This window comes from Shewanella aegiceratis, assembly GCF_019457495.1.
Classification (GTDB): Bacteria; Pseudomonadota; Gammaproteobacteria; order Enterobacterales; family Shewanellaceae; genus Shewanella; species Shewanella loihica.
The window spans coordinates 1,035,458-1,958,203 of the sequence record NZ_CP080416.1 but is presented as its reverse complement, the minus strand read 5'-3'; the positions used below and the strand labels follow the sequence as shown (position 1 = coordinate 1,958,203).

The window sequence follows — 922,746 nt, the reverse complement described above, 5'->3', positions numbered from 1 at the left end:
CACTCGCACCGCGGCGTTTAAGATCTGTGTAAGCTGCGCCGCATCGGGCGCCGGGGCGACTAGTCTGGGGCAAGACTGCCGTGTCAACAGAAGTTCGATCGCATCCACAAAGATTATCCTGTCATTAATACCGACCTCGAGGGTAACAAATTGGCAAAAAAAATCCCACTGAAACAGTGGGATTTACACTTGATGACGCCGGGTTAAGCCTTGGGCTGATACTTGCGGGCGATCCAATAATCCAGACTGGTGTAACGTCCGCCACCGATGATCAACAAGGCAAACAGCATAAACAGATAGGTAACGGCAAACTCGATGCCGTTGTTAAGGATCACAAAGTTACCCGAGGAGGTCAGCCACTCATAGTGACCATGTTCTTGTAGCAAAGATTTAGCCGCTGCGAGCTTCTCCGCCGAGGCCATCACCTGCTCGTTGGCCAGCCAAGAGCTGGGATCGGCGATAGCCAACCAGCCATTTTTCCAATGCACGCTAAAGGCCGCCACCGCCATGGTGACCATCAAAGGGATGGAGATCAACCGGGTGGCCAAGCCCAGAATTAGCAAGAAGCCACCAACAAACTCGCTGCCGGCCGCCAGGGCCACCATCACCTCGGGCATGGGCAAGCCCAGGCCCCACTCGGCGTTACCAAACCAGGCCGCCGTGTCGCTAAAGTGCGACAGCTTGTTGTATCCTGCCTGCATCAGCACGGGCGCCAGGTAGAGCCTAAGTGCCAAGGCGGCGACGCCGTCGAGCTGGGCGATCCCCTGGGTAAATTTAGCGTACAGTTTCTGCATAACCTCACTCTCTCATTATTTTGTCATTACCTAATAGACCCTTAGCTAATCATTTAAATTTCAGCAAGGAGCAACAAAGGTAAAAAAAACTATGTCCTGAACGAGATGAGACAGGCGAGATGAGACAAGCGAAACGAGACTGGCGACTTAAAATAAACGAGGAGAGATAGCGTGATAAGAATCTTGCGTTAACCCTGACGGGTTAACAGACTCGGAAACAGAGTAGAACGACAAAATACGCGTTAGCCGACCAGCACCATGAAATCATCAAAACATTGCAGGTAGTCGCTCACGCTGTGTGGCAGGCTGGCATCTGACTCGCCCTGCTTCTGCGGCACTGTCTTCTCCACCGACTGCTGCACTGTCTTCTGCACAGTCTGATTCAATATGCCCTCACCCTGACTTGCCATCAGCAGTGCCCAGCAGGCGGCGAAGTACCAATAGAGTGCTAAAGCGCTGGGGATGGCCGAAAGCGCCTTGTCGTTAAGCTTAGGATGGCCATTCAGGTAGCCGAGGATCAGCCTGTGGCGCTGCTCACTAGAGAGCCTGTGGGTTGCCAGCACGCTGGCGAGATCCACCAAGGGATGCGAGCTACAGGCGTATTCATAATCGATACACCAGAGCTTCCCCTGGCTCATCAGAAGGTTGTGGGGGTTGAGATCCCTATGGCTATACTGTGGCGCTAACTCACAGGCATTAAGCTGCTCGAGCACGACATCGACCCGCACCTGGTGCGCCTTAAGCGCTTGCCATCGCGTCTTCCAAGGCTCGAGATAGGTGATGGGCAGATCACTGCTCCCTGCTGCATCAAGGCTGGCTTTATCTGTGCTAGCCGCATCTAGGCTTTCGGCAATCATCTCTAGCTGGCCAATGTAGCGCTGACACTGCTCTGTCACCGAGATGGGATTATTGGGCAACGGCAATTGAGCTAGCCCCTTGAGCAAATCAAGCAGCAACACCTCGGCATCCGGCCGGGTGACGCACTCATCCTGCAGCGGATGGGGGGGGTTGGCCGTCATCAAACGGCTCCAATCTTCGCCTGTGTCGATGAAACGGCTAAGATAGACACTATTGCCCTGCGCCACATACAAGAGCGCTGGCGCGAGGCCTTGCTCTTCTGCCAGGCGCCAATTCGCCACCTCATGGTCGCGGGCGCTGATCTGGCTGCTGGCCTGACTGTTGATCCGCAACACCAGCTGCTGGTTATCGCAGCTTAGATGATAGTTTTGGTTGCTCAGTCCCCGCGAGAGCACATGTATCTGTGTGCTCTCATTCAGTGGACAGCCAAGCTCAGAGAGCTGCACCTTAACTTGTTCGTGAAGGCTAACGCTCAGGCGCGCTAGCAAGGTGCTATTCGCGTCAGCACTACCGTCAGCCGACATCAGATCTCAGCCTCGACGAACAGTACGGCAAGACTCGCCCTAGTCATAGGAGTAGTCGCCCTGACTCGGCTGCTGCATGCTGGTGCGCCATAGGAAATAACCCCCTATCGCCATGCCTACATACAAGATGAACAGCATAGAGGTGAGCATCAGTCCCTTGTTGAGATAGAGGTAGATGGAGACAAAATCGATAACCACCCAGTAGAGCCAGTTCTCCAGCACCTTGCGCGCCACCAGATAGGTGGTCATCACCGCAAAGCAGCTGGTTGCCGCATCGAGATAGGGGTACGATGCCTGAGTGTGGGTCGCCATCAAATGGCCGACCACCAGGGAAACCACGGTTGTCGCGACGATCAGGTAGAGATGCCGTCCAAGCGACCAGCTGACCACCTCGACCCCGTGATCTTCACCGCCGCCATAGCGCCACAGCCAGAAACCGTAGCCAGCCATCGCCATGTAGTAGACGTTGAGGAGCGACTCCATCAGCAGGGAGACCTCCCAAAACAGCAAAGTGTAGATGGCGGTGCTGACAAAGGCTGCCGCCCAGCACCAGATGTTGCCGCGCATCGCCAGCGCCAGATAGGCCAAAGCCAAGACCACGGCAACCGCCTCCCACGCCGTCATCGCATTGGCCTGTTCGAAGGCCTGAGTCAAGGTGCTAACCAATGCGGACCAGAAATCTATCATAGGATGTGTGTTGCTCCCTTTTTGCGCCTTAAGGCCCTATTCCTGATGGGACAGGTCCAGCTCGCCACCGATAAACTTGACAACGAAGACCGCCTTGCCCCACTTCTCGTGAGCGGCTTCCATCTCGGTGGCCAACATCTGCATCACCTCGCCATATTCGCCACACACCTGAGTGGCCATGGCATTGGTGCGGCGCTCGATATTGGTGTAAGTGTCAACCCGGCCGATGAACCACTTGATGGGATCGATATAGCTATCCTTCAGGGGATACATGCTGATTTCAGCGGTTAATTTCATCTTCACTCCTTAAGGGGGCGAGTCCTGCCCGCCCCTACAACGATTAGCAACAGCAAAGCGCCAATTACATAAACTTGACGTTGACAGTGACACCTAACTGGCGAGGATCGCCGTAGCGGATATATTGCTTATCGGCCCAGCCGTTATCCGGCTCGTTACCGAAATAGAAGCCGCGCACGCCATACTTCTCATCAAACAGGTTGCGCCCCCAGAGATAAGCCGACCAGGTCTCTGTCTCGTAGCCGACACGGGCATTGAAGATAGTATAGGGCTCTGACTTAGAGTCGTTGCTGTCTGAGTAGTAGAACTCGCTCTTGCCACTGGTAGTTAGGTTGGCAAACCAGCCCAGATCGCTGCGATAAGTCGCGCCCGCGCTATAGGTAAGATTAGGTGAGTGAGCCAGTTCGCGGCCAGTGAGATCCACCAACCCACCGTACTTATCCTGATAGGCGTAATCGCCGTAGGCGGTCTCTAGCCAGCCAAGCGTGCCGTATAACTTAAGATTATCAGTGGCATACCAGTTAGCTTCCAGCTCGGCGCCATAGTTGTGTGAGCTACCGGCATTTTCGATGTAGAGGATAAACTTCTGTGGCTCGTCCGGATTTTGCTGCGAGGCAGAGACCTGCTGATCGCGTCTGTCCATGTAAAACAGCGAGAAGTGAGTGGTCGCGTCGCCATCTAGCCACTCTGACTTGAGGCCCAGCTCATAGTTGTACAGAGTCTCGGCCTGGAACTCCTTTTTATCGCTCAGGGAAGTCGGCAATGACATATTAAAGCCACCCGCCTTATAGCCACGGGCGATACGGGCATAGGCCTGTTGACCTGGACTGAGTGTCTTGCTCAGTGCGATATGACCGCCCCACATGTTCTCAGAGGGATCGAAGGCATCTTTATCCGAGTCGCTGTAGTCGCTCTCGCGGCGCTCCAGACGGGCACCCACTGACAACGCGTAGCCATTGCCTAAGTCGCTGTCTAACTGGGCGAAAACTGCCAAGTTAGTCGCTTCATATTCGGCCAAGAGTCTGTCTTCCCAGCCGTTATAAACTTCGAGAGTGTCGTTGTCTTCGGTGAGTCTCAGACCATAGACGCCCACCAACCAATCGGTGCTGCCATCGAAGATACGTCCCGCCTCGGTGGAGCTCAGACGAAACTCCTGAGACAGCGTGGTTCTGTCACCCAGCTTGTTCCAGGTGTAGTCGTATTGGCAAGGTTCACCCTCGCAGCTGCGGGCCGCCCAAAACTCAGGGTTGGCCCAGTCACCGTCGTAGCCGTGGTGAGTATCACTCTGAGCCATTGAGCTTAGTGAGACCAGCTCGAAGCTGTCGGCGCCTGAGTAAGTCAACTTAAGCGAGCCACCCGTGGTGCGCTGCTTGTCGACACCCGGCTCATCTGTGAGGGTATCGAAACCGTTGTTGTCCAATGTCCAGGCATCGTAGCCGTTGTTAAAGTCGGCGTGCATCAGGCTGAGATCGGCCACCAGATCGTCAGTGGCATACCAGCGCAGCTTGATGCGACCGGTAAATTCATCTCTGCCGTTGGTGTCGTCACGGCCCAGGTAAAGGTTGTCGCGATAGCCGTTCTGCTCATGTTGCTGCAGCGACACGCGATACAAGAGCTTGCCCGAATCGCTTAATGGACCTGAGCTGAAGCCGCTATAGGTGCGCAGGTTATCGTCACCCAGTTGCAGCTCGGCGCCATGCTCGAATACCGAGGTAGGATCGTTACTCTTAAGGTAGATAAGACCGGCTAAGGCGTTGGCGCCATAACGCGTGCCCTGTGGACCGCGAAGCACCTCGACCTGCTGCAGATCATACATGCTGGAGATCATCCCAAGGCCCGACATGTCGATGTCGTCTATGATGTAGCCAACCGAAGAGTTAGGTGCGCCCTGATACTCCTCCTGCTCGCCCACACCGCGGATCTGGAAATATTTCGCCCGTGAGCTGCCGCCAGACCAGTTGAAGTTGGCGATGCCGTTGAGTACGTCTTCAAAGTGCTGGGCGCCCTCGTCTTCGATCTGTTGTTGATCTATGACGCTGATGCTAGAGGGCATCTTGTCTAGGCTAGACTGGCGAAAATCGGAGGTGACGACTATCACTTCCATCTCGTCGTTGGCTGGCGGCGTATCGCTCGCCATCAGGCTGGTATGAGTTAACGCCGCCGTGACGGCAAGGGCGATGGGTGAATAAGATTTTAATGTAAACATAGGACCTCAAATCAATATTGAGATCCGGCACTTAAGAAAGCGAGAAAGAATGCACAGACAGATTGTGTTAAATCTAGTGATGTGGCCCATTCCTACGCCGGTATTAGCCGGATCAGGTTCTAAGGGTTCGTCCCGCGGACATCTCAGTCAATCGCTAAGCTATGGCTTGGCGTTAACACCCCTTGGCGAGGCCGATTATACATGACTCATACAAAGAGTTGACATATTTAACGCAATATTTGCGCGTGATCCATAAAAAAACGCCAGCATTGCTGACGTTTTCATCAAATCATTCGCTCGACTCATTCCTGAAAGCGATTTTTAATTGGAAATGGCCTCGCGCACATAGAGTTCACAACGCACTGCAGTGGCATTGGGGGACAGCGCCGTCACCTGCATCTGCTGCTTGCCATGAAGCTTAAGGGACTTCCAACTCACCCCCTCATCCTCTACCGTCGCGCCATTGATATCGTACCAGGTGAACTTATATTGCAGGCGCTGATCCTTTGGCGACTTACTGATGATGGTGCCTCGTGCTCTCAAGAAACCCGCCTCGGCTTGAGTGGTCACCGCGCTGACATCCACGTCTGAGTGGAAGGAGCCGTTATCGACCCGCACCTCACCGGTGGAGCTGGTCATGATGCCGCCGGTATGCGGCGCACAGGCGCTCAGTCCCAGCAACAAGCAAGCTAACACTAATCCTTTGTTCATCACTATTCTCCTTACGCTACACCTTAATGTCTATTCAATCAGAAAATGAGCGCGGGCGGTGGCAATCAAGGCCTTACGGTTGGTTTGCCAGCAGTTGATGTTTACGTTCGCCACACGGCGTCCCTGACGGGTGATCTTACACTCGGCAAAGCTATCTCTGTGATGGCCCGCCCTCAGGTAATCGATTGAGAAATCGACGATTTTTGGCACCTTAGTGGTCTGCATAAATACCATCAGCTGCACGATCGCCGACATCTCCATAAAACCGGCGATCACCCCGCCATGAATGGCCGGCAGGGTTGGATTACCGATATTTTCATCTTTCTTAGGCAACTGAAACACCAGCTCGTCACCGAAGCGCGCCACCTGCATGCCGATAAACTTAGCATAAGGTACATGCGCCAACAGGTGACCGAAATCGTTGAGTTCTGTCGCCTTCTTAACGATATCTTTAACGTTTAATGCCTGATTGGCTTCTGGTGTGACCATAGTCATTTCCCCTCTCCCATCAAGGCCTGTCTGAAGGCGTCGCCCACCATCTCGGGGCTGATACGCATGAAAGAGCCCACCGCATGGGCGATAGGATCGTCGATAGAATCCTGATAGGCGATGGCACGGGTAAAGGCCACGCTCGAGGAGAGCTTGTAACACTCGGCAAAGCCATAGACGCTCTTGTTGGGCTCGGCGGGTTTCATGTAGTCTACCCGCAGATCCAGCGTCGGCGATAACTCAAGTGACTTGTACTTATCGAAGATGTTGCAGACCACGGCTGTGCCGCAGGCGGTGTCCATCAGGGTGGTGATCACCCCGCCATGTATCACGCCTGTGTCTGGATAACCGATAAGCTCACTGCTATAGGGCAGCTCGATCAGCACATGCTGCTCGCTGGCTTCGAGCACACTGAGCCCAAGTCGGCGACACTGCACTAGCTGACCGACGAAGCGAGTCGCCAAGTCTGTCAGCGGGAAAAAATCAGGGTTTGTCTTCATTACTCTACACAGTCCAAGAATCGTCTGGGATTAACGCGACACTAGCGGCCCCAGGAAATCACCGCCTAACAGGTGCATATGGATATGGAAGACTTCCTGACCACCATGCTTATTGCAGTTCATGATGAGACGATACCCATCCTCAGCGATGCCTGCTTCATCGGCCAGCTTGGCCGCTACCGTCATCATGCGGCCCAAGGCCTTCTCGTCCGATGCCTTGACATCGTTAACCGTCGGGATCAGATGATTGGGGATGATCAGAATATGGGTTGGCGCCTTCGGCTGAATGTCACGAAAGGCGGTGACCAGTTCATCTTGATACAGAATATCGGCGGGAATTTCGCGTCTAATAATTTTACTGAAAATGGTCTCTTCGGCCATTGCACTATCCTCGATATGACGTTAATCCTGTCAGTATACTCACAAATAAGCTGTTTGTGATCCATCATATAAATAAAGGAGTTAACTCAATCAACGAGTGATGAATTTTTAGCTCAGAGAATGAAAGAGCCCACCTGAATAACCAAGTGGGCCCTATGACAAGTGGGCACTATGAAAAGTGGGCGCAATGAGAGTAGGCAGCGTAATTAGCAGCACTGCCCTGAACACGGGCGCTCACCACATCGATGTTAGCGACTATTTAATCGAATGCTAATCTATCGCTGTTCATCTTATCTTGCTGTTTGAGCTGCTTGAGATCCTCGCGCTCGGCTTCGATCTGCAATAACTTAGGCGCCTTGAATGTCAGCTTGAGATAGGCATCTTGACGGGTCTTGGCCACCTGCTCCAATGACACATTGGTGCCATCGTCGGTATAGCCATACCAGCGCTTGCCGTAGCAGCTTCCCTGCAACACACATTTATAAGAGCTCATCTCACTGCCAATGAACTCTGTGGTTTGATAGCCGGTATCGACTAGCGATTGCTTAATAAAATTAAAATCTTCTTTATAGTCATCATCATACAAGCCATAATTTCTGCTTGTCATGATGACTTTTAACAGCCCATGTTGCTTGTCGGCATAGAGCACATAGTCCCTGGCTAGAGACAAAGACTTAGGCAGTGAATGGGTTTCAACCCGAAGCTCATCTCCCTGGCGTGTGACCTCGCCATACTGGCTGACGTCTTCACCCCAGTTCAGCCCAAAAGGCGCCATTCCATGTGCATAAAGCGGCGCTAACACTACTAACCATGCTAACTTCTTCATCGTACCTATTCAGCAAGTCAAAAACTTGACAAATTCTACCCTATTGGGCTGCGACACGAAACTAAACTCAATTAAAAACCTATAAAAAATAAAAGGTTAACCAAAGTTAACCTTAAGTAACATAGATGTTAAATTTGAACCCACCAGCATCATACAAAAGTGCTAAGCGCTATGCATACATGCATAGCAAAGTATGATACAAAGCAAAAACAGCCTTAGCTTTGATTGATTTTTGCTCGCACCCTGGCCTCGGAATGGGCTTCTAACCAATATTTTTGTAACACTGGACTGCGCAGACCACTGGGCTGATCGGCTAAATTCCAAGCACCTTTCCAGATCCCATCGGCAATCATATGCACTACGGCACTTTCGATGGCCGATGCCACGCACAGACTTACAGGCTCGTTTGAGGTATAGCCAAGCTCAGACTCAAGCAGCTCCTGGGCATCGATAAATTTAAACACCCCTGCGGTGATCTCTTTGGACAAGATAGACTTAGTGGTGGTCACACTACTCAGTAAACGGCCGGTGCGAATATCCACCGCCCTAAGGTTGACTGTCACTGTATCGACACGAAACTGAGTTGCCGCGCCTATGCCCAGGTAGCGGGCACCGGCGCCACCAGTTCTGACATTGGTGTCATAGGCAACTATTCCGCCTTCCATCAGGATCTGCGCCGAGTTCAGCTGAGGCAGTTTGTTGGCATCGCCGTTAAGCCCGGCCCTGACAATCTTACGTTCGGTAAGTAGATTCTGTAGCCCCTCACGCTCGACGGGAATAAACCATCTGGAATCATTCAACGCCTGGGCCAGAAATGCGGTGCCACTCTGGGGCACGGCGGTAGAAAAGTTACTCGACGGAATTGGCTTATATTGACCTGTCTGATCGCGAAAATCATACACGGCGGCCAGCATCACCCCTTGGGGTGCAGGCAGGTTGATGAGATCATAGTAGCTCTCGCCCTTGGGCATCAGGCTCGAAGAGGCTTGCACCTGTTCAAGCTCACTTGTGCTAGAACAGGCCGAGAGAAATAACAGGCCAGCGGCCATCAACAAAGGTTTCATCGTTAGCCACCCACACTCGAACTGTCGCTCAACCCACCAACTTCGATCACCGTGGTCTCACCGGTTAACAGGTCGGTAATATGCACCAGTAGCATGCCGTCTTCGTTGACCACTTGGATCTCGAAGTCCGTGGTCTTGAGATAGCCCTCACCGCCATTGGCCGCATCGTTAAAGAGTTGGCTCATCAGACGAGACTCAAGGGAACTTGCCATGCGCTCGAGGGCACTGGGGGGTGTATAACCTGAGCCACCCTTGTGATCGTTCTGCGCCGAGGCATTTGCCAACAGGTAGGAGCCATTGAGATAACTGCCACCAAAATTGGGATTTACTGGGGTATAGATAAGCTGCGTCGCCTGAGAGCTCAGGCTGAACGCACCCGCCAATAGCAGGGCTATCGGTCGAAAAGACTTAGCTTGATTCATTGAAAATGTCCCTATTAGAATTCATCAGGCGCTAAATCGGGATCCAACCACTGAGCCCAGCTAGCCTGTTTCTTGTTTTGCTTCAATATACTGTCGACGCGCCTGGCCACCTGCTCCGCCAGCTTATCCAACTGCCGGCTCGCCGGTGACACCACAGTCACAAAGATAGGTTTGCGATTGTGTAACACGCTGATCTTGCTACCACTTCGCGCAGTGGCCAGCTCGACAATACTCAGTCCACCGTGCTCCGTCATGCCGCCTATATCTCGATAGGCGGCGACAAATTCACGATAAAATCTGTGTCCGACGCGGGTCATCGCGCGGTTGAGGATCAGTCCATCGATGAGATCAGACTCCAGCCTGGGCGGTGCGTCACTCGTGCTCTGCGCCGCCAGCTTGCTGTCTTCATCGACATCGGACCCCTGACAATAAACAGGAGCCGAAAAGGCCGCTAACAGGAGCAAGCGGCCCAGGTATTTCACTGCTGAACCTCATGCAGATGAGTCTGTGCCCAGGCAATAGCCTGTCCACGACTTGAGACACCAATCTTTCTAAACACACGATAGAGATGCGTCTTGATGGTGCTCTCGCTGACAAACAACTGATTGGCGATATCCACGTTAGTGCTACCCGAGAGTAATGCCTGCAGCACCTCTCGCTCACGAATCGTCAGGTTATCGGCTCCGTCGAGCTGCTCCTGATCCGCAGAAGCCGACAACAAAGCATGTGGGATCACCGTCTGGCCGCGTAGCACATTGGCTAAGGCCTTGCCTATATGCTCAAGGGAAGCATCGCCATAAAAGACGGCGGCGGTAATGGGGGAAATTAAGAATCTTGCATCTATCTGTTTCGGATAGTGCAAGAATACCACGCGGGCGCTGTGGCGCTTCTCGATCTGCTTTTGTACCTGGTAGGCACGCTGCACATCTATGGTGGCGAGATCGATAACGACCAAAGAGTAATTCCCTTCACTCATAGTCACTTCAACACTCTCGGGGGAGACCTTAGCCAGTTTAACCAGAAACTCCTGGGGCCAACGCGTCTCCAACAGATCAATCAACAGTTGCGATCGCGATACCACTACCCAATTTATCACTTTGAACATCCTGCTCACTCCATGTCGCTAGTTATAAGCGTATTCCATTAAACCGACACATATAATAACAACTATAGAATTAAAAATAACATCTTAATTGCGCCAATTTTATCAAGCCCTACCAGAATATCTGTTTGAGGTGAGATCCCTTCACCTTATCTTTCACCGCCTTACTGCTAAGGCTAAGGAAGGTGCGAATAAGTCCCGTGCTTGCTCTGCGTGTGCTTAAAGTGGATAGATGCAAGGCACAGTTTGCAGCGAATGGCCCTAGTCCTTCGCAAGAACTGTAACGCAGCAAATACCGCTGTAAGCCTCGCCCTGCGGGGCTTTGCGACGACTTGTTCGCACCTTCCCTAACGATAACCCTGAGTCACACTTGCTCGCTGTGCATTCCCCCATTGGGTCACAATCACCCCATGACCCGAACCGTTTTGATAGATGCTGACCTCATTGTCATAACCGCTCTGTTGCACATAGGCCTGGTTATCGCTGCCCCGCTGCTCAGCTACCAGAGACAGGTTTGTCCCAAGTTGACTGGCGATCAGGCTGTTGTTGACCCCCACCTGCAACAGGCTGGCCTCTATCGCCTCCCCTTGCTGCAGCAGATACGCCTGATTGCCGATCCCTTGTTGCAGCAGCTCGGCGCTGTTGGCCACCCCAAATTGGGTAAACAAGGCGCGGTTCGCGTCGCCGCTCTGGGTGATATCGGCCTGCAGCGCATCCCCAAGCTGCATGATGCTAGCATTATCCCCCTGGGCCAACTCATCAAGACTACTGAGATCATCTGCCCACGCAGGCAAGCCAGCAAAAAGCATCGCTAACAAGAACAATCGGCTGATTGCCTGACGCCAGGCAAAATGCCCGGCCTTAAAGACTGCTTGCATCAAATTTGTTTCCATCCGTGGCGCACCTATCTGTTTTTATGGCCAAGATTATCTATCTAAGACGAAGGACTTACGTCCACAAAGAGTATTAAGTCCCGCTAGACAAAGTATCTATTCAGGCAGCAGGCCTAATACTTTTCTACTAATGGAAAATCTCAAAAGATTGGATCTAGAGATGAGTTCGGCGATAAAGCCCGCAGGCTAGTGAAGGCTTATCAGCCATATACCCGCCTTTTAGCAGAAACTGTGCACCGTTGGCCTGGGCTATTGGAATCGATTAATGATAAATGGAGAGTTGAACTCGCAGATCTAGCTAATATTCCAGTCACGAGTAATAGAACAGAGATAAAGTTGCCGATGGCAGATACAAAAACACCGGCAACTTGCCGGTGTTTGTCGATTATCCTGTAATGAAAATCTTATTTCTTCAATACAGAGTCTGCGGTGCGGCCATCGTCGTGGCAGCTATCACAGGCTGGGCGATCGCCCACGTTTGAATCGTGTGGCGCGTGACAGTCGGCGCACATCAGATTACCGTCGTGTGGCTTATGCACTGCGTCCATCTCGGCTAGCGTACCGTGACAGCTTTGGCACTGCTCAAATTCGTGAGCACCATCGGCAGATGGTTCACCATTGGCGTGACAGGCTTCACAGCCTTCCATCTCAGCATGCATCTCTGCAAGTTCTTGAGGCTCAGCCATTGCCGCTGGAGACAAGGCTAGCGCCGCCAAACCAGCACCAAATAACGCACTTAGAATTTTATTGCTCACGATAATTTCCTCTCTTATGTTTGGCGATGTGGGTGTAGTTTTTATATCCCATCGTGCCTTGTTCCTAATTGCACAACTTAGCTTAAAATAGCTAAGGTTTTGCAAATAGGCAAATTTCTCTTGCGGGCATACTAACAATAGCAACTGCTTAAAAATGTGCACTTAATCAAATATCTATGCCGCAAGCCTCATACTCACAGATAAACATGATCTGCATCACACTACTGCTATGCAAATGAGCATTTATCATTGCCACCCAGAAAAACAAAAATCGTATTTGCAAAGAAAAGATACAAAAAACGGAAGCCTAGGCTCCCGTTTTATCAATCGACAATCGATTATTGTGCGCGCAGTGCTTCGATACGCTTTTCAAGTGGTGGATGGCTCATCATCAGTTCGGCCATGGACTTCTTACCATTGATACCGAAAGCTGCCATCTGTGCTGGCATGGCACCGGTTTCAGGGCCTTGACGCAATCTGTCCAGCGCCGCAATCATCTTATGCTTGCCTGCCAACTGAGCGCCGCCGGCATCGGCCTTGAACTCACGAACACGTGAGAAGTAAGCCACTATCATAGACGCCAGGATACCAAACAGCATATCCAACACGAAGACTACTGCCATGTAGGCAAACATGCCCAGGCCTTCGCCCTCTTCGTCGTTGCTGGCAACGAAGTTATTGATAATGCTAGCCACCACGCGGGCCGCAAAGATCACGAAGGTGTTAACCACGCCTTGAATAAGGGTCAGGGTTACCATGTCACCATTGGCCACATGGCTCACCTCGTGGGCCAATACGCCTTCGATCTCATCTTGAGTCATGCCGTAAAGCAGTCCGCTACTGACGGCGACCAGCGAGTTGTCCTTGCTGGGGCCTGTGGCAAAGGCGTTCAGCTCGGGTGACTGGTAAATGGCCACCTCAGGCATCTTGATACCTGCCTGCTCAGCCTGACGTGCAACGGTATCGACCAACCAACGCTCCATGTTGTCACGCGGTGTAGTGATCACTTCACAGCCCATGGTCTTCTTCGCCATCCACTTAGAGATCGCCAAGCTGATAAAGGCGCCGCCGAAACCGAAGATGGCGGCAAAGACCAATAGTCCGCCCATGGTCGAGGTGTTAACCCCTAAAATAGACATCACAATTGAAGCGACCAGCAAGATTGCCATGTTTGTCGCGATCAATAAGAAAATACGCTTCATGTAAGCTCCTATAAGCCCTGTATGAGACACCCTATGTGTCATCAGCCTCTCTTAACGACATAATATGTCCGATAAGTCAGAGTTCAAGGGTTGAACATAAAAATATTTTTGGTGGGTACGATTGAGTGCGCAGCCACGCCAAAAAGTGTAGACCTTGGCGTGGAGTCTAGAAGCCCTATATTAAGCCAATCTTAAATTTATCGGCTTTGGCGGGATAAGCCGTTAATCTTTATTAATAATTACTCCAGCAATCAGAGAGTGGCGTTTTGTTAATCAAAGGCTCTCATTCAACAGGCGCTATTGATGCGAGAGTTGACTAGCCTTGACCTGGTGCCAGCTTGGTAAGATCTAAGTATTGCGCGGCGTTTTGGCTCGAACATTCAGTAAGATGTGGGATGACCCCGAGACATGGGGCGTCCATCAAGGCAGTAAGCGCCAAGAGGTTCTCGTCAGTCACCTGCATATCGGGATCGACGCAGTTTGCTACCCAGCCAGCTATCTTTACCCCATCGGCCTGAATCGCCTCTTGAGTCAGCAGTGCGTGGTTGAGGCAACCCAGCTTAACCCCGACCACCAAGATCACCGGCAGCTGCAGATCGACTGCCACAGTGGACAGAAAGGCCTGTGGATTAAGCTTACCCTGAACGCGAAGCGCATGGCTAAGCGGAAGCCGCCAGCCTCCCGCCCCCTCTACCAAGGCAAAATCTACCTCATCGAATGGCAATGTCTTAAGGTGAGACGTGACTAGATCCGCATTAAGGGTCATGCCTACCTGCTTCGCGGCGATATGGGGCGCAATGGCGGGCTTAAAGGCAAAGGGGTTCACTCTTTCATAGGCAAGCTTCACATTGGACTGAGCCATCAATGCCAGGGCGTCGCTGTTTCTCAGCCCTTCAGACGTCTGCTCGCAACCTGAGGCGATGGGTTTTACCCCTAAGGTGCTACCTTGCTTGCTCGCCAGATAGAGGAGTGAGGAAGCCACCAAGGTCTTGCCGCTGTCGGTATCTGTGCCGGCGATGAAATAACGCATGAACCCTTTCCTTAACTAGCTCTGCGGCTCGCATGAATAAATAAGATTTGATAGGTCAAGGGAAGTCCCTCTGGCTGACGCATTGCCTCGGCGCGCTCACAGAGGGCCAACCAATCCTGACGCCCACGAAGCCTAGGTAGCGGCTTACTCACTGAGCCCTTTGTTCCATTTGAGCCCAAAGTTTCATCTGGGCCGTGGGAGGCATCTGAGTCTTGATTACCATCTGAGCCTTGAGAGACAGTGCTGCCCATGGCGGCAGAGGCGCCAACCCCCTTGATGGAATAGAGCATCGTCTTAAGATTGTCGAAATGCACCCGCAGCGGCTCCACCGATTGGTGCTCAATTTGCCAATGGGAATCACAAAAGCCATCAAGCACCGTCTGGGCTTGCTCGAAGTTATTAACCCTTAGCCCGAGCGCGTCGAGCTCAGAAAGGCTTCCATCGACGACGATGGAGAGATGGCATTGACCGCCGGGCTTAAGCACCCTGGCAAGCTCACCTATGGCCGTCTTGACATCGCTGCACCACTGCAGCGCTAGGTTTGAGTAGAGGGTGTCTATGCTGGCATCGACTAGGGGCAACGCCTGGGCATCGCCGCACAACGCCTTGTAGCTAGGAAAACTTTCGAGCATCTGCGATAGCATGCCGGGGGCGATATCCAGCCCCAGCACCTCATTAAGACCTGGCGCCGCGGAAAAATCTGTACCTGGACCACAACCTATATCTAACAAACGTCCGATGGGCGTCATCTTGGTCCTCAGCCTCTGCGCGCTGAGACGCTGCACCTTGTCATGCTCCTGATAGTGCTTAGCCGCCAGGGAGAACTGGCGCGCTATCTTGTCTGCACCAATCGCCTCTTTCATACAGTCTTTACCTTGCACTTTAGGCGCTTGTGTTGGCATTTGTCTTGGCTCTGAACTGGGCATTAGGCTTGGCATATTCGTAGGTACATCATGAGCTAATTCACTACACACAGAATCAGACTTCCTCTGGAAAAATAAAATGCTTTCTACCACTTAATCTCGCAAGGCTTGCAGCAGCTGATCGGCCAGGGCCTCGATATCTGCCTGGGTATGATTCACATTTAAGGTGATCCTGAGCCTGGCACTTCCCTGAGGCACGGTCGGTGGCCGAATCGCGCCCACCCAGAAACCCGCGGCCTTTAGTTCACGATCGATCTTGGCAAGCTTATCAATATCCCCCACCACCAGCGGCTGTATCGGGGTATGACTGCCAAGCAGCCTAAGCCCCCTCGCCTTGGCGGCCAGCTTAAAGGCCTCAATCACCTGAGCCAATCTGTCTCTGCGCTCACCGGTTTTAATCAACTTCACCGCCTTGAGGGCCACATGGGCACTGGCCGGCGACAAGGCAGTGGAATAGATATAGTCCCTGGCATGGGCCACCAGAAAATCGATACAAGTATTTGAGCCTAAAATCGCCGCGCCTTGGCAGCCAAGGGCCTTACCGAAGGTGACGATTTGAATATCACAGCGGCTGGCATCGACCCTGTTGTGCCCGCCCAGTGGCAGGACGCCGAAGCCGTGGGCATCATCGACGATCAACCAGGCATCATTTGCCTGTGTCAGCTCGTAGAGCTCATCTATGGGCGCCAGATCACCATCCATGCTGAAGACGCTCTCGGTCACCACCGCCAGCGGCTGATGCTTTTCCACCAGTCGCTTGGCCGCACCCAAATCGTTATGGGCGAAGCGTTTTAACTGGGCGCCGCTTTCCAGCAGACCGTCGATCAGGGAGGCGTGGATCAGCTTATCGGCCACCACCACACTCTCCTTGTCCAGCAGCGTTTTCATCAAGGCTGAATTGGCGCTAAAGCCGCTGCTAAAGAGCAAGGCCGCCTCATGGCAGGTAGCCTCGCACAGTGCCTGCTCGAGCGCCGCATGGGCATCGCTATAACCTGTGACCAAGGGCGAGGCGCCGCTGCCGACGCCGTATAATCTCGCCCCCTCACCTAGCGCCTCGATAAGCTCAGGCGATTGACTCAGGCCCAGATAATCATTGCTGGCAAAATTATGCTTGATGCTTCCCTGATGCACTAAACGGTTAACATCGCCAACCGATTGAGTCAGTTGCTGACGACGCCTGAGCAGCCCGCTTTGTTCCGCGCGCTGCATCTTGTCATCGATTTTATGCTGAAGCCGAGTCATATGGACTTACTCGCTGGACGAGTTAAAGCGCCGCCGCATCGTAGAAAGGCTGAGAGGCCTTGTCTTTAACGGCCTGTGCCTTGGCAAATACCGCTTTATCCTCTTCGACCGTGCCCGCCTTGCCTTGCTCGGGATGAAGCCCAAGGCGCTTAAACAGCGTCATGTCTTCATTCTCTTCCGGGTTACTCGTGGTCAACAACTTACAGCCGTAGAAGATAGAGTTGGCGCCGGCAAAGAAACACATGGCCTGTAGCTCATCTGTCATCTTCTCGCGTCCAGCCGACAGGCGGACCCGAGACAATGGCATCACGATACGCGCCACGGCAATGGTGCGCACAAATTCCAGCGGATCCAGATCGTCTAAGTTTTCAAATGGGGTACCGGCAACCTTCACCAACATGTTGATGGGCACAGACTCAGGATGCTTGGCCATGTTGGCCAGCTGCTGCAGCAGCCCGGCGCGATCGCTCGCCTGCTCGCCCATGCCGACGATACCGCCAGAGCACACCTTCATGCCGGCGGCGCGCACGTTATCCAGGGTGTTGAGCCTGTCCTGATAGGTACGTGTGGTGATGATATCGCCATAGTATTCTGGCGAGGTATCCAGGTTGTGGTTGTAATAATCGAGTCCTGCGTCGGCCAGATCTTTCGCCTGAGATTCGCTAAGCATCCCCAGGGTCATGCAGGTCTCCATGCCCATGGCTTTGACTTCGCTGACCATATCCTTCAGATAGGGCATGTCGCGCTCATGGGGATTACGCCAGGCGGCGCCCATGCAGAAGCGTGACGCCCCGGCGGCCTTGGCGGCGCGGGCCTCGCTCAGCACTTTCTCAATCTCGATCAGTCGCTCTTTCTCAAGGCCGGTATCGTAACGGGCGCTCTGAGGACAGTACTTGCAATCCTCTGGACAGGCACCTGTCTTGATCGACAAAAGACGCGAGATCTGCACCTCATTTGGGTCGAAATGCTGGCGATGAATGCTATGGGCCTTAAACAGCAGGTCATTCATAGGGAGCGCAAAAAGCGCTTCAATTTCATCACGTTGCCAATCGTGACGTAAGGCTAATTCGGACATTGATTACCAACCTTCAAGTTGCTATTTTGAGCCGGAATGCTTGATTTCCGGCGACATTTATCTTGCTTAGCATACCCTTAGGCCTTAATCTGTCAACGCCAACCAGTTAAACCGGTTTACTAGCGGTTAAAAAATAATCAGGATTTTTTATGTCTGTTAACTCCCAGATCGACCATCAATTCGACCGACAACATATCTGGCACCCCTACACCTCCATGACCCAGGCCCTTCCTGCCTATGGAGTGGTGTCGGCAGAGGGGTGCGAGTTGATCCTGGAAGATGGCAGACGCCTAATCGATGGCACCAGCTCCTGGTGGGCCTGTGTGCACGGATACGGCCACCCCTATATCCTGGAGGCGATGCAGAAACAGCTATCGACCCTCAGCCATGTGATGTTTGGCGGCATCACCCACCCCAGCGCCATCGCGGTGAGCAAGAAGCTAGTGGCCATGACCAGCGATAATCTTACCAAGGTGTTTCTGGCCGATTCGGGCTCGATTGCCGTCGAGGTGGCGATGAAGATGGCGCTGCAATATTGGCAGGGACGCGGCGCGCCAAGCAAGCAGCGAATACTCACGGTGAAGCACGGCTACCATGGCGACACGTTTGCCGCGATGAGCGTGTGTGACCCAGAAGGCGGCATGCACACCATGTTTGGTGAGGCGGTGACTCAGCAGCTGTTTGCCCCCGCCCCCAAGACCCCCTTCGGTGAAAACTTGATAGCTGACGATCTCGAGGCGATGGCGTCGCTGCTAGACGCCCATCACCAATCGATAGCGGCGGTTATCATAGAGCCTATCATGCAGGGCGCTGGCGCCATGCATTTCTACAGCGCCGACTATCTGAAAGGGCTGCGTGCGCTGTGCGATCGCTACAAGGTGTTGTTGATCTTAGATGAGATAGCCACAGGCTTTGGCCGCACCGGCAAGCTGTTTGCCTACCAGCATGCAGGTATTGAGGCGGATATTCTCTGCCTGGGTAAAGCGCTCACCGGCGGGTATATCTCTCTGGCTGCCACCCTGTGCAGTGACGAGGTGGCCATGGGGATCAGCGACTCGCCCTCCGGCGTCTTCATGCATGGCCCGACCTTCATGGGTAACCCGCTGGCCTGCGCCGCCGCCAGCGCCAGTCTGGATCTGATCAATCAACATCAGTGGCCCGAGCAGGTAGCCGCCATCGAACAGCAGATGAAACAGGAGTTAGCAGCCGCCAGCGCAATCGACGGGGTAAAAGCGGTGCGCTGTTTGGGCGCCGTTGGCGTGATTGAGATGACCCGCAGCGTCAATACCGCAGCATTGCAACAGGCGTTTGTGGATCGCGGCGTCTGGGTGCGCCCCTTCTCGAGCTATATCTATATTATGCCGCCGTACACCATTAGCGCGCAGCAGCTTAGCCGCCTCACCCAGGCGATGCTCGAGGTCGCCGCCATCGCGGGGGCGGAGGCGAAAGCATCGAGCGGCGATGAGGCGGGCTTTATCAGCCACGGATAATCCAGCTCCTATTCTTTTTTGCGGGCGCAAGATTGCGCCCTTGAACTCCCGCTGAGCTATAGTTAGCCAAGGCGCACTGATTCGCTTAAGTCTCAGCGCGCTGATTGGCGCTCCAGCGAATCGCACTCGACAGGCTCAACTCAGAAAACCGGGAAAGCTATGCCTCTCACCGACGAGCAAAAACAGCTTATTCAAAAGTCCTTTGCCGAGATCAATCGGCAAAACAGTAACTTCGCTTCGCACTTCTACGATTGCCTGTTCGCCATGGCGCCCTTGATCCGTCCCATGTTCCAGAGCGAGCGGCCGGTATTCGAGTATCATTTCAACGAGCTCATCACCACGGCCGTCGCCAAGGTGCATCAGTTTAATGAGGTCAAGCCTAAGCTAGAGGAGCTGGGACGAAAGCATCTGGATTATGGCGTCAATATTAGCCAATTTGAGGTGGTGCGCGCGGCCTTGTTGCTGTCGATTCAGGATTGTCTGCGAGACGCATCCAGCCCGGCTATCGAGCAGGCCTGGTCATGCTATTACGATGAGATTGCCAAGGTGATGATTGCCGCCATGCAGGAGGCAGCATCCTGATCAGGCTGCCGTATCTTACCTATCTTAATCTTATACTTTTTCCCGCTTCAGCCAGTTGCTTAACTGTACCATTCCCTCATCGATCGATACCAAGGGGCGATAGTTAAGGTCACGCTTGGCCGCGGAGATATCGAAATAGTGACAGGTAGAGAGTTGTCTGGCTACGAAGCGAGTCATGATAGGCTCCTCACGCTTGCCCAGCAGGCCGTAGACCCCTTCTAACAGAGCCCCGGCCAGATAGGCGATGCTGGCGGGTACCCGCTTCTCGACCTTAGGCAGCTCGGCACAGGCCAAGATCTTGTTGAGCATGGCCGCCATGGTGATCGGCTCATCGTTACTCAAAAAGTAACACTTTCCGGCGCACCGCTGCGGGTTTTGCTTGAGGGTCAGGGCCGCCAGAATATGGGCGTAGGCCGCGTTGCCGACATAGATGGTATCCACCAGCTTATCCGCCTTACCCACTAACTTGAGCTTACCGGCTCGGGCCCGGGCGATCACCCTGGGCACCAGATGAGGATCTTCCGGCCCCCAGATGAGATGGGGCCTAAGAGATACGGTATTTAGCTTGCCTTCAGAGGGAGAAGTAACACTCGACAATGAGGTGCCGTTTGCGGCCGTCACCCTCTGCTCGGCGATCGCCTTGGACTCGCCATAATAGTTGAGGAAACGACTGGCATAGGGCGCGCGCTCGTCTATGCCAGATTCATCTTCACCGGCAAAGGTCACGCTCGGGGTACTGGTATAGACGAAACTGTCGATACCATGGGCGATAGCGGCCTTAAGCAGGTTGTCGCAGCCCTGCACGTTAGGGGCAAAATAGCTCTCCTTACTGCCCCATACTCCGGCCTTAGAGGCCACATGAAACACCAGGTCGCAGCCGGCCATGGCATTGGTTACGGACTCGAGATCGCAGATATCACCGCTCACCATGTTAACGCCCATGGCCTCGAGCTCGGGATAATGCCCCCTGGCAAAGCCTGTCACGACAATGCCCGCCGACATGAGCCGCTGACAGATCGCCTTACCCAGAAAGCCGCCGGCGCCGGTTACCAAGGCATGGCGGCTAAGGCCCGCCAGCTCTGTTAACGCCTCAACCTCTTCAAGTCGCAGATTGACGTTATCTGTGTAATTAGAATGCTTGGTGATGCTCACGGGCGATCACTCCTTGTAGGTGGACTGCGCCCAAACCGCCAGCTTCTCTCTGAAGATCTTAGCGTTATGGCGAATATCGACGGGAAAGCCCGGATGGATTAGAAAGCGGGTGATCCCCTGAGTCTGGCTATGGGCCTCGCCCAGCAGTCTCAGCTCTGTATAAAGCGCGGCGGCGTTGCTACAGCTCAGTCCCTGCTCCAGCTCTAGACAAATTAAGGGCTGCATCTCCCCTTTCACCTCTATGCCCACCAAGGCGGAACGCTTGATATCACTGTGAGTGTTGTAGATACGCTCGCAGGGGATAGAGAAATAACGCCGTGGCTGACCATCGACGCTACAATCCACCCTGTGGGCTTTACGACCGCACATCCACAGGCGTCCCTGATTATCGAGATAACCCAGATCCCCCATGCGGTGATAATGCTGGCCCTGGTCATCGAAGATCTTTGCCTGGGCTGTAGCCTTATCGCGCCGATAATAGCTGGCACTCACCATGGGGCCCTGTACCACTATCTCGCCTATCCGCTCCCTTGGCAGGCAGAGATCTGCCGACCAAGTTGGGATCTCGGCCTCATCTATCTCTATGATATGCATGCTGACGCCGTCTATCGGCTTACCGACACAGATGCCGCCGCCATTGTCTGTAACTTCGGTAGTATCAAACAGCTCGTGACTGGTTATCATGCTCAGCGGCAGCGACTCGGTGGCCCCGTAGGAGTTAAGCACGGGCGCATCACTCGTTAGCATCTCACTGAAACGCTTGATCGACGCTATGGTCGCCGGGGCGCCCGCCGAAATCACCCGTTTTAGGCTACCAAGTTTTACCTTTTGATCCCGTGAAGTGCCCGCCTGCCCCAAGCGCTCGATAAGCGCCGGATTGACGAACATGTTAGTGCAAGCATAACGCTCGATGGCCGCAAAGATATAATCTGGATTGGCGGTGATCGGCTTGCTGGCGTCCATATCAGGCACGATCGAGGCCATGCCCAGCGCCGGGCCAAACAGGGAAAACAATGGGAAGGTGGCGAGATCCCGTTCACCGGGCGCTATCTGATAGTCGTGCTTGAGGGCGCTGATCTGCGCCTCGAACATGCGATGGGAATAGACCACGCCTTTAGGGGTGCCCGTGCTGCCACTGGTAAACAAGATGGCGCACATCTCGTCACAATCGAGCTGAGCCATAGAGAATTGCCCCTTGCCTTGCCCCAGTTGCTTAAGCTGCTCCAGGCTCGCACCGCCCCACAGCTTACTGCCGCCGACTGTCACCAGGTGAGTCAGGCTTGACTTACCCCAGCCAAACAGGCGTCTGGCCAGGTGGGCCTTGGGGATCCCGATAAAGGCATCGGGCTCGGCCTCTTGAAAACACTGCTTGAGGTTTTTCACCCCCATGCCTGGATCCACCAAGATAGGGACTATCCCAGCCTTGAACAGGGCGAAGGTTAAGGCGAAGAACTCAAGGCTCGGCGTCACCATCAGCACCGCCTTGGCGCCGCGTTTGATGCCATAGGCATACAGGCCGTGGGCTAGGATGTCGCTCATGGCATCGAGCTTTGCAAAATTCAGCTCTTGGTACTCAAGCTGTTTACTCAAGACGCCACGGGCCTTTTGCACCGCCACCGCCAGCTCATTAGGGGCCTCTTTGGCCGCCCGGTTGAGATGACGACACAAATTGGCGCCGACTTGAATCGTCTCTGACATCCGCCTTATCCCTTTTTTACGTTAATGCGTAACCGTTTTTACGTTAGTACGTGAGTTAGCGCGCCATAAATTGCTGCACCTGGGCTACCACCTCATCGCTGGCATCTTCCAGGATATAGTGACCACAGTCGGCAAACTCATGCACCTCGGCCTCGGGGAATCGACGCTTCCACTCATCGAGGAAGTGTTTGTCGAACACAAAGTCTTTGAGTCCCCAGCAGATCATCATAGGCAGTTGGCTAAACTGGCTCAGTTTCTCGCTGATCTCGCTTACCAGTTCATAGTTGCGATCGCCGGGCTTGAGCGGGATATCCTGCACGAAGCGCAGGGTCGAGATACGATTCGCCCAAGAGTTAAAGGGCGCCACATAGGCCTCGCGTATCGCCTTTGGCATAGGCGCGCGCTTAACGCCAACATAAGAAGCGATAGAGGAGAAGGCATTAAAACCGCGCACTAATACTGTTCCCAGTAGGGTGTTACGACAGATCCACAGCGCCCAAGGAAACGGCTTAGCTTCTGGCAGATGAAAGGCACCAGTGTTGAGCACCACGATTTTCTTGATCCGCTCGGGATGACGGGCCGCATAGCCCATGCCTATCATGCCGCCCCAGTCGTGAACGATCAGGGTGATCTTCTCTTTCACCTCGAGGTGATCCAGCAAGGCCTCCAGATCGTCGATACGATTCTTCAGGGTATAGTCGTAACCGGCATCATCTGGCTTATCCGACAAACCGCAGCCGATATGATCCGGCACAATGCACTGATGATTCGGGCTCAACGCCGTCACCAGATTGCGATAATAGAAAGACCAGCTCGGGTTGCCATGCACCATGACCACGGGCTCACCCTGGCCTTCATTCACATATTGCAACTTGTGACCATTACGATCTAAGTAATTGCGTTTAAAAGGAAATAACGAATCGAGCATGGGGGTACCTGTTATGATTATGCGTTAAGTGGGCGCCGCCTCTCGGCGTCGCCCCTATGCTGTGCTGTCAGTAAGAAGATGAAGGACGCTCTACCACTTGAGACCGAGCATCATGCAGTTGAGGCCGCTGCCTATGCCGAGGAAACTGACCTGATCGCCCTTGCGCAGGAAACCCTGGTCGTGAGCCATGGCCGCAGTCACAGGCAGCGAGACTGTGCCCATGTTGCCAAGTAGCTGATAGGTAGGGAACTCTTTCTCCTGAGGGATATTGAGCGCGCTCAGCACCTGCTTACGGTTTGATGCCCCCACCTGATGACAGATCACCTTATCGACCTGCTCCACCAGCCAGTTACGCTGCTCGAGGAAATGCGCCCAGGTATGGCGAGCCAGCTCGACCCCTTCTTTCAGCAGAGCCACACCGTCGGTGCGCATAAACTCGCGGTATAGCTGGGTGCCGGCTTCCTGTAATCCCCATTGACAGAGATTATGATGTTCGGGCGCCGAAAGGTGACTCGCCCCGAGCAGCTGATGCTGACGCTCACTCTTGAGCGGCAGGCTGCCATCGGTAAGCAGCACAGCCACGGCGCCAGAGCCACCGGTCAGGGTCGCCAGCGACTGGGCATAATTCTGCATGGTGGGCTCGGCCAGCATGTTATCTATGGTGATATCCACGATATGACGCGCCGACTCGCAGGAAACCACCAGACCAGCCTTGATCTGACCCAGCTCGATGCGGTTAGCGATATCTAGAATGCCGGACAGCACACCCAAGCAGGCGTTGCTGATGTCATAGATGGCGGTGTCCTTAGACACCCCAAGCTCGGCGGCGATACGACAGGCGGTCGCCGGCTCGTGCTGATCGCGGCAGACGCCGGTATAGACCACTGCGCCGAGATCGGCCACATCTATCCCCGTCTCCTCGATAGACTTGTGCGCCGCCGCCAGGGCGCCATCGGACAATCTATGCCCTTTCGGCCACCAGCGACGCTCGTGGATCCCTGTCAATGCGGCGAGCTGCCCCATAGGGATCCTGAATTTCTGATACAAGGGAGCTAATCGAGACTCTAACTCTGAAGTCGAAACCACTTCAGGTGCCAGCTCATAGGCCAGACTATTTATAAAAACGCGAGAATATTTCATGAAACCGTTCTGTTTCGCTCATTATATCGGCACTTATTCGGCCAATTTTTATCTTTCAGTGTTAACCCGCCATTTGAGCAAGAAACGGCGAATGATTCAATAAAAAACCGCCATAGGGCGGCTTTTTTCGACATCGATCGGCAAATTTATGACAGCGCCCGCTGGTTTCATAACTCAGAGCTAAGTGCCTGAAAAGCTCGTCAGCCGATTCTTGGTTCGTTAAGTGGCTAAAAAAGCGACTCTGGCAGTACTCATCAGACAAGCACCAATCTTGCGGGTGTGAGTCTGACAGTCGCTAATCTGGCAAACTCTATTCTGGCAATAAATGGCTTGGCAGGCGAGCCAGGATCAAGCCGTTTCTAGGCGTCACCTCAAGATCGCAAAAGGCACCTAGGCTGACCTCATAGCCCTGCTCCTGCAGGAAACAGACTCTATCGAGCAGCAGCCAGAACTCTAAGGCCTCACGAAACAGGTGCGCAGCCAGATCGATACGCCGTGTCAGGCGCTGGCGCTCGAACCCTTTATCTAAATAATGCGCTTCGTCCCACTGCTCGGGCAGTTTGACTCGTTTCTGCTCAGCCGCCCAGGCACAAAATTCCCTGAAGCTACCGCTCAGTTGGCTCTGCTTCACCGCTGGTATCGGCAAGTAGTGTGAACTGCCGGTCACATCCCGCTGCAGGCTGTCGAACCCCAGGCGCCAGGCCACCTCTTTAAGACGCAGCGCCCTCGCCTTAGCATTGGCGATAACCGAGCGTTGCAGGGGCAGTTGCAGATCGTGTTTACTGAGCAACAGCGGGCTCTTCTGGGCGAGACTCGACAGCGGCTGGTAGTGACTGTCACTTATCAGATGATAACAACAGGGCGCCACCGCTAAGGAGCGGGTTCTCGCCTTAGCGGCGCCGCGCAGCAAACTGAGATGCAGCTCGCCGCAGGCATGGAGGGCGACCGCCTGCTGCTCGCGTTTAAGCAGTTGCTGGGCTGATTCTGCCAGGGCATCGCCGCAGACGAAACGCTGGGGCAATTGCCACTGATGTGCAAACTGCGAACCTGCCTCACACAATCCCTGCTGCCACTCGAGACTCACGACAGTGCGTGACTGTCCCTTGGCCAACAAACGCCCCAGATGGCCCTTACCGGCGCACCACTCTAAGATCTCATCATCACCAGGGGTAACTCTCGCGGCAAAGGCGAGGATCTGCTGCCACTTACGCCCCTTGATGTGGGCGCTGAAATGCCCAAGTTCACTCTCGGACAGCCCAGCACAGGCCTCATCGACGCTATGCTCTGCTAAGCTTGCAGGTGCTATATCAGAATGCGTGGGCTCAGAATGCGCGAGCCCTGCGGCAAGGGTTTTAAGTAAAGACAAGGGCCAGATTATGCCCCTAGCCGCGAGATCCGCCTCGAGTGCGGGCGCGAGACGCGCGTGCAGCGTTATGCTGTCGCTATCCAGACTATCGAGTTCTTCATCATCAAGCTGCCAGAGTAGCTCGGCGAGTCTTGGAAACTCATCCTGCCAGGGTAAGGCCTCCGCCTCGAAGGCCTTAACCTGCCACAGCGCGTGGCTGCTACTTAGCAGATCATCTAAGGCAGTAAACTGCTTGGCATAGGACATCTGGCTCCTCGACACTTTCTGCGGCACTCTTCAACAAAATATAAGGCTAAAAACAAACGCCGGCGATGATCGACCGCCGGTCGTGAATTGTCAACCAACTTAGGCTGCGACTTAGGTTACGACTTAGGCTACCGCGATAGCGACATGCATCTTAAACCTGCAACTTTTTAAGCGCCATGCGTTTACCCAGCCAGACCCCGAGTCCCAGGGGGGCGAAGAAGCAGACCACGAAGAAGAGCACCAGATAGAGGATCAGGCTCTTGAGGGTCTTGGTCAGCTCGCTAAAGGCGCGCTCGACAGCATGTTGGCTGATGGTATCGAGTTCTGCCGCGGCCGCTACGCGCTGACGGTTCACCATCTCTTCCAGCGCCAGACGCTCCTGCTTCACCATCTGCTCCAGCGCCTCACGCTCGACGGAGAGCTTGGCCAGCTTTTCGTCGGTGGACTCGCTCAGCTGCGCCAGCAGCGGCATCAGTTCACGGCGTAGATCCACCGCCAGGGTCTGCATCATCTCTGGGCTCTGGGCCATCAACTGCTGAAACTTGGCCGAGGTATCGCTGATGCTCTGCAGTGTCTGCTGCACAGTCTCAGGGTTGATGTTGGCATGCAGGGCATACAGCTCCGCCTTCCAACCCAGGATCTTAGGCGTCTGCTCGGCGATCATCGCCATGCGGTCTGACACATCGCTCATCACCTCGGGGACGGTGCCAAAGGTGGTGACGGCCTCAAATTCGCTGATATTGCGATAGGCCAGCCAGTCGTTAAAGGCCGAGTGACGGGCGAAGCTGAGATCGGTAATGGGGTTCTTCGCCACATAATCTAAGATAAAGGCCTGATATTGCTCGAACTCATTCGGCTTTACGAAGCCTTTTATGGAGCGCTCAAAATCTGCCTGCAACACCTTGCTGACCTCGATGGCGATTCTTTGCTGCTCACCAAACAGCGCCTGACCGGCGCCGCTCTCGAAAAACGCGCTCATCTGCGCCGTCAGCGTCCAGGTATCCACCATGGCCGCGACAGGGGATGCCTGAAAGATCGCCCGCTGCAGCGCCTGTTCGCTGTTGATCTTCCACATTAAGACGTTGGATTTGATCGCCAGATCATCGCCTTGGTTTAGTGCAATCTGATCCGCCCCCTGCTCCACCTTGGCATAGAAGGTATGGCTAAAGTCGCGACTAAAGACACGCATGTTGAGCTGTGCCTGCGGCAGCGGCTCTATGCCGCTCTCGAGTTTAATTTCCAGTAACGAACAGGCAGACAAACTCAACATGCCGATCACCAAGAGGACAGATCTGTATTTCAGCCCCATAACAATACCCCGTTAAAATTCACAACCATTTGAATTTAAATGACTAATAACCAGATGCTAGCACCATTAGCCAAGGCGCACCAGCACAGCCCCGGGTTGAACCCTCACCTTAGCTACTTTAGAATGCCGCCAAGATCACAACTTGAGTATAAACAGTTAAGATGCAATCACCCTGCGTAGCCCGCTGCGGCTTAAACGAAGAAGATATCTGTATGGGTTGTTTTCGCCACATTGACGAGATTGTCGGTTGGGGCCAGGCAGACGAGGCTCGTCAGGCAGAGATTTGGGACAATGTGAACAGGCGTAAACAGCAAGGAAGAAACGGTGAAAACCAGCAGATCATCAGCCGTCAGAAGTGGCTAGAGGCGGAGCAGCGTCTCGCAGCGCAAGACGCCGATAATGAGTAGAACCTAAGACTTACTTCTTGTTCATCATATTCTTAAGATCGGCGAAGGGATTATAGGTCGCCGCTTCTACCTGAGTCTCACTCGTCGGTCCGTACTGGATCAACTCTTCATACTTGGCATGTTCGTTGTCATGGCAATAAAGACAGAGCAGCTCCCAGTTTGAGCCATCGCTCGGATTATTGTCATGATTGTGATCTCTATGATGGACCGTCAGTTCCCTGAGATTGGAATGGGTAAATTCGCGGGTACAACGTCCGCAGATCCAGGGATAAAGTTTAAGCGCCTTTTCGCGATAGCCAGACTCACGCTTGGCCTTATATTCGCGGGCCTCTGCCAGCACTTTATCTAATTTACTTTGACCTTGATGGGTAGACATAAGCTCGTCTCTGTTCTTGCCCCCATGGGGCGACTCGATTTACTGGCAATATACCCATAGTCGCCGCAAAAGGGAATCTAAGGCGCAAATCGTACTAAGAAGTGTTGCATTTCGATAGCTTGCATAGAGATTAGACCTTGCCATACCAGCAAAGTGCCAAGGCCAGCGTCTCTTGTATAAACTCCTCCTTTGCCGCCTTATAAGCCTCGCTGTCATGGTGGCAAGATAACGCGGCGATACGCTTTAACTCGGCATATTCACGCGCCTTATCTGGATGCGCTATCAAATAGTCGCGAAAGGCGCGGTGGCAAGTCAGCTGAGTGCTTCCCGACTGAAACACATGCAGGTGATGACTGCGCTGGGCTGCCCCTTTTTGAAAATAACGCCGACCGGCAATGCCATGCTCGCCCCGCGCCCGGTAACCCAGCGTGGCAAGCTCGCTACTTTTGGCATCGAGCACATCCAGACGCTCTACCTCGGCTAAGATATCGATAATGGGTTTGGCCGCCAGTCCCGGCACCGAGGTACTGCCAATATGCTCGATAGTGATGACCCCATCGCCCAGCACGGATTGCAGCAGAGCCTTCTCCGCTTCAAAGACCCGTGGCCAAAGGCCTTGGTAATCGAGCACCTCAATGATCCGACTCATCTCAACGACTCCAGACTTATGCATTCAAAACCATTGGTATAAACAAAGCCGGCTCAAACAACAGGCTTAAACAGAAGCGGCTCATAGCGTCACCCAGATCTCACTGACACGCGGGTCGGCGGCCATCATCTTAGGATCATTAGAGCTAAACTCACGAGCCCCCATGAGCGATATGGCAGCCTCGTTAAACTCAAGCGGCGTGAGCGTCAGGGTGAGGCTCTGCTCAAACTGAGCCAGCCTACCCTGTTGCCAGTTAGTCACCTGACCGCCATAGTCCCACTCGAAACCATACAGACTAAAAGGCTCCTGATTGACCTGCGCTACTTGACTCAGGCTAGTGCCTATGGCGATCTCACCAAGCAGTCGCCAGCGACTCTCGGGCGAGCTAATCTGCGCCGTCATACTGCCATCTTGATTGAAGAAAAAACGAAACTCGCGCTCAGACTCACCTTTAAAGGCCACAAAACCTGCTATAGTCTCACCTTCCCCCATACCAATCTCGGTTGCAGTGATATTGGCCTCACCCAATTTGCTGCGGATCTCATTCAGACTCGCGCCCTTCTGAATAACCCCAAATTGCAGCCCAGGGATGACGATAAGCGAGCCTTCTGTTATTGGCCTTGCCTGTTCATTACCACGCCTTGATTCGTCTTGGTTAGCCGTTAAAGACTCTTCTTTAGAAACTGTTGAGGATTCTTTCATACGAGTCGTTGAGGACTCTTCATTACCCAAAGTTGAGGACTCTTGCGTACAACCGGCTTGCAGCAGCGCTAAGATGAGCGCAGCTAGTGTTAAAGTCAGATGGTTCTTCATTACGCCTTCCCCTTTCTGACGCTAGTTAACATGTAAAGGGCAAATAGAGGGCTCAACAAAAACAGCAATGAGAGCAGCTGCATGCTTTCGCCCTGCCTGATGAGGGCAAAAATCGCCAGTAAGTCATCGATATTCACACAGATATACCCCACTAAGATAGCCAGTAAGGCCAAGGCAAAGTAACGCACCAACCAGACCCCTAGCTTTTGCTCACCAGACAATCGACGATTAAAGCGCGCCACGCTAAGCCCAAATAGCGGTGTAAGCAAGAGCGTCCAGACCGCCAGATAGTTAAACCCCGTGGGCAAGTTACCGGCGAAGGAAAACAGCGGGTAGACAATATTGTAAAACAGGGCGATCAACACTAGCTGCCCAAGCAAAGCCAGTAACATGGACCAAGGGCTTATGGGTTCTTCATCCAAGTCGCGTCTGGCCGCCAAGTACTCAATTAAGCTGGTGTGGGCGGTGGGAATCAACGCCGCCATGGCTAGGGCCATAGAGCACATCACCAACAACATAGATTCGCGGTAGAAAGGAAAGTTCGACAGCCGATTGGCGATAGCAAAGTAGTCAAACTGCGCCCCGTAGGGTCCGTAGGCTAAGGTCAGAAACCAATCGCTTAGCTGACCTAGGCTCGGCACCTCGCCGCCGATCAAATAGGTGCTTAGCGGCCTATAGCCGAGATAGAAGGCCGTGGCGGCAAACAGGGGCAAGGAGAACAAGATAAGCATTGTCACCAAGATGCACACGCTTTGGCGCGCGCCAAGCAGCAAGAGAAGCCAGAGCCCCCAAACGGGATTCGTATAAATAAACAAGGGCTTAGTTAGGGCCACATCCTTGAGGTACGTATAGTATCCCTTGGTTAAGCTATAGGCTAATACGAGGGCAAACAAGAGTGCGACACTGGCGCTAATCTTGCGGCCAATTCCCTTATCGAACATCTCAAACACGACAAGCTATCTCCTTGTGTATCATCCCATCCCCAGTCGGAACTAAGCTGTTTGTAGATCATATTAGCGCTCAAACCGCCAAACAGCCTAAGCCTAAGCCTAAGCCAGGCTAGTTATCGGCAGGATGGTTCACCCCGTCACTAGTAACCACCTCGCCGATATCATAAGGATTCACGCCTTCGAGACATCCCAGGTTAACACCATACTCATTCGGGTTAGAGCGGCGCTGATGATGGGTATAGATGCCGCAAATCCCGCAGAAATAATGCATCGCGGTACGGGTATTAAACTGGTACAGCTTAAGCTTCTCTTGCCCCTTAACAACGCTTAATCCGTCTAGCGTCACCGAGATTACGATAGCCCCCTTGCGGCGACAGATAGAGCAATCACAGCGCCTGGGTTTCTGTATGCCATTGGGTAGACTCAAGGCCAACTCCACCGCGCCGCAATGACAGCTCGCCTTGTGCACAGGCAAAATCTCGGTGTTACCGACTCGTTTCATCGTGTTCTCTCCTCGCTAGCGCTTAAGTTGCTAGCGCCTTGTCTATGCTTCCAAGACGTTTGTTCTCAATAAAAAATTAACGACCATGTTGTGATTGCACCACTGAGTCACTCTTCACCTTGGCGCCGCAATAGAGACAGGTGACATGGCGCGGCGCCAGTTTTCTACCACAACCTGAGCAATGAATGGCCGGGGTAAATTTTCCATCGAGCTTACCATCGCGCAGATCGATCTCCTGGATCTTGGCAACCAGCATCTCCTTGTTAAAGCCTATCTCCTCCAGTAACTCAGACATGGCGAGACACACCATGGAAAGGTGATCTATCTGATCTTGAAGGCCCTGCAAGCTTACCTCATTGGCTCTGGCGTGAGACTTCGCCTGCCCCGCTTCCCTTGCTAAATCGTTGATTCTGAAGTTTTGAAAAATATCGTATATATCCATAACATCTCCCTGTTAAATAAAAAATGGTGCCAATATCAGCGCCGCTACCAGCACCAGCAACAAAGGCGCGTAATAGCCAAGCACAAGGCCATAAATCGACCTACCTCGCTGCAGGCGATGGCGAATCAGTTCCCCAACCTTAGTGGCGATATAAGTATTGCTAAGCCATCCTGTGATAAATAGCAGCAGGCTTAACACTATGGCCGCAGTCCCGTGAACCCAAAAGAGAATGGTGACCGGCAACAGCATCACCAAGGGAATATAGGGCAAGGATGCCAAGGGGCCATAGCCCATATAGGTATTTGAAAATGCGCCAATAATAAGGTCTCGCCTTAGGCCTGGAAGTCTCTGCTTAAATGAGGGATTGCACACTTCACAGCAGGGCCTCGCCAAGCCTTTCGACGCATAATATTTGTGCTGACTGGGTTTATCTTTCCAGCCGCATTGAGGACAGGTCCATGCCATAACCGCTTAAACGCCTTTCGCTCTATTCATCGGCGCCTTTCTCTCGTTCGAAATCCGTTCTGCCTAAGGACACTAACGCAAATAAGAAAGCGCATCAAGCAGTTACGACAATGGCGCTATCACTTACACTAAATAGGCTAAAGCAAGACACTAATAAGGCCACCGAAATCGAGACTCTGTTGCGCTTCGAGATAGTGCTTTCACATTCGTGGCTGAGAGATTTACGAGGCAATGTCTTATCTAGAGGCATTGCCTTATTCTTTTTATGAGTCCCCGCAAGAATAAGCCGTGAAGCGATATTCGAGGGTGAATAACCGACACCACTCCCCCAATTGAACAACGACCAAACGTGCTTAGACAAAATCGGTTAAATTGATAGTAGAATCGATACTATGCGATAAGCGGCGATAAGCTGCGATAAGATGAGAGCCTGCAATTATCGCGAAACCGAGCGAATAGATAACGTCCAGAGTGAGACACAATGAACAAACAGCGAGATCTGAAGCAGCAGTATAAACATCAACTTACACTTAGGCGTAAATATGGTTATTCCGGATTGCTGCTATTTGTCATCTCCATAGCGTCATTAGCATTTATATCCGAACTAAGAACAGAGCCTTGGTTCTTCGTCGTGTTAGGAGCTGGTCTTGTCGGTTTTCTCGTGGGGCTTATTGGTATCAATTACTGGAGCCGTTGCCCTGCATGCAACAAGATCCCTCGCCAAAGAGATGGCGCCATTCCAATCGCCGCCATGAGCCAATGCCCCCACTGCGGTGTAAGCTTGAGTGAAAATTGACTCAATTAGTTGATAGAGAAACAGGTGATCACCAGACACAAAAAAAGCAGCCCTTAGGCTGCTTTTTCTTAACTTGAAACTCAGTGCTGAGCTTAGATCTGCTTCATCTCTTCATAAGAGGTGTGACGTACGTCCTTACCCTTAACATAGTAGATGATGTATTCGCAGATGTTCTGGCATCTGTCGCCCACACGCTCTACGGCGCGCGCCGCCCAGAGTACATCTAGCACTTCAGGGATAGAGCGAGGATCTTCCATCATATAGGTCATCAGCTGACGAATAATACCCTCGTATTCGCTATCTAGCTTGCTATCTTCCTTGTGCAGCTCGATGGCCACGTCGGCGTCCATACGCGCCAGCGCGTCCAGGGTCGAATGCAGAGTGCGGGTCGCGTGACGGCCCATATGCTCTATGCTCACCAGCAGTGGCTGCTGGTTCTTGAGACGCTTATCCAGCGCCGCGGCGGCGATCTTCACACAGGCATCGCCGATACGTTCAAGGTCGGCAATCGTCTTAGAGATGGCGATGATCAGACGCAAGTCGCTGGCGGCAGGCTGACGCTTGGCGATGATACGGGTACACTCTTCATCGATAGAGACCTCCATACCATTGACGCTGTGGTCACCGTCAATCACCTTCTGCGCCAGATCGGCATCCAGGTTACCCAGGGCGTCCAGGGCCTGCTCCAGTTGACGCTCAACCAGGCCACCCATCGCCAATACGCGGTTACGGATATCGTCGAGCTCGGCATTGAACTGACCCGAGATATGTTTATTTAAGTTCATGTTTTCCATTGACATTCAACCTTATCAATTCTTGCAATTCAGTTGGCAGCGGCCCAATTAACCGTAACGACCTGTGATGTAATCTTCGGTCTTTTTCTTCTTCGGCGTGGTGAAGATGGTATTAGTGTCGGCATATTCCACCAGCTCACCCATGTACATGAAGGCGGTTTGATCCGACACACGCGCCGCCTGTTGCATGTTGTGGGTCACGATCACCACGGTATACTTAGACTTTAGCTCAGTGATCAGCTCTTCGATGGTCAGGGTCGAGATAGGATCCAGTGCCGAGGTCGGCTCATCGAGCAGCAAGACTTCGGGTTCGATGGCGATGGCGCGGGCAATCACCAGACGCTGCTGCTGACCACCAGACAGGCCGAAGGCGTTGTCATGCAGACGATCTTTCACCTCATCCCAAATCGCGGCGCCGCGTAGCGAGCGCTCGGCGGCTTCATCCAGTTGACGACGGTTGTTGATACCCTGCAGGCGCAGGCCGTAAACCACATTCTCATAGATAGACTTAGGGAAAGGGTTTGGACGCTGGAACACCATACCCACGTTGCGGCGCAAGGATGCCACATCTACCTTCTTGTCGTAGATGTTTTGGCCGTGCAGCAGGATCTCACCGTCGATATTACAGTTATCGACCAGGTCGTTCATGCGGTTGATGCAGCGCAACAAGGTTGACTTACCACAACCACTAGGGCCGATGAAGGCGGTCACCTTCTTCTTAGGGATCTTCATCGACACGTCAAACAGGGCCTGCTTGTCGCCATATTTTAGATCTAAGTTACGGATCTCAAGTGCGGTCTGCTCGCTGCTTAAATTATTTAAGTCTAAAGTCTCTGTTTTCATTACCGACTGATCTATCGAAATCATATCTGTTCCTAATCACTTCAGGATAAAGGTTATTCGCGCCCTAGCCTAGCCCAGGCGCGATTAATTCGGGTTTTAGCTTAGTGTTCCAGCGAGCGATACTTCTCACGCAGGTGGTTACGCACGGCGATGGCGGTCAGGTTAAGACTCACGATCACAGACACTAACAGGAAGGAGGTCGCGTAAACCAAGGGACGCGCCGCCTCAACGTTGGGGCTCTGGAAGCCCACATCATAAATATGGAAACCTAGGTGCATGAACTTACGCTCAAGGTGCACGAAGGGGAAGTTCATATCGATCGGCAGGGTCGGTGCCAGCTTCACCACACCCACCAGCATCAGCGGCGCTACCTCACCGGCCGCGCGGGCAACCGCCAGGATAAGACCTGTCATGATCGCCGGGCTCGCCATAGGGATGATGATGCGCCACAGGGTCTCTGCCTTGGTCGCGCCCAATGCCAGGCTGCCTTGACGGACAGAGCTAGGAATACGGCTCAGACCCTCTTCGGTCGAAACGATCACCACAGGCAGGGTTAGAATCGCCAGGGTCAGTGCCGACCAGATCACCCCGGGCGAACCAAAGGTCGGTGCCGGCAATGCTTCTGGGAAGAAGAGTTGGTCGATTGAGCCACCCAGCATATAGACGAAGAAGCCAAGGCCAAATACGCCGTACACGATTGACGGTACACCCGCCAGGTTGATCACCGCGATGCGGATCATCTTAGTAATTGGTCCTTTCTTCGCATATTCATGCAGATAGATAGCCGCAACTACACCAAATGGGGTCACAATCACCGCCATCAGCAGCACCATGAAGACGGTACCGAAGATTGCCGGGAACACACCACCCTCAGTGTTGGCTTCACGTGGATCGGCGCTGACGAAGTTACCCACGCCGCTAAACCAGTGGCCAATCTTACCCATGATGCCAAGGCGGTTAGAGTAAGTAACACCTAAGATGCTATCGAGTTTAAGGGTCACCTCTTCGCCGCGCATGTCACGGACGATCACCGCATCGCGGCCCGCCTCTTCACGTAGATCGAAGAAGGATTTTTCGAGTACCTTGTACTCGGCTTGCAGCTTGTCACGCTCCGCCGCCAGCTCTGCCTTGCGGCTGTCGGTCAGGGCGTTGTCCAGCTCATAGCGACGCTCTTTCAGACGTAGATTTTCAAGTGCATAGTTAACCGCGCCAATCTCACGCTTTTGCAGCGTGGTGGCCTTGTCGCTCAGGGCGACAGCGCGCTCGATATGCTCTTCAAATGAGGCTTCCACATCATCTAGCGCCAGGCGCTTACCATCTTCAATGATGGCGATAGGATAGCCGAAGAAGTCACCGTTCTTGCTACGCTCAAGCTTTGCCAGATCGGTTGGCATGGTGCGTGACAGTATGTCAGTCTCCAGCACCCAGCGAAAATCTAGGCCAACAAACTCACGGTTACCCGTCTTAATAAGGTAGCGGGTTACCAGCTCACCTGGGTCTTCGCTAAACTTGTGTCCGGCAGAGATCAGGCGCTCGGTTGGCACCTCTTCCTTATCGTAGATCTCACCGATAATGGTTGAGCGCTTGCCATGCTGATCCACCACTTCCCACTGGTAGATATCTGCCGGCCAGAAGTAGCTCAATCCTCGCCAGGCGATCAACAGCAACAAGCCCAACACGGCGATCAAACTGATACTCACGGCGCCACCTGTCATCCAGATCCAGGGGGAACCCGACTTAAACCACTTACCCATTACATTGGCCTCTTAACGTCACAGGCGAAAAATTAAAAATCGATAACATGCCAGCCTCCCTTAGAGTGAACTGTAGCGTTCACGCAGACGCTGTCTCACCACCTCGGCGATGGTGTTAAACAGGAAGGTGAAGATAAACAGTACGAAGGCCGCCAGGAACAGCACGCGGTAGTGCGAGCTGCCGATAGCCGATTCAGGCATCTCCACGGCGATGTTGGCCGCCAGGGTACGCATCCCCTCGAACACGCTCCACTCCATGATGGCGGTGTTACCGGTAGCCATAAGCACGATCATGGTCTCACCCACGGCGCGGCCGAGGCCCATCATGACCGCCGAGAAGATCCCCGGGCTCGCGGTAAGCAGTACCACGCGGGTTAGCGTCTGCCAGTTAGTTGCGCCCAACGCCAGGCTGCCGTTGGACAGGTGACGCGGTACTGAAAACACGGCGTCTTCGGCGATAGAGAAGATGGTCGGAATAACCGCAAAGCCCATGGCGATGCCCACTACCAGCGCGTTACGTTGGTCGAAGGTGATCCCCAGCTCATTGGTAATAAACAGACGGGTATCGCCGCCGAAGAAGGCCACTTCGATACTCGGACTGATATAGAAGGCAAACCAGCCCACGAAACAGATAACAGGGACCAGCATCAGCTCTTGGTATGTCTCAGGCAGACGCTGCTTCCAGCGACCCGGCAACTTGTACCAGCCCAGCGCCGTCAACAAAATACTGATAGGCAATAGCACCAGCAGCATGATGATCCCCGGCAGGTGATCCTCAATCAGAGGCGCCAGCCAGAGACCGGCCAGGAAGCCTAGAATAACCGTCGGCAAGGCTTCCATGATCTCGATGGTCGGCTTCACCACGGCGCGCACTTTTGGCGACATGAAATAGGCGGTATAGACGGCGCCGGCAATCGCCAGCGGTGTCGCGAATAACATGGCGTACAGCGCAGCCTTCATGGTGCCGAAGGCCAGCGGCATCAGGCTGAGCTTGGCTTCGAAGTCATCCGACCCTGAGGTCGACTGCCACACATATTGCGGCTCAGGGTAACCTTCGTACCATACCTTGCTCCACATGGCGCTCCAAGACACCTCAGGGTGGCTGTTTTCCACCGCAAACAGGTGCAGCTTGTTACCTGCCTCGACCACCAGGGCGTTGGCGCGTGGGCTAAAGCCCATCTGGGTGGCGTGCGCCAGATCGAAGGTTTCGGTGAAGAGTTTGCGCTGACTCGTGGTATAGAGCAGGTCCAGCTCGCCAGACTCGCTCACGGTGGCGAAGCTCTTACGGTAGAACTCACCAGCGATGCGCTTGACGCCCGCCTTGTTCTTAAAGTCGCGGATCTCCTGGTACTGACGACCCTTGTCGCCATTAACCTGGAAATACTGGAAGATTTGGCCATTGTCATAGCTGACCAGCAGCGAGCTGGCGCCAGCCAGCAGGGCAACGTCTGTCACCTTGGTCTTGGCGCGTTCAAGCTCAATCACCTGACTCAGGGCTACCTCATCCACATAGCGGATATCGTAAACGTACAGGCGATTGCCAGAGCGCAGCAGCAGCTGGCGCTGATCTGGGGTCATCAACTGCTGATCGACCTGAGCAGGCGCCTCCTGGATCTGACTGGTAGTGGCTTCCCACTCCACCTCTTCGGTCATCATGTTCTCTTCGCCGTTGTGGCGGGTCAGGAACCAGCGACCATTGGCATCATGGTAGGCGAAGCTGAGTTTGTCAGAGGCCGAAGCGAAGGCCAGCTGATAAAGCGGCGTGCCCGACTCAGACACCTGCAATGGCTCCGCACCCAGCGGATAACGCAGGCTTGGGGTGATCAGACGCTTGTTATTGGGATAGGTCACGGCGAAGTTAACGCCGCCTATGATCACCTGACCGTTAGAGAGGCCGAAGGCAAAACGCTGCTCGCTCGGTACACCGGCGACGCTGCTGACGATCTCGGCGTCCTGCGGTACATTTATCTGCTCCTGCTTGACCAGACTGGCACTCAAGGCGCTATAGAAGCTGACCCCGCCATCCTGCGACACGCGGTAGAGGATCTCGTTTTGCTCGTCGCTGCCCACCATAAGTGCAGGCGATTTGGCGTCTTGCAGTTCGACATTTATCACTGGCGTGACATCTGCCCCATCGAAAATCGGCTTTACAACATAGAGTAGGTAGAAAAAGATCAGCAAGAGCGCCACGAAGACCATGGTGCCGCCCAAAGTCACCCCTATCTGGGTGAGCTTATCCTTAAATGCTCGCTTGCTGGAGCCCTTGCCCATCAACAAATCTGTTGCAGTAGAACCAGGTTGAATGACCTGAGTTTCCATTAAGAACCTCGTTAATTTTTGTTCAGTAGAGTTTTCGCTGGGATTGTCGTTTCTGCTATGTTAACTATAGTGAATCGAGGCAAGCCCTTTTCTGACAGTCGGGATTATATGACGCAAAGATGACACTAATGTTACAGCCAGAAAATGTCATCATTATAGGAGCTTGTTAAACTTTTTCAGCCGCTTTTCATATTGTTAATGCCGGAAATTGATTCAACCGCGCCCTGTCCGGGGTGCGTGGCGATACCGCACTCAACCAACTGATGGAGCCTATGCGAAATGTTACGATATTTAGTCACCCTGCAAGTCGCCGATAAACCAGGATTGGTCGAACAGATAGCCCACAGCGTCAGCCGCCACGGCGGTAACTGGCTCGACTCTGAGCTGCGCCACATCGACGGCATCTTCGCCGCCATCTTGCTACTGGAAGTCCCCGCCGCCAACTGGGACACACTGCTGGAAAATCTGGAATGCATCGAAGGCCTCACTCTCACCTACGCCAAAACCCGTAAGACTCAGGCGCCGCAGACCATACGTCGCTACTCTCTGGTGGCCTACGACAGACCCGGCCTAGTACATGACATCTCGAACAAGATCAATGAGCTGGGCGCCAACATCGAGCGACTGTCCACCCATTATGAGACCGCCAGCCACACGGGCGTTGCCCTGTTTCGTGCCAACTTCAGCCTGAGTGTGAAAGATGAGGCCGCCGAGCAGCGCCTCACCCAGGCCCTCTACACCATAGGTGACGACGTGGTATTGGATATCGTCGATTAATCAGAGCGTAATTGTTTATTAGTGTAAGAATCGCGCAAGAAAAAAAGCGGCAATTATGCCGCTTTTTCATGCCTGGATTTCACCAGATAGCGCAGCGGCAACTGGCTTATTAGCATGCCCAGCAGCATCAGGCCACAGCCAAACAGCGCTCGGCCCGAGAGGCTCTCCCCCAGAAACATCATGCCACCTATGGCGGCAAATACCGTCTCCAGACTCAAGATGATAGCCGCATGGGCCGGATGGGCGTGCTTTTGCGCTAGCACCTGCAGGGTATAGGCCACCCCTACCGAGACCAGCCCCGAATAGGCCAGCGCCGCCCAGGCCGCCTGAACGCCCGCCACTGTGGTGGTTTCCAGCGCCAGCGACACCCCAAAGCTTGCCATGGCGCACACCAAAAACTGACCACAGGCCAGCACTACTGGGGCCACTCGATTGGTGAAATGATCCACCGCCAGGATATGCATGGCCCAAAAGATGGCGCCAATCAGCTGTAAGCCATCGCCATAAGAGATGCTGAAATCATCGCCCACACTCAGGAAATAGAGTCCCACCGACGCCACGGCGCAGCCAACCCAGGTATTGGTGCCAGTGCTGTGTTTCAGCAGCAGGCCGAGCACTGGCACCAGCACGATATAGAGCCCGGTAATAAAACCCGCATTAGCTGCCGTGGTGTGCAGTAAGCCCACCTGTTGGAAGGAGGCGGCGATAAACAAGATGCCACCACAAGCGAGGGAGCCGATCAGGACCCGGCGTAAAAAATCTTTATCGGCAACGCCTTTTAATCTGCCCTTACGTTGCATCACCCAGATGAGTGGCAGCAGACTCAGCGCGCCTATCACGAAGCGCAGACCGTTGAAGGCAAATGGCTCGAGATGATCCATCCCCAGGCGCTGCGCCACAAAGCCAAGGCCCCAAATGGCTGCCGCCACCAATAACATCAAATTTGCCACACATCCCCCATTCCATTACGCCAAAGGCAATCCGTTATTCTGCCCAGCGGCCTATACATTTACAACGCTTCGTTCAACATAAAAAACAGAACAGTCAAGACGCTAAAATGGAAAGTGGGCCTAAAGAGACGCTCACCAAAAGAACACGATTAAAAAGCGCATCAGTCTGCAAACTAGATGGCACGAGGAGCAGATGCTGCTAGCACAGCAAAACGCTGCCCGTTACGCCATCGGCGCACGTTATAGCTTCTAAGGCTATCGATTGAGGTAAGAAGAAAGTCCCGGGCAAACGCCCCTGGATGAGGTCATTGCCGCGGCGCCCGCCGCGGCTTTTTTTTATCTGCGTCGACAGCAATCAAGTCTCGAAACCAAACTAAGCACATGACTGGCAGTAACGTATCAAAATCGACATTACCTCAGATAGTTCAGCATTAAACGCCTCGTCAGCTTACCCGAATCGAATGAAAACTTAATGGTAAAGAACCACCCTCAACCTAACTCATTTTTGGACAAAAGTGCGCTAACGCAAACACTCTAAAGGTAAACTGAAGGATTAAGAAAAGTATTAGTAACGCCATGTTAAGGTGTGAGCAACGCAATACCGATGCCGCCGCATAACACCTTAACCACTAAAACCAACGCATAGTAAAAATGCCACGCGTTGCGAATCACTCTTAAACAGTTTGTTATGCTTATTAGCCAAGGCTAAAGTGAACTTAGATTAGAGATAAGATTTTTTATAGTTACATTCTCAAGCTTAGCAGCTATTGGCGATACATTGTCTACATTGTTTTTCCAATGCATACCATCGTTGTATATAACTCCTAATAGATAGAAATATTCAGGGACATGAATACCTAAAGATTCACATAACTTTAGTTTTTCTTTTGTCTTGAATGTAGATATAAATGTTTCTCTGTCTTCAGAGGTTTCGATTTGCAGAAATACATGCTTTTCAACCATTTTCCTTGTAAAACAACACACTGAAAACGGGTCAAAATCACCATTTCCATCAATATACTTACGTGCTTCTTCATTTACAAAGTTATCAAAATGGTCGCTCTCACCCCACAATTCCGGCAATTGAAGAGCCAAAAACTCACCTCTTTTATTTATTTGTTCTGGGTGATAATGAAGTAAAAACTTGGAGACATCATTCTTTATACTTTCTTCATTTCTTTTTCTCAATAAGTTAACCATACCATTATTAGGCTGAATGTCTTTCTTATCTAAGAAGTAGACGCGCTGTTTGCTAAATGCAAAATTTTTAAAGTATAGTGGATTTAAATGCGTAAGAATTAATGGGTAAATTCTCTTTCCATCCGACTTGTAATATTCAATAAGTTTAGTGATATAATATTGAACAGAAACAAGGTTAGCATCATCCAAATAGTCAAAAACTTCATCTATTATTAATATGCTATTATTTTTCTTAAGTTTATCTTGAGCCTTGCATAGATATGTAATGAATGTAATTACATCTCTTTGTCCATTAGAAATAAAATGTGACTTAGGGAACTCAACTATTAGTTTTCCAGATCTTTCTCTTGGCGCCACTCCTTGCCAACTTGAGTTGAAAATAGACAGCATTTCTGAATAATGTTGTTTTTTTAATAAGTATTCATTATATTTACAAGCTTTCTTAAATTGCTGCTTATCATTACCGTATAGGGTTATCAACTGATATGCAATAAGATAACAAGTAATTAGATCGGTATAACCTAAGTTAGACTCTCGGATGCAATTGATTAGGTCACAGATACTTTCTACAGATTCAATTTGCGCAGAAATATTTTGACTAGCCCATTGCCTCATATTTTCAGCACTCATCGATGAGCTTAAACTATTTAAATGACCATTTATCGCAGCAACCTGACGATTATCAATGACTCTGATACAACGATCCAATAAAGAATAGTTAGAACTTATTTTAGATATAAATTTCTTATTACCTAAAATTGAGGATATGTTAATAAGGATCTTATTATTATTTCCAAAACTACGACGAATTTCCGAAAATGAAAAGTTAAATAATTCTCTTTGGGGAATTGTATCAACCAGAGTAACCGGTTCGACAACAATTGATGAACTAACAACAGATCTACCACCAAAATTTCTACCTACACCTTTAGCTTTTATCTTATTGTTAATTACAAATATATCAAAGTGATTACTTATATTATTGCTGCTACTGGTTGCCTGGAGAGTGTGTCTACTTGAGTCTGAATCCGTGAATTCAATAGTCACGCTCGGCAAGTTCGCAGTATCTCCTTGATAACAATGTTCATCGTCCAAAATTATTCGATTTGCATTCATACTCATAAAAGCAGTAGCTAAAGAGCTTTTACCAAAACCATTTGGAGCGACTAACAGACTCGGTCTATTGGGTAGAATATCCAGTTCAAGCTCTTTAGAAGAAAAACCTTTTACATTTTCTATTGTAATTTTATTAATTGTCATAAATCCAAATCCAATTTATAAGCATAACGCCGCCAGCAGAGGCGCAGCTATGCTGCGTCCTGCTGACTGGCCTTGTTAGCCATCGTTTGCTCAATCATTTTTTTGCGTCTTAGCCAAAATGCTATTGCGCCTATAGGTATTGTAAAAGTAAATATAAACGGAGCGAATTCGCTTGCAGCACTAGCACCAAAACCTAGGAGTTTTATTGTTGCTATTTTTGTGGCTATTTCGCCAGTAGTCCAATTCATTGCAACCGCACCGATACCAACAAACGATAACAAGTACCAGCGCCACTTTTTCTCTATGGGGGTTCGATAAACAAAAACGCAAGTCACGATCATAAATATTGGAGTGACTAATGTCAGAGCCAATATCAAAAACTTAAATACACTTAATTCTGCGTTACCAAATGAATTTAATATTTTTTGCGATTCATTAGTGCGGTAAACATTGATTCCAGTCACAAATATTTTTCCGTCTTGCTTGGTCATGGAAACGCTTGATATTGACCAATCTACTTCGAATTTAGATTCAAACGAAAAATTCGCTGACCAAACATCATTGAATGTGCGAACATTGGAACCCATTAATTCAGTTTTTAAAGGCTCACCTTCAGGAAAAAAGCTGGATAATTTATCCAGTTCTTCAAGTGTCACCTTTGCAAGAAGTTCTGGATGCATTTGAGCTTTTATATATTCATAATTTTTCAATCGAAGCTGATCTAAATATTCCTTGGCAAAAGATGACTCTTCTTTTGGAACTATCGATTCTTTCAAATCTTCGTACGAACACCCCACCACAAATAATGCGACAATGATGGTTAATATATACTTCATTTGGTTGGTCTCTCCATGAGATGGCTAACATTTTATTAGTGCGCATGCGCGCTTACCTCGCTGGACCAGTGAAAACGCGCACAGTTAACTATCTGTATACAATGAACTTATCAGCATTTTGCTAAATATACCATCTAGAAAAACGCGCAATGGGGCAAAACCAAGTTAGATTTTTGATCCGTTTCGAGTTAAATACGGTCAAATCGAAGAGACATTTAGATACCGGTGTAAGCACGCTTTTGGCTCTCGGCGGCATGGACGCCGCCGTGAAGCCTCCAGGGACGGAACCTCGGCGTGCCAAAAGAGTGCTTGCGCCTCCCCCGCCGGGCAGGCGATAGATTGCCATGAAGATACGGCCTTCAATTGCCTCCCCAACATCCATTTAGGTCAGAAGACGCTCAGCGTGTCACAGTCGTATCTGCACACACGGTCACTCCATCTGACAACAACCTTGATTAACGGGCATTCAGTTAAGCCCCTCCCTTTTTATCTTCCCCCCGTTAACTGTTACACTCGTCACAAATTCACGAAGAGTCAGCGCAGCAGCGTATGACTCCAACGCAATTGAGAGTGTCATGCAAGGAACTTTGAGAAAAATGCGCACCAGGCTCGATGAGCAGGGCCTGGCCAATTATCAGCTGCTTGTGGGCGACAATGAAGTCGAGCTTAACCCTTTAATCGGCAGCAAGATGAAGCTCGTTCATACGGGCAACATCTTCTGCTGCAACTGCGGCAATAAGACCAAGAAGAGCTACTCCCAGGGCCACTGCTTCGTCTGCATGAAGAAGCTGGCGAGCTGCGATATGTGTATCATGAAACCCGAGACCTGCCATTTTGCCGAGGGGACCTGCCGCGAACCCGAATGGGGCGAGGCCAACTGTTTCGTGCCCCATTATGTCTATCTCTCCAACACCTCGGGACTCAAGGTGGGGATCACCCGCCATACACAGCTGCCGACCCGCTGGATAGATCAGGGCGCGACCCAGGGGCTCCCTATCCTTAAGGTCTCCAGTCGTCAGCTGTCTGGTCTTATCGAGGTGGAGCTGGCCAAGATGATCGCCGACAAGACCAACTGGCGCGCCATGCTGAAGGGTAATGCCGAGCCTATGCCGCTCAAGCAACACGCCGAAGAACTGCTGCCACAGATTGAGCAGCACATTCACAGCCTCGCGATGGCCCATGGTGAATACGCCATCGAGCGGTTGAATGAAGAGATAGTGGCCATCGACTATCCGGTGAGCGAGTTCCCCACCAAGATAGCCTCTCACAACTTCGACAAGGATCCGGTAGTGAGCGGCACCCTCTTGGGGATCAAGGGGCAATACCTGATCTTCGACACTGGGGTGATTAACCTGCGTAAATTTACCGCCTACGAGGTCAGCTTCGAGGCCGAGTGACCTGAGATTTCGTGACTCAGATGCCCGCGCCTGCATACCCTCGCCTGCATATCTAAGGTATGCAGGCATTTTCATCGCCAATCTAATGTAAATTTTTCGATAAGCTCTGGTGTAGCCTCTTTATGCAAATTCAGGGTGTTAAAGCGCCGCCCCTCCGCTTAAAGCAATGTCACTTACAGCACTGCCGTCCCCCTTCCCCACAGCTAACACTGCCGCCAAAGCAACAGCAAACAGCCAAATCAAATCGCGACGCCAAACACGATTCCAAACGCGGTTCCAAACACGAAGCTAGCAGACACAAAAATGTAACATATGTAAATCCCGAGCAAACTTAAATGATAATCTATATCATTCGCATCAAATTATTATTCAACCATTTTTCGTACTTAACCTTAGGATAATTTGATGCCCGCTCACCTTCCTTTAAAGAGATCACCTTTGGCCCTCTACACCAGCCTCTTCTGCCTTGGGCTGATGAGTCAAACGGCCGTTGCCGCCGATGCCAGCATAGAACGCATTATTGTTACCGGTAGCCGCAGCGCCGAAAGCATAGAGGAAGTGCCCTCCTCGGTGACCCTGATCGACAACAAGACCCTGGCGCAGGATATGTTGATCACCTCTGAACTGCAGAACATGCTGGCGTTTCGCGTGCCGGGCATGGCGCCCAGCACAGGCACCTCGAGTAATGCCGGTCAAACACTGCGTGGCCGTAAGGCGCTGGTGATGATCGATGGCGTACCTCAGTCTACCCCGCTGAGAAACGGTAGCCTGGGCATTCGCTCTATCGATCCCAGCGCGATTGAGCGTATCGAGGTGATCAAGGGTGCAACCTCCATCTATGGCAACGGCGCCTCGGGCGGGATCATCAACTACATCACCAAGACCCCAAGCAGCGATGCCAAGGCCAGCGTTGAGCTGGGCGCCTCCAGTAAATTCAGTGCGGTCAAATTTGAAGACAGCGCAGGTTACCGCTATCACGCCAGCGTGGATGGCACCCTGGATAAGTTCAGCTATGTGGTCAGCGCCGCCGAGGAGGAGACAGGGCTCGAATATGACGCCGAGGGCGATATCATAGGCTTGATCTACGGCCTGTCGGAAACCAAGTCGCAAAACCTGTTCACTAAGCTGGCCTATGAGTTTGACAGCGAGAAACAGGTGCAGCTGACCTACAACTATTATGAGGCGCAGCAAAACGCCGATCTCATGGATGTTACCGGCAGCGTCAACAGCGGCGAGAAAACCTACGCCATCAAGAGCAGCGAGCCTAAGCCGGGCGTACCTCAGGGGCCGCGAGGCAACCACAACCTGATGCTGAAATACACAGATCAGGAGATCTTCAACCAGACCCAGCTCACCTTGGACGCCTACTACCAGAAGATCGAAAACATGTTCTTCTACTCTGCCGCGCTGGCCAACCCCAGCGAGGGCTATGATGGCGGCCAATCGCTGATCCGCTCAGAGAAGCGCGGTCTGCGAGTCAACCTCAACAGCTACGCCGACTGGGACAATGTGTCGGCCAGCTTCATCTATGGTATCGATGCGCTGAACGATGTCAGCTCGCAGCCGCTAAACGATGGCCGTATCTGGGTACCCGAGATGGACATGAGCAACCTGGCGGGTTATCTGCAAACCAAGTTGACCATTCATGATGACTGGATAGTCAAAGCCGGCGTGCGTCACGACAGAGTCGATATCGCCATAGACGATTACAAGACCCTCAAGGTGTGCCGCAGCGCCGACACCTGCTCTGTGCCGTTTGACGTTAAGGGCGGCGAGCTTAACTTCACCTCCACCACCTATAACCTGGGCCTGCGCTATCAGCTAGATGACGCCTTTAGCCCGTTTGCCAGCTTCTCACAGGGGGCGGACATCTCAGATCTTGGCCGCCTGCTGCGTACCGCCACGGTGAATGATATCTCGCTGATCCAGACAGAGGCGTCGATCGTCGACAACTATGAAGTAGGCTTCTCGGGCCACTATGACAAGCTAAGCTATGAGCTGGCGGCGTATCGCAGCACCTCAGAGCTGGGCACCAGCAACGCCTATGATGCCGCGACCGGGGTTTACATGCCGGTGCGCGCGCCGCAGAAGATCTGGGGGTATGAGGCGCAGCTGGCCTACCAATGGCTGGATAATCTGGCCACAGACATGAGCTACAGCTGGGTCGAGGGTAAGGACACGGAGAAAGATATCTACCTGGATGGCCAGGTGATCTCGGCGCCTAAGTTTACCGCCTCTATCAACTGGCAGCCGATCGACGATGCGAGCATCGCCATCAACTACCTGTATGTGGGCGATCGTAAGCGCTTCGAGACGGTCGATGGCCAGTATGTGGGCGCCCAGGGGCCGGTGAGTCACTACAACCTGGTGAATCTCAGCAGCAGCTATCAACTGGATAACTGGCAGTTCAGCCTAGGGGTCGAGAACCTGTTGAATGAAGATTACTACTCGGCGCGTTCACAGGCCTTTACCTATGCGGGCTACAACACCAAGGGCCTTGGCACCACCATCAACCTTGGCGTGAAGACACGTTTCTAACCGGTACAAAAGCGCCGCCTAGTTACCCGGCGGCGCTTTTTCCGACTCTTGCGTTAGAGAGTTAGTAAGAATGTGTTAGCAAGAATGTGTTAGTGAACATATGATAGCGTACGCTAATGCCTGTATTTTCTTATGCGCTAGCAGCTTAGTGTTAGTAGCTTAGCCTTCTCACAACACTAGTCTTTGTCGCTCGCTTGCTCTTTATCGCTCGCTTTTTCCTTGCCTAGCACAGTGATCTTGCCCTTCTTGGCAACCCCGGCTAACCCTAGCGCCTGACTGCCAACACTGTCATAGGCCAGCTCGATACGCTCAAGATGCCCCTCGCTCTTAGGCACTGTAATGGCGCGGCTCGACAGCCCCTTGGTCAAGACACCGAGATTATCCACCTTCTTCGACTCGCCATCGCTCATGAAGAGCTCAATCTGTTTTAGGTTAACCGTGCCCTGATCGCACCTGAGTTTAATACTGGCTAGGTTCTGCTCCTTGCGCCCCAGCTTCACCTTATCCACCTCGGCCTTATAATCGACCGTCTTCTGGGCCAGCTCTCGCCACTCGGACGCCAGCGCCCGGTTGGCCGTCAGCGGCGTTAGCAGCACTAAGCCCATCAAGAACAAGCCCATCAAGAACGAGCCGAGCAAGGGCAAAGGCTTACTGCCGATAACCCGTGAGAGATGATGTTTAAAAGATGACAACATGGCGATACTCCTTATCTGATAAATGGCTTGCTATGAGGCCTGGAACCAACTTCACCGCTGCTTGGTGTGCTCACATTGACTGCACTCAATTGAGTGAACACGCAGGCCGGTAATAATCCAACTTACTTCTAGTAAAGCTTAATCTTCTAGTAAAGCTTAATCTTCTAGTAAAGCTTAATCCTTCCTACTAAGCCCCATTAACCCTAGCAAACCCTAGTAAATCCTCTCGGCTTCGGCCAATCAGATGACTATAAGTGTGCGCGAACACTGGCTTACAAGCTTCTGGCTAACAAGATTCTGGCTGACAAGCTTCTGGCTAAGACTGATTAAGGGATTTGCGGCAACTCGCTGAGCATCTTAATTATCACCCGAGCAAGCCTCTCGTCGGCCTGCTGCGCCGCCAGGGTGCTGTCTTGATTTAACGGGGTAAATCCCTGGGCTAACACCCGCCAGCTAGGCTCAATCAATCTAGGGTCGAACACCAGAAGCAACACAGAGCCTTTCTCGAAGCGGCGCATATCCACCCCTTGGGCCGAGACACCCGGCACTAGCCCGACTTTCTGCAGGATCTCACCATCGCTCATGGTATCGCCGAGGGCCACGCCATAGCCGATCAAGAGATCTGGCGAATCCGATGCAAGCACCTGTCGATAGCCCTTGGCCTGCATCACGCCTGTGATGGCACCGCGCATGCGCGATTTTAGCTGTTCCGGCTTAACCTCTTCCCCCACATTGAGTAGCTCAAAATCTGGGTGCAGGGCAAACGCCTGTGCGTCTTGGTTAGCTGGCCCCTGGATGAAGCTCAAATCACCGCTGGCCACCAGGGTCAAACGATCCTCGGGCGCCATCGACAGTTGCAGCGGCTCCTCCTGAGTCACGCTGCAGGCGGTCACGCCGATTATCAGCAACAGGCCCAGGCCTAAGTTAAGACCCAAGTTCTGGCGCAGTTTTAACAAGCTAGATTTCATTTCGGCTCCTCGTCCTTAATAGGAATCGTCCTTCACAGAGATAGTCGGGTTGGACCAAGTATCGGATTGGACAAAGTATAAGCGAAAGATCATGAACCTAGGCTGACAAAACGTTAACAATCATCTTGCTAGGTGATACGACGACGGCCAAAAACAATGATCAAAACGAATGACCAAGGCCAGCAGCCATGAGAGAAGATGAAAGATGATGAGAGAATAAGAACCTGAGCGAGACGGATAAAAAAACGCCGGCAAGATACCGACGTTTTTAGCTTAGAGAAACTAAGAACAACTTAGCGCAGCTTAGTTAAATGCTAAGTGCCTAGTTGCTCTCGAGGGTAACCAGCAAACTAGCGCCACTGCTTGAGGGCGCGCCATCGGCGCTAACATAGAACCAGCCTTCGGCGGGTGAAACGACACGGATCTGCTCACCGTTACCGACGTTTTCCGACTTAAACTGATAAGCCGTCGGGCTCGCCCAGGTCGCTGCGTTGGCGTAGAGATTCAGATCGCCACTACCATGGGCGGTGTTGATCTCGATAGCCGCCGTATTGGCCGGCACATAGAAGTAGTAGCTGGAATGGCCGTCGGCCACACACACCGCCTGACCAAACTCTACCCCGCCATAGCTATAAGGGCTTTGGCTTAGGCAGGCATCCGCCACCTGAGGCGAACCGTTATCCGGCGCAGTGCCGGCGCTCTGGCTGATCTTGAGGCTCACGCCCTCAAATGGCATCACGGCTACCGTCGAGAGATAGACCCAACCGCGGTTGGCGACCACGCTGATTGACTCCTCGTTACCGCTGTTTTGCGACTTCACCTCATAGTCGCTCGGGCTCGCCCAAGTCTGCTGGTTAAAGTAGATATCCAGATCGCCCTCACCGCCCGTGGTGGTGATATAGAGCTGAGTATTATCCTGCTCCACATAGGTGTAGTAGTAGTTGACTCCTGTGCCTGCCACGCACTCTGCCTGCTCCTGGGTAATATTGCCGTCGCTGATGGTTGCGGCGCCGCAGTTCCCCGTCTGCCCACCACCATTGGCCGCATCGGCGTTATCGCCGATACCGTTACCATTCTCGTCCGCCCACTCGGTCGGATCGTTGGGGAAGGCATCTTCGCTGTCGATCACCCCGTCGCCATCGCTGTCGACCGGGGTCACTATGCCACCATCGAGCGGCGTATCGTTACTAGTCACCGTCAGCAGCCAGCTGTTCCACTCTGCGTCATAGTTTGTGCCGATAGTGTTGTCGATATAGCTGAGCCAGGCCGAGGTATCACCGGCGCGGGCGTGAACTAACAAAGCGTCCACATCGCTTCTGTGCTGCTCGAACAGGAAGCGCACCGCCAGATAGCCCCAGCGATAGACCCTGTCGGTACCGCTGTCATAGGTGTTAGACAAGATCTCGCTCAGGCTAAATTCCTGGCTGCGGCCGATATCGACCGCCTCATCGTAGCGATTCTGATGGGAGATATATTCGGCGAGGCCCTCGGCCCACCACACAGATTTACCTGTGTCGACGTCGAAGTAGTTAAAGGCGCCGTAAAGATTGAAGCGACCATCTAAGTAGTGCACATATTCGTGTCTCAGGTTCCACACCAGAATGTCGTCGGTCCAAGTGGCCTCGTGGGCGATAAAACGTGCCTGGTTGTCGGGATCCGACGGCGTGCCTTCCAGATACATGCCGCCGTTGTCAGTGTTGATGCCGAAGATGATGCCCGCGTAGACATCATAGTCGTCATAGCTGTCGAAGATATTGACCTGCAGATCTTCGTTATAGTCGTCCGCCACGGGCTCGCCGCCAGTCGCCAGGATCTGATGGAACAGCCCCTCTTCCTCGCCCATAAGATCGCAAGAGGCCTGCAGCTCCTGATACGTCAGCTGCTGAGCGCGGATCTTGATGGTGTCCGAGCAGCTGTAGTGGATAGCAAGCACGCTGGCTTCCACCTCATCCTCCCAGCCGCAGATGCCGAAGCTGTCGCACTGACCAGGGTTGTAGTAATCCAGATAACCGGCCGCTTCCACCCACTGCTTAGACAGACGGTTAAACTTGGCCATATATTGCTGCACGCCGCCGTTGAGGGCCGTTTTCAGGCTGTCCGGCAGTTTCCAGTAGGCCTGATACTCGTAGAAACGGCCAAACTCGTGAAAGGCATCCGAGGACTCGAAGGCATACTCTGAGTTGATGATGTAGTCCGAGGTCGCCACCTTGAGCAAGGCGGCGCGCAGGGCATCATACTCCATCGACGCCTTGGTATATTTCTCATCCCAGTTGCCGCGATACAGGGTGGTGAGCGCCTTGGTCAGAGCGCTTCTGTGGTACCAGGAGGCCAGATGCTGCTCGCTAAACTGATTCAGATAATCGGTGATCACGGCCACCGAATCATAGTAGTTGTAGGAGCTGTCCCAGGCGATGAAATACTCCTGCAGTGTGTTGCCCTGCATGTCGCTCAGGCTGTTAAAGGCCGGGTTTTTGGCATATTCCAGTAGCAGCTCACGCATGGCATCGCTGGCGCGGCTGTCACTATAGCTGAGATCATCGTTGTAATACTCTATGTAGAAGGCGCCGCGCAGGAAGTAGAACAGGTTAAACAGCTCGCCGCCGGTACTGCTGTCGTAACTTGCAGCCGTTGCCTTGGCCAGATTCGCCACGGCCACCACGTTATCGGCCTGATACACCTTGACCGCAGTGGCATCGTTGCGAGAATAGAGCTCTGAGATACAGGAAAACTCCGCCTGGCGAACAAAATCGTACAGCGCCTGGCCACTCAGGCTGTCGAACTGGCTGTAACCGTTGCAGGCATCCGCCTCGGCCGCTGGCCCGGTCGCGCCTTGATTGCCCTTCATGCCCGGCAGCGCCGATTGTCCCTTACTCCCCTTCTCCAATTTGCTATCACGCTTATCAGGCCTCACACCTTCGCCCTGCTCCGCATCACGTGCCCCTATAGGCTTGCGCGCAGACTTGTCGAGTCGAGCGCTCGCAGCGGCCTTGTCGGTAGACGGCTTAATCTTCTGGGCAGGTGCCAGCTGGGTTGGCGGCGCGGCTTTTGTCGACGGCGCAGCTTTTGTCGAAAGTGGGCCCTTTACATCCTTTGCCGGCATGCCTTGTGCCTGAACATCTTGAGCGTGCAGCGCCAGCGGGGTGGCCAGTAGCGAGCAGGCCAGGGCCAGCGCGGTTGGGGTGAAGCGGCGAGCGCCGCCTAATGTTTTATTTGTCATATTGGTCTCCAGACCGAACGACCATTAAAGGCCGCTCATTACTCAGGTTGAATTAGCCCGCTTCGCCTTCTCTGAGGCGTTATATCGGGCGATTAGCACATCCTTGTTAACCCAGAGTTAACAATTTATGGCAACACTGTTATATTTTATACAATATATTATTGCAAGTACTCGGCAGGAGATTTACATTAGAAATGTGCAAATTACCACAGAGATAATCTGACAAAATTAATTTTTACAGTAAGTTATAACGAAATTTCGGAAATGAAAAAATTTGCTGGTCAGCAGAGACAAGCCTTGAGATCATAGCGCTTCGACTAAACACCTTAGAGACACGCCGTTCATGGAACTGGTTTTCGCCATCGCCCTATTTGCCTTTTCCTCGGGGATCACCCCCGGGCCCAACAACATCATGTTGATGACCTCTGGGGTAAACTTTGGCATCCGCCTGAGCCTGCCCCATCTGGCGGGGATCTGCATCGGCTTTCCCTGCATGGTACTGGCGATAGGTCTTGGGTTGAGCGCCGTGTTTCAGGCCTATCCTTTGCTGCACCTTATCATCAAGTATGTCGGCATCGCTTACCTGCTCTACCTGGCCTGGTTGATTGCCAACAGCAGCAGCCGCATGGAGGGCAAACAGACGGCAAAGCCCCTCTCCTTCCTGCAAGCCGCGGCCTTTCAGTGGGTCAACCCTAAGGGCTGGATCATGGCCGTCGGTGCCATCGCCACCTTTACCGTGATGGACAAGCCGCTGACGCCTCAGGTGCTCACCATCGCCAGCGTCTTCTTCAGCGTCGCCCTGCCCTGCGCCCTGGTGTGGCTCGGCTTCGGGGTGGCGCTCAAGCGGCTACTTAAGCATCAGGGTCAGCAAAAAGCCTTTAACATCGCCATGGCGCTCTTGCTTGTGGCCTCTATCATCCCTATGATCGCTCCTCAATAACCCACACAAAAACCGCATCATAGGGAGCAGCCGTGGCAGCGACTGAGCGCAATCACAACGCCGAAGAAAAAGGCGTCGCCTTAGCCACCCAGAATTGGGTCGAGAAGGTGATCATGAAGTACAACATCTGCCCCTTCGCCCGCCGAGAAGTGGAGCGCAACAGCATACGCTACAAGGTGGTGGAACAACATCAGTTGGAAGCCGTATTAAACGCGCTGATCGACGAGTGCCACTACCTCGAGGAGCATCCGCAAACCGAGACTACCCTGTTTATCTTGCCGCGAGGCTTCGAAGGCTTTTATCACTATCTGGATCTGGTGGATATCGCCAACGCGCTGCTGATCGATCAGGGCTTCGAGGGGGTGTTTCAACTGGCCAGCTTCCACCCCGACTACTGCTTCGAGGGCGAGCCACAAGATAGCGCCGCCAACTACACCAACCGCGCCCCCTATCCCACCTTGCATATCATACGCGAGGCCAGCATGGAGCGCGCCCTAGCCGACTATGAGGATCCCGAGTCGATCCCTGAGCGCAACATCGCCTTTGCCGAGCGTAAGGGCGAGGCCTTCTTCGTCAAGCTGCTGCGAAGCTGCAAGCAAGACGACTGACCCAAGCGCAAAAACCAAGAGGGAGAGACAGATGGCAAGCAAATATTATGTGGTGTGGGCAGGACGCGAGACCGGCATCTTTACCAGTTGGCCCCAGACCAAGGCCCTGGTCGACGGCTTTGCCGGCGCGCGTTATAAATCGTTTAAGACCCAGGCCGAAGCCGAGGCCGCCTTTGGCGCTGGCAAAACAGGCAAAATCGCTAGCAGCAAGGCTAAGCCGGCGGCATCCAAGCCAAGCAAGCCCGCCGTTAGCGAGCAGCCAGACAGCGATATCGATATCTATACCGATGGCGGCTGCGAGCCCAATCCGGGTGAGGCAGGTTCTGGGCTTGCGCTCTATAAAAAAGGCGAGTTGGCCGAGCTCTGGTATGGACTCTACAACCCCAATGGCACCAACAACACCGCCGAGTTAAATGCCCTGCATCAGGCGCTCTTGATAGCCAGGCAATACCTTGAGCAGGGGCTTAGCGTGCATATTCACAGCGACTCCCAATATGCCATCAAGTGTATCTCCCTGTGGGCCTATGACTGGAAGGCCAACGGCTGGCGCCGCAAGACGGGTGAGATCGCGAACTTAAGCGTGATCCAGGAGACCCATGAGCTGTACGATAGCCTTAAGGATAAGCTAAAACTCAGCCATGTGGCGGCGCATGTTGGAATTGAGGGCAACGAGCTGGCCGATCGCATGTCTATCTACACCATAGAGAGCAAGGAAACCCGCTTCAACCGCTATCAGCAGCCGTTGGATGTTGCAGCCCTGTTGGCGATGCGGGCGGGATAAGCTTCTACCATCACTTTTTTACAGAGAGTTAGATTAGCCGCGTTAAATCACTACCACGCAGTCGCGGCCGCTCTCCTTGGCGCGGTAGAGGGCCTGATCGGCGTGGTTGAACAGGCAATCTTGCTTGTCGTCCTGACAATAGACTGATACACCGGCGCTTAAAGTTATGGCCACGGGGAAATCTATCCCCTGGCTACGGCGCTTCACCTCTTGCCTGAGCTTGTCGGCAAAATGCTTGGCACCCTCTTTGTCTGTATCTTCCAGGATGATCACAAACTCCTCGCCTCCCCAGCGACCGACAAAGTCTGTCTTACGTATGGCGTCGCTGAAGATCTTGGCCACCCGCTGCAACACATCGTCGCCCACCAGATGGCCATGTTTATCGTTGACCGCCTTGAAGTGATCGATATCGAAGATACACACCGCAAGCGGGGTCTGCTGACGATTGCTACGACTGATGGCCGCCGCCAGCTGGCGGTTGATGGCGCGGCGGTTGGCGACCTTAGTCAGGGGATCGGTATTGGCCTGGGACTTGTACTGCATCTCATCGCTGAGATCTTTGATCACCACGATGCTGTGCTTCTCATCCCCCACCCCATAGGTAGCGATAGAGATGCTGGCGGGAAACACATCGCCGTTAAGCTTCTTGCCATAGAAGATGGTGTTACGCTGGGACATGGGCTGCACCCGGTCGGATTTTTGAAACTCCAGGCGCAGCTTCTTGTGCTTCTCCTTGGTGGCGCTGGGCACCAGGTCGTCGACATTGATCTTGTTGAGCGCCCGCTCGGAGAAACCAAACAGGCGCATGGTCTCGCGATTGGCAGAGATGATGGTACCGTGTTCGTTCACCGAGAATATGGCGTTGGGGGCGCAGCGGAAGATCACCTCGAGATCCTTAAGCTTGATCGCCAGGCGTTTATTCACATAACGGATAAAGCTAAACACTAAGATGCTGACCAGCACCAGGGCGCAGAGGATCACCAGCAGCATATGATTCACCCGCTGATGGGCGCTGCCTGCCTGCTCGAACAGGCTGTTAGGGCTCTGGGCATGGCTTGAGAGTATGGCCTCTATCGCCTCGATGGCCGGAGTATCGTCGACGCGAACCACCCGGTCAATATCCGCCACCGATTGCTTCTCTTCCAGCATCTGCCTGAGTTTAGGCAGGTTATGGCGATATTGGCTGACCACAGACTGAATAGCCCGCACCTCGGCGGTATGCTCGGGCGCTCGTTGCTGGTACTTCTGCAGCGAGTCTAACCCCAGCTCTATCTCGGTTTCCGCCCGCCTGAGATAGCTCAAATCCTGGCGGATCACCGCATTCTTAAAGTCGTGGATAAAGCCGCCGTAACCCAGGGCTACCATGGCGTCGTTGAAATAGGCGGTCTTCTCCAGCGCCTCATAGGTGTAGCGTTTCCAGTCGCGCTGAGACTGATCGATGCTGGCCATCAGGATAGAGAAGGCCCCCACCAGAAAGACAACATATAAGATGGCCAGACTATAGATTTTGAACGGCTTAAATGGGTGGTGCATTCACTCTTCATCCTTTTGCCGAGCGGCCTGCGCTGACGAGCTCATGGGTAAGGGGCGACTCTAACCAAGTCTAGCTTAAGTCCAGCTATAGACGTCTAAGCCAAATCGCCCACCCATGACCAAATGAAAAGTATAGTATATACCAATCTAGCCTACTGAAATTACGCACAAAAGTTGTATCTTGCCCTAGCCATAAGTACAGGCTTTTAAAGGATGATCTAATCCAGCGCCGCGCGCTGCTGCCGCTCCAGGCGTTTGTGCATCAGGGCGATCAGTTTACCCACCAGCACGATAATCAGGGCGCCGGACAACACGGGGGAAACCAGAAAACTCCAATCCTGCCCGGTTAACATCACCAACAGTGGCGTGGCGCCCGCCGGTGGATGGGTCGTCTTGGTGAGCAGCATGCCGCTGACCGCGAGCCCGGTCGCGATCGCCAGGGTCAGCGGGCTCACCCCGACATAGTGAACGAAATAGAGGCCGATCGCGCAGGTCAGCAGATGACCGAAGATCACGTTCTTCGGCTGGGCCAGGGGGCTGTCCGGCACCCCAAACACCAATACCGCGGTGGCGCCGAAAGGCACCATGAGCAGCACAATGTCCGACTGCAGGGTTTCCGCAAAGGACAACAGGCCGATGGCCAAGGCGGCCCCCAGGCCGGAGATTAACGCAAATGCCAGTTTATTCATCTTGATCTCTTAACTCCCTTATATAGACAAGCCTTATGTAGACGAATTTCATGTAGACAAGTCTGTCTACCCGCAAGAGTAGACAACTTGGTCTACCGATGTCAAGATATAAAAAAAGCGAGGCTAAGATGACAGATAAGAGACAGTTGCTAATCGATACCGCCCTCTCCCTCTTTACCGAGCGGGGCATCAATCTTGTGGGGATCAACGAGGTGCTTAAGGTCTCCGGAGTCGCCAAGAAGACCCTGTATCATCACTTCAGCAGCAAGGAAGCCCTGATAGTGGCTGTGCTCGAAACCCGTCACCAGATCTTCATCCACTGGCTGGAGGAGCGCCTCAAGCCAGCTCAGGACGATCTCGGCGTGATCGATGCACTGTTTAGTGCGCTGGATGACTGGCTTAACGACCGGGTACCCGAGCTGAGTCAGTTTCACGGCTGCCTGTTTATCAACTCCGCCATCGAATGTGGCGACTGCCGCTGTCAAGTATCGCGCTTCGCCAGGTTTCATAAACAGGCGGTTCGAGAGCTGATTGGCAAGCACCTTTCTCAGCCAAACGAAGCCCTGTTAGACCTTATCTGCCTGATGAAAGAAGGCGCCATCGTTTCGGCCATGGTGAGCCTGGATAAAGGCGCCGCCCTTCGCAGCCAGGCCCTGTTGCAACGTCTTGCACCCAGCCTCATCTAAGGCAAAAAGAGTGTCAGGAAAAGATAGGTCTTGCGCTGGGCTTATGAGACAATCGCGCCATGAAAATTTATCGTAAATTACATAAGGCCCCCTTCAGGGTGCTGCGCATCAGTCGTCGCCGCTTTGGTCTACGTTTAAAACGTGACATGTTGGTGCTCAAAGATGCCCTGGCCCAGGAGAAACAGGAGACTAAGGATATGCTAGTCGCCTATGGTCGTTACACCCGCAAGCAGGCCAGCAAGGAAGAGCTACGACTGGCCAACCAGCAGCTGGCGGATCTGATCAAAGGCCTGGGCCTTGGGGTGTTTGCCGTGCTGCCCTTTGCCCCCATCACCATTCCTGTGGTGGTGAAACTGGGTAAGTTGGTCGGCGTCGAGGTGCTGCCCAGCTCCTTCAATAATCTCTCCGAACGCAAGGCCCAGCTGAGCCGTGAAGCCCGGGCCAATAAGCGCGCCCTGGACGATGTCGAAAAAGCCAGCAATGAATGATGCGCCGCTTTCACCCCGAGGGGCTGACATGCTAATCTAAGTTGAATTTTGACCTCAACAAGATGATGCCCAATGACTCAACTACTCCTCTCTGGTTCCGAAGGGATCCTACTGACGCTACTCGCAGCAAATGACTATAACGATTGGCTAAACGGCCAGGATAAACCGGTTCAAAACTGGCTAGGCAGCACCCAATACAAGGGCAAGGGCCTCAGCCTGATCCCAGGCACTGACGGCAACCTCAGCCAGGTGCTCTATGTAAGCGACGACAAAGACTCCCACTGGGTGTGTGGCGATCTGGTTAACGAACTACCAGCCGGCCAATACCTGCTGGAGGCCGATGCCCAGACCTGTAAGCTGGCGGCCTTTAGCTGGGCCTTAGGTGCCTACAAGTTCGACCGTTATAAGGCCAATGACAAGGTCTACCCTCAGCTGGTGCTCCGCGATGCCGAGCTGGTTGAGCAGACACTCAAGATGGCGCGCTCTGTCTCTATCGTGCGCGATCTGGTCAACACCCCTGCCGCTGATATGATGCCACAGCACCTGGGCGAGACCATGGAATCACTGGCTAGCGAGTTTGGCGCCAAGGTCACTCAGATAGTCGGTGACGACCTGCTGACCCACAACTACCCTACTATTCACATGGTTGGCCGCGCCAGCCATAATGCGCCGCGCCTGATCGATCTAACCTGGGGCGATGAAGACGCGCCTAAGGTCACCCTGGTGGGTAAAGGGGTCTGTTTCGACTCGGGCGGACTGGATCTTAAGCCTGGCGCCGGCATGCGCCTGATGAAGAAAGATATGGGCGGCGCCGCTCATGTTATCGGCTTAGCCCATCAGATCATGGCCGCCGAGCTGCCGGTACGCCTGCGCGTATTGGTGCCAGCGGTGGAAAACGCCGTTTCGGCCAATGCCTTCCGCCCGGGTGATGTGATCACCACGCGCAAAGGCCTCACGGTTGAGATAGACAACACGGACGCCGAAGGCCGTCTGGTGCTGTGTGATGCCCTGGCCGAAGCCAACAGCGACAAGCCTGAGCTGCTGATCGATTTTGCTACCCTGACAGGCGCCATGCGCATCGCCCTGGGCACTGAGCTGCCTGGCTTCTTCAGTAACGACGACGAAGTTGCCGCCGGCATCACCGCCTCTGGCCTGACGGTTGAAGATCCCGTGTGGCGCATGCCACTACACAAGCCTTACTTTGACCTGACCGGCAGCGATATCGCCGACTTAGCCAACTGTGGCAAGGTGCCTTTTGGCGGCGCCATCACGGCGGCCCTCTATCTGGAAGCCTTCGTCGATGAGGAGATCAGCTGGACCCACTTCGACGTCATGGCCTGGAATACCCGTAAACTACCGGGTCGCCCTGTCGGCGGCGAAGCCTTCGGGATCCGCGCCGTGTTCGACTATCTGGCAAATCGCTTCGCCAAGTAACGACGGTTTAGTTGAACGAGAGTTAGACGTTAAAAAAGTTAGACGATAAAAAAAGCCCAAGTGTTTAATCACTTGGGCTTTTTATTAGGCAAGATACCTAATCGCTTATTCCTCTACGCCTTTGCTGCGCAGGAATTCATCATAAGTACCCTTGAAGTCGTTCACGCCCTGTGGGGTGATCTCTATGATGCGGGTGGCCAAAGACGATACAAAGGCGCGGTCGTGACTGACGAAGATCAGTGTACCTTCATACATCTCCAGCGCGTTGTTGAGCGACTCAATAGATTCCATATCCAAGTGGTTGGTCGGCTCATCCATCACCAGAATGTTAGGCTTTTGCATGATCAGCTTACCAAACAGCATACGGCCCTTCTCACCACCTGAGAGTACACGTACCGACTTCTTAATATCGTCTGAGCTGAACAGCATACGACCGAGGTAACCACGTACACTCTGATCGTCATCTTCCGGTTTACGCCACTGACTCATCCAATCAAACAGTGTCATGTCGTTTTCGAAATCTGATTCATGATCCTGCGCGTAGTAGCCGATGGCCGAGTTTTCAGACCACTGAATGGTACCTGTATCTTGCGGGATATCGTGGATCAGGGTACGCAGCATGGTGGTCTTACCCACACCGTTCTCACCCAGTACCGCGATACGCTCGCCCACTTCGGCGATCAGGTTAAAGTCTTTGAACAGTGGACCGTCATCATAACCCTTAGACAGCTCCTCAACCACCAAGGCGTTACGGAACAGCTTCTTCTCCTGCTCGAAACGGATGAAGGGGTTGACGCGGCTTGAGGCCTTAACCTCTTCCAGCTTGATCTTCTCGATCTGCTTGGCACGAGAGGTCGCCTGCTTCGCCTTAGAGGCGTTGGCCGAGAAGCGCGCCACGAAGCCTTGTAGCTCGGCGATCTGCGCCTTCTTCTTGGCGTTATCAGACAGTAGACGCTCACGCGCCTGGCTCGCTGCCGTCATGTATTCATCATAGTTACCCGGATAAACACGCAGCTCACCATAGTCGAGATCCGCCATATGGGTACAGACAGAGTTGAGGAAGTATCTGTCGTGCGAGATGATGATCATTGTGCTGTTACGCTGGTTAAGCATCTCTTGCAACCAGCGGATGGTGTCGATATCCAAGTTGTTGGTGGGTTCGTCGAGCAGCAGTACATCTGGATCGCTAAATAGCGCCTGGGCCAGCAGCACACGCAGCTTGAAGCCTGGAGCGATTTCGCTCATCAGACCGAAGTGTTGCTCCAGTGGAATACCCACACCCAGCAGCAGTTCGCCGGCGCGGCTTTCTGCGGTGTAACCGTCCATCTCGGCAAATTCCATCTCCAGCTCGGCCACCTTGATGCCATCTTCTTCGCTCATCTCAGGTAGCGAATAAATGCGGTCACGCTCTTGTTTCACCTTCCACAGCTCGGTGTGGCCCATGATCACGGTGTCGACCACGTTAAACTCTTCGTAACCAAATTGGTTCTGGCTCAACTTACCCAGACGCTCGTTCACGTCCAGAGAGACGTTGCCCGATGTTGGCTCGAGTTCGCCGCCGAGGATCTTCATGAAGGTTGATTTACCACAACCGTTGGCACCGATAAGGCCGTAACGGTTACCGCCGCCAAATTTTACTGAGATGTTTTCAAACAGCGGCTTAGAGCCAAACTGCATGGTGATGTTAGCTGTCGTGATCAATGTGAAATTCCGAAAATAGTAGTTAAGCGAAGTGACGCCTGTTTGAGTCTAGTAGCTTACTCAACAAACACCCTATCGGCTGCCGATGACAAGCTGATGAAAAACTGCGCTAAAGGGATATTTTAAAGCGCGCTACTATAGCCACTTTGGGGGATTTTAGCAACTTAAGCGGGCGATTTTCCGCCGCTTTTCCGCCTAGATTCTGTGTAGTCTTTAATGGCCCAGGGCGATAGCATTATCTATGGCAAGTGGACTCAGCTTATCGGCTGGCGTAAAGCCAAACACCTGACCATAAAAGGATAATTCGGCGTTAAGCGCGGCGATGCGATTCAACGGCTTCTTCACCCCGTGGCCCTCATCGTCAAATTGCAGATAGGCCACGGGTACACCCCGGCGTTTAAGCGCGGCGTAGATGGCTTCTGACTGCCTCGCGGGCACGATAGGATCCTTGGCCCCCTGCACCAGCAGCAGCGGCGCCTTGAGATCGTCTAAGTGATACAAAGGCGAGCGCTGACGGTAGAGGGGTGAGTTAGGTTTGAGCTCGCCAACCAGATGATGCAGATAGCCCTGCTCAAACTTATGGGTCTCCCGATCAAGGGCCTCGAGATCGCTGATCCCCGAGTAGACCACACCGGCCTTGAAAGTGTGATAGAAGGCCATCGCCGAGAGCACACTGAAGCCGCCGGCGCTCATGCCGCGAATGGCGACCTTGTCGGCGTCGACCCAGCCCTTGTCCATCACATAATCGGCGGCCTCGATGGCATCTTCCACCTCGGCGCGGCCCCACAAACCATAGAGACTCTGACGATAGTCACGGCCAAAGCCTGAGCTCCCACGGTAATTGACATCCAGCACGGCAAAGCCGCGACTGGTCCAGAACTGGATGTCCCGGCGAAAATTCAGACTGGCCCGCCAGGTGGGGCCGCCATGCAACATGACGATAAGCGGCGGGCGTTGATCGTCCGGCGCGATATAATCTGGGTTCATGGGGCCGTAGAAGTAGCCATAAACCGGCAGCCCACTGATGTCGGAGGTGAACTGGATAGGCTCGGCACGTGAAATATAGCGTGGGTCAAGGGGCGTCACCCGGGGCGCATATACCCACTCGACACCCCGACCCCGAATGCGATAGATCCCCTTCTCCGGTGTTACCTTACTGCCGATGAAATAGACGCCGTCCGGCCCTTTAACCACCTGTTTAACCTCGGCAAATTCGGCTGCAATCGACTCACTGATCCCAAGCTGGGTATGAAGCCTAAGCAGGTATGTCCTGCCCTCTGTCTGCACGCTGGCGATCAGTTGCTCCTCTGACTCGAAGGCATAGCTGTGGTTGCCCAGCAGCCAGTCGGGCCGGGCAAACTCTCCCGCCAATTCGAGCACAGGCTGAGCATCGCCCTCTGGCGTGATGCGATAGAGGTTCCACCAGTTGTTAAAATCGGCCACCACATAGAGCTCACCGCCGGGGCTGTAGAGGGGTTGAGTGATGGCGCCTTTAAGATTGGCAAGCAGGCGTCTTGGATTCTTGATGCCGCCCTTGGGGTCGAGATCGGCCACCCAGAGCTCTGTGTTGTCCCAGGGCATATTAGGTTGCTGCCAACTTATCCAGGCCAGCTGGCGATTATCCGGTGATACCCGGGGCGCGGCGTAGAAATCGCTACCGCTGACCAGGGGCTCGCCTTCATTTTCAAAATTAAGGTTTAACGCCACTATGCTGGCGGTGGGATCCCCTGCCTGGCGGTGATCTTCGCGCACACAGATGATGCGCGAACCTTTAGGGTAAGAGACGCAGTCGGCGTGGCGCGTATCTGCTGGCGTTAGGGCCACGGGCGCCTGATTGGGGGCGATACGGTAGAGGCGCTGATCGTCACTTTTCACCGCAAACAGGCTGTTACCTATGGCCAGCACGGGGGCGCCGCCATACTCGTGTACCCGGCTCTTCACATCGAATTCGGGATCTATGATGCTCGCCACCTCACCCTTTGGTGTGAGCTTATTGACCCCCACCTTGCCGCCGCGTTCTGCGTCGGCCTGGGTGAAATAGAGCCCGCCCTCCATGGGCCTGAGCACGCCGAAGCTGTCCGAGGGGGCGTAGACCTGCTTGGCGGAGAGCACCGAGTGCCAGCTGCCGTAGTCGGCGATCAGACGGCCGCTACGCTTGTCGCGGGGCTGTTCGGGAGGCTCGACCTGAAAAAGGCGCATCGAGAGCACGGCGGCCACGGCCACCATGATCAGCACCAGAGTCAGGTTTTTGAACCGTCGCGCCATAGTCTTACTTCACTTGAATTTACGCCAAAAGAATAACTTACGTCGCAACCACAGGAGAGTGAGCCTCTGCTTCTCACCGCTTAGGCCGAAGTAGATGCAGAGCCAGGGGGAGATCAGAATATACCAGGGCAAGAAGCTGGCCGTAGACTGGGTTATCAGCAGAAAGAAGAAACCAGCATAGATCACCACCACCCCAATGACACCCACGATTAGCATCAGCGTCTTGGTTGCTTGTTCAAACCATATCATCTTTCTTTTCTTACTCATAAGGTTAGATTACATCAAGTGGCACGCCCTAGCACATAGCGCCTTTACCAAGAATAGGCGTCGCCATAAAAAAACGGGCACTGGGCCCGTTTCTCAAAACTAGAATGAACGCCTTAGATGCGGATACCGCCGTCTATTTCGAACACGCGACCGTTAACATAGTCGTTTTCGATGATGAACTTAACGGTAGAGGCGATTTCGCTTGCCTGGCCTAAGCGTCCAACCGGCACCATCTTCTCGAGACGCTCAAGTGCCTCAGGCTTCATGGCCGCCGTCATCTCAGTCTCGATAACACCCGGCGCCACAGCGGCGCTACGGATATTGTAGCGTGCCAGCTCTTTCGCCCAGCCCACAGACATGGCGGCAACGCCCGCCTTAGAGGCCGCGTAGTTGGTCTGGCCCATGTTACCGGCCTTCGCCAGGCTAGAGATGTTAACGATAACACCCTGCTGCTTAGAGGTGATCATCGCCGCCGCGGCTTCGCGTCCGCAGAGGAAAGAGCCCGTCAGGTTTACATTGATCACCGCCTGGAACTGCGCCAGCGACATACGATCTGTTACCTCACCCTCTTTGGCCTTCACCAGCATGCCGTCGAGCAAAATACCCGCGTTGTTGACCAGCACGTTGACCTGGCCGAAATCTTCGAGGATATAAGCGAAACCGGCCACCACATCTTCTTCATCGGTAATGTCGAAGGCGTAACCTTGCACCTCAGTGGTATCGCCGATATCGGCACAGGCGCGCTCTAGCTTCTCCTGATCCACATCGATAAGTGCCAGCTTGGCACCCGCAGCGGCAAGTTCTTGGGCCATCGCAAAACCTAAACCACCGGCACCACCTGTGATGACAACAACCTTATCTTTTAAATCCATCAACTTACCCTTTTTTATTAAACTGCTCAAAAATACTGGAGAAATCACGCTTACCATTGCCCTGACGGGCATGATTCACGTACAGGCTACGGGCCAAGGCGCCCATTGGGGTGCTCGAGTTAGAGAGCAAGGCCGCCTCCTGGGACAGACCTAAGTCTTTCACCATGAGATCAACCATGAATCCACCCTGGTAACCATTTGATGATGGCACGTTTTCCATCACATCTGGACAAGGATTATATTTATCTAGCGTCCAATTACCACCACTACTGACCTTCATGATCTCAGAGAGCACCTTAGGATCCAGTCCATGGTCGATCCCCATCTGAATCGACTCGCTGGTGCCGACCATGAGTACAGACAAGAGCATGTTGTTACAGATCTTGGCTACCTGACCGGCGCCCGGACCGCCTGCGTGGAAGATATTGGCGCCCATAACATTCAGCACGCCTTGGGCCTGCTCGAAGGCGGTATCGCTGCCGCCACAGATGAAGGTCAGGGTACCGGCCGCCGCACCTGCTGTGCCGCCCGATACTGGCGCGTCGATAAACTCGAGCCCCTTGGCCTTGGCCTGCTCGGCGACAAAGCGCGCGCTCTCTGCGTCTATGGTAGAACAGTCGATGAGCAGGGTGCCGTCGGCCACCACATCTATGATGCCTTTGTTCTGCTCGTCTCCCAGATAGAGACTGCGCACATGCTTGCCCGCAGGCAACATGGTGATCACCACATCGGCCGCCGCCGCTGCCGCGCAGGCACTCGGCGCCTGCATGGCGCCCTCCTCGACCACATGGCTCAGGGCCGCCTGAGAGAGATCGAAGGCCTTAACCGTGTAGCCAGCCTTCACCAGGTTGACCGCCATCGGGCCACCCATGTTACCTAATCCGATAAATGCAACTGTATTCATGTTTTGCTCCTTTTCCTCAGGCTTTGCCTGAAAAATTATTGGCCTAAGGTGCGCAGTGGATCGTTTTGCGGATCCCATGGCGAGGTCATCAGTGACTTGACCATCTCTTGTGGAACCGCTTCGACGGTCTCATACAGCCACTGGGGCTGACGGTCCTTATCGATAAGCAGTGCCCTCACCCCTTCGGCAAAATCACCGATTGCGCAGCAGTTACAGCTCAGTCCCAGCTCCAGCTGGAATACCTGACTCAGGCTCAGCTCAGTGCCTAGCATCGACTGCTGATACACCAGGTGCAGGCTCAGCGGGCTGCCGGCCAGCATGGTGCTGAGGGCGCGCGAAAGCCAAGGCTCGGCGTCTTCAACCGCCTTCACTCTGGTCATTATCTCATTGAGTTCACCGTCCATCAGGGCATCGATCTGCGCCTGATGCTGCTCGAGGATGCTCTCGCCCATTGGCTGGGCGCAGCGGCTCGACATCGCCTCAAGCAGCGCATTAAGCTTGCCGTGGTTGGCGCAGACATCGCTCTCCCAGTCGATGCTTGAAAGCGCATCGAACAGCGGCTGCTTGTCAGCTGAATTAAGGTAGTGATTACCCAGGCCAACATAGAAGGCGTCGGCGCCATCCATGTTATAGGCGGTCATCCCCAGGAAACGGCCCATATGGCCCGGCATGCGGTTGAGGAAGTAGCTGCCGCCCACATCGGGATAGAGGCCGATGGTCACCTCAGGCATGGCGATGCGAGAACGCTCGGTTACCACACGGTGGCTGGCACCGGCCATCAGACCGAGACCGCCGCCCATGACGATGCCGTCGCCCCACACAAGTACTGGCTTGTCGAAGGTATGCAGCAGGTGGTCGAGAAAATATTCTCGGGTAAAGAAGTCCTGAGTCACCTCGGGGATCTCGCCCGGCAACTCACGGGCCGCCTGATAGAGGGCGCGTACATCGCCACCTGCGCAGAAGGCCTTCTCACCCGCACCGTCAAGTACCACCATGGCGATGGCGTCATCGTCGGCCCAGGCGGTCAGTTGCGTAGTCAGCGCGCGCACCATCTCCATGTTGAGGGCGTTAAGCGCCTTCTCCATGTTGAGGGTGGCCACGCCCACCAGCTTACCCGATAGCGTGCCTAGGGTCTGAAAGACCACACAATTAGTCTGCTCAGTCATTAGCGGTTCTTCCAGTTTGCTTTGCGCTTCTCCAGGAAGGCGTTAACCCCTTCGGCCTGATCTTCGGTATCGAACAGGCCAACGAACAGCTCACGCTCTAGTGGCAATGCCTGAGTGCGCGGCATGGCGCGGCCCGATTGGATCAGCTGCTTACACACGGTCACGCTGCTTGGGCTCTGGTTCGCCACCTTCTCGGCCAGCGCCATAGCGGCATCAAGGGCTGCTCCCTTGTCGACCACCTCTTCGATAAGACCAATACTCAGCGCCTTGTCGGCGCCTACACGCTCACCGCAGAGGATCATGCGCTTGGCCCAGCCTTCGCCCACCAGGGCCGTCAGGTTCTGGGTACCGCCGGCACATGGCAGCAGGCCGACTGTGGCTTCTGGCAGTGCCATCACGGCCTGGGCCTCGGCGATACGGATATCACAGGCCAGCGCAACTTCCAGGCCGCCGCCCATGGCGTAGCCGTTGATGGCGGCGATAGAAACGCCGCGAAAGCCACTCAGGGCCTCGAAGGCCTCACCGAAATGTTTCGCCATGGTGGCGGCGTTACCCTTGTCGCCATCGGCAAATAACTTGAGATCGGCGCCGGCGCTGAAAAATTTCTCGCCTTCGCCGGTCAGCACCAGGGCATAGATCTCTTTGTTCGCGTTCAGCTCTGTCACCTTCTGCTTCAGCAGTGCCAAGCTGTCGGCCGTCCAGGTATTGGCCGGTGGGTTGTTCATGGTCAGTACGGCGGTATGGCCGATGATCTGTTCAACTATCGCTGTCATCTCTCTTCTCCCTGACTATAAGATTTGGCTGGCGTTTTCGTCGAGTAGACGACGGGCAATGATGAGACGCATGATCTCGTTAGTGCCCTCTAGGATCTGGTGCACGCGTACGTCGCGGAAATGACGCTCCAGCGGATATTCGCGGATATAACCATAGCCGCCGTGTAGCTGCAGCGCGCTGTCACACACGTTAAAGCCCACGTCGGTGGCAAAGCGTTTCGCCATGGCGCAGTAGGCAGTCGCCTCTGGATCGCCAGAATCGAGTTTAAAGGCAGCCAGACGCACCATCTGACGGGCGGCGACCAGCTCGGTCGCCATGTCGGCCAGCTTGAATTGCAGCGCCTGGAAGGCGGCAATCGGCTTACCAAACTGCTGACGCTCGTTCATATATTGCTGGGCGCGCTCCAGCGCCGCCTGGGCGGTACCCACTGAGCAGGTGGCGATGTTGATACGACCGCCGTCCAGGCCCTTCATGGCGAAGGTAAAGCCCTGGCCCTCTTCACCCAGTAGGTTGGTCACAGGCACACGCACCTTGTCAAAGGTGATCTCGCGAGTCGGCTGGGCGTTCCAGCCCATCTTATCTTCCGCCTTGCCGTAGGTGATCCCTGCGGCATCGGCCGGGATGGCGATGGCCGAGATCCCCTTAGGACCTGCGTCGCCGGTGCGGCACATCACCACTAACAGCTCGGTAGAACCCGCGCCCGAGATAAACATCTTGGCACCTGAGATCACATACTCGTCGCCTTCACGCACCGCCTTGGTCTTGAGTGACGCCGCGTCACTACCCGCCCCCGCCTCGGTCAAGCAGTATGAGGCCAGCTTGTTACCTGTGGTCAGCGCCTCAGACCATTCGTCGCGCAGGGTCTGAGAGCCAAAGCTGGTCACCATCCAGGTGGCCATGTTGTGAATGGTCAGCATGGCGGTGGTGGCGGTACAGCCCATGGCGAGCTGCTCGAAAATAATGGATGAATCCAGACGCGACAGGCCCATGCCACCTTCCGACTCAGGCGAGTAGAGTGAGCAGAAGCCCAGCTCACCGGCTTTTTGAATCACGTCTTTAGGGAAATGATGTTCTTCGTCCCACTTGGCGGCAAAGGGTGCCAGCTCTTCCTGGGCGAATTGGGTGGCCAGTTCGGCGAACTGACGTTGGTCTTCATTCAGATTAAAATCCATCTGATCTCTCCTTTCGCGCCTTTGTATTTGCCTTGGGCCTTTTTATTTGGCTCCAGTACCCGGCTTATTTATGGCGGCGCTTAACTTATTGAAGGCTAGTAATGATAAAAGCGATTCGGCCCCGGCCTTATCGCTTTTACCTTGCAAGGTCTCTTGCTATTCCTTATTTCAGGGCAATCGTCATGTTAGGCGCATGGTGCTCCGCCTCGACGATATCTGTCTCGAACCAACGAGCGGTAATAGTCTTGGTCTCTGTGTAGAAACGCACCGCCTGCTTACCATAGGCGTGTTGATCGCCGTAGAAGCTGCCCTTCCAACCGGTAAACGAGAAGAATGGCAGTGGCACAGGAATTGGCACGTTGATCCCGACCTGACCCACTTCGATGTTGTGCTGATACTTACGGGCCGCGGCGCCGCAAGCGGTGAAGATAGAGGTACCGTTACCATATGGGCTGTTGTTCACCAGTTCGATCGCCTCTTCCAGCGACTCGACTTCCATGCAGCAAAGCACAGGGCCGAAGATCTCTTCCTTGTAGATGCTCATGTCTGTGGTCACATTGGTAAACATGGTTGGGCCAACCCAGTTGCCGTTTTCATAGCCTTCGACGGTGAAATCGCTACCGTCCAGCAGACACTCGGCGCCCTCTTCCTTACCCTGGGCAATCAACTTAAGCACACGCTCCTTGGCGGCTGGGCTGATAACTGGGCCATAGGACGCATCTTTATCGTCCCATACGCCGGGTCTGACCTTGGCGATGGCGTCACGCAGCTCAGGGATCCACTTCTTGGCTTCACCGACAAACACCGCTACCGACAGGGCCATACAGCGCTGACCGGCCGCGCCCACAGAGGCGCCTACCAGGTTATTGATCACCTGCTGCTTGTTGGCATCTGGCATGATGACGCAGTGGTTCTTGGCACCGGCAAAGGCCTGAACGCGCTTGAGGTTGTCGGTACCTGTCTTATAGATGTACTGACCCACGCCCACAGAGCCGACGAAAGAGATCGCCTTGATATCCTGATGGCTAAGCAGCACGTCTACCGCCGTTTTGTCGCCATGTACCAGCTGCAGTACGCCTTTAGGCGCGCCGGCTTCTTCGAACAGCTCAACCAGACGCTGTGGCGTCAACGGATCTTGCTCTGATGGCTTAAGCACGAAGGTATTACCGCAGGCGATCGCCAGTGGGAACATCCACAGTGGGATCATCGCCGGGAAGTTAAACGGCGTAATACCGGCACACACACCCAGCGGCTGGGTGTAGCTATAGGTGTCAATGCTGCGGGCCACGTTTTCAACGGTTTCGCCCATGATCAGGCTGGCGATATTACAGGCATGCTCTGCCACCTCGATACCGCGCCATACATCGCCCTTGGCATCTTCGAAGGTCTTACCGGTTTCCTGGGCCAGGATGGTGGCGATCTCATCGTGATGCAGCTTTAGCAGGTGCTGGTAACGGAACATGACGCGGGCACGCTCAGACACAGGCACCTCTTTCCAGGTAGCAAAGGCTTGCTTGGCGCTGGCGATGGCGGTTTCAACTTCTTCTACCGTAGCGGCGTTGATGGTGGCAATCACCTCGTTGTTCGCAGGGTTGGTGACAGAGATCTGTTGCTGGCCGCTACCTAAAATAAACTGACCGTCGATGTAATGTTTTACTTGAGTTGTCATATCGCTTTCCTAAATACGTCTAACAGGCCTGGGCGAATGCCGCTGCCTGATGATCTGCTATGTAAGTGACAGCAAAAAACTCACATAATCATGGGTGAATGCATAGGCTCGCTTTCGCGAGCCTAAATAAGGGAATTACACTTCGATAGCCATGGCCGTGGCTTCACCACCACCGATACAAAGTGATGCCACGCCACGCTTAAGGCCTCTGGCCTTCAGGGCGTGAATAAGCGTCACCAGCACGCGGGCACCCGAGCAGCCGATAGGATGGCCAAGTGCACAGGCGCCGCCATTGACGTTAACCTTAGCCTCATCCAGGCCAAGTTCAGAGATGGCAAGCATGGTGACCATGGCGAAGGCTTCGTTGATCTCAAACAGATCCACCTCGTCTTTCGACCAGTTCACCTTATCCAGCAGCTTGTTCATGGCACCCACTGGCGCCGTGGTGAACATAGAAGGCTCTTGTGAATGAGTAGTATGGCCCTTGATAGTGGCCAGAACTTCTAGACCGCGCTTGCTCGCCTCATCGGCACTCATCAGCATCAACACGGCAGCGCCATCTGAGATAGAGCTTGAGTTGGCAGCTGTGATGGTACCCTCTTTGGCAAAAGCGGGACGCAGAGTTGGGATCTTCTCGGGTCTGGCGTTACCTGGCTGCTCGTCGGTATCGACAACAAGATCGCCTTTGCGGCTCGCCACGGTAACCGGCACTATCTCTTCCTTGAAGGCGCCAGATTCGATGGCTGCGTTAGCTTTTTGTAGCGAGCTCAGGGCGAAGTTATCCATCGCCTCACGGGTAATACCAAAATCATCGGCCGTCTTCTGGGCAAAGGTGCCCATGGCGCCGCCTGTGTAGGCATCTTCCAGACCATCGAGGAACATGTGATCCAGCACCTTGCCATGACCCATGCGCATGCCGCCACGAGCCTTATCCAGCAGGTAAGGCGCCTGGCTCATGCTCTCCATACCACCGGCGATCACGACATCGGCGCTACCGGCCTTGATCAGGTCGTGAGCCAGCATGACTGTCTTCATGCCCGAACCACACACCTTGTTGACTGTGGTCGCGCCTACAGACAGGGGAAGATCCGCACCTAAGGTTGCCTGACGCGCCGGCGCCTGCCCCAGGCCTGCCGGTAATACGCAGCCCATCAAGACTTCGTTGACATCACCGCCCTGAACACCGGCGGCGTCCATGAGTCCCTTGATCGCCGTGGCGGCGAGTGTCGGTGACGGCACGCTGGAAAGGGATCCCTGGAATCCGCCCATTGGGGTGCGTTTTGCCGCGACAATCACGATTTCTTGGTTAGTTTGCTCTGTACTCATCTTCCGCTCCATTCAAGGTACTTATGCGCTCACATCACACGCCTCCCCTTGGGGAGTGTGATCATGTTCAAATAATATCACTGTGACGTTTACGCGAACGTAAAGCAAGCATTAACTGGTCGAATTTCACTAACTTTAGTCTAATGTCTTGTCAGGCTGAATTTACAGCTTGGCGACAAGATGCTGTTTTTGGTGGTGTGCGCAACAAGGGGAATAAGCTAGCCTGCTGCTGTAAAACATGAGTAAAGCGATTAAAAACAATAAGTAATGGATAGAAAAGGCAAGATTAAGCACTTTTTAGCAAGACATAAGTGACTATTTACTGGTAAAAATAAGGTTAAAAATATAAGGCTATCGGCCTACTAGTTTCACATGGACGGGACGACTTATGACTCCAATACCTAAGACATCAGTACCTACAACACCAGAACCAATAAGAACAAATACCCCTACAGCCCTGGGAAAATGCCTTTCCCTCTGCGTCTGCCTACTATTGACCCTGACCCAGGCATGGGCCGAGACGCCAGCTAACGCAGACGTCACTGCAAGTGGCAATGCCATCATCGCGGGATACGAATTTAGCCATGACTCGAGCGAGTTTAAGACGCCAAGGCGCTACATGGTCTCCCTGCCCGAAGGCTACCATGGCAACACGCGGCACTACCCCGTGCTCTATGTGGTGGACGCCGACTTTCAATTTCAACATGTATCGGCCCTGACGCTGCATCTGGCGCGCATGGGTAAGATAGCGCCCATGATAGTGGTGGGCATCGCCAATCAAGGCCAGAACGATTATCTCTACACCACCACCTGGAAGAGCGACGAGGGCGAGGCCTTTGGCGGCGCAGACACCTTCTATCGCTATTTGACCAAGGAGCTAATACCCGCCATAGACCAGCAGTTTCGCACCAATCCCCACAAGGCGCTCGCCGGCTACTCGCTGGGCGGCCTCTTCACCCTCTATGCCATGACGCAAACCGCGAGTCCCTTCGATGCCTATCTGGCCATGAGCCCAAGCGTTTGGTATGACAAGATGCACTTTATCGAATTACTCAAACAGCGCTTGCAGAAAGCGCCCATCGAGGCGCCGCTATTCCTGACCCTGGCCAACGAGCAAGAGATGGGCGTGGATGAACTGGTAACAGCACTCAAAGGCTATGACGCACAAAAGATCCACTGGCAGTTTAAGCAGTACCCGAGCGAAAACCACTTCACCACCGCCCTGCCCGCACTCAATGACGGTCTGCTGTTTTTATCGCCAGACTACGGCCTAGATGGCAGCGACATGCTGGCCCTTGGCGACTACCGCGCCGTGCTGGATTATTTTGCCAAGCGCAAGGCAAACTGGGCCGGCTTTCACATCGAGTGGCTGCAGGCCTATCAGTTTGGCAAGTATCTGTTCTGGTCAAAGCAACTCGATAAACTCGATGCGATCTTAACAGCGGTAAAGCAGGAATTTCCCGACTCGCTCACCATAGTGACTGTACAGGTGGCCAAGGGATTTAACGTTAAGGGCGACGGTGCGCGGGCCAAGACCCTACTGGACAGCGTTGCTAAAGAGGGCGAAGCCTCACCCTACTGGCACAGGGAGATGAGTCTCTACTATCAATCTCAAGGCGATGAGGCAAACGCCCAGCGGCACCAACAAAAAGCCTTGGCGCTGGCTGAGCAGTATCGCCTCAACACCTGGGAACTATGGGAGCTGCAATAGTGGCTTTGCCTTTAAACTAAGGACATCAGGCTCACACCATCGAACAGCAGTGGCTGACCAAAACCGCGCAGCCCTGCCTTGGTGGCGACAACGGCATCCTCATCACCACAGAGGATCAGCGGATACTCTGCCAGAGAAGCGGCCTCGAGCAGGCAAGCGGCCCTGACGCTGAGTGCTACGCCGCCATCGCTCAGATCGCCATGGGGCAGAAATTGATAGGGAAGCAGCCCCATACCATCTAAATCGCTCAGCCCCAGGTGATTCTCATCGCCGCACAGGGGCGCACAGGCGATGCTTGGCGTCATCAACATGGCGCCGGCACTGAGCCCGATCAAGATCCCGCCGCGATTGAGATAATCGGCAAACTCCGCCATCAGGCCGCGTTTCTGCACCTGAGCCAGAAATTGAAAGGTATCGCCGCCAGCAAGGTGAATCGCCTGGCAATTGAGTAATCTATCCAGACCCGCCTGGGTATAGCCCTGCTCGAGATCCAGATAATGGCCAAGCGCCATGCCTAAGCGGGCATACTGCTGCTGAGTCCCTCGGTAGTAGCTTTGCTCTGGCTCATGGCCCGAGGCCAGATAACCCAGGCTAGTGCTCTTGCTAGCACCTTGGTTGAGCACAGAGGGACCAAGAACAGAGGGACCGAGCACAGAGGTTATCGCCGCCTGGCTTGCCGCGCTGTTAAGATCGCTCATCAGCACCATAGTCACAGTTTCGTCTCCTTGTGAGGCTTTCCTTCCGAGGCTTTCCTTCCGGGGCTTTCCTTACGGGGCTTTCCTTCCGGGGCAAATGTTCTGCTTAATTCTCAATAAAGGCCTAGTTAAGTATTTGTCTTAACCTTGATACTGACGCTTGATCTCCACCACCTCGACCCTGTAGCTCTCATACCAGGCCTCGCGGCCAAGTTGCTGGGCGATTCTATGTTCGCTGTCTTGTTTCCAGGCCAGAATATCGGCCTCGCTGGGCCAATAGGAGATGGCGATCTCCTGATCGCCTTCGGTGACGGCAACGAAGTCCTGGCAGTGATACTTATCCATCGCCAACTGCCGCATCTTGGCGGCCATCTCGGCATATCTGGCATCTAAAGTGGCCACCTTGGCCCGAAAAATCACGGCAAACATCTTGCTTCCTCAAGAGAATAAATCGGAAAGATTGTGGTCTTTACAGCTGCTGGAATTGACGCGCCATCGCCTGGATCTGCTTAAGCCCCAGGCCATGCTGGTTACGCTCGGCGCACAGCGCCTGATGCGCCGCATCTTGCGGGTCACCAATCAGCAAAATGCGCACCTGATAGCCCATCGCCTTGGCAGCGGCCTCATAGGCCATAAACTCCCAGTGGGCCAAATTGGTGTTATCGCAGATCACCACGGGCTCCTGGCGCGACAAGGCCTGAATGAAACCGGTAAGGTTCAACTGATGAAACTCAGACAACTTACTGGCATCGAAGCGATACTCGCCCGCGATGATGAAACGATCGTCGGTAGAGAAGTAGCCGCGGCGACGAATCGCCTCGCCGTCGGGGCGAGTTGCAATGAAGCCATCGACCCAGTGACTCTTACCACTGCCCGGCAGGCCGCGCATGATGATCGCCAGCCGGCTGTTGAAACTGTCCGCCGCAGTTACAGCGTCTTGTGTCAGCGCTTCGTCACCGACGTCGCCGAGGTCACACTCAAATTGGCTCACGCCTTGACTCATACCTTAAACTCACGCCTTAACTCATGCCTTAACTCACACAGTAGCGGCGCCAGATAAGGGCCTATCGCCAATCACCTCGCCTGCGAGGATCTGCTCCACCAGTTGCGGCACTATCTCGCTGGCCTTGCCTTGCAGGTGATACTGGAACTGGCTGTGGCGATCCGCCGGCACCAGGTTGACCTCTACCGTCTGGGCACCATGATGATTGGCGGTGTCGACGAAGCCCGCCGCCGGATAGACGGTGCCCGAGGTGCCGATGGCGATAAAGAGATCGCAGGTGTCCAGCGCATGCTGTATGCGATCTAAGCCTATGGGCATCTCGCCGAACCAGACTACGTGGGGGCGCAGGCGCTGGGCGGGAATGCAACAGGTACAGGTATGGTTGACCCCAAAGTGATCGGTCAGCAGAAAGGTCTGATGGGAGCGCGGACAGCGTCCCTTGGTTAGCTCACCATGCATATGCAGCAGGCGACGGGAACCTGCACGTTCATGCAGGTCGTCGATATTTTGCGTTACCACCAACAGCTGGCCGTCGAACTCCTGCTCGAGCCTCGCCAGCGCCTTATGGGCGGCATTGGGTTCTATCTTGCCATTGTGAAGCTGTTGCCAACGCTCGTTATAGAAGCGCTCCACCATTTCCGGGTCGCGGGCATAACCTTCGGGCGTCGCCACGTCCTCGATTTTATGCTCTTCCCAAAGCCCATCTTGATCCCTAAAGGTTCTCAAGCCAGATTCCGCTGAGATCCCCGCCCCAGTTAACACTACGATCTGCCGATACATCCCTCTTCCTTATTTTTATGCTTTTGCGGGTCGCTATCGCCCACAGGATACAGGTTGACCAGATTTCATCCTGCCAGAGTTATCGCCGTTAGGCTATTAGGCATTAGTCTCAATAACATTACAAAAAGTACGCGTTAAATTCAGCCTAAATCACACAGGTAGGGCCAATTTAGAACAAATTTCTGCCGATGCGAACAATATGCAAGATCAAAGGTTTAAGTTTTCAAATTCAACCCCTATAATGGTTCTCAACATCAACTACTGAACCACTATTGGCATTGCTAATGGTTCTTCAATCCAGAGATTAATAATGACAGATGGAAATCAAGCGCTAAAGAAAGCGGGATTAAAGGTCACCTTACCACGAGTCAAGATCCTCGAGCTGATGCAGGAGCCCGACAACCAGCATATCAGTGCAGAAGAACTATATAAGAAATTGCTCGATATTGGCGAAGAGATTGGACTGGCCACGGTATACCGTGTACTGAACCAGTTCGATGACGCGGGTATCGTCACCCGTCACCATTTCGAAAGCGGCAAGGCGGTATTTGAGCTGGCCTCGACCCACCATCATGATCATCTGGTGTGTCTCTCTTGCGGCAAGGTGATCGAGTTCTCTGATGAAGTGATCGAGAGACGCCAGGACGAGATCGCCATGAAGCACAACATCAAGCTGACCAACCACAGCCTATACCTCTACGGTGTCTGCACCAACGACGAGTGCGACCACGGCGACGAATAATTCGTTGGTAAACAGCCGATAAAGAAAAACCAGCATAATGCTGGTTTTTTTGTATCTTTTTTGTGTCTAAGGTTTATCTCTGGCGAGGACTAACGCCTTCATCACAACACCTTAGCCAAACCGTATCACAACACCTTGTGAAATACGTTCACCTTGTGGCCCATGAACTTACTGCGTTCACGCTCAGCCATGCCCAGCTTACGCGCCACCCCTTCGGAGCCCTTGTTGCCCAGCAGTATGAGCGCTATCGCCTCGTCTATGCCGTGATCTTTAAAGCGTGACAGCGCCGCATGCCCTGCCTCGCTGCCAATCCCCTTGCCCCAATATTCGGGCAGATAACGATAGCCCAGCTCCACCTCATCAAACTCCTTGATGTAAGTAGGGCCACAGAAGCCTATCACCTTGTTGTCTGCCTTGTGCTCTACCGCCCAGCGGCCAAAGCCACGCTCGCGATAGTTTTTCAGCAGCACGTTTTCCAAAATATCCTCTGCCTGCGAGCGACAGGTCATGGGCGCGCCGGGAATATAGGTCAGCACCTCGGGAATGCTATTGAGCAGAAATAGACTCTCCACATCCTTGGCCTCGAATCGACGTAAAATCAGCCTCTCTGTTTCTGCGATGAACATCTGTCACTCCTTTCTTTTCCCCCATCCAGCCCATCAATATACCCACTACAGAGTAGATTAGAAAGTATTAATCTAGGCATTTGTCGACTCAGCTTTACACTAACCCCGCTTAAAATAAGCAAAATTCATCGCTCGCCACAGAGATGGCCGATTGCCAAAGCCGCCGCAATGACGTTCAATAGACAGATAATGATAAGTGTCTGCAATACAGGAATGCGTTATGACAATCATGCAAAAGGTCTTTTGGCTTATCGCCACCCTAGGTAACGGGGCCGGGCTCTATTTATATCTCACCTTTGGCGGCACCGGCGCCGCCTTCGTTCTCGGCTTTACCCTGCTCTACACCTTGGTCGGCGCCTACGATCTGCTCTTTAGCTCCCACACCCTTAACCGCCTCTATCCTGTGGTCGCCTACCTACGCTACTTCCTCGAGTCTTACCGGGTAGAGATACAGCAGTACTTTATCGCCAGCGACACGGAGGAAGCCCCCTTTAACCGCGAGCAGCGCTCCTTGGTCTATCAAAGGGCCAAGAATGTGCGCGATACCATCGCCTTCGGCACCCAGCGCGATCTGTTAGAGGAGAACTATCTGAGCCTGTGGCATTCACTGTCGCCTAAACATATTGATGAGCAGGCCAAGCGGGTGCGCATCGGCGGACCAGATTGCACTCAGCCCTATGATGCCTCCTACTTTAATATCTCGGCCATGAGCTTTGGCTCACTCAGCGCCAATGCCATCGAGGCTCTCAACCTGGGCGCCAAGAAGGCGGGCTGCTATCACAACACGGGGGAAGGCGGCGCCAGTCCCTATCACCTCAAGCATGGCGGCGATCTGGTGTGGCAGATAGGCTCCGGCCTGTTTGGCTGCCGCGACGATGAGGGCAATTTCAACCCCGACAGCTTCGAGAAGATGGCCAAACGCCCGCAGATCAAGATGATAGAGATAAAACTCAGCCAAGGGGCTAAGCCGGGGCACGGCGGCGTGCTGCCCAAGGCCAAGATCACCCCGGAAATCGCCCTCATCCGCCATATACCCATGGATAAAGACTGCGTCTCCCCCGCGGTCAACCCTGAATGCACCACGCCTATCGCCCTACTCAACTTCGTCAAACGCCTGCGGGAGTTGAGCGGCGGCAAGCCGGTGGGCTTTAAGCTCTGCATAGGTAATCCGGCGGAGTTTCTCGCCATCTGTAAGGCAATGCTCAAGACAGGCATCACACCCGACTTTATCACCATAGATGGCGCCGAGGGCGGCACGGGGGCGGCGCCGGTCGAGTTCAGTAACCGCCTGGGGATGATGTGTCTCGAAGGGGTTTACTTTGCCAACAACGCCCTGGTGGGCGTGGGCCTGAGGCACAAGATCACCCTGATCGCCTCGGGCAAGACGGCCTCCAGCTTCGATCTACTGACCAAGATCGCCATGGGCGCCGACTTAGTCAACGCCGCCCGAACCATGATGCTATCGCTAGGCTGCATTCAGTCGAGAAGCTGTAACACCAACATGTGCCCTACAGGCATCGCCACCCAAGACCCGGCCCGCTCCAAGGCGCTGGATGTTGAGGTGAAGAGCGAGCGGGTGAAGAACTTCCATCACAACACCCTAAAAGCCTTCTATGAACTGGTGGGCAGCATGGGGCTGGATAACCCCAACAAGTTAAAGCCTAGGATGATCAAGCGCCGCTCTCCCTATGGCCTGCTGATCTCCACCGGCAGCCTGGTGGCGCCTCTCACCCATAACGCCATCATAGAAGAGAAGCTGCAAGGCACCGCTTGGGCATCCTGGTGGCAGCAGTGCACCGCCGAAGACTTCTACTGCGAGGATACCTATATCCTGACCCCAGCCGAATTTGGCCTCTCCCGTCATAGGGAAAACGGCCACAGGAAAAATGCTTAAGCTTTAAAAGGTAACTGAGTTGATAGGTAACAAAAAAGGCGCCCTAAGGCGCCTTTTTTATTTCATGCTACAGACTTGGGTGGATATTACCAACCAGTCTTAGCACGCAGTGCACTGCCGATGTCGGCAAGTGAACGTACGGTAGTCACGCCTGCCGCTTCTAGTGCAGCAAACTTGTCTTCAGCCGTACCTTTACCGCCTGCGATGATCGCGCCAGCGTGGCCCATACGCTTACCGGCAGGTGCAGTAACACCGGCAATGTAAGAGACAACAGGCTTAGTCACGTTAGCCTTGATGTAAGCAGCAGCTTCTTCTTCAGCAGTACCACCGATCTCGCCGATCATAACGATAGCTTCGGTCTGTGGATCGTTTTGGAACATTTCCAATACGTCGATGAAGTTAGTACCTGGGATTGGGTCACCACCGATACCAACACAAGTTGATTGGCCGAAACCTTCGTCAGTCGTTTGCTTAACCGCTTCATAGGTCAGGGTACCAGAGCGAGACACGATACCCACTTTACCTGGCTTATGGATGTGACCTGGCATGATACCGATCTTACATTCGCCTGGAGTGATAACACCTGGGCAGTTTGGACCGATCATGCGAACGCCAGTCTCTTCCAGCTTAACCTTAACTTCCAGCATATCCAGAGTAGGAATACCTTCAGTAATACATACGATTAGCTCGATACCGCCGTCGATAGCTTCTAGGATAGCGTCTTTACAGAAAGGCGCAGGTACATAGATAACGGTAGCAGTCGCACCGGTTTCAGCCACAGCATCTTTTACTGTGTTGAATACAGGCAGACCCAGGTGAACCTGACCGCCCTTGCCTGGCGAAACACCGCCAACCATTTGCGTGCCGTAAGCGATAGCTTGCTCAGAGTGGAAAGTACCTTGACCGCCAGTGAAACCCTGACAGATAACCTTGGTATCTTTGTTAATTAATACAGACATTATTTGCCCTCCGCAGCAGCAACAACTTTAACAGCAGCGTCGGTTAGCGACTCGGCTGCAATAATGTCAAGACCAGAGTTAGCCAATACTTCGCGACCGAGATCTGCGTTAGTACCTTCTAGACGAACAACCACTGGCACTTCAACACCCACTTCTTTAACGGCACCGATGATACCTTCTGCGATCATGTCACAACGTACGATACCACCGAAGATGTTGACCAGAACCGCTTTCACGTTAGCGTCAGACAAGATGATCTTGAATGCTTCAGCAACACGCTCTTTAGTCGCGCCGCCACCAACGTCTAGGAAGTTAGCTGGCTTGCCACCGTGCAGGTTAACGATGTCCATAGTACCCATTGCTAGGCCGGCACCGTTTACCATGCAGCCTACGTTACCGTCTAGGGCAACATAGTTCAGCTCGAATTTAGCAGCGTGTGCTTCACGAGCGTCATCCTGTGATGGATCGTGCATGTCACGGATCTTTGGTTGACGGAACAGTGCGTTGCCATCGATACCAATCTTACCGTCTAGGCAGTGGATGTTGCCTTCGGTAGTGATAACCAGAGGGTTGATCTCAAGCAGTGCGAAGTCATGGTCGGTGAACATAGTCGCCAGACCCATGAAGACTTTAGTGAACTGCTTCATCTGAGTTGGGTTCAGACCCAACTTGAAGCCAAGATCACGTGCCTGGTAAGGCTGAGGACCAGTCAAAGGATCGATAATCGCCTTGTGGATCAGCTCAGGTGTCTCTTCGGCAACTGTTTCAATCTCAACGCCACCTTCGGTAGACGCCATGAAGACAACGCGACGGGTCGCACGGTCAACAACGGCACCTAGGTACAGCTCGTTTGCGATATCAGTGCAGCTTTCGACTAGGATCTTAGCAACTGGCTGACCTTTTTCGTCAGTCTGATAAGTTACTAGGTTCTTACCTAACCAATGCTCAGCAAATGCTCTGATCTCTTCTTTATCGCCGGTAACTTTAACGCCACCTGCTTTACCACGGCCGCCTGCGTGTACTTGACACTTAACAACCCACATATCTCCGCCAATATGGCCAGCCGCTTCTACCGCCTCTTGAGGGGTATCACAAGCATAACCTTCTGACACTGGTAAACCATATTCGGCAAATAGGGCTTTTGCCTGATACTCATGCAAATTCATGATGATCTATCCGTATACTTCTAATCTAATCCAACCGGCTCAATAGAGCCGGTAGCGAGGGGTGATGCCTACCGTTGCCGACAGGCATCGAAACAACATCGTCTTACAGGTCTAATAGTAGACGAGTTGGGTCTTCCAGGAAGTCCTTAATGGCAACCAGGAAGCCAACAGACTCACGACCATCGATGATACGGTGGTCATAAGAGAGTGCTAGGTACATCATAGGTAGAATTTCTACCTGACCATTAACCGCCATTGGGCGATCTTTGATGGCATGCATGCCCAAGATAGCGCTTTGTGGCAGGTTAAGGATTGGGGTAGACATTAGCGAGCCAAATACACCGCCGTTAGTCACGGTGAAGTTACCACCAGTCATGTCGTCAACAGTCAGCTTACCGTCGCGGCCCTTTATAGCCAGCTCACGAACATTACGCTCGATGTCAGCCAGGCTCATGGTGTCTGTGTCGCGCAGTACTGGGGTTACCAGGCCACGTGGCGTAGAAACCGCGATGCTCACGTCGAAGTAGTTGTGGTAAACGATATCATCACCGTCGATAGAGGCGTTCACTTCTGGGAAGCGCTTCAGGGCTTCGGTCACGGCTTTCACGTAGAAAGACATGAAACCAAGACGGATGCCATGCTTCTTCTCGAACAGCTCTTGATACTGCTTACGAATGTCCATGATAGGCTTCATGTTCACTTCGTTAAAGGTCGTCAACATAGCGGTTGAGTTCTTCGCTTCTAGCAGACGGTTTGCGATAGTCTTACGTAGACGCGTCATAGGTACGCGCTTCTGGCTACGCTCACCTAGCGGCGCAACAACGGCTGGCGCCGCTGCTTTAGCTGCAGGAGCTGACTTGATGAAGGCTTCCACATCTTCTTTAGTGATACGACCGCCAACACCAGTGCCCTTGATCTTAGCGGCATCCAGGTTGTGCTCGGCAATCAGACGACGTACAGATGGGCTCAGCGCATCGTTAGACTCTTCGCTAGCCGCTTCCGCTTGCGGGGCTGCCGCTTCGGCTTGCTCTTTAGAGACTTCCTGACCGGCAACCGCACCAGCAACAAACTTAGCGATGACGGCTTCGGCCAACACTGTGTCGCCCTCTTCCGCCAGGAACTCAACTATTGAACCATCTTCTGGCGCAACCACTTCTAGAACCACCTTGTCGGTTTCGATATCGACCAGGTTTTGATCACGAGACACTTGCTCGCCAGCTTTAACATGCCATGTGGCGATGGTTGCATCAGCAACTGATTCTGGCAGTACGGGTACCTTAATTTCGATACTCATGGAAAGCTATCCTTTTTATAAATTGTCTATTACTACAGTTTTAATGCGCTATTGATTAAAGATTCTTGCTGCTGGGTGTGCAGGGCCGGATAACCACATGCTGGCGCGGCCGAGGCTTCACGACCCGCATAGGTTAATTGAGCACCGGCAGGAATGGCTGCCCAGAAGTGGTGCTGGCTGCAATACCAAGCGCCCTGGTTCTGAGGTTCTTCCTGACACCAAACGAAATCTTTAACGTGCTGATACTGGGCGAGGATCTGTGCCATATCTTCGTGTGGGAACGGGTACAGTTGTTCTACACGGATCAGAGCAACGTTGTCCAGGTTCTCTTTACGACGCTTCTCGAGCAGTTCGAAGTAAACCTTACCGCTACAGAAGACCACGCGATCGACCTTGCTGCTATCGAGCTCGTCAATCTCGGCTATCACATTCTGGAAGGTGCCTTCGGCCAGCTCTTCCAGGCTAGACACCGCCAGCGGATGACGCAGCAGTGACTTAGGTGACATCACCACCAGAGGACGACGCATAGGACGCACTACCTGACGGCGTAGCATGTGGTAAACCTGTGCCGGTGTCGATGGGACACACACCTGCATGTTGTGGTTAGCACACAGCTGCAGGAAACGCTCCAGACGTGCACTCGAGTGCTCTGGGCCCTGACCTTCGTAGCCATGTGGCAACAGCATGGTCAAACCACACAGACGGCCCCACTTCTGCTCGCCAGAAGAGAGGAACTGATCGATCACCACCTGGGCACAGTTAGCGAAGTCACCGAACTGGGCTTCCCAAATGGTCAGGCCGCCCGGCTCAGCCGTGGCATAACCATATTCGAACGCCAATACTGAGGCTTCAGACAATACCGAGTCAGAGATATCGATAGGGCCTTGCATGTCAGACAGGTGACGCAGCGGCAGATAAGCTGTCGCATCATTTTGGTTGTGCAGCACGGCGTGACGGTGGAAGAAGGTACCACGGCCAGAGTCTTGACCTGTGATACGCACGCGCTTGTTGTCATCCAAAATCGAGGCGTAGGCTAGTGTCTCGGCAAAGCCCCAGTCCAGCAGCTTGTCACCGGCGGCCATGGCCACACGGTCTTTGTAGATCTTAGCAACACGCGACTGTAGCTTGTGGCTCTCTGGCACGTAGCTGATCTTATCAGCCAACGCCTTAACGCGATCTAGCGGCAACTCGGCAGGATAAGCCTCGTCCCACTCGCGGTTAAGATAAGGTGTCCAGTCAACCGTGTGCAGCGTCATTGGACGCCACTCTTTAACTACGCAATCGCCTTTATCTAGCGCGTCGCGGTAGTCGTTGATCATCGCGGTCACATCATCTGCACCTAGGGTCTGCTCTTCGATCAGACGGTCGGCATAGATCTTACGTGGCGTTGGATGTTTCTTGATCTTGGCATACATCAGCGGCTGAGTTGCACTCGGCTCGTCGGCCTCGTTGTGGCCGTGACGACGGTAACAGACCAGATCGATCACTACGTCACGCTTAAACTCGTTACGATAGTCAACCGCCAGCTGAGCAACGAAGGCAACCGATTCTGGGTCGTCTGCGTTCACGTGGAAGATAGGCGCCTGTACCATCTTGGCGATATCGGTACAGTACTCGGTTGAACGGGTATCTTCAGTCAGGTTGGTAGTAAAGCCCACCTGGTTGTTGACCACAATACGGATACTGCCGCCCACCTTGAAGGCTCGGGTCTGAGACATGTTGAATGTCTCTTGTACTATGCCCTGACCTGCGATGGCGCTGTCACCATGAACAGTAATAGGCATCACCTGAAGACCCGTCTTACAACCGCGGCGGTCCAGACGTGCTCTTACCGAGCCCATGACCACAGGGTTAACGATCTCAAGGTGCGACGGGTTAAACGCCAGTGCCAGGTGCACGTTGCCGCCCGGTGTTTCGAAATCTGATGAGAAACCTTGGTGATACTTAACGTCACCCGAACCGTTGAGCTCATCGCTGTGCTTACCGGCGAACTCGTCGAAGAGTTCTGATGGCTTCTTACCTAAGATGTTAACCAGCAGGTTTAGACGACCACGGTGAGCCATGCCCACGACGATCTCTTTAGTACCCGCTTCACCGCCACGGTAGATGATTTCACGCATCATAGGGACGAGCGCGTCACCACCTTCCAGTGAGAAACGTTTTGCGCCGGGGAACTTGGCGCCGAGATATTTCTCCATACCTTCGGCGGCGTTCAGGCCCTCGAGGATACGTGTCTTGGTGTTTTTATCGTAATTCGCTCTACCTAATGACGGCTCCAAGCGTTGTTGGATCCAACGCTTCTCATCGGTATCTGTGATGTGCATGTATTCCGCGCCGATAGCAGCACAATAGGTTGCTTTCAGTGCTTTAACCAGATCACCCAGCTTCATGGTGTCGCCACCGTGAGCAAATGAACCAGTGTTGAATTCACGCTCCATATCTTCGCCGGTTAAGCCGTGGAAGGCCGGGTCCAATTCAGAGACGGTATCGCGCTTCCATAGCCCGAGGGGATCCAGATTCGCATTCTGGTGGCCGCGGAAACGGTAGGCGTTGATCAACTGAAGAACTTTAACCTGTTTGGCATCGACTTCTGGATCTGTCACACGAGCAGCGCTCTTGTGACGACCGTCTAGCGCCAAACTACGGAAATATTCACGTACTTTAGAGTGGGCAGCTTCGGGCACATCTGCTGTTGCACCGTTGGCATATGGGAGGTTATCAAACACCGCTCGCCAGTCTTCTGATACTGACTGAGGGTCCTCTTGATAGGCTTCATACATCTCTTCTACATAGGTCGAATTAGCCCCGTTTAAATGAGACGATTCGAGCCAGGCTTTCATGATGCCTTGGTGCATTTCTATTCCTTTCAAACTTTATACACGTGTTTTTAGCCAAAGTATTGAAAATGCAATCCAGTCAAATGTACTGCAATTGCAAAATATCTGCCGCCCCTAGAGTCCAGATTTCACGGCATGTGTAGTTCCATTACATAAAAGAGCCACTTCTCACATAGAAGAAGTGACTCTCAAAAGAGCTATATAATTATTAAAATCAGCTCAGTGTGTTGCATTTAGACAGCTCGCTTAAGCAGCATAGACTTGATGTGTCCAATTGCTTTAGTCGGGTTGAGTCCTTTAGGACAAACGTCAACACAGTTCATGATGCCATGGCAACGGAATACGCTGTAAGCATCGTCGAGCTCAGACAGACGCTCTTCGGTGGCGGTATCGCGGCTATCGATAAGGAAACGATAGGCATGCAACAGGCCGCTTGGACCGATGAACTTGTCTGGGTTCCACCAGAATGATGGACAAGCCGTTGAACAACACGCACACATGATACACTCATACAGACCGTCCAGGTGCGCACGCTCTTCTGGCGATTGCAGATGTTCACGGGCCGGTGTCTTGTCGTCGTTGATCAGGTAAGGCTTGATCTTCTCGTACTGCTTGTAGAACTGAGTCAGGTCAACAATCAGGTCACGAACCACAGGCATACCCGGTAGTGGACGTATCTCCAGCTTCTTACCCTTGAAGGTAGAAATTGGTGTGATACAGGCCAGACCGTTCTTACCGTTCATGTTTACGCCATCACTACCACAAACACCTTCACGGCATGAGCGACGGAACGCCAGCGTTGGGTCTTGTACCTTCAGCTGCATCAGGACATCCAGCACCATCATATCGGTACCGTCAGCCACTTCTAGCGTGTAATCCTTCATGTAAGGCTTAGTGTCTACTTCAGGATTATAGCGATAAATAGCAATCTTCAAATTCATCTTATCTTCCTTAGTAGGTACGCTTAATCGGCGGGAAGGCTTCACGAAGCTTAGGCTCCATGTTTACCGCACGCTTGGTCATCTGTTCGGTCTGAGGATCGAACAAGCTGTGACACAACCAGTTCTCATCATCACGCTCGAGGAAGTCTTCACGTGAATGCGCACCACGACTCTCTTGACGGAAGTTCGCCGCATAAGCAGTCGCAATTGCTGTCGCCATCAGGTTATCTAGCTCTAGACACTCGATACGCTGAGTGTTGAACTCTCTTGAGTTGTCAGACAGCTTGGCATTAGCCAGACGCTCACGAATCGCCTTAAGCTCTTCAAGACCTTCTGCCATTGCCTCGCCGGTACGGAATACGGAGAAGTTAAGCTGCATACAAAGCTGAAGATCTTTACGGATCTGCGCAGGATCTTCACCGTCTTTGTTGCTTTCCCAACGATTTAGACGCTCAAGAGACTTAGCAATCTCATCGGCGCTCGCTTCTTTAGGATCGGCAGTCTCATCCAGCGCCTTACCCAGGTGCTGACCCGCTGCGCGGCCAAAGACCACGAGGTCGAGTAGTGAGTTACCACCCAGGCGGTTCGCACCGTGTACCGATACACAGGCAATCTCACCCACGGCAAACAGACCAACGACATCGCTTTCGCTGCCATCTTCATTCTTACGGATCACCTGACCGCTCACCTTAGCAGGCAGACCACCCATCATGTAGTGACAGGTTGGCAGTACAGGGATTGGGCCATCGGCTGGATCGATATGCGCGAAGGTACGAGACAGTTCACAAACGCCTGGTAGGCGTGCTTCAAGCGTCTCTTTACCTAAGTGATCGAGTTTCAGTAGACAGTGAGGACCTAGTGGACCGTCGAGGCCACGACCTTCACGGATCTCAGTCATCATAGAACGTGCTACCACGTCACGAGAGGCCAGGTCTTTCGCGTTTGGCGCATAACGCTCCATGAAGCGCTCGCCGTCTTTGTTCAGCAGGTATCCGCCTTCACCACGACAACCTTCGGTTACCAGTACACCCGCGCCGGCGATACCGGTTGGGTGGAACTGCCACATCTCCATGTCTTGCATCTGCACGCCAGCGCGCATTGCCATGCCGACACCGTCACCTGTGTTGATGTGAGCGTTAGTAGTAGAGGCGTAGATACGACCCGCACCACCGGTAGCCAGAATGGTGGCCTTAGACTTGAAGTAAACGATTTCGCCGGTTTCGATTTCGATTGCAGTACAACCTACGATGGCACCGTCTTCGTTCTTCACCAGATCCAGTGCATACCACTCAGAGAAGACTTCAGTCTTATGCTTAACGTTCTGTTGGTATAGACAGTGCAACAGGGCGTGACCGGTACGGTCTGCCGCCGCAGCGGTACGTGCCGCCTGCTCGCCACCGAAGTTCTTCGATTGGCCGCCGAAAGGACGCTGATAGATCTTACCGTTATCGAAACGAGAGAATGGCAAACCCATGTGCTCAAGTTCGATAATGGCTTCTGGACCGGTTTGACACATAAATTCGATCGCGTCTTGATCACCGATGAAGTCGGAACCCTTAACGGTATCGTACATGTGCTGTTCCCAATGGTCTTCATGGGCGTTACCTAGGGCAACGGTAATACCACCCTGGGCAGAAACGGTATGAGAACGCGTTGGGAATACTTTAGATAACAGCGCGCAGCTCTTACCTTCTTTAGAAATCTGTAGTGCAGCTCGCATACCCGCGCCACCGGCGCCAATTACGACTGCATCAAACTCACGTACTGGAATACTCACTTAAACACCCCACACAATAACAATGCCAGCAGCCAGGTAAGAAAGCGCTGCTACGACGAAGACGAATTGGAGTACGCCACGGACGGCTACCGGCTTAACATAGTCGGTGAGCACCTGCCAGATACCGATCCAGGCGTGAACCAGGATGGCGACCAGGGCAAGAAGCGTAAACACTTTCATCGGCAAAGCACTGAACAAACCGTGCCATACGTCATAAGTGAGAGGCGCACTAGCGGCGATGAATCCTACTAAGAAAATGGTGTAACAAGTAAGGATCACGGCACTAGCACGAAGAAGAATAAAATCATGAACGCCACTGCGTCCAAGACTCGCTGCATTTGTTACCATACCCAAATCCCCGCAATGATTGACCATGCCGCTGCAATAACGAAGGCGGCTTTCGCTGAAGCGTTACCCGATTCCAACTCTTCCCAACGACCGGTATCCATGATCAGGTGGCGTACGCCAACAATCAGGTGATAACCAAGCGCGGTCAGAATTCCCCAGACAACAAACTTAACGATAAAGGTATCAAATAGAGATTGAATGCCTGCGAAACTCTCAGCAGATGCGAGTGACTCACTCAACAACCAGATAAGAATGCCGACGGCAAACAGCATGATGACACCGGAGACACGGTGTAGGATTGACGCAATCGCTGTTGCAGGAAAGCGAATGGTCTGCAGATCTAGATGGACAGGTCTTTGCTTTTTCACGTTCTGCTCACTCTGCTCCATTGAGCATTATTTTTGTTATTGAACCTCTTTCGAACGAAATTTGACCAGCAAGCAAACTTACCACCTCCTCTCGCCTCAAAAGGAAAGTTGAAACAAACAGTTAACTAATTCAAAAATCACTAAATAAGTATGTAAATAATGGTCTACGAATTGGTTTGTTTGTAGCTCTTTCGAGCCGAAGCAAGTATACGCCCCACAAATGTCAAATACAAACATCACATTATGCAAATTTTGTTTTTTTGGTAAAAAAAACTGCCAAGTTGCTGTATTGACGGGCACTTACGTCAAATTAAGACCATGGTCTAACGAATTTAAACACTTATTTAAATTGAAATGTGATCTAGATTCACTGTAAAGTATTGGCGTTTGACAAAGCCGCACTCACATAAGAATGAAGTAAGGAGAACGGGGTATGGCTGATAATATAGCCAAATTGGAACTACCAGGGAACGATTCGATTGACCTGCCTATTAAGAAAGGAACGGCGGGATTTGATGTTATCGACATCAGCAAACTCGGTAGCAAAGGTCATTTTACATTTGACCCAGGATTCCTAGCGACAGCATCCTGCGAATCAGCTATCACTTACATTGATGGCGCCCAAGGTATACTTTTACACCGTGGTTACGCGATCGACGAACTTGCCGTCGACTCAGACTATTTAGATCTTTGTTATCTACTGCTTTACGGTGAGTTACCTAACAAGGCTCAATACGACAAATTTGTTTACACGGTTAAGACCCACACTATGGTTAACGAGCAACTCGCTTCGTTCTTCCGTGGTTTCCGCCGTGACGCACACCCGATGGCCATGCTATGTGGCGTAACCGGTGCACTGTCTGCATTCTACCAAGACTCTCTCGATGTCAACGACGAACACCACCGCGAAATTGCCGCGTTCCGTTTAGTCTCTAAGATGCCGACTATCGCCGCTATGTGTTACAAGTATTCAATTGGTCAGCCTTTTGTTTACCCACGTAACGACCTAAGCTATGCGGGCAACTTCCTAAGCATGATGTTTGCCGTTCCTTGTGAAGAGTACAAGGTTAACCCAATCATCGAACGCGCTATGGACCGTATCTTTATCCTGCACGCAGACCATGAGCAAAACGCCTCTACCTCTACCGTGCGTCTAGCCGGTTCATCGGGTGCTAACCCATTTGCATGTATCGCAGCGGGTATCGCCTCACTTTGGGGTCCTGCACACGGCGGCGCGAACGAAGCGTGTCTGAACATGCTAGAAGAGATCGGCACCGTCGATCGCATTCCTGAGTTCATCGCTCGTGCGAAAGACAAAGAAGATCCATTCCGTCTGATGGGCTTCGGTCACCGCGTTTACAAGAACTTCGACCCTCGCGCCAAGGTTATGCGCGAAACCTGTCACGAAGTCCTTGCCGAGCTTAAGGTCGATGATCCGCTGCTCGACGTGGCGATGGAACTTGAGCGTATCGCACTGGAAGATGAGTACTTCGTATCGAAGAAACTCTATCCAAACGTCGATTTCTACTCAGGCATCATCATGAAGGCTATCGGCATTCCAACCAGCATGTTCACCGTACTGTTCGCCCTAGCGCGCACCGTGGGTTGGATTGCTCACTGGAAAGAGATGTTGGACCAGCCTGGTCACAAGATCAGCCGTCCACGCCAGCTCTATACAGGCTCACCAGAACGCGACTTCGTCAAACTGGACAAGCGTTAATCGCAGCCTGATTTTAAAAAGCACCCTATGGGTGCTTTTTTTATGCCTCTCTTCTAATAGCTTTGCTTTAATCACTCTTCTTTAAGAGCTCTCCTTTAATAGCTCTTTTGGTCGCTATCTTTTAATGCCTCAGTTTTAGGCAAGGCGTTATGCCTGAGCTTTTACGTGAGCCTTTTACATGCGCCTTTTACACGCACCTTTTACATGAGTAGCTATAGACGAGCTTTTATATCTGGATGTTGGTATCTGAGCCTTCACCACAGTGGGTTCAAGATTTAAAGCGATTGATTCCCTTTACCTGCCACTTCGCTCCTCTATTTAGCCCTTCCCTTTCTGCCCATCCCGCTCAGTCCTGCTCTCTCAGTCCTTTTCCTCTCAGCTTTTCACTTCTAAGCCCTTTTCCATTAACTAATCAGCCTACATCCGGGTAAGTTAAGCTGCCCCCATGCAGTAGAGATACATTTTGTATCAAATCCAATTTGCACTGACCTTGGCAATGGGTCTTAACTGTTAATTAGTCAAAAGCATCACATGTTAAACATTTTCGCTACAAACCAGTTAACAAACTCACCACGCACTAACTGGTTTTAGCGTAAGCCATTGATAAACAACCACTTAACATTTTGGCACACCTTGTGCTTACTAAGGCTAATTGGATAAATAACATAGGTATCTTCACATGGAATCTTTTTCAAAGTTTAAGTTGGCACTTCCCCTACTATTTGTTGCCGTACTCAGTGCATGTGGTAATGAGGAAACAAAGAAAGAAGAAGAAAAGTACGCCGTTCCCGTCGAAACCACGACAGTCATACAAGGTGATGTCTCCTCTTTTTATAGCACTACCGCAACTCTGGAAGCTCCTCAGGAAGCCGACGTTGTTAGCCGCATCGCCGGTCTTATCGAATCCATTAAGGTCGAAGAAGGGGATCGCGTCTCCAAGGGGCAATTGCTAGCAGTCATAGATGCTAAGCGCCAGCGCTACGATCTGGCCCGCTCACAGGCCGAAGTGGAAATCATCGAGCAAGAGCTCAACCGTTTGAAGAAGATGAGCAATAAAGAGTTCATCAGCGCCGATTCCATGGCCAAACTCGAATACAACCTACAAGCCGCCATCGCCAAACGCGACTTAGCCGCCCTGCAGGTACAAGAAAGCATGGTTCGCTCCCCTATCGACGGTGTAGTTGCCAAGCGTTACGTGAAGGCCGGTAACATGGCCAAAGAATTTGAGCAGCTTTTCTATGTGGTCAATCAAGATGAACTGTACGGCATAGTGCACTTGCCAGAGGCTCAACTGCAGAGCCTGCGTCTAGGCCAGGAAGCCGAGTTGTATGCCAACAAGCACACCAAGGATACCATTCATGCCAAAGTGCTGCGTATCAGCCCCATCGTCGATCCCCAGAGTGGTACCTTTAAGGTCACCCTTTCGGTGCCTAACCAGAATGCCCAGCTTAAGGCTGGTATGTTTACCCGGGTTGAACTGAGATACGATACCCACAGCAATGTGATAACCGTTCCCTATAACGCCGTGGTCAATCAGGACAATCAGTACGCCCTGTATGTGATCCAAGGTGACAATGCCCTGCGCCGCGAAGTGGCTCTTGGCTATCGCGAGGCCGATACCGTAGAGGTGGTCTCAGGGCTAGAACCCGGCGAACAAATAGTGATCCGCGGACAACAAAACCTGAAAGATCAATCCTTAGTCGAAGTGATCAGCCAACTAGACGTTGCTCGCGCACAACAATAACGGGAACTTAACTTATGTCGATAATTAATACTTCCGTTAAACGGCCGGTATCCGTGTGGATGTTTATGCTGGCGGTGATCCTCTTTGGCATGGTGGGTTTCTCTCGCCTGGCGGTGAAACTCCTGCCGGATCTCAGCTACCCTACCATCACCATACGTACCCAATATGAAGGCGCCGCGCCGGTTGAGGTGGAGCAGCTTGTCTCTAAGCCCATCGAAGAAGCCGCCGGTATCGTTAAGGGGCTGCGTAAGATAAGCTCCATCTCCCGCTCTGGCATGTCAGATGTAGTGCTCGAATTTGAATGGGGCACAGACATGGACATGGCAAGCCTGGAGGTGAGAGAAAAGCTAGACACCATAGAGCTGCCCCTGGATGTGAAGAAGCCTCTGTTGCTGCGCTTTAACCCTAACTTAGATCCTATCGTGCGTCTAGCCCTCTCCCTGCCAGACGCCGATGCTCAGTCGCTCAAGCAGATGCGTACCTTTGCCGAGGAGGAGCTTAAGCGTCAGCTGGAATCCCTTAGCGGCGTCGCTGCCGTCAGGCTCTCCGGTGGTCTCGAACAAGAGGTGCATATTCAGCTCAATCAGGAGAAGTTGACTCAGCTTAACCTGAACGCCGATAAGATCCGCGAGCGTATCGCCGCCGAAAACATCAACCTCTCTGCCGGTAAGGTGGTACAGGGCGAGAAAGAGTATCTGGTGCGTACCCTCAACCAGTTCAACTCCCTGGATGAACTGGGTCAGATCATCGTCTATCGCGACAACCAGACCCTGGTGCGTCTGTTCGAGGTGGCCGACATCATCGACAGCCATAAGGAACGCAACGACATCACCCGGATCGGCTCTGCCGAGTCGATCGAACTGGCCATCTATAAGGAAGGCGATGCCAACACGGTTGCCGTGGCCCGTAAAGTCACCGCTAAACTTAACGACCTCAAGAAGCTAAACGAGAAGGCTGAGCTTAAAGTTATCTACGATCAATCCGAGTTTATCGAGAGTGCGGTTAGCGAGGTCACCTCGGCGGCGCTGATCGGTAGCTTACTCTCCATGCTGGTGATCTACCTGTTCCTCAGAGACATAGTGCCTACCCTGATCATCTCCATCTCGATTCCGTTTTCGGTGATCGCCACCTTCAACATGATGTATTTTGCCGACATCAGCCTCAACATCATGTCGCTGGGCGGTATCGCCCTGGCGGTGGGCCTCCTGGTGGACAATGCCATCGTGGTGCTGGAAAACATCGACCGCTGTCGCAAGCTGGGGATGAATAAGCTCGACGCCGCCGTGACGGGTACCAAAGAGGTGGCCGGCGCTATCTTCGCCTCCACCATGACCACCCTGGCGGTATTCGTGCCGCTGGTGTTTGTCGACGGTGTTGCCGGCGCGCTTTTCTCGGATCAGGCGCTGACAGTCACCTTCGCCCTACTGGCCTCCCTGCTGGTCGCCCTGACCACCATCCCTATGTTGGCATCGCGTGAAGGCTTCAAGGCCCTGCCACACCTGGTGCAGAAACGTGAGAAGCCTGTGCTCGACACTAAGCTGGCCAAGGTGAAGCATTATGGCGCCACCGTGTGCTCCTTCCCCTTCGTGCTGCTGTTTAGTTATCTGCCGTCACTGCTACTGACCCTGGCATTGATGCTGAGCCGCGCCTTTTCATGGCTTGCAGGCCTGATCATGCGCCCCATCAGCCTTGCATTTAACTGGTTCTATCACCTGTTAGAAAGGGTTTATCACAAGCTGCTGCGCCAGGCGCTTAAGTTTACCTGGGTGACACTGGCCATCGCCCTCACCCTCACCTTAGGCACCATGAGCCTGATCCCAAGACTCGGCATGGAGCTGATCCCGCCGATGAACCAGGGCGAGTTCTATGTAGAAGTCCTGCTGCCACCGGGCACAGAAGTCAGTGAGACAGACAGGGTGTTACAGAAGCTGGCCTTGTCTATCAAAGACAGGGAAGATGTAAAACATGCCTACAGCCAAGCCGGTAGCGGCGGTCTGATGACCTCAGACACCTCGCGCGGCGGCGAAAACTGGGGCCGTCTGCAAGTGGTGCTGGCCGATCATCAGGCCTTCGATGCAGTCACCCATGTGCTGCGCACCACAGCCATGCGTATCCCTGAGCTAGAGGCCAAGATCCAACATCCAGAGCTGTTTAGCTTCAAGACCCCGCTTGAGATAGAAGTGATAGGCTATGACTTAACTCAGCTCAAGCAGACCGCCGATAATCTTATCAGCGCGCTGTCTGACTCAGATCGCTTTGCCGACCTCAACACCAGTCTGCGTGACGGTCAGCCAGAGCTGAGCATCCGCTTCGACCACGCTCGCCTTGCCGCTTTGGGTATGGACGCACCAACCGTGGCGAATCGTATCGCCCAGCGCATCGGCGGCACAGTGGCCAGCCAATATACGGTTCGTGACAGAAAGATCGACATCTTGGTTCGCAGCGAACTCGAGGAGCGCGATCAGATAAGCGACATCGATTCGATGATCATCAACCCTAACAGTAATCAGCCAATCCCGCTGAGCGCCGTTGCCGATGTCTCCTTGAATCTGGGCCCTTCTGCCATCAACCGTATCAGCCAGCAGCGCGTTGCCATCGTCTCGGCCAACCTCGCCTATGGTGATCTCAACGATGCCGTGATCGAGGCGAGAAGCATCATAGATCAGCAAAATCTACCTAGCTCGATTCAGGTGCGCTTCGGCGGCCAGAACGAAGAGATGGAACACTCCTTCCAGTCGCTTCAGATCGCCCTGGTATTGGCCGTCTTCCTGGTATATCTGGTGATGGCCAGCCAGTTCGAGTCGCTGGTACACCCACTGCTTATTCTGATCGCCGTGCCCATGGCAGTGGGTGGTAGCATCTTCGGTCTGTTCATCACCCAGACGCACCTGAGCGTGGTAGTGTTCATCGGCCTCATCATGCTGGCGGGTATCGTAGTGAACAACGCCATCGTCCTGGTGGATCGTATCAACCAGCTGCGTGAGCAGGGTATGGCTAAACTGACGGCCATCGAAGAAGCCGCCAAGTCTCGCCTGCGCCCCATCGTCATGACCACCATGACCACGGCACTGGGTCTGGCGCCTATGGCACTGGGTTTAGGCGATGGCAGCGAGGTACGTGCGCCCATGGCGATCACAGTGATCTTCGGCTTGTCACTTGCAACACTACTGACGCTTGTGGTGATCCCTGCGCTCTACGCCCTGTTCGATCGCAAAGCGTTTGACGCACCAGCCGAAGTCGTCCAAGAGGGAGAATCAGTATGAATATCACTCGATTAGCCCTAACGAGACCCGTTACCACCAGCATGTTCTTCGTGGCCATACTCCTCTTTGGTTTGGCCTCGAGCCGCCTGCTGCCGCTGGAGATGTTTCCCGGCATAGAGATGCCCCAGGTGATGATTGAAGTCCCCTACAAGGGCTCAACCCCTGCCGAAGTGGAGCGTGAGATCACTAACGTATTGGAAGAGTCTCTCGCCACCATGGGCGGGGTTGAGGAGCTGAGATCGCGCTCATCGCAAAATGGCGCCGAGATCGAACTCAGGATGAAATGGGGCGAGAATGTCTCCACCAAGAGCCTGGAAGCCAGGGAAAAGGTGGATGCGGTGCGCCACCTCTTACCTAAGGATGTGGAGCGGGTCTTTATCCGCCAGTTCTCCACCGCCGACATGCCGGTGCTAACCATACGTATCTCGAGCGAGCGTGAGCTGTCAGGCGCCTTCGATCTGCTGGACAAGCAGCTGAAGAAGCCACTGGAGCGTGTCGAAGGCGTATCTCAGGTGAGCCTCTACGGCGTCGAGCAGAAGCAGATCGAGATCCGAATCGATGCTGACAAGCTCAGCGCCACCGGCATCAACAGCACCATGTTGCAACAACGACTGGGGCAAGAGAACTTTATCGTCAGCGCTGGGACTCTCAGGGCGAACACCCGGGTGTATCAGGTGTCGCCAAAGGGTGAGTTTCGCGATCTCGACGATATCGCCGCCCTGGTACTGATCCCGGGCGTCACCCTAGGCGATGTGGCCAGCATTCGCTACGCACTGCCCGAGCGCCTCGATGGTCGTCATCTGGATCAGAAATATGCGGTCGGTCTCGATGTGTTCAAAGAATCCGGCGCCAACCTGGTAGACGTATCTGAGCGCGTACTCAAGGTGATTGAGGCGGCCAAACAGGACCAGCAGTTCAACGGTATCAAGCTGTTTATCATGGAAGATCAGGCCTACGGGGTGAAATCCTCCCTGTCTGATCTACTTGCCGCCGGCCTGATAGGCGCCCTGCTCTCGTTCGCCGTGCTCTATCTCTTCCTGCGCAATCTGAAGATGACACTGGTGGTGGTCTCCTCTGTGCCTATCTCTCTATGTATGACGCTGGCAGGCATGTATTTCTTGGGCTATAGCCTGAATATCCTCTCCATGATGGGACTATTACTGGCGGTCGGCATGCTGATCGACAACGCCGTGGTGGTCAGTGAGAGCGTGCTGCAAGAGAAGCAGCATCAAGGCACGGCAACCACCTCCCAGGCGGTGCTCACTGGGGTCAACAAGGTTGCCTTGGCGGTGCTGGCCGGCACCCTGACCACAGCCATTGTGTTCCTGCCAAATATATTCGGCGTCAAGGTAGAGCTGACCATCTTCCTGGAGCATGTGGCCATCGCCATCTGTATCTCGCTGGCGGCCTCGCTCTTGGTCGCTAAGACTTTGATCCCATTGATGTTAACTAAGCTGCATTTCGAGATTGAGACCAATCCTAAGCAGAGCAAGCTCGAGTCTTTCTACGAGCGTAGCCTGGCGTGGATCTTACACAGACCCAAGCGTTCAGGGCTGATTGCCGTGGTGATCCTTGCTTCGACAGCACTACCGCTGAGCATGGTGCAGCAAGATCAAAACGACGGAGAAGGCAACAATCGCCTCTACATCAACTACCAGGTAGAGGGGCGCCACAGCCTGGATGTCACCGAGGCGATGATCAACCGCATGGAAGATTACCTCTACGCCAATAAAGAAGCCTTCTATATCGACTCTGTCTACAGCTACTTCTCAGCCGACAGAGGTCAATCTACCCTGCTGCTACAGGAAGACGCCGACATAGATATCAAGGCACTAAAGCGCAAAATACGTGAAGGCTTCCCTAAGTTCTCCATCGCCAAGCCGCAATTTGGCTGGGGTAACGACAACAACGGCATTCGCGTCACCCTCACGGGACGCTCCACCAGCGAACTGATCACCATCAGTGAACAGGTGGTGCCTATGCTGGCCAAGATAGACGGGCTCATCGATGTGCGCTCAGAGCTTAACAGCACACAGCAAGAGGTGATCATCGAGCTCGACCGCACCATGGCAGCAAGACTCGATCTAAGCCTGAGCGAGCTTGCCCGCAGCGTATCCATGGCACTTCGTGGTTCGCCGCTGCGCTCATTCAGGCACGACCCAAGCGGTGAGCTGCGTATCGAGCTGGCTTACGACAAACAGTGGCGCGAATCGCTCGAAAGGCTAAAAGAGCTGCCTATCGTCCGACAGGGTAACCGCGTCTACACCTTGCAGAGCCTGGCCGAGATCTCGATTCGTCCGCGATTCGATACTATCCGCCACTATGATCGTCAAACCGCGCTCTCAATCGGTGCCAACCTGGATGAGATGACCACGGAAGAGGCCCAAAAGGCCATCAAACAAGTGATGGATGCGGTGCAATTTCCGGCGGGCTATGGCTACTCGCTGCGAGGCGGTTTCCAGCGTCAGGATGAAGATCAGGCCATCATGGCGACCAATATGATCTTGGCCATCGCCATGATCTATATCGTCATGGCCGCCCTGTTCGAATCGCTACTGCTGCCGACGGCTATTATCACCTCGATCCTCTTCTCCATCACAGGGGTGTTCTGGGCGCTACTGCTGACGGGCACCAGCATGTCCATCATGGCCATGATTGGGATATTGATCTTGATGGGGATTGTGGTGAATAACGGCATAGTACTGGTGGATCAGATCAACCAAAAGACGCCAGAGCTGGACCGTCTATCTGCCACCATCAAATCTGTGTGTATCACCCGTCTGCGCCCGGTACTCATGACAGTGGGCACCACGGTACTAGGCCTGATACCACTTGCCATGGGTGACACCCAGATTGGTGGCGGCGGCCCCCCATATTCACCCATGGCGATCGCCATCATCGGCGGCTTGAGCTTCTCGACGCTTACCAGCCTCTATCTGGTACCGCTCTGCTATCAAGCCTTGTATCGCATGCGCCATCAGGCAGCTATCAAGCTGGGTAACGCCGACAGGTTCACCCGCCGCATCATGCCCTGGGCTCACTAAGGCCGATAGGAAAGGTGCATAAATAAGACAAACTAAAAAAGGCTGCTTCTTGCAGCCTTTTTATTATGCAACTATATAAATTAATTCGATAAGAGAGAAAAAGGTCTTCCAATGAACAACATCTTACGCTTTGCGCTGATAAGCCTGCTCATCGGCAGTTATGGCATCAGCATCAATAGCTTGGCCGACGAAGATAAGTTTGCCAAGGTCGAAATAGCGGCCACCAAACTTTCAGAACATGTTTATATGCTAACCGGCGCCGGCGGCAACATAGGCGTATCGGCGGGAGAAGATGGCCTGCTGATCATCGACGATCAGTTTGCCCCACTGGCGGACAAGATTAGCGCGGCGCTGGCCGACATCCAGGCGGGCAAGCCTAAATATATCGTCAACACCCACTACCATGGCGATCATACCGGCGGCAACGGTTTCTTTGGCCAAACCGGCACCATCTTCGCCCATGACAATGTGCTCAAACGCTTGGCCAGTAATCAAGACTTCACTAAACAGGCCTTGCCCAGCATCACCTATGACCAGGGGATCAATATCCACTTCAATGGCGACACGCTCTCACTCGTGCACCTGGGCGCAGGCCATACAGATGGTGATAGCGTGATCTTCTGGCGTGATGCTCCTGTGGTGCATATGGGCGATCTCTTCTTTAAAGACAGATTTCCCTATATCGATCTTAAAGGAGGTGGCTCGGTGCTTGGCTATCGCGACAGCGTCGCCACCATCTTGGCCAAGGTCGATGACAATACCAAAATCATTCCGGGACACGGCGAACTGGCCAACAAGCAAGATCTGGTCAAGTTCAAGCAGATGTTAGACACCTCTATCGACTGGATGAACACCCAGCTCAAATCGGGCAAGTCGCTCGATGCCATCAAGCAGCAAGGCTTACCGGACGACTTACAGGGCTGGGGATGGAAGTTTATCTCTCAAGAGACCTGGATAGAAACCCTCTATAACGGCCTTAAGAGTCAATAATCATCCCAAATATCAATGCGATTAACAGAGAACGAGTAGCAGCGATAAGGCTATCTAAAAGTATATTGACCTATAGATGAATAAGGCGCGGTTTAAGGACTGCGCCTTTTCCTTCCTAAGCCGTCTTCACCTACTGACCATTTTCAATCTTACTTTCACTTATCGCTAAGACGATTGCTCAGCAAAATCCCCCATCAAAACAGAGATAAACTCAAACCAAGCGGAAACACATTTTTGCCAAAAAAGCACCTTAAAACAGGCACACAGGAGAGCTATGACTAAACAGGCCAAAACACAGCTTAGCAATATAGGTAAAACCCAGGCACAACGGGCGATTGCAGTGATAATGACCACACATAAAAAGAATCACAATTAGATACACTATCAACTTGCGTTAATAGCAAGCTTTCCTAAAATTTAAGCATCCTGTCTAGCAAATGCATTGGCTGTCTTGGGGCCCCGGCTAAGGATCAAGTGTGAGTAACCGTAAGAGGAACTTAACTCACAAGGAACGTAACATATTGGTATTAAACCTCACGGATGAAGCGTGTCTTACAGATGAACATACCGATACTACACAATGGCATTTCAATCATGCAGGCACCCTTAGTGCGGCCTACAAAGTTTTAGAGAGTGCTCCCTGCCAGATCGCCATCGCCATCATAGATCTCCCCCACCAGCAGGTAGTACTACGCGCCATCGAGCTACTGTCCGCGCGTCAACCCGGCCTACTCTGGCTGGCTATCTCCTTAGACAGCCCTAAAAACCTGGGTAACCTTTGCTTCTGCTTTACAGACTATTTCCTGGATTTTCATCACCTTCCCATTGATTGGCAGCGCCTCGATCACACCTTAGGGCACCTCTGTGGCATGGCCCAATTAAATCAGCAATGGAGTAAGGAGAAAACCACGCATCAACCAAGGTCCTTCTTCTTTGGTGAATCAAGCGTGATGCAGACCCTGCGCGATAATCTCTATAAGATCGCCAAGTCAGATGAAACCGTACTGATAGGCGGCGAAACCGGCACGGGTAAGGGTCTGTGCGCCAACTTGATCCATTCTCTATCGTCTCGCAAAAATGGCCCCTTTATCACGGTGAATTGCGGCGCCCTGCCCCCAACCCTCATTCATTCAGAGTTATTCGGCCATGAGAAAGGCGCCTTCACCGGCGCTGACAGGCAATACATAGGTCGCATCGAGCGAGCTAACAAGGGCACCCTGTTTTTAGATGAGATAGGCGATCTGTCACTCGAGTTACAGATCAATCTGCTGCAGTTTCTTGAAGAGCATTATATCGAACGTATCGGCGGCCAGAAGTCCACCGAGGTGGATTGTCGCATCATCTTCGCCACCCATGTCAATTTGGAAAACGCCGTCGAAGAGGGAAAATTCAGGGAAGATCTATTCTATCGAATCAATATCATACAAATAGAGCTACCCAGCTTAAGAGAACATAAGCAAGATATCCCTCTCTTGGCTCAAGATTACTTAACCAAACTCGCTCCACCCAATCGTCAATTTCAGTTTCACCAGGACGCGTTACATGCCATGACCAACTACCAGTGGCCTGGCAATGTGCGCGAACTTAAAAACCGCATTCAACGCGCCATCATCATGACCGAGAGCGACATCATCACCGAAGCCGACCTCGGCATTAAATTCGCTTGTTCGGCAAACGATGATCCCGATGTGGTCGATCTGGCGCAGCACAGAACCGAAATTGATACCGAACTTCTATTGGCCGCCATTAAGCGCAATAACCACAATATCTCGGCGGCGGCCCGTGAACTCAACATCTCACGAACGACTTTCTATCGCCTCATCAAGAAGTGCAAGATAACGCTATAGATAAGGTCAGTGGCACCAAACGAGGATCGACTTATGCCATCTACTCATTCGACAGTCATAGTCTGCCTATCTTTGCTGTTTTTTACTGCTGCCTGTCAGCAAAAAAATGACGACAAGTTAGAGAAGGAGCTCGCCTACCTGAAACAGGAGATGGGCCAATTAAAACAGCAAGTGGCCATTATGGGCAGCCAGGTGAAAGAGATACACACCATTGCCATGAAGAGTCAGGAACCGCAGCATAGAAGCCTACCAACGCAAATAAATCCGGGCGAAGATGGTAAGCTCCCGGCCTTAGGCGAGGCGACGGCGCAGGTCGCCATCATAGAGTTTTCCGATTATCAATGTCCCTACTGCAAACGATACATGGACAACACCTTCACCAAGATCAAGAGCAACTACATAGACACCGGTAAGGTGAAGTATATCGCCAGAGACTTCCCCTTAGGTTTTCACCCTAAGGCTAAAGGCGCTGCCATAGCCGCCAACTGTAGCCTGCAACAGGACGCTTATTGGCCCATGCGTGACGCCCTGTTTAAAAATATGAGGCAACTAGGGGACAAACTCTACCAAGATACCGCCACCCAGCTCTCGCTAGACATGACAAAATTCGCTGCCTGCCTGGAAGATCAAGCCATCATGAGCAAGATAGAGCAGGATATCGGCTATGGCTCATCGATAGGCGTTCGTGGTACGCCAAGCTTCCTCATAGGTAAACTGGAAAACAATCGACTCATAGAGCCCAAGCTAGTGGTTGGTGCACAAAGCTATGACACTTTCAAAGCGGTGATCGACGCCTTAGAAAAACCGACCCAGACCAATTAACGGAACTTACTCGACTAACTCAACTAACTTAACTCTTAATTAACTTAACTAACTCAAATCTGGCGCCGCAACGCCCTTTATAAAGGCATTTATCTAGTATCACTTGGCGGCGCTTTACTTTCCTCACCCAGTACCATTTTTTCAAAAGCACCATAAGCTTGGCCAATCATTAAAATCTCATCTTTAGCAAGCGTCATGTCCAGGTTTCATTTGGACAACGCACAGTGTTACACATATGTAACACCCCAGCTAATCCAATCGCCCCAAAATCAAAGTAATCCACTATTTATCAAAAGCTTATCTTTCTGGCCCAATGCTTGCTCTTATTAGGCCATCGATTTGGACGCTGCACCATGAGGCACTGTTTTATTCGCCATCAATGCAGCCACTAAAAGCGGCATACGCCGAAATAGTAGTAATAACCTAGCAACAACGAATAGGCACTTTGTCGAAATTGAGCCCAATTTCACCGACATAAAGTGATGAACTAACAAGACGTTTTATCCATATTAACTGGTTAATAAAGGTCAATATTATGAAACGATTTAAATGCAACCGGCTTGTCAGGGCGTTGGGCATCGTCCTCATAAGCGGCGCCAGCCTCTATGGCGCTACCATCACGACCGCAAACGCCTCCTTCTTCCCACAAAAGATGGATCAGGCCTGTATGGCTGAGCAAGCGGGCTTTAACCTAAACTGTACCGCTAATGACGTTCGCGTCAGTAAAGTGGACAACATTCGAGATCCAAACGACCCTAATGCCAAGGTCGAATGTAATCTGGGTGACGAAGTCACCTTCATCGCCGATGTGACCATTACCACCACGGCAAACGAACGTTACGACTACTCTGTCTACCTACCCGAAGGTAACTGGAGTGCTCAAGACGCTAACCCCAACAATGAATGTTCAATCTTACTCGGTCGAACAGATGGTCCAGGGGTGGATCTGGAGGAAGGCCTAGATGCCTGTGCCGATATCAGTAAGGCAGCAGGTTACAACCCAACCCACGTATATGCCGATGAAGAGATCACTCTCTTCTGTCGTGACGATGATAATTCCGGCAAGGCAGAGTTTAACTACTGTATGGCCTGGCATAACAAGACTGGCGAAGACTGTAGCGAAGATGATCCTGCAGCGCCCGGTACCCCATCTAAGTGTCGTTGTGACTCATTCGACATAGATGTATTTATTAAACCTAATGCACCAACCATTACTAAAGAGCTTATAGGAACCGACACCCACACCGAACCGGGTGGCGCCTATACCTTTAAACTCAGCTTCGATAACCCTAACGCCTATACTTCACTCTTTATTACCGATCTATACGATAAAGTCGACGAAGGCGCCGATGGTAGTTATGAAACCATGCTGGATCTTTGGAATGGTGTCGGTGCAGCAGGTGCAGCTGATGGTGTATACCTCACCGCCAGCAACTGTAGTCAACCTGCCAACGGCGGCGAGATAGTACCTAGCGGCTCCTACAGCTGTCAGTTCACTGTCACTATCGTCGACAGAGATCTGCCTGACGACCAGAGTCCTGAACTGTATAACGACATCATCAAGCTAGCGTTGATAGATAAGAACGACGATCCCGTTGTGGATGGTGGCAGCTGCGCAGCCATAGGCGGCGTCGATGGCGATCACTGTTCTAACGTGCTTCAGGTGAACGTGACTAACCTACCACCTAGCATCACAGTCGATAAATCTGCAGTTCCTGATCAAGTCCCTGAATCAGGCGCTTGGGTAACCTACACAGTTAGAGTCGACAATACTGCTGCAGACTATGACTCACCGCTAACCCTGACCTATCTGAACGACGACAAGTTTGGCGATCTTAATGGTCAAGGTACTTGTGCGACCGGTGGAACCATTGCCTTCGGTGGCTACTATGAATGTAGTTTCGATAAATTCATCAGTGGCACAGGCGCAGGTTCTCATACCAACACCGCAACCGCCAAAGCGGTCGACGATGAAAATACTGAAGCCATGAATGCCGATTCGGCCACCGTGATCATCAATGATATTCCATCTATGATCACTCTGGAAAAAACTGCTAATCCAACCTCTGTGCTGGAAACCGGTGATAATCCAGATATCTACCGCGACGTCGACTTTACCTTCTGGTTCAGCGTTGACGATAAGGTAGGCGGTCAAAATACCGTTGACTCAGTGACCTTTGCCACACTAACAGATGACATATTTGGTGTTCTGACAGGCGACTGTATGGTCGATATGAAGAACGGAGCCCCAATTGCAGATACACCACTAGCTGGATTCGTGCTTCTACCTGGTGAAAACGCCAGCTGTACTATCACGCTGCAAATTCAAGGCTACCGCACCGATGTCCACACCAACGTGGCCACCATAGATGGTACCGACGAAGATGGCCAAGCTGTGTCTGATTCCGATGATGCCACAGTGACCTTTACACCGGCCGCTCCTGCTGTGGATATGGACTTTGCTGCAACCATGTTAGTCGTCCTAGGCATGCATAATGCTGACGTGAACAACGCCAATCTGACTAAGCTTACTATAGGCATATTAGATGTCTTCGCCGAACCAGATACAGCAGGCTTCAAGATTATCAACGGAGGAGGTATGTACAATGGTACCTCATACGGTGCTTGTGGCTTTAATCACCTCTTCGGCTACACAGGTTCAGGCACTGAGGACTATGAATGTGCCTTTACAATAGAACTCAAACCAGGACTTGAAAATACAGATCCTATCGCCTTCTTAGAAGACATAGTGGTTGAACTGACAAATAGCCAGAATGACAAGTCTACCGCCGATGTCAGCATCCAGGTAGGTGCAATTGAGTAATAGCGTGAGAAATACTTAACGGTAATACCTCCGCACAAAAAAAGCCAAGGGCGATGCCCTTGGCTTTCTATTATTGATATAGCTTACTTCTTACCGTTACCTTTGCCGCCAGTACCGCCACCGGTATTGCCACCAGTGCTGTCGCTGCTCTGACCTATGGTCACTGTCGCCGTCGCAGTTAGCTCACCGTCGCTAATGGTATAGCTAAAGCTATCGCTACCCTTGAAACGCTTACCCGGTGTATATTTCACGCTACCATCGGCCAGCAAGGTTACGCTACCTTTGCTACCTTGAGTCACACTGACCACAGTTAAGGTATCACCTTCAGGGTCACTGTCATTGCTCAGCACCGCGATGATGACTGATGAACCGCTAGATACCGATGCACTGTCGTTTACCGCAACCGGTGCTGTATTCGCTTGCTGAGCCACCTTGTACTGTGCCTGTGCGCTTGCTTGATATTGATTGTCGCTCTTGTCTGCCACGCTAAAGCCCAGACCATAGGCACCTGCGGTCGCAGACTGCGCAGAGCTAACACTCACCACGACACTCGTACTTTGACCACTGGCTAGGCTAACGGTCGCCCCGTTGGCGTTCCAGCCCTGAGGTACAGTTGCGCTGATCACAAACACGGCATCGGCACAGCTGTCAGCATTCTGGTTTGTCACTGTCACTGTATAAGGTACCAGGCTACCCGCATCATACTCGCCTGCGCCACCACTCACGCTGACATTTGGTTGAACCAGAGTACATTGCTTGGCAGGATCAAGAACCGTATAGCTGGCATTCGCACTGCTTTGTAGTCCCGCATTTTGACCATTGCTAGCAATCAGGTTGAAATCAAATTGTCCATCGGCTGCGCTTAGGCTAGAAGTCACCGTTAGGCTGACGTTCTGGCTTTGGCCAGGAGCAAGATTTACCTTAGTCGCAGTTGCCGACCAACCCGCAGGCACATTGGCTGCCAAATTGAAGTCGCTCGCATCGCAGCTATCACTGTCTAGGTTAGTCACTGTGCCTTGGTAAACCACGCCTGTACCAGGTGCAACCTCACCGCTGTTGTTGTTGGTCAGTACGAACTGAGGCGCTGCTAACACACACTGTGCAACTGGAGCCTGAACAACATAGCTAACCAGTCCGGTAGCCACTAGATTGCTATCTTGTGCATTGTACGCGGTGACATCTAGGTCATAGAAACCGTCGTTGGCATCGCCGCTCGAAACGACACTAAAGCTCACATTAGCTGTGGCGCCGGGTGCCAGGGTTAGGCTTGCACTGCTGGCACTCCAATTAGCGGGTACCTGAACGTTAACACTAAACTGAGAATCACCGCACTCTAAGCTATCATTGTTGGTTACAGTTGCGCTGTAAGTAACGGATGTACCTGGTGCAACCCAATCACTGTTTTGAGAAAGCGCAAGTGTAGGATTAGCCTGTACACATGTGCCACCTGAATAGGCCACGGTAACGTCAACGCCAGCGTTATCTACCGACTCAGTGGTAATAGTTACACCAGCAGTGTCATCGCTATAGCTATAACCTGCCTGAAGCGCCGCATCATCCAGGTCATAGAGTGAACTCTTTGGTGTCATATCCAGTAGCTGGCTGCTTTCGATATCTTGTGCACTGCTATTTAGGTGTACCAACACGCCTTCAGTAACCGCTTTACCAGCCATAAAGCTGTCAAAACCTTGCGCTTGACGATACTCTAGGTAATACCATAATGGCGCACCAGTCTGGCTGTCGGTACCACGACGTACCTTTAATCCCTTAGCGCCACCTTGTGAATCACCCACTAACGGCTCAAGACGATAAGTACCATCGGCATCGGCTGTTGCGATTTCACCACGAGACTCACTCAGCCAGCCTAAACGCGCCTTGTTGAAGAGGTTAAAGTGCCCCTCAGACTTACCCATGATATCCAGGGTGTCGCCATAAGTGATCTCGACACAAGCATCGCTGAGATAACCGCTACCGCAGTTAAGTTCTTTAGCGTGCTTGAGTCCCAGGTTATGACCCAGTTCGTGACCGATAGTCATCAGATTTAGCTCACCATTAATCCAAGCACGCGAAGGTGAACCACCCACTGTACCCTGACCACGCCAGCCACAGCTGCTGTTTTGAGGCATCATATAGACTAAGCGCTGATACTGGCTGACATCGATACCGCTGTCGCGGGCCGCCTGCTGCGCGTAACTGTCCATGCCGAAATAGTCACAAGTACTGTTGATTGGCAGGGTTACATAACCTTTAACATCTCCAGTTAACCAAGTTTGACCGTATGAGGCCTCGCGATAGAAATCATTGACTTTGCCAAATACCATCTGTTGTACTTCGGCCAGAGTCCAAGGCTGTTGGGGATTGTCTTGGAAATTAACCAGCAGTACTAAGGTTCGCTGTTCACCAGTGGTATCGGTAAGAGAAAGCGCAGCGCCGGTGCCCGAAGAGGAAACTGTGTTGCCATCGGTTAGGGCAAGCACTTCCAGATCGCCAATTAAGGCATCGCCCGCCTCATCGCCACCAAATAGCCAACCTTCTGCACGAACCTTTGCTCCGGGTTGTAATTGATTAGCCTGAGCTTTTGAACTACCTGAAGCCAAGAAGAATTTAACCAGACCAGTTTCGGTGCGCACCATGTACTGCAGACGATTTTCACCTGCGTCATCAAAATCTTCATAGACCATTTCCAGCTCACCGCTGATTGCCTTTTTCTGGGCTAGTTTGGCTTGGATCTCGGCGGGTATGCCACGACGCTTAGCCATTGGCAGTACAGAAGAAACGACACTGAAAGGATCGAGTGCGATGAGTGATTGCTGTTCTACTTGTCTAGCCGCCACCAGCGCTTCAAGTTGCTGGTAAAGCGCGGCGTCAGAGGCATGAGATGCACCATTAGACTTAGTGGCATCCAGGTATTGCGCTGCAACTGCTGAAAGTTGCAGCGTCTGAGTTTCAAGTTCCGCCTTATGAGTCAGACGCGCCTGTTGCTTGGCATCACTTTTAGCCTGGGCCGCCGCAGAGGTTTGTTCACCATGAGTGCCCGCATGTACAGGCATGATAGCCGACGCTGACAACAGGCCTGCGCCCAATAGGCCCAAACCAAAGGTTTTCAGGAAAGTAGAATCGGTACGCGCAGCTGCGCAATGAACTGAACTCATAGCTTGGACCTCTCAAAGTCAACATCACTTCGAAAGCTCCAAGTACAAGTACTAGGCTCTATCAACGCTCATTCGGTAACCCAGCCACCCTTTTGCTATGCAATTAGGGCCTGTGGCTTTGCGTACATTAATTACTTAATGCTTGCCGTTTCGAGAGTGCTTTCGAACTAAACCTCTAAGCTGCTACAGCCCAGAGAACACGGGCATTCTAGCAATTAATTTAAGCGAAGCTCAACCAAAAATTGATCATTTTTTAACCAATATTTAAAACCCTATGGAAATCAATACACAATGAGTGGATAAAATTTACCAAAACAGCGGTTGCTGGCGCAAAACTCGATGCCAGATCCGCAAAACAGTCAAATCAACTACCATCAAGGAAATTAATAGATAGAAATGCCGCGATGTAACATATGCAGCCATCAAGTGAAAGCGATAGCGTCGAAATGGCACAGAAATGACTGTATGAGATATGGCAAATAGGAGATAAATGGAAGATTAGAGGGTTTGTTTAAAGTGGCGCAGTAGCCAATAGACGGGGCGCAGATCTTTACCGCCGATAGATCTAAGCGGTGCGATTAGATAGTTTAGCCATTGCCATTTAGCCATCTCTTGCTTGGACGCCTGCCAGAGTGATTCTCCCCCCGCGGCGCGATAGGCTGCAATGACGGGCTCGGCGATCTCAGGATGGGGCCCTATGTAACGATACAGGCTGTGGATATAGACGAGGAGATCTCTGATCTGCTGCCTATGCATGTCACTGTCTTGCTGATTCGCCTCAAAATCGATAAAGGCAACATCTCCCTCTTCCCAGCAGATATCCCTAAGCGCAGGTCTGCCATGAGCCAAGCCTTTAAGATGCAGATGCGCTAACCCAGTGGCACTATCTTGCAATATCTTAAGCTTCTCGGCATCTGAGATATCGGCATTTAACCAACCATTGACGGGCATGCCCACATCGGCAACCACCAGAAAACCTTCGCCACTGGCAACCAGTTCGGGCACAGGGGCACCTCGCTTGGCGAGTTGAGTGAGGGTTGAGATCTCGAGCTGCAACGCCGCTTGGGGCTGCGACTTTAGCCAACGCATGGCACCGGTAAGGCGTTCTGACTGTTTAAGCCAATACTTGCGGCCTTGATGCTCGAAACTGACTATTCGTTCGCCCTGATTTTCGACAAGTAGTTTATCAATCACATGTTGAAGGCTAGAAACAGTCACACAAGGTACTCCGGTAAAAGTGAAAAGGGATTATGTGTGCAAGCTAAGACAAATGCAATCTTCGAGGACCTGAGCGGGGAAACTATGAGCGACAGCAACTTGGCTTGAAGATTAAAAAGTGAAGATAAACCAGAAGACGTGCCGATCGGCACGTCTCTAGCTTGCCGCGCGATAAGCTACTACTAAAGCGAAGCGCGACATTTAATACCAAAAGTAATAGAAAAACGACTTACGCTTCTTCGTTCCAAGGGGTCGCCTTGTTTTCTAGCAGTACAGGGATCCCTTCGTTAATGGCATAGGCCAAACGATCGGCCTTACAGATAAGCTGCTGATTAGCTTTGTCATATTCAAGTTTACCCTTACACACAGGGCAGGCAACTATCTCTAAAAGTTTCTTATCAAACGCCATGTTAATTTCCTTGTTGTACGTTTTCGCGCCGCTTTAGCAGCGTTAACAATTGCTGTTCAAATTCTGGTGCTATCTTGGCATCTACCGGCAAATACCACCAGTTAGACTTTGCAAATTCGCGACATTTAACCGCATCTTTCTCTGTCATTAGCACGCCCCGACCCGCCGCAACCGTCTCGATAGCCTCAAGGCTATAGGCCTGATGATCGTCAAAGGCATGTTGACCAATTGGATGAACCCCAATCTCGCTAAGGGTATCGAAGAATCGCTGCGGATTGCCTATGCCGGCGATAGCCACACTCTCATGACTCTTATCCACATTAGCTGTAACGACCTCGCCATCAGCCACGCTGCGCCAGTTGCCGGGCGCCAGCGCCATCTCAAACTCTTCAGGCCCGCCACACTCGCCGTTGACTAAGGTAAAGTCGACGCAGCCTTGACGCCAGCGCCCTTCTCTCAATGGTCCGGCAGGCAACAGCAGACCATTGCCGAAGCGGCGTTTGCCATCGAGCACTAAGATTTCGATATCCCGTTCAAGGCGATAGTGCTGCAACCCATCGTCGCTGATGATCACATCCACCGCCTGCCAATCCATCAGGGCCTTACCCGCCGCCACGCGATCGCTACCTATTACCATAGGCACCTGGGTGCGCGCCACTATCATGGCCGGTTCATCGCCTACTTCATTGGCTGGCATGCCAGCGATAACTCTCTTACAGCCTGAAAACTCGACGCCGTAGCCGCGGCTGATCACCCCAGGGCGATAGCCATTACGGCGAAGCAGTTCGATGAGATAGATGACCGTGGGGGTCTTGCCGCTGCCACCGACTGTGATGTTGCCCACCACAATCACAGGAACATCGAGCCGCGCGCTTGCCTTAAGCCCCAAACGAAACAGCTGTCGTCTGAGGCTCGTCAATAGATAAAACAAGCCACTGAGTGGCAGAAGCAGCAGTACAAGCAACCAGTGAACACCGGCCTGCCTGTCATACCAGAGACGATTAACCAACGCCTGCATTGTGCTTAGCTACCAAACTGCATCTGGTACAGGTTGTAATAGATCCCCTGCTTAGCCAGTAGCTCGCTATGGGTGCCGCGCTCGACCACCTTGCCCTGATCCACCACCAAGATCTGATTGGCATTTTCAACGGTCGACAGACGGTGAGCGATCACGATAGATGTACGGTTCTGTCTCAGGTTATCCAGACCCGTCTGAATAGCCTTCTCCGACTCGGTATCCAGCGCCGAGGTCGCCTCATCGAGGATCAAGATAGGCGCATCGCGCAGTATCGCCCTGGCAATGGCGATACGCTGGCGCTGACCACCCGAGAGCATGACACCGTTTTCGCCAACCTGGGTATAGATCCCCTCAGGCATGTTGCAGATAAACTCCCAGGCGTTGGCGAGCTTAGCCGCATCGATGATCTGCTCCTCGGTGACCTCGCCCGGATAGGCATAGGCGATGTTCGCCGCTATGGTATCGTTGATAAGGGTTACCTGCTGTGACACCAATGCCACCTGACGACGCAGCGCCGCCAGCTTGTAATCTCTCAGGCTCACATCATCCAAGCGAATATCACCGCTGTCGAGATCCGAATAGAAGCGGGTGATCAGGCTGGCAATGGTCGACTTACCCGAGCCACTGCGTCCCACCAGGGCCAGGGTTTCACCGGGATTAACCTGGAAATCCACCTCTTTTAACGCCAAGCCTTCCTGATTGTTGTAGCGGAAGTTGACCTTATCGAAGCTCAGGCGGCCCTCGACTCTTTTGGTCTCAAAGGTGCCATTATCCACCTCGGCCGGGGTATCTAACACGGCAAAGATGGTGCTACAGGCGGCGATACCACGCTGAAACTCGGCGTTGACGCGGGTTAGGCTCTTGATTGGCTGCAACATGGCGAGCATGGCCGCCAAGATAGTGGCGAAGGTACCTGCGGTGAGATCGGCGCGCATGCTCTCAAGGCTCGAGGCGTATAACACGAAAGCCAGCGCCAGTGAGCCAATGACCATTACCAAGGGTTGACTGATCGCCTGAGCCAGTGCCAGTTTCATGGTGCGCGAGCGGTTGTCGTCGTTCACCTTGGCGAAACGTTGCGACTCGGCCTGCTGACCACCGAAGACCAACACATTCTTGTGGCCCTTGATCATCTGCTCGGTAACTGAGGTCACACCGCCCATGGCGGTCTGGATCTGTTTGGAAACCTTGCGGAACTTACGGCTGACCACGGCAATTACCAAGCCGATAAGAGGCCCGACGATCAGGATACAGAGCGAGAGTTTCCAGGAGTTGTAGAACATCACCCCCAGCATGCCGATCACTGTGATACCGTCACGCACTATGGTGATCAGCGCACTGCCAGATGCCCTGGCGATCTGCTCGGTATCGAAGGTCACCCGGGAGATCAAGTTACCGCTGCTTTCCGCATCGATATAGCTCACCGGTAGTCTAAGGTAATGCTCAAACACCTGCTGACGCATATCCATGATCATGCGCGCACTGATGTAGGAGATCCCATAGGTGGAGAGAAAATTAGCCAAGCCCCTCAGGGTAAACAGGCCAATCACCACGAAAGGCGCGGTCTTGAGCACGTCGCTGTCGGAGTTAAAGCCGCCCCCCATGCCAAGGTCGACCCCTTCAACCAGACCCGGCGTGGTCGGTACATTGCTGGCAAAACCTTGATCAATAAAAGGTTTAATTGAATAAATAAAGGTTGCGTCCACCAAGCCGTAAAGCACTAGGCCGAACACAGACAAAAATAACACCCCTTTGAGCGGGACAAGATAAGTGAGCAGTCTGAGAAAAACGCTGCCAACTTCACTTTTCGAAGAATTTGTCATTCAGGATTCTATCGTAGGTGCAAAAAAGCGTATTCTACTCTGGATTGCCAAACTCACCAAATTCAAAGCGTTGATTGTACCAAAATGGCGCCAGATCCCGGCGATAACCCAGTACGGTAATGCCCTGATCGTCCAGTTTTAAACTCAGCTGACCGTTATCGCCCGTGCTGTACTGAAGCGCCTTTTGGTCGCGAAAACGTCTCACCACCTCAGCCTTGGGAAAACCATAGCGATTGTTGAAACCGGCGGCGTAGAGCACGATACCGGGCGCGCTTTCCCGAATAAAAGCGCCGCTCGATGAGGTGTTACTTCCATGATGGGCCGCGATTAAGGCAGTGCTACCAATCTCGGCGCTCTGGGTCAGGAGTGACTGCTCACCCTCACTCTCGATATCCCCAGGGATGAGCACACTTAGCCGTCCGTCGCTTATCCGCATGACACAGGAGCCATTATTGCCGGGCTGCGGCTCGCGCGGCCCCAAAAGCTCAAGGCTTAACCCCTGCCAGTTGAGGCTTTTAGGACGACAGTCGATGGCGCCGGGATAGCTGAGATCTGTCACCAGCTTCACTTTAGGGTAGCGACCTAACAGATAATCGGCGCCGCCGGCATGGTCGTTGTCACTATGGCTGAGCACCAGATAATCCAGCTCACCTATGCCGCGGTAGTGCAAGAAGGGCACTATGACCCTATCTGCATAACTAAAGTGCTCACCAAACGCCGCGCCTGTGTCATAGATCAATGCCCGCCCCTGTTTCTCGACCACCAGACTTAGCCCCTGCCCGACATCAAGCAGGTGCACCTGCCAGCTTTTAGGGTCCGTCAATCTCTGTGGTAAGAACCAGAGACACAGGGGCATGAACAACACAGGGATCATCCAGCGCAAGGAGCCTGAGGCGAGTCGCCAAAGGACAACCCCAAGCAGCCCAAACACAAGGGCAGAGACCAGCTGCATCGAGGCTGGCAGCCAGTGAAGCGGCAGCTCCCCTAGCCAATCAAACGCGAGTGTCATGGGTGAAATGGCAAGATCCAAAAGATAAAGCGGCAGGCTAACGGACACGCCAAGATAAATGCCGATTATCCAGGTTATCAGCGCCATGAAACTTAGGGGGATCACCACCAGACTAAACCAAGGCACGAAGATCAGGTTAAATATCAAAGCGTAGGGCGCAAAGCCGCCAAACAATAGCCCCTGCAGCAAGCCAAGCGATAGACTCAGGCGCCACTGGATCTGCCACATCTGCTTAAGACGCCATTTCAGCCGTTGCCAGCTTGATAGACGCTCATCAGGCGCAGGCCATGATTGCGTAAACCAGAGAATGATGGCGAGCGCACCAAAAGAGAGCCAAAGCCCGGCGCCGAGGATACTTAAAGGGTCCAACAGCAGTACAATGAAAAGTGCCCATAACAGCCGCTCGAAGGGCGATGCGTAACGGCGGATTAGACCAAGCAGGATCACCATCACCAACATGATGAGCGCCCGCTGGGTCGGCAGCCCAAGTCCGGCGAGAAAGGCATAGAGACCACAGCAAATCAGCGCCACCAGGGCGATGGCCTGACGATTACCGAGTCCCAGACGAGGAGTGAGCCGCCCTAACAGATAGCACCCCAGCCCCATCACCCAGAGCGCTAGCACAGACAGATGCAGCCCAGAGATGGTAACCAGGTGTCCTGTGCCGCTTTGCCTCAGGCCCTGCCAATGTGCATCGCTTATCTGCTGTTTATCGCCCAGCATGAGCGCCAGCATCAAATCGCCATTGGCCAGTGAGGCCAGATCCTGGCGCAACTTTGTCAGTAGTTTGGCCCGCATGCCCTGTGGTGGTAAAAGGCGTTTGGCCGCAATGACTCTGCCCTTGCCTATGATGTGCTTCGAGAGCAGGTAGGCCTGCTGATTAAATCCTCCTTGGTTAAGCACACTTGTGATGGGCTTTGGGGCAAGGGTGAATTGCCACACCTCACCTATGGCGACTTCTTGTTCGCTTTGCCAACGTAAGCGTAAATATTTGTCAGGAAAATGAAAGGGATGGTCCGTTAAAATACGAATATCGGCATTTATCCAGTCGCCGTTTCGATAAACTAGTGATATGATTTCGCCCCTTACTGATGGCGGCTCGCTCGATTTATCCGGCGTAAAAACCAAAAGTTGGTGGCAAAATAGACTCATCCAAGCTATAGCCAGAAGGCTACCGGCCAATAATTTCGACCATTTCAGCATGATGACGGCAATTACCAAGACGGCACATGCAAGGGGAAAGGTTGGCAAGGCAGGCCAGAGCAGCGCGGAGATGAGCGTGGCACAATAGCCAAACATGAATCGATTCATAATGAATAATTTAAGACTGCAACACTAAGCTATGCCAAAAAAATTCATTCAACGATATATGCCCAAGCCTGAGACACTGCAGAATCATAAGCACCTGCAGATGTTCGGTAAGCTGCTTCACAAGCCTAACCTCTGGGCCCTGAATCGACGCTCCGCTCCCCTCGCCTTTGCGGTCGGCCTGTTTGTCGCCTGGATCCCCATGCCATTTCAAATGGTGTTAGCCGCGGCGCTAGCGATCCTGTTCAACTGTAACTTACCTGTCGCCGTCGCCTTGGTGTGGGTCACCAACCCTGTCACCATGCCCTTTATGTTCTACGCCGCCTACCTCTTTGGCGCCAAACTGCTCAACCACCCTCCGCAAGAATTTGCCTTCGAAGCCAGCTGGCAATGGATCGAGGCCTCACTCTTCACCATAGGCCCACCATTCTTGCTCGGCTGTCTGGTGTTTGGGATCATCTTTTCCGCCGTGGGTTACTTTGTCGTCCACAACCTGTGGAAATACTCAATCCTGTTCAAGTGGAAGAACCGCACCAAGTAGCGAACACCTGCCCACCGCCTGGCGCCTTTGATCTGATCACAAGACCCAATGGATCTTGCTATCAGGCATTGAGCTGAGCCTGGCACTCAAACTTCGCCGGGCAGTGATAACAATAAGCTTTTGTTAACCAAATCATCGCGCTATTTTCGCCGATCACACTGCACATTAGGCTAGCTGCAGCATGAGCTGCTGCAATTGCCGCTTCGCATCTAAGAGAAACTTAAGATAGAATAAACAAATTGATCACAAAGTTGATGCTTTGTATCTATCTGAATGACATGCCTTGGATGAAGTCGCTCGTTAGAATAATCACAAAAAATGCAGGAAGGCCATGCACTTAAATTCAAATAGAAAACATGTTGCGATCTTCGCACTGCTCTCCTGCTTGTTTCTGCTCGCCTCAGTGATCACCATCAGTGCGCTAACAAAATACTTTGTCGACAATGAGATCCAGCAAGAAGAGGAAAATCTGCGCAAGAACCTGGCGCTGATCCGCTTTAACTTCGAGGCCACCATCTACAAAGACACCTATCTGGCCGATAGCCTGGCCACTGTGGTGACCATAGATCCCGAATTTGCCATGAAAAACTGGCATGTGATCGCCGCTAAATTACTCGACAAGGCGCAATACGTGCGCAACGTCGCCATCGCGCCGAACAATGTTATCTCCTTAGTCTATCCCCTCAAAGGCAACGAAGCGGCAGTTGGCTTTGATTTTCGCACCCAGCCAAACCAGCTAAAGACAGTGCTTCTGGCCAAGGAGCAGCAATCGGTGTATATCGCCGGCCCGGTAAATCTGGTCCAGGGTGGCTTGGGACTCATCGCCCGCTACCCCATCTTCGCCGACTACCCCAAAAACACCCAATACTGGGGCGGGGTGAGCGTAGTGATGAACTATAACCAATTACTGCATGACACAGGGATCACCCAATTTCAGGGCGGCGATATCGCCATCAAGAAACAGATCACCGCCAACGAACCCGAACAGGTTTTCTACGGTGATGCCAGCATCTTCGACAATGCCGATGTGATCTACCCCATCAAGTTACCCAGCGCCACCTGGAATATGGCAGCAAGATTTCATATCGAGAATCTCGAACGCATCGGCCAGCTGCGCCTGGGCATAGGCGGTATAGGTACGATTGCGGCCTTTACCTTGTATATGCTGATGCTACTGCTGTTTCGCAACTATCAGCACACCCACAGGGCGGCGCTGCACGATGAATTGACCCACCTACCTAATCGGCGCTTCATCATCAACGAACTCGACCGTCTGATGAACAAACCAAATCAGCCCCCTTTTACTCTGCTCAACATAGATCTCAACGACTTTAAAGGGGTTAACGACGAGCTGGGGCATGAGGCGGGCGATGAACTGCTAAAATATATCGCCAATCGTCTGGTCACTGAGGTTGGCATTAAGGGCTCGGTTGCCCGATTTGGCGGTGATGAATTTCTGATCTTGCTCTATGAGCTTACCGGCATGCAGGAAATCGAGGAGATCATGGCGCATATCACCCAGGCGATAGAATCCCAGCCCTTTAGCTGGCAGTCACAACAACTGACGCCCTCACTCAGCATAGGCTATGCAATCTATGATGGTCAGAATGCCGACATCAAAGAGTTGCTATCAGATGCCGACAAGCGGATGTATCAACAAAAACGCGCCTACCGGGAAGGTCGCTAAAGACTATTCCTAATTTACGACCTAGTCTTATCGCCCGGCCAATGCCTCGGCGGGATGAATACGACTCGCCTTCCAGGCGGGATAGAGGGTGGCCAGTAGACTCATCACCAGGGCCAGAGACACCACCAGCGCCACATCCAGAAGATTTAGCTGTGAGGGTAAGAAGTCGATGAAATAGACATCGGCCGATAAGAGTTGCACGCCAAACAGCTGCTCGATACCGCTGGCGATAGAACTCAGATTCAGCGCAAGGGTGATCCCCAATCCCGCACCAATCAAGCAACCCAACAGGCCGTTTAGCGCGCCCTGCACCACGAATATCCCCATAATGGTGGCCTTGGCCATCCCCATGGTCAGCAAGATGGCGATCTCCGACTGCTTGTCACGTACCGCCATCACTAATGTCGAGACGATATTGAAACAGGCCACCGCAATCACCAGCGCCAGCACCAGGTACATCACGGCGCGTACCAGCTGAATATCCTGATAGAGATGGCCTTGGGTACGGGTCCAATCGGAAAGGTACATATATTGCGACTGGCTATAGCCCAAGGTGCGGATCAGCTGCGGCGCGGCAAAGACATCATCCACCTTGATACGGATCCCGCTCACGCCATCCCCCAGCTCCAACAGCTCGGCGCCATAATCCAGCGAGATGTAGGCTGTAGTCAGGTCAAGCTCACCGCCAAGCGCAAAGATTCCCACCACCTTAAACTGATGGCTCTTGGCCGAGCCAAGGCCGCGTCCAGTTGACTGACTGGCAAGGTTTGGCGTGTAGAGGCTCAGGGTGTTACCCAGCGACAGCCCCAGCGCATCGGCCAGCCCCTTACCCAGGACAATATTATTTTCTTTGCTGGCCAGTGCCTGCCAGGCCGTATCCGGCATGAAATCACGGATGTTGGAAACTTTTGCTTCTAATTCCGGCGTGATACCGATAACCGTTAGCCCCTGAAAACCACCGGGTTTCTGGATCAGGCCCTGAATACGCACAAATGGTGCGCTGGCAATAATACCGGGGATCTTCTTAGCGTCCTCGGCAATTTTCGGCCAGTCATGTAGCGGCTCATTCACCCCGGTCAGCTCACCATGGGGCACTACCCCCAGCAGGCGCTGCTCAAGCTCCTTCTCGAAACCGTTCATGGCCGACAGCACAGTGATCAACACGGCGACCCCCAGGGCGATGCCCGCCGTGGAGGCAAAGGAGATGAAGCTGATGAAACGATTGGACTGACGCGCCATGTAGAAGCGCCAGCCTACCCAGAAGGCGAGTCTCTCTCTCATGCCATCTCCCAGGCGCTTAACTGACCATCTTGCATCTTCAGCTGTCTGTCCATGCGCGCAGCAAGCTTAGGATCATGGGTGACCACCACAAAGGCCGTACCCAGCTGGCTACCCAGCTCTCGGATAAGCTCATAGACGCTATCGCCGCTAGCGGCGTCCAGGTTGCCCGTAGGCTCATCGGCCAACACTAACTTAGGACGATTGATCAGCGCCCTGGCTATCGCCGTGCGCTGGCGCTCACCGCCAGACATCTCCGCCGGGGTATGGTGCAGCCTGTGGCTAAGACCCACGCGGCTGAGCAGCTCTTTGGCCTCCTGCTCGACTTCCTGACGCGGGCGCTTTTGAATGAGCCCAGGCATGGCCACATTCTCAAGGGCAGTAAACTCGGGCAACAGATGATGGAACTGATAGATAAATCCCAGCTCCTGGTTGCGGATCGCCGCCTGACGCGAGGGGGAAAGCTGGTAGAGATCTTCCCCGTCGAACATCACCTGACCGCTGCTGGGTTTGTCCAGCGTGCCCATGATGTGCAGCAAGGTACTCTTACCCGAGCCCGAACTGCCGATGATAGCCACCTGCTCGCCCTTGGCGATAATGAGATTAACGCCGCTCAGCACCTGAGTATCTATACTCCCCTCGTGGTAGCGTTTGCTGACGTTACTGACTTGAAGTAACAAAGAGTTGTCCTGTTGGGTCATAGATTATTCATACCTTAAAGCTGTGGCAGGTTGCACGCTTGCCGCCCGCAGTGCGGGATAAACGGTCGCTAAAAATGTGATGGCCAGGGTGCCAACGACGATCAGGGACAACTGGCCCCACTCAAGCTGCACCGGCAGGCGTTGCCCCGCCCCGAGCACATGAATGCCAAGCATTGAAAAGAGTGTATTGATGTTTAATGTGGCCAGCACGCCGATAGCCAAGCCGCCCACCAAGCCTAAGACGGCGTTGAGCGATCCCTGGATCATAAAGATCCCCATGATGCTCCCCGTGGTCAGGCCTTGGGTCTTGAGCACGGCAACGTCTGTGGTCTTATCCACCACCATCATCACCAGCGCTGATACTATGTTAAAGGCCGCCACGGCGATGATCAGGCTGAGCATCAACGACATCATGTTCTTCTCCATTTTTACTGCAGAGAAGAGATGACCATAGTTTTCGCGCCAATCACTGGTGGTCACACTGTCACCGGCCGCCTCAAACGCGGCTTTAACCTTAGAAGCCAACTTGCTCGCCTTGAAGGGATCAGCCAGATAAAGACGCAGCGACTTGATCTCATTGGGGGACTTGCGCATCAGACGCAGTGCATCCTCGTGATGCACGTAAGCCAGGCTCGCATCTACCTGAGATCCCATCTCAAACACGCCAGCTACGATAAACTTACGCTGACTCGGCACAGGCCCCAGCGGCGAATAAACCACCCCATCGCCACTGAGTACACGTATCTTATCGCCGGGTTTCACATCCAGACGACGCGCCAACTCGGCGCCTATGATGATGCGGTATTTGCCCGCCTCTAAGCTGTCGAGGGAGCCGTTGAAGTGACGGTTCAGACGGGCCAGATTGTCTTTTTCAAGCTCGGGATAGATACCATAAACCTGCACTGCACTGATGTTGCTCGGCGCCTGTAACATGGCCTGCGTGGCCACGCTCGGACTCATCGCCAGGATCTGCTTACCATCGATTAAGGTATTGGCGACATCTTGCCAGTTGCCAAGGTGTTGCTCGCTGTGCACCGTCAGCTGTGGCACTGCGCCAAGAATGCGCTGCTTGAGCTGTCCCTCGAGACCATTCATCACAGAACTGACGATGATCAGGGCCGCCACCCCCAGCAAGATCCCCGACACGGCAAACAGGGTAATAAATGAGGCAAATGGATTGGCCTTACGTGCTCGCCAGTACCGATAACCTATGGTCCAAGATAACGCTAAATTCATGTTTGGCAGGGTCTCTTTACGTCAGAGCCTTGATAAATCATTAAGATGGGCACGATAATAGGGGGAATAGCACCTTAAAAACAAGAGGCAATCCGTTGAACAGCCAATCAAACTCCTATTTTAGCGTCGCGCATGGGTTCGCCGCTTACCTATCGCCCTGGCCTAAGGAGCAGCCGCTGCCCAACGACTATGAGCTAAGAGGTATGCTACCGCTCGGCATGCAGCTTATCAGCCAAGTCAAGGCGATGGAAGCCGACTGTCTACTCCAGCTCAGGCACCTTGATGATGAGGCCCGCACCGTGGTCGATTACCTTAAGCTACAGTCTCGCAAGATAGACCTGGTGCTGCAACATGTGCTCGAGCAGCAGCCCCACGAGGGCGAGCGCTGCAGCGGCCTGCATTTTGGTGGTAGCGGCATACATCTCCTAAGCCCCACAAAATTGATACCCGGAGAGCGCTACCGCATCACACTGCATATCAGGGAGGCGCTTATCGCCATCCTTTGCATAGGGGAGTGCACCCGCTGTGACGATGAAGCCTCTGAAGGTGGTTTCGACTGCGAACTCAGCTTTATCCAAATTCTCGATGAGGATGTGGAGCAACTGGTCAAAGCCAGCCTGAATATTCAACAAAAACAATTACAACAACGCAAAAAACAGCAACAAGACCAGAGTTAGTTTTCACTGGCACTGACGGGGCTAAGTCTCTACAATGGCCGCATCATTGTCGATTGTTGGCCTTAGTCTGTTTTCATGAATGCTTTTTCCATCCTCACACCACCTAAAGTCAAAGGGGTTAAGTCGCCCCAAACCCTGAGCCAATTAACCGGTGCCGCCCAGGCGATAAGCCTGGCTAAGCTGTGCGAGCAGTATAGCGGCATGACCTTAGTGGTGACGCCAGACACGCCAAGCGCGCTCAGGCTAGAGGCAGAGCTAGGCTACCTGTTAGCACCAAAATCGATCCCCGTGATGCTGTTCCCCGACCGCGAGACCTTGCCTTACGACAGCTTCTCGCCCCATCAGGATCTGGTATCTCAACGGCTTGAGACCCTATCGCGGATCCCAAGCGCCGGCCATAGCCTGGTGATCGTGCCCATGAGCACCCTGATGGTGAAGTTGCCGCCGCAATCATTCTTAACCGGCAACGTCTTGCTGCTCAGCAAGGGCGACAACTATCCCCTGGAAGCGGTGCGCAGCCAGCTGGTCAATACCGGCTATCATCACGTGGAGCAGGTGTATGAGCATGGCGAGTTTGCCGTGCGCGGCTCTATCATAGATCTCTTTCCCATGGGCGCCCAGAGCCCCTATCGCATCGAGCTGTTCGATGATGAGGTCGAATCGATCCGCGAATTTGACCCGGAAACCCAACGCTCCAGCGGCGAGATCGAATCGATTCGCCTGCTGCCAGCCAAGGAGTTCCCGACCAATGACGCCGCCATCGAAGGGTTTCGCCAGCGTTACCGCCGCCAGTTTGAGGTAGTGGTCAAGGAGCCGGAGTCCATCTATCAGATGGTGAGCCGCAAGGTGATGCCCGCCGGGATCGAGAGTTACCTGCCCCTCTTCTTCGATGAGACGGCGAGCCTGTTTGACTATCTGCCCGGCGAGTGCCAACTGGTGCAGGTGGGCGATCTAGAGAATGCTGCCAAACACCACCTGCAGGAGATCAACCAGCGCTATGAGAACCGCCGGGTCGATCCCCTGAGGCCACTACTGCCGCCAAAGGATCTCTACCTGCTGACCGAACAGGTCTTCGAGGCCTTCAAACAGCTGCCGCGCTTCCTAATCAAGGGTAATGAAGCCACTGGCACCTGTGTTGAGGCCCAGCTCGAGGCACTGCCTAACATCGCCGCCAACCATAAGCTCAAACAGCCGCTTGTTAGCCTTAAAGAATTTGCCGATGGCGGCACGCCAATTTTATTCTGCGTCGAATCGGAAGGCCGCCGCGAGGCGCTGCTGGAACTGCTGGCCAAGATAGAGATTAAACCTGCGCTGCTGGACCATCTGGACAGCTTCAGCCATAAGCCTCAGCCCTTTGGCTTAATTGTTGCGCCGCTGTCTCAAGGCGCCATCTATCACCCCAAGAAGGGTCCTAGCTGGGCACTGGTGTGTGAAACCGAGCTGTTTGGTCAGCGCATCGCCCAGCAACGCAGACGAGATAAACAGCGTCAGGTAAGCCAGGATGCGCTCATCAAGGATCTGGCCGAACTCAAAGTCGGTCAACCCATAGTGCATCTGGATCACGGCGTCGCCCTCTATCAAGGGCTGGAAACCCTGGACACGGGCGGCCTGGTCGCCGAGTATCTAAAACTGGAATACGCCGGCGGTGACAAGCTCTATGTGCCTGTCGCCTCCCTCAACCTCATCAGCCAGTACAGTGTCGGCGCCGATGATGCGCCACAGCTCAACAAGCTGGGCAACGAGAGTTGGATCAAGGCCAAACGCAAGGCGATCGAGAAGATCCGCGACGTGGCCGCCGAACTCTTAGATGTCTACGCCCGCCGTCAGGCCCGCCCCGGCGAGGCCTGCCGATTAGATCGCGAAGAGTATGCCCAGTTTGCCGGCAGCTTCCCCTTCGAAGAGACGGTAGATCAGGAGACCGCCATCGACGCCGTGCTCACCGACATGTGCAGCCCCATATCGATGGACCGCCTGGTGTGTGGCGACGTCGGCTTCGGTAAGACAGAGGTGGCGATGCGCGCCGCCTTCGTAGCGGTCAACGACGGCAAGCAGGTGGCTATCTTGGTGCCCACCACGCTACTTGCTCAGCAGCACTATGAAAACTTCAAAGACAGGTTTGCCGACTGGCCTATCAAGATAGAGGTGATGTCACGCTTTAAGACCGCCAAGGAACAACAGGCGGTGCTCAAGCAGCTGGAGCTTGGCCAGGTGGATATCGTTATCGGTACCCACAAGCTGCTGCAGTCTGAGGCCAAGTTTGAAAACTTAGGCCTGCTTATCATCGACGAGGAGCACAGGTTCGGCGTGCGTCAGAAGGAGAAGATCAAGGCGCTGCGCGCCAATATCGACATCCTCACCCTGACGGCCACCCCAATCCCGCGTACGCTTAACATGGCGATGTCTGGCATGCGCGATCTCTCCATCATAGCTACGCCGCCGGCCAAGCGTCTGGCGGTTAAGACCTTCGTGCGCGAATATGATGATGCCACGGTACGCGAGGCGCTGCTGCGTGAGATCTTAAGGGGCGGCCAGGTCTATTTTCTCCACAACAGTGTCGAGACCATAGAGAAGCGCGCCCGTGAGATTGAGGCGCTACTGCCCGAGGCGCGAGTTGTCACCGCCCATGGCCAGATGCGCGAGCGCGACCTTGAAAAGGTGATGTCTGACTTCTATCACCAGAAATACAATGTGTTGGTGTGTACCACCATCATAGAGACGGGCATCGATGTGCCCAGCGCCAACACCATCATCATAGAGCGGGCCGATAACTTCGGCCTGGCGCAGCTGCACCAGCTCAGGGGCCGTGTGGGACGCTCACACCATCAGGCCTACGCCTATCTGATGACGCCCCATCCTAAACGCATGACCAAGGATGCCATTAAGCGTCTGGAGGCCATTGGCGCGCTGGAAGATCTCGGCGCAGGCTTCATGCTGGCGACTCAAGATCTCGAGATCCGCGGCGCGGGTGAACTCCTGGGCGATGAGCAGAGCGGTCATATCTCCAAAATAGGCTTTACCCTCTACATGGAGATGCTGGAAGATGCGGTGAAATCCCTCAAGGAGGGCAAGGAGCCTTCGCTGGATCAGATGCTCAGGGGACAGTGTGAGATTGACCTGCGGATCCCAGCGCTACTGCCGGAAGATTATGTGGGCGATGTCAACATCCGCCTGTCACTCTATAAGCGTATCGCCAACTGCGCCACCGCCCAGGCACTGGACGAATTAAAGGTCGAGCTGATCGATCGCTTCGGCCTCTTGCCTCAGGCAACCAAGAACCTGATGGAAGTCTCGCTGTTCAAACATCAGGCAACGGCGCTCGGCATCGCCAAGATAGAGATGCACGCCAAGGGCGGCAGCCTGGAATTTAATAACGATCAATGTGTAGATCCTGGCTTTATCATCGGACTATTACAGAGTCAGCCACAAAATTATCGTATGGACGGCCCAAGTAAGTTAAAATTCTTGATGCCGACAGAGACAGACAAGGATAGGTTAGCCCTGTTATCCCTGATCATCTCTCAACTCATGCAACATCGCCTTGGAGAACCGCGTGTTTAAAAAGAGTCTTTTATTGGTGACCACCCTTGCCTCACTATCCGGCGCCGCCTGGGCAGATAACGAGCGTTGGTTTGAGGTGGAAGTTTACCTGTTTGAGCGTCAGGGAAGTCAATTGGAAGAAACCTTGGCAAGCCCAGGCAATCGTCACACGCGTCAACCGATAGACATGATCTCGCCGCTGTTTGCCACGGATATTACCGGTGCCAGCCTGGGGCTCGAGGGCTGCAGCGCCCAGCAGTGGCTGGAAACGCCAGAAGATTGCGACAGACAGCTGCAACAGGCGCAGGTGACTCACCCCAGCCAGATCCCTACCACCATAGGCGCGCCAACTCCGCAATATGCCACCTTAGGGGCCGGCACCGTCTTATTGGCCGACTCCCAGTCGCAGTTTGGCGACATGATTACCACCTTAAAGCGCGAAGCCGGACACAAGAGCCTGCTGCATATGACCTGGCAACAATCTATGCTGCCCCGTCATCAGGCGAAACCCGTGCGTCTCTACGGCGGTGAAGATTTCTCAGATCGCTTCAATGAGGATGGCTACGCGGTGAACGCGGCGCCCCAAAGTGATACCAGCGGCATTCCGCAGTTTAACTTCGATCTGAATTTCGAGGAAAAGCAGGCGGCCCCTATCTGGGCACTTGATGGTACGCTCAACATCTATCTGAACCATTACCTCTATGTGGAAACGGCGTTAACCCTGCACAGGGCTGGCAGTAAAGCGCAGCCACAGCTTGAGGATGAGACGGTATTGAGCCAGGTGCCTTATCTGTACGACATCTATATGACGCAGAATAAGCGAGTGAAGAGTGACGAAATCCATTATTTCGATCACCCTAACATGGGGATGATCCTACAGATCAGAAAGATGGAACAACCCGGCGAGCGCACCCTCGAGGTGAGCCAGCCAAACGTGGTCCCGCAGAACTAAGCTAAATAGCTATTTAGAAAACAGATAGCTAATAGACAGAAAAATCGAGGTAGATCTCATCTGCCTCGTCTTCCTCCACCAGCACATTATCCACTACAGCCTGAGGCGAACCCTGCTCACTCCAGGCGATGAAACGATCGACAGCTAAGCCGCCTCCCTGCAATAAAATCAGCACCCTGCCGTCTTCCAGGTTTTTGGCATACCCCGTCAGCCCCAATTCATTGGCTTTCAGCTGACTGTATCGCCTGAAACACACGCCCTGAACCTTTCCCGATATTGTCAATAATACCCGCTTCATCTGCGCCTCGTTCTTCTTATCGATCTAACCCTTTGAAGATAACCTAAACTTGGGGGATGGGCAAAAAACAGACAAAAAAAACAGCTAACTAATAAAGTGGTTAGCTGCATCGGGCGACATACGCAAACTGGGAAAAGGTCTGTAAGACCATCATGTAGCAATATGTATCACTTTGTATCATAAAAGGGATAAGCTATGCTAGATTTGAATAACAAAAATTGTTAACCACTTACGCTCAGCTTCGAGCTAAATTCAGGATATTCGACCACTTTTTATCGCTTAGTCACCATAAGCCCCTGAAAAATGGCGATCAATACACTGCAGAAAAACGCCCTAATCGCCTCCTCTCGGCCAGCAAGGCTTCAATCCAAAGCTGCAAGGCTTTTCGTTAACGTCATTCCCGAGTCGAAGCCGCTCGCACAGCCAAACTTTTTGGTGCAGAAATACGAGTCAGAAGGCTTTATCAGACCACAGTATCGGGCCGCTTTGCCGTCACTAGTATCTGCACATCTAGTATCTACACATAAAAAAAGGAGCCAGTTGGCTCCTTGTTAGGTACGAATCGCGTTATTGCTGCTCTTTAAAGGCCTTTATCTCGGCGAGATGCGCGGCCAGCGAAGGAAACTTATGGCGCTGCTCCTCGTCCCAGACGATGGGATAGAAAGGCGCTAAGGTACTGGCCACCGCCTGATTGTCATGCACCTCGTCCTGGCGAGACAAGATACACATACCCCGCCCCTTATGTTTCTCCCTAAACTGACTGACACACTTGCTGGCGATATCGGCATACTCTTCCGGTCTGTCTATCTTGCCGAGCATGTTGTCTTCCGGATGCAGATTGGGATTGATCATCACTGTCTTAAGGCCATTGAGAAAACCTATCCGCTCGGCCCAATAGCCACCGAGACCGACACCGATTGCCAGAGGCGCGGGATCGTCACTCTGGGTTAGCTGACGACTCACCTCGTTAAGCAGATACTGCATATCGTACTTGGGGTGAAGCGTGCTGTAGCTGATCAGCCGTACGTCGGGGTCGACAAACTGCAGCTGGCGCATTTTTTCATGATTACCTGGACTGGTGGCGTCAAAACCGTGGAAATAGAGGATCATCCTGTTACCTGCTAACTGTATGTGAATATTAACTTTAGCTAACTCATCATAGGCTGTTGTTGCGCTACATCAAATTTAGCCCATACAGATCTGCTCTGCTATGCTTCTTGCCGCCAGATAACGGGATTCATCCTCCAGCGCCTTGGCAACCTGAGGTCTGTTGGCCAGCAGTTTACGCGCCGGCACCTGTGGACCTTGCTCTGGCCACTCAAACGAGGTTAACAGCTCGCTGACGCCCTGACTGTCATTACACAGCAAGATCATGTCACAGCCCGCCTTAATAGCGGCGCTGGCCCGCTCTGGGTAGCCACCCACCACGCCAGCCCCCTTCATGCCGAGATCGTCCGAGAAGATCACCCCATCGAACTTAAGCTCTTCACGTAGCACCTGCTTAAGCCAATAGGAGGAAAAACCCGCCGGATTGGGGTCGACCTTAGGATAGATCACGTGGGCCGGCATCACCCCCTGTAATCGCTTCGCCCCCATGAGATGCGCAAAGGGCACCATGTCCAGGGCGCGGATCTCGGCTTCGCTGCGCTCATCCACTGGCTTGGCAATATGGGAGTCCGCCGCCACGCTGCCATGACCGGGGAAATGCTTACCCACTGCAGCCATGCCTGCATCCTGCATCCCTTGAATGAAGGCATCGGCCAGGGCGATTACCTCATCGGGCTTATCGCTAAAGGCGCGGGTGCCAATCACCTGACTGATGCCGTTCAGATCCAGCACAGGGGCAAAACTTAAGTCGATATCACAGGCTAGTAATTCAACGGCCATCAGAAAACCAAGCTCCCTCGCCCAGCCCTTGGCTAATTGAAGGTCTTGCTTCGCCGCTGGCAATATGTCGCCCACCGCGGGGATCTTACTAAAGCCATCGATAAATCTTTGTACCCGCCCGCCTTCATGATCCACGGCGATGAGCAGATCGGGTCTAAGGGCACGCACCGAGGCCACCAAGGCGCAGAGCTGGTCACGATCTTGATAGTTGCGGGAAAACAATATCAGCCCGCCGACCATGGGATGCATCAACTGCGCTTGCTCCTGCGCATTCATCTCGGTGGATAACAAATCCATCATTAAATAACTCACAACTCCCCCTAGAAAAACTGTTAAATCAGTTTTATCGACGCCGATGATTAACAAATACTTAGCAAGGTAAAATCGTCTAAGTTTTTGTATACAATTGATAAAACCACAAACCTTCGAGCAGCTTTCCTCAGCCCGTTGCGATTAGCAATAGTATGCCTAATGCGAAACTCACTCTTGAAAAAAACTAATGCGAAAGCTGCGACTAAAGTATGGGATACTTAATAATTGACAATCTTAATGTGCTCGCAAGGTTAGCACAACGGGGCGACATTAACGCCCCTTCAGGCATGAATAATTAAATTGGCCTAAAATCACTGAGATTGAATAACGAAAATAATGATTACAACAGGGTTTTATAATGATTAGCGTTTTTGACATGTTTAAAATTGGTATCGGGCCCTCAAGCTCCCATACCGTAGGCCCGATGAAAGCGGGTAATATCTTCATTCAAGATTTAGAAAAACATGGTCATCTAGCAGAAACAGATGAGCTGAGATCTGAGCTGTTTGGCTCACTCGGCCAAACCGGTAAGGGCCACGGCACGGGTAAGGCCGTGATCTTAGGCCTGATGGGCGAAGCCCCTGAAACCGTTGATACCGACAAGATCGATGCCACCCTGGCACAGGTTCACGACACACAAAGCTTAACCATGCCAAACAACAAGGTAGTGCGCTTCAGCCGTGAAGATGGCATCACCTACCACAGACGCAAGAGTCTGCCGGCCCACGCCAACGCCATGACCCTCTACGCCTATGCCAAGGGCAACTGCATCTATCAGCGTACCTATTACTCTGTCGGTGGCGGCTTCATCTTAGATGAAGATGAGATCCTGGCCCAAGATGCCTCGCCTGCCTCCCCTATCGAAGCCGCGCCCTATGACTTTAACAGCGCCGCCGAACTGCTGGATATGTGTGTCGAGAATGGCCTGAGCATCTCTGCGCTAATGATGGAGAACGAACTCTCTATCGCCAGCGAGAAAGTGGTTAAAGAACGCCTGTGGACCATATGGCAAACCATGAAGAGCTGCGTCGAGCGTGGCTATCAGAAGGAAGGCATACTCCCGGGCGGCCTGAAGCTCAGACGCCGCGCCCCGGCGCTTTATCGTCGCCTCAAGGCCGAGAGCAAGACAGTGGTCGATCCGCTCACCGCCATGGACTGGGTCGATCTGTTTGCCCTGGCCGTGAACGAGCAAAATGCCGCAGGCGATCGCGTGGTGACTGCGCCGACCAACGGCGCCGCCGGCATCATCCCTGCCGTACTCTGCTACTACGACACCTTCGTTCAAGAGGTGGATCTGGATATCTGCTGTCAGTACCTGTTGACCGCAGCCGCCATCGGCATTCTCTACAAGAAGAACGCCTCTATCTCAGGAGCGGAAGTGGGTTGTCAGGGGGAAGTCGGTGTGGCCTGCTCTATGGCCGCCGCCGCGCTCACAGAGATCATGGGCGGCACGGTCGAACATGTGGAGAACGCCGCCGAGATCGGCATGGAGCACAACCTGGGGCTGACCTGTGACCCAGTCGGTGGCCTGGTGCAGGTGCCTTGCATCGAGCGTAACGCCATGGGCGCGGTCAAGGCGATCAACGCCTCACGCCTGGCGATGCGCGGCGACGGTAACCATAAGGTCTCTTTGGATAAGGTGATCAAGACCATGATGGATACCGGCAAGGATATGCGCAGCAAATACAAAGAAACCGCCAAGGGCGGCTTGGCGGTGAACATAGTCGAGTGTTAATCGACTTGATATAAAGCATAAAAAAACTCGCCCCAAGGCGAGTTTTTTTATGGCTACACATCAGCTTATCTTAGCTAAGCTCAAACGCTCGCCTTAACGGATCGGCAGCTCCACATCCGCAAACAGGTTTTCAATCAGCTGAGGGTCTCTCAGGGCTACCGCCTTCTCGACAATATCCTTGGTCAGGTGCGGCGCAAAATGCTCAATAAACTCATACATATAATTACGCAGGAAGTTGCCCTTCCTGAAGCCTATCTTAGTGGTGCTGTGGGCAAACAGATGGCTGGCATCTATGGCCACTAAGTCCTTATCTATCACAGGGTCCACCGCCATGGAGGCGATCACCCCAACCCCTAGGCCCAATCTGACATAGGTCTTGAGCACATCGGCGCTGGTCGCGGTAAACACCACCCTAGGGTCGATACCGGCGCGGTTGAAGGCCTTCTCAATTTCAGACTCCCTATCGAAACCAAACACATAGGTCACCAGCGGGAAGCGGCCTAAGTCTTCGATGCTTATCTGAGTGCGCGAAGCCAGTGGATGATCTTTTGTTACCACGATGGAGCGATTCCAGTGGTAACAAGGCAGCATGATGAGATCCGTGTAGAGGTGCATCCCCTCGGTGGCGATGGCAAAATCCGCATCGCCCCTCGCCGCCAACTCGCTGATCTGCGAAGGCGTGCCCTGATGCATGTGTAGATTCACCTTAGGGTAACGGTCGATAAAGGCACGGATGATCCCCGGCAAGGCATATCGCGCCTGGGTATCTGTAGTAGCAATATTCAGCTCACCCTGATCCGGCTTGGTATACTCCTCGGCAACCTTCTTGATGCTCTCGACCTTGCCCAAAATGTCGTTGGCGATATTGATCACCTGCTGACCGGCTGGCGTCACATGAGTCAGATGCTTACCGCTACGGCCAAAGATCTGAATGCCCAGCTCATCTTCGAGCATACGCACCTGTTTACTGATCCCAGGCTGAGAGGTGTAAAGATTCTCAGCGGTCGCCGACACGTTAAGGTTGTGATTCACCACTTCGGCAATGTATCTGAGTTGTTGCAGCTTCATCGTCTTTCCTTTGCAAAGGTCAGTGTCTCAAAGGGAGCCACGGCCTGAAATCGGTACCCTAACATAAGAGTTAGTATAAGAATTAGTTATAGTACAGGCGAAAAATTAAATCAAAGGGGAATATAGCATAGAGGTGAGATGAATCACACGACATAAAGAGAAAGCTAGTCTAAGATAACTATGCTAGCGTGTTGATTTATAGTAGCATTAATGGAATTGCATAAAAATTGGTAGATCTATGATATTTACTTTGGTTCTGATCCTCATCGGTGCATTGCTGCTATTGGTTATTGGCATCAATGTCATCCAACAACAAAAAGAACGTGCCGAGGCCGAGCGAAGAACAGAATTAGCCAGACAAAGAGCCATCATCGACGAAACCGAGAACGTGCTCTCCTGCACCGGGATGTTTCCCTGCTCGACCAATCTGGTATTGATCCTCTACAGAAGAGTGCAAGAAGCCTTAAGCCAATCAGTCAGCCTTGGTGGACCACAGACAGCGGATTATCAGCGTCGTCTCACCGACCTGACAGGACAGGTCGAAAACCTGCAAAACGCTCAGAAACAGACACCCGCCATCGAAAGCTTTCGCCTGCCCGATACCGATAAGCAGATCCTGGATCTGGTTAAGGTACTGAAAAAACTCAAGGCTATCCTGCGCGCCGAGCACAACAAGGGCAAGGTCGATCCCAATATCTTTGCCCAGGAAGAGGCTCGTGTGGACAGCCTGCAGCTCAGAATCAATGTGGATTCTATGCTGTCGCGCGCCCGCAGCGCCTGCTTCATGAAGCAATACGGCTCCGCCAAACAGATGGTCACTAAGGCATTGGCGACCCTGCACACCATCAAGGGCCTGACCCCTAACGATCCCTTTATCGCCAAGAAAGTAGATGAAGCCAAATTGCTACTCGATGAGATCATGGGCGCCCAAAAGATGGCGCAGCCTAACGCACCGCAGCAGAAGAGCGACGAGGATGATATCGACGTGCTGTTCCAGCCAAAGAAGAAATGGTAACGGCCGCCTAAGACAAAAAAACCACCGCATTGCGGTGGTTTTTTTATCGCTATTATCGGAACGCTTAAGGCGCCAGACGGTCGATATCCCAGCCGCCTTCTTTAAGACTTGAATCTTTACGGCTGTAGAGGAAGCGGTCGTGCAAACGATATTCGCCGCCCTGCCAGAACTCTATGCTACTAGGACGCACCCGGTAACCGCCCCAAAACTTAGGCAGCGGCACCTCACCCTGGCTGAACTTGGCCTTCATCTCGGCAAACTTGCTCTCCAGCGCCTGACGCGCGGAGATCTTGCTCGATTGCTTCGACACCCAGGCGGCGATCTGACTCTCTTTGGGCCGCGTCACGAAGTACTTAAGCACCTCAGTGGTCGAAAGCTGCTCCGCCACACCCGTCACCGCCACCTGACGCTCCAGGGCGTGCCAGGGAAACAGCAGACTCACCTTGTTGTTGTGGGCTATCTGCTCCGCCTTGCGACTGGCCAGGTTAGTGAAAAACACAAAGCCGTTGTCATCGAAACGTTTTAAGAGCACGATACGCTGAAACGGCTGCCCCTCGGCATCGACGGTTGCCACCGACATGGCCGTGGGATCCGGCAGGATCTCCGAATCCCTAATCTGCTCTATCCATTTCTCAAACAGCACCATGGGGTTGTCGGGCAGCTCCTCTCGGTGCAGCCCGCCCAGGGTGTATTCTCGTCTAATATCACTTAAGTTCGACATCTGCTTCCTTACCCTGTCCCGTATTGCTTACTTCTTATGGGCGCAGGCCCAAACGTGTAGCATCTCAAGGCCTAAGGTGGCCCCGGCCAGTGCGGTGATCTCGGCGCTGTCGTAGGCTGGCGCCACTTCGACCACATCCATACCGACAACATTCATGCCGCGCAGGCCGCGAATGATCTTCATCGCCTTGTCGCTGGTGAGACCGCCACATACAGGCGTGCCTGTGCCCGGTGCGAAGGCAGGATCCAGACAGTCGATGTCGAAGGTGACATACAATGGCATATCACCGACACGATCTTTAATCTGAGCCACTATCTCATCGGCAGTCATCTCGTTAGCGGCGGCCGCATCGATCACCTTGAACAGATGGCTTGGCTTGTCATATTCGGTACGGATCCCCACCTGCACTGAGTGAGAAGCATCGATGATGCCCTCATTTGGCGCGTGGAAGAACATAGTGCCGTGGTCATACTTGCTGCCCTGGCTATAGGTGTCTGTGTGCGCATCGAAATGCAGCAGTGCCATCTTGCCATGCTTCTTGTAGTGAGCACGCAGCAGCGGCAGGGTCACGAAGTGATCGCCACCAAAGCTCATTAGCGCCTTGCCAGAGTCGAGCACGGCCGTCGCGAAGTCTTCGACACGTTGGGTGAAATCGGCTGCATCACCGCAATCGAACACCAGATCGCCCGCATCGACCATTTTCAGGTGATCGGACAACTTAAAGTCCCATGGCCAGCGGCACTCTTCCCAGGCCAGATTGACCGACGCCTGACGGATAGCGCCAGGACCCATACGGCCGCCAGAACGACCCGTAGTGGCCATATCAAACGGCAAACCTATTACCACCACATCGGCATCGCTCTCGAGCGGTTTAAAATCCAGTGGCTGTCTTAAATAACCAAATGCATTTGAGTAAAGCGAGTAATCAGGCTTATCTGCAATAGTGGTCATATTTTCTCCAAATCTATAGAAGTAAAGATCACAACGCAACGGGCAGCAATTGCTCACAATCGCGCTGTTTATAGTGTTTTACATACAGGCCTTGGCCATCCGCCAAGGCAAGTTCGCCCCGGGCCTCTAGGCTATACTGTTTGGCGCAGTATGCTAACGTCTCGGCTTCATATCCTGCCAGGTCCCAGCTTACCGGATTTAAGCGGTTTAACAACTCACCTACTATACCGTTAAGCCCTGCGCCGAGCGACAAATTCGTTTCCAGACTCACATAGGAGCTCGTCTCTTGCGGGGTGATGTGCAGCGTGAAATAGTCCTCTCCCCTGATGGCGTTGAGGGAATAACCCAGTGGCGAGAACAGGTGCGCATCGATATCAAAACCGCTCAGCAGCTGGGATAAATTAAGCCGCTTGGCTATCCCCGCTATCGTTTGCCCATCGCTGAGCAGATAATCGGCCAGTTCACCGCGAATATGGTACATCTGCACCGTCTGCGCGGGTTTAAGCCTTACCTTACTGCCAGAGAAGAAAATCTGATGGTGATGACCATCTAAATGGCCTATGCGGTAGGCGGCGCCGCTTAGCATTGTGCCAAGCCGGGCAATATCGTCTTCGAAGCGGCTGGTCTGTAAGGCGGGTAAGATCTCGCTCTTACGCTGATAACTCAGGCTGGCAATCTGATCGCGACCCAGTGACTCCACCAGGGAAAGTACGGTCTCGATTAGCCGTGTGTTGCCACAGGTGATCAGCACCAGACTATCGTGCCAGACAAACAGGCTGGATTCGCTGAGCAGGTAAGCATCGCACTGCTCACTGCTCAGCTTTGAGAGGATCTCTGTATCACTCTTGGCCAGGGCGCGGCGCCAATACGCATCGCCCAACGCCCTAAGCGACGGACAACCCGCCGCCAGCGTCAGCGATAAGCGCTTCTCCGCCCCTTCAAAATACATCGACCCGCTCCTCATCGTCTAATACCAATCCTAATAAATAGCTGGTCATGGTAAATAACTGGTCATGCTAGCTTGTTAAAACGTCCGATAACGGCGTTACTATTTTTGATTGTAGAATAACTACTTATCGAAAAATCTCGCCTTGTTCTCGGCCGTTTTTCCTGTGCTATTTCTGATCACTTACTTGCCGTGATTGGTATAACAGGATCCCGGCAGCCTTAGCCGAGATCCCAGGCGAAACAGGCTAGCCTGCCAATCAGGAGAAATCTTCCAGATAGGTGTAGCCCTTCAGTCCAATCTGCAACTCTTCGAGAATATTGGCGCGCTCATCTTCCTGAATGTGCAGGTTCACCAGCTCCTCATAGGTACGCATGAAAGAGACGGCGTCCAGGTTAACGTAACGCAGCACATCGGCAACCGTATCACCGGCCAGAACCGACTCGATATTCACCAGGCCATCGTCGTCCAGTCGCACCACGGCAGAGTTAGTATCGCCGAACAGGTTATGCATATCCCCGAGGATCTCCTGGTAGGCACCCACCAGGAAGAAACCGATAAGATATGGGCTCTCAGCGCTCCACGCAGGTACCGGCAGTGTGGTTTCGATACCCTGACCATCTACGTACTGATCCACAGTGCCGTCAGAGTCACAGGTAATGTCCAGCATCACGGCGCGGCGCTCAGGTTTCTTATCCAGACCACTTAGCGGCATCACAGGGAACACCTGATCGATACCCCAGGCATCTGGCAGCGATTGGAACAGCGAGAAGTTCACGAAGAACTTGTCGGCCAGCTTCTCGTTAAGCTCATCGATCACCGGGCGGTGGAAACGATACTTACCGCTCATCACACCCTTCAGCTCGTAACAGACACGCAGGTTCATCTGCTCTGCCCAGGCTCTGTCGGACAGGCTCATCTGTCCCAGGGCAAACAGCGAGTGCACCTCGGCCAGATCGCTCTGCACATCGTGGTAGATCTCGATAAGGGCGCGTTGATCGGCGCGGCCACTCACCTCGCCCCAAGAATCCCACATGTTTTTGAGCTGCTGCGGCGCTTCTTCATCCGGCGCTTGCAGATCTTCAGGCTTATAGGCCTCTGTGCCAATCACGTCGGTGATCAATACAGCATGGTGAGCCGTCAGGTAACGACCAGACTCAGAGATCAGACGCGGCATAGGCTGATCGTGTTCGCGGCACATGTCGTTCAGCACGCTGACGATATTGTTGGCGTATTCGGTCAGGCCATAGTTCATCGAGTTGCTGCTCTGGCTGCGGGTACCGTCATAGTCCACCGCCAGGCCACCACCCACGTCGAAACATTTCACGTTGGCGCCCATCTTCTGCAGTTCACAGTAGAAACGGCCCGCCTCGCTCACACCGCTGCGGATATCGCGGATGTTGGCGATTTGCGATCCCAGGTGGAAGTGCAGCAGCTGTAGGCTGTCGAGCATGTCTTCGTCTTTCAGTGAGTTGATCACGTTCAGCACCTGCGCCGCAGACAGACCAAACTTAGACTTCTCGCCGCCGCTGGCTTGCCACTTGCCCTTGCCCTGGAAAGCCAGACGCACGCGCAGACCCAGACGCGGGGTCACGCCCAGTTTCTTGGCTTCTTCGAGGACGACTTTCAGCTCAGATAGCTTCTCGAGCACAATATAGACCTGATGACCGAGCTTCTCGCCGATCAGCGCCAGGCGAATATATTCCACATCTTTGTAGCCGTTACAGATGATCACCGAGCTGGCCTTCTGCGCCATGGCGAGTACCGCCATCAGCTCAGGCTTACTGCCGGCCTCAAGACCCAGCTGTGGCACCTCTTTAGACACCTGACTTGCCAGGATCTCTTCGACCACAGTTTGCTGTTGGTTCACCTTGATAGGGTAGACAAGCAGATAGTCTGACTGATAGTCATAACGGGTGATCGCCTGATTGAAGGCGTTACACAGGCTGTTGACTCTGTGATGCAGGATCTGCGGGAAGCGCACCAATACAGGCAAGGCCACGCCGGATTTCACCATATCCTTAGCGAGTTCATTTAACCCTATAGTGTGCTCAGGATGATTAGGATCGGGGGACACCGTCACCTCACCGGCCTCGCTTATGCCGTAGAGCCCAGAGCTCCAGTAATTAACGTTATAACCAACATAAGCATCTTTAATAGACCAATTACTCATATTCTCTCAACCTGTCTATTTACATTCATATTCGGCAGCTGCTTTGTCTGCCAACACATTAATGTTACTTACTATCGCACCTATCAGGTAAATAAGCCGCAACATCAACACCGTTTTTGGGTGTCAGATATCGAAGTTATCCTTCGAGTCCCCGCCATATTAGTTAACTCAATTTATACTTGTCTAAAGTAAAAAAAGGCGCGCAATTAAACCCCTGAATTTAACTAAATGCAAGTATCATTATCACATTAATTTATTACAAGGTTTTTTGCACTCAAGCACGCGCCCAGACTGCCTTTTATCCCTTACGGGTGTTCAGCGTTTTTTACAGTAAATTCGCTCAACAGCCGGGCATTAAACAGACAGTCGGCCCTATCGTTTACCGGGTTCCCACACTGCCAGCCGTTGGAGTCTATCTAACTCACTCACCCCTGAGCCGAAATTAATGTCATTCACTTCAGAATAAACTGCTTAGGCTAAAGCATCTTGGCAAGATTTCCACTATAATCGCCACATTTAACATCTAAGCCATTATCCATAGAGAACCACATGATAGAGATAGGAAAACGCTGCACCTTAGAGATCGTCAAACGCGTCGATTTTGGGGTGTACTTAAATGCCCATGAATTCGGCCAGGTATTACTGCCAAATAAAGTTGCCCCTCAAGGCTGCGAAGTAGGCGATAGCGTCGAGGTCTTCCTCTATCTGGACTCAGAAGATATGGTGATCGCCACCACCAAGCGTCCCAAGGCGCAGGTAGGCCAATTTGCCTACCTTAAGGCAGTCGCGACCGGTCCTTATGGCGCCTTCTTGGATTGGGGCCTGGATAAAGATCTCATGTTGCCCTTCGGTGAGCAGCACAGGGAGATCGAGGTGGGACGCTCTTATCTGGTCTATGTCTATGTTAACAGCGCCGACGATCGCATCGTGGCCTCATCGAAAATAGACAAGTTCCTCGACCGCACTCCACCGCCCTATCGCAACGGCCAAGAGGTGAGCCTGATCATTGCCGGCACCACAGACCTTGGCTACAAGGCCATCGTCGACAATGGCCACTGGGGGGTGCTGTATAAGAATGAGGTATATCAACCCCTCAAGTTTGGTCAGCGCATCAAAGGCTTCATCAAGCGCGTCAGAAGTGATGACAAGATCGACCTGATCTTGCAGCGCGGCGCCAAAGAGGAGCTGGACAAGCACGCCACCGCCATCTTGATGAAACTCAACCAGGCTGGCGGCTTCCTGCCCCTCACCGATAAGACAGATGCCGAGGTGATCTACGCCGAGCTTGCCATGAGTAAGAAGGCCTTCAAAAAAAGCATCGGCGGCCTCTACAAGCAGCAGAAGATCGCCATCGAGGCAGACGGTATCCGCCTGACTGAATAGAAGTTAGGCAGCGAAAGCGCCAAGCCTCTGATTGTCTTTGCATAAAAGCATGGCTCTGTTATAACAGGGCTATGCTTTTTTTATCTGGGTACCAAAATCATGAAACTCACCTCCCATGAAGCGCGTGTGATAGGTTGTCTGCTGGAAAAAGAGAAGACAACGCCAGAGCAATATCCCCTCTCCCTCAACGGCCTCACGTTAGCCTGTAACCAAAAATCGAGCCGCGAGCCTGTGATGAACCTGTCGGAATCTGATACCCAGGCCGCGCTGGACTCTCTGGCGAAGAAACGCCTGGTGGCCGAACAGAGTGGTTTCGGCTCGCGCGTCGTCAAATACAAGCACAGATTCTGCAACACCGAATTTAGCGATCTCCAGCTGAGCGAAGACAAGGTCGCCATCATCTGTCTCTTGCTGTTAAGAGGACCGCAGACTGCAGGTGAGCTAAGAACCCGCAGCAATCGCCTATATGGCTTTAACGATGTCGCCCAGGTCGAGCAAGCCCTCAATAGCCTAGCGCAGATGGAGCCGGCGTTGGTTCGTCAGCTACCTAGAGAGCCGGGTAAGCGCGAATCACGTTTTATCGAACTCATCAGCGAAGCTGAGGCGCAGCTCGATACTCAACTGGCAACGCAGCTAGCGCCAGAACTAGGGCAAGCGAGTAGCCAGGCAAATGATGAGCTTGTGGAGCGCGTCGCGCTGCTCGAGCAGCAAGTCGCCGAGCTAAAACAGCAAGTTGCCGAGCTCTTAGGCAAAATTTAACAACAATCTGAAACATTTAGACAAACAGATGAATGTTAGGCTGAGCCTTCATTAACATGATAAAGGAATCATCTTTGGATAATCTTACTCCGCGCAGTTCATGGAACGCAGCCTTGGTGTTGGCCAGGTTCGAACTGAAAAAAATCCTCTTTAGCACAAGAGGCATGATAGGCCTGGCCACCTTCGCGCTAACCTGGTGCCTCATCCTCTGGTACCCCATAAGACAGGCTTCTTTCTACCTGTTTTCGCCTGACTTTAAGCAGCTACTCGAAGGCGTATTTGGCGCCGCCAATGTGGGAGAGCTACTCTCGTGGGACGTGGCCGAGATGGCCATTTTATGGGTCGCCGCGCTCTACCTCTTCCCCATCTTCAGCCTGTTTGTGGGCGCCGATCAGTTTGCCTCTGACAAGGCCAGAGGCAGCTTTCGCTTCCTCACCCTGAGAGTCAGCCGCGACACCCTGTTCTTCGGTCGGGTCACTGGCTATCTGCTGATCCAGGCGATACTGCTGATACTCACTCTGGTGGCGACACTATTACTGGTGGCCTATCGCGACACGGCTTTGGTATGGGCCGCCATGGGCTCTGGGGTATTGGTATTTATCAATATCATGATCGTCCTGGCCCCCTTTACCGCCATGATGGCAATCTTGTCACTGCACGCCAACTCGGCGAGACAGGCGAGCATATATGCAGTGCTGTTCTTGGCGGGTAGCACCATAGCCAACGGCATCATCTCCTATTATCTACCTGGACTGAGCAACATACTGCAATGGCTGGTGCCCGGTGCCCAGCTGGATATGATGATCAATACCAAGGGCCTGAGCAGCCTTGCCATAGCAGCCATTCCTCTGCTTCAGGCCGGTGTACTCCTGCTATTAGGAAGAAGTTATATGGCGAGGATCGCACTATGAAGCTAATCACCTGTAAGGCGCTGAGCAAGCAGTTCGGCAGCAAACGCGCACTCAACGACATCAACCTGGAACTCAGCGCTGGCCAACCTATCGCCCTGGTCGGCCCCAACGGTGCGGGCAAGACCACCCTGTTTTCGCTGCTATGTGGCTATATTCGCCCAACAGAAGGAGCTGTCGAGATCTTAGGACACGCCCCCGGCAGCACGGCGCTCCTGGGTAAGGTTGCCGCACTGCCCCAGGATGCGCGGCTCGATCCTAACCTCACCATAGCAGCGCAGCTGGAGCTGTTTGCCCAGTTACAAGGCTTTAATGCCGCCGCGGCGCGCCGGGAGTGCCAGCGGGTGTTGGCCTTGGTTGATCTGGCAGAGGTCGCTGCGCAAAAGCCCTCCTCTCTTAGCCATGGCATGAGCAAGCGGGTGTCGATTGCCCAGGCACTCATAGGTTCACCCGAGTTGGTACTGCTCGATGAGCCGACCGCTGGACTGGATCCCGCCAACGCCAAGGCGATACGCGAGTTAGTGCGTGCTCAGGTAGGCAAGACCACCTTCGTCATCAGCTCACACAACCTAGCGGAGCTGGAGAAGCTGTGTGACAAGGTACTCTATCTGGATAAAGGCGTGCTGAATCAATCTATCTCGATTCAAGATGAACTGGCCGACGAATATCTGACCCTGACTATGCAGAGCTGCGATGACGAGGCGCTGATGGCGGCGCTAGAGGCGCTGCCTCAGGTCATATCGGTGAAATCCAGTCAGAGCAAGGAGTTTGTGATCCACTATCAGGTCACGGCAGGCTTCGCACTGGAAACCGAGCTATTCGCCCTCTTCAATCGCCAAGACTGGCGCTACCGGGCCATTCAACGAGGCCGCACCCTGGAAGACAAGCTATTCTCACAGGCTTAAGCCAGAATGTCACTGAGATAAAGTGGCACTAATCCGGAGTGTCACGCATATAAAGTGACACTTAAGCCAGAATGTCACTGAGATAAAGTGGCACTAATACAGAGTGTCACTTAAGGCACGGCGCCTATGCCGTGCCCGCTAACTAACTGCTGCGCTTAGGCTGACCGCCTCAACTCTTTCACTCTCAACTCTCTAACTCTTTACTCTTCGTCTCTCACCCGCTCTTTTGCCCTAGTCTCCCAATGCTGGAACCGGGGGCCGAAACTGGAAACTGGAAACTGGAAACTGGAAACTGGAAACTGGAAACTGGAAACTGGAAACTGGAAACTGGAAACTGGAAACTGGAAACTGGAAACTGGAAACTGGAAACTGGAAACTGGAAACTGGCACCATAGGCTGAAACCTGAGGCTGGCAACAAAAACTGGTAACGAATCTCGACTCGCATCGTAAATTCGCGGAAGCGAAAATCAAGCATGAAAGATAGGCCGTGGATTTGGCTTCAAGAATGGGCTTTGCGGGAAATTGCAGACAAAAAAAGAGCTGTGATACTCATCACAGCTCTTGGAATTCTGTTTTTAGGTAACCCTGGGTTACCCAAAGGTCAGCTTAGATAACAGTTACGTTCTCAGCTTGTGGACCTTTTTGACCTTGAGTCACAGTGAACTGCACTTTCTGACCTTCGTCTAGAGTTTTGAAACCGTCAGAGTTGATCGCACGGAAGTGTACGAAAACGTCTGGGCCAGACTCTTGCTCGATAAAACCAAAACCTTTGTCAGAGTTGAACCACTTAACAACGCCAGTAACTTGAGACATGATATAAATCCTGTAACTAAATAAAATAAAGCCTTAAACGGCAGTAGAGCTGGAAAATGCCGGTATTACTTATGTTAACAGGACGAACTGGTCGTATTGAACACATAAAGTTAAGCCCAACCTTCAAGCTGAGTTCACTATAAATCATTCTGACCGTATGTCAACAAACATTAAAAGGCGCAAATCCTATTTTTTACTTACATATCTGTCAGTTGTTACAAAAAAACCTTCTAAAACTTCGTGTAAAAACACTAAGTTTTTTTAAGCGGATAAAAAACACAAATTAAACAAGGATTAACCAGCTAGCAGGCCCGAAAGACCTCAAGCTTAAAATCCAGCTCACAACTCAAGGGCTTGGATGTCAGCAAGGCGCGCTGCGCATCGGTAAATTTCCAATTGTATGGGGTCATCGCTAGAAAATGGCCGATATCCGCACTGTCGCTGATGGTCATAGATTGCGTCAGTCGCTCGCTATGCAGACGCTCGAACCCCGCTATTTGGCTGTCCACCTCTGGATTTGGCCTTGGCTGGTCATAGATCACCTGCTTAAGGGCAAAGTGATGCTGGGGGCCCGCCGAGACAGTGATCAGAATGGCGCCTGGTTTAGCGACGCGTCTAAGCTCGTCATCTTGCGACGGCGCGTAGATGCGCAGCATGAAGTCGAAACTGTGATTGGCGAAGGGCATCTCGAAGCTGCTTGCCACACAAAACTGAATATCCGGATAGCGCTTGGCCGCATATTTAAGGGCCGACTTAGAGATATCCAAGCCACTGAGACTAAACGCCTCGGCGCTGCCCATAGCCTGTTGCAGTCTGTGGCTGTAGTAACCCTCGCCGCAACCTATGTCCAGCCCATGACGAGCCTCACCGGCATATTCCTGCGCCAGGGCATTTACCCTATCGCTCATCGCCTCATAGTATCCCTTGTTGAGAAACTCCCGCCGGGCGAACATCATCTCTTTGTTGTCGCCGGGATCTTTAGAGCGCTTCTTCTGCACCGGCAACAGGTTGACATAACCCTCTTTGGCACAGTCGAACCTATGATTTGCCTCACAGCACCAGGTGCGATCTATGAGTGACAGCGTGCGCTGACAGATAGGACAAAGGTAATTCATTACAATATTCCAATACTAGTCGGGTCATAAACCGACTAGTCGTCTAAAAACATCTGCTCAACCATGAGGTTAAGTTCGGGTGGTGCCAGCAGCTGATAGGACTCCAGCTTGCGCTGCAGCGCCTCGAGATCCTCATGCTGATTGGCGGCATGTTGCCAGTTAGGACGCTGCACCTTCTGATAATAATGATGGGACAACAACTGCTTCTTGCGTAGCAACTGTTCATCCACCTTGGTCACCTCGCTTAAGATCACCCCGTGCTGCTTCACATCGCCGTGGTTGGCAAAATGGGCCAGTTCCTGACGAACCAGCTCTATCTCACCTATCTCCAGCAGCAGCGCCTCGGCGTTCTGGCTGAGATCTTCCGCCCGGGCAAGTACCGCCTTGGCTCTTCGCAGCTCCAGGGGACCGCCGAAGAGTCTCAGGTCGCGCTCCAGGGTCACCAGCAACCATTTCTGATCAAACTGCGGCCTAAAGCACACGCTATCGCCCTGGCTCTCAACCGCTATCACCAGACCTTTACGTAGCCTTTCGGCGCACATCACGGGCGAGATCCCAAGTGCGCTAAACAGACGCCAGCCCTGACCGTGGGAGCGGTGTAAGATCTCCTCTTGAGGCATTGCTGCATCAAGCGCAGGCGCCTCCCCGGACACTAGCTCGCAGATGAGGTAAGGATGAGATCTTAAGATCAAGCCCTTGTCGCTACACGCCTGAGTCACCACGCATTCGAGCAGGTGTCCCCCCATGGTCTGCAGCAGGCTAAAATCGCTCACCGACTCACGCAAACGCAGATGCAACTGACGCCTCTGGGTCAGTTCGATAAATTGTGGCTGAGTCAGTAAGGGTTCAAACATCGGGTTATTCCTCGTTAGCCGACCATTGTAACTGGCCAACTGAGCCGCTGCCAACTTCAAAATGACGCGATTTCAATCAAATAGGGAAAATAAACCGTTAAATTAGTGCAGGCGCAAACTAGGGTGCTATGATAAGTGCCACTATTCACACGCTACCTTACGCTATGCCTGCAAATAACCATCCCAGCATCTTCTGGCACGACTACGAGACCTTCGGCGCAAACCCGGCCAAAGACAGGCCGTCTCAGTTTGCCGGTATTCGAACCGATATGGATCTCAACATCATCTCTGAGCCGGTAACCTTCTACTGTAAGCTGGCCAGCGACTACCTGCCCTCGCCTGAGGCGATCCTTATCACCGGGATCACGCCCCAGCTCGCCAATCTCAAGGGGATGCCGGAAGCGGAGTTTATGGCCAGGATCAATAGCGAGTTTTCCCAGCCCAACACCTGTGTGGCTGGCTATAACTCGCTGCGATTCGACGATGAGGTGACCCGCTACGGTTTCTACCGTAACTTTTTTGATCCCTACGCGCGGGAGTGGCAGAACGGCAACAGCCGTTGGGACATCATAGATCTGGTGCGCGCCTGTTATGCGCTAAGACCCGAAGGCATCAATTGGCCCGAGAAAGAGGATGGCAGCCCGAGTTTTAAGCTTGAACACCTCACACAGGCCAACAACTTAAGCCATGACAAGGCTCACGACGCCATGTCAGATGTGTACGCTACCATCGCCATGGCCAAGTTGATCAAAGAGCGTCAGCCAAAGCTATTCGATTACTACTTCAATCTGCGTAAGAAGAATGAAGTGAGCAAGCAGATCGACGTGCTGAACATGCAGCCTCTGATACATGTCAGCTCCAAGATCAGCGCCCTTCACGGCTGTACCACGCTGATCGCGCCGGTGGCTCACCACAGCACCAATAAGAATGCGATCATCTGCGTCAATCTGGCCATGGATGTCACGCCGCTGATTGAACTGAGCGCCGATGAGATCCGCGAGCGCATGTATACCCCAAGGGCCGATCTCGCCAGCGACGAGCTGCCAATCGGTCTGAAGCAGCTACACATCAACAAGTGTCCCTTTATTGCAACCGCCAAGACACTCACAGACGGCAACGCCCAGCGTTTAGAGATAGACAAGGAATTTGCCCGCGCCCAATACAAGCGCCTGCGTCAACATCCTGAGATCAGAGAGAAACTGGTGGCCGTCTTCGATACCGAGCATGGCAATGAGATAAGCGATCCGGATCTGCAGCTCTACAGCGGTGGCTTCTTCAGTCACGCCGACAAGAGCAAGATGGAGATCATACGTCATACGGCGCCGCAACACTTAGCCGCGCTGGAGCTCGACTTTGACGACGAGCGTCTGCCGGAAATGCTGTTTCGCTACCGCGCCCGTAACTATCCGGAAACCCTGGATGATACCGAGCAGCAACGTTGGCGCACCTTCTGTCAGTCACGCCTGAATGACCCTGACTATATGATCAAGCTGGAAACCTTGGTCAACGACACAGAGGCTGACGAAGAAAAACAGAAGTTATTGACGGCTTTGTGTCATTATCTTAGCAACCTGTAGCCGAAATTGCGGTGATTTGGGGGAAATGGCGATCAAAATGGGCGTCAGATCCCGTTTTCATGGTAACTTAGTTACTAAAATGATTTTCCAATAGCTTAACAATTAAGGATAAAGCTCATGCAAGATAGATTTGTTCACTGCATAGCTCAACTGCCTCAACCTTTGGCAGATCAATTAGTCCCTTTATTGAACCAGGACTTCGTGGGGCATATGGACGCCCAGCAGGTAGCTGACTTAGCCGCGGCCACGCAGATGAGCCAGGATGAGTTGCTGTTAGCCCTGCTGCCCATCGCCGCCGCACTTGCCAAGCCGCCCATTAGCGAGTTTTATGTGGGCGCCATCGCCAAGGGCGCCAGCGGCGACATCTACATGGGGGCCAACCTGGAACTGGACGGCGAAGCCCTGTTCCATAGCGTCCATGCCGAGCAGAGCGCCATCAGCCACGCCTGGTTAAGCGGTGAGACTGGCATCGAAGATATCATAGTCAACGCCTCTCCCTGTGGTCATTGCCGCCAATTCATGAACGAGTTGGTCGAGGGGCAAGCCATCCGCATCCACCTGCCTGAGCAGGCCACTCAGCCCTTGTCTCACTATCTGCCCTACGCCTTCGGTCCGGCCGATCTGAATATCAAGACGCCACTGCTCTCCAAACAGCAACACGAGTTTGCCCTGGAAAGCGCCGATCCTATGATCATCGAGGCGCTGGATCATCTCAGCCTGAGCTACGCGCCCTATAGTGAAAGCTATGCAGCCGTGGTGTTAGAGACCCGAGATGGCGCGACCTTCTGCGGCCGCTATGCGGAAAACGCCGCCTTCAACCCTTCCATGCTGCCGATGCAGATGGCATTGTCGGCCATGGCCAGACATAACCGTGATTTCAGCGAGATCAACCGCGCCGTGTTGATCGAATCCAGCCAGGGCAAGATCTCCTTGGTAGGCGCCACCATGGATGCCCTGCACGCGGTTGCCGCCGTAGAACTAGAACACATCATGGTCGATCCGGTTTAAGGTCTGATTCCACACCTTAAGGATCAAAAAAGGACTGCTTGGCAGTCCTTTTTATTATCTAACAAGCAGGTTATAGATACCTGGATGGTGGCATTAGCCGCGGCTCTTCTCCAGACGCGCTAACAGACTTGAGGTATCCCAGCGCTGTCCGCCCTGAGCCTGAACCTCACTGTAGAATTGGTCCACCAGTGCAGTTAACGGCAGGTGTGAGCCATTACGGCGCGCCTCACCCAGGGCGATGCCTAAGTCTTTGCGCATCCAGTCGACGGCGAAGCCAAAGTCATATTGACCCTGCCACATGGTTTGATAGCGATTCTCCATCTGCCAAGATTGTGCGGCGCCTTTGCTGATCACCTCAACCACCTTCTCGCCATCTAGACCGGCGCTGCGTGCAAAATGCAAGCCTTCGGCCAGCCCCTGTACCACACCGGCGATACAGATCTGATTCACCATCTTAGTCAGCTGACCGCTGCCCACTTCACCCAGCAGCTCGGCGCAGCGGGCATAGGCCTGCATCACCGGCTTGGCGGCCTCGAAGTTGGCCGCTTCGCCGCCCACCATGACGGTCAGCACGCCGTTCTCGGCGCCGGCCTGTCCGCCAGAAACTGGCGCATCGATAAAGCCAACCCCTTTGGCCTTAGCCGCGGCGCCAAGTTCGCGCGCCACATCTGCCGATGCCGTAGTATGGTCCACCAGTATGCTACCCGGCGCCATGGCCGACAGCGCGCCGGTATCACCCAGCACCACAGAGCGCAGATCGTCATCGTTACCGACACAGACAAACACAAAGTCTTGTCCCTTGGCGGCCTCATTTGGGGTGGCACACCAGTTACCGCCATAGGTATCACACCAGGCTTGTGCCTTGGTCTGAGTACGGTTGTAGACAGTTACCTCATGACCATGCTTCACCAGATGACCCGCCATAGGGTGTCCCATCACGCCTAATCCTAAAAATGCTACCTTTGCCATCTTCTGTCCTATCTCTTTGTTGTTTAATACTGCCTGTTCACCTTCTTGAAGAAAGGTTTTATTTGGGGGTACAAGGCCTCGAAGGCTGTAAATACGCGGGCATATTGTGCCACATGAGCAGCCTCGGGTTCGAATTTTTCGCCAAGACGGCACATCTGACCTCTGGCACTGGCGAGATCTCGGTAGATCCCCGCGCCCACGGCGCAGCACATGGCCGCACCAAGTCCCGAAGCTTCATGCAGCGATAAACGCTCCACGGGACGATTAAAAATATCGGCGCACATCTGCATTACCAGGTCGCTCTGGGCACCGCCGCCCGTGATGCGAACCACCTTGAAGGGTGAACCCTTGAGTCTTTCCAGGCGAAGCAGCCCCTGTTTGAGGGTCATCAGGATCCCTTCGATGGCAGCGCGGTAAAGATGCAGCCTGCCATGCTCTGGGGTAAAGCCGACTATGCTACCTCTCGCCTCGGGGCCTGGATAGATAACGCCCTGGGCCCAGAGCGGACTCAGCAAAAGACCATCTGCGCCCACAGGCACCTTGGCAATAGCCTGGGTGATATACTGCTCAGGGCTGATGCCAAGCCTGCTGGCCTCGGCCACATCCTGGGCGCCAAACTGCTCAATGAGCCAGCTCAGCAGCCAGAAGCCTCGCTCTAGCTGGATCTCGGTAATATAGTCATTTGCTTCGATCGAGGGAAAAGCTGGAAGATAACGATAGGCCTCGCGGTAGCGCTCACCGCCCCAGGCAAGTATGGCCGCGCTGCCAAGGCTGATACAGGCAATATCCTCTTCACCGCAGCCCGCGGCGTAGACTTCGCAGGCCTTATCGGCACCGGCGCCATAGACGGCAAGGCCAGGTGTTAAACCAGAATCCTTGGCGAAATGCTCACTCACCTGGCCCAACTGCTCGGTCGGGGCGGTCAAGGGCACCATCTGCGATGGACGGCAAGCAAGCGCCTGCCAACGCCAGCTGCGCGAATGCGCCCAGGCTTTGCGGCGATAATCGAAAGGCAGATAGGCGACCTGTGAGGCCTGACTATCAACTAGCCTGCCGGTTATCTGCCCGATGAGGTAGCCGCTAAGCAGCCCCACCTTATCGGCTGCTGCTAGCCTGTCTTTTTGGTGCTCTAGAAGATAGTTTACCTTCGCCGCGCGGCGCAGATAGGCGATACGTCGACTGAGACCGACACAGAAAAACCCCAGACGATAGTACCAGGCCATGGGCGGCGGATTATCGCTCGCCAGGCGTCTGTCGGACCACATGTAGACGGGCGATATCGCCTGCCCCGCGTCATCGAGCAGCACAGTGCAGGCCCTCTGGGTCGTCAGCGCCATCCCCTTAATTTGTGCAGGCAACACCTGAGTGTGCTCAAACAGGCCGCGCACCACATCCACCAGTTGGCGATAACAATAGTCGGCCGATTGTTCACTCTCGCCAGGCGCGCCGTCACGATAGGGCTGTACGACATGCTGCCGTTTAGCGACTAGCTGTCCCTGGCGGTCGAACACTAAGGCTCTAACGCTCTGGGTGCCATAGTCCAGGGCGAGAAAATAGGGATTCTCGCCCGTGCTAGCAGTAGAAGCGGGAGTTGAAGTTAAGGTCATAGACAATAATAAAAGACCAAAGCCTAAGGCTTGAGGTGGGCCTCCATCTCGGCGCCGATCTTCTTACGCATCTCCATCAGGCGGATGGCAGAGTCGCGCATCACCTTGTCTGATTCGGTGACCGGCACCCACTCGGGTACTGGAGAGGGTTGACCAGAATCATCCACCGCCACCATGATCACGATACAGTGTGTGGTAAGATGCCGCTCGGGATGTTTGGGATCGCCCGCCTTGACATCTATCCCCAGGTGCATCGAGGTGCGACCTGTATAGATCACCTTGGCTCCCACCTCGACGATGTTGCCCACATGAATGGGTTTGACGAAACGTATCCCCCCGGCGTAGGCGGTGATGCAGTATTTGCCGCTCCACCCCGCCGCGCAGGCATAGGCGGCTAAATCGATCCATTTCATGACCGCGCCACCGTGGACCTTGCCACCGAAGTTTACATCGGCCGGCTCGGCCAAAAATCGCAGGGTGATCTCTCTATCTTGTCCCGCCATCACAGCCACCTTATCTCATTGATTAAAACTAAAGTGTACTGCAAATACCTTGGCGATAGTAACTAAGAATCATGCGATTAGCGCAATTATCCCCAATTGATCACCGCAAGACAGGCCGCAAGGATCAGCGGTAGACTCAGGCGAAACAGCCAAAGCAGGGCTTGCTCGCCAAAAATGCTTGAAACCTTGACGAAACGATACAGGCCGATCCCCAGCAGGAACAGCACAAGTACCTCGACGCCGGCTGCCAGGTTGGTCTCTCCGCCGCTATAGATGGCGGTGACCAGCAGCGCAAACCACACAGTGGCAAAGGCCGCGGAGGCAAGGATGAAGGTCTTGAGGCCTACAGGCAGACTAAAGGAATGCTCACCACGAATGAGTCCATTGAGGTTAGCGGTGAGTAGACCAACCAAGGGCATTAACGGAACAACGACAGGATTTAACACTTTGACACCATCAGAGTGAAGTTAACAGAGCCAGATTATCCGCCCAGATTTGGTCGCTGCCAAGAGAGATGAATTAAGCTTCATCCCGGCGCCATTTCGCCTTCATTCAAACATAAAAAAAGCACCATTAAGGTGCTTTTTTAATTTAAAACCGAGGCTTACTCACCACGTTTAAACAGCAGTGAACCGTTAGTGCCACCAAAGCCGAACGAGTTACACAGGGCGTAATCGAACGCGTGACTACGTGCCGTGTGGGGCACGAAATCGAGATCACACCCTTCGTCTGGGTTATCCAGGTTGATGGTCGGCGGGATCATCTGATCGCGCAGAGCAAGCAAGGTGATGATCGCCTCAACTGCACCGGCCGCGCCTAGCAGGTGGCCTGTCATCGACTTGGTCGAGCTTACCAAGAGATTGTAGGCATGGTCGCCAAACACACTCTTCACCGCAGAGGCCTCGGCCTTATCGCCTGCAGGGGTAGAGGTACCATGGGCATTAATGTAACCCACGAGCTGCTTGTCGATAGCGGCATCCTTGATGGCGTTTTCCATCGCCAGGGCAGCGCCAGCTCCATCGGCCGGTGGCGAGGTCATATGGAAGGCGTCGCCGCTCATACCAAAGCCAACCAGCTCACCATAGATGGTCGCACCGCGCGCCTTAGCGTGCTCATACTCTTCCATCACCATGATGCCTGCGCCATCACCTATGACGAAACCATCTCTGTCTTTGTCCCAAGGACGACTTGCGGCGACAGGATCTTCGTTACGGGTCGACAGCGCCTTGGCCGAACCGAAGCCGCCAACGGCCAACGGACAGGTCACATCTTCTGCTCCACCGGCAATCATCACGTCGGCATCGCCGTAAGCGATAGTGCGGGCAGCAAAGCCGATGTTATGTACGCCCGTAGTACAGGCGGTGGTGACCGCAAAGTTAGGGCCTGTCATGCCGTACTTGATCGACAGGTGACCGGCGATCATGTTGATGATGGTGCTTGGCACGAAAAATGGCGAGATCTTGCGAGGACCGCCCTTCAACAAGGCTGAGTGAGCCGCCTCGATCAGCGGCATACCGCCCATACCGGCGCCGATAGCTGTACCGACACGGGTGGGATCTTCCACTTCCATATTCAAACCGGCATCTTCGATCGCCTGAATACCTGCCGCCATGCCGTATTGGATGAAGAGATCCATCTTGCGGGCTTCTTTCTTCGGTAGGTACTGCTCTACGTCAAAATCTTTGACCGAGCCGCTGAAACGAGTAGAGAACTCGCTGGCATCAAATTTGGTTATCGGTGCGATACCGCTCTGTCCCGCAAGCAGGGCTTTCCAGGACGCCTCTACGGTATTACCCACAGGGGTAACAAGACCAATACCTGTGACGACTACACGACGTTTAGACACGTTTTCACCTTTCACTAGAATGAGATGGGAGGCCTCAAAGGAGACCGGAAAAACAAGGCTTATTAGGTTATAGCACAGGAAACTCAGGCGGGCATCCGCCCTTTCCAGCTACTAGCCCTCAAACAAAAACAGGCGGCATAATTGCCGCCTGTTTTAGAGAATTCAGTATTACTGATTCTTAGAAACGTAATCGATCGCTGCTTGAACAGTAGTGATCTTTTCAGCTTCTTCATCAGGGATCTCAGTGTCAAACTCTTCTTCTAGAGCCATTACCAACTCAACGGTGTCCAGAGAATCTGCACCTAGGTCGTCAACGAAAGATGCTGCTGGTTTTACGTCTTCTTCTTTAACGCCCAGTTGCTCGATAATGATTTTCTTTACACGTTCTTCGATGTTGCTCATTAGTTTTCTTTCCTATTCAAATTACGCACTTGCGTAAGATTGCGAGTAGTTTATTCAATTTGGCACACAATGCAAGCTTAACTTTTGTGGTCTAACCACAAAACCTACGTAAGTCTACGCCAAAAATCAATCAAAATCAGTCAGTTGTTATAACCGACGTTTAAACCATGTACATGCCGCCGTTTACATGCAGAGTTTCCCCTGTGATGTAAGCCGCTGAATCCGATGCTAAAAACAGTACAGCATTTGCAATCTCTTGCGGCTGTCCCAGTCTTTCCATAGGAACTTGTGACATAATACCTTTTTGCTGCTCTTCCGTCAGCTCATCCGTCATATCGGTCTGGATAAACCCAGGAGCAATAGCATTCACTGTTATTTGACGAGATGCAACCTCTCTTGCAAGAGATTTTGTAAATCCAATCAAACCAGCCTTAGCTGCGCAATAGTTTGTCTGACCTGCATTGCCCATTGTGCCTACAACAGAGCCAATGTTAATAATACGGCCACTGCGCTTCTTCATCATTGCACGTAACACCTGCTTAGAGGTGCGATAGAGAGAGGTCAGGTTGGTATCTATGATATCCGTCCACTCATCTTCCTTCATACGCATCAAGAGATTGTCGCGCGTGATACCCGCATTGTTTACCAGAATATCAACTTCACCGACTTTTTCTTTGATCGAGGCAAATAAATGGTCAATTGACTCACCGTCGGTGACATTTAATACTAATCCATGACCTTTATCACCCAGATATTCCTGGATAGCGGCTGCGCCGCGCTCGCTGGTCGCAGTGCCGATAACCAGCGCACCGGCCTCAACCAATGTTTCGGCGACCGCACGGCCAATACCGCGGCTAGCACCAGTTACCAAGGCAACCTTGCCGGTTAAATCTAGATTGAAACTCATCTATTACTCCTTATTCACTCAGCGCGGCAACAGAGGCGGGATCGTTCGCCACTTTCGCGCTCAGCGATTTATTAATTCTTTTCGCTAACCCGGTAAGCACCTTACCTGGGCCCACTTCAACCAGCTGGCTGACACCCTCAGCGGCCATCTTCTCAACGGTCTCAGACCATCTGACCGGGCAGTAAAGCTGACGCACTAGGGCATCTTTAATGGCTTCAACTGACTCAGGCGTGGCGACATCGACGTTGTTGACAACTGGAATGCTAGGCGCACTGAAGCTCAATGCGTCCAGCGCCTTGGCCAGTTCATCCGCCGCAGGCTTCATCAATTGACAGTGAGAAGGTACGCTCACAGGCAAGGCAACGGCCATCTTGGCACCGGCCGCCTTACAGGCATCCGCCGCGCGCTCAACCGCGGCCTTCTCACCTGCGATAACCACTTGACCTGGGCTGTTAAAGTTAACTGGTGCAACCACCTCACCTTGCGCTGCCTCTTCACAGGCTTTAGCGATGCCATCGTTGTCCAGACCGATAATCGCAAACATGGCGCCAGTGCCAGCAGGCACCGCCTGTTGCATCAGCTGACCACGTAGCTCAACCAATTTAACAGCGTCTTTAAAATCGATAACACCAGCGCACACCAGCGCCGAGTACTCACCCAGGCTGTGGCCGGCAAGCAGGGCAGGCTTAGATGCAGAGGTGGCTTGGATCGCTCGCCAGATGGCGACGCTTGCGGTAAGCAATGCAGGCTGAGTCTTATCGGTCTGATTCAGAGACTCGGCAGGTCCCTCTTGTACCAGTTGCCACAAATCATAGCCTAACACTTCGCTCGCTTCGGCGAAGGTTTGACCGACGACTTCATGTTCCGCCGCCAGGTCGGCCAACATGCCTACGGCCTGAGAACCTTGCCCTGGGAAGACATAAGCAATCTTTTCCATTTTTATATACCTTTACTAAATCAATGTATTCTAGTACTAAAATCGACTAAAAACGAACAAGCGCGCTGCCCCAGGCAAATCCTGCACCGAAGGCCTCGAGAAGCAGAAGCTGACCACGTTGGATACGTCCGTCGCGCACAGCCTCATCAAGGGCGATAGGCACAGAGGCGGCCGAGGTATTACCATGTTTGGCCAGGGTCAATACCACCTTGTCCAGGCTCATGTCGAGCTTCTTGGCGGTCGCCTTGATGATCCGGAAGTTCGCCTGATGAGGCACCAGCCAGTCGATCTCAGATTTATCAATCTGATTGATACGTAGCGTCTCTGTGACCACATGAGAAAGTTGAGTCACGGCGACCTTGAAGACGTCGTTACCCTTCATCGTCATATAACCAACAGCCTCTGAAGACTCACTGGCTCTTGGCGGGAAGGAACATTTGAGCAGATCGCCTTGACGGCCATCGGCGTAGATATGGGTCGAGATGATGCCCGGCTCTTCAGAGGCGCCCACAACCGCGGCGCCGGCGCCATCACCGAACAGAATAATAGTGGTGCGATCTTCTGGCTCACACAGACGTGACAGAACATCGGCACCAATCACCAAGACTTTCTTGGCGGCGCCCGTCTTCACAAACTGATCGGCAACCGACAACGCGTAGACAAAGCCAGAGCAGGCGGCGGCGACATCGAAGGCCGGAATGGTATGCACGCCCAGCATAGCCTGAATTTCACAAGCCGCAGCAGGAAAGGCGTTGTTGGCACTCGTGGTGCCACATACGATCATATCCAGCTCGCTAGGGTCTACCCCAGCCATTTCCAGGGCGTGCACGGCGGCGGCATAACCCATGGTCGATACTGATTCGTCTTCGGCGGCTATTCTGCGCTCTGAAATACCGGTACGTTCAACAATCCACTGGTCACTGGTATCCACCATCTTTTCCAGATCTTGATTGCTACGGACTTGCGCTGGCAAATAACTACCAGTTCCGAGAATTTTTGTATGCATAAGGAGATATCAGTTATTTATGTCTAAAAGGATCGACTCAAGACGCTCTTCGATCATCTTGGGGAGTCGACGTTGTGCTTCGGTCACTGCCAAACTAATTGCTTGTAAATAGGCAGATTCATCCGCACTTCCATGACTTTTTACTACAATTCCGCGCAATCCTATCAGACTTGCTCCGTTATAGTGGTCGGGGTTCATCTGATTTAAAACACTATTAATGCGCGGGGCGATTAACTTGGCCAGTAATCGTACAAAAAAGCCTTGAGTTAAGCCTTTCTTCAACTGATGGACGAGGAGCCTTGCGATCCCCTCTGAGGTTTTCAGGGTAATGTTGCCAACAAAACCGTCACAGACGATGACGTCGACATTACCCGAATAGATATCATCGCCTTCGATAAATCCGGCGTAATTGAGCTGCGGGCTCTGTTGCAGTAGTTGCCCCGCCTGCTGTACCTGATCGTTACCCTTGATCTCTTCGATGCCCACATTGAGCAGGGCAACCTTAGGGGCAGGATTCTTATCCACGGCCTCGCACAGAACCGAGCCCATTACCGCAAACTGAAACAGAGTTTCCGAGCAGCAGGAGACGTTGGCGCCGAGATCCAGCAGATACACGGGTTTATGATTAACCGCCGGCAAGCAGCTAACCAGGGCGGGTCTATCTATGCCGGGAAGCGTCTTGAGTAATACCTTGGAGATGGCCATCAGGGCCCCGGTATTACCCGCGCTTAAACAGGCCTGTGCCTTCTTGTCTCGTACCAGCTCGATCGCCAGACGCATAGAGCTTTGCTTGCAGTTACGCAGCGCATGCACAGGACGATCGCACATTTTCACCACTTCTGTGGTGTGCACGAGTTCGATACGCGAGAGTATGTCTGATTCAAGGTGGCTTAGTAGAGGTTCGATTTGCGACCTGTCACCCACCATGATGACGTGTAAGAAGGGGTATAAGCGAAGTGCCTGCAGGGTTGCAGGCACTGTGATGCGGGGGCCAAAGTCGCCCCCCATCGCATCTAACGCAAGCGTCAGATTAGTCATCGGCAATCAACAGATTACTTGTTGATAACCTTTTGACCACGGTAGTAACCGTCTGCAGTCACGTTGTGACGACGGTGTAGTTCACCACTCGTTGCATCAACTGACAGTTGAGCAGTGCTCAACGCGTCGTGTGAACGGCGCATACCGCGCTTTGAACGAGATTTTTTATTCTGTTGTACAGCCATTTGACCTGTCTCCTAGATTACTTGCTCTTCAGTTTTTCTAACACTGCAAACGGATTTGGACGCTCCTCTTGAGCGGGTTCAATCTCGCCTACTACTACATCCTGATCGCCTTTGCTGCAGCTTTCTTCTGCATGCATCGGAATCAAAGGCATAGCTACTATCAATTCATCTTCAATCAATTGATGCAGACGAATCTCACCTATCTCATTGCACTCAATAGGGTCATACGCATCCGGGAGCTCATCGATTTCTGCCTCAGACCCGCAAGGGCTAAAACAAAAGTCGACCGTAACCTCAGTGGTAAAAAGCGTCATGCAACGTTGACATATCAGAGTGAGCTCCGTCACAGCCTTCCCTTTCAGGTAGACTATCCCCTGTATATCTACACCACATTCAAGCGACACTGCCACATCGGAACAGTCGCCGGCACATAACTCATTTAATCGCTTTAGCTGCACACCGGGTACAATGCCTTCATATGAAAGCTTGCTGGCCGCTGCGCGTATAGGATCAATTGAAACCGGTATCTTTACTGTTTGCATAAGGCGCGCATATTATAGTTTGAATTACCTTGAGTCAAAGGAAAATTTATCTCCTTTATCGATCCCGTTAACGAAAGCGATAAAACCCATCAATAATTCAAAAATTGTTGGAGTGAAAATTTTACCCAAGGGCCAATGGATACTCAAGCCCCGCACGCTTAAAATAGAAGCATTCGCGCGGCCTTAGTCGCCTCTTTTTATTACCCTTGCCTAAATATAGTCCGCCCCCCGCTTGTCGGTCTAAGCTTGCATTCATTTTTGTGCCTATACGTGAAAACTTTGCGCGACCATCTCGTCTTCTACACGACTCTATTCTGCATTTTTAGCCAAGATGGCTTATGATAGCCGCCACTTACATAAAGCTTTGCTCCGCAATAGATAACAGATAACAGATAACAGATAACAGATAAAAAGGTTAAACCATGACCCCAGCTATCATACTCGCCTCCACCTCGGTATTTCGTCAGTCTTTGCTTCAAAAACTCGCTATCGAGTTTGATACCTGCGCCCCAGAGGTCGACGAGACCCCGATTGCGGGCGAATCGGCTCAGCAACTGGTAACCCGCCTGGCATTAGCCAAGGCCAAGGCGGGAGCAGTGGGCCGTCAGAGCGGGCTCATCATAGGCTCAGATCAAGTCGCCGTGGTCGATGGCGACATCATAGGTAAGCCGCTGACTCGTGCCAACGCCATTGCACAGCTCGAGCGCGTCTCAGGTAAATCCATCACCTTCTATACCGGCCTAGCCCTGTTTAACGTGGCCGATGAGACGTACGAGGTGATCTGCGAGCCCTTCATCGTACACTTCAGGGCGCTAACGACTGAACAGATCCAGTATTATGTCGACACCGAGCAGCCCCTCTACTGCGCGGGCAGCTTCAAATCTGAAGGCCTGGGCATCGCTCTATTTGAGCGCCTCGAGGGACGGGACCCTAACACTCTGGTTGGCTTGCCTCTGATCGCCCTCACCCAGATGTTGCTTAAGCAAGGGGTGGACATCTTGGCGGCGGCGACGAAATAAAGCTCATCCGCTAATAGCTGATAGTGAATCGTCAGACCTTAATCACTAGCACATACTCACCAGCACTTGTTCACAAGTAGGTATTCACCAGTACTTATTCACCAGAACGTATGTGCCGACCGGTTTCACCACGGTTGGCAGATTCGAATTCAGGACAAAGGCCTTCGCAACGCCTTACCGCAGCCCACCGTTAGGCATTCGCTCCACACAATTAAGCATGTTTAGTTTTATTCACTAAATACAGGCTTCACAAACGGATAAAAACTAGCTACTTTGAAGTTTAAGATTTTCATACGCCAATAACTTAGCGACAAGGAAGTCAATTGCATTTGGGTGGTTAGTTATTATGACCGATCTCGAAGAAGCGCTTGCCTTGCTCGCCGCCCCCTGTATCGACGAGCGATTTTTTCAGCGAGCCTTAAAAGCACTCGCGCTGGTGACTCAGTGTCGTTGGGCGGCTTTCGCCCGCCCCTCGATTCATCGCGGGAAAATAGAGGTGGTCGCTTTTTGCGACGTGAAACAAACCATTCCCGGGTTTGAATTCGACCTTATGGGTTCCCCCTGTGAAGCCATCTATCAGATGCGCTACCCCAATACCCATCTCTTGTATGCAAATGATCTGCAGCAGCGCTTTCCCGACTTTCAGCTCATCAAAGATCTCGGCGCGGTCAGCTACCAGGCCGAGTTGATCCTGGACGACGAAGGCGGCCCGATTGGGCATATCTTAGTCATGGATACCCTCCCCCAGCGGGAAAACACTAAGTCGCGGGAATTTTTCCGGCTACTCGCCCAGCGGATCGGTATCGAGTACAAGCGCCTGCTGATGTCGAGGGAATTGTCGGTGCACAAGGAGATGATCGCATCGACCCACCACATGATGTCCTTCGTCGGCCTCGACTATCGCTATCATGTGGTGTCTAAAGGCTATGAGCACCTACTGAACTGTGATGCAAGTGAGATCATCGGTAAACATGCCAGCGAGATCCACGGCAAGGCGATATTCGAGACCCACCTTAAGCCACTGCTAGACAGATCCTTCGCGGGAGAGTCGATAAACACCCAGACCCGCATCCATCCCCCTTCTGTGTCTGAGCCGCAATACCTCAACGTCCACCACAATCCGCACCAGGATGAAAATGGTCAGATAAGCGGGGTCATAGTCTCGGCTCATAATATTACCGAGCTGCATAAGGCAAAAGAGCAAAGTGAATATCTGGCCTTTCATGACTCGCTGACCCAGCTGCCTAATCGCCTGGCGCTGTTTAATCATTTCGCCGAGCTGCTCTCTAGCCAGCCCCAAAGCCAAGCAAAACTCGCCGTGCTCTATCTGGATCTGGATGATTTCAAGCTAATTAACGACAACTACAACCACCTGGTTGGTGACAAGGTACTGCAGAAAGTTGCCGAGATCTTAAGGAAGGTCTGCCCCGAGGCTGAGATGGTGGCGCGGATCGGCGGCGATGAGTTTATCATTTTGCATAGCTTCGACGCTCAAAATGAGAGCGACAAAAGCCGCGCGCTCTCCACACTCTGCCTAAGCTTGAATCAGATGCTCGACGACGGCATTAGGCATGAGGGAGATCATCTTAGGCTCGCCGCCAGTATCGGCTGTCACTGGGTCGAGCCGGATCAAAGAGATGTCTCGGCGCTTATCTGTCTGGCGGACAAATCAATGTACCGCAACAAGCGCCGTAAGCGGCTTAACGAGGCTCGCCAGTGATGAGTGGTAGCAGCGCCAGCGGATGATCGGCGATGGCGACAGGGTTGGCTTCTTGCAGCTTCAACGCCGAATGGGCGCCATAACTCACCCCTATGCCATCTATGCCCGCATTGCTGGCCATGTTGAGATCGTGCACCGAGTCGCCAATCATCACCGCCTTCTCGGGAGCAACATCGAGCAGTGAGATCAGCTCGCGCAACATCTGCGGGTGAGGCTTACTCTTGGCTTCATCGGCGCAGCGACTGGCCACAAAGTGCTGATGAAAACCTGTCTCATTGAGCACCCTGTCTAACCCGGCGCGGGCCTTGCCGGTGGCAACAGCCAATTGATGCCCGGACGCCTTGAGGGACAGGAGTAGCTGCTCGGCGCCGTCAAATACTGGGCTCGGGGTTTGATTAAGCTGCAGATACTGCTGGCGATACACGCTAACCATATTCTGGCGGGTCTGCTCGCAGGCGCTCGGATGCAGCACATTTAGCGCCTCGTCCATCGACAAGCCTATGATGTCCCGAATCGCTTGCTCGCTCGGCACCATCATGCTCAGCTCCCTGGCGGTCTGCTGCATGCAGGCCACTATCTTGCTGACCGAGTCCATCAGAGTGCCATCCCAGTCGAATATCACTAAATCGTAACGTTTCATGCCTTATCCAATTTATTCAACAAGTCTTGTAGTGCCTTATCCAGTGGCGCCTTCACCTGCATCACCTCTTCCGATACCGGATGGGTAAATTTAAGCTGGGCGGCATGGAGAAAGAGACGATTAAGGCCCAACTCGCGCATGGCATCATCGAACTTCTGCTCGCTGTATTTCTCGTCACAGGCGATGGGGTGTCCGGCATACTGGCAATGCACACGGATCTGATGAGTACGTCCGGTAACCGGACTGGCCTGCACCAGGGTGGCACCTTGATAACGCTGCATTATCTTAAAACGGGTTTCCGAGGGTTTACCCTCCTGGTTGACCCGCACGATACGCTCGCCCGATTTAAGGGTGAGTTTCAACAGCGGCGCATTGATCACCTTGTCATGGTTTTGCCACTCTCCACGAACCAAGGCCATGTAGTCCTTCTGCATCTTCTTGTAACGCAGCTGATCGTGCAGGTGTTTAAGCGCGCTGCGCTTCTTGGCGATCAACAAGACGCCCGAAGTTTCCTTATCTAAGCGGTGGACCAGTTCGAGAAACTTCTGCTGGGGTCTGAGCGAGCGCATCGCCTCAATCACGCCGAAATCCACACCACTGCCACCGTGCACAGCAATGCCCGCGGGCTTGTTAAGCACTATGATGGCCTTATCTTCAAACAAGATACGCCCCTCGAGCTGCGACACCTTAGTCAACTTGGCACTTGGGCCTGGCTTGTCCTCGCTGGCGGAGACGCGAACAGGCGGGATACGTACTACATCACCGTCTTGCAGCTTATATTCGGGTTTGATCCGCTTCTTGTTGACGCGTACCTCACCCTTACGCACGATACGATAGATCATGCTCTTGGGGACGCCCTTCAGTTTAGTGACCAGAAAGTTATCGATTCGCTGGCCGAGGTTATCCTCGTCGATCGTTACCAGTTCGACTTTATTTAACGCTTGTTGATTGTTCATGCTACGCCTTGTCTCTTTCAAGCTGCACATTGTACATCAGATAATAAGTTTTGTGCCTTTCCATTTGCTGATTTTCAGGATTGTTGCTATATTTGCCACGCCAATGGGGATAAATAGTGAATAAAGTGTTCACAAATCCCCCAATGCAGGCGCGAAGAGCGGAGACTAAAAGCCATTTTTACTGAGTAGTAAGTGATTGACTTACAAGTCGTTGGATAAAAATAAACCGAGAAAACGAGTTTAAACGACTAAACACAGTATCAATGCCACATTTCAACGTGGTTTCTCTAAGAATAGCGCCCCCAAATTTCGAAGTTTACTATTAACTTGTCGTCAGACGAGCACGTATCGATTTTGGCATTACCGGAAAGTACATTAGAATTTATGGGGTTGGTTGACGTTTAACAACGAATTCCTTGTTTTTAGCGATTTTAAAAAATAAGCCATAAATAGGGTGCGACACGCAGCGATTGCGTCTTACAGAGATTGCGCACCCTAGCCCAGACCCAAGCCGTGAGGCTCCACTTACCATTCTGGGCCCGTAATGCATCGACAAGAGCTACGTTTGATGACCTTATTTTAAGAAGAAATACGTCATCATGAAACGGATGTTAATTAATGCGACTCAATCTGAAGAGTTGCGCGTTGCCCTCGTTGATGGGCAACAACTGTACGATCTCGACATTGAGAGTCCTGGTCACGAGCAGAAGAAAGCCAACATCTACAAGGGTAAAATCACCCGCGTAGAACCCTCTCTCGAAGCGGCTTTCGTCGACTATGGCGCCGAGCGTCATGGTTTCCTTCCCCTCAAAGAAATTGCACGCGAATACTTCCCTAAAGGTTACTCTTTCCAAGGCCGTCCTAACATCAAAGAGGTGGTTAAAGAAGGTCAGGAAGTCATAGTACAGATTGACAAAGAAGAGCGTGGCAACAAGGGCGCGGCCCTGACCACCTTCATCAGTCTAGCAGGCTCTTACCTGGTGCTGATGCCAAACAACCCTCGCGCCGGCGGTATCTCTCGTCGAATCGAAGGTGATGAGCGTACCGAGCTAAAAGCGGCCATGTCAGAGCTAGAAGTGCCGCAAGGCATGGGGCTTATCGTACGCACCGCGGGTGTAGGTAAAGACGCCGCCGAGCTGAAATGGGACCTTAAGGTTCTTCAGCACCACTGGGCTGCCATCGAAGAAGCGGCGCAAAACCGCCCTGCACCTTTCCTGATCCATCAGGAAAGTAACGTTATCGTACGCGCCATCCGTGACTACCTGCGCCGCGACGTAGGCGAAGTCCTGATCGACCATCAGCGTATCTACGAACAGGCCAAACAACACGTGGCTTTGGTACGTCCAGACTTTGTCGATCGTATCAAGCGCTACGAGGCGGAAGTACCGCTGTTTACCCATTTCCAGATTGAAACTCAGATCGAATCGGCCTTCCAGCGTGAAGTGCGTCTTCCTTCTGGCGGTTCTATCGTTATCGATCCAACCGAAGCATTGACCTCAATCGATATCAACTCGGCCCGTGCGACTAAGGGCGGCGATATCGAAGAAACTGCGCTCAATACCAACCTTGAAGCGGCCGACGAGATTGCCCGTCAGCTGCGTCTGCGTGACTTGGGTGGTCTGGTTGTTATCGATTTCATCGACATGACACCAGTCAGACACCAACGCGAAGTCGAAAACAGAATGCGCGATGCCGTGCATCACGACAGAGCCCGTGTTCAACTGGGCCGCATCTCTCGCTTCGGTCTGATGGAGATGTCGCGTCAGCGTCTGCGTCCGTCACTGGAAGAGTCTGCTGCGCACCTGTGTCCACGCTGTCATGGCCAAGGTACCATTCGTGGTACCGAGTCACTGGCGCTCTCTATCCTGCGTCTGATGGAAGAGGAAGCGATCAAAGAGAACACCTCTCAGATTGAAGCTATCGTCCCTGTCGATGTCGCCGCCTTCCTGCTCAACGAGAAGCGTAAAGCCATTCGTATCACTGAGCAGCGTCATGATGTCGAAGTCTATGTGATCCCAGATCCAAACATGACGACACCTGACTACCGTGTGACCCGTCACCGCAAAGACGATCAGATCAGTGAGTCAAGCTACAAGCTGCTCGAGCAGCCTGAGTCTAAGCTCTACGAGCCTCGCAAACTAGAGCGCGCCGCGTCTCCAGAGCCAGCACTGAAAGGCTTCTCGACGCCGGTTAAGGATGCGCCAACCCAGGCGGCTCCCGCACCAGCCAAGCAGGCCGAAAAGGCTCAAGAGCCAGGTTTGATCGCCAAGCTATTTGCCGCCATCGGCAAGCTGTTTGGTGGTGAGCCAGAGCAGCCAAAGGAAGAGGTCAAGAAAGAGCAGCCTCGTCGCAACGCTCAAAACCGTAACACTCGTCGCAACAACCGTCGCAACGATACACGTAAGGGCCGCGACGAAGGCAAAGAGACCGACAACAAACGCAGCCGTAGTGCCAAGCCTGATGACGCGGATAGCCGCAGTGCGAAGAGCCGTAACGAGAAACGCCAAAAGCGTGATCGTGACGACAAGCCGCAGAGTCAGAGCAAAGACACTGAAAGCCAAGCGCAGCAACCAAAACAAGAAGCTGCTCGCGAGCGTCGTCAACGCCGCAACATGCGCCGCAAGGTACGTGTGCAGTCTGAGCAACAGCTTGCCGATGAGGCCGCACTCGCCGTCGAGGTTGCCGAGAAGGCCAACGACGAGCAGGTACAAGTGCCAGCCGCAGAGGCCACTGCAGAGGATAAGCCACAGCGTCAGAAGCGTCAGCCACGTAAGAGCAAGCCTAAGCAGGATAAAGCCGACAAGCTAGAGGAAGAGACTCAAGCCGAGCAAGTCGCCGCTGAAGACACAGCCGGCGAGCAGCCAGCAGTCGAGACTCAAGCCGCAAACGAACCTCAAGCAGCAGTCGACACCGAAGTGACAGCACAAGGCGAAGCGCATGCCGACGAAGCTCAAGCAGAAGAGGCTAGTGCTCAACCGCAAGAAGGCGAGTTAGAAGGCAAACGCGAGCCAAGAGAAGGCCAACGTCGTAGTCGTCGTAGCCCACGTCATCTGCGCGCCGCCGGTCAACGTCGTCGCCGCGATGAAGAAGGCAATGGTGAAGTGAGCAATGGCGAGCCCGCCTTCATTCCAAACGAGGTGGAAACTGCGCCTCTGCTGGGTGAGCAGCTTGAGCAAGAAGGCAGCGTTGTTGAAGCCGTTAGCGAAGTACAGGCGCCTGTGACCGAGCAAGAAGCGGTTACACAAGAGACTGACGAAGTAACTACAGTCGCCGAAACGACTGTCACCGAAACCACAGTCACCGAAACGACTGTCGCCGAGGAAGCACCTGCTAAAGCGGCTGCCGAAGAAGCTTCTCAAGAAGAGAGCAAGCCTAAGTCAAGACGTCGTGCACCTAAAGCCAAAGTCGCTTCTGAAGAGGAAACCTCTGTAGAAGAAGCTCAGCAGAGCCTACCTCTGGCAGGCGAGGCGAAAGCTAGTCTGAAAGAGGAGGTTCAGGCGGAGCTGGATCTAACCAGCACACCTGAAGAGGTTAAGGCCAGCCAGGAAGCGGCGCCTCAAGTTGATGACGTCGCAGCGCAGACCGAAGAGCCAGTGGCAGTAGAAACTGCGCCAGTCGAGACGCCTGAAGTCGAAATTGAAGCTAAGACTGAAACTGAAGCGCCAGTTACTGAAGCGCCTGCAGCCAAAGAGAGCAGCGCCGCCTCTGCCCCTATGGCAAAGCCTGCAGCCGTGCAAGCCCCGACCGCTAAGGTAAAACCTGCGGCTAAAGTTGAGGCAACGCCAGCAGAGGAAAAGCCAGAAGAGACGGCTAGCGACGAGGCTGAGAAGCCTGCACCTAAGGCTACCAGCCGCTTCGGTTCCATGGTGAGTTCTACCATGACCAAACCTGAGGTAGAAGCCAGGGCGCTCGTGGACACCCCATCGGGACGTCAATATGAAGCCACGGCAAAAGAAGCGTCGGCCGAGCCAGTGAAACGCGGTAACAGCGCAAACTCGGAAATGGCACGTCCCTAAGGTATACTAAGCCTTAAGTCAAAAAAGCCATGCAATAATGCATGGCTTTTTATTTTATTGGCGCCACTATTTTGCTAGTATGCGCGACCGAAAATCACTCAACTAACATATTAATAACAGAGGCTAAATGTTCGATCTTATTCGTCACAAAACCAGCAGCCACAGAGCCGACCTGTTGTCGGGACTCACGGTTGCCTTGGCATTGGTCCCCGAAGCCGTTGCTTTTGCTTTCGTCGCCGGTGTCGAGCCTATGGTCGGCCTATACGCCGCCTTCATCATGGGACTGGTCACCGCCCTTATCGGCGGACGTCCCGGCATGATCTCTGGCGCCACGGGTGCCATGGCGGTTGTCATGGTGGCACTGGTCAGCGAACATGGGGTGCAATACCTCTTTGCGGCGGTCGTGCTGGCTGGCCTGATACAGGTGACTTGTGGCCTGTTTAAGCTGGGAAAATTTATCCGTATCGTGCCCTATCCGGTAATGATAGGCTTCGTGAACGGTCTGGCCATAGTGATCTTTCTGGCGCAACTTGGCCAGTTTAAGGTCCCCGACGCCAACGGTGTGTTAACCTGGCTGCCACAGGATCAATTGATCCTCATGCTGGGTCTAGTGGCTCTCACCATGGCGATCATCCACTTCCTGCCTAAGCTCACCACGGCGTTTCCGTCATCATTAGCGGCGATCCTGACTGTGACCGCCATCGTGGTCTACTTCGAACTCGATACCCGCAACGTACTGGATTTCTTGAAATCCATGTCTGGTGACGAGCATGCGACTATAGCCGGTAACCTGCCGAGCTTCGCCATTCCATCAGTGCCCTTTAACCTGGAGACGCTGTCGATCATCCTGCCCTACTCCTTTATCTTGGCGGCCGTTGGTCTCATCGAGTCTCTACTGACCCTGACGGTGATCGATGAGATGACCAGCACCCGAGGCAAGGGCAACAAGGAATGTGTCGGCCAAGGCATAGGTAACATCACCAGTGGCTTCTTCGGCGCCATGGGTGGCTGTGCCATGATTGGACAGTCGATGATCAACATCAACTCGGGCGGACGCGGCAGACTCTCGGGGATCACGGCGGCCATCGCCCTACTCACCTTTATCCTGTTCGGCTCGGCGCTGATCGAGATGATCCCGCTAGCCGCGCTTGTTGGTGTGATGTTCATGGTGGTACTGGGCACATTCGAGTGGGCAAGCTTCAAGGTGATGCGTAAGGTGCCTAAGCATGATGCGTTCGTTATAGTGCTGGTGACTGTGGTGACTGTGTTTACCGATCTCGCCTTTGCGGTATTTATCGGCGTTATCGTCTCAGCGCTGGTATTTGCCTGGGAGCACGCCAAACATATCAATGTCGATGTGAGCGAAGATGCCAACGGCTGGAAAGTCTATAAGCTTAACGGTCCACTATTCTTCGGTTCAGTTGCCGAGTTCTTAGAGCTGTTCCACGCCAAGACAGATCCACAAGATGTGATTGTCGATTTCCAAAACTCTCGCGTGTGCGATCACTCAGCCCTCGAAGCCATAGACACCCTGGCCGAGCGCTATGTGAGTGCGGGTAAGCGACTGCATCTGCGTCACCTCAGCCACGACTGTAAGCAGCTGCTGCATAAGGCGGGCGACTTGGTAGAGGTCAACCTGATCGAAGATCCCCACTACAAGGTGGCCGACGACAAACTCGACTCTTAGGGCGTTCAGTGCCAGATAGGCAGGCTAACCCTTAACAACAAAAAAGGCGCATGATGCGCCTTTTTTTATTATCCGCCGCCCGACTTGAGCCGCTCCTTAAACAGGGCCTTTATCTTATCCACCTTGGGCTTAACCACCATCTGACAGTAGGGTTGCTGGCGGTTATGCTCGAAGTAGGCATCGTGATAAGGCTCGGCGGGATAGAAGTTATCCAGCGCCACCAGCTCTGTGACTATGGGCTTATCGAAGATGTTGGCCTCGGTCAGCCTGTCTATCATCTGACTTGCGGCACTAATCTGCTCATCGTCATGGGCAAAGATCACCGAGCGATACTGGGTACCGACGTCATTACCCTGACGATTAAGCGTGGTGGGATCATGGCTCTGCCAGAAGACCTCCAGCAGCTCTTCAAAGCTGATGATATGACTGTCGTACTCTATCTGCACCACCTCGGCATGGCCCGTATCCCCGGCGCAGACGGCGCGGTAGTTAGCGCTGGAGGCATCCCCACCCGCATAGCCAGACTTCACCGCTATCACGCCTCTGAGCTGACTAAATACCGCCTCGAGACACCAGAAACAGCCACCGCCAATGGTCGCCCAGCGAATATGACTGTCATCGCTCTGCTGCATCGCTTCACCTTTAAAGACCATGGAGACAGAGTTCACGCAGTGGCGCAAATTCTTGTCTGTCAGGTATTCTCCCTCAAACACATGGCCTAAATGCGCGTCGCACTGAGCGCACACTATCTCCACCCTATGACCATCGGCATCGGGCAAGCGTTTGACCGCCCCCGGGATCTCATCATCGAAGGCAGGCCAGCCACAATGGGCGTTAAACTTATGCTCGGACAGATAGAGAGGCGCATCACAGCGCTTACAATGATAGGCACCAGGCGCATCGTGCTGGTTATACTCGCCACTAAAGGGGCGCTCGGTCCCCTTGCTCTCAATCACATACCGCTCAAATTCCGTTAGTTCACGCATAGTTAAAGACTCTTGCACTCCTGTACCGCTAATACGACCCTTAGGGTCAATAAGATCACACTACTCACAATAGCAGATAAAAGACCTAGTAAATAGGTAGGTTATTACATGATTATATCAATTATCGGCTGTTTATTAGCTAGCCTATGATTTTAATGATGAAAATATTAGCGGTGATCTAGCCTCTTCTTATGGCCAAACAATGAAAACGTGATTTTTATCACACCCAATTGCCCAAAGGCGATCCCAGGGGTAAACTGCCTGCGGGGTTCAATAACAAGAAAACAAAATATGAAATTAGAAACAATAGATTACCGTGCTCAGGACAGCGCCCAACGCTTCGTTGAGTCCTTGCGTGAAACTGGATTTGGCGTACTCTCAAATCACCCAATCGACAAGGCCTTAGTAGATACCATCTATGAAGAGTGGCAAGCCTTCTTCAATAGCAATGAGAAACATGACTACCTGTTTAAGCCAGAAACCCACGACGGTTTCTTCCCGGCCGATGTTTCTGAAACCGCTAAGGGTCATACGGTTAAAGATATTAAAGAGTATTACCATGTTTACCCATGGGGCCGTATCCCCGATTCCCTCAGGGAAAACATTCTGCGCTACTACCAGGAAGCCAATGCCCTGGCAGAAGAGCTGTTAGGTTGGGTGGAAGCTCATACACCGGCAGAAGTGGCGGTCAATTACTCTATCGCCCTGCCTAAGATGATCGAGAACAGCCACAAGACACTGCTGCGCATCCTTCACTATCCACCGATGTCGGGCGACGAAGAGCTAGGCGCCATTCGCGCGGCGGCTCACGAAGATATCAACCTGCTTACCGTGTTGCCGGCCGCTAACGAGCCAGGCCTGCAGGTAAAAGCCAAATCGGGCGAATGGTTAGATGTACCGAGCGATTTCGGTAACCTGATCATCAACATAGGTGACATGCTCCAGGAAGCATCGGGCGGCTACTTCCCATCGACGACCCACAGGGTGGTCAACCCAGAAGGCGCCGACAAGACACGCTCGCGCATCTCTCTGCCCCTCTTCCTACATCCTAAGCCTGAGGTGGTCCTGTCAGAGCGTTACACCGCCGACAGCTATCTGATGGAGCGTCTGAGAGAATTAGGCGTTATCTAACCTCCTCGACTAAGATAAAAAGCGCCTCAGGGCGCTTTTTATTTATGATTTTTAAGCCATATCAAGGTAAAATCCCTCCCCAAATTTGCACAGAGACAGAGTACAGAGATGGCAATTCAGTGGTTTCCAGGCCATATGCACAAGGCGCGCAAAGAGATAGCAGAGGTGATGCCTCAGGTCGATCTAGTGATCGAGGTACTCGACGCCCGTATCCCTTACAGCAGCGAAAACCCTATGGTCACCAGTTTACGCGGTAACAGACCCTGTATCAAACTGCTCAACAAGTCAGATCTGGCCGATCCCGAGATCACCCAACGCTGGATTGACTATCTGGAGCAAGAGCAAGGGGTAAAGGCGATGGCCATCACCACCTTGCAGGCTGCCCAGGTGCGTAAGGTCCCCGAACTCTGCCGTAAGCTGGTGCCTAGTCGCGACAAGATAGAGAAAGATATCCGCACCATGATCATGGGGATCCCTAACGTAGGTAAATCAACCATTATCAATACCTTGGCAGGAAGAGTCATCGCCAAAACGGGTAATGAGCCTGCGGTGACCAAGACCCAGCAGCGCATCAATTTGAAAAATGGCATAGTGCTGTCAGACACCCCGGGCATTCTCTGGCCTAAGGTGGACAACGAGGCCAGCGGCTATCGTCTTGCGGTAACCGGCGCCATCAAAGATACGGCAATGGAATATGAAGATGTGGCCATGTTTGCCGCCGAATACTTCCTCAAGGCCTATCCCGATGCCATGCTTGAGCGTTATAAGCTTAAAGAGTTACCCAATGACGATATCGGTCTGCTCGAGGCGATCGGCCGTAAGCGCGGCGCGCTGAGACCGGGTGGCAGAATCGATCTGCACAAGGCCTCTGAACTCCTGTTGCATGAGTTCCGCTCGGGTAAGATAGGCCAGTTGTCACTGGAGACTCCAGAGATGGCCGAGGCAGAGAAAGCGGAAGTGGCTCGCATCCTGGCCGAGAAAGAGGCGGAGAAACAGGCCAAAATCGAGGCCGAGCGCCTGAAACGTTCCGGCGTTCGTCATAACGACTAAGCTGACTGATTCTGATACTGACATTACACCGCTTGCAAGGTGATGCGCTTGGAGTTATTTCACTAAGCGTCAGTTGCAAGCGGTTTTATCTTCTATAGCCTTATCTTTTAAGGCCCCACTTGGCTAACTCTGCTTAATATAGCTCTACTCATTAACCCTGCTGACTTTAATTACTTAGCAATCTGTGCCAGCAGCTCTTCACAGCTCTGTTGCAGTAAGTCCAATATCTGCTCGAAACCATCATCGCCGCCATAGTAAGGGTCTGGCACCTCCCGCTCCCCCTCCCCAAGAAAAGATAGCATCAAGGCCAGCTTATACTGATGGTGAGCCGGGCAGCGCGCACGCAGATCGCGAAGATTTGCCTTATCGGCCGCCAGGATAAGGTCGAAACGCTCAAAATCTTCATCTATCACGCCTCTGGCGCGAATGCCGCTGAAATCGAGTCCGCGGCGCTCGCCTGCCAAGCGGGCCCGTCTGTCAGGGCCCTCCCCCTCATGGTAGGCTGAGGTGCCCGCCGAATCGCAGCCGATAGACAAGCCGCGCTCGCTGAGCAGCCCCCTAAACACAGCCTCGGCCGTCGGTGAACGGCAGATATTGCCGAGACAGACAAATAGGACAGAGTTAACCTTAGACATAGCCTTCCTTTCTTACTTAATTAGCGTTCTTACAAGGGCTCCCGTACCCGCATAAAGCTGGCAAATCTGGGCACACCATTGTGGGTGAGGCCATAATACTTGTAGGTAACCGTGCTGCCAATGGCCGGAGGATGCCGGCGCTGCTCATCGCTGAATCCTGTGCCTAACTTAAAACGTATGCCTTCATTTGTTTCGACCTCTAGGGCGCCCATCATTCCTCTATACTTGCCCTTCCCCTCGAAGTAAGCGATAACCTTGGCCTCTGCATCTTGATAGCGTTTGAGTTTTACCAGGTCACCGTTACGCCCTGCGTGATAGTGTGCAGCCTGGTGATGCAGCATAAGCCCTTCGGCGCCTTGAGCCACCCACTCATCCAAGGCGGCGTTCAGCGCCTGACTGTCTTGAATTCGCCACTGAGGGATGATCTGCAGGAAAGGCGACAAATTTGCGTAGCGTTTAACGGCGAGGGCATAGCGCTCAGCAAAGGGACTATCAATGGTGGGATAATCGAAGACCATAAATTGAACGGCGCGCCAACGCTCAGGGTCGGCATCTTTATCACGCACCAGAGCTGAGATCGCCTCAAACTGCTGGCGAGCAATCCACAGTTCGCCATCTAAGGGCTCCGTCGGAAAGCCCTTGGTAAACCAAGCTGGGAGCCTAATAACCTGCCCCGAGCGGGTTAGCATACGTTCTCCCGTCCAGCGGCCTCTGACGCCATCGAACTTTTCGCTCACCAGATACTCTGATATAGGTCGGTCGGCCTCGAGACTCCCGGCCAACTGTATGCCCGGGAGTCGTTGTGCTGGCTCAAGCGGTTCTGATTTTAGCTGTTCTGGCATCAACTGATTTGCCTCAACAGTTAATGCCTTGGGCGGCTCAGCTGGCTTATACGACTCGATTAACTCGGGCGACTCGGCGGCCATCGCTGCAGGCGATAGCCAACTCAGGAGTAAAGCAATACTCCCAATAACCATAGGGCGACTAGAACACAACATAGCTCCTCCTTGAGCAACTGAATGATAGCTAAGCGTTAAGTTTAGCCCAAAGCCCCTCATGCAGATGTTATGGAGGTAACTAGAGTGTTATACTAGCGCCCAATTTGTAACTCGCCAGCCTGCATCAGAGAAAGGCAGGCTGAAACAGTAGAACGACACAAACAAAATCAACACTGACAAAATCGAACAAACGAAATGGACACCTATGAAACCGGAAAATAACCACGGCATTAAACGTATCTTCAGAGCGACAGGTTTCTCTATGCAAGGCCTTAAGCTTGCTTGGCAATCTGAGGCAGCCTTTCGCCAAGAGTTGATCTTGGTTCTCTTCATGCTGCCTGTCGCACTACTGGTAGACGTGCCTATGGTTGAACGCATCCTGCTCATCATGACACTGATGATAGTCTTGATCGTCGAGTTGCTTAACTCGGCCATCGAGGCGGTGGTCGACCGTATCGGTCACGAAATCCATCCCCTAAGCGGACAGGCAAAAGATATCGCCTCAGCGGCTGTCTTTATCGCCCTGGCCCTGTGTGGTATCACCTGGCTACTGATCCTCTGGCCACTGGTTTTCTAACCCGCTGCCAGCTTGAATACCAGGCTCTCGATACACTATCGGGAGCCTTTTTATTTCTGTAATCCAGCTCCCAATATCAACAAAAACGCCGCAACCTTGACATTTTTTGATACAAATCATTCACAATTTTAAATATCCTGCTAGAATGATAACGTAGTAAAAAAGTCTTACTAAATAAATCAATAACTTATAATAATTATTAGTTGATAGAGGTTGTAGTTAGTGATTAAGTCGGTCGCCATATTTAGCTTGGGTCTCTTTAGCTCTTCGGTTTTCGCCGCTGGAGCTGCCAATTCCTATTCGGTGTCGGCACCGGTAGAACCCAGCGAGATCATGCTAAAACTCGGCGGTTTCTACTCCAACTCTAACTCCAGCATGGATGTCACCAACCCGGTTCAGGGTAATAATTTCAGGCTTGATTTCGAAGAAGACTTGGCATTGGAAGAATCGCAGTTTCTGCCATTTTTCGAGGCCAGCTACCACTTCAATTCGCGTCACAGCATCTATTTCGACTGGAAACAGCTGCACCGCAACGCCGAAGTACAGAAACTTACCATACCGTTTCAAGTCACCCTAGACGATCAGGTTTACGATATTCAATCCGGCGGTCGTCTGGAGACCACCCTCAATATCGACATCGCCCGCCTCGGCTATGGTTATAACTTCTATCAGGGGAATAACTTCAATCTTGGCCTGTCCCTGGGCGTACACACCATGTTTATCAAGACCGCGTTTGACGGTGACATAGGTGTCTGTGCCAAAGGTGAGACGCTACAACAATGCGCGCAGACCGCCACACCAAGATTTGTCGATGAAGAGGTCACGGCGCCACTGCCGGACGTTGGCCTGTATGGCGACTATGAGTTCAGCCCAGGCTTCAAGTTCAACGCTCACGCACAGTATTTCTACATCAAGCTCGATGATATCAAGGGCAGCTTGGTCGATATCCGCGCCGGTGTCGAAGCTGAGATCACCAAGAACTGGCACATGTCAGCCGCCTTTAACTACTACAAGGTCGACGTTGACTTTAAACACAGTGTCTCAGATCAGCTTAACGTGGCAGACTATAACCTGTATTACAGCTTTATCGGCCCTATGCTGTCGGTAAGCTACCGCTTCTAAGCTTCACAATATCTTCCATTGAAGGCCGTTAGGATATTCCCCCTAGCGGCACTTGCGTCACGACTTCCCGTTTGGCAGTTCGCCAGCCTTGCTGCCTGCATACGCCGATCAACCATAAAACTGATAGCAAACCCAGATCGCGGCGCAGATCCCGGCAAAGTCCGCGCTTAAGCCGCACACCAGGGCATGACGACCATTACGTATCCCCACGGCGCCGAAGTAGACCGCTAGCACATAGAAGGTGGTCTCGGTGCTCCCCTGCACCACGGCCGCTAAGCGACCGGCAAAAGAGTCGACCCCATAATGCTGCATCGTCTCCAGCATCATGGCTCGCGCGCCCGAGCCGCTGAAGGGTTTCATCAAGGCGGTTGGCAAAGCATCGACAAACCGGGTATCTCCACCGACGAGATTCACCAAGGCAGCGATCACTCCAAGCAAGTAATCGAGCGCGCCCGAGGCGCGCAGCAAGGCGATGGCCAGTAGCATGGCAAGCAGATAAGGGATCAGCTGCACCGCCTGAGTAAAGCCCTCCTTGGCGCCGCCGACAAACTCATCATACACGGCCACCTTACGCATCCCAGCCACCAGAATGAAGCTGAAGATCAGCAGCACTAATATGCCGTTGCCAAGCACCGTCGAAAAATCACCTATGGCAGACACCGTCAAGGTGCCCAGATAAAACACCAGCGCAGATACCGCCGCCAGCATCAAGGCCCCATATCCCAGCAGGACACTATTAAGCAGTGAGATACGCTGATAGATGGCCACAACTAATACCCCCACCAGAGTCGAGGCCGTGGTCGCCAGCAAGATAGGCAGAAAGATATCCGCCGGCGACTCGGCGCCTTGCTGGGCGCGGTAGAGAAAGACGGTGACCGGCACTAAGGTGACCGAAGAGGTGTTGAGTACCAAAAAAAGGATCTGCGCGTTGGTAGCCACACTCTTCACCGGATTCAGGCTCTGCAGATCCTGCATCGCCTTGAGGCCTAGCGGCGTGGCGGCATTATCTAGCCCCAGCACATTGGCGGTCAGGTTCATGGTGACGCTGCCAAAGGCGGGGTGTCCCCTGGGCACCTCTGGCATCAAACGGCTGAGTAAAGGCTCAAACAGGCGCGCAAAGAGGCCTACCACACCCGCCTTCTCTCCCACTCGCATCAAGCCCATCCATAGGGAAAGCACGCCTATCAACCCCAAAGCAATTTCGGCGGCTAATTTGGCACTGGCAAACAGGGCATCGACCACTGCCGAGAGGATCTGCCACTGCCCTTGAAACAGACTGATGGCGATTGCGACTAAGGCGGCGACAAAAAAGGCAAACCAAACGCGATTTAACACCCGAGACTCCTTTCACCCCAAGCTTTGCTCAAGGCACGATAATGGATGTGATATACTGGCGACTAACGATATCTCTATTCTGTTACCTATGGTTCAACTAAATCAAAATTTTATCAATAGCATAGCGAAAGATATGCCGGATCATCTCTCGATGGATGAATTTATCAGCTATTGCGCCAAGCCTTTACGTCCCTCCATCAGGGTCAACACCCTCAAGATAACGACTGCTGACTTTATCACCATGATGAGTGCCAAAGGTTGGCAGTTTGAACCTGTACCCTGGTGCGAGGACGGCTTCTGGGTCAAGGTGGATGACTCGGTGCAGCTGGGTAACACGGTAGAGCATATTCAGGGGCTGTTTTATATTCAGGAGGCCAGCTCAATGCTGCCGCCTAAGGCGCTGTTTCCCGAGCCGATAGAAGATGCGACCTCCCTCACCCTGCTGGACATGGCCTCGGCACCGGGTTCTAAGACCACTCAGCTGGCCGCCATGATGAACAATCAAGGCTTGTTGGTCGCCAACGAATACTCCTCCAGCCGGGTCAAGGTGCTACACGCCAACGTGCAGCGCATGGGCGCCAGTAATCTCGCCCTCACCCACTTCGACGCCAGAGTGTTTGGCGAGTATCTGTTCGAGAGCTTCGACGCCATACTGCTCGACGCCCCCTGCGGCGGTGAAGGTACTGTGCGCAAAGACCCTGACGCCCTCAAACATTGGGACGAGGGTGAGATAGAGGCTATTGCCAGCGTGCAGCGCGACCTGATCGAGTCTGCCTTTCTGGCCCTCAAGCCCGGTGGCAGCCTGGTTTATTCCACCTGCACCCTCAACCGCCGCGAAAATCAGGACGTCTGTTTGCACCTCAAGGCCACCTATGGCGATGCGGTGCAGTTTGAATCCCTTGCCGAGCTCTTCCCCGGCGCCGAAAAGGCATGCACTAGTGAAGGCTTCCTCCATGTCTGGCCACAGATCTTCGACAGCGAAGGCTTCTTCATCGCCAAGCTAACCAAGCTCGCCGCCGTGCCAAGAAACAGCGAGGAGCCACGCAAACAGAAAAACTTTCCCTTTGCCCCAATAGACAAGAAGTCTCGCCAGGCCCTCTGGGACTACTTCGATACCTGCTTTGGCATCAAGCTCGATGGTCAGGGGATTTTGATGCAAAGAGACGATGAGTTTTGGCTGTTCCCGACTAATGTCGAGCCGCTCATCGGCAAGATCCGTTTTCAGCGGATCGGTCTTAAGCTGGCCGACGCCCTGAAGAAAGGCTTTAAGCCTAGACACGAGGCCGTCATGGCGCTGGCCGACAGGTCACGAGGGATCCCCCTTGATGAGGCTCAGGCGATTCAATACCTGATGGGACGTGATATCGCCTTAGCCACCAAAGAGAAGCCCCAAGGCGAGCGGTTGGTCAGCTACCAGGGCGCCCACTTAGGCCTGGTGAAACATCTGGGCAATAAACTTAAAAACAGCCTGCCCAGAGACCTGGTGCGGGATAAAATCTGCTCTTCTTCGGCGATGGCAGTGGATCAGCAAGCTACTGTCGCAGAATAAAGCAAAAGCCACTGAATTAACGTCAGCGGCCATGCATTAACATTTTGTTACATTTTAATCTGAGATTTGCCTAGACGAGCCCGGCAGTGAGGTAGAGTTTGACTACACTAAAAGCCTGAGATGAAATTCGAGGCAATCTCAAACAGTAGCGCACGGCTCTGCAAAGAGCCATTCCCCTAGACCCAGAACAATTGGAATAGTTTTGGGTCTTTTTTTATCTGCTTCTCTTGGCTTGTTAGATAAGCCTATTCTTCGCAGCCTTTCTTAAACGCTTTGCTCAGCAACACTTCTCAATGCCGCCAAATATGCTAAATACGCTATAAATGCCAAATACTGTGAACCTATATCACTCAACAGCCACTAGGCTTTCACTAACTTAGCCGCGTCTTTGAACAGCCTGAAGAAGTTATCACCGGTATACTCTGCCAGTTCTTCATACTTCTCGCCGCGCAGCTCGGCCACAAACTCCGCCACATCCCGAACAAACGCAGGTTGGTTCTCTTCGCCGCGATGAGGCACGGGCGCAAGATACGGCGCATCGGTTTCCACCAGAAGTCTGTCCTTTGGCACCTTGCGGATCACAGAGCGCAGCTCACCGGCATTCTTAAAGGTCACTATGCCAGAGACTGAGATATAGAAGCCCAAGTCGATGGCTGCCTTGGCCATCTCCCAATTCTCGGTGAAGCAGTGCAGCACACCGCCTACCTTGTCCGCTTTACCTGCTTTCAGCATGGCGATGGTATCTTCACGGGCATCGCGGGTGTGGACGATCAACGGCTTATCTACCTCGACCGCCAGGGCGATCTGCTGCTCGAAACATTGCTGTTGTAGCGTCTTGGTCTCGCCCGAGTAGTAATAATCCAGGCCTGTCTCACCGATGGCGACCACCTTAGGATCTTGCAGATAGCTGTGTAGCTGCGCCGTATCCAGCCCCTCCTGCACATCCAGCGGATGCACGCCCGCCGACAGGAACACCTGGTCGAAGGCTGCCATTTTCGCCTGCATAGAGGCAAAACCTTGCTGGCGCACATTGACGCACAGGAAATACTCCACGCCACGCTCCTTGGCTTGAGTCAGCAAGGTCTTCAATGAATCTTGATCGGGCGCCGCCTTAAGGCGATCGAGATGGCAATGGGAATCGATAAGCACGCAAAAATCCTAAGTCACTACAAAAGGAGCCAAAGGATAGCTATCTACATGGTACAGGTCAAATCGCCTGAGGCGAGTTCGCGGGAAAGTAGGTTTTCGATATGATGTTTGTGGGTCTGGGCGTCGGTGATGATCTTCACCCCAATCCCCGCTGGTCGGCCACCGGATGCGCCCAGAGGATTGATCCACACCACCAGGCCCTGAAACTCATGACGCACGGTCGAGCCCGGTAACTGGTAGGCGATGGTGAGCTCCTGCCCCAGATAATGACTTTCGGTAGTCGCCACAAACAGGCCCGCGGGCTGTATGAAGGGCATGTAGGCTCTATATAGCTGATGTAATGTATCAAAATTAACCACGAGATCGACCATATTATTTTAACTTGTTGTTAGCGACTGATACTCTAAGATAAACGCCTGAAAAACGGCCATAAAATTCACATTAGGCATCATACTCAGGCTATGATACGTCTCCATAACCTTGGCTGCAAATTTTGTTATCTTGATGTTAATTAATGCATCAGCATTTTTCTGCTTCACCAGTTTTTGTCGCAGGACAACATACAAAACCTTAAGTGCATCAGAAACTTGCTTTTCATCTATATTAGTTAAGTTAGCACACAGGTGCCCAGACGACAAACTTTGAACCCAGGCTTTTCTGAGGCCGATCAAGGCTTCGTAGCGACCATCATTTAAGGCGGTGAGCAGATCGACAGGGCCGCCGACAACCGGCAGACACCAGGTCACATCACTCGTTAGGTTAAACTGCGCCGCCAGCCACTCCTGCACCGTCTCGCGACTCGGCAGCTGGCAATGCAGGCGCTGACAACGACTGCTGATGGTTGCCATCAAACGACTCGGGGTATCACTCTGGAGCAACAAGAGAGTCTCTCTGCCCGGCTCTTCCAGGGTCTTCAACAGGGCGTTGGCCGCCGCGGTATTAAGTCGCTCACAGTTTTTAATCACAGCAACCCGTCTGCCCCCTTGCTGGGCGGTGGCGGTCAACTTCTGACACAGCTCCCTGACTTGATCTACCTTGATCTGATTGCCGTCGGCCTGCAGCTGATAACAATCTGGATGGTTACCGGCGATAAACAGCTGACAGCTCTTACAGACGCCGCAGGCGCCATTGGCCCTCGGCGCCATACACAAGCTGGCCTGGGCCAAGGTGTTGGCAAGTTGCATGCCGCCGTAGCCTTGGTGGATCCCCAACAGATAGGCATGGCCCTGCTGGCCAGATATCAGCTGACTACAGAAAGCCTCACGAGCCGGGGTTAACCAAGGTAGATCCATCATAGACTCCGCAATTGTCATGACCAGTCTTGTCGTTGCAACACGGCTAAGATCTCTTTATGCACCTGCGCCATCGTCTGGCTGGCATCGATCACCACGATTGACTCGTCGCGCGCCGCCAGCTGCAAATAAGTTGCCCTGGCACGTTCGAAGAAACTCAGCGCCTGCTGCTCGATTCTATCCAGGGCGCCCCTGTCTCTGGCGCGCTGCAAGCCAAGCTGAGGATCGATATCCAAGTATAGGGTCAGATCGGGCTTAAAATCTTTCAGGGTCGCGTTACTCACCGCCTCGACCAGCGGCATGAGTTGACGCCCGCCCCCTTGGTAGGCCAGAGATGAGAGGTTGTGACGATCGCCCAACACCCAGTTACCCTGAGCCAAAGCCGGTTTTATCACATTTGCCACCAGCTGCGCCCTGGCGGCATAGATGAGCAAACACTCTGACTCATCACATAGGGGATCGTTAGGGTCGGCAATCTTTACCAGATCCCTTATGCGCTCTGCCAGCGGCGTGCCGCCTGGCTCACGGGTACACACGGGCGGAACACCATTGTGTTTCTCGATAAAATCTCTCACCAGGGCGATGGCACTCGACTTGCCTGCCCCTTCCAATCCTTCGATAACGATAAATTTCGCGCTGTTTTGCTTCATCGATTTCTCTGATACTTATCTACAGCACGGTTGTGCTCGGTTAATGTTTTAGAAAATATATGGCTGCCGTCATTCTTCGACACGAAGTAGAGGTAGTCGACATCGGCCGGACGCGCCGCCGCCATCAGGGATGCCCCGCTCGGCGCGGCTATGGGCGTCGGCGTCAGGCCATGAATACGATAGGTGTTGTAGGGCGTCTGCTCACGCAGGTCTTTGCGGGTAATATTGCCCTGGTAACGCTCACCCATGCCATAGATCACAGTAGGATCTGTCTGTAGACGCATTCCCTTACGCAATCTATTAGTAAAGACCGCCGAGATCCAGGGACGCTCGCTGGCCTTACCCGTCTCTTTTTCGATAATCGATGCCATGGTCAGCAGCTCATAGGGACTCTTTAGCGGTATGCTCTGGTCGCGCTCCTGCCAGGCCCTGTCTAGCTCCTGCTGCATCTTCTGATAGCTCTGCTGCAGAATCACCTTAACCGAATCACCATTGCCATAATGGTAGGTGTCGGGATAAAACTTGCCCTCGGGCAGCTTAGACTCATCGCCATTATCCTCAAGCACCTCCAGGAAGGCGCCCTCCTGCCACTTCAGGCGCGGCAATTGCTTGAGCTGCTCGCGCCACTCTTTGATGCTCTGCCCTTCGACTAGGGTCACGGTAAAGACCATCTCCTTGCCCTGACGTAGCTTTTCGAGCAGCTCGACCACAGTGTCATTGGGAGAAAGTTGATACAGACCGCTGCGGATCTTGGCAAGCTCGGGGCGCAGCTTAACCAGCAGCTTAAGCTTCCAAAGCTCATCCACGGCGCCGGTTTGTGCCAAGGCGTTCGCCATCTGTGAAAAGGAGGTACCACGCGCCACCTCAAACTCGACGGGGACATCGAGCTTAAGCGGCATCTGGCCATAACTCACCACGCTCTGATAGACCCAATATAGGCCAATCGCGCTCAAGGTTAACAGGCTAAAGAGTGCGGTCAGCACGCCTATGATCAGTTTTTTCATAATATTATTTTTAGATCGTGTAGCAATTGGGTTAGCAGAGGGCTATGGCTGAATGAGTGCTTAGCTATGCCATTCACAGGCACAGCGCCAAACAGGCTGTTGCTGGCCAGAACATGGTCAAAATCTGCGAGTTCATTGGGCGAGACGCGGCGCACCTCGAGAGTAAACCCGGCCTCGACAAACCAGAGCAGCAACTGCTCACGCATCACACCAGCCACCCCAGCCTGATCCAGACTCGGCGTAAATACGGTGTGACCCTTTATAAAGAAGAGGTTGGCCATGGAGGCCTCGATAATGTTGCCGGCCGTGTCGCAGACCAGCCAATCATCGAATCCGTCATCTAACTTGTGTGTACGGATCAGCACCTGCTCGAGACGATTAAGGTGTTTGATGCCCGCCAACAGTGGCTGCTGACCGAGTGTCACCGGACTTAGTTGCAACTTGATGCCAGCAGCTTGCCACTGACGGTAATGCGCGGGGATCTCATGCAGCGACAACACACAAGTTGGCGTGGGCGTTTGCGGCGGCATATAACCGCGTCCGCCAGTGCCACGGCTTACGAGTAACTTGAGGCAATAATCTTGGGTAAAGTGTTTGGCGCCCTGCTCACAGGCCTTTGTTATTTGCTCGCTCAGCGCAGCAGCATCTGGCAGCGGGAATCCAAGTCGATGAGCCCCTTGGGCCAAACGAAGCAGATGGCTCTCGATAAAGAGTACCTCAGCGCCTCGACAGCGCATGGTGGCAAACAGGCCATCGCCGTAGGCCAGTCCCCTGTCGAACGCCGAAACACTTGCTGCTTGTTCACCGTTTACCCAGATAGTCTGCGACATCATTTGTCCTGACTGATCCGGCTGGCAACGGCTTCTTGCTGATCCCTGTATTTAGCACTCTTGCGCTTATTGTAGGGGCGCGCCACTGGCGAGCTTAGACGCTCGAAGTTGAGGGCACCTATGGTCATCATGGGCTTCAAGGCCAGGGGAAGCTTGCCGCTGTTGTAGAACTCCAGCACTATCTTTCCCTGCCAACCGGGATCGATGCGATGGGCCGTGACATGCACCATGAGCCCTAACCGTGCCAAAGAGGAGCGGCCATCCAACCAGCCGACGATATCGGCGGGCAGGGTGAGACTCTCATGGGTGACGGCCAGTGCGAGCTCGCCGGGATGGAGGAAAAAGGCTTCCCCTTCGGGGATCACTATCTTATCGCTCATCACGCGATCCAGGGCCGCCTGCACCTCGCTGCTGGGGCCACTGAGATCGATATAGGGGGCCGTATGATCTTGAAATACGCGGAACTGATTACCGAGTTTCACATCGACACTGACGCCACTGATGGCCTCAGCATCGGGACGGGGATCGATGACAATACTCCCCTCCTCTATACATGCTGCTATCTCTAAATCCGTTAAACGCATCCCAGCCTAACTCCCCATATCAAACGACTATTTTGCTAAAAGATGTTGAATTCTAGCCTTTAATATATCGGTTGCGATGCGGTTTTTACCACCACGCGGCACGATAATATCGGCATATTGCTTAGAAGGATCGATAAATTGCAGGAACATAGGACGCACTGTCTGAGTGTACTGCTGCATCACAGACTCCATGGTACGGCCACGCTCGGCCACATCGCGGGTCAGGCGGCGCATGAAGCAGATGTCCAGTGGCGTGTCCATGAAGACGCTGGCATCCATCTGCTCGCGCAGGTTAGGATCTGTCAGTAGCAAGATCCCCTCGAGGATGATCACCTTCTTAGGTGTCATGGTGACTGTCTCGGCCATACGGGTATGTTCGGTATAGCTGTATTGAGGGATCTCCACCGCCTCGCCATTTTTCAGGGCGCTAAGGTGTTCACACAGCAGCTGATGATCCAGCGCCTTTGGGTGATCGTAATTGGTTAGGACACGCTGATCCATCGACAGATGACCCTGATCCTTATAGTAGGCATCCTCGGCGATAACCCCTATCTGATCTGTGCCCAGATCACGGCATAGCTCCTCGAAAATCGTCTTCGCGATTAGGCTCTTACCCGATGCCGATGCCCCTGCGATACCAATTATGACACATTGCGAATTCATGCTTTGTAAACCTTACTCATCATCTGAAATTGAAATAGATACGACACTCTGTGTCTGGCTCAGGGCGAGTTGTGCCCCCACCTTTCTGGCGATCTCCTTATACAACAAGGCCACCTGGCTCTCGCCATCCGTCACCACGGTCGGCGTGCCTTTATCCACATCCTCGCGGATATTCAGTTGCAGCGGTAGCTGCCCCAAAAGCGGTACATTGTAACGTGCTGCCATCTTAAGGCCGCCATCTTCACCAAAGAGGTGCTCCTTATGACCACAATCGCTACAGATATGGAAACTCATGTTCTCGACAATACCCAGCACAGGAATATTCACCTTCTGGAACATGCTGATCCCCTTCTTGGCATCGGCCAAGGCGATATCTTGCGGGGTGGTGACCACCACGGCGCCGCTAACCGGCACCTTCTGTGACAGGGTCAGCTGAATGTCGCCGGTACCTGGTGGCATGTCGATCACCAGGTAATCCAGCTCGGGCCACAGGGTCTCATTAAGCAGCTGCGCCAATGCGCCAGCCGCCATAGGGCCGCGCCAAACGGCGGCCTCATCACCACTGACGATAAAGCCGATAGATTGAGCGGCGATACCGTGAGCCTCGGCGGCGGTCATCATCTTGCCGTCGGGTGAGACAGGGTTAAAGTTGGGTACGCCCAACATGAGCGGAATCGAGGGGCCATAGATATCGGCATCGAGAATCCCCACCTTGGCGCCTTCGGCCGCTAGTGCCAGCGCCAGGTTGACCGAGGTGGTCGACTTACCCACACCGCCCTTACCCGAGGCAACGGCAATTACCTGTTTGACGTTTGGTAGCGGCTCGACCGCACCGGCCGAAATCACCGCTGGCTGGAAATCGATTTCGCACTCAACTTCATCGATGGCATCGAGCACCGCCAGCTTATTGGTGATCGCCATGACGGTATCGCGATACTGGCTCTGACAGGGGTAGGGATAACACAGCCCTAGCTGCAATCGCTTGCCTTCAATATCCAGCTTGGTCACGCAACCTGCGCTCACCAGACCTTGCATTAAATAGGGGTCTTGATGGGCATCTAAAATAGCCAAAACCGGACCGAGCAGATCATCGCTGAGATGATAATTCTGAGACGCTGAAGACAAAACGACTACCTCCAAAAATAAATTTGGCTAAGTGTATCAGAAAAACTCCTCATATTCGGATAGATTTAGTTCACTTAAAGCAGCTTTTGATGAAACTTTAGCGATGATCGGTTAGTATCTATGCCATTCTTTTTGGGCACTTACTGATTTTGAGACAAGATGGCAACTTCACAACGTAAAATTCTCGTGACCAGCGCACTTCCGTACGCCAATGGCCCCATTCATTTAGGTCACATGCTTGAATATATTCAAACCGATATCTGGGCGCGTTTTCAAAAGCTACGCGGCCACGAATGTCACTATATCTGTGCAGACGATGCCCACGGCACGCCCATCATGCTTAAGGCGCAGCAGCTCGGCATGGCGCCAGAGGAGATGATCGCTCAGGTACAGAAAGAGCATCAGCAGGATTTTGCCGACTTTAATATCCAGTTCGATAATTTCCACAGCACCCACAGCGACGAGAACCGTGAGCTGGCGAGCGAGATCTATCTCAAGCTTCGCGATGGCGGCTATATCAAGTCAAAGACCATCTCTCAGCTGTTCGATCCTGAAAAGTCTATGTTCCTGCCGGACCGCTTCGTTAAGGGCACCTGCCCTAAGTGTAAGTCTGTGGATCAATATGGCGACAACTGTGACAGCTGCGGCGCGACCTACAGCCCAACGGATCTAATCGATCCTAAATCGGCAGTATCGGGTGCCACACCTGTGATGAAAGAAACTGAGCACTTCTTCTTCGACCTGCCCGCCTTCGAAGAGATGTTAAAAGAGTGGACCCGTTCAGGTTCGCTACAACAAGAGATGGCGAACAAGCTGGGCGAGTGGTTCGAACAAGGCCTGCAGCAGTGGGACATTACCCGTGACGCACCTTACTTCGGCTTCGAGATCCCAGATGCACCGGGTAAATTCTTCTACGTCTGGCTCGATGCGCCTATCGGCTACATGGGCTCGTTCAAGAACCTGTGCAACAAGCGCGGCGACCTTAACTTCGACGAGTTCTGGGCAAAAGACTCAACCGCCGAGGTATACCACTTCATCGGTAAAGATATCGTCTACTTCCATAGCCTGTTCTGGCCTGCCATGCTAGAAGGCGCGGGATTCCGTAAGCCAAACAGCGTCTATGCCCACGGCTATGTGACAGTAAATGGCGCCAAGATGTCAAAGTCTAAAGGCACATTCATCAAGGCCAGAACCTATCTGGATAACTTAAATCCTGAGTACCTGCGTTACTACTATGCGGCTAAGCTCAGCAGCCGTATCGACGATCTCGACCTCAACCTGGAAGACTTTGCCCAACGCGTCAACTCAGATCTCGTGGGTAAGCTGGTTAACCTCGCCTCTCGCACCGCAGGCTTCATCAGCAAGCGTTTCGACGGCAAGCTAGCCAAGGTTGCCGACGCTAGCCTGACTGAAACCTTCCTCGCCAAGGCAGATGCCATCGCCGAGTTTTACGAGACCCGTGAATTTGGTAAGGCGATGCGTGAGATCATGGCCCTGGCCGATATCGCCAACGCCTTTGTCGCCGATGCCGCCCCATGGCAGCTGGTGAAAGAGGAAGATAAGCAAGAGGAAGCCCACCAGGTATGTAGCAACGCGCTAAACCTGTTCCGCATCCTGGTGACCTACCTCAAGCCTGTGCTGCCAAAACTGGCCCAGGACGTGGAAGCCTTCCTGAAACTTGAACTGACCTGGGATGACTTAGCAAGAGATCTCAGCGGTCATGAAATCGCGCCGTTCAAGGCCTTGATGCAGCGCGTCGAGATGAAGAACATCGAAGCCATTATCGAAGCGTCTACCGAAAACCTACAGGTAGCCGAGGCGCCTAAGAGCCAGCTGGATCTCGACCCTATCAGCGAAGAGATCAGCTTCGACGACTTCGCCAAGTTAGATCTGCGTATCGCCCGTATCGCCAAGGCAGAGCATGTGCCTGAGGCCAACAAGCTGCTTAAGCTGCAGCTGGACCTGGGTGGCGAGACTAAGCAGGTGTTTGCCGGCATCAAGTCTGCCTACGCACCAGAAGATCTGGAAGGCAAGCTAACCGTGATGGTGGCCAACCTGGCGCCGCGCAAGATGCGTTTCGGCATGTCTGAAGGCATGGTGTTGGCTGCGGGGCCAGGTAAGAAAGATCTGTGGATCCTAGAGCCACATGAAGGTGCCCAACCTGGCATGCGCGTAAAATAAGTCGCTTGTTCGGGACTCAACCGAGACGACACAAAAAAGGCCGCTAACTAGCGGCCTTTTCTTTTAGATACTCGACTCGAGTCAGCTTTCACAATCGATTCGTTACACCGGATTGTCGATATCCACAAAATGGTGAGTCAGGCCAAACTCGTTAGCCAGGTGTTCACCCAATGCCTTGATGCCGAACCTTTCCGTGGCGTGATGACCCGCAGCAAAGTAGTGAATATCCTGCTCAACTGCGCTATGGAAGGTACGCTCAGACACCTCGCCACTGATAAAGGCATCGACGCCCAAATCTACGGCGATATCTATGTAGTCTTGCGCCCCGCCGCTGCACCAGGCTAGGCGATGAATCGGCTTGTCGCTCTCACCTAAGTGCAATGCCTGACGGCCCAGAACGCCCGCCAAGTGCTCGGCAAACGCACTTGGCGCCATAGGCTCATCGAGACGCCCCTGCCACACCAGCCCCTGGGCAACCCCCTCCACCGACTCGGCATCTATGATCCCAAGCTCTCGCGCCAACTCAGCGTTGTTCCCCAGCATAGGATGGCCATCGAGCGGCAGGTGATATCCATAGAGGTTGATATCATTGTTAATCAGCGACTTGATGCGGCGAAACTTCATCCCGGTAATGGTCTCAGGCTCACCCTTCCAGAAGAAGCCATGATGCACCAGTAAGGCATTGGCGTTTAGCTCAACCGCCTTGTCGATCAATGCCTGACAGGCGGTCACCCCGGTGACAATCGTCTTAATTCGCTCCTTGCCCTCGACCTGTAACCCGTTAGGGGCATAGTCCTTGTAGTTGCCTACCTGCAGAAATTCCGTGAGGTATCGAGTCAATGCTGTACGATTCATCTAAGCTCCTCATATGAATCAGATAACTTTGGTCGTTCCAGCGCTCAAGGGCTGAAAGAATGACCGTGACGATAGCGCCTAGTTTAGCCATATCTGAGCCTCAGTTCATAGAAATACGTTGAATTTCTGTGAAAATTGGACAATTCAGGCGTTTCAGCTATAAAATTAGGCCAAACCTTCAATTACACATTAAAAGAAATAGGTTAATACTATGTCAAAGTTGACCAAAGAAGAGGTGATCAGCACACTCGAGGCTGCATTGAGCAAGGCGCAGGGTAAAAGCGTTACCATCGAGCAGAAAGGAAGCTGGTACAAGATCGATGGTGGTAAGTCTCTTCGTTTTAGTGATTTAGAAGCCATGTTGGCTGAACAAGGTGAGCAAGCTCCTGCAGCTAAGGCTCCTGAAAAAGCGGAAAAACCTAAGGCTGCGCCTAAGAAAGCCGCACCTGCAAAAGCAGCCAAGCCTAAGGCAGAGGCGAAAGCCAGCAAATCAACCTCTGGTGGCATGACACCGAAAGAGCTTTGGCGTGCAAAGCTGGCGGGTAAAGGACAACTTCCTCGCGGCTTCTAAACAAGCCACTTATCGTTATAAGAACGTATCGTCATAAAAAAGGAGCCCCATGGCTCCTTTTTTATTGAATGCTTTTATACGACTAGCTTTATGTTGAATAACAGTAGGATGCCTACATCGCCAGGTCGACTCGCACGCCCCCCTGCAGGTAGACCACGCGCACCTCATCATCGACGTTGAAAATCATGCCGGGGTCCAGGTCCTGGATCACCATTACCTCCCGACCATCTTCATAACGTATCATCAGCTCCACCAGCTTCAACTGCTGATAGTAATCGCCGCCTGCATTATGGCCAATGCCGCCACCAATGAGGGCTCCCAATATTGTGGCAACATCCTGACCGCTACCGCCACCAAACTGATGCCCTATGACGCCACCTATCAAGGCGCCGCCAAATGTGCGCCAGCCCTGGTTACGATCTTCCACTAACTGCGTCTGGGTAATGTTACGTACCGAGGTGACATAACCATACTCTACCTTCTCGACAGGGACGGCTTGATTACGCTCGTAGGCGGCACTGACACCAGCACTCAGCCCTAGGCTGGCAAGCAAGATAAAAACTGACCAAATAAAGCGAAAGAGGCGGGGGGTAGGTTTCAACATAAGAGGTTTTCCGCTAACTTATAAAGAGGCCGATAACTAATTTTACTCAATTGTGAACTCACTGTCCTATTTAAATCATGAGCTGGCAAAGTTCCCTTCGCCGGAGTTTGCCCTAACCGATCCAAACGGACTCTTGGCCATCGGCGGCGATCTACACCCCAAGCGTCTGCTCAACGCTTATTATGAGGGGATCTTCCCCTGGTTTAACGAAAACGACCCTATCCTTTGGTGGTCCCCCGACCCCCGCGCCGTGTTTGTGCCCGGTTCACTCAAGGTCAGTCGCAGCCTGAAGCGCGATATCAAACGCCGTCAGTGGCGCTTCAGCGTCAATCGCGCCTTTAACAGCGTGATCGAGCACTGCGCCCTCACCCGCCAAGGCAAGGAAGGGACCTGGATCACCTTAGAGATACAGCAGGCCTATAAGGCGCTACACCAATACAACAAGGCCCACTCGATTGAGGTGTGGGACGGCGATAAGCTCATTGGTGGCCTCTATGGGGTGGCCATCGGCCAGGTGTTTTGCGGCGAGTCCATGTTTCACCTGCAGAGCAATGCCTCCAAGGCAGCCATGGCAATGCTACACCAACACCTGTTATCACACAGATACCGGCTGATCGACGCCCAGGTCATGAATCCTCATCTGGCATCCCTGGGTGCCAAGGCATTAAAGCGAGCGGATTTCATCAACCTATTGAAGCGTTTTCGCGATATCGAGGTCGCCAGCGACGCCTGGCACCCACAAGAGGTGCAGATTGAACTCTAGATCCGACACCATACAGGTGGGTATGACACATACCTTCGACTGCAGCTACCTGCCGGGCAAGCAGGAACAACTGTTAGTGCTGCAGGAGGAGTCTCTCGACCTCACCCTGTTTGAGAAGCTCTTGGCCTTAGGTTTTCGCCGCAGTGGCGAGACTATTTATAAGCCACATTGCCCCCACTGTCAGGCCTGCCTGCCGATACGTATTCCGGTGGAACTCTTTACGCCGTCACGACGGCAGAAACGCACCCTGAAACAGAATCAAGATGTTAACTGGCACTTGGTCGACACCTGCACCGACGAGCACTACGCGCTCTATGACAGGTACATCAAGGCGCGCCACCACGATGGTCCCATGTATCCCCCCTCGCGAGAACAGTATGATCATTTCGTGCAGTGCAGCTGGCATCCACCAAAGCTGCTCGAACTGCGGCTCGAAGGTGAGCTGATAGGCGTAGCGGTCACTGACGTGTTGCCAAACAGCCTGTCGGCCATCTACAGCTTCTTTGCCCCCGCGCTGGATAAACGCTCTCTGGGCTCCTTGATGATTCTATTGCAGTGCGATCTCGCGAGGCAGATGCACAAGGCGCATGTCTACCTGGGTTATCAGATCCATGAGTCACGTAAGATGAATTACAAGACCGCCTACCATCCCTACGAGATATTGACCGCAAATGGTTGGCAACTCAGTGAATAAGCGCGCTTAATGAGAAAAAATAAAGCAAACAGATATTTGCCCAGATAACGAACACCTCTTTACAGAAGCGCTAATTTGCGGCATGATACGCCCGTTTTTAATATTTGAAGGCTAACAGGATAACTGATTAATGGCGAAAGAAGACAACATTGAGATGCAAGGCACTATTCTTGAAACCTTGCCAAATACAATGTTTCGAGTAGAGCTAGAGAATGGTCACGTAGTAATCGCCCATATCTCAGGCAAAATGCGTAAAAACTACATCCGTATTCTAACGGGTGATAAGGTCACAGTTCAGCTGACCCCTTATGATTTGAGCAAAGGGCGCATCGTCTTCCGTTCACGCTAATCGTTAGCTTACGAATAATAAAAACCGGCAGTGCCGGTTTTTTTGTTCCTAATCGATAGCGACAATGGCAGAGACTGGCACCTACGCAGGATCTGACACATAGTCCAAATCATGAAAAAAGGCTGCATCTGCAGCCTTTTTTTTACGTCAGTGTATTACGCCTGTGTCAGCCGCTCCGACTGCTCAATCTTGATGGTCAGCTTATCACCGTCGACATCCACATGGGCCACACCGCCCTTCTCCAGCTTGCCAAAGAGGATCTCATCGGCAAGTGGACGTTTGATCATCTCGGTGACCACACGGGCCATAGGCCGTGCCCCCATCGCCTTATCATAGCCTTTCTCGGCCAGTAAGGTTCTGGCGTCATCGCTCACATCCAGCACCACAGACTTCTCATCCAGTTGCGCCTGCAGCTCGACCAGGAACTTGTCGACCACCTTGGCGATGACCGTCATATCCAGATGGTTGAACCAGATGATCTCATCCAAGCGGTTTCTGAACTCGGGCGAGAAGACGCGGTTGATCTCAGACAAAGCATCCTGGCTGTGATCTTGCTGCTTGAAGCCGATGGATTTACGCACCGTCTCCTGCACGCCCGCGTTGGTGGTCATCACCAAGGTCACGTGTCTAAAATCCGCCTTGCGACCGTTATTGTCGGTCAGGGTACCGTGGTCCATCACCTGCAGGAGCAGATTATAGACATCGGGATGGGCCTTTTCGATCTCATCTAGCAGCACCACGCAATGTGGGTTCTTGATCACCGCATCGGTTAACAAGCCCCCCTGATCATAGCCAACATAGCCCGGCGGCGCACCGATAAGGCGAGACACGGTATGACTCTCCATATATTCGGACATATCGAAACGCACCAGCTTGAGGCTAAGACAAGATGCCAGCTGACTGGTGACCTCTGTCTTACCCACACCTGTCGGACCGGCAAACAGGAAGCTACCCACAGGCTTGTGGGCGCCGCTGAGGCCAGAGCGTGACAGGCGAATCGCCGAGCTTAAGGCTTCAATAGCCTTATCCTGGCCAAACACCACCATCTTAAGATTACGCTCAAGGTTCTTCAGCATATCCTTATCGGTGGCCGATACCGTCTTCTCTGGGATCCGCGCTATCTTAGCAATGATAGACTCGATCTCCGCCTGACCTATGGTCTTCTTGCGCTTGCTCGCCGGCTGCATCGCCATGCGCGCGCCCGCCTCGTCGATCACATCGATCGCCTTATCGGGAAGATGTCTGTCGTTGATATGCTTATCCGCCAGACGCGCCGCCACCGACAAGGCCGCCATGGTATAGCGCACGCCGTGGTGCTCCTCATACTTACTCTTAAGGCCTTGTAAGATCTTAGTGGTTTCTGCCACAGACGGCTCGTTGATATCCACCTTCTGGAAACGTCTGGCCAGGGCACGATCTTTCTCGAAGATGCTCTGATACTCCTGGAAGGTGGTCGAGCCCATGCAGCGCAGGTGACCGCTAGAGAGCAGCGGTTTGAGCAAGTTAGACGCATCCATCACGCCACCAGATGCCGCTCCCGCGCCGATAATGGTGTGGATCTCATCGATGAACAAGATGGCGTGTTTATCTTGCGAAAGCTCCTTGAGCAGGCTTTTAAAGCGCTTCTCAAAGTCGCCACGATATTTGGTGCCCGCCAGCAAGGCGCCGAGATCCAGCGAGTAGACAGTGGCATCAGCCATCACCTCGGGAACCTCGTCGTTGACGATGCGATAGGCAAGCCCCTCGGCAATCGCCGTCTTACCAACGCCAGCCTCACCCACCAATAGTGGATTATTCTTGCGACGCCGGCAGAGGATCTGAATCGAGCGTTCTATCTCATCGGAGCGGCCGATCAGAGGATCGATATTGCCCTTGCGGGCCTCTTCGTTGAGGTTAGCGGTAAATTGCGACAGCTTGCTGCGCTCTTCCGATTCGCTGTGATCTTCAATCTGTTCGGGTTCCTGAGCATTATCCAGCTCATCACGTGACACGCCGTGGGAGATGTAGTTGACCACGTCCAGACGGGTGATCTCACCGTTACGCAGCAGATAAACCGCCTGAGACTCCTGCTCGCTGAAGATGGCCACCAAGACGTTGGCACCCGTCACTTCGTTGCGACCCGAGGATTGCACATGAAAGACGGCGCGCTGCAGCACGCGCTGAAAACCTAAGGTAGGCTGGGTTTCTCTGTCGTCGTTGGGATCGCTGATGATAGGTGTGGTCTGCTCGATGAAACTCGACACCTCTTCTCTTAACTTATCGAGGTTTGCACCGCAGGCGAGCAGCGCCTCTTGAGCCGCAGGATTATCGATTAACGCCAATAGCAGATGCTCTACGGTCATGTATTCGTGTCGCGCGTCTCTGGCTTGTTGGAACGCCAGATTCAAGGTGACCTCTAAATCTTTATTTAACATAAGCACCCCCTAAAATAATCACAAAACTTCGATATTCAGGCTTTCTCTAATGAACACAGTAACGGATGTTGGTTTTGTCTTGCAAACTGATTTACTTGTGCGACCTTGGTTTCTGCAATGCCGAAAGGGAAAACGCCGCAAATTCCCTTACCTTGGTGATGAATCGCCAACATGATATCTGTGGCTTCTTGTTCATTTTTATTAAAAAAGAGTTGTAACACCTCGATGACAAAGTCCATCGGGGTATAGTCATCGTTGTTTAAGATCACTTTGTACATCGAAGGCGGCATGAGTTCAGTTTCCGCGCGCTCTTCAATATGCTCAATATTACCTACTTTACCCATATTTCAATATTAGCCTCTAGTTTTGGCTTCTTCCAAAAGTTGCTGACCACCCGGGATAAACCTGTTACTCATCCGACCATTAGAACCAATTGCTGACGAATTTAGCGTAAATGTTGCCTTTTTGTTAAATTGGTCTTGACATCCGCTTTTACTGGTTTCATTCTGTTCATCGAGCGGTGAATTTACCCCGCCTCATAAGTTTTACTATCTTACTGGTCAGTAAACAACAGAAGGAAGTGGAAGTATGGCAAACGGAACTGTGAAATGGTTCAACAACGCCAAAGGATTCGGGTTTATCTGCCCTGAAGCTGGTGGTGAAGACGTTTTCGCACACTATTCTACCATTGAAATGGAAGGCTATCGAACTCTAAAAGCAGGCCAATCAGTCCAATTCGAGGTGGAACAGGGGCCTAAAGGGATGCACGCGTCAGCGATATCGCCCACTAAATAGTGGGTCAAAAAAACAAAAAAGGCAGGGTTATCCCTGCCTTTTTTATTACTGATTTTTAATCGCTAACAGACACCATCGAAGCGATAAAAAAGGGCGCCGTGGCGCCCTCTTTCATTATATGGCTAAATTAGCCTATCAGCTGATTCAACGTCGCACTTGGACGCATCGCCGCTTCCGCTTTAGCGGCATCCAGGCGATAGTAACCGCCTAAATTGACCGCTGGGCCCTGTGCACCATTTAACTCGGCAACAATCTTAGCTTCGTTATTGGTGAGCGCTTCGGCAAGTGGCGCGAACTGCGCTTTTAGCTCAGCATCGCTATCCTGTGCGGCCAGAGCCTGTGCCCAGTACATCGCCAGGTAGAAGTGGCTACCACGGTTATCCAGCTCACCCACACGACGTGAAGGCGAACGGTTTTCATCGAGGAACTTACCGATAGCGTTATCCAGCGCATCGGCCAATACCTGCGCCTTAGGGTTGCCGTAGTTCTGGCTCAGGTGCTCGAGTGACGCGCCCAGTGCCAGGAACTCACCCAGAGAATCCCAACGTAGGTGACCCTCTTTCTCCACCTGTTGAACGTGCTTAGGCGCACTACCGCCGGCACCAGTCTCGAACAATCCACCACCACTCATCAGCGGCACGATTGACAGCATCTTGGCGCTGGTACCCAGCTCAAGAATCGGGAAGAGATCGGTGAGGTAATCACGTAGCACGTTACCGGTTACCGAGATGGTATCCAGACCTTGCTTGATGCGCTCCAGTGAGAAGCGAGTCGCCGCCACAGGCGCCATGATGTGGATCTCAAGTCCATCGGTATCATGCTCAGGCAGATACTGCTTCACCTTGGCAATTAGTTGTGCGTCGTGGGCACGGTTCTCGTCTAACCAGAACACGGCTGGCGTAGATGACAGACGCGCACGGTTAACGGCAAGCTTAACCCAGTCACGGATAGGCGCGTCTTTAACCTGACACATTCTCCAGATATCACCGGCTTCGACGTCGTGAGACATCAACAGATTTCCGGCGGCATCGATAACCTTGACCACACCATCGGCGGCGATTTCGAAGGTCTTGTCATGGCTACCATATTCTTCGGCCTTCTGCGCCATCAGGCCGACGTTTGGCACGCTGCCCATGGTGGTTGGATCGAAGGCGCCATTTTCTTTACAGAATTGGATAGTTTCCTGGTATACACCTGCGTAGCAACGATCTGGGATCAGCGCCTTAGTGTCTTTCAGCTTGCCATCTGGGCCCCACATCTGACCCGAAGAGCGAATCGCCGCAGGCATAGAGGCATCGATGATCACATCGCTTGGCACGTGCAGGTTGGTGATACCACGGTCTGAATCAACCATAGCCAGGGCAGGACGCTCGGCGTAGATAGCGGCGATGTCGGCTTCGATCTCGGCCTTCTTGTCGGCTGGCAAGCTGGCTATCTTGGCATAGACGTCACCGAAACCGTTGTTAACATCGACGCCCAGCTCTTCAAACAGCTGGCCATGCTTTTCAAACAGTGACTTGTAGAACACCTTAACCGCGTGACCGAACATGATAGGGTCAGAGACCTTCATCATGGTCGCCTTAAGGTGCAGAGACAGCAATACATCTTCGGCCTTAGCCGCTTCGATTTCGCGCTCCATGAAGGCAACCAGAGCTTTCTTGCTCATGGTCGAAGCGTCAATCACCTCACCGGCCAGTAACTTAAGGCCAGCTTTGAGTGTCTTGCTGCTACCATCTTTACCTTCGAACAGAATATCTATGCTGCTTGGCTCGGCAACAGTCACCGACTGCTCGCTACCGTAGAAATCGCCGGCTTCCATGTGCGCTACATGAGACTTAGAATCGCTGCTCCAGGCACCCATTGAGTGTGGGTTCTTCTTGGCGTAGTTTTTTACAGAAGTCGGCGCGCGGCGGTCTGAGTTACCTTCACGCAGCACTGGGTTAACGGCACTACCTTTGATCTTGTCGTAACGCGCCTTGATATCAGCTTCTGCGTCATCTTGCGGCTCATCAGGGTAGTTAGGCAGTGCATAACCCTTATCTTGCAGCTCTTTGATACAAGCTTTTAGCTGTGGAATCGAGGCGCTGATGTTTGGCAGCTTGATGATGTTTGCTTCTGGCTTAGTGGCCAGCTCACCCAGCTCGGCAAGCGCGTCAGAGATCTGCTGTTCTGGCTTTAAAAATTCAGGGAAATTGGCAATAACACGGCCAGATAAAGAGATGTCGCGTGTCTCAACGCCAACTCCGGCGGCTGCGGTAAAATGCTTGATAATAGGCAACAGAGATAGGGTCGCGAGAGCCGGAGCTTCATCTGTCTCCGTATAGATGATCGTTGGATTGTCGTTCATTATTACTTCCTACGTTTTTTGTAAAATAAATCGTTTATTAATCAAACCACTATGATGTCATTATTATAATTTTACGATGGCGAATGCGAGGCATGAAAAGGATAAATCGTAAGGGTGAACGCCCTGGGGCTCTCCCCTGACACTTAAACCGATTTAATGCAAAACAAAGCGCGGTTAACATCTCAAAATCTGTTCACGTTTTGCTATCGATCACATTTAGTTGGCCGACATCATAAATCATTCACGCCAATATTCAAATTCCACTAATGGCGAATGCACAGTACAATGTCAGCATTAGCATACACTCAGCCAAAAGTTTGCCTCGTGAGTCCAAAAACACCCAGCGCCAATAAGCTAGCTTCTCGTCGTCAGGGAGCGAAAACCAACGCCCCAGCCACTAAATCCAAAGGCAATTCTTATCAGCCAATACGAGGAGTGGGCGCCACCGCGGCAGAGGGTGCCAAATACAAACCTAAGCTTAAAGCTAAGCCTAAGTCCAAACCTAAGCCAAAGCCAAGGCCGCAGAACCCCGTCATAGTGCTGTTTAACAAGCCCTTCGATGTCTTGTGTCAATTCACCGATGAGCAGGGTCGTCAGACCTTGAAGGATTTCATCCCGATTCAAGATGTCTACGCCGCCGGCAGGCTCGACAGAGACAGCGAAGGCTTGCTGCTACTGACCAACGATGGCCACCTGCAGTCGCGCATCACAGAGCCCAAGAAGAAAACCGATAAGACCTACTGGGTGCAGGTCGAAGGCATTCCCAGCGACGAGGCGATTCAGACACTAAGAGATGGCGTCACCCTCAAAGATGGTCCGACCCTGCCGGCCAAGGTGGAGCGTATCGCCGAGCCGGATGTCTGGCCCCGTAACCCACCGGTGCGAGAGCGCAAACAGATCCCCACCAGCTGGCTGGCGATCACCATCTGCGAGGGACGCAACCGTCAGGTCAGGCGCATGACCGCCCATGTGGGTTACCCAACGCTAAGACTGATTCGTTATAAAATAGGTCAATGGAGCCTGGATGGCATCGCAAATGGCGAATATAAGGTGCTCCCCCAATCCTAACGAGGTAATAGATGGAACGTTATAAACCCAATGTCACCGTCGCCTGCGTCATCAATTGTGACGACAAATACCTGATGGTCGAAGAGCTCATCGATGGCAAGCTCACCTACAACCAGCCCGCAGGTCATCTAGAAGCCTTTGAGAGCCTTAACCAGGCTTGCGAACGCGAGGTATGGGAAGAGACAGGCCTTAGCGTTAAGGCGCAGTCGCTGATCAACATCTATCAATTTCAGGCTAGAGACGATCTGGCCTTCCTGCGCTTCACCTATGCCTGCACCTTAGATGAGCCGCTCACACCCAAGCCCCAAGACAGCGCGATTCGCCGCGCCCTGTGGATGACGCTCGATGAGATAACCCAGCTTAAGAGCCAACTCAGAAGCCCCCTGGTGCTGCAATGTATTCACGACTTTCGTCAGGGAAAACTCTTTTCGACTGAGGTGGTCAATAGCCGCTTTCTCTAGTTAGCCCAAAGTCACAATGCGTGATAGAATATGCCCCCGCATATTATGGTGATGATTTTCCCGGCAAGTGATGCGCGATCAACGCGCAATTAAATACAGGGACAGGGCTAAGCAGGCAAATCGGCTTGCTCAACCGCCGAAAACAGCCACCATAGCTACACGAATTTAATGGTTTTTAGGATTTATGGCAGCAATCGAACCCAATCCAAACGGTAAAAAAGTGATCGTCGGCATGTCCGGCGGTGTCGACTCATCTGTTTCGGCGTATCTCCTCATGCAACAAGGCTATCAGGTCGAAGGCCTGTTCATGAAAAACTGGGAAGAGGACGATACCGACGAGTATTGTGCCGCCGCCGAAGATCTTAAAGATGCCCAAGCCGTTTGCGACAAATTGGGGATCAAGCTGCACACGGTTAACTTTGCCGCCGAATACTGGGACAACGTGTTTGAGTACTTCCTCGCCGAATATAAGGCGGGGCGCACCCCTAACCCAGATATCATGTGCAACAAAGAGATCAAGTTTAAGGCGTTTCTCGAGTTTGCCGACGACATCTTAGATGCAGACTACATCGCCATGGGCCACTATGTGCGCCGCAGTGATGCCTCGGGTCAAAGCCAGATGCTACGTGGCGTCGACGGCAACAAAGACCAGAGCTACTTCCTCTACACCTTGAGCCATGAGCAGATCGCCCGCTCCCTGTTTCCCGTGGGTGAACTGGAGAAGAGCGAAGTGCGTGAAATCGCCAAGGAGATGGGGCTGGTTACCCATGACAAGAAGGACAGCACAGGCATCTGCTTTATCGGCGAGCGTAAGTTTACCGATTTTCTACGCACCTTCCTGCCCGCACAGCCCGGCAAGATAGAGACCGCCGAAGGCGAAGTCATAGGTGAGCACCAAGGCTTGATGTACCACACCCTTGGCCAACGCAAGGGGCTGGGGATAGGCGGCATGAAGAACAGCAACGACGATCCTTGGTATGTGGTCGATAAAGATCTCGAGCGCAACGTGTTGGTAGTCGGTCAAGGTGGTAAGCACCCTCGCCTCATGTCGGTGGGTTTCTATGCCGATCAGCTACACTGGGTCGATAGAAAAGGGCCCGCCGATGGCGCTAAGATCACGGTCAAGACACGCTACCGTCAGCAGGATGTGGCCTGTACCCTCACCTATGAAGGGGACGATCGCATCAAGGTGATCTTCGACGAGCCGGTTGCCGCCGTAACCCCTGGTCAGTCGGCCGTGTTTTATGACGGCGAAGTCTGCCTTGGCGGCGGTATCATAGACAGTCTGATTAGAGAGTAAGCCGTGAGCGAGCCGATTTTCGACAGAACCATGGCCTTTGCCGGTATATTGCAGGCGATAGGTCAGGTACAAAAGGTTGCCAGACACGGCCAGGCAGACGATGAAATGCTTGGCGCCTGTTTGGGTACCATCATGGTGACCAACCCAGACAGCACTGCCGATGTGTATCAAGACAAGGTCGCGCTGAATCGCGGCTACCAACTGGTGTTGAACCAGCTGGGCGACGATAAACAGAAAGATGTCGAGGTGACCCGCTACCTTATCGGTATCCTGGCTTTGGAGCGTAAGCTATCACGCAGCTCAAATGCCATGGGCATGTTGGCCGAGCGCATTAATCAAGTACACCGCCAGCTGCACCACTTTGCCATTACCGACGAGCAGGTGGTTGCCAACTTCGCCGGCATCTACAGCGATATAATCAGCACCTTAGGCCCCAAGATACAGATCTCGGGCAATCCCGAGTACCTGAAACAACCTATGGTGCAACATAAGATACGCGCCCTGCTGCTGGCTGCTATGCGCAGCGCAGTCCTGTGGCGCCAACTTGGAGGCAAGCGCAGGCACCTTGTCTTCTCGCGAAAAACAATAGTTGATACAGCTAAGAAAAGCCTCACCCTATAAATAATAAGTTAAGTTCATTAAAGGAGCTTCTAATGGAACTTTCCGCACTAACTGCTATCTCTCCGGTAGACGGTCGTTATGGTAGTAAAACCGCCTCATTGCGAGGGATTTTCAGCGAGTACGGCCTGACCAAATACCGTGTTCAAGTCGAAATAAACTGGCTAAAGCTGCTGTCTAGCTGCCCAGAAATTGAAGAAGTTCCTCCTTTTAGCGAAGCCGCACTGGCCTTGCTTGACCAGATCAAAGACAACTTCAGCGAAGAAGACGCGCTACGCGTCAAGACCATCGAGGCCACCACTAACCACGATGTGAAGGCCGTTGAATACTTTATCAAAGAGAAGATCGCAGACAACAGCGAACTTACCGCCATCGGCGAGTTTGTTCACTTCGCCTGTACCTCAGAAGATATCAACAACCTGTCTCACGGCCTGATGCTGAGCGAAGCCCGCGAGCAGGTACTGGTGCCATACTGCCAGCAGATCGTCGATGGCGTGAAGAAACTGGCCCATGAATATCGCTCTGTACCACTGATGTCACGTACCCATGGCCAGCCAGCCTCGCCTTCTACCCTAGGTAAAGAGATGGCCAACGTTGCCGTACGTCTCGAGCGTCAGCTTAAACAGATCCAAGCGGTTGAGATCATGGGTAAGATCAATGGCGCCGTGGGCAACTACAACGCTCACCTGTCGGCCTACCCTGAAGTTGACTGGCACACACTGTCAGAACGTTTCGTGACCAGCCTGGGCCTTAACTGGAACCCATACACCACTCAGATCGAGCCACACGATTATATCGCAGAGCTGTTCGATGCCGTCGCCCGTTTCAATACCGTACTGATCGATTTTGACCGTGACATCTGGGGTTATATCGCCCTGGGTCACTTCAAGCAGAAGACGATTGCCGGTGAAATCGGTTCATCGACCATGCCGCACAAGGTTAACCCTATCGATTTCGAAAACTCAGAGGGTAACCTGGGTATCGCTAACGCCCTGATGCAGCACTTGGCGGCTAAACTGCCTGTGTCTCGCTGGCAGCGCGACCTGACCGACTCAACCGTACTACGTAACCTGGGTGTGGGCATTGCGCACTCGCTGATCGCTTATCAGGCAACTATGAAAGGCATCAGCAAGCTCGAAGTGAACGAGGCTCACCTGCGTGAAGAGCTGGACCAAAACTGGGAAGTATTGGCCGAGCCTGTACAAACCGTTATGCGCCGCTACGGCATCGAGAAGCCTTACGAGAAGCTAAAAGAGCTGACTCGTGGTAAGCGTATCGATGGCGAGCAACTGGCACAGTTCATCGACACTCTCGAGCTACCAGATGATGTGAAACTTGAGCTGAAAAAGATGACGCCTGCCAACTACATTGGCCGCGCCGAAGCTTTTGTGGATGATCTCAAGTAATCATCCCTAACACCTTATTAAAGGCGGTAGGCAGCAGCTTACCGCCTTTTTATTTCTGGAATATCTAGTTTCCGCAATACTTAGTTTCAGGAAGATGCGATTTCCTGACTATATTATTTCCGGATTATGTGATTTCCGGATTATGTTATTTCGGCATATACTGCCCCCTATTATTCAGGCCTGATGACCGACGCCATGTATACTCCCAACTTCGATACCCAAGAGTTTTTAGCCCATCACTGGCAGAAGCAGCCTCTGGTGATCAAAGGCGCCTTCGCGAACTTTCAAGATCCTATCGCCCCCGATGAACTGGCGGGACTCGCCTGCGAAGAGGAGGTCGCCTCGCGCATCGTCCTGACCAAAAAAGATAACTGGGAGATCATCCAGGGCCCCATCGAAGATTACTCCCCCTTTGGCGATGCCAACTGGCAGCTGCTGGTCCAGGCCGTCAACCATTGGTACCCGGATGTGGAGCCCCTGGTTAACGCCTTTCGTTTCATCCCCGACTGGCGCTTCGACGATCTTATGGTCTCCTACGCCACGCCCGGTGGTGGCGTAGGACCTCACATAGACAACTATGATGTCTTCTTGCTGCAGGGCGAAGGCAGACGCCGCTGGAAAGTCGGTGCTAAAGGACAGTATTCGCCCCGTGGCGGCGATACCCACACGGCGCTGATCGACGATTTTGAGCCCATCCTGGATGTGGTGCTTGAGGCCGGCGACATGCTCTATATCCCGCCAGGCTTTCCTCACCGAGGTGAGACATTGGAGACAGCGCTGAGCTACTCCATAGGGTTTCGCGCCCCCAGCCAGCAGGAGCTCTTTAGCAGCATCGCCGATCATCTAATCGACACCAACGGCGGCAATAAGCGCTTTATCTCGAATCAGGAACCCGCCAGCCCAGGTCTACTGAGCGTCGAGCAGCAAGCAGGCATGCTAGCCTTGGTCTCTGAGATATTATCGCAGCCTGACCACTATCAAACCGTCTTGGGTCAGACCCTGAGTCAGAACCGCTTCGAACTTGATCTGGCTGAGCAAGGGGAAAGTTACAGCCAGGATGAACTGATGGAGGCCCTGGAAGATGGCGCCTGTCTACAACGCATCGGCGGACTTAAGGTGATTCGTCTCGAAGGCGATAAACACCTTAGGCTCTTTATCAATGGTGAGATCTACGATTTTGTTGATGTTGATAACGATGCAGATGAGCTGAATGAGCAGCTCATGCTGCTGGCTAATGCATTTAGCTTCGAGGGCGAGCAGGCACTGGGCCTGTGTCAGCATGAGGCCATAGGCCAATACTTTGTCTGGTTACTTAACTCTGGTTACGCCTACCTGGCATAAGCTGGCAGATGCGAGTCTCCAGTCGCTGATGCCCTGTAGCTGATGCCAAATAGCTGATGACTTGTTTCTGATGCCGAGAAAGCATCGAAGCTGACAACACAAAAAAGCCGCCTCAAATGGGCGGCTTTTTATTAGGCTTTAGGCTCTCGTTTCAAGCGCTTTTTAAAGACACGCTTAACAGCGGTGGCTGTTTAAAACGCTTAGCCTTCTTTCCACAATTTTTCGTCGTTATGGATCTGATACAGGCTCTCGGCACGTGACACCAACAGCTGCGCAAACTGAGCCTGGGTCTTGTCTTTTACGGCGCCAGATTTCACCAGGTTTTCCGCCTTAAGCTGCCACATCATAGAGAAATGGCGAATCGCGTCGCGCGCGGTGGCGGCGACCTTAACATCCACATAGTCAGAAGGCAGATCGCCAGACATCACCCAAAAGGTCTGTGGCTTTGGCTGCTTAGACTCCATCTTCCATACCGCGAGGAAAGGCGCAAGGTAACGGCTCTCTTCGGCAATCACTTTACTTGGGATCACCCCTTTTTCCGCCAGAAAGCGGTTTGCCTTCTGAAAATGCTCTTTAACCCATTGTTGTGTGAGGGCTTCTTGTTCTTCTGGAGTGAGTGCTTTAGTGTTCTCGACTGCTTGTTCCGTCATACTGCTTCCTATTGTTATAGTTATGCTGTGAAGGGCGAAATGGAGCTGACAAACTGCATATTGCGTGAAAATTCACACACAACTTTACGTTAACGTAAAGTGGAAAGCAAAATTGCCACGCCGATCACAATTAATCCCAATCTTTGCTTTGTTGAGAGTATCGCTAAATGCTATCGTTCTGCAATAAATATAACAAGCCGTCGAAGGCGCCTCTTTGGCATTCGGCGTTTTAATTCCCAAGCGGAGAACTCATAAAGTGGCAGTATTTAATCATATCTCATTTGATGACCACGAACAGGTCGTATTTTGTCATGATAAAGAAAGTGGCTTACGTGCAATCATAGCCATTCACAACACCAACCTGGGCCCAGCGGTCGGCGGTTGCAGAATGTGGAACTATGAGTCTGATGACGAAGCACTGACCGACGTATTACGTTTGTCTCGTGGCATGACCTACAAGAACGCCCTCGCCGGTCTGGCAATGGGTGGCGGTAAGTCGGTGATCATCGCCGATCCTAAAGTGGAAAACCGCGAAGCCCTGTTCCGCGCCTTCGGTCGCTGTATTCATACTCTGGGTGGTAAGTACTACTCTGCAGAAGATGTGGGCGTGTCTACCAGCGACATCATGATTGCTCACCAAGAAACCCCATACATGGCGGGGCTTGAAGGTCAGAGCGGTGACCCATCACCATTTACTGCGCTTGGCACCTACCTGGGTATCAAGGCTGCCGTTAAGCATCAGCGTGGCCTGGACAGCCTCAAGGGCCTTAAGATTGCCGTTCAGGGCGTTGGCCACGTAGGTTACTACCTGTGTCGTCACCTGCATGAAGAAGGCGCCGAGCTGATCGTCACCGACATTCACCAGTCATCACTTGATAAGGTCGCTACCGAGTTTGGTGCTACCGTAGTTGCGCCTCAAGATATCTACCATCAAGATGTCGATATCTATGCACCATGTGCCCTGGGTGCCACCATCAACGACACAACGATTCCACTGCTGAAGGCTAAGATTGTGGCAGGTTGTGCCAACAACCAGCTTGCCGAACTGCGCCATGGCGAGAAGCTTAAAGAACTGGGCATCCTGTACGCGCCAGACTATGTGATCAACGCAGGCGGTATCATCAACGTCTCGTTCGAAAAAGATTACGACGCGCAGAAGTCTACCGCCAAAGTAGAAGAGATCTACAACACCCTTCTGAAGATCTTCGAGCAGTCTGATGCGCAAAACCGCACCACAGCGGATGTTGCCGACGAACTGGCACGCGCCATCATCAACGGCGAAAAATAATTTCTGGCGCTAATTTCTGGTGCTAATTACTGGTGCTAGCCGGATTGAAAAACCACCGACAAGTTCGGTGGTTTTTTTTTGCCTGCAACCCGAGTTTTGCGCTATGCCATAGCCTACTCAACCGATAAAAAACAGCTCAAAAATTTTCTGATTCAATTTTTCTTTTAGCGCCAAAGAGATAATTTTCAGACATAGATTTTTCACAAAGGCGTACTGGAAAATGTCATATTCCTCTGCTTGACTTAGAGGCTCATCATCTTCGCTAGGATTGCATTATGATAAGTTTCAAGTACCACTTTAATCAGGATTTGGTGGAGTTACAGGCCAGTAACTGGATAGGTCTGGAGCAGGTATTTGTTAACGGCAAGCGGGTCTCGCGTAAGCTGAATTTCGGTCCCAAGAGCGAACATGAGGTGCAGCTACACAGCGGCGATCCCTGTAAGTTTCAACTCTTTATCGATCCCAATAGCGAGCAGATGATCTGCCGCATCTACAAACAAAACCGCCTGATCACCAGCATCAAACAGGGAAAGGAAAACCTGATGCAGAGCCGTCTGTTGCTGCAATCTGTCATCATAGTGATGGCCGTCTCGAGCCTGGGCATGTTGCTGGTGGTGTAACATAAAGTTACGACATCCCGAGCTTAATCGCCTATTCAAATAAAAGAACAGATCTAACCAGACAGACACGATAGCGCAGACAAGTATTCAAGCTTCTGTGACCATCCGCGCCAATACACCAAAAAAGCTCTGCTTATTAGCAAAGCGTCAGGCTTTCCCCAGCAACACAGACGGCTTGAGTGCTCTGATAGTTACCGCTGCCCGCCGTCACCGTGGTAACCACTAGCTTCTGTTGCTTCTGAGAATTATCCACCAGCTCGGCCTTTAAGATGGTGCCGTCCCGCACGAATGCCAGACTAACGGCAAAATCCCCTACATCCAGATTGCGATACAGACTCACCTGTACGCTGCCGATAGATCTTGGTTCCAGCGCCCCCTCGACAACCACCAGGCTGTAGCCGTTTGCCAGCGTAAAGGCTTTAGCGTAGCTGTCACTGCTCACACTTGATGCGTCAGCCGATTCTAGTCGAGAGGCAGCAGGTTGAGATGTGGAAGAGTGAGTTGAGGATTGGTTTGAGGCTTGAGTTGAAGACTTGGGCGATTTCTCGATATTGACCATACAGGCAGACAGGCTCATCACAAGCGTCGCCGTTAGCAGAGGTTTCAGCATTTCGATCATCCGTTGATTTAGGTGAGGTTTGATAATAGGTCAGATTGCCTAGGATAGGCCATTGATCTTATTGAGTAGATAGATAAATTGTTGTGATTCAAATTCAGACAGATTACCGAGAAACTGCTCGTTGACCCGCTCGGCCTCGCAGATAAGGTCTTGCTCCAACGCCTTGGCACTGTCGGTTAGGAAGATTTTAAAGGCGCGGCGATTATCCGCCTCCTGATGACGAGTAATATAGCCCTGCACCTGCAGCTGATCTAACAGGCGGGTCATGGTGTAATTAGCCACGTCGCAGCGCTTAGACAGCTCTGTCTGGGTGATCCCCTCCTCCTGCCACAGGGCAAACAGGACGGGCCAGAGCTTAATGTCCAGCTCATAGCGCTTTAGCCTCTCATCCAAGGCCTTCTGAAGCTCGATATTAAGATGAGACACCAGGTATCCCAAGCTTTCATAATGTTTCAATCAGCACCTCCAGATACAGCGGTCATGCATTAATACTAACATCTGGTCCTAAAGAAACTAGGGCTCGGCTAACGCTAATTCGTAACGAAAAACCAATTGTCTTATCTAAGAAAGGCTTAAGCCTTAGTTCGCGTCGCCGTCTTGATTTAGCAGGTATTGCTCGATAAAACGATAATAACAGGCTCTTCCAAGTTTAGCCGATAATCCTCTGGCTAAGGAGACTGATATTACCGCTTCATCTACCACAAAAGCATCATACCCGGCCACCTGAAACTGGGTGCCTATGGAGCTGGTCAGGGTAAATTGCCCGTCTTGCGCCTCTTCATAATCATTGATAATAAAGGGAAACTCGGCAACCTCTACCCTCACTGTCTCCACCGGCGTCATCAGGAAATATCCCTCAGATTTAAGATGCAAAATGGTGGCAAAAAGCCGGCAAAATTTATCGGGCAAGGGCTCGCAGCGATAAAACCAGCGCCCCTGGTTATCGATATGAAACAGCGGCGCCTCATCGCATAGCGGCGCCCCTTGAGTGATTTGCCGCAGCTGAGCGGCGACTTCATGTTCAGGCATAGTCTCTCGTTAGCTCATTAGCCTGGCCGTGATTAGCATTGCACTGATTTACCTACCATGCACAGATTAGCCATTATCAATGAGGCTCAGCAGTGCCTGCACCGGATGCTTAGGTTTGAAGCCACCGAAACGCTTCACCTGGCTACGGCAAGAATAACCCGAGATCAATATCTGCTCTTGTGGCAGCGATTCTATCGTCTTCTCCCAGGACATCTCATACAGGGCCTTGGAGCGCTTTAGATTATCGCTCTCGTGACCATAGGTGCCCGCCATGCCACAGCAGCCCAGGCTGACTGTGCTTAACTCGGCGCCAAATGCGCTAAAGATCGCCTGCCACTCTTTGGCCGTATTGGGTTTGGCCGTCGATTCGGTGCAGTGGCTGAACCAGGTAAACTGCCTATCCGCATTAGCCGCATCTGCTGACATAGCTTTTGGCGCGACGGTCTCAATCACCTTAAGCAGCCATTCGTTGGCCAGCAGCACGTTAAAGTCGCCACGATTTTCAGCCAGGATCTCTTTATATTCATCGCGATAGCAGAGCACCATAGCAGGATCTACCCCCACCATAGGCATACCTAGGGCGTGCACCTGATTCAAGAAATCGGCGCTGGACTGAGCCGTCTTGGCAAACTTATCCAAGAAGCCCTTGATATGAATCGGCTTGCCATTTGGTTTAAAGGGCAACAGCACTGGCTTAAAGCCCAGCTTCTCGATGAGCTTAATAAAGTGATAAACCGTCTCGGCCTCATAGAAGCTATTGAACGGGTCTTGCACCACCAACACATATTGGTCACGATCGCTTTGTGGGATCTGCTGCAAGGCATTGAGGTCATAGCCACGGCAGGCGTGGTTTTCCAGCCGCTGCTTGAGGGTCGGCACGGACAGCGCCGGCGCATCCACATAACCGATAGATTGTTTAATCACCCACTGACTCAGCTTGTTTTGTGAGGCAAAGTTGGTGATCTGAGGCACCTTGGCCATCAATGGCAGACTCTCTTCAATCCCCGCCACCAGATAGTCTTTCACAGGTCTGAGATAGCGCTGGTAATAGATGTTGAAGAACTGCGCCCTGAACTTGGGCACATCTACTTTCACAGGGCACTGAGACGAGCACGCCTTACAGGCGAGACAGCCCTTCAACGACTCCATCACCTCATGGGAGTAGTCATATTCGCGCTCTTTTTTCAGGGTGTTCTGGGTGCGCTGCAGCCAACCCAGAGGCTTGGCCTTAGCTAAGGCCTCGACATCCACGCCTTCGGCTTCCAATAAGCGCAGCCATTCGCGCATCAGACCCGCGCGCCCCTTCGGCGATTGTACCCTATCTCCGGTCACCTTAAATGAGGGGCACATGGGCGAGTAGACACTGTAGTTGAAACAAAGGCCGTTGCCGTTACAGTTCATCACATCGGGGAAGGCCTCGCGGGTGTTGACCGGGATCTGACGATCGAAGGCTCCGCGCTTAACGCTGTCGACATTATAGAGCAGAGGTCCGCTGCCCTTGGGTGCCACCAACTTGCCGGGGTTAAGCTTGTTATTAGGATCGAAATAGCCTTTGACCTCTTCGAGCAGACCAAACAAGGTCTCACCGAAGACAGATGGACCATACTCGCCACGTACCCCCTTACCATGCTCGCCCCACATCAGGCCGCCATACTTGAGGGTTAGTGCCGCCACCTGATCCGATACCGTCTTGAGCAGTCGCTCATCCTGCGGGTCACACATATCCAGCGCCGGACGCACATGCAGCACGCCGGCATCTACATGACCGAACATGCCATACTGCAGCTCATGGCTGTCCAGCAGCGCCCTGAACTCCAAGATAAAGTCGGCAAGCTTCTCAGGCGGCACAGCGGTATCTTCGGCGAAGGCGATAGGTTTACGGCTTCCCTTGGTGGCGCCAAGCAGCCCCACCGCCTTCTTACGCATGGCGTAGATGGTGTTGATGCTCGCCTTATCCGATGTGACCTGATATCCCAGCAGGCCAGCCTGCTTAGCGGCAAGCTGAGTATCGAGCATCGCCTCTAATTGTTTAACTTTGGCTTCCACCTCTTCTGGCTCACCGGCGAACTCCACCATGTTGAGGCCATCGATGGAGGCGCCCGGCACATCTTCAATCAGAGATGACACCGAATGCCAGATGATATCCTGCTTGGCCAGATTTAGAACTTTAGAGTCCACGGTTTCTACAACAGTCGCCTTGGCCTTAACCAAGTCCGGCGCGTGACGCAGGGCCGACTGGAAAGAGTCATACTTGATGTTGACCATCATACGGGTCTTGGGCAGCGGCGTAATATCCAGTTTGGCCTCGGTGATCACCGCCAGCGTGCCTTCGGAGCCGGTAAGAATGCGCGACAGGTTGAACTCATCGACTGTCTCGTTCCAGACATTTTTCAGATCATAACCCGTCAGGAAACGGTTAAGTTTGGGAAAGCGGCTCTCTACTTCACCTCTGTGCTCCCGTGTCATGAGGGCGATATCACGCTGCAGTGCCTGCCCCAGGCTTGGGGACTCCAGCGCATCTAAGGCTTCGAGCGCTTTTAGATCCAGCGGCTTGGTCTCCAGCACGCTACCGTCATAAAGCACGCTGGTCAGCTCGAGCACATGATCAGATGTCTTGCCATAGACCAGTGAGCCAGCGCCCGAGGCGTCTGTGTTGATCATGCCGCCCATGGTGGCGCGGTTAGAGGTTGAGAGATCTGGACTAAAGAAGAAACCATGGGGGCGCAGCGCGTCGTTGAGCGCATCTTTGACCACCCCAGCCTGCACCCTCACCCAGCGCTCCTTCTCGTTGATCTCAATCACCTGATTGAAATAACGCGACAGATCCAGAATGAGGCCATGGGTCAGCGACTGACCGTTGGTGCCTGTGCCGCCCCCGCGCGCACTAAAGACTACCTGTTTAAACTCTGGCTTAGTCGCCAGGGTCATGATCAACTTAACATCGGCCTGAGTCTTGGGATACAAGACGGCCTGAGGCAGAAACTGGTAGACAGAGTTATCCGTTGCCTGGGCGAGACGCGCGCTGTACCGCTTGTCGATATCGCCACAATAATTGCTCTGGGCAAGGGCGTCGAGAAACGCCAAATAGACAGGCTCTAGGGTCTGTTGATGGGATAACTTAGGGAGCATGATAACTTCTTTTCAATTGGTGTTTATTAAAATAATGTTGCCATTATAAACAAAAAAAAGCCGCTAAAAAGCGGCTTTCGTCAATTAGCTTATTCTATCTAAAGAATAATTAAGCGTGAGCTTCACCCAGGTATAACCAGGTATCGATCACTGTATCTGGGTTAAGCGATACGGTATCGATGCCTTGCTCTACCAACCAAGCCGCAAAGTCGGCGTGGTCAGAAGGACCTTGACCACAGATACCCACGTAAGCGCCTTTCGCCTTAGCGGCCTTGATAGCCATTGCCAGCAGGGCTTTAACGGCTTCGTTACGCTCGTCGAACAGGTGGCTGATGATGCCTGAGTCACGGTCCAGACCTAGGGTTAGCTGGGTCAAATCGTTCGAACCGATTGAGAAACCGTCGAAGATCTCGAGGAACTGGTCGGCTAGTAGGGCGTTAGAAGGCAGCTCACACATCATGATGACGCGTAGACCACCTTTACCACGCTCAAGGCCTTGCTCTTTCAGCAGTTCGATAACCTGACGGCCTTCTTCAAGCGTACGTACGAATGGGATCATGATCTCTACATTCGTCAGCCCCATCTCGTTGCGTACACGCTTGATGGCTTCACACTCAAGGGCGAAACAGTCGCGGAACGACTCAGAGATGTAACGGCTCGCACCGCGGAAGCCCAGCATTGGGTTCTCTTCTTCCGGCTCGTAACGGTCACCACCAACCAGGTTAGCGTACTCGTTAGACTTGAAGTCTGACATACGTACGATAACTTTCTTCGGATGGAAGGCAGATGCGATAGTCGCGATACCTTCAACCAGACGCGCCACGTAGTATTCTACTGGTGACTCGTAGCCGGCGATCATCTCGTGGATCTCTTGCTGCAGCTCGGCGCTTTGGTCGTTGAACTCTAGCAGTGCCTTAGGGTGAATACCGATCATACGGTTGATGATGAACTCGAGACGCGCCAGACCCACACCTTCGTTAGGCAGACGAGCGAAGTCGAACGCTCTGTCTGGGTTACCCACGTTCATCATGATCTTCATCGGTAGTTCAGGCATAGAATCGACGCGAGAAGACATAACGTCAAACTCTTGGATACCTTCGTAGATGTAACCTGTGTCACCTTCGGCACAAGAAACAGTCACCTGCTGACCATGCTTGATCTTGTCTGTGATGTCGCCACAACCTACTACCGCCGGTACGCCGAGTTCACGGGCGATGATCGCCGCGTGACAAGTACGGCCACCACGGTTAGTAACGATAGCGCTGGCGCGCTTCATGATTGGCTCCCAATCAGGGTCAGTCATGTCGGTAACCAGTACGTCACCTTCTTGGATCTGGTCCATATCTTCGATAGAAGCCAGTACCTTAGCGGTACCATTACCGATCTTATGACCGATGGCACGACCTTCGCCAATCACTTCGCTCTTGGTCTTGAGGTGGAAACGTTCGATCAGCTGTACATCTTCACGTGAACGTACGGTTTCTGGACGGGCCTGTACGATATACAGTTTGCCGTCGTTACCATCTTTAGCCCACTCGATGTCCATTGGACGACCGTAGTGCTTCTCGATGATCATGGCTTGCTTAGCCAGCTCCATCACCTCTGCATCGCTGATAGAGAATTGACGACGCATATCTGCTGGTACATCTTCAATCTTCACCTGCTTACCGTGGCTCAGGTCGTCAGAGTAAACCATCTGAATTAACTTGCTACCGATGTTGCGGCGAACAACGGCCTTGTGACCTGCGGTTAGGCTTGGCTTGTGAACATAGAACTCATCAGGGTTCACCGCGCCTTGTACTACCATCTCACCCAAGCCAAATGAAGAGGTCACGAAGACCACATCGTTGTTACCTGACTCGGTATCCATGGTGAACATTACACCTGAAGCGGCGGTGTCTGAACGAACCATACGCTGTACGCCAGCTGAAAGCGCAACGCCTTTGTGGTCATAACCTTGGTGTACACGGTATGAGATAGCTCGGTCGTTAAAGAGAGAGGCGAATACGTGCTTGATAGCAACCAGTACTGCGTCGAAGCCTTTAACGTTCAGGAAGGTTTCCTGTTGGCCGGCAAATGAAGCATCTGGCATATCTTCGGCAGTCGCTGAAGAGCGTACTGCGAACGATGCATCCTTAGTTTCTGAGGAAAGCTTGTCGTACGACTCACGTACAACCTGCTCAAATTCGCTATGGAATGGGGTATCGATAACCCACTGTCGGATCTGTGCACCTGCGGTGGCGAGTGCATTCACGTCGTCGACGTCTAGAGCTTCTAGCGTCTCGTATATCTTCTGGTTAAGTCCGCTTTGTTCAAGAAATTCATTGAACGCAAAGGAAGTGGTCGCAAAGCCACCAGGCACTTGAACACCTGCATTAGCTAGATTGCTGATCATCTCCCCAAGAGAGGCATTTTTACCGCCTACCTTGTTGACGTCACCCATGCCTAATTCTTGATACCAGAGTACATATTGCTGCACAGTTCTATCTCCGCAAGTTTATTTCAGTGTGGCCCCTTCACACGAGGGCAGCGGCATTTTACACTCCACAGCAAGACGCGTAAATCTATAATTTTATTTGTAATTTTATTACTACAAGAGGTCAAAATGTCACGTAAAGTCTTTTATATCTCAGATGGGACGGCGATCACGGCCGAGGTTTTTGGCCATGCGGTACTGTCTCAATTTCCAGTTGAGTTTGAAGCACTTACTATTCCATTTGTCGAGACAACTCAGAAAGCCGAGGCGGTAAAAGCACAAATTAATGATTGTTTTATTACAACAGGCGAACGACCACTTGTGTTCCATTCTATCGTCAAAGCCGAGATCCGAGACATCATCTACAGCAGTGAGTGTATCGACTATGACTTCTTGAACACCTTCGTCGCCCCGCTGGAAGATCAGTTAGGCGTCAAGGCGGTTCCCGTGACCCACAGAACTCACGGCAAGGCGAATCACAGTTATGAGGCGCGTATCGACGCCATCAATTACGCCATGGAAAACGATGACGGTCAGACCCTCAAACATATCGACAAGGCTGACATAGTGCTTCTGGGTGTTTCCCGTTGCGGCAAGACCCCCAGCAGCCTCTATCTGTCGATGCAGTTTGGCATCAAGGCGGCCAACTATCCCTTCATCGAAGATGACATGGACAACCTTAAGCTGCCCGAGGTGTTAAAGAAGAACAAACATAAACTGTTTGGTTTGACTATCGACCCTGTGCGCCTGCATGAGATCCGCCAGAGCCGCATGGAGAACAGCCGCTACTCCTCACTGAGACAGTGCCGTATCGAGGTAAAAGAGGTTGAGATGATGTATAAGCGCGAGCGCATTCCCTTCGTCAATACCACCAACCACTCGGTAGAAGAGATTGCCACTAAGATTCTGGATGTCACCGGCCTGGAACGTCATATGTTCTAAAACTAGGCTGACCTCTGCCTATATAGAGGCAAGTTAAGCGCCCCAAATGGCAAGCTAACTGCACAGATGTAGACAAATACCGGAAATTTTCATCTGTTTACCCCTGTGCAGCTAGCAACTATTGGTTATAATCCGAGGCAATCAGGCGAAAGCCAAGACAAACGCTCGGTATATTGAATGACCATTAAAACAGACGAACTACGCACCACATTACTATGTAAGGCCATTTCACCTGCTAAACTCGCATCTGAATACCCGCTTACTCAAGACGCCGCCGACTATCTGGTTCAACAGAGACGTGAAGTTGAAGCCATCCTCACAGGTGAAGACAAACGTCTTCTGGTGATCATCGGCCCCTGCTCTATCCACGACACCCAGGCTGCCATCGACTACGCTAAGCGTCTGGCCGTGCTGCACAAAGAACTCAAAGACTCACTCTGCATCCTGATGCGCGTCTATTTCGAGAAACCTCGTACCACGGTTGGCTGGAAGGGACTGATCTCAGATCCGGATCTCGACGGTAGCTTTAATGCCAACAAGGGCCTGCGCCTGGCGCGTCACCTGCTGCAAGAGATCACCGAGCTAAACCTGCCTATCGCCACCGAATTTTTGGATATGGTTAACGGTCAGTATATTGCCGACCTCATCACCTGGGGCGCGGTTGGCGCACGAACCACTGAGAGTCAGATCCACCGTGAGATGGCCTCGGCGCTCTCCTGTCCGGTCGGCTTTAAGAACGGTACCGATGGTAACATCAATATCGCCATCGACGCGGTGCGCGCCGCCAAGGAACCGCACATCTTCTATTCGCCCGATAAAGATGGCGCCATGGCCGTTTACCGCACTAGCGGTAACCCTTATGGCCACATCATACTGCGTGGAGGCAAGCAGCCGAACTACCATGAGGCCGACATTCAGGCTGCGGCGCAGAAGCTTAAAGACGTGGGTCTATCTCACCGTATGGTGGTGGACTTTAGCCACGGCAACAGCCAGAAACAGCATAAGCGTCAACTCGAAGTCGCCAAAGATATCATGTCGCAGGTCGCCTCAGGCTCGACCGCAATTGCCGGCATCATGGCAGAGAGCTTTATCGAAGAGGGCAACCAGAAGGTGGTTGCCGGTGAACCACTGATTTACGGTAAGAGCATCACGGATGCCTGCCTCGACTGGGCCGACTCTGAAAAGCTACTGCGAGACCTTGCTGCGGCCTCCAAGGCGCGCATGGCAAAGCTTAGCTAATACCTAATGTGATTATTTTAAAAAGGCTTCCTCGTGAAGCCTTTTTTAATGTCATGAAACCCACCACATTCCCGGACTACAGCGCTGTCATTACGCCGCGATTATCAGTATAATCCGCCGGTTTTTTTCAATGCATAACCTTAAGGTTGCCGTATGCCCCTAACCGATACAGAAACTCAGTATTCTGACGCCATTCGCGCGCGCATCGCTCAGTCAGAAGCCCGGGTGATCAAAGCGATTTTTCCCTCTATCACCAACCACCACAACACCCTCTTTGGTGGCGAGGCCTTGGCCTGGATGGATGAGACCGCCTTTATCGCCGCGACCCGCTTCTGCCGCAAGACACTTGTTACTGTCAGCTCAGATCGTATCGACTTCAATAAGTCGATTCCTGCCGGCACCCTGGCAGAGATCATCGCCAACGTGATCTATGTGGGTAACACCTCCCTCAAGGTTGAGGTCAACATCTTCGTCGAAGATATGTACCAAGATCATCGTGAGCATGCCATTCGCGGCGTCTTTACCTTTGTGGCGCTGGATGAAGATCGTAAACCCACTAAGGTGTGGAGCGAAGCGTAATCCTAGAAGGTCTCCTGTCGGCGGGCACACACCTGCCGACCTCTCTCCTCTCTCCCCTCACCTCTTACCTCTTACCTCTCGCCTCTAACCTTCCCTAACCTCGCACCTCGTATCTCCCGCTCTCAGCCGAAGACTCATTAGACTTAAGTCTAATAATTATTTGTAAAAACGAAAAAATCCCGTCACCCAGACACAAAAGCAATAGAATACTGAGTCATTTATCTGTTACATTGACTTTACCTTCAAGTGCAACAAAGATAATCAAAAAGCAATGAAGCTCGAAAACTTGCACATCATCATCGCAGATGATCATCCATTATTTAGGAATGCGCTGCGACAGGCATTGAGCGGCGCCTTTGCCGACACCCAATGGTTTGAGGCCGATAGCGCCGAAGCCCTACAAGGCTTATTGGAACAGGGCAACACTGCCTATGACTTAGTGTTGCTGGATCTACAGATGCCCGGCTCCCATGGCTATTCCACCTTAATACACCTAAGAACCCATTTCCCCGAACTGCCTGTGGTGGTGATCTCCGCTCACGAAGATGCCATGACCATCAGCCGTGCAGTCCACTATGGTAGCGCCGGATTTATTCCCAAGTCTGCCTCCATGGAAACCCTCTCAGAGGCACTCACGGCTGTGCTCTATGGCGATATCTGGCTACCGGACAACATAGAACTGCAAGAGATCAACGAAGATGCCACGGATCAGATGGCGGCCAAGCTCGCCGATCTCACGCCGCAGCAGTATAAGGTGCTACAGATGTTTGCCGAAGGCCTGCTCAATAAGCAGATCGCCTATGATCTGGGCGTCTCCGAGGCCACCATCAAGGCCCATGCCACCGCCATCTTTAGAAAACTCGGGGTGAGAAACCGCACCCAGGCAGTTATCGCCCTGCAGCAGCTGGAGATGGAAAAGGTCGAGCTTTAACCTAGGTGGAAGATCCTAAGATCTTCCCTTAACTCCCAGCCAATTTGTAAGCGCAAAAAGATCTCAGCCAAAAGACACTCACATTTCGAAAGATGACTTAAGCGCCTAAGGCGAATAACCGAATCTGTCGCCAGCTTGCGACGGCACCTGTCGACGGCATTCCGTTCGAGGTTGAAAGCATTCAAGATTGATAGCATTCAAGATTGATAACAGCGAATAAAGTTATCTACTGCATGCTTTGCGTAAATTTTCATTTCATCAGATGTCAGCATTTGCCCACCGAATAAGGCTTCGAAATGACGATTTCCCTTTAATGCGCCGAGAAATTGTTCGCTCGCTATGGCCAAGTCTGTGATGACGAGTTTGTCCATCGCTTGTCGATGCATCAAATAATCCTGTAATGCCTGTTGAGAATGGCCTGAACTTCGCTCAAGAAAAAATGCCACTAGTTCCGGTGCGGTTTTTGTCTGTGTCATCAGTAAGCGCGCCAACTTCAAGAGCTCAGGGTGATAGATAAACTCCAAATATTTCAAAGCGAAAGACAATAACTCTTCCCTAAATACTCTATCGGCATCTACATCTACGCTTAACCCCAGTTGCAGGCGTTCGGTCAGTTCAACAACCACGGCTTTTAACAGGCCTTGCTTATCATTAAAGTAGTTATACAAGGTAAGCTTTGAACCACCACAATGCTCTATCAACTGATCTAGGCTGGTGCCTTCATAGCCCTGCTCTAAAAAGAGTTCTGCGGCTACCTGCAAATACTTCTGCCGCTTTCTCAAACTCGATGGTCGCATAAACACCTCCTCTAACTTTTGATACCCCATAGTACACTTTTTTATAGGATAAGGTTGCATCCTTTTCGAACGATAGATATGATACTGAACGGTACAGTATTATATCTATGGTCGTCATCATGAAACAACTTCTTCGCAACACACAGGGCAACAAAATTAAAAAAGCGATAATTATCAGCAGCATGATGTTATTCGCTTCTCTGTTTTATTATTACCAGTTTCCCAAAGCAGGCTTGATCAGCACAGATAACGCCTATGTTCAGGGGGAAATTTCGCAAGTGAGTGCCGAGGTATCGGGCATTATTAATCACGTCTACATAACCGATAACCAATATGTAGAAGCAGGTGAACTGCTGGCACAAATTGACAACAGAGATTATCTGGCTCAATACAATCAAGCCAAGGCAGGACTGACCATGGCGCAGGCGGCAATTGCCAATATAGATGAGCGTATAAAGCTACAGCAGATATCAATAAAACAGGTATCGACTCAGATAGACTCGACTATGGCCGATGCCATATTTCATCGGGCGGAATGGCATCGACTGCAAAACCTGTTAGATAAGGAACTCATTTCTCAATCACAGTTTGAAGCGCAAACCAATAAGAACAATCAGGCGAAAGCGAAACTGGCTGCGAGCCAGTTACAGCTTAGTTCGGCCAAGCAACAACTCAACACCCTTAGGAGTGATAAGGCTCGTTTGAATGCCCAAGCCGAGCAGGCCAATGCTGCACTGGCACTGGCCAAACTAAGATTAGAGAATACACAGGTCAGAGCCCCCGTTGCCGGCATCATAGGTAATCGCGCCCTGCGCGCCGGACGCTTTGCCAGTAAAGGCGCTCCCCTTCTGGCTATCGTTCCTGTCGAATCTATCTGGATAGAGGCCAACTATAAGGAAACCCAAATCACAAATATATTGCCTGGTCAGCTTGTCGACGTGCTGCTCGATAGCTTTCCCGAGGAACACCTTAAAGGACGCGTATTAAGCATTGCGCCAGCGACAGGCGCGCAATTTGGTCTACTGCCACCGGACAATGCCACGGGCAACTTCGTCAAGATCGTACAACGTGTCCCCATCAAGATTGCCCTCGAGATCCCCAGGGCACTCCAAGGCAGAATTGTACCCGGCTTATCGGCTGAGGTAACAATCGATACCAATCATTGAGATGGTAGGTTCTTATGAATAAACAGGTTCTCAATATTCTGCTCTTAGCTCTACTTGCAGTGATTCCCCAGAGCATTACCGGTCAAATCTATAATAGTAGCGCCTCACAGATAGCAGCGAGTATCGGCCTGTCTCTGGATGAGGCCAGCTGGTTTAACACACTTAATACTTTTGGTTTACTGATTGCGCTTCCGCTCGGCGCCTGGCTGGCTAGTCGTTTCGGTTATAGGCAGCTATTTCGTATTGGCGCAGTCGTAGGCCTATTCAGTACACTGGCCAGCAGCCTATGCATGCAACCAGCACCTCAGATGTTGAGTTGGTTTGGGCACGGCTTATCGGCAAGCTTTCTAGTGCTGTTCGCCCACGCCATCATCTTAAAGAATCTTAACTTCAGGGCTATTGCTTATGCCGAGAGCCTAGTGCTGCTAGTGGCGGTTTTAGTTCCGCTGGGCATCTACCCCTACCTACTGTCTATCCTGGCAGAGAACAATTTATGGCGATGGTCTTTCTCACTACAGCTAGTCCCCTTCTTACTCATGCTCAGCTGGGCGCGATTCGGTCACTGGCCTCATCTGGAAGAGACACAGGAAATAGGCTTTAACTGGTTACAAGCCCTGTTACTGACAATCAGTAGCTGTGGCATTGCGTACATACTGTTGCGTGGCGAGCGCTTTGACTGGTTTGAAACGCCGAGCATTATCTGGATTACGCTAATTACCGCCTCGGCGATAACACTATTAGGCTTAGCAATAAAAAACCGCCGGGGACGAGGACAATATTTAGAAGCAAGCGTCTTGGCTAGCCGTATTGGGAAACTGAGCATGTTACAAGCCGCCATCGCAGGCTTTGTCGTATTAGCCATCTCCATGCTCACCTCAGTGTACATGATGAAAATAATGCAATACAGCGCCGCTAACGCCGGCTATATCAACCTCATCGGCTTTGTCGGCATGCTTGCTGGCCTTGGCGTTGCACTCTTCGCCACCTGCAACCCCGATCGTAATCCCTTCAAAGTCGTCCCCATAGGTATCATCATGATGATAGCTACCTGTATATGGCTAACGGGAAGCAATGCCTTGATAGGTCAAGCTTATCTTTGGCCTGCAATATTGCTTAAAGGCTTCGCCATTGGAATACTCAACATCACGCTGACCATACATATTCTGCGTAGTTTACCAAGACAGCACCTGCTCGAAACGATCGCCTGGTTCTACCTATTTCGTAATCTAGGCTCGCTGTCTGCCATAGGGGAGTTTTCTCGTTTCATGACCATAGAAACCAGCAACGCCATGCAAAAATTAGCCGAAAACTATGACCCTCTAAACGAGACGTTCATCCACCACCAACAGCTGATCACTGCCAGCCTACAGCAGTCAACGCTGGCGCCGACGCCCGAGCGCTCAGCCCTGCTGTTGATGAGCCAACTTAAGACGCAGGCGCTGTCTGTGGCCGGCGTAAACAACTATCAATGGTTAATCGCTACGACCCTTATCATCATACCCAGCATGGTGCTCACGATGAAGTGGGCAAATCACCCCGCGAGACCCAAATAATATATTTGGGTCTCTTGCAAAATTAATCATAGAGATACTTAGCGTGGAATCTCAGATGATCTTCGATAAAGGTGGCGATGAAGTAATAGCTGTGATCGTACCCCTCCTGCATGCGTAGGATCAGCGGATACTCCTTCTCCTTGGCCACCGCAATCAAGGCCTCAGGCCTTAACTGCTCCTCGAGGAAGTTGTCACAACTGCCCTGATCGATAAAAATCGGCAGATCGCAACTGGCCTGCTTCATCAGCTCACAGGCATCATAGGCCAGCCAAGCATCGCGATTCTTACCCAGATACTCACTAAAGGCCTTCTGCCCCCAAGGGCAGTTGATAGGATTGACGATAGGGCTAAAGGCCGAGACAGAGCGATAACGATCTGGATGCTTAAGGCCTATGGTCACGGCGCCGTGGCCTCCCATGGAGTGACCGGCCAGTGATCGCGCCTCAGTCACCGGGAAATGGGCCTCGATAAGCTCGGGGAGCTCCTCAACCACATAATCATACATCTGATAATGCGCCTGCCAGGGCGCCTGAGTCGCATTGAGATAAAACCCCGCGCCTTGGCCCAGATCGTAGGCGGCATCATCGGCCACCTCCATCCCTCTTGGGCTAGTATCGGGCGCAACGATGGCCACTCCTAGCTCTGCCGCGATACGCATGGCGCCGGCTTTTTGCATGAAGTTCTCATCCGTGCAGGTCAGCCCCGATAGCCAGTAAAGTACTGGTACCTTCTGCTCGCTGGCCTGAGGCGGCAGGTAGATGGCGAAGCGCATGGCGCAATTTAGCACGCGAGACTGATGCTGATACTGCTTATGCCAACCACCGAAGCACTTGTTGCTGCTGATATTTTCTATGGTCATATTCTCATCCCTAAAGGGCGCAGACGCGGGCGTCTGCACCTAAGCTAAGCCAAATGATGCCTATCGGTTAAAGTGCACCACAGAGCGGATACTCTTACCCTCATGCATGAGGTCGAAGGCAGTGTTGATCTCCTCCAGCGCCATGGTGTGAGTGATAAAGTCGCTGAGCTTAAATTCGCCGCGCAGGTATTTCTCAACGATCTCAGGCAGCTCTGAGCGCCCCTTCACGCCGCCGAAGGCACTGCCGCGCCAGACGCGTCCGGTCACCAGCTGGAATGGACGGGTCGAGATCTCCTGACCGGCGCCAGCAACACCAATGATCACAGACTCACCCCAACCCTTATGGCAGCACTCCAGCGCCGAGCGCATCACATCCACGTTACCGATACACTCGAAGGAATAATCCACGCCGCCATCGGTTAGCTCGACAATCACTTCCTGGATGGGCTTGTCGTAATGCTTAGGGTTGATGCAGTCGGTAGCACCAAGCTGGCGGGCCAGCTCAAACTTGCTCTCGTTGATATCGATAGCGATGATGCGGCTAGCGCCCGCCATGGTCGCGCCTATGATGGCCGACAGGCCTATGCCGCCGATACCGAAGATGGCAACGCTGGCCCCCGGCTCAACCTTAGCCGTGTTGAGTACCGCACCCATGCCTGTGGTCACGCCGCAGCCCAGCAGACACACCTCTTCCAGCGGCGCCTCAGGGTTTACCTTGGCCAATGAGATCTCTGGTAGTACGGTATATTCAGAGAAAGTTGAGCAGCCCATGTAGTGGAAGATAGGCTGGCCATCTTTGAAGAAACGTGTAGTGCCATCTGGCATCAAGCCTCTGCCTTGAGTCTCGCGGATCTTCTGACACAGGTTAGTCTTACCCGACTTACAGAACTTACACTCGCCGCACTCAGGGGTATAAAGCGGGATCACGTGATCCCCCACCGCCACACTGGTGACACCTTCACCGACCGCCTCGACGATACCGCCGCCTTCGTGGCCCAGGATCGCCGGGAAGACACCTTCAGGATCGTCACCCGAGAGGGTAAAGGCATCGGTATGGCAGACGCCGGTTGCGACTATCTTCACCAACACCTCACCGGCCTTGGGATACATCACATCCACCTCTTCTACCGATAATGGCTGGCCCGGTCCCCAGGCGATGGCGGCCTTAGATTTAATAAACTTGTCTGTCATCTCGCTTGCTCCATTTAGTGTCTGTATCTGTGTATCTGTGTATCTGTCTGCCCACTTCAATGTAGTCGCTGACCATTACCTTGTCTCGCCAGCAGTTGCATCACGGTGGATTTGATCACTTGAGCCTATTTTATTTATTTCACATGAGATGATAATCTCCGTTTTATACAAATCATTTTTACCAAATAGTAATAATAGGTTTAATGCCATGCAGGAATGGGAAGGGGTCAGCGAGTTTGTCGCAGTGGCGGAGACAGAGAGTTTTACTAAAGCGGGCAAGCGCTTAGGGATCTCTACCGCCCAGGTGAGTCGCCAGGTAGGCGCGCTGGAACAGAGGCTGGATACCAAGCTGCTCTATCGCACCACCCGCAAAGTCTCCATGACGGAAGAGGGGCACCTCTACTACCGGCATTGCCGTCAGGTGCTCGATGGCCTGGAAGAAGCCGAGCGCGCGCTGAGCAGCTTAAGAGGTCTGCCCCAGGGGCTACTGAGGATGACGGCGCCGGTGGCCTATGGCGAGAAATATATCCTGCCTGTCGTCAACGACTTCCTGCTCGCCTACCCTAACGTCGAGGTGGATATCGCCCTTACCAACCGTCAGGTGAGACTGGTAGATGCGGGCATAGACCTGGCCATTCGCATCGGCAAGTTGGCCGATTCGAGCCTGATCGCCAAGCGGATCAGTCAGCGGATCAACTATGTGTGCGCCTCACCGGACTATCTCAAGCGGTTCGGCGAGCCCCACAGCCTCTCTGAACTGAGCCGACACAACTGCCTGATCGGCAACCATGACTACTGGCGCTTCCTCGAACAGGGGCGCGAGCGACAGCTTAAGATAAAAGGCAATCTGAGGTGTAATACCGGCCACGGCCTGAGAGACGCGGCGCTTAAGGGGCTGGGACTTGTGCAGCTGCCCAACTACTATATAGGCCAGGACCTCAAGGCGGGCCGTTTAGTGTCAGTGCTCAACGCCTATCAAGAGCCAAACGAAGGGGTCTGGGCCCTCTATCCCCAAAACCGCCACCTCTCACCTAAGGTGAAGTTGATGGTAGAGTTTCTCGACCGCGCCCTGCCCTAAACCTTGCACGGTTTTAAGACAATAAAAAACGCGCCTTCATCTAGTATGAAGGCGCGTTTCTCTTGTTTAACGCTTAACGCCAGATCTCCGGCTGCTCGCCTGTCAGTTACTGGCGTCGAGCAGACGTTGATAGAGGGCGTCTTTCAGCTCGGCTCTATCGTGCTTAAGCTGATGCATGGCGCTATCGTCGATAGGCGCATCGTTAAGCTCTAAGGTTCGGATCTCTTTGTCTAACGAACTGTACTTCTTGTTGTCTTGCGCGAACCCATCATCGGATTCGGTGAGTTTGAGGATCAGGTCTTGATAATCAGGAAAGTCGTTAATGAGCGAGTGGTTTTCACCTAGCATAAGGCCCCCTTTACTTAAGCAGATAAATGGATAAATTTTATGCCTTGTTCATAAATGTAGCACGCCATCACGCCCCTGATCAGCATCCACCTCACAAAATACTGCAAAGAGTTGATAATTTAAGTTTTAGTGCGCTGTTTACAAGCCTTTACACCTGAGATTTGCCCAGACATTCGCTACCTGAAATGTTCCATCATGCGGTAATAGAGCATGCCCAGCGCCATCCCCTGATTACCGAGCCAATCACCCACCGGCAATCTTATCTGTTTCATCTGGGCGAAGAGGTCGAACTCCTCCAGTTGGCCCTGCACCACCTGACTCATGATCTCGCCCATGATGTGCGAGGTGGCCACCCCATGACCCGAGTAGCCCTGAGAATAAAACAGATGCTCAGACACCTTGCCAAGCTGGGGGATACGGTTAACCACTATGCCCGCCATGCCGGTCCAATCGAACTCTATCCCCACCCCCTTGAGGCGGGGGAAGGTGCGCTCTATCGCCGGGCGCAGCTCGGCGGCCACATCCTTAGAATCACGCCCCGAATAGTTGGTGCCACCGCCAAACATCAAGCGGTTATCGGCGGTCATGCGGTAATAGTCGAGCACGAAACGGCTATCATATACGGCTAAATCATGGGGGTTGAGCTGCTTGGCCAGTTGTGGGTCGAGTCTCACCGTGGCGCAGTTGCCCAAAGATGCGGGAAACAGCATGCCCCTTAACTTATGACGCGCCAACCTATGGTAGGCATTGCCCGCCAGCACTGCGCAGTTGGCGGTGATCCGCCCCTTATCGGTTGTCACAGTAACCCGCTTATCATCAGAAATGTCGAGCACCTGTGAGTCCTCGAAGATCAAGGCGCCATTGGCCTCGGCGGCCCGCGCCTCGCCGATACAGAGATTGACCGAATGCAGATGCATGTTGCGGCGATTCAATAAGCCACCGTGATACAGCGGCGTGTCCAGATAATCGGGGATGTCGGCCTTACTCAGCAAGGTTAGCTCATCGCCCATGCCCCGCCTCAGCCCCTCTTCATAGGTAGTCTTCATCTCGGCCATGTGGGCCGGCTTATAGGCAGTGTGCAGATGACCGAATTTAAGGTCACAATCTATCTGATATTTTTCTACCCGCTTTTTGATGATCTCATGGCCACGCCAGCGCAGGTTCCAGACAAACTCCTCCGCCTCATGGCCGATACGATTACGCAGCTGTTTCACCATGGCGTTATCGCCAGATAGACTGCCGGTCACCTGACCGCCGTTACGACCGGTTGCCCCCCAGCCCACCTTATTTGCCTCGACGACGGCCACCTTGACGCCTCGCTCGGCAAGCTCCAGTGCGGTCGCCACACCGGTAAAACCGGCACCTATGATCACCACATCGACATCCAACTCCCCCTCTAGGCTTGGATAATGGGTCTCCTGCTTGATGGTGGCATTGTAATAAGAGTTACAGCGAGCGAGTGACATCCGGCTTTCCTTAATCGTTAGGTTGCGCCGCCATGATGCGGCTTTGTTTTATATTTTTTACAACACGTTTGATATTCGAGTATACCTAGGTGCAATGTCAGGTCAACTAGTTCACGACGTGCGCGCACGTAAAAAACCAAGCTAAGAAAACAGAGAGTAAGAAAACAGGGAGTAAGAAAGGGGCGTTACAGCTAGAGAGTAAGAATGATTATTTATATGAATTTAAGGGTAAATATAAAATCAGATACGCGCCGCTGACTGCGGCGCGCTGCAGACGTTAACGGATCTGCTGCCAATAGGCGTAAAGGCCGGCAATATCCTTGCTACAGAGCAGATGCATCGCCGCTCTCACCTTGTCATCACTCCACTGCCACCATAGCATCTCCATTAACATGGCTATCTCTTCATCCGAAAAACGATAGCGGATCAGTTTCGCTGGGTTGGCGCCTACTATGGCGTAGGCTGGCACATCTTTGGTCACCACGGCGCGACTCGCAATAACGGCGCCATCCCCTACCGTGACTCCGGGCATGATCATCGCTTCGGAGCCTATCCAGACATCGTTGCCTATCAGGGTATCACCGGCGCGGACAAAACCATCCTGGGCGCCCGAGAAGCTATCACCCTGTTGATAGAAAAAGGGAAAGCTACTGACCCAGTCGCTTCTATGGCCCTGATTACCCGCCATCATAAACACAGCGCCAGAGCCAATGGAACAATAGTTGCCTATGATAAGCCGGTCGACATCGTCCCTATCGGGCGCCAGGTAGCGGGCGCAGTCATCGAAGCTGTGTTGATGATAATAGCCAGAATAATAGCTATGCTCGCCCACGATAATATTGGGATTAGTGACCTGCTCCTTCAGCGATTGACCGGCAAAAGGGCTATCAAAATAATTTTTCATCTTAAAACCTGTTGTTACTTGTCCTCAAATCTTCCCAAACTAGCGTGCATTCGAGTGCTCCAGAAGCTGGCACTAGGGCACTTGCACTTTACTGTGCCACCCAGCTTTGGCTGGCAAGCTGCTTTTCCCCTTGATAGAGCTCTAGGGTGAAGCGCTCACCCTTTACTATCTGCCCCACGCCCTTAGGCGTCCCCGTCATCAGGATGTCGCCATCTTCGAGGGTCATGAAACTGGCTATCTCGGCTAACATGGCCTCGGGGCGATTAAGCATCAATGCTACATCCCCCTGCTGGCGCAGCTCACCGTCGACGCTCAGGCGAAACGAGAGTGAGTCCAGATCGCCATCAAATGGCACAAACTCGCTAAACAGCGCGGCGCCATCGAAAGACTTGGCCCGCTCCCAGGGTAACCCCTTGGCCTTGAGACGGCTCTGTAGCTGGCGTTTGGTGAGATCTAAACCGACGCCCACAGCCTCAAAGCCGCCCGCCTTCACAAGGAAACAGAGCTCGGCCTCATAGTGTAGCGGCTCTTGGTGTGTGCTGAGTAACGTCTCGGATATTGCCGAGTTAGGCTTAACGAACAGCACCATCTCTTCGGGCATCTCATTGTTAAGCTCCTTGATATGCTCGACATAGTTTCGCCCGACGCAGACTATCTTACTCGGCGTCACCTGTTGCTCTAGATATTTAACCAAGCGCAATCTTCACTCCTTCGCTGTTGATGTATTCTTACTTTACTAAACTGGATATCAGCGCTCGCAGCGCCGCGGGTTTAACCATCTTGGCCATGTAGTGATAGCCGCGCTGCTGCACATCTTCCACCAAGTCTTTACGGGTATTGGCGGTGATCAAGATCCCCGGCAGATGAGCGCCATAGAGGGCACGGATCCCGTCCATGGCATCGACGCCGTTTTGGCCATGATCCAGATGGTAGTCGGCCAGCACGATATCCGGTGCCACCCCCTTGAGCCCAAGCTTGATGCGGGCATCGGCCAGATCGCTGGCGCAGATCACCTCGCACTGCCAGCGACTGAGCAGGCTCTCGAGCCCGGCGAGGATCGCCTCTTCGTTATCGATACAGAGTACCTTTACCCCGGCCAACGGCTGCATAACAGGATTGGCCTTCTTAGGCAGGGCCACCTTGGCCTTCTCGCCTAGCGGCACTGTGATGGAAAACATGGAGCCTAACCCTAGCTTGGAGAGCACCTTAATGTCATGGCCCAGCACACGGGCGATGCGATCGGCAATGGCTAGCCCTAAACCTAAACCGCTGACGCTCTTACTCTCAGGGTTTTCAAGGCGCTTGAACTCCTTAAAGATCTCTCCCAGTTCCTGCTCGTCGATGCCACAGCCGGTGTCGATCACCTGGATCTCCAGCGCCCCGGCGCGGTGACGACAGCCCAGCAGTACCCGGTTGCCCTTGGCATAACGATAGGCATTAGTCAGAAAGTTCTGCAGTACCCGCCTGAGCAGGCTGAGATCTGAGCTGATAATACTCGAGCTGGCCACCATGGAAAACTTGATGCCGTAATCCTTGGCCATGGCATCAAACTCCACCGCCAAGCCCTCCAGCAGCTCGGCCACCGAGAAATCGCGGCGGTTAACCTCCACCATGCCGGAATCCAGCTTAGAGATATCCAATAGATCCGTTAACAGCTCGCCAGCGATTTTGAGCGAGCTGTTGACGTGAGAGAGCGTGGTGCGCCCCTCCTGATCCAGATTTGGATATTGCGCCAGGGAGGCCGTAAACAGACGAGCGGCGTTAAGTGGCTGCATCAGGTCGTGGCCGACTGCGGCCAGGAAACGACTCTTGGAAGCGTTGGCTATCTCCTCCTGAGCCTTGGCCTCAAGTAGCTGACTGTTGAGCAGCGCCAGCTCATAGGTACGCTCCTTCACCCTGGCCTCCAGGGTTTCATTGACCTCCTGCAGCGCTCTGGCCTGCTCGCGGTACTGGGTAATGTCGGTAAAGGTCATCACGAAACCGCCGCTGGGCATAGGATTGCCCTGGATCTTGATCACCTTGCCATCCTGACGCTCACGCTCGGACACATGTGGGGTGCCGTTACGCATATGCTGCACCCGCTTGGCCACCTGCTCCTCCACATCCCCGGGGCCACAGTAGCCGCGCTCGGCGTTGAAACGTACCACATCGGCAATAGGCATGCCCGCCTGCAGAAAATCTTCGGGATAGTCGTAGAGCTCCACATACTTGTAGTTCCAGGCCACCAGATTCAGCTCCTTGTCCACCACGCTCATCCCCTCGTAGGCGTGCTCTATGGCCCCCCTGAGCATATCCTGGCTGAGGATGATCTTTGATGAGGCCTCATCCACCAGGCTGAACACCTCATCGAGCGCCAAGTCGCGCCCTTGCAGCACAGAGTCCATCACCAAGGAGGCGCTGGAGCCCCCTAGGACGCCGGCCAACATATGTTCGGTATGGGCAATCAGTTCCGGCGAGGCCACCTTATGCCAGCTGTCGCTGCGCACCGCCTCATCTGAGAAGCGGGAGAAACTCTCGTAGGCCCGGGTGGGACTGACGAAGCGGCTGGCAAGAATTAAGAGATCCTGCTGAGAGATGGGCGATGCCTTACGGTTACTGGTGTTTTTCAGCTCGCCTGGGGTCACGAAGGCGCTGGCCTGGATACGCTCGGCCACCCCGGCGCGAAACCAGATAGAGCCCAGCACATAACAGGCAAGGTTTGCCAGCAGCGCAGTGAGAATGTCACGAATGTTGGGGTTGATACTGTCGAGCAGCGCCAGCTCGCCGCCGAATACTCCCTGACTGTCGCTCATCCCCTGCACTAGTATGTAACACCAAAGGCCGAAGCCGACGATAAGCCCCAGATACACCCCGCCGCGATTGCCGTGCTTCCAGTACATGCCGCCAATCAGTGCGGGCGCCAGCTGGGCGAAGGCGCCGAAGGAGAGCATACCCAGCGCCGAGAGCGAATCGCTGTTCATGAAGGAGAGGTAACTGAAATAACCTAGCCCCAAGATAAGGACTATAGCGATGCGACGGGCATTGAGCAGAAACTGCGAAAACTGGCTGAAGTTCTTCTGGCGGATCTTGCCCGAGTGCAACATCAGAGGCACCAGCCACTCGTTGCTCACCATGACGCTGATGGTCACCACGGCAACGATCACCATGCCGGTGGCCGCCGACAGCGTCCCAAGCAGGGCAATCACCGCCAGCATGGGCTGATCCAGCGCCAAAGGTAGATTGATCACATAGGTATCGGCCGACACGCTATCCCCCAGCATCAACTTACCCGCCAGGGCGAGCGGCGCCACAAACATGCCAAACAGGATCAGATAGATAGGAAACAGATACTTGGCTTTAACTAAGGTGGGTTCATCCTTACACTCCACCATCATCACGTGGAACTGGCGCGGCATGCAGAGAAACGCCGCCATGCCCACCAACAGCTGGGGCATCAGATTTTCCAGCCGCAGCTCGGGATTATTGATCAACTGACGCTCGGTGGCCTGGGCCCAGATATCGCCGAAGCCATCGAAGAAGCCAAAGCTGATCACGCCGCCCACCAAGAGGAAGGCCGCCAGTTTCACTAGGGACTCGAAGGCGATCGCCAGCATCATGCCAGGGTTGTGCTCGGTCGCATCCAGCTTACGGGTACCAAATAAGATGGCAAACATCGCTAGTATGCCGGTGACAATTAGCGAGACCCAGGCGCCATCATATTGGGCGTCTTCGGGCTGAAACAGGTTGAGGCTAAATACCATGGCCTTAAGCTGCAAGGCGATATAGGGCATGATGCCGAACAGGGCGATCAGGGTAACGATGGCGGCGATGGTCTGCGACTTACCATAACGGGCGGCGATAAAGTCGGCCACCGAGGTGATGTTTTGCGCCTTGGAGACGATAACCATCTTGCGCAGCAGACCGAAGCCGAAGGTAAAGATGAGTATGGGGCCGACGAAGATAGGCAGGAAGGACCAGAGATCCTGCGCCGACTGACCAACTGTACCGAGAAAGCTCCAGGAGGAGCAGTAAACCGCTAAACTTAAACCATAAATCCAGGTCTGTATCTTCTTGGTGATCCGCCCAAACCAGCGCTCCGCTCCCCAGGCCAACAGGAAGAGTAGCGACACGTATAACAGGGCGATCACGCCGACAACCAGAGTCAGATTCATAGTAATTCCAATTCTTTTAATTATTCTGCGCTAAATACTAGCTTAAATCTCGTGCAAATATAATCACAACAGACTAAAAATAAAGGATATTTTTTTACTAGACCAAGGTCTAATAGAGGTAAATAGCCTAAGCATTCCATACTTTATCTACGCACAATTAGAAATAAAAGGAAGTCAGATGAGCACCCAGTCTCTCTACAAAGTTCCAAGCGAAATCGCGGCGAATGCCCATATTAATGACGAGAAATATAAGAAGATGTATCAGGAATCTGTGGTTAACCCCGAAGGTTTCTGGAGAGAGCATGGCCAGCGCATCGATTGGATGAAGCCTTTTACTAAGGTCAAGAAAACCTCCTTCGACGATCACAACCTGTCGATCAACTGGTTCTATGACGGCACCCTAAACGCCTCGGTTAACTGTCTCGATAGACACTTGGCCGACAACGCCGACAAGCTAGCCATCATCTGGGAAGGTGATGACGCGGCCGATCAACGCACCCTCACCTATGGTGAGCTCCATACAGAGGTGTGTAAGTTTGCCAACGCCCTGCGCAGCCAAGGCGTGCGTCGTGGTGACGTGGTCACGGTTTACATGCCAATGGTGCCCGAAGCCGCCGTGGTCATGCTGGCATGTGCCCGCATTGGCGCCATCCACTCTGTGGTGTTCGGGGGCTTCTCGCCTGACTCTATCGCTTCACGGGTGATCGATGGCAAGTCCAAAGTCGTGATCACCGCCGACGAAGGCGTGCGCGGTGGCCGTACAATCCCGCTGAAAGCCAACATAGATGAGGCCCTGTCTCACCCAGACGTCACCTGTGTCGAGAAGGTGATTGTGCTTGAGCGTACCGGCAACCCAGTCAATTGGGTTGAGGGACGCGACATCAAGTGGGCGTCGCTGATGGAGACCGCCTCAGAGCATTGCGTGGCCGAAGAGATGGGCGCCGAAGATCCCCTCTTCCTGCTCTATACCTCTGGCTCTACCGGTAACCCTAAGGGTGTGCTGCACACCACGGGTGGCTACCTGGTCTATGCCTCGATGACTCACGAATATGTGTTTGATTATAAAGAGGGTGAGATCTACTGGTGTACCGCCGATGTGGGTTGGATCACCGGCCACTCCTACATGGTCTATGGCCCGCTGGCTAACGGCGCGACCATATTGATCCACGAAGGTATCCCTAACTACCCAACGCCAGCCCGTCTGGGTGAGATGATCGACCGTCATAAGGTCAACATCCTCTACACGGCGCCGACGCTGATCCGTGCCCTGATGGCCGAAGGCAAGGAGCAGTTCGATGGCTTTGATGGCAGCTCGCTGCGCATCATGGGCTCTGTGGGTGAACCTATTAACCCAGAGGCCTGGCGCTGGTACCACGAGGTGATCGGCCATGAGAACTGCCCTATCGTCGATACCTGGTGGCAAACCGAAACCGGTGGCATCCTGATCTCGCCACTGCCGGGCGCCACAGATACTAAGCCAGGCTCGGCCACTCGCCCCTTCTTCGGCGTGCAGCCAGCCCTGGTGGACAACATGGGTAACATCATAGATGGCGCCGCCGAGGGTAACCTGGTGATCCTCGACTCCTGGCCAGGACAGATGCGCACCGTATATGGCGACCATGACAGATTTGCGCTGACCTACTTCAAGACCTTCCGTGGCATGTACTTTACCGGAGACGGTGCTCGCCGCGATGAAGATGGCTACTACTGGATCACTGGCCGTGTCGATGACGTGATCAACGTATCGGGCCACCGCCTGGGTACCGCAGAGGTCGAGAGCGCCCTGGTGGCTCACGAGCATGTCGCCGAGGCCGCCGTGGTGGGCTACCCTCACGACATCAAGGGCCAAGGCATCTATGCCTATGTCACCCTGACCAAGGGCACTCAGGAGAGCGAAGAGCTGCGTCAGGAGCTGCGTCAATGGGTCAGAAAAGAGATTGGCGCCCTGGCGACGCCGGATCTGATCCAGTGGGCCGGCGGTCTGCCTAAGACACGCTCGGGTAAGATCATGCGCCGTTTCCTGCGTAAGATCGCCGCCAACGAGGTGACCAACTTAGGTGATGCGTCAACTCTCGCCGATCCAGCGGTGATCGACACCCTGATTGAGACGCGTCTCAACCGCAGCGAATAACCTTTTTGCTGAATTAGATTCTCTCTTCTAGCCCCTCTTCGAGGGGCTTTTTTTATATCTCCCCTAGCCGCTACCAAGCTGCGCTGCTATCCTGACTGCCCCAATCACAGACCATCAATTGCCTTGCAACTCAGAGATTATCAACGCCAAGCCGTCGATGCGGCCATCAACCACTTTAAGCGCAGCGATGACTCCGCCCTACTCGTGCTCCCGACCGGGGCCGGCAAGAGTATCGTCATCGCAGAGCTTGCCCGCATCGCCAAGGGGCGCACCTTGGTGCTTACCCACGTCAAGGAGCTGGTGGCGCAAAACGCCGAGAAGGTTGGATTACTGACCGATGAGGCCAGTATCTTTTCCGCAGGGCTGAAACAGAAATCGACCCGCAACAAGACGGTGGTGGCCAGCATTCAGTCGGCGGTGCGTAATCCCAAGCAGTTTGATGAGCCCTATTCCCTGGTGATCATCGATGAGTGCCACCGAGTCTCCAACGAGAAAGAGAGCCAGTATCAGCAACTGCTCAGCCATCTCAGGACCCAGAATCCAAAACTCAGGCTCCTGGGCCTGACGGCCACCCCCTATCGCTTGGGCAGCGGTTGGATCTACCGTTATCACTACCATGGCAAGATTGGTAATACCGAGCAGCCGGTATTCGAGCACTGCATCTTCGAGCTGCCGATGCGCCCGCTCATTAAACAGGGGTTTCTGACGCCGCCCAAGGTGCTCGACGGCCTGTCGGCCCAGTATGATTTCAGCGAGCTCTCACCCAATGCAAGTGGCGAATACAATGAGGCCGAAGTCGACTCCCTGCTGCATCATTCGGGCCGAGCCACCAAGGCGATTGTGGAGCAGATAAAACAGCTCACCAACACCCGCGCCGGTACCATCATCTTCGCCGCGACCGTGCGTCATGCCAAAGAGATCATGACCCTGCTGGATAGCCCCGAGGCGGGGCTAATCACCGCAGACACACCAAGCCAGGAGCGCGATGCCATTATCGATGCCTTCAAACGCCGCGAGCTCAGCTACCTGGTCAATGTGGCCGTTCTCACCACGGGCTTCGACGCCCCCCATGTAGATCTTATCGCCATCTTGAGGCCCACGGCTTCTGTGAGCCTGTTCCAGCAGATGGTCGGCCGGGGCTTGAGGATCTGCGAAGGCAAGCGGGATTGCTTAGTGATCGACTACGCCGCCAACGGCTTCGACCTATTCTTTCCCGAAGTTGGTCGTCCCAAACCCGACAGCAAGAGCGTGCCGGTGCAGGTCCCCTGCCCCGAGTGTGGCTTTGCCAACATTTTCTGGGGGCTGGTAGACGGTGATGGCGATATTATCGAGCATTTCGGACGACGCTGTCAGGCCGTGGTCGATGACGGCGACGGCAAACACCAATGCGACTTTCGATTTCGCGCCAAGGCCTGCCCAAATTGCGGCGAAGAGAACGATATTGCCGCCAAGGTGTGCCAACATTGTCAGTCAACACTTATAGACCCCGACAAACGTCTTAAAGAAGTGCTACAACAGAAACATCATCACCTGTTCCGTTGCCAGGAGATGCTGTTTGAGGCCGACAACGACAGGCTCAGGGTACGTTACCTGGATATCGAGGGTAACGATTTCAGCTGCTACTTCAATTTTGCCACCAAGGCGCAGATCCGCGCCTTCTATGGCGTATTTGTGTATCAACACACACGCACTCCAGGCCAGAAACAACCCACCTTTAGCAAGGTCGACCAGGTGATCGCCGCGCGGGACCATTTTCGCATGCCGGATCTGCTGCTCCTCAAGAAGGGCAAACGCGGCTGGGAACTTGTCGAGCGCTTCTTCGACTATCGGGGTCGATTCGACAGCCAGCATAAGTTTGTATGATCTGTAATATGCAAACCCAACCGGCCTATGGTATAAAGTCACCAACATTTACTTCTGGAGCGAATATGTTTGTTGTAATTTTCGGCCGTCCAGGCTGCCCATACTGCGTTAGAGCCGTTCAACTGTCAGAGCAACTGGTTGAATCTCGTGATGATTTCAAATTTAAGTATGTCGATATTCATGCAGAGGGTATCACTAAGGCCGATCTGGAAAAGACGGTAGGCAAGCCAGTTGAAACCGTGCCACAGATCTTCATCGATCAAGAGCATATCGGTGGCTGCACCGAATTTGAACAATATGTTCGCGACAACAATTTGCTGTAATTGAGGCAAAGAAAAAGGAGGCTTAGCCTCCTTTTTTATGTTCAGTTCACGCCCTAGAGCACATATTTCACCGAGAACATTACGCGATTCAACTCGCCCTTGTCGCCATTTTGTTTGGTGTTCTCAGCATACATATATTCCACCCCAACCGTCATAGGCTTGACTGGCGAATAGAGCAGGTTAATGTAGCCTGAGTATGACTCTTCGTTCACCGCCCCGCCAGTCAAGGCCACATCGTTATCCGCCTTGAAGCCTGACAGGGTAAAACTTGAACGCCATTTATCGTTCCACCAATGGCGATAAGAGGCAAAGCCGCCGTAAGAGCTGATGGTCTTGATGTCACCATCGGCATCTAACACACCGGCATTGGCATAGTTAAGCGCCATGTAACGCCCTAAGCCATCACCGGCAGTCGCCGATAGTTTAAGATCATCATCACCAACCGGGATCACCCCGGTAAAGTTCACGCCATAGCCCATGGTCTGAGAGTCTATACCGTTCTTCTCAAGATTAAGTTGACGCGCAATACCAGCCAGCGTGAACTTTGCACCACCTTGGGTCTTGAAGTTATAACGCGCCACGAAATCTGGCACTATGCCGCTACCGCTGGTGATACGCGAACCACCGCCATTAGGAGTTACCGTAGTTTCAGGATTTTCCAAGGCAAACTGGAAGCCGCCATTGGTGTATCTGACCTGCGTTTGGCGCACGAAAGGCGTACCGTCGGCCGCCCCCACAAAATCGAGGTTCTCAGGCAAAGAGCCTGGATTCATGAAGGTACTCCAGGTCTGACCCACGGTCCAGTTGTCGTAACTCACGAATGCATGACGAATACGAGGCGAGTAGCTGTTCGATACCCTCTCGTTGCCGTCTGTATGGGTCATAAAGTCCAGCTCGATGAAACCAGTCAGCTTGTGACCGTCGAGATCTGTCGTCGTCTTAAAATTAAAGCGAGACTCTCTCGCTTGGAAATCTACGACTTGTTTGCCATTGCCCGGCGTACCATAAATGGTACCTGGAACATAAAACTGGCGAGAAAGATTACCTGAGTCAGGTGCACCATTGCTGTAATCACTGAACATGACATCGGCCTTCACATAGCCACCAAACTTGAACTCTGTCTCGGCCATAGCGGCACTGGAACCTAGCGCCAGTAAGGTCGCCGCAGCCAGCAAAGACACTTTTGCGTTTTTCATCTGTCCTCTCCCTTTTTCATTATTATCGCAACGAATATGACGGAGTTAACAAACAAGTAACATTAGCAAAACGTCTATAAGACCAACGTCGAACAGGCATGGCTAATATGCGAGAAATAGCTAGTGAATTAGTCTAGGTTTGGCAAATGCAATCTAATCAACAAGCCTAACTTGCAGTTATAAAGCTAAATAAGGTGGTCTATGTTTAGCGACTTAGCAATAAATCAAAAAAATATAAAATTAGAAGAGAGAGAAAGATCAATATGTAAATAGCCAATAATTGACTAGCTTAGGATTTGAATAGCAAGAGAAATGTGGGTCGTGAAGGATTAGAACTTTCGACCAATGTGGAGTTAAAAAGTAAAGCCAACTGCCTCTTTGCTTAAAAAGCATCGACTGAGCTAACAACTTTCCAAGTCCTTCTCTTGATTTAACCACCTAGATAAAGTGGTGGATCGCTAAGGATTCAAGCCTTAAACCCAAATAGAGGTAAAAAAGCAAAGTCAGCTGGCTGGATGCTAATCTCGAAGAATTAAGATATGCCCAGTTAAAACTATTTCAAATAGGAAAATACAGAGAAGGAATTAAATTGCAAGAGAGTGGTGGGTCGTGAAGGATTCGAACCTTCGACCAATGTGGAATTAAAAAGTAAAGCCAACTGCCTCTTTGCTTTAAACGCATCGACTGAGCTAACAACTTTCTAAATCCCTATCATGATTTAACCACCCAGAAAAAGTAGTGGCTCGCGAAGGATTCAAGCCTTAAACCCAAATAGAGGTAAAAAATAAAGTCAGCTGGCTGAATTCTAATCTCGAAGAATTAAAATATGCCCAGTTAAAACTATTTCATATAGGAAAATGCAGTGAGGGAATTAAACAGCAAAAGGAGTGGTGGGTCGTGAAGGATTCGAACCTTCGACCAATTGGTTAAAAGCCAACTGCTCTACCGACTGAGCTAACGACCCATCTTGGATACCTAACTGTTTAACCACTGCTAGAAAAGTGGTGGGTCGTGAAGGATTCGAACCTTCGACCAATGTGGAGTTAAAAAGTATAGCCAACTGCCTCTTTGCTTTAAAAGCATCGACTAAGCTAACAACTTTCGTCCTTCTCTTGATTTAACCACCTAGAGAAGTGGTGGGTCGTGAAGGATTCGAACCTTCGACCAATTGGTTAAAAGCCAACTGCTCTACCGACTGAGCTAACGACCCATCTTGGGATGCCTAACTGTTTAACCACTGTCAGAAAAGTGGTGGGTCGTGAAGGATTCGAACCTTCGACCAATGTGGAGTTAAAAAGTAAAGCCAACTGCCTCTTTGCTTTAAAAGCATCGACTGAGCTAACAACTTTCCAAATCCCTCTCTTAATTTAACCACCTAGATAAAGTGGTGGGTCGTGAAGGATTCGAACCTTCGACCAATTGGTTAAAAGCCAACTGCTCTACCGACTGAGCTAACGACCCATCTTGGATGCCTAACTGTTTAACCACTGTCAGAAAAGTGGTGGGTCGTGAAGGATTCGAACCTTCGACCAATTGGTTAAAAGCCAACTGCTCTACCGACTGAGCTAACGACCCATCTTAGGTGCCTAACTGTTTAACCACTGTCAGAGAAGTGGTGGGTCGTGAAGGATTCGAACCTTCGACCAATTGGTTAAAAGCCAACTGCTCTACCGACTGAGCTAACGACCCATCTTAGGTGCCTAACTGTTTAACCACTGTCAGAAAAGTGGTGGGTCGTGAAGGATTCGAACCTTCGACCAATTGGTTAAAAGCCAACTGCTCTACCGACTGAGCTAACGACCCATCTTAGGTGCCTAACTGTTTAACCACTGTTAGAAAAGTGGTGGGTCGTGAAGGATTCGAACCTTCGACCAATTGGTTAAAAGCCAACTGCTCTACCGACTGAGCTAACGACCCATTTTCAACTAAATCTCTTTGATTTAGCGCCCAAACGACTACGTCGCTTCGAGGGCGCCTATAATACCTTTTTCATCTTCTCATGCAAGTGCAAATTCCCCATTTTTTTTTGTTTGCATGAAAAACAGACTAAGAGTATGTTTTTTGGTTAAATAGAGATTAAAGCCCCACCATCTGCTGTTTGGCGATACGCGCCGCAGCGCTATTGGCATATTCGCTAACGACTTGCTGATAGTAACGTTTCGCAGCAGCGTTATCGTTACGCTTCTGGGCGATCATGCCAAGTTTAACCAAACTATCACCACGCTTATTCGACTCTTTAAACTGGTTCACTACAGTATTAAAGGCCTTGCCCGCCTCGGCAAGCTCACCCTTGTTATAGAGTAACTGACCTAACCAATAGTTAGCATTCGCCGCATAGGTCGAATTGGGGTATTGCGCGATAAACTCACGAAACGCCGGGATCGCCTCGTCGTACTGACGCTCTTTCAGCACCAGATTAACCGCGCGCTCATAGCTGGCGGTTTCTCCCAGAGAGGAGGTCTCTGAACTGGTCGACGCAGGGGTTGCGGCCACAGGTGTCGACTTAGCCTTACTCAGGTTAGCGATATCGTCATAGAGCTGGCGCTGACGCTGCAGCATCTGATTGATCTGATAGCTTTGCTGCTCAGTCAGGCCTCGCAGGTCAAGCACCTCCTGTTGGAGGGTGTCAAGGCGCTGCTGCATCTCAAACTCGGCCGCTTGTTTGGCCTTTATGATACGCTCAAGGCGCGCAACTCTATCTTCGGAGGAACCACCGGCAACATCCTCAACGGGCGCAGGCGCCGCTACCGCGACGCCAACACTCATCAGAATTGCCGCGGTAACAACGGCAGTCTTCATAGTTAACCCTATCTAACGCTTAGTAAACCAATACCGCACGACGGTTCTTAGCAAAGCCATCATCGGTGCGAGAGAAATCTTGTGGCTTCTCTTCACCATAGCTCACTATGCTCATCTGGCTCGGTAGCACGCCCATGCTTTGCAGGTACTTGGCAACGGCCTTAGCACGGCGCTCACCCAGCGCGATGTTGTACTCTGGCGTACCACGCTCATCGGCATGGCCTTCGATCATAACGCGAACATTTGGATGCTCGAGCAGATATTCACCGTGGGCATTAAGCACTTCTGAGAAATCAGAGGATACCGAGCTGCGGTCGAAATCGAAGTAGATGATATGTTCCTTACGCAGTTCCTGGTACTTAATGCGTTGCTGCTCTTCTGGTGTCAGGATAGGAGCTACACCGCCCGTCTCAACGCCACCACCGGCATTCATTTCGCTGCTTTCGCTGCCGCTCATAGAGCTTGTCGCATCGGTTTGTGACTCAGAGGTTGAGCTACACGCGCTGATCGCCATAATCGGCAGAGCAACAACCATAGCTTTAAACAGCTTATTCAGATCCATTTTGTAATCCTTAATCTTTTCTCAGTAGTAAATTTATAAGAAAGGTGACCAAGCAGGAGACTTCACTTCCCCTTGACCCACTGGCAATCTTGCCTTAAATCGTCCATCCATAGAGACAGCCGCCAACACCTGTTGGCCCTGATAGGTGGTGCCATAGATAACCATAGTACCGTTAGGCGCTATACTTGGCGACTCATCCAAACGTGTGGTCGTCAGCACCTGCATAAAACGCGTCTCAAGATCCATACGGGCAATATTGAACTTGCCGTTGGTGCGATTCACAAACACCATGCTGCGACCATCTGGCGAGATAGAGCCGCCCAGGTTCCATTCCCCCTCGAAGGTCAAGCGTGTAACCTTACCCGATGCCAATGCCACCTGATAAATCTGCGGACGACCACCACGCTCTGAGGTGAAGATCAGCGACTTACCATCGGGTGTCCAAGAGGCCTCGGTGTCGATGGCATAATGGTTGGTAACACGTTTTATCGCCTTGGTGGCAATATCCGCCACATAGATCTCAGGCTGCCCATCTTTCGACAGGGTTAGCGCTAACTTCTTGCCATCGGGCGAGAAAGAAGGCGCACCATTGATTCCAGGAAAGCTGGTCACCTTGGTTCTTTGCTGAGTATAGATATCCTGAACAAAAACCTCGGCCTGTTTATTCTCAAAACTCACATAGGCCAAGCGGCGACCATCCGGTGACCAGGCTGGCGACATCAGCGGCTCGGGCGAGCGCAGCAACATCTGCTCGTTATAGCCATCGTAATCGGCAATCATCAACTTATAGGGTGATTTCGCCTTGTGATCCACCACCACGTAGGCGATGCGGGTCAAGAAGGCACCACGAATACCGGTAAGCTTCTCATAGACGATATCGCTGATTCTGTGACCATACTGCCTGAACTGGGCGCTGCTGATCACTGTCTCGCGACTATCGAGCAGGTATTCGCTAGCCGACTGAGGGCCACCAGACTGCATCTGCGCCTTAACCAGATCGATAAGCTCAAAATTTACCAAATACTGATCTGGTCCATAGGGCTTAACCGTGCCCATGACCACAGCTTCCGCCGCCACATTCGACCAGGCCTTCAAATCCATCTGCGCCAGCGAGCCTAAATTGCGCTGCGGCAGACCCAACTCGTCCATCGGCTTAAAGGTGCCGCTGCGGGTCAGATCCGACATCACCACATCAGAGATCTGTTGCGGCATAGGCGTACTACCCTGCCACACAAAAGGCACCACGGCGATAGGACGCGCCGCATCGACCCCTTCGGTGATCACTATATCCAATGCCGCCTTGGCCGGAATGGTTAAAAATGCCAGCCCCAAGATGAGCCATCTTCCCAAGTTTTTCATGGAACTCCTTTAATTAAACTCCGGTTGTACGGTGAGATTAATCTCTTTTAGCTTGTTATAAACATCGGCCTCAGGTGACACAGGCAAACGCCCAGCCTTGTTGATCGCCGCCTTAGTCGCGCGGCACACCACGGGATCACCAGACACTATCTCGTTGCCGGTCACAAAGCCATCTTTGGCCAGACGAATAAAGACGCGGCAGCTCTTGCCTCGCATCGACTCATCCACCACCAGATGGCGCTGAATCGTGGCGCGGATCATCGAGGTATAACGCTGCACCTCACTCATCACCTGCTTGTTGCGAGTCTGCGACAGCGCGGCCTGCTCGGCGGCTAAGGCCTCTTGCATCATACGTTCCTGCTCGCGGCGCGCGGCCTCTTCGGCCTTACGTTTCGCCTCGGCTTCTGCCTTACGCTTACGCTCTTCGGCGGCCTTCTTGGCAGCAGCCTCTTCAGCCTTACGCTTGGCTTCGGCTTTGGCTGCGGCTTCTTCGGCGGCCTTGCGCTCGGCCTCTTTCTGTTTACGCTGGGCCTCTGCCTTCGCGGCCTTCTCCTTCTCCTGCTGCTCTTTGAGCTTGGCAGCCTTTGCAGCCTTGGCCGCATTTTGCGTCTCTAGCTCTTTCTGCTTGCGCTCCTGCTCAAGCTTCTTGATACGCTCCTGCTCACGCTCGCGGGCCTGGCGAGCCTCTTTGGCCTTACGGTCCAGCTCCTCCTGACGCGCCTTCTCCTTGCGCTCGGCGGCCAGCTTCTCGGCTTTTAGCTTTTCGACCTGTTCGTTGACCCGCTTTTGATCCACCACCACGGCCTGCACCGCCGGGGCACTGGCCTGAGGCACCACCTTGGGCTTCTCACTAAAATCGACGCCCATGGCCAAAACAACTATCACGCCAACATGAATACTGGCTGAAATAATGAGTGGAACGGTAAATTCTGATTTCCCTGCCACCTGCTACTCCTCAGGCGAATCTGTCATCAGGCCTACCGAAGGTACGCCTGCTTTTTGTAACGTCACCATCAACTGGATCACCCGCTCATAGGGAATGCTTCTGTCGGCCTTAACCACCACAGGCCGCTCAGGCTCCAGCTGCACTATGGCGCTGACTCTGACGGCGATCTCTTCGAGATCCAGCACCTCTTTGCTGCTGGCGCTGCCAATATCCAGGTAATAATCGCCGTCGGCATCGATAGAGGCCACCACGGGCGGCTTACTGTCGGCGGGCAGGCTCTCGGCCTCCCCTTGGGGCAGATCCACCTTAACGCCCTGGGTCACGATAGGTGCGGTCACCATGAAGATGATGAGCAGTACCAACATCACGTCGATATAAGGGACAACGTTGATCTCGGCAACCGGACGACGCCTCTTGCGTTGATAACCTTGCTGCATCAGCCGACTTCCTTCTCACTGTAGGCCTGACGGTGCAGGATGCTAGAGAACTCTTCCATGAAGTTGGCGTATGACATCTCTATCTTCTCCACCTGAGTCGAGAAACGGTTGTAGGCAATAACCGCAGGGATCGCCGCAAACAGGCCCATGGCCGTTGCGATAAGTGCCTCGGCGATACCCGGGGCCACCATGGCAAGTGTCGCGTTTTCAACGGCGCCCAAGGCGATAAAGGAGTTCATGATCCCCCACACGGTACCAAACAGACCGATATAAGGGCTGGTCGAGCCAATCGTTGCCAGCAGTGGCAAATGAGTTTCCAGCTTCTCAAGCTCACGGGAGAGCGAGACGCGCATGGCGCGATAACAGCCGTCCATCACGGCAGCAGGCACCTTGCCGTTAAGGTTACTCAGGCGGGCATACTCTTTAAAGCCGGCGTAAAACATCGCCTCTAAACCGGTATTGCTCTCCTGTCTGGCAGAGAGTTCCTTATAGAGCTTATTGAGATCGACACCGGACCAAAATTTGTCTTCAAACTTGAGCGAACGCTGACGAGCCGAGGTCAGCAGGCGTCTACGTTGAATAATCACCGCCCAGGACACCACGGACAATGCCAGTAGCGTCAACATGACGAATTTAACTAATAGACTGGCCTGTAAAAACAGCCCGATAAAAGAGATATCAGCTTCCACCCTTTAACTCCTGAACAATATGATGGGGAATGGCTTTTGGCCGCATGCGCGATAATGCCACACAGGCCACCTGAATGTGTGCTTCACAATAGAGGGTTCCATCCTGGTCGAGCAGACGTTGACGAAACACCATAGAGGCCTTCTTCATCTCTATGACCTCAGACTCGACCAAAAGGTCCTGCTCGAAGCGTGCGGCCACCTTAAAATCGATATCGGCGTGTTTGACCACGAAAGCGATATCGTCGGCCAACAGCTGCGTCTGTTTCACCCCTATCTGTTTCAACCACTCGGTGCGGGCGCGCTCAAAGAAATTGAGGTAGTTAGAGTGATACACCACTCCACCGGCATCGGTATCTTCGTAGTAAACGGATATAGGCCAACGAAACATAGCTAGAAACGGCTCAACATTCAGATTAAATAGAGGCCTACTATACCGAGTGCCCAGGCAATTGTGAATGCTTGACGCCCCAGTTGCCGGGACTAAGTGCATAAAATTTTGTTAATAAAAAAGGGAAGTTATTCACTTCCCTTTTTAGGTTGGTTTACTTAACCGCCTATCTTGCTCGGCACCGCAAGGCCGAAGCTATGCATTAAGAAACTGTAAATGTCGGCAAATTCATCAATCTTCATCGCCGTCGGCTTACCGGCGCCATGACCGGCCTTAGACTCGATACGCATGATGATAGGCGCATCCCCCGTCTGTCTGTCCTGCAGCAGCGCGCCAAACTTGAAGCTGTGTAGCGGTACCACGCGATCGTCATGATCCGCCGTCATCACCATAGTCGCCGGATAATCGCGCTCACTAATGTTGTGATAAGGCGAATAGGCCAATAGCGCAGGGAACTGCTCGGCATTGTCGGCGCTACCGTATTCGCTGGTCCAGGCCCAGCCGATGGTGAACTTATGGAAACGCAGCATATCCAGCACGCCTACCGCAGGCAGAATGGCGGCGAACAGATCCGGACGCTGAGTCACGGCCGCGCCCATCAACAGACCACCGTTGCTGCGGCCATAGGCACCTAGCTTGCTCTGATTAGTGTACTTGTTATCGATCAGATACTCGGCCGCTGCAAAATAATCATCGAACACATTCTGCTTCTTGTCGAACATGCCCGCCTGGTGCCAGCTCTCGCCATATTCCGCACCGCCGCGCAGGTTTGGCACAGCGTATACACCGCCCATATCCATCCAGGCGATGTTAGCCGGGCTGAATCTTGGCGTCAGCGAGATAGAGAATCCGCCGTAGGCATACAAGAGGGTTGGGTTTTCACCGTTAAGGGTCAATCCCTTCTTGTAGGAGATCATCATTGGTACGCGCGTGCCATCCTTACTGGTGTAGAACACCTGCTCAGAGGCATAGTTGTCCGGATTAAAGGCAACCTTAGGCTTAGCGTACAGGCTAGACTGGCCCGTCTTAAAGTCAAACTTATAGGTAGTCTGTGGCTGCACATAGCTGTTGAAGGTGTAATAGAAGTAATCCTTGCTACGCTTGCCATATGGTCCAGCAATCTTACCCTTACCCGGTAGGTCGACATCCTGGCGCTTCACGCCATTCATGCTGAAGATAGTGAGCTTGCCAAGCACGTCGTGCAAGTAGCTGACCACCAGGTGATCGTTGATGATGGCCACGCTGGCGATAGGGTCGCTCGACTCAGGAACCACCGTCTTCCAGTTTGCCTTGGCTGGACGATTCACATCCACCGCCACTATCTTGCCATTTGGCGCATCGAGATCTGTCTTGAAGTAGAAGACAGATTTGTCGTTACCCAGGAAGCTGTACTCGGCCTCAAGCTCGCTGATTAGCTCGACCACAGGTGCGTTGGCATCGGTCAGTGACTTGTAGAAGAAACGGTTACGGCTATCTGTGCCCTGAGAGATGGAGATCAACAGATAATCCCCAGCTTCCGACACCTCGGCGCCGAAGCCCCAATCTTTATTCTGTGGACGCTCGTAAATCAGCTTGTCTTGAGACTGATCTGTGCCCAGCTGGTGATAGTAAACCTTCTGGTTAAAGTTAACGTCGGCCAGCAGGTTACCGCCTTCGGGCGCGTCATAACGAGAATAGTAGACACCTTTATTGTCTTTGCTCCACTCGGCGCTGGAGAACTTAATCCAGTTGAGCTCGTCGCCTAGCTTGGCCCCGGTCGCCACATCGACAAACTGCCACTGCTGCCAGTCTGAGCCCGACTTAGAGACGCCATAGGCGATAATCTTACCGTCGCCGCTGACAGAGACACCGCTCAGGGCTACTGTGCCGTCGGTTGAGAAGCTGTTTGGGTCAAGGGCAACCTTCTCTTCACCGGCCTTATTCTTCACATAGAGGACAGATTGCGCCTGCAGACCGTCGTTGCGGTAATAGAAGGTGTTGTCGCCACGCTCGGTTGGGGCTGTGACTTTCTCGAAGTTCCACAGCTCGGTGATGCGATCGACTATCGCCTGCTTGTTTTCCAGCTGCGCCAGAAAATCATGGCCAGCCTGTTGCTGCTGCTTCACCCAAGCATGGGTCGCGTCACTCTCTTCCTCAAGATAACGGTAAGGGTCGGCAACCTGTACGCCGTGAATTGTTTCGACCACGCCCTGGGGCTGAACCGCTGCCTGCGCCGCTGCCGTTTCATTGGCATGGTACTGGCAACCCATGAGTGTTAAACCTAATCCGGCAAGCAAAAGGGTTTGCTTGGATAAAATCGTCTTAAGAGCCATCTGTAGCCGTCCTGGATATCTCGTTATTATTAATGGTAAACCTGTGAGCTAGCGCCCAATAACCTCGTACTATACAAGTAAAAAAAAACCGTGCAATGGCTACAAATAAACGAATCCGGCATTTGCGAAATTGACTTGTTAATAAAAAAACAACATGGATGAATTATATAAATCGTGAAATTATGCAGCAATTTTGCGTAATCAAGCGCAAATACCCCAAATGTGTGAATTCGGCCCTTCAAACACCCTCCCCAGACATTAGAAATACTAATCTAAGGCGGGAATTTTTCTAGTTTGTAGGACAAATGGTCTGACCCTATAATTCACCTCGTTTTCCGGAAGTGTCTACCCCGCTGGTAGATGGGAAACAAGAACTCCGAGTTCCCGTGCCAGTCACGTGAATTCATCCCTGGTTCTTATGCTTGACTTCCTTCCTTCAATTTGTTGATTGCAATGATTTATTTGCTGCCCACTTAAGATTAAGTGGGCTTTTTTTTGCCTGTTTTTTACCTGGCTTTTGCCAGCGCTCTCTTTCTATCCCGAGCTGACAACAAAAAACCGGCCTTGTTGGCCGGTTTCCATAAATATTATTAACTCACCGTGGCTTTTTTAATCCAGCGGCTTGCTGAGGCGAATAACCACGCGTCTGTTACGCGCCCGCTCATCTATGGTGTCGTTAGATGCTACATGGCGACGCTCGCCGTGACCATAGGTATGAATACGCTCATTGGGGATACCCGCCGACAGGAAGAGCTGTTTGACCGAATTGGCGCGCTTCTCCGATACTTTCTTGTTCACCGAGCGGCCACCGAAGCTGTCGGTATAGGCATCGATCAACACCAGCTCGACCTCAGGATCATAAGAGAGATACTCCTGCACCTTGGCGATCTGCGCCTTGGAGTATCGAGTCAGCTCAGAGCCGCCAAATTCATAGGTCAGCACGGTAAAGGCGATATCATCGAAACTATAGGGCAAGAGATTGGCCAAACAGGATTTAAACTCGGCGTAACGACGACCAAAATTGGCAGCCGACAGCCCCACGGCAACCTTGCTGGAGCGGTTATACCAATCGGCATAATAGAAGGTCGGTTGCATACCTCGTTCGAGTTCATTGAGCATGGACCAGGCCGCCTTCTTAGGCACCTCGCCACTGAAATATTTCTGATAGGTCAGATCGGTTATCGGACGGGATACCACACCTGGTCGCCAGGCGGGCGCCATGCTCATCAACTTGGCGCTGGTCACCTCGTCGGGCTTCACCCACATATCCAGGCTAAAGTTCAAATCATGATCTTTACCGGCGCGGCTGGTAAACACCGCCTTGCCGTAAGATGGGATCTCATGCTCCAGGCGACAGATGATGGGGGTATTGCCGCTCAGGCGCCAGGAAGACTGTTCCAAAGAGGCCACATAGTGACGCAACTCGGCCTGCGCCGTCGTCGCCAGACTCAAGCCAATCCCGAATGTCATCGCACATAGCACCCTAACCCACATAGACAGTCACTCTTGTTAATTACGTTACTTATCCCTATCGGCCTAATTTAGCATTCCTTTAGCCCATATATTGACCAATCAAACATGACAAGCTCCCATCGGATACTTCATAATAGCCCCCCACTCTTCACTTTGGATATTTTAATGAGCGATATTTGCGACGCACACAAACTTAAGCATAGATTTCGTGGCTACTTTCCCGTCGTCATAGATGTTGAAACCGCGGGTTTTAATGCTCAAACCGATGCGTTGCTGGAGATCGCCGTCACCCTGCTGAAGATGGATGATAATGGCGACTTGGTGCTGGATAAGACGTTACATTATCATATCGAGCCCTTCGAAGGCGCCAACCTAGAGCCAGAAGCCTTGGCGTTTAATGGCATAGACCCAAACAATCCGCTGCGCGGCGCCGTCAGCGAGAAGGAAGCCTTCTTAGAGATTTTTAAAGAGGTCAAGAAGCACCAGAAGGCATCAAATTGTCACCGCAGCATCATAGTGGCCCACAACGCCGCCTTCGACCACGGCTTCGTCACGCAGGCGATTGAGCGCAACGCCCTCAAGCGTACGCCATTTCATCCCTTTGCCACCTTCGACACCGCCGCCCTCTCGGGCCTTGCGTTGGGTCATACCGTTTTGGCCAAGGCCTGTGAGATTGCCGGTATCCCCTTCGACAACAAAGAGGCTCACTCCGCCCTGTATGATACCGAGCGCACCGCCGAGCTGTTTTGTCATATCGTCAACAAGTGGAAGGCCTTAGGCGGCTGGCCGGTGGCCACGCCTAGCGAAGAAACAGGTAGCGATGAAGCAGCCAGCGAGCCGGCTAGCGGGCAAGACACAGATACGAGTGCTAACGGCTAACAAATAGCGAGTATCAATCGTAACTCTTATGAGAGCTTAATAGTGAGAGCTTGATAGCTCGTAGCGGATGCGGCGAGCTATCAATAATTAAACCGATATTTACAGCCCTGTACGACTGTCCAGATTCAGGGCTTTAATTAAATCAAACACCTCATAGATCTCCTTAAACACCTGCTCTATGTCATCGACAAAATCCAGTGGCTTTAGCAGATCCAGTTTAGGTTCAAAATAGTTATGCTTGCAGGCGATCTTAATCAGCAGTCGTCCATCTTTAAAACTCGCCTCTAGTTCGCCACCGTAGAAACGAGACAGTGAGAGCATACGCTCCATGGTCGCCGTATTTAGCAAATATCTCGCCTCGACTTGATCGTCGCTATACACCTGAAACTCTCGCTCAAAGGTTGGGTCTTCCAGCTTTACCCGTGTCAGCTTCTGTTTAAACTGCACTAAGCTGTTGCCAATAACTCCTTTATCCTGACGCACCAGGGTATTACCAGAGAATTTCTTTAATAGCGTAAACTCAATCAAAATCCCTTCGAACAGGGTCTTGTATTGGGGTTTATTGTCTTTAGTCCCTTTATACTCGAGTAGCGTCAGCTCTCTCATCAGGAAAGGCACATTGTGGTATTTGCCCTTAACCGAATCGTCAAAGTAGCCCTTGTCATATTTTGGAAAGAGACCATAGTCCTTATAAGCATCCAGTTCGGGTAAGTTCGACGGATTCAACTCAAAGCTCTTGCCAAAATAGCCGAGCAGCAGTGGATAGATCTCATCGACTATCTTAGTGCGCAATTGATTTATCTCGCTACTCGCCCAGATGATAACGCTTGCCACCGCGACGATAGATAAAAAGGCGCCGGCAAAGCCGATATAAAATACGCCATCTTCAAAATCGAGCACTATTGCGCCATAAAAACTCAGGGCAAAAAATGCCAAAAAGACAGGTAATCCTATCAGGGTGACGGGAGCGCTTATTTTTCTGCGGGCCAGATACTTAGCGGCCGCCGCCTGACGAGCCGACTCATAACGCCGACACCTAGGGGCTATCTGTTTCGCGTAATATTGACTAAAGGCCTGCTTGTCCTCGGCCGGAATCGCAAACTCCATTGGATTCATACATCTATCCTTGCTAATGTCCTTGAGCGACAATTAGCGGATATCTTGCGGCCCACGTCAAGTGATGATGATTCGATCGATTGAAAAACAATCGTTTAGCTTACTCGATTTGATTTGCTTCGAGATAGAGAATCTTGACCTCGGCGAAAGATTATTTACTCAACCGGCTGGCCACAGACTGCCCCGAGGTATATTTAGCCAGAAGCGCATCTATGACGCCCTGGGATCTTAGCTGGCTGATCGCATCGTTAATCTGTCCAAGTAAGGCCTGATGCTCCTTACGCAGGCGGATCACCAACACGCCATCGGAATGCACGGCCGCCAGGGCGATGGGCACCTCCAGCTCCTTGGCCCAATATAGCGCGGTAAGATCGCCTGCAATGGCCGCCTGAATTCGCCCCTTCTGCAAGGCGATGATCAGCTCACGTTCGGACTTGAAATCGATACGCGTATATTCACTGTCATCATGGTAGAGGTAGCCACGCACCGTGCCTATCTCCTGGCCGCGGATCTTCTTGATATCCATCCACTGCTCCTGGTTACCGGCCAGCACCACCACATGCTCCTTTATGGCAAAAATCGGCTGAGACTGCACGAAGGCATCGCCAAGATCCCCTCCCTCGAACCAGCTGGGGCTGACCACATCAAAATCCAGTCCGCCGGTTGCCAATGCTTGATTGGTCCGCTTAGGCGGATAATGTTTTGCATCTAACCTCACTGGGGTTAAGGCGAAGATCTGCGGCACCAACTCGGCCAGGATCCCTGGGTCTTTGATGGTCTCGGGAATAAAGTAAGGGTACCAACTGCTAGATCCGTTGACGTCATAGGAGAGCACAGTCTCGGCGCGAAGCGGCGCCGCTAACATCAGGCAAGAGATAAAGGCTAGAGAGATTCGCATCGAGTTATACCGCACGTCTAATACCCTATGTTTGGTAGCTGACTTCTTGCTCCTTGGATAAGCCACTTGGGCGATAATTCACAGGGAGTTGCTCTAGGTATATCAGTGGTAAACAAAATGATCAATTCATTAACATTTTTACTTTGAAACTACCCGGATTAAATGGCCTAGATCAAATAGCCAAGAGTAAAAGAGCCAAAACCCGCCGCTCGCCTCACCCCGATGAGAAGGAAAGATGATATAGTCGGCCCAGCTTTTTAACCTAGGTTACAACAATTTCCATGAGCGAATCCCCCATGAGCCAATCCCATTTTGACGGCAAGTATGAAGTCGAGCTCAAATACAGGCTCCAAGATAGAAACGCCTTCTTAAGCAAGCTAAAGAGTCTCCCCCACGAGACGATGCTAAAAGACAATGTCGAGTTTGATCGCTACTATGACACCCCTTTAGGGCAGTTGGCTGTGCAGAGTAAACACTTGTGTATCAGGGAGATGCGCCCTTCAAACATCAAGCTGTGGATAGTTAAAGGTCCGGGCGATAAGCAGTGTCAGGCGACTCGCATCGACAATATCGACAGCGCCGCCGATATGCTGCAAACCTTAGGCTATGAGGTAGTGCTGCGGCTTACCAAGACTCGCAGCATCTATTTTATCGACCAGTACCATGTGACGGTCGACAATCTCGAAGGCCTGGGGGATTTTGCCGAGCTGGCGATCATGACAGACGATGAGACCCAGCTGGAATATCACGAACAAGGCCTGCTCGAGCTTGCCCAGCAGCTTGGCCTTACCCAGGATGACAGGGAAACCCGCTCCTATCGCGAGCTGATGCAGACACTCCAAACTGTGCCCTCGCCCGCTTAGAGGCAGACGGCAAGGAAGACGGCAAGAGAGCCCTCACGACATGAGGCTCATGAAATTCAGCCATAAAAAAAGCTGCCCTAGGGCAGCTTTTGACTAACATTTTTACTAACGATATTAATCGCTTATAGTGAGTCAGCGTTGTCAGTCAGGTAAGAAGCAACGCCTTCTGGGCTTGCGTCCATACCCTTGTCACCTTTTTCCCAACCTGCTGGGCAAACGTCACCGTGCTCTTCGTGGAACTGAAGTGCGTCGATCATACGTAGCATCTCGTCAACGTTACGGCCTAGTGGCAGATCGTTAACAACTTGGTGACGAACCTGACCTTCTTTGTCGATCAGGAAAGAACCACGGAAAGCCACACCGGCTTCTGGATGCTCAACATCGTAGGCTTTACAGATATCGTGCTTCACGTCAGCCACTAGCGTGTATTGCACCTGGCCGATACCACCCTTGTCTACTGGGGTGTTACGCCATGCGTTGTGAGTGAACTGAGAATCGATAGAAACACCGATAACTTCTACGCCACGCTTCTTGAACTCTTCCATGCGGTGGTCGAAAGCAATCAACTCAGATGGGCATACGAATGTGAAATCAAGTGGGTAGAAGAATACTACAGCTGGCTTTCCTTTAATCGCTTCGCTTAGGGTAAAGCTATCAACGATTTCGCCATTACCTAGCACTGCTGCAGCTGTAAAATCAGGAGCCGGACGGCCTACTAATACGCTCATTTTTTATCTCCATCTATGGATTGAAAAAGCTTTTAATTCTGAACTCAAAAGCATTATAGGCAGTCACCAGCGGGACACAAGTAATTTGGGATCATTGTCACTTTTTTTAATAAATATTCATCGAGTTGCCCAAGTTATCACCGTCTTCTTTCCGGCCGGTTAGGCTTATTTACACTTACGCAGTAAACTTGAATACAGTTCGGTTACATCTCTTGCTAAATTCTTAGATAAAACGCCATGGCGCTGGACAACACGGGCTATTGCTGGCAAAAATAGCTTCCCATTACAGATTAAAAAATCAGATTGAATCAATATGAATGCAGTTGTTATTGCCGTTTGCTTGATGTTGGGCCTTAGCCTAGCACGCGTGAACGTCGTTATCGCACTCACTGTGAGTGCATTGGTCGCCGGACTCGTCGGCGGCATGAACCTAGACCAGACGGTCGATGCCTTTAATACCGGCCTTGGCGGCGGCGCGCAGATCGCCCTGAGCTATGCCCTGTTGGGCGCCTTTGCCGTGGCCCTTTCACACTCGGGACTCACCACGCTCATCTCCCGCAAGGTGATTGCCCAGTTAGGACAGGAAGAAAGCCCTGGCAACGTCAACAAGGTGCGCTGGTTCCTCTTACTGGCTATCCTGGCCATGGCGGTATCGTCACAAAACATTCTGCCGATTCATATTGCCTTCATTCCGATCTTAATTCCGCCGCTGTTGCATGTGATGTCTAAGCTAAAGCTCGACCGACGTCTGGTGGCCTGTGTGCTCACCTTCGGCCTGGTGACCACCTATATGATCCTGCCCGTGGGCTTTGGTGGTATCTTCCTCAACGACATCTTGCTCTCTAACCTCACCAGCAACAACTTAGATGCGGTGCGCGAGCAGATCCCATCGGCCATGTTAATCCCGGCCCTGGGCATGGTGGTGGGGCTATTCATCGCCGTGTTCATCAGCTATCGCAAGCCAAGAGAGTATAAGGAAGAGTTGATCCTCGCCGCCGAGCCGGAGGAGACACTCAATCGCCGTAACATTATCATCGCCCTAATCGCTATTGCCTCTACCCTGGCGGTGCAGCTCTATACCGGCTCGATGATTTTCGGCGCCCTCATCGGCTTTATCATCTTTAGCTTCTCCGGCGCCCTCAAGCATGTGGCCGATCAGGATATCTTTAACCAAGGCGTACGCATGATGGCCAACATAGGCTTCATCATGATCTCAGCCGCCGGTTTTGCCGCCGTGGTCAAGGCCACTGGCGACGTGGGCACCCTGGTTGACTCTCTCAGTCATCTTATCGGCGATAACCGCGCCTTGGCGGCCTTCTTGATGTTGGTAGTCGGTCTGCTGATCACCATGGGAATCGGCTCATCGTTTTCCACCATCCCGATTATTGCCACCATCTATGTGCCGCTGGCCATCAGCTTTGGCTTCTCGGTACCGGCCACCATAGCGCTCGTCGGCACGGCCGCGGCGCTGGGGGATGCGGGCTCACCGGCATCGGATTCGACCCTGGGCCCAACCGCGGGTCTTAACGCCGACGGTCAGCATGATCACATTCGTGACAGCGTTATCCCAACCTTTATCCACTACAATATCCCGCTATTGATCTCGGGTTGGATTGCGGCCATGGTGCTCTAACAAGGACATAGCACTTTAATCGAGTCCAGGCACAAAAGTCAGCCAACAAAAAAGGAGCCTTAGGCTCCTTTTTTACGGCTCACCATATTTAATATGGCTTGCTACTAGATACTAGGTCTAACTTAACGTATTACTTAGTACCGAAGATCTTATCGCCAGCATCACCCAGACCAGGCAGGATGTAACCGTTCTCGTTAAGGCACTTATCGATAGAGGCGGTGTAAAGCTCGATATCAGGATGGGCCTTCTCAAGCGCCGCGATGCCTTCAGGCGCCGCTACTAATACCAACGCCTTGATTGAGGTGCAGCCACGCTCTTTAAGCAGATCGATAGTTGAGATCATAGAGCCGCCAGTTGCCAACATAGGGTCGACCACCAATGCGATACGCTCATGCATATTGCTGGCAAGCTTCTCAAAATATGGCACAGGCTCCAGCGTTTCCTCGTCGCGGTAGATACCCACAACAGAGATACGTGCGCTCGGGACGTGCTCAAGTACGCCATCCATCATGCCAAGACCGGCACGCAGGATAGGCACTACGGTAACCTTCTTACCCTTGATCTGCTCAACTTCTACTGGACCGTTCCATCCTTCGATAGTGACCTTCTCGGTTTCAAAGTCAGCGGTCGCTTCATAGGTCAACAGGCTACCCACTTCAGCCGCTAACTCACGGAAACGCTTAGTACTAATATCTCCTTCACGCATCAAGCCAATCTTATGACGTACCAGAGGATGCTTAACTTCGACCACTTTCATCGTTTTCTCCTGATCTATTCCAGTTTTTCCAGCAAATTGTACCGATTCTAGTAGATTTGTTCACAATCGAAAACATAAAGTTTTACAAACACGGTAAATCGTGACCTAAGTCCGTTTGAATATTCAAAATCATCCCTTTCGAGTGCCTACACAAGCTGATAGAATAGCGCCGCATAAAAATCCAATAACGATGTACCCGAGAGGATCCTCCGTGAGCACTCCTACCCAGCTAAGCTATAAAGATGCAGGTGTTGATATCGACGCAGGCAATGCCCTTGTAGACAATATCAAATCTGCCGTTAAACGTACCCACCGCCCCGAAGTCATGGGCAACCTAGGTGGTTTTGGCGCACTTTGCGAGCTGCCAACTAAGTACAAACATCCAGTTCTTGTGTCTGGCACCGATGGTGTTGGTACCAAGCTTAGACTGGCTATCGATTATCAGAAACATGACAGCGTAGGTATCGACCTGGTTGCCATGTGTGTCAACGATCTGATTGTTGCCGGTGCAGAGCCCCTGTTTTTCCTCGACTATTACGCCACTGGCAAGCTAGATGTTGCGACCGCGACCTCTGTGGTTAACGGCATTGCCGAAGGTTGTGCTCAATCAGGTTGCGCCCTGATCGGTGGTGAAACCGCCGAAATGCCTGGCATGTACGAAGGCGAAGACTACGACTTAGCTGGCTTCTGCGTCGGCGTGGTCGAGAAAGAAGATGTACTCGACGGTTCTAAAGTGGTTGCCGGTGACGCGCTGATCGCCCTGGGCTCAAGCGGTCCACACTCAAACGGTTACTCGCTGATCCGTAAGGTATTGGAAGTGAGCAAGGCCGATCCTCAGCAAGACCTCGAAGGCAAGCCGCTTATCGATCACCTGCTGGAACCGACCAAGATTTATGTTAAGCCGCTGCTTAAGCTGCTTGAGAAGCATGACATCCATGCCATGGCGCATATCACTGGCGGTGGCTTCTGGGAAAACATCCCACGCGTGCTACCTAATGATGCTAAAGCCGTGGTAAAAGGCGACTCATGGCAATGGCCTACCGTTTTCAACTGGTTGATGGAAAACGGTAATATCGCCGAGTTTGAAATGTACCGTACCTTCAACTGTGGTGTTGGCATGATCATCGCCCTACCACAGGATCAGGTCGATGCGGCGCTAACCCTGCTTAAGGCCGAAGGTGAAAACGCTTGGCTCATCGGTGACATTGCCAGCCGCAATGGCGACGAAGAGCAAGTGGAGATTTGCTAATGTCCAACTGCTGTCGCGTTCTCGTCCTGGTCTCTGGTAATGGCAGCAATCTGCAAGCCATCATCGACGGTTGTGACGATAACCTGGACGCCGAAGTCGTTGGGGTGATCAGCAATAAGCCCGATGCCTATGGCCTGGTGCGCGCACATCAGAGTGAGATCGATACCAGCTGCGTGATCCCCCATGAGGGCGAGTCTCGCAGCGACTATGATCTGCGTCTCAAGGCGGCCATCAACAAGTACCAGCCAGATCTTATCGTGCTGGCAGGCTTTATGCGTATCCTGAGCGATGATTTCGTCAAGCAGTTCGAGGGGCGAATGATCAACATTCACCCTTCACTGCTACCGAAATACACAGGCCTGCATACCCACCAGCGGGCGATCGACGCCGGTGACAGCGAGCATGGCGCCAGCGTCCACTTCGTGACCCCAGAGCTGGATGCCGGCCCTGTGATCCTGCAGGCCAAGGTGCCCGTCTATCCCGAGGATGATGCCAGCCTGCTGGCAGAAAGGGTCCATGAGCAGGAACACGCCATCTATCCCCTGGTGGTGAAGTGGTTCAGCCAGCAGCGTCTGCGTATGACAGACGGCAAGGCCTACCTTGACGATCAACTGTTAAGCCCAATGGGCTACGCCGCCGACTGACCCCGGCCTATTGTCAGCTATCTAACAAAGAGACCTCAGGGTCTCTTTTTTATTGGCGTAAGCGCATTCTTAAACAGCTTGTATGTTATGCCTTACCTCTTTGACGACATACCTTGAGCCACAGCAGAACCTCCCGGCCAACTTAACCACTAGACCCAAAGCATCCCTTTATTGCTGGCCAGACTAAATAATTCACCAAATTACGTTGTTTTTAAAACACAATTGGTTTTAGATGAAGGCAGTTGACTTTCTGCTAGCAAGATGAGACCTAAGATGAAAAACGTAATTTGTGATATTGATGGTGTACTGCTACATGACAATAAGTTGATCCCTGGCAGCGATAAGTTCATCCATCGCATTCTCGAGCAGGGAAACCCGCTGGTCATATTGACCAACTACCCGGTACAGACGGGTAAAGATCTCCAAAACCGCCTCGGCGCCGCCGGGATCCAGGTACCAGAGGAGTGTTTCTACACCTCGGCCATGGCCACGGCAGACTTCCTCAAGCATCAGACGGGTGATAAGGCCTTTGTGATCGGCGAAGGCGCCCTCACCCACGAGCTCTATAAGGCCGGCTTTACCATTACCGACATCAACCCAGATTTTGTCATCGTCGGTGAGACCCGCTCCTACAACTGGGACATGATCCACAAGGCCGCCCAGTTTGTCGCCGCCGGCGCCCGCTTCATCGCTACCAACCCGGATACTCACGGCCCGGCCCACAGCCCCGCTTGTGGCGCCCTGTGCGCCCCTATCGAGCGCATCTCGGGTCGCATGCCCTTCTACGTGGGTAAGCCCAGCTCCTGGATCATCCGCAGCGCCCTGAACCATATCGGCGGCCACTCGGAAAATACGGTGATCATCGGCGACAACATGCGCACCGATATCCTGGCAGGATTCCAGGCGGGTCTGGAGACCATCTTAGTCACCAGCGGCGTAAGTCAGATAAAAGATATCGACAAGGAGCCTTTCAGGCCCAACCATGTGTTTGACTGCGCCGGTGATATCGACGTCATCTAGCCTGTTTAGCCAAAGAATTCACTAGCCAAGACGCGCGGCCCAGACCGCGCGTTTTTTATCCTCTGCCTGCACAAGATTTATTCCTGTCAGCCCTAGTGACATCAGCCTTTCACCAAACATAAAGCGTAACATTTAATCGCCCCGCCTCCCTTGCCAAGGCCCGTCATCTTATTCATCATGTGGTCGCGATTAATAAATAACAAAAACAAATAGGAAGTCCCATGCGTTTTGCCCTACCCACCTGTGCTCTGGTGCTCCTCAGCGCCTGCAGCCAGCATGCTCCCCAGCTAAGTAGCGAGGAGCAAGTTCCCGCCTTTAACGAAGCCAGATTCAGGCTGGATATTCAGACCCTCTCCTCAGATAAATTTGAGGGCCGCGCCCCCACTACCCAGGGTGAGGCGCTGACGCTGGATTACCTGAGCAAGGCCTTTGCCGCCGCAGGACTGGTCGGTGCCAACGATGGCAGCTTCCTGCAGCCTGTGCCTATGGTCAGCTACACCGCCAGCGAATCGCAAACCATTACCCTGGGCGATCTGCCAATGCACTACCGTCAGGATATCGTCCTGGGCAGTCGCCATGACAACCAAGGGGTGGAGATTAAAGATGCGCCGCTGGTCTTTGTCGGCTATGGCATCAAGGCGCCTGAATATCATTGGGACGACTATCAAGGCCTGGATATGAAGGGCAAGATCGCCCTGATCCTGGTGAACGACCCCGGCTTTGCCCTACCCGAGTCAGGCAAGTTTAATGGCAAAGCGATGACCTACTACGGCCGCTGGAGCTATAAATTTGAGGAAGCCAGCCGCCAAGGCGCGCTCGGCGCCATCATCATCCACGATACCAAGCCTGCTTCATATCCTTGGTCAGTGGTAGAAAACAGCTGGACAGGGGCTCAGCAAGATCTGGTACTGGATAAGGCCACGCAGGACAGCCGCGTACAGGTCGAAGGCTGGATCACCAAGGAGAAAGCCAGCGAGTTGTTCGACAGCGCTGGCTTGTCGCTGGCGACCTTAAGCGATCGCGCCGCCAGCAGCCCGGTGAATGTGGCGCTTGAAAAATCCGCCAGCATCGCCTTCGCCAACAAGGCAGAATATGCCGATAGCTACAACGTAGTGGCCACCCTCCCCGGCCAAGGCGCCAGTGATGAGCAGATCCTCTTTACCGCCCACTGGGACCATATCGGCGTGGACAGCAGCAAGCAGGGCGATCAGATCTATAACGGCGCCTTGGACAACGCCTCTGGCACCGCAGGGATCCTGGAGATTGCCCGCCAGTTTGCCACCCAGGCCAAGCAAGGTAAGCCGCTTAAGCGCTCGCTCACCTTCGTCGCCACCACAGGCGAAGAGCAGGGATTGTTAGGTTCGCGCTACTACGCCGCCAACCCTGTCTATCCGCTGGACAAGACAGTAGCCGTCTTCAACCTGGACAGCACCAATATCTATGGCCGTACATCGGATTACACTATCGTAGGCAAAGGCAAGTCACAGCTGGAAACCTATCTGGTCGAGGCGGCCAGCGGCCAGCAGCGCACCGCAGTGAGTGAGACACGTCCTGAATCTGGCGGCTTCTTCCGCTCAGACCACTTCAGCTTCGCCAAGTATGGTGTGCCTGCGGTATTTGCCGGTGGCGGCAACAACCCGGTCGATGATGCCACGGCCAAGTACAAGGCTGAGATGAAAGCGCAGATGAAGGGCTGTTACCACAATGTCTGCGACGAATATCGCGCCGACTGGGATCTCTCCGGCGCCCTGGAAGACCTTGGAGTCTACTATCAGGCCGCTCAACGCCTGGGTAACAACGGCGACTGGCCCGGCTATTATGCCGGCACCGAGTTCCACCAACTGCGCCCGGCAACCACAAACACGACTGCAACCGCCGAGTAACTAAGGTTTTCGGCAACACATGAAGGCTTCCATCGGAAGCCTTTTTGTTTATTTATCCGCCAGTCACGCCGCTTTTTACCAACTCGACTAAAATCCAGCCTGAGATTCAGAATGCACAAATCCCACCTCAGATATGGGAGCAAAAATAGAGATTCCACAATTAAAACCGCAAACAGCAAAACAAAACTCAAAATCGTCGCCACAAAAACCACAAAAACATCATCTAAAACGCATATTTTATGACGTTTTGATAATTTTTAGACTTGGCAGATGAAGAAAATGCTGTCAAAGTGATTGGCAACTGAGATTTATACCGTTTTCTGGAGCTTTCATTATGTGTTCAATATTTGCGATTCTCGACATCCAAACCGATGCCACGCCGCTACGCCAAGTTGCCCTGGAGATGTCCAAGTTGCTGCGTCATCGCGGCCCCGACTGGTCAGGGATCTACGCCAGCGACAAGGCGATCCTCGCCCATGAGCGTCTGGCCATCGTCGATATCGAACATGGCGCCCAGCCACTGTTATCAGAAGATGGAAGCCTGATCCTGGCGGTCAACGGTGAGATCTACAACCACAAGGAACTCAAGGCCGAATTGGGTGACAAGTACAGCTACCAGACCAACTCAGACTGCGAGGTGATCCTCGCCCTGTATCAGGAATATGGCACCGAATTTCTGGACAAGCTCAACGGTATCTTCGCCTTCGTGCTCTACGACAAGCGCAGCGACAGCTACCTGATTGGTCGGGATCACATGGGGATAATCCCCCTCTACACAGGCCATGATGCCGAAGGCAACTTCTATGTCGCCTCGGAGATGAAGGCGCTGATGCCCGTCTGTAAGACGGTCGAGACCTTCAAACCAGGCCACTACCTGACCAAGAGCGGTGAGACCCACTACTACCAGCGCGACTGGCAGTCTTTCGAGGCAGTACAGGACAACGCGGCCAGCGTGGAAGAACTGCGCGAGGCACTAGAAGCCGCGGTCAAGCGTCAGCTGATGTCAGATGTACCCTACGGCGTACTGCTCTCCGGCGGACTGGACTCTTCCGTGGTATCGGCCATCACCCAGACCTTCGCCAAGCGCCGCATCGAAGATGACGGTGCCAGCGATGCCTGGTGGCCGCAGCTACACTCCTTCGCCGTTGGTCTGACCGGCGCGCCGGATCTGGCGGCGGCGCAGAAGGTGGCCGATGCCATAGGCACCATACACCATGAGATCACCTTCAGCTTCCAGGAAGGCCTTGATGCACTTAAGGATGTGATCTATCACCTGGAGACTTACGATGTCACCACCATACGTGCGGCAACCCCCATGTATCTGATGGCCCGTAAGATCAAGGCGATGGGGATCAAGATGGTATTGTCTGGCGAAGGCGCCGACGAACTGTTTGGCGGCTATCTCTATTTCCACAAGGCGCCAAACGCTCAGGCCTTCCACGAGGAGCTGGTGCGTAAACTAGATAAGCTGCACCTGTTCGACTGCCTGCGCGCCAACAAGGCGATGGCGGCCTGGGGGTTAGAGGCGCGCGTGCCCTTCCTCGACAAGGCGTTTATCGACACGGCGATGCGTATCAACCCTGAGGCCAAGATGTCCAAAGATGGTCGTATAGAGAAGCATATCCTGCGTCAGGCCTTCGAGCACAAGTTGCCGCAAGAGGTGGCCTGGCGTCAGAAGGAGCAGTTTAGCGATGGCGTCGGCTACTCCTGGATCGATGGCCTGAAGGAACATGCCGCGGCCCAGGTGGACGATCTGCAACTGGCCAACGCCAAGTTCAGGTTCCCTTACAACACGCCGGAAACCAAGGAAGCCTACTTCTACCGTTGCTTCTTCGAAGAGCACTTCCCGCTGCCATCGGCCGCCGAGACAGTGCCAGGGGGCAAGTCGGTCGCCTGCTCTACCCCCGAGGCGCTGGCCTGGGATGAGAGCCTGCAAGGGATCATCGACCCCTCGGGCCGTGCGGTACAATCGGTGCACGAGAGCGCCTACTAGGCACTGCATTTGATCAAGCATAAAAAAGAGACCACAGGGTCTCTTTTTTTATGCACTTTTTAACGCTCTGTGAATCAGTAATGCTCGAGATGATGCGTAGCGAACTCCTCGACCACTTGCATGAAGCGCCCCTCTTCATAGGCCTGGCCGATAATCGCCTGCATCTCACCCAAAGGGATCGCCATCTGATGTCGTTTACTCACGCCGAAATAGACCAGGCGCTGCTCCTCGTGGGTATAGGGATGCACCTTAAGCTTGTCGTCGAAATCACTGAAACGGGCCCTCAGGCTAGGCAGTACCACCTCAGAAACAATAAGCAGATCGAAGCGCCCCTTGAGTAGCATGTTGGTTGCCGAGATCACATCATTGGTCTGCACCTTATTCAGCCCGGTATCACCATCGAAACGATCGAAATACTCTGTCTCCCGCGACACACCTATAGAAAGCGCGCTGAGATCCTCATAGTCATTCACGTTCGCCAGCGTCTGTTGGCTGATGAAGACGAAGCGACCGTCATTGCGATAGGGCAGAAAATAGCTAAAGGCGGCCCGCTCAGGCTTGGCATATATCCCGGCCAACACATCGACGCTACCCTGCTCTAGCATATGCAGGCAACGGGCGAAGTTGGGGCTGGCAATAAAGGTTAACTGGCGCTGTAACAGGCTGGCAAACAGCTCTAGCGCGGCGATATTCTCGCCTATGGGTGGGTGTTCAGGCTGTAGGATCTGAAACGGCGGATAGTGGTCGACGCAGACCCGCATCACTCGCTCATCTTCGACCTCTCCGGCATAGATGGGCTGCGCGGCGAGCAAGCCCGCCGCTAACATCAAGGCCCTAGTAAGCTGCATTCAAGAATGACTCCTGGGACTCCATCTCCCGTTGACCATACTGCTCCTGAAAAAAAACCGGCTTATCAGCCATTTAATCGTTTAGCCTTTTAAAATAGTGCTCTCGTTCAATATCCAGCACCTCCATGGTGATACTGGATACAGAAGCGCACAATGGCGCGATCAGGCGATCGACACACTGCATCAGGTGCAGTTTCTGCTCGCTGGTGCGCCCCGGCATGATCTTAAAGCTGATATGAATAAAGCTAGCAGCTTTTGCCTCGCCAACACAGTAATGCTCGGCGCTATAGGCGCGAGACTTGATACTGGCAGGCTCAAACAGCTCGCTCTCGATGGCGCCGCGATGCACCAGCTCAACCAGGTTATCGATGACAATCTGCTGCGCCAGCGGCGCGCTATATTCGACAATACAATGAGGCATTCTTACTCAGACCATACCGCAAACTCGTTACCGTTTGGGTCCTTAAAATGAAAACGACGACCGCCAGGAAATGAGAAGATCTCCTGGGTGATCACGGCGCCCGCATCGGCAACCGAGGTTAGACATACCTCTAGCGCCTTGGCATAGAGGACGATCAAGGGTGAGCCAGAGGCGATATCGAATCCTTTATCCGACAGAAAAAATCCACCGGCAATACCGGCATTGGTAAAGCAGCTGTACTCGGGACCATAATCTTCAAACTGCCAGCCGAACACCTTGCCAAAGAAGGTCTTGGTCGCGGCAATATCCTTAACCGGGATCTCGATATAGTTAATGGTCTGGTCTTGATTCATTGCATTTCCTTGCAGGGATATTCGTTATTAGGTTTTGGCCCATAAACGTGAGCCAAGTATCACTTTTCAATCTACCCTCGTTCTAAAAGTAAAGCGAGTGTTAAATCTCCCCAGCCGCCGACATAGCCTAGATTTTAGCCAACAAAAAAGGGAGCCTGGCTCCCTTCTGAATCATTGAGGTTATGAAATACAGCTTTTGAAATACAGCTTATTAGCAGTAAGTCTTGAGAGGTTAGTCCAGCAAGGCCGCCAGCAGACCGATGAGACCGCCGAAGACGCCGCCCCAGACCACCAGCCAACCAAGGTGCTGCTTGATCATCTCCTGCACTATCTCTTTCACCAACTGCGGCGTGAGTTCGGCCAGGCGCTGGTCTACTATGCTCTTCACCTTAGCCCTGAGATCGGCTAACACATCCGGCTGCTCTATCTCATTCTTCAGCAGCTCATAGAAATCATCGCTCTGGGACAGCTCCACCAAGGAGGCCTTCATCTTATTGATAAATGGCTCTTTCAGCGGAGCTATCGCCTCTGTGCCGCCAAACATGGCCAGCATGCCGCCAAATGAAGACTGCTCAACCGTGGTCACCAGGGCATCGAAGGCCGGCGACATATCCACCTTCTCGATAACGGGCTCCAGGTTGATGTGTGCCACGCTGCCACCCTGCTGTGACAGGAACTTATCGATATTTTCGTTGGTGAAAAACTGCTCCATCATGAGATGGGCGATCCCCGCCTTAAACTCCTCGAAGCGGGCCGGCACCACGCCGCTGCCGTAGAGGCCGGGCACCTTCTCGAATAACATGTGGATCGCCAGCCAGTTGGTTACCGCCCCCGACAGGGCAAACAGGCCGATGCTAAACAGGATAGCGTGCTGAAAAAGATAGCCACAGACCACCAACGCGGCGGCCAGTAAATTAGTGATAAGACTCTTATTCACCGATTTATCTCCAAGGATAAGACAAAAAACCGCGCCATCTTACCACAAGCAAAATCCCTGAAGACAGCCTATCAGTTTTGGTTAACCGCCTGCTCGGCAAACAGGGCACGGGTGTCGCATTCATCGACGAAGATAAAGCCATCACCACTGAGGTGCTCGCGGCGCACCGCCATCACATTGGTCTCGTCTGCCAGTTCCCTGGCTTTCTCAACCAGACGGGTGGCGATGCCTTGATGGCGGAAGGCTTCCTCGACATAAAGATCGTCAAAGTACCAGACGGGTTTTAGCAGACGCGAGGAGAAAGAGGGATAGAGCTGAATGAAACCGACAATCGCCTGGTCCAGCTGAGCAATGAAGATCACCGAATCGTTCTCATGCAGACGAGCCTGCAGAAAGTCACCACTGTCTGCCAGTGCGGAGGTTTGTCCCAGGCTCTGACGGTAACGGTCAAACAAAGGCGCCAGCAGGGTCAAGTCATCTTCAATTGCAATTCGTATCAGCATATTCCGTCCTTGAAATCTGTATTGCCCTGGGAATGAGGGGCGACAAATACAGTTACATCCTTATGATTTAGTTGATGTTATCACACTAAAATTAAAATAACAGTCCATTGTGGATACTACATAAGTCTAGGCTAGCCCCTTGGACGTTTACGCAGATCTTTATACTCGAACGACAGGCTGTGGATCCGCTCGATGGGAAAACCGTTAAGAAAGGCGATCTCCCGGCTCTCGTTAACCAGGCCAGGTTCGCCGCAGAGAAACAGGTGCTGTTGACGGTCGAACTGATGACACTTGAGCGCCTCGCTAAACGGGTTGGCGTGGATCACCCGCCGCCCCTTGCTCTCACTCTGCCCCGTGATACAGGCCTGATAATGAAACTGGCGATGTTCCAGCATCATCTTGAGCAATTTAGGGTGCAGATAGAGGTCGTTATCGTCCCGCGCGCCAACATAGAGGAAGATCTCCCCCTGATGGCCCTGGGCCAGCGCCTGCATCAACATGCCGTGGGCCACTCCCAGGCCGCTGCCGAAGGCGACGATGATCAGCTTGGCATCACGATAGGCGGTGCGATAATAGCGACTGCCTAGCGGCCCCTGCACCAACAAGCTCTCGCCTATGCCCGCATGGTGATACAGCCAGTCACTGAACTGGCCATTGTATTTGCGCCGCACATGCAGCTCTAAAAAGGGCTCCCCCGGCAGGCTGGTGGGTGAATAGCTACGGGTCAGGCCGTCGAAGCGACGTAAATTGATATACTGCCCCGGATGGTGCGCCAAAGGCTCATCGAGTGCCAAGCGAACACGCACCACGGCCTCATTGATAAACTGCTTCTCCTGGATTTTGGCGCCGATAAAGAGGTCCTGGGGCAAAATAGACTTGAGGCGCAGGGCGGGCGTGGGCTTACACTGACAGGAGCAGAGATAGTGACGCTGCTTGAGCCCCAAGGTCAGGCCGCGCTGGGCGCCAATCGCCATCTCGCCATCGACATGTTGTAGCAGACAGGTTTTGCACACCCCCTTCTTACAGGAGTAATTGACCCGCTGACCATGGCGTATCAGGGTGTCCAATACCGACTCACCGGCCTTGGCCTCAAATGCCTGACCGTCGAGGTAAAATGTTGTCATATATGTCGATTTATCTCGTAAAAATTTAAATAAATTTAATCTTTAGCCGTTCATTATCGATATTAAACCTACTAAAATTATAGCGACTGGTTCACAAACGTGCGGATTGGACTCGCCGTCCCCCCTTCCTTGAATCTTTTCAGTTCGTCTACAACGTCATTAAGGTCATTATGTCTTCCGTCCCATCATTTTTCGCTAAACTCGGACAAAAATACAAACAGCTGCCCAAATATCAAAGATATATTGGTATCTCAATTACCCTGTATTTAACATGGACCCTGTTACTGGGTCTACTGCTTCCTTATCTGCTGACCCAGCAAATCCCTAAGCAGCTGTCGAACCAGATCCAAAGACCCGTCTCCCTCACCCAGGTGAAGATCAACCCCTTTACCCTAGAGGTCGAGCTCACAGACTTTGCCATCAAGGAAAAAGACGACCAGCCCTTTGTCGGCTTTAAACGCCTCGGCCTGAATATCCAATTTTGGGACTCCCTGCTTCAGCAAGGGCTGAGTCTCACCGACATCACACTGAAAAATCCCCACGCCGAGGTAAAACGCTTAGAAAGCGACGAGGCGCTAAGATTTAACTTCTCCGACATCCTGGAGACCCTGGCAAAAAACAGCGAGGCGCAACCAGAGCCGGAACCTGAGCCAGAGGGCGCTAAGACTATTCCCCACTTTATCCTCAAGAATCTGGCGATCGTCGATGCCAATCTGCATCTGCTCGATGAGATCACTCAAGGGGAAGTCAGCTATCCCAAGGTTAACCTCAAGGTTGCCAGCTTCGACTCCCATAACCCCATAGTTGCCACTAAGATGAGCAGCGATGCCGCAAAGCCGCAGCCTCTTGAGGGCCAGAGCCTTGATGCCAAAAATGACGCGGCGCAGAAGGCCAACCGCTACCACATAGAGTTTCATAGCGATCGCGGCGGCAAAATCGCCCTCAAGGGCCAGGTACAGCTCACCCCCTTCGAGCTTGTCGGCGATGTCCGCCTGAGCCATATCGATCTGCCGCAGCTGTGGGCCTTTGTCGATAAGGCCTTCCATGTGTCACTGGACAAGGGCTATGTGGATTTCGCCACCGAGTACCGCGTCGCCATGGATGACGACCAGCTTGAGGCCAGCACCAGCGCCGGCGAGCTGAGTTTCAGTGACCTACTGATCACCCATGAGCAGCGAGAGCTTATCTCCCTGGGACGTTTTGCCCTCTCGGGCATCTCAGCGGATCTTGGCCAGCAGCAGATCGATGTGACCGCCCTGACCTCGAGCGACCTCCTGGTTAACGCACTCCTAGATGATAAAGGGGTAGATCTCGCCGCCCTGCTGGCGCCAATAGGTAATGGTGATAAGGCGAAATCGACTGAGACGCCTAAAGCGACTGACATTAGTACAGAAAACGAGCAGGCTACAGACGCTCAAGATGCCAATCTACAAGACGGCAATGTACAAGTCGCCGAAGCCGATACCAGCAAGCAGGTGGCTAATACTGACAAGAAGACAGACAGTCAGGCACCGAGCTGGCACGCCAAGCTTGAAAAGATCAACCTGAGCAACTATCAGCTAAACCTTACCGAGCAGCTGTTTAAAGAGCAGAACCTCTGGCAGATAGGCCAGCTGCAACTCACCACAGGCGCGGTAGATGAGAGCCTGAGTCAGCCCATCGACTATCAGCTGGCATTAGCCATCAACCAAAGTGCCAAGGTGCAGAGTCAGGGGCAGATCGACGCCCTGGCCAAGCAGGTCAGCGCCGAGCTCTCACTCGAGGGGCTTAGCCTTTACTGGTTCCAGAACTACATTGCGCCTATTGTGAACATCAAGATTGACGATGGCCGCCTGGCCACATCGGGACAACTGCTTGCCGATGCCAACGGAAAACTAAATTATCAGGGCACACTTCAGGTTGACGATCTTCAGGTCAAAGACATTAAAGCCAACAAGACACTGGTGAAGTGGCAAAAACTGGATCTCAACCAGCTCGACTTCGATAAAGAGGCCAATAAACTGGCAATCGATCAAGTCACGTTAAACAAGCCATACGGACGCATTCTGATCAACGAAGATCGCACCACTAATTTCCAGGATCTACTTGTCGCTGCGGACGATAATGCTTCGGCGGATGATTCGGCGGCCGATGCCGACCCATCAGGCGCCGCTAAGCCTGCCACCCGGAAAAATGACAAACAGGAAAAACAAGCTGCAGAGAAAAAGGCCACAGCGCAAACCGCCGATGCAGCCAAGCCGATGGCCCTTAGCATCAACAAGATGGTGTTTAAAGATGGCTCGACCTTCTTTGCCGATAACTCTCTCACCCCTAACTTTGCCGCCAGCATAGAGCAGCTCGAAGGCAATATCGCCAACCTCTCATCAAGTAGCGACAAGGCCGCCAAGGTCGATATCAAGGGCAAGATAGACAGATACGCCCCGGTCGTCCTCAAGGGTGAGATCAACCCCCTGCTAGAGCAGCCTTACCTGGATCTCGACCTTAGCTTCAAGCATGTGGAGCTGACCTCGGTTAACCCTTATTCGGGCACCTACGCGGGTTACTACATAGACAAAGGCTTGATGTCGCTGGACCTTAAATATCAACTGGAGAACAATCAGTTGGTGGGCGACAACCATCTGGTGGTCGATCAGCTGCAGCTGGGTAAGAAGAGTAACTCCAGCCTGGCGACCTCCCTGCCTGTCACCCTGGCCATCGCCCTGTTACAAGACAGACACGGGGTGATCGACCTAGGCCTGCAGGTCTCTGGCGATCTCAACGAGCCAAGCTTTAGCTTCGGCAGCATCATCGCTACCGCCTTTACCAATGTGATCACTAAAGCGGTGACCGCGCCCTTCAACCTGTTAGCCGGCCTCTTGGGCTCAGACGATAAGCTGGATAAGGTGGCCTTTACCCCAGGTCTGGCAACGCTGCCAGAGGAGAGCCAGTCACTACTGAGCAAGCTGGCCAAGGGCTTAGCCGACAGGCCTAAACTCACCGTCAGCGCCAAGGGCGCGGTGGATCCGGTGAGCGACAGTCAGGCCCTTATGACGGCCAAGTTACACCAGGCGCTGATTGCCCAGGCGCAGCTTGATGATGCCAAGTTCACCGAGGCGCAGATGCCGGCTGAACTCACCGCCAGCACCTTCCCGACCACGGGACTACTCTCCGATGCGCTTAAAGCTCTCTATGAGAAGACACTGCAAAAAGATCCCGGCGAAGTGCTCAAGGAGATCAAACAGCAGCAGGCCCAGCAGGACAATAGTGCCGGGAATAAGAGTACCGAGAAGCTGAGCGACGAGGAGCTGCAGACCCGCTGGCATATCGCCCTGTACAACTATCTGGTCTCGGCCCAGCAGCTCGACGATAACGCCCTGGGTCAGCTGGCTCAGAGCCGGGCCCTGGCCGTGAAACAATACCTGATTGAAGAGGCCAAGATTGAACCTGGCCGGGTATTCGTGCTCGACAGTCAGGCCGCGCTCGACACCAGCGCCTCACAGGCCCTGCTGACCCTAAGCGCCGAATAACAGAGGCGTTAACCTCATCAGGCGGCCAGGCTCCAGTTTATGGACAGCTTGGCCGTTTTTTATTTGCCGCTACAGGCCATAGTGTCTTCACAACATACTTGGCGCCAAACAGGGCGAAATGCAGCTCACCAGCGCTCAGTTTGCACCGAGGCTTTGATCTCCATCACGCTTGCGTTAGAATCCGCCCCATCAAAATTATCTAGGAGTCGTTAATGTTTATTGTTCGCTGGGTATTAGGCCGCATTATCCTGTTTTTGAATTTTGTTTTTACCCCTAAGAAGCGTCAGCGTCCGCTGGCCGAGCAGGCAAAGGTCGACGAGCAGACACAAGGGCTCCAGCTTTATCAATACGCCGCCTGCCCCTTCTGCGTGAAGGTACGCCGCGCCATTCGTCGCCAAGGGCTAAATATCGTCACTGTCGACGCCAAACAAGCCGAGCATCAACAGATGCTGGTAGAACAGGGTGGACTGGCCAAGGTGCCTTGCCTGCGTATCGACGAGGCGGGAGAGACTCAGTGGATGTATGAATCCTCAGATATCATAGATTATCTCAACAAGCGTTTCGCCTAAGGTTTAACCTAGGCACCTTAGCTATCGCCTAAGCGCAATGGGCACCCTAGGGTGCCCTTTTTATTGCCTGGATCAAGCCGCTAGAGATGGGGCATCATCCCCTTGAGCACTATGTCATGATAGGTCACCACACCTAAGATCTTACCCGCCTCGATCACCGGGGCCTTGTTGATGCCGAAGCGTTCGAACAGCCTGGCGGTATAGCGAATATCCATGTCGGCATGCACAGACAGCACTGGCTTTATCATGATCTCATAGACATTGACCCGCTCCGGCGACTTGTCTTTCGCCAGCACCTTTCGGGCGATATCGCTCATCAGCACCATGCCATATTCGTCGTGTTCATGACGCTTGTTCACCAGCAACATGCTGACATCGTTACCCACAGCCAACTTGATCGCCTCGGCCACGGTATGCAGACCATCGACCATCACATAGCTGTCTTTCATGACGTCGCTGTTCTTAATTAGCCTGCTTGGTTTCATAGTTGATCCTCAATCTCTTTGCTGAGTTTTTCCACCTGATGGGCGACGCCCACGGCGTCCTCCACATCTATCTGTATGGCAATCCCCTGCCCCGGGTTAGTGTCAAACTCCCCTACCCGGCAAATGGTTTCCAAGATGCTGCGGCTCATGTGCTCCTCCACCAACCAGAGGATCACGTCGCGCTGTATATCCAGGCCCAGGCCCATGAAGGTCTTCTTCTTCTCCAGCCCTTCGCCGCGGGCATGGTTGATGACTGTCGCTCCCGTGGCGCCCGCCTCTCTCGCCGCATCGAGCACGGTATCGGTACAGGTTTCATCGACGAAGGCGACGATAAGTTTAAAGCGCATGGTCTCGCTCCTTAGCGGATTTTCGCTGACTTAAGAATTCGACTAACTGGGCATAGCCCATTACTGTGATCATAGGAAATAGGCTGGCAAAGGCAATCAAACCAAAGCCATCGATAAGCGGGTCTCGCCCCGCCACATTGGTCGCCAACCCCAACCCCAGCGCCGCCACCAGCGGCACGGTAACGGTGGAGGTGGTCACCCCGCCCGAGTCATAGGCCAGTGGCACTATCATCTTAGGTGCATAATAGGTCTGGATCACGACCAGCACATAGCCGGCCATGATGTAGTAATGAATAGGGTCGCCCACCACGATACGAAAACAGCCCAGTGCAATCCCCATGGCGACCCCGATCGCCACAGAGATCCTCAGCCCCTGAATGCCGATGGCGCCGCCCGAGACCTCGTTGGCCTTGATCGCCACGGCAATCAATGAAGGCTCGGCGATCGTGGTGCTAAAACCAATAGCCGCGGCAAACAGGTAGACCCAAAGATAATCCTGCCAGATAAAGGGCGAGTCGCCGCCTTCTGGATGAAGAAAATCGGGCGAGGTCAGCTGACTGGCCATGCTCTGGCCGATGGGAAACAGCGCCAGCTCCAGCCCCACCAGGAACAGGCTAAGGCCGATGATCACATAGACAAACCCCAACAGCACCCGGCGCCAATTGGCTATGGCACGTTTAAGTACCCCGAGCTGAAAGCCAAACAAGATGGCGGCGATGGGCACCACATCACGCATGGTCAATAAGAGGGTGTCTAGCATCTCACTCAGGTAAGTCATCACAATACCCACATGCCGTAGAGTAATACGAAGATCATCGGGGTTAGGCTGGCAAAGGCGATCAACCCAAAGCCATCCAACATGGGGTTACGTCCCTTGATCACGCTGGCCAAACCCACCCCCAAGGCGGTCACCAAGGGCACGGTAATGGTGGAGGTGGTCACGCCGCCTGAGTCATAGGCGATCCCTATGATGTTTTCCGGCGCAAAAGCCGTCAGCACCATGACACAAAGATAACCGCCGATGATCAGATAATGAATGGGCCAGCCCTTGAGGATACGGATCACCCCGAGCAAAATCGCCAGCCCCACAGAGATGGCCACCGTAAGCCTGAGCCCCATGGCATAGCTATCCATGGCATCCTGGCTTGCTGCAATGGCCCCTGAATTTGCCGCGACCTCGGCCGCCTCGTTGGCCACCGCCGTCAGCGCGGGCTCCGCTAAAGTAGTGCCAAAACCCAGGGAGAAGGAGAAGACCACCAACCAGAAGACGCTGCCCTTACGCGCCAGCGCCTGGGCCAGAGACTCACCTATGGGAAACAGGCCCATCTCGAGTCCGAAAACGAAGAAGGTCAAACCGAAGACGATAAACACCAGCCCGAGCAGGATCTCGGCCAGATTAGCCGGGGCCTGATGCAGCACGAAGATCTCGAAGAAGGCGACCACACAGATGATGGGTACCAGATCTCGAAAACTGCCGAGTAATGAACGAAACAGGCTGATCAAGGCCGACATGCAGACTCCTTAGCACTGGGGAGCTCCTAACACATTTCCCCTTACCTTGAGTGTGCCAAGACGCTAACAAATAACAACAATTTTCTCACATCCCGCCCCATTTACGTGAGCCAGTTCAAGTTACCGAGCCAGAGTCAATTTAGGTAAAGTCAGGTCACCTGGGGTGATCTCCCCCGGCGATTGGGTTATGCTGACCCTGCAACGAATGTTAACCTCGACGAAAAATAAAGATAACAACAAGATGCCGATACGCTCCCCACTGCTTAACACCACACTGCTGCTCACAGTAATCCTTGGCCTTGGCGGCTGCGCCAGCAAACGCGACGTCGATGATTTTAAGGTGCGCGTTGAAGATACCTTCCATACCTCGATCAAGGGCAACGGCATCAAGCTGTTTACCTACAGGGTGAAGTACGCCGATCTACCGACGCTTGAGCAGCCCCACATGCAGCGGGTACGCCAGATAGAGAAGATGAAACGCTCGGGCAGCAAGAAACGCTCTGTCTATGAGCCAGATCTGACCCGCTGGACACAGCAGATAGAGTTAGGCCTTGAGAAGACCATCGCCATGACAGGCTACTGCCGCGAAGGCTATCTGGAGCTGAGCCGCATCATAGAGGAAGGACGCGGCGAGATCCGCGGCGAGTGTAACGACGGCGCCACCGACGCCGACATCAGCAAGTTTGCCAACAAATAAGCGCCGAGTTACCTCTCAGCGCTGAAAGCGTCCATGGGCCAGGAAATATGCCGTCTGGGCGATGACGCTAGGGTTATTCATCATGAAGGGATGGGTGACCGCCAGGCTGATATGATCCCGCATCCCCTCCAGGTGGGTGCGGGCCACAGAGACCTTACCATCGTTAGGCCCTGGCAATAGGGTCGAGAGCAGCAGGTTCACGCTGCGACTGCCGGCAATCACTCCCACTTCAAAGTGCGCTTTGCCCAGGCGATTGGGCACGCTCCCTTCATCCGTGCCCAGCTGCAGACCCGCCGGGCCGTTTATCCACTTAAATCCGGGAAAAGCCTTGAGGCTATCCACCACCTCGCTGCCGCGATTGGGCGGCCCAAGCATGACCACGCGCCCAAGTGTAGGCAAGGTATGCTGGCTCAGATACTGACGCACCAGTATGCCGCCCATGGAATGGGTCACGAAGTGCACTCTCTCGCCCCGACACTGTGACAGCGCCTTGTCGATATGCTCGCCGGCGAGGGTCTCGATATCAAACTGAGTCGAAGGGTACCCCAGATTCACGCACTGATAGCCCCTAGCCGACAGGGCATGTTCCATCTTCTCCATCGAGCCTCGAGTACGCGCCAAACCATGGAGTAAGATCACTGACTCATTGTGGGGGGACGTCACTGGCTGGCTCCTTGTTATTCCGACTTGTCCTTGTTATTCCGACTTGTCCTTGTCATTCCGGTTTTTCCCTGTTCATCCTGGGTCAAACAAACTAGAGCAGGCGATACTCGATAAGATAGAGGGTATCAATCTCACCATATATCTCGGCGATCACCGCCTTTAACTGCTCAAGCGTCATATTCTCCTGCGCGGCGTGCCGGGAGTTTAATGCCTCGAAGCAAAGTGTTTCGACCCGCACAACCTGAATATCGCAGAAGTGTCGCCCGGCTTCAAAGGTGGATACCGACAAGCGATCACCGACACGAAAGTGCGACTCGCTCTCATCCCTGAGGGTGATGGTTTTCGCTCCGCTGAGGATATCGGCTTCGAATCGCTCGAAGAAGGTGATCTTGCCATCATAGGTTAACGGGGTCATATTTCCTCTATCTGCTATTTTTGCCTATAGCCGCTTGGCACAGATTAGGTTAAAATCCGCCCCCGGTTTAAGCTAACTAGGTTTAAGCCCTTATTTTATCTGAATCAAAGACCCTGGTGGAAGTATGAACAAGAAACAAAAGATGCTGAAGAAGACGGCAAAGCGCGCCAAGGCCCGTCACAACAAACATACGCCGCCGACCGTAAAGAAATATATCTCTAAGGGCGATCGCGCCAAGATGCTGGCTCAGGAGCAGGCCGAGATGGCTGCCAAGGCTAATGCCGCCGAGAAGGCCGCTAAGGTCGAGGGCGAGCAGGAAGTCGCTGTTGAGACTGTTGAAACAGCTGAGCAGAAAGAAGCTTCACAAGCCGCAGAGGCAAAAGCTTCTGAATAACAGGCCTCAGAGTAATAAGGCTCAGAGTAACAAAGCTCAGAGCAACAAGGCTCTCGGCTATTGAACTAGGATTAAGCCCAACCCTTAGTCCTTCCCCCAAGCGGCGCCATCACGGGCGCCGTTTTTGTACCTCTCACTTTCAGCGTCGTTCTCATCAATTCTTATTGTAAAACCAAGCGCGGCTAGTCGCGACCCGGGCCAGTGACCAGCTCACTCACTCTATTGCTCTCCTCGCAATCTTGCTCTTCGCTGAGCTGCGCCATCTGAGCGCAGGAAGACGAGAGTGGATTGGGGCTGCTGGGGCTAAGCTCCTCGTCCAGCACCTCCTGACTGACCACAGGTACGGCGCTCGCCTGCACCTTATCTACCAATCGATAAGCGGTTAACACTCCGAGTACGCCGAAGAGGATCGCCCCCAGCACCTGGCCAATCAACACACCTTCGACGCCCCCGAGTTGGCCGCCATAATAGACGAAGGGAATGGTGCCTAGGGTCGCCTTACCCACGTTAAACAGGGTCGAATACTTGGCCTTGCCCAAGTTGTTAAAGGAGGCGTTCGCCACAAACAGGGCGCCGGAGAAGACGAAGAAGACGGCGATGTAGCGGCAGAAGAAGCGGATCAGCTCGGCGCTCTCCCCCTGCATGGCAAACAGGGCCACTATCTGCTCCTGCAGCAGCATCAGCAGCAGGGACACTGTCACCACATACAGGGCGCAGAATTGCAGCGCCTTGGTGAGACTTTGACGCACGCGTGCGAACTCCCGCGCGCCGAAGTTCTGCCCGACTATGGGGCCTATGGCGCCGCTCAGCGCGAAGATCATGCCAAAGGCCACGGGCGTCAACCTACCCAGCACGGCCCAGGCGGCCACATAGCTGTCACCAAACTCGGCGATGGCGCGGGTCACTACGGCGTTGCCTATGGGGGTGGCGATGTTGGTCATCATCGCGGGGCCCGCGATGGCAAAAATCGGCTTGATATCTTCCTTGAAGGCGGTCAAATCGAAACGGCCAAACAGCTTATGCTTGACCACCACGCCCCTTGCGGCCACCAACAGCACGGCGAGACGCGCCAGCACAGAGGCGAGCGCCGCCCCTTCGATACCCATGGCCAGCAGGAAGATGAAGATAGGGTCAAACACCAAATTAACCCCGCCCCCCGTGAGGGTCGACACCATGGAGAGTTTGGCATCGCCTACCGCCCTGAGCGCAGCTCCAAGGGCCATCGCCAGACAGATAATGGGCATGGAGGGCACCAGAATATAGAGGTAACCGGCGGCCAGCTCACCTGTGCGGCCCGTGGCGCCCACCAGGGTAAGTAGCTCCGGGATAAAACAGGTGACTATGATGGCGACAACAGAGGCCACCAGCACTGTCACCACGGCACTGTTAAGCAGCAAGCGCTTGGCCAGCTCAAACTCTTTGGCCCCCACGGCGCGAGACACCAGGGCGCCGAGGGCGATAGAGAGGCCGATACCGATAGAGGTAGTAAAGAAGGAGATGGTGCCCGCATAGCCCACGGCCGCGGCCAACTCCTGCTCCCCCAGCAGACTGAGGAAGAAGATGTCGATCAGATCCACCACAAACAACGCCGAGATGCCGATGGCGGCGGTGGAGCTCATCACCAGTATGTGGCGCATGATGGAGCCCTGGACAAACTTAGCCGTGGTCATAACGCTCCCTCATGGTCAATCACGCATACTGCCGAATAGATTGTAAACATAAGGCTCCCTAGAGGTCGGTTTCCAGCTCGTTGCCGCATTTGTCACAGTAGAGCGCCGAGACTTCGTGACCCATCTTGAGACAGTTGCTGCAGCGGCGCAGATCTTTCTTGCGCACCATCTCCTGGGAGATCTCCGAGGTCAGGATGCCGGTCGGAATGGCGATGATGGAGTAACCGATCAGCATGGTCAGCGCGGCGATCCCCTGCCCTAATGTAGTCTGCGGGGTGATATCGCCATAACCTACTGTGGTGATGGTCACGATTGTCCAGTAGATAGATTTCGGCATGGAGGTGAAACCATGCTCGGGCCCTTCCACCACATACATGATGGCGCTGAGCACCATGACGATCAGGCTGACGGAGAAGAAGAACAGAAATACCTTACGGCTCGACTGCATCATGGCCCGCAGCAGTATGTTGCCCTCGCTGAGATAACGCAGCAACTTGAGCACCCTGAAGATACGGAACAGTCGCAGTACACGGATCACCAGCGTGAAGTTGGCGCCGGGGAAGATGAGCGCCAGGTAACTGGGCAGAATGGAAAGCAGGTCCACCACACCATAGAAGCTGCGGGCATATTGCACCGGATGGGCCGAGCAGTAGAGCCTAAGCAGATACTCCAGGGTAAATATGCCGGTAAAGCCCCACTCGGCGATGCGGATCCAGTCGCCGTAGCGGTTATGCACGCTGTCTATGGTGTCGACAAATACCAGGGCGACACTCAACACGATACAGACAATCAGGCTCAGGTCGAAATAGCGACCAGCCGGCGTGTCTGTGCCGAAGATAATCTCTCTGAGTTTCTGTTTACGTGCCTCTTGCGGGGTCTCATCCATCTAAATCAACAATCCTTATCGCTTGCTATATCTTTTGCCATCTCTCATACCATAAAAACGTGCCAACCCCATGCGCTTTGATGCAACATTGAATTAACCGATCCAGCTTAATCTAAAATAAGGTATGATGAACACCCAAGTAGTGGCTTTATTTTACCGAACCAAGACGATGCAGACATTTTTTAAACAACTCCTGCTGCTCTGCCTGCTCGCCCCGTTAGGGGTTACCTGGGCGCAATCGAGTGGCCTCAGCTCGCCCCACAGCGCCAGTAAGAGCCAGATTGGCAAGGTGGATCTCGTGGTGGTTAATAAGTCTGAAGCCAGCATGTTGTTGATGCGTCAAGGTAAAGTGTTGAGACGCTACAAGATTGCCCTGGGGGATCGCCCGGTCGGCCACAAGCTGCAAGAGGGAGATCAACGCACCCCAGAGGGGCGCTACATCCTGGATTATAAGAAGGCCGACAGCGCCTACTACCGCGCTATCCATATCTCCTACCCCAACGATGAAGATAAACTCAGGGCCGCCGCACTGGGGATCAATCCCGGCGGACAGATCATGATCCATGGCCAGAATCCTAACTCCTCGCTCACCCCGGATGAAGCCCAGCGCCTCAACTGGACCGACGGCTGCATCGCCATCAAGAACGAAGAGATAGACGAGCTGTGGCGCGCCGTCGATACTGGCACCCCCATAGAGATCTGGCCATAAGACCAGTGCCGCGAGCACGGCACTAATACCCAATTTTGAGTCCACACAAGACAATTAAGATGACTGAATCTCAAGTTTCCGATGAGCTGACTTTTGACGCGCTCAAGCTGCAGTGGCCTACCTTTAGCCAAGCGATTTTAGATTTCATGAAAGAGCTAGGGCTGGATGGCTTAGGTCTCGAGTGCGACCATGCCGCCCTCAGGGTCAACACCAACCAAGGCGCCGACAGTCTAAGAGAGGCCTTCTGCCGTCAGGGTGAGATCATCTCAGATAATATGATCAACGGCCGCCCCATTCTCATCATCGCCCTCGACGCTCCCTTGGGGCTGGGTGAGCTGACGATAGAATGTATCGAGCTGCCCTACCCCGGCGATAAACGCTATCCGGTCGAGGGCTGGGAACATATCGAGTTGGTGCTGCCAGGCGGTGCGACCACCACAGAGACACTGAGTGAGCAGCTACTTGGGCGGGTACCGACACTGACCAAAGTGCTGGCTCAGGAAACGGATGTTAAGGTGAAGATGAGTTCGCCTCAAGGGGAACATGAGCGCCTGGCTAACCCCACCATCGCCTTCAAGCGGGGCAACCTCTGCATCAAGGTCCATCCCCACGGCATAAAGGCGGTTATCGCCTCAGAAGCCAAGTAGCCTGACCGCTGTCAGGCTACAGCCAAGCAACTGTTTTTTTATAAATGAACAGTCACTTGGTTTCTGCTTCAAAGCAAAGCCCCAATCTAAGCGGGCTTGATATTCTGATTCACCCTAAACAGATTGTTCGGATCGTACAGCTTCTTCAGCTGACGTAATCGTCCATAGGTTTCCCCATACGCCGACTCGGTACGATCGGATTCATCATCGGTCAGGAAGTTGATGTAGGCGCCACCGCTGGCAAAAGGCTTGGTCTTATCGAAAAACTCCCGCGCCCAGGCGATACAGCGTTTATCATCGTCGGCAGACTCCCAGCGCACATGCACGTTCAATACGTACTGAGCATCCCGAGCCGAATAAGCCATGGCATCGGCGGCCGGCAGACAGGTGGCGCAACCGATTGAGGCGATAAAGATCTCACACTGCTCAGTGGGCAGGGTACCGGCATATTCGATGGCAGTATCGATAGCCGCTTCACTAAGCTGGGTAAAATTATGGGACTTCCAATAGTTACGCGAACCGGGCGTCAACAAAGGATCGAAGGCCTGCTGCCAGGCTGCAAAGGGTTGTACGCCCACATGCTCACCCACAGGCGTGCCAAATTGACGAAGCGGCGCGATCAGTTTCTCACCTTCGGCGGGATCGCCGGCATAACAAATAGCCAGTACTATCACCTCTTTGCCATGAACCGACTCAGGGAGAAATGGCAATGGCGGCGCCTTACGAGCCACCATCCAGACACTCAGTTCCTCGGGCGCATTAGCGGTAAAGTTAACAAACTGGCTGATAACAGATTTTGCCTGCTCGAAGGGGAAAACGATGAGGCCGCTGAGGACGTCGGGCCCGAGGGGATGCAGCTTAAACTCAAATTGAGTGACTATACCGAAGTTACCACCGCCGCCGCGCAGTCCCCAGAAGAGCTCTGGTTCGCTGGCCTGACTGGCAACGAGCTGTTTGCCTTCGGCGGTCACGACATTGGCCGACACCAGGTTATCGATTGTCATGCCCAATTTGCGGCTTAACCAGCCAAAGCCACCACCTAATGTTAATCCTGCGATCCCTGTGGTGGAGTTGATCCCCACGGGTACCGCCAGGCCATGTTTCTGGGTAGCCGCGTCCACATCCGCCAGGGTACAACCCGGCTCAACCAACGCCAGTTGTTTGTCGGGGTCGACCTTGACCTGTTTCATCAAGGACAGATCGATCAGCAGGCCATCGTCACAAAGCGCCTTACCCGCGATATTGTGGCCACCACCGCGAACCGAGATGAGTAAATCATGTTCCCGGCCAAAGTTGACGGCCTTGACCACATCCTCCGCCGAGGTGCAACGGGCGATCATCCCCGGTTTTCGATCTATCATGGCATTCCAGATCTGTCGCACTTCGTCATAGTTGCTGTCTTCGGGCAAAATAACATCGCCACCAAATCCAGCCTTAAAACTGTCCACCTGAGATTGTTGTAAACCTTTCATATAAGCTGCCTCTTAAGCGTTACATCGCCGCGCAAACAATGTATGTGCCAATAAGTGCTATGCTCATTCCCTCAAGTGTAACGTCAATAATGCTTGGTTCTAGTTGGAGTAATGGAATTCATTCACGGATATAAATACGGCGTATCAAAAGAGCATCAGTCTTTATGTTAGTAGAAACCATGAGGTTTGGATAACCAGACGCATGCTCAAACGCGATTTTAAATGACGACTGCAAACGGGTTGGCGATTTAACCCTAAATTTTCTCGATGTAGAGGATAACTTCTCCTACCTTGATGCCAAACTTGCTCATCTCTGTCTTGTTGAACAGGCGCTTATCATCGAGCAGAAACATCCAATCATCTAAGGTCACCTGATAGATCTCGCCATCTACCGGGATCTCGAGTTCATACTGCCAGAACAGCGCCGCCCCTCGGGTTTGCCCAAGGGCTGTGCCCACCACATCTTGGGCGCTGCCTTGGTAGGAATTATCATCGAGCTTGGTGAGCTGCCAGGTGCGCTCGCTCTTCTCGCCGTCATCGAACACAAACCACTCCTGGATCTCGCCCCTATCGCCCAGCCAGTTAGCCAACATATCCACCTCGAAGCGCCTTATCAGGGTACCGGAGCGATCCAGCACTATGCCGTAGGCCTTTAGCTTACCGTCAAAAAAGCTGTCCAGATGCAGCTCAGGGGTGGTGTCGCTATAGTCCTCAAGTGAGGCGCTGCCACAGGCACTAAGCAGCAAGATAAAAAAGGAGGTCACAAATGCTAAAACGATATTTTTCATTGTCTTAATCCCAATAGGCCCTGTCTTAACTCAGGCTCTGAGGTGCGCTCAGATAACCAGATGGCCAGAAAAGCCTCGCCGAAGGTGCGATCCTGGATCTGCCCAAGCGGCTTGTCACCGAAGTAGAAATAGCTGTCGCCCTGACTGTTCACCCATAGGGTCAGGCTGTCACCCTCGCGCACGTCGGGCCAGAGCCCCTGGATTTGCCGCTGCCAAGAGGTTATCTGCTCGTCTGAGTACCCCAGGTGACGCCACTGCTCTACCGTGGCCTCGATAAGCAGATCGCTTTCGATATCTCGGTAGTAATTTATCTTCAGCGCCTTATCGGCACTCGCCTCATAGTCAGGCTGAGCGCTATACAGCTCTGCTCGATACAAGGTCCAAAACAGATACTGCATCTCGGCGCTACCTATCTTATGTAGCCTGTCGAGATCCGCGGCCTGAGCACTCAGGCTTAAGAGTAATAGCAATAGAACTTTGCCCATGACTCACCTCGCTTTCTTACCTAATAGCTTCTGACCTAATAAGCTTCTTACCTAATGAGCTTGTTACCGAATGAGCTTGCTAGCTTGCGGCGCTGAGACCTTCCCCTGTCCCCAAACCAGCAAGGGCAAGAGCACTGCCCAGACTGGCGCCGCGATCAACCAAAAACTGATAGCCGAGACTTGGGTCGTTAAGGCGCCCAGGCTCACGCCGGCCCAATAGCTGCCCGCCCCACCAAGGGCGCCGATGAGCATCAGCCAGGGCAGACTGAGCCCGGATAGCAGACGTAAGCTGTGATTGAGGCTCATCAGGAAGATCACCCACAGCAGGGCTAGCCAGAGGGGAAATGCAGACTCGACACCGCGAAAGGTGCCGAGGGCGATGAGCGCTCCATCCACAAGCAGCCCAAGCGGTAAAAGCGCCATCAGCCTAAGATCCGCCTTCACACAGGGGGACAGCAGACAGTGCAGCACGATCAGCCCAGAGATGATGTAGCTGGCCGAGTTTGTTAACCAGGCCGCCGACCACCAGGCCAGCTGAAACAGGCCAAGATTAATAAGCCAGAACGCTTTCATCCTGAGCACCAAAATACCTGGGCTTACGGGCGACCAGATGATGGGTGGCGATCAGTCGCTCCTTAAATGCCCCTTCGCAGTAGCAGAAGTAAAACAGCCAGAGACGCTTAAATTGCTCGTCATAGCCAAGCGCCTCCAGTTCCGGCCAGGCCTGGTCGAACGCCTGACGCCAGTCGTACAAGGTTCTGGCATAGTGCAGGCCGATATCCTCCAGATCGCAGATCACCATGTCGGTTCGCTTGGCCAGCTGCTCACTCATCACGGCCACAGACGGCAGACAGCCACCGGGGAAGATATATTTCTGAATGAAGTCGACGCCTTTACGGTATTTTTCGTAGCGGCCATCACTGATGGTGATCGCCTGCAGCAGCATCTTGCCATCATCCTTCAGCAAGCCCGAGCAGGTCTCAAAAAATGTCCCCAGATACTCGTGGCCCACCGCCTCAATCATCTCTATCGACACCAGCTTGTCATACTGGCCTGTCAGGCGGCGATAGTCCTGCTTGAGCAGGGTTATCTGGTCGCTAAGGCCCGCCTGCTCAATCCGCGTCTTGGCATATTGATACTGGGCATCGGATATGGTGGTCGTGGTGACGCGGCAGCCATAGTGCTGCGCCATATAGATGGCCAGCGCCCCCCAGCCTGTGCCTATTTCCAGCACATGCTCGCCGGGTTTTAGCTCAAGCTTTTCGCAGATGGTTTGCAGCTTATGCTGCTGGGCCTTAGCGAGCGTCTGAGCACTGTCGCCGTAAAGCGCGCAGGAGTAGAGCATAGAGTCATCGAGGAAGCGCTCGTAGAGCTCGTTACCAATATCGTAGTGGGCCAGGATGTTGCGCTTGGCGCCCTGCTCAGTATTGCGCTGACTCAGCCTTAGCAGCAGATGCTTGATGCGGGTCAGCCAGGCCATCTTCTGCTCCAGCGCATCCAGCCGGGTTTGATTGCGGGCCATCACCTGAATCAGGCGGGTGAGATCCGGGCTGGTCCACTTGCCATCGAGAAAGGCCTCGGCGGCGCCTATGCTGCCCCCCTGGATAAGGTCGCGATAGAAGCTGGGATCCAACACATTTATCTGAGCTCTGAGGCTTGCACTGCGCTCACCAAACTGCTGCTGTGTATCACCTTCGATGAGGGTGATAAAGCCGCCTTTGAGCTGGCCCAACAGGCGAATGACCAGGGCGCGATACTTCTGCATTGTGCCCAGTTCCACTGTCACAGCGCGAGGCCTTACACCATTTACTTGTTTGATTGTCTGTTCCATCTCTACCTCGCTAAATGAAATACCATCTACTTCTGGGTTGTCGCCATGCTCTGCTGCTGTCCGCCTGCGCTAACTGCACCTCTAGCGTGACTGGCTACTGGTTTAACTCGCGCTATCGGCATCTGGGTGCGCGATAAAGGGCACCCGCTTGAGAAACAGCTTAAGCGCCTGCCAGTAGATCCCGAGTAGCATCTTCACCGTCATCGCAGGGATTCTGACCCAGGTGCTCAGCAGATTAGCCGGAGTGATCCTTTGCCTGTCGAGTGCCAGGGTGGCATCGAACACCTTAGCCTCCTGATGGTTCTCGATATGCACCAACGCCTTGGCCGCCGGCGGCGAAACTCGCCAATGATAGGTCATCTCCATCGCCATAAAGGGCGACACATGAAATGCCTTCTTCAGCTTCATTTCGCCCTCCAGGCTCAGCAGGTAGTAATGCCTCTGGTTCCAGGGGGTGTTACTCACCTCGGCCAACATATAGCGGCAAACCTGCTGCGCGTCGTAACAGAAGTAGAAGTTGATGGGGCTGAAATAAACCCCTAAGCAGCGGCACTGAGCCAGCATCACTACCCTGTTTTCTGTCTGCCAACTTCCACCGAGTGCGGCGACTTTCTGGGCAATACGCTGCTTAAGGCTGCCGGGTTCATTTTTGAGGTAATCTTTTTCGTTAAAACGTATGGGGTTGAACCAACGCTGGCCAAACAGCCAGCTACGGGAGCTAACATCTGCCAACTCGTCGAGGTCCAGCCCCATCATGTAGAGGCGATAGCCAAAGGCGTGTGGGATCTCACCAAACCTGCGATGGCGTACCTGGCCGGTATAGATACCGCTATGCTCCACAGGGGCTTTTGGCTCTCGCTGCTCGCTCGCTTGAGAGGCAACAGATGATTGGCCATTGACGCTCATAGGCTCATCCCGAAGCGCTTGGTGACATCCAGGGCGCTGCGCACCCCATCTTCATGAAAGCCGTTATACCAGTAGGCGCCGACAAAGTGAGTGTGGGACTTACCGCAGATTTCCAGGCGTCGCTGCTGGGCGCGGCAGCTGGCCTCGTTAAGCACTGGATGATGATAGACGAAGCGGCGCAGCACCTTATCTTCGGCTATCTCCTCACTCTGATTCAGGGTGACGCAGAAGGTGGTATCGCTGTCGATCCCTTGGAGGATATTCATGTTGTAGGTGACGCAGGCGGCGCGCTCGAGATTATCATCCAGCATATAGTTCCAGCTCGCCCAGGCCAGTGGCTGCTTAGGCAGCAGACTGATGTCTGTGTGCAGCACCACCTCGTTACGGCTATAGGGAATGCCGCCCAGCACGGCTTGCTCATCGACCGTGGCGTCCCCTAACAGGGCCAAGGCCTGGTCCGAGTGACAGGCGAAGATCACCTCATCGAATACCTGGGTCTCGCCCCCTTGCAACACCAGCCTCACCTCACCCTCCTGGCGATAAACCCCCTCAATCTGGCTACCTAAATGTACCGGACAAGAGAGGCCCGCGAGGATCGCCTCAACATACTGACGTGAGCCACGGGGCACCACATACCACTGGGGCCTGTCGCTGATGTTGAGCAGGCCATGGTTGTAGAAGAAACGGATGAAGAACCTAAGCTCGAAAGCCTGCATCTCTTTCAGGCTGGTCGACCAGATGGCCGCGCCCATGGGCAGAATGTAGTGTTCGCTGAAAAAGCGAGAAAAACCATGTTGCTGCAGAAATTCCCCCAGGGTCATCCCATCAGGTACCGTATCCTGGCCGTAACACTCCTTGCAGAGACGATTGAATCTTAAGATCTCACTTAGCAGACGCCAAAAACGGGGACGAAACAGATTACGCCGCTGGGCAAACAGGCTATTGAGGCCGTGGCCGTTGTACTCGAAACCCGTCTGGCGATTGTGCACGCTAAAACTCATCTCGGTAGCCTGCCCCTCGATACCGAGCAAGGCCAGCAGACGATTGAAATTAGGATAGGTCCTGTCGTTAAACACGATAAAGCCGGTATCTATGGCATAGTCGCGCCCCTCATGGTGCACATCGACCGTGGCCGTGTGTCCACCCACATAATCGTTTTGCTCAAACAGGGTCACATCATAATGCTTGTCCAGCAGATAGGCGCAGGTCAGGCCCGAGATACCCGAGCCAATAATGGCAATTTTTTTCATGGAGACACCATCCTCATGGCGAGACGGCGCCAGAGCGAAAAAGGTAACAGTGAGAGGCTCTGCATCAGCCAGATAAACAGGCGTGGGAAGCGAATGTCGCGCTTGCCCTTGGCGATGCCGCGCATTATGGTCGAGGCGGCCTCCTCGGCGCCGATCATCATGGGCATGACAAAGGTGTTTCTATCCGTTAGCGGCGTCTGCACGAAGCCTGGATGCACCAAGGTTACCTCTATCTGATGCTTAGCCAGATCGATCGCCAGCACCTTGGCCAGATAACTCAGCCCCGCCTTAGAGGCGCCGTAGGCTTCGGCTCGTGGCAGCGCCAAAAGCTGGGCGCTGGAACTGACCAACACTAGGCGACCGCCAGGCTTCAAATTGGGTAACCAGGCCTGCAGGGCGTAGCCGATGGCGATAAGGTTAATATTGATAATTTTGTCGAAACGCTCGGCATCAAAATTAAGCGCATCGTCGATATATTCGCAGTCGCCAGCGTTAAGAATAAGCAGATCCAGCGGCCCATGGTCGGCAGCGAGCGCAGGATAGCTATCGTACTGCATCAGATCGAAACACAGGGTGCTGATGTTAGGCTGCGCCTCTGTCAAATCATCTAGCTTTGTCTGGCTGCGACCGCAGGCGATTACCTGATGCCCGGCCTTGGCATAGCCAAGGGCGAGCTGCTTGCCTATTCCAGAGGTGGCACCCGTTATCATTAGTTTCATCCCTGCCTCCTAGTTCAAGGCGCGGCGTTTGACCGCGCGGATAAGGCCACCGAGCAGCGGCAGCTGTTCATACAACATGGCGCCGACATCGAAATAATCCCTGTGATAGACAACCTTGTTGTCTTTGGCCTTCAGTCGAGAATGTCCCTCGACCACGATGGGCTGGCTGCCGTTAAGCTGCTTGTGCCTGAAGGTCATGGTCCAGTAGACGGCGGCTTCACCTTGAACCTCAAACACATGCTCGATAGTGAATTCACAGCTGATCACCTGGCGGTAGAGGCCCTGAAAGTAGCCCAGCAGGTTATCCAGCCCCTCGACGCGATGCAGAGGGTCGCAGAACACCACCTCGGGATGATAGATCTTGCGCAGCGCCTCCAGATTATCCGTACCCAGTTCGCGGTACACGGCAGTAAAGTTTTGTAACCACAGGGCGCTAGCCATCATCTTCGTCATCCTATTCCACCTTATAAAATGCCAGGGCCCTTTGGCGCGCCGCCTTATGGTCCACTATTGGCGCAGGGTAGATCTCAGCCTTGCCCTGACTCGCTAAATAGTCATGGGGGAAGTGGATCTGCTTGTCGGGCACCTCACTCAACTCTGGTAGATATTTACGGATGAAGTCACCCCGAGGATCAAACTTTTGGCTCTGGGTGATGGGGTTAAAGATCCTAAAATAGGGCTGGGCATCGCAGCCCGTGCTGGCGGCCCACTGCCAGCCGCCGTTGTTGGCACTGAAATCGCCGTCGATCAGCTGCTGCATGAAGAAGCGCTCGCCCTTGTGCCAGTCCACCAGCAGATGCTTGGTAAGGAAACTCGCCACTATCATGCGCAGGCGATTGTGCATCCAGCCGGTACGGCGCAGCTGTTTCATGGCCGCATCGACTATGGGATAACCGGTTCGCCCCTCACACCAGGCCTGAAAGTGGGCCTCGTTATTGGGCCAGGGCAGCGACTCGTACTTGGGCTGAAAGCTTCTGCCCTTGATAAGCTCGGGATAGTGAAACAGCAGATGTTTGTAGAAATCCCGCCAGATCAGCTCGTTGAGCCAGGTGAAGGCGCCGTGCTGAGTGTCGTATATCACCTCTGGATGACGCTGTACCAGTTGCAGCGCTAGCCAGCGCGAGCTAATCGCCCCTATGGCCAGATAAGGCGACAGGCCTGATGTCCCCTTGATGGCCGGAAAGTCGCGCCGCGCGCCATATTCGAGCAGCTTGTCTTGCCAGAAATGGGGCAGCAGCTGACTCATCACCTGCTCACTGTCGGGCCATCGGCTGGAGTCCACCAGGGGATAATCTAGGCTGATGCTTGATGATTGTGGTGTTGGCTGTGGTGTTAGCTGTTGTGCTAGCTTAGCCGTTGCTTGAGCATCACCGACCAATTTTGCCGGCGTCGGCACACACTCTATGCCCTGCGCCGCCACACACTTTAGCCAGGCCTTCTTGAAAGGGGTAAAGACCTTAAACATCTCCCCCTGCTGGTTGAGCACGCTACCCGGCGGCAAGATGGTATCGTTTTGCCACAGGCGCAGATCGATCCCCGCCGTCATTACCTGTTTATCGCGCTCCTGCTCATCGAGCTCAGACTCGCTGTTGGCCAGCAGCAGCTTGACGCCATGGTCGCGGCAGTAGTCACAAAGAACTTTTACCTGATTGCTAAAGTCTTCGGCGGATAAGATGACCAGTTCGATGCCGTACTCAGCTAACCCACCTGCCATCAACTCTAGGTGACGACGAATGAGATCGGCTTTTATCGGCGCCATATCATGTTGCTGCCACTGGGCTGGAGTGGCGATAAAGAGCGCCTGTTTCACCCCGAGCCGCACCGCCTCACACAGGGCGGGATTATCATGGAGACGGAAATCCCGTCTCAGCCACAAGAGTGCGCTCAATAGCCGTACCTCAATCTCAGCTCCTTAGGATGGGGGTTCAGATAGGCCTGCTGCAGCAGGTATTCATTTGGAAACTCAATAAGATAATGTTTTATCAGGGTCAGCGGCACCAGGAGTGGGGACAGCCCCTCTCGATAGGCGGCGATCTCCTGGGTCAGCTCGCGGCGCTTATGCTCGTCAAGCTGACGCTTAAAGTAGCCCTGCAGATGTTGCAGCGTATTGGTGTGACTGCGACGGGACGCCTTATGTTTAAGCGCCTGCATCAGCCCCGAGATATAACGCTCACTCTGCTCCTCTAGGTCAATGTCGGCGCGGCCCAACAGACGGCCCAGCTCGCGATAGCTCTCGACATGATGGCTCATCACCAGATACTTATGGGCGCTATGGAACTGGATCAGCTTGTGCCGGGTCAGCCCCTCCGCCTTGAGATCCAGCCACTTCTGATAGGTGAAGATGCGGGTGGTGAAGTTTTCGCGAATGATGGGGTCGTTCAGCCTACCATTCTCCTCACAGGGCAAGAGCGGATTAGCCTTCATCACCTGCTCGGCAAAGATGCCGATGCCGGTGGACTCTGAGCCCTTGCCGTGGTGATGATACACCTTGACCCGCTCCATGCCGCAGCTTGGGCTCTTGGCGCAAAACACGAACCCCGCCAGATCCTGATAGTTCTGGGCGACCTTGGCACCGAAGTCTTTAAGGGCCTGGGTCACATCGCCGCTGCCGTCGGGGCGGGACACGGTAATGATGTTATCCCGCACTATCTGCCTGATGGTCGGGCGCGGCACCGGCAGGCCGATGGCCATCTCGGGACACACAGGTTTAAATTCGGCAAACTCCGCCAGCTGCTCCATACAGAAGCCCGATTTCTTGTGGCCTCTGTCGAAACGCACCGGCTCGCCCATCACACAGGCACTGATGCCAATCTTCAATTTCTTCTTCATGGCGCCTCCAGTTGGCAGACTCGGATTAGTACTCGAATTAGTACTCGGATTAATAGATAAAACGTCCGATTGGGTTAAGCAGCTGGCTCATCCCTTGGGTGAAACGAATGGCGTCGCTCGATACCGTGAGACAGACACAGCCCTCCTCTGTCACCGGCTGATGAGTGTGCTGACCGTCGAGCCAGATGAAATCGCCCTTGCGATATTCGCCCATCTCATCGGTGAAACTGCCCTGCAGCAGCAAGGTGATCTCGAACCCTTTGTGGGTGTGACAAGGCACGCTGCCACCTTTGTCTATGTGCAGCAGGCTCATCCTGAGGTCACCATCGTCCAGCGCCAGGCGCGAGCGGGACAGCTTACCCATACCCTGCCACTCCTTGAGGGGGATAGACTTAAGCGCGGTCGGCAGCGGGATGCGCTCACCGCCCACGGCTATCTCGGTGACGGTTTGCGGCAACTGCTGCGTATCGTCACGCTCCAGGGCCGTGATGGCGTTAATGCAATCAGCAAACTCGTCTGAGTCGCCGAACTGGTCGAAAGTATCAAAATCGTCCAAGCCATCAAAATCGTCAAAACCATCAAAATCGTCCAAGGCAGAAACATCCGTTAAGCCAGCGGCCTGAGGCTCATCTCGTAAGCCTTCTTGACGAGACTCGCCGAAGGCGTCGGTGGCGGCCTGCTCGGTGAGAGCCTGCACCGCTCGGGTACACTCGCTGCATAGCTCCACATGGCTGGCGACCAATACGGATACCGAGGCGGGTAAGTTACCGGCAACAAACTGTGCCAGAACGTCAGAAGTGGGATGGTGATTAATCATGCTGCTGGTCTCCCATCTGCTGCTTGAGTTTTGCCAGGGCGAGCCTGAGTCTGGATTTGATGGTGCCGATTGGCACGCCAAATTGCTGGGCCAGCTGCTCCTGGGAGAGCTCCTGATAGTAGACACCCTTGACCACGGCGCGCTGGGCCTCTGGCAGGCTGTCGATATAGGCCAGCATCTGCTTCTCCATCAGATGATCGGCGAAATGCAGCGGCTCTTCATCGCTCTGGACCTGCGCCAGGTCCAATGGCCAGATATCGTCGCCCAGGTTCATCTCGGCCTTGGCCTTGACGCGCCTGAGCATATCGAAGGCGGCGTTGCGCATCACGGTATAGACCCAAGTAGTGGCCGCACCTTTGTCGCCGTCATAGAGATGCGCCTTGCGCCAGACGTTACTCATGGTCTCCTGCACCAACTCGTGTGCCTGAGCCTCGTTGCCTAGCTGCTTGATACCAAAGCGTTTGATCTTAGGTGCAAAGAATTGAAACAGGCGGGTAAACGCCTGCTTGTCCCTTGCATCAGCAACCCGCACCAGCCAGGTCGACAGCTCGGCGGGCACCTGCGTCTCTGGATGACTCTTGATATTCGCACTCCCTTTATCCGGGGCGCCAGCGCTAACAAATGTCTGCATCTGTACTCACGTATGACCCTTACATAAAGGCCTATACGCAGGTGTGCGCGGCGAGGATCAATTAATTTTGTCCTGACCCAAAATGAATGTATCGAGAAACGATTTTGCCTGGGGAAAACTGCCGGGCAAGATGAATTTCTCCTTCTCATTCAAAGATAAAGGCAATATCTCTAAAAAGCGAGCGCAGACCCAATCCAGGCGATTAAATTCTGGTTGCGGGTAGAGTTCGGCCAATTGTGGATGCTTGGCAAACAGGGCGCTCAGGGCGAGCCCCAGTTCGCCGCGCTTGGCACTGGCGGCAAGAGTCGGCCAGTGGTCACGGTAATGACAGCGAGCCATCAAGAGCCCATCTCCACGCACATCGAAACTGTCCAGGCTCACCAGGTGACTGGCCCTAACATCGATCACCAGCAGGCCATCTTCGCCGTGGTGAAAATCGATTATCTGCACCTTAGTGCCCCAGTCGGGCACATTGAAGTCAAACGCCTTATCGTAGCGGGCGATCACAAAGCCCTTGCCTGTAGACTCGGCCGCCACGGATTCTGAAACCAAGGATTCTGAAACCATGGCAAGATAACGCTGCTCGAAGATCCTCAGGCGCTGCACGCCCCCCGGCAGCACAAATAGCGGCAGGGGAAAAACCGCCAGGGTCTGCTCCGCTAGCTTAGTGGGCTGCTGTTGCCGCGACTCTGTGTGACCCGCTTGCTGCGCCCCGGTAGCAGGGCTGGTTTCATGGGTGATCTTCATACTGATTGACACGACTCATCTGCTTAAATGCTTTCCAACGCAGAAACCTAAGCGCAGTAACTTTGCTGCTTACGATATCTGCTTGACCTATAACTTGCATACGCAGCGCCGATGAGAATCGATCACCTAAGTACCAGATGGGATACGCAAGCGAAGGATTAATAAAAAGCGGAGTTAATAACAGGAGACATGAAAAAGGCGACCCTTGGCCGCCTTCACTAATATTTCATTCCACTCTCCTTGTCAGAGAGCACTTTTCCCTACTCGCCCTACTTCCCTACTTCCCTACTTCCCTACTTCCCTACTTCCCTACTTATTGGCCTGTTTGGTCTGTTTGGCCTGGGTTTGACGCTCAAGCACACTCGCCATGGACGGTACCACAGTCACGGGATCCAGTCGCATCTGGAACCAGTTGAGGCGCCAGTCAAGGTGCGGCCCGGTGGCGCGTCCGGTGGCGCCCACCTCGGCAACCGGCTGGCCCTGTTTGATGGTCTCACCCGGCTTCACATACAGCTTGCTCAGATGCAAAAAGCTAGAGCTCACCCCATAGCCGTGATCGATGATCATAGTGCCGCCAGAATAAAACATGTCAGGTACCGAGAGGGTCACCACGCCATCGGCGGGCGCCACCACCACAGTGCCCGTCTTGGCGGCGACATCCACGCCATAGTGAGGATTACCCGGCTTGCCGTTATAGACCCGCTGGCTGCCATACACGCCCGAGATGCGCCCCGTCAGCGGCCAGATGAAGTCTTGAGTAAAGGCAGTCTGCCCCGAGAAGGTGGCTCTGGCCGCCTTGACCTGCTTGCTGTCTTTGGCCGCGCGCTCTAGGGCCTTAGGATCTGGCTTCATGATCTTCTTGGCGATGCCGTTGACCTTGTCTATCTTGTACTGCTTCTCGCTTATCTTGAGTGGCATAAGCTGGGTCAGGCCATCTGGGTAGACAAGTTTAAGCTCTTGATTCAGAGTGGCTTCCCGCTCGAAGCCGAAGGCAAACAGCCCCTCGGGGCTGACCTTGACCGGCTCGCCGTTGAGCCATACCTGGGTTCCCGCCTGAGCCTGGCCGCGGATCAGCGCGCCCTGCTCCATCTTGCCACTCAAGTTAACCTCGGCCTTAGCGCCCACGGCGCCACCAAGACAGAGTACAGCCACAACTAAGCGCAACAAGTTCAAATTCGACTCCTATCGATTCAGGCTAATAAAGGATTAAGGCTAACTAAAACGTCTGACAAGCTGCTAGACGTGGCGCTCGCCTTTAGAGGCGATGGCGCCCTTACCCACGCCTTCATAGGCGATAACCTTAAATTCGCTCTCTGGGTTTTCGCTCGCCAACGTGGTGGCGATAAAGTCGGCCAGCAGCTCTACCGTGGTGTCGTGGGGGATGATCTCACAGCGCTTCTTAGGCATGGCCAACTGAAAATCCCCTTGCGGCGCCACATAGTGGAAACCATAGTGGGTCTCATCGCTCACGCTTGTCTGAGGTGACAGGTCCAGCTCGTCCACCTCGACCAGGTCATCTTCGCTGCCGAGATAGATATCTTTCCAGCGGCGGGCCCAATACTCGTCCCACTTAGGCGCGGCGATACCATTTTCAAACACGTTGATCGGGCTGCGATGACCGTGAGCGATGCGCTGACAGTTACCATCGTGCTTCTTCAGGCCATGTGAGTAGTGATAATAAGGCGTTTCATGCAGCTCGTTACGCAGTGTCAGCGCAATGCCCTGTACGTTGTCGGGCAGCACCTCTTTCAAGGCTTTTTGCAAGAAGGCGTTAACACTGTCGAAATCGATAATTTCCGTCGGGATCAGGGCAAAGGCCTGGGCGGGACAGGCAAGATGAATATCCCCCTGTAGACTGTTGAAGTCCATCCAAACACGATCGCCCTGCTGCTGCCATCTGACCTCGGCGCAGGCGGTGGGGATCAGCAGGCGGTGATCGGCCACATCGTCAATGGTGTTCTTGATAGTGCGTTTCACCTTGGCAAAATCCAGCACCATGTTCTGATCGTCCAGGCCACCATCGAGCAGCACATCGACGATCCAGCTCTCTCCCACCATGCCACGGATAGGACACAGGTAAGAAAAATCGATTACGGTTAAATCTCTAACAAAAAGTTGCATTTACGCTCCGTCGGCAGAAAAACAGTCCACCTTAATTGATCCCATCGGCAAACGGCCGGAGGACACTCTAGTTTCAACAGATAATTTCAACTCATCTGCGATATTTTAGCAAGTCGCACAGGGCCTAAGCGTTCGCCGCCTGACCATTACAAGCTATTTAAAGCATCATAAACGAAAAAAGCGTCTAACACAGACGCTTTTTTCTGGCGCTGAATAGCCCGTTAATGGGTTACTGACCGCCCTTGAGGCGACGATCCAGCTGATCTTTCAGGTTAGCCGGCACGCCCTTGATCAAGATAGAATCTGAGATGGGATCATAGATCACCCGCTCGCCCAGATGCTGACCGTCGAAACTGATGGTCACGCCACCACCAGTACCGGAGAACTTTTTCAGCTGACGCAGGGTCGGCTTATCGCCGGGAAACTCCTCTTCCAGCTCATAGTCGCCGCCCTGGGCGAAGTCATAGAAGGAGTCCATGCCCGCATCGGCCAGTTCATCGGCCAGGTCTTTAAGCTGAATGTCTGCGCCGCTATCGACTCGCTCGGTGCAGTACTCGAACACCTTCTCGCGGCACTGCTGGCGCTCATCCTTGGTCAGCTCGCTGCTGGCCACGAAATCTTCTACCGCGTTCATCAGCGACTTGTTCTGCGCCTTGGTATTCACCCCTTCGACACAGCCCATGAAGTCGAGGAAGAAGTCCGCCACCTTACGTCCGGCGCGGCCGCGCACGAAGGAGATATACTTGAGCGAGTCCGGATCGGCCTGCCACTCGGTCAAATCGATACGGGCAGCCAGCTGCACATTGTTAAGATCCAGGTGAGTGTTTTGCGACAGCTCCATGTCATCCAGAACCGTCATCGACGACTTGGCGTTGAGCAGAGAGACAAACAGGTAATCGCTGGTCATATAAGTATAACAGGCCAGCACCAGGAAGCCGCCTTGGCTGAAGTCATACTTGGCGAGCTCTTCCTGCAGCAGCTTACCCGCCATGCCTGAGAACTCGACGAACCCAAGCTCGCCACCCAGATACTGGCTCAGGGCCTCTTTAAACTGTGGGTTGGCTTCACCATCTTCGCCGTGGGTACCAAAATGACCAAACCCCTTACCCGACTTACTGGTGTAGGTTTGATGCAGCTCTTCGAGCATGGCTTCGACGGCTTGACTATTTAGTAGCGGTTGTGGACGCAATCTACAGCTGAGCTGGCCTTCGCCATCTTGGGATATCGCGTGAATAATTGCTTGTTCGACGTTAATACTCATAAGCCTCGATAGTGATGTTGGTAGAAATCCGTTATTATATGCCGCTATTTCAAATTAAAGTGAAAAAATTTTTAAATATGGCTATCCAATCTAAATATTCAAACGCCCAGGTCGAAGCCGTTATCGCCGAGATCCTGGCAGTACTCGACAAGCACCAGGCGCCGACCGACCTCAGCCTTATGGTGCTGGGCAACTGTGTCACAGATCTGCTGCTACGCAAGGTGCCTGAAGAAGCGCGTGCCCAAGTGGCCGAGCAGTTTGCCAAGGCGCTGACCCAGTCGGTAAAAAGCTAACACTAACGGCTAAAAAAGCGGTTTTTGTTCGCAAAAAACTGGCCAATCCGCCTTAAAAAAAATTAAGATAGACAAGTATTTCAACAAATAACGGATCCCTATGATCGAGCGTAAAAAAGAGATGGGCCGTGATCGTGTGTCACGCTTAGTCAGTTGGGGGCATTGGTTTGCCTTCTTCAACGGCTTCTTGGCGATGATAGTCGGCGTCCGTTATATTGAAACCGTCGGCGCGCCCGAGTCTTGGATTGGCTGGGGCTATCTGGCCATCAGCACCCTGGGGCATTTTAGCTTCCTCGCCTTCATCGTCTATCTGGTGGTGCTGTTTCCCATCACCCTACTGCTGCCCTACTCAAAGATATTGCGCGGGCTCGCCGCCTTTGCCGCCACCCTTGGCCTGTGTATCTTGTTGTATGACACCCTGATTTACGACGACTATGGTCTGCACCTTAGTCCATTTGTGTTCGACATCGCCTGGGCCGATCTCAATGCCCTGCTGCAAGGCACCTCTTATATCGTCACGCCGCTGGGGATCATCATCCTGGAGCTGACCGCCGCCAACTACCTGTGGAAGCGTATAGAAAAGATCCGCAAGTCTAACTACGGCCCTAAGGTGGTGTTGTTTATCGGCCTCTGTTTCGTCAGCAGTCACCTGATTCATATCTGGGCAGACGCCGCCGATATCACAGAGATCACCCGCCTGGATGACGCCTATCCACTCTCTTATCCTGCCACCGCGCGCTCCTTCATGGAGAGCCACGGCATAGAGAAAAGCAGCAAGGCACAAGACCCAAGCAAGCTACAACCGAGTCTCAACTACCCAATATCGCCGCTGCAGTGTAGCGCCGACCCAGAGCTTAACATCTTGGTGATCGCCATCGATGGCTTCAGGGCCGATCTGGTAGACAAAGAGACCATGCCCTTCCTGTACGAATACGGCAAACACAACCATGAATTTAAGCAGCACCTGAGCGGCGGCAATATGCACAACAGCGGCATGTTCTCCCTACTCTACGGCCTGCAGGGTAGCTATATCGCCGCCAGCGATCTCAGCTATCGCTCACCTGTGTTCACCCAGGAGCTGGCCAAACAGGGCTACACCCTGGCGCGTTTCGCCCCTGAAACCAGCAATATCGAGCCACAGGCCATCTATCAGGATATGACCTCGCACATTCAGCCGCTCACCAACGGCGTGGCCGATGCCGATATTCAATCCATCGACAGCTTTAACCAGTGGCGTATGCAGCAAGACAAGCCTTGGTTTGCCCTGCTCAACCTGCAGAGCCCCGACAGCTACGACACCCCAATCGGTTTCTTGGGTATCGAGACGGTGAAGCCAAGCACGCCGCTCAAGCCGGCACAGAAAGTGCTGTTCAACCAATACCGTCAGTCGCTCAACTTTGTCGACAAGCAGCTGCAAAAGCTTATCGAGCGCCTACCGGCCAGCACCTTCGTGATGGTCACCGGCGTGTCGGGCAAGGTGTTTACCGGCGACAACGACAACCAGCGTGGCAACCTGTCACCGGCCAACGTGCATGTGCCTTTGATCATCCACTGGCCCGGCATGGAGTATGACAAGACGGTCACCTATCCCAGCAGCCACTACGGCGTGGTGCCGACCCTGATGACCCAGCTGCTCGACTGCACCAACAAGCCGAGCGACTACAGCGCCGGGCGCAACATACTGCAGCCCCAAAGCGAGAACTGGACCTATATCGGCGACAACCTAGTGTTTGGCATCTATCAGGAAGATGAGATCACTGTGATCGACAGACACGGCAAGTACCGTATCTATAACCGTGACTATAGCCAGCGTCTGCGCAACAAGAAGATAAGCGCGCCCGAGCTGATCCAGGTGATGCGCGAAGGACGACGCTTCTACAATCACTAGAAACTTGAGTCACTGAACATTAGATCGCTATGCGCCAACGACTTAGGTTGAGCCGACAGCGACTATAAACTAGCCAGTCGATAGGGCTCAACCGCCGAAACACTTGCACAGGGGCAAACGACTTGATAAAGTTCTGCCTGTTCGAAGCAGGCCCCAAGTCTTTGCTGCTTTGGATAAAATCGGTATGTAGCGCAGCCCGGTAGCGCACTGTCATGGGGTGTCAGGGGTCGGAGGTTCGAATCCTCTCATACCGACCAAATACTAGAAAAGCCAGCTGAGAAGCTGGCTTTTTGCTATCTGGGATTTGTTAACTGCTCTATCATATATCTATTTAGTAGTCGGAAAGACCGCACGCAGTTTAGATATGGTCACTGTTTGAAATGATAAATTAACAGGCAGGCGCCACTAGGCTTAGTAGTAATAAACCAGCATCCTCTAATGGTCGAATAACAAATCATTGTGATGATCCATAAAAAAATCGAGACAATGAACTTGATATCATTGTCTCGATTTACACAGTTAGATCGAATTGAAAACTTTTTGAAAATCACCCAGAACGTGATTTTCCTTCTCTATCTGCAAGAGCTACAAAATTAATGGTAGGCAACATAATTGGGTCATGTCCAGACAGCAAAAGTAAATTAGCAACATAAGCCCTTAAAAATGGAAAAGCTATTGCTGGTGAATTAACGGATATAAATTTTGAGCTCTTAAACTGTTCATCAATAACATCATCACAACTGAAATGAGAACGGTACTCTATTTCATATCTATACCCAGCCTTGTGAACAACGTTAACCTGAAAGTCTATACAGTAATCTCTTGATTCTTCTTCCGAAAATTTAGGAGTAAACCCAAAATGCAAAGAATTTTCGTCTTCAAAAACGTCATCATTAACGGGCTTTACAAGCAAACTTACTACTTCACTATCTATAATCTTAATTTTCATTTCTTAGGCAGCCAACGCATATTCATCGTCATTTGCGCTACAGCATTCTCCATCATCAATATGAATAGGTAGCGCATCAATACAAATTCCAAAAAACTGAACATCCATTTCTGAATCATACAGTTGAGTATATAAATCCCTTTTCATATAGTAAGGCTGCAATGTCTGAAAAGATTCAAGCACTTCAGACACTGTCGGTCCACCGACAACATTTAGGCGATTGAAATCCTGTAAAAAAACTTCATCCTCTACACTATTCAGCCACTCTTCAGCAAGTTTTAATGTATTCTCATAAAGTTCATTCATAGCTACTGTCTCCTTAAAGTTAACTATGACCAAAAATATCATGCCACTGGGTGCACTATATCCTTATCAACTATGTTTCCTGCCGCATGTTCAAACAAACATAGCTGTTGTCTAGTAACTAAAAACATTTTCTCCCTAGAAACAGGAGTAAATTTAATCTCTTTATCTTCAAAAGACCCTTCCGCTTTATAGGCTGTATCTTGAGCCTTTATAGCATCAAATGGAAAAATACCGTCATTGTTAAGAGCTTGTTCTCTATAATGTTGAATTATAGTAGATACCGTTGGATTGCTCTTTCGCCCCTCTGATGCCCTTTCAAGTTTAGACTGATACAACCTCATAAGTTCAGAAAATAGCATCTGCTGTCCAGTATTGCCGACCAAATCGAGCAATCGTTGCCCGCAAATTCGAATATCACACTCTAATATCGCATAGTGACCATTGTAGGATTGATTACCCCACTTATGAGCGAAAAATGTCGAATCAGTCCAAAAATAATACCCTGTACTCAACCACTGCCATCTTAGAGGTTTCGCCCCACTTTCAGTACTTCGAAAAGGAGCATGTTGTCTAACATAATCCAAACCACCATCAAGCTTACAAGTGTGAAATCCTTTAATTTGTATATTTTCTACTTTGAGCACACTCGTAAATCCATTTTCGAAACATAAAGATAAGGCACCAAAAAGCACGCAGGGGAGCCCAAATTGACTTAACACTTCTGTGCGATAAAGAAGCAATGCTTTAAAAAACTATCGCAAAATTTCGCGCGAATTCTACCCGATTTTTACATTTTAATCAAAACATTATCGCTTAAACATAAAACGAATGTTTATGAAATAAAAGCCAAACTATACGTATCATACTTCCAATGCACAGTACAGAATTTCCCCCCTACAGAACTTGGTAACAGCGGATTAACTCCAATTATCATACAAACTACTTACTAACTTTGTATTCATTTTCACTAATTGAGTATCACTATGGTTCAATTACCAAGGGGAAAAATCTGCCCCAACAAATTTAGCATAAGTAATTTTTGCATTAACTCTCAACGGAATGACTCAACGCTCGCTGGAGTCATCCTGTCGCAAATCAAAATGGTAACCCAGGACCTTTATCGATTTGTTTTTTAAAGCCACCATATAGTGTCAAAGCGTCAACGCATTGATCAACCAACTAATCGGCACTCAAAGCATTGTCGTTACTATTCATCTTAACAGAAGGAGTTACAGTGTTTTCTTATGCATCTACCGAAAAAGGATCTTGGCAGTAGGCATCAACACCATCGACAGTACATTTAAAAATCGCGAAAGATAGATTAAAGCTGATAAAAAACAAAGTGCTAAACATCCATTTATGCATTTGCAAAGTCCTATGTCTTCCTAACGTTTTGAGTCTATGCCCAAAGGCATCAAATAAAAAGAGCTACGCTTGCTCACCTCTTCTAGTAAACAGATTTTAAAACAGCATTTTCACGAGTGACAAATTCAATTCTTAACTCGGAAAATTATTGGCTCACGCAACACTAAACAAAGCCACAGGTACACTACAATCACAAAATCCCCAACCAATGTTTGCTATAAAAAACAAACCCTCTAAAAACTGAAAAAGAGTGATAAGAAACATTTGGTTAGCATTTAACTGGGGATTCCCTTACACTCCTATTTAAACGTGTCAGTATCGATACAGGCCTAGAAAAAGGCTCAGAGTCCGGCCGATAAAAGCCTATTCGGGTCGCAGGCAGAGAGCATCCGCTGTGGCAGTTCTGCCTGCATTTTCTGCGTCAACTGCGTCGTCAATGAAAGATTAGGGAAGAAAGTAATTGATCAATAAGAATCATCTTGGGTTTGCCTTGCTACTGGGTCTACTGGGCTTGCTGGTCAACCTGGCACCTATTCCCCTGTTTGGTAACCAACAGCTGATCATTGGTAACCTCTTCTTCGTGATCGTGGCCATCTTCCTCGGCCCCTGGTATGCCCTGTTAACCTCACTTTTGTGTGCCACCGGCCTCTATATCGCCTGGGACAGCTGGCACATGTTCCTGCTGTTCCCGTTAGAGGCGCTGTGGCTGGGCTATGCGCGGCGCAAAGAGTTCTACACCCTGTATGCGGATATCACCTTCTGGCTCTTGCTGGGTATGCCGCTCTTCTATCTGTACGCCAACCTGGTGTTTCAGATGCCCAACAGCTACATGACCTTTATCACCCTCAAGCAGGGAATTAACGGCATGCTCTATACGGCGCTCGGCGCCATCTGCGTCACCATGCTGCCCAGCCAGCTGCATATCGACGGCAAGCTGATGAATAAGAAGCGCAAGAGCTTCAACGCCCAGCTCACCTACACCTTTACCCAGGTGCTGACCCTGGCCCTCCTGGTATCGGCACTGATCTTCAACAACAACTCCATTGATCAGCAGCAGCGGGATGTGAAGCTCAACCTGGAAGACTCGGCCGCCCACCTTGGCAAAGCCACCGAGAGCTTTATCGAGGGGCACATCAGCGCCATAGACAACGCGGCGCGCTGGCTGAGCCTGTCTAACTATGATGCGGCCCAGTGGCAGAGCCTGTTATCTAAGCTGCACCAGAGCTACCCGTTTTTTATCTCTATGCTGATAGCCGACGACAAGGGGCTTATCTCGGCGGCCAGCCCCATCTCACGCCTGGGCAAGGACACCGTTAAAAACAAAGATCTCAGCATCAGCGACAGGCATTATTTTCAGGAGGCCTTCTACAATCAGCTGACCTTTATCTCTCCGGCCTTCCTCGGGCGTGGTTTTGGCACCGATCCCATAGTCGCCATCAGCGCGCCGCTCTATTCCAAGGACAACCCGGTCAGCCCCATAGGGATCATCGAAGGCTCACTGAACCTTACCAAGTTCGCCAGTATCGATGAGCGCAACCGTGAGTTTCACGAGCAGGCCATGGTGCTTACCGACGAGAACGGCCTAGTGATCTATGCCTCGGAGATGCTCGACCTGGCACCCTTGACCCCGCTTAAGGTCTCCACCTCGGGGCAACGCTATCGCACCAGTCTGAACATGATCAACTTTCGCAATCTCGACAGCTTTAACCCTGAGTTCGCCTACGCCAAATATGTGCTGAAAAATGGCTGGTCACTCTATGTGGTGATGCCCTTCTCGCCACTGGTGAAGCAGGTGGAGCAGCAATACCTGACCACCTTCAGCCTGCTGTTTATTGCCTTTATCATCACCATCTTGCTGATCAAGGTGATCAGTAATCGCCTCACCCAGCCGCTTGAGACCATCGCCAAGAAATTCAGCCAGTGGGGCATGGCCGAACATCAGGATGAGGCGATGGCAGACACCACGCCCCAGGAGATCTACGCCCTATCCAGCAGCATTCAGAAGAGTAAACAGGAGCTGATCAGCTACCAGCTGGAGCTGGAGGAAAAGGTGGCGATGCGCACGGTTGAGCTGGAAGATGCCAACCTCAAGCTGCAGGCGCTGGCGGAGCGCGATGAGCTGACCCAGCTCTACAATCGTCGCTACGTGGAAAATCATTTCGGCAATATTCACGATATGTGCAAGCGCAGCTATGCGGCGCTGGCGTTCTGCATCATAGATATCGACCACTTTAAGAAGATCAACGACACCTATGGCCACCAGATAGGCGATAGTGCCCTCATCGCCCTGGCCGAACTGATGAAGCAGTTCTTTAAGCGGGACACGGATATTGTCTCTCGCTATGGCGGTGAAGAGTTTTTGGTGGTGTTGCCCCAGTGCAACGCCCTGCAGGTAGAGCAACATCTTAATCAGTTTAAGGAACTGGTCGCGGAGCATCAGATAGAGGTGCCGAACCAGGCAGCAATTAGCCTGACCGTGAGTATCGGCGCGGTGATCAGCAATGCCGGCTACATGAACGACATAGATCACTGGTTTAAGATGGCCGACCTTAACCTCTACGAGGCCAAGGAAAATGGTCGCAACCGGGTGATCTGTTCCCTGCTGTCGGCCGACGATCAGCTAAGCTAACGCCGGTTTTCACTTATGCAGTTTTAATTCACGCAGTTTTAACTCACGCGCTTTTAGCCCCTAGGCTTTATTAACCTAGTTTCTCTTACCGAGCCTGGCCTTCTGTTAACGACCCAGGATCAGCCGCATTGGCGGCTGGCTCGTTTGAAGGCGTGACATTAGCCCCTTGGCGCGCCTGGATAAAGCTATCCACCCGCTCTAACAGATAAGGGAAGAAAGGATTCCATTTCTGCCTGAGCACCTCTGCTGCCGACACCCCCAGCACGCCGCGCTCCCCGCGGGTAGCCGCCGCGCCAATCTGCACCCTGTGACTCCCCTTGACGAACGCCGTGCCGTACAGGCTATCGCTCGCGGGATAAGGCAGGGCCACATGGGAGAGCGAGTAGATGCCCGCCGGCCAATTGAGCCCCAAGGGCTGATGGACAGCCACTTGCCCTGGCCGATATCTGTTAGCCTCGACCTCATCGAGACTCTTTAGCAGCTCGTTTTGTGAAGGCTTATTTTGTGACGGCTTATGTTGTGACGGATCGCTTTGAGCAAGCACAGTTTGCGCAACCTGCTCTTGACCCAGATCGTGATTTTGACCAGAGCGGCGATTCTGCACCAGAGTCAGATCGAATCTTGGGGCATCGAGAATGAGTGAAGGCAACAAGGCGGTCAGCGGATCGCTCACCACCAGGGCCAGGCTCAAGGGTTGACGGTTGATATCAAACAGCACCAGCTGATGCTGTTTCGAAGGCAGACGCCCATAGAGATTACTCACCACAGCCGGGGTCGAGACAGTAGCGTCGGCCACTGACTGAAAGGTTAAGATGTCGGCCAGCTCGGCCAATTGCTCCTGGGACATCGCCTGCATCAGCTGCTGATTGCGCTCTGCCAGCTGATAGACCACATCGCCGGCATTGACGGCGAAGGAGTTGTATTTAAAGGGATCGTATTCGGTCTGAATCGAATTCCAGCTCAGCTTCTCCAGCCCCAACAGCCGCCCTAACCTGTCCTGCCACTTGGCACCGGCCGCCACCGGCGACAGGCCTATGGCCGGCGAGAGGAAGATCATGCCGCGGTAACTCAGTGTCGAATTATGCGCGAGCCGCTCGAGCTCATGATTTAACGCCAGCGCCGCGCCGGTAGAGAAGGCCACCACATAGAGCGGCTTATCACCCAACTGCTGCTTGAGATGCTTGGTCGCCAGCTCCACCGCCCTGGCCATCTCCTGCCACTTAAGCGCCGCCAAGCCAGAGGGTATGGTGCCGTGGCCCGGCAATCTTAGCCCCAGCAGGTGAGCGCGCTCCTTAAAATGCTCGGCAAAGTGCGACAAGGCATAGGGAGAGTCTGACATGCCGTGCAGCAACAGGACGCCAAATTCGGCATCTGGCTTGGCCCACTCATAGCTGCGATTCCAGGCCTTAGGCCAGTTGTCTGGGTCGGCAAAGCTGCCATGCCAATAGCGATTGAGGGGCTGATCCAGGTGTTGGGTGCGGCTATAGATCTTACTCTCCACCTCCTCGAACAGCTTGGCCTCCAGCGCCTGATAGGCATGGAAATCGTCTACCTCGCTATCGAGGCGAAACTGATGCTCGAGCATGGTCGAATGCCAGATGGACAGGTCGGGACGGGCATTTAAAAACCAGACCCCAAAGGCGAGCGCGGCGGTGACAATGCCGAGACAGGCATAGGTGACGGCGATGGAAAGATGTTTTGTCGAGTGAATGAGCAATGTTTTCATGAGAAATGACCGCTAGGCTCCATGTGCGCGCTCACGCGCTGCAAGTCCGTTAACCATTAACATACACGGCTTTATTGCGTAAACTCCAGTCCCAAAGCCCAAGGAATGAATAATATGTCTAAGAATGTGAAGCCCTTAGGGCAGGATGGCGCCAAGCGCTGCTATTATCTGCCAACGCCTCCCCTTCTGCCTGCCGACTGGCAGCATGCCCAGCCAGCCGACTTAAATAAAGCTGACTCAGAAATAACTAGCTTAAATATAGGCAGTTTAGAGAGCCTGATCGCTCTCAACGGCAATAACTGGCGCAAGATCTTAGTGATCATGGCAAAACTGAGCGCGCCGGACGACGACTGGCGCGGCTACATGCACAAGCTATTAAAAAATGATGAGCAGATACGTTTCGGCGCCGATGCCCTGTCATCCATGGCCTGCGAGCATTATGTCTGCGGCCAGCAGAGTGCCATCGCCCTAGGCTTAACGCCTTTAAGTGAGCCCAAGACCTTTACACACCAGCAAGATAACGATAATCAAATCTACCTGCTCCCCTATCTGGATTATCGCCAGTGTCCCAACGCCCTGATAGCGGATTTGCGTAAGCTTCGCAAATCGCTCACCAACTAGCCGATTAGTCCTGAACCCAACAGCCCTCACCAAAGAAAAAGGCGCCGAGGCGCCTTTATCGATTCTGTTTCCTATGACTCATTCAGCTAGATGAGTCATGGCGGCGCTAGTCGTATAGCGTCGGAATAGGCTTACGCTTGTGCTGGGTCGCGTTGTAGATGGCGATCAGGCGCGCCTCGACTGCGGCATCTACCGGCTTACCTTCGAGGAAATCATCTATCTGATCATAGGTCAGCCCCAGGGCGACCTCATCTTCGAGCTGTGGCTTGTCACACTCGAGATCCGCCGTCGGCGCCTTATCGACCAGCACGCTAGGTGCGCCTAGAGCTGCCGCCAGCTGACGTACCTGACGCTTGCTCAGACCAAACAGCGGCGCCAGATCGCAGGCACCGTCGCCCCACTTGGTGTAGAAGCCGGTGATGTTCTCGGCGCTGTGGTCGGTGCCCACGACCAGGCCACCGGTCAGGCCGGCGATCTCATACTGGGCGATCATACGCATTCTGGCCTTCACGTTACCCTTCACAAAGTCGACATTGCTGTGGGGATGAGAGATGACGCCAGCCACTTCGAGGCCCGCCAGGGTCTGATGATGGATCCCTTCGACCCCTTCACCTATGTTGACCGTCACCAGCTTACTTGGCTGAATGAACTGACAGGCCATTTGCGCCTCATCTTCATCCTTCTGCACCTTGAAGGGCAGACGCACCGCGATAAACTGATAACTGCCTTCATACTCGCCTTCGCTGTTCAGCTCATCCACCGCCAGCTGGCACAGACGGCCCGCCAGCGAGGAGTCTACCCCACCGCTGATCCCCAATACGAGACTGGTGGCACGCGCCTCTTTGAGTTTCGCTTTGATAAAGGCGATACGTCTTTGCACCTCATATTCCACCTCGATATGCGGCTGCACCTTCATTTCACGTATGATCTGTCCTTTCACTGGTCCGACTCCACTTAGGTTAACTGTCAGCATGATTCTAAGCTGACCATTATGAGCCAATTCCTCGGGAAATTCACGACCTAAGCTCACCCCAATCCAATAAATAGGTCGAGAGGCTGCAATTATTTACTAGTCAGGGGAAAACGCCCTGATCTACACTGGCTAATCAGACGATCGGAGGGTCCGGTCAGGAGTCAAGCGAAGCGAGATGATGGCTACAAGCGCGGTAGAGAAGATAGATTATTGGCAGGCGAGCATCTTGAAAGAGATGGAGCTTAGCCGCGCGCAATTTACCCATTTTGCCTTCGAGAAACATGTGCATCTGGACTACCACATAGGCGTGGTTAGCCATGGCGGCCAACGCTATCATCACAGGGGCAGCGAGTATCGACTGACACCTGGCAACCTATCCACCCTCAACCCAGACGAGAGCCACAACGGCCAGAGTATCGCCGATGGCGGCTATGAGGCGCTGGTGATGTCTCTGCCCACCAGCTATGTGCAGCAGGTGGGCGAGGCGCTCAACCAGGGCGAACTTTACTTCAGCACGCCTATCCTGGACGACCCTAAGCTGAGGGCCTATTTTATCCGCCTGCACAGCCAGCTTACCCTGCATCAGGCCAACATCACGCCGCTGGAGGCGGAGACCTTGCTGCTTGGTTTTATCAGCGAGCTGTTTTATCGCCATGGCAAGCTGCGTAACCTGCCGAGCAGCCAGGCCAGGTTAAGCGGCGCACAGCTCGACAACATCAAGCAGCAGTTCCACCAAGGGGTGGATCAGGAGTTCGAGCTGGAGCCGCTGGCGCTCTCCATCGGCTTGAGTAAGTTTCAATTCTTACGTCAATTCAAGGCGGCCACCGGCATGACGCCCCACGCCTACCTGAAACGCCTGCGGCTGGAGTACGCCAAGAAGGCGCTGATGCGAGGCGACAGCGCCATCAGCACCGCCTATGACTTAGGTTTCTTCGATCAGAGCCATTTCAATAAGGCGTTCAAGCGGGCGTTTTTGATCACTCCGGCCCATTTTCAGAAACGGGTCACGCCCTGATAGGTTAGTGATAGGTTAGCCCACAGGCAAAAACATCAGGCCTAAAAGCAAACGCGCAATATTTTACAATCCCGGCGCCGCGGATAGGCTTACTATGGCGACATCGATTTAAATCTAACGCGTGAGAGTTCAACACTGATGGAACTACAGCTGCAACTGCTTTTCTCATTGGCCGTCATACACACGGTCGCCCTGGCAAGCCCAGGCCCAGATTTCGCCTTGGTGGTCAGGCTGGCCGCCCAGGAGCACAGACGCACGGCGGTCGCCGCCGCGCTGGGCCTGGCGGTAGCCATCACGCTACACACACTGCTGAGCCTCACCGGGGTGAGCCTGATCATCAAGGGCTCCCCTAACCTCTTCATGGCGGTGCAGCTGATTGGCGCCAGCTACCTTGGCTGGATGGGCATAGGCGCGATACGCGCCGCCATCGCCCACTGGCGCGATGAGGCGCATCTGAATGGGGCTACTAAGGCCGGTCGTGGGCTCGGTGCGGCTCAGGGATTCATGCAGGGAGTCTCCACCAACCTGCTCAACCCCAAGGCGCTGGTATTTTTCATCACACTATTCTCGACCCTGATCACCCCTGAGGTAACCCTGAGCACTAAGGTGGCCGCCACCGCCATGATGTTTGCCCTCTCTCTGGGGTGGTTTAGCCTTATCGCCCTGGTCCTGTCTCATCCCAAGATGCAGCTCAAAATGAAAAGAGCAACCCCAATGATCAACCTGTTGACCGGATTGCTCTTTATCTTCGTCGCCGGGGTCATTCTCACTGGCGCTCTCGGCCGTTAAGCCAGCGGCCGTGAAGACCTTGACCGTTAAGCCCTCGCCCCTCAAGACAGCGGCGCCCGGGCTCACTCGCGCGAGGGTCTAGCTCAGCCCTGGCTGCGGATATAATCCAGCGCCGAGCTTACCGCCATTACCTGGGCCTGGATACAGTTTTCATCGTCCACCAGCGGACTATCTGGATAGACCTCGGTAGTGGTGTTGTATCTGGCATCGCTAAAGCCGCTGCACAGGCCCAGCGCCTTGGTCGCATAGTTGATCACCCCAAATTGAGTGATAGGCTCACCGATCAATCGTCCCTGCTCATCGGCGGGGGCGATATGGGTCACCTTGCCCACGGCTGCTATGATGGCCGCCTGCATCTCATCGTTAGGGTTCTCGCTATCCCCCACCAGATAGAAGCCATCGGGAATATTCCAGTTGGTCTGCACCTTGGCATCTCTTGCCGCCAAGGCCGGACGAAACTCGCTGTTATCTGTGTCTGTGGTCTCATGCAGATCGATATGCGCCATTAAGGGCAAGTCGAAACTCGCCACCCACTGCATCAGGGCGCGGGACTCCTGAGCCGGGCTATCGGCATAGAAGGAACGGTTAGGATCGATTGCCTCGGGATTCCAGCGATTGATGGTCTCATAGCCCCAGGGGCTGACACAGGGGGCTACCAGGATATTGAAATCCTGGCTGTACTCGGCGGCCTTGGCGATTAAGAAACGCAGCGCCCCCTGCACGCCACTGGTCTCGTAGCCATGGACGCCGCCGGTAACTAAGATAGTGGGCTTTTCCTGATCCCAGTCGCGGGATTTAAAGCCATAGAGCGGATACTGACCCTCGGCATAGTTAAGCTCGCCATACTGCTGCGCCTCGAAGCTCTCGCTCACCTGGCTGAACTTGCTCAGCACTTCCTGCTCATAGGAGCGCTTCTTCTGCTGCGCGGCGCGCCACTTTGCTTTTTCCGCCTCGCCCCAGGGCTTACCCGCCTCACCAATCCAATAACCTTGTTGCTCTGTCATCTTATCTTCCATCTTGTTGTCTGCCTCGGCCGAGCCGCCCTTTGTTGGCGGGGCCACATTCCCCCATGATACCTAAACTCGGCGCGCCTGTGAGCAAGCTTAAGAAAATTCAACTCGCCAAGCTTTGTAAACCCAGCCTTTAACTTGCGGCCAAGGTGAAATGAAAGAGGCCAAGAGGGTCACAAACCGATGCCCATAGGATAGGCAGAACTGGGAATCTTTGTTAGGATCGCCGCCGAGGAGAGACGATGAAAATTTTTAGTTACCAGCCCCCGGCTATTCCCTGGCTCGATATACGCTACCAAGATCGCGACATCATCATAATCAACAAGCCATCTGGCCTGTTGTCCAATCCCGGCCGCGCCGCGGAAACCCATGACTGCGCCATCAATCGACTATTGCAGCGTTTTCCCGAAGCCATCCTGGTGCACAGGCTCGACTGCGCCACCTCTGGCATCATGGTATTCGCCCTCAACAAGAAGGCCGAGTCTCACCTCAAGACCCAGTTTCAAAACCGCACCACAGAAAAATATTATGTGGCCGAGGTCGAAGGCCTGATGGCCCAGGACAGTGGCAAGATAGAGTTGGCGATGAAGCCTGATAGCGAGCAACCGCCGCTACAGAAGATTGCCGAGGATGGCAAACCGGCGACCACCTATTTTGAGGTGTTGGAGCGGCGCAGTAACAGCACACTGGTGAAGCTCAAGCCGATCACGGGGCGAACCCACCAGCTCAGGCTACACATGAAGGCGCTGGGCCACACCATACTGGGTGACGATTTCTATGGCGACGAAGCCATTATCGCCGCGGCGCCGCGTCTGCACCTGCATGCCGAGCACCTGAGTATCACTCATCCCTACAAGCAGACCAGACTGAGCTTCTCGAGTCTGCATCCCTTCTAAAGCCTTTGCTTTTCAGGAGGCGACTCTCAGGAGTGGAAAAGCTAGACACAAAAAAGGCGCCTATCTGGCGCCTTTCTTCTTAGCTTATGCCGCGCGTTTGGCGGTATAGAAGCATTCACTGCTGTTGCAAAATTGCAGGTTGTTGTCGTCGGAGAGCAGGAAATATTCGCCGAACAGGTTACCACCGAGATCTTCAAGCTTGAGACCATTATCGAGTCTAGTTGCCTGCATCTCATCAAAACTATGGCAACCATCGTTATACCAGGTCTCTAGAAACAGCTTATCGCCTTGACGATAAAGGGTGATCTTGTCGCCCAGAGAGGGGCGCTCATCTATCCACTGGCCAATAATTTCGCGTGTTTCCATATCTTGCTCCTGCCAACGTAAACGTTTGCGCTTTTCGACAACCGACATTTCGATAACTTGAAGTAATGACTGTGAACCGTTAGCACTGGCATTGCCTAACATTACCCTAAGCTCAGAACTCATATTTATTTAACCTCTAAATTACCGCAAATGTTACAACATTGTGAAAAAGCAACCATAAACCAACAAGTTAAACCGACTTGTCGTCTCCTTTGTGTGAAATTGTAACCTAGAGCGGAAATAAAAACGCGATCTAAATCACTTTTAATGCATTATTTAAGTAAAGTGTAATACAAATTTTTTTCAACACGCCAAAGCCGTCACTCTCTAAACCTTATCGGCCGCATCGGCTCATGCCATGAGGCCAAAATCGGCCCAAACACAAATCTAGACAAACAATTCAGGCACGAAAACCAGTTAAAAAAGCCAGACACAAAAAAGGAGCCAAGCGGCTCCTTTTCAATTCGAAAACTTATTAATCAGGCTAACGCTGGCTTAAATCTCCGCCTGACGCTCGGCCGCCTCACAGGCCGCCGCAGTAAAGAGCACATCGGTGGAGCTGTTAAGGGCGGTCTCCGCAGAGTCTTGAATCACACCAATGATGAAGCCCACGGCGACCACCTGCATGGCGACATCGTTAGAGATACCAAACAGGCTGCAGGCCAGCGGGATAAGCAATAGCGAGCCACCGGCCACCCCAGAGGCGCCACAGGCCGAAACCGCCGCTACGACGCTCAGCAGAATCGCGGTCAGGATATCCACCTGGATCCCTTCTGTGTGCACCGCCGCCAGGGTCAATACGGTAATAGTGATCGCCGCGCCCGCCATGTTGATGGTCGCGCCCAGTGGGATAGATACCGAGAAAGTATCTTCATGCAGATCCAGCTTCTCACACAGGGCCATGTTCACCGGGATGTTGGCCGCGCTCGAGCGGGTAAAGAAGGCGGTCACGCCGCTCTCTCTGAGGCAGGTAAATACCAGTGGATAAGGGTTACGACGGATCTTAAACCAGACGATAAGCGGGTTGATGATAAGCGCGATGATCAGCATAGAACCCAGCAGCACGGCAAGCAGCTGAGCATAGCCGGCAATCGCCTCGAAACCGGTTGCAGCGAAGGTGTTAGCCACTAAACCGAAGATACCGATAGGCGCCAGACGGATCACGAAACGCACCATCTGAGAGATGCCGTGGCTCACATCGGCAAATACCGTCTTAGTGTTCTCAGAGGCGTGATGCAGGGCGATCCCCAGACCGACACCCCAGGCCAGGATGCCGATGTAGTTGCCCGTCATCAGGGCGTTAACCGGGTTATCGACCACCTTGAAGAGCAAGGTATTGAGGACTTCGCCAATCCCTTCCGGCGGCGTCGCACCTTGGGCGCCGCTCACCAGCACCAGAGAGGTGGGAAAGAGGAAGCTCATGGTCACTGCGGTGATCGCCGCGGCAAAGGTACCAAACAGATAGAGGACTATGATAGGTCGCATGTTGGTCTTGGTGTTTTTCTTCTGATTGGCAATCGAGGCCGCCACCAGAATAAACACTAAGATCGGCGCAATCGCCTTTAGCGCGCCGACAAACAGATCACCTAAAAAGGCGACACTCTCTGCCGAGGAAGGTGAAAAACTCGCCAGGGCTACCCCGGCAATGATCCCCAAGATAATTTGCAGCACTAAGCTGCCATCTGCCAACTTGGCAAATAAGGAACGATTTTGATTCATTGATTGACCTATCATTATAATTAATTGAATTTAACCTTTGCTCATCGCCGTCAACGTTCGCTGAGCAGAACAGCTTTCTTTATGTTATTTATCGTCTCTCGCCTCAGTACCCCACGGCCGTTATGACCAAAACGTGCTAAGGATGAGAGTAAAAGCTGGTGTCAAACACAGGATCTGGCCCAAGGTTAAACTTCCTTCATCCTGTGTTTTATAGAAACTCCCCCGTCTTGTCTAGCAAACCGCTCGATTTCGCTTTAGATATTACCCACTAGCATCATAAAGATAACAAAAATCTAATCTTTAACTGGCTTGATGCCGCTTAGCCCCCCTGAGCATGGCGTCGATCAACTCGTGGGCGTCGAACTTGGTCAGCGCCTCGTTGGCACCTACCTGATGGGCCTGACTCACACTGATCTCACTCGAGAGCGAGGTGTGCAAGATGATATAGGCGTCGGCCAAGGCAGGCGTGTTCTTCACCTCGAACGCCAGCTCATAGCCGTCGAGTCCCGGCATCTCAATGTCGCTCACCAGCAGATCCACCGGCCTTCCCTCCTTGGCGGCCTCCTCCATGATGGAGAGCGCGTCCCTGCCATCTGAGGTCACCAGATAGGGAATATTGATGCTGTCCAGCGCGTCGCTAAGCTGCTTGCGCGCCACCATAGAATCGTCCACCAGCAAGATATTGAGCGGCTTTAGGATCTCCCGCTGCACATCTGTCAGTATTGCCCGGGTGGTTTCCGGGCTGGCAGGGAATATTTTGGACAATAACAGCTCCACATCCAGCAGCTGCACTAACTTGTCATCGACCCGGGTCACCCCGGTGAGAAAGGCGTTCTTGCCTAGGTTATCTGGCGGCGACTCGATATCCCGCCAGTTACACTCGATGATCTTATCTATGCTGCGCACCAGAAACCCCATCACCATGCGCTGACAATCTGTGATGATGATATAGGCGTTGGCGCACTCTTCGGGCGTGATGGGCGCATAGCCCACGGCCGCGGCCATGTCTATGATGGGAATGGTGTGGCCCCTGACGGTCGCGGCGCCCAAAATAGCGGGATGAGACTGAGGGATCGCGCTGAGTTTTGAGAAGGGAACCAGTTCACGGATCTTGAGCGTGCCGAGGGCAAACAACTGAGTATGGGACAAGCGGAACAATAATAGGCCTTGAGATTGGCTCGCCTTACTTTTCATATTCTTACCGACACGTAAATGCTTAATTAGCGATAAGTTTAACCCTAGCATAGCCAGATTAAATTGACGATGCTCAAGCCTTGATAAATTGGCCTTACAACTGTGACTCTATCGGCAGCAGACCGATAAAATCGGCCATGAAGCGACGCCAGAAGCTGGCATCCGGGTCGGCGTAATAGACCAGGCCCTTAAGATCGTCATGCCAGATCAGCTCACCATCTTTAAGATCCAAGCGATAGCTGCTGCGCTTGAGGGACTTTTGAATCTCATCCACTAATTCGCTGGCAAACTCACTCTGGTCGACAATCAGCCCCATCTCAGTGTTGATCCAGGCCGATCTGGGGTCGAAATTGAAGGAGCCGACAAACACCGAGGCCCTGTCCAGCACAAAGGTCTTGGCATGCAAGCTGGTGCGCGAACTGCCCTTCCAGGCGCTGGGACGGTTGTTGATATCCACCTTCACCTCATACAGGGCGATGCCGTTTTCCAGCAACCGCTCGCGATAAGCCTTGTAGCCTGCATGCACTGCCAACACATCGGTGGCCGCCAGGCTATTGGTGATGATGGTGATCTTGATCCCCTGCTTAGCCGCGTCTATCAAGGCCTGACAGCCGCCGTCGGTAGGCACAAAGTAAGGCGAGACGATTAGTACTTCCCTGCGAGCCTTGCCCAGGAATTGGCTAAGGTCAGTTAGCAACCACTCCTGATGGCCCTGTCTGCTCGCCTTCTGGGGCGGATCGTACAGCAGCTGCGCATCGCCCCAATACCAGGCAAGCCCCTTGGAGGTGATCTGTGTCAGCAGCTCGCTCAGCTCGAGGCGATTAAGGTACTCATCGTGGAGGAAGTTCTGCTTGTTTCTGGCCATGATCTTGGCCGCCTCTTTGTACATCTCACTGGTCGGTGGAGGCACCAGGTTGACCACACTCTCGACCTGCTCGCTGTTCCAGTAGCGGTCGAATTGATCCGATACCTCATCGACCACATCGCCTATCGTCAGGAGGTCGAAGTCGCCAAAATCCACATCGTCATTCTTGGAGAAATATTCGTTGCCTATGTTGCGCCCGCCAACAATGGTTATCTGGTTGTCCACGGTTAGGGATTTATTGTGCATCCTGTGATTGAGGCGGGAAAAGCCGGTCAACATGGCGAAGCTGCGAAAGGTACGCTCATAGGAGGGGTTGAAGAGGCGTATCTCGATATTGGGGTGACTGGCGAGCAGCACCAGGCCATCGTCCAGGGTCTTGGTGGTGAGGTCATCGAGTAACACCCTCACCCGCACGCCGCGATCGGCGGCGTCGATCAGGTGCCAGATCAGCAGACGGCCGGTTTCATCGTCGTGATAGATGTAGTATTGCAGATCTATGCTCTGACTGGCGGCATCGACTATCGCCAGGCGGGCCACGAAGGCATCGACACCGGATGAGAGTGGCAGAAAGCCCGTCTTGTTTGGATGCGCCTTGAGGTCGCCTTCGAGGTAACGATACAGACCAGAATCGGTCGGTGCCGCCAGCTTGTGGCTGAGGGTAAGTTGCTGGGGCGGCGGTAAACTGCTGCAGGCCGACACTAGGCTCAGGGTCAAGGCTAGAGTCATCAACTTCGAGGGCAAAGCCATCAACTTCGAGAGCAAAGTCATCAACTTCGAGGGCAAAGCCATCACCTTCGAGGGCAAAGCCATCAACTTTGAGGCCAATCGCATCATGCTTTTGCTTACCACAGAGAGGTTCATCACTTGCCCTAACACCATGAATTTATACGCCTAGTCACTAACATAGGCGTTAGCCTTACTCCTGTAAAGCGTATAAGACGTCGTAGACGAATTGATCCCAGCCCTCGGCGCTAAAGGCGATATCACGCACCGCCCTCACCTGACTCACCGCATGTAGCGGCGCGGCGCCATTCTCCATCAGGTAGTATGCCATCAAGAGCCCGGTCCTGTCTTTGCCAGAGCGGCAATGGATCATCACTGGCAGGCCATCGGCCTCACACTGACGAATAAAGGCCAGTGCCTTGGGCAGCTGAGCCACGCAGTGCGCCTCGTCGCCCTCCATGGGGGGAATATTGCCCGACAGCGGAATGCAGGCGTAACGCAACGCTAACCGCGCCATCTCATCAGCATCACAGAGATCGCCGCCATTGACCGAGAGTATAGCGCCGACCCCCTGCGCCTTGAGTTCACTCAGATCCCAAGGCACCAGGTTGGGGCCACAACGACCGGCAAGTTCGCCTTCGACTAACCAAAAAAGCTGCTGCATCTCTGTTTCACTCTGTTAGATAAACGCGCCCTACTATGAGGGACGCTTCCAGATCGCGTCATTGATCTTGGGTAACTTTTTACGTTTTTTCTTGCCCGTGCCTTCCGGTTTCGCCATAGGCTTCTCCTGACGCGAAGGACAATCCAGCGGCGCCTCGGCGTCGGCCTCGAAGCCAGGATACTGCTCCCTTGGCAGGCGCAGCTTGTTCTTCTTCTCGATCACCTTGAAATGATGATATTCGTCGTGGCTGATGAGTGAGATAGCCTCACCTGTCTCGCCTGCGCGGCCACTACGACCGATGCGGTGCAGATAGTCGGCGGGACTTCTTGGCAGTTCGAAGTTGATCACCACGGGTAGCTTGTCGATATCGATGCCGCGGGCCGCGATATCGGTAGCTATTAGTACTGTGATCTCACCGCTCTTGAAGCCATCGAGCACACGGCTGCGGGCGCCCTGCGCCTTGTCACCATGGAACACCTGGGCGCTGATGCCGCGTTTCTCCAGCTTCTGCGCCAGGTGATCGCAGCTGCGCTTGGCGCTGGCAAATACCAGTACCTGACGCCACTGACCCGCCTTGATAAGCTCGGCAAGCAGCGCCGTCTTGTTGCTACGGTTAACTGTGTAGACGCGCTGCTCAATATCTGCGCTCTGCGCCTCCTGCAGCTGGATCTCGACAGGGTCGGTCAGCAGCTTGGCGGTGAGGCTAAGCACCTCTTCGGGGAAAGTCGCCGAGAACAGCAGGGTCTGTTTTTGATCGGGCAGTTGTTTGAGGATCTCACCGAGCTCCTCGGTGAAGCCCAGATTCAACATGCGATCGGCTTCGTCGAGCACTAAGGCCTTTAGCTGAGAGAGCTTAACGGCATTGCTGCCGAGCAGGTCCAGCAGACGGCCTGGGGTCGCCACCAGAATATCGGCGCCGCCACGCAGGGCCAGCATCTGGCTGTTTGCCGAGACGCCACCGAACACGGCGACCACCTTGGCTCTTGGCGCCAGCTCGGCGCCATAGCTGATGAAGCTATCGGCTACCTGCTGGGCAAGCTCACGGGTCGGCACCAATACCAGGGCGCCAACATGATTGCCGCCACCGGCTCTCTGTCCCACCAGCTTCTGCAACAAGGGCAGCGCGAAGGCGGCGGTCTTACCCGAGCCTGTCTTGGCACCGGCCAGCAAATCGCGACCGGCCAAGATGGCGGGGATCGCTCTTGCCTGAATCGGCGTGGCCTGCTGATAACCTAGGTGATGCAGTCTGGCCTGCAGCGCCTTGACCAGATTTAACTGACTAAAATCGGTCGTCGACAGCGACAGGTCCGATGGCGCAGAGGGCTCAAGAGCAGATGGGTCGAGCGCATTAGTTGTCATGATAAGATTTAGCTAACCGTACAAAATAGAGCCGCGCATTGTACCTAAGTTTGCCGCCGAACACCTAATTTTTACTGCCTAATCGACTTAGGCGACAATCTCATTTCTGATCGCTTAGAGGCTTTCGCCCACGGCCTCGGCTTCAAGGGCCAAAAGCTGCTGCTTAATCCCCAGGCCATAGGCGTAACCCGTCAGCGCCCCGCCCTTGCCTATGATGCGATGACAGGGAATGATGATGGCGATTCGGTTGGCGCCGTTGGCGCTGCCCACCGCCCGCACCGCCTTGGGGTTATCAATCGCGCTGGCGATATCCGAATAGCTCGCCGCATCACCGAAGGGGTGAGCGAGCAGCGCCTGCCACACCCGATGCTGAAACGGCGTGCCTACCGGCGCCAAGGCCAGGCTAAAGGCGGTCAGCTTACCGGCAAAATAGGCGGATAATTCGCGCTCTGCCTGGTCGAGATGCGCCTCGGACTGCTGCAGCGCCTGCTGTTCGCGCGCGACCAGGGTGACTTCCCGTGCGGCAAAGTCGTCATCCTGCCCGGGCAGAAAGCTCAGGTGCGACAGACCAAACTGATTGGCCGCCAGACTCACCTTTCCCAGCGGCGTGTCTATAACTCGCTCGGCAAGCGCCTGATAGCCGCTTAGTCCGGCGTCCCGGCTTAGGGGAATGTACTCAAGCACTGAGGTCTGTTGATTCATTTTATATTCCCTAGTTTACTTCTAGATTCATTAGGTTATTTCTAAATGCATTATGGGCGGCTTTCTCTACTGCTGATTCCAGAGCTGCAGGGTGAGATAACTGCCCCAGGGGGCGACCTGCCGTAGCACGGCTTGGCTGAGCGCCTGATATTGTGTCTGCGCCCGCTTCTTCGCCGCCTTGTGATCTTTCTCTTCAACTGCCTCGCCATCACAAGCAGCTAGCTCGAGTGGCTGCTCTGATGGCTGCTGATATGTTAGATTCGAAAGCAGCTGCTGTTTAACCACGAGATCCCCAACCAGCAGTACGTCAGGCAGGCTCAGCCCCCGCAGGCGCACATAATCCAAAGTCCAGGGGCCTATCCCCTTGATCTGCAGCCAGTCGTCTATCTCCGCCTCGGGATTAGCCATCACAAAGGCTGCCAGGGCGCGAATCGCCTCTTTTCTGATGCCCGGCATCTTAAGCCCATCCAGGCTGGCATCCACTAGCGCCTCTGGAGTCGGGAACAGACGCACCGTTTTCTCATTTAGGCTAATCGTCTCGCCATGATCGGCCACCAGTTGCCCCAAAAGCTTGATCGCCTGGGTCACGCTCACCTGCTGGCCTAAGATGGCGCGGCAAGCCGCCTCGAAAGGCGACCAGACGCCGGGCAGACGCAGACCAGGTGATACCTGAGGCAATGCCTGCCCAAGCGCTTGCAGCTTCTCGCCAATGGTGAGCATGTCGGCGTCGAGATCCAGGATGCGACGAATATGGCTGATGATCCCCTTAAGCTGACTGAGTGAGTCCGCCTCGGCGAGATGAATGGTGACATGAAAGCAGGCCTCCTGCTCACTATGGACTGCGCAGAAATAGCCCTTGGCGGCGCCGAGCACGAAGCTCCGGCCATAGCTCTGTTCATCTAGCCACTCCATCTCGGGCACAGCGCGCTGGGCGAAGAAGCTGCGCAGATGTTGCCAATCATAGGGCGGACGATAGGCAAGCTTGAGCGTCAACCCCTGAACTGGCAGCGACGGCTGACCTGTGGCTTTGCGGATCTCACTCGGGGTCAACTGCAGCTGCTGGCGAAAGATCTCGTTGAAGCGCCTCACGCTGTTAAACCCGGCGGCAAAGGCCACCTGAGTGATCGGCATCTTGGTCTGGTGCAGCAGCTGTTTGGCAAACATCAGCTGTTGATACAGGGCATATTGCTTGGGCGAAGTGCCCAGGCTGTCATGAAACAGTTGCCTCAGATAACGCTCGCTGATCCCTAATCGCTCGGCGAGCCCAGTCATAGGGATCGCCTGGGGGCCGCACAAGACGCCGGCGTCGATGAGACTCATGGCGCGGTTCAAGCTGGTCTGCTTGCCAAGCCAGGGGTTTGAGCCCGGCGCACTGTCTGGGCGACAACGCAGACAGGGTCTCAGGCCAGCCTGAGCCGCCGACAGGGCATCGTCGAAATACCTGACATTGGCCTCCTTGGCAGGCACCGCCGGGCAGATAGGACGACAATAGATGCCGGTGGAAAAGACGCCGACGAAGAACAGGCCATCGAATCTGGCGTCCCGTGACAGACGCGCGGTGCGATACTGCTCCGCCTTGGGATGCTGCGCCTCGGCTTGGATGGCTTTGCACGCTTTTGCACTAGACTCTTGTGTTTGCTGACTCACTAGTAGATGACTCGTTTTGCTTTGATAAGGCCACTCTAATGCAGCCAGGGTTTGGATACTAGCGGAAAACGGTACTCATGGTGAGAATTACTATCTAAGCAACAATTCATCGCACTCGGATGACGCCTGCTATATGATGAGTGATAGCAATCAGATCGACTATCATCCTAATAAGCCTAAATTTTATAAGGACTTAAATGTTTAAGCGTTTCGAATCATGGGTTTCCGCCCTACCCGACCAGGAAGCGGTACAGCCGCCCCGTGGGATCTACCAGTTTTGCAGGCATTACACGCGCGGCTTCGAGTTGCCGCTCGCGTTAATGTCGATACTGACTGCGCTGCTGGCGATCCTCGAGGTCTCACTGTTTGCGTTTATGGGCGACCTGGTGGATCTGCTCGCCAGCCACAGCCCAGAGACCCTGTTTGCCGAGCAGGGTGATAAGTTACTGCTGATGGCCGTCTTGGTGCTCGTGGTGATCCCTGTGCTGGTGTTGCTGCATGCCCTGGTGATCTACCAGGGACTCCTGGGTAACTACCCCATGTCGATCCGTTGGCTCGCCCACAGGTATCTGCTTAAACAGAGCATCGCCTTCTATCAGAACGATTTTGCCGGGCGCATCGCCACCAAGGTGATGCAGACCTCTCTGGCCGTGCGCGAGACAGTCACTAAGCTGCTTGATGTCTTGGTCTATATTTTGGTCTATTTCCTATCCATGCTGGTGATCATCGCCGATGCCGATCTGCGCCTCATGCTGCCTATGCTGGTCTGGCTGATGATCTATGTGGGGCTGCAATTTTACTACCTGCCTAAGCTGAAACAGGTCTCGACCGAACAGGCCGACGCCCGCTCCACCATGACGGGACGCATCGTCGACAGCTACACTAACATCGCCACTGTGAAGCTGTTTTCTCACACCCAGAAAGAGGCTCAATATGCCAAGGAGAGCATGACAGGCTTCCTCGATACGGTTTATCGCCAGATGCGTCTGGTAACCGGCATCAACGTCAGCGTGCAGGTGATTAATTACTTACTCGCCTTCAGCGTTGCCGCCGTCTCCATCTGGCTGTGGCGCGACAACGCCATCACCATAGGCGCCATCGCTGTGGCGGTCAGCCTCTCTCTCAGGCTCAACGGCATGTCTCAATGGATCATGTGGGAGATCAGCTCACTGTTTGAAAATATCGGCACGGTCGCCGACGGCATGAATACCCTGTCGCGCCCCACCAGCGTTCAGGACAGCGACAATGCCAGCCAGCTCACCGTATCAAAGGGCGAGATCGCCTTTAACCGGGTCAGCTTCCACTATGGCGAGGCCAGCGGCGTCATAGAAGATCTCGATCTCAAGATAAAACCCGGCGAGAAGGTCGGCCTGGTGGGCCGCTCAGGCGCCGGCAAGTCCACCCTGGTGAACCTACTGATGCGTTTTCACGACGTGGAACAAGGCAGCATCACCATAGATGGGCAGAACATTCGCGAGGTGGAACAAGACTCGCTGCGGGCCAACATAGGCATGGTGACTCAGGATACCTCTCTGCTGCATCGCTCTATTCGCGACAACATACGCTACGGCAAGCCAGATGCGAGCGAGGAAGAACTGGAGAATGCGATTCGCCAGGCCCAGGCCTACGAGTTTATTCAAGGACTTAGCGATCCAGAGGGCAATCACGGGCTCGATGCTCAGGTGGGTGAGCGCGGTGTGAAACTTTCAGGCGGTCAGCGCCAGCGTATCGCTATCGCACGGGTACTGCTAAAGAACGCCCCTATCCTCTTGCTGGATGAGGCAACCTCGGCGCTGGACTCTGAGATAGAGGCTGCCATTCAGGAGAGTCTCTATCAGCTGATGGAGGGCAAGACGGTGATCGCCATCGCCCACCGCCTGTCGACCATTGCCGCCATGGACAGGTTGATCGTGTTAGACCAGGGCAAAATCGTCGAGCAAGGCACACACCAGGAACTGATCAAACAGGGTGGGATCTACGCCCAGCTCTGGGCCCATCAGACAGGTGGCTTCCTCGGCATAGAGTAACTAAGTCTACCAAGCACTACTCCATCGACTAGCATAGCCGCCATTTCTGCACGCTGTGCCAGTCGATACTCCATATTAGGCTTACCGCCTGATGCTTTTCATCCCACTATCAGCCAATAAAACGGCTACCTCTATCACTTGTTCGGAAACCATGCCGGTTCGGTAAAGACCCAGTCGTTGTCTTTAACCGGTGTATGGCAGCTGATACAGACCTGCATGCCGCCCTCGAAGGGGGTCTGATCCTCCCCGACCCAACGCGCCCAGCCCCAGCCATAGGTGTCGGCATACTTCACCGAGTCTTTAAACATAAACTCGGCATGGACGAATGTCTTGGGGCCTATCGCCTGCGGCCAATGAGTTAATTCGCCCGCCTTCCACACTACCTTCGCAAAGATGGCGCCATCGGGCCAAGGCATATGATTGCCACTACGGGCCGCATTGACCGCAATCTCGTTACCCAGGATGGCCCTGACCGTGTTGTTATCGGTGCGATGGGACACGGCAATACTCGACCAGGTTTGCCAGCCTTGAGGATAGGCGATCTGATGGGACGGCAAAGGTGTCGTATCCTCTGCATAACTTACTGATGAAATTAATGAAATTGCTGTTAACAGCAGAAAAAGGGATCTCTTCATGGTCTAACTCACTCTGTTGCCCAAATACACTAGTCACTCGCCTAGCAGTTAGTTTTGTCAGTGTAGACGCAATAGATGAGCTTTGCCGAAGGGCATGATTTTCTCATCAATGAGGACTTCAGCATCTATGAAGAAGAGCTCTCCGTTGGTTGGAGAAAGCTGAAGTAAGACAAAAACTTAATGACAGAGAATCAAATGGGCGAACCTAAATTGAGAGCCCCAAATGAAACAGACAATACTGGAAACAAACTTAAGTGAGAACAGACTGAAATGTGAATAAACTACAGATGAAAAAAAACCACCCTATTGGGTGGTCTTTTCCGCGTAACTAAACGCTTATTTGGTGGAGCCTAGCGGGATCGAACCGCTGACCTCAACACTGCCAGTGTTGCGCTCTCCCAGCTGAGCTAAGGCCCCGAAACTGATTGTGACTATACAGTAAAACCTGAACAAACACAACATCTTATTTCAAAGTTTCTCAAAATAAGTTGTGGTATCCCATAGGGGATTCGAACCCCTGTTACCGCCGTGAAAGGGCGGTGTCCTAGGCCTCTAGACGAATGGGACGCCGGTCTTACATTTAGACTCCGTAAGGGAGTGAATACTCGTTGAAACCAGTAGGCCATCTCATAAGAGAAATGTTTCAACGCTATCGAATCGTCAACTTTGCAGTCAACCACTCAAGAAAGTGGTATCCCATAGGGGATTCGAACCCCTGTTACCGCCGTGAAAGGGCGGTGTCCTAGGCCTCTAGACGAATGGGACACTGTTGATACGTTATACTCTGTATCGAGTGAATACTCGTCGAAGCCAGTAGGCTATTGCTTCAACGCTATCGAATCGTCAACTTCGCAGTCAACCACTCAAAAAAGTGGTATCCCATAGGGGATTCGAACCCCTGTTACCGCCGTGAAAGGGCGGTGTCCTAGGCCTCTAGACGAATGGGACACTGTTGATACGTTATACTCTGTATCGAGTGAATACTCGCTGAAACCAGTAGGCTATTGCTTCAACGCTATCGAATCGTCAACTTTACAGTCAACCACTCAAGAAAGTGGTATCCCATAGGGGATTCGAACCCCTGTTACCGCCGTGAAAGGGCGGTGTCCTAGGCCTCTAGACGAATGGGACACTATTGATACGTTAGACTCTGTATCGAGTGAATACTCGTCGAAGCCAGTAGGCTATTGCTTCAACGCTATCGAATCGTCAACTTCTCAGTCAACCACTCAAGAAAGTGGTATCCCCATAGGAGCTTCGCTCCCCTGCTGCCGCCGACTCTTTATAAACCAAAGTTGGCGGTGTCCTAGGCCTCTAGACGAATGGGACACTGTTGATACGTTATACTCTGTATCGAGTGAATACTCGCTGAAACCAGTAGGCTATTGCTTCAACGCTATCGAATCGTCAACTTTACAGTCAACCACTCAAGAAAGTGGTATCCCATAGGGGATTCGAACCCCTGTTACCGCCGTGAAAGGGCGGTGTCCTAGGCCTCTAGACGAATGGGACACTGTTGATACGTTATACTCTGTATCGAGTGAATACTCGTTAAAGCCAGTAGGCTATTGCTTCAACGCTATCGAATCGTCAACCTCGCAGTCAACCACTCAAGAAAGTGGTATCCCATAGGGGATTCGAACCCCTGTTACCGCCGTGAAAGGGCGGTGTCCTAGGCCTCTAGACGAATGGGACACTGTTGATACGTTAGACTCTGTATCGAGTGAGTACTCGTTAAAGCCAGTAGGCTATTGCTTCAACGCTATCGAATCGTCAACTTCGCAGTCAACCACTCAAGAAAGTGGTATCCCATAGGGGATTCGAACCCCTGTTACCGCCGTGAAAGGGCGGTGTCCTAGGCCTCTAGACGAATGGGACACTGTTGATACGTTATACTCTGTATCGAGTGAATACTCGTTAAAGCCAGTAGGCTATTGCTTCAACGCTTTCAAATTAGATGGTGGAGCCTAGCGGGATCGAACCGCTGACCTCAACACTGCCAGTGTTGCGCTCTCCCAGCTGAGCTAAGGCCCCTTACCTAACTTGTCACCTTTGAGTGCACTGCGAGCATCTGCCGGCTGTATCTCAACTGCGAGGCGCATTCTATGCAGCACACCCAAAAGTGTCAACTCGTTTTTTAGGAATTTATTCTATTTGCTACAAATTCAATCGCTTTGGAGATTCTTTGCTCACAACGGGCCTTTCCAACGAGGAAAGCGGTTAAATCTACAGCAGGCGACATACCGGCACCGGTTACCGCAACACGCAGTGGCATACCGACCTTACCCATGCCCAGCTCTAATTCTGCAGCAGTCGCTTCGATAGCCTGGTGAATCGCTTCTACGTTCCACTCGCTCAGCTCGGCAAATTTCTTTTGCAGCAGTTGTAACGGCTCTAAGGCAACACCACGCAGATGTTTCTTAGCGGCGGTTTCATCGAACTCGGCAAAGTCTTCATAGAAGTAGCGGCTAGAAGCAGCTAGCTCTTTTAGGGTCTTGGCGCGCTCGGCCAATGCCGAGACCACTTCAGCCAGCGCAGGACCGTTTGCTGTATCTATGTTTTGATCTTGCATGTGCCACTCGAGGTGCTTGGCCACATATTCAGGCTCCAGCTCCTTCATATAGTGCTGATTCAACCAGATCAGTTTTTCGGTATTAAAGGCAGACGCCGCCTTATTGATGTCATCTAGCTTAAAGTACTGCTTCATCTCCTCGATAGAGAAGACCTCCTGATCGCCGTGTGACCAACCTAGACGTACCAGGTAGTTAAGCAGCGCTTCTGGTAGATAACCGTCATCACGATACTGCATCACACCAACTGCGCCGTGACGCTTAGACAGCTTGGCACCATCGTCACCTAAGATCATCGCCACGTGGGCATACTCAGGTACAGGCGCATTGAGTGCCTTAAGGATGTTGATTTGGCGCGGAGTGTTGTTGATATGGTCTTCACCACGTACCACACAGGTGATGCCCATATCCCAATCGTCAACCACAACGCAGAAGTTATAGGTAGGCGTACCGTCGGTACGGGCGATAATTAGGTCGTCCAGCAACTCGTTTGAGATCTCGATACGGCCACGTACGTGATCGTCGAACACCACGCTACCTTCGGTTGGGTTTTTAAAACGCACCACAAAAGACTCGTCGGTATCGCGCGGCGCCTTATCACGGCAGCAACCATCATACTTTTGTTGTTCGCCTTTGGCAGCCTGCTCTTCACGCATCGCCTCGATACGCTCGCGGCTACAGTAACACTTATAGGCGGTGCCCTGCTCTAGCATCTGCGCGATGATCTCGTTGTAGCGATCGAAACGCTTAGTCTGGTAGTACGGACCCTCATCCCAGTTCAGTCCAAGCCACTCCATACCTTCTAAGATAGCTGCGCAGGCTTCAGGAGTTGAACGTTCGAGATCCGTATCTTCGATACGCAAGACAAACTCACCTTGGTTAGCGCGGGCATAGAGCCATGAATAGAGTGCAGTACGAGCACCACCTACGTGAAGAAAACCGGTAGGACTTGGAGCAAAACGCGTCTTAATCGTCATAATGGGACAGTAACCTGTTATCGAATGGTCTAAATATAGACTGAGCTATTTAATGTGGCCGCTATTCTAACAGCCAAATGGGATAAGAGAAAATAGCCAGGACAACCGCAGCTTGCCCGGCGGCCCGAAAAGGTGATCCCCCCATCATAGGATACTCGGCAGATACTCAATAGATGAATGCAACGCTAGGAATGTGCCGCCGCGAGATAGTCACTACATCCACCTACCCGCTTCTCGATATAGACGACGTCTACCTAATGACAGTCTTCCTCTATAGAGCTAAGGCCAATGAAAATAAAAATGGGAATGCAGGAAATAGAAGAGGCATAGATAGAAGAAGCGGTGATCTGAAGAGATGATCAGATAGGTTGATCATAGGCATATAAATGCTGCGAGCTTCAGACTACTGTTACACGGCACTCATAATAAGCTCCCTTATTTAAGGTTAAGGACCTATAGAAGGATAGATAGCACGCAAAAAATAGGAAGCGGCTATTAGTCAGCAGCGATTAGAGAGCCCAAGTGATGAGGCCTAAATGGCAAAAATCTAAATGATAAGAGCCAAAGCAACCTGCTCCTCTTCTTATCATTTGCAGCGACTATATATGGTGCAGAAAAAGATGGTGCAGAAAATATGCTGAAGGACATGATGCAAGATGCCGTATTAACGGTTAAGCCGTCTCACTTAACTAAGTGCTACATCGTTTTGCCAACCTGGCAAAAGAGAAAGGTGAATAACAACGCGTCAAAAGCCAGCAAGCCTTCCAATGATCGCCCCTTTTTACCGAATGTTTTTATCACGCTTCCCTGTTTTTCGCCGCTCGTCGCTGCCAAGTCCTAAATCTGGTCGGCAAGCTAGACCCCCCTTCTGCTCAGGCTTTCGCCAGGGCGGCACCGGAAATCATCCTGATTTGTTTAACATTAAGACGATCCGAACAAATTTGAACCGGACTCATTATTTTCTCGAAAAAAGCGTTGACAGTAGATCGTTCCCCCCTATAATACGGCCCCACACAGCGAGGTCGATTAGCTCAGCTGGGAGAGCACCTCCCTTACAAGGAGGGGGTCACTGGTTCGAGCCCAGTATCGACCACCATACACTGTATGGCTGAAAAATTTGATGTGTCCCAGGTCGATTAGCTCAGCTGGGAGAGCACCTCCCTTACAAGGAGGGGGTCACTGGTTCGAGCCCAGTATCGACCACCATATTTTGTCCTAGATTGAAATATGTGGTGCATCGAGTTCAATGTTGTGAGATATTCCCAGGTCGATTAGCTCAGCTGGGAGAGCACCTCCCTTACAAGGAGGGGGTCACTGGTTCGAGCCCAGTATCGACCACCATCTCTTCACGAGAGAATATCGAATATAATAATGTCCCAGGTCGATTAGCTCAGCTGGGAGAGCACCTCCCTTACAAGGAGGGGGTCACTGGTTCGAGCCCAGTATCGACCACCATTGTTATCAAAATATGTAATATGCTGTATTTATCCCAGGTCGATTAGCTCAGCTGGGAGAGCACCTCCCTTACAAGGAGGGGGTCACTGGTTCGAGCCCAGTATCGACCACCATAGCATGGCTATGAAATGATAAATCACAGACAGTCCCAGGTCGATTAGCTCAGCTGGGAGAGCACCTCCCTTACAAGGAGGGGGTCACTGGTTCGAGCCCAGTATCGACCACCATATTTCCTCTTTATTGCTTCACTCCCCTATTTATAATCAAACAGCCTAGCAGCAAGCCATTGCGCCCGGTTCTCGCTATTGCGAATCCCTTAGCCTCAACTATTCTTCATTAAGACTTTGCTCAAACCAAGTACGACTCAAGGTGGTTGAACATGGCCGATGTTACTCAATCTGCGTCGCTGGCAAGCATTGCCGCGTACCTCAAACTCACCCATGAATGCGATGAGCAGGAAGCGATGATCGAAGCCAAGGAGGTGATGCAAAACCTGGTCGCCATGCGGCAAAAAGGTTTCATCACAGGTTGGTATTTCGATGCTCAGGGCCATCTGGAGCTGCTGCCCAGCGAGGCAATTCTAAAACGCATCAACCCGCCAAAATAATAAATTCTGATGTTATTACCAATAAAATAAATAGCTTACCTAAATCTCTCTTTCCCTCCACTTAATTAAATAAACAAAACACTTTACTTAATTAATTGCTGAGGTAGAGTTGTCCTACCTATTGATTCTTTTGAAGGCTGTCATGAAGGCCACCGACTCCCTACAAGCCGCTCCGAAGCAGACGGCCCAGCGCATTCTCGGCGTCACCCTAATCGTTACCCTGATCAGTGTGGCGGGCATTGCACTGCCATATCCTGTGCTGGCACCACTATTTCACGACAACAGCTCTCCCCTTACCCATTTCATGGGCCTACCCAGCGAATTTTTAATGGGCATCGTCTTAGGCATCTATCCACTGGGGATCATCATAGGCGGCAGCTTCATCGGTAGCCTGTCTGACACCTATGGGCGCAAGCGTATGCTCAGCCTCACCCTACTCGGCAGCGCGCTGGGTTATGGGCTCACGGCCTTCGCGGCGCACTCGGAACAATTTGTGCTTTTCTGTCTCGCGCGTTTACTGACGGGGATCTGCGAGGGCAACATCGCCATCGCCAGGGCGATAGCAGCCGATCTCCATCCGCAAATCGATAAGACCCGCAGCTTCTCGCTGATCAGCGCCATGGGCTATGGCGGCTATCTGCTTGGGCCGTTAGCCGGCGGCTACCTCATCGACTGGGGGATGGAGACAGTGTTTGGCGCGGCGGCACTTGCCTGTATTCTGTGTGCCCTCTTGAGCCATCATCTCCTGCCCCGTCAGCTAGATGAAACCCAGGCCAACGCCGAGAAAGGCTCCAGCCTGGTGCTGCTCAGAGAGCCGGCCTTGAGACGCTTCTTTCTGCTCTACCTGCTGCTGACCATGGGGGTTAACTTCTACTATGAGTTCTATCCGCTGCACCTGGTGCAACAGGCAGACTTCACCCCGGCGCAGATCAGCTGGGTAACCGTGCTGCTCACCGGCTGCATGATCGCCACCAGCATCTGGTTTACCCCTGTGCTTCAGCGCAGGCTCAACCACGCCAGCGCGAGTCTGGTGGGGATCTTGCTGTTTGGCGCCTCTTTGGCCTGCTTTCCCTATCTCACCAATGACAGCTATCTGCTCACCTTCATGACCATAGGCGCGGGCATCGCTATCTACAACAGCTTCCTGCCGACCTACCTGTCCCATGCCTATCAAGACAGACCCCAGGGACAGCTTATGGGCATGCTGGTAACCATTTTCTGCGTCGGCAACCTGCTCGCCGCCCTCTTCGGCGGCCTGTTAGCCGTGTTCGATGTCAAGATTGTGCTGTTGATCGGAGCCCTGTGCGCGGCGGCTGCCGGCGCCATCCTATATCACGGTCACTTCAAACGTGAATACTGGCCAGCGCACAATTAACCCGATAACGGGACTCAGCTCAAACTTTAACCCCGCAAAATGGGTGGATTCCCACCCATTGAAATAAGACCAATGGGCGATATCCTCCCCAAGCACACCTGTTTACTAATCAACCAACAGCTCGCAACATGTTGATATAGGACAATTTACATAATTTAAACATCTTTGGCCTGGTCCTTGCCTATAATTTCTATGAGTTAAGCACACTGTGACCGGCAGTCGCCCTAAGGCACTGAAGGATTAACAATAATAGGGATAACAAAATGACCAGACTCAACACCTGTACCTTTATCAAACAGATCGTCAAGATGACCTCAATCGCGGCCCTTCTGGGTGCCAGCTTAAACAGCTGGGCGGCACCAACGGAAATTAAGTTTTCCCATGTGGTGGCCGAAAACACCCCTAAAGGCCAGATGGCATTGAAGTTCAAGCAACTAGTAGAAGAGCGTCTACCCGGTGAGTACCAAGTAAACGTGTTCCCAAACTCTCAGCTGTTTGGTGACAACAACGAGCTCTCCGCCCTGCTACTGAACGACGTGCAGTTTGTGGCACCATCACTCTCCAAGTTCGAGCGCTACACCAAGAAGCTGCAGCTATTCGATCTTCCTTTCCTCTTCAAAGACATGGACGCCGTTAACCGTTTCCAACAGAGCGACGCCGGCCAGCAACTGCTGAACTCGATGAAGCGTAAGGGCGTCGTCGGCCTGGGTTACCTGCACAATGGTATGAAGCAGTTCTCGGCCAGTAGCCCGCTTGTCCTGCCAGAAGATGCCCAGGGTAAGAAGTTCCGTATCATGGCCTCAGACGTGTTGGCGGCCCAGTTCCAGGCGGTCGAAGCTATTCCGGTGAAGAAGCCCTTCTCTGAAGTCTTCACCCTGCTGCAAACCCGCGCCATCGATGGTCAGGAAAACACCTGGTCTAACATCTACTCGAAGAAGTTCTACGAAGTACAGAGCAACATCACAGAGAGTAACCACGGTGTGCTCGACTACATGGTGGTCACCTCAAACACCTTCTGGAAGTCGCTACCCGCCGACAAGCGCAAGGTGATCAAGGCATCGCTGGATGAAGCCATTGCCTATGGTAACGAGATCGCCGCGGCCAAGGTGAACAAGGACAAGCAAGCCATCATCGACTCTAAGCGTTCTGAGGTCACCTACCTGACGCCAGAACAGCGCGCCGCCTGGGTCAACGCCATGAAACCAGTATGGGCACAGTTCGAAGATAAGATAGGTAAAGATCTTATCGATGCAGCCGTTGCCTCAAACGAATAATAAGCGCTAACCCACTAAACTTAATAGGAAAGCATTGAGGCCGTTTCCATGGCATTCGGCCTCTTTCCTATCTAAGGAGTCTTAGAGATGATGTCTCGCTTTTTTTCTCATATCGAAGAGGTGGTACTTAACGCCTTGATCACCGCCATGACCCTATTGGTCTTTGTCGAAGTGATCGCTCGTTTCTTCTTTAACACAGGCTTCCTGTGGATCCAGGAGCTGACGCTCACCATCTGCGGCTGGTTCGTGCTATTTGGCATGTCCTATGGCGTCAAGGTCGGCGCCCACATAGGCGTCGATGCCTTCGTGAAAAAACTCCCCGCCCAGGGACGTAAGTACACCGCCATATTGGCCGTGGCCATCTGCCTTATCTACTGCGGCATGTTCCTGGTCGGCAGCTGGGATTACCTGGCCAAGATGTATCAAATTGGCGTGCCCATGGAAGATATCGACTTCCCTCATTTTCTGATTGGCGGACTGGACGGCGACTTTGCCTGGGAATACCTGCGCATCGACGTCGAAGAGCCTGCTGTGCCGCTGTGGATCTCTCAAAGCATACTGCTCATCGGCTTTATTCTGCTTACCTGGCGCTTCTTGCAGCTGGCTCTTGCCATCATCACCAATAAAACAGACGGCTTTGCCTTTGCCGATGAAGCCAAGGAGAGCATGCACCTTATCGATCAAGAGGCCCAGGCCGACGACAAGCAGCCGGGAGACCAAAAATAATGACTATAGCAACCCTCTTTATCAGCCTGTTTCTCTGTATGCTGCTGGGCATGCCGATTGCCATCGCCCTTGGCTTCTCCAGCATGTTGACCATATTACTCTTCTCCGATGACTCACTGGCCTCGGTGGCATTGAAACTCTATGAGTCCACCTCGGAGCACTACACACTACTGGCGATCCCCTTCTTCATTCTGTCGTCGGCGTTTCTCTCTACCGGCGGCGTCGCCCGGCGCATCATCGACTTTGCCATGGACAGCGTAGGTCACATTCGCGGTGGTCTCGCCATGGCCTCTGTGATGGCCTGTATGCTGTTTGCCGCGGTATCAGGCTCATCACCCGCCACGGTTGCCGCCATCGGCTCTATCGTTATCGTCGGCATGGTTCGCGCCGGCTACCCTGAAAAGTTTGCCGCTGGGGTGATCACCACCTCAGGTACGCTAGGGATTTTGATCCCGCCTTCTATCGTGATGCTAGTCTACGCGGCGGCGACGGAAGTCTCGGCGGCGCGTATGTTCATGGCGGGGCTTATCCCCGGCCTGATGATGGGACTCCTGTTGATGCTCGCCATCTATATCGTGGCCCGAATCAAGAAGCTGCCTTCCCGTCCCTTCCCCGGTTTTCGGCCCCTGGCCATATCGAGCGCTAAGGCGATGGGCGGCCTGGCGCTTATCGTTATCGTGCTCGGCTCCATCTATGGCGGTATCGCCAGCCCGACCGAGGCGGCAGCCGTTGCCTGCGTCTACGCCTATTTCATCGCGGTATTTGGTTATCGTGATATCGGCCCGCTGAAAAATGTCAGCTGGCGCGACAGCGGCGAGCCGCTCATCAGAGCCGTGCTGCGTAACCTGGGTTTCATGGTGCTGGCGGTTTTCAAGACCCCGGCCGACAAGGAGATCCGTCACGTGGTGCGCGATGGCGCCAAGGTCAGCATCATGCTGCTGTTCATCATAGCCAACGCCATGTTGTTCGCCCACGTGCTCACCACAGAGCGAATTCCGCATCTTATTGCCGAGACCATAGTGGGCATGGGACTGCCGGTATGGGGCTTCCTCATCATAGTCAACTTGCTGCTGCTCGCTGCGGGTAACTTTATGGAGCCATCGGCCATCTTGCTGATCATGGCGCCTATCTTGTTCCCGATCGCCACCCAGCTGGGGATAGACCCTATCCACCTGGGGATCATCATGGTGGTGAACATGGAGATAGGCATGTTGACGCCGCCTGTGGGGCTCAACCTGTTTGTGACCGCAGGGATCACCGGCCGCAGCATGGGATGGGTGATCCACTCCTGTATCCCTTGGCTGGGGCTTCTGCTCTTCTTCCTGGCGCTGATCACATATATTCCGCAGATCTCTCTGTTCCTGCCGGAATATATTGATAAGTTAAACGGTTATTAAATCGCTTGATTTTGCTTAACAATTGGGCGAGTCTGAAACGGGATCTAATCGGTCCCCTTTCAGATTCGCTTTTTCAATTGGACATGCCTTATATGTCGAAAATTATAACAAGAAGAAAATACCTCGGCGTCGGCTTCATCATACTCCTGGGCCTCGCCTTTACCCTGCGCGTCGCCTACTGGTTCCATCTGGAACATGGCTATGAGATGACGCGGCAACAATCCAACGCCCAGATGAAAGAGCTGCTGAGCTTCCTCTCAGGGTCTCTAAGCCGCTATGAGAGCATCCCCCATGTGCTCTCCACCAACCCGCTGCTGGCCAGCGCCCTGTTAAAACAGGACGACCCCGATACCATCACGCCGCTCAATCGCTATCTGGAGGAGATCCAGAGCATCACAGAGGCGCTGGATATCTATCTGGTCAATATCGACGGCGATGCCATCGCCGCCAGCAACTGGCAGCAGAGCTACTCCTTTATCGGCAAGAATTACGCCTTCAGACCCTATTTCAAGGATGCCATCGAGGGCAAGATGGGCCGCTATTTCGCCGTCGGCACCAGCTCGAACAAACGCGGTTATTACTTCTCCTATCCCATCTATAGCCACGGCTATCCGGTCACCCCCAGCCAAGGCGAGGCCAAGGTGTTAGGGGCGATAGTAGTCAAGGTCGATGTTACCGAGATAGAGCAGCAGAGCACGGGCATGGCCAGGGGCAGCAACTATGAATTCGCCATCAGCGACCCGGACCATATTATCTTCCTCTCCAGCCGACCTGAGTGGCGCCTCACCGCGCTGACGCCTGTGACTCATCAGCTCAAGCAGCGCATCGAATCCTCGAGACGCTACGCCAACCGTGAGATCAGTCCGCTGGCGATCGAGCCCCCCTTCGCCCCATCCCTGGCGGCAGACTATCAGATCTATCAGATAGGCGATGACAAGCGCGGCGCCGAGTTTATGGATAACGCCGCCTACATGAGCGACGCGGGCTGGCAGGTGCATATCCTCTCGCCCATGACGCCCATCTACCGCTCGCTGCCGCCACTGCTCCTGCTCTATGGCGCCCTCTACCTGCTGTGCGCGCTGGCGCTGTTATTCGCCATCGAGAAGCGTAAGAACACCCGCCGCATGCAACAAGCCCATGAGCAATTAGAACAAAGAGTCAAGGAGCGCACCCAAGCGCTGGAGACCAGTCACCAACAGCTCAAAGAAGCCCAGGATGAGTTGATCCAAGCCGCCAAGCTCACAGTGATCGGCAGCCTGTCGGCCAGCATCAACCATGAGATCAACCAGCCGCTGGCGGCGATTCGCAGCTATGCACAGAACACCCAGACCCTGCTCTCCCGCGCCAAGTGGGACGATGTCTCCAGCAACATAATGACCATCATAGAGCTCACCGACCGTCTGGCGGCGATAGTTTCGCAGTTTAAGAGCTTTACCCGTAAGAGCCAGGGCAACGACAAGGCGATTAGCGTGGCGCAGTGCATCAGGGATGCGCTGACCATAGTCCAGCCCGAGGTAGACAAACAGGGGATAGATCTGGTGCTCAACAACACAGAGTGTCAGACGCTGCTCTGGGGCGACCCGATTAGGCTACAGCAGGTGCTGATCAACCTGATGAGCAATGCCATGGTGGCCATGCGTGCCAGCAACCCGAAACAGCTGATCATAGGTGTGGTGGTGAGCAACCGACTGGAGATCACCATAGAAGATACCGGCACTGGCATAGATGAGAGCCAGATGCAGAAGATCTTCGACCCTTACTACACCAGCTCGCGCCAGGGGCTGGGCTTGGGGCTGTCGATCTCCCGGCGTATCGTCGAGGCGATGCAGGGTAAGATAAGCGTTGCCAACCGCCAACAGGGCGGCGCCATCTTCCAGATCACCTTACCCATTCATGCAGTAGGATAACGATGCAAAATCAAGTTTTTAATCAATACGACATCTTAATCGTCGATGACGAGCCTCTGATAGGCTCGGCCCTGGTGCAGCTGTTTGAACTCGAATCCTACCGCGCCCTGGCCCTCACCGACGCCAAGCAGATTGGCCTGGGCCTGCCCGACAACTGGCCGGGCATAGTGATCTCAGACGTCAACATGCCAGATATCGACGGCCTGTCGCTGATGCGCACCCTGCTGGCTCAGGACAAGGATATTCCCATAATCCTGCTGACCGGCCACGGTGATATCGCCATGGCGGTGCAGGCGCTGAAACAGGGGGCCTATGATTTTATCGAGAAACCCTTTAACAACGAACACATGCTGGATATCGCCAAGCGCGCGCTGGAGAAACGCGCCCTGACCTTAGAAAACCGCAGCCTGAAACGTGAGCTGGAATCCCAAAGCACCCCAGGGCCGCGTATCCTGGGCCATAGCCCGGGGATCAAGCAGATGCGCCACATCATCCATCAGGTGATCGACATGCCCGCCGATGTGTTAATTGAAGGCGAGACTGGCACGGGTAAGGAGCTGGTCGCCCGCTATCTGCACGACCACAGCCCTCGAGCCGAGGCCAACTTCGTCGCCATCAACTGCGGCGCCATCCCAGAGACCATCATAGAGAGCGAGCTGTTTGGCGCCGAATCTGGTGCCTTCACCGGCGCCGATAAGACACGTATCGGCAAGTTCGAGTATGCCAACGGCGGCACCCTGTTTCTCGACGAGATTGAGAGCACGCCGCTATCCTTGCAGGTCAAGCTGCTCAGGGTATTGGAAGACAGGAAGGTGGAGCGCCTCGGCTCCAACAAGAGTATAGACCTGGATATTCGCATCATTGCCGCCACTAAGGTGGATCTCAAGAGCCTGTGCGACACCGGCGAGTTTCGCCAGGATCTCCTCTATCGCCTCAATCTGGTGACAGTGCCAATTCCAGCCCTCAGGGAGCGACGCGAAGATATCGGCCTGCTGTTTCTGCATTTCGCCCGGGTCGCCTCGGCCCGCTATCATAAGGCGCTGATCCCCTTGACGGCCGAATACACGGCCCAGCTGGTCTCACACGACTGGCCCGGCAATGTCAGGGAGCTGCGCAATCTGGCCGAACGTTATGTGCTCTTAGGGCCAGAGGCGGCCTTTGCCACCTCACTGGGTCAGAGCAGTCAACTCAACGCCAACATGTCGCTGCAGCAGCGGGTGGAGTTTTTCGAGCGCCTGCTGATCGAAGAGGCGCTGAGTAACAACAAGGGCAGCATCAAGCTCACCATGGAGCAGCTAGAGCTGCCGCGCAAAACCCTCTATGACAAGATGCAGAAGTTCGGCCTCAACCGTAAGACCTTCATCAACTAGTGGCAGCCCTAGGCGTTAGCTCGCCGCATCTAACAGCGGAGTGCGCGGCCTATGGGTGCGCTGCAGCATCACCACCAAGAAGATCACACCGCTAAGCAGGGTCAGGCTGCCAGCCACCACGCCGCTCCAGCCCCAATGCTGCCAGAAGGGCAAGAGGAAAGGGCCGCCCAGCGCCGCCCCCAGATAGTAACTACACAGGTAGAGCGCCGTGGCCTTAGCCCTGTGCTGCTGGGCGCGCTGGGCTACCCAGGCATTACAGACGCTGTGGAAGGTGAAGAAGCCAAAGCTCGACAGCAGAAAACCTATGACGATGGCGCTGCTGGTATCCCCCAGGGTCACCAGACTACCGACGCACATCATCACCGCCGACAGGATAAACAGCGGCTGACGTCCCAGGCGGGTCACCCACTTGGCGGAGCGAAACGAGGCGTAGGTGCCGCTCAGATAACAGAGGAAGATAAGGGTGACCTGAAACTTGCCCCAGCCAAACGGCGCCTGCATCAGGTGCAGCTGGATATAGCTAAATTGATTGACCATCACCATGAAGGCCAACGCCCCCAAAAGGTAGAGCTTCACCAGGGTGGCATCGCCAAGGTGCAGGCCAAAGCCCTTGAGATCGGCGAGGCCAAAACCACTCTTGTGTTGACGGCGACGGATCCGCACCCGGTCGAGTCGCGGCAGTAACATGAGTACACCGACCGCGCCCGCTAGGGTCAGGACACTCACCAGCCCCATGGCCTCTACCCAGGTCAGATACTCTGTCATCAAGCCGCCGAGCAGACGCCCGGCGATGCCCCCCAGGCTGTTGGCGCCGATATAGATGGCCCCCGCCTTGAGTAGTACGTTGGTATCGAGCAGATCCTTAAAATAAGCCATGGCGATAGCGGGCACCGCCGCCAGCAGTATCCCCTGAAACAAACGCACCGCCACCAACGCCGAGAAATCCTGCACCCAGATCAACATGAGATCCGCCACCACAAGAAGCGCCAGGCTCCAGAGCAGGGGCTTACGCCTGCCTAGCTTGTCAGACAGGGTGGCATAGAAGAGCAGCGCGAAGGCCATAGAGAAGCTGGTCACAGACAACAACAGGGTGGCATGGGCCGGCGACACGCTAAAACTGGTCGCGATCAGCGGCAACATCCCCTGCACCATATACAGGTTGATGTAGATCACCACAGAGGCCAGAGAGAGGCCCCAGATCAGACGAAGTTGTAGTGGACGGCTGGCGGTCATGTTGTCGCGCTCAATAGGATAGATAGACACAGGCTAGCACCGGCGCTAACATAACAAAAATAGATTATATATATGATGTCGATAATAATTTGTTATAGACAATTCCAATGACCAATGCTTGAAAACAATCTGCTAAAAAGCGCTTAAGACAATGGTGCTAACTCAGCGTGATAGATAAATGTGAGAAGGTGTGGTGAAAGATGGATATCAAACAGCTTAGGCAGTTCGAGGCGCTGGCGACCAAAGGCAGCTTTACCCTGGCGGCCAAACAGCTCAACCTCGCCCAGCCCGCCCTGAGTCAGGGGATAAAACGCCTCGAAGAATCCCTCGGGGTCACGCTCGTCAACCGCAACAAACATTATCGCGGTCAGGATGGCAGCCGCCTCACCCTCACCGCCGAGGGCGAGGCGCTGGCGCAACATGCCAGGCTGATCCTCAAGCAGGTCAAACAGGCCGAGGCCCATATTAAATCCATGGCCAACCTCACCAAGGGCGAGGTGCGCATCGCGGTGCCCGGCATGCTGGGCTCCTACTACCTGCCCTCTCGCTTGATGGCCTTCAGGCACAGGTATCCGGATCTCAAGCTCTCCCTGTTTGAGGGCGGTACACGGGACAGCCTGCGCATGTTGCAAAACGAAGAGGTGGATATCGCCATCATCACGGGCCAGGATCTGCAGCCTAATTTCGACAGTCATCTGCTGCTCAGAGAGCAGATGGTGGTGGCCGTGGGAGAAGATCACCCCTTGGCGGAGCACACAGGGATCACCCTGGAGCAGTTTTTCGAGCAGGAGCTGGTGATGTTTAAACCCGGCTATTTCCACCGCGAGTGGATGCTGTCTCAAGCCAAGGCGCTGGACCTCGAGGTGAATATTGCCTTCGAGACTAACCTTATCAACCTGATCAAGCAGGTGGTCGCCCAAGGATTTGCCATCACCAGCGTACTGGAGATGGTGATCGAGGCCAGGGATCCTATCCGCGCCATCCCCTTCTCACCAGCGGTGCATCTAGACCTGCATATTGCCTGGAATAGAGAACGCCCCATCGGCCTTGCCGACAGGGCGTTCGTCGAGTTCTTGATGAATAACCCTTAGCGAGGTGCTAACGGCTTCATGAGACCAATCTAACTGGCATCGGCCTGACACTCGGGCGCCGCTAACTGGAAGGCCTCGAGCTTATGGCAATTATCCCAGATACGAAGAATATTTGGGTATGGCGTCAAATCGACCTTGAAGCGATTGGCGTTATAGACCTGAGGGATAAGGCAGAGATCCGCCAAACTCACCTCATCACCATAGCAGTAGGTGCCGGCGTGTTTTTCCAGCTGCTTTTCAAACGCGCCAAAGCCCTGGTGGATCCAGTGATGGTACCAGGCGTTCTTGGCGTCCTCATCCAGCTCAAGTGTGTTGGTGAGATACTGCAACACCTTAAGATTATTCAGCGGATGCACCTCACAGGCGATAGAGAGTGCCATGGCGCGCACCTCGGCTCTCGCTTTTGGATCTTTTGGCAGCATCATGGCGCCGCCATATTGCTCGTCGAGATATTCGATGATCGCCAGCGACTGAGACAAGACAAATTCGTTGTCGCCCTCGATCAGAGTTGGCACCAGCTCCTGGGGATTGAGCGCAGCGTACTCAGGCAAGTGCTGCTCGCCGCCATTCTTCACCAGATGCACGGATTCGAGCTCTGTATCCAGGCCCTTCAAATTCAATGCGATACGCACCCGATAAGCGGCGCTGGAGCGCCAGTAGCCCAATAATTTCATCACACGGCTCCTTTTCTCTCTCCGCCCATTACCCGGCGGCTGTTACAAAAACGGGGCAACCTTGGTCGCCCCGAAGTCTCAAAAGTTTTTGAGAATTAACCTTTGTACTCAACAACCAGCTGATCGATGGCACCAAAGATAGATTGCTCATTTTCATCCAGCATCTCGATACGCACGCGATCGCCGAAACGCATGAATGAGGTCGATGGCTTACCGTCGCTGATGGTCTCCAGCATACGGGTCTCGGCCAGGCAGCTAGAGCCAGCACTGCGGTCGTAGTTAGAGATGGTGCCAGAACCTATGATGGCACCGGCGCCCAGCGGGCGAGTCTTGGTGAAATGGGCAATCAACTGGCTGAAGTTAAAGGTCATGTCGATGCCACAGTTTGGCTTACCAAACAGCTCGTTGTTCAGATGGGTGATCAACGGCAGATGCACCTTAGACTCACGCCACTTGTCGCCCAGCTCATCCGGGGTCACGGCGACAGGAGAGAAGCTGCTCGATGGCTTAGACTGGAAGAAACCGAAGCCCTTGGCAAGCTCGGCTGGGATCAGGTTACGCAGCGACACATCGTTTACCAGCATCAGCAGCTTAATATGCTTCTCGGCCGAATCTGCGTCTATGCCCATTGGCACGTCGTCGGTGATCACCGCCACTTCAGATTCAAAATCTATGCCCCACTCTTCGCTGGCCAGCTCGATATCCGCCTTAGGCGCGATAAAGCTGTCAGAACCGCCCTGATACACCAGAGGATCTGTCCAGAAGGTTTCTGGCATCTCGGCGCCGCGGGCCTTACGTACCAGCTCAACGTGGTTCACATAGGCGCTACCGTCGGCCCACTGATAGGCACGTGGCAGCGGTGACAGACACTTGTTCTCGTCAAAATCGACTGTGTTGTCTAGCACGCCTTGGTTAAGGGCCTCATAAAGCTCTTGCAGTTGCGGCTGAAGCAGATCCCAGGCGTCGAGCAGCTGCTGCATGGTGTGCGCGATGGCCGGTACCGCAACAGCCTTGGTTAGATCTTTACTCACAAGCATCAGCTGACCGTCACGACGGCCGTTGTTATAACTTGCTAACTTCATACCCACTCCTTCCGAATTCTTTTCTTGCCAGACCATAGGGGCGCGCCGCTAATGGGTCTGGGACTATCAATTTGGCATAGAAATACCCTATGCGCCTCAAGATAGGAATAGCGTGATACAAATCACACTCCTTCCCTTAACATTCAAATTTGTAAACAATTCATGACAGGCAGAGAGAACCCCAAATTCATGGGGTTTCGGCCTTGTCTCTGCCTAGAAAACCGCCAGCCAACTGGCAATAAGGTTTTACATCCCTTTTTGCTTGCTGATCTTATATTCTCTCAGCTTGTTGGCGATAGCCGTGTGCGACACCCCAAGTTTCTTCGCCAGCTGGCGGGTACTGGGGTAAGCCGGATAGAGACGTCTGAGCAGACTCGCCTCAAACTGCTTCATCGCCTGATCCAGACTGCCCTCAAACTGATGATCGAAATAGCCAAAGCCCTCGGCGTATGACGGTAGTTTTAGCTGATCCACCGTCAGCTCCGCCGAGCCATCCCACATGGATACCGCACGGAAGATGGCGTTTTTCAGCTGGCGCACGTTACCCGGCCAGGCATAGCCCAGCAGGTGCTCACGGCATGGGGCCGAGATACGACGAATAGGAATAGACAGCTGCTGGCTGTAATGCTCGAGGAACATCTCGGTCAGGGGGATCACATCCACCTTGCGCTCTCTGAGCGAGGGCATATGGAAACTGAGCACATGGATGCGATAGTAGAGATCTTCGCGGAACTCGCCGGTCTGGCACAGCTCGGCCAGATTCTTCTGGGTCGAGCAGATGATGCGCACGTCAGAGCGCACCTCCACATCGCCGCCCACCCGGCGGAAGGTGCCATCCTGCAGCAGACGCAGCAGTTTGACCTGGGCCGCCTTGGACATCTCCGCTATCTCGTCTAAGAAGACGGTGCCGCCTTTGGCCTCTTCAAAGAAGCCGCGCTTGACCACCTCGCCACCGCTGACATAACCGAAGAGCTCCTCTTCGGCGGCGCTGTCTGGCATGGCGGCGCAGTTAATCGCAATAAAGGGATGCTCACGACGCATGCTGGCATCGTGGCAGGCTCTGGCCATCAGCTCCTTGCCTGTGCCCGTCTCGCCCGTGATCAGCAGAGGCGCATCGAGCTGGGCCATGCGTCTGGCCTGCACCAACACCTCTTTCATCTTGTCGCTGACCGCCAGCACATTCTCAAACCCTGTGGTCTGATTCTGTAGGGCGTTAAACTGCTTGCCGACCCGTGCGGGTGATTTGAGGGAGACTACGGCGCCGGCCAAAATGGTCTTGTCGTTCTCGTCGGGCAGATAGATGGGTAGCATCTCGGCCAGGTATTCGCTCTGGCCTATGTTGACCCGGGTGGCCTGAGCCAACACTAACGGCTCGCTGAGCCAGCGGTTGAAGTTAAAGCCCTGTACCCAATGATTGAGGGGTTCGTCGAGCACCTCGTGCTCGCCCATGTTGACCGTCATCAGCGCCGACTCGTTGACGATACGGATCCGACCCTTAACGTCGATGGAGAAGACTGAATCCGGCAGCGTCTTCAGCAAGGTCTTAAGCGCGTAATGCTCCTGCTCGGAAGGCATGAAAGAGACGGTGCGCACGTCGTGCACCCCTTCCACCTTCCTGATTAACGGCAACAGCTCACTGAGCACATCAAAGTTGACCTCAGCAAACTGCAGATAGAGAAATCCCTGGTTACTGGCGTCGATAGCTATTAGGTTAATGCCATAGCCTTCGAGGATCACCAGAATGTCTTTTGCTAGACCCACGCGGTCGATGCAACTTACTTCTAAGCGCATACCCTTTCGTCCCTTTTTATATTTATTACTTCACGGTTTTTGGGATTATCGCGAGCATGGTTGCGTCTCATGCCAGAAAAAGTGTGACACGCCACGCAGAAATGCCGATAAAACGCCTATACGTTAGAGTGTAATGAGATTTGTGGCAAGAGTTGTTTACACCGGATTCGAAAAGCAACCAAAAAAACAGCGCCATAGCTAGGCTATGACGCTGTTTTTAAATCAATTTTAACTTAGTCCAATAACTGGTCTGTCTTGGCCGCCATGATGAAATCGTTGCGGTGTAGGCCCTTGATGGAGTGAGACCACCAGGTCACAGTGACCTTGCCCCATTCGGTTAGAATGCCGGGATGATGGAACTCTTCCTCGGCTAAGTCTGCCAATTTATTGGTAAATTCCATCGCCAGCTTAAAGTTTTTAAACTTGTAGACACGCTCAAGCTGCATGATACCGTCACGCACCTCGACGCCCCAATCTGGGATCATGCGGATCAGCTCGGCCAACTCGGCGTCTGTCACCTTAGGCGCGTCGGCCTGGCAGGCTTCGCATTTCATTTGGGCTAATTCAGTCATACTTCTTCCTTCTGATTTTCTTATCTGGCTCTATTAACTGGCTTGCTTAACTGGCTTTCGATTTTGGCTCAAACATGGGGGCATGTAGCCCTAACTGACGCGCCTTAGTCACGGCACCCATGATGTCCATTTTGACGATTTCGTCTAAATAATCAATTGAATCAATAGCGTAATAAATTGGCTGCATGATATCGATTCGATAAGGGGTTCTTAAGATATCCAACAGATCGAAAGGCTTCACCACCGGGGTGTCGCTCATGGCGTAAAGGGTCTCACCTGGCGAACTTAATATGCCGCCACCGTAGATCTTCAGCTCATCGTTGGCCTGACGGATTAAACCAAACTCCACGGTAAACCAGTAGAGTCTGGCGAGAAAGACACGCTCCTCTTTCGAGGCGGCCAGACCCAACTTACCGTATTCGTGAGAGAAACGGGCAAATGAGGGATTGGTCAGCAGCGGGCAGTGACCGAAGATCTCGTGGAAGATATCGGGTTCCTGCAGATAGTCGAACTCCTCCTTGCTGCGGATGAAGGTGGCAACCGGAAACTCCTGGTTCGCCAGCAACTGGAAAAACTTCTCGAACGAGATCAGCGCCGGTACGGCAGCCGTCTTCCAACCTGTGGCCTGTTGCAGCACAGCATCGATTTCGCCAAGCTGCGGGATGCGATCTGCAGGCAAGGCAAGATCTTCGAGGCCTTTCAGATAGGCATCACAGGCATAGTGGGGCAAATTGCCCTTCTGTCTGTCGTACAGCGCTTGCCAGATCTCATGTTCATTGTCAGGGTATTGGATGAACCCTTGGTTATCAGGCAGTCTGGCCTGATACGTAGTTTGTTTACTCATGATAAATACAACACAAATGACTGCTCCTGCCTCCATATTTGACTAAACGCCAGAGTTTGTTAACAGGATCACACTTTATAATTTGGCTTAAGCGCCGCTCAAGATGTAACCTCAAATTTACATCAGGCAGAAAATGAAAATTTAAATCGTTTTTATTTATGCACTTACAGAGAAAAAAACATGTAACACTCTTGACACAAATGCCGACATTGACATCAATTTCATCTGCTTACCCCATGAGACAAATTTTTATGTAAAGGTATTTTACATCCTCTGAACGATCCCTTTTCTGGCATCCAGCGTACCGCTACAGGCTTCAGGATAGGGCTAAGGCCGATGCCGAATAGTTCGACAGACGTCGAGAAGCTAGCGGCCAAAGCGCCTAAATCTCCTGGCTTTTCAGGGCGTTTTTATTAGAATAAAAGGGCATTTTGCGCAGCCAACTAGGATTAGGATGAAACAGCACAAAGTTCGCAAGGCCGTTATTCCCGTCGCGGGTCTCGGCACACGCATGCTTCCGGCAACCAAGGCGATCCCCAAGGAGATGTTGCCCATAGTCGATAGACCCTTGATCCAATACGTGGTCAACGAGGCGATAGCCGCCGGGATCAATGAGATAGTCCTGGTCACCCATGCCAGTAAGAACTCCATCGAAAACCATTTCGACTCCAGCTTCGAGCTCGAGGCCCAACTCGAACGCAGGGTAAAGCGTCAGCTACTGGCCGAGGTGCAGGCCATCTGCCCAAGCGACGTGACTGTGATCAGCGTGCGCCAATCTCAGGCCAAGGGGCTGGGCCACGCCATCCTATGTGCCCTGAAGGTCGTGGGCGACGAGCCCTTTGCAGTTTTGCTGCCGGACGTCATCATAGACGATGCCAGCTGCGATCTCAGCCGGGATAACTTGGCCGAGATGGTCAAGTTGTTTGATGAAACCGAAGTGGGCCAGATCATGGTCGAGGGCGTACCAGAGAGCAGCGTCGACCAGTATGGTATCGCCGATGTGAACGGCCATCAGCTGGAGGCCGGGCAATCTAAACCCATCAATGAGTTGGTGGAGAAACCTAAGGTGGGCCAGGCGCCATCTAACTTAGCGGTAGTTGGCCGATACGTGCTACCTAAGCAGATCTGGCAGCTGCTGGGCAAGACCCCCGCCGGCGCCGGCGATGAGATCCAATTGACAGATGCCATCGCCATGTTGATGAACAGCCAAACCGTCAACGCCTATTACATGCATGGCAAGAGCCATGACTGTGGCAACAAACTCGGCTACATGCGCGCCAATGTCGAATACGCGCTGCGCCATCACGAAGTGGGCAGGGATTTTGCCGACTACCTCAAAACATTAGTTTCAGATTTACAACAGGATAAAGATTAATGACGATTTTAGTCACTGGTGGCGCAGGCTACATAGGTAGCCACACTGTCGTTGAGCTACTTAATGATGATCAACAGGTAGTGATCATAGACAATCTGAGTAACTCAAGCGTCGAGGCCCTCAAACGGGTCGAGCAGATCACCAATAAAGGGGTCACCTTCTATCAGGGCGACGTGCTCAACAAGGCCTTCCTGCAGAAGGTCTTTAACGACCATGATATCGATGCCGTGATCCATTTTGCCGGCCTCAAGGCGGTCGGCGAGTCGGTAGCCCAGCCGCTGCGTTACTATGAAAACAACGTAACCGGTACCTTAGTGTTGTGCGAGGTGATGGCCGAATTTAATGTGAAAAACCTAGTGTTTAGCTCATCGGCTACCGTCTATGGCGATCCCGCCTCACTGCCCATTACCGAAGATTTCCCCACGGGTGCCACTAACCCCTATGGTCAGTCTAAGCTGATGGTAGAGCATATCCTTAAGGATCTGCACCACTCGGATCCCAGCTGGAACATCGCCAGACTGCGTTACTTCAACCCTGTGGGTGCCCACGAGAGCGGCCTCATAGGCGAAGATCCCAACGATATCCCCAATAACCTGATGCCCTTCATCGCTCAGGTTGCCGTGGGTCAGCGCGAGAAGCTTAGCGTCTTCGGCGACGACTACGACACCCATGATGGCACAGGGGTGCGCGACTATATCCATGTGGTGGATCTGGCTAAGGGCCATCTGAAGGCGCTTGCAAAACTCAACACCCAGCCAGGCTTAGTCACCTATAACCTGGGCACAGGCCAAGGCTACAGCGTGCTGGATATGGTCAAGGCGTTCGAGAAAGCCTGTGGCCATACCATCGCCTACCAGATCGCGCCGCGTCGTCCTGGCGATATCGCCGCCTGCTACGCCGATCCTCACAAGGCGCAGACAGAGCTGAACTGGCAGGCCACCCACACCATAGAAGATATGGCCAACAGCAGCTGGCACTGGCAGTCCTCTAATCCGAGCGGCTACAAGGCCTAAAGCAAACGGGGGCTCAGGCCCCCCATTTGATAGCAAGTGAATCTATGAGCAATCGCATCAACCAAAGCCGCCGCAACCTCTTCAGTCGCCGCAAGAGCCAGGTGATCCGCCCGCCCTGGAGCCGCACAGATGTCGAATTTACCGATATCTGCACCCGCTGCGATAAGTGTATCGACGCCTGTGAGACCAAGATCCTCTCCCGTGGCGATGGTGGCTTTCCCGAGGTCAGCTTCAGTCAGGATGAATGCACCTTCTGCGGCGCCTGTGCCAAGGTGTGTCCCGAGCTGCTGTTTACCGACATCGAAGAAACTCCCTGGCAGATCAAGGCCAGTATCGACCAGAGCTGTCTGGCCAACAGCGGCATCTGGTGTCAGACCTGTAAAGATGCCTGCGATCCCAGAGCCATCAGCTTTACCGCCAGCATAGGTCAGGCACCCAAGCCTGTGATCGATACCGAGCTGTGTAACGGCTGCGGCGCCTGCGTAGCGCCCTGCCCTAATCAATCGATAAAACTTAGCTAATGTAGTGAAAAGCATTGCCAAAAAACTGACAGGCAGCGCCAAATATTAGTGGTTTTGTTACACAAAGTTTAAGGGTAATATTGGGCAAAACGGGCAAAAAGTTAATCATTATGTTTGGAAAGAAAAATAACAAAGCAGGTCTCACCTTTATCGCGCAAGGGACTAAATTATCAGGGGAAACTCATTTTGCCGGCGAAGCCCTCATCGGCGGCGAACTGCATGGCAAAATCAGCGCGACCGGTAAGCTGACAATCGAAGTCGATGGCTATATCGAAGGCGAGCTGCAGTGTAAGGAGATTAAGGTCTCTGGTGCGTTTAAGGGCAAGATGAAGTGTGAAAAACTAAACATCACCAGCACAGGTAGCGTCGAGGGTGAGATCGCCTGTAACTCGATGGAGATCTTCGAAGGGGGTCAGTTTATCGGGATGCGCGTACGCGAAGAGGTCGCCCTGCTCGCCAGCGAACCAGACATCCAAGCGATTAACCCTGAAACCAAATCTGATGCCGAACCTGAGGCAGAGTCTCAGTTAGACAATTATTTTAAAGAACTCACTAAATCTGCCTAATCTAGGTAAGCTGGGTAAGCTTGGCGAGAGCCCTATCGGGCTAAATTAAGTGGACAGCTTTAACAAATAAGGCCACAGGATTGTGTGGCCTTATTTATACCCGTCTTTTGTACCCATTTCTTGTACTCATAATAATGAGTCTATGATCAGCAGTAACTTTTAACAGGCCAGGATGACCAACTATTGACTAAGGTTGCTTCTATATTCCCTAAGCAGCGCGAGAAACTCCCTCGGCGCCCTGTCTAAACAATCTTCCGGCAAGTAAACATGGTAACCCAGCTGGGTATTGAGCTGAGCGCAGCGCCGGGCAAACATCGCCTGCACGCCACTGAAATCTGTGCCTTCTAGTGTGATGGGGGTGAATTCAGAGTTGAGATAATGCTCGAGGTCCGCAAGTTCACCGTCTAGATTCAGGGAGGAGATCAGCAGCGGGCGCTGCTCGCTCAGGAGACCAGTCGCCAGCCTGGGCGGTATATCATCGATCAGCGGCAACAGGGATTTCAGCCTGACGCCGATATAGGGCAGATCATGGCTATCAAACGTCTGAATGCTGCGAGGGATATCGACCCGTTGAATATTGTCCCATTCCAGATAGATGCTGCCCCTGTGATGGTGATACACCAGCCCCCTGGGCCTTAGCTCTATACTCACCTCGGGCTGCATCCACTTGGCTATCCCCAGCACGGTAAAGATCATGCCGAAGATGAAACAGACCATGCCCGGCCCCATCAGCGCCCGGGAGGCGATAAACATGCACAGGGCACTGATTAAGGCGATGCCGCCAATCAGGGTAAAGGTGCGCGCGTTACGCTTGGTCACCGCGCGAATGACAACTGCTTCTTGTTCCATAATCTCCAAACGCTAATCTGCCAAAGCAAATTTAATCTTAAGCCAAGTCTGCCCCAGATATTCATGGATCGAACGCTGGGAGGCTAAAAGGTTGTGGGCATCTAGCTGCCACCAGTAGCCACCCCGGGCGATAAAGTCTGCCGGCGCCCCCTGAGGGTGCATGCCAGCCTGATGAAAGATCATCATGGCCCGGGGCAGATGGGTGGCCGAGGTCACCAGCCTGAAGGGGCTATCACCTATCTCCCATTTGAGAAATTGTGCCTCCTCCAGGGTATCTTTGGCCAGGGGAAACTGAATAATCCGCTCAGGGTTCACTCCGAGCTCCATGGCGGCATTGGCCATCACCTGCGCCTGAGGCAAGGCATCACTGCCACCCCAACCACTCACCACCAGCTGGCAATCCTGCCCTAGGCTAAGTTGTCTCACCCCTTCGGTAAGACGGGCCAGTGCGGTGGCAGAGAGCTGCAGGGTGGCGCGATCGGCGATAGTGGAATCGTGACCACTGCCCAGCACCATCACCACACAGGCGTTTTCTATCGGGTCGTTGTTGACTGGGTATTGCCCCTCGAGCGGTGCGGTCAGCTGGTGACTGCCCCATTGACTGCTCGCCAGCAATAAGATAGTAAAAGAGAGTGTGATCAGTGCCTTAACGAATTTGCGTCGTCGCAGGATCAGGATCGCGATAAACATACATAATACCGACAGAGGTATCGGCATTAAGAGTTGTGAAATTAGTTTTTTTACCCAGAACATGGCTATCCTTGCCCCTAAGTCTTGCCCCCAATGAAAAGTGGGGGCAAGTGTAACCTAGGGATGCAAGGAAGTCATTACCAGAGCCAGGCGGCTCCGCGAACCCCAGATGAGCCGCCATACATGTTCTGCACCACAGGGGTACGACACTCACCACCGAGTACGTACTTAGACAGTGCCTCGGGCAATCTTGGATAGATGGCCTCTATGTTGGATACACCGCCACCCAGCACGATAATGTCGGGATCCAGCATGTTGATCATATGAGCCAGCGAGCGGGCCAGACGGTCGATATAACGCTCAAACGCCGCGGTCGCCAGCACTTCACCCTGCTCCATTCGACGGGCGATCTCGATACCGCTGGGTGCATCGCCACCGGCCGCCTTGTAGTCGCGCACGAAGCCGGTGCCAGAGATAAAGGTTTCGATGCAGTCTTTGTTGCCACAGAAACACTCGGTAGAGTTGAACTCGTCAGGGGTCATCCAGGGCAGCGGGTTATGGCCCCACTCACCGCCGATGCCGTTGCCACCGCCGTGGACCTTGCCGTTGATGGCGATACCGCCGCCACAGCCCGTGCCTATGATCACTCCAAATACCAAGCCTTTACCGGCCGCGGCGCCATCTACCGCCTCGGACACGGCGAAACAGTTGGCGTCGTTGGCTACGCGCACCTCACGCTCCAAGCGCGCACCTAAGTCCAGATCTAAGGGATGGCCATTGATCCAGGTGGAGTTGGCGTTCTTCACCAGACCAGAGAAAGGAGAAATCACCCCGGGAATACCGACACCCACAGTGCCTTTTTGGCCCAGAGTGGACTCTGCTTCGTTGACGAGTGCCTCGATGGCATCCAGGGTGACTTTGTATTCACGCGGCGTGGGGATACGTTTTCTAAACAGTTCCTTACCGGCCTCACTCAGGGCCACCAGCTCTATCTTAGTGCCCCCCAGGTCTACACCCATTCTCATCATACTCTGCTCCAATCTTATTTTCTTTTTCTTACTTATCGCGCCAATGCTTTGCGGTGGCGATAAAGTAGGGATTCAAAATATCTTCTTTCTGGTTATAGTCCAGCGGCTGGCCGTTATCGGCATTCACCACAAGACCGCCAACACTTTCCAATACCGCTTGCGCAGCCGCCGTGTCCCACTCGCTGGTCAGACCCAGGCGGGGATAGATATCCGCCTTGCCTTCGGCCAGCAGACAAAACTTCAGCGAGCTGCCGATACTGGTCATCTCATGTTCGCCTATCTCCTCGAGATAGGCCGCAAGCCCAGGGCTCACATGGGAGCGACTGCCGACAATCCTGGGCACATTCGGCGCCGCAACCGCCAGCTGGTTCAAATCTGTCACACCATCGGCGCTGGCCAACCAGGCGCCATAATGCTGGGCGCCGTAATAACATTTATTCAACACGGGCGCGTAGACGACCCCAGCCAGGGCGCGCCCCTTGTCGATAAAGGCAATATTAACGGTGAACTCACCGTTACGCTTAATAAACTCTTTGGTGCCATCCAGTGGGTCGATAAGCCAATACTGCTGCCACTGCTTACGCGTCTCCCAGGGAATATCGGCGGCCTCTTCAGACATCACGGGAATGTCTGGCGTCAGATGCGCAAGCGCCTCGACGATCACCTTGTGACTGGCCAGATCGGCCGCGGTCACAGGGCTATCGTCGGCCTTGGCCTGAATATCCATCTGGTCGCTGCCATAGACCTGCATGATGGCATCGCCCGCCTTCTTAGCTATCTCGACCAGCTCATCTAACCATTCTTGCTTAAATATATGACTCACAATATAAATTCTCTTCGTCCTGGATTGCCTTAGTATGCCATCTCCACGGCTAAGAATTTAATAACAATTTGATCATACTTTGCGTAAAAGATACTAAGCTAGGCGCGGGGCAGTGAAAAGCCTTTCGCCGCGCCTTGCATTCGTATTCAGCACCTTGTCAGGCTTGCAGCCAACCGATGAGCACCCCACAAGCCGTTAACCTTTCACCTCTATCGCCAGTACAAAATCACCACCGAAATCCCACGCTTAATTCACCTAGAAATCACCTAGGCAACACAAAGCTACAAAGCCGGGTGACTAATCCGGCAATTATCGATATTTCCCTTGTTAATTAGCCAATTAATCATCATATTCGCGCAAAAATTCTGATCGAAAAGATGAGCCGATGAAACGATACCTAGCCGTTCCCCTCCTACTTGTTAGCAGCCATTCTGCATTTGCCGCCTGGTGGATAGAACCGACCGACCTGCCGCTGCGAGCCGACATTCAACTGCTCGCCGATACTGGGATAATCAAGCAGCCGGTCACCACCTATCCGCTGATGTGGACCGGGCTCAAGCAAGATCTCGATGCAGCCGAATTGCCCGAGCTTTCTCCGGCTCAGGCCGCTGCCTACGATAGAGTAATGAGCGCCTATGCCAGACACCATAGAGACCTTAGTACCCGTGTCGGCTTGGGGGCGGCCACCGACAGCGCGCGCTTCCTGGGCTTTGGTCATGACTATAGAGACAAGGCCGAGGCCAAGGTGGACGTCGAGGTCACCAAGGAGTGGTTTAGCGGCCGCCTCTCGGCCAGCTATCATCAAGACCCGATTGATGGCAACAGCAGCCGGCTGGATAACAGCTTCGCCGCCCTTAGCCTGGGCAACTGGATCCTCAGCGCCGGCGCGCAGCAAAAATATTGGGGGCCAGGATGGGATACTGGCCTTATTCAGACCACCAATGCCCGCCCCATGCCAGGCGTAACACTGAGCCGCAACAACAGCGCCGCATTCGAATCACCTTGGCTTAACTGGATCGGCCCCTGGACCTTTACCACCAGCTTCAGCCAGATGGAGAGCGACCGCTATGTACCCGATGCCAGACATTGGGGCGCCCGCGGCACCCTCAGACCTATCTCTAAACTAGAGGTTGGCTTCTCCTGGACCATGCAGTGGGGCGGCGAAGGCTATGGCAACAGCCTGAGTGACTGGTGGGATGGCCTGTTTAATGGTGGCCAGTCTGAGGGTGATGTCACCAACGGCCAGGAAAACATGCTCGCCGGTTATGATTTTCGCTGGTCAGACACCGCCTTCGGCGTCCCCTATGGCATCTATTTCGAACGGATCCACGAAGACTATCATCACGGCAAAAACAAGCTGATCAATGCCGCCAACTTGGGCGGGGTAGACTTTATGCTAGATGCACTGAGCACCCGGGTCTTCATCGAATATGCCGATACCAAGGTAGCCTGCGGCATCGACCCAAACGCCTATAACTGTCTGTATGAGCATGGCTTTTACCAGAGTGGCTACCGCTACTACGGCAGGAGCCTGGGCAGCACCTATGATAACGACTCCGAGACCTTAGTCCTTGGTGGCATCACTCAGCTAGGCGATGGCCACAGCGTCACCAATAAGCTGCGCTGGCTCAGGCTCAACACCGACGGTATAGATACTGGCAATAGCGCAGGTGGTAACCCAGTGTCTCCTGGCGAATATGAGCGGGTCTATCAGTTCGATACCAGCTACCACAGACCTTGGTTTGAGGGCACCCTAAAACTCGGCGGCACCCTCAGCTATCGCCAGTTTGTCCATAGCGGCGGTCACGATTGGGACACCAGCCTGTATGCCCTGTGGGAAAGGAGCTTCTAGCCTAAGCTTGGCCAAGATCGACTATGGCGCTCAGCTAGGCGTTTAAGCTTTCGCGCTCCATCTCCTCCCAGCTCTGACGCTTGCGATAGATGGTCGAGGCGCTGATATCCAGCAGCGCCGCGGCCTTAGGCACATTACCGTCACAGCGGGCGATGGCCGCCTCTATGGTCTGCTTCTCGGCGATCCACAGAGGCACGATCTCATCATTGCCCATGGCTAACGCCTTGTCAGCCCCCTCGCTTGCTGCGACAGTTTCCTGGGCGAGAGTTTCATGGGCAATAGCTTCCTGACCAATAGTGCTAGCTGCGCCAAACACTCTGCTCTGGGTAGCCTCTGCTGGCGCGGCGGCACCCGAGACGATCTGCATCGGCAACATCTCCTTGGTGACACTCGGCCCCTCGTTAAGCACCACCACCTGACGAATGACATTCTGCAGTTGACGCACATTACCGGGCCAAGGGTAGCTCAGCAGCAGCTGGCGCACCTCATCGCTCAGCTCGGTAAACACCTTGCCCTCCTCGGCGGAGTACTCGGCCAGCAACTTGTTGGCCAGTAATAGAATATCTTTGCCCCTGACCCTCAGTGGCGGCAGCTCTATGGGGATCACATGCAGGCGATAGAAGAGATCTTCGCGAAAACGCCCCGCCTTCACCTCCTCCCAGGGATCGCGGTTGGTGGCGCTGACGAAGCGCACATCCACCTGCTCCTCCTTGGCGCTGCCGACCCGGTGAAACACGCCAGTCTGAATGAATCGCAACAGTTTGCTTTGCAACTCAAGGTCCATCTCACAGAGCTCGTCGAGAAACAGGGTGCCGCCATGGGCGCGGCTGGCAGCCCCCTCGCGGCTGGCATGAGCGCCGGTAAAGGCCCCTTTGGTGTGACCGAAGATCTCACTCTCTATCAGATCTTTCGGTATAGAGGCACAGTTCAGCGCGATGAAGGGACCGTCGCGGCGCGTACCGGCATGGTGCACCGCCTGGGCGCACACCTCCTTGCCGGTGCCACTCTCGCCGACGATAAACACTGAGGCCTTACTGTTGGCCACACAGTCTATGGTCTTATACACAGTCTGCATCGCCAGGGATTCGCCGATAAAGCCCATGTAATTAGACTTAGGCAGGCTGTTTTCATACTTGCTAACCAGGCTCACCAGCTGGCGCTGTTTTCTGGCGTTGCGCAGGGTAATGCTGAGCCGCTTGGCATCGAAGGGTTTCACCAAAAAATCGAAGGCGCCGGCGCGCATGGCATCCACGGCGATATCGATACTGCCATGGGCGGTGATCATGATCACCACGGTATCTGGGTACTGGGCCTGAGCCTGGGTTAAGATATCCATTCCCGACATGTCGGGTAGCTTGATATCCAGCACCAATATGTCCGGCTGCCACTGCGCCAGCTCCCTCAGGGCATCCTCGCCATAGTTGACCTGAGTCACCAGGGCGCCCTCGCCGCGCAGATACTCGGTATACAGGGCGCCAAGAGACAGGCTGTCCTCCACCAGTAAGGCGGTAAATGTCTCCTTCATTTCCATATGCACTCCTTTGAACTCAGGCATCGGCAACGCGCCGCACCGCCTCTTCTCGATTATGGGTTATCTTAGCCGCTATGGCCGCCATCGTCAGCTCGGCCACAGTAAAGAGCTCACTTAGCAAAGTTTCGACCTGCGCCCGATCGCGCCGCTGCGCCGACTGCTCCAGCGCCTTGGCGACCTCGGCCAGCGCGCTGGCGCCGAAGCTACCCGAGCTACTCTTGAGGGTATGGGCCTGGGTCTCCAGCTGCTCGAAGCTATCTTCGTCTAACTTATCGTCCCCATTTATGGGTAACTCGCGCAAACAGCTAAGGCGCGACTCAGTCTCTTTGAGATAGACGCCATACATGTTATCCAGCGAGTCCTGACCTAAGGTCTGGGTCAGCTCAGCGATCACCTGACTATCCAGCAGCCTGTCCTGGTCCGCCAGTGAAATAATCGCCTGAGTCTCGAGACGCCGGTCACTACTCTCTTTATGCCTCTCACCATATCTCTCATTATCTGGCTCTCGATAGTTATCCAGCTCATTCGAGTTCTCAGGCGCCTGACGGCTTGCCTTATCGAGCCAATAGGCGACCTTTTGGAGCAACTCGCCCCGGTTCACAGGCTTGGCGATGAAGTCTTGCATGCCGGCATCGAAGCAGTCCTCGATATCCTCTTTCTGCACATTGGCGGTCATCGCCAATATGATGATGTGCGGATGGCTCGCCAGTATGCGCCGGGTGGCCTCAAGCCCATCCATCTCCGGCATGCGCATATCCATGAGCACCAGCCCATAGTCATGCTTGGCAATGCACTGCACCGCCTCGAGCCCATTGTTGGCAAACTCCACCCGGTAACCCGCCTTGGTCAGCATGGCGCCGCCGATAAGCTGATTCGACTTGCTGTCTTCGGCCATCAAGATAGGCCGTTGGCACTGACTCGAGGCGGTGAGCTGCTCACTCTGACGGGCCGCATCTTGTGCTGGCGCGGCGCCATCTTGCAGCAGTTGCAGCATCTGCTGACGCATGAGCGGTTTTGTCACATGGCCGCTGATGCCGAGCTCGGTGATGTTCGGTCTTGGCTCACTCAGCTGGCTGTCGATCGATGCCACCAGGCTATCCATCAGGGCCAGCAGGCGGCCCTGCTCGGTCAGGTAGCCTTGGGATAGCCGCTGACAGTCAGCTTGGCTCAAACTCTGTAGGCAGGACTCATCGAGCAGGATCAGGTTGAAACGCCCCTTAACCAGATGGGGCTGAAACAGCTGCTCTGGTGAATCTACACAGACGCAGCTTACCCCATATTGGCTGTATTGCTTGCTCATCACTCTGTGGAAGTGGCTATCTGGATGCAGCAGCAAGACTCTTGCATGGGCGGGAAGATGGCGGGGCATTGCGGCTCCTTGACTGGTCAATTTCACTCTGACATCGAACTTGAAGCAGCTGCCCTGCTCTGGCAGGCTCTCCAGGGTAAGCTCGCCCCCCATGAGACGCACCAGTTGGGCTGATATCGCCAGCCCCAGACCTGTGCCGCCATATTGAGTATTGCGCTGGTCATGTACCTGACTAAACTCCTTAAACAACTTGCGCTGCGCCGACTGGCTGATCCCAATTCCCTGATCGGCCACGCTAAAGCAGAGCGAGGCCTCCCCCTGCGCCGCATCGGGCACCCAGGCCTCCAGGGTGATGTAGCCGCGATGGGAAAACTTGATGGCGTTGTCCACCAGGTTTTGCAGCACCTGCCTGAGATGCTGTAGGTCCCCCTCCACCTCATCGGGTACATTGCGATTGATAAAACAGGCGAAGGCTATCCCCTTCTCCCGCACCTTGGGCTGCAAGATATTGATCACCTGCTCCAGCAGCTTCTGCACCGAGAAGGTCTCCAGCTCGACGCCTATCTCCCCCGCCTCAATCTTAGAAAAGTCCAAGATATCGTTGATGGTAGAGAGTAGCGCGGTACCAGCCTCCTTGGCGGTCTGGGCATAGAGGCGCTGCTCCTCATCCAGGCTCGAGCCTAAGATAAGATCGACACTGCCCAGCACGGCGTTGAGTGGCGAGCGGATCTCATGGCTCATGGTCGCCAGGAAACGCGACTTGGCCTGACTGCCCGCCTCGGCCTGCTCCTTGGCGCTCTGAAGCTCGCGCTCATAGGCCAGGCGCCTTGAGATATCGTGCAAGAAGGCGGTCAGCAATATCTCATCGCCCATCTGCACAGGTACCAACTTAAGCTCTACCGGCAGCGCCTCGCCATCTTGCTTGCGGGCATGCAGGGTAATGTTAGATTTAATGCCAGGTCCATCCCCCGTCTGGCGGAAGGTTTGCAGGCAGTTGCTAAAGCGCTCATGCTGGCTGTCGACAAACAAAAGGTCAGCCATTTGAGCGCCGATGGCCTGTTTACGCCCGTAGCCAAACAGGCTGCTGGCCGCATCGTTAAAGGCCTGGATCTTGCCGGCGATATCTATGGTGATCAGCGCATCCGGGCTGGCCTCCAGGGTTGCCAGCAAGATAGCCTCGCTGCGGCGGATTCGCGCCTCTTTACGCTTGATCTCGGTGAGATCTTTCACCAAGCCCAGTAACATGGTCTGGTTGTTGATCACCATCTTGGAGATCGCCATGTCCACGGGGAAGCGCTCACCGTTGGCCCTAAGTGCCAGCAGCTCACGCTGCTTATGGCTCAACCGGCTGCGGTTAGAGGCGATAAACTGCATCAACTGTTGGTGGTATTGCTCACGATAATTTAGCGGCACCAGGTTGGCGATCGGCTGGCCTATCAGCGCATGCGCCTCATAGCCAAACAGTGAGACGATGGCCGGATTCACCTCGACTATCTCCCCCTCGACGTTGAAGATGATAAAGCCATCGACCGCCGATTCTAAGATGGTCGACAGTTGGGTATTGGCCTGCTCCAGCGCCTGGCGATTGCTCTCTACCTTGTCTAGCATGCGGTTGAAGGCCTTCGCCGTCTGCCCCAGCTCATCGTCACTGTTCACCTGCACCTGTACCCCCGTCTCGCCGCCCAGGATCCGCTCCGAGGCCAGCTTTAACGAATCCAGGTTACGGGTCAGGTAGATCCCAAGAAGCCATGAAAACAGCGCTACCAAGAGCATCTCCAGCCCGGCGATAGAGAGAAACTGCCGGGTCGCGCTGGAGACCAGCAGCTCATAATCTGTGGTATCCAGGCCAACTTCCACCCGACCGAAAGCGAATCCCGCCACTTCGATAGGCTGACTTATAGGCAACAGATGTGGATAGTCGGCCTCGCTGACCCCGGCGGCGCGCTCGTCGATAAGCAGATTCTGTTGATCATAGACGCGCACATAACGCACATGATCTTTACTCAGCAGCTCCTGAGTCAGTTCCTCCAGGGTCGACAGATCTGTGCTGATCACCGCATCCTTGGTCGCCGCGGCAAACAGGCTGATGATGGAGCTGGCGCGGCGCTGGATCTCCGCCTCATTCGAGCTCTTGAGATAATCGATACTGGTGTAGACGAGCACCAGCAACAATACGCCCTCTATTAGCGCGATCCCCAGTACCGTCTTGAGGCGAAATGAGATCATGGCGCGCCTCCCTCAGTCGATTTCAGCGGCTGGGATAGCTCACCCAGTTGCAGCGCCCTCACATCGTCCCAGTCGCTGTCACTGGCCTCGACGAGCGGTCGAAAACCTATGGCGTCCAGTGCCGCCTGCCCCGCCTGGGTGCCCGGCAGGGAGACAAGCGCCGCTAATAGGCGCTGTCTCAAGGCTTCGTCGAGTCGCACATGGGTGGCAATCGCATGGGGCGTATAACCCGGGGTGCGCCACAGCACCCTGAGCTGCTCGCGGGTCTTAGGCGTCATGTTGGCAAAGGTGCGCTGCACCCCGCCACCGGCATCGGCCAAGCCTCTGGCCACCGCCAGATAGACAGAGTCATGGGAGCCTATGTAGCGGATCTCGTTGCTGAGCCCGAGACGACTCAGATTAGCCCTGGGCAGCACGCTGGCTGCGAAGGCCGCCGGCGCGGGAAAGGCCAGGGTCTTACCATCGAGCTGGGTGATTTCTGTATAGGGCGCATCTTTTCTCACTACTATGATCCCCTGTAGCTGCTTGTCGCGCTCGCGCGCCAACGCCTTGTAGTGATCGGCTCTGCTAAACACCGCATAGTGATAGGGGTTCATGTAGGCGATGTCATACTCCCCGGCGGCGAGTCTGGCTTCGAAGGTGGGAATATCCGGCGCGGTTGCAAATTGCACTCTGATATTTGCATTTTGCGACAGCAGCGCCAGCAGTGGCGACCAGCTTTGGGCCAACTTGGCCGAGGCTTGCTGGGGCACGACGCCGAAGATAAGGGTCGGCTTGACCTCCAAATCCTTTGCCAGCGCGGGGCTCAGCAGGATAAGGGTTAAACATAGGCTTATGAAACGAGGCAGAATGTTCATCTTATTTCCTTTACACCAATCACTGTCGACGAGAGGGATAACCCCTGCTCAGCAATCGCTATGCCAAAGCTTTTTGCCTCTGTCCCTTTGAGCCCTTGACCTCTTCAGTAAGTGACCTCTCCCCAAGTGCGCCGCGCCTCCCTGCTGTCCGATGAAGATCAACACCTTAGGTCTCACTATGAATGCAAGCCTCGCATTTTGCAATTTAGCCAATGGTGTAAACCCCGTCATGATTTAGTTGCCAACCTCAGGCAAAGAGTCGCTATTACATTGAATAGATAGACAAATAAGTAGATGAATAGATGAAGCCGAGGCGCGATGGCACAGAAGTTGTTAGTCATGCACTAAGCACTATCTCCACTTCACTATGTCTACTGTCCAAGGGCTAGGAGTCGCCACCATGAAACAGCCAAGCCAGCCCACCGCCCTATCGGTACTCGTCGTCGAAGACAGCAGCTGTGAGCGCCTGATGATAGTGAGTCTGGTGCGCCAGCTCGGCTTTGCGGTATCCAGCTGTGATAACGCGCAGCAGGCATTGGTAAAGCTGCAAGAGACAAGCGTGGATATCATGATTAGTGACTGGCGCATGCCGGGCATGAGTGGCATCACCCTGTGTCAGAGAGTCAAAGGGCTAAGTCAGCCGCCGTTTATCATACTGCTCACGGGCAAGAACCGGACCGAGCACATGATCCAGGGCATTGAAGCCGGCGCCGATGACTTTATCGCCAAACCCTTTCAGGCCTCGGTGCTCAAGGTGCGCCTGCTGGCGGCCAAGCGTCTGGTGAGTCTGCAGCGCAGCCTGGCGGTGCAGAACCATAAGCTACACAGATCGATGCAGATCCAGGAGAGATACCTTGAGCAACTCAAGGAAGATCTCACCAGCGCGGCGCAGCTGCAACGGGCGCTCTTGCCGCCGCAGGATCAACACCTCAACCTTTGGCAGATAAGCTCTCACTTTCAACCCGCCACCAGCCTGGCCGGCGATATCTTTCAATGTTTTGCCATAGATGAAAGCCATCTGGGGTTCTATCTCTTGGATGTGGCCGGTCATGGTATCGCCGCCTCCATGCAGGGTTTCACCCTGGCGCAGCAGCTGTCGCGCCAGCGCGCCGACTGGGAGGCCCTGGACAGCGCCAGGCTCGTCACCCGGCTCAACCAGTTATTTGATGATCCCCAGCAGTGCGGGCGTTTCGCCACACTTATCTTAGGCATAGTCAACTGCCAGAGTGGCGAGCTAGACCTGACCAATGCAGGCCATCCGGCGCCGCTGCTGCTGGATAATCGAGGCAGCGACACGCTCGACGCCGAGCCTCAGCTCCCCATAGGCATAGACAAACACTACCAGTATCGCAGCAGCCGCTATTATCTGAGACCGGATCAGCGACTGCTACTTTACTCAGATGGTCTCTTTGAGAGTCGTCACCCCAAGTTAGGCGAGTTTGGTCAGGCCAGGCTCAAGCGGCTCTGTCATCGGGCGAGCAGCCTGAGCGCCGAGTCGTTGATCAGGCATCTCACCCATAAGGCCAAGCTGTGGCAGCAATCGAGTCCCCAGGACGATACCTCACTGCTGCTACTCACCTTTCATCGCCGCGCCGCGGCGCCCGCAGCGTTATACACCCAAGGGAGGAAAAGCGCATGAACAGCCTAACATTCACCCTGACCGACAAGGCCTGGCAGCAAGATCTGCTCTGCCTGGAACTGGAACAATTCATGTTGCAAAACAGCGTCCTCAAGCAGGAACGCTTCAAGGTGGTCACCTGCATCCTGGAGGCGCTTGGCAATAGCATTAAACACGCCAGCAGCGAGCTGAGTGACATCACAGTGATCCTGCACTGCGACCACGACAAGATCACCGTAGATCTGCTGGACAAGCGCCCGCCCCATAAAGCGAGCGACGAGCCAAACTGCCCTCAGCCCATGGCAGGCTCAGGTCGCGGCCTGTGGATAATGAACAGCTGGATGGATCAGGTGAGGTTTCAACCTTCGGTGCAGGGCAGTCACCTGCGTCTCAGCCTGCTGCGCCGCTGACTTTAGATCATGGTTTAGGCGCGCGAATAAACGCGCGCCTAAACCAGGTCAACTCCCTCTTTCTTTAAAGCTGCTTGACTCGCATCCCACCGCTTAAGCCACTTTTCTCCAGCCCATACTCTCAAAACTTCCTCTAATGCCTCTCTAAACCGACACCTTGGTGAAGATAATCTCAGCCTTGCTAATGCAAAAACGCGCAAGGCGATGCAAAAGCACGCAGGAGCGATGCAAATTGCAATGCACAATTCCAATGCCTTCGCTGACCGTCGGTATAACAAGAGCCAAAATCCAGCTAACATCCTGTAAATAAAGACTTTTAAAACTTGGCCTGGCTTGTGCAACGTCTTAGTCGTCCACCACCGAAACGGTGAGTGACCCAATCCACTAAGATGGCATCGCCAAGGAGTCGACTATGAAATTTATCCCCTTAGCCCATCACAACGCCGCCATGGTGGTGTTGCCGAATCAGGTGATCATGTCCCAAACCGCCACCCTGCGCATGGCCATCATCCGCCAGCTGGAGAGTGGCAGCCACAGACTGGTCATGGATCTGAGTCAGGTGGAGTATATCGACTCCAGCGGCCTCTCTATCCTGATCTCCGTGCTGAAGAAGGCCAAGCAGCTGGGCGGTGATGTGGTGCTGCTTTCCCCAACGCCAGGGGTACGAGCCCTGATCGAGCTGACCCGGCTGCACCAGATCTTTACCCTGTTCGAAAACCGCGAGGCGGCCTGCGAATATATCTGCTCGCCTGCCTCGGCCAAGGCCTCATAGGGAGACACGCCATGTTGTCATTTCAGTTCGGCGCCTATCGGCCAAAAAAGCAAGCGAGTGAGCAACAAAGCAGCTTTTCATTGAGTGGCCATGCCTCTTTGCTCATCTTCTTGCTAACGCTCGCCTCGCTCGGCGGCTGCGTCACCCCGGCCCAGCCCAAACAGCAGGCCTTGTGTCAGCGCCAGCTTGATAGCCAGCCCCAGGACTGCCACTACTATGATGACATGGTGCCCTACAGCCGCCGCTATAGTGAGCAGAAAGATAACAGCAGCCCAAATCAAGACACCCACGGCGATCTGGTAGCCGCAGGCGGCGAGCCCCAATTCTATTCCTTAGATAGTCTAAGCGCTCCCAGGCTGTCGGCCGGGGATCGTCTCAAGATCCAGATCCTCAACGGCGAGGAGTTTAGCGGCGATGTGGAGGTCAATGCCGACGGCTACATCTATCTGCCCTACCTCAACGCCATTCGGGCAGAGGGCGTTGCCATCCCTGAGCTGAAACAGGCGCTCAGCGACGAGCTGATTAAGGAGCAACTCATGCTGGCCGGCACGGTGCGAATCAGCATAATGCCACTGCAATGGGGGGCGATTAACATTCGCGTCTCAGGCGCCGTCTATGAGCCGGGGCAACACAAGATCAATCGCCACAGCGAGGTGGATATCGCCGAGCAGCACGCCAACTTTCATGGCGATAACGCCCAAGGTCGCAGCCTGACCAAGGCGCTGCGCTCCTCTGGCGGCGTGCGCCCCGACGCCGATATTCGCCAGGTGGTGCTTACCCGTCAGGGCAAACAGTATCGGCTGGATCTTAGCGGTATCCTCAGCGGCAAGGAGGTCGACAACCTCATCTTGATGTCCGGGGACCATATTCATGTGCCCGAGACCCACTACTTCGACGACAGCCTGGCGCGCCCGTCGCAGATCACCATTCCGGGGATCCGGGTGTTTATCTCCAACCTGACCCAACCGGCCAGCAGCAACTCTCAGTCGGCGGTGGATACCGAGGCGACCCGATTTCCCTACGGCACCCGGCTGCTGAGCGGCGCCATCGCCGCTAACTGCATGGGCGGCGCCCAAAGCACCAACGCCTCGCGCCACGTGATACTGATCACCAAGAATCCCATGAGCGAGCAGATAGATGTGGTGGAGCGCTCTCTGAGCAGCCTCATCAGCCACTCCTATCAACCCGAGATCAATCCCGTGCTCCTGCCAGGTGACGGCCTGGCCTGCTACGACTCGCGCGTCACCAACCTTCGCGAGGTCGCCCGCACCCTGACGGATCTCTTGGTACCCGTCAGCCTGTTAGGCCTGCTTTAACCGGTAAAGGATGACCATGATGACTACGCCAGCCGCCCCTTCCAGCCTTGCCAAACTTAAGCACTTCCTGGTGACGGGCAGCAAGATGCCCCTCAACCGACGTCGTTGGGTCTACATCAAGACGGCACTGGGCGCACTGGCGCTGATCTGGGGTCTGGTAGGGCTGTTTCTGCTGTTGGCGCCGCCGCGTTACGTGAGCAAGTGGACCCTTATTCTCCCCGGCGCCGGCGCCGGGGCTCAGGTGAGCCTGGACAGCATAGGCCACGCCAGCAGCTCATCCAGCTCCCCCTATCTGAGTAGCGCCATAGATCCCAGGGAAAACTACAAGGCGCTGGCCAGCAGCGAGGTGCTGCTCGCCGCCGCAGCCAGCAGCCTGAGCCTAGCTCCCGGCGAGCTGGGCAAACCTAAGCTTAAGCTGCCCAATCAGACCGGGTTGATGGAGTTTAGTCTGGTCAGCCGCGACGCCGAAAGCGCCCAGCAGAAGGCCTGGGCCCACTACCATGCGCTGCAGCGCCTGCTGGAGACCCTGAGGGAAGATGAGATCAGCCAGCGAGAGAACGGCATCAAGCTGGGGATCGAGGGCTTTGCCCAGAAGGTGAGCCTGAGCCAGCAGAAGATCCTCGCCTTTCAGTCAGAGATAGGCTTGGTGTCGCTGGATCAATTTAAGGAGCTGGCGCTGACCATAGAGCGGCTGCGTCACAAGCGAGTGACCATGGTCGCCAAACAGCAGGGGATGCTCGCCAGCCGCGGCCAGCTGCAGGCCCATCTGGTGCTCTCGCCGGAGCAGGCGGCGGACTTGCTCAAGCTTAAGAATGACCAGCTGTTTCAGCAGTTACTTGTGCTCTACACCGACGCCACCACTATGCTGGCCAAATTCGGCGGTCAATACGGCAACAAGCACCCTCAGGTGGTCACCCAGCGCCACCAGCAACAGACACTGTTCGCCTCGCTGCAGCGTCGCTGCCAGCACCTGCTTGGCTACCGTGACGATGAGCTGATGCTTAAGCTGTCCGCCGACGATCTCGACAGCCGGGCGCAGCTGATGCAGCAGCTACTCAACCTCTCCACCGAGGTGCAGGGGCTGACCCAGGAGATCGCCACCTTAGATGAGCAGATCGCCAACTGGAACGATCGCCTGGCCCACAGCAACGACGATGCGGCTAAGCTCGAGGATCTCCACCGGGAACATCAGCTCGCCACGGCGGTGTTTACCTCGGCGCTGGCCAAGATGGATGTGGGTAAGGCCGACATCTACTCGGCCTATCCCTTGGTGCAGCTGCTGGCGGCCCCCAGCCTGCCCCTCAAGCAAGATCCCATGCACAAACTCCTGGCGCTGATCGGCGGCGCCCTCAGCTCTCTCATGGCAATCGGAGGCCTGGCGGTATTATGGATACGCAAACCTATCATGCAGCGAATAGTGACGAAAAGTTAGTCTACAAGGCGATAACTTGGACCTATGGCTTCTGGCTGCTGGGCGCCATGTATCTGGTCGCCCCTGTGATCGGCTGGGTCTTGCTGCTACGCATGCTCAAACGTTACACCTTCGATGGCGCCCACTATCGCATCACCATGGCGCAGAAGGCCTGGCTGCAGGGGATGTTCGTCATGTTGCTGGTGCTGATCATCGGCCATCTGGAGCAGGCGCTGGGGATCCCTAAGCTGATAAAATCTTCCATCGGCTGGGCCAAGGGCTGGGCGCTGATCGCCATCTTCCCCCTGTTGGGAGCGCTCGATATTCGCCCCAGTATTATCTATCGCGCCCTCTGTGTGGTAGGCAAACACACCCTAATGCTGCTACCGCTGTTTGTGATCGCCTGGCTGATAAAGCTCCCCAGCACCCTCTATGTCTCGCCCTTGAGCATAGTGGGTGGCCCAGGGCCCGAGTTCTTCAGCGTCAGCCTGTATGAGATTGACCCGGGTAGCGGCACCCCGCGCTGGCGCCTGTTCACCCCCTGGGCGCCTGCGCTCGGGCTGATGGGCAACCTGGTCAGCTTGGGGGCCTTACAGGAGTTAACCCCTAAGTTTCGCCGTTATGGCCTGGGCGGCGGCCTTGTGATGATCCTAATCTCCCAGTCGCGCCTCGCCATCATCTGTTATCTGTTTATCCTGGGCTTCTTTGCCCTCATCCGCTGGCATCGCTCCCCCTGGCTCTACCTGCTTGCCAGCCCAGTCACTCTGCTGGGCGGCATGGTGGGCACACAGGTTATCGAATCCATCGACAATACGATTCATGCGGTAAAGGCCGCCAGAGCGGGCTCCACCCGGGTACGTCAGGAACTGGCCAACATCGCTCTGGAGCGCTGGGCCAACGAGGCTGTGCTCTGGGGTCATGGCATCGTCGAGCGCGGCCCCCATCTGGTGGAATATATGCCCATCGGCTCCCACCACACCTGGTATGGTCTGCTGTTTGTCAAAGGCATAGTCGGCGCTATCGCCCTGGCCCTGCCCCTGGGTATCGGCATCTTAAGCCTGCTCAGACCCGCCCTTAACTGTCCCCTGTGCGCCACCGCCCTGGCGTTTCTGAGCATGTTGCTCCTCTATACCTTCGGCGAGAACCTGGAGATCTTGGCCTACCTCTTCTGGCCCGGTCTCATCTTGGTGGGGCTGGCCCACAAACAAGCCGCCCAGGACGGTCAAATCGGCTCCCAGATAGTGGCGGCCGAATCTGCGACAGCTAGCCAGCCGATCTAGGCACTTAATTGAAAAATTGAAAATGAAGACACAAGGCAAAATGCGAACGCTACGTCTGCTGCTTTGCAAAATGCCTCCCTGGGAGTATTGCCGCGATAGAGCCTCTTAGATGAAAAGATAAATACCAAATTAAAAACAGTTGTTTAGTTATTTAACGATGTGATTTAAAAATGTGGCACAGATAGTGAAATGACCAGGAGAGATGTAAAGCTCGTAGCAAGGCTGGTCAACTCGACAACAGCAGCGGCGGAAATGGCGCAGGACGCACAAGGGGAAATCAGATGAACAACATAACCCATCTCTTTATCAGACTCTCAGAGCAGCGCCTCGCCAACGCCCTCTTCTGGCTGGGCTCGGCGCAGATCTTGGGCCGTATCGTCAGACTTGGCGCCAGCATCATCATCGCCAGACTGCTGACCCCAGAGGTGTTCGGAGAGGTCGCCATCATACTCACTTGCTTCGAGCTGCTGGTCACCCCAACCCGGCGCATCAGCTCGGCGGCCCTTATCAAGATGGATAGCTCAGACTATATTGCCAGCCTGGGCAGCGCCAACCGCCTCAATTGGCTCGCCTGCCTGAGCGCCTTAACCATCATGTGCCTGCTGAGCCTTCCCCTGAGCCTCTACTATCACAAACCCGGCCTCATCGCCCCCATGTTGTTGATGGCCAGCAGCTATCTGTTGCTGCCCTTCGGCATGCTGTACGCGGCGCAGAACCTAAAACATAACCGCATGCGAATCGTCGGCCGCGCCGTGCTGTGGCAGACGCTGTTCGATGGCACGCTCACCGCCCTTTTAGCCCTATTCGGCCTAGGCATCTGGGCCATCATAGTGCCTAAGGTGTTGGCCGTGCTCGTCTGGATCTGGGTGCACAGGCAAGACAACCCACTGCCATATCACAGAGGTATTAAAACCAGCTCACTACCAGCGGGCATGACAACACCGCAGATGGCGCGCTTCGGCGTGCAGATAGGCCTTAGCGATCTGCTACTCTTTTTGCGCCAGAACATAGACTATCTGTTAATCGGCTACCTGCTGGGCGTCGAGGCGCTGGGCATCTATTTCTTTGCCTTCAACGCCAGCCTGGGGATCAGCATGGGGCTTATCCAGAGCTACGGCACGGCGCTCTACTCACACCTGTGCGCCGGCGAGAATAAGGCCACTCACTACCTTAAATCATTGAAATTAATCGCCGGGATCAGCCTGCCGATCATCACGCTGCAGGCGCTGCTGGCCCCCTGGTATCTGCCCCTGGTGTATGGCCAGCAATGGATAGATGCCGGCGCCCTGCCCATCTTCCTGCTGCTCTGCCTAAGCGGTCTCACCCGTCCCCTCGGCGAGGCCGCCAGCCAGCTGTTGATCGCCCTGGGCAAGAGCCGATTCAACCTCATCAGCAACGGCGTCTTTACCGCGCTGCTGATGCTGGCCATCTTGCTCGCCAGTCCGTGGGGGCTGGTCGGTATCGCCACGGCGGTACTCGCCCTGCACCTCATTGTGCTGCCCCTGTTTTCCTTCTATCTATACCTCAGCTTGCCCGCCTTCGCGCCGTCGAGCCCTAGCCTTCAAGGAGAGTCATTATGAGTCCTACCGTTTCCGTTGTAATGCCCGTCTACAATGTGCAGGCCTTCGTGGGTGAGGCGATTGAATCTGTGCTCGCCCAGCGTTATACCGACTTCGAGCTGATCTTGGTCAACGACTGCGCCACAGATAACAGCCTCAAGATCTGTCAGCAGGTGCAAGACAGACGGGTGCGCATAGTGCAGCACAAGGTCAACAAGGGGCTGGCCGCCGCTCGCAACACGGGCGTGCGTCACGCCATCGGCAAGTATGTGGCCTTTCTCGATTCCGACGACAAGTGGCACCCCGACAAGCTGGCACGCCATGTGGAGCATCTGGACAGACACCCCTTGGTAGGGATAAGTTTCTCCCGCTCCGCCTTCATGGAACATGACGGCACTCCGACAAACTTCTATCAGATGCCCCAGTTGAATGGCATAGACGCGGCCCACCTCCTATGCCGTAACCCGGTCGGCAACGGCTCAGCGCCAGTGATCCGCCGCGAAACCCTGAATGCCATCCGCTTTCAAATCCGCGACAGCGAAGGCCTGCAGAGCTGCTATTTCGACGAGAGCTTTCGCCAGTCGGAAGATATCGAGTGCTGGCTGCGAATTGTTGCCACCACCAGCTGGCTAATGGCAGGGATCCCCGAGCCGCTCACTTACTATCGTCTTAACCCTGCCGGGCTGTCGGCGGACGTCAATAAGCAGCTGGCCTCCTGGGAGAAGATGATCACCAAGGCGCGCCTGTTTGCCCCCAAGGTGCTGCAACAGCACGAGCGTCACGCCCGCGGTTATCAACTGCGCTACCTGGCGCGCCAATCGATCCGCAGCGGCAACGGCAAGATGGCGGTAAACATGGTTAACCGCGCCCTGATCCATGCGCCGCAGATCCTGCTAAAGGAGACGGGACGCACCCTCACCACCCTAGGCGCCGCCTACCTGTTATGGCTGCTGCCTAAGCCCCTGTACCAGGCCTGCGAGCAACTGGGGCAGGAGATCATCGGCAGGCGTCAGCGCCAGCGGATCGCCAAAGATGGGGTCAAGGGGTCGCTTATCTCCCAGTAACAGAGTTTTCACAGTAACCGTTTTCACAGTAACCGTTTTCACCGTAAGCGTTTTTTCATCACCGCGCCGCCCACTGCCAGCATGAGTGGGCGGCTTCTTTTCAACTGAGCAAAGCAAGACAACTTAGGTACAGTGACAAGTCTGCTAATACCTGACTAATGCCTAACTAATGCCTGGCTATACCTAGCCAATGCCTTGCAAATGCTAAACAGAAAGAATTGCAATACGCGATGCAGGGCGCAACCCGCCCCACTTCAAGATGCGAAAAGACAGCAAGCAAAAATCACTAACCACCTGTTTTACAACAGATATTAAAATTGGCATCCCTTGTGCTATCTAGCCTGTAGACATGATTCATTTTTTAAAGCGAATTAACAAGCGCCAGGCCAGTCAAGCAAGAGGAGCTTCACCATGGGAAATGAGATGCGCGCCGCCCAGTCGGTCACCACCAGCAGCATTGCCAATGTGGACACGAATGCAACCAAAGCCGCTAAAGTCACAGAGGCCAGCTTGGCGAGCAAGCCTGCATCTTTACCTACCATGGTGCGTGCCATAGACCTGATGCTGCTGATGCTAATTCTGCCCATCTGGGCGCCGCTCCTGTTGGCGGCGATATCCTATTGCAGACTCTTTCGCGGCCAAGCGCTGGAAACCATCTACTTCTTCGATGGTCAGAGCCGGGTTCGCCCCCTCTATCGCCTCTATCAGGGGAGTTACCTCGCCGCCCTGCCGAGCATTTGGAACCTTATCAGGGGCGATGTCAGTCTAATAGGCGATCGCCTGCAGCTGGCATTGACTCAAGCACCAGACGCGCCATCTCGTCCAGGCCTCATCAATTTTGAGCAGCTGTACCTGAGAATGGGGCTGAGTTTCGAATCACCAGAAGCGGCGATAGACGGCGCCTTTATAAGTCCCCAGGGCTATCTGCTGGCGCTAGTGCGCGCGCTGACCATGACACTGCTGGCGCCAAGCCTGCCAGGCAGTCGCCACAGCCTCTCCCTGTTCGGGCTTAAGATTGCCAATCTCAGCATGAATCAGCTGCTTGAGCGTATGCTCGCAGCCTGCGAGCAGCAAGGCGCTATGGAGCGCTACTGCTTCGTCAACGCAGATTGCATGAACATCAGCCGCGATAATAAGGCCTATCATCACAACCTGACCCAGGCCGATCTAATCCTGGCCGATGGCCTGGGACTCAGGCTCGCCAGTCGCCTCAAGGGCACGCCGCTTGGGGATAACCTCAACGGCACCGACATGTTCCCGCTGTTGTGTGAGCGCCTGGCCAAGTCCGGCCACGCCATCTACCTGCTAGGTGGCCGCCCCGGCATCGCCCAGCTGACCGCCGACAAGATGCAGGCCAGATACCCGGCGCTCAATATCGCCGGTACCCATCATGGCTATTTAGATTCAGAGCTGGAGACGGCTAAGGTGATCGCACAGATCAACGCCTCCAAGGCCAGTATACTCCTGGTGGCCATGGGCGCGCCCCAGCAGGAGTTGTGGCTGGCCAAACACCAGGCACAGCTCAATGTCGCTGTGGGCATAGGCGTTGGCGGCTTGTTCGACTTCTACTCGGAGCGCATCATACGCGCCCCGCTTTGGGTCCGTCAGATAGGCATGGAGTGGATAGCCCGCCTGCTGGCTGAGCCCGCACGCATGTGGCGCCGCTACCTGCTGGGAAATCCCAGGTTTCTCTATCACGTACTCATTGAAACCATCTCAAACAAGCTGCGCCGTGCGCCGCACTCTTCGCAAACTCAAGCTAGAGCTCAGGCTGGCCAGGCGGCCTTGGCTCGCCAAATAAGCACGCCGAGACTTGATGGTCGCACTCAAGGTGCGCAGCTAAAACGCAGCGCACACGCCCTGAGGCTCAGCCTGAACCGCATCAGCAAGCGCCTGCTGGATATCCTGGGCGCAGGCATATTGCTTGTTCTGCTCACGCCACTGCTGCTGCTTGCCGCGCTGCTGATCCGCCTCGAATCACCTGGGGCCATCCTCTACAGCCAGCAGCGCGCGGGCCTCAACAACAAGCCCTTTACCATGTGGAAGTTTCGCTCAATGTACCAGGATGCCGAGGCGCGACTGGCAGCGCTCAAGGCCAGCAATGAGATGGATGGCGGCGTGCTGTTTAAGATGAAGCGCGATCCCCGCATCACAGGTATCGGCAAGCTGATCCGCAAGGCCTCTATCGATGAGTTGCCGCAGCTATGGAATGTGCTCAAGGGGGAGATGTCGCTGGTCGGCCCCCGCCCGGCGCTGCCCAGCGAGGTGAGTCAGTACAGCCTTAGCGATCGCCGCCGTCTGTCGGTGAAGCCCGGCATCACCTGTATCTGGCAGGTCAGCGGTCGCTCCGACATCCCGTTTGACAAGCAGGTGTTGCTGGATGTGGATTACATCTATCAGCAATCCCTATGGGCCGATATCCGTTTACTGCTAAAAACCATACCCGCCGTGCTGTTCGCCAGGGGCGCCTATTAATCTGTTGTGGAGAGCAATCTTATGCAAGCCATTATCTTAGCCAATCGTTCGGGTCATGAGTTAACGCCGCTGGATCAATACTACTGCCCTGCGCTGCTGCCCGTGGGCAATCGCGCGCTGATTGAGTACACCCTGGACGATCTCTGTAATGCAGGTATCACCCAAGTCAAGCTGGTTCTGGGCCCACAGGCCGGCGACATCGAAGCGCTGCTTGGCAAGGGCGAGCGCTGGGGACTCGATATCGACTACTTTCTCTGTAGGGCGGATGAGCCAGCATCCGAGGTGATCTCCCGTCTGCAATTACCCCCAGAGCAGCCTGCCCTGCTGCTTAGGGGCGATATACTGCGCACGCCAGTGATAAAGGCGTTCATCGACTTTGCCAAGCAGTTTCCCAAGGAACTGGTCAGCGCCAAGATAGCCGGCATGCCTACAGGCATGATCATGCTCCCCGGCGCCAGCGCCAATCTGGATCATCTCAATTGGCCGCTCATCGCCCATCCCAGCGCTACCGCCAGCAAGCCTCAGGGGGTCACCCTGGTACTCCATGGCCACCAGCACCATCTAGACAGCCTGAACGACTACCTGGCCGCCAACCTCAACTTTGCCAGCAATTGCCTGGCGAGGCTCAAACCCCAACAGCGCTTTCAGGCCAACGAAAATGGCGGCGGGTGTTATCTGGCACAGAAGGTACGGTTTAACGGCGCGGCCAATGGCCAGGGCATGATAGGACAATGCAGCCAGCTCGATGACAACGTGCGCCTGGATGGCGACTTCGTGATTGGCGAGCACTGTCTCATCGACGCAGGCGCCCAACTTAGCGACAGCCTGGTACTGCCTAACACCTATGTGGGACGCGACCTCAACCTTCATAGGGCAATCGTCTGCCAAAGCCTGCTGATCAATCTGGAGCACCAGGGCTATATCAGCATAGAGGATGCAAGCCTCATCGCCCCTAACCGCGCGGCGCAGCATCGCCAAGGCATGACTTTTAGTGCCAATGACATAAGCAGAGTAAGGCTAAGTGACAGACTGCTCGCCCTGGCACTCTTGCTACTGACGCTACCACTACAACTGGCCATAGGCGCCTACCTCACGATTCAGTCCAAGCGGCCACTGGTTAGCAGCCAGCACCTGACCAATGACAGAGGGTTAGGTTTCAGGCTCAAGCGCTGGCAAGTCACAAACCCACTGCTGGCCAGCCTGCCGGGCCTGATTCAAGTGTTCAAGGGTAAGCTCGCCCTCTTTGGTAACAGCCCTGATTGCGGCGCCGATTACAGCCCTGCCGACAATGGCAATTTGCATGGACTCGGCGCGACCGTCGGGCTATGGGGACCCGTACAGCTGCTGCTCCCGAACGATGCACCGCTGGAAGAGAAACAGCTGGTCGCCCTTAGCTTTAACGCCGAACCGGGCAAGCTGAAATACCTGAGGCTCATGGCGAGCTGTTTCGCCCAGCCGGCACGCTTATCGCGCGCCAACGCCTAGGCTTCGCTGACGAGTAACGATAGCAAAGCTCACCGATGCCAATACGACACTATGACTCATTCAAAAAAACGTGAATATCTATAGGGATAAGGAGCGCAAGATGAAAACCATCATAACTTACGGCACCTTCGATCTGTTCCACTATGGCCATGTGCGCCTGCTTGCCAGGCTCAAGCAACTTGGCGACAAGCTGATCGTCTGCGTCTCTACCGACGAGTTTAATGCCCAAAAGGGCAAGGCCGCCTTCTTCAGCTACCAGCAGCGCGCCGAAATACTGGCCGCCTGCCGCTATGTGGATCTCGTGTTGCCCGAGACCCACTGGGGTCAGAAAGTCACTGATATTGAAAAATATAGTGTCGATATCTTCGCTATCGGCGATGACTGGCGGGGACATTTCGATCATCTTCAACACCTGTGTGAGGTGATCTACCTGCCCCGCACCGACGAGATCTCGACAACCGAAATAAAAAACGATCTCGCCTTCTTACCGCCCTTTCCCGATGCCTCAAACGATTAGGCTGCTCAGATTAACGAGACTTAGGAGGCGATATGAAGCGACTATTGGTTATCATGAAGCGGTCTGGGGCCAAGCTAGTGGCACTGATAAAGGCACTGGTCACCCAGGGCATCTATCAGCTGTCTGCCTACGCCCCCCGCAGCCACAAGGCGGTCTTTGGCAGCTATAAGAATCGTTTCACCGACAATAGCAAGTACCTCTACCTGCACTGGCGCCGCGAGGCCTTTATCCGCTGCATCTGGATAAGTGGCGACAAAGCGCTGATTAAGCGCCTCCAAGCCCAGGGCCATGAGGCCTACCCTCGCCGCTCCCTGCAAGGCATCTATCACTGCCTGACGGCAAAGTATTACTTTTACAGCAGCTATCTGGGGGATATTAATCAACATCTGGGGAAAGGTGCGATAAAGGTAAACCTCTGGCACGGCTCGCCAATGAAGAAGATTGAGTTCGATATCGACTCGGGCCCGCTGGCCGAGATCTACCACGCCCCCAAGCCTGCCAGGTTCAATTACCATCAGCAGCATATTCGCCCGGATCTGATGCTCAGCCCCAGCGCCCAGATGAGTCGCTGCTTCCAGAGCGCCTTTCGGCTCAAGCCCGAGCAACTGCTCAGGGCCAGTTATCCACGTACCGATTATTTTAGCCGCTCCCCAAACGCGGCCACGCCCCTCAGCCAGCTGATTGGTCGTCCCTTTAAACAGGTGATTCTCTACGCTCCCTCCTGGCGTGACACAGGCCTTAAGGAGCAAGCCAACCAGACCAGTCCCTATGACCAGGCCTTTAACTGGGCCAAGCTTTCGGTGAGCCTGCGGGCCAATGGTCAGGTGCTGCTGCTAAGGTTTCACCCCAACGAGGCCCATCTGGCCGGGCGCTACAGCCATTTTGCCAACATCATAGATATCTCCCAAAGAGAGGATGTGTACGATATTTTTGGTCAGATAGACCTTTTGATCACAGACACCTCATCGCTGTTTATCGATGCTCTCTACCATGGCTTAACTTTTCGTATGTACGACCTGGATAGCGGCAAACAGAGCCTGCATCAGCAACAAGAGCAAGCGGTCGCAGCGGAGCGCAGCCTGTATGACTACGCTGCATCGCTCCCCTTGCTGGATAAGACGCGTGCCCGCCATTGGCATCTTAAGGATTTTGGCGAGCTGCTGACATTTTTAGCCGCGGGAGACTTTAGCGTGAAGGCAGAAGAGATGGAGGATTATCGCCAACTGGCCGAAACCTACTGGCAGGCCGATGCGCCGAGCAGTTTCGGCGCCTTGGAGCAATGGATGAGGCAAACGAGTGGCCAGACACACTGGGTCGGCGCTCAAGAGGCCTAGGCCGACTCGAGCCAGGTGCTCTGCCAGAGTTTTAGCCAGAATTTTAGCTAGGCCAGCAGCCCCTGCCGGATTAAGTAATCAACGACCTGCTGTGCACATTCTTCTATTGTCTGCTCGGCGGTTTTTACATGCACCTCGGGGGAAACCGGCGCCTCGTAGGCAGAATCGATACCGGTAAAGTGTTTAATCTCACCGGCGCGCGCCTTCTTGTAGAGCCCCTTGGGGTCGCGCTGCTCACACACCTCAAGCGGCGTATCGATAAAGACCTCGATAAACTGATGGGCCGACAGCAGATCTCTCACCAGCTGACGATCGGCACTAAATGGTGAGATGAAGGCGGTCGATACCAAAGTACCGGCATCGACAAACAGCTTGGCCACCTCGCCGATACGGCGGATGTTCTCGACCCTGTCCTCATCGGAAAACCCCAGGTCACCGTTGAGTCCATGGCGCACATTATCGCCATCAAGCACATAAGTGTTGCAGCCCTTGTCATGGAGCAGACGGTCGACCGCGTTGGCTACCGTCGATTTACCCGAGCCACTCAGACCGGTAAACCAGAGTACGGCGCCTTTGTGGCCGTTGGCCTGCTCGCGCTCAGCGTGAGTCACGCTGGCCTGATGCCACTGAACATCGCTGGATTTCACATTAACATCGACTGTCTTATAGGGGGACATCGGCTTTCCTTAACGGGTTAACTGCAATCACGATGGGCGAAACTCATCGTCTCGCCCCTCGTCTAAAACGGGAAAAACAAGGGCACTGTCAGTAGAACTATGGCCCCATAGGTCAGGCTCACGGGCACGCCTACCTTAACAAAATCCATCAGGCGATAGCGACCGGCGTTATACACCATAAGGTTGGTCTGATAACCATAGGGGCTGATGAAGCTGCCGCTGGCGGCAAAAGCCACCGTCATCACGAAGGGTAAGAAATCCACCCCGAAGCCCAGTGCTATGCTGTAGGCGATAGGGAACATCAGCGCCGCCGCCGCGTTATTAGTGATAAGCTCTGTCATCAGCCAGGTGGCGAGATAAACCAGCAATAACGCCAGCATCAGATGTTCTTTCTCCGCCGTCCCCTCTACCCAGCTGGCCACCAGCTCGGCCACACCGCTGTTGACCAGGGCATGGGAGAGCAAGATGGCCGAGGCCACCACCAGCCAGATATCCACCGGGAAGCGGCGCACCACTTCGTTGACGTTGAGGCACTGGGTGAAGATCAACACGCCCAGCAGCAGCAACATCCCTTGGAGCATCTCCACCACGCCTGTGGCGGCGAGCACCAGTGTCAAGACGAAGCCGCCGATAGAGATCCAGGCCTTCTTGCCGTTGTTACGGGTCTCGGGCTCAACGCCACTGATGACGATAAAGTTCTTGCTGATGTTGTGGCGGGTAAGGAAGTCCTTACCGACGGCCAGCACTAAGAAGTCGCCCGCCTTGATCTGCACCTCACCGAGCTTACCCGAGATCTCTTCGCCGTCACGGCGAATGGCCACGGCGGCGGCGTCAAAAAGGGCGCGAAAGCCTGCCTTCTTCATGGTCTTACCCACCAGCACGCTCTCTTGCTTTACCACCACTTCGGTGAGGTTGCTGTCGAGCAGGCCATTTTTTTCGGCAAACATCTCAAGGCCAGAGAACTGACTAAGCTGCATCACCTTGGCAATGTCGCCGCTGAAGATCAGCCTGTCATCCTGCTGCAGCACCTCGGTGGGCGTCACCGGGCTGATGAGGCGGCCATTACGCACCACCTCGACCAGGAACAAGGATTCGAGGTGTCTCAGGCCGTTGTCTTCCACCGAACGACCAATCAGCTCGGAGCCCGCCACTACCTTGGCATCGATAAAGTAGCCCTTGGAGCAGGTCTCCTGGTGGGCGATATCCGGCAGCCATCTTGAGGCGATACGCAGCACCAGACCACAGCCCAGCACCAGCAAGGCGCCGATGGCCGTAAAAGAGAAGAAAGAGAGCGACTGACCTGAGGCATCAATCACCATACTGTTGACGATAAGGTTGGTCGAGGTGCCCACCAGGGTCAGGGTACCGCCCAGTATCGCCGCATAAGACAGGGGGAGTAATAACTTACTCGCCACATGGTGCGGGTTATTGCGAATGGGCGACAACAGGGTTGCCACCACGGCGGTATTGTTGAGCAGAGCCGAGCTCAGTGCCGTCATGGCGTACAGACGTAGCCAGGTGGTACGGTAGCCGCTAACGATCACTTTGGCGGCGATGACCCGCAGCAGCCGGGTCTTCTCCAATGCAAAGGAGCAGAGGATCAGCAGTACCAAGGTCACCAGACCAGGATTAGACATGCTGGAGAGCAGTTGCTCCTTGGTCACCAGATTAAACGCCACCAGCACCAACAAGGTCACGCCAAACACCAGCGCCGGCCGGTTTTGGAAACGCACCAACCCCACGATGGTCGCGAGGAAGATGGCGATGGTGAGATAAGCGTTAAATGTCATAGTTTGCTTTCTTAAGCCTCAGGCTAACTGTCGCAGGTCGGTGTTTGCCATCAAAACGATACTAAACACCTTACTTAGTGCTAGCCCTTGGCCTCAACTGTCCATAACTGATATCGGTGACTGATATCTGTCACTAATATCTGCCACTAAGATATAGGTAATTAGGCCTTGGAAATATCCTTCACACCCCAGTGAGGGAAATGCTTACGCACTAAGGCGTTCATCTCCAGCTCGAAGGCCGAGATCTCACGTTGCTTGCCCTTGCCAGCGTCGATCGCCTTGCGGATCATACCCGCGCCCACAGTCACATTGGTGAGCCTGTCGATGATGATGAAGGCACCGGTGGCACGGTTATCTTCATAGGCATCAAACTGCACAGGCTCAGTAACCGAGAAGTGACAGTTGCCCATCTCATTCAGGGCCAGTTGCTGGGTGCTGTGCTGGGTCAGATGGTTGATATCCACCTTGTAGTTGATGGCATCGGCATAGCCGTATACCGCCTTGCTGCCAAGCTTAAGCGCATATTCTCTGTCGACACACAGGGGCTCTTCGGTCATCCACACCACGTCGGCCTCGAAATGCGTGGTCGAGTTCGGCTTATCGTGGGGGCGCACCAACATGTCGCCGCGGCTGACGTCTATCTCATCGGTGAGCGTTAAGGTCACCGCCTGTCCTGCTACAGCTTTCTCGAGCTCGCCATCGAAGGTCACGATTGACTTGATACGGCTCTCTTTGCCTGATGGTAAGGCTGCAATGGTGTCGCCGACACGGATCTCGCCAGATGCCACTGTGCCGCAGAAACCTCTGAAGTCGAGGTTTGGACGATTGACATATTGCACCTGAAAGCGGAAGGATTCGCTCCTGTCCTGCTCGACAGAAACTGTGTTGAGTAGCTTGATAAGCGTCGAGCCTGGATACCATGTCATGTTCTCGCTCTCGTTCACCACGTTATCGCCCTTGAGCGCCGAGATCGGCACGAAGCGCACGTCGGTAAAGGCAAGATCTTTGGCAAACTCGCGATACGCCTTCTTGATCCCCTGATAGATCCCTTGGTCGTAGCCGACCGCATCCATCTTGTTGATGGCGATGATCACATGCTTAATTCCAAGCTGTGAGCAGATGTAGCTGTGACGACGTGTCTGTACCTGCACCCCGTGACGGGCGTCGATCAGGATAATCGCCAGATCGGAAGTCGAGGCACCCGTAGCCATGTTGCGGGTGTACTGCTCGTGGCCAGGGGTGTCGGCGATGATAAATTTACGCTGCTCGGTGGCGAAATAGCGGTAGGCCACATCGATAGTGATCCCCTGCTCGCGCTCAGACTGCAGACCGTCGACCAGTAGCGCCAAGTCAAAGGCCTGATCTGTGGTGTTGAAACGCTTGGAATCTTTCTCGATAGCCGCCATCTGATCTTCGAAGATCATCTTGCTATCGAACAACAAGCGGCCTATCAGGGTCGACTTACCATCGTCCACGCTGCCACAGGTCAAGATGCGCAACATATCTTTGTTTTCGTGAAGCTTTAGGTAACCTTCGATGTCGGTCTGCAATAATGTGTTTTCAGTCGTCATGGTATTTCTCGTATTCGTTATCTGCTGCGTACTTGGCCAATGGGCCTTCAATGCGATGCCTTAAGTTAGAAGTAGCCTTCCATCTTCTTCTTTTCCATCGAGCCGGCGGAGTCGTTATCGATCACCCGTCCCTGACGCTCTGAGGTAGTACACAACAACATCTCCTGGATAATTTCTGGCAGGGTTGTCGCCTGAGATTCGACGGCGCCGGTGAGCGGATAACAGCCCAAGGTTCTGAAACGCACCATCTTCTGCTCTACGGTTTCACCTGGCTCAAGCTCCATACGATCATCGTCGACCATGATCAAGGTGCCATCACGCTTCACAACCGGGCGAGGCTCGGCGAGATACAGCGATGGGATCTCGATATTTTCCAGATAGATATATTGCCAGATATCCAGTTCGGTCCAGTTAGACAGCGGGAACACCCGGATACTCTCGCCCTTATCGACCTTACCGTTATAGATGTTCCACAGCTCGGGGCGCTGATTCTTAGGATCCCAGCGATGCTTGCTGTCGCGGAACGAGTAGACGCGCTCCTTGGCGCGGGACTTCTCTTCGTCGCGGCGGGCACCACCAAAGGCGGCATCGAAACCATGCATGTCCAGCGCCTGCTTAAGGCCCTCAGTCTTCATGATATCCGTATGTTTGGCACTGCCATGGGTAAAGGGCGAGATGTTCATCTCAAGGCCACGGGGATTCTTATGTACGATAAGATCGAAACCATATTGTTTGGCCATGCGATCGCGAAACTCGATCATCTCGCGGAACTTCCAGTTGGTATCGACATGCAATAAAGGAAACGGAATTTTGCCAGGATAAAATGCCTTGCGCGCCAGATGCAGCAACACAGAAGAGTCTTTACCAACGGAATAGAGCATCACGGGATTTTCAAACTCTGCGGCAACTTCACGCATGATCTGAATCGATTCAGCCTCGAGTTGTTTAAGATGGGTTTGCTGTGTAGACATATGGCTTTCCGTTTTATTCCAATGTTATCAATTTGCTATTAACCAAGATGCCAACCTACTCTACATTTCATTCAACATAAAATCTAAGCGTGGTTAACCAAAAATCGGCCTAAACAGGATAATACCAGCACGGAGTCGTTTTAGAAGTTATAAATATTAATTTATTTATACCAAAAAGAAATAACAAGTAATCGAAGAGAAGATGGAATAGAAGTTGAGATGTTTGGAGATTGGAAATTAAGGCATGGGGTCGAGGGTCGAGGGTCGAGGGTCGAGGGTCGAGGGTCGAGGGTCGAGGGTCGAGGGTCAGCAGCCTCATTTACACATAAGTAATCGTTCAACTGCTGTTTTACTCATTCGAGACTTTTCCTCATGATTAAAACATCGCCCCTTAAAAAATGCTCGCATACTCATCCAGCCCTTTGTGGCCTCTTGCCGTTAAGAACTCTAGCAGCGCTTTGGGACTGCGATTCAAGATCCGCTCAATAGGGAATTCAACCTCTTGAATTAACTCAATCGCTTTGTCAAAGCCCCCTAGACTGAAGGCAACGTGTGAATCAGACCCCAAGACCAAATAACCTCCAGCCTCTTTAACAGCACGGGCAATTGCCGTACAGTTTTTCAAGCTACCTTGTCGCGAGGTCAAAAATGAGGAGTTATTTATCTCAAGCGCTACATTGTGAGCCGCTGCGGCCTCTGCCACGCGTTTGATGTCGATTGGATAGGCAGGATTGCCCGGATGACTGATGATATCCACATTGCCACTTTCAATGCAGTTAACCAATGCCTTAGTATGAATGGCTTCAGTCGATGGCGGAAAAACAGGCTCATGAAAACCAGCCAACACGATATCCAGCGTCTGCAGATAATCGCCGAAGAAATCAATATCGCCATTCTCATTCTTGATATTGGCTTCTATGCCTCTCAGCACACCAACACCATCGACAATTCGAGGCAATACTCGCATGTTGACGAAATGCCAAAAGTGCGGCGCGTCAGCCATATCGGGCCCATGATCAGTAATGGCAAACAGCTTAATCCCCTTCTCTTTCGCCACAGCCAGATAATCATGAACCGTGCTATAGGAATGAGTAGAAGCTATGGTATGGGCATGAACATCAACAAGAAACTTCATCGGCGATTCCGTTAGTAAGTGACCTAGCAAGAGAAGAACTGTTACAGCGTTCCTAGTCTACTTATTTAAACCCAACTTCTCCATAACACAGCTCGCAGTTTAAAATCCGTTAGTCGACTCTATTCATTGCTCAACACCTGAACCTCTTTATACCTAGATACCTGCGCTTTCACTCTTCTTACTATGTCACAGACTCTGTATCGCTTATCAAAGAGAGCAAATAGCGTCCATAACTATTGTTCAGCATAGGTTTAGCAAGACGAAGGATATCGTCACTAGTTAGCCAGCGATTACGCTAGGCTATCGCTTCAAGACAAGCAACTTTTAAGCCCAGCACTATTTCTATGGTTTGAACAAAAGATGAAGCCTGCTGCAGACTGTCGAAGGTACCGATATCAAGCCAAGCAAAATCACGTCCCAGTAATTCGACCTTTAGCTGCCCGCGCTTTAAATAGGATTGATTAATTTCAGTAATTTCAAGCTCACCACGTTTTGAGGGCGTTAATCCTTTAGCGATGTCGATGACTTGATTGTCGTAAAAATAGAGTCCGATTACCGCCCAGTTAGATTTTGGTAAAGCTGGCTTTTCATCGATTGCCAAGGGGCTGAAATCAGCATCAAACTCCACCACGCCAAATCTTTCTGCTTGTTCGACTTGATAGGCAAAGATAGTCGCTCCTACCGAATCTGCATTGCTGAGATCAGCTACAGTCTGTTTCAGCGTGAGACTGAACCCCTGCCCATAAAAAACATTATCTCCCAGTACTAAACACACGCTGTCGGTACCAATAAACTCCTCTGCAATGATAAAAGCCTGTGAGATCCCTTCAGCCTTTGGTTGTACTCGATAGGAAAGCGAAATACCAAAATCGCTGCCATCGCCGAGTAAGCGCTGAAACAACATCTGTTCGTCAGGGTCGTAATGATCAAAATATCGCGGCCCCCCGCCAGCATAAGAACAGAGAGCGGATAATAGGTCATTGGCTAGCCATACACAGACACCAGCTGCTTAGATACGCCGCGTGTGATGGGATACAACCGAGTTCCAGTACCACCGGCTAATAGAGTACCTTTCACAATATTCCTATCATTCGGTGTTAGCTTAAAGCTCTCAATAGATAATACATTACCCTGAAATGAAAAATGCCCACTTCAGCAAGCCAAAGTGGGCATTTAATTTCGGGGCAAGGTTATTCTGCTAGCAAGTTCTCTAACTGCTGACGAAACTCCTTACCAAGCTTTTCATTACGTAGGCCATATTCAACAAAAGCCATCATATAACCGAGCTTGTCGCCGCAATCATGAGACTTACCCGTCATATTAAAGGCTTCAACGATGTCAGATTCGATCAGCATGTCAATTGCATCTGTCAGTTGGATCTCATCCCCTGCTCCAGCGGGTGTTCTAGCGAGTAAATCCCAGATTTTTTCTGACAAAACGTAACGACCCACAACAGCAAGATCAGATGGGGCTTCATTGATGGCTGGCTTTTCTACCATAGCCTTAATGACTGATGATTCACCAGGTGCGATATCTACTCCGCCACAATCGGCAATCCCATACTTGTTTACTTCATCTAGAGCCACTGGCGCTACCATGATCTGACTAGCTTGAGTCGCTTTATAATGTTTGATCATCGCAGCCAGGTTTTCTGAACTTTGATCGGCACTGTACTCATCTAAGATCACATCTGGCAATACAACTGCGAACGGATTGTTGCCTATACAAGGTTTAGCGCATAGCACTGCATGGCCAAGTCCCTTAGCCTCACCCTGACGTACATGCATAATAGTCACGTCTTTAGGGCAAATTGATTGCACCTCATCAAGCAGCTGACGCTTTACACGCTTCTCTAGCGTCGACTCAAGCTCATAGGAGGTATCAAAGTGGTTTTCGATAGCATTTTTACTGGCATGCGTTACCAACACAATCTCTTTCACACCGGCTGCAACGCACTCATTCACAATGTATTGAATAAGCGGTTTATCAACAAGCGGTAGCATCTCTTTAGGGATAGCCTTGGTCGCTGGAAGCATTCGGGTACCGAGCCCTGCTACAGGGATAACAACTTTCATAAAAAATTATCGTCCCATACCAAATAAAACTACTTTTATAGTCTTTAACAAAATCTTCATATCAAGTATTGATGAATGATGTTTAATGTAATAAATGTCATATTTGTGCTTCCACACAGAATCTTCAATTGAAGCACCATATGGGTAAGAAACTTGGGCAAGGCCTGTCACACCTGGCTTAACTGCATGGCGGAATCTATAATATGGAATTTCCTTCTCTAACCTTTCAATGAATACTTCTCTTTCTGGTCTCGGCCCGATAATCGACATGTCGCCCTTCAAAATGTTGATAATTTGTGGCAATTCATCTATCCGAGTCTTGCGAATAAACTTACCAACTTTAGTTACTCTTGAATCATTCTTAGAAGCCCATTGAGCACCATTAAGTTCGGCATCGGTAACCATTGACCTAAACTTGATTACATCGAACTCGACATTATATTGACCTGTTCTTTTTTGACGAAAAAAAATTGGTCCGGGGCTTTCGACTTTAATTGCAAATGCTGTAATTATGAATATAGGAAAGCAGACAAGAGCTAGAATTAGAGATGCTGTAATATCTACGAAACGTTTAGATAACTGTGTTCTCTTTGTTGATAGAATAGAAAAAGCCTTCTGATGTAAAAAGTATCCCGTCTTTAGCAACTTTACTTCTGTGTAACCAAATCTAGAATCTAAATAACTAACTAAAGGTTCTACCCAAGCCCCCTGCTCTGTAGCAGTAACAAGAAACATTTTTTGTTCATCATTTAACCTTGAACTTTCGAAATGGCAAATGACTTTAGAATGAATTTCATCAATTGAATAATCGTTAATAATTATATCAAAAGAATAATCATCAATAATTGACCCAACCTCTAGCACTAGATCATCAGGACAATAAACATATATAACTGATTGCTTTAACACTTGAGATTTAGATTTAAACCTACTAACATAAGCTTTCTTTTTAATATCATGGTGAATAGTGTTCACCTCATGATTTTCTACCCGATTGGAATTAAACATTGATCACCTAACTTATCAAAAACCGAATACTAAAACGCTGTATTTCTATTAAGCAAATAAATTTTTGCCAAAATGTTTTTTGGTAAAACTCTAGCCGGCACTCTAAAAATACAACATTTAGAGAATTGAAAAAACGTAAAAAAACCTTTATTCCAAGATTTATAAAGAAATTTATATTCGTCTCTGGCGTACGATAATCCACTTCGCCTTGTAAGCTGGCTAACTCCCGCACGCATATTAACTAGTGGCTCTTGTATATTATAGAATTTAGAACCACTATCAAGAAGTTTAAGCCAAAGATAGTAATCTTCAAAAAAGCGAACGTCTTCGTATCCCCCAACGTTAACAATCTTGTCTAATCTGAACATAACCGAAGGGTGATTAATTGGGTTTTTAAATTTCGAATATGATGATAAATCTTTATGAGACTCAGGCAATGTTCTAATGGCTGTGATTAAATCAGGTTCATTTTCAAACTCTGAAATCCAAGAACCGCATACGTCTACATCTTGATTATCAAATACATTCAACTGCTTTTCAAATCGGTCTGGTAAACAAATATCATCCGTATCCATTCTCGCTACAAGTTTGAAAGAACAATGAGATAATCCAACATTAAGAGCAACACCCAAACCACTATTTTTTTGTAAAGCAACTCGAGTTATCGGTAGCTTAGACTCCCATTTAGTCAATTCATCATATAAACCATCATTTAGTGGGCCATCTTCAACTATAATAATTTCTGAAGGCTGTATCGTTTGATTAAAGATACTATTTAAACACTGAGACAAATGCTCTGGGGTTTCTTTATTATATATCGACATTAAAACCGTAAATTTCAAAACTCATACCTCAAAATCTATTAAAACGACAGACTAATCATCATCGGAATTAAAAAGCACTTTCAAACATTGGAGTAAGCAACTTATTTCCATACTCACTCATATGATCACCATCTGAATATAAAGGACGTCCATCGAGAACAGCAATACAAACCTGACCACACAGATATTCACTGGGGGATAAAGTACTAGCAGAATTCATTTGAGCAACATCCTTGAGAATATTAATTACTCTCATATTTCTCTGGTGGTAAGCAACCACATCCACAGACATTTCTTGAGGTATGCCTAAAAGTAAACTTCTAGATAACTCTTTAGGTACGTTTTTATTCATTTCAGGCACAGGCAAAACGATATGAACAGGATGCTTCTCCGATACCTTTGAAATTGTAAGATTAAAATTTTCTTTAAACTCGGTTAGCAAATCTGAATCAATGTTCTCTTGCGTAAAGAATATTGATGGACCTCTATCAATGTCATTCCGAATTCGTTTAGGGTTAGTTTGGCCATAGAAATATGATCCAGTCCTTGCAATCCAAAAAACTGGCACTCCATAGTAATTTTCAATTAAATACTTCAACCTCTTCTCATTTACGTTAAAGCAAGAGTAATCGCCAACTTTATTCAAATTCAAAACAAAAGGACAACTTGACTTAGACAAAACAACGATGCCTTCGTGAGAAAGATCTAACGACGATGATATTGAAGTGAACAAAGCTTCAGCATGACTATCACCAACAACAACCGCTTTAACATTGTTAGCATTACCAACAATACACGGCAAAAACTTATCATTCATACAATGATAAGAATTAGAATTAACGGACTCGAACTCAGCTTTTATAACTTCATCAGGGTAGTGTTCCACTACTCCATCTGTCCAATAAATTCCTGCAGACACTATAACTACTGCAAAAAAACTGATAAAAGAAGCTTTCACTTTTGATAGATGCCCGCCCCCCTCAGGCTTTACCTTCTCAATGTAGGTAAAACTTAAAAATCCCAAAAATATAGACACCAAAAATAAACATAAAGCCAAGCCGTCAGATAAAGAATAATAATAAACAAGCACGACTACTGGCCAATGCCACAAATAAATAGAATAAGACCACTTCCCTATACTTTGCAAAAACCTATTGCTACATAAAAAGCTTCCCGAAACGTTCGATAAAATAATAAAATATGCACCAACTGCTGGAATAATAGCCCAATAACCCGGCCAAACAACATCCTCAGACAGAAATAAATAACTAATAAATATAATACCTAAGCCAAATATTAGCAAAAATCTTTTTAAAACAGAACCAAATTTAAATTGAAACAAGAAAGCTAAACCACCAAGGAGCATCTCCCAGGCTCTTGTTGGTAATAAATAAAATGACGGTGACGGCCAGTAGAAGCTCGATACCACAGAGAGTAAATAGCCAATTAAAAAACCGATGACAATAAATCTTTTTAAAGCAACAAAACTAAAGTACTCTCTCAAAATCAACAAAATAACTGGGTAGATAAGATAGAATTGCCACTCCACAGATAAAGACCAAGTGTGTAAAAGCCATTTTTCATGAGAGGCGATATCGAAATACCCTGACTCTCGCCAGTAAACGACGTTAGATAGAAACATCAAACTTGAAACAACATGTTTACTTACAGCTTTATAATCAAGTGGTGTAATAAAAAACCAACCAAAAACAATAAGTATAAAGCACAAAAAAATTAAGGCAGGATAAATTCTTTGGGCTCGTCTATAGTAAAAATCTAAAAGATTGAATGAATTACTTTCCATTCCCTGAAAGATAATTCTAGTCATCAAATAACCTGAAATAACAAAAAATACATCTACACCAGCAAACCCTCCGGGAAGTATGGAGGGGTAAAAGTGAAACAATAAAACACCTAAGACCGCAATAGCTCTAAGTCCATTTATATCACCTCTAAAGTTCATTTGTTATCTCCAAAGGGAACTTCTGTAATAAGGTGATTGTAGAAATCATCAATTTTTTTCATTTGATTTTCCCAAGAAAGATGTTCGATAGCGTAATCTCGCAAATAACAAGGATCGCAATTCAAGCTGTAATACCAATCCAAAATATCCTTAATGTTGAAATTAGAGCCATTATTTTCGATTTGGTATTTGAAACTTACGTCAAAAAATCTTTCATCAGCATTAGCAAGTATAAACGGTAATCCCCTCGCGGTATATTCCGCTGGTTTCAAAGGTGTTATGAACTCATGCCCTATGCGATAAAGCCCTAAGCTTGCAACACCTATTTGGCAATATTCAAATATAGAATCTAAGTCCTCGCCTGACCGATTCCCGTAAAAAATAACATTTTCAGTCAAATTTAACGCCTGAACCAAACCTTGCAGATAACCTAATACTTCACCGTCACCTACTATATGAAATTTAACCCTTGCTAGAACTTTACGGTCTAAAATGGACATTGACATAATAAATCTATCGTAACCATGCCAATCAGATAGATTGGCCACGCCAATGAAATTGACATCCTTATCAGCCCCTTTACTTTTTCTATTTGCATTCGACAGTTTTAAATTTTCAATATCGATTCCATTATGAATGTCTAAAGCCGGCATCCCCCATACGCTCTGAAATTTAGCACCAACATAAGTAACACCAAGTACATATTTATGTAAATATCTCCTAAAAAAGATATCAGAATAATATAGGCCGTCCTTACGATATTCTTTATCATATGGATAAGTGGGAACCTCAATGATTACCCTAGCACCTTTATTACCTAGCGCCCTCAAGAACATAAAAAACCAAGGGGTTAACCTCATATACCTAATGTAAATATAGTCAAAATCGAAATTTATTTTCCTCAACAATCTAAGCATAATAAAAACTTCCAGTAGCTTCCTAAAAAAACGATTTTTAGTACGCAAACTGAAAATTTGTTCTTCTCCAAAAGAATAGCCCTCGTTATTATACTGGCCTACAACAACAGTATGTCCATTAGCCCTTAACGCTTCAATCTGACCATATATCTTTCTTTTTACGCCTAATAATTGCTCTGGCACAAAATTTACATGTAGTACTTTCAATGAGATGCCCCTTTAAAATCACCTAATCTAAGCTTAGATACAAGATAAAAAACCAGTAACAATAGCCAATATTTACTTGTTCCATAAAAAACAGTGCTATCAAGGCTTGCCCAATTTAAAATAGACAAAGCAAAAAGGCACATTATCAGCTCTATCCCATAGGCCAATTTAAAGTCACCAGATTTAAATCTAATGGCTTTCAAATATTTAATCCCCAAACCTAGCAGCACGCCATATGAAAATGGTAATGCAAAAGAACCGAAAAATGAAAACTGAGAAAATCCATAAGAAAACAAATCAATCGGAATACCAACTGTATAAAAACCACCAAGATAATAAACTGTAAGCAACTCCCATGTTTTTACTGTTTTGGGAATACCAAATGCGGTCTGCGGAAATATACTTGTTAAGTCATAAAAAAAACCAAAACCCATTTGTTCAGTGTATTCTTTTATATTAAGAACATTAGAAAAAGTCGGAGAAAACTGAGAAATAGCTCCGTAATAAGCACTGGAATAAAGTGACCACTCACCTGTTTCTATAAAATTAGTGATAGAATTACCAAGAAAAGCCAATAAAAAAACAAAGATTGCAGGCAAAAGTAATTTTTTAAAAGAGAATTTATGGTTCTCATTTAAGTAAAGCAAATATAAAACAATAAAATACATTCCAAAATTTGCACGACTAGCTTCAATAAACAAATAAACAACAGCTACTACCACAAACAAGTACTTGATTCGGCTTTTGTAACACATCAACAACAATGAGGTATACAATATATATGGCTGAAACTTACTCCACTGCCCAACGGGAGGTTCCATCACGCCATGTGCACGATATAAGTTCGCGTTAACAATAGCTGGAACAACACCACCAACTTTATAAATATAAACTAAAGTGATAAGTGATGAAAAAAGAGAAACGAAAATCAAAAAATAAAAGAAGATGCTTTTTTTTCTATCCGAAAAATCACCAACACGAACAACCACTTTTTTACCAAGATATAGCCCTGAAAATAATGATATCGTAGACAATAAATATATAAAAAAAACCCAGAACATAGACTCAAAACTAAGTTCTGTCTTAACAACCCAAAAATTATAGCTATTTTCCTTTAACTCTTGAAATGAAAACAGATACAGAATTGGCACTACTAAATAAAAAAATGAAAAAACACAAATAAAAAATGACTCTAAACAAAATGTATTCTTTCTTAGCAAATAAACCCTGTACAAACAAAATAATAAAATTGTAAAAATAAGAAATATCAACACGAATCTCATTAAGCTACCCTTCAGCTACCTAAAGTACTGCCTTGAAAGTATTCAGATAAACATTTTGTTTTATTTCGCATGATATCTCGAGACCACATTCGTCTCAAAGCCATTCGATTGATTTCCATCTTTTCACCAGATAAGATACTTTCTAAATCATGCTCTTCAAGTTCCGAAATAGAAAATAATATTAATCCATTTCTCTTTAAATACTCGAATATTGGGTTGGACTCCATTAAAAACACTTTAGCCCCTAAGTACAAGGCGGTAATAATATTTCCCAATGCTTGCTGCCTCACATGGTTCATGATTACAATCGAACATGAACACTGTATTTCAATGTAATCATCAATAGGAAGAAAGCTTTCGAGTGGTACAAATTTATTTCCAAACCTTTTGACGCACAAATTTTTAACACAAGAAGCATAATTACGATCGCCATAACTTAAAGGCATTATTACTTTATTATTACCCAAGTTCCTTTTGGAAATCTTTTCAACAATATCAAAATGATTGTTCGTTGCGGAAGCGCTGTTACCAATCATTATATTAGTTCCATTAACTCTCCTATCCATCAACCCCTTTACAAGCGTATCTTCTAAATTTCCATAGTTCCAGTCTAAAAACTTAGGATTGAACTGTTTATAATTAGACGTAATCAACTCATACTCTTCAAATAGTACCGGACAAAAGTAATCGACCCGATTAATCACCCTCTTAACATTACCATTTAGTCTAAAATTCAGAATATAAAAAAAACTCTTCAAAAAAGGAATAAGCTTAAACTTTGACAATAGATGTTTTTTTGTTTTTGGAAGAAGTGTTTTGTGGAAAGGTAAGATTAGATCATAATAATCATACCCAAAACCTATCCATACTACCGTTACATGCCGTGGAAAATTTATGGAAAATGAGAAAAGAGAGTGTAGAATAACAACCTTATACTGCGCGATTATATTTTTTAAATTGATACTAGACAGCTCTTTACGAGACATCAATTTAACATTACTTCTTTTAATATATTTAAGTTTTTGGTCTGAAAATACAATGAGGTCATTTTCAAGTCCAACTTGGTCAAAACTTTCTAGCCCCATATCAATAAACTTTTCATCGACAGCTAAATGTAAGACTTTTAAATTATTTTTTATCAACAATTATCCCCTAACATCCAACTTACTTCATGATTGCGCTTAAAAACTATTACAAGCAGGCTATTCACCTAAGGAATGAAAATAACTTATTTTCCTACCTAGCATTAACGAAATAACTTTGATTTAATGACTTGCCTAAACTTGCCTGAAAAAAACACAGCGGTAAACATGCTAAATAAAGCTATAACGAATACAAAAATGAAATTACTAAGTCGGTCTTCAGACTCCCCAAAAAAACGATTAATCAAGAAAAACATAGAAAGAGACATCCCTAAAGTGGGAATTAATATTGTTAAAATATCTTTACCAAGCCACTTTCTAAATAAGTTTGGCTCAAGCTTATAATGTATATAACTAACCCACAAAGAAAAGTAAAAGAAATTAACAAAAAACCATACATACCCAGCGCCTATTGCACCGTATAGCGAGGCAATATGTATTACGCTAGGAATAAGGATTACCACTAGCAATATATTTCCGATCAAATGATATTTAAGGTTCCCTTTTGCATACTGCAAATAATAAGCGAAAGCCGACAAACTTAGAAATAAATTTCCAGCAGAATATAACCTTAAGATTTGTGCAGACTTTTCAGCCAACTCTATATCACCAGTCCAAGCAATTAAAAGTGGGCGTGCAGATATAATTAAAGTAACCGCAACAGAACCGGTGACAACTGAAACCAATTGCGTTGATTTTCTGTAAACACTAAGAAATTCACTACGATTATTTTCGGCATGTAACTTAGACAAGCGAGGTAAAATAGCGCTGCTTACAGGACCGCTAATAATAACAATTCCATTAGCAACAAGAACAGCCAAAGAAAAATATCCATAGTCTGCTAAAGATAAAATCCCTGATAAAATCAACTTATCAGTCTGAGTAACAAACACCCATATAGATGCCGTTAAAGCAATTGTAATGGAGAACTTTAATACAGGCTTAATCGGCGATATAGACCACCCTATATTATTTTTCAATAGACTTTTTACAGGCAATAACTCGCGGGTTTTAGAAAACAAAAAAGTTTGCTCGAGAATAGCGACTATTAGTTGATGAACAAAAAATACGATTGGAGTATAACCGAAAAACCACATACTAATAAATACAAATACAAAACGAAATGTCGCAAAGCTAGCATTAAAAGCGCTTAGAAACACTAACTTTTCAAATCCAGTTATTACTCCCTTGTATAAGCCAGACATCCATCTAAGGGATACTATGATAGAAATAATCTGAATAGTTATAATAACGTCATCTAGCGATAGTTCAGCCACATTCAACCACTTAGAAGCTATCGGCCCTGAAAATAAGAATATTGCCCCCCCACCAAAAACAGCTATCAATGCAAAGAGTACGCTTAACGCCCTATATAACTGTCTATATGCCAGCGATGAAACAGCCCCCCCATTATAACGAGCAGTTTCTCTTCCAATAGTAGGTGTTAACCCCATATCTAGCAGGCTAAACCAAGCCTGTAACATCGAATAAAATCCAACAAGTCCGTATGCTTCGGTACCCATATATTTAACATATAAAGGCAGGAGTAATATACCAATCAAAGCCACATAGATCTGACTTAAATAATTGGACATCAAATTTTTCTTAAAAGACAAGTAATCATTTCCACACTAATAATACAGGATAGACATTAGCTAAATAAACAAACTAATATCTCTCATTCAAATTTACGTTACTTATAATTACACCTTAATTTAACTTCAAGATTTACAGCGCAATCTATGAAACATTATGTCTCGTGTTAAAAATGGAATAGAATTTAAAACAGTACAATTTACAAACATGTCAGGCAATAGAACGACATTGACTGCTGGGGGGACTTATAATATGGCCCACTACCAAAAATTACAGATGCTACCATGGCATAAAACCAAATCACATTAAGGCGTTGAATTACTGTTTAATTTCTCCACTAAAAAGCAACGTGACATATAGCGATGTAAGATACATTACACGTTAAATATCTTTATATCACAAAGTAAAAATATTAAAGCCTAAAAAATTAAACATTAGGCAAACCGAATAAGCAGGCCTCAGCAACATTACACCTAAGATAACAATAAGAATTATATCCATAGCAACCCTCATAAACTTGCCTCATAAACTTGTCCCATAAAATGACTAGCAAGCTGAGGGTCCACAAACATATAAATTTAAATATCAACTACTATTGATATAGCTCCAAAACTTTCAGCTAATTGCCATACAACATTTTAACCGAAGCAATTTATAGTTTAAAAATTCCGAGACTATTCCCAACACAAGCTCTCATTTAATAAGGATACGTTGCAATATTTGTCATAGTGAAACTTTAGCAAACTCTTCTATTAACTCCAGTTCCTTATCTAAAAGTTTTTTCGAACGCCTAACGATTTTTTTAATTGGGTGCCCAGTATAAAAATTCCAGTCTTCTAATTCTGAAGAAGCTACGCTCATAGTGCCAAGTGCCACTCCATTTCCTAGTATAGCACCAGGCAACAATACGGAGTGAGCCCCAACCAATGAGTGTTTTTTCAACAAAACAGGTAAAGATTTAACCTTTTTATATTTATCGGGAACAGTCGGATTGCTCATTCCGTAACCCATAAAGTCGTCTGATGAAGAAAAAATAGAGACTTTTAATGATACTCCAACAAAATCTTCTAAGGTTATTTTTTCCGCTCCCAACAAACTTGAATATGCACCAATGTGTACAAAGTTACCTATTTCTATTCCTGACTTTCCGGCAGATAATATACAAAAATCATCTACCCTTACATTTGAACCTAAAGTAATGTTTCTTGCGTTATAAATACTCGCCTTATCAGAAATAAGGATATTTTCACCAACTTTTTTGAAACCTAACTCTTCAATTTCGTTTCTTGTTAAAAAGGCCATTTCTAATCCCTCTATTAAGCTGTACTACCAGCATCAACAGTAAAGGTAGCGCCTGTAATACCAGAAGCAACGTCAGACAAGAGGAAGACTGTCATAGCTGCGGCATCTTTAGTTTTAGCCAGCCGTCCTATACAGCTTCGCCTTTTAATTTTATCTAGTTTTTCTCCAACTAGTCCATTAGTCATGGATGTTTCCATATATCCTGGTGCAAGAGTATTTACCGTGATCTGATGCTTACCTAACTCACGAGCTAGGGATTTCGTAAAACCTGCTAGAGCTGATTTAGTTGCACCGTAAACACTCAAACCATTGAATCCAGTTGTACCAATAATTGAGCCAACATTAACTATTCTCCCTTCTTTATTAAGTAACATAGAACGAGAAACATACTTAGAAAGTAATATTGGAGCCTCAACGTTAACCTTTAGCAATTGTGATATTTCACTTTCATGCATGGTCGCCAAAACACCATCGTTACCTATAGCGGCATTATTTACCAATCCAAAAATGCGCCCGTGCTCTTTTGTTATCAATTTTACTAAAGCAGAAATTCCCTTAACATTAGAAAAATCGTACTCGTAAAATATTACATTAGATGGTTTTGCTGACTGCAAAGAAGCATAGTCATCAGATAAACTTCGACTTACACCAATGACATTATACCCGGCTTCAGCAAGCATCTTAGAAATTTCCAAACCCAAGCCTTTAGCACAACCTGTAACTATTATATTTTTCATTAACTTCTAACCTTCTTCCCTGTACTGTTTGTTTGGATAGCATCTACTACTTTCAATAGAGCAGGTACCTCAAATGCTTCCAATTTTGAACGACAGTACGCCACAATTTCTTTCTTTAACACTTTGAGCGGAATATTTTCTAGGTTTTCGACTAAAACAATTTCACATGCGACCAAAGCCCCCAAAACAGGGCTTTTTTTAGGAAAAACTTTAGCCATTAAGATTAATGAGTGTTTCTCTAAAATGGATTCAACTTTTTCAGGCATTACTTTGTTGCCACCAACATTGATAGCTCCACTGTATCTCCCTAAGAAGTACACCCGCCCATCACACAACTTAACCATATCCCCAGTATTAACAAAGCCACCACTATCGAGCTCTAGATTCCCCTTAAGTAACTTTGTACATCCGTTAAGGCTCTTGATCCACAAAATGCCGTTTTCTATTTTTAACTTACATTTAATGTGAGAATTACTACCTAAATAGCTCTCAGGAAAGCCTTCTCTTCGGTCTTTCACCGTGAAGCCTACTCCTGCCTCTGTAGAAGCGTAAATATGCACTATTTCAGACGAAGGAAAACTTTGAGAAAGTGCGTTGAGAATGCTCTGATTAGCAATCTCTCCACCTAATGTTATTCTATTAAAACAGAGCTTTGTATGTGAGGGGTCCATAAGTATTTTTCGCCAAAATGACGGCGTAGCAGACAATGAGTTAACCGACTCTTCCGAAAAGAAGCTCACTAGTTCTGCAGTACTTAATGAAAAAGGCGGCACAACAAGAACGGAACCGGAAGCAATAGATTGTATATAAACCTGCAAACCTGCAAACCTATTAACGTCATATGTTAAACCCCAGATAAAATTCTGGCCACGATCGACATCCTTCTTGGCAGTAGAGACTAGTGCCTCCAAGGTATAACTCGCTAATTTGGGACTACCAGTCGTTCCAGACGTAGGTATTAGATAATTTTTACCTCTTATTATACTTGCGTTACTTTCTATCTTGGTCGAAATGACACTTTCAATTTCAAAGCGAGACAATCGTATAACATAATCGATATCTGCAGCCTGATAAAACTCGAGGTGCGCCACATCGACCTCAAAAGGTTGTAACAGTAAACTTTGACACACACTATCAATAACAGGTAAAAACAGAGCCAAAGATTCACGATCTGCTGAAATTAAGGCGCAGTTCTTACCACTTAGGTATGGATACTCAAGACTAAAATCATCGCAAAGTTTAACCAACTCGCCAAATGTATAGCTTTTTTCTCTGAATACGAGAAATTTTCTATCCTCTGGGACTCTTTTTAGATAGTTAATTAGTCGACTCATGGGTTTAACGTTTTTCATAAATAGAAACAAACTCACCAAACGTTGTTGGATATACTGCATCTTCCATTTCTTGAAAAGGGTCAAAGTCTAACTCCTCTTCAAGTAAAGCAACTAAAATTGCAAACCCTAAAGAATTCAATCCAGTTTCAAGTAAAACCTGATCATTATCGATATCGGAATAACGTTGCTCTGAATCTATTTGCTCCAAAGCTTCATTAAATTTATCTAAAATAACACTTCTCACACATTCCCCCTTAACTAATACGCACTAAAATTAACTAAATAAAAACAAGTCATTTATCAAAAAGCAGAAAAAATTACCGTAAGTTTTATAAGCCTTCTCTCACGATCTTTACTACCTTTTTAACTTCGTCTAATGACAAGTTAGCATGCAAAGGTAAGCACAGCACACGTTTTGATGCAGAAACACTATTCACCGAACCATAGTCATGACTATCAACAAATACATTATTTAATGAGGGTGAAAAATAATGGCGACTCTCAATATTGTTTTCACACAACAAATTTGATATTTTCTTTAACTGTTCTTCACTTTCCAACAATATTGGCATATAAGCGCCATTGACATTAGCTTGAGGATGCCAGTCTGGTAACTTGACACAATCTTCTAAGCCTTTTCGATAACTATAAAACAGTTCAGAACGATGACTTAATATGTCATCGATTCCCTCAAGATTTACCAAACCAACTGCTGCTTGATATTCATTTAATTTTGCATTAATACCAACACCTACGACACCTACCCCGGTTTTAATTCCAAAATTTATCATTTCTTTAGCTTTTTCAAAGATATCATTATCTTTAAAGACTATAGCTCCACCCTCAACAGTGTGAAAAATCTTTGTCGCATGAAAACTCAAGGTACTGGCATCACCATACTCAAGAACAGATTTACTATTGAGATTAATACCAAATGCGTGAGCTGCATCATAGAGAAGCCTAAAGCCATGCTTTTTAGCAAGCTTATCCATAGAGTAAACATCACATGGGTTACCATATACATGGGTAGCTACAACCGTATCTGCTGTACAACCTTCCCTATAGGCATTGTCTACGGCCAAAGAGCTTAAATTCAGACTATTCGGATCTATATCTGCGAATGCAACCTCATCTCGCTGCCACTTGAATGCACTAGCAGTTGCAACAAAACTAAATGGCGTGATAAGGAAAGATTGTGAACCAATGGCTTTTGCTGCAACTTGTAAAGCAGATGTGCCATTATTTGTTAGAAGTAGATTTTGTACCCCTAAATAATCCTCTAATTTCAAAGTTAATTCTTGATGGAGAGGACCAAAATTAGTATACCATCCGCTATCACTTACTTTCTCTAATAATTTCTGCAATTTATTTAAATCTGGTTTAAGCGGACTATTTAAGGCTATCATAAACTCATTCCAAAAGTACTCTTAACATCACGCAATCAATTGATTATATTTAAAACACTATTCTAAAAATTAAATAACATGTTTAAACCATAGAATCAGCTTATACCTATCAGTGCTTTTAAATATTTCCCATAATCATTCTTGCCCATATTCAAAGCTTTGCTCTTCAAAGAATCCATGCTCAGCCAACCATTATTTAAAGCAATCTCCTCAAGACAGGCAATCTTAAATCCTTGGCGTTTTTCAATTGTCTCAACAAACTGAGCAGCCTCTAACAAGCTCTCATGCGTTCCAGTATCAAGCCACGCAAAGCCCCTACCGAGTATCTCTACATTCAACATCCCTAATTCAAGATATGATTGATTTAAGGATGTAATCTCTAATTCACCCCGTTCAGAAGGATTAACATTTTTTGCTTTTTCTACAACAGAATTATCATAGAAATATAATCCTGTGACAGCATAATTCGATTTGGGCTCTAAAGGTTTCTCTCTGATTGATAATACTTTTTGATTAGTATCAAATTCTACAACACCAAAACGTTCAGGATCTTTGACTTGATAACCAAACACTGTAGCCCCATTACCTAACTTTGCATTTTCAACAGCTTGGTGTAGTTTTGGTGAAAAACCTTGACCATAAAAAATATTATCCCCAAGAACTAAACAAACATCATCATTGCCGATAAATTCTTCGCCAATAATAAATGCCTGTGCTAGACCATCAGGGCTCTCTTGTATCGCATACTCTAAAGAAATCCCAAAATCTTCACCGCCACCTAAAAGGCGTTTAAATGACAATTCATCTTCAGGAGTAGTAATAATTAAAATCTCACGAATACCTGCCAACATCAATACAGAGATTGGGTAATAAATCATAGGTTTATCATAAACTGGTAACAACTGTTTAGACACCCCCATTGTAATTGGGTATAGACGAGTTCCTAATCCACCGGCTAAAACAATACCTTTCATTAAAAATAAATTTCCTATATTAATCCAACTACCTTTAAAGGCAACGTCTAAATTTCAATGCTTACAAGAAATAGTTATTAAAGCCCTAAACGCTCACGCTGATAAGATCCATCTTGCACACGTTGACTCCATACCTGATTGTCGAGGTACCACTGAACAGTTTTACGAAGGCCAGTTTCAAAGGTCTCTTCAGGCAACCAATTTAGCTTTTGACTCATTTTACTTGCATCAATGGCATACCGACGATCATGACCTGGACGATCGGTGACAAAAGTAATTTGTTCTGCATAAAGAGAATCTTTAGGCATTAACTCATCTAAAATGGCACAGATAGTTTGTACTACTTCCAAATTTTGCTTTTCATTGTGACCACCAATGTTATAGGTTTCACCAATCACGCCTTCAGTAACCACCTTATATAGGGCACGAGCATGATCTTCTACATATAACCAATCACGAATTTGGTCGCCCTTGCCGTACACCGGCAAAGACTTGCCATCCAATGCATTTAAAATCACAAGAGGAATAAGTTTTTCAGGGAAGTGGTAAGGACCATAATTATTTGAACAATTGGTCACAATTGTTGGCAAACCATATGTTCGTAGCCAAGCGCGAACTAGGTGATCACTAGATGCTTTAGATGCTGAATACGGACTACTCGGAGCATAGGAAGTTCTTTCAGTAAATAGCGTTAACTCTTCAGAGCTTTGAACCTCGTCCGGATGCGGTAAATCTCCATAAACTTCATCGGTTGAAATATGATGAAAACGAAAAGCTGCCTTTTTATCAGCAGATAGCTCGTTCCAATATGCACGAGTCGCTTCAAGAAGAGTGTAAGTACCAACGATGTTGGTTTGAATAAAGTCAGCAGGACCTGTTATTGAACGGTCTACATGAGACTCTGCAGCAAGGTGCATTACAGCATCAGGCTTGTGCTCATCTAAGACTCTGTCTAGTTCCTCCCGATCACAAATATCAACTTGCTCAAAAGCGTATCTTTCATCATTCTCTACGCTAACAAGAGACTCAAGATTGCCAGCATAAGTTAACTTGTCAACATTAATAACGCCATCTTGAGTGTTGTTTATTATATGACGAACTACCGCAGAGCCTATAAAGCCTGCACCGCCGGTAACAAGAATCTTCACTTCCAAATTCCCTTAGTATCTATCAATAGACCATTTTGAGGCTGTAACTCTTTGAACTGCTGATGATCAACTAACATTACATGAATGTCCGCAGTAGAAAATGCCTGTTCAGAGGAGACAAGCTCAATACTCGAAAGCTGCGGTGGTAATATTTCAATATTAGGCTCTACAGCAACTACTAAACCTGTATGCATTTCACTTATAAGCTTTGTAATACCAAGAGCAGGGCTTTCACGTAAATCATCTATATCAGGTTTAAAAGCAAGTCCATAACAAGCAATAGTTACATCTTTTGTCGTTTTATTTGGGTTAGCTTGTAAAAAGTCTACGATGGCCAACTTGACTTTGTTAATCACCCATTCAGGTTTCGCATCATTAACCTTACGAGCAGTATGAATTAATTGGGCTTCATCAGGAGTCTTAGACACGATGAACCAAGGGTCAACAGCAATACAATGACCGCCCACGCCTGGACCTGGCTGCAAAATATTAATTCGAGGGTGGCGATTAGCTAAGGCGATCAGCTCCCATACATCGATATCTAATTTATCGCAAATAACCGATAACTCATTAGCAAATGCAATCTGTACATCACGACAGCTATTTTCAGTTAACTTTGCCATTTCGGCTGTACGCGCATTAGTGATTACACACTCGCCTTGAACAAATGTTTTATATAGCTCAACTGAACGTTCAGAGCAACGAGAAGACATTCCACCAATCACACGATCATTGTCGACCAACTCACGAACCACATGACCTGGTAAAACACGTTCAGGGCAATGAGCTACGTTTACATCTGCTTCATTACCTGCTGTTTGCGGGAAAGATAAATCAGGACGAGCATTAGCCAACCACTCTGCAACTTGCTCTGTCGCACCAACAGGGGAAGTAGATTCTAAAATGACTAAATCCCCCTTTTTCAATACGGGTGCGATTCCATTACAAGCAGATTGGATATAACTGAGGTCGGGCTCAGGAATCTCACCTTCTTCACATGGTAGAAACGGTGTAGGCACTGCAATAAGGAATGCATCCGCTGGTTCAGCAGTCGTTACGGCCTTTAAATAGCCTTCAGTTACAGCTGAATGCACAATCATATCTAAGTCAGGTTCTACGATATGTATTTTTCCTTGATTGATTGTATCTACCGCGTGTTGGTTAACATCAACGCCAATAACCTTCTTTTTGCGGGAAGCAAACATTGCAGCAGTAGGTAGGCCGATATAACCAAGGCCTATAACTGAAATCGTTTCGAATGACATTTCTTTTCCTAAATTCTTATTTAACTAATTCTTCTAAAATTCTTTGGCAGGCTTTACCGTCACCATAGGGGTTATGCGCATAACTCATCTTTTGGTATGCATCTGCATCACTCAGGAGCTCATCTAGGTTAGTCACTATTTGGTTAACGTTAGTACCAACCAACTTAACTGTCCCTGCCTCAACGGCTTCTGGGCGCTCTGTCGTATCCCGCATGACTAAAACTGGCTTACCTAATGAAGGCGCTTCTTCCTGAATTCCGCCAGAATCCGTAAGAATGATGTGCGCCTTGTCCATGAGGTAAATGAAAGGAAGATACTGCTGAGGTTCAATCAACAAAATGTTGTCTATATCACCCAAAATACGATTTACTGGTTCTCTTACATTGGGATTCAAATGCATTGGATATAGAATTTGTACGTCAGGATGCATTTTAGCTACAGTTGCCAACGCTTCACAAATACGCTCAAATCCACCACCAAAACTTTCCCTGCGATGGCCAGTGACCAAGATCAGCTTTTTGTTTTCATCTAAGAAAGGGAACTGTTCAGCAATGGTATTTTTAAGATCTGTATCTGAGTCAATTTTGTCTTTCACCATCAATAACGCATCAATAACAGTATTACCTGTTACTATGATCTTGCTTGGGTCAAAGTTCTCTTTGAGAAGATTCTGCTTCGAAGTTTCTGTTGGCGCGAAATGATACTTAGTCAGCACGCCCGTCAAGCGGCGGTTTGCTTCTTCTGGCCAAGGAGAGTAAATATTACCAGTACGAAGGCCTGCCTCTACGTGCCCTACTGCAATTTGTTCATAGTAAGCTGCAAGACTCGCTGCAAAAGTGGTTGCTGTATCACCATGCACAAGCACGACATCTGGCTTAAATTCTTGAAGGACAGGTTGTAACTTTTGAATAATACCAGCGGTGACATCATTAAGTGTCTGCCCCGCTTTCATCAAATCAAGGTCGTAATCAGGTGTTATTTCGAACAACTCGAGGACTTGATCGAGCATTTCTCTATGTTGTGCTGTTACACAACACTTTGCTTCAAAACGGTCATCGGATGCTAAAGCATGAACTAGAGGGGCCATTTTAATTGCTTCTGGACGGGTGCCAAAAACGGTAAGCACTTTCTTTTTTGTCATTACATCTAGCCTATTTTTGACGATTTAACTATATTCAAATCGCTGTATTTCACATTTTCATCTCAGCCTTTTAAACCTAGCTGAGCCACTGTTCATCCATTTTGAGACAATCAGATTTCCGCTGTCCCATAAAAAGCCTAGGTTTTACCGTTTTTCTGCTCTATATTTAACAGCTGTGTTTCCCATAGGCCCATAAAAATTTTGCTCTAACTTTCTTTTCTTACAAAATGTCTTATAAGTACCAGCATTACAGCTAACATACCACCTAGCATGGTACCTAATACACATATTAGTGCTCGTTTGGGCTTGGCCTTTTCTTCCGGTACTAAAGCAGGGTCGATCGTCTTAAATACGTACTCATCACGTACTTCTGCGAACATGATAGTTTTGGCTTGCTCTTCGACTAGCTTGTATAAAATCGCACGGATATCAGCAACGTTCGTCTGTGCAATTTGCTTGTTTAGAAAGTCGCTGCTGCGGATGGCTTCAGCAACATCACGCTCTTTCATTACTTTGTTGATGTCTTCAACTAACCAATTGACCCATTGTTGAGCTATAGCGGGCGATAAATGCTCTACAGATACTGTTACCATGCCAGTATCCTTTGCAGAATTAACACTAACTATCTTGCTAAACTCTTTAAAAGCTTCCTGCATTGAAGGTTCAGGCTTAAAAGGGGCTTTAACTTCTCTTACCCATTTTTTTGATGCTGCATCATATAGCTCAGCGTCATATACAATGCTGTTATCAGCCATGCTCCATTTTTCTGCGGCCATCAAATCAGGTAGAAGATTGTGCTTTTGAATGAAGTCACTGGCAAACTGACGCGATTTCATCACCTCAATAGCCATTTGGGTCTTATCAACACCACCGCCACTACCTAGGTTAATACCAGCCATACTCGCTAAGCCGCCAAACTGAGAAGCAAGCGCACTTAGACCGCCGCCTTGCTCCTCACTTGCAGGAGCTAAAAGCGCTTCAGACTTATAGATATTGGGCTGCACAATGGCAAAAATAACCGAGCCAATCGCAAATACGGCTGTAATAGCAATAATTAGCCACTTGCCTTGCCAGATAACAGAAAACAGTTCTCTAAGGTCTATTTCATCATTAGCTTGTTGTACTTGAGCGCGCATATCGGAAAATTGGGCATCGCCGTAGTTTTTTATCTCGGTGGACATAGAATTTGTGTCTCTGAGTCTCATTATCCTAAGAAGAAACAAAGCACTTCGATAACTAAGCTCATCAAAGTGCTCATATTAAAGCCTATAACTTGGCTATAGTGGCCAATGCAACGGCGCTGTTATAAATAATGCCGGTAACCTGGGTCCAGAGTGTGAGGTTATCTTTATACTCTGTATCCAGCGGTACAATAATGGTGTCACCAGGATTGAGCTCAGTATTACTGCTAAACCACATTGAACGATTCGGGAGGAGCACCGAACCATTTGCCTTAATAATGTAGGTTCTGTCTTCATCGGCGCGCTCTCTGGCGCCACCAGACATCTCAAGATACTGATCTAACGTTAAGCCTTCTTTAAACCTATGAGTGGCAGCGTGTTGCACCTCACCCATTACCGCAATCGTCTGCTTAACTGACGGTACATAGAGAATATCTTGATCTTCAAGCTGAATATCGGCCTGTTCGATACCAATCGATATAGCAGACAAATCAACAACCAAACGGCCTACCGCCTTGATGTTTTCAAGGTCGGTAAGCATCATTTTAGCATCGCTGTAATTAACTACATTGCCATCTTTGGAAACACCACGAGTGGCAATATCACGGCGCAGTTGGTCTGCAAGCTTCTTAATTTCAAGCTGCTCTTGCTGGCGTACTGACTCACGAACAAACACCGAGGATGGTAAATAGGCATACTGGGTAAATCCGCCAGCACGATCGATCACGTCGGCAAGCGTTTCACCACGGCGAATGTTATACATGCCTGGGAATTTTACCTCACCACGAATCTCAACGGCTTTATTTTCTTGCCAGTCAGGCGTTGTCATTACCGTCAAGATGTCTCTGGAACTTAACACCACATTGGCACTATCAATCCCTGCCAATGCGTCATCTAAATTAACACTTGAATGGTTAACGCTAGACTCTTCGCTTCCAATTACCGTGGTGGTCAATTCTGCTCGAGCCGTGTAGGCACCTTCAACTAATCCACCAGCTGCAACGACTAAGTCTTTAACCTTAGCCCCTTGAGAAAGGGGATACACACCTGGATGACGTACCTTACCGCTTATGGCGACGACTTGCGTGCCTTTATCTGAGTTACCTTGAGCAGCTAGCTGTGCAACAACTGGATAAAGCAGCTCGCTGCGATTCATAGATCCACTGAGCTTAATGAGCTCCTTATCCTCAAATAGGTTAGCCAGCATCTTATTGACTTCACCCTTTACAAGCTGCTCTTTATCATCAGGCGCTTCTTTAGCTACAACTACACCACCAATTTGACTACGTTGTGATAGTTGCATCTTATCGAGCTGAGAGAAGCCAGCCTTAAACAGATCATTACCTACAAGGCTATCACCCGTAAGTGAGGTCACCTTTTTAACTCTATGTTTAACCAACTTATTAAGCTCGTAACGATTTTGTGTATCATCGCTATAGTTGAACAGCATGACCTTATCACGAGGGGCTAATAATAAATCTTGCGTGACATCTTTCTCGGCGATAGCGCGGCTAGGAGAGAATTGAAGTACCTTAACCTTTCCGTAGCGATTCACCTCTCTCACAATAATCGCATAATTGAGATCGGCTGAAATTGAAAGATCGCCCCAAAGTGACGGCAGAAGATCGCTTACTTTTTGGCCATTAAACCATTGGTATTTTCCTGGTCGAACGACGGCACCAACCACGGTAATGGCATCTTCAAACTGACCAGAAGCATTTTTTACGCGAATAAAGTCACCGGCTTGGGCCTTTGTTGATTTACCTTGAGTAGAAGTTAAATCGACATTCACGATACTGCGAAGGCCATTACTATTATATCGCTCTATGCTACTGCTCTTCGGATAGGCACCGGGTTTTACACCTGCGGCCATAGCTACAATATCGGCAACCGTCTCATTACGTTTCAACTCATAGATTGCAGGGCGACGCACTTCGCCAGTAATACTTACGAGTCCACCTACTGGGGGAATAAACACTACATCGCCAGAGCGCAAACGTATGTCACCCGACGCATCACCTCGCATCAGTAGATCATACAGATCCATGCTGCCGACTAGCTTGCCATTACGCTTGACCTGAATGTTACGCAGTGAACCAATCTCGTTCACCCCGCCGGCGACAAACAATGCCTGGGTGATAGTAGACAGACTCGAGACGGTATAAGAACCTGGCTTATAGGCATCACCGGCTATAAAGATACGAATAGAGCGCAGCTCACCCATGGTGATATTCGACTCAATCCCTATCATCTGCTGAGAAATACGATGACTCAGAGACTCTCGAAGCTCGGCAAAACTTAAACCCGCTACCGAGATAGGACCGAGCTCGGGGAATTGAATGCTCCCCTCTCGATTAATCACCAGGTCATATTCTTTATTCTCTTTGCCAAAGAGCTGTACCTTAACTCTGTCACCAGGACCAACCAAATACTCACCAGGAACTGGCACATCGGAGACGGGCGCAAAAGTGGTAGGTTCACCTTGAAAAAGCTCATAACCAAAACGTGCTAGCTGCTTCTTCTGTTCATCCTGTGAGAAATTAAGCTCATTAGCTGCATCGCGGGAATGATCGACCACTTCATTAGTTGCACGAGGCTGACTAAATTGATCATTTACTCGAGGCTGAACGACTTGCGGATTATCGAGATTTTGCTGCGACGCACTCGCGCCTCCAAGCATGGCAGGATCAATACCGTACTGACGAGCTAATCTCTGCTGCTCAGAGGCTGGCAGATTTTTAAACTGCTCTATCATTTGCGGCGACGGCGTGATCGCCTGCGCCTGGGGCCCCACCAAAAATAGTGCGGCAACCGCTGTTATAATGACTTTTTTGGTTCGTTGTAACACCGATAATCTCCATTGATAAAGGCAAGGTCTAAATAAAACTTTCCGGATTAAGCAGATAAAATCTAAGCCAATTACTGGCATTCGGACACGCTAGCGGCGTGGCGGCGGCCTGACTCAGTACATCCTGTACTTCACTCTTCGAGCCAGCTAAAGCTGTTAATGATTGTTCCTGACAATCATTTTCGGCTATCGCTTAACGAATACTATCTCAAAATACTTAGTGTTCATTCGATGCCCTGCGGGCACGCTACCGATCCGCGTGGCGGCCAGAGGCCTTCGGCTATCGCTTAACGAATGAAACTTTTCATTCGATGCCCTGCGGGCACGCTACCGCCCATAGGTTACGGCTCCCAACATGCCCTTCGCCACGCGAAATCTAACTTTTAGATCACTCTTTACTAAAATAATTTGGTTAATATGCACTACAAAATGACACATTAAACAAAGTACTTTTGCGCTATCTTGAAGAAAAGCGATTCATTGTACTGGAACAAAATGACAATTACTGCTCATATACTCGTCAATCGTTTAATACAATCGAATGCGGTAAGCACAATCAGCTTAAAATCACTCAATACAGGCCTTCAACGACCAAAATCTGTTACCTAATAACCAAAACACCAACAAAACGGGAAGATTAATCTAACAACGAATCGCGCGTTATAGCAGATCTCTTACAAAGATTAGCGCCAACGACCTACTTCTTATCCCTTATAAACGTCTACCTATTGCTTCAAAGTGCTATTTGAACAATATGAGGTTACCCAATCAGCAAGCTTTCTCAAATCCCCTTGATACTGGCTCTTGAGACAGACACCCTCTTTTGCTGGCCCATGATCTCAAAAAGAATGTGACAGCGCTTATCGCCACTCTGCTCTTCGAAGATCCCTTCAAGCTCTTTAAATGGCCCTTCAACAAACTTCACCTTATCGCCGACAGACAACCTAGGCTCAGCGTTGCCACTCAACAAATCATCACTCGGTAATTGCAGCGCATTAAGCAACTTGGCCTCACGCATCTTGATGGAATGCACTATGGCATCGTCGATCGCCGTCATCTCTTCTCGGCAACCTATGATTCGAGATACGCCTCGTGTCGAGTGAATCTTACTTACGCTGATCTCTAGCGGATCGAAATAGATAAACAGGTAACAGGGAAATAACGGCAGGCGCTTTACGCTGGTTTTGCCGGCCTTAGTGATCTGTTGCGGGAGAGTGGGCAGGTAGGTATCTATCTGTTGCAATGCAAGATTTTGCTGCGCGCGTGTCTCGCTGCGAGGTTTGCAATACACAAGATACCAAGACTTCATAATTTCCTTAAGAACCTAGTTTTATCGTTAGCTAACACTTAATAACCGCTATGACAGAAACCACTGCGGACTTACTTTCACAATTGCTGTGTTTTGCAAGACGCTCAGAATAACGCGCAACGCAAAGATAACGAGATAATTCAGGTGACATCCAATTCACGGCCGAAATCATAGCAAATACTCTAGGTCAAAGAAAAGAGCGTTTTTCCTCTATTTTTCCCGCCCACTTTGTTAACTCAGGTCAAATCTTTCTGCTAAGCGCAACAGACCATAAACAATCATGCCCAAGCCCCTCCAACCAGTGATGATTTGTTGGTCAGTTAACCCAGGTAAATTGACTTTTAGGCGATGAAAAGGGTATATAAGATGGGTTTGATAAAATTTAATACCCTAAATATTAAAATATAATAAATTCTCGCAACAAGCTTAGAGCGCAACAAGACAGATTAGATAACATTTTCATAAAGTTAGACTAATTTAGCGTCTCTATCCAACAAGCGAGCTATATTAGCAACAACCATTTTTCTACATAGTTTTTGTTATGTAGGCAATCACAAGCTGAAGGTGGAAGACTTACATGAGTGCAGCAAAACCCCAAGGTACGATGCTCGGCCATCCTAAGGGACTGTTCCTGTTGTTTACAACTGAGTTATGGGAACGTTTCAGTTACTATGCGATGCGAGCCATCCTGGTACTTTATCTCGTCGACGCAGTACAATCCCAAGGTGGTCACGGTCTAGGTTGGACCCAGGCAGACGCCCTAAATCTTTACGGTACATTCACAGGTCTTGTTTATCTGACTCCCCTCATCGGTGGCTGGCTCGCCGATACATTCCTAGGTCAACGTAAAGCCATCATGATAGGTGGCGCCCTGATGGCCGCTGGTCAATTTATTCTTGGTACCCCGCATGCTTGGGTACAAGGCATGGAAACTGAAGTCTTCTATGTTGGTCTGGGCGTCCTAATCTTAGGTAACGGCCTATTCAAGCCAAACATCTCTACTATGGTAGGTGACCTCTATGAAGAAGGCGATCACCGCCGTGACGGTGCATTCACCATCTTCTACATGGGTATTAACGTAGGTGCCTTCCTGTCGGGCATCATAGTTGGTTCGGTCGTGGCTTACTTCGATGGTAACTTCCAAGCAGGCTTCATCTGCGCCGGTATCGGCATGATCCTCTCACTGATCATCCAGTTCCTGTTCGCACAAAAGCTGCTTGGCGATATCGGTCGTGTACCCGCCGCCCAACTTGAAAAGCAGAGAGCGGCAGAAAAAGGTGAAGTGCGCAAAGAGCCGCTAACCAAAGTTGAACGCGATCGCATCAAAGTGATCATGGTCATGGGTCTGTTTACCATTATCTTTTGGGCAGGCTTCGAGCAAGCCGGTGGTCTGATGAACCTCTTCACCAACGACTTCACCGACCGTATGATTGGCAGCTGGGAAGTCCCAACTACCTGGTTCCAATCACTGAACGCTATGTTCATCGTGATCTTCGCCCCTGTAGTCGCCTCTATCTGGGTTCGCCTAGGTGACAGAGAGCCAAACTCTCCGGTGAAATTCGCGCTAGGTCTGGTGCTGCTTGCAACAGGCTTCCTGTTCATGATCGGTGCGGTACTCGAGATGGGCGGCGACGCGAACGCTAAGTCAAGCATGTGGTGGTTGGTAGGTGCTTATTTCTTCCACACCATGGGTGAACTGTGTCTCTCTCCAATCGGCCTGTCTATGGTCACTAAGCTGGCTCCACTGCGTATCGCATCACTCATGATGGGTGCATGGTTCCTGTTTGTTGCCGCGGCTAACAAGATTGGCGGTATCATCGGTTCATTCATCGGCCACGGTGGCGCGAAAGAGGAGCAGTTAGCCAACGCTATGTCCATCTTCGCAGGTATCGCTATCACAGCCGCTCTGTCAGGCGTTATCCTCTACTTCATGGCGGATAAACTGGTTGACTGGATGCATGGCGCCGAAGATAGCCACCACAACGAAGAAGAAGCCTTAGAAGAAGAGATTGCTATCACTGCCGAGCATGAAGCAATTAAGCGCTAATGACTTATCGCTAGATAACTAAAATTTAGTTCCATAAAAAACGCCACTCAATGTGGCGTTTTTTGTTTTAAGACTTGATGAAAATAGAAAAATTTCGAGGAATAACTAGAAGCTCATCTGCACATAACCACCTGGGGCAACCTCAGGGCTATAACTCAGACCAACAAACTCATCATTGAGTAACATCTCCCTATGCTCGGTATTGCTAGAAACCACACACAGACTCTCTCCCGGCATTAAATTGCGAAACTGAGTGCTGGGCTGGCCCCACTCTAAAATCCCCAACTGCAGGGCGTCAGGCATCGCCAGCGGCATCAAGCCTTCCTCGTTGCGAATATAACACCTCAATCCCTTCCCCGCCTGGGCGATAGACGCCCGATAATGAGTCAGTTCAACCACGGCATAGACGATATCCACATAGATATCTAACCCCGACTTACTCATCCGCTCATTGAGGTAACTCAGCATATTGAAAGGCTCGATGACAGTTTCAGTATTATCATTGCGAAACTGTTTAAGCTTCTGATTGACAAAGCTCTTCAGCAATACGCTCGCAAAGGCGCAGCGATTATCTTGAGGATGGAAATGCGCCATATACATGATGAGATAACGTTCGCCCACATTGACGCTATCGATAAAGTAGGCGCTGACCTCGTCATGTTTAAACAAGCTATAGTCGATCTTGGCCTTGGGATAATCGATAACAGAGGGAGGAAACAGCTGCTGCTGAACGCTCTTAGCTGCTTCAGCGTTCTGCTCAAGCAGATTAAGGTGCTCTTCCAACTCTTGATAAGATAATTCGTCGAGATCTTCCAGCTGCACATCTTGCTGACTACTGCCGCCCACACATTGGCGGATAGCATTCTCGATAAGACAGAGGTCGTTAACCGGCTTAACCAGGTAATCACTCGCGCCCACTCTGAGTGCCTCGACCACATCGGCCATCACCTGGTTACCGGAAATGACGATTGAAAGGGTATCAGGCTTGCGCTTTATCATCTGTTTAAGCATATCCAGCCCACCCAGGATAGGCATGCTGAGATCCGCCAGCACGATGTCAAAATCGTGCTGACTAAACCGCTCTAACCCCTGCTGACCATCATCGGCCTCGATAACGGTCGCACCGCGATTGGTCAAGAAGGCGGCCACAATACTGCGAAATACCGGGTCGTCTTCCACTAACAGTATCACTAGATCTTCTAACGCCATTTAGCTTCCCCAGGCTTGCACTCTGGCTAAGCCGCAAAATCTAGTACATCCATATACGCCTAGATAAGCAACATCTTATCGCTAGTTCCTTCGCCTATTATGAAACAATGGGTTATGCGGGACACTGATGTTAATCAAGCTCTGTCATGTATTCGTCGAGCAATTCGTCATCATCAGTCGACACGGGTATGTCGCCATCATAAACTTTATAGTCAAGATGCTGAAAATACGCTTCCTTAACAAAAGTGTAGGGGTCAAGTGCATTATCGACAAGTCTTTCTTGGTCAATCGCCGATGCGCGCCTGTGTAGGTTTTTCAGCCCCCACTTGGCTAATGATTGCCACATGGTCAACTCAGACAGCGGAAAATAGAGACCATCCACCCAATCCGAGGCCAATTCTCGAGTCACATAGGGGCCTAAAAACGGCGCCATAAAGTAAGGACCGTTAGGCACACCGTAGTAACCTAACACCTCATTAAACTCGTCCTGCTTACGCTGTAAACCCATCATGTCGGCAACATCGATCACCCCTAACAGGCCAATGGTGGTGTTAATGGTAAACCGCCCGCCGGCATTGGCCGCCCAACCCCACTTGCCCTGCAAAGCGTTATTCACCATGGAACTGGGTTCTTCGAAGTTGAGCACGAAGTTATTAACGCCAGTCTTCACCGGCCTGGGCAAGATATCATTGTAGCCATGAGCCACGGGGCGATAGAAATATTTGTCGAGAAACTGATAGTTGAAATCCCACATGGCGCGGTTAAAACCCTCCAAGGGATCGCGCTCATCGTTATAGATAATGGTGACTTCTGCTGTGGTGCTATCCGTTGCACGCTCATCGCTTGTGTCTGTCTGTGCCATCGCCTGGGCACCAACCAATAGCAGACTCAACGCAATCCATTTACACTTCATATAAATTAGTTTCCTAATTAGTATTCACACGGCTAAAGTCACCAGCTATTGTTGACGATAAAGTGTTAATACTAGACTACACAGTTTGGTTTTCCTTTTCAGATCGCTAAGGATACTCAGCTAAAGCGATAGGTCAAATTGAATTTTGTAATAAGACATTCATGGAGCATCAATTTGAGGTTAACAATTGAGTAATTCCCGTATCGATATGCCCGCCCCAGCGGTATCTGGCGGTGAGCTTCTCAATCAAACAGACAAGGCTGCTCAGGCCAAAAATATTCCGGTTGAGGTAGCATCGACTCCTCAGGGCGATAAGCTCAGGCTCAATCATCGCGAGCTGGCGATCACCTATCAAGACAACAAAGATCAGCAAAGCCTAAAACAAGATGCCGTCCGTCTTACAGTATTGACCCAATTGAGCGCCGCCGCGAATTCAAGCTCCATGTTAAGTGCTACCGTGCAGGCCCATGGAGAAACTATCGCCCTCCCCTTACCCAAGGGGCTGGTTGCCTATATCAATGCCAACCAGATAAGTCTGACCCAACTTACTAACTTCGCCAATCGCCCACAGGGCTATCCCTTAGGTGAAGTGCAAATAACCGCAAACCAGCTGTTTTTTAGCAATCAACAGCTGGTTAGATTACCTAGCCCTCCCCTCGCTGATGGCAAGTACCTAGCCAAAATTACTATGGATAATGGACTGTTAACCCTAACCCTCACTCCTAAATTGGCAGAAGTGAATCTGCTGCTGACGCCAATGGGTAAAGAGGCGCTGCTGAGCAATACCAGCTCTCCCGCACTCTATCTATCATCCCAAGCTTCACAAGCGCTTATCAGCAAACCTGAGTTAGCCAGCGCTTACCATCAGCTAATAAACAGCTTGGCAAAAACCTCGTTAACGCCAGAATCGTTAAATGGGCTTATCAGAGAGTTAACAACGCCAAAGGGGGCCGGTGAGCCCAGGCTAGGTCTTATGCCAAGCAAGGCTTCGGCAACGCCTGGAACGACAAACTTAGCCCTAGCAAATATTGCAGCAAACAGAGCAGTATCGAATCTGCAGATTAGCCAGATACCACTTCAAACAGCCCAAAACAACGACATGGCAGCTATGACTTCCAGGTCGCTGACAGGTAAGTCGCTTGCCTCAAGTCTAACTCCAGTAGCTGCTATTGAGCCTAATAGTGCCCAGACCCAGCAGCTAAAAAATATTGCCCAAATAAATCAGAGCAAACTCTTTCAGAGGGTCAGCACCATAATTACAGGACTTAGGCTCGAGGCTAACGCTCTGGTTATCCGCCATGCCATTCTCCAATCCATATCCCAAGCCACATCAGGTGAACAAGGAAACGCCAAGGCTAGCAACCAGTTGCCATCTAGCCCTGCCGCGCTCGCTCAGCTTGCCGCCTTAGGAAAACAGGAAGGACAAATATCGCCAAGGGGCATAGCACCGCAATCAGCAGATATGAGCCAAACAACACAATCGGCAGCATTAAACGCTAAAGGGCTCAATTCCAAGGAGCTAAATCATAGAGGGCTGAATCTCGCGCTCGGTCAACTCGCAGATAAAGCCATGTTGACAGCTAAAGGCGCGCAGGGTCGAAACTTGCTGCAGTTGATGCAACAACTTCTCCCACTCACCTTCCCCAAGCCGCTTACCCAGTTAGCGAGTCCTAGCTCATTGAAACAGGAGCTTATCGATAGCTTCGCCAGCATCGCTGCGCCGGCAACGCCAGTATCTAGTCTTGCCAACATCACCAGCCATGCCGGTACCATAGGGGTACTGTTTCAGCTGCTCCTTGGCAGACAGGTGAAATCCCAGGCCGGCGGTAAGGCCTCAAGTCAGTTACAAACCCTGCAACAGCTCGCATCAAACAGTCAGCTACTCGGCCTGCTCGAAAAAAGCGGCGGTCTCGAATCACTTGGCAAACTAGTATCTAACCTGTCCCTCTATCAGCAGGCAAGCAGCGATACGCCGCAGTCAACGAACTGGTACTTTACCCTGCCCTATATGATAGAGCACAGGCATGAGGAGCTTGAGGGACACTTCAGTCAGGAAGAGCAGGAGAAAAATGCATCGCCCCACTGGCGGCTGCAGCTTAAGTTTAATCTGAGTCAGGCTGGTCTATTGATAAACGCTGATGTCAAAGATGGGCGGCTGAATCTGGGCTTCACGTCAGAAGATCAAAGCCTGCTCGATAATGTCGAGCAAAGACTCATGGGTCTGGAACAGAAGATCCAGGCGATCGGCTTAACCCCGAATAAGATCCGCACCCAAGTCTCTCAGGTACCCGCCTCTCTACTACCGGGCGAGCACTACTTAGTAAAAATTAAGGCCTAATGATGAACACATACGACGATAAACCAGATGACTTGCAAGATGATTCAAACAACAAACCACGCAGGCCCACTCAAGCCGCGGCGCTGCGCTATGACGGAAAGTCGGCGCCGCAGATCACCGCCAAGGGGGAAGATTTAGTCGCCGAGGAGATCATCGCCATCGCCAAGGAGGCTGGCATCTATATTCATCAAGATGCCAACCTGAGTAACTTTCTGCAAAAACTCGAGATAGGTGAAGAGATCCCCAAGGAGCTATATTTGCTCATCGCCGAACTGATCGCCTTCGTCTATATGCTCGACGGCAAGTTTCCTGAGCGTTGGGACAATATGCACAAAAGGATCATGCAAGAGGTGTAGTGTTTAGACAACTAACTCAATAAAGGAGCGCTATCGTCCCTTACCGTGAAGGCGCAGTAATAGCTCGGCCTCCGCCTTAGGCAGCTCACACTCCTTAACCAGCTCATCGATATCTGCGCCAAGTTCGACCATCTTCATCGCTCGGGTATAGAGCCTTGCCTGAGGTTCATCCGCCACCGTCTCATCGATGCGCGCCTCCTGCTTGGTCACCCGCTTTTCCAGCTCGAGCATGCGACGACCAACGCCTATGGTGCCCGATCTCAGCTCCTGTAGCTCCTGCTTAACCGCCTCCCGCTGCCTATCGTTCTCTTTAACCAGCAGCGTCAGGGCGTCAATCTTGGCTCTGAGCTTGCTAGTTTGTTTTTGCTGATACAGCACCAGTGCGAGACAGGCAACCACATACAGTAATGCCGCGATTAAGATCTCATCGCCTATCATAAATGCCAACTCCATTAACCTTCATTTCTACGCTCGACCTTTTACAACACGAAAAAAGCCATCGAACGAGGCGACGGCTTTTTATCGTCAATGGCTATATCGTCAATGCACTATCGTCGACGGCTAAGCCCTTAAAGCTGAGCCAACTCCATCCACTCTTCATCAGAGAGTAACTTATCGAGATCCACCAGAATGAGTAATTCGTTATCACGATTGCTCACGCCTTGAATGAACTTGGCACTCTCTTCCGTGCCCACATTCGGCGCGTTATCTATCTCTGAGCCACGCAGATAGACCACTTCGGCGACACTGTCGACAAGAATCCCTATCACCTGCTTCTCTGCTTCGATGATCACGATACGGGTAGAGTCATCCACCTCGGCAGAAGGCAAACCAAAACGAGAGCGGGTATCGATAACGGTAACCACGTTACCGCGCAGGTTAATGATCCCCAGCACATAATGAGGTGCCCCTGGTACAGGAGCAATCTCTGTGTAACGCAACACCTCTTGCACCTGCATCACATTGATACCATAGGTTTCATTATCTAAACGGAAGGTTACCCACTGCAACACTTCATCATCTTTACCTGCGGCAACTGCCGCGACGTTTTTTGCATCTGCCATATTAACCTCAGCCAATAGAGTCCTGACTACCTAAACCCAAATTTAATAATTCAATCAGTGCCTGCACATGTAGAATGCCGCACATCTGTTCTTTTACGACGCCAGCCAGCCAAGGGCGTTTACCCGCTTTGGTACGCCAATTAACTTCTGACTTTAAAATTCTGACGGAATTCACCAGCGACTCACAGGCCAGTCCCCAATTACTGTCCTCTAAGAGTACAATATATTGGTAATCAACGGATTGCGCCAGTTTATCATCATATTTCTCCGGCATCACCCAGGCACCCGAATCGACAATATTGAGTTGCGAATCCCTATGGGTCTGAACCCCAAGATACCAGGCCGGTCGCCCCATAATGTGATTGATCCGCTCCACCTTAACAATTCCGCCAAGGCTCACCAAGGGCACGGCCAACGTGAGTCCCGCCACCTTGAAAAACAGCACCTGAAACTCATCGTCGAGCAGCTCGACTAGTTCCTCTGTCACCCCTGGTGGTGTCGCGCCGGTTTGCGTCTGCGGCGCCGCAGCCAAATCGACCTTGTCGCTAACGACTTGCTCTTGCTTAATACTAGCCGAAGTTTCTAATTTTTCTTCGATTTTTTGCTTAACTTGCGACTCAGATTTCGTTTGAACCGATACAGCTTGTGTCATCGTTTCGACGCTAGCAGGTTTGGTATCGAGCGTTTTGAGCTCAACCTTGCTTGCTGTCTGAGTTTCTGTCTGAGCATCTAACTCACTCACCGGCGCCAGCAATTGCTCGAGCGCGAGCTTATTGAGCGGTGTCGGCGTGGCCTGAGTGATCACCGGGCGTGGTTTAGATTGTTCGCTAAGAGGCTGACGTTTTACTGCAGGTGTATGGCCACTCATTTGACCATTTTGTGCCGTCACCTGCTCGCCCCTTACTTCAGGCTTGTCGGCCGTGACGCTCTCTTCACCGGGCTCGGAGAGCAGCAAGGAAAAATAATTAAAGACAGCTTCGTCAACCGAGTTTGACATGCGCAAACTCCTTGGTCAGCAGGTGATCGAGCAATCTCTCGTAGGCCTTAACACCGCGTGAATGGCTGGCGTAGTGCGAGGCTGGCAGGTGCGCCAGGCTGGCATCACGAAACTTGGTATCCACAGGGATGACATCTGGCCAGAGTACATCGCCGTACTCTTCCCCCAACTGCTGTAGGGCGGCGGGCGAGGCCTTGGTGCGTCTGTCGTACATGGTCGGAACGATTGTATAGCTGTAGGTGGTGCTCTTAGAGCGTCCCATGAGCGTCATGGTCTTGACCATGCGATCTAGCCCCTTGATCGCCAGGAACTCTGTCTGCACCGGAATGATGATATGTTCACTGGCCGCGAGGGCGTTAACCATCAACACCCCTAACACCGGAGGACAGTCGATGAGGGCGACGTCGTACTGGTCGGCAACTAAGGCAAGCAGGCGTTTAAGGATCAACCCCATCCCTTCCTGATGACCGAGCGAGCGATCCAGCGTTGCCAGCGCCATGGTGGCCGGCAAGAGATCTATCCCTTCCACCTTAGTGGGGACTATATGGGCAAGCACCTGATCTTTATTCAGGTTCTTGTGTTTCAGAAACAGATCATAGAGCGAGGCGGGCACCTCTTCAGAATCTATGCCCAGGTAGTAGCCTAAGGACGCGTGGGGATCCGTGTCTATCATCAAGACTCGTTTGCCCCGTTTTGCCATGGCGCCAGCCAGGCTCGCCACTGTGGTCGTCTTACCCACGCCCCCTTTTTGATTTGCTATGGTCCAGATCTTCAAGTAAAACCCCTTAAATCCTCGAGCGTATCGCCATCAGGTTATCGTTTTAATTATCTTCGCGAGTCGTGACTCGAATGCCGCCATGGGGCAGGCTTATTACTTTAACACCATCTTTATCTTCTGACAGCTTAACCGGCTGCGATGGCGTTTGACCATCCTGTGTCGCCTTATCTGTGGCGCTGGCCACCTTTCGCTCGCGCTGGTGCTCACTCAGATGTTCACCCTGGCTTGGCGCTTCAGCATCCGCCGCAGGCAACAAGGGCGTTAGCCTGGTCTGATCCTGCTGCTCATTTCGATTAACTGTCTGTTGATCGAGACTATCGGTTTGCTCACTAAGGCTAACTGCCTCTTGCCTTACGATCGCCTCAGGCACTTCTGGGCCGATCTCGACTCTCACCTGGCTGCCAGGCTCTGCCTGCTTGATGATAGACTGAGTAAATTCAGGATTATTCTCCATCCAATCTGCCAAGGCCTTTGCCTGCTCATCGGGCACCATCAGCAGCACCTGACTCTTCTCTAGCTGGGCTACTTTCTCCTCGAGCAAGCCATTCTTATGCCTCAGGTCGAGATAGAGTGATCCGGTCACCAGGCAGCAAACTAACAAGAGAAAAAACAGCAACAGCACTGTGGTGCTGAGGCCTTGTCGCTGCCTAGCCACGTCCGCTCTCGCGAATGATGGCGTCGGCCATATCATCGAGTGCTATCGACTGACTGGAGATCCCGGCGGCGGTCACCGCCTGTGGCATGCCGTAAACGACGCAGCTGGCCTCATCTTGAGCCCAGATAGTCGCCCCGACATTCTTAAGCATCCTGGCCCCTTCGCGGCCATCGGCGCCCATACCAGTCAATACCACGGCCAGGGTCTCACCGCCACTCAGCTTTGAGGCCGAGGCAAAGGTAATGTCGACACAGGGCTTGTAATTCATATCCATGCTACCGGCCACTATCTTGATGCGTCCAAAGCTGCCGCCACGCTCTAACATCATCTGCATGCCACCGGGTGCCAGGTAGGCGCAGCCTGCCCTGAGCTGATCGCCATTTTGCGCCTCTTTCACCTCGATGGCACACAGGCCATTTAAGCGCGTGGCGAAGGCGGGCGTAAAGGCTGCCGGCATATGCTGGATAAGCAAAATAGGATGAGGATAGTTCGCCGGCAGCTTGGTCAATATCCGCTGCAGCGCAACGGGGCCGCCGGTTGAGGTGCCGATCAATAAAAGCTTATATCTCTTACCGCTGGCGCGGGTAACAGGCGCGCTCGGACGCGTTGCAGGACGCTGCGCCATCTCTCGTGCCGGCGTCGTAGATGCAGTTGTTGTCGTTGGCTTTGGCGGCACACTTCTTGGCAGTATGGGGCGGAACACGCGGCGGCGACCCAGCGCCTTGATGCGCTGCTGCAACAGAGCGATCGCCTCATCCTTGTTGGTGGCAATATCTTCAAATCGTTTAGGAAGAAAATCTAACGCACCCGCTTCCAAGGCGTCCAAGGTTGCCTTGGCGCCGTCGTGGGTAAGGGATGAGAACATCAAGATGGGGGTCGGACACTTCGCCATGATCTCACGCACTGCGCTGATGCCGTCCATCACTGGCATCTCAATATCCATGGTGATCACTTGTGGCTTTAATTGCTCAGCGAGCTTAACCGCCTCGGCACCATTAGACGCCGTGCCTATGACCTCTAACTCCGCATCCTTGGTGACAATCTCACTGACTCGGCGACGAAAAAAGCTTGAATCATCGACAACTAATACTTTTATGGCCATTCAAATTCCTATCTACAACAGGATCCTTGCCTAAACAAAGCGTGACGCCTCTGGGCATCACGCTGATCCTTTAGCTCACTGTGCCGCTAACTGTTATTTCTTGTTCTTGGCGTAATGTTTCAATAAGCCGGGTACATCTAATATCAATGCGATGCCACCGTCAGAGGTAATAGTCGCGCCAGCCATGCCAGGGGTACCGTGTAGTAGAGTCCCCAGAGGCTTGATCACTACCTCTTCCTGACCGATCAAGGAGTCAACCACGAAGCCTATCTGCATGGTACCCAGCTGCACTATCACCACGTGGCCGTGCTGCTTGTCGCCATGCTTAAAGCTCACCGCCTTACGACTCAGCCAATGCTCGAGATAGAAGAGCGGCACCGCCTTTTCCCGCACAATCACAGTTAGCTGGCCATCAACGATATTGGTCTTGGTCAGATCCAGATGGAAGATCTCGCTAACGCTCGACAGCGGCAAGGCAAATACCTGCTGAGCCACTTCCACCATCAGAGTCGGCATAATCGCCAGGGTGAGCGGCACCTTGATCTCCAGGCAAGTCCCCTTACCTTTCAAGGAATCAATATGCACGGTACCGTTTAACTGAGTGATACGCGTCTTCACCACATCCATGCCGACGCCGCGGCCGGAAATATCGGAGATCTCCACCTTGGTAGAGAAGCCCGGGGCGAAGATAAGGTTATAGGCCTCTTCATCAGACATGCGCGCCGCTGCATCCTCATCGAGCACGCCGCGCTTGATGGCGATCTGTTTTAGCTTCTCGGGGTCCATCCCCGCGCCATCATCTTCAATCTTGAGCAGGATATGATCCCCTTCCTGACTGGCAGAAAGGGTAATAGTCCCGGTACGCGACTTGCCATTGGCTTCACGCTCGTCAGGCATCTCGATACCATGGTCAACCGAGTTACGCACCAAGTGAACCAAAGGATCCGCAAGAGCTTCCACCAGGTTTTTATCCAGATCCGTATCTTCACCTATCATGCGAAGATCGATCTCTTTATTCAGGCTGCGCGCCAGATCCCGCACCACGCGAGGGAAGCGACCGAAGACCTTCTTGATCGGTTGCATGCGCGTCTTCATCACCGCGCCCTGGAGATCGGCGGTCACCAGATCCAGGTTCGCCAGCGCCTTAGACATATCCTCATCATCGCGGGAGATCCCTAGGCTAAGCAAGCGGTTACGCACCAATACCAGCTCACCGACCATGTTCATGATCTGATCCAAGCGCGCGGTATCGACGCGCACTGTGGTTTCCGCCTGAGGCATATTAGTTGCCGGCGCCTTGGCCGCGGCTTTCTCTTTCACCACAGGCTTAGGAGCTGGCGCCTCAACGGGCTGTGCCTTCACGCTCTGAGCCTTAACATTACTTGGCGCAGGGGCGGCGACTTTATCCGGCGCAGGCGCTGCTGGTGCCTTAGCGGCTGGAGCTACTGGTTTACTTGTCTCACTGCCAGGGCCTGCACCGGCGCCATGCAGCTCATCGAGCAGCTTTTCAAATTCATCGTCGGTGATCTCATCGGCATCCACCGGCGGCGAGGTTGGCTCTGGCACCTTGGCAATAGGAGCCGAAGGGGCCTGGAACTTACCCGAGCCATGCAGTTCATCGAGCAGCGACTCGAACTCATCGTCTGTGATGTCATCGCTGTCGCTCGCCTGAATCGGCGCCGCACCTGCTGGCGCCGTACTTGATGGCCCCTTACCGCTGCCATGAAGGGCATCGAGCAGGGCTTCGAATTCAGATTCATCGATCTCATCTATATCACCTTCTCCGGCGATAGAGGTCAGGGGCGTATCGCTTACCGGCTCGTCGAACAGTTCGACACCGTCATCGAGCGGCATATCAAATAGCTCTAAACCGTCGTCTGCTGGTGTTTCGATAGCTGCTTCAACCGGCGTATCTGCAACGGCTTCAACTGATGCTCCGCCCTGCTCAGATGGCAATAAGCCACCAGAGCTCAATAATTTAAGGTTAGCTAACAGGCCTTCATCGGCAGGGCTTTGCTCGACACCCGCCTGGGTCTCGGCAAACATAGAGTTGATGGTGTCGACGGCCTGCAGGATGATATCCATCAGCTCGGCAGAAACGCTACGCTTACCCGTGCGTAACAGGTCGAAGGTGTTTTCCGCTTCGTGACAAACATCCACCATGGGCGTCAAACTCAGGAAGCCGGCGCCGCCTTTAACGGTATGGAATCCACGGAAGATGGCATTGAGTAGTTCGGTGTCGTCGGGGTTATTCTCTAACGCCACCAGCTGTTCAGAGAGAAGCTCAAGGATCTCGCCCGCTTCAATCAAAAAGTCCTGCAGTATCTCTTCATCAACATCAAAGGACATTCATATGACTCCTACTTAGAAACCTAGACTCGACAGCAAGTCATCGACTTCATCTTGCCCTGTCACGACATCATCACGCTGATCAGCGTTCATAATAGGACCTTCAGCTTCGACACACTTCTCTGATGCACGGGGTTTATCCGTGATGGGCTGCTCGCCAAATACGGTCAACATAGAGACCAGATTACTCTCAACCTCTCGCACCAGCTCGATCACCCGGCGGATCATCTGTCCGGTCAGATCTTGGAAGTCCTGGGCCAGTAGTATGTTGTTGAGTAACTCTTTCAAACGATTGGAATCGGATTCGCTGCGCTCGATGAACTGCTGAACGTCATGGCAGAGCGCCTTGAATTCGTGCAGCTGAATATCGCGACGCATTAGGCGATCCCAGGAAGGCTTAACGGCCTGTACGTTCATGGTAAGGGCATCTGCAAGAGGCAGAGACTCTTCGACAGCGTCCATGGTTTTATTAGCGGCCTGTTCCGTCATGTCGATGACATAATTGAGGCGCTCTTTGGCATCGGGAATTTCGCTATTGGCCAGCTCCACGAGGCGACCGTCCACCTGAAAGTCCACTATGGCACTGTGAAGCTGACGGGTTAGGCGACCCACCTCGTCAAACAGCTCTTTCTGAATCGGGCTGGCGATATCGCGAACTAGCTCATCGGCCATCTCTTGTTGACCCGCCTCTAGCAGATCAACGAGTTGCTTGGCCTGTGCTAGATTGATCAGCCCTGAAGTTTCTGCCTGCATAGCTCAACCTTGATTAACCGAGTCGTTCGAAAATTTTGTCTAACTTCTCTTTCAATGTCGCCGCAGTAAAAGGTTTCACCACATAGCCATTCACACCGGCCTGCGCCGCTGCAATGATCTGTTCCCTTTTCGCTTCCGCAGTCACCATCAACACAGGAATGTGCTTCAGGTTGTCATCAGCACGGATAGCCTTTAACAGGTCGATCCCCTGCATGCCAGGCATATTCCAATCGGTCACGACAAAGTCAAAATCGCCTTTTTGCAACATAGGCAAGGCTGTCGAACCGTCATCTGCTTCCTGAGTGTTATTAAAACCCAAGTCTCTCAACAAGTTCTTGATGATGCGTCTCATTGTTGAGAAGTCGTCAACAACGAGAATCTTCATATTCTTGTCCAAGGTTTCCTCCGCGGAGCTGTTTTTATATTGCTCATGTAATCGTTATATTTTGGTCCAATGCTTGAGTTTAGCTTTGAGTCTGAGCATCGCCTGGCTGTGTATCTGGCTAACTCGGGATTCGCTGACATCAAGTACGGCACCGATCTCTTTTAAATTTAATGCTTCGTCATAATATAACGACAAAACTAATCCATCTCTTTCTGGCAGTAATTTAATCGCCTCGACGAGGGCCTCGTGGAACTGTGTCTCTGCCAGTGACTCAAATGCGTCGTCCTGATGATCGTCTTCCTGTCTTACTACATCGACCGATACACCAAGATCTTCAATTCCAACTACTTTCCCGACAGAAACATCATTAAGAATATGATGGTACTCATCGAGCGTCATATCAAGTCGATCCGCAATTTCATTGTCTTTTGCGTCACGTCCAAGTTCTTGTTCTAGCTCGTCAATCACCTGGGCTATGCGTCGCTGATTACGGTGAACCGACCTGGGCACCCAGTCTCCTCGCCTAATTTCGTCGAGCATAGAGCCGCGAATTCGTATACCGGCGAAGGTTTCAAACTTGGCGCCCTTGCTGCCATCGAACTTGGCCGAGGCTTCAAGCAGGCCCATCATACCTGCTTGTAACAGATCATCCAATTGCACCGATGCGGGTAGACGAGCGAGTAAATGGTGAGCAATCCTTTTTACCAACGGTGCATACTGTTCGACAATAGAAGCTTTGTTATCTAAACAAGTATACGCAGCGGCTTTACTCACTCGTACGATCCTCTTGATATTCGGGACGTTGAACCAATCGCTCTACAAAGAACTCCAGGTGTCCGCCCGGTTGTTGTGGCACTGGCCAGCTTATAATCTTATTCGCTAGGCCGTGATAAGCAATTGACGCCGGCGACTTAGGAAATGCCTCGACGATCAACTTTTGTTTACGAACTGATTTGCGAAGGTTTTCATCGAAGGGGATAGTCGCAACCAGCTCCAGGGCCACGTCGAGAAAACGGTCGGTTACCTTGCTAAGTTTAGCAAACAACTCCATCCCTTCTCGCAAACTTCTGACCATATTTGCCACAATCTTAAACCTGAATACACCGTGCTCACGGCTAAGAATCTTAATCAAAGCATAGGCATCGGTAATAGAGGTCGGCTCGTCGCACACCACAACCAACACATCTTGAGAAGCGCGAGAGAAGCTGAGCACCATGTCTGAGATACCTGCCGCGGTATCGACCACCAGAATATCAAACTGGGTCTTCATCTCGCTAAAGGCACGGATCAGGCCCGCATGCTGGGCCGGTGTCAGCTCGACCATTGCCTGGGTGCCAGAGGTAGCTGGAATAATGCCAATCCCCTTAGGACCGCGTACGATAATATCGTCAAGGTCGGCATCGCCAGATAATACGTGGGAGAGATTGCGCTCGGCTCTCAGGCCCAACATGACATCGACGTTGGCCAGGCCCAAGTCGGCATCGAGCACAAGCACACGCTTGCCCTTCTCGGCCAGGGAGACGGCGGTATTGATCGATACGCTGGTTTTACCTACGCCACCCTTACCACCGGTTACGGCAATTACTTTTACTTTTTCGTTATATGGTTGATTCATCATACGTAAACCGCTTGCTTGATCCCGACTCATTATATTACTCAAATGCGTAGGCCTGTTCATATGACCTTTCGTTATTCTGTATTGGTTGCACTTTCTTTTCGAGTACCGACAGGGCCTTGTTGGCTAAGGCTAAGGTGTCGGCTACTTGCATATCTTCTGGCACTCTTTGTCCATCGGTGACATAACTCAAAGGTAATCCACTTTGAATCAACACACTCAACGCCGGTGCCAAGGCCACTGATTCATCTAATTTGGTCAAAATCGCGCCGGATAATGGAATCCGGGTAAACTGCGCGACGGCATCTTCAAGCACTCTTCTTTGACTTGTAGATGACAGTACCAGATAACTACGAATAGGTAATCTGCTATTTGCAGTTAAATTATCAAGTTGCTGGAACAATCTCACATCTCTCTGTCCCATGCCCGCCGTATCTATCAATACTAGCTTGCGATTGCGGAACTGATAAAGAATTTGTTCCAACTCATTGAGATCATGAGCTTGCTTGACCGGGCACCCCATTATTTTGCCATAGGTTGCCAGCTGCTCATAGGCTCCAATGCGATAATGATCCGTTGTAATGAGCGCAACTTGATCTGAACCATGCTGCGCGGCGAATCGAGCGGCTAATTTTGCGACACTCGTCGTCTTACCCACACCGGTTGGGCCCACGAAGGCGACCACACCGCCCTGACGAACAATGTCATCCCCTTGATTGTCGAGCATGTTCGCCAAGCTGCGTGGCAAGGCCTTTACCAGATCCGCCGGTACATAGTGCTCACTAAGAGCCGATAACTTGGCGGCGACCTCTGGGCTAAACTCGGCGTCCAGCAGGCGGCTCTCTAACATGGCACCCACAGGATCCAAGCGGCTCTTCTGCTCGGTCAGCAGTGATGTCACCTGATGCGTCAGTAGGTTGCGAAGTGATGCCAACTCCTCACGCATAGACTCGAGCTCGCTAGCTGACGCGCTCTTATCGCGTTTGGCACGGTTAAAATTCTGGCTCTCATGTGTATTGGCATGGGTATTAGCCTGCATGCCGCCATGCATATTAGGCGCGGCTATTTCATCGCTTGGCGCCTTCAATCCCTGGGCCCAGGCAGGCATCTCGAGTGCTTCATTCGATTGACTTAATTGCTGACTGACGCGATTTTGTTGACGCTCGAGCAGCGCTTGCAGCGAATCGGCCACGGGTGATGGCTGTTTTTTTGACTCTGTCTTAATGGGCTGACGACCGATAGAAACCTTCTCCTCGGCCAGATCGAGAAAGCTGGGTGACAAAGGCGCGGCATCATTTTTCGCCACGCTCGGCTTAGGCTCATCGTAGTCTACCGCGGCGACGATCTCGATACCGCCGGTAACTTTCTTGTTCGACATGATCACCGCATCCGAACCTAATGTCTCTTTCACCTGGGCCAATGCAGAGCGCATATCTTTTGCTAAAAAACGTTTTATTTTCACTTAAATACCCTCTACTGGCCGACCGCTGATACGATGCGAATTTGTTTTTCATCGGGTACCTCTTGGTAAGAGATCACCCGCAGATTTGGAATCGTATGTTTAACAAAACGCGACAGCGTCGAACGTAACATACCCGATGTCAGTAGGATGGCTGGTTGGCCCACCATCTCCTGACGCTGGGATGCGTCGAGTAACGACTTTTGCATCCTCTCGGCAAGGCTAGGTTCGATATTCGGCCCCTCGCCTCCCGTTGCCTGCATAGACTGATGCAACATCTGTTCCAATTCAGGCGCCAAAGTAATGACAGGAATTTCAGGTTCTGGACCGCTTATTTCTTGAACAATCATGCGTTTAAGTGCTATACGTACGGCGGCGGTAAGTACCTCGGTATCGTTACTCTTAGGCCCGTACTCGAGCAGGGTCTGAACTATGGTCTTAAGGTCGCGGATCGACACGCCTTCGTTAAGCAGGTTCTGCATCACCTTGACCACAGTGCCCAACGGCAAGACATCGGGAATGAAGCCACTAACCAGCTTAGGCGAAAGCTTGGCCAGCATATCCATCAGCTGCTGCACCTCTTCGTAGCCCAGCAACTTGGAGGCGTTATTGGTTAACAGCTGACTCAAGTGAGTCGCCACTACGGTGGCGGCATCCACCACGGTATAACCTAGAGTCTGGGCATGCTCTCTCAGCTCTGGGGCAATCCACACGGCTTCCAGTCCAAAGGCGGGATCTGTGGTCTCGACACCATCAAGCTTGCCATAGACCTGACCTGGGTTGATGGCCAGTTCACAATCGTGACGAATATCCGCCTCACCTGAGGCCACCCCCATCAGAGAGATGCGATAGGTGTTTGGCGCCAGATCCAGGTTATCGCGAATATGCACGGCGGGTACCAGGAAGCCCAGCTCTTGAGAGAGCTTCTTACGCACGCCCTTGATGCGTCCAAGCAGCTCACCACCCTGGCCCTTATCCACCAGCGGGATCAGACGATAGCCCACCTCCAGACCAATGGTGTCCACCTGCTGTACATCATCCCAGCTAAGCTCTTTAGGTTTGGCATCGCCGGGAGTCGCAGGTGATGTCTTAGCGATCTCCAAGGCGCGTTGTCTGTCGAGATCTTTCTTACGATGCAGAAAATAGGCACCGCCCGCGGTGATCAGGCCAAAGCTGAGAAAAGCGAAATGCGGCATGCCAGGCACTATGCCCATGGTCAGCAGGACGCCCGCGGCGATAGCAAGCGACTTAGGGTTATCGAACATCTGGCTCATCACCATCTGTCCCATGTCGCCAGATTCGTTTTGACGGGTCACCATCAAGGCCGCGGCGATAGAGAGCAAGAGGCCAGGGATCTGCGCCACCAGGCCATCACCGATAGTCAATAGGGTGTAGATCTCAACCGCAGAGGAGAAGTCCAGCCCATGCTGGGCCATACCTATGACGAAACCGCCCAGGATGTTGATCACCAGAATCATGATACCGGCGATGGCATCGCCTTTTACAAACTTGGAGGCACCATCCATCGCACCATAGAAGTCGGCTTCCTTGGTTACTTCGGCGCGGCGAATACGCGCCTGATCTTGATTAAGGATCCCGGCGTTAAGGTCGGCGTCGATTGCCATCTGCTTACCTGGCATGGCATCTAGGGTGAAGCGAGCGCTCACCTCTGAGATACGTCCGGCGCCCTTGGTTACCACGGCGAAGTTGATGATGATCAGGATAAGAAACACCACCAGACCCACGGCATAGTTACCGCCAATCACCACTGAGCCGAAGGCCTCAATCACCTTACCGGCGGCGTCGCCACCGTTGTGCCCCTCGAGTAAGACGATACGGGTCGAGGCGACGTTAAGCGCCAAACGCAGCAAGGTAGCAACCAGCAGCACTGTGGGAAAGGCAGCAAAATCCAGGGGGCGGTCGGTATAGATGGCCACCAGCAAGACCACCAGGGCCAAGGCGATATTAAAAGAAAACAGGATATCCAACAGGAAGGCCGGCATGGGCAAGACGATCATCGCCAGCGCCGCAAGCACCAATATGGGCGTACCTATCCCTTTAAAATTGGCGGGTTTTACCTGTTTTATCTGACCGAGCGTTGCTTTCAAATCCATCAATCTAGCGCCTGAACTTTGACATCTAGCTAGGATTCAGCAAAAAGTACGCCAACTTAAGGCCGGCTTAGTTCGCAGCGACTCGAGCGGATAACAAACGAACAAATATCAGACAGTACAGACGCAAAATAAGAGTTAACCAACTTAAAGCGTTAGTATTTTAGCTCATCAGGGATCGGCTGATTGATAGGGATAGGCGTCGGACGCTTACCACCTTTTTGCTGATACTGACGCAGTTGGAACACATAAGCCAATACCTGGGCCACGGCAGTAAACAGCCCCTCGGGGATCTCCTGATCTATCTTGGTGGTGTGATAGATGGCCCTGGCCAATGGCGGCGCCGAGACGATGGCTACATCATGCTCGCGGGCGATCTCACGGATCTTAAAGGCCACATCGTCTACCCCCTTGGCAAGCACATAGGGCGCGGCGGCCTTGGTCACATCATATTTTACCGCCACCGCATAGTGCTCTGGGTTGACGACGATGACGTCGGCATTTGGCACCTCGGCCATCATGCGACGCTGCGCCATCTCACGCTGCATCTGACGCACCCGGCCCTTCACCTCAGGCTGACCCTCGGTGTCCTTGTACTCGTCTTTGATCTCCTGCTTGGTCATTCTCAGCTGTTTATTGTGGTTCCAAATCTGAAACGGTACATCGATCACCACGATAATCACGGTAGAGGAGCAAAGCACAATAAACATCCACACCAGCAGATCCAGGGCGTTATAGACATTGCCCGGCAGATGCCCCTGGGACAGGGTAAGAATATCGGTGAAATAGTAACTCAGCAACAGATAGGCCATCAGGGCCACCACGGAGAATTTGGCGATCCCCTTGGTCAGCTCCACCAGGGCCTGTACCCCGAACATACGCTTAAAACCGCTGATGGGGTTCATCTTATTGCCTTTGGGCATGAACGCCTTGGCGGAGAAGGTGATCCCGCCTAGTACCACGTTACCCAGAAAAGCAACGAAGGCGAGAAACAGCACGAAGCTGGCCATAGGGATCGCCAGCTCCTTGAAGACCATCATCCAGATGTTAAACAGGCTATTGGTGTCGTAGATCTCCTGTCTGCTCATGGTAAACAGGTTAGTCATCACGCTCATCAGCGACTGGCCCAGGCTCGGCCCTATGACGGCAAACCCTACCGCCGCCGACATCAACACAGCAGAGGTGCCCAGCTCCTTAGAACGGGCGACCTGCCCTTTCTCTCGCGCCTGTTCGCGTCGCCTGGGGGTCGCCTCTTCGGTCTTCTCCTGACTGGTATCGTTATCGGCCATCAGAAGCTCCCAGCAGTGCTACATTGCAGCTGCACCAGATCGCACAGCAACAACTGGGCCGAACGCCAGACCTCGTCGAAATGCGCCATAATAGGCGTCAAGGTCAACCAGAGAATAATCAAACCACTCACCATGGTCACGGGGAAACCGATGGCGAAGATGTTAAGCTGCGGCGAGGCGCGGGTCATCACCCCGAAAGAGAGGTTGATCAGCAAGAGCGCCACAATCGCCGAGATGGACATGGTCAGCGCCGCACCGAACATATAGGCGCCCCACTCCGCCAGACGCCGATAGCTAGCGATGCTTATTCCCTCCATGGACACGGGAATGGTATCGAAGCTGGCCACCAACATGCGGATCATCACCAGATGACCATCCACCGCCAGGAAGATCATGGTCGTCAGTAGTAAGAAGAAGTTACCGATAACCGGGGTCTGCTGACCCGAGCCGGGGTCCACCATGGAGGCGAAACCTAGGCTGGTCTGCATGCCGATGATCTGCCCGGTTAACACGAAGGTCTGCATGATAAGCAGCGTCACAAACCCCATGGCGACGCCGATCAATATCTGCTGCACGGTAACGAATACGGCTCCCAAGGAGAACAGCTCGACCTCGGTATTGACCGGTAACATGGGGGCGATGGCGAAGGTGATCGCCACCGAGAGCAGCAGGCGCACACGGGTCGGTGTGGTATTGGCGCCAAATACCGCCATCACCATCAACATGCTCGACACTCGAAACAGCGGCCACATATAGGCCGATAGCGTCTGCATGATAGTCGATAGCAAGATCTCCATCTCAGCGACGCTCGATAGCCGGGCGGGCGCGGCGCTTCATACCTAGCCCACCACCTGGGGGATAAGATTCACCATCTGCAAGAAAAACTCCATCATGGTCTGCACCAGCAGATGGCCTAAGATCATCAGGGCAAAGAGTGTGGTCAGCAGACGGGGCAGGAAGCTCAGGGTCTGCTCGTTGATCGAGGTCGCCGCCTGAAACACCGCCACCACCAGACCGACCACCAGCCCGGGAACGATGATCATCGACACTATGGTCACGATAACCGATAGGGCTTCACGAAAGATGTCGATGAGGGCTTCGGGTGTCATAACGGCTCCTAGATCCCAAAACTGTTGGCCAGAGTGCCCATCACCAGGCTCCAACCATCCACTAACACAAACAACATGATCTTAAAGGGCAAGGAGACGATCATGGGCGACAGCATCATCATACCCATGGCCATCAGGATACTGGCCACCACGAGGTCAAGCACCAAAAAAGGCACGAACAGCATGAAGCCTATCTGGAAGGCGGTCTTGAGTTCACTAGTAATGAAAGCAGGGATCAGCACGCTCATGGGCGCATCTTCGGGCGATTGAATATTCTGGTAGCCAGAGATCTCGACGAAGGTCTCCAAATCCGTGAGCCGGGTCTGGGCCAACATAAAGGCTCGCAGCGGTTCCTTACCCTTGTCATAGGCCTGCTCTATGGTCATGGTCTCGTCGATATAGGGCTTCACCGCCTGGTCGTAGATCTTGTCGAACACGGGCGCCATGATGAAGAAGGTCATAAACAGACTCATACCGATCAGCACCTGATTCGAAGGCGTCTGCTGCAGGCCGATCGCCTGGCGCAGAATCGACAGCACCACTATGATGCGGGTAAACGAGGTCAGCATGATGACCATGGCGGGCAGAAAACTCAGCGCCGTCATCAGCAGCAATATCTGCATGGTCACCGAATATTGGGTCGAGCCATCGGCGCCTGTGGTGACAGTTACCGCGGGGAGAATCCCATCCTGGGCCAGCGCCAGTTGCGGCGCCATCACGGCCAGGAGCAACAAGAGTGGGGCCAAGATCCGTTTCATGATTTTTATTGGTTTCATGACTGTGATGACTTTGCCTGACGCAGACGGCTGGCAAAGGAGTCCTGTTCAATGATAATTGGAGTATCGAGTTTATCGATAAGCGAAACCTGCTGCGATGTGACCCCCAGCAGGTATTGTTGGCCATCGACCTCGACCAACACCATCTTCTCTCTCTGTCCAAGCGGGGTGACCGCCAGGGTCTTAAGCACACCATGGGAACTGGGCACAAGCTTGAGGCGCTTGACCAGGTAGGCGAGCAGGAAGATCAGGGCGATCACCACCAGCAAGCCACCCAGCATATTGCTCATGGTGGCCAATGCCGACTCTCGCTCACCGGTCACCTGAGTAGTCGTCGCGGCGGCCGCAACGGCCATCAAGGATGAGATCCCCATAGGCCTTCCTTATTTGAGTTTCTTAATACGCTCAGTTTGGCTGATAACGTCGGTGAGACGAATACCAAACTTGTCGTTGACCACCACCACTTCACCGTGGGCGATCAGGGTACCGTTTACCATCACATCCAGCGGCTCACCGGCCACCCGGTCAAGCTCCACCACTGAGCCCTGGTTGAGCTGCAGCAGGTTACGAATATTGATGAAGCTGCGGCCCACCTCCATGGAGATGGTCACAGGAATATCCATGATGGTATCGAGTTTGGCGGCTTCCTCTTCGGTCAGCGGCTTTGAGCTATCGGCCAGCTCGTCGAGTTCGACCGCCTGAGCCTCCTCCAGCGCCTGTTCGGCCATGGCTGCGGCCCAATCGTCACCTGTATCTTCTGTGCTCATTGATTTCTACCTTAAACGCATTCCATTAAATATTATTGAGATCCCGAGACTTACTCTTCTTAGTCACAAGTTGTAGCTCGGTTTTTACCGTTTCGGGCCTTGGGATCTTCTCCCGGATATTCAGGGCCAGATTCTCGCGCGAACGCCCCAGCTTACAGCGATAGGTGGGCAGGTCTTCGACCCGCAGCACGATATATTCGGGCATCTCCACCGGAATAATGTCGCCGGCCTTAAAGCCCATCACATCCTTCAGCGAAATCTCTTTCTCGACTATGGTGGCATCCAGGCCCACCTCTACGTCCATGATCTCATCCTTCAGGGCCTGAGACCAACGCATGTCGGTATCTTGAGTATCACTCTGTACCCCGGCATCGAGCAGTTCACGAATCGGCTCGATCATCGAATATGGCATGGTGATATGGAAATCACCGCCGCCACCATCCACCTCGATGTGGAAAGAGCTCACCACCACCACTTCGGTCGGGCTGACGATGTTGGCCATCGCCGGGTTCACCTCGGAGTCGAGATAATCGAACTCGACATCCATCACAGGTGCCCAGGCTTCCTTATAATCTTCGAAGATGATCTTCAAAAGCAGCTGCACGATACGCCGCTCGGTAGGAGTAAATTCCCGTCCCTCGATCTTGGCGTGAAAACGGCCATCGCCGCCAAAGAAGTTATCCACCAGGATAAACACCAGACGGGCCTCCATGGTGATCAGCGCCGTGCCCTTCAAGGGACTGAAACGCACCATATTCAGGCTTGTCGGTACAAACAGGGTGTGGACATATTCGCCAAACTTGAGCATCTGCACGCCATTAATCGACACCTCGGCCGCGCGGCGCATCATGTTAAACATGCTGATCCTCAGGTGGCGTGCAAAACGTTCGTTGACGATCTCCAGGGTCGGCATACGACCACGGACGATACGATCTTGTGATGAAAAGTCATAGGCGCGCGCATCGAGCGCGTCACTCACCTCTTCCTCTTCGACGTCGTCGACACCATGAAGTAGCGCATCAATCTCGTCTTGGCTTAATAGATCACTCACAATATCGTCCTATCATACTTGTTAGCTTATAAATCACCGGCATTACTGCATCACGAAGCCGGTAAACAGCACCTTTTCAACCACTTTACGTCCGGTCACAGGTTGCAGGGTATTCTGTACATTCAGCAGGGCCAACTGGCGCAGTTCGTCTTTACCGGCAAGGGAGCTGAGCTTCTGCACATCGGCACTACTAAAGGTGGTCAGCAACGCATCCTCGATAAGCGGAATATGCTTCTTGATCAAGACATCATCGTCAGAGCCACGCACCATGAGCTGCACCTTGATCTCCACCAGACGGGAGCGATTCTGCCCAGGCAGATTAAATAGGAAGGGTCTCGGCATCCCCACATAGAAGGCTTCACGGCTGTTTGCCGGCTCGCTCTGCTCGGTTTGCTCCCCTTCGGCCATGGTCTCATCACTTGGCTCGTCACCCGACAAGAACAACCAGGCGCCCACACCCAGCAAGACCACCAAGAGTGCACCTATGGCCGCAAAGATAATGAGCTTCTTCTTGCTCTTAGGCTCTACATTCTCTTCAAGTTCTAACGATTCTTCTTCCGCCATCTCTTATCCCTATCACACTCGGCTCACACTCAGCATCGTCATGATTTTTTTAGCGCATATCAAACGATTGGGCAATCATACCAACCTATAGGTTACCTGCTTACGCGTAATAATCTATACCCGAACGATAACTTGTTGCGTTATTCGACACTAACAGGCTCTCTTCTGCCGAAATTTCATCCATCTCAGGCAGACCATGGCCCACTCCCTCGCCTTGCTCGCCATTACCGCCCTGCTCTTTACCGCCTTGAGAGACGTTGCTGTCGGTCAGCTGCATCCCCTGCTCGGCCAGTAGCTCCCGCAGACGTGGAATGGCTTGCTCGACCAGATCCCGCGTCTGGGTCTGGGTCACATGAAACTGCACCTGGGTCTGGTCACCCTGCACCTGAACCCGAACCATCATGTGGCCAAGCTCGGGCGGATCCAGGCGAATCTCCGCCTGCTGCACGCCTTGGCTCACCATGGCCACCAGCTGCTGACGCATCACGGGCGAGAATTTATGGATCATCTCCTGCATCTGCGTCACAGGTTCGCCCTGAGGCTTGATAGAGACTTGATATTGTGGGAGGACCTCATTTCTAGCGCCTTGCAATCCCTGCAGCGATAATGCGTTTAGCTTGGTTTCTGCCGCGGCATCTGGCATTTCACCGGCCTTTGGCGACATGGTCACGGCAAGGTTAGCGCCCTTCAGCAGCTCCTGCGCGGCTTTGCCATCGCGGCCCTCTGCGCCCGAGGTCATCTTCAGAGCGCCATTTTGTGCCTGCTCGGCGGCGAGTTTACCTTCAGCTAGCTTAGAGTCACCGAATTTGGCCTCGCCCAATATGGCTTTAGCCCCTTTGCCATCGGCCGCAACATCTAAGCCGTTCGCCTTAACGGCTGAACCTAAGCCCCCTTGGCTGGACTCAACTTGAGCAATACCTGCCTGACCAATACCAGCTTGGCTGATTTGAGAATCACTGGCACCGCCAGCCATCTGTGATGGTCCAACTTGAGAAGAAGTCGCCTGGGTTTGCGATTTACCGGCCAGGGCAGCGAGATACTGCTTGGCGTCACTGATCAGCGCCTCGAGAATTGCCTCATCGGTCTCAGTTGCCTTGCCTTGGCCCTGACCCAGCTTTCCTTTATCAGTCACACCATGAATAAGCCCCTCTAGCATCTGCGGCGGTAAGGCCGTCAGCTCATCCTTGGACAAACCGGTTTGCGCCATCACCTCACTTAAAGCATCTTCAGGAAGCTGAGCCAATATCGCCTCGCTCCCCAGGCCATTTGGATTGATGATGGGTAAGATATGATCATCTCCGGCGCCGGGTTTAAGCAGCTCATCTATACCCTCTAAGGCCGCTTTTTCGGTTTCGACCTTGTCCTTAGCCCCTTTTACAAAGGTAGGAAACAGCTCATTGTCGGCAGATGACTCACCATCAGCATCACCCGGCGGCAAAATGACGCCGTCGGCGGCAATCTCCGCCTCATCCCCCAGCTTGTTCGCCAGATGGATCTGCGCCAGCACGTTGGAGACATCGTCGCTATCTTTGTCCTGCGTCGACGCCTTCTCCTGCTTAGCATCGGCCTTAGCAGTGTTATCGCCTTGAGCCGTGTTTTCGACCTGGGACTGCGGGCGCGTTTTTGCCTGTGAGTTCACCTCACCCTGACCGCTCGCCTTAGCCAAAGCCTCTGAAAAACCTTTGTTTTCTGACTTAGACTCTGCGGTCGATTTCACATCTGATGCGCTGGGCAACACCCCGCCCTTCTCTTTGCCGGGCTCGACATTAGATAGGAGTATTTGGGTCATCTGTGGCATGCTTCCTCCAACGCTCATCTAGGGCACGACAATGCGACGTGCCACCCGAGCGTCAATTATTCGCTAAGCTTTGGACTCATTGGCCCTTACTACTCAATATCAAGCAATAAAAATGCCAAGTTAATTATACCAATCCTAGTAAATAACTGATCATGCTAGCTTGTTAAAATGCTCGATAACGGCGTTATTATTTTTGATTGTAAAATAACTACTTACCGAAAGATCATGCCTTGTTCTCGAACGTTTTTCCTACGCTACTCTGCTCACTTACCTATCGTGATTGGTATTACAATTTGACTTGAAAAAAGTGGCGAGACGGTAAAATGGTTTTGAGGAAAATAAAGAGATGCCAGCCTCTACACATATAGATTAAGGCTATCGGGTAGACTGGCGAAAAAATTGTTGCGAAGCAAACTCGTCGATCATCTTCTGTTCCTGTTTGGCCTCAAACTTTTGTTTTGCTTCGGCCTTGTGTGAGAGTAACAGCTCGACCGCCTTACGCTTCTGTTGCTTACCCTGCCAATACTGCTGAGCCTTCTGACGCTGCTTATCCGTCTCCGACACTGCGAAGACCTGCTTCTCAATCGCCTCGTCGATCTGACGGATAAACTGATGAAACTGATGGTAGCTGCTGGCGGCAATCACTTGCCCCTGTTGCGCCTCCATCTGTTTCATGTAATCGAGACGATACTGCTGCAGGGCATCGAGCTGCTGGCGGCACTTGTTGAGCGTCAGCTGCACGCCTCTAAGCTGAGTCGCCGCGGCCTCCTCGGCGTCGAGAGCTAATTTGAGTACTGTCTCTAAGGGATCATGCTTTGCCATGGCCGTTATGCTCTGCGGTAAAATTCAGGCTATACCTGACACTGGGCGCTCAATTGCCCCAGCATCAAGGCGCTGGAATCGAAGCTGATGGCTTCCTTCATGGTCTGGCGCAGGAAGGCGTTCATGGCTGGCTGCAGCCGTATGGCGTTATCGATACGCGGGTCGCTCCCCTGAGTATAGGCACCGATAGAGATGAGATCTCGGTTCTGTTGGTACAGAGAATACATCTGTTTCACCCGGCGCGTCGCCTCTAAATGAGCGTCACTGATCACCATAGGCGCCACACGGCTGATAGAGGCCTCGACGTCGATAGCCGGGTAATGACCCGAATCGGCTAACGCCCGCGATAAGACGATATGACCGTCGAGAATGGCCCGCGCCGCATCGGCGATCGGATCCTGCAGGTCATCGCCCTCGGTGAGCACGGTATAGAAGGCGGTAATTGAGCCCTGGCCGGCGCCGCCGTTACCGGCGCGCTCCACCAGCTTAGGCAACTTGGCAAACACAGAGGGCGGATAGCCTTTGGTGGCCGGCGGCTCACCGACGGCCAGGGCGATCTCACGCTGGGCCTGGGCGTAACGAGTCAGGCTGTCCATCAGCAGCAATACGTTGTAACCCAGATCGCGAAAATACTCGGCGATACGGGTCGAGGTCTCACAGGCTCGAAGGCGCATCAGCGGCGAGGTATCGGCGGGCGCAGCCACCACCACGCTGCGGGCACGTCCCTCGGCGCCCAAGATCTCTTCGATAAACTCTTTCACTTCGCGGCCACGTTCCCCGACCAGACCAACGACAATCACATCGGCCGTGGTGCCCCGGGTCATCATGCCCAGCAGCACACTCTTACCCACACCCGAACCAGCGAACAGGCCCATACGTTGGCCCTTACCCACGGTCAACATGGCGTTGATGGCGCGCACCCCGACATCCAAAGGTTCGCTGATGGCGCGGCGCGCCAAGGGGTTTAGCATGGTGGCATGACGGGTAGCTTTCTGATCGGTATGCAGCTGCCCCAAGCCGTCAATCGGCGCGCCATTGCCGTCGAGCACGCGGCCAAGCAGACCCATGCCGACATTCAGCCCTGTCTGCTCACCGAGCGGCGTCACCTTGGCACCTGGCATCACGCCGCTGAGCTCCTCGATGGGCATCAGATAGAGCAGCTTGTCATCGAAGCCTATCACCTCGGCGATCAGATCTCCTGCCATGGTGGCTATGCTACACAGGCTGCCCACGGGCGCCTTGCAGCCGGTGGCTTCCAGAGTGAGGCCCACCACCCGCACCAGCTGGCCCGAGGCCTCCGGCATAAAAGGGGCGACCGCCTGGGTATGCTGCCTTAACTTATCAAGAAGCCGGTTTTGACGTGTCTTCATCTGGGCTCGTCTCTTGCGGTGCTTCTGGTGCAATCTGTTCGCTCGGCGCAACTTGCGATGCGTCAACTGCTTGCGTTTGTTGCGGCTCGCTTACCTGGCTATCTGTTTCGAGGCCCGCATGCGCAGCGTCGCCGTCTAGGTCTTGGTCTTGGTCTTGGTTTTGATGCTCGGGGACCTTCTCCATGGCGGCGAGCTGTTGTAGCCTTTGCTGCTCGAGGCGTTGCTCACTGGCAATAAGCTTATCGAACACCGCCTTGATGCGATGCTCCAGCCCCATATCCACCCGGCTACGGCTGTTGCTTACGATACACTCGCCGCGGCTCAAGGTTGGGTCTGCCTCTAACTCCCAATGATTTTTTGTTAGCTGCGCGCTTTCATAGAGTCGCTCGACGATAGCGAGATCCTCTGGATGTAGACGCAGATGCGCCCCCTGCTCTTTCAGCGGTAGGGCGTCGACCCCTTGACGCAGAGCGGCAAGAATATGTTCGGGATGTGTCTTAAGCTCATGGCCGATCACCGCCTTGGCCAGGGTCATGCTGAGTTGAACCAACGCTTGTTCTATTTCGGTGTCGAGCAGAGAGAGCGGCATCGATAGCTGCTGCATCAGGGCTTCAAATTTCGCAATCGTCTGCTTGGCCTCGGCGAGGCCGGCCTCCATACCCTGAGCCTGGCCTTGACGGTAGCCCTCTTCGTGGCCCTGCTCTAGGCCTTTCAGTCGGCCCTCTTCCAAGCCTTTGGCCATGCCGGCTTCCTGGCCCTGAGCGAAGCCTTCGGCCTCGGCCTCGGCGCGGATCGACTCGATCTCCTCCAGGGTGGGGGGCATCACCGGCTCATCGACCGCCTTAGCCGCCTTTTGCGGGGCGATGCGGCCGAACATGTTCTCCTTGGGCTCATGCACCACAGGGGTCACATCCGGCAGCTGCCAATGGCTAAAATCGGCTTGTGTGGTGTGTACGCCTTGCCCCTCTTGGGGCTTCTTGTCGCCAGACATGGTCATTAGAGGAACTCTTCTCCGCCGCTACCACCAAGTATGATCTCACCGGCGTCACTTAAGCGACGAGCAATAGAGAGGATCTCCTTCTGAGCCACTTCCACTTCGCTGATCCGTATTGGACCCATGGCCTCGAGATCGTCTTTAAGCAGCTCGGCGGCACGCTTAGACATGTTGCCGAGGATCTTCTCTTTGAGTTGATCGTCTGCCCCCTTGAGGGCCTTCATCAACACATCCTGCTGCACTTCACGCAGCAAGGTCTGAATACCCATGTCGTCGACATCTGCCAGGTTTTCGAAGACAAACATCAGATCTTGGATCTGCTGCGCCATCTCTTCGTCGGTCTCGCGCAGCGTCTCCATCAGCTGGCTTTCGACGCCAGTATCCAGGTAGTTCATGATGTTGGCCGCCGCCTTCAAGCCGCCCATCTTCGCTGCCTGTGCGCCGCCCTGACCGGCAAACTGTTTCTCCATGATGTCGTTTAGCTCTTGCAGCGCCGCCGGTTGTACCTCTTCGAGGTTGGCGATACGCATCATTAAATCGAGACGGGTATTTTCCGGTGCCTGGGCAAAAATTTCGGCGGCCTGATCCGGCTCGAGATAGGAGAGCACAATCGTCTGGATCTGCGGGTGTTCGTTCTGAATGATGGTGGCCACCTGACGGGCATCCATCCACTTGAGTGACTCTAGGCCCTTGGCACCGCCCCCCATGATGATCTGCTCGATAAGGTTACCCGCCTTATCTTCACCCAGGGCGGCGGTAAGGGCGTTACGCACGAACTCTTCGCTGTTAAAGCCAATGGAGGAGTATTTCTGTACCTCCTCCAGAAACAGCTTGTGTACGCCGATCACCTTGTTTTGGCCGAAGTCTTTCATGGCCGCCATGGCCATACCCACCTTCTGCACCTGCTTAGGCTCGAGGTGTTTTAGGATTGAGGCGGCGTCGGCTTCGCTAAGGCTGAGTAGCAGGATGGCTGTCTTCTCGATACCGGTCAGATCTTTGGTATTGAACTCACCGTTAGCTGTGTCGATCTCTTTGTCTTTACTCATTTTCTTGTAACCATCCCTTGACGACTTGCGTAGACAACTCAGGCTCGTTGGCCACCAATGCACGTATGGCCTTTATCATATCATCGTCTTTATGCAGATCCGGTATCAAAATTGACCCATCGTCGGCATAGCTGTATTCCGCATCGGGACGATTGAGCATGCCAAGGGTATCGGCGGCGTATTGGTCTTCAATTTCCGCTAACTCATCACCTAAAGATGGCGCATCTGGCATCTTCTGGCCATCAGGGTAGATAAGGCGCTTGAGCATAGGGCGCACCACGAACAGAATAAGCACCAGGATGATTAGACCGCCCATCACCAGCTTGATGGCTCGCCAGAACCAAGGCTCCTCATAGATAGCCAGCGCCGGCGCCTCTTCCACCAGTTGATCCATGAAGGGAACGGTGACCACCTCTATCATGTCGCCACGCTGAGTGTTGAAGCCTACGGCCCCTTCTAGCAGGCGGCGTATGTTACTCAGCTCCTGCTCGGTGCGAGCAACGCGGGTCACCTGACCGTCTTCACCGGCAGGTCCCGTCTTGAAATCGACCGCCACCGACACGCTAACCCGTCTAACCACGCCCACCTGCTGGCGGGTATGGCTGATGGTGGTGTCTAGCTCATAGTTGCGGGTCGCCTCCTTGTGGCTAGAACCCGGTAGGGTCTGCTCCTGAGCGCTAGTGCCGGTGGCCTGCTGAGGAATATTGGCTTCCATCGGTGGCTGGTTGCTCAGCGCGCCGGCGATGCCACCAGTGCTGGCACCGGTAGAGTTATTCTCAACCGTCATTTCGCTACGCACCGCGGGCAGATCCGGGTTATAACGCTTGGCGGTCTGCTCGACCGAGGTGAAGTCCATGTTCACGTCGACCTGAGCGGTAAAGTTCTCAGGTCCCAGAATCGGCATCAGAATCGATTCAATCTTGCTGCGGTATTCGGCTTCTTTCTGCTGCACCAGCTCGAGCTCGCGTCTGGCTCTGGCCGAGCCTGCGGTTTGGCTGCCTGAGTTTAGCAGGCGACCGTTAGCATCGGTCACAGTGACCCGAGTCGGCTCGAGACCGTGCACCGCCGAGGCAACGATATCTACGATGGAATCGACCTCTTCCTGACCCAGACCGCCACGACGGGTATTAACCACCACGGTTGCACTTGGCTTGGAGCGATTACGGGCAAACACGTTCTCTTTAGGAATGGCCAGGATCACCTTGGCACGGCTGACGCTCTTTAACTCTTCGATGGTACGCGCCAGGTTTTGCTCCTGACTGTTTTTCAGTCTGGCGGCCTCCATGCGCTGGCTCACGCCAAAGCCGCTATCTTTAGAGAGGTAATCATCACGGTTAGGCGAGTTATCGATACCGGCGCGGCTCAGCATCATCTTGACGTCTTGGTACTGATCTTCCGGCACCTTGAGCACGTCGACATCGATCTGATAGTTGACCTTGTTCTTGTCCAGCACATCCAGAACCTGCACCATCTCCTGGGTATCCATCTTACCCAGAGGGCGGTATTCGGGCTCTTGGGCCCACAACATGACGAAGACGGCCAACGCCAGACAGATAGCCAGCGCCAGGATCATGGTGATCTGCCTGAGCATGTCGACACCGCCAAACATTCCGCCGCTTGGCTTATGTTCTTCTTGTACGCCGCCTGCCAACATGTCCTGCGTTGTGCCAGCGCCAGTTCCGACTACCATATCTGTGCTCACGATAAATACCTGCCGTTATCTTTCTTAATCTTTAGGGAGTCCATGCCTAGACAGGCATACTCATGATCTCTTTGTAGGCTTCCACCAGCTTGTTGCGCACCTGAACGGTGGCCTCGAATGCCACGCTGGCCTTCTCTCTGGCGATCACGGTATCTGACAGTGTCACCCGGGTGTCGCCCATATCCAGACGTGTCTGCAGCGAAGATGAGGTGGCCTGCAGCGCATTGACATTGCCCACGGCTTCAGACAAGAGGCTGCCAAAATCGCTACCACTGGTGTTCGCCACCTGCTGAGTGATATTAGGTGTGATCCCATTAGGCTTGATTTCGCCCGTGAGTGTCTGCATCTCTTGCAGTAATGAATTGGCACCTATCTGCATCTTGGCCTCCGCTATCGTCGTGAAATTGACGAAATCTATTCTTATTCAGACCAATGCAATATGTTTGCCAAAAATAGAAAAAGCCGACAAACCCAGATTGGGTGTCGGCTTCGAAACGTTCAAATGGGCCGTAGAGACGCTAAAGCGGCGGTTTGCTTCCTTGACTAACGCAGAACGACCAAAACGGCTACGTCTATCAGGCAGGGATCTGAATACCCATGTCGCGCATACGCGCCATCTTATATCTCAGGGTGCGGGCACTGATCCCCAGCTTTTCGGCCACCTGCTTGCGACTGCCGTTACACTGGTTAAGGGTCTCTAGGATGATCACATGCTCCTGTGCCTTGAGCTCATCCCCCAGCCCCTCGGGCTCGGCGTTCTTCTCACTCTCAAAGGTAGGCTCCAGCATCACATCCTGAGTATCAATAACGATATCCTTGGCGCAGATGGTGTCGCCTGTCTGTAAGATCAGGGCGCGCTGAACCACGTTATCCAGCTCTCGCACGTTACCCGGCCACCTGTGTCCCAGAAGACGCCTGCTTGCCTGATCGTCCAGGCTTGGCGCCACGGCTAAACTGGCAGCCTTGGCATGACGCAACACCAGGTGTCTCGCCAGCGGCAAGATATCCGCCGGGCGTTGATGCAGCGCCGGCCAGGTGAGTGGAAACACATTGATGCGGTAATAGAGATCTTCCCTAAAATCGCCTTTAGTCGCCATCGCCTTAAGATCACGGTTAGAGGTGGCCAGCACACGCACATCGAGTTTGATCGTCTTACGGCCGCCGAGTCGCTCGACTTCCCGTTCCTGCAACACCCTGAGCAGCTTGGCTTGCAACCCCAAATCCATCTCGGAGATCTCATCGAGCAGCAAGGTGCCGCCCTGAGCCTGTTCAAACTTACCGGGACAGGCCTGATAGGCGCCAGTAAAGGCCCCCTTCTCGTAGCCAAACAGTGTGGCTTCGAGCATGTTTTCAGGAATTGCCGCGCAGTTGATTCCCACAAATGGCTCGTTGGCACGCTGGCTGTGTTGATGAATATAGCGGGCAAGCACCTCTTTACCCGAACCACTCGGCCCCATGATCATCACAGAGGCATCGGACTGGGCCACCTTCTGTGCCAGCGCCAAGAGCGCCAGGCTGCGCTCGTCGGCCACCACGGGTTGATCTTCGATTAGCTTAGGTTTGAGATAACGAGACACCTGGTTAAGCAAGACCTCAGGGGCGAAGGGTTTCGCCAGATAGTCCACCGCGCCGAGCTTAATGGCACTTACCGCACTGTCTATGGTGGCAAAAGCCGTCATCAATAAGATGGGCACCTGGGCGTTATGCTGCTGAAGATAGTTCACCAGCCCTAGGCCGCCTATCCCCTCCATCTGCACGTCGCTGATCACCATGTCGAATTCCTGGCCCTTGAGCGCGACGATGGCCGCCTCGGCCGATTCAACATCGACACATTCATACTGCGCCAGCAGCAAGGTATCGACTAAGGCTTCGCGCAGCGCCGCATCATCTTCAACGAGTAATATCTTGGCTTCAGCCATGGCTTACCTCCAGCCCAGAATCGGCCGAAACAGCCGGCAGGTTAAACGAGGCTCGACATCCCTTTCCCGCGATACAATTGAGTTGCAAGCGACCCTGATGATTTGCCACAACCGTCTGCACGACAGCTAAGCCCAGACCTGTGCCTTGGGCCTTAGTGGTGAAGAAAGGCTCTAACACCTTCTCTTGCATGTTGGCATCGAGCCCCTTACCGTTGTCGACTACCTCGAAGGCGACAGTCCCCGTCTCATCTTGGGCATTAAGCCAGATCTGACTGGCCCCGGCCTCGATACTGTTCATAACAAGATTGTTGATCGCCGAGCTGAGCGCCGCCGGATTAGCCTTAAAGCGCAAGTGAGTGTCTAGCTTAAGAAGCAGCTGGCAGCCCTTACGCTCGGCGATAGGTTCGCAGTTGGCCATCACGCTAGTCATCACCTGCTGCATGTCGCAGACTTCGGTCAATTCCTGCTGACGCCCCTTGGCCATCAGCAACATGTCATCCACCTGTTGCGACAGTTCATTGAGCCTGTCGATAAGCTTGCCCTGAAAACGCTCCCTTGAGACCTGGGTCAGCTTAGGGCTCCCCAGGTTCGCGGCGTAGAGTAAGGCCGCCGACAAAGGTGTTCGCACCTGGTGGGCCAGGCTGGCTACCATCTTACCTAAGGCGGATAGTCGTTGCAGATGCGAGAGATTCTTCTGCAGCAGACGGGTTTCGGTCAAGTCGGTCAAGACGATAAGCTGACCAGGCTCGGGCGTTAGCGGCGTGATCGCCAGCTTCACCCGGCGACCGTTCTTCAACGAGACCTCGTGACCGTCGTCATCTTGGGGCGAAAAGGCACGGTTAATCACCTGTAACCAGCGCATGCCCGCCAGGGGCTGCCCTAACAATTGCACCGCAACCGGATTGGCATCTGTCACCACACCATCGCCATTGAGGATCACTACACCCGATGGCATAGCCTGGAGTATATGTTCCATGCGGCTGGAGATGGCATCGTTTGCCACCTCACCACCCATGACTTGGGAAGGAGCCAGTGTTACCTGCGCCTGCGCTGTATATGCCACCTTTGGATTCGCGGCCATAACCACTCCGTCAATAATTTGCTGCTAAACAGGCCGATGCAGGTAACATGCCAATTAAAAAGCTAACAAAAAGTCAGAATTAACAGAGAATTATGAGTCAGATACGACAAAGGCCCAGAAGTGGGCCCTTGTTTATGGAGTGCGGCGAGCAGGAGTTAATCTTTACTCATGCCATACTTGCGCATCTTCTCAACCAGTGTGGTACGGCGGATGCCAAGCATTTCTGCGGCGCGGGCCACCACATTGTCTTGTTGATCCAGTGCCTGGCGAATCATATCGATCTCAAGCTCGGCCAATAGATCCTTAAGGTTCACTCCTTCGGGTGGCAACTCGCTGGGGAAACGGCTCTCGGGAATATCGACCGCTACCTCATCGCTGAAGATAGAGGCCAGCGCATCGCGTTCCAACTCCTCTTCACTGACCTGCACCTGATATTCAGGCACATCAATATGGCGGTATTTAAGCGGCAGGTCATTAACGTCGACCAAGCCACCCGGATAAAGGATCGTCAGACGCTCGACCAGGTTAGAGAGTTCACGCACGTTACCCGACCAGCTATGCTCCTTGAGTGACTCAATCGCACGCTGGGTAAAACGCACCTTGCCACGCCCCTCGTTATAGACGCGGCTTACTAATTCTTGCAGCAAGAGTGGGATATCGTCTTTGCGCTCGCAAAGGGCCGGCATCTCTACGGGAAACACATTGAGGCGATAGAAGAGATCTTCGCGAAACTCGCCATTGGCGATCATGGTTTCAAGCTCTCTGTGGGTCGCCGCGATGACACGCACATTGGTATGAATAGGCTTGCTGCCACCGACACGCTCGAAGACGCGCTCTTGCAATACACGCAGCAGTTTCACCTGCATCTGCAAAGGCATGTCGCCTATCTCATCGAGGAATAAGGTTCCCCCTTCGGCAAGCTCGAAGCGTCCCTTACGGGCACTGATAGCACCGGTAAATGAACCCTTCTCATGACCGAACAGCTCACTCTCGAGTAGCTCTGGCGGGATGGCACCACAGTTCACCGGGATGAAAGGTCCATCACGGCGATCAGAAATATAATGAATATTGCGAGCGACCACCTCTTTGCCTGTACCGGACTGGCCTAAGACCAAGACAGTAGCATCTGAGCCCGCGACCTGATTGATCAGGTGACGCACCTGGGCGATACCTTCACTGCGGCCCACTAGGCTGCGAAACAGTTTTGTCTGGTTACCACTGGTAGGAATATCCGGACGCTTAGCCTGCACAAACACCTGGCAAAAATGCAGCAGCTCGGTTAACTGAGGATAATTTAACGGCTCTTCGATACACCCCAACACATTGCCTGCCGACACATCACCATTGGAGCCCAACAACAAGATTGGCTGCCAAGGCATAGAGGTGGCGATAGATTGCAACAGGGTCTTGTTTTGCGCCTCTTGTGCAATCACAAGTGCTCTATAGCGGGTATTCGACATTCGAGATTCGAGTTTGTCGACGGCAAGCAACTCGACCTGCTCACCAAGAAACTCAAAAACACAAGATAAGCGATTAATTCGCTCTGACTGATTACCGACAAGTAGAATTCGTTGATCTGTATGCATCATTTAAGAAGGCCGTAAAGCACTCAGTGTTATTCGCATTAATTATTAGTGTTAGTTGCTTCGAAAGCGAGATAATCGTTTTAATCCAGTTATTCCAAAAAATGACTATCACACGGAATAGTGTATTATCAGCAGCACATTAGCAAGTATCAGATTCATTTTCTGACAAACTCATCTGATTTTAGAGCAAATTCTCAACGTATCAAGCATCAGGCGCCAATCGTTTGACGCCTGACAAAAAGTTGTTGTTCAGAAAGATAGTCGAGGCGATTAAATTGCCTCTGTGTGTGATGCTAAATGGTGTTCATTTTGGGGAATCGCGTCCCAGCCTTCCTTGATGGTTCGGATGATCTCGCTCACATCATCGATCGCCTTTACATCGTTATTCATGTTGGCCTCGGAGATCTTACGCAACATGAAATCATAGAGGTCACTAAGATTACTGGCGATCTCGCCACCCGCTTCCATATTCAGGCTGTTGTTAAGCCCTGTGATGATGCCGATTGCCTTGCCGATATAGATACCTTTATTTTCTATATCGTTGTTTTCTATTGCATAACGACTCTGGGCCAATCGTTGCAGCGCACCTTCAAACATCATTTGGATAATTCGGTGTGGAGAGGCGACTGAGATCTCGCTCTCTAATGACACCTTGCGATATGACTGCAGTGACTTTCTCATAAAAACCTACCTTTCTGCATCTATAGACTTATAAACATTAAGTTGGCGTTGACTCTTACGTCCGACATGCAGTAACTCTTGACGATGCTTTAACAGGCTTATCGCCTGTGTCGTAAAGCTGCTGGTTAATTCCAATTGAGTCTGCAACAGGGCTCTGTCTTCCTCTTTAGGTGAGGCGAGCACCTCGTCGAGTAAAAGTTGACGCTTGCCAACCAAGTCTAGCAAGTTCGATACCAACTCATCGGCGTCTTCCTGTTCGGCAGGTAGCTGTTCGAGACGCTTCATGGCCTGGGTAATTTGTTCGTTTAGCTTATCTAAAGGCTCCAATGCTCTTCCTTCTTACAGCACTCTCAACTAGGCTTTCTGAGAAACAACGCCTGGTAGCGAGTTTAGCCCATTAACAATACCAGCAGACTGTTGATTCAGTTTACCCACAACCAGATCCATCGCATTAAACTGCTTAAACAGTCGGGCTTGTAACTGTTCCATCTTCAAAGAAAATGCTTCGCGCTGCGCATCGAGTCGCTTCTTATCAGCGGTGTAGATATTATTACGAGAATCGATCAGGCCACCACTCTTAACGTAACCCTCAACTAAACTATCCAATCTGTTGGCCAAACCTGTGGTATCTGTTGCAAACAAACTCTCAATGCTACTCATATCGTCACTGATGGCTTTATCCAGCTTAGTGCTATTGACCGACAGTTTGCCGTAGCGATCCGCCTCTATGCCTATGTCATAGAGGGCGACCGACTGCCCACCACCAAGATCGACACGATTTGAAATCATATTACGCATCTGAGACTCGATTGAGCGTATCATCGAATCCCCTTGGAGTGCCGATGCCACTTCCTTTTCCGCATCATAGGAAGAGACCTTATCTATGGTGCTCATTAAGCTGTTATAGGCGTCGACGAAGCCCTGAACATTCTCTTTTACCGCATCTTCATCGAGTTCAATCTTAAGCACTGAGGTCTTATTTAGATCGGCGTCGGTGAGATTAAGGGTCACGCCGGCTATCGCATTTTTGATTTCGTTGGTTTGCGACTGTAGCTTCTGACCATCTATGTAGACGATTGACTCTTTGGCGGCCTGCACTTCGCTCAGATTTCCTACGCCAAACATGTCGCTAAGACCTGTACCAGACGTATCGCTTGCAGTTACGCTGATGTTATTATCCGGCCCTTCGGTATCGGAACTGATCACCAGACGACTGCCACCATCGGTAGTGACTATCGTTGCGGTAACCCCGACATTGTCGTCGGCACTGTTAATCTTGTCTGCAATAGCTGACAGCGAGTCGCCTGCGGCCACATCGACCGAGAAACTCTGACCATTTACGGTAAAGCCGAGACTGCCCTCACCTACTGCTGCACTGGCATCGGCCGTGAAGGCCCCTGCCACCTTGTGACGCTGGGCGAGTTGCTCAACGACTATGTTATAGCTACCCGTCTGCGCATTCTTATCAGCCGTGGCCGTAAAGAAGCTGCTGTCACCGGTTGACACCTGACGTTGATTTAGACTGCTGCCATCTTTGAGTTTTTCAAGGGCATCCTGAAACTTTGACAGAGCACTCTTTAGCGAGCCCATGGCTGAGACTTTCGCATCGATTGTGTCTTCTGTCTTATTAAAGATCGCTTCTTTAGGCACCTTCTCAGCATCAACCAGCACCCCCACAATCGTGTTGATATCAAGCCCTGAACCTATGCCTGTTGCCGTTAATGCCATAACTACCTCTACTCAAACGCCAGCTGAAACCTAGGCTTCAGTTTTCATTAATAATCCAGTGACTTCAGAAAGTTTCTGCGCCAACCTCAATGCTTCTTCGTTTGGAATTTGACGGATCACATCACCCGAATCAATGTCCATAACGCTAACAATATTTGTGCCAGAATCTTCGTCAATCTTAAAAGCCAAGCCTTTACGCATCACAGACATCATATTTGACATCTCTTCAACCAACTTCTGCATCGCTTCGGGCGATTGCTCTTCGGCCTGAGCCGCTTCGGCTTGATTGCTCTGTTCGACCGCCTTGATCGAACCTTTGGCTAATTCCACGTCCTCTGCCGCATTTGCTTTAACAGGCGTCATGCCTATATCAATTTTAGCAGCTGTAGCATTGGATGAATTAACAGTATTAATATCCATGACCTATACCTCTACTTCGTTAATTTATCCTTAAAATCACGAAAGGGAGATCCGTCGCCGAACCTCCCTTGTCTTCATCAAACTCGGTCTAACCCATTACTTTATTAGAGTAAAGATAGGGCAACCTGTGGCAGCTGGTTAGCTTGAGCTAGCATAGCTGAACCGGTTTGCTGAAGCACTTGGTTCTTAGTCATAGCAGAGGTTTCTTTCGCGAAATCCACGTCTACGATACGGCTCTTAGCGTCAGCGACGTTAGCCTGAGTGTTAGCGCTGTTGCTGATGTTGTGTGCCAGACGATTTTGCACAGCACCTAGTTTAGCGCGTGAAGTATCGATCTTCTTGATTGCAGCATCAATTTTAGTCAGAGCTGAAGCACGACCAGCAGAGGTCAATACTGTCAGTGAGTTAACTGAAAGTGCAGCTGCATCAGACTTACCGACAGAAACCTTAATGTCTTCGCCATCTTGGTGACCAACTTGGAAAGTCTTACCAGCAGAGAAATCACCGTTAAGCAGCTTAGTATCACCAAAAGCAGTGTTAGTACCAATTGCAGTGATCTCGGTCGCAAGTGCATCCATCTCATCTTTCAGAGCTTGAAGGTCTGCAGTGCTGTTCGCGCCGTTTTCAGCTTGAATAGACAGGTCACGCATACGTTGCAGCATGTTGGTCTGCTCTTGCATCGCACCTTCGGAGATCTGGGCGATAGAGATAGCGTCGTTAGCATTACGCATACCTACTTCAAGACCACGAACCTGAGAGTTCAGACGGTTAGAAATCGCAAGACCGGCTGCGTCATCTTTTGCACTGTTAATGCGAAGACCACTAGACAGACGTTCCATAGAAGTCGCTAAGTTGCTACCTGAAGCGTTTAGGTTTTTCTGTGCTTTTAGAGATGTTACGTTAGTGTTTACTGTAATAGCCATAATCGATTCCTCTTTATACCTGGCTTAAAACTAAGCCTGTCTACTTAAGCCAGGCCGGTCTTACTGGGTTACAGTATATTTAACGGCAGAGGGTTTTCGATCTTTAGAAAATTTTTTATAAAAAATAGGCTATTTTTTTATAATACATATATATCATGCACTTACATCACACAGAGACGAAAAAAACGGTGCAAAAAACTAATTTGCACCGTTTTATTGTGGGCCAAAACTGAGAGATTAACCCAGTAGTGACAGGGCAACCTGAGGTAACTGGTTAGCCTGTGCCAACATGGCAGAGCCTGTCTGCTGTAGCACCTGATTCTTCGTCATGGTTGAGGTTTCTTTGGCAAAATCCACATCCACGATGCGGCTCTTGGCATCGGCAACGTTAGCCTGAGTATTTGCGCTGTTACTGATGTTGTGCGCCAGACGGTTTTGCACCGCACCTAACTTGGCACGCTGGGTATCGATAACCTTAATAGCCGCGTCAATTTTACCGATAGCGGAATCTCGGCCGGCTGACGTTAACACAGTAAGGCTATTTACTGACAGTACACCTGCGTTCAATGTGCCTACTGAGATAGTGACATCTTCACCGTCCTGGTGGCCCACCTGGAACAGCTTACCAGCAGAAAACTCCCCCGTAAGTAACTTAGTGTTACCAAAGGCGGTACTGTTACCGATCGCCGTGATCTCTTCTGCGAGCTGGTCCATCTCATCTTTCAACGCTTGTAGATCGGCAGTGCTGTTGGCGCCGTTTTCAGATTGAATCGACAGATCACGCATACGCTGCAGCATGTTGGTTTGCTCTTGCATCGCGCCTTCAGAGATCTGCGCGATAGAGATAGCATCATTCGCGTTGCGCATACCCACCTCAAGACCACGAACCTGAGAGTTCAGACGGTTTGAGATCGCAAGACCGGCGGCATCGTCTTTCGCACTGTTGATACGAAGACCACTCGACAAGCGCTCCATAGAGGTTGCCAGATTTTGAGAAGAAGTATTTAGGTTCTTCTGCGCCTTCATCGATGTGACATTGGTATTAACATTAATAGCCATTGTGTTTTCCTCTTCTTGGTTGCACTGCCAAGACGTTGAGCTTGGCTAATAAATTACAAGTTAAGTTTGTCAAAGGCCTGAGCCCGTTTAGATATAATCAAAAAGTGTCGTCGACCCGACTTTGCTAAACACACTCGATACGGCATTTAAGGCCAACTGTTGTTTCTCGAGCTCAGTTATCGCCGAGGCATAATCTAAATCTTCCAGCAGTGAGAGCGCCGAACTGTTCACCAGCTTTTCTTCCACATGGGTCGAACTGTAACGCTCAATCTGCTTCAAGCTATTACCGGCTTCTCCCCGGGCAATGCTCAACTGATTGACACCACTATCGATATTATTCAACATCTGTGCCAACTCAGCTTTACCTTGGGGAGTATTCACCTTATTAGGATCTTCGAGCAGAGTGATCGCCTGGTTGATGGTATCGAAGACGCTCACCTGAGATTGCGGCGTAATGCTAAAACTATCCCCAGGGGCAGGCTGGCCATCGAGTTTCACCTCGATACCGTTGAAGTTAATGGGATTGGCGGCATCGAAATTAGGCACAGTCGTTACCAGAGTCGCGGACGAATCGCGGATCTCAAGATTGGCGCCATTCATGGTAAAGCTATAGGTATCATCAACATAGGTGGCGGGATCGCTAATCACGGCGCTCAGAACACGAAAATCCCCCGTCTGAGTCGACAAATAATTGGCGCTAAAGTCGCCAAGACCTGATGGCGCATTCATAAAGGCCTGATCGCCTGGCACATTGGTGCCCAGGGTGACACCTGAAGCCACTATGGCCTGGCGCACACCACTGTCACCGCTATAAACCACATTTCCCGCCGCATCGAAAGCAAAAGGCTGATTGCCAGTTTCATAGCCGGCAAACATATAGTTACCCGATTCATCTTTGGTGTTGGCCACAGAAACCAACTCTTCCAATGTGCCTTTCAGCTCATCGGCAATCATTTGCCGCTCAGAATCGGACAGGCTGCCATTCACTGCACGCAGGATCTGCTCTCTAACCGAGCCAGTCAGGGTTTCGGCTGTGCCTAGCTTGCTCTCGGTTAAAGCCAGGCGATTGGTCGCGTAGTCGATATTCTTCATAAACTGATCGACCAGGGCATTTTGCTGATTAAGGTTATCGATTCCGATAGCCGCTACAGGATCGTCGCCCGCAGTATTGACCCGCTTACCACTGGCGATCTGATCGATGATCTTGCTGGTCGCCGATTGCTTGTTAAGCACGCTATTAATGTTTTGATTAAACATCTGCGCCGTTGAGATCCGCATAATAAAGGCTCCTATCTCACCGAACTAAAGAGGGTGTCGAAAATTTCAGTGGCCGTGGTCATGATCCGCGCCGAGGCCTGATAAGACTGTTGGAAGCGCATCAAATTGGCGGCCTCTTCATCTAGGTTTACGCCCGACTCACTCTGCACCCGGGTATAAGCCTGAGAATAGACGGCTTCCGCCGACCCGAAGGCCACCTCGGCGGCTTTGGCCTTGCCACCCACCTGCAACTTGGTGCCTTCGTAAACATCGGCCAGGGTCGAGCTGCCATTGTTCATCAGCTTGGTTTCCGCGAGCTTTGCCATGGCTACTGCATTGGTGTTATCCCCTTCGGCGAAGCTGAGATCGAAGGTAAACCTGTCAGTGGCTGGTGCGCTGGCATCCACCTCGAAGGTAAACCCATAGGCACTGATGGACGGCGGCGTAAAGGCTGTCGGCGCACCGAGCGAGTTGCCCGCGGCATCGAATACCTCGAAGGTATTTGCCGTGGTATCTATCTCAAAGGTCAACTCGCTGCCGGTTAAAGGGAAGTTAGCCGCACTGCGATTGTCGATACTCACCAATTTCACCTGGGTGTTGCCCGAGTTTGCTGCATCTTGTGTGATTTTTGGCGCAGCGGCGGCGATACCCTTAGGATCTGCCATCACCACCTTGATACCGGCTGCGGCGCCGGATGTTGGACGTATCTCAAACCTATCCCCCGAGGCCATGGCGCCAGAATCGATATTGATACTAAAGCCGTCGCCACCGGTCAGCTGGCTGCCATTAAGGGTCAATGGCTTCACTGTGCCGGTCTCTTGATCTCTTAGCTCATAAGTGGCAGGTGCGGTAAAAGTTAGCTCGTAGCTGCCACCGGACAGGGCATTGACATCATCTATGTTGACTCTTAGTGCCGCGTTACCCGTGTTGTTGTCATAGGCGCCGGCGCGGCCCACAGACATGGCCGGATCGTTTATATCCAAGAAGAGATCGCTGCCCACCTCACCGTTGAGATCGAAGCCTTGGGACTGCGCCTGATTAAAACTGTCGGCAATACCCAGAGCCAACTGGCCCATATCTAGCTGCGCCGGGATCAGTGTTTCGTCGCGAAATTGAAACAGAGCACCCAGGCTGCCGCCCATCTTGCTGGGGTCGACCACTAAGGTCTGATTGCCGGCCGTGGTGGTGATACGCAACTCACCAGGATATGGGTCCCCCGTGGTCGCGCCCATCTGCATAGAGACTTCGCCGGATACCAACATCACGGCGCCGCCAAGCATGATGCTCTTGGCGCCAGATTCGAGTGGGATCACATTAACCTGAGCGTATTCGCTGAGCTCCTGGATCAGGGCATCCTGCTTATCGAGCAGCTGCATGTCGGCGCCCTGAGACTTCATCAGTTCCTGATTGATATGGCCAAGTTCGGTACTGATCTCATTGATCCTATCTGTCATAGCCGAGATCTGATCGTTAGTCTGCTTCATCTGACCATCGAGCTGTGACTGCATCTGATTGAGCGCCTTGGCGATCTGGTCAGCATTACCCAGCAGACTGCCGCGAATGCCCATATCATCGGGCAGATCAGCCAGGCTGTTGAGCCCGGCAAAGAGATCGTTAAGGCTCTGAGGCACCGCCTTACCTATCTGAGAGAACAGTTGATCCAGCTCGCTCATCTTAGTCTGGGTGGTCTGCGCTTGGCTCAGCGCCGTCTGACCGATACGCAGCTCACGGGCGGCATATTCGTTATAGATACGTTTAACGTCGGTAATATAGGTACCGGCGCCATAGAAGCTGTTGCCCAGACGCTGGGACTCCAGGCTAGACTGCTCAGCCACCTGACGGTGGTAACCCTGTGTATTGGCATTGGTAATGTTGTTACTGGTCACCGCCAGCTGCGACTGAGAGGCAAGCACGCCGGTACGGGCGATATTCAGCAGATCCATCGACATTATGCTTTACCTCTTATTGCACCTGTTGCTAACTGAGCACTCATCACTTTTCACTCTCCACTTGTCACTTGCCAATGGCTGCGCCAAGCTGTTTGTTTACCGTCTGGGCGACTGTCTGAGTTACCGTCTGCATCACCTTGAGCACCTTGTCGGCGTAATCAGGGTCTGTGGCATAACCGGCATCCTGCAGGCCACGGATAAAGGCGGCAGGGTTGGCGGCCTTGTCCATCGCCTCTTGATAACGAGCGCCTTCGGAAATGAAAGAGACGAAATCGTCAAAACTTTGTTTGATATCTTGATACACCCTGAAATCGGCGCGTTGCTTCACCGCAACCCCATGTTCAAATTCCAGGGTACTTACGCCGGCACGCTCGCCTTCCCAACGGCGATCGGCCTTGATGTTAAATAAGTTATTGCTGGGCTGACCGTCTGCGCGGCGCACCATCTTCTGTCCCCACCCCGTCTCGAGTGCCGACTGGGCAATCAATACCTCGGGGCGAGTGCCCAGGGCCTTAGCCGCCTGTTCGGCATGGGGATAGACAGCCTTGACGAACGCCTCACGGCTCTCGAACCCCTTATTAGTCAAAGCTATTGGCGCCTGAGACGGCAAGACCTTGCCGCTCACTAGCTCATCGAATATCCGCGGCAAGGGCTTATCACCGCTCGATACCTTGCTTTGAACTTCAGCTAGAGCCAGAGATTGCCTATCAACTTGTTGCGCACTATTAGCAACCGGACTCACCATGCCGCCCCGCAGCACGGAAGCCGGCGTCATCTGACTGGTCTGCGGTGAGAGCTGCTGCACCATGAGATCCGCAAGGCCCAGCATCCCCTTGTCCGACAGATTGACTGACATCTGCTGGTCATGCATCTGCTCATAAAACTTGGTGTACTGGCTGTTCATGGGGCTGTCTGACTCAAACACCGCATTGGCATCGCGCATGCTTTTCATCAGCATCTGCACGAAGATGCCCTCAAACTGCTGCGCCACCTCTTTGAGCGCCGCCTTGTCATCTTTTTGCGCCTTGGCACGTAGGGAGTCCAGGCCCCCTATGTCCAAGAAATGCGATGCGTTTGACAGCTTATCCATGTTCTATCCCAAAGCGTCTGCGACGATGATTAGTCGTCTGCGACAAAATTTAAATGATGATAAGCTCACCATGCAAAGCACCTGCCACCTTTAACGCTTCCAGTATTGCTAACACGTCAGATGGCGCGGCGCCGACCAGATTCACCGCCCGCACCAGCTCATCGAGGGTAGTACCAGGGTTAAACAGGAACATGCGATTATCCGCTTCGGACACATCTATGGTGCTGTCGCTAGTGACCACGGTATTGCCCCCCGCCAAGGGATTAGGCTGAGACACCTGGGTCGCCTCGGCGATGGTTACCGTCAGACCGCCATGGGTCACCGCCGCCGGCAACAAGCGCACATCTTTACCCACTACTATGGTGCCGGTACGGGAATTGACGATCACCTTAGCCGACTCTGACGCAGGCTCGACTTCGATGTTTTCCAAGGTCGCCAGAAATGAGACACGCTGGGACACATCCCGCGGCGCACTCACCTGCACCGAGGCCGCATCCAGTGGACGGGCCATGCCTGGGCCTAAGAGATCATTGATGGCATCGGCGAGGCGCTTGGCCGTCGAAAAATCGGCGCGGCGCAGGTTAAAGGTCAGATGATCGCCCGTTGAAAATGGCGTCGCCACGGTGCGCTCGACGATGGCGCCATTGGGGATTCGCCCCACGGTAGGCGTATTTTGAATCACCTTAGATCCATCGAGTCCTTCGGCGCTAAAGCCGCTAACCACCATGCTGCCCTGGGCGATGGCATACACGTTGCCGTCAACCCCCTTGAGGAAGGTCTGTAGTAAGGTGCCGCCACGCAGGCTCTTGGCCTCTCCCAGGCTAGAGACGGTGACATCAAGCGTCTGACCCGGCTTGATGAAGGCCGGCATGTCGGCACTCACCGCCACCACGGCGACGTTCTTGATCTTAGGACGGAAGTTATCGGGCAGATTGATGCCGAAGTTTTTCAGCATTGTCTTGAAGGTCTGCTCGGTATAACGTGTCTTCTCGCCGGTGCCCGGCAGGCCGACCACCAGACCATAGCCGATCAGCTGGTTGCTACGCACTCCTTGTACGTTGGCGATATCTTTGATGCGCTGGGCCGAGCTGGCTGCGGAAAACACCATCAGGGCACAGGCCAATATTAATTTTATCTTCATGGCATCGCTCCTTAGAAGGGCCACCAGTCGCTCATAAAGAACTGGCTTAACCAACCCACTTTCTGCGCATCGGCAAAGGTGCCCGTGCCGCTGTATTGAATACGGGCATTGGCCACACGCTGAGAGTCTATGGTGTTGTCGGGACGGATGTCCTGCGAGCGCACTATGCCGGTCAGCCTGACAAACTCATCGCCATTATTGATGGTGATCCACTTCTCGCCGCGGATCACCAGATTGCCGTTGTTCAGCACCTGCATCACATTGGCCGAGATGCTGCCCGACAGGCTGTTGCTCTGATCGGCATCCGACTCACGCTTGGTGTTCATGCTGTCTTTGTAACGCAGGTCGATGGGCGAGCCGCTGATGGTGACATTGCCGCCGCCGGCATAAATAGGATCCAGCGTCAGATCTGAACCCTTCTTCAGTTCGTTGTTGGCGCTCTTCTTCGCCTTGGTCGACTCTTGCAGGATCACCGTAATGATGTCGCCGACCTTAAGCGCCTTGATGTCCGAATAGAGACTAGAGGCCTGGCTATCCTGATACATAGAGCCCGTGGCGGCGATCTTAGTCGGCGGCGCCTCGGGATAAACTGGTGCATAGTAAGGGTCATCGGCGATCGGCTTCTGGTTGGTTGAGGCACAGCCCACCAACGCCAGCGCAACCACTAAGACAGATGACTTAGCCATAACAAACTTAGTCATATCAAACCTCTACAAATTCTGATTGACGTAAGAGAGCATCTGGTCGACGGCCGAGATCACCTTAGAGTTCATCTCGTAGATCCGCTGACTCTCGATCAGGTTTACCAGCTCCTCGGTCACGTTAACGTTAGAAGTTTCCAGTGCGCCCTGACGAATGGCGCCCATGCCATCCAGAGAGGCGGTGCCCTGAATAGGCGTGCCGCTGGCACCGGTTTCCAGATAGAGGTTCTGCCCCATGGGATCCAAGCCGCTCGGATTGATAAAGTCTGACATGCTCAGCTGACCGACCACCTGGTTTTCCGCCGCGCCAGGGGTCTTCACCGAGACCTCCCCTTCTGCAGACACGGTAATGCTAGTCGCATCATCCGGGATGGTGATCGCCGGTTGCAGCACATAGCCAGAACCTGGGGTCACTATCTGCCCGGTATCATCTAAGGTAAATTGACCATTTCGGGTATAGGCGGTTGTGCCGTCAGGCAGCTGCACCTCGAAGAAACCCGGGCCTTCGATCATCAGATCCAGTGAGTTGTCAGTGGTAAGCATATTACCCTGGGTGAACATCTTCTGGGTCGCCACCACCTTAGTCCCCGCGCCTATGTTAAGGCCGTTGGGTAGCTTAGTATTAGAGGCGCTGATACCACCCGCCTGATTGACGGTTTGATAGAGCAGGTCTTCGAAAACGGCCCGGCTCTTCTTGTATCCAACTGTGCTCGCGTTCGCCACATTGTTGGAGATCACCGAGATATCTGTTTGCTGGGCATCTAAGCCAGTCTTACTAATCCATAACGCCGGATGCATAATCTATCTCCTAACTAATGCGCATTAATGACGAAGAGGCTTGATCCATCTCTTCGGCGGTTTTCATCATCTTGACCTGCATCTCAAACTGGCGCTGCAGATCGATTAAAGAGACCATCTCGTCGACGGCGTTGACATTGCTGCCTTCAATGGCGCCACTCTCCACCGCAACATTGGGATCGGCCGGGGCATTAACGCCAGACAATTGACGGAACAGACCATCCTCGCCACGCATCAGGTTTTGATTACCAGGGTTAACCAACTTGATACGGCCGACCTCCTCGATCACCTCAGCGGTTGAGCCGAGCGGTCTGACCGAGATGGTGCCATCCTGGGCAATCTCGACCTTTTCGATAGGAAGGGGTAACACGATGGGACCGGCATCGCCCATCACTGGGTTGCCTCTGTCGTTACGCAGCAGGCCTGAAGTATCGAAACTCAGGCTGCCAGAGCGGGTGTAGGCCTCACCGCCATCGACGGCCTGCACGGCTATCCAGCCGTCACCTTTCACCGCGATGTCGAGATCTCGTCCCGTGGTCTTTATCGGACCGGCGGCAAAGTTGGCCGACGGGTTCTCTGTCATCGAAAACACCCGTGTCGGCAACCCTTCGCCAAAGGCCTGCATAGATCTGGCCTGTTCCAGATCCGACTTAAAGCCGTCGGTATTGGCATTGGCAAGGTTGTTGGCACGCACTGCCAGCGAATTCATATTCTGCTTGGCGCCACTCATGGCGACATAGAGTAATTTATCCACTTGCTGCTCCGTCAATGTTTCAACTAAAACTGTCTAATAACAGAACAAAGCAAACATCATGCCAAGCAATGGATTTGGTTAAGCAGGTGAAATCAAGCAGATAGAAATGAAGCTAAGGAAGGAAAGGAGAAGCGGCAAGAGAAGCGGAAATGTGTTGCCGCCTGGGCAACACATTTCACTCGTCCCAATAAGCGGCAGCTTAACGGATCTGCAGTACCGTCTGCTGCAGGGTGTTGTTCACTTCCAAGGTACGCGAGTTCGCCTGGAAGTTACGCTGGGCCGAGATAAGATCCACTAGCTCAGTGGTCAGGTCGACGTTTGACTGCTCCAGCGCCGATGAGCGAATGCTACCAAAGGTGCCGCTATTGGCCTCACCCGCCAGTGCCGGACCCGAGTCCAGGCTCTCCTTCCAGGAGGTATTACCCACCTGAGTCAGGCCCTGCTCATTGGAGAAGCGCGCCAGGGCGACACGCGCCAGAGGCACGGTAGAGCCGTTACTGTAGCTGGCGTTAATCAAGCCATCGGCGCCCACTTCCACGTTAGTCAGACGACCCACTGTGGTACCGTCCTGGCTTAGCTCGGTCACCTCGAATGGCGAGGCGTATTGCGTCGGACTATTAAAGTTCAGCGTAAGCGTCTGGCTACCATCTGTACCTGGGCCCAAGACATTTGCGCCGCCAACACCGAGCGTCTCTGTGGTGATCACCGCAGGATCGCTGCCGGTATAGGCTCCTGTGTCGTTGAAGGATAAAACCGAGCCCTTCCAGCCGCTGGCGTTAACCGCTGTGCCGGTCGAGTCAGCAACGCCGTCACCCGTAGTATCACGACCATAGGTGCCCGCTGCGCCCGCCAAATCCACCTGCTTGCCGTCAACCGCATAGAAGGCCACCCAGTTACTGGTGCCAGTGTAGGCCGCCTCGGGTGGACGCACGAAATAGGTGGTCAGAATATGTGGCTCACCCAGTGAGTCGTACATGGTGACCGACGTCGAGTTGTTGTAGGTATCGGGGTCGTTCGGATTAAAGTTTGCCGGATCCAGCGTGCCCTCACCCGCGTTGAGGTTCATCTGAATACCGATATTGTCTGTCTTCTGTGGACTACCGGCAGTGTCAGGGATCTTCACCGGCTGAGTAGTTGTCAGACTCACAGAGGTGGAATTACCATCTTTGTCCACCGGGAAGGTCTGCAGGTAGTTACCGGCAGAGTTCACCAGGTAACTGTCGGCATCGACCTTAAAGGCGCCGGCGCGGGTGTAGGAGAGATCCTGCGAGCCCACTTCTGATGAGGTTACGAAGAAACCGCCGCCATTGATCGCCATATCCAGCGCGTTGCTGGTAAATTGCAGACTGCCCTGCTGGAATTGCTGCGCCACCTGAGCCGTAGTAACACCACCACCGACAGTGGTCTTGCTGTTGGCAAAGATAGAGCTGGCATACACGTCGGCGAACTCGGCGCGCGACTCTTTAAAGCCTGTGGTGTTAACGTTGGCGATGTTATTCGCCGTGGTATTGAGATCTTTTTGCGCCGCTGCGATACCACTCAATGCAATGTTAAATGACATAAATCACCTCACTAAAAATTTGTTATCTGTTCTGGACCTTACAGCCCTAACGCTCTGCTTTGTCTAGGTTTCAGACACGGCCAGAACATCACCGAGTTTGATACCGCCTATGCCTCTCAAGTTGAGAATTGCGCCGGTACTTGCCGTCCCCAGCGAAACACTCGTCACGTGAGCGTAGGTCGATACGGCTAAATCTTCACTCTTACCATCTACCTTGCCCGATGCCTTAATGGAATAGTTACCACTGGCAACGGGTTCCCCATCCTTATCCAGTCCATCCCAGGAGACATCTATATTGCCGCCGTCGCTACCATCGACGGTGAAGGTCTTCACCAGCTGCCCCTTCTCATCTTCGATTCGCACGGTTATCGACTCGATAGGCTCAGGGGTACTGATCACCCCTTTGAGCACGGGATCTTCCGCCGAAATATGCCCAGTATCCGATGGGATCAATACCTTCTGCCCCACCAGACCTGACGCCTGCAGCGCCTGGCTCGAGGTCATCACGGTATTGAGGTTGACTATCTCCTCGTTAAGCTTAGTGATGCCATCCACGGTGGAGAAAGACGCCATCTGGGCGATCATCTGATCGTTGTCCACCGGCTTAAAAGGATCCTGCATCGACAGCTGCTGACTGAGCAGGGAGAAGAAATCCTCCTGGGTCAGCTCCTGACTCTTGGCCTCAGGGATCGAGGACTCCTCTTGCAGGCGCATGCTGTCGAGAAACGGATTTCCCGTAGTCTGGGTGGTTGCCTGACTGCTCGACGCCTGAGGCGTCACCGACTTGGCGCTCTGGGTCGAACTGGTTTGCGCAACCTGAGTATTTAACGGATTAACTAGGCTCACGACTTACCCCCTAGGAATTGCCAATGCGTAAGGTTTGCTGAAGCATAGATTTTGCCGCATCGGCAACCTGTACGTTCATCTGGTAGGAACGAGAGGCCGAGATCATGTTGGCCATCTCCTCCATCACATTGACATTCGGCTTATAAATAAACCCATCGGCATCCGCTAACGGATGATCGGGTGAATACTCTTTCTGTAACGGCTTATCGCTCTCGACAATACCGGCCACCTTGACCGCCTGGCTGGTATTCTGCTGATGACTGGCCTTGGCCAGCTCGGCCTCGAAAACCGGATGGCGGGCGCGATAGGTCTTATCCACACTGCTGGAAACTGAATCGGCATTAGCGATATTACTGGCAGTGGTATTTAGCCTGACCGACTGGGCCGACATGCCAGAGCCTGCCACATTGAAGATATTAAAAAGGCTCATAATTACGTTCCTTTAAGGGCTTTTTTCAGGCCGGAAAACTTACCGTCAAGAAAACCTAACGACATCTGATACTCGAGCGCATTCTGCATAAACTCTGACTGCTCCTGCTGAATATCCACCGTATTGCCATCACCAGTATCGGGCTGATTTGGCACCCGATAGCTAATGTGCTGCTGGGAAAGCGCCGCTAAATCGAAGTGTTTTTCGTTGCTACGGCTCATCGCCAGCCCGCTTTGGGCCGTGCGCGCCGCCTGCAGCGCCTTATCAAAATCCAGGTCTTTCGCCTTGTAATGGGGCGTATCGGCATTGGCGATATTTGACGAGATCACCTCGGCACGCGCCGAACGTATCCCCAAGGTATACTGATGTATCCCCAATGCCTTATCGAAACTAATCGCCATAAAATTGCCTCCACACACGAATGCCATAAACAAAGCAATACTTGTGCCAATAAAATCCGTTATGGGTAACTTGCTAAGGCAAAGCAGATATAGAAATGGCAGGCATAAAAAATGCCAGCGATTGCTGGCATTTAAAACTTGATTGCGAACTCAGAGGGTTAGCCCCTTCAAGAGCTTAGTCTGTGACCTTAGGTCCGCTTCTGGTAATAGATCCCTGGGTTACACCTCACCATATCAAACTCGTCGGTCAGACCGGCAATCGACTCCGAGGCCCCCAGAAACAGTATCCCTTTAGGATTAAGGGCGGCAGCAAATTGCCGCAATATCTTGGCCTTTGCCTCTGGGGCAAAATAGATCAGCACGTTGCGGCAGAAGATGATGTCAAACTTGCCCAGCAAGGTGTAACTCTCGAGCAGGTTGTGCGCCCTGAAATTCACCAAACGCTTGACGTTAGCCTTCACCACCATGGAGCCAGTCCCCGTGGGTTCAAAAAACTGACGTTTACGCTCCTCGGACAGACCGCGCCCCAAGGCGAGGTTGTCATATTCGGCCGCCTTACAGCGCTCTAACATGGAGGGGGAGAGATCAGTAGCCAGAATCGTCGCACTGCCGGGCAAGGCGCCAGGCTTGCGCTGCTGATATTCCAAGATGGTCATGGCTAGCGAATAGGGTTCCTGCCCCGACGAACAGGCGGCCGACCAGATCTTCAGCGGCCGTCCCAGGCGGGCGTACTCGGGTAACAGGTTATTGCCTAACAACTCGAAGGGATAGCGATCGCGAAACCACAAGGTTTCATTGGTGGTCATGGCGTCGATCACCTCGGCACGAAGTTGCCGCTCGGTGGGCTTCATCGAATGTTTAACCACTTCAGATAATGAGGGAAGGTTATATTTCCCCATCAGAGGCGCGAGTCGACTACGAACCAAATATTGCTTATTGTCGCCCAACACAATTCCGCTGTGTTGTTCCAGAAATAATTTAAATTGGTTGTACTCGGCTTCGGCAAGTGATTTATTCGGCACCTTGATATCCCAATATCAAAAAAGAAAACAGGCTACAACATACACTATAGCAAGCGTTACAGAGGTCAGCGTTATACATTAGCTAACTCACTGATACAAGCCTAAACTTACCAAATTTAGGCTCAGGCCCAACTTAGTACAAATTACAAACTAAGATGCTTATTCACCGCCGCCGCTAATTCATCAGGATTAAATTTGGCGATAAAGTCATTAGCGCCCACCTTCTCCACCATGGCCTGGTTAAATACGCCACTGAGCGAGGTATGCAGCACCACCTTAATGTCTTTCAATTTAGGATTGTCGCGGATCTCTGCCGTCAGGGTATAGCCGTCCATCTCAGGCATTTCGATATCGGAAATGATCAGCGGGATCTCATGGGCCACGTTATCCATCTCGGCGGCGACGCTCACCAGCTTATCTAAGGCCTCGCGGCCATCTTTGGCGGTATCTATCTGAAGGCTCAGAGATTCCAGTGCGCGAATGATCTGCTTACGCGCCACGGCCGAATCGTCGATCACCATGATGTGATAGTGACGGTCTCTGTCTATGGTCAACTGCTCGTCGACTTCCTGACTGATCTGAGTCTTCACCGGCGAGATCTCATCGAGGATCTTCTCGACATCGAGGATCTCCACCAGCTCACCCTCAATCTCAGTCACGGCGGTCAGGTAGGAGTAGCGCCCGGCGCCTTGCGGCGGCGGCATGATCGCTTCCCAGTTCATGTTGATGATACGCTCGACCGACTTAACCAAGAAGCCCTGCACACTGCGGTTGTACTCGGAGATGATGATGAAGCAACCTTCGGTATCTTCTATCGGTCTGCCGCCGGTGGCCGCGCTGAGATCGATCACCGAAATGGTCTGGCCGCGAATATGGGCCACCCCCCTCACATAGGGATTGAGCTTAGGCAGGCCTGTCAGTGGCGGGCACTGCAGCACCTCTTTCACCTTAAATACGTTAATGCCAAACCTTTGCCGCCCGTTTAACTTAAACAGCAATAGCTCTAAGCGGTTTTGTCCTACAAGTTGGGTGCGTTTGTTAACTGATTCAAGAATACTCGACATAATGCCTTTGCCCTGTTGTCGGGTGAATGCGAAGCCGTTCCCATGGTAAATATGAGTATAGGCATACTAATTGCTTTATCTAGTTATATGACAACCAGACCTTTACTTTGTCAAATTTATGACACTCATTTCTCACAAAAAATGGCAAAGCCTTGGCTCTTAAAACGAAGTATAGGTGTAATCTGGCTAATCAAGCTAGTCAATTCATTATGAAAGTAAATTTTGCATATTTTCTGTTTTTGCTACTCATCTCTCTGCCCTTAAAGGCGGCAGAGACCGCCAGCGTTCCCTCTGTATCGACCATAGCGCGATTAGCTACAGAGGCAGTACAGGAAAAAATGGTCTTCCCCCAAGATGCCAAGGTCATCATTACCCCCCAAAGTCTGGACACCCGGCTAAATTCCCCCGCCTGTTTAGGCGAGCCCAAGGCGGAAATTGCCAGCGATCGCGCCATCAGTAAAAACAACACGGTCAAGATCAGCTGCGCCAGTCCAGATCTCGACTACCCCTGGCAAATCTACATTTCGGTTCGCGTCGAGGTGCTCTTCCCCGTGGTGGTGGTGAACCAAACCTTGGGGCCCGGCGATCTCATCGAATCGGATCAGATACGACTCGACTATGTGGAACAAAGCCAGCTCAGAGGTCAACAATTTGATGACCCTGCCGCCGTGACCGGCACCCGGGTAAAGCGCAGAATTCCCGCCAATCAGCCGCTGTTTGCCAGCAACCTCTGCTTCGTCTGCAAGGGCGATATCGTGGCCATCTATGCACGGGCCAATAATTTCGTGATAAAAACCAACGGTGAAGCGTTAAAAGATGGTAACCTTGGCGATAAGATACAGGTGCGCAATAGCCGCTCCAACAAGACAGTTGATGCACATGTGACAGGCATTGGCGAGGTGGAAGTCAGGATGTGATCCTGATGACCTTGGATGCGCAAAAATTTATACTGTTTTTTGAAACTTTATTCTAAAGCTTTGACCATGAGTGCCGATAGACAAGTATGTTGATCTCATTTATGTAAGTTGGACCCCACAATGCCTATAGATATTAAGCACGTAAATACAAACACTAACAGCCGGGTTGGCAGCGCCAGCTCGAAAGCCTCGCAGCACAAAGGTAGCGCAGCGGCCACCAGCGCACCAGCGCAGACGGTGAAGAGCGATTCTGTCTCTATCACCTCTCAGGCGCAGCAGTTACAAAGTGCCCAGGCCAAACTTAACGACATTCCTGAAATCGATATCAAGAAGGTCGAACAGATTAAAGCGGCCATCGCCGAGGGACGCTATAAGATAGATGCCGACAAACTCGCCAGCAACATAGCGCAGTTTGAAAAGGAACTTCAGGATCTTTAACTAATACGTTATGACGCAGATAACCGATATCATCGCCAATCAACACAATTTACTGGACAGTCTGAAGCAGACCATCACGGCAGAGAAGGATGCCCTGATCGCACAAGATGCGGATCAATTGTTGCGTCTGGCCAATGAGAAGGCCCAGTTGTTAAATGAGATCAAACTAGGTGATACCGAATTAGCTGCGCATCCTGACCTGGGCAGGCTCACTCAGGAGCCTCAGCTTATTGCCCTGGTCGACAAAGCCAAGCAGGCATTGGCAGAGTGTAAACAACTTAACGAGCAAAACGCCGCGCTTATCGAACACAGCATGGCCAGCGTCAATCGTTTCTCCCAGGCACTGCAGGCCAGTCGTAATGCCAGTAGCCTCACCTATGACGGCAAGGGCAAGACCTCGACTATCTCTACGCTCGGCAATAATCTGAAAGCCTAATCACGAACGTAGAGTTACAGGCTCAAGCTGAAGACATTAAAAAAGCCTCTTTATAGAGGCTTTTTTATTTGCGGGCAGCTAGAAATAGGTCACTTCCTTCACCGTCTGCGGCCGATTCTGCTGCTGATATAAGGCCCACACCTGCTGGAAGTCGAGCTCCAGCTCAGTCACATAATGATCCCCGACCGGGTAGCTCTTCACCACTTTCGCGCCGCGGATCACCCCGCTCACCGAGGCCTGAATATTATCATCGGAAAGCATCCAATCTTTCACACTGCTCGACGCCGATAACTGCTGGCCGTAAACCTGCTCGGCAAGCTCACGGTAGGCGGCGATCTTCGATGCCTGCATCGCCATCAACACCCGCTGAGATGCCTCTTTCGCAGGTTGAGTCGCCAGCGGCGCATAGCCAATTGCGGTTAACTTAGGAAAACTTTCCGGCGCTTGGGTTTCCCATTGAATGTATCTGTCTTGAGACGCACATCCACTCAGGACGAGCAGCAACACACTAATTAGATATCTCATTGCTTAACCCCTTTAATCTGGACATCTCCCTGACCCTGGCTGCTGTAACGAATAAGCTTGCCATCCTGGGCGACCACCTTCTCAGACAGGCTAAGGTAGTCCGCCAGCTCGGCCTGACTCACACTCGCCGCAGCGACCGAAACCACACGGTTGTTAGTTACATTAACGATACGGCTGTTTACCACCACACCATCAGGCTTAAGGCTCATGGTTGACACCAATACGTGCTCTACCGGCAGATCCGCTGGTAGTTGGCGCCAGTCGCGGGTCAGCAGCAGCTCACCTTGATCTGTCACCCTAACGTTCTCGCCCACGTTCAGATCCACCAGATTAAACTGATGATCATGCATGGCCGCGATCAGCCCCTGTTGTATCTGTAACCCCAAGGCGTTAGTCGACTTGAGGTTATCCAGCAACACAGGCGTCGCCACCAGCAGGGGCTGCTTAGGCGTCAACTGATCGTTCTGGCGCACCAATTCATTTGCCAACTGCTGAGTCAGATGCATCACAGATGAACTCGCTGGCAAACTATTGCCGGTCTGCAAGGTTGGCGTGGCGGGCTCATTTGCCGCGCAGGCCCCCAATAGCAACAGGGAAGATATTATCAAAGCATTTCGCATCATGATGTCCCATGGTTTTCGATATTGACCCAGGCCAATATACCCACTTGGCTGCGCCATAATTTCGGCCAACCAAACCTATTGGCAATTATGCAGCAATATATATGCCATAAGCTTAGCATTGTTCGATTTACACCTATTAGGGTTAACCTCAAGTATTGGGCTAACACTTGGCGAATCCTGAAGGACTGATTGGCGTTCGTCATCCTACTTTTCAGCAAATGACCTGACGGTGGCCAACTTTGGCTAACTTTAGCTAACTTTGACTGACTTTAACCAACTCAGGCATAGATATTGCTTTGAGTCTAACTAATCAATGGGAACATGAGAATGGGCGCGAAAACTGTCAGCATTTTGGCACCAGCTACGCGCTAGATAAACCGGCTCAGTTGAGACAGATACAATGAAACGAATTCAATTACTATTGCTGTTACTCGCCGCCTTTAACACTCAGGTGATGGCTCAGTGGCTTGAGGCCCAGGGCGAAGCCAAGATCATCAACGGCAATATCACCCAGGCGCGAGAAGATGCCATAGCTCAGGCGCTGAGCTATGTCACTTTGCAATCGGGTGGCCAGTTTACCAGCATGCAGCAGACTCAGAACGGTCAGCTAACCCAGACCCAGTTCTCGATGTCGCAGCAGGCCGAGGCCGGCCGCGTCGAGCTTATCAGCGAGCGTATCCAGGGCGATACCCTCAGCGTCAACCTAAGAGTCGATGTACTGCAAAACGCTAAGGTACAGACCTGTGGGATGAGTCAACTCAAGGCGGCCATCCTGGTTCCCCAGGCGCAAATTGCCGATCGTAGCCAACTCAGATATGGCAACCTTGGCAACTTCGAGAAAGCCCTGTCGGAGAAGCTCGGCAGCATCATCGCCCGCGAGGGTAAGGCGAGTTTCGCCCATGTTCATGCCAACGAACGACTCGATATCGAGCAGTCATTGATCGACATCCGCGGTTATCGCCTCCCCAGCTGGCTTAGCGAGATCACCGACAGCCAATACATTCTGCTGCCGGAGATCATCGACATCTCCACCGAGCCGGTCGAAGCCAGTCTGTTTGGCCTCTGGGATAGCTATCCTCAGCGCCAGTTTCAGCTACGTCTATCTCTGTATCATGGCATCAGCGGCGAGCAGATCTGGAGTGAGTACTATGACGCCCCTGCCCCATGGGAATTTGAGCGCCAAGCGACGGTACCAGCCCAGAGCAACCGTTTTTGGGCATCCAGCTATGGTAAGAACATCGAAATGCTGTTGACCCAGGCCAGCGAAGATATCGACAAGGTGCTCGACTGCCGCCCGTTACTTGGTCAGGTGGTATCCCGTGTCGACAACCGGGTGATCATCAACCTGGGGCGCAATCATGGCGTGAAAGTTGGGGATAAATTCCAACTGGTGCTACAGCAAAACCTGCCGGATCGACTTGATAATATGCGTGCGGTCGCCAGCGAATCTCGAGCCAAAATCACCATAGATCAGGTGACTCAGGAAAGCGCCACCGCCATACTGCAAGGCGCTAACGGCGCGATCAACATACAAATTAACGACATCGCGATGAAAATCTAACTTAATTAGTGCACTAATTAAGCAACTAAATCTAAAGCCTTTTCATCGCGATGAAAAACAGTATAATCACTTGCGTCTCCCTATAGCTCAACAGGATAGAGCAGTCGCCTCCTAAGCGATCGATCGGGGTTCGAGTCCCTGTGGGGAGACCAGTTAGTGAACTAGCCTAATAGATGAAGCATGACTTCGAGGGACAGTGTCAATGACTGAGCTTTTTAATGCCAATCTCAACATCATCAGCCAGCGTTGGCCTATCATTGCCTCTGCACTTCAACACGCATCTTTCGATCATTTAGATGCCGCTCTTGTTACCGGCCAAACTCAAACCATTAGCGTTAATGGCATTCAACTAAGTAGCCGCCACGATAGAATGGCCGAAGCACGTCTATTTATCGAACAGCTTCCCAGCGGCTGCAAGCATGTCGCAGTGTACGGTATCGGTATGGGCGATGTACCTAGCTTGCTGATAGATAATCCTCAATTACAGCAAATACTTATCTGCCCACTAAATATCGCGCTGTTTGCTTTATTGCTTTCTTACACAGATCAGAGTGAATGGCTGAACGATAAAAGAGTCGTTTTGGTGCACCAACTCGAGCAGAACAAGCTGGCAACTCATTATATTGCCATTACGCCCGACCTACTCCTGATTGATGATGAAAATGCAAAGTTAAGAGACCTATTGGTCTTAGAAAATAATCGTGCATATGCCAACAAACACCACACGATAGACAATCCAGAAATTCAGCAACGTTTACTTGAAAACCTATCTGCAATTGAACAGGATCCAGATGCTGCAACGCTGAAAATGACTCACCATCAATCTCACGCTCATCTGATTGGAGCAGGCCCGACGCTAGAAACACATTACTCCTATCTGCTCAGGCAACGCGCTCTGCCGATTGGGCAACGCCCCTTGATGATTGCCGTTGATACATCATTAAAGGCGTTAACTGAAAATAAAATCATTCCAGACATAGTAGTTTCTATTGACAGTAAAATAACATTGGAACACTTCCCTGAAAACATACCGGAAGATATAACCCTAGTTTACTTTCCTACACTATCAAAAGAGGTGATATCTAATTGGCCAGGCCCCAAATTCAATGCCTACTCAACCAGCCCTATTTACGATCAATTAGCTAAGCACCACCAAAAAATCAGGCTATTTACCAACGGCAGCGTCATCCACCCCGCGATTGATCTGGCGGTAACATTGGGAATCAAAGAAATCACATTATTTGGCTGTGATTTTTGTTACCCCAATAATAAAACCCACGCCCATTGGGAAGACGGCATGTTAGGACCTTCGACTCAATTGCAGAAAAAACATTGGGTTCTCAATGGCCATGGCAAACGTGTCGCCACAGATCTCAACTTTAGAGCTTATCTTCGCAGTCTGGAACACTATATTCGCATTCATCCCAAAGTGAAATTCTACCAATCGAGTTTAGAAGGGGCCAGAATAATTGGCGCACAGTACAAGGAGTTAGTTTGAATATAAAAGAGACATATGCAGTAATTACAAGCGACTTTGTTGAAGCCGCTCACGCGTTTCGATTAGGCCAGGAAGCAGAAGGCTCTCAGCGGTTGCGCGAAGGACTAGATCTATTAGAACCCCTTCTCAGCTCACACCCAAAGGCACAAGTGATTTTTCAATTGATTCCTAATATGCTAGCAGCTCAGGAGCGCCATGACTGGTTAGGGCTTGCGGACTACTTAGAACACGAATTAAGCGCGCTATTGAGCCAGACTTAGATCTATAACCTGGCAAACTTTAAGCTTGGTTAGTGTTAAAGCAACCGTCCCCCAAGACCAACCAACGCCAAATCCAGACAATACCAAGTTTACGCTTCCCTTTAGCAGCGGTTCACTTAAACTTAACCCTAATGCCAAAGGTATGGATGCAGAGCTGGTATTACCGACTTCCCCCATAGATATAACTAGCTGTTCATGTGTTAAACCTAACTTGTCTCCTAATCGCTTTAGCATCATTTCGTTTGCTTGATGCATTACACAATAATCGACATCAGCGTTTTGCCAGCCCTTAGCGGCTAAACAGGCTGTGATCGAAGAGGGAACTTCCCTTAGGGTGAACACAAATACCTGCATGCCATCCATAAAGAGTTCAGGGGATTCACCGGGACAGAGCGCTCCCCCTTTAGGTTGAATAAGATAAGGCGCTCCGGCACCATCGGTTCCTAGCGAGAACACCATCTCATCGCTTTCCATGCACTTTTCAATTGCGATAGCGCTAACCGCATCACCAAATAATGAGGATACCGCTCGATTATCCTGACGATATTGATGTGTCGTTGTATCCCCCACAACCAATAGCGCTTTACCCTTTGACAGTCCTGCTACTAACTGCGCAACTTGCCATAAACCATAAACAAACCCTGAACATCCCAAGTTTACATCATAGGCGATAGTATCTTTGCTCAAGCCAAGCTGATGTTGCAACTGGACTGCATTCCCTGGCAAAGGGTAATCCGGGGTTTGGGTAACAAAGACGACGAGCGAAATCTCCTCCGGCTTCCAATCCATTGCATCTATCAATGATTCACATGCTACTTTACCAAGCGATAACGCGGTTTGGTCAGCTGAAGCAACACGTCTTGCGCGAATCCCGGTCGAGGCAACAATACGAGCCATCTCTTCTCTTGCACTACTCGAAGATTCATCAATATTTTCACAACTAATTTCAGGTAAGACGGAGACAATGCCTGTGATCGACACCTTGTTCACGGAAGTAATGGTCATTTCTTATCCCTGATTTTTCACTATATAGCAAAAGGTTAGTGCACTTTTGGCGCAAGCACGGCACTTTCAAGCTATATTATTCAATGTTATAGTTAAAACCAACATTATTCGTTTAATTCAACAGGGTTATTTATGGAAGCTGTGATTAAGTCAGTTAAAATTGCAGGAATGCAAGCTGCTGTTCCCCCCCATAGACATTCATATGTAGAAACACCCGACATATTCACCCAAGAAGAAGCCGATAAGATTTATGCCAGTACTGGTATTCATAGCCGACGAATACTCCCCAAACACCTCTGTGCATCTGACATGTGTATCGCTGCGGCGCAAAGACTACTAGAAAGGCTTGATTGGGCGCCCGAATCAATAGATGTATTAATTTATGTATCTCAAGATGCAGATTATGCGCTGCCGGCAACAGCTTGTTTAATGCAACACAGGCTCGGGCTTCCGCAAACTGCTGCATGTTTAGATGTCAGTCTTGGCTGCTCTGGTTTTGTGTACGCCACATGGATAGCCAGTCAACTCCTCAATAGCTCAAGCGGTAAGAGAGCCTTGGTTCTGTGCGGAGATACCTCTAGTCGTCACCTACTTCCTGATGACCGTGGAACCCTGCCACTGTTCGGCGATGCAGGCGTCGCTACCGCTTTAGAATATGATGAAAATTGGCCAGATTCTTATGCCGTCTACGGTACTGATGGCACCGGCGGCCAGCACATAGCGGTAAAGGCGGGTGGACGCCGCGTACCTACCATGCCAGAACGAGAACCGAGAGCAACAGAGGAAGAAGAAAGGCTCTACAAAGATTCCAGACTCTACCTCAATGGAGCTGCGGTATTTTCATTTACCTTAAGAGTCGTTCCTAAACTCATCAAGGAAACCTTGGCCCTAGCCAATATTGAAGCCGATGATTTAGACATGGTTGTAATGCATCAGGCAAACCAGTTTATTCTTGAGCATCTTCGTAAGAAAGCCAAAGTGGCGGAAGAAAAATACTTGATTGATATGGCCGACTTTGGGAACACTTCCAGCGCCTCGGTGCCACTTGCGATCTGTCATAAGCTCACCAATTTCTTCACCAATGAGACGAAAAAAGTGATGCTTGGCGGATTCGGAGTCGGATGGTCTTGGGGCGCCATTATCACAGATATTGGTCCCATCGTAGCCCCAGAATTAATTGAAATATCTGATGATTTTGAACCATTAACTTTAGTGCAATCATAATGGATCTCACCAATAAACTTTATATAGTCACAGGCGCTGCTGCGGACTCAGATATTGGCCTCGCAATTTGTCAAAAGCTTGATAATTGTGGGGCAAAATTAATTCTTGTGGGACGTCGAGAACACGCACTGCAGGAGACATTGAGTCTGCTGAAGGGGAAAGAACACATAGTGTGCCCTTTTGACCTTAGTGAACTGCAAAATATTACGACTTGGGCAAAATCTATCGTCACGCAATATGGTGCGATAGATGGGCTAGTACATAGCGCGAGCTTTCAAGGGTACAGCCCACTAAGAGGTATTACTCCCAAGCAGATCCATCAATACCTAGATATAAACTTCTCTGCTGCTGTTATGCTTACCTCTGCCTTTTCCAAAGCCAGACACTTTAATCCAGGGGCAAGTTTTATCTTCATCGGCTCTGCGGCTGGACAGAGAGGGCTAAAAGCAAGAACGCTCTACGCCGCATCTAAGGCTGCACTCTCGTCTATGGTACAGTCGGCGGCCTTAGAGCTAGCCGCTAAACAGATTAGAGTAAATTGCGTCGCCCCGGCTCTGGTATCTGGTGCCAAGGCTGAACAACAATTTGCTACGCTCGGCGTGGAGCTAAGCCAACGATTAATCGAAGCCCATCCACTTGGACTAAGCACACCAGAAGATGTCGCAAACAGTGTTTACTTTTTATTAAGCGATCTAAGTCGCAATACTACTGGCATCACGCTCGCTGTAGATGGTGGATTCCTTGCCGGCTAAGCCTAAAGCCGCTTTTTACGGTAACAATTCCCACCGAATTGGCGCCGGACACATTATGCGCCTCTACGCCCTCGCTGAAGCTGCCGCAAATCAATTTGATATTTGGTTTGTCTATAAGACCTGCAGCGATGCGCTACTGAGTAAACTTAAACGGGCTAATTTTAATCTGCTCCAAATATCATCTAGCTTGACCGGTAGCGAATTAAAACAGCATAAATTCGACACAATAATAGTCGATGACTACGAGTTAACTGGCAACGAATGGCATCAACTTGTAAGTACTGGAAGCTACCTCGTTAAACTGGATGATGCCCTTGATGATGACCCAATACTAGCCGATTTAATTATCAACCCTGCACCTAACTGTACCCAAACGGATTATCAAAGCAGGGCACCGCATGCTAACTACTGCCTTGGGCCACATTTTACCTATTTAAGACGAGAGTTTACGACTTGCCATTTTACACCGTTAATGGCGCGCCCTAACCTTTTAATCTCGTTGGGTGGTACTGATACCAAATCATTAGCCCTACCGCTATCTAAAGCCCTACTAAAGACTTTAAACCAATGTCAGGTACAATTACTGTTGGGAAAACCTCATCAAGATCAAATTGCCCTAGAAGCTCTGACACGAGAACAGGTAAATTTTTCACTTATTTGCGACCCACAATCTGTTGCTGAAGTGATGACGCTATCAGGATTAGCCATATCGGCGGCAGGAGGAACCCTTGGAGAACTAGCCAGCCAAGGCGTACCAACTCTTGCCTTGGTAACCGTCGACAACCAGCTACCAGCCTTAACCTCGCCCTTGAATAATACCTGGTATCAGGCAATAGATTGCCGGCACTATGAACAATCTGAGCCGGAGAGTGAAAGTAACCTAGCGCTCATCAATGAAATAGCAACTCAGGCCTACGCACTTTGGCATAATAAATGCTGTCGACAACTAATGAGTGATAAGGCTCGTCAACTGATTGACGGCCAAGGCTGCCAAAGAGTAATAGATAGATTAGTTATTGGCCTAGAAGAGAAGTCGAAACACCAATGATTGCAAAACAATCCTTACATCCAGAACACTACTATGACGCGAAAACACTTGAGGTTGAACAGACCCAGGTATTCGAAAAGAGTTGGGTATTTGTCGGTTTTAAAGACCAGATCTCTCAAAATCATGATTTCATTACATTACAGGTAGGTAACACCCCTGTTGTGGTGCAGAACTTTAATGGCGAGCTCAGTGCACTACTCAACGTATGCAGCCATCGCAAGGCAAAACTTCAAACAGCACAACGTGGTAACAGACCACTGCTTTGCCCATACCATTGTTGGAGTTACAAGAGCGATGGCGCCCTTAGTGGGGTACCACAAAATCGTACCGACTTTGGCTTGGATGATTTAGCCAAAAAAAAACTCGCCCTAAAACAGTTTAATCTGGCTAGTTGCGGTAACATGTTGTTTGTTCGCGTTGCCAAAGAAGGTCCAAGATTAGATGAATTTTTAGGCCCTTATTTCAATATATTAGAAGAAATATCCAATGATTTCGTCGATCCAGTGCAACAAGGCAATTATCATTGGGAAACAAATTGGAAGCTAGCATGCGAGACGGTTCTCGAAGTCTATCATGTAGCCGGAACTCACCCCGAAACCTTTGCCAAATTTGCCAAACCTGAAGTTGAGGTTGCTCATTTTAATGGACATACGACAGGCAACACTCCATTGCAAGACGCACCAAAGAAATGGTGGGCCGGCGCCAGGAAGCATCTCAAACTCGAGCAAAGCACTTCCTATAGTGAATACAATCATTTTTTCATCTATCCCAATTTAGCTATTGGACTGACCAACGGTTCGCTCATGTCACTGCAAACTTATGAGCCCAAAGGAACCACTCAGTCTCAGCTGAATTTTCAATTACGTATGATGAGAAGAGTAGATGGAGGCGCTACCAGCGATGCGGTTAAGGCGGCGATCAAGGCAAACTTTACTGAATTCAATCATACCATCTTAGAAGAAGATAGATTGGTAGCAGAATCATGTCAGGCTAATATGCAGAGCATTGACTCTGCTGGGATACTGGGCAAATGCGAGGAGAGAATTCTGCATTTTCATGACGCCTGGCGTCACGATGTCCAGCCCCATTTACCATTGAGGGATTAAGATGTTTACGCCTAACATTTCTATAAATGGCCGGCAGATAGGTCCACAACATAAACCTTATGTGATAGCCGAACTGTCGGGGAATCACAAAGGTAGTCTGTCTAAAGCGCTTAGCATGATAGATGCTGCAGCAGCCACAGGGGTTGATGCCATCAAGATACAGACCTATAGCGCAGATACCATTACACTTGATCACGATAGCCCAGAATTCCTGCTACAGGGAGGCTTATGGGCGGGCAGAACCTTATATGACCTTTATCAAGAAGCACATACGCCATGGGAATGGCATGAGGCACTATTTGAACGAGCAAAACAAAATAACATAGCGCTGTTTTCATCTCCGTTCGATCTATCGGCAATTGAACTGCTTGAGTCTCTAAACTGCCCGGCCTATAAAATTGCTTCGTTTGAGATCAATGATATCGGCCTCATCACAGCCGCTGCGAAAACCGGTAAGCCACTCATCATCTCGACAGGTTTGGCGACACTCGCCGAAATTGAAGAAGCCGTTGAGGCAGTTGCCGATGCGGGCGGTAACCAACTGGCCCTGCTGCATTGTATTAGTGGTTATCCAACGCCTATTGAAGATTGCAATCTGCGCACGCTCACCGACCTATGTCAACGTTTCGATTTTCCTATCGGTCTAAGCGATCACACCTTAGAAACCACGGCAGCCATAACGGCGATTGCGCTAGGGGCTAGTATTATTGAAAAACACTTCACTCTCGATAGAAACGATGGCTCTGTTGATGCCGCCTTTTCTCTGGAACCCGATGCATTTGCGACATTGAAACAAGAGGTGGACAAAGCCCATCTCGCCCTAGGCCATGCCGGTTATGAGATTAAACCGAGTGAGGCGGGTGGTCGCGATTTTCGTCGTTCACTATACGTTAGCCAAGCTATCAAGAAGGGAGAGTCTTTCACTCGCGACAATGTACGTTCGGTAAGACCTGCACATGGATTGCACACTCGCTATCTGCCTCAAATACTGGGACAAAAGGCATCCCAAGATATTGCCTTTGGTGAACCAATGAGAGAGAGCTATCTCTCCAAGCCCTTGGTTAAACGAGAGGATTAAATGCGCGTAATCTGCATCACACAAGCGCGAATGGGATCAAGTCGGTTACCAGGTAAAGTACTGACTCCCATTGCCAATAAGCCTATGCTCGAATATCACATCGAGAGAGTTGCTCAATCACATCTCATTGATACCCATATTATCGCGACTACAATCGAAGATAATGACCAGGCTATCGCCGATTATTGCCATACCAAGCAACTGCAGTGTTTTAGAGGAGATGAGCAGGACGTTTTACAAAGGTTCTACGAGGCGGCACTTTCAGTGGGTGCAGAGCAAGAAGACATTATCATACGCCTTACAGGTGATTGTCCGTTGATCTGCCCAGAATTAATCGATCAAGCCATTCGTAAGCATCAAACGGGGGATCCCGCCCAATATACGCACATTAGCCTGGCCTTTTTTCCTAGGGGATTTGATGTAGAAGTATTTAGTATGCATAGCCTTACTCTGGCATTTCAACATGCTCACACTCAGGCACAACGAGAACATGTAACACTATTTCTCTATACCCAACCAGACGCCAAAATAGTACCAATTGAAACAGGAAAGGCCTCTTGGGGTGAGTTTAGGCTTTGCGTAGACGAAATAGACGACCTACGTCTGGTCGAACAAATTATCCAATTATTAGGCGAAAATTGGCTCACAGCAGATCATAAAACAATTTGCAAACTGCTGACAGACAATCCGGAGCTCGCCCAAATCAACAAACATGTCGCGCAGCGCATTGCACATTAAGATAAATCATTCCTGTGCGCTGCCGATAAAGTAAATAACAATAGTTTTAATATAAAGAACATAAATAACTCGAGGTAACATATTATGAACAAACAAGAATTTTTAAATGCCCTAGAAGAGATCCTTGAACTGGACGAGAATACGCTTAAGGGGGACGAGGTCTTGATGGACATTGAGCAATGGGACTCTTTGGCATTTCTAAGCATCATCGCCATGGCCGATGAGCACTTCGATATAGTGATTCAAGGTGACAAGTTAGAAGAGATCAACACAGTGGGCGATCTTGTCGGTTTAGTAGAAGAACATCTAGCCGCCTAAGGCGATTACACTACCGTGATGAATGTCAATCCAATGGATTTCAGTGGCAAGCGAGTGCTTGTCACTGGCGCCTCCGCAGGCATCGGAAAGGCTTGTGCCATATTGTTTTCCCAACTCGGTGCTCAGGTTATTCTCAATGGCCGTAACTCAAAAGCGCTCGAACAAACGCTCACCGAATTAAGCGGTAATGGCCACGTTTGTGCACCTTTCGACATGGCCGACACAGATAAGCTTACCGACTGGGTGAAAATGCTGGTGAAAGAACATGGTTATTTAGACGGTTTTGTACACTGTGCAGGTATACAAATCACCAAACCGATCCGACTTTTCGACCAAGCCTTCTTTGACGAAACCATGCATGTCAACCTGGCTAGCGCCATGGCTATTAGCAAAGGCTTCAGACTAAAACGTGATCGTTCAAAACAAGGTGCGATAGTATTTGTCTCCTCCATCGCCGGATTAATAGGCCAAACAGGAAACACGCTTTACGGTGCAAGCAAGGCAGGCCTGATGTCTCTAACCAGAGGTCTCGCCATGGAATTGCTTAGGGATAACATCAGGGTAAACTGTGTCGCACCAGCATTGGTCGCAACAGAAATGGCGACTCGTACACAAGAGAGTATGACAGAAGCACAGTTTCAACATATGTTAGATCAGCATCCAATGGGCTTAGGGCAACCCGAAGATGTCGCTAATGCGGTTGCCTTTCTCCTGAGTGACGCCGCTAAATGGATCAATGCAGTGACCTTGCCCGTTGAAGGTGGATATTTAGCAAATTAAGAAGAAGATATGGCATTAAACTTTAAGCGTGTAGATGTAAACGATGCCGAGCTGTTGCTTAAGTGGCGTACGACTCCGGAAATCACTAAACACATGTTTACCGATCTCGAAAATCCGTCGGTAGACAAGCAGCGGGCTTGGATAGAATCTTTAGCGAAGCGAGATGATTACCGAGCCTACATGATACAAGATGATGGTGTCTCTATTGGCTTCTTATGTTTCTCAGATATAGACAGATTTCACCAACGTTGCAGCACAGGTTCCTATATTTATGAGCGTCAGGCTCGACTTAAATATGGCGTCACCATGCACACTTATATCTGCAACTACGTGTTTCACCAACTTAAGCTAAACAAAATAGTTAACTATGTACTCGACGCCAATGAAAAAGTGGTCAAGCTACAAACGTTACACAAGACCAGGCTTGTCGGTCACCTTAAACAACATATCTACAAAAATGGTGAGTTTTTAGACGTCCATATCTTTGAACAATTGAGGCAAGATTGGCTCAGTCAGAAACAACATTTTAGCTTGGAAAAAATTTCAGCAGCCTTTAACGATTGGAATAATGCATGAGTAAAATTGCAGATATCATAATGAAAGAAACCAGACTGATCATTGAGAATAAGGGAGAAATCTGTCCTGACTTCGATCAACAAGCTGAATTTCTGTCCGACCTTCCTATGGACTCATTGGATCTGGCGACCCTAATTGTCAGCCTGGAGCTTAACACTGGGCTCGATCCATTTAGGGACGGTTTCAAGCAGTTCCATAGCATCGCCGAACTGATCACTCTATACGAAAATACGGCCGCTTAATGTTCACAATCCCCCGAGGTTTCACTCTAGTTGAGCAAGGAAGTCAATTCGGTAGCGACTCATTTCAGCCTCAGCACTACCTACAAGGACGAAAATTCATCGAAATTACGGCCGGTTCGACGACTAACGGTAAGCCGTTAGTCAAAGAGATGATACAAGCTATCATCGACGGCCAGACCGCTAACATTCCTGTCATCTTTAATCGCACTCAACAGGAGATCAATCTCGATGAACTGCCAGAACATTTTGCCGTTGGCTTACTAACCTCTGGGACAACGGGAAAGCCCAAATTAGTTTTTCATCGACTCGAAAAGCTTCTACCCAAGAATCTAAAAAGCCAAACAAGAGAGAACACTCGCTGGCTACTTTGTTATCATCCAATGAGCTTTGCCGGACTTCAGGTCATCTTACAAGCAATTGTAAGCCAAGATCTTTTAGTCGCATCAGTTGATACCAATCTACAAGCCAAGGCTCAACTGGCGATTAGTCAGGATATTAATGCAATAAGTGCGACCCCCTCCATGATGCGGGCCATGTTGCTTTGTTGGCATCTAACAAGGCCGCCACTAACCATCATCAGTCTTGGGGGAGAAATTGCCGATCAGCGTACTTTAGATAGCATTAGACAAAGTTTCCCTGAGGCCCAGCTAAGGCATATCTATGCTACGACAGAGGCTGGCGTGATCTTTTCAATAAAAGACGGCATAGAAGGATTCCCACTTAGCTGGTTACAGCAAACATTTAATGGCTGGCAAATTTCGGCTAACAACACACTGCACCTCGACAATGGCTTAGTCGAAATAGATACCGGCGATTGCATTAGATTAACCCAAGACAGAGTGATATTTGTCGGTAGAGAAGACAATCTAGTCAATGTCGGCGGTGTTAAAGTTAACCTTGAAACACTCGAGCAAGAGATCCTTGCTATTGAGGAAATTTTCGATGCCCGAGTATTTGCTAAGTCAAACCCAATCACGGGGGCACTAATCTGCCTGGAATGTTGTGCAACAGATGAAACCAAGGCCAGAGAAGCACTTAAAACCTGGTCACTTGGACGCGATCCTGCTGCAACGCCACGCATCATTCGCTTTAGCGAGCAGATCACTCTGTCAACCAGTGGTAAAAAAGTGAGAACAAATTAATGAAACATATCATTGTGACGGGTGGCAGCAGAGGCCTAGGTTTGGCCATAGTGACTCACCTTTTAGCGCAAGGCTATAAAGTCTCAACCTGTAGCCGAGCAACAACGTCAACCATAGAGGCACTGGAACAGAGTAATCCAAACTTTAAATGGTTTCCCTGTGAAATTGGAAACGCAGAGCAAACATCGCAATTTGTTAAAGAGGCCTGCATCTGGGCTAATGAATCGCCTCTTTGGGGGCTGATCAACAATGCGGGGATCGCCAAAGAAGGTGTACTAGCGACGTTTCCCAACATTGAGTCTGACGCACTGATACAAGTAAACCTAAACGGGGCGCTCTATACAGCCCGGGAAGTGCTACGTGTATTCTTACGCCAGAATAGTGCCGGTAGAATCATCAATATTAGCTCGATAATTGGCAGTCGAGGCTACACGGGGCTCGCCGCCTACTCTGCCTCAAAGGCAGGTTTAGACGGCCTAACTAGAGCACTGGCAAGAGAGAACGGACGTCGAAACATTACTGTCAACTCCATAGCACCTGGCTACCTGGATACTGAGATGTCATCAACGCTCTCAGATAAGAAACGAGACCAGATTATACGCCGCACTCCAATGCATAGGTTAGGTAAGGTCGACGATATCACTCCAGCGATCAGCTTTTTGTTATCCGATGGGGCCGCCTTTATTACCGGGCAAACACTCACCATTGATGGCGGAATCACTAACTAGGAACTGGGTTATGAAACAGGCGCATTGCCAACTTTGTAAACAACAGAATTGGCTGATATTTTCTGCGATCTCCTTTGGCATATGGGATAAGGACAGCAAACAGCTTTCACGGCAAAACTCCAATTATCCCTTGGGGAAATGCCAATCCTGTGGACACGTGCAAGTGAGCCTGATTTACACCAAGGAATTATTTGAGAAACTCTACTTTCATTCATCCCAAGAAGCCGTAATGTGGCACGAATCATTGGTAGGCAGTGAACGTCCCTACGAGGAGATGATTGACTTTGCCTTCAATGGCAAATACCCAACGAGCATAGTGGACTTTGGATGTGGTGAGGGAAAACTGTTAGCAGCAGCAAAAGATATAGCTAAGCAGAGCAAACTAATCGGTATCGATTTTAACGACAGATTCTCTCAGCAAGATATTACCTATATGGCTTTCGATCTCAATGATCTTAGTCAGCTATCCAATCACCTTTGGCCTGACGGCATTGATCTTGCCATGGCATCACATGTACTCGAACATGTTATTGACCCTGTCAGCTTTTTAGCAGAACTGAAAGCCAGGCTCAGTCCTCACGGAAAGATTTTCATAGAAGTGCCAGACTTCACCCTTCGTCACGATGAAAAGTCTATTGGCATGAGTAATTTAGTTAATCTTCAACACATTCATTACTACACGCAAGATTCTCTGGCTTTTGCCGCTAAGCAGGCTGGATTGACCATTGTAAAGCAAGCTCAAATTACGACTGGCTATATCCCCAGGTTACAAATGCTACTTGAACCTCATAACGCGTCATTGGAGGAACAGGTTCCTTCTTTATTTAATGCCGCCGATGTCATCCTTCACTATCAATCATGCTGCCGTGATCTCAGAAATCGATTGGTAGGAAAGGTTAACGCAGCGCTCAATGAACAAAGTAAGGTAGGTCTCTGGGGGATTGGAGCTGACTTTTATAATATGCTAAACGAACACCCAGAGCTTACCGAACTCATAACGAAAGGAGAGGTTGTATTATTTGATTACTCTCTCAAAGGTAAAGCATTACAACGCCAGCACATTCTAGGCAGCGACGAAATTCCCCAATTTAACCATCCTGTATTTATGACGCCTCAACTCGCTGAAACTAGAGTAAAAATGCACGTCATCAGCCGAGACTGGCCTAATGTAATTGACCCTTTTATCGACGGGAATGCCTAGATGACAATCAATCAAGAACACCTGACTGACTGTAAACTGTGCAAAGCGCATTCGTGGGAGCTAGTAGCGACCTTAATTTCCGGCATTTGGGATAAACGCCATGATGAGCTAAACAGGGAAGAGTTACGTTTCCCTATTGGCCAATGTACCAAGTGCCATCATGTTCAGGTTGCAATCCCCTACACTCAGAGTATCTTCGATTCCCTCTATTTTTCTAACCAAGCCGAACCCGACATGTGGTGCGAAACGCCAAATGGTCAAAAATCTCCCTATGAAGAGATGCTCGAATTTATTGCTCCTTATATTCAAGATGGCGCGCATATCGTAGATTTTGGTGCGGGTGCAGGAACCACATTAAAGCATATTGAAAATACCCATAAAGAAAGGCAACTCACCCTAGCCAGTGTAGATTTTCACAATCATATTCAATCAGAAACCATCGAATACCTGAGTGCAGATCTTAATAAACTTGATGCACTGCAAGCTGAATTTGTCACCCAGCCAATCTCTTTGGCGATTAGCACTCATGTGTTGGAACACCTAATTGATCCCATTCACTTTCTGACGCAGATAAGATCAATGTTAAGCGATGACGGGCATATTTTTATCGAAGTGCCTGATTGCAGCCCAGATGCCTTCATTGAACATCTGGCCTTTACCAATCTAGTTCATGGGCAACATATTCACTATTACAGCAAAGACTCATTAGCCCAAATAGCCCGCTTGGCAGGCCTAAAGATTGACGCTTTACAGCAACTGACAACTGGTGATATTCCACGGCTATTAATACTGCTGAGTAAGACGACGCAAGAAAGTTCTACCACAGTCCTTCCCGTGACCTCGGGGGCCGATGTCGCTGTGGTCAAGCGTTTTAACGATTATCATGCCTTTCAGGATTCGTTGTTTAAGCAGATACAGCAAGCATTGATGTTAAATGACACTATTGGCATATGGGGCATAGGAGGTGATTTTTACCAATTAACCCAGAGCTATCCCGAGCTTATCGACTTGATACAAGCTAATAGCATCATTCTTTATGACTATGAGCTGGCTGGACATACCTATGTTGGTTCATCTATTCGATGCAGTTCGGCAATCGCCTCAACAAGGTATCCGGTTTTCATGTTGCCTTTATATGCACCAACCAGAGAAAAAATGCATCAGGTTTCTCAAAGTTGGTCGGCACAAGTTATCGATCCCTTTTAACCTTATCGAGCACAGCGGCCAAAGTTTCAATAACATAGTCCTGCTCTGAGTCGGTTAATGTCGGATACAAAGGTAAAGTTAAACAGCTAGCATAATAAGATTCGGCCTCGGGACAGTGGCCTTGGTTGAAACCTAAGCCCGTATAATAAGGCTGTAGATATACAGGGATATAATGCACATGCACGCCAATCCCGGCGGCTCTCATGGCATTAAATACTAACTTTCGATCAAGCTCTTTTGGCAAGCGAATGATGAAGAGGTGATAAGCACTCAAACACTGCTCACTCGGCCGAATAAACTCAATATCTAATGCAGACAGGAAGAGATGATATCGCTGCACTAGCTCATTACGTCGTTTGACAAATTCCTGCAATCGCTGGATCTGGCTATTGCCTAATCCTGCTTGTAAATCTGTCATACGATAATTAAAACCCAGTGTATCCTGTTCATAGTACCAGTCTCCCTCTTCAGGCCTAGTCAACTCTTGAGGTAATTTAGAGATTCCATGACTGCGAAGACTAGCCATAGTTTTTGCCAATGCAGGGTCATTTGTAGTCGCCACTCCGCCTTCGCCAGTAGTGATAATTTTCACAGGATGAAAACTGAAAACACATATATCACTATATTCACAGCAACCTATAGGACGTCCTTGGTAACGACCTCCAATAGCGTGAGCTGCATCTTCTATGATCTTAATGCCATATGGCCTTACCAGCTCAGATAGGGCCTGCATATCGCAGCTATGGCCAGCCATATGTACGGGGATTATCACCTTAGGCAATCGACCAGCCTTTTCTGCAGCAACCAACTTCATCGCTAATGCATCAATACTCAAATTGGCGGTATGGGCATCCACATCAATAAAGTCAACATCTGCTCCGCAGTAACGAGCACAGTTTGCCGAAGCGACGAAGGTAATGGGGCTTGTCCAGACAAGATCTCCCTCTTTGACGCCTAAAGCCAAACATGCAAGATGCAACATAGAGGTTGCGCTGTTTCCTGCTACCGCAAAGGACGCATCAGTCGCCTTACAGATATTACTTTCAAATAATGGAACCTGGGGACCCTGAGTTAAAAAGTCGCTGAGCAGCACCTGCTTCAAGGTTTCGAGATCCGATGACGAAATATCTTGGCGACCATAAGGAATCATTAGGCCTTATCTCCGTCTAATAGCTTAATCTCATCTACGGTAAGAAAATGTGGATTATTACCCGAATGATATTCAAAACCTTGCTCAACCAAACTCCCTTTCTCACCCAATTGGTTTAACGAATAATCATGCTCCCGACCGAAAAAGGAGATACTCGGCGTGATCACAAAATGATCGTCAAACTCAATGGTGTGGTGGGAATCATCTGCAGGGCACATGATTTCATGCATTTTTTCGCCGGGCCTGATGCCAACAATATCGTGGCTCAACCCTGGGCCATATGCCTGAGCGAGATCCGTTATTCGAACCGATGGAATTTTGGGGACAAATATCTCCCCCCCCTGCATACGTGAAAAGTTCTTCAGAACAAAATCTACACCATCTTGTAAGGTGATCCAGAAACGTGTCATGTCAGGGTGAGTAATGGGTAAAGACTGAGCCCCTTCCTTAATTAACTTCTGAAAAAAAGGAACCACAGATCCCCGCGAGCCGACTACATTGCCATATCTCACCGCAGAAAAGCGTGTCTCGCCATCGCCAACAATGTTGTTCCCGGCCACAAACAGTTTGTCTGACGCTAATTTGGTTGCACCATAGAGGTTAATGGGATTTGCTGCCTTATCGGTCGATAAGGCGATCACTTTCTTTACCTTGTTAGCGATTGCAGCCTTAATCACATTTTCAGCACCATGAATGTTGGTTTTGATACACTCCATGGGGTTATATTCTGCGGCAGGCACTTGCTTGATGGCCGCGGCATGAATCACGTAATCCACATCCTTAAAGGCTTGCATCATACGGTCACCATCACGGACATCCCCCAAAAAATATCGCATACAAGGCGCATTATAAATTTGCTGCATCTCATACTGCTTGAGTTCATCTCGCGATAAGATGATCAATCGCTTTGGACTGTATCTCTCTAAAATCGTCTTAGTATATTTCTGGCCAAAGGAGCCCGTACCGCCAGTTATCAGGATCGATTTATTGTTAAACATGTACTCTCCAAAGTTGCCTCTTTTCGGCTTACATCATACGCCGTATTAAACTTCGCACAGCCAAGAGGCCAAGTCATCTTATTCTTAGCAAGCTATACAGCAATTATTACACCACTTATTAAGATGCGGACTGAATAATCACCAAGAGGCTCACAAATGTGCAGTTTTTCGCTTGCAACATTTCATCTAACCTTTTGTAATCTTAGTAACTTCATGTCAATTGTCTAACCTTATTTCATTTGTTTGCCATCTAAGTCTGCTATTTGAACAAATTTTCACAAAATTGTCCTAAGGATCTAATTTGTAAACCTAATGGCACAATTATCGCATTTTATCGAATAAGCAGAATTTGCGACTAAATTTGGTGAAAACATCGACTTTAGCTGACAATAATTTGACGAACACCTTGCTTTGAAGGCAAAGAGGCCAGAATGCAGAACACCCAATCAGAAATATCCAAAACGTTTGCAATCAGTCAGTTCAATGAGTACTACTTACCCAGTGTAAATAGACATACCTTTGAAAAGCTGGACTCCGCTTCTCTTTACAACAAGAAATATCAGGACGCTTTAAAGCAAGAAGATACACTGCACATCATCATAGGCATGGATTCTGGCCTACTGGCAAACTATCTCATGTCGCAACCACAGGCAAAAGGCAGCAAATATCTGTTCGTCGAGCTGGCTGACGTACTTTCTCTGCTAACCATAGAGATTCCTGAACACCTCAAAGATGACATGCAAATCGTTTCAGCGAATGATTTTCAAGAGGCAATAACGGCCCATGACAACAATCTCTACATAGTTAAGAAACAATTCAAAATTCACCGTTCCATTGCCGTAGAAGGCAACTATCTCGATGCATATTGCGCATTGAATGAACTAGTAGAAACGAGTGTCGATCACGAGTATTTTGAGCAAAGCATTGGTTTCACACAAAAAATATTCATCAAGGCGCAATTTAAAAACCTCGGTGAAAATCAAAAGCCTGTATCAATACTCAAACAAGCCTTTCGCGATAAAACCTGTATAGTGTTAGGGGGAGGTCCATCCCTAGATGAACATTTAGAATGGATTAAGCAAAACAACGACGACTTAGTCATCATCGCCGCATCGCGAGTCGTAGGCAAACTAGTCAAACAAGAGATCTCTGTCGACATAGTTGTCTCCGTCGATCCGCAAACCCACAGCTTTGATGTCAATAAAGAGTTTATGCAGTTGGAGCATAAGAGTTTATTGATCAACTCTTACCATGTGGTGCCACAAATTTTAGGTCAATGGCAAGGTAGCTCTCTATATACGGGCAATCACCTTCCATGGCTGCACGAGAGAGATAACCACAACATAAGATCCATTGGGCCAACAGTTACCAACAGCGCCATAGAGATCGCCACGGAAATGGGCTTTAGCCAGGTACTGCTTTGCGGTGTAGATTTCTGTCATTCCCAAACAGGTGTCACCCATGCTCAAGGGACATATGGCGCCAGTCTGGGGCCTAACATAGGAGTCATGTTCGAATGGGTTGAAACAAATGCCGGCGACATGGCTGAAACACCAATTCAATTGCTACACGCCATTACCTCCCTTGAAGAGGCAATTAGAAATACCCCAGATACCGAATACATCAACTTATCTCTTGATGCGGCGAAAGTTAAAGGGGTCAACTATCTCGCTACCGACCAAATCGAGATCCAGCCACTAACCACAAGCCAACGCGCTCTACTTTTACCGCAAAAGCACTGCACTACAACAAGCGAAAAGCAGCGCTATCTAGCAGACACCTTAACGGAAATTGAATCTCACCTAGAGAAACTCACATTGCTTAATGCTGAATTAAAACAGGCTCATAGCATCATAGGCAAACTGGAGATTGCCAAGACGCCTGAGCGTATAGCAATTCAAGCGGAGAAACTCGAAAAACTCGAACAGAGAATCAATGAAAAATACCCAGATCTAGCCAACCTCATCAAATTCTATGGCTACTATGAATTTTCACATTTCTTCTCAACCAAAAAAGATCAAGACTGGTCCCAGGAAGATGTCAACAAACATACCCGAATCTACTACTCGGCATTTGAGAGCATTGCCCAAGAGATAGCGCGGCTAATTGATGATGCCATCATACGCCTCCACTCAAGACTCGAAGAGGAAAAACCAGACTGCGACATAAGTGCCTTATGTCAGCAATGGCACAATGATATGCAGTGGGGACGAGCTATTATCTGGCAACGGCAACACCCCCAAGCTTATGAGGCCTTGTCGGCTGACCAAAAATCGCTTCTTAAGAAGAGTGAAGAGATCTATCTTGAACAGTTTGTCGTTAAAGAGTTCATCGATGATACAGATGACGCCCCCGTCCCCTTTATCGAAAACGCCTTTAAAAAATTACAGATATTGCTGCACAACAAGCATCTGCTGGGTATCTCCAAAATTGCACAATACACGGCGCCTTTTATTCAAACGGATCCCGAGGTCAATCGCCTGCATTTTCTCGCTTTAAGCTATCAATACATGCTGGAAAACCAACCCGAGTTGGCACTAGAAACGCTACAGAAGATCCCTGAGAATGATTTTCAAGAGGCCGAGCATAAACTCGCCATCCAGCTTTCTCTGCAGCTCAATAACCTCCCGCTGGCACTCGAGCATTATGCCAAGATAGTTGAGTACAGTGACGAATATCTGCCCCAGTATGCCCATGCGCTGAACTTGAGTGGCGATCCTCAGGCGGCGTTGGGTGTCTACCTCGATTACTTAGATAAATATCCCCAGGACATTCCTGTGATGCTAAAATTGGGGATCTTTCTCGCCCAGGCAGGTGAGATTGACGGCGCCATCTCCTGTTTCGAAAACGTCCTCATGCTGGATGAGCATAATCAGGCGGCGCTCAACTACCTCGGGCAGCTTACGCCCTAAGCTTTTTCGGTGCCGAGGGCAGAATTATCCCGCGGCGCCGTTTCCCTTGTGCTGTGGCACGCCGTATAATGTCTGGCGTTAATAACTTACAGCCGATAGCGAGGCCCTGTGGCGCACACCTATATCCCACTCGAACAATACAAACGCAAATGGATCTTTAACCATAAAGATCTCCCCGTCACAGATGAAGACAAGGCCTGCATCAAGCCGCTGGACCAGAAGTCATCCATGACGGTGTGGAACCAGTGGGTGAGTAACAAGAGCAGCCGCAGCGAGCAGTTTGCCAAGGGCGACTGGGCCGCTAAGGGCGATGCCTGGCAGGAAACCGATCATTGGCAGAGCGCCTGGGACAGCGACTCCCCCGCCCTGCCCGAGCTGTTTCAGAACCACTTCGATTGGCAAGACGAGACGCAAGTCTACTTCTGCTACGACAAGTATCAGATCATCGAGACCCGCTGGGACGTCTTCGTGCGCAACTGGAAGTGTTTTCTCTTCTTCGATGACGGCCCACTGCTGATCGCCCCCAAGAAGAAACAGGCCGCCTTCTTCCATCAGAGTGGTCAATATCAGCTGGGTAAACGCGGCTAACTGCCACTTACACATTAATTAATAAGAGGTTATATGAAGTCCCTCCTACGCCAACTGCTCCTTATCAGCGCCGTGACCAGTACCATACTCAGCACTCCTCTGGCCGCTAAGACATTGGCAGATGTGCCCCTTGCCGATGAGATAATCCTAAGCGAACAAGCCTTGCAGCTTAACGGCGCCGGCATTCGCAGCAAATTCTTTATGGATCTCTATGTGGGCAGCCTATACACCCAGAGCCCGAGCCAAACGCTGGAGAGCGTACTCAACGCCCCTAGGGTCGCGATTCGCTTGAATATCGTCTCAGGCATGATCACCTCAGAGAAGATGCAAGATGCGATCATCGACGGCTTCGACGATGCCACAGACGGCGAACCTCAGGCGATTCAGCCCCAGATAGATGCCTTCATGGCCCTCTTCTCGGCGCCGATTGCCGAGGGAGATCAATTTACCTTAGAGGCAGTAAAAGATCTTGGCGTCACCGCCTATAAGAATGGCGAAAAACAGGCAACGGTCGAAGGTGAGGCCTTTCGTAAGGCGCTGCTGAAGATCTGGCTGGGCGATAAGCCGGCGCAAAAGAGCCTCAAAAAAGCCATGTTAGGTGATTAAGCAAGAGTTAAAGCTAGTCGATAGCTAACTGAAAGCTCAATGACAGCTAACTGAAAAATCATAAAAAATGGCCTGACGGTATGTTCAGGCCATTTTTGTGTTCATCACATTCTCTTATTCATCGCATTTTCTGATTCTTAAGCGGCACCCTAGAATCGATATTGGGCGGAAAACGCCAGTGCCAGCTGATTCTCTAGCGACTCCTGGGTTTTCGGCGAGGAGAGCTCTATCTCACCACTGAAGAAATAGCCCAGATAGGCATCAAATTTGAGAGGCTCGCTCGCCTGCCAGCCCGCCCTGACAAAGCCAACCCACTCGTCTATCTCCAGGGTCACATCTTCATCTTTCACCAAGAATCTCTGGGTGCGCTTCGAGCTGCCGATGCCAACATCCAGCGAGTCATACCACTGATAGCTCAGCTCCAGGCCGGCGGGGCCGCTAAAGCCTGCCGAGAAGGGATTGGCAAGCTTAAGCTTGTCGGTTATCTGCCAGTTCACCGCCAGATAAGGCAAGGTTCTCACCTCTGAGATATCGTTCAGGTAGGCAACACCTAGGCCCAACATGTTGCCGCCATTGAAGCGATACATGCCTGAGGCGACCACCCCATAACTTTGGGCATTGGACGATGAGGTGCCCTCGCTATAGGCGTACTGCAGCTTAGGCGCCAGCATGAACAGCCAACGATTGTTGGGACGAAAGCTACCCCCCAGGCCAACCCCATACCTGTCCACATTGGACCAGAGCGCCAGATTACCACCCAGCAGTGAGGCGCCGCGGCCGCTCCAGTCATAATCCAGCCTGTCGTAACTAATATTGGCACTGAGCGACCATTGCCTGTTTAGGGCAAAGCTGGTCTTGGCACCGAACAGCCAGGTGTCGCGCTGCAATGCCAGGCCGCTGTCACCCACATCGGCCTCACCGACGCCGATGCGCGATACCGACAGGGTCAGGGGCGACGCCTGTCGCGCTCCCCCTTGGGCCGCCTGGGCGGAAACGACCGTCAGACAGGTTAACCCTAAAACCAGGGCGTTGATCTTATTGCGAGATAATAGGCTTGGCTTCATACCCTCTCCCTAGGGCTACTCAGTTGGGCTTAAGGTTTGGCCGGCTGCCCGGTAGCAACTTAGGCACCCGACTAAATTAGGCACCTGACTAAATTAGGCACCCGACCAAATTCCAATCTTAAAATTAGTACACTCAAGCTTAGTACGACCAGACTGGCGAAAAGATCACTTTCCCTTCAAAAACGGCTAGCTTTGTTACTAAAAGCGCGGCCAAAACTCTGATTAAAGCCGCGCTCTGAACTAAAATTGCCAGCGCCTAAACCCGATGGGCACGCAGGAACATGCTCACCGTCTCTTTAATGTAGGCCGGGCGCTTAGCAACCAGATCCTCGATCGGTAAGCCTAGCTCTAGCTTGAGGCGCATCTCGCCAAACAGCATCATACACAGACGCACCGAGGCATGGCGCAGATTGCCAAAATGATACTCGCCGAGTTTCTCCACCTGCTCGAAATAATTCTCCAGCAGATTGAGCAGAAACTCCGGGCCGGCATTAAAAAACAGCGCCGAAATTTCCGGGTGGGTATCGGCCTGGGCCACACAGGTCTTAAACACCTCTATCGCCTCGGGCGATACTATCATCTCGCCAAAATAGTTACCGAAATGCAGCAGCGCCTGCTCAGGATCCTGTGGGCTGGTAAACAGCTCAGCCGTCACCTGATGCACGACACACTTAGATTCGATTGATGCAACGAACAGATCATCCTTGCTGCCAAAATGCGAATAGACGGTCTGTTTAGAGACACCCGCCAACTTCGCGACCTCATCCATGCTGGTATTGGGAAATCCTTGCCCACAGAAGAGCTCAATCGCGGCGTGTAATATCTGCGCCTTCTTCTGTTCACTGCGGCTAAGGGGTGTTTGTACCATTGAAACGTCCTATAAGGTCTTCATTTTTATCACGACATATTTATACACAAACTAGACTAGACAGTCCAGTTTTTGCAAATTAGACTAACAAGTCTAGTTTAACGATTTATTCACCAACTGTTAACCACGGAAGTGTATCAGTATGACGATCTTTACCGCCAAGTCCCTCGCCAGAGTGTTGTTATGGAGCAGCCTTAGCCTCGCGGCCAGTGGCTGCCAACAGGATGAGTCCACCAGCAGCGCCCTCGACAGCGAACATTTCCCCAAGGTCTCCAGTCAGCGCCTGATCCGCTCGATCAGCTATGACACAGAGCAGGTATTTACCGGCAACATACGCGCCGGCAATACCACGGCCATCGGCTTCGAGCTGGCGGGTAAGATAAAACACCTGGCGGTCGACAGTGGTAATCACGTCAAACAGGGTGACCTACTGGCCCAGCTGGACACCTCCTTGCTTGAAGCCGAGAAGCGCGAGCTGCAGGCAAGCCTTGCGCAAAACCGCGCCGACCGAGAGCTGGCCCAGAGCACCCTCAAGCGCAGCCAGGCACTGAAACAACAGGGCTACGCCTCGGCCCAGCAACTGGACGAACTCAAGGGACAACTCAGTAGCCTGCAGGCGGCCGAGCAGCGTCTGCGCGCAGCGATTGAGGCCAACACGCTGCGGATCGCCAAGTCCACCCTGGTCGCGCCATTTGATGGTATTATCGCCAAACGTAACAACAACTTAGGCGAAGTGGTCGCCCTGGGCGCGCCGCTCTTCACCCTGATCCAACACAACAATCCCCAGGCCATCGTCGGCGTGCCCGTAGGGCTCGCGCAGAGTTTGCAAGACAGCCAGCAGCTGACCCTGACGGTGAAAGAGACTCCCTATCTCGCCACTGTGGCCGGCATAGGCGCCGAGGTCAATCCTGTGACACGTACCGTACCGGTGCGCCTGACCCTGCCTACCGATGCCAAGGTGATCAACGGCGAGCTGGCCTACCTGCATTACAACAAGACAGTCGACACCGCCGGTTTCTGGGTGCCCATCTCCTCGCTCACCGACGGCCTTCGCGGCCTGTGGAACCTATATGTGCTGGTCGAACAGCAACCGGATCAATACCTTATCGAGCGGCGCGACATAGAGATCCTCTACACCCGTGGCGATCAGGCCTTCATCCAGGGGGCAATAAGCGAAGATGAGCGCTTCGTCACCCAGGGCCTACACAAGGTGGTGGTGGGCGAGCGCGTTATGCTCAACACCCAAGTGGCGACGAGGTAAGTCATGATAAAAGCCTTAGTCGAAAATGGTCGTCTGGCCAGCCTGGTGATCGCCCTGCTGATCGTCGCCGGCCTTGGCGCCATCACCAGCCTGCCCCGCATGGAAGATCCCAGCATCACCAACCGCTTCGCCTCTGTGGTCACCCATTATCCGGGCGCCTCGGCAGAGCGGGTCGAAGCCCTGGTCACCGAGGTACTGGAGAACCAACTCAGACGCCTGGAAGAGCTAAAACTGGTGCAGTCCACCTCACGCCCGGGGATCTCCGTCATCCAGCTAGAGCTGAAAGACAGGATCACAGAGACAGACCCCGTCTGGTCAAGGGCCAGGGACCTCATCAACGATGCCAAGAACCTGCTGCCCCCCGCGGCGCAAAACGCCCTGCTGGATGATCAGCTGGGCTATGCCAACACCGCCATCCTCGGCCTGGTTTGGCAAGGCGCGGGCGAGCCACGCCAGGATATCCTCAACCGCTACGCCAAGGAGCTACAGAGCCAGCTCAGGCTGATCCCGGGCACAGACTTCGTGAAACTCTATGGCGCCCCCACCGAAGAGATCTTGGTGCAGATCGACGCCCAGAACGTCAACCGCATCGGACTCAGCGCCGCCGCCATCGCCCAGATCCTGGCTAACGCCGATACTAAGGTGTCCGCCGGTGAGATCACCAACGACGCCTTTCGTGCCCTGGTCGAGGTCTCAGGCGAGCTGGATTCTGTCACCCGCATCAGACAGGTGCCACTCAAGGTAGATGAAAACGGTCAGATCATACGCCTGGGCGAGGTCGCCAGCGTGCAGCGCCAGCCCAAGACACCCGCCGCCAGCATCGCGCTCATAGAGCAGGCCCAGGGGATCATGGTATCGGCGCGCATGCTCAACAACACCCGGGTCGACCTCTGGCTGCAACAGGTGCATCGCGTAGTCGAGAAGGTGCAAAGGGATCTCTCCTCCAACGTGGAGATCCAGTGGTTGTTCGATCAAGAAGGCTATACCACCACCCGCCTGAGTGACCTGATCGCCAGCCTGCTGCTGGGTTTCATCATCATTCTGGTGGTGCTCATGCTGACCCTGGGGCTACGCAACGCGGTGATCGTCTCCCTGTCGCTGCCGCTGACCGCCCTCTTTACCCTGGCCTGCATGAAGTATGTCGGCCTGCCGATTCATCAGATGTCTGTGACCGGCCTGGTGGTGGCATTGGGGATCATGGTGGATAATGCCATCGTCATCGTCGATGCCATCGCCCAGCGTCGCCGCCAGGGACTGGATCGCCTCAGCGCCGTCGGCGAGACCCTCAAACATCTCTGGCTGCCACTGGCGGGTTCTACCATCACCACCATGCTGGCCTTCACCCCGATCATCCTCATGCCGGGGGCCGCGGGAGAATTTGTCGGCGGCATCGCTATCTCGGTGATCTTCGCCCTGCTGGGTTCCTACCTCATCTCTCATACACTGATCGCCGGCTTCGCCGGCCGCTTCGGCGCCGAGGGCGACGCCACTCACTGGTATCAGCGCGGGGTCAACTTCCCCATTATCGCCCGCGCCTTTAGCAGTACTTTGCATATCGCCCTCAAGCGCCCCCTGTTGGCCGGCGTGGTGATAGGCATATTGCCCATAACTGGCTTTATCGCCTCGGGGCAGATGACGGAGCAATTCTTCCCGCCGTCAGACAGAGACATGTTCCAGATAGAGGTGCACCTGGCGCCTCAGTCCAGTATCGAAAACACCCGCGCCCTGGTGGAGCGTATCGATGCCAAGCTCAGGGCCACCGGCGAGATGCAGAGACTCGACTGGGTGATTGGCGGCAATGCGCCCTCGTTTTACTACAACCTGCTGCAGCGTCAGCAGGGGGCGGCTAACTACGCCCAGGCGATGATCAAGGTTGCCGACTTCGAACGCGCCAACCAGCTGATCCCAAGATTGCAGACACAGCTCGATACCGAGTTCCCCGAGGCGCAGATCCTGGTGCGTAAGCTGGAGCAGGGCCCGCCCTTTAACGCCCCCGTTGAGCTGCGCATCTACGGCCACAACTTAGATACTTTAAGAGAGATAGGCGATGAGGTGCGGCGAATATTGATCACCACAGATCACGTGCTGCACACCCGCGCCACCCTGAGCGCCGGCGCGCCTAAGGTGTGGTTTCAGGTAAACGAAGATGCCAGCAAGATGAGCGGCCTGAGCCTGACGGATATCGCCAACCAGATCCAGATGGCCACTACCGGCATCAACGGCGGCAGCATACTGGAGCAGACGGAGTCGCTGCCGATCCGGGTACGCACCCAAGATCTGATGCGCGAACAGCAGACCGAGCTGTCACAGATCAACCTGCTGTCGAGCAACGGCGTCGGCATCCCGCTCTCGGCACTGGCCAGCAGCCGTATCGACGTCAGCCTGGGCGCCATCCCCAGACGTGACGGCCAGCGGGTCAACACTATAGAGGCCTACCTGGAGAGCGATGTGCTGCCCCAACAGGTGCTCAATCAGGCCAAGACGAGCATCGACGCCCTCACCCTACCCGCCGGTTATCGCATCGAGGTGGGCGGCGAGAGCGCCAAGCGTAACGAGGCCGTGGGTAACCTGTTGTCCAACATAGTCTTGGTGATCACCCTGCTGCTGGCGACCGTGGTGCTGTCGTTCAACTCCTTCCGCCTCACCGGCATCATACTGCTGAGCGCAGTGCAGTCGGCAGGCCTTGGCCTACTCGCCGTCTACCTGTTTAACTATCCCTTCGGTTTTACTGTGATCATCGGCCTGTTGGGCCTGATGGGTCTGGCGATCAACGCCGCCATCGTGATCCTTGCCGAGCTTGAGGATATGCCAGACAGGCGAGAGGCGAGTATCGATGCCATAGTGGCAGTGGTCAGCAGCTGCGGCCGCCATATCGGCTCCACCACCATCACCACCATAGGTGGCTTCCTGCCACTGATCATCTCAGGTGGTGGCTTCTGGCCACCGTTTGCTATCGCCATCGCTGGCGGCACGGCGCTTACCACCCTGTTGTCGCTGGTCTGGGTGCCAACCATGTACCAGCTGCTGATGATCAAGCGCCAGGCGGCGTCCGTGCCCGCACTGCAGCCCAGCTAGAGAGCAGCCTTGTCAGCTCTCTAATCACAAGATGCACTGGCTCGCCCGCCCAGGGTGATCCAGTGCATATTTAGACTAATTGCCGAGGCCTGAGGCAATTTTTCCTTTACCGAAATAGACCTGCGTCAAAACAATCTCGCACCACCTTAGTTACATTAGCGACAGTCTAACCACAAGGTGGATTACCATAATGAACTATAAAAACTGGCCTATCGCCAAACAGATAGGCGCACTTGCCCTGATCCTCACCGTCGTCGTATTTGCCATTCTCAGCAGCGTCTCCTACATCACAGCCGCCAACGTGCTGGAAGATAAAGGTAAGACGGCCGTAAAAGCGCAAATGCACAGCACCGCCGACCTGATTGAACTCGAGTACAACAGCCTACTGTCTCTCGCCAGACGCAACGCCGACGTGCTCAGAGCCATGTACCCAGGTCAATTCTTCAAGCCAGATAAGACCGTCATGGTCATGGGGAAGCCCACCCCGGCGCTGGTGCACGAGCGCGAACAGATCAACGCCTCCAAAAGTAAGGTGGATCGCTACTCCAACCTCACCGGCGGTAACGCCACCGTCTTCGTACGCGACGGCGACGACTTTATCCGCATCTCCACCTCGCTGAAAAAAGCCGACGGCAAACGCGCCCTGGGCACCTACCTGGGAAAGAAGCACCCAGGCTACGACGCACTAATGGCAGGCAAAGAGTATGAAGGCTACGCCAGACTGTTTGGCAAAGACTATATGACAGTCTATCGCCCCATCACGGGCCCACAGGGTGACATCATAGGCATACTCTATATCGGCTTCGATATCTCAGAGGCGCTGACCGAGCTGCAACGCTCCATGAACCAGCTCAAGCTGGAGGAGTCGGGTTACTTCACCCTGATCCGCAACGTGGACAACGCCATCATCGCCCAGCCCAACCAAGAGTCAGGCACCATATTGACCGAGGCGATACTCGACGGCCTCTCAATAGAACAAGCCAAACGCGGCGGCCAGGAGAGCGAATACCTCAATGGCAACAAAGAGCCCATGTACGCCTACGCCGTCACCATCCCCGGCTGGCAATGGACCCTGCTCGGTCAGGCCAAGAAACGTGAGCTGAACGAAGAGAGCCTGAAACTGCTGAGCATCAATGCCGGCGTCGCCGCCGTGGGCGTGCTGCTGATCACTCTGCTGCTCTCCATGGTGCTGATTAAGACACTGCGCCCGCTGCGTCACCTGCAGCACCAGCTCACCGAGCTCGGCAAGGGTGACCTGACTCAAGAGTTCGATCAGGTCAGCCCAGACACAGACAACGAGGTCGACAGAATCACCCACGCCGCCCGCCAGATGGCTCTGAGCCTGCGCGAGCTGGTCGGCGCCCTGCGCGCCTCGGTCAATACGCTTGAGGAGCAGGCCAGCAGCGCCCAGGAAGTGGCCAGACTCAACGGCGAAGAGGCCCAGCAGCTGATGGCGCAGACCGATCAGATAGCCACCGCCATCGAAGAGATGTCCACCTCGGTGCGCGACGTGGCCAACCACGCCAGCGAAGGCGCCAGCCAGAGCCAGCAGGTCGACAACGCCTCACGCGACGGCCACCAGCAGCTCGATCAGCTGGTGCAGGACCTTGGCAAACTCAGCGAACAGCTCGATGCCAGCCATATGAGCGTCGAGAACGTCAGCAAAGAGAGCGAGGCGATAAGCCAGGTCACCGAGGTGATCAACAGCATCGCCGAACAGACCAACCTGCTGGCACTCAACGCCGCCATCGAGGCCGCCCGCGCCGGTGAACAGGGCCGCGGCTTCGCCGTGGTGGCCGACGAGGTGAGAACCCTGGCCCAGCGCACCCAGACCTCGATCTCAGAGATCAGCCAGACCATCACTCAGCTGCAGCAGCAGATCAAGCTCACCGCCGAGCAGATGGGCCAGAGCCACCAGCTGGGCACCGCCTCCGCCGCCCAGGGACAGGAGGCCGCAACTAACCTCAACCAGATCACCATCAGCATAGGGGAGCTGGCCATAGCGTCCAGCAGCATCGCCAGTGCCACAGAGCAGCAGAGCGCCGTGGCCGACGAGATCACCCGCAATCTGCATGAGATCACCGAGCTCGCCCGCGACGGCGAACAGCGCGCCGGCGACACAGTCGACGCCGCCCAAAACCTCTCCCACATCGCCGCCGAGATCAAACAGAAGATCAGCGTGTTTAAGTCATAGCTTCTGGCTAACGCTCATCTCAACGAAAAAAGCCGCTATCAAGCGGCTTTTTTATGTCTGGCTGACATAGCAGTAGCTGAGTCTACTTAGCTAGTATTGGCTCTTGTTGGTTTAATGATTGAAGTGCTGTGGCTAGAGATAAAGAACAAACTTTCACCCGTACGAGTCATTGGAGAGTATGCTGTATCCATAGCTTCATGGTGTACTAATTGCCTGCCGCAGGCCTTATGTGCAAACACATTTGTGACACGCTACGAGCACCTCCCTGTGAGCTCTACCTCGGCATCCATGCCTCGGAAGGTCACAAATGTGTTTACACCTGATTATCTGTCTCTTCGATTGAACAGCATTTGATATCCATAGACAATCAAAACAAAATCATACTTGGAAAAAGCAAATTAGATTCTTAACGCGGCTTCATCAGATTCGAATTAAATTTTATATGTGTAACCCTCCAACAGAGGGCCTATAAATGCTTAGCTACACTTTGCGACAGAGGAGCCGAGCCAATTCCCCCCAAAGCATTATTGGCTTGATATCTTAAGACCTGCTCAATGCAATGCTGAAATTGAAAAGGAGCTCTCTTAATGAGTCTTCATCAATTTCGACTGATTGAATTTCCGATTCTTTCTCGTCATCTAAGGAGATTGTGATGAACAACTTTTCACGGTAAGGCACAAGAAAACACATTACGTAATCTGTGTTTGGGCCCCAATCAAAAACCTGATGCTCGGCAAATATTTCATCTGAATCTTTGAAGTCAAAGTCAGAAATGCGAGTACCAAGAATGAATTTGTGTATCTCTTTCTCATCCTTTCCGTGAAAATAATGATTGAATCTTGCGAAGTCTCTAACTTTTTCTGATTCGGAAAAAGCAATTCCCGATAAACTAGGAATATGTGCGATACCATCTCTTTGCGTGACCAGAACACCTGCCACCCAAATCTCGATTTCTCTTAAATCGCGACTATCAGCCAAAGTTTTACCAACTTTAAAACCGACAATTTCCTTCCTACCTAGCACGATTCAATTTTAGTAATATAACGCCCGCATTTGCGGCTGGTTTTGAGCGTAGCGGAAAACCAGTCCGACAACATGCGTTTGTTAGGCTTTTTCTAAAATGTACCATCTAATAAGACTTCTGATAACTCAATCTCTGGAATCCATAAACCTTCGGTAGTTTCAAGATAGTTTTTGCATAATGAAACTATCTTTTTTTCGTCACCAAGGCGAACTGGGTAGTGCTCTAATTCCGACCTACCTTTCAAAACTTTTTTGGTAAACCCCGAAGATGAAAGAATCAATCCCTTGGTGTCATTAGTCGTCTCGGATGCAACCACATCGAATAGAGCAGATAACACAGAATCACCAGGTTTTTGGCCACTGGATATCCAGTGCTTAACTTCAACTAGAAATACTTTCTCTTTGCTATCTTCAATCGTACAAAGCCTGAGATCAAACCCGCCATCTTTACCAGATCTCGTTAACTCGGTAGAAAACCCTATCGCTTCGAATACCTCCCTAAACACCCTTTCCAGGTCTCGCCACTCTACTTCACGTAAACATGCTGGGTTCTTCGATATTTCTAGTGCAATTGCCTTCATTGCTGTTCGAACAATAATTGTGAGGTTTGTCTTGCTGGGTGAGTCTAATTGTGTATCAACAGCCTCTTCAATATCCTTCAAATATCGTTTTAATGTTGGCATCCCACTAGCGGAAAATTTAATCCGCCCTTCTGCTTCTAATTGCTCCGCTCTTTCCTTCGAATACATCCAACTCCTTCCTTCGGGTGGAAGCTTTCCACCCCACTCATACCTGAGGGAAGGCTGGTAATACGGTGCTGTTAGATTCGTGCAAACATATGGTCCATTTGGATCGTTATCTGGATTCTTATATCTTTTATTATTCGATTCTTTCATGATTGATCGTTGTGAATGCCTAACGCCGCGCTAAAGGGCCGAAGCAGCGTAGCTGCGAAGGTCCCAGGGAGCGAAGCGACCGATTTTGAGCGCCTTGTTAGGTGAGGTCATCGCGTTATCTCTTTCAAGTCTTTAACTATCCACTCTGTGAGAGCAATAAACTCTCGGGCATCATCTATTGTGATTGGCATTCCACCACCGTGAACCGCCATGTTGCGTAGATTTGACATGCGCTTTAATAAATCAATTTTATCAGACTTTAGATAACCCGCATCTTGTAAAAATCGAGCATTCTTCATAGGTGAGTTATTGGGAGGGTAATCAGGCGAGCTTGCCGTTCTCATAATGGCCGCTAGTAGCTCAGCTTCCACCGCAGACCATGCTACAGCGACTGCTGGATCAGGAAAGTCTTCAAATAGGCGTTTTGATTCTTTTATTAGTTCTGAAGAGTCTCTCTTCACAGGCTCTTTGGCAATTTGTTTTGGCTTTTTCTCAGCGGATAAAACTTTATTTGCCTTGTCTTCAATTTTCTTCAACTCATCGCCAAAGCTTAACTCTAAATCCTTATACTTAAGATTTCTTAGTAAAGGCAATAGCGAGCCCAAAGGCTTTTTTAGGATTAGCACTACAATCACAATGCCTGTCGGCCATGCGATTGAATCTACTATTTTTGAGAAAAAGGTTAACCAATCCATATTTCTTTCCGAAGCTTTAATTCACCTAACGCCCTAATCAGCCGAGCCGTTGTTTGGCTTCGGCTGCATTTGATTGTTATGTTTCTCGTAATGTGATTTAAACACCAAATAGTTGATACCTGCTGTTATGAAGCAAATGACACCACCCATTAAAAAGAATAGATACGCTGAGCTAATCGAACCTACTTCAATGAAATAGCCTATAAGTGCTGATACGGATACTACAGAAAATATTGAACCAAGCCCGACAAACATCACCAACGGGGATCTAGAACTAAAGAATCTCATATCAACGCTTGGCATTTCCCAATAATTTGCAGGCTTTTTCAGCCATATATTAATTAATGAAGCCAATACAGACATTGCTGAAAAACCAAAAACTCCAAACACAAAGTTGCCAAATCCATAATCAAACTTGCCATGAATTGGAGCAAAACTTAATTCTATCCCATGAGAAACACTAGCGATTGAAATCAGTAATAAATATATGAGATTACGATGTCGAATTTTCATAAAGAAACATAACATTTTATTAGTGCGCATGCGCGTTTACCTCGTTGGACCAGTGAAAACACGCAAAGCTAACTATCTGTATGTAATGAACTTATCAGCATTTTGCCAAATATACCATCTGGAAAAACGCGCATGCGCGTTTTCCAAACCTATTATCTAATTAACGAATACTGTAAGCATATAATTTTAAAGTCATTTATTTATACCGAAATGAGAAAACGCGCACAAATACAGGATAAAAATCGTTCAAAACTCTTGTGATTTGAATATGACTGTATAGTTATCCAGTTTTTTGGTTGAGGAGTAGTGAATTACATCACGCGGGTGTAGCGATAAAAATTTCTAGGCTAGAAAGCCCATTCGTTACTGCTCAGCCGACAACTTTCTAAGAACTTTGGGTCATACTCAAGTCAACTTTTACTCCTTAAACACACCAATGCCGCCAAATCGAAGAGACGTTGAGATGCCGGTGTAAACACGTTTTTGGCCCTCGGCGGCATGGACGCCGCCGTGGAGCGTATAGGGATATATTCACAGCGTGCCAAAAACGTGTTTGCACATCCCCCGCCGGGCAGGCGTTAGGTTGCCATGAAGGTACGGCCTTCCATACCCACCAAATACCAATACGGGCAGATGTAACAACCTTTAATGACTCCTCATCCCCCGCCGGGCAGGCGATAAATAACAGTGAAGGTACGACCTTCAAAGCCCCAAGAAATGCCCAAGCAGCCAAAAGCTCAACACCTATTCCCCAACCGCTTGCCCGTGCGCTCAAAACACGGGCAATAAAAAACCCCGCATTCTCATACGGGGTTTCTCATCAATCGCGATTCATAGCTTAATCTTTAAGCTCTGAATCCCTATCCATGTTCTCAGTATTCTCTAACCACAAGGCGTTGATGATACCGAAAGAACACGCCAGCAAAATGCCTAATATCCAAGCAAAATACCACATAGTGTCGGCTCCTGTTAGTAAAGTGACGTCTTGTTGTCTTCGATGTAGCTACGGTTCAAGCGACCAAACATCTTGAAGTAAGTCCAGATAGTGTAGCTTAGCACGATAGGCACGAATATCGCGGCCGCCCAGGTCATCACAGTCAGAGTCATGTGGCTCGCTGTGGCATCCCACATGGTCAGGCTCACGTTTGGCTCAAGTGATGATGGCATCACGAACGGGAACATGGCCGCGCCGCAAGTCAGGATCACCATGGCTACTGCCAGTGAGCTGAACAGGAAGGCGAAACCAGAGCGGTTGAAACGACTCGCCAGCAGCGCCAGTACAGGCATGGCAATACCCAGAATAGGGAACAGCATGGTCACTGGATACTTGTCGTAGTTAGCAAGCCAGGCACCCGCCTCTACCGCAACCGTCTTAAGGGCTGGGTTAGATGCGCCGTGGGTGTCGATGGTCGAGGTGACCACATAACCGTCGATACCATTGGCCAGCCATACACCGGCCAGGGTGAAGAGCACAGCAACCAGGGCCGCAGCCACCTGGGTCGCCGTCGCCGCACGTACGCGCAGCTCACCTTCTGTCTTCATCTGTAGCCAAGAGGCGCCCTGCATGATGATCATCGACACGCTCACCAGACCGGCTAGCAGGCCAAATGGATTCAGCAGGCCAAACAGACCACCGTGGTAGGTTGCGCGCAGGTACTCGTCGAAGTTAAACGGCACGCCTTGCAGCAGGTTACCAAAGGCAACGCCTATGATGAGCGGCGGTACGAACCCACCCACAAACAGCGCCCAGTCCCAAGCCTTACGCCATCTTGGATCTTCGATTTTAGAGCGGTAATCGAAGCCCACGGGACGCAGGAACAGGGCAAACAGCACCAACATCATGGCCACATAGAAGCCAGAGAAAGAGACCGCGTATACCATAGGCCAGGCGGCAAACAGGGCGCCACCGGCTGTGATTAACCATACCTGGTTGCCGTCCCAGTGGGGGGCAATCGAGTTGATCATAATACGGCGCTCGGTATCATCCTTACCTATGATAGGCAGCAAAGCACCCACGCCCATGTCGAAACCGTCGGTGACGGCGAATCCGATGAACAGCACACCAATCAGCGCCCACCAGACAAATCTTAATATTTCATAATCAAACATAATCAGATCTCCGGTTTAAGCTTCTAGGTTTTCAAAGTGATAACGGCCCGTCTTGAGACTGCTAGGTCCCTTACGTGCAAACTTGATCATCAAGAACAGCTCAATCACCAGCAGGACTGTGTAGAAGAGCGTGATAGAGATGATACTGAACCAGAGATCCGCAGCCGTTAAGCTAGACGCCGACATGAAGGTTGGCAGCACCTCGGAGATGGTCCAAGGCTGACGACCGTACTCGGCCACGAACCAACCACACTCGATGGCGATCCAAGGCAGTGGCAGGCTGTATAGCGCCGCCTTAAGTACCCAAGGCTTCTCTTCGATCTGATGACGTGTGCTCTGCCAGAAGGCTGCCGCAAACACGAACAGCATGATTACACCTAGGCCAACCATCACGCGGAAGCTCCAGAACATAGGCGCAACCGATGGGATAGAGTCTTTAGCCGCGGCCTTGATCTGCTCTTCTGTCGCATCGACCACATTGTCTGTGTAACGCTTCAGCAGCAGGCCATAACCCAGGTCGACTTTAGCCTCTTCGAAGGCGGCACGCAGCTCAGGGGTTTCCTTGCCGGCGCGCAGCTCGGTCAACATGGCGTAAGCCTTCATACCGTTGCGAATACGCTCCTCGTGCTCGACGATAAGGTCGCGGATACCGGTAACCTCTTCATCGATAGAACGGGTGGCGATGATACCCATGGCGTATGGGATCTTGATGGCGTAATCGGTGTGCATGGTTTCCTGATTCGGGAAACCCACAGCGGTAAAGGCCGCTGGTGCAGGTTCTGTGTGCCATTCGGCTTCGATAGCCGCTAGCTTAACGCGCTGGGCCTCACCCACCTTATAGCCTGACTCGTCACCCAGTACGATGACCGACAGGATAGACGCCATACCAAAGCTTGCCGCGATGGCAAATGAGCGACGGGCAAACGGCAGATCACGCTTCTTTAGGATGTAGTAAGAGCTGATAGCCAGGACAAACATGGCGCCGGCCACATAACCAGAAGCCACTGTGTGAACAAATTTCACCTGCGCTACCGGGTTGAACAGGACTTCGGCGAAGCTGGTCATCTCCATACGCATGGTTTCGTAGTTGAACACACTACCGACTGGGTTCTGCATCCAGCCGTTGGCGACCAATATCCACAGCGCCGACATGTTCGATCCCAGCGCAACCAACCAGGTCACCGCCAGGTGTTGACGCTTGCTGAATCTGTCCCAACCGAAGAAGAACATACCCACCAGGGTAGATTCGAGGAAGAAGGCCATCAAGCCTTCGATAGCTAGTGGCGCACCGAAGATGTCACCCACATAGTGAGAATAGTATGACCAGTTAGTCCCGAACTGGAACTCCATCGCCAGACCTGTGGTTACGCCCAGGGCAAAGTTAATACCAAAAAGCTTACCCCAGAACTTGGTCATATCTTTATAGATCTGCTTATTGGTCATCACATAGAGTGATTCCATAATGGCCAGCAAGAACGCCAGCCCCAAGGTCAAAGGTACAAACAGGAAGTGATACATAGCTGTCAGCGCAAACTGTAAGCGCGAGAGCTCTACAACCTCTTCAACAATCATCAGTGACTCCTTAGGTGGTGCGATCATTCTTCAAGGTTAGATCCCCATCAACCCGGAAAAATGCCTATTTAGGAATTTTATTATTCAAGTAATTTGTCAGACCCGAGTCTCACAAACCGCCAAATTTTAACTTTTTGCCTCGCTCAAGCGTCGCTGACGCTCAAAAAGGCCCTCTCACCCCAGTTTTTGAGAGGCGGCTCACAAAACCTTTTGGTTTTTAAACCCCCGTCGCAGAAAACGGCCGAGAAAATCAATTTAAATTATTTTTTTCAAAAACTTACAACAAGGCATATCAAACGTACCCTAAGCATTTTATACCATTCAAAATTGATTCAAATCAATCAAACACGGCGCGGATAGTGGGTTTTGCGGACGGCGCCACACTTCACCCGGCAACACACTTGCCAAAACATTGCAAACGTGATAGGGAGCCATTAAATTTTGATAAAAAGGCTATTTTTAGCAAATTTCAGCCAACATCACGCAAAACGCAACACTTAACAAGATTTAACAATTAAAGGGTCAATATATGTAACCCAAAACCACTGTGCAACGAATAGTGTAAACCTACAAAATCAATAGCTTATAAAAGTACACGCATATACACCACACTTGACACACTGACTAACGATTAAAAATACTAATGCGAACTTGCAATTTTAATCGTTTGTTCCCTAGGCGGCATTTGCTTACTATATGCCTGTGTTAAGGAGACGGCTCAATCAACCCGGTGAAGTTGCCCGGCAAGCCACACTCCGCTCACATCATTAATCACTGTGTGGAGAATCCGTTATGAAAAACCTATTTGATCGTCTAGTTAACAGCTACAAGCGCACTTTTGTTGAACTCTATACTGCAAGAGAGCTGTAAATAGCACCTTAACCCGCCATTGCTTGAAGTTTTGTTAGCGCAAAACGGCCACCGTTTTCTCCTCGAAGGCGGTGGCTTTTTACTTTCTAACGACTTGGTTTAGATAATTTTAGATTAGTTTAGCAGACGCTAAATAATTAATATCGCCTTTTAGCGATTTTCCGGGCAGATCCCATTAAGCGTGATTTGCGCGAATTAAAGGAAAAAACCATCGATACCCCTACTTTATGGCTGTTTAGCAGTTCAGGATGTAATAAAGTAAGGCTAAGTGCATGTATCTGTGTGGGTTTAAACTAACTCTTTATGGGTATAAAAAAAGGGCCTCGAATTTTCGAGGCCCTTTTTGCATCAATTAAACCGCTAAGCTTAGGTTAACCTAATTTAGCGCGGACGTTTCTGAACATTCTCATCCATGGGCTATCTTCGCCCCACTCGTCAGGATGCCAAGAGTTCGCTACGGTTCTAAACACACGCTCAGGGTGCGGCATCATGATGGTGACGCGACCGTCTGTGCTACAGATACCTGTTAAGGCGTTTGGCGAGCCGTTAGGGTTCTCTGGGTATTGCGTCGCTATCTGGCCATGGCCATCGACGAAGCGCAGCGCGATAGTGCCAGATGCCTCTGCGGCGGCCAGCGCCTCAGGCGATGCAAACTCGGCGCGCCCCTCACCGTGAGACACGGCGATCGGCATGCGAGAACCTTCCATGCCTTCAAAGAAGAAGGATGGGCTCTTCTGCACTTCCACCAGGCTGAAACGCGCCTCGAAACGCTCGGAGCGGTTACGCACGAAGTGTGGCCAATGCTCGGTACCCGGAATGATATCTTTCAGATTAGAGAGCATCTGACAACCGTTACATACCCCGAGGGCGAAGCTGTCGCTGCGCTCGAAGAAGCGGCTGAACTCTTCACGGGCGCGGCTGTTAAACAGAATCGACTTGGCCCAACCTTCACCGGCGCCCAGTACGTCACCGTAGGAGAAGCCACCACAGGCCGCCAGGCCCTGGAACTCTTCGAGGCTGATACGGCCCGAGAGGATGTCAGACATGTGAACGTCGCGGCTCTCAAAGCCGGCGCGGTCGAAGGCGGCGGCCATCTCGAGGTGAGAGTTCACTCCCTGCTCACGCAGGATAGCCATCTTAGGCGCTGTGCCCTTGAGGATATAAGGCGCGGCGATATCTTCGCTCGGGTCGAATTTGAGATCCACGGTCAAGCCTGGGGCATCGGCCACCTGCTTGAGCTTGAACTCTTCCTCAGCACACTCAGGGTTGTCGCGCATCGCCTGCATGCGATAGGTGGTCTCGGCCCAGATGGTACGCAGCTCGGTGCGTGATTCGGCCAATACCTCAGTCGCTGCATCGTGGATGATGATGCTGTCACCAGCCACTGGCTTGGCAACCACATGGCAAGCCACACCAGCCGCCTGGTACTGCGCCTTGATAGCCTGGCTATCGGCTGCGCGCACCTGGATCACGGCGCCCAGCTCTTCGTTGAACAGACGCTCTAAATGAGTGCCCGTCAGCGCGCTGAGATCCACATCCAGACCCGTATTACCGGCGAACGCCATCTCAACCAGCGTCGTGAACAGACCACCGTCGCTACGGTCGTGATAGGCTAGTAGTGCCTTATCGGCCACCAGCGCCTGAGTCACCTCGAAGAAGCCGCGCAGCAATTCCGCATCGGCCAGATCTGGCGCCTTGTCGCCCAGCTCACCGTATACCTGCGCCAGACATGAACCGCCCAGACGACGTTCGCCCTGGCTAAGGTCCACCAGTAGCAGCTCGGTGTCGCCCTTGTCGCTTCTCAGCTCTGGGGTTACCGTCTTACGAATATCCTGCACCGCACCGAAGGCAGTGATCACCAGCGACATTGGCGAGGTAACCGTCTTATCGTCGCCGCCGTCCTGCCAAGCCGTCTTCATCGACATCGAGTCTTTACCCACAGGGATGGTGAGATCCAGCTCAGGACACAGCTCTTCGCCCACGGCCTTGACCGCCTCGTACAGACCTGCGTCTTCACCCGGGTGACCCGCGGCAGACATCCAGTTGGCTGACAGCTTAATACGCTTGAGTGAACCAATATCGCTACCGGCGATGTTCATGATAGATTCGGCTACCGCCATGCGCGCCGAGGCGCCAAAGTCCAGCAGTGCCAGCGGCGTGCGCTCGCCCATAGACATAGCTTCACCGCTGTAAGAATCAAAACTTGATGCGGTCACGGCGCAGTCGGCCACAGGTACCTGCCAAGGACCGACCATCTGGTCACGGTTGACCAGACCGGTAACCGTACGATCACCGATAGTGATCAGGAAGGTCTTCTCGGCAACGGTTGGCAGACACAGTACGCGGCGCACCGCGTCTTTGAGCTCAATTGTCTCTTGTGCCAGCGCAGGCGAATCTGCCTTTTGCGACACCACATCACGGCTCATCTTAGGCGCCTTGCCCAAAAGGACCTCTAGCGGTAGATCGATAGGCTTGTTGTCGAAGTGCTCGTCTGACAGGGTCAGGTGACGCTCCTCGGTCGCCTCACCCACCACGGCAAATGGCGCGCGCTCGCGCTCACAGATGGCGGTGAACAGCTCGAGGTTTTCCGGCGCCACAGAGAGAACATAACGCTCCTGCGATTCGTTACACCAGATCTCCAGCGGGCTCATGCCCGGCTCGTCCGATGGTACGTTGCGCAGCTCGAAACGACCGCCGCGTCCACCGTCGTCCACCAGCTCAGGAAAGGCGTTCGACAGACCGCCCGCGCCCACGTCGTGGATAAATTGAATCGGGTTGGCTTCGCCCATCTGCCAGCAGCGATCGATCACTTCCTGACAGCGACGCTCCATCTCTGGGTTATCACGCTGCACCGAGGCGAAATCCAGGTCTTCACTTGATTGGCCAGAGGCCATAGAGGAAGCCGCGCCGCCGCCCAGGCCGATGTTCATCGCAGGGCCACCCAGTACGATAAGCTTGGCGCCGACGGTGATCTCACCCTTCTGCACATGCTCTTCACGGATATTACCCAGACCACCGGCAAGCATGATTGGCTTGTGATAGCCACGTACCTCGACGCCGTTGTGGCTCGAGACTTCCTGCTCATAGGTACGGAAGTAGCCCAGCAGTGCCGGACGACCAAATTCGTTGTTAAAGGCCGCGCCGCCCAGTGGACCTTCGGTCATGATATCCAGCGCGGTCACGATGCGATCTGGCTTACCATAATCGCCTTCCCATGGCTGAACGAAGCCTGGGATCTTAAGGTTTGATACGCTAAAGCCGGTGAGGCCCGCCTTTGGCTTAGAGCCGCGACCGGTTGCGCCTTCGTCGCGGATCTCACCGCCAGAACCTGTGGCCGCACCCGGGTATGGGCTGATAGCCGTCGGGTGGTTGTGAGTCTCCACCTTCATCAGGATATGCATAGGCTCAGTATGATAGGCGTACACCCCGTTTGGCTCGGGGAAGAAACGACCGGCGACAGAACCTTCCATCACGGCGGCGTTATCTTTATAGGCAGATAACACGTGATCTGGGGTCTTCTCGAAGGTGTTCTTGATCATCTTGAACAGCGACTTTGGCTGTACCTCGCCGTCGATGGTCCAATCGGCGTTGAAGATCTTGTGACGGCAGTGCTCTGAGTTTGCCTGGGCAAACATCATCAGCTCGACATCGTTAGGGTTACGATTCAGACGCTGGAAGTTTTCTACCAGGTAGTCGATCTCATCCGGCGCCAGCGCCAGACCCAGTTTAACGTTGGCCGCTTCCAGTGCCGCCTTGCCTTCACCCAGCACATCGACGCTGGTAAAGACCGCAGGCTCGGTGCGGGCAAACAGGCTGCTCGCCTGCTCGAAATCTGGAAGAACCACTTCGACCATGCGGTCGTGCAGCAGGCCAAGCAACTGCTTCTGCTGGGCGTCGTCCAGATTATCGGCCTGAACATAGTAGGCGATACCGCGCTCTAGGCGCTTGACCTTGTTCAGACCACAGTTATGAGCGATGTCGGTCGCTTTCGACGACCATGGAGAGATGGTGCCCGGACGCGGCGTTACGAAGTACAAGTTGCCTTGGGGCGCATGTGCTTCAATCGCAGGTCCATAGGTTAACAGTTTGGCCAACTGCTGGGTTTCGCCAGCGTCCAGTGCCTCTGTTAAATCGGCTAAATGAATGAACTCAGCATAGATATCTTGTACTGGAAGCGCCGCACTCTGACAGGCCTCCATTAGCTTTTGGACTCTAAACGCTGATAATGCAGGGGCTCCGCGGATGATCTCCATCACGTCTTTTCACCTTATTATTTATAATTGCAGGGTCAGATCTGGCGCTATTATAGGGAAATGTGGGGCACAAATCATCCGTAGCATGGCTTCAAAACAGCGTTTCCCTCGATTTATTATCACCATAGCGCGAAAACAGCTTTACGTAACAAAGAAACTGGCGCGGCGCCAAATTCATGCCCCATACTTAAGCTGGCAAAACGCTAAAATCATTCAACAAAAAACAACCAAACTCTGCCGACATAATCGCCATTATTGCCTTTGACCAGCTTGTGATATAATCATCGGCCGCGTTTTATAAAACGGATTAAAAAATAGTAACTTAATGAGAAGTTTCCTGCTGATTCTATTCTGTGTATCGCTACTGACTGGCTGTCAGGGCGAGCGCGTGGACGCAGCAAAAGCGGTTGAAACCCAGCCGAAAACCCAGCTCAACGTGGGCACCCTCTACGGCGCGCAGATCTATGTCACCACGGGTCAGGGCCTCGCCGGCTTCGACTATGAGATGGCCGAGCGTTTCGCCAAACATCAGGGGCTCACGCTCAACATGCAGCCCTACCCCACCATCAGCGATCTCTATCAGGCGATGCGAAATGGTGAGATAGACCTGATCGCCGCCGGGCTGGCCGACACCCAGAGCCGCCGGGAGCAGTTCAGGCTGGGGCCGCCGCTCTACTATGTTAATCAGGTGCTGGTCTACAAACAGGGGGCCAAGTACCCAACGGATGTGAGTCAACTGGATGACAACATTACCGTGATCTCAGATTCCTCCTTTATCGAGACCCTGGCCGAGATGCAAAAACTCTACCCTGAGCTGGTATGGGATCAGCAATGGGACAAGGACAGCGAAGAGCTGCTGGCGATGATCGCCCGCGACGAGATCAGCTACACCATAGCCGATTCGACCACCTTCGAGATCAACCGCCGCTATATGCCTGAGCTCAGGGCCGGTCCTGTGCTGCGTGAGGGACAGGCCGTGGTCTGGCTGCTGCCGCCCAATGGCAGCGATCAGCTGATGAGCGACCTGCTGAGCTTCTGGCACCAGGAAAAAAGAGCCGGCACCCTGGCCCACCTGAACGAGAAATATTTCGCCCATGTGAAGCGCTTCGACTATGTGGACACCCGCGCCTTCCTACGTGCCATAGATAGCCGGCTACCCAAGTACCGCGATAACTTTGTCGAATATGCCGGCGATCTCGACTGGCGTAAGCTGGCGGCGACCGCCTATCAGGAGTCCCATTGGAACCCCAATGCCCGCTCGCCCACCGGCGTGCGCGGCATGATGATGCTCACCCTGCCCACGGCCAAGCAGATGGGGATCGACAACCGTCTCGACCCAGAGCAGAGCATCCGCGGTGGTGCCAAATACCTGAGCGACATACTCAATCGCCTGCCTGAGTCGATTCCGGAAAATCAGCGCATGTGGTTTGCCCTGGCCTCCTACAACATAGGCTATGGCCATGTGGAGGATGCCCGCAAGCTGGCACAATCTATGGGGCTTAACCCCAGTGCCTGGCGCGACCTGAAGAAAGTATTGCCCCTGCTGCAGAAGCGTAAATACTACAAGCAGACCCGCTACGGCTATGCCCGCGGCAGCGAGGCGGTTCACTACGTGGATAACATCAGGCGCTACTACGACACCTTGGTATGGATTGACAATCAGAATCAACAACTACAAGATGAGGTGATGGAAGCGCAACAACAAACGGCCGAAAAACAATCACAAAGCGAGATTTCCGCCGCGCAGCCCAACTAGATATGACGCGGCCTGTGATTGTCTGGGTAACGGCCCTACGGAGGTTCATCATGAGAAAAAAAACCTTAAACAATCTGTCTTCACGGCGAAGAACCCTGCTTAAGATACGCCACCAGCACACCATCAACCGACAGAAGCAGTTCTTCACCTTCATCAAGCAAACTGGCAGCCTGAGTCCAATCGACTAATCAATGCTGTACCAAAACAAGCGAACAACTCATAAAAAAACAAGGGCCTATTGCCCTTGTTTTTTTTCTGCCATCTTGAGTGCCTTCTTCTCCTGACGCCGCCGGCGAAAGAAGGCGCTGAGCTGCTCGCCGCAATCCTCGGCCAGCACCCCAGCGGTCACCTCGAGCTGATGATTAAAGGCGCTGCTGCGCACCAGATCCACCACGCTACCGGCCGCGCCCGTCTTGAGATCCGCGGCGCCAAATACCAATCGACCAATTCTGGCATGCACCATGGCGCCGGCGCACATGGCGCAGGGCTCTAAGGTCACGTACAGCGTGGTATCCAGCAGACGATAATTTTCCACCACCTGGCCCGCGGCGCGAATGCACTCCATCTCGGCGTGGGCACTGGCGTCATGGCGACAGATGCTGAGGTTGTAGCCGGTCGCAATCACCCTATCATCTTTCACCAGGAGGGCACCCACCGGCACCTCGCCCTGCAACTCGGCCAGGGCGGCCAGCGCCATGGCTTGGCGCATATAGGCTTCATCTTTTACCGCCTGCTCATCCAGGCTGACTTGCTTCTCTATCGGGTTACTCATCTGCTCTCTATCGTTTCGATCCAAAGGGCCGTGCTGTCATCTAAGCTTCTCGGCTTACTCATCTAGCTGGAACCTAATGCCACTGAAATAAAAAAGGGCATATCGCTATGCCCCCTTTCTATCTTTCAACGCATCTTATCGCGGGATTATTCCCACTCGATGGTTGCAGGTGGCTTACCTGAGATATCGTAAACCACACGAGAGATGCCGTCGATCTCATTGATGATACGGTTTGAGACTCTGCCGAGGAAATCGTATGGCAGATGTGCCCAGTGCGCCGTCATGAAGTCGATGGTTTCCACCGCACGCAGGGATACTACCCAGTCGTACTTACGGCCATCGCCCATCACGCCAACACTGCGAACCGGCAGGAAGACGGTAAAGGCCTGGCTCACCTTGTTGTACAGGTCGGCCTTGTGCAGCTCTTCGATGAAGATAGCATCGGCGCGGCGTAGCAGGTCACAGTACTCTTTCTTCACTTCGCCCAGTACACGTACCCCCAGGCCTGGGCCAGGGAATGGGTGACGGTAAAGCATGTTGTACGGCAGACCCAGCTCGAGACCAATCTTACGCACTTCATCCTTAAACAGCTCGCGTAGCGGCTCGACCAGACCCAGCTCCATATCGTCCGGCAGACCGCCAACGTTATGGTGTGACTTGATCACGTGGGCCTTACCGGTAGCACTGCCTGCAGACTCGATAACGTCTGGATAGATGGTGCCTTGGGCCAGCCACTTGGCGTTAACGCACTTGCGTGACTCTTCGTCGAAGATATCGACAAACACCTTGCCGATGATCTTACGCTTGGCTTCTGGCTCGGCTTCACCGGCCAGCGCGTCGAGGAAGCGCGATTCGGCGTCGACGTGAACGATATTGAGACCGAAGTGGTCGCCAAACATCTCGAGCACCTGGTCGGCCTCATTCAGACGCAGCAGACCGTTGTCTACAAATACACAGGTCAGCTTGCTGCCGATGGCGCGGTGTAGCAGCATGGCCACAACTGAAGAATCAACACCGCCAGACAGACCCAGGATAACCTCGTCATCGCCGACCTGCTCCTTGATACGAGCAACCGCGTCTTCGATGATAGATGAAGGTTTCCAGTTGGCTTCACATTGGCAGATATCCAGTGCGAAATGCTCCAGCATGCGCTTGCCCTGACGGGTGTGGGTCACTTCTGGATGGAACTGAACGCCGTAGAAACGCTTCTCTTCGTTGGCCATAGCGGCATAAGGACAGGTGTCTGTCTTAGCCACTGTCACGAAGCCTTCAGGGATCTCAGAAACCTTGTCACCATGGCTCATCCAGACGTCAAGCAGCGCCTTGCCGCTGTCGCTGACCGCATCTTCGATGCTCTTGAACAGCTCAGATGCCGCCTGAACTTCTACCTGGGCATAACCGAATTCACCTTCGCCTACGCCTTGGATCACCTTGCCACCCAGCTGTTCTGACATGGTCTGCATGCCGTAGCAGATGCCGAGTACTGGTACGCCGGCGTTAAACACATATTCAGGTGCACGAGGCGAGTTGTCGGCGGTGACGCTCTCTGGGCCACCGGCCAAGATGATGCCGTTAGGCGCAAAGGCTTTGATCTGCTCTTCAGACACATCCCAGGCCCAAAGCTCACAGTAGACACCGATCTCACGGATACGGCGGGCAATCAATTGCGTGTACTGAGATCCAAAATCGAGTATGAGGATCTTATGATCATGAATGTTGCTCATGCTTTACCTTTTATCTTTCAGATTTTTCGCCAATGTCATTTATTAAGACCCGGCTTAAGAAAAGGCAGTGTATTTTTCAATGACACTGCCTGATTTCAATAATTAAGAACGGCTACGATAGTTAGGCGCTTCTTTGCTGATGGTCACGTCGTGAACGTGGGACTCACCCATACCCGCCGAGGTTACCTTCACAAACTCCGCCTTCTCATTAAGATCTTTAATGGTAGGACAACCTGTGAGGCCCATGCATGAACGCAGGCCGCCCATGTACTGATGGATGATCTCCTTGAGCTTACCCTTATAAGGCACGCGACCCTCGATACCCTCGGGTACCAGCTTGTCGGCAGCGTTATCGCTTTGGAAGTAACGGTCAGAAGAACCTTGTGTCATGGCGCCCAGAGAGCCCATGCCGCGGTATGACTTGTATGCACGGCCGTTGTATAGCTCAGTTTCACCTGGCGCCTCGTCGGTACCGGCGAACATAGAGCCCGCCATGATGCATGATGCACCAGCGGCCAGCGCCTTAGCCAGGTCACCCGAGAAGCGGATGCCACCATCTGCGATAACTGGAATATCTAAGTGCTTAACGGCGGCTGCAGCGTCAGATACTGCGGTGATCTGCGGTACGCCCACACCGGTGACGATACGAGTCGTACAGATAGAGCCAGGGCCAATACCGACCTTAACGGCGTTTACACCGGCTTCGACCAGTGCCAGGGCACCTTCGGCCGTAGCTACGTTACCACCGACGATCTGTAGATCTGGGTACTTGGCGCGGGTGTCGCGAATACGCTGCAATACGCCTTCAGAGTGACCGTGAGATGAATCGATTAGAAGTACGTCGATACCGGCTTTCACCAGGGCGTCGACACGAGCTTCGTTACCGGCACCGGCACCTACGGCGGCGCCGACACGCAGACGACCTAACTCATCTTTACAGGCGTTTGGCTTCTCTTCCGCTTTTTGGAAATCTTTAACTGTGATCAGACCCTTGAGTCTGAAGTCACCGTCGACAACCAGTACTTTCTCGACGCGGTGAGCGTGCATCAGCTTCTGCACTTCATCCAGCGGCGTGCCTTCAGGCACAGTCACCAGACGCTCTTTAGGCGTCATCACCTGATCGACGGTGCGAGACCAGTCGGTGATGAAACGTACGTCACGGCCCGTGATGATACCCACCAACTCATTGGCTTCGTCAACCACAGGGTAACCCGCAAAGCCGTTCTTCTCGGTCAGGACTTTCAGCTGCTCAAGTGTGGTATTAGGCGTGACCGTTACAGGCTGCTGAACGATACCGGCTTCATAGATCTTTACTTGGCGAACTTGCTCGGCCTGCTGCTCTATGCTCATATTTTTATGGATGAAACCAATACCACCTTCCTGTGCCATGGCGATGGCAAGGCGCGCTTCAGTCACGGTATCCATGGCTGCAGACACGATAGGCATATTGAGTTCGATCTTTTGGGTTAAGCGAGTCTTGAGGACGGCAGTGTTAGGGAGTACGGTCGAGTGTGCAGGAACAAGCAACACATCATCAAAGGTTAGTGCTTCTTTTTTTAAACGTAGCATGGCAACATCTCCCCATGTAGGTGATATAAGAGGTAAAATATTGCGGCGGGATTATACCTTGCATATTGGGTCTGGTAAATGGAAAATAGTAAAAAAGTCGCTTTAGTAGCAAAAAACCTATGAAAATGCCGAAAAATAATGTTTACACCGTGTCGCGCCTCAACGGAGAAGTGAGGCAATTACTCGAAGGTGAACTGGGTAAAGTCTGGCTCGAAGCGGAAATATCCAATTTTTCGGCGCCCAGCTCGGGCCACTGGTATCTTACCCTCAAAGACAATTACGCCCAGATCCGCGCCGCCATGTTTAAGGGCCGCAATCGCGCCGTCACCTTCCGTCCGGCCAATGGCCAGCAGGTGTTGGTCAAGGGCGCCATCAGCGTCTATGAGCCCAGGGGCGACTATCAGCTGATCATTGACTCCATGTTGCCGGCGGGTGATGGCCTGCTGGCCCAGCAATATGAAGCCCTCAAGATGAAGCTGGCCGCCGAAGGCCTGTTTGCCGCCGACACTAAGCGGCCACTGCCGAGCAACATTCAGCGCATAGGGGTGGTCACCTCGGCCACAGGCGCGGCCATCAGAGACGTGCTGCATGTACTCAAGAGACGCGACCCGTCCATCGAGGTGATCATCTATCCGAGCCAGGTACAGGGAGAGCATGCCGATAAGTCTCTGTGTCATGCCATCATGCAGGCCAACGACAGGATGGAAGTGGATGTGTTGCTGCTCACCCGAGGCGGCGGATCCTTAGAAGATCTCTGGTGTTTCAACAGCGAGGCCCTGGCCCATACCATCTATAACAGCGCCCTGCCTGTAGTCTCGGCGGTGGGCCACGAGGTGGATACCACCATCAGCGACTATGTGGCCGACCTGCGTGCCCCTACTCCTTCGGCCGCGGCCGAGCTGCTATCCCAGGATGCGCTCAGCAAGGCCGACAAACTCAGGATGGCCATGACACGCCTCAAGCAGGGCTGGCAACACTATGGCCTGAAACAGGCCCAGCGTTTCAGCCAGCTACACCACAGGTTAGAGCGTCAGGATCCCAAGCGCCGCCTGCAGCAATATGAGCAGCGCTTCGACGAGCTGCAACTCAGGCTCGGCGCCGCCTTAACCGGTAAGCTGCATCAGATGGAGCGCCGTCAACAATCCCTGCACGCCAGATTAAACCAGGTCTCTCCCAGCCATCAGCTGGCCTTGGCCGCCAGTCGTCTGACCCATCAGAACCAAAGATTACACAGCGCCATGCAGGCGAGGCTCAACTCCGCAGAAAAATCCCTGCAATTTGCCGCCCATCAGCTGGAGACGGTCAGCCCACTGGCGACCCTGAGCCGTGGCTACAGCATCACACTCGACGCCGAGGGCAAGGTGCTGCACAGCGCGCAAGATGCCCGCACGGGCGATCGCCTCACCACTAAGCTGGTCGATGGCGAGGTGCAATCGACGGTAGTTTAACCCTCACATAAAAAAACGCCCTTACGGGCGTTAAAATGAGTATTTGCAACTCAATAAAATCGAAGGCCTATTTTCTTGGCCCCACAGGCACCATGATGTGCGCGTAGGGAGTGCCCTTCCACATCACATAGGGACCACCGGCATAAGGGTCTGTAGGCAGGCTGTCGAGCAAGGCGGGATCCGGCATGATGATCATCAGGTGCGGCCCTTCGACGATCCACTGATTGTCTTTGGTTTCGCCCTCGGCGTAGGGATCGGTATTGCTCGCGCCACCATCACCGGCCAACATGTAGGAGATACCTACGGCCTTGGCCTGAAACGGCTTCTTGTTCATCCAGGCGTCGGCCCATTCCATCCAGGGCCCATCCATACACATGGGCGCCGTGCCTTGCAGACTAGGCGGGGTCGGGAAACAGGTATAGTCGACACTACCCTTTTGCAGGACATTATTGTCCCAGTCCATCACTGTGACCTTATCCCTCAGGGTCGGCGGCGCGGCGTTGAGCGCGTCTTCCAGTAATGCCTGTTTATCTGCAGCCTGGGCGGCGCCGGCCAAGAGAGCCAGCGTGGCGGCAAGCAGCAGGGGTTGTTGGTGTTTCATAACACTATCCTCAGGTGAGTTAAACTACCTTAATTACTGCACTCTTGAGTATAGTCGGCATCCCTATAAAGGTTCGATTTGCTCGCAGCAAGCAGTTTATAAGACCAAAGAAAAAAGAGTTGGCAGGATAAAACACCGAGATAATAAAAAAGGCCAGCACTAGGCTGACCTTTTAAGTTAGACAGAGAAAGTTACTTCTTCTTGTCTTTGATGTGACTCATCATGCGCTTGCGGCGACGCTCCTGGCTCACGGTGAGCTTCTTGGTGTTCAGGCCTTCGAACGGGTTACCCCCTTCCTGGAAGCGTACCTGAATCGGCGTACCCATCACCTTGAGTGAACGGCGGTAGTAGTTCATCATGAAGCGCTTGTAAGAATCGGGCAGCTTCTTCACCTGGTTACCATGGATCACCACGATTGGCGGGTTGTAACCACCGGCGTGGGCGTATTTGAGCTTAACGCGGCGACCGTTCACCAGCGGCGGCTGGTGATCGTCCTGAGCCATCTGCATGATGCGGGTCAGCATAGAGGTGCTCACGCGGCGCGTGGCGCTCTCGTAGGCTTCCTCTACCGACTCGAACAGGTGACCCACACCCGTGCCGTGCAGCGCCGAGATGAAGTGAATACGAGCAAAATCGATAAAGCCCAGACGACGGTCAAGCTCGCTCTTCACGCGCTCTTTCACGTCTTGATCGATACCGTCCCACTTGTTCACCGCGATCACCAGGGCGCGACCCGCGTTCAGGGCGAAGCCCAGCAGACCTAAGTCTTGCTCAGCGATCCCCTCGCGGGCATCGACCACCAAGAGCACCACGTTGGCATCTTCTACCGCCTTGAGGGTCTTGATCACAGAGAATTTCTCGACTGTCTCGTGCACCTTGCTACGACGACGCACACCCGCGGTGTCGATGATCACATATTCCTGACCGTCGCGCTCCAGCGGGATATAGATACTGTCACGGGTCGTACCCGGCTCATCGTAGACCACGACACGTTCTTCACCCAGAATACGGTTAGTCAGGGTCGACTTGCCCACGTTAGGCTTACCGATAATCGCCAGCTTAATTGGCAAGTCCTGCAGACGCTGCTGCTCGGCCTCGGCCTCTTCCTCTGTGTATTGACGCTCGTCGGCTTCCTCTTCATCCTCGCCGTCACGGGTCAGTCCCATGGCTTCGGCGTAAGGTGTCAGCGCGTATTCGATCATGTTGGTCACACCGCGCCCTTGGGCGGCAGCCATCTGGTAGACCTCACCCAGGCCCAGGGCCCAGAACTCGCCACAGGCAGAGTCGGCGTCGATACCATCGACCTTGTTGGCTACCACGAAGGTGGTCTTCTCGCGGCGGCGTAAATGCTCGGCGATCGCCTCGTCGGCGGCCGTCAGACCCGCGCGGGCGTCGGTGAGGAAGAGCACCACATCGGCTTCTTCGATCGCCGCCAGCGACTGCTCTGCCATGCGGGTCTCGATCCCCTCTTCGGTGCCATCAATACCGCCGGTATCCACCACGATAAATTCGTAACCAGATAGATGTGCACGACCATACTTACGATCCCGAGTCAGACCTGGGTAGTCAGCTACCAAGGCGTCTCTGGTGCGCGTAAGACGATTGAACAGGGTCGACTTACCTACGTTTGGTCGGCCTACCAGGGCCACAACTGGAATCATTTTTTTGCCTCTAATCTACAAATCTATCTGAATAACTTAAATAAAAAGCCCCCAGCACAAGGTCCAGGGGCTTTAAAAACTGTTAAAGCTCGCCTTAGGGAAGCGTAATTCTTGCTACCTTGCCGCCGCGACTCTGGACGTAGATCTTATCATCTATTACCAGTGGCTGGCTAAATAAACCTGAACTATCCACTTCGACGCGGCCCACCAGCTTACCTGAGGCGCGATCGATGAAATGCAGATAGCCTTCGAAATCACCCACCACCAGGTAGTCTTTGAAGACCACTGGCGAGGTCAATTCACGGTTAGTCAGCTCGCTGTTGCTCCAGCTTTCCAGGCCGTTACGCTTATCGACCGCATACACACGGCCGTGGTCATCCACCAAGTAAAGGTTCAGACCGGCCGAAGCCAACTCGTTGAAGCTAGAATATTTACGGCTCCAGACCACACGGCCTGTACGCAGCTCCATAGAGACCAGGTTACCGTTATAGCTCACCGCATAGATGTTCTCGCCCACGATAAGCGGCTTCATATCCACGTCGGCCATGCGGGTAAACTCGTTACCCCCTTTTGGCGTATAGATAGGCTGCTCCCAGGCGGCCTGACCGTTGCTTTTCACCACAACTGCGACCTTGCCATCGGCGGTGCCGACGAAGAAGCCACCGGCCTCATAGGCGGCTGAACCTGTGCCCCTTAGGGTCAGGGTTGGCAACTTGCTCTCGTAAACCCACAGCTGCTTGCCGTCATCGACGTTATAGGCTTCAAGGGTGCCCGTGCTGGTGTGAACCACCACCACATCTTCGCCCACAGTTGGCGCAGACAGCAGCTCACCGCCCGCGGTCACATGCCAGACCATCTCGCCGGTTTCGGCGTCGACGGCGCCCAGCAGGCCACTCTCACCACCGAAGAACACCTTGTTACGGGCGGCGGTAATGCCTGAGGAGAGACGCGCCCCCTTGTTCTTAGACAAGGCGCCCTCTTTGAACCAGGAGCTGATCTCCAGCGACCAGACCTGCTCACCTGTGGCTTCATCGTAGGCGGCGACTTCACCGTAACGATCCATGACGAACAGCTTGCCGTAACGCACCGCCGGACGGATCTTAGAGTAGTAGTCACCCACACCACTGCCGACGGAGGCACTCCAGCTGACCTCGGGGAAGACGCTCGCCTCAATCTGCGGCAGCGGACTTACCGGCTCTTCCTCAACATCGTTAGAAGAACAGGCCGACAGCAACCCCAGGCTCAAGCTGCAAGCCAGTAATGTTTTGCACCAAGACTTCATGGGCAGCTTCCTTATGCCTTGTTCAGGTTATCTAGCTTCATCTGTAAGGCTGGGCTTGAAGTCGCTCCGCCATTGTCCAGGGCTGACTGATAGGCGCTCTTTGCCTTGTCGGCCTCGCCTTGGCGTACCAGGAAATCACCTTTTAATTCATCACGCTGTACGGCAAAGGAAGGCGTGTTAAGCTGCTCCAGAGTTGCCAATGCCGTCGCCAGCTGACCTTGCTCTGCCTGCACGCGGGCAAGACGCAATGTCGCAACCGCAACCAGACCTTCTTCAGGCTTGCTGACCAGGATCTGCTTAAGGGCCTGCTCGGCCTTGTCCAGCTCACCGGCTTCTACCGCGGCCTTGGCCACGATAAGTTGTAGTAGTGCCTGATAGCCCTGTTGACCGTCGTGGTCCTTAGCAAAGCTCTCGGCGGCCGCCAACATGCTCGAATCGGCTTTGACCGAGTTGCTGATGGTTTGGAAGGCTTCAGAGGCTTCTTCTGCCTGAGCCACCTTGTAATCTGAATAGTAGTTCCAGCTGTAAAGGCCACCCAGGCCTACCACTGCACCTATGACAATCGAGTTGCCATAGTCTTTCCAGAACTGTTTGATAGCATCGACTTGTTGTTCTTCTGTGCTATAAATTTCCACGTTTCTCTTCCTCTTTAAATCAGTTCTGCAACGTAAGCTGCTAACGAATCCTGTGCAACCAATTCTTGTTCTTTCTCTTCACGCAGATATTTAAGCGCCACCTGACCGTTGGCCAGTTCAGTCTCGCCGATCACTACGGCAAGCTTGGCGCCGCTCTTATCGGCACGTTTCATCTGCTTCTTGAAGTTACCGCCGCCGCAGTGACTCATCACCTTGAGGCCGTCAACTTCACGTAACTGCTGCGCCACCTTGATGGCCTCCACACGGCAATCATCGCCCATGGCGGTAACATACACATCCACCGGACCGGATACATCGTCGGTCAGCGCCAGCGTCTCCAGCATCAGCACGATGCGCTCGAGCCCCATGGCAAAACCTACCGCCGGGGTGTCTTTCCCGCCAAGCTGACCGACCAGGCCGTCGTAACGACCACCGGCCAATACTGTGCCTTGGGCACCCAGGCTGTCGGTGACCCACTCGAATACGGTGCGGTTATAGTAATCTAAACCGCGCACCAGACGAGGGTTAATTTCGTATTGGATGCCAACGGCTTCAAGTAGTTCACACAAATGTGCAAAATGGCCGCGACTTTCTTCGCCGAGGTAATCCATCAGCGCCGGAGCATCACCCAGCAGCGCCTGCACATCTGGGTTCTTGCTGTCCAGTACGCGCAGCGGATTTGAATACATGCGGCGCTGGCTGTCTTCGTCCAGCTTCTCCTTGTGCTGCTCCAGGAAGGCGACCAGGGCGTCACGGTAAGCCGCGCGCTCCTCGGCATCCCCCAGGGTGTTCAGCTCAAGCTTCACATGCTCGCTGATCCCCAGCTTCTGCCACAGTCGATGGGACATCATCAAGACTTCGGCGTCGATATCGGCCGAGGCGATACCATAGACCTCGACACCGAACTGGTTAAATTGACGGTAGCGCCCCTTCTGTGGACGCTCGTGGCGGAACATGGGGCCCATATACCACAGACGCTGCTCTTGATTGTACAGCAGGCCGTGCTCGTTACCCGCACGCACGGTAGAGGCAGTGCCTTCAGGGCGCAGGGTCAGCAGATCGCCATTGCGATCGGCAAAGGTATACATCTCTTTCTCGACGATATCTGTCACTTCGCCGATGGAACGTTTGAACAGGTCGGTACTCTCTACGATAGGAGTGCGGATCTCGCTGTAACCATAGGCCGCAACGGTATCACGCAACACTGCTTCTAGTTTTTGCCATAGCGGGCTCTGGGTCGGCAGAATATCGTTCATTCCGCGAATCGCTTGAATCTGTTTTGCCACTGTATCAACTCGTCCGAAATTTAGCTGTAAAAAATAAAAAAGCGCCTCGCATTATAGGCGCATCAACAATAAACGCAAAACCGGCGCGGCGCGCCAGTGAGCTGCGCCACAAACGGGGCCAAAAGCCCCATCTTCTGCGCAGCGAGCAAAGGGTTATTCCGTGATATCGGTTGTCGGAATACGCGCGTCGACGCTGGCGACCTTGGCGCGGATCTTCGCCTCGAGCTGATCGACGATATGCTCGTTGTCGAACCGCTCTTTTTGACGCACGCCGTCGTCATAGTAACCGCTCTTACGATTACCGCCGGTCAGGCCAATATCCGATACCAGGGCTTCGCCCGGACCATTGACCACACAACCTATGATAGAGACATCCATAGGGGTCACCACATCTTCCAGGCGACGCTCAAGCTCGTTCACTGTGGCGATCACATCGAACTCCTGGCGCGAGCAAGATGGGCAGGCGATGAAGTTGATGCCGCGCGAGCGAATACGCAGTGATTTGAGGATGTCGAAACCGACCTTGATCTCCTCAACGGGATCGGCGGCCAGCGAGATACGCAGGGTGTCGCCAATCCCTTCAGCCAGCAACATGCCAAGGCCAACGGCCGACTTCACGGCGCCGGCGCGGGCGCCACCGGCCTCGGTGATCCCAAGGTGCAGCGGCTGTTTGATCTGTTTGGCCAGCAGACGATATGACTCCACCGCCAGGAAGACATCTGATGCCTTCACACTCACCTTAAACTGATCGAAATTGAGTCTGTCGAGAATATCCACATGGCGCATGGCCGATTCCAGCAAGGCCTGCGGCGTCGGCTCCTTGTACTTGTCCATCAGATCTTTCTCTAATGAACCACCGTTAACACCGATACGGATCGGGATATTCTTGTCGCGGGCACACTCCACCACGCTGCGAATGCGCTCTTCGTTGCCTATGTTGCCCGGATTGATACGCAGACAATCCACGCCATATTCCGCCACTTTCAGGGCGATACGGTAATCGAAATGGATATCGGCAACCAGCGGGACCTTAGTCTGCTGCTTGATCACCTTGAACGCCTCGGCGGCATCCATGGTGGGCACAGAGACACGTACGATATCGGCGCCGACATTCTCCAGCGCGCGGATCTGAGCCACTGTGGCCTCCACATCTGTGGTGCGGGTGTTGGTCATAGATTGCACGGCGATTGGCGCGCCATCACCGATGGGCACATCGCCCACATAGATGCGTGTCGAAGGGCGGCGAATGATTGGGGACTCGTTGTACATCTTAATTCACTCTTTTACTTCAAAGATTGACGGCGCTACCGACCGTCAGTCTGGCAACTCGGCCACTGGGATACTTGGCCAAATCAACTTGTTCACCATTGAGACGCATGGTCAGCGACTGAGGCGCCCCCAATATAACCTTAAACGGCGCCTGACCAAAGACATTCATCTCTTTGCCTGCCAGCTTGAGGCCATTGACCAGCACCTTGCCGTCGGCATCGGTCACCTTGATCCAGCAATCACCACTCAGGCTCAGGGCCAACAAGGCATCGTCTGCGCTCTTAAGGGGTTCATCTGCTTGGGAATTTGGGTTGGTCACTTCCAGCGCTACGCCAGTCTCAGGTGTCGAGCCAGCCTCAGATGCTAGGTTTTCAGCCTGTTCGACTGTCTGCTGTGCACCGGTAGATTCCTCCGCCACAGTTTGATCAGACTCAGCTTGATTTGGCATCTCGATGCCTGTACCCGCCTGTGGGTCTTGAGCTAGCATAGGCTCAGACGAGGCCGGCAGGGTCGAGAGCTCGGCAGTTTCTTCCACCGACGGCTTGGAGAGATCCAGATCGGCCACCATGGCGGACTTTTGTACCCACCAGAGTACCAGCAATGCCAACAAGACAAAGATGATGAGATAAGTCACCAGCATCAGGCGGCCGTCTCTGGCCTGGCGCGTCGTCTTGCGGGAAAAGCTCTGCATGGTAGGCGCGCTGACCACGGGAAAGCTTTCGGCCAGGTAGGCATCCACCTTGGCCATCTCCAGCCCCAGAATGCGGGCGTAATTCTTCACATAGCCTTTGACATAGGTCGCCGACGCTATGTTGTCATAGTTGTCCGCCTCGAGATCTTGAACAATCGATGGGCGCAGATTGAGTTGCTCGGCCACGCTGGCTAAAGTCATCTGGCGCGACTCACGCGCCGCCTTTAACCACTGGCCCAGTGTTTCACCGGTTTCCTTTGGTTTCTCAGCATCATCCTTGAGCATATCGATTTGATTATCAGTCATTAGTGCATGCTTGCTCTATACTGCTTGGCCTCATTGGAAGCGGGAAACTTAGCCAAGAGAAGAATGCCAAATTTTCTCATCGCTTCAGGGTCATTTAGGCCTTGCTCAATTTTAATTCCCAACGCCAGACTCTGAGCCGATTCGGGCACTACTCTATGGTAACGCGCCAAGCCTTTCTTGGCGGCGGAGTAGTTCCCCAGATCCAATTCGATCTCAGACAGTTCTAATAGGGAGTTGGCACGACGCGGGTCATAGTTAAGTGCCATCTCGAAGTAGCGTTGTGCTTTTTGCAGATCACCCGACTTGCGGCTACAGATCCCCAGGTTCTCATAGCTGGAGGCCGAACGGGTGTATTTGGGCATTTTTACCGCCCGAAGAAACATCTCTTCGGCTTGATCGTACTTTGCCTGCTGGCAGAGGAACACGCCGAAATTATTCATGGAATCGCCGCTGGCATCGCTGGCGTTGATGGCGTTGCGATACGCCTTCTCGGTCAGCTCTAATTCGCCAACCGATTGATAGTAATAGGCTAATGCCACGTGTACATCTTCGATGTTAGGCGCAAACTCGAGCGCCTTATCCAGGTTGTACTTGGCTTGTTCGCTATTGCCTTTCTGCAGATAGGTCAGACCCAGCTGCACCCGTTGGCGCGCGGCAGAAACGTTGTCAAAGGTACGCTCTTGAACGGGCACATCTGTGCCACTGTAAGTTCTTTCAGTCACGCATCCTGACATCAGCGCCGAGGTCAGGATGACTAACAGGGTCAATGTTGGCTTTTTGCTTAACATTCGCAAGCCTATCTAGTAGCAGATACAATAAGTTAGTTTATTGTGACTGAAATCTGACTATCTTGCATGCGTTTTTTCGCTAAACGTTTGGTTCGGTCGCGAATATCCCCGGCTAACTGGCCACAGGCCGCGTCAATATCGTCTCCGCGGGTCTTACGAACGATCACCGTCAGACCATATTCCATCAGCACCTTAGAGAACCTGTCGATACGTGAGTTCGATGAACGCCCGTATGGCGACCCAGGATAAGGGTTAAAAGGGATCAGGTTGATCTTACAAGGGGTATCTTTCATCAACTTTGCCAGCTCATGGGCCTGATCTGTGCTGTCGTTGATATGATCAAGCATCACATATTCCAGGGTCACGCGGCCGCGGTTGGCGTTGGACTTGGCCAGATAACGACGGATCGCCGCCAGAAACTCCTGCAGCGGATACTTCTTGTTGACCGGCACCAGCACATCACGCAGCTCATCGTTTGGCGCGTGAATACTTACCGCCAGCGCCACATCCAGGTTATCACCCAAGATATCCAGCGCAGGCACCACGCCCGAGGTAGACACGGTCACGCGGCGCTTAGAGAGGCTGAAGCCAAAGTCATCCAGCATAATATCGATAGCCGGCATAACGTTTTTCAGGTTCAGCAGCGGCTCTCCCATGCCCATCATCACCACGTTGGAGATAGGACGCTCGCCGGTCTCTTTCTGGAAACCGAGGAAATGGGACACACGCCAGATCTGGCCAACAATCTCAGACACGGTAAGGTTACGGTTAAAGCCCTGCTGGGCAGTCGAGCAGAAGGTACACTCAAGGGCACAACCAACCTGAGAAGAGACACACAGGGTGGCACGGTCCTCTTCGGGGATGTAGACAGTTTCAACTTCTTGGCCATTGCCCACGTTGATGGCGAACTTGATGGTGCCATCGGCAGACTTCTGGTAGCTGGAGATCTCGGGCGCCACCACCTCACAACGCGCGGCCAGTTTGGCACGTAACACCTTGTTGATGTTGGTCATTTGTTCGAAGTCACTCACGCCAAAATGGTAAAGCCACTTCATCAATTGATCGGCACGGAAAGGCTTTTCACCCATCTCGGTAAATAGCGCTCTCAATCCCTTACGATCGAGATCCAATAAATTGATCTTTTTTTCACTCATTTTGACTAACCTCAACACCAAAACCTGCCACAGGGCGGCGAATTATACAGATATCAATAAATTTTAGCCAGTAAGGAAATAGACTATGCTAGAATCCCTCCCAAGCTAATATTGGCTTGCTACCTGGAGTTGTTTTACCTCCCCCATGATAACCCTTATTGTTATTGTCTTTGTCGCTATCGGGATCTCTTTTCTCTGTAGTGTATTCGAAGCCGTGCTTCTGTCTGTTACCCCTAGCTTTATCGCGAACCTGAAAGAAACCCATCCCGCGGCGGCCGAGCGTTTGAGCCACCAGAAGGAGAATGTGGAATCGCCACTGGTCTCTATCTTGACCCTGAACACTATCGCCCATACCGTGGGTGCCGCCGTTGCCGGTGCGCAGGCCGCAAAGGTGTTTGGCGATGAGATGCTAGGTGTCTTCTCGGGCGTTCTGACCTTCTTGATCCTCTTCTTCTCAGAGATCATCCCTAAGACACTGGGGGCAAACTACTGGCGCAGCCTGGCTCCAAGTGTATCGCTGGTGCTGCTGTGGATGGAGCGCATTACTAAGCCGCTGATCTGGATGTCACAGCAGGTGACTCGCAAGCTGGGCAAGGGCGACGATGGCCAATACATTCGCCAGGAGATGAGCGCCATGGCCAAGATAGGCCATGAATCGGGTGAGCTGGACGAGCAGGAATCTATGATCCTGACGCAGATGCTGTCGGTCAAGGAGATGCCGGTTACCGCCATCATGACGCCGAGAACCGTGATGTTCAGCGTGCCAGCTTCCATGACTCAGACCGAGTTTGCCAAGCTGCATAAGAAGAGCCCCTTTACCCGTATCCCGGTCTTCGATGGCGATCGCGACAATATCGTGGGTTATGTTAACCGCAACACCATCTTGTTGTCGGAGCGGGACACGCCTCAGGCGCCTATTTCGGCGGTGCGTCGTAACCTGGTTATCGTGCCGGAAACGGCCAAGATATTGCCGCTGTTCCAGCTGATGATTAAGCGCAACACCAAGATCGCCATGGTGGTGGATGAATACGGCAGTGGCCACGGTATAGTCACCCTGGAAGATATCATCGAGTCCCTGCTGGGCCTGGAGATTGTCGACAGCAACGACCCAGTGACCGACATGCAGCAACTGGCAAGACGCCTGTGGAAACGCCGCATGACTCACAAGGGGATACGCATCTCGGATGAGGGCTCGTCAGAAGATGACGAAACGCCGAAGAGCGAGCCGCAAGAGGCCAGCGTCGCTGAGACAGAACCTCTGGGTAAGGTGAGCAAATAACCCAAATAACTTAAGTACTGAGCCGATATAAATTAGCAGCTCATTAAATACTTAAGAAAAGTTAACAAAGGGAAGCGAATGCTTCCCTTTTTCATTTACCCCCGCTGAGGTATACTTGCCCGCTTCACAGATGGAGCCTACATGACCAACAGATATTCGCTCAAGCTTGCACACATCAACGACACCCACTCTCACTTCGATCCTTCACGCGTTCAATTTCTGCTCACCCATGAGCAACAAAGTTATGAGGTCTATAGCCATAGCGGTGGCTATGCCAGGATCGGCTATCAGGTGCAGCAAGCGCGTCAGCAAGCGGTAGATGCCGGGCAAGATTTTCTGTTTCTGCATGGGGGCGACAGCTTTCAGGGCACTCTCTACTTCAATCAGTTTAAGGGCGTCGCCAACGCCGATCTGCTCAATCGCCTCGCCCCAGATGCCATGGTGCTGGGCAACCATGAGATAGACGCTGGCAATCAACCGGTTAAACGGTTTCTCGATACCATTAACTTCCCCCTGCTCGCCGGCAACATGGACCTCAGCCAGGAAGATCCCCTAAAGCAGGACAGACTCGCCGGCCACCCCAAGCTATTTGACTATATTCCCGAGCGCCAGATGGCCAAGGTGCTGCTAAAGCCCCTGGGCGACAAGCAGATCGCCATCATAGGGATCACCCTAGATCAGATGAAAGAGATCGCCAGGCCAGATGAAGATACCCATTTTGCCAACGCCATCGCGACCACAGCCAATACGGTAGCCAAACTCAAGGCCGACGGCATAGATCATATCTTGGTGCTGAGCCATCTAGGTTGGGATAAGGATAAAGAATTAGCCAGAGAAGTCCCCGGCATCAGCCTGATCGTCGGTGGTCACTCACATACCCTACAGGGCGATTTCGGCGCCATCGGCATCAACGCCCTACCCTATGGCTACTGCGAGGAAGACACGCCTATTTTGCATGCAGGCAAGTACGCCGAAACCCTGGGGCTGTGCGACATCGAATTTGACGACAAGGGGCGCGTTACGTCACTTGCCGGACACAACTACTTCATGCTTGATGAGCATCTGATCATCGAAGGGGAGCAAGAGGTCACCGCCGCTACCTACAACGCGCTGAAACAGCAGCTCATGTCGCATCCTGGCGTGCTGTGGAATGAAGGATTGTGGGATGAAGAGCTAAGCGAGATCAATCAGGTGATCGCCCAGCGCTATCGCCCGGCCGTAGACGCGCTGGAGCATCAAGTGCTGGGGTTTGTGCCGAAAAACTTGATCCACACCCGCCTGCCGAGCAAGGCGCTGCCCCATGGCAGCGAAATCGCCCCCTGGGTCTGCAAGAGTATCTATCATGAGACCCGCAGACTCGATCTTCAGGTGGACTTTGCCCTGCACAATGCCGGCGGCGTCAGGCAGTCACTCAACAAGGGCACAGTGACCATGGCCGACGTGCTGGGGCGCCTGCTGCCCTTCGCCCTCCCCCTGGTGAAATATCGCATATTGGGCCGCTACCTGTATCAGACCCTAGAGTCGGCCATCAACTCGGCCACCAACAACAGCATTACCGGCACGGGCGCCGGCAGCTTCCCCTACACCTATGGCCTCAAATATTGTTATGACGGCAGGCAGCCGCTGGGCACCCGCATCCTGCAGCTGGAGATTTTGACCGAAATTGCTGGCGAGATGCAGTGGCACAGTGTGATGCCAGACCGCATGTATAGCGGCGTCTCCTCGGCCTATACGGCATCGGGCAAGGAAGGCTATCAGGACCTGCTCAGAGCCGAGCAACAGGAATCGATTGAGGCGCTCACCCTACCCCAGGCCTTCATCCGCTACATGCAGCGCGAAGAGGGACTTCACGGCATCATGCCGCCCCATGTGTTGTATACCAGTCACCTGGACGGACTTTAAGTCCTATCTAACGCTGGTTCGAAACCTAAGAAAGACTAGCTAAGTTTGCTTAACTGACTTGTCTAAGTACATGGCGAGGTTAAAGTAGGAAAACCATATAGGGAGACGTAAGTAGAGAAACTAAGTAGGAAGACTTAAGTAGGAAGGCTATTTAGTTAGGCTAGGCCTGAGACTTCACCAGATAATAGGCCATAAATATTTGGCCTGCCTTTTCCTGATATCGCTTGTGCCGCAGAGTAAACCCCTCGGCCAAAAACAGTGGCCGCGACAGGCTGGAGGCATCGACGCTCAGCTCAAGCATCCCCTGCGCCGCCGACCATGATACAAGCTGGCGTAGCAGTTGACGCGCTATCCCCAGCCCCTGATATTCAGGGTACACATAGAGACTGTCGATATATCCTCGCGAGGCATGGTGAGTCTCCACATTGATAAAACCGACGCAGCGGGGTAGCCCGCTAATTAGGCTTTCTGTGTCGACGGCTAACCAGGCCTGTGAGCGGGTCAGGCGTTTATGCCAGTGATAGCCAGAGCGCGGCGCCCTGGACCAGGCGCGCTTTTGCGCCTCACTGTAATGGGTCTCGTCAATCGCCCGCACCGCCAGATGATAGACCTCGCTGACCTGAGTGCTGTATCCCTTACGGTAGGGAATTATCTTAATCATCGCCTAATCAAATCTCGCAGAGTGGCTTTTGCCAAGAGATACTGGCCGAGTAATACTGGCCGAATGACATTGGCTGAGTGACATTGGCTGAGTGATACTGGCCGAATGAGCCTGGCCGCTACCAGCTCTTTGCCACCGCTTTTAGTAAACTGGCTTATCGTAAATTGCAGCCTATATTAGTCGCCCATCAGGCAAAAAAATAGTGCCGATAACAAGTTAGCGGCACTATCTATTATGTTTAGACTCTTACATTCAGTCTTTCACGCTTGGCCGGGCTGCTAAGCCGCCTAGGCTACTTCTTGTCGATGCGACCCACAAATAGCAGTTCGTCGAAGGTGCGGTTAAGCGTCTTGCTGGTAAAGTCATTCATCCACATCTGTTCTTGAACGACAACTACGTCACCTTTTTTCACCTCTGCCTGAGGTCCGGCCGCCCAGAAGGTCTTGTCGGCTTCTTTGATCTGAACATAGGTATAACCGCCGCCGTTCATGGTATCGACCACTGTGCCCTGATGCACTACACCAGCCGCCCAGGCACTCGAGATCCCCAGGGCTAAGGTGGCCGCTGCGGCTAAACGAACTAATTTAGTTATCATTGTCATTCCTTAAGTGTTTGCCTTTAACCCCTGCATTAAAACATGGCCTTAGCCATAAATCTCTACCCGGCGTACCTAAAACAGCATTCAATGAATCAGTTTTAGATCAAGCTCTCATTCCCGAGTTTTATCCTTGAGTGCGCGGAACTAATAACGGCTTGAGCATGCCCTCGAGGCCATTGAGCTTCACTTCGTAGATGAGCGCCAGCTGCTGCCCTAGCTTGCCCTCGGGGAAGCCTTTACTGTGAAACCAGACTAAATAAGGCTCTGGCAGCTCGAGTAAGCGTAATCCGGCATATTTACCAAAGGGCATTTTTTGATTAATCGCCTCGATTAAGGCCTGTTGATCCATCGTAACTATCCTAACTTAACTATCCTAAATGGCTATCGGGAGGTGTGCGGGGCCCAGCTTACGTGACCTCTGGCGCCAAACCAAGTGCTCTGAATAAAAAGTGCTTTGGATAGAAAGGAGCTTGCTATAAATAGCAGTAACACTTGTTCATTTCCCGCGCGCCGCCTTGAAACATAAGGTAAATTTTTCCAGAGGCAAGCAAACCGAGTTCAAAGTTTTAGTCATTACACATATAACATTTAGAAATATAAAAATTAAATAATCGCAATTTTTGAAATAAAAGTAAGGTGAAAGTCTTACACTTTTAAGGCATAAGCATGACAAGCCAGGCAATAAAACCAACAAATAAAAAGTAACCTTATGTTTTAAAACATATTATCCGTAAGACTTTATCCCTCAAGCCCTTAGCGTCAAATATCTGCCAAACAAGCCAAAACGTCAACTTAATGACAAGCGCCATAATCAAAAAAAACGTCAATTTTCATGTAGTTGACCAACAATTAATTAACACCTAAATTGGACTCATGCCCAAACAGGTGAGGTCGCGAGACAGCAGTACATCACTTGGGAACCTAACAACAAACATCGGCAATCATTGGCAGTCGAGAGGAAATAGAATGATCATTTTAGTTGGCGGTGAAAAAGGCGGTAGCGGAAAGAGCTGTTTAGCCCAAAACATAGCGGTATTTCTCACGGTAGAATGCGGCGCGTCGGTCATCATGGTCGATTGTGATCCCCAGCGGACCACCTCAGACTGGATTCAAGCTCGTAACAACAATGGCACCCTGGCTAGCATCAACTGCGTACAGCTCTACGGCAAGATACGCAACGATCTGCTCAGCCTGGAGCAACACTATGACTATGTCATCGTCGACTGTGGCGGTCAGGATAACCTGGCACTGCGCGCCACCATGTCAGTTGCCTCCCATGTGTTGATGCCACTGCGTCCTAAGCGCAGAGACTTGAAAACCGTCAGCCACATGGATGATATCGTCGCTACCTGTATGATGATTAACCCTAAGATGCGCGCATCTTTCGTGATCACTCAATGCCCTAGCCTACCAAACCAGGCTAACCGCATCTTTGAGGCGAAAGAGGTGTGTAAGACTTACGACATCAACGTGCTCGACGCCATCACCTACAGCCGAAACATTTATGATGACAGCGAAGAATCGGGTCTGTCTGTCATGGAAACTCAGCCAAAAGGCAAGGCCGCCGAGGAGATCCGCAGCATCGCCTGTGAAATGCTGCAAGCTTCGAGTGCTACAGAAATTCGCAATCGTCTCGCCGAAAAACAGATGGATAAGTTAAGGGGTAACTATGGGTCTGGCCGATCTCAAGAAAAGCTCTACGCAGTCTAGTGCCGCGAGACAAAACCGTAAGCTGCTGAATATTTCGCTCGATGCCTTGATCGATGACTTCATCGAGGACGCGACACACTATGCCGCCGGGCAGCCGAGCAATGTGCAGCAGATGGCCGAGGTTATCGCCTTAGAGACCGGCTTCGATGGTGATTTTCTAAATCGCCACGCCTCTCAGGCCGCCCCTAAGGTGGTGCCTAAGGGCACTGGGCCCTATCGCAAGGCGACCTTTACCCTGAGCGAGTCTGCCATCGCGCACCTCGCCGAGTTGGCCAGCGGCTGCGATGTGGCTAAGTCGAAATTGATCCGCTTTCTCATCGAGCACCATTACTCATTATCGGAAAGCGAACGGCAACAAAAGGAACAATCCATCATAGTTGATTAATTAGTCGATTAAATTAGTCGATTAAAATTAATCGATTGAGTTAGCGATAGTATTAATCGATTAACTATATCCCCAGACGCGCTGGGCTCATCATCACCCAGCGCGTCGCCATTTTCGCCCCGTCTCCCTAACCTTTCTGGCAGCGACAGATTTCAGTTTCCGAACTTACGGGCTGCCAGCTTTTTTTCTTCACACCTTTTTTCTCCACGCTTTTTCTGGCCCTAAGATTGAATTTGCGGCAAGCAACACCATATCTTGCTATATCATAGGGAGATTTTTATGCTAGCCATCTTTATTCTTGCGCTGGTCAGTAGCGCCGCCATAGGTTACATACTGTTTAAGCCAAGGTATGTCAGGTATCGCCGCGCGCAGATCGCCAAGCGGCCCTTTCCCGCCAGTTGGCGCGCCATACTCAAGCGTCGCATGCCATATTTTCGTGCCCTGCCAAGCGACCTTCAGCTACAGCTCAAGCGTCACATTCAGATCTTCATCGCCGAGAAGCAGTTCGTCGGCTGCCAGGAGATAGAGATTGATGATGAGATCAGAGTAACCATAGCCGCCCAGGCTTGCCTGTTACTGCTCAATCGCGACACCGACTACTACCCTAAGCTGAAACAGATCTTGGTCTACCCTAGCCTGTTTATCGTCAGTCAGACTCAGCAAAATGGCGATGGCACCTTCTGGGAGCGCAAAAACATCCTCTCCGGCGAGTCCTGGGAATTTGGCAAGGTGGTGCTCTCCTGGCATACCGCTAAGGAAGACGCCGCCCAGCCCTATGATGGCCACAACGTGGTGATCCACGAGTTTGCCCACCAGCTGGATCAGGAAGATGGCCACTCCAATGGCGCGCCCATCTTAGCCCATGCCAACGACTATCAGTCTTGGTCAACCGTCATGGCGCAGGAGTTCACTCGGCTACGCGAAGATGCCAAGTGGCATCAACCCAGCCTGTTTAACTATTACGGCGCCACCAACGAGGCGGAGTTCTTCGCGGTGATCACCGAGACCTTCTTCGAACGCCCCCATGAGTTTTACCAGCAGCATCAGGCCCTCTATCAACAGATGAGTCATTTTTTCAAGCTAGATCCGGTAAACTGGCATTAACGACACGAAAAAGGAGTTTTATCATGACAGTCAGACATCCCATGCTGACCTGGCTTTTGGCAGCCAGCGCCCTGCTGCTGAGCGGCATCTGCCGGGCCGAGATCCCGCTAGAGGCGACCCAGACCTTAGACAAGCTTCACGGCTACGCCGCCAGCGCCGATTGGGACAACTACTTCGCCCTCTATACCGAGGATGCCCACTTTATCGGTACCGATGCCACGGAAAACTGGAACATGGAAGAGTTTTCCGCCTATGCGCGCCCGACAAAGGGCTGGCACTACACCCTGGTTTCGAGGCAGCTCCAGCAACACGGCGACGTAATAGTCTTCGATGAACACTTAAGCAGTAAGTCATACGGCAACTGCCGCGGCACGGGCACTCTGGTATTGACGCCGGAAGGCTGGAAGATATTGCAATACCACCTGAGCTTTCCTATCCCCAACGCCATGGCCAAGCGGATCACGGCGCAGATCAGCGCCGCGAGTCAGAAAGAGTAGTGCTAATGCACAGAGACAGATAGGCAAAGATTGGTCAGCTGCGCGAAGTGGGTAAAGCGCTCGAAATCCACTTCCGCCAGCTTGCGCTCCGAGCTATGCCTGTCAGCATATAACAGGCCAATCACCTTGTTATCCACCAAGATCGGCGCCAGCATGAAGCCCATAGCAGAGGTGTGGCGCCTGAGTTCTTCATCGGTATAGAGACGCCACTTTTCCGAGCTAGGATTGTCGATAAACAGCGGTTTCTTGAGATCGACGCTCTCGGCAAACACATTCTTGTCGTGATTAAGCTCGACGATAAACTCATTCTTCATCTTATCGCCGTTCTCGCCTAGCACCACCCGAGGCTGCAGGCGTTTCCGGTTTGGTGAGAGCAGCATCACTGCGCAGCGATCCATGCCGATACCATCGAGCAGACCGCTCAGGGTAATGGTGATCACCTCATTAAAGTTCGCCTTGTTGATGGCGCAATCTGTAAGTTCCCTGAGTTTCTTCAGCTGCAAGTCGACATTGAACTCACGCACCTTAATGGGCTCGGCTTCGGGCTCCGCCGCCAGCGTCAATTGGTGAGTATCGGGCAAAAAGGCCACCAGCACCTTGGCACCATAGGTATCGGCCAGCTTTCTGGTGGCGTGGCTGCACTGGATCATCCGACCCTTAAATTCATCCACCTCGAGATCCAGCATGTCTGCTGCCTGCTTGATTCGATGATTCAGCTCGGCAATATCTTTGCTGTCGCTGGCCATCAACTCGCTGATCTTGTTGGCAAGATAGATAGAGCGGATCTCAGGCGTGCGCTCGTTGGGGTTAGACAGGGACTTCACCAGCACCTCACCGAGGCCCCAGTTTTTGGCTATGCCCATGGAAAGCTGAGTAAAAGAGGTGCCCAGCACCTCTCTGACCACATTATTGGCTTCCTTCTCATCGACCTGATTAAGGCGCGCATCGAGCTGCTCTGTGGTCTCACCGCCCATGCTCCAGAAGGCACTCTCTCCCAGGTGATAGAGCAGCGCGGCAATAAACACCTCTTCTTGCAGCTCTTCATCATGATCTTTAAGCATCATCTTGGCCAGCATGGCAGCCTGGAAGGCTCTGGCCATCAGGGTGAGCAGCCTGTGATACACAGGCTCAGATAAGCCCTTGTTTTCTAGCAGGCTACTGAGCAGTTTGGCGGTAATACAGATGTTGCGTATGGTATCGAAGCCCAGTACCACAGCCGCGCGGCTTACAGTGGTGACGTGGGAGATCCCCTTGTTATAGATGGCGCTATTGGCCACCTTAAGAATTCGCGAGGTCAGCGCGTTGTCATGCATCACGCTGCGGCCGAGTATCGCCAGGGAGGAAACATCATCTTTGGCAAGTTTCTCTAGGGTTTTCACCGTCGAGCTCAGTGCCGGCATCTCCTGTTCGCTGATGCGTTTGGTCCAGTATTCTGCACCTTTACCTGACATGGCAGTGTTCAATGCGTATCTACTCTTTTATATAAAGAAATAAGGATAGCGCTCGCTTGCCGGCGCCGTCTTTGATGAATTATAGGCAGAAAAACTTATAACATAACAATTACATCAGCCGCCAGTGGCAATTGGGCTTTATCCTGCGCCAGCTGCTCGCTTGGTGAGGATTTCATCTCTTTATCGGCTGCGGGAGCGTATTGATAAGCACAAAATAAAAAAGGCGGCTCAAGAGGGACCGCCAAAGCAAGCAAAAATAAACAAGTAGAAAGGAAAGAAAAACCTCGCACTGCACGTAGGAACACAGTGCGAGGAACAACCGCTGCTAAAGGACAGCAAGTCGAAACTTTAGAACTGCTCCTCTTCGGTAGAACCAGTCAATGCCGTGACCGAAGACTCACCGCCCTGGATCACATTAGTCACCTTATCAAAGTAGCCCGTACCCACCTCTTGCTGGTGCGCCACGAAGGTGTAGCCTTTCTTCGCCGCGGCGAATTCGACTTCCTGTACCTTCTCGACATAGTGCTTCATGCCTTCACCACGCGCATAGTCATAGGCGAGGTCGAACATGTTGTACCACATGTTGTGGATACCGGCTAAGGTGATGAACTGGTACTTGTAACCCATGTCCGACAGTTCCTGCTGGAAGCGGGCGATGGTGGCATCGTCCAGGTTCTTCTTCCAGTTGAAAGAAGGTGAACAGTTGTAGGCCAGCAGCTGATCTGGGTATTGCGCATGGATCGCCTCGGCAAAGCGGCGCGCCTCTTCAAGATCCGGCTTGGCCGTCTCACACCAGATAAGATCTGCGTATGGGGCGTAGGCCAGACCGCGAGAGATAGCCTGGTCGATGCCAGCATTTACACGGTAGAAACCTTCTGAAGTTCGCTCGCCGGTGATGAAGTCACGATCATAAGGGTCGCAATCAGAGGTCAGCAGATCCGCAGCGTTAGCATCGGTACGGGCAATAACCAGAGTTGGTACGCCACTCACGTCGGCAGCCAAACGCGCCGAAACTAGTTTCTGTACCGCTTCTTGGGTCGGCACCAACACCTTACCGCCCATATGGCCACACTTCTTCACCGAGGCCAGCTGATCTTCGAAGTGCACACCCGCCGCGCCGGCATCGATCATATTCTTCATCAGCTCGTAGGCGTTAAGTACACCACCAAAACCGGCTTCGGCATCGGCCACGATAGGCAAGAAGTAGTCTGTGTAGCGCTCATCTTGTGGGTCTATCTCGTTGCTCCACTGGATCTGGTCGGCGCGGCGGAACGAGTTGTTAATGCGCTGAACCACTGCAGGCACTGAGTTTGCAGGATAGAGCGACTGATCTGGGTACATGGTGCCCGCCAGGTTAGCATCGGCAGCCACCTGCCAGCCCGACAGGTAGATGGCCTCGATACCCGCCTTGGCCTGCTGTACCGCCTGACCACCGGTCAGGGCGCCGAGTGAGTTCACATAACCTTTCTTAGCGCCACCATTAACCAGCTGCCATAGCTTCTCGGCGCCACGGGTTGCCAGAGTATTTTCCGGGACAATCGAACCGCGTAAGGCCACTACGTCCTCTGCTGAATAGGGGCGACGAACGCCGGCCCAACGTGGATTTTCAGCCCAATCTTGCTTAATCGCATCAATCTGTTGTTGACGTGAAATCTGTGTAGTTGCCTTAGTCATAATCTTCTCCATCTCAGGTGTTAGCATCCAGCTCCCTCAATACCACTCACATTCAAAGGCGCTAAATAGGTTTGGGTATTACCCTTTCATTTATAAAATCATCTCGTTAGGCGTTATCGCCCTGAGTCAAAATCTCGTAGCCCGGCAGGGTCAGGAAGTCCACCAACTCGTCTGACGTGGTGATCTCTTCCAGCAACACGGCGGCCTGGGTGAAGCTGCCATGAGTGAAACGATCCGGTCCCACCTCGAGTTTGACGTTAGCCAGCTCTTCCACCAGCATCTCCTTGAACAGCGCCTTGGTGACCAGCTTGCCGTTAGAGAGCTTCTGCTCATGCTGGATCCACTGCCAGATAGAGGTACGTGAGATCTCTGCCGTGGCGGCATCTTCCATCAAGCCGTAGATGGGCACACAGCCATTGCCGCGGATCCAGGCCTCGATATATTGCAGCGCAATTCGAATGTTGAGGCGCATGCCCGGCTCGGTGCGCTCGCCTTCGCAGGGCATCAGGAGATCCCTGGCCAGAATCGGCGCATCGACATCGCGGGTGATATGCAGCTGGTTGACATGATCTTCACCTATGTATTCGTTGAAGATCCCCATGGCGGTATCGGCCAGACCCGGATGGGCGACCCAGGTGCCGTCATGGCCATTACGTGCCTCTAACTCCTTATCGCCGCGCACCTTAACCAGTACCGCCTCGTTTTGCGCCTGATCCTTAGCCGGAATGAAGGCAGCCATGCCTCCCATCGCCAGGGCGCCACGCTTGTGACAGGTCTTGATAAGCAGGCGTGAGTAGGCGCTCAGGAACGGCTTATCCATGGTGACCGCCTGACGGTCTGGCAAGATGCGGTCGCTATGCTTCTTCAGCGTCTTGATGTAGCTGAAGATGTAGTCCCAGCGGCCACAGTTGAGCGCGACTATGTTAGAGCGCAGTTCATAGAGGATCTCCTCCATCTCGAACACCGCCGGTAGTGTCTCGATAAGACAGGTACACTTAATGGTGCCCGGCGTTAGACAGAAGCGCTCTTCGACATAGGCAAACACCTTGGCCCACCAGCGCGCCTCGACATGACTCTCGAGTTTAGGAATATAGAAGTAAGGTCCGCTGCCTTTCTCCAACAATTGGCGATAGTTGTGGTAGAAGTAGAGGCAGAAATCAAACAGTGCCCCAGGGATCGCCTCGCCATTGAAGGCGACATGCTTCTCCTTAAGGTGCAGACCGCGTACGCGGGCGATAAGTACGGCAGGATCATCATCGAGCGTATAATGCTTACCTGTCTCGGGCGCCGTGTACTCTATCTCGCCGCGCACGGCGTCACGCAGGTTAATTTGGCCCTGGATCACCTTGGTCCAGCTAGGTGCCAGAGAGTCTTCGAAGTCGGCCATAAAGACTTTAACGTTGGCATTGAGGGCGTTAATGATCATCTTGCGATCCACTGGCCCTGTGATCTCTACACGTCTGTCTTGCAGGTCTTGGGGAATACCGCGGATCTGCCAGTCGCCGTCTCTGATGGCACGGGTCTCGGGTAAGAAATCGGGCAGCGCACCCTTATCGATCAGTTCCTGCTTCTGCCTGCGCATCTCGAGTAGCTTAGGTACCTCTGCCGCAAACTGATCACACAAGACCTCTAGCAAGCTCAGCGCACCTTCGTTAAGCACTATCTCTTGCCCCGGCACTGGCGCCCCCAGGATAGACAATCCCGTCTCTAGCTGATGTTTATTCATTACCTGTTCAGTCATCCCGATATCTCCCAAGCGCTCACTTACCGTTAATTTCAATTCTTCCAGCCTTTAACCTAAGGCCCGCCATACCTTGTAATGATGGCCATACAGCTTGAAACACCAGCAAGGGGTTACAAATGTACGTTTTGAACAAAACCTACTAACAAACTGTTGGGATTGCAACAATACGAGCGGTGAGAAAAACAGCGAAAAAAGCTGAGTGACATCACAAAAAATTGGTAAGACCAAACAGGTGGATGCAACCCAAAATATTGTTTTTAGACAACAAAAAGCATAACCAACAAATCAAGAAATGACTAAATTTAAAAGTTGTCTGACAAATGAACCAAGCTCCATCACTTGAAAGTTATTACGAAAATTTATTACCAATAGTAATTTTATCAATACAGACATTTCACCTAGAAACCTGACAGATAAAAAGGCGGCACGTTTTGCTTTACTTGCAAGTAAGGCTATTAAACTTAAATTATTTCAACAATTTACAAGCAACCCCAAAACACTCAAAATTAAACGCACGTTTTAATTTGACGTTTACGTAAACGATACAAACAAGAGGCTAAATGGCTTGTCACAATTCGGTAACGTTTGTCGATCAACATCACGATTTTTTTTGGTTTACTGCAAAAAAAATCAAAAAAAACCGAATAAATTGCATAGTTAACCCAGCAGAGACGCCTATCATGCTGCCAGGACAAGGCATCAAACTCGGCCATTCGACAAACCACACTCTCCTTCTTTCGCTCTCCTTCTATCGCTCTCCTTCTATCGCTATCCTTCTGCCGCTAAGTGACCAGCACAAAATGACTAACTCGCACGGTGACTAGCCGCTCAGCTCTAATGAAAGACAGCAAACCTGAGTTCAAATAACAAAATACTGATGGCGAACCGCACAAGTCCTAGAGGTAAGCGACTGACAAGATGGGACAGGAAGCTCTGCGCAAGACAGGAAAACTAACCAGAAGAGGTGAACTCACTCGGTAGAAATCGGGTACCTGTATGCAGGAAGGCCTGTTAGGCTCCCGTCGATGCAACAGGGAGTCGCTAAGGATGCATAAAGGCAAAAGCTTCACTAGAAGATAACAGCTTAGACAGCAAACATAGGCTAGAAGCACTAACACCAACCGGAAGCGCGAACACAGACAAGAAGGACTTTCGAAAACAAAAAGGACTAGCAGAGTTAAAGACAAGTGCCGGCAAGCCTGTGACTCGCTTATGGGTAACGACCTTGAACGAATTAAAAGAAAATCAGCAAGCTAAGGCTAAGGCTAGGGCTAAGCATTCACCGCATTGATGGGGGTGTCGGGCGTAGACTCCATGCTTGGGCGGTACATGACCACGCAGTTACGGCCATTGCCCTTGGCCTGATACATGGCGATATCGACCCGCTTCATGAGTGGATCCAGGCTAAGATCCTCCTCCACACTGGTGCAGACACCGAAACTGGCGGTAATGCTCAGGTCACTATAGTGAGGCCGTGTCTGAATCGCCTCTATAGCCACGCGACACTGCTTGGCTATCTTGAGGGCCGCCTGCTCATCCGTGTACGGCAAGAAGAGCGCAAACTCTTCACCGCCCATGCGCACAAACAGATCCCTGCTCTTGAGGCTTGGCGTCACGGCATCGACTACTCGCCGCAATGCCCAATCTCCGGCGCTATGGCCATAGGTATCGTTGATCGCCTTGAAGTGATCTAAGTCGAACATCACCACACTAAACACGCTGCGATGAGCCAAGACATCGACAAAAAGGTTTTCGGCAAAGTCTTGCCCCGTGCCTCGGTTTAATACTCCGGTCAAAGGATCCCGCTGAGAGATGCGCTTATATTTGCGCTTCTGCACAAACATAGAAGCACCAAAAATAATAAGACAGACAGAGCAACCTATGGCAATCATCAGCGCCATACTCTCGTTGTATCTCTCCAGCTCAACTACCTTTTGCTGCGCCGTATAGAGCGCCCGATCCTGGTTGAGCATCTTAATTTCACGGGCCTTCTCGGCATTCTCAAACTTAGCCATCTGATACGCATAGGCTTTTGCCTTGGTCTCGTCGATATCGGCCTCACTGAGCTGCATATACTCGTCCAGATAACGATAGGCCTCCTGGTAGCTTCCCTCTAAAGCCAAGGCATCGGCCATCATCTTATAGGCGCGTTTTTTGGCGTTGAGCACGCTTGGCTCGTCCTCAACATCTATGACTTGCTGGGCGTATTGCTTGGCGCTCTCAACCTCTTTCATCATCAAGTAGGTTTCGGCCAGCAAGGCATTAACATCGTTAATCTCTAACTGAAACTTAAATGTCTTGTACTTTGCAAGCGCTGAAAGGAACAGCTTCTCCGCTTGCTCAAGCTCGCCTAGCTTAAGGTGTGAAGTGCCCTTGCCCTTGTCGGCCATGGCAACAATAAGCGGAATATTATGTTCACTACAGAAGGTGCGGGTATCGGTAAATAACTGCTTAGCCTCATGATAGTGGGAGAGCTTTAGCTCCCCTACCGCCAAAAACAGCTGGGCATAACACTGCTCTTTCGGCGATCTGTCGCGGCTGAGGGCATAGGCCAGCGAGGCATAGCGCTTCACCTCGTCATAGACTTCGAGATCCAGATAGAGGTTGGCCAACCTCAGATAAGAGGTCATCTTAATGGTCACATCATCTATCTGCTCGATACGGTCGAGATTCTTCGCCATAGCATCCAAGGCGCCCTGATAGTTCTTCATGGCGATCAGCGCTGTGGCCTGATACAGATAGATGGAATTTTGAGTTTCGGGAGAGTGGCTCAGCTGTTCGGCCTGAGTGAGTAGGTTAAAGGCGCGCTCGTAGGCACCGTTATACATCTCCTTGTTACTCTCCAGGGTCAACACCCGAGCCCTCTGTTCGCGGCTCAAGTGCTGGGTATTCTCTTTAAGGTAGGCAATTACCTCAGACGACTTGGCCGGCTCTGCAATTAACGATGCCTTTAGCTCATCGATAACCGCGTCATAATCGACATCGCTCGCAACGGCAGATCCGCAAAGCGCTATCGAAAAGACACAAGCCAAAAATAGTCTGAGGTAATACATATAGTTTCTACGAGTTACTTGCTGTCATCTGGGTTAGTGATGATCAAATAGGACTGTACTTCGCTGGTGTCACCTGAGAGCGAATCGAGCTGCGCTTTATCACCCGACAACACCGCCTGGATCTCTTCATCCGTTAGGCCATTGGCTTTCATCACACCTTCTGGATCAGCCTTGTAAGCCTCTAACAGCGCGGCATCCGAACCTATCTTCTGAAAAAAATCGCTTAGCTTAGACATATCATTCTCCATTGTTATGTAATAACACTAGTTGCTAGACAAAAGTTTGACCACTCTAGCTTTAATCAAACTCCGTCTCATTTTTAGCCCAATAAAGCTTCTGAAATACCGAGTTTTGCCAAAACCTTATGGTTCACCTTCAGCGGCGCAGCCGGTGGAATTAGCAAGGTAGTAATAGAAGTTAACTTGGCTTGGGGTAACGCCTTGAGTAATAAGCGTTCAATTCGAGACGCCTGTGTCGGTAAATTGGGCGCTTCATACAGAATGACCTCATGATCTAACGGATACCACTCGCTAAGCTGCTCAACCAAGACCTGCAAACAATCCGAGTTAGTATGAAACTTGGTGAGCGTGTGCTCTCCGGCGATGGCTATCTGCCACAGCAGCAAGTGAGTGGCGGGATCCGGCGTATGACAGTAGAACATGAATTGACTGGCCTCGAAGCTCTGGTGGCCAGACTGGCCCGGATCTATTCCCACGTCGGCCCATAAGCAGGCCTCGGCCGAGATCCCCGGCTCCATCTTGGCCTCGAAACCTTCTTCGCGTGCCCGGCGAATGGCGATATGGGACACACAGGCAAACACACCTGGATGACCATACAGGGCGCACACGACCCGCTTACCCGCCCTAACCTCGGTCAATATCGCCTCGACCATCTGTTGGTAGGTATCACGACGGCTCTTAACTTCTTCACCCTGGGCATAGTATCGATGCAGTGATCGAACATCTTGATTCATGCTCTCAAGCCACTGGAGGGCAAAGGCATCGGGCACCAAAGAAAAAACCACGTCGGCCAGCTCGATATAACTCTTACTCAGCACGGTTATCTGACCGCCCAGGTTAAGACCTGTGCCGACACAAACCAAACTGCCTCTTGTATAGGCTTCACCCATTATCGATGCTTCCGTCCATTGCTCGGGTAATCAACCACCCTTCGCTCCTTGGCTATTTGCCATTTCTCAACCAAACAAATTAAGCCAATGCTGCAAAGGTGTAAACCAAATTAACTTACCACAATTCGGGATAAAACAAATACTAACAATTAATTAGTCTGGCATTTTCATCACGACTCAGGGATTCTCCTGCGCTACTTGGACAAAATTCGCTCAAGCTGGTGAAACTAATCCTTAACACACCTGTCTGAACTATTCGCCCTCCCCTTGGGCGCCCCAAACACACAGGCCTAAGCTGATACGCAGGCTAGATCCAGAAAACGGCGATAGCGCTTGTCAGCATGGGGAATGCTTGGGTATCATGGCCGACAGATTTTTAGGGAAGTAGCGCATTCAATGACCATCAAAAAACATAGTATTACTCTATTAGGCGCAGCGGCGCTGTCTCTTTCATTAAGCGCATGCAGCGTGTTCGACTGGCTGATCTATAAACCAGATGTGCCGCAAGGCAACTACATGGAGACGCAGCAGGTCGAAAAACTCAGAATTGAGATGACCAAAGAGCAGGTCGAATATATCCTGGGCCGTCCTGTATTAAGAGACAGCTTCTCGGACGACACCTGGTACTATGTCTATCACTACAAGAGTGGTCGTGACGCCAGCATCACCCATAAAGAGCTGGTGCTGCACTTTACCAATGACAAACTTTCTAAGGTCGATGGCGACTATGAACTGGCTGCAGACTTTAACACCCCGCTGGATCAGAGCTCGCTACCTGAGCTAGGCGCCGCAAAGGGCGACCTGGTTCCGCTAAACCCTGAGCAGCGTCCAGATACCAAGCCGCTCGTGGAAGAGAAGAAAGCACAAGAACTCAACGAAGTTAAAGAGTTTGAATAAACGCTTTAACTAACGCCAGGCCAGTTTTAAGCGCCTGGGTTTTAAGACAAAAAAAAGGGTCCTAAGCATTGCTTAAGACCCTTTTTACTATCTAGCGGCTTTTTCTTAACTCTTTAACGCGCCTTGCAGCCTATCCTGTCTGACGGCTTATCTCGTCTTACTTAATACGCGATAAAATCCCCATAGGGAACACAGACCTAACTAGCTCACCTTAGCGCCAGTGGTCTTGTTGGCGCGGCCTTCACTCTTGGCCTTTTCGGCGCGTTGACGACGCACATCTTTGGGATCGGCAATCAAGGGGCGATAGATCTCCACTCGCTGCCCGGGTTCTAGCACCTCATCATGCTTCACTGCGCGGCTGAAGATACCTAACTTTACCTTCTCCAGATCGATCTCAGGAAAGAAACGGCAGATATCACTCTGTTTCACCGCCTCGATACAGCTGGTGCCCGGCGGCACCATGACACTGATGCGCTTCTGCTGGGTAGGCAGCGCATAAATCACTTCAACGGCAAACTTATCTTGATCGCTCATCTTACATCCTAAGAAGATTAAAAAGCTGTTATTTGTAAATCACTTTGGCGCGGCTGGTGAAGGCAGTCACCATGGAAGACATCAGCTCTTTGAACACCTTGCCAAAGGCCAGATCCGCTATCGAACTGGAAAACTCAAAGTTAAGCTCAAAATCCACTTTACAGGCATCTTCCGTCAGCTCGGTAAACTCCCACTGACCATGTAGATGCTTAAAAGGGCCATTTTCCAAAGCCAGCTCAATTCGCTTACCCGGGACCACCTGATTGCGTGTGGTAAAGGTCTTGCTTATCCCCGCCTTGGAGACATCGACCGAGGCCACCATGGTCTTACCATCAAACTCAAGTACCTTACCGCCAACACAACCCGGCAGAAACTCCTTATAGGACTCCACATCGTTGACTAACTCATACATCTGCATGGCACTAAAGCGCACTAATACGCTACGGGAAATCTTGGGCATATGACTGTTTAACCTGAAACCTTGGCCTTGACACCATAAAGCAAAAAACTGATTTTAACATGCTCGAATGAACGGGTCACCTCACCCTGCACAGACACTAAGCTCAAAAAAACACCACCTCAACCCGTTTAAGCAAGCAAATTATACAAATAATCACGCGAGCCAATTCCAAATTGGTTAACCGCGCGTATAATAGCCCTCCTATGGCTAAGAAAAACGCAAAAAAATCAAAGAACCCACCGGCGACGATTGCACGCAATAAACGCGCAAACTTCGACTATAAATTTGAAGAGAAATTTGAAGCCGGCTTATCCCTGATGGGATGGGAAGTGAAATCGATCCGAGTCGGAAAGGTAAACCTGTCTGAGAGCTATGTATTCCTCAGAGACGGTGAGGCCTACCTGTTTGGATGCACCATCACACCGCTCAATACCGCATCGACTCACGTGGTTTGTGACCCTATGCGCGATCGTAAGCTTCTGCTCAACCGCAGAGAGCTGGATAAGCTGCAGGGCCTGGTAGAGCGTCAAGGTTACTCTATCGTACCGATCTCCATGTATTGGCGCAAAAATGCCTGGGTTAAACTCGAAATCGGCCTGGGTAAGGGTAAGAAAGAGCACGATAAGCGTGACGACACCAAAGAGCGCGAGTGGAAGATTGAAAAATCTCGTACCATGAAACATGCCGCACGATAATAATCGCTGTGATTCAGCGACTTGTCTGGCATAAAACGTACGGATAACGAACAAACGATAGTAACCCCTGTGATTAATCCTTGGAAATCGAGGACGACGCGGGTTACAATCGACATAGTACTGGGGGCGATTCTGGATTCGACAAGATTCACGAAACCCTAGGAGCATGCCGAGGGGCGGTTGGCCTCGTAAAAAGCCGCACAGTTATAGTTGCAAACGACGATAACTACGCTCTAGCAGCTTAGGCTAGCTAGCCATCTTGCTCACGTTTCTCAAATGGGCAGAGTATTAAGATGGTCACCTTTACATTTGATAGCGAGGGAACCATGTTCAGGGGTGAACCGCGAAACAGTACTGGACTCGCCAATAACAATCCTGTCTTTCGGAGTGTTGTTGGTTAACCAATAGAAAGACTAAGCATGTAGCGCCGAGGATGTAGGCTTTTTGGACGCGGGTTCAAGTCCCGCCGCCTCCACCAATAAAAACAAAGGGTTAGCGGAAACGCTAACCCTTTGTCACATCTAGTGTCCACCAATTGCCCACACAGGTTAGATTTTTGTCCACTCTCCCACTGTAAGCCGTCAGTTAGATTTGGCTGTTTTCGCTTTTCAGTTTTATTTCGATCTAACTCACTGTTTTAATTCGCTTAGATCTTTCTGTTTATTTTCCCCATATCCAGCCAGCACCCCACGAAAACCAGACAAAACCCAGACACTCCGCGACTTTCAAAGCGTCACACGCTACCTAAGCGCCTGAGCGAAACTGTAAAACAGTGAAATTTATTTCGATCTTTTCAGATCTTCGATCCTGCTAAAGCCCTAGAAATGGCGCTGGCTGCGCCTATGAACTGCAATAATCTAAAACTGAAAAAAATTAAGGTGCAAACCGTGCAGGAGGGTGAGGAAGAGTGCGGATTTCGTGGCGCAAATTCTCTGTAGCGCTGGTTTACGTTAAGAAATTACTTCACGTCAAGTTTATCTAGGTTTGGGTCTGGCTGAGCCAAAAAAGCTACGCCAACTGTACCACTTATCTAACTAGATAAGTGGTACAGTTGGCGTATGTTAGTCGAGGGACATTTACTTGGTGATCGGGTCCAGTCTGCCTTTTTGACTTTAGGCCTGTGATAACTGGCAGCTCAAATCGCTAGCTTCATCTGAAGCATTAGAGGGGTCAACAAAATACGGGCCATTCTAGTTACTTTAAACCTACCATGAATTAGCTTTGTAAAGAGTAAGCTATTAGCTAAACTCCAATACATTGCTATAGCTAACCTGCTTGTACATAGCTACCTCACAATCGACATGCTGTAAGGAATAGAATAACTAATCGCAAGAGTTATCCAACCCAATAAGCCTATGATAAATAAATGGAATATTGGCAATGGATGACAACAATTGCCCCCCACACTAATAGAGCGAACGACATGCCGCTACTGCAATGCGAGGCCCCTATGGTTATCCAAGTATTGAGTCGACTAATGCTTGTTCACCCAGAGGTCAAACTCGGCATGACTCAGGCAGTAATAAGGGCCCGTTTGACAGCATGATCGCTGTACCAATATCCTATATTGTCTGTTTACCCTATAGCTCAACCAATGCTTTTTCCGCTGCAGCACTTTGGGGCGCATGCCACGGACGACTTGATTTGCCATTACTCTTGCGACCAACCGTTCAGCTCTTTTGGTTATCTTGCAAGAAGCCTTGGATATTACGAGTTGAACATCCAAATCACCTAGGGTAACGATACGTTGATGACTCATGCAGCCCCCTGCACCTGAGTCGCATTAACATAACGCTGGGCAAATTTTACCGCGTCAAATCCAGTTTCCGCCAAAGCCACATCAATCGGGATGGTGAGTAATGCTCGGCTTTTAAAGTATCCCTGTGCCTGATCCCCATTTTGGAAAAAAGCGCCATCGGGACTAAGCATTAGATAGGAATTAGTCATTGAGTCATTATTCTCAACCGACATAACCTGCTTCACCGCTTGGTGCCGCGCCACAAAAGCTTCAAACTGCGGGTCACGGATGGTTTGAATAGAATCAAATACTGGAAGAACACGCAGTATCTTCCACTTATTGGGCTGAAGTGCTGTTATTAATGCCGTAAAGTCCTCCTCGACATTAAATTGGTTCACCACAGTGTTAATTTTCAGCTCAGTGGTTGGCGACTGACGCTTAACTTGATGGAAGATCGATTGCAAGCGCGCCGCTGACAATACCTTACCAGACGCCGTTATCCGCCCAATTTTTTGCTGACCCCCTACATGGCACGAGTCGTAACTAATCCCCAATAATTGCAGTTTATGGCTGTGTTCTATGATGAATTGGTCGCTGATTAAATGACCATTAGTGATAATCGACGTCTTGAAGCCAAGTTCGATAGCATAATCTAATGCTTCAATGAATCGCTGCTTCAACAGCAAAGGTTCGCCACCAGCAAAATTAAGCCGTACGCTTTGATATTGAAGTTTTTGCTGAATTGGGTTGGATGAAAGAAAGTATTGGGCTAGCTTTGTAAGCACTTGCTTCATTTCACCCAAATCTCGATGAAGCTCGTTCGGTTTAGCCCATTTTGCGTAACAGTAATGACAGTCGTAATTGCACTTTTCAGTGATGTGGTAGTTGATAACTAACTGATTTGCTTTGCTCATAACACAACTCCTTATGGTAGACAGGAGTAGTGTTAATTTGTGCACTGCACAAAAAAGCGTTATGTCAGTCCGGTAGCAAATTTAATAGCACATTAAAATTTTGTGCCTCTTGATACTCGTTACGCAGCCGTTGCACCAATCCGACCAAGGCCAAATCACCTTGTAACAATTCCGGCTCCAGTTGATCTGCAAAGTTTATAGCAGCGCTGAGACCATTCTCTACCAAGCACAACAGTAAATTATCTTTATGGCAAAGCGATAGACGCTGTGATCTTAGCAATTCATACAAAAGGCCGGTATTTCGAAGAGGCATGTCCATTTGTGGTAAACGCTGGGCCTCAAATGGGCATCTTAGGCGCAAGACCCTCAGATTGAATGTCTCATCCCGCATTTGGCTAAGAAATTGCTGAGGTGCATCCGATAACAGTTCAACCGTATTTACCGCCTGAGCCTTCAGTACAATCTCTTCACACAAGTTAACGCTGGCCATTCGGGTAGCGGTAACCTCGAATATCGCTTTAACATATTGGGTATCATCAAAAAAGGCATCCAACACCAACGCATTGAACAAACAGTCGACACCTTGAGGCTTCAACCATTTTTTACCTCGTTTATCCATGCTCTGATCGCTAAATCCATTAGCCACTATGAGTGATGACGGAATAACCCCGTTTCGTAGATAGCTATTGGCCTTGGATCGCAACGCTTTGCTGCCTTCAAGGCCAAACAACTGCTGTACTGCCTGATTAGTATTGACTAGCGACATACAGCCTTCTCCAGCAAACTGGCCTCACTATATGCGCGATCAAAATTGACAGATGCTATCGCTTCCGCAGCAAGATAAACAGACCTTGCATAGGAGTAAGAACAAGTACTGTTGGCATGCATTATAGCCCCCAAACAGTAACCGGCACGGAAACTCTCCTCTTTTGAGGTAGTGAGAAAAGCACCAAATCGGGGTTCCTCGCGCTTTTTATATAACTCGGTATATTCCTGACAAGCGTAAATCAAAAACTCTGCGCTGCCGGGTTTAGCGTTAGAATTGACCAGCGCATAACTTGATTGGCTAAACAACATCAGTAAACTAAGAAAATAACCAACAGGTTTCATTGCGCACCTCCCGCATTTACCGAGTCACCCTGCCCGATAGGCAAATCTCCCTTCTCATTGCTCTGGTTAAGGTCATCCGTTGGCTTATTCGCAGCCTTGCCGGGGGCTGCTTCAACTGCGACAGCGTTATTGCCGCCCATGTAGGCAACCCAATAATAGCTATAACCCAGTGTTATCAAGATCAAAAGATAAACAGCCAAATCCAGCAACGGCATGTCGGTATAATCATTAAAAGTTAACTTATTGGCTTTAGCAGCGATCCTCACCACAAAAAAAGCAACCAAGCTAACTTGTGCTTGATGCACAAAGGGCATAATGATTTTACGCACCAGAGGGGCATCGCTTCGGTAACACAGCTTTAAATAATGAAAGACAAACAGTACTAGTCCAACAAAAAATAGGGTTTCGGCCAAATCCAGCTCAGACAATGAATATGAGTATTCGAATATCTTTTTTGTCATGAGTAAACTCAGGGCAATGCCGAGTAAAAACATAGTCAATAGCCACAGCCACTTCACTAAAAATGTCACTCCGCGCCCAACTCGCGCGGCGAGACTGACTTGTTGCGGCTGATTCTGGTTTTGCTGAGTAGTTGTATTTTGCCAAGTACTGTCATTTTGATTCGCGCCGCTACTTTGCGATGCTGAGTCGATTTGCTGCATAGGTTTTACCAATGTCCATTTTTGTTGTCCTAACTTAAGTGATATCCATAATCTTTGGCACCTAAGGTCATTTGACTGGAATTATGCTTTGTTGATGCTCATTGTCAATCCTGGTCATTCTTATAAGATAACAAACAGTTACCAGCACCTAAGCTAAGCTAAACATATTTTTTAATTAGCTGTATTAGTAACAAAAGAATGAGACAGCAACAGTACTTATCGTACCTGCTCGAACTTTCGCAGAAATCATGCCTGATAGAGTTAAATAAATTATTAGTTAAAGCAATCGCAAGCAATTGACAAAGCACTAAGCAATAACTAGGTTATGTCTGAACGCGATTCACCAGTGTGAGACTGAATTGGCATTTATGGAGAGTATGGGTTGAGCCCGAAATCCAAGCTTGGCCGCTTTGCCATGGACTACATTCTATAAGGAGTAGTTGTGAATCCTGATTGAAAGCATCCGTGACGGAGCTTTCGGCCATAGTCATGCAGCCAATAGCAGACAAATGGCATAAATTCAGGATCATAATTATGCCTATCAAACAAACTCAGGCTAAACCCGAAACCGCTAAATTTTACAAAAGCATCTCTTTCGAAACACTTGCAGCCTCATGGTTCCAAATGGATGGTTGGGAAGTGTTTCTCCCCATGGCCGACCATGGCAGTAAGACCGACTTGCTTATTTCGGATGGGAACTCATTTTATCGAATCCAAGTAAAGTCTCTCGATACTTGTAATGAAAACGTCCTAGTTCAATCACAGTGGGATGGGGTCGATATCGATTACGTGCTGTACTTTTCCAGGTACGGTCAATGGGGCTACATCACTCACCCGTTTACAGGGAAAGTTAAACTGAATCGCAAAGGTCACCTAAGATTCCATCAAAACGGTAAAAATTTTAATCGAATGTTTGCGCGCATTTAACGCAATTCCCATGCAATTAAAATTTTAGATACACCAATTGGTACACATTTTATTTTAATAGATATTAAAAACTTTAAATATCAATTAAATACCGGCCAAATCCAGATGACGCCGCCCCACCAACATCAGGTTAGCGATAACCTTCAAAGGCCGCTAAGCCCTTACCAGAGGGGTTTAGCGGCTTTTTTGTATCTATCGCTTTTTAAGAGCATGCAGCAAGTCTATTTAACGGCTTAAAATCAAAGATAAAAAAGCCCCGGCAGGTCTTGTCGGGGCTTTCTCGTTATCGGTTTAAGACGCTAATTCTTAGAAGCTAAATCTTAGAAGCTAAATCTTAGATACCAATCTCGTACTTGCACATGAATCACTTAGCCTAGCACTTCACCAGCGACTGCTCGACGCTTTGCATCTGACTGGCCAACTGGGCGTAGTCATCCAGCATGAAGTTGATGTGTCCTAACTTGCGGTTGGGCTTGGCGGCCTTGTTGTACCAGTGCAGGCTGGCATTGCTGCTTAGGGCGTCCATTGGCGGAGCCACCACACCTAACAGATTCAGCATGCCCGTCTTACCTATGGCCGAAGTTGCCCCCAAGGCGAGTCCGGCGACGGCGCGAATATGATTCTCAAACTGGCATGTCTGTGCGCCGAGCTGAGTCCAGTGACCACTGTTATGTACCCTAGGTGCCAATTCGTTCACCAGCAGTTTATCGCCCACCACGAACAGTTCCATGGCGAGTACGCCGACATACTGCTGTGCTTCAAGCAGCTTGGTCATATAGCTTTGCGCCTGCTGCACCATCTCGGCGCTTAATCCTCTGGCGGGCGCCATTGAGCGTAGCAGAATACCGTTTTGATGCTGATTCTCGGTCAGGGGATAACAACTCACCTCCCCGCTTGCACTACGCACACCGATGAGAGACACCTCTGCATCGAAAGGGATCCATTGCTCCGCTAGGTAATGACCTTGTTTCAGCTCAGGTGATACCTTCGCAAGATCATCATTGCTGCGCACCACCCACTGGTTCTTGCCGTCATAGCCTTCGTCGAGGGACTTGATCACCATGGGATAACCTAAGGTCTTGGCGCTCTCCTCGAGGCTGACATCATAGGTAAAGGGCGCGCAGGGAATACCAAGCTCGGCTAATAGCTGCTTTTCATGGATGCGGCTCTTGCACTTGGCGATGCTGTCGACATTCGGTCTGATGGTGCAGTGAGCTTCGAGCGCACGAACTAACTCGAGATCCACCTGCTCTTTTTCGACCGTGATCACCTCGGGTTTGCCCAAGGCTTCATAGAGTGCGCTGACACTCTGCCCCGGCTGCCAGAACGCCACAGGCCCCAGGCCTTCGACGCAGCTGAGATCCGTATCTGGGCCACCATCGGCAACGAAGCTGAATTTAAGCCCTAATGGAATGCCCGCCAGCGCCATCATGCGTGCCAGCTGACCACAACCGATAATGCCGATGCGCATCATTCCACCTCCAGCGACACACCTGAGGTTTGGCTAGCACGCCAGTCACACAGACGCTGGGTCAGTTCGCTATCGCCCAGGGCTAGAATTTGCGCCGCCATCAGGCCAGCGTTGAAGGCGCCTGAATCGCCAATCGCCTGGGTGGCTACCGCAACGCCTTTGGGCATCTGTACGATAGACAGCAGGCTATCCATTCCTTTTAGCGCCTTGCTCATCACGGGCACCGCAATCACAGGCAGATGTGTCATGGCAGCCGTCATACCCGGCAGATGCGCGGCGCCGCCGGCACCGGCGATGATCACCTCTATGCCCTCATCGGCCGCGCCATGGCTGAAGCTCACCAGACGCTCAGGGGTGCGATGCGCCGAGACCACCTGCTTGCTGTAGGCGATCCCTAGGTCATCCAGGACTGTGGTGGCATTTTTCATGGTCGGCCAATCGCTCTGTGAACCCATGATGATTGCTACTCTTGCTTTATTCATACGTGCCTCTTAATTTGATAACCAATAGGTGAACAGCGCATAGGTAGGTATTCCCACCAGTACGTTGAACGGAAAAGTAATTGCCAGTGAATAGGTGATAGACAGGCTCTGGTTCGCCTCGGGAATCGCGACCCGCATGGCCGCCGGCACCGCTATGTATGAGGCGCTCGCCCCCAGTACCGCCAGCAGAGTGGCGCCGCCGCTCGACAGCCCCATCTTTAAGCCAAGAATGCTGCCCAGCAAGCCACCAATCAGTGGCATGAAGACGCCGAATGCCAACATGAAGTTACCCATCTGCTTCAGCTCTTTTAGACGGCTGGCGGCCAGCATTCCCATCTCCAGCAGGAAGAGAGCCAGCACACCATGGAACAGGTTGAAGAAGAGTGGGGTCACCCCCTCGATGCGCTCGGCCCAGAAGTAGCCGATGATCAGTGCGCCGACCAGCAGCACTAGGCTCTGGTTGCAGAACACCTCATGGATCAGTGTGCGCCACTTAAGGTTGGTGCCCGAGCGTCTGGCCAGGGCGATACCCACGGCGATGGCGGGGATCTCCAACAATACCACAAACAGCGGGAAGTAGGCTTCGTAGCTTATGCCCTGCGCCTCGAGAAACGCCACGGCCACCGCATAGGTGCCTATGCTGACCGAACCATAGTGGGCGGCAATTGAGGCCGCATCTTCAAGCTTGAGCTGACCGATATAGCGCAGAATGGGAAAGGCGATCAGTGGAATAATCAACCCCATGCCAATCACCAGCAAGGATTGTGGCAGCAATGCCATGGAGCCATATTTTGACAGTGCCACGCCTCCTTTGAGGCCGATGGCCAGCATGAGGAACAAAGTCAGACTCTGATAGAGCGCCTTGGGAAATTGAATGTCTGAGCGGATAAGGGTGGCGAGCGCCCCCAGGATAAAGAAGGCGATGGTGATATCTAGCTGCATCTTAGGCGCCCTTTACTTGCAGGCGAGTGGTAGGCTTTACGGTGCGGCGCCTATTCGAGAGCTTAGACGACAGCTTGGCGGCGATGGAGACCAAGGTCAGTGAGATCAGGCCAAGACCGACAACCAGCAGCCCCATACCGTTGTGTCCTTCCCTCATGGTGGCAAACGCCAGCGTGGTCACCACAAGGCCAACGACTAGGCTGAAGAGTGATTGTTTTTCTGCCAGGACAAGCTGAGTTAACTGTTTCATAAGATCCCCCGTTTACGACTGATACCGCGAAAAATTCGGTGTTCTTTTAGCTGGAGCGATCTTGCCAAAAACAATTTATATATAAAAATAGATATTTTTATGTTTTTATATAGATAAAAATCTATATATGGAGCGACTATGTCCCTCAGACTACAGGCACATCTTGGTACCCTCAGGCAGATGGAGATCTTGCTGGCTGTCTATGATAGCGGCAGCGTCAGCGGCGCCGCCGAGACCCTGCACCTCACTCAGCCCACCATCTCGATGCAGCTTAAGAAGCTCGCCGATGTGATTGGTTTCCCCCTGTATAACATAGTGGGTCGCAAGGTGGTGTTTACCGAGGCGGGGCTGGAGGTGGTTAAATCGGCCACAGAGATCCTCGACAGCTTTGCGAGGCTGGAGATGTCGCTCTCGGACATGGGGGAGCTCAAATCGGGTACCCTGCGCCTGGCGGTGGTGACCACCTCGAAATACTTTATTCCCCACCTGCTCGGCCCCTTCTGCGAGCGCTATCCCAATGTCGCAGTGCAGCTAAATGTCGGTAACCGCCAGCAGATCATTGAGCGCCTCAAACAGGGCATCGACGACTTCTACGTGTTTAGTCATCCACCGGCGGATCTCAACACAGAGAGTATCGAATTCTTCAATAATCCCCTGGTGGCTATTGCCCAGGAGAATCATCCCCTAGTCAGTCAGGATGGCGTCTCGTTAGCCGAGCTCTGTGAGGCGCCCTTCTTGATGCGTGAGAATGGCTCGGGCACCCGCTTGGCCATCGAGCGTTTCATGGCGAAACAGGGGGTGAAGCTTAACGTTAAGATGACCATAGAGAGCAACGAGGCAATCAAACACTCGGTCATGTCTGGACTGGGCGTCAGCATACTCTCGGCCCATACCCTCGCCTTTGGCGGCAATACCGGGCTGGCGCAGCTGAATGTGAAGGAGCTGCCGATCAACTCCAACTGGTATTTTCTCTGGCTTAAATCAAAACGTCCCTCGGCAATCGCTCAGGCCTTCTTGACCCATGTGGAAAGCGAGGGACGCGAGATGCTACTCACCGAGCTGGCAAAACACAGGCTTTAGTGTGTTAACACCTTCACCTAGGGCTGCCAGCCTGGAACTCGCTAATAAGCTAGAGTAGCTAACAAGTTACACAAACTGACGAGTTACAGAGACTGGCCATTCACAGTTAGCGCAACATCTATGTTGTTGCGCACTGCGTTAGAGTATGGGCAGACCTGATGGGCCGTTCTTACCAGCTCCGCGGCTTGCTCCTGAGATAACTCATCAGATACCGCCAGCTCGACAATCAGGGCTACGGTTAGGCCGAAACCACCTTCTGCGCGAGCGCCTATGCCCACCTTAGCGGTAACCGGCGCCTGCGTCAGCTTCACCTTGGCTTCTCTGGCCACATGCAGAACGGCATTGGAGAAACACGCGCTGTAGCCCGCCGCAAATAGCTGCTCAGGGTTACTCGCCTCGCCGCTACCACCCATCTCTTTCGGATAGCTAAGGGCGATAGACAGCTTGCCGTCGTCTGTCGTCACCTGTCCGTTACGTCCGGCGCTCGCAGTGGCTTGAGTCTCATATAAAGTCTTCATGGTCTTTCCTCATTTCGAATAGGTTCATTGAAAGCAAAGCGCTTTTGCAATTTAGAATGCACACTTGAATACGACTCTTGAGTACGACTCTTGAATACGAATAAGAATGCAATTTAAATTGCGCGCAATTCATTTGCAGTAGTTATACCCAAAATTTAAATTGCGCACAACTTATATTTTCAATTTTTCCAAAACGGTTCGAATCAAGGACGATACAAAGAGGTGTTCAACCTCATTTGATCTGAGATGAGATGGGCTGTTATGACTTGGAAAATTTGCTAAGGCGAGGGTTAGAGCAACGCTTGAACATGGCAGCTAAACAGCTGACGTTGGGGTAGCCAATTTCCTGTCGTTAGTCAGATAAAGTACATTGCACTAGCCAACTTTAGTTATTCAAAATAAAGCTCCAATAAATGCTTGCTATTCAAACCTTAATTTGATTAAACTCCAAAATGTAACAACTGAGTAACATTTGTTAACACTATAAAAATAACCTCAATCAAAAGGACAAATTGATGAGCAAGCTATTCAAATTATCAACACTCGCTATTGCCACCACCTTACTGAGTCAATCAGCCCTCGCCGAAGGGATCGCCGCTAAACTGCAGATGAGCCAAGACAGCTTCAGTAGCGATCAGGACGTGATGGTCACCCTAACCCTGACCAACGAAGCAAACGTTCCGGTGAAACTACTCAAGTGGTTTACCGCGGCAGACGGTGTTGAAGAGTCGCTATTTAAAGTTACCGCTGACGGTCAAGAGCGCCCTTACCTTGGTGCCCACTACAAGCGTCCAGCACCAAGCCATAAAGACTACATCAAGCTAAAATCCGGTGAGAGCATCTCTTATCAGGTAGAGCTATCGTCACTGTATGACATGTCATCTACGGCTAACTATGAGATCAGCTATGATGTCAGCTCTATGCAGCTATTTGCGCCAAACCCAGGCCAAGCCAAGAAACTGGCTCGCCTTGGCGTAGAAGGCATACACTCTGCCCCAGCGAGCTTCTACCTTGAAGGCCGCGAATTTAAAGGCGGCGCTAACAAGGGTAAGCCAGGCACCGGCGATGGTGGCGGCACCACACCTGACGGCATCTCTTTCACCGGTCGCTGCAGCAACTCACAGCAGAGTGATATCCTTGCCGGCCTAGCGGCTGCTAAGACAATGTCAGCCGACGCTAACCAGCACCTGGCCACGGCCAGCAGCAACTCACAGCGTTACAGCACCTGGTTCGGCGCCTACAGCTCGTCTCGCTGGAACACGGTAAGCAACAACTTCAGCAAGATCGATAGCACGCTCAACAACGAGCCATTGACCTTCGACTGCAGCTGTAAGAAGCAATACTACGCTTATGTTTACCCAACTCAGCCATACAAGATCTACATGTGTAATGCCTTCTGGACAGCCCCAACGTCGGGAACTGACTCTAAGGGCGGCACCATCATCCATGAGACCAGCCACTTCAACGTAGTAGCAGGTACAGATGATATTGTTTACGGTCAGAGCGGTGCGAAATCACTGGCGATCAGCGATCCTTCACAGGCGATTCAAAATGCTGACAGCCATGAATATTTTGCTGAAAACACGCCTAACTTAAACTAATCTATTTCTTATCTTTCTTGTCAATCTAAGGGCGGAATTATCCGCCCTTTTTTTTAGCTGATGCCAAGGTTAATGCCTATGTTTATGCCTTTAAGGTTTCTGTCACTTAGCCTCTTGCTACTTTGGACCATAAGTATGAATAGCCTCGCACATCAAGCGCTACCCACTTGTCGCCTCATAAAGGCGGAGCAAGACAATACTCTCACCTTCGAGATAACTGCGCCGGCAAACACCAACTGGTACCTGCTGAGTTGGCACAGCCCCTTCGATGCCTGGTTTAGCAAGTTTCTGACCCTGACCGACCTGAATAACCAACAGAGTCTTGAATATCAGGGCGCACTCGCCAAGCGTGGCGAGCCGACTGATGAAGACTATCTGCTGCTGCCTGCGGGCGAGTCCTTAAGCGTCTCGCTGGAACTGGCGCTGGCATTTGTTATCCCTCCGGGTCGTTATCAGGCTAAGCTTAGTCCCCTAACCCTCTACCAAGACCTGAGTGACAAGACGCACAGCACAGCCCTTGAATGCCCGGCGCTCGAGGTCGACCTGCCTTAGCCTTTGATGCTCAGCTTACTTAGTCTATGACTTTCCTATATTCAGACTTTTCCTAGCCTTTGACTTCCGCTAGCCACAATACACATAACTCAAATACACAATAGCCCAGATGTAAAAAAGCCACCCTAAGGGTGGCTTTATCGTCTCTTATGCCTTGTAGGCTTAGACCAACTTCATCTCCTGGATGATCTCATGGGCAATCTCAGGTGTGGTACTTACCGGCTTTTGATGCAGATCTGCCTTTAAATGGCCTTTTCTGTGCTTTAACGCCGCATCCAGTTTTTTGGCGGCATTAGTGATAGCAGGATACATGATATCGTCACTCCCAGAGGCTGATATCCGGCTACCTTCATAATTGGTACTGAGTTCGACCTGAAACTCTCCGTGCTCTTTAGCAATGATGACATCGAGTGAAATGAGCGTTGGGAAATGGGTCGCGATTTTGGAAAACTTTTGATTCACATGCTCTTTTATTGAATCGGTGATATCTACGTGATGACCAGAAAGATTTATTTTCATAGGTTTTCCTTTTTAGGATGACTTCAATAATGAACTTGGGATGAGTGAAAGAAAAAACAAGGGGCTGAAGCACTTTTTTTTCAATTGACGCCTATATAAGCATGGGCAAAATCCAAGTAAATCTCCATTCAGTGTCTACTAATATGTACTCCCCATACTGGTTAAAAGCAAGCGGCTAAAACAGGATATCAGGCATAAACAGGCGGTTTTGGCCATAAATCCCACAAAGTAAACAAAATTTAATCAATCTGTCTTTATGGCGTCATCTTCATGCTAGCCCACAAACTAAGGGAGGGCCAAAGGGCAAACCTAAGAGTAATTTCAGAAAACAGCTTTACATGTAAATACGAATGAGAACTTATATCAACAAGTGTAGAATAAGCTAACCCTTAGTTCATAAATTTATCCATAGTGAATACAAGCATTTCTCCACGCCTAACATCATTCGGGCGAGACCTCTCTCCCAGAGCTTCGGTTGTCGTGCGCCTGTTGGCCTCCCTGCTGGGTGGTTACGGCGTGGCGGCGCTCGCCTGTATGCTGCTGGCACAAACTCTGCCCCTTAGCCGTCTCGATGCGGTGCTTGTCGGCACTATGGTCTCCTTTAGCATCTTCGCCATGATGATCATCCGCCTCTTTAGCCTCAGGTCTCACCTGCGCGTGGTGCTGGAACCCGTGGCGCTTTGCAGCCTGCTCTACAGCCTCACACTCGTTTTAGGTTAATCCCATGAAAGAGACTTTTTTCCGCTCCATGACCTGGCTGCACACCTGGGCTGGCCTCGCCGTTTGCTGGCTACTACTGCTTATCTTCTTTGCTGGCAGCCTGAGCTATTTCCGTCACGAGATCAGCCTGTGGAGCAAACCCGAGCTGCACCAATCTGTCTTTCAAGACTATGACCAGCAGCGAATTGGACAACAGATCGCAAAGGGCCAGGCCTATCTGGCCGACAAGGCCCCCGACGCCGCGAGCTGGACCATGTCCTTCCCGAGTGAGCGCAAGCCTTACCTGAGCTTCGGCTGGGCGGACGAGCCTAAAAAGGGTGAGCGTCGCGGCAAGTTCCATGAGCATGTGGTCAGCCAGGATGGTCAGCAGATGATCACCGAGATCCGCGACTCCCGAGGTGGCAACTTCTTCTACCGCCTGCATTTTGATCTGCATTACCTGCCTGTGGTGGCCGCGCGCTGGATAGTGGGGCTCGCCACCATGGCGATGCTGATCGCCCTGATAAGCGGCGTGGTGATCCACAAACGGATCTTTAAAGACTTCTTCAGTTTTCGGCCGGCAAAGGGCAGTCGCTCCTGGCTCGACGCCCACAATGTCAGCGCCGTGATGGCTCTGCCCTATCACCTGATCATCACCTATACGGGTCTCATCACTCTGATGTTCATGTTCATGCCTTGGGGCGCATTGCAAGAATACAATGGCGACGTGCGCGCCTTCAGGGCCGACCTCAACCCCGCCCGCATTCAGACAAAGCCCAGCAATGAAGCGGCGCCGCTCATCGAGGCCACTAGCCTGCTACCTCAAATAGAACAGCAGTGGGGCGCCGCGCCGCTTAAGCAGGTTAGCATCAGCGCGCCAGGGAAAGATAACAGCCGCATCAGCTTTACCCTCAACAGTGAGCAGACGGTGACAGATAGGCGTAATCTGTTGATTTTCGACGGAGTAAAGGGCGAACTGATATCTAAGGCTAACCCGGACAGCGCCACCTACAAGACTTATGACACCCTGATGGCGTTGCATACGGCGCGCTTTGCCGACTGGGCCTTACGAGGTTTCTTCTTCCTCTGCGGCCTGCTCGGCTGCGCCATGGTCGCCACTGGCACCCTGCTATGGGCGGTAAAGATCGCCCAGAAACAACAAAAGGCGATTCAATCTGGCACCGAGCCGACTGTCGGCCTCAGGCTAGTGGACGGGCTCAACATCAGCTTCATCTGCGGCCTTCCTCTCGCCACCGCAATCTTTTTCTACGCAAACCGTCTGTTGCCGCTCGATATCGGCGACAGGGCCCAGCGAGAGGTGGACGCCTTCTTCATCACGCTGGCGATCATCGCCCTGGTCGCCCTGTGGGATGGCCTTCGCGGTGCGCAGTCCTGGCGTCGCTGGCGTCAATGGCTGGTGCTGGGCGCCCTGGCCTTTGCCGCGTTGCCGCTTGTGAGCGCCATCACCTCGGGGCAGAGTCTGCTCGCTAACATGCATGATAATCAATGGACGCTGGTAGGCTTCGATATGGTCAGCCTGCTGTTTGCCCTGGCTCTGGGATTTGCCGCCAGGCAGGTAAGGCAGTCAAAGCTAATCAATCCGCGCCAAAGTGCCACCAGCCCGAGAACAGACACGGCAAGAGCTGGCAGAGCTAGCAGACCCAACACAACGGCTATGACTCGTGAGACAAGAGATAGTGATTTAGAGGAGGCGCGCCAATGAACCTATCCATCGGCCTAGCCCTTTGCCTATCCCTTTGTTTGGCCTTTATCGCCTTTGGCGCCCTTGCACTGGCCATGTTCAGCCACTTCAAGAGCTGCTTCAAACGTCCACCCACCGAGATGCAACAGAAGGCGCTTACCTTGACAGGCTGGGCCTCGCTCGCCTTAAGCTTTCTCGCGCTGCTCGGCCAATATGAGCCCGCCTACGCGACAATTTTGCTGTTTGGCGTGATGAGCGCCGCGGCGCTGGCGGTTATCTTGCTGCTTAGCTATCAGGCAAAACGCCTGCCCGCTAGCATGGCCGTCGCCGCCTTGCTGGCGCTGGTTGACTTTAGCCTGTTTGTTTAAATTTCATTCAGCCTGGATACAGCAGCATCTGTTTATTATCTGCTCAGCAAACACTATAGCGCCTGATAACACTCCTGATAGACAGGCGCCAAACAGCAAGGGCAGATACCATGCGAATTTCACCTGCGGCGGCCTATCAGAGATGGACGCGCCAACTCCCCAGCGATAAGGCTGCGATGACCAAGAGTCGTGGTGACGATTACCATAGACAACTCCTAAGCGCCGCCGAACTGACTCAAGACAGGGTCACGCTATCGCCACTCGCGCTAAAGCTAAGTGCTCTCGACCAGAGCACCCTTGAGAAAGCGGCGCTGCGAGATGCGGCGTAACCTCATTTCATAAGGATTCCAACCTTTCCCAAAAGGTTTTCAAAGTTTGCTATAGTGGCCGCATTCTATTTTGCATTCCAGTGGGCCCGATAGCATGTCTTTTTCGGTTACCGTCTCTTGGCCACCAGCCACTCATGGTAGCCATCACACTGCACAAAACTCAGAGCCTCTACAAAGAGAGCCTCTGCAAAGAGAGCCTCTAGCTAAAGACTCTGGTACAGGCCCCAAGCAAATAAGCCGGGATCACCAGCTTAGCTTCGCCAGCGGCCAAGTCGTCGCCGGCTCGGCCGCGCCCGAGTTTCTGGGTAGTCAGGATAGGGTCAATCCTGAGGAGAGTCTGCTAAGCGCGCTGGCGGCCTGCCACATGCTGAGTTTTCTCACCATAGTGGAGAAGAAGCGTCTGACGCTGCTGAGTTATCGCGACGAGGCATGGGCCGAGCTGGGAAGAAATGAAAAGGGGCAGATGGCTATCACTCGCATAGCACTCAACCCTGAGGTTGAATTGGCACCGCCACTGAGCGAAGAGCAGCTAACTAAGCTGCATGCCCTCGCCCACAAACACTGCTTTATCGCCAACTCACTGGCCAAAGAGATAGCCATTGAGATAGCGCCGCGCCAAAGGCGCTAGCACTAATGTTTCTAAGGGCTAGTATCGCCAAGGGCTTGTGTCTCTAAGGGCTAGTATCGCTATGGGCTAGTATCGCTAAGGGCTAGAACTGATAGGTTAGCGACAAAGCCGGGCCTTTGAAACCATAGTAGATATCGAAATCGGCCAGATCTTTCTCGACCTCGACATCTATCTTGTAATACTTATAGGCCAACTCCACATCCAGAGAATCACTCAGCTGGTAGTTGACCCCGGCGCTGAAGTCGAACAATTGCCCCTTGGTATCCCCCAGGCTGACATAGAAATACTGCGCCCAACCAGAGAGGCTCCAGCGATCGTTGATACGGTAGCGCCCTTGCAGGCCGAGATCGGGTAGCGGCGCCGTCACCTCGGTTAGCGCATTACTCTTTGGATTAACGTCCACCACCTGGCACTCGTCATCGACGCAGGCGCCAATTTCACCTACAAACTGCAGCTTGAGCCACATAATATGCAGACCGGCGAGCAGGGTCAGATCGACATCCTCGCCGCTGTAAAAGTTATAGCGATAGCCCAGGCGCAGAATATCCACGTTAAAGATGGTGCTGATATCCGCCCCCGCCTGCACTAGGTAGGTCTGGCCCGAGTTCACCTCGGTATACTCGTAGGGCTTAGAGATGGAGCGATTGCGGGCCTCACGATCCAGTCGTTTCCAGTCGAGATAGACGCCGTGATCTTCATTGAACCAGTAGGCCAGCTCCAGCGTGGGCAGGAGCTCCTTCTCGACCAGGGCCAGATCGTTCTCGAAATCTAGGGTGAAGTCTTTTCCAAGATCTGGGTTTTGCACCACAATGCCGGAATCTGAGTTGGCGTAGAAACCGCCCAGGGTAACGGAAAATCCCTGCTGCTCGGCATGGGCTAACTGTGCTGAACCTAAGGAAAACGTACTCAATAATACAGCGCCCAGTCGCAACAAGGTACCAGTGACGTTGCGAGCTTTGCTAACTCCATAAGTGGTTTTCATGTTCACCTTCCTGATATTCCGATCTAGCAACCTAAACTATGGCAGCGACATACCTATAAGCTAATACAATTTTTGCAGTTTGTATCTGATACAGCAGAAAAAAACAGCAACAGCCGCCCATAAAAATGGAGGTTACCGACCTGGGAACTGCTTGGTCGGTAACCCCCTAAAATGGTTTGGGTTAACTTAAGGTCAAATCAAAGTGTTATTTGACGTCTTGAGCCATCCCGCTGCTTGGCATAGGCTGCGCCTTAATGGGTAGCACAGGCTCTAACTCCAGCTTCTGCTTGAGGTAATTCAGCGCCTTGTTCAGCTGTGCATCCTCGCCCTTAAAGGTGGCATGTGGCAGGTTATCGACCTCGATATCTGGGCTAATGCCGCGGCCTTCCACTATCCAGCGTCCGTCCATGGCGTACTGAGGGTACTCGGCAACCCGCGCCATCCCTTTATCGGTCAGCGAGTTACGACCCGAGAGCCAGACGCCGGCCCCGGCGGTCTGCTTACCGATGAGCGGTGCCAGACCTAACGCCTTAATACCGGCAGAGAAGGTTTCGCCATCTGAATAGGTCAGCTGATCGGTCAGTACCACCAGATGACCACGGAAGGTCTGCTGCATGTTAGTGTTCGGTGTGCCCTGGGTTGGCTGCCAGAACATCCAGGCGCGGCGCAGCAGTTTCTCTATGATCCAGCTGTCGATGTTGCCGCCACGGTTGCGGCGCACATCGATAATCAGACCCTTCTTCTCTATGTTGGCGTAGAACTCGCGAGCAAAGTTGGCGATATCGCCCGAGCCCATGGCATACAGGTGCAGATAACCTATCTCGCCGCCTGCCGCCTTAGCCACCTTCTGGTTATTGTTGTTGACCCAGTCCAGGTATCTCAGCTTGGCATCGACGCGGTTTGCCACCGGCAGTACGATTGTCTTGAAGCTGTTGCGATCACGCTTGAGGGTCAGCAGCACCTGCTTGTCCGCCTGATTGCGCAGATGGCGGGCCACATCGGCAACGTTTGCAACCGGCTTGCCGTTGATCGCCAGGATGATGTCGCCCACCTTGGCATCGACATCGACTCTGGCCAGTGGCGAAGCCTGCTGCGGCAACTCGGCATCGTTTTGATAGATATGGGCTATCTCGACCCCTTGCTTGGTCTGTAACAGGCGAGCACCTAAGTTAGCGCCCTGAGGCTGATTAGGATCTAGCGGCAGATCGCCGCCGCGCACCTGAGAGTGCAAGGCATCGAGCTCGCCCATCATCTGCATGAAGATATCGTTCAGTTCGTGACGGTCGGTCAGTCTGGCCAGCAACGGCTGATACTTGGCCTTGGTCGCCTGCCAGTCGAGGCCGCGCATCTTTTTGTCGAAGAAGGAATCTCTGTGCATCAGCCAGGCATCTTCAAACATCTGCTGCCACTCGAGCTGCGGCGAGATCGCCAGTTGCCACTGCTCTGTCTGTACCTTGGCATGGGCAAGATCTTTGGGCAGCGATTCGCCCGCATCGACGATCAGCATCTCCGCGCCGCCTTTGCTGTGGCGGCGCAGGAAGAGCTTGCTGTCATCGCCAGAGAGCGCATAGCTGGCCACATCTTCGCTGAAGATTTCCACCTTGGGGCCGAGGGGATCAAACTTGACCCACATCAGATTTGGAGCCTGGGCGCCATCGACAGAATTTGCCAGCATGTAAAGCCCCTTCTCTGTCACCTGTAGCTGGCTGTAATTACCAGAGGCGACTGGCACCTGCCACAGGCGCTTACTGAGCCCCTGCCACTGAACCTGTGTCTTGGCTGGCTTTTTAGCCGCTTCTTCCTCTTTGGCCGCTGGCTGATTTAACTCGTTTGGCTTGCTGAAGGGGAATACCGCTTTGGGCGTCAGCGCCAGGGCGAAGATCTGCCCGCGCTTGTCAAAAACCGGCCCCATGTTGCGATCGCCCCAAGGCGAGGTTGGGGTGGCATTAAACTCACGGTTAGAGATGAAATAGAGCCACTGACCATCATCGCTAAAGGCTGGCGAGAAAGACTCATACTTGTCGCTGGTCAGCGCCTCGGCTCTCTCCTCTTCCAGAGAATAGAGCACTATCTGTGGTCTTAGCTGACCTCGTTCATCCTTGGTGACGGCGATGAAGCGGCTATCGTTCGACCAGACCACATCGCCATAGGGGCCGAGTCCCTGACCATTGGTCAATATCTTGCTGTTGCGCCCCTTCTTGAGATCCAAGAGCCAGAGGTCGCCGTTGTAATCATCGTGGGCAATGTAGCGACCATCGGGTGAGAGGCTCAGCGCCATACGCAGGGCCTTGCCATCTTGGGTGAGCTGTTTAGCCTCATCGCTGCCATCTGCGCTATAGCGCCAGATCTCCTGCTCGCCCGAGGCGTCGCTGATCCCATAGACCCACTTGCCATCGGGGCTCATCACAGCGCCGCGAACCCGGTAGTCTCCAGGCAGGGCCAGCTCAACCAGACGCGAGCCATCTGTGCCCGCCAGTGCCACATGGCTGCGGGCAGTGATCACCACCTTGTCGCCGCTGGGCGCCAGGCTGGTGGAGGTGGCATATTTCATCGGCTTGTTGACCCAGTGCTCACGGCGCTCAGGAAAATCTGAGGTCAGGTGGATATCCAGGGTCGACACCTGATTGCTGGCGATATCATAGAGCTTGATGTCAGCGCCCTGCTGGAACACCACGCGTCCCTGCTCGAGGCGGGCGCCGCGTACCTGCCAGTCACTAAACTGGGTAAGCTGATGCAGGTCTTTGCCATCTAAGGTCATGGACCAGATATTATCGTTACCGCTGCTGTCGCTGACGAAATAGAGACGGTCCTGCCACAACATGGGCTGGCGCACCGAGCCTTCATGCTCGGCGGTTAAAGGCTGAGCCTCCTGGTCACTGCCAAGCTTATAGCGCCACAGCTCTCCCTTGGCGCCGCCGCGATACACCTTGGCGTTATCGCCGGTGGCTTGCAGACCGAAGCGGGTAAAGTAGACATATTCACCGGCGTTATCCACCACGCCTTCGATGGCATCGGCCAGCGGCAGATCTTGGGTGGTCAGGCTCTTAGGGTCGACGCTGCGTAGCACCCAATAGTTAGCGGGGCCGAAGGCATTATCGGTGGCGTAGAGCACCTTTCCATCTGGCGTCCAGCCCTGCACCCGCACGCGGCTGTTTTCGAAACTGACTCGCTTGGCGACGCCGCCCTGTATGGGCATCACATAGACCTCGCTCGCCCCTTCATAGTTGGCGACAAAGGCAAGCTGCTTGCCATCGTTTGAGATGGCGGCGCCTAGCTCCTGCGCCGGCAGGCTGGTAAGCCTTCTCGCTTGGGCATCGCCTAACTGCTGAATCCAGAGATCCCCTTCTGCGGTAAATACCAAGGTATCGCCATGAATCGCAGGCGAGCGGTAGTAGCCGACGTTCTGCGCATTGGTAGCGAGATGTTCAACTCTTGGGTTGTCGGCTTGAGCGGCAAAAAGTGGTGCGGAAGAAGCGGTGCCCAAGGCGATTGCGCAGCAGGCAAACAGGTGAGAGAGTTTCATAAAGCGCCCATAATTAAGTCGGATTTATTCTTATGGGGCAACAAGGTAGCAAACTTTCCTTAAATCTACAGTAATTTGTGGCTAAAGAAGTATTAGCAAATGTGTACAACTATACTTAGGCCAAAATTCCTTCTATCTCGGATGGCTATGGGACAGGATATCGACACTAAGGTAACAAAAAAGGCGCCAGCCTCTAGCGAACAGAGTCAGCGCATCGCCCAGTTTCTGGCGAGCCAACCCAAGGCGCTGGCGGCAAGCTTCAGTCAGGCACAACTCGAGGCGATAGATAACGCCTTGCAGGGACGCAGCTGGCAGCGACACGCCATAGACAGCCGAGGCACCTTCTCCATCCCCTTTATCCCATGGCGTTTCTACTATGTGATGCTGCTGGGGCGCAACCGCCGGGCATTCACCCGGCGCGAGAAACGTCTCTCCAGCCTGGCGCTGTTTGGCGTCATCATCGTCTTTATCCTGATCAGCCTGAGCCTGGGATTACTCCTCATCTATCTGCTGAAATCGGCGTTGGGGATAGATCTGTTCGAGGGGCACTCGCTGGGGATCTGGGATGCGGTAAAATCTTGGTTTGAATAACAAAACGGGGCACTAAGGCCCCGTTTTCAATGCTATTGATTCAGTTACTGTCACTCTTTGGTCTGCCGGTGAGCCTTAATCTGCTTCACTAACGCTTGCCACTGCGCATGCTGGGGATGGCTGTTATCTTCCAGCCTTGGACGCTCCTTGAGCAGTCTCTGGTACAGGGTATCGGCATCACTCCACAGCTTGCTATCGACCAGCTGCTGCAGATGGTTCACCGCCTGAATATCCGATATCACCGCCTTGGCCTGAGTCGCTGCCTTTGCATCTGTTGCTGTATCCAGATCAGCAGCACCGACTTGCTGCGCCGTTAACGATTCGAGCTCGCCTTGGCCATCGGCCTGGCTCTCTGTTTTCAGATCAACAGGCGCTTTACGCGCCATCATAGTCACGGCTTGAGGGCTTGCCAGCTCGGCATCTGCTGCATCAGCCTGGGCACTCGGGCCCTGCTGCACTTTCGGCTCTTTCTGAACGCTCGGCCCTTGCTGCACTTTCGGCTCTTGCTGCTCAGGCGGCGCTGCCATGCGCATCGCCTGCGGCTCGCTGACTAGCATGGGCCGGACTTGATCGTTTATGGGCGTGGGCCCATTGAGGTTCAGCAGCAAGAGGCTAGATAACAGCAGCACTGAGGCGGCCGATGACAACGGCCAGCGATAGCGACGCCAGAAGCTGACCTGAATAACATTGGCTGCCCCGCTCTGCTCGCTTTCGCCAGCATGTTCACTTAAGCGTTGCTGGGCCATCGCCAGGATACGGGCATCCAGCTCTGTTGATGGCTGCTCTGTGGCCTTAGCCAGATAGAGCGCCTTTAGCTCGGCATCCGAGAGCATTTTATCGTTTTCATCTGACATTAGACTGCTCCTGCCATTTTTTGTTGCACACAGGCCTTGAGCGCCTGATTAGCATAACGAATTCGACTCTTAGTGGCCTCCATGCCAACCCCGGCGATCTCTCCTATCGCCGCCGCGGTAAATCCCATCTCCACATTCAGCAGAAAGGCTTCTTTCTGCACATGGGGCAGAAGGCTGATGCAATGCTTTAAGATCAAGGCTTTCTGCTCATTCTCGAGCCGACCTTCCGGGCCGCTCTCATCGCTGGGGATGACTGCCTCCAGGGGCTGCTCCTCGCCTGCCGGGTCGCTTAGGCTGTCCACAGGTTTCAGCGCCCTGACATGATCGATCAGCAAGTTATGGGCGATGCGATAGAGCCAGGTCGTAAACTTGGCGCGCTGCTCATAGCCTGCGGCGGCCTTAATCACCCGGCTCCAGGTCTCTTGATAGAGATCTTCGGCCAAGGCACTGTCGCCTAGTTGACGCTTGAAATAGCGATACAGGCCACCCTTGTGTTTATGATAAAGCTGCTCAAAGGCACCTTGATCTCCCTGTGCGTATTGCGCCATCAGGGTTTGATCACTATCTGCAGTTACTTCAGATACCTGTTCCACGCTGGGACTCCCTCATACCGACTCCTCGAGCGGCGTTAAACTCATGCAATAGCTGAGTCTGCATCCCTCGACGGGGTTTGTCCATGCTTTGGCAACAAGTTGCTTCGCTTTTCAGCAATTTACAGGTATCTATTCGGGCAAGTCGCGACGCCTAGGACGAAATGTGCTCTGGGCTTCATCCTAGCCTTTCATCCCAACCATTAGGTAAAGCGCCCTTCACAGCTATAGACGTTAGGGAAATGAAAAAGGGTTAAACATCAGTTAAAAAAGGAATGCAGTAAAAATGATCAGAAAAATGAATCAGAGATGAGCAAGAGATAGGCGAGAGATGAGATAAAAAACGCCACCCGAATGGATGGCGTCTCAGGCTGATGAGGTCCCTTTATACAGGCATTAAGCAGCCATTAGGCAGGCATTAAGCAGCCATTAGGCAGGCATTAAGCGTTAGCCAGCTTCTCTTGTAGCTTGGCATCTTTTGCCTGTACGGCTTCAGCCGACTTGGCGCGCTCTTCTTTTACCGCAAGTGCCAGGGCGTCATCGCCAACGGCCAACATCTGCGCCGCCAGGTAACCCGCGTTCTTCGCACCCGCACTGCCGATAGCTACGGTAGCCACAGGCACACCGCCAGGCATCATCACTGTCGATAGTAGAGCGTCGTGGCCCTGTAGTGGACCGCAATCTACTGGCACACCGATAACCGGACGAGTGGTGATACCGGCTACGGCACCTGCCAGGTGAGCCGCCAGACCCGCCGCGCAGATAAAGACCTTACAACCACGCTCTTCGGCATCGTGAACGTAAGCGTGGGTCGCTGCAGGCGTACGGTGCGCCGAGGTCACCTTGGCTTCGTATTGAATACCGAAAGTTTTAAGTACATCTAAGGTGGCTTGCATTGTTGGGAGATCAGAATCCGATCCCATGAGTACGGCAACAAATGGCTTAGTCATCTTTTATCCTTTTTGTAGGGTAAGGCTATTGTTTTGCGCGCATTATAGTCATTTTTAAATGCAGATAACAGTGATCGCCTGGATTAACCCAAGTAGCGCAAAAAGGCTTAAGCAGCATTGACTTAGCCTCAAAATAACCGCCAGTTATTGTGCGCTGATAAAAACAGTGAGTTCTTGAGTTTAAGATAGGCAATATTTCGAGGAACAAAGAGGGAATAACGGCCCCGAGGAGGCACATGAAGGAGGCACATTAACGACACGGCATGTACCTTATTTGGGCCTCGCCTGCAGCTTTAAAAACTGACGAAGCCCACTCCTAGGGTTAACCGAAGAAGAGACGCCACAACCAGGAGGAGTCTAGGTCTTCCTGACAGCTGCGGTACTGGGCGGCATAACGCTTGGAGCGCTTGTCGACCTTATCGGCCACCTTGATCAGCCAAGGCTTCTGCCTGTAGGTACCACGCTTATAACCGCCCCACCCCTCGTGATAGTTGAGATATTGGTTGCGGGCATCCCACTTGGAGACCCCGTTGATCTTGTGGGTCTTGTAGATAAACCAGCCCATGAAATCCATGGCATCGTCGAAGTTGCTGCGGCTCGACCAGGAGTTGCCCGTCTCGCGCACATAGTCATCCCAGGTCAGCGTCTTAGCCTGGGCGTAGCCATAGGCGTCACTGGCACGGCCGATGGGGATAAAGCCCAAGAAGTACTCCATCGGCGGCGCCGCGTTGTGTTTAAATGAGCTTTCCTGATACATCATGGCCAGGGGCACATGTACCGGCACGCCCCACTTCTCGCGGGTATCGACCGCGGCCTCATACCAGTCTCGATTCTCTTGATAGATGGCGCAGAGGTTTTCAGGATCCTCTGGCGGTGAGGTGGCGCAGCCCCCCAATGACAGGAAGCTAACGGCAAGTAAGGCTAAGGAAATCTTTCTCATCAACAGACCGAAAACATTAAACACATTGGGCTAGTTTCACATCCTTGCTGTAGAGAAGCAATCACCAGGCGGCAAATTTACCCCATGCTATCAATCCATTAGTTTGATTCGTTGAGGAACTCACACTCATGAGACTCCTGGGCCCACACCACGGGTTGCCAGTAGTCGGTATCCAGGCCGCGATAGATCTTGTCCTGATTAAACTGAGCCGCCAGGTGATAGCGCTGATTCGCCTCGAGATGCAGCGTCAGCGTCTTGGTCTGGCGCGCCGCGAGTTTCACCTTGAGTCGCGGCGAGTCGATGAGTTCGGCCAGGGTGAATTGATATTCCCCCGGCGCGAGACGATAGTTGGGCCTTGAGATCACAGGCTTACCGTTGAGATGGGTCACCACGGCGCGGTACAAGCCCTGAGACTCATCCGGCATCTGATAGCCAGACACGGTCGCGCACAGCGACTCGTTGCCGGGCCCGGAAGCGCAGCCCGACAGCATAGACAGTGTCAGCAGACCAATTGCGATGCCAAAGCCTCGGCCGAAACCTGAGCAAATAGCGCGAGCCTTCATGCTTACACCACTTGCTCTACCGGCGCGGGTGCCTCGGCAAAATAGTCGGCAAGATACTGCTCGAAGTCCTGCACTGATTCCGCCTCGAGCTTGGCCTGGGCCGCCAAGGATTTCTCGGCCGCCGCCTCATAGGCCGCCTCAACCTCATGCGTCAGCGGATACTCACGCAGGGCATGGTAATAGTCTTTCGCCAGGGATTTCACCCACTGGCTATGATCTATCCCCTCGGCCAATAGTGCCGACATCACGCAACCAGACAGCGTCTTGGCCGGATCCCGCACCGCCTCGAGCCAATGAGCCAGGCTGTCTTGATAAGCCTGCCCCTCACCATCGAGCAGCTTAGCCAAGGTGCTTAACTCCCCAAACAGAGACTCGAGCCAGGCCTTTAGCGTTACTTGCTCGCCCCCACGATTAAGGGTCAATCCAGGCTCACGACCACGGGTGATCACCTTACTTAGGTTAGCGCCAATGGCGGCCTCATCTGTCGCATCGCTCTTTGGCGATGGCGTCAATAGGCAGTGCAGCAGGAAGAGGTCCAGGAAACGTACCTGATCGGCATCTATCCCCACAGGGCTGAAGGGGTTGACGTCCAGTGCACGCACCTCTATATATTCGACCCCAGCGCGGGCCAAGGCCTGAGAGGGTTTCTCGCCGGCGAGGGTTACCCGCTTAGCCCGAATGGGCGAGTAGAACTCATTCTCTATCTGTAGCACGTTGGCATTTAACTGACGGAACTCACCGTCGACCTTGACGCCGATCTTCTCGAAATGAGCCGATGGCATCTTAATCGCCGCGTTGATCCCCTCGAGGTACTCAGCCAGAGAGTTGTAGCTGATGTTGAGCCGCTCCTGCTCCTTGTTGGTGTAACCCAGATCGCTCATGCGCAGCGAGGTGGCATAGGGCAGATAGAGGGTACCTTTACCTAACTTCTCGAAGGCGAGATCAGTTTGTTGATCTTTGATGAAGGAGCCACACAGCGCCGGCGAGGCACCAAACAGATATGGCAATACCCAAACCAAACGGCGGTAGTTACGGATCAATCCAAAATAGGATTCAGAGATGAAATCGCCTTTGCTCAGGCGTTTATCCGCCCCTTGATAGAGCAGCTCCCACAGGGCATCGGATACGGAAAAATTAAAGTGCACGCCAGAGATGATCTGCATCTGGGCGCCATAGCGATAGGTGAGGCCTTTGCGGTACAAACGCTTTAGCTGCCCTGTGTTGGAGCTACCATAATCGGCGATAGGGATATCGGCCACATCGCCGACATAACAGGGCATGCTCACCGGCCAGAGTTGCTGCAGGCCTAGGTGCCTTACCGAAAAGGCGTGGGTCTGGGTGAGATCCGTCAGCAAGGCTGAGATATCTTGATAGACAGGGGTGATAAACTCTAACAGGGATTCGCTGTAGTCTGTGGTGATCCGCGAATGGGTCAGAGCCGAGCCGAGTGCCTTAGGATGTTTATCCATGGCCAGATGACCATTTGGCTCAATACGCAATGCTTCGCGCTCTATACCTCGTTGCATACCTGCCAGTGCGGCGCTTCCCTGCTCGTTGTCGAGTAGGCCTATCACTTCATCGAAAGAGTTCAAATTCTTCGTCTCTCATTGCTTCAACCGTTTGCCTTGCAAGTCAGACCTGCAAAAAGCGCGTTTGCTTTCGCCATCACCACAAAATAGCCGCTGTGCTAGATCCTTGGCAAGGGAAAAAATAAAGCGGTGAGCAGAGTTAATGCTCACCGCTAGGGCCTATATTGGGGCGCAAGCTACAGATTACAACTGCAAATTTTTCACCTGGTAGCCCAGGGCTTTAATCTCCTGTTCGATCTTCGCCCTGTCGCCGACAATCAGCACTATCATCTTGTCCAGGTTCAGCTTCTCCTTCGCCAACTGGTTCAGCTCATCCTTGCCAACGGCCTTGATGATATCGGCCTGCTGCTGGGTGTAATCGGCGGCAAGCTTGTAGCGCTGGATCTTACGCATGAAGCCCGCCTTCTGGTATGGCGTCTCATAATCCAGTGCCTGCCCCTGAGAGATAGAGCTGCGCAGGAAGGCCAGTTCCTTGTCTGTCATCCCCTCAGCCTGATAGGCGTTGATCTCCTTGGCAAACTCAGTGAGCGCCTTGGCGGTGACATCGCTGCGCACGCTGGCCGAAGCCTCGAACAAACCAAGCTCGCTGCCCCCGCTGAAGTAACTGCGGGCACCATAGGTGTAGCCCTTGTCTTCACGCAGATTGAGGTTGATGCGGCTGTTAAAGGCACCGCCCAGTGGATAGTTCATCAGGTAAGACTTGAAGAACTCGCCGGTGGCATCATAGGGCATGGCGCGCTTACCTATCTTAATAACCGACTGAGCCGCGCCCGGCTTGTCCAGGATATAGACGGTGCCGGCATCGAGGGCTGGCATGGCGGCCAAACTTGGCAATGGCGTCGCCTCCCCTTGCCACTGAGCCAGCCCCTTCAGCTTAGGCATCAGCTGGGCCTTAGACAGGTTAGTCACGGCCACTATCTGGGCGTTACCAGCGCGGAACTGCTTGTTGTAGAAGGCTTTGACATCGTCCAGGGTCAACTGAGACACGCTGGCGGGCGTGCCCATCTCACTCACCCCAAGGGCGGTGTCTTTGCCGTAGAGTAAGGCATCGAACTGACTGTCGGCAACATAGTTAGGGTCCGACTGCATGTGCTGCAAGCTCTGCAGGTGTTGCTGCTGCACACGGGCAAAATCGCTCTCTTTAAAGCCAGGATAGAACAGTTTCTCCTCGACGATCGCCAGGGTCTCATCCAGATGCGAGGTCAGGGCCGAGACCTTGATGTAGCTCTGATAGATGCTGCTGCCGAAACTGACGCTGCTACCGAGCATCTCCAGCGCCTGGGCCAGCTCTTCTGTGCTGCGCTTGTCGCTGGATTCGTTCAGCATGGCCGCGGTCAGACCGGCTAAACCCGCCTGCTTCACGTCGGCCAGACGATGGCCGCCGTTAAGATAGATGAGCAGCTCGACGGTTGGGGTCTCGTCGCTCTCTGTGCCCATCACCTCTATGCCGTTAGCCAGCTTATCTGTCCACAGGCTTGGCGCCGTGATAACAGGTGCCTGCTGGGCGCCCGGCATCACGCTGCGATCGAAGCTGCTACCAGCCTTGGCCACATCAACCATGCCGGTCACGGCCTCGGCGGCCACCCGCGGAGCAGGCGCCACAAAATTATCTTCATGGGCGATCAGCTGCTGTTGCCCCTGAGGCACCACACTCATCACCACAGACGGCTTGCCCTTGATGTAGGTGTTAAACACCCGCATCACATCTTCCTTGGTGACGTTGGCATAGCGCTTAAGATCGTGGGCAATCATGTCGGGATTACCGAAGAAGGTCTGATTCAAGGCCAGGGTCGATACCTTGCCCTTGACGCTCTGCAGGCCGAAGATGGTGTTTGCCTCAAACTGCACCTTCACCTTCTGCAGGTCGTCATCTGTCACGCCGCGCTGTTCAAACTCGGCGATAGACTCGCGAATACGACGCTCGACATCCGCCAGCTGACCACCTCTGGCAGGGTTCGCCAGGGCATAGATAGAGAACTGACAGGCCAGCTCCTGACAAGGATGGCTCACGCCGGCCTGCACAGCATAGCCATCCTTCACCAGGTTCTTGTACACCAGCGAGGTAGGTCCGCCGCCGATGATGTTGGCCAGCAGATCAAGCGCCGCCTCATCTTCGTGGCTGGCGTAAACGGTTGGAAATGCCATGCGCAGCAGCGGCAGGTGCACCCTGTCTTCCATGGAGATATAGCGGGTCTTATCTAAAGTGACTAGCGTCTTGGCCTCGGGCTTCACCTCAGGGCCTCTTGGGATCTCACCGAAATATTTGTTCACCCAGGCCAGGGTCTGCATCTCGTCGAAATCGCCGCCTATGGTGAGTGTGGCGTTGTTCGGGCCGTACCAACGCTGGAAGAAGTGTTTCACGTCATCGAGCTGGGCACGATTGAGATCCTCGGGCCAGCCGATGACAGGCCAGGAATACTGATGCCCGCTGGGGTAGAAGGCCTGATTGAAGCGCTCGTTCATACGGCCATAGGGCTGATTGTCGATACGCTGGGCGCGCTCGTTCTTCACCGTCTCGCGCTGCACCTCGAACTTGTTGTCTGTCAGCGCGGGCAAGAAGTACCCCATGCGATCCGACTCCAGCCAGAGCATCTTCTCTAGCTGATTGCTGGGCACAGTCTCGAAATAGTTGGTGCGGTCTGTGTTGGTGGTGCCGTTAAGTGTGCCACCGGCTTCGGTTACCGTCTTGAAGTGCTGCTCGTCGCCCACATGCTCTGAGCCCTGGAACATCATGTGCTCAAACAGGTGCGCAAATCCAGAGCGTCCTGGCAGCTCTCTTGCCGAGCCCACATGATAGGTGACATCCACATGCACCAGAGGATCGGAATGATCCTGATGCAGTATCACCGTCAGGCCATTGGCCAATTGATATTTCTTGTAGGGAATGCCGACGCCCGACTCGGCCAGGGCCACATTTTCGATCAGCGAAACGCCCTGGGGCAGCGCCACGTTTGCCGGTGCGTTGGCACAGGCGCTTAGCGCGGCCGAGATTGCCGCAGCCAATATCCATTTTTTCATTCTTTACTCCTATTTGAAACAGTGAGGCCAGCCTTTATCGAGACAGCTTTTGCCAAAATAAGTTCGTCCCAAAAGACCACACCGCTTACGACCAATGTAACGCCAACGCCGCAACCAGCAGATAGCGCACTCCTTTCCCTATAAAAATCATTATGCTGGACTTGACCAGTGGCATCCTGAGCCAGCCTGCCAGCAGGCATAAGATATCGCCGATGAGGGGCGTCCAGGCGAGCAGCAGGCTCCAGTAGCCATAACGCTCGATGAGCCGCAGCCCATGGCGATAACGGCCGCTGGCCATCTCCTCGGGCGTCTTGGCGAAACGCCCCAGGGCGCCAAGATAGTAACTGGTCAGAGACCCTAAGGTATTGCCCAGGGTCGCCATGACCACTAGGGAGACCCAGGTCTCGGGCGCCTGATTGATCAGCGCCGCCAGCAGTACCTCAGATCCACCCGGTAACAAGGTGGCGGCTAAAAAGGCGCCGCTAAAGATCAACCATAACGCCGTCATGATCCCTTACCTAATGAAAAAAAGTAAATTTTTATGTGTGCTGTTTTCAAGGTGATCATGTTACCTAAAAGTAAAAATTTAATCTTATTAAAACAAACTCTTATATCACAATAAGTTATAACAAAATCGCTTTGGTAAGCAAGGCATCGGCCAGATACAATATCTGGCTCACTCGCTAAGGTTGAAATACCTGGATGGCTCATGCTAGAACAAGCAATTCATTTTTGATTCGAAACGCCATCCACAATAACGACTTAATAAATTTGGAATAGATCCCATGTGGCAAACAATTAAACAGATCCCCTTTTGGCAGAAGGTTCTCGCCGGTTTCATCTTAGGGGTTGGCCTGGGCGTTGTCCTGGGCGAGCAGGCAACCCAACTCAAGCCGCTGGGCGACCTCTTTATAGCGGCAATCAAGATGTTGGTTGCGCCGCTGATCTTCTGCGCCATCGTCGTCAGCATCACCTCTCTGGGTAATGATGTTAGCCTCAAGCGCCTGAGTATCAAGACCCTGGCCATGTTCATGCTGACCGGCACCATAGCCTCACTCATCGGCCTGACGATCGGGTCGCTGATCGACATGGGGGGCTCGCTGGAGCTGGCCACCACAGAGGTGCGCGAACGTAACGTGCCAGGCTTTGCCCAGGTACTGCTGGACATGATCCCGGTCAATCCTTTTGCCTCCCTGGCCGAAGGCAAGGTGCTACAGATCATCGTCTTCGCCGCCTTAGTCGGTATCGCCATCAACAAGATTGGCGACAAGGCCGAGCCGCTCAAGCGCACCATAGAAGCGGGCGCCGAGGTGATGTTCCAGCTGACCCGCATGGTACTGCAACTGACGCCTATCGGTGTATTCGGCCTGATGGCCTGGGTAGTAGGTGAATATGGCCTATCAACCCTATTGCCGCTGGGCAAGTTTATCGGCGCCATCTATATCGCCGCGCTGATCCACATGATCTTCGTCTATGGCGGCCTGGTCAGATTCGGCGCCGGCCTGAGCGCGGTGCAGTTCTTCAGAAAGGCGATGCCAGCCCAGCTGGTTGCCTTCACCACGGCGTCTAGCTTCGGCACCCTGCCCGCCAGCACCCGCGCCACTGAGACCATGGGCGTATCGAAGAAATATGGCGCCTTCGTGCTGCCACTAGGCGCCACCATGAACATGGACGGCTGTGGCGGTATCTACCCGGCCATCGCGGCCATCTTCATCGCGCAGATCTATGGTATCCCGCTGGAGATGACCGACTACATGCTGATCGCCGTTACCGCCACTGTGGCCTCTGTGGGAACGGCAGGCGTACCCGGTAGCGCCATGGTGATGCTCTCTGTCACCCTGGGCGTGGTAGGTTTGCCCCTTGAAGGCATAGCCTTTATCGCCTCAATCGACAGGGTGATCGACATGATACGTACCGCGACTAACGTAACCGGCGACATGATGACGGCCGTGGTGGTGGGCAAGTCAGAGGGTCAGCTCGACCAGGAGCAGTTCTATCGCAACGAAGAGAGCGACGCCCCTGAGGTTGCCAGCTAATCTCAGTTCTACCCAATAAAAAAGAAGCCGCTTAATGCGGCTTTTTTATTGCTAATTGCTTGTTAAATTTGAAATAGTAAGTTTAAATCATATATTAACTGCACCCAGCAATAAGGTATCAATTAACCGCCATGGCTCGCCTGTTTTTACTGCCAATCATCTTAAGTTTGTTCTGGGCGCTGTTTCTCTATCTCAACGGCGTGCCACTGAAACAAGGCAAGAAGGGCTTTATCTATATCATAGCGATCAGCGCTACCCTCATGCTCTCACTCGGCTTTCTGCTCTGGCTCACCGCAGGGCAAAACCTGCGCGGTTAACACAATATCAGTCGCCCTGCGGGGGGAAATTACCCCTGCTGGGTGAAGGTCGCCAGATGCGCCTCCAGCTCGGCTTCGGTAGTCGGCAGCTCGCTCAACTCGAAGGTCAACGGATCACCGCCGTTTAACATAAACACCGAATGATCGCCGTGGTCATAGTGAAACCATTTACCGTTCACGCAGATATCGGTATAACAATTGGGTCGTAATTCCATCGTCTACTCCTCACTAATTGGGTAGTGGCTCACCAAAACTGACGTATTGAGAGCTGCATCACACTATAAGACACTAAATCGGCTAGTCAGGCGTTGATCTGCATCAAGCGCTTTAGCATTAGCTTGATTAAGGGAAGCCGAATGGATAGCTATCTTTGAGAAGGCTGTCTTGCAGAGGAGACCCGTTGGCTCTTAATAAAGGCGGGCTTTACGACAGGGCTTAGCAACTGAGCCTATTAAATACCGTCCTAAAATACCCAGCCAAATACTGAGTCAAAAAAAACGGCCGACACAAGTGTCGACCGCTTCATCAGCTCAACGTGTAAGTAATCAGCTTTAACTAGCCACCCAGTACCGCCAGCAAGACACCGGCGGCGACCGCTGAGCCCAGCACACCGGCCACGTTCGGCCCCATGGCGTGCATCAAGAGGAAGTTTTGCTGATTGGCCTGCAGACCCACCTTGTTGACCACACGCGCAGCCATAGGCACCGCCGAGACGCCGGCTGCGCCGATCAACGGATTGATCTTACCACCAGACAGCTTGCTCATCAGCTTCGCCATCAGCACACCGGCCGCGGTGCCAATACCGAAGGCCACGGCCCCCAGCACCAGGATGCCCAAAGTTTCCAGCTGCAGGAACTTATCGGCCGAGAGCTTAGAGCCCACTGCCAGGCCTAAGAAGATGGTCACTATGTTGATCAGCTCATTTTGCGCCGTGTTGGAGAGTCTATCGACCACCCCAGATTCACGCATCAGGTTGCCTAGGCAGAACATGCCCACCAGAGGCGTCGCCGCCGGCAGGAACAGAATGGTCAGCCCCAGCACGGCCAGCGGGAAGATGATCTTCTCAAGCTTACTCACCTCACGCAGCTGCTCCATCTTAATCTGACGCTCGGCCTCAGTGGTCAGCAGCTTCATGATAGGCGGCTGAATGATGGGCACCAGCGCCATGTAGGAGTAGGCTGCCACCGCGATGGCACCTAGCAGCTCAGGCGCCAGCTTGGAGGCGAGGAAGATGGCCGTCGGACCATCGGCGCCGCCAATGATGGCGATGGCCGCCGCATCCTTCATGGTGAACTCGAAGCCCGGCACGGCATTGAGGGCGATGGCACCGATTAGGGTGGCAAAGATCCCGAACTGCGCAGCCGCCCCCAGCAACAACATCTTAGGGTTAGCAATAAGGGCACCAAAATCGGTCAGGGCCCCGACCCCCATGAAGATCAAGAGGGGGAATACCCCGGTTTCGATCCCTACATGGTAGGCGTAATAGAGCATGCCCCCCTCTTCGGTGAAGCCCCCGTTGGGAATGTTGGCCAGAATGGCGCCAAACCCGATAGGCAAGAGCAGCAGCGGCTCGAAGCCTCTGGCGATAGCGAGATAGAGCAAGAGTGCCCCCACTGCCATCATCAACAATTGGCCGCCGGTAAAGTTAGCAATACCCGACTCGGCCCAAAAGGCAATTAATCCGTCCATCTTAGCTCCTATGCAATGGCAAGCAATTGATTGCCAACGGCAACAGAGTCGCCTTCTTTGACCCACACCTTGGCGACTACGCCATCGGATTCGGCGCGGATCTCTGTCTCCATCTTCATCGCCTCGAGGATGATCACCACATCCCCCGCCTTGACGGCATCCCCTGGCTGCACATTCACCTTGAAGATGTTGCCAGACAAGGGGGCGTTCATGGGAGAGCCTTCGCCGACCACAGGCGCGGCAGGCTCTGGCGCCGCGAAGGGCACCACATTCTCGCTCGGCACTATCTGACTGATATCGCCGCCGGGAGAGACCTCCACCACGAAACTCTGGCCCTGAACATTGACCGTATAGGTCTCCTTGCCCAGTGGCTGACGCGCGCTAGCTGGCTCGCTTGCAGTCGCAGCTTGAGTTGTGGCTTGAGGGGCTTCTGGCTTAGGCTCGAACGCATCCGGATTATCACGGTTCTTGAGGAACTTAAGGCCGATCTGCGGGAAGAGCGCGTAGGTCAAGACATCATCGTCCAGCTCAGCTGCCAGGCTTATCTGCTCGCTGGTGGCCTTCTCGCTCAGCTCGGCTCTTAGGCTGTCCAGCTCGGCGGGCAGCAGGTCTGCGGGGCGACAGCAGATCGCCTCAACGCCGGCCAGCACGCGAGCCTGTAGCTCACTATTTACCGGCGCAGGCGTGGCGCCATACTCGCCCTTAAGCACACTTTCGGTTTCCTTGGTGAGCGACTTATAACGCTCACCTGTGAGCACGTTGATCACAGCCTGGGTACCGACGATCTGTGAGGTCGGGGTAACCAGCGGAATAAAGCCAAGATCTTCACGCACCTTAGGGATCTCTTCGAGCACCAGATCCAACTTGTCGGCGGCGCCCTGCTCTCTCAGTTGATTCTCCATGTTGGTGAGCATGCCACCTGGCACCTGGGCGCGCAGAATACGCGAATCGATCCCCTTGAGCTCCCCTTCGAAGGCGACATATTTCTTACGCACCTCTCTGAAATAGGCGGCGATCTGCTCGAGCAGCGCCATGTCGTAACCCGTGGCCCTGTCGGTATCTTCCACCATGGCCACCAAGGTCTCGGTAGCGCTATGACCATAAGTTTGGCTCATCGAAGAGATGGCGGTGTCGAGCACGTCGATGCCTGCCTCAATCGCCTTTTGATAGGTCGCCGTACTCAGGCCCGTGGTGGCGTGGCACTGCATAGAGATGATCAGGTTGGTCTGCGCCTTGAGCTGGCTGATGAGGTGGAAGGCATCGAAAGGCTTGAGCAGACCGGCCATATCCTTGATACAGAGCGAGTGACAACCCATATCTTCCAGACGCTTAGCCATGTCCACCCAAGTCTCTAAGGTGTGTACCGGACTTGTGGTATAGGAGATGGTACCCTGGGCGTGACCGCCCACCTCGACCACAGACTTAACCGCAGTCTCCAGGTTACGCACGTCATTCATGGCATCGAAGATACGGAACACATCCACACCATTTTGATGCGCGCGCTCGACAAACCTATGCACCAGGTCATCACCATAGTGGCGATAGCCCAGCAGGTTCTGTCCCCTAAGCAGCATCTGCTGCGGCGTATTGGGCATGGCCTTCTTAAGCTCACGAATGCGCTCCCAGGGATCCTCCCCCAGATAACGAATACAGGCGTCGAAGGTGGCACCGCCCCAGGATTCCAGCGACCAGAAGCCCACCTTGTCGAGTAAGGGGGCGATAGGAAGCATGTCGTCGATACGAAGACGCGTGGCAAGAATCGATTGATGCGCGTCGCGCAGGACAACGTCGGTTAATGCAAGTGGCTTGCTCATAAAAACTCCCTACTTCTATTTATGCTTTGGCGCGATATTGATGGACGGCGGCGGTGATCACGGCGACCATCTTAGGGTCGACGCCTGGAAAGCGTGAAACTTGCGCTTCGCTCGCTTCGGCTAGTGGTGCAAGATTAGGTTTAGGCGCACATTTCCAGGCCACCAGATTAACGACCCCAATGAGTATAGTTAGGAAGATAAACACCAACCCCATACCCAGCACCATGATCATCAGTGCTTCCATTATCTGTTGAGCCATTGAATCCATACTATCCTCTCAGGTTAATCGAGCACATCAGACTTACGGCCTAGCCGCAGGACATGCTATTTATTCAGGTAATACGCATTAAAATCGACAGGTGACATGACAGGTGTCGTCGATTGAGGCGCAAAAAGATCGCCTTTAGCCAGGAAACCTTAACCAATCTATAACAAAAAGGCGAGCGCCTTGTAAATTGGTCTTACCAAATTACGACTAATTGATAAGGGGCTTTCGGTTATTTCACAATAAATGGCGACTATTTTTGACGATCACATAAAAAATTAGCCATCAAATCTAGAATTAGATTAAAAAGCTCTAATCTGCTTGAAAATTGAATTCACGAAAACGAACGAGATCGAGAGTGATATGCAAGATTATGCAATCTGCCTAGGCAATAAGCGCGGTAATATTGAGAGATGAGCGGGATTGGCTTAAGTATGAGCCAAATGACGATAGACTTTGAGTTTTTGAGCGTTGAACTTCGAACGACATGGGAAAACAGGCATAAAAAAACCCGCAACCTAAGTTGCGGGTTTTAATAATGGCGGAGAAGGAGGGATTCGAACCCTCGATGGGAGATAAAGCCCATACTCCCTTAGCAGGGGAGCGCCTTCGGCCACTCGGCCACCTCTCCGTCTAAAATGGTACGCGTGAGAGGATTCGAACCTCTGACCGCCTGGTTCGTAGCCAGGTACTCTATCCAGCTGAGCTACACGCGCAAAATTCTAGGCTTTCAAACAAAACGACGGCCAAAACCGTCGATTTTTAAATGTGGTACGCGTGAGAGGATTCGAACCTCTGACCGCCTGGTTCGTAGCCAGGTACTCTATCCAGCTGAGCTACACGCGCACAGAAATTTTGGTAAGTTAGGAGATGGTACGCGTGAGAGGATTCGAACCTCTGACCGCCTGGTTCGTAGCCAGGTACTCTATCCAGCTGAGCTACACGCGCATCTTATATCTATAACCTACTTTTACTGAAAAACAAATGGTACGCGTGAGAGGATTCGAACCTCTGACCGCCTGGTTCGTAGCCAGGTACTCTATCCAGCTGAGCTACACGCGCCCTGTTTTGTCAGTTAAGAAATGGCGGAGAAGGAGGGATTCGAACCCTCGATGGGAGATAAAGCCCATACTCCCTTAGCAGGGGAGCGCCTTCGGCCACTCGGCCACCTCTCCGTTTTCTTGGCGCACATATTACTGTTTGAAGAAAATAAGTCAAACCATTTCTCCTAAACAAATTCTGTTTGAGCTGTTTTTAAGCAGTTATCCCTATTTCCCCTAAGCGCCTGTATGCTAAGTCGCCGTTATGGTTAAAAAGCTGTCAGCCAAAAACAAAAAAGCCAGCAAACTTGCTGACTCTTATAGTGTAACGCCGGTTAAATCTATCGCTTAAAAATTGCCGCCTTCAGAAGAGCTACCTGACTTTTCAGACTGAATACGCTGATAAATCTCTTCACGATGAACTGAAACTTCTTTTGGTGCATTAACACCAATACGAACTTGATTACCCTTTACGCCTAAAACGGTGACAGTAACTTCATCACCAATCATCAGTGTTTCACCAACACGACGAGTCAATATCAGCATTTTTTGCTCCTTTAGTTCCTAATTCTGCTTATACGGCATTATTCCGTTATGACCTTATTATACGGTCAGCTTAGTACAAATTAATAGTGTTCTGATAAAAAACACCCTTTTATTGCATGTTAATTCGTTTAAATGTGCCGCACATCGCTGATTTATCGGGATCAGGCATGACAGATAACCAAGATAGTAATGGCAGTCAGTTAAACCAGCATTAAATTTAACACTTTAAACTGTACCTCAGCTTAAGCTTCAATCAATATGGCACAAAAAAAGCGCTCATGGAGCGCTTTTTTCTATTGAGGCAACTTAGGCCAAACGTTCTGACAACCAAGGGATAACAGAATCCAGGGCGCCCGCTAACTTCTCTGGCTCGCTGCCACCGGCCTGGGCCATGTCTGGGCGTCCACCGCCCTTACCGCCCACCTGAGCAGCCACCATGGCCACCAGCTCACCGGCCTTGACCTTACCGGTCAAGTCTTTGGTGACGCCGGCAATCAGGTTCACCTTAGCGTCGCCAGCGATGCCAAGCACCACAATGCCAGATTGCAGCTTCTGCTTAAGCTCATCCTGCAGGCCGCGCAGTGCACCGGCCTCGACACCTTCGAGCAGCTTAACCAGTACCTTAACGCCAGCAAGCTCCTGAGCCTCCCCGGCCAGATCGGCGCTGGTCGCGGCCGCTAGCTTATCTTTAAGCTGAGACATCTCTTTCTCAAGCTGCTTAGTCTTATCCAGCTGAGCCTTAAGCTTAGCCACTACCGAGGCGCTGTCGCCCTTAAGTAGCGCGGCGGCTTGTTCAAGCTGCGCCTGCTGCTCACCCACATAGGCAATTGCTGCGGCTCCTGTGACCGCCTCGATACGACGGATACCGGCTGCGATACCGCCTTCAGAGGTGATCTTAAACAGACCGATATCACCTGTGCGGCCTACGTGGGTACCACCACATAGCTCGATAGAGAAATCACCCATGGTCACCACGCGAACCTGTGAGTCATATTTCTCACCAAACAAGGCCATGGCACCTTTCTCTTTCGCCTGGTCGATATCCATCACCTCGGCCTTCAACTCGTGGTTACGACGGATCTGAGTGTTAACCAGATCTTCGACCTGCTTAAGCTCTTCACGCTTAACCGCTTCGAAGTGAGAGAAGTCGAAACGCAGACGCTCAGGCTCAACCAGAGAGCCCTTCTGGCTCACGTGAGTGCCCAGCACCTGACGCAGCGCGGCGTGCAGCAAGTGAGTCACAGAGTGGTTCAGCTCGGTGCGATGTCTGAGCTTCTTGTCCACTGCCGCGTTAAGGGTTTGACCCATTGCGATACTACCGGCCTTGACCAGACCTATATGTCCCATTGCCTGACCATATTTTTGCGTGTCCTTCACTTCGAATTCGACACCCTCGGCGCTCAGCTGGCCCTTGTCGCCACACTGACCGCCAGATTCGCCGTAGAAAGGCGTGCTATCGAGCACCACCACACCTTGGTCGCCTTCGGCTAGCGCGTCGACCGCCTGACCATCGACATAGAGGCCGGTGACCTTGGCTTCTCCATTAAGGTCGCTATAACCGCAAAACTCGGTTTCGGCATCGATCTTCAGGCTGTCGTTGTAATCGGTATCGAACTGCCCCGCCGCTTGGGCGCGACTGCGCTGCTCGGCCATGGCCGCTTCGAAGCCAGCTTCATCGACCGTGATGTCACGCTCGCGGCATACGTCAGCCGTCAGATCAACCGGGAAACCATAGGTGTCATACAGCTTAAAGGCGGTCTCACCGTCAAGCTCCTTACCCTCGAGCTGGCTCAGGGCATTGTCGAGAATACCAAGACCACGCTCCAGAGTACGGGCAAACTGCTCCTCCTCCGCCTTCAGCGCCTTTTCGACGATCGCCTGGGTCGCCACCAGCTCTTTAGCCGCATCGCCCATCACTTCGATCAGTGTAGGCACCAGCTTGTAGAAGAAAGCTTCGGTAGCACCTAGCTTGTTACCATGACGCACGGCGCGGCGGATTATACGGCGCAATACGTAACCGCGGCCCTCGTTTGATGGCATCACGCCATCGGCCACTAAGAAGGCACAAGAGCGGATATGGTCGGCGACAACACGCAGCGACTTGTTCTCCAGATCGGTCACGCCGAGGATCTCGGCGGTCTTCTTGATCAGTGACTGGAAGATATCGATCTCGTAGTTTGAGTGCACGCCCTGCATGATAGCGGCGATACGCTCGATACCCATGCCGGTATCGACAGAAGGCTTAGGCAGCGGATCCATGGTGCCGTCGGCTTGACGGTTGTACTGCATGAATACTATGTTCCAGATCTCGATGAAGCGGTCACCATCTTCTTCCGGCGTGCCGGGACGGCCGCCCCAGATGTGCTCGCCGTGATCGTAGAAGATCTCGGTACAAGGACCGCAAGGACCTGTATCGCCCATCTGCCAGAAGTTATCTGAGGCGTATGCCGCACCCTTGTTATCGCCGATGCGGATGATGTTCTCGGCCGCGACGCCAATCTCTTTGTTCCAGATCTCGAAGGCTTCATCGTCTGTCTCATAGACGGTGACACACAGGCGCTCTTTTGGCAGCTTGAGTTCTTCGGTCAGGAAGGTCCAGGCGAAGCGAATCGCATCTTGCTTGAAATAATCACCGAAGCTGAAGTTACCCAGCATTTCGAAGAAGGTGTGATGACGGGCGGTGTAACCGACATTATCCAGGTCATTGTGCTTACCACCGGCGCGCACGCAGCGCTGTGCCGTGGTGGCGCGGCTGTAGTCGCGCTTGTCTTCCCCAAGGAAAACATCTTTAAATTGGTTCATCCCTGCGTTGGTAAATAGCAAGGTGGGATCATTGCCAGGTACCAGTGAACTGCTGTCCACAACCTGGTGACCGTTTCTGCGGAAAAACTCCAAGAAAGCACTTCTCAGCGCTGCAGTGGTTTGATACATGAAATCATCCTGAATTTGATTATTTTAGCGATGAAAGCAAAAGGCTCACCGACGATGCTCAGTTAGCCCAGCATTATAAGCAGTCTATAGATGAACAACCAGAGGTTTAGCCGAGGATCCCCAAAGAAAGCCTAAAAAGTCTAAGTTTCCATTGGGTCTTATAGAGGCTGAGTACTAATGGAGATAAAACGAAATCAGGATAGTGGACTAGAGCCCAGCATAAGCCCGAATATGGACGCGGTATTAGTCGAAGTCTGGGTCGACCTCTAAGGCATAGGCAACCTGATCGAAGCCAAAACCTTGGGAGAGAAGATAACGCACTCGTTTGGCGCGCTCTTTCTGATCTTGGATGGGGCCGCTAGTGGCATATTTCTTAGCAGCCTTCTGTCTCGCTAGCTCGAACCAGTCGCAGTCGCTCTGATTGAGGCTAGACTCGATAATCTGTTTAGTCAGTCCCTTCTGGGACATAGATTGGCGTATCTTGTTCTGACCATGGCCTTTAGCTATATGCGAGCGCAGCAAGAGCCCGGCAAACCTGGCATCATCCAGATATCCCTGGCTTTCACATTGACTAAGAACAGCCTCTATCTCACTATCTAGAAAGCCTTTCTGAGCCAGCTTACTCTTTATCTGATAGCGGGAATAATCGCGGCGGGCCAGGAGGCCCACCGCTACTTGCATCGCTGACATTGTCATTACAAAGCCAGAGTCTTAAGGCAAGGCTTAGTTGACTCGGCGAGCTTAAAATACTTCACCGGTTTCCAGGTCGACGTTCTCATCGCCTGTGGCCGACTGAGCCACCGCTTGACCACCGCCCAGCAACATGGCGCGTAACGCCTGGTCGATTTCGGCGCCAATCTCTGGGTTCTCTATCAGGTATTTACCGGCATTGGCACGGCCTTGGCCAATCTTGTCACCCTTGTAGCTGTACCAAGCGCCTGACTTTTCAATCAGCTTATGCATCACGCCAAGGTCTACCAACTCACCGGTACGGTTAATACCTTCACCATAAAGGATCTGGAACTCTGCCTGTTTGAATGGCGCGGCAATCTTGTTCTTCACCACCTTAACGCGCGTCTCGTTACCAATGACCTCTTCACGATCCTTGATGGCGCCGGTGCGGCGAATATCCAGACGAACAGAGGCGTAGAATTTAAGCGCGTTACCACCGGTAGTGGTCTCAGGGTTACCGAACATCACGCCTATCTTCATACGGATCTGGTTGATGAAGATCAGCAAGGTGTTAGATTGCTTGAGGTTACCCGCTAGCTTACGCATCGCCTGACTCATCATACGCGCCGCAAGACCCATATGAGAATCACCGATCTCACCCTCAATTTCCGCCTTAGGCGTCAGGGCTGCAACCGAGTCGACGATGATCACGTCGACGGCACCAGAGCGAGTCAGAGCGTCACAGATCTCAAGCGCCTGCTCACCGGTATCTGGTTGAGAACACAGTAGGTTATCAATATCCACACCGAGTTTTTGTGCATAGATAGGATCCAGTGCGTGCTCGGCATCGATGAAGGCACAAACCTTACCTTCACGCTGGGCAGCGGCGATCACTTCCAGTGTCAGGGTGGTCTTACCCGAAGACTCAGGACCATAGATCTCAACGATACGACCCAGTGGCAGGCCGCCAGCACCCAATGCAACGTCAAGCGACAGAGAACCCGTTGAGATAGTCTCAACATCCATAGAGCGGTTTTCACCTAGCTTCATGATAGAGCCTTTACCAAACTGCTTCTCAATCTGGCCAAGGACCGCGCTCAGGGCTTTCTCTTTATTCGCATCAATCTTCATTCTGCATTCCTCTCAATCACAGACGCTGCGCTGTGGGGTATCCGTTAAGTTAAAGCCCGCAGACCGTTTCCGCATCGCTTTAGGCTGTCTCAATATGCATCCTAGTATACTGTACAATCATACAGTATCAAGTACTGTATGCGATTATTTTTATCCGGCCGTAACCAAAGCCGGCTTACCGCCCCCAGGCGCATTAGCACTAAATTTATCCAAACAGACAGGATAAATGCGCAACCGTCATCAATTTATTGTTAGTATTGTGGCCATTCATTCTGTGCTGGCCACAGGGCTATGACAGACATTTTTGTAGCAGGATACCTTGGTTAATTCATGAACGCCGTCGATACTCAACATCTTGAAAAGCACACCCCCATGATGCGTCAATATCTGACGCTGAAAGCCGAAACACCTGATATGTTGCTTTTTTATCGTATGGGAGATTTTTACGAGCTCTTCTACGACGATGCTAAACGGGCCTCTGAGCTCCTGGGGATCTCCCTGACCGCTCGCGGCAAGAGTGGCGGCGATCCTATCCCCATGGCAGGCATCCCCTACCATGCGGTAGAAGGCTATCTTGCTAAGCTGGTGCAGCTCAGGGTATCTGTGGCGATCTGCGAGCAGATAGGCGATCCCGCCACCACTAAGGGGCCGGTAGAACGTAAGATTGTTCGCATCGTCACCCCAGGAACTCTTACAGATGAGGCCCTTCTGCAGGAGCGGCAGGACAACCTGTTAGCCGCCGTCTATCACGGCAAGGTGGGTTTTGGTTACGCGACCCTGGATGTCTCATCCGGACGCTTCGTGGTCACCGAACTTGCCAGTAAAGAGGCGCTGGAAGCCGAGCTGCAACGCACCAATCCAGCGGAGCTGCTCTACAGCGAAGATTTCAGCGATCCGGCTTTGATCGCCTCACTGTCGGGTAAGCGTCGCCGTCCCGAATGGGAGTTCGACTACGACACCAGCTACAAGCTACTACTGGAACAGTTCGGCACCAAAGATCTCTACGGCTTTGGCCTGGGGGAAGTCAGGCTATCGCTACAGGCGGCCGGCTGTCTTATCCAGTATGTGAAAGATACCCAGCGTACCGCCCTGCCCCATATCAACGCCATCACCCGCTTCAATCAGTGCGACAGCATAGTGCTGGACGCGGCCACCCGTAAGAATCTGGAGCTAACCCGCAACCTGCAAGGCGGCAGCGATAACACCCTGGCCTCGGTACTGGATAATACCGCGACCCCCATGGGCAGCCGCATGCTGCAGCGCTGGATCCATGAGCCGCTGCGCAACCACAACATCATTCGCGCCCGTCATGATGCCATAGACGAGCTGCTGGACAACGGCTATCACGAGAACCTGCATGAGCAGCTAAAAGCCCTGGGCGACATAGAACGTATCACGGCGCGTCTGGCCATTCGTAGTGCCCGCCCACGTGACTTTGCCCGTCTGCGTCAGGCCCTGGCCCTACTGCCCGAAATACAGCAGCAGCTGGCAGACTGCAACAGCCCTCACCTCAAGACGCTCTCGAGTCACCTGGGCGACTTCCCCGAGGAGCATGCCCTGCTCAGCCGCGCTATCGTCGATAATCCACCTATGCTGATCCGCGACGGCGGCGTGATCAAAGAGGGCTATCACAGCGAGCTGGATGAATGGCGCAAACTCAGCCAGGGCGCGACCGACTACCTCGCTGAGCTGGAAGCCCGGGAGAAGGCAGCCACCGGAGCCTCGACCCTCAAGGTGGGCTACAACCGGGTGCACGGCTACTACATAGAAGTGAGCCGCCGCGAGTCGGATCTTGTTCCTATGAGTTACCAGCGTAGACAAACCCTTAAGAACACCGAGCGTTATATCGTCGCCGAGCTTAAAGAGCATGAGGAGAAGGTACTCTCAAGTCAGGGCAAGGCGCTGGCGTTAGAGAAACAGCTGTGGGAAGAACTGTTCGATCTATTAATGCCGCGCCTGCACGAGCTACAGGCTTTTGCCCGCGCGGCCGCCGAGCTTGACGTGATCACCAACTTTGCCGAGCGCGCCGAGCAGCTGGACTATCACAGACCAGAACTCACGGCCCAGAGTGGCATACATATCGAGGCGGGAAGACATCCGGTAGTTGAGCGCGTCAGTCAGACGCCATTTATCGCCAACCCTGTCAGCCTCAACCCGGCAAGACGCATGCTAATCGTCACAGGTCCTAACATGGGCGGTAAGTCGACCTATATGCGTCAGGTGGCTCTGATCACCCTTATGGCCCATATAGGTAGCTTCGTGCCGGCCCAGAAAGCCGCCATCGGCCCTGTGGATCGTATCTTTACCCGTATCGGCGCGGCGGACGATCTCGCCTCCGGCCGCTCAACCTTCATGGTGGAGATGACGGAAACCGCCAACATACTGCATAACGCCACGCCAGAGAGTCTGGTCTTGATGGATGAGATTGGCCGCGGCACCTCGACCTATGATGGCTTGTCGCTGGCCTGGTCCGCCGCCGAGCATCTGGCGCAAAACTTAAAGTCTATGACTCTATTTGCCACCCATTATTTCGAGCTTACCCAACTGCCGGATCAGATGGAGAATGTGGCTAACGTGCACCTTGATGCCATAGAACACGACGACACCATCGCCTTCATGCATGCGGTGCAGGAAGGTGCGGCGAGTAAGAGTTATGGCCTACAGGTGGCGGCGCTGGCTGGTGTTCCGGCCAAGGTGGTGCAGGCCGCCAAACACAAGCTGCATCATCTTGAGAGCAGGGATAGAGAGGAGGGACTCCCTGAACTGAGGCAGGCCCAGCTGAGTCTGGCCATGCCGGAGACCTCAAAGGCACTAGACAGGCTAGATACCATAGATCCCGACAGCCTAACGCCCAGACAGGCGCTGGATCTCCTCTACGAGCTCAAGCAGCTACGCTAAGCTTTCAAGCACTTATACGCTAAGCTATTTGAGCACTTAAAAGTAGCTAGAGCTAAAGCGAGTTACACAATCTAGACAGCAAAAAAGCGCACCTTTTTGGATGCGCTTTTTTTAATTCTGGGGTCGGCTCTTCAAGACACAGGTTTTCACCTTAAGGCAGTTTCCGCGAGTTTTCTCCATAAGACGCTAGCATTGCTTATCGACCTTTTAGTCTCTACCGACCACTCACAAAGGCGATTACAAGAAAGCCACGGTAATCCTTTAGCCTACACCCCGATACACTTTTACACTCTGAAGATAGCTTCTACCGATAATCCTTGAGCACTGAGCAGATCTCTAAGCCGCTTCAGGGCTTCCACCTGAATTTGGCGTACTCTCTCTCGGGTGAGGCCTATCTCTTTACCGACATTTTCCAGGGTCGATGGCTCATAACCAAGCAGACCGAAACGACGGGCAAGTACTTCTCTCTGCTTGCTGTTCAGCTCGTCGAGCCAACGCACAACAGACTTAGACATATCATCGTCTTGCACCTTGTAATCCGGGCCCACACAATCGTCATCGGCTAATACGTCAAGCAGTGCCTTATCGTTGTCGCCACCCAGTGGGGTATCAACTGAAGTGATACGCTCGTTAAGCTTGAGCATCTTACTGACATCGCTACTTGGCAGGTCTAACTGCTCGGCGATCTCTTCTGCGGTTGGCTCATGATCTAGCTTGTGCGCGAGTTCCCTGGCGGTGCGAAGGTAAACATTGAGCTCCTTTACCACATGAATAGGCAGGCGAATGGTACGGGTTTGGTTCATGATGGCACGTTCTATGGTCTGGCGGATCCACCAGGTGGCATAGGTTGAGAAACGGAAGCCGCGTTCGGGATCGAACTTTTCGACGGCGCGGATCAAACCTAAGTTACCTTCTTCAATCAGATCCAGTAAGGCTAAACCACGATTGTTATAACGACGTGCAATTTTTACGACGAGTCTGAGATTACTCTCAATCATACGGTTGCGAGATTTTTCACAGCCTTTTAGGGCCTTACGTGAAAAATAAACCTCCTCTTCCGCACTCAATAGGGGGGAAAATCCAATTTCACTTAAATACAGCTGAGTGGCATCTAAGTTCTTTTGTAAGTCATCTTGTACTTGCTGTTCTAGTTCTGCGTCTTTCAAAACCTCCTTGCTGTTGGTCACTGATAGATCAGACTCATTCTTAGACAAGTCCACTAAGGGCTCCGCCACGGCGGTAGATTGTTTACGACCCATAATATACTCTCCCAAATTTTACATGCTAATTTACTGCACTTTACTGTCCTCCAATTGCCAAAATGGCGCCTATAAAATTATGATTTAGGCAAAAATTTAAGTGGGTCGACGGATTTGCCGTGATACCGTATCTCAAAATGCAGCATCACCCTATTGGTACCCGTTTGTCCCATTTTCGCCACCGTCTGTCCCGCGGTAACGAACTGCTTCTCTTTTACTAAGATCTTATCGGCATGAGCATAAGCACTGAGATAGTCATCGCTATGCTTAATGATCACCAGATTGCCGTATCCCCTTAGCGCATTTCCCGCATACACCACTCGCCCATCGGCAGCGGCCTGAATGCGATCGCCTCGGGATCCTGCGATCTTAATCCCTTTATTACCTTGTTCCTTGGTAGAGAATGTGCCGATCAACTTGCCTTTAACGGGCCAATGCCAGCGCTGGACCTTCTTGGGTAGGGTGCTACTGGGCTTGTGGATAACGCCGTTAACATTTTGTTGACCAGTTGTTACAGCGTACGCAGATTTATCGCCCCGATCAAGCGATTTTTTCGCCGATGCCGTTTTACTGGCAGCAGCCTGCTGGCTAGACTTAACTGTTTGTTTAGGTTTGTTTTTAGCTGTATTTTGTTGCGTTTTTTTACTCGATACCTGAGTGCTACGCTGGGTTTTGCTATTTGTAACAGCGTTTGTCGATTTAAGCTTTAAAACCTGCCCAGGATAGATGGTATAGGGCTTGCGAAGCCCGTTATATCGGGCAATTTCGGCAAAATCTTTGTTGGCCGCCCAGGCGATCGAATAGAGGGTATCGCCGCGCTTGACCTTATAGTGGTCGGAGGTGAGGCCTCCCTTTTTATAGGCTTTCTTCACCGGCGAGTTGACGTTCACCACGGGAGCGGGAGAATGGGCCTGAAAACTACAGGCGCTCAGCAGACAGCTGAGCAGTAAGGCGCACAGTATGCCTAATGGCTTTTGACAAAACCTCAACCGACTCGGGACGCTTAGCATAGCGGCTCCCTTATTCCCTTAGCGTCGGCGCACCAAATGACAGCCACCACTAGGCGAGTTCACCGTTGACCAAAGGCACAAACTTCACCATCTCTATGGTCTGGGAATGAAATTGATCGCCCATGCGAACCACACGCATCAATTGCTGCGTCTCCTCGCCGACAGGGATCACCAGCACACCACCGTCCGCCAGCTGTTGCAGCAGCGCCTGCGGCACGCTGCTGGCCGCCGCCGTCACCATGATGGCATCGAAGGGGCCCTTGTTGGCCCAGCCCTGCCAGCCGTCGCCATACTTAAAGGAGACATTATGCAGATCGAGCCGCTTGAGACGCTGGCGCGCCTGGATCTGCAGACTCTTTATCCGCTCAACCGTGCAGAGCTCATCCACCAGTTGCGCCAGGATAGCCGCCTGATAGCCAGAGCCTGTGCCTATCTCCAGCACCCTTTTAGGACGCGACTCTAACAAAAGTTCAGTCATGCGCGCCACGATATAGGGCTGAGAGATGGTTTGCCCCTGTCCTATGGGCAGAGCAGTATTTTCATAGGCCTTATGGCCCAGGGCCGCATCGAGAAACAGTTCTCTTGGCGTTTTCGCCACCACAGCTAAGACGTCGGCATTAGTTATCCCCGCCCCCTGAAGGTGACGTGCCAGATTCAATGCCGCCGTAGTGGCTACCCCATTCATAATTGCTCTATCCATTGCTTTATCTTTGGTACTTGTTCAAACGCGGTCAGGTCCACCGTCAAGGGGGTCACCGACACATAGCCGTTGGCCACGGCATGAAAATCTGTGCCTTCGCTGGCATCTTGCTCTTCACCCGGCGGGCCGAGCCAGAATATTTCCCGTCCGGCAGGGTCTTGCATGCGCACCATGCCTTCGGCTCTATGTCTGGCGCCCAGACGGGTAACTCTAATGCCCTTAATCTCATCGAGTGGCAGATCCGGCACATTCACATTTAAGATCTGATCCGACGCGATAGGGCTATCGATCAGACCCGCCACTATCTTACAGGCATAGTAGGCCGCCGTGTCATAGTGCTTCAGCTCTCGGCCCACCAGAGAGATGGCAATCGCCGGCAAGCCCAGAAAACGCCCCTCCATCGCCGCCGCAACCGTGCCGGAATAGAGAGTATCATCCCCCATGTTCGCACCGGCGTTGATGCCAGAGACCACGATATCCGGTTCATGGGCATAGAACTCGCGAATCGCCAGATGCACACAATCGGTCGGCGTGCCACTGACGGAAATATAACCATTATCTAACTTATTAATTCGCAAAGGATTAGTCAAGGTTAACGAGTTACTGGCACCCGAACAGTTGCGATCAGGACCGACCGTCATCACCTCATAGTGCTTCGCCAGGGCATTGGACAGCGCCGCGATCCCCGGCGCCGTGATGCCATCGTCATTGCTTACCAATATCTTAATCATGGGCTTGCTCGCTCGCTGCGGCCTTTCTGGCCTGATATTCCCGCTCTTTGACATCTTGATAATTCACCAGTTCCCGCAGTACAGAGGTGGCAAAGCTGCCAGCCGGCAGAGCGAACTTAATCACTAAGGTGTCATCTTGAATTTCATAGCTTAGCTGCTGCGGCGCGAGAAGCAGCGGCCGGCGCTCCTGATTGAGCCCCGCCTGCTCGAGGCCGGCAAGATCTTCAGGATACTGACCGCAAACGCCCTGCTCGAAGGCTAATGCCTCGGCCTCACTCAGCGCCTGGCCTCGGCCCCACATAGGCGCCGAGAGTTGAATATCGTTTTCCGCCAGACGACCATACAACACTTCATCCCAGGGATTGGCCACGAAGTAGCTCTTGCTACCGGCCAACATCACACAGTCACCATCGAGTGTCTTGAGCTGGTGTAGGCGAAGCCGCTCACTCACTACCTGGTTGAAGAGATACGAGCGCACCGCCGAGAGATAGATGCTGCGCTTGTTTCTGTCTTTCACCTTCTTTTTGCCCGAGAGCATCTGACGACCGAAAATCAGGTTCTTTCCGTCATGGCCGAAACGTTGCTCGCCAAAATAGTTAGGCACGCCTGTGGCTTTAATCAGCTCGATGCGCCGCACCAGTGCGTCCATGTCAGACACGGCCCTTAGGGTCAGGGTGAAGCGGTTACCCGCCAGGGCGCCGGTGCGCAGCTTCTTGCCGTGACGGGCGCTTGATAGCACCGTGAGCTGCTCGCTATTGAGCGACTGCCAGTCTGGCATGCTCTTGCCGGGAATACGCACCCCAAACCACTGCTCTGTGATGGCGTGTCTGTCTTTCTGGCCGGCGAAGGTCACCTCTTTTGGATGCACGCCGGCAAAGCTTGAGAGCATGCGCGCCACATCCGCGGTGTTTAACCCCTCCTTACGGATGTGCAGCATGTGGTGCTCGCCCTCACCTGTCGGAAGAAATGGCAAGATCTCCTGCACTATAAAATCGCTGTTGTAGGTTCTTAAGTCGGCGCTCGCCTCGGGCTGGCCATGCAAATAATGTAGTGGGGTCATAACTCTCTCTTATCTCGGGGCGGCGCACATCAGCACCACGGCTTCCACCGCTATCCCCTCTTTGCGTCCGGTAAAGCCAAGCTTCTCTGTGGTGGTGGCCTTGACGTTGATCGCCTCTATGTCGCTTTCAAGGTCTGCACTCAGACACTCACGTATCGCCTGAATGTGCGGTAGCATCTTAGGCGCCTGGGCAATAATAGTGACATCCAGATTACCCAGCCTATAGCCCTTATCCAGCGCCAGCTGATAGCAGTGACGTAGCAGCACGCGGCTGTCGGCCCCCTTAAAGTCTGGGTCGGTATCGGGAAAATGTTTGCCGATATCTCCGAGCGCCATGGCGCCGAGAATCGCATCTGAGATGGCATGCAGCACTACATCGCCATCCGAATGGGCCACCAGGCCAGTGTCATAGGGAACTTCAACGCCGCCTAAGATCAGCGGCAGCTCGCCGCCAAATTTATGCACATCGAAACCATGGCCGATACGTATATTCATCTGTCATTCACCTGTACTGGAATTGGGGTTACTGGCGGCCGCTTGCAGATAGAGCGCCGCCAGTTGCAGATCCTCTGGATGGGTCACCTTGATGTTGTCAAATCGTCCGCTTACCAACAGCGGCTGGCCACCGGCCCACTCCATCGCCGAGGCCTCATCGGTAATGGCAACCTGCGCCGCCAGGGCATCAGCTAGATTCTGCTTGAGACTGATCACGGGAAACAGCTGAGGGGTGAGCGCATGCCAGAGGTTCTCGCGGCATACCGTCTCTTGTATCGCGCCGCCTTTGCCCGAACGCTTCATGGTGTCGCGTACCGGCATGGCGAGGATGGCGCCCTGCTGATGGCCTTCTTCTGTCTCACAGGCGGCGATCAGCTTATCGATATCGGCCGCACTTAAGCAGGGACGGGCCGCGTCATGCACAAGCGCCCAGGCAGATTGAGATGCGACCTTGAGGGCGCTTAGCACGGAATCGGCACGCTCTTTACCGCCGATAACTGTCATCAATTTAGGATGGCTCGCCTGGCTCAGCTTGGCGAAATGGGTATCTTCTGGGCTTAGGGCAATAATCACCTTGTCGATGCGTGGATGTTCCAGCAGGCGATCTAGGGTGTGCGCCAGGATAGGTTGATGATTTAACATCAGATATTGCTTGGGGATCTCGGCGCCCATTCGCGCGCCGATCCCGGCGGCGGGCACAATAGCAACCAGCTCTTGTATGCGACTAATCATAGATGTTAACTCGTGTCACTTTTTAGGCGAAACCGGCTGAGCCTACTGCTCACCAATCTCGGCTTTACGCTGAGGCTCGCCCACTACACGAAAGAAGGTTTCTCCCTGTTTCACCATCCCCAACTCGTTACGGGCGCGTTCTTCCAGCGCCTCGGTACCGCGTCTAAGGTCGAGAATCTCTTCTTTGAGTACCTGATTTCGTTCGATGAGTTTGGCGTTACTCTCGCGCTGCAGCTTGATCTGTTCCTGCAGCTGAAAAGATTCGGGAAGGCTATTTTGTCCCCACCAGAGTCGATACTGGAGCAGACCAAGCAGCACAAACATGGCGATAAGAAGTCGCTTCATCCTTAATGGGCTTTATCTCTGTTAAAAGGCTGAACTGATATTACAACAAAAAAGGCCACCAAGTGGTGGCCTTTTACCAAATTAACCGTAAAAACTCGGTTATGCTTGGCCTTTGATCTCGCTACGACCCTTGTAAGGTGCTTTTTCACCTAACTGCTCTTCGATACGTAGCAGTTGGTTGTACTTAGCAACACGGTCACTACGGCACAGCGAGCCTGTCTTGATTTGACCAGCCGCTGTTGCTACCGCCAGATCCGCGATAGTCGCATCTTCGGTCTCGCCGCTACGGTGAGAGATAACAACAGTGTAGCCAGCGTCTTTCGCCATGCGGATTGCCGCCAGGGTCTCGGTCAGAGAACCAATCTGGTTGAACTTGATCAGGATAGAGTTGGCGATCTTGTTCTCGATACCACGGCTCAGGATCTTAGTGTTGGTTACGAACAGATCGTCACCCACTAGTTGGATCTTGTCGCCCAGGATTTGAGTCTGGTAAGCCCAGCCATCCCAATCTGACTCGTCCAGACCATCTTCGATAGACACGATTGGGTACTCTTCGGTCAGAGACTTCAGGAAGTCAGAGAAACCGTTTGAGTCAAATACCTTGCCTTCGCCAGACAGGTCGTATTGACCGTCCTTGTAGAATTCAGAGGCTGCACAGTCAAGGGCCAGCGTCACGTCTTCGCCCAGTTTGTAACCGGCTTTTTCTACCGCAGTCTTGATAACCGCCAGTGCATCGGCGTTAGACGCTAAGTTTGGCGCGAAACCACCTTCATCACCCACTGCAGTGTTAAGACCCTTCTCTTGCAGCACCTTCTTCAGGTTGTGGAAGATCTCGGCGCCCATGCGTAGCGCTTCACGGAAGCTCTTAGCACCAACAGGCTGAACCATGAACTCTTGGATATCAACGTTGTTGTCGGCGTGCTCACCACCGTTAAGGATGTTCATCATAGGCACAGGCATAGAGTACTGGCCAGGAGTACCGTTTAGCTCGGCGATGTGCGCGTACAGCGGCATGCCTTTGAAGGCAGCAGCGGCTTTAGCGGCAGCCAGAGACACGGCCAGGATAGCGTTCGCGCCCAGCTTGTCTTTGTTTTCAGTGCCATCTAGGTCGATCATGATCTGATCCAGCTCGGCTTGTGCCGTCGCATCTTTACCCATTAGGGCATCACGGATCTGACCATTGATGTTAGCCACAGCGGTCAAAACGCCTTTACCCATGTAACGGCTCTTGTCACCATCACGCAGCTCTAGTGCTTCGCGGCTACCGGTAGATGCGCCTGATGGAGCGGCTGCCATGCCTACGAAACCGCCATCTAGATGCACTTCCGCTTCAACCGTTGGGTTACCGCGTGAATCCATGATCTCGCGACCAATGACATTGATAATTTTAGCCATAATTTCCTCGACTTTAAGTTTAAGATTTAAGTTTAAAAGTTAATGCAAAACTAAAATTCTTATCGCTAAATTTACATCATCTGAAACAAAAAAGCCGCCTCCGAGAGTCGGAAGCGGCCCTTGTATAAAGATTAGCCTAAATCGCGTTTTTGGTACGCAACGGCTGCAGCAACGAAACCTTGGAACAATGGCTGACCATCGCGAGGCGTTGATGTAAATTCAGGGTGGAACTGACCCGCCACGAACCATGGGTGGTTAGGGAGTTCAATCATTTCAACCAGCTGACGATCTGTCGACAGACCGCTGAATACCAAGCCGGCTTTCTCTAAACGTTCTCTGTATGTGTTGTTCACTTCGTAACGGTGACGGTGACGCTCTACACAGGTCAGTCCCTTGTAGGCTTCCGCCGCCTTAGTACCTTCGATCAGATGACACAGCTGCGCGCCTAGGCGCATGGTGCCACCGAGATCTGATTCTTCATGACGTTGCTCGATATTACCTTTTTCGTCAATCCATTCTGTGATCAAGCCCACAACTGGATGCGGCGTATCCTTGTTGAACTCGGTTGAATGCGCATTTTCTAAACCAGCCACGTGGCGCGCAAACTCGATCAGCGCAACCTGCATACCCAGACAGATACCGAAATAAGGAAGGTTATTCTCACGGGCATACTGGGCCGCCATGATCTTGCCTTCGACGCCGCGCTCACCGAAACCGCCCGGTACCAGGATACCGTCAAGGCCTTCCAGCACTTCTGTGCCCTTAGCTTCGATGTTTTGTGAATCGATATACTTGATGTTGACCGACACGCGGTTAAACAGGCCGGCATGTTTCAGCGCTTCGTTCACCGACTTGTAAGCATCTGGCAGTTCGGTGTACTTGCCCACCATACCGATAGTGACTTCACCGGTTGGGTTGGCTTCTTGATAGATAACGTTTTCCCACTCAGACAGGTCGGCTTCTCTGCACTCAAGGCCGAAACGCTTGGTGACCAGATCGTCCAGGCCTTGCGCCTTCAGCAGTGCAGGGATCTTGTAGATGCTATCGACATCCTTCAGCGAGATCACGGCGCGCTCTTCAACGTTACAGAATAGCGAGATCTTCGCCTTCTCGTTAGACGGAATCGCACGGTCACCACGGCAAACCAGTACGTCTGGCGCGATACCGATTGAACGCAGCTCTTTCACCGAGTGTTGTGTCGGTTTGGTTTTGACTTCGCCCGCCGCGCCCAGGAAAGGCACCAGGGTCAAATGCATAAACAGGGTACGATCACGGCCTAGTTCTACGCCCAACTGACGAATAGACTCAAGGAAAGGCAATGACTCGATATCACCTACGGTGCCGCCGATTTCAACGATCGCCACGTCGTGCCCTTCTCCGCCCTCTAGCACTTTCTCTTTAATCGCATTGGTGATGTGTGGGATCACCTGAATGGTGGCCCCTAGGTAGTCGCCGCGACGCTCTTTGCGCAGCACTTCCTCATAGATACGACCCGTAGTGAAGTTGTTACGACGGTTCATCTTGGTACGGATGAAACGTTCGTAGTGACCCAGGTCGAGGTCAGTTTCAGCGCCATCTTCGGTGACAAATACTTCACCGTGCTGGGTTGGGCTCATGGTACCCGGATCCAAGTTAATATAAGGATCCAACTTCATAATGGTTACGTTAAGGCCTCTAGCCTCTAAAATTGCCGCCAATGATGCTGCTGCAATGCCTTTACCTAGTGATGAAACCACGCCACCAGTAACGAAGATATACCTTGTAGTCATGCTGAACCTGAGAAAATGAGTTGGAAATATGTGCTTGTAAGAAAGCACTAGGACGGGGCGTTATTATATCAAAGCCCTTTGGATTCGACAAATAGGTAACGGCAACTATTTTAGCCTTTTAGGGGATCATTTCGCTTGACTTGCTCCCAATAGGCGTCCAGTTCAGTGAGGCTATGCTCCTGCATCGCTTTGCCCGACTGGGCCGCTAAGGCCTCGACGCCGCGAAAGCGATGTTCGAACTTATTGGTCGCCCGGCGCAGCGCCTGCTCTGGGTCCAGCTTGAGGTGTCTGGCCAGATTCACCACGGCAAACAGCAGGTCTCCCAGCTCATCTTCCATCTTGTCTCTATCTTGGGCAGCAACCTCCACCATTACCTCGTCGATCTCCTCATGGATCTTGGCCACCACAGGCCCTAAGTCATTCCAGTCGAAACCCACGGTCGCCACCCGCCGCTGCACCTTGGCGGCGCGGGTCAGCGCCGGCAGTGAGCGCGGAATATCATCAAGTACTGAATGTAGCGAGCGCCCGGCGCGCTCCTTGGCCTTGATGCTCTCCCAGGTTTCACGTACCGAGTCGCTGGATGCCTGAGTCATCTCGCCAAACACGTGAGGATGACGCTCGGTGAGCTTAGTGCAGATCTTGTCCACCACTTGGTCGAAGTCGAACCTGCCCTGCTCCTTGCCCAGCTGACAATAGAAGATCACCTGAAACAATAGATCCCCAAGCTCACCGGGCAGCTCATCCAGGGCGCCGCGCTCTATGGTATCGGCCACCTCGAAAGCCTCCTCCAGGGTGAAGGGCACTATGGTCTGATAGCTCTGGGCCTTGTCCCAGGGGCAACCCGTTTCTGGGTCTCTTAGCCGCTCCATGATGGTCAGCAGCCTTTGGATATCTGATTTACTCTGCATCGCTTACCTCATCAAAAAGGCGGCCAGGGCCGCCTCTTACTCTTATCATTTGTGAACTTTGTGCTTTTTATCTGCGCTGCGATAGACAGGCTCACCAAGGCGCTAGAGACGTCGCGCCTCGATAACGCCGGCTACCTGAGACAGCTTGGCGATCACCCTGGATAGACCTTCCAGGTTATACAGCTCGAGCTCCAGCTCGATAGCCGCCGTCTGGGTCTTCACATCCGACGATGAGCTCATGGCCAGCACGTTAGATTTCTCCGCCGCCAGCACAGAGGTAAGATCCCTAAGCAGACCGCTGCGATCGTTAGCCAGCACCTTGAGCTTCAGCTTATAGCCACCTGAGTAGTTCTCGCCCCAGACCACATCCACGCTGCGCTCTGGGTGCACCCGCATCAGTTCTTTAACCTGCTCGCAGTCGGCCCTGTGCACAGAGATCCCCCTACCCTTGGTGATGAAACCGAAGATCTCATCCCCAGGCACCGGCTGGCAGCACTTGGCGATATGGCTGAGCAGGTTACCGACACCATTAACCTCGACCTGGCCCTTGCCCTTACCTGTGGCACGCGCCTGGTTCTTCTTCAGCAGATCTTCCAGCGCCTCCTCTTCGGAGACCTCGTTGACCCGCATCCGGCTCTGCACATGGTTAACCACCTGGTTGAGGCGAACGTCGCCGCCGCCGATACCGGCCAGCAGGTCATCCATCCCCACCATGTTGAAACGCTCCACCGCGCTGTGGGCATCTTTCAGGGTCAGGCCGGAACGTGCCAGCTCGGCCTCGAGCATCTCGCGTCCGGCGACGATATTCTTGTCTCTGTCTTGCTGCTTGAACCAGTGCTGGATCTTAGAGCGGGTACGCGACGCCTTAATATAACCCAGGTTAGGATTAAGCCAATCCCGCTTAGGGTTAGGATGCTTGGAGGTGATGATCTCGACCCGCTCCCCCGTCTCCACCTGATAGGTAAAGGGCACGATACGGCCATCGACCTTGGCGCCAATACACTTATGGCCTACCTGTGAGTGAATATAGTAGGCGAAATCCAGCACCGTGGAGCCCATGGGTAAGTCCACCACGTCGCCATTCGGGGTGAATACATAGGCTCTGTCTTCAAACACCTGACTGCGAACCTCATCCACCAGGTTGCCACTCTCGGCCACATCTTCCTGCCACTGCAGGATCTTACGCAGCCAGTTGATCTTCTCTTCGTAGCCGCTCTGCTTGCCCGTGGTGCCCTCTTTATACTTCCAATGGGCAGCCACCCCCAGCTCGGCATCTTCATGCATCTGCTCGGTGCGGATCTGGATCTCCACCGTCTTGCCCTCTGGGCCCACCACTATGGTGTGAATCGACTGATAGCCATTGGGCTTAGGGTTGGCGACATAGTCGTCGAACTCTTTGGGAATATGATGCCAAAGGGTATGCACCACACCCAGTGCGCCGTAACAGTCCTGCAGACGCTCGGTGACGATACGCACGGCGCGCACATCAAACAGCTCATCGAAGGTGAGATCTTTGCCGCGCATCTTCTTCCAGATGCTGTAGATATGTTTGGGTCTGCCATAGACCTTGGCGCGGATCTGCTCCTCGTCCAGGCGCTGCTGCAGCTGATTGACGAAGTTCTCTATGTAGATCTCACGATCCATCCGCTTGCCATCGAGCTGCTTGGCAATGTCTTTATAGGTATCAGGATGCAGATAACGGAAAGAGATATCTTCCAGCTCCCACTTGAGCTGACCTATGCCCAGGCGGTTGGCCAGCGGCGCATAGATGTCGGCAATCTCCCGCGCCAGCAACACTCGAGTTTCCTCGTCGGCATTTTTCACTTCCCGCAGCAGGCAGATACGCTCGGCCAACTTGATCACCACGGCGCGCACATCTTCCACCATGGCCAGCAGCATCTTACGTATGTTATCTATCTGCGGCTCGGCGTTGCGGCTCTGCTCGTTGACCTTGAGAGCGCCGATGGCATTCATGGTCACCACGCTGTTCACTAGCGTGGAGAGCTTGTCGCCAAACAGCTCCAGCATCTGCTCCTCAGTCATGAGGCCGGCGTCGAACACCACGAAGATCACCGCCGCCTGCAGGGTCTCGATATCCATGTTCAGCGGCGCGAGGATCTCAATCAGCTCGCGGGCGCGGCCGATCAGCAGGGTATCGTTAGCATCATGTTTCGCCACCAGGGCCTCTACCTGCTTTATTAGCGCAAGTAAGGTGCTGGCGTCATCGGCGTCACTCAGATAACGATTAACCCATTCGGTCAATTGAAAATCTGTGTCTTTAAAATGTGCTTCTCTAACAGATACCATCTACTGCATGTCCTTAAACTTAAGTGCTTGCCCCTAAATATTGCTCGACCTGTTACGTCATCCAAACCTTGCTGGCTGACATCGCCAATACCAAACTCACTATCTTGGGGATTCCCCCGCCAATGTCAATTGATAGTCGGCGACTATTTGGCCGCTCGGCCTAACTATTTCTCCAACTCAAACAAGGCCATGGCCTCGATGTGATGGGTCTGAGGGAACATATCGATGAGTCCCAGGCGACTAAGCTGATAACCCTGTGCCAGCAGCGGCTCACAATCTCTGGCCAGACTCACAGGATTACAGGAGATATAGACGATCGCCTTGGGCTCCATCTTCTTTAACCATTGTAGACTCTCATAGGCGCCGGCTCTGGCAGGATCCAGCAGTAACTTGTCGATGCGGCCAAGCCAGGGGGCAGCGGATAGATCTGCGCTCAGGTCACCGTGGTAGAACTCGGCCCCCTCGACGCCGCTCATGGATGCATTGCGTCTCGCCTGCGCCACCATGGCCTCGACTCCTTCGACGCCCACTACCTGGGCACCGGCCTTGGCCAGCGGCAGGGTGAAGTTACCCACTCCGCAGAAGAGATCCAGCACCCGCTCGCCCGGCTGAACCTGAAGCCAGTCGATCGCCTGAGTCACCATCTGTTGATTGATCTCACCATTGACCTGAATAAAGTTGCCCGGTGAGAAGCCAAGCGAACTGCCATCCTCCAGGGTATAGAAGGGCAGGCCCTCGTCACCCCAGAGGGTCTCAAGTTTGCCGTCATCATCGAGTAAGACAAGCCTCACCTTATGCTGCTCGCCAAAGCTAGCTAGCAGAGCCTTATCTTTATCGTTCAGGGGGCTAGTGATACGTAGCACCACGCATGGGCCAGAATCCACAGACAACAGCTCCACATGGCCCAGGCTACGCTTGGCACTGAGGCGATTGAGGCATTGATTCAGCGGCGCGATAAGCTCAGACAATGATTTTGCCAGCACAGGGCAGGCGTCGATATTAACCACCTCGCTGCTGGCCAGGGCGCGAAACCCCAGGTTGAGCTGCTTTGTATCTCGCAGGTACTGAGTCGCCAGTCGGGCGCGGCGACGATAATGCCAGCCTTCGCCGCTTAGTGGCTCGCTCATGGCCTGGGGCTGGGTGCGGCCCATCTTGTTGATCAGGTTCTCCAGCGCCGCCTGCTTGGCATCGCGTTGGGCAGAAAGCTCAAGATGCTGCAGGTCACAGCCGCCGCAGCGACCATAGTAAGGGCAGCTTGGTTCTATTCGCGCGGCGCTGGCGCTCTCGACCTTAATCAGCTTGGCCTTGGCATGACGCTTCTTCTGCTCGACTATCTGCGCGGTCACGGTTTCATCCGGCAGGGCGCCGGGAATAAAGACGATTTTTCCCTGATGTTCTGCTATCCCCGCCCCCAGATGATCCAGCTGACTAACATGGAAACTTTGCTTGGCCTGGGTTTGTTGTGTCTTGCGGGGTTTAGCTTTATAAAATTGTGCCATTTAGGCCTCTAAAACAATAAAAATACTAGTAAAGACTGCACAAAGTCTGGCAGTCTAATGTAACCTATATCCATCGTAGATAAATAATACCAACTCAATGAATAGTGCAGACAATATGACTAAATACAGCCTGAGAGCCTGGGTTCTCGTGCTGGCCTTAGCGCCCACTATTTTGGTTGGTATTTTGCTTGGCAGCTATTTTACCATAAATCGTTTCTATGAGCTGGAAGAAAGCTTAATCGAACGTGGCGGCAACATTATCGAGCCGCTGGCCATCTCCGCCGAGATAGGCCTGGAAACCAAGAATTTCGAGACCACCAAACGCCTGATCACCTCTGTGCAGCTCAATAAGTCCAACCTAGTTCAGTTTATTGCTATCTTCGACACCAACAACCGGGTGATAGTGACCTCACATCACTATAAGAGCCACGAGTTTATGCGCTACAACGAGCCCATCGACTCGCTGCAGACCACAGAGGTGGAGCAGTTTGGCGACAGCATCATCATGCGCAGCCCCATCTTCTCCAGCCAGCGCGAACTTGTGGTCAGCCCCTACGACAGCAACTCCATGGCCCAGCAGGTCAACTCCGCCAAGCTCGGCTACATCGCCGTGCTGCTCAACAAGGAGAACGCCCTGCTGGAGCAGCACAGGGCAGCGGTAGCCGCCTTCATTATTGTCCTGATCGGCGTGCAGCTGAACCTACTGTTTACCTTCCGCCTGGTGAAAAACGTCACCCACCCCATTACCGAGATGGTGCGCGTGGTGGCCAAGATCCGCGAAGGCAAGCTGGACACTAGGGTCGATGGCAACCTTATCGGTGAGCTTGACCTGCTTAAACGAGGCATCAATGCCATGGCGGGCTCCTTGTCGGAATACCATGAAGAGATGCAGCAAAATATCGATCAGGCCACCTCTGATCTGCGCGAGACCCTGGAGCAGATCGAGATCCAAAACGTCGAGCTGGATCTCGCCAAGAAGCGCGCCCTGGAGGCCAGCCGCATCAAGTCAGAGTTCTTAGCCAACATGTCCCACGAGCTGCGCACGCCCCTCAACGGGGTGATCGGCTTCGCCAAACAGCTATTGAAGACGCCGCTGCACGCCAGCCAACAGGACTACATCAAGACTATCGAGAAGAGCGCCACCAACCTCTTGGGGATCATCAACGACATCCTCGACTTCTCCAAGCTGGAGGCGGGCAAGATGGAGCTGGAGAACATGCCCTTTGCCCTGCGTGAGGTGATCGATGACACCATCTCTCTGCTGGCCAACAGCGCCAAGGAGAAAGATCTCGAACTGGTGGTAGATATCGAACCGAGCATCAACGACAACGTCTCAGGCGATGCCCTGCGGGTCAGCCAGGTGATCACAAATCTGGTGGGCAACGCCATCAAGTTTACCGACAGCGGCAGCGTGCATCTCAAGATGCGCCTGACCAGCGAAGAGGCCGAGAAGGTCAATGTGCGCTGCGAGATCACAGACACAGGCATAGGCATAGACAAGCCCCACCAGGCTCAGCTGTTCCAGGCCTTCGGCCAGGCAGACTCCTCAATCTCGCGTCGCTTCGGCGGCACAGGCCTTGGGCTTATCATCACAAAGCGTCTGATCAACCGCATGGGCGGTCAAATTGGCTGTATCTCGGCGCCGGGTAAGGGCTCAACCTTCTGGTTCACCCTGCCGCTGAAGCTGAGTCCCTACCCCATCAGTCAGCCGCTGGAAACCGACAACCTCATCGACAAGACGGTGCTCCTGTTCGAGCCGCGGGAGCTGTCACGCAAGGTGCATGAAAACCTGCTCAAGCACTGGGGCATGCAGAGTGTCAGCATAACGACCCCGGAAGATCTGGCCAGGGTAGCTGGCGAAGAGGGCCGCCACTTCGACTATGCCATCATCAGCTGCAACGATTTGGCCAGCAGCCCTAACCTGCTGAACGTACTCAATAAGATAGCCAAGATCAGCGACTACACCCTTTACCTGTGTAGCAGCACAGACAGCGCCGCTAAGATGAGCCTGATCCAGCCTAATGTAGACAAGGTGATGCAGGCGCCGGTAGGCGAGCGCGCCTTGGCCGTCACCCTGATCAATCCCCACCGCGCCCAATATGAGGCCATGCCTTTCCAGGAAGCGGTCAAAGAAACCCAGGAGCGCGAACCCATGAGCGTGCTGGCGGTGGACGATAACCCCGCCAACCTCAAGCTGATTAAGACCCTGCTCAAGGAACTGGTTACTCAGGTAACGGTCACAGACAACGGCCAAGAGGCGGTGGAGATCGCCAAGGCCAAGAGCTTCGATCTCATCTTCATGGATATTCAGATGCCGGGCACCGACGGCTTTAGCGCCACCAAGCAGATACGTGAGCATTCACTCAATCGCAATACGCCGATTGTCGCCGTGACCGCCCACGCCATCGCCGAGGAGCGCGAGCGCATCGATCAGAGCGGCATGGATGGTTACCTGCCTAAGCCAATTGATGAGGCGGCGCTGAAGAGCGTGATCAGCCGCTGGAAGACCCGGCCGCAGTTTACCCATTTCGACCAGCACACCCTCAATTGGGATCTCTGCCTGACCCAAGCCAACCAGAAAACCAGTCTGGCGCTGGAGATGCTGCAGATGCTGGTCGACTCCCTGCCCGAGACCCGTGAGCACATCTCGGGCGCCCTCGAGCGTCAGGACAGCCAGGCCATGGTCAGTCATGTGCACAAGCTCCACGGCGCCAGCTGCTACTGCGGTGTGCCGACCACTCAGCGACTCTGTCGAGAGATTGAACAGTCACTCAAGCAAAATGCCAGTGTCGATCTGGTCGAGCCGGAAATACTTGAGTTACTTGACGAGCTTTCTAAGGTAGAATCGGCCGCAAATCAAATAATAGCCCAGTTATCTATGGATGTGATCGATGAGTAATAAACCCGGGTTTTTCAAGCGCCTCAAGGCCCTCGAACCAGAACAGAAGAAGCTGTTCGCCATCGCCCTTTGCCAACGCATGTACCCTAACTACCAGCTGTTCAGTGAGGTCTGCGAATTTGGCGACCCACAGGTGCTCGATACCGTGCTCAACCTGCTATGGCAATCCATGTACGATCAGAAGCTGAAACTGAATATCGATCTCTACCTCGAGCGACTGGATCTCAACACACCAGAGCCGAGCGAATTCGACGTCTACGGCGTCTATCCTGCCATGGACGCCGCCGTCGCCCTCACCTCACTGCTTAGCGCCATTCAGAGCAAGGTGGAAGACGACATCACCAACATCAGCAAGCTCTCTTCTGCCACAGTGGCTAACTATATCGAGGCCACACTCGAGGAGGAGATGGATGAAGAAACACTGGATGATCATATCTTCAACCACGAGGTGATGCAGGAAGAGAAAGCACTTCAGGCATCCTTGCTGGAGATCATCGAAGAGAACCCTAAGATCACCGCCGACTTCGTCAAGGCGCTGCGCAAGGAGTTAGTGCAGGCAGGCGTTTCTAACATAGGGATCTCAGTAGGCGCCTAACCCATGCGCAAACTTATCTACCAGGGATTTGTGCTCACCAACCCAGATGGGTTAACAAATACCTGGTGCCTCACCCTAGGGGAGCAGCGACGTGTCGGCTCCCTATTTGAGCTCAGGCGCCAGATCCATTTCTACCAGGAGCTGGGGATATTGCCGCCACCTAAGCCACTCCATCGACGATCCGGCCCCAAGCATTAGACTTTAGCGTTATAGGGACGCGGCGGGCAAAGTGTTACCCTAACGGCGTATTCGGTTTATCACCGCTCGGATCCCAGCCAAGGAAGTCGTCTCCCAATGTTAACCACTCTCTCGCCACTCTTTGTCGTGTTTGGCATCATGGTCACCGGCTTTATCGTGCAAAAGGCGCGGCTACTGCCCGAGGGCAGCGACAACGTCCTCAATCAGTATGTCTATTACATCGCCTTTCCGGCGATCATGATGATAGTGCTGGCAGAGACCCCGATCGAAGAGATCACCAACTGGGGATTTATTGGCGGCTACAGCCTGGCCATGACCCTTATCTACCTGCTCACCGGCCTGCTATCACTCTGGTTACAGCCCAAGGATAAACCCCTAGCGGCCATTCGCGCCCTCAACACCACCTTTGGTAACACCTCCTTCATCGGCATTCCGCTGATGATAATGCTGTTTCCCGGGGATCAGCTGGCGTTGGCCGCAGCCGCTTTAGCCAGCCTTTTATCGGTAACCGTATTTGCCATAGTGCTGGCCCAGCTGGCGCTGTTTCAGGGACAGACAGATAGCGCTCTCAAGACGGTGTTTTTCGCCCTCATTCAAAACCCCATCATACTAGGAAGCCTGGCCGGCGTAGCGATATCTGCCGCTCATATTGAGCTTTATCGCCCCATCGCCGAGATCATCCGGCAATTTGGCATGACCTCCAGCCCCTGCGCCCTGTTTGCCATCGGCATGGTGCTGTGCAAGGCCAATCAGGGGGGCAGAAACGCCGCTGGCATTCAGTCACGCCTTGCCGAGCTGGCCATGCTTAACCTGAGTAAGCTGCTGCTACAACCCCTGCTGGCCTATCTGCTACTGGGCGCCTTAGGAGTTAGCGGACAACTGCTACAGATGGGGGTGATTCTGGCCGCCCTGCCCACCGCCGCCAGCGTCTACCTGCTGGCCCACAGATTCAACGTAGGTGCCACCAGTAGCGCCCAAACCATCAGCCTGGGGATAGTGATCAGCTTTGCCACCATTCCGCTACTGCACCATTGGCTGGACTCGGGCACCGCAAGCTTGTTTTAACCGGCGCCTTGTTTTGTCGGACTGCAGAGCCTAAAACTTATTTTCATGGGTAAAAAGCACACAGGTATTTACTGTATATAAATTCAGTATATACTGTGCATGAATACAGTACTTTGTAAAAGGATGTCATCATGCTTTGTCAGCTCAGCATCAATAACTTTGCCATTGTCCGCTTTTTAGAACTCGACTTTAAGTCTGGGATGACCAGCATCACAGGCGAAACTGGCGCGGGAAAATCGATTGCCATCGATGCCTTAGGCTTGTGCCTGGGCAATCGCGCCGATGCCAATACCGTCAGACCGGGCGCGAGCAAGGCCGAAGTCAGTGCCCGCTTCGCCCTCAACGATATCCCGCTGGCCAAACGTTGGCTAGAAGACAATGACCTTGAGCTAGACGACGAATGTATCCTGCGCCGCACCATAGGCAGTGACGGTCGCTCACGCGCCTACATCAACGGTAACCCTGTGCCCCTCAACCAGATGCGTGCCCTGGGCCAGCTGCTTATCGGCATTCACGGCCAACATGCCCACCACGCCATGTTAAAGAGTGAGCATCAACTTACTCTGCTCGACAGCTATGCCAACCACAAGATGTTGCTCGAGGCCTGTAGCGCCAGCTACCAGCGCTTCAAGCTGATCCAAAAGGAGCTGAGCCAGCTACAGCTGTCGCAACATGAGCGCATCGCCCGCAAGCAGCTGCTGCAATATCAGGTCGAAGAGCTGGACGAATTCGCCCTGGGCGAAGAAGAGTTCGACGAGATAGAGGCCGAGCATAAGAAACTGGCCAACGGCACGGCGCTGATCCAGGCCTGCCAGCGCACCCTCTACCTGCTACAGGATAATGAAGAGGGCGCCATAGAATCGCTGCTCAACATGAGTCTGGATCAGGCCCAAGAGCTCGAAGGCTACGACCCTGAACTTAAAGGGGTGGGCAACATGCTTAACGATGCCCTGATCCAGGTACAGGAGAGTAGCAGTGAGCTGCAACGATACTTAGATAAGTTGGAGCTGGACCCGGATCATTTTGCCGCCCTGGAACAACGCCTGTCGAAGATCATGATGCTGGCACGTAAGCACCATGTGAACGCCAAAGATCTCTATCAGCATCATCAGGCACTAAGCCAGGAGCTGAGCGAGCTGGATTCGGATGAGGAGAAGCTCGATGAGATCGCCCAGCAGCTCGAGAGTTGCCGCGAGAGCTTCATCGCCCACGCCCAGAAGCTCAGCCAGAGCCGCCAGCGTTACGCCAAGGAGCTGGACAAGCAGGTTACCCGCTCGATTCATGAGCTCAGCATGCCCAAGGGTAAGTTTATCATCGACGTGCAGTTCAACCCCGAGATGATGTCGCCCAACGGCTGCGATACTGTGGAGTTTCAGGTGACTACTAACCCGGGTCAGCCGCTGCAGCCCATCGCTAAGGTAGCTTCGGGCGGCGAGCTGTCGCGTATCGGTCTGGGCATCCAGGTGATCACCGCCAAGAAGGTCGCCACCCCGACCCTCATCTTCGACGAAGTCGACGTGGGGATCTCAGGTCCGACCGCCGCCGTGGTGGGCAAGATGCTGCGCGCCCTGGGCGAGTCCACCCAGGTGCTGTGTGTAACCCACCTACCCCAGGTCGCCGGCAATGGTCATCAACATATGTTCGTCAACAAGCAGAGCAAGGCGGGACAAACCGAGACCTCTATGGTGCCGCTGGACAAGGGACAGCGTATCGAAGAGCTGGCTCGCCTGCTTGGTGGCGATGTCATCACCAACAACACCCTGGCCAACGCCAAGGAGTTACTACAGAGCTAAGCCAGATAGATTAAAAAATTGGCGAGCATCAGGCAGGTTACAAGCAAAGCGCGGCAATATTTTAGCCGCGCTTTTCATTTCATAAGCACCTCTGAGACGCGTCTATTGCGCATCTAATGTAGCGCTGTTGCACAGCGAAGAGACTCTGATAAACTGAGGCCTTTGCCGTCGACACTAAGTTAAAAGAAGTTAAAAGCCACAAGGATTTGAAATGCGACACTTTTTTCGTGCCCTGAAATGGATTTTATTTACCCTGCTACTCATTCCCGTCGGCGGCTATCTCACCTTGCTGCTGATCAATCTGCAAGATAGCGCGCCATCAGCGCAGGCCAGCGCCTTTCTTGAGCAGGTGAACGCCGAAGAGGCCGCCTTGAGTCAGCATCTTGAAAACAACCCTTATCTTTACGCCTTTGGCTTTGATGCGCCGAAAAAAGATAACCCCATGGCTCTCGGGCTTGAACGCTATCAAACGCACAGACAACTTGGTGTATTAGATAGGCCAAAAAAGACTGTCGACGAAAAATTCGAGCTTCCCGAATGGGCTATTTCCAACTGCCTCAAACAAGAAGGCTATCTCGATGAGTGTGCTCCCCTATTGGCCGAGCCAGAAACACTTAAGGCCACACTCGATGACTATGCCTGGCTAATTGAGCGCTACCGCACCCTTCTCTCCCTCGGTCATTGGCAAGATGACACCCACTTTAATTCGTCTCGCAGCATGATTCCTTTCAAGCATCTTACAGCTGCTCAGAAATTGTACCTTGTCGATGCCTACATCAATGGCACGGATTCAGCAGCCCTCATCGCCGCCATAGATGAAGATATGCAGTTCTGGCTGCAGGTGGCTAAACGGGTCAACATGCTTCCCAATAAAATAGTCGCAATCTCGGCGCTCAAGCAAAACATGAAACTGGGCGAGGTGCTCGTCAGTCAAAAGCAAACAGAGGATGAGGATACTCAAATACCTAGCCTCTGGCTGCAGTCCACCTCAGAAGAAGTGTTGTCACTAAAGCGGGTTAAACGTGGTGAGTGGCACTTCCTGATTAAGATTACACAATCTTTTGAAACGGGTGAAGATACTAGCATCACCTCGAAGATCACCGAAGTCATCCTCTTGCCACTTTTCCAACAACAAGACACAGCCAATCTCTACGCGGAAATCTTAACTGGCAAAGAAAGCAGCAAGCAATGCCCAGATAATCTCTCACTATCGGCCTTAATAACGTATGTCTATAATCCTATAGGGAAAATTATTCTCTGCTCCAGTCCGCGCTCCTTTGAGGGTTACCAGGCCGCAGCAAATCAAGTGGAATCTCTGCGCGCCGAGCTTGTTACCCGCTTAACAGCTCCTGCCATCTCAGCAGGGATGGAGACAGAGACCAATGACGAAAAACCTAGGGAGAGCTCACCAGAATAACGAGCCTACAGTTTATTTTTCCTTCATACAGCGGATCCCCTGACCAGCGTCAGGGGATATTAAATGCCAAAAATTTTTTGCTTTAAAATGCTATTCCGGAAGACGATCGAAACCGGGCACAGATTGGACTTCTTCCCCCCAATTCGCCCGCTCTGCCATAAACAGCTTTGCCGTCGGCGCGATGGGTACCTCGACATCCAGACAGCCTGCAGGCACCACGACCAGATTTAACGCCTGCAGCCGATAAGGCATAGGTGAGCCGCACACCTTGCAAAAACATCGCTTGTGCCGAGTATTCGCCACTTGAAAGGTTTGCAGCAAGGCCTCGCCACGCCGCCAGTCAAGGGCCAAATGATTGGAAAACAGGTTGGCCCCATGCAGTGAGCCTGTGCCCTTTTGACAGCGGCTACAGTGACACAAATAAAATGCATCGAAGCGACCCACTAAGCTAAAGGCCACGCCGCCACAGAGACAGCTGCCACTATACTCAACGTCCGATCTGTTTTGGTTAGGGCTCTCATCATCCATAACCTGTCTCCTCTTGCCTGAAAGCAACTAAAAGTTAAACTGAGCATGCAGTCAGCGCAGCAACAAATCAAATTTTCGCTGCTGTGCTAAAAACAAAAATCCCGACTGTCTGGACACTATGGCCTTCGACTCTCGGGACTCAATTTGAACTAAATTTGAACTTAACTTGAACTCAATTTGAACTTAGTGACAATTGGACAGCCCAATCGCTATCCTGCCAAATAGACAATTCCCTGCAGGCACAAAAACGCAAACACGCCGGCGAGCACGTCATCTATCATGATGCCGATACCACCATGCACCTTGGCATCCAGTACCTTGATTGGCCAGGGCTTGAGGATATCGAAGAAGCGAAAGAGCCCGAAGCCAACCGCCACCCAGAGCCAACCTGCAGGGGCGGCGATCAGGGTAATAAGCAGACCCGCCACCTCGTCCCAGACGATGGCGCCATGGTCGTGCACCCCCATATCCTTAGAGGCCTTGTCGCAGATATAGAAACCCACAAGCACGCTAAGGAGCGTCAGCCCCAGATACCAGCTCAGGGGCAATCCAGCCATGAGCAAATAAAGCGGAATTGCCGCCAGGGTGCCGAAGGTGCCAGGCGCCTTAGCGGCGAGGCCTGAGCCAAAGCCCAACGCCAGGAAATGAACAGGGTTTGCCAGAGAAAGCTTTTTAAGAACCGGATCGGTCGACCATAACTGCATGTTTAAAAGTGCTCGAAACCAAATTGAGACGGTGTGTAGGGCTCGCCATCCTTGATGAGACGTAGCTTATCGCCAGTGGCGATCTGACCAACCTGTGTAAAGCTCACACCGGCGTGGGCCAGGGCCGTCTCCAGCGCGCCGCGCTGGGCCTCGGGGACGGTAAACAGCAGCTCGTAATCCTCACCACCCGTTAGGGCATAACCCAGCGCCTCGGTCTCAGCCAAAAATTCACGCATCTGGGCCGACAGGGGCAGACGATCCACATCCACCACGGCGCCGACCGCCGAGCGCTTGAGGATATGACCGATATCCGAGACAAAACCATCGGAGAGATCGATGGCGCTCGAGGCCAATCCTCTAAGCGACTGACCCGCAAGCACTCTTGGGGTGGGGAAATAGTGGCGCTGAATAAAATAATCCCTCGCCTCCCCGTCGATATTGAGCTTATCGCCCAGAATCGCCAAGCCCACGGCCGAATCGCCGAGGGAACCTGTCACATAGATCCAGTCGCCATTCTTGGCGCCGCCCCTTGTATGGGCCTTGCCCTCTGGCACCTGACCATTGATGGTGATGGTGATCGACTTGGGGCCACGGGTAGTATCGCCGCCCACCAGGGCAACGCCATAGTACTGCGCAGCCTCATTCAGCCCCTGGCTAAACTCCTCCAGCCAGTTCTCGTCCACCTCGGGCAGGGTAAGGGCAAGCGTCATCCAGGCGGGCTCTGCGCCCATGGCGGCTAGATCCGACAGGTTAACCGCTAGTGCCTTGTAACCCAAGGCCTTGGCGGGCATGTCGGCATAGAAGTGTACATTTTCAACCAGGGTGTCGCAGGAGATGGCAATCACCTTGTTCTCGGCGGGCTGGACCAGGGCGCAGTCGTCGCCGATCCCCAGGTGCACATCGCGGCGGGTCTGGCCAAGGTTAGCAAAGAAATGATCGATTAATTTAAACTCTTTCACAGTCTTAAGAACCATAGTAAGGGTTAATCAGCTAGCACACTTTTTAGCGAAGGCAACATCGAGCGAACGAAGGCGACATCGAGGCTAAACCTGAATATAAAAAACGGCATCCTGGGACGCCGTTAATTGTATCACTTTTTAGCGACTATCTTGTCGAGAATGCCGTTAACGAACTTGTGACCATCTTCGGCCCCGAAGGCCTTGGCCAGCTCGATAGCCTCGTTGATGGCTACCTTATAAGGCACATCCTTACGGAAGGTCAGCTCGTAGGTCGCGATGCGCAGCACCGCCTTTTCGATAGGCGAAACCTCATCGAACGGGCGCTCGAGGTGAGGCATAATCAGCTCATCCAACTGAGCCGATTTGGTCGTGGTGCCTGATAGCAATTCACGGAAATAGCTAACGTCGACGCCATCGATCTTCTGCTCGGTGAGAAATTCATGCTCCACGTCGGCAACATTATTGCCGCTTAGCTGCCATGAATAGATAGCTTGTACCGCTAGACGACGGGCTTTACGGCGCTCTGAAGGTTTCATCTTGGTTCCTAATCTTACAACTGCTGTTCTAGTTCTTGCAGAACATTGACCATTTCTAGCAGACCAAGAGCCGCTTCGCCGCCCTTGTTACCCGCCTTAGTACCAGAACGCTCGATAGCTTGTTCAATGGTATCTGTGGTCAATACACCGAATGACACAGGAAGGTCGAACTCAAGCGCTATTTGAGCCAGCCCCTTGTTACACTCGCCTGCAACAAAATCAAAGTGTGGCGTACCACCACGGATCACGGCGCCCAGCGCTATGATGCCGTCAAATTTACCACTTGCCGCCACACGACGGGCTGCCAGCGGCAGCTCTACGGCACCCGGTACGCGGACAACGGTAATGTTGTCGTCGGCGACCTGACCGAAGCGCTTCAATGTATCCACCGCGCCTTCTAGCAGACTTTCAACCACGAAGCTGTTAAAACGTGAAACCACTATGGCCACTTTGGCGTTTTTCGACTCGATATTACCTTGAACTACGTTCATTTATCTTACCTAAATTAGCTTAACAAACCCGGCACGGGAAAAAAGAGGCGGTATGATACCACAGCCCACCGCGTTGATCCCCATGCAATTTAACTCAATTCGATGAATTACAAACAGACTAGCTTATTCTGCAATGTATTCAGTCACTTCTAAACCGAAACCCGACAGCGAATGGTAACGTTTCGGTGAGCTGAGCAGACGCATACTGGTCACGCCCACATCGGCCAGGATCTGCGAGCCCACGCCGACTTGACGTGAGGTGCCTTGCCACTGCGCCGGTGCGCCGACTTCGCCCTTGTCTTCCGCCTCGAATGCCTTCACCTTGGCCACCAACTCTTCGTTGCTCTGCTGATGACCCAGCACCACCAAGACGCCGCCTTCATCGGCGATACGCGCCATGGCTTTTTCCAGCGGCCAGCTACGCTTCTCGTCGCGCTCTGAGTGCAGCAGATCGTTGAAGGTGTTTTGCAGATGCACGCGTACCAAGGCGTTAGGCTGAACTTCACCCTTCACCAGCACATAATGCAATTGGTTATCTATGGTGTCGCGGTAGGTGATCATGTCGAACTCGCCGAAACGGGTCGGCAGCTTACACTTGGCCTCGCGCACCACGGTCGTTTCCTTGGTGTTACGGTATTCGATGAGATCGGCGATGGTGCCTATCTTGAGGCCATGCTTCTCGGCAAACACCTCAAGATCTGGACGACGCGCCATGGTGCCATCTTCGTTGAGGATCTCGACAATCACCGCCGACGGCTCATGGCCTGCCAGACGGGCCAGGTCGCAACCCGCCTCGGTATGACCGGCGCGGATCAGCACCCCGCCCTCTTGGGCCATCAGTGGGAAGATGTGACCTGGCTGCACGATGTCCGACGGCTTAGCGTCACGAGCCACGGCGGCCTGCACGGTAACGGCTCTGTCATAGGCCGAGATACCAGTGGTCACCCCTTCGGCCGCCTCGATAGACACGGTGAAGTTGGTGGAGAACTGGGCATTGTTGTTGCTCACCATCAGCGGCAGGTTGAGCTGCTCGCAGCGCGCCTTGGTCATGGTCTGACAGATGAGGCCACGGCCATAGGTGGCCATGAAGTTGATCGCCTCGGGCGTCACCAGGTTAGCGGCCATAATCAGGTCGCCTTCATTCTCTCTGTCTTCGTCATCCATCAAGATAACCATCTTACCCAGACGGATATCTTCGATAATCGCTTCTATGCTGTGTAGTGCCATTGTTAGACCTTGATTTATTAGAGCTTGAAATATTCTTATAGTAAGAGTTATTTAATCTGCTATTGGCTGTGATTGCCAGCGTCTACCTTAAAAAGCCGGAGCGAGCTAACAGATCCATGGTGACCTCTGAGCCTTTGGCTGAATTTTCCTCTGCCGCCTGGAAACTCAGTAGGCGCTCCAAGTGCCGGGCGATGAGATCCACCTCGATATTGACCCTGTCACCCGCCTTCAAATCGATAAGCGTGGTTTCGCTGGCGGTATGAGGCACTATGGTCAGACGAAAACGCTCGCCGTCCACCTCGTTCACCGTCAGGCTGACACCATCTATGGTGATAGAGCCTTTGTGGGCGATATAGCGCGCCAGCCCCTTGGGCGGCGTCAGCCAAAATTCGATCGCCTTGCCGCGATACTGTCTGTCATCCACGCTAGCCACGCCATCGACATGACCGCTCACCATATGACCGCCGAGGCGGGTCGTGGGCGTCACCGCCTTTTCCAGATTAACCTTCTGTCCCACCTGATAATGGGCAAAGCCGGTAAGGGCAACGGTTTCGGCTGAGATGTCCGCCACATAGCCGTCGGCCATCTGCTCGACCACGGTCAGACACACGCCATTGGTAGCGATACTGTCACCGAGTTTGACGTCACTTAAGTCCAGCTTGCCGCTAGCCACCGTCAAGCGAATATCATCGCCGCGACGCTCAATTTTTCTCAGGCTGCCAACAGCCTCGATGATCCCAGTAAACATGACTAACTACTCTTTATCGCTCAGTAAATGATTGTGACTCAATTGAAAGGTGAGGCGTCTGTCGGCCCCGATCACACGCTCGTCGCAAAGCTTGAGAGCGGGCAGCTGCGCCATCTCAGTATAGTCCGGCAGTGCCAGCAGGTTACGGCCATGGCCGCCTAAGATTTTCGGCGCCAGATACAGCACCAGCTCGTCCGCCAGCCCCTGCGCCATGAAGGCGCCAGCCAGGATCGCCCCAGCCTCCACCATCACGCTGTTAAGCTGAGATCCCAGATGTTTCAGCAGCGCCTTTAGCGGCACCTGCCCATTGTCGCTTGGCAGTTGCAACTGACTCACATGCTCGGGCCAGGCGCTCGCCACGGCCTCGGGATAGGGCTGACAGCTCACCAGCAGCACGGGAGATTGTGTCTCAAACAGTTTAGCCTTGGTGCCTAATCGCGCACGGGAGTCGAGCACCACGCGAAGTGGCTGACGAATATCCGCCTCGGTTAACTGCTCACTCAGGCTACCCAGCTCCTGGTGACGTACATTCAGGCTAGGGTCGTCGGCCAGCACCGTCTCTATGCCGGTCACGACGGCATCGAAACGTGCGCGCATACGCTGCACGTCACGGCGCGCCTCAGGACCTGTGATCCACTTAGAGACGCCGTTAGAGAGCGCCGTCTTGCCGTCGAGACTCGCTGCCAGCTTGATGCCGACCCAAGGCAGGCCGCTGCGCATCCGCTTCATGAAGCCTGGGTTGAGGGCTGCGGCCTCTTCCTGGTGCAGCCCCACCTCAACCTCAATGCCTGCATCTTGAAGCATCTTGATGCCACGGCCAGACACCTGAGGATTAGGGTCGGTCACCGCCACCACCACGCGGGCCACTTGTGCCTTGATCAGCGCCTCGGCGCAGGGCGGCGTGCGGCCATAGTGGCTACAGGGCTCTAGGGTTACATAGGCGGTAGCGTCTTTGGCCTTATCGCCGGCCATACGCAGCGCATGCACCTCGGCGTGGGGGCCGCCGGCGGCGATATGAAATCCTTCACCCACCAGGGTCTCTCCCTGGACTATTACACAGCCGACATTAGGATTGGGACTGGTGGTGTATTGCCCCTTGCGGGCCAACTGGATGGCACGCGCCATCATCTGAGAATCAAATTTGGACCAGGCCATGCTCATCGCCATCTCTTGAGAATAATTGGGGAAGCCCGATACGCATCGATTACGACTTACCCGACTTGCTCTTATCGTTTTGCAACTTGGCAATCGCCTCGCCGAACTCGGAGACATCTTCAAAGGCACGGTACACAGAGGCGAAACGGATATAGGCCACCTTGTCGAGATTAACCAGGTGATCCATCATCAGGTTACCTATCATCTTTGAGGTCACTTCGCGCTCGCCCGTGGCTCTCAGGGTCGACTTGATCTTGCTTAGCGCCTGCTCTATTTCGTCCATCGACACCGGGCGTTTCTCGACCGCCCTCAGCATGCCGCCACGCAGCTTGTCTTCGTCGAAGGGTTGGCGGCTACCATCTTGTTTAACCACACGCGGCATCACCAGTTCGGCGCCTTCGAAGGTGGTAAATCTCTCGTGGCAAAGCAGACACTCGCGGCGACGACGAACCTGATGACCATCGGCCACCAGACGAGAATCGATCACCTTAGTGTCGGTTGCGCTGCAAAACGGACAATGCATTGAGCCTCCAGCAAATGCTAATCGGTATCTTGGGGAGCTTTCCCTTGAAATAGATACAAAAATGGCCGCTACCAATATTAAATCAGTAGCGGCCACCGGAGTTTACCCGATTTACCCCTTAAGGTTAACCGTAAACAGGGAACTTAGCGCACAATTCAAGCACCTGGTTCTTCACGCGTTCGATAGTCGCTTCGTTGTTGATGTCATCTAACACATCACAGATCCAGTTGGTCAGCTCAACTGCTTCGGCTTCTTTGAAGCCACGACGTGTGATGGCTGGCGAACCGATACGCAGGCCCGAGGTCACGAAAGGTGAACGTGGGTCGTTAGGTACTGAGTTCTTGTTTACCGTGATGTTGGCACGACCCAGCGCCGCATCGGCATCTTTACCTGTGATATCTTTAGCGATCAGATCCAGCAGGAACAGGTGGTTTTCGGTGCCGCCAGAAACCACATCGAAACCGCGCTCGATGAAGGTGTTAGCCATCGCCTTAGCGTTAACTACTACTTGCTGTTGGTATTCCTTAAACTCAGGAGACAGGGCTTCCTTGAAGGCTACCGCCTTACCGGCGATAACGTGCATCAATGGGCCACCCTGACCACCTGGGAATACCGCAGAGTTCAGCTTCTTGTACAGGTCTTCATCGTTCGCCGCAGACAGGATGATACCGCCGCGAGGACCGGCTAGGGTCTTGTGAGTGGTAGAAGTCACCACGTGTGCATGTGGCACTGGGTTAGGATAGACACCGGCAGCGATAAGGCCTGCAACGTGGGCCATGTCGACAAACAGGTAAGCACCAATCTTGTCGGCGATTTCACGCATACGTGCCCAGTCGACGATACCAGAATAGGCAGAGAAACCACCGATCATCATCTTAGGCTTGTGCTCAACGGCCAGGCGCTCCATCTCGTCGTAGTCGATCTTGCCAGACTCGTCGATGCCGTAAGGAACTATGTTGTACAGCTTGCCAGAGAAGTTTACTGGAGAGCCGTGAGTCAGGTGACCGCCGTGAGCCAGGTTCATACCCAGAACGGTATCGCCTGGTTGCAGTAGCGCCATGTAGACTGCGCTGTTAGCCTGTGAGCCGGAGTGAGGCTGAACGTTAGCATAGGTCGCCCCGAAAAGTTCCTTGGCGCGTTCGATGGCCAGGTTCTCGACGATGTCGACATGTTCACAACCACCGTAGTAACGCTTGCCTGGATAGCCTTCGGCGTACTTGTTAGTCAGCTGAGAACCTTGAGCCTCCATCACGCGAGGAGAGGTGTAGTTCTCCGAGGCGATTAGCTCGATGTGCTCTTCTTGACGACGAGTCTCTTCCTGGATCGCTTGAAACAGTTGCGGATCAAAGTCAGCGATGTTCATCTCTTTTTTCAGCATTGGTCACTCCAGCTGTGAAAGTCTTATAAGGTAGGGTTGCGCGGTATTCTACAGTGCATTCGATCACAATCCCAGCATTTGCGACATGAAATTAGTTGCGATTCAGGCTGAGAAATGTTCATCAAAATCCGCCTTAGGACAAAAGTGGGGTTAAGGTGGCCTGATTTGCCAAGCCTCCTTTTTTGCAAGGGACAAAATGGCTGGTTTACAGCCTTTTGAACGAAAACACTGTTTTAATTACCCAACAAAAATGACGGCACTGGGCCGTCATTTTGCATTAGCAATCGTAATCAGTAATGGTAATCAGCAACCGTGATCAGTCATGGTACTCAGTAGTAGTATTCGAGTTGCAACCAGCTGCGCTGCTCGCTGTCATCGAGGCGGCTGTAGATCCCCGGATTGTCTATGCCATGGATCTCACCGCTACGGTCGATCCGCTCGTGGTGTAGGCTCAGGGTCAGATCCTTACTGATACCATAGCTGAGATAGATCTCATATCTGTCTCTGGCATCGTCGAAGTCCAGATCGCTGTTATTGGGGTTCCACTGGGGGGCGCGCTCGTTCTCTTTGTCGTTGATCGAGCTCCAGCGCTGGGACTTAAGCTTCATGCCTAGTAAGAGATTACGATAGCTGGCCTCCAGCGACAGGTTAAAGGTGTGGCCCCAGGCATAGCCATATTCCCCCTCCCAGAGCACAGACTTGGTGCCCCAGAAGTAACGCCCCTGGGAGAGATAATCTTTGGTGGCGAAAGGCTTCACCATGGCAAAGTCACCAAAGAGATCGCCGCGCAGGTCGATGCTGATATCTTGATTGGACCAATTGGCCCCCATCGACAGGCCCAGCAGGTTGACCACGGCGTAGAAGTCTTCATCCTGCTCAAGCCCCAAGCTGGTGTATTCCATGCCGGTCGACGGACCGACATAGAAACTATGGGACCAGTCGCTGGCGAGCCCGCCGCCTTTATGCTTGCGGCCATAGCTTGCCAGCAGTAGTTGGGTAGCCATCTGCCACTCCTCCACACCTTCCTGAGAAACCGCAGTCTCCATCATCATCTCGACTCGGCTGGGGGTGCCGCTGAGGGTGTCATATTTCCCTTCGCGACTGTCGATGGCCACCCGCATCCCCAGCATCGCCATGGTGCTGCTAACTTCCGCCTTGTCTTTGCTAGCGTAGCGCACGCCGGTATAGACGGAGAAGCTGTCTTGGGTCTGGCTGCGATCGAATCGGTTGGGGCTCGGGTAACCCCCCCCCCCCCGCAGCGTGCGCGAAGGGTTAAACAGGTAACTCAGGCCGGTTGGCAACCAGCCCTCTTTGGCGGCCAGCATCTCGGAAAACTGAAACAGGCTCTCCCCCAGCACGGCGCCACCCCAGGTGGTGACTATCTGATCGTTGATGCTCACCACTTCCTTATACTCGGCAAACACCTCCCAGATGGTGGAGGCGGCGAAGGTGCCCAAGGTCGACTCGTAGTAATTGAAGCCATGGTTACGAAACGCCTGATAATAGAGGGCGCCGGCATAGGCATGGCCCCAGTTCATGCCGATATCGTTATCGTCATACTTCCAGGAGGCCCCCGTGGTCAACCTGTCGTAGAAAAACTCCGCCGCATTGCCGTCGATCTCATAATCGAAATCATCTTCCATGGCCTGTGAGCCTGTCTTATAGAGCAGCTCACCCAGCACCAGCACGGTAGAGATCTCCAGCGTGGCTCCCCACCAGTCCTTCTCGCTAAGGGCATCTTTTTCACTAAGGACACCTTTTTCGCTAAGGGCTTCTTTCTCTACAGAGGCATCTCCATCACTAGCCAGCGCCGCCGACAGTGTCACGGGGCGATCTGTCTGTGCCACTAAAGGCAATGTTTCAACGACTTGGGGCTGAGTATCGGCTAGTGCAGGGGCTGACAATAGCAGGCTCATGCCGCCAAACAGGGAGGCGGCAAAAAATGGGGGGGTGGCGTTCAAGATCGATCCCTTATCTTTGTGGTTATTTTTGTCTTTATTTTTATTGGTGCCCAGGCATCACCGACCGGGCGGCCAGCCTAGGTTGCGCAGATGTTAACAATTTTTACACTGGGTCACAAAACAAAAACGTCTCACTATGGGAAGGGTGATAATGCGAGCTAAAATCTCCCACCGAAAATCCGATTTAAGTTCTAGGGCGATTACAGTAGAATTGCCCCCATTGTTTCGTCAGTGAGTAAACTTTTTTATGGCTCAGTTTGTATACAGCATGCTACGCGTGGGCAAGATAGTCCCGCCGAAGAAGCAGATCCTCAAAGATATTTCCTTAAGCTTTTTCCCCGGCGCCAAGATTGGTGTCTTGGGTCTAAACGGTTCGGGTAAATCCACCCTGCTGCGCATCATGGCCGGTATCGATACCGAGATCGAGGGTGAAGCGCGTCCGATGCAAGATCTTAAGATAGGTTACCTGCCCCAGGAGCCTAAACTAGATCCTCAGCAGACAGTGCGCGAAGCGATCGAAGAGGCGGTAAGTGAGGCCAAGAACGCCCTGACCCGTCTCGATGAGGTTTACGCCCTGTATGCCGAGCCAGATGCCGACTTCGACGCCCTTGCCAAGGAGCAGGGTGAGCTGGAAGCCATCATCCAGGCCCAGGATGCCCACAACCTGGACAACATTCTCGAGCGCGCCGCTAACGCGCTGCGTCTGCCGGACTGGGACGAGAAGATTGAGGTGCTGTCTGGTGGTGAGCGTCGCCGTGTGGCCATCTGTCGCCTGCTGCTGGAAAAGCCAGACATGTTGCTGCTGGACGAACCGACCAACCACCTGGACGCCGAGTCTGTCGCCTGGTTAGAACGCTTCCTGCAGGAATACACGGGGACCGTTGTGGCCATTACCCACGATAGATACTTCCTCGACAACGCCGCAGGCTGGATCTTAGAGCTTGACCGTGGCGAGGGTATCCCATGGGAAGGCAACTACTCTTCCTGGCTAGAGCAGAAAGAGGCCCGTCTGAAGCAGGAATCGGCTGCCGAGAGCGCTCGCCAGAAGACCATCGCCAAGGAACTCGAGTGGGTTCGTCAAGGTGCTAAGGGTCGTCAGTCAAAGGGCAAGGCCCGTATGGCACGTTTCGAAGAGCTGAACACCAACGATTACCAGAAACGTAACGAGACCAACGAGCTGTTCATTCCGCCAGGACCACGCCTGGGTGACAAGGTTATCGAGGTCAACAACCTAACCAAGTCCTATGGCGACCGCGTGCTGATCGACAACCTGAGCTTCAGCGTACCTAAAGGCGCCATCGTCGGTATTATCGGTGCAAACGGTGCCGGTAAGTCGACCCTGTTTAAGATGATCAGCGGCGCCGAGCAGCCAGACAGCGGCAGCATCGAAGTGGGTGATACGGTTCAGATCGCCTCGGTAGAACAGTTCCGTGATGCCATGAACGACAAGGCGACCGTATGGGAGGAGATCTCCGGCGGTCAAGATATCATGCGTATCAACAACACTGAGATCCCGAGCCGCGCCTACGTGGGCCGCTTCAACTTCCGCGGCGGCGATCAGCAGAAGATCATCGGCACCCTTTCGGGCGGTGAGCGCAACCGTGTACACCTGGCCAAGCTGCTCCAGGCAGGCGGTAACGTGCTGCTCCTCGATGAGCCCACCAACGATCTCGACGTCGAAACCCTGCGCGCCCTGGAAGAAGCCCTGCTTGAATTCCCTGGCTGTGCCATGGTGATCTCGCATGACCGTTGGTTCCTCGACAGAATCGCCACCCACATCCTGGATTACCGCGACGAGGGTCAGGTGAACTTCTACGAGGGTAACTACACAGAATACTCGACCTGGCTGAAAGAGACTCTGGGTACGGATGTGATTGAGCCGCACCGCCTCAAGTACAAGCGCATGAGCTAACTCGCGCATCTCGCACTCTCGAGCAATTTCAGTAGCGCAAAGCACACACAAACGGAGGCAGTAGCCTCCGTTTTTTTATCTTCTCTTCCCAAAACCAGCTCCCCTTTTTAAAAGGGTCTAACACGGAAACAAAAGCGTGCTAGGATTGAACGCCTATCCGCCAACAACATCAGAATAATAAAAGGATTTGTCTTGAATAGATCACTCTGGCTAATGCCACTCGACTCAGCGCTAAAGGCGGCCAGCTTATGCCTGGCCGGTCTACTGCCCCTACAGGCTTTAGCCGTTCAGGCGCAAACTCAGCAAGAGACTAAGGCAGTGACTCAAGCCAGTACGAATTCAGGCATTAGTGACGGCCCCTATCTATTTCTCAACCCCAAGGCCGAGATAGCCGATTGGATCTGCGAAGGCGAGCATAAACAGACCCGCGTCAACCAGGGACAGTTGAGCCGCCCCGAACATTGCGGTCAGCTCCCTGAGCCCAGCCTGAATCCGCAGGCTAAAGAGGTGCTGGCAGACAGCTATCAAGGGGTGGATAAGATAGTGGCACTCAGCGACGTTCATGGTCAATATGAGGTATTGCTGCAGCTGCTGCGACGCAATAAGATCATCGACCAGAATGACAACTGGGCCTTCGGCAAGGGCCATATGGTGATGACGGGCGATATGTTCGACCGCGGCCCTCAGGTTAACGAGGTGCTCTGGTTCATGTACAAGCTCGACAAGCAGGCCAAGGCCGCCGGCGGCCAGCTGCACCTCTTGATGGGCAACCACGAGCAGATGGTGATGCGCGGTGACCTGCGCTACGTCAACGACAAGTACCAGACCGCCAGCAAGCTGCTTGATCGCAGCTATGAGGCGCTCTACGGTCAAGACAGCGAACTCGGCCAATGGCTCAGAAGCAAGCACACTATCGTTAAGATCAACGACACCCTCTTCCTCCATGGCGGCATCAGTCAGGAGTGGGTCGACCGCGGCCTGACACTGGCTAGGGCCAACAGCCTCTACCGGGAAAATATCGACAAGAGTAAGGCCGAGCTGAAGCAAGATGAGCTGCTCAACTTTCTCTTCTTCGGCAACGGCCCCACCTGGTATCGAGGCTACTTTAAGCCAGACTTCGATACCCAGGAGCTGGCCAACATCCTGGACTACTTCAAGGTCAAGCGCATCGTCGTGGGCCATACCTCTCAGACTCGGGTACTAGGCCTGTTCGACAACCGGGTTATCGCCATCGACAGCAGCATCAAAAAAGGCCTGTCTGGTGAACTGCTCCTCATAGAGAAAGACCAGCTGATCCGCGGTCAGTATGACGGCAATCAAACACCGCTATGATATCCGCCGCCTAGCCAGTCTACAGCTTTGACTAGCTAGGCGACTTCTTAACTTAGCTTTGCAGGGACTTGGCTAGGCTCTTGCCTTTCAGCAATCTCGACACAACCTCTGAAAGCAGCGTCTAAAAAAGGGTCTAAAAACATAGGCTTAACTCGATAGCCTCACACCTTGGCATCCTTCCTTTTCCACCTATTCCAAAGTCACCTCTTTCGCCTTTCACCAGACGCTTTCATCCATTGTTTTTAGCCAACTGTTTTTAGCCAAAGTGTGACCCATTTCCATATGCGACAAGTTGAGAATGAAATTAATTCTCATTAGTGTTAAGCTGCGATTTTTACTCTTCTGCCCTGCCGCTCACACAGCGTGGAGCATGGCAATGGCGCCATAACAAAAGGTAACAATCTAATGCGTCGTCTCCTATGGAAATGGCATGGTTGGCTCGGACTCTTCGCCGCCTTGCCACTTTTTATCATCGCCCTGACCGGCAGTGTGTTGGTGTTTAAGAGCGAGCTCGAACACCTATTGATGCCTGAAAAGGTGCTCGCCGCCAGCGAGACCCGCCTAAGTTTTACCCAGCTACTGAGGTCGGCTGACGAGGCGTTACCGCAACATGAAATTCTTGGCTGGCAGTTTGCGGCTAACGCCGGCGAGGCAGATAAGCTCTATGTCGCCAAGCAAGGTACCTACGACTGGCAACTTCTGTTTGTCGACCCAAGCCAAGGCAGCCTACTGAGCCAACCTGTCGGCCTGAGTCACTACCTGCTGGACTGGCTGCTGGAGCTGCACTACACCCTGCTTGCGGATCATCTGGGGCTAGCGGTTACCGCATTAGTATCTATCTTGCTGATCTTGCTCTCTTTATCTGGATTTATACTACACCGTCAGTTTTGGCGAACCTTCTTCACCCTTAGATGGGGCAAGAGCCTGCGCCTGTTTCTCAGCGATAGCCACAAGATGCTGGGGATTATAGGCGCGCCACTGTTCCTGATCCTGGGTTTCACCGGTGCCTGGTGGAACATAGAGCACATCGTCGAGGAGTGGCACGAACCCGACCCCAAGACCCTAATCATCACCCAGAGTTACTACAACAAGCAGCTGGATATGGATGCACTGCTGACACATGCGACTCAGGTGATCCCAGGCTTTCAGACCCACTATGTGCGTTTCCCCGACAAGAGCTATGCCGGCATCCACCTTTTTGGCGCCGCCCAAGATCGCGGCGCACTTCGCAGCGACTATGGCTCTATCGTCAGTTTCGATGATAAATCCGGGCAGCTCAGCGCCAGTGTCGATGCCACCAAGGCCGGCGCGCTTTATCAATTTGTCGATAGTTTCCGTCCGCTACATTACGGCAACTTCGGCGGACTGGTCAGCAAAATCATCTGGTGTGTGGTGGGCTTCTTACCTAGCCTGATGGCCCTTTCCGGTTACCTGATGTGGCAGGCGCGGCGTAAACCGCAAATTCGGCGCCATGCCAAGCGGCCAATAGACACTCCAACCAAACGAGACGTTAAAGAAGGCTTGGTCAAGGCTTGATACTTGGCACTTTGAGAAGTAAAAAGCCGGGTAATAACCCGGCCTTTTTTATGACGCCTCGATAGCACTCTCGATGACACTCTTAGTGGCAACTAACCTTCCATGGGCCAATTGTGCTCTAATATACGGCCCTGACTGGTACTAAACGCCTCTTCTTTCTTGGCACACTCATAGACGCGCTTCACCGTCATGGGCTTACCGTCCGTGTGCGGTAACGCAGGCAGCTGACTACCGACGAGCTGCTTTTTATATTGTTGTGCCTTACTGGGCTGCCAGGAGAAACGCACCAGAACCTGCCCCTCATTGGTCTCAATAAAACACTTGTAGTCTTCCCTCGGCTCGGCCTTGAGCGGCCCGGCTATTACACTTAATGCCAGTAGCACCAGCAAAATTAATTTATTCACGCTATTCCTCTCACTCTTTGGCTGAGTAGCTAGGCGCTCAGCCTCTTTTAGTCAATGGTGTAATTTGCTTCTGACCACTTGCTACTCGCTATAGTAGTAGATCTTATGAGCACGCAGTCGGCCACCTATGCAGCGATTATCTCCGGCGGGGCAATCGTCGTCGGGTTTAACCTTCTCCATCTTCTCGGCGGCGTTACCTATGCCGATCAGATACATGTATGCATCACCATCCTTTCCTTGTCCCCCCTTATTGTCGGCAGGGATCACCAGCTGAGGAGTGTCTAATACCAAGTTACCCGCCTCTAGAGCGACCGACGTGTAGTTACTCGTTCCATAGTGCAGATTAAAGGGATAGAGAAAGCCCATGCCCGACGTTAAACACTGGTTGTTACTCGCTGCTGTACCCGGTACAAAGGTCGTGAAGAACACCTGACCGTTAATGATGGTCGCCGGTGACAGATTCTTCTCACCAAGCCCAGGAAGTTTAAAATACCACCCGCGCTTCTTACTAATAGCAATCTTGTCCGGCGCTTGATTAGCCTTCAACTTGGTCGTTTCGTAGAGGTCGCTAAGAGTCAAAGGCGCTGGCGCCTTAGGCCTGCCCGTGCCGCCGAAGGTCTGAGTCACCACGTTTCTATCTTGTAGGGTAAAAAACATGTCTTCGCGCGAGATATCGGACGGCGCCGCCCTGTGGCCACTACCCACCACCACGGCATCGTAAGGCACATTCTGACTCGTGGTTACCCTAGTAGTCTTGCCATTGACTGTATAATCAACCACTGAGACATTGTTAATCATGGTCTGCGCCACAACTGGGGCCGAGTAGAAGCGACGATTCTGCAGCAGCGACTTGCCACCTAGATCGGCAAACTTAAAGGCTGACCAGCTGGCCTTATCCGCCCTTGGCATATCCATGCGCCAGACACTACCACCGGTATCGACCGCATAGATACGGTCGGTATTGCCATCGCCACTGGCATCGAGTACCGCCACACCACTAGGAATGCTGTCCTGAATCCCTGGCAGGGCCGTGCCGCCACCTACGCCAAATTGATGGATCAGTTTGCCGGTATCGGCATCGACGATAAACACGCCACGCCCTTTGTTATCCTTAGTGCCAAGGTCTTTACCATCTTTACCCGCAGGTGAATACCCAGCACCGAAGATGAGCACAGGTTTTTCCGTGCCGCTGGCGCTGCGAATCGTGGTCACCACTGGTGTCGACCAGGATTGTCCAAGCTCACTCAGGCCCGGCGAGCTGGCATCGATACGCCACTTGAAGCTTGGCGAATCAGGGTTGCTGATATCCAGGGCATAGTAACTATCACCACCGCGACGCATGCCGAAGAAGAGCCAGGCTTTTTCTACACCTGAGGCGCCATTTTTCACATAGGCCACTGGAGAGCCGTCGATACCATAGACTGAGTGCACGCCCGTCGGCACATTGTTTCTCAGGGTCTGAATATTTGGCAGTAGTTCGTAGGGCATGAAGGCCCAGCTCTCGCTAACTTCATTGGCAGTGGTGTCATCCTTGAACATATGCATGAAGCCATGGTTGGTACCAACCAAAATACGAATATCCGGGCTAGACTTACTGCCAAAGTTCAATGCCAAAGGTTTAGAGTGTAGGGCATCACCCATGATGTCATTGCGCCAGTTCTTGGCGGGATCGGCAATGGTCGTCTGGTTCTTATCGTTGTCCACATCCAGCCCCTTGGCCCAATCGAATAGGTTAGTAAGCTGACTCTTATCAACACCCATGAAATTGGCCAGGTCTTCCTGGCCACCTGCCTTCTTGGCCGCCGCCGACAGGCTGAGCGTGTCCATTCCTCCCCCCAAATTACTGTAGAGGGTTCGGCTATCGGCACTCTGCATCGCCGACAGGACGCCCCCCTTGCGCACATCGTTGCCATCGCCACAAAGCTTCTTGGGCGTCCAAAAGGAGCAGGCACTGTCCTTGATGTTACCGTCATCACCCAGCGCTATTTTACCCTCTGCGTCCAAAACTGTCCCATTGGCGGCGACTTTGAACTTCTTGATATTCCCCGTCCAGCGCGGACCTCTGTCCGGCAGGAACATGGAGTAATAGGCATAGTTAAAAGTCTGGGTACGGTTAAAGTTGTTGCTGGCCACAGAAGGCGAGGTAAAGCTTGCGCTGTTGGCCAACACCTCATTCACCGCCTGTTGAATTGAGCCCTGCAGCTTAGTCGCGTCGGTGGCATCGAAATAGCTTCCGCCCCCCTTGCTTGCCACCTTCTTCAACAGATCTTCTGCATTTTTCGCCCCCTCACTGAAGCCTATGGTGTGGGTGATCACATGCTGATCGCCATCCATGTTAGGGTTTACGTCTTTGCGATACATCCAGCTTGAGAGCGCGCTCATGTAACTGGTGCTGTGCTTGTCGACGCCACCGGTTAACTTCTTGACTTCCACATCGGCGGCGCTGTCTAGGGTCGGTTCCCCATCTGTTATGAAGACGATATAGGCGTTGTTCTGACACTTCTTAAAGGGGGATTGATAGGTATTTGTTCCCTTAACAAGCGCATCCTTGTCCAAACTATCATTTTTATTGGCTCTATAAGTTACCCATCGGCCCCATGATTCATAGGTATAATCCTTATCATCATCGCCAAACTCCACAGACTTACCGGCGAAGTAACGATAGGCCTCGTAAAGGGTTTCACACAGGGGGGTGTTCCAGCCATACTCAATATCTTTAACCCCACTGAGTAGTGTCTTTTTTTGCCCTGGCGTCAGGGTCTGAATGGCTTTGATGATGCGCCCACCGTTACGGCCATTATATAGGGTGTCATCTGGGCCATTCATGTTGAAAATTGCCAGGCCGAAATCCACTCCCGGGGTGGTTAAGATGACGTTTTTAATCGCATCTTTGGCCAGCTCTAAGCGAGTTTTATCTTCTTGTTTCTTGTTTGCATTGTGATGCCAGCGAAGGTAATCCTCGGTATACACGGTGAGCACCCGCCCGGTACCAAAGCCGGTAAGCTGCGCCTGCTCCTTGGCGGTCTTCTTGATGCTATCACTCGAACTACTGCTGACATTGTTATACATGATAGGCGTGGTGGGAGATCCCAAACTATCGACAGGTAGCCCCGAGGTTAATCCCTTAGCATTAAGATAATTGCCTTCCTGAATATCTTCGTAGCAATCCACCGCCTTAGCATTCAGACCATTGTTATCGCCAAACTCACGCCAGCCACCGTTGGCACCGCTAAAGGTATACTTACGGAAGAAACCGGTAAAGATGCCATAGTCGTTCAGGAACTCCCAGGAGCTACCGCAGCTATTGATGGTGCCTGAAAATTTACGTCGTTCATTAGGGTCATCGGGGTCGGGCAACTTATTCTTACCCTGATCACCTTTTACGTAATAGAGCATCCCTTTCTTGCCATTATTGTAACGCGAGCCGCCCCCAGCTCCCGGCGTATAAGGTTTATCCACGTCATAGACTTTGGTGCTCATACTGCCAGAGTTATCGAAGATGATCAGGATTTGTGGCCTGGCCCCAGTACGGGCGCTCGCCTCATAGACATATAACTCGGTATCGTCGGCCCACGAAGAAGCCGAGAGAAGACTCATGATGGCAGTCAATAGAGCAACAAAGCTTTTCACAAGCTCTCCCTTTCGCTGCATTATGATATTTGCCAGAGCAGACTGACCAGCGCGCAAAATATCCATTTCACTAAACCTATTACTTCAAATTTTTTTAATTTTTTAATTTTTTAAATGACCCCCTACCCCACTCCCACGGCTCAACTCTCAATCCTAGATGACAAAGGCTATCAGCCAAAGACAGACTTTCAGACAAGAGAACACTAGCCGGAAGCATGAATTTGGCAATACAAGATGAGACAAAAGTGCGATAGAAAGCGGATTTAACACGCCATTGATACAAAATGCAACATTTTTAACCAAATTGAATCATGCAAACAGGAGGAACATCGCGTTTTGAATGAATAGCGAACTTAGCCAGCAAGAGTGCTATTTTATTGACACTGGAATGACCAGTTTAATAAACAAACAAACTTAGACTAAAGCAAAAACTCAAACACAAATTAAACATCTGAACAAAAAGGATTTATTTTAAATAAAATGGCGTTAATTAAACAACTAGTCAGATGAAAACAAGATAGAGTCAGCCGTCGTATTAATGACACTTGCGCCATATCAGCCATCTTGATGAATATTTAATCAGCAAAGCCTGTGAAATATTCACTTTTTCTTTAAGATGTAAATTTTTCAACTTAATGGCTATTTAGGCCAAACATAGAAATATGAAATTAATCTAATAAATTGTTTGAGGTAATCATCTCTTATGACAATCACCTTTTATGACAATCATCTTTAAAACAACAAATTTAGAAACGATTATCAATGTGAAATAATAAGTAAAAGATAATCCAACGCCTCAATTTCATCGGCAATGAGTCAGCTCCATCTTTAAATCTGCTCTTCCTAACTAATGCCTTTGAATAACACTCTCTGTATTTAAGGAAACAAGTTAGCAAGCCAAGAGTTGGCAACTTACAGGGTCAACCGGCTCAACATCGACCTCGACAGCATTGGCACTGAGACAAGTTCTCTGTGAAAGGCATTTTACCTTTACCCCCTAAGGATCAGATGAAACACAGTGAAGGTCTTGTCTCTGCCTTTTCTCTGTCTTGCCCCTATCTCACACAGAGGCAAGACAGGAGCGTCACTCTTGCATCGAGTCGTCTAATCTAACAATCAGCCACTCAGGCGCCACTAGCCTGCTGTTTGGCGATGGCGGTCTCAAGCTGGGCGGCGACGAAGCCAGGTGAGCGGGTGCGACCCGAGATCAGCCGATACATGGCAGGGATCACCAACAGGGTCACAAGGGTGGCGAACGCCATGCCGAAGAACACTACAGTGCCCACGGCGATCCGGCTCTCAGAACCGGCGCCACTCGATAGAATCAAGGGCACGGCACCGACCAAGGTGGTGAAGGCCGTCATCAGAATGGGGCGCAGGCGACGCGCCGAGGCGTCCAGTATCGCCTGTTCCAGCGAGGCGCCCCTGTCCCTGAGCTGATTGGCAAACTCGACGATCAAGATGCCATTCTTAGTCACCATGCCGATCAGCATGATCATCCCGATCTGGCTATAGATGTTGAGCCCAAGCCCCATCAGATAGAGACCGATGAAGCCACCGAAGATCCCCATGGGAACCGTCAGCATTACCACCAGCGGATTGATAAAACTCTCAAACTGGGCCGCCAACACCAGGTAAGCCACCAGCAGCGCTAAGCCGAAGACCAGCATGACGCTGCTCTGATTTTCCTTAAACTCTTTCGACTCCCCCGTGTAGCTGATGCTGATATCGCCGGGTAAGATCTCGATAGCCTTGGCATCGAGGAAGTCCAGCGCCTCACCTAAGGTATAGCCCTCACCGAGGTTGGCCTTGAGGGTTATCGACTTCTGCTTATTGGTATGACTTAGCTTATGGGCCGAGGCGACCTCTTCGATATGGGTGATGGCATCTAGGGTGATCAGCTCACCGTTGGCGGCGCGCATATAGATCTGACTCAGGTCCGCCATGCTGTTAAAGCTCTCCTCCTTGCCCCGCAGATATACGTCATACTCTTCGCCGCGCTCGATAAAGCTGGTCTCGCTGCGTCCACCTAGCATTACCTCTAGCGTCTGGGACACCTGAGCCACGCTGATCCCCAACTCGGCGGCGCGCTGCCTGTCCACGCTCACCACCAGCTCTGGGGTAGTCTCGGCATAGTCGAGATCGGCCCCCGTGACGATTGGCGAGGCATCGGCGATCGCCTTAAGCTCGCTCGCCCACTTAAACAGCTCATCATAGTCACTGCCGCCCAGCACAAATTGCACCGGCTCGCTGGACTTGCCCCTAAAGCCGGGCAACATGGGCCGCACCATGACATCCGGGATCCCCTTAAGCGCCTTAGCCACCACGGCCAGCGCCTGCTGCGCGTTGATATCACGGGCCTGCCAATCCTCTAGCTGCATGATCACAAAACCGGTTTGATCCCCTGCCCGTCCCCCGAACGCCGGCGCCTGTACGCTAAAGGATTTGATCACCCCCTGACTAAGCAGTGGCATCAGGCGCAGCTCGACGATATCCATATTGGCCGTCATCCGGTTGTAGCTGGTGCCCTCGGCGCCCTTGACGAAGGCGAAGATCACCCCTCTGTCTTCCTGGGGCGCCAGCTGCGCCGGCACCTGGTTCATCAGCAGACCGCTACCTATGACACAGGCGACAATCACCACAGGCGCCGCAAGGCGGTAACGCACCGCCCAGGCCACGGCGCGGCGATACCAGGCTTCGAGTCGAGCGAAACCGCTGTCCATCAGGCGGTTAAGGGCATTGGGCCTGTGTTTACGCTTGAGGAGCTTGCTGCCAAGCACTGGGGTCAGGGTTAGGGCGATAACCGATGAGAAGATCACCGCCATGGCCAGCATCACGGCAAACTCGGTAAAGAGACGCCCCACCATGCCATCCATGAAGGAGATAGGCAGAAACACCATCACCAGCACGGCGGTAGTCGCCACCACGGCAAACCCCACCTCTCTGGCTCCCTTATAGGCCGCCAGAATCGCAGGTTCACCCCGCTCAATATGATGGAAGATGTTCTCGACCACCACGATGGCATCATCCACCACCAGGCCGATAGCCAGGATGAGCGCCATCAAGGTAAGGAGATTAATGGAGTAACCCAGGTAGTTGGCGGCGATGAAGGCCGAGATCAGCGAAACAGGCACAGTCACCGCAGGGATCAGCGTCGCTCTCGCCTGACCGATAAACAGATAAAGCACCAAGACCACCAGGGCCCCAGTGATATAGAGGGTGTTGTACACCTCGCCGATAGACTGGTCGATAAAGACGGTCGAGTCATAATCCACCGACAGCTGAGTGCCCTCGGGCAGGAATTTCTGGAGCTTATCCACCTCCTCGTGCACCCGCTGCGCCACCTGCAGAGGATTAGCATCCGACTGCGCCACAATCCCCAGGCTCAGGTTAGGCACACCGTCACTCTTGAAGGTGGAGTTTTCATTCTCGGCGCCGATAAACACCCGCGCCACGTCCTTGAGATAGATGGGGCTACCGTCGCTGGCGGTTCGCACCACCAGGTAATCGAAGTCTTCAGGGTGCAGGTAGAGTCTGGCGGTGCGCACCGTCATCACAGTCGTGTCGTTGCGCACCTCGCCGCCTGGGCTCTCCACGTTTTCGCTGCGCAGCGCATCGGTAATATCTGTGGTGGTCACCCCGCGCCCGGCCATCAACTTAGGATCCAACTGCACATACATCACCTTGTAGAGGCCGCCGGAGATATTTACCGAGCTCACCCCGGTGATCAGGCTAAATCTATCCTCAAGCACCCGCTGGGCATAGTCGGTCAGCTGAGTCCTGTCCATGGTGCTAGAGCTGAGGTTGATGTAAACGGAGGGTTCACCCGACCCATTATCCTTGGAGACGATGGGCTCATCGGCTTCGTCCGGCAGACGACGCTGTGCGCGGGCCACGGCGTCGCGCACATCGCTCACCCCTTCGGTCAGGTTCCAGTCCAGATCGAAGCTGATGGTAATGCGCGACATGCCGTTGCGGGTCACAGAAGTGATCTCGTCGATGCCGCTGATCCCCGTCAGCTCATCCTCGAGCACTGTAGTGATCTGACTCTCCATGATGCTGGCCGAGGCGCCGCTGTAACTGGTCATCACAGTCACCACGGGACTCTCCACATCCGGCATCTCTCGCACCGCCAGCTTGGAGAAACTCACCAGACCAAATACACACAGCAGCAAGCTTAAGACGATCGCCACCACGGGGCGTTTTACCGACACATCTGATAGCAACATTAGCTCTGCCCCCGTGCGGTGTCAGTCTCACCTGTCTGAACCTGAGTCTGAGTCTGGGTCTGAGCCTGAATCTGGGTCTGAGTCAAACGCCTGCCTCCCGCCCCCTCGGCGAGCTGGCCGGCTTCAACATCTTCCACCTTGATGCCATCACGCATGTTGACCAGCCCCTTGACCACGATTCTGTCGCCCAAGAATAAGCCATCATCGATCAGCACCTGATCGTCGATACGCGCCCCCAGGGTCACCTGAGTGCGGCGGGCAATATTGTCGCCATCGATCACATAGACGAAACGTTTGGTGCCTGAGTATTCCAGCGCCTGCACCGGCACTACCGCCTGAGTCACAGGGGCAAAATTAAGCCGCGCCGAGATCAACATACCGGGCCTGAGCTGAAGGCTGGGATTGTCGAAATTCACCCTCACCTTAAGATTAAGGGTCTCGGGGTTGATCCGCGGCGCCATGGCCACCACCTGACCATGAAACTGGGCACCGGGCCAGGCGCTGCTGCTGGCCACCACTGGCATGCCTAGGTAGATCTGCGACAGATAACGCTCGGGGATCTGCAGATCCAGACGCATGCTGGAGAGATCGTCTAGGCTAACCAGTTCGCTGCCCACACTCACCAGTTTGCCCAGACTAAAGTCCACCAGCCCGATCACGCCGTCGAAAGGGGCCTTGAGGCTGTGATAATCCAGATCCGCCTGAGCGGCCTGGAGCCTGGCCTCGGCGATATCGACGCTGGCCAGCTGAGCATCTATCTCTGTCTGGGTAATGGCGTGCTGTTTTATCAGTCGCTTGTACTCGCCTAACTTGCGCTGCTCATCGTTCAGATAGGCCTTGGCCTCTGCAAGATTTGCCTTGGCCTTGGCATCTTCGAGATGCACCAATACCTGCCCCTGAGACACAGCCTGATTGTCGCTTAAGTTGATCGCCTGCACCTTACCCGATACCTCGGCAGCTATCTGCACCGAGCGATTGGCGGCAAGCTTGCCCACCAATGAGAGATGCTGAGCCACTTCATGGGCCTCGACCCGGGCACTGGCAATCGGTACGGCTCTGGCCCCAGCTTTGACATAAGCTGTGTTAGCATTAGTAGCTTTGCCATTTACAACTTGGGGCTGAGTTGTTGACGACTGATTCTTGGCCTGATTGGCAGCAACGACAAAGTTGAGCAAGGCGGCTAGCGCCAGCACGCCAAGGGGAATGTACAGGTATTTTTTATCCATTGGGGCGGTATCTTATCCATGGGCTTTTCGACAGCCCCTATTGTAAAATGGCGCCGCCCTTAGGTGGGTAAAGCAATGTAAAGCTGCGCAAAGCGTCACATTCATTGAAGCGTAAGAATGCAAGCAGATGTGTCGGCCCGCATCTACCTATCGCCAAAACTCATTCAAGCGCCCAGACTTCACTTTTGTTGAACCCTGCGCATCCCCTCTACCAGAGCCATAACTTGGAACGGCCAAACAAGCCGCCCACTTGAGTTTTTCTGCAATAACATTAAAGTAAAGCCACCATAACAATATCAAAACACCCTACAGAAGGTGGCGCTGTTGCATCAATCCTGTTTCGATAGACCCATTATCATCATCTCGGCGCCGCGATCCGGCAGCACCCTGCTTTTTGAACTCTTAAGCCATAGCGAATCACTCTGGACCATTGGTGGCGAGAGCCACGCAGTAATAGAAAAGCATAGGCAGCTCAATATCACCGCCAAGGGATTTGCCTCCAACGCGCTGGATATCAGCGACTGGGATGCGGATATTGACCAGCAGCTCAAGGCTGACTTCGAGGCCGCACTAAGAGATCATCAGGGGAAACCCTACCAAAAAGGCTTGGGACCGATCCGCTTTCTGGAGAAAACCCCAAAAAACAGCCTACGTATCGACTTTCTCGCTAAGCTCTTTCCCGACGCCCGCTTCATCTATCTGGTGCGGGACCCCAAGGAAAATGTTGCCAGCATAATGCAGGCCTGGCGCAGCGGCCGTTTTCGCACCTACCCTGGGCTGCCCGGCTGGGGCGGCGACTGGTCACTCCTGCTGCCTCCGGGTTGGCAGGCGCTCAGAGGAAAGCCACTAGAACAGGTCGCCAGCTTTCAGTGGTGTCAGGCCAACGAGCACATCATGGCCTCGCTGGACAAGCTGCCCCAAGAGCGCTGGCACTTAGTCAGCTATCATGATCTGGTTGCCGATCCTAAGGGCACCACCCAGAAGATAGTCGAGTTCTGCCAGCTACCCTTAGACGCTTCACTAGCCGAGCGATGCGAAGGCAAGCTGCCTCACTCACGCTACACAGTCTCGGCCCCTAAGGCCGATAAATGGCTGGCCAACTATTCGGCCATCGCCGCTATCTGGCCGCAAACACAGGCTTGCCTGCATAAGATAAATCAGCGACTGGCGTCACGAGACATAATGCCTTTTGCAACAAATCTACCCTCGCCACCAGAGGACCAACAAACGTCGGCGTCGGTTCCAGCGTCAACTACCCAGAACAGGGAAGAAATCAAGCCTGAACAAGCAAGTCCCCAGTTAACCGAGGGGTCGAGCATTTGCTACCCCAATACCGCTCGTAACGCCCCCTGCCCCTGCGGCTCTGCGCTGAAATACAAGGCCTGCCACGGCAAACTGCAATAGGGATACAAGAGAGATTATGAAGTTAGCGAAAGAGTTCTACCGCCTGCCCCTGAGTTTCGATGTCGAGCGCCTGCAACAGGAGCTAGCCGCCTTCGATGACGATGATTGGCGCGCCCATCATGAGAGCTTTAAAGGCAATTCGGCCATCGCCCTTATCTCGGTCGGCGGCAGCTTTAACAACGAATTTAAGGGCCCTATGAGCCCCACTCCGGCGCTGCTACAGAGCCCCTATCTTCAACAGGTGATCGCCTCCTTCGGCGAGGTGATTGGTCGCTCTCGTCTGATGCGTCTAGCCCCCGGCTGCGAGGTGCCCCTGCACAGCGACATCAACTACCATTGGCACAACCGGGTGCGTATCCATATCCCCATAGTCACAGACGAGGCGGTGCAGTTTCACTGCGACGATAAGCAGGTGCACATGGGCGAGGGAGAATGCTGGATCTTCGACTCCTGGAAATACCATAAGGTGATGAACAAGAGTGACAAAATGCGGGTGCATCTGGTTATCGACACCATGGGCTCGAGTCGTTTCTGGCAGATGGTCAACGAGGCATCGCTGGCCTATGGCAACTTAGATGACCCAAGCTTTAAGCCTAAACACCTGAGTTACACTCCAGACAAATCTGCAGAGATCATCACGGAGAAGGTGAACTTCCCCTTGGTGATGCCCCCCAGCGAGGTACGTCTGCTAACCCAGGAGCTGACTGCTCAGATCCAAAGCGCAACGGGCAATAGCTCAGTGGCAACTCAGGCCTTTATCAAGTTACTCAATGACTTCGCGCTAGACTGGCAGGCACTCTGGTCACAGTTTGGCGATGATAAGGCCGGCTGGGACGCCTTCCATCGACTGCGACAACAAACTTTGGCGCAGGCGGCACCGCTGGAACAGCAGGTGATGGTGGACAGTCAGACGTCGGCGATGAAGATACTTGTGCATCTGATCATGGGGCCGGCCATGAGCCCTGAATTGGCTCAGATAAATACAGCCGCGCCTCAACCTACGTCAACACCCAGCGCCCCCATATCTTCACAAACAAGACCCGCACCATCGTCGCCAGTCGCTAGCACGATGAAGAAACAGCAACCCGAGCCCGGACTGACTCGCAACAGCCCCTGCCCCTGCGGCTCTGGCAAGAAATATAAGCAGTGCCACGGTCAGCTTAACTAACCTCTAGGCGTTCGTAATGGCCGTTCGTGCTGGCCGTTAGCGATGGCCGTTAACGTTAGCCAATCGGCTTCAGCCATATAACAAAGGGCGACACACTTGTGTCGCCCTTTGTTTTAGTCAACTTTTACTTCAACAAGCTTGGCTAACGCCACGTCAACTCAAGAAGCTCTTGTGGGCCCTATCGGCAATCTCGGTCAGGGTACGATAGGCATTGGGAATGAATGCCGCGTAGGCCTCACTCTGACCTATCGCCTTAACGTTCATCGGCCGTCTAACCTGGCTGGCGCTAGGAGTCAGCACGCTACGCTTTGACTCATAGAACTTAAGACAGGCAGGCTCGAGCGCTAGACCGACATACTCCAGCATGGCCGGGATCTGCTGATCCGGCGCCTTCACCAACTGCTCGAAACAGAGGTGATACAAGCTATCGCCATAGGCCTGCTGCCAATGGGCCATCAACTCCAGATATAGCTGCCAATAGTGGCAGATATCATCCAGATGGTAGGAGTAGTCATGACCATGGCTAAAGTGCTGCTTATAGACCCCCATGGCGTTGTCTCTGGCATCGCGGATCACATTGATGATCTTGGCCTCAGGAAACAGTGTCTTGATGAGACCAATATGGATGAAATTGTTGGGGTTCTTGTCTATCACAAGGCTTGGCACTAGGCTTGGCGACGCTTCACCCTGGGCCTGGAGATACTGGTTCACCTGTTCAATATACTGCTGGCGCATCTGGGCTATCTGCTCATCTGACAGCCGGGGCAACATGGCGCCATAGCCTCCCTTCATCTCCAGACTCAATGCCAGACGCTCCATGAAGGGCAGCTCATCTGTCGCCGCAATTTGAGAATGGCTGGCCAGGATCTGCTCGCACAGTGTGGTGCCCGAGCGCGGCATGCCGACAATAAAGATAGGTGTCCAAGGCCCGCTAGTCTCTTCACCGCGCGGCTTCACCTCAGCCGACTTGAGGCTATCGACCAAGCGGGTAAAGGCCTCTCTCTTAAAGGGGCGTAGTGGACGCATCAGCTGGTTGGCCATTCGCACCGCATCGAAGGCCTGCTCACCCTGCTTGCGCTGCTCATAGACACGATTCAGGGCAAAATGAAATAGCGACTGACTCGCCTGAGAGAACTCCTCGGCAGCAATATTGGCCTTGAGAGCAGTTTCATCTTGCTCGGTGAACCGATAGTTTTTCAGATCCGCCAGACTCCAGTAGGCGGTCGCCTGCTGACTGGGCGCCAAACGAATATAATCATGGTAGAAGGCTGCGGCCTTATCTGTGTCCCCCTTGGCCTTGTAGACATGCCCAAGGTTCAGGCTTGCCTGCGCCGCCTGCTCATCACCCGCTAACGCAGCAAGTAGCGCCGACTCGGCCGTCGCCATATCGCCGGTGCGGCTGGCGTTTATGCCCAGGCGAAGCTGCAGGCTTAAATCTTGCGGCGTTTCTTCAACCAAGTCTCTGAGTAAGTTGACGGCATCGAAGAAGGCCTCGCGGCGCTCATGCAGGGTCACCATATTTAGGCGCAGTTCTTTATCCTGAAATCCAGCGGCTTGGGCCCTTAGGTAGCAACTCAAGGCTTCTTGATGCTCACCACTTCGAAAAGCGAGGTGACCCAACAAGGCCAGCGCCTCACCATTACTGGGTTCTCTGCGAATCACCTTACGGGCATAGATACCGGCAGAGGAAAATTTTCCACTCTGATAAAAGCCTCTGGCTTCCTCTAAATAGCGCGCTTCTCGACTCAAGTCATACTCCTGTTGTTATCGTTATTATTTAAGTGACTGCGACTGTGATCTTGGTTTGCAGGCCTATTCTAAACATCGCCCCCAGACAAAAGCAACGAAGTGTTAACAAAGCCTATTTATCCCTCTGCCTCTTCCCCTCATCAAGCCACTAAGTTAAGGTCAAGCCATGACTCAACAAGCTAAGCTGTCAAATTGAAACGGATCGCCCTCTTTGTCGATGTACAAAACATCTATTACACCTGCCGCCAGGCCTATGGTCGTCAGTTTAACTACCACGCGCTGTGGCAGCGTCTTAGTGAGCAGGGGGAGATAGTTGCGGCGCTAGCCTATGCCATCGACCGGGGTGATGATGGCCAGATAAAGTTTCAGGATGCGCTGAAACATATCGGTTTCGAGGTCAAGTTGAAACCCTTTATCCAGCGCAGCGATGGCAGCGCCAAGGGCGACTGGGATGTGGGGATCACCATAGATATCATGGAACATGCCCCTCAGGTGGATACTGTCATCTTGCTCTCGGGCGATGGCGACTTCGCCATGCTGCTCGAACATATTGGCCGCAAGTATTCCCTAGAAACAGAGGTTTATGGCGTGCCTGAGCTCAGTGCCAAGGCGCTGATGGACGCCGCCACCCAGTTTCATCCTATAGAAGGTGAGCTGCTACGCTAGTCGCGCATCTCGGGAGCTAGCCGCACAAGCTAGCTCCTGACGTTAACCTATCACGATAGCCCCTCACATTAGCCCCTGACGTTAATCACTCGCGTTAACCACTCACGTTAGTCCCTCAAGGTCAGTCATTATCGCCAGAGGCTTACAGGCAGTAGAGGTGCTGACAGTATCGTTTTGCCGAGGCGCCCCAGCTGAAACGCTTCTGACTGGCATTATCACAGATAACGTGCCAGGCCTCCTTGCCGATGAGCGGCAAGGTCTGCGCCAGGGTGTCCAACAAGGCGCTCGACTGCTCCGCCAGACTGTCGCCATAGAAGACAAACCCGTCTTCACCATGACTCACCGTATCTTTCAGCCCCCCGACGCCATGAACCAGGCAGGGCTGAGCGGCCCGCATCGCCAGCATCTGACTGATGCCGCAGGGCTCGAAGGAGCTGGGCATGATAAACAGGTTACCGCACTCGTACAGGGTGTCAGACAGAGGCAAGTCGAAGCCGTTGATAAAGAGCAGGTTCTGATAGCGCCCGGCGAGCTCTGCAAGCTGCGCCTCTATCGCCTGATCGCCGCTACCCAGGATAGCCATCAGGCCATTAGGCGCATGATCCGCCAAGAGCTTTAGCAGATGTTCTAGTGTGCTGATACCCTGCTGGTCACGATAGCAGAGGATCGCCATCTTCTGATCCGTCAGGCGCCCCACAGAGGTCAGCAGCAGCCTGGGGGCATCCTGAAATTCCGACTGTCGCCTCAGCCGGGCAAGGGCCATCAGCGCTTGCTGATCGACGCTGCGCACCCAAGGCGTCTGGCATAGCCAACCTTGTATCGCCTGCTCGGCGCTATCGATGAGCGGCAACAGCTTGTCTGTGTTGCCCCTGAGCAGCGCCTGACGCTTAGTGAGCTGACCCGAGCGTTTCAACTTACTCGGATACTCGCAGCCGTTTAAGATGCCATGCAGAGCGCCCGCTTGCTGTTTCTGCTGAAGGTCCGCCTCTAAGCCTTCGCCGCCAAACAACCCCTTGTCGGGCGATGAGGGACGCAGCACCTCCTCGGCATAGCTGGGGGACACCAGATGCACGCGATCACTCAGCACTATGGCGGCGCGCAGCGGATTGAAACACTGTGGGTATCTGGGGTCGATCACCTGATTGAGCGCGTCACGCTCAAGCGAGGCAAACAGACTCGGCAACCAGGCCTGCAAGGAGGAGTGCTCCTGAGTTAAGGGCCGCGCCCCCTGAATCGCCAGGTTGTGGATAGACAGCACACAGGGGATCGCCTGCAGCGCGGCATACTCGGGGGCAAAGGCGCGCACCAGCGCCAGCACGCCGCAGTGCCAGTCATGCAGATGTAGATGATCCGGCCTAGGCATTAAGCCGGACAACACCGCCTTGGCGACCCCGAGGCAAAACAGGGCGAACTTGTTGGCGTCCTCGGCGAAGGGGCGATCGCTCGCCCCCGGGGTGTAGATCTTACCCCCCTGATCGAACAGTGGATGATCCAACAAGAAAACGTTCACCTCCGGCAGACAGGGATGCGCCGCGCGGTAGAGGGTCAGCCAGTGGGGCTGGCCATAGAAGTCGACCACCAGTTCACCCAGGGGCTCGGCCCCCTGCTGACGATGCAGAAAACCATAGCTTGGCATGATCACATCGCTACACACACCCTGCGGATAGAGGGCGCCTGGCAGGTCGCGGATCACATCGGCCATGCCGCCCACCTTGGCGCCCTTGAGCGCGCCATTTTCGGCGGCGACCATCAACACGCGCTTCATGGCGCTCTCCCCCTGCGTCTTACTCATAACCCACCGGTAGCCCCAACATGTCACGGGTCACCAGGGTGATCCCCCCTTCCGAGACCCTAAAGCCCCGCGCCCTGTCGTGGTCATGGTCGTGGCCGATTACCGTACCCTCGGGGATGATGCAGCCTCTGTCTAAGATGGCGTTCTTTATCTGGCAGTGACGCAGCACCACCACATCAGGCAGCACCACAGCGTTTTCCACCGTGGAGTAGGAGCAGACCTGCACCTCGTTAAACAGCACGCTGCGTCTCACGGTCGAGCCCGAGATGATGCAGCCACCGGAGACGATGGAGTCCACCGCCATGCCGCGACGCTCGTCGTCATCGAAGACAAACTTGGCCGGCGGCAGCTGCTCCTGGAAGGTCCAGATGGGCCACTTGGCATCATAGAGGTTGAGCGCTGGGGTGGGCGATAGCAGCTCCATGTTGGCCTGCCAGAAGGAATCCAAAGTGCCCACATCACGCCAGTAGGCCTCTTCATCGGTGAAGCCGCTTCTGAAGGGGTGGGCGTAGACCTCGTGCCCCTCGATGATCGACGGGATGATATCCTTGCCAAAATCGCGATCCGAGTTCTCGTTCATGGCATCTTTCTTGAGCTGCTCGAACAAAAACTCTGTGTTAAACACATAGTTGCCCATAGACGCCAGACACATCTCGGGATTTTCCGGCAGGTGCTTGGGCAGCTCAGGTTTCTCTTCGAAACCGAGGATCTTGTTGCGCTCATCCACCTCGACCACCCCAAAGGCACCCGCCGCCTCGGCCACCGGCACCTCGAGGCAGGAGACCGTCATGTCGGCGCCCGACTCGGCATGGGCGGCCAGCAGGCCCGCATAGTCCATGCGATAGACGTGATCGCCAGAGAGGATCATCACATACTTGGGCAGCTCATGGCGTATGATGTCGATATTCTGAAATACCGCATCGGCGGTGCCCTTATACCAGCTCTCGGAATAACGCTGAGAGGCGGGCAGGATCTCTACCGACTCCCCCAGCTCCTTCTTGAAGTGGCCCCAGCCACGCATCACGTGGCGGATCAACGAATGCGACTTGTACTGGGTCACCACACCGATGCGGCGAATGCCCGAGTTGATGCAGTTAGACAGCGGGAAGTCTATGATGCGGAACTTGCCGCCGAAATAGAGCGATGGCTTGGCGCGCCAGTCGGTCAATTCATGCAGACGTGAACCTCGCCCCCCGGCCAAGATTAATGCATAGGTTTCTCGGGTTAAATTACTGATATAACGTGGGCTAGGATTCATGTTAGGCATAGGTACTCACTCCTTGAGATAAAAAACACACCAGTTGCTTGGGCGCCGCGGCGGCCCGACTTAGCTCGATAAACGTCATTAGGCTATCCCCCAGATCTCGTCTCGATATTGACCAATGGTGACATCGCTGGAGAAGCGACCACTGGCGGCGGTATTGCGTATGCTCATCTGTGTCCAATGGTGGGGATCCCGGTAGGCCTTGGCCGCCTGCACCTGAGCGAGACGGTAAGACTCGAAATCGGCGGCGGTCATCCAGGGGTCCCGAGGACAACGTATGCTGTTGATGATGGGGTCGAAGATCCCCGGCTCCAGCAGGTTAAAGTGGCCACTCTCCAGCAGGCTCATCACCTCGGTCAGCGCCTGTGACTTGGCGATAAAGTGCTGGGGATCGTAGTGGGGCCTCAAAGCCTCCACCTCGTCGGCCCTCAGGCCGAAAAGGAAGAAGTTATCCTCGCCCACCTCTTCGAGCATCTCGATGTTGGCGCCATCCAGGGTGCCTATGGTGAGGGCACCATTCATCATAAACTTCATGTTGCCCGTGCCCGAGGCCTCCTTGCCGGCGGTAGAGATCTGCTCGGAGAGATCGGTCGCCGGGCAGATACGCTCCATGGCGCTGACGTTATAGTTGGGGTAGAAGGCGAAACGCAGATATGGGGTCACCAGGGGATCCGAGTTGACCATGTGGGCCACATTGTTTGCCAACTTAATCAACAGCTTGGCCATGGCATAGCCAGGGGCCGCCTTGCCGCCGATCAGCACGCACCTAGGGGTGATATCCGTGAGTTTGCCCTGCTGGATCTGGTGATACAGGTGGATCACATGCAAGATATTGAGCAGCTGACGCTTATATTCGTGAATGCGTTTCACCTGCACATCGAACATCATCTTAGGGTCGAAGCGAACGTCGCACTCCTGCTCCACCAGCTCGGCCAGCTGTTGCTTGTTGCCATGCTTGACCTCCTGCCAGGCCTTGAGCAGCCCCTCGTCATCGGTGAAGGCATTGAGGGCGCTGAGACGGCTAAGATCTTTTACCCAGCCTTCACCCAATCGCTTGCCCAGCAGCTTGGCCAGCGCGGGGTTACTCTGGGCCAGCCAGCGTCTCGGCGTCACGCCATTGGTCTTATTGTTGAACTTCTCGGGCCAGAGGGCGTAGAAGTCCCTGAACAGGCCAGAGGTCAGCAGCTGAGTATGCAACCCGGCGACGCCGTTCACCGAGAAGCTGGCGACGATCGCCAGGTAAGCCATGCGGATATGGGGCTCATCGCCCTCTTCGATGATCGACATGGCTCGCAGCTTGTCACCGTCACCCGGCCAATGGTGAGCCACCATATCCAGGTAGCGGGCGTTGATCTCATAGATGATATCCAGCAACCTTGGCAGCATGTGGGCGAACATGCGCACCGGCCAACGCTCCAGCGCCTCGGGCAGCAGAGTGTGGTTGGTGTAGGCCATGGTCTGGCTGGTGATATCCCAGGCTTGATCCCAGGACAGACCATACTTGTCCATCAAGAGGCGCATCAGCTCGGGGATCGCCACGCTGGGGTGAGTGTCGTTAAGCTGCATCACGTGCTGGCGGGCAAAATCCCTAAAGTCGGGGCCGCGCTGGCTCACCCAGGTATTGAGCAGATCCTGCAGGCTGGCAGAGGAAAGAAAATATTGCTGGCGTAGCCTCAGCTCCTTGCCGTTCTCGCTGGCGTCATTGGGATAGAGCACCATGGTGATCTGCTCAGCCAGGTTCTTGCGGGCCACCGCCTCGGTATAATCCCCCTGGTTAAACTCCTCGAGATCGAAATCGTCGGTGGCCTCAGACTTCCACAGCCTGAGGGTGTTGATCCGCTCGTTACGATAGCCGGGCACAGGGATGTCATAGGCCACCGCCAGCACATCCTGAGTCTCTACCCAGGTGTATTGGCGCTTACCGTCGCGGTCGATATAGGACTCGGTATGACCGAAGAAAGGCACAGTCACGTTATGGCTTGGCACCCTCACCTCCCAAGGATTGCCGTCCCTGAGCCAGCGGTCGGGGCGCTCCACCTGATAGCCGTCACACAGCTTCTGGGCGAACATGCCGTACTCATACCTTATGCCGTAGCCAGTGACATTAAGATCCAGGCTGGCGCAGCTGTCGAGGAAGCAAGCCGCTAGGCGTCCCAGGCCGCCATTGCCCAGTCCGGCGTCATGCTCCTGAGCCTCCAGGATCTCCAGCGCCACGGCATAGTCTTTCAATACTTGGGCGCTCTCGTCGTTCATATCCAGATTCAGCAGCGCATTGCCAAGGGCCCGCCCCATGAGGAACTCCAGCGACAGGTAGGCGACCTTCTTGTTGCCCGTGTCGCGATCCAGCTGGCGGGTGGCGCGCCACTTGGGCAGCATCTGATCTTTCACACTCATGGAGAAGGCGTAGAATAGCGCCTGCTCGTCACGCTCCTTGGGGGTCAGGCTCTTGTCGATATGACGCTCGAAACAGGCCCCCAGGGTCTCACAGGGATCGCAGATAAGGCTGTCGGCCTTGGCTTCGACCTTTACCACAGGCTTGCTGCTAGTCTTACTCGTTTTAGTGGACTTCACCGGCTTAGCTGTCGAACTCATCTAGACTCTCCTTTTGCCGAGGGCATTTCTCTCGCTGAGGGCTCTTCTTGCGCTGAGGTAAATTGGGCGTAATATATCATCAGGCTACGGTCCTGCAGCACCAGACTGGCCCCCTGCAGCAAGGCCTGATAGCTGGCGGACTCGCCATACTGGGGGCTGTCCTGGGTACTAAGCAGACACTGCCACTGCACTATCCCCTCGAGGCTCGGCAGGGTGAATTGTTGGGCTCTGTTATCGGCATTAAACATCAGCAGCAGCGCCTGACGGCACCCGGCCTGGGCCTCCAACTCGCCGCTGATCACCAGGCTCAGGGTGCGGGTCTGGGCCTCGCCCCAGTGGGCCTTTGTCATGGGCTCGCCCTGCCTACAGAACCAGTCGAGGCCTGGGGAGGCCTGGTTGGCGCTCTCGTGGATATAGTCTCTGTGGCACAGCATGGGGAAGCGGCGGCGCAGCTTGATGAGGTTAGTGGTGAAACTCAGCAGTTCGTCGCTGTCGATATCCTTGCGCCAATCGAGCCAGCTGGCGGGGTTGTCCTGGCAATAGGCGTTGTTGTTGCCCAGCTGGCTATGACCCACCTCGTCGCCGGCCAGCAACATGGGCACCCCCTGAGACATAAACAGTGTGGTGAGCATGTTGCGGCACTGGCGGGCACGCAGCGCGGTGAGCGCCAGCTCGTCGCTCTGGCCCTCGTGGCCATAGTTGTCGCTGTAGTTCTCGTTGTGGCCGTCGCGATTCTGCTCGCCGTTGGCCTGATTATGCTTGTGGCGATAGCTCACCAGATCCATCAGGGTAAAGCCATCGTGGCTGGTGATAAAGTTGATGCTGGCGGCGGGTTTACGCCCGGCGTGTTCGAACAGATCGCTGGAGCCATGAAAACGGGTGGCGAACTCGGGCAACATGCCGGCATCGCCGCGCCAGAAACGGCGAACCGTATCGCGATACCTGTCGTTCCACTCGCTCCAGCTTATGGGAAACTGCCCCAGCTGATAGCCACCAGGGCCTATGTCCCAGGGCTCGGCTATGAGACGCACCCGGCTGAGAACAGGATCCTGGCTGATGGCATCGAAGAAGCCAGAGCCCACATCGAAGCCATGATCCTCCCGCCCCAGGGTGCTAGCCAGATCGAACCTGAAGCCATCGACCCCCATCACCTCGACCCAGTAGCGCAGCGAGTCCATCACCAACTGCAACACTCTGGGATGGGACAGGTTGAGGGTGTTGCCACAGCCGGTATCGTTGATGTAGTAGCGCGGCTCGCTGGGGTGGAGACGGTAGTAGCTGAGGTTGTCTATCCCCTTAAAGCTGTAGGTGGGCCCGAGACGATTGCCCTCGGCGCTATGGTTGTAGACCACATCCAGGATCACCTCTATGCCGGCGCCGTGCAGAGCGCTGACCATGTCGCGAAACTCCTCTATCGCTCCATCGCAATTTGACTCGCTTATTGACTCGCTTATGTAGGCCTGATGGGGCGCGAAATAGCCTATGGTGTTATAGCCCCAGTAGTTGGTCAGCCCCTTCTGTTGCAGGAAGGCCTCGGTAACAAACTGCTGCACGGGCAGAAGCTCGACGGCTGTGACCCCGAGGCTTTTCAGGTGCTGCAGGCTGGCAGGGTCGCCAAGGCCGGCGAAGCGGCCACGATGCTCGCTGGCCACCTCGGGATTTTGCTGGCTAAAGCCCTTCACATGCAGCTCGTAGATCACACTCCGGCGCAGGGACAGCGGGCTGTCACTCTGATCGAAGGGATTCACCAGGGGCGTTATGGGCTTGAGGTTTTCGAGATCTACCACCACACACTTGGGCATCCGCTCGGCGTTATCCGCCTCGCAAAAACTTAAGTCTTCCTGCTCATGACCAAACTGATAGCCGTAGTGGGATTTATGATCTTCGATGGCGCCGCTCAGGCGCCTGGCGTAAGGGTCGAGCAGCAGCTTGTTGACGTTAAATCTGTGGCCAATCAAGGGCTGATAGGGGCCATCGACCCGGTAGCCGTAGCGGCAACCCGCCCTGAGCCCAGACACATGGCCGTGCCAGATCTGCTGGGACTGACGCTCGAGGCGCAGCCTGGACACCTCCCTATCCTCCTCGTCAAACAGACAGAGGTAGACGGCAGTGGCGTGGGCGGAAAACAGCGCGAAGTTCACCCCCTCGCTATCTAAGGTTGCTCCCAAGGGATAAGGCTTACCGTGGGTCAGTCGCATGACACACTCTCGTCCAGTTCCAGCACCAGACAGGCCAGCGGCGGCACGCTGATGCAGGCACTCTGAGCCTGGCCCTGATAGGCCTCTGGCTCGGTGTGGATAACCCCCTGATTGCCCACGTCGCTGCCGCCATAGTAGTGGCTGTCGCTGTTGAGGCGCTCATGGTAGCGCCCGGGCTGCGGCAGGCCGATGCGAAACTCGCGGTAAACCTCTGGGGTCATGTTGACGATAAAGATCAGCTGCTTGTCGCCGCTCTGACGGATAAAACTCAGCACGCCGGCGCTGGCGTTGTCGCAGTCGAGCCAACTAAAGCCCTCGCCGTGGTGATCGTCGCCATAGAGGGCAACGCTCTGACGATAGAGGTTGTTGAGATCTTTCACCCAGCGCTGCATCCCTTGGTGGGGCTCGAACGCCAGCAGGTGCCAGTCGAGGCTGTGCTGATGATCCCACTCGTCACGCTGGGCAAAATCCGCCCCCATGAAGAGCAGCTTCTTGCCCGGATGGCCCCACATGAAGCCCAGATAGGCCCGCAGGGTGGCAAACTTCTGCCAGTCGTCGCCGGGGATCTTATGCAGCAAGGAGCCCTTGCCGTGCACCACCTCGTCATGGCTCAGCGACAGGATGAACTGCTCGGTGAAGCAATACATCAGGCTGAAGGTCAGCTCGTTATGATGATGGCTGCGATGGATGGGGTCCCGACCGATATAACTCAGGCTGTCGTTCATCCAGCCCATGTTCCATTTGAAGCCGAAGCCCAGGCCGCCCTCATCGACCCGCTTGGTGACACCGGGCCAGGCGGTGGACTCTTCGGCGATCATCATGATGCCGGGAAAGCCTTGGTAGAGGCGTGTGTTGAGATCTTGCAAGAAGGCGATGGCATCCAGATTTTCGCGCCCGCCATGGGCGTTAGGCAGCCACTGATGGGGCTCGCGGCTGTAGTCGAGATAGAGCATGGAGGAGACTGCGTCCAGGCGCAGGCCATCTAAATGAAACTCCTGCAACCAGTAGTGAGCGTTGCTGAGCAGATAACTCTGCACCTCGCCGCGGCCATAGTTATAGATAAGGGTGTCCCAATCTGGATGCTCTCCCTGACGGGGATCTTCATGTTCATAGAGGCAGGAGCCGTCGAAGCGGGTCAGCCCATGGGGATCCTTGGGGAAATGCGCCGCGACCCAGTCGAGGATCACCCCTATGCCCGCCTGATGACAGGCATCGACGAAAGCCTTGAGCTCATGGGGCTGGCCGAATCTGTGGGTCGGCGCAAACAGGCCGACCGGTTGATAGCCCCAGGAGCCGTCGAAGGGATATTCGCACAGGGGCATCAGTTGCAGATGGGTGTAGCCCATCTCGACCACATAGGGGATCAGCTGATCGATAAGCTGGCTATAGCTGAGGTACTGCTCGCCGTTTTCCCCCTGGCGACGCCAAGACCCAAGATGCACCTCATAGATGGAGATGGGCTGTTCGTGCCAGCTCTGCTTGGCCCGTTTCGCCAGCCAGCGCTTATCCTGCCAGGCATAGTCAAGTTGAGGCGGTACGATTGAGGCGTTACCCGGAGCGCCCTGCATGGCGCGGCCGAAGGGGTCGGCCTTAAGGATTCGCTCTCCCTCCTGGGTGACAATCTCATATTTATAGTGGGTCAGCGCCTTCATCGAGGGGATGAAGATCTCCCACACGCCATTGGCCGGATGGTGGCGCATCACCTGACGTCTGCCGTCCCAATCGATGGCATCGTGTACCAAGGAGACCCGCTTGGCATTGGGCGCCCAGACACAAAACTGCACGCCGCTCACCCCATCGACCTCACGCCAGTTAGCCCCCATGAAACGATAGGCCTGCTCCTGACGCCCCTCGCTGTAGAGATACAGCGCCTCATCACTCAGCAGGCTGGCATATTGGTAAGGGTCGTTTATCTCCTCGACGCTGAAGGGATAATGCACCCGCAGACGATACTCGAAGGGGTTGATGCGCCGCCCGGCGAGCCCGGCGAAGATCCCCTCATCATGGCACTTCTCCAGCTCGGCCACCTTGCGACCATCTTGCTTGGCGATCAGCTCGACACGCTCGGCCCCCGGCAGAAAACAGCGCACCACCAGGCGTTTGACCAGGCTTACCGCCTTAGCCTCCTTGATGCCCTTACTAGACTTAGTCGCCGGAGCCATCTCGATGGCATGCATCCCCAACAAGGCGAAGATATCCACGTAGTCGGCAGCCAGCAGGGCTTCAATTTCACTTGGCGCTATCAGTGGTGTCGGCGCAATCACAGGTGTCTGCGCAGGAGTCTGCACTGGTATCTGCTTAGTCATCTGGTTATCCCTTTGCTTGTCTGTTTCATAGGAGTGTCATAGCTGTGTCATCGGCTGAAAACAGGCTGACGAAGATGCTCGCCTGCCCGGCAAAATTGCTCGCTGGCCTCGGCCGAGCTGCGTCCCTCGACGATGCTTCGTAGCAGGCGCTTGATCGAGGGCGACTGTCTCAGACTGGTCAGGCTATAGGGCAGTCGTCGCTGCCAGTTGGCATATTCCTGCCAGGTGCCGGGGATGTTGACCCCGTGTCGCTCGCAGCAGAGATCCGCCAGCTGCACGCTAAACAGGCGCGAATGGGAACGTGCCGCCACCGTCACCCAGGCGCTGAGCAGGAGCAGATAATCTTCCTCCAGCGAGGCGGTTTCGCCATTGGCTTCGAGCCAGGCCAGTAGCTGCTGGCGCTCGCCGTCGCGTCGCTCCAGGGCTTGCTCTAGCGCTTGGTCACTTTCGAGAAGTTCCAGTTGACGCTTAAGATGCAGGTCGCTCTGGGACCACCAGGCCAGTAGCGTAGGTACGTCATGGTTGGCCAGCATCATCAGGCTGTCGGCCCTGTGATCTTGTGGCGACTTGAAGGCCTCGCCCTGCCTGCAGAAGTAGAAGAGTTCGTTGGCATAGATGCCGCCATCGCTGAGCTTGGCGCGCACCTCATCCGGCACTATGCCGAGATCTTCGCCGATCACCACACAGTTGCTGCGCATGCTCTCAAGGCGCACGATCGCAAGTAGCGTGTCTATGGGGTAATACACATAGGCCCCGGGAGCCTCATGGGGCTCACTCGGCCACCACCAGAGACGCAGCAGCGCCATCACATGATCTAGCCTGAGGGCGCCGTAGTAGCGCATGTTGCTGCGGATAAGGGCAATAAAATGGCTAAAGCCCGACTGGGCCATGGCGATAGGATCCGGCGGTGTCAGCCCCCAGTTCTGCCCCTTAGGGGCAAAATCATCCGGCGGCGCACCTATGCTGGCCTGCTGGCAATAGGCGTCTCGATTGTGATGCACCTCGGCGCCATCGCCGCGCACGCCAACTGCCATGTCGCCGATAAGGCCAATGCTCATGCCCGCCGCCAGCGCCTGATGCTGACAGGCGATTAGCTGCTCATGGGCGACAAACTGCAAGTAACGGTGCAACTGGGGATCTGCGGCCATTTGCTCTCCCTGAGCTTGGGCCTTGTCTGCCTCCAGCTGGCAGAAACTGCTCAGCGCCTCCCCTTCCTGGGCCACAAACTGCATGAAGGCCTGCTCGCGCGCCCCACCGCTACCGAGCACGTCACGGCTAAACACCTGATAGAGGGCGACAAAGAGGCGATACTTGAGCTGGGTGAGCTTGGGGTAATCGAGCCAGTTGTCACGGTTGAGACGCTCGCGATCCAGGGCGAGAGTTTGCAGCAGCGGCGCTATCTCATTGGCCTCAGGCACAGACTCGATATGAATATAGAGAGGATTAAGCCTGCGTCTGTCACTCGGGCTGTAGGGGCTGATATAGGCCTCTTCCAGATTGAAGGAGTCCCCCAGGGCATGAAGCGGATTGAGCTGAATAAAGTCGCAGCCATAACCTCCGAGCCAGGCGATCAAAGCCCCCAGATCGCCAAAGTCCCCTATGCCCCACTGACTGTCGCTGCGCAGGCTATAGAGGGCGATACTCACCCCCCAGGGTTTATCCGTCTCCCGTAGCTGTTTGGCCTTGGGCGGCGCCAGTAACCAGGTGCCGTGATGGCCCTCGGTTTGCCAGTCGATGGCCACGGTATTGAGTTTACTCTTGCCATCAATGGGCCCTTTACTGAAACCCACCGACAGCTGGTGATAGCCCATGGGGAGGGGGTGGCCCTGAGTCAGGTAAGGCGCGATGGATACCCGGTAGCGGTAATAAAGGTGAGGCTCACAATAATAGTCGCCCACCCGCTCCAGCGCAGCAAAAGGTATGCTCATCTCTAGTTGCGTGCCGCCTTCGGTGAGGATGCGCACCCTAAGGTCGGGCTGCATCTCGGCTGGCAGCGATAAGATAAAACTTGGCTCAGTCAGACAAGCAAATTGAAAGGTTGCCAACGGGCGTTGCCAGGGCGCGACATCGAGGTCGAAATTACGCTTTTCAATCGCCTCACCATTGGCGGCGACGAAACCATCTGGGCTGAGATCATCCAGATGAAACTTGGGCTGAGTGCAGTTAGCCAGCAGACAGGCGAGAAGCCCTAAGCGCTCGGCCTGGCTATGGTGCACCATGCGGCCCGAGTAGTCGCTATAGCTGGCGCCTACGCCCTGCAAATAGAGTAACTTTTCTAAGCCCATCGCCCATTTCCCTGCTAGTCAGTCAAACTGCCCTATTTCCTTGAGCAGTAAACATGCCAAGCACAGGTAACAGCTTGACGACAGATTTATGTCAATCAGATGAACTCTTTTTAAACTTAAAAATCAACAATTTATAAAATTAGCTTTTGAGGTGAGGCAGACAAGGTGACTAGAGGCTCAGGCGATTGATGAAAATCAGCCTGCACAAATATTGTGCAGCCGACCTAATTCGATGCACAGAAAACAAACAGCTGATTATCGGGTGCTTTGGCCTCAACGAGTCAATTTCAACTTATGAAAGTCGCCGTGATAGATTTTCGAAATTGAAAATCAGTCAAATTTCGTATTTGTCATAAATTTACAAATTTAGTCGTATTGATCTAAGTTTTTACCATGCTTTCGACTGGATAGCCGCTAATTATGAGGAAGATCACACCTTTGCGATAACCGCGTTGGTACTTTAGTTACCAGAAAAGATAACAACTTTTAACTTTAAGCATAAAAAAGGTGATTTTATGGCTGCTAAATTTTTTATCCCATCAGTCAACGTATTGGGACAAAATGCTGTTGACGACGCAATTGGTGATATTAAAACCTTAGGCTTTCAGCGAGCGCTGATCGTCACCGACAAGCCACTAGTAGAGATCGGCCTGGTTGGTCAGATCGTCGAGAAGTTTGGCACGGCGGGCATCACATCGACTATCTTCGATGGCGTGCAACCTAACCCAACAGTAGGCAATGTCGAGGCGGGTCTGGCGCTGCTCAAGGCGAATGATTGTGACTTCGTGGTATCTCTGGGCGGCGGCTCACCACACGACTGCGCCAAGGGTATCGCCCTGGTTGCCACCAACGGCGGCAACATCAAGGACTATGAAGGCCTGGATATGTCGGCCAAGCCGCAACTGCCGCTGGTCGCCATCAACACCACAGCCGGTACTGCCAGTGAGATGACACGTTTTTGCATCATCACAGACGAAGCCCGTCACATCAAGATGGCGATCGTCGACAAGCACACCACACCTATCCTGTCGGTGAACGATCCCGAGCTGATGCTGCTCAAGCCTGCCGGTCTGACTGCCGCGACAGGTATGGACGCCCTGACACACGCCATCGAGGCCTATGTCTCTATCGCCGCCAACCCTATCACAGATGCCTGCGCTATCAAGGCGATCGAGCTTATCAAGGGTAACCTGGTGGAAGCGGTTGAGAACGGTCAGAGCCTGGAGGCCCGCGATCAGATGGCTTACGCTCAGTTCCTGGCGGGTATGGCCTTTAACAACGCCAGCCTGGGTTATGTACACGCCATGGCGCACCAGTTAGGCGGTTTCTATGACCTGCCACACGGCGTCTGTAACGCCCTGCTACTGCCACACGTTCAGGCCTACAACGCGCAGGTTGCCGCGCCGCGTCTTAAAGATGTTGCCAAGGCGATGGGTGTCGATGTCAGCACCATGACTGACGAGCAAGGTGCAACGGCCGCAATCGATGCGATCAAGGCGCTGTCTGTCGCGGTGAAGATCCCAGAGAACCTCACCAAGCTGGGCGTGAAGGCGGAAGATATTCCAACGCTTGCCGACAACGCACTGAAAGATGCCTGCGGTCTAACCAACCCTAAACAGGCGACCCACGAAGAGATCTGTCAGATCTTCACCAACGCGCTATAGGCTAGCCTAGCAAGTTTCGAATTTCTCCCTGCAAGTAGAAATTCCAAGGCCCACCTCTGGTGGGCCTTTTTATTGCCAACATTAAACCACCTCCTGTAGAGGATTTAATCGTGTATTGTCACCGCTCGGCAATTACTTCTCTCTTTGCCCAGACCGCTTTCTCTCAATCAGCTTTATGTATCAGATGTGTTGGCTGCTTGAAACTTTCCCCCCTCTACTCGAGCAAGGTCACTTTTATCAAGCCTCCCGAGTCAAAGCCTCGGCAAACGGCCGTGATACAAACAAAATCACTCATCTAACGGAGAAACACCCGGCTTTTCGAAGTTTTTATCATAAAAATCCAGCACTAATAGCTAAATACTCTTTTCGCGTCACACTTTTGGACTAGTCCCTTCGGATACATGTGTTATAAAATGGTGTCAGCTCGCTTTTTCCCTGCAAAGATTCAGCTAGCTAAAAGGCTCGTCGGCAACTATTGCCGGCGAGCCTTTTTCTTCTCCCTGATGTTCCGCACTATCACTTGACTTCGACCACTCGACTACGACCACTCGGCCGTGACAATGACCAATGAAAAAACAAAAGTGTTCAAGAGGCAGTAACTTTTTTATTCCCATAAGCCCATGAAAGCACTGCCATATAAATTTTGCCCAACAGATATCCTCCATGATGGCGAAAATAACCCCTAGGTAAACGGCTAAAGTGTGTTATCTTAGCCGGGCTCTGTTGTTCAGGGTTATTAGTTTAAAGTATCAAGTAAAAGTCAAAACCTTAGTCAAATCTTCACCATTTTTGTCCTCAGTTTTCCCTTAGCTTCATCGTAATACTCAATAATTCAACGGCTCGGCATACCGCAATGTCGCGGATTTTTATATGAATTAAATAAGGGACAAATATGTCTAATACAACTGGTACCGTTAAGTGGTTTAACGAAGATAAAGGTTTTGGTTTCATCGAGCAGGCAAATGGCGGCGCTGATGTGTTCGTGCATTTCCGCGCTATAGTATCCGATGGATACAAGACGCTAGCCGAAGGCCAAAAGGTCACCTTCGATATCGAGCAAGGTCAAAAAGGCTTGCAAGCAGCGAACGTAGTTCCGGCTTAATCGAACGGTTCGATAAAAAAAGGCGACTTGAAGTCGCCTTTTTTGTGCCCAGATTTTAAGCTTTAGCTCAAGTTTTCACTATTGGCTCGTCGCGCCTTCACCCTTCATGCGCTCACGCAGCTTCTGCATGATGACGTAAAACACAGGCACCAACAGGGTACCCACCAGAGTCGCCGCCATCATGCCGCCGAATACAGAATACCCCAGGGCGCGACGACTTCCTGCGCCGGCGCCGGTGGCAATCACCAGAGGCAATACCCCCAGCAGGAAGGAGAAGGCGGTCATGAGTACGGCGCGAAAACGCAGGCGCGCCGCGGTTTCTGCCGCATCCAGAATACTCTTGCCCTCTTCCCTCAGCTGTTTGGCAAACTCGACGATCAGGATGGCGTTCTTACAGGCCAGACCGATCAAGAGCACTAGGCCTATCTGGGCGTAGAGGTTGAGCTCGCTCCCCACCAACAAGATGTTGAGGAAGGCCCCCAGGATAGCAATAGGCACCGCCAGCATGACCGCGAAGGGAATGCTCCAACTCTCGTACTGGGCCACCAGGAACAGATAGGTAAACACCAACGCCAGGGCGAAGATCAACGGCGCCAGGTTACCCGCCTTGATCTCTTGGTAGGTCTGCCCCGTCCACTCAAACTTGTAGCCCGCCGGCAAGGTTTCAGCTGCCGCCCTTTCCATGGCGGCGATGGCATCACCCGAGCTAAAGCCCGGTGCCGGGAAGCCGTTGATGGTGGTCGAGCTGAACATGTTGTAGGCGTTCATCACGTCCGGTCCCAGGATGGGCGTCACCTTCACCAGTGTGCTCAGGGGTACCATCTCGCCACTTGCCGAGCGCACATAGAAGCTGGCGATATCTTTGTCGGAATTTCGAAACTCGCCTTCGGCCTGGAGTATCACCCTAAACACCTTACCGAAGCGGTTGAAATCGTTGACATACATAGAGCCGAGCATGGTCTGCATGGTAGAGAAGATCTCATTTAAGGAGATCCCCAACGCCTTAGCCTTGTCTCTGTCCACATCCACATACATCTGCGGCACGTCGGCGCGGAAGTTACTAAAGGCCATGGCGATCTCAGGCTGTCCGTTGGCCTTCATGATAAGCGCCCGCATCACAGAGGCCAGCTCCTGGGGCGAACGCCCTTGGGTGTCCTGCAGCACAAACTCGAAACCGCCGACGCTCCCCACCCCCGGGATAGGTGGCAGCGAGAAGGCCATCGCCTTCACCGACGGATTGGCGGCATACTTGGCCTGCAACTTGGCGACGATCGCCGCCTCCACCATGTCGGGCGAGTCGCGCTCCTCCCAGGTCGACAGGGTCACGATCATCAGGCCGCCGTTAGAGGAGACCGAGCCGGTCAGGATACTGAAGCCACTGGCATGGATCACATTCTCCACCCCAGGCTCTTCCAGCGTCATCTTGACCAGGTTACGCATCACCTCTTCGGTGCGGTTAAGCGAGGCACCATCTGGCAGCTGAATATCCACCATGAAGGCCTTCTTATCCTCCATGGGCACGAAGCCCGATGGCAACACCTTGGCGATGCCGCCGGTGACGCCGATCAGGCAAGCATAGGCCACGCCCACCAGCACCAGCTTACGCACCAGTGAGGAGACCAGCTTCATATAGCCGCCGGTAAAGCGCTCGAAGTAGGTGTTAAACAGGTAGTGGAAGCCATGGGTATGTTTCTTGGGCCGCTTTAACAGGGAGGCGCACAGGGCAGGACTCAGGGTCAGGGCGTTGACCGAGGAGATAAGCACTGAGATACAGATAGTCACAGAGAACTGGGCATACATCTGCCCTGTGATCCCCGGCATCACGGCCGTGGGGGCAAACACCGCCAGCAGCACCAAAGTGGTGGCGATAACGGGGCCCGTCACCTCCTTCATCGCCTTAGAGGTCGCCTCGGTGGGCGACAGCCCCTCATCTTCCATCAGGCGGGTGACGTTCTCCACCACCACAATGGCATCATCCACCACGATACCAATAGCCAAAATAAGCGCGAACAGGGAAACGGTATTGATGCTCATGCCGAAGGCCAGCAGGAAGGCGAAGGTACCTATCAAGGAGACGGGAATGGCGATCCCCGGCACTAGGGTCGAGCGCGCATCCTGCAGGAAGATGTAGACCACAAACACCACCAGGGCGACCGAGATAAACAGGGTCTGCACCACCTCGGTTATCGAGGTCTCGACAAATTCTGTGGTGTCATAGAGCACCTTGTACTCGAGGTCGTCCGGGAAGCGGCTGGCGAGGGTATCCATCTCGGCCTTGATCGCCTTGGCGACCTCCAGGGCGTTGGCGTCCGGCGCCTGATAGATGGCGATGATGGCTGAGGGTTTGTTGTTCAGCTTACCCTGGGCATCATAGGTCTGAGAGCCCAGCTCGACCCGGGCGACATCTGAAACGATCACCTTAGAGCCATCGGGATTGGCACGGATCATCACCCGGCCAAATTCCTCGGGGTCTTTCAGACGTCCCTTGGTCTGCAGGGTATATTGAAACTGCTGCTGGGGATCCACCGGCGCGGCGCCGATACGACCGGCGGCCACCTGAATATTTTGCTCTCTCAGGGCGGCGATCACATCGCTGGCGGTCACGCCAAAGCTGGCCATCTGATTGGGATCCAGCCAGATACGAATGGCGTAATCCAGGGCGCCGATCACCTGCACCTTAGAGACACCATTCTGCCGCGCCAGGGCGTCTTTGACGTTCAGGCCGGCATAGTTGGTAATAAACAGGGAATCGAAGGTCTCGTTGGGAGAAACCAGGTTTACCACCATGAGGATGTTAGGGCTTTGCTTCTCAACCTTAACCCCCTGGCGTTTCACCTCCTCGGGCAGTCTGGGCATCGCCTGCTGCACCCGGTTTTGTACCTTCACCTGGGCCATGTCGGCGTCTGTGCCCACATCGAAGGTGACGTTGAGGGAGTAGCTGCCGTCGTTGGCGCTCTTGGACTGCATGTAGAGCATCCCCTCGACACCGTTAACCTCCGCCTCGATGGGCTGGGCTATGGTGTCTTTGACTATGTCGGCGCTGGCCCCGGAATAGCTGGTGCTGACGCTCACCTGTGGCGGCGCAATTTCGGGAAACTCGGCCACCGACAAGATGGGGATGGAGATCAAGCCCACTAGGGTCAGCACGGTTGAGATCACGAAGGCAAATTTCGGCCTATGAATAAAAAACTCACTGATCATAATGACCCCCGATTAGGCATCGTTAGCTTCTTGGAAAGGCACCGCCTGTTGCTCGACGGCCTTCACCTCGATACCCGGACGGATCTTCTGCAGACCATCCACCACGATACGTTCGCCCTCGTTGAGGCCACTGAGCACACGCCAGTCGACGCCGAATCTGTCACCCAGTTCGACCACCCGCTTCTGCACCTTGTTGTCACCATCCAGCACCATGACGAAACGTCCCTGCTGATCTTCCTGCACCGCCGCCTGTGGAATTAAAATGGCCTGCTCACTAATGGGGGACTCGATAACCAGAGTCACAAACAGCCCGGGCAGCATCAGCTTACTCTCATTATTGAAGGTGGCCCTGAGCTCCAGGGTGCCGGTGGCGGCATCGACCCTATTGCTGATAAAGTCGATATACCCAGTCTCGTCGAACATGGTGCCGTTGGGCAGGCGCAGGCGGATCACGATATCCGAGATCTTCACCTCATGTTTGGCGGCCTTGGAAAAGTTCTGTTTGGCGGAGATGATGGTCTTCTCGGCGACCTGGAAGTTGACCCACATGGGCTGCAACTGCACCAGGCTGGCCAGCTCAGACTGAGGCGTGATGATATCCCCCTGACTCACCTTGGCGCCGCTGATGCGGCCCGAGATGGGGGCGTAAACCTTGGTATAGCTGAGCTGCAACTCGGCGGCCTTCACCGCCGCTTCGGCCTGCACCACACCCGCTGCCGTGGTCAGCTTACGACTGGTAAGCTCGTCCATATCCTGGGCGCTGATCATGCCATCGGGCAGCAGGCGACGGCCACGCTCCCAGTTCATCACAGCGACATCGCGAGAGGCGATGGCCTGCTTGAGCACAGCCTGTTGCTGCGCCAGCTCGGCCTCGAAGGTGGAGGGGTCGATTTCAAACAGCAGCTCGCCGGCATCTATGTCTTCCCCCTCAACAAAGGTGCGCTTAAGGAGTTGTCCCTGGATCTGCGACTTGATCACCACATCTTCCGATGCCCGGGTGCGACCGACGATCTCCGTCTTGGCGCGGATCTCCTTAACCTGGGCGGTGTTAACTATCACGCTGGGCATAACGGCGGGCCCGGGGGCCGGCGCCTTGCCGCAAGCCGCGAGCAGCAGCGCCGCGCTAAACAGGGTGAGTCGAGAGAGAGGTGAAGCGTTTCTACCAAGCATTAGGGCCTCCAGAGCGCCAAGCGACAATTCATGGATAACTTTCATCAGACGGCAGACAGATGTGAATGACGGGCAGCATCATTTACAACTGCTTATCATATTAGTAACAAGCTAATACTTTCACCAGGAATAGCAAGGGCAATTAACTGACTCATTTGGCATTTTTTAAATTTTTCATCTTGGATTAGCGGTGCGGGTCAGTGGATTTTTCTGAGCGCAAGTTTTCACAAAATAGGCCGATTCGGGAAAAAAACGTCCATTAGCTGATGCTTTATTAAGCAGATGGCAAAATGGACTTAAAAATGAGACACAGCACAAGGTTATGGCCGTTCCTATCGTGCTACAACAGGTTAAGGGTCTTCTCCCATGGCCGGGTAAATCGGCAAATACTGGACGAATAGTTGTTGACCCTAAAGAAATGCAGTGCCTATGATGGCCCTTGTATCCATAATCAGGAAGGTAATTTATGACAGCCATTTCTCATGTCTATAACTATACAGTCAGATGCCCGCATATTAAGGATCCCGCTCACCCAACCACCTGGCAAAACCATATTGAATTCAATCAGTCATGCGAAATCGGCCTGAGTCGCATCACCAAGTGGCACGACAGATCCGGTCACCGCATCTTCGAACATGACGGCTTTACCATCAGGGAAGCCGATGGCGAGAGCGCCTACTTCTCGATGCAAAGCGACCGCCTGAAAAATGATGGCCATGTATTAGTGACCTTTAAGATCTTCATGGACGATGCCACCAAAGACAGCTCGGTACAGGAGATCATGGCGCATCTGATCAAAGACTATCACCAGAGATTATCTAAGCTCGACTCTGCCGCGTAGCCATCCCCCGGAGCCAGATCACACACTAGATCTGGCTCACATTTTTCTGCTCACAAAACAATCTAGATCACATTTACGCCGCACCAAAATGTGACAAACACAGAATAAAACCTCAAAAAACAGAAACAACATCACTTACAAAACAATCTGTTATACACAAAACCGCTATTTTTACCCGCTTAATCACGCCAATTTAGGCTAATTGCCAAAATATCACCTCAAGCTTACACTTTTCTCGATTCGAGACAGTTTTGCGGGCAGAACAATGCCGACCAATCATCAAGTTAAGCTGAATATAGGAGCAATAGCCTCATGGGTGCAGTGGCCAATATCGTCATCGTTGGCGGTGGTGCGGGTGGAATGGAGATAGCGACCAAACTAGGTCGTAAACTGGGACGTAAGGGCAAGGCCAAGATCACCCTTATCGACTGCGCCGACAGCCATATCTGGAAACCCCTGCTGCACGAGGTCGCCACAGGGGCGCTGGATATCGGCATAGACGCCATCAGCTACCGCGGCCATGCCGCCGCCCACGGCTACCATTTTCAGCAGGGGGCGATGACAGATATCGACCGCGAGCATAAGCAAGTGATCCTGGCCCCCATCTTAGACGAAAAGGGCAATGAACTCCTGCCTGCCCGGCGCATAGATTACGACTATCTGGTGCTGGCCATCGGCAGTATCGCCAACGATTTTAAGATCCCTGGGGTCAGGGAGCACTGCGTCTTCCTCGACAACACCCAACAGGCGATGCAGATCCGCACCATGCTGCTCAACAAATTTATGCGTTATGCCAGCCACCATCAGCTGGACGACAAGATCAAAATCGCCGTGGTCGGCGCCGGGGCGACCGGCGTCGAGATGTCTGCCGAGATGCACCATGCGGTGGAGCAGCTCAGCGGCTTCGGCTACAAGATAGATACCAGCCTGTTAGAGGTCACGCTGATCGAGGCCGACTCGCGCATCCTGCCCAAGGTGGAGAAGCAGGAGATCTCCCAGGCGGTAACGGACCAGCTCAATCAGATTGGCGTTCGAGTCATGACCAATACTCGCATCGACCGGGTGGATGAGAATGCCCTGCATACCTGCGACGGCCAGACCATCGCCAGCGACATGACCATCTGGTCCACCGGGGTGAAGGCGCCCGACTTCATGCGTGAGATAGGCGGCCTGGAGAGCAATCAGATCAATCAGGTGATGGTTAAGCCCAACATGCAGACCACCCGGGATCCCCACATCTTCGCCATCGGCGACTGCGCCGCCTGCCCACAGCCAGACGGCTCCTGGGTGCCGCCGAGGGGCCAGTCGGCACGGCAGATGGCGCTGATGACGGCCGACAACATCAGCCTGATGCTAGCCGGGCAGCCCCCCAGTAAGGAGTACCTCTATAAAGATCTCGGCTCCCTGGTAAACCTGTCCAAGTTCCATACCGTGGGCAACCTGATGTCCTTCATCGGCGGTGGCGTATTGGTGGAGGGCAAGATAGCCAGGTTCGTTTATACCTCGCTCTATCGGCGCCATCTAATTGAACTACATGGGATATTTAAAGGTACCCTGCTGATGTTTGCCAAAGGGATCAGCCGCATCATCCACCCTCACCTCAAGCTGCACTAAGACGTTAACCAAGTAACAGTCGAGGCGCTAATCGAGTAACAGTCGAGGCGCTAATCGAGTGCCTAGCCCTAGCCATTATGAGCCTCCCTTTTGCGGAGGCTTTCGCTCGATGGGCTAACGGGTTAAAATGTGACAACTTTTGTCCACAAGAGATCATTATGAAAAAAATTATTAGCGCGGTTATGATCCTTGGCGCCCTCAGCGCCTGCGCCGACCTTAAGCATGCAGGTCGCTCCATCGGTAACACCACCAAAGAGGTAACCACAGATATCGGCCACGCCACCCGTGACACCACCAAGGCGATTGGTCATGCGTCCCGCGATGCGGTCAAATCGGTTAAAGAAGACCTGAGCAAAGAAAATTAAATCGGACCGGCCTAGTGGCCTTGTTCTGAAGATGAAGAAAAAGATAAAGAGGGCAAATAGGCCCTCTTTTTTATTGGTTATTTCTGGCGCAGCTTTAAACTCTATTTAGCAGCTCTTAAGCAGCGACTAAGCAGCTATTACGCATCGACTAAGCAGCTATTAGGCAGCATTAGCCCGCATACCATGGGGCTTGGGCAGGCCGTTCTCATCCACGTTTACGAAGATCATCTTATCTATGGTCACCACAGGCAGGCGGGTCGCCTTGTTACGCACCTCGCAGCAGACGGTGATGGAACTGACCCCGGCACTGATGAGCGCTAAGCCGAACTCGATCACATCGCCCTGGCGCGCCGGGGTCATGAAGTTGATCTCTGAGATGATCTTGGTGACTATGCTCTGGCTATTCATCTGACAGGCCGCGAAGATGGCCGCCTCCTCATCTATCCAACTTAATAACTGTCCGCCGAACAATGCATTAGCCGGATTTAAATGTTCGGGTTTAATAAAGCGTCGACTGTAATATTTCATTTGGGCTCTCCCTGATAGACTCAGATGAAAGCGTTACAAGAAATAGACCAAGAATAAAATACACATAAAAACAATAACTTAAAATTACACCTTCGACACTTATCTCACCGTTTTAGTGCCCTTTGCACCAAGTTAACTCAGGCATAAAAAGGGTTTCGACATCTTAGCTTCACATAACTGCAATCTTAATTCATCAATTCTGTCATCTGGATACCTGACAATCAGGCCGCTTTATCTCAAATAGCGAACAATTTACTTCAACCCAATACGGATGATGAAAGTGATGATGATAAAAAGATTAGCTGCGTTGATCTCTTGCAGCCTAGTAACCATGGCCGCCAACAGCGCCGTGTTACCCAGTGTTCAGACAGACAGCCATTGGTATAAGGAAAGTGCCCAACGGGTGTCAGACAAGGCCACACTAGAAACCAAAGCAAAGGCCAAAAACGTCATTCTATTTGTGGGCGATGGTATGGGGATCTCTACCCTGACCGCCGCGCGTATCTACCAAGGCCAACAGATGGCCGGTAACCAAGGTGGTGAAGAGAACTTCCTAAGCTTCGAGAAGTTCGACCATACCGCCCTAATCAAGACCTACAACACCAACCAACAGACTCCTGACAGCGCCGGTACCATGACAGCCATCGCCACGGGTGTTAAGTCTAAGGCGGGTGTTATTTCTGTTTCTGACCAGTCACTGCGTGGTAACTGTTTGTCATCTAAAGGCAACGAACTGGTCACCCTGGTTGACCTGGCCAACGCTAAGGGCCTGTCTACCGGCGTAGTGTCTACTGCCCGTATCACCCACGCCACGCCAGCGGCTACCTATGCCAACAGCCCTGAGCGCGACTGGGAATCAGACGCCAACCTGCCTGCCGAGGCAGTGGCTAACGAGTGTAAGGATATCGCCTACCAGATGGTCATGCGCGATAAAGACAATGCCCTGACAGTCGCCCTGGGTGGCGGTCGCCGCGCCTTCATCCCTAACACAGTTACCGACGGTGAAAACAAGAAGGGTCAGCGTAAGGATGGCATGGATCTGACCAAGGCTTGGGTTGAAAACTTCGACAACGCCGCCTATGTGTGGAACAGCGAAGAGTTCGACGCCATCGATGTTGCCACCACAGACCACCTGCTGGGCCTGTTCAACTCGTCTCACATGGAATATGAAGCCGATCGCGCCGACGACGTTGGTGGCGAGCCTTCACTGACCGAGATGACTGAGAAATCTATCGAGATGCTGAAGAAGAACGACAACGGCTACCTGCTGATCGTCGAGTCGGGTCGTATCGACCACGGTCACCACGCGGGCAACGCCAAGCGTGCCCTGGCCGATGCCGTCGAACTCTCTAACGCCGTTAAGGCCGCGGTAGAAAACACTAACCCAGATGAGACACTGATCTTGGTTACCGCCGACCACAGCCACGTGTTCACCATCGCAGGCTATCCAAAGCGTGGTAACCCTATCCTTGGTCTGGTACATGGCGTGGACGGCACTGTTTCAACCGCTCTGGATGGCAAGCCATACACCACCCTAGGTTACACCAATGGTCCTGGCGCCGTTGTGGGTAATCGTGACGACCTATCTTCAGTCGATACGCAAGACAAAGACTTTATGCAGCAATCGCTCATCCCTATGGGTAGTGAGACGCATGCCGGTGAAGATATCAGCCTGCACGCCACAGGCCCAGGCTCAAACCTGGTACAGGGCGTGATGGAACAGAACGTCATTTTCCACATCATCAACCAAGCCCAAGCGCTTGGCGGTACTAAGTATTAATTGGGAGCAACAAAATGAATAAGAAACTACTAGTACTGTCTCTAGCAGCCATTCTCGGCCTAGCGGCTTGTGGTAGCGACGGTGATAACGGTAAAGATGGCACCGCGGGTACACCAGGTACCGACGGTAGCAACGGCACTAACGGCAAAGACTGGACCGGCGTTAACCAATGGTATGTCGATGGCCAAAACCGCGTCACTAAGGCGTCGGGCATGACCAACAACAATGAGGCAGGCGCCGCCAAGAACATCATTCTGTTTGTGGGCGACGGCATGGGCGTGTCAACCGTGACGGCGGCGCGCATCCTCGACGGTCAGCTAAAAGGTCAGACAGGTGAAGAGAACTCACTCTCTTTCGAGACCCTGCCTCACCTAGGCCTGGCTAAGACCTATAACGTCGATGGCCAAACGCCAGACTCTGCCGGCACCATGACCGCCATGGTCACAGGTGTGAAGACAGACGTAGGCGTGATCTCTCAGGGTGAAGGCGTCGAGCGCGGTGTCTGTTCATCAACTACAGGCCAAGACCTGGTCACCTCACTGGAACTTGCCGCCATGGCGGGCATGTCTACCGGTGTGGTCTCTACCGCCCGTATCACTCACGCAACTCCTGCGGCGACCTATGCCCATGTGCCAGAGCGTGATTGGGAAGCAGACAGCAACCTGCCGGCAGAAGCCGTTACCAATGGCTGTAAAGATATTGCCGCCCAGATGCTGGACTTCAACGACGGCAAGGGGATCAACGTGGTCATGGGTGGCGGTCGTCGCGCCTTCATCCCTAACACCACTGTCGATCCTGAAGGCAAGGCAGGTAAGCGTAAAGATGGTCGCGACCTGACCGCCGAGTGGATGGCGCAGTACCCTAACGCCGCCTATGTGACCGACCGTGACAGCTTCCTGGCCATGGACACAAGCACCACAGAGCACGCTCTGGGTCTGTTCAACTCGTCTCACATGGAATATGACTATGACAGAGTCGAAGATGGCGTAAACGGCGAGCCTTCCCTGGCAGAGATGACGGCTAAGAGTATCGACATTCTGAGCAAGAACGACAAAGGCTTCGTGCTGATCGTCGAAGCCGGTCGTATCGACCACGCTCACCATGCCGGTAACGCGGCCCGTGCCCTGCACGACACCATCGCTCTGTCTGAGGCAGTACGTGTTGCCATGGAAAAGACCTCGGCTAACGACACCCTGTTGATGGTGACCGCCGACCACAGCCACGTGTTCACCATCGCAGGCTATCCAACCCGTGGTAACCCTATCCTGGGTCTGGTTAAGAGCAACGACTCAAACGGTCAGCCGTCTGTGACTAACTCTACCGATGCTAACGGCATGCCATACACCACTGTCGGCTATGCCAACGGTCTGGGCTTCGGCTCGCTGGAAACCGGTGGCGACGAGCGTTACAACTACGCCGCCGAGCCTGGTCGTGTGGATCTGAACTACATCGACACCCAGAGTGCCGGTTTCCACCAGGAAGCCTTGGTACCGCTGGAAAGCGAAACCCATGCCGGTGAAGATGTAGCCATCTTCGCCCGTGGTCCAGGTGCAAGCCTGGTTGAGGGAACCGTAGAGCAGAATCACATCTTCCATGTGATGAACTATGCCGGTGACCTGGTCAAGAAGGCAGAAGCCGCCGCAGCACAATAAGGCGCAGCGACCCGCAGCCTGACGCCCCTAGCAGCCCCTTAGTTTCGGGCAGGGTGTCAGGCTGCTTATTTGGTTAAAAGAGAAATATCAGTAGGTCTATTATGTCTCGCTCAACATTCAAGTCAGTCTCACTCTTCTTAGGCGTCACCGGCAGCCTGCTAATGGGCAACCTGCTCCTTGGAAAACTAGCCATGGCTCACGCTCAGTCAGACAGTCAAGGACATCAGCATGCCGCCAGCACTCTGATCTGCGACAGCGCCACTCAGCCGACGCGCTTTCAAGCCAGTTACCAGATAACCGCTGGAAATAATGATAAGGCGCAAGCCCACCAGCTAATCCTGACCCGCTTCGACGACACCATCATCTATCAGCGCGGCCCGGTAAGCTATGAGGCCTGGCAGAAGAATGGCGAGTATGTACGCTACTTCCCCGAGCAGAAACGCTCTATCAGCTATCGCCGTAGCGATCTGCTGGCCCTTAATATTCATACAGATATCGACAAGCAGTTTCATCTGATCTCTCCAGCTGCCTTAAGCCAATTCGACAAGGGCGAGCAACATCAGGAGGCCTGTTTTACTCAGCAAAGCTACACTCACAACAGCGGCTCCCATAAGGGCAAAGCACAAAATCAAGACAAGCAGCAATCGCTGGAACTTGACTGGATAAACGAACTCCAGCTACCCGCCAGCCTGACCATTACCCAGGGCGAGCAGCAGCTTCACTATCAACTCACCAAGCTGACCCCTATCAACCAGCAAGGTTTCGACCTGCTGACTTCGGGTTACCAAGACCTCGACTTTGCCGATGTGGGCGACAGCGAGTCTGACCCTTTCATCGCCAAGATGATCACCCAGGGCTTCATTCAGCACGGCAGTTCAGGCTTCTACTCGGCCGATGGCAAGCTACTTGAAGGCGGCCACGACCATCATCACTAGGCCGTTTACCTGATAACAAAAAAGCCATCCTGAGGATGGCTTTTTGCTTTCACTATGGCTATCTCGCTAGACTAATCGCTCAGAGCAGCGCCTTGAGCTTATCGATAAAGAGATCGATATCTTCGCGGCTGATATCGGCGTGAGTGACCAGCCTCAGCGTCTTACCCGGGCTGATGAGAATACCTGAGGCCTTTAGCTCCCTGGCAAGCTTGTCTATCGCCACACCGTCGGCCACACGGGCAAACAACATGTTGGTCTGCACCTCGCCAAGATCTACCTCAAACTCATCCAGGCTGCTCAACTGTTCGGCCAGATAGCGGGCGTTTTCATGATCCACGGCCAGGCGGGAGACCTGCTCGTTCAGGGCGATTTCACCAGCCACCGCCAAAATCCCCGCCTGACGCATGCCGCCACCTAGCATCTTACGCCAGCGGCGGGCCTTGTTGATCAGCCGCTCATCACCGAGTAGCAGCGAGCCCACGGGGGCACACAGCCCCTTAGAGAGACAGATAGAGACAGAGTCGAAATACTGGGTGATATCGGCGATGTCCAGGTTCTGGGCCACCGCCGCATTGGCGATGCGGGCGCCATCTAAGTGGATCTTGAGCCGCTTGTTGAAGGCCAGCGCCTGCGCCTCGGCCAGATAGGACTGTGGCAACACCTTGCCGCCTATGGTGTTTTCCAGACTCAATAGACGAGTGCGGGCAAAATGGAAATCGTCCGGTTTGATGGCCGCCTCGATATCAGACAGCAAGATGCTGCCATCAGCCTGGTTGGTGAGCGGCTGAGGTTGAATGCTGCCCAGCACAGCCGCTCCGCCCCCTTCAAACCTATAGTTATGGGCCTGCTGACCACAGAGATACTCGTCGCCACGATCACAGTGAGACATCAGCGCCAGCAGGTTGGCCTGGGTGCCCGAGGAGGTAAACAGGGCACTGTCGAATCCAAAACGCTCTGCCGCCATCGCCTCCAGTCGGTTAACACTGGGATCGTCTCCATACACATCGTCGCCAACCTGGGCATCTGCCATGGCGCGGCGCATCGCCGCCGTGGGCTGAGTTACTGTGTCACTGCGAAAATCAATCATCTTCCCCATCCTACTCATCTTAAAATGATACACCGAGCGCAAATAGTACTCCTCGCCGCCCGCCCTCGCTAGAGCCTGCCCTAACGCCAGCCGAGAAAATTATCATCAGGCGTCACTCACTCTTAGCTTTAACCTGAATAAACTAATAGGATGAAGCCCCCAACGGGCTATTATTAGGGCAACAAACTGCTAACAAGCCAAAATTTATCAAAATATAGAATTAAAAAATCTAATCCGAATTTTTCAAAAAATCTCGCTGTCATTTCCCGTGAGAGACTGGCAATATGCGCTCTCTTTTTTCCCGACTGAATCGACAATGCAAGAAGCTGAATTTATCACCCTACTCTGGCTCATCGGCATACTGGCCGAAGCCATGACTGGTGCGCTGTGCGCCGGCAGAAAACAGATGGATCTGTTTGGCGTGGTCATCATAGGCTGTGCCACCGCCATAGGCGGCGGTACCCTACGCGACATCCTCCTGGGCAATTATCCCCTCATCTGGGTAGAGAATATCCACTACCTGCTGGCCATCGCCTTCGCCTCGCTGCTGACGGTTATCATCTCGCCCGTGATGCGCTATCTCTCCAAGCTGTTTCTGGCCATAGACGCTTTGGGCCTGGCGGTATTTTCCATTGTCGGCGCCCAGAAGACCCTGCTGCTGGGCTTTAGCCCGACATTGGCTATCGTCATGGGGGTGGTGACAGGCGTCTTCGGCGGTGTGATCCGCGACATCCTCTGTAATCAGGTGCCGTTGATCTTCAAGAAGGAACTCTACGCCCTGGTCTCGCTGACCACCGCCAGCCTCTACATGCTGCTGCGCAGTTTTGAGGTGACCGAGTGGGTCAACCTGGCCATCAGCCTGAGTGTTGGCTTTAGCTTCCGCATGCTGGCCATTCGCTATCACTGGGGCATGCCCAAGTTCGACTATCAACATGGCGATCACGGCAACCAGGACAGTCAGGCCCACTAAGAAAGTTGGCGCTCAGCCCTGTATTCAAGGTGACCGAGTGGGTCAACCTGGCCATTAGCCTGAGTGTCGGCTTTAGCTTCCGCATGCTGGCCATTCGCTATCACTGGGGCATGCCCAAGTTCGACTATCAGCATGGCGATCACGGCAACCAGGACAGTCTGGCCCACTAAGAAAGTCGGCGCTGTCCCCTGAATCCAGGCACAAAAAAGGTCGGCAATTGCCGACCTTTTTACTGTCAATCGAGCCAAGGCTTAAGCCGCTGGCGTCTCTTTGACATAGATATCCATCTGTGGATATGGGATACCGATATTGTTCTCGTCCAGCGCCAGCTTGATCTGCTCCAGGATCTCGAAACGGGCCGGCCAGTAGTCGCTACCCTTAACCCAAGGACGTACCACGAAGTTAACCGAAGAATCCGCCAGCTCGGTCAGTGCCACTGTGTAGGCAGGATCTTTCAGAATGTAGGCGTTGTTGTCCAATACCTGCTTAAGCACGGCCTTGGTCTGCTTAAGGTCGGCATCGTAAGACACACCGATAACCAAGTCGATACGACGGGTTTCCATGGCTGAGTAGTTGGTGATGGTGCCATTCATGATTGATGAGTTAGGCGCCACAATCACCTTGTTATCTGGGGTGCGCAGCTTAGTCGAGAAGATGGTGATCTCATCGACCGTACCCGCGATACCTGCCGCCTCGATGTAGTCACCAACGCGACAAGGACGGAAGAGCACCATAAGCACGCCAGAGGCGAAATTAGACAGCGAGCCCTGCAGCGCCAGACCAACGGCCAAACCGGCGGCACCGATAACGGCAACCAGAGAAGCCGTCTGAACACCGATCTGCCCAAGCGTGGCGATCACAGTGAAGACAAACACCAAAGCCCAGGCCATGTTAGCCACGAAAGAGACCACAGTCTTGTCGATCTTACGCTTATTCATCAACTTAGTGGTAAGCTTCTTAGCCACATTGGCCAGGTACTTACCAATAATAAAGATGATTATGGCGAAGACCACCTGCAGACCATAGGTCAGGATCAGCTCAGGCGCTTGCTCGATATATTTATCCAAATTTTCCATGTAACGCTCCCTAATAAAATGGACCAGTATTACCTGGCCTCAACTATAAACTCGACTCTGCGGTTCAAGGCCCGCTCGCCAGAACCAAGGTTATCGGTCACGGGCTGGCTGGCACCTTTGGCGACTATCGACAATCGCTCCGCCTTAACACCATAATCTTGAACAAAAATCTGTTTTACCCGCTCGGCGCGCTGGCGTGACAAACTAAGATTCACCGCCTCGCTGCCTATATTGTCCGTGTGCCCGACCAAGGTGAGCCTTGCATCACTCGCGCTAAGAAAGTCGCGCACCTTGGCCAGCTGCGGCCACTGGTCGATACTCACCTCGGCACTGGCGAAGGCAAAGTGGATGCGCACGACATTGGACTCGCCTACCGACATCTTAACCTGCTCGCCTTGCTCGTCTTGCTTATTCTGTCTGGCTTGCCCATTTTGGGCTGTCTGAGCGCCAGGCTCACAAAAGCTCAGCAGCTGTCCCTCGGGCGCTAAGCAGGCAATCTCATCTCGCCTTATCTCGCAGCCCTTGGCATCGACTACGGCATTGAGGCGAGAGTGCGGGCAGGCATCTTTACTGTCTGGCACGCCATCTAAATCGCTATCGTTCCAGCCAAGAGCCAGCGAGGCGCCACTGATGCATAAGCCGCAAACAACACAGAGTAAGCCTAGGCTCAGCTTAGCGGTAAACGAACTGCTTCTAACCGGCATTTTGCGGGCAAAGGCCCTTGGACCACTCATATCTGTCATATAAAGCACTCATGCAGCTATCTCAAGCAGAACTATCTCAAACAGAGCTATCTCTAGCAGAGCTATCTCAAAACGCATGAAAAACAATCAAATATAAAGATGCAGACAGGGATACATTTTATATCCTTCTGCCTGCATCTCCAATATAAGAATATCTATCTAGTGAAATTAATTCTCATTTTGGCCATCACCTAGCCGCCGCGTGCACTCCCCTCGTTAAGCCTTCGCACGCTGCCCATAAAACTTAGATCTTGCCCAGTCAAAAAGCCAGTTAAAGATAATGGCATAGAAGAAAAACACCACTAAGAAAACCGCCTCCAGCATCAAAGATTGCCATATGGTGATCCCCAGAAACCAGGCCACCACAGGCACAGTCACGAAGACTAATCCACCTTCGAAACCAAGGGCATGCATCACCCGCAGTTTAAGCGAGCGCTTGGTGCGATCTTCACCGAAATAGTTGTCGAACCCCAGGTTGTAGAAGTAGTTCCAGGTGACAGTATAGAGGCTAAGACCAATACCGACGGCGGCCATCTCACCCACACCGTGGCCGGTGAACCAGATGGCGATGGGCACTACTAAGGCCAGGGCAAAGATCTCAAAAAGCACCGAATGTAGGATTCTCTCTGTAGTAGACATAGTCGTCGCTCCGCAAAATTAACTTGCGACCATTTTTATCCATATTTATGATACATAAAAGTTAGATACCATCTCATTTTACGATATGCCGACACTCGAGCAGCTACAACTCTTTCTGGCCACGGTGGAAACCGGTTCCTTCTCGGCAGCCGCCCGGCGCCTCAACAAGGTGCAATCTGCGGTGAGCCAGCAGATCATCAACATGGAGATAGACTGCGACAAGCAGCTGTTCGACCGCAGTGGCCGCTATCCTGTGCTCACCCCGGCCGGTCAGACCCTGCTGCCCCAGGCCAAGGCGGTGATCGCTCAGCACCTAAGGCTTCAATCCCTCATAAGCTCGCTGGACGCCGGTCTGCCGCAACAATTTCGTCTGGCGATCGATGAAGGGGTGCCCTTCTCAGAGCTCAGTCAGCACCTCAACCTGTTTGCCGACAAATACCCCCTGATGCAGCTCGAGCTGCGCATGCTGCCCAGCAAGGAGATCATCGAGCAGGTGAGGCAGCAGAACGTCGACATGGGGGTGATCTTCAGCGAGGAGATCTATCCCCAGCAGATAGACTTCGAATCTTTGGGGTCGGTGAAGTTTGAGCCTGTGGTCAGCCCTAATCACCCACTGGCCAAGGCGGAGACCAACAACCTCGACCAGTTGAAGCTTCATCGTCAGCTCACCATAGGCAGCAAGCAGACGCAGCAATCGAGCTTTCAGGCGGAGCACTCGCCCCAACTCTGGCTGGCCGACAGCTACTACGCCCTGCTGGATCTGGCCAAGTCAGGCTTCGGCTGGACACTACTGCCTGAACATTTAGTGCAGGACGCCTTGGCCCAGGGGCAGCTGTGCCCGATTCCGCTGAATATGGAACAGATGGGCTGGATTGCCAACGTGGATCTGATCCAGCACAGCAGTGTCAACCAGGAGGTGAGTCAGGTGTTCCGTCAAATCTTAAGCGCCGCCATCGCCTAATCGGACTAAGACGACCTATTCGCGATGCAGCTGAGGTAGGAGAGCGAGATTGAAGAATGTAGATAAGAGAGCTGAGATAAGAGAGCAGAGTTAAAAGATAGTCGTGGCGAGCCGGATGACTCGCCAGCGATGGACTAGCTATTTGCAGCTGTGCTTGAGTCGCAATCTAATTAGCGAGCGAGGCCTGCTGATACCAGTGGCTCCAGGCAGGTCTAGCATGAATTGCCAGCTGAGACTGCATCCCCTCTAACAGGCGGATCAGCAGCGCCCTGTCTTCACTCTTGCTGGAATAGAACAGGGGATCGTAGAAGCAGCGACGTTGCAGAGGCTCGAGCTGGGTATCGAAGCCGCGGTCCACACCAGAGACACAGAGATCCCGCGCCTTAAGCTGCAGTGCCAGCGCCGCCTCATCTTCCAACAGATGCGCCACCGGCCCCATGAGAAGAATAAGTGCCAGACGCCCCGGCGGATTCTTCTGCCAGTGCTCCAGGTCACCTGATTTGGCGCCGCCCAGCAGCTGCTGCCAATGACTCAGGGTCTCCTGGCTAAGCTCCTTAGCCTCGACGCCTTCGCCCTTCTCATAGTGGTGAAACCACTGCTGTAAAAACTGTTCCACGCTGCCCCCTAGATACGATTAAATCATGAGTTTAAAAAATCCTGGTCGAGGCAGCATAACACCAGGCCAGCGGTGGAATAACTAGGACTTTGGTCGAAGGAAAGCGCAAATATGCCCCTGGCGGCGCCACCCGGGTCACACTTCTTAGTGATGGGACAGATGCCAGGCTCGAAACAGTAGAGAGAAATGATAAAGAGAGCGGGATATTAAAAAAGCGGCCTATTGGCCGCTTTCATCTTAACTCTTGGCTCATAGAGAGGCTATTTCGCCTCTTTCTGTGGTGGGTAGTTGAGCATCATGGCCGCTACCGCCTTGTTGACCACCTCGACGCGCTCCTCTGGGGTGCTCTTGTCACGAATGGTATCGGCCACAGAGCCGCGCCAAATAAGCTTGCCCGTCTCTTTGTTGATCATGTCCAGCACCAGGGTGCCAACCTCATACTCACGTACCGTGGTCTGGGTGTGAACGCTACCGCCCCAGCCCCAACCCGGGCCATAGTAGTAAGGGTCATAACCGAAGTTGGTATTAAAGGTATCGACATTGATCTTCTTGTCGACCTTAGTGAAGTAGTTCACCAGTACGTCGGCGTTGTCCGCCTCCACCTTGCTGATCCCCTTCATCTGCAGTTCACGGTCTACCGCCTCGCGAACGCGCTGATCCATCAGCCCATCTAAGTTGTAGGTGGTATCTTCAGTCTTCTTCACCACCCATGCATAGCTCTTCACATCATCGAAGTTGACCTTGGGATCATAATCAGAGCTGGTTTTCAGTGTGCTACAGGCCGACAGGGCAAGTGCAGCGGCTAAGATAATCACCTTTTTCATAGACTCTCCAGCATGTTTCAGGCATGACTTAAACAGGAATTTATCCTAAAGCTTACATAGCAAACCTCTGTTCTACAACTCTTCTTTATTGTAAATGGCATTTCGTTCAGCTTGACTTCAGCAAAAACCTAAATGATAATGATTATCAATTAGTGTTATATGAGATCTGTCCCATGACTTGGTTTATCACAGCATTTGTTATCGCCAGCGCCATCTTCATGTTTGCCCCTAAATCTTTGGCCACGCCCATGGCGGAGAGCCCCAAGGTAAAGACCTCCCAATGGGTACTCTTTACCCTGCCCCTACTGGCCTTGGTCATCATGATGATCGCCATGGCGAAGGGCTATAGCTCGAGTCATGCCAGCATCGCCATCGGCTTCGCCCTCACCGCCTGCAGCGTGGCCATCAGCCGTTTTCACCGATTCATCCTCCCCTGCGCCGCCTACACAGGCCTGTCGCTGCTGATGTTGGCAATGCAGTACCTCTAGCCTCTAGGTTTCGCTTAAAAGAATTTTGCTTAAACGGCTTTTGCTTAAAGGGTTTTCGCTTAAAGAGTTTTGCTCACTGATTGCGCCTGCTCTCCTGGCGCCTTGGGATGTTAGGGTCTGTTGACCTTTCCTGTTTGTTTTTTGCAGCATTTTGTAGGGCATTTATACCAGGCAGAGGCCTGTGTAGTGTAGTGGTTCTTATATACCAAAGTTACATAAACGGACGATAACGCCGTTGAAATGGCCTACAAAAGCTGCCCGAAGGGCTCATCTAAACGCGCCTTGCCCTGTGTTACGTGCTACTTGCATAGAATACTATGCCGCACAGCACGCGCCTTGAGCAAAACGCGTTTAGATTGAACAAAAATTAAACCTGAAAGATAAACAGACCCTAGTACCGATACCTCCCTGCATTTGGTATCTATGCTTATCCATGACCACCCTAGGGTGGTCTTTTTTTCGTATCTAAGAATTACTCCTCCCACAAGGGAGTTTCAATTTGATAGACTCAGGGTATCTTAGTTAAGCATGTGACAGATGATGAGAATCGATCCCAATATTGCCCTGGTGTACAGCACTGATGGCGGCAAAATCGACCAGCCCAAGGAAACCAAGGCCATCCCAGAAGGCGACGGCATAGTGCGCATTCATAAAGACAGCAAGGGCCGCAAAGGCAAAGGTGTATCTGTGATCAAGGGCCTTGGCCTGGACGAGAAAGAGCTCAAGGCACTGGCGCAGAAGTTGAAGAAACAGTGCGGCTGCGGCGGCACGGTGAAAGAGTTCAACATAGAGATCCAAACAGACAACAGAGAGCAGCTAAAGACACTGCTAGAAAAACTGAATTATCAGGTGAAACTGGCGGGTGGTTAACCCATTGGAGCGCTAGATGGATAGTTTGCAAAATCATTTACTCATAGCCATGCCATCGCTTAAGGACACCTTCTTCGAGCGCAGCGTGATCTACCTGTGTGAGCACAACGAGCAAGGCGCCATGGGGCTGATGATCAATCGCCCCATAGGGGTCGATGTTAATGAGCTGCTCAGACAGATGGAGCTGGATGATTTTCACACCATAGAGAGCATCAACAGCAAAGTCTTGGTGGGCGGCCCCGTGGGGCAGGAGAAGGGCTTCGTGCTGCATACGCCGCAGCCACAGTGGAGCAACAGCCAGCAGATCAGCGAAGATCTCATGCTCACCACCTCAAGAGACGTGCTCACCTCCCTGGGCGGCAAAGAGGCGCCCGAGCAGTTTATCGTCGCCCTCGGCTACGCAGGCTGGGGCCGTCATCAGCTGGAACAGGAACTGGCCGACAACACCTGGCTCTCCATCCCGGCCAATATCGACCTCATGTTCAACACGGACCATGAGAGCCGCTGGCAGAAGGCCACAGAATCACTGGGCTTCGACATCTGGCAGCTCTCCTCCCAGGCCGGTCACGCCTAACAGTAAAGGATAAAATTCACTATGAGTTCAGCAAGCGTCTTGGGCTTCGACTTCGGCACCAAGAGCATAGGCGTCGCCATCGGCCAACAGATCACCGGCAGCGCCACTCCCCTCGCCTCCCTCAAGGCCAACGACGGCATCCCCAGATGGGAAGAGATAGAGGCACTGATTAACGAGTGGAAACCGGACCTCATCGTCGTCGGCCTGCCCCTCAACATGGATGGCACAGAGCAGGAGATGACCCAGCGAGCCCGCAAGTTCGCCAACCGCATCAGCGGCCGCTTCGGCGTCAAGACAGCCACCCAGGATGAACGCCTCACCACAGCCGACGCCAAGGCCAGGCTATTTGAAATGGGCGGCTACAAGGCCCTCTCTAAGGGCCAGGTCGACTCCATGTCGGCGGTACTCATCATCGAGAGTTATTTCGAGAATCTCTACTAAAATTAGATCGTTACATGGCGGCCAAACAAGGCCGCCTTTTTTCTGCGCGGCAACTCGCTCTCTGAGTTTTTCTCTGATTGTAACCCGTACCTTTCTGACAGTTTCGATGTCATTTGATGGCCAACCGTTACTGTTTTGAATTGCTTGGCAGCAGGTGCAGTGTATGGACGCACCAATGTCGCGAACACAGGGATGTGTAAGAGCGACCTTGTGTGCAGATACACCAGTGAGAAGCCGACTCTTTGTTTATGGAGAATAATCCCTTTAGGCTCTGCCGAAACATCTGATGTGAATGGACTCACGAATGCCGCGGTGACATGGACGTCAAAGAGCGGCCCTGTTTCGGAAGCTCACCGGCGTATCTACACCCAGTTATCCATCTCTTCGATTGGACGACATGGGAAGTGCTGGACAGAAATACGCTAGCTCTATTGAGCTAAAACGATTCTATCAGATTAGGGAAAGTGTGTTGAAAACTTAGACATTTGTATGGCTTATTATACGTTAAACGGCTACTTATTTTAATGGAGCACAATTTTTAATGAAGTGCATAGTGATGAGCAAATACTGCTATCATGTTTTCTAGATGGTCATCTATCTGCTGTTTGCCCCATAGTCCCTGACCTTTCACACCAAATATCTCTCTTAATTTCAGAGCATCAAAATGGGACTTCCTATTAAAATCGATACGCTTTTTGTCAACGTCTTGATTGCTATAAGAAGAGTTTTCACCAGGACTAAGTAATACTAAATTACCAAATGAGTTTAAAGTTTCATATGCTAACTCATTCTTATACTCATCATTTTGAGGATGAACATGTTCTACTGAGTTTTTGGATGTAATTCGGTACTTCTTGAACTTATTCAACTCTTCAGAAGACAATGAAGATTCTGAAGCCTTCATCTGCTTCCAAATCAAATACTCAAGCTTCTGAAACCAGTAGTGCTCGAAACTTGTACCTAAAGGCTTTTTAAAATACGTTGATTGAGACTGCCAGCTCTGGCAGTTAGGTACTAAGCCCTCAGCTAGCGCAAAGCTAGCCTCTTTCTGCGTATCAAGTGATAACGACATTTTGTTGTCGATGTTTTCAAGCAGCTCTAACGCCTCAGAGTCTTGCTTGATACTGGAACGGATCAAGCCTGAAATAAACGGTGTTAACCAATACTGGGCGCTACGCTCACCAGTAAAGTTTCGAACACTTTGTAACAGAACTAGTTCGCTTATATTTTTCTGCTCACGGTTTATGTAGCGCCTACCCTTTGATTCACTCGGGTACTGGCGAGTTAAAGCAAGCTGCTCCTCAGTCGCATCATCACGCTCAACCCATTTCACAACCCAACGGTCAAACTGGTAGCGAACCTGCCATAATGTTTTGATAAATTGCTTTACCGATTGCTCCTCACCATTGATAAGTGGTTCAAATATCTCCAACAAGCGATCGCTATGAAGGCGCGGCTCAATATCTTGATGGTCGTTCAGCGCTAGGTAGATACGATAAGCATGAATCAATAACAGCGGGAACTTGATGATTGGGCGACAGTAAACAGTTTCTACATCTAGGTCGTCGGTTTCAAACTTCTCTTGCTTGGTATTATCAGGAATTGAACTTGCTTTAACTTGTGACGCTAACTCAGCGATCGACAAGCCAGACAACGCCTCTGACGTTTCATCTTTTGCGACGAAGCGTTCAGCATCAAAAAAAGCCAAATGCCCGGGTTCAATATAGTACCAATCTGCATTCTTAAATACTTTGCGTACATTACGCTCAAAATAGTTTTCCAAATGCTCACACGCCACCCACATTGCATCATACTGCGCTTTGTCAGTATGAATATGCTTGAACAGCTTCGCCTTTAAAATATCTGCTTGCTCTAACTGAATGCCAGCGGTATTCATGGTGGCGAACAATCGGTTTAAGTCCATTTGTGTTGGGACAATGTTGTTCACCCATTGAACTTGGCGGTAGAGGTAGTCCCCCATCGCTTCGGCACTCACCTCATCATCTGATTTGAGTTTCTCTACCTCTTTGGTCAATACATCTAACGCCACGCCCATCTGTTTCAAATAAGCATTGTCAGCGATCGTTTCCTTAGACGGGACTTGATAGTTCTTTAGCCCCGCTAGGCCACCCAAAAGCTGCTGAACTTGCTCACGAATTGAGAACTGGAGACGGGGTTTATCTTCACCGTTATTCGATGTATAAACAGCAAGACCTGCAAGATCAGACTTAATACCTGCGTATTTAAAGGCAATGGTCATGAGCATTAGCGTTGTCGTACGCTGCTGACCATCGATCAACTCATAGATTCGCTCTCCATCCTGTTCAATGCGAGACGAAAGGATAGTGCCGATAAAATAGTTTGGCTCTTGCAATCGACACGCTTCTTTAATATCTCTAAACAGCAGCAAGACATCATCGTCTGACCAGACATAAGGACGTTGATAGCTGGGAATAGAAAACTGATAGTTATCGGTGTAGATTTTCTCAAGCGTCAGAAGCTCAGTTTGCACTGATAAATGATCACCCATGTTTTGCTCCTAACGCTGAGATGTGTTGGCTAAATGCAGGGCCAAATTGATTGGCATAATCTTGCTTGTCTATATCAAGGCCAAAGTATTGAGATACTTTTTCGACGAAACGTTTTTTAACGCTGTTTTTATCAAAGCCACTCTTGTCTACTGACAGCTTAAAACCATCTAGCTGTGCAAAACACTGCTCTGGGGTATAGCTCATTGCAATCCAATCCAGAACTGGGGTTTCTTTAACAAATGCGGGAACAGATTTCTCTTTTACTGCTTTCTGGTTCTCTACTCGTCGAGAGTAAACCACGCGGAATAGCTTTTTGGCTCCTACCTCTAGGCTTTGCTGCCCATGTTGGCTGATGTAAAGCAGCAGGCAAGCGTCATAAAGCTGTTTAAGATAACCGCAGCCATCGAGTTTACACACAAGCTTTTGATAGAGCTCGTAAAATCCTGCAAGCTCACCTTGCGCTGCGTTATTCAATAAATAGGTTTGGCGCAGTTGCTCAAAATACTGCAAATAGTGGATGATGTTAGCGCCACTATTTAACGGTTGGCGCAACTCATAACCGACTTGAGGCTGTGCTAAGCTCTCACCGCCATTTGGCATGTAAGTACGAGCAATTCGTCCAAAGGCAATGTCGTCGCCTTTGCCTGTTTGCTCTGCCAGTTCGGTGACAATGCAATTACGCACTTGCTGAGTTTGGTTGTGCAGCGGGTAGTCTCGGAAGTTCAGATATTGCCAATAGCGACCACGCAGCAAAATGTCGACCACGGGGTTTAAATCCCCCAGCGCTTCCCAACGGGTGGCAAAAATGTTTACCGCAGACTTGTCTTTCTCATCAACCGCTCGCAGATGGTATGCTTTAATGATATCTGGCCCTGCTAATCGCACCCCGCCCGTGTTTTGGGTTTCGAAAAAGCGGTAAGCATCATCTTCGCTGTCTGTCACTACCAAGGTAATGTTGATTTGCTCAAAGTCGATATCAGCCAATGAGGCTTCATGCTTATACAGCCAACCGAGGTTGTGTTTGATTTGCTGCTGGCTCTCTGGCGATTCGTAAACCAACTTTAGGTCGGTGTGTTTGCTCGCTAGGTAAGAGAGCAAAGCCATTGTGGTCAGGCGCTGCTGACCATCGATGATATTCAGCTTGTCACCTTGTTGATGCAAGATCACACTGCCCAAATAGAATGGGCAATGCTTTGCTTCAGGTTTACCAGCAAGTTCTTGTTGATGAATCTTAAAGTCATGCAACAGGCGGGTGATTTGCTCTTCACTCCAGCGATATGGGCGCTGATATTCAGGGATGGCAAGCATCCCATGAACGTTTTTTTCAACCTTACCGTCGGAAGCTAAAATCGGCATACCAGAAAAAAGCTTATCCAGTGAACAACTGGCAACAACAACCGCCATTTATGCCAGCTCCGTTACTTTGATTTTGCCGATTACGGCACTACTAATAAGTGTTCCTTTGTATTCTTTTAGTTTGGTTATTTGTTCTTCCATTAAAAAATGCCTTAGTCAGAGCTATCCGTAACACCTCGATTATATTCAGTAATTGCCTTCTCAACCACCACGAAATCAATCCTTATTATTAAATCAAAACCATATTGAATCATTAGGAAAAAGTGGTTAAATATTGCTACCAATGGATATGATGAGTAATAACTTTAAATGAAAAAGATGTAAAACTAATCCTGCTTTTGATTAGCTACTCGTATCCAAATTCGCCAAATCGAAGAGATAATTAACCCGGTGTAGATGCATCTGCGGACGTCGATGGCAGGGATGCCATCGTCGAGCCTCCACGGAAGGATTCACGGCGTGTAGCAGATGTATCTGCACAAGAGCGAGCCGCAGGCTATTGATGACATTGACGCTCAGTGTTGCAATCACTGCCATAAATTGAAATGAAGCCGAAAGCTTCAAAAAATTGCAGCCACTCCCTCGAAAAAAGGCAGCGAAACTTCCTATAACAATGACTCTCGAAACGAGAGAAAAGTGAAGACTCAATTTTTAAAAACAAAAATGCCGAGTCCTTCTCAAGACTCGGCATTTTCACTAATGGCCAGCTTGGGGCAACCAAGAATCCCCCCCCCCTTTAACCTAACTCAGTTAAAGATAAGGCCTCACCAAATTCACCATCATCTGGATATGGAGTTCCTGGTCATTGAGACAGGGGATATAACGATAATTGCTGCCACCGGCCTTGGTGAACACATCCCGGTTCTCATGCTCTATCTCCTCGAGTGTCTCGAGGCAGTCGGCGCTGAAGGCCGGGCAGACGATGGCCACATCATCCACGCCCTCTTTCGCTAGCGCCTCCAGGCTGGCATCCGTGTAGGGGCCGAGCCACTTGGCCTTGCCAAAGCGCGACTGGAAGGTGGTGATATAGTCATTCTCATGAAGTCCCAGACGCTCGACCACCAGGCGGGTGGTCTTCTGACACAGGCAGTAGTAGGGGTCGCCAAGGTGCAGGTTGCGTTCGGGCATGCCATGGTAAGAGAGCACTAACTTCTTAGGCTTGCCATGTTGCTCGAAGTCCTTGGCGATAAAGTCAGAGAGCGCCGCGATATAGTCGGTGTGGTCATGATAGCTGTTGATAAAGTGCAGCGATGGCAGGTAGCGCCACGAAGTCAGCTCCTTAGTCAGGGCGTCGAAGGCCGAGGCCGTGGTGGGCGCGGCGTACTGAGGATAGAGAGGCAAGACGACGAGCTTGTCGGTTCCCTCGCTGTGGAGACGTCTCAGCGTCTCCTTGACGCTCGGCTTGCCGTAACGCATACAGAAGTCTACATGGACGTCACTACCATTTTCACTCAGCCTTTGCGCTAGCTTATCCCGCTGCGCCTGAGTGATCGCCATCAGGGGCGAGCCCTGCTCCGTCCAGATAGACTGATACAGGGCGGCAGATTTTGCCGGGCGGACGCGTAAAATGATGCCATGGAGGATCAGCATCCACACCAGCTTAGGGATCTCCACCACGCGGGGGTCCGAGAGAAACTCCGCTAGATAACGACGCACGGCGCCGGTGGTTGGCGCGTCCGGTGTGCCTAGGTTCATCAACAGTACCGTCGTCTTGCCACGACCGCCATGGCCCTGCTGTTTATTCAATCCAAAGTATTTTGCCAAAGTAATTCCTTGTTTTTGTCTGTGTTGCCCAACGCGCTTTCTTTTTCTTTGCACCTGGGCACCTGGCCGAGGCTAATGATGCATGGGCATCAGTACGCGGTTCGGCCCCTTAGAGATCAATCGCCACACATAAAAAAACCGATAAAGGGATTATCGGTTTTTTCAAGGTGCTTTCAGAAGCTAGTCCAGATCCAGCGTCACACCTTCCATGAAACCTGAGCTTGCCGATTCTGAGCTTTGCAGCTTGATCATCAAGCGCAGATCGTTTGGCGAGTCGGCGTGGTGCAGCGCATCCGAGTAGCTGATCTCACCTTCCACATAGAGCTTGAGCAGCGCCTGGTCGAAGGTCTGCATCCCCTGCTCGTTGGATTTTGCCATGGTTTCCTTAAGCAGATGCAGCTCGTTCTTCTGGATAATGCTGGCAACCCTTGGGGTGTTGATCAACACCTCGATGGCCGCTCGGCGCCCCGTGCCATCTGCCTTAGGCACAAGTTGCTGCGCCACGATGCCGCGAAGGTTTAGCGACAAGTCGAACAGTAGCTGCTGGTGCTTACTCTCGGGCACCAGGTGCATGATGCGGTCCAGCGCCTGGTTGGCGTTGTTGGCGTGCAGGGTAGCCATACAGAGGTGACCGGTTTCGGCGAACGACAGGGCAAACTCCATGGTCTCCTGAGTACGGATCTCACCGATCAGGATCACGTCCGGCGCCTGACGCAGCGAACTCTTGAGCGCGGCATCAAAAGAGTCGGTATCTATGCCCACCTCGCGCTGGGTGATGATGCTCTTGCGATGGTCGTGGACAAATTCCACCGGATCTTCGATGGTGAGGATATGACCGCGGGCGTGGGAGTTGCGGTAACCCACCAGCGCCGCTAACGAGGTCGACTTACCTGTACCCGTACCACCCACCATGATGATAAGGCCACGCTTACTCATCACCAGGTCTTTCAGGATTGGTGGCAGCTTAAGATCTTCCACCAGCGGGATCTTGGTCTCGATGCGACGCATCACGCAGCCCGGTGACTCGCGCTGCCAGAAGGCGCTGACACGAAAACGTCCCAGGCCCTTCTCGCCATAGGCGAAGTTACATTCGCGGGTCTCGTGAAACTCTTTGCGTTGGGCCTCTGTCATCAGGGCCTCAACAAACTCCAGCGACTGAGCCGGGGTAAAAGGGTTCTCGGCTAAGGGGCGCACCTCGCCATCAACCTTAGCGCTGGGGGGAAAGCCGGCGGTGATGAAGAGATCCGAGGCCTTGCGCTCCACCATCACCTTTAAAAATGGACGAACTTCCATACTCAAACCTTACTAGAAACTAGCGTTTTTATTAGAACTCTTGGCCATCGCATCTTCACGGGTGATCAGGCCACGGTTGACCAGATTCTGCAGACACTGATCTAGGGTCTGCATGCCGTGGGCCATACCCGTTTGAATAGCCGAGTACATCTGTGCCACCTTATCTTCACGAATAAGGTTACGAATCGCCGGGGTGCCCATCATGATCTCGTGAGCCGCCACACGGCCGCCGCCAACCTTTTTGATCAGGGTCTGGGAGATTACCGCCTGCAGGGACTCAGACAACATGGTACGCACCATACTCTTCTCACCTTCGGGGAATACGTCGACCACACGGTCGATGGTTTTCGCCGCCGAGGTGGTGTGCAGGGTACCAAATACCAAGTGACCGGTTTCCGCCGCCGTCATCGCCAGACGTATAGTTTCGAGGTCACGCATCTCACCCACCAAGATCACGTCCGGGTCTTCACGCAGTGCGCTACGCAGCGCGGCGTTGAAGCTGTGGGTATGTCTGTGCACTTCACGTTGGTTAATCAGACACTGCTTGTTCTGGTGCACGAATTCGATAGGGTCTTCGATGGTCAGGATATGGTCGTGACGGTTCTCGTTTACATAATCTATCATGCCCGCCAGGGTGGTACTCTTACCCGAACCTGTCGGACCGGTTACCAACACCAGACCACGGGGAAAGCTGGCAATCTTCTTGAAAATCTCAGGGGCGCCCAGTTTCTCCAGGCTTAAGATCTCGCTGGGAATGGTACGGAACACCGCCGCGGCGCCGCGGGACTGGTTAAAGGCGTTCACACGGAAACGGGCTAAGTTGGGCACTTCAAACGAGAAATCTATCTCTAAATGCTCTTCATAATCTTTACGCTGTTTGTCGTTCATGATGTCATAAACGAGGCTGTGTACGCCTTGATGATCCAGGGCCGGCAGATTAATCTTTCTGACCTCACCATCAACACGTATCATGGGAGAGACTCCCGCAGAAAGGTGTAGATCCGACGCGTTGTGTTTTACACTAAAGGCAAGTAACTCTGTGATTTCCATAGTATGGGATATCCATTCAACCAAAAACTTACAACATGACAACAATAGCAGACAGACTGGCCGACGCCCACCAAAGAATCGCTCAAGCGGCGCAAAATTCATCACGTGACAACAGGGAGATACAGCTGCTGGCGGTCAGTAAAACCAAGCCGATAGATCAGATAGTAGCGGCATATGATGCCGGGCAGCGGCTTTTTGGTGAAAACTATGTTCAAGAAGGTGAAGAGAAGATAAATGCCCTGCGCGAAAGCCATGGCGACATCGAATGGCACTTCATCGGCCCGCTACAGTCGAACAAGACCAAGAGCATCGCCGAGCACTTCGACTGGATGCACACACTCTGCCGGGAGAAGATCGCCAAACGCCTGAGCGAGCAGCGCCCCAGCCATCTTGCGCCGTTGCAGGTCTGCATCCAGGTGAATGTCAGCCAGGAGCAGAGCAAGTCGGGCGTTAATCCAGATGAGGTCGCTCACCTGGCCGAAATCATCGCCTCCCTGCCCAGGCTGACCCTGAGAGGGCTTATGGCCATTCCCACCGCCACAGACGATGTTGCGCTGCAGCAGGCCGAGTTTAGCCAGATGCAGGCCCTGTTCGAGGCGCTGAAACAGCAACACCCGAGCCTGGATACCCTCTCCATGGGGATGAGCCAAGATCTTGAGCAGGCGATCGCCGCAGGCTCGACCATGGTGCGAATCGGCAGCGCCATCTTCGGCGCCCGGGATTACGCTAAAGCTTAAAGGCTTAAGTGCTAAGAGGCTAAGAGGCTAAGGCCTTGTAATTGCCCTGAATGCCCAAATATAGATAGTTAGACGAATATATAGAGACCCTTATGACACAGAAGAAGATTTGCTTTATAGGCGCGGGCAACATGACCCGCAGCATCACCAGCGGCCTGGTCAAGGGCGGCTATGCACCAGAGCTTATTCACGCCACTAATCCCAGCGAAGGCAAACTCATCGCCCTTAAGCAGGATTTAGGCATCCAAGTCTCCCACGACAACCTGCAGGCCGCCGATGAGGCCGACGTTATCGTGCTGGCGGTGAAACCTCAGCTGATGCAGCAGGTGTGCGAAGCGATGAGCGGACTCAAGCTGAAAGACAAGCTTATCGTCACCATCGCCGCCGGGGTCACGGCCGAGCGCTACCACGCCTTCTTCAAGCAGCCGATTCAGCTTATCCGCACCATGCCCAACACCCCGACGCAAATAGGCCTGGGCATGACCGGGCTCTATGCCGAGCAGGGCGTGAGCGCGCAAGACCGCGAGCTGTGTGAGCAGCTGATGCAGACCGGCGGCGAAACAGTATGGGTCGAAAAGGAAGAGGATCTCAACCAGGTGATCGCCCTGGCGGGCAGCTCTCCAGCCTATTTTTTCCTTATGATGGAGGCTATGATTGACAGTGCCAAACAAGATGGCGTCGACGAGCAGACCGCCCGAGAGATGGTGCAGCAGGCAGCATTAGGCGCGGCCGCGATGGTGAAGCAGAACCCACAACTTTCACCGGCGCAATTAAGGGAAAATGTCACCTCTAAGGGCGGCACCACGGCTCAGGCCCTAGCGGCGTTCGAGCGCGCCGGCCTCAGGGAGATAGTGCGCACCGCCATGCACGACTGCATGGACAGGGCTCAGGAGATGGCAAAGCAGTTTTAGGGCTGGCCTTATATAGGTTTAACCCTAGTTTTATTCGATACAGCACAGTAGAGAAACACAATGGATGCATTAAGTTTTTTAGTGAACACCCTGTTTGACCTGTACCTCATGGTGGTCATCATTCGTATCTGGTTGCAGCTGGCCCGCGCCGATTTTTACAACCCATTCAGCCAGTTTGTGGTCAAGGCGACCCATCCCGTGGTAGGCCCCATGCGCCGCTTCCTGCCGCCACTGGGCGGGCTTGATACCGCTTCAGTGGTACTCGCCCTGGCGGTGGTGGTGATCAAGTTTGTGATCCTCAGCCTGATGGCGGGCGCCGCCATTAACCTGCCTATCATACTCCTGGTGGCGCTGGTCTCAGTGCTGAAACAGGCGGGCGTGTTGCTGTTCTGGATGCTTATCCTGCGCGCTATCCTCAGCTGGGTCAGCCAGGGCCACAACCCCATCGAGATGGTGATGGCGCAGCTGACCGAGCCGCTGGTCGCCCCTATTCGCCGGATCATCCCTCCCATGGGTGGCCTGGATTTCTCTGTGATGATCTTCATGTTCGGTCTGATCTTCATCAACAAGCTCTTATCTCAGTACGTTCCCTTCTGGGCCAACGTCTAGATGGCGGTTGTCACCAAAGAAGAAGACGACCTCGTCATCAGGCTCTATATTCAGCCTAAAGCCAGCCGGGACCAGATTGTTGGTCCCCACGGCGACGAGCTTAAGGTGGCCATTACCGCCCCGCCCATCGACGGCAAGGCCAATGCCCACCTGTGTAAGTTTCTGGCGAAGCAGTTTAAGACGGCCAAGGGCAATATCCTTATCGAGAAAGGGGAGCTTGGGCGCCACAAGCAGATCCGCGTGGTGATGCCAAAGGAGATCCCCGAGGCTATCTCAGTCTTAATCCCATGAAATGTGTAAGCAAATAAACTAAGGCACCGCAGCCTAAGACTTTAATAGCTATACTAGAATCAATTATCCCGTGACAGGAGTTCACCATGATACGTACCCTTTTTTGTGCCCTGGCGCTTACCCTGCTTAGCATGGGCAATGCCGCGGCGGAGCAGAAGCAGAGCGTCGGCAATTTCGATATCCACTATGTTGCCCTGGGCAGCACCTTTATCACCCCCTCTATCGCCAAGACCTACGGCATCAAGCGCAGCAGCTATACCGGCCTTATCAATATTTCTGTGCTCGACACCAGCGCCGAAGGCACGCCGGCCATTCCGGTAGAGATCTCAGGGATCGCCAACAACCTGCTCGATGCCAGGGTAGAGCTGACGTTCAAGGAGATCCGTGAAGGCGAGGCCATCTATTACATCGCCGAGGTGCCCTACCGGGACGATCAGGAGATCAACTTTCAGATAGCCATCAAGTATGGCAACAAGCTCAACACCCAGCTGAAGTTTAAGCAGAAGTTTTACGTCGATTAAACGGCTCCATTAAGCCACTTCAAACCCAGTTGAAGCCGCGCCCTGCGCGGCTTGTTGTTATTTAAGCAGATGCCCTATCGTTTCCCCGCCAGCTTGGGTATGATTGCGGCCATTGAAACCTGCCACCATGAGTCAGCGAAAATGAATCAAATCGTATTAGCCAGCGGCAACAAGGGAAAACTGAAAGAGTTTGCCGAGATCCTTGCCGAATTTGGCATCGAAGTCCTGCCACAGAGCCAATTTAATGTTCAAGAGGTCCCGGAAACCGGCACCACCTTCGTCGAGAACGCCATCATCAAGGCTCGCCACGCCGCACAGGTGACCGGCCTTGCAGCCATCGCCGACGATTCCGGCCTGGAAGTAGACGCCTTAGAGGGTGCCCCCGGCATCTACTCGGCCCGCTACGGCGGAGAAGGAGCGAGCGATAGCGACAACTACACTAAGCTGCTCGGCGCCTTGACTGACAACGACAAGCGCAGCGCGCGTTTTCAGTGCATCCTGGTCTATATGCGCCACGCCAAAGACCCGACCCCCATCATCTGCCAAGCCTCCTGGGAGGGCAGCATAGGCTTCGAGCCTAAGGGCGACAACGGTCATGGTTATGATCCAGTCTTCATTCCGATGGAGCATGAGTGCAGCGCCGCCGAGCTGAGCAGCGATGAGAAGAATGCCCTCAGCCACAGAGGCAAGGCGATGCAACTGCTGCTAAGCGAGCTCAAGGCCAAGGGTGTACTCGGCTAATGCTTACGCTTCCTCCGCTCAGTCTCTATATTCACATTCCCTGGTGCGTGCAGAAGTGCCCCTACTGCGACTTCAACTCCCATGGCCAGCATGGTGAGCTGCCGCAGCAGCAATATGTGGACGACCTGCTTGCCGATCTGAAAAACGATGCGGCCTATGTACAGGGACGCAGCCTGCACTCTATCTTTATCGGTGGCGGCACGCCGTCCCTGTTCGATGCTGGTCAGATAAAGCGTCTGCTCGATGGCGTAAGGGCGCAGATCCCCTTTGCGCCGGATATAGAGATCACCATGGAGGCCAACCCTGGCACCCTAGAGCACGATGACTTTAGCGCCTACTGCGCCGCCGGGGTGACTCGCCTCTCCATCGGCGTGCAGAGTTTTTCCAGCGACAAGCTGAATCTGCTAGGGCGAATTCACGACAAGCATGAGGCGGAGGTTGCGGCCACCAAGGCGGCCCAGGCCGGTTACCAGAGTTTTAACCTGGATCTCATGCACGGCCTGCCCAATCAAAGCTTCGAGGAAGCGATGCGGGATATCGACAAGGCGGCGGCCCTCAATCCGCCCCACTTGTCTTGGTATCAGCTCACCATAGAGCCCAATACCCTGTTTCACTCTAAGCCGCCCCAGCTGCCGGATGATGAGGCGCTGTGGCAGATCTATGAGCAGGGCCAGCAGCGCCTGGCGGCGCTCGGCTATGAGCAGTATGAGATCTCCGCCTACGCCAAGCCCGGCTACCAGTGTCGCCATAACCTCAACTATTGGCAGTTTGGTGACTATCTGGGGATCGGCTGTGGTGCCCACGGCAAGATCACCATGGCAGACGAGCAGCGCATCTACCGCACGGTGAAGATAAAGCATCCCAAGGGTTATCTGGGCGCCGGTGACTATCTATTCGATAGGAGCGAGGTGCTAGCGGAAGACAGGGCGCTGGAATACCTGATGAACCGCCTGAGGCTGATGTCGCCCATTCCTAAGCGCGAGTTTGAGAGCCGCACCGGCCTCTCGGCAGAGGTGCTGGATGAAGGCATGGCGCGGGGCGCGGCGAAGGGACTGGTCATCATAGAAGATGAACATTGGCAGCTCACGGCCAAGGGGCAGATGTTTGTCAACGAGCTACTTGGGCTATTTTGCGAATAATCTTTCCCCTCATTCGAGGGGAACAGAAACATTTTCTAACACTTAGTTTGCATATTTAATCGTGGGCTTTATTAGGATAACAGGCACTAATCAACAAACGCCAAGTTTGGCCAATAGAGTTAAGCCAATAAAGTCATGCCAATAAAAACAAAAACAACTATCCTCGCCATCTCACTGGCGACACTCCTTTCTGGCGCAGTGCACGCCGCGCCAGTTTCACTCCCTCTACTTAGCGCCAGCGAACCCGTACAGAAGATCAGCGCGCAGGAATCGGAGAAGGCCAACCAACTGTTCGAAACCATCTTCATGGAAAATGTGATGGCCAGCCCCATCAGCCAGACCCATCTTGGGATCAAGACAGACTATGGCAAGTGGGATGAGCGCGGGGAAGCTGCCGACAAGAAGAGCCTGGCAAGAGATAAGCAGCATCTGGCCCAGCTTAAGCAGATAGACAAAAGCAAGTTAGATGCCCAGACCCTGCTTAGCTACGACCTGCTGACTCAGAAACTCGAGCAGAGCATCAGCGACTACAAGTGGCGCCTGTATACCTACCCGGTTAACCAGATGTATGGCGGCCACTCCATGGTGGCATCATTCCTGATCAACCAACATCAGATAGACAGCGTCTCGGACGCCGAGGCCTATATCAGCCGCCTCAAGGGTGTGCCCCACTACATGCAGCAGTTGGAAGAGGCCCTAGAAGAGCGTGCCAAGGCGGGCATCATAGCGCCTAAGTTTGTGTTTGCCTATGTACTGTCAGACAGCCGCAACATCATCAGCGGCGCCCCCTTCGATCAAACTGATGACAGCGCCATCTGGGCAGATTTTCAGCGCAAGGTGGCTAAGCTTGCGATAGACGATGCCCAGCGCAATAAGCTACTTGATGATGCCAAACAGGCGCTGACCGCTCAGGTCAAGCCTGCCTATGACAAGCTTATCGCCTATGTCGAGACCCTGGAAAAGCGCGCCGACACCAAAGATGGTGTATGGAAGTTCAGAGATGGCGAGGCGTTTTACAACAACGCCCTGGCACGCACCACGACCACCCATATGACAGCCGATGAGATCCACCAGCTGGGGCTCGCCGAGGTGGATCGCATCCATCAGGAGATGCGCGCCATCATGAAGAAGGTCGGCTTCGTGGGCGATCTTAAGGCCTTCTTCAAGTTTATGCGTGAAGATAAGCAGTTCTACTATCCCGACACAGAGGAAGGCCGCACCGCCTATCTAGACGATGCCAAGGCGTTGATAGATAACATCTCCTCTCGTTTGGATGAGGTGTTTTTTGTAAAGCCTAAGGCGCCCATGATAGTCAAACGGGTCGAGGCGTTCAGAGAGAAGTCGGCCGGTAAGGCCTTCTATAATCAGCCGACCCCGGATGGCAGCCGCCCAGGCACCTACTACGCCAACCTGTATGACATGGAGGCCATGCCCAAGTATCAGATGGAGGCACTGGCCTACCACGAAGGCACTCCGGGCCATCATATGCAGATCGCCATCGCCCAGGAGTTGCAGGGGATCCCTAAGTTTAGAAAGTTTGGCGGCTACACCGCCTACATAGAGGGCTGGGGCCTGTACAGCGAATTCTTCCCCAAGGAGATGGGCCTGTATAAAGACCCCTACTCAGATTTTGGCCGCCTGGCCATGGAGCTATGGCGCTCATGCCGTCTGGTGGTTGATACCGGCATCCACGCCAAGCGTTGGACCCGCGAGCAAGGGATCCAATACTATGTCAACAACACGCCAAATGCCGAGTCGGACGCCATCAAGATGGTGGAGCGTCATATCGTGATGCCATCACAGGCAACCGCCTACAAGATAGGCATGCTCAAGATTGTCGATATTCGCGAGAAGGCCAAGGCCATCATGGGCGATAAGTTCGATATTCGCGAGTTCCACACTCTGGTACTCAAGAACGGACCGCTGCCGCTGGATGTGCTGGAGGCTAAGGTGATGAACTGGGCTCATAAAGCCTAACTCATCACTAGAGCCAGTATTTAAGGCATAGTTAGCCATAAGAAAGGCCGCTCTCAACCAGAGCGGCCTTTTTAGTTTTATCGGCTAATTCTATTCTGAATCAAGGCTAACGCCTCTTAGCTGAGGATTAAGGCTTACTCGCTAAAGCCCTCAGGGGTCACCTTGATAAGCTTAGTCACCTTGTTGGTGGGCGCCTCGGCCATCGCCTGCTGATCGCCATGGGTGAGATAGCTCAGCGACACACTCGAGGTCAGATCAAACGGCTCCTCGGTCTGCAGGGCGCTTATCTCAACCCTGTCTCCGATAAAGTAGCTGTCTAACTGCTCGATATCACCAAGCTTATGATTGATGCTAAACAGCCCCAGATAGGCGAACACGCCGCTGCCTTGATTGGAGACGAAGAAAGGCGCCACAAATAGCATCTCGTCGCTGTTTATATCCGACACGCGCTCTTCTTCCCCATCGGCGACATGGTTTAGCGTTACTATCTTCATATAGTCCAAGTGCACACTGCCCCGCTCTGGGCCATCCTGGTAATCGCCGCTGGCAAAGCGTCTGTCGCCGCTCAGGCTGATACTGGTGAGTCTCGCCTCGGCCTGAGACTCGGGCAGCTTGATAGACCAAGCCTTATGGGTCTTGATGCTAAAGAGGGTAAGCATCACCTTATCAACATCCTCATCTAAGGGGATGACACTACCATCCTCCTTAACCACATAGAGATCGTCATTTGTAAAATTAAAACGATAGACACCCGCCAGCACCACTAGAACCAGCAAACCCACAATCAACAATAAGATCTTACGCGCCATAGACTTCCCTTTATCTCGCTTCGCACTCATCGCGCCATGCCCTTTATGCAATGGCCTTTAAACGATGCCCTTTAAGCAATGCCTCGTACACGAAACGAGCTGAAATAAACAATATCAGCACGATACTCTGAGTAACACTCAGATACCATGCACAGCGCATTAAACTATCTTTATTTTTCAGTCATAAGAAACTAAAAGATGAAGATGCTTGGTCAAAGCCAGAGCGCAATGACAGAAGGAGGAAGCTACAGGAAAAGATTGGGTGGAGATCTGGGCGCTTAATAATCCAAGGCCCTAAAAGAAAAATACCCCAGCAATCTTTGCTGGGGTAAACCAAAACTAGGATGATGGTTTTAAGGCTAGCATTGTTTTAGTTATTAAACCGCTGCCAGCATTGATTCAAGATTGCAGTAACGCCGACCTGTGTAACCCAACGAGAGAGGGGTCATTCTCTGGCTCGGCTAACTGATTCAGGTCATCCCGATATCAACTGCCACCATTGTATTAAATTAAGAACAGACTGCAACGTGAATTCCTCTCAAGCTTTAGCTCAAGCTAAATAAGCCATCGCAAAACAGAGAGGTAATACCAGTGCAACTATATGATTATAAAAAGATAACCCCCGACATCAAAAATACCGGGGGTTATCGTCTTGTTATCAGAACAATGTTTTTAAGTTATTGATAACTGAAAATCGTAAAGACCTTAGCATCAACATGGATAAAATGCTGTTTTTTCAGCCACATCCTGCTATTTACGCTGGGCATACAGGGCGGCGTATGGCTCATCCCAATATGGTGGTGAACCGATATGATCCTTAATGAAGTCGATAAAGGCGCTCACCTTAGGTGCTAGGTGTTTACGTCTTGGGTAAACAGCCTGCAATGGCAGATGGTGAGTCAACTGCCATTCTGGCAATAAGGGAACCAGGGTGCCCTTCTCTATCTCATTCTCAAGCAGGTAACTGGCAAGATACACCACACCCAGGCCGCTCACGGCTGCAGACTTAAGCGCAGGCGCGTTGTCGACCCTGAAGTTACCCGATACGCCAATCTCACAATAGTCATCACCCTTCTTAAACTGCCACACACTGTGCTCATGCCACTCGCCGTGATACACGAGGCAGTTATGATCCACCAGCTGCTCTGGACGCTCAGGATAACCGTGCTTGGCCACATACTCGGGAGATGCCGCCAGCAGGAACTGACACTTCATCAGGGGTCTGGCCACCATGCCAAGCGGCAGCTGCTCAGACATGGTCAACAGGAGATCTAAGCCCTCACTGACCACATCGACTTTATGATCCAACAGGCTAACCTGTAGCTCCAGCTCAGGGTGTCTGGCCATAAAATCAGGCAAGGCAGGAATGATGTGCATGGTACCGAAGGATTGGGAGATCCCCACCTTGAGTACACCGCGCGTGGCATCGTTGAGATTGTGTACGCTGGCGACTGCCTGATCGGCATCGCGAAGCAACTCTTCACCCTGGGCATAAAGCAGCTGTCCCGCCTCGGTTAGACTCAAGCTACGAGTGGTACGCTGTATCAGCTGAACACCTAATTTATGCTCAAGGTCGGCAACCTGAGTACTGACCTTTGATTTAGAAATCCCCAATTTTCGCGCGGCAGAGCTAAAGCTCCCGGCGCGAGCAACATGAGTAAAAATTGCAATAGGTTCTAAAAGTTCTAACATTTAAATAGCCTTAAGGTGTTTGCGACCCTATAAATACCAATTATAAATCATAGAGATACCTCCTAAGTGCGAAGTTATCCCTTTGACTATGCAGATTATTTTAAGAGTAGAGTCAGACTGTTAGCCATTTCGTTATCGAAATTTCGCCAGCATTGTTATTATTTTTTACAAGTATACCAAAGATTTGCTCTTTGATTCTAATACCTATTTTCTAGCCACTATACACCCAGTTAGGAGTGGAGGAAAAGTCATAACAATGGCAGGTCCAGAATAAAAAAAGCCCTGCACCCAAGGTAAGTGCAGGGAAATGTGGATCTTGCTATGCCAGAGGAAATCGTTTGCGGGCTATTCCCGCAGGGTTTGTTGCTTAGCGCTCACCAGTGGGTAGTCACGTAGGGCCGGTACTTCACTGCGCATCTGGGACTCTAGGGCCACCAGCTGCTGGAAGTTGTCACACAGCTTGTCGGCGCGCGCCTCGAGATCTGTGGCCTGCTGTTCAATCTGGGCTTCGATATCGTCGCCCACCTTGTCCATCTTGGCTGAGAAGGCGTTCATCTTCTCTTGGAAGCTCTCACCGTCGCCCTTCATCATCTCGCTGCCCAGGGTCATCATCATGCTACCGATAGAACTCTGCACCAGCTGCTCCATCTCTTGCTCGAACTCTTTACCGAAGGTGTCTTCGATAGAAGATTCGGTGGCGCCCAGGTAGAACTTGTCGCCATTTTGGTAGGCAACAGTGTCGATACGCTTCGACAGGCCGTCCATCATCTCATCAATCTTGGCACCGGCGGCATCGCCCAGCAGCGGCGTGAGCGCCATGCTCACGGCGGTAGACGCGATATCGACGGCATCATGCACCACGTCGATCACCTCGGGAAGCTGCTTAGATACCTCGCCGGCATATTGATTAACCAGCGCCTGCTGTTTGTCGTTTAGCTCAACCTTGTCACCGTTAACATAGAGACGCCCAAGCTCGATGCGATACACTTCTTTCTTCGCCTCACTGACCACCAACTTGCTCGGCTCGACTGAAACGTCGTAATTGAGGCTCACCTCGCACTGTTTGTCATCCCGTCCAAAGGAGATGTGGTTGTCCTTATCTTCACCGGCCCAGGCGGCGCTGGTGGTGGCAAGTACGAAAGCTGTCAGTCCAAGAGATGCGGTCAATTTCTTCATATTCTTATTCCTTAAGTCATCGAAAATCACATGATGAGAAGCTTAAGGTGCACCATGTGTCGTTGATGACTAACAATACAGGTATCGTGCCAATTTTCACTAATTAAATATAATCAATGAATTAGCTAAAAATTACGATGTAGTCCAAGGCTATAAGTCGGCTATGGGCTAATAAAAGTAAAGCCTTCAACCAGTTTTTAGTAAATTTCACCATCGAGGCGAATACAGCTAAGAGATAAAAAGTAAAATGCAGAGAAAGATTAAGACAGAGCAAAGAGTAAAATGAAAGAGCGCCTAATCAGGCGCTCTTTTAGAAGATAGAACGGCCCAGGGCTTGGGAAAGCTTCTCGAGTGCGGCGGTGCCCGCTAGAGAGTTACCGTTCTTATCCAGCTCGGGCGACCAGACGCAGATGCTCATATCGCCCGGGATCACGGCGATGATGCCGCCACCCACGCCGCTCTTACCCGGCATGCCGACCCGATAGGCAAACTCCCCCGCACCGTCGTACAGACCAGATGTCGCCAGCAACGCGTTAAGCTTACGTGTCTGTATGGGCGAAACCACCTGCTCTGCCGAGAGGCTTTGGCCTCGGTTGGCCAGATAGAGCATGGCTTTGGATAGATCGGCGCAGCTCATCTTCAGAGCACAATAGTGAAAGTAGTTTCTCAGCACCCTATCGACATCGTTATTAAAGTTGCCGAAGGACTTCATCAGGTAAGCGATGGCCGCGTTGCGGGCGCTGTGCTCATATTCAGAGGCCGCGACACGCTTATCATAAATCACATGGGGGTTGGCGCTGAGCTTTCTGACCACCTCGAGCATACGATGCTTAGGCGCGCCGAGACGGCTCTGCAGCAGATCGGCGATGATCAGGGCGCCGGCGTTGATAAAGGGATTTCTCGGCACTCCGCGCTCAAGCTCTATCTGCACCAGGGAGTTAAAGGACTGCCCCGAGGGCTCCTTGCCGACGCGAGACCAGATCTCAGCCTCCTCGTACAGGGTCAAAGCGACCGTGAGGCTAAAGACCTTAGAGATACTCTGGATCGAAAAGGGCTCGAGATAGTCTCCAGCCCCTATGGTTTGACCATCGATTGTGGTCACGGCGATCCCAAGCTTGGTAGGATCCACCTCGGCCAGGGCGGGAATATAGTCGGCGACCTTGCCCTTTCCCAGCAGAGGACGCACCTGCTCGATAATAGTCTCGAGCAGGTCCTTCTGTGGCATTAGTTCCACCAGATGTCGTACAGCTCGCTGACCACGACATCTTTAGCTGGCTGACTCTTCCAGAAGTCACTCACGGCCTGCCTGTCTTCTTCGGTGCACTTGCCGATAGTTTGAGTGGCGATGATGCCTTCCCACTCTTTATGGCCGCCACCGTGGAAACCCAGCTTTCTCTCTTCGATCACCTGGTCGATAAACTGATCGACGATAGCATCGATCTGCTCTTCGCTTACCGAATCATCGAAGGTCCAATTCACATCGAAGCCGAACTCTTGAAACTCATCAATGCGTAATTTTTTACGTAAACGACGACTACGTGTTGCCATGTGTATTCCCTCTTTTAATAGAAATTAAGCTTACTCGGTACGCTCGAACATCAGATCCCAGACGCCATGTCCCAGACGATGGCCCCTGGCCTCAAACTTGGTCAGCGGACGGTGATCGGGACGGGGCACAAAGTCGCCATCCTGCGCCTGGTTCTTATAGCCAGGCGCCGCACTCATTACCTCTAACATGTGCTCGCTGTAGTTTTCCCAATCGGTCGCCAAGTGAAACACACCACCTATCTTCAGGCAGCGACGGATAAGCTCGGCAAACTCCGGCTGAACGATACGGCGCTTGTGATGACGCTTCTTGTGCCAAGGATCTGGGAAGAATAGCTGTACTCTCGCCAGGCTGCCGCTTTGGATGCTGTTTTCCAATACCTCGATGGCGTCGTGGTGGAACACGCGCAGGTTAGTGACGCCGGCCTCAGCCGCATCAGCAAGACAGGCACCCACGCCAGGCTTGTGAACTTCGATACCGATAAAGTTAAGCTCGGGTGCCGCCTTTGCCATCTCAACCAGCGAGGCGCCCATGCCGAACCCAATTTCCAGCACGGTATCGGCCTGCCGGCCAAACACCTTGACCAGATCCAGAGGCTCGGGCGAGTAGTCCAATCCCATCACAGGCCATTGCTGCTCCATCGCCTGCGCCTGGCCCTTGGTCAAACGTCCTTCACGTAAAACAAAGCTTCTCACTTTGCGAAGGTATTTACCCTCTTCGTTAAACTCTGCGGTGGTCACTTCGCTCATTATTTTTCAGCCTCAGATCTGCCATTGGTTGGCCATATAGCGCCGAGAAAAAGTCAGCGTCAAGCGACTCAAGGCTCGACTCACAAACTCATATGATCCCACGGGATCCTGACACTTATATGATTGGAAAATTATAAAAAGAAGGGCATTATCCAAAGTTACTGCGCTAAGGCAAGCCCTATGTTGCCAAAGTATACCAATTATCCCACGGCGTGCGAGCCATGGCGCCCTTGAGATGCCATTTTGGTTGAGAAAAACCTTGCCCCTCTATAGACTGAGCGCCATGAAAACAGAGCAATTTCACCAGCGCATCGTCACCTGGTACGACAAACACGGACGCAAGCATCTTCCCTGGCAACAAGATAAGACCCCTTATAAGGTATGGGTGTCCGAGATCATGTTGCAGCAAACCCAGGTTGCCACCGTTATCCCTTACTTCGAAGCCTTCATGGCGCGTTTCCCCACTATCTTGGACTTGGCAAATGCCGATCAGGATGAGGTGCTGCACCACTGGACCGGCCTAGGCTATTACGCCAGGGCGCGTAACCTACATAAGAGTGCCCAGCTGATCGCCAGCGACTATGATGGTGTATTCCCAACCCAGTTCGAGCAGGTGCTCGCCCTGCCGGGTATTGGCCGCTCGACCGCTGGGGCGGTACTCTCACTCTCTCTTGGACAACATCACCCCATATTAGATGGAAACGTCAAGCGAGTGCTTGCCAGACACGGCGCCATAGCAGGCTGGCCCGGTAAGCGCGAGGTGGAGGAGCAGCTATGGCTGCTCACCAACAGCCTGACTCCAAAAGCAGGTGTGACCAAATACAATCAGGCGATGATGGATATTGGCGCCAGCATCTGCACCCGCTCTAAGCCCAAGTGCGAGCTCTGCCCCGTCGCCATCGACTGTAAGGCGCAGCTGATGGGCCGCCAGAGTGAGTTTCCCGGCAAGAAACCGAAGAAGACGATTCCGGAAAAGCTCGGCTATATGCTAGTGATTAAAGATGACGATAGAGTGCTGATGAGCAAACGCCCACCTGCGGGGATCTGGGGCGGCCTATGGTGCTTCCCACAGTTTGACAGCCAGGAGGCGCTCGAGGAGTTTGCCAAAACAAACGGGCTAACTCTTATTAGTGAGGAGCCCATAGACAGTTTTCGTCACACCTTCAGCCATTTTCATCTGGATATCAGCGCCTTTGTTGCACACCAGGCCACAAGCGCACATGAGATCATGGAAGAGAGCGGCTCTCTCTGGTATAACATAGCCAAGCCACCCAAGGTTGGTCTGGCCGCCGCCACCGAGCGGATCCTCGCCAGCTTAGGTTCAGTATCAAATAAGGAGTAATCATGGCGCGTACAGTGAACTGCCAGTATCTTAAGAAAGAGGCAGACGGCCTAGCCTTTCAGCTCTACCCGGGTGAACTCGGTAAGCGAATTTTTGACAACATCAGCCAGGAAGCCTGGTCGCTCTGGCAGGCCAAGCAAACCATGCTGATCAATGAGAAGAAACTCAACATGATGAATGTTGACGATCGCAAGTTCCTCGAAGAGCAGATGGTTAACTTCCTGTTTGAGGGCAAAGAGGTCGAGATCGAAGGCTATGTGCCGCAAAAAGATGACGAGTAATAAATTACTCGCTCTATAAAAATAAAAAGCGCCTATTGGCGCTTTTTCTATAATGGGGGTTTGTTTAAGCAATCACTACTGACGAATACCTTCGACCACGAGATCTAAGGTCACATGGCTGGACGCGGGGCCAAGATCCATCTTGATATCATAATCCTTCAAGGCAAATTCAGTCTGACCGACAAAACCGGCGCGGTAGCCACCCCAAGGGTCTTGCCCTTCACCAATAAACTTTGCATCGATTGCCACAGGCTTAGTCACCCCGTTAAGGGTCAGCATGCCATTGAGCACAAACTTGCCGTCCCCCAGCTCTTTGACCGAGGTCGACTTAAAGCTAGCCTCGGGATGCTTAGCCACATTAAGGAAGTCTTCACTTCTCAGGTGCTTGTCACGCTCGGCGTGGTTAGAGTCGAGACTCGCCGTGTTGATCGTTACATTTACCTTGGCATCAGCGATATGCTTGCTATCGAAACTAAAGTCGCCAGCAAACTCGTTAAATCGCCCCACCACGAAGCTATAACCTAAGTGACTCACCTTAAACTGCACCGAGGCGTGGGCACCTTGGGTATCTATCACATAATCGGCGGCGTTGGCGGTAGCCGGTAACATGAATGCACCCGCGCCTAGTGTGCTAATAAGTGCGGCGCTCAATATAGCCTTCTTCATTGTGTCTCCTTAATGTTTAACATGCGTTTCAAGCTTGCGTCTTTGTCGATAAAATGGTGTTTTAGTGCCCCAAGGCCATGCAGAGTTACCAGGGCGATAAAGCCATAGGCCAGATATTGATGTACTTTGCCGGCAATATCCGCCTGCCCCTCAAACAATAGCCCCAGGCTCGGCAGCTCGATGAGTGAGAAAACGCCAATGGCCCTGCCGTCGGCGGTCGAGATAAGATAGCCAGAGATCAAGATACCAAGTAGCATCAAATAAAGCAGACGATGCACCAGGCCCGCGGCCAGCTTCTCCCACCTTTGATGCCCGGGGAGCGCCTTAGGCGCCGGGTTTAACCAACGCCACAGCAGACGGCACAGGGTTAACACCATCAGCAGCACGCCTATGCTCTTATGCAGATCCGGCGCTCGCTTATACCAGGCGCTGTAATAGGTCAGCTCGACCATCCACACGCCCAGGGCGAACAGCGTTAATACGGCAATCGCTGTCAGCCAATGCAGGCCTATGCTCACCAAGCCGTAGCGGCTCTGGGTATTTTTAAACACGATTCATCCTCATTTGTCACTTAACAGCATATTAACTTCGATTTAGATCGACAAATATCGCGTAATTTCGCCAATAAACTTCTAATTTTTAGAAAGGTAGCGCTAAGACAAACGGGATAAGTGGGGAGTTGGGAAATAAGAGGCCTGAAAATGCCCCCTTAAGAACAATTAGTGGCTAAAACCTGAGTTTTAACCACAGCCACTGTGCTAAAAAACGGCATAAATGCCAAAAAGCCAGCACTTTGCACATTAACTAGCCATGCAGTTAAATTTCTCCAAAAAAGCGCTTGCAGGATAAATATCAGCGCTATATTATACGCGCACTCCAAACGGCAAGGGTCATAGAGACCTGGTTTGAAGTAGTTAGCTAGACACTTAGTTTAGTTGCCCGAATAGCTCAGTCGGTAGAGCAGAGGATTGAAAATCCTCGTGTCCCTGGTTCGATTCCGGGTTCGGGCACCACAATTTAGCCGGCATAGCTCAGTTGGTAGAGCAACTGACTTGTAATCAGTAGGTCCCGAGTTCGACTCTTGGTGCCGGCACCATATAAAACAGCCTCGACAGTGTCGTGGCTTTTTTATATTTGAAATTTACCGCCCTTGATGGGATTCATGGCACTCCTGATACAAACATCCCCTCTCCTAATAAAGCCGTCATTAACGAGTTGCCCCTTTTGATACTAAGCAACAAAAAAGGAGCACTAGGCTCCTTTTAATTCGATAAACACTCTCGGCTATTTCCAGCTACGCATCTTATAGCCTTTCACCGCATAGAAGAGGATAAACAGGTAACAAGGCAACATCACCATATAGCCGCCCTGCTGACCAAGCGAGGTTGCCGAGCTAGTTAATCCCCAAAACAGCGGACCGAATGCGCCACCTGCAATGCCCATCACCAATAGCGCAGAGCCTGTGCTGGTCAGTTTGCCCATGCCAGATAGCGCCAGCGGCCATACTGCTGGCCAGACGATGGCGTTAGCCAAGCCTAAGAAGGCGATCATCAACAGGGTATCTGGCAGCATGGCGCCGCCGAAGGGAACCAGCAACGCATTGGCGATAGCATAGGACTCGTTGTCACCAAATAAGATCCCCAGCGTCAGCATTAGGCCTAGTATCGCCGAGATCATCAGCGCCTTAGGCTGAGAGATGAAACGGGGAATGGTCAGGATACCCAGGGAGTAGCCGATGACCATGCAGATCATGGTATAGGAGGTCATCACACCATAGTTTTCGACTCCGAGAGAGAGGGCGAAGGTGCCTATGGTATCGCCGGCGATCACTTCTACCGCCACATAGAAAAACAGTGCTACTACACCTAATGCCAGATTAGGATGAGACAGCGCCTCACGGGTATGGCCCTTGGTACCCTGCCCTTGCTCGTCTTCATTTTCAAGCTCTGGCAGAGGCGACTTCTTCACCAGTAGCGCCAGCACACCGATAAAGATAGCCATGCCCAGATATGGGAACACCAGGCCATTGGCCATCTCGTCGATCTGCGCCTGGGTCAGCTCAACGCCGACTCTGTCCTTAAAGCTGTCGAGAATCAGGGCAGTAAACACCAGCGGCGCGATCACCCCTGCGCCCTTGTTGAGGATCCCCATGACACTCACGCGAGCGGCGGCCGACTCCTCGGGGCCGATTCTGACCACATAGGGATTCACCGCCGTCTGTAGCAGGGTCTGCCCCGTGCCCATCACCAGCTGCGCAAATAGAAATAGCGCAAATACCTGCGTCTTGGCCGCGGGGATGAATAGCAGGCCGGCAATCATCATGATCCCCATGCCCATCGCCATGCCCGTCTTGTAACCCACCTTACGTATCACCCATGCCGAGGGCAATGCGGTAAAGGTCACGGCGATATAGAAGGAGAAGAGAATGAGAGAGGCTTGAAGCGGGGTGAGTTGCAGGATCTGCTTGAGGTAAGGCATCAAGGACCCGTTTAGCCAGGTCGCAAAACCCAGAATAAAGAAGAGTCCGGCAACGATCGCCATGGGGATCACGCTGCTGCGCTTACTTTCACTATTTAATGTCATTTCCATAAGCCTGTTTTCTTATAGTAATTAATCTTTGGATATCAGCTCTGTGATATCGGCTTGGTACATTACAGCTTGGGCGCAAGTTGCCCCCTTGTTTCATCGATGTTAAAACATAAACAGAAAAAAGACAACGCTGTCATTTTGGCTTTTTAGCCTTTACAGGCTAACACAGCGTTTTCCTTATTAAATTGCCCAGCCATTATCTTCTATAAGACTTAAACCTTGATGAAGATGCCGCGCTTATACATCCAATACAGCAGCAACCATTGCACCAAGAGCAAGGCGCTGGCAGACGCCAGTGGCTGCATCTCAATCGGCAGTGCCTGTATCGCGCCGCCGAATAGGCTACTGGCAAGGTAGTCCCATTTCACCAGACTCGAGGCCAGATAGATGATGATGGCATTGCAGCCTATGACCACAAAGGCAAATGCCAATCTGTGCAGCTTTAGCACATCCACCAGCGCATAGAAGATGGCGAGTAAGATAAGGCTCCAGCCCAGGGTGACCATGACAAAGCTGCTGGTCCAGAGATCTTTGTTTACCGGAATATAAGGGTTCATCAACCAGCCAAACCCCAGGCTGAGCAAGCCAGCAAGTAACAAGATGCCAACCTTAGCCCACTCGCCCTTTACCCCTCCCCACTTGGGATGAGGCTTAACGATAAAGCGACCGGTAAAGACGCCGGCCAAGGCATTGACTATGGCAGGAAGGGTCGAGAGGATCCCCTCGGGGTCTGTCGCCCTACCCTGATAGCTAATACCGGGCAGAAACTTGCCATCCACATAGGCGTTGATCGAGCCAGACATTGAGAAGTCCCCCGCCACGCCGCCGGGAACCGGCAGCCACAGCTGCACCGCGGCGTATCCGAAGAGTATACCGATGGCGACCAATACCTGCGTCTTCAGCCCGGTATGCCACACCAGTAAGGCGGCGAAGAACCAGGCAAAGGCGATGCGTCCCAGCACGCTGGTATATCTCACCTCATCCGCCGTCATCGGCATGCCTGTACCCCAGCCATGGTTATAGAGCACGCCAAACAGGAGGAGCAGCATAAGACGTTTTATCGCGTGGCGATAGAGGGGAAGACGCTCTGGCCAGGGCAGCGAATCCAGGCGTTTGGGCGATAGGCCTAAGGCGACGCCGGAGAGGAAGATAAATAGAGGAAAGATAAGATCATAGAAGGTAAAGCCGTGCCACTGACTGTGGTGCATCTGGGCATCGGCGATACGCCAGCCCTGCCAGCCGGTCCAGACGAGCAGCGCCGCAAACAATGCCTCGCCCCCGAGGATCCAGAACATATCGAAGCCCCTTAGGGCATCGAGCGACATTAGCCTGGGTTTCGCGGCCGGTATTGGATGGGTATCTGTTTTAGGTTCCATCAGGAGCCTCTCTCTTATCGTTATTATTATAAATCAAACACTAGGCTTAACCCTATCCGTACGAGCACTGAGCCTAATTAGCGCCTCAATTACGAGCACAAATAGAGCGCTTGTTTCAGCGCCTTTTGCAATTCTCTATCGCGACGGCTATGCATCTAATGTGGTCGCTATGCCTGATAAACCAACTGGCCATCTATGTAGGTGCGCGCCACTTGATTATCGCTGCCCAGCAACACCATATCCGCTCTGGCGCCTATGGTAAACACGCCGCGCTGACGATGACCGATAAACTCGGCGGGATATCTAGCCGCCATCCGCAGCGCCTCTTCGTGGGCCACACCTAGCATGCTAACGCTGTTGTTGACCGCGCCGATCATATCCAGCACACATCCGGCAAGCTCACCGGTTACGGCATTTAACCTGTCACCGCGGCGCACCACTTGGGTGCCAAACAGCTCGAAGCTGGCGTTATCATCCATGCCCACAGGCGGCATGGCGTCTGTCACCAGCATCACCTTGCCCCTTGGCTTAGCGGCAATAGCTACCTTAGCCGAGGCCGGATGCACGTGGTGACCATCGACAATCAGGCCGCACCAGGCATTCTGGCTCTCCAGCGCCGCGCCCACCATACCCGGCGCCCTGGAATCCATGGGTGACATGGCGTTAAACAGGTGGGTGAAACCGGTAGCTCCCGCCTCAAGCGCCTTAATAACGGTATCGTAGTCGGCATTAGAATGACCGAGACAGACTCTGACGCCGCACTCGGCCAGGGCGTGAATCACCTCTGGTGCGACGTTCTCCGGCGCCAGTGTCACCACCTTAGTCCCTAGATCATTGCGGGCAAAAACCGCCAGCTCTTCATCAGAGATACGACGAATATAATTGGCCGGATGGACGCCCTTCTTGGGCACGCTGAGATGTGGCCCCTCGAAATGGATCCCCAGCACGCCTGGCGTATTCAGCGCCAGCGCCTCGGCCACGGCATCGGCGGCGGCGCGCATCACCTCGATATCGTCGGTGATCAGGGTCGGCAAGAAGCCCGTGGTGCCAAATCTGGCATGGGCCTGGCCTATGGTCTTTATCTTCTCGAGGCTGGGCGCGTCGTTAAACAGGGCACCGCCACCGCCATTGACCTGAACATCGATAAAGCCAGGCACCAGGGTACCGGCCAGCAGAATCGGCTCGACATCGCTAGCCCTATCGAAAGAGGCGATACGCCCGTCCTCTATGGTGATGGCCTGATTAAGGTGGAAGTGTTCGCCGTCAAATACCCGCTCGGCAATCAGTGTCTGTTTCATCGATTCAATTCCTGGCAAAACATCATCTACAACTCGTTACGCTTGGCTCAAGCCTGACTGCTAAAGCTTAACTGCAAGAGCCTAGCTGCTGACGCGCAAAATAGGCGGCGCCTAATTCGGGCGGGGCAAGAATTGGCGAGATCTTGTCAACTACCCGCCTGTCCAACCAAGGGGCCAGAGGCTCGGCGAGGCCACCTATCATGGAAAAACGCGGCGGGTGGATCTCAAATAACTTGTGGGCCAAGGCGCTGATATACTCGGCGCCCTCGACCACTATCGCCTTAGCCACCTCATCCTGGGCCTGTGCACAAGATAACACCGTGCGCGCCAGGGTGGCATAACAACCGGATGATTTGCCTGCCAGGTGCTCGACTATGCCCATGGCATCGTTCACCTTAAAGTGCTCCAATAGACGCTCTGTTAGCTGGGTAGCCGGGCCGAAGCCATCGAGATCTAACAGTACCTGCTGCGCGGCCTGTAAGCCAAGCCAGGCGCCACTGCCCTTATCGCCCAAGGCAAAGCCGTGTCCGCCTAGGCTCAAGGACTGCTCGCCCACGTGGGCATAACCGCAGGAGCCGGTACCTGTGATGATCACAGCGCCATCGCCACCTTTATGGGCGCCGATGCAGGCGGTGTGCAGATCTGTGGTGACATACATCTCTGCGAAGGGATGCTGCCATGCTTTGATCGCCTGATAGAGATGCGCGACATTAACTCCGGCCAGGCCTACGCCCGCCACCAGTGTCTTGCTGTCGCTCGCTTTTAGCCCGGCGTCTTGTAAGGCGAGCTCGGTCGCGCGCGAGATAGAGTCGAAGGTATGTGTCAGGCCGTAAAGCGGATTCGCACGCCCGGCCACACCAGTGCCGATCACACTGTCATCGGCGGCGTAGATAGTCGCGCGGCACTTGCTGCCACCACCATCTATGCCTATGACGAGGGCCTGTTCCTCTGTCTGGTTAAATCCCATTACCAACCTCTTTCACAGTTTTATTATCCAGGGCATCTAGCTTCGCCCGCCCTGCCCACTGACTAAGTTAATGTCATGTTACAACAAAAATGACAACGCTGTCATTTAAAATTATCACTAAATTTGTGACAGCAAGCTTCTCGATCACTGCCCGGTTAACGCCTCTAAGGCGCCCAATTTTTGTTTGCTATTTAACAGGGAGAAAAGCGGTTATCAGCTCTTAGATAACCGCGCTAGCTTACATTGCATTTTCTTTAGCTGGCTTAAATGACCTATTTTTTCGGTCAGTAATCTAGTGCTAAAAGCGAAATGCTAATTGACCTTGAGTGTGCGCCCCTTACGGATACCATCGGCGGCGACGCCTCTGACCTCGACTCTACCTGAGACGCTAACCGCCTCTGTATATTGCTGCCACTGGCCGCCATCGACTCGATACTCTAATCCGAGCCCGGGATAGATGCTGTTTGCCTGCAGGTAACCTTCCTTGATTTTGGCACCTAAGGTTGGCACACGATAGGCTATCCCTGCCCTATCCAGCTTGGCCAGCTCCTTATAGCCTAAGGTGTTGGCAAAAGTTTGCCACTGCTCGCGCTGCTTCTCGCGCATCTCGACCGTGAAGTAGTTTGTCTCTGGGCCATATTTAGCCCCCTGATATTGATATGGCACCTCCCAATCGGCCTTGTGCCATGCCCTTTCAGCCAGCACTAACAGGCGAGGAAACACCATATATTCCACCACTTGATCTGAGCGTATGGTCTCGCTCCAGAGCTGACCCTGGATCCCTTTGAATCTAACGCCTTGATTTAGCGGCCCGCTGAGGCGTTTGCCCTCTTCATCCAGCTTAAGGGTATCGTCGGCCTCAAATGGTTTACCTTCGATATCCGTCCACTGCTCGGCGTTGGCCGGTAGGTTATCTGGCATGAAACTAAAGAGTTTGCGCTCGTTGGTGCTGCGACTCGCCCAGTAATAGCCATGCTCTTTAGGATCGGCCTCGTAGGGGAAATCGAAATAGAGCACCTCGGGATTACTCAGTACCGTATCCCAGCCCAGGTTGGCCTGTGCATGAGCGCGCTGATAGCCGCCGTGGGCAACCACATCCCAGATGTTAGTTTGATTCTTTGCTGGCATACGCTCGGGTCGAGTATGGCTCATGCCATCGCTCCAGCCCGCGGTTTCAATCCCTTTATCGGCCAGCATCTTGGCTACCCGCTCGATAAAGTAAGCCCCAAAATGTGCCTCGCTATCTAGGCCGCTGTCTTTGTCTGCAAGCAGCGCCTGACAGACGGGTGAGTCGATCCAGGCGCCGGCTGTTTCATCGGCGCCAATATGGTAAAGCTCCAGGCTCTGACCTGCAGCCTGGTGCAGCTTGGCTATCTCGCTCACCACCTTGTCGACAAAGTGATAGCTGGAATCCATACAGACATTGAGCGTGTTGTCGTCGTAATATTGAATCGAGGCGTAGCGAGTCTTGTCCAGCGGGTCGATGAGGCGATACTCGTTAGCTGCGGCTTCATTGCCTTCAGCCATCAGACGACGATACCTGGCCTCCATCGACTTGATGGCGGCGCGCGAGTGACCCGGCATATCCATGGACGGTATCACCTGAATTTGACGCGCGCCGGCATACTTAAGGATCTCGATATAATCGGCCTTTGAGTAGAAACCATTGACCTTGCTATCGCCATCTGGGCCGCTGCCCAGCTGCGGCAATAAACAGATATCCTCCTGCAGGTCATGACAACGGCGACTACCTACCTGGGTCAGCTCGGGCAGGCCATCTATCTCCAGACGCCAGCCCTCATCATCGGCCATATGCAGATGTAGCTTATTGAGCTTGTAGGCCGCCATCTGATCCAGCAGGTCTAAGATAAACTGCTTGCTGTGAAAATTACGCGCCACGTCCACATGCATGCCGCGAAAGTCATATCTAGGCTCATCTTCAATCTGCATGGCATTGAGCGATAGGGTGTCGAGAGAGATAAGACTTGTTAGCGACGCCAAGCCATAGGATAAACCGGCATCGTCGCTGGCGCCTATGGTGATGCCATCAGAGGTAATATCGAGGCGATAGCCCCCTTCGGCAAGTTTAGTCTTCGACCGCTCTAACTTGAGTGGAATACCTTGAGGCGATGGCTTAACGCCAAGGCGGACCAGGCGAGCCAAGGCCGCCTCCGCAGACGCCTTAGCTACGCTGCCAGCATCCAGATGATAGCCAGAGGCCAGGGATAACACAGGGCTTTGACTATTGATTACTTGTCGCTTGGGCGTTGGGATTATCGCGTTGACGGCAAGCTCAGGGCGACTCTCAATATCCTGGTTTGCATCAAACAAGACCTGAGGCGTCGCCCACTTAAGCTTATCGGTATCGCTGCGCTTATATTGACTCTCGGCGCTGACATAAGTCTCGACATAGGGCCGCTGCTCCATGCCGGTACTGGCATCGACAGTCAGCAGGGTGCTGCTAATGATCTCGGGCTTAAGGCCGGGCACGACAATATAGTAGTTGGGCATGGCATCAGTTTCCGACAGCTGCCACAACTCACCGAGAAAGGCGATGTCGACCGGCTGACCTTTCTTGAAACCGCTAAATTTATCCGTGGGCGTGATGCGATGCAGATCCCCTTTAACCTGCGTCAACTCAAAGGCATCGGTTAACACCTTTTTCACCGGCCGCATCTGGCTGTAGTAAATAGCCCAATCCTTACGGTCAAAATCAATACCCGGAACTAATTCTATCTGGGCGGCAAAACAGCGGCCATCGACACCTGTTGAGGTGCACTGCTGAGGATAATTGGTCAGGGTGTGATAGTTAACGGCAAGGCTGGTAGCAAACTGATGCAGTGCCTGCTGCGCAGCGCTTTCGCTGACCTGCTGCGCCGCGACGCCTTCATCCTTGGCAATTTGGTTAGTGGTTGGCTGACTGCACCCAAGCAGTCCCAGGCTCATGAGTAATGTTATTGGAATGAGCTTATTATTCATTGTTATCCTCACTTTTCTCGACTTGAACTATCAAGTCTCATTGCGGCCACCCTTCCCCGTCAGCATAGGCAATCAGCTTCCTGCTATTGCGATATCTGAGATAGCCACCACTTTATGCCAATCCTAATAATTAACTGTTCAAGCGAACTTGTTAAAACGTTCGATAACGGCATTACTTTTTTGATTTTAGAATAAATACTTACCTAAAAATCCAGCCTTGCTCTCAAACGTTTTCCCTGCGCTATTGCTGATCACTTACTTATTGCGCTTGGTCTTATTTGCCGCGGCATCTTGGCCTATTTGCAAATAGATGCAACGGCGAAAATAGATCATAGTCAGACATTTATAAACCTTGCAGCTCCCAGACCCCCACCTGGCAATTACAGGCAACCTAGAATTGGCAAGTAATCAGGCTATAGAAAGCGTTCTGGCTACGGCAAGCAATCTGACAATGAAAGAAATCTGTTTATTTAATCTGAATCTCTGCAAGACAACGAACGCCCTGCTGTGCCGCACAGTGTTGTGCTTTGCTCGCTCTTGCGCATTTCCCTAAAGCCCACTCATCAGGCGTCACTCTAATCCAGAAAAAAGCGCTAGATGCATCATGTATCAAGTGCCGCCGATAAAGGCGCCAATTGAGACATAACACATCTAGCCATCTCTAGTATCTGGGGAGAGACTATAGGAAAAAACAAACACAATAACCATTGCTACAAACTTAATGGCTATTGCCAATGCACAAGTTAGGAGACCTCTTCCTAACAATGCAAACCTTACAAAACGAACGTGCCACACAAGCAAATGACAACGCTGTCATTTATTAATTTACCTAAGAAAGAACAGAATTTCTACATTTTTTTGACATTCTGAGGCAATTTTTTATCTGCCAGTTGAAAACCGCCAGTTGCAGACACAGCTACAAAGGCAGTGCCCAGCATTAGCCACCACATAAATATGACAACGCTGTCAACTATTGGTAACATCCAAAAGATACTCAAAGCCGAAAACGAGCGCCAATGCTAACGAAAAGGGCCTATGAGTATGGGGGTGGCGCCAGATGATTTCTTAAAGAAAATAGAAGGTCCTATGAGAAGAGTATCAAGAAGAGCAAACTCATGCCCTACCAGCGATAAATCTAATTCGAAGCGCCGAACAGTGAAAGTTGCTCAACTTAACGCCTTTATCGCACCACTTTCGCGCCTGCTTGCTCTATTAGTGCTTGCACTATGGCCGCCACTAGCGGTAAAAGATTAACCCAGCGTTTCCCAGCCTAACGAACAGAGGGCTAGGAACAAACACCACAAACTAAAATTAACTAAGGTAAAAACATGGCAAAGATTGTCCCTCTATCGACAGAAAAACATCTCAACATCAAGCTGACTCATTCAAACGATTTCAGCCGTTTCAACAAGGAACACCTGATCCCAGTGCTGGCCAGGGAGATCCCTAGCCTGGCAGCCGAATTTCCCATCGTCTTTGTGAAGAATGGTGAGACCGGCCAGTTTATTCCGGTGGCCATCATGGGGATCGAGCCCGAAGTTAACCTCTACTGCCAGAGCAATCAATGGGATGCGCCAATCAGCCCAATCGGCTTTAGCAATGCGCCGCTGTCCATCGCCAGAACTTCGGAAGAAGGCGACAACGTGATCGTCTGCATCGATGAGGATAGTCCTATGGTGTCTGAGGACGCTGGTAATCGACTCTTCACCGACGAGGGTGAGCGCAGTGAATACCTGACGGCGCGAACCAATGCCCTGCTGGATGTCGCCGCCATGCATCAACAGACACAGGCCGTTTGCCAATACCTGGCAGATAAGAACTTACTGATTTCTCAGCAGCTAACGATTAAGCTGGAAAGATCTGAGCAGAAGATCAACATCAATGGTGTCTACCTGATCGACGATAAGGTGCTGAACGAGCTAAGCGATGAGGATTTCCTCGAGCTAAGAAAGAAAGGTTTGCTGCCTATCGTCTATGCTCACAGAGCCTCGCTCAACCAGCTGTCTCGCCTTATCGCCAAGCAAAACCAGTTCGACAAGCTACAATAAGCATCCGCTGCAAGCTAATGGCGGGACGTTGGAATAAACTACGCCCCGCCAAATCGATTGTGCCCTTTCAAAAATCAAACATCATAGCGCTTCGAGCTCAACATTTTTGTAAGCCATATACCGCGATCTTCTCTAGCAACTCCCTGTGTTCTGGCAGCTCCTTCATCAGGTGCTCACCCACACTCGCTATCTGCCTAGCCTGCGCCTGCCAGGCTTCTCTCTGTTTATTACCTGCAAACTGAGGCGCCGTTGGATAATGCATGCCATAGAGGACATAGAGATAATTCTCTAAATCAAACACCTCAAACTTGCTGAAGAAGTCTTGCCTTATAGGGTAATGGTTTTGCCACAGCTTGAGTCGAGTGGAGAGCTCAATGGGAATCGTTGCCGGATCGCGATTATCGACCCAGAACGGCGAATCACTTCTGTCTGACAGGCAGTAGTGCATCTTGATAAATTCGACGACTCGCTCCCAGGCATAGGTCATCACCTGATTCAATTGATCGGCCAGCAAGGCAAGCGCCTCGCTATCCTTAGGCATGCGATTGGCCACGAAGCCTGCGGCAAAATCGGTCAGCAAGATAGAGGTGGCTTCTAAGGGCTCGAGGAAGCCCTGAGCCAATCCCAAGGAGAGGCAATTCTTATGCAAGAACTCCCTGCGATAGCCAAGTTTCATCGGCAAGACCCGATACTGATACTGAGCGACATCCTGCCCCAGATAACGGGAGAGCTTATTAAGCGCTGTGTCATCATCCATATATTTAGAGGAGTAGACAAACCCGACACCGCGCCTATGGGTCAAGGCGATATCCCATATCCAGCCGGCCTGATGCGCCGTCGCCAGGGTATAAGGCGGGATCGCCTCATCCTCATCGACAGGAACCTGCACTGCTATCGCCTTGTCGGCAAACAGCTGATGAGACTTATCGACAAAGGGCACCTTGAGCGTCTTGTCGATAAGCAAGGATTCAAAGCCACTGCAATCGATAAAAAAATCCGCGCCGATACTGCCCCGGCAATCGGTTTCCAGGGAGGCGATATCGCCACTTTCCCTTAGCGTGACCTCTTGCACATTGGCCATGATATGTTCGACGTTGAAACGCCTGGTGGCATTGTCGGCAAGCAGCTTGGCAAACTTAGCCGCATTGAGGTGATAGGCGTAACCCAGCGCTCCCTCATATTCACTGTGGGTGATTCGCTTCGGCGCCCGCCCGGCTTCACACACCTTGTGCTGAGGCGAGACCATGTCGCCGTATGCAGTATTAGTATTATCTAGCCAATGTTGGGTCAGATCCTCTCCCAGAGGACTCGGCATGTCAAACAGGTGATGATAGAAGTTCCCAGCCCCGTGACGGTCCTTATCCATCCAATTGACGAACTTGATTGACTGCTTAAAGGTGACGTCACACCGACGAATAAACTCAGATTCACTTATCCCAAAGCGTTTCAGACTCTGACGAATGGCGGGTACAGTGCCTTCGCCAACCCCAATAATGGGAATATCGGGAGATTCCACCAGCGTGATAGTCACGTCCTGGCGATGTTCTAGGGCCTTACCCAGGTGATTGGCCGCCAACCAGCCTGCCGTGCCGCCGCCCAATATAAGGATACGCTTAATGTCCATAGTTTCACCTCCGCCCTACTCTTGGTCTAATTAAAGGTCGGTGCTAATAACAAGTCGCTGATAAAAAGTTGGTGCTAATAAAAAGCCCAGCTTAAGCCGGGCTTTGTACACTCATGTGTCGATTAGAATCGCAGTGCGACACCCACCTTGTATCTCGCTTCGCCTTCGAAGCTCCATACCGGGTAGTTATCTTTAAACTCGGCGATCACATCTGGGTTGTCGACTGGCGAGACACCGATCTGGATGCTGTCTTCCTCTGTGAGGTTAACGGCTTCGAAGGTCAGATCCATCCAATCGGTCACGCTGTAGTTCATGCTCAGATCCAGCGAGCCATAGTCTTGGTGCTGACGGTTACCATAGAAACCTGGTAGCTCACGCATCATGTATTCACTGCGCCAGTTGTAGGCCAGACGCGCAGAGAAGCTTTCCATCTCATAGTAGCCCACAAGGTTAACCGTGTGCTTAGAAGAATCAGAGAAGACACCCACTTTATCTGGGTAGTTCTCGGCTGGAGAGCCTGCATCGGCGAAGGTATAGTTAACCGAGTAGCCCAGGCCGTTTTCGAACGAGTCTTGCAGCTGTAACTCGACCCCTTCGATATGGCCACCGTTAGCATTGTACTTCTCGCTGACGGTCCAGCAGTCATAGACGCCTACACCACAGGCGCTGTAGCCTTGGTCTCTTAGGTTATCGTCTTCGATGCCAATCTGTTGATTTAGCTTCTGACGAGTGGTGATGAAAGAGCTCACGTCTTTGATGAAGTAGGTCAAAGAGGCCAGACCCTCACCGCCGAAGTACCATTCTAGGCTCACATCGGCCTGGGTCGCCTTAAATGGCTCCAGAGCAACAGAACCACGGTTAAGCTTCTCGTTGCCTGGCGTGCCATCGTTCAGACCCGGCAGGGTCGAAGTAGCAAACAGGTCTGCGTAGTTAGGACGAGACATCACCTGAGCCGCAGTGGTACGTAGCAAGAGATCCGGTGCTAAGTCGAACGTCACGTTGATGCTTGGCAATACGTCACTGTAGCTCGACTTGTCTGTGCTCAACTCATCGGCGAACTGACCGCTTGAACTCAGCGCATAGTAATCAGACTCGATATCGGTCGAGATGAAGCGTAGACCAAAGTTACCGCGGATCCCTTCTGCCTCGAAGTTAGCCATGGCGTAGGCGGCCAGGTTCTTCTCATTCAGGGTACCGTAACCAGACTTATCGCGGGTAAAACCATCGACAGAGGCTTTAGCGTCGCGGATCATGGCATCGAAATTTGGCTTAGGCAGGGTAAAACCTGCGCCAGATGAGATGGTGCCTGAGTAGTATTCAGAGGCATCTTTAGCCACTATGTCACCCACGATTGCCGCGTCAGTTTGCTGCGTCACGTCATGGTCTGCATAGCGTACACCGGCTTTAATCGAGGTGATGGCACCAAAATCTACCGGGAAGGTCAGGTCGAACTGAGCATAGGTCTCTTCGTCGGTGTTAGGCTGCTTCTTCAGTGCCCAACCAGCAGTTTCTAGCTGACCGTTAAAGTCGCCCGCATCGAAAGACTTGTTAGCGATGTCGATAATGATCTTTTCACCGGTAGCGTCATAGTGACCGGCGAAGTCACCAGGCTGACCGATAGAGTTACCATAGTTAGAGGTTAGGCTAGTACCACCATCTGCCTTGGTGTTACCGACGCGGCCTTCAAGGGTGAAACCTTCACCCTCATATTTGAAGTCCAGGTCATAGGTATCTGACGACATCTCGGCTTCACGAGCCCAAGTCTGTGCCCAGGCAAATCCACCCTCGCCCGTATGGGTAATGTCGGTACAAACACCCGCAGCATTGGTTTTGTTACAAGTGCTTACGCCTTGCTGTGTAGGGAAGAGGAAGATAGAGGTGTTGGCGTTGTTTGCCTTAAGATCCAGGCTAGTAACCGTTAGGCCGAACTCTAAGTTGTCGGTTGGACGATACTGAGCGGCAATGTTGTAGGCGGTACGCTCACGATCTTGTTGGAAGGTTGTCGGCACAATTTCGCCCCAACCCAACAAGGTTTCGATACCGTTACGCTGATAGTCGGTTTGAGAGCCCGCAGCAGAAACCAGAACACCGAAGGTTTCGGCCTCGTTTGCCCAACTATACAAGCCAGAGACAGCAGGATCTGTCGCCTCAGAGACAGTACCATAATCGCCCTTGGCGCTTAAGAATAGAGTATTGGCATCTAAGTCCAGCGGCTTACGGGTCTTAACAACCACGGTACCACCAATACCACCTTCTGTGATGTCGGCCTGAGAAGACTTATAGACTTCGATGCCACTGATCATCTCGGGTGGCAGCAGAGAATAGTTAAAGCTACGGTCGATAGCCTGTTGGTCAAACCAACCGGTCGAAGCAACCGAGTGACCATTTAACAGGGTGCGGGTTAGCTGAGCAGATGCGCCGCGAATCGACACCTGCTGGCCTTGACCAAACTGGCGGTTAACGGTAACACCAGGAATACGACCCAGTGACTCACCTACGTCGCCATCGGGGAATTTACCAATGTCTTCGGCTGTAACGGCATCGACAACGGCATCAGAAAATCTTTTGGCGTTAATTGACGCCTTCATCGAAGCACGCAGACCACGTACTTCAATTTTTTCAATATTATCAGTATTAACCGCTTCTGCATCGGCCTCTGCCGCTAGAGCAGAAACAGACACTGCACCGCTCAGCAGCAGCGCAATATTAGTAGCTAGTACACTTTTCTTAAAAGTAGATGGTCGCATCTCGTTTCCCTTCCATAACTTTATTATCTTTTTTCGTATTCATAACCATCCCCGAAGGAATGACAACGCTGTCATGTGAGTACAAAGATTACACAACAATTAACAGATGCGCCACAACAAAATAACCAAAAGCAGGAATTTCTTTGGATTTATACATTTATTAAACAAAACACTCTCGTTGCATCTTGTTGCAATTTACTGATAAACAAGGATAAAAATCACTAGCTTTCGAAACGGGACAAATGTAATTCGGGATAGAAATCAATTTGATGATTGCTTAATAGCGTAAAACTCAGCAATATTGTCGCCAGGGGAAGTGAGATCTGCTGTGTAACCATACAGTACATTGTTTGAGACATATTTGAATTCTGAAGCAGCTAGACGCTGTGCAGACACAAAGAGTATCCGCTAGATGAAAGTCACCATTAATGACGTCGCCAAATATGCCGGCGTCTCCATAAAAACGGTTTCACGGGTCACAAATAACGAGCCTTCGGTTCGTCAGGCGACGATTGATAAAGTGAATCAGGCGATTGCCGCACTTAACTACCAGCCTAATGTCGCTGCCCGTAATCTAGCCGGCACAAAATCCTACGTGATCGCCTTTGTCTACGACAACCCTAATGCCTACTATGTCATTGATATGCAAAATGGTATTTTGTCATCTTGTAAGCAAAGAGGCTATGAGCTCCTCATCCATCCCTGCGATGCTAAGTCAGATAATATCTGCCAGGAGCTGGTCGATATGGTGCGCCATGCCAGGCTGTCAGGCTTGGTTTTAACCCCGCCGCTATCGGAAGACCCAAAAGTCTTGGCTGCCTTGGATCAGATTAATGCCAATTATGTACGCATTATTGCAGGGGAAGAGGTGAGCCCAACCGATGGCTTATCGATCCTGGTCAACGATAAACATGGAGCGGTTTCCATCACCCAGCACCTTATCGATCTCGGCCATAAAAATATCGCCTTTCTGAGCGGTGACCATCAGCACGAATCCACCAAGGAACGTCTCGCCGGTTTTAAGGCCGCCCTGCAAAGCAATCACCTATCGCTTGACGAGTCCAACATCATCAATGGTCAGTATTCTTTTGAATCGGGTGTAGAAGGCGCTAAAACACTGCTGGCGAAAGCCAATCGGCCGACGGCCATAGTCGCCTGTAACGATGAAATTGCCGCGGGGGCTCTCTTCGCGGCTAGGTTAGCAGGGGTAGCAATACCCGACGAACTCTCTATCGTGGGTTTCGAGGACAGCCCCTTCTCTAGACAGACCTGGCCTAAGCTAACCACAGTCCATCAGCCAAATAAGTTGATAGCGCAGACGGCAACCGAGTTACTTATCGAGAATCAGGGCAACAAGCAGAGTGAGACGGCTCATCAGGTCTTCATTCCCGAGCCGGTACTAAGAGACTCATCGGCAAGCCCAAAGGCCTAGGAATCGGCATCAAACTTTGATTAATGATTATCTACAGACAATAAAAAACCGCTGAGATATCAGCGTTTTTTTATAACTTTAGACTTAAACTGCCTCTTCGTTCTCTTCGCCGGTACGAATTCGAATCACGCGTTCGACTTCGGTAACAAATATCTTACCGTCACCTATCTTACCCGTTCTCGCAGTATCGACGATGACTTCGAGCGCCTGATCTAGCTGCTCATCTTGAATAACCAGCTCAATTTTTACTTTAGGCAGGAAATCCACCATATACTCGGCGCCGCGGTAGAGCTCCGTGTGCCCTTTCTGGCGTCCAAAACCTTTGACTTCAGAAACCGTCATGCCGGTAATACCGATCTCCGCCAGAGATTCGCGTACATCATCTAACTTAAACGGCTTAATAATGGCCTCGACCTTCTTCATCAAACGCTCCCTAAAATTCTGCTAACCCAATTCGACAAAACCTAAGTTTATTAGGCACTAGCTTATCACGTCCACCCAAACCACCAAAGATGATTATATCGAGAGATAAAATGATTCAATATTCATAGAGCAGAACAATATATGCCCATCGCCTAAAGTTGAGCTAACTCTTCTATACTCAATGAACTCGCCCCAAAAACGAGTTCAGGTCATTGCAGGAAGCATAGACTACATACAGCAAGGAATAGCCATGAAACATCATAATGGATTTACACTCATAGAATTAATGGTCACACTCGCCGTTGCGACCATACTCCTCTCGGTTGGCCTACCAAGTCTTACAGATCTCTATCAGGCTTACCGAGCCGACGCCGCGATAAAGATGATTCAACAGACTCTTCAGTTCGCCAGAAATACTGCCATCAACTACGGGCTTAGGGTAACGGTTTGCCCAATAAAAGATAACCAATGTACCAATGACTGGCACCTAGGCTTGGGGGTATTTACCGACTCGGGGACCAGCAACCAGCTCGATGACACAGACAAATTGTTGATGCAAACAAGTTCATTTGATAGTGGTGACTTTGTCTACTACAACCGCGCGTCTGCTCGTTTTCAACCTGATGGGCTCGCATCAGGCAGCAACGGAACCTTAAGGTACTGCCCTGGCTCGGCCAACAGCCCTTATTCCAAAGCCGTTATCGTCAATCAAGCCGGTAGAATACGCTTTTCAAAAGAGAAAAATATCAGCTGCAACCAATAACAGCTCCAAAGCTAACGACTCACGCCAATTTTAATCAAGCCGACAAATTATTGGCATTAAAAAGAATAGCTTATATATACTGAAATCCTAAAACTTCTCGCTTATACTAGTGTTAAGTGAATAGAGGATTTTACTCATGATGAAGAATAAAAATGGGTTCACACTCGTTGAACTCATGGTAACTATTGTCGTTGCAGGAATCATATTAACCATAGGGCTCCCATCTTTAATTTCGGCCTATGAAAGCGTCAGAGTAAATCGCAGTATTGAGCGTATCCATAACTTAATGTCTTTTGCCAGAAATCAGGCAATAAGTTACGGCGCGACAGTCAATGTCTGCCCTTTTGCCTCAGCAACCTCTTGTGGAACAGGGACAAATTGGAAGGGAGGAATTAGAGTCTATCTAACCGATGCGGGGGGAACAGACAAAGAACTAAGAGCAATAGATGGTTTTGACACTAATGATTCTGTCAAAGGTTCCGGCCCATTGATTACCTTTAGCGCAGATGGTTTATCTTCCAGCGGTTCTATTATCTATTGCCCAAATGGCAAGGCAAGCGAATCTCAAAGTGTAACAATAAGTAGCAGTGGCCTCATCTCTTATGGTGCCGATGGAAATAGCTGCTAATTTAAAGTCCCTAATAGCAGGGACTCCTATACCAAAATACTATCTGAGAGTACGTTTATCTACAGCATTTGCTTTATCGCTTGTAAAGGAGTCAGACAGCGGTACGCATTCCTCAACTTCTTTAATAAAGTACTTCTTTCCCTTAGCATCTGTTAATTGTTTTCCTGGTAATCCGGCCACTCTAATCGGCAACTGGCTTTCTTCCCACCTATAAAAAACAACTTGCCCTCCCTTTTTGACACTAGTAATGAAACACTTATAATCTTTCATCTTTGCATACGCAGGTGTTATCAGTGCAATCGATATTAGACATATCGTTGTGCTAAGTAGCTTAATCATTTCCAACACTCCTTTGACGGACCTTTAACACCTGCATCCGTCATGGTGATAGTTGCACAAGCCGTATCCCGGCTAGCCTGAGAGCCAATAGCCGTGGCGGTTACCTTAAATGTAGCTCCTCCAGTAGAGGCCACTTTATAATGCTCATGCTCAGTAACGAAAGGATTTGCGCTCATCCCTAACTTGGTTAGATCACTGGCATAAGTTCTATTATCCAAATAGTACTGCTCTTGAAGGTTTGCAACCTCCATCACCGCAGCCACGCCCTCAGCTCGTCCACTTTTAGTCACATAATCAATGTAGGAAGGATATGCAATTGCAGCTAATATTCCCACTATAGCAACGGTGATCATCACCTCTATTAAGGTAAAGCCCTTTAACTTCTGCATTTATTAATTCTTCTCATCCAAATGATAATAAATTCTATTGGTACTTAAACCACTGCCTAAAGACACAGTGCCTTTACACTCTCCATCTTCACACTCGCCTTTGCCCACACCAATGATATAGGCAGTAGAATCTTCACCCTCTTCAGGTTTAGGTATTACAATCTGTGGCGTATCTGGTACCCTTTCACCAATTTCATAGTAGGTTTCGCTGTAAGATCTGGTTCCCTTATGCAGGTCAAATACGTATAAACGTCCCTGTCCTGCGAAGCCACATATTCCGGCATCCAAATCGACATCTGTTCGAGTCGGAGGAATAAATGAAGTAAAATAAACTTTTCCGTCAAATATCAGTGACGCTGATAAAGTCTTTTCTCCAGCAACACTATAGTCGTAAAACCAACCACGTTTGGTTCCAAAAGTAACATTATCACTCTGAGATGATGGCGCAGCTGTGGTGACATCATACAATTCACTAATGGTTAACGCAGCTGGTGCATCGGTACTCGTAAAGGTTTTAGTTACCACATTACGATCTTGAAAAACATAAAACATGTCATTCGTATTTATATCAAGAGGGTGAGTTCGATTTCCTGTACCTATAGTGACAGCGTCATATGGAACACTCTGATAGGTAAGTTCACCACTATTGTCATGAATATTATTAAATTGAGTCTGTGCTACTGATGGCTCTGCAAAAAACATCCTGTCATTTGGAGAAGTAGATGTCGCAATAGACGCAAACTTGAACGTAGACCAAGTCGATTGAGTCGATTCTGGCATATCCATTCGCCAAATATTCCCCCCAATATCCGCAGCATAGATTCTATCCGTTATACCATCATTATTGCTGTCTAAAACGGCAACTTTATTAGGCACACTTGCCATACCTGTCGCTGAAAACTTCTTGATAAATGCACCTGATTTAGCATTAACAATATAAACCGCCTCTCCAGTACCTTCACTTGAGGCCATGCCACCACCAATAACTAACACAGGATCATCAATACCTGGTACAAAGGTGACAACAGGCTCTGACCAAGACTGCCCCAGCTCTTCAAATCCAGTCGAATTTGAATCTATTTTCCATTTAAAACTTGGTGCGTCCGGATTAGTGATATCCAAGGCATAATAGGAAGTACCACCTCTTCGCATACCAAGGAACACCCAAGCCTTATTGACTTTCCCACTAGAATCCGTTTCCGTATAGGCAACTGGTGACAAATCCATACCATACACGCTATGGCTTCCAGTAGAATAATTCTTTCTAAGCGTAGGAACGTTATGCCACAACTCCTGAGGAATAAATGCCCAGGTTTCCGTTACAGAACCAACTGAATAATCATTACTTCCAGAATCGGAATCTTTAAACATGTGAACTAACCCCTGATTAGTTCCCACTATAACTCTAACATCTAGATTTTCTGTTCCATCCGCATTAGGTTTCTCACCAAAGTTAATAGCCAGGGGTTTTGAATGCAGAGGATCGCCCATAATATCTTCTCTGGCATCATATATATTACCATCGTTATCATCATCATCGACATCAACACCATACAACCAATCTAAATCCTCTTGAGAATAGGCTGACGCGAAACCTGAGAATTGAATGCCCACAATACTAGTACCGACATTCGTCCTAATGTTTCGACTTTTTAATGTTGATCTTAAAATGGGCAATACCCCTCCAGAGTTAACCTTATTACCATCGATATTATTAGCAGGACATGTATTCCAATAGGTACAGGTAGAAGCGGCAATATTACCATTAGAATCAATTGCCTTGGAACTTCCTCCTGGACCAACAATCTCTCCTGAAGAATTGACCTTTAACTTCTTAAGATTTCCACTCCATCTAGGCCCCTTACCGGGTAAGAACATTGCAAAGTAAGCTGAATTATAAGTCTGTGTTTTATCGAAATTATTACTGGCAATACTTGGAGAGGTAAATGATGAGTCAATTGATAAAATAGACTTTAAGGCATCATCCATTGCCGCCACCAGATCAAGACCATTCTTAGCAACGTAATAACCTTTAGATACACCCGAATCATCTCTAGGGTTTCCACCTCTAAAAGCAGCCTCTTCCAATAACTTGGCCGCAACGTCAGCTCCTTCGGAAAAACCTATCGTAAATAATCTAACATTCTGCTTATTATCAATGCCATTAGCATCTTTGACTCCCTTAACCATATCATTGTTATACATATAAGCAGCTAAGGCTGGCAGATAACTAGTTTCCGTATCCCCCCAAGAATTGACAAAGTCAAATCCTGAATAGTTTGCAGTATTCTCAGCTGAGCTGGCTAAAGAGATGATCGCACTATCTGCATTACTATCTATTGTCGGTGCGCCATCAGTAATATAAATAATATAGGCCGTATCAGGGCATTTTTTAAATGGCGTAGTATAATTCCCGCCAGTAAGAATACTTGGAGGAGAGTTAGGAATATAACCATCGATTTTATAACTACCCTGAGCATTCTTATCGTCATTACCAAAGGTAACAGGCCCGCCGCTAAAGTACTGGTAAGCCTCATAAAGAGTCTCACATAAAGGGGTGTTAGTTTGAGCTGGCATACCATTAATCAAAGAAATCAAAGAATTCTGATTTGTAGAGGTCATCTCCTTAATGTCATAAACAATACGCCCGCCATCTGCGTCGCCTTCATCTGGATAATTCAAGTTAAATACAGCTAACCCAGCATCGATTGGAATAGATAATGACGTCAAGGCTGTTGTCAATGCATCTTTTGCAACTTCTAAACGAGTACCTGTCCCACCACTATTTTGCCCTTCCTCTGTGGTAGTAACCCACTGATACCAAACTAGGTAGTGTGCTGTATAAAGGGTCACTGGTGTACCTTTACCAAACTCAGTGTTTTCAAGGCTATAATCACGAGCGCTTGAATCTGTTGAGTCGGTGTACATTTTCTTTGAATCTATAGGGTAACCAGGATCAAATGGTACAGAGCTTCCTCCTACCTTTTCCAACCCTGGATTCTCTGGATCACTATCCAGAATATCTTGGTGACAATCAACAACTTGCCCACGATTAAACCCTTCGTTATCTGCCAAGGGATACCATTTCCCCGTATTGCCACTGGACTTAAATTCTCGTAAATATCCCGTATAGCGTCCTCTTTCTTGCAATGCAATAGCAGCTTTATGACAGTTATTATTAGCGGCATAAAAGCGTCGCGAATCTTTCGGCTCATCGGGAGTAGGCATGTTACTGGTATTATCTATTCCGCCAGCATTCCAATAAATTCCTTTCTCGTTTATATAACCAGAATAGCCAGCTAAATAATCACCGAAACCATCGGCATAATCACAAATACCATTTGCTTTATCATCAGCTGAACAGTAGGAACTAGTCGCATTCTGGTCCTCAGTTGACATACTTCCTGAATTATCAAATACAAATAAAACTTGGGGCCTTTTTCCCGAGCGCACATTCGAGTCAATCAAATAGAGTTCTGTATCATCAGCTATAGTCATTCCAGAAACTACGACCAAAGCCATAACTGTGCTGCATAGTAATTTCTTAAACATAATCCTAGTTTCCTGTAAGTACTTGCTGTTCGATGCCTGAAGCTACTGTTAGAGAGCCGAGATTGTCACGGCCAAAAACGGCAGTACTGGTAACCTGAGCACGACGACAACTCACTAAGTTAGCCCCTGTGGCGTTGGTAGTTCTTTGACAACCAACATCCTTAACTGCTGTCTCAGGGAGTGGGGTTATCACTTGCGTACTACTAAAAGTTGTCTCGGTGACCTTATTAGAAAGATTGGCAAAAGCGGCACCGGAATAATTATCAATAACTTGCGAAAGCCCACCGTCAGCTATTGCCTTAGCTTCAATTCTTTCAGAGCCAGCACCAGCCATACGAAGAGACTGTGTAGAGTTAACAGCTAAAGCAACACCTATTACAGTCATGATAATGAGAATTATCAGGGAAAGAAAAAGTACTATCCCCTGCTGTTTTTTCATCATCTTTAGCTCCTTATTAGTACTGGGTTTTCCAATACCACCGTTGTCGACATAACCTTACGTCTAAAATTATCTTTGATAGGCTGTATCTGCTTATCACCCAATTGATAAGTGGTCTCATTCGTATATGATGGGTCATTCTGGACAGAACGAACCAAAACAAAAACTTTTATCGCAACCAAACGCTGAAATGATTCGTTATCCCACATTAGCGAGGTCACTTGGGATTCGGGAATGTAGCGATCTGGCGTGCTATCGCCATCATTATCAAATCCATAAAGGAAACGAACATTTTCTATTCCTTCCACTAATTGCTCAAAGTTATTCATTCCCTTATTTGTTAGAGTAATTCGTCGTAATACTGGAGTACCTGCTGCATCATCTGCAATATAGTAAACATGATGCTGATATTCCCAGATCCTTGGATTGGTTAGGGCTGCTACTGGGTTAGCACCGACGAAAAATGCAACTTCACTAGAGTTCGTAGCAGCAAATATGGCATCACTATTACCATTTGCTACATTGGGCCCAATAAAGCGTTTCATCTGTAATACATCGGTATTTTTATTAACCGTTACACCAGCCAAGCAGCTTAAAGAGCTACCTCCAACGCCACTTTCGTATCCCCACAACCGCCTGAAATGAGCAGGTTGCGTATTAGGAAGCGTCGCATTATTTAATCCAGCGCCAACACAATCAATGAAACCTGATGTGGGCACTTCAAGTACAGTGTTTGTCCCAACAACAAAATCCGTCCCCGTAATATCCCCCATAAATCCAAGCTGAGAGATATCTCGCTCCATTATGGCAAGCGCTATCCGTCCATTTTCTTGCAATTGATTAAACTGGCTCGTAGTCGTTACATTCGAAGACGACATACTAAACATGGTAAAAAGCCCAGCCGATAAAAACAGACTTATAACTAGAGCTACCATCATTTCTACAAGTGACAGGCCCTTTTGCTTATTTTTTATTTTCAAAGCCATATCCATCTAGATGATCACTGTTTGTATTGAGTAAAGACGACGTCGATTGCTTGCTGTGCCGCAATCACCCGAGCTTCCTGCATCAGAGGTAGCTCTTATCCCTTTCCACGCCATAACAACATTTACGGTATTCCCATTAACCGTAACGCAAGCTGTCGGAGTATCAAGTCCTCCTACATTTTGCCCTCCCACGACCTCAGCCGCACCGATAAACGCTGAACGCCACTCATATAAATCCCAAGCGACAGTCTGAGAGGGAGAGCATAAGGCTGCGCCAGTACAGGCGGGATTTGGCAGAGTTGGCGCGCCACTATAGGTGCCAGCATAATTTGCTATCTGGCTAGGATTTAACTTCATGCGATTGATAATATCGTTGGCGTAGTATGAAGCCTGGGTCTGTTGAAAAGACTCGAAGCTGCCTCGCTTAGAAACAACGTGTAGATTAAATATGCCGATCAGGCCAACAACAAGAATGACGAGCGAAACCATCACCTCTATTAGGGAAAACCCTTTCCCACGTTTTACCATGATGTCAAATCTCCGATATTAGCCATACTTTTGACAGTCGTTTCAGTCGTTTAGTCTTTTAAAATCTGAAAGTTAGCATAACTTTAAACTATACTAGTTAATCATAGATTAGTCGAATGTTACTCGCTAGTAATATTAGGTCTAAAAAGGAAATTCGATATGCCAAGGGCAATTTTTAGGCAACAAAAAAGGAGGCTTTAGCCTCCTTTTCCTACCAAAACAGTAAGATACCTAGCGTAGTTCAGCCGGTACGGCAAATACGGTATCTTCTTTACGCCCTTCCACCTCGGTGATCACACTAGGTGCCAACTTGGCGATAGCATCGATAACCTGTTGTACCAACACCTCCGGCGCAGATGCGCCAGCGGTAACGGCAACCTTTTCGATGTCGTTAAACCATTCGGGTTTAATGTCGTCGGCATTGTCCACAAGATAAGACTGTGTGCCCTTCTTAATGGCCAGTTCCATCAAACGATTCGAGTTGGAGCTGTTCTTAGAGCCCACCACAATGAAGAGGTCGACGTCATCGGCGACGTTACGCACCGCATCTTGTCGGTTCTGGGTCGCGTAGCAGATATCGTCCTTACGTGGTCCCTGGATTGACGGGAAACGCTTCTGCAAAGCCGCAATCACATCTGCAGTATCGTCCATAGACAGAGTCGTCTGTGTCACGAAACAGAGGTTATCAGGGTCTTTCACCACTAAGGCCTCAACATCGGCAGGTGACTCTACCAACAACACGCCGCCCTCAGGGTTATCGTATTGTCCCATGGTGCCTTCAACCTCAGGGTGGCCCGCATGGCCGATAAGGATGCACTCTATCCCCTTACGGCTGGCACGGGTGACCTGCAGATGCACCTTGGTCACCAATGGGCAGGTGGCATCGAATACTCGCAGGCCACGTTTTTTCGCCTCGGCACGAACCGCCTGGGATACACCGTGAGCACTGAAGATCACTATGCTGTCGTCCGGCACTTGGTCTAGTTCGTCAACAAATACCGCGCCCCTGTCTTTGAGGTTTTGCACAACATATCGATTATGCACCACTTCATGACGTACATATATTGGCGGCGAGAACAGCTCTAGCGCCCTCTCGACTATGCTGATGGCCCGATCTACACCGGCACAAAAACCTCGCGGATTGGCCAGTTTAATCTGCAGACTTTGAGGAGGTTGCGTCATGATTAGAGCTCCTGAACCACTTCCAATTCAAATGTCACCGCCCGGCCCGCCAATGGATGATTAAGATCGACGGTTACCGAATCCCCAACTACCTCTCGGACGATACCTGGGATCTCACTGCCACCAGGACCAGCGAAACTGACGATTACGCCAGTTTCGAGCTGCATGTCGGCAGGAAACTTACTCCTGTCCATATGGTGAATAGCATCCGGGTTTGACTCACCAAAGGCGTCCGCTGCTGCCAGTGTAAAGCTGTGCTTATCGCCTTGCTTGAGGTTCGAAAGCTCGGCCTCAAATGCCGGACTCAGACTCTGGTCGCCAATGTTTAACTTGGCCGGTTTACCAGAGGCCTTAGTGCTATCTGCGGTCGAACCATCTTCCAGCAGGATATTCATATGGCACAATAATGAACGTGTAACAGTCACTTCTTACCCCTTTGCAACGTCTTCGCCATTTGGCTTACGCTCTGAAATAAACGAATCCAAGATGATGAGTCCGGCGCCGACACAGATCGCCGAATCGGCAATGTTGAAGGCCGGGAAATGACTCGTATTCCAATAAAAATCGAGAAAATCGACCACGAAGCCATGTTGCAAGCGATCAATTAAATTCCCCAATGCCCCACCAATCACTAAGGTATAGGCCAGATTTAAGCGCCATAATCCTTTCGATTGCTTCCGCAGCCAGACGGTCAGCAAGGTACTAAAACCGACTGCTACCAAGGTAAACAACCAACGCTGCCACCCACCGGCATCATCTAAAAAGCTAAAGGCGGCGCCATAATTTCTTACATAAGTGAAATTAAAAAATGGCAATAAGTTAATTGACTCTCTCAGGTCAAAATTGGCTAGTACCCATTGTTTGGATAGTTGATCGGCAACGAACACCAATACAACTACCCAATACCAACGTAAGCCACTCTCTTTCCAGCTAGATGGCATTCGATTCCCTTATGCGAACTGGCGAACTTCGCCATCACCTTCGATGTTGGTCACACAGCGTGTACACAGCAGTGGGTGCGCTTCAACCTGACCCACATCTTCTCTGTGATGCCAGCAGCGATCGCACTTGGCCGCCTCTGTCTTAGCCACTAATAGCTTAAGACCAGCCAGCTCTGTCTCAACCGCATCGTCACCGGCGTTCGCCAGCGGGGCAGTCTGAGTATTAGAGGTCAGCAGCACGAAGCGCAGCTCATCACCCAGCAGCGCCAGAGACTCTGTTAAGGCATCATCGGCATAGAGAGTCACTTCGGCTTCTAACGAACCGCCGACACGCTGCTCGCGGCGCGCCTGCTCGATGGCCTTGTTCACCTCATCACGTACTGTGATGAGATTTGCCCAATAGTCGTCGCTCAGGTCACTATCTAGGGTCACAGAGACTAGGCCTTCGAACCAAGTCTGAGTAAAGACAAACTCTTCACGCTCGCCCGGCAGCGATTGCCATACCTCATCGGCGGTAAAGCTGAGGATTGGCGCAATCCAGCGCACCATGGCTTCGGCGATCAGGAACAGCGCGCTCTGACAGCTACGACGTGCCAAGCTGTCACGCTTAGCCGTGTACTGTCTGTCTTTGATGATATCCAGATAGAAGCTGCCAAGCTCAACAGAGCAGAACTGCATCAGTTTCTGGGTCACTAGGTGGAAGTTATATTGCTCGTAAGCCTCTAAGATCTCGGCTTGCAAGGCGGCAGCGCGGCGCACCACCCAGCGATCCAGCGCCACCATATCTTCGATGGCAACGGTGTCGTTTAGCGGATCGAAACCATTCAGGTTAGCCAGCAGGAAACGCGCCGTGTTACGGATACGACGGTAAGCATCGGCGCTGCGCTTAAGGATCTCGTCAGATACTGTCATCTCACCGCTATAATCGGTCGCTGCCACCCATAGACGCAGAATGTCGGCGCCGAGCTTGTTAGTGACTTGCAGCGGGGCGATCACGTTACCGATCGACTTAGACATCTTACGGCCCTGACCGTCCACGGTGAAACCATGGGTCAATACCTGCTTGTAAGGCGCCTTGCCGTTCATGGCGGTAGAGATCATCAGTGATGACATGAACCAACCACGGTGCTGGTCGCTACCTTCCAGGTAGAGATCCACCGGATGACCATTGTATTCAGGACGAGCGGCAACCACAGATGAGAAGGTAGAACCTGAGTCATACCATACATCTAAGGTATCGGTAACCTTGCGGTATTGGTCGGCTTCTTCGCCTAACAGTTCTGCGGCGTCTAGATCCCACCAAGCCTGAATGCCTTCTTGCTCGATGCGATGGGCAACGCGCTCCATCAGAGCAACGCTGTCAGGGTGCAGCTCTTCGGTATCACGGTGTACGAACAGGGTAATAGGCACGCCCCAGGTACGTTGACGTGAGATACACCAGTCTGGACGATTCTCGACCATCTTCTCGATGCGGCTCTGACCCCAGTCAGGGATCCATTGCGTCTTCTCGATCTCGCTCAGCGACTGAGTACGTAAACCTTTTTGGTCCATAGAGATGAACCACTGCGGCGTCGCGCGGAAGATAATAGGTGTCTTATGGCGCCAGCAGTGTGGGTAGCTGTGACGATAAGCCACATGATTCAGCAGTGCGCCCTTCTCTTCGAGCAGTGCAACCACATTATCGTTGGCTTTAAAGACATGTTGGCCGGCGAAGAACTCGGTACCTGGCTTGTAGACACCGTTATCCCCTACAGGGTTAGCCACTTCCAGACCATATTTTTGACCGATAACAAAGTCGTCCTGACCGTGGCCAGGCGCCGTGTGTACCACACCGGTACCCGAATCAACAGTGACGTGGTCACCAATGATGACAGGCACATCGAAATCATAGAAAGGATGCTTAAAGCGCAGCAGTTCCAGCGCCAGACCTTTCACTGTGCCCAGTACGCTGTGCGACTCAGCACCATAACGCTCGATGCAAGACTCAACCAGCTCCTGCGCCACAATAATCGCGCGCTTGCTGCCATCTTTAGTGAACTCAACCAGATCGTAATCGATATCACCGGCCATTGAGAGGCCGCGGTTAGCAGGCAGTGTCCAAGGCGTTGTGGTCCAAATAACGGTCGCCACTTCGGCGTCACATTGCTCCAGGCCGAATTTAGCCAGCACAGCTGCTTGATCGACAGCCACGAAGGCAACATCGATTGCAGGTGAAGTCTTATCTTCATATTCGACTTCCGCTTCAGCCAGTGCAGAACCACAATCGGTACACCAGTGCACAGGCTTAACACCTTTATGCAGGTGGCCGTTGTCGATCACCTTAGCCAAAGAGCGAACTATGTTGGCTTCGGTGTCGAAGTTCATGGTGAGGTAAGGATTTTGCCAGTCGCCCAGCACGCCAAGACGGATAAAGTCTTCACGCTGACCATCTACCTGAGCTGCAGCGTATTCACGACACTTCTGACGGAACTCGGCCGCAGACACCTTCTGGCCAGGCTTACCCACTTTCTGCTCGACCTTAAGCTCGATTGGCAGACCATGACAGTCCCAACCTGGAATATAAGGCGCGTCAAACCCCGACAGGGTCTTAGACTTGATAATAATGTCTTTAAGGATCTTATTTACTGAGTGACCAATATGAATGCTACCGTTAGCGTACGGTGGGCCATCATGCAAAATGAATGGCTTGGCACCTGTGCGGCTTTCACGAATCTTTTGGTACAGTTTCTTTTCTGTCCAAGATTTCAACATCTCCGGCTCACGTTGTGCCAGATTACCACGCATCGGAAACTCAGTTTCCGGCAAGTTTAAAGTAGATTTATAGTCGCTCATTGATCCTATACCGTTAATTTAGCTGATTGCTCTCAGCCTGCATCGCAGCCAAGCAGAGCCTTGGCCCTGTCAGCATCATCTTTAATTTGTAGCTTCAGCGCATCTAAAGACTTAAATGGCTGTTCATCCCTAATCTTTGCCACCAGTTCGACTTCGACGGTGCGACCATAAAGGTCTCCTTCAAAATCAAACAGATGGACTTCTAACTGACAATTTTGTCCGTTGACCGTGGGCCTAAAGCCAACATTTGCCACCCCTTCATAGATATCGCTACCGTCCCAATACAACTTGACGGCAAAGACGCCCCTGACCGGCGACACCTTGCGTTTCAAGGCGATATTGGCGGTAGGAAATCCTATGGTGCGGCCGATTTTCTCGCCGTGGGCAACTTTACCGCTCAGGGCATATGGATGGCCTAGCAGGCGCCTTGCCTGCTCTAGGTTCCCCTTGGCGAGCAGCCCACGAATCTCGGTCGAGCTCACCCTTTTATCCCCTAGGATAAAGCTATGGGTATTGACCACGGCGAAACCATATTTTTCACCGGCGGCCTTTAACATCTCAAAATTACCGCGACGCTGCTTGCCAAAACAGAAGTCATCCCCCACCACCAGGTATTTCACTCCTAGCTGTTTTACCAGGAGATCCTCGATAAAGGCTTCGGCGGGCATGGCGGCAAACTTCTGATTAAAATTGACGCACAGCAGACGATCTATGCCCAGCTCATCGAGCAAGACTATTTTATCGCGCAGCAGACTCAGCCTGGCTGGGGCATTATCCCCCTTAAACAACTCTTGCGGCTGAGGTTCGAATGTCATGAGTGTTGCAGGAACCCCATGTTGCTTGGCTTTTTTTACAAGGGCAGCAATGACTTCGGCATGCCCACGATGCACGCCGTCAAAGTTCCCAATAGTCAGCACGCAACCCTGGTGTCTGGGTAAAATATTATGTATACCGCGGATCAGTTCCATTACATTCAATAACTAGCAAGCATAAGTTCGCGGATTATATACCAGCTGAGAAGGATAATCAGCAATCAAAAGCCAGCTTTCATCCTCCAGGGGCGAATTCCTAACAATAACATAGCCAGCAGGTAGACCACAGCCCCTGCGCCAATCAAATAGGCCAGCTGAGTTGCCCTGCCCACAAATGACAGCGCTAGCCAGGTATCAATACTAGGTAACAATAGATAAAGCACGGCGATCATCAACGCGGCGGCAACCAAGGTTTTGCCCATAAACACAAAGGTTTGGCGAGGAATTTGGTACACACCGGCGCGATGCAGACCGCGGTAAAGCAAACTTGCATTGAGCAGCGCTGATAAAGAGGTGGCAATCGCCAAGCCCACATAGCCGAATGGAAACACAAAAATCAGGTTAAACACCATGTTACTCACCATGGCGACTATGCCGTAACGCACAGGGGTTTTGGTATCCTGACGGGAGTAATAGCCCGGCGCCAACACCTTGATCAGCATGAAGCTCAGCAGCCCCGAACCATAGGCCATTAAACTATAAGAGGCCATATCCACATCATCTAGCGTGAAGGCGCCGCGCATGAAGAGCACCATCAACATGGGCTTAGCCAGGACGATCAGGCCGCACATGGCAGGCACCCCCATCAGCAAAATCGCCTTGATCCCCCAATCCATCGTTTTGGCAAAACCATCCCCCTCGGCGTTAACATGCTTCTTCGACAGCGCCGGCAAGATAACGGTAGCGATGGCGATACCAAACAGACCTAAGGGGAATTCCAGCAGTCGATCTGAGTAGTAGAGCCAGCTGATGGAGCCCGTCACCAAGAAACTGGCAATAAAGGTATCGAGCAGCAGATTGATCTGCGACACAGACACGCCAAACAGCGCGGGCAGCATCAGGGTGCGGATCTTAACGACGCCCGGGTGATGCCAACCCCACGACGGCTTAACCAAGGCCTTCTCTCTAAATAGAAAAGGAATTTGGAATAAAAACTGGATCAGGCCACCGGCGAAAACGCCCCAAGCAAGGCCTATCTCCGGCTGATCGAGCTTAGGCGCCAGAAACAGCGCCGCACTGATGATGGCCACATTTAAAAACACCGGGGTAAAGGCCGATACCGCAAATCGGCCACGTGTGTTGAGTATCGATCCCGCCAAGGCGGTAAAGGTAATAAACCAGAGATAGGGAAAGGTGATCTTCAGCATTAGTGATGCCAGCTCAAATTTCTGACCATTTGGCTCATCGTTTAGCCAGGCCAGGAACCAACCGCCGCCAAACAGGGCCGTTAATAGTGGCGAGGCGATCACCCCCATCAGAGTCACCAAGGTCACCACCAGCCCGAGCGTACCGGCCACCTTGGCCAGCAATTCGCGAACCGCCTGATCGTCATGTTTCTCTTGATATTCGGTCAAGACAGGCACGAAGGCCTGGGCGAAGGCGCCTTCGGCAAATAATCGGCGTAAAAAATTTGGGATCTTGTTGGCAAAAAAGAAGACGTCGGCGCTACTCCCGGCCCCCATCAAATTGGCGATAACCACGTCTCGCACTAAGCCTAAAACACGAGAAATCAGCGTCATAGCACTCACGATCATGCCTGACTTAAATAGTTTCTTGCTCAAAGTTCCCCCTGAAACGAGCACTACAGGTGTATCGAGCAAGTTAAAAAGTCGACAACCCCCTGTCACCAAGCAGCAAATACTGCTAGAATAGCGCACCATATTACACGAGTTAGGTTGAAGAACGCCAAGTCTGCTCTGATTAATTTATCTTTAGGATAAAGATCCGATCATTGTCATTGACAAACTGACGAAAAAAAGGCATATTCCTCGACCTTTAAAAATATCTAACCCTTTTAGGAGTTGCACCTTGGCTAATAGCAAGTCTGCAAAGAAGCGCGCGCTTCAATCTGAAAAACGTCGTCAGCACAACGCTAGCCGTCGTTCTATGCTACGTTCTTACGTTAAGAAAGTAATCGCTGCGATCAACACTGGCGATCACAAAGCGGCAACTGAAGCATTCAATGCTGCACAACCAATTGTTGACCGTATGGCGACTAAAGGTCTTATTCACAAGAATAAAGCTGCCCGTCATAAGGCTCGTCTAAACGCTAAGATCAAAGCACTAGCTGCTTAATCTTTTAGCGATATAAAAAAACCGGCTTAGGCCGGTTTTTTTGTGCCTGTCGTTCGAGCACCAATTCAATCTCGCCACTTTTCACGCCTAGATTAGAGTCACTTTAAAATTCACGAACACTCTATACTGGCAAAATCCCAGAGCCAAAAAACAAAAAAGCTGACGGCCTGTCGCCCATCAGCTTTCTATCTGCGCTATTCTCAAGCCGTTTAGTGACAATAGATAGTGTTAAGTAACTTAATAATTTCAGATACTTCCTTGCTTTTCAGCGAATAAAATACCGTTTGCGCTTCTTTTCGCGTTTCGACCAAATTGTCTTTACGAAGCCATGCTAAGTGTTGCGACAGCGCAGATTGGCTAAGCCCCAGCTTTTTATTCATCTCACCGACGCACATCTCACCTTCGCTCAACAAGTAGCATAAGATGAACAGCCGGCGTTCATTTGCTAAAGCCTTTAGCAATACAACAGCATTATCCGCTCGTTGCTGCATCAATTCTATATTCATTACGAGCAATTTCTCCTAAAACAAACCCCGGCACTAATATAGCGTTGACTTAAAGATATAGTCGGGACATAAAGCACACTTTTTGCTAGATTGTTTTCAAAAATGGGACATACGTAATAAAAATAAAGGAAACTCATGAAAAGCTCCCCTCTCATCCTCCTATCCACACTCTTTTTCGGCGGCCTATTTGCCTGTCAAGATGCGGCAGCAACAGACACAAATCAAAGCGTTAGTGCCAAGCTACAGCAGCAAGCACTCTCTTCGAGTCTGGCCTATGATATTGTCGAATCACTCACGGTTGAAGTAGGCCCTAGACTCGCGGGCAGCGACAAAGACTTGGTCGCCGTAGAGTGGGCCGAGAAGAAGCTGGGTTCCCTCGGTTTTGATAAGGTCTATAAAGAAGCCGTGCAGGTGCCCGTATGGCAACGAGGCGAGGCTAAGGCCAATATAGTCTCCCCTTACGCCCAACCTTTGGTGATCACCGCCCTAGGTGGCAGCGTCGGCACGCCGGAAGAAGGGATCAGTGCGCCAATCGTCCGCTTCGAGACCCTAGACGAACTAAAACAAGCCGATCCAAGCCTGGTTGCGGGCAAGATCGTCTTTATCGACCACATCACCCCTAGATTTAAGACGGGTAAAGGCTATGGCATGACGGTTGGCGGACGCTCACGGGGCGCCATCGCCGCTGCAGAGAAAGGCGCGCTAGCCATAGTGATCCGCTCCATCGGCACAGACCATGACAGAATGGCCCATACCGGCATGATGCGCTATCAAGAAGGGGTAGATAAGATCCCGGCTGCGGCCATGTCCAATCCCGATGCAGACTTGGTCACCCTGATGCTTAAGCGCGATCCCAACGTCGTGCTGCATCTCGAGATGAGCCCTAAGAACCTTGGCTACGCCACATCCTATAATGTCATTGCCGAGGTTACCGGCAGCAGCAAACCCGATGAGATAGTGCTTATCGGCGCGCACCTGGATTCTTGGGATGAAGGCACTGGCGCCATCGATGACGGAGCAGGCGTGGCCATTGTGACCGCCGCAGGCCACTACATCTCTCAGCTACCCGTTAAACCTGCCCGCACGGTTCGCGTGGTGCTCTACGCCGCCGAAGAGCTGGGGTTAATTGGCGGCAAGAGCTACGCCAAAGACCATCAAGCGGAGCTGGCCAAACACTATATAGCCGCCGAATCCGACTTTGGCGCCGGGCGTATCTACCAGATCGACTTTAACGTTGCCGATAAGGCCTTTGCCGCCGTGCAGGCTCATACCGGCTCGATGCAGGATAATGGTGTTGCGCCAGGCAATAACAAGGCCTCTGGTGGCCCTGACGTCTCCATGCTGCCAGGCTATGGCGTACCCGTGGCGTCACTCAGACAAGATGGCAGCGACTATTTCGACTATCACCACACGCCAAACGATACCTTGGATAAGATCGATCCTGAGGCGCTGGCACAAAATGCGGCGGCCTACGCCCAGTTTGCTTACCTCATGGCGCAATCTGATATTGAGTTAAGACCGCTAACCCCTAAGGCCAAATAGCCAGAGAAAGACCTAGAGTCTTTGATAATCGGCCTCAGATGATAGCCAACGAGAGTTCATGGCCAACGAGAGCTCATTGCCAACGAAAGTTAAGTTGGCTTAAGACTAAAAAAAGCAGCCTATGGCTGCTTTTTTTATCGCGTTGACAGAGTCTTTCACTCTGCAAATTAGTTCTTGAGCTTAGGCTTGCTCTTCTCTTAGGAACACAGGCTCGTTAACACTGGAGTCTGCCTCACTGTAGTAATAACCCGCGGTGTCGAACTTAAGCAGCTCTTCATAGCGACTCACCTTGTTATCAAGCATGTAGCGCACCATCATGCCGCGGGCCTTCTTGGCGAAGAAACTAATCACCTTATACTGACCATTCTTCTTATCCTTAAAGATAGGCGTGATCACCTGTCCCAGGATCTGCTTTGGCTTCACCGACTTAAAGTACTCGTTCGATGCCAGATTCACCAGGATATCATCGCCCTGTTCGGCCAACGCCTTGTTGACCTCTTGAGTGACGATATCACCCCAAAACTGGTATAGGTTCGCCCCGCGATCATTAGCCAGCTTGGTGCCCATCTCCAAACGGTAGGCCTGCATCAGGTCCAGTGGGCGCAGCAAGCCATAGAGGCCTGACAGGATACGTAGGTGCTGCTGAGCGTGCGCTAGGCTCTCCTGAGACAGGGTATCGGCATCCAGCCCGGTATAGACGTCGCCACGAAAGGCAAACAGCGCCTGCTTGGCATTGTCCAGATTAAAATCGCGATGCCACTCGGCGAAACGCGCGGCATTGAGTCCGGCAATCTTGTCGCTAACCTTCATCAAGGAGGCGATATCGGCTGGTGTTAGCTCTCGACACACCTTTATCAAGGCTTCACTGTGTTCGAGCAGTGCAGGCATAGTAAAGGTTTGGGTACTTGCTGGCGTTTCATAATCCAGGGTTTTAGCCGGAGAGACTAAGATCAGCATAAATTATCCTTTGTTTCTAACATTAAGCGAGGTGACTATCATACTGACGCAGACAGTAAAAAACCACGCCCTTGGAGCGTGGTTTTTTAGATGGAACTAATAGAGAGGCGCGATTAACCCGCTTGGGTTACACCTCGGGGACGGCAATCGACTTGCCTTCCTCTTTCGCCAAGGCATCGGCGCTGGGCTTACCCTTCCAGATCTTCTCATCCAGACCGTTAAGCTCAGGGAAATGCGCCGCATCGAATGTCGGCACCTTACCAGCCTTTAGCTGCACTTCGTAATCTTTAATCACCGCAAAGGCCACCTTAGAGAGCATGACGATGGCGGCAATATTCACCAGCGCCATCAAGCCCATGGAGACATCGGCAAAGTTCCACACCAACTGCAGCGACGCCACTGAACCCGCCATCACCATGGCCAAAACCAAGGCGCGGAAAGTATAGAGCACCTTCTTGCTCCTACTCAGGAACATGATATTGCTCTCTGCATAGCTGTAGTTAGCGATGATCGAAGAGAAACAGAAGAGAATGATAGCGAAGGCGACAAAATAAGCTGCCCAGCCACCCACCTCATTGGTGAGCGCTAACTGCAACAGACCTATGCCCTTTTGCTCACCCGGCGCATCCAGCACGCCCGATAACAAGATGATGGCCGCGGTAGCGCTACAGATCACTATGGTATCGACAAACACGCCAATCATCTGCACGAAACCCTGAGAGGCGGGGTGATTAGGATTTGGTGATGCTGACGCCGCAATATTGGCCGCACTGCCCATACCCGCTTCGTTAGAGAATAATCCTCTTGCGATGCCCGCCATCATGGCGCCCATGGCGCCGCCGGCGGCTTCTTCCCAACCGAAGGCACTCTTGACGATATAAGCCAGCGCCGCTGGCACCTGCTCCAGGTTCATTACCAGAACGATCAGGGCAATCGCCAGATAAGCCACCGCCATAACTGGCACGATAAGCTCAGAGGCCTTGGCCACTTTCTTCAGGCCGCCGCTGATGATATAGGCCGCAATTGCGACGATCACCAGACCCACCATAGTCTTATCTAACCCAAAGGCATTGTTGAGTGCATCAGTCATGGTGTTGGCCTGGGCCGCATTGAAGGCGAAACCGAAGGCGATGATCAGCAAAACAGAGAACAAAGAACCCATCCAGCGCTTGCCTAACCCTTGCTCCATATAATAGGCCGGGCCACCACGGTACTGACCGTCGCTGTCTTTAACCTTGTATACTTGCGCCAGGGTCGACTCGATGAAGGCGGTTGCCATCCCCAGCAGGGCGATGAGCCACATCCAGAACACGGCGCCGGCGCCACCGACTGTAATTGCTACCGCAACACCAGCCATGTTACCCGTGCCCACACGGGCCGCCATAGAGGTACAAAATACCTGGAACGACGAAATACCATTGGTTTTCTCACGGCCTTGTAGCACTAACTTGCTACCATGACCAAACATACGTAATTGGATAAAGCCCAATCTCAATGTAAACAACACGCCCGCAGCGACCAGCACGTAAATCAACACACTGCCCCACAGCATGCCGTTTACCGCGTTGATAGTCGAATCGACTAAATTTAATACAGATTCAAACATAGAACTTCTATAACCCTTAGGACGTTTATGGTGACCTTGCCGAGCAAGCCGCCACCTTTGTTGAATTTCCTTCCCAATTTGATCGAATATTTTCGGCAGGATTATCTTTTCGAATTATCCTTTCATGATGCCCAAACAACATGCCTGCCGAATTCGACACGCCAAAATAGCATACCATCAAAAAAGCACCATGTGATACAGATCACAGTTACCCATTTACATGACATTGCCATCACGCAATCAGACATAAATAAGCTACTGTATTAACGTAACTAACATGGTGTTTACCACCAAAAATTTAACATTCGGCAAATTTAATGACTTTGCAAAAATAAGATATTGAACACATTTTTGTAATAAAATTACAAATATAGTGCCTCACATGAGCTTTGATTAACTTATTGCTTACTATAAATGGGGTTATTTATGTCACAACAGCAAGAGATCACCGCACTAAAGAAATTTGTAAGAGCGACCAACTTCCTGGCCACCTCGCAAATCTACCTGAAGCAGAACGTACTGCACAAGCGTCCGCTAGAGCATAGCGACATCAAACCCAGACTGCTAGGGCACTGGGGTACTTGTCCAGGTATCAACTTCGTCTACGCTAACGTCAACCGTCTCATCAAGAAAACCAACCGTCCTTTCCTCTACCTTGTCGGCCCAGGCCATGGCTTCCCAGCCGTACAAGCTAACCTATTTATGGAAGGATCGCTGAGTCATTTCTATCCAGAGACGATTCCGTACAACGAGACAGGTATCGAAGATATCTGTAAGAAATTTTCAGCCGCCTATGGCTACCCTTCTCACGCTAACCCAGAAGCACCGGGTCAGATCCTCGAAGGTGGTGAGTTAGGCTACTCACTCTCAGTTGCCTGGGGTGCCGTGCTGGATAACCCTAACCTCATCGCTACCGTACTTATCGGTGACGGCGAATCAGAAACCGGCCCACTAGCTGCCTCTTGGTATGCAAACCGTCTGGTATCTCCAGCCAACAACGGTGCCGTACTGCCAATCGTTCACATCAACGGCTACAAGATCTCTGGCCCAACCCGTATGGGACGCATGAGCCACGAAGAACTCGAGCTTGAATTCAAGGGCCTTGGCTACCACCCAATCATTGTCGACAGCGACCTTGAAGAAGATGTCTACGTACAGATGACCAAGGCAATGGATGAATCCTATGCCATGATCGAAGCCATTCAGACCAAGGCTCGTAGCGGCGAAGATGTCGTTAAGCCTCGCTGGCCAGTGATTCTGATGCGCACCGCAAAGGGTTGGACAGGCGTTGCCGAAGACAATGGTAAGAAGCTAGAAGGCAACTGTGAATCTCACCAGGTTATCGTTAACAAGTGTGCGAAAGACAAACAACACCTTGAAGCCTTAGATCAATGGCTTGCCAGCTACAAGTTCAACGAACTCTATAGCATCAACGAGCAAAACCAGATCGTGTTCGACAAAGACATTCAATCATTGCTCCCACCAAAAGAGCTTTGCTGTGGTCGTCAACACCTGAGCTATGGCGGCGAAGTGGTACGTTCACTCAACAATCCTAAGCTGGAAGACCTGGCCTACGGTGCAGAAACGCCTAGAGGCCAACGTGGTTACTCTATGCTGAAGATGGGTCAATGGATGCGTGATGCATTCAAGCTCAACAGAGACCAACGCAACCTGCGTATCTTCAGCCCTGACGAAACCTACTCTAACCAGCTGCAAGCAGTGTTTGAAGAGACAGATCGTGCATGGCAGTGGCCTATCGAAAGCTGGGACGAAGATATGTCTCGCGACGGTCGTGTACTTGAGCTGCTATCTGAGAACCTGCTGTTCGGTATGCTACACGGCTACACAGTAACGGGTCGTCACGGCATGTTCCCAACTTATGAGTCATTCTCACAGGTGGTCTCCTCAATGGCTGACCAATACTGTAAGTATGTCTATGCGAGCCAAGGCGTACACTTCCGTAAGCCGGTTCCCGCTTGTAACGTAGTGCTCTCTTCACTGCTGGAGCGCCAAGACCACAACGGTTATTCTCACCAGAACCCTTCTTTCCTGGGGGCTATGCTTGAGAAACACCCAGAGATCATCTCGGCATATCTGCCAGCAGATGCTAACTCTACCCTGGTTTACACAGAGCGTGCCTTCGCCGACCGCGACAAGCTAAACATCATCGCCGCCGGTAAGAAAGAGTTGCCACAATGGCTAACTTTGGATGAAGCCCGTCAACAGGCCAAAGATGGTGTCATGGTGTGGGATTTCGCCTCAGATGAAAACCCAGACGTGGTACTGGCAGGCTGTGGTGACTATGTGACCCAAGAATGTATGGCCTCTCTGGTCATCCTGCGTGAACTACTACCAAGAGTTCGCGTGCGCTTCGTCAGCGTAACCGAGCTAACCAGCAGCGGTCTGGGTAGCCGTAAGTTCCAAAGCAAGCCTTGGATGATGGATGAGATCTTCACCGCCGATAAGGGTGTGGTCTTCAACTACCACGGTTATCCAAACACCATCAAGAAACTAGTATTCGATTACAAGGGTAGCCACAGATTCCGCATCAAGGGCTATGAAGAAGAAGGTTCAACCACTACGCCATTCGACATGGGTGTGCGCAACGGTACTTCTCGCTACCACCTGGTTATCGATATGGCTTACAAGCTATTCCAACAAGGTGTGATCGACGAGACACAACACGTTGCCATCACCACTGACATGCTACAACGTCTGGTTGACCACCGTAACTACATCAAGGCAAACGGTGTCGACCCAGAAAACATCGAAAACTGGATCTGGACACGTTAAGAATAGATTAACGCTACGTTAATTATTCTACTAGAAAAAAGGCGATTCCTAGCGGAAACGCCTTTTTTATTGTCAAGTGGCCAATGATCCTAAAAAAAATGCCTGTTTATCATGGCAATTTCTATATTCACGTAAGATAATACAGAGGCTAGCGATAATATCTAAGGAGTCCCCCCACAAAGTGCTGGCATGTTTTTACTGGATAAAAACAGCATGGGGGAAGATAGTAAAACAAAGGAATTGGAAAATGATGAACAATACATTGAAAGCTATTCTGCTTACATCAATGCTCCCATTTGCAGCCAATGCAGCACAAGAACTCACCCCTTGGTATGTCGGTGGCGGTTTAGGCGTTAACAACTACGAGCCTAACTGCGATCAGAAGACCATGAAGCAGTGTGGTGAAGACGATCCTTATGCTTGGGACGTATTTGGTGGTTACCTCTTTAACGACTATTTCGGAGTCGAGCTAGGCTATCGTGACCTAGGCCGTGCCGAGTGGGTCGACTATGCCAACAAACTAAACGACGTCGGTGCTCGCGGTATGACACTCGGCCTGGTAGGTTTCTGGCCATTTGCCGACCGTTGGAGCCTGTCTGCCGAAGCGGGTGCAATGAACTACCTACTGTCGAACAACAAACAGTGGGGTAGCGAGTACTACAGCGACAGCGGTGTTGCACCATACTTTGGTGCGGGTATCGGCTACAACTTTACCGACAACCTCAAGCTGCAAGCCAAGTATCGCCGTTATGAGAATCTCGACGAAGACAAGTGGAACACACTTGAGATGGAAAGCAACTACTGGGGTCTTGAGCTGAGCTACCGCTTTGGTCGCGCAGCACCAGCCGCTGTAGCTGCACCTGTGGTTGTTGCACCAAAAGATTCAGACAACGACGGTGTGACTGACGACAAAGACCAATGTGCCAACACGCCAAGCAACCACAAGGTTGATGCCAATGGTTGTACGGTTTACCGCGAAGTCACCGAAAAGCATGAACTAGGTTCAATTCGCTTTGCCAACAACTCAGCCGTGGTGAACTCTGCGTCTTACGGTCAAATCGAAAAGTTGGCCAACTACATGAACCAAAACCCACGCGCAACCGTGTTGATCGGTGGTCACGCCTCTAACGTAGGTAACCCAGACTACAACATGGATCTGTCAGAGCGTCGTGCCAATGCCGTTGCCGAGCTGCTGGTTAGCAAGTACGGTATCAGCCAAGATCGCGTCAGCGCTAAAGGTTACGGTATCACTCAGCCTCTGATCGAAGGCAAAAGCGCCGAAGCCAACAAGGCTAACCGCCGCATCGAAGCCCACGTCACTGGCGTGCGTAAAGAGCCGGTTCTAAAGTAAGTCTTCACGATTAACTTAATGATCGACCTCACTAAAAATCGCTGCTTAGGCAGCGATTTTTTTTCCTGTCATAATTTAATGGTTATACTCTAAGTCCGTTTAGCACAAGCGTCAGCCTCACTAATCGGCGACGGCAAAAATGCCTTTTACTGATATTTAGCAACTTTTCTGTAATTTTTTTTCATTCACGGTTGGAAATATCGGCAAAATCGCGTCTAATAGCCGTTAGTAAACCACACACTTAAGCTGCTTCTTAAGAAGGATGTAATTTTCATGGCTAATACACTAGAGCAATTCAAATCTATCACTACCATAGTTGCCGATACCGGTGACATCGAAGCCATCAAGCGTTATCAACCACAAGACGCCACCACCAACCCCTCTCTTATCCTAAAAGCAGCCCAAATTCCTGAATACAAGCACCTGATTGCCAATGCCATCGAATGGGCCAAGGCGCAGAGTGACGATCTGGCTCAGCAGGTCGAAGATGCCGGTGACAAGCTGGCGGTCAATATAGGCCTGGAGATCCTAAAGATTGTTCCTGGCCGCATCTCTACCGAGGTGGACGCTCGCCTTTCGTTCGACAAGGCTGGCTCTATCGAGAAGGCGCATAAACTGATCAAGCTCTATGAAGAAGCCGGCATAGACAAGTCTCGTATCCTGATCAAACTCGCCTCAACCTGGGAAGGGATCTGCGCCGCCAAAGAGCTGGAAAAAGAAGGCATCAACTGTAACCTAACGCTACTCTTCTGTTTTGCCCAGGCCAGAGCCTGTGCCGAAGCCGGTGTTTACCTGATCTCGCCTTTCGTCGGCCGTATTCTCGATTGGTACAAGAAAGACACTGGCCTAGAGTACAGCGCCGCAGAAGATCCAGGCGTTGTCTCAGTCACCAACATCTACAACTACTACAAGCGTCACGGCTACAAGACGGTTGTGATGGGCGCAAGCTTTCGTAACACGGGAGAAATCATCGAACTGGCAGGCTGTGACCGTCTAACTATCGGCCCTGCGCTGCTTGAAGAGATGGCCAACAGCGACACACCAGTCGTGCAAAAACTACAGGCGGCCAGTGAAGTTGTCGCTCCTGGTGCAGCGCTGAGCGAAGCCGAGTTCCGTTGGGAGTTCAACCAAGATGCTATGGCGGTAGAGAAGCTGGCCGAAGGTATCCGCAACTTTGCCATCGATCAGGGCAAACTTGAAACCATGCTAAAAGCAGAACTCGAAGCCTAAGGGAATTGATGTCATGACTAAGCTTACTCAGCAAGACGCATGGGCCCAGCTCGAGGCACAAGCCGCGAAGCTACCTCACATGCGCGAGCTATTTGAGGCCGATCCACAGCGCTTTGACAAGATGTCACTGTCCGCCTGCGGCCTGCTGCTAGATTACTCGAAGAACCGGGCGGATGAGCAGACGCTTGAGCAGCTGTTTAAACTGGCTAAATCTGCCGGTCTAAGCGATAAGATCCGCGCCATGTTCAATGGCGAGATCATCAACAACACCGAAAAGCGCGCCGTGCTACACACGGCCCTCAGAGCTGAGGCCGACGAGGTTATTTTGGTCGATGGCCAGAATATCGTTCCCGAGGTAAAACAGACTCAGGCCAAGATGGCCAAGTTTGTCGAGGCAGTCACCTCTGGCGAGTGGAAGGGCTACACGGGCAAGGCGATCACAGATATCGTGAGCATAGGCATTGGTGGCTCCTTCCTAGGCCCTAAGATAGTTACTCAGGCCCTGAGACCATACTGGAATCCTGCGCTCAAGTGTCACTTCGTCGCCAACGTCGATGCCACCTCACTATGTGAGAAGCTGCGTCTGGTGGATCCGGAAACCACACTATTCGTGATGTCGTCTAAGTCTTTTGGCACCCAAGAGACACTGACCAACACCCTGAGTGCCAAGGCCTGGTTCCTGGAAAATGGCGGTACCCAAGCGGATATCGCCAAGCATTTCGTCGCCGTCACCTCAAACGTGGCCAAGGCAACCGAATTTGGCATGGATGCGGACAACATCTTCCCTATGTGGGATTGGGTGGGCGGTCGCTATTCACTCTGGTCGGCCATAGGTCTGCCTATCGCCCTGTTGATCGGCATGGACAACTTTTACCAGCTGCTGGCCGGCGCCAAGTCGATGGACAAGCATTTTGTCGAGGCACCGCTCGAACAGAATATGCCGGTGATCATGGGGCTGTTTTCCCTGCTCTATGGCAACTTCTACCAGGCACAATCCCATGTAGTATTGACCTATGATCATTACCTCAGAGGCCTACCGGCTTACTTCCAACAGCTGGACATGGAGAGTAACGGTAAATCTGTCACCCTCAATGGCGACAACGTAGACCATGCAACCGGCCCTGTTATCTGGGGCGGCGAAGGCACCAATGGTCAACACGCCTACCATCAGTTACTGCACCAAGGCACGGCACTGATCCCGGCAGACTTTATTCTGCCACTGCAGAGCCATAACCCGCTCGGTGAACACCATGTGCAGCTAGCCTCCAACTGTTTTGGCCAGACTCAGGCGCTGATGCAAGGCAGAACCTTCAATGAGGCACTCGCCGAGCTCGACGGCAGCTCACTGAGCCAGGAAGAGAAGGCATTGATCGCTAAGCACAAGGTGATGGAAGGCAACAAGCCAAGCAACACCCTGCTGATGGATAAGCTGACACCGGAAACTCTGGGAGCCTTGATCGCCCTGTACGAGCATAGAACCTTCGTTCAAGGCGCGTTATGGGACATCAACTCCTTCGACCAATGGGGCGTCGAACTCGGTAAGACCCTAGGCAACGATGTGCTCGCACGTCTGCAAAGCGATGAAGAGGCTAAGGCGCTGGATGCCTCCAGCAACGCCCTCATCAATCTCTTTAGACGCGGCCAACTCTAAGCCAGCAACCTTAGCCGATAAAAAAGCCAGTTTTCACTGGCTTTTTTGTTATCTGCAGTAATATCCACCAGCAAACCTGCGCGACCTCCCATCCTAGGGGCAAAAAACCGCCTGTTGCGCCATAAATGATTCACCCAGACTTAACATTATTGAAACATTTTTCTTGCACCATAAATTGGAAGTGTGATATTTAATTGTTGAGAAAAAATACAACAACAGGAGGTTGCCATGAATCGCTTAGATTATGGTAGTGCGCTAGATGATACCGTCATTGAAAGACCCAACAGTCGTTCGCGAAGCTCCAACAAGAAGCGAAAATGGCGTGAAATAGAGGCTATCAAAGAGAAACAGCGTTTGATTAAAGAGCTTCAGGATATCGACAGCAGTTTCGAATACGACTTAGATAACCTTCTGATGTAAATAAACAATAAAAATAGCGCCTTAGGCGCTATTTTTGTATCTATAGGTTGTTAGTGATTAGCTGTTAATCATCGGCCTTGGCCAGATACTCTTTTAACTCTTCGAAGAGTAGGTTGTCGTCATCGCTAAATAATGGGTCGCAGATCAACTTCTCTTGGCATCTGTCTGCCACTTCCTGCCACTGGGCCTCTGTCATCCCCGCCTCCCAGATGGGGAACAACTTACCCTCTTCATACATCATGTGATTGCGCTGCGCCTCGACATACTCCTTCAGGGCCTGGCTCAAGGTTTCATTCTGTACCGGGACGTCACTTAAGATAAGGTTTAGGGTAGACATCAGACTGGTTGAGCTTTCGATAAGGTTATGGTGCTCTTCCCCCAACTGCTTCTCCAAGGCCTCCTCGGGATGGGTCTGAATATAGAATTCGTTGATCAGATCCTCGAGCGGGTGATGACTATGCTCGGCATAGCTCTGCATATATTCGACGATATCTCGGATCAGATTAAAGTTGACGGCCTCGCCATGTTGCAGCCGCTGCTGCTTATTTTTAAGAATATTTAACAGTATCGCGATATGTTTATGGTCATTATGAAGTCTCGCTAACATCGTCACCTCCAACCTTCTAGACGCCTTTAGTTACTATAGTAAATTGTTGAACTTTTACTCACACTAATATGTAAGCCGTCATGATGACGTGACTCAGATCAAGAAAAACGAACATAAAATAATCACTTAAGATACGCTTCCCCCGAGCACGTCCATCACCTTGCCCAGCGCAGATTGCAGACGGGTAAAGGCCTCGGAGGCCGATTTCACCTCTTTCAGATTACGCTCGATAAGCGCCGTAAAATAATCTTCCTGCTCTATGGTCATGTCCAGCACATGGAAGCTGCCACGGATCTCTGTGGTCATGTTAATGAGCGCCGCACTAAATTTCTCATCATGCTCTAGGGTCGCGACGTTGATATCGCCGATAAGCGATTCGATGTCGAGAAACACCTGTGTCAGCGTCTGCTGGCGACTGATATCCAAGACGCGCGCCTCCAGCCCTTCGACCACCACGGCGATGATATCTCTCAGCCTGCCGTAGAGAACCTCATTGTTTATCGGCATATTCTTGATCAAGAAGGAGACATGCTTGTCGTTGCAGATGGTGCGGCAGCCAAAATCATACAGGCGACCATGTTTGTCCAATAGCTCGAGAATATTCGACTCGATGGGGCTGATGGCGGCATGCATGGGAGCAAAATACTCCACGTTTTCCCCACGTATCTCCAGGCAGGTGTTGAGATTGAGCTGCTGCATCAGATCAAAAAAGGCATCCGCTAGGGTCTGATGATCGTTACAGAGAAAACATTGACGGAAGAACTGCAGCACACAACCATACTGTGACGACTCCGTCATCGACTGAAAGGCCATATTGCGTGAGACAGATTCCGCCTGGATCAGCTCCCGCTGCTTCATCACATAGTGGGCGACGCTGTGCACCTTGGCCAGCAACTCCTTGAGCTCAAACGGCTTGGCGATGAAATCCACCGCATTCACCTCATAGGCCTTAAGGCGCTCCTCCAGGGTATTCATCCCTGAGACAAACAGCACGGCCACCTCTTGGTTGCTGGCCTGTAGCTCACGGCATAGGGTAATGCCATCGGTATCGGGCAGGTTGATATCCATCAGCAGCAGATCCGGCTTCTGGGTTTGCAGGGCGGCGCGAAAATCCGCCGCACCATAGAAGGGGCTCACCTTGAACTCATCTTGCAACATCTCGACGATCAACTCGCAGTAATCCCTGTCATCGTCTACAACCCAAATCTCCATGTTGTTCATCGCAATTCTCCTTGTACAAACTCAATCCCTATCTCTTCGAGGCCACGTACGAAGGCGCGGATATCGAAGGGTTTCTGCAGCACCTGAAACGGCAGATCTTCCCGACTGCTGATGCCGACATCGCCGACATAGCCTGAGATCAGCAGCACAGGAATCGTTCGATGCACGCTCAAGTCGGTCACCAGCTCATAGCCGTTAATGCCCCCCGGCATCAAGAGATCTGAGATGATGAGGTCTATATTATCTATACCATCCTTAAACTGCTCCTTGACCAGCAGAGGATCCGTATAGGCCAGCACCTCCATCCCCATCATCTGACAGTAATCGCACAGCACCTCGAGCAGATCCGGCTCATCATCGACGATAAGCACCTTGATGGGGTGCGCGACCTTGGGATACTCAAGCGGACTGTGCTGGCGCTCAATCTGCCGCTCGACAGGCTTGATGGCCGGAAACCAGAGGCGGATCTCAGTGCCATCAGTACCCGTGCGCATGATGCTCATGTAACCGTTGGAGCGTTTAACGAAGCCATACACCATGGAGAGCCCGAGCCCGGTCCCCTTGCTTTTGTCTTTGGTGGTAAAAAATGGCTCGAAGATCTTATCCAGCAGGTTATCAGGGATCCCTCCGCCCTGATCGATCACCGACACCCAGACATAATCCCGGTTATCTGTGCTGACGGTATTGCCCACGCCGGGAAGATAGCCCGACAGATACTGCTCGCCGGTCACTATGGTGATCTGCCCTTCCCCATGCATGGCATCTTTGGCATTCAGCACCAGATTGATCAGCGCATCTTCGAGGTCGCCGCGATCGACACAGATATCTCGCATCGATGGCTGAGGCTGAATATTGAGGCTCACCTGGGTGGTCAAGGACTTCTCCAGCAGCTCCTCCAGGCTCTGTAGCACCTCGTTGACCTGCACCGGCTGGGCACTGAACTGCTCCTGCCGGGAAAACTGCAGCAGACGCCGCGTCAAGTCGGTGCCGCGCTGACAGGCCTTGAGCGCCGTGGCCAGATAGCGGGCGATAGACTCATCCTTGCCCTTAAGCTCCATCAGCTCCAGGTTGCCCTTGAGCACACCTAAGATGTTGTTGAAATCGTGGGCCACGCCCCCCACCAGCTGGCCCATGGCCTGCATTTTCTGAGTGCGGGCCATGGTATTTTGCATCAGCTTCTGCTCGGTGATGTCCCGGCCCACCAGGGTAAACAGGCTGCCATCTTCATACTGCTCGTTGAGGGCAATTAGATGGGTATGCAAGATCACCTTCTCCCCGGTGGCAGTTGAGCAGACCAGCTCGCCGGTAAACTCAAGGCGCAGCTCAATCGCCTCCAGCAGCTCCAGCGCCTTGTCGTCCTGATCGCCGAAGAAGAGTTCGATCGACTTGCCGATAAGCTGACTGCGTGGATATTGGCTGATGGCGGTCGCCGCCGCGTTGGCATACATGATCACCGGCGCCATCCCCTTCTGACGCGACGCAACCACTATCATATCTTCGCTATTACTGACGATAGACTGATACATCTGGGTGTCGATAGACTTGATGATCTGCGCGTTACGGCTCTGCTGCCAATCCTGGCTCTGCTGCAACAACATGCCGCTAATGCTGTCGGCAATGAAGGTCTGATAGGAGGTGAGAAAAGACAGCCAGCCCTTGCCCGGGCGATAGAAGAAGATATTGACGTCGAGCCCCTCTATGGGCCAAACCACGAAGCGTTGCCACTGGTGCGCCCCCCGCTGGCCATCCAGCAGCGGCCAGTCTTTCACCTGTCGCCACAGGGTGATATAACGCATGGAATCCCGACACCAGCAGGTCACATCGGCCGGCATCTCGTCGCTGGCCAGCAGACGACGGGAGAGAATCATCACAGATTCGGCGCCGCTGCTATCGGCCAGAATACGACACAAGGGCAAGAGCACATCGTCACCGCGAATAAACTGTCCCTGTAACTTCCCCAGTTGGGCGATCAAGGCCGGGCCAAAGTCCATAAATTCAGATTGAGAGAGATCCTTAAACACGCTAGAGTCCATTCCACTATTGAAAAATGAAGAAGTCGGGCGAAATGCCTATCATTGAGCATAGTCCAGCTTAGGAAAATCGCTCAAAATACCGATAAAATTTATAAACTTGTTTAAAGTTAGTGAGGAAAAATGCCAGACACTCATTGGGTCGGTGCCCATGTTAGCGCCGCCGGTGGTATCGCCAACGCGCCGCTGAACGCACAGAAGATAGGTGCCAATGCCTTTGCCCTGTTCACCAAGAATCAGAGACGCTGGCAGGCGGCGCCGCTCTGCCCTTCGCAGATTGATGCCTTCAAGGCCAACTGTGAGCAGGCCAATATTCGCCCCGATGCCATTCTGCCCCACGACAGCTACCTGATTAATCTTGGCCATCCAGATGAGGAGCAGCTAGCGCGCTCGCGAGAAGCCTTTCTCGACGAGATGCAGCGCTGCGAACAGATGGGGTTGACCCTGCTCAACTTTCATCCCGGTAGTCATCTCAACAAGATAGACATAGACGAGTGCCTGGCCCGCATCAGCGAATCGATCAATCTGGCACTGGACAAGACGCAAGGCGTCAGCGCCATCATAGAAAACACCGCAGGCCAGGGCTCAAACCTGGGCCATAGCTTCGAGCAGCTTGCACAGATCATCGACAAGGTAGAAGATAAGAGCCGAGTCGGTGTCTGTATCGACACCTGCCACATGTTTGCCGCCGGCTACGATTTAACCACTTTCGAGGCCTGCGAGGAGAGCTTCGGCCAATTTGATGCCATAGTGGGCAACCATTATCTTAAGGCGATGCACCTCAATGACAGCAAGACACCGCTTAATAGCCGGGTCGACAGGCACCACTCCCTCGGCGCCGGTTATATAGGTATGGACGCCTTTAGCTATATCATGAAACATCCGGCGACCAGGCAGATCCCCCTCATATTAGAGACGATAGAACCTGAGAGCTGGCAGCAAGAGATCAACTGGCTACGTAGCCAGACACGCTAAAGCAGGCACTTGTAGACCACGCCAATCACCCTGACCTGATTATCCCTGTCGAAGTGATCTTCTTGTAGCCAGACGATATGAGTGCCCTGTAGGGCCTCGCCTTGCTGCTTGGCATTATCCTGCGCCGCCCTCAGCGGCGCCTCCCCTCTGCCTATCCCTGTCACCATGGCGAAGCTATCGCAATGGGTCACCTCGAAATCATAGGCCTCATTGATTCGAGAATAGAGCTGTGGCTCATTTGAGGCGCAGGCTGTCAGTAAACAAAGGCCAGGTAAAATCACTCTAAGATGCAACACGTCACGGCTCTGTCAAATAATAGCTAAAGAAAAAGGCCTGTAAGATAAGTGATTTAGCAGAGCTTGGTTGTGATAATCATCACGCCGACCTCAAGGTCATTGATACATTTGGCAACCTAGGTAATGGACGCGATTCGATGCAAACGCCTTGCTGATAAAATACGGCGCGGAGGTTAGCAGCTGCCGCATATAAACAACTGAATTGAAACAACTGGATTAAAACAACTGGATTGACAGAGCCTAATTGAACTAAAAAGCTGTGCTAAAAGATAAAGCAGACCGAAGCGGGCAGAAAAAAGCCAAGGCATTATCGCCTTGGCTGTTAAGCATAAATAACCAGGTAGAAGCTAAGCCAAGGTCTCAAACAGGTGAGTCTTGAGGCGGGCAAAATCGGCAGGCAGTTCGGCCGACAGGATAGGCTTATCCTTCACCGCTTGCAGCTCAGGCGGCAGCTCAAGCTCGATGTTGAGTGCCTCTTCGACCACCTCTTTAAACTTGGCGGGATGCGCCGTACCGAGGAAGATCCCCTGCTCATCGGCCGACATGGTTAACGACAGCGCCTTAGCCGCAATCGCTGCGTGAGGCTCAGATAGATAGCCGCCACGATAGAGCTCATCCAGCGCCTCCACCGTATCTTGCTCGGAGAGACCAACGCCCACCAGCTCGCTTAGCGGCCAGTTCATCACCTCCATGATGGTCTCAACCCTGGGCCAGTTGCTCGGCTCGGCCACATCCATGGCATTAGAGAGGGTCGCGACGGTTGCCTTGGGCGACCACTGACCATCGGCCAGATAGCGCGGCACGGTGTCGTTACTGTTGGTGGCCGCCACGAAACGCTTCACCGGCAGTCCCATCGCCTTGGCAAATAGGCCCGCCGTCAGGTTGCCGAAATTACCGCTGGGCACGGCGATCACGGGATCGCCTTGATTGGTCTGTTTAAACTGGGCCACCGCCTCGAAGTAGTAGCAGATCTGCGCCAGCAAGCGGCTGATGTTGATAGAGTTGGCCGAGTTAAGATGCAGGCCGTCACGTACATCGCTGTCTTCGAAGGCGGCCTTAACCATATCCTGACAGGCATCGAAATCACTCTCCACCGCCACGGTATGAATATTGTCGCCCAGGGTGGTAAACATCTTCTCCTGTAGCAGGCTAATCTTGCCCTTTGGATAGAGCACCACCACCTGCACCTTATCCAGCCCATAGAAGGCATCGGCCACGGCGGCGCCGGTGTCACCCGAGGTGGCGGTCAATATGGTGAGCTTATCTTCCTGGGCCAGACTATTGAGGCACTGGGCCATGAAGCGGGCGCCGAAGTCTTTAAATGCCAGGGTCGGGCCATGGAATAGTTCCAGGCAGAAACGTCTGTCATCGGCCTTGGTCAGCGGCAGCTCAAAGTTAAAGGCACGCTCTACCAAACCATCTACCATCTCCTGGCCCAGCTCGTCGGCCAACCAGGCCCCCAAGATCGCCTTAGAACGCTCGACAAAGTCCATCGCCAACAGCGCATCGACATTATCTAACTTGGGGATAGAGACAGGGAAAAACAGGCCACGATCTTTCCCCAGGCCCAGCTTGACCGCCTGAGTGAAACTAACCTTCTGTGAGGGGTGCTTTAAGTTATAGAGTTCCATCTTGATCCGCCTATTAATCTAAAATTGCTGCATCTACACGGCGCGTGCCGAGCATATCGATTTGACATATATGGGAAAAACCCGCGCCGGAGGTGACATAGTTTGCATCCAGCCAGGCCTTGGCCTTGTTAGCCGTCTCCAGGTTATCGGTCACGGAGAACAGCGTGGGGCCACTACCCGAGATCCCCGTGGTGGCCATGCCAAGCTCAGCCAGCGCGGCACGCGCCTGCTCATAGCCGGGAATTTCCGAGGCGCGGTAAGGTTCGGCCAGCACATCTTTTAATACCTCTATGGCCAGCTTGGCATCCTGACGGTAACTGGCGTGTACGAATGCGCTCAGGTAACGGCCAAAATCGATCGCCACCGACTTATCATACTGCGCCGGCAGCAGGGCCCGCATCTTAGCGGTCGACAGGGAGATCCCAGGGTAAGCCACGACCCAATACCAGTCTTTAAACACGGGCAGGCCCTGACACACGGCGCTAGGGGTATCCAGCATCAGCTGCATGCCGCCAAGGTAACAGGGCGCCACATTATCATAGTGGACCGAGCCGCTGATCTTGCCCTCAAACTCCCCCATCAGCCTCAGTAAGGCGTCGCTATCATAGGGGCGGTCGAAATGCTCGTTCAGGGCGTACAGGGCGGCGACCACAGAGCTGGCGCTGGAGCCAAGGCCGCTGCCCACCGGCAGGTTCTTCTCTAAGGTCATGGCAACGCCGGCGCGGCTCCCTAGCTGCTCGAGAAAGAAGGTCGCACATTGGTAGACGATATTATCTTCGCTGGCCGCCGGTAGCTTGTCGGCCCAATGACCGGCGAGACTGAGCGATACACCATGGGGCGCAGATTCAATGGCGACGCGATCACCGAGCAGGCTGCCATCTATAGGCGCCAAGGCAGCGCCCAGCAGATCGAAGCCGACTCCGACGTTACCCATGGAGGCCGGCGCATAAACCGTTAAACTCATACGCCCATCTCCCGTGTCCAGTTAAGGGTTCTCAGCAGGTCGGCAAACACACCCGCCGCCGTCACCTCTGTGCCCGCGCCATAACCGCGCAGTACGAATGGGATCGGCTGATAGTAACGGCTATAGAAGGCCAACGCATTCTCACCGCCCTTAACGCTGTAGAGGGGATCCTTGGCGTCCACCTCGACGATCTTCACCCGGCAGCCCTCTTCGTCTATCTGTCCCACATAACGCAGCACCTTACCGGCCGCCTTGGCACTATCTACGCGCTCGGCAAGTTCGCCATCAAGTGCAATCAGGTTCGCCATGAAGGTCTCGACATCGCCAGAGGCGTCGAAATGACTCGGCAGCACAGATTCTACCTGGATATCGCTCAGCTCTATCTGCATGCCGACTTCGCGGGCAAGGATCAGCACCTTTCGGGCCACGTCCATGCCGCTAAGGTCGTCTCTTGGGTCAGGCTCGGTAAAGCATTTCTCACGGGCGATACGTGTCGCCTCCGACAGACTCATCCCCTCATCGAGCATACCGAAGATGTAAGAGAGTGAACCCGAGAGAATGCCGTTGAATTTCTGCAGCTTATCACCGGCGAACAACAGCTTCTTCAGGTTGTCGATAACCGGCAGGCCTGCACCAACCGTGGTTTCATAGAGGAACTGGCGACGCTGATGCAAAGCTGTCTGTCTCAGGGCGCGGTAGTAGCCATAGTCACGGGTGTTGGCCTTCTTGTTAGGAGTAACCACATGCAGGCCGGCATTCATTACCGCAACATATTGATCTGACACGGCTTCATTAGAGGTACAATCCACCAGCACAGGGTTAAGTAGCTGCTGATCTTTGGCCCAGGCGAGCATCTTATCCAGGTCGCAGGCCTGCTGGCTGTCGGCCAGGAGTCCCTGCCAATGGTTGAGATCTATCCCCTTGGCATCGAGCAGCATGTGGCGAGAGTTGGCCACGCCGCAGACGCGCACCGTAATGTGCTGGGCCTTCAACATCTCTGTCTGCTGCTTGATCTGCTCAAGCAGGCCGGCGCCCACATTGCCACAGCCTACCAGGAAGACATCCAGATAGTGCTGCACATCGAAGAAACTCTGATGACAGGCGGCGATAGCATGCTTGGTCTTACGCAGCTCGATAACCGCCGAGATGGAGCGCTCGGAGGAGCCCTGGGCGATGGCCACTATGTTGACATTGGCCTGGGCCAAGGCCTGGAAGAATTTACCGGCGACCCCCTTGTGCGTGCGCATGCCGTCACCGATCAGGGATACGATGGCCAGATTGTGGCGCATGGCGATCTGCTCGAGGATCTCGCTCTTAAGCTCCAACTCAAACTCCTGCTCCAGTGCCAGGCGCACCCGCTCGGCATCCTGGGTCGCCACACAGAAGCTGATGCTGTATTCCGAAGAGCTTTGAGTGATGAGGGAGACTGATACCCCAGAGCGGGAGATGGCGCCCAGGGTACGACTCGCCATGCCCACCATGCCCTTCATGCCGGGACCGGCGATATCAAACATGGTCTGCTCGTCGAGATTAGAGATAGCCTTAACGTTCAGCCCTGTCTCGTCCACCTGATTCGACACTAAGGTGCCGGGCGCCTGAGGGTTGAAGCTGTTACGTATATAGCAAGGGATATGGTACTGGGCGATTGGGGCGATTGTTTTAGGGTGTAGCACCTTGGCGCCGAAATAAGACAGCTCCATCGCCTCTTGATAACTGAGCTGAGTCAGAAGCTTAGCATCGGCGACGACACGTGGGTCAGTGTTATAGACGCCATCCACGTCGGTCCAGATCTCGCAGCAGCTGGCATCGATACAGGCCGACAGCACGGCCGCCGAATAATCTGAGCCGTTACGGCCCAGGGTGACCACACGACCATCCTTGTCACCGGCGGTAAAGCCTGGCATCACCCACACCTGATGGGCATCGAGAGAAAGCTCGGCAAAGTGCTGCTTACTGGCGGCGATATCGACAACCGATTCGAGCGCCGGCCCGTGGGCCACAAACAACTGTTGTGGCACCAGTTGGTTTGTCGACACGCCCGCCGCCAACATCAACTGCTCCATCAGCGCCGCCGAGAGGCGCTCGCCACCGACCACTATCTCGGCGCGAACAGCGTCGGGGCACTCACCCAGCAAGACTACGCCTTGTAGCTTGTCTTGCCAGTGCTTTAGCTGCGCCGCCAGAAAAGCTTCTAGGCTATCGGATTGCTCGGCGCTCAGCACCTCGCTGGCCGCTTGGCCATAGAGGGTCTTAAAGACCTCATGCACCTGACTCAAGACGGGAGCGAAATCATCTCCGGCCACCGCCAGGTCGACCATCTCCAGCAAACCGTTGGTCACGGTTGCTGGGGCGCTTAATACCACTGCCGTCGGCTGCTCTGCGGCCGAAGCCAAGACGATTTGCGCCGCACTATTAAACCTCTGCCAGTTGGCCAGCGAGGTACCACCGAACTTCATTACCTTCATCTTCTCTCCTTAGTACCGCGCCCCAGAAACAAAAAAACCCGCTCCTTGATGGGGAGCGGGCTTAGTCATTTCAAATCATTTCTTTCGAGTATGCTTAGCCGGCCCCCACGCTGGTAATCGTGGTGGTTGTAATAATGGTGGTTACTACGAGATTAAGGCTAAACATTTAAATTCTTTTCGTCGTATCAAAACATATTGGTTGAAGTCTCTACAGAATTGCCTTTTTTGCCCCAAGGTGTCAACCCCTGAAATGAAACTTTATAAAAATACACTTTGGGCACCGGGCGTAGCGCGGGCCTTAAAATCACATGACAAGAGATAGATTTCCAGTCATTTTAGGGTGAATTAGACTTAGCTTTACTGTCAAAACACCTTCATCAATTTGACATATAAAGCATTACTAAACAGCAGGATAGAAACACACAAACAATCTAACCCAGTATAAGACCTGGCTTTAATACACCTAACTCGCCTACCGAAATGAGAGACCCAAAATCTACTGTTAACCCACTAATTTAGCCACCAACAAAATAAAATATTTTCCCACAAATAATGAATAACAAATCAAAATGAAATTATTAGACCTGCCCGCCTTCTTCCAAGACCTAGGCTAATGAAAAAAAATTTACCGATTTTCCCTCAAGAAGCTGCGCTAGGTCATCGCCAAGGCCAACAAAGCGAGCTAAAATGCCGCCACATTCTGAATTGGAGGCGATATGATAATCACCCAACACAAAGCTGTTAGCATCCATTACCGCTTAACGAACCAGCAAGGCGAGTTGATCGAGAGTTCATTTGAAGGTGAGCCAATGCTTTACCTTCACGGTGCAGAAAACATGATCCCAGGCCTTGAGCAGGCGCTCGAAGGCAAAAGTGTTGGCGACAAGCTCGACGTTACCGTAGAAGCCGAGCAGGCTTACGGTCCTTACCACGATGGTTTACGCCAAGATGTCCCATTAGCAGCCTTCGGCGATATCGAAGATATCGTGCCAGGCATGCGTTTTATCGCCGAAACAGAGATGGGCCAACGTCCGGTACAAGTCACCGAAGTGAAAGACGATGTGGTCGTGGTTGACGGTAACCATCCACTCGCGGGTCAAACCCTTAACTTCACCGTTGAAGTACTGTCAGTACGCGACGCCAGCGCCGAAGAGATCGCCCATGGCCATATCCATGCGGCCGGCGGCTGTGGTAGCCACGAGCATAGCCATGAGGGTGGTTGCTGTGGCGGCGAAGGTCATGGCCACCATGGCGGTTGCTGTAGCGAAGATCCTGAGAAGCCAGCTAAAGAAGGTTGTGACGGCAACGGCGGTTGCGGCTGCCAGCACTAAGCTCTAACGCTAAGCACTCAATCTAAAGCCTTAGTTGGACGCAGGCGCGTCAATCTCAGGTAGGATTCTGAACAGAGTCGGCCACCTTTTATTAGGTGAAGCCGACTCTTTTATTTTATGCTTCAAGACAAAATCAGCTCGCTGCGTATTAACGATAAGGATATCGACATGATAGCTCAGCCCGTCTATGAAAAACTCCCAGCCATCTACCTGCTCATCGCAGCAATCACCATACTGCTGAGTCCGGCGCCCCTACCCGTGCTCTTAGCCGTGATAATCTTCCTGCTCGGCGCGCGTATCTTCAATATGCGCTCACAGAACCGGCGGAGCGACAATCCCAAGCGTCGCAGGCGCGGACTCTTGCCCGAAGCCCTTTATAATCTGCTGCCCTATGCATACCTGCTAGGCGCCCTGTTTGTCTTTCGCCATGGCGACTCTAAATATCTGATGTTTGCCGGTGCAGGATTAGCCAGTTTCGCGCTGTTTCGTCTGGCGCAGCGCCGCAGCTATCGTCAGCACCAACTACCCGTGACTATTCGGGTGATCTAGTTAGAGAGCTTCCGGATAGAACTGCTAGTTAACAAACTGAGTCGTTAACAGAATGAGCCGTGTAAAAGCTTGCCGTTAGAGAATGAGCGCCTTGATGCGCTCGCGCTGCTCTGCTGGCATATGTTTGAGGTAATTTGAACAACGTGTGATGGTGGCGATACTGATCTCGAACTCGGCGGCAATCTGCCGCTGGCTCATCTCTCCCAGCAGCAAGGCCTGAAACACCTTCAGCCGCCCTGCGATGGCACTGCGCTCCTCTTCGGTGAGCAGCAAATCGAACAGATCCATCAAGGCGTCGGTGTCTTGATGGTTGACCACTTTTTCTAAAACCAGATCCCAATTTGCGCGCACTTTGGCTCCTAAGCTGTCATTGCCTACCAGTACAAGCAAGTGTACCAAGAAACCTGTCGCGCTGGCTATCTGGGCCATCGATGCTGTTAGTCGAGCGCCTAAGGGTTAGACACATTCGGACACATTTTGGCCGGACTTTTAAAGAAAAATCTATAGTATCTGATAGTTAATTAAGATTAGAATGTTTGCGTTAGATCACATAAAACCACAAAGTAGTGAGAATGATTGCCATGAAAAAACAGTTTAAATTAAGCCTGCTAGCCCTAGCCGGCAGTGCCTTACTGGCCTCAGCGGTACAAGCCAATAACTTCAAAGAGACAGACGATGCGATCCACTATCGTCAATCTGCTTTTGGCCTGATCGCTCACAACTTTGGCGACATGGGCGCTATGCTTAAGGGCAAGAAGCCGTTCGACGCCGAAGTCTTTGCTATGCGTGCACAAAACGTTGCCGCACTGAGCAAGCTACCAGCCGAAGGATTCGTTGCCGGTTCTGACAAGGGCCACACAGATGCGCTGGCAAAGATCTGGAGCGACAAGGCCGATTTCGACGCTAAGATGAGCGCTTTCCAAGACAACGCCGCTAAACTCGCCGTTGCCGCACAATCAAGCGATCAAAACGCGATCAAGCAAGCCTTTATGAATACCGGCAAGAGCTGTAAGGGTTGCCACGACGTCTACAAGAAAGACTAATTCAAACTCGACTATTGCAGACGATTAGTCAGACGACCAGCAAGATAACTCGTTAGACGAATAAAAAAGGGAGCAGTTAAGCTCCCTTTTTTTATCCTTTGCTTTAGCGCGGCCAATCACGCTTCAATTTAATACCGCTTCGACCTAATAGCGCTAAAGCATGGCCGCGATTGGCCAAATCAGATAGTTCACCACTAAGCCCGCTAACACGCCGACCAAGGTCAGGGCCATCAGGCCTGAGCGAAACTTAAACTCGGTAACGCTCTCGCGGCTGACACTCTTATAGCCGGTGATCATGGCGCCCACCAACTTCTCGCCTTTAATACCGTGCCAGATCACTGCAAGAATATGCAAAACCGCCAGCAGCAGGAGTAAATTGAAATTTTGCTTATGCAGCCAGGTCAGGGTCCCGGCAAGCTCGCTGCTCACATAACTGTATAGCGGCCCTTCGGTAAAGACTTCGTCTGTGGCAAACAGGCCTGTGGTGAGCTGCGCCACCAGCACCAAAATCATCGCCACCACCATATAACCACCGAGCGGATTATGGCCTATGCTACGACCCTGTGGCTGTTTGACATAGGCCAGCACCTGAGTCGGCGACTTAACGAAATGACTAAAGCGCGAGGTCTCGCTGCCCACTATGCCCCAGAGAATACGAAAGCCAATCAAGATCAATAGGCCGTAGGCAAATACCTGATGCCATTGCATCTCCCCCACCTCGGCGCTCCACCATAGACCACCGAGCAACGCTATCATGGACCAGTGAAACAGGCGCGTAGGCAGATCCCATACCTTAATTTTTACCTGGCCAGACTGAGGGTTTTCTACTGAGGACATCTTATAACTCATCGCTTTAGAAAATAATGAAATTGATGATATTTGAAGCGATAGGGAGAGGCAAATAGATTTATGTAAGCAGTGTTATCCAGTCAAATATGCAGCCTAAAATAGAGAAATACAAGTCATTCCTAATGTTTATTTTGCAATTTTGTCTAAGGGCTCAAATAACCAACGAACGGAAAATAATGGCAGTAAAAAGTTGATCTAGATCACGTTTTATGGGGGCTAAATTGGTAATCTGAAGTCAAGGAAACAACGAAAGGTTCGACATATGATAAAGATTACAAGTAAAGATTTCGAAGTCACCACTCCTATCCGTGAACGTATCGAGAGCCGTTTAGAAAAACTAAGTAGACACGATGTACAGCTCATAAATCCACATGTAATCATAGGTCAAGAGAAGCAAGGATTTAAGATAGAAGCTTCAGTCGGTATACCAAGCAACACCCTATTTGCTCAGGCGAAAGACAAAGATCTCTATGCAGCAATCAATGCAATGGGTCAGAAATTGGAGAAACAGCTCAATCGCCTCAGCCACAAACCGGAAGGAGCTCGCTACACGGCTCCAGCGACAAGCCCAACGCCAGAAAGCGCCGAATTAGACGACGAGTATGACGAGACAATAGATAAGGAATACGCGGCGTAACAGATTTAACGGTAAGTGGCGAAACATCGCCTCAGGCATAGACCGAGGAACGAACGCTAACGAACTGGCACAAAAGCCACTTACCCAAACTTGGTGGATAATTAAATCGCCACCTAAATAAAGGTACAGCGACAGGCAAAAATCGAGGACGGACATTCAAACCAGCCACAGGCCTTCAATAAGAAGCCGTGGAACTCAGCTAACGAACTAGCTATGTTGTCCGCCCTTGTTATACTTACTATTAAGTGCCGTCTCTGATGTCACATGCAAGCCAACACAGGAGTAAGAGGTCACATTAGCCAAACGCAAGACGTTAATCTTTCACGTTTGATTTATTGTAGGCGACTCACACAACCTAAGGCTTAAGATGAGCCCAAATAGGAACCAGGCATAGCGCCAAACAAGTCGTCCCCGAGAGCCATAGGGTGGCCGCTGAGATAATCTCAAACTATTGCCCCCTAAGTAGTGAGAAAGGAGCGCAGTCCCATTTTAATATTGAGTGCTTTTTCCCTAACTGAGGCAGCCAGATAACCAATCAAGGCAAACCAACGTAGTAGACGTTAACAGGCCATTGGATCACCGCTAGTCGATTAGCCCGCTGCCTCTCCCTTATCACCTGCCGCAGTGCTTTCATCTGCAGGCGACAAGCAAAGGAGGATGCCCCATCTTAAATTTTGATCTTTTACTCTCCCGGCGCACCTCAATTGGTGCGCTTTCTATTGATGGCATTCCCCTAGCCAGAGCCGGCGGCTTATTCCCAAAGGGATAAATTCTCACTTTGTCCCTTTTTTGATTGACAGGGTATTGAGCAGGGCTTAATTTGAAGGCTATGAAAATGAACACCCAAGCTTTTTTTACTTTCTTTTTTATTCCACCCTTCTAGGGAGGCGGAATTTCGGTGTAAAAACGAAAGTAAAAATTCCAAGGCCTCCCATTATGGGGGGCTTTTTTATTTGTAGTTATTTGTATTAGTAATCGAGAAGCGTTCAACGACAGAGGACAGCATGACCAAACCACATCCCCTTAGCCATACCCGGGAACAGATCACCGCACTCGACAATGAACTGCTGGCACTGCTGGCCAAACGACGGGCACTGAGCCTTGATGTCGCCCGCAGCAAAGAGGTCGATATTCGCCCGATACGCGACACCCAGAGAGAGAAAGAGCTGCTGGCCCGCCTGGTTAAGCAGGGACGCGAACAGGGACTCGACGCCCACTATGTCCTCTCTCTCTATCAGAGCATCATCGAAGACTCGGTATTGAACCAGCAGGCCTACCTACAGGGCCGTGCCAATCCAGACTTTCAGAAGCAGCAATACAACATCGCCTATCTGGGCGCCCGCGGCTCCTACTCCTATCTCGCAGCCACCCGCTACTGCGAGCGCCGTCAGGTGGGCATGCAGGATCTGGGTTGCAAGAGCTTCGATGAGATAGTGCAGGCGGTGGAATCCGGTCATGCGGATTATGGCTTCCTGCCGATCGAGAACACCTCCTCAGGCTCGATCAACGAAGTCTATGACGTGCTGCAGCACACCAGCCTGGCCATCGTCGGCGAGACCACCATAGAGGTGGGCCATTGCCTGCTGGCAAAGCCGGGCACCAATGTAAAGCAGATCAAGACCATCTATGCCCATCCGCAACCCATCAGTCAGTGCAGTCGCTACCTGAGCCAACATGGCGAGTTCAAGCTGGAATACTGCTCCAGCAGCGCCGAGGCCATGGAGCGGGTACTCGAGGCCGACGATAACAGCGTCGCCGCCATCGGCAGCGTCGAAGGAGGCGCCCTGTATCAACTCGAGGCTGTCGAGCGCGAGCTGGCCAACCAAAAGATTAACCAGAGCCGCTTCATAGTGGTAGCCAGGAAGGCGATTGCGGTGCCAGAGCAGCTGCCAGCCAAGACAACCCTCATCATGGCCACGGGACAGAAGCCCGGCGCCCTGGTGGAAGCCCTGCTTATCTTAAAGGCCCATGATCTCAACATGAGTAAGCTCGAATCCCGCCCTATTCCAGGCACGCCATGGGAAGAGATGTTCTATCTGGATCTCGACGCGAATCTTGCCAGCGACGAGATGCAGCAGGCATTGAAGGAGCTGGAGCGCATCACCCGCTTCATCAAGGTGCTGGGGTGCTACCCTTGCGAAACCGTCAACCCCACCCAGCTAAGCAACAGTCAGCTGATGATAGAGCCCACCACCAGCCGCGAGGCGGACCAACAGGCCAAAGAGAAGCAGGATGCCAAACACCAGCGTCATAGCCTGGCCGAACATCCACTGGTCACCAGCGTCATCTGCAGACAGCTACAGATAGGCGACGGTCAGTTTGGCGCCATCGCTCAATTGGCGCTGACCCAAGAGTCTGGCCACTTCAGCCAACTGGCGAAACAGATAAAGGAGGCGGGTTTCCAGGCGGTGACCGTCAGCGAGCTAAATACTAACCCCATGGCCAATCGCCAACTAAGTGAGATGCGCCGAGCCCTGAACCAGTTTGATCTGGCTTGTATCGTCGCCATCGAACATGAGAGCGAGCTGACCCTCGCCAGCGATCATGCCGACATGCTGCTGATCAGCGGCAAGCAGATGCACAATCGCGATCTACTCGAACAAGTTGGTGCCCTGCACATGCCAGTGATCTTAGAGCGAAACACCATGGCCAGCCTGGATGAGTGGCTGGGCGCCGCCGAGATCATCTTAGCCGCAGGCAATCAACAATTGGCCCTGAGCGAGGCCGGCATCAGAACCTTCAACGAGCAGCAGCGACCCACCTTAGATCTATCAGGCTTGATCAGCCTCAAAGAGAGAAGCCACCTGCCGGTACTGCTCAACACCCGCTACGCCTGTCAGCAAGAGGAGCTTGCCAGCCAAGCGGGCGCAGCTAAGGCGCTCAAGGCCGATGGCCTGGTGCTGGGCGTGAGTGACCCAGAGCAACTTAAGGGGCATAGCGACATCCTCGCCCGTCTCTACCGTGGCTAGTCACTTGTGTCATAACAAGAGCTGCTAAGGCATAAAAAAAGAGGACCAGAGGTCCTCTTTTTTTATGCCGATAAGCTTAAATCGCCAAGCCATCCACCAGATTCATCCAACCTTTGATGGTGCGATGACAAAACCACAAGAGCGCCAGCAGTGACAGAGTCACGGCCATCCAGCCTTGGGGCACTAAATAGGCCAGCAATAATAGCGAAAACAAGGAGATAATCGACCAACGCTGCCAACGAATATGTGAATAGAGCAAGCTGCTCATCTTATCCCCCTTCTGCCCGAGACTGATCACCAAGGCAAACAGAGGCGGCAGTAACAGCAGCGGAAAGGCCGACATCAAGGCATACAGTAGATGGCCAAGGCTATGGTCGTCTAAAACGACAGGCTGTGACGTAGTCGATACCATTAGGGGCGCTCCACACAGGGGATAAAGGGTGAACCAGATGCAATTCTGCGCCTAGTCCTATCATTAACCATACTGTGTCATCGTCTTTAGCGCAAATCTTGCGATCGATTTATCCCATCGCGACAATTTTGCTGGCAGAGTCCAAACTGTCTGCGCTGGCAATAGCGCCTCTACTAAAAGAGATGCCGAAAAAACTGGCGAGATCCTTGCTGAAAATCCTCGCCTTTGCCAGCCAATACCTCTTATCCAGCCAGCACGTCTTATGCCAAGGAGAGGGTCACATCAGACTTTATTCGCGTCGAGCAGGCGAGAATAAAGCCCTGCGCTACCTCGGCCGGCGTCAGCGTCATCTCGCTGCTGGACTCTGTCTCGCCGCTTAGCACCTGACACTTACAGGCGCCGCAGACGCCCGAGCGACAGGCCGCGATAATGGGCAAGCCTTTCGCCTCTATCCCCTCTAGTACCGTCTGCTCACCAGTGAGGGGCGTAGACAGATCACCGATCTGTAGCGTGAAGGGAGTAGAACCGGCAAGCTCGTCCTGCCCTTCTACTTGCTGTGAAGACGCGAAGGACGGAGCGCCGAAACTCTCCTGATGATAACGACTCATGTCAAACCCAGCATCTAGCAACATTGCCTTCACCGCCTGCATATAGGGCTCGGGGCCACAGACGAACACGGTGCGCTCAAGATAATCGGGCACGGCCTTCGCGAGCATCTCCAGGTTTAATCTGCCCTCAAAACTAGCACTGGTCTCGAGTAACTCGCCCGATTCCAAGCTGTAGTGCAGCGCCATATTGGGATGACGCTGGGCCATCTTCAGCAGCGCCTCATGGAAAATAAGATCTTCCTTGGCCTTGGCGCTGTGCACGAAGGCGATATCACTGCCCAGCTGAGTGTCCGTCAACCAGCGTGACATGGAATACATGGGGGTAATCCCACTGCCGGCACTTAAGAAAAGGTAACGACTGGCGGGAATGTCGATCAGATTAAAGGCGCCGGCCGGGCCGCTGACGTTGACGCTGTGCCCCGCCTTGAGGTTATCGACCAGATAGTTGGACACCCGCCCACCAGGAATACGCTTGACGGTCACCACCAGGGAGTAAGGACGCGAGGGTGACGACGAGATGGTATAGCTGCGGGCGACCCGCTCTCCCTGAATATCCAGCAGGAAGGTGATGAACTGACCCGGCTTAAAATGAAACTTAACGGGCTGCGCCCCTTGAAAGCGAAAGCTGGTCACATCATGGGTTTCCTGCCAGCGCTCGACACAGACGAGTCTAGTCTCGCCTGCTTGCCAGTTGGGTGATAGATAATCTTGTTGATTCATGGGTGACTTACCAAAAAAGAAAAAACGCCCACGGCAGTACCGTGGACGTTTGGGGGCGTTTTAGGCAACGTTTAAGATGGCGTTAAGGTCTTGCTCTACCGTGGTGGTAGAACGCAGGCCAAACTTGTCTTCCAGCACCTTAAGCAGGTTTGGCGTCAGGAAGGCTGGCGCGCTAGGACCTGTGCGTATGTTTTTCACACCAAGCGACAATAAGGTCAGCAGGATAACGATCGCCTTCTGCTCAAACCAGGAAAGCACCAGGCTCAGCGGCAGTTCGTTGATCTCACACTCGAACACCTCAGACAGGGCGATCGCCAACTGAATCGCCGAGTAGGCATCGTTGCACTGACCGATATCCAGCAAGCGGGGAATGCCGTTGATATCACCGAAGGCCAACTTGTTGAACTTATACTTACCACAGCCTAAGGTCATGATAATGGAGTCCTTAGGCGCCGCCTTGGCGATGTCGGTAAAGTAGCTGCGCTCGGCCTTGTCGCCGTCACAACCACCGACCAGGAAGAAGTGCTTGATGGAACCGTTTTTCACATTTTCCACAACGGCAGGCGCGGCGGCCATTAACGCATTGCGAGCAAAACCTATGGTGATGTGATGGGGGATCTCATCATAGGTGAAGCCCTCAAGGGATAAGGACTTATCGATCACCGCGGAGAAGTCATCTCCAACGATGTGGGTAACGCCCGGCCATCCCACTATGCTGCGGGTAAAGATACGGTCGGCATAGTCGCCCACATTAGGATCGATAATACAGTTAGAGGTCATCACCACCGCACCAGGGAAGTTAGCGAACTCTTTCTGTTGGTTTTGCCACGCACTGCCGTAGTTACCGACCAGGTGTGGATACTTCTTCAATTCGGGATAGGCCAGCGCCGGTAGCATCTCGCCGTGGGTGAAGACGTTGATCCCCTTACCCTCGGTCTGCTGAAGAATAAGCTCCAGATCTTTCATGTCGTGGCCCGACACCAGAATCGCCTTGCCCTTCACCGCAACCGTGTTGACCTGAGTCGGCTCCGGATGACCGAAGGCCTGTGTCTCCCCCTCATCGAGCATGGCCATCACGCGATAGTTCAGCTGACCTATCTCCATCGCGGTGGCAAACAGCTTGTCGGCATCGACAGAATCTGAGCCCAAGAAGGCCATGATCTCATGAAACTTGGCCGCCACCTCGCTATCGGTCTGATCCAGTACGCGGGCATGCTCCATGTAGGCGGCCGCACCTTTAAGGCCATAGAGACAGAGCAAACGCAGGCCCATGATATCCTCGTTGACCTCCTCTTTGCCGCGATTAGGCAGCGCCTGAGCGGCCTGGGCCAGCATCTCTTCTTTCACACTGGCCAGCACCAGGCTAGCGGCTGGGATCAGGGTTTCAATTGCTTGGCCTTGCGCCTTACAAGCCGACTCATAGGCCGCCTGAAGCTGGGCCCGGTAGCCATAAGCCTGCTGGGTGTAGGCCATGATGCGCTCGTCATCGAAGTTCACATTGGTCAGGGTGGCGAAGAACGCCTTAGGCACGAAGGTGTCGATGGCCGGGTCAATGATGCCGAAGGCGCGCGCCTTCTCGGCATAGGCAGATACGCCTTGTAAGATATAAATCAGCAGATCTTGCAGATCTGAGGTGGCTGCTAGTTTGCCACACATGCCTTGGGAATAACTACAACCATTGCCGGCAGGGGTACGAATGGTTTGCTCACACTGAATACAAAACACAATACTGCTCCTTTATTTAATCATGCTTTTTCTTTGCATGTTTTAAGCGGAGTCTACTGTGCAAGGCACAGGGGCAAAAGTGAAACTTGCGAGCAATGTGAGAAACTATGAAGCGGATCAAATTAGCTTATGCGAAACTAAGTTGTTAAAAAATATGGTAAAACAATTTAAAACAGCGAGTTATCCTTTAAAGGGGCCTAAAAGAAAGACGGCGCCCTGAGTGTCGATCACTCGGACGCCGCCAGGGAGTTTTAGCCTGTCTTCATATCATTAACCGACTGCAACATGGCCCGGCTCTCGCGCTGGAACTGAGGTGCGAAATCCCCAAACCAGGCCGCCACTTCCTCGAATTCGCGAATGAAACCTTGCCTGTCACCGCGCTTCAGGAGTTCGAGCGCCTGGGCATAGTTATCCAGGTAATCCCCTATTGCGGTCAGGCTCTCCTGCTGGGCGAAGATGATATCGGCATAGAGTTCGGGACTCTGGGCAAACAGGCGCCCGACCATCGCCAGCTCCAGTCGGTAGATAGGCGAGCTGAACTGCAACAGGTTGTCGATATCCGCCGCCTCGCGATAGAGGTTGAGACCGTAGACGAAGGAGGAGAAGTGGCGCATCGCCTGCACCAGCTGCATCGCCTTGTCGTGCTGCTGAGCATCGGCCTCGACCAAGCGAGCGCCCCAGATCCCTATCTGTTCCAGTAGCCATTCGTACTGCTCACGGCTGCGGCCGTGACACACCACTACCACCTGTTTAGCCAGGCTGCCCACATCCGGGCCGAACATGGGGTGCAGCCCCACCACTGGGCCTTGATGGCTGGCGAGCATCGCCTCAAGTGGCTTCTCCTTGATCGACGTCAGATCCGCCAGGATGCAATTTGCTGGCAGGCTGGTAAGCTTGTCGCGAATCAGCTCACAGGTGATGCTAATAGGCACAGTGACTATCACCAGCCCTGCCCCGTCGAATATCGCCTCGGCCTGCTGCCAGTCGTCTTTATCAAGAGATTTCACCTGATAGCCGGACAGGCTCAGCATCTGCGCAAACAGGCCGCCTAGCTTGCCCTGACCACCGACGATCACCACATGGCCCAGATCCGTCTTTACCTGCTTGAAACCGACGTCCTTCTCGTTGAGATAGGACTCGCGCATCAGGCGGCGCAGAATATCTTCGATCAGCTGGGGCGAGACATTCATCTTTGCCGCCTCTTCCCGGCGCTTGGCCAGCATGGAGGCCTCACGTTGAGGCGCGTAGATGGGCACGCCGGCCGCATGCTTGACGCCGCCCACCTGGGCCACGAGATCCAGGCGTTTACGCAGCAGATGTAGCAGCTGTTGATCGACGCTGTCGATATGCTCTCTTAGTTTTTCCAGTTCGTTAGTGGTTTTCTCACTCATTTGCGCGTGTTCCATCAGGCATTGACCGCCTTGAGCATAGCAAATCTGCCTGGTAAAACCGATGCCAATTGTGCCGCCCCCTGACGTAGAAGATCTTCCGTGGTCTGCCAGTCGATGCAGGCATCGGTTACCGACACCCCGTAGGCCAACTCACTCATCGGCTTGTCGCTGCTCTGATTACCTTTGTTCAGATGACTCTCCAGCATGACGCCTATGATCGACTTGTTGCCATTGGCTATCTGATCGAACACATCCTGACAGACGCTCGGCTGGCGGGTGTGATCTTTGCTTGAGTTACCATGGCTGCAATCCACCACCAAGCGGGCGTTAAGCTTGGCCGCATGCAGCTGCTGCTCACACTCGGCCACGCTCGAAGCGTCATAGTTAGGCGTCTTGCCGCCGCGCAGGATCACATGGCCATCTGGGTTACCGGCGGTCTGTAGCAGCGCCACCTGACCCGCCTGGTTGATCCCCATGAATCTATGGCTGCTGGCCGCCGATTGCAGCGCGTTGATCGCCACCCCCAGCTTGCCGTCGGTACCATTCTTGAAGCCGACTGGCATGGAGAGACCGGACGCCATCTCCCTGTGGGTCTGAGATTCTGTGGTGCGCGCGCCGATGGCCGACCAGGTGACCAGCTCGGAGATGTATTGCGGGCTGATAGGATCCAGCGCCTCGGTCGCCACCGGCAGTCCCAGCTCCGCCAGCCAGATCATCAACTCGCGTGCCTGACGCAGGCCCTTCTCGACATCGAAAGACTCATCCATATCGGGATCGTTGATCATCCCCTTCCAGCCCACTGTAGTACGCGGCTTCTCGAAGTAGACCCGCATCAGGATGTAGAACTCATCTTTAAGCTCATCGTGTAGCGTCTTGAGGCGCAGCGCGTACTCCTTGGCCGAGGCGATGTCGTGGATAGAACAGGGACCGCTGACCACCAGCACTCGGTTATCACGCTTATGGACGATATCCGATACGGTGCGGCGCGCGTTAAGCACATAGTGATAGGCGGCAGTCGACAGGGGCAGTTGTTGTTTTAACTCTTCCGGGGTCACCAGCACTTTCTCCGAGCTGATGTGAACATTATTAATCGTGTCTTGCTGCATACCTGTCACCAACCTAGTGTGTTTTCTCATACCTAAATGCAATATCGTAATGGTACACCATTACGCCTGTAAGCTAACTATGCCTGCTGCATAAATTTAGATCAAGCATAAATTTGCTTTTCAAGAATAATTCACGATCGAAGCGGTAAAAACCTCATTGAGACCTGGCTAAAGAGAGAGATTTTGCCACTAGAGTGGATTTACCAAGAGAGGTTTAGCCAAATGGGGTCAGCCAGCCTAGAGAATAGGAAAAGGGAAAATGCACAAGGCTATGCTAAGGATGACAGCGCCCCCATTAGTGAACGCCTAAAAACAAAAACCCGCCATAAGGCGGGTCATTGTGCGAACACTGCATCTTTTTTTACGTTTTAGCGAATGCTTACTTAGCAAGCTTCTCGCGGATACGTGCAGACTTACCTGAACGCTCACGTAGGTAGTAAAGCTTAGCACGACGAACACGGCCGCGACGCTTAACTTCGATGCTAGAGATGAGCGGGCTGTGAGTTTGGAACGCACGCTCAACACCTTCACCATTAGAGATCTTACGTACAGTGAATGCAGAGTGCAGACCACGGTTACGCTTAGCGATAACAACGCCTTCGAACGCCTGTAGACGCTCTTTACCGCCTTCAACAACACGTACTTTTACAACTACTGTGTCACCTGCACCAAATTCTGGTACGTCTTGCTTCATTTGCTCATCGTTGAGCATTTTAATGATGTTATTCATGAATAAACTCCATACTAGTAATAACTGACCATTTTTACTCGCCTGCTTGGGCGGTATTAACAAACTCGGCTAATAGCTTGGTTTGTTCATCAGTCAGAGCTAGATTTTCAAATAATTCTGGTCGCCGCAGTAAAGTTCTTCCGAGACTTTGCTGCAATCGCCAGCGTCTAATATTTTCGTGGTTGCCGCTAAGCAATACCGCCGGTACATCGATACCATCTAGGCTTTCGGGGCGAGTATAGTGGGGACAATCCAGTAATCCGTCAGAGAAGGAATCCTGCTCTGCCGACGCTTGTTTACCTAGCACGCCAGGCACCAAACGAGAAACCGAATCGATCAGGGTCATCGCTGGGAGTTCACCGCCCGAGAGCACGTAATCTCCAATCGACCACTCTTCATCCACTTCCGTTTGAATAATGCGTTCATCGATACCTTCGTAGCGACCACACACTAAAATCAAACGCTCCGATTTAGCTAACTCTTCGACGCCCTGCTGTGTCAGCTTGCGTCCCTGAGGAGAGAGATAAATCACCTTAGCCTTATCACCCGCAGCGGCTTTCGCTGCATGGATGGCATCACGTAGAGGCTGCACCATCATCAACATGCCAGGTCCGCCGCCATAAGGCCTGTCGTCCACTGTTCTATGTTTATCATGAGTGAAATCTCTGGGATTCCACGTTTGCAACTCTAACAAACCGTTACTTACGGCCCGACCCGTTACACCAAAGTCTGTTACGGCACGAAACATCTCTGGAAACAGGGTTACTACCCCTAACCACATCTGTTGTCCCTCGACTTAGAAGTCCGGATCCCAATCCACTAAAATTTGTTTTTCCGCCAGATTCACCTCTAGGATGAACTGCTCGGTAACAAAAGGAATCATACGTTCCGTTTTGCCAAAGCCATCTTTCGCGTTGGCCTTCACAAGCAGCACGTCGTTCGATCCTGTTTCCACGATCTGGTCGACCTTGCCCATCTTGTAGCCTTTAGTATTCACCACCTCACAGCCGATAAGATCACGCCAGTAGAATTCATCTTCCGGCAGTGCCTTCATCGCCTCGGCGGGAATGGCAATCTCACAGTTAGTGAGCATTTGCGCTTGGTCTCGAGTGGTTACGCCTTCCAGGGCAGCGATAATCGCCTTACCTTGATAGCGCCACTGTGCAACCTTGACTTCGCGCCATTCGCCTTGCTCTTTAATCAACCAAGGTGAATAGTCAAAAATATCTTCGACAGAATCGGTATAGCTAGTGATCTTCAACCAACCTTTAATGCCGTGACTAGCGCCTAATTTGCCCAGTACGACAGGTTCTTGGTGACTACTCATCAATCTATACCTAAACGCTATTAAGCAGCAGCTTTACGAGCGTCTTTGATCAGTTTCGCTACACGATCAGTAGTAGCAGCACCGTTAGCAACCCAGTGATCTACACGATCAAGATCTAAGCGAAGAGCTTCTTCTTGACCACGAGCAACAGGGTTGAAGAAGCCAACACGTTCGATGAAACGACCGTCACGAGCGTTACGGCTGTCAGCAACAACGATGTTATAGAATGGACGCTTTTTTGCGCCGCCTCGAGCTAAACGAATGGTAACCATGCGTCTTTTATCCTCTAATGATTTGCTTCGTTCTGAAGCAAAAATAAAAACTGGAACCCCGTGTTCGCGAAGAGTCCCAGATAGAAAGCCGCACGATTCTACCTGAACCGGCGACAAATGCAACGTTTTTCACGCAAAAATAGCAAGCCCACCAAGGGCCGAAAACCCTTAATGGACTTAGCTAAATCTATACAAAGTCAGACGATTAACGTCCCGGCATCTTCATCCCGGGAGGCAGCATTCCACTCATGCCGCGCATCATCTTCTTCATGCCGCCTTTACCCGACATCTTCTTCATCATCTTCTGCATCTGAGTGAACTGCTTGAGCAGACGATTGACGTCCTGGATCTGGGTACCTGAACCCATGGCGATACGACGCTTACGAGAACCCTTGATGATCTCTGGGCGCTTACGCTCGCCTGGGGTCATGGAGTTAATAATAGCCTCCATTTGTCCCGTTAGCTTGCCGTCTTGCACCTGAGCCAGGGCTTCTGGAGGGAGTTGACCGACACCGGGCAGCTTCTCGAGCATGCTCATCATGCCGCCCATGTTCTTCATCTGTTGTAGCTGCTCACGGAAGTCTTCTAAATCGAAGCTACCGCCTTGCTTGACCTTAGAAGCCAGCTTCATCGCCTTTTCTTTATCGACGCCGCGCTCAACCTCTTCGATCAGGGAAAGCACATCGCCCATGCCCAGAATGCGCGAGGCAACACGGTCCGGATGGAAAGGCTCGAGCGCATCGGTCTTCTCGCCCACACCCAGGAACTTAATCGGCTTACCGGTAATATGGCGAATCGACAGCGCAGCACCACCACGGGCGTCACCGTCGACCTTGGTCAGTACCACACCGGTCAGCGGCAGGGCTTCGTTGAAGGCCTTGGCGGTGTTAGCCGCATCCTGACCCGTCATGGCATCGACCACAAACAGGGTTTCAACCGGTTTGACCGCGGCGTGCAGCGCCTTGATCTCGTCCATCATGCTCTCGTCGACGTGCAGGCGACCCGCGGTATCGACGATCACCACGTCGATAAACTTGAGCTTGGCGTGGGCCATGGCCGCATCGACGATGTCGATAGGCTTTTGTGATACATCCGATGGGAAGAACTCGACCTCGACCTCGTTGGCCAAGGTTTCCAGCTGCTTGATCGCCGCCGGACGATAAACGTCGGCGCTGACCACCAATACAGATTTCTTCTGTCTTTCACGCAGGAACTTAGACAGCTTGGCGACACTGGTGGTCTTACCCGCACCCTGCAGACCGGCCATCATGATCACCGCTGGCGGCTGCGCCGAGAGGTTTAGCGCCTCGTTGGCCTCGCCCATGGCATTTTCTAGCTCACTCTGGACGATCTTGATGAAGGCCTGGCCTGGGCTCAGGCTCTTGGTGACCTCTTGGCCTACGGCGCGCTCTTTAACGCTATTAACGAAGGCGCGTACAACGGGCAAGGCGACGTCGGCTTCCAGCAGCGCCATGCGCACTTCGCGTAACGTTTCTTTAATATTGTCTTCTGTAAGGCGACCACGACCGCTAATATTTTTCAGGGTGCGTGATAATCTGTCGGTGAGGTTCTCAAACATTATCGCGTTCTTTACCGTTTAGAATTTACATGATTGGGGCAGTATTATAGCGATGCGCAGATATTATGCTACCGCGCAGCGTAAGTTATGGCTTAGGCAAGTTATCTGCTGTAGGGTAAAAATGTCAAAACTTAGGAGTAACGCTCAGAAAGTGCTAATTTTTGTGTGTAAAGCCTCTGCCCAAAATAGCATCCATCGTGTTATTCTAACGATCAACTAAGGATAAAAACTCGACCGCCTCGCGCAGGTCGATGACCACAAGAAAGCTCACATAACGATAGGTTAATTTTCGATGGTGATTTTTTCGGCTTCAGCCATTTTCTTCTACAGTATCGCACTCGTCTTGGTCGTCAGCCGACTGTTTCATGCCGATGGCCCTAACCGTAAAGCCGTAGCCGCCTTCGCCGCCGTGGCCGTGGTACTTCATGCCGCCGCCTTGTCTCAGGCCATCTTCACCGGTGACGGTCAAAACTTCAGTCTGACCAATGTGATCTCCATGGTGAACTGGATCATCGCCTTCACCTTCACCATCTTGATGTTCCGTCTCAAGGTGATCGTCGTCGTGCCCGTGGTCTATGCCTGTTCCGTCATCTCTGTGGCCCTATTGTGGCTATTACCGCCTAAATATATCACCCACTTCGAGCTTTACCCCGAGGTGCTGGCCCACGTGGTGCTGTCGCTGATGGCCTACAGCGCCCTGATGATCGCCGCGCTTTATGCCATCCAACTGGCGATGATTCAAAACAAGCTGAAGAAGAAGCAGCTGATGCTGAGCCCGGCGATTCCACCGCTGATGACGGTAGAGAAGCAGCTCTATCATCTGGTGATCATCGGTGTGGTACTCCTGAGTCTGTCGCTGGCAACTGGCTTTATCTTCCTTGATGATATGTTTGCCGACGGCCAGGGCCATAAGGCGATCCTCTCTATCATGGCCTGGTTTACCTATATCGCCATGCTGGCGCAGCAGTACTGGGTGGGTTGTAAGATCCGCACCGCCGTGGCCTACACTCTGACTGGCGCAACCCTGCTGTCACTGGCCTACTTCGGCGCCCGCATCGTCAAAGAACTGATCCTGCAATAGGCCAGACACGCTAAATTCCGCACACTTCACCTAGGTCAAGATGGACTAAAGTGCGACCTAGGTGAACTTGACTCACAGCCCAAATCGCTGTATTTACTAAATCTTAACGCTATTCTTACTCATCAACGCCAAAGTGGGGCCACTGATTGGAAGCTATATCCACCAGCGTACTTGTCATCATCCTGTTCGTACTCATCATCATCTCCGCCTATTTCTCCGGCTCCGAAACCGCCATGATGTCGCTCAATCGCTATCGCCTGCGTCATCTGGCCAACAATGGTCATAAGGGCGCGAAACGCGCCATCAGATTGCTAGAGCGCCCAGACAGACTGATCGGCTTGATTCTGATCGGCAACAACCTGGTGAACATCCTCGCCTCGGCTATCGCCACCATATTGGGGATTCGCTTGTTTGGTGATGTTGGGGTGGCCATCGCCACGGGTGTGCTCACTCTGGTGGTATTAGTCTTTGCCGAGGTGACGCCAAAAACCGTCGCCGCCTTACACCCTGAGCGTATCGCCTTCCCGTCCAGCGTACTGCTCAAAGCCCTGTTGGTGCTGCTATCTCCCCTAGTGAAGATAGTTAACTTTATCACCTCGACTTTCCTGCGCCTGCTGGGTATCCGCTCGGTAAAGGCCGATGATGCCTTGAGTCAAGAGGAGCTGCGCACAGTTGTGCACGAGGCCGGCGCCCTAATCCCCCAGCGCCACCAGGAGATGCTGCTCTCTATCATGGATCTGGAAAAGGTCACGGTCGAGGACATCATGATCCCGCGCTCGGATCTCTACGCCATCAACGTTAACGACGACTTTAGCCGCATCAACAAGCAGGTGATTCAGAGTCCCCACACCCGGGTCCTGCTCTACCGCGATAACATAGACGATGCCGTCGGCTTCGTTCACCTAAGAGACGCCCTGCGCTTGCAATCCAAGCAGCAGTTTAGTAAGTCATCCCTGCTGCGGGCGGTAAAAGAGATCTACTTCATCCCCGAGGGCACGCCCCTCAACGTGCAACTGGCCAACTTCCAGCAGAACAAGGAACGTATCGGCCTGGTAGTAGACGAGTATGGTGATATTCAAGGACTGGTAACGCTGGAAGATATTCTCGAGGAGATCGTCGGCGACTTTACCACCTCGATGATCACCACGCCTAGCGAAGATATCAACCAGCAGCAAGATGGCAGCTTCCTTATCGACGCCACCATCAACATCCGCGATCTCAATAAGGAGATGGACTGGCATTTCCCCATCGACGGGCCTAAGACGCTTAACGGCCTGATCCTTGAGTATCTCGAGGAGATCCCCGAGCCTAACACCTCGATGCGTCTCTCGGGCTACCCGCTTGAGGTAGTCGAGGTGGCCGACAACATGGTGAAGACGGTGCGGGTCATGCCCCAGCACTACAAGGCGCCCAAGGGCAGTCGCAACTAGTCCTCACAGTTCACCAAAAAAGGCGCCCTAAGGCGCCTTTTTGTTATCCCATAGCGACCAAAATTTTTAATTGTCATGCTTACTGGCATGAGTCAAGGCCCGGCGCTTATCTCTTGCCAGCGGGGTGATCGCCTCGTCTAAGTCGCGCTCCAGTCCCAGCATAAAATAGAGCTCAGCCATCAGGAAGAAGGGGCCGATCAACAGCTGATTAAGATCGTCGATAAAGGCCGGCTTGGCCTTCTCATACTTGTGGCCAATGAGCTGAAAGATCCAGCCAATCACGAACACGCCGATGGCGATGGGCCAGGCCTGTTCCATCCGCGATACTAAGAAGGAGGTGTAGAGCACGGGCAGGATAAACAGCACCAACCCCAGCGCCAGTTTGGCATGCAGCGCAAAGTAATAAATCAATACGCCGCAGGCAAACAGCACGGCCACATTGAGCTCCAGCCCTGTGGAGCCGAAGCTATACAGGCTAAAGGGGATGGTGTTTAACATCACGAAGGCCGACCAGATGATCAGCGGGATGCCGACAAAGTGAGTCTTGATGTTAGTGGGGTTGAGGTGAACACTCTTGTAGGTGGATAACTGCTCGATCGCAGATTTCATGGCTCGGCTCCATCGTCTTTTTATCTTGCGAAACCAAAGCCTGCCCTATCCTGGCAACCACCATTAAGGTAATTTGGCTAAGTTTGACGCTCGTCTCAGTTAGCCTAACCTAAAACATTTTATTAACAGATGCCAGTGCGATGCGTCGACACAAAGTGCCGAAAACGAAATTAAAACAGCCTGTATTTCTGAACCTTAGCGCACATGGGACTGATGCACAGCCAGTTAAACAGCAGCTGCATTACCCCATCTATCAAGGCCAATAGCTAGTTTGACTCGAGGATCACGGTCGCCGTGGCATAGTGTTTCTCATCGGCGATGGAGAGATGGGCACGGCTGCCGCCCAAGAGACTCAGCCGCTCGGCCGCACCGCCTTGAAAGACGATAAGCGGCGCACCGTTAGCATCGTTACTGATCTCGATATGCTGGAAGGAGACGCCGCGGCCTATGCCTGTACCCAGTGCCTTGGCGGCCGCCTCTTTGGCGGCAAAACGCTTCGCCAAATAGCGACCGGGCTGGGAGGAAGCCAAGAATATTGCCATCTCGGCCTGGGTCAACACCCGCTTGGCGAGCGGACACTTGACCAGCGACGCCTCGTCTCCCGCCGCAGGCACCTTGTCGGCGATACGCGCGATCTCGACGATATCAGTCCCTAAACCAACAATCATAAGCTCTTCCCTACCCGCCACGACATGATATTAATGCTAACGATAAGACGATTACTGACCGCTGCGACCTTCGACCATCAGCTGCTTCATATCACGTACCGCCTTATCCAAACCATCGATCGCGGCGCGGGCGATGATGGCATGACCGATATTAAGCTCATAAAGCTCAGGAATAGCCGCGATAGGCTTCACATTGTGATAGTGCAGACCATGGCCCGCGTTGACCACCAGCCCCTTACCATGGGCGTAAGTTGCCATCTCGGTAATGCGTGCCAACTCTTTGGCTTGCTCTGCATCTGTCTCGGCGTCGGCATAGCAACCTGTGTGTAGCTCGATAACCGGCGCGCCTACGGCGACGGTGGCGTCGATCTGCACAGGATCGGCATCGATAAATAGTGAAACTTTGATACCAAGAGCAGTCAAACGCTCGACCGCGGCGCGGATCTTCTCCTGCTGGCCTGCCACATCCAGACCGCCTTCAGTGGTCAGCTCTTCACGCTTCTCCGGTACCAGGCAAACATAGGCAGGCTTCACCTCGCAAGCTATATCCAGCATCTCGTCGGTCACCGCCATCTCGAAGTTCATGCGCGTCTTGATGGTCTTGGCCAGCAGATAGATGTCTCTGTCGCAGATATGGCGTCTGTCTTCACGCAGATGCACGGTAATGCCCTCGGCGCCGGCATGCTCGGCAACGGCTGCGGCATGGACAGGATCCGGGTAACTGGTCCCACGGGCCTGACGTAAGGTGGCAATGTGATCGATATTAACGCCTAGATGAATACGGCTCATGGAAAGTCCTTAAGTGTAGAGTGTCGCGATTGGAATTTTGTGCCTATTTTACTAAAGCTTAAGGGAAGGCTACAAGGGAAACACCCGATGAATGTGCGCAGCGGATTGCCGCAAACATGGATAATGAGCTACTTGCTGTAACTCGATGGCCTGTTGCCCTTTAAAAACAGCGCGCGCGACTTAAGCGGCTTGTCCCCCAGCAGGGGCGACAGCAACTGCCTCATCAGCAGTTTAGCCTGCTTAAAGTCGGCCTCTGCGAGTTTGTCTTCCTCCAGGGCGCGCAGCATCTCGCCGCTAAAATGGTTGGGCTTGGGGCCGAGCGCCGTACTAAAGCCCTCTTCGGATAACAGGCGGTAGTAGAAGTCGGTCTCGATAGGACTACCTTCGATATCCAGATTCAGCGATGGCATCACCCCAAGCTCCTTGAGCAGCGAAAGCTCAAACTGTCTGAGCTGCGCCTCGCTAAAGGCCGCTGCCATGGCCATCAGTGTCTTATGATAGGTAAAGAAGAACTGCTCGGCGCCATGCTCGACCGACAGGCAGCGCACCAAGAGCTCGTTAAGATACAGACCCGCAAAGCTATCGCTGCCGCTCAGAGGCACTGCCGGGCTGGCGGCCTCAACCTGATACAGGCTCTTGAGACTACTTCGCCCCGACAGCTGAAACAACAAGGGCTGAAAGGGTTGCAGTATGCTCTTTATCGAGGTCTTGCCACTGCCAAGGCGCGCGACGGCATCGACCCTGCCCAGGCCGTCGACCAACAGATTGACCAGCACGCTCGACTCCCGATAGGGACGGGTGTGCAGTACATATCCCCTGTGCATTGCCCTCTTCCTTAATCCCTGTTTACCAAAAACAATGCTGACAAAAAAGCCGAGATAAACACGACTCTTGTGTGACTACCTCGGCTTACCTTTACTCTTGCTGGCTTAGCTCTCGCCGTAGCCTAATGAGCGCAGGGCGCGCTCATCGTCGGCCCAGCCAGACTTGACCTTCACCCAGACCTCAAGGAAGACCTTGTTATCGAACAGGACCTCCATATCTTGGCGGGCCTGGGTGGCAATGGTGCGAATGCGCTCGCCCTTGTTGCCGATCACCATACGTTTCTGGGTCTCGCGCTCCACCAAGATCAAGGCATTGATCTGATAGACGCCGTTTTCCATCATCTTAAACTGCTCTATCTCTACCGTGGCATCGTATGGTAGCTCGTCGCCGAGGAAACGCATCAGCTTCTCGCGCACTATTTCAGAGGCCATAAACTTCTGAGAACGGTCGGTGACATAGTCCTCGGGGAAGTAATGCGGCGACTCAGGTACCGACTCCAGCGCCAGCTCCATAATGCGCTGCACATTGGTGCCATGGGTTGCCGAGATAGGCAAGATCTCATCAAATTCAAACTTGGCCGCCAGGGTCTGCAGATGCGGGAACAGCGCCTCTTTATCCTTGATGTTATCCACCTTGTTGATGGCCAGAATCGTCTTGCGGCCATCATCACGGCTATGAAGCTTCTTCAGCACCATCTCATCGTCGGCAGTCCAGTTAAGACCATCGACCACGAATACTACCAGGCTAACCTCGGCGAGAGAGCTGGACGCCGCGCGGTTCATCAGACGATTGATGGCGCGCTTCTCTTCGATATGCAGACCAGGGGTATCGATAAACACCACCTGACGCGGGCCATCGGTGTGAATGCCCATGATGCGGTGACGCGTGGTCTGCGGCTTCTTAGAGGTGATAGAGATCTTCTGACCCAGTAGCTTATTCAGCAGGGTCGACTTACCGACGTTAGGACGGCCGACGATGGCCACCATGCCGCAGTAGGTCACCTCATATTGGCTACCACTGCGGCCACTGTTCATCCGCGCCAGCAGCTCGTCCAGACTCGGCTCTTGTGCACCTGGCTGCTCGGGTTTGTTACTCATTTCTTAATACGCTCCAACACTTCTGCTGCGGCAATCTGCTCCGCCTTTCTGCGGGAATTCGCCACGCCGACAACGGCTTCTTTTAGCTGCTCCACCTTACACTCCACGGTGAAGGTTTGCGCATGGGCTTCGCCGCTGATGTTCACCACTGTATAGACGGGAAGCGGCTGCTTAAATCCCTGCAGGTGCTCCTGCAGCAGGGTCTTGGGATCTTTCTGATTCACCGGCTCGATCACCGCAAGACGGCTCTTATACCAGTTTAGTACTAAAGTGCGGCAGGTCTCGATATTGGCGTCAAGATAGATGGCACCTATGATCGCCTCCATGGCATCGGCCAGGATAGACTCTCGGCGAAAACCACCACTCTTGAGCTCACCAGGGCCCAGCTTAAGATAATCGCCAAGTTTAAACTCCTTGGCGATCTCCGCCAGCATCTTGCCGCACACCAGGGTGGCGCGCATCCGGCTCAGGTCACCCTCGGTCGCCTTGGGAAACTGATGATACAAGGCGTCAGAGATGACGATAGAGAGAATAGAGTCGCCTAAAAACTCCAGTCTTTCGTTATGCTTGCTCGCCGCACTGCGGTGGGTTAACGCCTGCTCCAGCAGTGCGATCTGCTGAAATTGATAACCTAATATTCTACCCAAACGCGGTAGATTCTTAATGGGTTCCATCTACACAATTCCGCCTACACGGTTAAAGCGTACGCCTGTCGGTACCCAAGTTGGTAAAAAGTCCGACGGCTTGCGCTCAAATTCAAAACTAATCCAGATCGCTACCGCCTTGCCGACCAGGTTGGCTTCGGGCACGAAGCCCCAGAAGCGTGAGTCTGTGCTGTTGTCGCGGTTGTCGCCCATCATGAAATACTGACCTTCAGGCACGACAAACTCACCCACCGCCAGATTCCCCTCGCGGAAATAGTAAGAGGTCGGCTCGCCGCGTCCTGGGTTGATCAGGATATCGTGGGTCACATCGCCCAGCTGCTCCTTGTAACGCAGCAGCGGGATATTATCCTGGGTAAATTCGCCTTGGTTGACACCGGCGCGCTCTATCTTCTCAAGCTTAGGACACTCGCTCTGCCCCTCTGGGCAGGCCTTCTGAATATAGAGATCCTTGTTGCGATAGACGATGCGATCCCCCGGCAGGCCGATGACACGCTTGATGTAGTCGATCTGCGGGTTTTCTGGGTATTTAAATACCGCCACGTCGCCGCGCTGTGGCTTGCCTGTCTCGATAAGCTTGCTTCGCCACACAGGATCTTTCAGCCCATAGCTAAACTTCTCTACCAAGATGAAGTCGCCCACCAGCAAGGTTGGCATCATAGATCCCGAAGGAATTTGAAAAGGCTCGTAGATAAAAGAGCGTAGGATCAACACGAAAGCGATAACCGGAAAAATAGAACGCGAGGTCTCCACTATGGCTGACTCACGCACGATTTTTTCGGCGCTCTCTTCGCTAATCTCCTGGTTGGCCGCCTGGGCCATGGCCAGCTTCTGCTGACGCTTGGGGGCTAAGACTAAGGCATCGAACATCCAGATCAGGCCGCTGCCTAGGGTCACCAAGACCAGGATAAGGGAAAAATAAGCTGCCATACGCTAACTAACTCCTGAAAAATGCTCCAGCAAAATAAGGGATTTATCGCCTGCCTAGCAGGCCATTAGCCCATTTATACTGTAACAAACAAAGCGCCGCAAACCGCGGCGCTCATTATCAATCACTATTAACAATTATTAACTAAAAAGTGATTACTCATTGATCTTCAGCACGGCGAGGAAGGCCTCTTGCGGGACTTCGACGTTACCCACCTGCTTCATGCGCTTCTTACCCTCTTTCTGCTTCTGCAGCAGCTTCTTCTTACGGGAGACGTCGCCTCCGTAACACTTAGCGGTTACGTCTTTACGCAGGGCCTTAACCGATGAACGGGCGATGATCTGGCTGCCGACGGCCGCCTGAATCGCGATATCGAACATCTGTCTTGGGATCAGTTCCTTCATCTTGTTCACCAAGGCCAGGCCTTGGTAACGCACGTTGGCCTTGTGCAGGATCATCGCCAGGGCATCGACGCGATCGCCGTTGATCAGTACGTCCAGACGCACCATGTCCGCCGCCTCGAAGCGTTTGAAGTTATACTCCAGCGACGCATAACCACGGCTGGTCGACTTCAGGCGGTCGAAGAAGTCCATCACCACTTCGGCCATCGGCATATCATAGGTGATCGCCACCTGGTTGCCGTGGTAGACCATGTTGGTCTGCACGCCGCGCTTCTCGATACACAGGGTGATCACGTTACCCAAGTACTCTTTAGGTACCAGGATGTTGGTCTCAACGATAGGCTCGCGCATCTCTTCGATGTTGTTCATCGGTGGAAGATCCGATGGGTTATCGACGTAGATGGTCTCGCCCTTGGTGGTCACCACTTCATAGACTACGGTCGGCGCAGTGGTGATCAGATCCAGGTTATATTCGCGCTCGAGACGCTCCTGAATGATCTCCATGTGCAGCAGACCCAGGTAACCAATACGGAAACCAAAGCCCAGTGCCGAAGAGGTTTCCGGCTCGAAGAAGAGCGAGGCATCGTTCAGGCTCAGCTTGTTGAGCGCGTCACGGAAGTTCTCATAGTCGTCGGTCGAGATAGGGAATACACCGGCATAAACCTGCGGCTTCACCTTCTTAAAACCAGGCAACGGCTTCTCGGCGCCATTCTTGGCCAGCGTCAGGGTATCGCCCACGGGCGCGCCGTGGATCTCTTTGATACCCGCAATCACGAAGCCCACTTCACCGGTACTCAGCTGAGCCGTGTCTGTCTGCTTAGGCGTGAAGATACCGACGCGATCGGCCGTATGGGTCTGGCCGGTCGACATCACCTTGAACTTGTCACCCTTCTTGAGTACACCGTTCTTGATACGCACCAAGGAAACGACGCCCAGGTAGCTGTCGAACCAAGAATCGATGATCAACGCCTGCAGCGGCGCTTCAGGGTCGCCCTCTGGTGGCGGGATCTGAGCCACGATAGTTTCCAGTACGTCGCTGATACCTAAACCTGTCTTGGCCGAGCAGCGCACCGCATCGGCAGCCTCGATACCCACGATATCCTCGATCTCCTCGGCAACACGCTCTGGGTCTGCCTGGGGAAGGTCTATCTTATTCAGTACTGGCACCACGTCCAGATCCATATCCAGCGCGGTATAACAGTTTGCCAGGGTTTGGGCCTCAACACCTTGACCGGCATCGACCACTAAGAGGGCGCCTTCACAGGCAGCCAGCGAGCGTGATACTTCATAGGAGAAGTCCACGTGACCTGGGGTATCGATGAAGTTCAGCTGATAGGTTTCACCATCTTTAGCTTTGTAATCGAGAGTCACACTCTGGGCTTTAATGGTAATGCCGCGCTCACGCTCGAGATCCATTGAGTCCAATACCTGCGCCGCCATCTCACGGTCAGACAGGCCGCCGCACTCTTGAATAAGACGGTCAGAAAGGGTTGATTTGCCATGGTCAATATGGGCAATAATCGAAAAGTTTCTAATATGCTTCATTGTGCGAAATGACTAAACTCGAAATTGAAATTGATCTAAAAGTGCCGAATTGTACCCGATCGCTAAACTAATACCAATTGGAATCCATCGGGCAATGAAAATAATAGACTAGTTGGCGGGGGAAATACCGTCTATGGCCCGGCCAAGGCGGGAGAGGATCACCGGCTGACTGTTGATCTCCAGCGTTTTTGCCCAGCGCCGACCCAGCCACCAGGCGCTTGCCGCGCCGCTCAGGCCAAGGGCGATAGTCAGCAGATCGCTGCTCACGAGCCCCGCCAGACCAGCAAGGAAATGTCCTAAGGTGGCGCCAATAAACAGGCCCGCCAGCGGCATAAGATAGACGATGGCGGCCGCCTTTAAGATGACGCTCTCGGGCAGGCCGAGTTTTAACAGCTCACCGGGTTCATACTGGGTGTCGCTAGGCAGCGAGAAGCGCTGCACCTTGGGCGAGAACGCCTTAGACACGGCAGAGGTGCCGCAGGTGTCATTATTGTCGCAATGATTACAGGCATTTTTAACTTTTACTTCGACCGTGACCCAGCCATCGCCCGGGCACCTGATCACTGTGGCGGTTTCTTCCATCATAGCGGGATCACTCTATGGTGATGCTTTTGGCGATGCGGCTGAGTGTCTCGGCCGGCACCTTGCCCACGGCAACCACCTCGGCATTGCCCACACGCTCGGCGGCCAAAGAGAGACCGTTGCGTGTCATCAGCTCGTCGGGCAGCGCCGTCTCGCCGGCTCTGGCCACATACACAGAGATGTTCACCAGGCCATCGCTCAGGGCGATATACTCGACCGCCTCGTGGCTGCCGATGAGTCTGTGATTATCCTTGACCAAGATCTTAAAACCTTGAGGTAACCATTTGAACTGCCAGTTGTCGGCCTGCTCACGCTGGGGCTGAGGCATGATCTCGGGCCAATCCTGCTTATAGGCTTCACGCAGAATCGCCGGCGCATCATCAAGAACGATCAACTCTACCACCAGCACCTGCTCCAGCAGCTGCTTCTCAAGGTTCAGCATGTCGTAACGCAGCGGCAGATAGGTATCCATATCCAGCCATACCTGATAGCTATAGCGGTTGTCATCGTTGGGGATGATGCGCACTAACTGACTGGGACGCCCGGCCAGACGCGAACGTCCACCCAGGACAAACTGATAACCCGACTCCAGATCTGAGATAACGCCGGCAAACGCAGGCGGCAACACGCCTTGAATACGCTCGGCGCGCACGCTGTAGGCGGGTTGGTCGTGTTCGATAAAGGTAACTGTATTGCCCACGCGCACGGCATTCTTCGGTGGACCATTGAGGTGCTCGAGAAATGCGACTTCATGGTCTTCGACCTTGCCGTGAAGATAAACCAGGGGGCGTATGTGATCCGCTTGCAGATGGATCAGGGACATCTTGAATTCTTGCCCTTTCAAGGCGAGGCTCATATTTTCGAGCCAAGCCTTAGCGGACAACTCTTCCTGCGCACTGGCAGGGAAGACGAGGACTAACAGGGCCAACCAAATAAGACGCAAGCTAACTCCTTAATAATACCAATCGACACAAAGAGTATAGTCAGTGTGACCAGTATAAATAGCTTTTAGTGATTCACCGGGATCGGCGTTAGCTCACCATTGTCGTCTATATTGGCACTGTTATTCAATCTTTGCTGCAGCATATGATCTTGAATATAGGTGTTGATGCGATGACGCTGCTCCATCACACGCTCATTGGTATAACTTTGATTCTGTTGTACCGGGCCAGTCTGTAGGCTCACAGGCGACGCGCTGCCAATCAGCGGACGGGTATTGAGCACTGGCATAGGAGCATCTTCGACGCCACCCTGATTATAATTCTGCACGCCGATCACGGCGACCAAGGCGACGCTGGCGGCGATGGCATATTGACCAAACTGCTTAAACAGCGGAACCACACTCGCAAGTTGACGTTGAGGCGCCACCTCAGGCGTTTCGACACGCTTAGGCACAAGGATACTAGGCTCAAGCTCAATCGCTGCGGCAATGTTGGCACTGAGATCGAGATTGATCGCAGCGGGCAACTCACCACGCATAGCATCACCTATCATGTGATAATCACGCCACTTCTCATGTGAATCCGTATCGGCGGCGAGTTGCGCCAACTCCTGCTCGTCGATTTCACCATCAACGGCAGCGGAAACCCATTCCTGACCTAACTTATCCATTTATCACCCATATAAATTTAGTGTATCGAATAAAATGCTTCATCGTTCCAGCAAAGGCTGCAACTTCTTATCGATGGCTTCACGTGCCCTAAAGATACGTGAACGCACTGTGCCCACAGGACACTCCATCACATTGGCAATCTCTTCATAACTCATGCCATCGAGCTCACGCAGAGAGATAGCCATCTTCAATTCTTCCGGCAAGGTATCTAGCGTATCGAAGACCACTTTCTGAATCTCATCTGACAACATGAGACGCTCAGGGGAGGCAAACTCCTTTAGCGCATCACTGCCGTCGTAATATTCGGCCTCTTCCGCATCGACATCGTTGGCAGGCGCACGCCTGCCCTGTGCCACTAAATGATTTTTCGCGGTATTGACCGCGATGCGATACAACCAAGTATAAAACGCACTCTCACCCCTAAAGTTAGGCAACGCACGATAAGCTTTGATAAAGGCTTCCTGTGCCACATCTGCCACGTCGGCCTGATTACGCACATAACGGGCAATCAGATTAATCACTTTGCTCTGGTATTTATGTACCAGCAGGTTAAAAGCGTTTTTATCTCCTTGTTGCACTCGCTCAACGAGTTGTTGATCACTTATCTGTCCACTCATCCGAGCCGACTACTCCTAAATCTAAAATGCTGATTTCTCAGTCGCTCGAATCATATTCACATATGTAGACTAGCCCACATCGAAAAAGTTCTAAAAAAAATTGCGATATCCGCATTTATTTTCTACGGCGAGATCAGTATCCATAAATGGCGTCTTGGTTTACCATAGACAATACTCGCATAACTTACCATGATACCTGATGAAACAAGTAGTTGAACATCAATCTGACGTTTTGGTTATCGGCAGCGGGGCTGCTGGTCTGACTTTAGCGCTACATCTGGCTGAAAAATCAAACGTTATCTTACTCTCCAAAGGCCCACTCAGCGAAGGCTCAACCTACTACGCCCAGGGCGGTATCGCGTCAGTGTTCGATGAAGAGGATACCATCGAATCTCACGTCACCGATACCTTGATCGCCGGGGCCGGGTTATGCGATGAAGAAGTTGTGACCTTTACCGCCGAAAACGCCAAGAGCGCCATGGAGTGGTTGATTCACTGCGGCGTCGCCTTCGATAAAGAAGAAACCGCCGACGGCGACGAGAGCAAGGCGCCCTATCATCTGACCCGCGAAGGTGGCCATAGCCACAGACGCATCCTGCACGCGGCCGATGCCACGGGTAAAGAGGTGCAGGTGACGCTACAGGAGCGTGCCCTGAGTCACCCCAATATCAAGGTACTTGAGCGCTACAACGCCATCGACCTTATCACCACACGTAAGCTCAAGCGCCCGGGCAACCGTGTGCTTGGCGCCTATGTGTGGAACCGTAACGAAGAGCATGTGGAAACCGTTAAGGCTCGCTTCGTCGCCCTGGCCACAGGTGGCAGCTCTAAGGTATACCAATATACCTCGAACCCAGATATCGCCTCGGGCGATGGCATCGCCATGGCCTGGCGCTCGGGCTGCAGGGTGGCCAACATGGAGTTCAACCAGTTCCACCCTACCTGCCTCTACCACGCCGATGCCCGCAACTTTTTGTTGACCGAGGCGCTGCGCGGTGAAGGAGCCTACCTTAAGCGTCCCGATGGCAGCCGCTTCATGCCGGACTTCGACGAGCGCGGCGAGCTAGCGCCCCGCGACATCGTGGCCCGCGCCATCGATTATGAGATGAAGCGCCTTGGGGTCGACTGTGTCTACCTGGATATCAGCCACAAGCCGGCCGACTTTGTTATCAAGCATTTCCCTACCATCTATAGACGCTGTCTGGAGCTGGGCATAGACATCACCAAAGATGCTATCCCTGTGGTACCCGCGGCCCACTATACCTGCGGCGGCGTGATGACAGACCTGCATGGTCAGACGGATCTCAATGGTCTCTACGCCATAGGTGAAGTGGCCTATACCGGCCTGCACGGCGCGAATCGTCTGGCCAGCAACTCACTGCTTGAGTGTCTGGTGTTTGCCCGCGCGGCGGCCGAGGATATTGAGAGCCAGCTCGCCAAGATCCCTATGCCGGGTACCCTGCCCGCCTGGGATGAGAGTAAGGTATCGAACTCGGATGAAGAGGTTGTGATCGCTCACAACTGGCATGAGCTACGTCTGTTCATGTGGGACTATGTGGGCATAGTTCGCTCAGACAAGCGCCTCGAGCGCGCCCTGCGTCGCTGCGCCATGCTGCAGCAGGAGATCCAGGAGTACTACAGCAACTTCCGCGTGAGTAACAACTTACTCGAGCTGCGTAATCTGGTCCAGGTTGCTGAGCTTATCATCCGCTGCGCCATGGAGCGTAAGGAAAGCCGCGGCCTGCATTACAATATTGACCATCCCAACAAGAGTAATAATCCGCTACCAACCATATTGCATCCAGAGCAATAGCAGTAAGGTCGTTAGCCAAACCTTAGTAGCAGACGACACAGGTGCCGATAACCTGTGTCGTCAAACATATCCCGCCATAAGATAACCAGGCGTTTCTGCTCTCCCTCGTATAACCAGAACAGCACCACCAAGGGGCTCACCCAAATCCTGCGATAACTAAGATGTTGCTCGCTTGCTTCGTCAACCTGCTGCACTTGCGTATGCGAATCTAACTCGTCGCGGAGTAGACCAATTCTGCCCGACTCATCCAGCCAGAAGGCAAGAGACCAACGTCTTAGCGCAATAAACTGATAGAGGAAGAAAGTGATTGTAGCCGTTAACAGGCCATACTTGAGGGTGAGAAACCAGAGAGAGGCAATTGGCGGCCAGACCAGAAAAGCACTCAGGCACAGGGCCGCGAAACAGACCAGCGAGAGTCGCTGGTCGAAGGAGGCTGTCAGGTGAAAGTTATGGCGCCGCCCGGCCACGAACTTTAACCACCATCTCGGCGAGCTGCGGGTCTGGACAGGCCTCATGGCCCATAAACCAGGCAAACAACTCAGGATCTTCACACTCTAATAGACGAACGAAAACCGCCTTATCATCTATAGACAGCTGTTCATATTGGGTCTCAACAAAGGGTTGAAACAATACATCAAGCTCTAACATGCCCCGTCGGCACGCCCATCTTACTCTGGCTATGTTCATTGGCTCTGACACACAACTACTCCCTTATTTTCGATTGGCGATAGTGTACCAGTTAGGCCGCCGGCTTCACACCGTTTTATAGCCGCTCCACCTCGAGATCCTTGCCGGCGAAGAGATCGCTAAAGTCAGTTTCCAGCAGGGATTTTACCGCCGGATGTTGGATCATCCGCTCGGCAAACATCACATGATAGACCTCCTTGATGTCATCAGTCTCACCCAGAATCTGCATATCGTGGGCAAGAATATCCTGCTTATAGATAGATGGCGCCACGAAAATACCCTGCTTGAAGAAGCCAAACGCCTTCATCATGGCCGCATCGTCGAACTCACCGAGTATGGTGACATCCAGGCCATTCTCATCGAACCAGTGATGTAGCTGCTGGCCGAGCGAGGTGCGCTTGCCCGGGATCAACAACTTGCCCTGCTCCAGACAGGCGGGAAAGGGTTTGTCGTAGGTGGTCGAGGAGAAAAACGCTACGCCACACTCGCCAAGCTTCTTCGATAGGATCTCCGGATACTTGAGCGACTCACCGGCGCAGTCGGATAAGATCATATCCAGCTTGTGGGCCCTTAAGCGCTCCATCAGGCTCTCGTGGGTCGCCTCATAACAGGCAAGATGCATGGAGCCATCGCTGGGCACAACCGAGAGAAGCACCCGACTGGCCAGGGCCTTAGAGAGCGCATCGGCGATACCCACCTCAAACAAAATATTATTATCCTTTTGATAATTCAGGATATCTAACATCTCATAGCTCAGGCTGAACATCTTATCGGCATAGCGAAACACCAGTTCACCCAGCTCGGTGGGCTCAAGATTACGCCCCACCCGCTTAAACAGGGTACCGTTGAGGCGCTGCTCTAGTACGCGGATCTGCCCGGTCACCGTTTGCGGGGTCAAACATAAGGTTTCGGCGGCCTTGGCCACCGAGCCCTTCTTATGCACCATCCAAAAATAATAGAGATGGTTATAGTTCAGATGCGACATCAAGGCTCGCGTCTCTCCTGCTATTTAAGACGTTGGCAATCCATCATGTTGTACATGACTTCACTTAGCGTCTCTATCGAATCCACCTTGCCCATATCCAAGGCCTCGGAGAGCCCCTGCACCAGGCTGTCGCGATCGGGCAGGCGTCCCTCGCAGTAGGTGCGATTAGCCTCTTCGAAGCGCTTGCCACTACGGTACTTGAGGGCGCGGGACTCATACCCATTAGTCTCGACCCGTTTGCCCATCGCATTAGGCTTAAACATGAGGGCACCGTCGACAACCCCCTCCAGGTAATGCTGACAGGCGACGCTGTTGACATCTTTATCGCACGCCTCTAGTTGGCTGGCATAGGCGCCCCCGGTCAAGCCGAATGAGAGCATGAGTGTCACGACGAGTTTTTTCATGATTTTTCTCCTTTCTCTGGAAGCACCTTAGATAACCAAAAATAACCTATCACCGCCGACATGATCGACCCGGTCAGAATGCCGAGCCTTGCCAGATCGCCATAGGCCTCGCCATCGCCGATAAAGGCCAGGGATGAGATGAACATCGACATGGTAAAGCCGATACCACACATCACTGCCACGGGGGCGATATGACGCCAGCCCATGCCTTCGGGCAATGCAGCCAGCTTAAGCTTGACCGCCACGAAGCTAAACAGCAGTACCCCAAGCGGTTTACCCAGCAGTAAGCCAAGTGCGATACCCACAGGCACAGGCGATAACAGATCCCCAAGGCTCATGCCCGACAGGTCGACCCCGGCATTGGCAAAGGCAAAGATAGGCAATATGACAAAGGTGCTCCATGGGTGCAGGCTATGCTCCAGATGCTCTGACGGTGAGCTACCATCTTTGGCCCGCAGCGGAATACAGAATGCGATGATCACACCGGCCAGGGTAGCGTGTACCCCAGATTTGAGCACGGCTATCCAGAGGATCAGGCCCACCACCCCATAAGGAGCCAGCGCGGTCACGCCCTTACGATTTAGCCCCACCAAGATCACTATCGCCAGCGCCGCAACGACTAAGCTGATGGCAGACAGATCTGTGCTATAGAACATGGCGATGATCACCACTACGCCCAGGTCATCTATGATGGCCAGCGCCAGCAGGAACACCTTAAGCGCCACCGGCACCCGGCTACCCAGCAGCGCCATGATACCCAGCGCGAAGGCAATATCGGTAGCGGCAGGAATAGCCCAGCCCACCTGAGTAATAGGGTCGGCATAGTTAAAGATCAGGTAGATCGCCGCGGGGAAGATCATGCCACCTATGGCGGCGAAGGTTGGCAAGGATGCCTGCTCGCGGCTCGACAATGCGCCTTCCAGCAGCTCACGCTTCACTTCCAGGCCGATCAACATGAAGAACAGGGCCATCAGGCCGTCGTTAATCCAGTGGATCAGCGTCTTATCAATATCCAAACTGCCCACGCGCACCTGCATCTCTGTGTGCAGGAAGCCTTGATACAGACCTGATAGCGGGGAGTTCGCCATGATCATCGCCAAGATAACGGCCGCCATCAATAAGATGCCACCGGCCGATTCCTGGCTCAGAAAATTTCTAATCGCCTTTTCCATAAATAAACTCCAAAAACACTTAATGTATTGAGTCTAGCGGAATGCAACCTAGCTGAATAATCGTTTGCATCGGCATTAAACATCGGTAATTCCGAGGTATTAAGTGTAGTCAGTCACCGCAGACTAATCAATAGCATGCAGTTTCACTTAGCGGGAGTGGCGATTAAAACCATCTGTGACAGGGATCACAGGCAGATTAAGATTGAAAGGGAGATTTTTTATGCAGAATAAATTAATAAAGCGCGGCGACTCACAAAGAGTCCGCCGCGCCTTACCTCAGAAATTCCTCAGTCTTAAGATTGACTCTTAGACAGAGAAGGGATACTGAATCGCCTCGTGATGCTGATAGCCAGTCACCTCGAAATCGTCCATGGTGACCCAGGTCTCGAGATCTTCCAGCGACTTGATATCTGGATTGATGCTTAGCTTAGGCGACGGGAATGGCTCGCGCTTAAGCTGCACCTCCTGCATCAGGGGTAACTGATCTTCATAGATGTGCGCATTGACTATCTTATGGTAGGCCTTACCCGGCTTATGACCTGTGATCTGCGCCACAATCGCCAGCAGGGCAAACACCTGCACCTGATTGAAGTTAAGCCCTAGGGGCACGTCGCAAGAGCGCTGGAAACTGTTGAGGTATAAGGTATCGCCCAGCAAAGAAAAATTATGGGTGTGCATACAGGGACGCAGACAGCCCATGTGAAATTCACCTGGGTTATAGAAGCTTAAGATCTCGCCGCGATCATCAACCCCCTTTGACAGGTTGTCGATTATCTTTCTCAGCTGATCTACTGTGCCGCCATCTGGCTTTGCCCAGGCTCTGCCCTGCACCCCGTACACCCGGCCCATATCGTCATGACCCTTACGGTGAGGGTTATTCAGCCAGGCGCTGTTTTCATTGGCGTTGGCATCCCAGGTCTTGGCACCCAATTTTCTGAAGTCGGCGGCATTGTCATAGCCCCTGAGGTAACCCAGCAGCTCGGCAATCGCCCCCTTCCAGAAACTCTTACGCGTGGTGATCAGGGGAAACTCGTTGGCGGCCACATCATATTCCAGATCGGCATTGATCACGGTTAAACAGCGCTTTCCTGTGCGCTCGTTTTCAACCCAGACGCCCTCATTGATGATTCGTTCACATAATGCCAAATACTGTTTCATCTTATCCTACTTATCATTGTTGCTTGGATGGGGACTTTAGCGCCCTTCCCTAATCGAGTCTTAATCTAGCGTTAGCCGAGCCTTTGTTCTATCAACCGCTTTTTTACGGCCATCTCTAGCTGAGGGCTAACTTGATCCCGGTAAAGAATAACATGACGGCGAAGATTTTCTTCAGTCTTGCCGTGGGCCAGACACTTGCCGCCTTCGCCCCCAGTGGCGCCGTCAACATAGAGGTGCAGACGATGCCGAACAAGGCGGGCAGATAGATATAGCCCAGGGTGTATTCGGGCAGCCCTTGAGTCGCCCAGCCAGCAAACACATAGCTAAGGCTACCAAACAGGGCGATCATCAGCCCTGTCACCGAGGAGAAACCTATGGCGTGGCGCATCTGCACGCCGCACCAGGTCAAAAATGGGATAAACAAGATGCCGCCGCCTATGCCCATTAGTGCGGCTATGATGGCGACAAACATTGCGGTAACAAACAGATAGGGACTCGCGGGCAAGCTGCGCTCGCCATCGGCCGCCTTAAAGGGAAACACCATCTGCAGCGCCATCAACACCAAGAAACCGGCAAATATTTGCTTGAGTAGCTGAGCGGAAAACAGCGAGGAGATAAAACCTGCGGACAGGGCACCAACGATTAAGCCCGGCAGCATGATGGTGAGTAGATGCCAGGGAATATTACCGCGGGCATGATGAGCCCGGGCAGATGAGGCCCCGGTTAGGATGATCGCCGCCAGCGAGGTGGCAATGGCCACATGGGTCAAATGCTCTGGCACCACGCCCGCCATGGGCAGAAGAAACAGCAATACAGGTACGGCTATCACGCCACCGCCGATGCCTAACAGGCCCGCCATAAAACCGATGAAGGCCCCCAGGGCAATACAACTGACAACTATGGTGAACATGTAACCTCGACGGCAGTGGCGAAAGGAGGCATTAGCTTAAAGGAATTACCGACAGATTGAAATTGCCTAACACTCACAGAGAGAAACTCACTTATAGGAATTCGTCCAGACCTTTCTCTTTCAGATACAGCGTCAGCAGTTCCCTCACCTCGAAGCCGTTGGTGAGTGACAACGCCTGGGCAAGCAGCTCGCTCAAGTCCTGATAGGACACCCTGCGGATCAGATAATTGATCTTGGCAAGACTGCCCTGGTTCATACTCAGCTGGGTATAGCCCATGGCGACCAGCAGCAGTACACCCATGGGTTCGCCGGCCAGTTCACCACAAACGCTGATCGGCAGGCGATACTCTCGGCACGCCAACCTCGCCTGGGTCAGCGCCCGTAAAATGCCCGGATGATAGGAGTCATACAGGGTACTGACTCTTGGGTTGTTTCTATCGACCGCCAGCAGATATTGAGTCAGGTCGTTCGAGCCTACAGAGATAAAGTCGACCCGCTTGGCCACCTCTTCGAGCTGAAACAGCAACGCAGGCACCTCCAGCATTATGCCTATCTTAGGCCGCAGCAGGTCTGGATGAACATCTTGCTTCACCTCGAGATAAGCCTGCTCCAGATAGGCGATGGCCTGATCTATCTCGTCCAAACAGCAGACCATGGGCAGCAGAATATGCAGCTGCTCACCGCCCCCCGAAGCATTGAGCATGGCTCTGAGCTGCACCAGAAACAGCTCGGGATGATCCAACGTCAGACGGATCCCGCGCCAGCCGAGGAAAGGGTTCTCCTCGATAATAGGCAGATAAGACAATGGCTTGTCACCGCCCACATCCAGGGTGCGCATCACCACGGGACGCCCAAGCGCCGCATTCAACACCTGACGATAGACCTCGACCTGTTCGGCCTCGCTGGGGAAGCGGGTCTGTAACATGAAAGGGATCTCGGTGCGATACAGGCCGACGCCGTCCGCACCCTCGGCGATCTCCGAGGCCAGGCTGCTTAACAGCCCGGCATTAAGATAGAGATGAATTCGGCGCTCATCTAAGGTCAATGCAGGCTTAGACAGCTCCTCGGCATAACGTTTCTGCAGCGCCTTCTCCGCCGAGATCAGGCTACGATACTCACCGATCAGCGTCGGTGTGGGCGAGATCAGCACCTGTCCGCGGTTGGCGTTTAGGATCAGCTGTTTGCCATCAATACCGGCATTGAGGATCCCCTCGACACCTATCACCGCCGGGACGCCGAAGGCGCGCGCTAAGATAGCCGCGTGGGAGTTAACCCCACCAAGCTCTGTGACTATGCCCACCAGCTTGTGCTGGGGGAACTCGGCGAGCATGGTCGCCGTGGCTTCCTTGGTCACCAGGATCACGGGCACATCCAGTTCCAGCTGCATCTTCTGCGGCTCGATCAGCTCACGCAGCACCCTCTGGCCCAGATCGCGAATATCCGTCGCCCGTTCCTGCATATAAGGGTCTTGCATCTGCTGGAAATGATCTATGTAGCGCAGCGACACCCGGCTCACCGCCGAGATAGCCGTCCAGCCCGCCTGGATCTCCCGCCCATATTCACCGCCCAGGCTGGTATCATCCAGCAGCAGTTGCAGGGCGGAGAAGATAGACTGCACCTCTTTCTCATTTTCGCCATCGAAGCGCTGTGACAGGGCGCTCAGGGTGTTGCGACAGGCATCCAGCGCCTGACTCAGGGCCTGTAATTCTTCGTCAACCTGCTGGGTGCGACGCCCCTGCTGCTCAAGGGGGATCTCGCCCCCCAGCACCATAGCGTGAGCGATCACCACGCCACTGGCCGCCGAGGTGCCGGTATAGACACACTTGTCCGGCGCCGATTTCACCTCGGCCTTCTTACGCTGCTCACGCACCGCCACCGCCAACTGGGCGGCGAGCGTCATCAGGAAGGCCTCTTCGGCCTCGCTAAACTGGCGCGCGTCGGCCTGCTGCACCACCAGCACGCCTAGGATTAATTTCTGATAAATGATGGGGACGGCGAGAAAGGCACGAAAATCTTCCTCGTCGACTTCGGTGAATAGCTTAAATCTGGGGTGTTGCTGGGCATCTGCCAGGTTGACCGGCTCTTCGCGTTCGGCTACCAGACCGACCAGGCCCTGGCTCATGGGCATCTTGACCTTGCCCACGGCTCTCGGGTCCAGGCCATCGGTGGCCGACAGCACCAGCTCCTGCTCTTCCAGGATATAGATGGAGCAACACTGGGTCTCCATCGCCGACTTGGTCTGGCTGACAAGCAAAGAGAGGGCTGATTGAAGATCATCGGCTGCGGCTACGGCCTGAGTGATGTCTCTGAGCGTCTTTAACACAGCCTACCTCTCCCTCTATTACTTGCCATCTTAGCTACCTGCGGCGACCTCTTCTTCTACCGCCTTGAGTATTTTCCTGGGCTTGGAACGGCAAGGCCGTCGGCGCAAACTCTTTCATTACCTTGCGGTACACGTCTCGTTTAAAGGATACCACCTGTCTGACCGGATACCAGTAACTGACCCAACGCCAGTCATCAAACTCCGGGTGACCGCTTGCCGCCAGATCGATGGCAGACTCCTGACTCTTCAATTGTAATAGAAACCACTTCTGCTTCTGTCCGATACATAAGGGTTTACTGTCTTGCCTAATTAACCGTTTAGGTAATCTATAACGCAACCAGGAACGAGTTGAGGTTAACACTTGCACATGTTCAGGCCTTAACCCAACTTCTTCATACAACTCCCGATACATGGCTTGCTCGGCGCTTTCGCCTTCATCCACGCCACCTTGCGGAAATTGCCAGGAATGTTGACCAAATCTTCTGGCCCACATCACCTGCCCAAAGCGATTACAGATAATGATGCCTACATTTGCACGAAAGCCGTCACTATCAATCACATGGACTCCAAAATGAAATATTCTAATGAATCGATTGTTTCACAAAGCGGCGTCGGCGGCAATTCCCCATTAACAGATATTGTTTGGATAAAAAACTAAAATTTTTACTTTTATCAACAGAGCCAGGCGAGCAAACTCGGGGATATCCACAAAATCTGTGGATATCTCTGTTTGAAACTCAGTTAAAATTGTCAATTTAGCCAAATCACAGATCAAAACCCAAGCAGATGTCAGCCGAAATTTAAACGATAAACAACTGTAATTAAATAAAAATTAATTGTTCACACTATGAGATCATTTGTTCACACTCAGAGATCGCACAAAAAACACCCAAAGCCTGTGTCAAGTAAAAAACCAAATAAAGTCCCCAAAGGTTATTCACAGACAAATAGATTTATCGACTCTTACAGCGGAAAAATGTCATCAAAATCCCCTTGACAAGGTTGTTTTTATTCTGCCCTGTGACAGACTTATTCAGTTATCCAATAAATCTGTGGATAAGTGTGTTGGAAAGGGTGGGGAAATCACAGAGTAACTTAAATAACTCTCGATGAACCTAAATGAACAATATGGCTAAAGCTATGTTTTTCAGTAGCTTAATTTAAAAAGGCTCAAGGATCTCCCTGTCCTAAAAAGATCGCACAATTTTTAACCTCGATTGATTAAGTGCATAACTCGGGTAAAATCCCTCCCCATGAAAAGTAAAATTCTTCCCCCCGAATCCCTCGACGAGCTGATGCAGCGCGCCCAGGAGATGGCCGGACTCACGCTGGGGCAGCTGGCCGAGCTTCACAATGTCGCCGTTCCGAGCAACCTGAAACGAGACAAAGGCTGGATAGGCCAGCTTATCGAACTCGAACTGGGGGCCACCGCCGGCTCTAAGCCGGAGCAGGACTTTCTCCATCTCGGCGTCGAGCTCAAAACCATCCCTGTGGATGAATCGGGTAAGCCGCTAGAGACCACCTATGTCACCGTCGCCCCGCTGATGAATATCAACGGCCTCAGATGGCAGGAGAGTCTGGTATACCACAAACTACAGCGCGTGCTGTGGATCCCGGTGGAAGGCATTCGCCACAAGCCGATTGGCGAGCGGCGCATCGGCAGTCCGATCCTCTGGACCCCGAGCGAAGAAGAGATGGCGCAGATACGTCAGGACTGGGAAGAGATCATGGAGCTTATCGCCTTAGGCAAGGTCGAGCAGATCACCGCCCGTCACGGCGAGGTATTACAGCTCAGGCCCAAAGGCGCCAACAGCCGCGCGCTCACCCAGAGCATAGCGCAGGATGGTCAGGTTAAACTCACCAACCCGCGGGGCTTCTATCTTAAGATCCCCTTCACTCAGCAGATCTTGAGCCGCTATTTCTAGGCGATTTGAGCTGGCCAGTCGTGGCGATTCGAATCGCTATTTAAAGGTGATTCTAACCGCAATTTTCCTTCTAGTAAAAAGGGGGGGCAGAGAAGGGTCATTTCTCACACTTTAGACTTTTAGATAATCGACAAAGTGCGCCCCTTTCTGTCAGCATCCCCCAAGAAAAAAACAATCACCACGGTCACTTAACACTTGTTCAACATAAATTTGTCGCTTTTTTGGCACATCTTGACTTCATTTGACTTAGATCACAAATATCACTGGAAATTGTAGGGGTGTTTTCTATACACTAGCGCATCCTGAGATTTGTGCAGCATTTAGGAATTTTCTGTCACTGTGAGAGCACGCATTCAAGCAAAGAAGCTCATATTTGCCATTTTCGCTTGGGCTATTGCCATGGCGGCCTTTGTGTTTTTCCGCTATGCGCAAACACCAGAGCTGCCCCAATGGGCGGTAGGCACAGCCGATCTCGCGACCCTGGCGATCTATATGGGGATCATCTTTGGTAGTCTGCACTGGATGTCGAACCTGATCGCCGACTTTAGCGCCATCAATCGCCTGCCCTATCTGTTTTCGGTGATCTTCAAGGGACTCTTCCTCTTGCTTGGGGCGACCACCCTCGCCTACATGACCCAGTTCCTCAACATGTGGGCCATCGAGAACCATATGTCGACTCTCAGGCAGATGTTGACCGCCCACATTCTCTACAGCCCCTCATTCCAGGCCCTGATCATCTACCTAGTAGTGGTGCGTGTCGGCCTGGCCTTCATCGAGCAGATGGCGCTTTTGGTCGGCCCACGTATTCTGTTTAATATCGGCCTGGGTAAATACCACAGGCCAAGATACGAGCAGCGCCTGTTTCTCTATCTGGACATGGTGGCCTCGACCACCCACGCGGAATCTCTGGGTGACTATCGCTTCAGCCGCCTGATCCAGGACTGCTTTAGCCTGTTATCGGACACTGTGGTCAACAACGACGCCGAGATCTATCGCTACATGGGCGATGCCGTGCTGATCCACTGGCCGCTGGAAAACGGCATCATAGAAGATCGCAGCTTCAATATTTATTATGAGTTCAGCCAGCAACTTAACTGGCAGCGCAAGTACTTCGAAGAGCAGTATGGTTTCGTGCCTAAGTTCAAGGCGGCGGCCCACTGTGGTCAAGTGGTGGCGGCTGTGGTTGGGGTGCAGAAGCAGGAGATCAGCTTCTTCAGCGACGTGCTCAATACCCTGGCGAGGCTTCAAGATCAGTGTAACCCACTGGGGCAACGCATGTTGATCTCAGGCTCACTGCAGTCGCTTATCGACACTGGCGACAGTCACTACGACTTTACCAACCTTGGTCCAATCAAACTCAAGGGGAAACAACACTCTATCGAGGTGTATGGCGTTTCCCCCAAGGGTAGCAACAGTTAGGGCTAACTTTCCGCCTCCGCCTGTTCCAACAAGCTTTGAATCGCCTTACCTAAGGTTCTGAAGGTCATGATACGGCTGGAGGTCTGACGCCAGACCAGGCCGATATCCCGGTAAGGCGCCTCGCCCGGCGGCGTCAGGGCGGTGAGATCCGTATCGTTCAATATCCCCGCATCTATCGCCATCTGTGGCAGGAAGGTGGTCCCCAGCTTGCTGTTTACCATCTGCACCAGTGTGTGCAGACTCGTCGCCGCGAAGGGGTTGATCTTGTCGCTATCGGCCAGACTGCAGGCGCTGATGGCATGGCCGGTAATACAGTGCTCTGACTGCAACAAGAAGATGCTCTCATCGGGCAGCGCCTTGTAATCTATCGGCTGGTGCACCTCACTGCTGAGCTCCTTGTGCATCACCAACTTGAAGGGATCTATCCCCACCTTCATGCTGTGATAGCCACTGGTGTCGGCCGGCAGAGCCAGCAGCAACAGATCCAGCTCGCCCTTACCCAGGGCGTCCAATAGTCGCTCCGTGGTGTCTTCCTTCAAAAACAGCGTCAGCTCAGGATATTCCTGTTGGCAATGTTTCACCACCCGGCTAAGCAGAAACGGCGCGATGGTGGGAATACAGCCCAGGCGAATATCCCCCGTCATCGGCTGGCCCTGGTGCTTCACCAGCTCCACCAGATCGTCGACGTCGGTCAGCAGCTTACGGGAACGCTGCACCACCTCCTCGCCGATGGCGGTGAAGATGAAGGACTTGTGATCGCGCTCGATCAGTTGATGACCCAGCTGCTCCTCCAGGTTTTGAATCCCACTCGACAGGGTCGACTGGCTCACGTGGCACAGCTTGGCCGCGCGATTAAAGTTCTGTTCCTGATAGAGATTGACCAGATAGTAAAGGTTTTTCAGGCTCGGCAGATGTTTCATAAAATCGATTACCAACTTCCATTTACATTCAATTACTCAATCTAACTCTAGCACAAGCGGCTCCGGGATTAACCCTCTCTTTTGCCAGAAGTGTGAAGCGCTGCCCAAAAGCGGCCAAATAGTGCACAAACAAAAACGCCCCCGATGATCTCTCATCGAGGGCGCTATCAAATTTGGCTAGCTCTGATTTACTGGCTATGACCTATTAGGCCTTAGATTCCAGGTAAGCCTTCAGCTCGGCCAGATCCTGGCTGGCGTTGTCCACGATCACCTGCAGCCAGGTGCCGTGCTCGGCTGGCCACTCGGCCGCCTCACCGTGTTGCAGTAGCTGAGCATACTGCTGGATACGTTTCAGTCCCACAGAACCGGCAGCGCCTTTGAACTTGTGCGCCTCAGAACATAAGGTATCTTTGTCTTGTGCTTCCTTAGCGTTGACCAGGTTGCCAACATACTCGGGCATCAACTGTTCAAACAAGACGACACTCTTTAGCAGAGTACCCGCACCGATAGCGCTGCAGTACTGCTCAAGTGTGTTGAGATCCAATATTGATTCTAACTCGGCTGTTGCCATCTTAAGGCACCTCTCGAAAAAAGCTGACGGGACAAGAATAAAATTCACCCCATAATAGCGCCTAGAATGGCGGGCGCAACTAATTGAAGCATATGCAAGTTAAATACCTCCTTATTTAACCTTTCATTAACCATGCGTTAAATTAATTGCTCAATTGTTCACGTTTTTTGCGCCTAAACCGACAATTGATCACCTGGTGAATCGGTCAAATAACGGCCCTGCCCGCCCAAGCGTTCCAGGTTCTTGACGATGGCCACTAACCCCTCCCAGCGATAGGCACACCAGTCGGGTGCCAGCAGCATAGGTTTCTTGGCGTAGGCGGTAACACGATGAAAAATCACCTCTTTAGGCGTGAGACGAATCAGCTCGCCGACGCTCTCTGCGTAGGCTTCCTGGGTCAATAAACTCATGCGCCCGGCCCGCCAGGCCTTGGCCATGGTGCTGCCCTCGACGATATGCAGTGGATGAATTTTGAGCCCATCGACTCCGGCGTCCAGCACCGCCCTGTGACTGGCTAAAAAGTCCTCATGGCTCTCACCTGGCAGCCCCAATATCAGATGGGTACACACCTTTAATCCCGCCTTTCTCGCCCGGGTGACTGTGTCTCTATACTCCTCAAAACCATGTCCACGATTGATCCGCTTAAGCGTCTCAAGGTTGGCGCTTTGCAGGCCAAGCTCCAGCCACACCTCCAGGCCACGGGCCTGATAACCGGCCAGCAGGGCGATCACCTCGTCGCTGACACAATCGGGACGGGTGCCGACACACAGGCCGACGATATCGCTGTCGGCCACCGCCTCATCATAGCGCTGCTTGAGCAACTGATACTCGTCATAGGTGCTGGTATAGGCCTGAAAATAGGCGATGAACTTGCTGGATTTGCCCTGGGCGCGCTCGCGGCCATTGGCCAACTGCACGGCGATGCTGTCTACCGAGCCATGCTCATGGCTGAAAGAGGCCACATTACAGAAGGTACAGCCACCCCGTCCCAGGGTGCCGTCACGATTGGGGCAGGTAAACTTGGCATCCAGGGTCAGCTTCTTGAGGCGCTGACCATACTGGCGCTTGCAATGCAGGCCAAAGGTGTTGACATGGCTATCCAGTCCCACGGGGTATTCTCTCGATCGATAAAAGGGCGGCGATTGTAACTGGCTTAATGACACCATTCTTGGTGCTACATCAATTTTTGACGCCTTTCCCGGTGCGCCAGCTCACAAAGCCGGTACAAACTTAGGGGCGCAGCACAGTATCGGCTAATACATTGGTCTAAGATTTGTTAAATAATTCACTGTATATGCAATAAAAATCACTTTTTTAGATTAAAAGACAATAACCCATTTTGTTACATTTTAGTAAAAAAGATTCAGAGCCATATTCAAAATTCTTTTTATTCATAACGTTATACAGCAACTTTTACAGTTGACGTTAACGTAAGGTTAAAATATAAACCGTATTAAACGCCCTGCCCTAGTCATACTTTATGCACAAATTTGAATTGACCTTTTACTAGGCAAAAGTTAATTTGGATGGTTCGGGTGCACATCAATCGCTTGAATTTCCCCGACGTAGTATTGGTTAGTATTAGGGAGTTTTTATATGAGCTTGTATCACCCCAGTTTTGAACGAGATAACTGTGGTTTTGGCTTAATCGCCCAGATGGATGGCGAAGCCAGCCATAGAATTGTACGTACAGCCATTCATGGCCTAGATCGCATGAAACACCGTGGTGGTATTGCCGCCGACGGCCGTACCGGCGATGGTTGTGGCCTACTTATGCAACTCCCCATTAAATTCTTCGAAGCCGTGGCCAGCGAGAACGACTGGCACCTGAGCCGTAAGTTTGCCGTGGGCATGCTGTTCCTAAGCCAAGATGAGGAAAAGGCCAACTACACCAAACGCACCTTGGAACGTGAGCTGGAGAAAGAAACACTGAGTGTGGCCGGATGGCGTGAAGTCCCGGTCAACCCTGAGGTATTAGGCCCCATAGGCCAGGCCAGCCAGCCCAAGATCTGGCAGGTGCTGATCAACTCGCCCATAGGTTGGCGTGAGAAAGATCTCGAGCGTCGCCTCTATATGGCCCGTCGCCGCCTCGAGCAGCAGATAACTGACTGCGAAGACTTCTATGTTGCCAGCCTCTCTGGTCAGGTGATCGTCTACAAGGGGCTGATGATGCCCGCCGATCTACCGGCCTTCTATCCGGATTTGGCCGACATACGCCTGCAAAGCGCCATCTGCCTGTTCCACCAGCGCTTCTCAACCAATACCTCGCCCAAATGGCCGCTGGCACAGCCGTTTCGCTATCTTGCCCACAACGGCGAGATCAACACCATCACGGGTAACCGTCAGTGGGCCCGCGCCCGCGCCTACAAGTTTAATGCCCCACTGCTGCCGGATCTGCAGCAGGCGGCCCCCTTCGTCAACGAGAGCGGCTCCGACTCCTCCTCATTAGATAACATGCTGGAGATGCTACTCGCCGGCGGCATGGACCTCTACCGTGCCATGCGCCTGCTTATTCCGCCCGCGTGGCAGAGTAATCCAGAGATGGACGATGAGCTGAAGGCCTTCTACGACTTCAACTCCATGCATATGGAGCCCTGGGACGGCCCGGCAGGCATAGTCATGACCAACGGCCGCCATGTGGCCTGTGCGGTGGACCGTAACGGCCTGCGCCCGTCACGCTATGTGATCACCAAAGACCGTATCCTGACCCTGGCCTCCGAGATCGGCATCTGGGACTATGCCCCGGACGAAGTGGTCGAGAAGGGCCGTGTCGGCCCGGGTGAGCTGTTGGTGCTCGATACCCTCAACGGTCAACTCTACTCCTCGTTTGAGATCGATAACGACCTTAAGCGTCGCCACCCCTACAAGGAGTGGATGGCCAAGAACAGTCAGACCCTGATCCCCGCCGAGCAGATGCCGAGCGAAGCCCAGGGCGTATGCGAGTTCTCCGCCGACACCCTGCTGCAATATCAGAAGCAGTTTGGCTATTCTCGCGAAGAATTAGAGCAGGTGATCTGGGTACTGGCCGAGAAAGGCGAAGAAGCCACAGGCTCCATGGGCGACGATACGCCTATGGCCGTGCTGTCGAAGAAGTCCCGTACCCTGTACGACTACTTCCGTCAGAAATTCGCCCAGGTGACCAACCCGCCAATCGATCCACTGCGTGAAAAGCATGTGATGTCTTTGGCCACCTGTGTCGGCCGTGAGCAGAACCTGTTTAACGAGACCACGGGCCACGCCTACCGCGTGATGTTCAGCTCGCCTATCCTGCTCTACAGCGACTTCAACCAGCTGCTGGCGCTGGATTCGACCTATTACCGCGCTAACACCGTCGATCTTAACTATGACCTCAGTGAAGGTTTAGAGGCAGCCATTCGCCGTGTCTGTGACGAGGCCGAGCGCCTGGCACGTACCGGCACCACCTTGCTTATCCTCTCCGACAGGGCGACCGACAAGAGCAAGCAGGTGATCCCCGCCGCCATGGCCGTGGGCGCCGTGCAGCGCGTGCTGGTCGACAAGAGCCTGAGATGTGACACCAACATCATAGTCGAGACCGCCTCGGCCAGAGATCCGCACCACTTCGCCGTACTGCTGGGCTTTGGCGCCACCGCCATCTACCCTTACCTGGCCTACGAGAGTATCTCGGCGCTGGCCAGCCGTCATGGCGTGCGCGAGACCCAGCAGCTGATGCTCAACTTCCGTCAAGGCATAGACAAGGGACTGCGTAAGATCATGTCAAAGATGGGGATCAGTACCGTGGCCTCCTACCGCTGTAGCCAGCAGTTCGAAGCTATCGGCCTGTCATCTGAAGTGGTCGAGCTCTGCTTCAAGGGCGTGGTCAGCCGCATCGAAGGCGCAAGCTTCGCCCTGCTGGAGAAAGATCAACAGACGCTGCAGAAACTTGCCTTCCAGGCCCATCAGCCGCTGCCTCAGGGCGGCCTGTTGAAATATGTGGAAGGCGGTGAGTACCACTGCTTCAACCCGGATGTGGTTAACACGCTGCAGCAGAGCCTGCGCGATCAGGACTATGGCGTCTACAAGCGCTTCACCGAGTTAGTGGACGACAGACCCGTGGCGACCCTGAGGGATCTCTTCACCGTCAAGGGTGACAAACAGGCTATCGAGCTCGACAAGGTCGAAGCAGCCGAGACCCTTTACCCAAGATTCGACAGCGCCGCCATGAGTATCGGCGCCCTCAGCCCAGAGGCCCACGAGGCACTGGCCGTGGCCATGAACCGCCTCGGCGGTCGCTCCAACTCTGGCGAAGGCGGGGAAGATCCGCGCCGCTTCAACTCTGAGCGGAACTCGGCCATCAAGCAGATCGCCTCGGGCCGCTTCGGCGTCACGGCGCACTATCTGGTGAACGCCGAGGTACTGCAGATCAAGGTCGCCCAGGGCGCCAAGCCAGGCGAAGGCGGTCAGCTGCCAGGCGACAAGGTGAGCGTAGAGATCGCCGCGCTGCGTAACGCGCGCCCAGGCGTCACCCTGATCTCGCCGCCGCCACACCATGATATCTACTCCATCGAAGACTTGGCTCAGCTGATCTTCGACCTCAAGCAGATAAACCCCAAGGCGATGATCTCAGTCAAGCTGGTATCCGAGCCAGGCGTAGGCACCATTGCCACAGGCGTGGCCAAGGCCTATGCCGACATGATCACCATCTCAGGTTACGACGGCGGCACGGGCGCAAGCCCTATCACCTCGGTGAAATATGCCGGTAGCCCCTGGGAGCTAGGTCTGGCTGAGGTGCATCAGTCGCTGGTCGCCAACGGCCTGCGCCACAAGATCCGCCTGCAGGTGGACGGTGGTCTCAAGACGGGCACTGACGTGATCAAGGCGGCCCTGCTGGGCGCCGAGAGCTTCGGCTTCGGTACCGTGCCTATGATCGCCCTGGGTTGTAAGTACCTGCGTATCTGCCATCTGAACAACTGCGCCACCGGTGTGGCGACCCAGAACAAGCAGCTGAGGGACAATCACTACCACGGCCTGCCCGAGCGCGTGATGACCTACTTCGAGTTTATGGCCCGCGAGATCCGCGAGTGGATGGCCGCCCTCGGCGTCACAGAGTTCGAACAGCTCGTAGGGCGCAGCGACTGGCTCGCGGCGCTTGAAGGCGCCACAGACAAGCAGCAACAACTGGATCTGTCCGCCATCCTCTACAAGCCAGAGGTGCCAGAGGGCTGCGCGCTGACCTGGCGTGAAACCAACCCGACCGACGACAAGGGCGAGCTTAACCAGAAAATTTTGAGCCACTGCCAAGCAGCCGTCGATCAGGGCGAGCCACTGACCGCACGTTTCGAGATCAACAACACCGACCGTTCGGTAGGCGCGGCGCTGTCTGGCTACATTGCCACCAAAGTCGGCCGTCAGGGTGCCAAGGCGCCGATACAGCTTAACTTCAGCGGCAGCGCGGGTCAGAGCTTCGGCGTTTGGAACGCCCCGGGGCTGTCACTGGATCTGTGCGGCGATGCCAACGACTATGTGGGCAAAGGCATGTCGGGCGGCAAGATCACCCTCTATCCGCCTGTGGGTAGCATGTTCCAAAGCGAAAAAAGCGTCATCCTTGGCAACACCTGTCTCTACGGCGCCAGCGGCGGTAAGCTGTTTGCGGCCGGTCAGGCGGGCGAACGTTTCGCCGTGCGTAACTCGGGCGCCATCGCCGTGGTCGAAGGCCTGGGCGATAACGGCTGCGAATACATGACAGGCGGCATCGTGGTAGTGCTGGGTAAGACGGGCGTTAACTTCGGCGCCGGTATGACGGGCGGCTTCGCCTACGTATTCGACCGCTTTGGCCACTTCAACCGCCGTCTCAATACCGAGATGGTGGATATGCAGAAGGTGACGGCGCCGATACAGCAACAGCACCTCAAGGGGCTGATCGAAGAGCACGTGGCCGAGACCGGCAGCGAGCACGCCAAGATGTTGTTAAACGATTTTGAAAACTGGATCGATTGTTTCGTCCTGGTCAAGCCTAAGAATGTGGCGCTCGATGATCTCCTGCGTCTGGAACAAACTGAACCTGCATTAGCAGTGGTAGCGGGGTAATGGCCATGAGTAACGATTTTCAATTTATCGAAGTAGGCCGTAAGGATCCGACCAAGCATGACGCCAAGCATCGCGCCACGCAGTTTATCGAGATCTATCAGCCCTTTGCACAGCCTCAGGTTAACGAGCAGGCAGACCGCTGCCTCGACTGTGGTAACCCATATTGTGAGTGGAAATGCCCGCTGCACAACTATATCCCCAACTGGCTGAAGCTGGCCAAACAGGGACGCATACTCGAAGCGGCCGAGCTGGTCCATGAGACCAACACACTGCCGGAGATCTGTGGCCGCGTCTGTCCCCAGGACAGGCTGTGTGAAGGCGCCTGTACCCTCAACGACGACTTTGGTGCCGTCACCATAGGCAATGTGGAGAAATACATTACCGACACCGCCATCGCCCAGGGCTGGCGCCCGGACATGAGCAAGGTGGTCAAACGTCAGGAGCGCGTCGCCATCATAGGCGCGGGCCCTGCCGGCCTTGGCTGCGCCGACATCCTCGCCCGCAATGGCGTGAAGGCGGTGGTATTCGACAAGCATCCCCAAATAGGCGGCCTGCTCACCTACGGCATTCCCGCCTTCAAGCTGGATAAGTCTGTCATGGAGATCCGCCGCACCGTCATGGAAGGCATGGGCATAGAGTTCAGGCTGGGCGTCACCGTGGGTGAAGATATCGACTTCAACACCCTGCTGGAAGAGTACGACGCTGTCTTCCTCGGCATGGGCACCTACACCCCGATGAAGGCCGGACTGGAAAACGAAGATGCCAAGGGCGTCTACCAGGCCCTGCCCTACCTGATTGGTAACACCCACAACGTCATGGGTACCACAGACGAAGAGACCCCTTACCTGAGCCTGGCCGGTCAGAAGGTGGTGGTGCTCGGGGGCGGTGATACCGCCATGGACTGTGTGCGCACCGCCGTCAGGCAGGGCGCCAGCGAGGTCACCTGTGTCTACCGCCGCGACGAGGCCAACATGCCGGGCTCACGCCGTGAGGTGCAAAACGCCCGCGAGGAAGGGGTCAACTTCCTGTTCAACCGTCAGCCGACGGCCATCAAGACCAGTGACGGCGCGGTCAGCGGTATCGAATGTGTCGAGACCGCCCTGGGCGCACCGGACGACTCGGGTCGCCGTCGCCCTGAGCCCATCGAGGGCAGCGAACAGCTGATCGAGGCCGATGCGATCATCATCGCCTTCGGCTTCCAGCCCAGCCCCGCCAAGTGGTTTGGCGACTATGGCATAGAGCTGGACCAATGGGGCCGCGTGGTGGCGCCTAAGGTCGCCGAGAACCCCTTCCAGACCAGCAACCCTAAGGTATTCGCCGGTGGCGACATGGTGCGCGGCTCTGACCTTGTGGTCACCGCCATCGCCGAGGGCCGCGATGCCGCACTTGGCATCCTGAACAGCTTCGAGGCTTAAGTCTGAACCAGCTCAGTCTCTGAGCTGCACAATTTGGCTTGTGATTGGCGCTTTAACTTTGAGTGAGAGTTAAAGCGCTTTTTTTCGCCTGGGGAAAACCAGGCTGGTTTTTGGTTTTGTTGCTTCTGGCGGTTTTGGTATTTGGTGGGGTATTGAAGGTCGTACCTTCAGGGCAATCTAACGCCTGCCCGGCGGGGGATATGAGATTGCTTAAAGGTTGTAGCGTCTGCCCTGTTTGGGCGTTTGATGGATTATTGAAGATCGTACCTTCATGGCAACCTAACGCCTACCCGGCGGGGGTTGTGCAAGCACACTTTTGGCACGCCGAGATTCCATCCCTGGAGGCTTCACGGCGGCGTCCATGCCGCCGAGAGCCAAAAGCGTGCTTACACTGAGTTTCTAACGTCTCTTCGATTTGGCCGCTTTTGATAACGTTTAGGAAAACTAAATCAGCATTCTGTAGATTGCTCGCCTTGTTTTGGGCCTGCTCACTTTCTCCTTGTTATGTAATGTTGTTATTGATATAAATTTCAGACATTTAAAATTTATCGCAATGTATATTAGTTGGAAGTGATTTACATAGGCGGCATTGCGCTAATAAGCGTTAGTATTCGTTTTAAGTTCAGAGGTAAAAATTGGACGAGTATTCAAACCATTTAAAGCGTCAAGGATTTGAACTGATTGGAGACATTGGTAGCGGGCTTTCTGGTAAAACCAAAAAAGCTAAACAAGGCTCTTTGGAAAGATTTGTTGCAGTCAAGTTTTTCGACAGTGTATTCAATCAACATAACTCTGAACTCAAGAAAAAATTTAAAAGAGAAGCATTTATCCTAGCTGAGGCACAACATCCAGCAATACCGTATGTAATTACCCATGGTGAAGTAAAATGTGGTGAAGATTCAGTACCATACATCGTTATGGAGTACATTGATGGTACAAATTTAGAAGAATATATTCAAAAGCATGGAGTGATTGAGCAAAGACAAGTAATTACAATTGCGACTCAAATACTTGATGCACTGTCACTTGTTCACTCGAAAGGTATCATTCACAGAGATATTAAACCGTCAAACATAATGCTATCTTCCGCTGGACATGCTTATTTAATAGATTTCTCTATTGGCTTTGCCCCTTCTGGAAACCCAAACTTTACAAGAGCAACTCGAACTGGTGATCATTTGGGATCTGTGGAGTATATATCCCCAGAGCAAAACATCGATATGAAAAATGTTGATTGCCGCACTGACATTTATTCTTTGGGTTTAACACTATGTAAACTTCTTACCGGAGAACCGACTCTTAAAGCATTAGATAAACCTGAACTATCTATTCCCCATGCGTTGAGAAATTTAATTAACAAAGCTTCAGAATACGATGCGGAAAATCGCTACCAAAATGTCGGTGACATTCTGAGGGAACTAAAAAGTCTTTCTGGTGCTGGCCACTTTGCTATTAACACACCAAGTAAAGCACTTTGTTCTAACTTGAAATGCCCAGATGCTTCATGGTCACCTAATGGCTACTATAAAGGGGCTAATTTCATCGAAAATAGCATTGATATTCACTGTACTTCATGTGGCGAAAAACTAACTTATCAATGTGCATGTGGCTATCCAATTGCTGAAACACGCTTTTGTGGTGGCTGTGGAGCAGAGTTATTCAGGGTACCTGAGTGCGATAGCTGCGGATCATATTTAAAGAAACAAGATATTGGTAAAGATATATCCTCAGGCTGTAGTAAATGCTTAAGTAAAAAGCAGGTACAGCCACCAGTTTGGGGACAGCCTCAACAAATATCTAAAGATGTAGATTTTGATGATGATATTCCTTTTTGAGGACGGAATACTAACAAAAGCATGAACGGGACGTTTAATCGTGGCGCATTTTTTCAAAAAACGCTTTGATTTAGGTATTTCAATCAGTTTTGGCTAGCAATTGACGTTAATTCGATACAATTTAGGACTTTGATTAGGTTATGGATACCAAATACGGCTAAATCGAAGAGATGGAAAACCAGGTGTAAACACGCTTTTGGCCTTCGAAATCATGGATGATTTCGCAGAGCATCCAGGGATGGACTCGCTGCGTGCCAAAAGTGTGTTTGCACATGAGCCTGCCGCAGGCAATTCAAAGAAATAAAGGTCAACGCTGCCACCAGCAAATACAAAGCCATAACGCTGACGGCCACCAACAAAGAAACTTCCTAACTTGTTTTCCAACAAGCTAGGTTGCGATCCGCAACCTCGCCAGCGAACCACTTTATTGCTATATTAGCGCCCATTATCTTAAGACAGGCTGCGCCTTCGCGCGGCCAGATCCACCTAGACCATAAAGGGTATTCAATGAAAATTGGTATTATCGGCGCCATGGAGCCAGAAGTCGCTCATCTTATCGCGTCTATGTCAGACACTCAGACCCAGACCATCGCCGGCATAGAGTTCGTCGCCGGACAGCTTGAGGGCAAAGAGGTGATCGTCACCCGCTCTGGCATCGGCAAGGTCACCGCCAGTGTCGCCACCACACTACTGATTGAGAAATATGCCCCGGATTATGTGATCAACACAGGCTCGGCGGGCGGTTTCGTCGACAGCCTGGCCATCGGCGATATCGTCATCTCCTCAGAGGTGCGTCACCACGACGTGGACGTAACCGCCTTTGGCTACGAGATTGGCCAGATGGCACAGCAACCGGCGGCCTTCATGCCAGACAGAACTCTGGTCGAGGCCGCCAAGAAGGCGGTAGCGGATCTGGGCGAAGTGAAGGCTATCGAAGGGCTTATTTGCACCGGCGACAGCTTTATCTGCGACCCTGAGCGCACTAAGGTGATGCTAAGTAACTTCCCAACCATGGCGGCCTGCGAAATGGAAGGCGCGGCGATTGCCCAGGTGTGTCACCAGTTCAAGGTGCCTTTCGTGGTGATCCGCTCGCTGTCTGACAACGCCAACAACGACTCGCCGGTAGATTTTGACAGCTACCTGGTGAAGGCGGGCCATCATTCGGCGCTGATGGTGATCTCGCTGCTGAAACACCTGTAACTGACAGACTCAGGGACGGCACACAGACCGCGACGCGATGCACGATCTCATCCAACAGCTACTGCTCGACAGCCCCTTCTATCAGGGGGCTGCCATCTTGTTGGTGGCCATCTTCATGGCGCTGCTGGCGCCGCTGCCCAGGGAATACCAGGCCTTCTACTGGTTTTCTCAGCTGGCGCGCAGCCTGTCGGCCAAGGTGGCGAGAGCTGATCGCTCCGCAAATCAGCAGCGAGTGGCGGGCAGCCTCTCTGTGCTGCTCCTGGTGCTGCCCTTCTGGCTGATCCTGAGCTTCCTTTTGGAGCTGGCAGCCTTCCCTTGGTTCTTCGAGTGTCTGTTTCTCTATCTCTGCCTGTGCGACGAGCAGTTTCACAAGGTGGCAGAGGAGACGGGTCAGGCGCTTGCCCGTCAAGACAAGCAGCGCGCCCGTCGCCTGCTGAGCCAGTGGGTCTATCGCGATACCCGTGAGCTCTCCGAGGTGGGCATGAGCAAGACGGTGATCGAGAAGTTGATGACCACCTCCATCTATGGCACGGTCGCCACCATACTCTTCTTCGCCGTTGGCGGTGCCCCGCTAGTGCTGGGCGCGCGGATGATCAAACAGCTAGAATACACCTGGCCGGCGCTTAACCCGCAATACCGCGAGTTTGGTCGCCCCGTCTATCTGCTGAGCTCCCTGCTCTACTGGCTGCCGACCCAGGCCTGGAACTTCACCCTGGCGATCCAGGGCGGTCCCGGCGCCTTGGTGCAGCTATTTAGGCCCGCCAAGAGCCCGCTGCCGATAAACAATCATCTGGCCACCTGCGCCCTGGCGGCCAAGGTGCTCAACACAGAGCTTGGCGGTCCACAGAAGTTTGCCGGGCAGAGGGTCGATATCGCTCGAATCGGCACAGGCCCCAAGCCCACGCCCCACACCATCACGGCGGCGCTCAGGCTGCTGCGTTTGAGCAAGGGGATCTGGGTGCTCTCCGTGCTGCTCATCCCCTGTCTGTGGGCCACATTGCGGCTGCTGGCGCACGCTTAATCGCCACTCTGGGGAGCGCTGCCTCTCCCCTGGCGTCTTTTGACTAGACAAGCCAAAAACCCTTGGTATTATTCCCCTCTGGCGGCAACATATTGACACAATAGGCATAACGACTTTGTTTGAGAATCTTCACATTTCCCTGACCACACCGGCGCTGCTGTTTCCGGCGATCTCACTGTTACTCCTGGCCTATACCAACCGCTTCTTTTCGCTGGCGGCGCTGATCCGCAGCCTGAGCGCCGAGGGCAAACCTGTGCACTCTGGGCAGCTGAAAAACCTGCGCCGCCGCATCGTCATCATTCGCCGCATGCAAGAAGCTGGCGTCTCAAGCTTTGCCCTGTGCGTCCTGTGTATGATCTTCATCTATGTGGGCTTTAACAAAACCGGCTCGGTCATCTTCGGCTCCAGCCTGCTGCTCCTGCTCTACTCTCTGTTGCTGTCTGTGCTGGAGATCCGCATCTCGGTCGATGCCCTCAACTACCACCTGCAAGAGCTAGATCAATGAAGGAGTGGATCTACTTTTTCGACCTCTGCGGCACCGCGGTATTTGCCCTCTCTGGCGCCCTGGCCGCCGGGCGTCATCGCATGGATCCCTTTGGGGTGATAGTGCTTGCCTCGGTCACCGCCATTGGCGGCGGCAGCATACGTGACGCTCTGCTCGGCACCACGCCGGTGTTTTGGATCCGCGACCCCAACTACATCATAGTGATCCTGGCGACCGTGCTGCTGGCCCTGCTGTTTATTCGCAAGCCTAAGAAAGTGCCCCAGTACACCCTGCCGGTGGCCGATGCCTTCGGATTAGCCTTGTTTACCGTGATCGGGGCGGAAAAGGCGCTCAATCTTGGCCTCAGCGGCATGATTGCCGTGGTGATGGGCTTGATAACTGGCGTCGGAGGCGGCATTATTCGAGACATACTCTGTCGCCAGATCCCCATGATATTGCGCACCGAAATCTATGCGACCGCCTCCATCTTCGGCGGAATAAGCTATACCTGTGCCATCACCTGGGGTTTGGCCGATAAGGTGGCCCTGGCCATCGCCATGATAAGTGCGCTCGTCATACGCTTGGCGGCCATCAAGTGGCACCTGAGACTACCGGCGTTTGAATTAAAGAAAACATAAGATGATCAAGCAGTTTTTAGTTAGCATTCTGATGATATTGCCCCTGGCCGCTCAGGCGGCCCCCGGCGATATGCCCGCCGAGCAGCAGATGGCGATCAAGTATATTCAAGCGCTGACGGATCACGACTACCGCACCCTGGCCTCCTTCTATAACCGCGACAGCGTGTTTAAGGATCGCACCGCCAGCAAGACCTACACGGGCAGACGCGACATCATAGAGTTTTTCGAGCGCGCCCATCGCGGCGTACTGGAATACGACTTCAACATAGAGCACATGTACAACTCGGGCTCACTGGTGGTGATGATAGGCAACTACCACTATCGCGGCCCAGGCAGCCTGTTTGGCAAGCCGGGCAAGGTGATCGAACTGGCAATCCCCGGGGTGACCACGGTCAAACTCGATCTGGCCAACCACAGGGTGAAGGAGCATGAAGATCTGATGGACTATCAGACCATGCAGGATCAGCTCGCCACTCAGTAAGCAGGTCTAACCGAGCGCTAGCCACTTTCAAGCTCTCCAACTTTCCAACTTTCCAACTTTCCAACACGCATAAAAAAGGCCTGCATTAAGCAGGCCTCTTGAAATGATTCGACGTTAAATCTTTAAACCAGGGTGATCTTGGCAAACTTGCGCTTACCCACCTGGAACACGCCCGTCATGCCGGCGTTAAGCACTAGACGGCTGTCTTCAATCTTGTCGCCATCCAGCTTAGCCGCGCCCTGCTTGATCATACGCATCGCCTCAGAGGTCGAGCTGACCAGGCCTGCATCTTTAAGCACGTTGGCGATGCCGATACCTTCACCGGCGGCAATCTCGATCTCCTGGATATCATCTGGGATCGCGCCCTTCTGGAAGCGGTTGATAAACTCCTGATGCGCTGCCTCGGCTGCCGCCTCGTCGTGGAAACGGGCGATGATCTCTTTCGCCAGGGCGATCTTCACATCTCTTGGGTTAGTGCCGTTGTCGACATCGCTCTTAAGCTGGGCGATCTCTTCCAGTGGACGGAAAGAGAGCAGCTCGAAGTAGCGCCACATCAGGTCATCAGAGATAGACATGATCTTGCCAAACATCTCACCGGCAGGCTCGCTGACGCCGATATAGTTGTTGGCCGACTTAGACATCTTCTTCACGCCGTCCAGACCTTCAAGCAGTGGCATCATGATCACCGCCTGTGGCTTCTGACCCGCAGCCTTTTGCAGCTCACGGCCCATCAGCAGGTTGAACTTCTGATCCGTACCGCCAAGCTCGACGTCGGCTTCCAGCGCAACAGAGTCATAGCCCTGCAGCAGTGGGTACATAAATTCGTGGATGGCGATCGACTGACCCGAGGCATAGCGCTTCTTAAAGTCGTCACGTTCCATCATGCGCGCCACTGTCTGCTGTGAGGCCAGACGGATCATGCCCGCCGCGCCCAGCTCCTCTAACCAGCTCGAGTTGAACTCGATGCGGGTCTTGGCCGGGTCCAGGATCTTGTACACCTGTTCCTTATAGGTTTCGGCGTTTGCCAGCACCTGCTCGCGGGTCAGCGGCGGACGCGTGCTGTTCTTACCACTCGGGTCACCCACCATGCCGGTGAAGTCGCCGATCAGGAAGATCACTTCGTGTCCCAGCTCCTGGAAGGCACGCATCTTATTGAGGATCACAGTATGGCCAAGATGAATATCCGGTGCGGTTGGGTCGGCCCCCAACTTGATGCGCAGAGGACGTCCCTCTTTTAATTTTTCCAGCAGATCCGATTCGAGCAAGATCTCGTCGGTACCACGTTTAATTTCTGCTAATGCTTGGTCTAAATTAGCCATCTTGGCAGCTACTCCTAAGAGCCGATAGGTAAATAATGGGGACTAATGTTACTTGTTAGCCAGCACAAATGAAAGAGTGTACACTAACAGGATCGGCTTAAGTGTTAGAAATTGGTATCGGAGTCAATGGGAAAGATCATCACACTCTTAAAACTATTACCCAGATTGCATCAAATCATATTGAGTGTCTTAGTGATGATCACCATAGGCGTGATATTTCTCCCCTCCGACGATGCCGAGGCCTCCCGTTCAACCAATACCTCGCTAACGGGCAAGATTCGCCTTGGCGAACAAGCAGGTAGCGGCGCATCAGGCGAAAACGCTACGAACGACACCAAGACAAATGGCTATGCCTATCCTGTGCCCCTCGCCTTTCGCACGCCCGAGCCCCCCAGCGCCGATGAGATCGCCCGCAATACTCAGGAGAGCGGCAGCCTAGACCTTAACGGCAATCTCGACCTTAATGGAAGTCTCGACCTAAATGAGAGCGCTCTGACCCAGGTCACCGACAACCCAGTCGTCGCCGAGCCCGAAGAGGAAAGGGAAAGCAGCGAGGAGTTTACCGTGCGCAGCGGCGACACCCTTGCCGCCCTGTTTAAACGCGCCGGACTCTCGGCCCGTGACGTGTATGAGATCACTCAGCTCCCCAAGGCCAAGAAGAACCTGTTAAAAATCATGCCCGGCGAAGAGATCATTATCGTCAAGGACGATGCCGGTCAGCTCAAGCGGGTGGTCTATCATCTTGACCCCATCTCGACCCTGAAGATCTGCAAGGACGATAAGGGCTACAGCGAAGAGATCATCAAGAAGACGGTGGAAAACCGCACCAAATTTGCCAGCGCCACCATCAGCAGCAACTTCTGGAACGCCGGCGTCGGCGCGGGCTTAACGCCCAACCAGATCATGCAGCTGGCCACCATCTTTGGCTGGGATATCGACTTTGCCCTGGATCTGCGCCAGGGTGACAACTTCGCCATCCTGTTTGAAGAGGAATACGCCGACGGCGAGTTTCTGCGTAACGGCAATATCCTGGCCGCCGAGTTCTATAACCAGGGCGATCGCTACACGGCGGTGCGCTACAAGGACGGCAACTACTATTCCGACGAGGGGCGCAGCATGCGCAAGGCATTCCTGCGCTCGCCGGTAGACTTCAAGTATGTCAGCTCCAGCTTCAACCCGCGCCGCCTGCACCCGGTCACGGGTCAGGTCAAGGCCCACCGCGGTGTAGACTATGTGGCGGCCGTCGGTACCCCCATCAAGGCCGCGGGTAAAGGACGGGTGATCAAGTCCGGCTACAACCAATACAATGGTAATTATGTCTTCATCAAGCATAATGAGACCTATACCACCAAGTATCTCCATCTAAAAAAACGTAAAGTCAAGCAGGGCCAGACGGTGAAGCAGGGACAAATCATCGGCACTCTGGGCTCAACCGGCCGCGTGACAGGCGCTCACCTGCATTACGAATTTATCGTTAACGGCGTGCACCGCAATCCACGCACGGTCAAGCTGCCGCAATCTCTGCCCATAGACAGCAAGGAAAAATCCAGCTTCCTCGCCCTGAGTAAGCAATTGATGGCTAACCTTGAACAGAACAAGCAAGTGCAATTGGCCTCCCAGTGAGTCTCTCTTTTGGGTCAACAGACCCCAGGACACCTAGATGAGCAAACATTACTATATCGGCCTGATGTCGGGCACTAGCATGGATGGCGTCGACGCGGTATTGGTCGACTTCACCGACGATAAGATCACCCTGGTCGACACCCATACCGAGCCGCTGCCCAGCCATTTGCTGAGCGGCCTGCAGCGCCTGTGTCAGTCGGGATCCGACGAGATCAACCGCATGGGCATACTGGACCGCAGCGTCGGCAAGCTGTTTGCCCAGGCGGTCGAGGGCCTGCTGACCAAGAGCGGCGTCGACAGACATCAGATCATGGCCATCGGCAGCCACGGCCAGACGGTGCGCCACATGCCCAACCTGGAACTGGGCTTTACTTTGCAGATTGGCGACCCCAACACCATCGCCGCGCATACGGGTATAGATGTCATCGCCGACTTTCGCCGTAAAGATATCGCCCTGGGCGGTCAGGGTGCGCCCCTGGTACCCGCCTTTCACCAGCAGCTGTTTGCCAGAGCCGGCCACCAGCGGATGATCCTCAACATAGGCGGCATCTCCAACATCACCTATCTGCCTGGGGATGCCAGCGCTGTAATTGGTTTCGATAACGGTCCGGGCAATACCCTTATCGACACCTGGATAAAGCAGGTCCAGGGCGAAGCTTACGATAAAGACGGCGCCTGGGCGGCCAGCGGCAAGACGGACGAGCAGCTGCTCAAGCAGATGCTGTCCCACTCCTATTTCTCCCTCAGCGCCCCCAAGAGCACGGGACGCGAGCTGTTTAACCAGGCCTGGCTGGAGCAGCAGACCGCAGATTTCGGCTATCTGCATGAGGCGGATATTCAGTCCACCCTGCTGGATCTCACCTGCCACAGCATAGCCAACGACTGCCTCAAGCTCACCGATAAAGCCGAGCTTTATGTGTGCGGTGGCGGCGCCTTTAACACAGAGCTGCTAACACGCCTGGCTGCGCTGCTGCCCGGCTATCAGGTGCATACCACCGCCAGCCTAGGGGTCGATCCTCAATGGGTGGAAGGCATCGCCTTCGCCTGGCTCGCCATGCGCCACAAGCTGGGGCTGCCGGGCAACCTGCCGGCGATCACGGGCGCCAGCCGGGAAACCGTGCTCGGTGGTCTCTTCCCCGGCAACTGAGTAAGCCGTCTGAGTAAGGCAACTGATCACGACAACTAACACTATCCAAGGCGCTTTGCACCGCCCATCTCAGGGACAAAACTGTTAGCCTAGGGCGGCGCAGATTGCTATCATGGCGGCCAATCGGCCCAGCCACTAATTGATGAAAGAGACCGCAATGACCAAGAGTGCACAACAAGCCAGCCAGATGACCCCAGAAGCCCGTTACGACTACCTCGTCGAGCAAGCCAAGGCCACCAAGACCCTATGGACCCTACAGGATGTCGATGGCTGCGTCATGCTGACCACAGAAGATGAAGACTGCATCCCTATGTGGCCATGTGAAGAATCCGCCAAGCAGTGGGCCGTCGACGACTGGGCCGACTGCATCCCACTGGCCATCCCGCTGGACGAGTGGCTGGAACGCTGGGTGCCTGGCATGCAGGACGATGACCTGTTTGTCGCCGTGTTCCCGGTACAGGACGATCTAGGCGTGGTGATCCCGCCCTATGAGCTTGAGCAGCGTCTGACGCCTAAGCCGCGTCACTGATCGGCCAACGTTAACGCTATCGGTTCAGATAATGGAAGAGAACAAGGTGTCGATGCCAGAGATGACTGAGACAAACGACCAGGCTGACAAGGCACAAGCCGCTGAACTCGCAAAAGTCGCTAGTCAGCAGCCGGTGAAGGCTAAGCTGCCCAAGCGCCTGCTGGCCCTGCTGAGTCTGCTGACCCTGGCCTCCGTCAGTGGCCTGATGGCCAAGCAAGGCGTGCTGTTTTGCATGCTGACCCTGCTGATGGTGATTGCCGTGCTGGGCCGCCAGAAGGCCGGACTCTATATGCTCAGGGGCTACACCATTATCCAGCTCGGTCTGGTGAGCCTGCTGCCGGTGATCTTATATGACCCTGACAACCTGGTGGCCGGTCCCTCGACCTTTCACCTGGGCGATTGGCAGGGCAAGCTGCCAGATTGGTTAGTGTTCACTGTGCTGATACTGCTGGCCGTGGTGCAGGTATGGATTGCCTTCACTCCTAAGGTAAAGGCCTACTGCCATATCAAGAACAGCATGAATATCATGAAATAAGCCGGTGACCTACCAGCCTAGAGTTATTAGAGTCATAAAGAACACAGATACAAAAAAGCCAGCTATTGCTGGCTTTTTCTTTATGCGCTCAATGGCGTCATCGCGGCTTTCGGTTTAAGAGATTAGACCTAAACCGAGAAGCTGGCACCACAGCCACATGTGGTGGTGGCGTTAGGGTTCTTAACGAAGAAACGAGAGCCTTCCAGGCCCGAGGTGTAATCCACTTCACCGCCTACCAGGTATTGCAGGCTCATAGGATCGACAACTAATTGAACCCCTTGTTTCTCAACGGTAAAGTCACCTTCGTTGACCTTCTCATCGAATGTAAAGCCATACTGAAAACCTGAACACCCGCCGCCGGTCACGTACACACGTAACTTAAGCGCGTCGTTTTGCTCTTCCTCCAATAGGGTTTTTACCTTGGCCGCTGCCGCGTCGGTAAAACGAATTGGCATTGTATCTTCAGCTTGTTCAGTCATTACTACCTCTTACATCGGTTTGCTGAGCGGAATTATCCGATACCTGACTATTTTGTTCAAGTAATAGTCGTGGCTCTGTTGAAATCTGTGAACCTTCGCCCTCCTCGGCGGGGGCGTAGCCCTCGTCCCCATGGGGCTCCTCTACCGCGTTGGGCTCGCCCCCTGAACGGGCGCCTACGTCAGTGTCGCCCTCTGGCGTGGCCAGCAGCTCCTGGGCGCTGAAGCTCTGCTGCGCCTTTGCTCCCTTACTCCAGCGACTGGCGGGCACTATGACCTCAGTCTCGACCCGAGACAGCTCGAAATCGCTTGGCAGGGTGATCTGCGCCTCGAGGGTCTGAAAATAACGGAAGCTAAAGGCAAACTTGGCATCGGTAAGCGATGAAAGTGGCAGAGTCACTATCTTGCCCTGCTGCACACCGACGAAGGCAAGCTTGGCCTGGCCCTTCAACGCCTGCTTGCGCTTCTGCAGCTGAGTAAGCACTAACTTGATCTGATACTGATGGGTCAGCGGGCCCGGCGTCATCTCCAGCCCGTGAATGGCGACGCCATCGGCCTGATGCTCTGGCGCCATGATGCTGCGGTAGAAAGCCAGCTCTCTGTCGAGTGACTTCTGTTTCTGATGCTGCTCCAGAAACATCTTCTGCATGTTACTGTTGGCTTCGCGCTCCAGCGACAGCTCGAGATTACGCGACGCCAGCACCTCGGCCTGCTCCTTGAGCGCCTGGCGCAGCTCGGCCTCGCGGCCATTGGATTGGGTCGGTGTCACCGAATGATTGGCAGACCAGAGGTCCCAGGTCAACACGCCGAGTAAGAAGGCCACGATCACTAAACAAAACAGATAAACGCTCGAAGGTCTAATTTTTCGTTCGAGCACTTGCATGCGATCGACCCAGCGATGATAATTTGGCATTAAGTACTAGCCCCTTATGATAATTTCTTCATTCGCCCCGCGAAGCGTTACTAACGATTGATCCGGAAGGTTACTGTGCAGCTCAGAATAAACAGCGCCATACAGCAATGCCAGAAATACCTGAATACCGACCTCAAAGACAAATTGGCCCAGGCCAAGATCAGCGTGCAGCTTTGTGGCCTCGCCCTCGCCTTCGCCCTGGTGGCCTCTGGCGTGATCATTCTGTTTCGACTTTTATTGCTGTGGCTCAACCAGCTCACCCAGACCCAAGAGTGGCAGTTTACTGGCAACTTAGGTGACTGGCGAGTCCTATTGCCACTTTTAGGGGCGATCTTAATCTGGTTTGTGGCCGTTTTGGGATCCAAGCGCTATAAACGCATGGGGATCGCCTATGTGATGCAGCGGATGAAATTGCACTACGGCAAGATCCCCCTGCAGTCCGCGCCGGGACAGTTCTTTCAGGCGCTGTTTGCCCTGGCGACCAACTTCTCCGTGGGCCGTGAGGGCCCAGCGATTCACCTGGGCGCGGTGAGCGCCAGTGTGATGGCAGAGAAGTTTAAACTGCCCGACAACAGCGTGCGCATCATGTGCGCCAGTGGCATCGCCGCCGGGATTGCCGCCACCTTTAACGCCCCGCTGGCGGCGGTGATCTTCGTATTCGAGGTGATACTGCGGGAATACAAGGTGCATTACTTCTTCCCCATCATGCTCTCGGCCATATGCGGCGCCCTCTCCAGCCAGCTGGTGTTTGGCAATATCCATGAATATGACCAGATAGGGGTGAGCCATATTCCCCTGTCACAATATCCCGTACTGGCGCTGTGCGGCATCACCCTAGGCTGTATCGCCGCCCTGTTTAATCACACCCTGCTGAAAGTCACCGCCAAAGGGCAGCAGCATCCCCTGATCCTGCGCCTGCTCATCGCCGGGCTTATCACCACCATCATAGGCTTCTTCCTGCCACAGGCGCTGGGCAGCGGCGACCTGGCCATCAGCCACGCCATCAGCGAACACCCAAGCTTGGCGCTACTTGTTGGCCTGTTGCTGGGCAAAATCATCGCCACCATAGCCGCCATCGGCCTGGGAATACCCGGCGGCATAATAGGCCCGCTGTTTGGCATAGGCGCGTTAATTGGCGCCATCCTCGCAGTGGTCAGTGCCATGTTGTTTCCCACTATCACCCCCTATGTGGGCCTCTACACCATCATAGGCATGACGGCCATGATGGGGGTCTGCCTCAGCGCCCCCCTGGCGGCCCTGGTCGCCCTGCTGGAGCTGACCAATAACGCCGCCATCATCTTGCCGTCCATGTTCGTGACTATTCCGGCGTTCCTGATCGCCCATCAGGCGTTCAATACCAAGTCGCTGTTTTACAAGCAGATAGAGCTGATGGGGCTGGACTACAAGGTCTCCTCGGTCAAACTCGGCCTGCAGAAACAGGGGGTGCGCGCCGTGATGGACAAGCGCTTCGTTATCGTGAAAGACAACGACGAGCTGCTGCTGGAGGTGCTTAAGCGCGCCGAGGGACGATCTGTGTTGATGCAGAACAATCAGGGCCAGATGGAGATGCTGCAGATAGAGCTGCAGGTTACCGAGGAGATGAGTACCCTGACCCGTCACCCCATAGAGGGCCTAGTGGATACCGCCACCCTGAAAGAGGTCTACGACATTCTCTCTAAGGAGCGTCGCGGCGAGGTGTTTATCTATCAGGATAAGCGCGATAATGTGGTCGGGGTGATCAGCTGGGTGATGCTGCAAAAAGAGATCAACCAGGGGCAGATTTAGCAGGCGCCAGCCTAAAGACATTAGACTGACGACTATATCTGAATATTAACGCTAGAGCCTACGCTTGAGTCGCTTCTCAATCTGGCGTTTCTCCCAGCTCGCCCCAAACAGGCTGAAGGGCTCGAATACCGAGATGGCGTGCAGCACCAGGCCGCCGCCCCATCCCAGTACCACCCACCAGACCCACATATAACCTGGGCTTATCATCAGATTCAGCAGGTAGAGAAGCGGCAAGACAATCGCCATGGTCACTAGGTTGCTGTAGAAGCCTTTCAGCTCTTTGACATATTCGATGGCGGCGCGCTCATCACTGCTGACCGGCGCCAGGCTCTCATTAACTGCTTCATCGGTTTGCTTGTCCATTGTCATACTCATATCCATCTCCTGTTGCAGCGCCTCCAGAGGCACCTCAAATACCGAAGCTAAAGATTTCAATGATTCGAGACTCGCCTTCTGTCCCCGCTCAAGACGCTGTATGGTGCGCACATTAAGCCCTGAATGCTGCGCCAGTTGCTCCTGCGACCAGGCCCGTTGAAGACGTAGTTTACGAATAATCATTGTTTTCCTTAACCCTCTGTTTAATTGGAGATGCCAGCTTAGCCCCGGGTAGTTTGTCCCACCACGGCGTTTAGCCGACTAATACACGACTTAAGCATGACTTTGATGAAACATCTGCACGACTCGAGCACGACACGCCTGCCGACTCAGACAAGAGAATAGCGCGACACGCGCGTGACTCGCCTTTAATTTCAACAGGTTAAATACAACAAAACCTGAGATGCGAACTAATCCACACTTAGTCGCTCGGCGCACTTACCCGCTTCTTGTCCCGACTACTTATCCCGACAACTTATGCCGACTACTTATCCCTGTTACTCGCCCCTAAATTCGGCGCCAATCTGGCTCACAGGATCTAGTCAAACAAAGCTTGTGCCAACACGCAAATTTGCCCGGCGGGTTATTCCACCGCCTCGCTATGTCTGGTATAGTGTCGCCTCAGCCACCCTACATAACTTAGGGCGAAATGACCATCTGCTTCGGCCATTTTGCCCCCCGAAATTGGAAATAAAGGCTGATGACTCAGTTTCAAGGTTCACACATCCTCTCGGTAAACCAACTCAATCTAGATGCCGTACAAGAGATCTTTAGCGTTGCATCGCGAATGACTCCCTATGCCCTCAGACGCAAACGTACCACGGTACTCGACGGCGCGATTCTGGGTAATCTGTTTTTCGAACCCAGCACCCGTACCCGGGTCAGCTTCGGCAGCGCCTTCAACCTGCTGGGCGGCAAGGTCAACGAAACCGTCGGCATAGGCACCTCGTCGCTCTCTAAGGGTGAGTCCCTGTACGACACCGCCCGTGTTCTATCTAGCTACTCAGATGTGATCGCCATGCGTCATCCCGATGCCTATTCGGTGCGTGAATTTGCCGAGGGTAGCCGAGTACCAGTGATCAACGGTGGCGACGGCCCGAACGAGCACCCGACCCAGGCGCTGCTGGATCTGTTCACCATACAGAAAGAGCTGGCCGCCGGTGGCCGCAGCATCAGTGGCATGCACATCGCCATGGTGGGCGATCTCAAGTTTGGCCGCACGGTACACTCGCTGTCGCGCCTGCTGTGCATGTACAAGGATGTGAGCTTCACCCTGATCTCACCAAAAGAGCTGGCAATGCCAGACTATGTGATCGATGACATTGAAAATGCTGGGCATAAGATCACAATAACAGATCAACTTGAAGGCAATTTAGATCAGGCTGATATACTCTACCTGACGCGTATTCAAGAAGAGCGTTTTCCTTCACAGGAAGAGGCCAACAAGTATCGTGGTAAGTTCCGCTTAAACCACAATATTTACACACAGCATTGCAAATCGAATACAGTGATCATGCATCCGCTGCCCCGCGATTCGAGAGAGCAGGCCAACGAGCTGGACAATGACCTCAACAGTCATCCAAACTTGGCCATCTTCAGACAGGCAGATAACGGATTGCTTATCCGCATGGCGCTGTTTGCGTTGACATTAGGTGTTGATTCACAGCTTGAACAGCACGAATGTCCGGTAAATTGGTATTCACAAAAAGCCGATTTTTAATCTGGCGACGACTTTAAAGGATCTAGAATGACCCGTTCTGAAACCCTATTTGAGCAGGCTAAGAAAACTATCCCTGGTGGCGTTAACTCACCCGTGCGTGCCTTCAACGGCGTGGGTGGTTCACCACGTTTCATCGAAAAAGCCGACGGCGCTTACATCTATGATGCCGACGGCAAGGCCTATATAGACTATGTTGGCTCTTGGGGCCCGATGATCTTGGGTCATAATCATCCAAAGATCCGTCAAGCCGTATTGGACGCGGTAGAGAATGGCCTCTCTTTCGGCGCGCCAACCGAGCTTGAAGTGCGCATGGCCGAGAAGGTAATCGAGATGGTGCCTTCGATGGAACAGGTTCGTATGGTGAGCTCAGGCACAGAGGCCACCATGAGCGCCATCCGTCTGGCACGCGGCTTTACCAATCGCGACAAGATCCTCAAGTTTGAAGGCTGCTACCACGGCCATGCCGACTGTCTGCTGGTAAAAGCGGGCTCTGGCGCCCTGACCCTAGGTCAGCCAAGCTCTCCGGGTATCCCGGAAGATTTTGCTAAGCACACGCTGACCGCGGTTTACAACGAGCTGGAATCTGTGAAGACACTGTTTGAACAGTACCCAGAAGAGATCGCCTGTATCATCCTTGAGCCAGTTGCCGGCAACATGAACTGCATCCCGCCAATTCCAGGCTTCTTGGAAGGTCTGCGCGCCCTGTGTGACCAGTATGGCGCCCTGCTGATCATCGACGAGGTGATGACAGGTTTCCGCGTCTCTAAGAGCGGTGCACAAGGCCACTACGGCATCACGCCTGACCTGACCACACTGGGTAAGGTGATCGGTGGCGGTATGCCAGTGGGCGCCTTCGGTGGCCGTAAAGAGGTGATGCAGTTCATCGCCCCTACCGGTCCTGTGTATCAGGCAGGTACCCTGTCGGGTAACCCTATCGCCATGTCGGCAGGTCTGGCGCAGATGGAAGAGCTGTGCGCCGAAGGCCTGTATGAAGAGCTGGCCGCCAAGACCCAGCGTATCGCCGAGGGCTTCAAGGCCGCAGCCAACAAGCATGGTATCCCGCTGAGCATCAACTATGTGGGCGGCATGTTCGGTTTCTTCTTTACCGAGCTGGAGCAGGTAACCCGCTTCGATCAGGTCACCCAGTGTGATGCAGAAGCCTTCCGCACCTTCTACCACGGCATGCTGGACGAAGGTGTTTACCTGGCGCCTAGCGCCTATGAAGCAGGCTTCCTCTCTATGGCGCACGGCGAGAAAGAACTGGAAGAGACGCTGGCCGCAGCGGATCGCGTCTTCGCCCGCATGGCTAAGTAATAGCTAGCGCCAGTCATTCGAACGCGCATTCGTAACGAAAGCAGAAAGGACGCCCAGGCGTCCTTTTTTATTGCCCTGCTTTACCCATAGCCTAGGCCTTTACTCACAGCCTAGGCCTTTACTCCTTGCCTCAGTCTTTGGCTTAAAGCCTAGGCCTTCGTCTCAATGCCAGTGCTCGCCCCACGCTTTGTCACTCAAATCGGCATGCCTCACATCTACCAATTTCGAGATGCTACACATCGATTCGCCTGGCAGGACGCAAATCGTAAACAATTTATTCCAACTTGATAGCCGCAACCAGTAGAGACTCTTGTGTATATGACAATCTTTAGTAGGATGCACTGAATCAAGTAAAGCCATAGGCGAGAAATCAGCAGCTTTCACCACAGATTTAAGGAATCAAAAAATATTCCGCTATTTCAAAAGCCTCGATGTGCGCGAGATCGCATTTTTAAGCGAAATTAGACTAAGGTAACACTTGCGTATTATCCCATCCTATGGTCAGATCGCCGCCTAACACAACAACCTTAACCAAACCTTGATGTAAATCATGCCGTCTCACCTCTGCCGGACGGGATTTACTATCAGCCGTAGGAACAAATGTATGCTCAACATTTTCCTGATCACACTTGCTGTGCTAGCGCTATTAAGCATTATTTTTGAAGAAGTTACCCACATTAATAAGGCTAAAACCACCCTCTTCTTTGGCTGTGTTGCCTGGATCACCCTGTTTGTTGCGGCGCGAGATCCCAGCCACCAGCACCTAGTGGCAGAGGAACTGGACCACAACCTGTTGGAAATCGCCACCCTCTGGCTCTTCCTGATGTCCACCATGACCTTCGTGGCCTATCTGAACGCCAAGGGCATGATTCAGATCCTGGTGCAGAAGCTGTTCCCCCAGAAGGTCTCTGTGCGCATGCTGATGATACAGGTGGCGCTCTTCTCCCTGGTGCTGTCGGCTATCTGTGATAACGTCACCGCGACCCTGGTTTCCCTGGGCTTGTTGACCACCTTCCAACTAGAGAGCCAGATGAAGCGCCGCATGTCGGTACTCATCATCTTCGCGGTAAACTCGGGCGGTGTGGCGCTGATCACCGGCGATGTGACAACCCTGATGATCTTCCTCGGCGGCCATGTCCATATCTCGCAGCTGCTTATGCTATTTATCCCGGCGGCGGCCAGTGTGATGCTGCTGGCGGTGCTCTTCTCGCTGAAGGCGGAAGGCTATGTGAGCACCACCCCCATCAAGCGCCAATACAGCAAGCTGGATGTGTTTATCGCCCTCATCTTCCTGATCACCATCATAATGACCATGGTGCTCAACATCTTCTTCGGTATTCCGCCTGTGCTGACCTTCCTGTCGGGCCTGTCGGTGATGTTCCTGATGGGCACGCTGCAGCGCAGCAACAAGGAAGAGCTACAGATCCTCGAATATATCCGTCAGGTAGAGTTCGAAACCCTGCTCTTCTTCCTGGGGATCTTGCTGCTCGTAGGCATGCTAAAAGAGATTGGCACCCTGCATCTGCTGACCGAGGTCTATGCCAAGTTTGACCCTAACATCTCTAACTTCGTGACGGGTATTGGCTCGGCAATTCTGGATAACGTACCGCTCACCGCGGCGCTGTTGAAGGCCGAACCTGTGCTTAACACCCCAGAGTGGCTGGGCCTCACCTACTCTGTAGGCGTGGGCGGCTCCCTGCTGGTGATTGGTAGTGCGGCGGGTATCATCGCCATGAGTAAGGTGAAAGAGCTCACCTTCGTCACCTACCTCAAGTATGTGCCTGCGCTGGCTCTGTGTTACACCTGTGGTTATGGTCTGACGTTGCTACTGGCCTACGAGTTCTTTGGCTAGGCACTCTTTGCCTAGACATTCTTTGTTTAGGCACTGAGACCAAACAAGACTCAAACGAAAAAGGCGATGAATGATTCATCGCCTTTTTTACATCTGCTAAGTTTACGTCTACTGACTTTGCCTCAGCTGAATTTATATCAGCTATACGCCTAGATAGCGGGCACCTTAAACTCGGTACCGGCCACCTCTAACACCACATCCCTCGGGCGTATCTCGACAATCTTCAGCTTGCCGCCAATCATGTCACCCTGTTGCAGCTCGGCGCCATCCACATTCAGCCAGCGGTTCTTAGGATCGTTGGCATAGACATGGGCCAAAATATTAAACTCGGGCACCTGTAGCTGAATCCCCGCCGGTAGCTGGCCATACTTGGGCAGCTCATCGGGCTGGGCCGCCGGAATAGGATCCAGCTTAGGCTGAGTCACAGGCGTGGCGACGGCGTTCTCCTTCTCCACCTCCTTGAGCGCCGCCTCGAAGGCAGCCACCAGCTTGCTGGTATCCTTCACCACTGGGCGCTGCTGGGCTTCTGGCTCTGCTTGTTGCTCACTTGCTTGGTCGAAAGCCTCTGCTAAGTCTTGATTTGCGCGCTGCTCCTCAACGTAAGCAGCGTCCAGGCCGACATCGGCCGCCGCCTCATCCACCTGCGCCTTTAGAGAGCTGAGCAGCTCTCGCCCACGCTGGTTGGCGTTGGCACCTAAGATGATCGGCTCCTCGGCACTCTGGTTGTTCGCAAAGCTCTGGTTATTCAAATTGCTAGTATTCGCAAGGCTAGTGTTTACACCGCTTTGCGCGGACTGCTGACGCCTTGGCTGAGTGGTAGATGCAGTCAAGGGTTCACTCGTCCGGGCTTGAACGCTGGGGCGCTCCACCGGCAATGGCAGGGCAACCTTACCCGCCAGCTTGATGCCTGTCTGAGGATTCTGCTCAAGAGAAGGCTGGCCAGTCTGCTGTTCAGTCGCGCGCTGCTGTTGGGGCTGTTGCTGGGGCTTAGTTTGTATCTGCACCCCAGTGGTTTGTTGGCTAGCAATGTTAGATACGTTAGATACCGATGCGGCCTGCTTTTGCGCGCTCAGCTCTCCCTGCCCACTGAGCACCCAGGCGAGGGCGATGGCTCCGCCAAGGCCAGTACCTAACAAGCCTAATTTGACGACCAGAGGCCACTTGGGCTGCATCGCTTCATACTGGGCCCTTGGGGTGATCACAGGGTCTAGCTGTTGATCTTGCTGTTTCGCGCGGGTCACCGCATCGAGAAGGATAGACATCAGTAGCGTCCCTCGCCTTGCACTCTTCCCTGCAATCCCACTTGCTGCTCCTGCAATCTCGGGCCCTTATCGCTGAGGTAGAGATTGAGCTGTACTAAGGTCTGGCTACCGGCGATGGCATCGGCGCGCAGGCCATGCTGACGCTGGAAGTCCATCAGGGATTGCTCCAGCTCGGCATCGAAATAGTCGACCAGACGGGCGGGCTTGTTCTGGATCTGCGCCAGGGCATTCTCCAGCCACTGTATCTGCGCCGGCGCCGAGCCTCGGCCTATCTCCTTAGGCTGATAGCTTGGTGCCTGCCACAAGAGCTCGAAGGTGCCGGCAAAGTGGCGAGTAAACCAGTCTCTGTCGACCCAAAGCTGCTGCTCAGCCAGCTGCAGCAACAGCTGCTCGCCCTGGCGGGACACGACGGTACCGTAGAAGGGCTCGCCGCGCTCATCCTGTAAATAGACCACGGCTGGATAGTTGAGGCGTACCAAGGAGTGCCAGTTACCCTGCTGCTGGAAGCAATCCAGCCCCTGCTGCTTAGCGGACTGACAGGCGGTCAGGCCGACATAAGGCGCCTTATCCCACAGGCCGAGTATGGCGGCGTAGGCGGTGTCTATACTGCGGCTCTGACCGATCGCCTGACGCAATATGCGCTGATCGGCGCTCAGGCTGGCATTGCTCTCTTCGACTTGGCGGCTTGCCAGATTGGTTTGAGTTTGGAGCTGAGTTTGTTGCTTGACGGCTTGTGAATGGTTCTGATTAGCCTGCTGCCCACCTGTCGCTGTCGGCTCATTGGCCTGCACTGCGCCAGTCTGGGCTATGCTGGCCTCAGCTATACCGCCCTGCCCCTGCAGGTTAAAGAAGTAGAAGGCGCCAGCAAAGGTCGCCAGGATAATCGTTGCGGCCGTCACCGGCCACAGTAGTTTGCGTTGCTTGAGCTCCTCGCCCAGGACTTCGCTGGCGGCGGTTCTCACCATGTTGGCGTCGATAGGCACCTTAGACTGGGCATAACCTGCCATCAGCGCGCGCTCACACAAGAGGTTAATAAGTCGCGGGATGCCGCCACTATATTGGTGGAGCGTCTTGATGGCGCTGCGGTGAAACAGCGGCTCGTGACGTCCGGCTACCTGTAGCCTGTGCTGCACATAGAGGGCAATCTCCTGCTGAGTGAGGGGAAGCAGGTGATAACGCGCCGTGATGCGCTGGGCCAGCTGTCTGAGCTCCTGACGCTTGAGCAGTTGTTGCAGCTCTGGCTGACCGATTAGGATCACCTGCAGTAGCTTCTTGGTATCAGTCTCCAGGTTGGTCAGCAGCCTGAGCTGTTCCAGCACCTCGGCCCGCAGATGCTGCGCCTCGTCGATGATAAGGACGGTATTGCGCCCCTTCTCATGGTTGGCCAGCAGGAACTGACTCAGCTTATCGGTGAGCTGTTTCAGGGTGGGCGACTCACCATAATGCACCCCGAGTTCATCACATAAGGTGGCCAGCAACTCAAGCTCGGTCAGTGAAGGATTGAGGATAAAGGCGGTATCGGTATTTTCGGGCAGTTGGTTGAGCAGGCAGCGCGACACTGTGGTCTTTCCTGTGCCCACCTCGCCGGTTAACAAGACAAAACCACCAGTTTCACCCAATCCATAGGTTAAATGAGCCAACGCCTCACGATGCCTGTCACTCAGGAACAGATAATGAGGGTTGGGTGCGATAGAAAACGGGTTATCGCTAAGTCCGTAAAACGCCTTGTACATGCCGTCTCAGTCCCAAAATAGTAATGACGGTTCAAATTAATCCCTAGGGGAGACGTTGTCAAAAATTCCCCCCAAATAATTGCGCCAAAGCAGCGCCTCGAGCCTGCTATCTAAGCCGCGAAAGGATGCGATTTAACAACTTGCCATGATAAGCTTAAGCCAATACAAAGATTTCCCTTGGTGAGACGTGAAGATCTATTTAGTTGGCGGCGCCGTCCGCGACCAGTTACTCAATATTCCCATTAAAGATCGTGACTACATGGTGGTGGGTGCAACGGTGCAAGAGATGCTCGACAAAGGCTATCGCCAGGTGGGTAAAGACTTCCCCGTGTTTCTCCACCCTAAGACTCAGCAGGAGTATGCCCTGGCGCGCACAGAGCGTAAGACAGGCGTAGGCTATGGCGGCTTTAGCGTCTACGCGGCGCCGGATGTCACCCTGGAGGAAGACTTGCTGAGGCGGGATCTCACCATTAACGCCATCGCCCAGGATGAAACGGGACGAGTCTTCGACCCCTATGGCGGTCAGGCCGATATCGAGCAGCGCCTGCTCAGGCATGTGTCGGACGCCTTCGTCGAAGATCCGCTGCGGGTGCTCAGGGTCGCCCGCTTCGCCGCACGTTTTCAGCCGCTGGGCTTCAAGGTCGCCCAAGAGACCATGGCGCTGATGCAACGCATCGCAGCAAGCGGTGAGCTCGAGGCGCTAACGCCTGAGCGGGTATTTCAGGAGCTGGATAAGGCGCTAACCACAGAGGCGCCCCAGGTGTTCTTCGAGGTGCTCAGAGAAGCTGGCGGTCTGGACATACTTTTTCCCGAGATAGAAGCCCTGTTTGGCATCCCTCAGCCAGAGCAGTGGCACCCAGAGATAGATACCGGCATACACACCCTCATGGTGCTTGAGCAAGCCGCCAGACTCAGCCAAGACAAGCAGGTGCGCTTCGCCGCCCTGGTACACGACCTTGGCAAGGCGCTGTCGCCTAAGGAACATCTGCCGAAACATCACGGCCATGGCCAAAAAGGCCTGCCGCTCATTCGCGCCCTGTGCGAGCGCTTTCGCGTCCCCAACGACTACCGGGATCTGGCTCTCTTGGTGAGCGACCAGCATCAGAACATCCACAATGCCTTCGAACTGCGAGCCGAGACCATAGTCAAGCTGTTCGACAAGGCCGATCTCTGGCGTAAGCCCGAGAGACTGCCGCAACTCCTGCTGGCCTGCGAAGCCGACAGCAAGGGACGCACAGGCCTGGAGGAGCGTCCATACCCCCAAGGGGCCTATGTGCAGCACTGTTTTGAGCTTGCGCGCGACGTGGCGATAAAACCTATCATAGAGGCGGGATTTAAGGGCGCAGACATCAAGGCGGAATTACACAAGCAAAGGGTCGAAGTCATCGAGCAGTACAAGCGAAAAACCGCCGTAAATGCAAAGCCATAGCTAATCGAAGGTTAAGTTTTAGTGATCATTAGCCAAAATTTGAGCAAAAACCCTCGACAAGCTTGATTTTGCACAATCATGAGATATTGTATTACGACCTTAGGGTGAAAATTCATAGCAAAATAAAATGGCTATGACATAATTAACCAGTTGCAGTTGTACTTTTCGGCTGCTCCAACTCAATCCAACTTATTTAAAGGGATTTCCCAATGAACAAAAAAGTACTGATGATTGCTGGCGTAGCAATGACTGCCCTTCTTGGTGGTTGCGCAAACACTACTGCTCTAGAAGAAAGCGTTGCTAACCTAGGCAACAAAGTTGATCAATTATCAGCTGAAGTTAGCTCTCTGAAGTCTGAGCAAGGTGCTCTTGCTGCTGACGTTAAAGATGCAAAAGCTGCTGCGATGGACGCACAAGCTGAAGCTAAGCGTGCTAACGACCGCATCGACAACATCGCTTCTTCTTACAAGAAGTAATTTGTCTGTATCGGCAACACGTCTGTGTTGCCGATATGTTTTCCCCCACTGCGTTAACTTTCAATTCTCTCCTAAGCTCGTCATCCCCCACTCTTCATCTCAAATATCTCTGACTCAGCTCATCCTCTAAGCTTTTCCTCTAAGCTTTCTAAACCTACTGTATCTTAGTTTTCATTTTGGCCTGTAGCACCTAATCACGAACGGAAATTTAAGACACTCACTCCAGACCTCCACTAAAAAACGCCCACAAAAAAGGCGCCCTATGGACGCCTTAGTGATAATCATCGGTCACTCAAACCTAAGCTGCTAATCTAAGCTTCTAAAATCTAGGGAGTGATCTCTAAATCCTGAGCCGCCGTCAGCGGTGGATGTGAGATCACCATAGGGATGCCGTTCTGGGTCAACAGGGCATCGTTTGCCTTGGTGTTATCGACGCTTTCCTGGCTGATAAACTTCACCACCTTGCTGCTCAGGCTGATCACCTTCTCACGGGGCTGATCTTCCGTCTTAGACAGGGGCGAATGCACCTCGATGATCTGACGGCCGTCGGGCTCGGTAGCAATCTTCACCGTTTGATTGATCACCCGCACGCTATCGCCATATTTGGCCTGGTGGAACAGCCACTCGATATCATCTGGGTTGAGTCTGATACAGCCGGCGCTGACGCGCATACCGATACCAAAATCCTTGTTAGTGCCGTGGATCAGGTAGCTGCCATCGCCATAGGAGAGCTGCATGGCGTACTTACCCAGTGGGTTATCCGGGCCAGCAGGCACCACGCGTGGCAGTACCTCACCGCGCTCACGCAGATGCTCGGCGCGCAAACTCGCCGGCGGTGTCCAGCTCGGATTAGGGATACGCGCCTTGATCTTGGTGGTCATCTCTGGGGTTTCACGACCGATACGGCCAATGCCCACGGGGAAGACATGCACCTCGCGGCCATTCTTTGGAAAATAGTAGAGACGCAGCTCCGGCAGGTTGATCACAATGCCCTTGCGCGGCACGTCCGGCAGCAGCATCTGAGTGGGGATCACCAACTGGGTGCCCGGAGTCGGCAGGAAAGGATCCACCCCGGGATTGGTTTCCATCAACTCCAAGATACCGATATTGTACTTATCGGCGATGGTTTTGAAGTAGTCGCCCTTCTCGACCACATGGGTCTGCAGCTCGCCGATGAGGCGGCCGCCATTGGCCGGCAGGGAATAGACATTAGCAAGTAACTGCAGTGGTGCGAGACTCAAGATGAGCAACAGCAATTTACGCATCATCAAAACGGTTTTCCAAAAATCGAGTTAAAGGTTTGGCTCAAAGGGTAACCCGAGCCGCCGGGATTTTCTAGTGGTGAATAAATGTACTTTCACCTAAGCATCTTTCGTCGCCAGGGTGAGATAGAGATCTATCTCCAGCGCCGCAAAATCCTGCTGGGCGATCTGCCGCTTTATCTTATCGTTGGCCCGCCAGGCAAAGGGGGTCATCTCCAGCAGCGTCAGCGCCTGCTCGCCGCTGAGCGCCAGGGAATAAGTAATGCGCTCGCTCGCCATAAGGGTGACACCTTTTGGCTGCTGCGGCTCACCGCCTTTCTCGGTTAAGTTAGGATAGATAAACTCTCTTATCTGCCACAGGTGACGGGGGCCCGGCGATAACCAGATAAAGGTGCCACCAGGTTTAAGCACCCGCAGGGGCTCCTTGCCTTTAAGCGGCTTATCGAACAGGCTCACCAGATCGAAGCTGGCATCGGCGAAAGGCAGAACCTTGAGCTGGCTCTGAACCAGATTGGCTTCAGGCTGGGCCTTCGCCGCCACAAACAGGGCGTTCTCCGCCTCGGCGACGCCTGTCTGTTCAAAGGCTTGGCCAAGCGCGTTAAACACACCAGCCAGTGCCCGCAGGTAGTAGCCCTCGCCGCTGTCGACATCCAGATGCGACAGCGTGGCATCACTCGGCAATCGCTCAGTTAGCTGACGCTGAATGGCCTCGACCACGGGGGCGAAGATACCCGATTCCAACAGGAAGTGTTTGGCACGCATCAACTGGCGCGAATCGATATGGGGCTTCTTGGGCTGACTGAACACCCAGTAACCCTGCGGCCCCTTATCGAAATGGTGCTTGTTGGCGCAGTGCAGCCCCTGGCTGCCTTGGTGCACCAACAGCGGCGCCTGGCAGAGGGGACACAAGTAATGACTTTTCATTGGGCTCTCTTAATAACTTAACTTAGCGGCTATCAGGCAAAAATCACTACACACAGGATAGCCCCTAAGGCGAGACGATAGATAACGAAAGGCGTCATCCCCATGCGGCTGATGATCTTCAGGAAGTAATGGATACAGAGATAGGCGGCCACAAACGACAGCGCCGTACCCAGGATCAGCGCCTGATAATCGATCGCCTCCTGACTGGAGAGCAGATCTTTCACCACTAATATGGCCGCGCCCAGACTGACGGGCACAGACATGAGAAACGAGAAGCGCGCCGCCGCCTCACGGCTTAGGCCCAGCGCCAAGGCCGCGGTAATGGTCGCACCTGAGCGTGAGGTGCCTGGGATAAGCGCCATCGCCTGGGCGAAGCCGATCAGTAGCGCCTTCTTCCAGCCCACCTGAAACTCGCTAAAGCCTTCACGGTTTAACTTATCCGCCCACCACAGCAGCAGACCGAAGACTATAGTCGTTGTCGCGATCACCTCGATATTTCTCAGGTGAGTCGAGATGAAGTCTTTGGCGGTAAAGCCAAAGATCACCGCGGGAATGGTTGCCAGAATGATCCACCAGGCCAGCTTGCTCTCCTGGGTCTGCTGACGCGTCACCAGGCTGCCGGTCCAGGCGGTAAACATGGAGAAGAGCTCACGGCGAAAATAGATCACCACGGCGAGCAGAGAGCCGGTATTCACCGCTACGTCGAAGGTCAGCCCCTGGTCCTGCCAGCCAAGCAGCTGGGCGGGTAAGATGAGGTGGGCAGAGCTAGAGATAGGTAAAAACTCAGTCAGGCCTTGGATAAGGGCCAAGACTATTACCTGAAAAATATCCATGATTATCCTTTACGATTTGGGTCGGCTAATGAAATTAATAAGACCATTGAAATTCGACAGGCCACAGCTTCTGCTGCGACTTATCATAATTATCCCATAGGGTCTGATAAGAAAGCTGCGCCACGGGATGGACCCGCTCGGGGGCGATCTCCGCCAGCGGCCAGAGCACGAAGGCGTTGGTGGTGATCTCGGCGCGCGGCAGTACTATTGGCGTCTCGGTCACCAAGTCGTCATAAAGCAGCAGGTCGAGATCTAGGGTGCGAGGGCTAAACTTCTTTGCCCCCGGCAGCCGGCCATTATCCGACTCTATCTGCTTAAACAGCGCCACAACCTCGGTGATACCAAGCAGGGTATCGGCGGCGACCACCATGTTAAGAAAATTGCTGCCATCGAAACCGACCGCCTCGCTCTCAAATACGCTGGAGAGGCACAGGTTATCGAAATGGCTGCTTAAGGCCTTGAGGGCGGCGTTAAAATAGCCCTCAGGGTGAATATTACTGCCAATGCTGATGAAGATGCGTGCCATAAGGTTACAGATGACCTCGCTCTATTTCGACACCCACGGCCTGCGCGCTGGGCACGGCGCCGGGCTTCATCACCCTCACCTTCACCCAAGGCACGTCAAACTCATCCATCACACAGTCGGCGCAGATCTGCGCCACCGTCTCGATGAGTTCTATCGGCTTCTCGGTGATCAGGGCCGTGAGCCGATTAGAGACGGTCTCGTAACACAGGGCATGTTGATAGTCGTCGTTGGCAGCCGCCAGGCTGTTGTCCCAGGCCATCTCGAGGTCGATCAGCAGGTTTTGATGGATCTGCTTTTCCCACTCGTAAATACCGATCACGGTTTCGACTTTCAGCTGTGATATAAGTACCTTGTCCATGATGCCTCCCGATAGGCAAAAAATTAGGTAATAGAAGAGGTCTAATAAGCTACAAGGACCAATATGGTTATAATGCCCCGGATCACACAGATATCTGTGATTTCCCCTTTCGTGCAGCCGAAAACCCAAGTAGGATAAGCGACTGTAATGACAACGAATCAGGGATAGGAATACGGATGCCAAAATCGCCCGTTATCATTACATGGCCAATCAACCAGTGCGTAAAATACAAGGTTTAGTCAGCCGCCTCAATAACTAGGGCGGGATAATACCTTAAGAAGGATAAGGAAACCAATTTGAGCTTAACGCTGCTGACTCTAGCGATGATATTGACCGCCTACCTGGCAGGCTCGATATCCAGTGCCGTGCTAGTTTGTCGACTCAGAGGGTTACCCGATCCTCGTAGCCAAGGCTCAGGCAATCCAGGCGCAACCAATGTGCTGCGTATCGGTGGCGCCAGCGCCGCCGCCATGGTGTTACTGTTCGATATGCTCAAGGGCGCGGTGCCCGCCTATGTCGCCTTCCGTCTCGGCGTCGATGCAGTATCCCTCGGGGTGATCGCCATCGCCGCCTGTCTGGGCCATATCTTCCCCATCTTCTTTAAGTTTAAGGGCGGCAAGGGCGTCGCGACCGCCTTCGGCGCCATGGCGCCCATAGGTGCCGATCTGTCTCTGGCACTGATCGCCACCTGGGTCATAGTGGTACTGATCTGCCGCTACTCATCACTGGCCGCCATAGTCACCGCCCTGCTGGCCCCCGCCTACACCTGGTATTTCGACGAGCGCTTTACCGTGCCCGTGGCCATGCTCTCCTTGCTGATCATCATACGCCACAAGGAAAACATTCATCGCCTGCTCAAGGGCGAAGAGTCTAAGGTATCGCGCAAAAAGCGCACCGACGGCAACTAAGTCTTATCCCAATTAACCCGCACAATAGCTAACCCATACAATAGCTCAGCAGTTATCTCAGCCTTTCGCTTAAGCAAAATCATACGTTCAACGAATACAAAAAAGCCCTTCGTAGGAAGGGCTTTTGGCGCAACGATAAGGAGCGAGTTGATTAGACCGGCGGTAGCGAGTCCAGCGGCCAGCGGGGCATTCCCTTCACCGCTAGCGGTTCTAGCTGGTCGGCCTTGAGTCGCTGCATGCCGGCATAGGCGATCATGGCGCCATTATCGGTACAAAACTCGCCCCTCGGGTAGTAGACCCTACCACCGAGCCCCTGCATCATCTCCGCCAGGCTCTCGCGCAGACGACTGTTGGCACTCACGCCACCGGCGATCACCAGACGGTTATAGCCGGTCTGTTTCAGGGCGCGTTTACACTTGATGGCCAAGGTGTCGACCACGGCTTCTTCGAAGGCGCGGGCGATGTTGGCACGGGTCTGCTCATCGTCCGGCTCATCGGCGATGGTATTGGCGGCAAAGGTCTTCAGGCCTGAGAAGCTAAAGTCCAGCCCTGGACGGTCTGTCATCGGGCGCGGGAAACGGTAGCAGTTAGGCTCGCCCTGAGCCGCCAGCTTGGCGAGTCTTGGTCCACCAGGATAATCCAGCCCCATCAGCTTAGCCGTCTTATCGAAGGCTTCACCGGCGGCGTCATCCACAGATTCGCCCAGCACCTGATAGCGACCTATCCCCTCGACCGCCACCATCATAGAGTGACCGCCTGAGACCAGCAGCGCCAGGAATGGAAATTCCGGCACATCCTCTTCCAGCATAGGCGCCAGCAAGTGGCCTTCCATATGATGCACGCCCACCGCGGGTTTGCCCCAGGCAAAGGCCAGCGAGCGGCCGACGCAGGCCCCCACTAACAGGGCGCCCACCAGGCCAGGGCCCTTGGTATAGGCGATGGCATCGATATCATCTTGAGTGCAGTTAGCCTCTTTCAGGGCTTGCCTTATCAGCGGGATGATCTTGCGTACATGGTCGCGCGATGCGAGCTCAGGCACTACTCCGCCGTAATCGGCGTGTAGTTTCACTTGACTGTAAAGTGCATGAGATAACAGGCCTTTTTCGTCATCATAGACGGCGATACCTGTCTCATCACAAGATGTCTCTATACCTAAAACTCGCATTTTTCCTCATCACGCTAAATAAAGTGGCGGCCAATTTTACCTGCTTGCCCGCGGAAATACCAATGGATTGCACACTCACCTAGTATCGCCCGACGATCCCGGCCGAGCCCAGACTTGATGGGGCATGCACCAGGCGCCCTCAACTGGTCGGTCACGATATAGACACAAGGAAATGCTAAACTTAAGGACGTTGCCCCGAAAAAGGATCCCGAAAGGATCGCTACAAGGGGGTTTACAAAAGGTCGACAGTCGGTATAGAATTCCGCACCATTTTTAAATTAACTTGGGTTAAGAAATTAACTCAATACAAACTACACCTAAGGGGTGATGGCGTATGCCAATTATTAAAGTACGTGAGAATGAACCATTTGACGTAGCTCTACGTCGTTTCAAGCGCTCTTGTGAAAAAGCTGGTATCCTAGCCGACGTTCGTGCTCGTGAATTCTACGAGAAGCCAACTACTGCACGTAAGCGCGCTAAAGCTGCTGCAGTTAAGCGTCTTGCTAAGAAGCTTTCTCGCGAAAACGCGCGTCGCGTACGTTTATACTAATCTCTTATGAGCCTAGTTGATCAGCTAAAAGACCAGATGAAAGAAGCCATGCGCGCCAAAGATAAGGTGCGTCTGGGTACGATTCGTATGGCGCTGGCTGCCATCAAACAGATCGAAGTGGATAACCGCGAGACGCTGAATGATGATCAAGCCATAGCTGTCTTAACCAAAATGGTTAAACAACGTCGCGACTCTATCGCTCAATATGAAGCGGCAGGTCGTGACGAACTAGCCCAAGCAGAAGCCGGAGAGATTCGAGTCCTCGAGACTTTCCTGCCTAAGCCTCTTTCTGAAGAAGAGGTTGCCGAGCTAGTCGATGCCACTATCCAAGAGGTAGGCGCATCATCCATGGCGGATATGGGCAAAGTAATGGGAGCATTGAAACCTAAGGTACAAGGGCGAGCCGACATGGCGTCAATTGGCGCTCTGATCAAGGCAAAACTCAAGTAATCTTAAGTTCAATGTATGAATGAGCCGTGCCTACGCACGGCTTGTTTGTTTCTACTCTTTCGGTTTAATTTCGCGAAAAGGCGGCATTTATACAGCAATGGCGATACCTCGTGAGTTTATCAATGAGCTTGTAGCTCGCACCGATATAGTCGATCTCATCGACGCCAAGGTCCCCCTAAAAAAGGCGGGCAAAAATCATTCTGCCTGTTGCCCCTTCCATAGCGAAAAGTCACCCTCTTTTACCGTCAGCAGAGACAAACAGTTTTATCACTGCTTCGGCTGTGGCGCCCATGGAAATGCCATCGATTTCGTCATGGAATATGACAGGCTCGACTTTGTCGATGCCATCGAGGAACTCGCCGGCCGTTTAGGCCTTGAAGTCCCCAGAGAGCAAGGCACAGGCAAACGACGCGACGAAGGCTTAAGCCGTGACCTCTACCAGCTGATGGAAGAGGCCAGCCGCTACTTTCAAAGCCAGCTGAAACAGCACACAGACAAGCAGAAGGTGATCGACTACCTCGCCCACCGTGGTCTCTCCGATGAGGTGATCGAGCACTTCAACATCGGCTTCGCCCCCGATGGTTGGGATGGCCTTTTAGGACGTTACCGACAAAACCAGGATGCCCAGGACAAGCTGCTCACCGCCGGTATGGTGATTGAGAACGACAGCGGCAAGCGTTACGACAGGTTCCGTGACCGCCTCATGTTCCCCATTCGCGATCGCCGCGGCCGAGTAATTGGCTTTGGCGGCCGAGTCTTAGGTGACGGCACGCCGAAATACTTGAATTCGCCAGAAACGCCCATATTTCATAAGGGCTATGAACTCTATGGCCTGTATGAACTCAAACAGAGACACAGGGATCCCAGTCAGATCCTGATTGTCGAAGGCTATATGGACGTGGTGGCCCTGGCACAATTTGGCGTCGACTATGCGGTTGCCTCTCTGGGCACCTCGACCACGGCGGATCAATTTCAGTTGTTGCTGCGCAGCGCCAAAGAGGTGATCTGTTGTTACGACGGCGACAAGGCAGGTACCGAGGCGGCCTGGCGGGCACTTGAAACCGCCCTGCCGCTGCTCAAGCCCGGCGACCAGGTAAAATTTATGTTCTTGCCTCAGGGGGAAGATCCCGACTCGCTGGTGCGTCAGATAGGCAAACCGGCCTTCGAGCAGCTAATCGCCGAGGCCAAGTTACTACCGGAATTTCTGTTCGATACCTTAGCCAGCCGCTATGGCACGGACAAGGGCACCCTGGCCAAACAAGCCATGAGCCTGATAGAGAAAGTACAAGACACAGTTCTGCAGAGCCTTTTGCTTGAGAATCTCGCCTATAAGCTCGGCATGAACAGTGCAGAAGAATTGCAGCGTAAGCTTGGCTTTAAACGCATTGACGCACATAAGCCCCTGCAAAACAAAGCGCTTAAGGGACGCGGTACCCCACTGCGACTAGCCATCGCCCTGTTGGTACAGCACCCGCACCTAGGCAATAACCTGCCGGTGCAGCCTGCGCTAAAACATATCAAGATGGCTGGCATAGATTTGCTCAGCCTCTTACTCGACAGAACTCGCGCCGAGAAGGTCAACAGCGCACAACTACTTGAACAGTTCAGAGGTGACGAACAGCTAGACACCCTGAAGAAATTAGCCCAATGGGAGCATCAAGTGGCGGATGAAAACCTTCAGCAAGAGTTCAAAAAAGCCCTGATTTGGTTGAATAATCAATATATTGAGCAACGTTATCAGGAATTGAGCTTAAAACAGCACCATACTAAAGAAGAGCGGATGCAACTTAAAAAGCTCATCGCAGTAATCCAAGGGCAAGCTTAGAGCAAAATTTGTCTCACAAAGTAAACACTTGGACTAGCACAGCACAGTGCACACGGCTATAATTGACGATTTGCGCGGCACACAATGCCCGTCGTTGTAACAGTTACCCAACTTGGATGATATCTATGGAGCAAACTCCGCAGTCGCAACTTAAATTGTTGCTTGCCAAAGGTAAAGAGCAAGGTTATTTAACCTATGCAGAAGTGAACGATCACTTGCCTGCAGATATGGTCGATTCTGACCAGATCGAAGATATTATCCAGATGATTAATGACATGGGTATTCGCGTCTATGAGCAGGCGCCGGATGCCGATGAGATCATGATGTCTGAAGACAGCACCGATGAAGATGCTGCCGAAGAAGCTGCCGCGGCTCTGGCTACGGTTGAAGCTGAACTGGGTCGTACCACAGATCCCGTGCGTATGTACATGCGCGAGATGGGTACGGTAGAACTTCTGACCCGCGAAGGCGAAATCGTAATCGCCAAGCGTATCGAAGAAGGTATCAACACGGTTCAGGCGTCTGTAGCCGAATATCCTCAAGCGATCGCCATGATCCTTGAGCAGTACGATCGCTACGAAGCTGAAGAAGTCAGACTATCAGACATTATCTCTGGATTTGTTGACCCTAATGCCGAAGACATGGCGCCGACGGCGACCCATATCGGCTCGGAATTGTCGGACGACGATCTCGACGACGAAGATGACGAGGGCGATGACGAGGACGAAGACGGCGATGAAGAAGATTCGCCAAAAGGCCCGGATCCGGAAGAAGCGCGCGAGCGTTTCACCCAGCTGCGTGAAGCACACGAAAAAGCCTTAAAAGTGATTGAACTTAAAGGTCGTGAACACCCAGAAGCGACTGCCGCCCTGTTCGACATTGGCGAGATCTTCAAAGAGTTCCGTCTGGTACCTAAGCAGTTCGACCGCCTGGTGAAGAACATGCGTGAAATGATGGACAAGGTGCGTATTCAAGAGCGCCTCATCATGAAGCTGTGTGTCGAGCAGGCCAAGATGCCGAAGAAGAACTTCGTTAAGGTCTACACCTCTAACGAGAGCAGCATCGAATGGTTCAACGAAGAGATTGCCGCCAAGAAGCCTTATGCCGAAGGGCTAGAGATGGTTGCCGAAGACGTTCAACGTTGCCGCGCCAAGCTCGACGCCATCGAGAATGAAACCGGTCTGGCTATTGCCGCCATCAAGGATATCAACCGTCGCATGTCTATCGGTGAAGCCAAGGCTCGCCGCGCTAAGAAAGAGATGGTTGAAGCTAACCTGCGTCTGGTAATTTCTATCGCGAAGAAATACACCAACCGTGGCCTACAGTTCCTGGATCTGATCCAGGAAGGTAACATCGGCCTGATGAAGGCGGTAGACAAGTTTGAATACCGTCGTGGTTACAAGTTCTCGACCTATGCAACCTGGTGGATCCGTCAGGCGATCACGCGTTCGATTGCCGACCAGGCACGTACCATTCGTATCCCGGTGCATATGATTGAGACCATCAACAAGCTCAACCGTATCAGCCGTCAGATGCTACAAGAGATGGGACGCGAGCCGTCACCGGAAGAGCTGGCCGAGCGCATGTTGATGCCGGAAGATAAGATCCGCAAGGTACTCAAGATTGCCAAAGAGCCTATCTCAATGGAAACCCCTATCGGTGATGATGAAGATTCGCATTTAGGTGATTTCATCGAGGATACTACCCTCGAGTTGCCATTGGACAGCGCCACAGGTGAGAGCCTGAAGAACGCTACCCACGAAGTGCTCGCCGGCCTGACCGCCCGTGAAGCCAAGGTACTGCGTATGCGTTTCGGTATCGATATGAACACCGACCACACCCTAGAGGAAGTGGGCAAGCAGTTTGACGTGACCCGTGAGCGTATTCGTCAGATCGAGGCTAAGGCACTGCGTAAGCTGCGTCACCCGTCTCGCTCAGAGATCTTGAAATCCTTCCTGGATGAATAGACTCGCTAGCAGCGTCTAAAACAGAGCAGAAAAGCCAGCCACAGTGCTGGCTTTTCTATTTTATGCCCCTGCTTATAAGCCGATTGAACAACAGATAAGCAGTTGAATTCAAAGTTCAGAATTCTTGCCAGATCGGTGGTGACAAGCGCTTTTAAACCTCGTATACTTCTTTGCGCTTTCGATAGTGACGACTATCTTAAGTCGGCCCCTTAGCTCAGTTGGTTAGAGCACACGACTCATAATCGTTAGGTCCACAGTTCAAGTCTGTGAGGGGCCACCAATTCAAACAAAAAAGCCTGCATCTTGCAGGCTTTTTTGTTATTCGGGCTCTCTCAGCTTATTCTCACTAAAACTAGCTCGACGCGCCTAGCTTGAAACATCGCGAGTCGCCTCCTGTTCGAGCATGAAGCGCAAGAGATCCGATTGGCGTTTCAACAGCATCTGATTCTTAACCCTTGCCTGGGTGACCACGGCATTGAGCGGCTTATGGATAAAGTCCACCGCGCCCAGCACAAATCCGCTCACCTCCTGCTCCTCGTCATGATGAGCCGAGACAAAGATCACTGCAATCTCCTGGGTGCCAGGTTCAGATTTCAAACGGCGACAGACCTCGAAGCCGGACATGCCCGGCATCTCGATATCCAGGAGCAAGAGATCCGGCTTGAAACTATGACACAAGGCCAGCGCCTCCTGACCACTCAGGGCCGTGGCTATCTCATATTCCTGGCTCAAGAGCTGCCTGAGTATGATGATATTGACCTGCATATCATCGACGATCAGTATTCTCCCCTTACGAGAAAACACTAATGGAGACATATCGTTATTCAGTTCCATTATCTACCTATCGGCATTTTTTATTGAAACTCCCTAAGTCTGAGCGGACGCGTTTTGTACCTCATCCTTGGGCTCGAGCGTCTCCTGCAGCCGCTCCATCAGCTTGGCATAGCAAGGTTTTATTACCCCGAAGAGTAGATTCAACTTATCACAGTTCTTCATCTTGGCCTCCATCTCCAGGCTTAAAAACTGCTCCTGTAGCTGGATGGCACCTATGCTGCTGGAGAGTCCCTTGAGACCATGGCTGAGCTGACGCACCTTCTCATAATCCTTAGCGGCGATCGCCTCCTCCAGCTCGCCAACTTGTGCCGGCGACGTGTCGTGATACATCTGGCAGATCTCGGCAAACAGCACCTCATTGTTCATCAACCGGCTAAGGGCCAGTTGACGGTTCCAGACATAGTCCTCATCCTTCACCTGGATCTCCTCATGGGGCGCGGCCTCAACTAAGGTGGGCAAGTCACCAAACTCACAGACAGAGATCAGCCAATCGATCACCTTCTCCTGCAGGCGCTCGGCCACGATAGGCTTGGTGATGTAGTCATTCATGCCCGCCTCGATGCACTTGTCACGCTCGCCCATCATGGCACTGGCTGTCATGGCAATAATGGGCGTATCGACAAACGCCTCGCCCGCCTCTCCGGCACGGATCGCCCGGGTGCAGTCATAGCCATTGAGGATCGGCATCTGACAGTCCATCAAGATGCAATGCACGCCCAGCCCCTCTTGCTCGCACTCCCTCAGCCTGGTCAACGCCTCCTGACCATTGATGGCCCTGACAAATTCCAGTGGCAGCTCGGACAAGATCCCCAGGGCAACCTCTATGTTGATCTCATTATCATCGACTACCAGCACCCGAGCACCTTTGATGCGATGGGCCTCCTCCTCAGAGATTATCTGAGTCACTTGGGGATGAACTTGTTCGACGCCAGAACTCACTTTGGGCGCGCCAAACTTCTGCATAAATTCGGAGAAGAGTAGCGGATTATTGAGATACTCAAGCTCAATATTTCTCAGCGCCTTATTGCCATCGGCGCTCTTTTGAAACGCCAACACTCTCGGCAGTCGCTTATGAGTCGCCGTCAGTGTCGGCCAGAGGCTGTCGAGATCGGTAAGCAGGGAGTGACGCTGCTCGACGATTAACACATGGGGCAGAATATCGGGCACAGGAGCATCCTGATTGAGCCAGTCGCGTATGGGCGAGCCCGGTAGCAGCTTACCACCGAGCCGGGCAATTGCCGCCTCGACGCAGGCCTGCTGCGCCTCATTCACCAGCAAGACGCTACAGGTCATCTCGTGCAGCAGCGCCTCGGGCGCCATCAGCTTAAACTCGCCCTGATGCAACACCATGGTGAAGATGAAGCAGCTCCCCTGCCCTTTGTGGGACTCGAAACTCATCTTGCCGTTGAGTAATTCGCTGAGTTCCTTACAGATAGAGAGTCCCAGCCCTGTGCCACCATACTGGGCCGCAATACTCGAGGTGGCTTGAGAGAAAGCGGTAAACAGCTTGGCCTGATTCTCCTCGGCGATCCCTATCCCTGTGTCAGACACCTCACAGATAAACTCTAGCTCCCCCGTCTCTCGCAGGCGGCTGTGGGCCCTGACCTTGATATAGCCATGGTCGGTAAACTTGATGGCGTTGTTTATCAGATTGGTGAGGATCTGGGTGATCCTGTGGGGGTCGCTGTCTATGCTCTGGCAGCGAAGGTCGACCACATCGATGACAAACTCTATTCCCTTCTCCTGGGCCTTCACCGCCATGCTGCTGCAGACACTCTCGATCAGGTTGAGGGGATTAAAGCTGCTCATGTCTAAATCCAGCTTGCCCGCCTCTATCTTAGAGAGATCCAGCACATCGTTAATCAGCGCAGAAAGGGTATTAACGCTCACCTCGGCCATCTCCAGGTACCTCGCCTGGCGCTCGGTAAGCGAGTCTTTACGCACCAGATTCAGGGTACCTACTATGCCATTTAGCGGTGTGCGCATCTCATGGCTGATGTTAGAGATGAAGCTGCTCTTGACTAGGCTGGCTTTCTGCAGCTCCTGGGTTCTTATCGCCACCTTCTTCTCGAGCTCGGCGTTCACCAGCTGGATCTTCTTGGCGGCCTGCTTCTCGATGGAGACATCGCGTATGATGATGGCCACGCCCAGGCCATGCTTGTTCTCCCCTAAGATGGGCGAAACCGACACATAGAGATCGACGATGCGCCCCTCGTTCAGCGGCAGCTCGGCGTCCAGATTAAGCGTCTTGTTACCCTGATTGGCCTTTGAGACCAAGGCCGCCAGGTCGACCTCGGGCAAAAGCGCCAGCTGATTGATAAAGTGGCCCTTGGCATAGTCGGCGTCATAGCCAAACAGTAACTCGGCGGCGCGGTTCCAGTTGTTGACCACGCCGCTGGTACCCACGCCTATGATGGCATCCTTGGAGCCATCGATGATCGCCGCCGACTGCGCCTTCTCCTTGGCCAGCGCCTGACTGCTGCGAGCACTGCGCCCCAGTATGATGACCACAAACAGAAACAAGACTCCCACAGCCAACATGAAGCTGTAGACACTGATGCGCCGGGATACCGCGAGTTCCTGCACATATTGCTTGGGCGCCATTAGGGTCGCGGTAAGCCTACCGCTCTGGGCATCGTTAGAGAGCGTAATGGCGCGCCGATAGGCATAATAGGGCTTATTATCGTGATAGCTGTCGAGCACCAACTCGAAGTTACGCTTAAGTGTCTTGCTCTGCTGATAATGTTTATCCCACACCAGGTCTGGATGCAGGTCGCGGCTAAAACGCATCTCCTCATCAGGATGCACCAAGAAATAGCCATCGCTGTCGGTCAGCACAAGCTCTATGGGCGCAGGCACCAGGCGCTTGAAAGAGGAGAGTAGATCGTTGGCATTGATGTTGACGATAAGCAGGCCGAAGCGACCGCCATTATCATCGAAGATCGGGGTTGCCAGACGCAACATGGGGCGGTAGGGATAATCTATCTTGCCAAACTCACGGTTTAAGTTGATGGGCGAGGTATAGATCTCCCCCTGCTGCAGATCTTTACTGGCCTGAAAATAATCCCGCCCCTGCTTATTTTGTAGATTCGTATCATCTATCACCTGCACGGCGCCGCCGCGCCGGTCTACCCGGATAAGCTCCATGCCATCACTGCTCAATATGCGCAGCTGTTCATACTCGCGATTGTTCTGTAAGAAGGCAACGAAGATGGTTTCCAGTCGGTGACGCCACTGGTCGTAGCGGGTCTCGTCCACAGGATCGATCCCCTGATTATTTCTGGCCCGGGAGAGGCCGGAGATAGGCGGGGTCTCAAACAGAAAACGTAGGTTGTTGAAGTAACGATTAAGCCTGTCCTGGGCCTGGTTGTTGACCTGCTCGCTCTGGGCCTCGAGATCCGAATGCAGATTACCAACAATATTCTGATTTAATTGAGATTCGAAGCTGGCGATGATGACAAGCGCCACCACAAGCACCAGCATGGAGGCGGCCAGCAGCAGTGAGCGTCCGCCAAAGAGAGAAGATAAGCGTGAAATCTGTCGCACCATGGACTATAACTCCTTTTACTATCCAGCCTCAGTAACACACTGTTAATCAGCCAATACGCTTTCAGCATAAGCGATAAACTGCGCGGCGCTCTATCGGAGACTATGGTCATTTACTCGCAGTTAACTAGCTAAAAAGTAGTATTTAATCTGGTTTTCTTTATTAAGCGTCAAAAACCTTAAGCAAACTGATTATAGTCGGCTAAGATGAATATAGGCGGCAGATTTGAAAAGGAATTCTTCTATGCTTTTCGGCAACGATGTAGAGACTCGACAAAAAATATTAGTTGTCGACGATGAGAGCGCCAACCTACATCTGCTGGAGCAATCCCTCACAGATCTGGCCGAGATCATCTGTAGTACGGGTGGTCAGGACGCGCTGGATAAGGCCGAGCAACATCAACCCGCCATCATATTGCTGGATATCGAGATGCCACAGATGAATGGCTTCGAGATGTGTAAGCGCCTGAAGAATAACCCCAAGACCTGCAACAGCGCGGTGATCTTCGTGACCGCCCACAGCGAGAGCAGCTTCGAATATAAATCCCTCAGTTCGGGCGGCATAGACTTCATCCACAAGCCTATCGATCTCGCCACCTGTCGACTGCGGGTCAAGAATCATCTGCTGCTCAAACGTCAGGAACAGACCATCATAGAGGCGCGCCAGGATATGCAGGCCCTGGTCAATCAGATCCCCTCTTACATCTCCTATTGGTCTAAGGATCTGCTCAACCGTTTTCATAACGACTACAACGGCAGGTGGTTCGGCACTATCCCCCAAGATGCACTGGGTAAGCCCGCCTCTAGCCTGCTCCCTAAGGCCCTGTATGAGGAGATACTGGCCCGTATCGCCAGCAATAAACCTAAGCATCAGTTCGAGGTTGCCCTGGAAGATACCCCGGGCAAGATAGATTATGCCCAGGCCCATCTCACCGTCAGGAAACAAGATGGACACGTGGCGGGCATGCTGCTGACCCTAACGGATATCACCTCCATCAAGCGCGCCAAGAGCCAACTGGATACCGAGAATCGGCGCCTGAAGATCATGCTCAACGCCATCGGCGACGCCGTCATCGCCACCGATAGCGAGGCGATGATCACCTTCATGAACCCCATCGCAGAACGCCTCACCGGCTGGGTGTGTCGCGACGCCATCGGCCTGCATATCGAGCAGGTGATGGATCTGTGCGATGCCAAAACCAAGTACCGCAGCCCCAATCCGGTCACCATCGCCATCAAGGAGAAACGCAACGTCGCCATGGCCCTCAACTGCCAGCTCAACAGCTTGGATGGCACCATCTTCCAGATTGAAGACTCCGCCGCCCCCATCACAGACAGTGAAGGCAAGGTCAACGGCGGCATAATAGTCTTTCACGACTGCAGTGAGTCTGTGGCCATGTCGCTGAAGATGAGCCACCTGGCCAACCATGATCAGCTGACCGACCTGCCTAATCGCATCTTGCTGCATGACAGAATCAACCACGCCTGCGCCGTGGCCGACTCCTATGACAAGAGCGTCGCCCTGATGCTAATAGACATAGACCACTTCAAATACCTCAACGACTCCCTGGGCCACAGCTATGGGGATCAGGTGATCAAGCAGGTGGCGAAACGCCTGCAGTCCCTCATCGACCCTAATGCCACCCTGGGGCGCATAGGCGGCGACGAGTTTGTCCTGCTACTGCCTTCGCTCACCGCAACCAGCCAGGTAGACTCTATCGCCACGGATATCGTCCGCAGCCTCAACACGCCGTTTCGTATCGACGGCCAGGAATATACTCTGTCGGTCAGCGTCGGGATCAGCATCTACCCTTCGGACGCCCTCAGGGCCGAGGAGCTGATGACCCATGTGGATGCAGCCATGTACCGCGCCAAAGATCTGGGGCGCAACCGCTTCTGTTACTTCTCCGAGGATCTGGAGCAGGAACTGACGAAACGCCACGAGTTGGTCACCCTGCTGCGCACCGCCATCGACACGGAAGCGATAGAGGTCTATTACCAACCTAAGGTCGATCTCAAGACCAAGGAGATCATCGGCGCGGAGGCACTGGCCCGATTACACGACCCCAGCGGCAAGCTGATCTCACCGCTGGACTTTATTCCCCTTGCCGAGGAAACAGGCCTCATCCACCAGCTGGGTGAGATCATCCTCAAACAGAGCTGCATGGCGGCTAAAGCCTGGCAGAAAAGAGGTCGGCCGCTGCAGATCGCCGTCAACATCGCCGCCAAACAGTTCACCAATCCCGAGTTTTGCGACTCGGTGGCCAAGGTACTGGAGCTCACCGGGCTCGACAGCAGCTTCCTGGAACTCGAGGTGACAGAGAGTTCTCTCATGTATGATTTCGACGAGGCGTTAAATGTGCTCAATACCCTCTCCTCTCTGGGACTGAGCATCGCCATCGACGATTTTGGCACCGGCTACTCCAGCCTCAGCTACCTTAAGTTCTTCCCGGTCAATACCCTGAAGATAGATCAATCCTTCGTCAAGGATATGCTGGGGGATGAGCAGAGCCTGGATATCGTCAAGGCGGTTATCCATTTGGCCAAGTCCCTCAAGCTCAAGCTTATCGCCGAAGGCATAGAAGATGCCGAGCAGCTGCAAAAACTGGTGGCGCTGGAATGCGAGCAGGGCCAGGGCTATATGTTCAGCAAGCCGCTCCCCCTCAAAGAGTTCGACCAACTCCTCAGCCACTAACGCTCCTCTCCCTTGACTCAAAGGGTAAATAACGTAATATCCTCAGCGCCTTAACCCAGGCACAACCTTGGCGTAACACCTATCGCCAACTCAAGGTTGCCGCCAAGAGACAGAGTCACAAGGAGAGAGAATGACCACACTACCTAAGGATATCGCCAACCTATCGACGATAAAGACCAAAGGCAAAGGTGCCCTGGTGTTAATCGCCGGCCTGCTTTTCGCCCTCGTCCTGTTCAGCCAGACCATGTACACGGTCGATGAGGGCCATGTGGGCATCATCAAGCGTTTCGGCCAGGCTACAGAACAGGTTAATCCCGGCCTGCACGTTAAGATCCCCTTTGTCGACAAGGTCGAGGTCTTAGAGATACGTACCCGCAAGAACGTCGAGAAGCTCAACGCCTCGACCCACGAACAGATGCCAGTCACCGCCGAGGTGTCCATCAACTGGACGGTCAATCGCGATCAGGCCTTCGACCTGTTTAAGAGCTATGGTGGCCTGAGCCAGTTCGAATCGCGCATCCTGGACCCTAAGCTGAGATCCGCCGCCAAGGATGCCCTGGCGCGTTACAAGGCCGAGGAGATTATCCAAAACCGCAGCCGAGTGATCGCCCAGATAGAAGATTTTCTTGTCGAAGAGATGAAAGAATATCCGGTCAAGCTCGACTCGGCGCAGCTGGAAAACCTCGGTCTGCCGCAGAAGTATATCCAGTCGATCGAGACCAAACAGACAGAGAAAAACCTCGCCGCCGCCGAGAAACACCGTCTGGAAAGACAGAACCTGGAGGCCCAGCGCGAGGTGAACACGGCGAACGCCAAGCGTGATGCCGCCAAGGCCACCGCCGACGGTAAAGCCTATGCCATTCAGACAGAAGCGATTGCCGAGGCGGAAGCGATTCGCCTCAAGGGTATCGCAGAAGCAGAGGCGATCAAGAAGAAGGCCGAGGCGCTGAGAGAGTCTCAGACTCTGGTGGATTATGTGCGCGCCCAGCAGTGGAACGGTCAGATGCCCACCACCATAATGGGCAGCGACCAGAGCGTGCTGTGGAACATGAGCAGCAAGAAGCAGTAACAAGAGGAAACACGCAGCCTCTGATTGCGCTTGCAAGCATGAACCAACACAAAAAAGCCCGCATCGAGCGGGCTTTTTTAATGGCAATAACTTGGCTAGACGCCCAGCTTGTCGCGCATCGTATAGTACCAAGCGCCGATAGCCGAGAAAGGCACCTGTAGCAGATGACCGCCCGGGAAGGGGTAATGGGGCAACTGGGCGAAGGCATCGAAGCGTTTCGCTTGGCCATTGATGGTCTCGGCCAGTATCTGCCCCGCCAGATGGGTATAGGTCACCCCATGGCCGCTACAGCCCTGAGAGTAATAGATGTTACCGCCGATACGGCCCACCTGCGGCAGGCGCGACAGGGTCAGCAGGAAGTTACCCGTCCAGGTAAAGTCTATCTTCACATCCTTAAGCTGCGGGAAGGTCGCCAGCATCTTGGGACGGATGATAGCCTCTATGTTGGCAGGGTCCCGCGCGCCGTAGACCACGCCGCCGCCATAGATGAGGCGCTTGTCACCCGAGAGCCTGAAGTAATCCAGCAGATAGTTACAATCTTCGACACAGTAGTCCTGGGGCAGCAGCGAGTGAGCCAGCTCCTCACCCAGGGGCTCTGTGGTGATCACCTGAGTACCACAGGGCATAGACTTGGCCTGCAGCTCGGGCAGCAGTCCCTTGAGATAGGCGTTACCGGCGACGATGACAAACTTACACTTCACCGAGCCTTCCTGAGTATGCACCACAGGGCTCTCACCCTGATCGACACGAACAACGGCCGAATCTTCGAAGATCTGTCCGCCCAAGGATTCCACCGCATCGGCCTCACCCAGCGCCAGGTTAAGCGGATGAATATGACCACCGCTCTTATCAAGCAAACCACCGACATAACGCTCGGTATCCACCACGTCGCGAATGCCCTGCTCATCCAGCAGCTCTAAGTGCCCCAGATGACCATGCTTCTCCCACAGCGCCTTTTGCGCCTCGAGATGGCCCATCTGTTTCTTGTTTAGCGCCGCAAACACGCCGCCATCTTTCAGATCGCACTGGATGTTGTATTTGGCCACCAGCCCCTTGAGGATGCGGCCACCTTCGAAGGCCATCTGACCAAACAACTTGGCCTGCTCTGTGCCCACAACCTTTTCTATGGTGTCGATATCCCGGCTGAAGCTGTTGACTATCTGACCGCCATTACGCCCTGAGGCGCCGAAGCCAACCCTGGCGGCTTCCAGTACCGTCACCTTAAAGCCCGCCTCCAGCAGGTGGATCGCCGAAGAGAGGCCGGTATAGCCGGCGCCTATGATACAGACGTCGGTCTCTATGTTATCGCTTAACTTGTCGCGCAGCGCCTTGGTGTTGGCTGACGCCGCATAATAGGAATTTGCATGAGGTGTACAGGTCATATCATTCACCCTGAATCGTTATAATAATGGCTTGGGTTGACAGGCGCCGCGGCGCGGTCGCCTGTCGTCTTGAGCTAACGCTGCGAGCCTAGTCGCTGACCATACGGCTGCGTTTGTCGGCGCGGCGGGCCAGATACCAGGAGATGAAGGCGATCAGCGAGACAATCAGTATGATCAGTGTCGCTAAGGCGTTGATCTTAGGCGAAACCCCCATGCGCACCGAGGAGAATACCACCATAGGTAGGGTCGTCGCACCCGGTCCCGAGGCGAAGCTGGCAATCACCAGGTCATCCAGCGACAGGCTGAAGGAGAGCAGCCAACCCGCGATCAGCGCCGGCGAGATCATAGGCACTGTGATGTGGAAGAAGGTCTTGAGCGGCGTCGCGCCCAGATCCTGGGCCGCCTCCTCGATAGACATATCCAGCTCACGCAACCTGGATGAGACCACCACGGCCACATAGGCGGCGCAGAAGGTCGAGTGGGCGATCCACACGGTCAACATGCCACGCTCGGCCGGCCAGCCCAGCAGGTCTGCCATGTGCACGAATAGCAGCAACAGCGACAGACCCGTGATCACCTCTGGCATAACCAGGGGCGCGGTGATCATGTTCGACAATGTCATCTTGCCCCAAGAGCGAGCGAAGCGCGTCATCACGAAGGCCGCCATGGTGCCGAGGATCACCGCCATGGTGGAGGCGAAGAACGCCACCTTTAAGCTGGTCGCCACCGCATCGAGGATCTGGTCGTCGCGGAACAGCTCGCCATACCACTTGGCCGAGAAGCCGCCCCAAACCGTCACCAGCTTAGACTCGTTGAACGAGTAGAAGACCAGGATGAACATGGGCGCGTAGAGGAAAAACATCCCGCCCCAGAGCATCAGGGTGGAGAAACTCAATTTTCTTAGTCTGTTGCTCATATCGTCTTCTCCATACTTCTGGACTGATAACGATGGAATAGGGTGATAGGGATAATCAAGAGTGCCAACATCACGATGGCGAGCGACGAAGCGACCGGCCAATCACGGTTGTTGAAGAACTCCTGCCATAGCACCTTACCTATCATGAGCGAATCAGGACCGCCCAATAGCTCAGGGATCACAAACTCCCCGACCACAGGAATAAACACCAGCATAGACCCGGCAATCACACCACCTTTCGACAGCGGCAGCGTCACCTTCCAGAAGGTATTGAGGCTGCGTGAGCCAAGATCCGCCGCGGCCTCGAGCAGGCTGCCATCGAGCTGCGACAGGTTGGCGTACAGCGGCAAGATCATAAAGGGCAGATAGGTGTAGATGATACCGATATAGACGGCGAAATTAGTGTTAAGCATCTGAATCGGCTCGGAGATCACCCCCAGCCACATCAGCAGGTTATTGATCACCCCGTTGTTACTCAAGATGCCCATCCAGGCATACACACGAATAAGGAACGAGGTCCAGGATGGCAACATCACCAAGAGGATCAGCACTGTCTGATGCTGCTTAGGCGCCCTGGCAATGGCATAGGCCATGGGGTAACCGATAAGCAGACAGCCGATGGTGGTAACACAGGCCATCTTGAGCGAGCCCAGATAGGCATTGATATAGAGATGATCTTCGAAGATCAGAATATAGTTGCCCAGATTGAGCATGATCTGCAGCGACTCATCGGCATATTGATACAAGGCCTCATAGGGCGGAATCGCCACGGCCGGGGTCGACAGACTGATCTTCAATACGATGGCAAAGGGCAAGGCAAAAAACATCAGCAGCCAGAAATAGGGCACACCTATCGTCCAGCACTGCCCCTTGGGCAAACGAAACTTCAATGACTTCTTCATAACGCCCCCGTTAAGATCTCAGTACAACGGCACTGGTCGCTTCCCAACTGACGAAGACATCCTCTTCCCAGGTGGGCGAGTCGGCGCGGCGGTCACTGTTGGTCATCACAGACTGAATGAGCTGTCCGTTACACAGGCGAATGTAGTAAACCGAGATGCCGCCCAGATAGGCGATATCTTCCACCTTACCGGCGCACCAGTTACGCGCATCCTCGGGCTGCTCGCGGCTGATATGGGTCTTCTCGGGACGAATCGCCACCCACACCTGGGTAGTATCCACACTGGTCGACACCCCGTACCCCACGTAGAAGGGCTGAGGAATGTTGGCCACATTGATCACCACGTGATCCACCTCATCCTCGACAATATCGCCCTCGAACAGGTTAACGCTGCCGATAAACTCGGCCACCATGCGGTTAGCCGGGCTCTCGTAGATATCCATTGGCGAACCGGTTTGGGCAATCCAGCCATCGTTCATGATGGCGATACGCTCGGCCATGGTCATGGCCTCTTCCTGGTCATGGGTTACCATCACACAGGTCACCCCAACCGCCTCGAGAATGTCCACCACCTCGAGCTGCATCTGAGTACGGAGTTTCTTATCCAACGCCCCCATGGGCTCGTCGAGTAGCAAAAGCTTTGGACGCTTGGCCAGTGAACGGGCCAGGGCCACACGCTGACGCTGACCGCCTGAGAGTTGGTTCGGCTTACGCTTGGCGTAAGGCTCCATGTGAACCAGCTTGAGCATCTCCTTCACCCGCTGCTCAATCTCGGCCTTGGGCATCTTGTCCTGCTTGAGGCCGAAGGCGATATTCTGCGCCACCGTCATGTGTGGGAACAGGGCGTAGGATTGGAACATCATGTTAATAGGACGCTCATAGGGCGGCATGTCGGTGATGTCTTGCCCATCGAGATAGATGCGTCCCTCGGTCGGCTTCTCAAAGCCGGCCAGCATGCGAAGCAGCGTCGATTTCCCCGAACCTGAGCCGCCAAGCAGTGCAAAAATTTCCCCACGATTAATATTTAGCGAGACGTCGTCCACTGCACGAACATCGTCAAATAGCTTGCTGACTCTCTCTATCTTCAGCAACACCTCTCCTTGCGTCTTTGTTGTCGGTTTGTTGGTGACGCCCGAATTGCTAGCCATAATACTTCTCCACAAAAAGCACCGCTAAGGCACCTACTGCAATAGTTAAGATGATCTAAGAAATGGAGGGCAAGCGAACTTGCCCTCGAGTGTAGGCATTACATGCCAGATTTGACTTTGGTCCATACGCGAGTCATGGCACGCTGGGCCTTCATCGGACGTACATCGGCCACATAGAGACGTGACAGCACTTCAGGGGTTGGATAGATAGCCGCATCGTTACGGATCTCTTCATCCACCAGCTCCTGCGCCGGCACGTTAGGGTTAGCGTACGCCACATAGTTGGTGATAGGGGCAATCACCTCTGGGCGCAGCAGGTAGTTGATAAAGGTGTGAGCGTTCTTCACGTTCTTGGCATCGGCAGGGATAGCCAACATATCGAACCAAAGGTTAGAACCCTCTTTCGGGATGGCATAGCCGATCACATTACCGTTCTCAGCCTCTTCGGCGCGCGCGGCGGCCTGGAAGACGTCACCCGAGTAACCGAATGCCACACAGATGTCGCCGTTGGCCAGATCGGTAATGTAACGTGATGAGTGGAAATAGGTCACGAAGGGACGGATCTTCGCCATCACTTCGCCAGCCTTGGCGTAGTCTTCGCTCTTAGTGCTGTTAGGATCCAGCCCCAGGTAGATCATCGCCATCGGCAGCATCTCGTCGGCGCTGTCCAGCAGTGAGAAACCACACTTAGCAATCTTCTCGGCATACTTAGGATTGAAGATCAGCTCCAAAGAATCGACCGGCGCGTCTTCACCCAGCACCTGCTTCACCTTAGCCTCGTTGTAACCTATGCCTGTGGTGCCCCACAGATAAGGCACGGCGTGCTCGTTACGTGGGTCTGCGGTTTCCAGCTGCTTCATCAGCTCTGGATTAAGGTTCTTGTGGTTGGTCAACTGTGACTGATCCAACTTCTGGAAGGCGCCCGCCTTGATCTGCTTAGCCAGGAAGTTGTTTGACGGCACCACGATATCATAGCCTGAACGACCCGATAGCAACTTGGCCTCGACCACTTCGTTGCTATCGAACACATCGTAGATCACCTTGATGCCTGTCTCTTTCTCGAAATTAGCCAAGGTGTCTTCGGCGATATAATCAGACCAGTTATAGACCCTAACCACCTCTTCAGCACTGGCGACAGAGCTTGCAAATACCCCGGCGGTGACCAGAGCGAGTGTTGTCATTTTCTTTAAAAGCTTCATGCTATCTCCTTGTTAGCTTGCCAGTAGTCTGATGATTACTGCCATTGCATTGCCGCTTGTGACGGCTTTCATTGTTATTATTGCCAATGCTACAGCTTACAACTGCATCGAACCTGTTTAACATTCATCGCTAGTGTAAAATCGAATAATTTCACCATCAATATGAATTTATATCTAATTACACCGGTTAGTTACCCATGACTCCACCAGGGGGTTAATCCCCCGGCAATCTTGCTTCATTTTGTCACCTGCCCTGCCCCAATCTGGTGCAGAGTGGCTAAACGGTCAGCAGCAGGAACTCACGCTCCCATGAGCTGATCACTCGGCGGAAATTTTCCAGATCCGCCTGCTTCACCGCGATATAGCCTGAGGTGAAGGTGTCACCCAGATATTCCCTGACCGCCGAACTTTCCGACATCACCGCCAGCGCTTCTTCCAGCGTCAGCGGAAGGCTGATCCCCTGACGATTCTCGTTGGCGCGTCCCTGTACCGGCGTCGATGGCTTCACATCTTCCACCATGCCCATGTAACCACACAACAGAGTGGCGGCGATGGCCAGGTAGCTGTTGGCATCGGCACCTGCGATACGGTTCTCGATACGACGGTTCTGAGGTGACGACTCGGGGATCCGCAGACCACAGGTGCGGTTCTCATCGCCCCACTCCAGATTCACCGGCGCAGAGGTGCCCGGCAGGAATCGTCTGAAGGAGTTGACGTTCGGGGCCATCAGCGGTAACAACTCGGGAATATACTTCTGCAGACCACCTATGTAGCACAGGAACTTAGCACTTTTCGTGCCGTCCTCATTAGTAAAGATGTTCTTACCCGTCTTGATATCCACCACGCTCTGGTGAATATGCATGGCGCTGCCCGGCTCGTCGGTGACTGGCTTCGCCATAAAGGTGGCGCAAACGTCATGCTTGAGGGCCGCCTCACGCAGGGTACGCTTAAACACAAACACCTGATCCGCCAGCGACAGGGCGTCGCCATGGCTGAAGTTGATCTCCATCTGGGCCGTGCCCTCTTCGTGGATCAGGGTATCGATATCCAGTCCCTGGGCCTCGCACCAGTCATACATATCTTCGAACAGCGGGTCATACTCGTTGGCGGCGTCGATAGAGAACGACTGACGGCCCGACTCCTTGCGGCCACTGCGGCCCACAGGTGGAATCAATGGCATATCGGGATCTGAGTTTCTATGGGTCAGATAGAACTCCATCTCGGGGGCGATCACCGGCTTCCAGCCCTTATCTTCATAGAGCTTAAGCACCTTCTTGAGCAGGTTACGGGGCGACAACTCTATGGGGTTACCCATCTTATCGAAGGTGTCGTGGATCACCTGGGCGGTAGCTTCGACCGTCCAGGGCAACATGAATACTGCATTTTCATCGGGCACACAGACGAAGTCGATATCCGCCTTGTCCAATAGGCTGTCGTACAGGTCGTCATCCACATAGTCGCCGGTCACCGTCTGCAGCAGCACACTCTCGGGCAGGCGCATCCCCTTCTCGTCGATAAACTTATCGACCGGTGCGATCTTGCCGCGGGCGATACCCGTCATATCACTGATGACACACTCTACCTCGGTGATCTTATTGGCTTTCAAATAATCGATTAACTTCTTCATGCTTCACTATCTCTTGCGTTGAGCTGCTCTGGCTTGGCAGGCTTGACTAAAGGCGCTAAAAATCGAGCGGTAGAAAGGGTTCTCTAACACCTTCCATTCGGGGTGGAACTGCACCCCCAGCGCAAAATTTTTCGCATCTTTGACCGAAAACGCCTCGATTAATCCATCGGGGGCATAGGCTTCTGGCCGCAATCCAACACCCAAACGGTCAACACCTTGAGTGTGCACAGAGTTCACCTCTGCCAAATTGCGGCCCCAAGCCTCGTGGAGCAATCCCCCCGGTTCTATCTTCAACGGATGAGACAGGCCATATTGCACCTCGACGTCAGCCGTCTTGTCTTCTCTGTGTTCAATATAATCGCCAACTTCATGCAATTTCTGATGCAGGCTGCCGCCGTACACCACATTCATCTCCTGAAATCCCCGGCAGATGGCCAGCACAGGCACGCCGGCGTCAATCGCCGCCTTCAGCAGTGGCAGATTGGTCGCGTCGCGCTTGGGATCGTGTAGGGTATCTGGGTCACTCGCCACACCGTCGTAGTGGTGGGGCTCGATATTGGAGGGCGAACCGGTGAACAGCAGGCCATCGAGTCTGGGCAATATCGTCTCGGCCGGGCAATGGCCAAGCGCGGGGATCACCAAGGGCCAGCCTTGGGTGGCATCGGCAATACCCAGCAGGTATTTCTCGCCAACGATATTGAATGGGTGCAGGCCTATCTGTTGATTACAGGCCGTAACACCGATAACAGCAAGTCCTTCATCGGACATAGTTCACCTTTAGCTTTGTTGCGTCTTCTTATAGTTATAGCAATGAACAGACTTCAATCAATGTTCATTTTTTCACACACTACACTGAAATAATGAACGAGGCAATAGGCCGCCGAAAACAAAATATACAATAGAATAACAATTAGAATAAAAGCCAATTAAAACAACATTAAAAGGCAATTAAAATTAATGTAAAGCCAAAAATAGGCGAAAATCAGGTCACGGCTTTTGTGAACCAGCTCCCACAGAAAAGTCCGTTTGAGATTTTGGCTCGGCGACCTTAATGGACAAAATTATTTACAAAATGGGACGTGAGGCGACTCAGCCTCACGGCATGGGAAAAGGCACACACGCGGCGGCGCAGGCAGTGTCACGGGAGTTTCAATAAAGCGGAAGAGGTTTGAGAGGCCGGGCGATGCCCAGCCTAACAGGAAAGCTTAGTTAGAAGTTTGCCGGCGTGGTGGCGCTGACGATACGACACGGCTTGTCGAAGGGGTTACGGAATCTGTGGGGCAGCTCGCTGTTGAAGTAGTAGCTGTCGCCCTCGCTCAGCACATAGACCTCGTCGCCTATGGTGATCTCCAGCTGACCCTCGATCACCATGGCCGCCTCTTCACCCTCGTGCTGCAGCATCTCTTCACCGGTATCAGACCCAGGTGGATAGACCTCGTTCATCACAGACATGGCGCGGTTGGGGTAATCTCTGCCGATCAACTTGTAGTCCAGGTTACCATCGCCGATATCCAGCAGCTCGCCGGAGCGGTAGACCACCTTCTGCTCAGTAGGCATGCTCTCCTCGATAGAGAAGAAATCCACCAGTGACATAGGCAAACCCGACAAAACTTTCTTCAGGGAACTCACCGAAGGACTGACGCTGTTCTTCTCGATCATGGAGATGGTGCTGTTGGTCACGCCGGCACGCTTAGCCAACTCGCGTTGCGATAACCCTTTCATTTTACGAACAGCTTTGAGATTTGCGCCTATATCCAAAAAACATCTCCTATCCAACAAGACTCAGGAAGAAACAATTTTCCATACTAGTTTGTATCAAACTAAAAAGCATGTTAAATATAATCAACAGGTGTGAATTATAACCAACTCAAGGGTCAAAAGTATACTTACTCTGGCCAATTTAGTCGAATAACAAGAATAAAACCCTCACTCGGAGCCCAAATGACCACCAAGCGCCCTGTCCACAGTGACCAATATCCCGACTCTTTCTATCATGCCACCGCCAATGCCCTGGAAGCCCTGCCGCAACTCACTGAGCGGATCACCGCCGATGTCTGCATCATCGGCGGTGGTTTCAGCGGCATCAACACCGCCATCGAGTTGGCCGAGAGAGGCTTCGAGGTGGTATTGCTGGAGGCGAAACGGATCGGCTGGGGCGCGTCGGGCCGCAACGGCGGCGAGCTGATCCGCGGCATAGGCCATAATGTCGAACAGTTTCGCAACGAGATAGGCTCAGAAGGGGTCGCGGCCATCGAGCAGATGGGCTTCGAGGCGGTTGAGATAGTGCGTAACCGCGTCGCCAAGCACAATATCGACTGTAACCTGCAGATGGGCTACTGCGATCTGGCCACCAAGCCGAGACACATGAAGGAGCTCGCCGCCGACTATCAGGAGATGCTCCACCAAGGGCGTGAGGGCTTTAAGTTGCTGGAGAAGCACCAGCTTGGCGAGGTGATCGGCTCAGATCTCTACTGCGGCGCCCTGGTCGACATGAACAGCGGCCACCTGCATCCCCTCAATCTGGCACTGGGCGAGGCCAAGGTGGCCCGCAGCCTGGGGGTCAAGATGTTCGAATACAGCGCCGCCACCAAGATAGTCAAGGGCAAGCGCCCCTGCGTACATACAGAGCATGGCCGTGTCGACTGTCGCTACCTGGTGCTCGCCGGAAACGCCTATATCGGCCATGAACTCAACGGCTACATAGGCGGTAAGGTGCTGCCCGCCGGCAGTTATCTGCTGGCCACCGAGCCTTTGTCCCAGGAGATGTGCGATGAGATTATCCCGCAAAACATGGCCTTTGCCGACATGCGTATCGATCTCGACTATTTCCACCTCTCCCAGGACAATCGCCTGCTGTTTGGCGGCCTGTGCACCTATTCGGGTAAGGATCCCAAGGATATCGACGCGGCGCTGCGCCCCAACCTGGAGAAGGTATTCCCCCAGCTCAAGGGGGTGAAGATAGAATATGAATGGGGCGGCATGATAGGCATAGGCGCCAACCGCCTGCCGCAGATTGGCCGGCTGCCAGACTGCCCCAACATCCTCTACGCCCAGGCCTATGCCGGTCACGGCGTCAATGCCACCCATATGGCGGCCAGGCTTATCGGCGAAGCCCTGACGGCTCAGGCCGAAAGGTTCGATATCTTCGACAGGGTACAACATATGACCTTCCCCGGTGGGCCGAAATTCCGCTCCCCCATGCTGGCGGCTGGCATGCTGTATCACAGGCTGAAAGACCTGTTTTAGCCTAAAAACTAAAATAGTCAGCATAAAAAAAGGTGCCCTAGGCACCTTTTCTGTTAGTAACGATTACGTCCCTTGCTCAATAGGCAAATCGGCATTGCTGCCCCAGTCGGCCCAGGAGCCATCATAGAGCACCGCCTTGTCATGTCCCGAGGCCACAGAGGCTAAGATCAGGATACAGGCGGTAATGCCTGAGCCGCAGCTGAAGATCCGCTCTGCTTCCTGCTCACCCTCCTGCTCTCCTACCAACTGCTCAAACATGGCCTGCAGATCCTCGACCCGCTTCATCCTATGTTCGCGCAGCAGCTCGCCAAAGGGCAGGTTTACCGAGCCGGGAATATGACCGCAGCGCACGCCGGGTCGAGGCTCACTGACCTCTCCCGCAAAGCGCCCCGCTGCCCGCGCATCCAAGATAACGCTGTCGCCTCCCAGGGATTCGAGCACATAGTTGGCGTCACAGATAAGGCCCGGCTGGAAATCCGCCACATAGGGCACAGACTCTTCATCTATTACCGTGGGCTGATAGCGCTCGCTGGTCATGCGCTCCTCGCTGAGCCACTGCGGCAGGCCGCCATCGAGCACATAGACATTCTCGTGGCCCATCAGCTTAAACATCCACCAGGCGCGCGGCGCGCTGTAGATCCCCTGGTTATCGTAGATCACCACCAGGCTGTCTCTGACTATGCCTAGGGCCGTAGCCCCTTGCTCAAACTGCTCAGGGGTGGGCATGGCGTGCAGCTGCGATGAAGTGGTATCGCAAAACACCTGCTCGATATCAAACTTTTGCGACCGGGGAATACAGACAAACTCTTCATAAAGTATGGGTTCCTTGCCCACCACACTCTGCATACTGGCGTCGAGCAACACCAGATTACCCTCAAACAGATTCGCCTCAAGCCAGGCGGTGGTAACTAACGGGTATTCCAATTCCATAGTGACTCCCAATGTGGGGGCTAATCAGCATCTGCCCGCCCCTCTTATCAATAGTATGACGCTTATCTGTAAAGACAATATACGATGGGAGGGGCCAAGGACAAGTGACTTATTTTAACCCTGCTAACAAACTGGCATAAAAAAGCCCTTTATTGCTAAAGGGCTGTGATTAAAGCGTTTTGTATAGCGGGTTGCTTGCCGCTAAGACAGGGGTTTTCCCTGAAAGGCTTTCCTAGAGCGCAATCCAGGTCGCCTTGATCTCGGTATACTTGTCGAAGGCATGCAGTGACTTGTCACGGCCGTTACCGGACTGCTTGTAGCCACCAAAGGGCGCCGTCATGTCACCACCGTCATAGTGGTTGATCCACACCATGCCGCTACGCAGCGCCTTGGCCGTCTTGTGGGCCTTGCTGATATCTGAGGTCCAGACACCGGCCGCCAGGCCGTAGATGGTATCGTTACCGATACGAATCGCCTCCTCCATGCCGTCGAAGGTGATCACCGACAGCACAGGGCCAAAGATCTCCTCCTTGGCGATGGTCATCTCATTCTTCACGTTGGCGAAGATGGTCGGTGCCACATACACACCGCCTGTCTCGGCCAGCACCTGCTGACCACCTTGACGCAGCTGCGCCCCTTCGGCCACCCCGGCGCGAATATAGCGCAGCACATTCTCCAGCTGCTGCTGATCGACCACGGCGCCACAGGTGGTGGCAGGATCCAGCGGGTGCCCCGGCTGCCAGGCCTGCATCTCGGCTTCGATCAGGTTAATAAGTTCTTCCTTCACCCCCGACTCCACTAGCAGACGTGAGCCCGCGGTGCAGACCTCGCCCTGGTTGAAGGCGATGGCCGAGGCCGCGGCAATCGCCGCCTCTTTAAGGTTCGGCGCGTCGTTGAAGACGATATTCGGGCTCTTGCCCCCGGCCTCCAGCCAGACACGCTTCATGTTGGATTCGCCGGCATAGATCATTAGCTGCTTGGCAATCTTGGTCGAGCCGGTAAACACCAGGGTATCGACATCCATGTGCAGCGCCAGCGCCTTACCCACGGTATGGCCGTATCCAGGGAGCACATTAAGCACCCCTTTAGGGATCCCCGCCTCTATCGCCAACTGCGCCATGCGAATGGCGGTCAGCGGTGACTTCTCTGAAGGCTTTAATACGACGCTATTGCCTGTCGCCAGCGCAGGGCCCAGCTTCCAGCAGGCCATCAAGAGTGGGAAGTTCCAGGGCACGATAGCCGCCACTACGCCGACAGGCTCACGGGTGATCATGCCGATCTCGTTGTGGGCCGTTGGGGCAATTTCGTCGTAAATCTTGTCTACCGCCTCGCCCGACCAGCGTATGGCGCGAGCCGCGCCCGCCACATCGACGGCGCCGGAATAACGGATAGGCTTACCCATATCCAAGGTTTCCAGCAGGGCCAGCTCATCCCTGTTTGCCTCGAGCAGATCGGCGAAGCGAATCATCACCTGCTTGCGTTTCACCGGCGGCAGTTGTGACCAGTCACCACGCTCAAACACCTCTCGGGCATTGGCAACGGCGCGGTTGGCATCCACCAGATCGCAACTGGCCACCTGGGTCAGCACCCTGCCATCGATAGGGCTGATACAGTCGAAGGTGTCATTCGAATCGGCGGCGCAGTATTCGCCATTGATAAATGCCTGGCCCTGAATCACCAGGTTGTCCGCCATCTCTTGCCATTGTTCGCGATTTTGTGGAGTACTCATTCTGACCTCTTAACGGGTGATAATTGCTCTAGCGTCAATGCTAATGCACGTCCACGCCCTCTCTGGCGCGACTGTGCCTGCCCTAGATTACGCTCAACCCTCAATCAATTTCAATATTTTTTACAAAAAGTTATTTTTTGCTATAAATAATGAACAAAAAGCTTTCATGTTCATTATTTCTGACATAGCATAGCGAATATCAACCACTCACTAAAACAACAATTACACAGAACCAGGGTAGATGATATGGAAGATTTTAATAAAGCTGACCAGGTAGCAACAGGCACGCTGGAACACTATTGGATGCCCTTTACCGCCAATAGACAGTTTAAACAAAGTCCCCGCCTCCTCGCACAGGCAGAGGGGATGTACTACAAGGATGTAAACGGCCGTCCCGTACTCGACGGCACTGCCGGTCTCTGGTGCTGTAATGCCGGACACGGTCGCAAGGCGATCTCCGAGGCGGTGAGCAAACAGATCCACGAGATGGACTATGCACCCTCGTTCCAGATGGGCCACCCACTGGCCTTCGAACTGGCCGAGCGTCTCGCCGCCATCGCCCCCAAAGGGATCAACAAGGTATTTTTCACCAACTCTGGCTCTGAATCTGTCGACACGGCGCTGAAGATCGCCCTCAACTACCACAGGGCCCGTGGTGAGGCGACCCGTACCCGTTTCATCGGTCGTGAGCTGGGATACCATGGCGTCGGCTTCGGCGGCATCTCAGTTGGTGGCATAGGCGGCAACCGCCGCACCTTCAGCCAGCAGCTACTGCAGGGGGTCGACCACCTGCCCCACACCCTGGATATCCAGCAAAACGCCTTCTGTAAGGGACTACCGGAAACCGGCGCAGAGAAGGCCGAGGTGCTGGAGCAGCTCGTTACCCTACATGGCGCCGAGAATATCGCCGCGGTGATCGTCGAGCCCATGTCGGGTTCGGCCGGGGTCATACTACCGCCTCAGGGCTATCTCAAGCGCCTGCGAGAGATCACCCGCAAGCATGGCATCCTATTGATCTTCGATGAGGTGATCACCGGCTTTGGCCGTGTGGGCGACGCCTTCGCCAGTCAGCGCTGGGGCGTCACACCGGATATGATCACCACAGCCAAGGCGCTCAACAACGGCACCATCCCCATGGGCGCCGTGTTGATCGACGATGCTATCTATGATGCCAGCATGGACGCCCCAGAGGGCGCCATCGAGCTCTATCATGGCTACACCTATTCGGGCCATCCGGTAGCTGCGGCCGCCGCCATCGCCACCTTAGATATTTATCAGGAAGAGCAGTTGTTTGAGCGCACCAAGTCGCTGGAAAACTACTTCGAAAAGGCGGTGCACAGCCTCAAGGGACTGCCAAACCTTATCGACATTCGTAACACTGGCCTGGTAGCCGGTATCCAGTTTAGCCCGAGCGACAAAGGCATAGGCAAGCGCGGCTTCGGCATCTTCGAGACCTGTTTCAAGAACGGCACCCTGGTCAGGGCCACGGCCGACACCATCGCCCTGTCGCCGCCACTGATCGTCGACGAGGCCCAGATAGACCAGATGGTCAACACCCTAAGCGATGCCATCACCACAGTTGGCTAACCCAGAATAACCAAGACACATTAGAGATTTTTGCAGGGAAATTACGCGCTATGCAGCAGATAAACCACTACATCAACGGCCAGCACACACAGCCCAGCGCCCGCAGCGCCGCCGTCTTCGAACCCGCCACCGGCGAGCAAAAGGCCAACGTCTCCCTGGCCAGCGCACTCGAGGTAGATGCGGCCATCGAGCTGGCCAAGAAGGCCCACGGCCCCTGGTCAGAGATGACCCCCCTTAACCGCGCACGCATTCTGTTTAAGTTTAAGGCCCTGGTCGAAGCCAACATGGATGAGCTGGCGGCCATGATCACCCGCGAACACGGCAAAGTGCTCGACGATGCCAAGGGCGAGATCATCCGTGGCCTCGAGGTGGTGGAGTTTGCCTGTGGCATCCCCCATCTACTCAAGGGCGAGCACACAGAGCAGGTCGGTGGTGGCGTCGATGCCTGGACACTCAACCAATCCCTGGGCGTAGTGGCCGGCATCGCCCCCTTTAACTTCCCTGTGATGGTGCCAATGTGGATGTTCCCCATCGCCATCGCCGCGGGCAATACCTTCATCATGAAGCCATCGGAGAAGGATCCGACCTCTGTGATGCGCATGGCCGAACTCCTCACCGAGGCGGGCCTGCCGGACGGCGTATTTAACGTGGTCAACGGCGACAAGGAAGCGGTGGACACCCTGCTGACCCACAAGGATATTCAGGCGGTGAGCTTCGTCGGCTCCACACCGATCGCCGAATATATCTATCAGACGGCGGCGGCCCACGGCAAACGTGTACAGGCCTTGGGCGGCGCGAAGAACCACATGCTGTTGATGCCAGATGCGGACCTCGACCAGGCGGTCAGCGCCCTGATGGGCGCCGCCTATGGCAGCGCCGGTGAGCGCTGCATGGCGATCTCTGTAGTACTGGCCGTCGGCGATGTGGGTGATGCCTTGGTAGAGAAACTGCTGCCACAGATCCAGGCGCTCAAGGTCGGTAACGGCCTGGAAGGCGAGATGGAGATGGGACCGCTGATCTCGGCGCAGCATCTGGAAAAAGTGCGCGGCTATGTGGACAGAGGCGTGAGCGAGGGTGCAAGCCTATTGGCCGATGGCCGTCAACTCACGGTCACCGATCACGAGCAGGGCTACTTCCTCGGCGGCTGCCTGTTCGACCATGTCACCCCAGAGATGACCATCTACAAGGAAGAGATCTTCGGCCCTGTGCTGGCCATCGTCCGGGTGAAGGATTACGCCGAGGCGCTGACCCTGATCAACGAACACGAGTTTGGTAACGGCACCGCTATCTTTACCCAGAGCGGCGAGGCGGCCAGACACTTCTGCCACCATGTGCAGGTCGGCATGGTCGGGGTCAACGTACCCATCCCAGTGCCTATGGCCTTCCATAGCTTTGGCGGCTGGAAGCGCTCCCTCTTCGGCCCACTGCACATGCATGGTCCAGACGGCGTACGCTTCTATACTAAGCGTAAGGCGATCACCGCCCGCTGGCCCAAGGGCAAGGGCAGCCAGGCAGAATTTGTCATGCCGACCATGAAATAAACTAAGCTTAAGGCGCCGCGCTGCGCCTTAAGTCTATCTGTAAATTGGAGCAGAAATGACACAGACTATTGATGCCATCATCAACTTTGGCCAGCATAAGGTTAAGACGGAACACTATGAGGTGGCACCGGAAAAGGTATTAAGCGGGGAGCCTAAGCAGCAACTGGAGAATCATTACTCCAGCCCCTGCGATCAATTTCACGCCGGGATCTGGCAGGGCCAGGTCGGCAGTTGGAAGGTCAACTACAGCGAACATGAGTATTGCGAGATCCTATCGGGCAGCAGCGAGATCATTGATGAAGCAGGCAACAGCCTGACGGTCAGCAAGGGCGATCGCTTCGTCATCCCCGCCGGTTTTAAGGGCGTATGGCGAGTGCTGCAGGAGTGTCGCAAGATTTACGTCGTATTTGAGCAAAAATAACTAAAATCATTGCCATGTAGTCTCAGCGAACTAGCTGTTGTTTGGCTTAATCTGATCCGGATAGCTTGCTAACCGGATCGGTGTCAACAAAGTGAAATGGAGAAACCACCGTGTATAAAAAATTTAATAAGAAACGGATAGCCCAGCTAGCTGGCTTAACCTTGGCAACCGCGCTAATCACACCTTTGGCACAGGCTGAAGTCTCGGGAGAAATTGGCGTCACCAACGATTACCGCTTCCGCGGTATCTCACAAACCGCAGGCGATTTTGCCGTTCAAGCCAGCATAGATTACAGCATGGAAAGTGGTTTCTTCATCGGTGCCTGGGGCAGTAATGTCGATGATGAAAGTTATGATGCCGATGTCGAAGTCGACTTCTATGCCGGTTACGCCGGTGCCTTCGGCGAAGACGACGCGGTGGAATATGACTTCACCCTGACCTACTACACCTACCCGGGACAGGATGAGAGCACTAAGTATCTCGAGGCCTCACTGGGCTTCTACTTTGCCGACTTCCACTTCGCCCAGTGGTACACCAACGACTACGCCAACGCCGATGTGTCTCTGCACTACAGCGAGCTAAACTACTCCTACGAGTTTATCGAGAACTGGAGCATAGATGCTCACGTGGGCTACAACTATGGCGACGGTGCAGATCTAGACTGGGGTGAGAACTATGTCGACTACTCCATCGGCGTCTCCACCGAGATCGGCGGTGTCGGCCTGTCGCTGGCCTGGTTAGACACTAACCTGAGCAGCGACAACGAGATCAAGGACGGCCCATGGAAGAACGAAGGCACTATTCTGGCCACCGCCAGCTACGCCTTCTAACCCCTGCCCTCCCCAACCAAGTGATTGTAAAAAAACCGCCTTCATCGGCGGTTTTTTATTAGGGGTATATTTACGAGTTTAAAGACAATCTACTCCTAAACTCGACAATCTCTAACATTACAGCTTCAGGCTCTCCCCCCGGCGGACTCGCTCGGCTAGAGCGCGCCAGTAATTCACCAGCTCTTGATGCGCCTGTGCGCGCTCGGGAAAGGTTTGCGACAACCCTTGTAGAATATTGGCTTGCTGATGACAGAGTTTTTCCCAGCGGCGGGCATTAGACAGGTGCATAGTGTTTTCCTTAACGTATTAAACTCCTTCGAAGAGTATAGCCAGTTTATTAAAAATTTGATCTAAGCCGCTAGGAAAAACCCTTAGCCGGGAGTATCTTCAAACTATAACGCTAAGGAGTGACTATGACTGAAACCCTATTGAAAATCGCCTTTATCCTGGTGGGCCTCTTTCTAATCTACAAGCTGATCTTCTCAGGCAAACGTGGCTTAAGCCTGTTTGAGATGCATTTTAAAGATGGCCGTCTCATCTCCCACAAGGGCAAGATCCCGGAGAAGTTTCAGCGGGAATGTAAAGCCATCGCCAAGAGTGAAAAACTGACCTGTGTGGTACGCGCCGAGAAGAGTGGCGGCGTCAGGCTGCATGTATCGGCCAACGTCAGCGATGCCATCATACAGCGCATCCGCAACCAATTTCCGTTCGAATACTACGACAAGAAAACCGTCGATAATTCGCGTCAAGCAGGCTAGGCCCGCCCAAAGCTAAACCTAGCCTAAACTAAAATCTAGCCTAAGCAGGGGCCGCCACAGATTACGGATTCAGGTACTGATCCAGGCGGCCATCTTGCTTGGCATCGTCTATGATGCGTTGATTATCCTGTGACATGGGGTCTTTAACCTCCAGCGGATCCCCTTGGGGCTCAGACTCAGCCGTCACACTCATGTTTATCCCGGTCGAACAGGCGCTCAAACCGAGCGCCACCAGCAGTATCCATTTATTCATCTTTCGCCCCCACTCCTAGTTTTTAGCGGTATTCTTACTTTTAGTGCTAGCAGCATTGTCGCCAGCAAAATATTCCAGTGCCCATACCAGGGCGATACCCGCCAACATGGCGCAGATGGCCAGGCCAAGCTGCGCCGGTTGCCCGGTCAGTTGCTCAAAATTCATGGGCGACAGGTTCTGTTCCAGCAGCGGCACCTGCTCGCCTGCCGAGTTTTCACGCCAGGTGAGCACCTGCTTCCAGGGCCAGATCTTACCTAGGGTGCCGAGCATCAAGCCGGTGAGGAATATAAGCGTCGCATCATGATATTTACGCAGCAGCGCCGACAGCAGATGGCTGAATGAAAGCAAGCCTGCCACACAGCCACAGGCGAACGTCAGTAACACGGGGATATCTAGGCTCTTGGCGGCTCCCAGCACCGAGGTGTATAGGCCCAGTAGCAGCAGGATGAAACTGCCAGAGATCCCCGGCAGCAACATGGCGCAGATAGCGATACTGCCGCCGATGAAGACATTCAGATAGGTCATCTGCATATCGATTGGATGCAGCACAGTGATCCCCCAGGCAAAGGCCACGCCCAGGGCAAACAGGGCCAGACGTCCCACAGAGAAGCCCTTCACCTGCTTGAGCATGTGCACCACAGAGATGATGATGAGACCGAAGAAGAAGGACCACACGGGGATCGGATGACTATGCAGCAGATAGGTGATCAGCTTGGCCAGGGTAAAGATGCTGGTGAGGATACCGCCGAACACGGCGATCAGGAAGGGGCCGTTAATATGCATAAAGGCGGCCTTCAGCCCCTGCTGGCGGATCACACCGATGAGGCTGGGATTAACCTTACGTATGCTGTTGAGCAGGGGGTCGAGGATCCCCGTGATGAAGGCAATGGTGCCCCCGGAAACGCCGGGCACCACATCGGCGGCCCCCATGGCCATCCCTTTGAAATAAGTCAGCAGATAATTCACTCAAGATCCTTAAGTTAATGATTTTCTTTAAGCCAAAAGCCTTAGCGCCCAATTATACGCGCCCGGCGCAGCCAAAGGAAAATGAAGTTTGGTTTAGGCGGCCAAATCACGGCGCTATTGTTAACCACTTGTTATTCCGCTAGTCTAACAACTCATCTGACCAGACAAGCTTTTTCTTCAACCAGCAAAGCATTTTAATAACGAGTAAGCCAATGAATAACAAACCGACACGGGTGATGGCCCTCTACCACCGCCTAACCAAGTGGCCACTGGGCCATAAGTTTTTCTCCCTCATGGTGTCACGCATGGCGCCCTACTTCGCCACCGTTAAGCCCCTGGTTACAGAGCTGAGACCCAACTACTGCCAGGTACTGGTGCGAAAGCGCAAGGCGGTGCAGAACCACATAGGCACAGTGCACGTCATCGCCATCTGTAATGGCCTGGAGATGGCCATGGGCACCATGGCCGAGGCGTCAATTCCTGCCCACCTGCGCTGGATCCCCAAGGGAATGAGCGTCGACTACACCGCCAAGGCCGGCAGCGACATCCGCTGCATCGCCGAGGTCACGTCCGAACAGTGGGTCGAAGGCGACATGCTGGTCAAGGTTACCGCCCTGGATGAGAACGATGTGGTGGTGGTCAAGGGCCACATCAAGCTGTGGATATCCCTCAAGCCCTCAAAAGCCTAGCCACTCTTTAACACAGATTTGCTGGGTGGTTTACCTACGCCACCCAGCAAGCACATGGCACTGTCGATAATCCTATGAAAACTTGACAATTTAGCCTCTGTCTCTCAAGTTATTGGCATACTTTGGCATCAGGGACGCGCCACATGAGATTGACATTTAGGACAATATCTAGCTACACCCTTTTATTGGGATATCTTTGCCTCACGGCTAACGCCGCAGCCTCAGATAATGATGGCAACAAAAGTGCCCGCATCTTAGACAAGCAACCTAACTGTATTGAGACGACGTTAGCACCGATATCACTGACTCTTACGAGTAAAAAGTATCCCGCAGAGACTAAACCTTTGGAGAGCGAAGCCTTTAAATCAGCATTGAGTCAGATAACTCAACAAGCGACAGACAGAGGCGCCGAAGTCATCATTCTCACCCAGGTGAGCAACCATATTGTCAGCAAGATGAAGGAGAAGAAGCTTTCTCAACGCTCCAGCCAGGAGATGGTTAAGGTCACTCAGTTAAAGACCCATCTCGAAGCAGAGCTATATCGTCTCTGTCAGCATGATAAAAGCCTGTCAGAAACAGCAGCCGCCTATGACAGCAAGGGCTATGAAATTCGCCAGTCTCGCTTCGAGTACACCTTTGAGGCCCCCACACCTCAATCGGTTGCCAAACTTGCGGCGGCGAAGAGCCTGCCTCCCGCTTTAGTATCGTTAGACAATGGCGTATATGGCGCCAAACTCGGCATAAGTCCCGAAGCCCTCTATGATTTACTCGGCCCCGCAAGCATAGAGTTACCGCTTAGCGCGCAAGATTTTGCCTGGGGTTACGGTAGGCAGCTCTGGTTTGTGTTTACCAAAGAGCGGCTCGTCGCCATCTCGACAGAGTTCAGCCCATTGAACAATACCGGCCAGAATCTTATCGATTATCGCGACGGATTCGACGGTGCCTCTTGGTTAATTAACGGTGAGATCGCCTATCGCACGCCCATTTCACAGGTCATTCGCACCTTGGGTGCCAACCAAGCCCAGCGACAGGGCGACCACCTCAACCTCAGTGACGGTAAGCAGCGCTTGACCCTTAACTTTGATACCTATCTCCAGACCGGCGAAGCGACGTCCGAATCTCAATTAAGCGGCTTTAGCCTCTATCAAGACAAGACCAAGCTGACGCTGCGAGGAAAACAACCCAACAAGGAGGCGCTCCAGCCACTGCTAAAACAGCTCACCCCTTCGTTTGTCGGTGAGCGTCCTAGCCTGCAGCAACTGCAAAAGGCCTATCCCAGCATAGCGAGATTAGCTATCTCGAGCGATGGCGAATGGTGGCTGCTAGGCAACCATCTGCAACTTAGGTTCGACGGCGACACCTTACATAAGCTCAGGCTGGCTTCAGGTATCTATCAACAAGATACCGACACAGGCCTCACAGAGCTTTGCGAGCGACTAGCCATCCCATCACAAAAGGATAAATTACTGGCAAAATTCCAGCAGGCAAACGATGAGTTCGACAGCGTCGAACTTTATGAGCAAGGCTATTCGCTTGTGACTAAATATGACTCCTACGATGATGATGCCACCCTCTATGAGCTGGAGATCACCTATTTCTAAATGGTATAAAGCGCACTGACCATCTTTAACCAACTGAAGGCCGTTAACCGACTTGCCGCCGTTAACCATAGATAGCCCAATGAGAAGAAATCGCCCGAATCCCCTAAAGAGAGAGCCCAGAATAGGTGAGCAAAGCAACAGACAGAGCCCTCAGCCAACCTATGGGGGCAAGCGTAAAAATAAAGGCGCTAAGTGGCCATTTAGCACTAAACTGCGCCTCGCTCTCATCGTCACGCTGTTTGTCGGCCTCCTGCTGGCTAGCCAGTTTCAACGGCTGCCGATAGCTGTACCTGTCTATTACGCCGTCATGAGCCTTATTACCTTCTTGTGCTACGCCTTAGACAAACGCGCCGCCCAACGAGATAACTGGCGTATAAGCGAGAATCGCCTGCATATGCTTTCTCTGATTGGCGGCTGGCCAGGGGCCATGCTGGGGCAGCAACATTTGAGGCACAAGTCCAGTAAGCGTGCTTTTCGTGTTGTGCTCTGGCTGACTGTCATCATCAACATCAGTCTGTTAGGCGCCCTGGTATCACCTCAAGGGCAAGCCCTGCTGACACAGCTAGGGGTTAACTAGCCTATTGATTCAGATGAGCCCTCCTCGTTTACCCAAGGGGCGCAATTGGCTATGATGAAGGCCGCACTTTTATAGGAAAATCAAAGATGAGAATGATATTAGCAGTCGTGGTGATCGCCGGCGTCTTATTTTACTTCTTTACCAGCATGAACAATCAGAAGGCGGCCAAGGAGAATATCGCCAAGGGCGAAGCCTTTCTAGCGCAGAACAAGACACAGGAAGGGGTTATCGAGACCGCTTCGGGGCTCCAGTACAAGGTTTTGGCAAAGGGCGACGGCAGCGTCCATCCCAAGGCCAGCGATACTGTGACGGTTCACTACCATGGCACGCTGATCGACGGCACTGTGTTTGACAGCTCGGTCGAGCGCGGCGAGCCTATCGCCTTCCCGCTTAATCGCGTCATCAAGGGCTGGACCGAGGGGGTACAACTGATGGTCGAAGGGGAAAAGACCCGCTTCTTTATTCCCAGCAGCCTGGCCTATGGCAATCGCAGCGCCGGCAAGATCCCCGGCGGTTCCGTGCTTATCTTCGATGTCGAGCTGATTAGCATAGATAAGTAGAGACAGTGACTTACGACATGAAAAACGCGCCCTAAGGCGCGTTTTTTGTATCATACCAATCACGGTAAGTAAGTGATCGGAAATAGCGCAGGAAAAACGTTCGAGAACAAGGCGAAATTTTTCGATAAGTAGTTATTCTACAATCAAAAATAGTAACGCAGTTATCGAACGTTTTAACAAGCTAGCATGCTCAGTTATTTACTACGATTGGTATCAGTACCCGAAGGGATTATCGATAGAGTAAGCCGGTTGGGTAAACCATTTAGGGCCGCTCTGTGTCATATAGAAGTGATCCTCGTGGCGCACCCCAAACTCGCCCGGCACACACAGCATGGGCTCGTTACTAAAGCACATGCCTGGGGCCAGCGGCGTATGGTCATTCAGCACCAAGTAGGGCCACTCATGGATATCCAGGCCTATGCCATGTCCGGTCCTGTGGGGCAGACCCGGCAGGTCATAGCCAGGGCCGAAACCCGCCTGCTCGAGTACGTCGCGGGCGGCACGATCTACGCTTGAACAAGGAGCCCCCACCTTAGCGGCCTCGAAGGCGGCCAGCTGAGCATCCTGCTCCAGTTGCCACAACTGACGCTGGCGCTCGCTCGGCGTGCCGTAGACATAGGTGCGGGTAATATCTGAGTTATAGCCGTGTAGCTGACAGCCTGTGTCGATCAGCACGGTATCGTTAAGCTCGAGCGCCTTAGGCGACTTGACCCCATGGGGATAGGCCGAGTCTTCACCGAAGAGCACGATACAGAAATAGGATCCCGCCGGAGCACCAACGGCTTTATGGGCCTGGTGAATAAAGCTCTCCACCTCGCCGACTGTGATCCCTTCATGCAGGATGCGTGCGGCGGCCTTGTGCACCTCAAGGGTCATATCCTTGGCGCGCTGCAACAGGGCTAGCTCTGTCTCCGACTTGATCATGCGACAGGCGGCGGTAACCGTCTTGCCGTTAACGAATTCAAATTCTGGTGCCAGTTGACGCACGCCATCGAAGATGAAAAACGCCGCCGACTCATCCATCGCCAGCTTGCCTTGGCTTATGCCAAGTTCACCGAGTCGCTTGATGAACAGGCCATAGGGACTCTCATCCTCATGCCAGCAGTTCACCCGCCCCTCGATAACCATGTAGCCCTTAAGTGTGTCGAGTTCGAACGCGGGAGCGATATATTCAAGCTCACCCTCGGCCGGCAATATGGCACCCACCATACGCTCACTGGCGTACCAGCGCGTGCCGGTAAAGTAGTAGAGGTTAGTGCCGGCGTTGAGATAGATGGCCGCAATGCCCTGCTGACGCATCAGCTGCTGCGCCTTGTCGATGCGCGCCCGGTACTCCTGCGCCGAGATCCCTTCGACCCCTTGGGTCATATCGGACAGCTTGGCCAGCTCCTGCTCGGGCGTCGATCCGCCAACACCCATCGTAGAAATTAAGCCTGTGGTATTTACACTCATAGTTAACACCTTTGACGGCAGTCGCGGGGCCAACCCGCAATCACCATGGAAAAGAAGAATGACAGGCAACCTTTTTAGCATAATGTATACAAAAAAGCAGTAGCTAACAGAAAGAAAAATCTTCAAGGTGCGCAGGCAAGCAGCGCCTAAGGAGGGGATTACTCAATGGGGAACAGCAATCGTTTCGACAAACCTAAAAGCAGAATAAAGACTAAATCGAATTAGCGCCTTCTGATTTTGCTCGCAATGCTTTTACTCGTAATGTTTTTACTTCTGTTGGCTTTAGGAGCTATGACGTTATGAGCTAGGACTTCACTCGGCGTGCTGGGCCAGCAGTACCTTGAGGCCGCGGCACACCAGGGTCTCCATATCATCGACCCGGGCGATGTTCACATCCCCCAGCGGCGCCGTCAGCGCCAGTTGTCTCAGGGACTCGACACAGCCCTTGTAATAGTCCGGCTGATTCATCATAGGGCCCGCAAGCCAGATACGATTAGGGTTCAGCAGGTTGATGGCCCAGGCGATGCCCATCCCCAGATAGCTACCGGCGCGGTAGAGCTCCTGGGGACTCTTGAGGCCGCGAATGCGAATCGACTCGCCACTGGCCAGCTGCTCCAGGCTGTACTCGCCCCCTTCACTCATCACCCGGCAATGGCCCAGCTCGCCGGCTACGCCGCCGGCGCCAAGAAACGGCTCGCCCTTGATGGCGATCGCCATGCCAATGCCGGCGCCGCTCATCAGCAGCAATTCGCAGGCATTTTTAGGGTCGCAGACCGCCAACATTCCGGCATCGATATCATTGTGGATCAGGCTAAAGCGGGCCTGAGTCTTGAGCTTGGCCAACGAAAGGCCGTTGAGCTTGGGTGCCACCTTGCAGGCGATCAAGGTATCTTGCTTCACCAGTCCGGGAACCGCCACCCCTAAGGCATAGTCACTCAGGCCATAGTCGGCTTCGATGTCGGCGATGTGACGGTTGAGGTCGGCCAGGGTGAAGTGCTCGCCGGTGGTGATTTTATATTGCTCGGTGCGCCCCTGAGTCTCAATTTCGAACAGGGCGGTAGTCGCGCCAATATCTATGGTCAGGGATTGCATAACGAGCTCCGTAGCCGACTAGCTCATCACGGCGAGAGCCTCTCGGCGCGATGAGTAGAAGAGTTGTGTATCGCTAAATTTTATCACAAAAACCATCTACTAAGGCTATATAAAATGCGACTAACACCTTGCTTTGATTGAATTTCCATCAAGTCCTATCAGGTTTCATCTATTTTCTGCTCATTTGCCAGCCTCAGGGGCACCCGTCCCCAGGCCATCAAGAGTAGATGAATGGCCAGCAGCGGGATACAGGTGAGCAGCATCACCTCCCAGCCTAGCCAGTGCAGCACCCAGCCGGCGCTTAAGGAGGCTAGGGCCTGGGAACCGAAGACGAAGGCATCGTTAAAGGCCTGAACCTTAAAGCGTTCTTCACTGTGGTAATAACGTGGCAACAAGACGGTTCCGGCCACAAACAGCAGGTTCCAGCCGACGCCTAACAGCACCAGGGCCACCCAGTAGTTCAGCAGCTCCCGCCCGAGCAAGGCGACCGTGATGGTCACTCCATAGGCTGCCAGGCCCACCAGCATCATGCGGCTGGTGCCAAACTTGGCCACCAGGTAGCCGCTAAACAGCGATGGAAAATACATGGCGATGATGTGACTCTGGATCACCCACTTGGTATCGGCCAGGGAATAGTGCTCCATGTGATGCATATGCAGGGGCGTGGCGGTCATGATGAAGCTCATCATGCCATAGCCTATGGTCGCGGCGCCGATGGCGGTCCAGATAGAAGGCTGCAACAAGATGTTGCCAAGGGGACGCACGGCCTGATGGGATGACGCATGGGCCGGTTTGTCCTGGCGATTTTCCTGATAGAAACAGAGCACCAGACCCGCCATCAGGCAGACGCAGATCAGAAACAGGAAGGCGCCCACATGAGGCGTGGCAAACAGGTTTTCACCCAGCACCGCAAGTTCTGGCCCCATGATGGCGGCCACCAGCCCACCTACCAAGACCCGGGAGGCCGCCTTGGCACTATCTAGTGCCGCCACCGACTCCATGGCCGCAAAGCGGTATTGCTGCACTATCGCCCCGGCAGAGCCCAAGAGCAAACCACTGAGACAGAAAGGCACAAATAGCTGCTCCTGTGTGGCGAAGGCCGCCAGGAGACCACCACTCGCCCCCAAGCCACTGCCCAACAGAAAGATCTTCTTGCGGCCGAAGCGACGCATCAAACGACTGACAGGCACCACAGAGACGGCCACGCCTATCACCATGATGGCAATCGGCAGGGTGGCCAGTGCCGGAGTTGGCGCTAATTCGGCGCCAATCAGGCCGCCGAGCAACATCATCATGGGGGTTGCACTCATGGCAAAGGCCTGAGCCAGGGTTAATACCCATACATTTCTTGGCATAAAGTTAGGATCTGCTGATCTTCTGCGTTCATTTTGCAGCATTCTGTATTCATTCTAGGCAAGGCAGAACGCTTGCAAACTAGTGCGCTAGTTAAATAAGCGATAACCCAGCAGAAAAATGATACAGACGCTGCCCCTAGGCTTCGTCTTGAAAACAAAATTTGTGCTCAAAAGGTCAACTGCCCCTAATCACAAATCGTTCACTTATAAGCAAAATACTGACTCGCGGCGAACTTTACCAGCCTAGAACGCGGATATTGGCGGATATTGCGCGCTGTATCTCTGCCCCTCAGCGCTATCTGATTCAATATCCACAGGAAACCTAGCGACTCACACCAGACTTTACGCCGTCCTCTATCAGCTTTTTCGCGCCTCCCTTCCAACTCACCCGCCGAGCTGCGATAATCGGCGGCAACTCAGCCAATATCTCGCCACTGGAGATAGGGCCAAGCCTATTCGCTCAAGCCCAGAAGGCCACGCTTAGATGGCCCCGCAATTGGGTACTAAAGGAGACTTCATGACATCTGTAACCGCACAACGTCTAGACGCCGTAAGAAGTGACATGCTCAGCCAAACCCTCGATGCCTTCATCGTGCCCCGGGCCGACGAATATCTGGGCGAGTATGTCCCCGAGCGTAACGAAAGACTGAACTGGCTCACCGGCTTTACCGGTTCTGCGGGCATGGCCATAGTGCTCAAAGAAAGCGCCGCCATCTTCGTCGATGGCCGTTATACGGTTCAGGTCAAGCAGCAAGTAGACAGTGCTCGGTTCGATTATCAGAGTCTCACCGACACGCCGCAGATCCCCTGGCTCATCGCCCAGCTTAACGAAGGCGCTCGCATCGGCTACGACCCGCGCCTGCATACCCTGAGCTGGCAGCAACAGGCCGAGGCCCAGTGTCAGCGCGCAGGTATCGAGCTGGTTGCAGTAACAGGCAACCCTATCGATCGCCACTGGCAAGAGCGCCCCGCTGCCTCCAACGCCGCCATCAGCCTGTTTAGCGAGCAGAGCGCCGGCGTCAGCAGCGCCGTAAAGCGTGAGCAGATAGGTAAGGCCGTGGCCGCAGCCGGCGCCGATGTGGCGCTCATCAGCGCGCTAGACTCCTTCTGTTGGCTGCTGAACATCCGCGGCAACGACGTACCTCGTCTGCCCGTGGTCTTAGGCACGGCTCTGCTGTATAAGAATGGCGAGATGACACTCTTTACCGATCTCGCCAAACTGCCAGAGGGGATCCAGGCCCATGTTGGCGCTGGCGTCAACTTCATGGCCGAGACCGAACTCGAAGGCGTGTTATCTAAGTTCGATGGCGTCAAGCTACTGGCCGACCCAGACAGCGCCAACGCTTGGATGCAGCTCACCGCTAAGCAAGCCGGCGCCAGGCTGATCGCCGGACAAGATCCGGTCGCCCTGCCCAAGGCGCAGAAGAATCCGGCCGAACTCGCCGGCCTTAGCGCCTGTCATATTCGCGACGGCGTGGCCGTGAGCCGTTTCCTCGCCTGGCTCGACGCCGAGGTGGCCGCCCAGCGTCTCTATGACGAAGGCACCCTGGCCGACAAGCTAGAGAGCTTCCGCCTGCAAGATCCCCAGTATCGCGAGCCAAGCTTCGATACCATCTCGGCCGCCGGTGCAAACGCCGCCATGTGCCACTACAACCACAACAACGGCACCCCGGCTATGATGACCATGGACAGCATCTATCTGGTGGACTCGGGCGCCCAGTATTTGGATGGCACCACAGACGTCACCCGCACCATAGCCATCGGCGAGGTCACCGACGAGCAGCGTAAGATGGTCACCCTGGTACTGAAGGGCCATATCGCCCTGGATCAGGCCAGATTCCCTAAGGGCACCACGGGCCAGCAGCTCGACGGCTTCGCCCGCCAATACCTGTGGCAGCACGGCTTCGATTACGACCACGGCACGGGCCACGGCGTGGGCCACTTCCTCAGCGTACATGAGGGGCCGCAGCGTATCGCCAAGAACAGCAATGGCGTCGCCCTGCTGCCGGGCATGGTGGTGTCGAACGAGCCGGGCTACTACCGCGCCGATGCCTTTGGTATTCGTATCGAAAACCTCATCACGGTGCAGGCCTGCGAGGCCCTGGCCGGCGCCGAGCGTGAGATGTATGAGTTCCATGCCCTCACCCTGATCCCGATCGACACTCGTCTTATCGATAAGCAGCTGCTGAATGACGCCGAGATCAACTGGCTCAATGGCTACCATCAGAGAGTCAGAGAGACCCTGAGCCCGCTGATGCAAGGCACTGAGCTCGACTGGCTACTTAAGGCGACCGAAGCTATATAAAACTTTGGCTATATAAAGCTTTAGCTATTTAAAGCTTTGGCTATTTAAAGCTTTGGCCTTTTAAGACTGGGGCATTTACCCCATAAAAAACAGCACCCTAAGGTGCTGTTTTTGTTCAGGCCTGAACAAAGCGCTCGCGGGCCTTTAACCAGCGCACCAGCTCGCTGTAGGGTTTAGGACGGCAGATGAGATAGCCCTGCAAGGAGATATCCTCTATCTGCTCCAGGTAGTTGAGATCATGGATATCCTCTACTCCCTCGGCCACCAGATGAATGCCGAGCTTGCCACTGATCGCCTGCATAGATTTCAGTATGGTCTGAGAGACAGGGTCTTTATGTATGCCATGAACCAGGCTGCGGTCCAGCTTCAGTTCGCTGATAGGCAGGGTGCACAGCTGGGAGAGATTGGTATAACCGGTACCGAAGTCGTCTATGGCGACGCCGATACGGTTCATCCTCAGCTGGCTGATGGTAGAGTGCTGACGCTGCTTATCCAGCACCTGATTTTCGGTGATCTCCACCGTCAGGCGCGACGGCGACAAGAGGTTTTGCTCGCAATACTGCATCAGGCGGGTATGCCAGCCGCTCTGATTGAGCTGCTTGGGAGTCAGGTTGATCGACAGGTGGCACTGTTTGCAAGATTCGAACTGGCTGATCAGCGCCCACTCAGGGATGGCGTTATTCAGCAGCTTAGTGGTCAGGCTATTGAGGGCATTGTTGCACTCGGCCACATCGATAAACTTATCTGGAGTGATCAACTGCAAGCGAGTGCCCTGCTGCAGGCGGCACAGCACCTCGAACCCCTTTATCTTGCCGCTGGCGATATCCACCTGCGCCTGATAATAGGGGATGATCTTATTGGAGTTGATGGCGCGGCGGATCTCGTCGATGCTCATCAATCCCTTGTGGCGTACACCGTTGCCCTGGAAGGCCATCAGGCGATAACGCTCGACACAGACCCTGAGCTGCTCTGTGGTAACTGGCTTCATCAGGGCGCCCAGCAGCCTGAGCTTGGAGGCCTCCACCAGCTGGGAGGCGGCCTCGACGATACGCGACTCCATGCCAGAGGCAATGATGATCCCCCCCTTAAACTCCATCTTACTCAGACGCATCAGAAACTCTATGCCGTCGACTTCGGGCATGTGCAGGTCTACCACCACTATCTGGTAGTCATCGCTATATTTGCTTAAAGTTCGAATGGCGCTGCGGGCGTCGCGGCAGAACTCCACCTTGTCCACATCCAGCAGCAAAAAGTGACGACTGAGCACGCGGCAGGCGCTCAGTGAATCATCGACGATCAAGACATTTATCGACATGACATCCCCTCATCCAAAGCAGGATGCTGCCTCGCAGTTGGGGCATACCAAATATACACCTAAGCCTCCATGCCTGTGACAACCTCCAAACGTTAACTTAATAAGGTTAGTTCAGCGCGCTTAAGTGTCAAATTGACCCAAATTGTCGGCATCGGCGATAATTGCGGCAGATAAAAGTGCAGGTTTTAACCGAAAATTTTGCTATACTCCGCGGCCGCCTTTGTGGCCCAGGGTGGTAATGGGTTAAGGTACAGCTCGAGTCTGGACTAAACTCAATTTGATATGTCGTTATTTTAAAAGGTAAACAACAGGATATCCCATGAGATTTGAATCTTTCAGTTTTGCTCCCGAGATTTTGCACGCCATCTCAGAATGTGGGTACCAAAAAATGACGCCCATTCAAAAAGAGGCCATCCCGGCGATCCGTCGCGGACAGGATGTGCTGGCCAGCGCCCAGACGGGTACCGGCAAGACGGCAGCCTTCGCCTTGCCTATCCTGCAGAAGATGTTCGATAGCCCAAGCGACACCCAGCGCTCCAACACCCGCGCGCTAATCCTAGCCCCTACCCGCGAACTGGTGGCTCAGGTAGCCGACAACATCAAGCAGTACAGCCGTTACCTGCCCATCTCAGTGCTGACCGTCTATGGCGGCGTCAAGATGGATACCCAGGCGGCTAAGGTAAAGAAAGGCGCCGACATCATAGTGGCCACCCCGGGTCGCCTGCTGGAGCACCTGCAAGCCTGTAACCTCAACCTGTCTAACGTCGACTTTCTGGTGCTGGATGAGGCCGACCGCATGTTGGATATGGGCTTCATCACAGACATTCAGAAGATCCTGCAGCAGGTTAATCGCGACCGTCAAAACCTGCTGTTTTCCGCCACCTTCTCCAGTGCCGTCAAACAGCTGGCCAACGAGATGCTGGTCAAGCCTAAGCTGATCGCCGTCGACAAGCAGAACACCACGGCGGTGACCGTCAGCCAGGTAGTCTACCCAGTGGAGCAGCGCCGCAAGCGTGAACTCCTCTCAGAGCTTATCGGCAAGAAGAACTGGCAACAGGTGCTGGTATTTACCGCCACCCGTGAGGCCGCCGACGTCCTGGTGAAGGAGCTTAACCTGGACGGCATCCCCTCTGCCGTGGTTCACAGCGAGAAGGCCCAGGGCAATCGTCGCCGTGCGCTACGCGAATTTAAAGAGGGTAAGGTACGCGCCCTGGTGGCCACCGAGGTCGCCGCCCGCGGCCTGGACATCCCCGAGCTGGAATATGTGGTCAACTTCGACCTGCCCTTCCTGGCTGAGGACTATGTTCACCGTATCGGTCGTACCGGCCGCGCCGGTCGCAGTGGCGTCGCCATCTCGCTGGTGAGCCGCGAGGAAGAGCGCACCTTAGCCGACATCGAGAAATTGATCGGCAATAAGATCCGCCGCATCACCATCCCAGGCTATGAGGTGGGCAGTCGCGATCTCTTGATCAAACAGCTGCAGAAGCGTCGCAGCTTCGCCAAGAAGCAGCAGCGCAGCGACAACGTCGGCGCTCAGGTGATCGCCGAGAAGAACATGGGGGCTCGCCGGGTGAAGGTGAAGAACTCATCCAACGCGAAAATTAAGAAGCAAAAATAATCGACGTACGGTCACAAAATTATTATCTAATCAAATAAGGCACTTAACAGTGCCTTTTTTGTTCGTATCGATTAATTCCACATCAGGGTGAAAGTTTACGGCCGCCGCCTGGGTCTGTTCGACAGATAAAACAATCACGAGAAGGCCACCCTATGACCAAGACACAAAATTCACGCGCTGGCGCCCTGCTGAGCGCCCTGCTCTTCACCCTGGTGAGCTTGGCGCTCATCGCACCCTCAGCATCAGCTAAGCCGATAGCTGAAAGTCCGACATCTATCTCGCCGCTACTGAATGGTCAGACGGTGCCCGCTATTCAGGTTAAGGATCTTAAGGGCAAGTCGGTGGATCTGCTGCAACTTATCCAGGACAAACCCAGCGTACTCTTCTTCTACCGCGGCGGCTGGTGCCCCTTCTGTAACGCCCAGATGGGTCAGCTGCAGGCGATCGAAGGCGATCTCCTCAAGATGGGCTTTCAACTAATCGGCATCTCGCCCGATGCACCAGAGGAGCTGCGCGCCTCCATGACCAAGAATGACCTCAACTACACCCTGGTCTCGGATGCAGACCTCAACGCCATGCGCGCCTTCGGCCTGGCCTATTTCACCAGTCAGACCATATCGGATAGATACATGGCCAAGATGCAGCTGAAAAACAAGCTGTGGAAGAACGCCGCCGGCGAGTCCCGCCTGGTGCTGCCGGTGCCCGCCGTCTATATCACCGACAAGACGGGACTGGTGCACTTTCAATACATCAACCCTAACTACAAGGTGCGCGCCGAGCCTAAGCTTATCCTCACCGCGGCGAGCCTCATCCCCCAGTAGGCAAAAGTGCCAACAGCGCTAGCAAAGATTAGTCCCGACAGCGATAGCAAAGATTAGTCCCTACAGCGCTAGCAAATATTAGTGCCGACAGCCCAAGCAAATACCAGGGCTTGCAGCTAGACAAACCGCCGCGCTGCCAAAAGCCGCGGCGGTTTTCTTTATGCTGCCGATATTGATAAGCGCGCCGATAGGGTATACTCAGCGCCGCATCCCTTTTTTCTTTTGCGTGGAGACGCAATGACAGAGCAAAGCTACAACCAGGCCCTAGTGGCATTAGCCCAGGCGGGCCTCGCCGACCTGGCGGCGCGTAACGCAAGCCCAGGCAGCATTAAGACCCCGGCGGCAGAGAGCCATTTCCTCTGCAACTGGATGGTGCAATCACTCAAGGAGCGACGCTTCTCCAAGTTAGTGGCCGATGACCTGACCCGCTGGATCCGAGAAGGACGCAGCAAGGGCGCCGGCGCCCAGCTCCCCCAGCTGCTGCAACGAATCGAAAATCAATACCTGCCGGCCATGGAAAATGCCGAGGTGGGTCAGTCGCTTCAGGCGCTGATTGCCGACCTCGAGGCCCAGGGTTGGCTGGTCATCCTCGACTGTGAGGTGAGTGGCAAGCTCAGGCTCGACAGCGATGGTCAAAACAGCCTGGTGATCTCGGTCGAGCAGTATGAGCAGCATCTGCTCGAGGGTAAGCTTATCAAGTCCATCACCCTCTATATGCGCGCCGACGAGCAGCTGATCGCCCAACACGCCGTCAAACACTCGCTGCTGCTGAGTCAAGGCGACAAAAAAGCCAGCTGCATCAAACACCATAAGGCCTATCGCCTCTACCCGGGTAACCGCCAACCCGCATTGGCGCTACTGAAAGCCTAAACACGCTTTAGCTCGCCTTCTGTTACAGGCCGTCTTAACCAGGACGGCCCTGCTTATCGACACTCGCATATCAACACTCGTTTTCGGCCATTCTCGTGTTAGCATGTCTGCCAGGTTAACTTAAGGTCGACAGCCAATATGACAGCAAACAAGCAAGATTCGGCGACGCCGCACTACGACGCCCTGTGCGCCGCCTTTAAACAGATCCATCACTTCCAGCATCTGCAAGCCCTGGGGGATTGGGATCAGGCCACCATGATGCCAAGTGGCGGCAGCCAAGGAAGAGGCGAGGCCATGGCCGAGCTGGCCCTGCATATTCACACGCTCAAGACGGCCCCCTCTCTGGTCGACAACTTGTCGGCGGCGGACGAAGAGGCCTTAACCGCATCGCAGAAGGCCAACCTGAGAGAGATGCGTTATCACACGCTGCAGGCCACCGCCCTGCCCGGCGAGCTGGTGCAGCAGAAGACAGCGCTCACCTATGCCTGCGAACATGCCTGGCGTCAGCAACGCAAAGACAACGACTGGCAGGGCTTTAAGCCGAACCTTGAGAAGGTGATCGCCCTGGTGCGCGAAGAGGCGCAGATCCTCGGCGAGGTGCAGGACCTTTCCCCCTATGACGCCCTGCTCAATAAGTTTGAACCAGGTTGTCAAACGGCGGCGCTGGATAAGGTATTTGGCGAGCTGAGGACCTGGCTGCCAGAGATGATCCAGCAGGTACAAGCCAAGCAGCAGAGCTGGCAGAAGGTGGTCATCCCCCACAGCAGCGCGGCGTCTCAGCAGGCGCTCAACCTGGATGTGATGCGCCTCCTTGGCTTCGATTTCAATCAGGGCCGCCTGGACACCAGCAGCCATCCCTTCTCAGGCGGCGTACCTGGCGATGTCCGCATCACCACCCGCTATGATGAAGCCGATTTTATCACCTCCCTCTATAGCACCATCCACGAGGTAGGCCATGCCCGCTACGAGCAGGGCCTGCCCATCGACTGGCGCGGCCAACCTGTGGGGCTGGCGCGCTCCATGGCGCTTCACGAGAGTCAGAGCCTGTTCTTCGAGATGCAGCTCGCCAGAAGCCCGGCGATGATTGCCCTGCTTGCCGAGAAGATCAATCATCATCTGGGCAGCCAACTCACTCAGGAGTCCCTGACACACCTGGTGCAGCGTGTGACACCTGGCCTTATCCGGGTCGATGCCGACGAGGTGACTTACCCTTGCCACATCATGCTGAGATATGAGGTGGAGAAAGGCCTAATCGACAAGAGTCTGCAGGTCGCCGACCTTCCCGAGTTCTGGGACAATCAGATGCAGAGCCTTTTGGGGCTATCCACCCGCGGGGACGATCGCAACGGCTGCATGCAGGATATCCACTGGCCTGTAGGCGAGCTGGGGTACTTCCCGAGTTACAGCCTGGGCGCCATGTATGCCGCCCAGTTTAAGGCAAGCATGATCAAGGCGCTGGGCGATATCGACAGCCTGATTGAACAGGGCAATATCACCCAGGTTATGGATTGGCTCAACCAAAACATCTGGTCTCAAGGATCGCTTCTGACCACAGATGAGCTGGTGACGCAAGTGACCGGCGAGGTGCTTAACCCGGTTCACTTCAAGCGTCATCTGGAGCAGCGCTACTTAAGTTAAGTTCGGTTAAGTTAGGTTAAACTCGCAATAAGGCAAACAAAAAGGCTAGCGCAATGCGCTAGCCTTTTTCCTTTGTTACTGACAGCTTTATCTTGCAGGCTGACTCGTCATCGCCATGTCGCCTAGTTAGCGGCATCGCCCTCGCGCGGCGTCTTACCGTTCAAGGGAGAGTGCGCCCCTTGACTCTCGTCGCTAATCTCGCCGGCGCCCAGCATCTCCTGGGTGATCATGTTGTGGCCTTTAAGCAGGTCGTTGAGTCCGCCATGCTTGCCATCCACCATGCCCAGCTCTCTGAGCATGGCATCGACGATAGGCGCGTTGGCGCGGTAATTCAGCGCCGCAGAGGTCACCTGCTCGGCGATACCACCCTGGCTAAGTACAGCCTCGCCATGGCCCTGAGTCGCCCCCGAGGTGCCGTAGCCCTGAAGGATCTTGATCCCTTCGATGTTCTCCAGCGGCTTGACCGCCTGAGCCACCACTTCCGGCAAGGCTTTGAGCATGGCCAGCGCTTTTTGCAGTTCGATCTGCTCGCTGCTGAGCACGTTTTCCGCCTCGTGCAGCGCCTGCTTACCGGCCGCCTCGACCGCGTACACCTTCTCGTCTGCCTCGGCCTTGAGCTTCTTGGCATCGGCTGCTGCCTTCGCCTCGGTAAGGATCGCGCTTGCCTTATCTTCGGCAGCGCGTTTCTCGGCTTCCGCCTCGACCGTTACGCCCACCGCATCACGCTCGGCTTCCTTGCGGGCATCGATCACCTCGATCTCTTTGCGACGGTTAGCCTCGGCCACCTGACGCACGGTAATAACCGCTTCCTCTTTTTCTACCTTGAGCTTCTCTGCCTCGGCCGCCTTGGCGCGCGCGGCTGATTCCTCTTCAGACTTCTGCGCCACCGCGATCTGCTTGTCCTGCTCGGCCACCTCGATATCGCGCTGCTGCTGAATGCGTGACTGCTCGATCGCCTTACGCTTCTCGATCTCTCGGGTCTCGATATCTTTGGTCTTCTCAATTTGCGCCGTCTCTACCGCGCGCTCCTTGGCGATCTCCGCCTCACGCTCTTCGCGGCTCTTCTGCTCCTGCTTCTTGAGGATCTCCGCCTTCTGCTCGGCGCGCTTAAACTCCAGTGCCTGTTGCTGTACCAGACGCGCTTCCTCTTCGGCCTTCTCGATCTCCAACGACTCCTTCTCGGCTTCCAGGTTACGCTGCTCTATCTTGATACGGTTTTCCTGTTCGATGTCGTTGGTTTCTTTGCGCTTCTCTTCGATGATCTTAGCAAGACGTGCGCGACCCTCGGCATCGAAGGCGTTATTTTCATTGAAGAATTGCAGGTCTGTCTGGTCGAAACCTGTCAGAGAGACAGATTCCAGCTCCAGACCGTTCTTCTCCAGATCGTTGGCGACGTTGTTCTGCACCCGCTGCACGAAGTCGGCGCGCTGCTCATGCATCTCTGTCATGGTCATCTCGGCCGCCACCGCGCGTAGCACGTCGACAAACTTAGACTCCATCAGCTTCTTCACCTCTTCGACACGGGTCGTGCGGGTACCTAAGGTCTGCGCCGCCATGGAGATCCCCTCCACACTCGGCGCCACGCGCAGATAGAAGTCGGCGCGCACATCCACCCGCATGCGATCTTTAGTGATCAGCGCATCTTTCTGCATCTTCTCCACCTCGATACGCAGGGTGTTCATGTTGACCGCTATGGTCTCATGCAGCACAGGCAGCACTATGGCGCCGCCATCTTTGATGATCTTCTCGCCGCCAAAACCTGTCCTCACAAAGGCGGTCTCTTTCGAGGCCCGTCGATACAACTTGGCGAAGATCATGCCGATCACCAAGATACCGATTAACACAGCGCCAGCGGCAATAAACACAAAGCTGCCACCCAATGACACGCCTATTCCTTCAACTTCGTTCATGTTTCATCCTTAATCTAAGCTTGTTATAAGCAGGTTTTACGGCAGCAAGGCTGCCTAAATTTCATCGTTAAATTGCACCACTGACCAGACCTGGCCATTGCGATTGAGCAGCACCACAGAGGTGCCCTGGGAGAAGGCCTCGCCCGCCAGCTCGGGTTCCACCAACACATAATGCTTCTGCTGATAGGCATCTTTCACCACCGCCTCGCTGGGAAATCCCTTGCGGGCACAACCTAAGGTCACCACGCCTACAAGACCGCTGAGCTCGTCAACCGAGACAGCCGAGGTTTCGTTCTTGGGCAGCAGATTGGCGAGACGGGCGCCGAGGATACGGCAGGAAAATGCGCCGAGCACTATGGCCAGCGGAATACTTAGGGGCGCCGGCAAAGCACCGTGAAACGAGATTGCCAGATAGTTGATCGCAAAGCCGGCGATGGCGAAGCTGGTCAGCGCCAGCACCAGCCAGATAAGCAGTGGCAGGCGATCCAGGCAGAGCCAACCAGCTACGCCTGTGACGCCAGACACGCCAGTATCGACGTCGGCGTCCATCTCCATGGGCGTCAGATCGTCCAGCAGGCCAAACAGACTCAGGCCAAAGACCATAGAGAAGCCTTCGACCAGGCCCAAGAGGATCACCAAGGCCAGCGCCAGGCTGTAGGGTAAGTTATCGGTAAGCAGTAAAAAATCCACTGTCTCTCTCCATGAGATAATGCCAAAACCCCTAGTGAGGATTTAAGGCCCGCTTAATATCGCGCACGTATATTGCTATACGCCGGTTTTTAAACAGCTAGTCCTAAACGATTAGTTCTTAACTGATAGTCCTAAACGGATATTGCTAGTATTCCTAGATGGGCGGCTCAGACAAGATTCGACTTGCCAAGGCAGGCGAGCCACCGAGGTTAGAGAATAACAGACTGAATAATTGAGTAAATAGCCAATATTCACATTTGTTTTTACTAATCTTAACCCCCTTACCTGCGCCATTGATAAGGCCTAAAAGCTGTGCGAACATCTAACCTTTGCCCCATAGCCCCCTTAAGGGCTCCAGCCCCTCGATAATAGAAACATTAGTAATGCAGATACAAGAGATACAGGCCCAGGATTGGCCAGCCATATTAACCATTCAGGATGAGTGCTATCCCGATATCGAGCCAGAGTCCCTCGCCGCCCTGCAGAGTAAGGCCAGGCTCTCCCCACAGACCTGTTTTGTGGTCACGCAAGACGATGCCGTCATAGGCTATTGCCTGGCGCACCCCTGGGAGCGCGACCTGCCGCCGAGTCTGGAGCAGGTGCTCGACGCAGCGCCCAAGCAGGAGACCCTCTACCTGCACGATATCGCCTTTTCCGCCAAGGCTCGGGGCCAGGGGGCCGGCGCGGCCGTGTTTAATCGTCTCATCGAACAGGCCAGAAACAAGGCGCTGGATAGCATCTCGCTAGTGGCCGTGGGCGGCGCCCACACATATTGGCAACGTCTAGGCTTTAAATCGCGTATAATCGACAAATCCTTAGGCAGCTACCCGGAAGATGCCTGCTACATGGTGTATGCCATCGACGCAGATAACCCAGGCTATGCCTATCAGGACTGAAAGAAACTATTTTAAAAGAATACCTATTTAAGAAAATGCTACTTTAAGAGAATGCTATGGCCCGCAGAGTCGGTTATACCTTTAAGAATCAATACAAAGAGATCAACTTCGTCTACGACAAGTTTCATGACATCTACGAAGCCGTGGCCGCAGCCGAGGGAATCGATCTGACCCGCTACCTCGCCATGGAGGCTCAGGTCGCCATGACCTCTAAGGGCTCCCAGGCGGTGAAAGACTATCGCCAGAAGGAGTTCGCCCGCTTCGGCTTTAGCGACATCCATTTTATTCGAGATGAAAACGCTCAGGATGAAAGCTAAGGCCAACTTCGCTAGAATAAGCCACCCATTTTCGCCTTTTACCAGATGATGTAGGCCCTGAATGTCTAATATTGAACATGCCAATTTTCCCAGAGCCGGCTTCTTTCGCCGCCTGGGCGCGATAGTGTACGACCTGCTGCTGGCGGTCGCCGTCTACATGGTGGCCGGAGCCATAGGCTTCGGTATCTTTACCGCCCTCACCAGCAGTGGCCTGCTGGCCATGAATGGCTTTGAGCATGTCTCAGACCTGCTAAACGGCACACCGCTATACAAGGGTGTTTATCAGCTGTGGATCGCCTTCTGCGTCGGTCTCTTCTATGTGCTGTTTTGGAGCTATGGCGGCCAGACCCTAGGCATGCGCGCCTGGCGTTTGAAGATCCAACACCCTAACGGCCAGAGCCTGAGCATGATCACCGCCACCGCACGTCTCGTCTGGTCGCTGCTTGGCATAGGTAACCTGTGGATCTTAATCAACGGCGACAAGCTGGCGCTGCAGGATATGATGACCCGCTCGGAAGTGGTGGTGCTCTCCAAAGAAGCCAACCAGATGCGTAACTGGCACGGCGTGTAAGCTAAACCCAGACAAGAAAAAAGGACCCTAGGGGTCCTTTTTTTAATGAGCTCATCTTTAATAGAAATAGCCTAGCGGCGAATATAGTAGATGGCGGCGCTACTGAAGATGAGCGGCGGCATCACGGCGCCCAGCACGGCCGGTAGGCCATACACCAGGGTCATGGGGCCAAAGATCTCGTTACAGATATAGAAGCTGAAACCGGCTACCACACCCAGCAGCACCCGCGCCCCCATGGTCACAGTACGCAGCGGACCAAACACGAATGACAGGGCCACCAGCATCATCACGGCCACAGTGATCGGCTGCATGATCTTACGCCATAGCGCCAGCTCATAGCGGCCCGAATCCTGGTTATTGACCCTCAGGTACTCGAGATAATCCACCAGCCCCTGAATCGACAGGGCCTCGGGTTTTACCGACACTACACTCAGCTTATCCGGGGTCAGGGTCGACTCCCAGCGATACAGAGTGAGATCCGTCAGGCTCACCTGCTCTGGGGTGATCTTGGTCTGACGCACATCGAGCAGGCGCCAATGGTCCTTAGAGTAAACGCCACGGCGGGCCTCTATGGTGCCCACCAGATTCAGTTTATCGTCGAACTCATAGAGCACGATATTATGCAGGCTGTTGATATCCTCTATCTCGCCTATGTTGACGAACAGGTCACCATCTTTGGCCCAGATCCCCCGGCTCGACTTAAACAGGCTACCGCCGGAGAGTTTGACCGCTTGCAGCTCCTTGCCGTGACGTTCGGCCACCGGCGCGCCCCATTCCCCCAGGGCCATCACCAAGAGCATCAGCGGCACCGCCGTCTTCATCGCCGACAGGGTGATCTGAAAGCGAGACAAGCCCGCCGACTGCATCACCACCAGCTCTGAGTTCGACGCCAGCATGCCCATGCCGATCAGCGCCCCGAGGAGCACCGCCATGGGGAAAAACATCTCGATATCCCGCGGGATCAGAAACAGCACATAGATGCCGGCATCCACCATGGTGTAGGTACCGCGTCCCACCAGACGAATCTGATCCACCCACTTGATGATGCCTGACAGGCCAGTTAACACCAGCAGACACAGGGCCGAGGTGCTCAGCAGGACACGGGCAATATATAAATCTAGAATTCTCATGCCGCCACCTTCTTACGCTTAAGCAAGCCAGAAAGCTTAGCCCCCGCGGGGCGCTCCTTACTCAGCAGCAACATCCCTAAAAACAGCGCCGAGGCATGGATCCACCACATGCCGAGATAGGCTGGGATCACCTCATCTTCGAGCGCCTTACGTCCGGCGATCATCAAGCCGAAATAACCCAGATAGAGCAAGATGGCCGGGAACATCTTGGCAAACTTACCCTGGCGCACATTCACCCGCGCCATGGGCACGGCGATCAGCGTCATGAAAGGGATCGCCAGCGGAATGGCCAGACGCCAGTGGAATTCGGCCACGGCCTCGGGTCCCTCTGTGTCCAGCAGCTGATCGATTGGCAAGGCCGACAGTTTACGGCGGCGCTGATCCACCTCCTGCTCCTTGATCTGCATCTCGTAGCCGGCAAACTGCACCACCTGATAATCGAGCTGGTTCTGCTTGCTCTGGTACTGGATACCATCGTTGAGCTTGAGGCGCTGCTCGCCGCTTTCATCCTCTATCACGCTGCCCCCTTGGGCCACAACGATATTGGACTGGCTGGCACCGTCTTCCGGGTCTGGCAGCTGGGCCACGAACACCTTGTCCAGTTGATTGTCACGGCCGATGCGCTCGACGAAGAGTACCGCGCGGCCGTTAGGACTGGTCTGGAAACGCCCCTGGGTCAATGCCGCCAAGCCTGCCTCCGACTGGGCATTTTCCAGCACACGGTTTTGGGTCTCTTCGGCCCAGGGAGTGACATAGATGGCTAAAAAGCCGGTAAACAGCATGTTGGCGACGGCGAGTAGCAGGGTTACCCGGGTGACATACCATTCACTCACGCCGACGCTGTGGAAGACCACCATCTCGCTTTCGGCGTACATACGGCCATGGGCCACCAGGATCCCCAAAAACAGACTCAGAGGCACCACAAGCACGGCAAGATAGGGAAGATTAAGGCCTAGAAGGGTCATCACCAGAGAGGCGGGAAACTCGCCATCGGATGCATCAGCGAGTACACGAACAAAATGTTGGCTAATAAAAATAGCTAACAGCACTAAAAGCACTGCCATCTGCGCTTTTAAAACTTCACGAATCAAGTATCTAAATACAATCACAGGCAGGATCCAGTCCCTAAACTTATATTTATGCTGGTATCAGCCCACTTTTCATGTAGACTGTCTACTTTTGGTAGTTTTGTGACCAGCCTTTAACTAAAAATGGCAGAAAAACACCTGAAAAATTAACATTGGTGTACCAATTTTAGGTCCGTTTTGGACACAAGCAGACATTATCTAATAAATAATAATATTTGTCTTTAAGAATCTAGGAGAGCTCATGGAGTTTAGCGTTAAGAGCGGCAGCCCGGAAAAACAACGTTCGGCCTGTATTGTCGTTGGTGTCTATGAACCTAGACGCCTCTCTGGTATTGCTGAGCAACTGGATAAAATCAGTGAAGGCTACATTAGCAACTTACTTCGCCGCGGCGACTTAGAGGGTAAGCCGGGTCAGATGCTACTTTTGCATCATGTGCCCAACGTGTTGAGTGAACGCGTCCTTCTTGTAGGTTGTGGCAAAGAACGAGAACTAGACGAACGCCAGTACAAGCAGATCATCACTAAAACCATCAACACCTTAAACGACACAGGTTCAATGGAGGCCGTTTGCTTCCTGACCGAACTGCACGTTAAGGGCCGTGACACCTATTGGAAAGTACGCGAAGCCGTTGAATCGACTCAAAATAGTCTGTACAGCTTCGACGCACTCAAGACCCGTAAGGGCGAGACCCGTCGTCCGCTGCGCAAGCTGGTCTTCAATGTACCGACCCGCCGCGAACTCACTGTGGGTGAGCGCGCCATCGAGCACGGCATGGCCGTATCGACCGGTACCCAGCTATGTCGCGACGTGGCCAACATGCCACCAAACATCTGTAACCCGGCTTACCTGGCCTCTCAGGCTCGCCAGATTGCCGAGAACCATGAAAACCTCACCGTCACCACGGTAGGTGAAGAGCAGATGGCTAAGCTTGGCATGAACTCATACCTGGCCGTCGGCCGCGGCAGCCATAACGAGTCTGTCATGACCGTCATGGAATACAAGGGCGCGGTAGACAGCACTGAGAAGCCAATCGTGCTCGTGGGTAAGGGTCTTACCTTCGACTCGGGCGGTATCTCTCTCAAGCCTGGCGAAGCCATGGATGAGATGAAATATGACATGGGCGGCGCCGCAGGCGTGATCGGCACCATGCTGGCCCTGTGTGAGCTGAAGCTGCCGATCAATGTAGTGGGCATCCTGGCAGGCTGTGAAAACATGCCGTCGAGCAACGCCTACCGTCCAGGGGATATCCTGACCACTATGTCGGGCCAGACAGTCGAAGTGCTCAACACCGACGCCGAAGGCCGTCTGGTACTGTGTGACGTGCTCACCTATGTAGAGCGTTTCGACCCTGAGCTGGTCGTTGACACGGCAACCCTTACCGGTGCCTGTGTGATCGCACTGGGTAAACACGCCTCGGGTCTCTTCTCTTCACACAACCCGCTGGCCCACGAGCTACTGAACGCCGGCGAGCAGAGTGGCGACCGCGCATGGCGCATGCCGCTGTGGGACGAGTACCAGGAGCATCTGGAAAGCCCGTTTGCCGACATGACTAACCTGGGTGGTCGTCCTGCCGGTGCCATCACAGCAGCCTGCTTCCTGTCACGCTTCGCCAAGAAGTATAACTGGGCGCATCTTGATGTGGCCGGTACCGCATGGAACAGTGGCGCCAACAAGGGCTCAACGGGTCGTCCCGTACCGCTACTGACTCAGTTCCTGATCAACCGTGCAGGCGTTGAACAGGGCGAGTAATCCACTCTTCTAAACACGGCATAAGACTGTGTTTAACACAAAAAAGGTGAAGCAATTGCTTCACCTTTTTTTATGGGATTTACTCCTCCTTAATGGGTTTATTTAGAACCCTAGCCCCTGCTTAGCACGCCAGCTTAGCCCACCTACTTAGCGCGCCTGCTTAGCCCACCTGGCTGGCCTTAAGCAGCTGCACCATCATCAGCAGGACACCGCCGAACACGCTAAAGGAGGCGATCGCCAGGATAGGATCAACCACGTCCAGCGCCACAAACTCGCCGTAGAGCAGGAACAGGCCAATGGCGACCCCTATGGTGCCCAGCTGATGTAACCAGAACTGCGCCGTGACCAGTTTCCCCGAATGCGCCCCCGTAGAAGCCGCTAGCCAGAGGCGATAACAGAGGGCATAACTGAAGGAGATCAGAAAGCCTATCATCATGATGTGGGCGTGGGTCACCAGCTGACCATGGTCATGGGAGGCCGCCATGTAGAGGCCCAAGGCTAGCCCGAGCAGGGCGTAGCTAAAGGCCGTTAAAAGATATCGTCTATCCATCTCTGTCACTCCGTTGGGGCTCAAATGCCCACCTAACCTATCTACTCAGTGTAGGTCAGCCTGGCTCTGAGATGACGGCTGGCGGCCGCTTTAGCGCTTTGTAGCAAATTGTAACCTTTTAAACCATTTAAGAAACAGTATGTTATAAGATGCTGTAATAATAACTATTCAAGGACTCTTGAGCCAGGCTCGACTCTCCCCCTATGATGTTCACATAAGAATAACAATAATGTACGGACCCTCATTTAATGACCAAGCTCAGCTACCAGATAGGCGGATGCGAATTAGACTGCAAGTTAATGTCATTAAAACACGCAGACAGCAGCATAAAACTCTCCTCCAAAGTCTTCGAACTCCTGATGCTCTTCATCGACAGTCCAGACAATGTCGTCTCGCGCCAGCAGGCGATCGACACCATCTGGCTGGGCAACGAAGGGGTCGGCAAGAAGGGCTTCACCAACGGCATCTGGGTACTGAGAAAGACCTTTAAGGATCTGGGGGTCGAGGAGGAGGTGTTTAATACCCTGCCTAAACTCGGCTATCAACTCACCCTGGCGGTGCAGCCCGTCGACAGCCAAGCGGCGCTTAGCCCCTCTCGCTCCTATACCCGCTATTTTCGCCATGCAGCCTTTATCGCGATTTCACTCATAACAGCTCTGCTCCTTTGGCTAGGTTTGAGCGGCATTTCCGACGAGCAACCCGTGCAGATCAGCCAGCTACGGCCTGTTACAACCCCAACCAAGCTAAAGGTGACCAACTATGGCGGGGTCGAGGAGCATATTGCCGTGTCCCACGACGGCCAGCGACTGGCCATGCAGTGGCGCGACAACTCCCTGAGCGGCAAGATCTATATCAAGGAGCTGAGTCAGGTCGATGCGCCGCTGACCCTGATCTCCTTCGAGAACAACGAAGAGGCCTCCCCCGCCTGGTCACGATCCGATGAGAAGCTGGCCTATGTGCGTCTCGACCCGGCCGGAGGCTGTCAGGTCAGGGTGAGAAACCTTTTGGATAACACAGACCAACTCATCGCCTCCGACTGTTTCTATATCCCCTATAAGCGCATCGTCTCCTGGTCCGGAGTCGACGACAAGCGCCTGCTCTACGCCAAGAAGATGCAGGACCGCGTGGCCCTGATGGCCTACAACTTCGATACGGCCGAGCATCAGCAGGTGAGTTTTCCCGACAAGAACGAGATAGACTACGCCCCCAAATGGCTGGACCAGGATACTCAGCTGGCCTTTATTCGCGAGCGGGCGGCCTCCAACTTGCTCAGCCTGATCCTACAGACGGGGGACGGCAGTGAACGAGAGCTTATCCAAAACAGTCCCAGCATAGTCGATTTCGACTACTCGGCCCGCGAGCAGCTGTTTTACGTCAACAATCTCGACGGCGCAGCGGCCATCATCTCCCGTATTCGTCAGGACGGCAGCCAGCTGGCACCGCTGGCGCAATCTGGCTTACCCAGCAGCATTAGCCTCTCCGACACACAAGCCATGCTCTATGTAACCGAACATATCTCCAAGGAGTACATCACTCAGCAGGCCTACGGTGATGGCAAGCAGCTCAGGCGCATCTCCTCCTCCTCCCGCGACATGTATGGCAAGTATGCCAAGGCCACTGGCGATATCCTGTTTCTCTCCAACCGCTCCGCCCTCTGGTCGATTTGGCGCAACAATAAGGTGAGCAGCAAGAACATCACCCACTCTCTCGGTAATGTCGGCGTGCCGGCCATCTCCCCCGTGAGCAGCGACTTTGCGGTCAATATCATCTCCGACACGGGCCGCACCCTCTACATAGGCAATATAGAATCTGAGAGCTTTCGCGCCATCGATATCCAGGGGATCGAGGCCGATAACTTGAGCTGGTCGGCGGATGGTGAAGCCCTCTACTTCAAAGGCTTCGCTAAGGAAAAAAACGGCATCTATAAGCTGAATGTCAAATCTGGCGAGCTTGAAAAGATCACCCAGCAGCAAGGTGTCTACGCCATCGAGGGGAAGGACGCCAACCATCTCTATCTGTCCAAGTTCGATCAGAACGGCATCTGGCACCTGGATCGCACTACAGACAAGATGACGCTGATCACCGACAAGTTAGCCAAGTATGACTATGGCGCCTTCTACTATGAGCAGGGCTATCTCTACTTCTTGAGTCGCGATGCCGAGCGCGACGCCATCATGCGTATCTCACTTGCCGACAATGACCACAAGCCTGAGTTAGTGCAAAGTTTTGCCCCAGATGCGGTGCGCAAGTTTTTCGGCCTCTCGCCGGCGGATGGCCACTCCTTTCTGGTCACCCTAAAACTGGCCAACGAGGCCGATGTCTTCGGTTACAAGCTGGTGACAGAATAGATTTAACTAATTGATCTAATTGGATTAGATATTTTAAAGAGATAAAAAATGCCCTCATAGAGCAAAAAACGGCGAATAATCGAGACGCCCTTCGTTGTGCGCTTATTACCTTCACGTTATTAAATTGTGACAGTCAAAATCCATTGACTCGACAGCACACAATAACAAGAAGGAAAGGACATGAAATTTACCAAATGCACCCTAGCATTGTGCGTCTCGACCGCCATTCTCTCCAGCGCCCTACAGGCCAAGACAGAATCGATCTCAGCCTTTGGCGTGGATCAGGCGCAGACCAGGGCGACCTACACTTTCTCACTGGCACAGACAGAAAAAGCCGCTGGCCAACTTAGCGCCAAGGAAGTACTCGGCCAACAGGCGCAGCTGCTTAAGCAGATCCAGGCCATAGACCCACAGGCACGCCTGGTGGGCAGCAGCCATCTATTGGCCAATACGGTCACCGTCGAGGTGCAGCAAGATGCACTGGCCAAGATCCGTGCGCTGGATGCCATCGCCCAAACCTTCCACTGCGAGCAGCTCTTTAGCGAGCAGGCCTCGATAGTCCAGGCTCGCACACGCACCGCCAGCCAAGACGCCAGCCCCCTCAGCGAACAAGATATCGAGCTGATGAGCCCCTACACAGATAAAGAGACCGCAGGCACAGGCGTCAGCATCGCCATCATCTCTACCGGTATCGACTATACCCTGCCTATCTTCGGCGGTTCAGGCGTCTATGGTGAAGACAATGACCCCGAGACGCCGCCACCGGCTGGCAGCTACCTTGAAGCCCTTGAAAATGGGGCCATCGAGTACGCTGGTTTTCCCACTGAGGTGGTGGCCGGGGGCTGGGACTTTGTCAGCGAAAACTATGGCAACGATGCCAACCCGATAGATCAAAACCTAGAATATGAAGCCTATAATGGCTGGGTCTACCCCACAGGCACGGGCACTGAGATCGCCAGCATAGTGCATCAGCTCGCGCCGGGCGCCAAGCTACACGCCTACAAGGTGTATAACGTGATGGAGAAGAACGGCAGGGTATCGGCCTCTGGCCCCAGCCTTAACTCCATTGTCTCGGCCTTTGAACACGCCATGGATCCTAACCAGGACGGTGACACCAGTGATCATCTGGATATCGTCTTGATCGACGCGGCGGGCGCGGGCGCCTTCTTCGACATCGACGGCAACGCCTCCCCTAGCCTGCTGCAGATGCTGATCGAGCGCGTCTCGGCTCAAGGCATGACAGTGGTGACCCACGCAGGAAACCTTGGCCTCTACTCGCTATTTGGCGATGCAGAAGCCAAACACCGCAACTGGATTTCCAGCGAAGGTAGCGCCACCTCGGCCATTGCCGTCGGCGCCGTCAACCATGGCGAAGATGGCGTGAGCAAGGTCATTCCCGACTGGGCACCTATGGGCCCGGTGCGCGGCTCCCAGGCCCTTAAGCCTGAGATAGTTACCTTTACCGATGAGCAGCCAGTCGCCAAGATCTCTAACCCAGATGAAACCGCCGCCAAGCTGGGAAGTCGCAGCGGCGCCTTCACAGGTGCTGCGCGCATCGCGGCGGCGGCAGCCGTGATCAAGAGCCAGCACCCAGACTTCGGCCCCGCCGAGATCAAGGCCCTGCTGGCCAATACCGCCGACATCTCTTCAATCCTGGAGAGTGACGGTGTGACCCCAGCAGAGCTTTATGCCATGGGCCATGGTGTCGAAAACCTCACCAACGCCATCGCCTCGCCTATCGTTGCCTGGGAAACCAGCAGCAACCAGCCCTATGTGCAGTTCGGCATGCATGAGGTCGCCCAAAGCAAGACGCTGCATAAGCGCATCACCCTGAGAAACCTCTCAGATACGGCGCAAACCTATCAACTCTCCTACAAGATGACCGGGGACAAGGCCGGCTACCAGGCGCTAATCCTGAGCCTGCCCGAGAGCGTGAACATTCCGGCGCACTCGAGCGTGATCCTTCCGCTCACCCTGACCATAGCGGGCGACAAGCTGCCCCAGTGGCCACTGATGGGTACAGGCGACCATGTGGATGCCAACCTCAAGGCCACCGAGCTTAACGGCTACATCAGTCTGAGCGCCGATGATCAGCCCGAGATCAACCTGGGCTGGATGGTGAAGGCGCGCAGCAACACCAGCATCACCAAGAAACCCAACGCCATCGAGTACCCCAACTACCTGGGCTACAACCCAGATCTGGGACAGACAGAATGGGAGCACCTGAATTGGGGACGCGAACTCTATCCAGATACCGAATCTGGCTCACTGAACTATCAGGGCTATGTGGCGTCGTTCGTTAACGAGTCGAACACGCCAACCACCTACCAGGCCTACCCATTGCTTCTGCAAAACCCGACCCTGCCCGAGAAGCTACAGGGGCTGAAGGGGCACATGATAAAGGCGGTCGGTGGCGCTATCTATGATGACGCCCAGTGCAGCGTGACCGGTAAGAAACTCAATATTGCCGTCAGCCTGTTTCAACCAGCGGATGTGGCTCTGCCCAACTTCTTCGAGCGTGGACCGCGCCTGTTTACCTATGACCTCTTCTATGAAGCCTCGGTCAAGGAGAACGGCTGGGACAAGAGCTTCGAAGGCGCCTACATTTATGATGACGCACAGAAGGTGAACCAACCCTTTGTCGCCCTCAACGACAAGGGACAACCCACTACCTATGTGATCGATCTCAATCTGCCTTACGACTATACAAACCCAACGGGCCGCTATAAGGAATCGACACTGCCGACCTTCTTTGCCAACAACGGGAGAAATATCGTGTCGCAGGTCTGTCTGGAAGATATGTTCCACCACGAGCTGGATAGCGTCGAAGATTTCGACCAAAACTTTGGCTTCCATATCGAAACCGACCGTCATACAGGCAAGGCGCAATATGAGCCTATCACTCAGTTCAACCCCATCAAGGGCGGCAGCTACACCACGGAAGAATCTTGCTACCTTGACTGGTTCAGTGGCGAAGAGGTGTGCTCTGAAACCGTATTCGATCGCTCGCTCAAGATAGGTTTCGCCGGTAAGGCGGACGACCAGGTGGTCAGCGATCTGGCCTTCGAGCAGACCTATACGGCTCAGCCTGGTGAGGAAGTCTATATCGCCTCTGTGGGTACCTCTGAGCTAGGTGGTTTTGGCAGGCTGCCCGAGCCTAAGGGCTTCATGGTGGTGAGCCTTAACGACGACTTCATGCAGATAGGCTACAACGCCCTGGTGGACGATGACGGTTCGGCAATTGCAAAAGCCAAAGCCGGACAGGTGTTTAGCGTAGAGGAAAATGCTGAGGTTGGCACAGTCGTCGGCGAGATAGCCCTCGATACCCAGGGCTTCTTTACCTCGGGCTCGAGTTCATATACGGCCTTCGAACTACATATTACCAATACCCTTGTCGGTACACCGTTTGCCATCAATCAGGAGACCTTCGAGCTCTATGTGGCCAATCCTGAGGCCTTGGATTTCGAGAACAACCGCGAGTTCGAAGTCAAGGTCACCTCTCAGCGCGGGAACAGCATAGGCGAAACCGAGACCCTGACTGTCATGGTACAGGACATCAATGACATGGCACCCGAGCTGAATGAAGCGGTTGCAGCGTCACTGAAAGTCGCACCACTGAGCTTCAAGTCTGGCTCATCAGCCAGCTTCAATCTGGATGTGAGCGGCCTGTTCACCGACATGGAAGGCAATGGCCTGAGCTACCAGGTCGAAGGCAGCAGCTTCGCCGCCCTGAGCATCTCTGGCACCCAGATAACCGGCCAGGTCGACAGCGAAGGCAGTCATCCTCTGACCATCATCGCCTCCGACGGTGCGCATGAGGTTAGCCACACGCTGCAGATTGAGGCGAGCCAGGCACCGGAAAGCGACGATGGTGGCGCCCTGGGCTGGCTATCGTTACTGCTGGGACTGACGGCCATGGTTCGTCGCCGCCGCTAGGCAGCTCCTGAGTCTTCACACGATTGGGATAGCCAATGTTGGCTATCCCGCTTCTCGCCACTATTAAGGTATTCAAATGAAATCAAGTCGTAGAAATTTGTTAATGAATGCACTCTCGGTTGCCATCGCCGGCGCTTGCTATGCCAACCCTGGCGCCGCAAGCTTTAGCGATGATACCAAGCCACTGCAAACCATTATTCCCGGCCAAGAAAAACTCAAACTCGAACGCGCCGATAAACAACGCAGCAACGGCATGTACTTCGTCCGCTTCAAAGAGGCCCCGGTCGCCAGCTATGATGGCTCGCTGGCGGGCTTTGCCGCCACCAATATTCAAGTCAACCAGTCAAACAAGCAGGCATCTGGTCTGCTGAACAGCCAGTCTAAGGCCAGCCTGCAATACAGAGGCTACCTGAAACAGCAGCAAGCCAAGGTCAAGCAGAGACTAAACGGCAAACTCAAACGTATTCTGACCCCGACCCAGGAATACCAGCTGATCGTCAACGCCATGGCGGTAAAGCTTAAGCCGGGTGAGGCCGACATCATAGCCAAAGACCCTGAGGTTTTGAGCGTAGAGCCCATAGGCCTGCACTTTATTCAAACCTCCACCGGGCCCGAGTTCATCGGCGCCAAGCAGGTCTGGCAGGGCGATGAAACCGTCGAGGCAACAAAAGGGGAAGGGGTTATCGTCGGCGTGATGGACACAGGGATCAACGCCAATCACCCCTCCTTTGCCGAGGTGGGCGCCGATGGCTACCAGCACAAGAACCCCCTAGGCGACGGCCAGTACCTAGGGGATTGCCAGCAGTATAGCCAGTTTTGTAACGGCAAACTCATAGGCATCATCAGCTATCCCGAGCTTATCCAATATCGTCAAGACACGGCCGACAGCCTGGACGATCCCGCCTATGAGGATCTCGCCAACAAGGTCAAGGTGGGCTATGACTTCAACGGACACGGCTCCCATGTGGCCTCTACTGCGTCGGGCAATATACTGCACGACGTCAACTTCTATCTGCAGGTGCAGGAGGAAGATGGCACTATCATCGCTGAGAAGAGCGCCTTCGAATTTGACGCCATCAGCGGCGTGGCCCCCCATGCCAACCTAGTGTCCTACCAGGTGTGTGACGATGCCGGCTCCTGTTATCCAGAATTTACCCTCAAGGCGATTGAACATGCCATAGAAAACGGGGTACAGGTGCTCAACTACTCTGTGGGCGGCTCGGCCAAAGACCCTTGGTCCTCCATCGACGCCGAAGCCTTCCTCAACGCCCGCGAGGCGGGAATTCATGTGGCCGTGGCCGCAGGTAACGCGGGCCCAAGCGCCAGCACCATAGGTTCGCCGGGCAACGCCCCCTGGGTGACGACGGTCGCCGCCTATACCCACGATCTCGAGTTCAAACAGAAATCCCTCACCAACATGAGCGGCGGCGAGACGCCGCCAGGCGACATGATGGGCTTTGGCGTGACCAAAGGTGTGAGCGGCAAGGTGGTTCTGGCGGCCAGCGTCGATTCTGACAACGCCCAGTGCACCGACCCTTTCGAGGCCGGCAGCTTCGATGGCGAGATCGTCGTCTGTGAACGCGGAACCAACGCGCGGGTGCGCAAGGGGATCAATGTAAAAGAAGGCGGCGCCGGCGGCATGATCTTGATAAACATGCCTGATGGCGTAGATTCGCTGCACAATGACAACCATGTTCTGCCTGCCATTCAGCTTAATGCCGCCGATGGCGAGCGTCTGACCCAGTGGCTGGCCAGCGGTGAAGGTCATCAGGCGACAATTGCAGCCACGGAAACCACCAGAAACGCCAGCCTGGGGGATATCGCCGGGGTCTTCACCTCTCGCGGGCCTAACCTGCCCTATCCCAACATCTTCTCACCGGATATCGCCGCACCCGGGGTCGATATCTACGCCGCCAACGCCGAAGACAGGCTGTTCGAGGGGCAGATAGGTCATATTCCATTCGCCAGCTTGTCCGGCACCTCTATGGCCACGCCCCATGTGACCGGCGCCTATGCCCTGCTCAAGGCCACGCATCCAGACTGGACACCGGCTCAGGCGCAATCGGCCTTCATGAGCACCGCCCATCAGACCACCTACAAGGACGATGACTATGATGGCACCTTAGAACGCTCCGACTTCTTCGACCAGGGCGCGGGCAGCCTGCGTATCAACCAGGCGCTGAAGGCAGGCCTGCTGCTGGATATCGACAAGGCTGGATACCTGGCGGCTAATCCTGAGATGGGCGGCGATCCCAGTGCGCTCAACACCAGCTCCATGGTGCAAAACCAGTGTATCTCCAACTGCAGCTGGACCCGCACCGTCACCGCGACCCAGGCCAGCAACTGGAGCGCCGAGTATGAATATCTCAACCCAGGCTTCACCCTGGAGGTGACCCCATCGAGCTTTTCCCTCAACGCGGGGGAATCTCAAGTGCTCACCATCAAGGCGACCGCCAACATCAACCTGGTGGATGAGTGGGTGCACGGCTACATCAAGCTTAACAATGCCGACACCAGCATGAGCGACACCCACCTGCAGGCCACCATAGGCTTCAAGGCGGGCCAGGTGGCCGAGGAAGTCTCTGCCGAGATGAACAATCTCGATAACCAGCTGGTGATCGAAGATATCTTCACCTCGGGCAGTAACGCACTCCAGGTCAAGGGCTTCGGCCTGTATAAGGCGCAGTCCTTCACCGGCAGCGCGATTGGTTCCTCTAACGATGCCGAGCGTGGCAGCCCGCACTCGAATCCTGAGGTGATCTTCAGCGTGCCCACCGTGGTCAAGCCCTACACCAAACGCCTGGTGGTAGAGATAACCGACACCACCTCACCCGACATGGATCTCTATGTCGGCATAGATGAAAACGGTGACGGCATGCCAGATGCCTATGAGGTGTACTATTCACTGCTCTGTCTGAGCGGCGAGATAGACTCTAAGGAGCGCTGCGTCCTGGAAAATCCGCCAACCGGCAACTATTGGATATTTGCCCACAACTATGAGGGCAGGGTCGAGGATGAAGCCGACGAGGTGACCCTGGAGATCACCCATGTGAACTACAGCAACCAGGCAAGTTTCGACATCACGGCCCCAAGCCAGGTGGCACAGGATGAGCGCTTCGACGTGAGCCTGTCGGTCAACGGCTATCTGGATGACAGCCTGAGTCTGCAGCCGCTTGAAGCCGGCGAGACCTACTATGGCCTGCTCGAGATGGGCACCACAAGCGAGCTTAAGCGCAACATAGGCGCCACCCTGATCAAGGTAAAAGGCCTAGATCCGGTTGAGGTGCCGCAAAACACGGCGCCCGTGCTGGCCAATCCGATTGCCGACCTTCAGACCCAGCTAAGCGAACAGGGCAGCGCAGTGGTCAGCCTAGATCTCAGCCAGGTCTTTAGCGACGCCGAGGGCGATACCCTCAGTTTATCGGCGACGGGTGTCGAAGGACTAACCTTAGATGGCACTCAGCTTGAGATGAGCTTTACCGCCAGCGGCGAATACCCAATAGTCATCTCGGCCAGCGACGGGGAATTCAGCACAGAGACGCAATTTACCGTCACTGTGACAGCGGCGCCGGTAGTACCTGTCGAGCCACCGAGTGAATCGAGTGGTGGCGGCAGCCTAGGTTACTTCGCCCTGCTACTGCTTGGTCTCTCAGGCCTTAGACGCCGCCAGCGCTAATGGCGAGTGGTGACTAACACAGTCGTTTAACCAACCACCGGCAACAGGGACGTTTGCCGGTTTTTTTAGATCATCGAGTTTTCCCTAACACCGAATCTCCTCTCTCCTCTCTCCTCCTCTCGGCGGTCAACATCGACAGTCCTCAGCAACTTCGGTGGCTAACTCATCGAGTCGCTCAGCGACTAATTCACCAGCAAATTCACCAGCTAATTCACCAACTAATTCTCCACCAAATTCGGCAACTAATTCGGCTACAGATTCGCATAGCCATCGATATCTTGTTAGTGTGGTAGCGCGGCCTAAGTGCCGGATTAGATATGATTACTGCCAAAGGACTCTGTTATGTTACGTTCGTTGACCGTTTGCCTGCTGTTACTCCTCGCCCCCGTCTTTCATCTCGCCGCAGCTCAAGCGCCTGCTGCTCAACAAGAACCTGCGGCCAAACAACAAGCACCCTTAACCCAACAAGAGGCCATGCCCCACTCCCAGACGCCTATCCTCGACCGTCCCCTGGTGGAGCGTTACATACTGGATGAGCTCAAGGCATTGAGGATGGAGCAGCAAGACCTAGAGCGCCGCCTGACGGTGGAGATCACCGACCGTGAGCTGGCGGTGGCTGACAAGTCGCTGAACTATGCCAACGTGACGGTGACTTACTTCTTCTACATCATCGCGGGTGTCGCATCCTTGATCGCCTTCATCGGCTGGCAGTCGCTTAGAGAGATCAAGACCAACACCGCCAAGCTGGCGGCCGAGCAGCTGCAATCCATCACAGAGCAATACGAAGAGAAGTTTAAGGTACTGGAGCAAGACCTTAAGCGTAAGAGCCGCATCATCACCAAGAACAACCGCGAAATCGAGATCATCAACGAGATCCACACCCTCTGGCTACACGCCCAAAGTGCCCAGACCCCAGAGCAGAAGATCGCCGTCTATAACGAGATCCTCACCATACGGCCGGGAGACCTCGAGGCGATGACCTACAAGGCCGATGCCGCCATGGAGATGCGCGAGTTTAACTGGGCGCTGAGCCTATGTAACCGGGTGCTCGAGGTCGACGGCAGCAACGCGCACGCCCTCTATCAGCGCGCCTGCGCCTTCGCCTGTCTGGGCCAGGAGGAGCGCGCCCTGTCGGATCTTGAGCAGGCTATAGAAAACAGCGTCTCCTTCAAGGAGGTGGCCGCCAACGAGGACGACTTCAGTAACCTGAGAAGCAACCCCAGGTTCGACATACTGATCTCCTCCAGCGAGAGCTAACAATTAGACGCTACTGGGCTGCACAACTCTCCTCCCTAAGCTAAGCGGCGCGGCTGTCCCTTTTCGCCGCTAACGCCCATACTTAAATAAGCCATTCATCATATGCCGCCGTGAGCCTGTGGGCGCGGCGTGTGAACGGGAGGCCGATATGTCACGTATCATCGCTTATTGTTACGACAGCTTCATGCGCGGGCCCGAGCAGGCCTGTCTCATCGACTGGCGCCGGAACTTACTTAGCCAGGTCAGCGGCCGGGTGCTGGAAATTGGCGCCGGTACTGGTGCCAGCCTATCCCTCTATCCGAAACGCGCAGATCTGGAGCTGGTGCTGACCGAGCCAGATGTGGACATGATGCGCCTCTTGGAGAAGGCCGTCGCCGAGCGCCCGGGTAGCCATATCACCCTGCTGGACTGCCCGGCAGAGTCCATCGACAGTGAGGATTCAAGCTTCGACTGGGTGTTTGTCTCCCTGGTGTGCTGCACAGTCCAGGACCTGCCGGGGACACTTGCGGAGATCTGGCGGGTACTCAAGCCCGGCGGGCGTCTGCTGTTTCTCGAGCATGTCGCGGCGGAAAAGGGCACTCGCAGGCGCCGCTGGCAGGATAGACTCAACTTCATCTGGCGCCGTATCGCCGGCAATTGCCACCTTAACCGGGAGACGGAGGCGCAGATCCGAAGTGCGGGCTTCGAAATAGAGTCGATCACCCGGGAGAGCATGCGCAAGGCGATGCCCCTGGCCAGGCCGACGATTCGCGGCGTGGCGCGAAAGCCTTAAGCGCCATCTATGCCCTTAGCCCCAGCTGAGCCCTAAGCCCCATCTAGCTACAAGCAAGTCGCAAGCATCATCTCTGCCATTCACCTCAGTCGCGATGGATGCGCACCGCGATCCGCCGCGCGCCAAAGTCTTCCCGTACTCTGGCGAAGCGTCCCGGCAGCGGCGCGCCGCAGTATCGGCAGGCGCCGTGTTCGTCCAGCGCATATTGCCCCAGCTGATACCAGTCGCGCTCGATCAGACGCTTGTGGCAGCTGGCGCAGTAGGTGGCGTCGGAATCTGGGTCATGCACGTTACCGCAATAGACATAATGTAGGCCGTGGTTGAGGGCGATGCGCCGCGCCCTTTGTAGCGTGCTCAGCGGCGTAGATGGCCTGTCCAGCAGCTTAAAGTCGGGGTGAAAGGCGCTGAAATGCAGCGGCACATCAGGCCCCAGGTTTTCCACCAGCCACTGACACATGGCATTGAGCTCCTCATCGCTGTCGTTCTCGCCGGGGATCAGCAAGGTGGTTATCTCAAACCATACCTGGGTCTCATGCTTGAGATAAAGCAGGGTCTCAAGCACAGGTTGCAGCTGGCCGTGGCAGATCTTGTGATAAAACGACTCGCTAAAGGCCTTGAGGTCTATATTGGCCGCGTCCATATAGCGATAAAACTCAATCCTCGGCGCCTCACAGATATAGCCCGCGCTCACCGCCACACTCTTGAGCCCAAGTTCATGGGCCGCCAGGGCGGCATCGATGGCGTACTCCATAAACACCACAGGATCGTTATAGGTAAAGGCGATGCTCTTGCAGCCGTGGCGACGGGCGGTGGCCGCCAGCTCGTCTGGCATGGCGCTGTCACACAGAGTATCCATCTGGCGCGACTTACTCATGTCCCAGTTTTGACAGAAGAGACAGCTCAGGTTGCACCCGGCAGTGCCGAAACTCAGCACGCTTGAGCCGGGGTAGAAATGGTTCAGCGGCTTCTTCTCGATAGGGTCGATACAGAAACCCGAGGAGCGACCATAGCTGGTCAGCACTATCTCGCCTTGATGGTGCATGCGCACGAAGCAGGCGCCGCGTTTGCCCTCGCGCAAAGTGCACTTGCGCGGGCAGACGTCGCAGCACACCCGCCCGTCGTCCAGGGCATGCCAATATTGGGTCGGAAAGTATGCCGGTGGTGCAGTTAACATGGGAGTTTGCCTGTCGTTGACCTACACTGAAAGTATAGTTGACGCCCTGCTAGGGGAGAGAGATGAAGTACCGACAAGCCGCCGTCGCCGGGCGATTCTATCCGGCCGAACCAGGACTACTCACCCAGCAACTCATGCACTATTTCGGCCAGGCTCCCAGCGTTCACATTATCCCCAAGGCCCTCATTCTGCCCCACGCCGGTTATCTCTATTCCGGCGAGGTGGCCGCCAAGGCGGTAAACCTGCTGCGCAACCGCCCAGACGGCTATCGACGCATCGTCCTGCTGGGCCCCAGCCACTATGTGGGCCTCAACGGCTGCGCCCTGCCCCGCAGCGACAGTTTCATCACCCCCTTGGGTGAGATCCCCATCGACAGAGTAGGCATAGAGCTGCTGCTCAACCGCCGGCTCGCCATCGCCTCCGACATGGCCCATCAGAGAGAACACGCCCTGGAGGTGGAACTGCCGCTACTGCAATTCTGCCTAGACGACTTCATCCTGCTGCCCGTGGTGGTGGGCGGCGCCAGCCCAGAGGCCGTGTGCCAGCTGATCCAGGCGGTCGCCGATAGCGATACCCTGATCGTGGTCAGCAGCGATCTCAGCCACTATCACCCCTATCTGGATGCCAACCGGATAGACACAGACACCCGCAGCCACATACTGGCGCTCGACCCACACCTGGCGCCGGAACAGGCCTGTGGCTGTCATGCCCTCAACGGCCTGCTGGCCTATGCCAAGCTAATGAATTGGAGAATAAAATGTGTTACCCACACCAACTCGGGTGACGTGACCGCGCGCGCCCAGGCCCGCCGTCCGAGGGATGATGAGGAGGTGGTCGGCTATGCCAGCTTCGCGCTCTATTGAACTGACCGCCAGCGACAAGGCCTGCCTGCTGGATCTGGTATGGCAGGTGATAGATGCCGGGTTAACACAGGGAGGATTGACGCTACCAGAAGCTCCCGAGAGTGAGGCCCTACTCACGCCGGCCGCCTGCTTCGTCACCCTGCACCAGGGCGGTGAACTCAGGGGCTGTATCGGCCGGGTAGATGCCTGCGAGCCCCTGTGGCTATGCGCCTGTGAAAACGCCTATGGCGCCGCCTTTAAGGACCGCCGCTTCGCCCCGCTGCGAAGTGAAGAGCGCGAGTCACTCACCTTAGATATCTCTATCCTCTCGCCGCTTACTCCTATGGAAAACCAAGGGGAAGCGGCCTTGCGCTCACGCCTGCGCCCCAACATCGACGGCCTACTCATGGATGACGGCCACCGCCGCGCCCTGTTTTTGCCCTCGGTATGGCAGAGCCTGCCAGCTCCCAAGGACTTCGTTTCCGCCCTCAAACAGAAAGGCGGCTGGCCCCAAGATTATTGGCGTGACACCATCACGCTGCAGAGGTTTACGACTCAGGTAGTGAAGGATTGAATGCTCTCCAATGTTTAGTTTTCACACCTTTCAGACTTTCTCGACTTTCCTTATTACTTATAAATTTCTATCCCTCTTTGGTGTGTACAAAATTCAACCAACCAGAGCGATGATAATTTAATAAGTTCGATTGCAGATGCAGCAACAAGGGCATTTGGCACATATCGAACTCACCTTCGAATACAATTAAGCTAATACTAAAGTTAACAAGTTTATTTAAAAATGTTGCACTTTTGTTTATAAGTCTGTATTTTCTCGCTCAATTATTCTGTTCATTTCCTCAACTAATTCAATAAAGCGAAATGCTCAAAATAATCGCTAACGCTAATATAAGCGGCGAATAAATAGCACACTGACTTTGGGTGTGCTTTAGGAATTTTTACTTTAAATGGATGTTGCCCCATATGATCACCACTAAACCTCTCTGTTGGTTGGCTGCTCTCGGCCTACTGTCTTCATTTCAATCTTACGGCGTTGTCTATAGCGAAGCTCAAACGGCGGCTATCACCGAAAATATGCAGCATGCACTGGCCGTTGAAAATACAGGCATAATTAATGAAGGTCATATTCATGACATTTATCAATTCTATGCATCGAATAAGCTAGCAGTAGGCATAGACGATCATTACTTGCATACTTTTTTTGCAAAGAATGACAACACCATAAGCTATATGGGTAAGCAGAGCATCGGTGAAGAGGACTACTATAGCAACCGCGACAATATCTCTTTGAGTCCTGATGCTAAGTTCATGTATTTAAAGAAAAGCAAAGACAATATCTATCAGATCGAGGTGATGACCTTAGATTCTGAAAATAAAGAGTGGGAAACCAAGTTTACCTATACCAGCATAGGGACTCAGTCTATCGATTATGGCACCCAGAGCCAGATCTCTGACGATGGAAACTATCTCATTATGTGGAGTAGTTATCAAAGAAATCTATCTATTGCGAAGAGAGATAAAGTTACTGGCGAGCTTAGCCCTTTAATACTGGTCAAAAGCGATAAACTCCCCTCAAGAGTGGAAGGAGTTGAATATGATGAAGCCAACCAGACTTTGCTCATTTTTGGCCAAGGCAGCCCCTATGACTCGACCTCGGCATTAATTGCACTCAAAATCGACTCAATAAATGGATCGGCAACCGAAATTGCCCGACTCCCACTGAGCGGCACCTACCAAAATATTGATTACATCCAATTCGATCCTAATACCAAGAATATATTTATCATTGAGAGTGGTAATATTAACGTCTACCACTTAGATGAAACCAATAACACGTTAACGACCAGCTACAGTGATTCTACCTACAATACTTTCAATACCTATGTAAGCAGTAAGTCAGTCAGGTTAATTGACGGCAAGTTATTTGTTCAGCAAAGTAATAATCTTGCCAAAATTTATCGCTTTAATGACGGTACTTCACCCTCTTTTTCACTGGAAGACACAGTCACCACCAGTGTCTATTTGAATCAACTGGCAATCGCAGATGGACTCGGCTGGAGAATGATGAATGAAAAGGCCGAACTCTTTGCCAACAGCTCCACGGCTTATGACTTTGTCAAAAAAGATACCCTCGCCGATGGTCAACAAAATATGCCAATATTTGGTAATTCAAGAACCCAAATCGCCTTTATCGAGTCACTCGATATCATTGTTGCTATTGATAGACAAGGCATCTATTCAATGCTCGCCGACGCAAGCGCTCAAACCCCACTCTATTCTACGACATGGGAACAATTGGGTTTCGATATTAATGCATCGCCGTTCATAGATAGGGTCGTCGTTAAAGGCAATAACATACTCCTCGCGGGGAGATATTTTAACTATACACCGAGTTCGCAAAATGACCGCTTTATGGCCCTTAAGGTCGATGATAAAGGGGTCATTTCGACAGAGGTGAAACCACTGACCGTATCGGGAAATCCATTTTACTACCAAAGTAACAACAATTCTGCCCAGTTTGACCCGAGCAGTGGAGTCGCGGCATTTCTGTCACAAGATGGTGGCTATGCATTTTTTAGCCTGGATGCGGACAATAATCCAACCTTTATCGACACCTTAGACTCAGCCCTCTTTAACACCTATTACTACTATAGGAGCATAGGCTTCGTCGACGGAAAACCCTATGTCTGGGACAGAGAAAACGCTAAATTCTATTTCGTCGATGTCGATGTTGCTAACAAGGACGTCGATCTTGGAGATGGCATAGATCTTTCGGGTTCGGTCCCCAACGACGCAGTGATCATCACAAACGGCAAGAACATCTATTTTATAAACGACTCCGCAGTATCGAGTTATAAGATCAATGACGATCTCAGCCTGTCATTTATGTCGACCTCTTTTGTTTCAGGGCTTTATTCCAATGACTTAACCTTCATATCTGAAGATTACGTCGTAAACGCCAATTATAATAGTCTGAACAGCTATGCTATCGACAGACAGAGCGGCGCCTGGAAAAAGCTAGAGAGCATCATGGCTGAGGATTTAGGTGTGTCAGGCTTAAATACCAGCAAGATAGCCTATGGCGACTCGGTAAAACAAAACCTGATCTTTAACGCGAACATTAATTACTCCACCAACATACTAATCCGTGCAGATCTCGCGACCAGCCCCGTTTTGACCTCTGCGCTCTTGCCCCTACTAGCGAATGAAGGTGAGAAAGTCGAACGTAATATCAGCGAGTTTGTATTTGACGCCGACAATGATGATCAACTCATCTTTAGTTCTGCCAACCTGCCTTCTGATGCCGAGCTAACTGAGTCGGGCGTGCTCACCTATGACACGACAAGCCATGACTCGGGTGAACTCGATATCCTGGTGACCGACAGTAATGACATGACACTCAGCATAAGCTTGCCTTTCTTGGCTAACAGGGCACCAGTCGTTGAAGCCATAGACACCTATTGGATCAATCCAGGAGAGAACATCACCTTTAACCTCGCCGATGCGGTAAGCGATTCAGAGGGCCAAGACTTCAGCTTTACAAAGGATGAAGGCTCGGCGCTTGAGGTGAATGCCCTCGGCATGGCTTACGGGCAACTCACCCAGGCAGGTGAACATCAGGTACTCGCCACAGTTACAGACACCTTAGGTGCCAAGGCCTCTGTGTCTGCTACCGTCCAGGTGAATTCAGCCCCAACAGCTTCTGGCCTAGGTGCGGTGTCACTCAAAGCTGGCGAAGCGGTCACTCGCGATTTAGCCAGCGCATTTGCCGATGCAGATGGTCATGCCCTTAGCTTCTCTGCCATTGGCCTACCATCGGGTATCAGTCTGAGTGCACAAGGCCAACTCAGCGGTAGCAGCAAGGTCACAGGTAAATCAAGCGTAGTGGTAACGGCTACCGACACCATGGGATTGAGCACTAGCGCCAACCTCTCTGTCGATATCAAAGAAGAGAGTTCAGGTGGCGGTAGCTTGGGATACCTGGTCTTGCTGCTCCTCCCATTGGCCATCCGCAGAAAATTCCATTAATGGTTAACCTTGGCCTTTAGCTCGATGGCAAGACGCTCATCAGGTTAGAGGCGCTCCCTTTGCCTAGATTGAATTGCACCCAAGTCCCCCACCACCCCGGGGGATTTTTTTTGCCGCAACACGCGGCGGGGGTTTGCACCTAGCGGCGCGACTTTGGCCAAGTAGCAGTTTGCGTGGGGTAAGGGAGAGCATCTGGCGAATTGCCTATTCGGGAAGGGAGGCACATTGTAGTTAATGCTCGAAAAACAGAGTGTTGGCAGTTAACGTCGCGGTCGTTGGCTAAGTGGATTTGAAGGTCGTACCTTCATTGTTACCTAACGCCTGCCCGGCGGGGGCTGTGCAGATACACCTGTGAGACGCCGTGAATAAATCCCTGGCCGCTCTGCGGTTTCATCCCTGAAACCGAAGGTCACCGGCGTATCTACACCCGGCATCCAACGTCTCTTCGATTTAGCGTCATGGGGTGCCCATTGGTGAGAAACATTTGGCCAAATTTGTATTTACAGGAAATTTGAAGGTCGAACCTTCATGGCAATCTAACGCCTGCCCGGCGGGGGATGTGCAGATACACCTGTGAGACGCCGTGAATACGTCCGTGTAGGCTCTGCCGAAACATCCCTGTTTCGGAAGCTCACCGGCGTATCTACACTCGGTATCCAACGTCTCTTCGATTTGGCTTCATTGTTGTCGATTGGGAGGCTGCATTTGGCCACATTTGTATTTGCGGGGGATTTGAAGGTCGCACCTTCATGGCAATCTATCACCTGCGGTGGGCTTATGTGCAGATACGCCTGTGACACGCTGTGCGCCATCTGACCTCCAAGGATGAAAGAAATGCCAGAATATGTAGGGAACATATTTGGCCCTGGCCGCTCTGCGAAATCATCTGACCTCCACGGATGGAGGGAATGCCGAAAAATGTCGGGAACATTTTCGGCCCTGTTTCGGAAGCTCATCGGCGTATCTACACCCGATATCTAATATCTCTTCGATTTAACTTCACTGAATCATCCCTGATAAAATCTATTAATTTTCAAGAGAAAACAGGCAAATATGTGACATAACATGTTGATTACAACCAACCGTATACATTAAAGTATTACCAATCAAGGACAGAGCTAGGCCAACTCGAATCAAACATCGACCACGCCATTCAGGGAATGAAAAAGCCAACCACCATGCGCCAATCACCTCCCATAAAAGTTTACTCTGACCCCATTTATTTACATGCTTGGTCTCCTACCTTGCAAGGTCTCACTAATAAATTGTTAAGCCCTAAGTAATCAAATTGGAACTGAAGTAGAAAATGGAACAAAAAGTTGAATTGGCAAATGGCATTTCAAGCCTGGTCGCAAAATTTAGTATCGCTGTAGGGGCGATAATAGTATTAATCTACTGCACGAGCATCGGCTTTTATCCTAAAAACATTCAAGTTGGTGACGGACTATTTTTTATTTGGTCGACACTTGTGTTTGGCTTCGTATGTACTATCGCTAATTTCCTCTTCACATCAGTGGGCTATACGCTCTACACGCCTTTGTACCTACTTTTAAAGAATTTTGCTCCGTTACCTAAGATTAATGATTTCAAGGGATATTCCTTCATTTACATTCTTGGTTCATTTTTAATTTTAATTACCTCGATAGCTTTTTTAATTAGTGATATAGAGTTGAGTTGGAAACAGATAGACTTAATGTCAGTTATTTCTTGGTGTGTTGCTTTATTAATGAATGGCTTTATCCTTTCTGCTTTGCTTGAGGAAAAAACTGAAGCACCTAGAAAGCTATTCTATGTCGTTACCTTCTTAATGCTGTTTATTGTTCCATTTGTAGTCATAAAGGGTTTTTTTACGAATTCAGTTAGCGCATCAATGAAGTATTTGGGTATTAGAGAGGTAGCAGTAACAGCCTATGTTGACCATAAATATAGAGATATAGTTTCTGATGCTATAAATAAAATTAGTTCAAAAAGCCATGTAATCATTCCTGTCGGCGACAAATTTATCCGTCTTGATAATGTAAATGTACTATTTCAAGGAGTTGGAGAGATTAGTTATCTGCAAATATCCGATGGAGGTAAAAGCGCAACTTTTAACTTACCTTCCGAGTCAATTGTTGTAAAAAAAGATTCGCAAAAAGTAGAGCTCTCTGACTTATCCAAGGATATATTGTCACTGCATTCAACAACGTTGGACGAACTCAAAGTAGGGTTTAACCCCGACTCTATGGTCTTTACATTCGACCACTCTTATGGATTATATGAGATTGGCGAGTATAAAGTCTCTGAACGCTTCAATGCTGTATTGACAGAAACCTTTAAAGAAATATTACCAATATTAATAAAAAATGACCAAATCATTGAGTCTATTGAAATTGTTGGTTTCGCAAGTAGAGTGTGGAAAAACTCGGAAGATGATGTTAGTGCATATAAAAACAACATTTTACTTTCTACCAATCGAGCAATTGCAGTTTCTAATGTCTTGTATGAGAGTAAAGATCTTATTAAGTATGGAGGTTGGTTAAATAGAAAAGTTGTAACAAAGGGCATGTCATCCTCTACTGCTACTAATAATGAGTTAGGAAGAACCATTTCAATCAAAGTAAATACAAGGCTTAACAAGTCAAGTAACGCGGACGGCGAAAGCGCTGCCGGTTATTGAGGCGTTAAATGCCTAGGCAATATTCTAAGTTTATGATTTTTTAATGTAAGGAGAAGTGTGATGATTAAGTGTTCGCGTTGTAATAATAAAGCTGAATATGTTCTTGTAGATTATCGGCATGAGATTGTGGATGAGGGAGAAGTATTTTGTGGACATCATGCTTTTGATGAAAATCGTGAAAAGTGTCCTTGTTGTTATGATTATTGGATAGAGGTCTATGATGGGGATACCAAATGTGATGTTAAACTCTTGCCTACATACCCTCAAGGTACTCTAGATTCTGAAGGTTGTTGTTCAGAACATCCTTGATACATTAATCGGCATTTAACAAGCTAATTAACAAGGACAAATACTGTTGGCTATTTTCGTTCCTCAAATTTTAGCCAATTATATTTGGCCTGTTATTAGGGCGTATCCCACAGAAATTTTGATTAGAAAACCAAATTTGAGAGCAGTAAACCTAACGGGCCTTTGTCCATAGAAGTGTTAGTTTTGACAGGATTATGGGAACCAGATGCAGCTAAATCGGAGAGATGGATAACTCGGTGTAGGTACGACTGTGACCTTCCGTGACTGGGATGTCACGGCAGAGCCTACAGGGAATGTACTTGAACAACATCCCTGTTTAAGGGCCAGTTCGGCATCCATACCTCTCGTTCGTTGGCTCGAAGCTGCGCTTCACTCTCCGTGTCACAGCAGTACCTGCACGAAAGGGTCGCTCTTTTGCGTCCCTGCAATCGCGACATTGGCGCATCCATGCACTGCACCTACTGCCAAGCCATTCAAAACTATGAAGCATTGGCCTACCAACCTCACCTCAAATACTTAGCGTACTCAAACACAGCTAAATCGAAGAGAGATAATAACCCAGTGTAGATATGGCTGAGGGTATCGAAAACAGGGATGTTTTCGTTAAGCGGCCATGGATGGCGCACAGCGTCCCGAAGCCGTATCTGCACATAAGCGAGCCGCAGGCTATTCATAACAATGAGGGCTCGACCTTCAAACAAACCCAATAAATGCCAATGCAGCCAAACGCTGCAAGCAACAAAAATATTACCCAATTTGTTATTCGACAAATCCCCTCCCCCTCTGGTTTAACAACTCACTTTTAGTGTAAAATCCTCTCTTTCGTCAACGCCTAGCCAGACACGAGCGACATAGAGCCAAATAATGCCTAACGCCTTGTTTTACTTGATGCCACAAGCCAGTTCTGCCGCAACCAATGTTGCCAAGGCGGAGCAAGAGAGTGTCTATCTTTTCGCCTGCCGACTCGCCGAGCAGGCGTATCGTGGTCAACAGCTGGTGTATATCCACTGCAATGACCAGCAGCAGGCCTATGAAGTTGACGAAATTTTATGGCAATTTGAACCCAGCGCATTTGTGCCCCATAACCTCAAGGGCGAAGGGCCGACGGGTGGCGCGCCGGTGGAGATAGGCTTCGATAAACTGGGCCCAAATAAAAATCGTCACCTTCTGATTAATCTTGCAGACCAAGCGCCGCAATTTGCGGTAAACTTTGGCCAGATTATCGACTTCGTTGCCAACGATGCTGCCATGAAAGCGACCGCGCGCGATCGTTATCGCCAGTATCGCGAGTTAGGGATCTCCCTGACGACCCAACAACCAAATTAATTAGTTTGAGAAGCACACGCTCCTATGGAAAAGACATACAACCCACAGTCAATCGAACAGGCTCTGTACCAGAACTGGGAAGAGAAAGGATACTTTAAGCCCCACGGCGATGAGTCGAACGGCAATTACTGCATCATGATCCCGCCGCCAAACGTGACCGGTAGCCTGCACATGGGTCATGCCTTCCAAGACACCATCATGGATACCCTGATCCGTTACCAGCGCATGAAGGGTAAGAACACCCTGTGGCAGGTAGGTACCGACCACGCGGGTATCGCCACCCAGATGTTGGTAGAGCGCAAGGTAGAGGCCGAAGAGGGCAAGAGCCGTCACGACCTGGGCCGTGAGACCTTTATCGACCGTATCTGGGACTGGAAAAATCAGTCTGGTGGCACCATCACCAAGCAGCTACGCCGCCTGGGCGCCTCGGTCGATTGGGATCGTGAACGCTTCACCATGGATGAAGGCATGTCGGCCGCGGTACAAGAGGTGTTTGTGCGCCTGTACAACGACGACCTCATCTACCGTGGTAAGCGCCTGGTTAACTGGGATCCTAAGCTACACACAGCGATTTCAGATCTCGAAGTCGAGAACAAAGAGAAACAGGGCAGCATGTGGCACTTCCGCTACCCGCTGGCCGACGGCGCGCTTACAGCCGACGGTAAAGACTACCTTGAAGTGGCTACCACGCGTCCAGAAACCATGCTGGGCGACAGCGCGGTTGCGGTACACCCAGACGACGAGCGCTATCAGTCGCTGATCGGCAAGTTCATCCTGCTGCCTATCGTTAACCGTCGCATCCCTATCGTCGCCGACGACTATGTGGACAAGGAGTTCGGTACCGGCTGTGTGAAGATCACCCCGGCCCACGACTTCAACGACTATGAGGTGGGTAAGCGTCACAACCTGCCTATGTTCAACATTCTGACCATAGACGCGGCCATCCGTAGCCAGGCAGAAGTCGTCAACTCAGACGGCACCGCCAACGACGAGCTAGACGGCAGCCTACCAGAGCGCTTCGCCGGCATGGATCGTTTCAAGGCGCGCACCGCCATCGTCGAAGAGTTCGAGTCACTCGGCCTACTGGGCAAGATTGACCCACACGCCCTCAAGGTGCCTTACGGCGACCGCTCTGGCGTGGTGATCGAGCCGCTACTGACAGACCAGTGGTATGTGGCCGTGGCCCCTATGGCCAAGACCGCCATCGAAGCGGTTGAAAATGGCGACATCAAGTTTGTGCCGCAGCAGTATGAAAACATGTACTTCTCTTGGATGCGTGACATTCAAGACTGGTGTATCTCGCGTCAGCTGTGGTGGGGTCACCGTATCCCGGCATGGTACGACGAAGCCGGTAAGGTGTATGTCGGCCGCGACGAGGCCGAAGTACGCGCCAAGCATAACCTGGATGATTCTGTCGTGCTGCGCCAAGACCCAGACGTACTGGATACCTGGTTCAGCTCGGCGCTGTGGACCTTCTCAACCCTAGGCTGGCCAGACGATACCGAGGCGCTTAAGACCTTCCACCCAACCGATGTGTTGGTGACAGGTTTTGATATCATCTTCTTCTGGGTGGCGCGCATGATCATGATGACCATGCACTTCATCAAGGATGAAGATGGCAAGCCACAGGTGCCGTTTAAGACGGTGTATGTGACCGGCCTTATCCGTGACGAACAGGGCAACAAGATGTCCAAGTCTAAGGGTAACGTACTGGATCCGCTGGATATGATCGACGGTATCGATCTCGAAGCCTTAGTCGAGAAGCGCACCGGCAACATGATGCAGCCACAGCTGGCCGCTAAGATCGAGAAGAGCACCCGTAAAGAGTTTGCCGATGGCATCGAGGCCCACGGCACCGACGCCCTGCGTTTCACCCTGGCAGCCATGGCCTCTACCGGCCGTGACATCAACTGGGACATGAAGCGTCTGGACGGTTACCGCAGCTTCTGTAACAAGATCTGGAACGCCTCGCGCTATGTGTTGATGAACACAGAAGAGCAAGATTGTGGCCCGCAATCTCCAAACGGAAAAGCTGACGGCGAAATGCAGCTGTCACTGGCGGATCGCTGGATCGTCGGCCTGTTTAACCAGACGGTTAAGGCCTATGACGAGCACATGGAAAACTACCGTTTCGACCTGGCGGCCAATACGCTGTACGAGTTCACTTGGAACCAGTTCTGTGACTGGTACCTGGAGCTGACCAAGCCGGTACTGCAAAACGGCACCGAGGCCGAGCAGCGCGGTACCCGTCACACCCTAGTGACGGTACTGGAAGCCATGCAACGTCTGCTGCATCCTATGATGCCATACCTGACAGAGACCATCTGGCAGCGCGTTAAGCCGCTGGCAGGCGTCGAGGGTGACACCCTGATGCTGGCCGAATTCCCTGTATATCAGGCGGACAAGGTAGATGAAGCCGCCATGGCAGATCTGGAGTGGGTCAAGCAGGTGATCGTTGCCGTGCGTAACATCCGCGCCGAGCTGAATATCGCCCCAAGCAAGCCGCTAAATGCCCTGCTGCGCAGCGTCAGCGCGCAAGACAAGGCCCGCGTAGAAGCGAACCAGACCTTCTTCGCCACCCTGGCCAAGCTAGAATCGATGACGATTCTGGCCGACGGTGACACCGCGCCTATGTCGACCACTCAACTGGTTGGCGAGATGGAGCTGTTGATCCCTATGGCAGGCCTTATCGATGTGGCCGCCGAGATGGCGCGTATCGACAAGCAGCTTGAAAAGCTAGTTGGTGAAGCTAAGCGTATCGAAGGCAAGCTCAATAACCAGGGCTTCGTGGCCAAGGCGCCGGAAGCGGTTATCGAGAAGGAGCGCGCCAAGCTAGCTGAGTTCCAACGGGATATGGACAAGCTAGGCGAGCAGAAAGCCGAGCTGGCTAAGCTGGAAGGCTAATCCGGTTTGAGATACTAAAAAGGCAGTCAGTTGACTGCCTTTTTTCTTACCCGCGATTTTCTTCCGGGCCGTTTAACGCCTCAAACACCTACCTCTGGCAAATAGTTACCTCAGCTACACCTTATAGTGGGCGATATCCGCCTCCATGGATTCTGCCAGCCTGGCCAGATCCTCGGTGGCATCGCTGCTCTGTCTGGCGCCCTCTGCGGTCTGATCCGAGATCTCGCTGATGTTGGTGATATTGATGTTGATCTCCTCGGTAACCGAGCTCTGCTCCTCCGAGGCTGTGGCTATCTGGGCGTTGAGGGCGTTGATCTCCTCAATGCTATTTAAGATCTGCTGCAGGGCATCGCGCACCATAAGCGATTTATCCACGCTGAGTTTCACCTGCTCTGTGCCGCTCTGCATCATCTGCATCGAGTCCCGCGCCCCCTGTTGCAGGCGCTGGATCATCTTCTGGATCTCCTCGGTAGAGTCCTGGGTACGTTTCGCCAGAGAGCGCACCTCGTCGGCCACCACGGCAAAGCCCCGGCCCTGCTCGCCCGCCCTCGCCGCCTCGATCGCCGCGTTGAGCGCCAGCAGGTTGGTCTGCTCGGAGATCGCTTGAATGACATCCACCACAGTGCCTATTTCATTGGAATGCTGGGCTAGCAGTGTCATCGCCTCGCTGGCCCGACTCAGCTCCTGGGCCAGCGCCTCGATAACGGCGATACTCTCATCCACCACGCCCTGGGCACCGTGAGCGGCGCCGTTGGCATCCTGGGAGGCGGTAGCGGCCGAGGCAGCGCTCTGAGCCACCTCACGCACAGTGACGGTAAACTCGTGGATAGCGGTAGCGATCAGCTGAGTCTGCTGCTGTTGATCCAGCACGTTGCGCTGGGTCTGAGTCGATACCACGGCATTCTCTTCCGCCGCGCTGGCCAGACGTGAGGTCGAGGCGTGGGTGTTGGTCACCGCCTGCTGGAAATCGCTTGCGATGCGATTCACATGCTCGGCGATATGGGCAAATTCATCGTGGCCGCCGAGGCGAATACGCTTAGTGAGATCGCCGGCGGCAATATCCACCGCCGTCTCTTCCAGCTGCACCACAGACAGGCTCACCCGGCGAATGATAAATACCGAGCTGACACTGATGGCAAGCATGGCGACGCCAGAGAAGATGGCCACCAGCCAGATGTAGAGGGAAACGGTCTCCTGTGAGGCCTGATAGCTAGTCTTAGCCTCGGCGATCTGCATATCCAGGAAGGCCTGAGCCTGGTCGGTGATATCCTTAAACAGGGGGTTAATCTTCTCGAGCAGCAACTGATTGGAGCGTTTGTATTCCCCCTGACTCAAGGCCTGGATGGCTGGGTTAAAGCCCTCCTGGGTCACCTTGTCCAAAAGCGACACCAGGCGATTAACCTGGGCGCGCTCATCATCGGCAAGATCCGATGCCAAGATCTGATTATCTATGATGTCGTGCAGCGTCTTAATCGAGGCGCGGCTGGCATCGATATGGAAGCTCAGGGGGTGGTTGTGCATGTCGGCAAAGGCATTGGCGGGATCATGCTGAAAGCCGAGCAGCAATCCGCTGCGGGCCTTCTCCAGCTCGTTGAGCACCTTACCCGCCCGGATGCTGTGCTGCATCCCCTGACCGTAGAGATCCCCTATGGCATATCCCGCATCCAACATGCCGGTGATCCCCTTATAGCCGAGGAAGATAAAAGCGAAGATGATTAAGAAGATATTGAGTTTTAATTGAAATCTTACCGACTTGATCCGCTCCATCAAGCCTGATCCCTGGGTGGACGCTGCCGTCATCTCATGTGCCTCCTGGCGTTTGTGTTCAGACATAATCGCTTCCTTTTATTGCCAATTCATTGCACCTAGGCCAGGCGGCATCACGACAGCTAAAGCCATGGCACCTAAATTCACAGGCTCCATTTCAGGCCACCCAAAATTGAACCCCAGACTTACGCCGGATGAATCAGGCAAAGATTGTTAACTTAATAATACTTAAACTAATAACCCTTATTGCCGCAGAGTGCCAGCAGATACCTTTACCTAATTAGTGGTAGATCACATTTGCCCCATCTTTTTGGCCAATCTGCACACTTACGTCTGACTTTCGCCCCACTTATGCCTTACTTATGCCGCAGGGGATAATTAGAAAACGATGGCAGGAAACGGGTATAGCTTTAGCTGCTCGCTTGATATAACGTTCGCCTCGCTTGCGCTTTTATCGTCTTGGCGTCAAAAAAACGCAGACGTCAAAATACCGACTTAACCATTGTTTTTATTGAATAATTTTTCATTACCATTTGATTTCGGCGACGTTTGCTATCAGAATGTCGCAAATTGAAAATGAGGTGTAACAATGAAACCATGGATACTCCCCGCCTGTGTCGCCCTAGGGCTGACGGCCTGCGGCGGTTCAGAGGATAGCAACACGGATGCGGGTAACGGCGGCGCAGTCACGCCCCCCTTGGCCCAGGCCCCGAGTGTCGAGCTCGGCCCGGATCAACAAACCTGGAATCATGAAACCCTCTCCCTCAAGGCGAGCGTAACCCTGTTTAATCCGGGCACGGCTAGCTATCAGTGGCAGCAGACCAGTGGGCCGAGCGTCAAACTCGGCGGGCTAAGCAGCGACACCCTCACCCTGGACGCCAGTGAGCTGCTGCAAGATGAAGATATTGTCCTCTCCCTCAAGGTCACGGACGCTGCCGGCCTAAGCAGTGAGGATAGCCTCACCCTCAAGCTCAAGGACAAGATAAGCGCCGCCAGCCAGAGTGGCGATGCCAGCCTCATCGAGGGCCTTGAGCCTAAGGTGATCGCCCGTGGCCTCAAGCTCATTCAAGACTATCGCGGCGCCCAGAAGAGCTTCTTAAACACCATCTACCAGGCGGACAGAGTCAGCTACGATTCGGGTCAACACTCGCAGATGATCCAGATGCCGCTAGCCAGCAAGGGCTTCCCCCTCAAGCAGAGTTTTGAGCTGGTTAGGGGCAATCAGGGGCGCCTGTTTGCCGCGGCGAGCGACCTAAGTGGTCAGCGCAACGCCGCCTTCGGCACAGATATCATCTCTAGCATGCAGGGCGGCAACAACCTGGGCTTCGAGCCTAGCATGATGCGTCTACTCTCCTGGCTGACGGGTGAGGCGCAAGCAAACCTGGCGGCGACCAAGCAGGTGCGCCTGTTCCTCATCAGCGACTGGAGCAAGAGCCGGGTGACCGACTGGCTCACCAGTCACTACCCCAACTGGCAGGTGAGCCGCTGCGATGTCGCCAGCGAGCTGGGAAGCTGCCTGGGCGAGGCCGAGCTGGTGATCACAGGTTCCATCGAGGCGTTCGATGAAGCCGAGGTGGCGGCAAGACTCGATGCGCTACAGCAGGCCAAGATCCCGCTGCTTTATCTGCACATGCACGCCTGGAATAGCGTGCCGCTGACTCAAACAGTGCTGGGCGCCATGGGCTTTGCCATGCAGGGCCCAGGCGGTCCGGGCAACTACTTCAGCCCAGACAAGGCGGATTGGAGCGACTATCTCGCCATGCAGGCGGCTAATCCTGCGCTGAGCCAGGAAGCCCTCTGGCTCGAGCTGCTGCAGAGTGAAAAGCCAAGCTTTAACCTGGCCAACTGCGCAGACACCTGCGACAGCCAATTTAGCGAAGAGTACCGCAGCGCCCTGGCGCATATTCGCAGCAGCATCAATCGCCTGGACACGGAGAAGACGGCCATCTTCGACAGCCAAGAGTACCAGCTATACAAGTACCTGATCTTGCTTGGCGATCGTTACCGCAGCGAGATTGACTACCCCATGGATGTCAGCACCACGGCGCCAATGAGCTACCTTAAGGCGCTCTTTGCCGACAGCAGCGTATACAACAGCCGTAGCATCAACCCTGTGCCTGCGGATCTGGGTAACTTCAGCCGCACCGACTTTTCCCATGTGACGCCGGTGGACAAGACAGTCACGCTAAGCAGCAAGGCGCCGTTTCGCGCCGCAGGCGTCTACGCCCTGCCGGGACAGACCTTTAGCGTGACACGCACCGACAACAGCCAGGTAGAGACCAAGGTCTTCATCAATACCCAGCGTTCTGGCTCTACCCAGGAATATGCCAGCAAGGGCTATAACCGCCCCAAGTATCTGCAATCGCCAGCCATAGCGATAAAACCGGGGGAAACTATCACACTCACGTCCCCCTATGGCGGCCCGGTGCAGATAAGATTTAACGCCAACGACCTGCCGGTTGAATTTACCTTTAGCCATGTGGGGCTGCACCCCTTCTGGCGCAGTGACAAGGACGATCAGGCCTTCATTCAGGGACTCGCCAAGGGCGACTACGACTGGGCCGAGCTGGCGACCGAGCACTTCGAGGTGCACTCGCGGCTCAATAAGATGCAAGAGACCATGAGCCATGAGCCCAGATGGGACACGCCGCAGAAGATGAGTGAGGCCATCAGCACCTTTGTCCACAACTACCCGCACCTGCTGGCAGGCTTTAAGGGGCCGGGGATAGACAGCGTCGATGAGATAACCAACTTTGCCGCCAGTAAGGGCTGGCAGCTGGATCAACTCGACATGGTCAAACATATGAACGCCGACCAACCCACCTGTGGTTCTGGCTGCTCGGGCAACCCTTACGACGCCTCCTGGTCATTCAGCCCAACCGGCCATGGCGACATCCATGAGCTGGGCCACGGCCTGGAGCGGGGACGCCTGAGATTCGACGGTCACGAGGGCCACGCCTCCACCAACCCTTACTCCTATTACACTAAGTCCCGCGCCTATCAGGAAACCGGCAAGCTGCCCGAGTGCCAGGGGCTGTCGATTCAGGATGAGTTCGATGTGCTGCAGGCCAGTCAGCGCCAGGCCGATCCCTTCGCCTATGTGCAGGCGGCTAAGCTCACCAGCTGGTCGAGCGGCATGGCCACCATGCTACAGACCATGATTGCTGCTCAGAAACAGGGCGCGCTGCAAAACGGCTGGCATCTGCTGGCGAGGCTACACATATTGCTGCGCGAATTCGAGCGCGCCCAGGCCGACGAGGCCAGCTGGCTGGCCAAGCGCGACCAACTGGGCTTTGGCAGTTTCGACCTTGCATCGGCCAAGGCGCTAAGCAACAACGACTTTCTGATGATCGCCATGAGCTTCTCTACCGGGCTCGACTATCGCGACTTTTATCAGATGTGGGGACTGGCCACCTCGGATGCCGCCAAGGCCCAGGTCGCCAGCTTCGCCTACCCAGCGGTGCCAAAGAACATCTATGTCTACGCCCCTGGAGATTACTGTTATGGCCTGGATCTGCAAGCGGTTGCCGTCGATGGCGAGCAGGCCTGGCCTCTCTAGCCTTGTTAATCGAAACATAACCACAGAAGCCGAACCACTAAAGCCTAACCCTGAACTAAATCCATAGTTGTCACACCCTTTTTGGCGAGCCGGAGTGCTCGCCTTTTTTTACCAGCTGTTCACACCAGTGTGACCCACAGTGAATGATTTTGGTCTTTAAGGTCATTTTTAGGTAAAGTGTGCTGGCAAATGACGAGCTATCACCCCAATAGCGAGTGTTTATCACAAACCAACACGAGATGTTGCAGCCAAGCAGCACAACAAAAAAGATAAATTAAGGAAGGGTATGAGCGACGCCAATGATGCTTACGCAGATAATGATCTGCGTGAAGTTAAGCAGCTGGGAATGTGGGCCTCCATTGCTAGCCTAAGTTATATTTTCTGGATCGTCGGCGGCATGGAGCTGGTCGAACGTATCGCCTATTATGGCGTGAAAGCCAGTGCCGGCCTCTACGCCAAGGCGCCCGTCTCTCAGGGCGGCCTGGGGATCAGCCTACACGACTATGGTGTCATCATCTCGGTGTGGGCCCTGATGCAGACCTTTATTCCTGTGTTTACCGGCGGCATCTCTGATCGTGTCGGTTACAAGGAAACCATCTTCGCCTCGACACTGATCAAGATCTCCGGCTACCTGGTGATGGCCTTCTTCCCTAACTTCTGGGGCTTCCTCTTCGGCGCCATACTGCTGGCAGGCGGCACGGGTATCTTCAAGCCTGGCATTCAGGGCACCTTGGTACTCTCCACCGGCCGACAAAACACCTCTATGGCCTGGGGGATCTTCTATCAGGTGGTCAACATAGGCGGCTTCCTCGGTCCTCTGGTGGCCGTGCATATGCGCCAGCTCTCCTGGGACAACGTCTTCTACGCCTGCGCCGCCATCATCTCACTCAACTTCCTCTTCCTGCTCGCCTACAAGGAGCCGGGAAAGGAGGAGCGCATCGAGCGCAACCGCAAGATCAAGAGTGGTGAGATCACCCAAGAGGCCCTATGGAAAGATGCCCTGCACGAGCTGAAGAAGCCTGTGGTGATCTACTACATGCTGGTGTTCGCCGGTTTCTGGTTCCTGTTTAACTCTCTGTTCGACGTCTTGCCGATTCATATCGCCGAGTGGGTCGATACCAGCGTGATCGTCACTAGCCTGTTTGGCAGTGAGGGCACCTCAAACGGCATCTTGCAGTTCTGGCTCGGCCTGGATAACTCGGGCACTAAGGTGATGCCAGAGGGGATGCTAAACCTCAATGCCGGCATGATCATGACCAGCTGCTTCCTAGTTGCCGCGCTTACCGCCAAATACCGTATCACCACCGCCATGCTGGCGGGCTGTCTGCTGAGTATCATCGCCTTCGTGCTTATCGGCGCCACCAACGCCGCCTGGATGATAGTGCTGGCGATTGCCATGTTCTCCTTCGGCGAGATGATGATCAGCCCCAAGAAGAACGAATTTATGGGTAACATCGCCCCTAAGGGTAAGAAGGCCATGTACCTGGGCTTCGTGATGCTGCCACAAGGGATAGGCTGGGGACTCGAAGGCTACTTCGGTCCTAAGCTGTATGAGATGTACGCCTCGAAAGAGATCTTCTCTCGCGAGCTGCTGCTCGATCGCGGCATGAGCGCCAGCGATATCGCCGCCATTCCTCAGGGTGAAGCCTTTACTACCCTGGTGAGCCACACGGGTGAGTCGGCGCAGTCATTGACGACCCTGCTCTATAACAGCCACAACATAGGCATGGCCTGGTATATCATCGCTGCCATAGGCACCATCTCGGCCGTGGGGATCTTCATCTACGGCAAGTGGTTGCTGACATTGCAGCGCGCCCGCGCCTGATAAAGAGAGGGAGCCTAAGGCTCCCTTTTTTTGTTGCCCGCTCGGCGTCAGGCTCAGTCTTTTATTCAATCTTTTATTCAATCTTTGGTTCGGCCTTTAAATCTGCCTTTAACTCTGTCTTTAACTCAGCCTTCGACTCTCCCCTTGAATCAGCAGCCTGCTCGCTGAAACTCTCCTGCAACAGGGCGTAGCGCTTGGCCTCGGCGGCCGGCATCGCCTTGGCATACAGCCAGCCCTGTACCGTCGAGACCCCGGCTGAGGCGACAAAGGCCTCCTCGGCCTTGGTCTCCACCCCCTCGGCCACCAGATTAAAGCCCAGGCTGCGACACAACATGCAGGTATGACGATAGAGCACCTGCCCCTTGTGATGCCCGGTATTTTCCAATATCGACCTGTCCAGCTTGACCCCATCTATGGTGATCTTGCTCAGCAGGCTGATGCTGGAAAATCCCGTGCCGAAGTCATCTAGCACAAAGGAGAATCCATATTGGCGCAGGTGAGCCATGCTGGCCTCGACGGCATTGAGGTCCGCCACAAACATAGACTCGAGCACCTCGATATCGACTCTGTCCGCCATGTCGCCAAGCAGCTCGATCAGCATAGACTGCACATCCTGACTCAGGACACTGTTGGGATTGAGGTTGATGCTGACTCTGGGGTAGAAGCCTTGCTTGGCCCAGGCCTGCAGGTCATCCCGCAGGCGCCTGATGACGAAGCTGTCGATCAGGTTAGAGTAGCCGGCCTGATCGAAGGCGGGAATAAAATAGGGGCCCTCCACC

802 protein-coding genes, 33 tRNA genes, 1 other RNA gene, 2 pseudogenes, 2 riboswitches and 1 other annotated feature (2 of these 841 only partly in view) are annotated in these 922,746 nt (G+C 52.7%); of the genes and pseudogenes, 299 read left to right on the top strand and 539 right to left on the bottom strand.

The features are described 5' to 3' along the window. The 22 genes from K0H80_RS08835 to bioB all read right to left on the bottom strand — a co-directional run. On the bottom strand, positions 1-108 hold the beginning of the coding sequence (locus K0H80_RS08835) for an NAD(P)H nitroreductase (RefSeq protein ID WP_220073736.1). It extends 441 nt beyond the left edge of the window; the window shows 108 of its 549 coding nt (coding positions 1-108); its start codon is at positions 106-108; the stop codon falls past the left edge of the window. A 95-nt stretch (positions 109-203) separates the two neighbouring features. Continuing rightward, complete coding sequence (locus K0H80_RS08830; RefSeq protein ID WP_011865538.1) at positions 204-794, bottom strand: HvfX family Cu-binding RiPP maturation protein; 591 nt, start codon at positions 792-794, stop codon at positions 204-206. Between the two features lie 242 nt (positions 795-1,036). After that, positions 1,037-2,176 carry a phosphotransferase gene (locus K0H80_RS08825; protein WP_220073735.1) on the bottom strand — a complete coding sequence of 380 codons (1,140 nt, stop codon included), beginning with the start codon at positions 2,174-2,176 and terminating at the stop codon, positions 1,037-1,039. A 39-nt stretch (positions 2,177-2,215) separates the two neighbouring features. Beyond that, the gene (gene pnuC, locus K0H80_RS08820; protein WP_144198952.1) at positions 2,216-2,863 is read right to left on the bottom strand and encodes a nicotinamide riboside transporter PnuC; all 648 of its coding nucleotides are present in this window, start codon (positions 2,861-2,863) and stop codon (positions 2,216-2,218) included. Positions 2,864-2,899: 36 nt separating this feature from the next. Continuing rightward, positions 2,900-3,160: a YkoF family thiamine/hydroxymethylpyrimidine-binding protein gene (locus K0H80_RS08815; RefSeq protein WP_220073734.1), complete on the bottom strand. Its 261-nt coding sequence runs from the start codon at positions 3,158-3,160 to the stop codon at positions 2,900-2,902. A 64-nt stretch (positions 3,161-3,224) separates the two neighbouring features. Further along, positions 3,225-5,366 (bottom strand): TonB-dependent receptor, encoded by a 2,142-nt coding sequence (locus K0H80_RS08810; RefSeq protein ID WP_220073733.1) that lies wholly within the window; start codon positions 5,364-5,366, stop codon positions 3,225-3,227. 72 nt (positions 5,367-5,438) lie between these two features. Beyond that, a riboswitch (TPP riboswitch) is annotated at positions 5,439-5,559 on the bottom strand. 128 nt (positions 5,560-5,687) lie between these two features. Then, a complete protein-coding gene (locus K0H80_RS08805) occupies positions 5,688-6,077 on the bottom strand; it encodes a YcfL family putative periplasmic lipoprotein (protein WP_220073732.1) in 390 nt (129 codons plus the stop codon). Between the two features lie 30 nt (positions 6,078-6,107). After that, positions 6,108-6,572, bottom strand: a complete 465-nt coding sequence (locus K0H80_RS08800) for a PaaI family thioesterase (protein WP_011865532.1) — start codon at positions 6,570-6,572, stop codon at positions 6,108-6,110. Then, a complete protein-coding gene (locus K0H80_RS08795; RefSeq protein WP_011865531.1) occupies positions 6,569-7,066 on the bottom strand; it encodes a PaaI family thioesterase in 498 nt (165 codons plus the stop codon). Before K0H80_RS08795 ends, K0H80_RS08800 begins: the two co-directional genes overlap by 4 nt. 30 nt (positions 7,067-7,096) lie before the next feature. Continuing rightward, on the bottom strand, positions 7,097-7,447 hold the full coding sequence (gene hinT / locus K0H80_RS08790; RefSeq protein WP_011865530.1) for a purine nucleoside phosphoramidase: 351 nt from the start codon (positions 7,445-7,447) through the stop codon (positions 7,097-7,099). 259 nt (positions 7,448-7,706) lie between these two features. Then, positions 7,707-8,222: a hypothetical protein gene (locus K0H80_RS08785; protein WP_220073731.1), complete on the bottom strand. Its 516-nt coding sequence runs from the start codon at positions 8,220-8,222 to the stop codon at positions 7,707-7,709. A 266-nt stretch (positions 8,223-8,488) separates the two neighbouring features. Continuing rightward, positions 8,489-9,337, bottom strand: a complete 849-nt coding sequence (locus K0H80_RS08780) for a CsgG/HfaB family protein (protein ID WP_220073730.1) — start codon at positions 9,335-9,337, stop codon at positions 8,489-8,491. 2 nt (positions 9,338-9,339) lie between these two features. Continuing rightward, positions 9,340-9,759, bottom strand: a complete 420-nt coding sequence (locus tag K0H80_RS08775; RefSeq protein ID WP_220058368.1) for a curli assembly protein CsgF — start codon at positions 9,757-9,759, stop codon at positions 9,340-9,342. A 14-nt stretch (positions 9,760-9,773) separates the two neighbouring features. Further along, positions 9,774-10,241: a curli production assembly/transport protein CsgE gene (locus K0H80_RS08770; protein ID WP_220073729.1), complete on the bottom strand. Its 468-nt coding sequence runs from the start codon at positions 10,239-10,241 to the stop codon at positions 9,774-9,776. Next, complete coding sequence (locus K0H80_RS08765; RefSeq protein WP_220073728.1) at positions 10,238-10,864, bottom strand: LuxR C-terminal-related transcriptional regulator; 627 nt, start codon at positions 10,862-10,864, stop codon at positions 10,238-10,240. The genes K0H80_RS08770 and K0H80_RS08765 overlap by 4 nt, the downstream gene beginning before the upstream one ends. A 344-nt stretch (positions 10,865-11,208) precedes the next feature. Then, complete coding sequence (locus K0H80_RS08760) at positions 11,209-11,739, bottom strand: curlin (protein ID WP_258406214.1); 531 nt, start codon at positions 11,737-11,739, stop codon at positions 11,209-11,211. 419 nt (positions 11,740-12,158) lie between these two features. Next, positions 12,159-12,509, bottom strand: a complete 351-nt coding sequence (gene cctA, locus K0H80_RS08755) for a tetraheme c-type cytochrome CctA (RefSeq protein ID WP_011865523.1) — start codon at positions 12,507-12,509, stop codon at positions 12,159-12,161. 338 nt (positions 12,510-12,847) lie between these two features. Continuing rightward, entirely contained in the window at positions 12,848-13,711 is an 864-nt protein-coding gene (htpX, locus tag K0H80_RS08750; RefSeq protein ID WP_220044998.1) for a protease HtpX, read from the bottom strand. A 316-nt stretch (positions 13,712-14,027) separates the two neighbouring features. Continuing rightward, positions 14,028-14,741, bottom strand: a complete 714-nt coding sequence (gene bioD, locus K0H80_RS08745; RefSeq protein WP_220073727.1) for a dethiobiotin synthase — start codon at positions 14,739-14,741, stop codon at positions 14,028-14,030. A gap of 11 nt (positions 14,742-14,752) precedes the next feature. Further along, positions 14,753-15,604 (bottom strand): methyltransferase domain-containing protein, encoded by an 852-nt coding sequence (locus K0H80_RS08740; protein WP_220073726.1) that lies wholly within the window; start codon positions 15,602-15,604, stop codon positions 14,753-14,755. A gap of 153 nt (positions 15,605-15,757) precedes the next feature. Further along, complete coding sequence (locus K0H80_RS08735; RefSeq protein WP_220073725.1) at positions 15,758-16,906, bottom strand: 8-amino-7-oxononanoate synthase; 1,149 nt, start codon at positions 16,904-16,906, stop codon at positions 15,758-15,760. Between the two features lie 22 nt (positions 16,907-16,928). Then, a complete protein-coding gene (gene bioB / locus K0H80_RS08730; RefSeq protein WP_220073724.1) occupies positions 16,929-17,981 on the bottom strand; it encodes a biotin synthase BioB in 1,053 nt (350 codons plus the stop codon). Between the two features lie 149 nt (positions 17,982-18,130). Between bioB and bioA the strand changes: the two genes are divergently transcribed. Together bioA and K0H80_RS08720 are read left to right on the top strand one after the other, a co-directional pair. Further along, a complete protein-coding gene (gene bioA / locus K0H80_RS08725; protein ID WP_220073723.1) occupies positions 18,131-19,471 on the top strand; it encodes an adenosylmethionine--8-amino-7-oxononanoate transaminase in 1,341 nt (446 codons plus the stop codon). A 159-nt stretch (positions 19,472-19,630) separates the two neighbouring features. Next, the gene (locus tag K0H80_RS08720; RefSeq protein ID WP_011865516.1) at positions 19,631-20,053 is read left to right on the top strand and encodes a globin domain-containing protein; all 423 of its coding nucleotides are present in this window, start codon (positions 19,631-19,633) and stop codon (positions 20,051-20,053) included. 30 nt (positions 20,054-20,083) lie between these two features. Here the strand turns inward: K0H80_RS08720 and oleD are convergent, their stop codons facing one another. From oleD to K0H80_RS08690, 6 genes are all read right to left on the bottom strand, one after another. Further along, positions 20,084-21,205 (bottom strand): 2-alkyl-3-oxoalkanoate reductase, encoded by a 1,122-nt coding sequence (gene oleD, locus K0H80_RS08715; protein WP_220073722.1) that lies wholly within the window; start codon positions 21,203-21,205, stop codon positions 20,084-20,086. A gap of 6 nt (positions 21,206-21,211) precedes the next feature. Continuing rightward, positions 21,212-22,903, bottom strand: a complete 1,692-nt coding sequence (oleC, locus tag K0H80_RS08710; protein ID WP_220073721.1) for an olefin beta-lactone synthetase — start codon at positions 22,901-22,903, stop codon at positions 21,212-21,214. A gap of 55 nt (positions 22,904-22,958) precedes the next feature. Further along, positions 22,959-23,831: an alpha/beta fold hydrolase gene (locus tag K0H80_RS08705; RefSeq protein ID WP_220073720.1), complete on the bottom strand. Its 873-nt coding sequence runs from the start codon at positions 23,829-23,831 to the stop codon at positions 22,959-22,961. A gap of 90 nt (positions 23,832-23,921) precedes the next feature. Then, the gene (locus tag K0H80_RS08700; protein ID WP_041511492.1) at positions 23,922-24,971 is read right to left on the bottom strand and encodes a 3-oxoacyl-ACP synthase III; all 1,050 of its coding nucleotides are present in this window, start codon (positions 24,969-24,971) and stop codon (positions 23,922-23,924) included. A 310-nt stretch (positions 24,972-25,281) separates the two neighbouring features. Then, the gene (locus K0H80_RS08695) at positions 25,282-26,583 is read right to left on the bottom strand and encodes a methyltransferase (RefSeq protein WP_220073719.1); all 1,302 of its coding nucleotides are present in this window, start codon (positions 26,581-26,583) and stop codon (positions 25,282-25,284) included. 151 nt (positions 26,584-26,734) lie between these two features. Further along, positions 26,735-27,892 (bottom strand): chemotaxis protein, encoded by a 1,158-nt coding sequence (locus tag K0H80_RS08690; protein WP_220073718.1) that lies wholly within the window; start codon positions 27,890-27,892, stop codon positions 26,735-26,737. A 161-nt stretch (positions 27,893-28,053) separates the two neighbouring features. Between K0H80_RS08690 and K0H80_RS08685 the strand changes: the two genes are divergently transcribed. Beyond that, the gene (locus K0H80_RS08685; protein ID WP_220044988.1) at positions 28,054-28,299 is read left to right on the top strand and encodes a DUF1289 domain-containing protein; all 246 of its coding nucleotides are present in this window, start codon (positions 28,054-28,056) and stop codon (positions 28,297-28,299) included. Positions 28,300-28,309: 10 nt separating this feature from the next. On the opposite strand, the gene K0H80_RS08680 is transcribed toward K0H80_RS08685, so the two are convergent. From K0H80_RS08680 to K0H80_RS08650, 7 genes are all read right to left on the bottom strand, one after another. Beyond that, complete coding sequence (locus K0H80_RS08680) at positions 28,310-28,675, bottom strand: YajD family HNH nuclease (protein ID WP_011865508.1); 366 nt, start codon at positions 28,673-28,675, stop codon at positions 28,310-28,312. 130 nt (positions 28,676-28,805) lie between these two features. Next, positions 28,806-29,324 carry a GrpB family protein gene (locus K0H80_RS08675; RefSeq protein WP_220073717.1) on the bottom strand — a complete coding sequence of 173 codons (519 nt, stop codon included), beginning with the start codon at positions 29,322-29,324 and terminating at the stop codon, positions 28,806-28,808. 81 nt (positions 29,325-29,405) lie between these two features. Further along, positions 29,406-30,026, bottom strand: coding sequence for a hypothetical protein (locus K0H80_RS08670; protein WP_220073716.1), 621 nt, complete (start codon positions 30,024-30,026; stop codon positions 29,406-29,408). A gap of 110 nt (positions 30,027-30,136) precedes the next feature. After that, positions 30,137-31,087 carry a hypothetical protein gene (locus tag K0H80_RS08665; protein WP_220073715.1) on the bottom strand — a complete coding sequence of 317 codons (951 nt, stop codon included), beginning with the start codon at positions 31,085-31,087 and terminating at the stop codon, positions 30,137-30,139. 109 nt (positions 31,088-31,196) lie between these two features. Next, on the bottom strand, positions 31,197-31,589 hold the full coding sequence (locus K0H80_RS08660) for a GFA family protein (protein WP_220073714.1): 393 nt from the start codon (positions 31,587-31,589) through the stop codon (positions 31,197-31,199). A 76-nt stretch (positions 31,590-31,665) separates the two neighbouring features. Further along, on the bottom strand, positions 31,666-32,031 hold the full coding sequence (locus K0H80_RS08655) for a hypothetical protein (protein ID WP_011865504.1): 366 nt from the start codon (positions 32,029-32,031) through the stop codon (positions 31,666-31,668). Positions 32,032-32,043: 12 nt separating this feature from the next. Then, entirely contained in the window at positions 32,044-32,496 is a 453-nt protein-coding gene (locus K0H80_RS08650; protein WP_220073713.1) for a hypothetical protein, read from the bottom strand. A 481-nt stretch (positions 32,497-32,977) separates the two neighbouring features. On the opposite strand from K0H80_RS08650, the gene K0H80_RS08645 reads away from it, so the two are divergent. Further along, positions 32,978-33,292 (top strand): phage terminase large subunit family protein, encoded by a 315-nt coding sequence (locus tag K0H80_RS08645; RefSeq protein WP_220073712.1) that lies wholly within the window; start codon positions 32,978-32,980, stop codon positions 33,290-33,292. A gap of 92 nt (positions 33,293-33,384) precedes the next feature. On the opposite strand, the gene phoU is transcribed toward K0H80_RS08645, so the two are convergent. The 4 genes from phoU to K0H80_RS08625 all read right to left on the bottom strand — a co-directional run bounded on the left by phoU (position 33,385) and on the right by K0H80_RS08625 (position 39,002). Next, the gene (phoU, locus tag K0H80_RS08640; protein ID WP_011865500.1) at positions 33,385-34,086 is read right to left on the bottom strand and encodes a phosphate signaling complex protein PhoU; all 702 of its coding nucleotides are present in this window, start codon (positions 34,084-34,086) and stop codon (positions 33,385-33,387) included. A gap of 48 nt (positions 34,087-34,134) precedes the next feature. Beyond that, positions 34,135-34,953 carry a phosphate ABC transporter ATP-binding protein PstB gene (gene pstB, locus K0H80_RS08635; protein WP_220073711.1) on the bottom strand — a complete coding sequence of 273 codons (819 nt, stop codon included), beginning with the start codon at positions 34,951-34,953 and terminating at the stop codon, positions 34,135-34,137. A gap of 77 nt (positions 34,954-35,030) precedes the next feature. Continuing rightward, complete coding sequence (pstA, locus tag K0H80_RS08630) at positions 35,031-36,683, bottom strand: phosphate ABC transporter permease PstA (RefSeq protein WP_220044982.1); 1,653 nt, start codon at positions 36,681-36,683, stop codon at positions 35,031-35,033. 60 nt (positions 36,684-36,743) lie between these two features. Continuing rightward, positions 36,744-39,002, bottom strand: a complete 2,259-nt coding sequence (locus tag K0H80_RS08625; RefSeq protein WP_220073710.1) for an ABC transporter permease subunit — start codon at positions 39,000-39,002, stop codon at positions 36,744-36,746. A gap of 279 nt (positions 39,003-39,281) precedes the next feature. Here K0H80_RS08625 and K0H80_RS08620 point away from each other — a divergent pair, with 279 nt between their 5' ends. Then, positions 39,282-39,779: a glycine cleavage system transcriptional repressor gene (locus tag K0H80_RS08620; RefSeq protein WP_011865496.1), complete on the top strand. Its 498-nt coding sequence runs from the start codon at positions 39,282-39,284 to the stop codon at positions 39,777-39,779. A 53-nt stretch (positions 39,780-39,832) separates the two neighbouring features. Here K0H80_RS08620 and K0H80_RS08615 read toward each other — a convergent pair whose 3' ends face one another. The 3 genes from K0H80_RS08615 to K0H80_RS08600 all read right to left on the bottom strand — a co-directional run bounded on the left by K0H80_RS08615 (position 39,833) and on the right by K0H80_RS08600 (position 44,025). After that, on the bottom strand, positions 39,833-40,717 hold the full coding sequence (locus K0H80_RS08615) for a DMT family transporter (RefSeq protein WP_220073949.1): 885 nt from the start codon (positions 40,715-40,717) through the stop codon (positions 39,833-39,835). 717 nt (positions 40,718-41,434) lie between these two features. After that, on the bottom strand, positions 41,435-43,189 hold the full coding sequence (locus K0H80_RS08605; RefSeq protein ID WP_220073709.1) for an ATP-binding protein: 1,755 nt from the start codon (positions 43,187-43,189) through the stop codon (positions 41,435-41,437). Between the two features lie 47 nt (positions 43,190-43,236). After that, positions 43,237-44,025, bottom strand: a complete 789-nt coding sequence (locus K0H80_RS08600; RefSeq protein WP_220073708.1) for a hypothetical protein — start codon at positions 44,023-44,025, stop codon at positions 43,237-43,239. A gap of 575 nt (positions 44,026-44,600) precedes the next feature. Between K0H80_RS08600 and K0H80_RS08595 the strand changes: the two genes are divergently transcribed. After that, positions 44,601-45,422 (top strand): DUF2797 domain-containing protein, encoded by an 822-nt coding sequence (locus K0H80_RS08595; RefSeq protein ID WP_220073707.1) that lies wholly within the window; start codon positions 44,601-44,603, stop codon positions 45,420-45,422. A 405-nt stretch (positions 45,423-45,827) separates the two neighbouring features. Beyond that, the gene (locus tag K0H80_RS08590; protein ID WP_220073706.1) at positions 45,828-47,960 is read left to right on the top strand and encodes a TonB-dependent receptor; all 2,133 of its coding nucleotides are present in this window, start codon (positions 45,828-45,830) and stop codon (positions 47,958-47,960) included. Between the two features lie 176 nt (positions 47,961-48,136). On the opposite strand, the gene K0H80_RS08585 is transcribed toward K0H80_RS08590, so the two are convergent. The 3 genes from K0H80_RS08585 to K0H80_RS08575 all read right to left on the bottom strand — a co-directional run bounded on the left by K0H80_RS08585 (position 48,137) and on the right by K0H80_RS08575 (position 52,840). Next, positions 48,137-48,655: a DUF2541 family protein gene (locus K0H80_RS08585; protein WP_220073705.1), complete on the bottom strand. Its 519-nt coding sequence runs from the start codon at positions 48,653-48,655 to the stop codon at positions 48,137-48,139. 326 nt (positions 48,656-48,981) lie between these two features. Further along, a complete protein-coding gene (locus tag K0H80_RS08580) occupies positions 48,982-49,623 on the bottom strand; it encodes a DUF4136 domain-containing protein (RefSeq protein ID WP_220073704.1) in 642 nt (213 codons plus the stop codon). Between the two features lie 322 nt (positions 49,624-49,945). Continuing rightward, complete coding sequence (locus K0H80_RS08575) at positions 49,946-52,840, bottom strand: collagenase (RefSeq protein ID WP_258406213.1); 2,895 nt, start codon at positions 52,838-52,840, stop codon at positions 49,946-49,948. A 343-nt stretch (positions 52,841-53,183) separates the two neighbouring features. Here K0H80_RS08575 and K0H80_RS08570 point away from each other — a divergent pair, with 343 nt between their 5' ends. The 3 genes from K0H80_RS08570 to K0H80_RS08560 are packed head-to-tail and all read left to right on the top strand — an operon-like array spanning position 53,184 to position 55,169. Further along, positions 53,184-53,780, top strand: coding sequence for a LysE family translocator (locus K0H80_RS08570; protein WP_220058409.1), 597 nt, complete (start codon positions 53,184-53,186; stop codon positions 53,778-53,780). 32 nt (positions 53,781-53,812) lie between these two features. Continuing rightward, the gene (locus K0H80_RS08565; protein ID WP_220073703.1) at positions 53,813-54,388 is read left to right on the top strand and encodes a DUF1415 domain-containing protein; all 576 of its coding nucleotides are present in this window, start codon (positions 53,813-53,815) and stop codon (positions 54,386-54,388) included. A 31-nt stretch (positions 54,389-54,419) separates the two neighbouring features. Then, the gene (locus K0H80_RS08560; RefSeq protein WP_220073702.1) at positions 54,420-55,169 is read left to right on the top strand and encodes a ribonuclease H family protein; all 750 of its coding nucleotides are present in this window, start codon (positions 54,420-54,422) and stop codon (positions 55,167-55,169) included. 42 nt (positions 55,170-55,211) lie between these two features. On the opposite strand, the gene K0H80_RS08555 is transcribed toward K0H80_RS08560, so the two are convergent. Together K0H80_RS08555 and K0H80_RS08550 are read right to left on the bottom strand one after the other, a co-directional pair. Beyond that, a complete protein-coding gene (locus tag K0H80_RS08555) occupies positions 55,212-56,702 on the bottom strand; it encodes a sensor domain-containing diguanylate cyclase (RefSeq protein ID WP_220073701.1) in 1,491 nt (496 codons plus the stop codon). Between the two features lie 218 nt (positions 56,703-56,920). Continuing rightward, positions 56,921-57,391, bottom strand: coding sequence for an HPP family protein (locus tag K0H80_RS08550; protein WP_011865479.1), 471 nt, complete (start codon positions 57,389-57,391; stop codon positions 56,921-56,923). A gap of 128 nt (positions 57,392-57,519) precedes the next feature. Between K0H80_RS08550 and K0H80_RS08545 the strand changes: the two genes are divergently transcribed. From K0H80_RS08545 to K0H80_RS08535, 3 genes are all read left to right on the top strand, one after another. Beyond that, a complete protein-coding gene (locus K0H80_RS08545; protein WP_220073700.1) occupies positions 57,520-58,077 on the top strand; it encodes a TetR/AcrR family transcriptional regulator in 558 nt (185 codons plus the stop codon). 59 nt (positions 58,078-58,136) lie between these two features. Further along, positions 58,137-58,565 (top strand): LETM1 domain-containing protein, encoded by a 429-nt coding sequence (locus K0H80_RS08540; protein WP_220073699.1) that lies wholly within the window; start codon positions 58,137-58,139, stop codon positions 58,563-58,565. A gap of 72 nt (positions 58,566-58,637) precedes the next feature. After that, a complete protein-coding gene (locus tag K0H80_RS08535) occupies positions 58,638-59,999 on the top strand; it encodes a leucyl aminopeptidase family protein (protein ID WP_220073698.1) in 1,362 nt (453 codons plus the stop codon). A gap of 105 nt (positions 60,000-60,104) precedes the next feature. On the opposite strand, the gene K0H80_RS08530 is transcribed toward K0H80_RS08535, so the two are convergent. The 10 genes from K0H80_RS08530 to K0H80_RS08485 all read right to left on the bottom strand — a co-directional run bounded on the left by K0H80_RS08530 (position 60,105) and on the right by K0H80_RS08485 (position 72,115). Beyond that, a complete protein-coding gene (locus tag K0H80_RS08530; protein WP_011865475.1) occupies positions 60,105-61,700 on the bottom strand; it encodes an ABC-F family ATPase in 1,596 nt (531 codons plus the stop codon). Positions 61,701-61,913: 213 nt separating this feature from the next. Beyond that, positions 61,914-63,965 carry a S9 family peptidase gene (locus tag K0H80_RS08525; RefSeq protein WP_220073697.1) on the bottom strand — a complete coding sequence of 684 codons (2,052 nt, stop codon included), beginning with the start codon at positions 63,963-63,965 and terminating at the stop codon, positions 61,914-61,916. Positions 63,966-63,974: 9 nt separating this feature from the next. After that, the gene (locus tag K0H80_RS08520; RefSeq protein ID WP_011865473.1) at positions 63,975-64,232 is read right to left on the bottom strand and encodes a hypothetical protein; all 258 of its coding nucleotides are present in this window, start codon (positions 64,230-64,232) and stop codon (positions 63,975-63,977) included. Between the two features lie 113 nt (positions 64,233-64,345). After that, entirely contained in the window at positions 64,346-65,104 is a 759-nt protein-coding gene (locus tag K0H80_RS08515; RefSeq protein ID WP_220073696.1) for an SDR family oxidoreductase, read from the bottom strand. 4 nt (positions 65,105-65,108) lie between these two features. Continuing rightward, entirely contained in the window at positions 65,109-66,008 is a 900-nt protein-coding gene (gene mmsB, locus K0H80_RS08510; RefSeq protein ID WP_144198853.1) for a 3-hydroxyisobutyrate dehydrogenase, read from the bottom strand. Positions 66,009-66,043: 35 nt separating this feature from the next. After that, entirely contained in the window at positions 66,044-67,174 is a 1,131-nt protein-coding gene (locus K0H80_RS08505) for an enoyl-CoA hydratase/isomerase family protein (protein ID WP_220073695.1), read from the bottom strand. After that, on the bottom strand, positions 67,174-67,947 hold the full coding sequence (locus tag K0H80_RS08500) for an enoyl-CoA hydratase (protein ID WP_220058417.1): 774 nt from the start codon (positions 67,945-67,947) through the stop codon (positions 67,174-67,176). The genes K0H80_RS08505 and K0H80_RS08500 overlap by 1 nt, the downstream gene beginning before the upstream one ends. Before the next feature lie 15 nt (positions 67,948-67,962). Next, positions 67,963-69,120 carry an acyl-CoA dehydrogenase family protein gene (locus tag K0H80_RS08495; protein ID WP_220058418.1) on the bottom strand — a complete coding sequence of 386 codons (1,158 nt, stop codon included), beginning with the start codon at positions 69,118-69,120 and terminating at the stop codon, positions 67,963-67,965. Positions 69,121-69,283: 163 nt separating this feature from the next. Further along, a complete protein-coding gene (locus K0H80_RS08490; RefSeq protein ID WP_220073694.1) occupies positions 69,284-70,789 on the bottom strand; it encodes a CoA-acylating methylmalonate-semialdehyde dehydrogenase in 1,506 nt (501 codons plus the stop codon). A gap of 135 nt (positions 70,790-70,924) precedes the next feature. Further along, complete coding sequence (locus tag K0H80_RS08485; RefSeq protein ID WP_220073693.1) at positions 70,925-72,115, bottom strand: thiolase family protein; 1,191 nt, start codon at positions 72,113-72,115, stop codon at positions 70,925-70,927. Positions 72,116-72,503: 388 nt separating this feature from the next. Between K0H80_RS08485 and K0H80_RS08480 the strand changes: the two genes are divergently transcribed. Continuing rightward, entirely contained in the window at positions 72,504-73,826 is a 1,323-nt protein-coding gene (locus tag K0H80_RS08480) for an alpha/beta hydrolase (protein ID WP_220073692.1), read from the top strand. A gap of 11 nt (positions 73,827-73,837) precedes the next feature. Here the strand turns inward: K0H80_RS08480 and K0H80_RS08475 are convergent, their stop codons facing one another. The 4 genes from K0H80_RS08475 to cobB all read right to left on the bottom strand — a co-directional run bounded on the left by K0H80_RS08475 (position 73,838) and on the right by cobB (position 76,304). Beyond that, a complete protein-coding gene (locus K0H80_RS08475) occupies positions 73,838-74,533 on the bottom strand; it encodes a Type 1 glutamine amidotransferase-like domain-containing protein (RefSeq protein WP_258406243.1) in 696 nt (231 codons plus the stop codon). Between the two features lie 129 nt (positions 74,534-74,662). Further along, positions 74,663-74,950: an antibiotic biosynthesis monooxygenase family protein gene (locus K0H80_RS08470; protein WP_220073690.1), complete on the bottom strand. Its 288-nt coding sequence runs from the start codon at positions 74,948-74,950 to the stop codon at positions 74,663-74,665. 40 nt (positions 74,951-74,990) lie between these two features. Next, the gene (locus K0H80_RS08465) at positions 74,991-75,410 is read right to left on the bottom strand and encodes an AAA family ATPase (RefSeq protein WP_220073947.1); all 420 of its coding nucleotides are present in this window, start codon (positions 75,408-75,410) and stop codon (positions 74,991-74,993) included. Between the two features lie 147 nt (positions 75,411-75,557). Beyond that, positions 75,558-76,304, bottom strand: coding sequence for a Sir2 family NAD+-dependent deacetylase (gene cobB / locus K0H80_RS08460; protein ID WP_220073689.1), 747 nt, complete (start codon positions 76,302-76,304; stop codon positions 75,558-75,560). A gap of 310 nt (positions 76,305-76,614) precedes the next feature. On the opposite strand from cobB, the gene fur reads away from it, so the two are divergent. Then, positions 76,615-77,046, top strand: a complete 432-nt coding sequence (fur, locus tag K0H80_RS08455) for a ferric iron uptake transcriptional regulator (RefSeq protein WP_011865460.1) — start codon at positions 76,615-76,617, stop codon at positions 77,044-77,046. Positions 77,047-77,171: 125 nt separating this feature from the next. Here the strand turns inward: fur and K0H80_RS08450 are convergent, their stop codons facing one another. Beyond that, entirely contained in the window at positions 77,172-77,672 is a 501-nt protein-coding gene (locus K0H80_RS08450) for a GNAT family N-acetyltransferase (RefSeq protein WP_011865459.1), read from the bottom strand. 220 nt (positions 77,673-77,892) lie between these two features. Between K0H80_RS08450 and K0H80_RS08445 the strand changes: the two genes are divergently transcribed. After that, complete coding sequence (locus K0H80_RS08445) at positions 77,893-79,566, top strand: FMN-binding glutamate synthase family protein (protein ID WP_220073688.1); 1,674 nt, start codon at positions 77,893-77,895, stop codon at positions 79,564-79,566. A gap of 86 nt (positions 79,567-79,652) precedes the next feature. Here the strand turns inward: K0H80_RS08445 and sucD are convergent, their stop codons facing one another. From sucD to sdhC, 8 genes are all read right to left on the bottom strand, one after another. After that, on the bottom strand, positions 79,653-80,525 hold the full coding sequence (gene sucD, locus K0H80_RS08440; protein ID WP_011865457.1) for a succinate--CoA ligase subunit alpha: 873 nt from the start codon (positions 80,523-80,525) through the stop codon (positions 79,653-79,655). After that, a complete protein-coding gene (sucC, locus tag K0H80_RS08435) occupies positions 80,525-81,691 on the bottom strand; it encodes an ADP-forming succinate--CoA ligase subunit beta (protein ID WP_011865456.1) in 1,167 nt (388 codons plus the stop codon). Before sucC ends, sucD begins: the two co-directional genes overlap by 1 nt. Positions 81,692-81,794: 103 nt before the next feature. Then, positions 81,795-82,985, bottom strand: coding sequence for a 2-oxoglutarate dehydrogenase complex dihydrolipoyllysine-residue succinyltransferase (gene odhB / locus K0H80_RS08430; protein ID WP_220073687.1), 1,191 nt, complete (start codon positions 82,983-82,985; stop codon positions 81,795-81,797). A gap of 32 nt (positions 82,986-83,017) precedes the next feature. Beyond that, complete coding sequence (sucA, locus tag K0H80_RS08425; RefSeq protein WP_011865454.1) at positions 83,018-85,840, bottom strand: 2-oxoglutarate dehydrogenase E1 component; 2,823 nt, start codon at positions 85,838-85,840, stop codon at positions 83,018-83,020. Positions 85,841-86,055: 215 nt separating this feature from the next. Beyond that, positions 86,056-86,763, bottom strand: coding sequence for a succinate dehydrogenase iron-sulfur subunit (locus K0H80_RS08420; RefSeq protein ID WP_011865453.1), 708 nt, complete (start codon positions 86,761-86,763; stop codon positions 86,056-86,058). Positions 86,764-86,773: 10 nt separating this feature from the next. Beyond that, on the bottom strand, positions 86,774-88,540 hold the full coding sequence (sdhA, locus tag K0H80_RS08415; protein WP_011865452.1) for a succinate dehydrogenase flavoprotein subunit: 1,767 nt from the start codon (positions 88,538-88,540) through the stop codon (positions 86,774-86,776). Further along, on the bottom strand, positions 88,541-88,888 hold the full coding sequence (sdhD, locus tag K0H80_RS08410; RefSeq protein ID WP_011865451.1) for a succinate dehydrogenase, hydrophobic membrane anchor protein: 348 nt from the start codon (positions 88,886-88,888) through the stop codon (positions 88,541-88,543). Next, positions 88,882-89,277 carry a succinate dehydrogenase cytochrome b556 subunit gene (gene sdhC / locus K0H80_RS08405; protein WP_220044954.1) on the bottom strand — a complete coding sequence of 132 codons (396 nt, stop codon included), beginning with the start codon at positions 89,275-89,277 and terminating at the stop codon, positions 88,882-88,884. Before sdhC ends, sdhD begins: the two co-directional genes overlap by 7 nt. A gap of 412 nt (positions 89,278-89,689) precedes the next feature. Here sdhC and K0H80_RS08400 point away from each other — a divergent pair, with 412 nt between their 5' ends. The 8 genes from K0H80_RS08400 (at position 89,690) to K0H80_RS08365 (ending at position 105,510) form a co-directional block, all read left to right on the top strand. Further along, positions 89,690-90,976, top strand: coding sequence for a citrate synthase (locus tag K0H80_RS08400; RefSeq protein WP_011865449.1), 1,287 nt, complete (start codon positions 89,690-89,692; stop codon positions 90,974-90,976). 679 nt (positions 90,977-91,655) lie between these two features. Next, the gene (locus K0H80_RS08395) at positions 91,656-92,720 is read left to right on the top strand and encodes an efflux RND transporter periplasmic adaptor subunit (RefSeq protein WP_220073686.1); all 1,065 of its coding nucleotides are present in this window, start codon (positions 91,656-91,658) and stop codon (positions 92,718-92,720) included. A gap of 14 nt (positions 92,721-92,734) precedes the next feature. Next, entirely contained in the window at positions 92,735-95,983 is a 3,249-nt protein-coding gene (locus K0H80_RS08390; RefSeq protein WP_220073685.1) for an efflux RND transporter permease subunit, read from the top strand. Continuing rightward, positions 95,980-99,027, top strand: a complete 3,048-nt coding sequence (locus tag K0H80_RS08385; protein WP_220073684.1) for an efflux RND transporter permease subunit — start codon at positions 95,980-95,982, stop codon at positions 99,025-99,027. Before K0H80_RS08390 ends, K0H80_RS08385 begins: the two co-directional genes overlap by 4 nt. 111 nt (positions 99,028-99,138) lie before the next feature. Beyond that, complete coding sequence (locus tag K0H80_RS08380) at positions 99,139-100,017, top strand: MBL fold metallo-hydrolase (RefSeq protein WP_220073683.1); 879 nt, start codon at positions 99,139-99,141, stop codon at positions 100,015-100,017. A 476-nt stretch (positions 100,018-100,493) separates the two neighbouring features. Next, positions 100,494-101,864: a sigma-54 dependent transcriptional regulator gene (locus K0H80_RS08375; RefSeq protein ID WP_220073682.1), complete on the top strand. Its 1,371-nt coding sequence runs from the start codon at positions 100,494-100,496 to the stop codon at positions 101,862-101,864. A gap of 33 nt (positions 101,865-101,897) precedes the next feature. Beyond that, the gene (locus K0H80_RS08370; protein ID WP_220073681.1) at positions 101,898-102,686 is read left to right on the top strand and encodes a DsbA family protein; all 789 of its coding nucleotides are present in this window, start codon (positions 101,898-101,900) and stop codon (positions 102,684-102,686) included. Positions 102,687-103,221: 535 nt separating this feature from the next. Continuing rightward, complete coding sequence (locus K0H80_RS08365; RefSeq protein WP_220073680.1) at positions 103,222-105,510, top strand: hypothetical protein; 2,289 nt, start codon at positions 103,222-103,224, stop codon at positions 105,508-105,510. An 83-nt stretch (positions 105,511-105,593) separates the two neighbouring features. Here the strand turns inward: K0H80_RS08365 and K0H80_RS08360 are convergent, their stop codons facing one another. From K0H80_RS08360 to K0H80_RS08335, 6 genes are all read right to left on the bottom strand, one after another. Then, a complete protein-coding gene (locus K0H80_RS08360; protein WP_220073679.1) occupies positions 105,594-108,662 on the bottom strand; it encodes an Ig-like domain-containing protein in 3,069 nt (1,022 codons plus the stop codon). Positions 108,663-108,733: 71 nt separating this feature from the next. Then, positions 108,734-108,819: riboswitch (cyclic di-GMP riboswitch) on the bottom strand. 341 nt (positions 108,820-109,160) lie between these two features. After that, positions 109,161-109,880, bottom strand: a complete 720-nt coding sequence (locus tag K0H80_RS08355; protein ID WP_220073678.1) for a BUD32 family EKC/KEOPS complex subunit — start codon at positions 109,878-109,880, stop codon at positions 109,161-109,163. 229 nt (positions 109,881-110,109) lie between these two features. Beyond that, positions 110,110-110,289 (bottom strand): Trm112 family protein, encoded by a 180-nt coding sequence (locus tag K0H80_RS08350; protein ID WP_011865439.1) that lies wholly within the window; start codon positions 110,287-110,289, stop codon positions 110,110-110,112. A gap of 1 nt (position 110,290) precedes the next feature. Then, entirely contained in the window at positions 110,291-111,307 is a 1,017-nt protein-coding gene (gene lpxK / locus K0H80_RS08345; protein WP_220073677.1) for a tetraacyldisaccharide 4'-kinase, read from the bottom strand. 5 nt (positions 111,308-111,312) lie between these two features. Next, the gene (msbA, locus tag K0H80_RS08340) at positions 111,313-113,127 is read right to left on the bottom strand and encodes a lipid A export permease/ATP-binding protein MsbA (protein WP_011865437.1); all 1,815 of its coding nucleotides are present in this window, start codon (positions 113,125-113,127) and stop codon (positions 111,313-111,315) included. Between the two features lie 34 nt (positions 113,128-113,161). Beyond that, positions 113,162-115,435: a DNA internalization-related competence protein ComEC/Rec2 gene (locus K0H80_RS08335; RefSeq protein ID WP_258406212.1), complete on the bottom strand. Its 2,274-nt coding sequence runs from the start codon at positions 115,433-115,435 to the stop codon at positions 113,162-113,164. Positions 115,436-115,478: 43 nt separating this feature from the next. Between K0H80_RS08335 and K0H80_RS08330 the strand changes: the two genes are divergently transcribed. Further along, positions 115,479-115,985, top strand: coding sequence for a DUF2062 domain-containing protein (locus tag K0H80_RS08330; RefSeq protein WP_011865435.1), 507 nt, complete (start codon positions 115,479-115,481; stop codon positions 115,983-115,985). Positions 115,986-116,316: 331 nt separating this feature from the next. Further along, positions 116,317-117,672, top strand: coding sequence for a diguanylate cyclase domain-containing protein (locus tag K0H80_RS08325; protein WP_220073675.1), 1,356 nt, complete (start codon positions 116,317-116,319; stop codon positions 117,670-117,672). Between the two features lie 27 nt (positions 117,673-117,699). On the opposite strand, the gene lolE is transcribed toward K0H80_RS08325, so the two are convergent. Genes lolE through K0H80_RS08310 form a run of 3 tightly spaced genes read right to left on the bottom strand, consistent with a single transcriptional unit; the run spans position 117,700 to position 120,887 of the window. After that, positions 117,700-118,953, bottom strand: coding sequence for a lipoprotein-releasing ABC transporter permease subunit LolE (lolE, locus tag K0H80_RS08320; protein ID WP_220073674.1), 1,254 nt, complete (start codon positions 118,951-118,953; stop codon positions 117,700-117,702). Then, complete coding sequence (gene lolD, locus K0H80_RS08315) at positions 118,950-119,651, bottom strand: lipoprotein-releasing ABC transporter ATP-binding protein LolD (RefSeq protein ID WP_220073673.1); 702 nt, start codon at positions 119,649-119,651, stop codon at positions 118,950-118,952. Before lolD ends, lolE begins: the two co-directional genes overlap by 4 nt. A gap of 3 nt (positions 119,652-119,654) precedes the next feature. Further along, positions 119,655-120,887 carry a lipoprotein-releasing ABC transporter permease subunit gene (locus K0H80_RS08310; RefSeq protein ID WP_220073672.1) on the bottom strand — a complete coding sequence of 411 codons (1,233 nt, stop codon included), beginning with the start codon at positions 120,885-120,887 and terminating at the stop codon, positions 119,655-119,657. A 95-nt stretch (positions 120,888-120,982) separates the two neighbouring features. Here K0H80_RS08310 and K0H80_RS08305 point away from each other — a divergent pair, with 95 nt between their 5' ends. The 3 genes from K0H80_RS08305 (at position 120,983) to K0H80_RS08295 (ending at position 126,053) form a co-directional block, all read left to right on the top strand. Next, on the top strand, positions 120,983-121,564 hold the full coding sequence (locus K0H80_RS08305) for a hypothetical protein (RefSeq protein ID WP_220073671.1): 582 nt from the start codon (positions 120,983-120,985) through the stop codon (positions 121,562-121,564). A gap of 75 nt (positions 121,565-121,639) precedes the next feature. Then, positions 121,640-125,122, top strand: a complete 3,483-nt coding sequence (gene mfd / locus K0H80_RS08300; protein ID WP_220073670.1) for a transcription-repair coupling factor — start codon at positions 121,640-121,642, stop codon at positions 125,120-125,122. Beyond that, a complete protein-coding gene (locus K0H80_RS08295; protein WP_220073669.1) occupies positions 125,115-126,053 on the top strand; it encodes a peptidoglycan binding protein CsiV in 939 nt (312 codons plus the stop codon). Before mfd ends, K0H80_RS08295 begins: the two co-directional genes overlap by 8 nt. Before the next feature lie 28 nt (positions 126,054-126,081). On the opposite strand, the gene K0H80_RS08290 is transcribed toward K0H80_RS08295, so the two are convergent. The 3 genes from K0H80_RS08290 to nagZ all read right to left on the bottom strand — a co-directional run bounded on the left by K0H80_RS08290 (position 126,082) and on the right by nagZ (position 128,550). Next, a complete protein-coding gene (locus tag K0H80_RS08290) occupies positions 126,082-126,351 on the bottom strand; it encodes an acylphosphatase (RefSeq protein WP_220044934.1) in 270 nt (89 codons plus the stop codon). Positions 126,352-126,918: 567 nt separating this feature from the next. Next, on the bottom strand, positions 126,919-127,461 hold the full coding sequence (gene ycfP, locus K0H80_RS08285) for an alpha/beta hydrolase YcfP (protein ID WP_220044933.1): 543 nt from the start codon (positions 127,459-127,461) through the stop codon (positions 126,919-126,921). A gap of 75 nt (positions 127,462-127,536) precedes the next feature. Then, positions 127,537-128,550, bottom strand: coding sequence for a beta-N-acetylhexosaminidase (gene nagZ / locus K0H80_RS08280; protein WP_220073668.1), 1,014 nt, complete (start codon positions 128,548-128,550; stop codon positions 127,537-127,539). Positions 128,551-128,908: 358 nt separating this feature from the next. Between nagZ and K0H80_RS08275 the strand changes: the two genes are divergently transcribed. After that, the gene (locus tag K0H80_RS08275; RefSeq protein ID WP_220073667.1) at positions 128,909-130,285 is read left to right on the top strand and encodes an L-serine ammonia-lyase; all 1,377 of its coding nucleotides are present in this window, start codon (positions 128,909-128,911) and stop codon (positions 130,283-130,285) included. A gap of 93 nt (positions 130,286-130,378) precedes the next feature. On the opposite strand, the gene cysB is transcribed toward K0H80_RS08275, so the two are convergent. After that, positions 130,379-131,353, bottom strand: coding sequence for an HTH-type transcriptional regulator CysB (gene cysB, locus K0H80_RS08270; RefSeq protein WP_011865423.1), 975 nt, complete (start codon positions 131,351-131,353; stop codon positions 130,379-130,381). 238 nt (positions 131,354-131,591) lie between these two features. Here cysB and K0H80_RS08265 point away from each other — a divergent pair, with 238 nt between their 5' ends. Next, positions 131,592-132,368, top strand: a complete 777-nt coding sequence (locus K0H80_RS08265; protein WP_011865422.1) for a hypothetical protein — start codon at positions 131,592-131,594, stop codon at positions 132,366-132,368. 64 nt (positions 132,369-132,432) lie between these two features. On the opposite strand, the gene pdxH is transcribed toward K0H80_RS08265, so the two are convergent. From pdxH to speA, 4 genes are all read right to left on the bottom strand, one after another. Then, a complete protein-coding gene (gene pdxH / locus K0H80_RS08260) occupies positions 132,433-133,089 on the bottom strand; it encodes a pyridoxamine 5'-phosphate oxidase (RefSeq protein ID WP_011865421.1) in 657 nt (218 codons plus the stop codon). 27 nt (positions 133,090-133,116) lie between these two features. Further along, positions 133,117-134,040, bottom strand: a complete 924-nt coding sequence (gene speB / locus K0H80_RS08255; protein WP_011865420.1) for an agmatinase — start codon at positions 134,038-134,040, stop codon at positions 133,117-133,119. Between the two features lie 28 nt (positions 134,041-134,068). Continuing rightward, positions 134,069-134,989 (bottom strand): adenosylmethionine decarboxylase, encoded by a 921-nt coding sequence (locus tag K0H80_RS08250; RefSeq protein WP_220073666.1) that lies wholly within the window; start codon positions 134,987-134,989, stop codon positions 134,069-134,071. A gap of 256 nt (positions 134,990-135,245) precedes the next feature. Continuing rightward, entirely contained in the window at positions 135,246-137,159 is a 1,914-nt protein-coding gene (speA, locus tag K0H80_RS08245) for a biosynthetic arginine decarboxylase (protein WP_011865418.1), read from the bottom strand. A 549-nt stretch (positions 137,160-137,708) separates the two neighbouring features. On the opposite strand from speA, the gene K0H80_RS08240 reads away from it, so the two are divergent. The 4 genes from K0H80_RS08240 to K0H80_RS08225 all read left to right on the top strand — a co-directional run bounded on the left by K0H80_RS08240 (position 137,709) and on the right by K0H80_RS08225 (position 141,114). After that, positions 137,709-138,542, top strand: a complete 834-nt coding sequence (locus K0H80_RS08240) for a CvfB family protein (protein ID WP_220044929.1) — start codon at positions 137,709-137,711, stop codon at positions 138,540-138,542. 99 nt (positions 138,543-138,641) lie between these two features. Continuing rightward, entirely contained in the window at positions 138,642-139,301 is a 660-nt protein-coding gene (locus tag K0H80_RS08235) for a YceH family protein (RefSeq protein ID WP_220073665.1), read from the top strand. A gap of 74 nt (positions 139,302-139,375) precedes the next feature. Further along, on the top strand, positions 139,376-140,212 hold the full coding sequence (locus K0H80_RS08230; RefSeq protein ID WP_223294779.1) for an ABC transporter permease subunit: 837 nt from the start codon (positions 139,376-139,378) through the stop codon (positions 140,210-140,212). Beyond that, entirely contained in the window at positions 140,209-141,114 is a 906-nt protein-coding gene (locus tag K0H80_RS08225) for an ABC transporter ATP-binding protein (protein ID WP_220073664.1), read from the top strand. The genes K0H80_RS08230 and K0H80_RS08225 overlap by 4 nt, the downstream gene beginning before the upstream one ends. Before the next feature lie 607 nt (positions 141,115-141,721). Here K0H80_RS08225 and K0H80_RS08220 read toward each other — a convergent pair. From K0H80_RS08220 to K0H80_RS08210, 3 genes are all read right to left on the bottom strand, one after another. After that, positions 141,722-141,928 (bottom strand): cold-shock protein, encoded by a 207-nt coding sequence (locus tag K0H80_RS08220; RefSeq protein WP_011865413.1) that lies wholly within the window; start codon positions 141,926-141,928, stop codon positions 141,722-141,724. Between the two features lie 302 nt (positions 141,929-142,230). Then, positions 142,231-143,043, bottom strand: coding sequence for a 23S rRNA (guanine(745)-N(1))-methyltransferase (rlmA, locus tag K0H80_RS08215; RefSeq protein ID WP_220073663.1), 813 nt, complete (start codon positions 143,041-143,043; stop codon positions 142,231-142,233). Between the two features lie 35 nt (positions 143,044-143,078). Further along, on the bottom strand, positions 143,079-143,897 hold the full coding sequence (locus K0H80_RS08210) for a hypothetical protein (RefSeq protein WP_220073662.1): 819 nt from the start codon (positions 143,895-143,897) through the stop codon (positions 143,079-143,081). Between the two features lie 164 nt (positions 143,898-144,061). Between K0H80_RS08210 and sbcB the strand changes: the two genes are divergently transcribed. Together sbcB and cdd are read left to right on the top strand one after the other, a co-directional pair. Continuing rightward, complete coding sequence (sbcB, locus tag K0H80_RS08205) at positions 144,062-145,474, top strand: exodeoxyribonuclease I (RefSeq protein WP_220073661.1); 1,413 nt, start codon at positions 144,062-144,064, stop codon at positions 145,472-145,474. A gap of 117 nt (positions 145,475-145,591) precedes the next feature. Beyond that, positions 145,592-146,482 (top strand): cytidine deaminase, encoded by an 891-nt coding sequence (gene cdd, locus K0H80_RS08200; protein ID WP_220044921.1) that lies wholly within the window; start codon positions 145,592-145,594, stop codon positions 146,480-146,482. Between the two features lie 93 nt (positions 146,483-146,575). On the opposite strand, the gene K0H80_RS08195 is transcribed toward cdd, so the two are convergent. The 12 genes from K0H80_RS08195 to yceD form a co-directional block, all read right to left on the bottom strand. Beyond that, on the bottom strand, positions 146,576-147,451 hold the full coding sequence (locus tag K0H80_RS08195) for an NAD(P)-dependent oxidoreductase (protein ID WP_220073660.1): 876 nt from the start codon (positions 147,449-147,451) through the stop codon (positions 146,576-146,578). 23 nt (positions 147,452-147,474) lie between these two features. After that, positions 147,475-149,058 carry an FGGY-family carbohydrate kinase gene (locus tag K0H80_RS08190; protein ID WP_220073659.1) on the bottom strand — a complete coding sequence of 528 codons (1,584 nt, stop codon included), beginning with the start codon at positions 149,056-149,058 and terminating at the stop codon, positions 147,475-147,477. 23 nt (positions 149,059-149,081) lie between these two features. Continuing rightward, positions 149,082-149,561 carry an acyl-CoA thioesterase gene (locus tag K0H80_RS08185; protein ID WP_144198743.1) on the bottom strand — a complete coding sequence of 160 codons (480 nt, stop codon included), beginning with the start codon at positions 149,559-149,561 and terminating at the stop codon, positions 149,082-149,084. 86 nt (positions 149,562-149,647) lie between these two features. Beyond that, a complete protein-coding gene (locus K0H80_RS08180) occupies positions 149,648-150,007 on the bottom strand; it encodes a hypothetical protein (RefSeq protein WP_220058461.1) in 360 nt (119 codons plus the stop codon). Between the two features lie 158 nt (positions 150,008-150,165). Then, positions 150,166-151,407: a beta-ketoacyl-ACP synthase II gene (fabF, locus tag K0H80_RS08175; protein WP_220044917.1), complete on the bottom strand. Its 1,242-nt coding sequence runs from the start codon at positions 151,405-151,407 to the stop codon at positions 150,166-150,168. A 168-nt stretch (positions 151,408-151,575) separates the two neighbouring features. Continuing rightward, positions 151,576-151,809, bottom strand: a complete 234-nt coding sequence (gene acpP, locus K0H80_RS08170) for an acyl carrier protein (protein ID WP_011865403.1) — start codon at positions 151,807-151,809, stop codon at positions 151,576-151,578. A 160-nt stretch (positions 151,810-151,969) separates the two neighbouring features. Then, positions 151,970-152,716: a 3-oxoacyl-ACP reductase FabG gene (fabG, locus tag K0H80_RS08165; RefSeq protein WP_144198741.1), complete on the bottom strand. Its 747-nt coding sequence runs from the start codon at positions 152,714-152,716 to the stop codon at positions 151,970-151,972. Between the two features lie 10 nt (positions 152,717-152,726). Further along, positions 152,727-153,653: an ACP S-malonyltransferase gene (fabD, locus tag K0H80_RS08160; protein ID WP_220073658.1), complete on the bottom strand. Its 927-nt coding sequence runs from the start codon at positions 153,651-153,653 to the stop codon at positions 152,727-152,729. 46 nt (positions 153,654-153,699) lie between these two features. After that, on the bottom strand, positions 153,700-154,659 hold the full coding sequence (locus tag K0H80_RS08155) for a beta-ketoacyl-ACP synthase III (RefSeq protein WP_220073657.1): 960 nt from the start codon (positions 154,657-154,659) through the stop codon (positions 153,700-153,702). Between the two features lie 9 nt (positions 154,660-154,668). Beyond that, positions 154,669-155,697 (bottom strand): phosphate acyltransferase PlsX, encoded by a 1,029-nt coding sequence (gene plsX, locus K0H80_RS08150; protein WP_220058463.1) that lies wholly within the window; start codon positions 155,695-155,697, stop codon positions 154,669-154,671. 14 nt (positions 155,698-155,711) lie between these two features. Further along, on the bottom strand, positions 155,712-155,882 hold the full coding sequence (gene rpmF, locus K0H80_RS08145; protein ID WP_011865398.1) for a 50S ribosomal protein L32: 171 nt from the start codon (positions 155,880-155,882) through the stop codon (positions 155,712-155,714). A gap of 17 nt (positions 155,883-155,899) precedes the next feature. Next, positions 155,900-156,424: a 23S rRNA accumulation protein YceD gene (gene yceD / locus K0H80_RS08140; protein WP_011865397.1), complete on the bottom strand. Its 525-nt coding sequence runs from the start codon at positions 156,422-156,424 to the stop codon at positions 155,900-155,902. Between the two features lie 422 nt (positions 156,425-156,846). Here yceD and K0H80_RS08135 point away from each other — a divergent pair, with 422 nt between their 5' ends. Both K0H80_RS08135 and K0H80_RS08130 read left to right on the top strand, forming a co-directional pair. Next, positions 156,847-157,443, top strand: a complete 597-nt coding sequence (locus K0H80_RS08135) for a Maf family protein (RefSeq protein ID WP_220073656.1) — start codon at positions 156,847-156,849, stop codon at positions 157,441-157,443. A gap of 346 nt (positions 157,444-157,789) precedes the next feature. After that, positions 157,790-159,163 carry a sensor domain-containing diguanylate cyclase gene (locus tag K0H80_RS08130; RefSeq protein ID WP_220073655.1) on the top strand — a complete coding sequence of 458 codons (1,374 nt, stop codon included), beginning with the start codon at positions 157,790-157,792 and terminating at the stop codon, positions 159,161-159,163. On the opposite strand, the gene K0H80_RS08125 is transcribed toward K0H80_RS08130, so the two are convergent. Both K0H80_RS08125 and rluC read right to left on the bottom strand, forming a co-directional pair. Continuing rightward, positions 159,144-159,803, bottom strand: coding sequence for an HAD-IA family hydrolase (locus K0H80_RS08125; protein ID WP_220073654.1), 660 nt, complete (start codon positions 159,801-159,803; stop codon positions 159,144-159,146). The genes K0H80_RS08130 and K0H80_RS08125 overlap by 20 nt on opposite strands. Next, on the bottom strand, positions 159,800-160,759 hold the full coding sequence (rluC, locus tag K0H80_RS08120) for a 23S rRNA pseudouridine(955/2504/2580) synthase RluC (RefSeq protein ID WP_220073653.1): 960 nt from the start codon (positions 160,757-160,759) through the stop codon (positions 159,800-159,802). Before rluC ends, K0H80_RS08125 begins: the two co-directional genes overlap by 4 nt. Before the next feature lie 599 nt (positions 160,760-161,358). On the opposite strand from rluC, the gene rne reads away from it, so the two are divergent. Beyond that, positions 161,359-164,775, top strand: coding sequence for a ribonuclease E (gene rne, locus K0H80_RS08115; protein WP_220073652.1), 3,417 nt, complete (start codon positions 161,359-161,361; stop codon positions 164,773-164,775). A 127-nt stretch (positions 164,776-164,902) separates the two neighbouring features. Then, entirely contained in the window at positions 164,903-166,462 is a 1,560-nt protein-coding gene (locus tag K0H80_RS08110; protein ID WP_220073651.1) for a SulP family inorganic anion transporter, read from the top strand. Between the two features lie 68 nt (positions 166,463-166,530). Here the strand turns inward: K0H80_RS08110 and K0H80_RS08105 are convergent, their stop codons facing one another. Beyond that, on the bottom strand, positions 166,531-167,448 hold the full coding sequence (locus tag K0H80_RS08105) for a bifunctional methionine sulfoxide reductase B/A protein (RefSeq protein ID WP_220073650.1): 918 nt from the start codon (positions 167,446-167,448) through the stop codon (positions 166,531-166,533). A gap of 291 nt (positions 167,449-167,739) precedes the next feature. On the opposite strand from K0H80_RS08105, the gene K0H80_RS08100 reads away from it, so the two are divergent. Continuing rightward, the gene (locus K0H80_RS08100) at positions 167,740-168,579 is read left to right on the top strand and encodes an isopenicillin N synthase family dioxygenase (protein WP_220073649.1); all 840 of its coding nucleotides are present in this window, start codon (positions 167,740-167,742) and stop codon (positions 168,577-168,579) included. Positions 168,580-168,687: 108 nt separating this feature from the next. Next, positions 168,688-169,629, top strand: coding sequence for a ribosome biogenesis GTPase YlqF (gene ylqF, locus K0H80_RS08095; RefSeq protein ID WP_011865388.1), 942 nt, complete (start codon positions 168,688-168,690; stop codon positions 169,627-169,629). A gap of 170 nt (positions 169,630-169,799) precedes the next feature. Here ylqF and K0H80_RS08090 read toward each other — a convergent pair whose 3' ends face one another. Both K0H80_RS08090 and K0H80_RS08085 read right to left on the bottom strand, forming a co-directional pair. Beyond that, the gene (locus K0H80_RS08090) at positions 169,800-170,264 is read right to left on the bottom strand and encodes a low molecular weight protein-tyrosine-phosphatase (RefSeq protein WP_220073648.1); all 465 of its coding nucleotides are present in this window, start codon (positions 170,262-170,264) and stop codon (positions 169,800-169,802) included. Positions 170,265-170,293: 29 nt separating this feature from the next. Beyond that, complete coding sequence (locus K0H80_RS08085) at positions 170,294-171,106, bottom strand: DNA ligase (RefSeq protein ID WP_011865386.1); 813 nt, start codon at positions 171,104-171,106, stop codon at positions 170,294-170,296. Between the two features lie 361 nt (positions 171,107-171,467). On the opposite strand from K0H80_RS08085, the gene K0H80_RS08080 reads away from it, so the two are divergent. Then, a complete protein-coding gene (locus tag K0H80_RS08080) occupies positions 171,468-171,839 on the top strand; it encodes a diacylglycerol kinase (protein ID WP_144198713.1) in 372 nt (123 codons plus the stop codon). A 333-nt stretch (positions 171,840-172,172) separates the two neighbouring features. After that, entirely contained in the window at positions 172,173-172,961 is a 789-nt protein-coding gene (locus tag K0H80_RS08075) for a DUF481 domain-containing protein (protein WP_150100033.1), read from the top strand. Between the two features lie 108 nt (positions 172,962-173,069). Here the strand turns inward: K0H80_RS08075 and K0H80_RS08070 are convergent, their stop codons facing one another. Continuing rightward, a complete protein-coding gene (locus K0H80_RS08070) occupies positions 173,070-174,296 on the bottom strand; it encodes a nucleoside recognition domain-containing protein (protein WP_220073647.1) in 1,227 nt (408 codons plus the stop codon). 88 nt (positions 174,297-174,384) lie between these two features. On the opposite strand from K0H80_RS08070, the gene rsmF reads away from it, so the two are divergent. Continuing rightward, positions 174,385-175,845, top strand: a complete 1,461-nt coding sequence (gene rsmF, locus K0H80_RS08065) for a 16S rRNA (cytosine(1407)-C(5))-methyltransferase RsmF (RefSeq protein ID WP_220073646.1) — start codon at positions 174,385-174,387, stop codon at positions 175,843-175,845. A gap of 360 nt (positions 175,846-176,205) precedes the next feature. On the opposite strand, the gene K0H80_RS08060 is transcribed toward rsmF, so the two are convergent. The 9 genes from K0H80_RS08060 to apbC are packed head-to-tail and all read right to left on the bottom strand — an operon-like array spanning position 176,206 to position 183,142. Then, positions 176,206-176,994 carry a TatD family hydrolase gene (locus K0H80_RS08060; protein WP_220073645.1) on the bottom strand — a complete coding sequence of 263 codons (789 nt, stop codon included), beginning with the start codon at positions 176,992-176,994 and terminating at the stop codon, positions 176,206-176,208. A gap of 44 nt (positions 176,995-177,038) precedes the next feature. Continuing rightward, positions 177,039-177,365, bottom strand: coding sequence for a PilZ domain-containing protein (locus tag K0H80_RS08055; RefSeq protein ID WP_011865380.1), 327 nt, complete (start codon positions 177,363-177,365; stop codon positions 177,039-177,041). 6 nt (positions 177,366-177,371) lie between these two features. Next, complete coding sequence (gene holB / locus K0H80_RS08050) at positions 177,372-178,307, bottom strand: DNA polymerase III subunit delta' (RefSeq protein WP_434086641.1); 936 nt, start codon at positions 178,305-178,307, stop codon at positions 177,372-177,374. Then, on the bottom strand, positions 178,304-178,936 hold the full coding sequence (tmk, locus tag K0H80_RS08045; protein ID WP_220044905.1) for a dTMP kinase: 633 nt from the start codon (positions 178,934-178,936) through the stop codon (positions 178,304-178,306). Before tmk ends, holB begins: the two co-directional genes overlap by 4 nt. Then, positions 178,933-179,940, bottom strand: coding sequence for an endolytic transglycosylase MltG (mltG, locus tag K0H80_RS08040; RefSeq protein WP_220073644.1), 1,008 nt, complete (start codon positions 179,938-179,940; stop codon positions 178,933-178,935). The genes tmk and mltG overlap by 4 nt, the downstream gene beginning before the upstream one ends. Further along, complete coding sequence (pabC, locus tag K0H80_RS08035) at positions 179,937-180,770, bottom strand: aminodeoxychorismate lyase (protein ID WP_220073643.1); 834 nt, start codon at positions 180,768-180,770, stop codon at positions 179,937-179,939. Before pabC ends, mltG begins: the two co-directional genes overlap by 4 nt. Beyond that, positions 180,770-181,354, bottom strand: coding sequence for a dCTP deaminase (gene dcd / locus K0H80_RS08030; protein ID WP_220073642.1), 585 nt, complete (start codon positions 181,352-181,354; stop codon positions 180,770-180,772). Before dcd ends, pabC begins: the two co-directional genes overlap by 1 nt. Positions 181,355-181,381: 27 nt before the next feature. Next, the gene (gene udk / locus K0H80_RS08025; RefSeq protein ID WP_011865374.1) at positions 181,382-182,017 is read right to left on the bottom strand and encodes a uridine kinase; all 636 of its coding nucleotides are present in this window, start codon (positions 182,015-182,017) and stop codon (positions 181,382-181,384) included. 12 nt (positions 182,018-182,029) lie between these two features. Then, on the bottom strand, positions 182,030-183,142 hold the full coding sequence (apbC, locus tag K0H80_RS08020) for an iron-sulfur cluster carrier protein ApbC (protein WP_220073641.1): 1,113 nt from the start codon (positions 183,140-183,142) through the stop codon (positions 182,030-182,032). Between the two features lie 159 nt (positions 183,143-183,301). On the opposite strand from apbC, the gene metG reads away from it, so the two are divergent. Further along, positions 183,302-185,323: a methionine--tRNA ligase gene (gene metG / locus K0H80_RS08015; RefSeq protein ID WP_220073640.1), complete on the top strand. Its 2,022-nt coding sequence runs from the start codon at positions 183,302-183,304 to the stop codon at positions 185,321-185,323. Positions 185,324-185,425: 102 nt separating this feature from the next. Here metG and K0H80_RS08010 read toward each other — a convergent pair whose 3' ends face one another. Further along, positions 185,426-186,178, bottom strand: a complete 753-nt coding sequence (locus K0H80_RS08010; RefSeq protein WP_220073639.1) for a Nif3-like dinuclear metal center hexameric protein — start codon at positions 186,176-186,178, stop codon at positions 185,426-185,428. Between the two features lie 211 nt (positions 186,179-186,389). On the opposite strand from K0H80_RS08010, the gene K0H80_RS08005 reads away from it, so the two are divergent. Beyond that, positions 186,390-186,749 carry a hypothetical protein gene (locus K0H80_RS08005; RefSeq protein ID WP_220073638.1) on the top strand — a complete coding sequence of 120 codons (360 nt, stop codon included), beginning with the start codon at positions 186,390-186,392 and terminating at the stop codon, positions 186,747-186,749. Between the two features lie 112 nt (positions 186,750-186,861). Here the strand turns inward: K0H80_RS08005 and K0H80_RS08000 are convergent, their stop codons facing one another. Further along, positions 186,862-187,353 (bottom strand): outer membrane lipoprotein, encoded by a 492-nt coding sequence (locus tag K0H80_RS08000; protein ID WP_220073637.1) that lies wholly within the window; start codon positions 187,351-187,353, stop codon positions 186,862-186,864. A gap of 52 nt (positions 187,354-187,405) precedes the next feature. Here K0H80_RS08000 and aat point away from each other — a divergent pair, with 52 nt between their 5' ends. From aat to infA, 3 genes are all read left to right on the top strand, one after another. Further along, positions 187,406-188,116, top strand: coding sequence for a leucyl/phenylalanyl-tRNA--protein transferase (gene aat, locus K0H80_RS07995; protein ID WP_144198674.1), 711 nt, complete (start codon positions 187,406-187,408; stop codon positions 188,114-188,116). Then, positions 188,106-188,810: an arginyltransferase gene (locus K0H80_RS07990; RefSeq protein WP_220073636.1), complete on the top strand. Its 705-nt coding sequence runs from the start codon at positions 188,106-188,108 to the stop codon at positions 188,808-188,810. Before aat ends, K0H80_RS07990 begins: the two co-directional genes overlap by 11 nt. 130 nt (positions 188,811-188,940) lie before the next feature. Continuing rightward, positions 188,941-189,159 (top strand): translation initiation factor IF-1, encoded by a 219-nt coding sequence (gene infA / locus K0H80_RS07985; RefSeq protein ID WP_011865366.1) that lies wholly within the window; start codon positions 188,941-188,943, stop codon positions 189,157-189,159. Between the two features lie 155 nt (positions 189,160-189,314). Here infA and clpA read toward each other — a convergent pair whose 3' ends face one another. Together clpA and clpS are read right to left on the bottom strand one after the other, a co-directional pair. Continuing rightward, complete coding sequence (clpA, locus tag K0H80_RS07980) at positions 189,315-191,573, bottom strand: ATP-dependent Clp protease ATP-binding subunit ClpA (RefSeq protein ID WP_011865365.1); 2,259 nt, start codon at positions 191,571-191,573, stop codon at positions 189,315-189,317. Between the two features lie 35 nt (positions 191,574-191,608). After that, positions 191,609-191,917: an ATP-dependent Clp protease adapter ClpS gene (gene clpS / locus K0H80_RS07975; RefSeq protein WP_011865364.1), complete on the bottom strand. Its 309-nt coding sequence runs from the start codon at positions 191,915-191,917 to the stop codon at positions 191,609-191,611. A 244-nt stretch (positions 191,918-192,161) separates the two neighbouring features. Between clpS and cspD the strand changes: the two genes are divergently transcribed. Continuing rightward, positions 192,162-192,368, top strand: a complete 207-nt coding sequence (gene cspD, locus K0H80_RS07970; RefSeq protein WP_011865363.1) for a cold shock domain-containing protein CspD — start codon at positions 192,162-192,164, stop codon at positions 192,366-192,368. 127 nt (positions 192,369-192,495) lie between these two features. Here cspD and K0H80_RS07965 read toward each other — a convergent pair whose 3' ends face one another. Further along, positions 192,496-194,715 (bottom strand): NADP-dependent isocitrate dehydrogenase, encoded by a 2,220-nt coding sequence (locus tag K0H80_RS07965; protein WP_220073635.1) that lies wholly within the window; start codon positions 194,713-194,715, stop codon positions 192,496-192,498. Positions 194,716-194,988: 273 nt separating this feature from the next. Between K0H80_RS07965 and rluE the strand changes: the two genes are divergently transcribed. The 6 genes from rluE to K0H80_RS07935 all read left to right on the top strand — a co-directional run bounded on the left by rluE (position 194,989) and on the right by K0H80_RS07935 (position 200,909). Continuing rightward, positions 194,989-195,783, top strand: a complete 795-nt coding sequence (rluE, locus tag K0H80_RS07960) for a 23S rRNA pseudouridine(2457) synthase RluE (protein WP_220073634.1) — start codon at positions 194,989-194,991, stop codon at positions 195,781-195,783. A gap of 11 nt (positions 195,784-195,794) precedes the next feature. Further along, on the top strand, positions 195,795-196,244 hold the full coding sequence (locus K0H80_RS07955) for an NUDIX hydrolase (RefSeq protein ID WP_220073633.1): 450 nt from the start codon (positions 195,795-195,797) through the stop codon (positions 196,242-196,244). Between the two features lie 184 nt (positions 196,245-196,428). Then, the gene (gene mnmA, locus K0H80_RS07950; RefSeq protein WP_220073632.1) at positions 196,429-197,544 is read left to right on the top strand and encodes a tRNA 2-thiouridine(34) synthase MnmA; all 1,116 of its coding nucleotides are present in this window, start codon (positions 196,429-196,431) and stop codon (positions 197,542-197,544) included. A gap of 3 nt (positions 197,545-197,547) precedes the next feature. Further along, positions 197,548-198,165, top strand: coding sequence for a high frequency lysogenization protein HflD (gene hflD / locus K0H80_RS07945; protein WP_011865358.1), 618 nt, complete (start codon positions 197,548-197,550; stop codon positions 198,163-198,165). A 32-nt stretch (positions 198,166-198,197) separates the two neighbouring features. After that, entirely contained in the window at positions 198,198-199,568 is a 1,371-nt protein-coding gene (purB, locus tag K0H80_RS07940; RefSeq protein WP_220073631.1) for an adenylosuccinate lyase, read from the top strand. A 195-nt stretch (positions 199,569-199,763) separates the two neighbouring features. Next, on the top strand, positions 199,764-200,909 hold the full coding sequence (locus K0H80_RS07935) for a ribosomal protein uL16 3-hydroxylase (RefSeq protein ID WP_220073630.1): 1,146 nt from the start codon (positions 199,764-199,766) through the stop codon (positions 200,907-200,909). 200 nt (positions 200,910-201,109) lie between these two features. Here K0H80_RS07935 and K0H80_RS07930 read toward each other — a convergent pair whose 3' ends face one another. Continuing rightward, positions 201,110-201,559 carry a DUF4826 family protein gene (locus tag K0H80_RS07930; protein ID WP_011865355.1) on the bottom strand — a complete coding sequence of 150 codons (450 nt, stop codon included), beginning with the start codon at positions 201,557-201,559 and terminating at the stop codon, positions 201,110-201,112. A gap of 256 nt (positions 201,560-201,815) precedes the next feature. Between K0H80_RS07930 and K0H80_RS07925 the strand changes: the two genes are divergently transcribed. After that, a complete protein-coding gene (locus tag K0H80_RS07925; protein ID WP_011865354.1) occupies positions 201,816-202,847 on the top strand; it encodes a Glu/Leu/Phe/Val dehydrogenase dimerization domain-containing protein in 1,032 nt (343 codons plus the stop codon). A 275-nt stretch (positions 202,848-203,122) separates the two neighbouring features. Then, positions 203,123-203,467, top strand: a complete 345-nt coding sequence (locus K0H80_RS07920) for a hypothetical protein (RefSeq protein ID WP_011865353.1) — start codon at positions 203,123-203,125, stop codon at positions 203,465-203,467. Between the two features lie 136 nt (positions 203,468-203,603). Here the strand turns inward: K0H80_RS07920 and K0H80_RS19750 are convergent, their stop codons facing one another. The 5 genes from K0H80_RS19750 to ppsA all read right to left on the bottom strand — a co-directional run bounded on the left by K0H80_RS19750 (position 203,604) and on the right by ppsA (position 210,723). Continuing rightward, positions 203,604-203,909 (bottom strand): PliI family lysozyme inhibitor of I-type lysozyme, encoded by a 306-nt coding sequence (locus K0H80_RS19750; RefSeq protein ID WP_258406211.1) that lies wholly within the window; start codon positions 203,907-203,909, stop codon positions 203,604-203,606. 216 nt (positions 203,910-204,125) lie between these two features. Next, positions 204,126-204,542 carry a MarR family winged helix-turn-helix transcriptional regulator gene (locus tag K0H80_RS07910; protein ID WP_033540720.1) on the bottom strand — a complete coding sequence of 139 codons (417 nt, stop codon included), beginning with the start codon at positions 204,540-204,542 and terminating at the stop codon, positions 204,126-204,128. A gap of 123 nt (positions 204,543-204,665) precedes the next feature. Then, positions 204,666-205,115: a DUF1285 domain-containing protein gene (locus tag K0H80_RS07905; protein ID WP_220073628.1), complete on the bottom strand. Its 450-nt coding sequence runs from the start codon at positions 205,113-205,115 to the stop codon at positions 204,666-204,668. 66 nt (positions 205,116-205,181) lie between these two features. Next, on the bottom strand, positions 205,182-208,244 hold the full coding sequence (gene ydiJ / locus K0H80_RS07900; protein ID WP_220073627.1) for a D-2-hydroxyglutarate dehydrogenase YdiJ: 3,063 nt from the start codon (positions 208,242-208,244) through the stop codon (positions 205,182-205,184). 109 nt (positions 208,245-208,353) lie between these two features. Then, positions 208,354-210,723, bottom strand: coding sequence for a phosphoenolpyruvate synthase (gene ppsA, locus K0H80_RS07895; RefSeq protein ID WP_220073626.1), 2,370 nt, complete (start codon positions 210,721-210,723; stop codon positions 208,354-208,356). Positions 210,724-210,849: 126 nt separating this feature from the next. Here ppsA and ppsR point away from each other — a divergent pair, with 126 nt between their 5' ends. From ppsR to K0H80_RS07875, 4 genes are all read left to right on the top strand, one after another. After that, on the top strand, positions 210,850-211,662 hold the full coding sequence (gene ppsR / locus K0H80_RS07890; protein ID WP_011865347.1) for a posphoenolpyruvate synthetase regulatory kinase/phosphorylase PpsR: 813 nt from the start codon (positions 210,850-210,852) through the stop codon (positions 211,660-211,662). Between the two features lie 177 nt (positions 211,663-211,839). After that, complete coding sequence (locus K0H80_RS07885; protein WP_220073625.1) at positions 211,840-212,901, top strand: 3-deoxy-7-phosphoheptulonate synthase; 1,062 nt, start codon at positions 211,840-211,842, stop codon at positions 212,899-212,901. Between the two features lie 153 nt (positions 212,902-213,054). Beyond that, positions 213,055-213,480 carry an acyl-CoA thioesterase gene (locus K0H80_RS07880; RefSeq protein WP_011865345.1) on the top strand — a complete coding sequence of 142 codons (426 nt, stop codon included), beginning with the start codon at positions 213,055-213,057 and terminating at the stop codon, positions 213,478-213,480. Positions 213,481-213,751: 271 nt separating this feature from the next. Next, positions 213,752-214,411: a response regulator transcription factor gene (locus K0H80_RS07875; RefSeq protein WP_011865344.1), complete on the top strand. Its 660-nt coding sequence runs from the start codon at positions 213,752-213,754 to the stop codon at positions 214,409-214,411. A gap of 197 nt (positions 214,412-214,608) precedes the next feature. Here the strand turns inward: K0H80_RS07875 and K0H80_RS07870 are convergent, their stop codons facing one another. Continuing rightward, the gene (locus tag K0H80_RS07870) at positions 214,609-215,208 is read right to left on the bottom strand and encodes a TetR/AcrR family transcriptional regulator (RefSeq protein ID WP_258406210.1); all 600 of its coding nucleotides are present in this window, start codon (positions 215,206-215,208) and stop codon (positions 214,609-214,611) included. A 119-nt stretch (positions 215,209-215,327) separates the two neighbouring features. On the opposite strand from K0H80_RS07870, the gene K0H80_RS07865 reads away from it, so the two are divergent. Together K0H80_RS07865 and K0H80_RS07860 are read left to right on the top strand one after the other, a co-directional pair. Beyond that, complete coding sequence (locus K0H80_RS07865) at positions 215,328-216,374, top strand: HlyD family secretion protein (RefSeq protein ID WP_258406209.1); 1,047 nt, start codon at positions 215,328-215,330, stop codon at positions 216,372-216,374. 14 nt (positions 216,375-216,388) lie between these two features. Next, positions 216,389-217,927, top strand: coding sequence for an MFS transporter (locus K0H80_RS07860; RefSeq protein ID WP_220073622.1), 1,539 nt, complete (start codon positions 216,389-216,391; stop codon positions 217,925-217,927). A 22-nt stretch (positions 217,928-217,949) separates the two neighbouring features. Here the strand turns inward: K0H80_RS07860 and fghA are convergent, their stop codons facing one another. Both fghA and K0H80_RS07850 read right to left on the bottom strand, forming a co-directional pair. Beyond that, positions 217,950-218,786, bottom strand: a complete 837-nt coding sequence (gene fghA, locus K0H80_RS07855; RefSeq protein WP_220073621.1) for an S-formylglutathione hydrolase — start codon at positions 218,784-218,786, stop codon at positions 217,950-217,952. A gap of 60 nt (positions 218,787-218,846) precedes the next feature. Further along, complete coding sequence (locus tag K0H80_RS07850) at positions 218,847-219,977, bottom strand: S-(hydroxymethyl)glutathione dehydrogenase/class III alcohol dehydrogenase (protein WP_286670255.1); 1,131 nt, start codon at positions 219,975-219,977, stop codon at positions 218,847-218,849. A 208-nt stretch (positions 219,978-220,185) separates the two neighbouring features. Here K0H80_RS07850 and K0H80_RS07845 point away from each other — a divergent pair, with 208 nt between their 5' ends. Beyond that, entirely contained in the window at positions 220,186-221,055 is an 870-nt protein-coding gene (locus K0H80_RS07845) for a LysR substrate-binding domain-containing protein (RefSeq protein ID WP_011865338.1), read from the top strand. A gap of 102 nt (positions 221,056-221,157) precedes the next feature. Here K0H80_RS07845 and K0H80_RS07840 read toward each other — a convergent pair whose 3' ends face one another. From K0H80_RS07840 to K0H80_RS07820, 5 genes are all read right to left on the bottom strand, one after another. Next, a complete protein-coding gene (locus tag K0H80_RS07840) occupies positions 221,158-221,403 on the bottom strand; it encodes an HP1242/YdcH family protein (RefSeq protein WP_011865337.1) in 246 nt (81 codons plus the stop codon). A gap of 176 nt (positions 221,404-221,579) precedes the next feature. Next, positions 221,580-222,869, bottom strand: coding sequence for an NAD(P)/FAD-dependent oxidoreductase (locus tag K0H80_RS07835; RefSeq protein ID WP_220073620.1), 1,290 nt, complete (start codon positions 222,867-222,869; stop codon positions 221,580-221,582). Between the two features lie 277 nt (positions 222,870-223,146). Continuing rightward, positions 223,147-223,773 carry a type B chloramphenicol O-acetyltransferase gene (catB, locus tag K0H80_RS07830; protein ID WP_220073619.1) on the bottom strand — a complete coding sequence of 209 codons (627 nt, stop codon included), beginning with the start codon at positions 223,771-223,773 and terminating at the stop codon, positions 223,147-223,149. 88 nt (positions 223,774-223,861) lie between these two features. Continuing rightward, entirely contained in the window at positions 223,862-224,473 is a 612-nt protein-coding gene (locus K0H80_RS07825) for a fumarylacetoacetate hydrolase family protein (RefSeq protein ID WP_220073618.1), read from the bottom strand. 28 nt (positions 224,474-224,501) lie between these two features. Then, positions 224,502-227,924, bottom strand: coding sequence for a hybrid sensor histidine kinase/response regulator (locus tag K0H80_RS07820; protein WP_220073617.1), 3,423 nt, complete (start codon positions 227,922-227,924; stop codon positions 224,502-224,504). A 178-nt stretch (positions 227,925-228,102) separates the two neighbouring features. On the opposite strand from K0H80_RS07820, the gene acs reads away from it, so the two are divergent. From acs to K0H80_RS07805, 3 genes are all read left to right on the top strand, one after another. Further along, positions 228,103-230,055, top strand: a complete 1,953-nt coding sequence (gene acs / locus K0H80_RS07815) for an acetate--CoA ligase (RefSeq protein ID WP_011865332.1) — start codon at positions 228,103-228,105, stop codon at positions 230,053-230,055. 117 nt (positions 230,056-230,172) lie between these two features. Next, positions 230,173-231,918: a DNA repair helicase RadD gene (gene radD / locus K0H80_RS07810; RefSeq protein ID WP_491572525.1), complete on the top strand. Its 1,746-nt coding sequence runs from the start codon at positions 230,173-230,175 to the stop codon at positions 231,916-231,918. A gap of 65 nt (positions 231,919-231,983) precedes the next feature. Further along, positions 231,984-232,241: a GrxA family glutaredoxin gene (locus K0H80_RS07805; protein ID WP_011865330.1), complete on the top strand. Its 258-nt coding sequence runs from the start codon at positions 231,984-231,986 to the stop codon at positions 232,239-232,241. A 53-nt stretch (positions 232,242-232,294) separates the two neighbouring features. Here the strand turns inward: K0H80_RS07805 and K0H80_RS07800 are convergent, their stop codons facing one another. The 17 genes from K0H80_RS07800 to K0H80_RS07720 all read right to left on the bottom strand — a co-directional run bounded on the left by K0H80_RS07800 (position 232,295) and on the right by K0H80_RS07720 (position 244,399). Beyond that, positions 232,295-233,437 carry a DcaP family trimeric outer membrane transporter gene (locus K0H80_RS07800; RefSeq protein WP_220073615.1) on the bottom strand — a complete coding sequence of 381 codons (1,143 nt, stop codon included), beginning with the start codon at positions 233,435-233,437 and terminating at the stop codon, positions 232,295-232,297. Between the two features lie 888 nt (positions 233,438-234,325). Further along, positions 234,326-234,401, bottom strand: a tRNA-Lys gene (locus tag K0H80_RS07795). Positions 234,402-234,571: 170 nt separating this feature from the next. Further along, positions 234,572-234,647, bottom strand: a tRNA-Lys gene (locus K0H80_RS07790). A 175-nt stretch (positions 234,648-234,822) separates the two neighbouring features. Continuing rightward, positions 234,823-234,898 (bottom strand) — tRNA-Lys (locus K0H80_RS07785). Between the two features lie 38 nt (positions 234,899-234,936). Next, positions 234,937-235,012: transfer RNA gene (locus tag K0H80_RS07780), tRNA-Lys, on the bottom strand. Positions 235,013-235,050: 38 nt separating this feature from the next. After that, a tRNA-Lys gene (locus K0H80_RS07775) sits at positions 235,051-235,126 on the bottom strand. 38 nt (positions 235,127-235,164) lie between these two features. After that, positions 235,165-235,240 (bottom strand) — tRNA-Lys (locus K0H80_RS07770). Positions 235,241-235,278: 38 nt separating this feature from the next. Continuing rightward, a tRNA-Lys gene (locus tag K0H80_RS07765) sits at positions 235,279-235,354 on the bottom strand. 159 nt (positions 235,355-235,513) lie between these two features. Beyond that, positions 235,514-236,236, bottom strand: a complete 723-nt coding sequence (gene ybgF, locus K0H80_RS07760; RefSeq protein WP_220073614.1) for a tol-pal system protein YbgF — start codon at positions 236,234-236,236, stop codon at positions 235,514-235,516. A gap of 19 nt (positions 236,237-236,255) precedes the next feature. Then, positions 236,256-236,798, bottom strand: a complete 543-nt coding sequence (pal, locus tag K0H80_RS07755) for a peptidoglycan-associated lipoprotein Pal (protein ID WP_011865327.1) — start codon at positions 236,796-236,798, stop codon at positions 236,256-236,258. Between the two features lie 33 nt (positions 236,799-236,831). After that, positions 236,832-238,157, bottom strand: a complete 1,326-nt coding sequence (tolB, locus tag K0H80_RS07750; protein ID WP_220044873.1) for a Tol-Pal system beta propeller repeat protein TolB — start codon at positions 238,155-238,157, stop codon at positions 236,832-236,834. A 9-nt stretch (positions 238,158-238,166) separates the two neighbouring features. Further along, positions 238,167-239,102, bottom strand: coding sequence for a cell envelope integrity protein TolA (gene tolA / locus K0H80_RS07745; RefSeq protein WP_144198589.1), 936 nt, complete (start codon positions 239,100-239,102; stop codon positions 238,167-238,169). Between the two features lie 3 nt (positions 239,103-239,105). Continuing rightward, on the bottom strand, positions 239,106-239,540 hold the full coding sequence (gene tolR, locus K0H80_RS07740) for a protein TolR (protein WP_011865324.1): 435 nt from the start codon (positions 239,538-239,540) through the stop codon (positions 239,106-239,108). After that, on the bottom strand, positions 239,540-240,229 hold the full coding sequence (gene tolQ, locus K0H80_RS07735; protein ID WP_011865323.1) for a protein TolQ: 690 nt from the start codon (positions 240,227-240,229) through the stop codon (positions 239,540-239,542). Before tolQ ends, tolR begins: the two co-directional genes overlap by 1 nt. Further along, entirely contained in the window at positions 240,219-240,617 is a 399-nt protein-coding gene (ybgC, locus tag K0H80_RS07730) for a tol-pal system-associated acyl-CoA thioesterase (RefSeq protein WP_011865322.1), read from the bottom strand. Before ybgC ends, tolQ begins: the two co-directional genes overlap by 11 nt. 158 nt (positions 240,618-240,775) lie before the next feature. Further along, a complete protein-coding gene (locus K0H80_RS07725) occupies positions 240,776-242,929 on the bottom strand; it encodes a prolyl oligopeptidase family serine peptidase (protein WP_220073613.1) in 2,154 nt (717 codons plus the stop codon). A 609-nt stretch (positions 242,930-243,538) separates the two neighbouring features. Further along, entirely contained in the window at positions 243,539-244,399 is an 861-nt protein-coding gene (locus K0H80_RS07720) for a flagellar protein MotY (RefSeq protein WP_011865320.1), read from the bottom strand. Between the two features lie 168 nt (positions 244,400-244,567). Here K0H80_RS07720 and rnt point away from each other — a divergent pair, with 168 nt between their 5' ends. Next, complete coding sequence (gene rnt, locus K0H80_RS07715) at positions 244,568-245,281, top strand: ribonuclease T (protein ID WP_258406208.1); 714 nt, start codon at positions 244,568-244,570, stop codon at positions 245,279-245,281. Positions 245,282-245,380: 99 nt separating this feature from the next. On the opposite strand, the gene K0H80_RS07710 is transcribed toward rnt, so the two are convergent. Both K0H80_RS07710 and K0H80_RS07705 read right to left on the bottom strand, forming a co-directional pair. Further along, a complete protein-coding gene (locus K0H80_RS07710) occupies positions 245,381-246,397 on the bottom strand; it encodes a DUF3137 domain-containing protein (RefSeq protein ID WP_220073611.1) in 1,017 nt (338 codons plus the stop codon). Between the two features lie 151 nt (positions 246,398-246,548). Continuing rightward, positions 246,549-247,295, bottom strand: a complete 747-nt coding sequence (locus K0H80_RS07705; RefSeq protein WP_220073610.1) for a substrate-binding periplasmic protein — start codon at positions 247,293-247,295, stop codon at positions 246,549-246,551. A gap of 296 nt (positions 247,296-247,591) precedes the next feature. On the opposite strand from K0H80_RS07705, the gene cyaB reads away from it, so the two are divergent. Beyond that, positions 247,592-248,158: a class IV adenylate cyclase gene (gene cyaB, locus K0H80_RS07700; RefSeq protein ID WP_258406207.1), complete on the top strand. Its 567-nt coding sequence runs from the start codon at positions 247,592-247,594 to the stop codon at positions 248,156-248,158. 122 nt (positions 248,159-248,280) lie between these two features. Here cyaB and K0H80_RS07695 read toward each other — a convergent pair whose 3' ends face one another. Then, complete coding sequence (locus K0H80_RS07695; protein WP_011865315.1) at positions 248,281-248,886, bottom strand: peroxiredoxin; 606 nt, start codon at positions 248,884-248,886, stop codon at positions 248,281-248,283. 313 nt (positions 248,887-249,199) lie between these two features. Here K0H80_RS07695 and K0H80_RS07690 point away from each other — a divergent pair, with 313 nt between their 5' ends. Continuing rightward, complete coding sequence (locus K0H80_RS07690) at positions 249,200-250,519, top strand: Na+/H+ antiporter family protein (RefSeq protein WP_220044864.1); 1,320 nt, start codon at positions 249,200-249,202, stop codon at positions 250,517-250,519. A gap of 130 nt (positions 250,520-250,649) precedes the next feature. On the opposite strand, the gene upp is transcribed toward K0H80_RS07690, so the two are convergent. Continuing rightward, positions 250,650-251,276 (bottom strand): uracil phosphoribosyltransferase, encoded by a 627-nt coding sequence (gene upp, locus K0H80_RS07685; RefSeq protein WP_011865313.1) that lies wholly within the window; start codon positions 251,274-251,276, stop codon positions 250,650-250,652. Between the two features lie 211 nt (positions 251,277-251,487). Here upp and purM point away from each other — a divergent pair, with 211 nt between their 5' ends. The 5 genes from purM (at position 251,488) to asnB (ending at position 258,065) form a co-directional block, all read left to right on the top strand. Continuing rightward, on the top strand, positions 251,488-252,525 hold the full coding sequence (gene purM, locus K0H80_RS07680; RefSeq protein WP_220073608.1) for a phosphoribosylformylglycinamidine cyclo-ligase: 1,038 nt from the start codon (positions 251,488-251,490) through the stop codon (positions 252,523-252,525). Further along, a complete protein-coding gene (gene purN / locus K0H80_RS07675; protein WP_220073607.1) occupies positions 252,525-253,169 on the top strand; it encodes a phosphoribosylglycinamide formyltransferase in 645 nt (214 codons plus the stop codon). Before purM ends, purN begins: the two co-directional genes overlap by 1 nt. Positions 253,170-253,442: 273 nt before the next feature. Continuing rightward, complete coding sequence (locus K0H80_RS07670) at positions 253,443-254,189, top strand: HAD-IIA family hydrolase (protein ID WP_041406575.1); 747 nt, start codon at positions 253,443-253,445, stop codon at positions 254,187-254,189. A gap of 221 nt (positions 254,190-254,410) precedes the next feature. Beyond that, the gene (locus K0H80_RS07665) at positions 254,411-256,072 is read left to right on the top strand and encodes a M28 family metallopeptidase (protein WP_220073606.1); all 1,662 of its coding nucleotides are present in this window, start codon (positions 254,411-254,413) and stop codon (positions 256,070-256,072) included. Between the two features lie 334 nt (positions 256,073-256,406). Continuing rightward, positions 256,407-258,065 (top strand): asparagine synthase B, encoded by a 1,659-nt coding sequence (gene asnB / locus K0H80_RS07660; protein WP_220058512.1) that lies wholly within the window; start codon positions 256,407-256,409, stop codon positions 258,063-258,065. Between the two features lie 74 nt (positions 258,066-258,139). On the opposite strand, the gene K0H80_RS07655 is transcribed toward asnB, so the two are convergent. The 6 genes from K0H80_RS07655 to K0H80_RS07630 all read right to left on the bottom strand — a co-directional run bounded on the left by K0H80_RS07655 (position 258,140) and on the right by K0H80_RS07630 (position 262,251). Continuing rightward, positions 258,140-258,913: a substrate-binding periplasmic protein gene (locus tag K0H80_RS07655; protein WP_220073605.1), complete on the bottom strand. Its 774-nt coding sequence runs from the start codon at positions 258,911-258,913 to the stop codon at positions 258,140-258,142. 73 nt (positions 258,914-258,986) lie between these two features. Beyond that, positions 258,987-259,334 (bottom strand): 5-carboxymethyl-2-hydroxymuconate Delta-isomerase, encoded by a 348-nt coding sequence (locus tag K0H80_RS07650; RefSeq protein WP_220073604.1) that lies wholly within the window; start codon positions 259,332-259,334, stop codon positions 258,987-258,989. A gap of 2 nt (positions 259,335-259,336) precedes the next feature. Beyond that, on the bottom strand, positions 259,337-259,687 hold the full coding sequence (locus K0H80_RS07645; RefSeq protein ID WP_220073603.1) for a VOC family protein: 351 nt from the start codon (positions 259,685-259,687) through the stop codon (positions 259,337-259,339). Between the two features lie 232 nt (positions 259,688-259,919). After that, positions 259,920-260,624: a DUF445 domain-containing protein gene (locus K0H80_RS07640; RefSeq protein WP_011865304.1), complete on the bottom strand. Its 705-nt coding sequence runs from the start codon at positions 260,622-260,624 to the stop codon at positions 259,920-259,922. Between the two features lie 71 nt (positions 260,625-260,695). Continuing rightward, positions 260,696-261,127 carry a GNAT family N-acetyltransferase gene (locus K0H80_RS07635; protein ID WP_220073602.1) on the bottom strand — a complete coding sequence of 144 codons (432 nt, stop codon included), beginning with the start codon at positions 261,125-261,127 and terminating at the stop codon, positions 260,696-260,698. A 131-nt stretch (positions 261,128-261,258) separates the two neighbouring features. Beyond that, a complete protein-coding gene (locus K0H80_RS07630) occupies positions 261,259-262,251 on the bottom strand; it encodes a 2Fe-2S iron-sulfur cluster-binding protein (protein WP_220044855.1) in 993 nt (330 codons plus the stop codon). Positions 262,252-262,421: 170 nt separating this feature from the next. Between K0H80_RS07630 and K0H80_RS07625 the strand changes: the two genes are divergently transcribed. Both K0H80_RS07625 and K0H80_RS07620 read left to right on the top strand, forming a co-directional pair. Further along, on the top strand, positions 262,422-265,757 hold the full coding sequence (locus K0H80_RS07625) for a DUF748 domain-containing protein (RefSeq protein WP_220073601.1): 3,336 nt from the start codon (positions 262,422-262,424) through the stop codon (positions 265,755-265,757). 212 nt (positions 265,758-265,969) lie between these two features. Further along, complete coding sequence (locus K0H80_RS07620) at positions 265,970-266,326, top strand: glutathione S-transferase N-terminal domain-containing protein (protein ID WP_011865300.1); 357 nt, start codon at positions 265,970-265,972, stop codon at positions 266,324-266,326. Between the two features lie 80 nt (positions 266,327-266,406). On the opposite strand, the gene K0H80_RS07615 is transcribed toward K0H80_RS07620, so the two are convergent. From K0H80_RS07615 to K0H80_RS07600, 4 genes are read right to left on the bottom strand one after another with little or no spacing between them, the layout of a single operon-like run. Beyond that, on the bottom strand, positions 266,407-266,811 hold the full coding sequence (locus K0H80_RS07615) for a CBS domain-containing protein (RefSeq protein ID WP_011865299.1): 405 nt from the start codon (positions 266,809-266,811) through the stop codon (positions 266,407-266,409). Continuing rightward, the gene (locus K0H80_RS07610; protein ID WP_011865298.1) at positions 266,808-267,158 is read right to left on the bottom strand and encodes a P-II family nitrogen regulator; all 351 of its coding nucleotides are present in this window, start codon (positions 267,156-267,158) and stop codon (positions 266,808-266,810) included. Before K0H80_RS07610 ends, K0H80_RS07615 begins: the two co-directional genes overlap by 4 nt. Beyond that, complete coding sequence (locus tag K0H80_RS07605) at positions 267,148-267,936, bottom strand: DUF1538 domain-containing protein (protein WP_220073600.1); 789 nt, start codon at positions 267,934-267,936, stop codon at positions 267,148-267,150. The genes K0H80_RS07610 and K0H80_RS07605 overlap by 11 nt, the downstream gene beginning before the upstream one ends. Next, positions 267,936-268,670 (bottom strand): DUF1538 domain-containing protein, encoded by a 735-nt coding sequence (locus tag K0H80_RS07600; protein ID WP_220073599.1) that lies wholly within the window; start codon positions 268,668-268,670, stop codon positions 267,936-267,938. Before K0H80_RS07600 ends, K0H80_RS07605 begins: the two co-directional genes overlap by 1 nt. A 241-nt stretch (positions 268,671-268,911) precedes the next feature. Between K0H80_RS07600 and K0H80_RS07595 the strand changes: the two genes are divergently transcribed. After that, positions 268,912-269,367 carry a hypothetical protein gene (locus K0H80_RS07595; protein ID WP_258406206.1) on the top strand — a complete coding sequence of 152 codons (456 nt, stop codon included), beginning with the start codon at positions 268,912-268,914 and terminating at the stop codon, positions 269,365-269,367. A gap of 15 nt (positions 269,368-269,382) precedes the next feature. On the opposite strand, the gene K0H80_RS07590 is transcribed toward K0H80_RS07595, so the two are convergent. Beyond that, a complete protein-coding gene (locus K0H80_RS07590; protein ID WP_258406205.1) occupies positions 269,383-270,030 on the bottom strand; it encodes an esterase/lipase family protein in 648 nt (215 codons plus the stop codon). Positions 270,031-270,121: 91 nt separating this feature from the next. Continuing rightward, positions 270,122-270,445, bottom strand: a complete 324-nt coding sequence (yqfB, locus tag K0H80_RS07585) for a N(4)-acetylcytidine aminohydrolase (RefSeq protein ID WP_220073597.1) — start codon at positions 270,443-270,445, stop codon at positions 270,122-270,124. A 124-nt stretch (positions 270,446-270,569) separates the two neighbouring features. Between yqfB and K0H80_RS07580 the strand changes: the two genes are divergently transcribed. Next, a complete protein-coding gene (locus tag K0H80_RS07580) occupies positions 270,570-270,839 on the top strand; it encodes a DUF2986 domain-containing protein (protein ID WP_220073596.1) in 270 nt (89 codons plus the stop codon). Positions 270,840-271,021: 182 nt separating this feature from the next. Here the strand turns inward: K0H80_RS07580 and K0H80_RS07575 are convergent, their stop codons facing one another. Together K0H80_RS07575 and K0H80_RS07570 are read right to left on the bottom strand one after the other, a co-directional pair. Further along, positions 271,022-272,509, bottom strand: coding sequence for an MATE family efflux transporter (locus tag K0H80_RS07575; RefSeq protein ID WP_011865291.1), 1,488 nt, complete (start codon positions 272,507-272,509; stop codon positions 271,022-271,024). A 58-nt stretch (positions 272,510-272,567) separates the two neighbouring features. Further along, positions 272,568-273,395, bottom strand: coding sequence for an ion transporter (locus tag K0H80_RS07570; protein ID WP_011865290.1), 828 nt, complete (start codon positions 273,393-273,395; stop codon positions 272,568-272,570). A gap of 169 nt (positions 273,396-273,564) precedes the next feature. On the opposite strand from K0H80_RS07570, the gene K0H80_RS07565 reads away from it, so the two are divergent. Together K0H80_RS07565 and K0H80_RS07560 are read left to right on the top strand one after the other, a co-directional pair. Beyond that, a complete protein-coding gene (locus tag K0H80_RS07565) occupies positions 273,565-274,104 on the top strand; it encodes a L,D-transpeptidase family protein (RefSeq protein WP_041511743.1) in 540 nt (179 codons plus the stop codon). 59 nt (positions 274,105-274,163) lie between these two features. Then, the gene (locus K0H80_RS07560; protein WP_220073595.1) at positions 274,164-274,751 is read left to right on the top strand and encodes a VOC family protein; all 588 of its coding nucleotides are present in this window, start codon (positions 274,164-274,166) and stop codon (positions 274,749-274,751) included. 86 nt (positions 274,752-274,837) lie between these two features. Here the strand turns inward: K0H80_RS07560 and K0H80_RS07555 are convergent, their stop codons facing one another. From K0H80_RS07555 to yejK, 17 genes are all read right to left on the bottom strand, one after another. Then, complete coding sequence (locus tag K0H80_RS07555; RefSeq protein ID WP_220073594.1) at positions 274,838-276,223, bottom strand: FAD-binding oxidoreductase; 1,386 nt, start codon at positions 276,221-276,223, stop codon at positions 274,838-274,840. 254 nt (positions 276,224-276,477) lie between these two features. Beyond that, on the bottom strand, positions 276,478-277,011 hold the full coding sequence (locus tag K0H80_RS07550) for a DUF3833 domain-containing protein (RefSeq protein WP_220073593.1): 534 nt from the start codon (positions 277,009-277,011) through the stop codon (positions 276,478-276,480). Beyond that, complete coding sequence (locus K0H80_RS07545; RefSeq protein WP_220073592.1) at positions 277,008-277,496, bottom strand: chalcone isomerase family protein; 489 nt, start codon at positions 277,494-277,496, stop codon at positions 277,008-277,010. The genes K0H80_RS07550 and K0H80_RS07545 overlap by 4 nt, the downstream gene beginning before the upstream one ends. 63 nt (positions 277,497-277,559) lie before the next feature. Further along, positions 277,560-278,069: a DUF2878 domain-containing protein gene (locus K0H80_RS07540; RefSeq protein ID WP_220073591.1), complete on the bottom strand. Its 510-nt coding sequence runs from the start codon at positions 278,067-278,069 to the stop codon at positions 277,560-277,562. Further along, positions 278,047-279,282, bottom strand: coding sequence for a class I SAM-dependent methyltransferase (locus tag K0H80_RS07535; RefSeq protein ID WP_350354815.1), 1,236 nt, complete (start codon positions 279,280-279,282; stop codon positions 278,047-278,049). The genes K0H80_RS07540 and K0H80_RS07535 overlap by 23 nt, the downstream gene beginning before the upstream one ends. Before the next feature lie 147 nt (positions 279,283-279,429). After that, entirely contained in the window at positions 279,430-280,233 is an 804-nt protein-coding gene (locus K0H80_RS07530) for a DUF1365 domain-containing protein (RefSeq protein WP_258406204.1), read from the bottom strand. Continuing rightward, entirely contained in the window at positions 280,230-281,483 is a 1,254-nt protein-coding gene (locus tag K0H80_RS07525) for an NAD(P)/FAD-dependent oxidoreductase (RefSeq protein ID WP_220073589.1), read from the bottom strand. The genes K0H80_RS07530 and K0H80_RS07525 overlap by 4 nt, the downstream gene beginning before the upstream one ends. Continuing rightward, complete coding sequence (locus K0H80_RS07520; protein WP_220073588.1) at positions 281,480-282,202, bottom strand: SDR family NAD(P)-dependent oxidoreductase; 723 nt, start codon at positions 282,200-282,202, stop codon at positions 281,480-281,482. The genes K0H80_RS07525 and K0H80_RS07520 overlap by 4 nt, the downstream gene beginning before the upstream one ends. A gap of 9 nt (positions 282,203-282,211) precedes the next feature. Beyond that, positions 282,212-282,655, bottom strand: coding sequence for a nuclear transport factor 2 family protein (locus K0H80_RS07515; RefSeq protein ID WP_220073587.1), 444 nt, complete (start codon positions 282,653-282,655; stop codon positions 282,212-282,214). Position 282,656: 1 nt separating this feature from the next. Beyond that, the gene (phrB, locus tag K0H80_RS07510; RefSeq protein WP_220073586.1) at positions 282,657-284,090 is read right to left on the bottom strand and encodes a deoxyribodipyrimidine photo-lyase; all 1,434 of its coding nucleotides are present in this window, start codon (positions 284,088-284,090) and stop codon (positions 282,657-282,659) included. Continuing rightward, the gene (locus K0H80_RS07505) at positions 284,087-285,031 is read right to left on the bottom strand and encodes a YbgA family protein (RefSeq protein WP_220073585.1); all 945 of its coding nucleotides are present in this window, start codon (positions 285,029-285,031) and stop codon (positions 284,087-284,089) included. The genes phrB and K0H80_RS07505 overlap by 4 nt, the downstream gene beginning before the upstream one ends. A gap of 49 nt (positions 285,032-285,080) precedes the next feature. Continuing rightward, positions 285,081-285,848, bottom strand: a complete 768-nt coding sequence (locus tag K0H80_RS07500; RefSeq protein ID WP_220073584.1) for a ChrR family anti-sigma-E factor — start codon at positions 285,846-285,848, stop codon at positions 285,081-285,083. After that, positions 285,841-286,479, bottom strand: a complete 639-nt coding sequence (locus tag K0H80_RS07495; RefSeq protein WP_220073583.1) for a sigma-70 family RNA polymerase sigma factor — start codon at positions 286,477-286,479, stop codon at positions 285,841-285,843. Before K0H80_RS07495 ends, K0H80_RS07500 begins: the two co-directional genes overlap by 8 nt. 57 nt (positions 286,480-286,536) lie before the next feature. After that, a complete protein-coding gene (locus tag K0H80_RS07490) occupies positions 286,537-287,238 on the bottom strand; it encodes an LON peptidase substrate-binding domain-containing protein (protein ID WP_220073582.1) in 702 nt (233 codons plus the stop codon). A gap of 297 nt (positions 287,239-287,535) precedes the next feature. Then, positions 287,536-288,378, bottom strand: coding sequence for a M23 family metallopeptidase (locus K0H80_RS07485; RefSeq protein WP_491572524.1), 843 nt, complete (start codon positions 288,376-288,378; stop codon positions 287,536-287,538). A gap of 84 nt (positions 288,379-288,462) precedes the next feature. Beyond that, entirely contained in the window at positions 288,463-289,347 is an 885-nt protein-coding gene (locus tag K0H80_RS07480; RefSeq protein ID WP_144198469.1) for a 6-carboxytetrahydropterin synthase, read from the bottom strand. A 229-nt stretch (positions 289,348-289,576) separates the two neighbouring features. Then, positions 289,577-290,608, bottom strand: a complete 1,032-nt coding sequence (yejK, locus tag K0H80_RS07475; protein ID WP_220073580.1) for a nucleoid-associated protein YejK — start codon at positions 290,606-290,608, stop codon at positions 289,577-289,579. A gap of 77 nt (positions 290,609-290,685) precedes the next feature. Here yejK and K0H80_RS07470 point away from each other — a divergent pair, with 77 nt between their 5' ends. From K0H80_RS07470 to K0H80_RS07460, 3 genes are all read left to right on the top strand, one after another. After that, positions 290,686-290,901 (top strand): YejL family protein, encoded by a 216-nt coding sequence (locus K0H80_RS07470; RefSeq protein ID WP_011865270.1) that lies wholly within the window; start codon positions 290,686-290,688, stop codon positions 290,899-290,901. Positions 290,902-291,001: 100 nt separating this feature from the next. Beyond that, entirely contained in the window at positions 291,002-292,789 is a 1,788-nt protein-coding gene (locus K0H80_RS07465) for a DUF3413 domain-containing protein (protein ID WP_220073579.1), read from the top strand. A 180-nt stretch (positions 292,790-292,969) separates the two neighbouring features. Further along, positions 292,970-293,046: transfer RNA gene (locus tag K0H80_RS07460), tRNA-Pro, on the top strand. A gap of 290 nt (positions 293,047-293,336) precedes the next feature. Here K0H80_RS07460 and K0H80_RS07455 read toward each other — a convergent pair. The 3 genes from K0H80_RS07455 to K0H80_RS07445 are packed head-to-tail and all read right to left on the bottom strand — an operon-like array spanning position 293,337 to position 294,688. Beyond that, positions 293,337-293,738: a protein-export chaperone SecB gene (locus K0H80_RS07455; protein ID WP_220073578.1), complete on the bottom strand. Its 402-nt coding sequence runs from the start codon at positions 293,736-293,738 to the stop codon at positions 293,337-293,339. Between the two features lie 3 nt (positions 293,739-293,741). Then, positions 293,742-294,044 carry a hypothetical protein gene (locus tag K0H80_RS07450; protein ID WP_220073577.1) on the bottom strand — a complete coding sequence of 101 codons (303 nt, stop codon included), beginning with the start codon at positions 294,042-294,044 and terminating at the stop codon, positions 293,742-293,744. Positions 294,045-294,082: 38 nt separating this feature from the next. Then, on the bottom strand, positions 294,083-294,688 hold the full coding sequence (locus K0H80_RS07445) for a hypothetical protein (RefSeq protein WP_220073576.1): 606 nt from the start codon (positions 294,686-294,688) through the stop codon (positions 294,083-294,085). 1,181 nt (positions 294,689-295,869) lie between these two features. Here K0H80_RS07445 and K0H80_RS07440 point away from each other — a divergent pair. Then, the gene (locus tag K0H80_RS07440) at positions 295,870-298,038 is read left to right on the top strand and encodes a sensor domain-containing diguanylate cyclase (protein ID WP_220073575.1); all 2,169 of its coding nucleotides are present in this window, start codon (positions 295,870-295,872) and stop codon (positions 298,036-298,038) included. A gap of 85 nt (positions 298,039-298,123) precedes the next feature. On the opposite strand, the gene K0H80_RS07435 is transcribed toward K0H80_RS07440, so the two are convergent. Beyond that, positions 298,124-299,764, bottom strand: a complete 1,641-nt coding sequence (locus K0H80_RS07435; protein ID WP_220073574.1) for an alpha/beta hydrolase — start codon at positions 299,762-299,764, stop codon at positions 298,124-298,126. 114 nt (positions 299,765-299,878) lie between these two features. On the opposite strand from K0H80_RS07435, the gene K0H80_RS07430 reads away from it, so the two are divergent. Continuing rightward, positions 299,879-300,385: a DUF6942 family protein gene (locus tag K0H80_RS07430; protein WP_258406203.1), complete on the top strand. Its 507-nt coding sequence runs from the start codon at positions 299,879-299,881 to the stop codon at positions 300,383-300,385. A gap of 106 nt (positions 300,386-300,491) precedes the next feature. On the opposite strand, the gene nadE is transcribed toward K0H80_RS07430, so the two are convergent. Next, positions 300,492-301,325 (bottom strand): NAD(+) synthase, encoded by an 834-nt coding sequence (gene nadE / locus K0H80_RS07425; RefSeq protein ID WP_086023616.1) that lies wholly within the window; start codon positions 301,323-301,325, stop codon positions 300,492-300,494. Between the two features lie 208 nt (positions 301,326-301,533). Between nadE and K0H80_RS07420 the strand changes: the two genes are divergently transcribed. Both K0H80_RS07420 and K0H80_RS07415 read left to right on the top strand, forming a co-directional pair. Beyond that, entirely contained in the window at positions 301,534-302,373 is an 840-nt protein-coding gene (locus K0H80_RS07420; RefSeq protein WP_220073572.1) for a helix-turn-helix transcriptional regulator, read from the top strand. Positions 302,374-302,511: 138 nt separating this feature from the next. After that, the gene (locus K0H80_RS07415) at positions 302,512-303,162 is read left to right on the top strand and encodes a LysE family translocator (protein WP_220073571.1); all 651 of its coding nucleotides are present in this window, start codon (positions 302,512-302,514) and stop codon (positions 303,160-303,162) included. 83 nt (positions 303,163-303,245) lie between these two features. Here the strand turns inward: K0H80_RS07415 and K0H80_RS07410 are convergent, their stop codons facing one another. Continuing rightward, positions 303,246-304,166, bottom strand: a complete 921-nt coding sequence (locus K0H80_RS07410) for a M14 family metallopeptidase (protein WP_220073942.1) — start codon at positions 304,164-304,166, stop codon at positions 303,246-303,248. 248 nt (positions 304,167-304,414) lie between these two features. Between K0H80_RS07410 and K0H80_RS07405 the strand changes: the two genes are divergently transcribed. Next, positions 304,415-305,068 carry an RluA family pseudouridine synthase gene (locus tag K0H80_RS07405; protein ID WP_011865259.1) on the top strand — a complete coding sequence of 218 codons (654 nt, stop codon included), beginning with the start codon at positions 304,415-304,417 and terminating at the stop codon, positions 305,066-305,068. An 84-nt stretch (positions 305,069-305,152) separates the two neighbouring features. On the opposite strand, the gene K0H80_RS07400 is transcribed toward K0H80_RS07405, so the two are convergent. The 8 genes from K0H80_RS07400 to K0H80_RS07365 all read right to left on the bottom strand — a co-directional run bounded on the left by K0H80_RS07400 (position 305,153) and on the right by K0H80_RS07365 (position 314,262). Then, a complete protein-coding gene (locus K0H80_RS07400; RefSeq protein ID WP_011865258.1) occupies positions 305,153-305,557 on the bottom strand; it encodes a hypothetical protein in 405 nt (134 codons plus the stop codon). Between the two features lie 372 nt (positions 305,558-305,929). Further along, positions 305,930-307,153, bottom strand: a complete 1,224-nt coding sequence (gene sstT / locus K0H80_RS07395; RefSeq protein WP_220044820.1) for a serine/threonine transporter SstT — start codon at positions 307,151-307,153, stop codon at positions 305,930-305,932. Between the two features lie 300 nt (positions 307,154-307,453). Further along, complete coding sequence (locus K0H80_RS07390; protein ID WP_220073570.1) at positions 307,454-308,347, bottom strand: chemotaxis protein CheV; 894 nt, start codon at positions 308,345-308,347, stop codon at positions 307,454-307,456. Positions 308,348-308,441: 94 nt separating this feature from the next. Beyond that, complete coding sequence (locus K0H80_RS07385) at positions 308,442-309,938, bottom strand: phospholipase D family protein (RefSeq protein WP_258406202.1); 1,497 nt, start codon at positions 309,936-309,938, stop codon at positions 308,442-308,444. A gap of 190 nt (positions 309,939-310,128) precedes the next feature. Beyond that, positions 310,129-310,599 (bottom strand): dual specificity protein phosphatase family protein, encoded by a 471-nt coding sequence (locus K0H80_RS07380; protein WP_220073569.1) that lies wholly within the window; start codon positions 310,597-310,599, stop codon positions 310,129-310,131. 33 nt (positions 310,600-310,632) lie between these two features. After that, positions 310,633-311,958: a DEAD/DEAH box helicase gene (locus K0H80_RS07375; RefSeq protein ID WP_258406201.1), complete on the bottom strand. Its 1,326-nt coding sequence runs from the start codon at positions 311,956-311,958 to the stop codon at positions 310,633-310,635. Positions 311,959-312,072: 114 nt separating this feature from the next. Further along, positions 312,073-312,660 carry a methylated-DNA--[protein]-cysteine S-methyltransferase gene (locus tag K0H80_RS07370; RefSeq protein ID WP_258406200.1) on the bottom strand — a complete coding sequence of 196 codons (588 nt, stop codon included), beginning with the start codon at positions 312,658-312,660 and terminating at the stop codon, positions 312,073-312,075. A 66-nt stretch (positions 312,661-312,726) separates the two neighbouring features. Further along, positions 312,727-314,262, bottom strand: a complete 1,536-nt coding sequence (locus tag K0H80_RS07365; RefSeq protein ID WP_220073938.1) for a DNA-3-methyladenine glycosylase 2 family protein — start codon at positions 314,260-314,262, stop codon at positions 312,727-312,729. Between the two features lie 242 nt (positions 314,263-314,504). On the opposite strand from K0H80_RS07365, the gene K0H80_RS07360 reads away from it, so the two are divergent. Beyond that, a complete protein-coding gene (locus K0H80_RS07360) occupies positions 314,505-316,334 on the top strand; it encodes an ABC transporter ATP-binding protein (protein ID WP_220073568.1) in 1,830 nt (609 codons plus the stop codon). Between the two features lie 134 nt (positions 316,335-316,468). Here the strand turns inward: K0H80_RS07360 and K0H80_RS07355 are convergent, their stop codons facing one another. From K0H80_RS07355 to gltX, 11 genes are all read right to left on the bottom strand, one after another. Continuing rightward, positions 316,469-316,891, bottom strand: a complete 423-nt coding sequence (locus tag K0H80_RS07355; protein ID WP_258406199.1) for a cytochrome P460 family protein — start codon at positions 316,889-316,891, stop codon at positions 316,469-316,471. A gap of 419 nt (positions 316,892-317,310) precedes the next feature. Beyond that, positions 317,311-317,386, bottom strand: a tRNA-Ala gene (locus K0H80_RS07350). A 74-nt stretch (positions 317,387-317,460) separates the two neighbouring features. After that, a tRNA-Glu gene (locus tag K0H80_RS07345) sits at positions 317,461-317,536 on the bottom strand. Positions 317,537-317,658: 122 nt separating this feature from the next. Continuing rightward, positions 317,659-317,734, bottom strand: a tRNA-Glu gene (locus tag K0H80_RS07340). Between the two features lie 107 nt (positions 317,735-317,841). Then, positions 317,842-317,917, bottom strand: a tRNA-Glu gene (locus K0H80_RS07335). Positions 317,918-318,024: 107 nt separating this feature from the next. Then, a tRNA-Glu gene (locus K0H80_RS07330) sits at positions 318,025-318,100 on the bottom strand. A gap of 305 nt (positions 318,101-318,405) precedes the next feature. After that, positions 318,406-318,481: transfer RNA gene (locus K0H80_RS07325), tRNA-Glu, on the bottom strand. Between the two features lie 107 nt (positions 318,482-318,588). Continuing rightward, positions 318,589-318,664 (bottom strand) — tRNA-Glu (locus tag K0H80_RS07320). A 107-nt stretch (positions 318,665-318,771) separates the two neighbouring features. Further along, positions 318,772-318,847, bottom strand: a tRNA-Glu gene (locus tag K0H80_RS07315). An 80-nt stretch (positions 318,848-318,927) separates the two neighbouring features. Then, positions 318,928-319,003 (bottom strand) — tRNA-Ala (locus K0H80_RS07310). Between the two features lie 103 nt (positions 319,004-319,106). Beyond that, a complete protein-coding gene (gltX, locus tag K0H80_RS07305; RefSeq protein ID WP_220073566.1) occupies positions 319,107-320,516 on the bottom strand; it encodes a glutamate--tRNA ligase in 1,410 nt (469 codons plus the stop codon). A 1,020-nt stretch (positions 320,517-321,536) separates the two neighbouring features. Here gltX and K0H80_RS07300 point away from each other — a divergent pair. From K0H80_RS07300 to K0H80_RS07240, 13 genes are all read left to right on the top strand, one after another. Continuing rightward, positions 321,537-321,612 (top strand) — tRNA-Val (locus K0H80_RS07300). A 34-nt stretch (positions 321,613-321,646) separates the two neighbouring features. Next, positions 321,647-321,722, top strand: a tRNA-Val gene (locus tag K0H80_RS07295). Positions 321,723-321,781: 59 nt separating this feature from the next. After that, positions 321,782-321,857, top strand: a tRNA-Val gene (locus K0H80_RS07290). 38 nt (positions 321,858-321,895) lie between these two features. After that, positions 321,896-321,971 (top strand) — tRNA-Val (locus K0H80_RS07285). A gap of 37 nt (positions 321,972-322,008) precedes the next feature. After that, positions 322,009-322,084 (top strand) — tRNA-Val (locus K0H80_RS07280). A 38-nt stretch (positions 322,085-322,122) separates the two neighbouring features. After that, positions 322,123-322,198 (top strand) — tRNA-Val (locus K0H80_RS07275). A 152-nt stretch (positions 322,199-322,350) separates the two neighbouring features. Further along, positions 322,351-322,578 carry a hypothetical protein gene (locus tag K0H80_RS07270; protein ID WP_011865247.1) on the top strand — a complete coding sequence of 76 codons (228 nt, stop codon included), beginning with the start codon at positions 322,351-322,353 and terminating at the stop codon, positions 322,576-322,578. Positions 322,579-322,720: 142 nt separating this feature from the next. After that, positions 322,721-323,953, top strand: a complete 1,233-nt coding sequence (locus K0H80_RS07265) for an MFS transporter (RefSeq protein ID WP_258406198.1) — start codon at positions 322,721-322,723, stop codon at positions 323,951-323,953. 308 nt (positions 323,954-324,261) lie between these two features. Then, positions 324,262-325,227 (top strand): TRAP transporter substrate-binding protein, encoded by a 966-nt coding sequence (locus K0H80_RS07260; RefSeq protein ID WP_220045243.1) that lies wholly within the window; start codon positions 324,262-324,264, stop codon positions 325,225-325,227. A gap of 87 nt (positions 325,228-325,314) precedes the next feature. Further along, positions 325,315-325,953 carry a TRAP transporter small permease gene (locus K0H80_RS07255; RefSeq protein WP_220073564.1) on the top strand — a complete coding sequence of 213 codons (639 nt, stop codon included), beginning with the start codon at positions 325,315-325,317 and terminating at the stop codon, positions 325,951-325,953. Beyond that, positions 325,953-327,350: a TRAP transporter large permease gene (locus tag K0H80_RS07250; protein ID WP_220044809.1), complete on the top strand. Its 1,398-nt coding sequence runs from the start codon at positions 325,953-325,955 to the stop codon at positions 327,348-327,350. Before K0H80_RS07255 ends, K0H80_RS07250 begins: the two co-directional genes overlap by 1 nt. 83 nt (positions 327,351-327,433) lie before the next feature. Further along, complete coding sequence (locus tag K0H80_RS07245) at positions 327,434-329,257, top strand: sensor histidine kinase (RefSeq protein ID WP_220058557.1); 1,824 nt, start codon at positions 327,434-327,436, stop codon at positions 329,255-329,257. A 2-nt stretch (positions 329,258-329,259) separates the two neighbouring features. Beyond that, positions 329,260-330,627 (top strand): sigma-54-dependent transcriptional regulator, encoded by a 1,368-nt coding sequence (locus tag K0H80_RS07240; protein WP_011865241.1) that lies wholly within the window; start codon positions 329,260-329,262, stop codon positions 330,625-330,627. Between the two features lie 15 nt (positions 330,628-330,642). Here the strand turns inward: K0H80_RS07240 and K0H80_RS07235 are convergent, their stop codons facing one another. Continuing rightward, the gene (locus tag K0H80_RS07235; RefSeq protein WP_220073937.1) at positions 330,643-331,860 is read right to left on the bottom strand and encodes an MFS transporter; all 1,218 of its coding nucleotides are present in this window, start codon (positions 331,858-331,860) and stop codon (positions 330,643-330,645) included. A gap of 200 nt (positions 331,861-332,060) precedes the next feature. Here K0H80_RS07235 and K0H80_RS07230 point away from each other — a divergent pair, with 200 nt between their 5' ends. Then, positions 332,061-332,951 carry a LysR family transcriptional regulator gene (locus K0H80_RS07230; RefSeq protein ID WP_220073563.1) on the top strand — a complete coding sequence of 297 codons (891 nt, stop codon included), beginning with the start codon at positions 332,061-332,063 and terminating at the stop codon, positions 332,949-332,951. 29 nt (positions 332,952-332,980) lie between these two features. Here K0H80_RS07230 and maiA read toward each other — a convergent pair whose 3' ends face one another. From maiA to phhA, 5 genes are all read right to left on the bottom strand, one after another. Next, positions 332,981-333,625: a maleylacetoacetate isomerase gene (gene maiA, locus K0H80_RS07225; protein WP_220073936.1), complete on the bottom strand. Its 645-nt coding sequence runs from the start codon at positions 333,623-333,625 to the stop codon at positions 332,981-332,983. Between the two features lie 95 nt (positions 333,626-333,720). Further along, the gene (locus tag K0H80_RS07220; protein WP_220073562.1) at positions 333,721-334,707 is read right to left on the bottom strand and encodes a fumarylacetoacetate hydrolase family protein; all 987 of its coding nucleotides are present in this window, start codon (positions 334,705-334,707) and stop codon (positions 333,721-333,723) included. 246 nt (positions 334,708-334,953) lie between these two features. Continuing rightward, positions 334,954-336,498 (bottom strand): transcriptional regulator TyrR, encoded by a 1,545-nt coding sequence (gene tyrR / locus K0H80_RS07215; protein WP_011865236.1) that lies wholly within the window; start codon positions 336,496-336,498, stop codon positions 334,954-334,956. A 233-nt stretch (positions 336,499-336,731) separates the two neighbouring features. Further along, positions 336,732-337,070 carry a 4a-hydroxytetrahydrobiopterin dehydratase gene (locus K0H80_RS07210; protein WP_011865235.1) on the bottom strand — a complete coding sequence of 113 codons (339 nt, stop codon included), beginning with the start codon at positions 337,068-337,070 and terminating at the stop codon, positions 336,732-336,734. A 46-nt stretch (positions 337,071-337,116) separates the two neighbouring features. Next, entirely contained in the window at positions 337,117-337,914 is a 798-nt protein-coding gene (phhA, locus tag K0H80_RS07205) for a phenylalanine 4-monooxygenase (protein WP_220073561.1), read from the bottom strand. Between the two features lie 454 nt (positions 337,915-338,368). Between phhA and galU (K0H80_RS07200) the strand changes: the two genes are divergently transcribed. From galU (K0H80_RS07200) to K0H80_RS07185, 4 genes are all read left to right on the top strand, one after another. Next, on the top strand, positions 338,369-339,289 hold the full coding sequence (gene galU, locus K0H80_RS07200; RefSeq protein WP_220073560.1) for a UTP--glucose-1-phosphate uridylyltransferase GalU: 921 nt from the start codon (positions 338,369-338,371) through the stop codon (positions 339,287-339,289). After that, positions 339,289-340,302, top strand: a complete 1,014-nt coding sequence (gene galE / locus K0H80_RS07195) for a UDP-glucose 4-epimerase GalE (protein WP_220073559.1) — start codon at positions 339,289-339,291, stop codon at positions 340,300-340,302. Before galU (K0H80_RS07200) ends, galE begins: the two co-directional genes overlap by 1 nt. Before the next feature lie 44 nt (positions 340,303-340,346). After that, positions 340,347-340,823 (top strand): ferredoxin-type protein NapF, encoded by a 477-nt coding sequence (gene napF / locus K0H80_RS07190; RefSeq protein ID WP_220073558.1) that lies wholly within the window; start codon positions 340,347-340,349, stop codon positions 340,821-340,823. Positions 340,824-340,933: 110 nt separating this feature from the next. After that, positions 340,934-341,389 (top strand): bactofilin family protein, encoded by a 456-nt coding sequence (locus tag K0H80_RS07185; protein ID WP_220073557.1) that lies wholly within the window; start codon positions 340,934-340,936, stop codon positions 341,387-341,389. Between the two features lie 180 nt (positions 341,390-341,569). Here the strand turns inward: K0H80_RS07185 and K0H80_RS07180 are convergent, their stop codons facing one another. From K0H80_RS07180 to cysQ, 4 genes are all read right to left on the bottom strand, one after another. Beyond that, on the bottom strand, positions 341,570-342,238 hold the full coding sequence (locus K0H80_RS07180; RefSeq protein WP_220044800.1) for a DUF2982 domain-containing protein: 669 nt from the start codon (positions 342,236-342,238) through the stop codon (positions 341,570-341,572). A gap of 12 nt (positions 342,239-342,250) precedes the next feature. Then, positions 342,251-342,991 carry an ElyC/SanA/YdcF family protein gene (locus tag K0H80_RS07175; RefSeq protein ID WP_220073556.1) on the bottom strand — a complete coding sequence of 247 codons (741 nt, stop codon included), beginning with the start codon at positions 342,989-342,991 and terminating at the stop codon, positions 342,251-342,253. 74 nt (positions 342,992-343,065) lie between these two features. Then, entirely contained in the window at positions 343,066-343,956 is an 891-nt protein-coding gene (gene mak, locus K0H80_RS07170; RefSeq protein WP_220073555.1) for a fructokinase, read from the bottom strand. Between the two features lie 28 nt (positions 343,957-343,984). Further along, positions 343,985-344,779 carry a 3'(2'),5'-bisphosphate nucleotidase CysQ gene (gene cysQ, locus K0H80_RS07165; RefSeq protein ID WP_220073554.1) on the bottom strand — a complete coding sequence of 265 codons (795 nt, stop codon included), beginning with the start codon at positions 344,777-344,779 and terminating at the stop codon, positions 343,985-343,987. Positions 344,780-345,164: 385 nt separating this feature from the next. Here cysQ and K0H80_RS07160 point away from each other — a divergent pair, with 385 nt between their 5' ends. Continuing rightward, positions 345,165-346,631, top strand: coding sequence for a capsule assembly Wzi family protein (locus tag K0H80_RS07160; RefSeq protein WP_220073553.1), 1,467 nt, complete (start codon positions 345,165-345,167; stop codon positions 346,629-346,631). A 34-nt stretch (positions 346,632-346,665) separates the two neighbouring features. On the opposite strand, the gene K0H80_RS07155 is transcribed toward K0H80_RS07160, so the two are convergent. The 3 genes from K0H80_RS07155 to K0H80_RS07145 are packed head-to-tail and all read right to left on the bottom strand — an operon-like array spanning position 346,666 to position 352,554. Then, complete coding sequence (locus tag K0H80_RS07155; protein WP_220073552.1) at positions 346,666-348,162, bottom strand: sigma-54-dependent transcriptional regulator; 1,497 nt, start codon at positions 348,160-348,162, stop codon at positions 346,666-346,668. Positions 348,163-348,178: 16 nt separating this feature from the next. Next, on the bottom strand, positions 348,179-351,697 hold the full coding sequence (locus K0H80_RS07150; protein WP_258406197.1) for a PAS domain S-box protein: 3,519 nt from the start codon (positions 351,695-351,697) through the stop codon (positions 348,179-348,181). Next, positions 351,694-352,554, bottom strand: coding sequence for a phosphate/phosphite/phosphonate ABC transporter substrate-binding protein (locus K0H80_RS07145; protein ID WP_220073551.1), 861 nt, complete (start codon positions 352,552-352,554; stop codon positions 351,694-351,696). The genes K0H80_RS07150 and K0H80_RS07145 overlap by 4 nt, the downstream gene beginning before the upstream one ends. A gap of 400 nt (positions 352,555-352,954) precedes the next feature. On the opposite strand from K0H80_RS07145, the gene K0H80_RS07140 reads away from it, so the two are divergent. The 12 genes from K0H80_RS07140 (at position 352,955) to K0H80_RS07085 (ending at position 367,795) form a co-directional block, all read left to right on the top strand. Continuing rightward, positions 352,955-354,193, top strand: coding sequence for a PP2C family protein-serine/threonine phosphatase (locus K0H80_RS07140; RefSeq protein ID WP_220073550.1), 1,239 nt, complete (start codon positions 352,955-352,957; stop codon positions 354,191-354,193). After that, complete coding sequence (locus tag K0H80_RS07135) at positions 354,190-354,582, top strand: ATP-binding protein (protein WP_220073549.1); 393 nt, start codon at positions 354,190-354,192, stop codon at positions 354,580-354,582. The genes K0H80_RS07140 and K0H80_RS07135 overlap by 4 nt, the downstream gene beginning before the upstream one ends. A gap of 412 nt (positions 354,583-354,994) precedes the next feature. Continuing rightward, positions 354,995-355,354: an STAS domain-containing protein gene (locus K0H80_RS07130; RefSeq protein WP_220073548.1), complete on the top strand. Its 360-nt coding sequence runs from the start codon at positions 354,995-354,997 to the stop codon at positions 355,352-355,354. Between the two features lie 11 nt (positions 355,355-355,365). Beyond that, positions 355,366-356,670, top strand: coding sequence for a polysaccharide biosynthesis/export family protein (locus tag K0H80_RS07125; RefSeq protein ID WP_220073547.1), 1,305 nt, complete (start codon positions 355,366-355,368; stop codon positions 356,668-356,670). Between the two features lie 16 nt (positions 356,671-356,686). After that, on the top strand, positions 356,687-358,102 hold the full coding sequence (locus tag K0H80_RS07120) for a GumC domain-containing protein (RefSeq protein WP_258406196.1): 1,416 nt from the start codon (positions 356,687-356,689) through the stop codon (positions 358,100-358,102). Continuing rightward, positions 358,057-359,361 (top strand): O-antigen ligase family protein, encoded by a 1,305-nt coding sequence (locus K0H80_RS07115; protein ID WP_220073546.1) that lies wholly within the window; start codon positions 358,057-358,059, stop codon positions 359,359-359,361. The genes K0H80_RS07120 and K0H80_RS07115 overlap by 46 nt, the downstream gene beginning before the upstream one ends. 281 nt (positions 359,362-359,642) lie before the next feature. Further along, positions 359,643-360,941, top strand: a complete 1,299-nt coding sequence (locus K0H80_RS07110) for an oligosaccharide flippase family protein (protein ID WP_220073545.1) — start codon at positions 359,643-359,645, stop codon at positions 360,939-360,941. After that, a complete protein-coding gene (locus K0H80_RS07105) occupies positions 360,938-361,984 on the top strand; it encodes a glycosyltransferase family 2 protein (protein WP_220073544.1) in 1,047 nt (348 codons plus the stop codon). The genes K0H80_RS07110 and K0H80_RS07105 overlap by 4 nt, the downstream gene beginning before the upstream one ends. Before the next feature lie 411 nt (positions 361,985-362,395). Beyond that, positions 362,396-364,459 carry a WecB/TagA/CpsF family glycosyltransferase gene (locus K0H80_RS07100; protein WP_258406195.1) on the top strand — a complete coding sequence of 688 codons (2,064 nt, stop codon included), beginning with the start codon at positions 362,396-362,398 and terminating at the stop codon, positions 364,457-364,459. A 21-nt stretch (positions 364,460-364,480) separates the two neighbouring features. After that, positions 364,481-365,944 (top strand): sugar phosphate nucleotidyltransferase, encoded by a 1,464-nt coding sequence (locus K0H80_RS07095; RefSeq protein ID WP_220073543.1) that lies wholly within the window; start codon positions 364,481-364,483, stop codon positions 365,942-365,944. 100 nt (positions 365,945-366,044) lie between these two features. After that, positions 366,045-366,461, top strand: a complete 417-nt coding sequence (tagD, locus tag K0H80_RS07090) for a glycerol-3-phosphate cytidylyltransferase (RefSeq protein ID WP_220073542.1) — start codon at positions 366,045-366,047, stop codon at positions 366,459-366,461. A 32-nt stretch (positions 366,462-366,493) separates the two neighbouring features. Then, positions 366,494-367,795, top strand: a complete 1,302-nt coding sequence (locus K0H80_RS07085; protein ID WP_258406194.1) for a CDP-glycerol glycerophosphotransferase family protein — start codon at positions 366,494-366,496, stop codon at positions 367,793-367,795. A 47-nt stretch (positions 367,796-367,842) separates the two neighbouring features. Here K0H80_RS07085 and cysC read toward each other — a convergent pair whose 3' ends face one another. The 26 genes and pseudogenes from cysC to rfaH all read right to left on the bottom strand — a co-directional run bounded on the left by cysC (position 367,843) and on the right by rfaH (position 399,599). Beyond that, a complete protein-coding gene (cysC, locus tag K0H80_RS07080) occupies positions 367,843-368,472 on the bottom strand; it encodes an adenylyl-sulfate kinase (protein WP_220073541.1) in 630 nt (209 codons plus the stop codon). 62 nt (positions 368,473-368,534) lie between these two features. Next, positions 368,535-370,262 (bottom strand): SLC13 family permease, encoded by a 1,728-nt coding sequence (locus tag K0H80_RS07075; RefSeq protein ID WP_220073540.1) that lies wholly within the window; start codon positions 370,260-370,262, stop codon positions 368,535-368,537. 161 nt (positions 370,263-370,423) lie between these two features. After that, positions 370,424-371,833 carry a sulfate adenylyltransferase subunit CysN gene (gene cysN / locus K0H80_RS07070; protein WP_220073539.1) on the bottom strand — a complete coding sequence of 470 codons (1,410 nt, stop codon included), beginning with the start codon at positions 371,831-371,833 and terminating at the stop codon, positions 370,424-370,426. A 65-nt stretch (positions 371,834-371,898) separates the two neighbouring features. Beyond that, positions 371,899-372,804 carry a sulfate adenylyltransferase subunit CysD gene (gene cysD / locus K0H80_RS07065; RefSeq protein WP_220073538.1) on the bottom strand — a complete coding sequence of 302 codons (906 nt, stop codon included), beginning with the start codon at positions 372,802-372,804 and terminating at the stop codon, positions 371,899-371,901. Positions 372,805-373,195: 391 nt separating this feature from the next. Then, a complete protein-coding gene (locus tag K0H80_RS07060; RefSeq protein ID WP_220073537.1) occupies positions 373,196-373,939 on the bottom strand; it encodes a phosphatase in 744 nt (247 codons plus the stop codon). A gap of 181 nt (positions 373,940-374,120) precedes the next feature. After that, positions 374,121-375,016 (bottom strand): annotated as a pseudogene (gene rfbA / locus K0H80_RS07055) (glucose-1-phosphate thymidylyltransferase RfbA). Positions 375,017-375,129: 113 nt separating this feature from the next. After that, a complete protein-coding gene (galU, locus tag K0H80_RS07050) occupies positions 375,130-376,014 on the bottom strand; it encodes a UTP--glucose-1-phosphate uridylyltransferase GalU (RefSeq protein ID WP_220073536.1) in 885 nt (294 codons plus the stop codon). A 6-nt stretch (positions 376,015-376,020) separates the two neighbouring features. Further along, a complete protein-coding gene (locus K0H80_RS07045; protein ID WP_220073535.1) occupies positions 376,021-377,022 on the bottom strand; it encodes a sugar transferase in 1,002 nt (333 codons plus the stop codon). Between the two features lie 29 nt (positions 377,023-377,051). Beyond that, the gene (locus tag K0H80_RS07040) at positions 377,052-377,864 is read right to left on the bottom strand and encodes a glycosyltransferase (RefSeq protein WP_220073534.1); all 813 of its coding nucleotides are present in this window, start codon (positions 377,862-377,864) and stop codon (positions 377,052-377,054) included. A gap of 49 nt (positions 377,865-377,913) precedes the next feature. Beyond that, positions 377,914-379,809 (bottom strand): acyltransferase family protein, encoded by a 1,896-nt coding sequence (locus tag K0H80_RS07035; protein WP_220073533.1) that lies wholly within the window; start codon positions 379,807-379,809, stop codon positions 377,914-377,916. Beyond that, positions 379,806-380,933 carry a glycosyltransferase family 4 protein gene (locus tag K0H80_RS07030; protein WP_220073532.1) on the bottom strand — a complete coding sequence of 376 codons (1,128 nt, stop codon included), beginning with the start codon at positions 380,931-380,933 and terminating at the stop codon, positions 379,806-379,808. The genes K0H80_RS07035 and K0H80_RS07030 overlap by 4 nt, the downstream gene beginning before the upstream one ends. Beyond that, positions 380,930-382,153, bottom strand: coding sequence for a hypothetical protein (locus K0H80_RS07025; protein ID WP_220073531.1), 1,224 nt, complete (start codon positions 382,151-382,153; stop codon positions 380,930-380,932). Before K0H80_RS07025 ends, K0H80_RS07030 begins: the two co-directional genes overlap by 4 nt. A gap of 74 nt (positions 382,154-382,227) precedes the next feature. Next, the gene (locus K0H80_RS07020) at positions 382,228-383,358 is read right to left on the bottom strand and encodes a TDP-N-acetylfucosamine:lipid II N-acetylfucosaminyltransferase family protein (RefSeq protein WP_220073530.1); all 1,131 of its coding nucleotides are present in this window, start codon (positions 383,356-383,358) and stop codon (positions 382,228-382,230) included. 104 nt (positions 383,359-383,462) lie between these two features. Further along, positions 383,463-384,953, bottom strand: a complete 1,491-nt coding sequence (locus K0H80_RS07015) for an oligosaccharide flippase family protein (RefSeq protein WP_220073529.1) — start codon at positions 384,951-384,953, stop codon at positions 383,463-383,465. 724 nt (positions 384,954-385,677) lie between these two features. Then, positions 385,678-386,256 carry an acyltransferase gene (locus K0H80_RS07010; RefSeq protein WP_220073528.1) on the bottom strand — a complete coding sequence of 193 codons (579 nt, stop codon included), beginning with the start codon at positions 386,254-386,256 and terminating at the stop codon, positions 385,678-385,680. A gap of 14 nt (positions 386,257-386,270) precedes the next feature. Further along, on the bottom strand, positions 386,271-386,993 hold the full coding sequence (locus K0H80_RS07005; protein WP_220073527.1) for an SDR family NAD(P)-dependent oxidoreductase: 723 nt from the start codon (positions 386,991-386,993) through the stop codon (positions 386,271-386,273). Then, complete coding sequence (locus tag K0H80_RS07000; RefSeq protein WP_220073526.1) at positions 386,993-388,387, bottom strand: AMP-binding protein; 1,395 nt, start codon at positions 388,385-388,387, stop codon at positions 386,993-386,995. Before K0H80_RS07000 ends, K0H80_RS07005 begins: the two co-directional genes overlap by 1 nt. Then, on the bottom strand, positions 388,332-388,571 hold the full coding sequence (locus K0H80_RS06995) for an acyl carrier protein (protein ID WP_220073525.1): 240 nt from the start codon (positions 388,569-388,571) through the stop codon (positions 388,332-388,334). Before K0H80_RS06995 ends, K0H80_RS07000 begins: the two co-directional genes overlap by 56 nt. An 85-nt stretch (positions 388,572-388,656) precedes the next feature. Continuing rightward, the gene (locus K0H80_RS06990; RefSeq protein ID WP_220073524.1) at positions 388,657-389,733 is read right to left on the bottom strand and encodes a DegT/DnrJ/EryC1/StrS aminotransferase family protein; all 1,077 of its coding nucleotides are present in this window, start codon (positions 389,731-389,733) and stop codon (positions 388,657-388,659) included. A 95-nt stretch (positions 389,734-389,828) separates the two neighbouring features. Continuing rightward, a complete protein-coding gene (gene rfbA, locus K0H80_RS06985) occupies positions 389,829-390,707 on the bottom strand; it encodes a glucose-1-phosphate thymidylyltransferase RfbA (RefSeq protein ID WP_220073523.1) in 879 nt (292 codons plus the stop codon). Between the two features lie 77 nt (positions 390,708-390,784). Further along, positions 390,785-391,855, bottom strand: coding sequence for a dTDP-glucose 4,6-dehydratase (rfbB, locus tag K0H80_RS06980; RefSeq protein ID WP_220073522.1), 1,071 nt, complete (start codon positions 391,853-391,855; stop codon positions 390,785-390,787). Further along, complete coding sequence (gene wecC, locus K0H80_RS06975; protein ID WP_220073521.1) at positions 391,852-393,120, bottom strand: UDP-N-acetyl-D-mannosamine dehydrogenase; 1,269 nt, start codon at positions 393,118-393,120, stop codon at positions 391,852-391,854. The genes rfbB and wecC overlap by 4 nt, the downstream gene beginning before the upstream one ends. Before the next feature lie 16 nt (positions 393,121-393,136). Further along, positions 393,137-394,261: a non-hydrolyzing UDP-N-acetylglucosamine 2-epimerase gene (gene wecB, locus K0H80_RS06970; RefSeq protein ID WP_220073520.1), complete on the bottom strand. Its 1,125-nt coding sequence runs from the start codon at positions 394,259-394,261 to the stop codon at positions 393,137-393,139. 206 nt (positions 394,262-394,467) lie between these two features. After that, complete coding sequence (locus K0H80_RS06965) at positions 394,468-395,442, bottom strand: Wzz/FepE/Etk N-terminal domain-containing protein (protein WP_220073519.1); 975 nt, start codon at positions 395,440-395,442, stop codon at positions 394,468-394,470. 85 nt (positions 395,443-395,527) lie between these two features. Next, positions 395,528-398,290 carry an SLBB domain-containing protein gene (locus K0H80_RS06960; protein WP_220073518.1) on the bottom strand — a complete coding sequence of 921 codons (2,763 nt, stop codon included), beginning with the start codon at positions 398,288-398,290 and terminating at the stop codon, positions 395,528-395,530. Between the two features lie 781 nt (positions 398,291-399,071). Then, complete coding sequence (gene rfaH, locus K0H80_RS06955) at positions 399,072-399,599, bottom strand: transcription/translation regulatory transformer protein RfaH (RefSeq protein WP_220073517.1); 528 nt, start codon at positions 399,597-399,599, stop codon at positions 399,072-399,074. Between the two features lie 577 nt (positions 399,600-400,176). On the opposite strand from rfaH, the gene K0H80_RS06950 reads away from it, so the two are divergent. Further along, entirely contained in the window at positions 400,177-401,646 is a 1,470-nt protein-coding gene (locus K0H80_RS06950) for a peptide MFS transporter (protein ID WP_220073516.1), read from the top strand. Positions 401,647-401,751: 105 nt separating this feature from the next. Here the strand turns inward: K0H80_RS06950 and K0H80_RS06945 are convergent, their stop codons facing one another. Further along, positions 401,752-402,855: a response regulator gene (locus K0H80_RS06945; RefSeq protein WP_220073515.1), complete on the bottom strand. Its 1,104-nt coding sequence runs from the start codon at positions 402,853-402,855 to the stop codon at positions 401,752-401,754. 130 nt (positions 402,856-402,985) lie between these two features. Continuing rightward, positions 402,986-403,717 carry an MlaA family lipoprotein gene (locus tag K0H80_RS06940; RefSeq protein WP_223294805.1) on the bottom strand — a complete coding sequence of 244 codons (732 nt, stop codon included), beginning with the start codon at positions 403,715-403,717 and terminating at the stop codon, positions 402,986-402,988. Positions 403,718-403,955: 238 nt separating this feature from the next. Here K0H80_RS06940 and K0H80_RS06935 point away from each other — a divergent pair, with 238 nt between their 5' ends. Together K0H80_RS06935 and K0H80_RS06930 are read left to right on the top strand one after the other, a co-directional pair. Then, on the top strand, positions 403,956-406,106 hold the full coding sequence (locus K0H80_RS06935) for a hypothetical protein (protein WP_220073514.1): 2,151 nt from the start codon (positions 403,956-403,958) through the stop codon (positions 406,104-406,106). Further along, entirely contained in the window at positions 406,106-406,462 is a 357-nt protein-coding gene (locus K0H80_RS06930) for an EscU/YscU/HrcU family type III secretion system export apparatus switch protein (protein ID WP_258406193.1), read from the top strand. Before K0H80_RS06935 ends, K0H80_RS06930 begins: the two co-directional genes overlap by 1 nt. Before the next feature lie 30 nt (positions 406,463-406,492). Here the strand turns inward: K0H80_RS06930 and K0H80_RS06925 are convergent, their stop codons facing one another. From K0H80_RS06925 to K0H80_RS06680, 50 genes are all read right to left on the bottom strand, one after another. Then, the gene (locus tag K0H80_RS06925) at positions 406,493-406,897 is read right to left on the bottom strand and encodes a DUF2802 domain-containing protein (RefSeq protein ID WP_190272426.1); all 405 of its coding nucleotides are present in this window, start codon (positions 406,895-406,897) and stop codon (positions 406,493-406,495) included. Between the two features lie 134 nt (positions 406,898-407,031). Then, the gene (locus K0H80_RS06920) at positions 407,032-407,526 is read right to left on the bottom strand and encodes a chemotaxis protein CheW (RefSeq protein WP_011865192.1); all 495 of its coding nucleotides are present in this window, start codon (positions 407,524-407,526) and stop codon (positions 407,032-407,034) included. Positions 407,527-407,533: 7 nt separating this feature from the next. Continuing rightward, the gene (locus K0H80_RS06915; RefSeq protein WP_220073513.1) at positions 407,534-408,523 is read right to left on the bottom strand and encodes a chemotaxis protein CheW; all 990 of its coding nucleotides are present in this window, start codon (positions 408,521-408,523) and stop codon (positions 407,534-407,536) included. After that, positions 408,507-409,298: a ParA family protein gene (locus K0H80_RS06910; RefSeq protein ID WP_220044752.1), complete on the bottom strand. Its 792-nt coding sequence runs from the start codon at positions 409,296-409,298 to the stop codon at positions 408,507-408,509. The genes K0H80_RS06915 and K0H80_RS06910 overlap by 17 nt, the downstream gene beginning before the upstream one ends. Before the next feature lie 46 nt (positions 409,299-409,344). Beyond that, on the bottom strand, positions 409,345-409,956 hold the full coding sequence (locus K0H80_RS06905; RefSeq protein WP_220073512.1) for a membrane anchored protein in chemotaxis locus: 612 nt from the start codon (positions 409,954-409,956) through the stop codon (positions 409,345-409,347). Then, positions 409,949-411,058, bottom strand: coding sequence for a protein-glutamate methylesterase/protein-glutamine glutaminase (locus K0H80_RS06900; protein ID WP_220073511.1), 1,110 nt, complete (start codon positions 411,056-411,058; stop codon positions 409,949-409,951). The genes K0H80_RS06905 and K0H80_RS06900 overlap by 8 nt, the downstream gene beginning before the upstream one ends. Before the next feature lie 93 nt (positions 411,059-411,151). Further along, entirely contained in the window at positions 411,152-413,407 is a 2,256-nt protein-coding gene (locus K0H80_RS06895; RefSeq protein WP_220073510.1) for a chemotaxis protein CheA, read from the bottom strand. 15 nt (positions 413,408-413,422) lie between these two features. Next, on the bottom strand, positions 413,423-414,160 hold the full coding sequence (locus K0H80_RS06890) for a protein phosphatase CheZ (protein WP_220073509.1): 738 nt from the start codon (positions 414,158-414,160) through the stop codon (positions 413,423-413,425). A gap of 13 nt (positions 414,161-414,173) precedes the next feature. Further along, positions 414,174-414,557, bottom strand: a complete 384-nt coding sequence (cheY, locus tag K0H80_RS06885; protein ID WP_011865185.1) for a chemotaxis response regulator CheY — start codon at positions 414,555-414,557, stop codon at positions 414,174-414,176. Positions 414,558-414,599: 42 nt separating this feature from the next. After that, entirely contained in the window at positions 414,600-415,319 is a 720-nt protein-coding gene (locus tag K0H80_RS06880; RefSeq protein WP_011865184.1) for an RNA polymerase sigma factor FliA, read from the bottom strand. Continuing rightward, positions 415,312-416,193: a MinD/ParA family protein gene (locus tag K0H80_RS06875; RefSeq protein WP_041406542.1), complete on the bottom strand. Its 882-nt coding sequence runs from the start codon at positions 416,191-416,193 to the stop codon at positions 415,312-415,314. Before K0H80_RS06875 ends, K0H80_RS06880 begins: the two co-directional genes overlap by 8 nt. Before the next feature lie 4 nt (positions 416,194-416,197). Beyond that, positions 416,198-417,622, bottom strand: coding sequence for a flagellar biosynthesis GTPase FlhF (gene flhF / locus K0H80_RS06870; RefSeq protein ID WP_220073508.1), 1,425 nt, complete (start codon positions 417,620-417,622; stop codon positions 416,198-416,200). Between the two features lie 11 nt (positions 417,623-417,633). Beyond that, the gene (gene flhA / locus K0H80_RS06865) at positions 417,634-419,733 is read right to left on the bottom strand and encodes a flagellar biosynthesis protein FlhA (protein ID WP_220073507.1); all 2,100 of its coding nucleotides are present in this window, start codon (positions 419,731-419,733) and stop codon (positions 417,634-417,636) included. Positions 419,734-419,885: 152 nt separating this feature from the next. Continuing rightward, positions 419,886-421,019 carry a flagellar biosynthesis protein FlhB gene (flhB, locus tag K0H80_RS06860; protein WP_220073506.1) on the bottom strand — a complete coding sequence of 378 codons (1,134 nt, stop codon included), beginning with the start codon at positions 421,017-421,019 and terminating at the stop codon, positions 419,886-419,888. Further along, the gene (gene fliR / locus K0H80_RS06855; protein WP_220073505.1) at positions 421,019-421,816 is read right to left on the bottom strand and encodes a flagellar biosynthetic protein FliR; all 798 of its coding nucleotides are present in this window, start codon (positions 421,814-421,816) and stop codon (positions 421,019-421,021) included. Before fliR ends, flhB begins: the two co-directional genes overlap by 1 nt. Positions 421,817-421,858: 42 nt before the next feature. Continuing rightward, on the bottom strand, positions 421,859-422,128 hold the full coding sequence (gene fliQ, locus K0H80_RS06850; RefSeq protein WP_011865178.1) for a flagellar biosynthesis protein FliQ: 270 nt from the start codon (positions 422,126-422,128) through the stop codon (positions 421,859-421,861). 8 nt (positions 422,129-422,136) lie between these two features. Then, positions 422,137-422,844, bottom strand: a complete 708-nt coding sequence (gene fliP / locus K0H80_RS06845; protein WP_258406242.1) for a flagellar type III secretion system pore protein FliP — start codon at positions 422,842-422,844, stop codon at positions 422,137-422,139. Positions 422,845-422,900: 56 nt separating this feature from the next. Beyond that, positions 422,901-423,260, bottom strand: coding sequence for a flagellar biosynthetic protein FliO (fliO, locus tag K0H80_RS06840; RefSeq protein ID WP_434086644.1), 360 nt, complete (start codon positions 423,258-423,260; stop codon positions 422,901-422,903). Positions 423,261-423,287: 27 nt separating this feature from the next. Further along, a complete protein-coding gene (fliN, locus tag K0H80_RS06835; protein WP_011865175.1) occupies positions 423,288-423,671 on the bottom strand; it encodes a flagellar motor switch protein FliN in 384 nt (127 codons plus the stop codon). A 25-nt stretch (positions 423,672-423,696) separates the two neighbouring features. Continuing rightward, positions 423,697-424,722, bottom strand: a complete 1,026-nt coding sequence (fliM, locus tag K0H80_RS06830) for a flagellar motor switch protein FliM (protein ID WP_011865174.1) — start codon at positions 424,720-424,722, stop codon at positions 423,697-423,699. Between the two features lie 42 nt (positions 424,723-424,764). Further along, positions 424,765-425,286 (bottom strand): flagellar basal body-associated protein FliL, encoded by a 522-nt coding sequence (fliL, locus tag K0H80_RS06825; protein ID WP_220073503.1) that lies wholly within the window; start codon positions 425,284-425,286, stop codon positions 424,765-424,767. A gap of 100 nt (positions 425,287-425,386) precedes the next feature. Then, positions 425,387-427,075, bottom strand: a complete 1,689-nt coding sequence (locus K0H80_RS06820; protein WP_258406192.1) for a flagellar hook-length control protein FliK — start codon at positions 427,073-427,075, stop codon at positions 425,387-425,389. A 384-nt stretch (positions 427,076-427,459) separates the two neighbouring features. Continuing rightward, complete coding sequence (gene fliJ / locus K0H80_RS06815; RefSeq protein WP_220073502.1) at positions 427,460-427,906, bottom strand: flagellar export protein FliJ; 447 nt, start codon at positions 427,904-427,906, stop codon at positions 427,460-427,462. A gap of 29 nt (positions 427,907-427,935) precedes the next feature. After that, positions 427,936-429,276, bottom strand: a complete 1,341-nt coding sequence (gene fliI / locus K0H80_RS06810) for a flagellar protein export ATPase FliI (protein ID WP_144204208.1) — start codon at positions 429,274-429,276, stop codon at positions 427,936-427,938. Further along, on the bottom strand, positions 429,248-430,273 hold the full coding sequence (fliH, locus tag K0H80_RS06805) for a flagellar assembly protein FliH (protein ID WP_220073501.1): 1,026 nt from the start codon (positions 430,271-430,273) through the stop codon (positions 429,248-429,250). Before fliH ends, fliI begins: the two co-directional genes overlap by 29 nt. Next, positions 430,273-431,316, bottom strand: a complete 1,044-nt coding sequence (gene fliG, locus K0H80_RS06800) for a flagellar motor switch protein FliG (RefSeq protein WP_011865168.1) — start codon at positions 431,314-431,316, stop codon at positions 430,273-430,275. Before fliG ends, fliH begins: the two co-directional genes overlap by 1 nt. Beyond that, on the bottom strand, positions 431,309-433,006 hold the full coding sequence (gene fliF, locus K0H80_RS06795) for a flagellar basal-body MS-ring/collar protein FliF (protein WP_220044738.1): 1,698 nt from the start codon (positions 433,004-433,006) through the stop codon (positions 431,309-431,311). Before fliF ends, fliG begins: the two co-directional genes overlap by 8 nt. Before the next feature lie 58 nt (positions 433,007-433,064). Further along, positions 433,065-433,397, bottom strand: a complete 333-nt coding sequence (fliE, locus tag K0H80_RS06790; RefSeq protein WP_011865166.1) for a flagellar hook-basal body complex protein FliE — start codon at positions 433,395-433,397, stop codon at positions 433,065-433,067. Positions 433,398-433,593: 196 nt separating this feature from the next. Further along, entirely contained in the window at positions 433,594-434,937 is a 1,344-nt protein-coding gene (locus K0H80_RS06785; RefSeq protein WP_220073500.1) for a sigma-54-dependent transcriptional regulator, read from the bottom strand. Further along, positions 434,930-435,952: a sensor histidine kinase gene (locus K0H80_RS06780; RefSeq protein WP_434086643.1), complete on the bottom strand. Its 1,023-nt coding sequence runs from the start codon at positions 435,950-435,952 to the stop codon at positions 434,930-434,932. Before K0H80_RS06780 ends, K0H80_RS06785 begins: the two co-directional genes overlap by 8 nt. Positions 435,953-436,173: 221 nt before the next feature. Further along, complete coding sequence (locus tag K0H80_RS06775) at positions 436,174-437,607, bottom strand: sigma-54 dependent transcriptional regulator (RefSeq protein ID WP_220044735.1); 1,434 nt, start codon at positions 437,605-437,607, stop codon at positions 436,174-436,176. Positions 437,608-437,874: 267 nt separating this feature from the next. Continuing rightward, complete coding sequence (gene fliS / locus K0H80_RS06770) at positions 437,875-438,285, bottom strand: flagellar export chaperone FliS (RefSeq protein WP_144204202.1); 411 nt, start codon at positions 438,283-438,285, stop codon at positions 437,875-437,877. A 6-nt stretch (positions 438,286-438,291) separates the two neighbouring features. Continuing rightward, complete coding sequence (locus K0H80_RS06765) at positions 438,292-438,612, bottom strand: hypothetical protein (RefSeq protein ID WP_220073498.1); 321 nt, start codon at positions 438,610-438,612, stop codon at positions 438,292-438,294. 27 nt (positions 438,613-438,639) lie between these two features. Then, positions 438,640-440,013 carry a flagellar filament capping protein FliD gene (gene fliD, locus K0H80_RS06760; protein WP_220073497.1) on the bottom strand — a complete coding sequence of 458 codons (1,374 nt, stop codon included), beginning with the start codon at positions 440,011-440,013 and terminating at the stop codon, positions 438,640-438,642. Between the two features lie 30 nt (positions 440,014-440,043). Continuing rightward, on the bottom strand, positions 440,044-440,433 hold the full coding sequence (locus tag K0H80_RS06755) for a flagellar protein FlaG (protein ID WP_011865159.1): 390 nt from the start codon (positions 440,431-440,433) through the stop codon (positions 440,044-440,046). Positions 440,434-440,537: 104 nt separating this feature from the next. Continuing rightward, the gene (locus K0H80_RS06750) at positions 440,538-441,356 is read right to left on the bottom strand and encodes a flagellin N-terminal helical domain-containing protein (protein WP_011865158.1); all 819 of its coding nucleotides are present in this window, start codon (positions 441,354-441,356) and stop codon (positions 440,538-440,540) included. 237 nt (positions 441,357-441,593) lie between these two features. After that, a complete protein-coding gene (locus K0H80_RS06745) occupies positions 441,594-442,415 on the bottom strand; it encodes a flagellin N-terminal helical domain-containing protein (RefSeq protein WP_011865157.1) in 822 nt (273 codons plus the stop codon). A gap of 87 nt (positions 442,416-442,502) precedes the next feature. After that, positions 442,503-443,693: a flagellar hook-associated protein FlgL gene (gene flgL / locus K0H80_RS06740; protein WP_220073496.1), complete on the bottom strand. Its 1,191-nt coding sequence runs from the start codon at positions 443,691-443,693 to the stop codon at positions 442,503-442,505. Between the two features lie 11 nt (positions 443,694-443,704). Further along, the gene (gene flgK / locus K0H80_RS06735; RefSeq protein WP_220073495.1) at positions 443,705-445,621 is read right to left on the bottom strand and encodes a flagellar hook-associated protein FlgK; all 1,917 of its coding nucleotides are present in this window, start codon (positions 445,619-445,621) and stop codon (positions 443,705-443,707) included. Positions 445,622-445,685: 64 nt separating this feature from the next. Then, the gene (gene flgJ, locus K0H80_RS06730) at positions 445,686-446,711 is read right to left on the bottom strand and encodes a flagellar assembly peptidoglycan hydrolase FlgJ (RefSeq protein WP_220073494.1); all 1,026 of its coding nucleotides are present in this window, start codon (positions 446,709-446,711) and stop codon (positions 445,686-445,688) included. A gap of 49 nt (positions 446,712-446,760) precedes the next feature. Next, positions 446,761-447,852: a flagellar basal body P-ring protein FlgI gene (locus tag K0H80_RS06725; RefSeq protein ID WP_220073493.1), complete on the bottom strand. Its 1,092-nt coding sequence runs from the start codon at positions 447,850-447,852 to the stop codon at positions 446,761-446,763. Between the two features lie 11 nt (positions 447,853-447,863). Beyond that, positions 447,864-448,538 (bottom strand): flagellar basal body L-ring protein FlgH, encoded by a 675-nt coding sequence (gene flgH / locus K0H80_RS06720; protein ID WP_041407052.1) that lies wholly within the window; start codon positions 448,536-448,538, stop codon positions 447,864-447,866. Between the two features lie 24 nt (positions 448,539-448,562). Continuing rightward, the gene (gene flgG / locus K0H80_RS06715; RefSeq protein WP_011865151.1) at positions 448,563-449,351 is read right to left on the bottom strand and encodes a flagellar basal-body rod protein FlgG; all 789 of its coding nucleotides are present in this window, start codon (positions 449,349-449,351) and stop codon (positions 448,563-448,565) included. A gap of 10 nt (positions 449,352-449,361) precedes the next feature. Further along, entirely contained in the window at positions 449,362-450,105 is a 744-nt protein-coding gene (gene flgF / locus K0H80_RS06710; RefSeq protein ID WP_011865150.1) for a flagellar basal-body rod protein FlgF, read from the bottom strand. Between the two features lie 199 nt (positions 450,106-450,304). Continuing rightward, complete coding sequence (gene flgE / locus K0H80_RS06705) at positions 450,305-451,666, bottom strand: flagellar hook protein FlgE (RefSeq protein ID WP_011865149.1); 1,362 nt, start codon at positions 451,664-451,666, stop codon at positions 450,305-450,307. Positions 451,667-451,729: 63 nt separating this feature from the next. Continuing rightward, positions 451,730-452,512: a flagellar hook assembly protein FlgD gene (flgD, locus tag K0H80_RS06700; RefSeq protein ID WP_011865148.1), complete on the bottom strand. Its 783-nt coding sequence runs from the start codon at positions 452,510-452,512 to the stop codon at positions 451,730-451,732. 10 nt (positions 452,513-452,522) lie between these two features. After that, positions 452,523-452,942, bottom strand: a complete 420-nt coding sequence (gene flgC, locus K0H80_RS06695) for a flagellar basal body rod protein FlgC (RefSeq protein WP_011865147.1) — start codon at positions 452,940-452,942, stop codon at positions 452,523-452,525. Positions 452,943-452,944: 2 nt separating this feature from the next. Further along, positions 452,945-453,343 carry a flagellar basal body rod protein FlgB gene (flgB, locus tag K0H80_RS06690; protein WP_011865146.1) on the bottom strand — a complete coding sequence of 133 codons (399 nt, stop codon included), beginning with the start codon at positions 453,341-453,343 and terminating at the stop codon, positions 452,945-452,947. A 188-nt stretch (positions 453,344-453,531) separates the two neighbouring features. After that, entirely contained in the window at positions 453,532-454,371 is an 840-nt protein-coding gene (locus K0H80_RS06685; protein WP_220045234.1) for a CheR family methyltransferase, read from the bottom strand. A 137-nt stretch (positions 454,372-454,508) separates the two neighbouring features. Beyond that, complete coding sequence (locus K0H80_RS06680; RefSeq protein ID WP_144204188.1) at positions 454,509-455,429, bottom strand: chemotaxis protein CheV; 921 nt, start codon at positions 455,427-455,429, stop codon at positions 454,509-454,511. A gap of 209 nt (positions 455,430-455,638) precedes the next feature. Between K0H80_RS06680 and flgA the strand changes: the two genes are divergently transcribed. The 3 genes from flgA to K0H80_RS06665 all read left to right on the top strand — a co-directional run bounded on the left by flgA (position 455,639) and on the right by K0H80_RS06665 (position 457,220). After that, positions 455,639-456,346, top strand: a complete 708-nt coding sequence (gene flgA / locus K0H80_RS06675; RefSeq protein WP_220073492.1) for a flagellar basal body P-ring formation chaperone FlgA — start codon at positions 455,639-455,641, stop codon at positions 456,344-456,346. Positions 456,347-456,466: 120 nt separating this feature from the next. Then, on the top strand, positions 456,467-456,784 hold the full coding sequence (flgM, locus tag K0H80_RS06670; RefSeq protein ID WP_220073491.1) for a flagellar biosynthesis anti-sigma factor FlgM: 318 nt from the start codon (positions 456,467-456,469) through the stop codon (positions 456,782-456,784). Positions 456,785-456,794: 10 nt separating this feature from the next. Next, the gene (locus K0H80_RS06665) at positions 456,795-457,220 is read left to right on the top strand and encodes a flagella synthesis protein FlgN (RefSeq protein ID WP_220073490.1); all 426 of its coding nucleotides are present in this window, start codon (positions 456,795-456,797) and stop codon (positions 457,218-457,220) included. A 78-nt stretch (positions 457,221-457,298) separates the two neighbouring features. On the opposite strand, the gene K0H80_RS06660 is transcribed toward K0H80_RS06665, so the two are convergent. After that, positions 457,299-457,745, bottom strand: a complete 447-nt coding sequence (locus tag K0H80_RS06660) for an LPP20 family lipoprotein (protein ID WP_144204184.1) — start codon at positions 457,743-457,745, stop codon at positions 457,299-457,301. Beyond that, the gene (locus K0H80_RS06655; RefSeq protein ID WP_350354812.1) at positions 457,742-458,353 is read right to left on the bottom strand and encodes a FlgO family outer membrane protein; all 612 of its coding nucleotides are present in this window, start codon (positions 458,351-458,353) and stop codon (positions 457,742-457,744) included. The genes K0H80_RS06660 and K0H80_RS06655 overlap by 4 nt, the downstream gene beginning before the upstream one ends. Before the next feature lie 415 nt (positions 458,354-458,768). On the opposite strand from K0H80_RS06655, the gene K0H80_RS06650 reads away from it, so the two are divergent. The 4 genes from K0H80_RS06650 to K0H80_RS06635 all read left to right on the top strand — a co-directional run bounded on the left by K0H80_RS06650 (position 458,769) and on the right by K0H80_RS06635 (position 461,687). After that, positions 458,769-459,929: a flagellar assembly protein FlgT gene (locus K0H80_RS06650; RefSeq protein WP_220073489.1), complete on the top strand. Its 1,161-nt coding sequence runs from the start codon at positions 458,769-458,771 to the stop codon at positions 459,927-459,929. Positions 459,930-460,005: 76 nt separating this feature from the next. Then, a tRNA-Arg gene (locus tag K0H80_RS06645) sits at positions 460,006-460,081 on the top strand. 50 nt (positions 460,082-460,131) lie between these two features. Further along, positions 460,132-461,427, top strand: coding sequence for a motility associated factor glycosyltransferase family protein (locus K0H80_RS06640; RefSeq protein WP_011865137.1), 1,296 nt, complete (start codon positions 460,132-460,134; stop codon positions 461,425-461,427). Further along, positions 461,424-461,687, top strand: a complete 264-nt coding sequence (locus K0H80_RS06635; RefSeq protein ID WP_011865136.1) for a hypothetical protein — start codon at positions 461,424-461,426, stop codon at positions 461,685-461,687. The genes K0H80_RS06640 and K0H80_RS06635 overlap by 4 nt, the downstream gene beginning before the upstream one ends. Here K0H80_RS06635 and K0H80_RS06630 read toward each other — a convergent pair. Then, the gene (locus tag K0H80_RS06630; protein ID WP_011865135.1) at positions 461,670-462,692 is read right to left on the bottom strand and encodes a ketoacyl-ACP synthase III; all 1,023 of its coding nucleotides are present in this window, start codon (positions 462,690-462,692) and stop codon (positions 461,670-461,672) included. The genes K0H80_RS06635 and K0H80_RS06630 overlap by 18 nt on opposite strands. A 132-nt stretch (positions 462,693-462,824) precedes the next feature. Between K0H80_RS06630 and K0H80_RS06625 the strand changes: the two genes are divergently transcribed. The 14 genes from K0H80_RS06625 (at position 462,825) to K0H80_RS06560 (ending at position 474,831) form a co-directional block, all read left to right on the top strand. Continuing rightward, a complete protein-coding gene (locus tag K0H80_RS06625; RefSeq protein WP_220073488.1) occupies positions 462,825-463,916 on the top strand; it encodes a 3-oxoacyl-ACP synthase III family protein in 1,092 nt (363 codons plus the stop codon). After that, positions 463,916-464,668: an SDR family NAD(P)-dependent oxidoreductase gene (locus K0H80_RS06620; protein ID WP_220073487.1), complete on the top strand. Its 753-nt coding sequence runs from the start codon at positions 463,916-463,918 to the stop codon at positions 464,666-464,668. Before K0H80_RS06625 ends, K0H80_RS06620 begins: the two co-directional genes overlap by 1 nt. Then, positions 464,646-465,716: a UDP-2,4-diacetamido-2,4,6-trideoxy-beta-L-altropyranose hydrolase gene (pseG, locus tag K0H80_RS06615; RefSeq protein ID WP_011865132.1), complete on the top strand. Its 1,071-nt coding sequence runs from the start codon at positions 464,646-464,648 to the stop codon at positions 465,714-465,716. Before K0H80_RS06620 ends, pseG begins: the two co-directional genes overlap by 23 nt. Then, positions 465,713-466,822 (top strand): aromatic ring-hydroxylating oxygenase subunit alpha, encoded by a 1,110-nt coding sequence (locus K0H80_RS06610; protein WP_011865131.1) that lies wholly within the window; start codon positions 465,713-465,715, stop codon positions 466,820-466,822. Before pseG ends, K0H80_RS06610 begins: the two co-directional genes overlap by 4 nt. Position 466,823: 1 nt before the next feature. Then, the gene (gene pseI, locus K0H80_RS06605; protein WP_011865130.1) at positions 466,824-467,900 is read left to right on the top strand and encodes a pseudaminic acid synthase; all 1,077 of its coding nucleotides are present in this window, start codon (positions 466,824-466,826) and stop codon (positions 467,898-467,900) included. Next, positions 467,901-468,638: a cytidylyltransferase domain-containing protein gene (locus tag K0H80_RS06600; RefSeq protein WP_011865129.1), complete on the top strand. Its 738-nt coding sequence runs from the start codon at positions 467,901-467,903 to the stop codon at positions 468,636-468,638. 84 nt (positions 468,639-468,722) lie between these two features. Next, the gene (locus K0H80_RS06595) at positions 468,723-468,956 is read left to right on the top strand and encodes an acyl carrier protein (protein ID WP_011865128.1); all 234 of its coding nucleotides are present in this window, start codon (positions 468,723-468,725) and stop codon (positions 468,954-468,956) included. 18 nt (positions 468,957-468,974) lie between these two features. Beyond that, positions 468,975-469,736: an SDR family NAD(P)-dependent oxidoreductase gene (locus tag K0H80_RS06590; protein WP_011865127.1), complete on the top strand. Its 762-nt coding sequence runs from the start codon at positions 468,975-468,977 to the stop codon at positions 469,734-469,736. A 9-nt stretch (positions 469,737-469,745) separates the two neighbouring features. Further along, on the top strand, positions 469,746-470,312 hold the full coding sequence (pseH, locus tag K0H80_RS06585) for a UDP-4-amino-4,6-dideoxy-N-acetyl-beta-L-altrosamine N-acetyltransferase (RefSeq protein WP_011865126.1): 567 nt from the start codon (positions 469,746-469,748) through the stop codon (positions 470,310-470,312). Next, the gene (locus K0H80_RS06580; RefSeq protein WP_011865125.1) at positions 470,309-470,554 is read left to right on the top strand and encodes a hypothetical protein; all 246 of its coding nucleotides are present in this window, start codon (positions 470,309-470,311) and stop codon (positions 470,552-470,554) included. The genes pseH and K0H80_RS06580 overlap by 4 nt, the downstream gene beginning before the upstream one ends. Next, entirely contained in the window at positions 470,554-471,696 is a 1,143-nt protein-coding gene (locus K0H80_RS06575) for an AMP-binding protein (protein ID WP_220073486.1), read from the top strand. The genes K0H80_RS06580 and K0H80_RS06575 overlap by 1 nt, the downstream gene beginning before the upstream one ends. Then, positions 471,696-472,424, top strand: coding sequence for an SDR family NAD(P)-dependent oxidoreductase (locus tag K0H80_RS06570; protein WP_011865123.1), 729 nt, complete (start codon positions 471,696-471,698; stop codon positions 472,422-472,424). Before K0H80_RS06575 ends, K0H80_RS06570 begins: the two co-directional genes overlap by 1 nt. A gap of 10 nt (positions 472,425-472,434) precedes the next feature. Further along, positions 472,435-473,625 carry a class I SAM-dependent methyltransferase gene (locus K0H80_RS06565; RefSeq protein WP_220073485.1) on the top strand — a complete coding sequence of 397 codons (1,191 nt, stop codon included), beginning with the start codon at positions 472,435-472,437 and terminating at the stop codon, positions 473,623-473,625. Further along, positions 473,626-474,831: a class I SAM-dependent methyltransferase gene (locus K0H80_RS06560; protein WP_220073484.1), complete on the top strand. Its 1,206-nt coding sequence runs from the start codon at positions 473,626-473,628 to the stop codon at positions 474,829-474,831. On the opposite strand, the gene pseC is transcribed toward K0H80_RS06560, so the two are convergent. Both pseC and pseB read right to left on the bottom strand, forming a co-directional pair. Further along, positions 474,815-475,981: a UDP-4-amino-4,6-dideoxy-N-acetyl-beta-L-altrosamine transaminase gene (pseC, locus tag K0H80_RS06555; protein WP_220073483.1), complete on the bottom strand. Its 1,167-nt coding sequence runs from the start codon at positions 475,979-475,981 to the stop codon at positions 474,815-474,817. The two genes, K0H80_RS06560 and pseC, sit on opposite strands and share 17 nt — an antisense overlap. Continuing rightward, complete coding sequence (gene pseB / locus K0H80_RS06550) at positions 475,981-476,979, bottom strand: UDP-N-acetylglucosamine 4,6-dehydratase (inverting) (RefSeq protein WP_011865119.1); 999 nt, start codon at positions 476,977-476,979, stop codon at positions 475,981-475,983. The genes pseC and pseB overlap by 1 nt, the downstream gene beginning before the upstream one ends. Before the next feature lie 431 nt (positions 476,980-477,410). Between pseB and K0H80_RS06545 the strand changes: the two genes are divergently transcribed. The 3 genes from K0H80_RS06545 to K0H80_RS06535 all read left to right on the top strand — a co-directional run bounded on the left by K0H80_RS06545 (position 477,411) and on the right by K0H80_RS06535 (position 481,085). Beyond that, positions 477,411-479,891, top strand: coding sequence for a motility associated factor glycosyltransferase family protein (locus K0H80_RS06545; protein WP_220073482.1), 2,481 nt, complete (start codon positions 477,411-477,413; stop codon positions 479,889-479,891). A gap of 108 nt (positions 479,892-479,999) precedes the next feature. Continuing rightward, positions 480,000-480,479 carry a DUF2947 domain-containing protein gene (locus K0H80_RS06540; protein WP_011865117.1) on the top strand — a complete coding sequence of 160 codons (480 nt, stop codon included), beginning with the start codon at positions 480,000-480,002 and terminating at the stop codon, positions 480,477-480,479. Positions 480,480-480,512: 33 nt separating this feature from the next. After that, positions 480,513-481,085: a chalcone isomerase family protein gene (locus tag K0H80_RS06535; protein WP_258406191.1), complete on the top strand. Its 573-nt coding sequence runs from the start codon at positions 480,513-480,515 to the stop codon at positions 481,083-481,085. A gap of 149 nt (positions 481,086-481,234) precedes the next feature. On the opposite strand, the gene K0H80_RS06530 is transcribed toward K0H80_RS06535, so the two are convergent. Both K0H80_RS06530 and K0H80_RS06525 read right to left on the bottom strand, forming a co-directional pair. Continuing rightward, on the bottom strand, positions 481,235-482,149 hold the full coding sequence (locus K0H80_RS06530) for a TonB-dependent receptor (protein ID WP_220073481.1): 915 nt from the start codon (positions 482,147-482,149) through the stop codon (positions 481,235-481,237). Positions 482,150-482,405: 256 nt separating this feature from the next. Next, complete coding sequence (locus tag K0H80_RS06525) at positions 482,406-483,017, bottom strand: TetR/AcrR family transcriptional regulator (protein WP_220073480.1); 612 nt, start codon at positions 483,015-483,017, stop codon at positions 482,406-482,408. Positions 483,018-483,159: 142 nt separating this feature from the next. Between K0H80_RS06525 and K0H80_RS06520 the strand changes: the two genes are divergently transcribed. The 3 genes from K0H80_RS06520 to K0H80_RS06510 all read left to right on the top strand — a co-directional run bounded on the left by K0H80_RS06520 (position 483,160) and on the right by K0H80_RS06510 (position 489,547). Further along, the gene (locus K0H80_RS06520; protein WP_220073479.1) at positions 483,160-484,278 is read left to right on the top strand and encodes an efflux RND transporter periplasmic adaptor subunit; all 1,119 of its coding nucleotides are present in this window, start codon (positions 483,160-483,162) and stop codon (positions 484,276-484,278) included. A gap of 3 nt (positions 484,279-484,281) precedes the next feature. Beyond that, complete coding sequence (locus K0H80_RS06515) at positions 484,282-487,353, top strand: efflux RND transporter permease subunit (RefSeq protein WP_220073478.1); 3,072 nt, start codon at positions 484,282-484,284, stop codon at positions 487,351-487,353. A gap of 190 nt (positions 487,354-487,543) precedes the next feature. Further along, positions 487,544-489,547, top strand: coding sequence for a methyl-accepting chemotaxis protein (locus tag K0H80_RS06510; RefSeq protein ID WP_220073477.1), 2,004 nt, complete (start codon positions 487,544-487,546; stop codon positions 489,545-489,547). 540 nt (positions 489,548-490,087) lie between these two features. Here K0H80_RS06510 and K0H80_RS06505 read toward each other — a convergent pair. The 8 genes from K0H80_RS06505 to purL form a co-directional block, all read right to left on the bottom strand. Continuing rightward, the gene (locus tag K0H80_RS06505; protein ID WP_220073476.1) at positions 490,088-490,570 is read right to left on the bottom strand and encodes a hypothetical protein; all 483 of its coding nucleotides are present in this window, start codon (positions 490,568-490,570) and stop codon (positions 490,088-490,090) included. Positions 490,571-490,662: 92 nt separating this feature from the next. Further along, positions 490,663-491,466, bottom strand: coding sequence for a restriction endonuclease (locus tag K0H80_RS06500; RefSeq protein ID WP_220073475.1), 804 nt, complete (start codon positions 491,464-491,466; stop codon positions 490,663-490,665). A 107-nt stretch (positions 491,467-491,573) separates the two neighbouring features. Continuing rightward, complete coding sequence (locus K0H80_RS06495; protein WP_220073474.1) at positions 491,574-492,161, bottom strand: hypothetical protein; 588 nt, start codon at positions 492,159-492,161, stop codon at positions 491,574-491,576. 33 nt (positions 492,162-492,194) lie between these two features. Beyond that, the gene (locus K0H80_RS06490; protein WP_220073473.1) at positions 492,195-492,704 is read right to left on the bottom strand and encodes a hypothetical protein; all 510 of its coding nucleotides are present in this window, start codon (positions 492,702-492,704) and stop codon (positions 492,195-492,197) included. 808 nt (positions 492,705-493,512) lie between these two features. Beyond that, on the bottom strand, positions 493,513-493,629 hold the full coding sequence (gene cydX, locus K0H80_RS06485; protein WP_011865106.1) for a cytochrome bd-I oxidase subunit CydX: 117 nt from the start codon (positions 493,627-493,629) through the stop codon (positions 493,513-493,515). A 14-nt stretch (positions 493,630-493,643) separates the two neighbouring features. Further along, the gene (gene cydB / locus K0H80_RS06480; RefSeq protein ID WP_220073472.1) at positions 493,644-494,783 is read right to left on the bottom strand and encodes a cytochrome d ubiquinol oxidase subunit II; all 1,140 of its coding nucleotides are present in this window, start codon (positions 494,781-494,783) and stop codon (positions 493,644-493,646) included. Between the two features lie 15 nt (positions 494,784-494,798). Continuing rightward, the gene (locus K0H80_RS06475; RefSeq protein ID WP_220073471.1) at positions 494,799-496,355 is read right to left on the bottom strand and encodes a cytochrome ubiquinol oxidase subunit I; all 1,557 of its coding nucleotides are present in this window, start codon (positions 496,353-496,355) and stop codon (positions 494,799-494,801) included. Between the two features lie 1,241 nt (positions 496,356-497,596). Continuing rightward, complete coding sequence (gene purL / locus K0H80_RS06470) at positions 497,597-501,478, bottom strand: phosphoribosylformylglycinamidine synthase (protein WP_220073927.1); 3,882 nt, start codon at positions 501,476-501,478, stop codon at positions 497,597-497,599. A gap of 325 nt (positions 501,479-501,803) precedes the next feature. Here purL and mltF point away from each other — a divergent pair, with 325 nt between their 5' ends. Both mltF and K0H80_RS06460 read left to right on the top strand, forming a co-directional pair. Next, complete coding sequence (mltF, locus tag K0H80_RS06465) at positions 501,804-503,234, top strand: membrane-bound lytic murein transglycosylase MltF (RefSeq protein ID WP_011865102.1); 1,431 nt, start codon at positions 501,804-501,806, stop codon at positions 503,232-503,234. Positions 503,235-503,284: 50 nt separating this feature from the next. Then, on the top strand, positions 503,285-503,422 hold the full coding sequence (locus K0H80_RS06460) for a hypothetical protein (RefSeq protein ID WP_190272411.1): 138 nt from the start codon (positions 503,285-503,287) through the stop codon (positions 503,420-503,422). 47 nt (positions 503,423-503,469) lie between these two features. On the opposite strand, the gene tadA is transcribed toward K0H80_RS06460, so the two are convergent. From tadA to guaB, 3 genes are all read right to left on the bottom strand, one after another. After that, the gene (gene tadA / locus K0H80_RS06455) at positions 503,470-504,006 is read right to left on the bottom strand and encodes a tRNA adenosine(34) deaminase TadA (RefSeq protein WP_220073470.1); all 537 of its coding nucleotides are present in this window, start codon (positions 504,004-504,006) and stop codon (positions 503,470-503,472) included. Positions 504,007-504,152: 146 nt separating this feature from the next. Continuing rightward, positions 504,153-505,730 (bottom strand): glutamine-hydrolyzing GMP synthase, encoded by a 1,578-nt coding sequence (guaA, locus tag K0H80_RS06450; RefSeq protein WP_011865100.1) that lies wholly within the window; start codon positions 505,728-505,730, stop codon positions 504,153-504,155. Positions 505,731-505,832: 102 nt separating this feature from the next. Next, positions 505,833-507,299 carry an IMP dehydrogenase gene (gene guaB / locus K0H80_RS06445; protein ID WP_011865099.1) on the bottom strand — a complete coding sequence of 489 codons (1,467 nt, stop codon included), beginning with the start codon at positions 507,297-507,299 and terminating at the stop codon, positions 505,833-505,835. Between the two features lie 119 nt (positions 507,300-507,418). Between guaB and xseA the strand changes: the two genes are divergently transcribed. Beyond that, positions 507,419-508,747, top strand: coding sequence for an exodeoxyribonuclease VII large subunit (xseA, locus tag K0H80_RS06440; RefSeq protein ID WP_220073469.1), 1,329 nt, complete (start codon positions 507,419-507,421; stop codon positions 508,745-508,747). A gap of 67 nt (positions 508,748-508,814) precedes the next feature. Here xseA and K0H80_RS06435 read toward each other — a convergent pair whose 3' ends face one another. The 9 genes from K0H80_RS06435 to rlmN form a co-directional block, all read right to left on the bottom strand. Next, the gene (locus K0H80_RS06435) at positions 508,815-509,348 is read right to left on the bottom strand and encodes a hypothetical protein (protein WP_011865097.1); all 534 of its coding nucleotides are present in this window, start codon (positions 509,346-509,348) and stop codon (positions 508,815-508,817) included. Between the two features lie 191 nt (positions 509,349-509,539). Continuing rightward, positions 509,540-511,009, bottom strand: a complete 1,470-nt coding sequence (gene der, locus K0H80_RS06430; protein WP_220044696.1) for a ribosome biogenesis GTPase Der — start codon at positions 511,007-511,009, stop codon at positions 509,540-509,542. A gap of 94 nt (positions 511,010-511,103) precedes the next feature. Then, positions 511,104-512,291, bottom strand: a complete 1,188-nt coding sequence (gene bamB, locus K0H80_RS06425; protein ID WP_220073468.1) for an outer membrane protein assembly factor BamB — start codon at positions 512,289-512,291, stop codon at positions 511,104-511,106. 11 nt (positions 512,292-512,302) lie between these two features. Further along, complete coding sequence (locus K0H80_RS06420; protein WP_220073467.1) at positions 512,303-512,926, bottom strand: tetratricopeptide repeat protein; 624 nt, start codon at positions 512,924-512,926, stop codon at positions 512,303-512,305. Positions 512,927-512,940: 14 nt separating this feature from the next. Further along, entirely contained in the window at positions 512,941-514,212 is a 1,272-nt protein-coding gene (gene hisS / locus K0H80_RS06415) for a histidine--tRNA ligase (protein ID WP_220073466.1), read from the bottom strand. Between the two features lie 153 nt (positions 514,213-514,365). Then, a complete protein-coding gene (ispG, locus tag K0H80_RS06410; RefSeq protein WP_011865092.1) occupies positions 514,366-515,481 on the bottom strand; it encodes a flavodoxin-dependent (E)-4-hydroxy-3-methylbut-2-enyl-diphosphate synthase in 1,116 nt (371 codons plus the stop codon). Positions 515,482-515,500: 19 nt separating this feature from the next. Then, positions 515,501-516,478 carry a RodZ domain-containing protein gene (locus K0H80_RS06405; protein ID WP_220073465.1) on the bottom strand — a complete coding sequence of 326 codons (978 nt, stop codon included), beginning with the start codon at positions 516,476-516,478 and terminating at the stop codon, positions 515,501-515,503. Beyond that, entirely contained in the window at positions 516,478-517,266 is a 789-nt protein-coding gene (gene pilW / locus K0H80_RS06400) for a type IV pilus biogenesis/stability protein PilW (protein WP_011865090.1), read from the bottom strand. Before pilW ends, K0H80_RS06405 begins: the two co-directional genes overlap by 1 nt. A gap of 32 nt (positions 517,267-517,298) precedes the next feature. Beyond that, positions 517,299-518,420, bottom strand: coding sequence for a dual-specificity RNA methyltransferase RlmN (gene rlmN / locus K0H80_RS06395; RefSeq protein WP_144203467.1), 1,122 nt, complete (start codon positions 518,418-518,420; stop codon positions 517,299-517,301). A 145-nt stretch (positions 518,421-518,565) separates the two neighbouring features. Between rlmN and K0H80_RS06390 the strand changes: the two genes are divergently transcribed. Together K0H80_RS06390 and K0H80_RS06385 are read left to right on the top strand one after the other, a co-directional pair. Beyond that, entirely contained in the window at positions 518,566-519,699 is a 1,134-nt protein-coding gene (locus tag K0H80_RS06390) for a CNNM domain-containing protein (RefSeq protein ID WP_220073464.1), read from the top strand. Between the two features lie 141 nt (positions 519,700-519,840). Beyond that, positions 519,841-521,601 (top strand): bifunctional metallophosphatase/5'-nucleotidase, encoded by a 1,761-nt coding sequence (locus K0H80_RS06385; RefSeq protein ID WP_220073463.1) that lies wholly within the window; start codon positions 519,841-519,843, stop codon positions 521,599-521,601. 160 nt (positions 521,602-521,761) lie between these two features. Here the strand turns inward: K0H80_RS06385 and K0H80_RS06380 are convergent, their stop codons facing one another. The 3 genes from K0H80_RS06380 to K0H80_RS06370 form a co-directional block, all read right to left on the bottom strand. Further along, positions 521,762-522,262 carry a GNAT family N-acetyltransferase gene (locus K0H80_RS06380; protein WP_220073462.1) on the bottom strand — a complete coding sequence of 167 codons (501 nt, stop codon included), beginning with the start codon at positions 522,260-522,262 and terminating at the stop codon, positions 521,762-521,764. A gap of 292 nt (positions 522,263-522,554) precedes the next feature. Continuing rightward, positions 522,555-522,857 carry a hypothetical protein gene (locus K0H80_RS06375; RefSeq protein WP_011865085.1) on the bottom strand — a complete coding sequence of 101 codons (303 nt, stop codon included), beginning with the start codon at positions 522,855-522,857 and terminating at the stop codon, positions 522,555-522,557. A gap of 127 nt (positions 522,858-522,984) precedes the next feature. Next, a complete protein-coding gene (locus K0H80_RS06370) occupies positions 522,985-523,209 on the bottom strand; it encodes a DUF3820 family protein (protein WP_011865084.1) in 225 nt (74 codons plus the stop codon). A 617-nt stretch (positions 523,210-523,826) separates the two neighbouring features. On the opposite strand from K0H80_RS06370, the gene K0H80_RS06365 reads away from it, so the two are divergent. From K0H80_RS06365 to K0H80_RS06350, 4 genes are all read left to right on the top strand, one after another. After that, complete coding sequence (locus K0H80_RS06365; protein WP_011865083.1) at positions 523,827-524,570, top strand: AAA family ATPase; 744 nt, start codon at positions 523,827-523,829, stop codon at positions 524,568-524,570. Continuing rightward, positions 524,530-524,955 carry a hypothetical protein gene (locus K0H80_RS06360; protein ID WP_011865082.1) on the top strand — a complete coding sequence of 142 codons (426 nt, stop codon included), beginning with the start codon at positions 524,530-524,532 and terminating at the stop codon, positions 524,953-524,955. Before K0H80_RS06365 ends, K0H80_RS06360 begins: the two co-directional genes overlap by 41 nt. 279 nt (positions 524,956-525,234) lie before the next feature. Beyond that, positions 525,235-526,059: a M90 family metallopeptidase gene (locus tag K0H80_RS06355; RefSeq protein WP_220073461.1), complete on the top strand. Its 825-nt coding sequence runs from the start codon at positions 525,235-525,237 to the stop codon at positions 526,057-526,059. Positions 526,060-526,082: 23 nt separating this feature from the next. Beyond that, a complete protein-coding gene (locus tag K0H80_RS06350) occupies positions 526,083-526,556 on the top strand; it encodes a nuclear transport factor 2 family protein (protein ID WP_220073460.1) in 474 nt (157 codons plus the stop codon). Positions 526,557-526,558: 2 nt separating this feature from the next. Here the strand turns inward: K0H80_RS06350 and K0H80_RS06345 are convergent, their stop codons facing one another. The 6 genes from K0H80_RS06345 to K0H80_RS06320 form a co-directional block, all read right to left on the bottom strand. Then, the gene (locus tag K0H80_RS06345) at positions 526,559-528,007 is read right to left on the bottom strand and encodes an HDOD domain-containing protein (protein WP_220073459.1); all 1,449 of its coding nucleotides are present in this window, start codon (positions 528,005-528,007) and stop codon (positions 526,559-526,561) included. A 348-nt stretch (positions 528,008-528,355) separates the two neighbouring features. Then, the gene (aceA, locus tag K0H80_RS06340) at positions 528,356-529,681 is read right to left on the bottom strand and encodes an isocitrate lyase (RefSeq protein ID WP_041406525.1); all 1,326 of its coding nucleotides are present in this window, start codon (positions 529,679-529,681) and stop codon (positions 528,356-528,358) included. A gap of 106 nt (positions 529,682-529,787) precedes the next feature. Next, the gene (gene aceB / locus K0H80_RS06335; protein ID WP_220073458.1) at positions 529,788-531,422 is read right to left on the bottom strand and encodes a malate synthase A; all 1,635 of its coding nucleotides are present in this window, start codon (positions 531,420-531,422) and stop codon (positions 529,788-529,790) included. Between the two features lie 1,274 nt (positions 531,423-532,696). Next, positions 532,697-534,478 (bottom strand): tetratricopeptide repeat-containing diguanylate cyclase, encoded by a 1,782-nt coding sequence (locus K0H80_RS06330; protein ID WP_220073457.1) that lies wholly within the window; start codon positions 534,476-534,478, stop codon positions 532,697-532,699. A 14-nt stretch (positions 534,479-534,492) separates the two neighbouring features. After that, the gene (locus K0H80_RS06325; RefSeq protein WP_220073456.1) at positions 534,493-534,714 is read right to left on the bottom strand and encodes a hypothetical protein; all 222 of its coding nucleotides are present in this window, start codon (positions 534,712-534,714) and stop codon (positions 534,493-534,495) included. Between the two features lie 83 nt (positions 534,715-534,797). After that, positions 534,798-535,607, bottom strand: coding sequence for an SAM-dependent methyltransferase (locus K0H80_RS06320; RefSeq protein WP_220073455.1), 810 nt, complete (start codon positions 535,605-535,607; stop codon positions 534,798-534,800). Positions 535,608-536,003: 396 nt separating this feature from the next. Here K0H80_RS06320 and K0H80_RS06315 point away from each other — a divergent pair, with 396 nt between their 5' ends. After that, positions 536,004-536,504 carry an outer membrane protein assembly factor BamE gene (locus K0H80_RS06315; protein ID WP_041406523.1) on the top strand — a complete coding sequence of 167 codons (501 nt, stop codon included), beginning with the start codon at positions 536,004-536,006 and terminating at the stop codon, positions 536,502-536,504. 201 nt (positions 536,505-536,705) lie between these two features. Here the strand turns inward: K0H80_RS06315 and K0H80_RS06310 are convergent, their stop codons facing one another. Both K0H80_RS06310 and K0H80_RS06305 read right to left on the bottom strand, forming a co-directional pair. Beyond that, on the bottom strand, positions 536,706-537,038 hold the full coding sequence (locus K0H80_RS06310; RefSeq protein WP_220073454.1) for an RnfH family protein: 333 nt from the start codon (positions 537,036-537,038) through the stop codon (positions 536,706-536,708). A 28-nt stretch (positions 537,039-537,066) separates the two neighbouring features. Continuing rightward, positions 537,067-537,498, bottom strand: coding sequence for an SRPBCC family protein (locus K0H80_RS06305; RefSeq protein WP_220073453.1), 432 nt, complete (start codon positions 537,496-537,498; stop codon positions 537,067-537,069). Positions 537,499-537,701: 203 nt separating this feature from the next. Here K0H80_RS06305 and smpB point away from each other — a divergent pair, with 203 nt between their 5' ends. Both smpB and ssrA read left to right on the top strand, forming a co-directional pair. Then, complete coding sequence (gene smpB / locus K0H80_RS06300) at positions 537,702-538,193, top strand: SsrA-binding protein SmpB (protein WP_011865070.1); 492 nt, start codon at positions 537,702-537,704, stop codon at positions 538,191-538,193. A 122-nt stretch (positions 538,194-538,315) separates the two neighbouring features. Further along, positions 538,316-538,671, top strand: a transfer-messenger RNA (tmRNA) gene (gene ssrA / locus K0H80_RS06295). A gap of 996 nt (positions 538,672-539,667) precedes the next feature. Here the strand turns inward: ssrA and K0H80_RS19800 are convergent. The 5 genes from K0H80_RS19800 to K0H80_RS06275 all read right to left on the bottom strand — a co-directional run bounded on the left by K0H80_RS19800 (position 539,668) and on the right by K0H80_RS06275 (position 542,617). Then, a complete protein-coding gene (locus K0H80_RS19800) occupies positions 539,668-539,952 on the bottom strand; it encodes a ParE family toxin-like protein (RefSeq protein ID WP_434086640.1) in 285 nt (94 codons plus the stop codon). Then, positions 539,949-540,845 carry a viperin family antiviral radical SAM protein gene (locus tag K0H80_RS06290; protein WP_220073452.1) on the bottom strand — a complete coding sequence of 299 codons (897 nt, stop codon included), beginning with the start codon at positions 540,843-540,845 and terminating at the stop codon, positions 539,949-539,951. Before K0H80_RS06290 ends, K0H80_RS19800 begins: the two co-directional genes overlap by 4 nt. Before the next feature lie 64 nt (positions 540,846-540,909). Beyond that, on the bottom strand, positions 540,910-541,611 hold the full coding sequence (locus K0H80_RS06285) for a hypothetical protein (RefSeq protein WP_220073451.1): 702 nt from the start codon (positions 541,609-541,611) through the stop codon (positions 540,910-540,912). After that, a complete protein-coding gene (locus tag K0H80_RS06280) occupies positions 541,602-541,955 on the bottom strand; it encodes a hypothetical protein (protein ID WP_220073450.1) in 354 nt (117 codons plus the stop codon). The genes K0H80_RS06285 and K0H80_RS06280 overlap by 10 nt, the downstream gene beginning before the upstream one ends. Continuing rightward, complete coding sequence (locus tag K0H80_RS06275; protein ID WP_220073449.1) at positions 541,952-542,617, bottom strand: hypothetical protein; 666 nt, start codon at positions 542,615-542,617, stop codon at positions 541,952-541,954. Before K0H80_RS06275 ends, K0H80_RS06280 begins: the two co-directional genes overlap by 4 nt. A 534-nt stretch (positions 542,618-543,151) precedes the next feature. Here K0H80_RS06275 and K0H80_RS06270 point away from each other — a divergent pair. After that, entirely contained in the window at positions 543,152-543,544 is a 393-nt protein-coding gene (locus K0H80_RS06270; RefSeq protein WP_220073448.1) for a PDDEXK-like family protein, read from the top strand. A gap of 373 nt (positions 543,545-543,917) precedes the next feature. Here the strand turns inward: K0H80_RS06270 and K0H80_RS06265 are convergent, their stop codons facing one another. Genes K0H80_RS06265 through K0H80_RS06250 form a run of 4 tightly spaced genes read right to left on the bottom strand, consistent with a single transcriptional unit; the run spans position 543,918 to position 546,689 of the window. After that, entirely contained in the window at positions 543,918-545,018 is a 1,101-nt protein-coding gene (locus K0H80_RS06265; protein WP_258406190.1) for a 5-(carboxyamino)imidazole ribonucleotide synthase, read from the bottom strand. Continuing rightward, the gene (gene purE / locus K0H80_RS06260) at positions 545,015-545,497 is read right to left on the bottom strand and encodes a 5-(carboxyamino)imidazole ribonucleotide mutase (protein ID WP_220073447.1); all 483 of its coding nucleotides are present in this window, start codon (positions 545,495-545,497) and stop codon (positions 545,015-545,017) included. The genes K0H80_RS06265 and purE (K0H80_RS06260) overlap by 4 nt, the downstream gene beginning before the upstream one ends. A 9-nt stretch (positions 545,498-545,506) precedes the next feature. After that, a complete protein-coding gene (locus K0H80_RS06255; protein ID WP_220073446.1) occupies positions 545,507-546,439 on the bottom strand; it encodes a sodium-dependent bicarbonate transport family permease in 933 nt (310 codons plus the stop codon). Position 546,440: 1 nt separating this feature from the next. Beyond that, entirely contained in the window at positions 546,441-546,689 is a 249-nt protein-coding gene (locus K0H80_RS06250; RefSeq protein WP_144203385.1) for a hypothetical protein, read from the bottom strand. Positions 546,690-546,827: 138 nt separating this feature from the next. On the opposite strand from K0H80_RS06250, the gene K0H80_RS06245 reads away from it, so the two are divergent. Next, entirely contained in the window at positions 546,828-547,769 is a 942-nt protein-coding gene (locus tag K0H80_RS06245; protein WP_144203383.1) for a LysR family transcriptional regulator, read from the top strand. 83 nt (positions 547,770-547,852) lie between these two features. Here K0H80_RS06245 and ohr read toward each other — a convergent pair whose 3' ends face one another. Next, positions 547,853-548,287, bottom strand: coding sequence for an organic hydroperoxide reductase Ohr (gene ohr / locus K0H80_RS06240; protein ID WP_220073445.1), 435 nt, complete (start codon positions 548,285-548,287; stop codon positions 547,853-547,855). 515 nt (positions 548,288-548,802) lie between these two features. Here ohr and K0H80_RS06235 point away from each other — a divergent pair. Together K0H80_RS06235 and K0H80_RS06230 are read left to right on the top strand one after the other, a co-directional pair. After that, entirely contained in the window at positions 548,803-549,888 is a 1,086-nt protein-coding gene (locus K0H80_RS06235; protein WP_220044671.1) for a M35 family metalloendopeptidase, read from the top strand. A 135-nt stretch (positions 549,889-550,023) separates the two neighbouring features. Further along, entirely contained in the window at positions 550,024-550,440 is a 417-nt protein-coding gene (locus tag K0H80_RS06230; protein WP_220073444.1) for a hypothetical protein, read from the top strand. A gap of 162 nt (positions 550,441-550,602) precedes the next feature. On the opposite strand, the gene hpf (K0H80_RS06225) is transcribed toward K0H80_RS06230, so the two are convergent. Further along, positions 550,603-550,959: a ribosome hibernation-promoting factor, HPF/YfiA family gene (gene hpf / locus K0H80_RS06225; protein ID WP_011865043.1), complete on the bottom strand. Its 357-nt coding sequence runs from the start codon at positions 550,957-550,959 to the stop codon at positions 550,603-550,605. A gap of 480 nt (positions 550,960-551,439) precedes the next feature. On the opposite strand from hpf (K0H80_RS06225), the gene K0H80_RS06220 reads away from it, so the two are divergent. The 5 genes from K0H80_RS06220 (at position 551,440) to K0H80_RS06200 (ending at position 554,685) form a co-directional block, all read left to right on the top strand. Next, positions 551,440-551,679: a hypothetical protein gene (locus K0H80_RS06220; RefSeq protein ID WP_220073443.1), complete on the top strand. Its 240-nt coding sequence runs from the start codon at positions 551,440-551,442 to the stop codon at positions 551,677-551,679. Positions 551,680-551,683: 4 nt separating this feature from the next. Continuing rightward, a complete protein-coding gene (locus K0H80_RS06215; protein WP_220073442.1) occupies positions 551,684-553,381 on the top strand; it encodes a PepSY-associated TM helix domain-containing protein in 1,698 nt (565 codons plus the stop codon). Beyond that, positions 553,378-553,728 (top strand): DUF3325 domain-containing protein, encoded by a 351-nt coding sequence (locus K0H80_RS06210; protein ID WP_220073441.1) that lies wholly within the window; start codon positions 553,378-553,380, stop codon positions 553,726-553,728. Before K0H80_RS06215 ends, K0H80_RS06210 begins: the two co-directional genes overlap by 4 nt. 110 nt (positions 553,729-553,838) lie before the next feature. Next, positions 553,839-554,057, top strand: a complete 219-nt coding sequence (locus tag K0H80_RS06205; RefSeq protein WP_220073440.1) for a hypothetical protein — start codon at positions 553,839-553,841, stop codon at positions 554,055-554,057. A gap of 94 nt (positions 554,058-554,151) precedes the next feature. Further along, a complete protein-coding gene (locus K0H80_RS06200; protein ID WP_258406189.1) occupies positions 554,152-554,685 on the top strand; it encodes an OsmC family protein in 534 nt (177 codons plus the stop codon). Positions 554,686-554,767: 82 nt separating this feature from the next. Here the strand turns inward: K0H80_RS06200 and K0H80_RS06195 are convergent, their stop codons facing one another. Beyond that, positions 554,768-555,595, bottom strand: coding sequence for a porin family protein (locus K0H80_RS06195; RefSeq protein WP_258406188.1), 828 nt, complete (start codon positions 555,593-555,595; stop codon positions 554,768-554,770). A 277-nt stretch (positions 555,596-555,872) separates the two neighbouring features. Continuing rightward, positions 555,873-559,190, bottom strand: a complete 3,318-nt coding sequence (locus K0H80_RS06190) for a S41 family peptidase (RefSeq protein ID WP_220073438.1) — start codon at positions 559,188-559,190, stop codon at positions 555,873-555,875. A gap of 147 nt (positions 559,191-559,337) precedes the next feature. Here K0H80_RS06190 and K0H80_RS06185 point away from each other — a divergent pair, with 147 nt between their 5' ends. After that, entirely contained in the window at positions 559,338-559,781 is a 444-nt protein-coding gene (locus K0H80_RS06185) for a hypothetical protein (protein ID WP_258406187.1), read from the top strand. Positions 559,782-559,831: 50 nt separating this feature from the next. Here the strand turns inward: K0H80_RS06185 and K0H80_RS06180 are convergent, their stop codons facing one another. From K0H80_RS06180 to K0H80_RS06145, 8 genes are all read right to left on the bottom strand, one after another. Further along, on the bottom strand, positions 559,832-560,635 hold the full coding sequence (locus K0H80_RS06180) for a hypothetical protein (protein WP_220073436.1): 804 nt from the start codon (positions 560,633-560,635) through the stop codon (positions 559,832-559,834). Next, complete coding sequence (locus K0H80_RS06175; RefSeq protein WP_220073924.1) at positions 560,635-561,183, bottom strand: sigma-70 family RNA polymerase sigma factor; 549 nt, start codon at positions 561,181-561,183, stop codon at positions 560,635-560,637. The genes K0H80_RS06180 and K0H80_RS06175 overlap by 1 nt, the downstream gene beginning before the upstream one ends. A 482-nt stretch (positions 561,184-561,665) precedes the next feature. After that, positions 561,666-562,175, bottom strand: a complete 510-nt coding sequence (gene purE, locus K0H80_RS06170) for a 5-(carboxyamino)imidazole ribonucleotide mutase (protein WP_041510500.1) — start codon at positions 562,173-562,175, stop codon at positions 561,666-561,668. A gap of 322 nt (positions 562,176-562,497) precedes the next feature. After that, positions 562,498-563,115, bottom strand: a complete 618-nt coding sequence (locus K0H80_RS06165) for a transglycosylase SLT domain-containing protein (RefSeq protein WP_011865031.1) — start codon at positions 563,113-563,115, stop codon at positions 562,498-562,500. A 98-nt stretch (positions 563,116-563,213) separates the two neighbouring features. Further along, entirely contained in the window at positions 563,214-563,678 is a 465-nt protein-coding gene (locus tag K0H80_RS06160) for a hypothetical protein (RefSeq protein ID WP_220073435.1), read from the bottom strand. 2 nt (positions 563,679-563,680) lie between these two features. Then, entirely contained in the window at positions 563,681-565,270 is a 1,590-nt protein-coding gene (gshA, locus tag K0H80_RS06155; protein WP_220073434.1) for a glutamate--cysteine ligase, read from the bottom strand. 180 nt (positions 565,271-565,450) lie between these two features. Continuing rightward, positions 565,451-568,285: a M16 family metallopeptidase gene (locus K0H80_RS06150; RefSeq protein WP_220073433.1), complete on the bottom strand. Its 2,835-nt coding sequence runs from the start codon at positions 568,283-568,285 to the stop codon at positions 565,451-565,453. A gap of 85 nt (positions 568,286-568,370) precedes the next feature. Beyond that, a complete protein-coding gene (locus tag K0H80_RS06145; RefSeq protein ID WP_220073432.1) occupies positions 568,371-568,793 on the bottom strand; it encodes a YqaA family protein in 423 nt (140 codons plus the stop codon). 277 nt (positions 568,794-569,070) lie between these two features. Between K0H80_RS06145 and K0H80_RS06140 the strand changes: the two genes are divergently transcribed. Beyond that, positions 569,071-570,321, top strand: a complete 1,251-nt coding sequence (locus K0H80_RS06140; RefSeq protein ID WP_220073431.1) for a dicarboxylate/amino acid:cation symporter — start codon at positions 569,071-569,073, stop codon at positions 570,319-570,321. Positions 570,322-570,452: 131 nt separating this feature from the next. Further along, on the top strand, positions 570,453-570,638 hold the full coding sequence (locus K0H80_RS06135; protein WP_011865025.1) for a hypothetical protein: 186 nt from the start codon (positions 570,453-570,455) through the stop codon (positions 570,636-570,638). Between the two features lie 29 nt (positions 570,639-570,667). On the opposite strand, the gene K0H80_RS06130 is transcribed toward K0H80_RS06135, so the two are convergent. The 14 genes from K0H80_RS06130 to recA all read right to left on the bottom strand — a co-directional run bounded on the left by K0H80_RS06130 (position 570,668) and on the right by recA (position 580,726). Next, complete coding sequence (locus K0H80_RS06130) at positions 570,668-570,853, bottom strand: hypothetical protein (protein WP_011865024.1); 186 nt, start codon at positions 570,851-570,853, stop codon at positions 570,668-570,670. Positions 570,854-571,193: 340 nt separating this feature from the next. Beyond that, positions 571,194-572,327 carry a sodium ion-translocating decarboxylase subunit beta gene (locus K0H80_RS06125; protein ID WP_220044658.1) on the bottom strand — a complete coding sequence of 378 codons (1,134 nt, stop codon included), beginning with the start codon at positions 572,325-572,327 and terminating at the stop codon, positions 571,194-571,196. Between the two features lie 8 nt (positions 572,328-572,335). Further along, positions 572,336-574,141, bottom strand: a complete 1,806-nt coding sequence (gene oadA / locus K0H80_RS06120) for a sodium-extruding oxaloacetate decarboxylase subunit alpha (RefSeq protein ID WP_220073430.1) — start codon at positions 574,139-574,141, stop codon at positions 572,336-572,338. Between the two features lie 19 nt (positions 574,142-574,160). Beyond that, complete coding sequence (locus K0H80_RS06115) at positions 574,161-574,400, bottom strand: OadG family protein (RefSeq protein ID WP_258406185.1); 240 nt, start codon at positions 574,398-574,400, stop codon at positions 574,161-574,163. A 545-nt stretch (positions 574,401-574,945) separates the two neighbouring features. Beyond that, positions 574,946-575,037, bottom strand: a tRNA-Ser gene (locus K0H80_RS06110). An 8-nt stretch (positions 575,038-575,045) separates the two neighbouring features. Further along, positions 575,046-575,122 (bottom strand) — tRNA-Arg (locus K0H80_RS06105). Positions 575,123-575,175: 53 nt separating this feature from the next. Beyond that, positions 575,176-575,252, bottom strand: a tRNA-Arg gene (locus K0H80_RS06100). A gap of 25 nt (positions 575,253-575,277) precedes the next feature. Continuing rightward, a tRNA-Arg gene (locus tag K0H80_RS06095) sits at positions 575,278-575,354 on the bottom strand. A gap of 37 nt (positions 575,355-575,391) precedes the next feature. After that, positions 575,392-575,468 (bottom strand) — tRNA-Arg (locus K0H80_RS06090). Between the two features lie 21 nt (positions 575,469-575,489). Beyond that, positions 575,490-575,581: transfer RNA gene (locus K0H80_RS06085), tRNA-Ser, on the bottom strand. 213 nt (positions 575,582-575,794) lie between these two features. After that, complete coding sequence (csrA, locus tag K0H80_RS06080; RefSeq protein ID WP_011865020.1) at positions 575,795-575,992, bottom strand: carbon storage regulator CsrA; 198 nt, start codon at positions 575,990-575,992, stop codon at positions 575,795-575,797. Positions 575,993-576,298: 306 nt separating this feature from the next. Next, the gene (gene alaS, locus K0H80_RS06075; RefSeq protein WP_220073429.1) at positions 576,299-578,923 is read right to left on the bottom strand and encodes an alanine--tRNA ligase; all 2,625 of its coding nucleotides are present in this window, start codon (positions 578,921-578,923) and stop codon (positions 576,299-576,301) included. A 243-nt stretch (positions 578,924-579,166) separates the two neighbouring features. After that, positions 579,167-579,619, bottom strand: coding sequence for a recombination regulator RecX (gene recX / locus K0H80_RS06070; RefSeq protein WP_220073428.1), 453 nt, complete (start codon positions 579,617-579,619; stop codon positions 579,167-579,169). 45 nt (positions 579,620-579,664) lie between these two features. Then, complete coding sequence (recA, locus tag K0H80_RS06065; protein ID WP_220073427.1) at positions 579,665-580,726, bottom strand: recombinase RecA; 1,062 nt, start codon at positions 580,724-580,726, stop codon at positions 579,665-579,667. A gap of 330 nt (positions 580,727-581,056) precedes the next feature. Here recA and mutS point away from each other — a divergent pair, with 330 nt between their 5' ends. After that, complete coding sequence (mutS, locus tag K0H80_RS06060) at positions 581,057-583,624, top strand: DNA mismatch repair protein MutS (protein WP_220073426.1); 2,568 nt, start codon at positions 581,057-581,059, stop codon at positions 583,622-583,624. A 284-nt stretch (positions 583,625-583,908) separates the two neighbouring features. Here the strand turns inward: mutS and rpoS are convergent, their stop codons facing one another. The 13 genes from rpoS to rlmD form a co-directional block, all read right to left on the bottom strand. Then, positions 583,909-584,883 (bottom strand): RNA polymerase sigma factor RpoS, encoded by a 975-nt coding sequence (gene rpoS, locus K0H80_RS06055; protein ID WP_011865015.1) that lies wholly within the window; start codon positions 584,881-584,883, stop codon positions 583,909-583,911. A 77-nt stretch (positions 584,884-584,960) separates the two neighbouring features. Beyond that, positions 584,961-585,893, bottom strand: a complete 933-nt coding sequence (locus tag K0H80_RS06050) for a peptidoglycan DD-metalloendopeptidase family protein (protein WP_258406184.1) — start codon at positions 585,891-585,893, stop codon at positions 584,961-584,963. A 49-nt stretch (positions 585,894-585,942) separates the two neighbouring features. After that, positions 585,943-586,578: a protein-L-isoaspartate(D-aspartate) O-methyltransferase gene (locus K0H80_RS06045; protein WP_220073922.1), complete on the bottom strand. Its 636-nt coding sequence runs from the start codon at positions 586,576-586,578 to the stop codon at positions 585,943-585,945. After that, entirely contained in the window at positions 586,575-587,324 is a 750-nt protein-coding gene (surE, locus tag K0H80_RS06040) for a 5'/3'-nucleotidase SurE (protein WP_220044652.1), read from the bottom strand. The genes K0H80_RS06045 and surE overlap by 4 nt, the downstream gene beginning before the upstream one ends. Next, positions 587,317-588,384 (bottom strand): tRNA pseudouridine(13) synthase TruD, encoded by a 1,068-nt coding sequence (gene truD / locus K0H80_RS06035; protein ID WP_220073425.1) that lies wholly within the window; start codon positions 588,382-588,384, stop codon positions 587,317-587,319. The genes surE and truD overlap by 8 nt, the downstream gene beginning before the upstream one ends. A 9-nt stretch (positions 588,385-588,393) precedes the next feature. Next, the gene (gene ispF, locus K0H80_RS06030) at positions 588,394-588,879 is read right to left on the bottom strand and encodes a 2-C-methyl-D-erythritol 2,4-cyclodiphosphate synthase (protein ID WP_011865010.1); all 486 of its coding nucleotides are present in this window, start codon (positions 588,877-588,879) and stop codon (positions 588,394-588,396) included. Positions 588,880-588,882: 3 nt separating this feature from the next. After that, entirely contained in the window at positions 588,883-589,611 is a 729-nt protein-coding gene (ispD, locus tag K0H80_RS06025) for a 2-C-methyl-D-erythritol 4-phosphate cytidylyltransferase (RefSeq protein WP_220073424.1), read from the bottom strand. Positions 589,612-589,653: 42 nt separating this feature from the next. Beyond that, positions 589,654-589,956, bottom strand: coding sequence for a cell division protein FtsB (gene ftsB, locus K0H80_RS06020; protein WP_144203330.1), 303 nt, complete (start codon positions 589,954-589,956; stop codon positions 589,654-589,656). Positions 589,957-590,055: 99 nt separating this feature from the next. Beyond that, the gene (gene eno, locus K0H80_RS06015; protein WP_220073423.1) at positions 590,056-591,351 is read right to left on the bottom strand and encodes a phosphopyruvate hydratase; all 1,296 of its coding nucleotides are present in this window, start codon (positions 591,349-591,351) and stop codon (positions 590,056-590,058) included. Between the two features lie 131 nt (positions 591,352-591,482). Beyond that, a complete protein-coding gene (gene pyrG, locus K0H80_RS06010; protein ID WP_011865006.1) occupies positions 591,483-593,120 on the bottom strand; it encodes a CTP synthase in 1,638 nt (545 codons plus the stop codon). Between the two features lie 110 nt (positions 593,121-593,230). Beyond that, a complete protein-coding gene (gene mazG, locus K0H80_RS06005; RefSeq protein WP_220073422.1) occupies positions 593,231-594,028 on the bottom strand; it encodes a nucleoside triphosphate pyrophosphohydrolase in 798 nt (265 codons plus the stop codon). 102 nt (positions 594,029-594,130) lie between these two features. Then, entirely contained in the window at positions 594,131-596,335 is a 2,205-nt protein-coding gene (relA, locus tag K0H80_RS06000; protein WP_220073421.1) for a GTP diphosphokinase, read from the bottom strand. A 164-nt stretch (positions 596,336-596,499) separates the two neighbouring features. Continuing rightward, entirely contained in the window at positions 596,500-597,834 is a 1,335-nt protein-coding gene (gene rlmD, locus K0H80_RS05995; protein ID WP_220073420.1) for a 23S rRNA (uracil(1939)-C(5))-methyltransferase RlmD, read from the bottom strand. Between the two features lie 115 nt (positions 597,835-597,949). Here rlmD and barA point away from each other — a divergent pair, with 115 nt between their 5' ends. The 6 genes from barA to K0H80_RS05965 all read left to right on the top strand — a co-directional run bounded on the left by barA (position 597,950) and on the right by K0H80_RS05965 (position 605,801). Further along, complete coding sequence (barA, locus tag K0H80_RS05990) at positions 597,950-600,733, top strand: two-component sensor histidine kinase BarA (RefSeq protein ID WP_434086639.1); 2,784 nt, start codon at positions 597,950-597,952, stop codon at positions 600,731-600,733. Further along, positions 600,726-601,328: a YjaG family protein gene (locus tag K0H80_RS05985; protein ID WP_220073418.1), complete on the top strand. Its 603-nt coding sequence runs from the start codon at positions 600,726-600,728 to the stop codon at positions 601,326-601,328. Before barA ends, K0H80_RS05985 begins: the two co-directional genes overlap by 8 nt. Before the next feature lie 3 nt (positions 601,329-601,331). After that, positions 601,332-601,526 carry a hypothetical protein gene (locus K0H80_RS05980; RefSeq protein WP_220073417.1) on the top strand — a complete coding sequence of 65 codons (195 nt, stop codon included), beginning with the start codon at positions 601,332-601,334 and terminating at the stop codon, positions 601,524-601,526. Between the two features lie 96 nt (positions 601,527-601,622). Beyond that, complete coding sequence (locus tag K0H80_RS05975; protein ID WP_220073416.1) at positions 601,623-602,591, top strand: AEC family transporter; 969 nt, start codon at positions 601,623-601,625, stop codon at positions 602,589-602,591. Positions 602,592-602,722: 131 nt separating this feature from the next. Continuing rightward, positions 602,723-604,384 (top strand): DNA repair protein RecN, encoded by a 1,662-nt coding sequence (gene recN, locus K0H80_RS05970; RefSeq protein ID WP_220073415.1) that lies wholly within the window; start codon positions 602,723-602,725, stop codon positions 604,382-604,384. Between the two features lie 211 nt (positions 604,385-604,595). Then, positions 604,596-605,801, top strand: coding sequence for a hypothetical protein (locus K0H80_RS05965; protein WP_220073414.1), 1,206 nt, complete (start codon positions 604,596-604,598; stop codon positions 605,799-605,801). Between the two features lie 90 nt (positions 605,802-605,891). Here the strand turns inward: K0H80_RS05965 and K0H80_RS05960 are convergent, their stop codons facing one another. The 11 genes from K0H80_RS05960 to K0H80_RS05910 all read right to left on the bottom strand — a co-directional run bounded on the left by K0H80_RS05960 (position 605,892) and on the right by K0H80_RS05910 (position 616,011). Further along, positions 605,892-606,329 (bottom strand): GFA family protein, encoded by a 438-nt coding sequence (locus K0H80_RS05960; RefSeq protein WP_220073413.1) that lies wholly within the window; start codon positions 606,327-606,329, stop codon positions 605,892-605,894. A gap of 209 nt (positions 606,330-606,538) precedes the next feature. After that, entirely contained in the window at positions 606,539-607,033 is a 495-nt protein-coding gene (locus K0H80_RS05955; protein ID WP_220073412.1) for a phosphatidylglycerophosphatase A family protein, read from the bottom strand. 2 nt (positions 607,034-607,035) lie between these two features. Further along, on the bottom strand, positions 607,036-607,992 hold the full coding sequence (gene thiL, locus K0H80_RS05950; RefSeq protein WP_220073411.1) for a thiamine-phosphate kinase: 957 nt from the start codon (positions 607,990-607,992) through the stop codon (positions 607,036-607,038). A 131-nt stretch (positions 607,993-608,123) separates the two neighbouring features. Continuing rightward, positions 608,124-608,528 (bottom strand): transcription antitermination factor NusB, encoded by a 405-nt coding sequence (nusB, locus tag K0H80_RS05945; protein ID WP_011864993.1) that lies wholly within the window; start codon positions 608,526-608,528, stop codon positions 608,124-608,126. A 14-nt stretch (positions 608,529-608,542) separates the two neighbouring features. Then, on the bottom strand, positions 608,543-609,019 hold the full coding sequence (gene ribH / locus K0H80_RS05940; protein ID WP_011864992.1) for a 6,7-dimethyl-8-ribityllumazine synthase: 477 nt from the start codon (positions 609,017-609,019) through the stop codon (positions 608,543-608,545). 123 nt (positions 609,020-609,142) lie between these two features. Then, a complete protein-coding gene (ribBA, locus tag K0H80_RS05935; protein WP_144203305.1) occupies positions 609,143-610,246 on the bottom strand; it encodes a bifunctional 3,4-dihydroxy-2-butanone-4-phosphate synthase/GTP cyclohydrolase II in 1,104 nt (367 codons plus the stop codon). Positions 610,247-610,328: 82 nt separating this feature from the next. Then, positions 610,329-610,994, bottom strand: coding sequence for a riboflavin synthase (locus tag K0H80_RS05930; RefSeq protein WP_220044637.1), 666 nt, complete (start codon positions 610,992-610,994; stop codon positions 610,329-610,331). Positions 610,995-611,000: 6 nt separating this feature from the next. After that, positions 611,001-612,161 carry a bifunctional diaminohydroxyphosphoribosylaminopyrimidine deaminase/5-amino-6-(5-phosphoribosylamino)uracil reductase RibD gene (gene ribD / locus K0H80_RS05925; protein WP_220073410.1) on the bottom strand — a complete coding sequence of 387 codons (1,161 nt, stop codon included), beginning with the start codon at positions 612,159-612,161 and terminating at the stop codon, positions 611,001-611,003. A 37-nt stretch (positions 612,162-612,198) separates the two neighbouring features. Continuing rightward, entirely contained in the window at positions 612,199-612,672 is a 474-nt protein-coding gene (gene nrdR, locus K0H80_RS05920; protein WP_011864988.1) for a transcriptional regulator NrdR, read from the bottom strand. A gap of 124 nt (positions 612,673-612,796) precedes the next feature. Further along, positions 612,797-614,050, bottom strand: a complete 1,254-nt coding sequence (gene glyA / locus K0H80_RS05915) for a serine hydroxymethyltransferase (RefSeq protein WP_011864987.1) — start codon at positions 614,048-614,050, stop codon at positions 612,797-612,799. 329 nt (positions 614,051-614,379) lie between these two features. Beyond that, on the bottom strand, positions 614,380-616,011 hold the full coding sequence (locus K0H80_RS05910; RefSeq protein WP_220073409.1) for a DUF3943 domain-containing protein: 1,632 nt from the start codon (positions 616,009-616,011) through the stop codon (positions 614,380-614,382). 247 nt (positions 616,012-616,258) lie between these two features. On the opposite strand from K0H80_RS05910, the gene ettA reads away from it, so the two are divergent. From ettA to K0H80_RS05895, 3 genes are all read left to right on the top strand, one after another. Continuing rightward, positions 616,259-617,923, top strand: a complete 1,665-nt coding sequence (gene ettA / locus K0H80_RS05905; protein WP_011864985.1) for an energy-dependent translational throttle protein EttA — start codon at positions 616,259-616,261, stop codon at positions 617,921-617,923. A 213-nt stretch (positions 617,924-618,136) separates the two neighbouring features. Beyond that, the gene (locus K0H80_RS05900) at positions 618,137-619,255 is read left to right on the top strand and encodes a metallophosphoesterase (RefSeq protein ID WP_220073921.1); all 1,119 of its coding nucleotides are present in this window, start codon (positions 618,137-618,139) and stop codon (positions 619,253-619,255) included. Positions 619,256-619,660: 405 nt separating this feature from the next. Further along, positions 619,661-620,791, top strand: coding sequence for a PepSY-associated TM helix domain-containing protein (locus K0H80_RS05895; RefSeq protein ID WP_220073408.1), 1,131 nt, complete (start codon positions 619,661-619,663; stop codon positions 620,789-620,791). A 92-nt stretch (positions 620,792-620,883) separates the two neighbouring features. On the opposite strand, the gene K0H80_RS05890 is transcribed toward K0H80_RS05895, so the two are convergent. The 4 genes from K0H80_RS05890 to K0H80_RS05875 all read right to left on the bottom strand — a co-directional run bounded on the left by K0H80_RS05890 (position 620,884) and on the right by K0H80_RS05875 (position 630,280). Then, positions 620,884-621,195, bottom strand: coding sequence for a TapY2 family type IVa secretion system protein (locus K0H80_RS05890; protein WP_220073407.1), 312 nt, complete (start codon positions 621,193-621,195; stop codon positions 620,884-620,886). 81 nt (positions 621,196-621,276) lie between these two features. Next, positions 621,277-624,846, bottom strand: a complete 3,570-nt coding sequence (locus tag K0H80_RS05885; RefSeq protein WP_258406241.1) for a pilus assembly protein — start codon at positions 624,844-624,846, stop codon at positions 621,277-621,279. A 1,103-nt stretch (positions 624,847-625,949) separates the two neighbouring features. Beyond that, positions 625,950-629,054: a multidrug efflux RND transporter permease subunit gene (locus tag K0H80_RS05880; protein ID WP_220073405.1), complete on the bottom strand. Its 3,105-nt coding sequence runs from the start codon at positions 629,052-629,054 to the stop codon at positions 625,950-625,952. Then, the gene (locus K0H80_RS05875; protein WP_220073404.1) at positions 629,054-630,280 is read right to left on the bottom strand and encodes an efflux RND transporter periplasmic adaptor subunit; all 1,227 of its coding nucleotides are present in this window, start codon (positions 630,278-630,280) and stop codon (positions 629,054-629,056) included. The genes K0H80_RS05880 and K0H80_RS05875 overlap by 1 nt, the downstream gene beginning before the upstream one ends. Before the next feature lie 324 nt (positions 630,281-630,604). On the opposite strand from K0H80_RS05875, the gene K0H80_RS05870 reads away from it, so the two are divergent. Together K0H80_RS05870 and K0H80_RS05865 are read left to right on the top strand one after the other, a co-directional pair. After that, on the top strand, positions 630,605-631,684 hold the full coding sequence (locus tag K0H80_RS05870; RefSeq protein ID WP_220073403.1) for a sulfotransferase family protein: 1,080 nt from the start codon (positions 630,605-630,607) through the stop codon (positions 631,682-631,684). Between the two features lie 16 nt (positions 631,685-631,700). Next, positions 631,701-632,852, top strand: coding sequence for an aspartyl/asparaginyl beta-hydroxylase domain-containing protein (locus K0H80_RS05865; protein ID WP_220073402.1), 1,152 nt, complete (start codon positions 631,701-631,703; stop codon positions 632,850-632,852). A 153-nt stretch (positions 632,853-633,005) separates the two neighbouring features. Here K0H80_RS05865 and K0H80_RS05860 read toward each other — a convergent pair whose 3' ends face one another. Continuing rightward, positions 633,006-634,601, bottom strand: coding sequence for a tetratricopeptide repeat-containing sulfotransferase family protein (locus K0H80_RS05860; protein WP_220073401.1), 1,596 nt, complete (start codon positions 634,599-634,601; stop codon positions 633,006-633,008). 192 nt (positions 634,602-634,793) lie between these two features. Here K0H80_RS05860 and K0H80_RS05855 point away from each other — a divergent pair, with 192 nt between their 5' ends. Next, positions 634,794-635,267: a LabA-like NYN domain-containing protein gene (locus K0H80_RS05855; RefSeq protein WP_220073400.1), complete on the top strand. Its 474-nt coding sequence runs from the start codon at positions 634,794-634,796 to the stop codon at positions 635,265-635,267. A 142-nt stretch (positions 635,268-635,409) separates the two neighbouring features. Here the strand turns inward: K0H80_RS05855 and K0H80_RS05850 are convergent, their stop codons facing one another. From K0H80_RS05850 to malQ, 6 genes are all read right to left on the bottom strand, one after another. Beyond that, positions 635,410-637,059 (bottom strand): glycogen synthase, encoded by a 1,650-nt coding sequence (locus tag K0H80_RS05850; RefSeq protein WP_220073399.1) that lies wholly within the window; start codon positions 637,057-637,059, stop codon positions 635,410-635,412. Next, positions 637,052-638,326: a glucose-1-phosphate adenylyltransferase gene (gene glgC / locus K0H80_RS05845; protein ID WP_011864973.1), complete on the bottom strand. Its 1,275-nt coding sequence runs from the start codon at positions 638,324-638,326 to the stop codon at positions 637,052-637,054. Before glgC ends, K0H80_RS05850 begins: the two co-directional genes overlap by 8 nt. 78 nt (positions 638,327-638,404) lie before the next feature. After that, entirely contained in the window at positions 638,405-640,915 is a 2,511-nt protein-coding gene (locus K0H80_RS05840; RefSeq protein ID WP_220073398.1) for a glycogen/starch/alpha-glucan phosphorylase, read from the bottom strand. After that, positions 640,912-643,113: a glycogen debranching protein GlgX gene (gene glgX, locus K0H80_RS05835; protein WP_220073397.1), complete on the bottom strand. Its 2,202-nt coding sequence runs from the start codon at positions 643,111-643,113 to the stop codon at positions 640,912-640,914. Before glgX ends, K0H80_RS05840 begins: the two co-directional genes overlap by 4 nt. Continuing rightward, positions 643,104-645,419 carry a 1,4-alpha-glucan branching protein GlgB gene (glgB, locus tag K0H80_RS05830; protein ID WP_434086638.1) on the bottom strand — a complete coding sequence of 772 codons (2,316 nt, stop codon included), beginning with the start codon at positions 645,417-645,419 and terminating at the stop codon, positions 643,104-643,106. Before glgB ends, glgX begins: the two co-directional genes overlap by 10 nt. A 47-nt stretch (positions 645,420-645,466) precedes the next feature. After that, a complete protein-coding gene (malQ, locus tag K0H80_RS05825; protein WP_220073396.1) occupies positions 645,467-647,704 on the bottom strand; it encodes a 4-alpha-glucanotransferase in 2,238 nt (745 codons plus the stop codon). A gap of 515 nt (positions 647,705-648,219) precedes the next feature. On the opposite strand from malQ, the gene yiaY reads away from it, so the two are divergent. Both yiaY and cspE read left to right on the top strand, forming a co-directional pair. Continuing rightward, the gene (gene yiaY, locus K0H80_RS05820; protein WP_220073395.1) at positions 648,220-649,368 is read left to right on the top strand and encodes an L-threonine dehydrogenase; all 1,149 of its coding nucleotides are present in this window, start codon (positions 648,220-648,222) and stop codon (positions 649,366-649,368) included. 892 nt (positions 649,369-650,260) lie between these two features. Continuing rightward, positions 650,261-650,470 (top strand): transcription antiterminator/RNA stability regulator CspE, encoded by a 210-nt coding sequence (gene cspE / locus K0H80_RS05815; protein WP_011864967.1) that lies wholly within the window; start codon positions 650,261-650,263, stop codon positions 650,468-650,470. Between the two features lie 78 nt (positions 650,471-650,548). Here the strand turns inward: cspE and K0H80_RS05810 are convergent, their stop codons facing one another. Beyond that, entirely contained in the window at positions 650,549-653,671 is a 3,123-nt protein-coding gene (locus K0H80_RS05810) for an efflux RND transporter permease subunit (RefSeq protein ID WP_220073394.1), read from the bottom strand. A gap of 12 nt (positions 653,672-653,683) precedes the next feature. Beyond that, a complete protein-coding gene (locus K0H80_RS05805) occupies positions 653,684-654,841 on the bottom strand; it encodes an efflux RND transporter periplasmic adaptor subunit (protein WP_220044620.1) in 1,158 nt (385 codons plus the stop codon). Positions 654,842-655,307: 466 nt separating this feature from the next. On the opposite strand from K0H80_RS05805, the gene K0H80_RS05800 reads away from it, so the two are divergent. The 3 genes from K0H80_RS05800 (at position 655,308) to K0H80_RS05790 (ending at position 657,661) form a co-directional block, all read left to right on the top strand. After that, the gene (locus tag K0H80_RS05800) at positions 655,308-655,682 is read left to right on the top strand and encodes a hypothetical protein (RefSeq protein WP_011864964.1); all 375 of its coding nucleotides are present in this window, start codon (positions 655,308-655,310) and stop codon (positions 655,680-655,682) included. Positions 655,683-655,994: 312 nt separating this feature from the next. Continuing rightward, positions 655,995-657,296 (top strand): NAD(P)/FAD-dependent oxidoreductase, encoded by a 1,302-nt coding sequence (locus K0H80_RS05795; RefSeq protein ID WP_220073393.1) that lies wholly within the window; start codon positions 655,995-655,997, stop codon positions 657,294-657,296. A 158-nt stretch (positions 657,297-657,454) separates the two neighbouring features. Continuing rightward, positions 657,455-657,661: a hypothetical protein gene (locus tag K0H80_RS05790; RefSeq protein ID WP_011864962.1), complete on the top strand. Its 207-nt coding sequence runs from the start codon at positions 657,455-657,457 to the stop codon at positions 657,659-657,661. A gap of 159 nt (positions 657,662-657,820) precedes the next feature. On the opposite strand, the gene K0H80_RS05785 is transcribed toward K0H80_RS05790, so the two are convergent. Next, on the bottom strand, positions 657,821-658,189 hold the full coding sequence (locus K0H80_RS05785) for an acyl-CoA thioesterase (protein ID WP_011864961.1): 369 nt from the start codon (positions 658,187-658,189) through the stop codon (positions 657,821-657,823). 283 nt (positions 658,190-658,472) lie between these two features. Here K0H80_RS05785 and K0H80_RS05780 point away from each other — a divergent pair, with 283 nt between their 5' ends. The 3 genes from K0H80_RS05780 (at position 658,473) to K0H80_RS05770 (ending at position 662,556) form a co-directional block, all read left to right on the top strand. Then, positions 658,473-659,969 carry an alkaline phosphatase family protein gene (locus tag K0H80_RS05780; RefSeq protein WP_220044617.1) on the top strand — a complete coding sequence of 499 codons (1,497 nt, stop codon included), beginning with the start codon at positions 658,473-658,475 and terminating at the stop codon, positions 659,967-659,969. 14 nt (positions 659,970-659,983) lie between these two features. After that, the gene (locus K0H80_RS05775; protein ID WP_011864959.1) at positions 659,984-661,621 is read left to right on the top strand and encodes an alkaline phosphatase family protein; all 1,638 of its coding nucleotides are present in this window, start codon (positions 659,984-659,986) and stop codon (positions 661,619-661,621) included. A 101-nt stretch (positions 661,622-661,722) separates the two neighbouring features. Continuing rightward, the gene (locus K0H80_RS05770) at positions 661,723-662,556 is read left to right on the top strand and encodes a hypothetical protein (protein ID WP_220073392.1); all 834 of its coding nucleotides are present in this window, start codon (positions 661,723-661,725) and stop codon (positions 662,554-662,556) included. 79 nt (positions 662,557-662,635) lie between these two features. Here the strand turns inward: K0H80_RS05770 and ltaE are convergent, their stop codons facing one another. Then, on the bottom strand, positions 662,636-663,643 hold the full coding sequence (gene ltaE, locus K0H80_RS05765; RefSeq protein WP_220073391.1) for a low-specificity L-threonine aldolase: 1,008 nt from the start codon (positions 663,641-663,643) through the stop codon (positions 662,636-662,638). Between the two features lie 316 nt (positions 663,644-663,959). Between ltaE and K0H80_RS05760 the strand changes: the two genes are divergently transcribed. Then, a complete protein-coding gene (locus tag K0H80_RS05760; RefSeq protein ID WP_220058758.1) occupies positions 663,960-664,613 on the top strand; it encodes a trimeric intracellular cation channel family protein in 654 nt (217 codons plus the stop codon). Positions 664,614-664,636: 23 nt separating this feature from the next. Beyond that, a pseudogene (locus K0H80_RS05755) lies at positions 664,637-664,783 on the top strand (trimeric intracellular cation channel family protein); the annotation flags it as partial. Between the two features lie 81 nt (positions 664,784-664,864). Here the strand turns inward: K0H80_RS05755 and K0H80_RS05750 are convergent. The 3 genes from K0H80_RS05750 to K0H80_RS05740 all read right to left on the bottom strand — a co-directional run bounded on the left by K0H80_RS05750 (position 664,865) and on the right by K0H80_RS05740 (position 667,071). Then, positions 664,865-665,689 carry a mechanosensitive ion channel family protein gene (locus tag K0H80_RS05750; RefSeq protein ID WP_220073390.1) on the bottom strand — a complete coding sequence of 275 codons (825 nt, stop codon included), beginning with the start codon at positions 665,687-665,689 and terminating at the stop codon, positions 664,865-664,867. A 29-nt stretch (positions 665,690-665,718) separates the two neighbouring features. After that, positions 665,719-666,432: an OmpA family protein gene (locus tag K0H80_RS05745; protein WP_220073389.1), complete on the bottom strand. Its 714-nt coding sequence runs from the start codon at positions 666,430-666,432 to the stop codon at positions 665,719-665,721. Between the two features lie 216 nt (positions 666,433-666,648). Continuing rightward, a complete protein-coding gene (locus K0H80_RS05740) occupies positions 666,649-667,071 on the bottom strand; it encodes a PACE efflux transporter (RefSeq protein WP_220073388.1) in 423 nt (140 codons plus the stop codon). Between the two features lie 85 nt (positions 667,072-667,156). Here K0H80_RS05740 and K0H80_RS05735 point away from each other — a divergent pair, with 85 nt between their 5' ends. Continuing rightward, the gene (locus K0H80_RS05735; protein WP_144203240.1) at positions 667,157-668,032 is read left to right on the top strand and encodes a LysR family transcriptional regulator; all 876 of its coding nucleotides are present in this window, start codon (positions 667,157-667,159) and stop codon (positions 668,030-668,032) included. A gap of 166 nt (positions 668,033-668,198) precedes the next feature. On the opposite strand, the gene K0H80_RS05730 is transcribed toward K0H80_RS05735, so the two are convergent. After that, positions 668,199-668,648: a DUF924 family protein gene (locus tag K0H80_RS05730; RefSeq protein ID WP_220044610.1), complete on the bottom strand. Its 450-nt coding sequence runs from the start codon at positions 668,646-668,648 to the stop codon at positions 668,199-668,201. Positions 668,649-668,908: 260 nt separating this feature from the next. Then, the gene (locus tag K0H80_RS05725) at positions 668,909-669,472 is read right to left on the bottom strand and encodes a DUF4136 domain-containing protein (protein ID WP_011864950.1); all 564 of its coding nucleotides are present in this window, start codon (positions 669,470-669,472) and stop codon (positions 668,909-668,911) included. A 173-nt stretch (positions 669,473-669,645) separates the two neighbouring features. Here K0H80_RS05725 and K0H80_RS05720 point away from each other — a divergent pair, with 173 nt between their 5' ends. The 4 genes from K0H80_RS05720 (at position 669,646) to ruvX (ending at position 671,845) form a co-directional block, all read left to right on the top strand. Beyond that, on the top strand, positions 669,646-669,960 hold the full coding sequence (locus tag K0H80_RS05720) for a hypothetical protein (protein WP_220073387.1): 315 nt from the start codon (positions 669,646-669,648) through the stop codon (positions 669,958-669,960). 540 nt (positions 669,961-670,500) lie between these two features. Next, a complete protein-coding gene (gene yciH / locus K0H80_RS05715) occupies positions 670,501-670,830 on the top strand; it encodes a stress response translation initiation inhibitor YciH (RefSeq protein ID WP_011864948.1) in 330 nt (109 codons plus the stop codon). Between the two features lie 16 nt (positions 670,831-670,846). Beyond that, positions 670,847-671,404: a YqgE/AlgH family protein gene (locus tag K0H80_RS05710; RefSeq protein WP_220073386.1), complete on the top strand. Its 558-nt coding sequence runs from the start codon at positions 670,847-670,849 to the stop codon at positions 671,402-671,404. A 21-nt stretch (positions 671,405-671,425) separates the two neighbouring features. Continuing rightward, positions 671,426-671,845, top strand: coding sequence for a Holliday junction resolvase RuvX (gene ruvX / locus K0H80_RS05705; protein WP_220073385.1), 420 nt, complete (start codon positions 671,426-671,428; stop codon positions 671,843-671,845). A gap of 538 nt (positions 671,846-672,383) precedes the next feature. Here the strand turns inward: ruvX and K0H80_RS05700 are convergent. The 5 genes from K0H80_RS05700 to K0H80_RS05680 all read right to left on the bottom strand — a co-directional run bounded on the left by K0H80_RS05700 (position 672,384) and on the right by K0H80_RS05680 (position 679,839). Continuing rightward, complete coding sequence (locus K0H80_RS05700; RefSeq protein WP_220073384.1) at positions 672,384-674,375, bottom strand: DUF262 domain-containing protein; 1,992 nt, start codon at positions 674,373-674,375, stop codon at positions 672,384-672,386. Next, positions 674,368-675,780 (bottom strand): DUF262 domain-containing protein, encoded by a 1,413-nt coding sequence (locus tag K0H80_RS05695; protein WP_220073383.1) that lies wholly within the window; start codon positions 675,778-675,780, stop codon positions 674,368-674,370. The genes K0H80_RS05700 and K0H80_RS05695 overlap by 8 nt, the downstream gene beginning before the upstream one ends. A 702-nt stretch (positions 675,781-676,482) precedes the next feature. Beyond that, on the bottom strand, positions 676,483-677,496 hold the full coding sequence (gene hemH, locus K0H80_RS05690) for a ferrochelatase (RefSeq protein WP_220073382.1): 1,014 nt from the start codon (positions 677,494-677,496) through the stop codon (positions 676,483-676,485). Positions 677,497-677,676: 180 nt separating this feature from the next. Next, complete coding sequence (locus tag K0H80_RS05685) at positions 677,677-678,789, bottom strand: PilT/PilU family type 4a pilus ATPase (protein WP_011864943.1); 1,113 nt, start codon at positions 678,787-678,789, stop codon at positions 677,677-677,679. Positions 678,790-678,801: 12 nt separating this feature from the next. Next, entirely contained in the window at positions 678,802-679,839 is a 1,038-nt protein-coding gene (locus tag K0H80_RS05680; RefSeq protein ID WP_011864942.1) for a type IV pilus twitching motility protein PilT, read from the bottom strand. A 35-nt stretch (positions 679,840-679,874) separates the two neighbouring features. Between K0H80_RS05680 and K0H80_RS05675 the strand changes: the two genes are divergently transcribed. The 8 genes from K0H80_RS05675 to K0H80_RS05640 all read left to right on the top strand — a co-directional run bounded on the left by K0H80_RS05675 (position 679,875) and on the right by K0H80_RS05640 (position 686,765). Beyond that, positions 679,875-680,576: a YggS family pyridoxal phosphate-dependent enzyme gene (locus tag K0H80_RS05675; protein ID WP_220073381.1), complete on the top strand. Its 702-nt coding sequence runs from the start codon at positions 679,875-679,877 to the stop codon at positions 680,574-680,576. A gap of 92 nt (positions 680,577-680,668) precedes the next feature. After that, complete coding sequence (gene proC / locus K0H80_RS05670; protein WP_220073380.1) at positions 680,669-681,487, top strand: pyrroline-5-carboxylate reductase; 819 nt, start codon at positions 680,669-680,671, stop codon at positions 681,485-681,487. 60 nt (positions 681,488-681,547) lie between these two features. Next, the gene (locus K0H80_RS05665) at positions 681,548-682,096 is read left to right on the top strand and encodes a YggT family protein (RefSeq protein WP_011864939.1); all 549 of its coding nucleotides are present in this window, start codon (positions 681,548-681,550) and stop codon (positions 682,094-682,096) included. Then, positions 682,097-682,387, top strand: a complete 291-nt coding sequence (yggU, locus tag K0H80_RS05660) for a DUF167 family protein YggU (protein WP_220044600.1) — start codon at positions 682,097-682,099, stop codon at positions 682,385-682,387. Between the two features lie 86 nt (positions 682,388-682,473). Then, positions 682,474-682,908, top strand: a complete 435-nt coding sequence (locus tag K0H80_RS05655; RefSeq protein ID WP_011864937.1) for a DUF4426 domain-containing protein — start codon at positions 682,474-682,476, stop codon at positions 682,906-682,908. Between the two features lie 141 nt (positions 682,909-683,049). Beyond that, positions 683,050-683,649 carry an RdgB/HAM1 family non-canonical purine NTP pyrophosphatase gene (gene rdgB / locus K0H80_RS05650; protein ID WP_144201226.1) on the top strand — a complete coding sequence of 200 codons (600 nt, stop codon included), beginning with the start codon at positions 683,050-683,052 and terminating at the stop codon, positions 683,647-683,649. Continuing rightward, entirely contained in the window at positions 683,649-684,788 is a 1,140-nt protein-coding gene (gene hemW / locus K0H80_RS05645) for a radical SAM family heme chaperone HemW (protein WP_220073379.1), read from the top strand. Before rdgB ends, hemW begins: the two co-directional genes overlap by 1 nt. A 135-nt stretch (positions 684,789-684,923) precedes the next feature. Further along, a complete protein-coding gene (locus tag K0H80_RS05640; protein ID WP_220073378.1) occupies positions 684,924-686,765 on the top strand; it encodes a DUF885 domain-containing protein in 1,842 nt (613 codons plus the stop codon). Positions 686,766-686,899: 134 nt separating this feature from the next. On the opposite strand, the gene K0H80_RS05635 is transcribed toward K0H80_RS05640, so the two are convergent. From K0H80_RS05635 to trmB, 6 genes are all read right to left on the bottom strand, one after another. Beyond that, complete coding sequence (locus K0H80_RS05635; protein WP_220073377.1) at positions 686,900-687,604, bottom strand: hypothetical protein; 705 nt, start codon at positions 687,602-687,604, stop codon at positions 686,900-686,902. Positions 687,605-688,324: 720 nt separating this feature from the next. Beyond that, positions 688,325-689,266 carry a LysR family transcriptional regulator gene (locus K0H80_RS05630; RefSeq protein ID WP_011864932.1) on the bottom strand — a complete coding sequence of 314 codons (942 nt, stop codon included), beginning with the start codon at positions 689,264-689,266 and terminating at the stop codon, positions 688,325-688,327. Between the two features lie 345 nt (positions 689,267-689,611). Next, complete coding sequence (locus tag K0H80_RS05625) at positions 689,612-690,442, bottom strand: YggN family protein (protein ID WP_220073376.1); 831 nt, start codon at positions 690,440-690,442, stop codon at positions 689,612-689,614. A gap of 310 nt (positions 690,443-690,752) precedes the next feature. Continuing rightward, positions 690,753-691,667: a glutaminase B gene (gene glsB, locus K0H80_RS05620; RefSeq protein ID WP_011864930.1), complete on the bottom strand. Its 915-nt coding sequence runs from the start codon at positions 691,665-691,667 to the stop codon at positions 690,753-690,755. Beyond that, positions 691,667-691,990 (bottom strand): YggL family protein, encoded by a 324-nt coding sequence (locus K0H80_RS05615; protein WP_220073375.1) that lies wholly within the window; start codon positions 691,988-691,990, stop codon positions 691,667-691,669. Before K0H80_RS05615 ends, glsB begins: the two co-directional genes overlap by 1 nt. 30 nt (positions 691,991-692,020) lie before the next feature. Further along, entirely contained in the window at positions 692,021-692,737 is a 717-nt protein-coding gene (gene trmB / locus K0H80_RS05610) for a tRNA (guanosine(46)-N7)-methyltransferase TrmB (RefSeq protein WP_011864928.1), read from the bottom strand. A 283-nt stretch (positions 692,738-693,020) separates the two neighbouring features. Here trmB and mutY point away from each other — a divergent pair, with 283 nt between their 5' ends. Both mutY and K0H80_RS05600 read left to right on the top strand, forming a co-directional pair. Beyond that, positions 693,021-694,079: an A/G-specific adenine glycosylase gene (gene mutY / locus K0H80_RS05605; RefSeq protein WP_220073374.1), complete on the top strand. Its 1,059-nt coding sequence runs from the start codon at positions 693,021-693,023 to the stop codon at positions 694,077-694,079. A gap of 2 nt (positions 694,080-694,081) precedes the next feature. Then, positions 694,082-694,360 (top strand): oxidative damage protection protein, encoded by a 279-nt coding sequence (locus K0H80_RS05600; RefSeq protein WP_011864926.1) that lies wholly within the window; start codon positions 694,082-694,084, stop codon positions 694,358-694,360. Between the two features lie 75 nt (positions 694,361-694,435). On the opposite strand, the gene K0H80_RS05595 is transcribed toward K0H80_RS05600, so the two are convergent. Together K0H80_RS05595 and K0H80_RS05590 are read right to left on the bottom strand one after the other, a co-directional pair. Then, positions 694,436-695,026, bottom strand: a complete 591-nt coding sequence (locus tag K0H80_RS05595) for a YceI family protein (protein ID WP_144201210.1) — start codon at positions 695,024-695,026, stop codon at positions 694,436-694,438. Further along, positions 695,023-695,577: a cytochrome b gene (locus K0H80_RS05590; protein ID WP_220073373.1), complete on the bottom strand. Its 555-nt coding sequence runs from the start codon at positions 695,575-695,577 to the stop codon at positions 695,023-695,025. The genes K0H80_RS05595 and K0H80_RS05590 overlap by 4 nt, the downstream gene beginning before the upstream one ends. A 386-nt stretch (positions 695,578-695,963) precedes the next feature. Here K0H80_RS05590 and K0H80_RS05585 point away from each other — a divergent pair. Further along, positions 695,964-696,039, top strand: a tRNA-Phe gene (locus K0H80_RS05585). A gap of 7 nt (positions 696,040-696,046) precedes the next feature. Continuing rightward, positions 696,047-696,122, top strand: a tRNA-Thr gene (locus tag K0H80_RS05580). Between the two features lie 188 nt (positions 696,123-696,310). On the opposite strand, the gene nagP is transcribed toward K0H80_RS05580, so the two are convergent. From nagP to K0H80_RS05555, 5 genes are all read right to left on the bottom strand, one after another. After that, positions 696,311-697,615, bottom strand: coding sequence for an N-acetylglucosamine MFS transporter NagP (nagP, locus tag K0H80_RS05575; protein WP_434086637.1), 1,305 nt, complete (start codon positions 697,613-697,615; stop codon positions 696,311-696,313). A 212-nt stretch (positions 697,616-697,827) separates the two neighbouring features. Continuing rightward, the gene (nagX, locus tag K0H80_RS05570; protein WP_220073371.1) at positions 697,828-698,991 is read right to left on the bottom strand and encodes a transmembrane glucosamine N-acetyltransferase NagX; all 1,164 of its coding nucleotides are present in this window, start codon (positions 698,989-698,991) and stop codon (positions 697,828-697,830) included. 167 nt (positions 698,992-699,158) lie between these two features. Beyond that, a complete protein-coding gene (gene nagA / locus K0H80_RS05565) occupies positions 699,159-700,289 on the bottom strand; it encodes an N-acetylglucosamine-6-phosphate deacetylase (protein WP_220073370.1) in 1,131 nt (376 codons plus the stop codon). A gap of 67 nt (positions 700,290-700,356) precedes the next feature. Next, on the bottom strand, positions 700,357-701,256 hold the full coding sequence (nagK, locus tag K0H80_RS05560; RefSeq protein WP_220073369.1) for an N-acetylglucosamine kinase: 900 nt from the start codon (positions 701,254-701,256) through the stop codon (positions 700,357-700,359). Between the two features lie 312 nt (positions 701,257-701,568). Continuing rightward, a complete protein-coding gene (locus tag K0H80_RS05555) occupies positions 701,569-704,235 on the bottom strand; it encodes a beta-N-acetylhexosaminidase (RefSeq protein ID WP_220073368.1) in 2,667 nt (888 codons plus the stop codon). Positions 704,236-705,563: 1,328 nt separating this feature from the next. Between K0H80_RS05555 and K0H80_RS05550 the strand changes: the two genes are divergently transcribed. Beyond that, on the top strand, positions 705,564-706,283 hold the full coding sequence (locus tag K0H80_RS05550) for a SapC family protein (protein WP_220073367.1): 720 nt from the start codon (positions 705,564-705,566) through the stop codon (positions 706,281-706,283). A 97-nt stretch (positions 706,284-706,380) separates the two neighbouring features. On the opposite strand, the gene K0H80_RS05545 is transcribed toward K0H80_RS05550, so the two are convergent. Together K0H80_RS05545 and K0H80_RS05540 are read right to left on the bottom strand one after the other, a co-directional pair. Continuing rightward, positions 706,381-707,907, bottom strand: a complete 1,527-nt coding sequence (locus tag K0H80_RS05545; protein ID WP_220073366.1) for a tryptophan halogenase family protein — start codon at positions 707,905-707,907, stop codon at positions 706,381-706,383. Positions 707,908-708,029: 122 nt separating this feature from the next. Continuing rightward, entirely contained in the window at positions 708,030-710,654 is a 2,625-nt protein-coding gene (locus K0H80_RS05540) for a TonB-dependent receptor (protein ID WP_220073365.1), read from the bottom strand. 412 nt (positions 710,655-711,066) lie between these two features. Here K0H80_RS05540 and K0H80_RS05535 point away from each other — a divergent pair, with 412 nt between their 5' ends. Then, on the top strand, positions 711,067-712,086 hold the full coding sequence (locus tag K0H80_RS05535) for a LacI family DNA-binding transcriptional regulator (RefSeq protein ID WP_220073364.1): 1,020 nt from the start codon (positions 711,067-711,069) through the stop codon (positions 712,084-712,086). Positions 712,087-712,170: 84 nt separating this feature from the next. On the opposite strand, the gene K0H80_RS05530 is transcribed toward K0H80_RS05535, so the two are convergent. Beyond that, the gene (locus tag K0H80_RS05530) at positions 712,171-712,509 is read right to left on the bottom strand and encodes a P-II family nitrogen regulator (RefSeq protein WP_011864914.1); all 339 of its coding nucleotides are present in this window, start codon (positions 712,507-712,509) and stop codon (positions 712,171-712,173) included. Positions 712,510-712,759: 250 nt separating this feature from the next. Here K0H80_RS05530 and K0H80_RS05525 point away from each other — a divergent pair, with 250 nt between their 5' ends. Together K0H80_RS05525 and K0H80_RS05520 are read left to right on the top strand one after the other, a co-directional pair. After that, entirely contained in the window at positions 712,760-713,272 is a 513-nt protein-coding gene (locus tag K0H80_RS05525) for a GspH/FimT family pseudopilin (protein WP_220073363.1), read from the top strand. Positions 713,273-713,408: 136 nt separating this feature from the next. After that, positions 713,409-713,900, top strand: a complete 492-nt coding sequence (locus K0H80_RS05520) for a GspH/FimT family pseudopilin (protein WP_011864912.1) — start codon at positions 713,409-713,411, stop codon at positions 713,898-713,900. A gap of 39 nt (positions 713,901-713,939) precedes the next feature. Here the strand turns inward: K0H80_RS05520 and K0H80_RS05515 are convergent, their stop codons facing one another. The 12 genes from K0H80_RS05515 to murJ all read right to left on the bottom strand — a co-directional run bounded on the left by K0H80_RS05515 (position 713,940) and on the right by murJ (position 727,681). After that, positions 713,940-714,239, bottom strand: a complete 300-nt coding sequence (locus K0H80_RS05515) for a TapY2 family type IVa secretion system protein (RefSeq protein ID WP_041406494.1) — start codon at positions 714,237-714,239, stop codon at positions 713,940-713,942. After that, complete coding sequence (locus K0H80_RS05510; RefSeq protein ID WP_011864911.1) at positions 714,236-714,628, bottom strand: type IV pilin protein; 393 nt, start codon at positions 714,626-714,628, stop codon at positions 714,236-714,238. The genes K0H80_RS05515 and K0H80_RS05510 overlap by 4 nt, the downstream gene beginning before the upstream one ends. 3 nt (positions 714,629-714,631) lie before the next feature. Next, positions 714,632-718,180, bottom strand: a complete 3,549-nt coding sequence (locus K0H80_RS05505; RefSeq protein WP_011864910.1) for a pilus assembly protein — start codon at positions 718,178-718,180, stop codon at positions 714,632-714,634. 4 nt (positions 718,181-718,184) lie between these two features. Then, the gene (locus K0H80_RS05500) at positions 718,185-718,619 is read right to left on the bottom strand and encodes a pilus assembly PilX N-terminal domain-containing protein (RefSeq protein ID WP_011864909.1); all 435 of its coding nucleotides are present in this window, start codon (positions 718,617-718,619) and stop codon (positions 718,185-718,187) included. A 5-nt stretch (positions 718,620-718,624) separates the two neighbouring features. Beyond that, positions 718,625-719,611 (bottom strand): PilW family protein, encoded by a 987-nt coding sequence (locus tag K0H80_RS05495; protein WP_434086636.1) that lies wholly within the window; start codon positions 719,609-719,611, stop codon positions 718,625-718,627. Further along, positions 719,612-720,133 (bottom strand): type IV pilus modification protein PilV, encoded by a 522-nt coding sequence (pilV, locus tag K0H80_RS05490; protein ID WP_220073362.1) that lies wholly within the window; start codon positions 720,131-720,133, stop codon positions 719,612-719,614. A 231-nt stretch (positions 720,134-720,364) separates the two neighbouring features. Further along, positions 720,365-721,294, bottom strand: coding sequence for a 4-hydroxy-3-methylbut-2-enyl diphosphate reductase (gene ispH, locus K0H80_RS05485; RefSeq protein WP_190272423.1), 930 nt, complete (start codon positions 721,292-721,294; stop codon positions 720,365-720,367). A 23-nt stretch (positions 721,295-721,317) separates the two neighbouring features. Then, on the bottom strand, positions 721,318-721,740 hold the full coding sequence (gene fkpB / locus K0H80_RS05480) for an FKBP-type peptidyl-prolyl cis-trans isomerase (protein WP_011864905.1): 423 nt from the start codon (positions 721,738-721,740) through the stop codon (positions 721,318-721,320). Between the two features lie 3 nt (positions 721,741-721,743). After that, complete coding sequence (gene lspA / locus K0H80_RS05475) at positions 721,744-722,256, bottom strand: signal peptidase II (RefSeq protein ID WP_220073361.1); 513 nt, start codon at positions 722,254-722,256, stop codon at positions 721,744-721,746. A 9-nt stretch (positions 722,257-722,265) separates the two neighbouring features. Then, the gene (gene ileS, locus K0H80_RS05470; protein WP_220073360.1) at positions 722,266-725,088 is read right to left on the bottom strand and encodes an isoleucine--tRNA ligase; all 2,823 of its coding nucleotides are present in this window, start codon (positions 725,086-725,088) and stop codon (positions 722,266-722,268) included. A 32-nt stretch (positions 725,089-725,120) separates the two neighbouring features. Next, positions 725,121-726,056 (bottom strand): bifunctional riboflavin kinase/FAD synthetase, encoded by a 936-nt coding sequence (gene ribF / locus K0H80_RS05465; RefSeq protein ID WP_011864902.1) that lies wholly within the window; start codon positions 726,054-726,056, stop codon positions 725,121-725,123. 65 nt (positions 726,057-726,121) lie between these two features. After that, positions 726,122-727,681 (bottom strand): murein biosynthesis integral membrane protein MurJ, encoded by a 1,560-nt coding sequence (murJ, locus tag K0H80_RS05460; RefSeq protein WP_220073359.1) that lies wholly within the window; start codon positions 727,679-727,681, stop codon positions 726,122-726,124. 247 nt (positions 727,682-727,928) lie between these two features. On the opposite strand from murJ, the gene rpsT reads away from it, so the two are divergent. Further along, positions 727,929-728,195, top strand: coding sequence for a 30S ribosomal protein S20 (gene rpsT, locus K0H80_RS05455; protein ID WP_011864900.1), 267 nt, complete (start codon positions 727,929-727,931; stop codon positions 728,193-728,195). Between the two features lie 209 nt (positions 728,196-728,404). Here rpsT and K0H80_RS05450 read toward each other — a convergent pair whose 3' ends face one another. Continuing rightward, the gene (locus K0H80_RS05450) at positions 728,405-728,701 is read right to left on the bottom strand and encodes an ArsR/SmtB family transcription factor (protein ID WP_011864899.1); all 297 of its coding nucleotides are present in this window, start codon (positions 728,699-728,701) and stop codon (positions 728,405-728,407) included. A 135-nt stretch (positions 728,702-728,836) separates the two neighbouring features. Here K0H80_RS05450 and K0H80_RS05445 point away from each other — a divergent pair, with 135 nt between their 5' ends. Continuing rightward, positions 728,837-730,243 (top strand): M28 family peptidase, encoded by a 1,407-nt coding sequence (locus K0H80_RS05445; RefSeq protein WP_220073358.1) that lies wholly within the window; start codon positions 728,837-728,839, stop codon positions 730,241-730,243. A gap of 180 nt (positions 730,244-730,423) precedes the next feature. Here the strand turns inward: K0H80_RS05445 and yaaA are convergent, their stop codons facing one another. Then, positions 730,424-731,200, bottom strand: coding sequence for a peroxide stress protein YaaA (gene yaaA / locus K0H80_RS05440; protein WP_220073357.1), 777 nt, complete (start codon positions 731,198-731,200; stop codon positions 730,424-730,426). A gap of 127 nt (positions 731,201-731,327) precedes the next feature. Continuing rightward, on the bottom strand, positions 731,328-732,806 hold the full coding sequence (locus tag K0H80_RS05435) for an alanine/glycine:cation symporter family protein (protein ID WP_220073356.1): 1,479 nt from the start codon (positions 732,804-732,806) through the stop codon (positions 731,328-731,330). Between the two features lie 426 nt (positions 732,807-733,232). On the opposite strand from K0H80_RS05435, the gene K0H80_RS05430 reads away from it, so the two are divergent. From K0H80_RS05430 to K0H80_RS05410, 5 genes are all read left to right on the top strand, one after another. Then, positions 733,233-735,599, top strand: a complete 2,367-nt coding sequence (locus K0H80_RS05430; protein ID WP_011864895.1) for a phosphoketolase family protein — start codon at positions 733,233-733,235, stop codon at positions 735,597-735,599. 247 nt (positions 735,600-735,846) lie between these two features. Continuing rightward, positions 735,847-736,950: an OmpA family protein gene (locus K0H80_RS05425; protein WP_220044572.1), complete on the top strand. Its 1,104-nt coding sequence runs from the start codon at positions 735,847-735,849 to the stop codon at positions 736,948-736,950. A gap of 273 nt (positions 736,951-737,223) precedes the next feature. Continuing rightward, positions 737,224-738,180, top strand: a complete 957-nt coding sequence (gene tal, locus K0H80_RS05420; RefSeq protein WP_144201158.1) for a transaldolase — start codon at positions 737,224-737,226, stop codon at positions 738,178-738,180. A gap of 13 nt (positions 738,181-738,193) precedes the next feature. Further along, positions 738,194-739,831 carry a glucose-6-phosphate isomerase gene (pgi, locus tag K0H80_RS05415; protein ID WP_220073355.1) on the top strand — a complete coding sequence of 546 codons (1,638 nt, stop codon included), beginning with the start codon at positions 738,194-738,196 and terminating at the stop codon, positions 739,829-739,831. Positions 739,832-740,059: 228 nt separating this feature from the next. Further along, on the top strand, positions 740,060-740,251 hold the full coding sequence (locus tag K0H80_RS05410) for a DUF3545 family protein (RefSeq protein WP_011864891.1): 192 nt from the start codon (positions 740,060-740,062) through the stop codon (positions 740,249-740,251). 64 nt (positions 740,252-740,315) lie between these two features. Here K0H80_RS05410 and K0H80_RS05405 read toward each other — a convergent pair whose 3' ends face one another. From K0H80_RS05405 to K0H80_RS05395, 3 genes are all read right to left on the bottom strand, one after another. Beyond that, positions 740,316-740,858 carry a hemerythrin domain-containing protein gene (locus K0H80_RS05405; RefSeq protein WP_011864890.1) on the bottom strand — a complete coding sequence of 181 codons (543 nt, stop codon included), beginning with the start codon at positions 740,856-740,858 and terminating at the stop codon, positions 740,316-740,318. A gap of 126 nt (positions 740,859-740,984) precedes the next feature. Next, a complete protein-coding gene (locus tag K0H80_RS05400) occupies positions 740,985-742,079 on the bottom strand; it encodes a response regulator transcription factor (protein ID WP_220073354.1) in 1,095 nt (364 codons plus the stop codon). Further along, positions 742,076-744,100: a hybrid sensor histidine kinase/response regulator gene (locus tag K0H80_RS05395; protein WP_258406183.1), complete on the bottom strand. Its 2,025-nt coding sequence runs from the start codon at positions 744,098-744,100 to the stop codon at positions 742,076-742,078. Before K0H80_RS05395 ends, K0H80_RS05400 begins: the two co-directional genes overlap by 4 nt. Positions 744,101-744,232: 132 nt before the next feature. Here K0H80_RS05395 and nfo point away from each other — a divergent pair, with 132 nt between their 5' ends. Further along, positions 744,233-745,084, top strand: a complete 852-nt coding sequence (gene nfo, locus K0H80_RS05390) for a deoxyribonuclease IV (protein ID WP_220073352.1) — start codon at positions 744,233-744,235, stop codon at positions 745,082-745,084. Here the strand turns inward: nfo and K0H80_RS05385 are convergent. The 4 genes from K0H80_RS05385 to thrA form a co-directional block, all read right to left on the bottom strand. Then, on the bottom strand, positions 745,081-745,377 hold the full coding sequence (locus K0H80_RS05385) for a hypothetical protein (protein ID WP_220073919.1): 297 nt from the start codon (positions 745,375-745,377) through the stop codon (positions 745,081-745,083). The genes nfo and K0H80_RS05385 overlap by 4 nt on opposite strands. 350 nt (positions 745,378-745,727) lie before the next feature. After that, on the bottom strand, positions 745,728-747,011 hold the full coding sequence (gene thrC, locus K0H80_RS05380; RefSeq protein ID WP_220073351.1) for a threonine synthase: 1,284 nt from the start codon (positions 747,009-747,011) through the stop codon (positions 745,728-745,730). Positions 747,012-747,024: 13 nt separating this feature from the next. Beyond that, complete coding sequence (thrB, locus tag K0H80_RS05375) at positions 747,025-747,975, bottom strand: homoserine kinase (RefSeq protein ID WP_220073350.1); 951 nt, start codon at positions 747,973-747,975, stop codon at positions 747,025-747,027. Then, a complete protein-coding gene (thrA, locus tag K0H80_RS05370; protein ID WP_220073349.1) occupies positions 747,972-750,440 on the bottom strand; it encodes a bifunctional aspartate kinase/homoserine dehydrogenase I in 2,469 nt (822 codons plus the stop codon). The genes thrB and thrA overlap by 4 nt, the downstream gene beginning before the upstream one ends. Positions 750,441-751,156: 716 nt before the next feature. Between thrA and slyD the strand changes: the two genes are divergently transcribed. After that, the gene (gene slyD / locus K0H80_RS05365) at positions 751,157-751,771 is read left to right on the top strand and encodes a peptidylprolyl isomerase (protein ID WP_144201142.1); all 615 of its coding nucleotides are present in this window, start codon (positions 751,157-751,159) and stop codon (positions 751,769-751,771) included. Between the two features lie 117 nt (positions 751,772-751,888). Then, positions 751,889-752,320 (top strand): hypothetical protein, encoded by a 432-nt coding sequence (locus K0H80_RS05360; RefSeq protein ID WP_220073348.1) that lies wholly within the window; start codon positions 751,889-751,891, stop codon positions 752,318-752,320. A 75-nt stretch (positions 752,321-752,395) separates the two neighbouring features. On the opposite strand, the gene trpR is transcribed toward K0H80_RS05360, so the two are convergent. Continuing rightward, entirely contained in the window at positions 752,396-752,671 is a 276-nt protein-coding gene (trpR, locus tag K0H80_RS05355; RefSeq protein ID WP_041406996.1) for a trp operon repressor, read from the bottom strand. A 230-nt stretch (positions 752,672-752,901) separates the two neighbouring features. Here trpR and K0H80_RS05350 point away from each other — a divergent pair, with 230 nt between their 5' ends. Then, positions 752,902-753,363: a c-type cytochrome gene (locus tag K0H80_RS05350; RefSeq protein ID WP_144201136.1), complete on the top strand. Its 462-nt coding sequence runs from the start codon at positions 752,902-752,904 to the stop codon at positions 753,361-753,363. Positions 753,364-753,516: 153 nt separating this feature from the next. On the opposite strand, the gene K0H80_RS05345 is transcribed toward K0H80_RS05350, so the two are convergent. Beyond that, complete coding sequence (locus K0H80_RS05345; RefSeq protein WP_258406182.1) at positions 753,517-754,200, bottom strand: cytochrome b/b6 domain-containing protein; 684 nt, start codon at positions 754,198-754,200, stop codon at positions 753,517-753,519. 274 nt (positions 754,201-754,474) lie between these two features. Here K0H80_RS05345 and hpf (K0H80_RS05340) point away from each other — a divergent pair, with 274 nt between their 5' ends. Continuing rightward, positions 754,475-754,849 (top strand): ribosome hibernation-promoting factor, HPF/YfiA family, encoded by a 375-nt coding sequence (hpf, locus tag K0H80_RS05340; protein ID WP_011864877.1) that lies wholly within the window; start codon positions 754,475-754,477, stop codon positions 754,847-754,849. An 831-nt stretch (positions 754,850-755,680) separates the two neighbouring features. Beyond that, positions 755,681-755,803: a sequence feature (Phe leader region), on the top strand. A gap of 50 nt (positions 755,804-755,853) precedes the next feature. Further along, the gene (locus tag K0H80_RS05335) at positions 755,854-757,818 is read left to right on the top strand and encodes a chorismate mutase (protein ID WP_220073346.1); all 1,965 of its coding nucleotides are present in this window, start codon (positions 755,854-755,856) and stop codon (positions 757,816-757,818) included. A 76-nt stretch (positions 757,819-757,894) separates the two neighbouring features. Here the strand turns inward: K0H80_RS05335 and K0H80_RS05330 are convergent, their stop codons facing one another. The 10 genes from K0H80_RS05330 to ffh form a co-directional block, all read right to left on the bottom strand. Next, a complete protein-coding gene (locus tag K0H80_RS05330) occupies positions 757,895-758,230 on the bottom strand; it encodes a hypothetical protein (RefSeq protein WP_220073345.1) in 336 nt (111 codons plus the stop codon). 260 nt (positions 758,231-758,490) lie between these two features. Further along, entirely contained in the window at positions 758,491-759,558 is a 1,068-nt protein-coding gene (locus K0H80_RS05325; RefSeq protein WP_220073344.1) for an FAD-binding oxidoreductase, read from the bottom strand. A 60-nt stretch (positions 759,559-759,618) separates the two neighbouring features. Beyond that, positions 759,619-761,283, bottom strand: a complete 1,665-nt coding sequence (gene hcp / locus K0H80_RS05320; protein WP_220073343.1) for a hydroxylamine reductase — start codon at positions 761,281-761,283, stop codon at positions 759,619-759,621. A 251-nt stretch (positions 761,284-761,534) separates the two neighbouring features. Further along, the gene (gene tyrA, locus K0H80_RS05315; RefSeq protein WP_220073342.1) at positions 761,535-762,674 is read right to left on the bottom strand and encodes a bifunctional chorismate mutase/prephenate dehydrogenase; all 1,140 of its coding nucleotides are present in this window, start codon (positions 762,672-762,674) and stop codon (positions 761,535-761,537) included. Between the two features lie 14 nt (positions 762,675-762,688). Next, positions 762,689-763,780, bottom strand: a complete 1,092-nt coding sequence (locus K0H80_RS05310; protein ID WP_220073341.1) for a 3-deoxy-7-phosphoheptulonate synthase — start codon at positions 763,778-763,780, stop codon at positions 762,689-762,691. Positions 763,781-764,159: 379 nt separating this feature from the next. Continuing rightward, positions 764,160-764,510 carry a 50S ribosomal protein L19 gene (gene rplS / locus K0H80_RS05305; protein WP_011864870.1) on the bottom strand — a complete coding sequence of 117 codons (351 nt, stop codon included), beginning with the start codon at positions 764,508-764,510 and terminating at the stop codon, positions 764,160-764,162. Between the two features lie 34 nt (positions 764,511-764,544). Beyond that, the gene (gene trmD / locus K0H80_RS05300; protein ID WP_220044556.1) at positions 764,545-765,291 is read right to left on the bottom strand and encodes a tRNA (guanosine(37)-N1)-methyltransferase TrmD; all 747 of its coding nucleotides are present in this window, start codon (positions 765,289-765,291) and stop codon (positions 764,545-764,547) included. Positions 765,292-765,306: 15 nt separating this feature from the next. After that, complete coding sequence (gene rimM, locus K0H80_RS05295) at positions 765,307-765,837, bottom strand: ribosome maturation factor RimM (protein WP_011864868.1); 531 nt, start codon at positions 765,835-765,837, stop codon at positions 765,307-765,309. 20 nt (positions 765,838-765,857) lie between these two features. Continuing rightward, a complete protein-coding gene (gene rpsP / locus K0H80_RS05290; RefSeq protein ID WP_011864867.1) occupies positions 765,858-766,109 on the bottom strand; it encodes a 30S ribosomal protein S16 in 252 nt (83 codons plus the stop codon). A 205-nt stretch (positions 766,110-766,314) separates the two neighbouring features. Next, entirely contained in the window at positions 766,315-767,688 is a 1,374-nt protein-coding gene (gene ffh, locus K0H80_RS05285) for a signal recognition particle protein (protein ID WP_220044555.1), read from the bottom strand. Between the two features lie 292 nt (positions 767,689-767,980). Here ffh and K0H80_RS05280 point away from each other — a divergent pair, with 292 nt between their 5' ends. Both K0H80_RS05280 and K0H80_RS05275 read left to right on the top strand, forming a co-directional pair. Then, a complete protein-coding gene (locus K0H80_RS05280) occupies positions 767,981-768,769 on the top strand; it encodes a cytochrome C assembly family protein (protein ID WP_220044554.1) in 789 nt (262 codons plus the stop codon). A gap of 146 nt (positions 768,770-768,915) precedes the next feature. Beyond that, positions 768,916-770,199 carry an HlyC/CorC family transporter gene (locus K0H80_RS05275; protein WP_011864864.1) on the top strand — a complete coding sequence of 428 codons (1,284 nt, stop codon included), beginning with the start codon at positions 768,916-768,918 and terminating at the stop codon, positions 770,197-770,199. 66 nt (positions 770,200-770,265) lie between these two features. Here K0H80_RS05275 and K0H80_RS05270 read toward each other — a convergent pair whose 3' ends face one another. From K0H80_RS05270 to rpoE, 12 genes are all read right to left on the bottom strand, one after another. Next, positions 770,266-770,808: an Mpo1 family 2-hydroxy fatty acid dioxygenase gene (locus K0H80_RS05270; protein ID WP_220073340.1), complete on the bottom strand. Its 543-nt coding sequence runs from the start codon at positions 770,806-770,808 to the stop codon at positions 770,266-770,268. A gap of 266 nt (positions 770,809-771,074) precedes the next feature. Next, positions 771,075-771,476 carry a holo-ACP synthase gene (gene acpS / locus K0H80_RS05265; protein WP_220073339.1) on the bottom strand — a complete coding sequence of 134 codons (402 nt, stop codon included), beginning with the start codon at positions 771,474-771,476 and terminating at the stop codon, positions 771,075-771,077. Positions 771,477-771,527: 51 nt separating this feature from the next. Beyond that, positions 771,528-772,265 carry a pyridoxine 5'-phosphate synthase gene (pdxJ, locus tag K0H80_RS05260; protein WP_220073338.1) on the bottom strand — a complete coding sequence of 246 codons (738 nt, stop codon included), beginning with the start codon at positions 772,263-772,265 and terminating at the stop codon, positions 771,528-771,530. Between the two features lie 128 nt (positions 772,266-772,393). After that, entirely contained in the window at positions 772,394-773,089 is a 696-nt protein-coding gene (gene recO / locus K0H80_RS05255) for a DNA repair protein RecO (protein ID WP_220073337.1), read from the bottom strand. A 105-nt stretch (positions 773,090-773,194) separates the two neighbouring features. Next, the gene (era, locus tag K0H80_RS05250; RefSeq protein ID WP_220073336.1) at positions 773,195-774,187 is read right to left on the bottom strand and encodes a GTPase Era; all 993 of its coding nucleotides are present in this window, start codon (positions 774,185-774,187) and stop codon (positions 773,195-773,197) included. Continuing rightward, positions 774,184-774,861, bottom strand: a complete 678-nt coding sequence (gene rnc / locus K0H80_RS05245; RefSeq protein WP_220073335.1) for a ribonuclease III — start codon at positions 774,859-774,861, stop codon at positions 774,184-774,186. The genes era and rnc overlap by 4 nt, the downstream gene beginning before the upstream one ends. Then, complete coding sequence (lepB, locus tag K0H80_RS05240; protein ID WP_220058824.1) at positions 774,862-775,779, bottom strand: signal peptidase I; 918 nt, start codon at positions 775,777-775,779, stop codon at positions 774,862-774,864. It abuts the gene before it with no gap. A 153-nt stretch (positions 775,780-775,932) separates the two neighbouring features. After that, complete coding sequence (gene lepA / locus K0H80_RS05235; protein ID WP_220073334.1) at positions 775,933-777,723, bottom strand: translation elongation factor 4; 1,791 nt, start codon at positions 777,721-777,723, stop codon at positions 775,933-775,935. A gap of 108 nt (positions 777,724-777,831) precedes the next feature. Further along, a complete protein-coding gene (locus K0H80_RS05230) occupies positions 777,832-778,308 on the bottom strand; it encodes a SoxR reducing system RseC family protein (protein ID WP_220073333.1) in 477 nt (158 codons plus the stop codon). A 7-nt stretch (positions 778,309-778,315) separates the two neighbouring features. After that, positions 778,316-779,248, bottom strand: coding sequence for a MucB/RseB C-terminal domain-containing protein (locus K0H80_RS05225; protein WP_220073332.1), 933 nt, complete (start codon positions 779,246-779,248; stop codon positions 778,316-778,318). A gap of 65 nt (positions 779,249-779,313) precedes the next feature. Then, positions 779,314-779,916, bottom strand: a complete 603-nt coding sequence (locus K0H80_RS05220; RefSeq protein WP_011864853.1) for a sigma-E factor negative regulatory protein — start codon at positions 779,914-779,916, stop codon at positions 779,314-779,316. Between the two features lie 39 nt (positions 779,917-779,955). Further along, positions 779,956-780,534 (bottom strand): RNA polymerase sigma factor RpoE, encoded by a 579-nt coding sequence (rpoE, locus tag K0H80_RS05215; protein ID WP_011864852.1) that lies wholly within the window; start codon positions 780,532-780,534, stop codon positions 779,956-779,958. 199 nt (positions 780,535-780,733) lie between these two features. Here rpoE and nadB point away from each other — a divergent pair, with 199 nt between their 5' ends. Then, positions 780,734-782,347 (top strand): L-aspartate oxidase, encoded by a 1,614-nt coding sequence (nadB, locus tag K0H80_RS05210; protein ID WP_011864851.1) that lies wholly within the window; start codon positions 780,734-780,736, stop codon positions 782,345-782,347. Between the two features lie 11 nt (positions 782,348-782,358). On the opposite strand, the gene K0H80_RS05205 is transcribed toward nadB, so the two are convergent. The 9 genes from K0H80_RS05205 to rppH form a co-directional block, all read right to left on the bottom strand. After that, on the bottom strand, positions 782,359-782,814 hold the full coding sequence (locus tag K0H80_RS05205) for a protein YgfX (RefSeq protein WP_220044545.1): 456 nt from the start codon (positions 782,812-782,814) through the stop codon (positions 782,359-782,361). Continuing rightward, a complete protein-coding gene (locus K0H80_RS05200) occupies positions 782,795-783,034 on the bottom strand; it encodes an FAD assembly factor SdhE (protein WP_220073918.1) in 240 nt (79 codons plus the stop codon). The genes K0H80_RS05205 and K0H80_RS05200 overlap by 20 nt, the downstream gene beginning before the upstream one ends. Before the next feature lie 76 nt (positions 783,035-783,110). Next, a complete protein-coding gene (nhaR, locus tag K0H80_RS05195; RefSeq protein ID WP_220073331.1) occupies positions 783,111-784,019 on the bottom strand; it encodes a transcriptional activator NhaR in 909 nt (302 codons plus the stop codon). 20 nt (positions 784,020-784,039) lie between these two features. Further along, positions 784,040-784,423, bottom strand: a complete 384-nt coding sequence (locus K0H80_RS05190; protein ID WP_011864847.1) for a hypothetical protein — start codon at positions 784,421-784,423, stop codon at positions 784,040-784,042. After that, positions 784,420-785,595, bottom strand: coding sequence for a Na+/H+ antiporter NhaA (gene nhaA, locus K0H80_RS05185; RefSeq protein ID WP_011864846.1), 1,176 nt, complete (start codon positions 785,593-785,595; stop codon positions 784,420-784,422). Before nhaA ends, K0H80_RS05190 begins: the two co-directional genes overlap by 4 nt. Positions 785,596-785,901: 306 nt before the next feature. After that, a complete protein-coding gene (locus K0H80_RS05180; protein ID WP_144201092.1) occupies positions 785,902-786,753 on the bottom strand; it encodes a thymidylate synthase in 852 nt (283 codons plus the stop codon). A 115-nt stretch (positions 786,754-786,868) separates the two neighbouring features. Beyond that, positions 786,869-787,663 (bottom strand): sulfite exporter TauE/SafE family protein, encoded by a 795-nt coding sequence (locus tag K0H80_RS05175; RefSeq protein WP_220073330.1) that lies wholly within the window; start codon positions 787,661-787,663, stop codon positions 786,869-786,871. Positions 787,664-787,754: 91 nt separating this feature from the next. Next, positions 787,755-789,986 carry a phosphoenolpyruvate--protein phosphotransferase gene (gene ptsP, locus K0H80_RS05170; RefSeq protein WP_220073329.1) on the bottom strand — a complete coding sequence of 744 codons (2,232 nt, stop codon included), beginning with the start codon at positions 789,984-789,986 and terminating at the stop codon, positions 787,755-787,757. Positions 789,987-790,020: 34 nt separating this feature from the next. Further along, positions 790,021-790,545 (bottom strand): RNA pyrophosphohydrolase, encoded by a 525-nt coding sequence (gene rppH / locus K0H80_RS05165; protein WP_011864842.1) that lies wholly within the window; start codon positions 790,543-790,545, stop codon positions 790,021-790,023. A 694-nt stretch (positions 790,546-791,239) separates the two neighbouring features. Here rppH and mutH point away from each other — a divergent pair. Beyond that, positions 791,240-791,911: a DNA mismatch repair endonuclease MutH gene (gene mutH / locus K0H80_RS05160; protein WP_220073328.1), complete on the top strand. Its 672-nt coding sequence runs from the start codon at positions 791,240-791,242 to the stop codon at positions 791,909-791,911. A 339-nt stretch (positions 791,912-792,250) separates the two neighbouring features. Then, positions 792,251-793,330: an adenylate/guanylate cyclase domain-containing protein gene (locus K0H80_RS05155; protein WP_220044536.1), complete on the top strand. Its 1,080-nt coding sequence runs from the start codon at positions 792,251-792,253 to the stop codon at positions 793,328-793,330. Positions 793,331-793,332: 2 nt separating this feature from the next. Here K0H80_RS05155 and oxyR read toward each other — a convergent pair whose 3' ends face one another. The 3 genes from oxyR to mnmL form a co-directional block, all read right to left on the bottom strand. Further along, the gene (oxyR, locus tag K0H80_RS05150; protein ID WP_011864839.1) at positions 793,333-794,250 is read right to left on the bottom strand and encodes a hydrogen peroxide-inducible genes transcriptional activator OxyR; all 918 of its coding nucleotides are present in this window, start codon (positions 794,248-794,250) and stop codon (positions 793,333-793,335) included. Between the two features lie 205 nt (positions 794,251-794,455). Then, a complete protein-coding gene (locus tag K0H80_RS05145; protein ID WP_011864838.1) occupies positions 794,456-794,821 on the bottom strand; it encodes an Hpt domain-containing protein in 366 nt (121 codons plus the stop codon). 173 nt (positions 794,822-794,994) lie between these two features. Continuing rightward, the gene (mnmL, locus tag K0H80_RS05140) at positions 794,995-795,930 is read right to left on the bottom strand and encodes a tRNA modification radical SAM protein MnmL/YtqA (RefSeq protein WP_220073327.1); all 936 of its coding nucleotides are present in this window, start codon (positions 795,928-795,930) and stop codon (positions 794,995-794,997) included. Positions 795,931-796,417: 487 nt separating this feature from the next. Here mnmL and gltB point away from each other — a divergent pair, with 487 nt between their 5' ends. The 8 genes from gltB to K0H80_RS05100 all read left to right on the top strand — a co-directional run bounded on the left by gltB (position 796,418) and on the right by K0H80_RS05100 (position 807,940). Next, entirely contained in the window at positions 796,418-800,866 is a 4,449-nt protein-coding gene (gene gltB, locus K0H80_RS05135) for a glutamate synthase large subunit (protein ID WP_220073326.1), read from the top strand. 5 nt (positions 800,867-800,871) lie between these two features. Continuing rightward, a complete protein-coding gene (locus K0H80_RS05130; RefSeq protein ID WP_220073325.1) occupies positions 800,872-802,281 on the top strand; it encodes an FAD-dependent oxidoreductase in 1,410 nt (469 codons plus the stop codon). A gap of 635 nt (positions 802,282-802,916) precedes the next feature. Next, positions 802,917-804,116: a serine/threonine-protein kinase gene (locus tag K0H80_RS05125; protein WP_220073324.1), complete on the top strand. Its 1,200-nt coding sequence runs from the start codon at positions 802,917-802,919 to the stop codon at positions 804,114-804,116. 507 nt (positions 804,117-804,623) lie between these two features. Beyond that, positions 804,624-805,316: a 5'-methylthioadenosine/S-adenosylhomocysteine nucleosidase gene (gene mtnN / locus K0H80_RS05120; RefSeq protein ID WP_220073323.1), complete on the top strand. Its 693-nt coding sequence runs from the start codon at positions 804,624-804,626 to the stop codon at positions 805,314-805,316. A 37-nt stretch (positions 805,317-805,353) separates the two neighbouring features. Beyond that, positions 805,354-806,337, top strand: coding sequence for a cobalamin biosynthesis protein CobD/CbiB (locus K0H80_RS05115; RefSeq protein WP_220073322.1), 984 nt, complete (start codon positions 805,354-805,356; stop codon positions 806,335-806,337). Between the two features lie 115 nt (positions 806,338-806,452). Continuing rightward, positions 806,453-806,842 carry a DUF2721 domain-containing protein gene (locus K0H80_RS05110; protein ID WP_011864829.1) on the top strand — a complete coding sequence of 130 codons (390 nt, stop codon included), beginning with the start codon at positions 806,453-806,455 and terminating at the stop codon, positions 806,840-806,842. After that, complete coding sequence (locus K0H80_RS05105) at positions 806,839-807,459, top strand: trimeric intracellular cation channel family protein (protein WP_011864828.1); 621 nt, start codon at positions 806,839-806,841, stop codon at positions 807,457-807,459. The genes K0H80_RS05110 and K0H80_RS05105 overlap by 4 nt, the downstream gene beginning before the upstream one ends. A 1-nt stretch (position 807,460) precedes the next feature. Continuing rightward, positions 807,461-807,940, top strand: coding sequence for a nuclear transport factor 2 family protein (locus K0H80_RS05100; protein ID WP_011864827.1), 480 nt, complete (start codon positions 807,461-807,463; stop codon positions 807,938-807,940). Between the two features lie 122 nt (positions 807,941-808,062). Here K0H80_RS05100 and tyrS read toward each other — a convergent pair whose 3' ends face one another. Then, positions 808,063-809,259, bottom strand: a complete 1,197-nt coding sequence (gene tyrS / locus K0H80_RS05095; protein ID WP_220073321.1) for a tyrosine--tRNA ligase — start codon at positions 809,257-809,259, stop codon at positions 808,063-808,065. A 126-nt stretch (positions 809,260-809,385) separates the two neighbouring features. Between tyrS and K0H80_RS05090 the strand changes: the two genes are divergently transcribed. The 4 genes from K0H80_RS05090 to K0H80_RS05075 all read left to right on the top strand — a co-directional run bounded on the left by K0H80_RS05090 (position 809,386) and on the right by K0H80_RS05075 (position 813,093). Further along, on the top strand, positions 809,386-810,882 hold the full coding sequence (locus tag K0H80_RS05090; RefSeq protein ID WP_220073320.1) for a peptidoglycan DD-metalloendopeptidase family protein: 1,497 nt from the start codon (positions 809,386-809,388) through the stop codon (positions 810,880-810,882). A gap of 37 nt (positions 810,883-810,919) precedes the next feature. Continuing rightward, entirely contained in the window at positions 810,920-812,029 is a 1,110-nt protein-coding gene (locus K0H80_RS05085) for an anhydro-N-acetylmuramic acid kinase (RefSeq protein ID WP_220073319.1), read from the top strand. 157 nt (positions 812,030-812,186) lie between these two features. Beyond that, positions 812,187-812,558, top strand: coding sequence for a DUF2750 domain-containing protein (locus K0H80_RS05080; protein ID WP_398351021.1), 372 nt, complete (start codon positions 812,187-812,189; stop codon positions 812,556-812,558). A gap of 61 nt (positions 812,559-812,619) precedes the next feature. Next, positions 812,620-813,093 (top strand): hypothetical protein, encoded by a 474-nt coding sequence (locus tag K0H80_RS05075; RefSeq protein ID WP_434086642.1) that lies wholly within the window; start codon positions 812,620-812,622, stop codon positions 813,091-813,093. Between the two features lie 128 nt (positions 813,094-813,221). On the opposite strand, the gene erpA is transcribed toward K0H80_RS05075, so the two are convergent. Continuing rightward, the gene (erpA, locus tag K0H80_RS05070) at positions 813,222-813,572 is read right to left on the bottom strand and encodes an iron-sulfur cluster insertion protein ErpA (protein ID WP_011864821.1); all 351 of its coding nucleotides are present in this window, start codon (positions 813,570-813,572) and stop codon (positions 813,222-813,224) included. Continuing rightward, positions 813,565-814,482: a DUF6776 family protein gene (locus K0H80_RS05065; protein WP_220073318.1), complete on the bottom strand. Its 918-nt coding sequence runs from the start codon at positions 814,480-814,482 to the stop codon at positions 813,565-813,567. Before K0H80_RS05065 ends, erpA begins: the two co-directional genes overlap by 8 nt. A gap of 75 nt (positions 814,483-814,557) precedes the next feature. Between K0H80_RS05065 and K0H80_RS05060 the strand changes: the two genes are divergently transcribed. Beyond that, on the top strand, positions 814,558-816,267 hold the full coding sequence (locus K0H80_RS05060; protein WP_220073317.1) for a chloride channel protein: 1,710 nt from the start codon (positions 814,558-814,560) through the stop codon (positions 816,265-816,267). Between the two features lie 51 nt (positions 816,268-816,318). On the opposite strand, the gene K0H80_RS05055 is transcribed toward K0H80_RS05060, so the two are convergent. After that, on the bottom strand, positions 816,319-816,825 hold the full coding sequence (locus K0H80_RS05055) for a 2TM domain-containing protein (RefSeq protein ID WP_220073316.1): 507 nt from the start codon (positions 816,823-816,825) through the stop codon (positions 816,319-816,321). Between the two features lie 517 nt (positions 816,826-817,342). On the opposite strand from K0H80_RS05055, the gene K0H80_RS05050 reads away from it, so the two are divergent. The 3 genes from K0H80_RS05050 to nhaD all read left to right on the top strand — a co-directional run bounded on the left by K0H80_RS05050 (position 817,343) and on the right by nhaD (position 821,528). Beyond that, positions 817,343-818,362, top strand: coding sequence for an aspartate carbamoyltransferase (locus K0H80_RS05050; RefSeq protein WP_011864817.1), 1,020 nt, complete (start codon positions 817,343-817,345; stop codon positions 818,360-818,362). A 27-nt stretch (positions 818,363-818,389) separates the two neighbouring features. Then, positions 818,390-819,676, top strand: coding sequence for a glutamate-1-semialdehyde 2,1-aminomutase (hemL, locus tag K0H80_RS05045; protein ID WP_220073315.1), 1,287 nt, complete (start codon positions 818,390-818,392; stop codon positions 819,674-819,676). Between the two features lie 604 nt (positions 819,677-820,280). Further along, a complete protein-coding gene (nhaD, locus tag K0H80_RS05040; RefSeq protein ID WP_011864815.1) occupies positions 820,281-821,528 on the top strand; it encodes a sodium:proton antiporter NhaD in 1,248 nt (415 codons plus the stop codon). 149 nt (positions 821,529-821,677) lie between these two features. On the opposite strand, the gene K0H80_RS05035 is transcribed toward nhaD, so the two are convergent. Together K0H80_RS05035 and K0H80_RS05030 are read right to left on the bottom strand one after the other, a co-directional pair. Then, positions 821,678-822,790, bottom strand: coding sequence for a general secretion pathway protein GspB (locus K0H80_RS05035; protein ID WP_220073314.1), 1,113 nt, complete (start codon positions 822,788-822,790; stop codon positions 821,678-821,680). Beyond that, a complete protein-coding gene (locus K0H80_RS05030) occupies positions 822,790-824,523 on the bottom strand; it encodes an ExeA family protein (RefSeq protein ID WP_220073313.1) in 1,734 nt (577 codons plus the stop codon). The genes K0H80_RS05035 and K0H80_RS05030 overlap by 1 nt, the downstream gene beginning before the upstream one ends. 187 nt (positions 824,524-824,710) lie before the next feature. On the opposite strand from K0H80_RS05030, the gene K0H80_RS05025 reads away from it, so the two are divergent. Continuing rightward, complete coding sequence (locus K0H80_RS05025; protein WP_220073312.1) at positions 824,711-825,952, top strand: multifunctional CCA addition/repair protein; 1,242 nt, start codon at positions 824,711-824,713, stop codon at positions 825,950-825,952. A 209-nt stretch (positions 825,953-826,161) separates the two neighbouring features. Then, positions 826,162-826,428: an Lpp/OprI family alanine-zipper lipoprotein gene (locus K0H80_RS05020; RefSeq protein WP_011864811.1), complete on the top strand. Its 267-nt coding sequence runs from the start codon at positions 826,162-826,164 to the stop codon at positions 826,426-826,428. Between the two features lie 326 nt (positions 826,429-826,754). Here K0H80_RS05020 and K0H80_RS05015 read toward each other — a convergent pair whose 3' ends face one another. The 5 genes from K0H80_RS05015 to folB form a co-directional block, all read right to left on the bottom strand. Beyond that, entirely contained in the window at positions 826,755-827,696 is a 942-nt protein-coding gene (locus tag K0H80_RS05015; protein WP_220073311.1) for a L,D-transpeptidase family protein, read from the bottom strand. 93 nt (positions 827,697-827,789) lie between these two features. Continuing rightward, positions 827,790-828,614, bottom strand: coding sequence for a putative RNA methyltransferase (locus tag K0H80_RS05010; RefSeq protein WP_220073310.1), 825 nt, complete (start codon positions 828,612-828,614; stop codon positions 827,790-827,792). Between the two features lie 32 nt (positions 828,615-828,646). Continuing rightward, the gene (locus K0H80_RS05005; RefSeq protein WP_220044510.1) at positions 828,647-829,447 is read right to left on the bottom strand and encodes an undecaprenyl-diphosphate phosphatase; all 801 of its coding nucleotides are present in this window, start codon (positions 829,445-829,447) and stop codon (positions 828,647-828,649) included. A gap of 34 nt (positions 829,448-829,481) precedes the next feature. Next, positions 829,482-829,973 (bottom strand): 2-amino-4-hydroxy-6-hydroxymethyldihydropteridine diphosphokinase, encoded by a 492-nt coding sequence (gene folK, locus K0H80_RS05000; RefSeq protein WP_220073309.1) that lies wholly within the window; start codon positions 829,971-829,973, stop codon positions 829,482-829,484. A 4-nt stretch (positions 829,974-829,977) separates the two neighbouring features. Then, entirely contained in the window at positions 829,978-830,331 is a 354-nt protein-coding gene (gene folB / locus K0H80_RS04995; RefSeq protein ID WP_011864806.1) for a dihydroneopterin aldolase, read from the bottom strand. Positions 830,332-830,627: 296 nt separating this feature from the next. Here folB and plsY point away from each other — a divergent pair, with 296 nt between their 5' ends. Next, the gene (gene plsY, locus K0H80_RS04990) at positions 830,628-831,239 is read left to right on the top strand and encodes a glycerol-3-phosphate 1-O-acyltransferase PlsY (protein WP_011864805.1); all 612 of its coding nucleotides are present in this window, start codon (positions 830,628-830,630) and stop codon (positions 831,237-831,239) included. 151 nt (positions 831,240-831,390) lie between these two features. Here plsY and tsaD read toward each other — a convergent pair whose 3' ends face one another. Further along, positions 831,391-832,404, bottom strand: a complete 1,014-nt coding sequence (gene tsaD / locus K0H80_RS04985) for a tRNA (adenosine(37)-N6)-threonylcarbamoyltransferase complex transferase subunit TsaD (protein WP_011864804.1) — start codon at positions 832,402-832,404, stop codon at positions 831,391-831,393. 334 nt (positions 832,405-832,738) lie between these two features. Here tsaD and rpsU point away from each other — a divergent pair, with 334 nt between their 5' ends. The 5 genes from rpsU (at position 832,739) to K0H80_RS04960 (ending at position 837,476) form a co-directional block, all read left to right on the top strand. After that, positions 832,739-832,954: a 30S ribosomal protein S21 gene (rpsU, locus tag K0H80_RS04980; RefSeq protein WP_006080725.1), complete on the top strand. Its 216-nt coding sequence runs from the start codon at positions 832,739-832,741 to the stop codon at positions 832,952-832,954. 6 nt (positions 832,955-832,960) lie between these two features. After that, on the top strand, positions 832,961-833,404 hold the full coding sequence (locus K0H80_RS04975) for a GatB/YqeY domain-containing protein (protein WP_011864803.1): 444 nt from the start codon (positions 832,961-832,963) through the stop codon (positions 833,402-833,404). A 97-nt stretch (positions 833,405-833,501) separates the two neighbouring features. Continuing rightward, a complete protein-coding gene (gene dnaG / locus K0H80_RS04970) occupies positions 833,502-835,229 on the top strand; it encodes a DNA primase (RefSeq protein ID WP_220073308.1) in 1,728 nt (575 codons plus the stop codon). Positions 835,230-835,354: 125 nt separating this feature from the next. Continuing rightward, positions 835,355-837,196 (top strand): RNA polymerase sigma factor RpoD, encoded by a 1,842-nt coding sequence (rpoD, locus tag K0H80_RS04965; RefSeq protein WP_220044506.1) that lies wholly within the window; start codon positions 835,355-835,357, stop codon positions 837,194-837,196. A 203-nt stretch (positions 837,197-837,399) separates the two neighbouring features. Continuing rightward, positions 837,400-837,476 (top strand) — tRNA-Ile (locus tag K0H80_RS04960). A gap of 86 nt (positions 837,477-837,562) precedes the next feature. Here K0H80_RS04960 and K0H80_RS04955 read toward each other — a convergent pair. Together K0H80_RS04955 and K0H80_RS04950 are read right to left on the bottom strand one after the other, a co-directional pair. Then, on the bottom strand, positions 837,563-838,030 hold the full coding sequence (locus K0H80_RS04955; RefSeq protein ID WP_258406180.1) for a response regulator: 468 nt from the start codon (positions 838,028-838,030) through the stop codon (positions 837,563-837,565). A gap of 33 nt (positions 838,031-838,063) precedes the next feature. After that, the gene (locus tag K0H80_RS04950) at positions 838,064-841,579 is read right to left on the bottom strand and encodes an ATP-binding protein (RefSeq protein WP_220073307.1); all 3,516 of its coding nucleotides are present in this window, start codon (positions 841,577-841,579) and stop codon (positions 838,064-838,066) included. A 241-nt stretch (positions 841,580-841,820) separates the two neighbouring features. On the opposite strand from K0H80_RS04950, the gene K0H80_RS04945 reads away from it, so the two are divergent. Together K0H80_RS04945 and K0H80_RS04940 are read left to right on the top strand one after the other, a co-directional pair. Further along, a complete protein-coding gene (locus K0H80_RS04945) occupies positions 841,821-844,271 on the top strand; it encodes an EAL domain-containing protein (RefSeq protein WP_220073306.1) in 2,451 nt (816 codons plus the stop codon). A gap of 130 nt (positions 844,272-844,401) precedes the next feature. Further along, entirely contained in the window at positions 844,402-845,340 is a 939-nt protein-coding gene (locus tag K0H80_RS04940; protein WP_011864783.1) for an SPFH domain-containing protein, read from the top strand. Between the two features lie 95 nt (positions 845,341-845,435). Here K0H80_RS04940 and K0H80_RS04935 read toward each other — a convergent pair whose 3' ends face one another. From K0H80_RS04935 to K0H80_RS04900, 8 genes are all read right to left on the bottom strand, one after another. Further along, a complete protein-coding gene (locus K0H80_RS04935) occupies positions 845,436-846,722 on the bottom strand; it encodes an NAD(P)/FAD-dependent oxidoreductase (RefSeq protein ID WP_220073305.1) in 1,287 nt (428 codons plus the stop codon). Between the two features lie 88 nt (positions 846,723-846,810). Then, positions 846,811-847,638, bottom strand: a complete 828-nt coding sequence (locus K0H80_RS04930; protein ID WP_011864781.1) for an ABC transporter permease subunit — start codon at positions 847,636-847,638, stop codon at positions 846,811-846,813. Further along, the gene (locus tag K0H80_RS04925) at positions 847,635-848,540 is read right to left on the bottom strand and encodes an ABC transporter permease subunit (protein WP_011864780.1); all 906 of its coding nucleotides are present in this window, start codon (positions 848,538-848,540) and stop codon (positions 847,635-847,637) included. The genes K0H80_RS04930 and K0H80_RS04925 overlap by 4 nt, the downstream gene beginning before the upstream one ends. A gap of 10 nt (positions 848,541-848,550) precedes the next feature. Further along, positions 848,551-849,687 carry a polyamine ABC transporter ATP-binding protein gene (gene potA / locus K0H80_RS04920; protein WP_011864779.1) on the bottom strand — a complete coding sequence of 379 codons (1,137 nt, stop codon included), beginning with the start codon at positions 849,685-849,687 and terminating at the stop codon, positions 848,551-848,553. 98 nt (positions 849,688-849,785) lie between these two features. Then, positions 849,786-850,886, bottom strand: a complete 1,101-nt coding sequence (locus tag K0H80_RS04915) for a polyamine ABC transporter substrate-binding protein (protein WP_220044501.1) — start codon at positions 850,884-850,886, stop codon at positions 849,786-849,788. 277 nt (positions 850,887-851,163) lie between these two features. After that, positions 851,164-852,513 carry a glutamine synthetase family protein gene (locus tag K0H80_RS04910; protein ID WP_011864777.1) on the bottom strand — a complete coding sequence of 450 codons (1,350 nt, stop codon included), beginning with the start codon at positions 852,511-852,513 and terminating at the stop codon, positions 851,164-851,166. Positions 852,514-852,519: 6 nt separating this feature from the next. Next, positions 852,520-853,281: a gamma-glutamyl-gamma-aminobutyrate hydrolase family protein gene (locus K0H80_RS04905; RefSeq protein WP_011864776.1), complete on the bottom strand. Its 762-nt coding sequence runs from the start codon at positions 853,279-853,281 to the stop codon at positions 852,520-852,522. Positions 853,282-853,722: 441 nt separating this feature from the next. After that, on the bottom strand, positions 853,723-854,271 hold the full coding sequence (locus K0H80_RS04900) for a cupin domain-containing protein (RefSeq protein ID WP_011864775.1): 549 nt from the start codon (positions 854,269-854,271) through the stop codon (positions 853,723-853,725). A gap of 183 nt (positions 854,272-854,454) precedes the next feature. Here K0H80_RS04900 and K0H80_RS04895 point away from each other — a divergent pair, with 183 nt between their 5' ends. Further along, a complete protein-coding gene (locus K0H80_RS04895; RefSeq protein WP_220073304.1) occupies positions 854,455-855,759 on the top strand; it encodes an NAD(P)/FAD-dependent oxidoreductase in 1,305 nt (434 codons plus the stop codon). Between the two features lie 63 nt (positions 855,760-855,822). Here K0H80_RS04895 and K0H80_RS04890 read toward each other — a convergent pair whose 3' ends face one another. Then, a complete protein-coding gene (locus K0H80_RS04890) occupies positions 855,823-856,683 on the bottom strand; it encodes a sulfurtransferase (protein WP_220073916.1) in 861 nt (286 codons plus the stop codon). A 238-nt stretch (positions 856,684-856,921) separates the two neighbouring features. After that, positions 856,922-858,418 (bottom strand): aldehyde dehydrogenase, encoded by a 1,497-nt coding sequence (locus K0H80_RS04885; protein WP_220073303.1) that lies wholly within the window; start codon positions 858,416-858,418, stop codon positions 856,922-856,924. Between the two features lie 246 nt (positions 858,419-858,664). On the opposite strand from K0H80_RS04885, the gene aptA reads away from it, so the two are divergent. The 4 genes from aptA to K0H80_RS04865 all read left to right on the top strand — a co-directional run bounded on the left by aptA (position 858,665) and on the right by K0H80_RS04865 (position 862,797). After that, positions 858,665-860,005, top strand: coding sequence for an omega-aminotransferase AptA (gene aptA, locus K0H80_RS04880; protein ID WP_220073302.1), 1,341 nt, complete (start codon positions 858,665-858,667; stop codon positions 860,003-860,005). Positions 860,006-860,055: 50 nt separating this feature from the next. Further along, positions 860,056-861,546, top strand: coding sequence for a CoA-acylating methylmalonate-semialdehyde dehydrogenase (locus tag K0H80_RS04875; RefSeq protein WP_220073301.1), 1,491 nt, complete (start codon positions 860,056-860,058; stop codon positions 861,544-861,546). A 55-nt stretch (positions 861,547-861,601) separates the two neighbouring features. Continuing rightward, complete coding sequence (locus K0H80_RS04870) at positions 861,602-861,967, top strand: cupin domain-containing protein (protein WP_011864769.1); 366 nt, start codon at positions 861,602-861,604, stop codon at positions 861,965-861,967. A gap of 110 nt (positions 861,968-862,077) precedes the next feature. After that, complete coding sequence (locus K0H80_RS04865) at positions 862,078-862,797, top strand: TorF family putative porin (RefSeq protein WP_011864768.1); 720 nt, start codon at positions 862,078-862,080, stop codon at positions 862,795-862,797. 117 nt (positions 862,798-862,914) lie between these two features. Here K0H80_RS04865 and K0H80_RS04860 read toward each other — a convergent pair whose 3' ends face one another. Continuing rightward, complete coding sequence (locus K0H80_RS04860; protein WP_011864767.1) at positions 862,915-863,085, bottom strand: hypothetical protein; 171 nt, start codon at positions 863,083-863,085, stop codon at positions 862,915-862,917. Between the two features lie 125 nt (positions 863,086-863,210). On the opposite strand from K0H80_RS04860, the gene K0H80_RS04855 reads away from it, so the two are divergent. Continuing rightward, positions 863,211-863,555: a DUF3634 family protein gene (locus K0H80_RS04855; RefSeq protein ID WP_220073300.1), complete on the top strand. Its 345-nt coding sequence runs from the start codon at positions 863,211-863,213 to the stop codon at positions 863,553-863,555. Between the two features lie 61 nt (positions 863,556-863,616). On the opposite strand, the gene K0H80_RS04850 is transcribed toward K0H80_RS04855, so the two are convergent. Beyond that, entirely contained in the window at positions 863,617-863,808 is a 192-nt protein-coding gene (locus tag K0H80_RS04850; protein WP_220073299.1) for a hypothetical protein, read from the bottom strand. 15 nt (positions 863,809-863,823) lie between these two features. Continuing rightward, the gene (locus K0H80_RS04845; protein WP_220073298.1) at positions 863,824-864,774 is read right to left on the bottom strand and encodes a polyprenyl-phosphate transporter; all 951 of its coding nucleotides are present in this window, start codon (positions 864,772-864,774) and stop codon (positions 863,824-863,826) included. 212 nt (positions 864,775-864,986) lie between these two features. Here K0H80_RS04845 and K0H80_RS04840 point away from each other — a divergent pair, with 212 nt between their 5' ends. The 4 genes from K0H80_RS04840 (at position 864,987) to bamJ (ending at position 868,201) form a co-directional block, all read left to right on the top strand. Continuing rightward, on the top strand, positions 864,987-865,463 hold the full coding sequence (locus tag K0H80_RS04840) for a hotdog fold domain-containing protein (protein ID WP_220073297.1): 477 nt from the start codon (positions 864,987-864,989) through the stop codon (positions 865,461-865,463). Positions 865,464-865,834: 371 nt separating this feature from the next. Next, complete coding sequence (locus K0H80_RS04835) at positions 865,835-867,064, top strand: hypothetical protein (protein WP_220073296.1); 1,230 nt, start codon at positions 865,835-865,837, stop codon at positions 867,062-867,064. A gap of 79 nt (positions 867,065-867,143) precedes the next feature. Next, a complete protein-coding gene (locus K0H80_RS04830) occupies positions 867,144-867,641 on the top strand; it encodes a DUF1294 domain-containing protein (RefSeq protein ID WP_220073295.1) in 498 nt (165 codons plus the stop codon). An 86-nt stretch (positions 867,642-867,727) separates the two neighbouring features. After that, positions 867,728-868,201 carry a BamJ family beta-barrel-assembly machinery protein gene (gene bamJ, locus K0H80_RS04825; RefSeq protein ID WP_220073294.1) on the top strand — a complete coding sequence of 158 codons (474 nt, stop codon included), beginning with the start codon at positions 867,728-867,730 and terminating at the stop codon, positions 868,199-868,201. Positions 868,202-868,414: 213 nt separating this feature from the next. Here bamJ and K0H80_RS04820 read toward each other — a convergent pair whose 3' ends face one another. From K0H80_RS04820 to K0H80_RS04810, 3 genes are all read right to left on the bottom strand, one after another. Continuing rightward, positions 868,415-869,653, bottom strand: a complete 1,239-nt coding sequence (locus K0H80_RS04820; protein ID WP_220073293.1) for a M24 family metallopeptidase — start codon at positions 869,651-869,653, stop codon at positions 868,415-868,417. Between the two features lie 312 nt (positions 869,654-869,965). Next, positions 869,966-870,745 carry an ROK family protein gene (locus tag K0H80_RS04815; RefSeq protein ID WP_220073292.1) on the bottom strand — a complete coding sequence of 260 codons (780 nt, stop codon included), beginning with the start codon at positions 870,743-870,745 and terminating at the stop codon, positions 869,966-869,968. A 158-nt stretch (positions 870,746-870,903) separates the two neighbouring features. Beyond that, positions 870,904-872,100: an MFS transporter gene (locus K0H80_RS04810; RefSeq protein ID WP_220073291.1), complete on the bottom strand. Its 1,197-nt coding sequence runs from the start codon at positions 872,098-872,100 to the stop codon at positions 870,904-870,906. 517 nt (positions 872,101-872,617) lie between these two features. Here K0H80_RS04810 and K0H80_RS04805 point away from each other — a divergent pair. Next, positions 872,618-874,405 (top strand): aminopeptidase P family protein, encoded by a 1,788-nt coding sequence (locus K0H80_RS04805; protein ID WP_220073290.1) that lies wholly within the window; start codon positions 872,618-872,620, stop codon positions 874,403-874,405. A 115-nt stretch (positions 874,406-874,520) separates the two neighbouring features. Here K0H80_RS04805 and K0H80_RS04800 read toward each other — a convergent pair whose 3' ends face one another. Further along, complete coding sequence (locus K0H80_RS04800) at positions 874,521-875,720, bottom strand: EAL domain-containing response regulator (protein ID WP_220073289.1); 1,200 nt, start codon at positions 875,718-875,720, stop codon at positions 874,521-874,523. Positions 875,721-876,039: 319 nt separating this feature from the next. Between K0H80_RS04800 and K0H80_RS04795 the strand changes: the two genes are divergently transcribed. The 4 genes from K0H80_RS04795 to K0H80_RS04780 all read left to right on the top strand — a co-directional run bounded on the left by K0H80_RS04795 (position 876,040) and on the right by K0H80_RS04780 (position 880,667). Next, on the top strand, positions 876,040-877,338 hold the full coding sequence (locus tag K0H80_RS04795) for a DEAD/DEAH box helicase (protein ID WP_220073288.1): 1,299 nt from the start codon (positions 876,040-876,042) through the stop codon (positions 877,336-877,338). Positions 877,339-877,490: 152 nt separating this feature from the next. Next, positions 877,491-878,159: a peroxiredoxin-like family protein gene (locus K0H80_RS04790; RefSeq protein ID WP_258406179.1), complete on the top strand. Its 669-nt coding sequence runs from the start codon at positions 877,491-877,493 to the stop codon at positions 878,157-878,159. 237 nt (positions 878,160-878,396) lie between these two features. Further along, positions 878,397-879,029, top strand: a complete 633-nt coding sequence (locus K0H80_RS04785) for a DUF2913 family protein (RefSeq protein WP_220073287.1) — start codon at positions 878,397-878,399, stop codon at positions 879,027-879,029. Positions 879,030-879,167: 138 nt separating this feature from the next. Continuing rightward, a complete protein-coding gene (locus tag K0H80_RS04780; protein WP_220073286.1) occupies positions 879,168-880,667 on the top strand; it encodes a carboxypeptidase M32 in 1,500 nt (499 codons plus the stop codon). A 122-nt stretch (positions 880,668-880,789) separates the two neighbouring features. On the opposite strand, the gene K0H80_RS04775 is transcribed toward K0H80_RS04780, so the two are convergent. Together K0H80_RS04775 and K0H80_RS04770 are read right to left on the bottom strand one after the other, a co-directional pair. Then, positions 880,790-882,577, bottom strand: coding sequence for a flotillin family protein (locus tag K0H80_RS04775; RefSeq protein WP_220073285.1), 1,788 nt, complete (start codon positions 882,575-882,577; stop codon positions 880,790-880,792). A gap of 54 nt (positions 882,578-882,631) precedes the next feature. Beyond that, entirely contained in the window at positions 882,632-883,267 is a 636-nt protein-coding gene (locus K0H80_RS04770) for a YqiJ family protein (RefSeq protein ID WP_011864750.1), read from the bottom strand. A 383-nt stretch (positions 883,268-883,650) separates the two neighbouring features. Here K0H80_RS04770 and K0H80_RS04765 point away from each other — a divergent pair, with 383 nt between their 5' ends. The 3 genes from K0H80_RS04765 (at position 883,651) to K0H80_RS04755 (ending at position 885,051) form a co-directional block, all read left to right on the top strand. Next, positions 883,651-884,163, top strand: a complete 513-nt coding sequence (locus tag K0H80_RS04765; RefSeq protein ID WP_220073284.1) for a GNAT family N-acetyltransferase — start codon at positions 883,651-883,653, stop codon at positions 884,161-884,163. 56 nt (positions 884,164-884,219) lie between these two features. Then, positions 884,220-884,480: a DUF2960 domain-containing protein gene (locus K0H80_RS04760; RefSeq protein ID WP_220058877.1), complete on the top strand. Its 261-nt coding sequence runs from the start codon at positions 884,220-884,222 to the stop codon at positions 884,478-884,480. Between the two features lie 61 nt (positions 884,481-884,541). Then, positions 884,542-885,051, top strand: coding sequence for an RDD family protein (locus K0H80_RS04755; protein WP_011864747.1), 510 nt, complete (start codon positions 884,542-884,544; stop codon positions 885,049-885,051). 71 nt (positions 885,052-885,122) lie between these two features. Here the strand turns inward: K0H80_RS04755 and lptG are convergent, their stop codons facing one another. Both lptG and lptF read right to left on the bottom strand, forming a co-directional pair. After that, on the bottom strand, positions 885,123-886,181 hold the full coding sequence (gene lptG, locus K0H80_RS04750) for an LPS export ABC transporter permease LptG (protein ID WP_011864746.1): 1,059 nt from the start codon (positions 886,179-886,181) through the stop codon (positions 885,123-885,125). After that, a complete protein-coding gene (lptF, locus tag K0H80_RS04745) occupies positions 886,178-887,290 on the bottom strand; it encodes an LPS export ABC transporter permease LptF (protein WP_220044479.1) in 1,113 nt (370 codons plus the stop codon). Before lptF ends, lptG begins: the two co-directional genes overlap by 4 nt. A gap of 220 nt (positions 887,291-887,510) precedes the next feature. Here lptF and pepA point away from each other — a divergent pair, with 220 nt between their 5' ends. After that, entirely contained in the window at positions 887,511-889,019 is a 1,509-nt protein-coding gene (gene pepA / locus K0H80_RS04740; protein ID WP_011864744.1) for a leucyl aminopeptidase, read from the top strand. Between the two features lie 160 nt (positions 889,020-889,179). On the opposite strand, the gene K0H80_RS04735 is transcribed toward pepA, so the two are convergent. Next, positions 889,180-889,569, bottom strand: coding sequence for a TonB-dependent receptor (locus tag K0H80_RS04735; protein ID WP_220073283.1), 390 nt, complete (start codon positions 889,567-889,569; stop codon positions 889,180-889,182). Positions 889,570-889,868: 299 nt separating this feature from the next. On the opposite strand from K0H80_RS04735, the gene K0H80_RS04730 reads away from it, so the two are divergent. The 5 genes from K0H80_RS04730 to K0H80_RS04710 all read left to right on the top strand — a co-directional run bounded on the left by K0H80_RS04730 (position 889,869) and on the right by K0H80_RS04710 (position 901,558). Beyond that, entirely contained in the window at positions 889,869-891,917 is a 2,049-nt protein-coding gene (locus K0H80_RS04730; protein ID WP_220073282.1) for a winged helix-turn-helix domain-containing protein, read from the top strand. Between the two features lie 180 nt (positions 891,918-892,097). Next, positions 892,098-895,853, top strand: coding sequence for a S8 family serine peptidase (locus K0H80_RS04725; RefSeq protein WP_220073281.1), 3,756 nt, complete (start codon positions 892,098-892,100; stop codon positions 895,851-895,853). Positions 895,854-895,956: 103 nt separating this feature from the next. Further along, entirely contained in the window at positions 895,957-899,529 is a 3,573-nt protein-coding gene (locus tag K0H80_RS04720) for a S8 family serine peptidase (RefSeq protein ID WP_258406178.1), read from the top strand. A gap of 342 nt (positions 899,530-899,871) precedes the next feature. Then, positions 899,872-900,786, top strand: a complete 915-nt coding sequence (locus K0H80_RS04715; protein ID WP_220073279.1) for a tetratricopeptide repeat protein — start codon at positions 899,872-899,874, stop codon at positions 900,784-900,786. Positions 900,787-900,934: 148 nt separating this feature from the next. After that, positions 900,935-901,558, top strand: coding sequence for a class I SAM-dependent methyltransferase (locus K0H80_RS04710; RefSeq protein ID WP_258406177.1), 624 nt, complete (start codon positions 900,935-900,937; stop codon positions 901,556-901,558). 85 nt (positions 901,559-901,643) lie between these two features. Here K0H80_RS04710 and amrS read toward each other — a convergent pair whose 3' ends face one another. Next, positions 901,644-902,732 carry an AmmeMemoRadiSam system radical SAM enzyme gene (gene amrS, locus K0H80_RS04705; protein ID WP_220073277.1) on the bottom strand — a complete coding sequence of 363 codons (1,089 nt, stop codon included), beginning with the start codon at positions 902,730-902,732 and terminating at the stop codon, positions 901,644-901,646. A 62-nt stretch (positions 902,733-902,794) separates the two neighbouring features. On the opposite strand from amrS, the gene amrB reads away from it, so the two are divergent. From amrB to K0H80_RS04670, 7 genes are all read left to right on the top strand, one after another. After that, positions 902,795-903,595, top strand: coding sequence for an AmmeMemoRadiSam system protein B (gene amrB, locus K0H80_RS04700; RefSeq protein ID WP_220073276.1), 801 nt, complete (start codon positions 902,795-902,797; stop codon positions 903,593-903,595). Continuing rightward, on the top strand, positions 903,573-904,148 hold the full coding sequence (gene amrA / locus K0H80_RS04695) for an AmmeMemoRadiSam system protein A (RefSeq protein WP_220073275.1): 576 nt from the start codon (positions 903,573-903,575) through the stop codon (positions 904,146-904,148). Before amrB ends, amrA begins: the two co-directional genes overlap by 23 nt. A 404-nt stretch (positions 904,149-904,552) precedes the next feature. Further along, complete coding sequence (locus K0H80_RS04690) at positions 904,553-907,618, top strand: putative Ig domain-containing protein (RefSeq protein WP_220073274.1); 3,066 nt, start codon at positions 904,553-904,555, stop codon at positions 907,616-907,618. A 1,306-nt stretch (positions 907,619-908,924) separates the two neighbouring features. Beyond that, positions 908,925-910,277, top strand: coding sequence for an OmpA family protein (locus K0H80_RS04685; RefSeq protein ID WP_220073273.1), 1,353 nt, complete (start codon positions 908,925-908,927; stop codon positions 910,275-910,277). 57 nt (positions 910,278-910,334) lie between these two features. Next, a complete protein-coding gene (locus K0H80_RS04680) occupies positions 910,335-910,586 on the top strand; it encodes a hypothetical protein (protein ID WP_220073272.1) in 252 nt (83 codons plus the stop codon). Between the two features lie 864 nt (positions 910,587-911,450). Continuing rightward, positions 911,451-911,912, top strand: a complete 462-nt coding sequence (locus K0H80_RS04675; RefSeq protein WP_220073271.1) for a DNA polymerase III subunit chi — start codon at positions 911,451-911,453, stop codon at positions 911,910-911,912. A gap of 24 nt (positions 911,913-911,936) precedes the next feature. Further along, the gene (locus K0H80_RS04670) at positions 911,937-914,816 is read left to right on the top strand and encodes a valine--tRNA ligase (protein WP_220073270.1); all 2,880 of its coding nucleotides are present in this window, start codon (positions 911,937-911,939) and stop codon (positions 914,814-914,816) included. A gap of 114 nt (positions 914,817-914,930) precedes the next feature. On the opposite strand, the gene K0H80_RS04665 is transcribed toward K0H80_RS04670, so the two are convergent. After that, positions 914,931-916,649: a methyl-accepting chemotaxis protein gene (locus K0H80_RS04665; protein ID WP_220073269.1), complete on the bottom strand. Its 1,719-nt coding sequence runs from the start codon at positions 916,647-916,649 to the stop codon at positions 914,931-914,933. A 523-nt stretch (positions 916,650-917,172) separates the two neighbouring features. Between K0H80_RS04665 and K0H80_RS04660 the strand changes: the two genes are divergently transcribed. Next, entirely contained in the window at positions 917,173-920,142 is a 2,970-nt protein-coding gene (locus K0H80_RS04660; RefSeq protein ID WP_220073268.1) for an ImpA family metalloprotease, read from the top strand. A 286-nt stretch (positions 920,143-920,428) separates the two neighbouring features. Next, entirely contained in the window at positions 920,429-921,967 is a 1,539-nt protein-coding gene (locus tag K0H80_RS04655; protein ID WP_220073267.1) for an MFS transporter, read from the top strand. Positions 921,968-922,040: 73 nt separating this feature from the next. Here the strand turns inward: K0H80_RS04655 and K0H80_RS04650 are convergent, their stop codons facing one another. After that, positions 922,041-922,746: the 3' portion of an EAL domain-containing protein gene (locus tag K0H80_RS04650; protein WP_220073266.1), read on the bottom strand. 1,394 nt of this gene lie beyond the right edge of the window; only the last 706 of its 2,100 coding nucleotides appear in the window; its start codon lies beyond the right edge, outside the window; its stop codon occupies positions 922,041-922,043.

Excerpts from the sequence above, each read along its gene's own strand:
- K0H80_RS08830 (WP_011865538.1), bottom strand. The coding sequence starts at position 794 with ATGCAGAAACTGTACGCTAAATTTACCCAGGGGATCGCCCAGCTCGAC.
- K0H80_RS08825 (WP_220073735.1), bottom strand. The coding sequence starts at position 2,176 with ATGTCGGCTGACGGTAGTGCTGACGCGAATAGCACCTTGCTAGCGCGC.
- pnuC (WP_144198952.1), bottom strand. The coding sequence starts at position 2,863 with ATGATAGATTTCTGGTCCGCATTGGTTAGCACCTTGACTCAGGCCTTC.
- K0H80_RS08815 (WP_220073734.1), bottom strand. The coding sequence starts at position 3,160 with ATGAAATTAACCGCTGAAATCAGCATGTATCCCCTGAAGGATAGCTAT.
- K0H80_RS08810 (WP_220073733.1), bottom strand. The coding sequence starts at position 5,366 with ATGTTTACATTAAAATCTTATTCACCCATCGCCCTTGCCGTCACGGCG.
- K0H80_RS08805 (WP_220073732.1), bottom strand. The coding sequence starts at position 6,077 with ATGAACAAAGGATTAGTGTTAGCTTGCTTGTTGCTGGGACTGAGCGCC.
- K0H80_RS08800 (WP_011865532.1), bottom strand. The coding sequence starts at position 6,572 with ATGACTATGGTCACACCAGAAGCCAATCAGGCATTAAACGTTAAAGAT.
- K0H80_RS08795 (WP_011865531.1), bottom strand. The coding sequence starts at position 7,066 with ATGAAGACAAACCCTGATTTTTTCCCGCTGACAGACTTGGCGACTCGC.
- hinT (WP_011865530.1), bottom strand. The coding sequence starts at position 7,447 with ATGGCCGAAGAGACCATTTTCAGTAAAATTATTAGACGCGAAATTCCC.
- K0H80_RS08785 (WP_220073731.1), bottom strand. The coding sequence starts at position 8,222 with ATGGCGCCTTTTGGGCTGAACTGGGGTGAAGACGTCAGCCAGTATGGC.
- K0H80_RS08780 (WP_220073730.1), bottom strand. The coding sequence starts at position 9,337 with ATGAAACCTTTGTTGATGGCCGCTGGCCTGTTATTTCTCTCGGCCTGT.
- K0H80_RS08775 (WP_220058368.1), bottom strand. The coding sequence starts at position 9,759 with ATGAATCAAGCTAAGTCTTTTCGACCGATAGCCCTGCTATTGGCGGGT.
- K0H80_RS08765 (WP_220073728.1), bottom strand. The coding sequence starts at position 10,864 with ATGTTCAAAGTGATAAATTGGGTAGTGGTATCGCGATCGCAACTGTTG.
- K0H80_RS08760 (WP_258406214.1), bottom strand. The coding sequence starts at position 11,739 with ATGCAAGCAGTCTTTAAGGCCGGGCATTTTGCCTGGCGTCAGGCAATC.
- htpX (WP_220044998.1), bottom strand. The coding sequence starts at position 13,711 with ATGAAGCGTATTTTCTTATTGATCGCGACAAACATGGCAATCTTGCTG.
- bioD (WP_220073727.1), bottom strand. The coding sequence starts at position 14,741 with ATGCGTTATTTCATCGCCGGCACAGATACCGACAGCGGCAAGACCTTG.
- K0H80_RS08740 (WP_220073726.1), bottom strand. The coding sequence starts at position 15,604 with ATGAAAGAGGCGATTGGTGCAGACAAGATAGCGCGCCAGTTCTCCCTG.
- K0H80_RS08735 (WP_220073725.1), bottom strand. The coding sequence starts at position 16,906 with ATGACTCGGCTTCAGCATAAAATCGATGACAAGATGCAGCGCGCGGAA.
- bioB (WP_220073724.1), bottom strand. The coding sequence starts at position 17,981 with ATGTCCGAATTAGCCTTACGTCACGATTGGCAACGTGATGAAATTGAA.
- bioA (WP_220073723.1), top strand. The coding sequence starts at position 18,131 with ATGTCTGTTAACTCCCAGATCGACCATCAATTCGACCGACAACATATC.
- K0H80_RS08720 (WP_011865516.1), top strand. The coding sequence starts at position 19,631 with ATGCCTCTCACCGACGAGCAAAAACAGCTTATTCAAAAGTCCTTTGCC.
- oleC (WP_220073721.1), bottom strand. The coding sequence starts at position 22,903 with ATGTCAGAGACGATTCAAGTCGGCGCCAATTTGTGTCGTCATCTCAAC.
- K0H80_RS08705 (WP_220073720.1), bottom strand. The coding sequence starts at position 23,831 with ATGCTCGATTCGTTATTTCCTTTTAAACGCAATTACTTAGATCGTAAT.
- K0H80_RS08700 (WP_041511492.1), bottom strand. The coding sequence starts at position 24,971 with ATGAAATATTCTCGCGTTTTTATAAATAGTCTGGCCTATGAGCTGGCA.
- K0H80_RS08695 (WP_220073719.1), bottom strand. The coding sequence starts at position 26,583 with ATGTCCTATGCCAAGCAGTTTACTGCCTTAGATGATCTGCTAAGTAGC.
- K0H80_RS08690 (WP_220073718.1), bottom strand. The coding sequence starts at position 27,892 with ATGGGGCTGAAATACAGATCTGTCCTCTTGGTGATCGGCATGTTGAGT.
- K0H80_RS08685 (WP_220044988.1), top strand. The coding sequence starts at position 28,054 with ATGCAATCACCCTGCGTAGCCCGCTGCGGCTTAAACGAAGAAGATATC.
- K0H80_RS08680 (WP_011865508.1), bottom strand. The coding sequence starts at position 28,675 with ATGTCTACCCATCAAGGTCAAAGTAAATTAGATAAAGTGCTGGCAGAG.
- K0H80_RS08675 (WP_220073717.1), bottom strand. The coding sequence starts at position 29,324 with ATGAGTCGGATCATTGAGGTGCTCGATTACCAAGGCCTTTGGCCACGG.
- K0H80_RS08670 (WP_220073716.1), bottom strand. The coding sequence starts at position 30,026 with ATGAAAGAATCCTCAACAGTTTCTAAAGAAGAGTCTTTAACGGCTAAC.
- K0H80_RS08660 (WP_220073714.1), bottom strand. The coding sequence starts at position 31,589 with ATGAAACGAGTCGGTAACACCGAGATTTTGCCTGTGCACAAGGCGAGC.
- K0H80_RS08655 (WP_011865504.1), bottom strand. The coding sequence starts at position 32,031 with ATGGATATATACGATATTTTTCAAAACTTCAGAATCAACGATTTAGCA.
- K0H80_RS08650 (WP_220073713.1), bottom strand. The coding sequence starts at position 32,496 with ATGGCATGGACCTGTCCTCAATGCGGCTGGAAAGATAAACCCAGTCAG.
- K0H80_RS08645 (WP_220073712.1), top strand. The coding sequence starts at position 32,978 with ATGAACAAACAGCGAGATCTGAAGCAGCAGTATAAACATCAACTTACA.
- phoU (WP_011865500.1), bottom strand. The coding sequence starts at position 34,086 with ATGGAAAACATGAACTTAAATAAACATATCTCGGGTCAGTTCAATGCC.
- pstB (WP_220073711.1), bottom strand. The coding sequence starts at position 34,953 with ATGATTTCGATAGATCAGTCGGTAATGAAAACAGAGACTTTAGACTTA.
- pstA (WP_220044982.1), bottom strand. The coding sequence starts at position 36,683 with ATGGGTAAGTGGTTTAAGTCGGGTTCCCCCTGGATCTGGATGACAGGT.
- K0H80_RS08625 (WP_220073710.1), bottom strand. The coding sequence starts at position 39,002 with ATGGAAACTCAGGTCATTCAACCTGGTTCTACTGCAACAGATTTGTTG.
- K0H80_RS08620 (WP_011865496.1), top strand. The coding sequence starts at position 39,282 with ATGTTACGATATTTAGTCACCCTGCAAGTCGCCGATAAACCAGGATTG.
- K0H80_RS08615 (WP_220073949.1), bottom strand. The coding sequence starts at position 40,717 with ATGTTATTGGTGGCGGCAGCCATTTGGGGCCTTGGCTTTGTGGCGCAG.
- K0H80_RS08605 (WP_220073709.1), bottom strand. The coding sequence starts at position 43,189 with ATGACAATTAATAAAATTACAATAGAAAATGTAAAAGGTTTTTCTTCT.
- K0H80_RS08600 (WP_220073708.1), bottom strand. The coding sequence starts at position 44,025 with ATGAAGTATATATTAACCATCATTGTCGCATTATTTGTGGTGGGGTGT.
- K0H80_RS08595 (WP_220073707.1), top strand. The coding sequence starts at position 44,601 with ATGCAAGGAACTTTGAGAAAAATGCGCACCAGGCTCGATGAGCAGGGC.
- K0H80_RS08590 (WP_220073706.1), top strand. The coding sequence starts at position 45,828 with ATGCCCGCTCACCTTCCTTTAAAGAGATCACCTTTGGCCCTCTACACC.
- K0H80_RS08585 (WP_220073705.1), bottom strand. The coding sequence starts at position 48,655 with ATGTTGTCATCTTTTAAACATCATCTCTCACGGGTTATCGGCAGTAAG.
- K0H80_RS08580 (WP_220073704.1), bottom strand. The coding sequence starts at position 49,623 with ATGAAATCTAGCTTGTTAAAACTGCGCCAGAACTTGGGTCTTAACTTA.
- K0H80_RS08575 (WP_258406213.1), bottom strand. The coding sequence starts at position 52,840 with ATGACAAATAAAACATTAGGCGGCGCTCGCCGCTTCACCCCAACCGCG.
- K0H80_RS08570 (WP_220058409.1), top strand. The coding sequence starts at position 53,184 with ATGGAACTGGTTTTCGCCATCGCCCTATTTGCCTTTTCCTCGGGGATC.
- K0H80_RS08560 (WP_220073702.1), top strand. The coding sequence starts at position 54,420 with ATGGCAAGCAAATATTATGTGGTGTGGGCAGGACGCGAGACCGGCATC.
- K0H80_RS08555 (WP_220073701.1), bottom strand. The coding sequence starts at position 56,702 with ATGCACCACCCATTTAAGCCGTTCAAAATCTATAGTCTGGCCATCTTA.
- K0H80_RS08550 (WP_011865479.1), bottom strand. The coding sequence starts at position 57,391 with ATGAATAAACTGGCATTTGCGTTAATCTCCGGCCTGGGGGCCGCCTTG.
- K0H80_RS08545 (WP_220073700.1), top strand. The coding sequence starts at position 57,520 with ATGACAGATAAGAGACAGTTGCTAATCGATACCGCCCTCTCCCTCTTT.
- K0H80_RS08540 (WP_220073699.1), top strand. The coding sequence starts at position 58,137 with ATGAAAATTTATCGTAAATTACATAAGGCCCCCTTCAGGGTGCTGCGC.
- K0H80_RS08535 (WP_220073698.1), top strand. The coding sequence starts at position 58,638 with ATGACTCAACTACTCCTCTCTGGTTCCGAAGGGATCCTACTGACGCTA.
- K0H80_RS08525 (WP_220073697.1), bottom strand. The coding sequence starts at position 63,965 with ATGGCGCGACGGTTCAAAAACCTGACTCTGGTGCTGATCATGGTGGCC.
- K0H80_RS08520 (WP_011865473.1), bottom strand. The coding sequence starts at position 64,232 with ATGAGTAAGAAAAGAAAGATGATATGGTTTGAACAAGCAACCAAGACG.
- K0H80_RS08515 (WP_220073696.1), bottom strand. The coding sequence starts at position 65,104 with ATGGATTTAAAAGATAAGGTTGTTGTCATCACAGGTGGTGCCGGTGGT.
- mmsB (WP_144198853.1), bottom strand. The coding sequence starts at position 66,008 with ATGAATACAGTTGCATTTATCGGATTAGGTAACATGGGTGGCCCGATG.
- K0H80_RS08505 (WP_220073695.1), bottom strand. The coding sequence starts at position 67,174 with ATGACTGAGCAGACTAATTGTGTGGTCTTTCAGACCCTAGGCACGCTA.
- K0H80_RS08500 (WP_220058417.1), bottom strand. The coding sequence starts at position 67,947 with ATGACAGCGATAGTTGAACAGATCATCGGCCATACCGCCGTACTGACC.
- K0H80_RS08495 (WP_220058418.1), bottom strand. The coding sequence starts at position 69,120 with ATGGATTTTAATCTGAATGAAGACCAACGTCAGTTCGCCGAACTGGCC.
- K0H80_RS08490 (WP_220073694.1), bottom strand. The coding sequence starts at position 70,789 with ATGACAACTCAAGTAAAACATTACATCGACGGTCAGTTTATTTTAGGT.
- K0H80_RS08485 (WP_220073693.1), bottom strand. The coding sequence starts at position 72,115 with ATGAGTACAGAGCAAACTAACCAAGAAATCGTGATTGTCGCGGCAAAA.
- K0H80_RS08480 (WP_220073692.1), top strand. The coding sequence starts at position 72,504 with ATGACTCCAATACCTAAGACATCAGTACCTACAACACCAGAACCAATA.
- K0H80_RS08475 (WP_258406243.1), bottom strand. The coding sequence starts at position 74,533 with ATGGTGCTGATGAGCGATCTTAACAGCGCGGCAAGCCAGGCGGCGATA.
- K0H80_RS08470 (WP_220073690.1), bottom strand. The coding sequence starts at position 74,950 with ATGTTTGCCGTGATTTTTCGGGCCAAGGTGGCCACTTTAGATGCCAGA.
- K0H80_RS08465 (WP_220073947.1), bottom strand. The coding sequence starts at position 75,410 with ATGCGCGGCCTGCCGGGCAGTGGTAAGAGTCACTGGGTCGATGGCTTC.
- cobB (WP_220073689.1), bottom strand. The coding sequence starts at position 76,304 with ATGTATCGGCAGATCGTAGTGTTAACTGGGGCGGGGATCTCAGCGGAA.
- fur (WP_011865460.1), top strand. The coding sequence starts at position 76,615 with ATGACAGATGGAAATCAAGCGCTAAAGAAAGCGGGATTAAAGGTCACC.
- K0H80_RS08450 (WP_011865459.1), bottom strand. The coding sequence starts at position 77,672 with ATGTTCATCGCAGAAACAGAGAGGCTGATTTTACGTCGATTCGAGGCC.
- K0H80_RS08445 (WP_220073688.1), top strand. The coding sequence starts at position 77,893 with ATGACAATCATGCAAAAGGTCTTTTGGCTTATCGCCACCCTAGGTAAC.
- sucD (WP_011865457.1), bottom strand. The coding sequence starts at position 80,525 with ATGTCTGTATTAATTAACAAAGATACCAAGGTTATCTGTCAGGGTTTC.
- sucC (WP_011865456.1), bottom strand. The coding sequence starts at position 81,691 with ATGAATTTGCATGAGTATCAGGCAAAAGCCCTATTTGCCGAATATGGT.
- odhB (WP_220073687.1), bottom strand. The coding sequence starts at position 82,985 with ATGAGTATCGAAATTAAGGTACCCGTACTGCCAGAATCAGTTGCTGAT.
- sucA (WP_011865454.1), bottom strand. The coding sequence starts at position 85,840 with ATGCACCAAGGCATCATGAAAGCCTGGCTCGAATCGTCTCATTTAAAC.
- K0H80_RS08420 (WP_011865453.1), bottom strand. The coding sequence starts at position 86,763 with ATGAATTTGAAGATTGCTATTTATCGCTATAATCCTGAAGTAGACACT.
- sdhD (WP_011865451.1), bottom strand. The coding sequence starts at position 88,888 with ATGGTAACAAATGCAGCGAGTCTTGGACGCAGTGGCGTTCATGATTTT.
- sdhC (WP_220044954.1), bottom strand. The coding sequence starts at position 89,277 with ATGGAGCAGAGTGAGCAGAACGTGAAAAAGCAAAGACCTGTCCATCTA.
- K0H80_RS08400 (WP_011865449.1), top strand. The coding sequence starts at position 89,690 with ATGGCTGATAATATAGCCAAATTGGAACTACCAGGGAACGATTCGATT.
- K0H80_RS08395 (WP_220073686.1), top strand. The coding sequence starts at position 91,656 with ATGGAATCTTTTTCAAAGTTTAAGTTGGCACTTCCCCTACTATTTGTT.
- K0H80_RS08390 (WP_220073685.1), top strand. The coding sequence starts at position 92,735 with ATGTCGATAATTAATACTTCCGTTAAACGGCCGGTATCCGTGTGGATG.
- K0H80_RS08385 (WP_220073684.1), top strand. The coding sequence starts at position 95,980 with ATGAATATCACTCGATTAGCCCTAACGAGACCCGTTACCACCAGCATG.
- K0H80_RS08380 (WP_220073683.1), top strand. The coding sequence starts at position 99,139 with ATGAACAACATCTTACGCTTTGCGCTGATAAGCCTGCTCATCGGCAGT.
- K0H80_RS08370 (WP_220073681.1), top strand. The coding sequence starts at position 101,898 with ATGCCATCTACTCATTCGACAGTCATAGTCTGCCTATCTTTGCTGTTT.
- K0H80_RS08365 (WP_220073680.1), top strand. The coding sequence starts at position 103,222 with ATGAAACGATTTAAATGCAACCGGCTTGTCAGGGCGTTGGGCATCGTC.
- K0H80_RS08360 (WP_220073679.1), bottom strand. The coding sequence starts at position 108,662 with ATGAGTTCAGTTCATTGCGCAGCTGCGCGTACCGATTCTACTTTCCTG.
- K0H80_RS08350 (WP_011865439.1), bottom strand. The coding sequence starts at position 110,289 with ATGGCGTTTGATAAGAAACTTTTAGAGATAGTTGCCTGCCCTGTGTGT.
- lpxK (WP_220073677.1), bottom strand. The coding sequence starts at position 111,307 with ATGCAGGCGTTGGTTAATCGTCTCTGGTATGACAGGCAGGCCGGTGTT.
- msbA (WP_011865437.1), bottom strand. The coding sequence starts at position 113,127 with ATGACAAATTCTTCGAAAAGTGAAGTTGGCAGCGTTTTTCTCAGACTG.
- K0H80_RS08335 (WP_258406212.1), bottom strand. The coding sequence starts at position 115,435 with ATGTTTGGCTATTGTGCCACGCTCATCTCCGCGCTGCTCTGGCCTGCC.
- K0H80_RS08330 (WP_011865435.1), top strand. The coding sequence starts at position 115,479 with ATGCCAAAAAAATTCATTCAACGATATATGCCCAAGCCTGAGACACTG.
- K0H80_RS08325 (WP_220073675.1), top strand. The coding sequence starts at position 116,317 with ATGCACTTAAATTCAAATAGAAAACATGTTGCGATCTTCGCACTGCTC.
- lolE (WP_220073674.1), bottom strand. The coding sequence starts at position 118,953 with ATGAGAGAGAGACTCGCCTTCTGGGTAGGCTGGCGCTTCTACATGGCG.
- lolD (WP_220073673.1), bottom strand. The coding sequence starts at position 119,651 with ATGACCCAACAGGACAACTCTTTGTTACTTCAAGTCAGTAACGTCAGC.
- K0H80_RS08310 (WP_220073672.1), bottom strand. The coding sequence starts at position 120,887 with ATGAATTTAGCGTTATCTTGGACCATAGGTTATCGGTACTGGCGAGCA.
- mfd (WP_220073670.1), top strand. The coding sequence starts at position 121,640 with ATGAATGCTTTTTCCATCCTCACACCACCTAAAGTCAAAGGGGTTAAG.
- K0H80_RS08290 (WP_220044934.1), bottom strand. The coding sequence starts at position 126,351 with ATGAAGCGGGTATTATTGACAATATCGGGAAAGGTTCAGGGCGTGTGT.
- ycfP (WP_220044933.1), bottom strand. The coding sequence starts at position 127,461 with ATGATCCTCTATTTCCACGGTTTTGACGCCACCAGTCCAGGTAATCAT.
- K0H80_RS08275 (WP_220073667.1), top strand. The coding sequence starts at position 128,909 with ATGATTAGCGTTTTTGACATGTTTAAAATTGGTATCGGGCCCTCAAGC.
- cysB (WP_011865423.1), bottom strand. The coding sequence starts at position 131,353 with ATGAAGCTGCAACAACTCAGATACATTGCCGAAGTGGTGAATCACAAC.
- K0H80_RS08265 (WP_011865422.1), top strand. The coding sequence starts at position 131,592 with ATGATATTTACTTTGGTTCTGATCCTCATCGGTGCATTGCTGCTATTG.
- pdxH (WP_011865421.1), bottom strand. The coding sequence starts at position 133,089 with ATGTCGAACTTAAGTGATATTAGACGAGAATACACCCTGGGCGGGCTG.
- speB (WP_011865420.1), bottom strand. The coding sequence starts at position 134,040 with ATGACCACTATTGCAGATAAGCCTGATTACTCGCTTTACTCAAATGCA.
- K0H80_RS08250 (WP_220073666.1), bottom strand. The coding sequence starts at position 134,989 with ATGTATTTTGAAGGGGCGGAGAAGCGCTTATCGCTGACGCTGGCGGCG.
- speA (WP_011865418.1), bottom strand. The coding sequence starts at position 137,159 with ATGAGTAATTGGTCTATTAAAGATGCTTATGTTGGTTATAACGTTAAT.
- K0H80_RS08240 (WP_220044929.1), top strand. The coding sequence starts at position 137,709 with ATGATAGAGATAGGAAAACGCTGCACCTTAGAGATCGTCAAACGCGTC.
- K0H80_RS08235 (WP_220073665.1), top strand. The coding sequence starts at position 138,642 with ATGAAACTCACCTCCCATGAAGCGCGTGTGATAGGTTGTCTGCTGGAA.
- K0H80_RS08225 (WP_220073664.1), top strand. The coding sequence starts at position 140,209 with ATGAAGCTAATCACCTGTAAGGCGCTGAGCAAGCAGTTCGGCAGCAAA.
- K0H80_RS08220 (WP_011865413.1), bottom strand. The coding sequence starts at position 141,928 with ATGTCTCAAGTTACTGGCGTTGTTAAGTGGTTCAACTCTGACAAAGGT.
- rlmA (WP_220073663.1), bottom strand. The coding sequence starts at position 143,043 with ATGAATTACCTTTGTCCTATCTGTCAGCGCACGCTGTCACTCATAGAT.
- K0H80_RS08210 (WP_220073662.1), bottom strand. The coding sequence starts at position 143,897 with ATGTTTGAACCCTTACTGACTCAGCCACAATTTATCGAACTGACCCAG.
- sbcB (WP_220073661.1), top strand. The coding sequence starts at position 144,062 with ATGCCTGCAAATAACCATCCCAGCATCTTCTGGCACGACTACGAGACC.
- cdd (WP_220044921.1), top strand. The coding sequence starts at position 145,592 with ATGCAAGATAGATTTGTTCACTGCATAGCTCAACTGCCTCAACCTTTG.
- K0H80_RS08195 (WP_220073660.1), bottom strand. The coding sequence starts at position 147,451 with ATGGCAAAGGTAGCATTTTTAGGATTAGGCGTGATGGGACACCCTATG.
- K0H80_RS08190 (WP_220073659.1), bottom strand. The coding sequence starts at position 149,058 with ATGACCTTAACTTCAACTCCCGCTTCTACTGCTAGCACGGGCGAGAAT.
- K0H80_RS08185 (WP_144198743.1), bottom strand. The coding sequence starts at position 149,561 with ATGGCGGGACAAGATAGAGAGATCACCCTGCGATTTTTGGCCGAGCCG.
- acpP (WP_011865403.1), bottom strand. The coding sequence starts at position 151,809 with ATGAGCAACATCGAAGAACGTGTAAAGAAAATCATTATCGAGCAACTG.
- fabG (WP_144198741.1), bottom strand. The coding sequence starts at position 152,716 with ATGAGTTTCAATCTAGATTTAACCGGCAAGGTTGCCTTGGTAACTGGT.
- fabD (WP_220073658.1), bottom strand. The coding sequence starts at position 153,653 with ATGGAAAAGATTGCTTATGTCTTCCCAGGGCAAGGTTCTCAGGCCGTA.
- K0H80_RS08155 (WP_220073657.1), bottom strand. The coding sequence starts at position 154,659 with ATGCATACAAAAATTCTCGGAACTGGTAGTTATTTGCCAGCGCAAGTC.
- plsX (WP_220058463.1), bottom strand. The coding sequence starts at position 155,697 with ATGACTAATCTGACGCTTGCGTTAGATGCGATGGGGGGCGACTTTGGC.
- rpmF (WP_011865398.1), bottom strand. The coding sequence starts at position 155,882 with ATGGCTGTACAACAGAATAAAAAATCTCGTTCAAAGCGCGGTATGCGC.
- yceD (WP_011865397.1), bottom strand. The coding sequence starts at position 156,424 with ATGCAAACAGTAAAGATACCGGTTTCAATTGATCCTATACGCGCAGCG.
- K0H80_RS08135 (WP_220073656.1), top strand. The coding sequence starts at position 156,847 with ATGACCCCAGCTATCATACTCGCCTCCACCTCGGTATTTCGTCAGTCT.
- K0H80_RS08130 (WP_220073655.1), top strand. The coding sequence starts at position 157,790 with ATGACCGATCTCGAAGAAGCGCTTGCCTTGCTCGCCGCCCCCTGTATC.
- K0H80_RS08125 (WP_220073654.1), bottom strand. The coding sequence starts at position 159,803 with ATGAAACGTTACGATTTAGTGATATTCGACTGGGATGGCACTCTGATG.
- rluC (WP_220073653.1), bottom strand. The coding sequence starts at position 160,759 with ATGAACAATCAACAAGCGTTAAATAAAGTCGAACTGGTAACGATCGAC.
- rne (WP_220073652.1), top strand. The coding sequence starts at position 161,359 with ATGAAACGGATGTTAATTAATGCGACTCAATCTGAAGAGTTGCGCGTT.
- K0H80_RS08110 (WP_220073651.1), top strand. The coding sequence starts at position 164,903 with ATGTTCGATCTTATTCGTCACAAAACCAGCAGCCACAGAGCCGACCTG.
- K0H80_RS08105 (WP_220073650.1), bottom strand. The coding sequence starts at position 167,448 with ATGCGTGAACTAACGGAATTTGAGCGGTATGTGATTGAGAGCAAGGGG.
- K0H80_RS08100 (WP_220073649.1), top strand. The coding sequence starts at position 167,740 with ATGAAATTAGAAACAATAGATTACCGTGCTCAGGACAGCGCCCAACGC.
- ylqF (WP_011865388.1), top strand. The coding sequence starts at position 168,688 with ATGGCAATTCAGTGGTTTCCAGGCCATATGCACAAGGCGCGCAAAGAG.
- K0H80_RS08090 (WP_220073648.1), bottom strand. The coding sequence starts at position 170,264 with ATGTCTAAGGTTAACTCTGTCCTATTTGTCTGTCTCGGCAATATCTGC.
- K0H80_RS08085 (WP_011865386.1), bottom strand. The coding sequence starts at position 171,106 with ATGCCAGAACAGCTAAAATCAGAACCGCTTGAGCCAGCACAACGACTC.
- K0H80_RS08080 (WP_144198713.1), top strand. The coding sequence starts at position 171,468 with ATGAAACCGGAAAATAACCACGGCATTAAACGTATCTTCAGAGCGACA.
- K0H80_RS08075 (WP_150100033.1), top strand. The coding sequence starts at position 172,173 with ATGCTAAAACTCGGCGGTTTCTACTCCAACTCTAACTCCAGCATGGAT.
- rsmF (WP_220073646.1), top strand. The coding sequence starts at position 174,385 with ATGGTTCAACTAAATCAAAATTTTATCAATAGCATAGCGAAAGATATG.
- K0H80_RS08055 (WP_011865380.1), bottom strand. The coding sequence starts at position 177,365 with ATGGTCGATCTCGTGGTTAATTTTGATACATTACATCAGCTATATAGA.
- holB (WP_434086641.1), bottom strand. The coding sequence starts at position 178,307 with ATGACAATTGCGGAGTCTATGATGGATCTACCTTGGTTAACCCCGGCT.
- tmk (WP_220044905.1), bottom strand. The coding sequence starts at position 178,936 with ATGAAGCAAAACAGCGCGAAATTTATCGTTATCGAAGGATTGGAAGGG.
- mltG (WP_220073644.1), bottom strand. The coding sequence starts at position 179,940 with ATGAAAAAACTGATCATAGGCGTGCTGACCGCACTCTTTAGCCTGTTA.
- pabC (WP_220073643.1), bottom strand. The coding sequence starts at position 180,770 with ATGTCGCAGACTATCTGGGTAAACGGTGAACAAGCAGCAAGTGTTTCG.
- dcd (WP_220073642.1), bottom strand. The coding sequence starts at position 181,354 with ATGCGTTTAACGGATTTAGAGATAGCAGCATGTATAGAGGAGGGGAGT.
- udk (WP_011865374.1), bottom strand. The coding sequence starts at position 182,017 with ATGAATTCGCAATGTGTCATAATTGGTATCGCAGGGGCATCGGCATCG.
- metG (WP_220073640.1), top strand. The coding sequence starts at position 183,302 with ATGGCAACTTCACAACGTAAAATTCTCGTGACCAGCGCACTTCCGTAC.
- K0H80_RS08010 (WP_220073639.1), bottom strand. The coding sequence starts at position 186,178 with ATGAATCGTACAGCATTGACTCGATACCTCACGGAATTTCTGCAGGTA.
- K0H80_RS08005 (WP_220073638.1), top strand. The coding sequence starts at position 186,390 with ATGTCAAAGTTGACCAAAGAAGAGGTGATCAGCACACTCGAGGCTGCA.
- K0H80_RS08000 (WP_220073637.1), bottom strand. The coding sequence starts at position 187,353 with ATGTTGAAACCTACCCCCCGCCTCTTTCGCTTTATTTGGTCAGTTTTT.
- infA (WP_011865366.1), top strand. The coding sequence starts at position 188,941 with ATGGCGAAAGAAGACAACATTGAGATGCAAGGCACTATTCTTGAAACC.
- clpA (WP_011865365.1), bottom strand. The coding sequence starts at position 191,573 with ATGTTAAATAAAGATTTAGAGGTCACCTTGAATCTGGCGTTCCAACAA.
- clpS (WP_011865364.1), bottom strand. The coding sequence starts at position 191,917 with ATGGGTAAAGTAGGTAATATTGAGCATATTGAAGAGCGCGCGGAAACT.
- cspD (WP_011865363.1), top strand. The coding sequence starts at position 192,162 with ATGGCAAACGGAACTGTGAAATGGTTCAACAACGCCAAAGGATTCGGG.
- K0H80_RS07965 (WP_220073635.1), bottom strand. The coding sequence starts at position 194,715 with ATGAACGACAATCCAACGATCATCTATACGGAGACAGATGAAGCTCCG.
- rluE (WP_220073634.1), top strand. The coding sequence starts at position 194,989 with ATGCACAGTACAATGTCAGCATTAGCATACACTCAGCCAAAAGTTTGC.
- K0H80_RS07955 (WP_220073633.1), top strand. The coding sequence starts at position 195,795 with ATGGAACGTTATAAACCCAATGTCACCGTCGCCTGCGTCATCAATTGT.
- mnmA (WP_220073632.1), top strand. The coding sequence starts at position 196,429 with ATGGCAGCAATCGAACCCAATCCAAACGGTAAAAAAGTGATCGTCGGC.
- purB (WP_220073631.1), top strand. The coding sequence starts at position 198,198 with ATGGAACTTTCCGCACTAACTGCTATCTCTCCGGTAGACGGTCGTTAT.
- K0H80_RS07935 (WP_220073630.1), top strand. The coding sequence starts at position 199,764 with ATGTATACTCCCAACTTCGATACCCAAGAGTTTTTAGCCCATCACTGG.
- K0H80_RS07930 (WP_011865355.1), bottom strand. The coding sequence starts at position 201,559 with ATGACGGAACAAGCAGTCGAGAACACTAAAGCACTCACTCCAGAAGAA.
- K0H80_RS07920 (WP_011865353.1), top strand. The coding sequence starts at position 203,123 with ATGATAAGTTTCAAGTACCACTTTAATCAGGATTTGGTGGAGTTACAG.
- K0H80_RS07905 (WP_220073628.1), bottom strand. The coding sequence starts at position 205,115 with ATGCCTGAACATGAAGTCGCCGCTCAGCTGCGGCAAATCACTCAAGGG.
- ydiJ (WP_220073627.1), bottom strand. The coding sequence starts at position 208,244 with ATGCTCCCTAAGTTATCCCATCAACAGACCCTAGAGCCTGTCTATTTG.
- ppsR (WP_011865347.1), top strand. The coding sequence starts at position 210,850 with ATGTCACGTAAAGTCTTTTATATCTCAGATGGGACGGCGATCACGGCC.
- K0H80_RS07885 (WP_220073625.1), top strand. The coding sequence starts at position 211,840 with ATGACCATTAAAACAGACGAACTACGCACCACATTACTATGTAAGGCC.
- K0H80_RS07880 (WP_011865345.1), top strand. The coding sequence starts at position 213,055 with ATGCCCCTAACCGATACAGAAACTCAGTATTCTGACGCCATTCGCGCG.
- K0H80_RS07875 (WP_011865344.1), top strand. The coding sequence starts at position 213,752 with ATGAAGCTCGAAAACTTGCACATCATCATCGCAGATGATCATCCATTA.
- K0H80_RS07870 (WP_258406210.1), bottom strand. The coding sequence starts at position 215,208 with ATGCGACCATCGAGTTTGAGAAAGCGGCAGAAGTATTTGCAGGTAGCC.
- K0H80_RS07865 (WP_258406209.1), top strand. The coding sequence starts at position 215,328 with ATGAAACAACTTCTTCGCAACACACAGGGCAACAAAATTAAAAAAGCG.
- K0H80_RS07860 (WP_220073622.1), top strand. The coding sequence starts at position 216,389 with ATGAATAAACAGGTTCTCAATATTCTGCTCTTAGCTCTACTTGCAGTG.
- fghA (WP_220073621.1), bottom strand. The coding sequence starts at position 218,786 with ATGACCATAGAAAATATCAGCAGCAACAAGTGCTTCGGTGGTTGGCAT.
- K0H80_RS07850 (WP_286670255.1), bottom strand. The coding sequence starts at position 219,977 with ATGACAGACAAGTTTATTAAATCTAAGGCCGCCATCGCCTGGGGACCG.
- K0H80_RS07845 (WP_011865338.1), top strand. The coding sequence starts at position 220,186 with ATGCAGGAATGGGAAGGGGTCAGCGAGTTTGTCGCAGTGGCGGAGACA.
- K0H80_RS07840 (WP_011865337.1), bottom strand. The coding sequence starts at position 221,403 with ATGCTAGGTGAAAACCACTCGCTCATTAACGACTTTCCTGATTATCAA.
- K0H80_RS07835 (WP_220073620.1), bottom strand. The coding sequence starts at position 222,869 with ATGTCACTCGCTCGCTGTAACTCTTATTACAATGCCACCATCAAGCAG.
- catB (WP_220073619.1), bottom strand. The coding sequence starts at position 223,773 with ATGAAAAATTATTTTGATAGCCCTTTTGCCGGTCAATCGCTGAAGGAG.
- K0H80_RS07820 (WP_220073617.1), bottom strand. The coding sequence starts at position 227,924 with ATGAATCTGACTCTGGTTGTCGGCGTGATCGCCCTGTTATACGTGTCG.
- acs (WP_011865332.1), top strand. The coding sequence starts at position 228,103 with ATGAGCACCCAGTCTCTCTACAAAGTTCCAAGCGAAATCGCGGCGAAT.
- K0H80_RS07805 (WP_011865330.1), top strand. The coding sequence starts at position 231,984 with ATGTTTGTTGTAATTTTCGGCCGTCCAGGCTGCCCATACTGCGTTAGA.
- K0H80_RS07800 (WP_220073615.1), bottom strand. The coding sequence starts at position 233,437 with ATGAAAAACGCAAAAGTGTCTTTGCTGGCTGCGGCGACCTTACTGGCG.
- ybgF (WP_220073614.1), bottom strand. The coding sequence starts at position 236,236 with ATGAAGACTGCCGTTGTTACCGCGGCAATTCTGATGAGTGTTGGCGTC.
- pal (WP_011865327.1), bottom strand. The coding sequence starts at position 236,798 with ATGGATCTGAATAAGCTGTTTAAAGCTATGGTTGTTGCTCTGCCGATT.
- tolB (WP_220044873.1), bottom strand. The coding sequence starts at position 238,157 with ATGAAAAACTTGGGAAGATGGCTCATCTTGGGGCTGGCATTTTTAACC.
- tolR (WP_011865324.1), bottom strand. The coding sequence starts at position 239,540 with ATGCAGCAAGGTTATCAACGCAAGAGGCGTCGTCCGGTTGCCGAGATC.
- ybgC (WP_011865322.1), bottom strand. The coding sequence starts at position 240,617 with ATGTTTCGTTGGCCTATATCCGTTTACTACGAAGATACCGATGCCGGT.
- K0H80_RS07725 (WP_220073613.1), bottom strand. The coding sequence starts at position 242,929 with ATGGCTCTTAAGACGATTTTATCCAAGCAAACCCTTTTGCTTGCCGGA.
- K0H80_RS07720 (WP_011865320.1), bottom strand. The coding sequence starts at position 244,399 with ATGACATTCGGGATTGGCTTGAGTCTGGCGACGACGGCGCAGGCCGAG.
- rnt (WP_258406208.1), top strand. The coding sequence starts at position 244,568 with ATGAGCGATATTTGCGACGCACACAAACTTAAGCATAGATTTCGTGGC.
- K0H80_RS07710 (WP_220073611.1), bottom strand. The coding sequence starts at position 246,397 with ATGAATCCAATGGAGTTTGCGATTCCGGCCGAGGACAAGCAGGCCTTT.
- K0H80_RS07705 (WP_220073610.1), bottom strand. The coding sequence starts at position 247,295 with ATGCGAATCTCTCTAGCCTTTATCTCTTGCCTGATGTTAGCGGCGCCG.
- cyaB (WP_258406207.1), top strand. The coding sequence starts at position 247,592 with ATGAGCCAATCCCATTTTGACGGCAAGTATGAAGTCGAGCTCAAATAC.
- K0H80_RS07695 (WP_011865315.1), bottom strand. The coding sequence starts at position 248,886 with ATGAGCGTATTAGTAGGCCGTCCGGCTCCTGATTTTACAGCTGCAGCA.
- K0H80_RS07690 (WP_220044864.1), top strand. The coding sequence starts at position 249,200 with ATGAATGCAGTTGTTATTGCCGTTTGCTTGATGTTGGGCCTTAGCCTA.
- upp (WP_011865313.1), bottom strand. The coding sequence starts at position 251,276 with ATGAAAGTGGTCGAAGTTAAGCATCCTCTGGTACGTCATAAGATTGGC.
- purN (WP_220073607.1), top strand. The coding sequence starts at position 252,525 with ATGTCCAACTGCTGTCGCGTTCTCGTCCTGGTCTCTGGTAATGGCAGC.
- K0H80_RS07670 (WP_041406575.1), top strand. The coding sequence starts at position 253,443 with ATGAAAAACGTAATTTGTGATATTGATGGTGTACTGCTACATGACAAT.
- K0H80_RS07665 (WP_220073606.1), top strand. The coding sequence starts at position 254,411 with ATGCGTTTTGCCCTACCCACCTGTGCTCTGGTGCTCCTCAGCGCCTGC.
- asnB (WP_220058512.1), top strand. The coding sequence starts at position 256,407 with ATGTGTTCAATATTTGCGATTCTCGACATCCAAACCGATGCCACGCCG.
- K0H80_RS07655 (WP_220073605.1), bottom strand. The coding sequence starts at position 258,913 with ATGCAGCTTACTAGGGCCTTGATGTTAGCGGCGGGCTTGCTCGCCGCG.
- K0H80_RS07650 (WP_220073604.1), bottom strand. The coding sequence starts at position 259,334 with ATGCCTCATTGTATTGTCGAATATAGCGCGCCGCTGGCGCAGCAGATT.
- K0H80_RS07645 (WP_220073603.1), bottom strand. The coding sequence starts at position 259,687 with ATGAATCAAGACCAGACCATTAACTATATCGAGATCCCGGTTAAGGAT.
- K0H80_RS07635 (WP_220073602.1), bottom strand. The coding sequence starts at position 261,127 with ATGCTGATACGAATTGCAATTGAAGATGACTTGACCCTGCTGGCGCCT.
- K0H80_RS07630 (WP_220044855.1), bottom strand. The coding sequence starts at position 262,251 with ATGACAACATTTTACCTCGACGGTCAGGCATTTGAGGCCAAGGCCGGT.
- K0H80_RS07625 (WP_220073601.1), top strand. The coding sequence starts at position 262,422 with ATGTCTTCCGTCCCATCATTTTTCGCTAAACTCGGACAAAAATACAAA.
- K0H80_RS07620 (WP_011865300.1), top strand. The coding sequence starts at position 265,970 with ATGTTTATTGTTCGCTGGGTATTAGGCCGCATTATCCTGTTTTTGAAT.
- K0H80_RS07615 (WP_011865299.1), bottom strand. The coding sequence starts at position 266,811 with ATGAAACCAAGCAGGCTAATTAAGAACAGCGACGTCATGAAAGACAGC.
- K0H80_RS07610 (WP_011865298.1), bottom strand. The coding sequence starts at position 267,158 with ATGCGCTTTAAACTTATCGTCGCCTTCGTCGATGAAACCTGTACCGAT.
- K0H80_RS07605 (WP_220073600.1), bottom strand. The coding sequence starts at position 267,936 with ATGACTTACCTGAGTGAGATGCTAGACACCCTCTTATTGACCATGCGT.
- K0H80_RS07600 (WP_220073599.1), bottom strand. The coding sequence starts at position 268,670 with ATGTCGGCCTTGATCAGCCTGTTTCGTTCATTACTCGGCAGTTTTCGA.
- K0H80_RS07595 (WP_258406206.1), top strand. The coding sequence starts at position 268,912 with ATGCCGATACGCTCCCCACTGCTTAACACCACACTGCTGCTCACAGTA.
- yqfB (WP_220073597.1), bottom strand. The coding sequence starts at position 270,445 with ATGACCCCGTTAACCTATGATGGCAAGATCACCTTCTTCGAGCGATTC.
- K0H80_RS07580 (WP_220073596.1), top strand. The coding sequence starts at position 270,570 with ATGAACAAGAAACAAAAGATGCTGAAGAAGACGGCAAAGCGCGCCAAG.
- K0H80_RS07575 (WP_011865291.1), bottom strand. The coding sequence starts at position 272,509 with ATGACCACGGCTAAGTTTGTCCAGGGCTCCATCATGCGCCACATACTG.
- K0H80_RS07570 (WP_011865290.1), bottom strand. The coding sequence starts at position 273,395 with ATGGATGAGACCCCGCAAGAGGCACGTAAACAGAAACTCAGAGAGATT.
- K0H80_RS07565 (WP_041511743.1), top strand. The coding sequence starts at position 273,565 with ATGCAGACATTTTTTAAACAACTCCTGCTGCTCTGCCTGCTCGCCCCG.
- K0H80_RS07560 (WP_220073595.1), top strand. The coding sequence starts at position 274,164 with ATGACTGAATCTCAAGTTTCCGATGAGCTGACTTTTGACGCGCTCAAG.
- K0H80_RS07555 (WP_220073594.1), bottom strand. The coding sequence starts at position 276,223 with ATGAAAGGTTTACAACAATCTCAGGTGGACAGTTTTAAGGCTGGATTT.
- K0H80_RS07550 (WP_220073593.1), bottom strand. The coding sequence starts at position 277,011 with ATGAAAAATATCGTTTTAGCATTTGTGACCTCCTTTTTTATCTTGCTG.
- K0H80_RS07545 (WP_220073592.1), bottom strand. The coding sequence starts at position 277,496 with ATGGGCAAAGTTCTATTGCTATTACTCTTAAGCCTGAGTGCTCAGGCC.
- K0H80_RS07540 (WP_220073591.1), bottom strand. The coding sequence starts at position 278,069 with ATGAAAGCGTTCTGGCTTATTAATCTTGGCCTGTTTCAGCTGGCCTGG.
- K0H80_RS07530 (WP_258406204.1), bottom strand. The coding sequence starts at position 280,233 with ATGAGCGTCAATGGCCAATCATCTGTTGCCTCTCAAGCGAGCGAGCAG.
- K0H80_RS07525 (WP_220073589.1), bottom strand. The coding sequence starts at position 281,483 with ATGAAAAAAATTGCCATTATTGGCTCGGGTATCTCGGGCCTGACCTGC.
- K0H80_RS07520 (WP_220073588.1), bottom strand. The coding sequence starts at position 282,202 with ATGAAACTAATGATAACGGGTGCCACCTCTGGAATAGGCAAGCAGCTC.
- K0H80_RS07515 (WP_220073587.1), bottom strand. The coding sequence starts at position 282,655 with ATGACGAAGATGATGGCTAGCGCCCTGTGGTTACAAAACTTTACTGCC.
- K0H80_RS07505 (WP_220073585.1), bottom strand. The coding sequence starts at position 285,031 with ATGAAGAAGAAATTGAAGATTGGCATCAGTGCCTGTGTGATGGGCGAG.
- K0H80_RS07500 (WP_220073584.1), bottom strand. The coding sequence starts at position 285,848 with ATGATTAATCACCATCCCACTTCTGACGTTCTGGCACAGTTTGTTGCC.
- K0H80_RS07495 (WP_220073583.1), bottom strand. The coding sequence starts at position 286,479 with ATGCAGACATTTGTTAGCGCTGGCGCCCCGGATAAAGGGAGTGCGAAT.
- K0H80_RS07480 (WP_144198469.1), bottom strand. The coding sequence starts at position 289,347 with ATGCAACTTTTTGTTAGAGATTTAACCGTAATCGATTTTTCTTACCTG.
- yejK (WP_220073580.1), bottom strand. The coding sequence starts at position 290,608 with ATGAGTATTAACGTCGAACAAGCAATTATTCACGCGATATCCCAAGAT.
- K0H80_RS07470 (WP_011865270.1), top strand. The coding sequence starts at position 290,686 with ATGGCTATCCAATCTAAATATTCAAACGCCCAGGTCGAAGCCGTTATC.
- K0H80_RS07465 (WP_220073579.1), top strand. The coding sequence starts at position 291,002 with ATGATCGAGCGTAAAAAAGAGATGGGCCGTGATCGTGTGTCACGCTTA.
- K0H80_RS07455 (WP_220073578.1), bottom strand. The coding sequence starts at position 293,738 with ATGAAAATTAAGATTATAGATAGTGAAGTAGTAAGTTTGCTTGTAAAG.
- K0H80_RS07450 (WP_220073577.1), bottom strand. The coding sequence starts at position 294,044 with ATGAATGAACTTTATGAGAATACATTAAAACTTGCTGAAGAGTGGCTG.
- K0H80_RS07435 (WP_220073574.1), bottom strand. The coding sequence starts at position 299,764 with ATGAAAACATTGCTCATTCACTCGACAAAACATCTTTCCATCGCCGTC.
- K0H80_RS07430 (WP_258406203.1), top strand. The coding sequence starts at position 299,879 with ATGTCTAAGAATGTGAAGCCCTTAGGGCAGGATGGCGCCAAGCGCTGC.
- K0H80_RS07420 (WP_220073572.1), top strand. The coding sequence starts at position 301,534 with ATGATGGCTACAAGCGCGGTAGAGAAGATAGATTATTGGCAGGCGAGC.
- K0H80_RS07415 (WP_220073571.1), top strand. The coding sequence starts at position 302,512 with ATGGAACTACAGCTGCAACTGCTTTTCTCATTGGCCGTCATACACACG.
- K0H80_RS07410 (WP_220073942.1), bottom strand. The coding sequence starts at position 304,166 with ATGACAGAGCAACAAGGTTATTGGATTGGTGAGGCGGGTAAGCCCTGG.
- K0H80_RS07405 (WP_011865259.1), top strand. The coding sequence starts at position 304,415 with ATGAAAATTTTTAGTTACCAGCCCCCGGCTATTCCCTGGCTCGATATA.
- K0H80_RS07400 (WP_011865258.1), bottom strand. The coding sequence starts at position 305,557 with ATGAGTTCTGAGCTTAGGGTAATGTTAGGCAATGCCAGTGCTAACGGT.
- sstT (WP_220044820.1), bottom strand. The coding sequence starts at position 307,153 with ATGAATCAAAATCGTTCCTTATTTGCCAAGTTGGCAGATGGCAGCTTA.
- K0H80_RS07390 (WP_220073570.1), bottom strand. The coding sequence starts at position 308,347 with ATGAAAAGTAAGGCGAGCCAATCTCAAGGCCTATTATTGTTCCGCTTG.
- K0H80_RS07385 (WP_258406202.1), bottom strand. The coding sequence starts at position 309,938 with ATGACTCTAGCCTTGACCCTGAGCCTAGTGTCGGCCTGCAGCAGTTTA.
- K0H80_RS07380 (WP_220073569.1), bottom strand. The coding sequence starts at position 310,599 with ATGCAGCAGCTTTTTTGGTTAGTCGAAGGCGAACTTGCCGGTCGTTGT.
- K0H80_RS07375 (WP_258406201.1), bottom strand. The coding sequence starts at position 311,958 with ATGACAACTAATGCGCTCGACCCATCTGCTCTTGAGCCCTCTGCGCCA.
- K0H80_RS07370 (WP_258406200.1), bottom strand. The coding sequence starts at position 312,660 with ATGAATCAACAGACCTCAGTGCTTGAGTACATTCCCCTAAGCCGGGAC.
- K0H80_RS07360 (WP_220073568.1), top strand. The coding sequence starts at position 314,505 with ATGTTTAAGCGTTTCGAATCATGGGTTTCCGCCCTACCCGACCAGGAA.
- gltX (WP_220073566.1), bottom strand. The coding sequence starts at position 320,516 with ATGACGATTAAGACGCGTTTTGCTCCAAGTCCTACCGGTTTTCTTCAC.
- K0H80_RS07270 (WP_011865247.1), top strand. The coding sequence starts at position 322,351 with ATGGCCGATGTTACTCAATCTGCGTCGCTGGCAAGCATTGCCGCGTAC.
- K0H80_RS07265 (WP_258406198.1), top strand. The coding sequence starts at position 322,721 with ATGAAGGCCACCGACTCCCTACAAGCCGCTCCGAAGCAGACGGCCCAG.
- K0H80_RS07260 (WP_220045243.1), top strand. The coding sequence starts at position 324,262 with ATGACCTCAATCGCGGCCCTTCTGGGTGCCAGCTTAAACAGCTGGGCG.
- K0H80_RS07255 (WP_220073564.1), top strand. The coding sequence starts at position 325,315 with ATGATGTCTCGCTTTTTTTCTCATATCGAAGAGGTGGTACTTAACGCC.
- K0H80_RS07250 (WP_220044809.1), top strand. The coding sequence starts at position 325,953 with ATGACTATAGCAACCCTCTTTATCAGCCTGTTTCTCTGTATGCTGCTG.
- K0H80_RS07245 (WP_220058557.1), top strand. The coding sequence starts at position 327,434 with ATGCCTTATATGTCGAAAATTATAACAAGAAGAAAATACCTCGGCGTC.
- K0H80_RS07240 (WP_011865241.1), top strand. The coding sequence starts at position 329,260 with ATGCAAAATCAAGTTTTTAATCAATACGACATCTTAATCGTCGATGAC.
- K0H80_RS07235 (WP_220073937.1), bottom strand. The coding sequence starts at position 331,860 with ATGACCGCCAGCCGTCCACTACAACTTCGTCTGATCTGGGGCCTCTCT.
- K0H80_RS07230 (WP_220073563.1), top strand. The coding sequence starts at position 332,061 with ATGGATATCAAACAGCTTAGGCAGTTCGAGGCGCTGGCGACCAAAGGC.
- maiA (WP_220073936.1), bottom strand. The coding sequence starts at position 333,625 with ATGAAATTATTGGGCTACTGGCGCTCCAGCGCCGCTTATCGGGTGCGT.
- K0H80_RS07220 (WP_220073562.1), bottom strand. The coding sequence starts at position 334,707 with ATGAAGTTAGCAAGTTATAACAACGGCCGTCGTGACGGTCAGCTGATG.
- tyrR (WP_011865236.1), bottom strand. The coding sequence starts at position 336,498 with ATGCGCTTAGAAGTAAGTTGCATCGACCGCGTGGGTCTAGCAAAAGAC.
- K0H80_RS07210 (WP_011865235.1), bottom strand. The coding sequence starts at position 337,070 with ATGACTGAATTAGCCCAAATGAAATGCGAAGCCTGCCAGGCCGACGCG.
- phhA (WP_220073561.1), bottom strand. The coding sequence starts at position 337,914 with ATGAGTAAACAAACTACGTATCAGGCCAGACTGCCTGATAACCAAGGG.
- galU (WP_220073560.1), top strand. The coding sequence starts at position 338,369 with ATGAAACAGCACAAAGTTCGCAAGGCCGTTATTCCCGTCGCGGGTCTC.
- galE (WP_220073559.1), top strand. The coding sequence starts at position 339,289 with ATGACGATTTTAGTCACTGGTGGCGCAGGCTACATAGGTAGCCACACT.
- napF (WP_220073558.1), top strand. The coding sequence starts at position 340,347 with ATGAGCAATCGCATCAACCAAAGCCGCCGCAACCTCTTCAGTCGCCGC.
- K0H80_RS07185 (WP_220073557.1), top strand. The coding sequence starts at position 340,934 with ATGTTTGGAAAGAAAAATAACAAAGCAGGTCTCACCTTTATCGCGCAA.
- K0H80_RS07180 (WP_220044800.1), bottom strand. The coding sequence starts at position 342,238 with ATGGAACAAGAAGCAGTTGTCATTCGCGCGGTGACCAAGCGTAACGCG.
- K0H80_RS07175 (WP_220073556.1), bottom strand. The coding sequence starts at position 342,991 with ATGTTCTGGGTAAAAAAACTAATTTCACAACTCTTAATGCCGATACCT.
- mak (WP_220073555.1), bottom strand. The coding sequence starts at position 343,956 with ATGATGAGAATGGGTGTAGACCTGGGGGGCACTAAGATAGAGCTGGTG.
- K0H80_RS07160 (WP_220073553.1), top strand. The coding sequence starts at position 345,165 with ATGAAACGATACCTAGCCGTTCCCCTCCTACTTGTTAGCAGCCATTCT.
- K0H80_RS07155 (WP_220073552.1), bottom strand. The coding sequence starts at position 348,162 with ATGGAAATGAAGGAGACATTTACCGCCTTACTGGTGGAGGACAGCCTG.
- K0H80_RS07150 (WP_258406197.1), bottom strand. The coding sequence starts at position 351,697 with ATGATCTCATTTCGCCTCAAGACGGTACTGGGGATCGCGCTAATAGAG.
- K0H80_RS07145 (WP_220073551.1), bottom strand. The coding sequence starts at position 352,554 with ATGAACATTCTGCCTCGTTTCATAAGCCTATGTTTAACCCTTATCCTG.
- K0H80_RS07140 (WP_220073550.1), top strand. The coding sequence starts at position 352,955 with ATGAAACAGCCAAGCCAGCCCACCGCCCTATCGGTACTCGTCGTCGAA.
- K0H80_RS07135 (WP_220073549.1), top strand. The coding sequence starts at position 354,190 with ATGAACAGCCTAACATTCACCCTGACCGACAAGGCCTGGCAGCAAGAT.
- K0H80_RS07130 (WP_220073548.1), top strand. The coding sequence starts at position 354,995 with ATGAAATTTATCCCCTTAGCCCATCACAACGCCGCCATGGTGGTGTTG.
- K0H80_RS07125 (WP_220073547.1), top strand. The coding sequence starts at position 355,366 with ATGTTGTCATTTCAGTTCGGCGCCTATCGGCCAAAAAAGCAAGCGAGT.
- K0H80_RS07120 (WP_258406196.1), top strand. The coding sequence starts at position 356,687 with ATGATGACTACGCCAGCCGCCCCTTCCAGCCTTGCCAAACTTAAGCAC.
- K0H80_RS07115 (WP_220073546.1), top strand. The coding sequence starts at position 358,057 with ATGGATACGCAAACCTATCATGCAGCGAATAGTGACGAAAAGTTAGTC.
- K0H80_RS07110 (WP_220073545.1), top strand. The coding sequence starts at position 359,643 with ATGAACAACATAACCCATCTCTTTATCAGACTCTCAGAGCAGCGCCTC.
- K0H80_RS07105 (WP_220073544.1), top strand. The coding sequence starts at position 360,938 with ATGAGTCCTACCGTTTCCGTTGTAATGCCCGTCTACAATGTGCAGGCC.
- K0H80_RS07100 (WP_258406195.1), top strand. The coding sequence starts at position 362,396 with ATGGGAAATGAGATGCGCGCCGCCCAGTCGGTCACCACCAGCAGCATT.
- K0H80_RS07095 (WP_220073543.1), top strand. The coding sequence starts at position 364,481 with ATGCAAGCCATTATCTTAGCCAATCGTTCGGGTCATGAGTTAACGCCG.
- tagD (WP_220073542.1), top strand. The coding sequence starts at position 366,045 with ATGAAAACCATCATAACTTACGGCACCTTCGATCTGTTCCACTATGGC.
- K0H80_RS07085 (WP_258406194.1), top strand. The coding sequence starts at position 366,494 with ATGAAGCGACTATTGGTTATCATGAAGCGGTCTGGGGCCAAGCTAGTG.
- cysC (WP_220073541.1), bottom strand. The coding sequence starts at position 368,472 with ATGTCCCCCTATAAGACAGTCGATGTTAATGTGAAATCCAGCGATGTT.
- K0H80_RS07075 (WP_220073540.1), bottom strand. The coding sequence starts at position 370,262 with ATGACATTTAACGCTTATCTCACCATCGCCATCTTCCTCGCGACCATC.
- cysN (WP_220073539.1), bottom strand. The coding sequence starts at position 371,833 with ATGACGACTGAAAACACATTATTGCAGACCGACATCGAAGGTTACCTA.
- cysD (WP_220073538.1), bottom strand. The coding sequence starts at position 372,804 with ATGTCTACACAGCAAACCCATCTTAAACAACTCGAGGCTGAATCGATT.
- K0H80_RS07060 (WP_220073537.1), bottom strand. The coding sequence starts at position 373,939 with ATGAAGTTTCTTGTTGATGTTCATGCCCATACCATAGCTTCTACTCAT.
- galU (WP_220073536.1), bottom strand. The coding sequence starts at position 376,014 with ATGAAAGTTGTTATCCCTGTAGCAGGGCTCGGTACCCGAATGCTTCCA.
- K0H80_RS07045 (WP_220073535.1), bottom strand. The coding sequence starts at position 377,022 with ATGTTTAATTCCAATCGGGTAGAAAATCATGAGGTGAACACTATTCAC.
- K0H80_RS07035 (WP_220073533.1), bottom strand. The coding sequence starts at position 379,809 with ATGAACTTTAGAGGTGATATAAATGGACTTAGAGCTATTGCGGTCTTA.
- K0H80_RS07015 (WP_220073529.1), bottom strand. The coding sequence starts at position 384,953 with ATGTCCAATTATTTAAGTCAGATCTATGTGGCTTTGATTGGTATATTA.
- K0H80_RS07010 (WP_220073528.1), bottom strand. The coding sequence starts at position 386,256 with ATGGCCTTTTTAACAAGAAACGAAATTGAAGAGTTAGGTTTCAAAAAA.
- K0H80_RS07005 (WP_220073527.1), bottom strand. The coding sequence starts at position 386,993 with ATGAAAAATATAATAGTTACAGGTTGTGCTAAAGGCTTGGGTTTGGAA.
- K0H80_RS07000 (WP_220073526.1), bottom strand. The coding sequence starts at position 388,387 with ATGCAGTATATCCAACAACGTTTGGTGAGTTTGTTTCTATTTATGAAA.
- K0H80_RS06990 (WP_220073524.1), bottom strand. The coding sequence starts at position 389,733 with ATGATAGCCTTAAATAGTCCGCTTAAACCAGATTTAAATAAATTGCAG.
- rfbA (WP_220073523.1), bottom strand. The coding sequence starts at position 390,707 with ATGAAAGGTATTGTTTTAGCCGGTGGATTAGGAACTCGTCTATACCCA.
- wecC (WP_220073521.1), bottom strand. The coding sequence starts at position 393,120 with ATGTCATTCGAAACGATTTCAGTTATAGGCCTTGGTTATATCGGCCTA.
- wecB (WP_220073520.1), bottom strand. The coding sequence starts at position 394,261 with ATGACAAAAAAGAAAGTGCTTACCGTTTTTGGCACCCGTCCAGAAGCA.
- K0H80_RS06965 (WP_220073519.1), bottom strand. The coding sequence starts at position 395,442 with ATGTCCACCGAGATAAAAAACTACGGCGATGCCCAATTTTCCGATATG.
- rfaH (WP_220073517.1), bottom strand. The coding sequence starts at position 399,599 with ATGAAGTCTTGGTATCTTGTGTATTGCAAACCTCGCAGCGAGACACGC.
- K0H80_RS06950 (WP_220073516.1), top strand. The coding sequence starts at position 400,177 with ATGAGTGCAGCAAAACCCCAAGGTACGATGCTCGGCCATCCTAAGGGA.
- K0H80_RS06945 (WP_220073515.1), bottom strand. The coding sequence starts at position 402,855 with ATGGCGTTAGAAGATCTAGTGATACTGTTAGTGGAAGACGACCCGGTA.
- K0H80_RS06940 (WP_223294805.1), bottom strand. The coding sequence starts at position 403,717 with ATGGCACAGACAGACACAAGCGATGAGCGTGCAACGGATAGCACCACA.
- K0H80_RS06930 (WP_258406193.1), top strand. The coding sequence starts at position 406,106 with ATGATGAACACATACGACGATAAACCAGATGACTTGCAAGATGATTCA.
- K0H80_RS06920 (WP_011865192.1), bottom strand. The coding sequence starts at position 407,526 with ATGGCAGATGCAAAAAACGTCGCGGCAGTTGCCGCAGGTAAAGATGAT.
- K0H80_RS06915 (WP_220073513.1), bottom strand. The coding sequence starts at position 408,523 with ATGTCAAACTCGGTTGACGAAGCTGTCTTTAATTATTTTTCCTTGCTG.
- K0H80_RS06900 (WP_220073511.1), bottom strand. The coding sequence starts at position 411,058 with ATGGCCATAAAAGTATTAGTTGTCGATGATTCAAGCTTTTTTCGTCGC.
- K0H80_RS06895 (WP_220073510.1), bottom strand. The coding sequence starts at position 413,407 with ATGTCCTTTGATGTTGATGAAGAGATACTGCAGGACTTTTTGATTGAA.
- K0H80_RS06890 (WP_220073509.1), bottom strand. The coding sequence starts at position 414,160 with ATGCAGGCAGAAACTTCAGGGCTGATCAATCTAGCACAGGCCAAGCAA.
- K0H80_RS06875 (WP_041406542.1), bottom strand. The coding sequence starts at position 416,193 with ATGAGTCGGGATCAAGCAAGCGGTTTACGTATGATGAATCAACCATAT.
- flhA (WP_220073507.1), bottom strand. The coding sequence starts at position 419,733 with ATGGATTTGAAAGCAACGCTCGGTCAGATAAAACAGGTAAAACCCGCC.
- flhB (WP_220073506.1), bottom strand. The coding sequence starts at position 421,019 with ATGGCCGATAACGATACCAGTCAGGAGAAGACCGAAGAGGCGACCCCC.
- fliR (WP_220073505.1), bottom strand. The coding sequence starts at position 421,816 with ATGGAGATCTTGCTATCGACTATCATGCAGACGCTATCGGCCTATATG.
- fliQ (WP_011865178.1), bottom strand. The coding sequence starts at position 422,128 with ATGACACCCGAAGCCCTCATCGACATCTTTCGTGAAGCCCTATCGGTT.
- fliP (WP_258406242.1), bottom strand. The coding sequence starts at position 422,844 with ATGGCGCCGCAACTGGCGCTGGCCCAGGATGGGATTCTCCCCGCGGTA.
- fliO (WP_434086644.1), bottom strand. The coding sequence starts at position 423,260 with ATGGCCGTTGCGGCCGCCGCGACGACTACTCAGGTGACCGGTGAGCGA.
- fliN (WP_011865175.1), bottom strand. The coding sequence starts at position 423,671 with ATGAGCACAGAAGATACAGGTGACGATTGGGCCGCAGCCATGGCCGAA.
- fliL (WP_220073503.1), bottom strand. The coding sequence starts at position 425,286 with ATGGCGGAAGAAGAATCGTTAGAACTTGAAGAGAATGTAGAGCCTAAG.
- K0H80_RS06820 (WP_258406192.1), bottom strand. The coding sequence starts at position 427,075 with ATGACCCAAATACTCCTATCTAATGTCGAGCCCGGCAAAGAGAAGGGC.
- fliJ (WP_220073502.1), bottom strand. The coding sequence starts at position 427,906 with ATGGCAAAGCATGATCCCTTAGAGACAGTACTCAAATTAGCTCTCGAC.
- fliI (WP_144204208.1), bottom strand. The coding sequence starts at position 429,276 with ATGAAGACACGTCAAAACCGGCTTCTTGATAAGTTAAGGCAGCATACC.
- fliH (WP_220073501.1), bottom strand. The coding sequence starts at position 430,273 with ATGACCATGTCTGGCGACAAGAAGCCCCAAGAGGGGCAAGGCGTACAC.
- fliG (WP_011865168.1), bottom strand. The coding sequence starts at position 431,316 with ATGAGTAAAGACAAAGAGATCGACACAGCTAACGGTGAGTTCAATACC.
- fliF (WP_220044738.1), bottom strand. The coding sequence starts at position 433,006 with ATGGTAGTCGGAACTGGCGCTGGCACAACGCAGGACATGTTGGCAGGC.
- fliE (WP_011865166.1), bottom strand. The coding sequence starts at position 433,397 with ATGCAGATAGGTGCCAATTCATTACTGCAAGAGATGCAGACACTCACG.
- K0H80_RS06785 (WP_220073500.1), bottom strand. The coding sequence starts at position 434,937 with ATGGCTGAAGCCAAGATATTACTCGTTGAAGATGATGCGGCGCTGCGC.
- K0H80_RS06780 (WP_434086643.1), bottom strand. The coding sequence starts at position 435,952 with ATGGGTGGTGAGGTGGCAAACGATGCCATCTCCAGCCGCATGGAACAT.
- K0H80_RS06775 (WP_220044735.1), bottom strand. The coding sequence starts at position 437,607 with ATGATGCATACAGATCAACGAATTCTACTTGTCGGTAATCAGTCAGAG.
- fliS (WP_144204202.1), bottom strand. The coding sequence starts at position 438,285 with ATGAGAAAGTCACTGCAGTCATATCGCAAGGTGTCATTAGAGAGCGAG.
- fliD (WP_220073497.1), bottom strand. The coding sequence starts at position 440,013 with ATGGCATTAACGGCAACAGGCATAGGTTCAGGGCTTGATATCAACACG.
- K0H80_RS06755 (WP_011865159.1), bottom strand. The coding sequence starts at position 440,433 with ATGGATATTAATACTGTTAATTCATCCAATGCTACAGCTGCTAAAATT.
- K0H80_RS06750 (WP_011865158.1), bottom strand. The coding sequence starts at position 441,356 with ATGGCTATTACAGTAAACACTAACGTAACATCTCTAAAAGCACAGAAA.
- K0H80_RS06745 (WP_011865157.1), bottom strand. The coding sequence starts at position 442,415 with ATGGCTATTAATGTTAATACCAATGTCACATCGATGAAGGCGCAGAAG.
- flgL (WP_220073496.1), bottom strand. The coding sequence starts at position 443,693 with ATGCGGATCTCAACGGCGCAGATGTTTAATCAAAACATTAATAGCGTG.
- flgK (WP_220073495.1), bottom strand. The coding sequence starts at position 445,621 with ATGTCGATGGATCTGCTGAATATCGCCCGTACCGGCGTGCTTGCCTCT.
- flgJ (WP_220073494.1), bottom strand. The coding sequence starts at position 446,711 with ATGGATAAGCTGTCAAACGCATCGCATTTCTTGGACATAGGGGGCCTG.
- K0H80_RS06725 (WP_220073493.1), bottom strand. The coding sequence starts at position 447,852 with ATGAAGATAAAATTAATATTGGCCTGTGCCCTGATGGTGTTTTCCGCA.
- flgH (WP_041407052.1), bottom strand. The coding sequence starts at position 448,538 with ATGGCTAAGTCATCTGTCTTAGTGGTTGCGCTGGCGTTGGTGGGCTGT.
- flgG (WP_011865151.1), bottom strand. The coding sequence starts at position 449,351 with ATGCATCCGGCGTTATGGATTAGTAAGACTGGCTTAGATGCCCAGCAA.
- flgE (WP_011865149.1), bottom strand. The coding sequence starts at position 451,666 with ATGTCATTTAACATTGCATTGAGTGGTATCGCAGCGGCGCAAAAAGAT.
- flgC (WP_011865147.1), bottom strand. The coding sequence starts at position 452,942 with ATGAGCCTTTTTAATATCTTCAATGTGGCAGGCTCTGGCATGTCGGCC.
- flgB (WP_011865146.1), bottom strand. The coding sequence starts at position 453,343 with ATGGCGATTAGTTTCGATAAGGCATTGGGGATACATCAGTATACCTTG.
- K0H80_RS06680 (WP_144204188.1), bottom strand. The coding sequence starts at position 455,429 with ATGTCGAGTATTCTTGAATCAGTTAACAAACGCACCCAACTTGTAGGA.
- flgA (WP_220073492.1), top strand. The coding sequence starts at position 455,639 with ATGAAAGTAAATTTTGCATATTTTCTGTTTTTGCTACTCATCTCTCTG.
- flgM (WP_220073491.1), top strand. The coding sequence starts at position 456,467 with ATGCCTATAGATATTAAGCACGTAAATACAAACACTAACAGCCGGGTT.
- K0H80_RS06665 (WP_220073490.1), top strand. The coding sequence starts at position 456,795 with ATGACGCAGATAACCGATATCATCGCCAATCAACACAATTTACTGGAC.
- K0H80_RS06660 (WP_144204184.1), bottom strand. The coding sequence starts at position 457,745 with ATGAGATATCTAATTAGTGTGTTGCTGCTCGTCCTGAGTGGATGTGCG.
- K0H80_RS06650 (WP_220073489.1), top strand. The coding sequence starts at position 458,769 with ATGAAACGAATTCAATTACTATTGCTGTTACTCGCCGCCTTTAACACT.
- K0H80_RS06640 (WP_011865137.1), top strand. The coding sequence starts at position 460,132 with ATGACTGAGCTTTTTAATGCCAATCTCAACATCATCAGCCAGCGTTGG.
- K0H80_RS06630 (WP_011865135.1), bottom strand. The coding sequence starts at position 462,692 with ATGACCATTACTTCCGTGAACAAGGTGTCGATCACAGGCATTGTCTCC.
- K0H80_RS06625 (WP_220073488.1), top strand. The coding sequence starts at position 462,825 with ATGGAAGCTGTGATTAAGTCAGTTAAAATTGCAGGAATGCAAGCTGCT.
- K0H80_RS06620 (WP_220073487.1), top strand. The coding sequence starts at position 463,916 with ATGGATCTCACCAATAAACTTTATATAGTCACAGGCGCTGCTGCGGAC.
- pseG (WP_011865132.1), top strand. The coding sequence starts at position 464,646 with ATGGTGGATTCCTTGCCGGCTAAGCCTAAAGCCGCTTTTTACGGTAAC.
- K0H80_RS06610 (WP_011865131.1), top strand. The coding sequence starts at position 465,713 with ATGATTGCAAAACAATCCTTACATCCAGAACACTACTATGACGCGAAA.
- pseI (WP_011865130.1), top strand. The coding sequence starts at position 466,824 with ATGTTTACGCCTAACATTTCTATAAATGGCCGGCAGATAGGTCCACAA.
- K0H80_RS06600 (WP_011865129.1), top strand. The coding sequence starts at position 467,901 with ATGCGCGTAATCTGCATCACACAAGCGCGAATGGGATCAAGTCGGTTA.
- K0H80_RS06595 (WP_011865128.1), top strand. The coding sequence starts at position 468,723 with ATGAACAAACAAGAATTTTTAAATGCCCTAGAAGAGATCCTTGAACTG.
- K0H80_RS06590 (WP_011865127.1), top strand. The coding sequence starts at position 468,975 with ATGAATGTCAATCCAATGGATTTCAGTGGCAAGCGAGTGCTTGTCACT.
- pseH (WP_011865126.1), top strand. The coding sequence starts at position 469,746 with ATGGCATTAAACTTTAAGCGTGTAGATGTAAACGATGCCGAGCTGTTG.
- K0H80_RS06580 (WP_011865125.1), top strand. The coding sequence starts at position 470,309 with ATGAGTAAAATTGCAGATATCATAATGAAAGAAACCAGACTGATCATT.
- K0H80_RS06575 (WP_220073486.1), top strand. The coding sequence starts at position 470,554 with ATGTTCACAATCCCCCGAGGTTTCACTCTAGTTGAGCAAGGAAGTCAA.
- K0H80_RS06570 (WP_011865123.1), top strand. The coding sequence starts at position 471,696 with ATGAAACATATCATTGTGACGGGTGGCAGCAGAGGCCTAGGTTTGGCC.
- K0H80_RS06565 (WP_220073485.1), top strand. The coding sequence starts at position 472,435 with ATGAAACAGGCGCATTGCCAACTTTGTAAACAACAGAATTGGCTGATA.
- K0H80_RS06560 (WP_220073484.1), top strand. The coding sequence starts at position 473,626 with ATGACAATCAATCAAGAACACCTGACTGACTGTAAACTGTGCAAAGCG.
- pseC (WP_220073483.1), bottom strand. The coding sequence starts at position 475,981 with ATGATTCCTTATGGTCGCCAAGATATTTCGTCATCGGATCTCGAAACC.
- pseB (WP_011865119.1), bottom strand. The coding sequence starts at position 476,979 with ATGTTTAACAATAAATCGATCCTGATAACTGGCGGTACGGGCTCCTTT.
- K0H80_RS06545 (WP_220073482.1), top strand. The coding sequence starts at position 477,411 with ATGCAGAACACCCAATCAGAAATATCCAAAACGTTTGCAATCAGTCAG.
- K0H80_RS06535 (WP_258406191.1), top strand. The coding sequence starts at position 480,513 with ATGAAGTCCCTCCTACGCCAACTGCTCCTTATCAGCGCCGTGACCAGT.
- K0H80_RS06530 (WP_220073481.1), bottom strand. The coding sequence starts at position 482,149 with ATGAAGCCAAGCCTATTATCTCGCAATAAGATCAACGCCCTGGTTTTA.
- K0H80_RS06525 (WP_220073480.1), bottom strand. The coding sequence starts at position 483,017 with ATGGTACAAACACCCCTTAGCCGCAGTGAACAGAAGAAGGCGCAGATA.
- K0H80_RS06520 (WP_220073479.1), top strand. The coding sequence starts at position 483,160 with ATGACGATCTTTACCGCCAAGTCCCTCGCCAGAGTGTTGTTATGGAGC.
- K0H80_RS06515 (WP_220073478.1), top strand. The coding sequence starts at position 484,282 with ATGATAAAAGCCTTAGTCGAAAATGGTCGTCTGGCCAGCCTGGTGATC.
- K0H80_RS06510 (WP_220073477.1), top strand. The coding sequence starts at position 487,544 with ATGAACTATAAAAACTGGCCTATCGCCAAACAGATAGGCGCACTTGCC.
- K0H80_RS06500 (WP_220073475.1), bottom strand. The coding sequence starts at position 491,466 with ATGAAAGAATCGAATAATAAAAGATATAAGAATCCAGATAACGATCCA.
- K0H80_RS06495 (WP_220073474.1), bottom strand. The coding sequence starts at position 492,161 with ATGGATTGGTTAACCTTTTTCTCAAAAATAGTAGATTCAATCGCATGG.
- K0H80_RS06490 (WP_220073473.1), bottom strand. The coding sequence starts at position 492,704 with ATGCGCACTAATAAAATGTTATGTTTCTTTATGAAAATTCGACATCGT.
- cydX (WP_011865106.1), bottom strand. The coding sequence starts at position 493,629 with ATGTGGTATTTTGCTTGGATATTAGGCATTTTGCTGGCGTGTTCTTTC.
- cydB (WP_220073472.1), bottom strand. The coding sequence starts at position 494,783 with ATGTTTGATTATGAAATATTAAGATTTGTCTGGTGGGCGCTGATTGGT.
- K0H80_RS06475 (WP_220073471.1), bottom strand. The coding sequence starts at position 496,355 with ATGATTGTTGAAGAGGTTGTAGAGCTCTCGCGCTTACAGTTTGCGCTG.
- purL (WP_220073927.1), bottom strand. The coding sequence starts at position 501,478 with ATGGAGATCATCCGCGGAGCCCCTGCATTATCAGCGTTTAGAGTCCAA.
- mltF (WP_011865102.1), top strand. The coding sequence starts at position 501,804 with ATGAGAAGTTTCCTGCTGATTCTATTCTGTGTATCGCTACTGACTGGC.
- K0H80_RS06460 (WP_190272411.1), top strand. The coding sequence starts at position 503,285 with ATGAGAAAAAAAACCTTAAACAATCTGTCTTCACGGCGAAGAACCCTG.
- tadA (WP_220073470.1), bottom strand. The coding sequence starts at position 504,006 with ATGAGTAACCCGATAGAGAAGCAAGTCAGCCTGGATGAGCAGGCGGTA.
- guaA (WP_011865100.1), bottom strand. The coding sequence starts at position 505,730 with ATGAGCAACATTCATGATCATAAGATCCTCATACTCGATTTTGGATCT.
- guaB (WP_011865099.1), bottom strand. The coding sequence starts at position 507,299 with ATGCTACGTTTAAAAAAAGAAGCACTAACCTTTGATGATGTGTTGCTT.
- xseA (WP_220073469.1), top strand. The coding sequence starts at position 507,419 with ATGAAAATGCCGAAAAATAATGTTTACACCGTGTCGCGCCTCAACGGA.
- K0H80_RS06435 (WP_011865097.1), bottom strand. The coding sequence starts at position 509,348 with ATGAAACACCAACAACCCCTGCTGCTTGCCGCCACGCTGGCTCTCTTG.
- der (WP_220044696.1), bottom strand. The coding sequence starts at position 511,009 with ATGATTCCAGTTGTGGCCCTGGTAGGCCGACCAAACGTAGGTAAGTCG.
- bamB (WP_220073468.1), bottom strand. The coding sequence starts at position 512,291 with ATGAAGTCTTGGTGCAAAACATTACTGGCTTGCAGCTTGAGCCTGGGG.
- ispG (WP_011865092.1), bottom strand. The coding sequence starts at position 515,481 with ATGTACAACGAGTCCCCAATCATTCGCCGCCCTTCGACACGCATCTAT.
- K0H80_RS06405 (WP_220073465.1), bottom strand. The coding sequence starts at position 516,478 with ATGACTGATAATCAAATCGATATGCTCAAGGATGATGCTGAGAAACCA.
- pilW (WP_011865090.1), bottom strand. The coding sequence starts at position 517,266 with ATGTTAAGCAAAAAGCCAACATTGACCCTGTTAGTCATCCTGACCTCG.
- rlmN (WP_144203467.1), bottom strand. The coding sequence starts at position 518,420 with ATGAGTGAAAAAAAGATCAATTTATTGGATCTCGATCGTAAGGGATTG.
- K0H80_RS06390 (WP_220073464.1), top strand. The coding sequence starts at position 518,566 with ATGATAACCCTTATTGTTATTGTCTTTGTCGCTATCGGGATCTCTTTT.
- K0H80_RS06385 (WP_220073463.1), top strand. The coding sequence starts at position 519,841 with ATGACCAACAGATATTCGCTCAAGCTTGCACACATCAACGACACCCAC.
- K0H80_RS06380 (WP_220073462.1), bottom strand. The coding sequence starts at position 522,262 with ATGATTAAGATAATTCCCTACCGTAAGGGATACAGCACTCAGGTCAGC.
- K0H80_RS06375 (WP_011865085.1), bottom strand. The coding sequence starts at position 522,857 with ATGATAACTAAATTAGTTCGTTTAGCCGCAGCGGCCACCTTAGCCCTG.
- K0H80_RS06370 (WP_011865084.1), bottom strand. The coding sequence starts at position 523,209 with ATGGATCAACAGGCCTTAATCGAGGCGATTAATCAAAAAATGCCCTTT.
- K0H80_RS06365 (WP_011865083.1), top strand. The coding sequence starts at position 523,827 with ATGATCATTTTAGTTGGCGGTGAAAAAGGCGGTAGCGGAAAGAGCTGT.
- K0H80_RS06360 (WP_011865082.1), top strand. The coding sequence starts at position 524,530 with ATGGGTCTGGCCGATCTCAAGAAAAGCTCTACGCAGTCTAGTGCCGCG.
- K0H80_RS06355 (WP_220073461.1), top strand. The coding sequence starts at position 525,235 with ATGCTAGCCATCTTTATTCTTGCGCTGGTCAGTAGCGCCGCCATAGGT.
- K0H80_RS06350 (WP_220073460.1), top strand. The coding sequence starts at position 526,083 with ATGACAGTCAGACATCCCATGCTGACCTGGCTTTTGGCAGCCAGCGCC.
- K0H80_RS06345 (WP_220073459.1), bottom strand. The coding sequence starts at position 528,007 with ATGTCAGGTAAAGGTGCAGAATACTGGACCAAACGCATCAGCGAACAG.
- aceA (WP_041406525.1), bottom strand. The coding sequence starts at position 529,681 with ATGACTAAGGCAACTACACAGATTTCACGTCAACAACAGATTGATGCG.
- aceB (WP_220073458.1), bottom strand. The coding sequence starts at position 531,422 with ATGACTGAACAGGTAATGAATAAACATCAGCTAGAGACGGGATTGTCT.
- K0H80_RS06330 (WP_220073457.1), bottom strand. The coding sequence starts at position 534,478 with ATGTATTACCTCAGACTATTTTTGGCTTGTGTCTTTTCGATAGCGCTT.
- K0H80_RS06325 (WP_220073456.1), bottom strand. The coding sequence starts at position 534,714 with ATGTCTAAGCTAAGCGATTTTTTTCAGAAGATAGGTTCGGATGCCGCG.
- K0H80_RS06320 (WP_220073455.1), bottom strand. The coding sequence starts at position 535,607 with ATGGGTGAAGCCTATACAAGAGGCAGTTTGGTTTGTGTCGGCACAGGT.
- K0H80_RS06315 (WP_041406523.1), top strand. The coding sequence starts at position 536,004 with ATGACCATCAAAAAACATAGTATTACTCTATTAGGCGCAGCGGCGCTG.
- K0H80_RS06310 (WP_220073454.1), bottom strand. The coding sequence starts at position 537,038 with ATGAGCGATCAAGATAAGTTTGCCGTTGAAGTGATTTATGCGCTGCCT.
- K0H80_RS06305 (WP_220073453.1), bottom strand. The coding sequence starts at position 537,498 with ATGCCCAAGATTTCCCGTAGCGTATTAGTGCGCTTTAGTGCCATGCAG.
- smpB (WP_011865070.1), top strand. The coding sequence starts at position 537,702 with ATGGCTAAGAAAAACGCAAAAAAATCAAAGAACCCACCGGCGACGATT.
- K0H80_RS19800 (WP_434086640.1), bottom strand. The coding sequence starts at position 539,952 with ATGAGTCATCAACGTATCGTTACCCTAGGTGATTTGGATGTTCAACTC.
- K0H80_RS06290 (WP_220073452.1), bottom strand. The coding sequence starts at position 540,845 with ATGAGCAAAGCAAATCAGTTAGTTATCAACTACCACATCACTGAAAAG.
- K0H80_RS06285 (WP_220073451.1), bottom strand. The coding sequence starts at position 541,611 with ATGTCGCTAGTCAATACTAATCAGGCAGTACAGCAGTTGTTTGGCCTT.
- K0H80_RS06280 (WP_220073450.1), bottom strand. The coding sequence starts at position 541,955 with ATGAAACCTGTTGGTTATTTTCTTAGTTTACTGATGTTGTTTAGCCAA.
- K0H80_RS06275 (WP_220073449.1), bottom strand. The coding sequence starts at position 542,617 with ATGCAGCAAATCGACTCAGCATCGCAAAGTAGCGGCGCGAATCAAAAT.
- K0H80_RS06270 (WP_220073448.1), top strand. The coding sequence starts at position 543,152 with ATGCCTATCAAACAAACTCAGGCTAAACCCGAAACCGCTAAATTTTAC.
- K0H80_RS06265 (WP_258406190.1), bottom strand. The coding sequence starts at position 545,018 with ATGATGCGCATCGGCATTATCGGTTGTGGTCAGCTGGCACGCATGATG.
- purE (WP_220073447.1), bottom strand. The coding sequence starts at position 545,497 with ATGAATAAAGCAAGAGTAGCAATCATCATGGGTTCACAGAGCGATTGG.
- K0H80_RS06255 (WP_220073446.1), bottom strand. The coding sequence starts at position 546,439 with ATGCAGCTAGATATCACCATCGCCTTCTTTATCCTGGGGGCGCTCGCC.
- K0H80_RS06250 (WP_144203385.1), bottom strand. The coding sequence starts at position 546,689 with ATGAAACAGTTAACTCAGCTTGTCCTGGCAGAAAAACAATCACTCTTC.
- K0H80_RS06245 (WP_144203383.1), top strand. The coding sequence starts at position 546,828 with ATGTCCCTCAGACTACAGGCACATCTTGGTACCCTCAGGCAGATGGAG.
- ohr (WP_220073445.1), bottom strand. The coding sequence starts at position 548,287 with ATGAAGACTTTATATGAGACTCAAGCCACTGCGAGCGCCGGACGTAAC.
- K0H80_RS06235 (WP_220044671.1), top strand. The coding sequence starts at position 548,803 with ATGAGCAAGCTATTCAAATTATCAACACTCGCTATTGCCACCACCTTA.
- K0H80_RS06230 (WP_220073444.1), top strand. The coding sequence starts at position 550,024 with ATGAATAGCCTCGCACATCAAGCGCTACCCACTTGTCGCCTCATAAAG.
- hpf (WP_011865043.1), bottom strand. The coding sequence starts at position 550,959 with ATGAAAATAAATCTTTCTGGTCATCACGTAGATATCACCGATTCAATA.
- K0H80_RS06215 (WP_220073442.1), top strand. The coding sequence starts at position 551,684 with ATGAAAGAGACTTTTTTCCGCTCCATGACCTGGCTGCACACCTGGGCT.
- K0H80_RS06210 (WP_220073441.1), top strand. The coding sequence starts at position 553,378 with ATGAACCTATCCATCGGCCTAGCCCTTTGCCTATCCCTTTGTTTGGCC.
- K0H80_RS06205 (WP_220073440.1), top strand. The coding sequence starts at position 553,839 with ATGCGAATTTCACCTGCGGCGGCCTATCAGAGATGGACGCGCCAACTC.
- K0H80_RS06200 (WP_258406189.1), top strand. The coding sequence starts at position 554,152 with ATGTCTTTTTCGGTTACCGTCTCTTGGCCACCAGCCACTCATGGTAGC.
- K0H80_RS06190 (WP_220073438.1), bottom strand. The coding sequence starts at position 559,190 with ATGAAACTCTCTCACCTGTTTGCCTGCTGCGCAATCGCCTTGGGCACC.
- K0H80_RS06185 (WP_258406187.1), top strand. The coding sequence starts at position 559,338 with ATGGGACAGGATATCGACACTAAGGTAACAAAAAAGGCGCCAGCCTCT.
- K0H80_RS06180 (WP_220073436.1), bottom strand. The coding sequence starts at position 560,635 with ATGTCAGATGAAAACGATAAAATGCTCTCGGATGCCGAGCTAAAGGCG.
- K0H80_RS06175 (WP_220073924.1), bottom strand. The coding sequence starts at position 561,183 with ATGGCGCAATACGCACAGGGAGATCAAGGTGCCTTTGAGCAGCTTTAT.
- purE (WP_041510500.1), bottom strand. The coding sequence starts at position 562,175 with ATGACTAAGCCATTTGTTGCCGTACTCATGGGATCGGATTCTGATCTC.
- K0H80_RS06165 (WP_011865031.1), bottom strand. The coding sequence starts at position 563,115 with ATGAGAAAGATTTCCTTAGCCTTACTTGCCGTTAGCTTCCTGTCATTG.
- K0H80_RS06160 (WP_220073435.1), bottom strand. The coding sequence starts at position 563,678 with ATGAAGGCTCGCGCTATTTGCTCAGGTTTCGGCCGAGGCTTTGGCATC.
- K0H80_RS06150 (WP_220073433.1), bottom strand. The coding sequence starts at position 568,285 with ATGAAAAAATGGATATTGGCTGCGGCAATCTCGGCCGCGCTAAGCGCC.
- K0H80_RS06145 (WP_220073432.1), bottom strand. The coding sequence starts at position 568,793 with ATGACGGCGTTATGGTTGATCTTTAGCGGCGCCTTTTTAGCCGCCACC.
- K0H80_RS06140 (WP_220073431.1), top strand. The coding sequence starts at position 569,071 with ATGTGGCAAACAATTAAACAGATCCCCTTTTGGCAGAAGGTTCTCGCC.
- K0H80_RS06135 (WP_011865025.1), top strand. The coding sequence starts at position 570,453 with ATGGCTCGCCTGTTTTTACTGCCAATCATCTTAAGTTTGTTCTGGGCG.
- K0H80_RS06130 (WP_011865024.1), bottom strand. The coding sequence starts at position 570,853 with ATGGAATTACGACCCAATTGTTATACCGATATCTGCGTGAACGGTAAA.
- K0H80_RS06125 (WP_220044658.1), bottom strand. The coding sequence starts at position 572,327 with ATGGACGGATTAATTGCCTTTTGGGCCGAGTCGGGTATTGCTAACTTT.
- oadA (WP_220073430.1), bottom strand. The coding sequence starts at position 574,141 with ATGAGCAAGCCACTTGCATTAACCGACGTTGTCCTGCGCGACGCGCAT.
- K0H80_RS06115 (WP_258406185.1), bottom strand. The coding sequence starts at position 574,400 with ATGGCTCAACAGATAATGGAAGCACTGATGATCATGGTGCTGGGTATG.
- csrA (WP_011865020.1), bottom strand. The coding sequence starts at position 575,992 with ATGCTGATATTGACTCGTCGTGTTGGTGAAACACTGATGATTGGTGAT.
- alaS (WP_220073429.1), bottom strand. The coding sequence starts at position 578,923 with ATGTATCAAACCACTGCAGCGCTGAGAAGTGCTTTCTTGGAGTTTTTC.
- recX (WP_220073428.1), bottom strand. The coding sequence starts at position 579,619 with ATGACAATGTCAGCGATGCAAGTAGCGGTGGGCCTCCTGGCCCGCCGC.
- recA (WP_220073427.1), bottom strand. The coding sequence starts at position 580,726 with ATGAAGATTGATGCGAATAAAGAGAAAGCCCTGAGCGCGGTCCTTGGC.
- mutS (WP_220073426.1), top strand. The coding sequence starts at position 581,057 with ATGAACGCCGTCGATACTCAACATCTTGAAAAGCACACCCCCATGATG.
- rpoS (WP_011865015.1), bottom strand. The coding sequence starts at position 584,883 with ATGGGTCGTAAACAATCTACCGCCGTGGCGGAGCCCTTAGTGGACTTG.
- K0H80_RS06050 (WP_258406184.1), bottom strand. The coding sequence starts at position 585,893 with ATGCTAAGCGTCCCGAGTCGGTTGAGGTTTTGTCAAAAGCCATTAGGC.
- K0H80_RS06045 (WP_220073922.1), bottom strand. The coding sequence starts at position 586,578 with ATGAATGGGGTAGCCACTACGGCGGCATTGAATCTGGCACGTCACCTT.
- surE (WP_220044652.1), bottom strand. The coding sequence starts at position 587,324 with ATGATTAAGATATTGGTAAGCAATGACGATGGCATCACGGCGCCGGGG.
- truD (WP_220073425.1), bottom strand. The coding sequence starts at position 588,384 with ATGACCCCACTACATTATTTGCATGGCCAGCCCGAGGCGAGCGCCGAC.
- ispF (WP_011865010.1), bottom strand. The coding sequence starts at position 588,879 with ATGAATATACGTATCGGCCATGGTTTCGATGTGCATAAATTTGGCGGC.
- ispD (WP_220073424.1), bottom strand. The coding sequence starts at position 589,611 with ATGATTAGTCGCATACAAGAGCTGGTTGCTATTGTGCCCGCCGCCGGG.
- ftsB (WP_144203330.1), bottom strand. The coding sequence starts at position 589,956 with ATGAAGCGACTTCTTATCGCCATGTTTGTGCTGCTTGGTCTGCTCCAG.
- eno (WP_220073423.1), bottom strand. The coding sequence starts at position 591,351 with ATGGCTAAAATTATCAATGTCATTGGTCGCGAGATCATGGATTCACGC.
- pyrG (WP_011865006.1), bottom strand. The coding sequence starts at position 593,120 with ATGACTACAAGGTATATCTTCGTTACTGGTGGCGTGGTTTCATCACTA.
- mazG (WP_220073422.1), bottom strand. The coding sequence starts at position 594,028 with ATGCAGAGTAAATCAGATATCCAAAGGCTGCTGACCATCATGGAGCGG.
- relA (WP_220073421.1), bottom strand. The coding sequence starts at position 596,335 with ATGGTATCTGTTAGAGAAGCACATTTTAAAGACACAGATTTTCAATTG.
- rlmD (WP_220073420.1), bottom strand. The coding sequence starts at position 597,834 with ATGGCACAATTTTATAAAGCTAAACCCCGCAAGACACAACAAACCCAG.
- barA (WP_434086639.1), top strand. The coding sequence starts at position 597,950 with ATGACTAAATACAGCCTGAGAGCCTGGGTTCTCGTGCTGGCCTTAGCG.
- K0H80_RS05985 (WP_220073418.1), top strand. The coding sequence starts at position 600,726 with ATGAGTAATAAACCCGGGTTTTTCAAGCGCCTCAAGGCCCTCGAACCA.
- K0H80_RS05980 (WP_220073417.1), top strand. The coding sequence starts at position 601,332 with ATGCGCAAACTTATCTACCAGGGATTTGTGCTCACCAACCCAGATGGG.
- K0H80_RS05975 (WP_220073416.1), top strand. The coding sequence starts at position 601,623 with ATGTTAACCACTCTCTCGCCACTCTTTGTCGTGTTTGGCATCATGGTC.
- recN (WP_220073415.1), top strand. The coding sequence starts at position 602,723 with ATGCTTTGTCAGCTCAGCATCAATAACTTTGCCATTGTCCGCTTTTTA.
- K0H80_RS05965 (WP_220073414.1), top strand. The coding sequence starts at position 604,596 with ATGCGACACTTTTTTCGTGCCCTGAAATGGATTTTATTTACCCTGCTA.
- K0H80_RS05960 (WP_220073413.1), bottom strand. The coding sequence starts at position 606,329 with ATGGATGATGAGAGCCCTAACCAAAACAGATCGGACGTTGAGTATAGT.
- K0H80_RS05955 (WP_220073412.1), bottom strand. The coding sequence starts at position 607,033 with ATGCAGTTATGGTCGACCGATCCGGTTCTTAAAAAGCTTTCTCTGGCA.
- nusB (WP_011864993.1), bottom strand. The coding sequence starts at position 608,528 with ATGAAACCTTCAGAGCGCCGTAAAGCCCGTCGTCTAGCGGTACAAGCT.
- ribH (WP_011864992.1), bottom strand. The coding sequence starts at position 609,019 with ATGAACGTAGTTCAAGGTAATATCGAGTCGAAAAACGCCAAAGTGGCC.
- ribBA (WP_144203305.1), bottom strand. The coding sequence starts at position 610,246 with ATGGCACTACACAGCATAGAAGCGATTATCGAAGATATCCGTCTGGGT.
- K0H80_RS05930 (WP_220044637.1), bottom strand. The coding sequence starts at position 610,994 with ATGTTTACTGGGATCATCGAGGCTGTTGGCAGCCTGAGAAAAATTGAG.
- ribD (WP_220073410.1), bottom strand. The coding sequence starts at position 612,161 with ATGGCGATGAGCATGGCCTGGTCCAAATTTGATTCTCAGATGATGGCG.
- nrdR (WP_011864988.1), bottom strand. The coding sequence starts at position 612,672 with ATGCATTGTCCGTTTTGCAGCGCAACCGACACTAAGGTGATCGATTCT.
- glyA (WP_011864987.1), bottom strand. The coding sequence starts at position 614,050 with ATGCTGAAAAAAGAGATGAACATCGCTGACTTTGATCCGCAACTGTTT.
- ettA (WP_011864985.1), top strand. The coding sequence starts at position 616,259 with ATGGCTCAGTTTGTATACAGCATGCTACGCGTGGGCAAGATAGTCCCG.
- K0H80_RS05900 (WP_220073921.1), top strand. The coding sequence starts at position 618,137 with ATGCCACTCGACTCAGCGCTAAAGGCGGCCAGCTTATGCCTGGCCGGT.
- K0H80_RS05895 (WP_220073408.1), top strand. The coding sequence starts at position 619,661 with ATGCGTCGTCTCCTATGGAAATGGCATGGTTGGCTCGGACTCTTCGCC.
- K0H80_RS05885 (WP_258406241.1), bottom strand. The coding sequence starts at position 624,846 with ATGCAGCGAAAGGGAGAGCTTGTGAAAAGCTTTGTTGCTCTATTGACT.
- K0H80_RS05880 (WP_220073405.1), bottom strand. The coding sequence starts at position 629,054 with ATGTTGCTATCAGATGTGTCGGTAAAACGCCCCGTGGTGGCGATCGTC.
- K0H80_RS05875 (WP_220073404.1), bottom strand. The coding sequence starts at position 630,280 with ATGGATAAAAAATACCTGTACATTCCCCTTGGCGTGCTGGCGCTAGCC.
- K0H80_RS05865 (WP_220073402.1), top strand. The coding sequence starts at position 631,701 with ATGAAGTTAGCGAAAGAGTTCTACCGCCTGCCCCTGAGTTTCGATGTC.
- K0H80_RS05850 (WP_220073399.1), bottom strand. The coding sequence starts at position 637,059 with ATGAGTAAGACGCAGGGGGAGAGCGCCATGAAGCGCGTGTTGATGGTC.
- glgC (WP_011864973.1), bottom strand. The coding sequence starts at position 638,326 with ATGCCTAACATGAATCCTAGCCCACGTTATATCAGTAATTTAACCCGA.
- K0H80_RS05840 (WP_220073398.1), bottom strand. The coding sequence starts at position 640,915 with ATGAGTTCGACAGCTAAGCCGGTGAAGTCCACTAAAACGAGTAAGACT.
- glgX (WP_220073397.1), bottom strand. The coding sequence starts at position 643,113 with ATGCGACTGACCCACGGTAAGCCTTATCCCTTGGGAGCAACCTTAGAT.
- glgB (WP_434086638.1), bottom strand. The coding sequence starts at position 645,419 with ATGACTAAGCAGATACCAGTGCAGACTCCTGCGCAGACACCTGTGATT.
- malQ (WP_220073396.1), bottom strand. The coding sequence starts at position 647,704 with ATGGGCTTAGAAAAGTTACTCTATTTGCAGGGCGTAGGCGCCAGCTAT.
- yiaY (WP_220073395.1), top strand. The coding sequence starts at position 648,220 with ATGGCTGCTAAATTTTTTATCCCATCAGTCAACGTATTGGGACAAAAT.
- cspE (WP_011864967.1), top strand. The coding sequence starts at position 650,261 with ATGTCTAATACAACTGGTACCGTTAAGTGGTTTAACGAAGATAAAGGT.
- K0H80_RS05810 (WP_220073394.1), bottom strand. The coding sequence starts at position 653,671 with ATGATCAGTGAGTTTTTTATTCATAGGCCGAAATTTGCCTTCGTGATC.
- K0H80_RS05805 (WP_220044620.1), bottom strand. The coding sequence starts at position 654,841 with ATGCTTGGTAGAAACGCTTCACCTCTCTCTCGACTCACCCTGTTTAGC.
- K0H80_RS05800 (WP_011864964.1), top strand. The coding sequence starts at position 655,308 with ATGACAGCCATTTCTCATGTCTATAACTATACAGTCAGATGCCCGCAT.
- K0H80_RS05795 (WP_220073393.1), top strand. The coding sequence starts at position 655,995 with ATGGGTGCAGTGGCCAATATCGTCATCGTTGGCGGTGGTGCGGGTGGA.
- K0H80_RS05790 (WP_011864962.1), top strand. The coding sequence starts at position 657,455 with ATGAAAAAAATTATTAGCGCGGTTATGATCCTTGGCGCCCTCAGCGCC.
- K0H80_RS05785 (WP_011864961.1), bottom strand. The coding sequence starts at position 658,189 with ATGAAATATTACAGTCGACGCTTTATTAAACCCGAACATTTAAATCCG.
- K0H80_RS05780 (WP_220044617.1), top strand. The coding sequence starts at position 658,473 with ATGATGATAAAAAGATTAGCTGCGTTGATCTCTTGCAGCCTAGTAACC.
- K0H80_RS05775 (WP_011864959.1), top strand. The coding sequence starts at position 659,984 with ATGAATAAGAAACTACTAGTACTGTCTCTAGCAGCCATTCTCGGCCTA.
- K0H80_RS05770 (WP_220073392.1), top strand. The coding sequence starts at position 661,723 with ATGTCTCGCTCAACATTCAAGTCAGTCTCACTCTTCTTAGGCGTCACC.
- ltaE (WP_220073391.1), bottom strand. The coding sequence starts at position 663,643 with ATGATTGATTTTCGCAGTGACACAGTAACTCAGCCCACGGCGGCGATG.
- K0H80_RS05760 (WP_220058758.1), top strand. The coding sequence starts at position 663,960 with ATGCAAGAAGCTGAATTTATCACCCTACTCTGGCTCATCGGCATACTG.
- K0H80_RS05750 (WP_220073390.1), bottom strand. The coding sequence starts at position 665,689 with ATGGAAAATTTGGATAAATATATCGAGCAAGCGCCTGAGCTGATCCTG.
- K0H80_RS05745 (WP_220073389.1), bottom strand. The coding sequence starts at position 666,432 with ATGACAGATATGAGTGGTCCAAGGGCCTTTGCCCGCAAAATGCCGGTT.
- K0H80_RS05740 (WP_220073388.1), bottom strand. The coding sequence starts at position 667,071 with ATGTCTACTACAGAGAGAATCCTACATTCGGTGCTTTTTGAGATCTTT.
- K0H80_RS05735 (WP_144203240.1), top strand. The coding sequence starts at position 667,157 with ATGCCGACACTCGAGCAGCTACAACTCTTTCTGGCCACGGTGGAAACC.
- K0H80_RS05725 (WP_011864950.1), bottom strand. The coding sequence starts at position 669,472 with ATGAAAAAGGTGATTATCTTAGCCGCTGCACTTGCCCTGTCGGCCTGT.
- K0H80_RS05720 (WP_220073387.1), top strand. The coding sequence starts at position 669,646 with ATGACTTGGTTTATCACAGCATTTGTTATCGCCAGCGCCATCTTCATG.
- yciH (WP_011864948.1), top strand. The coding sequence starts at position 670,501 with ATGAGAATCGATCCCAATATTGCCCTGGTGTACAGCACTGATGGCGGC.
- K0H80_RS05710 (WP_220073386.1), top strand. The coding sequence starts at position 670,847 with ATGGATAGTTTGCAAAATCATTTACTCATAGCCATGCCATCGCTTAAG.
- ruvX (WP_220073385.1), top strand. The coding sequence starts at position 671,426 with ATGAGTTCAGCAAGCGTCTTGGGCTTCGACTTCGGCACCAAGAGCATA.
- K0H80_RS05700 (WP_220073384.1), bottom strand. The coding sequence starts at position 674,375 with ATGGGTGATCATTTATCAGTGCAAACTGAGCTTCTGACGCTTGAGAAA.
- K0H80_RS05695 (WP_220073383.1), bottom strand. The coding sequence starts at position 675,780 with ATGGCGGTTGTTGTTGCCAGTTGTTCACTGGATAAGCTTTTTTCTGGT.
- K0H80_RS05685 (WP_011864943.1), bottom strand. The coding sequence starts at position 678,789 with ATGGAAGTTCGTCCATTTTTAAAGGTGATGGTGGAGCGCAAGGCCTCG.
- K0H80_RS05680 (WP_011864942.1), bottom strand. The coding sequence starts at position 679,839 with ATGGAAATCACAGAGTTACTTGCCTTTAGTGTAAAACACAACGCGTCG.
- K0H80_RS05675 (WP_220073381.1), top strand. The coding sequence starts at position 679,875 with ATGACAACAATAGCAGACAGACTGGCCGACGCCCACCAAAGAATCGCT.
- proC (WP_220073380.1), top strand. The coding sequence starts at position 680,669 with ATGACACAGAAGAAGATTTGCTTTATAGGCGCGGGCAACATGACCCGC.
- K0H80_RS05665 (WP_011864939.1), top strand. The coding sequence starts at position 681,548 with ATGGATGCATTAAGTTTTTTAGTGAACACCCTGTTTGACCTGTACCTC.
- yggU (WP_220044600.1), top strand. The coding sequence starts at position 682,097 with ATGGCGGTTGTCACCAAAGAAGAAGACGACCTCGTCATCAGGCTCTAT.
- K0H80_RS05655 (WP_011864937.1), top strand. The coding sequence starts at position 682,474 with ATGATACGTACCCTTTTTTGTGCCCTGGCGCTTACCCTGCTTAGCATG.
- rdgB (WP_144201226.1), top strand. The coding sequence starts at position 683,050 with ATGAATCAAATCGTATTAGCCAGCGGCAACAAGGGAAAACTGAAAGAG.
- hemW (WP_220073379.1), top strand. The coding sequence starts at position 683,649 with ATGCTTACGCTTCCTCCGCTCAGTCTCTATATTCACATTCCCTGGTGC.
- K0H80_RS05640 (WP_220073378.1), top strand. The coding sequence starts at position 684,924 with ATGCCAATAAAAACAAAAACAACTATCCTCGCCATCTCACTGGCGACA.
- K0H80_RS05635 (WP_220073377.1), bottom strand. The coding sequence starts at position 687,604 with ATGAGTGCGAAGCGAGATAAAGGGAAGTCTATGGCGCGTAAGATCTTA.
- K0H80_RS05630 (WP_011864932.1), bottom strand. The coding sequence starts at position 689,266 with ATGTTAGAACTTTTAGAACCTATTGCAATTTTTACTCATGTTGCTCGC.
- K0H80_RS05625 (WP_220073376.1), bottom strand. The coding sequence starts at position 690,442 with ATGAAGAAATTGACCGCATCTCTTGGACTGACAGCTTTCGTACTTGCC.
- glsB (WP_011864930.1), bottom strand. The coding sequence starts at position 691,667 with ATGCCACAGAAGGACCTGCTCGAGACTATTATCGAGCAGGTGCGTCCT.
- K0H80_RS05615 (WP_220073375.1), bottom strand. The coding sequence starts at position 691,990 with ATGGCAACACGTAGTCGTCGTTTACGTAAAAAATTACGCATTGATGAG.
- trmB (WP_011864928.1), bottom strand. The coding sequence starts at position 692,737 with ATGAGCGAAGTGACCACCGCAGAGTTTAACGAAGAGGGTAAATACCTT.
- mutY (WP_220073374.1), top strand. The coding sequence starts at position 693,021 with ATGAAAACAGAGCAATTTCACCAGCGCATCGTCACCTGGTACGACAAA.
- K0H80_RS05600 (WP_011864926.1), top strand. The coding sequence starts at position 694,082 with ATGGCGCGTACAGTGAACTGCCAGTATCTTAAGAAAGAGGCAGACGGC.
- K0H80_RS05595 (WP_144201210.1), bottom strand. The coding sequence starts at position 695,026 with ATGAAGAAGGCTATATTGAGCGCCGCACTTATTAGCACACTAGGCGCG.
- nagP (WP_434086637.1), bottom strand. The coding sequence starts at position 697,615 with ATGGAAATGACATTAAATAGTGAAAGTAAGCGCAGCAGCGTGATCCCC.
- nagX (WP_220073371.1), bottom strand. The coding sequence starts at position 698,991 with ATGGAACCTAAAACAGATACCCATCCAATACCGGCCGCGAAACCCAGG.
- nagA (WP_220073370.1), bottom strand. The coding sequence starts at position 700,289 with ATGAAACAGACACTGATTGCCGAGCGGGTATTTGACGGCGAACACTTC.
- nagK (WP_220073369.1), bottom strand. The coding sequence starts at position 701,256 with ATGGGATTTAACCAGACAGAGGAACAGGCCCTCGTCATAGGCATAGAT.
- K0H80_RS05555 (WP_220073368.1), bottom strand. The coding sequence starts at position 704,235 with ATGAATAATAAGCTCATTCCAATAACATTACTCATGAGCCTGGGACTG.
- K0H80_RS05550 (WP_220073367.1), top strand. The coding sequence starts at position 705,564 with ATGGCAAAGATTGTCCCTCTATCGACAGAAAAACATCTCAACATCAAG.
- K0H80_RS05545 (WP_220073366.1), bottom strand. The coding sequence starts at position 707,907 with ATGGACATTAAGCGTATCCTTATATTGGGCGGCGGCACGGCAGGCTGG.
- K0H80_RS05540 (WP_220073365.1), bottom strand. The coding sequence starts at position 710,654 with ATGCGACCATCTACTTTTAAGAAAAGTGTACTAGCTACTAATATTGCG.
- K0H80_RS05535 (WP_220073364.1), top strand. The coding sequence starts at position 711,067 with ATGAAAGTCACCATTAATGACGTCGCCAAATATGCCGGCGTCTCCATA.
- K0H80_RS05530 (WP_011864914.1), bottom strand. The coding sequence starts at position 712,509 with ATGAAGAAGGTCGAGGCCATTATTAAGCCGTTTAAGTTAGATGATGTA.
- K0H80_RS05525 (WP_220073363.1), top strand. The coding sequence starts at position 712,760 with ATGAAACATCATAATGGATTTACACTCATAGAATTAATGGTCACACTC.
- K0H80_RS05520 (WP_011864912.1), top strand. The coding sequence starts at position 713,409 with ATGATGAAGAATAAAAATGGGTTCACACTCGTTGAACTCATGGTAACT.
- K0H80_RS05515 (WP_041406494.1), bottom strand. The coding sequence starts at position 714,239 with ATGATTAAGCTACTTAGCACAACGATATGTCTAATATCGATTGCACTG.
- K0H80_RS05510 (WP_011864911.1), bottom strand. The coding sequence starts at position 714,628 with ATGCAGAAGTTAAAGGGCTTTACCTTAATAGAGGTGATGATCACCGTT.
- K0H80_RS05505 (WP_011864910.1), bottom strand. The coding sequence starts at position 718,180 with ATGTTTAAGAAATTACTATGCAGCACAGTTATGGCTTTGGTCGTAGTT.
- K0H80_RS05500 (WP_011864909.1), bottom strand. The coding sequence starts at position 718,619 with ATGAAAAAACAGCAGGGGATAGTACTTTTTCTTTCCCTGATAATTCTC.
- K0H80_RS05495 (WP_434086636.1), bottom strand. The coding sequence starts at position 719,611 with ATGGATATGGCTTTGAAAATAAAAAATAAGCAAAAGGGCCTGTCACTT.
- pilV (WP_220073362.1), bottom strand. The coding sequence starts at position 720,133 with ATGGTAAAACGTGGGAAAGGGTTTTCCCTAATAGAGGTGATGGTTTCG.
- lspA (WP_220073361.1), bottom strand. The coding sequence starts at position 722,256 with ATGCCATCTAGCTGGAAAGAGAGTGGCTTACGTTGGTATTGGGTAGTT.
- ileS (WP_220073360.1), bottom strand. The coding sequence starts at position 725,088 with ATGAGCGACTATAAATCTACTTTAAACTTGCCGGAAACTGAGTTTCCG.
- ribF (WP_011864902.1), bottom strand. The coding sequence starts at position 726,056 with ATGGAACTGATCCGCGGTATACATAATATTTTACCCAGACACCAGGGT.
- K0H80_RS05450 (WP_011864899.1), bottom strand. The coding sequence starts at position 728,701 with ATGAATATAGAATTGATGCAGCAACGAGCGGATAATGCTGTTGTATTG.
- K0H80_RS05445 (WP_220073358.1), top strand. The coding sequence starts at position 728,837 with ATGAAAAGCTCCCCTCTCATCCTCCTATCCACACTCTTTTTCGGCGGC.
- yaaA (WP_220073357.1), bottom strand. The coding sequence starts at position 731,200 with ATGCTGATCTTAGTCTCTCCGGCTAAAACCCTGGATTATGAAACGCCA.
- K0H80_RS05435 (WP_220073356.1), bottom strand. The coding sequence starts at position 732,806 with ATGTTTGAATCTGTATTAAATTTAGTCGATTCGACTATCAACGCGGTA.
- K0H80_RS05430 (WP_011864895.1), top strand. The coding sequence starts at position 733,233 with ATGTCACAACAGCAAGAGATCACCGCACTAAAGAAATTTGTAAGAGCG.
- K0H80_RS05425 (WP_220044572.1), top strand. The coding sequence starts at position 735,847 with ATGATGAACAATACATTGAAAGCTATTCTGCTTACATCAATGCTCCCA.
- tal (WP_144201158.1), top strand. The coding sequence starts at position 737,224 with ATGGCTAATACACTAGAGCAATTCAAATCTATCACTACCATAGTTGCC.
- pgi (WP_220073355.1), top strand. The coding sequence starts at position 738,194 with ATGACTAAGCTTACTCAGCAAGACGCATGGGCCCAGCTCGAGGCACAA.
- K0H80_RS05410 (WP_011864891.1), top strand. The coding sequence starts at position 740,060 with ATGAATCGCTTAGATTATGGTAGTGCGCTAGATGATACCGTCATTGAA.
- K0H80_RS05405 (WP_011864890.1), bottom strand. The coding sequence starts at position 740,858 with ATGTTAGCGAGACTTCATAATGACCATAAACATATCGCGATACTGTTA.
- K0H80_RS05400 (WP_220073354.1), bottom strand. The coding sequence starts at position 742,079 with ATGAACAACATGGAGATTTGGGTTGTAGACGATGACAGGGATTACTGC.
- nfo (WP_220073352.1), top strand. The coding sequence starts at position 744,233 with ATGCCAGACACTCATTGGGTCGGTGCCCATGTTAGCGCCGCCGGTGGT.
- thrC (WP_220073351.1), bottom strand. The coding sequence starts at position 747,011 with ATGGAACTCTATAACTTAAAGCACCCCTCACAGAAGGTTAGTTTCACT.
- thrB (WP_220073350.1), bottom strand. The coding sequence starts at position 747,975 with ATGAGTTTAACGGTTTATGCGCCGGCCTCCATGGGTAACGTCGGAGTC.
- thrA (WP_220073349.1), bottom strand. The coding sequence starts at position 750,440 with ATGAAGGTAATGAAGTTCGGTGGTACCTCGCTGGCCAACTGGCAGAGG.
- slyD (WP_144201142.1), top strand. The coding sequence starts at position 751,157 with ATGATAATCACCCAACACAAAGCTGTTAGCATCCATTACCGCTTAACG.
- K0H80_RS05360 (WP_220073348.1), top strand. The coding sequence starts at position 751,889 with ATGCTTCAAGACAAAATCAGCTCGCTGCGTATTAACGATAAGGATATC.
- K0H80_RS05350 (WP_144201136.1), top strand. The coding sequence starts at position 752,902 with ATGAAAAAACAGTTTAAATTAAGCCTGCTAGCCCTAGCCGGCAGTGCC.
- K0H80_RS05345 (WP_258406182.1), bottom strand. The coding sequence starts at position 754,200 with ATGTCCTCAGTAGAAAACCCTCAGTCTGGCCAGGTAAAAATTAAGGTA.
- hpf (WP_011864877.1), top strand. The coding sequence starts at position 754,475 with ATGATAAAGATTACAAGTAAAGATTTCGAAGTCACCACTCCTATCCGT.
- K0H80_RS05335 (WP_220073346.1), top strand. The coding sequence starts at position 755,854 with ATGACCAAACCACATCCCCTTAGCCATACCCGGGAACAGATCACCGCA.
- K0H80_RS05330 (WP_220073345.1), bottom strand. The coding sequence starts at position 758,230 with ATGGTATCGACTACGTCACAGCCTGTCGTTTTAGACGACCATAGCCTT.
- K0H80_RS05325 (WP_220073344.1), bottom strand. The coding sequence starts at position 759,558 with ATGAATCAACAAGATTATCTATCACCCAACTGGCAAGCAGGCGAGACT.
- tyrA (WP_220073342.1), bottom strand. The coding sequence starts at position 762,674 with ATGAGTGAGAAAACCACTAACGAACTGGAAAAACTAAGAGAGCATATC.
- K0H80_RS05310 (WP_220073341.1), bottom strand. The coding sequence starts at position 763,780 with ATGCAGCAAGACACGATTAATAATGTTCACATCAGCTCGGAGAAAGTG.
- rplS (WP_011864870.1), bottom strand. The coding sequence starts at position 764,510 with ATGAATAACATCATTAAAATGCTCAACGATGAGCAAATGAAGCAAGAC.
- trmD (WP_220044556.1), bottom strand. The coding sequence starts at position 765,291 with ATGTGGTTAGGGGTAGTAACCCTGTTTCCAGAGATGTTTCGTGCCGTA.
- rimM (WP_011864868.1), bottom strand. The coding sequence starts at position 765,837 with ATGAGTAGTCACCAAGAACCTGTCGTACTGGGCAAATTAGGCGCTAGT.
- rpsP (WP_011864867.1), bottom strand. The coding sequence starts at position 766,109 with ATGGTTACCATTCGTTTAGCTCGAGGCGGCGCAAAAAAGCGTCCATTC.
- ffh (WP_220044555.1), bottom strand. The coding sequence starts at position 767,688 with ATGTTTGAGAACCTCACCGACAGATTATCACGCACCCTGAAAAATATT.
- K0H80_RS05280 (WP_220044554.1), top strand. The coding sequence starts at position 767,981 with ATGGTGATTTTTTCGGCTTCAGCCATTTTCTTCTACAGTATCGCACTC.
- K0H80_RS05270 (WP_220073340.1), bottom strand. The coding sequence starts at position 770,808 with ATGAAATCTGCGATCGAGCAGTTATCCACCTACAAGAGTGTTCACCTC.
- acpS (WP_220073339.1), bottom strand. The coding sequence starts at position 771,476 with ATGATTGTTGGTTTAGGGACTGATATCGTCGAGATCGCGCGTATCGCC.
- pdxJ (WP_220073338.1), bottom strand. The coding sequence starts at position 772,265 with ATGAGCCGTATTCATCTAGGCGTTAATATCGATCACATTGCCACCTTA.
- recO (WP_220073337.1), bottom strand. The coding sequence starts at position 773,089 with ATGCACAGGGGATATGTACTGCACACCCGTCCCTATCGGGAGTCGAGC.
- era (WP_220073336.1), bottom strand. The coding sequence starts at position 774,187 with ATGAGTAACAAACCCGAGCAGCCAGGTGCACAAGAGCCGAGTCTGGAC.
- rnc (WP_220073335.1), bottom strand. The coding sequence starts at position 774,861 with ATGGAACCCATTAAGAATCTACCGCGTTTGGGTAGAATATTAGGTTAT.
- lepB (WP_220058824.1), bottom strand. The coding sequence starts at position 775,779 with ATGGCAGCTTATTTTTCCCTTATCCTGGTCTTGGTGACCCTAGGCAGC.
- lepA (WP_220073334.1), bottom strand. The coding sequence starts at position 777,723 with ATGAAGCATATTAGAAACTTTTCGATTATTGCCCATATTGACCATGGC.
- K0H80_RS05230 (WP_220073333.1), bottom strand. The coding sequence starts at position 778,308 with ATGATGGAAGAAACCGCCACAGTGATCAGGTGCCCGGGCGATGGCTGG.
- K0H80_RS05220 (WP_011864853.1), bottom strand. The coding sequence starts at position 779,916 with ATGGATAAGTTAGGTCAGGAATGGGTTTCCGCTGCCGTTGATGGTGAA.
- rpoE (WP_011864852.1), bottom strand. The coding sequence starts at position 780,534 with ATGAGTGGACAGATAAGTGATCAACAACTCGTTGAGCGAGTGCAACAA.
- nadB (WP_011864851.1), top strand. The coding sequence starts at position 780,734 with ATGAAACAAGTAGTTGAACATCAATCTGACGTTTTGGTTATCGGCAGC.
- K0H80_RS05200 (WP_220073918.1), bottom strand. The coding sequence starts at position 783,034 with ATGAACATAGCCAGAGTAAGATGGGCGTGCCGACGGGGCATGTTAGAG.
- nhaR (WP_220073331.1), bottom strand. The coding sequence starts at position 784,019 with ATGTCGCATCTGAACTATAACCATCTCTATTATTTTTGGATGGTGCAT.
- K0H80_RS05190 (WP_011864847.1), bottom strand. The coding sequence starts at position 784,423 with ATGAAAAAACTCGTCGTGACACTCATGCTCTCATTCGGCTTGACCGGG.
- nhaA (WP_011864846.1), bottom strand. The coding sequence starts at position 785,595 with ATGGAAAAGGCGATTAGAAATTTTCTGAGCCAGGAATCGGCCGGTGGC.
- K0H80_RS05180 (WP_144201092.1), bottom strand. The coding sequence starts at position 786,753 with ATGAAACAGTATTTGGCATTATGTGAACGAATCATCAATGAGGGCGTC.
- K0H80_RS05175 (WP_220073330.1), bottom strand. The coding sequence starts at position 787,663 with ATGTTCACCATAGTTGTCAGTTGTATTGCCCTGGGGGCCTTCATCGGT.
- mutH (WP_220073328.1), top strand. The coding sequence starts at position 791,240 with ATGAAAAGTAAAATTCTTCCCCCCGAATCCCTCGACGAGCTGATGCAG.
- oxyR (WP_011864839.1), bottom strand. The coding sequence starts at position 794,250 with ATGAAACATCTGCCGAGCCTGAAAAACCTTTACTATCTGGTCAATCTC.
- K0H80_RS05145 (WP_011864838.1), bottom strand. The coding sequence starts at position 794,821 with ATGGCAACAGCCGAGTTAGAATCAATATTGGATCTCAACACACTTGAG.
- gltB (WP_220073326.1), top strand. The coding sequence starts at position 796,418 with ATGAGCTTGTATCACCCCAGTTTTGAACGAGATAACTGTGGTTTTGGC.
- K0H80_RS05130 (WP_220073325.1), top strand. The coding sequence starts at position 800,872 with ATGAGTAACGATTTTCAATTTATCGAAGTAGGCCGTAAGGATCCGACC.
- mtnN (WP_220073323.1), top strand. The coding sequence starts at position 804,624 with ATGAAAATTGGTATTATCGGCGCCATGGAGCCAGAAGTCGCTCATCTT.
- K0H80_RS05115 (WP_220073322.1), top strand. The coding sequence starts at position 805,354 with ATGCACGATCTCATCCAACAGCTACTGCTCGACAGCCCCTTCTATCAG.
- K0H80_RS05105 (WP_011864828.1), top strand. The coding sequence starts at position 806,839 with ATGAAGGAGTGGATCTACTTTTTCGACCTCTGCGGCACCGCGGTATTT.
- K0H80_RS05100 (WP_011864827.1), top strand. The coding sequence starts at position 807,461 with ATGATCAAGCAGTTTTTAGTTAGCATTCTGATGATATTGCCCCTGGCC.
- tyrS (WP_220073321.1), bottom strand. The coding sequence starts at position 809,259 with ATGGCTAATTTAGACCAAGCATTAGCAGAAATTAAACGTGGTACCGAC.
- K0H80_RS05090 (WP_220073320.1), top strand. The coding sequence starts at position 809,386 with ATGGGAAAGATCATCACACTCTTAAAACTATTACCCAGATTGCATCAA.
- K0H80_RS05085 (WP_220073319.1), top strand. The coding sequence starts at position 810,920 with ATGAGCAAACATTACTATATCGGCCTGATGTCGGGCACTAGCATGGAT.
- K0H80_RS05080 (WP_398351021.1), top strand. The coding sequence starts at position 812,187 with ATGACCAAGAGTGCACAACAAGCCAGCCAGATGACCCCAGAAGCCCGT.
- K0H80_RS05075 (WP_434086642.1), top strand. The coding sequence starts at position 812,620 with ATGACTGAGACAAACGACCAGGCTGACAAGGCACAAGCCGCTGAACTC.
- erpA (WP_011864821.1), bottom strand. The coding sequence starts at position 813,572 with ATGACTGAACAAGCTGAAGATACAATGCCAATTCGTTTTACCGACGCG.
- K0H80_RS05065 (WP_220073318.1), bottom strand. The coding sequence starts at position 814,482 with ATGCCAAATTATCATCGCTGGGTCGATCGCATGCAAGTGCTCGAACGA.
- K0H80_RS05055 (WP_220073316.1), bottom strand. The coding sequence starts at position 816,825 with ATGATTATTCGTAAACTACGTCTTCAACGGGCCTGGTCGCAGGAGCAA.
- K0H80_RS05050 (WP_011864817.1), top strand. The coding sequence starts at position 817,343 with ATGACTCAGTTTCAAGGTTCACACATCCTCTCGGTAAACCAACTCAAT.
- hemL (WP_220073315.1), top strand. The coding sequence starts at position 818,390 with ATGACCCGTTCTGAAACCCTATTTGAGCAGGCTAAGAAAACTATCCCT.
- nhaD (WP_011864815.1), top strand. The coding sequence starts at position 820,281 with ATGCTCAACATTTTCCTGATCACACTTGCTGTGCTAGCGCTATTAAGC.
- K0H80_RS05035 (WP_220073314.1), bottom strand. The coding sequence starts at position 822,790 with ATGTCTATCCTTCTCGATGCGGTGACCCGCGCGAAACAGCAAGATCAA.
- K0H80_RS05030 (WP_220073313.1), bottom strand. The coding sequence starts at position 824,523 with ATGTACAAGGCGTTTTACGGACTTAGCGATAACCCGTTTTCTATCGCA.
- K0H80_RS05020 (WP_011864811.1), top strand. The coding sequence starts at position 826,162 with ATGAACAAAAAAGTACTGATGATTGCTGGCGTAGCAATGACTGCCCTT.
- K0H80_RS05015 (WP_220073311.1), bottom strand. The coding sequence starts at position 827,696 with ATGATGCGTAAATTGCTGTTGCTCATCTTGAGTCTCGCACCACTGCAG.
- K0H80_RS05010 (WP_220073310.1), bottom strand. The coding sequence starts at position 828,614 with ATGAAAAGTCATTACTTGTGTCCCCTCTGCCAGGCGCCGCTGTTGGTG.
- K0H80_RS05005 (WP_220044510.1), bottom strand. The coding sequence starts at position 829,447 with ATGGATATTTTTCAGGTAATAGTCTTGGCCCTTATCCAAGGCCTGACT.
- folK (WP_220073309.1), bottom strand. The coding sequence starts at position 829,973 with ATGGCACGCATCTTCATCAGCATTGGCAGTAATATTCACCCTGAGGGC.
- folB (WP_011864806.1), bottom strand. The coding sequence starts at position 830,331 with ATGGACAAGGTACTTATATCACAGCTGAAAGTCGAAACCGTGATCGGT.
- tsaD (WP_011864804.1), bottom strand. The coding sequence starts at position 832,404 with ATGCGAGTTTTAGGTATAGAGACATCTTGTGATGAGACAGGTATCGCC.
- rpsU (WP_006080725.1), top strand. The coding sequence starts at position 832,739 with ATGCCAATTATTAAAGTACGTGAGAATGAACCATTTGACGTAGCTCTA.
- K0H80_RS04975 (WP_011864803.1), top strand. The coding sequence starts at position 832,961 with ATGAGCCTAGTTGATCAGCTAAAAGACCAGATGAAAGAAGCCATGCGC.
- dnaG (WP_220073308.1), top strand. The coding sequence starts at position 833,502 with ATGGCGATACCTCGTGAGTTTATCAATGAGCTTGTAGCTCGCACCGAT.
- rpoD (WP_220044506.1), top strand. The coding sequence starts at position 835,355 with ATGGAGCAAACTCCGCAGTCGCAACTTAAATTGTTGCTTGCCAAAGGT.
- K0H80_RS04955 (WP_258406180.1), bottom strand. The coding sequence starts at position 838,030 with ATGGAACTGAATAACGATATGTCTCCATTAGTGTTTTCTCGTAAGGGG.
- K0H80_RS04950 (WP_220073307.1), bottom strand. The coding sequence starts at position 841,579 with ATGGTGCGACAGATTTCACGCTTATCTTCTCTCTTTGGCGGACGCTCA.
- K0H80_RS04945 (WP_220073306.1), top strand. The coding sequence starts at position 841,821 with ATGCTTTTCGGCAACGATGTAGAGACTCGACAAAAAATATTAGTTGTC.
- K0H80_RS04940 (WP_011864783.1), top strand. The coding sequence starts at position 844,402 with ATGACCACACTACCTAAGGATATCGCCAACCTATCGACGATAAAGACC.
- K0H80_RS04935 (WP_220073305.1), bottom strand. The coding sequence starts at position 846,722 with ATGACCTGTACACCTCATGCAAATTCCTATTATGCGGCGTCAGCCAAC.
- K0H80_RS04930 (WP_011864781.1), bottom strand. The coding sequence starts at position 847,638 with ATGAGCAACAGACTAAGAAAATTGAGTTTCTCCACCCTGATGCTCTGG.
- K0H80_RS04925 (WP_011864780.1), bottom strand. The coding sequence starts at position 848,540 with ATGAAGAAGTCATTGAAGTTTCGTTTGCCCAAGGGGCAGTGCTGGACG.
- potA (WP_011864779.1), bottom strand. The coding sequence starts at position 849,687 with ATGGCTAGCAATTCGGGCGTCACCAACAAACCGACAACAAAGACGCAA.
- K0H80_RS04915 (WP_220044501.1), bottom strand. The coding sequence starts at position 850,886 with ATGAAGCTTTTAAAGAAAATGACAACACTCGCTCTGGTCACCGCCGGG.
- K0H80_RS04910 (WP_011864777.1), bottom strand. The coding sequence starts at position 852,513 with ATGAAGAAGTTAATCGATTATTTGAAAGCCAATAAGATCACCGAGGTA.
- K0H80_RS04905 (WP_011864776.1), bottom strand. The coding sequence starts at position 853,281 with ATGTCCGATGAAGGACTTGCTGTTATCGGTGTTACGGCCTGTAATCAA.
- K0H80_RS04895 (WP_220073304.1), top strand. The coding sequence starts at position 854,455 with ATGACCACCAAGCGCCCTGTCCACAGTGACCAATATCCCGACTCTTTC.
- K0H80_RS04885 (WP_220073303.1), bottom strand. The coding sequence starts at position 858,418 with ATGAGTACTCCACAAAATCGCGAACAATGGCAAGAGATGGCGGACAAC.
- aptA (WP_220073302.1), top strand. The coding sequence starts at position 858,665 with ATGGAAGATTTTAATAAAGCTGACCAGGTAGCAACAGGCACGCTGGAA.
- K0H80_RS04875 (WP_220073301.1), top strand. The coding sequence starts at position 860,056 with ATGCAGCAGATAAACCACTACATCAACGGCCAGCACACACAGCCCAGC.
- K0H80_RS04870 (WP_011864769.1), top strand. The coding sequence starts at position 861,602 with ATGACACAGACTATTGATGCCATCATCAACTTTGGCCAGCATAAGGTT.
- K0H80_RS04860 (WP_011864767.1), bottom strand. The coding sequence starts at position 863,085 with ATGCACCTGTCTAATGCCCGCCGCTGGGAAAAACTCTGTCATCAGCAA.
- K0H80_RS04855 (WP_220073300.1), top strand. The coding sequence starts at position 863,211 with ATGACTGAAACCCTATTGAAAATCGCCTTTATCCTGGTGGGCCTCTTT.
- K0H80_RS04850 (WP_220073299.1), bottom strand. The coding sequence starts at position 863,808 with ATGAATAAATGGATACTGCTGGTGGCGCTCGGTTTGAGCGCCTGTTCG.
- K0H80_RS04840 (WP_220073297.1), top strand. The coding sequence starts at position 864,987 with ATGAATAACAAACCGACACGGGTGATGGCCCTCTACCACCGCCTAACC.
- K0H80_RS04830 (WP_220073295.1), top strand. The coding sequence starts at position 867,144 with ATGAGAAGAAATCGCCCGAATCCCCTAAAGAGAGAGCCCAGAATAGGT.
- bamJ (WP_220073294.1), top strand. The coding sequence starts at position 867,728 with ATGAGAATGATATTAGCAGTCGTGGTGATCGCCGGCGTCTTATTTTAC.
- K0H80_RS04820 (WP_220073293.1), bottom strand. The coding sequence starts at position 869,653 with ATGAGTGTAAATACCACAGGCTTAATTTCTACGATGGGTGTTGGCGGA.
- K0H80_RS04815 (WP_220073292.1), bottom strand. The coding sequence starts at position 870,745 with ATGCAATCCCTGACCATAGATATTGGCGCGACTACCGCCCTGTTCGAA.
- K0H80_RS04810 (WP_220073291.1), bottom strand. The coding sequence starts at position 872,100 with ATGCCAAGAAATGTATGGGTATTAACCCTGGCTCAGGCCTTTGCCATG.
- K0H80_RS04805 (WP_220073290.1), top strand. The coding sequence starts at position 872,618 with ATGACATCTGTAACCGCACAACGTCTAGACGCCGTAAGAAGTGACATG.
- K0H80_RS04800 (WP_220073289.1), bottom strand. The coding sequence starts at position 875,720 with ATGTCGATAAATGTCTTGATCGTCGATGATTCACTGAGCGCCTGCCGC.
- K0H80_RS04795 (WP_220073288.1), top strand. The coding sequence starts at position 876,040 with ATGAGATTTGAATCTTTCAGTTTTGCTCCCGAGATTTTGCACGCCATC.
- K0H80_RS04790 (WP_258406179.1), top strand. The coding sequence starts at position 877,491 with ATGACCAAGACACAAAATTCACGCGCTGGCGCCCTGCTGAGCGCCCTG.
- K0H80_RS04785 (WP_220073287.1), top strand. The coding sequence starts at position 878,397 with ATGACAGAGCAAAGCTACAACCAGGCCCTAGTGGCATTAGCCCAGGCG.
- K0H80_RS04780 (WP_220073286.1), top strand. The coding sequence starts at position 879,168 with ATGACAGCAAACAAGCAAGATTCGGCGACGCCGCACTACGACGCCCTG.
- K0H80_RS04775 (WP_220073285.1), bottom strand. The coding sequence starts at position 882,577 with ATGAACGAAGTTGAAGGAATAGGCGTGTCATTGGGTGGCAGCTTTGTG.
- K0H80_RS04765 (WP_220073284.1), top strand. The coding sequence starts at position 883,651 with ATGCAGATACAAGAGATACAGGCCCAGGATTGGCCAGCCATATTAACC.
- K0H80_RS04760 (WP_220058877.1), top strand. The coding sequence starts at position 884,220 with ATGGCCCGCAGAGTCGGTTATACCTTTAAGAATCAATACAAAGAGATC.
- K0H80_RS04755 (WP_011864747.1), top strand. The coding sequence starts at position 884,542 with ATGTCTAATATTGAACATGCCAATTTTCCCAGAGCCGGCTTCTTTCGC.
- lptG (WP_011864746.1), bottom strand. The coding sequence starts at position 886,181 with ATGAGAATTCTAGATTTATATATTGCCCGTGTCCTGCTGAGCACCTCG.
- pepA (WP_011864744.1), top strand. The coding sequence starts at position 887,511 with ATGGAGTTTAGCGTTAAGAGCGGCAGCCCGGAAAAACAACGTTCGGCC.
- K0H80_RS04735 (WP_220073283.1), bottom strand. The coding sequence starts at position 889,569 with ATGGATAGACGATATCTTTTAACGGCCTTTAGCTACGCCCTGCTCGGG.
- K0H80_RS04730 (WP_220073282.1), top strand. The coding sequence starts at position 889,869 with ATGTCATTAAAACACGCAGACAGCAGCATAAAACTCTCCTCCAAAGTC.
- K0H80_RS04725 (WP_220073281.1), top strand. The coding sequence starts at position 892,098 with ATGAAATTTACCAAATGCACCCTAGCATTGTGCGTCTCGACCGCCATT.
- K0H80_RS04720 (WP_258406178.1), top strand. The coding sequence starts at position 895,957 with ATGAATGCACTCTCGGTTGCCATCGCCGGCGCTTGCTATGCCAACCCT.
- K0H80_RS04715 (WP_220073279.1), top strand. The coding sequence starts at position 899,872 with ATGTTACGTTCGTTGACCGTTTGCCTGCTGTTACTCCTCGCCCCCGTC.
- K0H80_RS04710 (WP_258406177.1), top strand. The coding sequence starts at position 900,935 with ATGTCACGTATCATCGCTTATTGTTACGACAGCTTCATGCGCGGGCCC.
- amrS (WP_220073277.1), bottom strand. The coding sequence starts at position 902,732 with ATGTTAACTGCACCACCGGCATACTTTCCGACCCAATATTGGCATGCC.
- amrB (WP_220073276.1), top strand. The coding sequence starts at position 902,795 with ATGAAGTACCGACAAGCCGCCGTCGCCGGGCGATTCTATCCGGCCGAA.
- amrA (WP_220073275.1), top strand. The coding sequence starts at position 903,573 with ATGCCAGCTTCGCGCTCTATTGAACTGACCGCCAGCGACAAGGCCTGC.
- K0H80_RS04690 (WP_220073274.1), top strand. The coding sequence starts at position 904,553 with ATGATCACCACTAAACCTCTCTGTTGGTTGGCTGCTCTCGGCCTACTG.
- K0H80_RS04685 (WP_220073273.1), top strand. The coding sequence starts at position 908,925 with ATGGAACAAAAAGTTGAATTGGCAAATGGCATTTCAAGCCTGGTCGCA.
- K0H80_RS04675 (WP_220073271.1), top strand. The coding sequence starts at position 911,451 with ATGCCTAACGCCTTGTTTTACTTGATGCCACAAGCCAGTTCTGCCGCA.
- K0H80_RS04670 (WP_220073270.1), top strand. The coding sequence starts at position 911,937 with ATGGAAAAGACATACAACCCACAGTCAATCGAACAGGCTCTGTACCAG.
- K0H80_RS04665 (WP_220073269.1), bottom strand. The coding sequence starts at position 916,649 with ATGTCTGAACACAAACGCCAGGAGGCACATGAGATGACGGCAGCGTCC.
- K0H80_RS04660 (WP_220073268.1), top strand. The coding sequence starts at position 917,173 with ATGAAACCATGGATACTCCCCGCCTGTGTCGCCCTAGGGCTGACGGCC.
- K0H80_RS04655 (WP_220073267.1), top strand. The coding sequence starts at position 920,429 with ATGAGCGACGCCAATGATGCTTACGCAGATAATGATCTGCGTGAAGTT.